Source organism: Cupriavidus necator N-1, assembly GCF_000219215.1.
Lineage (GTDB): Bacteria > Pseudomonadota > Gammaproteobacteria > Burkholderiales > Burkholderiaceae > Cupriavidus > Cupriavidus necator.
On record NC_015726.1, the window covers coordinates 1,909,905 to 2,815,871 of the forward strand.

The window sequence follows — 905,967 nt, forward strand, 5'->3', positions numbered from 1 at the left end:
GAGACCTTCGGCGCGGAGTGGACCGACAAGCTCGATGAACTGCTGAGCCGATACAAGATCGTGGTCAACGGCATGGATGACATGGCCGCGGGCATCGCGCTCTATCGCAAGGCGCGGGAGCATGGTGCGACCGTTATCGACGCCTATACCGCTCCCCTGCCCTCCGTCACGGTCGTCCGGCCGCAAGATCCCCGGCCCGAGGAGCGTCTTGCCTATCCCACGGCCGGCATGGACTGGAAGTCCCTGACGGCGGAGGTCAGGCAGGAATGCCTGGGCAAGGAACTGGAATATGTGATGGTCAACTCGAGTTCCGTCCGGCATGTGGAGCTTGGCATCGCCAAGGATCTGCTGACCGGCAAGCGCAAGCGCATGTCGTTTGCGCCGATGGTGATCACCACCGGCAATCTGATGGCGTTCGAAGCGATCAAGCTGGTGCTCGGCCGGCCGCAGCTGGCCGGTGTGCGCGGCTATTTCTTCAATCCCTGGAGCATGCGTGTCGAAACGCCCCGCAATGTGCTGACGGCATGGGCCGTGCGCGCGCTGGTACGGCGCTTCATGGCGAGGTTGATGCGAGATGAGGGCTGACGCGTGATTGACGCCCTGGCAAGCGATGTGGCCGTTACCTGGCTCGGCGCGGTGGGCTGCGGGCTCTACCTGCATTTCCTTTGGTCGCGGCGCGAGGCCGGGGCCGGCACGGGCCTGTTCCTGTTCGGGGTGCTGACGGCGCTGCTGGCAGTCCGGGGCTTTTCCTGGCTGTTTGGCGGTACGCTGCTGGCGCAGCTGGTGTTTGCGGCGGCAACCTTGCTGCCCATTGCCATGACCCTGTTTGCCGAGCACCTGGTGCGGCGCCACCACCCGTTGGGGCTGAAGCTGCTGGCGCTGGGCGTATCGGTGGTGTTCTTCGTCATCAATCTCTTTACCGATCTGTCGAACAATACGCCGCTGTTGCTGGCGTTCCTTGGGTGCTTCGCCGTGGTCACGGCAAGCAATGGCTGGTTCCTGCTGTGGCTGCGCGATGCCGAGCTGTCCGACAACGAGGAACGCCTGGCCCGGGCGGTGGTGGTGGTCGTGGCCCTGGCCGTCCCGCTCGCGGCCACAGACTTCCGCGAGGAGCTCGGCCATGTGCCGGTTCGCCTGGGGGCGCTTGGGGCGTTGGCATTCGTCTATGTATTCCTGAAGCTGTCGGAATCGCAGCGGGTCGTGCGCGGGCTGCTCGCGCATATCGCAGCCGCCCTGCTCTTCGCCGTCGTGCTGGCCAGCGTGATGGCGCTGGCTTCGCGCGGGCCCGGCCCGGGCTTCGCCGAGGCTGGCCTGCGCGGCATGCCAGTTGCCATCGCCTGGGTGCTGCTGACCGCCATTTTTGTCCGCATTCGCGCCGTTTCACTGGCGGGCGATGGCAATGCCTTCTTGCGCTGGCTGCTCCATGCCCGGCTGGATACGCCAGAGGGTTTCCTGCATTCGCTCAGGCGCCTGCCGCAGACCGCAGACCATGTGGTGCTCGGCAACGCGGAGCTTGCTGATTACGCCCTGGGCGCGCTGTTCGACCTGGCAGGAAGACGGCGTGAGCCCGTGTCGATCGGCGACGCCCGCGCGTGGGCCAGGCTCCGGGAAGGCGATCGGGTCGAGGCAGCGGAGCAACTGGTAGACCTGCTCGAGCGCCACGAAATGACCCATGCCCTGCTGATCGCGCGCCAGCCCGCGCAGGTGGTGCTGCTGAACCTGCCGCAAGGCGCCAACGCGGCCATCGGCGAGCTGCGCGCGGCGGTGATCCTGCGGCTGGCGCGCCATCTCGGGCAGCGGGAGGCCGCATGACAACAGTGCTGCGTGAAGGCGATTTCGACGCGTTCTTCGAGGCGCCCTTCGCCTGCTATGGCCGTGATACCCATTTTGTCTCGCCGATGAAGGGGGATCTTGCGCGCGCGCTGGACCCGGCGAAGAACCCGCTGTTCCGGCAGTTTGCGCGCCGCACCTGGTTCACCGCCCATCGGGACGGACGGATCGTGGGCCGTATCCTGGCCCATATCCATGATGCATTCAATCAGCAATACGGCCAGAAGCGCGGCTACTTCGGCATGTTCGACTGCGTCGATGACGTGGAGGTCGCGCAAGCGCTGCTCGACGCGGCGGCGGGCTGGGTGAAGCACAACGGCTGTGACGAACTAGCTGGCAGTTTCAACCTGACGATCACGCAGATGATCGGCATCGTCACCGAGGGCTTCGAGCATCCGCCATACACCTACCAGGAATATACGCCGCCGCATATTGCCAGGCTGCTCCAGGCATGCGGCTTCGAGCCGTTCTTTCCGATGCGCACGTTCGAACTCGACGTGCGCAGCTACGATCCGCAGCAGTTGATCGGGAGCAAGCAACGCGCGCTGCTGGATGATCCCGCCTGGCAATTCGAGCCGATCCGGCGGCGCGGCTTTGACCGGCGCCTGCTGGAAGCATGCGCTGTGCTGAACGATGGCTTTGCCAGCAACCCGATGTTCGTGCCGCTGACGGAGGAGGAATTCCTGTTTCCCTGCGCCGGCATGATGTGGATCATCGACGAGCGCCTGTCCTATACCGCTTATTTCAACGGGGAACCGATCGGGGTACTGCTGTGCGTGCCGGACCTCAATCCGTTTCTGCGCGCCACCGGCTTCCGCCTGAAGCTGTCCACGCTCTGGCATCTGATCAGGTTCCGCGCCAGCCGCAAGCGTGCGGCGATCATCTTTTTTTCCGTGCGCAGGGACTACCACAGCCGCGGCGTCAACGGCGTCATGCTGCACCATCTGCTCAAGGCGATGCGGGGTGCCGGATACTCGCATCTGGGCATCAGCTGGGTGTCGGACTCGAACGGCGCCAGCCTGAAGCAAATGGAGAAGATGGGGGCCACGGTACTGCATCAACTGCATCTCTTCAGGAAAGCCATCTAGCGATATGCTTACGCGCGATCAGCAACTCACCCTCGTTGCGCAGGCTGGCCGCGCTCCCAGCGCGCACAATATCCAGCCCGCTCGCTGGCGCTTTGCCGGCGACAAGGTTGAACTGTTTGAAGACCCTGCTCGATGGCTAGCCGTGGGCGACCCCACCGGGCGGGACAACCAGATCGCCCTGGGCATGGCCTGGGAAGGCATGGCCATCGCGCTGTCCACGCTTGGGTTGGGGCTTACGCAGCCAGAGGTCTCCGGCCTGTCCTACCCGCCCGCTACCCAGGGCCTGCGCCCAGCCGCATCTGGCCTGATCACATCAGGTGCGAGCCCGGACCCCCTTGACGCCTTCGTGGACGCACGCCGCGCCTATCGAGGCAAGTTTCTCCGTGCGACCCCGCCGCAGATCAAGTCGTTGGGCGAATGCGCTGCGGCCCACGCGGAGTTCGTCACGCTGGCGAGCGAGAACAGCACGGCGCAAATCGCCAATTGGTATGACGACGCCGCGGCTGCGGGATTGAATGACCCACGGTTTGCCGAGGAGCTCCATCACTGGCTGCGCTTGTCACCGCACGATCCGGGCTGGCCGCGCGACGGGCTTTCGGCCGAATGCATGGCACTGTCGCAGTGGGAAGCCTGGGGTGCGTCGATTGCGCTGAGACCCCGTGTGGTCCGGCTGCTCTCGGCGCTTTCGCTGACCCGCCTGCTGACATCGGAAAGCGCAAAAGTGAAAAGCGCGGCCCGGATCGTCCTGATTCATGCCCCACCCGACGTCACGAGTTTTGACATCGGGCGCCGCTGGTACCGGTTCTGGCTGGCCATGACCGCCAGGGGCTTTGCCGGCGTGCCGATGTCGGCGCTGGCCGATTCACCTGGCCATGCCGCCATGCTTGCCGAAAGCCAGCGCTTGCCGCGCGGAAACCGGCTCGTGAACATCATGCGCTTTGGGCCGGTGCCGGTCCGGGGCATCCCGCGAAGCGCAAGACTCCCCGCCGCAGAGTTGGTGCAAGCATCCTGAACCAACGACGCTTGCGGCCCTTACCCGGGGCGCGGTCCTGGCTATGCGTGTTCGCGCACCTCGGCGAAAGCGCGGACGGGGAAAGCCGCCGCGTCTCGCGCCTTCAGGGGGATGGAAAAGAAGCGAAACGGCACGCCATGCAGGCGCGACAGTCCGGTGAGGTTCTCGACGATCAGGATGCCTCGTCCCAGCAACCGGGTATGGGCCGGGCGTTCCGGGTCCTGGGTGGAGTCGACGTTCGCGCAATCCACCCCGAACAAGGAAATGCCCGCATCGCAGAGCCGGTCTATCACGTCGCGTGAGACAAACGGGTGCGATCGATAGATCTCCGTTCCCCAATGGCGATCCCAGTCGAAATTCACCAACACAGCCCGGCCTGCGAGATGCTCGGGAAACTGCAGGTCATTCCACGCCAGTTGTTGTCCGGAGGTTGCGTGGCGGGCATCGATGACCACGCCGTCAAGCACCAGCCGGCTGAGATCGAGGGCAGCAATGTCTTCCGCGCCTTCGAAGCGGTGACGCGGTGCATCCAGCTTGGTGCCGACGGACGTCTGGAACGCCACCTCGGAAATCTCGAACGAGGCTTTGCCCTCGTAGTGCCAGCCTGATTGCGCGTGCGTCATGAACGGCCGGATATGCGCGGTCAACTCGACCGCTTCACCGGTTTCGCGCTTGAAGAGGACGCCAGGCATCCCGTCGTGGAACACATGAGAGAGATCGACAATCATCTTCTGCGCTCCATCCTGGTTGCGCTGAGCTGATGCTACTGCCGGGCCTTCAGCCGGGTCAAGCTGACGAAGGGGGCATCGTAAGCCGTTCAGTCTGACCCGGGCAACGCACAAGGCTAAAGCAGCTTCAGGAATTCCAGCAGCGCATCCTTGTCGCTTTCGGCAAGGGTCGAGAACGCCTGTTCATGGCCGCGGTTGTCGCGCCCCGCTGTCGCCGTGTCGTAGAGCACGGGTTTCGACCACGGCTGGTAGCTGGCCGGATAGGCCCAGGTGCCGTTCGCATCGAGCTTGCCGGCGATGCCCAGCTTGCCGTAGTCCAGTGCATGACCGCCGACCCAGAAGCGCCTGGGCCGCGCCTGCGGATGCATGAGATGCCAGAGCGTGGGCACGGAGCCGTTATGGAGGTACGGGGCCGTCGCCCACACGCCGGAGAGAATGGGCGCGACATAACCCCCGGTGTTTGCCGCGTCGATATGCTTGCCCAGCTCGGAGCGTGAGATGGCTTGCAGCAGGCCGGGATCGATCGCTTGCCAGCGCGTCGGGTCAGTACCGATATCCGCCTGTGCCACCAACCGGTTGGGGAAGCTGACAAGGCGCGGGCGCTCCGTGTCCTGGCTGTAGCTGCCGTGGCACTGGGCACAATGGGCATCAAAGACGGCGCGGCCGCGCGCGGCGCGGGGGCGGTCAATCGGGCCCGGAAACGACGGCGGCGTGTAGCCCGCCATGAATCGCATGACGTCTTCCACCTGCGGAATGGCGCGGCCGGCGCGATCCGGCGGCATTCCCATGGTCGGCACGGTGAAAAAGGCCACGATATGCGCCAGCCGCCCGGCATCATCGGCGGCACCGGGCGCTACCGGCGCAAAGCGCGGCGCGCCCTTGCTGGTATAGACGCCGTCGTAGAGCAGCGATGAGCGCAGCCTGCGGTAACCCAGTTCCGGAATCGAGGTGGAACCACTGGCGGCCGTGCCCGCTGAGAGCAGATGAAACTGGAACTTGAGTGCCGCGACGCCATTGGTGCTGCCAGCCGCGCCGTTGCTGAACGGCAGTGGCTCGTCACCGCTGGCTTCGAGTTCCGCCACCCGTTTCACCAGCCGCGGCCAGACGAATCTCCGGATGGTATCCAGTTCCTCCTTGCTGGTGTCGGGGTAAAGCTGGTGGATGGCTGAGAGGAGCGTTTCCGGATCGGATTTCACCCGCTTCACCGCCTGATAGACCGCGGCGACGAAGGCGTCGAGGTTGAGGGAGGTATTCGGCAGCCCCAGCCAGACATCGTTGGTGGGACGCCCGTCCTTGCCGTAGGTGATGCCCGCATGGCACGAGGCGCATCCCAGGTTGGAAACCTCCAGGCGGATCTTCGGGATATCCCGGCCGATCATTCCGCTGACCACGCCCAGGGGCTTGTCGAACCTGGGCTGTTGCTGGCGCGGCCAGTTGCGGACCGCATCGGGATAGATGAAGCCGAACTCGCGCAGCGCCCGGCGCAAGGCGTCCTGGGTGACCGGAACGCCGGGTCCGCCGGCCAGCAGCAGCGCGGTCGTTGCCAGCTTCCACGGCAGCGCATTGGTTTCCAGGGTATCGGTGCTCAGGCCGCCGAAGTCATCGAAGACAAAGCGTGCCGCGCCGAGGTCGTCGGCTCGATCCCCGGCCCTGAAGTCCCGCATGACCGCGGATTCGCCTTCAGCATAGCCGCGCAGGAAATCGCATCCCGACAGCGAACCTAAGAGCAGACCGATCGCGAGCACGCGTCGTACAAGAGGCATCGTAGTCATCGTCCGACAGTGCGCGCCAGGGATTCCGGACCGCGCCGCGCTGATGGTAGCCGACGATCCGTGCTGTCTCAAGCCAACTGCTGCAGCCAGGCCACTGCCCAAGTGGCGCGGCGACGAACTGCCGGGGCAGCTTTATCCGGCGGGCGCCGTTACCATCACCACGTGCGCCTGCATCGGCCCGGCCAACGGACCCGCGCCGTAAGCCTCCAGGAAGGCCTGTTCGCAATGGTCGGTTGCCCGGCCGAGCGCATCCGGCCCGCGCCGCTCCAGGTCGGCGCGCAACGGCGTGCCCTGGCAGAATGCCACCGCCGGGATGCGGGCGGCGCTGGCGCGGCTGGTTGCCGCGACGGTTTCAAAGACCGGGGATGACTGGAATCCGCCCAGGCGCAGATCCTGCTCGATGGTGGCCTGGCTGTGGTAACCATGCGGGACGCGGGCCATGAACTCGGGCGGCGCGTCGGGAAACAGCGTGGCGAGTGCCCCGGTGACATCGCGGGCAAAGGCGTTGAATTCCAGCCGGTCCCAGACATTGAAGATCAGCGTGCCGCCCGGCACCAGCACGCGGCGGGCTTCGGCGAAGGCTCGGCCCTTGTCCGGGAAGAACATCACGCCAAACTGGCAGGCGACCATGTCGAAGCTGGCATCGGCAAACGGCAGCGCCATGGCGTCGGCCTCGCGCCACTGCACCGGGCGGCTGGTGCCGGCCTGCTCCGCCCGCGCCAGCATCGGCGCGTTGAGGTCGGTGGCAACGATCATGGTATCGGCCGGCAGCCGCCCGGCGATTTCCCGGGTCAGCACGCCGGTGCCGGCGGCCAGTTCCAGCACCCGCCGCGGCTGCAGCGCGGCGATGCGGGCAGCCATGTCGGCAGCGTATGGCGCAAAGATCATCGGCACCATCAAGGCCTCATAGACTTCGGGAATCGCGCCCGCGAAGACTTTGTCCGAGTGTTGCAAGTCCATGAAACCCCCTGCCCTGGCGTGGAAGTTGCCGGCATCGCCTGACTGGGTGTAGGACACATTGCGGAGAAAGTAAACCGTGGCGGCCAGAACGTCTTATGCGCGGGAGGCGGCTTCCTTCAGCTGGTCACTGGCAGAAGTCAGCATGCGCAGTGTCTCTTCGAACACCGGCAGCGCGTCCTCGCGGCCTGGCGCGTCCTGCGGCATGCCATCCCGGTCGGCCGTGACGCCGCGGATGAGTTGATCGAGGAACCCGGGCCGGGTCATCTCGGTGCGCTGCAGCAGCATGTGCAGCAGGTAGCAGCAGGCACCAAGGCGCGGATCTTGCGGGGTTGGCATGGCTTGGTCTCCTTTGGGTTGGTCGGGTTTGCGCGTCGCGGCCCTAATCGCGGATGCGCGGCATCCAGCCGCTGCCGCGCGTGCGCGGATCCACCGGCAGCTGGCGCTGCAGCGCGGCCTTGGCCAGCATGTGGGCGCTGATCGGCGCGGTCAGGAACAGGAAGGCGGTCACCAGCAGCTCGTGCAGGCTGGCATCGCCCCGGAAGCTGAAGTACGCCACCGAGGCCAGCACCACCCCGCCCACGCCCAGCGTGGTCGACTTGGTCGGCCCATGCAGCCGCATGAAGAAGTCCGGCAGCCGGAACAGCCCGATCGCCCCGACCAGCATGAACACGCTGCCCACCAGCAGCAGCGCGCACACGATGAATTCCGCAACAGGATGCAGCATCTGGCGCTCCCTAATATTCGATGATGTCGCCGCGCTGCAGGTACTTGGACAGCGCCACGGTGCCGACGAAGCCCATCACCGCGATCAGCAGCGCGGCCTCGAAGAACAGTGCCGAATCCAGGCTGATGCCGAGCACCACGATCAGCGCGATGGCGTTGATATTCAGCGTGTCCAGCGCCACGATGCGGTCCGGCAGGCTGGGTCCGCGCAGCAGCCGCGCCAGGGTCAGCAGGAAGGCGAGGCCCAGGATCACCAGGCAGACCGGTATCACGATGGCAAGCATTGGAAGATCTCCTTGAGCGGGGTTTCATAGCGCGACTTGATGAGCTCGACCAGCGCGGCCTCTTCCTCAAGGTCCAGCACGTGCACGAGCAAGGCGCGGCGGTCATCGCTCAGCTCTGCGCACAGCGTGCCGGGGCTGAGCGAGACGATGCTGATCAGTGCGGTGGTGGCGAGTTCGTGCTCGACATCGAGCGGCACCACGATAAAGGCGGGGCGCAGGCGCGCGGTGGGACCCAGCACCATGATGGCCACTTCCACGTTGGCTTTCACGATATCGAACAGCACATGGATGCTGAGCCGCAGGATCAGGTCGGGCCGCGACAGGCGGAACGCGCCCAGCACCAGCCAGCGGTCGGCCAGCCGGCCGATGGCCCAGCCCAGCAGTGCCCCCAGCAGCCAGTGCCCGGGGGCCAGGCTGTTGGTCAGCAGCAGCCACATGATCATCAGGATCAGGCTCAGCCAGGGATGGGGAAGCAGGCGCTGCAGCATGGCTTACCCTGGCTGCCCGGGCAGCACTGCCCGGAGATAGGCGGCGCGGTCCAGCAGCTGCGCCGCCGCGTCGGCCACATAGTCGCTGACCGGCCGCGCGCATACCGTCAGCGCGACATTGCCCGCCAGCAGCAGTGCGCAGCAGGCCAGCTTGCGCGCGTCGGGCCGCACGCGCACGCGTGCCGCGCCGGGATGGTCTTCGTCGAGGTATTCATCCCCGTCCGGCACGCGCTCCGCATCATGCGGCAGCCGCCACAGCAGCCGCGTGCCGGTGCGGGACACGGCAATCAGCAGCAGCAGGCCCGACACCAGCACCGCGGGCCACAGCGCCGGCACCCACGGCGGCGGGGTCGCGCGCAGGACCATGAGCTTGCCGAGGAAGCCCGACAGCGGCGGCAGCCCCACCGCTGCCACCACGCCCACCAGGTACAGCAGCCCGGCCAGCCGCGAGGCACTGACCGGGGGCCCGTCCTCGCGCGCCAGCTCCGGCTCCAGCGCGTCGGCCAGGAGGAACAGCGCGGCGGTACACAGCGTGGTGCTGAGCAGGTAGAACATCGCCGCGGCCCAGCCGGCTTGCGTCTGCATCGATACGCAGGCGGCCAGCAACCCGACCGATGTCACCACCAGGTAGCTGGTCATCGCGCGCAGCGTGCCGGCAGCGACCGCGCCCAGCGCGCCGACCGCCAGCGTGACCAGCGCCAGCACGAACACCCAGTCATGCAGGAATGGCCCCAGCAGCCCCTGCGGGCCGCCGAAGATCAGCGCATCGCAACGCAGCATCGCGTAGATGCCGACCTTGGTCATGATGGCAAACAGCGCTGCAACCGGGCCGGTGGCGCTGGCGTAGGCGCGCGGCAGCCAGAAATACAGCGGGAACAACGCCGCCTTCAGCGCAAAGACCAGCATCAGCATGGCGCCGGCAGCCACCGCCAGCGGCAGGTCCTGGGCCGGCAGGCCGGCCAGGCGCAGGCCGAGGTGCGCCATGTTCAGCGTGCCCGACAGCCCGTACAGCACGCCGACCGCCACCAGGAAGAACGACGACGCCACCAGGTTCAGGATCACATAGTGCAGCCCGGCGCCGATGCGCGCCCGCCCTGCCCCATGCACCAGCAGTGCATAGGACGCGATCAGCAGGATCTCGAAGAAGACGAACAGGTTGAACAGGTCGCCCGCCAGGAAGGCGCCGTTCAGGCCCATCAGCTGGAACTGGAACAGCGCATGGAAATGCCGGCCCTGCCGGGCGGTGCCCTCTCCCGCCGCCGCCAGCGCGGCGACGGCCAGCACCACGGTCAGGGCCAGCATCATCGCGCCGGTGCGGTCCATCTGCAGCACGATGCCGAACGGGGCGGACCAGTTGCCCATCGCATAGACCGCAATCTCGCCGGTAGCCGCCTGGCGCAGCAGGTGCACCGCCACTGGCGCCAGCAAGAGCGTGGCCACGGCGCAGACGATGCGCTGCGCGCGCAGCCGCTGGGCCGGCATCGCGGTCAGCAGCGCACCGGCAAACATGGGGATCAGGATGGGCAGCAGCACGGCGTGGTTCATGGCCGCGGCTCCTGATTACCGCCATCGGGATCGCGCCCCTCCGGCTGGCCGGCGGCGTCGACATGGTCGCTGCCGGTCAGCCCCAGCGAGCGCAGCGCCAGCACCACCGCGAACGCCGTCATGCCGAACGCGATCACGATGGCGGTCAGCACCAGCGCCTGGGGCAAAGGGTCGGCGTAGCTGGCGCCCGCCACGATCACCGGCGGCCGGCCGATCGACAGGCGCCCCATGCCCAGCAGGAACAGGCTGACCGCATACGACAGCAGCGTCAGCCCCAGCACCACGGTGAAGACGCGCTCGCGCAGCAGCAGGTAGATGCCGCCCGCGGCCAGGATGCCGATGGTGATGGCGTAGAGCGCGGCCATCAGGCGTCCTCCGCGGCCTGTGCCGGCGGCAGGTTGCGCACACCCAGGTGCGATACGATCACCAGCGTGGTTCCCGTCACAGTGCAGAAGACTCCCAGGTCAAAGATCATCGCCGTGGCCAGCTCCACCTCGCCGATGCCAGGTATGTGGAAATGCCCGAAGGCAGTGGTCAGGAACGGATAGCCGAAGGCCAGGCTGCCCAGCCCGGTCAGGCCCGCCAGCAGGATGCCCGCGCCGGCAATGGCGCGATAGTCCGGCGCAATGCGCGCTTCGGTCCAGCGCACGCCGCTGGCAACGTACTGCAGCAGCAGCGCCACCGAGGTGATTAGCGCCGCGACAAAGCCGCCGCCCGGCAGGTTGTGCCCGCGCAGCAGGATATAGACCGCCACCAGCAGCGTCAGCGGCAGCATCAGCCGCGCCAGCATGGCCAGCAGCAGCGGATGCGCCTGGCTGGTCCACGGCAGGCCATCGGGCGCTGCCGACGGCGTGTCCAGCCGCATGCCCTTGAGCAGCGCCTGCACCGCCAGCCCTGCGATCAGCAGCACGCAGATCTCGCCCATGGTGTCGAAGCCCCGGAAATCCACCAGCAGCACGTTGACCACGTTGTGCCCGCCGCCGCCCGGCACGGACTGGTCGATGTAGAAGGCAGACACCGGGTCATAGGGCCGCGTCATCACGGCGTAGGCCGCCATCGCCAGCAAGGTGCCGCCGCCAAGCGCCAGCACCAAATCCCGCCCGCGGCGCGCCGCCCCGGCGCGCTCCGGCGTCTCGCGCGGCAGGTAGAACAGCGCCAGCACCAGCAGCAGGATCGTCACCACCTCCACCGAGATCTGCGTCAGCGCCAGGTCCGGTGCGGAGAACCGCAGGAATGCCATCGACACCATCAACCCGCAGCCGCCCAGCAGCACCAGCGCGAACAGCCGCTGGCGGTGCGTCACCACCACGCCCACCGCGCACAGCCCGAGCAGCGCCAGCGTGGCGGCACCGATCAGGTCGATGGCGCCCGCCGGCACGCTGCCACCGAGCCATTCCAGGTCAGCCAGGAAGTATGCCGGCACGGCCAGCAGCGCCAGCAGCATCCAGGCGACATAGGTCTGCAGCGAGCCGTTCTCCAGCCAGCGCGTGACGGCCGCGGCAAAGCGTTCCAGCGCATGCATGCCATGCTCGAATGACTGGCGCGCGCTCAGGTGGCTGATCGCGTGTTGCAGGCGCCGCAGCGCGTCGCGGCGCAGGAAGAACAGCGCCGCGCCCCCGCCCATCGACACCAGGCTCATCAGCAGCGGCAGGTTGACCCCGTGCCACAGGTTCAGGCTGTACTCCGGCAGGGGCGCGCGCAGCGTGGCCAGCGAAGCCGCCGCCAGCAGGTCGCCCACCGTATAGGCCGGCACCAGACCGACCACCAGGCAGATCACCACCAGGAACTCCACCGGCACCTTCATGAAGCGCGGCGGCTCGTGCGGCGGGTAGTGGGGCACGTCGGGCTGCCGGGCGCCGAAGAACACGCCGTAGATAAAGCGCAGCGAATAGGCCATCGTCAGCGCCCCCGCCAGCGTCGCCGCGGTCGGGATCACCCAGTTGAAGTCGCCCAGCAGGCCCTGCGCCAGGGTCTCGCCGAAGAACATTTCCTTGCTGAGGAAGCCGTTGAACAACGGCACCCCCGCCATCGACAGCGATGCCACGATGGCCAGCACCGCGGTGTGCGGCATATAGCGCGCCAGCCCGTGCAGGCGGTCCAGGTCGCGCGTGCCGGTTTCATGGTCGATGATGCCGGCCGCCATGAACAGCGACGCCTTGAACACCGCGTGGTTGATGATATGGAAGATGGCCGCCACCGTGCTGAGCTGGGTATCGAGCCCGAACAGCAGCGTGATCAGGCCCAGGTGGCTGATGGTGGAATAAGCCAGCAGCCCTTTCAGGTCCCGCTGCAGCAGCGCCAGGCCAGCGCCTACGATCAGCGTGGCCAGCCCCGTCATGCTGACCAGGTAGAACCAGCTGTTGGTGCCGTCCAGCACCGGATAGAGCCGCGCCAGCAGGAACACGCCGGCCTTGACCATGGTGGCCGAGTGCAGGTAAGCCGAGACCGGCGTGGGCGCTGCCATGGCATGGGGCAGCCAGAAGCTGAACGGGAACTGCGCTGACTTGGTGAAGACCGCCAGCAGGACCAGCACCAGCATCGGCAGGTACAGCGGGTGGTGCTGCACCTTGCCGGCCTGCGCGAGCACCTCGGACAGCTCGAAGCTGCCGCAGATATGGCCCAGCAGCAGCACCCCAGCCAGCAGCGCCAGCCCGCCGCCGCCCGTGACCGCCAGCGCCATGCGCGCGCCCTGGCGCGCATCGGTGCGCCATGACCAGAAGCCGATCAGCAGGAACGAGAGGATGCTGGTCAGCTCCCAGAACACCACCAGCAACAGCAGGTTGCCGGCCAGCACCACGCCCAGCATGGCCGCCATGAACAGCAGCAGCAGGCAGAAGAAGCGCACCGCGGATTCATTGCGCGCGAGGTAGTAGCGCGCGTACAGGATCACCAGCAGGCCCACGCCCAGCACCAGCAGCGCAAACAGGAACGACAGGCCATCCAGCCGCAGCGACAGGTCCAGCCCGAGCTGCGGCAGCCACGCCACGCGCCAGCCCAGCGCATGTCCCGGCGGTTCGAAGACCGCGCCGCGCAGGCTCAGCAGCAGCACCAGCGCTGCCAGCGGCAAACCGATGACGACAGGCGCCAGCAAGCGCGCGGTCCGCATGCCGATCAACCACGCCAGCGCCGCGGCCAGCAGGGGCAGCGCGATCAGCAGCACCAGCGCCATGCGCCCCCCTCAGCCGTTGCCCGGGATCACGGCCGGCCTGTGCCGGCCGTCGATGCGCCGGGCGGCAAGCCGGGCCGATGGTGCTTGTCTTGCAAATGGGGCGGTGGTCATGGGCCAGGTCCTCTATGCGGGCAGTCTTGCCCCCTACTTTCCGGATTCTGCCGGCATTGCGCAAGTCATGCTTGCCTTATTACGCGGCGCACGAAAGAATTCATCGCTTTGCTGGAAGAATCTGAATACGCGCGGCGATGGCGCGTGCTGCGCAGCAGCGAGGGCGCGTAGTACCCGTACCCTTCGACAATGCATGGCTGACAGGACACCCATGAAGCGGCCTTTGTTCCTTGCGATGGCAGTGATACTCGCGTTTGCCGCGGCCGTCTTGCCGATTGCGGCCAGCATGCGCGTGGCCGAAGAGGAGGTCGCCCGGCGCGAGGTGGCGCAACTGCAGATGTTTGCCAATGCTGCCGTCGCCCGCATGGAGATGGTCATGGCAGACGCCACTGGCGCGCTGCACGAAATGGAAGGCCTGCCCGACGCGCCCTGCTCCGACGGCAACCTGGCCAGCCTGCGGCGCATCACCTTCACCTTCCACCACCTGCGCGATACCGGGCGCTATGCCGGCAATTACCGCTTGTGCTCGGCACTGCTGGGCGACGTCTTCCGGCGGCATATGACATTGCCCGAGCCGGACTGGCGCGACACTCATGGCTTCGAATACTGGTTCGACCTCGACAACCCGTTTGGCGCGCCCGGCCCTTCCATGCTGGTAGGGCGCCACGGCCATTACGTATCGGTCGACCCCAAGTCATTCGTCGACATCGTCGAGCTCGATGGCCGGCACATCGGCGCAGTCAATACTGCCACGGGCGTCTTCATCGCCACCACCACCGGCTCCGACGTGGCGCAGATGGCGCGCGAATACCAGCGCAATGCCAACGGCGCCGACGAACTCGACAATCCCGGCAGTTCCGTGCGCCGTTCCCCCCGGATTCCGTTCGCGGCCGTGGCCCTGGCACCGCCCACCGGGCTGCTGGCCACCTGGCCGATGCTGGTTGGCTCTTTCGTCGTGGCGGGGCTGGCGATCGGCGTGCTGCTGGCCGCGCTGGTGTTTCGCGCCATGTCGCGCCGCCTGACCATGGAGGGCGCGCTGCGCAACGCCGTGCGCCGCCGCCGGCTGGAGGTGCACTACCAGCCGATCGTCGCGCTGGAAGATGGCCGCTGCGTGGGCGCGGAGGCGCTGCTGCGCTGGAAGCGCGACGGCCAGCCGGTGCCGCCCGACCTGCTGATCACGCTGGCGGAGCAGACCGGGCTGATGCCGCAGATCACTGACCACGTGCTCGACCGCGCCATCGCGGAGCTGGGCCCGCTGCTGCGCGCCCGGCCCGGCTTCTATGTGTCGATCAATGTTTGCGCGGACGATGTCAGCTCGCCGCGTTTTCTCGACGTGCTTACCGCGCGCCTGCAGGGCACCGGGATCGCGCCCCGGCAGATCCGCATCGAGATCACTGAACGCAGCTTCCTGCACGCCGAGACCGCGCTCGAAGTGATCCAGGCCTTCCGCGATGCCGGGCATCCGATCTACATCGACGACTTCGGCACCGGCTACTCCAGCCTGTCCTACCTGCAGGTATTCAAGGTCGATGTGTTGAAGATCGACAAGTCCTTCATCGACACCATCGGCCGCGAGGCAGCATCCAGCACCGTGGCGCCGCACATCATCGCCATGGCCGAGGCGCTGGGCTTCGAGGTCGTGGCCGAGGGCATCGAGCATGAAGACCAGGCGCGCTTCCTGCACGAGCGCGGCGCGCAGTTCGGCCAGGGGTGGCTGTATTCACGCGCCTTGCCGGCAGACGGCCTGCAGGCGTACCTGGCATCCCGGCGTGCCCCTGAGCGGTGACGCGCCGCGAGACGACGGCAGTGCATCCCTGATGCTTGCCGAACGCTTCCTCGCCGATGGCACCTCGCGGCGATAATCCCCGCGTGCCCGGGCCGGTTGTAATATGCCTGTTCCAGCTTATCGCCATCACGCCTGCGCGCGCCGAAGCCGGCACGCGCAGCCATCTTCAGGAGACGCCCGTCCAATGAGCGAAGCGCTTTGTCTTGCCAGCGCCGCCGAGCTGCAGCAGCGCATCCGGCGCAAGGAAATCTCGCCGGTGGAACTGACCGCCGCGGTGCTGGCGCGCGCCGAGCGGCTGCAGCCGGTGCTGAACTGCTTTATCACGCTGTGCGCGGACGAGGCCATGGCCGCGGCGCGCGCGGCGGAAGCGGAAGTGATGTCCGGCCGGCCGCTGCCCCCGCTGCATGGCATTCCTTTCACCGCCAAGGACATCGTCAACACGCGCGGCGTGCGCACCACCTTTGGCGCCGTGCCGATGCGAGACAACGTGCCGGCCGAAGACGCCGTGGCGGTGGCGCGGCTGCGCGCGCAGGGGGCGATCCTGGTCGGCAAGACCACCACGCCGGAATTCGGCTCCAAATGCCTGACCGATTCGCCGCTATTCGGGCGCACCCGCAATGCCTGGCACGCCGCACGCACCAGTGGCGGCTCCAGCGGCGGCGCCGCGGTGGCGGTGGCCAGCGGCATCGCGCCGCTGGCGGTGGCAACCGATGGCGGCGGCTCCACGCGCATTCCTGCCGCCTGCAATGGCGTGGTGGGCATCAAGCAGAGCCAGGGGGTGATTCCGCACAGCCAGGCGCAGGATCTGTTCGGCAACCAGACCTACGTGACGCCGACCACGCGCACGGTGGCCGACACCGGCCTGATGCTGCAGGCCATGGCCGGCGAGCATGCGTGCGACCCGTGGTCGATCGGCGTGCCCGCCGCCGACTACGTGGCCGCCGCGCAGCCGCAGGGCGACTTGCGTGGCCGGCGCATCCTGTATTGCCTGGCGACGCCGGGCCGCCCAGTGTCGGCGGACGTGGCGCGCGCGTTCGAGGCCAGCCTGGACAAGCTGCGCGCGCTAGGCGCCGAACTGGTGCCGTTCGGCGGCGAAGGGTTCGACGTCGAACCCATCTGGCGTGCGATCAACCACACGGTCTGGCGCACGCGCTTTGCGCCGATCGTGGCGCAGCACCGCGAGGCGCTGAGCCCGACCTTCGTGCGCCAGGTGGAATCGGCCGCCGCCTTCACCGCCGTGGAATACCAGCAGGCGATGTTCGAGCGCTCGCAGCTGTTCCTGCGCGTGCAGGCGCTGCTGGGGCGCGCCGACCTGCTCGCCATGCCCACCATCACACGCACCGCACTGCCACTGGAGCAAGACCTGTTCGGCCAGATCGAAATCGATGGCCAGGACTATCCCGATGTGCGCGCGAACTGGTTCCCCTGGACCATGCCGTTCAATATGACGGGACATCCGGCCATCAGCCTGCCCTGCGGCTTTGGCAGCGACGGGCTGCCGATCGGGCTGCAGCTGGTCGGGCAGTTCCGCGGTGACGCGCAGCTGCTGCGTGCGGCGGCCTTGTACGAATCGGTCCATGACCTCACGGGCCAGTGGCCCACCCTGCCCAGACACCCTCTCAACATCGTTCCCTGACTGCCATGACTCATCAAGTCCGATTGACGCGCCGGCTGCTGGCCATGACCGCTGTCGCCGCCGCCACCTTCGCCATGACCGCGCCGGCCGGCGCAGCCGATGCCGAGCCGATGCATATCATTGTCGGCTACGCCCCGGGCGGCGCCGCCGACAGCCTGGCGCGCCTGTAAAGCAACTGCGCCAGGACGGCCACGGCACGGTGGTGGTCGAAAACCGCCCCGGAGCCTCGGCGCGCCTGGCGCTCGACTACGTGAAGCGTGCCAGGCCCGATGGCAAGACCGTGTTCATCGGCCCCTCGCCCCTGTTCACAATCTTTCCGCTGACCTACAAGAAGCTGTCATACGACGCCGACAAGGACCTGGTGCCCGCGGCGGTGCTGACCGATGTGCCGACCGCGGTCGCGACCGGCGTGCAGCAGCCTTACCAGAACATGAAGGAATACGTGAGCTGGGCCAGGCGCAACCCGGGCGGCGCCAGCCTGGGCCTGGCCACCATCGGCAGCGCCGGCCACCTGGGCACGGTGGCACTGGGCAAGGCCGAAGGCATCGCCATCACGCCCGCGCCGTATCGCGGCGCGTCGCCGATGCTGGTGGATGTGGTCAGCGGCAATGTGTCGATCGGCTGGGATGCCGTAGCCAGCATGATGCCGCTGTACAAGGGCGGCAAGCTGCGCTTCCTTGGGGTGAGCGGTACGCGCCGCGCCAAGGCGCTGCCCGAAGTGCCCACCATGAAGGAACAGGGCTTCAGCCAGTATGACCACGCCACCAGCTGGTACGGCGTGTTCGTGCCTGCTGGCACGCAGCCTGACGTGGTGGCGCAGGTGGAAAAGATGTTCCTCGCCGCCTCGGCCAACGCCGCCACCGTGGCCAAGCTGGAAGCGCTGGGCCTGGAAGTGGTGGCGCGCCCCGGCCAGGAAGGCCGCCGCCGCATCCAGCTGGAACGCGCCGCGTGGAAGCCGATCGTGGAGGCGACCGGCTTCCAGGCCGAGGACTGAGGCCCGGCCCAGCCCTCAGGGCTTGGGCCGCACCGCGTCAGCGGTTCCCTGGATAAAGGCCTTGATCTTCTCGACGTCGTCCGGCGTCAGCTTGCCGGTAAAGTCCGGCATGCCGCGCGCCATCGCCGGCCCCTTGAAGACCACCTTGTCCAGGTTCTCGATATAGGCCGCATCAATATAGCCCAGGTTAGGGATATTGCCGCCGCGGTCCACGCCGGGCACGCCGTGGCACAGGGCGCAGTTGCTGACGTACAGGCCGGTGCCCGCCTTGACCTGCGCCGGGTCATATTTCACGCCCTGCAGCAGCCTGGCGGCGCGGTACTCGGCAAAGGCCGGCAGCGGCGCCTTGCCGCCGAGGGCGAAGGTGTAGACCGTGCCCGGCCCCTGCCGGTTGGTGGCGCGCTGGGCCTGCCCGTAGACCCCGCCCCAACCCACTGCCACCGACACATACTGCTTGCCGTTCAACTCGAAGCTGACCGGCGCCGCCACCACGCCGGTGCCGGTGGGCGACTCCCACAGCTTGTCGCCGCTGCGCGCGTCATAGGCGACAAAGCGGCCGTCGGCGGTGCCCTGGAACACCAGGTTGCCGGCGGTGGTCAGCGTGCCGCCGTTCCACGGCGACACATGCTCCTGCGTCCACGCCGCCTTCTGCTGCACCGGATCCCAGGCGATCAGCCGGCCAAAGGGCTTGCTCTTGGGCGGCTCGGCGTTCAGGAACTTGGCGGTGTTCCAGCCCACGTTGCCATGCGGGGTGCCGGGCTTGCCTTCATTGAAGTTCCAGGTCTTGTCGTCCATCAGGTTGATCGGCACGTTCTGCGCCGGCAGGTAGACCAGCCCGGTCTGCGGGTTGAACGACATCGGATGCCAGTTGTGCGCGCCGTACGGCCCGGGGACCGAGTCATAGGGCTTGTCGGTGGCGCGCGCCTCGGGCCGCTCGATGGGGCGGCCATTGGCGTCATAGCCGGTGGCCCAGTTCACGTCGACAAAGTTCTTTGCCGAGATGAACTTGCCGTTGGTGCGGTCGATGACGAAGAAGAAGCCGTTCTTGGGCGCGTGCAGGATGACCTTGCGCATCTGCCCGTCGAGCTTCAGGTCGGCCAGGATCATCGGCTGCGCCGAGGTGTAGTCCCAGTTGTCGCCCGGGGTCTCCTGGTAGTGCCAGACATACTTGCCGGTATCCGGGTTGAGCGCGACGATCGAGGCCAGGTACAGGTTGTCGCCGCCGGCCGGACTGCGCTTGCTGTGCGACCACGGCGCGCCGTTGCCGGTGCCCACGTACATCAGGTTCAGTTCGGGGTCGAAGGCCAGCGTGTCCCAGGCCGTGCCGCCGCCGCCCGCCTCCCAGTACTTGCCGCTGGGGTCCCAGGTCTTGGCCGCCGCGGCCATCGACTCATCCTCGAACGGCCTGGAGGGGTCGCCCGGCACCGTGAACCAGCGCCACTTCTGCTCGCCGGTGCCGGCGTCATAGGCGGTGATGTAGCCGCGCACGCCGTATTCGGCGCCGCCGTTGCCGATGATGACCTTGCCCTTGAACACGCGCGGCGCGCCGGTGATGGTGTACGAGTACTTGCGGTCGATGATGGTGTCCTTCTCCCACTGCTTGCGGCCACTGGCGGCATCCAGCGCGATCAGCCGGCCATCGTAGGCGGCCACGAACACCTTGCCCTGGTACAGCGCCACGCCGCGGTTGACCACGTCGCAGCAGCCGCGATAGCCGAGCGAGCGGTCCACCTTGGGGTCGAAAGTCCAGAGCCGCTTGCCGGTGCGCGCATCGACCGCATGCACCACGCTCCATGACGCGGTGACGTACATCACGCCGTCCACCACCAGCGGGGTTGCCTCCACGCCGCGGGTCGACTCCAGGTTGTAGGTCCACACCAGGCCCAGGTCGCGCACGTTCGCGGCATCGATCTGCCTGAGCCGGCTGAAGCGGGTCTCGGCATAGTCCAGGCCATGGCTGGGCCAGTCGCGGGCGGTGCTGGCGTTGGCACTGATGAAGGCGCCGTCAACCTTGGCTGCCGCATTGCGCGGCGCCGCGGCGCCGGCGGGCAAGACCTGCACCACCAGCGCCAGGGCCGCTGCCAGGAGGCCTGTGGCGCGCCTCATGGTGCGGCGGGTGTGCATTGCAACATCGGGGGCAACGGGGTCCGTCGCCTGCTTCAACGCATGGCTCATGTCGTCTCCTGTAGAGCATTCTTGTTGGAATTCGGGACTGCAGGATTACGGAACTGCGCGATGCCGGTCGGTGGCCGGGGCCTATAGATAATCGGTGAGCGATTCGATTATGGGTACAGGGATTACCCGCGGAAAGTCGTGCAGCCGGCGCAAGGCGGCTGGCGTCCCGAGACTGTCGGGCGATATGTGCCGGATATTACTGATGAAGAAATGAATATTGGACGGTGTAGGCACGCCTCGCTTAGCCTTGGCGCCAAGGCAGCCAGCCAGCCCACATCCCCGTATCCGGAGACACCACCATGAGCAACTTCCTTCTCTACGAGCAGCAGGACCACATCGTCACGCTGACGATGAACGAGCCCGAGCGCCGCAACCCGCTGACCGGCAATACCGCCGTGGCGGAGTTCCTGGCCGCGATCGACCGCATCCACGGCGACCGCAGCGTGCGCGCGGTGGTCATTACCGGCGCGGGCACGGCGTTCTCGTCGGGCGGCAATATCAAGGACATGGAGCGCCAGGCCTCCGGCGCAGTGCCGGGCATGGAAATCCGGCAGGACTACCGCTGCGGCATCCAGCGGCTGCCGCTGGCGCTGTTCAACCTGGAAGTGCCGGTCATCGCCGCGGTCAATGGCGCGGCCATGGGCGCGGGGCTGGACCTGGCCTGCATGTGCGACATCCGCATTGCCTCGGAGCGCGCGCAGTTTGCCGAGTCCTTCGTCAAGCTCGGCATCATCCCCGGCGATGGCGGCGCGTGGCTGCTGCCGCGCGTGATCGGCCTGTCGCGGGCGGCCGAGATGACCTTCACCGGCCAGCCGATCGATGCCAGGCTGGCGCTGGAATGGAACCTGGTGTCGCGCGTGGTCGCGCCCGAGGCGCTGCTGTCCACTGCCTATGAGCTGGCCGGCCGCATCGCCGCCAACCCGCCGCACGCGGTGCGACTGGCCAAGCGCCTGATGCGCGAGGCCATGCATACCCGCCTGGATACGCTGCTGGAACTGTCCGCCGGCTTCCAGGCGCTGTCGCACCAGACTGCCGACCACCGTGAGGCGGTGCAAGCGTTCCTGGATAAGCGCACGCCGGTTTTCACGGGGAACTGAGCTGCAGCAGCCAGGCAGACTGCTGTGCCGCTCAGCCTGCCACGCCCAGCGCTCCCTCTACATTGCGCACCAGGCTCACCAGGCGCGGGCCGATGTCCTCCTCCATCTGCTTGCTCTGCTGGCTGAACACCGGCACCGAGGCGGCAAAGATCCACGCCTCGCCGTCGCGGCGGGTGCGCATCGGTACGGCAACCGATTCCACCTCGCGGTGCAGGTCGCGGTGGCCGCGGCAGAAGCCGTGTTCTTGTAGGTCGCGGGCGGCGTCAGCCAGGCGCTCCTGCAGCCAGTCAGCGCGCTGCGGATCGGCGGCGCGGAGCTGGGCGAGATAGGCCTCGCGCTCGGCCTCGCTCAACAGCATCAGGTAGCCGCGTCCGGACCCTGTGCGCGAGACCGACACGCGCGTGCCGACCTCGGGCCGGAACACATGGCTGCCCACGCCCTGGGCGATCTCGACGTAGGTCAGCGCATTGCCGCTGCCGACGATCAGCTCGACCTGCCCGGCGATATGGTCGGCCAGCTCCTGCATGGCCGGCCGCGCCAGCTGGCGGATCGTCATGCGTGCCAGCGCGGGCGCGGCCAGGTTGATCAGCCCGACCCCGGGCACGTAGCGCGACAGGCGCTCTGAATAATGCAGCAGGCCCAGCTCGCACAGGGTATCGAGCAGCCGGAACAGGGTCGGCTTGGCCAGGCCGGTGCGCTCCATCAGCTCGCGGCTGCTCAACTCCTGCACCGTTGGGGAAAAGCAGTTGAGGATCGAAATGCCACGCGCCAGCGCGCTGACAAGGCGCGCTTCGCCGTCGGCATCGGCGGGCGGCGGGGCCAGGGAGCCGTGTGGTGCATTCGTCATGTTATTGCCTGAATTAAAGGTTTTTTGATACGAGCGTCTCAAAACCCGGATGTTGCCCTTCGTTTTTTCCAAAGTCAAACCGGGTTATTTGGGTTTACACGACGCTTTTCCGAAGACAGAATCCCAATTCATCGTATTGGACGATCACATTTCGGTACGGACGTCTCAATATCCCAGCCACGACTCGCAACGCTCAGCTTTTTCAGGAGACACCCCATGCAACAAGCCGTCATCGTCGACGCCATCCGCAGCCCGATGGGCCGCTCCAAGCCAGGCTCGGCCTTCACCGAACTCCATGCCACCGAGTTGCTGGCGCAGGTGCTCAAGGGCCTGGTCGAGCGCAACAAACTGGACCCGGGTTTGGTCGACGACGTCATCACCGGCTGCGTGACCCAGGCGGGCGAACAATCCGCCGGCCCGGGCCGGGTGGCGTGGCTGGCGGCAGGCTTTCCTGACCACGTGCCGGCCACCACCATCGACCGCAAGTGCGGCTCCAGCCAGCAGGCGGTGCATTTCGCCGCGCAGGGCATCATGGCCGGCGCCTATGACATCGTCATCGCCTGCGGTATCGAGTCGATGAGCCGCGTGCCAATGGGCTCGGCCCGCATTGGGCAGAACCCGTACGGCCCGTCGATGGAAGCGCGCTATGCGCCGGGGCTGGTCTCGCAGGGCGTCGCGGCCGAGTTGGTGGCCGCCAAGTACGAACTGTCGCGCCACGACATGGACAGCTACTCGGCCCGCTCGCACGAGCTGGCCGCAGCCGCGCGCGAAAGCGGCGCCTTCCGCCGCGAGATCCTGGGCATCAGCACGCCCAACGGGCTGGTCGAGCAGGATGAAACCATCCGCTCGGGCACCTCGGTGGAGAAACTGGGCACGCTGCAGGCCTCGTTCCGCAACGACGAACTCAGCGTGCGCTTCCCGCAAATCGGCTGGAACGTGACCGCGGGCAATGCCTCGCAGATCAGTGACGGCGCCTCCGCCATGCTGCTGATGAGCGAGTCGATGGCGCAGCGCCTGGGCCTGAAGCCGCGTGCGCGCTTTGTCGCTTTCGACGTGTGCGGCGACGATCCGGTCATGATGCTGACCGCCCCGATCCCCGCCAGCCAGCGCGCGATCAAGAAGAGCGGCCTGAAGCTCGACCAGATCGACCACTACGAGATCAACGAAGCCTTTGCCTGCGTGCCGCTGGCCTGGCAGCGCGCGCTCGGCGCCGACCCGGCACGCCTGAACCCGCGCGGCGGCGCCATTGCGCTGGGCCATCCGCTGGGTGCCTCCGGCGTGCGGCTGATGACCACCATGCTGCATGCACTGGAAGACAGCGGCCAGCGCTATGGCCTGCAGTCGATGTGCGAGGCCGGCGGCATGGCCAACGCCACCATCATCGAGCGCCTGTAAGCGGCGCCTCCTACCGAACAACGTATCCAGTCAAGGAGACAAAGCATGAAACTGACCAATATGTCCGCCGTCGTGACCGGCGGCGCTTCCGGCCTGGGCCTGGCCTGCGTGCGGCGCCTGGTGGAACGCGGCGTCGACGTCGTGATCGCCGACCTGTCGGAAGAGCGCGGCAATGCCGCCGTCGACGAGTTCGGCGGCAAGGTCCGCTTCCTCAAGGCCGACGTGACCGACACCGACCAGATGAACGCCGTCTATGACGCCGCCGAAGCCATTGCCCCGCTGCGCGCGCTGATCCATTGCGCCGGCCTGGGCGGCCCGGTGCGCGTGGTCGAGAAGGACGGCTCGCCGGGGTCGCTGGAAAAATATGAGTCGATCGTGCGCATCAACCTGATCGGCACCTTCAACGCGCTGCGCCTGGGTGCCGCGCGCATGGCTAAGAACGAACTGATCGACGGTGAGCGCGGCGCGTGCGTACTGACCGCGTCTGTGGCCGCCTACGAAGGCCAGATCGGCCAGATCCCTTATGCATCGGCCAAGGCCGGTATCGTCGGCATGACCCTGGTGGCTGCACGCGACCTGGCACAGCGCGCGATACGCGTTTGCACCATCGCCCCGGGGCTGTTCGACACCCCGCTGCTGGCCAAGCTGCCGGAGAACGTGCGCGCCTCGCTCGGCGCCATGGTGCCGCATCCGCCCCGCCTGGGCGCACCGGATGAATACGCGTCCACCGCGCTGCACATCCTGGAGAACCCCATGCTCAACGGCGAAACCATCCGCCTGGACGGCGCCATCCGCATGGCACCGCGCTGAGCCGTGCGCTGCACCGATACCGACTTCTGACAAGGAAACCGCATGAACGACACGCTGCAACTGGAAACCCGCGGCAATACGCTGCTGATCACCATGAACCGGCCCCAGGCGAAAAATGCCATGGACTTTGAGACCGCGACCGCGCTGGCTGCCGCCATCGACCAGCTGGAAAGCCGCGACGACCTGAGCGTGGCCATCCTGACCGGCGCGGGCGGCACCTTCTGCTCGGGCATGGACCTGAAGGGCTTCCTGGAAGGCAAGCGCCCCAGCCTGCCTGGCCGCGGCTTTGGCGGGCTGACCGAGAAGCCGCCGCGCAAGGTGCTGATCGCCGCGGTGGAAGGCTATGCGCTGGCCGGCGGCTTCGAGCTGGCGCTGGCGTGCGACCTGATCGTGTCGTCGAAGGCGGCCAAGTTCGGCCTGCCTGAAGTCAAGCGGGGGCTGGTGGCCGGCGCCGGCGGCCTGATGCGCCTGCCGCGCCGCGTGCCGTACCACATCGCCATGGAATACGCGCTGACCGGCAATATGCTGGGCGCCGAGCAGGCTCACGCCTATGGGCTGATCAACCGCCTGACCGAAGCGGGCCAGGCGCTGGCAGGCGCGCTGGCGCTGGCCGACGAGATCGGCGCCAACGGCCCGCTGGCGGTTGCGGTCAGCAAGCAGATCGTGGCCGAGTCCGCCGACTGGAGCGCCGAGGAGATGTTCGAGCGCCAGCGCCCGCTGCTGGCGCCGGTGTTCACCTCGGCCGATGCCCGCGAGGGTGCCGCCGCATTCGCCGAGAAGCGCAAGCCGGTGTGGACGGGCAAGTGATGGCGCACGCCAGGCGGAGGGCATCGATGTCATCCGTCCTGCGCTAGTGGACTACAGAACGGCCGGCCGCAAGCCGGCCGTTCGCACATTCCAAGCAGCACGCAGACCAGAACATGGAGGAGACCCATGAAACACAAGCTGCCAGAATCGCTGTTCAACACGTCCGCGGCCCTGCTGCTGGCAACCGCCGCCGCCATGCTGCCGCTGGCGGCCAGCGCCGCGGCCTGGCCTGAGCGCCCCATCACCATCATCGTGCCCGGCGCGCCGGGGGGCACCACCGATATTCCGACACGGCTGGTGGCGCAGAAGCTGTCGGCCATCCTGGGCCAGCCGGTGGTGGTCGACAACAAGCCCGGCAGCGGCGGCATCATCGGCACGCAGGCCTTCATGCGCGCGGCGCCGGACGGCTACACGCTGCTGGTCGGCAATACCGGCTCGCACGCGATCAACTACAGCGCCTACAAGCAGTTGTCCTACCAGCCGCAGGACTTCCTGCCGCTGACGGACCTGATCTCGTTTGCCAACGTGCTGGTGGTCGGCGCGCAGTCGCCGGTACGCAGCGTGGCCGAGCTGATGGCGCAACTCAAGCAGTCCCCGGGCAAATATTCCTATGCTTCGGCCGGCATCGGGCAGACCACGCACCTGACGGCGGAGCTATTCCGGCTGCGCACGGGCACCGAAGTGATTCACGTGCCGTACAAGGGGTCGACACCAGCCACGACCTCCGTGCTGGCGGGCGAAACCACCTTCATGTTCGACAACCTGACGCAGGCGCTGCCGCAAATCCGCGCCGGCAAGCTGCGCGCGCTTGCGGTGACCAGCGCCGAGCGCCTGCCGGCCCTGCCGGACGTGCCGACGATGGCGCAGGCCGGCGTGAAGGATTTCGTGGTAATGGGCTGGCTGGGCTTCTTTGCGCCGGCCAAGACCCCGCCGGCCATTGCCGCCACCCTGCAGGAAGCGCTGGGCAAGGCCATGCGCGACCCCGAGGTGGTGGCCAGGTTCCGCGACATGGGCGGCATTCCGGGCGGCGAACCGCAGCCGAAGTTCGCCGCGCTGGTCAGCGGCGACATCAAGCGCTGGGGCGAGACCATCCGGGCATCCAAGGTCAGCCTGGACTAGCCAGGCGCGGGGCCGCCTTTGGCAAAGCGGAAGGCGGACCCGCCCAAAGCCAAATTGACACGGTGGGACCTGGGGCATACCCTCGCCCTACCCTGCGGTATATTCAGCGCACGCTTAAATGTAAAGACATGGAAAGCGCCCCGGGCGCTCACAACGATAACGACAACGACGAGACCACACCGTGCCCACCCCCACCGCGCCTTCCCGCTACGAAGCCCTGCGCCCGGCCTTGCCGATCCTGATCGGCGCCTCCTTGATGCTCAGCCTGGCCATGGGCCTGCGCCAGAGCCTTGGCATCTTCATGCCGCCGCTGACGCGGGACCTCGGCATCTCGGTATCGGATTTCACCTTCGCCATCGCGGTACAGAACCTGGCGTGGGGCCTGCTGCAGCCGCTGGCCGGGGCCTGGGCCACGCGGATCGGCTTCCGGCCGCTGATGCTGGCCGGCTCGCTGCTCTATGTGACCGGACTGGTGCTGCTGGCGACCGCGCACAGCATGGTCGGCGTCACGCTGGGCGCGGGCGTGGCCATTGGCGCATCGATGGCCTGCACCGGCAGCGCCCTGGCGATGGCGGTGGCGGCGCGGCCGGTGTCGGCGGCGCTGCGCAGCACGGTGCTGGGGCTGGTGTCTGGCGCGGGCTCGCTGGGTGCGCTGCTGGCGGCGCCGATCGGGCAGATGGTGACGCAGGCCTACGGCTGGCGCACCGGGCTGGCAGCGTTCGTGCTGCTGGCGCTGGTGATGCTGCCCGCGGCGTGGTTTGCCGGGCGCGTGGACCGGCTGCCGCTGGTGTCGCCCGCAGGGCGCGGCCAGGACAGCGCGCGTGAAGCGCTGGGCACCGCGCTGCGGCATGCGCCGTTCGTGGTGATGGCGCTGGCGTATTTCGTCTGCGGCATGCAACTGGTGTTCCTGACCACGCACCTGCCATCGTATCTGGACGTATGCGGCATGGACCCAATGCTCAGCGCGCAGGCGTTGGGCGTGATCGGCGGCTTCAACGTGCTGGGCAGCATCTTCTTCGGCTGGGCCGGCGGCCGCTTCAACAAGCTGATGCTGCTGGGCGGCATCTATACGATTCGCTCGCTGGCGCTGACCTGGTACTTCTCGTCGGCGCCCACGCCGCAAAGCACGCTGGTGTTCGCCGCGGTGATGGGCTTCCTGTGGCTGGGCGTGGCGCCGCTGGTATCGGGCTGGATCGCCGAGACCTTCGGCCTGCGCTGGCAGGCCATGCTGGGCGGCGTGGCGTTCTTCAGCCACCAGATCGGCAGCTTTCTCGGCGCCTTCGGCGGTGGGCTGGTCTACGACGCGCTGGGTTCCTACACCGTGGCGTGGCAGGTCGGCGTGACCCTGGGGCTGGCCGCGGGTCTGGCGCAAATTGCATTTGCCGTGGCCACGCGGCGGCAGCCGCCGCTGATGGCCACGTCCTGAAACACTGTGCCGGGCCGCCCCGAACGGGGGATGCGGAGGGCGCGCTTAGCACCTAGCATGGATCCTGAGTGGTCCGGTCTTGGATCCTCAGGCCTTTTCAAGCCCGCCCCGCGCGGGTCTTTTTATGGTGCTTCGCTGAATTGGGTGGCACGCGCGCCAAGCCCTTCCCCGGCCCATACCAATATGCGCCCTCCGCCGGCGCCACAGACAGCCCCCAACACGTACAATCTCGGCTTTCCTTCCCGTCCCACCCGCTGCCATGACCACCCTCGGAACGCCTCTCTCCCCCTCTGCCACCAAAGTGATGCTGCTCGGCTCCGGCGAGCTGGGCAAGGAAGTGCTGATTGCACTGCAGCGCCTGGGTGTGGAAACCATCGCCGTCGACCGCTATGACAATGCACCCGGCCAGCAGGTAGCCCACCACGCGCGCACCATCGCCATGAGCGACCCGGACCAGCTCAAGGCGCTGATCGAGGCGGAAAAGCCGCACCTGGTCGTGCCCGAGATCGAGGCCATCGCCACGCCCATGCTCGAAACCTTGGAAGCCGCCGGCACCGTGCGCGTGATCCCTACCGCCCGCGCCGCGCGCCTGACCATGGACCGCGAAGGCATCCGCCGCCTGGCCGCCGAATCGCTCGGCCTGCCGACCAGCCCGTACAAGTTCTGCGATTCGCTGGATGAACTGCAGGCTGCCATCGACGGCGGCATCGGCTACCCGTGCGTGGTCAAGCCGGTGATGAGCAGCTCCGGCAAGGGCCAGAGCAAGATCGACGGTCCCGATGGCGTCAAGGCGGCCTGGGACTACGCCATGGCCGGCGGCCGCGTCAGCCACGGCCGCGTGATCGTGGAAGGCTTTATCGATTTCGACTACGAGATCACGCTGCTGACCGTGCGCGCCATGGGCGCCAGCGGCCAGGTGGAAACGCAGTTCTGCGCCCCGATTGGCCACGTCCAGGTCAGCGGCGACTACGTCGAGAGCTGGCAGCCGCAGCCGATGCACCCCGCCGCGCTGGAAACCGCCCAGCGCATTGCGCAGGCGGTCACGGCAGACTTGGGCGGCATGGGCCTGTTCGGCGTGGAGCTGTTCGTCAAGGGTGAGCAGGTCTGGTTCAGCGAGGTCAGCCCGCGTCCGCACGACACCGGCATGGTCACCATGGCCACGCAATGGCAGAACGAGTTCGAACTGCATGCCCGCGCCATCCTGGGCCTGCCGGTCGACACCACGCTGCGCAGCCCCGGCGCCAGCGCCGTGATCTACGGCGGCGTGGATGCCCAGGGGGTGGTCTTCGATGGCGTGGACCAGGCACTAAGCGTGCCTCAGACCGAGGTGCGCCTGTTCGGCAAGCCCGAGAGCTTCATCAAGCGCCGCATGGGTGTGGCGCTGGCCTACGCGGACGATGTCGACACCGCCCGCACCCGCGCCAAGGAAGCCGCCAGCCGCGTGCGTCCGCGCGCGGTCGGCTGAGCGTCAGGCGCAGCTCAGATCGGATGGCTGCCCGCGGCGGCGCCGTGGGCAGGGGCATGATGGACGGTGGCCTGTGCCGCCGCCACCTGCGCCGCGGCCAGCACCGGCGAGATGCGCACGCCGGTCAGATCCGCGCCTGACGGCGCCTGGTACAGGCGCAGGCCCAGCTCGGGCAGGATCGCCAGCAGGTGGTCGAAGACATCGCCCTGGATGCGCTCATAGTCCATCCACGCAGTCAACGCGGTAAAGCAGTAGATCTCCACCGGGATGCCCTGCGAATCGGGCTCCATCATGCGCACGTTCAGCAGCAGGTCGTGGTGGATCTCCGGGTGCGCCTTCAGGTAGGCAATGCCGTAGGCGCGGAAGGTGCCGACATTGGTCAGCCGGCGCCGGTTGACCGGGTCATTGCCGGCGGCAATCAGCAGGCGGTTGGCCTCGTCGACCTCGGCCTGCTTCTCCTCCAGGTAGTCGTGCAGCAGCCGGAAGCGCATCAGCGCCTGCACTTCCCGGTCCTCCAGAAAGCGCACGCTGCCCGCATCCAGCCGCAACGTGCGCTTGATGCGCCGCGCGCCGGATTCGAACATCTGCCGGTAGTTGCGGTAGCTCTCGGAGAACAGCTTGTAGGTCGGCACCGTGGTCACGGTGTTGTCCCAGTTCTGCACCTTGACCGTATGCAGGGCGATGTCCTTGACGTAGCCGTCGGCATTGCACTGGGGCATCTCGATCCAGTCGCCGATGCGCAGCATGTCGTTCGAGGTCAGCTGGGTACTGGCCACCAGCGACAACAGCGTGTCCTTGAACACCAGCAGCAGCACCGCCGACAGCGCACCCAGGCCGGACAGCATCCACAGCGGCGAGCGGTTGATCAGGATCGACAGCACCAGCACCGAGCACACCAGCCCCAGCCCGAGCCGCCCCACCTGGATATAGCCCTTGATCGAGCGCGTCTGTGCCTCGCGGCTGCTGGCGTATACGTCCTGCCAGGCGCTCAGCACGCCGCCTAGCATCAGGAAAAAGCAGATCCACAGGCCGGCATGGGCCAGGCGCTCGATGGCCAGCGCATAGCGGCCCATGTGCGGCACTTCGCCAATGCCGACGGTGATCACCGCGAACCCGACCGCATAGCCGAAGCGCCGATAGGCACGATAACGCGTCAGCGCCTTGCTCCAGGGGGCCTTGCCCCATACCGTCAGCAAGCGATGGGCGATACGCGACATCACGTGGCCGAACAGCCACTGAGCCACCACGGCGATCAGCACCAGCACCAGCAGGTACGAGGCAATCTGGGCCCATGGATGGGCTGGAATACGTTGCTGGAACAGCGCCAGCAGGACATCGAAACTCATGGAGGGGCGACTTTATAGCCAGTGGCTTGGCCAGATAGTGTACAGAACGTGTCCGCCACACCCCGAATCCGAAACGGATTCCCCCCAAGGTCCTACGCCGGCAGCAGCTTCAGCCCGCCAATCCCGACACAGATCAGCCCGATCAACACCAGCCGCATCGGCGCCGCGCTTTCGCCCAGGAACAGGATGCCGATCACCGTCACCCCGATCGCCCCGATCCCGGTCCAGATTGCGTAAGCCGTCCCGACCGGCAAGTGCCGCAGCGCCGCGCTGAGCAGGAAGATACTGGCCAGCGCCGCCCCGATGCCCAGTGCTGTCGGCCCGGGCCGCGTCCAGCCGTCGGTATGTTTGAGCGCCAGCGCCATCACGATCTCGATCAGGCCCGCCAGCACCAGCAGCATCCACGCCATTGCCATGTCTTTCATCCAGGTGTGCCGCCCGGACACCCATTGCCGGGCACGCGACGCCACTGTAGGCTGTGCAGATCAGCACGAAAACTGGCGAATTCTGCAAAGGGGCTATGCAAACATGCAGGAAGCAGACTGGGACGACCTGAAGTATTTCCTTGCCGTGGGCCAGTCCGGCTCGCTCGCAGGCGCCGCGCGCGCCCTGCACGTCAACCATTCCACAGTCCTGCGCCGGCTGGCGCGGCTGGAAGAGACCCTGGGCACCCTGCTGTTCGAACGCCATGCCACCGGCTACGCCATGACCGCCGCAGGCGAGGCCCTGGCGCACCGGCTGGCCGGCGTCGGCGAGCAGATCGATGCTGCCCAGCGCCAGCTGTCCGGCCTCGACAGCCAGCTGAGCGGGCCATTGCGCGTGACCACGACCGACACGCTGCTGGGTGGACTGCTGATGCCCTTGTTTGCAGAATTCCGGTCGATGCACCCGCGCATCCAGCTGCAGATCGTCATCAACAACAGCTTCCTGAGCCTGAGCCGGCGCGAGGCCGATGTGGCGATCCGGCCGGCGAATGCGCCGCCGGAGTACCTGGTGGGCCGCCGTATCGGGCGGCTGCAGACGGCGCCGTATGCGGCACGGCGCTACCTGCAGCAACTCGGCCTGCCAACGGAAGCCGACCATCCGCGGCTGGCGGACTGGTCGGCCTATGACTGGGTCGTGCCGGACGATGCGCTATCCCACCTTGCCCAGGCGCGCTGGATACGCGATAACGTGCCGGAACCCCGCCGCGCCGTCAGTGCCGACAGCCTGGTGGCCATGGCGGATGCCGTACGGCACGGCATGGGCGCCGGCATGCTGCTGTGCCTGCTGGCCGGGGCTGACCCAGACCTGGTGCGGCTGGCGCCAGTCGATGAAGCCATGGATACCGATTTGTGGGTGCTGACGCATCCGGATCTCAGGCACAGCGCGCGCGTGCGGGTGTTGGGCGATTTCCTGTATGAGCGGCTGAGACAAGGGGAATGGGTGGCGGGCTGAAGACTTGCCCCCCGGTTCAGGCCGCCGCCGCATACATCTCCATCAGCTGCTCATCCGCATACCCCCAGTCAGCGGCATTCTCGAACGCCACCACCGTCTCGTCGCTGTGGCGCAGGTCGATCAGTTCGGTGGGGACGGGCCTGGACTGCGATACGGAATAGAACGCCATCACCTTCGGCCGCAGCGGATCGGCCTCGTTCTGCGCGCAGACCACCGCCAGCCGGTTCGAACGCAGCCGCAGCACGGTGCCGAGCGGATAGATGCCGACGGTGCGGGTGAAGGCCTTGAACACGCGCCGGTCGAACAGCGTGTCGACACGCACGGCCATGTATTCCATGGCGCGGGCCGGCGACCACGGCCGGTGGCCCGGGCGGCTGGAAGTGAGCGAATCATAGGCATCGCAGATCGCGCCGATCTTGGCGTGCACGCTCAGTTCGTTCCCCGCCAGGCCGTAGGGGAAGCCGCGCCCGTCCACGCGTTCGTGATGGTGGACGCAGACATCGAGCGGGATGTTCGAATAGAGCCGGGCCTCGTTCAGGATGCGGTAGCCAGCCGACGGATGCCGGCGGTAGATCTCCTCTTCCTCGGGCGTGCGTTCGCTGGCCTTGTGGACCGGGGCCGCGGGCAGCGTCAGCTTGCCGATGTCGTGGACCAGGCCGGCCAGGCCGAGTTCGCGCACCTCGTCGTCGGGCAGGCCCAGCGTGCGGCCGACGGCGATCATCAGCGCGCAGACGGCGAAGGCGTGCAGGTAGTTGTCGTCGCCACGCGCCTTGAGCCGCGCCAGCGCCAGCAACGCCTGCCCATGGCGCGACAGCGAGCGCGAGGCGGAATCGACCAGCAGCAGCGCGCCGCTGACCTCCAGCGCCCGGCCCATGCGGATGTCGGCGAACATCGAGCCGATCACGGCCTTGCCGGATTGCAGCAGCTCGCGCGCGCGGACGATCTCGGCATCAAGCGTGGCGGCGGGTGGCGGCACGGTGGCCGGGTCCATGGGGTCGGGTGTCGACTCCGGGGCCGGGACGGGTCCGGGTATTTCCGGCGTGTCCGGCGCCGGTACGTTGCGGCCCTTCAGGATATCGATCCAGACCTCCTGCACCCCTGCCGACTGTATCTGCCGGACCTGGTCCTCAGTGGCGACCAGGAACTTTGCGCGCCAGAACGGATGGTTGATCCACGGGCCGCCAAGCCTGGCGACAAACATCCCGACCTGCAGTTGTTCCGACCGTATGCGTCTCAACATGCGTTACCCCCTCGGATGATGGTTTTCTTGTTGTCGATCCGTTTATCGGCGGCCGCCGGCAGGACTTTAGCCCCCATTGCGGGGAGGAACCGTGCCGCCGCCCTTGTCAAGCGCCGCCCGAATGCCCGGACGGCGTCCTCGGGCATTGCCGGGGGGCGGTACCACCGGCGCTACAATGGCCTGCCCAGTGCTCACAGACGCCAGCCAGTCGCCCCCGTTCACCCATGTCCGGAACGTACACGCTAGTCGGCATCGCCCGTGCCAAGACCCACCGCCGCGAGGCGCTGGTATCCCAGCTCACCAAGCTGCGCTCGCGCGGGCTGACCGAGCCCGGCTGCCTGGACTACCACGTCGGGCAAGACGCCGAGGATGCGCGGGTCTTTGTGATCTACATGGTCTGGGACTCCAAGCGCGCGCTCGAATCGCACCTGAACCGGCCCTATATGCGCGATTTCCACGCCTCGCGCGCGGATTTCGTCGAAGGCGATTTCAGTTTCCGCTGGCTCAACGCCGCCTGATCCGCCTGGCCACGGGCAATCCCGGTCACTTCTGGCCGTCCCCCTGCTTGTCATTCCCGCCGCCCCGATCTATCACTCAATGTGACGCCCGGAGCGGGCACGGCAGGAGTGCACCATGGAAGTCAGGGATGGATTTGCCGGCACCATCGGCCACACCCCGCTGATCCGGCTGGCCGGCCTGAGCGCCGAAACCGGCTGCGATATCTACGGCAAGGCGGAATTCCTCAATCCAGGCGGCTCGGTCAAGGACCGCGCGGCACTCTACATCATCCGTGATGCCGAACGGCGCGGGCTGCTGACGCCCGGCGGCACGGTCATCGAAGGCACCGCCGGCAATACCGGCATCGGCCTGGCCCACCTGTGCGCGGCGCGTGGCTACCGCTGCATCGTCGTGATACCTGACACGCAGTCGCCCGAGAAAATGGAGCGGCTGCGCATGCTCGGCGCCGAGGTCCGCGCGGTGCCCGCCAAGCCTTACGCCGATCCGGACAACTACCAGAAGATTGCCGGCCGGCTGGCCGACCAGACCGACAACGCGATCTGGGCCAACCAGTTCGACAACCTGGCCAACCGCCAGGCCCACTACGAGACCACCGGGCCCGAGATCTGGCACGCCACCGGCGGGCACATCGATGCCTTCACCTGCTCCACCGGCACCGGCGGCTCGCTGGCCGGCATCGCGCGCTGCCTGAAAGAGCACAAGCCCGGCGTGCGCATCGTGCTGGCCGACCCGCACGGCAGCGGCCTGTACCACTTCGTCAAGCACCGCGAGGTCAAGGTCGAAGGCAGCTCGATCACCGAAGGCATCGGCTCCAGCCGGGTGACCGCCAACCTGCAGGACACGCCCATCGACGACGCGGTGCGCATCGACGACCAGACCTGCGTGGACATGGTCTACCGCCTGCTGCGCGAGGAGGGCTTGTTCGTGGGCGGGTCGTCGGGAATCAACGTCGGCGCCGCGGTGGCGCTGGCGCGCGAGATGGGGCCGGGCCATACCATCGTCACGCTGCTATGTGACCGCGGCGACCTGTACATGGCACGGCTGTTCAATGAAGCCTGGCTGGAGGGCAAGGGGCTGCAGCCGATTCCGTTCCGGCGTGCCGGCCCCGCCGGGTAAATGCCTGCGCGGCTCACGCCGCCTTGAGCCGCCGCCACAGCGTGGTCGGGCTGATGCCAAGGATATGGCAGGCCGCGGCGCGGTCGCCGCCGCACTCGGCCAGCACGCGCCGGATATGCTCGACTTCGCTGGACTGCTTCACGCCAGCCAGGGAACGGCGCGGGCGTGTTGCCGGCGCGGCGTGCTCAGCGTCGGCCTCGGCCGGCGCCAGCATGCCATCGCCAAACAGCTCCGGCACGGCTGCCTGCAGCTCGCGCTGCAGCGCGTCGCTGTCCAGCCGGCGCCCGGCCACCAGCACGGCGATCCGTTCGGTCACGTTTTCCAGCTCGCGGATATTGCCCGGCCAGCGGTAGCGCGCCAGCCGCGCGCGGGCCGCGGCGGGCAGGCGCTGCGGCCGGTCCATGCCCAGGCGCTCCTGGGCGCGCCGGTACAGCAGCTCGGCCAACTCCTGCAGGTCTTCGGAGCGGTCGCGCAGCGGCGGCATCTCGATGCGCAGGATATTGAGGCGGTAGTACAGGTCCTGCCGGAATGAGCCATCGCGCACCATCGCGGCCAGGTCACGGTGAGTGGCGCCGATCACGCGCACGTTGACCGGTACGGCGTCGAGGCCGCCGATCGGCAGCACCTGCTTTTCCTGCAGCACGCGCAGCAGGCGCGTCTGCAGCGCGGACGGCATGTCGCCCACCTCGTCGAGGAACAGCGTGCCGTTGTGGGCCGACTCGAACAGGCCGGCCTTGCCGCCACGGCGCGCACCGGTGAAGGCGCCCTCTTCATAGCCGAACAGCTCGCTCTCCAGCAGCGCCTCGGGGAAGGCCGCGCAATTGACCGCCACGAACGGGAAGGCGCGGCGCGGGCTGGCGTCGTGCATGCCCTGCGCCAGCACCTCCTTGCCGGTGCCGCTCTCGCCGCCGATCAGCACGGTGGAATCCACCGCCGCGTAGCGCCGCGCCAGTTCGCGCAGCTCGGTCATGGCCGCGGAGGTGCCGGCCAGGTCGTCCAGGCTGTAGCGCACCCCGGCCGGCCGCGTGCGGGCGCGCGAGCGCAGGTTGCGGTCCACGCGCTGGATCGCGCTGGCGTCCTGGATGGTCAGCACGGCGCCGGTGGTGCCGGCTTCGCCGATGATGGGGATGCGGTTGACCACCACCATCTTGTCGCCGAGCTTGTGGATCGCCTCCAGTTCCTTGTCACCGCTCTGCATCACGCCTTCGAGCGCCAGGTTTGGCGCCAGCGTCTGCAGCTTGCGCCCGACCGCGGCGGCGACGGAAGTGCCGAGAAAGCGCTCCATCGCCGGGTTGAACGACTGGATGCGCCCTTCGGCATCCACCGCCGCCACGCCCTCGTTCAGGTGCGCCAGGATGGTGTTGACGTAGTCGCGCCGGGTGGCCTCGATGCGGCGCAGGCGCGCGGCCTCGATCGCGTCTTCCAGCGCCATGCGCACCGAGTTGCCGGAGTACAGGAACACGCCGGTCAGGCCATAGCGGTCGGCCAGGTCGGTCACCAGGCCGGGGCCGACCACGACCTGGATGCCCTCCTGCTTGAGCGCCTTTACGCGTGCGACGGCATCGTCCTCGGTCAGGTAGGTATAGGCCGGGACCAACAGCGAGAACGCGCGCACGAATTCATCCACCTCGGCATACGTCGACGCGTGCGTGACCAGCGCCACCCGCGGCGAGATGCGCCGCGCGGTGGCCAACGCGCTCATCACGTCAAAGCCCGTGACCTTGACCAGCACCACCGGCACATCCACGTGCTGGCGCAGGTAGGCGCCGTTGGAGCCGCCCGCCACCACCACGTCGAGCCGGCCCTCGCGCGCCTCGCGCGCCACGGCGCTGGCGGCGGCCTCGAAACCCTTGCCGACGATGCGGAATTCGGCCCGGTCGGCGTAGGCCGGAATCAGGTCGGCGAAGGCGCGTGCCAGTCGGCTGATGCCGATGGCCCAGATGCGCGGACGGGCTTGCGTGGAAACGGGAGAAGCCATGGTGCAATGCGGAAAGAATGCGTGGTGAAACCCGGGACGAACAGGCGTACAGTGCTGGCACATTGTCCGCCACGCAGCCCGCGATTTCAACTTTGAATTCCAAACTTGTGATTTTGAAATTCAATTGTGCTGAAAGGATGACATGAAATCGGCGGCGAGGCCAGCCGCCCTGCCCGCCAGCCCAGCGCTGACAAAGGCTGGCGGATTTCCCGCGGGCCCGCCCAAGGGCTTGGCACACCCCTTGCAGTATTAGGCCCGTCCTGTTCACCAACGCATACGCCATGACCTACTCCGCTTCCGACCTCGCGCGCTCCGCTGGCGCCCGCTTCCGCCAGGCGCTTGCCGACGAGCATCCGCTGCAGGTAGTCGGCACCATCAATGCCAACCACGCCCTGCTGGCCAAGCGCGCCGGCTACCGGGCCATCTACCTGTCGGGCGGCGGCGTTGCGGCCGGCTCGCTGGGCCTGCCGGACCTGGGCATCTCGAACCTGGACGACGTGCTGACCGATATCCGCCGCATCACCGACGTGTGCGACACGCCGCTGCTGGTGGACGTCGACACCGGCTTCGGCGCCTCGGCCTTCAACGTGGCCCGCACCACCAAGTCGCTGATCAAGTTTGGCGCGGCGGCCATGCATATCGAAGACCAGGTCGGCGCCAAGCGCTGCGGCCACCGCCCCAACAAGGAAATCGTCACGCAGGGTGAAATGGTCGACCGCATCAGGGCCGCCGTCGACGCCCGCACCGACGAGAATTTCGTCATCATGGCCCGCACCGACGCGCTCGCCGTCGAAGGCCTGGACAAGGCCATCGAGCGCGCCGTCGCGTGCGTGGAAGCCGGCGCCGACGCCATCTTCCCGGAAGCCATGACCGACCTGGCCATGTACCGCAAGTTTGTCGATGCGGTGAAGGTGCCGGTGCTGGCCAATATCACCGAATTCGGCGCCACTCCGCTGTTCACCACCGAGGAACTCGGCGGCGCCGGCGTGTCGATGGTGCTGTACCCGCTGTCGGCCTTCCGCGCCATGAACAAGGCGGCGGAGAACGTCTACGCGGCCATCCGCCGCGACGGCACGCAGAAGAACGTGGTCGATACCATGCAGACCCGCGCCGAGCTCTACGAGAGCATCGGCTACCATGACTTCGAGCAGAAGCTGGACGCGCTCTTCGCACAAGGCAAGGGCAAGTAAGTAAGACTCACGCGCGGCCGGGCTTTGTCCCGGCCGCTTGCACGACAACAGACAGGCAATACCAGGCATCACACAAAGGAGACCCAGATGTCCGAAGCGCAACCGCTCGTCACTCCCAAGCCCAAGAAATCCGTCGCCCTGTCGGGCGTGACCGCCGGCAATACCGCGCTGTGCACCGTCGGCCGCACCGGCAACGACCTGCACTACCGCGGCTACGACATCCTCGACATCGCCGAGACCTGCGAGTTCGAGGAGATCGCCCACCTGCTGGTGCACGGCAAGCTGCCGACCAAATCCGAACTGGCCGCCTACAAGGCCAAGCTCAAGAGCCTGCGCGGCCTGCCCGCCAATGTGAAGGCCGCGCTCGAATGGGTGCCCGCCAGCGCCCACCCGATGGACGTGATGCGCACCGGCGTGTCGGTGCTGGGCACCGTGCTGCCGGAGAAGGAAGACCACAACACCCCGGGCGCGCGCGACATCGCCGACCGCCTGATGGCCAGCCTGGGCTCGATGCTGCTGTACTGGTATCACTACAGCCACAATGGCCGCCGTATCGAGGTGGAAACCGACGATGACTCCATCGGCGGCCATTTCCTGCACCTGCTGCACGGCGAGAAGCCGTCGGCACTGTGGGAGCGCGCCATGAACACCTCGCTGAACCTGTACGCCGAGCACGAGTTCAACGCCTCGACCTTCGCCGCCCGCGTGATCGCCGGCACCGGTTCGGACATGTATTCGTCGATCAGCGGCGCCATCGGCGCGCTGCGCGGCCCCAAGCACGGCGGCGCCAACGAGGTCGCGTTCGAGATCCAGAAGCGCTACGACAACCCGGATGAGGCCCAGGCCGACATCACCCGCCGCGTCGAGAACAAGGAAGTCGTGATCGGCTTCGGCCACCCGGTGTACACCATCAGCGACCCGCGCAACCAGGTGATCAAGGACGTGGCGAAGAGGCTGTCGAAGGACGCCGGCTCGATGAAGATGTTCGACATCGCCGAGCGCCTGGAAACGGTGATGGGAGACATCAAGAAGATGTTCCCGAACCTGGACTGGTTCAGCGCGGTGAGCTACCACATGATGGGCGTGCCGACGGCGATGTTCACGCCGCTGTTTGTGATCGCGCGCACCTCGGGCTGGGCCGCGCACATCATCGAGCAGCGTATCGACAACAAGATCATCCGCCCGAGTGCCAACTACACCGGCCCGGAGAACCTGAAGTTCGTGCCGCTGAAGGATCGCAAGTAAGACCGGCTGCCGGTTTGCTCCGCGTCGGGTTGCATTGATCCGGGCCTGCGGGCAAGGGGGTAGTTGGTCGCTGACATGGGACCACTACCCCTTTTTCATACCTATATTGATTTCCCTACACCATGAATTCTGCAAACCGCAAACCGCTACCGGGCACCAAGCTGGATTACTTTGACGCGCGCGCCGCGGTCGAGGCAATCCAGCCGGGTGCCTACGACAAGCTGCCGTACACGTCGCGCGTGCTGGCAGAAAACCTGGTGCGCCGCTGCGATCCCGCCACGCTGACGGATTCGCTGAAGCAGCTGATCGGGCGCAAGCGCGACCTCGATTTCCCGTGGTTCCCGGCGCGCGTGGTGTGCCATGACATCCTGGGCCAGACCGCGCTGGTGGACCTAGCCGGCCTGCGCGACGCCATTGCCGACCAGGGCGGCGACCCCGCCAAGGTCAACCCGGTGGTGCCGGTGCAACTGATCGTCGATCACTCGCTGGCGGTGGAGTGCGGCGGCTTCGATCCCGATGCCTTCGCCAAGAACCGCGCCATCGAAGACCGCCGCAACGAAGACCGCTTCCATTTCATCGACTGGACCAAGCAGGCGTTCAAGAACGTCGATGTGATCCCGCCGGGCAACGGCATCATGCACCAGATCAACCTGGAGAAGATGTCGCCGGTGATCCACGCTGATAGTGGCGTGGCCTACCCCGATACCTGCGTCGGCACCGACAGCCACACCCCGCACGTGGATGCGCTGGGCGTGATCGCCATCGGCGTGGGCGGCCTGGAAGCCGAGAACGTGATGCTCGGCCGCGCCTCGTGGATGCGCCTGCCCGATATCGTCGGCGTGGAGCTGACCGGCAAGCGCCAGCCCGGCATTACCGCCACCGACATCGTGCTGGCCCTGACTGAATTCCTGCGCAAGGAAAAAGTTGTCGGCGCCTATCTGGAGTTCCGTGGCGAAGGCGCCTCCAGCCTGACGCTCGGCGACCGTGCGACTATTTCCAACATGGCCCCGGAATATGGCGCCACTGCCGCGATGTTCTTCATCGACGAGCAGACCATTGACTACCTGCGCCTGACCGGCCGCACCGACGAGCAGCTCAAGCTGGTCGAAACGTACGCCAAGACTGCCGGCCTGTGGGCGGATTCGCTGAAGAACGCCGAGTACGAGCGCGTGCTGAAGTTCGACCTGTCGAGCGTGGTGCGCAATATGGCCGGCCCGTCCAACCCGCACAAGCGCCTGCCGACCTCCGCGCTGGCCGAGCGCGGCATCGCCGTCGGCCTGGACAAGGCCCGCGCGCAGGAAGCCGAAGGCCTGATGCCGGACGGCGCCGTGATCATCGCCGCCATCACCAGCTGCACCAACACCAGCAACCCGCGTAATGTGATTGCCGCCGCGCTGCTGGCGCGCAACGCCAATGCGCGCGGACTGGCGCGCAAGCCGTGGGTCAAGTCGTCGCTGGCGCCCGGCTCCAAGGCGGTCGAACTGTACCTGGAAGAAGCGAACCTGCTGCCGGACCTGGAGAAGCTCGGCTTCGGCATCGTCGCCTTTGCCTGCACCACGTGCAACGGCATGTCGGGCGCCTTGGATCCCAAGATCCAGCAGGAAATCATCGACCGCGACCTGTACGCCACGGCAGTGCTGTCCGGCAACCGCAATTTCGACGGCCGCATCCACCCGTACGCCAAGCAGGCCTTCCTTGCCTCGCCGCCGCTGGTGGTGGCCTATGCCATCGCTGGCACCATCCGCTTCGATATCGAAAAGGACGTGCTGGGCACGGACCAGGATGGCAAGCCGGTGTACCTGAAGGACATCTGGCCGAGCGACGAAGAGATCGACGCGATCGTGGCAAAGAGCGTCAAGCCCGAGCAGTTCCGCAAGGTCTACGAGCCGATGTTCGCCATCACCGCGGCCAGCGGCGAGTCCGTCAGCCCGCTGTACGACTGGCGTCCGCAGAGCACCTATATCCGCCGCCCGCCCTACTGGGAAGGTGCGCTGGCCGGCGAGCGTACGCTCAAGGCGCTGCGTCCGCTGGCGGTGCTGGGCGACAACATCACCACTGATCACCTGTCGCCGTCCAACGCGATCATGCTCAACAGCGCCGCGGGTGAATACCTGGCCAAGATGGGCCTGCCGGAAGAGGACTTCAACTCGTACGCGACCCACCGCGGCGACCACCTGACCGCGCAGCGCGCCACCTTTGCCAACCCCACCCTGATCAACGAGATGGCCGTAGTCGATGGCCAGGTCAAGAAGGGTTCGCTGGCGCGCATCGAGCCCGAAGGCAAGGTCGTGCGCATGTGGGAGGCCATCGAGACCTACATGGACCGTAAGCAGCCGCTGATCATCATCGCCGGCGCGGACTATGGCCAGGGCTCGTCGCGCGACTGGGCCGCCAAGGGCGTGCGCCTGGCCGGCGTGGAAGTCATCGTCGCCGAGGGCTTCGAGCGCATCCACCGCACCAACCTGATCGGCATGGGCGTGCTGCCGCTGGAGTTCAAGCCGGGCGTGAACCGCCTGACGCTGGGCCTGGACGGCACCGAGACCTATGACGTGATCGGCGAGCGCCAGCCGCGTGCCACGTTGACGCTGGTGGTGAACCGCAAGAACGGCGAGCGCGTCGAGGTGCCGGTGACCTGTCGCCTCGACAGCGACGAGGAAGTGTCGATCTACGAAGCCGGCGGCGTGCTGCAGCGCTTCGCGCAGGACTTCCTTGAGTCGTCGCGGGCAACTGCATAAGCTGTGACAAAGGCCCGGGCGGCACGCATGCCGCCCGGGCCAACCAGGACAAAGATTTCCATGGCTCACGTACCCCAGATCAAGATTCCCGCCACCTATATCCGTGGCGGCACCAGCAAAGGCGTGTTCTTCCGCCTGCAGGATTTGCCGGAAACGGCACAAGTGCCCGGCCCGGCGCGCGACGCGCTGCTGATGCGCGTGATCGGCAGTCCCGACCCCTATGGCAAGCAGATCGACGGCATGGGCGCGGCCACGTCCAGCACCAGCAAGACGGTGATCGTGTCCAAGAGCAGCCGGCCCGACCACGATGTCGACTACCTGTTCGGCCAGGTCTCGATCGACCAGCCCTTTGTCGACTGGAGCGGCAACTGCGGCAACCTGTCGGCAGCGGTCGGTCCCTTTGCCATCAGCGCCGGCCTGGTCGATGCCAGCCGCATCCCGCGCAACGGCGTGGCCGTGGTGCGCATCTGGCAGGCCAATATCGGCAAGACCATCATCGGCCATGTGCCCGTCACCAACGGCGAAGTGCAGGAAACCGGCGATTTCGAGCTGGATGGCGTGACCTTCCCGGCCGCTGAAGTGCAGCTTGAGTTCATGGACCCGGCCGCCGAGGAAGAAGGCGCCGGAGGCGCGATGTTCCCCACCGGCAACGTGGTCGACGACCTCGAAGTGCCGGGCGTGGGCACGCTCAAGGCCACCATGATCAACGCCGGCATCCCGACCATCTTCGTCAACGCCGAGAGCATCGGCTACACAGGCACCGAGCTGCAGGACGCCATCAACAGCGACACCAAGGCGCTGGCGATGTTCGAGACCATCCGTGCCTATGGCGCGCTGCGCATGGGCCTGATCAAGAACGTGGACGAGGCCGCCAAGCGCCAGCACACGCCCAAGGTGGCCTTTGTCGCCAAGCCGGTCGACTACGTCGCCTCCAGCGGCAAGAAGGTGGCCGCGGCCGATGTGGACCTGCTGGTGCGCGCGCTGTCGATGGGCAAGCTGCACCACGCCATGATGGGCACGGCAGCGGTGGCGATCGGCACCGCCGCGGCCATCCCCGGCACGCTGGTCAACCTGGCCGCCGGCGGCGGCGAGCGCAACGCGGTGCGTTTCGGGCATCCGTCCGGCACGCTGCGCGTGGGCGCCGAGGCGCAGCAGGTCGATGGCGAATGGGCGGTCAAAAAGGCCATCATGAGCCGCAGCGCGCGCGTGCTGATGGAAGGCTGGGTGCGCGTTCCCGGCGACGCGTTCTGAGCTGAGCCGCACCCGCGAGGCCGTTCATGTCCACCGACACACCGTCCGCGCAACGCCCCGATCCGGACCAGGTGCTGGTCGACATCGTCGACTATGTCACCCGGTACGAGATCAAAAGCGGCCTCGCCTACGACACCGCCCGCAACTGCCTGATCGACACGCTCGGTTGCGGGCTCGAAGCCCTCTCCTACCCGGCCTGCACCAAGCTGCTGGGTCCCATCGTTCCGGGCACGATCGTGCCCAACGGCGCGCGCGTGCCGGGCACCCAGTTCCAGCTCGATCCGGTCCAGGCCGCGTTCAGTATCGGGACGATGATCCGCTGGCTGGACTTCAACGACACCTGGCTCGCGGCCGAATGGGGTCATCCGTCGGACAATCTCGGCGGCATCCTGGCCACCGCTGACTGGATCTCGCGCAACCACATCGCCGCCGGGCGCAAGCCGCTGACGATGAAGACGGTGCTGGCGGCGATGATCAAGGCGCACGAAATCCAGGGCTGCATCGCGCTGGAGAATTCGTTCAACCAGGTCGGGCTGGATCACGTGGTGCTGGTCAAGGTGGCTTCCACCGCCGTGGTCGCGCAGATGCTCGGCCTCACGCGCGACGAGATCCTCAATGCCGTGTCGCTGGCCTGGGTCGACGGCCAGAGCCTGCGCACCTACCGCCACGCCCCCAACACCGGCAGCCGCAAGAGCTGGGCCGCCGGCGACGCCACCAGCCGCGCAGTGCGGCTGGCGCTGATCGCCCGCACCGGCGAGATGGGCTATCCGTCGGCGTTGACGGCAAAGACCTGGGGCTTCTACGACGTGCTGTTCAAGGGGCAGCCGTTCCGCTTCCAGCGGCCGTACGGGTCGTATGTGATGGAGAACATCCTGTTCAAGATCTCGTACCCGGCTGAATTCCACGCGCAGTCCGCGGTGGAGGCAGCGATGCAGCTGCACGGTGCGCTGGCGCTCGCGGGGCGCAGCGCGGCGGATATCGCCGCCATCACCATCCGCACCCACGAGGCCTGCCTGCGCATCATCGACAAGCAGGGTCCGCTCAGCAATCCGGCGGATCGCGACCACTGCATCCAGTACATGGTGGCCGTGCCGCTGCTGTTCGGCCGCCTGACCGCCGCCGACTACGAAGACAAGGTTGCAGCCGACCCGCGCATCGACGCGCTGCGCGGCAAGATCACCTGCGTGGAAGACCCCGCACTGACGCGCGACTACCACGACCCCGGCAAGCGCTCGATCGCCAACGCGCTGACCGTGACGCTGGCAGACGGCACCGTGCTGGACGAGGTGCTGGTCGAATACCCGCTCGGCCACAAGCGCCGCCGCGCCGAGGGCGTCCCGCTGCTGGTGGAAAAATTCCGCACCAACCTCGCCCGCCGCTTCCCGCCGAAACAGCAGCAGGCCATCCTGGCCGCGTCGCTGGACCAGGCGCGGCTGGAGGCCATCCCGGTCAATGAGTACCTCGATATGTATGCAATTTGAGTTATCGCCCAGGCATTTTCATGCCGAATCGGCATAACCCTTGCAGCGCCCCTCCCGCGCCAAATTCTCCTCACGTATAGTCACTGCCGCTGCCTGAACGGGCCCTGCACCACAGGCCCCGCTGCCGGCAGCCACCGACTGAACACGGACGGCACCATTCCACCCATAAGGTATGTCGTGCCGATTCCAGTACGGGCCACACGTTCGTATAAATACCGAGGAGAAACATGAAACACTTCGCCCGCGTCACCACGCTGGCCGCCGCCCTGCTGTCGGCGAGCCTGATCACCGGCACTGCCCACGCGCAGCTCGCACCCGCCGCACAACCAGGCGTCGCACCCGCCACGGCCCAGGCCGAAGCCCGCAAGGCCAATATCGTCATCATCGGCACCGGCGGCACCATTGCCGGCGCCGGCGCATCGGCGACCAACACCGCGGCCTACCAGTCCGCCGTGGTGCCGGTCGACAAGATCATCGCCTCGGTGCCCGAGATCTCCAAGGTGGCCAACGTCAAGGGTGAGCAGATTTTCCAGATCGGTTCGGAGAGCTTCAATAACGAACGCCTGCTGAAGCTGGCCAAGCGCGTATCGGAACTGCTCAAGCAGCCGGACGTGGACGGCATCGTCATTACGCACGGCACCGATACCATCGAGGAAACCGCTTACTTCCTGAACCTGACGCTCAAGAGCGACAAGCCGGTGGTGGTGGTGGGCTCGATGCGCCCGGGCACCGCGCTGGGCGCCGATGGCGCGCTCAACCTGTACGACGCCGTGCTGGTCGCGTCCAACCCTGCCTCCAAGGGCAAGGGCACGCTGGCCGTGCTGAACGACGAGATCCACACCGGCCGCGACGTCACCAAGAGCAACACCTTCAAGACCGAGACCTTCCGCTCGCCGTTCGGCCCGCTGGGCTACGTGGTCGAAGGCCGCACGCTGTTCTATCGCCTGCCGGCGCGTCCGCACACGCAGCAGACGCAGTGGGACATCGACAAGATCGACAAGCTGCCTGAAGTGGCAGTGCTGTACGCCTACGGCAACGCCAATCCGGCCGCGGTCGACGCCGCGGTGAAGAGCGGTGCCAAGGCCATCATCTATGCCGCCACCGGCAACGGCAGCGTCGGCGACTACATGGTCGAGTCGCTCAAGGCCGCGCGCGCCAAGGGCGTGCAGATCGTGCGCGCCTCGCGCACCGGCAGCGGCGTGGTGGTGCGCAATGCCGAGCAGCCGGACGACAAGTACGACTGGATCGTCACCGACGACCAGCTGCCGCAGAAGGCACGCATCCTGATGGCGCTGGCGCTGACGCAGACTAACGACTCCAAGGCACTGCAGCAGGTCTTCTGGAAGTACTGATGGGGTCGTGGAGCAAGCGGTATCGCCGCTAGACGCTCCTGCCCTCTCCCCCCGCCCCTCTCCCGCACGCGGGAGAGGGAAGCAAACCGGCGGCTGCATCGGCTGGCACCAGTTTCCCGGCCTCCTCCCCTGCGTTTTCCCCTTCTTCCCGTTCCAGCCATTGCCTTGGCGATTGGCCCATCCGTGCCGTAAACGCGCGCGACAGCGCCGACGCATTGGCATAGCCCAGCTCCAGCGCCACGGATTTAACCGGGCGGCCCAGCCGCAGTTGCGCCTGCGCCAGCGTCAGGCGCCAGTCGGTCAGGTAGTCGGCCGGCGGCTGCCCCACAATGCGCCGGAAGCTCGCGGCAAAGGCGCTGCGCGACATGCCTGCGCGCGCCGCCATGCGCGGCAGGTCCCACGGCTCGCCCGGCGCCTCGTGCAGCGCCACCAGCGCACGTGCCAGGCGCGGGTCGGACAGCCCGGCTGACTGGACCGCGGGGTCGTCCAGCACGATCTGGCGCATCGCCACCGCCATCGCCTTGTCGATTCCCTCACCCACCAGCAGGCAGGATCAGCAGCGTGGCCACGCCCGCCAGCAGCAGCCCGATCAGCAGTGATGGCGCCCCATCCAACACCGGCATCTTGAGCCGATGGCTCACATACACCCCCAGTGCGGCGATCACCAGGCCGGCCAGCGCCGTGGCGTCCTCGGCCAGCACGGTCACCGTGGTCGGATCCTTACTATTGCGCACTGCCCGCCAGAACGGCACATCACGCTTTTCCTGCAGGAACGCGCGCAGCGCAATGCTGAAGCTGATGCTTTCGAACACCAGCGCAAAGCCCAGCGCGATGTAGTTCCAGTACGGCTCATAAGCCGAGATGCCGCCGCCGTTTCAGGCCCATGCTGCATCGCTTTCCTCCAGGAAGCTGCCCCTTTGCATTGGAAGCAGTTCGCGCCAGCGTACTGGCGCGCTTGGGTGTGAAGGTGAAAATACGGCGGTTAATTGCGTTTTATGGACTGGAAAAAAACGGACCTCCGATGCATCCACTCCGGAATCAGAACATGGCGCTGCTCATCAATGCCTTGGCCACCAGAACGCCCTCGTCCGGGGCTTGCGCATAGACCGACACGTCCGTGACCACCTGCCGGCGCCCACGCCGCACCACCATCGCCACCGCGCGCAGCGCCGCTCCCTGTGCCGGGGCCAGGTACTGGATAGACAGCGAACTGGTCGCCCCGCCCTTCACGTCGTCGGCACTGGCGCCAGAAGCTGCCGCCGCGGCGCCGGCGATATCGATCAGCGTGGCAATGACGCCGCCATGGACGATGCTGCCGTGGGTCACGTTGGTCGGCAGGAACGGCATTTCCAGCTCGACATGATCGGGCGCCAGGCTGGCCAGCCGCACGCCGAGGGCGCGCGCCACCGGGGAGCCTATCAGGACGTTGTCGATCATGGCGCGCATGCGGGGGGCAACGGAGGCTTGGCGATCACATTGGCGAGGGAAGCTGGCAAGGGCTTGGGACATGGCTGGGCTCCTGGTTCAGGGTGGAGCGTAGCGAGTGAGAGGAACTCGCTCAATTACGTAAGACGTAGTTGTCCGTCCATGCATGCCAGCCGTTGGCAGCTCTCACCACATAGACGACGGGACATTGCGGGCGCAGTAGCGACCCCAGAGAGCCGCCCCCTTCCGACCCCGTATAATATCCCCCCGTTTCACCCCAATCCCTCCCGCCATCATGCCGTCGCCCTCAGAATCCGCCCCGCTCCGCTCTGAACCGGATCACGGCACCACGGATTCCACGCTGTCCGAGCGCCCGGACAGCCCCTGCATCGGCATCTGCTCGACGCTGTTCGACGATATCTGCCAGGGCTGCGGCCGCACCGCGGCCGAGGTCAGCAACTGGGTGTTCTTCAGCGAAGAGGAAAAGCAGGTGGTCTGGGAGCGCATTACGCGCGAAGGCACCGGGAAGCGATTCCGCCAGGGCTGAGGCTGCGGCGCTCAGCCGCCCGCCAGCCGCCGCTCCATATCTTCGATTTCGCGCCGTTCCACGCGCTGCCGCGCAAGCTTGCGCCAGTTCTCGGCCAGCGGTGCCAGCTCTGACATTTCCGCGAGCGCGGCATAGTCCAGCCGGTCGACATACAGCACCTGCAGCAGGCGCTGCAGCGACCATCGCGGACAGGGGCGCCCCACCAGTTCCAGCGTATCGCCCGCTGCCACGTCGCCAGTCTCCAGTACACGGTAGTACCAGCCGGTGCGCAGGCTTTGCTGCACGGCGCGCGACATGCCTGCATAGCCGAATCGATGATTGAGCTTCCAGCACGGCTGGCGTGCCTGCGATACCTCCACCAGCGCCGTGCCCAGACGGAAGCAGTCGCCGATGCAGACGGCGCCCTCGGTCAGCCCGGTGGTGCTAAGGTTTTCGCCGAAGGCGCCCGGGACATCGAGCACACCGTTGCCTTGCGCACCCTGCGCAGCCAGTTCCTCGCGCCACGCCGGGTAATGATCGAAGGCGTAGTGGTGCAGTGCCTTTTCCGGGCCACCGTGATGGCGCGGATCGCCCTGCCCATCGCCTTCAAGTCCAAGCGCAGTCACGCGAATCCGATCGAATGCCGCGGTCTTGGCGATGCCGCTGGGCACGCCCTTGGGCCCGAACGGGCGCACCTGTCCCATCAGCACAGCGCCGATCACCGCGCGCACGGGCGATGCCGGCTGGCTCATAGCCCGGCTTCCTCCAGCCAGCGCGCGAACATGCGCTCGCCCGCGGCCGCCACGGTGGCGCCGACTTCGGCAGTACGCGCGCGGATGGTGCGCGGATCGACGCCGGCCTTGGCCAGCTCGACGGTATGGCCGATCAGCCAGGCCTCGATATCGCGCGGCATGACCTCGGGGTGGAATTGCAGCGCCAGCACCTGGTTGCCGATGGCATAGGCCTGGTTCTGTACCGCGGCGGTGGACGCCAGCAGTTGCGCGCCGGGAGGCAGCTCGAAGGTATCGCCATGCCAGTGCAGCACCTCCCAGTGGGCGCTGGCCAGTTCGGCCAGCGCGGAATCCTGTCCCGCCGGCGTGGGCAAAATCGGCGCCCAGCCGATCTCGCGCGTGCCCGCGTAGACCCGCGCGCCGGCAGCACGCGCGATCAGCTGCGCGCCCAGGCAAACCCCGATCATCTTGCCGCCAGCCGCCAGGCGTTGGCGGATCAGGGCGATCTCGGCCTCCAGCCAGGGATAGGCATCGGTTTCATAGACACCGATGGGGCCGCCGAGGATCAGCAGCAGGTCGGCCGGATTATCCGCGATGGGTGCCAGGTCATCGACACCGGCCTGAAACACCTGCAACGTGTGCCCGCGCGCGCGCAAGGCATTGCCGATCACGCCCGCATGTTCGAATGCGACGTGCTGGATCACATGAGTGGTACGCGTTGCCATCCGGGACTCCTGCCGGTCGAAAGGGGTCCCCATGGTAGCGTCAATTGCTGCGCCCCGCGAAGACCATGGCAGGATCTCGCCTATTTGCGAGCATTCTCAGCACGGCATGTCATGCCCTGCGCTATTTTTTCGCAGCCGGCACCAGGATCAGCGTATCCGGCGCAGCCTGCTGCGGCAGCGATGGCACGGGCGGGATGGTCACGTACTCGACCGCCGCCCATTTTCCGGTCCAGTCGCGGTAGCGCGGCAACAGCGCGTTGCCTGACTGCCCGGTGGAGTCCATGAACCGCGACGCCTCCAGGTTCGCCAGGTCATAGAGCGCACGCACGCTGGCCGCGTGGGTGTTCTCGAACGGCGCCTTGTCGTCGCGCAGGTTATGCCGGCCGACATTGACCGTATAGGTATCGCCGCCGGTCGGCACGCGCAGGTTGAACAGCGGCGACAGGTGCGCGATCTTGCCGAAGGGCTTGTGCTCGGAGCGGGCCGTGTGCGCCTCGCCCCAGCGCCAGCGGGCGGCGTCGTCGCCGTAGCGGCGCGACAGGTCCGCCATGGCCTGGGTCCAGGCGTCTGCGATGGCGTCGTCGCAGGTCTCGGCCGGGCGCGTATGCTGTCGGTCGCACCAGAACGCGCCCAGTGTGCGCGGATCGCGCAGGATGTTGAGCATGGGCTGCTGGACGTTACGCTGCTCCCACAGGCGGACAAAAATCGCCTCGCCCGCTTTCTCCTCGAACAGCCGCCGCGACAGCTCGCGCAGCCAAGCGGTGACCACCAGCGGCTCGGCGCGCGCCGGGTCCATGGTGCCGTCCCACTTGCGCAGCGCTTCCAGCAAGGCGCGTTCGCGCTCGGGCCGCGCTGCGTCCCGGCCGACGGGCGCGGCCAGCAGCAGCGGCAAGGCATCGCGCACGGCCAGCGAGACTACGTCTTTCTGGATCGCCGCAAAGCTGTCGAAGCTGTGCCTGGGCGTGGCCGCCAGCAGCGACTGGATCCGGTCAAAGCGATACGGCACGGTCCATTCGCTGGTGATGAAGTACGGGTAGTCCGGCGCAACGATGCGCTGGTTGGCCGTCACGATCACGCCGTCGGCCGGGTTGTAGCGGTGCGGCAGTGCCTCGAACGGAATAAAGCCGGTCCAGTCGTAGCGCGCATCCCAGCCGGGCGCCGGAGCCAGCCCCTTGAGGTCGTTGTCGGCACGGCGCAGCGGCACGCGTCCGGGCGCATAGAAGCCGATGTTGCCGTCGACATCGGCATAGACAATGTTCTGCTGCGGCGAATGGAAGTCGCGCAGCGCCGCGGTGAAGCCGGCCCAGTCGCGCGCTTCGTTCATGCGTAGTCCGGCCTGGAAGGTGCGGTCGTCCGGGCGCAGCGCGGTCCACTGGAAGGCCACCACATACTGTGCGCCCAGCGGTCCTGCGGCAGCCGAAAGCGGCTCGGCCACATCGGAAATCACCGGGCCGTGGCGCGTGGCGCGGACCTTCAGCACCACGTCCGGGGCGCCCTTGACGCGGATGGTCTCGGTGCGGGTCTCGAATGCAGCCCAGCCGTCCGGGGTCTGGTACTGCGTGTCGTTGCCGGGGCGCAGCCGTTCGATATACAGGTCCTGCACGTCGGGCGCGGTATTGGTCAGCCCCCAGGCGATGCGGTCGTTGTGGCCCAGCACCACCAGCGGCATGCCGGGCAGCGTGGCGCCGGTCACGTCCAGGCCGGGCGCCGTCATCCTGGCGAAGTACCACAGCGCGGGCGCCTGCAGCCCCAGGTGCGGGTCATTGGCCAGCATCGGCTTGCCCGATTGCGTATGCGCGCCCGACACCACCCAGTTGTTCGAGCCCATGCCCTCGACATAACCCGGCGGCGCCTTGTCGCCGACGCTGGCCATGGCATTCGCCAGCGGTGCCAGTTGCTTGTAAAGGTGGCCGTAATCCATGGTGCGCACCGGCTGCTCGCCCGGATACGGCGCCAGCAACTCGCTGATGCGGGCCACCGGCAGCACTTGCGCCAGCCGCATGCGCAGGGTTTCCTGGGTCCAGTTGCCGCCCAGGTCCCAGGCCATCATGGTCTGCCAGCCCAGCGTATCGGCCGGCTCCCAGCGCTCGGGCTGCGCGCGCAGCAGCAGGAATTCAGGCGGCAGCGGGCCCTTGCGATGGTCGATCCAGGCATTGACGCCGTCGGCATAGGCCTGCAACGCGGCACGGGTCTCGGGCGAGGCCTGCGCCAGGATGGCCTCGGCATTGCGCCGCACGCCCAGCGTTCGCAGGAACTTGTCGGTATCGAGCGCGGACGGCCCCAGGATCTCCGCGAGCCGGCCTGCCACGACGCGCTTGTTCATCTGCATCTGCCACAGCCGGTCCTGGGCATGGACGTAGCCCAGCGCAAACCAGGCGTCCGCCTTGCTGGCGGCGCGGATATGCGGCACGCCATGGCCGTCGCGCACGACCGCGACCTGGCCGCGCAAACCCGCCAGCGCTTCCTGGCCGGAAGCCGGCGGCTGGGCCGCATGGCGATACCAGACCAGGGCCCCGACGGCGCCGGCCACCGCCAGCACCAGCAGCCCCACCACAAACCTGGCCAGCCGACCAAACCAGCGCATCGTTGCTCCCCCAATGACTTTTGTCGTTATGTTTTGCGTGTTTTCCGCGCATTATCCGCACGAAAAAATGCCCGGACCAGCCGGGCATTTCCCATATTGCATCAACGCGCTCAGCGCCGCATCAGGCTGCCGGCTTCTTCAGCTGCAGCGACTTGTACTCCAGGAATTCCTCCAGGCCGTACTTGCCCGCTTCGCGCCCGTTGCCGGACTGCTTGTAGCCGCCGAACGGCGCCTGCATATTGAACGGACCGCCGTTGATATCGACCTGGCCGGTGCGGATACGGCGCGCCACGCGGATCGCGCGTGCCTCGTCACCGGACCAGACCCCGCCGCCCAGGCCATAGATGCTGTCATTGGCGATGCGCACCGCGTCTTCCTCGGTGTCATAGCAGATGATCGACAGCACCGGCCCGAAGATCTCTTCCTGCGCCACGGTGGCACGCGGCTCCACGTTGCCGAGCACGGTCGGCTTGACGTAGAAGCCCTTGTCCAGCCCTTCCGGGGTGTCCGGACCGCCAGCCACCAGTTCGGCACCCTCGTCCAGGCCCCGGCGGATATAGCCGGTCACACGGTCCTTCTGCACCGCGGAAATCAGCGGTCCCAGCTTGCTGGTTTCCTGCAGCGGATCGCCCACGGTAAAGCCCGCGACCACCTTCTGCGCGATCGCCTTCACTTCATCGTAACGGGCCCGCGGCACCAGCATGCGGGTATGCGCCGAACAGGTCTGGCCGGAATTCAGGAAGCAGGCATTGATGGTGCCCTTCACCGCCGACGGCAGGTCGGCGTCGTCCAGGATCACCGAAGCGGACTTGCCGCCCAGCTCCAGCGCCACGCGCTTGACGGTCTGCGAGCCCAGTTCCGAGACGCGCTTGCCGGCGCGGGTCGAACCCGTGAACGACACCATGTCGACTTCCGGATGGCTGGCCAGCACCTCGCCCACCACCGGGCCATAGCCGGTCACCAGGTTGAACACGCCCGGCGGCAGGCCGGCGGCCTCGATCACCTCGGCCAGCACGAAGGCATTGAGCGGCGCCACCTCGGAGGGCTTGAGCACCACGGTGCAGCCGGCGGCCAGGGCCGGCGCCACTTTCAGCGTGATCTGGTTGAGCGGGTAGTTCCACGGAGTAATGGCACCCACCACGCCCACGGGCTCGCGCACCACCAGGGAGTTGCCGACCTCTTCCTCGAAGCGGAAACCGTCCAGCAGCTTGGCGGCCTGGCCCCAGTTGTAGACCGGGCCGCCCACCTGGATCGCGCGCGCCAGCTTGATCGGCATGCCGACTTCGCCGGCAATCAGCTGGGCCAGCTCTTCGCTGCGCGCCTTTAGGCCTTCGGCGATCTTGGCGATATAGCCGGCACGCACCGCCGGCGGCGTGGCCGACCAGCCGTCGAAGGCCGCGCGGGCCGCCTGGATGGCATCCTCGGCGTCGCGCGCCGAGCCTTCGGGGATGGTGCCCATCACCGCCTCGGTGGCGGAGTGGATGACGTCGATCTTGCCGTTGCCGTGGGGAGCGACCCACTTGCCGTTAATAAAGAGTTTGTCTCGTTGTTGCATGGCCACAGTTCTCGGTTTGGTGAATTGGCGATTGCAATTTTTTGTTACTTTTATGGTGCACGCACATTGTAGAGCGGATTCGGGACTATGTTTTTGCGCCGCGGAAAGCCGCGCATACCGCTCTGGACAAGAAGATGGCGATAATCGGCCGCAGCACCTGACGGGGACTCTCGCCAAAGGCGGCCGGACATAACAAGGGGTGAGACATGGTCGATCCGATCTACCGCAAGACGGATGCGGGACAGGACGAGATCCGGACGCGTGCACGCAAGCTTGACCACAAGCTGCGCGCGCTGCTGCTGATGGTCAACGGTGAGCGCCGCGGGCAGGAATTGCTGGCGCAGGTAGCCGGCATGGGGGTGGCCCCCGAGGCCATGGACGCACTGGTGGCACAAGGCCTGGTCGAAGCCGTCCCGGAGCCGGCACGACCGCCCGCTGCCGTGGCGCAGGCACCGGCGCGTGCCGTCACGCCTGCTGCCGACACCAATATGTTCTCCGTATATGCAATGCGGCACGCGCCCGCCACCGAGGTGCCGGAAGCGCCGCAACCGGCCGAGACCGCGGCACATTCGCCCGCGGACATCGCGGCCTTCGAGAGCCTGTATCACTTCTATACCGACGTGATCGGGCAGCATCTCGGCCTGCGCGGCTACATGCTACAGGTGAAGGTCGAAAAGGCCACCGACCTGCCCGCGCTGCTGGCGCTGCGCGAACCGCTGCATGCGGCGCTGCTCAAGGCCAAGGGCGACATCACCGCGCGTGCCATCACGAGCCAGCTCGACCAGATCGCCGATCGCATCGCCGCCGGCTGGCATTCCGGCGCAGCAATGTAAAAGGCCGCCCGGAGGCGGCCTTCTTGCATCATCAAGGTCCCGACGCTCAGCCGTCGATACCCTGCGACTGCAGGTACTCGTCATACGTACCCAGGTAGTCCGTCAGCGTGCCGTCCGTGCGCACTTCAATCACGCGCGTCGCCAGCCCGCTGATCAGCTCGCGGTCGTGCGAAACGAAGATCAGCGTGCCCGTGAACTTGTCCAGCGCGATCTGCAGGGATTCGATCGACTCCATGTCCATGTGGTTGGTCGGCTCGTCCATGGCCAGCACGTTGTGGCGGCCCAGCATCAGCTTGCCCCAGATCATGCGGCCCTTCTCGCCGCCGGACAGCACCTTGACCGACTTCCTGATGTCGTCGGCCGAGAACAACAGGCGGCCCAGCGTGCCGCGCAGCGAGGTCTCGTCGTCGCCGGCCTGCGTCCACTGGCTCATCCAGTCCATCACGTCGCGGTTGTCCGGGAATTCCTCGTAGGTATCCTGCGGCATGTAGCCGACGTTGGCGTTCTCGGCCCACTTCACCGTGCCGCGGTCCACTTCCACGCCGCGCTGCACGCCGGTCTGCACCGCGCCGTTGAGCAGGCTGCGCAGCAGCGTGGTCTTGCCGGCGCCGTTTTCGCCGATGATCGCCACGCGCTCGCCGGCCTGGATCGCAAGCGACAGGCCGTCGATGATCTTGCGGTCGTAGGTCTTGGTGATGTTCTCCACTTCCACGGCCAGGTTGTGCAGCTTCTTCTCGAACTCGAAGCGGATGAACGGGTTCTGGCGCGACGACGGCTTGATGTCGTCGACCTTGATCTTCTCGATCTGCTTGGCGCGCGAGGTGGCCTGGCGGGCCTTGGACTTGTTGGCCGAGAAGCGGCGCACGAAGTCCTGCAGCTCGCTGATGCGCTCCTTGGCGCGCGCATTGGCGGCGACCTGGCGCTCGCGGGCCTGCATCGACGCTTCCATGTAGTCGTCGTAGTTGCCCGGGTAGACCTTGAGCGTGCCGTAGTCCATGTCGGCCATGTGGGTGCAGACCGAGTTCAGGAAGTGGCGATCGTGGGAGATGATGATCATGGTGGAGTTGCGCTCGTTGAGCACGGTCTCCAGCCAGCGGATCGTGTTGATGTCCAGGTTGTTGGTCGGTTCGTCCAGCAGCAGCACGTCCGGGTTCGAGAACAGTGCCTGTGCCAGCAGCACGCGCAGCTTCCAGCCGGGGGCCACGTCGCTCATGTTGCCCTGGTGCTGAGTGGTGGGGATGCCCACGCCCAGCAGCAGCTCGCCAGCGCGGGCCTCGGCGGTGTAGCCGTCGTATTCGGCGTACTTGGCCTCCAGCTCGGCGGCCTTCATGTAGTCTTCGTCGGTCGCTTCCGGGTTGGCGTAGATGGCGTCGCGCTCCTGCGCGGCACCCCACATTTCGGTGTGGCCCATCATCACCACGTCCAGCACGCGCATGTCTTCATAGGCGAACTGGTCCTGGCGCAGCTTGCCCAGGCGCACGCCCGGCTCCAGCATGACGTTGCCCGACGACGGTTCCAGGTCGCTGCCCAGGATCTTCATGAACGTGGACTTGCCGCAACCGTTCGCGCCGATCAGGCCGTAGCGGTTGCCCTCGCCGAACTTGACCGAGATATTCTCGAACAACGGCTTGGGGCCGAACTGCATGGTGATGTTTGCGGTAGAAAGCACGTCTTGAACCTTGTCTGGAGATTGTGGCGCCGCGGCGCTGGCCGCGGCTTGCCGGTTTTGCACACGAGGCGCACCCCATGCCGCTCAGGGACGGGCCTTGCCGGAGATGCATCGCGCTGGCTCGGAGTATTCCGGCGGCCATGGCTGGCGATGCGGCACGGGCCGCGCCCGGTTCATGTGAGAACCCGGCAGGAAGTCAGGAAATAACCGCACATTCTATCATCCGGACGCATTCCTTGCGACCCGGATGCGCGGCATCGGACGATGCGGCCGGTCAGGCCAGTGGCGGCAGCACCGGATAGCCGGAAAACGCCATGCTGAAGCCATCCGCACGTGCGGCCAGCCGCACCTGGGCGCCGACCGGCAGCGTCAGCTTGCGCGCGCAGTGGCCGAACGGCAGCCCGGTCAGCACCGGCACCGGCAGCTGTTCGTGCAGGTAGGCCACCACTGCGTCCATGTCGTAGCCGTTATCGTAGTCGGTGACGCGGTAATTGGAGAAATCGCCCAGCACGATGGCGCGTTGCGCGCCCAGCACGCCGGCCTGCTGCAACTGGATCAGCATGCGCTCCACCCGGTACGGCGGCTCGTTGATGTCTTCCAGGAACAGCACCCCGCCCTCCACCTGCGGCATGAAAGGCGTGCCCAGCAGGCTGCACAGCATGGCCAGGTTGCCGCCCCAGAGCGTGCCTTCCACGCTGCCGGAGAACGGTTGGCCGCCCGGCTGCGGCGCTGCCACGTCGACGCTGTACGCAGGGTTGCGCAAGATGCCTTCGAAATGCTCCCACATGAAGGGATCCACCACCTCGGCACCAAAATCCGCCAGCAGCATCGGCCCGGCAAAGGTGACGCCACCCGTCGCCGCCAGGTAGGCCAGTTGGAACGCGGTGAAGTCGCTGTGGCCGACGATGGGCGTGCCGCTGGCACTGGCCTGCGCGGCGATGCGGGCAAAGTCGACTTGCGCCAGCAGCCGCGCGATGCCATAGCCGCCGCGCACCGCCAGCGTCAGCGCGTGCGGCGCGCCAGTGCCGATGGCATGCAGATCGGCCAGCCGCTCCGCATCCGTGCCGCCAAAACGCAGGTAGCGCCGCGCCAGCACGTCGGGGTTGGTCATGTGGTAGCCATGATGCTTGAGCCAGGCACAGCCGCGCGCGGCGATGGCGACGTCGTGCGGATACCCGGACGAGGCGATCAGTCGGACTTCGGTATGCGGCGGCCTGCTGTTCGGCGTGCTCATGCTTCAATATCGTTGTTCTTGTCGGGATCGGTGACAGGCGCGGCGGCGTCCTGCTGTGCCGCCTTCTGCGCGGCTTTCTGGGCCCGGCGGCGCGCGCCGAAGAAATCCTTCAGCATCTGGCCGCAGGTGTCGGCCAGCACCCCGCCGGCAATGGTGGTCTGGTGGTTGAGCTGCGCCTGCTCGAACAGGTTGAGCACGCTGCCGGCCGCGCCGGTCTTGGGGTCGGTTGCACCGAACACCACGTGGCGCAGCCGCGCGTGCAGGATCGCGCCGCTGCACATGACGCACGGTTCCAGCGTCACGTACAGCTCGCACTCTGGCATGCGGTAGTTACCGATCACCTGGGCGGCGGCGCGCAGTGCCTGCATCTCGGCATGGGCGGATGGGTCCACCGAGCGGATCGGCAGGTTGTGGCCGCGCGCGATGATGGTGTCGTTCCAGACCACCACCGCGCCCACCGGCACCTCGCCGGCGGCTTCGGCCAGGCGGGCTTCTTCCAGCGCGGCGCGCATGTAGCGCGCATCGCGCTCGGCAGCCTCGACCGGGTCTTCAGGCAGGGCGCGCAGCGCGCGCAACGGCAGCGGTGGCGTCTCTGTCATCGTCCCCGCTCAGTCCTGCGCCGGCAGCACGGCGGGCGCGCTCACTTCCGCCCAGCAGTTGGGCGTTTCGAACAGCACCAGCCTGGTCAGCTGCAGCTGGTGGCCGAAGCAGTCCTTGAACACCGGCGCCAGGATGTCGAACGCGACCTGGGCCAGGTTCTCGACCGTCGGGATCGCGTCCAGCACCACGGTCTTGTGCCCTTCCATCGATTGCAGGAAGTTCAGCAGCGCGGTGTCGCCACGGTAGATCAGGAAGGCGTGGTCCCACTTGTTGACCAAGTGCTCGTTGGCCAGCGCCTTGATGTCGCCGAAGTCCAGGATCATGCCGTCATCCGACGCGCCCTCGCGGTGCAGGACCTCGCCCGACAGCGTCAGGTCCAGCCGGTAGCGGTGGCCGTGGATATTGCGGCACTGGCCGCAGTGGTTCGGGATGCGGTGGCCGGAGTCAAACTCCAGCCGGCGGGTAATGGAAACTTGTTTGCTCATGTGTACCGGCGCCGGTGCCGGCCGCCTGCGTTGGAACGGACGCTGCGCGCGCGTCCGAAGCCTGTATTGTGTACGTTTTGCCGCCCCTTGGGCGACCTGTCGATACCGTCGATGCCGCGCCGCTCAGCGGATGCCCAGCAGCTTGTGGGTCTGCAGCGACAGCCGCCAGCGCGGATGGCGCTGGCAGAACGCCACCGCGGCGGCGGTATTTTCCCTCGCCAGCGGGCCATCCATGGCCTGCACCAGGAAATGGCGGAAATCAAGCTGCTCGTATGCGGCAAAGTCCTGGCCCTCCTGCGGGATCACGACTTTCAGCTCGTCACCACGCGTGACCACCAGTTCCGAGCCCATCTTGGGGCTGACGCAGACCCAGTCGACCCCCGGCGGCACGGCGATGGTGCCGTTGGTTTCGATCGCGATCTCGAAGCCCTGCGCATGCAGCGCGTCGATCAGCGGCGCGTCGAGCTGCAGCAGCGGCTCGCCCCCGGTGCAGACCACCAGCGGCTGGCCGCCGGCGCCCTGCGGCCATTCCGACGCGACCACCGCGGCCAACTCTTCGGCCGTGCGGTACTTGCCGCCGCGGGTGCCATCGGTGCCGACGAAATCCGTATCGCAGAACTGGCACACCGCGCTGGCGCGGTCGTCTTCGCGGCCGCTCCACAGGTTGCAGCCCGCAAAGCGGCAGAACACCGCGGCGCGGCCGGCGTTGGCGCCTTCGCCCTGCAGCGTATAGAAGATTTCCTTGACGGCGTAAGTCATGCGTGGGGGTCTCTCTGGGACCGTTCTGGGACCGTTTTTGGACCGTTAACGGGCATTCGGCCGCCCTTGGGCTGGCCGGGGTTTCAACAGGTATTGGGCAAAGGCCGGATAACAAGTATCACGGATCCGGGCTCGGGCTCCCGGATCGGCGCCGCAGGGCTGGCAGCGCGGGCGGTGTGCACCGGGTTTTCCGTGCAGGGCTCCGGGCACTGCCGGAGGAACCGCCTGAGGCCTGTCGCAGGCTGCGTCCGGCCGGTCCGGACGTAGCGCAAGTATACCAGAGGGGTCAGGGTTTTCGCTTAGAGGCTGGCGGGATGCGGTCCCCACCGTCGGCCAGGGCCAGGTGGCGCAGGGTTTCGCCGCTGGGTGCCGCCAGATGTGGCCGGATCGGCAGCTCCAGGCCGTCGTCGGTACGCAAGGGCAGCGGTTGAGCCCCTCCGGCTAGGTAAAGCCCAGCAGCGCATGCAGCGTTGAATCGCGCAGCCTGCCGATGCGGATGGCGACATCGGTGCGGTGCTCGATCAGGCATGGTCAGCTTCATTCTTGAATTTTAGTCAAATATCTTCTGCAGATCACCGGGTTTTTCTGCAAAAGCATCCCAGGCACACTCCGCCCTGTTCCTGGCTCCTTTTGCCATTGTTGCCCTTACCGGAGGCTGCATCATGCCCATTGCCCTGTTCGCGCTGACCATCAGCGCCTTTGCCATCGGCACGACCGAGTTCGTGATCGTTGGCCTGATTCCCACCATTGCCGCCGACCTGCATGTTTCCCTGCCATCGGCCGGGCTGCTGGTCAGCCTGTATGCGCTAGGTGTCGCCATCGGCGCCCCGGTGCTGACCGCGCTGACCGGCCGGCTGCCGCGCAAGCTGCTGCTGTTGTCGCTGATGGCGCTGTTCACCCTCGGCAACCTGCTGGCGTGGAAGGCGCCCGGCTATGAATCGCTGGTGCTGGCGCGCGTGCTGACCGGCCTGGCCCACGGTGTGTTCTTTTCGATCGGTTCGACCATCGCCACCGGGCTGGTGCCGCGCGAGAAGGCCGCCAGTGCCATCGCCATCATGTTCACCGGCCTGACCGTGGCGCTGGTGACCGGCGTGCCGCTTGGTACCTTCATCGGCCAGCACTTCGGCTGGCGCGAGACCTTCCTGGCCGTCTCGGCGCTGGGCGCGGTGGCCTTTGTCGGCAGCCTGCTGTTCGTGCCGCGCACCATCGCGCATACGCCGCCGGCGTCGCTGCTGCAGCAGGCGCGCGTGCTGGCCGAGCCGCGGCTGCTGCTGGTCTACGCCAAGACCGCGATCGGCTATGGCGGTTCGTTCATCCCTTTCACCTTCCTCGCCCCGATCCTGCAGGACGTGTCCGGCTTTGACGCCGGCGCGGTCGGCCTGGTGATGCTGGTGTATGGTGTCTCGGTCGCCGCCGGCAACATCTGGGGCGGCCGCCTGGCCGACCGCCACGGGCCGATCCCGGCGCTGAAGCTGGTGTTCCTGCTGCTGGCCCTGGTGCTGTTCGTGCTGACCTTCACCGCGCCGCATCGCTGGCTGGTGGTGGCGACCGTGCTGGCCTGGGGTGCCGTGGCCTTCGGCAACGTGCCCGGCCTGCAGGTCTATGTGGTCAAGCAGGCGGAGCGCTTCACGCCTGACGCCGTGGACGTGGCTTCGGGCCTGAATATTGCCGCCTTCAATCTCGGCATTGCCGGCGCGGCATGGGCCGGCGGGCTGATCGTGACCCACCTGGGGCTGATGCAGACCCCGTGGATTGGCGCGCTGGTCGTGCTGGTGGCACTGGCCCTGACCGAGCTGAGCGGGCGCCTGGACCGCGCCGCCGGCTTCGATGCCCGCAGCGGCGGCGTTCCGGCCAGTGCCATGACGCACTGATAGCAGATCGAAATGCCCCCGTTCCTGCAGAACCGCAAGCTTGCCGACTTCACCCGCGCGCAAGGCATCCACATCACCGCATACATGCCGCTGGCCTACGGCAAGGTGATGCACGACCCGGTGCTGCAGCGGATTGCACTGGCGCACGACGCATCTCCCGCGCAGGTCGCGCTGGCCTGGCTGCTGCAGCAGGGCTGTGCGGTGATTCCGTCGTCGACCAGGCGCGCCAAACTGGAGAGCAACTGCCGGGGTTCGCGCCCCCGCGGGGTGGGGCATTGTCAATGCTTTGCAAGCGCATGATGCGCTGTCGAATGTACTTCGCGTCGACACCAGTGGGCTGGGTCAACCTCCGGCAAATTCTGGCCGTTACCCCGATGGGAGCATGACGATTTGTGCTCGGTCGCACATTCCGCATGCATCAATACAGCGCCCTGGAGGCGCATGGAGGGGGCGATTCTGACAATTGTTGGGCGCTCTAGGAATGCTGCGACAGACAAGAACCGGGGTAATGGAGGGGGACATGAAAAGCACAAATGAGCAGTCACTGCGCTTTCAGGTCGATAAATGGCTCGCGCCTAGCCCAACGTCGTCCATCCACGTAGTCGAATTCAGTCGCACCCTATCGGGCCGGCGACGCTACGTATGCGTTGAGACCGTGCATCCGGCCGGTTTGCGCGCGTTGTTCTTCTTTAGGCACGATGACGGCTGCTGGCACGTGTTTCCGCCTGCAGTCGATGCCTGCCAATGAGTACTGACATTGTGCCGTTGTGAGCAGCCATTGCCAGTTCGTTTCAAATAGTCCGCCTCTGGTCGGCCGAATTGCCGCGCGGCAACTCGTACTGGACCGGGGCATGGTTGCGCACCACATCAAGGTCTCCCTCAGCTGGCTCGACGGGCGTACAGCTTGCTTGCGCCAATCCAGGTGCGCGAGAAATTCCTATGCTTGAAGCGTCCCCTCTAGTCTCGTTCACTTTGGCAGGACAATATGAAGCCGACAATTCACTATTTCCATACGCATCCACCCCATCACGGTGCACGGTACTACTTGACGCTAGCAGCTTGTCTTCTGATGCCCGCCGCTATCTACGCGCTCGTGGCGCTTTGGTCAAAGCTCTAACGGGCTTCCACGCTGGAATCACCAGGCACCGGGTTCACATCTGAACCGATACGCGCCTCGCGGACGGGAGAATGCCATCGGCCCTACAACCTGATCTCAGCGTTGGTTGGCCGTGCCGGCCGGGCGCTCAGCGCGCTGTGGATAGCCATCAGTGGTGCATGCCGCCGCCATGAAAGCCACCATGCGAGCCACCATGCGAGCCACCTCCACCCCCACCGTGGAACCCCCTATGGAAACCGCCATGGGAGCCGGAATGAAAGCCGCCATGGAAACCACCACGAACGATCACGCCCGGCCTGCGGACGAACACATGGTGCATATGGTGGAAGTGATGGAAGCGGTCAACAAAGATCACGCTGGCACCAAAGCCCACGCCGACCGGCGCCCAGTACCAGGGATCATAGTAATAGGCCGGGGCCGCATAGGTGACCACCCCGCTTGCTCCGTCGACCAACTGCCACGTCCCGTCCGGCTGCAAGCAAGCCACCCCCGAGATCACCTGCAGCACGCCGTCAATCTCGGCCTGTCCAACCACTTGCTGGCAGGGCGCCGACACCAGTTCCTCGGCCGGCGCCGCCACGCCAAAGCTGAGGCCTGCGCACACGGCCGCTGCGGCCGCCAAAACCTTGCCCATGATTGTCACCCTGACCTCAAAGTCCCGACGTATGTCCTCGCGGAGCGCATGGCACATCGGTTTGCCGCCGGCCCGCACTGCATGAAGTAAACGGATTAGCGGCACGTTTTATTCCACAGGCGGTGAGGTTGCGCCTCACTGCCATCCCTGCGGATTTCCGCCCACGCTGCTGCAGACGTCCATCGCGATCTCGCGCAGGCGCGGCTCGCTGCGCTGGCCCGAGAGCGCGTAACCGGCACCCGCGCTGGCCCAATAGAACGTGCGCCGGTCCTCCTGGCGCAGCAAACGGAAGGAGGCGTGCTGCGGCGCAGCCTCGGTGATATACAGCGTGAGGCGCCTGCCCGCCTGGTTCTGATACATCAGCTGTGCCGCCGGGCCGGCCGCGCCGGGCAAGAGCCGCCCACCCATCAGCGTGTAGCCGTATTCGTTCAGCGCTGGAATCGTCAGCGTGCGCGCCAGCCGGCGCGACAGCCACTCCACCAGGTGCGCCTGATCGGTGGCAGCCACTTCTACCGGGTGGCGCTGCTCCGGCGCGTAGACCGCGTAGGCAAGGTCGGCATGGCGGGAGAAAGCCCAGGGATCGGCCTCGCGCGCCGACAGCCACACGCCGCCGGTGCCGAGGATCATCCCCGCGCCGGCCCAGGCCAGCGCAGCCGACACGCGCCGCCACCACGTACGGCGCGGCAGCACCAGTACATAGCGCACATCCGTCGGCAACGGAAACAACGACCTGAGTGCGGCACCCTGACGCCGGTAATCCTCCACACGTGCGGAGGCCTGTACATCGTGCGCCAGCGCGGCCGCGACCTCGGCCTGCTCGTGCGGCGCAAGCTCGCCATCGACCAGAGCCGAGAGCCGCTCCAACTCCGGGCCTGTCGTCAGCGCGGTGGAACTTCGATCATCAGTCATGGCCTCTGCCTCACGACTTTGAAAATCCCGGGCCGGCTTCCAGCATCGCTGCCGAGCAGCACGCGCAGGTGCTCGCGTGCCCGCGACAGCCGCGACATCACCGTCCCCACCGGCACCTGCAGGATGGCGGCAGCTTCCCGGTAGCTCAGCTGCTCCAGCGTCACCAGCAGTAGCACGTCGCGCTGCTCCAGCGGCAGGCGGTACAGCGCGCGCTGCAAATCGAGCAGCAGCAGCCCACCGACCTCCCCGACCGGCGCTTCCAGCCTCTGCCACACAGGGTCATCGGCATCAAGCGCTAGCTCGCGGTGCTTGCGCAACTGATCGATATAGAGGTGACGCAGTATGGTCATCAACCAGGCGCGCGTATTGCTGTGGGCGCGCAGCATCGAGGTGCGCGCGAGCGCGCGCTCGAGCGTGTCCTGCACCAGGTCATCCGCCCATGCGGCATCACCCGTCAGCGCGCGCGCGTAACGGCGCAGCTGCGGCAGGCAGGCGGCGAGGTCGTCGCGCAAGCTCACCGGGATGGATACTCCTCGGGCTGGCGGCCAGGACCAATTAGTAGCCGCCGCGATACATTGCGCCGCCAGAGCTCCGGCTACTGCCACTGCGAGATGAGGACGAACCGCCCGCCGGATCCGTGCCACTGTCGGTGGAGCACGCCGCCACCGCCATCATGGCAAGCAGCAGGCCAGAAATCAGATGGGGCACTTTCATTTCAGTCTCCAGGAGGCAGGCCGCGGCGCAGCATTCTCCACGTCGGGAACGCCGCGCCCGGGCAGCGCGATGTTGCTGCCGCCGGAGCCTGTCAACTGAGTAAACGCGCCGCGGCGGCGCTTTATTCCACTGTCATGGATTTTGTCCCACAAGCCCCGCCGCGTGGGAGGCTTCGCGCCCGGCATTTTTCCTACTGGCCCTGCTCGGCTTCTTACTTCAGCCCCAGATAGTCGCGCTTGCCGATCTGCACACCCTTATGGCGCAGGATGTCGTAGGCCGTGGTCACGTGGAAGTAGAAATTGGGCAGCGCAAAGCCCAGCAGGTAGGACTTGCCGTCGAACGTCATCGGCCCCTGGCGCAGCTTCAGCTCGATCGCGCGCTGCTCGCTGCCTTCCAGCTGCTCGGGCGCGATCTGCTCCAGGAACACGATGGTGCGGGCGATGCGGTCCTGCAGTTCGGCAAAGGTGGTTTCGGTATCGGCGAACGACGGCACCTCGATGCCTGCCAGCCGCGCGGCACAGCCCTTGGCGGCGTCGCTGGCGCGCTGCACCTGTGCCGGCAGCGCATCCATGTCGGCGATCAGGCGGGTCTGGATCAGGTCGGCCGGGTCCATGCCCTGCGCCTGGGCGTGGGCCGCGCCCTTGTCCAGGATCTCGGCCAGGTTGGCGAGTGCGCGGATGAACGGGGGAATCGAAACGTCGTACATCGAGAGTGCCATGGGGGATCTCCTGTGCAGGCCTTGGTTGGAAATTCTCATCGTCGGGGGCCGTCGGGCCGCACCGCTGCCGCGAGCATAGACCGGATCGGCATTTGCTGCCGGACTACCCCTGCGCACACGCGGCAGGCGGCTGGATGTCGCGCAGCACCTTGCCGACCGCGGCCAGGAAGCGGCGCCCCGCCAACGGCAACGGCGCCAGGCTGAAATGGGTCGCCCAGATTTCCAGGCCGACCGCGGGCAACACCGGCCGCACCGCCAGGGCCGCGCGCATGGCTGGCGTCACGCTCCACGCATCCACCAGCGCCAGCCCCAGGCCCTGCTGCACAAAGGCGCATGCCGTGACCGGGGAATGCACCTCGATGGCGGGCGCGCCGCTGTCGCTGTCGCCGAAGAAGCCGGCCAGCGCACGGCCCAGCGGCGTGTCGGGCGGATAGCCGATCCACGCGCTGCCGGCGAAATCCTCCGGCGTCACCGCCTCGCGGCCTGCCAGCGGATGGTCCGGCGGCAGGACACACAGCATCGGCTGGCGCCCGAGCAGCGTGGACGACAGCGTCAGATGCCCGGCCGGCACCATCGACACGCCGACATCGGCCCGACCGCTCAGGAAAATGCCGACCAGTTCGTCGAAGGTGACGCTGCGGTAGTCAATGCGCGTGGGCACGCCGCCCGCGCGCAGCTGCGCCAGCGCACGCGGCACCAGCTGCTGCGCGAACGCGGCGCTGGCCACTACGCGCAGCGTGCCGGCGCCTTCGCGGTGCAACGCCGCAGCCAGCTCGTTGACGCGCCGTACGCCGCTGTAGACCTGCTCGACCTCGGCAAACAGGCGCCGCGCTTCAGGCGTCGGCAACAGCTTGCCGCGCGCGCTCGAACAAGGGTAGCCGAGCCGGCTTTCGGTCAGCGCCAGCACCCGGCTGACCGCGGGCTGCGACACAAGCAGCATGCGTCCGGCACCGCTGACCGAGCCCGCCAGCATGATGGCCTGGAACACCTCGATCTGGCGCAAGTTGAGCGGCCGGCCCGATGGCGCAGCCACCCCTGCTCCCATGCACTCGCCTGTGCCTGCCACTGCGTCCGACCGTCCGCGCTGCCTCATGCCAGCCCTAACGCCGCGCTGCAAGCTGCGCTGCAGGCATCGGACGTGCGCAAGGGCCTGGCGGCGCTGGGCGCCGAGCCGGCCGGCGGCTCGCCCGCGCAGTTCCGGAAGCTGATCGATGCCGAGACCGCCAAATGGCGTGCCCTGATTAAGTCGGCCTATATAGAGCAGCTGGACTGAACCATGCCCGCGCGGCCAGGCCAGGTGCCGCGGCCGGGGACCTGAGGGGCGCCTGAGGGGCGGCGGGCAAGATGGCGCACCCGCAGCGGGCAACCGGCGACCGGCAACCTGAATTAACATATCCGGTCATCGTCCCCGCTATCTTGCGGCCTTGTGGCCGCGCCCCACATGAATGCGCCGCTCCCTCTTCGCACGGAATGCCCGCCCGGCGCCTGCATCTGCGGGCGCGAAGCCTTGCTGAGTGACCCCAACGCCGACTTGCGCGTGCTGCGGCTCACCCGCGCCGAGGAAAAGCGGCTGGTCGAACGGCTTGAGAGCCTGACCAGCCTGGCGGAATTGCAGCGCATGGAAAGCCTGATGCAGGCCCAGCTGGGCATCGTGCTGACCATCACCCCCAGCGCCCGCGGCGTGCGCACAGTGCGCGGCATCAGCATCCAGGTGCAGGAGCAGCCCGGCCTGTGCCGCAAGATCCGCCAGTCGATCCCCGCCGCCATCCGCCGCAGCATGGAAGAGCATCCCGAGATCGCCTATGCGATCGTGGATGCGCATGACCTGCTGGGCGGCATCTGAACGGGACCGCGCAGCCGTTCAGGCGTTGCTGTCCGCAAGGCGCATCACGTGCTCGCGGATATCCACCGGCCATGTCTCGAGCCGCTGCGCAAAGCCCGCCACATCGCCCGCGAACAAGGCCCGCGTAGCTTCCTCGAAGCCGGGCAGATCTCCCGCCATCACCACCATGAAGTGGTAGGCGCGTTCGCTGGCGCGGCGGCCGCGGTCCTTGTCCGCATTGTCCCGGCGCGCCTGCTCGACCAGCTTGCGCAGGGCCACGGATGCCCCGCCTGGCTGGGCGGCCAGCCATTCCCAATGGCGCGGCAGCAGCGTCACCTCGCGCGATACCACGCCAAGCTTCGGGCGCCCTCGGCCCCGCGGCTCGGCCACATCCGCTGCTTCGTCGTTGTCGCCGGCTGGCTGCCGCGGGGATTCGAGCTGCGCGGCGCGCTCGGCAGTCCGCTCAAGAAAGGCGGCCTCCGTCCCGCTCGTATCCAGGTCGATCGAGCGCCCGCTGCTGTCGTCGAAAACCAGCACGGGTCCGCCCGCGCCGGCTTCCAGCGCGCGCTTGAGCGCCAGCGCATTGGCTTGCAGCGAGCCCGTGGCGATACGCCGGTGGCCGTCGAAGGTGGTGTAGTTGTGAAGCGTTGCGTTGGTCATGGGGATGTCCCTTGGAGACGATTCCCGAATATTACCCGGATAAAATAAGATGTCAATATCATCCGGGTATAAATAAAACCACCCCGCTGTCGGGTCACCAGGGTTCCAGGTTCCAACCATCCGACGTAGCCGCCAGGCGATGGGTCAGCCCCAGGCTGCCCATGAACACATCGTCGTGGGACACCACCACCAGTGTGCCCTGATAGCCGCGCAGCATCGTTTCCACTGCCTGCACAGACGCCAGGTCCAGGTGGTTGCTGGGCTCATCGAACAACAGCAGCTGTGCCGGCGGATCGGCATACAAGGTACAAGCCAGCGCGGCCTTCAGGCGCTCGCCGCCACTGAGCAGGCCGCTGGGTGCGGTGACCTTCTGCGCATCGAGATCCAGCAGCGCAAGCCGCGTGCGCAAGGCCGCCTCCCCGGCGGTGTGGTTGGCGGCCAGCATCTGTTCGATGGCTGAGCGCTGCGGCAGCAGGCCGGCCAGCTGCTGGTCGAGGTAGGCGTTTTCGACATGCACCGCGCAGCGGCCAGCCAGCGGCTGCAACTGGCCGGCAAGCAGCTTGAGCAAGGTAGATTTGCCGCAACCGTTGGGGCCGACGACGCCCACGCGCTGCTGGCCAGTCAGCACCAGGCTGATGCGGCGCGTGGCGGCCGGCACGAACGGCAGATCGACCTCCTCCAGTTCAGCTACGCGGCGTTGCGCGGTCTGGCTGACAGGCAAGGCGAGCAATACGATCGCGGCATCGTCCTCCACCTGTTGCGCGGCGTCGCGCACGCGCGCATCGAGCGCTTCGCGCGTGGCGGCTTGCTGCAGGCGCAGCCTGCCTGCCGATGCCTGGCTGCGCTCCTTCTGCCGGCCCAGCAGGATGCTGGCCTGGTTGGCATCGTGCGCCTGCCGGTTGCCACGGGCCTGCCGCCGCTCCTGGCGTTCACGCTGCGCACGCAGCGACTGTTCTTCCCGCTTGCGTTCGAGCTTGCGCTGGTCCAGCTGCCGCAAGGCGTTCTCTCGCTCCTGCGCCTTGCATTGCGTATAGAACGAATAGCCGCCGCCATAGCTGCGCAACCCGAGCGACGACAGCTCGACGATGCGCGCCATGCCCTCCAGCAACCGCCGGTCATGGCTGACCACCAGCAGGCCGCGCTGCCAGCGTTGCAGTTGCGCGATCAGCGCCAGCCGGTTCGGCCGGTCCAGATGATTGCTGGGTTCGTCGAGGACCAGGAAATCGGCATCCGACAGCAACGCGCCGATCAGTGCCACGCGCATGGCTTCGCCGCCGCTCAGGGTGCTCGCCGGGGTATCCGCCTGCAGGTGGCCCAGGCCATTGCGTTCCAGCTCCTGCCGCAGCCGTTGCGGCATGTTCCAGTGCTCGCCGACGTCATCGAAGTCTTGTGCCGCGGTGCTGCCGGCCTCAAGGCGTTGCAGCGCATCCAGCACCGGTTGCACGCCAGCCAGCCCCGCCACCGACGTCTGCACGGCATGCGCAGCCTGCTGGGACAGGTAATGCAAGCTGCCCGACCGCACGCAACGCCCCGCGGAGGGCTCAAGCTCCCCGCCCAGGATGCGTGCCAGCACGGACTTGCCGATACCGTTGCGCCCGACCAGGCCGGTGGGGCGAACATCGAATTGTTCGGACAGTTCAGAGAAGAGCGTCCGGCCGTCGGGCAGGACATAGGAAACGCTTTCCAGCGTCAGCTTGGGATTTGACATGCAAGATTCCAGGGATGCCAGGAACTCCCCCTGCTTTGGGGGCGGTGGAGACTGGCCGTCATGCAGACGGCGGCATCAATGGCGCATGGCAGGAATCCTCCGCGGATGGGGTTTGAATCGGCGAGGCATGGGGACGCATGCCTGAGTACGTCGCCCCGCCCTACTCTCTGACTCGGCTAAAACTATAAGTTCACCGGATCGGTAGCCAGCAGGTGATTGGAGAATGCTGCCTTGGTCTCGCACCGCCACGTCGCCCACAGCTTGCAGCCGTTCGGGTTGTCCGTGCCCCGGTCCAGCTCAATGGCAAGCCAGTTCCTGGCCGGCATCACGTACCGGTTGGATCCGGGAAAGAGCATCATTTCCGCAGACAGGTTGACATCCAGCGCCTGCTTCGACTGGGCAACGTTGTTCAGCACATGGAAGAACAGACGCTCCATGACCCCGACCAGCGAGGGATGCACCACGGCAGTACTGGTCAGCTGCTGTATCTGCGCCCAGTTGTCCTTCGGCCCCACGTCTTTCCTGTAGGCGACACCCCAGGCCGCGACATGGACATCACCAGAGATGATCGTCACGCGCAGCTGCTTCTGGCTGGCTGTCTTGAGCAACGTCTCTACCAGGCGCTTCCTCTCGCCCTCGTGATCGTCGTGGGTCCAGTGGTCCTTCAGGTCATCGGCACTGCTGTCGAGCACATGATCCTGGCCAAAGTTGTCCAGGAAGGCTTCGGCCAGCGACAGCTTGGGATGGACCACCGGCACGGAGGACAGCAGCAGCAGATGCTGGCAATTGATGCCGCCAGGGTTGACGGCGTGGCCCGATTCGACACCCGACAGCCACCGCTGCAGTGCGCCCCAGGTACCGGGTCCAAGCACCTGCTCCTGGGATCGTTCGGTCCTCAGGTCAGCAACGATCAGACTGACTGGGCCAGCCGAATGCGTGAACGTGAACCCCGGCTGCTCGTCCAGCAACGGCAGCGCAAGCTTGTCACCGGACAGCACCTGAGACCACTTGACCGGTTCGAACAATGGATCGTCAGACCGGACCCTGACGTCAGTGCGCGGCACCAGGTCGGGAAGCTGTTCGACAGCATGCTGCATCTGGAAGACCCAGAACGCCCGGCGCGCATGGAAGAACAGCCGCTGGAACAATGGACTGCGCTGCATCTCGGGGCTATAGGAACCCCAGCCGTCGAAGATGTCATGGTCATCCCACATCATCACCGTGGGGATCCGTGCCATGGCCTGGGCAGCGTCGAGCGGCTTCTCTGCACTACCCCACCCTGACCTGGCATGAGGCAGCCAGCGCTCGCTGTAGAGCTTGAAATAGTAGTCCTCGATTTCTTTCTCGAGGTCAGCGTCCACCGGGTACTGCAGCTGCTCCTCCCGCGTCAACCCGATCCAGCGCTTCAGCAGCTTGATGTCTTCCCAGATCGAATCGAAGTAGATCTGGTCGCCGCCCATCAGCATCAGATGGAAGCGCTGATTGCCCTGGTCATGGGTACGCGCCTCGTGCCAGAGCTGCTCCTTGTCCAGCTCATAGCCTGGCGGACGGATTTCCTTGTCGTGGTTGCACAGCAAGTCCGCCCATACCGCGTTCTCGGCCTTGACCAGCTTGCGCATGCCGCCCGGGTCGGAGAATCCGTTGCACGAAACATAGGCCATGCGCGGCGCGTAGCCCTTGCCGGGCACGGTAAAGTGCCACGCCTCCCCGACACCTTCGATGCTGTACGGTACCCGCCGTTCGTTCTTGCGCAGCTTGCAGGACAGGTCGTAGCGCAGATAGGTGCGGCCCGCATGCTGCAGCAGGGTCACCGGCTTGCCGGCCTTGCGGCCTTCCACGGTGACCTGAGGAACCCTGGCTTGATCTTCTATGCCAACGAGCGCCGTCACCTTCCATGAGCCATCCGTTCCGAGGCCACGAAACGACAGCACGGGTCCGAGCAGTAGCTTGCTCATTTGTGATGGTCTCCCTTTGGTCACCTTTTGTTGTTCGCCCGCGGGCTGCGCTGGCGCGATCGCCGCGAAAGGCCTGGCGCCGGCAATGGGACGCCTGGCCATCCATGCCGGGGACATAAGGTGAACGAAGAGAGAATGCGCGTCAAGCGCCACCTGCTGGCTCGCCAGGGGCCTGTGCTTCAGGCACCCCGCCCTGTGAGCCGCGCCAGCGTCTGTTCCAGCTCGCGACGATCCGCCTGCCGCTTGGCTGGCGAGCGCTGGGCCAGGTTATGCAACTTGCGCCGTATGCCCGGCAACTCAACTGCGTGAGGAAGCCCGATGAGCCCGAAATCCGGCTTTTCATCCTCCACGGATCCAAGAAACGCACGGGATGGCTCATCCAGCCACTCCGCCACTCGCGCCAGCAGGCGCTCGCGGCTTTCCAGCAGCGCTTCCGCACTGACAGGCTCGGCAGTCATCCCTTTGAAATGCGCGTCGAACGTTGCCGCGAAATCCGCCGGCGCGCGAGGGGCCAGCATCTCCCAGGCAGGTTTGGGGCTGCAGGTCAGGTACACCAGGAAAGTCCGCCAAAGCCTCTCATCCGCGCGTTCGTCCTCCAGCAGCAGACTGACATCAAACAGATCGCGCGGATGCTGCCTCGACAACGCTGCGGCCAGCTTGCCGGCATAAAGATCGGCGAAATCAAGCACCTGCACGGAGGCGAAGCCAAAAGCCTCCTCCACCTTCGGCCTGACCACCATGCTGCGCACCGGATGCACTGTGCCGCGCATGACCGGTGTTGTCTCGACCTGCACGCGCGCGCGGCCACGGCTGGCCACCAATCGCGTCACCGACCGCGTACCCTCGCCCGCCGACGACTGCACCTGCAGTTGTAGCGGGCGGGCGCGCAGTGCATCGGCCAGTTGCTCCAATGCCGCAGCAATCGAGGCCGCATCCTCGGCGAAGTCATGCACGGGCAACCAGGCCAGGTCGATGTCCACCGACAACCGCGGAAGGTCATGCTCGAACAGGTTGATCGCCGTGCCCCCTTTAAGTGCGAAGCGCGGCTCTTTCGCCAGGACCGGCAGGATCTCGACCAGCAATTGCACCCGGTCGGTATAGCGCTTATCCCAGATGCTCATCCAGGTCTCCAGGCAAAGTAATCTGGTAGGTCGGATGCAGGCGTCCACCGGGCACCAGCGCGCGCTTGCCCCGGCCCAGATCGACGCCATCGAGTGGCACATGCGCTAGCCATGCATGCCGGTGGCGTTCGGCCAGCGCCAGGAACAGGCGCTTGGCCTTGATGCTGCGGCAATGGCGCAGCATCATGCCGACCCGTTGCGGCCGCAGCGTCGTCATCGCCTGCATCAGCGCATCGACCTCATAGACCAGGGCCGCATTTGCCACGCCATCGCACAGTTCCAGCATGGCCCGCTCCGGCGTGGAACAGGCCAGGGCATCGGTGCCTGGGCTGACCTCGTGCCATGTCAATCCCTGATCGAGCAACGCCTTTTCCGGCAGCTCGGGCATGAAGTGCAACGCAGTCAGTTCGAAAGGCCCCTTGCCGTGAAACTCGAAGTGTTCGTTCAATGGCAGCTTGCCCACCCAGCCTGGCAGCCGTTGTGGCCCGTAAAGCGTGATCGTGCCCGCTTCGCCCAGGCGCAGGTAGTGCTCATGCCCCTGCATGGCCAGCGCAAAGCGCCCACCGACGTGCACAGCCAATGCCTCGTTGGCCTGAAGGGAATGGACCACGCCTTGCCACTGCAGGCGCCCGCCCTGCCTCATGTAGACACCACGCGCTGGCGAAACCAGCCAGCCACTGGCCACATAGCGTGCGACAAGGCTGTTGGAATACCCATGCGCGCGCAGCCATCGGCTGGATACCAAGGTGGTATCACCAAGCCTTACCAGAAGCTGGTTTAGTTTTCCGTGATTTTGATCACTCATGGTGTTCAAAATACACGCTTAGCAAACCCTTGCCAACGAAAGGTTTATCCCGATACCGATTTGAGCACTATAAGTGATCTTTTTTCAACAATTATAAACCAGCGTCGTTGTGCAATGTCAGCCACCATGGCCAAAATCAAGCAGCACCTTGCAGCATTCGCCCGGATTGCCCTCGGCCAGTGCAAACGCGCCGGCAACATCGCGAAAATCGACGTGGTGCGTGACAATTTGCCCGGGATTGACCAGGCCTTTCGCGATCTAGTCAATCACCGTCGGGAACATCGCGCAGTTCAGCCGCGAGGCCGGCAGTCTCGCGCTCGCATTGCCGGTGCGCCATGGCTTTGCCCAGGCTGCCAGCATCCGGCTCAAATACGGCACGGCATTTCTGGCGGACCACCCTGGCACGTTGCGCATCAAGGAAGCCGCGGAAGCCATCCGCAAGGACACCGGCGGCAAGGTGGATCTCCAGGTATATACCGCCAGCCAGTTGGGCACCGAGCCCGACATGATCTCGCAGACCCGCGCCGGGGCCATGGATTTCATGTCCACCGCCGGTACCAACCTGCAGACACTGGTGCCGACCGCCGGCATCAACGGCGTTGCCTTTGCCTTCAAGGACTACGACACAGTCTGGGCGGCCATGGATGGTGACGTCGGCGCGCACGTGCGGGCAGCGCTGGGCAAGGTCAACCTGCACGTGTTCGACAAGTGCCTGGACAACGGCTACCGCAATATCACCTCGGCCAGCCGGCCGGTTCAGACACCTGCGGACCTGAAGGGCTTCAAGATCCGCGTGCCCGGCATCCCGCTCTGGATCTCGATGTTCAAGGCGCTTGGCGCCTCGCCGACCGCCATTGCGTTCGGCGAGCTCTACTCCGCGCTGCAGGCGTCTATCGCCACCCACTTCTAGGGATTGGCTGTGAGGCCTTACCGTCACTCTTACCGCCAACTGCACTGAGGATTTGCTGGCGCGGGAGGTGGCGCGATTTGCGGGGCGACGACTCCTGGACGCATGACGGAGGCGCTTGCCCACCGAACGCGCCGGTGTCAATGAAAGGGCGCGGACGCCGTAGGCATCCTAGACAACGTGAGCGCAGCCACGATGGTGCTCACGATGATCTCCATCGGCGTGCCCGGTCCGAAGATCTCCCGCACGCCGCACTGGCACAGCAAGCGCCTGTGGTCTGCCGGAACAATGCCGCCGACGAAGACCGGCACTTCGAGCGCGCGCTGCCGCAAGGCGTGTAGCAGCGCCGGCAGCAGATCCAGATGCGCGCCGCCCAGCGTGGAGATGCCGATGGCATCGAAGTCGCCATCGCAGACGGCAGATACAACCGCCTCGGCCGACTGGAACAGCGGCGTCAGTTCGACGACGAACCCGGCATCCGCAAGCCCGGCCGCCACCGCTTTCGCACCGCGGTCGTGGCCGTCCTGGCCCAGCTTGGCCACGAGGATCCGGGGCGCGCGGCCGAGCTGCTCGCGCAGCGCACTGACGCACTCGCAGGCCGCCAGCCATTCCGTGTTGCCGGCGCGAGCCGTGCCATACAGCGCTGCGTCGTAGGACGACTGGACAGTATGGCGCGGCCAGACCTGGAGCAGCGCCCGGGTACATTCCCCGACCGTGGCGCGGCAACGCATGGCGTCGATCGCACAGGCGAGCAGGTTGGGGCCGCCGCGCGTGGCGGCCTCGGTCAGCGCCGCCAGCGCATGCCTGACCGCAGCGTCATCGCGGCGGCTGCGCAGCGCGTCCAGGCGGCGTGCCTGTTGCACGCGCACCTGGGTACCGTCGATTTCCAGGCATTCCTGGCCATTGTCGTCGGGCTCCTGGTAGCGGTTGACACCCACCACGACCTCTTCCTGCGCATCGAGCCGAGCCTGCGTCCACAGCGCGGCCTGGTGGATGCGCCGCTGCACCCAGCCGGATTCGAGGGCTGCCAGGATGCCACCCTGGGCATCGATGTGAGCCAGCACCGCGCGAACCTCCGTCACCATGCGGCCGGTCAGCGACTCGATCAGGTAGGAGCCCGCCCACGGGTCCGCCACCTCGCACAGGCCAAATTCATGCTGGAGGATCAACTGCGTATCGCGAGCCAGCCGCGAAGCCTGCGCGCCCGGCAATGCCAATGCCTCGTCAAAGCCGTTGGTATGCAGCGACTGCGTACCGCCAAAGATCGCAGCCATCGCCTCGACCGTGGTGCGCGCGATATTGTTGAGCGGCTGCTGCGCGGCGAGCGTCCAGCCCGAAGTCTGGCAATGCATGCGCATCGCCGTGGCGCGCGCGCTGGTGCCACCCAGTTCGCGCACGATGTCGTGCCACAGGAGCCGCGCGGCGCGCAGCTTGGCGATCTCAATGAAGAATTGCTTGCCGACGCCGAAGAAGAAGCTCAGTCCGCCGCAGAACGCGTCGACATCAAGGCCACGCTCGCGCAGCAGGCCGACATAGGTCCTGGCATTGGCCAGTGTCAGCGCCAATTCCAGCACCGGATCGGCGCCCGCTTCCTGGAAGTGATAGCCCGAGATCGACATGCCGTTGAACTTCGGCGCATGCGCGGCCAGCCATTCGACCACGTCGGTGGCGATGCGCAGCGACGACTGCGGCGCATGGATCCAGGTGTTCCGGACCATGAACTCCTTGAGGATGTCGTTCTGGATGGTGCCGCGCAGCTGTTCGAACGGGACGCCCGATTCCTCGGCCGCGACAAGGAACGCTGCCAGTACGGGGAGCACCGCACCACTCATGGTCATCGATACCGACACACGGTCCAGCGTAATGCCTTCGAACAGGCACCGCATATCGTCGACCGAGTCGATGGCCACGCCGGCCATGCCGACATCGGCCTGCGCTTGGGGGTCGTCGGAATCGTAGCCGCGATGGGTCGGCAGGTCGAAGGCCACCGACAAGCCCTGCGCGCCCTGCTTCAAGGCCTCGCGATAGGCGAGGTTCGACGTCGCGGCGTCGCCGTATCCCCCGTACTGGCGGATGGTCCATGGCCTGCCGCGGTACATGGAGGGATAGGGGCCACGAACGAACGGGGCCTCGCCGGGCATGCCGCCCAGGTGGCCAAGGCCAGTCAGGTCGTCGGGCCCGTAGACCGGCTTCAGCTCCAGGGCGCCTGCCGGGTCGTCCCGCTTCGCGTTCATCGTTGCCTCCAGCGTTTCTGCGTGACCACATCGGCGATCTTCTCGCCGTCGCGGCTGCGCCGGATCTCACACCAGTGCGTCAATCCCTCCTCGTCCTCGCGCAGCGCGGAAAAGGTCAGCTCCAGCGACTCGCCGACATTGACGTTGCCATGGAAGAACAGGTCCCGCGCGAACACCGTGGGCGGATCCGCGTCGCGGCGCCATTGCCATTCCGCGCGATCGACCATGGCCTGGAAGCTGGCGAAGTACAGCAGGTCGGCGCCATTGAAATCGTTGCAGGGGCACGGCAGGTATTCGGCCGCGTGGCAGACGCGATGCCGGGCCTGATCGAGCCCGAGATGCGTGCCCCAATCCCCGCAGCGAAAACGCCGTGCCAGCAGCGACAGATCCGCCGCCTGGGCCGACGGGCCGGCGCCGGCCCACTTCGCGGCCACGGTCGGCATGGTGCGCACGACCGAGCGGTTGTCCCGCTCACGCGTGCGACGGATGAAGGTGGACAGCATCGTCACGCTGGCGCGGCGGTCCCCCTGCATGTCGACCGCATGTTCGCTGAGGTGCTTCACGCCGTCCGCTGGCAAGATGCGCGAGTCGATGCTGAACTCGGCGTGCTCGCCGACCGTTTGCGGCGCGGCATCGCGCACGCGGATCGCGGTGAACGCCGCATACACCGGATTGCCCTCGGCATCCAGGAAGTCCGGCACCGCCAGGCCGACGCCGGCGGCCAGCAGGCGCCAGTGCAGGTCGCCGCAGGTCTTCAGCAGCCAGTTCTCTGACAGGCCGGTGTATGCCAACTGGGGCATTCCGGCAACATGGCGTGAGACAACGGCTTCCATGTCAGGCGGCCAGCGCAGTGTCGCTCTCGCCCGCGGCAATCAAACCGGCGAGGTATTCGGCGTCGCGCGCGATGCCGGAGAATCGCCCCGATCCCCACGTGTGCAACCACGGCAGCCCGAGGAAATACAAACCGGCGTGCGCGGTCACGCCACGTTGATGGCCCGGATAACCGCGGCCGTTGAACACCGGCACTTCGAGCCAGCTGAAGTCCGGTCGGAAGCCGATGCACCAGATGATCGAACCAATGCCGGCTGCCTGGGGATCAAGTTCGGTGCGCTCGGCCGGGGGCGTCCACACGGGCTCATAGACGCTTGGCGGCGGTGCCTCGATGCCCCGCTCCGCGATGAACTTGTCGATGCTCGCGTTGATGCGGTTGTAGGTCGCATCGGCGTCGTCCAGGTTGTGACGAAGGTCCGCCGCAAAACGAAGCTGGCCGTCGCGGTAGTCGCCCAGCACGCCGTAGAGCTCCATCCCCTCGGTGGCGAACTTGCGCAGGTCGATATCGCGGCCGCCGTCGCGACCGGTGACGTAGTGATTGGTGTTATCGCGCACGCCCTCGCGCAGCGGATGCTCGGTAACGGGCAGATCGTAGTACTTCATGTCCGCGAGCCAGTCCACGACGTCCCGCCCGCGATAGAAGCGCGCGCAACGCGGCGCCTCGCCGACGGCCAGATACACCTTGCGCCCGCCCAGGTGCAGGTCTTCGGCAATCTGCGCGCCCGACTGGCCCGAGCCAACCACGAGCACCGCACCCTCGGGCAGCGACCCGGGATTCCTGTATTCGGACGATTGCAATTGCCGGATCGACGTCGGCAGGCGCTCGGCCATGCGCGGCACGATCGGCGTGTGATAACCACCCGAGGCCACCACCACCTGGTCCGCGGTGAATGCACCCTGGCTCGTCACCACGGAAAATCCCCCCTGGGCGCGCGCCTTCACTTGCCGCACCTCGGTATGCTCGAGTACCGGCGCGCCGACCGTCCGGATAAAGCCATCGAGATAGGCCGTGATTTCATCCTTCTTCATGAAGCCGTGCGGATCATCTCCCTGGTAGGGATAGCCCGGCAGCGCGCATTGCCAGTTCGGCGTCACCAGGCAGAACGCATCCCAGCGTTGCGTGCGCCAGGCGTGCGTGACGGTGTGCTTCTCGATGAGCAGATGGTCGATGCCGGCCTGCTTCAGGAAGTAGCTCATCGATAGTCCAGCCTGGCCGCCGCCGACAATGATGACGCCGTAGTGCCTGGGCTCTGCGGCCTGGCCCGGATTGGTGTTGATGATGTGGGACATGTTGGATCCTTTGAGGCGAGGAATTTGAAGAACGGTTAGCTGCCAAAGCCGAGAAAACGGACGGTGGCGCCGTCCTGGCCCCGGAACCGCTGCGCGGCAATTTCCAGGATGCGGAGCTGATCCATTGCGGAGGAGCAGGCGTAGCCATACCTGGCCCGCACCCGCTCGGATGCGGCGCCCAGCGCGGTACGCGCACGCTCGACGAACTCGTCCAGCGGATACGCTGTCCCTTCGACAAAGTGCTCCGTGACGATGGAGGATGGGGAATAGCAGGCCATATCGGTCTGGTCAGGCCAGCGGATGCGGAAATGGGTAACCGGCATGGCAGTTCTCAGGTTGGGGAATCGATCGGCGTGGCCAGGCGCGTCGGCAGGATGAACCCCGCCTCGCGCAAGTCCCACAACGTGGCCCGTTCGCCGGCGTGCGTGAGCGTGGCGACACGGGAATCGTCGATGGCGCCGATCTGGGCGCAGGCAATGCCGCGATCGAGGAAGCGGCGTTCGACCGCCTGCGCATCGTCGTCATCGACGGCCAGCAGGAAGCCATAGCTCGGGAATGCCGTCAGCCATCGCTCCAGGGGCACGCCAGCGGGCCGGGGAATGCGCTCCAGCGCGATGCGGGCGCCCACCCCGGAGCATTCGAGCAGCATCAGCGCGGTGCCAAGCGGACCCGCCATGCTGATGTCCTTGGCTGCGGCGCAAAGGCCCTCTTCGGCCAGCACAGGCAAGAGTTCGAGATCCGCACGCAGTCGTTCGCCCGGTGCGCCCGTGGAGGCGTTCCAGAACGGATATGGCTCCGCGAATGCGCCGCGCAGGTCCACGGCCATCAACAGGCGCTGGCCGGGACGCGCGGCGAAGCTCGACAGCAGCTTGCGCGCACGACCGAGGATGGCCACGGCAAGCTGGCTTTGCTCGCTGCGCGCGTTGCTGTGACCGCCGACGATCGGCACGCCATAGGCGGCAGACGCCGCGGCCATGCCCTTGAGCACCTCGGCGGCGTCGGCGGCGCCATGGCTCCATAGCGCATCGACCACGGCCGTCGGCCTGCCGCCCATCGCATAGATATCGCTGATGTTCACCATGACCGCGCTGTAGCCGGCGAACCACGGCATGGTGCGGATGAAATCGCTGACCAGTCCTTCGATGGCGAACAGCAGGTAGCCGTCGCCATCCCGCAACGCCGCGCAGTCGTCGCCTACGCCCACGGCCATGGCCGCGTTGCGTCCGGCGGCCGCTGCGCCGAGCGGCGACAGCATGGCCGGGATATCGGTCTTATGCGCAAAACCGCGGCTGCTGCGCAGAGTGTGTACGAAATCGTCGAGGCTCATCTCACGGCCCTGCCTTCGGTAATCAGGCCCGCGTGCGGGGTATGGCAAGGCGGGTAATGGTTCAGGTCAGCCTGCATCAGGTGGTGAGGCCGCCCGAGCAGCGTCTCCTCGGCCAGGACGTTCCAACGCAAGCGCCTGAACAAGGGCACGTTCTGGCTCTGCACGTGTGCAAGGAAGCGCCGGCAGCCGATCGCGTGGGCGCTGCTCACCGCCAGGCGGATCAGCGTCGCACCGATCTTTCCCTGGCTTCGGTATGCAGCATCCACCGCAAGCCGCGAGCCGAACCACACGCCCGGCTCGCTTTCATGGATGCGCACGGTGCCGACCACGGTCCCGGGATGACCCGGCAACTCCGGCTCGAAGCGCACCGCCACCAGCAGTTGCGCCACATCGTCCACCGCGTCCCGGTCGTCGCCCGCGAAGATGCCCTGCTCCTCGCAGAACACGACCTGGCGCAGCCGATAGGCCTGCTCCGCCTCCCAGGCGTGCTCGGCCCAGCGGATGCGGAATATCGGGCTGCCCGGCACCTCGACGCAGAGATCGCTTTTCATGATGTCGCTCCGTCGGTCGCCAGTGCCGCCTCGCGCTCGTAGGTCGCCAGCGACGAGCACGCGCCGCACTTGCCGCAACCCGCCTTGATATCGGACGAGCGCATGCCGGCGGCGCCCAACATGGCGCCGAGCGGCTGCAGGATCGACTGCATGAAGGCCGGCGAGGGAGCCGGGTGGTCCTCCAGCGGCGTGCCGGAGATCGGCACGAAAGGCACCACGAACGGATACACCCCGAGTTCGATCAGCTCGCGCGAGAGCGACAGGATGGCTTCTGCGGTGTCGCCGAGTCCCGCGAGGATGTAGGTGCTGACCTGCCCCCTGCCGAACACGGCAACGGCGGCCCTGAAGGCTTCAATGTAACGGCTCGGCGGCACCGACGCCTTGCCCGGCATGATGCGCTCGCGCACCGCCGGCGTGACGACCTCGAGGTGCATGCCGAGCGTGTCAATGCCGGCGGCCTTCATGCGCTCGAACCAGCGGTCGTCATCGGGCGGCTCGCACTGCGCCTGGATCGGCAGGTCGACCGCGGCCTTGATGGCGAAGGCGCTCTCGCAAAGAATAGCCGCGCCCCGGTCCTGCGTCGGCGGCGTGCCGGTGGTCAGCACCATATGCCTGACGCCATCGAGCAGCACTGCGGCGCGCGCCACTTCGGCCAGTTGCTCCGGCGTCTTGCGCGCCACCGTACGGCCTGCCGCCAGCGACTGGCCGATCGAGCAGAACTTGCAGGTCTTCTTGCGGCTCTCGTACCGGATGCAGGTCTGCAGGACGGTCGTGGCCAGCACGTCGGCGCCATGCAGCGTGGCGATATGCGAGTATGGGATGCCCTCCAGGGTCTGCAGCGCATAGAAGCGCGGCGCCTTCGGAAAGCTGATGCTGGCAATCGGGATGGTGCCGCGCATCAGCGCGCTGCGCCCCGTTCCATCGGGCGCCTGCGCCACGAACGGCGAGTGCCACGCGGTGCTGGTATGCACCGGCACCATGATGGTCACGCCGTCGATGGTGACCGCCTTGTGGTCGGACGGACCGGCCCCGCCGCGCCGGCTGGCTGCGCCGGCATTTGGGTCTTCCAGGCGCAGCCCGACGGACTGCAGCTCAGTCATCAATTGCCGGCTCGACGCCGGCACGGTCGCGCTGGATGTCATCGCGGATGCTCCCATGGAAGTTGGAGAAGGCGCCTGCCATCGGCACTGCCGTCACCGCCGGCCGTTCATTGATGGCCAGGCTTAGCAGTTCCGGGCGCGCGTAGTGGCCCACCGAATCCATCATTCGCTTGCGCTTGGTGATGAGCGACATGTCGAGGTCGGCAATGACCATGCCCTCGCCCTCGCGCAACGGCGGCGCCAGGTGCTGGCCCTCCGGCGAGATGATTGCGGTGTTGCAGCCGCCGCGCAGCGCCTTCTGCAGCGCCGGATCGGTGGTCACGGAGGCGATCTGCGCTTCGGTCAGCCAGCCGGTGGCGTTGACGACGAAGCAGCCGGATTCCAGCGCGTGATGCCGGATGGTGACCTCGATCTGCTCGGCAAAGATCGGCCCGACCAGCGAGCCCGGGAACTGGCTGCAGTGGATTTCCTCGTGCTGGGTCATCAGCGCGTAGCGGGCCAACGGGTTGTAGTGCTCCCAGCACGCCAGTGCGCCGACGCGGCCAATCGAGGTCTCAGCGACTTTCAGCCCGGCCGCGTCACCCTGTCCCCAGATCATGCGTTCGTGGAAAGTGGGCGTGATCTTGCGGCGCTTGACCGCGAGGTTGCCCTCGGTGTCGAAGATGAGCTGCGTGTTGTACAGGCTGCCGTGGTCGCGCTCGTTCACGCCGAGCACCACGACCATGCCGTGCCGGCGTGCGCGCCCGGCGACGGCATCGGTGACCGGGCCGGGCACCACCACGGCCTGCTCGTATAGCCGCATGTGGTCGCTGCCGGAGTGCACCGGCGGCCGTACGAAGGAGAAGTACGGGTAGTACGGCACGAAGGTCTCAGGGAAGACGATCAGCTGCACGCCTTTCCCGGCGGCCTCGTCGATCGCCTCGCAGACCTTGGCCAGCGTGCCTTCGCCGCTCTCGAGGTCGGGCGCGATCTGGACCGCGGCCGCGCGCACAATGCGTTTCTGTAACATGGTGGCACCTGCCCTTTTGCTCAAACCGTCCAGGTGTCGATGATCAGCGCGTTCTCCTTGCGATGCAGGAGCTTGAGGTCGAGCACGTCGAGCGGATTGATCGGGCGGATGCCCTCAATCAGCGAGGCCTCGCCGTGGCCGTACAGGGCCTGCAGGGCGAAGCGGCAGGCGTAGACCTTGCCGCCCTCTTCCATGAACTTGGTGAGCTGCTTGTTGAAGTTCATGTGGCCGGGGAACGCCTCGTCGCCAAGCGTCGGGAAGCCGCGCTGAACGCCAAGGTTGACGCCGGGGCCGTACAGCAGGATCGAAGTCTCGAAGCCCTTGCGCAGCAGGCGTGTGGCCTGGAGCAGGTTGACGAAGCCGATCGAGCCTTCGAAGGCGACGGTGTGGAATGTCACCAGCGCCTTCTCACCGGCTTCTGCCTTTACGTCCTCGAATACCTTCTCTTCATAGTCGACCAGGAAATCGCCCTTCTTGTGGGCCGGTTTGCTGACAGCAGGCATGCTTCTCTCCTTTGCGTTGATGGGGCAGTGCGGTCGCTCGATCCCATGCCGATCGACCGTTCGGCGCCAGGCCGAACACGCCAACATCCGCAACCGATGTGCCACTCAATGCCCGCAGTCATGCGATCAATCTCCAATCAAGCCGAAGCCGACCAAATGATCGGCCCAATGATCGCAACGGCTTTGGCCATGGATGCCACCAAAGGCGCACAGCGCACGCCATGACGGCTTCGCCACAATGCACGTTTTTGAACGGGAGCAAGCCGCCTGGGTGCGCACGCGTGGTGCACGAGCGTTGATATCGCACCATCATTGAGAACTTCATATGCAATCGCTTGCGCGGCTTGGTGAGCGATCATTCGGATGCTACCCTCAGGCACTGAATTCCATCGCATCGCGCAGCGGGAGACCACGGTGTCCAACCTGACCAGCCATTGGGTAAAACGTATCGCCGGCAGTGCCAAGCCTGCCTATCTGCTGATTCCGGACCTGATCGAGGAGGCACTGGCCGACGGCCAGCTGCGCGCGCGCGACCGGCTGCCGCCGCTGCGCGACCTGGCCGAAGCGCTGCAACTGAACTACACCACCGTGGCGCGCGGCTACAGCGAAGCAAGGAAGCGGGGATTGATCGACACCAAGACAGGAAGTGGCACTTACGTGCGCGGACGTGCGCCCGCGGTGCCGCTGCGCGGCGGCACGGGTGCGGAGATGACCATGAACATGCCGCCGGAGCCGCCCGCGATGACGGAGCGGCTTCGTGCCACCATGGCGCAACTGCTGGAGGCCGCCGACCCCTACTCGCTGCTGCGCTACCAGGACTTCGGCGGCACCCCGGCCGATCGCTCCGTCGCCGCGAAATGGCTGCGCCGCTGGGTGCCGGCATGCAGCGCGGACACCGTGCTGGTCACGCCTGGCATCCACAGCGCGCTGGTCGCACTGCTGTCGCAGCTCGCGCGCCCGGCGCAGACGATCTGTGCCGACGCGCTTGCCTACCCCGGCATCAAGGCTATTGCCGCGCAGCTCAATATCCAGCTACAGGCGCTGCCCGGCGACGAGGACGGCCCGTTCGCCCACGCCTTTGAAGCCATGTGCAAGACACAGAAGCCCGCGGCGCTCTATTGCAATCCGACCATCCAGAACCCGAGCACGCGCACCATGCCGCAGGCACGCCGCGGGCAACTCGCCGAAGTCGCGCTGCGCTACAGCGTGCCGATCATCGAGGACGATGCCTACGGCATGCTGCCGCTGCGGGCACCGCAGACGTTTTCCGCGCTCGCCCCGGAACTCACGTATTACGTCACCGGCTTGTCCAAATGCCTGGGCGCCGGGTTGCGCATAGCGTTCCTGCACGCCCCCACTGCCCGGCAGGCGCAGCGCCTGGCTGGCACCCTGCGGGCAACGACGGTGATGGCGAGCCCCATCAACACATTGCTCGCTACATCCTGGATCAAGGACGGAACGGTAGACGACATGCTCAAGGCCATCCGCGCCGAAAGCGCAGCGCGGCAGCTGATTGCGCGCCATGTGCTCGAGGGCCTGGCCTATGACGCGGACCCGGAAGGCTTTCACCTGTGGCTGCCGATCCCGGCGGCTTCAGCGTGGAGCCCGTCGGAACTGGCGCTCCACCTGCGCTCGCGCGGCATCGGCGCGGTGTCGGCCGCCGCCTTCTCGACCGACGGCAACCCGCCCGATGCGATTCGTGTCTGCCTGGGCGGCCCGGGCGAGCGCGATGAGATCGAGGAGTCGCTGCGGATCATCGCGGAAACGATCGACAATCCGCATCATTTGCATTCAGCGATGCTGTAGCCGGGGGGCTCCCCTTGATTCCCGCGCAGCTTTCCGCTGTTCGGCGCACTGCGCAGCCTGGTCCGGCGGGCGCCGGCGTTCAGGGCGCTATCCTTTGACCGAGTCGGTCGCGGCTTCGTCGATCAACGCTGCAACCTCGGCGGGCTTCGAAGCCAGCGAAGCATGGCTTGCCGCCAGAGTAATGACCTTCCGGGGATTGAGGCGGGCCGACATCTTCAGTTGGTTTTCGGGGGCGATCATTCTGTCTTCGCTGGAAATCTGGTACCAGGACGGCTTCTTTTTCCAGGCCGGCGTCGTGATGATGTCGCCGAAGGTGCTTGCAAGCGGCGCCTTCTGCGTCACCGCCATCACCAGCGCGTCGTCGGGCGAAAGATCCTGGCAGAAGCTCTCATGGAACTTATCGGACTTGAGCCACAAGTAGCCGTCGCTGTCGGGTTCGAGATTGGGAGCCGCAACCGGAAGATGCTGCTGCGTAAGGCCACCAGGGCTCTCCCCCGCATCTGGCGCAAACGCCGCGATATACACAAGCCCCACCACATTGGGCTGGTCACCCGCCTGGGTTATCACAGCACCACCGTATGAATGCCCCACTAGGAGGACCGGCCCTTTCTGCTGGGCAATCATCTTGCGGGTACGCTCGACGTCGTCAGCAAGCGATGTCAGCGGCATTTCAACGGCGCGGACGCTCGTATACCCCTTTCGCGCCAGTTCAACGATGACTTTTCCCCAATGCGCGGCACCTCCCCAGAAGCCGTGCACCAGAATGATCGAGGGCTTGCTCATGATCTGACTCCTATCTGCTAATGAAAGCTGTAAGCCGAGCAATGCAACACGCTGCAGTCCCTCGGCGGTTGGACTGCGCTCCAATCGATGCCACCGTCAACCCTGATCCCCGCCGCCGACCGGCAGGACCGTGCCGGTAATGTACGAAGCCTCGTCCGAGGCCAGGAACAAGATGGCATGCACCTGTTCGTCGATCGTGCCATAGCGGTGCATCAGGCTCGAGGCCCTGGTCTGGTCGACGATGGCCTGGTACCAGATGGCCTCCTGCTCGCTCTGAGCTGCCATGTTGCGCGGAATCCTGCGCGGCGGTGCCTCAGTGCCGCCGGTGGCCACTGCGTTGACGCGCACGCCTTCGTGCGCATGCTCGAAGGCGAGGCTGGCCGTCAGTGCGTTGACGCCGCCCTTGGCCGCCGCGTAGGGCACCCGGTGGATGCTGCGCGTGGCAATCGACGACACGTTGACGATGACGCCCTGCCGGCGCGCGACCATGCCGGGCAGCACCGCTCGGCAGCACCACAGCGTGGGGAACAGCGAGCGCCGGATCTCGGCTTCGATCTGCTCCTCCTCATAGGCCTGGAAGGGCTTGGCCCAGATTGTGCCGCCCACGTTGTTGACGAGGATGTCGATGCGGCCGAAGGCTGCTTCGGCCGCTTGCGCCATTTGCGTGGCGCCGGCATAGCGCTCCAGGTCAGCGTGCACTGCGATGGCCTGCCCGCCTGCGGCAACGATCTGCGCCGCGACTTCATCGACCAGCGCCGAGCGGTCGACCAGCGCTACCGAGGCGCCCTCGGCGGCGGCGGCCAGTGCGACGCCGCGGCCGATGCCTTGCGCGGCCCCGGTCACGATCATGGCTTTGCCGGCAAAGCGTGTAGCAGTTCTCATGTTGTCGTGCTCCTTGCTCATGCCGCGTTGCTGGCCGAGAACTTCTCATAGTAGAAGCCGGCGGGCGTGATGCCGCTCTGCTGCAGCCAACCGCGCACGGCCTCCACCATCGCCACGGGGCCACACAGGTAGATGTCGACATCGCCGCCGTTAAGCCATTCCGGGTCCACATGGGCTGTGACATAGCCCTTGCGGGCGTGATTGCTGGCGGCGTCAGCAACACAGGTACGGTATTCGAAGCCAGGCAAGGCATCCTGGGCCGCATTGATGCGCGACAGCACCACCAGGTCGATGTCGTTGGTGACCCCGTAGACCATGCGCACCGGCTGCGCACAGCCGCTGGCGGCCAGTACATCGAGCATCGACAGGAAGGGGGCGATGCCGGTGCCGCCGGCCAGGAACAGCACCGGCCGCGCCACCTCGCGCAGGTAGAAGCTGCCGTAGGGGCCCGAAATAGCCACGCGCTCGCCGGCCTTCGCCTGGCTGGTCAGCCACGTACTCATCCGCCCTTCCGGCACGTTGCGCACCACGAAGCCGGTGCGCGCGCTGCCGGGCGGCGAGCTGAAGGAATAGGAGCGCGTCTGGCTGGTGCCCGGGATCTCGACATTGACATACTGGCCGGGCAGAAAATCCAGGCCGGCGGCCCCGTCCAGGTCGATGGAAAAGCCAATGGTCGAATCGGAGAGCTGTTCCAACTCGGCCAGCGTCCCCTGGTAGGTGGTGACGCCGGTCTTGCACGCGGCCGACGAGGCGGGCACGCGAATGACGCAGTCCGAACGCGGACGGGTCTGGCAGGCCAGCACGTAGCCCTCGGCAGCTTCCTCTGCGGTCAGTGCATCCTCGATATAGCTCGAGGCCGGCAGGTCATAGCTGCCCGACTCGCACAGCCCCCGGCAGGTACCGCAGGCGCCGTCGCGGCAGTCCAGCGGGATATTGATCTGCTGCCGGTAGGCGGCATCGGACAGGGTCTCGTGCTCGCCGCAGGTGATGAAGCGGGTGACGCCGTCCTCGAATTGCAGGGCGATGGTGTGTTCCATGGCGCGGTCCTCCAGCCTGGATCAGATGTGATAGATGTCGATGACCTGGTTGATGTAGTCGTTCTTGAGCACGACATACTTGTCCAGGATGCGCGGCTGCCCGCCGGAGAGGTCGAGCGTGTAGCGCGACATGCCGAAGTAGCTGTAGGTGGTCTGGTAGCGATGGCTGAGCGTGTGCCAGTTGAAACGCACGGTGCAGGTGTCGCCCTCCACCCCGAGCACTTCGACGTTGCTCAGGTTGTGGCTGGTGCGAGTGTCCGGAATGGTGGCGCTGGAGCGCTCGGTCTTGATGCGAAACACGCGATCCTCCAGGCCCTGGCGGGTCGGGTAATAGATCAGCGAGATCTCGCGCTGCGGGTCGGTAATCAGCTTGCCGTCGTCATCCCAGCAGGGCATCCAGAACTTTGCGTCGGGGTGATAGCACTCAATCCATGCGTCCCACTCTTCGTCATCCAGCAGCCGTGCCTCGCGGTACAGGAAGGACTGGATGGCGGCCACGTCGACCGGTTTGTCGAAGGTGATGTCGGCGGTGCTCATGCTGCGCTCCCTGCGGCGGCGTCGGTGGCTTCATTCGCGGCTTCGGCGGATTGCTCTGCCACGGCCTTCTTCATCACGTCCAGCCAGTAGCGGTGCTGCACTGTGTAGAGGCCCTCGTCCTCGGTACGCACCCCGCTCATCACGGGCTTGAGTCCGATGCGCTGCGCGGCCTCGTCGGCACCGTCGATCCAGTGCTTCGCGCCGCGGCACATGTCGTTCCAGGCCAGTGCCTGCCCGGCGTAGCCCTGCTGGCAAGCGCGGAACTCCTCAAGGTCGTCGGGCGTGGCCATGCCGCTGACGTTGAAGAAATCCTCGTATTGGCGGATGCGGCGCGCGCGCGCCTCGTCGGATTCGCCCTTCGGCGCGATGCAGTAGATGGTGACCTCGGTCTTGTCGACGGCCAGCGGACGCAGCAGGCGGATCTGAGAGCCGAACTGGTCCATCAGGTAGACGTTGGGGTAGAGGCACAGGTTGCGCGAGTTCTGGATCATCCAGTCCGCGGTCTCCGCGCCGCAGCGCTCGGCGAATTCCTCGCGGCGGCTGAAGTTGGGGCGGTCCTGCGGGTTGGCCCAGCGCGTCCACAGCAGCATGTGGCCGTGCTCGAAGGCGTAGAAGCCACCGCCCTGCTGCCCCCACTTGCCGGCGTCCATGGCGCGGATCTTGTCTTCCTGCGCGTTCTTCTGCTTGCGCTGGCTGGTGGTCGCAGCGTAGTTCCAGTGCACCGCCGACACATGGTAGCCATCGGCGCCGTTCTCGGCCTGCAGCTTCCAGTTGCCCTCGAACGTGTAGGTGGACGAGCCGCGCAGCACCTCGAGCCCGTCGGCCGACTGGTCAACGATCATGTCGATGACGCGCGCCGCTTCGCCGAGGAAATCCTGCAGCGGCGGCACGTCCGCGTTCAGGCTGCCGAACAGGAAGCCGCGGTAGTTTTCGAAGCGCGCCACCTTCTTCAGGTCGTGCGAGCCTTCCTTGTTGAAGCAGTCAGGATAGCCGGCGTTCTCGGGATCCTTCACCTTCAGCAGCTTGCCGCTGTTGTTGAAGGTCCAGCCGTGGAACGGGCAGGTATAGGTGGCCTTGTTGCCGCGCTTGTGGCGGCACAGCATGGCGCCACGGTGGCTGCAGGCGTTGATGAAGGCGTTCAGCTCGCCCTGGCGATTGCGCGCGATCACCACCGGCTGGCGGCCGATATGGGTGGTGTAGTAGTCGTTGTTGTTCGGGATCTGGCTTTCGTGCGCCAGGTAGATCCAGTTGCCCTCGAAGATGTGCTTCATCTCGAGTTCAAACAGGTCTTCGTCGGTAAAGGCCTGGCGGTGCAGGCGGTAGTCGCCGCTTGCCTTGTCTTCCACCAGGAAGGCATCGAGGTCGAGGCGCCTGGCGCTGGGGCGAACGGGGGCCTTGCCCTCCGGATAGATGGGGATCATGGAGTTGTCTCCTGCCGATGTCTGTCTGCGGGACGGCGCTGCGCATGGCGCTGCCGCCCGGACTGGATCTGCCGGCCCGCGCGGCGGGCGGCACTACGGAATATCAGGCAGCGGCGCGCTGGCGCTCCACCTCGGCGGCGGGGGCGCCGGCCTGCTCCGGCAGCAGCCGGAAATCGAAGTCGATCGAGGCAAACGGCTTGTCCACGCCGTGTTTGTCGAGCGCGGCGGCGTCGGTGACGCGGGTCACCGCCGGCACCAGCCCCTCGCGGCTGGCGAAGGCGAAGTCGTCCCACAGGTATTCGTCGCCGTCGATGTTGATCTGCGTGGTCAGCTTGCGGTGGCCGTCCGCCGACACGAAGAAGTGGATGTGGGCCGGGCGCCGGCCGTGGCGCGCGAGCTGGTCCAGCAGGCGCTGGGTGGTGCCTTCCGGCGGGCAGCCGTAGCCGTTTGGCACGTTGCTGCGGAACTGGTAGCGGCCGTTGGCGTCGGTGACGATGGTGCGGCGCAGGTTGAAGTGCGACTGGGTCTTGTCGAAGAACGAGTAGTTGCCCATCAGGTTGGCATGCCACACCTCGACCCTGGCACCGGGCAGCGGCTTGCCGTCGGCGCCGTACACCGTGCCTTGCATGAACAGGACCTCGCCCTTGCCGTCGTCGCTGCCGTCGTCGAGCCGGGCAAAGCCGGTGCTTTCCGGGGCGCCGGCCACGTAGAGCGGGCCTTCGATGGTGCGCGGCGTGCCGCCGGTCAGGCCGGCGCGGGCTTCAGCCTCGTCGGCGCGGACGTCGAGGAAGCGTTCCAGCCCCAGGCCAGCGGCGAGCAGGCCCAACTCCTGGGTGGCGCCCGCCTCGGCGAAGTACTCAATGCCCTTCCAGACCTCGCTGGCGCTCAGGTCGAGGTCCTCGATCGCCTTGAACAGGTCCGCGGTCAGGCGGACTACCACCTGCTGCACGCGCGGGTCGGGGGTGCCTTGCGTGCCGGTGGCGACGATAAAGCTGTGGACCAGGGCGTCGATTTCCGAGTGAGTCATGGGGGTCTCCATAGTTGTGGTTGCGGTCCGGGTTCATGCTTTGCAGGTATCGAGCTTGTCTTCCGGGCACGGATGGAGCATAGTCAACGGCAGTTTTGGCAGTCCAACACTGATTTAGTATCCGCTCGATACTCAGGAGGTATAGTCTTGGAATTGCGGCACCTGCGTTACTTCGTGGCCGTGGCAGAGGAACGCAACTTCACCCGGGCGGCCGAGCGGCTGCATATCGCACAGCCGCCGCTGTCGCGCCAGATCCAGCAACTGGAGGACGACCTGGGTGTGCAACTCTTCGAGCGCCACTCACGCCCGCTGAAACTGACCGACACCGGGCGCTTCTTCTATACCCACGCGCTGCAACTGCTGGCCCAGACCGCGGAACTGCAGGCGATGACCAAGCGGGTCGGCAAGATCGAGCACAAGATGTCGGTTGGCTTTGTCGGCTCCACGCTGTACGGGATGCTGCCGCGGATCATCCGGCGCTTCCGGCAGATGCACGCCGATCTCGAACTGAGCCTGCACGAGATGTCGACCATGGACCAGATCAAGGCGCTCAAGGAGGGGCGCATCGACGTGGGCTTCGGGCGCATTCGCCACGAAGACCCGTCGGTGCGGCGCGTGGTGCTGCGTGAGGAGCGCATGATCGTGGCGCTGCCGGTCGGCCATCCGCTGGCTGACGCCAAGCCCGAGCTCGCGCTGCACGACCTGGTCGGCGAGCCGCTCATCATCTTCCCCAAGGCGCCGCGCCCGAGCTTTGCCGACCAGGTGCTGGCCGCCTTCCACGACCGCGCCCTGAAGCCGCGCCGCCTGCACGAGGTGCGCGAGCTGCAGATCGCGCTCGGGCTGGTGGCGATGGGCGAAGGCATCTCGGTGGTTCCGAGCAGCGTCTACGGGCTCAAGCGGGGCGACGTGACTTACAAGGAACTGGACGATCCCAAGCTGGTGTCGCCCATTATCATGAGCACGCGCATGCTGGACGAGTCGGCCGACCTGCGCTCGCTGCGGGACATGATCTACCAGCTCTACGAGGATGAGGGCATGGCCTACCTGCCGCCGCCGAAGGAATAAGGCGCAACGGGCGGTCCATACTCTGGAGGTATCGAATCAGATGCCAACGGTCTTGGACACCCAAAAAATAGCCATCCATACTCCGATGCAACATCCAACTGCATCAGGAAGGTATGAAAGTGGCGACGCAGCAAAGCATCACGGCCATCGAGTCCATCGAGGCCATCCTGGTCGATCTTCCGACCATCCGGCCGCACCAGCTCGCCATGGCGACCATGCAGCGGCAGACGCTGGTGATCGTCCGCCTGCGCTGTGCCGACGGCATCGAAGGCCTCGGCGAGGCGACCACCATCGGCGGTCTTTCCTACGGCGACGAGAGCCCCGAGGGCATCAAGCTGACCATCGACAGCTACCTTGCACCGGCGCTGCTGGGCCAGGATGCGGCCAATGTGCATGGCGCCATGGCGCGCCTCGCCAAGGTCGCACGCGGTAACCGCTTCGCCAAGTCGGCGCTCGAGACCGCGCTGCTGGACGCGCAGGGCAAGCGTCTCGGCGTGCCGCTGGCGACACTGCTGGGCGGCGCCGTGCGCGACACCCTGCCGGTGCTGTGGACACTGGCCAGCGGCGACACCACGCGGGACATCGACGAGGCAGAGCGCCTGCTCGCCGAGCGCCGCCACGACACCTTCAAACTCAAGATCGGCCGGCGCAGCGTGCGCGAGGACGTGGCACACGTTTCCGCGATCAAGCGCGCGCTGGGCGAGCGGGCGCGCGTCACGGTGGACGTCAACCAGGCCTGGAACGAAGCGGATGCCGCCACCGGCATTGCCATGCTGGAGGCCGCCGGCATCGACCTGATCGAGCAGCCCACGCCACGCGAACAACGCGCCGCGCTGGCGCGCCTGGCGGCGCGTTTCGTGGTGCCCATCATGGCCGACGAAGCCGTGTGCGGGCCCGAGGACGCGATGGAACTGGCCCGCATCGGCGGCGCCGACGTGTTCGCACTGAAGATCGCCAAGTCGGGCGGCATCTTCGGCATGCTGCGTACGGCCGCGGTGGGCGATGCGGCCGGCATCGCGCTGTATGGCGGCACCATGCTCGAAGGCAGCATCGGCACCATAGCCGCCGCCCACGGCTTTGCGACCTTGCCGCAACTGGCATGGGGCACCGAACTGTTCGGCCCGCTGCTGCTGAAGGACGACATCGTGGCCGAGCGCCCCGTCTACCGCGAATTCGCGTTGCACCTGCCGCAGGGCCCTGGACTCGGCATGGCCTTGGACGAGGACAAGCTCGCCCACTACCGGCGCGACCGTGCCTGAATACCTGCAATCAGACCCCATCAGAATCGAAGCGAGGAGACACCAATGCTGTATCTGGTACGAATGGACGTAAACTTGCCGCACGACATGCCCGCCGCGCAGGCGGAGGACATCAAGGCGCGCGAGAAAGCCTATGCGCAGGACCTGCAGCGCCAGGGCAAGTGGCAGCAGCTCTACCGCGTGGTCGGCGAGTATGCCAACTACAGCGTGTTCGACGTCGAGTCCAACGAGGCGCTGCACACACTGCTGTCGGGGCTGCCGCTGTTCCCATACATGAAGATCGCCGTCACGCCGCTGGCGCCGCATCCTTCATCGATCCGCTGAGGGAGCCCACGTCATGCGCTTTGCCACCCGCGACGGGCTTCGCCTTCACTATGAACTTCACGGTCCGGCCGGCGCGCCGGTGCTGGTCCTGTCCAACTCGCTGGGCACCACCCTGTCGATGTGGGATCCGCAGATGCCGGCGCTGCTGGAGCGCTTCCGCGTGCTGCGCTACGACACGCGCGGCCATGGCGCCTCCGGCGTGCCGGCAGCGCCGTTCGGCATGGCCGAGCTGGGCGCCGACGTGCTGGCGGTGATGGACCATGCCGGTGTCGAGCACGCCCACTTCTGCGGCCTGTCGATGGGCGGCATGACCGGCATCTGGCTGGCACGCCATCACCCCGAACGCTTCGGCCGCTTCGTGCTGGCGAATACCGCGGCGCTGATCGGCCCGGCGTCCGGGTGGAACACGCGTATCGAGCGCGTCCGCAACGAGGGCATGGCGGAGATTGCCGGGGGCGTGCTGGCACGCTGGTTTACGCCGGCCGCGCTGGCAGGCGATCCGGCGCGTATGGCACCCGTCCTCGACATGCTCGCAACTACGGATGCCGACGGCTATATCGCCAACTGCGCCGCCGTGCGCGATGCCGACCTGCGCGGCCTGCTGCCAGGCATCCGCTCGCGCGTGCTGGTGATCGCGGGTGCGCAGGATGCCGCTACCACGCCGGAACAGGGCCGCGAGCTGGCGCAAGGCATTGCCGACGCCGAATACCTCGCGCTCAACGCCGCGCATTTGTCCAACTGGGAGTTGCCCGAGGCGTTTTCGCACGCGGTGATCCGCTTCCTGTCACAGGCGTGATGCCATACATCCTTACCGGAGCCGACATGACCCAGCCCTGCATCATCTCCGTCGCCATCACCGGCTCGCTGCCGCGCAAGCGTGACAACCCTGCCGTGCCGATCACGGTCAGCGAGCAGGTCGAATCCACCCAGGCCGCCTTCGAGGCGGGCGCCACGCTCGTCCACCTGCACGTGCGCAATGACGACGAGACGCCCTCCTCCGAGCCGGACCGCTTTGCCCGCGTGCTGGAGGGCATCCGCAAGCATGCGCCGGGCATCATCACGCAGGCCTCCACCGGCGGCCGCTCCGGCGCGGGAAGGGAGCGAGGGGGGATGCTGTCGCTGCGGCCGGACATGGCCTCGCTTGCCACCGGCTCGGTTAATTTCCCGACACGCGTCTATGACAATCCGCCAGATCTGGTGGACTGGCTCGCCGCGGAAATGAAGGCCTACGCCATCAAGCCCGAGATAGAGGCCTTCGACCTGTCGATGATCTTCCAGGCGGTGGCCATGCAACAGGCCGGCAAGATCGACGGCGCGCTGCATATCCAGTTCGTGATGGGGATCAAGAATGCGATGCCGGTCGATCGTGAGGTGCTCGCCTTCTACGTGCACACCCTGCGGCGCCTGGCACCCGATGCGACCTGGACCGGCGCTGGCATCGGCCGGGACCAGTTGACGATGGCGCGCTGGTCGCTCGAACTGGGCGGCCACTGCCGCACCGGCCTCGAAGACAATGTGCGGCTTGACAAGCAGACACTGGCGCCCTCAAACGCCGCCCTGGTCAGCCAGGTGGCGGCCTTGTGCGAGGAATATGGGCGCCCCGTGGCGACAGTGGCCCAGGCGCGCGCGCTCCTGGGGCTGCCATCAATGGAAATCGGCGGACGTTCGCCCTTGTAGATTAACGCCTATTCGAAGACGTGCAGGGCCGCTGCGCCTTGCTGGCAGACCAGCAACCCCGCCGCGTAGCTCGACACGCGGGTTTCCCGTTCAACGCGCCCCCGTTTCTCTGCAGAGAGGTGTCGCGCTCACGGCGCTTCCAGCAGGCGATCGCGCATGGCGGCGCATGAATCCGGCAAGGGTCCCTCGCAAGAACTAGATCAGTGGATTAGTGGACCGCCGCTTCAAGGCGCGCCGCACGTCAACCGTTGCCCGCCCGTCTCAACGCCGCGCCGACTTCTCCATAGAATGCGCGCAATTTCTCCACCTCGACGTCTACAGGCAGCAAGGCGGGCCACAACAACGCCACCATATCCCTGGCCGTCTTCTCGATATCCACTTGCCGCTGCCGGGCGATCGCGTCCCACAGGATGTGCTCCATCGGGCCGAGGATTGCCGAGCGCAGCAGGCTCAACGGCAGGTCATCCCGGATCTCGCCGTTGTCCCGCGCCCGCGCCAGCAAGTCCATCAACGGCGCCGTATAGCGGCGCTGCAGCGGTACGAACACCTCTCCCAGCCCCGGCCCTTTGGCACGCCCCTCCGACAACACCAGCGCACACAAGCCCGTTCCCTGGATCAGGAACAACCTCAGGTGTGTCCTGACATAGAACTCCAGCTGCACCTTTGTGCTCTGCCCGTGCGGCATGCCTTGTTCCACGGTGCCGATGATCTCGTCATACCAGTCCTCGATCACGCGTGCGCATAGCTCGCGCTTGCCATGGAAGTAGGTGAACACCGTGCCCTCGGAGATGCCCAGGCGCTGGGCGATCTCGGTGGTCGTGGTCCGCTCATAGCCGAGTTCGGCGAATACCTCGCGGCTGACGCGCAGGATGTCCCGGATGCGTTGTTCCGCCTTGGCGCCCGCCGGCACACGGCGGGGCGATGTGACGTCTTCCATCTTGATTGAGTCCTTGCTTGCCCGAAGGCGAGATTATAGGGCCGGCTCAACCCTGACTTGAGCTTTACTCAATTTTAGGTTGCCATTTCGATTGGCACCATGTATTTTTCGATTATCGCAGCAACGAGCGTCAGGCGAACGTCGAAGGAATAGCTCAAAATAAGACAACCGCGCCGCAAATATCCGGGAAAACCCGGGGACGCCACCCCAGAATCCATCGATACGCTGTTTATTGAGTAACACTCACAAATATCCGACGTGACGAACCACAACCGGGCTTTGGAGACAAGTATGACGATGCAGGCCGAGTCCTCTCCCACCATCCTGCCGATTGGCGGGCTTTCGCATGTGAGGGGGGACACCACCATTCCGCTGTCGGAACAGACCGTGCCGGAGTTGCTGGCGCAAGCGGTGGCTCGCTACCCCGAGCGGGATGCCGTTGCCTTTCGCGAGCAAGGGGTGCGCTGGAACTGGCGCGAATTCTGCGATGCCGTGGACGCGCTGGCGGCAGGCCTGCACACGCTTGGGCTGGCCAGAGGCGACCGAGTCGGCATCTGGTCCCCCAACCGGGTCGAGTGGCTGGTCACCCAGTTCGCCACGGCGCGGCTGGGGCTGGTGCTGGTGAACATCAATCCCGCCTACCGCCTGTCCGAGCTGGAGTACGCGCTGAACAAGGTGGGCGTCAAGGCGATCGTCGCGGCGGAAGCCTTCAAGACCTCACGGTACCTGGAGATGCTCCAGGTACTCGCCCCGGAACTGGCCACCTGCGCGCCGGGCGAACTGCAGGCGGCGCGGCTGCCGGCACTGCGCTGCGTCATCCGCATGGGCGACGACCATACACCCGGGATGCTCCGCTATGCCGATGTGATTGCGCGCGGCACGGGCGTGGCGCGGGCAACGCTGGATGCCATCACGGCACAGCTGGATCGCCATGACCCGATCAACGTGCAGTTCACCAGTGGCACTACCGGTGCGCCCAAGGGCGCCACGCTGACCCATCGCAATATCGTCAACAACGCACGCTTCATTGCCATGGCGATGCGTTTCTCCGAGCAGGACAAGCTCTGCATCCCGGTGCCCTTCTATCACTGCTTCGGCATGGTCCTGGCGGTGCTGGCCTGCGTGTCCTCGGGCGCGGCAATGGTGTTCCCCGGCCAGGCCTTCGAGCCGGAAGCCACCATGCAGGCAGTCAGCGAAGAACGCTGCACGGCACTGCATGGCGTGCCGACCATGTTCATTGCCCAGCTCGATCACCCGAATTTCTCGCAGTACGACTTCTCTTCCCTGCGCACCGGCATCATGGCAGGGTCACCCTGCCCGATCGAAACCATGAAGCGCGTGGTGTCGCAGATGCACATGTCCGAGGTGACCATCGCCTACGGCATGACGGAGACCAGTCCGGTTTCCTTCCAGAGCAGCACCACCGATCCGCTGGACAAGCGCACCACCACGGTGGGCCGCATCCAGCCGCACCTCGAGGTCAGGATCGTGGACGCGACAGGTGCCACGGTCCCGGTAGGCGAAACCGGCGAGCTGTGTACCCGCGGCTATTCGGTGATGCTGGGCTACTGGGATGACGAGGCGCGTACCGCCGAAGCCATCCGCGACGGCTGGATGCACACCGGCGACCTCGCCACCATCGACGCGGAAGGCTACTGCAACATCGTTGGCCGCGTGAAGGACATGCTGATTCGCGGCGGCGAGAACATCTACCCGCGCGAGATCGAGGAGTTCCTGTTCCGTCATCCGAAGGTCCAGGCGGTCCAGGTGTTCGGCGTTCCCGACCAGAAGTACGGCGAGGAAGTCTGCGCGTGGATCGTGCTCAAGCCAGGCGCGAGCGCCACGGAGGACGAGATCCGCGATTTCTGCCGCGACCAGATCGCGCACTACAAGATCCCGCGCTACATCCGCTTTGTCGACGAGATGCCCATGACCATCACCGGCAAGGTACAGAAATTCGTGATGCGCGAGCGCATGACGCGGGACCTGAAACTCAGCGAATCCAGGACGGCCTGACGCGCTGGCGCCGATGCACGGCGCCAGCCATTCCCCCGATCCCACAGACAACACCAGAGACGACACCGCTATGAACACCCTCCCCGGCCTCAAGTTCGACCTTGGCGAAGACATCGAAATGCTGCGCGATTCCGTGCGCGACTGGGCCCAGGCCGAACTGGCCCCGCGCGCCGCCGAGATCGACCGCACCGACCAGTTCCCGATGGCCGCCTGGAAGAAGATGGGCGACCTGGGCGTGCTCGGCATCACCGTGGCCGAGGAATACGGCGGCGCCAACATGGGCTACCTGGCGCACATGATCGCGATGGAAGAAATCAGCCGCGCCTCGGCCTCGGTGGGCCTGTCCTACGGCGCGCATTCCAACCTGTGCGTGAACCAGATCCACCGCAACGGCACGCCGGCGCAGAAGGCCAAATACCTGCCCAAGCTGGTGTCGGGCGAATGGATCGGCGCGCTGGCGATGAGCGAACCCAACGCCGGCTCCGACGTGGTCAGCATGAAGCTGCGCGCGGAGCTCAAGGGCGACCGCTATGTGCTCAACGGCACCAAGATGTGGATCACCAACGGCCCGGACTGCGACGTGCTGGTGGTCTACGCCAAGACCGAGCCCGAGCTGGGCGCGCGCGGCATGACCGCCTTTATCGTCGAGAAGGGCATGAAGGGCTTCTCGGTGGCGCAGAAGCTGGACAAGCTGGGCATGCGCGGCTCGCACACCGGCGAGCTGGTGTTCCAGGACGTGGAAGTGCCGGTCGAGAACATCCTCGGCGCCGAGAACGGCGGCGCCAAGGTGCTGATGAGCGGGCTGGACTATGAGCGCGCGGTGCTGTCCGGCGGCCCGGTCGGGATCATGCAGGCGTGCATGGACGTGGTTACCCCGTATATCCACGACCGCAAGCAGTTCGGCCAGAGCATCGGCGAATTCCAGCTGATCCAGGGCAAGGTGGCCGACATGTACACCACGCTGCAGGCGGCGCGCAGCTACCTGTACACGGTCGGCAAGAACCTGGACGCGCTGGGCAGCGGTCACGTGCGCCAGGTGCGCAAGGACTGCGCCGCGGTGATCCTGTACACCGCCGAGAAGGCCACCTGGATGGCGGGCGAGACCGTGCAGATTCTGGGCGGCAACGGCTATATCAATGAATACCCGGCCGGCCGCCTGTGGCGCGACGCCAAGCTGTACGAGATCGGCGCCGGCACCTCGGAAATCCGCCGCATGCTGATCGGCCGCGAGCTGTTCTCCGAAACCATGTAAGCGCGCCTACCTTCGCCATCTGCCGACCGACAGCACCATCTCGCGGCACACCCAGAAGCACGATATGCCAATCATCGAAACCAAACTGAACGCCCGCTCCGAGTCCTTCAAGGCCAACGCCGAAGCCATGCAGGCCCTGGTAGCCGACCTGGAGGCCAGGATCGCGAAGCTCGCCGAAGGCGGCGGCAAAGACGCGCGCGACAAGCACCTGTCGCGCGGCAAGCTGCTGCCGCGCGACCGCGTGCAGCAGCTGCTGGATCCGGGCACGCCATTCCTGGAGCTGTCACAGCTCGCGGCCTACGACATGTACGACAATGCCGCGCCGGGCGCGGGCATCATCACCGGCATCGGCCGCGTGGCCGGGCAGGAGTGCGTGATCGTCTGCAATGACGCCACAGTCAAGGGCGGCACCTACTACCCGATGACGGTCAAGAAGCATGTGCGCGCGCAGGAGATCGCTGAGGAGAACAACCTGCCGTGTATCTACCTGGTCGATTCCGGCGGCGCCAACCTGCCCAACCAGGACGATGTATTCCCGGACCGCGACCACTTCGGCCGCATCTTCTACAACCAGGCCAACCTGTCCAAGCAGGGCATCCCGCAGATCGCGGTGGTGATGGGATCGTGCACCGCCGGCGGCGCCTACGTGCCGGCGATGAGCGACGAGTCCATCATCGTCAAGAACCAGGGCACCATCTTCCTGGGCGGCCCGCCGCTGGTGAAGGCCGCGACCGGCGAGGAAGTCAGCGCCGAGGACCTGGGCGGCGCCGACGTGCATACGCGCCTGTCGGGCGTGGCTGACTACTTTGCACAGAACGACCATCACGCGCTGAGCCTGGCGCGCAATATCGTGCAGCACCTGAACCGCCGCAAGCCGGACCAGATCCGCCTGCACGAGCCGGTCGAGCCGCTGTACCCGGTGGAAGAACTGTACGGCGTGATCCCCACCGACACGCGCAAGCCCTATGACGTGCGCGAGGTGATCGCGCGCCTGGTCGACGGTTCCGAGTTTGACGAGTTCAAGGCGCGCTACGGCACCACGCTGGTGTGCGGTTTTGCGCGCATCTGGGGCTACCCGGTCGGCATCGTCGCCAACAACGGCATCCTGTTCTCCGAATCCGCACTGAAGGGCGCGCACTTTATCGAGTTGTGCTGCCAGCGCAAGATCCCGCTGGTGTTCCTGCAGAACATCACCGGCTTCATGGTGGGCCGCAAGTACGAGAACGAAGGCATTGCCCGCAACGGCGCCAAGATGGTGACCGCCGTGGCCACCGCGCAGGTTCCCAAGTTCACGGTGATCATCGGCGGCTCGTTCGGTGCGGGCAACTACGGCATGTGCGGGCGCGCCTATTCGCCGCGCTTCCTGTGGATGTGGCCGAACGCGCGCATCTCGGTGATGGGCGGCGAACAGGCCGCCAGCGTGCTGGCCACGGTGCGGCGCGACGGCATCGAGGGCAAGGGCGGCAAGTGGAGCGCGCAGGAGGAAGAGGCGTTCAAGCAGCCGATCCGCGACCAGTACGAGCACCAGGGCCATCCGTACTACGCCAGTGCGCGGCTTTGGGACGACGGCGTGATCGACCCGGCGCAGACCCGCACCGTGCTGGGCCTGGGACTGTCCGCGAGCCTGAATGCGCCGATCGAGGACATGAAGTTCGGCGTGTTCCGCATGTAATCACGACAAGGAAGACCGATGTTCAACAAGATCCTGATCGCCAACCGCGGTGAAATCGCCTGCCGCGTGGCCGCCACCTGCCGCCGGCTCGGCATCCGCACCGTTGCTGTGTACTCGGACGCCGACGCCGACGCGCGCCACGTCGCCTTCTGCGACGAGGCCGTGCATATCGGCGGCTCGGCCGCGCGCGACAGCTACCTGCGCGCGGACCACATCATCGAGATGGCGAAGGAGACCGGTGCCCAGGCCATCCACCCGGGCTACGGCTTCCTGTCCGAGAATGAAGCCTTTGCCGAGGCCTGCGCCGCGGCGGGGCTGGTCTTCATCGGCCCGCCGGCGTCCGCCATCCACGCGATGGGCAGCAAGAGCGCGGCCAAGCAATTGATGGAGAAAGCCGCGGTGCCGCTGGTGCCCGGCTACCACGGCGAGGACCAGGGTCCGGCGCTGCTGCGCCGCGAGGCCGACCGTATCGGCTACCCGGTGCTGCTCAAGGCCAGCGCCGGCGGTGGCGGCAAGGGCATGCGCGTGGTCGAGTCGGGCGATGGCTTCGACGCCGCGCTGACCTCGGTCAAGCGCGAGGCGTCGGCCAGCTTCGGCGACGACAAGGTGCTGGTGGAGAAGTACCTGACGCGCCCGCGCCATATCGAGATCCAGGTGTTTGCCGATACCCACGGCAACTGCGTCTACCTGTTCGAGCGCGACTGCTCGGTGCAGCGCCGCCACCAGAAGGTGCTGGAAGAAGCCCCCGCGCCGGGCATGACCGAGGAGCGCCGCCGTGCCATGGGCGAAGCGGCGGTGGCCGCGGCCAAGGCGGTCGGCTATGTCGGCGCCGGCACGGTCGAGTTCATCGCCAACCAGGACGGTTCGTTCTACTTCATGGAGATGAACACGCGCCTGCAGGTGGAGCACCCCGTCACCGAAATGATCACCGGTCAGGACCTGGTCGAATGGCAGCTGCGCGTCGCCGCCGGTGATGCGCTGCCGCTCACGCAGGACCAGCTGCGTATCGACGGCCATGCGCTGGAAGCGCGTATCTACGCGGAGAATCCCGACAAGCAGTTCCTGCCGTCCACCGGCACGCTGCGCTTCCTGCGCACGCCGCCGGCGGTGCAGTTCATGCGCGGAGAGGATGCACACGGCCCGGCGGGTATCCGCATCGATGCCGGCGTGCGCGAAGGCGACACCATCAGCCCGTTCTACGACCCGATGATCGCCAAGCTGATCGTCTGGGGCAAGGACCGCCACGAGGCGCTGGCGCGCATGCGCCAGGCGCTGGCGTCGTATCACGTGGTGGGGCTGTCGACCAACGTGGCCTTCCTGCAGCGGCTGGTGTCGTCGCAGGCGTTCCGCACCGCCGATCTCGATACCGGGCTGATCGAGCGCAACGAAGCCACGCTGTTCCCGCCCGCCGCCCCCGTCGGCCTGGAAGTCATTGCGCTGGCGGTGGCCGCGCTGCTCGACCGCGAGACGCGCGAGCGCCGCGTCGACGCCGCCGACCAGCATTCGCCGTGGACCCATGGCGGCGCGTGGCGGCTGAACAGCGGCGTGTCGCGCACGCTGCGCTTCGGCTATGGCGAGCAGGTGCTGGAGGTGACGCTGAACACCGATGCACGCGGCAGCACGCTGATCTACGCAAACCAGGTTGTGTCCTTCGCCTGCAACTGTCAGGGAGATGAGATCCGCGTCGACCTCGGTACGCGCAACGCGCACGGCCAAGTGCATGCCGACGGCGAGGTGTTTCATGCCTTCCATGCCGGTCGTCACGTAAGCCTGACCTGGCTCGACCCACTGGCGCACGCTGGCGAGGCTGAAAGCGAAGACGGCAAGCTGACCGCGCCGATGCCCGGCAAGGTTATTGCCGTGATGGTCGAGGCGGGCAGCATCGTGACGCGCGGGGCCCCGCTGCTGGTGATGGAGGCAATGAAGATGGAGCACACCATCAGCGCGCCGGCTGATGGTGTGGTCAGTGAAGTGCTCTATGGGGTTGGCGAGCAGGTGGCTGAAGGGTCGCAGCTCCTGGCGTTTGAAGCCTGAATCGTGGGGAGATTTCCGGCAATGCAACCAGACAAAGTCAAGATCGTGGAAGTCGGTCCACGCGATGGCCTCCAGAACGAGAAGGCGTTAGTGCCGACCGAGATCAAGGTCGCATTGATCGACCAGCTGACCGACGCAGGCTTCACCAATATCGAGGCAGCATCATTTGTGTCGCCGAAGTGGGTGCCCCAGATGGCCGACGGCGCGGAAGTGATGGCGCGTATCAGACGGCGCCCTGGCACGCTTTACTCGGCACTCACCCCCAACATCAAGGGCCTGGACGCGGCACTGGCTGCCGGCGCCGATGAGGTCGTCATCTTCGGCGCTGCCAGTGAAGCGTTCTCGCAGAAGAACATCAATTGCTCGATCGCCGAGTCGATGGCCCGCTTTGAGCCTGTCGCGGCTGCAGCGAAGGAGAGAGGTATACGCCTGCGTGCCAGCGTGTCTTGCTCGCTGGGCTGTCCCTATCAAGGGGACGTGCCGGTCGGAGCGGTTGTTGATCTGGTGCGGCGCATGCGCGAGCTGGGCTGCGACGAGATCGATATTGCCGATACGATCGGCGTGGGTACACCTGACAAGGTTCAGGAAGTCATGCGAGCGGCTTCGACGGAGTTTCCATTAGAGCGGCTGTCGGGGCACTTCCACGACACCTATGGCCACGCCCTCTCCAATGTCCGGGCCAGCCTTGAGGTGGGCATTCGCATCTTCCATTCGTCCGTGGCCGGGCTTGGCGGTTGCCCTTATGCCAAGGGCGCCACCGGAAATGTCGCTACCGAAGCGCTTCTCCGGATGATGCAGAGCCTGGGCGTCGAAACCGGGATCGATGCCGGCAAGGTAGCGCAGATCGGGGAGTTCATTTCCAGGGCCGTCGGCAACCGTGGCGCAAGAAGCACGCTGTCAGCGAACCAGGCGAGCTAGTACTCGTTTCAGGCAACAAATACGTGGGTTCGGGCAAGCGAGGCCGCACCCATGTCGTCAGCCGCACGTCACATCAGCTTTTCGATCGTGGCCGATAGTCCCCGAAGGACCCGATTTCACTCCCACTCCATCATCAACAGGTCGTCTGAAGCCGCGTGGGTAATCAGTGTGCCCCGGATGCGCTGAACCGTCGCCTGTAGTAACCCGGGCTGGTTCCAAGCCGAGTCCGGAAATGATTGCGCAACGTGGCTGCAGCACCAAAGCCGACTTGCATCGCGATTTCATCCACGGACAAATCGGTCTCTTCAAGCAACGTCCTGGCCCGGCCCAGGCGCTCGGTAAGCAGCCATTCCCCTGGCGGCATCCCCATCGTACTGACAAAGTGCCGCTGAAAGGTTCGGGCACTCATCGCCGTTTGCCTTGCCATTCTGACAATCGACCAGCCCTCGTCCAATGTGGCGCGCACCGCGTCCACCAAGGGTGCCAGCGAAGAGCCGCTACGCTTTGAGACCGGCTCGTCGATATATTGGGCCTGCCCGCCTTCGCGGTGGGGTGGGATGACCAGTCGGCGTGCGACCTGATTGGCTGCGCGCGGGCCAAGGTCCCGGCGAATCAGGTGGAGGCACAAGTCGATTCCCGCCGCACTGCCGGCAGACGTGAGGACATCGCCGGCATCGACGTAGAGCACGTCCGCTTCCACGTGGACGTCCGGATATCGCGCCGCGAGCGCTGCGGCATGGCGCCAGTGCGTAGTCGCACGCTTTCCGTCGAGCAGCCCCGCTGCCGCCAGGACAAAGGCGCCCGTGCAGATTGACATGACGCGCGCCCCGCGTTTGTTCGCCTTCCTCAACGCGCGGCAAAGTTCCGGCGGGACGTCCGCTTCGATACCGCGCCACCCCGGAATGATGATGGTCTTCGCTTTGGCCAGGAGTTCGAGGCCACCGTCAGCGTGTACCTGGATGCCACCCGAGCCGCGCAACCTCCCCGATTCGGCGGAACAGGTCGTGAAGCGGTACCAGCTGTCGCCCATTTCAGGTCTTGGCAGACCGAACACTTCAACGGCGCAGCCATACTCAAAGAGGCTCAGGCCGTCATACACGACGACGGCAACCAGTCCTGCATTGACAGACGACTGTGATTTGGTCTTTGGCACGATATGGACGGAAATGGGCATTGATGCCACCAGCGATTGATTTTGCCCCATCTGCTCTGCGTCTAGCAAGACCCTCCCCCATGTCTGTTGCGTGTGCTGCGATCCTGCTCGCCGCCACTCGCATCAAGTTGGCACGATCCTTACGCAAATTGTCGTTCGTGCCACTGGTGGGGTCTATTTGCACTGCTTATCCTGTGGTCGGTGGTTCGCGATACGGCAAGCGACGCGCGTCCGCCAGCAATTTCAACCCGCAGAGAGAGTGAAAGTGAAAGACAAACTATTCATGCTTCGCCCCGGCTTTTTTTCAGGCTCGGAAGGTCCGTTCTATTGTGGAGATTCCGTTGCCGTTGAAGGCCTGCTCGGCTTCTTCCCGCAGTTGCGCAATGAAGTGGATGTCGAATACATCGATGCGCCCCGCCCTCGCATGGCAATTGTCGAACTGATCGGCGAGGCGAACCAGTCCGCCCCCGTCCTGGTGCTCGGCGCCGGGCGCGCGCCGGTCGATGACGGTGTGGAGATTCACGTGAGCGGCCAGACGCGTTTTATCGATTCGCCCGACCATATCCGTCGATACCTGTCGTCGCAGTACGGTGTGGCGCATCCCGCCTCCTGACCACAGGCCAACCCGGCTCATGCGTGAAGAGGCCTTCCATGCAGCCCCGCGCGCCGATCGCAACCATTGCGATTGGCGGCATCGCCTGCCGCAACTTTGGCGGTGCCCATGCGTGGCGGGCCTCGACTTCGAACCTGCTCAGTAATCGCTTCCGGCAATCGCCTGAAGTCTCTTGAATAAGCTATGGATTCTCCAATGTCTTCGCCCAAGCACGCCAAGGTCCTGATTCTCGGTTCCGGCCCTGCCGGCTATACCGCCGCCGTCTATGCAGCGCGCGCCAACTTGTCGCCGGTACTCGTCACGGGCCTGGCGCAAGGCGGCCAGTTGATGACCACGACCGATGTCGAAAACTGGCCGGCGGATGCAACGGGGGTGCAGGGCCCAGAGCTGATGCAGCGCTTTCTCGACCACGCGGAGCGCTTCAACACCGAGATCGTGTTCGACCACATCCACACGGCAAAGCTCGACGGGAAGCCGATTCGCCTGATCGGAGAATCCGGCGAGTACACCTGCGACGCGCTGATCATCGCGACAGGCGCGTCCGCACAGTATCTCGGCCTGCCGTCCGAGGAATCCTTCATGGGCCGCGGCGTGTCCGCTTGCGCGACCTGCGACGGCTTCTTCTACCAGCAGCAGCATGTAGCCGTGGTTGGCGGCGGCAATACGGCGGTCGAGGAAGCGCTGTATCTGGCTGGCATCGCGAAAAAGGTCACGGTGATCCACCGCCGCGACAAGTTCCGCGCCGAGCCGATCCTGGTCGACCGTCTGCTCGAGAAGGCGAAGCAAGGTGTTGTCGAGATCAAATGGAACCACGTGCTCGACGAAGTGAATGGCGACGAGGCCGGCGTGACCGGCCTGCGCATCAGGCATGCGCAAACCAGCGAGACCACCGAACTCGCACTGCAAGGCGTTTTCATCGCCATCGGCCACAAGCCGAACACCGATCTCTTCAGAGGCCAGCTCGAGATGACGAATGGCTACATCGTCACCAACGGCGGCCTCTCGGGCAACGCCACGGGTACGAGTGTGCCGGGCGTGTTCGCGGCAGGCGACGTGCAGGACCACATCTATCGGCAGGCGATCACCAGCGCCGGCACGGGCTGCATGGCCGCGCTCGATGCGCAGCGATATCTGGAAAGTACGCCGGAGCCTGAATTTCTACATTGCACTATCCCAGTAGAAAATTTTTCTAATTAGAAGCGAGATGGTGGGTACCTTTGGAAGCATTTTGCAGAGATCGAACACTATGATTCCTCTCACAAACAGCGCGAAACCGGCTTTCCAATCCAGGATCGGACGATGCGCAATACCGGATTACGCCCCCACCATGAGAACAATATTCCGGCTCTTCCAAGAGCACCCGGCATCGGTTGGCGAGAGCTATCTGCAGCATATGTCGTCGTCGTTTTCATTTGGCGCGTCGATGCTGTTCGCATCGATGGCGGCGCTCGTGCACGGCATGCTGCCTTTTCTCTTCGTCGCCACAGGCAGCAACACGATCTCTCGGCTGCATGAGCGCATGGTCACCCATCGCAACCGCGTGGCATCGCGTCACCGATAAACAAGCCCCCCCTTGACAACAACATGACAAGCTCACTAGCGTCTTCCCTGCTACGCCAGGTCCCCTATATGGGCGTGATTCACGTCGTTCACGAAGCCGTCAAGCTCGGCTTCCGCAACGGTCATCCCGACTGGTGCAACCTCGGCCAGGGGCAGCCTGAAATCGGGCCCATGGCAGGCGCGCCGGAACGGCTGGCCTCACTGCAGTTCGACGTGGCCGATTGCGCCTACGGGCCGGTCGGCGGCATCGATGCGCTGCGTCAGGCGGTCGCGGACGATTACAACCGTCGCTATCGTCGCGGCAAGGCATCGCAGTACACGAAGGACAATGTCGCGATTGCGTCCGGCGGGCGGCTTGCGCTGTCGCGCCTGCTCGCCACCCTGGGCGAAATTCGTCTGGGCCACGTCGTGCCCGACTACACCGCCTACGAAGATCTGATCGCTTACCACCGCCATCGCTTCACGCCGGTCACGCTGCCCGTGGGGCCCGAAGACGGCTTTGCCATCCCGGCGCAGGCGCTCGAGGAACTGATCGCAAGGGAAGAGCTGGACGCGCTGCTGTGGAGCAATCCCAACAACCCCACCGGGGCCGTGGTACGTGGTGAAGCACTGGCACAGTATGTGGCGGCGGCGCGCAACACGGGCTGCTGGATGCTGCTCGACGAGTTCTATTCTCACTTCGTGTTCGAAGATGGCCATGCCCCCGCTGACAAGCCGGTATCTGCCGCCGAGTTCGTCGAGGACGTGGAAACGGACCCGGTCGTCATCGTCGACGGCTTGACGAAGAATCATCGTTACCCCGGACTGCGCGTCGGCTGGGTGGTGGGGCCGACCGAGGTGATCGACATGATCAGCCGTGCCGCAAGCGCCATCGACGGCGGCCCGCCGACGATCGTGCAACGGCTTGCCGTGCAAGCGCTGCAACACGACCGCGCGGATCAGGAAACGTCCGCATTGCGGAAGATGTTCGCCAGGAAGCGCCGCATCATGCTGGACGCGCTGACCAACATGGGTGTCGAGATCCCATGCCCTGGCAACGGCACGTTCTATCTCTGGGGCCGCGTACATCGGCTGCCCGCGCCGCTGAACACCGCGGACACCTTCTTTACGGAGGGTCTCAAGCGCAAGGTCATGACCGTGCCCGGCAGGTTCCTCGACGTCAATCCGGGCAACCGGCGCGCGACCGAGTACATCGACGCAAGCTGGGTGCGCTTCTCGTTCGGCCCGCCCGAGCCCAATCTCCGCATGGGACTGGAGCGCCTGGGTGACATGGTCAACAGCGCCATGCGAGGGTAATCCGGATGTCCCCCGATACCTACCTCTCGCACGGCGTGATCGATCCGGACGATTTCGGCGGCGTCGTCAATCCGCCGGTTTTCCATGCGTCGACCGTGACGTTTCGCAATCTCGACGACATGGAAGCGCGCGGGCGTGCCATGTCGGGCGCCGACACGGATGTCATGTGGTACGGCCGCAAAGGCACGCCGACCACTTTCGCCTTGCAGAACGCCCTGGCGCGGCTCGAAGGCGGGCACCGTTCGCTGTTGGTGTCGTCCGGCCTGGCGGCGTGTACGAGCGCCATCATGGCATTCGTCAAAGCCGGCGATCACATCCTGGTGAGCGACAGCGTCTATGGTCCGACGCGCCACTACGTCGAAACGGTACTGGCCCGCTGCAACGTGTCAGCGACGTTCTACGACCCCACGCTTGGGTCCGACATCGCGGCCTTGTTCCGTCCGACCACGACGCTCGTGTTCGCAGAGTCACCGGGTTCGCAGACGTTCGAAATGCAGGACATTCCTGCCATTGCGAAGGTCGCACACCGGCATGGCGCGGTCGTCGTCATCGACAACACGTGGGCCACGCCCTTGTTCTTCAAGCCATTTGAACACGGCGTGGACGTCTCCGTGCATGCGGGGACGAAATACATCGTTGGGCATTCGGACGCCTTGATGGGTGTGATCACGACCAACCGTGAGTCATGGAGCACCGTGCGCGACTATGTCTTCGCCACTGGCCAGCACGCGGGCCCGGACGACGTCTATCTCGCGCAGCGGGGCTTGCGCACGATGGCCGTGCGCCTTGAGCGGCATCAGCGTAGCGGACTGGCAATTGCCGATTGGCTCGCGGGCCGCCCGGAGGTGGCCCAGGTGTTGCACCCCGGGCTCACTGGTGCGCCGGGCCACGCCCTTTGGCGTCGGGATTTCACGGGGGCTTCAGGATTGTTCAGCGTCGTACTCAAGCCCGGATATGGGCGTGAGGCGTTCCGTGCCTTCATCGACGACCTGAAGCTGTTCCGCCTGGGCTTTTCCTGGGGCGGATTCGAGAGTCTGGTGATGCCCTTCGATCCCAGGGAGGAGCGCCCCGCAGCCGCCTGGCCGTATGCCGGCCAGGCATTTCGATTGCACGTGGGCCTTGAGGCCAAGGAGGATCTGATCGCCGATCTGGAAGCCGCGTTCCGCAGACTTGCCGTGCAGTAGCGTTGCCCTTCAAAAAAAAATACCTATTCCTACATTGGAGACAAGACATGAAATCCCTGAAGTTGCTGTTGCAAAGCGCGTGCATCGCGACCCTCCTGAATCTCACGGCGCCCGCCGTGCACGCTGAAGATCTGCTGGATTCGGTCAAAGTCAGCGGTGTCCTGAAAGTCGGCATGGAGGGCACTTACCCACCCTTTGGCTATCGCAATGGCGACGGTCAGCTCGACGGCTTTGACGTGGCCGTAGCCAAAGCCGTGGCCGACAAGATGGGGCTCAAGGTCCAGTTCGTCACCACCGAGTGGAGTGGCATCATTGCCGGCCTGCAAGCCGGCAAGTTCGACGTCATCGTCAACCAGGTGGGCATCACGCCGGCGCGCCGCCAGGCTCTGGATTTTACCCAGCCATACGTCTATTCCGCGGTCCAGGTACTTCAGCGCAACAATGACAAGCGCGAGTTCAATTCGCTTGAGGAGCTGAAGGGAAAATCCGTCGGCGTCACGCTGGGCAGCAACTATGCCGAACTGGCGAAATCCGTGCCGGGTATCCTGGTGCAGACCTATCCGGGTACGTCGGAAAACCTGCGTGACCTGGCTGCCGGGCGCATCGATGCCGCCCTCAATGACCGCCTGATGCTGCCATACCTGATCAAGAACTCCAAGATGCCGCTACGCACGGGCGCGCTGCTTGCAGGCACGAAGCTTGAGATGGGCATCCCGTTCCGCAAGGGCAATCCCAAGTTTGCCAAGGCCATTGACGACGCACTGAACGCGTTGCAGCAGGAGGGCACGTTGCGCAAGCTGTCCATCCAGTGGTTGGGTACCGACGCCAGCAGACCCGTCGCCCAGTAATCGCTGCCACGCCGGCCGGCTCCTGCCATCGCTGCAGGCATCGGCCTGGCCGGCCACGCGGCCACTTCTACGGATCGAATCATGGAATCTCTTGATCTAGTTATACATGCATCGCCGGTACTCCTGCACGGAGCGGTGATCACCGTGAAATTTGCCCTGGCGTCGATGGTGTTCGGCCTGCTGGTCGGGATCGTGGTCGCCATCATGGGTATCAGCACAAGTCCGATCCTCGGCGGCATTGCCCGCACCTATGTCAGTGTCATGCGCGGCACGCCGCTGCTGGTGCAGATGTTCGTCGTCTACTATGGCCTGCCAGACCTCGGCATTTCCCTGGACCCCACCAGCGCCGGCATTCTTACCCTCACGGCCAATGCCGGCGCGTACCTGTCGGAAAGCATGCGCGGCGCGATTCTCGGTATCGGCAGAGGGCAATGGAGCGCCGCGCATAGCCTCGGGCTGAGCCATCTGCAGACGCTGCGTTACATCGTCTGCCCGCAGGCCTTGCGGCTCGCCGTGCCAAGCCTCGGCAACACGCTCATCAGCCTGATCAAGGATACGTCGCTGGTGTCAGTCATCACCGTGACCGAGTTGCTCAGGTCGTCCCAGGAAATCATCGCATCAACGTTCCAGCCGCTTCCCTTGTATCTGTCGGTAGCAGCGATCTACTGGCTGTTCAGCACCGGATTGTCATGGGCACAGCGTCGCCTCGAGGCGCGTCTGACACTGCCCGTGACGCGTTGATCCAACGGGTCGGAAACCCGAAGAAAGCAATCTGCAAGTAGGAGACAAAACGATGATCGCGCTCGAAGGCGTATCGAAGTGGTACGGTCAGTTCAAGGTGCTTGATGCGTGCAGCACCCAGGTAGAAAAAGGCGAGGTCGTGGTCATCTGCGGCCCTTCCGGATCAGGAAAATCCACGCTGATCAAAACCGTCAACGGCCTCGAGCCGTTTCAGCAGGGCCGGATCAGTGTGGACGGGGTAATGGTCGGCGATCCGAAGATCAAGCTCGCCCAGTTGCGTGCGCGGGTTGGCATGGTGTTTCAGCATTTCGAGCTGTTCCCGCATCTGTCCATTCTCGACAACCTGTCTCTGGCCCAGGTCAAAGTGTTGAAACGCCGCAATGAGGAAGCACAGGAGAACGGCATGCGCCTGCTCGAGCGCGTCGGCCTGAAAGCGCATGCGCGGAAATACCCCGGGCAGCTTTCGGGCGGGCAGCAACAGCGCGTTGCCATTGCACGCGCGCTGTCGATGGATCCGATCGCCATGCTGTTCGACGAACCGACATCGGCGCTCGATCCCGAAATGATCAATGAGGTGCTGGACGTCATGGTCGAACTGGCGCGCGAGGGCATGACGATGATCTGCGTCACCCATGAAATGGGGTTCGCGAAGAAGGTCGCCAGCCGCGTAATTTTCATGGATGGCGGCGCCATCGTCGAGGATGCCGGCAAGGACGCCTTCTTCGGCGACCCGAAATCGGCCCGCGCTAAGGAATTCCTCGCAAAGATCCTGCATTGACTCACACCCGCTTGCATGAAGGCGGGGGCGGTCGGGGGCGATCAAGGTCCCCGCTGACAACGACCGCCGCCGCCCCGTCCTGGTCCACCTCCCCCAAAGTTGAAATCATGAAGATCTCGGATCGCCTTGCCGCTTTCTCCCGCCTCGATCTGGTCGGCGCGGCCACGCCCCTGCAAAAGCTTGACCGCCTGTCCGGGATGGTCGGGCGCGATATCTACGTCAAGCGGGATGACACCACACCACTTGCGTTTGGCGGAAACAAACTGCGCAAGCTTGAGTTCCTGGCGGCTGACGCCTTGCGCCAGGGCGCCGATACGCTGGTAACGGCCGGAGCCATACAGTCGAATCATGTCCGGCAGACGGCCGCGCTGGCGGCCCGTCTTGGGCTACGCTGCAGCGCGTTGCTGGAAAACCCGACCGGCACGGCAGACGGCGACTACCTGCACAGCGGCAACCGCCTGCTGCTCGATTTGTTCGACGCACAGGCCGAGCCGGTTACCAGTCTCGACAACGCCGACGCACAGTTGCAGGCCCTTGCGGAACGGCTGCGTGGCGAGGGGCACAAGCCGTATGTCATCCCGATCGGCGGGTCCAATCCGCTGGGGGCATTGGGGTATGTACGTGCCGGGCTGGAGCTGGCGCAGCAAGCCGAGGCGATGGGTCTTGCGTTCTCGGCGGTCGTGCTGGCGTCCGGCAGTGCCGGAACCCATGGCGGGCTTGCGTTGGCGCTCGCACACGCGATGCCGGATACACCGGTCGTCGGTGTTACCGTGTCCCGCAGCGTCGCGGCGCAAGTTCCGAAGGTGGCTAGGCTGATTGAAGGGACTGCCGCACTGCTCGATGTCGAGGTGCCGGCAGGGCTGAAGGTCGAGCTGTGGGACGAGTACTTCGCACCTCGCTATGGTGAGCCCAACCAGGCGGGGCTGGAGGCCATCCGCATCCTGGCAGGTACCGAAGGTGTGTTGCTCGATCCCGTCTATACGGGGAAGGCGATGGCTGGCTTGCTCGATGGCGTCGCGCGCGGGCGTTTTGCTTCGGCTGGCCCGGTGTTGTTCCTGCATACCGGTGGTGCGCCGGCGTTGTTTGCGTATCGCAATGCAATCAACACAGGCCCGAGGGACTGAAGCGGGGACGGAGGGGGAGTCGACACCACCGCCCAGCCCCGCCGCGGCAACGCGAAGCGCGGAGCCAAGAGACAAGGCGCCTCGAGGGCGCCCTATATGCTTGATGAAAAGCGAACTACAACGTCACTCCCACTCCATCATCAATAGGCCCCTTAAACCCGCGTAGGTAAAGGGATTGGCTGTGATCAACTTGGGGCCTTACCGTCGCTTTTACCGTCAAGCGCGCAGAGCATTTGCTGGCACGGGAGATGGAACGATTTGCGGGGCGACGACTCTGGCGACACCATTGTCAATCAGCTCAAACGATACAGGAAGTCCAGCGCCCTGTCCGCGCTCCGCCGACCAATAGGTTCACTCACGCTGGTCTTACCAGCGTCTCGATTGCGGTGACCGTTTTCCCCAACCGCAAGGCTGGGCCGTTCTCATACTGAGTCGCCCTCCTCCTGCCGAACGTCCAGCCCTAGTTCTTGCGTCAGCGTTTCGACGCTCGGCAGGCTCTCTTGAAGTTCAATGGGGAGTTCCGCAACGAACTGGTACTGGGCTACGCCTATCGGATTCCCCATGCCGCGCAGCGCGTACTCGACCACCAGCCGGTTATGCTCCTGGCACAACAGCAGCCCGATGGTGGGATGGTCGGCCTCGGTTTTCATCAGGGCATCAACCGCCGACAGGTAGAAACTGATCTGACCTGCATACTCGGGCTTAAAGGCACCTGTCTTCAGTTCAATGACGATATAGCAGCGGAGCTTGAGGTGATAGAACAGCAGATCAAGGTAGAAGTCATCGCCACCCACTTCGAGGTGAACCTGTCGGCCGACATAGGCGAAGCCGGCCCCGAGCTCGAGTAGGAAACGAGTTATGTGTTCCACCGGCGCTGCCTCCAAGTCCCGCTCCGTCGCGTCGGCACGCAAGCTCAAAAAATCGAAGACGTAAGGATCCTTGAGTGTGGCCCGCGCCAAATCAGACTGCGGCGATGGCAGTTGGGCGGCAAAGTTGTTTGGCGCCTGCGCCGCCCGGTCGATCAGGCGGGTGTCAATCTGCGCCAGTAGTACCGCGCGGGACCAGCCGTGCGCGAGTGCCTGCCGCGCGTACCACTGCCGCTGCTCCTCCGATTTGAGCTTTTGCAGCTGCACCTGGTTGTGCCCCCAAGGCAATTGTCCAACAAGCTGTTGGACAATTGCTGCATCCGGCCACGCCTCGGCGAAGGCGCGCATTGCCATCAGGTTGGAGCGCGACAGTCCGCTCATTTGGGGAAATGCTTGCCGCAAATCCTGCGCCAAACGCTCTATACTTTGGCACCCCAGCCCTGTCTCGCCTGCCGCTCAAGAATTTCCTTGCCAATATCCCAGTACAGCGCGACCAAGGCTTGGTTGACCGCCACCGCCGCGCGTTGCTGGGCGCGCCCGATGCGAGATTTTAGCGAAGTGAGCCAATCGGCGTAGTCGGGAGGCAGCGGTAACGAAGCCATGGCAGCAGAGGCGGAGAAGACGCAATGGGGGCAGTATAGAGCACCCGTTCAGGGCCGCTACGAAATCATCACGAAGAATACGCCGCTTACGAAACTTGCTATCAGATTGCCCTGGCAGCTTCGCAGGCTACCGGCAGAATCGAACCCCGGTCATGCCATTTCTGCATAATCATGCACTGCGCCGCGACACCCCATGAAATCTTGGCATCGAACGTGGTGCAGGTGCGGCCGATTCCCTAGACTCCGGCAGCAGTGCTAAAACCAACTTACGCGAGGAGCGTAACCATGACTGCCGGACTCTTCAGAACCGAACATGACCTCCTGGGTGACCGTGAAGTCCCTGTCCAGGCCTACTACGGCGTACATACGTTGCGCGCCGTCGAGAATTTCCCTATCACAGGCACCCCGATCTCCATCTACCCAGAGCTGATCAAGGCGCTGGCTGCGATCAAGCAGGCCGCGGCGCAGGCCAACCATGAGCTGGGCCTGCTCGACAAGGCGCGCTGCGACGCGATCGTCGGCGCCTGCCAGGAGTTGATTGCCGGGAAGCTGCACGACCAGTTTGTCGTCGATGTCATTCAGGGCGGCGCCGGCACCTCGACCAACATGAACGCCAATGAGGTGATCGCCAACCGCGCGCTCGAACTGCTCGGCCATCAGAAGGGCGAGTACCAGCACCTGCACCCGAACGAGCACGTCAACATCGGCCAGAGCACCAACGATGTCTACCCGAGCGCGCTGAAGGTCGCTACGTGGTTCGGTATTGCCGGTCTTGTCGACGCCATGGCGGTGCTGCGACGGGCCTTCGAGGCGAAGGCCGACGAGTTCGCTCACATCATCAAGATGGGCCGCACTCAGCTGCAGGATGCCGTGCCGATGACGCTCGGCCAGGAATTCAGCACCTACGCCGTGATGCTCGGAGAAGACGAGGCGCGCCTGCGCGAAGCCGCGATGCTGATCTGCGAGATCAACCTTGGGGCCACCGCAATCGGCACCGGCATCACCGCGCATCCGTCGTATGCGCCCGTGGTGCTGCGGCGCCTGCGCGAGATCACAGGCATTCCGCTGGAAACCGCACCCAATCTGATCGAGGCCACGCAGGACTGCGGCTCGTTCGTGCAGCTCTCCGGTGTGTTGAAGCGCGTTGCCGTGAAGCTATCGAAGACATGTAACGATTTGCGGCTGCTATCCAGCGGCCCGCGCGCTGGCCTGGGGGAGATCAACCTGCCGCCGATGCAGGCCGGCTCCAGCATCATGCCCGGCAAGGTTAATCCGGTGATCCCCGAAGTCGTGAATCAGATCGCCTTCGAAGTCATCGGCAATGACGTCACCGTCAGCTTTGCGGCCGAGGCCGGCCAGCTCCAGCTCAATGCGTTCGAGCCGATCATCGCGCACAGCCTGTTCAAGAGCGTCAGCCATCTGCGCAACGGCTGCCTGACGCTCGCCGAGCGCTGCGTCAAAGGCATCACCGCGAATGCCGACCGGCTGCGCGCCACTGTCGAGAACTCGATCGGCATCGTGACGGCGCTCAACCCCTATATCGGCTATGCCAACGCAACCGCCGTTGCGCAGGAAGCGCACGCAACAGGCGGCAGCGTCTATGAAATCGTCTTGCGTAAGGGCCTGCTGTCGAAAGAGGAACTTGACCGCATCCTGCGCCCCGAGACGCTGACCCAGCCGGTGCCGCTGGACTTGCATGGGAAGTCGTTTGTCCGATGACATGAAGCCACGCAGGAGCGGCACCGGATCGGCTGGAACAGTAAGCCATGGGGCGCGCTAGCATGCCAAGCCATGGCCTTTGCACACGGATATCGCCCGCACGTATGGCTCAGCGCAGCATACGCGGCTGCTATGCGGCGGGGCGCTAGCCGGCGGCATAGCATCGCGTATACCAGATGGCGTTCAGCGCACACCCGCTACTCCTCAATCCGTATCCTTGCCGCCTTGACAGCCGCGCCCCATCGTTGATCCTCGGACAAATTCACCGAACTTCTTGGGGTTAATCGTGATTGGCGTATAAGCCATGTCGGCGAGGCGCGCACGGAACTCTGGCTGGGACGTGGCGCGAGTCACCTGCGCCTGGATGACATCAACAACCACTTGCGGCGTATTTGGCGGAGCGAGCACGCCAAACCAGGTGTCAGCGTCGATTGCATAGGCACTTTCGGTGAGCGTAGGAACCTCCTTGATTGACGGGAAGCGCTCAGGAGATCCCAGTGCATAGAGCCACAGTTTGGTCTTGTTGGCGACCACCAAAGGTGTGGGAATGAATGCCACCCATGACAGCCGTCATGACGGGTGCCGCGCCGCCGAACGGCACTTCGAGCATTTTGTTGATGTGCGCCTTGGTCTTGAGCAATTCCATGCCCATTTGCGCCATGCTCCCCGGTCCCCAATGACCACAGGAAAGTGAGCTGGTTTTTGCCTTCGCGACGATGTCCTGGACAGTCCTGGTCTCGGCATCCGGACGACTCCCCAGAACGAAGCCCATCTTGGCTACGGGAGCAACGGGGCCGGAAGCCATTGGGCTGAAACTGGACGACCTTCTTGTGAATATACGGTGCGACTGAAATAGAGTCGGCGGCCGCAAACAGCAACGTGTATCCATCCGGCGGCGATGCATGAGTGACATTGGCACCAATCACGCCGTTGGGACCCCGCCGGTTCTCCACCACGATGGGTTGATACCAATGCGTGACGACAAGGCGGGCGAGTACATCCGTTCCCCCGCCTGGCGCATACGGCACGACCAGCCGAATCGGTTTAGTGGGCGTCCGCCCCGGTTGAGCGTTTGCCGGATTGGCCGCCCACATTGCGGCAAACAGCATTGCAGCGGCGCCCACAAGGCGAACGCCTCCCTTGGCGCTTCCAACAGCGCCGCACTGATACTGATATGACTTCCGTTGTCAATCGGATTGGTTCGGTTTCTGGTCAGTGCTCGGGCTGCCCGGCAATGGCGGCATCGCCCACATCGCGCATGAAATGCTGTCGCGCCAGCTTGGCTTAAAGGTCAACTACATCCCGTATGCCGGCGGTGCGCCGGCTACCGTGGACCTGCTCGGCGGCCATATCGACGCCACGCTGATCACGCTGGCAGCGGTGACCGACTATGTACGCGCCGGCAAGCTATCCGCGCTCGCGGTCACGACACCTTATCGCTCCAAAGCACTGCCGCAGGTTCCCACGCTTGCCGAAGCCGGCGCCACGGGCTTTGCCGTGGAGAGTTGGCAAGGACTGCTCGCGCCTGCGGCAACTCCGGCTGCTGTGGTCGAGCGCATCAGCCGCGATGTCGCGGCGGTGCTGCACGCACCCGCCACCCGCGGCCAGTTGGAAGACGCTGGCTATGTCGTAGTCGCCTCGTCGGCGCAGGAGCTGGATGCAACGCTGGCGCGCGACCTGCCCCGTTACGCCTCGGTGATCTCCGCATCGGGCATCGCGCTGCGCTGATAACCGCTGGAACCCAAATGACTGACATGACCCATGCCATCGACGCCGCCACGCTGCGCGGCTGGCTCAACGACGGGCAGCCGCTAGCCCTGTTCGACGTTCGCGAGCACGGCCAGTACGGCGAAGGCCATCCGTTCTTCGCCGTGCCCCTGCCCTACAGCCGCCTTGAGCTTGAAGTCGGCCAGCTGGCACCGCGCCGTGCGGAACGCATCGTGCTGTTCGACGATGGCGACGTGGAAAATCCCGTGGCGTCGCACGCAGCGCGGCGCCTCGCCGATCTTGGCTACCTGAACGTGACAGTGCTCGACGGCGGCGCACCCGCCTGGGCTGCCGCCGGCTATACCTTGTTCAAGGGAGTCAACGTACCCTCCAAGACGTTTGGCGAGCTGGTCGAGCACATCCAGCACACGCCCCGCCTGAGCGCCGACGACCTTGTAGCGCGCCGTGCCGCCGGAGAGAGCTTCGTGCTGGTGGATGGCCGCTCCGACGAAGAACACCGCAAGATGACCGTCCCGGGCGCGCTGAGCTGCCCCAACGGCGACCTTGCGCTGCGGCTGCCCGCGCTGCTGCCCAATCCGAACACGCCCGTGGTGGTGCATTGCGCCGGGCGCACGCGCAGCATCATCGGCGCCCAGACGCTGCTGAACCTGGGCCTGCCCAATCCGGTACTGGCGCTGGAGAACGGCACGCAGGGCTGGTATCTGGCAGGCCATGCGCTGGAGCATGGCAGCGACCGCTTCACTGTCGCCGTGCCTTCGGCGCCGGTGCTCGCCGCGGCGCGCGAGCGCTCCGTCAGGCTGCTGCAGAGCGCTTTGGCCTGCCCTCGCTGTCGACCGCGCAGGCACAGCAATGGCTGCATGATGCGCACCGCACCACCTACCTCTTCGATATCCGTTCCGCCGACGAATTTGCCCGGCGTACGATCGATGGCGCGGTGCATGCGCCCGGCGGACAGCTGGTGCAGGCAACGATCGCTATATCGGGGTGCGCGGCAGCCGCGTCATTGTGTTCGACGACGACGGCGTGCGCGCGCCGGTGGTTGCCAGCTGGTTGCACCAGCTTGGCTATGAGACCGCCGTGCTTGCCGATGGCGTGGAGGCCTCGCTGCAGGTTCGCGCGCGACCAAAGGTGGAGGTCACTACCGCCCTGCCCGTGCTCAACGCCGACCTGCTGCAAGCGCTGCACATCGCAGCCCAGCGCCTAGCTATCATCGACCTGCGCGAGAGCTCGGCATCTGAGCGCGGTCATGCATCTGGCGCGGTCTGGTCGATCCGGCCGCGGCTGCTGTAACAACTGCGGGCGCTTGGCGTAGCGCATGCCGATCCTGTGGTTCTGATCGCCAGCGAGCCAGACATAGCAATACTTGCGGGCGGGGATCTGCTTGAGGCGGGCTATCGGCACGTGTACCACACCGACAATGGCTATGCCACCTGGCAGTCAGCCGGGCTGCCGCAAGCGGCTGCGCTCGAGCCGCTGCCAGCCAAAGCGCGCATCGATTACCTGTTCTTCGTGCACGACCGCCACGAGGGCAACCGGGACGCAGCCCGCGCCTACCTGGCGTGGGAAACCGGGCTGATCGCGCAGTGCGCGCCGGATGAGCTGGGTGTGTTCCGCATTGCCGCGTCTGGGCGCGACTAGCCCCAACCTGCCGGGCGAGCCGGCGTTCGGGATAGCAGGTCTGTGGAGGGGCTGGCCGGACGCCTACTCTTTCCACGAGACCTACATATTCCCGCGAACACGCATGAAACCTGGCTTCCGAGATTGATCGCTACTGTCACGGCCGGTATTGCCGTAGCAGCAAGATGACGAAATCCCTGCCCCTCACTCCCACTCAATCGTCGCCGGCGGTTTCCCCGACACGTCATACACAACCCGGTTCAGGCCACGTACTTCGTTAATGATCCGGTTCGAGCAACGGCCCAGCAGCGCATACGGCAGATGTGCCCAGTGCGCGGTCATGAAGTCGGTGGTCTGCACCGCGCGCAGCGCGACGACGTAGTCGTAGGTGCGGCCGTCGCCCATCACGCCCACGGACTTGACCGGCAGGAACACGGCGAAGGCCTGGCTAGTCAGGTCGTACCAGCTCTTGCCGACCTGGTCCGGCTCGCACAGACCCGCGGCGGCGTCCTGTTCGGTGGCGATGGTCTTGCGCAATTCTTCGATGAAGATGGCATCGGCGCGGCGCAGCAGGTCGGCGTAGTCGCGCTTGACCTCGCCCAGGATGCGCACGCCCAGGCCCGGGCCCGGAAACGGGTGGCGGTAGACCATTTCCGGCGGCAGGCCCAGAGCCACGCCCAGCTCGCGCACTTCGTCCTTGAACAGGTCGCGCAGCGGCTCCAGCAGCTTCAGGCCCAGCGTCTCCGGCAGGCCGCCGACGTTGTGGTGGCTCTTGATGGTGGTGGCCTTCTTGGTCTTGGTGCCGCCCGACTCCACCACGTCCGGATAGATCGTGCCCTGCGCCAGCCACTTGGCGTTGGTCAGCTTCTTGGCCTCGGCCTGGAACACTTCAACGAACTCGCGGCCAATGATCTTGCGCTTCTGCTCGGGATCGGTCACGCCGGCCAGGTGGCCGAGGAACTGATCGGAAGCATCGATATGCACGACCTTGGCGTGCAGGCGGCCGGCGAACATGTCCATCACCATCTTGCCTTCGTCCAGGCGCAGCAGGCCGTGGTCGACGAACACGCAGGTGAGCTGTTCGCCGATGGCGCGGTGGATCAGCGCCGCGGCCACCGACGAGTCGACGCCGCCGGACAGGCCCAGGATGACTTCTTCATCGCCGACCTGCTCGCGGATCTTGGCGACGGCTTCCGCGATATGGTCGTGCATGACCCAGTCAGGCTTGCAGCCAGCGATGCCGAGCACGAAGCGCTCCAGCATCTGGCGGCCCTTGGCGGTATGCGTGACCTCGGGGTGGAACTGCACCGCGTAGTAGCCGCGCGCCTCGTCGGCCATGCCGGCGATCGGGCAACTGGGGGTGGAGGCCATCAGCTTGAAGCCCGGCGGCAGGCCGGCAACCTTGTCGCCGTGGCTCATCCAGACCTTGAGCATGCCATGGCCTTCCGGCGTGCGGAAATCCTCGATGTCCTTGAGCAGGTTGGTGTGGCCATGGGCGCGCACCTCGGCGTAGCCGAATTCGCGGTGATCGCTCCACTCGACCTTGCCGCCCAGCTGCACGGCCATAGTCTGCATGCCGTAGCAGATGCCCAGCACCGGCACGCCCAGGTCCCACACGGCCTGCGGCGCGCGCAGCTGGTGGTCTTCATAGGTACTGGCGTGGCTGCCCGACAGGATGATGGCCTTGGGGGCGAACTCGCGGACGAAGTCGTCGGAGACGTCGTTCGGGTGGATCTCGCAATAGACGTGCGCCTCGCGGACGCGGCGGGCGATCAGCTGCGTGACCTGCGAGCCGAAATCAAGAATGAGGATTTTGTCGTGCATGATGGGCCGATGGCGTGTCTTCCGGGATGGGCTCGGCCACGACTTCCGTGCCGGGGCCATAGCCCGGCGGCGGCGTGATGACCGGCTCGCGCCGGAATTCTGGGGTATTCGTTGGGCGCGCCGCGGGGGCGACGCCGGGTTCCTTGCGGACTTCCTTCTTGTTTTCCTGTTCCTGCAGTGCGCGCTCGGCCTTCAGCTGCCTTTCGCGGTTGCGCACGCGCCTGGAAGCGGGAATCTGCACCAGCGCGAAAAACGCCAGCACCACTGCCATCACCGGCAGCCAGATCTTGCCCGCGCCGACCAGCGGCAGTTCCATGAACACCATCCAGGCAATGATCAGCACTGCGCTGGCCAGGTTCACATAGCCGGCCGTGCGCGCCACTGGCACTGTCAGCTGGCCGTTGAATGTTGCCTGCCACAGCAGCACGGCCAGGCCGACCAGTGCCACGCCCAGCAGCTGCCCGAACAGGGCGGGTTGCGGCTGCGGCAACTGCAGCGCCGCATACAGCGTGGTGAACGGGGACATCAACAGCAGGATGCCCAGCATCAAATCCACCAGGGCATCAAAAAACAGCACGGCTCGCAGCAATACCTTCATTGGCGCTCCTCGTCATGGGCCTGGCCGATGGTGCGGCCGGCTGGTGTGGCCCACGTTCAGGCAACACCGGCGTTGCGAGCGGCCGGGCCGGATGGCATTCCGGTCAGGCGAAGGCGCCGCCCGCGGCAATGCGCCCTCGCCCCGACGATCTTGCGGCCGCGCACCGCCGCGAGGCGACGGGCGCAGCCGCTGCGCGTCAGTCGATATGGTAGTTCGGCGCTTCCTTGGTGATCTGCACGTCGTGCACGTGCGATTCACGCATGCCGGCTGCCGTGATCTGGACGAACTGGGCGCTCTCGTGCCAGTCGGCAATCGACTTGCCGCCGCAATAGCCCATCGAGGCACGCACGCCGCCGGTCAGCTGGTGGATGATCGCCATCACCGAGCCCTTATAAGGCACGCGGCCCTCAATGCCTTCGGGGACCAGCTTGTCGACGTTGGCGGTGTTGTCTTCCTGGAAGTAGCGGTCTGCCGCGCCATCCTTCATCGCACCCACCGAACCCATGCCGCGGTAGCTCTTGAACGAACGGCCCTGGAACAGGAACGTTTCGCCCGGTGCTTCCTCGGTACCCGAGAACATGCCGCCCATCATCACGGTGTGGGCGCCGGCCGCCAGGGCCTTGGCCACATCGCCGGAGTAGCGCACGCCGCCGTCAGCGATCAGCGGCACGCCGGTGCCCTTGAGGGCTTCGGCCACGTTGGAAACCGCCGTGATCTGGGGCACGCCCACGCCGGCAACGATACGCGTGGTGCAGATCGAACCCGGGCCGATGCCGACCTTGACGCCGTCGGCGCCATGCTCGACCAGCGCACGCGCGGCATCGCCGGTGGCGATATTGCCGCCAACCACCTGCACCTGCGGGAAGTTCTGCTTGACCCAGCGGACGCGGTCCAGCACGCCCTGGCTATGACCGTGCGCCGTATCCACCACAATCACGTCGACGCCGGCCTTGACCAGCAGTTCGACGCGCTCGTCGTTGTCCGGGCCCACGCCGACCGCGGCGCCTACGCGCAGCTGGCCGTGGTCGTCCTTGCTGGCCAGCGGATTGTCCACGGCCTTCTGGATGTCCTTCACCGTGATCAGGCCGCGCAGCTCGAAGGCCTGGTTAACCACCAGCACGCGCTCAAGGCGGTGGCGGTTCATCAGGCGCTTGGCTTCTTCCAGCGTCGCGCCTTCGGCCACGGTCACCAGCTTTTCGCGGGGCGTCATCTTGGCGCGCACCGGGGCGTCGAGCTCTTCCTCGAAGCGCAGGTCGCGGTTGGTGATGATGCCGACCACGGCCTTGCCTTCCAGCACCGGGAAGCCGGAAATGCCATGTTGCTGCGACAGCGCGATCACATCGCGGACCTTCATGTCCGGCGAAATGGTGATCGGATCACGCAGCACGCCCGACTCATAGCGCTTGACGCGCGCAACTTCGCGGGCCTGGTCGGCGGGCTTCAGGTTCTTATGGACGATGCCGATACCGCCGGCCTGCGCCATGGAAATCGCCAGGCGGGCTTCCGTCACTGTGTCCATCGCCGCGGATACCAGGGGGATGTTCAGTTCAATGGAGCGGGTCAGGCTGGTGCGGAGGGAGACATCCCGGGGAAGGACGGCCGAATAGGCCGGTACGAGCAGCACGTCATCGAATGTGAGTGCTTTCTGGACAAGACGCATAGCAAATCCTCTAGGCGCAAAACCGAATTATACAGGAATGCGCGCTTTGCTGATGCACTGCAACGGGCTTTCCTGCGGGCTTTCCTGCAAGCGGTCTGCTATGCTCGTCGGTTTTTACTCGGGCGAACCGAAGCATGGGAATCGGCGTATTGTGCGGGCTGCTGGCAGGCGCCTTCTGGGGCATGGTCTTTATCGCCCCCAAGCTGCTGCCCGTGTTCTCGCCGTGGGAGCTGGCCATCGGCCGCTACCTGGCCTATGGGCTGGTCGCCTTCGTGGCCGCGCTGCCGCTGATGAAGCGCATCGCGCGCAAGCTGACCCGGGCGGACTGCGTGGCGCTGCTGCGCCAGGCCTTCACCGGCAACCTGCTCTACTACGTGCTGCTGGCCTTCGGCGTGCAGCTCGCCGGGGTGGGTCCCACCTCCCTGATCATCGGCATCCTGCCGATCTCGGTCACCATCATGGGCCGGCGCGACCACGGCGCCGTGCCACTGTCGCGGCTGATGTGGCCGCTGCTGGTGGTGGTGGCCGGCATCGCATGCATCAACATTGACCTGTTCGGCGGCGGCCAGAGCGCCCACGCGGCGGCGGCCGGTGCGGCAGTCCGGCCAGTCTGGCAGAAACTGGCCGGCGTTTGCTGCGCAGCCGGCGCGCTGGTCTGCTGGACGCTCTACGCGGTCGATAACGCACGCTACCTGCAGCGCAACCCGCAATACAGCGGTAATGAATGGTCGGCGCTGTACGGGTTGTCGACCGGCGCGGTGTCGGCGGTGCTCGCCGTGATCGGCTGGCTGCTGGCGGGCGACACGCTGACCGCGGGCGACAGCGGCCGTGACTGGCAGTGGTTCTGGATGGTCAATGCCGCGGTGGCGTTGGGCGCGTCGCTGATCGGCAACAACCTGTGGAATATTGCCAGCCGGCGCCTGCCGCTGACGCTGTCGGGCCAGATGATCGTGTTCGAGACGCTGTTCGCGCTGGCCTACGGCTTTGTCTTCGATCACCGCTGGCCGCGGCCGCTGGAAATCGCCGCCATTGTGCTGCTGATGGTCGGCGTGGCCTGGTCGGTGCGCTTGCACGCCACCGACAAGTCTGCGTAGACTAGCGAACGATGGCGCGGGGATCACACACGCCACGAACAACAGCTTTACCAGGGTCAAACCGGCGCTACGCACCTGATACCAGGCGGGCGCCAAGCCATCGCCGCGGCTGTCCTGCCGCGACATCGCCATGCGCGCAGCCGGCGGCCCAGCACGATTCCAGCCGCACCAGTTACTTCCGAGTCACTTTAAGACGCCTCGCCATGAAACGATCGTCCGCGCTGTGCCTGCTTGCCGCCGCCACTCTCGCCGTTCCCGTCCAGGCCCTTGCCTACTGGCAATGGCGCGACGCCAACGGCCGCATGGTCTACAGCGACGTGCCGCCGTCGGCGGCGGCAGCCAAGGTGCTGCGTGCGCCGGGCCGCTTTGCCGGCGAGTTCCAGCCGGTGGAGGCCGCCAATGCCACGGCGCCCGCCCCTGCTGCCCCCGCTCCGGCCAAAGCCGCGGCCAAGCCCGCCGCGGCCCCGGCGCCGACGCCCGAAGAAGCCTTCCAGAAGCGCCGCGAGGCCAGCCTGAAAGCCGCCACCGTAGAGGCCCGCAGGGAAAGCGAGGCGGCTGAGCGCGAGGCCCGCTGCGCCCAGCTGCGCAGCTACGCCAACGGCCTGCAGCAAGGCATGCGCGCCGCGGTGGCGGGTCCGGACGGCTCGCTGCAGCACCTGAACAGCGACCAGCGCCAGGCCGAAATGCTCAAGACCAACGCCAGCCTCGAAAAGAACTGCAGCTGAAGTCAAAGAAAAACGGGGCGCATCGGCCCCGTTTGCATGCGTGGCAGGCTCGGCTCAACCGCTGCCGCGCAACCACTTCTGGCCTTCGCGCGTGCCGCCCGCGCGCTGCTTCTGCACCCGCTTGCGGCGTGCCTGCTTGGGATCGGCGGTCAAGGGCCGGTAAACCTCCACGCGGTCGCCTTCGCGCACCACCGTCTCCGGCGTCTTGAGCTTGCCGAAGATGCCCACCCGCATGGTCGACGGGTCCACCTCCGGACAGGCCTGCTGCAGCCCGGAGCCGACGATCGCCGCGGCAATCGTGGTGCCGGCCGGCACGTCGATCTCCTTCAGGAAGACGGTATCGGGCCGCGCATAGCAGACCGCGATATGCACCGTCCCCGCGCCAGCGTCAGTTGGCGACATATACCACCTCGGCCCGCTTGACGAAGGCGTCGACAAAGGTATTGGCAATCATGCTGAAGACCGGGCCGATGATTTTTTCCAGCAGCAGGCTGGAAAACTCATAGTGCAGGTGGAATTCGATCTTGCAGGCGTCTTCGCGCAGTGGCGTAAAGCGCCACGCGCCGTTGAAGGTCTTGAACGGCCCGTCGGCAAAGGTCATGTCGATGCGGGTGGGGCGTTCCTGCGTATTGCGGGTGTGGAAGAACTGCTGGATCCCTTTGAAGTGGATATGGATCTTGGCGTCGAGCATAGTATCGGTCTGCTCGAACACCTCCACGCCACCGCACCATGGAAGGAACTTGGGATAGTCCTCCACGCGCGTGACCAGGTCGTACATCTGCGCGGCGGAGTAGCCGAGCAGCACGGATTTATGGACGTCTGCCATGTAGTGGGCAATCTGGCTTCCGGCCATGCCGTGCGCAACGCGCGGCAGCATGAACCGGTACCGGGGCTGGTTTGCTAAAATGCCAATTTTAGCCGACGCTGGCGCATGGCGGCACCTCGCCATGCGGCACTGCAGCGATCCGACCGGATTCCACTCATTGTTCCCCCACCCGCACGCATGACCATCGCAGACAACAAAAAGGCCTTTTTCGACTACTTCATCGAAGAGCGATATGAGGCCGGGATCGTGCTGGAAGGCTGGGAAGTCAAGGCGATCCGCGCCAACCGCGTGCAGATCAAGGAAGGCTACGTGGTGGTGCGCGACGCCGAGATGTTCCTGATCGGCGCCCATATCAGCCCGCTGCAAAGCGCCTCCACCCACGTCAATCCCGACCCGGTGCGCACCCGCAAGCTGCTGCTCAAGGCCGACGAGATCAAGAAGCTGATCGGCAAGGTCGAGCAGCGCGGCTACACGCTGGTCCCGCTGAACCTGCACTACACGCGCGGCCGCGTCAAATGCGAGATCGGCCTGGCCAAGGGCAAGAAGCAGTTCGACAAGCGCGAGACCGAGAAGCAGCGCGACTGGCAGCGCGAGAAGGCCCGCATCATGAAGGGCGACGCCAAGGACTGAGCCCCGGCGCCGCGCTGCCGCGGCGTGTCCGTCAGTCCCTTCAGGCAGCCTTCTGCTGCCCCTTCACGATCTGCAGGGCGGACGCGATCATGCTGCTCATCTCGCCCAGATTGCCTGGCACGATCAGCGTATTGCCCTGCTTGGCCAGGTTGCCGAACGCAGCCACGTATTCCTCGGCCACCTTCAGGTTGACCGCATCCATGCCACCTTCGGTGCGGATTGCATTGCCGATCTTCTGGATCGCCTGCGCATTGGCCTCGGCCACCGCCAGGATCGCGCTCGCCTCGCCCTGCGCCCTGTTGATGGCGGCCTGCCGCTCGCCCTCTGACTTCTGGATCGCCGCCTCGCGCGCGCCCGTGGCCAGGTTGATCTGCTCCTGGCGCTTGCCTTCCGACGCGGCGATCAGCGCGCGCTTTTCGCGCTCGGCGGTGATCTGCGCCTGCATCGCGTGCAGGATCTCCTTGGGCGGGGTCAGGTCCTTGATCTCGTAGCGCAGCACCTTGACGCCCCAGTTGGCGGCAGCCTCATCCAGCGCGTTGACCACGCTGTGGTTGATGAACTCGCGCTCCTCGAAGGTCTTGTCGAGTTCCAGCTTGCCGATCACCGAGCGCAGCGTGGTCTGCGACAGCTGCGTGATCGCGACCACGAAATTGCTCGATCCATACGATGCCTTCATCGGGTCCGTGACCTGGAAGTACAGCACGCCATCGACCTGCAGCTGCGTGTTGTCCCTGGTGATGCAGACCTGGCTGGGCACGTCCAGCGGGATTTCCTTGAGCACGTGCTTGTAGGCGACGCGGTCGACGAACGGCACCACGATCGACAACCCCGGCGTCAGCGTCGCATGGTAGCGGCCGAGGCGCTCGAGCACCCAGGCATGCTGCTGCGGCACGATCTTGATGCCCTTGGCAATCAGCACGATGACGGCAATGAGGATGATCAGCGGCAACAAACCAAGCTGAAATGCGAGCATGTAACGACCCTCCAGACAGAAGACAGCAGTACGGAGCCGCCAGGCGGCGGCAGGCGGATCGCAGCGCAGCAATTGCCGCGCCGCGCAATAAGACAGGGTTTCAGCGGGGAGACACGACCAGGGTGCTGCCGCGCACCGCGACGATGCGGTAGCGGCCTGGCGCGGCGGCACAATCGGGCGCCAGCTCCACGGTCCAGTCAGCGCCGCGGTACGGCACGCGGGCGCGCCCGTTGGCGTCCCAGCCGGGCACGTCGAGCTCCTCGCCGATATCGAGATTGACGTTGGGATCGGCAGCGGCGTTGCCGCGCCGCAGCTTGCCAAAGCGGGTACGGCGCAGCCCGGCGATCAGCACCGCCGCGACCAGCGCGGCCACCAGCGTCTGCGCGGCCGGCGACAACCCCAGCAGGGCTCCCACGCCGCCGGCAGCCAGCCCCACCGCCACCATCAGCAGGTAAAAGGTGCCGGTGTTCAGCTCGATGATCACCAGCGCGACCGCTGCCACGAACCAGATGTAGTACGCCATCCAAGCCCCCGTTCGTCCAGAGAGATCCCGAAAAGTAAAAACCCCGCAGCGCCTTTCAGCGTCTGCGGGGCAGTAGCAACACCTGACGCAGGGCCGGTGCCTGCCGGCTGCCAGAAGGCGCCGGCAATATGGTTATTGTGACGTCAAATGCTTCAGGAAGCCAGCTTCTGCCAGGTCTCAACCACCGAGTCCGGATTCAGCGAGATCGACTTGATGCCTTCCTTGGTCAGCCACTCGGCAAAGTCCGGATGGTCCGAAGGACCCTGGCCGCAGATGCCGACATACTTGTTCAGGCGGATGCACGCCTCGATGGCGCGCGACAGCATGAACCGCACTGCCGGATCGCGTTCGTCGAAGTCCTTGGCCAGCAGTTCCATGCCCGAATCGCGGTCCAGGCCCAGCGTCAGCTGCGTCAGGTCGTTCGAACCGATCGAGAAGCCGTCGAAGTACTGCAGGAACTCTTCGGCCAGGATCGCGTTGGACGGCACTTCACACATCATGATGATGCGCAGGCCGTTCTCGCCGCGCTTCAGGCCGTGCTTGGCCAGCAGCTCGATGACCTTGGCGGCCTGGCCCAGCGTACGCACGAACGGCACCATGATCTCGACGTTGGTCAGGCCCATTTCGTCGCGCACGCGCTTCATGGCCTTGCATTCCATCTCGAACGCTTCGGCGAAGTCGTCGGCGATGTAGCGCGAGGCGCCGCGGAAGCCCAGCATCGGGTTTTCTTCGTCCGGCTCATAGCGCGAACCGCCGATCAGCTTCTTGTACTCGTTGGACTTGAAGTCCGACAGGCGCACGATCACGGGCTTCGGGTAGAAGGCCGCGCCGATGGTGGCGATGCCCTCGGCCAGCTTGTCGACGTAGAACGCGCGCGGGCTGGCATGGCCGCGGGCCACGCTTTCCACGGCCTTCTTCAGGTCGGCATCGACTTGCGGGTAGTCAAGGATGGCCTTCGGGTGGACACCGATGTTGTTGTTGATGATGAATTCCAGGCGGGCCAGGCCGACGCCGCAGTTCGGGATCTGCGCGAAGTCGAACGCCAGCTGCGGGTTGCCCACGTTCATCATCAGCTTGACATCGATTTCCGGCATGTCGCCACGCTGGACTTCGGTCACTTCGGTTTCCAGCAGGCCGTCGTAGATGCGGCCTTCGTCGCCTTCGGCGCACGACACCGTCACCAGCGTGCCGTCCTTCAGCACGTCGGTGGCGTCGCCGCAGCCGACCACGGCCGGCACGCCCAGTTCACGCGCGATGATGGCCGCGTGGCAGGTACGGCCGCCACGGTTGGTGACGATGGCCGAGGCACGCTTCATCACCGGCTCCCAGTTCGGGTCGGTCATGTCGGCCACCAGCACGTCGCCGGGCTGCACGCGCTCCATCTCGGACGGGTCGTTGATCACGCGCACCGGGCCGGTGCCGATCTTCTGGCCGATGGCGCGGCCGCTGGTCAGCACCGGCGCGGTGCCCTTGAGCTTGAAGCGCAGCTCGGCCTTGCCGGCGGACTGGCTCTTCACCGTTTCCGGGCGCGCCTGCAGGATGTAGATCTTGCCGTCCTTGCCGTCCTTGCCCCACTCGATGTCCATCGGACGGCCATAGTGCTTCTCGATGATCATCGCGTACCTGGCCAGCTCGGTCACGTCGTCGTCGGTGATCGAGTAGCGGTTGCGCAGTTCGGTGGGCACGTCGACGGTCTTGACGCGGCCGGCTTCGCCCGGCTTGGTGAATTCCATCTTGATCAGCTTGGAGCCGATCGAGCGGCGGATGATCGGGTACTTGCCGGCCTGCAGCGTCGGCTTGAAGACGTAGAACTCGTCCGGGTTGACCGCGCCCTGCACCACGGTTTCGCCCAGGCCGTAGCTGGAGGTGATGAAGACCACGTCGGGGAAGCCGGATTCGGTGTCGATGGTGAACATCACGCCCGAAGAAGCCAGGTCCGAACGCACCATGCGCTGGATGCCGGCCGACAGCGCCACCACATCATGGGCAAAGCCCTTGTGCACGCGGTAGGAAATGGCACGGTCGTTGTACAGCGAGGCGAACACGTGCTTGATCTTGTCGAGCACGTCGTCGATGCCGCTGACGTTCAGGTAGGACTCTTGCTGGCCGGCGAACGAGGCGTCGGGCAGGTCTTCGGCGGTGGCCGACGAACGCACGGCGAACGAGGCCTCGGCGCCTTCGCGCTCGGCCACGCGGGCGTAGGATTCACGGATTTCCTGCTCCAGGCGCGGCTGGAACGGCGCGGAGGCGACCCACTCGCGGATCTCGGCACCGGCCTCGGCCAGAGCCTTGACGTCGTCGACGTTCAGAGTCTTCAGGCGCTGGGAAATGCGCTCGGTCAGGTTGTTGTGGGCAAGGAAGTCGCGGAAGGCGAGCGCGGTGGTGGCAAAGCCGCCGGGAACCCGGACGCCGGCTTCCGCCAGCTGGGAGATCATCTCGCCCAGCGACGAATTCTTGCCGCCGACGATTTCCACGTCAGCCATGCGCAACTGCTCGAACGGCAGCACATAGGCGCCGTTATCTGCCTGGTTAGTCATGAGAGCCTCAAAACAAAGTAGAAAACTTGTTGCGCATGGCCGGTATGTTGTTGATGTTCTGTTCCCGGACCAATGATCGCTTGGCTAAGCAACCCCGAACTGGCGCTGCGGACCTGGCGCTACGGCTCTCATCGCGTAGCGCACATTGTCGACAATTCCGAGGCTGTTTGTTGCACGCGCGTGCACCCCGCAGAATTGCTTAGCGAAAAGATCGCCGCTATTCTACCGTGCTGCGCCGCACTTTTCTGCGGAAGATTGAATCTATTTATTAACGCGCCATCCCCATGTGCGCCATCCCCATGTCCCTGCCAGAAGCGCCCGGAACGGCGACACCCGGGTCCCAGCCTGGAACGCAGCCTGAATCCCCCTCCGCTCACGCACCCCAGGCCAGCGAACGCCCTGCGGTCCGCACCGTGTTCATCGTCTCGGATGGCACCGGCATCACGGCGGAGACGTTCAGTCACTCGATCCTGGCCCAGTTCGAGATGCGCTTCCGCAAGGTGCGCATGCCCTTCGTCGATACCCCCGAAAAGGCACATATCGCCGTCGGCAAGATCAATGAGGCATTCCACAACGAAGGCGTGCCGCCCATTGTCTTCACCACGCTGGTCAACCAGGAAGCGAATAAGGCACTGCGCCGCGCCAAGGCGATGATCCTGGACATGTTCCAGACTTTCATTGAGCCGCTTGAGAAGGAACTGGGCCTGAAGTCCACCCATGCCATCGGCCGCTTCCACCAGAATGCGGACACCGAGGCCTACAAGAACCGGATCGAGGCGATCAACTTCTCGCTGGCGCATGATGACGGCCAGTCACACAAGAACCTGGAAGAAGCCGATGTGATCCTGGTGGGCGTGTCGCGCAGCGGCAAGACCCCGACCAGCCTCTACCTGGCCATGCAATACGGGCTGAAGGCAGCCAATTACCCGCTGATTCCCGACGATTTCGAGCGCGGCCGGCTGCCGTCGGCGTTGTACGCGTTCAAGCCGAAGATCTTCGGCTTGTCGATCGATCCGCAGCGCCTGACCGAGATCCGCAACGAGCGCCGCCCCGGCAGCAAGTATGCAGCGCTGGAAAACTGCCGCTATGAGGTCAACGAGGCCGAGGCGATGATGCGGCGCGAAGGCATCAAATGGCTCTCTTCCACGCACAAATCGATTGAAGAGATCGCGACCACGATCCTGCAGGAGATCAAGGTCGATCGCGACAACTACTAAAGCAAAAAGCGGCCGTTCAGGCCGCTTTCTTCTTGCGCTGCCGGCGCAGCCTCAGGCGGCACGCCGCTGGCGCACTGCCTCGAACAGGCAGATCGCGGTCGCCGCCGCCACATTCAGCGATTCCAGCCCGCCCGGTTGCGGGATGCCCACCTTGCGCGTGACGTGTGCCATCCAGCCGTCGCTGACCCCTGCCCCCTCATTGCCGACCACCCAGGCCACCGGCCCGCGCAGATCGGTGTCGAATACCGCGGCATCGGCATGCGACGAAGTCGCCAGCAGCGGCACCGCAAGGCGTGGCGCCAGCGACTCAAGCGTGCAGTGCTCGACGATATTCAGGTGAAAGTTGGCACCCATGCCGGCACGCAGCGTCTTGACCGACCAGGCAAAGGCACAGCCGGTGGCAAGGAAGGCATGCTGGATGCCGGCGGCAGCGGCGCTGCGCAGGATCGACCCGACATTGCCGGCATCCTGCACCCCGTCCAGGATGATGCAGTCTTGTTCGATGCGCGCCGGCAGGTGGCCGACCGGCGTCTCGATCACCAGCATCAGGTCGATGCCATTGACCACGCCGCTGATCTGCGTGAACAGTGCATCGGCCAGCACAACCACGCGCTCGGCCTCGATCAGCGCCAGCACTGGCGCCACCTCGGCGTGGTCATAGTGGCGCTCTGACACCAAGCAGGTGACGGGCTGGCCGCGTGCGGCGACGTAGGCTTGCGCCAGGTGCACGCCGTCGAGCAGCGACTGCCCGGCCTTGCGGCGCTGGTGCGTGGAAGTGGCCAAGGCCTTCAAATGCTTGAACAGCGCGTTGTCGCGCGAGGTGACGTGCTTCACGATGCGGGGATGAGGTAGGTGCGCTTCACTGCACGACCGTGACCGAAACCGAGGCGGTGACCTCAGTCACTTCGGCCACTGCGGTCATGCCGGTGAACATGGGCCGCTGTTCCAGCGCCTCGCGCACGGGCGCAAACGAACGGCGGTGGTGCGGCGTGGCGCCGAACTCAGCCAGCGCGGCCAGGTGCTGCGGCGTGCCATAGCCGACGTGCGAATCGAAGCCGTATTGCGGATAGCGCTCGTGCAGCAACATCAGTTCGCGGTCGCGCGCCACCTTGGCCAGGATCGACGCGGCCGAGATCGCCCTGACCAGCGCATCGCCCTTGACGATGGCTTCCACCGGGAACGGCACCCGCGGGCAGCGGTTGCCGTCGACCTGGACCAGGTCCGGCACGATGCCGCTGGCGGCCAGTCCCTGCACGGCGCGCTGCATTGCCAGCATGCTGGCGTGCAGGATGTTGAGTGTGTCGATCTCCTCGACCGTGGCGAAGGCGATATGCCAGCCGAGCGCGCGTTCGCAGATCTTGTCGTAGAGTTGTTCGCGCTTGGCGGCGGTCAGGATCTTGGAGTCAGCCAGGCCGCGGATCGGACGCTTCGGATCCAGCACCACGGCGGCGGCATAGACCGGCCCGGCCAGCGGTCCCCTGCCCGCTTCATCGACGCCGCACAGGCGCTGCACGGCGGCAGCGGCCGGGGCAAGATCCAGCCCCATCTGCGGCGATTCAGCATCGCGGCGCGCCATCAGACGGTCCCCCGGCTGTGCATCAGGTCCACCACCACATCGGCGGCCAGTTGCGCGGTATTGCACTTGAGCGTCTCGTGCATGCGGGTGAAATGCTCGTAGAGGAAGGCGGTGTTGCCCTCGTCGTTGAGCTGCAGCAGCGTTTCGCGGGCCAGCGCCTCGGGCGTGGCATCGTCCTGCAGCAGTTCCGGCACGACGAAGCGCCCTGAAAGGATATTAGGCAATCCCACGTACGGCAGGTAACCCTGCCGCTTCATGATCTGCGCGGTCAGCCAGGGCACCTTGTACGAGATCACCATGGGCTTCTTGTACAGCGCCGCTTCCAGCGTGGCGGTGCCGCTGGCCAGCAGCACCACGTCGGCAGCTTCCATCGCCTGGTGCGACTTGCCGTCGACGATGGTCAGGCGCAGTTCGGGATACTGCGCGTGCAGCGCTTCGATAATGGCGCGCAGCGGCGCGCTCGCCGCCGGCAGCACGAACGCCAGGTTCGGGTCCATGCGCTGCATTTGCGCCATCGCCGCAAAGAAGGTGGCGCCAAGGTTGCGCACCTCGGACTGGCGGCTGCCCGGCAGCACCGCCACCACCCGGTGCCCGGCGGGCAGGCCGAGCTCGGCGCGCGCCCCGGCGACGTCAGGCACCATCGGGATCACATCGGCCAGCGGATGGCCCACGTAGGTGGCGGGAATGCCGGCCTTGGCGTAGATCTCGGGCTCGAACGGGAACAGGCACAGGATGTGGTCCACCGCGCGCGCGATGGTGCGGATGCGCCCGCCGCGCCAGGCCCAGATCGACGGGCTGACAAAATGCACCACAGGGATGCCGGCACGGCGCAGCGGCACTTCCAGGCCGAAATTGAAGTCCGGGGCGTCAACCCCGATAAAGCACTGCGGCGGATTGGCCAGCAGCCAGTCGCGCACCGCGCGCCGCGTGGCCAGGATCTCGCGCAGCGAGCCCAGGACCTCGACATAGCCGTTGACCGACAATGTTTCCATCGGCCAGCGCGAGGTGAAGCCCTGCGCCATCATGCGCTTGCCGCCGATGCCGGCGTACTCGACCGTATCGCCCAGGCGGGACTGCAGCCCGCCCATCATCAACGATGCCAGCAGGTCGCCTGAGGCCTCGCCGGCCACCATGGCGATGGTGCCGCGCTGGTCCGCGGCGCTACCGTTGCCCGTGGGCAAGCCACCCCGAATTGCGGCGTCGACCATTGCGGTCCGGCCTCAGCGTACGATGCCGCGCTGGGTGGCGGCAAGGAAGTCGACAAACGCCTGCAGCGGCGCCGCAGTGCCTGCATCAGCCTGGCCCAGCAAGGCCACGATCTCGTTGCGCGCCTCGTCGAAGCTGAGGTCGGACTTGTAAAGCAGCTTGTAGGCCTGGCGCAGCGCGGCGATCTGGCCGGCGTCGAAGCCGCGGCGGCGCAGCCCCTCGACGTTGACACCGTGCGGCGTGGCCTTGTTGCCGCTCTTGTCACTGGCGGCGATCACGAACGGCGGCACGTCCTGCACCAGCGCCGAGGCGCCACCCAGCATCGCATGGGCGCCGATGCGCACGTACTGGTGTACGCCGCTCATGCCGCCCAGGATCGCCCAGTCGCCCACTTCAACGTGGCCGGCAATCTGCGCGTTGCTGGAAAACACCGTGTGGTTGCCGACCGTGCAGTCATGCGCGATATGCACGTAGGCCATGATCCAGTTGTCGTTGCCGAGACTGGTCAAGCCGCGGTCCTGCACCGTGCCGGTGTGGATCGTGGTGAATTCGCGGATGGTGTTGCGGTCGCCGATCTCGAGCCGGGTCGGCTCGTTGCGGTACTTCATGTCCTGCGGCACGCCGCCGACCGATGCGTAAGGGCCGATCGTGTTGCCCTCGCCGATCGTGGTGTAACCCTCGACCGTCGTATGCGAGCCGATCCGGGTGCCGCTGCCGATCCGCACATTGGCGCCAACGATGGAGAACGGGCCGACGGTCACGTCGGATGCCAGCTCTGCCTTCGGGTCAACCAGTGCGGTGGGATGGATTTGCGTCATACGTCTGTCCTCTGGTGTGTCTGGTGAAGGATGGGCCCATGCACGGGGCAAAGGTTCCCGTCCGGGCCGCTCGCACCCGTCAATCGGGGCGCGGCGGACGGCCTGCGGCGGTGCCGCGGGCCGTGCTCGGCCTCACTCGGCCTGCTTCACGGTGCACATCAGCTCGGCCTCGCAGGCCACCTTGTCGTCCACCGTGGCGAACGCCTTGAACTTCCAGATGCCGCGGATATAGCGTTCGACTGTCACGTTCATGTGCAACTGGTCGCCCGGGTACACCACCTGCTTGAAGCGGGCCCCGTCGATGCCGACAAAGTAGTACAGCGCGTCTTCCTTGCGCTCCATGTCGGCGCCGAAGGTCAGCAGGCCGGCCGACTGCGCCAGCGCTTCCAGGATCATCACGCCAGGCATCACCGGATGGCCCGGGAAATGGCCCTGGAAGAACGGCTCGTTCATGGTGACGTTCTTCAGCGTCTTGATGCGCTTCTGCGGATCGAACTCCAGCACGCGGTCGACCAGCAGCATCGGATATCGATGCGGCAGCAGCTTGAGGATCTTGCGAATGTCGATGTCGGCTGCGGTCATGATGATTTCTCTTAGTCTTGTGAGGGTTGGGACCCGGCGGCCTGGCCGCGCAGGCGGCGTTCCAGCGCCACCACCCGTTCGCGCAGCCTGGTCAGGCCGCGCACGATGGCTGCATTGCGTTCCCACTCGCCGTGCGGCAGGAACGGGAAGACGCTGGTGAAATGCCCCCCGGGCTTGGTAATGGATTTGGTGATCGAGGTGCCGCCCGACACCGTGGTGCGGTCGGCAATATTCAGGTGGCCGGAAAAATTGGCGGCCCCGCCGATCACGCAGAAGCGCCCGATGCGCGTGCTGCCCGATACCGCGGCGCAGCCTGCGATCACCGTATGGGCCCCGACACGCACGTTATGCGCGATCTGGACCTGGTTGTCGATCTTGCAGCCGTCCTCGATCACGGTGTCGGCCATGGCGCCGCGGTCGATTGCCGTATTGGCGCCGACCTCCACGTCATTGCCCAGCACCGCGCGTCCCGTTTGCGGGATCTTTACGTATTCCACGCCGGTTGCGCTGATGTCCGGCGCGAAGCCAAAGCCGTCCGCGCCGATCACCACGCCGCTGTGCAGGATTGCGCGGGCGCCGACCACGCAATGGTGGTAGACCGAAACATTGGCATAGAGCAGCGAATCGTCGCCGATCTCTACCTGCGCGCCGACATAGCCGTTGGCCAGGATGCGCACCCGCTCGCCCAGGCGCGCGCCGCGCTCGATGACCACGTTGGGGCCGATGTAGCACGAAGCCGGCACCACCGCGTCGGGCGCCACGGTCGCGCGCGGATCGATGCCGGTGCGGGTATCGGTGTTGGCGGCGCGGTCGAAACGCTGCGCCACGCGGGCAAAGCATACGTAGGGATTGCGCGCCACCAGCCAGTTGCGGCCGTCCGCCCTGCCCTCGGCGCGAACGCGCTCGAGGTCGGCTGTCGAGACAATCACGGCGCCGGCCTGCGAATCCAGCGCCTGCTGCAGGTAGAGCGGATTGGACAGGAACGAGAGCTCGCCCGGTCCGGCCTGGTCCAGGGGAGCCAGGCCGACGATCGCCAGGTCGGGGTCACCCACAACCTGCGCGCCGTTCTCGGTGGCGAGCTGACCCAGTGTGGGTGTCTGCATGGCGGTACTTCCTAAAAAAACGAAAGACGAAAGAACGTGAGAACCGGTGCGCCTTAGCGGGCGCCGGCGTTCAGCGCCTTCATCACGTCGTCGGTGATGTCGATGCGCGGGTTCACGTACACCGCTTCCTGCACGATCAGGTCGTACTTGCGCTGCTCGGCCAGCTGGCGGATCACGCGGTTGGCGCGCTCCAGCACCTGTGCCAGTTCTTCATTGCGGCGCTGGTTCAGGTCCTCGCGGAACTCGCGCTGCTTGCGCTGGAACTCGCGGTCCATGTCAGCCACTTCGCGCTGGCGGCGCTGGCGGTCGGAGTCGGCCAGCACGGCCGTGTCCTTGTCGAGCTTGTCGGCCATGCCCTTGATCTTCTGGGCCATGTCCTGCAGCTCGCGGTCGCGCTTGGAGAATTCCTGCTCCAGCTTGACCTGCGCAGCCTTGGCCGGCTGGGAGTCGCGCAGGATGCGTTCGGAGTTCACGGCGGCAATGCGCGCCTCCTGGGCCGAGGCCGGCACCGCGGCGCAGATGGCAGCCGTGGCGAGCGCGGCGGCGCCCAGGGATTTGACCAGTTTGGATGTTGTAATCATTTGAAACAGATCCTTTATCAGAATCAGAATGCCGTGCCGATCTGGAACTGGAAGCGCTGGACCTTGTCATTGGTGTCGCGCTTGAGCGGGAAGCCCATGCTGATCTTCAGCGGGCCAATCGGCGACAACCACGACATGCCAAAGCCGGTCGAGTACTTCAGCTCGCTGAAGCTCAGCGGCTGGCCTTCCTGGTAGACATTACCGAAGTCAAAGAACGTGAACAGGCGCAGCGTGCGGTCCACGCCCGAGCCCGGCAGTGGGAAGATGAACTCGACGTTGCCGATCATCTTCGAGGCACCGCCCACCGGGTTGCCGTTCTGGTCCTTCGGGCCCAGCGTGCTGGTCTGGTAGCCGCGCACCGAGCCGATACCACCAGCGTAGAAGTACTTGAACACCGGGAAAGGGGTGTTGCCATAGCCGTGGCCATAAGCGACTTCGCCGTTCAGTGCCAGCGTGAAGGACTTCGAGATCGGATAGAAGTACTGCTGCTGCACGCTGGCGCGGTAGTACTGCGTATCGCCGCCCGGCAGGCCGACTTCCAGGTTGGCCTGGGTGTACGGGCCCTTGGTTGGCACCAGCGCGCTGTCGCGGCGGTCACGTGCCCAGCCGATGGTGAACGGGAAGTTGTTGATGCCGTCGCCGCTCTGCTTGCCGATCTTGTTCAGCCAGTCGGTGTACTGGGTCGGCGTGTTGACCGACGTATACACCTGGGTCCGTTCGTAGCCGATGCCGAAGAACACCGTATCGACTTCCGAGAACGGCACGCCGAACTTGAAGCCGCCGCCAGCGGACACGATCTTGTAGTCCTGGTCACCGGTGTAGTACAGCGGGCGCGAAGTACGGTAGTAGATGTCGGTCGAGCGGCTGATGCCGTCCACCGTGAAATACGGGTCGTACTGCGTCAGCGCGATGGTCCGGAACGACTTGGCGGTGTTCACGTCCAGGCCCAGGCTGGTGCCGGAGCCGAACACGTTGTCCTGGCGCAGGCCGGCCTGCAGCACCAGCTTGTCGGTGGACGAGAAGCCCACGCCCAGGCTGATCTGGCCGGTCGGCTTTTCAGTCACGTTGACGTTCACATCGACCTGGTCGGGCGCGCCCGGCACGTCTTCGGTGGTGATGTTGGTGTCGGTAAAGTAGCCGGTACGGTTGATACGGGCTTGCGACTGCGTGAGCTTCTCGCTGTCGAACCACGAGCTTTCCATCTGGCGCATCTCGCGGCGCACCACTTCGTCGCGGGTCTTGCTGTTGCCCACCACGTTGACGCGGCGCACGTAGACGCGGCGGCCCGGGTCGACCATCAGGGTCAGCGCGACTTCACGCTTTTCCTTGTCGATCTGCGGCTGCGGGTTGATGGTGGTGAACGCGTAGCCGTACGTGCCCAGCAGGTCGGTGATGGCCTTGGTGCTCTGCGTCAGCTTCTCGGACGAGAAAATATCGCCCTTCTTCAGCTGCAGCAGTTTTTCCATTTCCTCCTGCTTGCCGAGCAGCTCGCCCGCCAGGCGCACGTCGGACACCTTGTACTGGTCGCCTTCCTTGATGTTCAGCGTCAGGAAGATGTCCTTCTTGTCCGGCGTGATCGACACCTGGGTCGATTCGATCGCGAACTCCAGGTAGCCGCGGTTCAGGTAGAACGAGCGCAGCGCTTCCAGGTCGGCGGTCAGCTTCTGCTTGGAATACAGGTCGTTCTTGGTGTACCAGGACAGCCAGTTCGGCGTGGACAGCTGCATCTCGTCGCGCAGCGCGCCTTCCTTGAAAGCCTTGTTGCCGACGATATTGATCTGGCGGATCTTGGCGACCGGGCCCTCTTCGACGTTGAACACGACCGAGACGCGGTTGCGGTCCACCGGCGTGATCGTGGTCTGCACGTCGGCCGCATAGTAACCGCGCGCGACGTACTGGCGCTTGAGCTCCTGCTCGGCCTTGTCGATCAGTGCCTTGTCGTAGTAACGGGCTTCGGCTACGCCAACGGCACGCAGCGAACGGCGCATCGTGTCCTTGTCGAATTCCTTGATGCCGACGAATTCGAGCTGCGAGATCGCCGGCCGCTCTTCGACCTGGACCACCAGCACGCCTTCCTCGGCGCGGATCTGCACGTCCTTGAAGAAGCCGGTATTGTAGAGGGCACGGATGGCGTCGGCGCCCTTGTCGTCGGTGAAGGTTTCACCGACGCGCACCGGCAGGTAGCCGAAAACGGTACCCGGCTCGACGCGTTGCAGGCCCTCAACGCGGATGTCCTTGACGACGAACGGATCGGCAGCCCAGCCCGCCGGGCTCCAGGCTGCAATAACGGCACTCGCCAGCAAGCCCAGCGAAATGCGCTTATGTCTGATCAATGTTGATCCCCTCTTTGATTCCATCCAGGATTGCGCTCCGATGCCTTATTGGACTGCGCCTGGCAAATGGCGTCCCTGGCGACGGTGCCCGACGACACCACCGCCCCCTTGCCGACACACGTTTCTAGCCGTTCGCCAGAAACATTCGGCTGACGTCATTGAACAAAGCGAGCGAAGTCAGGAGCAAGATGCAGGCGATGCCAACCTTCTGCAGCATTGCCTGCCAGTGGTCTGGGACGGGCCGGCCAGTCAAAAATTCCACGCAATAATACAGCAAATGCCCCCCATCCAGAACCGGAATGGGTAACAAATTGAGTACTCCAAGGCTTACGCTGACCAATGCCAGGAAGCTGACAAAGGCCTGCAGGCCAAGGTTTGCGGCACGCCCCGCGTAGTCCGCCACGGTCAGCGGACCGCTCAGGTTCTGCAGCGAAGCCTGCCCCACTAGCATCTTGCCCAGCAGCTTGAGCGAGAGCGCGCTGGTGTCCCAGACCTGGCCGGCCGCGCGCGCCAGTGCCTGGTCCGGCCGGTAGCGCACGGTTTCCATCTGCACGGCCTGGCTGAGCGCCGCGCCGAGCTTGCCCGCCGGCGCCGGGGTGGCGCCGCTCGCGTCCTTGGCGCCATCACGCGCCACGGCGGTGTCGAGCGTCACCGGCACGTCCAGGCGCTTGCCGTCGCGCTCGATGCCCAGTGTCACGGTCTGGCCGGGCTGGCTGCGCACCGCCTTGATCAGCGCGCTGGCCTGCGTGAGCGGGCTGCCCTGCCAGGCAACGATGCGGTCGCCCTGTTTCAGTCCGGCGCGCTCGGCGGCCGAGTCCGGCAGCACCTCGGTAATCGTCACCGGCCCGCCTTTCAGGTTCAGGCCTAGCGTGGCCAGCGGATCCTGTTCGGGATTGCCGCCGGTATTGGGCAGGCGCGGCAGCGTGACGTCGCGCTCTGTCCCGTCGGCGCCCCGTACGCGCAGCACGGCGCGCGTATCGCCAAAGCCCTCGGCGAATACGGCCATGCGCAGGTCATTCCAGGAGCGCACCGCTTCGGTATGGCCATTGGCGGTCAGCAACAGCACCCGGTCGCCTTCGCGCATGCCGGCCTGCGCCGCCATGGTGCCGGCCGCGGGCGCGGCCACCACCGGCACGGGTTCGCGCATGCCGCCGGCAAAGAGCGCAAAATACAGCACGATTGCCAGCGCAAAATTGGCCAGCGGGCCGGCCGCCACGATCACGAAGCGCTTGCCGACCGGCTGGCGGTTGAAAGCCCGCGGCAGGTCGGCCGGGTCGATCGGCGTATCGCGCTCGGGGTCGACCTCGCGCTCGTCCAGCATCTTGACGTAGCCGCCCAGCGGGATCGCCGCCATCGTCCATTCAGTCCGGTCGCGGCTCTTCGAAATCCAGCGCACCAAGGGCCGCCCGAAGCCGATCGAGAAACGCAGCACCTTCACGCCGCAGGCGCGCGCGGCGAGGTAGTGCCCCATTTCGTGCACATAGATGAGCACGCACAAGGCAACGATGAAAGCGAGTACGGTTTGCATGGAGTCGGGACGTCGGTAACGATGGCTGGACGGGCGCGCCGGCCCCCGGGGGACCCGGGGCCGCCGCAGCCGCTATTGTCGCAGATGCGGCAAGCCGCCCCGCCGCATCAGCGGTTCGCAGCCAGGGCGGCCACGCTGGCGCGTGCCGCCTCGCGCGCCAGCGCGTCGGCTGACAGCACCGCTTCGAGCGTATCGGCAGGCCCTTGAGGTGCCGCCTCCAGCACCTGCCGGACGATGCCGGCAATGTCCGTGAAGCGCACTTTGCCGCCCAGGAATGCCTCGACCGCCACCTCGTTGGCCGCATTGAGTGCCGCTGGCGCCACCCCGCCAGCGCGCAGTGCATCGAAAGCCAGGCCCAGGCACGGGAAGCGCACCAGGTCCGGCTTCTCGAAGTGCAAGCCTCCGGCCACCGTCAGGTCGAGCGGCGTCACGCCCGCGTCGATCCGTTCCGGATATGCCAGGCCATAGGCGATCGGCGTGCGCATGTCCGGGTTGCCCAGCTGCGCCAGCACCGAGCCATCGGTGTAGGCCACCATCGAATGCACGATGCTCTGCGGATGGATCAGTACCTCGATGCGCTCGGCGGGGGCACCGAACAGCCAGTGCGCCTCGATGACCTCGAGGCCCTTGTTCATCATGGTGGCGGAGTCGACCGAGATCTTGCGGCCCATGACCCAGTTGGGATGGGCGCAGGCCTGGTCGGGGGAAATATCGTGCAGCGTGGCCGGGTCGCGCGTGCGGAACGGCCCGCCCGACGCGGTCAGCAGCACCTTGGCGACGCCCCGGCCGTAGCGCGGATCGTCGGCCGGCAGGCACTGGAAGATGGCGTTGTGCTCGCTGTCGATCGGCAGCAGCGTGGCGCCGTGCTCGCGCACCGCATCCATGAAGATGCGGCCCGACATCACCAGCGCTTCCTTGTTGGCCAGCAGCACGCGCTTGCCGGCACGTGCTGCCGCCAGCGTCGGGCGCAGGCCGGCGGCGCCGACGATGGCGGCCATCACCGCATCGGTCTGCGCATCGGCGGCCACGGATTCCAGCGCGGCTTCGCCGTGGCTGACCTCGGTCTTCACGCCGGCCTCGCGCAGCAGCGTTTCCAGTTCGCGCGCTGCCTCTGCGGTCCCCACCACGGCGCGGGCCGGGCGGAATTCAATGCACTGCTCAGCCAGCTTGCGCACCTGCCGGTGGGCGGTCAGCGCATGCACCGCATAGCGGTCGGCATGGCGCCTGATGACGTCGAGCGTGCTTTCGCCAATGGAGCCGGTGGCGCCCAGGATGGTAATGCGATGCATAGCAGACGGCTTCAGAGAAAAATCAGCATCAGGGCCGCCAGCGGGAACACTGGCAGCAAGGCGTCGATCCGGTCCAGCACGCCACCATGGCCGGGCAGCAGCCGGCTGCTGTCCTTCTTGCCAACCTGGCGCTTGAGCAGCGATTCGAACAGATCGCCGACCACGCTCGCCGCGACCAGCAGCGTGGTCAGCACCGCCACATAGGCCAGGCCGCCACGATCTCCCATCGCGGAGAACCACGTCGGTGCAAAGGCATGGGTGGCGGCGAGCGCCAGGCCGATCACCAGCGCCAGCAGCCAGCCGCCGATGGCGCCCTCCCAGGACTTGCCCGGGCTGATGCCAGGCGCCAGCTTGCGCCGGCCGATGGCCTTGCCGGTGAAATACGCGCCGATATCGGCCGCCCACACCAGCACGGCCGCGGTCAGCAGCACGCCGATGCCGGCGCCGCGCAGGATCATGGTGGCATGGGCGAACGCGGGCAGCATCACCAGCCCCAGCACCGCGCCCAGGGCGGTAAACGACGGCGTCGCGGTGCGCACGCCGCGCGCCAGCAGCACCACCGCGACGCCCCAGCAGACCACCGCGGCTTCAAGCAGCCAGGTGATGGCGTGGCGCAGCGGCAGGTCATGCCAGGCAATGGCCGCGATCAGGCACGCCAGCGCATAGACATAGGGCCACGGCCCGCGCAGCCCGATCAGGCGGCCGAATTCCCAGCCGGCCAGCAGCACGATCACGGCCACCAGCCCGGCCAGTGCCGCGGGCGGCGCCAGGAACAGGATTGGCAGGATCAGCAGCAACAGGCACAGGGCGGTGATGACGCGGGTGAGGAGCATGCGCTGCAGTCCCGTGAGAGGTTGGAGTTGCCAGGGTCAGGCGGTACCCGATAGTCCCGGGGCGACCAGCTGTGCGCTGGTGCGGCCGAAACGGCGTTCGCGCTGGCGGTACGAGGCGAAGGCCTTGTCCAGTTCCGCGGCGTCGAAATCCGGCCAGAAAACGTCGGTGAAATACAGCTCGGAATACGCCAACTGCCACAGCAGGAAATTGCTGATGCGCTGTTCGCCGCCGGTGCGGATGAAGAGATCCGGCTCCGGCGCATAGGCCATCGCCAGGTGCGGCGCCAGCACCGATTCGTCGATCGAGGCCGGGTCGAGCATGGGCGAGCGCGCCAGCATCTTGCGCATGGCCTGCAGCAGGTCCCAGCGGCCGCCGTAGTTGGCGGCGATGGTCACGGTCAGGCCGGTGTTGCCGGCCGTGCGCGCCTCGGCATCGCGGATCATCTGCTGGATGCGGGGGCTGAAGCGGTCCAGGTCGCCCACCACCCGCAACCGGATGTTGTTGGCGTGCATCTTCACCACTTCGCGCCGCAGGGCCATCATGAACAGCCGCATCAGGAACGAGACCTCATCCGCCGGGCGCCGCCAGTTCTCAGAACTGAAGGCGAACAGCGTCAGGAACTGCACGCCGCGGGCGGCGCTGGCTTCCACCACCGCACGCACCGCGTCCAGCCCCCGGGTATGCCCGGCAACGCGTGGCAGGTGCCGCTGGGTCGCCCAGCGGCCGTTGCCGTCCATGATGATGGCAACGTGGCGGGGGACGTAGGAGGTATCGGGTACGTCGAGCGTTGAACTGATGTGCTGCATGATGGCAGACGGTCGTTGACTGCCCCGGCCATGCCGGGACGGGGTCAGACCGTCATGATCTCCTTCTCTTTCTCGGCGACCATCTTGTCGATCTCGGCCACGTACTTGTCGGTCAGCTTCTGCACTTCGTCCTGGCCGCGGCGCTCGTCGTCCTCGGAAATGGTCTTGTCCTTGACCAGCTTCTTGAACTGCTCGTTGGCATCGCGGCGCAGGTTGCGCACGGCAATCTTGGCGCCCTCGGCCTCGCTCTTGACGACCTTGGTCAGCTCCTTGCGGCGCTCTTCGGTCAGTGCGGGCATCGGCACGCGGATCACTTCACCCATGGTGGCCGGGTTCAGGCCCAGGTCGCAGTCACGGATGGCCTTCTCGACCGCGCCCACCATCTTCTTTTCCCAGGGCTGCACCGTGATGGTACGCGCATCGGCCAGGCCGATTGCCGCGACCTGGCTGATGGGAACCATCGAGCCGTAGTAGTCCACCTGAACATGGTCGAGCAGGCCGGTGTGGGCACGGCCGGTGCGGATCTTCGCCAGATCGGCCTTGAAGGCTTCGATCGACTTCTGCATTTTTTGCTCGACGCTCTTCTTTGTGTCGGCGACGCTCATTTTTACCTCCGGAAATCAGCCAACCATGATCCCCCTGGCGGGGATCGAAAATGAATCATTCTACTCTTTGCCCGGCCGGATACCAGCGTTGCAGCGCGGCATCCGGCGCCGGACTCACACGTGCACCAGGGTACCCTCGTCCTCGCCCAGGATCACCCGCTTGAGCGCGCCCGGCTTGACGATCGAGAACACCTTGATCGGCAGCTTCTGGTCACGGCACAGCGCAAAGGCGGTGGCGTCCATCACCTGCAGGTTGCGGGAGATGGCCTCGTCGAAGGTGATGGTGGTGTAGCGCGTGGCGCTGGGGTCCTTCTTCGGGTCGGCGGTGTACACGCCGTCCACCTTGGTGGCCTTGAGCACGATCTCCGCCCCGATCTCGGAGCCGCGCAGCGCGGCGGCGGTGTCGGTGGTGAAGAACGGGTTGCCGGTGCCGGCGGCGAAGATCACCACCTTGCCCTCTTCCAGCTGGCGGATCGCGCGCGGGCGGATATAGGGCTCGACCACCTGGTCCATGCGCAGCGCGGACTGCACGCGGCCTTCGATATTGGCGTGGCGCATCGCGTCCTGCAGCGCCAGTGCGTTCATCATGGTGGCCAGCATGCCCATGTAGTCCGCGGTGGCGCGGTCCATGCCGGCGGCGCCGCCGGCGACGCCGCGGAAGATGTTGCCGCCGCCGATGACCACCGCGACCTGCACGCCGAGCTTCACGATCTCGGCAATGTCGTTCACCATCGCCTCGATGGTGGAGCGGTTGATGCCGAAGGCATCTTCGCCCATCAGGGCTTCACCGGACAGTTTCAGAAGGACGCGCTTGTAGGCTGGCATGTTCACCCTCGGACAGGAGCAAATCGCTCGGTTGAGACGATCTTGAGACGTATGTTTTGGCGCCGGCGGCACGGATCCTCGTGCCGCCGGCGGAAGAAAGCCGGTTTTCGGGGTGCCCCGGACTGCCGGACCACCACGGAAACTGGCTGCTGCGGTGCAACGCGGCATGCGCAGCGTCGCACTACTTATGCAGAGGGGCACCTTACGGCGCCCCTGCGGCATTATAGGCGCCCGGACCAGCCCGAACGGGCAGTCCGCGGCGCCCCGGACATCAGCCCTTCTGGGCAGCGGCCACCTGGGCGGCCACTTCAGCGGCGAAGTCGTCCTGCTTCTTCTCGATGCCTTCGCCCACCACGAACAGGGTGAAACCCTTCACGGTCGTGTTGGCGGCCTTCAGCATCTGCTCAACCGTCTGCTTGTCGTTCTTCACGAACGGCTGGTTGAACAGCGAGACTTCCTTCAGGTACTTCTGCACCGAACCCTCGACCATCTTGGCGACGATTTCGGCCGGCTTGCCCGACTCGGCAGCCTTCTGCTCGGCAATGCTGCGCTCCTTGGCGATCAGCTCGGCAGGGACCTGCTCGGCCGACAGCGACACCGGCTTCATCGCGGCCACGTGCATGGCCACGTCCTTGGCGGCGGCTTCGTCGCCATCGAACTCGACCATCACGCCGATGCGGGTGCCGTGCAGGTACGACACCAGCTTGCCGCCGTTGGCGTAGCGGGCAAAGCGGCGGATCGTCAGGTTCTCGCCGATCTTGCCGATCAGGGCGGTGCGGGTGGCTTCAACGCTCACGCCGTCGATTTCCAGCGCCGACAGGGCGGCCACGTCGGCCGGGTTCTGCTTGGCGATCAGTTCGGCAACCTTGGCCGAGAAAGCCAGGAAGTCGTCATTCTTGGAGACGAAATCGGTCTCGCAGTTCAGTTCGACCAGCACGCCGGTGGTGCCGTCGATGAACGATGCGACCACGCCTTCAGCGGTCACGCGCGACGCGGCCTTGCTGGCCTTGTTGCCCAGCTTGACGCGCAGCAGCTCTTCGGCCTTGTCCAGGTCGCCGTCGGCCTCGGTCAGGGCCTTCTTGCATTCCATCATCGGCGCGTCGGTCTTCGCGCGCAGTTCTGCAACCATGCTTGCGGTAATTGCCGCCATTTGTCACTCCTTGAATGGTTCACGCCGGCTGCCGGCAGTCGCCTGCGGCACCCGGTCGGTGGGTCTACAGCACACCCGCGGCAGATACTGCCTGCGGCGGGTGACAACAATTCAAATTCAAAAAAAGGGGGCGCCAGATGTGCCCCCTTTTTATTGCCCTTCTTGCCCGGCTGCCGGCGTACCCCGGCTTTCGCCTTGCGCGCAGCCCGTGGTGACGGGCGGCAAGCGTTGCTTGTCTGTCGTGCGGTGACGATGCGCGCTAGCGGGTTCCTTTCCGGCAATCAGGCGGCGGGCAATCAGCCTTCCTGCACTTCGACGAATTCGTCGTCGCCGCCGCGAGCGGCTTCAACCACTTCCTGCACAGCGTTGGCACGGCCTTCCAGGATCGCGTCGGCCACGCCGCGCACGTACAGGGCCACGGCCTTGCTCGAGTCGTCGTTACCCGGGATCACGTAGTCGATGCCTTCCGGCGAGTGGTTGGTATCAACCACGCCGATCACCGGCACGCCCAGCTTGTTGGCCTCGGTCACGGCAATCTTGTGGTAGCCGACGTCCACCACGAAGATCGCGTCTGGCACGCCGCCCATGTCCTTGATGCCGCCGATCGACTTTTCCAGCTTCAGCATCTCGCGCTCGAACATCAGCGCTTCCTTCTTGCTCATGGTGTCCAGCGCGCCGGCTTCCTTGGCGGCTTCCATGTCCTTCAGGCGCTTGATCGAGATCTTGACCGTCTTGAAGTTGGTCAGCATGCCGCCGAGCCAGCGGGCGTCGACATAGGGCATGCCGGCACGGCCAGCTTCTTCAGCCAGGATTTCGCGCGACTGGCGCTTGGTACCCACGAAAAGGATGGTGCCGCGATTGGCTGCCAGCTGACGCACGTACTTCATTGCGTCCTGGAACATCGGCAACGTCTTTTCGAGGTTGATGATGTGGATCTTGTTGCGATGGCCGAAGATGAAGGGGGCCATCTTCGGGTTCCAGAAGCGGGTCTGGTGGCCGAAGTGGCAACCGGCTTCCAGCATTTCGCGCATGGTAACGGACATGTAAATCTCCAAAGGGTTAGGTCTGAAGCCCGCCCCGACATTCCTGAAAAGGAACACCCCGGATAGGCGGGCCAGCGATTTCAAACAGCAACAGGAATATCCTGCAAAATTCCGGCCTGGCGCACGCAATGCTGCGCCGCAACCAAGTCAGCCTGCTATTGTAGCAACAAAAGTGCGGCCCGCTCAAGCCGCCCGGTGCCCTGGCGCCCTACGGACTCAGCCCGCGACGGCCGCGCTCAGGCTGCGATCTGGCCCCGATGGTGCGATAATCCTACATTGACCTTTCGATTTCGGCGCGGCCAGTGGCCTCGCCATCACTTTTTTGGCGACGCAGCATGAGCATTCACCTGAACACCGCCGAAGACATCGCCCAGATGCGCGTGGCTTGCCGCCTTGGGTCCGAGGTCCTCGACTACATCACGCCCTTCGTCCAGCCAGGTATCACCACCGGCGAAATCGACCGCCTGTGCCACGCCTACATGCGTGAAGTGCAGGGCACCGTGTCGGCGTGCCTGAACTATGCTCCCCCCGGCTATCCGCCCTTCCCCGGCGCGATCTGCACCTCGGTCAACGACGTGATCTGCCATGGCATTCCGGGCGATCGCGTGCTCAAGAACGGTGACGCGATCAACCTGGACATCACGGTCATCACCAAGGAAGGCTACTACGGCGACAACAGCCGCATGTTCATCGTCGGCGAGGGCTCGATCCTGGCCAAGCGCCTGTCGCAGGTGACCTATGAATGCATGTGGAAGGGTATCGCGCAGGTTCGCCACGGCGCCCGCCTGGGCGACATCGGCCACGCCATCCAGGTACACGCCGAAGCCGCCGGCTACAGCGTGGTGCGCGAGTACTGCGGCCACGGCATCGGCAAGAACTTCCACGAAGACCCGCAGATCCTGCACTACGGCCGCCCGGGCACCGGCGCCGAGATCAAGGCCGGCATGATCTTTACCATTGAGCCGATGATCAACGCCGGCAAGCGCGATATCCGCACCATGCCCGACCAGTGGACGGTCAAGACCCGCGACCGCAGCCTGTCGGCGCAGTGGGAGCACACCGTGCTGGTCACGGAAACCGGCTACGAGGTCCTTACGGTATCGGCCGGGAGCCCGGCACCGCCGGCCTTTATCACCGATTCCGTCGCGGCCTGAGGCCGCACCGAAGCCAGGGGCGCCTGACCGGGCGCCTTTCTTTTTCCAGCCGTGCCCACCAACCCGCTCCCCGAGCCCGCCATCTCCATGGACACCACGCCGGAACTGCTGCTTGCCGCGCGCGTGCGCGACAAGCTCAAAGCCGACAAGCAGGCGCTGTTTGCCGACTTCAACCTCAGCGCCAACGTCGGCACGCTGATCACGCGGCTGCGCCGCGCTGTCGACGCCGCGCTGGTGGAAGCCTGGCGCGGCCTGGAGATGCCCGCGGGCGCAGCGCTGGTGGCGGTGGGCGGCTACGGCCGCGGCGAGCTGCTGCCCTACTCCGACGTCGACGTGCTGCTGTTGCTGCCCGCCGAGCCCGACCAGGACACCACCGGGCGCCTGGAGCGTTTTATCGGCCTGTGCTGGGACCTTGGGCTGGAGATCGGCTCTTCGGTGCGCACCGTGGACGATTGCATCCGCGAGTCGCGGCAGGACGTCACCATCCAGACCTCGCTGCTGGAGGCGCGGCTGCTGACCGGCAGCCGCAAGCTGTTCGAGTCGATGCGCACGCGCTACCTCTCCGACCTGGACGCGGCAGCGTTCTTCCAGGCCAAGCTGCTGGAAATGCGCCAGCGCCACGCCAAATACCAGGACACGCCCTACGCGCTCGAGCCCAACTGCAAGGAAAGCCCGGGCGGCCTGCGCGACCTGCAGGTGATCCTGTGGATGACCAAGGCGGCGGGCCTGGGCGACAGCTGGAAAGAACTGTTCGAGCGCGGCCTGCTGACGCAGCGCGAAGCGCAGGAGCTGGCGCGCAACGAGCGCCTGCTCAAGACCATCCGCGCGCGCCTGCACCTGGTGGCTGGCCGGCGCCAGGACGTGCTGGTATTCGACCTGCAGACCGCGCTGGCGGAGTCCTTCGGCTATCGCCAGACCACCAACAAGCGCGCCAGCGAACAGCTGATGCGCCGCTACTACTGGGCGGCCAAGGCGGTCACGCAGCTCAACAGCGTGCTGCTGCTGAACATCGAGGCGATGCTGTTCCCGAGCGAGTCTCAGGTGACGCGCGTGCTCAACGAACGGTTTGTCGAGCGCCAGGGCATGCTGGAGATCACCAGCGACGACGTCTATGAACGCGACCCGCACGCGATCCTGGAAACTTTCCTGCTGTACCAGCGCACGCCCGGCGTGAAGGGCCTGTCGCCGCGCACGCTGCGCGGGCTGTACAACGCGCGCACCGTGATGAACGCGGGCTGGCGCAACGATCCGGAAAACCGCCGCCTGTTCCTGGCCATCATGCAGGAGCCGCAGGGCATCACCCACGCGCTGCGCCTGATGAACCAGACCAGCGTACTGGGCCGCTACCTGATCAACTTCCGCCGCATCGTCGGCCAGATGCAGCACGACCTGTTCCACGTCTATACCGTGGACCAGCACATCCTGATGGTGGTGCGCAACATGCGCCGCTTCGCCATTGTCGAGCACACCCACGAGTTTCCGTTCTGCAGCCAGCTGATGGCCAGCTTCGACAAGCCGTGGGTGCTGTGCGTGGCAGCGCTGTTCCACGACATCGCCAAGGGCCGCGGCGGCGACCACTCAAAGCTTGGCACCGTGGATGCGCGCCGCTTCTGCAAGCAGCACGGCATTGCGCGCGAAGACGCCGACCTGATCTGCTGGCTGGTCGAGCACCACCTGACCATGAGCCACGTGGCGCAGAAGCAGGACCTGACCGATCCCGACGTGATCCACGCCTTTGCCCGCGTGGTCGGCAGCGAACGCTACCTGACCGCGCTCTACCTGCTGACCGTGGCCGACATCCGCGGCACCAGCCCCAAGGTATGGAACGCGTGGAAGGGCAAGCTGCTGGAAGACCTGTACCACATCACGCTGCGCGTGCTGGGCGGCGCGCGCGTGGATTCGCATTCACTGTGGTCGCAGCGCAAGGAGGACACTATCTCCGAACTGCGCCTGAAGGCCTTCGACCCGGCGCTGGGCAAGTCTCTGTGGGCGCAGCTCGACGTGGCCTTCTTCCTGCGCCACGATTCGCACGATATCGCCTGGCTCACGCGCCACCTGTACAACAAGGTGGACAGCCCCACGCCGGTGGTCAAGGCACGCGTCTCCCCCGCCGGCGAAGGCCTGCAGGTGGCGGTCTACGTCAAGGACCAGCCCGACCTGTTCGCGCGCATCTGCGGCTACTTCGAGCGCAAGGCGTTCTCGATCCAGGACGCCAAGATCCACACCACGCGCCACGGCTACGCGCTGGACACGTTCCAGGTCACCGACCCCGGCATGGCCGGCGACGGCGGCAACTACCGCGACATCATCGCGCTGGTCGAGCACGAACTGTGCGAGCGGCTGCGCCTGCAAGGCGCACTGCCCGAACCCACGCAGGGGCGGCTGTCGCGCCAGTCGCGCAGCTTCCCGATCAAGCCGCGCGTGGACCTGCGCCCGGACGAGCGTGGCCAGTATTACCTGCTGTCGCTGTCCGCCAACGACCGCACCGGCCTGCTGTACGCCATCGCCCGCGTACTGGCACGGCATCGCGTATCCGTCCACACGGCACGCATCAACACCCTGGGCGAACGCGTCGAAGACGTGTTCCTGGTCGACGGCAGCCGCCTGGCTGCCGACAACCGATTGCAGATTCAGCTTGAACAGGACTTGCTCGCCGCCCTCGCCATCTGAGGCGGGCGGGCAGCATCAACATATGACCGACAGCAATTCGCCGAAGCGCAAGACGCTAGGTATCAAGGCCGCCAGCGACACCGGCACGGCCGCGCGCAAGACCGGCACCCGCCCCGTGCGGGTGTCCGACCTGAACCGCAAGCGCGTGCAAGCCGTCTCCGAAGGCATCAAGCGCGCCCAGGAGCGCGCCCGTGGCAAGACCGGCGGCCGTCCGGCCCAGGGCGAACCGCAGGCCGGCGCAGCCCAGCCGCGCAAACCCCGCGCGCCGCGTCCTGCTGACGGCGAACGCCAGGCACGCCCGCGCCGCCCGGAAGGTGGCGAGGCGCGTCCGCGCCGCTTCGGCGATGACGAAAGCCGCCCCCGCCGTTATGGCGACGACCGGGGTGAGGCACGTCCGCGCCGTTTCGAAGGCAGCGAAGCGCGCCCGCCGCGGCGCTTCGGCGACGACGACAACCGCCCGCGCCGCACGGGCGATGATCGGGGTGAGGCACGTCCACGCCGCTTCGAAGGCGGTGAAGCGCGCCCGCCGCGCCGCTTTGGCGACGACGACAACCGCCCGCGCCGCACGGGCGACGATCGCGGCGAGGCACGTCCGCGCCGTTTCGAAGGCGGCGAAGCGCGCCCGCCGCGCCGTTTTGGCGACGACGACAACCGCCCGCGCCGCACTGGCGACGATCGCGGCGAGGCACGACCGCGCCGTTTCGAGGGCGGTGATTCGCGTCCGCCGCGCCGTGCTGGCGAGGACAACAACCGTCCCCGCCGTTTCGAAGGCGCCGAATCGCATCCGCGCCGCGTTGGCGATGACGAGAGCCGCCCTCGCCGCTTCGAAGGCACCGATTCGCGCCCGCGCCGTTATGGCGATGACGAGAACCGTCCCCGCCGCTTCGAAGGCACCGACTCGCGCCCGCGCCGTTATGGCGATGACGACCAGCGCCCGCGCCCCGCGCCGTCGGGCGAGCGCCGCCGTGAAGGCACCGCGCCGGCACGCCGCTTCAGCGACGCCGCCGACCGCATCCGCACCGCCGGCCCGGCACGCCAGCAGGCACCGGCCGCGCGCCAGGAAAAGCCCGCCCGCGCCGAGTCCAGCCACGACGACGGCCTGGTGCGCCTGTCCAAGCGCATGTCCGAACTGGGCCTGTGCTCGCGCCGCGAAGCCGACGAATGGATCCCGCACGGCTGGGTGCTGGTAGACGGCAAGCCCGTGACCGCACTGGGCAGCCGCATCCGCCCCGACGCCGAGATCGAGATCATGCAGGAAGCGCGCTCCGAACAAGGCGAGCGCGTCACGGTGCTGCTGAACAAGCCGGTGGGCTACGTCTCCGGCCAGGCCGAAGACGGCTACGAGCCGGCCGCGGTGCTGTTCACCCCCGAGAACCAGTGGGAAGGCGACCCCACGCGCAAGCGCTTCGCCCCGTGGCAACGCAAGAGCCTGGCCCCGGCGGGCCGCCTCGATATCGACTCAACCGGTCTGCTGGTGCTGACGCAGGACGGCCGCGTCGCGCGCGCGCTGATCGGCGAGGATTCGACCGTCGAGAAGGAATACCTGGTGCGTGTGGTGTGGCACTCGCCGCAGGGCGTGGTCGAGCGCAATATCAGCGCGGAATTCCCGGCCGATGATCTCGAGCTGCTGCGCCACGGGCTGTCGCTGGATGGCGTGCCGCTCAAGCCAGCCAAGGTGAGCTGGCAGAACGAGGAGCAGCTGCGCTTCGTGCTGCGCGAAGGCCGCAAGCGCCAGATCCGTCGGATGTGCGAGCAGGTTGGGCTGCAAGTGGTGGGCCTCAAGCGCGTGCGCATGGGACGCGTGGTGCTGGGGGATCTGCCGCCGGGTAAATGGCGGTTCCTGGGGCAGTTTGAGAAGTTCTGATTCCAGAATTTGCCGACCCAAAAAAACCGGTCCCCAAGGACAGTCCCCAAGGACCGGTTTTTTTGCGCCTTGCGCGGGTTCGATACCGCGCGGCACAGCTCGTCAATCGTCGCTATTCGGCGGCAGATCCGGAAACAACACCTCTGTAAACCCAAACTGCCTGAAATCCTTGATCCGCATCGGATACAGGATCCCCTGCAAGTGGTCGCACTCATGCTGCACCACCCGCGCATGGAAGCCTTCAGCCACGCGCTCGATGCGGTTACCCATCAGGTCGTAGCCGCTGTACTTCAGCCGCAGATGGCGCGGCACCACGCCGCGCAGGCCGGGGACAGACAGGCAGCCTTCCCAGCCGTCCTCCATCTCGTCGGACTCCATTTCCAGCACCGGGTTGATCAGCACGGTCTTGGGCACGGTGGGCGCGTCCGGGTAACGCGGGTTGCGGTCGAAGCCGAAGATCACCACCTGCAGGTCCACGCCGATCTGCGGCGCGGCAAGGCCGGCGCCGTTGGCGTGGTCCATGGTGTCGAACATGTCTTCGATCAGCGTACGCAGCTCCGGCGTATTGAAGCGCTCCACCGGCCGCGCCACCTGCAGCAGGCGCGGATCGCCCATCTTGAGAATCTCGCGGATCATGGTTGTTTCCCCGGTTATTCCTGTGCCGGCGCGGCGCCGGCCTCTGCCAGCAGCGCCAGCATGCCGGCCTCGTCCAGCACCGGCACGCCCAGCGCCTCGGCCTTGTCGAGCTTGCTGCCTGCCTCGGCGCCCGCGACCACGTAGTCGGTCTTCTTCGATACCGAACCCGCCACCTTGGCGCCGGCGGCTTCCAGCAGTTCCTTGGCGTCCTCGCGCGACATGGTGGGCAGCGTGCCGGTCAGCACGAAGGTCTTGCCCGACAGCGGCGCCGGGGCCTTGGCCACCGGCTCGCTTTCCGCCCAGTGTACGCCTGCGGCGCGCAGTTGTTCGATGACCTCGACGTTGTGCGGCTCGGCAAAGAAGTGCGCGATCGACTGCGCCACCACCGGGCCGACGTCGTTCACTTCCAGCAGAGCCGCTTCGTCGGCTGCCATCAGCGCATCGAGCTTGCCGAAGTGCCGGGCCAGGTCCTTGGCGGTGGCTTCGCCCACATGACGGATGCCCAGCGCGAAGATAAAGCGGTTCATGGTGGTCTCGCGCGACGCGTCGATCGCCACCACCAGATTGGCCGCCGACTTGTCGGCCATGCGCTCCAGCGCGGCCAGCTTGGCCACGCCCAGCTTGAACAGATCCGCCGGCGTGCGCACGATGCCCTGGTCGACCAGTTGCTCGACCAGTTTGTCGCCCAGACCTTCGATATCCATGGCGCGCCGCTGCGCGAAATGCAGCAGCGCCTGCTTGCGCTGCGCTGCGCAGATCAGGCCGCCGGTGCAGCGCGCGATGGCTTCGTCCTCGAGCTTCTCGATATGCGAGCCGCACACCGGACAGGCGGTCGGCATCACGAAGGCGCGCGCGTCAGCCGGGCGGCGCTCGGTCACCACGCCGACCACTTCCGGGATCACGTCGCCGGCGCGGCGCACGATCACGGTGTCGCCGATATGCACGTCCTTGCGGCGGATCTCGTCCTCGTTGTGCAGCGTGGCGTTGGTCACCGTGACTCCGCCGACAAACACCGGCTTGAGCCGCGCCACCGGCGTGATTGCGCCGGTGCGGCCGACCTGCACTTCGATGTCCTCGACGATGGTGGTCATCTCCTGCGCCGGGAACTTGTGCGCCAGCGCAAAGCGCGGCGCGCGCGAGACAAAGCCCAGGCGCTCCTGCTCGGCCAGTGCGTTGACCTTGTAGACCACACCGTCGATGTCATACGGCAGCACGTCGCGGCGCTGGCCGATATCGCGGTAGAAATCCAGCAGGCCCTGCGCGCCCTTCACCACCGCGCGGTCCTTGCACACCGGCAGGCCCAGCGCGGCAAAGCCGTCGAGCATCACGCTGTGGGTGGGCGGACGGTCCACGCCCTGCAGCTCGCCCAGGCCGTAGGCGAAGAACGACAGCGGCCGCTTGGCGGTGATGCGCGGATCGAGCTGGCGCAGGCTGCCCGCGGCGGCGTTGCGCGGGTTGACGAAGGTCTTCTCGCCGGCCTCGGCCTGGCGTTCGTTGAGCTTGTCGAAGTCGCCGCGGTACATGAAGACTTCGCCCCGCACTTCAAGCACGGCGGGAGCCTGGCCGCGCAGCTTCAGCGGAATCGCCTTTATGGTGCGCACGTTGACCGTGACATCTTCGCCGGTCTCTCCGTCGCCGCGGGTGGCGGCCTGCACCAGGCGGCCGTCCTCATAGCGCAGCGACATGGCCAGGCCGTCGAACTTCAGCTCGCAGGCGTACTCGACCGCGTCGGCCGCGCTGAACAGGTCCTGCTCGCCGGCGGCGGGCGCGGTGCGGCCCAGGCCCTGCGCGCAGCGGCGGTCGAAGTTCAGCACGTCGTCGTCGGCGAAGCCGTTGTTGAGCGACAGCATCGGCACGCGGTGGCGCACCGAGTCGAAGGCCGACAGCGGCTCGCCGCCCACGCGCTGGGTGGGCGAGTCCGGCGTCTGCAGTTCGGGATGCTCAAGCTCCAGCGCCTGCAACTCGCTGAACAGCGCGTCGTACTCGGCGTCGGGAATGGTCGGCGCGTCCAGCACGTAGTACTGGTAGTTGTGGCGATCCAGCTCGTCGCGCAGCCAGGCCACGCGCTTGGCGGCAGCTTCGGCCGGCAAGGGGCCGGCGGGCGCGGAGGCATCTGCCTGCGCGCCGCGGTGTGTTGCGGTCATGGCAGGCTCCGGCTAGATGCTGAACAGGCGCTGCGCCACCAACGAACCGGCCGGCATGCCGCGCGCTTCCAGCTTGTTGTACAGCGTTTCAAGCTGGCTGAAGATCGCGACGAACGAGGCCTCGGTCAGCGGCCGCATATTGTCGTCGACCAGTTGCGCGCCCATGCGCTGGGCCAGCGTGTGGCCGTACTCGCACACGGTCTTGAACGGCTTGGCGGCCTGGTCGGCCACCGGCACGTCGAGCAGCAGCGTGATCTGGCGGCCGGCCTTGACGGTCAGGTCGTCGCGCAGGAAGTTGGTGTCGCCGAACTGCAGCGTGAACAGCGGACGCTGCACGCCTTCGGCGTTGGCCTGGTAGCGGATAAAGCGGGTGCCGTCGCGCGACAGCACCAGCCCGTCCTGCGTGGCCACGTTCTGCACGTACGCCGCCGACCACGGCGCGCCATCCGAAATCACGTTGACGCCCAGCTGCACGTCGCAGCCGGCGGCAAAGCCATCCAGCTCGCGCGCATTGGCGACGGTCTCGCTCATGTCCGGCAGGTCGGCCGAGGCATCGAGCGACTCGGCCAGCGACTCTACCGCGGTGATGAATTCCGAGAACTCCAGCGCGTTGAGCGGGCCGCCGCGGTTGGCCAGCTGCACGCCGACCTGCAGGTCTTCGTACTGGTGGCCGGCGGTGACCGGCTCCCATGCATTGGCTTCGGTGCGCAGGCCCTCGATATGGACCTGCTTGGTGCCGGCGCGGCGCAGCCGGCCGGTCAGGGGCAGGATGCGGTCACCGGAGGCCTTGCGCTCCAGGTGCAGGGGCACGATGCAGTCGATCAGCGGATCGATCAGGGCCGGCGTGGGCTGGCCATCGGGCACGGCGGCAAGCGGAGCCGGAGCCGGAGCCGGAGCCGGAGCCGGAGCCGGCGCGGGTACCGGGGCCGGAGTGGCCTCGGCTTCGGCCTCGTCCTCGGTGGTCTCGGCATGCGTCGCGGCGGCCGCGACGGACACTTCCTCGGCGACGACATCGTCGGCGTCCGCGGTGCTTGCTGCGGCCGCAGCCGCCGCAGCCGCGTGGTTGTTGCCCGTCGCCACCGCGGCACCGGCCGTGGCCGGCGCCGGGGAAAGCGTCGGCTCACGCCGCGGTGCCTGCTCGGCAGCGGCTTCGTGCAGGCGCGCGGCGGTTTCCGGCGCGGTGCTCTGGCCGACCACCGGCTCGCGCATCGGCGGCAGGTCGTCTTCGGGGCTGAGCTCGCGCGGGCGGCGCGCCTTGCGGATCTGCCACTGGTTGTAGCCGAACACCAGTACCACGAAAACCAGGCCCGCGACGATCAGTGCGGTCTGCAGGTCCATGTTCAGTTTCATGCTGCCTCCGCCATCGAAACCGCCGCGTCCATATCCACGGCCACGATACGCGAAACGCCCTGCTCCTGCATGGTCACGCCAATGAGTTGATGAGCCATTTCCATGGCAATCTTGTTATGTGAGATGAAAACGAATTGAGTCTTGTCCGACATGCGCGCCACCATATTGGCGTAGCGTTCGGTGTTGGCGTCGTCCAGCGGCGCGTCCACCTCGTCCAGCAGGCAGAACGGTGCCGGGTTGAGCTGGAACATGGCAAACACCAGCGCGATCGCGGTCAGCGCCTTCTCGCCGCCCGACAGCAGGTGGATGGTCGAGTTCTTCTTGCCCGGGGGCTGCGCCATCACCTGCACGCCGGCGTCGAGGATCTCCTCGCCGGTCATGATCAGGCGCGCCTGGCCGCCACCGAACAGCGACGGGAACAGCTCGCCGAAATGATGGTTGACCTGGTCGAAGGTGCCCTGCAACAGCGCGCGGGTTTCCTGGTCGATCTTGGCGATCGCGTCTTCCAGCGTGTTGATGGCGTCGTTCAGGTCGGCCGACTGCGCATCGAGAAAGGTCTTGCGCTCGCGCGCCGCGGCCAGCTCGTCGAGCGCGGCCATGTTGACCGGGCCGAGCGCGTTGATGGCGTTGTTGATGCGCGTGACTTCGCCCTGCAGGTACGACGGCTTCAGGTCGCCGGTCAGCTTGTCGGCCAGCGCGGCCTCGTCCACCTCGGCCGCGGTCAGCTGCTCGCTGAACTGCTCCTGGTTCAGGCGCGCGGCCTGTTCCTTGAGCTGCAACTCGGTAATGCGGTCGCGCAGCGGCTGCAGGCTGCGCTCGGCGGCCAGGCGCTGCTCGTCGTGCTGGCGCAGCTGTGCCGACAGCGCATCGAGTTCGGTGCGCGCGATGGTGAGCTTTTCTTCCTTCTCGGCGCGGCGCTCCAGCGCTTCCTGCAGGCCGGTATGGGCGGTCTGCTCGTTGATGGTCTCAAGCTCGGCGCGGGCGTTTTCCAGGGATTCGGCAATGCGTTCGGCCTGGTCGGCGGCCACCTGGATATTGCGGCGCAGCTCGTCGATGCGGCTCGCCAGGTTGCGCTCGGCAAAGAGGGCTTCCTGCGCGGCGCGCTCGAAGTCGCGCAGCTGGTGGCGCGCGCCCGAGAGCTTGCTGTCCAGCGCCTCGAAGGCCATCTGCTGGTCTTCGTGGGTGGCCTGCATCTCTGCCAGCGCGGCGTCGTGCTGCTCGAAGCTGGCTTCGGATTCGGCGCGGATGGCGCGCTGCTCTTCGATCTGTGCGTGGATCTCGTCCAGTTCCTCGCGGATCTGGCCGCTGCGGGCGGAATAGCGCTCCATCGCCTGAGACAGCTTGAGCACGTCCATCTGCAACGCGTGCACGCGGCGGGTGGCCTGCTCGGCGCGCGCGCGGGCATCGCCCAGCCCCTGGCTGGCCTGGGTGTAGGCCGCTTCGGCACGCACCGCCTGGGTCTTGGCTTCGTCGGACAGCAGCAGCTGCGCGCGCGCCTGCTTCTGCAGGTTTTCGATTTCCTGCTCGCGCGCCAGCATGCCGGCCTGCTCGGAATCGGCGGCGTAGATCTGGATGGCGTTGCGGCCCACCAGGTGGCCCTCGGCCACGACGAACGACGCACCGTCAGGCAGCGTGTTGCGCGCAGCCAGCGCCTGCGCCATGTCGGTGGCGACATAGATATCGGCCAGCCAGTCCTGCATCACGGCGCGGATGCCCGGCTCGGTGATCTGCACCAGCGACATCAGCGGGCGCAGGCCGACAGGCGTTTCCAGCGGGCGGGCGGCGGCCGGCGGCGAGTAAAACGCCAGCTTGGCCGGCGGCGCGTCGGACAGGAAGGCCTTGACCCAGTCCAGGTTCGACACTTCCAGCGCGGCCAGCTTCTCGCGCAGCACGGATTCGAGCGCGTTTTCCCAGCCCGGCTCGATATGGACCTTCTTCCACAGGCGCGGCAGCTCGGCCAGCTCATGCTTGGCCAGCCACGGCTGCACCTTGCCGTCGGTCTGCACGTTCTCCTGCAGCTGGCGCAGCGCCGACAGGCGCGCCTCCAGCGTGGCAATGGCGGAGGCTTCGCTGTGCACGCACGCCTGCGCGGCGCGGCGCGACTCGTCCAGGCGCGGCACGCTCTCTTCCGCGTCGGCCAGCACGGCCTGGGCTTCCTCGACCAGCGCTTCCTGCTCGGCCAGCTCGGCGCGGGCCTGCTCCAGGCGGGTCTCGTCGGGGCGGTCCAGGCCCTTTTCTTCCGCCGACAGGCGTTCGCGGCGCTGTTCCAGTTGCTGCAACATCTGGTCGGCGCTGCGCTGCTGCGCGGCTTCGAGCTTCAGGGCCTGCTCGGCCTGCATGATGCCGGCGCGCTGCTCGTTGAGCAGCTGCTGCGCGTCGCGCCATTGCGCTTCCAGCGTCGGCAGTTCGTCGTTCTTGTGGGCGACAGCTTCCTGCGCCTCGACCGTGCGGCCTTCGGCCACGGCCAGGTTTTCTTCGGCCTGCGCCAGCTCGTCGGTGGCCTGTTCGGCCTTGCCCTGCCACTGCTCGCGCTGCCCGGTCAGCGCGGCGATCTGGGCCTGCACGCGATTGCGCGATTCCACCACGTAGCGGATCTCGGCTTCGAGCTTGCTGACTTCGGCATTGGCCTCATACAGCGCGCCCTGCGCGGCGTGCATGCCATCGGACGCCCCGTAATGCGCGGCGCGCATGGTTTCGAGCTCGGCTTCGACATGGCGCAACTGCGCAGTCTGCGCCTCCAGGTCGATCTGGGCCTGCTCGATAGCGCGCTGGTGGCGTTCCTGCTCTTGCTGGGCCTCGCGCTTGCGCAGCAGCCACAGCAGGTGCTGCTTTTCTTCGCCGTCGGCGTGCAGCGTCTTGAAGCGCTGCGCCACCTCGGCCTGGCTTTCCAGTTTTTCGAGGTTGCTGCCGAGTTCGCGCAGGATGTCTTCGACGCGGGTCAGGTTCTCGCGCGTGTCAGACAGGCGGTTTTCGGTCTCGCGGCGGCGTTCCTTGTACTTGGACACGCCCGCGGCCTCTTCCAGGAAGATGCGCATGTCATCGGGCTTGGCCTCGATGATGCGCGAGATCATGCCCTGCCCGATGATGGCGTAGGCGCGCGGGCCCAGGCCCGTGCCCAGGAAGATGTCCTGGATGTCGCGCCGGCGCACCGGCTGGTTGTTGATGTAGTAGGACGAAGTGCCGTCGCGGGTCAGCACGCGCTTGACCGCGACTTCGGCGTACTGGCTCCACTGGCCGGCAGCGCGGCCCTCGGCATTATCGAACACCAGTTCGACACTCGCCCGGCCAGCCTGCTTGCGCGCGGTGGAGCCGTTGAAGATGACGTCCTGCATGGATTCGCCACGCAGCTCTGACGCACGTGACTCACCAAGCACCCAGCGCACCGCATCGATGATGTTCGATTTGCCGCAGCCGTTGGGACCTACGATGCCGACCAGTTGGCCGGGCACTTGAAAATTGGTGGGATCGACAAATGACTTGAAGCCCGCCAGCTTGATCGAGGATAGTCGCACGGTTTCTCGTGTGGTATCGGCCACTCCGGTATAGGAACCGGGGTCGGCCTGGTATCGGGGCTATTGCACTGTTCAGAAAGCCGGGCTGCGCGGGAGCCGGCGCGGCGTGACGCCAGCACCTCAAAATACCCCTCGGGCCCGAGAATTGGGGCTAATCATACCATCGCAGATGCCTTCGCCGGCCCGTTTGGCAGTCGCCCCGGCGTCATATCCCATTGCCGATTTCCCTTGCTATTCCGCCCCTTACAAGCGATTCCGCATGCACTTTGACAGGCGCCGCAGGCGCTGTCAGCCATCCGTGCCGGCCAACCGTTGGGAAACTTATTAGGGTAAATGCTAGTCTCTGATCTGTCGGCGTGACCTCGGATGCCCTCCGGGCCGCGCACCCATGAACGCCCCTCGCAGCCCTTGGCCAACCAGGAGGACAGAGCATGAGTGAACCGTCAGCGGCCGCCCGGCCGTGGTCTGTCAGCGACATCAACTACCAGGCGATCGACGTGGAACGCGTACGCGGCGACCGCGACCTGTTCTACCTGCTGGTGTCAGCCTCGTTCATCGAGAGCGGGTCCGACACCTATGCCGGCAACCTTGCCACCTATTACGCCCGTGTGCCCGATGCGGCCGACTGGCTTGCCGAGCACTGGGAGGCCGAGGAACTGCAGCACGGGCTGGCGCTGCGGCGCTATGTCGAGCATGTCTGGCCGGAATTCGACTGGGAGCGCGGCTATGCGCGCTTCTTCGACGAGTACAGCAAGACCTGCTCGATCGACCAGTTCGAACCGACCGAGGGCCTGGAAATGGCGGCCCGCTGCGTGGTGGAAACCGGCACCGCCGCCTATTACCGCGCGCTGGAACAGGCCAGCGACGAACCGGTGCTGCGCGACCTGACGCGGCGCATCTCCAACGACGAGGTGCGGCACTACAAGCACTTCTACCAGTACTTCAACCGCTTTGCGGCATCCGAGCGGCTGGGCCGGCTGCGCGTGCTGGGCGCGCTGGCGCGCCGGCTGCTGGAGATCAAGAACGAGGACGCCGCGATCGCGTTGCGCAATGTGTTGCGCATGGAGCGCGGCGTAGAGGCCGTGTCCGAAACCGAGGTGCGCGCGCTCAATGCGCGCGTGTCCGGCGTGATCCGGCGCAACATCCCCATCGAAATGACCGTGAAGATGCTGCTGCGGCCGCTGCACCTGCACCGCGGCGTGGAGCGCGCAGTGCGGGCGCCGCTGGTGGCAGTGGTGTCGCGGGTCATGCTGCACTGACCCGCGCACCGGGCTCAGTTACATGCCACTGCCTCGGCACCTGCTGCGGCCGGCGCCGGCGCGCGGCTGCGGTGCACCAGCCCCGACAAGGCCCCGGCCGCCACGATGCACAGGCCGCCGGCCGCTTCCTTCCAGCTCAGCACCTCGGTCGCCAGCCACCACGCCGATACCGCCGCGATCACGATCTCGAACAGCATCAGCAGCGACACGCGGTTGGCCGGCAGCCGCTGCAGCCCGTATTGCACCACCGAGTTGCTGACCACCAGCACCGCCGCCAGGCCCAGCACCAGCATGCCCACGCTCACCTGCGCGCCCTGGACGATGGTCACCGACGGACCATCCAGCAGCAGCGCGGCCGGCACGCCCACCACCGTGCAGCCCAGGTAGACCACGACCGTGCGCACGCGTGCGTCCATATCCGGGAAGCGCTGGCCGGCGCGGCGCGACAGCACATTGTTGACGGCAAAGCCCATGCCGCCGATCAGGCCCGACCATTCCGCGGCGGAGCCTGGCAGCGGCACGCCGACCTCGGGCGTCCACAGCATCAGCCCGGCGCCGAACAGGGCCAGCGCCACCAGCGACAGCCCTGCCGCCGACAGCCGCTCGCCCAGGAACAGCCGGGCAAACAGCGCGGTCCAGACCGGGGTCAGGTAGAACAGCAGCAGCACACGCATCACATGGCCGTTGACGCTGCCCCAGACGAAGCCGGCGTTGGTCACGCCCGCCGCCAGCCCGATGGCGACAAACAGCCAGTGCGGGCGCAGGCCGGCCAGGTGCCGGCGGAAGGCCAGCAGCGACAGCACCGCCGCGACCGAGCTGACCAGCGCCGCGGCGTGCATGCCGCCCAGGCCCCAGCCCGCCAGCACGCGGTACGGGAACCAGGCGATGCCCCAGACCGAGGCGCCGATCAGGATGGAAAGCGATGCCTTGACCGCATGGCGGTCGGCCGGCGCATGCTGCGCCGCAACAGTATTTGTGCTCATAAAGGGAATCCGTGCGAGGCGAGCCGGGCCGCCGGCCGGTGACAGCAGGCAGCGTCCGGACGGCGCCGGCGGCATCACCAGGGCGTGATGCCCGCCATCCGTGCTCGCGGCCGGCCGCGCGGGCCGGGCCGGCGCACGGAAACCCGCGCCGTTCCTCTATAATGCGTCGTTTTAACCGGCCCCGACTGACACTGTGAATCCGCGCCTCGACCTGCTCCAGCCCTACCCGTTCGAGAAACTGCGGGTGCTCTTTGCGCAGGTAAAGCCTGCCGACAAGCCGGCCATCAGCTTTGGCATCGGTGAACCCAAGCATCCGACGCCTGAGTTCATCAAGCAAGCGCTGGCAGAGTCGCTCGCGGGGCTGGCGAATTATCCCACAACGGCAGGTTCCGATGCACTACGGCAGTGCATCGCCAGCTGGCTGGAACGCCGCTACGGCCTGCCCAAGGTCAACGCCGCCACTGAAGTGCTGCCGGTGACCGGCTCGCGCGAGGCGCTGTTCGCCTTTGCCCAGACCGTGGTCGACGGCACCCGTCCGGGCGCGCTGGTGCTGTGCCCCAACCCGTTCTACCAGATCTACGAAGGCGCGGCGCTGCTGGCCGGCGCCACCCCAGTGTTCGCCAACAGCGACCCGGCGCGCAACTTCGCCCCGGCCTTCGACCGCATTGCCGACGATGTCTGGCAGAAGGTGCAACTGCTGTTCGTGTGCACGCCCGGCAACCCGACTGGTGCGGTGCTGTCGCTGGAAGACTGGAAGCAGCTGTTTGCGCTGTCGGACCGCTACGGCTTTGTGATCGCCTCGGACGAGTGCTACTCCGAGATCTATTTCGACGAAGGCCGCGCCCCGCTGGGAGCGCTGGAAGCCGCGCACAAGCTGGGCCGCGGCCTTGACCGGCTGGTGATGTTCTCAAGCCTGTCCAAGCGCTCCAACGTGCCGGGCCTGCGCTCGGGCTTCGTCGCCGGCGATGCCGCGCTGCTGAAGAAATTCCTGCTATACCGTACCTATCACGGCGGCGCCATGAACCCCGCGGTGCAGAGCGCAAGCATCGCCGCCTGGAACGACGAATCGCATGTGCGCGAGAACCGCGCCGCCTACGTGCGCAAGTTCAGCGAAGTGACGCCGATGCTGGCCGAGGTGCTGGACGTGGCGCTGCCCGATGCCGGCTTCTACCTGTGGGCCGATGTCTCGCGCACCGGCCTCACCGATACCGAATTCGCCGCGCGCCTGCTGGCCGAGCAGAACGTGACCGTGCTGCCCGGCAGCTACCTGGCGCGCGAAGCCGACGGCATCAACCCCGGCGCCAACCGCGTGCGCATGGCCCTGGTGGCCACGCCCGAGGAATGCCTGGAAGGTGCGCGCCGGATCGTGGAATTCTGCCGCGCGCTCGGCTGAGCGCCAACCCATGACCGCGGCGCAGCCTGACCGCTGCGCCTTTATCCGATAACCACTGAAGAAACGCATATGACGCAAGCTCTGCAAGCCCTGATCGACCAGGCCTGGGAAGACCGCACCAGCCTGTCGCCCAAGTCCGCCCCCAACGACATCCGCGAGGCCGTCGCCAATGTCATCAGCCAGCTGGATTCCGGCGCGCTGCGCGTGGCCGAGAAGCAAGGCAAGGACTGGATCGTCAACCAGTGGGTCAAGAAAGCCGTGCTGCTGTCGTTCCGCCTGGAAGACAACGCGCCGATGAGCGCCGGCGGCTTTGCCCAGTTCTACGACAAGGTGCCGACCAAGTTCGCCAACTGGAGCGCCGACGACTTCGCCAAGGCCGGCTTCCGCGTGGTGCCACCTGCCGTGGCCCGCCGCGGTTCGTTCATCGCCAAGAACGCGGTGCTGATGCCGTCGTACGTCAATATCGGCGCCTACGTCGATGAAGGCACCATGGTCGACACCTGGGCCACCGTCGGTTCGTGCGCGCAGATCGGCAAGAACGTCCACCTGTCGGGCGGCGTGGGCATCGGCGGCGTGCTGGAGCCGCTGCAGGCCAACCCGGTCATCATCGAAGACAACTGCTTTATCGGTGCGCGCTCGGAAGTGGTTGAAGGCGTGATCGTCGAAGAGAACTCGGTGATCTCGATGGGCGTGTACCTGGGCCAGTCGACCAAGATCTATGACCGCGAAACCGGCGAGATCCACTATGGCCGCGTGCCGGCGGGCTCGGTGGTGGTGGCGGGCAACCTGCCGTCCAAGGATGGCAAGTACAGCCTGTACTGCGCCGTGATCGTGAAGAAGGTCGACGCGCAGACCCGCGCCAAGACCAGCCTGAACGACCTGCTGCGCGGCGACTGAGCGCGCCTGGCGCAGCCCGCAACGGCTGCGCCGCTCCGGGGCCCGCCCCCCGGGGCAGTATTTCCGTTGTCACCCCGCCTGGCCAGGCTGAACATGCCTTCCCTCCGCAAGCGACTCATGGCCCTGGATCCCACCACCGTCAGTACCGTGCTCTCCCTGCTGCCCACCATTCTCGAGCAGGCCAACAAGACCATCGAGAAACTGAAGAAGAACAAGCGCAAGGATGGAACGCCGGAAGGCGCAGTGGCCGACACGCGTGATCCCGCCGCCCGTATCGCCGAGCTGGAAGCCGCTGCCGTGCAGCAGGCCGAGGCCGTCAAGCTGCTGGCCGAGCAACATGCCATCACCATCGACGCACTGCGCAAGGAAGCCGCCCGGCTGGACCGCCGCCTGCGCCTGATGACCGCGGTGGCCATGGGCGGCGTGGCGCTGGGCCTGGGCGGCCTGGTGATCGCGCTGAACCTGCTGTTCCGCTGAATCCAATCCATCAAGACTAGCCATGACCGTCCTGCTCTACGGCATTCCCAACTGCGATACCGTCAAGAAAGCCCGCACCTGGCTGGATGACAACGGCGTGGCCTACAGCTTCCACGACTTCAAGAAGCAGGGCGTGGATGAAGCCATGCTGCGCGGCTGGCTGAAGCACGTGCCGCTGGCGACGCTGCTCAACCGCAAGGGCACCACCTGGCGCGCGCTGTCGGACGCCGACAAGGCCCGCGCCGAACAGGAAGCCAGCGCGATCGCGCTGATGCAGCAAAGCCCGTCGCTGATCAAGCGCCCGGTGCTGGCCCACGATGGCAAGGTGATGGTCGGTTTCTCCGCCGACCAGTACGCCGGCCAGTTCTGATTTCCATTTCCGTAGTCCGATGACCGCCACCCTCGCCGCCACCCTCGCCCTCACCGAAGACCTGATCCGCCGCCGCTCCGTCACGCCCGCCGACGAAGGCTGCCAGGCCATCCTGGAAACCCGCCTTAAGGCGCTCGGCTTTGACTGCGAAGCGCTCGTCAGCGGCCCCGACGATTTCCGCGTGACCAACCTGTGGGCGGTCAGGCGCGGCACGCAGGGCAAGGACGGCAAGCTGCTGGCCTTTGCCGGCCATACCGACGTGGTGCCGACCGGCCCGCTGGAGCAGTGGCATTCGGACCCGTTCGAACCGACGCACCGCGACGGCAAGCTGTACGGCCGCGGTGCCGCCGACATGAAGACCTCGATCGCCGGATTCGTGGTGGCGGTGGAAGAGTTCGTCAAGGCGCACCCTGCGCATGCCGGCTCGATCGCCTTCCTGATCACCAGCGACGAGGAAGGCCCAGCGCACGACGGCACCATCAAGGTGGTCGAGGCCCTGTCCGCGCGCGGCGAGCGCCTGGACTACTGCGTGATCGGCGAGCCGACCTCGGTCGACACGCTCGGCGACATGGTCAAGAACGGCCGCCGCGGCTCGCTGTCGGGCAAGCTCACGGTCAAGGGCATCCAGTGCCATATCGCCTACCCGCACCTGGGCCGCAACCCGATCCATGAAGCCGCGCCGGCGCTGGCCGAGCTGGCCGCCGAGGTCTGGGACCAGGGCAATGAGTACTTCCCGCCGACCAGCTGGCAGATGTCGAACATCCACGGCGGCACCGGCGCCACCAACGTGATCCCGGGCCACGTCACCATCGACTTCAATTTCCGCTTCTCGACCGCCAGCACGCCGGAAGGCCTGAAGGCGCGCGTGCATGCGATCCTGGACCGCCACCAGCTCGAATACGCGCTGGACTGGACCCTGGGCGGCGAGCCCTTCCTGACCCCGCGCGGCGAGCTGTCCGACGCGCTGTCGTCGGCGATCGAGGCCGAGACCGGCGTCAAGACCGAGCTGTCGACCACCGGCGGCACCTCGGACGGGCGCTTTATCGCCAGGATCTGCCCGCAGGTGATCGAGTTCGGCCCGCCCAACGCCAGCATCCACAAGATCGACGAGCACGTTGAAGTGCGCTTCATCGAGCCGCTGAAGAACGTTTACCGCGGCGTGCTGGAACGTCTCGTCGCCTGATTTTTTTCGCCGAAAGACACCCATACATGGCAACGCCCTCTCCCCTGCGCACCGTGCGCGACCTGCTGCGTCTCGCAGTCTCGCGCTTTACCGCCGCGCGCCTGTCCTTCGGCCACGGCAGCGCCAATGCCTATGACGAAGCCGCCTACCTGGTGCTGCATACGCTGAACCTGCCGCTCGACACGCTCGACCCCTTCCTGGACGCGCGCCTGCTGCCCGAGGAAGTCGATGCCGTGCTCAAGGTCATCGACCGCCGCGTCAATGAGCGCGTGCCGGCCGCCTACATCACGCACGAGGCCTTTATGCACGGCCTGCGCTTCTACGTCGATTCACGCGTGATCGTGCCGCGCAGCTTTATCGGCGAACTGCTGCAGGACGGGCTGGAGCCGTGGGTCGGCGAGACCGACAGCATCGGCCCGGTGCTGGAGCTGTGCACCGGTTCCGGCTGCCTGCCGATCGTGGCCGCGCACGTCTGGCCGAACGCGAAGATCGACGCTGTCGACATCTCGCCCGACGCGCTCGCCGTGGCACGCCGCAACGTGGCCGACTACAAGATGGACGACCGCATCCGGCTGTATGAGGGCGACCTGTACGCGCCGCTGCCGCATGGCGCCACCTACGACGTGATCCTGACCAACCCGCCCTACGTCAACGAAGGCTCGATGCAGGCGCTGCCGCCGGAATACCTGGCCGAGCCGCGCATCGCCCTGGCCGGCGGCGACGACGGCATGGACGTGGTGCGGCGGATCATCGCCGGCGCCAAGGCGCGCCTGAACCCGGGCGGCGTGCTGGTGGTGGAGATCGGCAACGAGCACGCCAACGTGGAAGCTGCGTTCCCCGAGCTGGAAATCGTCTGGCTGCCGGTCAGCGCGGGGGATGAGCAGGTATTCCTGCTGACCTACGACGCCCTGCCGGGCTGAGTAGACAGGCAGGCCTGCTCGCCTGCCGTGCAATCTGGGCGAACACCGGCCACGCGCCGACCATGCTGACCGCGCACGCTCTACACTCACTGCTAGGCACCACGTTCGGTCTTGTCACCGAACCGTCCGAGCGTGGCAGCGGCAGGACCGACTTCCTGCCGCCTGTCACCTGGCAGCCGCTGCGGTCGACCCGCATCCTGCATGTACGCACCGATGCAACCGGCCACTCGCGCAGGTGCGCCTGTGCATTTCCTCCGATAACAACAACAGCGTGCTCGCTCCGCAGCCGGTGCAGTGGCAAACCCTGCGCCCGCTGGTAGCGGCCGAGATCGCGCAGTACCGAGACTACGCGGCCCGAACAGGCCGCCGCTGAAGCCGTGACCGCCAGCAACGCCCGCCTCCCCGGTTCGCCCGACGCCCTGCCCGCCCATGCCCCGGCAGCGCACGCCGCGCGCGGTATCGCCCTGCTGACGTTCGCCTTTGCGCTCAGCCAGTTCTTCCGCTCCTGCCTGGCGGTGATGGCGCCCGAGCTGCAGCATGATTTCGGGCTGTCGCCGGCGGGCTTTGGCGCACTGTCTTCGTCGTTCTTCCTGGCCTTTGCCGTGGCGCAAATCCCCGTGGGCGTTGCCTTCGACCGCTACGGCGTGGGGCGGCCGACCGCGCTGCTGCTGGCGGTGGGCGCCGTGTCGTCGATCCTGTTCGTGCTGGCGCCCAACGGCGCGGCGGCCACGCTGGCGCAGGTGGGGCTGGGGCTGGCGTGCGCGCCGGTCTTCATGGGCCTGCTGCATTTCGCCTCCGAGCAGCTGTCCGAGCGCGACTACACCCGCGTGGTCAGCCGCTCCAATGCCATGGGCATGATTGGCGCGCTGTGTGCCACGGCGCCGCTGGGCTGGGCCATCTCGCTGATCGGCTGGCGCCCGTCGATGGCGATATCGGCGCTGGGCATGGTCGCGGCCTGCTATGGCGTGTGGCGCTTCGTGCGCGACCAGGGCCATGCCGAGGCCCGCAGTGCGTCGTGGCCGGCGATGCTGTCGGAAAGCCTGCAGCTGCTGAAGCTGGCGCCGTTGTGGACGCTGATTCCGCTGTGCGTGGCAATGTCCGCCGGCACCGCCTTCCGCAATGCCTGGAGCGGCCCCTACCTGGCCGACGTGTTCGGCCTGGGCTCGGCGCCGCGCGGGGTGGCGCTGGCGCTGCTGAGCCTGGCCGGCTTCCTGACCGCCTTCCTGCTGCCGGTGCTGGTACGCCGCAACACGCTCAAGACCGCCATCGCCGGCTGGTCGTGCTTTGCCATGTCGGGCTCGTTCCTGCTGGCGTTATGGCCGGACAGCGGCATCGGCTACGGCGTGGCGATGATGGCGCTGCTGTCGACCATCGGCATGCTGCACCCGCTGGTGATGGCGCAGGGCCGCGGGCTGGTCCCGCCGTCGCGGCGCGGGCGCGGGCTGGGCCTGCTCAACACCTTTGTGTTCCTGGGATCGGCGCTGACGTCATGGGGCTACGGGCTGATCGCCAATGCCGGCCATGTGCGTGGCTGGCCGCTGCCCTCCACCTATGCGGCGATCTTCCTGTCCGCGGGCCTGCTGATTGCCGCCGCACTGGTGCCCTACTTCTTCAGCCAGCCGCACCCCACCAGTCATTAGCCAGACTCAGGCCGCGGAAAGCGCCCGCACCATGTCGGCGATGATGGTGAAGCGGATCACGCGCAGGCATGCCAGTTCGCCGGCAAACCCGCCGGTGAGCGCCGGGCGCTCCCGCGCCATGGCCGCGTTCTGTTGCTCGGCCTGCTCATAGAGCGCCTGCGCGGCCAGCCCGATGCCGCGCAGCATGGCGTCCAGCCGCCGCTCGGCGGTCACGCCGGTTAGGCCCAGCGCGCGCCCTGCCTCCAACACCAGCGCGCGCGAGAAATCGCTGTAGAACTCCACCCCCAGCACCGGCCAGGCAAAGCGGTGCGCCTGCGGCCAGCCGGTCTTGTCATAGGTGCGGGTGGCGTAAGCCGCCTCGCTGAGCAGGTCGTAGAACGGCGCCAACGCGATGCCGGCATCGGACACCAGGAAGCTCAGGTTCTTCAGGTGCGCATCCGAATTGCCCACCAGGATGTTGAACACCAGCCAGTCGAACAGCCGTGCACGCGCCACCGCTGGCGCGCGGCATAGCGTTGCCAGTTGCGCCAGCCGCTCGACGCTGCCCTGGTCGTACTTGAAGGTGCGCGGCAGGTTCAGCAGCTGGCAGGCATCGATCGCATGCAGCCGCTGCCACTGCCCGTGCTGCGTGAGGTGGCGATCGAAACGGTCGATCAGGTAGACCGGCGACGGCACATAGCGCCGGTACACCGGCGGCACCTCCAGCTTCAGCCGCACGGCCAGCGACATCACGAACCACTCGTTGATGACCGAATGCGGATAGATCTCCTGCATCTGGTGGGTCGGCTTCAGGATATGCGTGGACGGCGTATCCGCGCCGGGCTCGAACAGCGCGCCGTCCTGCAGCACCACCGCCAGCTTGTGCTGGGCGCCGGCCAGCGACATGCGCTTGACCGCGCCATGTGTAAGCGGCACGCTGGGCAGGCTGTGGATGCGGGCGTCAAGCGCGGCGTCGCTCAAGTGGCGCAGGGCCGGCGCGGTGGCCGGCCCGCGGCCGGGCGGCAGCAGCGTCAGCGAGCCCGCCGATTCCGCCCCATAGTGCGCCAGCAGGGCAAAGGCATCGGCCTCGTTGCGGATGCTGGCATCGCGTGCCAGCAGCGCACGCTGGCCGTCCTCGGGCAGCAGGTTGTCGAAGTACCACTGCACCGGCCGCATCGTGCTGCCATCGGCGAGCGCCTCCGGCTGCAGCGGCAGCGCCGGGCTCAGGGCGAAGGCGTGCGGGTTGCCCAGCCACGCCGCGTCATAGCGGAACGACCAGGCATCGCTGGCCTCATGTAGCTCGCCCACCGGCGTGCCGTTGATGCTGGCGACCAGTACGCGCTCAGCCATGCTGGTCGCCTCCCTTGACCGCTGCGCGCCGGTTGCGGCTACGCGCCTGGCGCTGCCTGAGCTTGGCCAGCTCGGCCGCTACCAGCGGTGCCGCCGCCTCCGGCATGTCGACCACCACGCGCAGGCCAAGCCCTTCCAGCACCTGGAACAGCTTGCCCCACTGGATGCCTTCGGCCCCGTTCTCCACGCGCACCATGAAGTTCTCGCTGACGCCGATGGCGCCTGCGGCATCGTCCTGGCGCAGGCCTTGCGCCTTGCGGGCAGCGCGCACGAAGGCGCCGATATCGCCGGGTTCGGTGAGGGTCACTGGCACAAAAATCTCCTTGATTGCAAAGACTTTAGTGTCTTCAGGCGGGAAAATCAAGAAATCTCCCTGATTGCAAAGATTCAAGCCTCTGATCGCGACCCACCGCAAAAATCTCCTCATTCACAAAGATTATTGCTGTAGCGGGCAGCCGGACAGACACAACGAATCGCGCCGGTGCCGCCGTACCGCTTCGCCAGCAAAAAGCCAGACTTATCGATTTAAGAATTCCGCTGGCGGGCTTACACCTTTACCGTTTGTGACACCAACATCCCAGCCCGACTTGGCGACAAGGGACAACGGCTGCGCCCGCGGCCGACACAACGAGGAGACAACTGATGGCATCCCTGATCGCATCCCGGCGCCCCGCTCGGGGGCGCCGCGCATGGCTGGCCGGCATGCTGGCCACGGCCGCCATGGTCACCACCGCCGCCTTGCCGTCCGGCGCCAGCGCGGAAACCTGGCCATCGCGCCCGATCCAGCTGCTGATTCCCTATCCGCCGGGCGGCAGCGCCGACCTGCTGGCGCGCCCGGTCGCCGCCAAACTGCAGGAGCGCCTGGGCCAGCCCGTGGTGCTGGACTACCGGCCCGGCGCCGGCGGCACCATCGCCAGCCAGGCGCTGGCGCGGGCCAAGCCCGACGGCTACACCCTGATCATGGTGCTGGCCGCCCATGCCATCAATGCCAGCCTGTACCCGAAGCTGCCCTATGACACACGCAAGGACTTCGCGCCGGTCTCGCTAGTGGCCAACCTGCCGATGATCCTGGCTGGGAGCCCTTCGCTGCAGGCCACCAACGTGAAGGAGCTGATTGCCGAGGCCAAGGCCGCGCCCGGCAAGCTGACCTTCGCCTCGGCCGGCAACGGCAATACCGGCCACCTGGCGGGGGAGCTGTTCGATTCCGTCGCGGGCATCAAGATGACCCACGTTCCGTACAAGGGCAGCGCACAGGTGGTGACGGCAATGCTGTCGGGCGAGGTCCAGCTGACCTTCGACAGCATCTCCACCACCCTGCCGCACGTGAAGAGCGGCAAGCTGCGCGCACTGGCCGTGACCGGCAGCCAGCGCGCCGCGGTCGCGCCCGAGGTGCCGACGCTGGCCGAGGCCGGCGTGCCGGGCATCAGCATCACCGGCTGGTACGCGGTGCTGGCACCGGCCGGCACGCCGCAGCCCGTGATCGACCGGCTCAGCACCGAGATTGCCACGGTGCTGCGCCAGCCCGAACTGAAGGCCACGCTGGCCGCCAACGGCTATGAGCCGGTGGGCTCGACGCCCGCCGCGCTGCGCACCCATATCGACGCCGAGATCAACCGCTGGAGCAAGGTGGTGAAGGAGTCCGGCGCACAGATCCAGTAAGTCTGCTTCGATCCATCATCGCTCTTCGGGTGCGCCACGCTGGCACCCGCATCTCCTTGCCGAACATGACCCAACCGACCCCGCTTCTACGCCCCTTCACCACCATGTCCGTGCTCGTGCGCGAGCACGCCACGCAGCGCCCCGCACAGCGCGCCCTGATGCATGGCGAGCGCGTGCTCGACTATGCCGGTCTAGATGCCGCCATGGACCGCATCGCCGCGGCGCTGGCCCGCGACGGCGTGCGCCCCGGCGAAGCCATCGCCATCTGCGCGTCGTCCTCGATCGAATACGCCGCGGTGTACCTGGGCGCGGTGCGCGCCGGCGTGGTCGTGGCGCCGCTGGCGCCGTCATCCACGCCGGACAGCCTGGCCGGCATGGTTGCCGACGCGGGCGCGCGCATCCTGTTCGCGGATGCCACCGTGGCCGACGTGCTGCAGCCCGTGCGCGGCCAGCTGGCCGCCACGCCCATCGTCACGCTGGACGGCAGCGACGCAGGCCAGCCGTACCAGGCCTGGCTGGCACCCGCCGGCACGCCGGTGACCGAGCCCGGGATCCGCCCCGAGATGCCGCTCAACATCATCTATTCCTCCGGCACCACCGGCACCCCCAAGGGCATCGTGCAGTCGCACGGCATGCGCTGGGCCCATGTGTCGCGCGGCGCCGCCACCGGCTACGGCACGCATGCCATCACGCTGCTGTCGACGCCGCTGTACTCCAACACCACGCTGGCCAGCTTCTTCCCGACCATCGGCCTGGGCGGCACGGCGATCCTGATGACCAAGTTCGATGCGGGCCAGTACCTGGCGCTGGCACAGCAGCATCGCGCCACGCACACCATGCTGGTGCCGGTGCAGTACCAGCGGCTGCTGGCACATCCGGAGTTCGACCGCCATGACCTGTCGTCCTTCCAGCAGAAGTTCTGCACCAGCGCGCCGTTCAGCCCCGCCCTGAAGGCCGAAGTGCTGCGGCGCTGGCCGGGCGCGCTGACCGAGCTGTACGGCATGACCGAAGGCGGCGGCGGCTGCCTGCTGTTCGCCGACCAGTTCCCCGACAAGCTGCATACCGTGGGGCGCCCCGCCACCGGTGCCGATGTGCGCATCATCGACGACGAGGGCCGCGAGCTGCCGCCCGGCAGCACCGGCGAAGTGGTGGGCCGCTCGGCGGCGATGATGAACGGCTACCACAACCAGCCGGAGAAGACGGCCGAGACCGAATGGCATGACGCGCAGGGCCAGCGCTTTATCCGCACCGGCGATATCGGCCACTTCGACGAAGACGGCTTCCTGGTGCTGATGGACCGCAAGAAGGACATGATCATCTCGGGCGGCTTCAACATCTACCCGAGCGATCTCGAGGCGGTGGTGCGCGAACACCCGGCGGTGGCAGACGTGTCGGTGGTGGGCGTGCCGTCGGAGCGCTGGGGCGAGACCCCGGTGGCCTTCGTCGCGCTGCGCGCCGGCGGCGGCGCCACGGCGCAGGACGTGCTGGCCTGGGCCAACCAGCACCTGGGCAAGACCCAGCGGCTGGCCGCGATACATGAGGTGGAGAGCCTGCCGCGCAGCGCCATCGGCAAGGTGCTCAAGCGCGAACTGCGCGACCGCATCACCGGCGCCTGACGCGCCGCGCACGGCACAAGCGCAGGCATCCACGCAAAAAGTTCGCGGGGGTGCTTGCGCAATCGAAAAGGCGTCTCTATAATTCTCGCCTTCGCTAGGCTCGTAGCTCAGCTGGTTAGAGCACCACCTTGACATGGTGGGGGTCGTTGGTTCGAGTCCAATCGAGCCTACCAACGCACAACGGAACACGGACGGTACGCATTGCGCACCGTCCGTTTTTCTTTTCCGGCGCCGGTTTCAGCTGCCGATGCCGAACTCCGCCAGCACCGCTTCGGTATGCTGGCCCAGCGCCGGCGCATTGCCTGCCGGCCGTTCCGATCCTGCCATGCCTGGCAGGTTGGCCCACGGCACTTCGCCGATCCCTGCCAGCGGCAGCCGGCCGAACACGCCCGCCTGCGCGCATTGCGCGCTCTCCAGCAGGTCCCGTGCATGGCCCACGCGCGCGAACAGCACATCGTGCTCGGTCAGCAGCGCATCCCAGTGCGCCAGCGGCTGTGCGGCAATGGCCTGCGCCACGCGCCGGACCAGCTCCGCCGCGCGCGGCAAACGGCCGGCGCTGGTGTGCAGCGTGATATCGGCCAGCCAGTCGTCGAAACCCAGCAGCGTTGCCAGCCGCACGAACATGGCGTCGTTGAGCATGCTCAGGTACAGCCGGCCATCGGCCGCATCGAACAGCCCGGTGGGCGCATTGGCCACGGCCAGCTCCGCATCGGGGAACATGGCGTCATCCACCATCAGGTAAGACTGCAGCGCGGCACTGGTCTCCAGCAGTGACAGCCGCACGTGCCGGCCGCGGCCGTTGCGGGCGGCCTTGTACAGCGCTGCCGACGCATGCTGGGCCGCATAAAGCCCGGTGCTCAGGTCGACCATGTAGAAGGCAATGCGGCGCGGCTGGCCGGCGCTGTCGCGGTTCAGGTGCATCAGGCCGCTGAAAGCCTGCATGGTGGTGTCCACCGCCGGCATGTTCGCCATCGGGCCGGCATGGCCGTAGCCCGAGATCGAGACATAGACCAGCGCCGGGTTGCGCGCGGCCAGTGCCTCGTAGCCAACGCCCATGCGCTCGGCCACGCCGGGGCGGAAGTTCTGGATCACCACGTCGGCCTGCTGCGCCAGCCTGGCGATGGCGGCCCGGCCGCTGCCGCTGCGCGCGTCCAGCAGTACGCTCTCCTTGCCCGCGTTGCAGGCGACCGCAATCGCGGTCTGGCCGGCGCGGATGCGCCCCATCTGCCGCGACCAGTCGCCGCCAGGCGGCTCCACCTTGATCACGCGCGCACCCTGCTGGCGCAGGATCAGGCCGCAGTACGGGCCGGCGATGCCCTGGCTCAGGTCTAGCACGGTCAGGCCGTCGAACATGGCATCTTCCGTTGCCGCTTGTGCATGGTGCATGTCGTGCTCTCCGTTCAGATATCCAGCATGACCTTGCCGATGGCGCGGCGCGACATCGTGGTGTCGACGGCGTTGAGCCAGTCGCTCAGCGGGAAGTGCTGCAGCACGGGCGGTGCCAGCTTGCCGCTGGCTGCCGCCTGCATGATCTCGGCCACCATCGCCTGCACCCTCTGCGCAAAGCGCCGGCGCTCGTCGGTCAGGCCCCAGCCGATGTAGTAGCCGTAGTTGAAGCCGATCAGGGTCAGGTTCTTCACCAGCAGCAGGTTGGCCGGCACCTGCGGGATACGCCCGCTGGCATAGCCGATCGACAACAACCGCGCGCCCGGCGCAGCGCAGCGCAGCGAGGCGTCGAAGAGATCGCCGCCGACCGGATCGAACACCACGTCGGCCCCGCCCGCGGGGCACAGCGCCTTGACCGCTGCCGCCAGCGTGGCCGCGTCGGACGGCAGCGCATGCGCGGCGCCGTTGCGCAGCGCCGCCTCGCGCTTGGCCTCGGTGCTGGCAGTGGCGATCACGCGCGCACCCATCAGCCGGCCCACCTGCACCGCGGCCGTGCCCAGCGCGCCGCTGGCGCCATGGACCAGCATGGTTTCTCCCGGATGCAGCGCGGCGTGCCACGCCAGCGCCGCCCAGACCGTGCCATAGGTGACGGGCAGCGCGGCCGCCTGCGCCAGCTCCAGCCCGTCAGGCACCGGATAGACCGTGTCGGCCATGGCCACCACTTCCTCGGCAAAGCCGCCCCAGTCCAGCGCTGCGGCCACGCGCTGGCCCGGGTGCAGCCGCGTGACATCAGGCGCCACCTCGATGATCTCGCCCGCGGCCTCGGTGCCGGGCGTGAACGGCAGCGGCGGCTTGCGCTGGTACTTGCCAGACACAAACAGGCTCAGCGCAAAGCCCACCCCGGCATGCCGCACGCGGATGCGCACCTGGCCGGGTGCCAGCGGGCGGCGCGGGATGCGTTGCAGTTCCAGCTCGCTCCAGTGGCACCAGCGGGAGCAGACCAGCCCCAGGTAATCGTTTGCTTGCATCGGCACTCCTGTCATTCGAGCGTGATGCCGACATCGCTGATGATGCGGCTCCATTTGTCGCGGTCGTTCTTCATCACCGTGGCGAAGGCTTCCGGCGTGCCGCCGACCGGCACCAGGTTCAGGTCCTGCATCTTCTTCGCGATCTCCGGCAGGCGCACGATGCGCGCGACCTCGCGCGACAAGGCATCGACCCGTGCCTTGGGCACGCCGGCGGGGAACACCAGCCCCATCCACGCATCGGGCTCGAAGCCCTTGTAGCCGGCCTCCCGGAAGGTCGCCACCTTGGGCAACAGCGCCGAACGCTCCGCGCCGGCGATCGCCACCGGCACCAGCTTGCCGCCCTGCAGCAGCGGCATGGCCGTGCCCACGGCAATAAAGCCCAGCTTCACATGGCCAGCCGCCAGGTCGGTGGCCAGCGGCGCGCCGCCCTTGTAGGCGACGTGTTCCATCTGCAGCCCGGCCTCGCGCTTGAGCAGCTCACCCAGGATATGGCCGGTCGTGCCCGCGCCATACGACCCATACGGATACTTGCCGGGATTGGCCTTGAGCAATGCCACCACCTCCGGCAGCGTGCGCGCCGGGAAGTCCGGCGACACCGCCAGGATGGTGGACGAGATCGCCACCTCGCTGACCGGCGTGAAGTCCGCGATCGGGTCATAGCCGATACCCCGATACAGCGACGGATTCTGCACGTGCGCGGTGAAGGTCAACAGCGCGGTGTAACCATCCTTTGCCGCGCGGGCGACGTACTTGGTGCCCGTGGTGGTGCCCGCGCCAGGCTTGTTGTCGACAATGACCGGCTGGCCCCAGCTCCTGGTCAGCTCCTGCCCGATCAGCCGCGCCACGGCATCGTTCACATTGCCCGCCACCGACGGCACCACGATGGTCAGCGGGCGCGAAGGATAGGGCTCGGCAGAGGCGGGATCGGCGGCGCAGACTGCCGCCGGGATGGCCGCCAGCAGCATGGCGGCCACGGCTGCGCGCAGCCGTGCGGAACGGTGTTGCATCGGTGTGTCTCCTGTCCTTGCTCCCTTCTGTGGTGCCCGCGGGAGTGCGGTGCGCGAGGGATGCCAACGCAGTCTAGGCCAGCACCCCGCCCGGCGTGATTCCCGCGCGGCACGGGTCAAGTCCTGCCAGGCATGGCGCAGCGCCGCATTGCCCTACCCCTCCCCCGCTGACACGGCGAAGGCAATGGGCGGCGCTACAATGGCTCGCACCGTCCCCGCGCCATTGCAGCGCCGTCACGCCCCATGCGATTCGAGGATCTTGAAGCTTTCCTGGTTGTCATCGAGCAAGGCAACCTGCACCGCGCCGCCGACACCCTCGGCATGACCCAGTCCGGCCTGTCCAAGACGCTGGCGCGGCTGGAAGGCGAAGCGGGCATGCCCTTGTTCGAGCGCACCCCGCGCGGGCTGGTGCCGACCAGCGTGGGCCGCACCCTGGTCGCCCATGCGCGCCGGATCTCGCTGGCCGCGGGCGACATGCGCAATGAACTGGCCGAGCAGCGCGCGGCGCGCGCGGGCACGGTGCGCCTGGGCGCCATCCCCTACCTGCTGCCGTCGCTGCTGTCGCCGCTGCTGGCCCGCTTCTTCCTGAGCCGGCCGCTGGCCACGTTTTCGATCGAGACCCACCTGAGCGCGCGCCTGATGGCGATGCTGCAGAACGGCGAGGCCGACCTGATCCTGGGCGCGCGCCCGACCAGCCTGCCGCCGGACATTGCCTGGCTGCCGCTCGGTCCGCTGACCATGCAGATCGTGTCCCGCACCGGCCATCCGCGCCGCGAGGCCTTCCGCACGCTGGCCGACCTGAGCGGCGAGCGCTGGGTGGTGCCGGCCAGTTCGCTCTACCTGCGCCAGTGGCTGGAGGAACGGTTTACCTCGGTCGGGCTGCCGCCGCCGCGCGTGGCAGTGGAAAGCACGGCGTCGCCGGTGGCCTTCGGCGAGCTGCTGCGGCACTCGGATCTGCTCGGCATCATGCCGCCGCGCATGCTGCGCCAGGCCGAGGGCCAGGGGCTGGCCGCGATCGAGGCGCCGGGCATGTCGTGGCAGCATGAGCTGGCCGTGCTGTGGCGCGCCGATGGCTACCTGTCGCCGATCTGCCAGGACTTCCGCGATGCGGTGGTGACGTGGTGCGAGGAAATGGAGCTGTAAGGGCCGGGGTGCTCAGGGCACCCACCAGTAGCGGGTGATATGGAAGAACACCGGCGCGGCGAACACCACCGAGTCCAGCCGGTCCAGCATGCCGCCGTGGCCCTGGATCATATGGCCCCAGTCCTTGATGCCGCGGTCGCGCTTGATCGCCGACATCACCAGCCCGCCCAGGAAGCCCATCAGCGCAATCACCAGCGCAATCGCGCCTGCCTGCCACGGCGAGAACGGCGTGATCCACCACAGCGCCGCGCCCAGCGCGGTGGCACTGGCCACGCCGCCGACAAACCCCTCGACGGTCTTGGATGGCGACAGCAGCGGCGCGATCTTGTGCTTGCCGCACAGCTTGCCCCACACATACTGCAGCACGTCGCTGCCCTGCACCACGATCACCAGGAAGGCGATCAGCAGCAGGTTGCGGCCTTCGAAGCCCGGGATCGGCAGCGTCAGAAGCGCCGGCACGTGCGAGATGCAGAACACGCACACCATCACCGCCCACTGCACCCCGGCGCAGCGCTCCAGGAAGCGCGTGGTCTCGGACGACAGCGCCGCAAGGATCGGCAGGATCAGGAAGGCATAGACCGGGATCAGGATCGAGAACATGCCGTACCAGCCGATATAGACCAGCACGTACTGCAGCGGCAGGAACACGAAGAAGGCGGCGACGATGGCGTGATGGTCGCCGCGCCGCGTGGTGATGATGGTGACGAACTCGCGCAGCGCGAAGAACGACAGCAGGTAGAACAGCACGATCACCGCGGTGCGCCCCAGCGCAAAGGCCGCGCCCATGATGCCGATCATCCACCACCAGGCCCAGACGCGCTGCGCCAGGTTGTCGATCACCGCGTGCTGGCCGCCGCCCGCCACCCGCCAGCGCAGCAGCGCGGTCACCGTGGAGGCCAGCAGCAGCACGCCGAACAGGCCGCCGAACAGCAGCCAGGTCTCGGGGCTCCAGTGCAAAGTGGGCATGGCGGTCATTCCAGCTCCGGGGCAAGCGCGAGCAGGCCGTCGCGGCAGCGCGCAAGGAAGGCTTCCTTGCTGTCCTCGGCGGCCAGCAGCACCGGCTGGCCGAAGGTCACGGTGCACAGCAGCGGCACTGGCACGACTTCGCCCTTGGGCATCACGCGGTTGAGGTTGTCGATCCACACCGGCACGAACTCCACCCCGGGGCTGGCCCGCGCCAGATGGTAGATGCCGCTCTTGAACGGCAGCAGGCGCGCGTCGGTGGTATTGCGCGTGCCTTCGGGAAACAGGATCAGCGAGTCGCCGGATGCCAGCGCGCCGTGCATCAGCGCCACCGGGTCGCTTCCCGGGTCATTTCGCGGGTCGCTGCGGGTGCGGTCGATCAGCAGCGCGTGGAATACATCGCGGCCGATAAAGCGCCGCAGCGGCGATCGCTCCCAGTAATCGGCACCGGCCACCGGGCGCGTGACCGTGCGCAGGTCGGGTGGCAGGCAGCCCCAGATCAGCACGAAGTCGCCGTGGCTGCTGTGGTTGGCAAAGTAGACGCGCAGCACCGCGGCGGGGATGCAGCCCTGCCAGTTGGCGCGCATGCCGGTCAGCAGCCGGGCGAAGACGATGATGGCGCGCGCGGTCGCGCGGGCAAGCCACATGGTTGGTTACCTCAGGATCAGGGTCAGCAAGGCCAGCGCCAGCTGGCACACCGTCAGCGCGGCGCTCGCGCGCACCAGCCGCAGCGCGCCGCGGGCGCGGTCCGGCAACGGGCGGCCGGCGCGTTGCGCTGGCATCCAGCCCAGTTCGAGCAGCGCGCCATCCAATCCGGCCAGGTCGGGCTGGCCTTGCTGCGCGGTCGCAAGCGCATCGAACAGCCGGCGGTCGATGGCAACGCGCAGCAGCAGCCAGAGCTGGGGCAGCGCCAGCAGCAACGACGCGGCCGCCAGCGCGCGCGGGACCGGCGTGGCCACCCCCAGCCATGCCGTGGCGACGGCGAAAGCCAGCCCGGCCCCGCCGATCCACACCGCGCCCGACAGCGCGCCGGTGACGGCGTGCGCGATCCAGGCATCCGTGCGTTGCGTGAACTCAGCGTCCATCGTCGGGCTCCGGCATGGCGGGACGGTCCAGGCAGCGTTGCAGCGCCTCGGCATGTTCGCGCCCGAGCACCACCGCCGGCCGATGCTGGCGCAACGCCGCCAGCGCAGCGCCGGCGTCGCGCAGTCCCTGCCGGCGCGCCAGCCATGCGGCGGCGACCAGCGCGCTGCGCGAATAGCCGAGCGCGCAGCTGACCAGCACGCGGCGGCCCTGCCGGTGCCAGGCGTCGAGTTGAGCCACGGCCTGGTCCAACTGCTCCGGCGTCGGCACGGTCAGGTCCAGCACCGGCACGCAACAATACGCAAGCGCCGGGCCGGTGGCTGCGCGCGGCAGTTCAGCCGTCAGGTCGAGCACGGCATCCGCCCCGATCGCGCGCAGTTCGGCGCGGGTCGGGAAGCGGCCAACCCAGATGCCGTCAGCGATGGCACTGGGCTGCGGCGCGCGCCGCGTCCACCAGCGCGAATTGAGGAAGGCGCCCAGCAGGTAAGGCGCCAGCACCCAGCGCGCGCCCGGCGCCATCGACCCGTCACGGACCTTCTGGAACCACGCCGGCGCGGCCAGCGCGTAGATCCTGGCGACGCAGGCCAGCGCCAGCGCGGCCCACAGCAGCAGGAACGCCAGCGTCACCGACGCGCCCACCGCCAGCACCGCGCACAGCAACGCCACCAGCGCGCACACGGTGTAGCGGCGTGACAGCTGGCGCGTGCGCGCATCCGGCGCGCCGGCCGCGGCCGCGGGCAGTTGCATCGGGAACAGGTAAACGCACAGCCAGCCCACCAGCGCGCCGGCGGGCACATCGATCAGGTGGTGCTGCCAGGTGGTCAGCACCGAGACCCCGATCAGCGCAAACCAGCCGTGCAGCAGCCAGCGCCAGCCGCCGCGCAGGTGGGCCGCAAAAGCGACCCACAGGATCACCAGCAGGCTGATATGCAGCGACGGCGCCTGGTTGAACGGCAGGTCGAAACCGCCCAGCAGCGTGAACAGCTGGCCCGGCAGGCCGTCGGCCTCGGGCCGGGCAAAGCTGAAGCGCAGCGGGAAGGCGATAAAGCATGCCACCGACACCAGCTGCGCCAGCACCAGCCGCTTGACGTGCGTGAGCAGCGCCGCGCGCGTGCGCCACAGGAAGAAGGAGATGCCGTACAGCAAATCGATCGACCAGTACGGCACGATGGTCCACGGCAGGAACGGGATCCCCCGCTCCCATTCGAAATAGACCGCCGGCACGTTGGCACGCTGGCTCGCCAGCCAGTTGGCAAAGCCGTAGCTGGAGAAAAAGAACGCGCCGGCCAGCGCCAGCAACAGGCAGGCCAGTCCCCAGGGCCGCTGCCCCGCCGGCCGCTCCGGACGCGCCCCGGCGCCAGCCTCCGTCGGCACCGTGCTCATGCGCCGCGCCTGCGCGCCAGGCTGACGGTGAAGATGCCCCACGGGTCGATGCGCTGGGTCACCTTGTCGAAGCCCGCGGCCCGCACCAGTTCGTCCATCTCGGCCTGCGAGCGGCGGCGCATCACCCAGGCGGCGCCGGCGCGGTGGCTGGTGAGCGCGCGCGCGATGAATTCCAGCTGCGGATGCCAGGGCTGGCCGGTGTAGACCAGGTAGCCGCCGGGCGGCACCGCGCGCGCCAGGCCATCGAGCGAGCGCCGCACCATCGCGTTGTCGGGGAACAGTTCGTACAGGCCGGAAACCACCGCCAGTGTCGGCGCCGGTGCCAGCGCCGCCAGGCTGTCGCCGTCGAAGGCATCGCCCTGCTCGAAGCGGGCCACGTCCGCCAGGCCCTTGGCGGCGATCAGGGCGCGGCCCTGCTCGACGTTCAGCGGGCTGTAGTCGCGCAACAGGATCGACTCGACCGCGGCCCCGCCGCCATCCAGCGCGCCCAGGGCCTCAAGCACATAGCGCCCGTGCCCGGCGGCGATGTCGACGATCCGCACCGGCATGCCGCCCGCCCGCAGCCGCCGCACGGCGTCGGCGATCAGGGCCTCGGCGTGGACCTTGCGCTGGCGGATGCCGCGCCAGCCTATCGCGTTCAGGTACTGCTGGTCGGCCAGCCGGCCCAGCTTGCCGCGGCCCGAGGGGGCGTTGCGGTAAACATAGTCGAGCGTCGAGCCCGAGTCGAAGCCGGTCTCATGGCCCAGCCGCACCCCGTCCGACAGCATCCCGCCCAGCTTCAGGTTGGCCCGCGCCGCGCGCCAGTACCAGGCGGCCAGCCCGGCCGGCGCCGACGCCAGGCGGTCGGATTCCTCGCGGAACGGGCCGATCTGGTCGGCATCGAGCAAGGAGCGCGGTGCCGACGGCGTGTCGAATTCGCGCAGGATAAAGCGGCGCGCGGCATCGACCGCCAGCTTGCGGTCGCGCTCGCCGAGCGTGTCGTGATAGAAGCCGTCCAACACGATGCGCTCCTTGGTGCGCGAACCCAGGCGCTCATAGAAGCGGTCCTGCGGCCCGCGATGCACGACCCAGTCAGCGCCGGAGATCAGCAGCTGCGTCGGCACCGTGATTGCCGCGGCATCGGCGACGATGCGCTCCGCGGTCTCGTACAGGTCCAGCAGGATATTGACCGCGATCGGGCGCGTGATCAGCGGATCGCTGTCGTAGCTGGCGATCCGCTCGGGATCGTGCGTGAGGAATTTGGCCTTGACGTAGCTGTTGACGAAGAACTTGCCGCGCAGGCGCTGCATCAGCTTCAGCCCCGGCCGCGCAAAGGGCACGTAGAGCTTGACCTTGAACGCCGGCGAGGCCAGCACCAGCGCGCGGATCGGCGGCGCGTAGTCGTGCACCCAGGTGGAGGCCAGCACCGCGCCCACGCTCTGCGCGATCACCGCGGTGCGTTCCAGCGGGATGCCGTGGACCTCGGCGATATGGGTGGTGAAGGTCTGGATATCGCGCACCGAGTCCGCCAGGCTGGGGCTGTAGCCGCGCTCGCCGGGCGAACGGCCGTGTCCGCGCGCATCCCAGGCAAAGATCTCGTAGCCGGGCAGGTTCAGTTCGTCGGCCAGGTGGGCGACCCGGCCGGAATGCTCATGGCCGCGATGGAACAGCACAACGGCGCCGCGCGCCGGGCCCTCCACGGCCGGCCAGTGCCGATAGAACAGCGTCTGGCGGTCGTGGGTCTCGAATTGCCGCTCTTGCGGCTGGCGGGGCGACGCTCGGTCCATCTCGCTACTCCACAGTGCGGGACTGGGCCTCGGCGACACCGCGGCGCACCCGGTTGGCAATCGTGAACAACGACAGCAGCGACAGTACCAGCCACAGCCAGCTGGCGGCCGCGCCAAAGCCCAGGCCAACACCGGCCCACAGCGCGATCGCGCCGACCGCGAAGGCGCGATCGCTCTTGCCCAGCGGGCCGTCGTAGCGCCGGCTGGCCCCGGCCAGCGGGCCGATCAGCCCGGCGGCCTCGACGATCACCGCCAGCAGCGCGAAGGTGCCGACCTGGCCCAGGCTGAAGCCCGGCAGCGCGGCCAGCGGCAGGATCAGCGCCAGGTCCGAGGCAATGTCGCCAAGCTCGTTCAGGTAGGCACCCAATACGCTCTGCTGGCCGTGCTCGCGCGCAAGCATGCCGTCGACGGCGTTGAGCGCCATGCGCAGGAACAACCACAGGGGAAACAGCAGGAACAGCGCCGGGGACTCGGCCACCAGCATGCCCAGCGTGGCCAGCACGCCCACCGCCAGGGAGCCGGCCGCGGCGGCCAGCGTTACCTGGTTAGCAGTCACGCCGCGCTGCGCCAGGTCTTGCACCATGGGGCGCAACCAGGCCTGGAACCTGGGCTTCAGTTCATAGAGGGTCATCGCACCGGCCTCCCTGCCGAGCTGATGCCGGAAGCGACGCCGTGCGCCAGGCCACGGCGACGCGCAGGATCATGCGCCCCGGCCCGCCCCGACCTCTTCCGTCTTGTTCTTGGTTATTTTCTGACTGCGGCCCGGCTGCGGCACGTGCCGGCCAAGGCATGGCGGCAGTGCCTGGCTCAGCACTCTACCGCCAACATCGAGACATTACCAGAAGGCGCTTGCTGCCAGATGCCGTTGCCGGCTAGACGGAAGCAATGGTGTCCCGCACTGCGTCGGTCACCTGCGCCACCACGCCCTCGCGCCAGTCGTCGGCATCGCCATAGAAGGCACGCCACATCGCCTGGCGGACCAGCGCGCGCTGGTTTTCGTCGGCTTCCGGGTGCTGGTGCAGCCAGTGGTCGCCGCGCAGCGCCTCCAGCACCTCGCCCACCGGCAGCGTGCCGAACTCAAGCGCGATGCCGGCATAGTCCGTCGTGGGCAGGGTCTGCAGCACCGCGTGCCAGGCCAGCCCGGTGAGGTTGGCCGAGGTCGACGAGCCATCGTAGATCGAGGTCACCCGCTCGCCCCAGATCGCGCGCGTGCGCGTGAGCGATTGCGGCGTGTCCGGGCCCATGTGGATGGGCTCGCCATAGCCCCAGGGGCCCAGCCCGGTATGGACGTCGATCCAGCGCAGTGCCTCGCGCCCGGCGCCGAAGCGCGCCAGGATGCGGCACAGCGTGTAGTTGCTCCAGGTGGCCTTGTCTCCGCCGTAGAACATGCCGCCCGGATCCTGGTACTGGCCGCGGCTGACCGCGGCCTGGTACCACGGCATGCCGCGCTCGGCCACGGCCTTCATCAGCTGCGCCTGGTCGGTGTCGGACGGCGGCCATTGCGCTGGCACCAGCAGCGGCGCGATCTCGGCGTAGGCTTCGTTGTGCGGCAGCGGCTGCGTGAAGTCCATAAAATTGCGATTCAGGTCGACGTTGTCCTCGTTGACCCGGCGCAGGTGGGAAAAACCGTAGGGATTGATCGCATGCACCAGCAGCAGGCTGGTGTCGGCGGCGGCGCAATCGGCAAGCAGCGCGGCGTCGTGCAGCATCGTCACCTGTGCGCCGGAGCCGGCAAAGCCTTCGGCGCCATGCGTGCCCGAGGTCACCATCAGGCAGCGGCTGGCGTCGGCCGGGCCGGCCAGCGCCACGTCGATCGCGAGGTCCTCGCCGGCACTGCCGCGCTTGGTGGGATGCGGGAACTGCGCCAGCGCGGCCCCGGCCGCGCGCGCGGCGTCAAGGAACTTCTGGCGGGCTTCGGCGTAGCTGCGAGAAAAATAGCTCATGGCGTGACCGGCGGATGCGATGCAGGCATTAGACGCCAAATCCGCAGGTCTTGCCACCCGCCGCTAGAACAGCGATCCGGATGCATACCCGGGCGATGCCGGCGCGGGCTCCGTCCCCGGACCCCAGATGCCAGGCGCGGTGAACGCCTGCGGATGCATCTCGATCCCGGCCGCGGCCAGCTGGCCGGTGGTCAGCACCAGGTGACGGGCCAGCCAGTCGTGCAGGCTGCGCAGGAAGCGGATGTTGTCGACGCTGTTGGACCCCGCGATCAGCCATTCCAGCTTGATATGCGCCGTATAGACGTCCAGCAGGTTGGTGGCGCGCAGCCGCGGCGGCGTGGACGGGCTGCGCTCGATCGCCAGGATGCGGCGCACCTGCGCCATGCCGATGTCGCCGGTGCGCTGGTACTGCTCGTAGACGCCCTCGAGCGCCGGGAAGCGCACTGTCGGCTGCACGCGCGGCACCGCGGCCACCTTCTCCATGCGCAGCACCAGGTAGCGGATCGCGGCGGCGCGCTCGGCGGCCTGCGCCTGGGCGGGGTCACGGCGGCGGGACGGGGGCGCCACCTCGGGCAAGGCCGTGCGCGGCACCACATCGCGCTCGGTGTAGTCCGGCACCTGCCGCAGCAGGCCCGGATGCGGCACCGCGGCACGCGCGCAGTCGTCGCCAAAGGGATATTCATGCCCTGCGCCGTCGCGCAGGATATAAGCCTGCCCGGCCGGAAAGCCATGGTGGCGGCGGCTCGCGCCCCGCGCACGGCAGCGCGTGGCGGGGTCGACGAAGTCCTTGCGTACGGGGATCCAGCCCCCGTCGTGTGCCTGGGTCATGCGATGCGGGTCATGCCTGGTTTGCTAGACCCGCCATTGTCGCCGATCTGCGCGATCGCCCCGGCGAATCTGCCCTGCCCTACTTCAGCATGAACGACATCGCCGACAGGCAGTTCAGCATGCGCACCGCCGCCTGGACCGAATCGGCCTGGAAGGACAGCGTCACCCCGTCGCGGCGCTCCAGCGTCGGCCACTGGCAGAACAGGTCTGCATGCGCGGGCGTCAGGGTCTGCAGGGTGCAAGTTACCGGTGCGGCGATGCGCAGGCATTGCGCCTGCGCGCGCTCGCGCACCGCGCTTGCCGCCGCCGCGGCAATGGCCTCGCGCGCCGCCGCCGGCGACAGCGAGGTGCCGCTGCCGAAACCGCCTGCGGACTTGGTCTCGACGTAGCGCACCCACGGCATCAGCGCATGGGTTTCTTGCACAAAGACATCGTCGCCGCTGGCCATCAGCACCGGCACGCCGAACTCGCCGGCCAGCGCGGCGTAGAGGCCCGCCTCGCCCAGTTCCTTGCCGTTGAGCCAGACCCGCGCAAAGGCGCCGCTGTTGATGGTGTGCGCCAGCACGCCGCGGCTCTGGGCGCGGCCGTGGTAGCCGATCATCAGCACGCCGTCGACACCGGCCTCGACGCCGGCCATCATGCCAAGGTAGCGCGGCTTGCCCAGCACCACCCGCGCGCGCGGATCGAGCTGGTCCGGCAGCAGGTTGCGGAAGCCGCCGTGCGAATCGTTGACCAGCACCTCGGTGGCCCCGCCGGCAAAGGCGCCTTCGACCGCGGCATTGGCTTCGCCGGTCATCCAGGCCCGGGCGCGTTCGTATTCGCCGTTGCCGGGGCGCGTCTGCTCGGCGTGGAAGACGCCAGCCACGCCTTCGATATCAGTGGAAACTAGGATTTTCATCAGGCGGTTCGGCCCAGTTCGGGCATCACGTCCAGCAGTGCGCGCCGGCCGTGGCCGTCGCGGCCCTGCACCGGTGCGGCATGCCACAGGGCATGCAGGATGGCTTGCTCGACGCTGTCGGCCGCGGCGCGGAACAGCGGGTCGAGAAGGGTTTCATGCAGCATGGCGACGGCCGGCATCGGCCGCGCGGCGTCATGGGGCACGGTATACGCGGTCGAAAACGCGAGTGCGATATCGCCTGAGCCATGCCCGAACACCGAGCCGGTACGCGCCAGCCCGGCGCCGGCGCGCAGCGACAGCCGGCGCAACTGGCGCGCGTCCAGCGGGGCATCGGTGGCGAGGATCATGATGATCGATCCTTTTTCCGGTTGCGCCGCGGTGTCGGGCTGCGCCAGGCGCTGCACCAGTTCCGGACCGGCCAGCCGGCCGGCCACGGTCAACGATTCCGGCGTGCCGAAATTGGCCAGCACCAGCGCGCCCACGCAATAGCCACCGGCCAGGCGTGAAGCGGTGCCGATACCGCCCTTGACGCCGAACGCCGACATGCCGCGCCCGGCGCCAACCGCGCCCTGCGCAACGTCCTCACCGGCACCGGCCAGGGCCGCCTCATAGTGGCTGCCCGCCACCGCCATGCACTGGATATCGTTCAGGTAACCGTCATTGCACTCGAACACCAGCGGATTGACTGTCGGCAGCACGCGGCCGATCTCCGGGTTGGCCGCCACCGCCGCGCGGATCTGCGCCTGCGCCACCGCGCCGACCGAAAAGGTATTGGTCAGCGCCAGCGGCGTTTCCAGCACGCCCAGTTCGTCCACCTGCACCAGCCCGATACTCTTGCCAAAGCCGTTGAGCACGGTAGCCGCTGCGGGCACCTTGTCGCGGTAGGGATCGCCGCCATGCGGACGGATCACGGTGACACCGGTCTGCACGGCGCCGTCCGCCAGCGTGCAGTGGCCGACGGTCACGCCGGCCACATCGTCAATGCTGTCCAGCGGACCTGCCGGCAGGCTGCCGACATGCGGCACGCCCGTTGTCGATGCGGTCATGTTCAGCGACTCAGGTTCAACGGCGGTCGATCTTGGGGTCAAGCGCGTCGCGCAGGCCGTCGCCCAGCAGGTTGAAGGCCAGCACGGTCAGGAAGATCGCCAGGCTCGGGAAGATTGCCACGTGCGGCGCGGTCACCATGTCGGCGCGGGCTTCGTTGAGCATCGCTCCCCATTCGGGCGTGGGCGGCTGCGCGCCCAGCCCCAGGAACGACAGGCTGGCCGCGGTGATGATCGAGGTGCCGATGCGCATCGAGAAATACACCACGATCGACGACACCGTGCCCGGCAGGATATGCCGCATCAGGATGGTCCAGTCCGACGCGCCGATGCTGCGCGCAGCCTCGATGTAGGTCAGCCGCTTGAGCATCAGCGTATTGCCGCGCACCAGCCGCGCGAACGCCGGGATGCTGAAGATGGCCACGGCGAAGATCACGTTGGTCATGCCGTTGCCGAGGATCGCGACGATGCCGATCGCCAGCAGGATGCCCGGGAAGGCGAAGAGCACGTCGGAAATGCGCATCACGATGCGGTCCCACCAGCCTTCGTAGTAGCCCGCCAGCAGGCCCAGCACGGTGCCGATCAGCGCGCCGATGATCACCGACAGGAAGCCCGCCGCCAGCGAGATGCGCGCGCCGGCCAGGATGCGGCTGAAGATATCGCGTCCGAGCGAATCGACTCCCATCCAGTGCGCGGCCGACGGGCCGGCGTTGAGCGCGTCGTAGTCGAAGAAGTTCTCCGGGTCGTACGGCACGATATGCGGCGCCACGATGGCAATCACCACCAGCACCAGCACGAAGGCACCGGCGCCCAGCGCCAGGTGCTGCTTGCGGAATTTGCGCCAGAACTCGGTCCAGGGCGTGCGCACGGCCTCCGGCACGGGGGCAGTGGCGGGTGCCGCTTCACTTGCGGCGGGCGTGGAAAGCTCAGTCATGCCGGCCTCACTTGTAGCGGATGGTTGGGTTGATCACGGTGTAGAGCATGTCCACCACCAGGTTGATCAGGATGAATTCGAGCGAGAACAGCAGCACCTCGGCCTGGATCACCGGGTAGTCGCGCATCTCGACGGCATCGACCAGCAGGCGCCCCAGGCCCGGCCAGTTGAACACCTTCTCGACCACGATCGAGCCGCCCAGCAGGAAGCCGAACTGCAGGCCCATCATCGTCACCACCGGGATCATAGCGTTGCGCAGGCCGTGCTTGGTCACCACCAGCGTCTCGCGCACGCCCTTGGCACGGGCGGTGCGGATAAAGTCTTCCTGCAAGACCTCGACGAACGAGGCCCGGGTAAAGCGCGCCATCACCGCGGCCACCGCCGCGCCCAGCGTGATGGACGGCAACACGTAGTGCTTCCAGCTGTCGGCGCCGATCGATGGCAGCCAGCCCAGTTGCACCGAGAACACCTCCATCAGCAGCATGCCCAGCGCGAAGGCGGGAAACGAAATCCCCGACACCGCCAGCGTCATGCCGAAGCGGTCCGGCCAGCGGTTGCGCCACACGGCCGAGCCGATCCCGATCACCATGCCGAACACCACCGCCCAGGCCATCGACGTCACCGTCAGCAGCAGCGTGGGCATGAAGCGGTCGCCGATCTCCTCGCTTACCGGGCGCTTGGTACGCAGCGAATGGCCGAACTCGCCGCGGACCGCGTTGGAGAAGAAATTGACGAACTGCTCGTGCATGGGCCGGTCCAGCCCAAGGTCCTTGCGCACCAGTTCGACCGTGGCCGAGTCGGCCTCCGGGCCCGCCGCCAGCCGCGCCGGATCACCCGGCAGCAGGTGGACGAACAGGAACACCAGCACTGCCACGATCAGCAGCGTGGGGATCACGCCCAGCACACGTTTTAGGAAGTAATTCAGCATGACACACCAAGAGGAAAGGCCGCGGGCCGCCCGCCTGCGAACCCCGCGTCGCGGGCAGGCGGCCGTCTGTCGGCTTACTGCTTTACTGCTTACTGCTCTGGGATGGGATAGCGTGGATCGGGCACCTTGGTACTGCCGGCGCCCGACCATCTACCCATTACTGCTTGATGTCGATCTCGTCGAAATTGAACGACCCGTCCGGCATCACATAGGCACCGGTCAGCCGCTTGCTCCGCGCGAACAGCACCTTCTCGGTCACCAGGAAGGCCCACGGCGCATCCTTCCAGATGCGTTCCTGGGCGTCCTTGTACAGGCGCGCCTTTTCGCCGCGATCGGTGGTGCGCAGCGCGCCGGCGATATCGGCGTCGACCTGGTCGTTCTTGTAGTACGCGGTGTTCAGCAGCTTGGGCGGCATCGACTCGGAAGCCAGCAGCGGACGCAGCGCCCAGTCCGATTCACCGGTCGACGACGACCAGCCGATGTAGTAGATGCGCACGCCGGCATCTTCCGGCTTCGGCACGCTCTCGACCTTCTCCACGCGCTGGCCGGCCTCGAGCGCCTGCACCGAGGCCTTGATGCCGACCTGCTGCAGCTGCTGCTGCACGAACTGGATCACCTTCTGCGCGGTGGTGTGGTTGTAGGCCGACCACAGCGTGGTCTCGAAGCCGTTCGGGTAGCCGGCTTCCTTCAGCAGCGCGCGCGCCTTGGCCGGGTCATACGGCCACGGGCCCAGCTTCTCGGCGTAGTCCACGCCCGGCGGCACCACGCCTTCGGCCGGCACCGCGTAGCCCGCAAAGGCGACCTTGGCCAGCGCGTCCTTGTTGATGGCGTAGTTGATCGCCTGGCGCACCTTGGGGTCGTTGAACGGCTTGACCATGGTGTTCATGGACAGGTAGCGCTGGATGATCGACGGCGACGCGATCAGATCCACCTTGGGGCTGTTCTTCAGCACCGCGGCCTGCTCGAACGGGATGCTGAAGGCGAAGTCGGCCTCGCCGGTCTGCATGATCGCGGCGCGCGTGTTGTTGTCCACCACCGGCTTCCAGGTGATGGTGTCGATCTTCGGGTAGCCGGTCTTCCAGAAGCCGGCGAACTTCTTGCCCTTCAGGTGGTCGGGCTGCTTCCATTCAACGAACTCGAACGGGCCGGTCCCCACCGGGTGGAAGGCAATGTCCTTGCCGTACTTCTGCAGCGCGGCTGGCGAGATCATCACCGCCGACGGGTGCGCCAGCACGTTGATGAACGGCGAGAACGGCTCCTTCAGCGTGACCTTGACGGTATTGGCATCGACCACGTCGGTCTTGGCGACACGGTTGAACAGCGTGTAGCGCTTGAGCTTGTTGGCCGGGTTGGTGACGCGGTCCAGGTTGGCCTTGACGGCGGCGGCATCGAAGGTGGTGCCGTCGTGGAACTTGACGCCCTTCTTCAGCTTGATCGTATACGTCAGGCCGTCCTTGCTCACCTCGTAGCTGTCTGCCAGCACATTGACCAGCTTCATGTCCTTGTCCAGGCCGAACAGGCCCTGGTAGAAGCTCTTCCCGACCGCCTGCGACAGCGTGTCGTTCGAATCGTACGGATCCAGCGAGGTGAAGGTCGAACTCACCGCCATCACGGCATCCTTGGCGGCGAAAACAGGGGCCGAAGCCAGCATGCCCAGCGCGCCGGCGGCAAAGGCGCCGGCCATCCATCGGGGCGAAACCATACGTGCAGACATCGTCGAATCTCCTTGGTAACTTCTTGACTTCCAGGACTTCAATAAGCGCCGCCGACGGCATGCCGGGCGACATAATGGCCGAGCGACCCGCTGCCGGCGACCTGGACCAGCGGCTGCACCACCGGTTCGTCGCCGACCACGCGGATCGGGCTGGGGATCTCGTCGTTGAGCGGCTCGCGCCGCAGGTGGCGCCGCGCCGGGTCGGCAATCGGCACCGCCGACATCAGCTTCTTCGTGTAGGGGTGCTGGGGGTTTTCGAAGATCGCGCGGCGCGGCCCGATCTCGACGATCTGGCCCAGGTACATCACCGCCACGCGATGGCTCACGCGCTCCACCACCGCCATGTCGTGCGAGATAAACAGGAAGGCGATGCCAAGCTCGCGCTGCAGGTCCAGCATCAGGTTGACGATCTGCGCCTGGATCGACACGTCCAGCGCGGACACCGATTCATCGGCCACCACCACCTTGGGGTTCAGCGCGAGCGCGCGCGCAATGCAGATGCGCTGGCGCTGGCCGCCGGAGAATTCGTGCGGGTAGCGCGCCGCGTGCAAGGGGTCCAGCCCCACCTTGTCGAGCAGCCAGGCCACGCGCTGCTCGGCCTCCTTGCCGCTGGCCACCTTGTGCACCAGCAGCGGCTCCATGATCGAATAGCCGACCGGCACGCGCGGATCGAGCGAGGCGAACGGATCCTGGAAGATGAACTGGATATTGCGGCGCAGGGTCTGCAGCGCCGGCCCTTCCATCTTGCTGATGTTCTGCCCGGCGAACTCGATGGTGCCGCTCTGGCTTTCCACCAGGCGCAGCAGCGAGCGGCCCGTGGTGGACTTGCCGCAGCCGGACTCGCCCACCAGCGCCAGCGTCTCGCCGGGATAGAGGTCGAAGCTGACTTGCTCGACCGCATGCACGCGCCGCGTAACGCGGCCGAACAGGCCGCCGGGCACGTCGAAGCGCGTCACCAGGTCCTGCACGCGCAGGATGGGAGCAACGCCCGGGGTAACGGTGTCCTGCGGCGCGACCGGCTCAGCGTTGGCGCTGTCCAGCTGCAGCAGCGGGAACTTGGCCGGCAGGTCGGTGCCGCTCATGGCGCCAAGGCGCGGCACCGCCGACAGCAGCGCGCGCGTGTACGGATGGGCGGGGGCACGGAACACATCGTCCGAAGTGCCCTCTTCCACCTTCTCGCCGCGGTACATCACCAGCACGCGGTCGGCGACCTCGGCCACCACGCCCATGTCGTGGGTGATGAAGACCACGCCCATGTGCATCTCGGCCTGCAGGCCGCGGATCAGCTGCAGGATCTCGGCCTGGATGGTCACGTCCAGCGCCGTGGTGGGCTCGTCGGCAATCAGCAGCGCCGGCTTGCACGACAGCGCCATGGCGATCATCACGCGCTGGCGCATGCCGCCGGAGAGCTGGTGCGGATAGCGCTCCAGCACGCGGCGCGCCTCGGGGATGCGCACCAGCTCCAGCATGCGCAGAGCTTCAGCGCGCGCCGCGGCGCGGCTCTTGCCCTGGTGCAGCCGGATCGATTCGGCGATCTGCTCGCCCACCGGGAACACCGGGTTGAGCGAGGTCATCGGCTCCTGGAAGATCATCGCCACGTCGGCACCGCGTACGCTGCGCAGCGTGGCGTTATCCGCGCGCGCCAGGTCGAGCACCTCGCCGCCACGCCGGCGCAGCGCCATGCTGCCAGAGACGATCTTGCCGCCGCCATGTTCGACCAGGCGCATCAGCGCCAGCGACGTGACCGACTTGCCCGAGCCCGACTCGCCCACCACCGCCAGCGTCTCGCCGCGGTCGACATGGAAGGACAGGTTGCGCACGGCCTCGACGGTGCGCTCGGACGTAGCAAAGCGCACGGTCAGCCCGTTCACCGAGACGACGCGCTCGGGCGGCAGAGCGGTGCCGGATGCGGAAGCGTGCGATTGCGCAGGGGTAGTGGCCACTGGAACTCCTTGTATTGCTGCTTGATGCTCGGACTTGCAGGTGCGGTGCAGGTCAGCCGTAGATCGACACGTTCACCGCCTCGCCCACCCGGGCGAAACCGCGATACATGCCTTCGGTGTTGAACGGCAGCGTGACGTTGCCGGCGCGGTCCACCGCGATCAGGCCGCCGCGGCCGTTGATGGCGCGCAGTTTTTCCATCACCACGCGCCGGGCCGAATCCTCGAGCGAGAGGCCGGCGTAGCGCATCTGCGCGGACACGTCGTACGCGGCCACGGTGCGGATGAACATTTCGCCGGTGCCGGTCGCCGACACGGCCGCGACGTCATCGGCATAGCAGCCCGCGCCGATCACCGGCGTATCGCCAACGCGGCCCACGCGCTTGTTGGTGACGCCGCCGGTGGAGGTGGCAGCAGCCAGGTTGCCCCGGCTGTCGCATGCGACCGCGCCGACGGTGCCGAACTTGCTGTCGGGATCGATCGGATCGGCCGCGCTGGCCTTGCCCTGCGCGGCCAGCGCGGCGGCGTCGTGGTCCAGCAGCGCCATGCCTGCGGTGCCGCGAGCGCGCTGCCACTGATCGTGGCGAGCCTGCGTGAAGTAATAGTCCGGCGCCACCAGTTCCAGGCCCTGCGCTTCGGCGAATGCCTCGGCGCCGGCGCCGGCAAAGAGCACGTGCTCGCTGTGGTCCAGCACGGCGCGCGCGGCCAGCACCGGGTTGCGCAGGCGCGTGACGCAGGCCACGGCGCCGGCTTCCAGCGTGGCACCGTCCATCACCGCGGCATCAAGCTCATAGGTGCCGGCATGGGTCAGCACGGCGCCCTTGCCGGCGTTGAACAGCGGGCATTCTTCCAGCAGGCGCACCGCCTCGGTGACCGCATCGAGCGCGCTGCCGCCCTCGGCCAGGACGCGCTGGCCGGCTTGCAGCACGTGTTGCAGCGCTTCGATGTATTCGCGTTCGCGGGCGGCGTCCATCGCCGCGCGGGTGATGGTGCCGGCGCCGCCGTGGATGGCAATGACTGCTGGTTGCATGTGGATGCTCAGGACTTGCGGGTGTTGGAGGATCGGCCGCGCTTGGCGCCAGCCGTGAGTTCGGTGGACTGCGGGGTGCCGGGCGCGGCACGGCCGGCGGACTCCGCGGCCGGCGCGCCGTACAGCCACGGCAGCAGGAATTCAGTCATTTCAGCAGCGGCCTTGACCGGGCGCTCGGCCCGGTGCGCCACCGCGCCGCACAGCGCCTCGATCAGCGCCAGCACGGTGGCATCGGAGTTGGCCGAGAGCCGGTTGCCGGCCTGCGCGTAGAGCGCGATATCGGCCAGCGGCGCCAGCGGCGAGGTCGGCCCGTCGGTCAGCGCCAGCACCTGGCCGCCGTGCGACTTGGCCCGCTCGGCCAGTTCGATGGTGTCCGTGACGTAGCGCGGGAAGGCAATCACGATCAGCAGGTCGCTTGGCTGCTGCTTGAACAACTGCCGCGCCGCATGCGAGGCGCCGCCGGCGCCTGCCACCGAGGTCACCATGCGGCAGTGCATTTCCAGTCCGTGCTGCAGCAGGCCCGCCAGGAAACCGCTGGCGCCGAAACCGGCCACGTAGACACGCTGCGCCGCCAGGATCGCCGAGACCGCGCGCTCGCAGGCCTCCGGGTCGATGCCGCGGCGCGTGGCTTCCGCGTTGGCCGCGGCATCTTCCAGCGAGGCGGCGAAGACTTCGGCCGCGGTCGCGGGCCGCTCCAGCTCGCTGCGCAGCCGCTCCACCGGCGCCAGCGTGGCTTCGAAGCCGCGCACCAGCTCGGCCCGGAACTGCGGATAACCGTCGAACCCCAGCGCCCGCGCAAAGCGGTTGGCCGTGGCCACCGACACCTCCACCGCCGCGGCAAATTCGTCGATGCGCATGGTTGCCGCGCGGAACAGATTGGCCAGCACGTATTCCGCCATGCGGCGGTGCGCCGGCGTCAGCGCCGGCAAGCTGCGCGCAATGCGGTCTGAGATCGAATGGCCTTTTGGCATGGTGGAAGCGGTTGGTCTGGACGTCACCGGATGGGCGCCGTTTTCGTGAAAATGAATTTACACGTAACGCACGAACAAGAAAATAGAGTTTTGCGAGACCAAGGGTAATCCCTGAATCGCCGAGGCACGAAGGCACATTGACGGTGCACGTTGCCGAGCTGTTTTGCACCGCCACGGCGTGCGGCGCACCGGAAACGCTACAATGCCGGCCAGCGCACCAGACCCGGCGGTTGCCCGCTTTCTCCGCGCTTTTTCTGTTTTTCACTCAGGCATTTCCCCCCTCTCGTGATCCGAATCGACCAGCTAGTCCTCCAGCGCGGCACCAAGGTGCTGTTCGACCACACCAGCGTGACGCTCAACCCGGGCGAGCGCGTGGGCCTTGTCGGCGCCAACGGCAGCGGCAAGTCGACGCTGTTCGCGCTGCTGCGCGGTGAACTGCATCCGGACGGGGGCGATGTCATCGTGCCGGCGCAGTGGCGCGTCGCGCACGTGGCGCAGGAAACGCCTGCGGTCAGCCGCACCGCCGTGGATTACGTGATCGATGGCGACACCCGTTTGCGCGAGATCGAAGCCGCCATCGCCGCCGCACAGGCCAGCGGCGACGGCAGCGCCGAGGGCGAAGCCCACGCCGCCTTTGCCGACGCCGACGGCTACACCGCCCCGGCGCGCGCCGAAGCCCTGCTGCTGGGCCTGGGCTTCACGCTGGCGCAGGTGTCGCAGCCAGTGGCCTCGTTCTCCGGCGGATGGCGCATGCGCCTGAACCTGGCGCAGGCGCTGATGTGCCCGTCCGACCTGCTCCTGCTCGACGAACCGACCAACCACCTGGACCTGGACGCCATCGTCTGGCTGGAGGACTGGCTGGCGCGCTACCCCGGCACGCTGGTGATGATTTCGCACGACCGCGAATTCCTCGACGCGATCTGCAACGTCACCGTGCATATCGAGAACCAGCAACTGCGCCGCTATGGCGGCAACTACACGCTGTTCGAGACCCTGCGCCTGCAGCAGATGGCGCAGCAGCAGTCCGCCTACGTGCGCCAGCAGAAGGAAATCGCGCACCTGGAATCGTTCATCACGCGCTTCAAGGCCAAGGCGACCAAGGCGCGCCAGGCACAGAGCCGCGTCAAGGCGCTGGAAAAGATGGAGCGGCTGGCGCCGGTGCACGTGGCCGCCGGCTTCGCCTTCGAGTTCCGCGAACCCGACGCCGCGCCCAACCCGATGATGGTGCTCGACGGCGTCGACTGCGGATATGCCGAGGCCGAGCCGCCCGTCACCATCCTGCACAAGCTGGCGCTGTCGATCCAGAACGGCCAGCGCATCGGCCTCTTGGGCGCCAACGGCCAGGGCAAGTCCACGCTGGTCAAGACCCTGGCCGGCACGCAGGACCCGCTCACGGGCAAGCTGCGCCTGGGCAAGGGCCTGCAGATCGGCTACTTCGCCCAGCACCAGCTGGAGACACTGCGCGACCACGACTCGCCGCTGCAGCACCTGGCACGCCTGGCGCCCGACACCCGCGAGCAGGAGCTGCGCGACTTCCTCGGCAGCTTCAACTTCCGCGGCGACATGGCCACCGCGCCGATCGAGCCCTTCTCGGGCGGCGAGAAGGCGCGGCTGGCCCTGGCGCTGATCGTCTGGCAGAAGCCCAACCTGCTGCTGCTGGACGAACCGACCAACCACCTGGACCTCGATACCCGCGAGGCGCTGACCATGGCGCTGGCGCAGTTCGAAGGCACGCTGATCCTGGTCTCGCACGACCGCCACCTGCTGCGCGCCACCGCCGACCAGTTCATGCTGGTGGCCGACGGCACCATCAAGCCGTTCGACGGCGACCTGGACGACTACCGCGACTGGTTGCTGCAACAGGCCGCGGCCAAGCGCAATGCCGCCACCGCCGCGCACCTGGCAGAGAACGCCGGCGATGCCGCGGCGGCGGTCAACCGCAAGGACCAGCGCCGCGCGGAGGCCGACGAGCGCCAGCGGCTGTCAGCACTGCGCAAGCCGTTGACGAAGGAACTGGAAAAGGTGGAAAAGCGCATGGCGGTGCTGCAAACCGCCAAGGAGGAGATCGACCAGTTCATGGCCGATGAAAGCAGCTATGCCGAAGCCAACAAGACGAAGCTGATGGAGATGCTCAAGCGCCAGGGCGAGGTCAATGGCGAGCTGGAGACGCTTGAGGAGAAGTGGCTGGAGTTGCAGGAGCAGATCGAGCAGATTGCGTAATCTGGTTCGAGTCCCCTCCCTCGCACCACCGCAAACAAGAAACGGCGCCAATGGCGCCGTTTCTTATGTCGATGGCTTGCTCCCGACTCAGCGGAAATTCTTCTCGCGCCGGATCAACCCCACCGCCAGTGTCAGCGTCAGGATAAACAGCCAGATCAGCGACCATGCCGGCACCGACAGCCCCAGCACCGGCGGCAGCGGCGCGGTGCACAGGCCATCGGCGTAGAACACCTGAGGCAGCGCCTTGGCAGTCGGCAGCGCGTTGACCCAGTTTTCCAGCGGGTCGATGCCGCAACTGGCCTTGGGATTGAGCAGCAGCGACACGTGGTAGACCGCCACCGCAATGCCGGCGATGCCGGACAGCATGCCCAGGCCCTGCCACAGCGAGCGCGTGTTCTGCGCCACCGCGGCCAGCAGCGAGAAGATGCCGATGCCGATAAAGGCGAAGCGCTGCATCACGCAGAGCGGACAGGGCTGGTAGCCCTTTTCAAACTGCAGGTAGAGCGCAACGCCGACCAGGCCGAAGGAAACGAGGGCGATCAGCAGGAAGTAGGCGCGGGAGTTGGCTTGCATGGTTGGTGATCAGGTGTTCCGATAATCGGTGCCGTCAGTGGATGGCGCGGCATTGCTGCGCATTATTACCTATTTTGCAGCGCCTGCAGTTGACGTCACACGCAGCGCAAGCCCCCTGCCCTGTGGCGGATTGACGCAGGGGTGCTACCCGCCGGCTGCCTGCCACGCCGTGCGCGGCAAACGGTACAGGCAATGGGGCCGCAACGGATGCCCTGGCGGCAATGCGGGATGCTCAAAGCCCACGGCATCCTCGCGCATGCCGAGCCTTTCCATGACCGCCCGCGAGCGGGCATTGGCGAGTGTCGTGAAGGACACGATTTCATCCAGCCCCAGCCGCTCAAAGCCCCAGGCAAGCGCGCCGCGTGCCGCCTCGGTCGCGTAGCCGCTGCCCCAGGCGTGCCGCGCCAAGCGCCAGGCGATCTCCACGCAAGGCGCGAACGGCAGCGCCGCGGTGGGCTCGTGCAGTCCGACAAACCCCAGGAAAACACCGTCCGCCTTGCGCTCCGCTACCCAGACGCCCCATCCCTTCGCTGCGATCAGGCTGCGGCAGTGGTCGGCCATCGCATCGCTTTCAACACGCGTCAGCGGCGCAGGGAAATAGCGCATCACCTGCGCATCGGCATTGAGCGCGGCAAACGGCGCATAGTCCGCCTCGCGCCACTGCCGCAGCCGCAGGCGTTCGGTCTCGAAGGCGATGCCGTCGTCCATACTCAGTCCAGATGGCGCACGCGGTCGATGGCCTGCTCGATGCGTTCCACCGCGATCACTTCGAGCCCGTCGATCTTCTGTTTGGGCGCGTTCGCCTTGGGAATCACGGCGATCGTAAAGCCCAGCTTGGCGGCTTCCTTCAGGCGCTCCTGCCCGCGCGGGCTGGGGCGGATCTCGCCGGCCAGGCCGACTTCGCCGAACACCACCAGGCCGCGCGGCAGCGGCTTGTTGCGCATCGATGAATGGATCGACAGCAGCACCGCGAGGTCGGCGGCGGGCTCGGTGATCTTGACCCCGCCCACCGCGTTCAGGAACACGTCCTGGTCAAAGCAGGCAATGCCCGCGTGCCGGTGCAGCACCGCCAGCAGCAGCGCCAGCCGGTTCTGCTCAAGGCCCACCGCCAGCCGGCGCGGGTTGGGTACATGGGCGGTATCGACCAGCGCCTGGATCTCAACCAGCAGCGGACGCGTGCCCTCCTGCGTCACCAGCACGCACGAGCCCGGCACGGTCTCTTCGTGCTGCGACAGGAACAGCGCCGACGGATTGCTGATGCCGCGCAGGCCGCGCTCGGTCATGGCAAACACGCCCAGCTCATTGACCGCGCCGAAGCGGTTCTTGAAGGCGCGGATCAGCCGGTGCGACGAGTGGGTATCGCCCTCGAAATACAGCACCGTATCGACGATATGCTCCAGCACGCGCGGACCCGCCAGGCTGCCTTCCTTGGTCACATGGCCGACCAGGATGATGGTGATGCCGCTGCTCTTGGCAATGCGCGTCAGCTGCGCCGCGCATTCGCGTACCTGCGCGACCGAGCCCGGTGCGGAGTTCAGCGCCTCGGAGTACAGCGTCTGGATCGAGTCGATCACCGCGACTTCGGGCTTTTCCACTTCCAGCGTGGCCTGGATCTTCTCCAGCTGGATTTCGGCAAGCAACCCCAGCGACGGGCTTTCCACGCCCAGCCGCTGCGCGCGCAGCGCGATCTGCGCACCGGATTCTTCGCCGCTGACATAGAGCACGCGGCGCTGGCCCGCAAGGTTGGCCAGGGCCTGCAGCAGCAGCGTGGACTTGCCGATGCCGGGATCGCCGCCGATCAGCACCACCCCGCCCGACACCAGGCCGCCGCCCAGCACGCGGTCGAATTCATCGATGCCGCTGGAGAAGCGCGGCACGTCAGCGGCATCGATCTCCGACAGCTTGCGCACCGTGGCCGACGCGGCCAGCGGCTGGAAGCGCTTGTTCGCGGCGGACTCGGCCACCGTCTCAACCAGCGTGTTCCACTGCTGGCAATGCGGGCACTGGCCGGCCCAGCGCGGCGTGGTGCCGCCGCATTCAGTACACGTATAGACAGTCTTGGTCTTGGCCAACGGATGTCCTTGCAGGAAAAAACGAGCCGGGCCCACAAGTGGCCCGGCCGGCAGATGGTAAGTGCACGGGCCTGCGCCCGCACCAACGCCCCGGATCAGGCCACGGCAGGCGCGGCGCTGTCCGAAGCCGTGATCGTCGCCACCGAGGTCGGCACGCGCGGCGCGAGCGCGCACATCAGCTCGTAGCCGACCGTGCCGCTGGCCTGCGCCACCTCGTCGATCGGCAGGCCCTGGCCCCACAGCGTGACCGGGCTGCCGACCTTGGCCTTCGGGCACGGGGTGAGGTCCACGCACAGCATGTCCATCGACACGCGCCCGACCAGTTCGGTGCGCACGCCATCGACCAGCACCGGCGCACGTTGCTCGCCCCAGCCCGACGCGTGGCGCGGGTAGCCGTCGGCATAGCCGCACGCCACCACGCCGATGCGCATCGGCCGCTCGGCGGTGAACAAGGAGCCGTAGCCGACGGTATCGCCCGGCTGCAGGTCCTGCACCGAGATCAGTTCGCTGTGCAGCGACATGGCGGGCTGCAGGCCGGTGCCGGCAATATCGGCATCGCGCCCGGTCGGCGAGGCGCCGTACAGGATGATGCCGGGGCGCACCCAGGCGCGGTGCGCCTGCGGGTGCCACAGCACCGCGGCCGAGTTCGACAGGCTGGCCTCGCCCGGCAGGTTGGCCGTGGCGGCATCGAACGCCTCGATTTGGTGGGCGACGCCTCGGGCACTATCCGCATCGGAAAAATGCGTCATATGGACGATACTGCCTACACAGGGCATGGCACGGGCGCGCTCCCAGGCGGGACGGTAATCCGCCGGATGGAAGCCGAGCCGGTTCATGCCGGTGTTGAGCTTGAGCTGGATGGCCAGCGGCCCCTTGGCGCGTGCGCTTTCCAACATGCGCAGCTGCTCGTCGCAATGGATCGCGGTGGTCAGGCGGTATTGTTCGATGACGGCAACATCCTGCGGCTGGAAGAAGCCCTCCAGCAGCAGGATCGGGCCCTGCCAGCCAAGGTCACGCAGCAGCACGGCCTCGTTCAGGTCCAGCAGGCCGAAGCCGTCGGCACCCCGCAGCGCAGCAAAGACGCGGCGGATGCCGTGGCCGTAGGCATTGGCCTTGACCACCGCCCAGATGCGCGAATCCGGCGCCTTGCGGCGGATGATGTCGAGATTGTTGGCCAGGGCGGGTTGATGGATGACAGCGTGGATGGGTCTTGGCATGGGAGTCACATCTCAGGAAGCGGACGAGCAAGCAGGCGGCGCTGGCGGGATGGGCGGCCGGCGCGGGCGCTGGAAGGACGGCTCTGTCTCAGTATCGATGGCGCAAACGTCACCTGTCGGTGTACAGCAGCATGTTGCGGCGACTGGCATGCGGGAATGTGCGGAATTGGCACGCCCTTGTATCCCAGTCACCATATCGGTTCGACCACGCACCAGATCAGGGAAGACCCGGTCGGCTGGTCGCGATCGCAGTCGTTATTTGAACACATTCGGATGCCGTTGCCGGGGGTCATTGGGGAATCGGCACGGCAATCCGCTGTCAAAAAGAGCCCTTGCCGGGGTTCGGGAATGTCATGTTTTCGTGATATAAAGCCGGACGCTCCGGCCATGTTCTAAAAGCGAAGCATTATGTCAATGACTGTCAGGCAAGCCTCAAGACGCCGCAGCGCAGCACCTCAGACACAATTCGACACGGCCGCGGCACAAGGTTCCCTGCAAACCATGGCCTCCCCGGTGGGCGCTAGCCTGCCCAGCCTGAGCGGAGTTCGCGATGGAGAAAAAGTCGACAGCATGAAGAAGGGTTTTTACACCATCATGGCCGCGCAGTTTTTTTCTTCGCTGGCCGACAACGCCTTACTGATCGCCGCGATCGCCCTTCTCACCGAATTGCATTCCCCGCAGTGGATGACCCCGCTGCTCAAGCTGTTCTTCGTTCTTTCCTACGTCGTCCTCGCCGCCTTCGTCGGCGCCTTTGCCGACTCCATGCCCAAGGGGCGGGTGATGCTCATCACCAACGCCATCAAGGTGGTCGGCTGCGCCATCATGATGTTCGGGCTGCACCCGTTGCTGGCGTATGGCGTGGTGGGATTCGGCGCGGCCGCGTACTCGCCGGCCAAGTACGGCATCCTGACCGAACTGCTGCCGCCAGAGAAACTGGTGATGGCCAATGGCTGGATCGAAGGGCTGACGGTGGGTTCGATCATCCTGGGCACCGTGGTGGGTGGCGCGCTGATCTCGGTGCATATCTCCAGCCTCCTGCTGCGCTTTGACGTCCCCCTCATCAACACCGGCATCGACACCCCGGCCGAAGCCGCGATGGTGGTGATCATGCTGTTCTACGTGGTCGCCTCGATCTTCAACCTGTTTATCCCCGATACCGGCGCCCGCTATCCGGCGCAGGAAAAGAACCCGATCAGGCTGATCGCAGAGTTCGGCGACTGCTTCGTGGCGCTGTGGCGCGACAAGCTGGGCCAGATCTCGCTGGCGGTGACCACGCTGTTCTGGGGCGTGGGCGCCACGCTGCAGTTCATCGTGCTGAAGTGGGCCGAGAAGTCGCTGGGACTGAACCTGTCCCAGGGCGCGCTGCTGCAGGCCGTGGTGGCCGTGGGCGTGGCCGTGGGCGCGATCCTGGCCGCGGCGCGCATCCCGCTGCGCAAATCGCTGTCGGTGCTGCCCTTTGGCGTGGCCATGGGCGCCACCGTGATGATCATGGCGTTCTACACCAAGGATGCGATGCCCCATGTCACGCTGGACGTGCTGGGTATGCATATGCCGCTGTACATGGCCATCGCCTATGTGTTCCTGATGGTGGTGGGCGCCATGTCGGGCTACTTCGTGGTGCCGATGAACGCGCTGCTGCAGCACCGCGGGCACGTGCTGCTGTCGGCCGGCCACTCCATCGCGGTGCAGAACTTCAATGAGAACGTCTCGGTGCTGCTGATGCTGTGCCTGTATGCGCTGCTGATCAAGCTGAACGTGCCGATCGGCGTGGTCATCATCGCGCTGGGCCTGTTTATCTGCGTGACCATGGCGCTGGTGCTCAAGCTGCACAAGTACAACGTTCGCACCTTCAACTCGCTGGCGATGATCGGCGAGGACAAGCACCACTAGGGTCTCTCCCGCGTCCATCTGCCTGCAGCCGGCGCGAGTGGCTCAGGCCGTGTCGCCTGGCGCGGCCTGCTGCCCTGGCCTGGACGGCTCCGCCGCCCGTGCCAGCGCACGCTCTTCCCACCCCGGCGGCACCACGAACCCGCGCGAGAATTCGCGCCACCAGCCCGGCGCCTCTGGCCCGGCCGGCTCCAGTTCACACAACATCACCGGCGATTCGCGCCGCCAGCCGTGATCATGGCGCGGGTCCGCAAAGCGCTGCGCCAGCATCGCATGCAGTGCGCCGACATCTTCCGTGCCGGCTTCGGGCACCAGCGCGCCCGATAACCACCCGGTACGCGGCAGGCGGCACCAGCGCAAGCCAGGCCGCGCGGCTGCGCGGGCGGCCCAGCCGTCGAGCGTGGACCACCAGCCGTGCAGATGGTCTGGCGCGATGCCCAGCGCATCCAGCCCCGGCGGCACCCGGCCATCGCGATAGAACAGCCACCCCAGCAGGTAGACCTCGCTGCGGTCCACCGTATGTCCCAGCAGGGCCTGTGCCTCCGCGGTGCAGCCCAGCGGGAGCTGGCGGTGCACGATGTGGCCCAGCTTGTCGCCAAGGCGGTCGACCAGGTTCGGGCCGACGAAATCCTGCGCCCGCGGCACCTGGCTGACGCCAGGCGCCATCAGGTAGAACTTGGCCGCCATCTCCCAGTGGACCACCGCGCCCGACGCCTGCTCGCGCCAGATAAAGTCCAGCTCGCCCAGCGTGCGGATACCCTGTCGCCCTGCGCGCCGCACCGGCACGTTGGCAGCCAGCAGCGACAGCCCCTGCATATGGCGCAGCGCGAAATGCAGCAGCCGCTCGGCATGGCGGCCCAGCCGCAGGCTGCGGCTGGCGGGGTCCTGGTCGGGATCGTCGGCGGAGGGGGCGGCGTGGCCGTCGGCCAGTTCGTCGATGGTGGCGGGCAGCGTGGCGGGGTCCGCGGCTTCCAGCCAGTGCTGCCAGGCGGCCAGTGTGCCGGCAGGCCAGCGTGCCGGGGCCGCGCCTGGCACCGCCGCCAGCAACGGCGGCGAGAGCGTGGTCCAGGCCAGGTCGCGCGTGCGCGCCGACGCGGCGCGGCGCCACAGCGGCGGGCCCGACGGCCTGTTGCCGTCGCCGCCGCGGGTCAGGGAGAGATCAGGCCCCAGTTCCCGCACGGTCATGAACCTCCCTGGCCAGGCACAGGTCTTCCCAGGCGCGCGCCTTGTCGGTCAGGGTGCGCAGCAGGTAAGCCGGATGGTAGGTCACCACCACGGGGATGCCTTCATAGCTATGTACGGTGCCGCGCAGCTTGCCGATCGGCGTGGTGGTGCGCAGCAGCGACTGCGCCGCAAAGCGGCCCAGCACGACGATCACCCTGGGCTTCACCAGCGCGATCTGGCGGCGCAGGAACGGCTCGCACTGCGCCACCTCTTCGGGCTCCGGGTTGCGGTTGCCGGGCGGGCGGCACTTGAGCACGTTGGCGATAAACACATTGCGCCCGCGCGCCAGCCCGAGCGAGCCGAGCATATTGTCGAGCAGCTTGCCGGCCTGGCCGACGAAGGGCTCGCCCTGCAGGTCTTCGTTCTCGCCGGGGGCTTCGCCCACCAGCATCCATTCGGCCTGGCGGTCGCCCACCCCGAATACGGTATTGGTGCGGTTCTGGCACAGGCCGCAGGCGGTGCAGCTTGCCACGGCGGCGTCCAGCGCCGGCCATTCCATGCTGGCGATGGCAGCTTCGCGCCCCGCTTGCGCCGAGCCGGGTTCCGGACCGGCGGGGACCAGGGCAGGCGCAACCGGTGTCCGGGAGACAGGCGGCGCCACCGGCGCCGGCACCGGCATGGCGGGTTCCGCAACCACTGCGGCAAACTCGGCCACAGGCGCCTCGGCAACAGCCATCGCTGCCTGCGCCACGGCCGCCTCCGGCGCGGCGTCTGCCTGCGCATCCGCGCGCTCGCGCGGCACCCATTCGGTCGGGATGCCCAGGACTTCCAGGAACTGTGCGCGGCGGCTCATGCCCTGCCCTCCGTGCCTTCATTGGCGGCGGCCTCCGCCGGCCAGTTGCGGCGCAGCACCAGCGCGTCCTCGCGCTTGCTGCCCAGGGCCGGGTAATAGCCCTTGCGGCGCCCGATCTCGGCAAACCCCGCCGCCTGGTACAGCGCGATCGCCCCGGTATTGGACGGCCGCACTTCCAGCAGCATGGTATGGATGCGGTGCGCGTGCGCGGTGGCCAGCACCACCGCCAGCATCAGCCGCCCCAGCCCCTGGCGCTGGCGCTGCGGCTCGACGGTGATATTGAGCAGGTGCATTTCATCGACCACCGGCATCAGCACGGCGTAGGCCACCAGCGTGCCCACCGGGTCGCGCAGCGTCAGGCCGAGATGCCCGGACTTGACCGAGTTCTCGAAATTGCCGCGGGTCCACGGATGGCTGTAGGCACGCGCCTCGATACCTGCCACGGCCTCCAGGTCGAGCGCGCTCATGCGGCCCAGCGCCCAGCCGACCGGCAGCGCCGGCATGGCGGGCACGGCCGGCCAGTCGTTGCGGTGATCGAGCGGATAGGCTGCACTCACGATGCGCTCCCGGCCTGGGCCGCGGCACGGGCGGCAGCGACGGCTTCGCGTTCGGCGATGGTCTGGGCGACCTTGTCGCGCAGGTAGATCGGCACGGCCTGGTCAGCGTCGATGGCCTCGCCGCGCGCCAGTGCGCGCAGTGCAATCGCGACCATCGGCTGCGCATGGGGCATCGCCTCCGGCAGCACGCGCGCGGCGCGCGCCAGGCCCGCCAGCCGCTCGCCGAAGACGGTGGCTGCGTTGCCGGCCAGCCAGAATTCGCCGTCGGGCAGCGGCACGGTTTCCGGCGCGCTGACCTGCATCGGCGTAACTTCCGCCCATTCCCGCGCGCTGGCATGCCAGCGGAAAGCAGCGGAATAGGCTTCATCCATGCGCGCGTCCAGCGCCACCAGCACCGCGGTATCGTCCGGCAGCGCCGGGGTGGCGGCCCGCGCGCGCTCGGCGCAGGTCATCAGGGTATTGACCGGAACCACCGGCAGCCCGGCGCCGAAGGCCAGCCCCTGTGCCACGCCGCAGGCGGTGCGCAGGCCGGTGAACGAGCCCGGGCCGGCGCCAAAGGCAATCGCAGCACAGTCCGCCAGCGCGATGCCGGCTTCGGCCAGCAGTTCGCCGGCAGCCGGCAGCACGCGTGCCGACGAGCGTGCGCCAGTGTGCTCATGGCGCACCAGGCACTCGACTCCGGCACCCGGCACCGCACGTCCGAGCGCGACCGAGCACCACTCTGTAGAAGTTTCAACAGCAAGAATCCAGGACATGGCGCGATTGTATCCGGTGACGCCCGGAATCGAGGGCTTCTTCGGTTTTATACGGACGGCGCGGCGGCGCCGGGCGGCTATCATCGGCCTGCACTTTCGCAATCCAGACAGCACCTACGGAGGAACCCCATGAGCGACCTGCAGGCACGCTTCGACCAGGCCCAGATCGACGTCAAGCAACTGAGCGAGCGCCCCAGCAACATGTCCCTGCTGCGCCTGTACGCGCTGTTCAAGCAAGGCAGCGAAGGCGATGCCCACGGCGACAAGCCCGGCATGACCGACTTTGTCGGCCGCTACAAGTTTGAAGCCTGGGAAGCCCTGCGCGGCACCGCGCGCGAACAGGCGATGGAGCAGTACATCGCGCTGGTGGGAGAACTGCGCAGCGGCGCAGCCAGCTAAGCCGGCGCAGCCAGGCCCGGCGGCTTCAGGCCGCCGGCACCGGCCGCGGCCGGATCCGCCACGCCGCGAACATCGCGCTGGCGATCACCACGCCCACCGCCAGGAAGGTTTCATCGAAGGCCCGGATGCGCGCCGCCTGCACGGCGGCGTCGCCGGCCTGGCCCAGCACCGCGCCGTGCTCCGCCAGCCGCCATTGCAGCCCCACGCCGGCCAGGCTCACGCCGATAGCGCCGCCCAGCTGGCGCAGGAAGTTGATGCAGCTCGAGCCCTGCGCGATCAGCGTGAAGTCCACCCCCCGCATTGCCCCCAGCGTCAGCGACGGCAGGATGCAGCCCAGCCCGATCCGCCCCAGCACCGCCAGTGCCACCAGCACCAGATAAGGCGTGGCGCGCGAGCCCAGCGCCATCAGCAGGAACGACAGCGACAGCAGCGCCAGCCCGAACGACACCTGGACATGCGGCGCGATCTTGTGGGTGAAGCGCCCCGATACGGCAATCGTCAGCGCCAGCACCACGCCCGCCGGGAACAGCACCAGGCCCGCGCGCGACGGCGTGTATTCCAGCGCCATCTGCATATAGATCGGCAGCAGGTAGGTCGAGCCGAACAGCCCCGCGCCGTAGATAAAGGCCACCACCGCCCCGGCCGCGAACTGCCGGTAGCTGTAGAGCCGCAGGTTCATCAGCGGATGCGCCGCGCGCAGCTGCCATAGCACGAACGCCGCCAGCATCAGCACGCCGAAGCCCGACAGCGCCAGGCCTGCGGGCACGCTGTCGCGCATCTCGACCACGCCGTTGAGCAGGCTGACCGTGGCAATGCCGGCCAGGCCCAGCCCGCGCCAGTCCAGCGGCTGGCGCTCGCCCATCATGATCGAGTCCACCGCCATGAAGCGCCGCGCCATCAGCACGCCAATCAGCGTCAGCGGCACCACCACGAAGAAGATCGAGCGCCAGCCGAAGGCCTCGACCAGGAAACCACCCAGGCTGGGCCCCAGCGCCGGCGCCAGCACCACGCCAAAGCCGAACATGCTGATCGCCTTGCCCTGCTCACGCTCTTCGAAGACGCGCAGGATCAGGATATTGGGCAGCGGCTGCATGATGCCCGCGGCGATGCCTTCGGCCACGCGCATCGCGATCATCACGCCGTAGGTCGGTGAAAAGCCGCCGAAGAACCCGCCCGCGCCCAGCAGCAGCGAGGCCCCCAGGAAGGTGCGGCGCAGCCCGTAGCGATTCAGCAGCCAGGGCGTCAGCAGCATCGACAGCGTCATCGCGATCATGAAGCTGGCCGCCACCCATTGCGCGCGCTCCTGCCCCAGCACGAAGTGCCGGCTCAGGTCCGGAATCGCTACGTTGATGATGGTGGACGAGACGATCGACGAGATCGTGCCCAGCATCAGCGTCACCAGCACCAGCCAGCGCAGCCGCTCGCCGTAGCGCTCACGCAGCGCCAGCCGGGTCGGCAGACCCGGCCGCTGGCCGGAACCCTCCGGCGTGGCGGAGCCCTCGCTCACCCCAGCCGTCCGGTGTCAGCGATCTCGCGGATCTTGCGCACGGTGTCGATATCGGCCTCGTGGTAGGCGGATTTGACGATCTCGGCGTAGCGGTCATCGCCGCTGGCGTCGACCGCCGGCATGGTGGTGTTGTAGACAAAGCGCAGCAGCAGCGCGCCCGGGCCCGGGGTCTCGATCGCCATGGTCAGCGTGCCGCCGGCATGCTCGGCCGTAGCCGCGGTTTCATAGCGCACCTGCCGGCGCGGCTCGAACACCACATGATCCTGGATCGACGCCTCGCCAAAATGCAGCACGCGATCGATCCAGTTGTCGCCGCGGCCGACTACCTCGGCGCGGTCCAGCCCCAGCACGAAGAGTTCGGGCGACTCGGCGCGCAGCACCAGCCCTTGCCACAGCTGGTCAGGCGTCAGCGGATCCAGTTGAGGATTGCCCGGATCGTTGATCTCAACCAAGTGCTCGAAACGCAACTTCATTCTCCCTGTCTGCAATGATTCGATATTATGAAGTCTCCGCGTGTTCGGGAGACCTTTTTGTCTGCGCGGTGCAACATGGCTTGACACGAGCCATTGCCCTTTATCGACCAATATCCACGCCAACTGGAGTCCCGCATGAGCGCTGCGCCGCTGGCCGAAACCGATCCCCTGCAGATCCTTGTCTACGCCGACTCGCTGTCATGGGGCATCGTGCCCGGCACGCGCCGGCGCCTGCCGTTCCCGGTGCGCTGGCCCGGCCGGCTGGAGCTGGGCTTGAACGCCGAAGGCGGCGCCCCGGTGCGCATCATCGAAGACTGCCTGAACGGCCGCCGCACGGTCTGGGACGATCCCTTCAAACCCGGCCGCAACGGCCTGCAGGGGCTGGCGCAGCGCATTGAAATCCACTCGCCGCTGGCACTGGTGGTCCTGATGCTGGGCAACAACGATTTCCAGTCGATGCACCCGCACAACGCCTGGCACGCCGCCCAGGGCATCGCCACTCTGGTGCAGGCCATCCGTAGCGCGCCGATCGAGCCTGGCATGCCGGTGCCGCCGGTGCTGGTCGTCACCCCACCCCCGATCCGCACCCCGCGCGGCCCGCTGGCGCCCAAGTTTGCCGGCGGCGAGCATAAGTGGACGGGCCTGCCGCAAGCCGTGGCCGAGGTCTGCACGCAATTGGGCTGTCCGCTGTTCGACGCCGGCACCGTGATCCAGAGCAGCGAGGTCGACGGCGTGCACCTGGATGCCGACGCGCACCTCGCACTCGGCGACGCGCTGCGCCCGGTCGTGCGGCAGATGCTGCGCGCCTAGCGCGCAGTTCCTGACACCTGCCTGCGGCCGGCTGAAACATCACTCCTGACAGCAGGTGTCAGGAGACCCGGCGCACAATGCGGCCGCTCTCACACGGAACGCCGCCAGGAGGCTGTCATGGAGTTGCTGATCAATATCGATGTCGACGATCTGCCGCGCGGCATCGACTTCTACGCGCAGGGGCTTGGCCTGACGCTGAACCGCAAGCTGTTCGACGGCACCGTCGCCGAAATGCTGGGCGGCAATACTCCGATCTACCTGCTCGCCAAGCCCGCCGGCACCCGCCCCACCACCCGCGCCGACACCCGGCGCGACTACCGCCGCCACTGGACCCCTGTCCACCTCGACTTTGTCGTCGCCAACCTGGAACAGGCCATCGAACGCGCGCTGGAAGCCGGCGCCGAGATCGAGGACTGGCCGCAGGACTTTGACTGGGGGCGGCAGGCAACGCTGTCAGACCCGTTCGGGCATGGCTTGTGTTTTATCGAATGGAAGGGCGCGGGGTACGGGGCGTAGCCGGCTGAGCCCGCCGTACCTGCGACACCAGCGGTTTTCGGACTATTCGCGTATCCGTGGCCTGGCCCAAATGTCACATTTCCATGCGGCATCGGGCTTGCCTGTTTCCCTGACGCTCGCGTTGTAATAACATTGTGCTGACGCGCAATGAGGGGCAAGAAATGAAAGCGACGATCCGCAAGATGGGCAACTCACAAGGTGTCCTGATCCCCAAGGCAATCCTGGCGCAGCTAGGTCTGGAGAATGAAGTGGAAATGGAAATCGTGAATGACGCCCTGGTGCTCCGGCGCCCTAGGCAAGCACCGCGGCAAGGCTGGGCGGAAGCCAGCCAGGCCATCGCCGCGGCCGGTGACGACGCCCTGGTATTGGGCGACTTCCCCAACACCGACGACGCGGAGCTGAAGTGGTAGCGCGCGGCGACGTCTGGCTGGTTGCGCTTGACCCGACCGTCGGCAGCGAGATCGAGAAGACACGCCCCTGCGTCATCCTCTCGCCGCCGGAAATGCACGACTACCTGCGCACCGTCACCGTGGCGCCAATGACCACCGGCAGCAGGCCGGCACCGTTTCGCGTCCCGGTGACCTTCCAGCGCAAGACTGGCCTGATCCTGCTGGACCAGCTCCGGACCGTGGACAAGTCCCGGCTGGTCAGGCGGGCCGGCGGCCTGAGTGACAGGATTGTGGAGGACACCTTGCGGACATTGCGCGAAGTCTTTGCAGACTGAGCCGTGACGCAGAAGCATTTAATGCCGGCAATCTGGCGTCATTTGGATTCATAAGCATATGAAAAGGAAATAGACGCCAGATTCATTCCCGCTGCGCCATCTGGACGCAATTGCGTTAATCTGTGGCCATCGCCCCGGTCAGGCGATCCCTGCCCAGGCGACAGTCTCACTCGCCACATAACCAGAATATCTCCAGAACTCCTATGCGCAGCACGTCTCTCATCAAGCGTCTGGCGGTCGCAGTGTCCGCCCTTGGTTTTATCGCCGCCGGCAGCGCGTCGCCCCAGGAACAGACTATCCGCGTTGGCACCGTCAGCGGCCCGGACGCCGAGGTCTGGCAAGTCGTCCAGAAAGTGGCCAAGCGCAATGGCCTGAACGTCAAGGTCGTGGAGTTCAACGACTACGTGCAGCCCAATGCCGCACTGGATGCCGGCGACCTGGACGCCAACAGCTTCCAGCACCAGCCCTACCTGGACAGCCAGGTGAAGCAGCGCGGCTACAAGATGCAGAGCGTGGGCTACACCTATATCTCGCCGCTGGGTATCTACGCGAAGAACCTGAAGTCGCCGAAGGACCTGCCGCAAGGCGCCAAGGTAGCCGTGCCCAACGACCCGTCCAATGAGAACCGCGCGCTGCTGCTGCTCCAGTCGCAAGGCGTGATCAAGCTGAAGGCAGGCGCCGGCACCAACGGTGTCAACGCCACCCCGCTGGACGTGGCCGAGAACCCGAAGAAGCTGAAGCTCGTGGAACTGGATGCCGCCCAGCTGGCCCGCGCCCTGCCCGATGTCAGCGCCGCCGTGATCAACACCAACTACGCGCTCGCCGCCGGCCTGCAGCCGACCAAGGACGCGCTCGCGCTGGAAGACATCCACAGCCCGTACGCCAACATCATCGTCGTGCGCACGCAGGACAAGGACAAGCCGTGGGTCAAGAAGCTGGTGGCAGCGTACCAGTCTGAAGACGTGCGCCAGTTCATGAAGGCCCAGTACAAGGGCGCGATGGTGCCGTCGTTCTGATTGCACGTGGCACACCGGATCGCCGTAGCGCAGTCCGGCCAGCGATGCCGCGTGTGCCCGCCGGAGGTGCTTGCAAATTTGTGAACCTTCGGTAAAATGCGCCGCTCACCTTGCCCAGGTGGCGGAATTGGTAGACGCACTAGGTTCAGGTCCTAGCGGTGGCAACACTGTGGAGGTTCGAGTCCTCTCCTGGGCACCAATATTTAGAAAGGCTCGCGTAAGCGAGCCTTTCTTCGTTTCAGCCCGGGAAGGGAAGTCCTTGAGGACTTCCCGCGAGGACGAGAAAAGGCAACGCTTGCAAGCGTTGCCCGGGGTCGCGCCTGGGTGATCGAGTCCTCTCCTGGGCACCAAGGTTTCAAAGCGAGAAGCCCGCACGAAAGTGCGGGCTTTTTGTTTTTACAGCCGCCAACGGACATTGAAGCGGTTCAGCGTTTTTGCGGCTGCCCCAGGACCGGGGGCGCCGGCGGCGGCAGCGGCGTGGCAACCGGCTCCAGCCCGGTGGTTCGCACGATCGTGGCTGCCGCCGGGGACGCCAGGAACCGAACAAACCGCGAAGCCGCAGCGCTCTGGTGGCCGGCCACCATCCCGGCGGAGAAGAAGACCCGCTGCTGCAGTTCGGCTGGCAGCGGGCCGACGAAATCCAGCTCCTTGAACGGCAGCAGCTCGCTGACTTGCTGGAAGCCGATTTCCGCATCGCCTCGGGCCACCACGGCGCCGACGCGCTCGCTTTTGATCTTGCGGGCCTTGTCCTTGATCTGGTCCGCGACGCCGAGCCGGTGGAACAATTCACCAGACAGATAAGTCCCACTGGCGCTGGCTGAATACGCAATCGATTTAGCGTTGAGCAAGGTCTGCTTCAGGCCCTCCACGGTGCTGATGTCGGGCTTGGGCGTGCCCTTGCGGACCGACATGCCGATCAGCGACTGCGCCAGGTCCACCCGGCTGCCCGCTGCCACCTTGCCCTCCGCTATCAGCTTGTCGAGACCCGAGTCCGCCAGGATCACCACATCAAAGGTCTCGCCGCGTGCCAGCCGGCTGGGGATGGAATCGGGTGCATTGCCCATCGACGCGCCGTAGGCGGTGATGATCCGGTCCTGCGTGGCGGCTTCATACAGCGGCACCAGTTGCTGGTATGCCGCGGTGAAACCGCCCGAGGTAATCACATGGATATCGTCTGCCCAGGCGGGCGCGGCCAGCCATACCAGGAAAACCAGTGCGGCCTTTCTGGCGGCCAGGGCGGTCAGCTTCATTTTGTCTCCTTGATCTCGTTGCTGGCGCCGCAAGAGCTCCAGTCTTCCTCGTTCTTCTGCATTGCCAGAGTATTCGCGCAACACTATTCTGTGAATTGCAATGTTCTGATGATTTCATGCATGTCACGCATCAATTTCGCACTTGAGGATTTGCAGGCATTTATCGCCACGGCGGAGAAAGGCAGTTTCCGGGTGGCAGCCGAGACTCTGCATATCTCGCAACCAGCGCTGAGCCGCCGGATCGACAAACTTGAAAAGACGCTCGGCTCTCGCCTGCTTGAACGCACCACCCGCCGCGTGGAGATGACACCCGTCGGCAGGCAGTTCCTAGAGGAAGCGCGGGCTGCTCTGGATATTCTCGACAGCGCAGTGTTCCGCCTTGGTGACGAAGCTGCGCTCCGGCGCGGGCTGGTGACGGTGGCGGCGATACCGTCTGCCGCGGCGCATCTGCTGCCCGATGCCATCAGCGTGTTTGCAGCCCGTCATCCTGGCGTGCGCGTGCGCGTGATCGACGAAAGCGCCAACGCGGCGCTGTCCAGCGTGCTGTCGGGCGAATCGGACTTTGGGCTCAACTTCATGGGTTCCCAGGAACCCAATATCGAGTTCCGCCCGATCCGTACCGAGCCCTATCTGCTGGTGTTGCGGCGCGACCATCCCTGGGCCGATCGCAAGTCGGTCGCATGGGCGGACCTGGCGGGGCAGCGCATGGCCGGCGTGTCCAGGCAAAGCGGCAATCGCGCCCTGATCGAGAATGCCATCGCCCATCTTGAACAGCGCCCGACCATCTATTACGAAGCCAACCACGTCGTTGGCGTGCTGGCGCTGGTGGAAGCCCGCCTCGGCATGGCCGTGCTGCCGGGCCTGGCACTGCCACGCGATCATCCCCGCCTGTGCGCCATCCCGCTGACCGAGCCTGCCGTGGACCGTGTTCTGGCGCTGATACGCCGTCGCGACCGAGCGTTGCAGCCTGCGGCCAAGGCGCTGTTTGACATCCTCACTTCTGAGGCTGAAATGTCCGCCGATTGACCAGCAACAGCGGCCCACCGCATCTCAACTGGATTTCTTGCGCCAAAGCCGGCCGAGGGACTTGCAAAATCCGCAGCGCGCTGTAAAATCCGGCGCTCACCTTGCCCAGGTGGCGGAATTGGTAGACGCACTAGGTTCAGGTCCTAGCGGTGGCAACACTGTGGAGGTTCGAGTCCTCTCCTGGGCACCAAGGTTTCAAAGCGAAAAGCCCGCACGAAAGTGCGGGCTTTTTGTTTTGCCTCGACGGACTCGTCATTCATCCGCGCACAGCTTTGCCGCCGTCTGGTCCAGCTGCGCCTTCACCATTGCCAACAGCGAATACACGTTGTGGCAACCCTCCGAACGCTCGCTCTCGATTTCAACCAGCAACAGGAGGGCATTTGCTCAAGGGAGTCGATCGTGCCAGCCGGCACGATATGCCGGGATCCTGCAGGGTGATGGGTAGACATTTGCATCGCGCTTATCTCCTACTAACCAGAGAGAGCCCGCCAGCCCAGGTGAGAGGAAGGTGGCGGGACTGACAACGGGGGTGACATACCGGGGAACCTCAGCAGAAGAAGACCCGGCCAGCCTTGCAGCTGCCCCGCCCGGCCCGCCATGGAAACATGGTTGCCCGCGCGACTCTTGATTGAATGAGATCGAATCTGCCGAGGTTCTTTCGGGTTGTCACCCCCGCTCACCGAACCCTTCGGCGAGGCTTGCAGTTTCCCGCCCCCGCTATAGTGCGGCGATAAGACGTTTCGCATTCGCCACTCCGTCACCGATCGCGTACATTATTCCTATCCAAAGGCGCGGCCGTGCCGCCTGACAAGAATCACTACGGAGACCTACCGTGGGCAAACTACAAGAGCGTCGCCATTTCCTGGGAGCCGCGCTGGGCGGCCTGCTTGTCCCCGCCCTGCCCGCCTGCGGCGGCGGCAATGACGATCCGCCCAACCCTCCCGAGCCGGTTCCCGAATCCCAGATCACCCAGGCCATTGCCCAGCTCGACAAGCTGGCCGCCGACCTGATGGCCAGTTCCCGCGTGCCGGGCATGGCCGTCGCCGTGGTGCGCGGCAACCAGACCGTTTACGCCAAAGGCTTCGGCCGTCGGCTGGTGACCGACCCCGCGCCGGTCGATGCCGACACCGTGTTCCAGCTGGCATCGGTGTCTAAATCCGTCGGCGCCACCGTGGTGGCACGCCAGGTCGGCCGTGGCGGCATCGGCTGGGATACGCCGGTGCGCGCGCACCTGCCCTGGTTTGCGCTGTCCGACGCCGAGGTCACGCAGGGCGTCACCATCGGCGATCTCTACGCCCACCGCTCCGGCCTGCCCGACCACGGCGGCGACCTCCTTGAAGACATGGGGTACGACCGCCGGCAAGTATTGACGCGACTGCGCTACCTGCCGCTGCATCCGTTCCACGCGGTCTACGCCTACACCAACTTTGGCCTGACCGCCGCCGCCGAGGCGGTCGCCACCGCGGCCGGGATCGACTGGGCCACGCTGTCCGAGCAAGCCATCTACCAACCCCTGGGAATGACCCGCACCAGTTCGCGCTACGCCGACTTTGCCGCACGCGACAACCGCGCCCTGGGCCACGTCAGAGTCAATGGCAACTGGGTGCAAGGCGCGGGCCGGATGCCGGATGCGCAATCCCCCGCCGGCGGCGTCAGTGCCTCGGTCAACGACATGGCGAAATGGCTGGCGATGCTGCTCGCCAAGGGCGAGTTCGCCGGGCAACGCGTGGTCGACGCCGCCGCGCTGACCCCCGCGCTGAGCCAGCAGATGCAGAGCAGTCCGCCCGTCGACGGACGCCCTGCCGGCTACTACGGCTATGGCTTCAATGTCGGCACCACCGAACTTGGCCTGACCTCCTACAACCACTCCGGCGCCTTCGTGGCCGGCGCGGCCACCAACTTCACCGCGTTGCCGGCGCTCAACCTGGCCATCGTGACGCTGACCAACGCGCAGCCCATCGGCGTTCCGGAAACCCTGAGCGCACAGTTCTTCGACCTGGTGCAATACGGCGCCATCCGCCGCGACTGGGGCAAGATCTACGGCGACGCATTCGCGCCGCTGCTGGCGCCGGAAGGCCGCCTGGTCGGTCAGCCGCGCCCCGCCAGTCCGCTGCCGGCGCGTGCACTGTCGGCGTACACCGGCACCTACCAGAACGACTACTACGGCCCGCTGCAGGTCGCCGACCAGGGCGGCACGCTGGTGATGACGCTGGGCGCCACCCCGCTGGTGCTGCCGCTGAGCCACTGGGACGGAGACGTCTTCACTTTTACGCTCGAAAACGAGAACGCCACGCCGGGCACGATCTCGCAGGCAGCGTTCTCCAGCGACCGCGTGTGGCTGGAGTATTACGAGCACGAAGGCTTGGGCATGCTTGTCCGCTAGTACTGCAAGTTGTGCCGGGCCAATTCAACCAGGAGAATGACGCATGAGTAACTGGCTGGCAAAGGCCGTTGGCGCGCTTGGCTGCGCCCTAGCGTTCCTGGCAGGTCCGGCGTGCGCCGCGGATCCAGCGACCCTGACCATTTCGGCAGGCACGCAGCAGCGCAGCTGGACCCGCGACGAACTGCTGCGCGATCCGCGCCTGGTCGAGGTGCCGGTGGATGACGACAACCTGAAGCGCCGCCTCACATTCAAGGCCATCCCCCTGACAGCCCTGCTGCAGGGCATGCCGGTGAACGACAGCGCCAGTGCCACGACCGCGGCCAGCGATGGCTATGTTGCCCACTTGCCGATGCGCCTGTTGCTGGCCGAGCGCGCCGACGGACCACGCGCGTGGCTGGCGGTCGAGAACCCCGCCGCGCCGTGGCCAAGGCTCAAGGACCAGGACATCGGCCCGTTCCGCCTGATCTGGACCGTGCCATCCGGGCGCGCCGCCGCGGCGATCAACGAGAGTCACTGGACCTACAGCATCGTGCGCATCGACATCACCGCGTCGCCCGCCGAGCGCTATGCAGCCATCCGGCCCGCCGCTGGCCAGCCTGCCGATGGACCGGTCATGCGCGGCTTCGCAACCTTCCAGCGCGTCTGCTTCTCGTGCCACTCCCTCAACCGGGTCGGCGACGCCAACCTCGGCCCCGACCTGAACGTGCCGTACAACCCGGTGGAGTACCTGGGCGACGACAAGCTGGCCAGGCTGATCCGTGACCCGCAGTCATTGCGCTGGTGGCCGAACTCGCGCATGTCGGCCATCGACGAACAGACGCTGTCCAGCGCGGACCTGAAGGACCTGCTGGCATACCTGCGCCATATGGCCGGGCGCAAGGCGGCCGCGCCCGCTCACGCAACGCGATAACGCTGAATGACCTCCGGATCCGGGTCGATGCCCAGGCCCGGGCCAGTGGGTACCGCGATCATGCCGTTCCGCGGCACCACGGCATCGCCAAGCACTTGCGCGTCCATGTCGAAATAGCGCCATTCGATCATGGCCGCGGCATCCCCCAGCGCTGCCGTGGCGTGAATACTGGCCAGCAGCCCCGGACCGTCATAGAAGGTATGGACCATCACTTGCGTGTTGTGCGCCTCGGCCAGCGCAAAGACGTTGCGCAAGGCGCTGATGCCACCCATCTTGGCCGGGCTGGGTTGCACCACATCGACGGCGCCCACGCTGAGCAGGTGCTGGAACTCCATCAGCGTGGTGGCATTCTCGCCGGCGGCGACCGGGATGGCGCAGGGCGGCCAGTCCGGCGTAATTCTCCGGCGGCCACAGGGGTTCTTCCAGCCACCGTAGCGAAGAGGGTTCCAGCGCGCGCGCCATGTCGATGGCCTCATGGAGCGGCCACGGGCAGTTCGTATCCAGCGTGATCTCGATATCCGGGCCTGCCGCTTCGCGCGCGGCGCGGATGACCGTCAGGTCGACCTCATGCAGCTTCAGGCTCCGGTAGCCATCGGCGATGGCCCGCCTGACGTTGACCGCGATCGTTGCGGGATCGGCATACCGGATCAGGCTGGCATAGGCAGGCAGGCGGTCCCGCCGCGCGCCGCCGAGCAGCCGGTGAACGGGCAGCCCGGCCGCTTTGCCGCAGAGGTCCCACAGGGCGATATCGAGCGCGGACAGCCCGTAGAAGATGGCCCCGCTGCGCCCGAAGACATGGAACCTGCGCTGCAGGTCCAGGCCGATGGCGTCGATCTGGGTTGCGTCCCGGCCGATGCAGGCAGGTGCCAGCATCTGTTCGATGGCAGCCTTGACCGCCGGAATCCCCACGAATCCGAAGGTCTCGCCCCAGCCGGCCAGCCCGTCGTCGGTCGACACCTTGAGCAGCAGCGAGTCGGCGGCCTGCATCCCGGCGCCGCCCCAGACGCCCGCGGCGGAAACGCCGCCCACCGTGAACGAAACGCGCAGGACGATGGCTTCGATGCTCGCGATCTTCATGGCGCGCCCTCCTTCCGCTACCCGCAGTCCGCCCGTGCATCGCATAAGGCGATGCCGGGCAGAGTTCAATATAGGCGAGAAGGCAAGGAACCGAATGACCGCTGGTCACCTACTCGATCGTCACCTTCCCGTCCTTCACCAGCTTGGCGAACTTGACCGTCTCGTCCTGGATCCTCTTGGCAAACTCCTGCGGGGTGCTCGCCATCGGCTCGGCCCCGACCGCCGCCATGCGCTGCTGGAAGTCCGGCGATTTCACGATCTTGACGATCTCGGCGTTCAGCCGCGTCACGATGGGCGCCGGCGTGGCGGCCGGCGCCAGCACGCCGAACCAGGTGCCGATATCAAAGCCCTTCAGCCCCGCCTCTTCCAGCGTCGGCACATCAGGCAGGACACTGGAGCGCCGCGCGGTGGTCACGGCCAGGGCGCGCAGCTTGCCCGACTTGATGTGCTGCAGCACCGGCGTCAGGGTATCGAACGACATCGTCACCTGCCCGCCGAGCAGATCGGTCGTCAGCGGGCCGCTGCCCTTGTAAGGCACGTGCAGCAGCGGCGCACCCGTGGCGGCCTGGAACTGGGTGCCGATCAGGTGCTGCGCGGTGCCGTTGCCATTGGAGCCATAGGCAAACTCCGGCGACGCCTTCTTCGCCAGGGCTACCAGTTCCGTAACGTTCTTCGCCGAAGTCTTGGCGGCATTGATGACCAGCACGTTGGGAACCATGGCGACCGTGGCGATGGGCGCCAGGTCCTTCTGGAAGCTGTAGGGCAGCTTCTTGTAGACGCTGCTGGCGATGGTATGGTGGACCGCGCCCATCAGCAGGGTGTAGCCGTCGGGCTTGCCCTTGGCGACGTAGTCCGCGCCCACGGTGGCGCCGGCGCCGGGCCGGTTCTCGACGATCACGGGCTGGCCCAGGCTTTTCGACAACTGGTCGCCCAGCGCGCGGGCCAGCACGTCGGTGGTGCCGCCCGACGGGAACGGCACCACCAGGGTGATCGGCTTGGCCGGCCATTCCTGTGCCAGGCAAGTGCCGCTGAGGATAAAGCCGGCTGCCAGCATGGCCACACCGGAAATACGACGCACGAGTTCAGTACCACGCATGATTTGTCTCCTGAATATTCTATGTTTCCCGCCAGCTTCGGCGGGTTGACGCTCTAATTCACCTGCGAAATTGCCTGCCTCCCCGCAAAGGTGGCCGCGCACCCCAGCTCGGCCTCAATAAACAGCAGCCGGTTGTACTTGGCCACGCGGTCGGAGCGGCTCAGCGAGCCGGTCTTGATCTGCGTGGCCGCGGTGCATACGCTCAGGTCGGCGATGGTGGTGTCTTCCGTCTCGCCGGAGCGGTGCGACATCACCGATGCGTAGCCGGCCCGCTCCGCCACCGTGATGGCCTGCAGGGTCTCGGTCAGCGTGCCGATCTGGTTCGGCTTGATCAGGATGGCGTTGGCCACGCCTTGCGCGATGCCTTCCTCGAGGATCGCGGCATTGGTCACGAACAGGTCGTCGCCCACCAGCTGCACGCGCCCGCCCAGGCGCTCGGTCAGCAGACGCCACCCTTGCCAGTCCTGCTCCGCCATACCGTCCTCGATGGTGACGATGGGGTACTGGCGCACCCAGCTGTCCAGCAGGTCGACAAAGCCGTGCGCGTCATAGCTGCGGCCTTCCGACTGCAAGGCATAGCGGCCGCCGTCATAGAACTCGGAGCTGGCTACGTCCAGGCCCAGTGCAATGTCACGGCCGGGCCGGAAGCCGGCGGCTTCGATGGCCAGCATGATGACCTCGAGCGCATGCTCGTTCGACGCCAGGTCCGGCGCGAATCCGCCTTCATCGCCCACCGCCGTGGCTAAGCCGCGCGCCTTCAGCACGCCCTTGAGCGTATGGAACACTTCCGCGCCCCAGCGCAATGCCTCGGAGAAGCTTGGCGCGCCAACCGGCAGGATCATGAACTCCTGCATATCGACGCTGTTGTCGGCATGCGCACCACCGTTGACGATATTCATCATCGGCAGCGGCAGGCGGTTCTCTGTCCTCCCGGCGCCAACCGACCGGTACAGCGGCAAGCCGGCCGAAGCCGCTGCCGCCTTGGCGCTGGCCAGCGAAACGGCCAGCAGCGCATTGGCGCCAAGGCGCGACTTCTCTGGCGTTCCATCGAGGCGGATCAGGCAGGCATCCACCTCAGCCTGGTCCGCGGCGTCCAGGCCGTTGAGCGCTCGCGCGATATCGACGTTGACGTGCTGCACCGCCTTCTGCACCCCCTTGCCGAAATAGCGTCGCTTGTCGCCGTCACGCAGTTCCAGCGCTTCACGCGATCCCGTGGATGCACCGGACGGCGTGGCAGCGAAGCCCTCCGCGCCATCGGCCAGCACGACCTGGGCCGCCACCGTCGGGTTGCCCCGGGAATCGAGGAGCTCGTAGCCGCGGATTTCCCTGATTGCAGTCATGTGGATCCCCTTACTGGACCTGCGCGATGCGCAGCAGATTGGTGGTACCGGCCACGGTGAACGGCAGGCCGGCCGAGATGACGATCTGCTGCCCGGCCACTCCGAACTGCTCTTTCAGCACGGTGCGGCTGGCCAGCTCGGTCATCTCCAGCACATCGACCACTTCATGACAGAGCACCGCATGCACGCCCCAGGCCAGCGCCAGCCGGCGCGCAGTGGCCACGCGCGGCGTCATGCCCAGGATCGGCACTTCGGGCCGCTCGCGCGCCATGCGCAGCGCGGAGTAGCCTGAGCTGGTGTAGGTGACCGCGGCAGGCACGCGCAGCAGGTTCGCCACGTGCCGGACGGCATAGCCAATGGCGTCGGCGGCTTCCGCGCGCGGCTCCGAATGCGAGGCCTGGATGGCTTCGTGGTAGTGCGGGTCCGCTTCGGTGCGCGTGATGATGCTGTCCATCATCTGCACGGCTTCGACCGGATAGCTGCCCGAGGCCGATTCGGCGGACAGCATCACGGCGTCGGCGCCGTCGTAGATGGCGGTCGCCACATCGGAGGCCTCCGCGCGCGTCGGCACCGGCGCGCTGACCATCGACTCCAGCATCTGGGTGGCAACGATCACCGGCTTGCCGGCCTTGCGGCAGGCGCGCACGATGCGCTTCTGCAGCGACGGCACCTGTTCCGCCGGCATTTCAACGCCCAGGTCGCCGCGTGCGACCATGACCGCATCCGACGCCGCCACGATCGCTTCCAGACTCTGGATGGCTGCGGGCTTCTCCAGCTTGGCGACAATGCCGGCGCGGCCGTCCACGATCTGCCTGATCTCTTCGATATCCTCGGCGCGCTGCACGAACGACAGGGCAATCCAGTCCACGCCCAGCGACAGGCCAAAGTCCAGGTCGCACCGGTCCTTCCCGGTCATCGCCGACAGGGGCAGCACCACGCCCGGCACGTTGACGCCCTTGCGGTCGGACAGCGTGCCGCCGTTGATCACGGTGGTTTCGGCGTACTCCGGACCGCACCGCTCCACGCGCAGGCGCACGCGCCCATCGTCGACCAGCAGTTCCGCGCCCGGCTGCAGCGCCGCGAAGATCTCCGGATGCGGCAGGCTGACCCGCTCCACCGAGCCCGGCACGCTGGCATCCAGGTCCAGCCGGAATGCCGCCTGTGCGGCCAGCTTCACCGGGCCATCGGCAAAGGTGCCGATGCGCAGCTTGGGTCCTTGCAGGTCCAGCAGCACGCCGATGGGGCGGCCGCGCACCTGCTCGATGGCGCGGATGCTGTGCAGCCGCTGCTCGTGGTCGGCATGGGTGCCGTGGCTGAAGTTGAGCCGGAACACATCGGCACCGGCGTCAAACAGGCGCTCGATGGTGGCCGGGTCTGTACTGGCGGGACCGAGCGTGGCCACGATCTTGGCGTTGCGAACGCGTCTCATGCGGATGCTCCATATGCGCGCGTCAGCAAGATCGCGCGAAAGTCGTTGACATTGGTCAGCGTGGGACCGGTAACTACGGCATCCCCCAGCGCCTCGAAAAATCCATGGCCGTCGTTGGCGGCCAGCGCATCCTGCGGGCGCAGGCCGGCGCGCCAGGCACGTTCCAGCGTGTCGGGGCCGAGCACGGCCCCTGCGATCTCTTCCTGGCCGTCGACACCATCGGTGTCGCCCGCGATCGCATGAATGCCGGGTTCGCCGCGCAGCGTCAGCGCCAGCGACAACAGGAACTCCACGTTCCTGCCGCCCCTGCCGGCGCCGCGCACGGTGACCGTGGTCTCGCCACCGGACAGCAGCACGCACGGCGCAGCAAACGGCTGGCCATGCCTGGCGGCTTCCAGCGCGATACCGCCCAGGACCTTGCCGACATCGCGGGCTTCGCCTTCGATGGCGTCGCCCAACGTGTGCACGGCATAGCCGGCCTCGCGGCCCACCTGCGCAGCCGCTTCCAGCGCCAGCCGGGGCGTGGCGATGAACTCGGTGCGGATGCGCGGCAAGCGCGGGTCGCCGGGCTTGAGCGTCTCTGCGGCGTCGGACGCCAGCACTGCCATCACGTTGGGCGGCAGGTCGATCGCATACCGTTTGACGATGGCCAGCGCATCGGCGCGCGTGGTCGGGTCAGGCACGGTCGGACCCGAGGCGATATCGATCGGGTCATCGCCCGGCACATCGGAAATCAGCAGGTTCAGCACCCGCGCCGGATAGCAGGCCGCGGCCAGCCGGCCGCCCTTGATGGCGGACAGGTGCCGGCGCACGCAATTCATCTCCGAAATCGTGGCGCCGGACTTGAGCAGCGCGCGATTGACGCGTTGCTTGTCGTCAAGCGTGATGCCGGCAAGCGGCAGTGGCAGCAGCGACGACCCGCCGCCCGAGACCAGGCAGATCACCAGGTCGTCCTCGCCCAGGCCCGCCACCAGCTCCAGCATGCGCTGCGAAGCGGCCAGCCCGGCGTCGTCCGGCACGGGGTGCGCGGCCTCCACGATCTCGATGCGCGAACACGGCACCGCATAGCCGTAGCGGGTGACGACCAGGCCTTCAAGCGGGCCGGGCCATGCCGCCTCCAGCGCGTTCGCCATGGCCGCCGACGCTTTGCCGGCCCCAATGACAACGGTGCGTCCGCGCGGCGGCGGCGGCAGGTGCCGCGCCAGGGTCCTGGCAGGCTGCGCGGCGGCGACCGCCGCTTCGAACATGCGCTGCAGCAGCACGGTGGGCTCGGAATATGGCTTGGTCACGTCGGCCCCTTAGTGCATCAGATTGGCGTGGGCATCCGCCGCGGCGGCGATGCGTGCGCGTAGCGGGGTTTCATCCCGGCTCGCCGGCACCGCATCGGCTTCGTCATCGAGCTTGCCGTCCAGTGCATCGGCCAGTTGCCGGCGATCCACCGCCCCCACCCATCGTGCAATGGCCAGTGTGCCCACGGCATTGCCGATCGTGTTGGTGATGGCACGCGCCTCGGACATGAAGCGATCGACACCGAGCAGCAGCACCATGCCGGCAACCGGGATCTTGCCCAGCGACGCCAGCGTTGCCGCCAGCGTGATAAAGCCGGAGCCGGTCACGCCCGCCGAACCCTTGGAGGTCAGCAGCAGCACGCCAAGCACCACCAGTTGGTCCGTCATGGTCAGCGGCGTATTGGTCGCCTGGGCCACGAAGATCGCGGCCATGGTGTAGTAGATGCACTGCCCGTCCGGGTTGAAGGTCAGGCCGGAAGGCACGACCAGCCCCACCACTGGCTTGCTGACGCCGGCGTTTTCCAGCTTGCGCATCAGCTGCGGCACCACCGACTCCGACGAGCTGGTGCCGAGCACGGTGAACAGCTCATCGCGGATGTACTTCAGGAACTTCCACAGGCTGAATCCGGACAGCCGGGCCACGCCCCCCAGCACGATCACCACGAACAGGAAGCAGGTGATGTACATCGTGCCCATCAGCTTGCCCAGCGAGACCACCGAGCCCAGGCCGTATTTGCCCACGGTAAAGGCCATGGCGCCGAACGCCGCGATCGGCGCCAGCCGCATAATCATCCCCACGACAGTGAAGATGCCGTGCGTAAAGGAATCCAGGAAATCCACCACCGGCCTGGCGCGCGCCCCGATATGCGACAACGCAATGCCGAACAACGTGGCAAAGACCAGGATCTGTAGGATGTCGTTCTTGGCCAGCGCGTCGACGATGCTGGTCGGCACCAGGTTCATCATAAAGTCGATGAACGTGTGCGGTTTCTCCGCGGCATGCGTGTAGCTGGCGATGGCCTTGGTGTCCAGGTGCGCCGGATCGATATTCATGCCATGGCCCGGCTGGACCACGTTGACGACGACTAGGCCCAGGGCCAGCGCAAACGTCGACAACACCTCAAAGTAGATCAGGGCCCGCACGCCGACGCGGCCGAGCTCCTTCATGTTCTCCATGCGCGCGATGCCGAGCACCACCGTCGCAAAGATGATGGGCGCGAACACCATCTTGATCAGCTTGATGAACACGTCGCCAAGCGGCTTCAGGTCACTCGCGATATCGGGCGCCCACACGCCCAGGGCAACGCCGGCGCCAACGCCTAGCAATACCTGGACATAGAGCTTGCCAAGCAGCCTATGAATCATTGCTGTCTCCTGCTGTGTCTTTAAGGCAAAGCGCTCCCCGGCGCAGCTCTCAACGGCTGCTCGTCATGCTCGGAAGGCTGTACGGGCCGTGCAGGCCCGCAGGATGCGCCCCGGCCTGGCCGGGACGCGCGGCTGGCGTGGCCTGGCGCTCAGGCCGCCTTCGCCTGCTTGCCGGCGGCGAGGAGGTCGCACACGGCCTTGGTCACTTCAGCGGTGGTCGCCTTGCCGCCCAGGTCGCCGGTATGCAGCGCCGGGTTGGCGGTCACGGCTTCGACGGCCTGCATCACGCGCTGCGCCGCCTCGTTCTCGCCAAGGTGTTCCAGCAGCATGACCACCGACCAGAAGGTGCCGACCGGGTTGGCCAGGCCTTTGCCCATGATGTCAAAGGCCGAGCCGTGGATCGGCTCGAACATCGACGGATACCGGCGCTCCGGATCGATATTGCCGGTCGGGGCGATGCCCAGGCTGCCGGCCAGCGCCGCGGCCAAGTCGCTCAGGATGTCGGCATGCAGGTTGGTGGCGACGATGGTGTCCAGCGACGCCGGACGGTTCACCATACGCGCCGTGGCCGCATCGACCAGTTCCTTGTCCCAGGTGACGTCCGGGAATTCCCTGGCCACCTGCACAGCAACTTCGTCCCACATCACCATGGCGTGGCGCTGCGCGTTGGACTTGGTGATCACCGTCAGCAGCTTGCGGGGACGCGACTGGGCCAGCTTGAAGGCAAAGCGCAGGATGCGCTCCACCCCCACGCGGGTCATCATGCTGACGTCGGTGGCTGCCTCGATCGGGTGGCCCTGGTGCACGCGGCCGCCCACGCCCGAGTATTCGCCTTCCGAGTTCTCACGCACGATCACCCAGTTCAGGTCCTCCGCGGCACAGCGCTTGAGCGGCGCATCGATGCCGGGTAGGATGCGCGTCGGGCGCACGTTGGCGTACTGGTCGAAGCCCTGGCAGATCTTCAGGCGCAGGCCCCACAGGGTGATGTGATCCGGGATATGCGGGTCGCCGGCCGAGCCGAACAGGATGGCATCCTTGTCGCGCAGCGCGTCCAGGCCGTCGGCCGGCATCATCACGCCGTGCTGGCGATAGTAGTCGCCGCCCCAGTCGAAGTCTTCGAATTCAAAACGGAAGCCTGCGCCGGCAGACGCCAGTGCCTCCATCACTTCACGGCCGGCCGGCACCACCTCCTTGCCAATGCCATCGCCGGGGATCGTTGCAATGCGGTACGTCTTCATCTGTGTCTCCTGGTCTGAATCGCGTTGAGTACGTGGAGCGGATTCTGGGCCGTGGACAAGGTATTGGATCGCTTGTAGAGTTAAACCATTCTTAACCTGAAATTAAAGATGGAATGGCGTCATCGTCCGGTATTCAGCCTTCCGAGCTGGGCTTTTTCACATCAGTCGCCACCGCAGGCAGCCTGAGCGCGGCCGCACGCGGCCTCGGAATCACAACGGCCGCGGTCAGCAAGCGGCTGGCGCAGATGGAGGCGCGCATCGGCATGCCGCTGGTGACGCGCACCACGCGGCGCATGAGCCTGACGCCGGAGGGCGAGGTCTATCTGGAGCACGCACGGCGCATCCTCAGCGACATCGACGACCTGGACCAGATCCTGACCCGCTCAAAGGGCCGGCCGAGCGGCCTCTTGCGGGTCAATGCCACGCTGGGGTTCGGGCGCATGCATGTGGCGCCAGTGATTTCCGAGTATGTCGCTGCCTACCCGGAGGTGGACGTCCAGCTCCAGCTCTCCGCCGACCCGCCGCCGCTGACCGAAGACGCCTTCGACGTCTGCATCCGCTTCGGCCAGCCGCCCGACGCCCGCATCGTGGCCAGGAAGCTGGCGCCGAACCGGCGCCAGCTGTGCGCCTCGCCCAAATACCTGCGCAGCCACGGCACGCCGCATACGCCCGCGGACCTGCGCCTGCATAACTGCATCGGCATCCGCCAAGGCAGCGACGCCTATGGCGTATGGCGCCTGACCTCAGGCAAGGGGGTGAAGGCGCGGACCGAATCGGTCCATGTGCGCGGCAACCTCACCACCAATGACGGCGAAATCGCGGTGAACTGGGCGCTGGAAGGCCACGGCATCGTGATGCGCGCCGAGTGGGATATCGAGCGATTCCTGCGCAGCGGGCGCCTGGTGCAGGTACTGCCTCAATACGCGACGCCGGAGGCAGACATCTACGCCGTCTACCAGCAGCGGCACCAGCTGTCGTCCCGGATCCGGCTGTTCGTGGAGTTCCTGGCGGCGAAGTTCAGTGAGTTTGGGAAGTAGCGGCGGCAAGCAGTCAAGCGTTCACGCAGGCGAAAAAAGCTCAACGCCTATTGGCTCTCGATCCACTGAATCGCGAAGCGCATCAGCTCCTTGCCGTTGGGAATATCCAGCTTTTCCTTGATGTTGGCCTGATGTGCCTCGATGGTCTTGACGCTGCGATTCAGCTTCGCGGCGATCTGGCGGGTGCTGAAGCCGAGTCCGATCAGGTGCAGGACTTCGAATTCCCGTTCCGAAAGGCTCGCGATCGAGCCCGTCGGTTTTTTTTGAGGAGCCTTCAGGGCCCGCGCCAGCTTTTCATGCATGGCGGCGCTCAGATAGACATTGCCTGCCAGCACCTCGCGGATGGCGTTCACAATATGCTCCGTGGCCTCGAGTTTCATCAGATACCCGTTGGCGCCTGCCCGCAGTGCGCGTTCGGCAAACAGCGTTTCGTCATGCATGCTGAGGACAAGGATTGCCAGCTTTGGATAGTGTTGCCGAAGCGTCTTGACAAGATCCAGGCCGGAATTCGAGTGCAGGCTGAGGTCCACAATGGCCATGTCAGGCTGGCAGGTCATCAACGCCAGCGCATCTTCGGCACTGCTGGCCGCACAGCAGACGTGCAGGTCCTCATGCAGATTCAGCATTTGGCTTAACCCCTCCCGGATGATGGGGTGGTCATCCACGATCAGGATCTGGGTCGCGCGGCCCGGGCTAGATGACTGCTGTTGCATGGCCCGGACTCTCTGGTATCGGATAGCTGATGGCAACCGTGGTGCCACCCAGAGCATTGCGGGTGATCGTGCAGGAGCCGCCCAGGAGGCTTGCCCGGTGACGCAGGTTGTGAAGACCCAGCCCCGAAGCACGCTCCATTTTTTCCGGGTCGACCCCCACCCCATCGTCACTGATGGAAAGGCGCTGCATTCCGCCTTCGCGCTCGAGGTCGATCCCGATGTGGTGTCCCTGGCTATATTTCAGCGCATTATTCACGGCTTCCTGTGCTGCACGGTAAAGGTTGATCTGCATCGGCGGATCCAGCAAGTCCACGTCTGACCCGATGCGCAGCGTGCAGTCTATGCCGTCCAGTGCGCAGGTCGTCTGCGCCAGGCCTTGCAGTGCGACCGCAAGGCCACCCGATTCCATGGCGACCGGGTCCAGGCCATGGGCAATCTTGCGAGTCATCAAGGACGCCTGATTCACCAGTCCGACGATGGTAGCCGCGTCCGCGGCAGCCGGGTGGCCATACTTCTGCAGTGTTTGATTCAAGGTGGCGCAGTAGAAGCCCAGGCTGGTGAGGTGCTGCCCGAGGCCGTCATGCAGTTCCCGGCCGATGAGCCTCTGCTGCTGATCGCCGATCCGGATCAGTTCCGCTTCCAGCAGACGACGACGCGCCATCTCCTGCTTCAGCTCATGGTTTGCCCGCTCCAGGTCCCGGGTTCGCTCCTGCACGCGCCGCTCCAGTTCGATGTGGGATGCCTGCAGCAGGCGATGAACGCGCTTCTCCTGGGCATGTGCCGCCACCAGCAGCAGCCCGGTTACTGCCACGACGTTCGCGAAGGCGCACCATCTCACAAGGCTATCCACTGGAGACTCGGCGGCAAAGGGACCGGTGCCGTTCGTGGTGCCCCAGATGGCCACGATCGAGACCATCAGAGTTGCGAAGGTGGTGCCCAGATGATCGAAGCGCAGAGCCGCCCAGATAATGAACGGAAGAATCGCCAGGGCTGAAGGATAGTAGCCGTGCCCGGCAAGTTCGGGAGCGCCGAAGATGAGGTAACTTGCCCAGAGGATGGCAACCGCCAGTCCGCACGCTTCCACGGCCTGCTTTGCGGAGTGCACAGGGCCAGGACTCGCAAGCAAGCTGAGCAGGGGCGGCGCCACCACCAGCACCCCCATCATGTCACCGAGCCACCATTCCAGGACTGCTTTGCCGTACTCGGAAGCCGACACCCGGCCCGCTTCAAAGAGGGCGGTCGCGCCAATCAGGGCACTCACTGCCGTGCTGACCGCCGCAGCCAGGATGACGAAGGCCAACACGTCCCTGATGCGGTCGAGGGTGATCTGGAATCGGGCCACGCGCGTCAACAACAACGTGGCCGTCAGGGCTGCAGCCGTCGCGCCGAAGCCAATCAGCGCCGCCATTGGCAGTGGCACGCCGACCGACATATTGGCAAGAAAGGAGCCAATGGCAATTCCGGGGGCGGCTGCGAAGCCCATGACAAGGAGCGCAACGAGGGCGATGCCGCTGGAAGGCCACACCAGAGACACTGCACCGCCCACTACTGCATAAGCCAGTCCCAGCCTTGCACTTGCGAAATACGCCAAAGCGACAAATCCGGTATAGACGAAAAGTCTGAGCCTTAAATTGCGCGGGATAATAAACATTGTTCGCTTCAAATCCTCGGGAACAGACACTGTCACAGCCAGTCATTTCTATCGTTAAGCGGAATGACGACACTCTTGCGAAAGTGAATGTTCCATGCAGCTGCGGCAAATCACGAGCCTGCACCGAATCGATGCAAGGCGAAGTGCTGCAAAACCATGGTGCCGCAACACTACTATGAATCTACTTCAGAACTCCCCCGCGCGGTAAGCGTGGCCGGACGGATTCGATCGCCACCGTGCAGTAATGCAGGGTGAGTCTTCCTTGCCGACCGGCTAGGGCAATCCCCTAGCCTCTTTTCGGAAAAAAGCCTTATTCATATGCTTGCTGTCAGGGCCTACATTTCATTGCACTTGTGCGAAGTTGCGACCCTCAAGCTGAAGCGAAAGAAGAATCGTTTCGGTGTTTTTGCAACGACCTGAAATGGAGGTAAGAAAAATGATAAAGACAGTCATACTGCTCGCTGCGGCGAGTGCGGCGCTTAGTGCCGGAATTGCCTATGCCGGCATCGGGGCGCGGGATGTCTACACTGACGGCGCCAGCACGATGGGGCCGCGAGACCCATATTCCGATGGGGGGAAGACCACAAAATTTGACGTCTATTCAGATGGGGCGAAAGTCACGGATAGACGCGACGCGTTCACCGATGGCGCATGAATCACCAACCGCGATCGACTCGTTGGCGACAGCATGTAAGGAATTACAGAAAAAAGTCCCCTGAAAAAAAATACGTGTCCGGCACTCAGCCTCCTCGGCCATAAACCAGCAACTCCCCCGAGTCACAGCCTCGGGGGATTTTTTTTGCAGGGAGCGGAGCGGCATCGCTCAAGCAGATCAGTCATGTTTCAGCGCTCCCGCGCGTCGTGCTTCGCACACCGTATCGTGCAATGTCAACCTCGTCGATCTGGTCAGCGTGCATGAACCGTTGCGCATACTGCATATAGACACCGGATGCCAGGAACAGCTGGAACAGTTCGGGATCGATATGGTGCTGTGCCGCGGCCACTGACATGATATGGACCGACTCGGACAGCGTCTTGGCTTTCTTGTACGGTCGATCCGCCGCAGTCAGCGCTTCAAAGATATCCGCGACCGCCAGCATTCTGGCGAGCGGACTCATATCCTCTTGACGCAGCTGGCGCGGGTATCCGGTTCCATCCATCTTCTCGTGATGGCTGCCGGCAATCTCCGGCACCTGGCGCAAATGCTTGGGGAACGGCAAACGCGACAGCATGATCTGCGTCTGGACGATGTGGTCTTCGATCTTGAAGCGCTCTTCTTCGCAGAGCGTACCCCGTCCCACCATCAGGTTGTGCAGTTCGCCCCGGTGGTACAGATAGGCTGGCGTGTTCCGCTTGAATCCCCACGGATTGCCAGCGGCAATCGTATCGTGCACGCTCCGCGGCACCAGGTGTTCCGGTTTGTCCGCCAACAGCGGCTCTTGCGCGGGCAGTGCCGCAGCGGGTATGCCGGCTTTGCGCGCGCGCTCGTCCGGGGACAGGCCGATGCGGTCGTCCAGCGTTCGGGTCCAGGTGCGTGCGGCAATCCGGCGCAGCCGTTCTTTGCGGCCTGCATCCATGGATTCACCACCCTGGTTGCATTCGGCGACGAAGGCGAAGTCGTCATCCAGTTCCTGCAGCGTCGTGTCTCGCCTCGAGATGGCGTCAGCGGCGTCCTCCCCCGCGGCGATACCGCGCAGGCAGCGGATCTCGGCTTCGCGCTTCAGGACTTCAAAGCGCATGCGCACCTCGTGGAGCCTGTCGTACAGCGTTTCCAGCTTCGTTGCCTTGTCGATGATGTACTCGGGGGTCGTCACCTTTCCACAATCATGCAGCCATGCTGCAACGTGCAAGGCTTCCCACTGCGCCTCGCTCATGGAAAACGACTGAAAGGGACCTTCCCTGGCATCGCATGCCGCCTGAGCCAGCATCCTGGCCAGCTCTGGCACCCGGGAGCAATGGCCACCGGTGTGCGGGCTTTTTGCATCAATCGCATCCGCCAGCAAGCGGATGAACGCGTTGAACAGCTCGCGCTGGGCATTGGTGAGCTCCCGAACCTCAATCGCCCCGGCGTAGAGACTGGCCAATGTGCTCACGAAGGCAAGCTGGGCGGCTTCCATCGGCGTCTCGCGCAGCACGAGGATGAGTCCCTGAAGCTCGTGTTGCCGATTGACCAGCGGCATCGCGACGGCGTGATTCACTTCGCCCAGGGACAACGCCCCCAATGCAGCGGACTGGAGTTCGTCCTTCGTCAGGCAGCCGCTTTGCGGGCTGCCTTCACTGGCAGCGGTGCGGATCAGCGGCAAGGCCTGGCCAAGCGATAGCCGCGACAGACCCGGTGCCATGTCATTGCCGTAGCAATCCTGCGCGGCAACCACTGCGAGATCATCGCCATCAGCCAGATAGAAGATACCGGCCTTTCCTTCAGCCTCGTTCAGCGTCTTTTTCAGCAGTACAGGCAATAGCTGCTCGAGGCGCCCTTCGGCAGCGATGGCCTGCACGATGATGAGAAAGCGCCTGATGGTCTGTCTCATTTGTTCGGTGGCGCTGCTGAGCGCATTGACCTCCCTGATTTGGGTCTGTACCGACAATGGATGATGAAAGTCGAAATGGTGAATCCCTTCCAGCCCTTCTGACAAGACGTCCAACGGCCTGGCAATGCGGCGCGACACCAGCCAGAGCAATGGCATGCAAAGCAGGACGATGCCAACCGTGACGGCTATTCCTATCCACGCCTGGTATCTTGCATCCGCCAGCAGTTCGTCCTCAGGTACGGCAGACAACAGGAAAAGCGGCTTGCCTTTCGGAGCGGGAATCGGGTCTGTCGTCGTGTACCAGGTTACCCCGTCCACGGACAACGTCTCGCGCCTGGGGGCGCCCCCGCTGGATGACATGGCCGATGCCAGCGCGGTGAGTATCGGAATGCCATACGCGCCCGCAGCCGCGTGAAGATCGGCCTGGGCGACGTCGGGCGCCGTTGAAGATTCGGGCAGCCTGCTGTCTATGCCCAGCACTTTGCCACGGCTATCAAGCAGCGCCAGCATCGTGCTCGCAGTGGCCTTCTTCCTTGCCAGCATCTGCCCAAGGAAGTCCAGCCGGAAATCGCCCCCCACTACGGCCCTGCGCTCGGGTGTACGTGAGGCAAAGGTGCTGCCGGCTTCCCGGTCCGAAAAAAAGAGGTACGGATCCGTTCGCACCAGCGCCTCAGAAGCCATGGCGGCCTGGTACCATGCGCGAGCCCTGGGGTCGAACCGGCGCGCAAAGTCCGTGTCGTCAACTGTCGAGAGGTGAGCCAGATCGGCATCAAAGAAACTGGTCTGCCCGGTGGGCGCCGTACCGCTGCGTTCGACACTGCGAACGGCATAGGCGGCCGTGGCTGGCGCCTTGAAAATGGCCCGGTCCGAGTCCTGGCGCAAGGATCGAACATAGAAAAACGCGCCGTCCGCATAGCCTATGTAGAGCGACTGCAGCGCAGGTGCGTTCTCCAGTGCATCGCGCACCAGGCCGAGTCGCGCCATGCGGGCCTGAAGGGTCCGGGCCTCCGCAAGAGAGCTATGGCTGACCAGCTTGACGGCGATTTGCGCGGGCGCCAGCAACTCGTCGACCTCATCAAGCATCTGCTGGCTGATCCTGCGTGTAGTGTCGGCAGTGGCAGCCTCCAACGCTGCCTTCGTCATCAGGTAGTTGATGCCGCACGACAAGGCGCCGACAAGAAAGACCAGCGAACCAAACAGCACCCACAGGTACTGATGCAGCGGAAGAGCTCTTGGCAATCGCATACGACCCTCCAGGGGAGACTGTCTGCGCGATGCGTGCGAATCGCTGCAAACTATGGCCCTGAAGCTTCGAATGCGTTTGCCTGTGCGTCAAGCCACACCTGGATGTGTGCACCAATTCGGGTGGGGAAAAGTGCACACAACGATGCATTTGCGCGTTCGTGCCTGGATAAGAACGGCGTAGTGCGGGCAAAAGCCGGACGCGGCCAGACAACTCCGCGCCTGCTCGTCGCCGCCGCGCTTTCACAGCAGGCGCTCCGCCTCCTCGATCAGGGCGGTGGGCGACAGCATGTCGCCACGCGCGAAACGCACCAGTTCGACGGATCGCACCAGCGGCGGATCGCCCGGGACGTGGGCAGTGAGCAGGTCGATGTCGTATGCCGGCCCCGCGCTGTCCGTCGCGAGCAGCACGTTCATGGCACTAAGCCGCAAATGTCTTTGCTCGATGGAAAAGCAGGAGCGTGCGTCCGCCAGGACCTCAGCCAGACATTCCAGTTGACGGTCAAGCGCCCCGGTTTCGGGGCCGAGCTGCGCAAGTTCCTGCTCGTTCGCGGCAATCTGCCCGCTCAGGTTGGCCTGCTCGCCGGGACTTGCGTCGGCATCGCCGCCGAGCACCGAACGCATGCCGGTGCCTTGCTGCTGGAGCAGGCGCAGGCGCGCCACCAGCAGCGCCTGCTCGCGCGCGAGAACGTCGCGGCGTGACTTGCCGGCAGCGAAACGGGCGAGACCCTCCATGCTGAACTGATCGAACATGCGCCGCACAATTTCCTCGCGCAGCGCGGCCTCGCTGCGAGCGATGATCCTGACCTTATGATCGCCGAAACTGACGGTGGTTTGCGGCACTTCCGTGCGCATGACATCGCCTTCCAGCGCAACCCCGAGCGTGCGCCGCTCGGTCATCGCCATCCCCAGCACTGCAAACGCCTGCGGCGTATCGGGCGACTGTTCGAAGAACGCTCGCAGATCAGGAGAACGGCTGAAGGCCAGCTGCACGTCACGCGGCGTGCCGAAGAAGGCGTGAATATAGGGATCGTCACCCCATGCCTGCATGCTGGCCTCCCGCGGCGCGGGAAGACCCTGGACCAGTTCGCGCACGTAGTCCTGCGCTTGCTCGAGCGCAGGCCGAAGCCGCTGCTGGTAGCGTGATACCAGACGCAAGCGCGGATAGATCCGGGTCACGCGCTCGGTCAGCTCGGCAATCTCTTGCCTGTCGTGCGCGTGGACTTGCGCTTTGCGCCGGCGCAACCACCCCAGAAAACCCATCGGCATACTCCCACCCGGCGCCGCCTTACTCAGCGGGCATGCTTGGGCGTGACGGAAATGGCAAGGGCTTCGGTGTAGACGGCCTGCACCTGGTCACCGCGTCGAACCGCCTTCAGTTGCTTCGGATCCACGACATGCACGTCCACCGTCTTGCCTCTTGGCCCTTTGAGCGTCACCATGCCGGTCTTGGCGTTGACGGCCACCACGTCGGCAGTCACCGTCACCTCGCGCCCGACCATGCCGCCGGGCTTGGCGCCAGGAGCGGCCCGGTCGGCGGTCTCGCGTTCGGTGCTGGAGCGCATGCCACTCTGCCTGGCGAGGGTCACTGACAAGGCCTGCGTGTACTCGACCGTGACCATGTCGCCCACGCGGAGCTGCTCGAAGTTGCGCACGTCCTCGCCGACCTGTACGTCCGTGACCTTGCCCTGCTTGTTCTTGAGCGAAATGGTGCGCGTGGCGGCATCGATGGCCACCACCGTGGCGGTCGCCTTGACCGTGCCGGTGGTCTTGGTAGCCCCCACGCCCGACACCGTGTCCACGCGAGTCTCGGGCTGTGCCAGCACCGGAAGAGTTGCCGCGGCAAGTACCGCCGCCACGATTAGCTTGCTGGGATGCATGACTTACTCCTCGAGCCCCGTCTGTGGCATACCGTCGTTCGGCGGCGTCGGCACAACGCTGGCGCTTCTACCGAAAAGGTCTATAAACCATAGCATACGAACGGTTATTCGCCTGCCCCGCGCCCGTCACTCCACATTTGCGTTGGCACTCACGGACTGGGCCCTAATTCAGGTATACGACTATCCAGGCACGTGGGAGGCATGCCAATGCATCAACCCAAGATTGTCGTGGTCGGCGCAGGACTGGTTGGCGGCTCGGCGGCCCTGTTTGCGGCCGTGGCCATCCCGAGCGCGGAGGTGGTCATCATCGATGTTGCCCGAATCCGGGCCGAAGGGCAGGCGCTGGACCTCGCCCACTCCGCCGCATTCTGGGGAAACAATCGTTTCTATGCGGGCGACTACGAGAACGCTCGCGACGCGGACGTCGTCGTCATCACTGCCGGCGTCGGCGTGAAGCCGGGGCAGACTCGCCTGGACCTGGCCAAGACCAATGCGGGCATCGCGGCGGAAATCGTGGATCGCATTGCGCCCCTGGCGCCGGATGCCATCTACGTCATCGCGACCAACCCCTGCGATGTGTTGGCTGGCGTCGTTTTTGACCGCCTGCGCTGCGCGCGGGAGCGCGTCATCAGCACAGGCACCTCTCTCGACACAGGACGGCTGCGATCGCTTCTGTCCGAGCGGCTGGGCGTCGTGGCGCCGGGGATTCACGCCTACGTTGTCGGCGAACACGGCGAATCCGCGGTCATCGCATGGTCGGGTGCAACGGTCTGCGGCATGCCCCTCGAAACCTTCCTGTCCAGGACCGGCAAGGAGCTGGGGCCAGCCAGCCGCGATCTGATCCTGCGCTCCGTGCACGAGGCGGCCAAGCTCATCAAGGAAGGCAAGGGCGCCACCCACTATGGCATCGCCAGTGCGATCGGGCGAATCTGCCAGGCCATCGTGCATAACGCCGACCTGATTCTCACGGTTGGCATCGTACATCCCGAAGTCGAAGGCGTGCCAGAGGTGTGCGTGTCGCTGCCGATGGTGGTCAATGGCGGCGGAGCGCAGTTGCTGGCTTACCCGGAACTCAACCCCACCGAGCGCGAGAGCCTGCGGCGCAGCGCGCGCATCGTCAAGGAGGCGACCGACAGCGTGCTGCTGGACCGGTAGGGGCATCGCGCACGCTCCGGAGTACCGAACCACGCCGCCGCCAGGAGGCTGATCATGGATGTATCGCCCGCCAAGGCTCCACCGCCTGCAAGCTCCCCGGCCGCGAAACCAGCGGCCCCCGCTGGGCATCTCAAAGATCTCTGGAGATTTCTAGTCCCGGTGGGAATCGGCATCGTCCTCTGGTTTCTGCCGGCGCCGGCCGGCCTGGAGGTGAAGGCGTGGCACATGTTCGCGGTATTTGTCGCCACCATCGCCGGCATCATGACCGCCCCCCTGCCCATGGCCGCCGTCGCCATTATCGGCGCCACGGCAGGCGTGCTTGCTGGTGTCGTGTCCTTTGCCGACGTCACCAAATCCACGGGCACCGACCTGGTCTGGCTGGTGATGCTCGCCTTCTTCATTTCCCGAGGCGTCATCAAGACCGGGCTGGGGCGCCGCATTGCCCTGCTGTTCATGCGCCTGCTGGGCAAGCGAACCGTGGGACTTGGTTATGGGCTGGCCCTGACCGAACTCATGATCTCGCCCGCCATGCCAAGCATCACCGCCCGCGCCGGCGGGGTGATGCTGCCGATTACCAAGGCGATAGCGGAAGTCCTCGGCAGCCATGCCGATGACCCGGATTCCCGCGGCAAGGTGGGAAGCTATCTGATCCTCTGCGCCTTCCACGCGAACATCATTACCGCAGGCATGTTCATCACGGCGATGGCTGGCAATCCCCTTGCGGTCAAGCTGGCCGCGGACCAGGGCGTCTCGATCAGCTGGCTCGACTGGGCGGTGGCCGCATCGGTTCCCGGCCTGGTGTGCCTGGCCATCATTCCGGTCGCCATGCTGTGGATTGTCCAGCCGCAGATCCGCCAGACACCCGATGCAACGGCCCTGGCCCAACGGGAACTCGTCGCCCTAGGCCCCATCTCCGCCAAGGAAATCATCATGGCGGCAATTTTCCTTGGCTTGCTGGTGCTCTGGATTTTCGGTGAGGACCTGGCCATCGGCGCAACGCTGGCGGCGGCTCTCGGCGTCTCGCTGCTGTTCATCACCGGCGTGCTGACCTGGGACGATGCCCTGAACGAGAAGTCCGCCTGGGACACCATGATCTGGATCGGTCTGCTGATCATGCTGGCCTCCAAGCTCAATGAGTACGGCATGGTCTCCTGGTTCGGCAAGGAGTTCGGGGCGCACCTCGAGGGCTTCCACAGGCTGGCCGTCTATATGCTGGTGGCGGCGATCTATTGCTACATTCACTACTTCTTCGCCAGCGCCACGGCACATATCAGCGCGCTCTTCCCCCTGTCCATGGCGCTGATGGTCGCGGCCGGCATCCCGCCTTTCACCGCGGCGGTCGCCCTGGGCGTCCTGAGCAATGTCAACGGTTGCCTGACCCAATATGGCATCGGCTCCGGACCGGTCATGTTCGGCGCGGGCTACGTCACCCAGGGGGAATGGTGGAAGGCTGGCTTTCTGATGAGCCTTATCTACATGTTCGTCTGGCTGGTGATCGGCCCGCTTTGGTGGCAGTTCCTCGGGCACGTCTGACACCGCACCGGGCAGGAAAATGGGCCAGCCCCCCCTGATCGGGGATGGCTCCGGACGGCATCAAGTGCGCACCATGAAGCACTTTTATCCATTCCTTGATTGTTGGAACAACTCGCGCCAATCATGCATCCCTACCCGACTGCCGGTGTCGCTAACAATAGCTTACATACACGGACATCCGGTTGAATTACCCTCCGCTGCCTGAACCTTGCCCGCCCGGGCCCACCACACGGAAAACAGCCACATATGAAGAAGATCCACGCGTACCCGCTGATGGCAATGGCCATGCTGACTACCGCCTCGGGGGCCGCCTTTGCGCAGCATGTCGTGGGGGGAATGGGCGAGGAAGTCAGGATCGGCGCGTTCGCCGGTCCGACGCACGGCACCGACAGCAATCGCGGCATGCCCACGGGGCGCAGGTTCAATACGGCAAAGCCAGGCAGGCAAGCCGCCGACCCGCGTAGCGCACGCCCGATCAACGCGCGCGGAGCTGCACCCACGCTCCCCGGCAAGCATTTGCCATAGCCGCGCGCCTGCGTTCGCGATCATCCTGGATCGCCGACGCGACAACCGGCGCGCCCACGCTGCCCGCGCCTTGGACAAGCCCGAATCCGCGCTGCTATATTGCGTGGATCGATCCTGGTCCAACCTATATGGCACGCACGCTTTTGCCCGCCGCGCTGGCGGCATCGCTCTACGGTTGCGCCGGCGCGCCGTCCTTCAGCCTGTTCGGTGCCTATTTCCCGCTCTGGCTCCTGAGCGCCGTGCTTGGCATTGCCGGCGCGGTCGTGTCCTATCGGATCTTCATCATGACGGGCTGGGCGGAAACGGTCCGCTACCAGCTTCTGGTCAATACGGCGATCGGCGTCATGATTGCTGAAATCGTCTGGCTACTGGGTACGGGACACATCCTATGAAAATGGCCGGCCTCCGCAAAAGCCCGCTGCGCGGCAAACTGATCGCCCTGGTCATCGTCCTGCTGGCCGCCCTGCTGTCCTTCTACGCCTACCATCGCACGCTTCGCTTCCCGGCATCGGACGATGCCTCGCTCGATGCCGACCTGGTCCACGTTGCGTCGCCGGTAGGCGGCCGGATTGCACGCATCCATGTGGCGGAGAACCAGCTGGTGGCCAAGGGCGATGTCCTGTTCGAGATCGATCCGGTGCCGTATCAGCTGGCCGTGGCCCAGGCCCGTGCCGACCTGGAGCTGGCGCAGGCAACCCTTGGCACGCGGCGGCGCACGATTGCCACCGAGCAGGCCACGGCGGCGGTGGCGTCAGACCAGATCGCACGGGCCGAGCAGAACTACGCGCTCACGGCGCGCACGGTGGAACGGTTGCGCCCGCTGGCTGCGGACGGCTACGTGCCCAGGCAGCAGCTGGACCAGGCGCAGGTGGCGCAGCGCGACGCCGCGGTGACTTTGAAGCAGGCCAACGTGCAGCGCGCCGCCACGGCACAGGCGGTCGGTGATGAAGCCGGCGCCATCGCCACCGTGCATGCGCGCGAGGCGGCACTGGCGATTGCGCGGCGTGCGCTTGACGACACCGTGGTGCGCGCCCCGCATGCCGGCCGCGTGAGCGGGCTGACGGTGCTGTCCGGCGAGGTCGTGCTCCCCAACCAGTCGCTGTTCCTGCTGGTGCATACCGGGGAATGGTTCGCGGTGGCGAACTTCCGCGAGACTTACCTGGCTGATATCCATGTCGGCGACTGTGCCACGGTCTATTCGATGATCGACCGGCGCCAGGCCATCCGCGGGAAGGTGGAAGGCATCGGTGTCGGCATCACCGATACCGACCGCGTGAACCTGCCGCGCTCCCTGCCCTATGTCCAGCCGTCCGTGAACTGGGTACGCGTGGCCAAACGCTTCCCGGTGCGCATCAAGCTGGCAGATCCGCCGGAAGCGCTGGCCAGGGTGGGCGCGAGCGCAACCGTCGAGATCCGGCATGGCGCAGCCTGCAGCTGACAAGTTGCGCCTGGGCCTGGCGGATATCCGGGCCCTGCTGGCGCCGCTCCCCGGCCGTGCGGCAGCTGCCACGCGCATCACGGTGGCCTGTACCCTGACGGTACTGGTGACCAGTATCTACGGCACCCCTGAGGCGGCCATCTCCGCTTATGTGATTTTCTTCATCAACCGGGCCGACCGTACCTCCAGCGTCGTCATGAGCGTGGCCGCGCTGGTGCTGGTCAGCATGATCATCGGCCTGGTGATATGGCTCGCCGATTTCAGCGTCGACGACCCGCTGCGCCGCGTGGCGTGCATGGCGGTGGTGTCGGCGGCAGTACTGTTCCTGGCCTCGGCCAGCAAGCTGCGGCCGGTCGGCGCCATCGTGGCGATGATCATCGGCTTTGGGCTCGACGAACTCGGGCTGGTGCCGTCTGGCGAAATCGCTACGCGTGCCCTGCTCTATGCCTGGCTGATGGTGGCGATTCCCCTCGGCGTCAATGTGGTGGTCAACCTGGTGCTGGGCCCGGCGCCGCGCCGGCTGGCGACCGACCGCCTGGCCCATTGCCTGCAGCTTGCTGCACACAGCCTGCAGGCTCCCGATGGTGACCCAGAGGCGCTGCACGAGGCCTTGCGCGATGGCGTCCAGCCTGTCGCAGGCTGGCTGAAGCTGGCGAAGATCGAAGGCAGCATCGACGCGCAGGATCTGCTGGCACTGCGGCAGGCCGCGTCGTCGACCATGGCGATTCTGCTGGCGGCAGATGTCGCACGCCGGCAGCCCGGGGCGCAACTGCCGGCAGCCGTTGCCGTGCCCATCGCCACTACGCTCGACGACATGGCGCGCATGCTCGATGCCGGCGGCTATCCGGTGGAAATCGGGCTGAGCGTGCCCGGTATTGCAGGGCTGTCGCCCGTGCAGGAAGCGGTTGCCGCGGAACTAGTCGGCGCCATCAACCGCTACGCAGAGCCAGGCGACCCCGCGCCGCAGGAGCAAGCCGACCAGGCACATGGCGGCTTCCTCGATGCCGACGCGTTCTCGAATCCGGCCCATGTCCGCTACGCCCTCAAGACCACCGGCGCGGCAATGTTCTGCTACTTGCTGTATCAGCAGCTGAACTGGCCCGGCATTCATACCTGCTTTATCACCTGCTACCTGGTGTCGCTTGGCACCGCGGCGGAAACCGTGGAAAAGCTGACGCTGCGGCTGGCCGGCTGCCTGGTCGGCGCGGTGATCGGCACGGCAGCCATTGTCTACGTGGTGCCATCACTCACCTCGGTGGGCGGGCTGATGCTGCTGGTGTTTGCCGGCACGTGGATATCGGCATGGGTGGCGCAGGGCTCGCCGCGCATTGCCTACGCAGGCTTCCAGGTGGCGTTTGCGTTCTACCTGTGCGTCATCCAGGGTTCCGGACCGGGCTTTGACCTGACCATTGCGCGCGACCGGGTGATTGGCGTGGTGCTGGGCAATCTGGTTGTGTACCTGGTCTTCACGCGGATCTGGCCAGTCAGTATTGCCAGCCGCATCGAGGCGGCACTGGCGGCACTGGTCACGCAATGGCAGCAACTGACCGAGGCGCGTCGGCCCGATGCCCGACGCAGCCATGCCGCGGCCGCCATGGCACGGCACACTGAGATCACGCAGGACCTGATCCTGGCCAACTATGAACCCGCATCGGTCAGCCCGGGGCGGGACTGGATCGAAGACAGGCGCCGGCGCCTGGCCGCGCTCGATGCGATTGCGGGCCCCCTGTTCCTACTCGCGGAGCGCTTTCCCGGCGACCCGGAAATTGCACGGCGATTGCACACGCCGCAGGCTACCGACGCTGTAGCGCCAACTGCGCAAGCTGCCAACGGCACCCACGATGCACAAGCCGACAAGGTCCGTCACGCCCTGCTGACCTTGGTCGACCGGCGCCTGGCGGATTCGCCCGCCGAGGCACCGGCTGCGACCTCTCCAACTTCCATTCATGCGCAAACCTGATTCGCTGGCGATCCCGCTGACACTGGTCGCCGCCGTGACGCTGGCCGGATGTGCCACCGCGTCGCTCGACCTGGCCCCGCCGGCCTCCGACCGGCCATGGCAGCCCGAGACCACCGCGTCCGGCGAGATCGTGCCGGGCGCGGCCAGCAAGCCGGCACCGGCAACCCGGCCATCCGACTACACGCTGCCGGCCAACACCGCGCTGGCATCCGTGCCCCCGCCAGCTGCACTCGATACCACGCACGCTTACACGCTGCCCGAGCTGATCGACCTAGCAGAATCCACCAACCCGCTGACCCGGATTGCCTGGAACGACGCGCGCAATGCCGCACTGGCCGCCGGCATCGCCAGGAGCAGCTACCTGCCGTACATCTCCGCGGCGGCGATGGGCGGCTACCAGAACGGACACAGCGCTTCGTCCACGGCGCTGGGCACGCTGGGCGCAAACGCGTCGACGCATGGCGCGGTCTCGGTGCTGTCGCTGCAGTGGCTGCTGTTCGATTTCGGCGAGCGCGCGGGCATTGTCGATGCCACTGAACAGGCATCGATTGCCGCGAACATCGGCTTTACCGCGGCGCACCAGAAGATCATTCACGAAGTCAGCACGGCGTTCTATCGCTACCAGGCCGCGCGTTCGCGCGCGACCACCGTGCAGCAGGCGATGCGCAACGCCGATGCCGTGCTTGCCGCCGCCAAGGCGCGCTACCAGCGCGGCATCGGCACCGTGGTGGAAGTCGCCCAGGCCACGCAGAATCGAGCGCAGACCAATCTCGCCACGGTGCAGGCGCAAGGGGCCGAAACCGATGCCTACCTGGCACTGGTCACGGCCATCGGCATCTCCCCGCTTTCCAGGCCCCAAATAGCCGAGATGCCGGTGCGGCTCCTGTCGCCGGCCATGCGCAGCTCGATCGAGCAGATCGTTGAACGTGCGATTGCAAGCCGGCCAGACGTGCTGGCGGCCTATGCCATCGAACGCGCCAGCCAGGCCAAGGTCAGGGCGGCAGAGGCCGGCTTCATGCCCAAGGTGTTCATGTCTGCATTCACGTCGTACGCGTCCGGCGGCTCGGCAATCACCGCGATTCCGCCGGTCGGCCAGCAGCCGCCCACGGTCAACCTGAACGGCTACCGCTACGGCGCCAGCGTGTTCCTGGGCGTGACCGTACCGATCTACGACGGCGGGGTGCGCTCCGCGGTGCTGGCACAGGCGCGCAACGACGCCGACAGCGCGTCGGCCAGGCTGACGCGCGCCAAGGAAGAGTCCGTGCGCCAGATCGTGGTCAGCCAGAGCGCGCTCGAATCGAGCCTGGCCGCCTACGATGCGGCCAGGGCACTGGCCGAGGCCGCGCAGATTACCTATGACGCTGCCTTCGCCGCGTATAGCAAGGGCGTGGGGCCTGTCACCGAAGCCAATCTGGCGCAGAACCAGTTACTGCTGGCGCGCAATGCGTCTGCCGACGCCTATAACGGGGCGCTCGCCGCTGCGGCGACATTGGCGCTTGCGACGGGGTCGGTCGGCGCGGTGCGCGATGGAGGTGAATGGCCGGTGCGGTGATACCGCCTGGTGTACTGCTCAACCCTGCCGAGGCTGCACCGCCGCCGCAAGGCCGGGCTTGCGCAGCATTTTCTCGACATCTCCCGCGTGCAGTTCCTCCAGCTGGATCAACTGCCGCGCATACTCTTCCAGCGCGACGGAGCACCCCTCGACCAGGCTTAGCAGCTCACGGTACAGATCCAGGGCCTGCATCTCCGTCGCAAGCGATTCACGCAGGATCGCGCCGATATCGGTCGTGTGGCTGTCCAGAAGTCCGCCAATGCCAAGCGAGGGATAGGCGCCTAGGGTCGTGATCCATTCGCCGGCCTGGTGCGCGTGCAGCAGCGACTCATTCGCCTGCTCACGCAGCCACGACACGATGGGAATGCGGCCGAAGCCGAATATCAGGAATGAATAGTGCGTGTAGCGCACAACACCAGCGAGCTCAGCTTCGAGTATTCGATTGAGTACGCCGACGACCTTTTCCTGTTCGATTTCCGACATGGCAGATTCCTCCCTGAGGTAGGTTCGGACTGCAAGCCGGCCCCCGTAGCCGGGCGCCGCGCAATCCCGTCATTAGCGGTAGACGAGGACAGGGACCCGGCAATGGGTGAGAACTTTCTGGGTTTCACTGCCGACCAACAGCCCCTCCAGGCCCCTGCGGCCGTGCGACGCCATGAAGATCACGTCACACCCGTGCCTCGCGGCGGCATCGATGATGCCCTTGTAGGGTACCGAGGTCGTCATATCCGTTTCGCATGTGACTCCCGCGGCCCTGGCTGCAGCAACAACCACTTCCAGCCTAGCGGTTGCATGCGCGGCCTCCTGCTCTTCGAAGGCCTTGCGCCTGGGATGGCCGGAATCGCCTGACGCCACGTAGGGATACTCTTCCATGCACGTATAGGCCGTCAGCCTGGCGCCACCGGCTTTGACAAAGCCAATGGCCGCGTCCATTGCCATTCTTGAAAGTTCTGAGCCATCGGTGGCCAGCAAAATGTGCTTGAACACGATTCTTCTCCTTAGGCGATTGATCCCGGCGGGCAGCAACAGCCCACTAGTCAGAGTTCAGTATGGACAAGAATCCGCCTCTCGCCACCCACGCAAATGCACCTGCGCACACGCCGAGGCGGCCGCAGCGCCCTCACCCATCGATCTTGAAGCCAATATCCTTGATGAACTGGCCCCAACGCGCATGATCGACCCGGATCTGCGCGGCGAAGGCTTCAGGCGTGGCGGCAGATGCGGGCGCGGATTGGGTCTCAGGCCGCCCCCCGGAGCGGCCCGAACCGCTCCACGTACAACCCGGCCACCCAATCGACAAACACCCGCACCCGCGGCGCCAGCTGCCGGTGGAACGGATACAGCGCTGACACCGGCAAGTCCGGGCAGGGCCAGGCCTCAAGCACGGGCACCAGCCGTCCTGCGCGCAGGTGCTCTGCCACGCGGAAGCGCGGCACCTGGATCAGGCCGCAGCCGGCCAGGGCCGAGCTGGTATAGCACTCGGCATCGCTCACCGAGATCCAGCCGCGCGCCTTGAACTCCTGCACCTCGCCACCGACGGTCAGCGTGAAGGGATAACGGTTGTCATGGTTGTGCGAGAAGAACCCCACGCCGATGTGTTGCGCCAGTTCCGACGGGTGTTGCGGCGTGCCGTGCGCGGCCAGGTATCCTGGGCTGGCGCACAGCACCTCCGGCATATCCGCAAGACGCCGGGCCACCAGCGAGGAATCGCGCGGCCGGCCGGCACGCACCACGCAATCGATGCCCTCCCCGACCAGGTCGACCAGCCGGTCGCCGCTGCTGACGATCAGGTCGATATGCGGATAGCGCTCCCGAAACTCGCCGATGCGCGGCAGGATGATCATGGTGGCGTGGGTGCCATGCAGGTCCAGCCGCAGCGTGCCGCGCGGGTTGGCCACCTGCGTGCTGAGCGAGGTCTCGGCGTCTTCCAGGTCCTGCAGCACGCGCTTGCTGCGCTCATAGAACGCCTGGCCGTCCAGCGTGGGGCGCACCTGGCGCGTGGTGCGCTCCAGCAGGCGCGCGCCGATGCGGGCCTCAAGTTCCTTGATGGCGTGCGTCGCGGTGGCCCGTGGCATGTCCAACGCGCTGGCGGCGCCGGTGAAGGAACCCAGTTCCACGATCCGGGTAAAGAGTTGCAGCGCGTCGAAGCGGTCCATGCGGGGGCTCATAGCGGAAGGGTCACTTCCGGATTGGAATCAGGTTCCCGGCCTGCGTCAAGCCGGATCTCCACTCGCTTGTCCAGGGTCAGTCCCTGAGCCCGGCCAGGGACCACGAATCAGCCAGGCATCGATTCTGCTAGCCTATATTTCATTCATAGTCTTCTGCCGTTCTCCCGCGTGTCCCGTGGCGGGGCCATGTGGCGAGTATGCAATCCGGTTAGTGCTGGGAGATGGGATATGAGCGCCGTTCCTGAGTCGCGGGTCACCGGCACCACTTCGGCCCAAGGGAAACGCCCCGTCACTTCCACCCGGCACGTGTGGACCCGATACTGGGCCATTGCAAAACCTTACTGGTTCTCGCGGGAAAAATGGAAAGCCTCGGGCTTGCTGGTCCTGCTGATCCTGCTGCTGTTGGGCCAGACCCAGACCGAGGTACTGATCGTCAAGCAGACCGGTGAATTCACTTCGGCCCTGGCGGCGCAAGACGCGGATCGCTTCTGGGCCTCGATCACGAAGTGTCTTTATATCCTGATGGTGGCAGTTCCCATCTACGCTGTTTATTACTACCTGAGGAATAAGCTTGGCCTGCTCTGGAGGCGCTGGCTGACCAGTCACTATCTGGACCGGTATTTCAAAAGCCGGGTCTACTACAAGCTCAATTCAGATGCCGCGATCGACAACCCGGACCAGCGCATCGCGGAGGACATCAATACCTTCACGCGGCAATCCCTGTTTTTCCTTTCGATCGGCATCGGCGCGCTGCTGCAGCTCATTGCATTCAGCGCCGTCCTGTGGTCGATCTCCAGGGAGCTGGTCTACTTTCTTGTCATCTATGCCATCGCCGGCACATTCATCTCCATCTTCTTCTTCGGCCGCGTCCTGATCGGCCTGAACTTCTTCCAGCTAAGGCGGGAGGCGGATTTCCGCTTCAGCCTGATCCGGGTGCGTGAGAACGCCGAGTCCATCGCGTTCTATCGCGGCGAAGCGCTGGAATCAACCCATGTGAGCGGCCGTTTCGGTAAGGCCTTCCAGAACTTCGACCGCCTCATCAAGTGGCAGCTGAGCCTGAACATGTTCCAGTATGCCTATGGCTTCCTGACCATCCTGCTGCCCAGCGCCATCGTCGCTTCACGCGTGCTTTCCGGCGAGCTTGAAGTCGGCAGCGCCATCCAGGCGGCCGGCGCGTTCGCCGCCATACTGAACGCGCTGACCGTGATCGTTGACAACTTTGAAGACCTGAGCCGGTTCGTGGCGGGGCTGGATCGACTGGACACATTCTCCATCGCGCTGACCGGGACGGCAGCAGCCTCCGTGAAGCCGGCCACCACGATCGAGTCCATCCATGACTCCCGCCTGGCGCTGGAACATGTCACCTTGCGCACGCCGAATCAAGAGCGAACGCTGGTCACTGACCTGACCCTGTCGGTCAACCCGGGAGAGGGCCTGCTCATCGTCGGCGCCAGCGGCGGCGGCAAGAGTTCCCTGATGCGCGCGATCGCCGGATTGTGGAACAACGGCACGGGATGCATCGTGCGGCCAATGCCGCAGGAGATGCTATTCCTGCCGCAGCATCCTTACATGGTGGTCGGCAGCCTGCGCAGCCAGCTGCTGTACCCGAACCACATTGGCCAGCGGATCCCGGACGAGGAGCTTCTGAAGTTGCTGGAGATGGTCAACCTGAAGGACATCGCTGGCCGGTTTGGCGGCCTGGACACGGAAGTGGACTGGGGGAAAGTCCTGTCTCTTGGCGAGCAACAGCGGCTGACCATCGCTCGCGTACTGCTCTCAAAACCGCGCTATGTCATGCTGGACGAAGCGACCAGTGCCCTGGATATCCGCAATGAGGAAAGCATGTACCAGTTGCTGGCCGACCTGCAGGCGACGCTTGTCAGCGTCAGCCACCGCCCCACTCTGCTGAAATTCCACCACCAGGTCCTGGAACTGCCCGGGAACGGAAAGTGGTGGCTGCATCCGACCAGGGACTATCGCCTGGGGTGGTAGGCGTCCAGCTGCCTTGTAGCGGCCCCAACCATCATCGTGCTGTGCTAACGTCGCGCGAGGCACATTTGATGTGGAGGGCGTTTGCATGCAAGCGGGCATTGTCGAGGCCGGCTATGGCTCGGACCCGGTCGGTCTGGTCAGCGGTTTTCTGTTCGAACCCGGCGGACCGGTGCGCGAGATTGATTCCCGCGCCGCAGCGGCATGGCTGCAGCAGATGCCGTCAGTACCGCCGGACGCCGCGCACCATCGCCCCTTCCTGTGGCTACACTTCAACCTGTCGCACAGCGCATGCGAACGCTGGATGAAGGGCCAGCTGGCCCTGCCGGACGAATTCTTCGAGGCCCTGCGGCAGGGTTCGCGCTCGACGCGGATCGAGCGCCTGGACGCCGCCCTGCTGGCCGTGGTCAACGACGTGATCTACAACTTCGGCGTCACGTCGACGGATATCTCCACGCTCTGGGCCCACGCCGACCACCGCTTGCTGGTGACGGCCCGCGCCAGGCCGCTGCGTTCCGTGGACCGGCTGCGCGAGGCGGTGCGGCGCGGAGAGGCATTCCGCTCGCCACTGGACCTTGTGGTGCACCTGTTGCGTGACCAGGCCGACGTGCTGGTGCAGATCGTGCGCGAGACCGGTGTGAACGTCGACCAGATCGAGGACCAGTTGCTGTCGCAGCGCCTGCACGGCAACCGCGCCGACCTGGGTTCGATGCGGCGCGGGCTGGTGCGGCTGCAACGGCTGCTGGCGCCCGAGCCCGGCGCCCTGTTCCGGCTGTTGAACCGGCCGCCGGCCTGGCTGCAGGAATCGGACTTGCAGGAGTTGCGTGAATCGACCGAGGAATTCTCGCTGGTACTCAACGACCTGGCCGCGCTGGTCGAACGCATCAAGCTGTTGCAGGAAGAAATTGCCGCCAAGCTCAACGAGCAAACCAACCGCACGCTGTTCACGCTGACGCTGGTGACTGTGCTGGCGCTTCCGATCAATATCGTGGCCGGCTTCTTCGGCATGAATGTGGGCGGCATTCCGCTGGCCGGACACCCGCACGGCTTTTGGGTACTGGTGGCGCTAGTGGCAAGTTTCACGGTACTGGCCGGGCGCTGGGCATTCCGCAAGCAGGCCGGGTAGGTAACGCTTGCGGGATGTACCATACTTCAGGCAGTGTCCCCTGGCTCTCAACCCCCCAAACCTGAGGAACCCGGCCATGAAGCTACTTCGCATTGCTGCCCTGGCGTTCGTGCTTTCGGGATGCGCCATGAACCAGGGCGCGCCAGGCACGGCGCAGGCGTCGCGCACAGAAAGCTGCAAGATGACGTCGGAGCAGGAGATTGCGGCGTTGTTTGATCGATGGAATCGGTCACTGCAGACAGGCGATCCACACAAGGTGGTGGCCAACTATGCGGAACGGTCCATTCTTCTTCCGACGGTATCCAACAAGCCTCGCTTGACCGTCGCGGAGAAAGAGGACTATTTCCATCACTTCCTGCAAAACGGTCCGTCCGGGAAGATCGACTTCCGCACCATTGAGCTGGGATGCAATTCCGCGGTGGATTCCGGGCTCTACACCTTCACCTTCGCACGGACGGGCGCCGTGGTGAAGGCCCGCTTTACCTACACCTATCACTGGGATGGCAAGCAATGGCTCATTACAAGCCATCACTCGTCGGCCATGCCGGAGAAGACGTAACTGAGGCCTGAGCCTCAGTTACCGAGGGCGAGGGCCCCGCCGCGCACTCACCTGGCGGCGCCTGGCCCAGCGCCCTTACTGCATGTGCTGCCCGCCGTTGATGGCGATATTGGACCCGGTCACGTAGGCCGCATCCTCCGAGCACAGGTAGGCAACCAGTGCGGCGACTTCTTCCGGCTTGCCGACGCGGCCGACCGGAATCTGCGGCAGGATCTTGGTCTCCATGATTTCCTTGGGCACGGCGTTGACCATCTTGGTGGCAAGGTAGCCCGGAGAGACGGTGTTGACGGTCACGCCCTTTCTTGCCACTTCCAGTGCCAGCGACTTGGTGAAGCCGTGCATCCCGGCCTTGGCGGCTGCATAGTTGGTCTGACCAAAGGCGCCCTTGGATGCGTTGACCGACGAGATGTTGATGATGCGTCCCCAGCCGCGTTCGACCATGCCTTCGCAAAGCGGCTTGGTGAGATTGAACACCGAGTCGAGGTTGGTCCGCATCACGGCATCCCAGTTCGGCTTGTCCATCTTCTTGAAGGCCATGTCGCGGGTAATGCCGGCGTTGTTCACCAGGATATCTACGCGACCTACGTCAGCCAGGATCTGCGCAGCGCAAGCCTGGCAGGCATCGTAGTCGGAGACATCCACCTCGTAGGCACGCATCTCGCGGCCGCTGGCGGCCATCGCGGCAAGCCAGTCCTGGGCGTTCGCATTGCCCGGCGAGTGCGTCACCACCACGGTGTGGCCTGCGTCGTGCAACTTGATGCTGATGGCTTCTCCCAGCCCACCCATACCACCTGTTACCAGTGCAATTCTCTTCGTCATGCTGCGTGCTTCATTCTCGTAAAGTTGAAAGACCCCTGCCTTGCCGGGACGGGCGTTTGCCCTGACTATCCCGACCACATTCCCACTGCCCTGGCGCGAAAATAGCGAGGGCGAGCCGGGCCGGATGATTCCGGTCCCGGCTTGTATGCCGATGCGGGAAGATTGGCGTCGCAGTGCTGCACACCAGGAGAACTGATGCCCCTGGCCTGCAAGCCTGCGATCTCTGTTCAGCGCGCCGGCCTGGCCGGCACGGCCGGCCGCACGCCGTTACTGCTTCGAAGCGCGGGGCGCCGCCTGCTGGGCCGCGCCGGACGCAGCTGCGGCGGTCTTGGCAAAGTTGGCCTTGGCGGCTTCAGCCGTCTGCTTTGCGGCGTCCTGGAACGATTGAAAGGTGCTGCTGGCGGCCGCTACGCTCGATTGCAGCAGCGCGGTGATCGCTTCAGACCCGGCCGGCGCGTTCTTCACGAAGGTGTCGACGAAGGCTTGCACATTGCGGTTGTGCTGTTCGTACTGGCCCTCGACCGCCTTGGTCAGTTCCACCTGCGTGTTCGACGCGATTTCGTACACGTGGCGTGCATACGCAACCGCCTTCTCCGCGGCGGGCTGGGCCAGATTGCTCTGCACGGCGAACACGTCACGCAGGTCCTTTCCGGCCAGCACCGCTTCGACATTGCCCTGGCCTTCGGCAAGCGTCGTCCTGACTGCCTGCAGGTTCAACTCGGTCAACTTCTGGAAGCCGTCAAAAGCCATGTTCGTCAGCGCGAACAGTTGGTTCAGACTGGACTTTTGCACTGCAGCAAATTGCTCGGGCATAAAAGGGGACATGCGAAATCTCCTGTGGATTGATCGAACGGATTCGCGCAAGAGTGCTGCAAATTGAATCCGCCACCGTATGGCTTGCGGATTGGCAGCGCCACCAATCCTGCAGCGCACCATCCGAGTGCGAATCCTAGAGGCTTTCCTCTAATTTGATCCCTAGGTATATACCCAAAAAGTCTTTAAAACATGACATTAAAAGTGCAATATAAGACACTTACGTTACATGTATTTACGTAGAAATGTTGCGGTGCATGACACGTGTGGGGCGCACCTCACCCCGGACGCTTGAAACGGATCGCCGAATACACCAAGAGGGAGAAGCGGAAATGGGATCGAGGCAACAGGATCGCGGCGGCCCGAGCTGACGGCACGGCTCATGTAGCAGCCTTCCTGAGCCGCAACGCATTGGTAATGACCGAGGCAGAACTCAGGCTCATCGCCAGCGCCGCAATCATCGGCGACAACAGCAGGCCTGTCATTGGATACAGAACGCCCGCCGCCAGCGGAACGCCCAAGGCGTTATAAATGAACGCAAAACCGAGGTTCTGCTTCATGTTCCGAATGGTCGCTTGCGAGAGTTTCCGGGCACGGGCAATGCCGCGCAAATCCCCTTTGACCAGCGTGACCTGAGCGCTGTTCATCGCGACATCAGTGCCCGTGCCCATGGCAATACCAACGTCCGCCTTCGCCAGCGCCGGCGCATCATTGATACCGTCGCCCGCCATGGCCACCACCGCGCCTGCCTGTTGCAGGGAACTGACAAGTTCAAGCTTGTCGGCCGGCTTCACCTCGCCGTGGAACTCGTCAATGCCGAGTTTCCCGGCCACCGCCTTTGCCGTTGCAATCCCGTCACCGGTCGCCATCACGACACGGATACCTTCTTCCCTGAGATGCGCCAGCGCCTCCGGCGTGGTGGCCTTGACCGGATCCGAGACGGCGAGCAGGCCAGCAAGCGTGCCTTCGACGGCGAGATACATCACGCTGGCGCCTTGCGCACGCAGCGCATCAGCCTGCGCCACGAGCCGATCAATGGGAATTCCTTCAGCTTGCATGAGCGCCGTGTTTCCGATCGCGACCTTCCTGCCGCCCAGCTTGCCTCTTACCCCGATCCCGGAACTCGACTCGAAGCCCTCCGGCTTTTCCAACTGCAGGCCGCGCTCACGGGCTGCTTCAACAATCGCGGCAGCCAGAGGATGTTCGCTGCCCTGATCCAGGCTGGCAGCTAACCGCAGCACGTCCTCCTCGGCATAGCCATTGGTGCCGATCGCGCGCTCAAAAACCGGCCGACCCTCGGTGAGCGTCCCGGTCTTGTCGATAATCAGGGTATCGACCGTGCGCAGGTTCTCGATTGCAGCGGCATCGCGGAACAGCACGCCGTTGGAAGCGCCCTTCCCGCTTGCGACCATGATGGACATCGGCGTGGCGAGACCCAGTGCGCACGGACATGCGATGATCAGCACCGCGACCGCATTGATCAGGCCGAACACCCAGCTCGGCTCGGGGCCGAAGAGTCCCCACGCGACAAAAGTCAGCACCGCAATGCCGATGACACCGAGGACGAAGACGCCGGCAACCTTGTCCGCCATCCGCTGCATCGGCGCCTTCGATCGCTGCGCTTGCGCCACCATCTGGACTATCTGGGACAGCACGGTCTGGGAGCCTACCTTTTCGGATTGGATGACGAGGCTGCCCGACGTGTTCATCGTGGCGCCGATGACGCGGTCGCCGACGCGCTTGGTGGTCGGAATGGGCTCGCCGGTTATCATCGATTCGTCGACCGCGCTGGAGCCTTCCGTTACCACGCCATCGACCGGCACCTTCTCGCCGGGCCGCACGCGCAGCAGGTCGCCCACGTGGACATGGCTGAGCGGCACGTCCTCTTCGGCTCCGTCGGGGCCGATACGCCTCGCCGTCTTTGGCGCCAGTCCCAGCAGCGACTTGATGGCGGCGGAAGTCTGGGAGCGGGCCTTTAGTTCAAGCAACTGACCCAGCAGCGTGAGGGAAATGATCACCGCCGCTGCCTCGAAGTAGACACCGATGCGGCCATGCTCGGCAAACACCTGCGGAAATACGCCAGGTATGACGGTCGCAATGACGCTGTAGACATAGGCCGCACCTGTGCCGATTCCGATCAGCGTCCACATGTTCGGACTGCGGTTGACGATCGACTGGAAACACCGCACGAAGAACGGCCAGCCCGCCCACAGCACCACAGGCGTCGCCAATGCAAGCTCTACCCAGCTCTGGGTCGACACCTGCATCCAGCCAAGGCGATGCCCGAACATGGCCAGTACGAACACCACACCGGTGAGCGGTAGCGTCCACCAGAAGCGGTGACGAAAATCCACCAGCTCGGGGTTCTCTCCTTCATCCAGTTCCGGCAACAACGGTTCCAGCGCCATGCCGCATTTGGGGCAGTTGCCCGGATGATCCTGGCGGATCTCCGGGTGCATGGGACAGGTATAGATTGTTCCCTCGGCAGCTGGCTGCGCCGCCCCGGCGCCAGTGCCAGCCTGTTCATGAACATGGTCATGGTGATGCGCATGCTCGTGATGATGACCAGGATCGGACTGGTCCTGAGCCGAGGTATGTGCACCGGCGCTGTGGCGGCCAGGCTCGGTTGCATCGCGTTCGTTGCTTGTCCTGTTCATCCTGGCTTCCTTCAGTTGTTGGGCCGGGCATCCACTGCGTCATCCGGCTTGCCTTTTACCTTCATGACACGCTCCTTACGCGAAGATGACGGCCATTCGAGATGGGACGTCCATGTCACGCCTGATGACGCCAGCTTAGAGGTTCCCATCGTTGGAAGGTCAAGGGCAAGGAGGCACGGTGGCTGGACTGCTCTCAAAGAACCAACGCGCTCGGGTCCAGGATGAGTTGGCCGCCAACGAGAAGTCGCCTTCAGGGGCGAGGTCAGCCGCCGGTGAAGAGATGACTACGGTCGATATAGACGCGAACACCTTGAGCATCCGGCACGCCCGGCAAGAGGACCCCCAGGTCTACGTTCGTTCCGCGAATCGATTCGGCAAACTTCCACGTTGCCTCCTGCTCGCCACTCCTGAACGTCACGGTCTCGCTGGACGCAACGTTGACGTACTTCATGCCGGAGGTCACCGCCACGGTGCGGGAAGCTGTTCCTGCAGCTACCTGGCTGCCAAAAAGGCGGCCTGCGAACCGACACGCGTTGCGCTTACCTGCGCTGCTGCCGGAGCTGCGGCGGGTTCTGCGGCCTGGCGCTGAACATGCTGCGCCACGTCGTCGCCGGCGTTGGTCTTCGACTTATCGGTGCTCCATGCTGTGGAGATGGACAACGCCAAAAGAATCAGCGCGACGGCCACGGACTTGTTGGTTTTCATGGTGCACTCCATTGAAGTTTCGAGGCATCGACCTCTTGAATCAATGGTATGAGGCTATGTCTCACCGGGGCGTTACGCGGCCATTACATGCCGGTAAGCTGTAGTGCCACTAGCCTGTCCAGTCGGCGATGCCGTTCGCGGATGAGTACGTCAGAAGGCAGGCATTCATAATCGCCCTGAAGAACAGCCGACGTTGCTTGACCTTCCTCCCATGGGAAGGTCCATTTGAATGACGATGTCCTTGCCGTGTTCAGGCGGGCATGCGAGCAAGAACAATATGTCGTCGCCGATCTTCTCCTGAGCGCCCTCGAAGCCATGGCTGGTCAAGGCCAGGACAGCCGGCAACTGGACGAGACGTACCTCGTTTTGGCGAACTGCTGCGCGCCTGAAAGCCGCGGCAATGCGTGGGATACCGCCCCCGCCTCGCAGACAAGCGCGAGGCACCTTGCCCTGTGCGTTTGGGGCTCCCGTCAGCGCGCCTTGTTCGCAAGCGCTTCTACTTCAGCGCGCAACCGCTCTTCCTGCTCCCGCAGTTCTGGCGTGAGTTCAGCACCGAAGTCCTCGACCTCAAACAGCGGGCGAATCTCGATTTCGGACTCGCTTTCCATGGGGTTGGGGCAGCGCCTGACCCATTCGACAGCCTCATCCATTGACTCGACCTGCCACAACCAGAATCCGGCAACGAGTTCGTTGGTTTGCGGAAACGGCCCATCCGTCACAGTCCGCTGGTCGCCCGAAAAGCGCACCCGCTTTCCCCTGGCGCTCGGGTGCAAGCCCTCGCCCGCAAGCATGACGCCTGCCTTGACGAGCTCTTCATTGAACTTGCCCATTGCCGCAAGCAACTCCGTGCTTGGCATCTTGCCGCTTTCTGATTCGCTCGTGGCCTTCACCATCACTATGACACGCATTGTGTTCCTCCTAGACGGAATCGTTGGCGCCACAAAATACCGAAGCGGAGCCGCTGCGGCAGTGAGCGCCGGAACCAGGATCCAATCAGAATAGTTGAATTCGACAGCACCTGACTTGCGCGGACCGCGCCAGTGCCTCTACAGTTCGACCGATGAAGAATGAAACTGCCGTAGCAGCGCTCGCTGCACTTGCCCAGGATTCCCGATTGGCGATCTTCCGCTTGCTGGTCCAGGCCGGCCCGGACGGCGTCAGCGCGGGCCGGATCCGCGAAGCGCTGGGTGTGGCACCCGCGACGCTGTCCTTCCATCTGAAAGAACTGGTTCACGCCGGCCTCATCAAGAACACACAGGAAGGCAAGTTCGTGATCTATCGAGCCCAATTCGAGACGATGAACGCGCTCATTGCCTTCCTGACGGAACATTGCTGCGAAGGCAATCCGCAAGGCTGCGGCGTGCCGGATGTAGCATGCAAGCCGGCGGCCACTAAACGCGGCGGCGTCTCGACCGAACCGGCCTGAGCATCACGGTCGTCGAGATCAGAGCGCCCTGGGGCGAGCGTCAGGCCTTGCGCCCCGCTTCATACCAGCCTTGGGTCCGATTGACGATGCCGACCACCAGCAGCATGACCGGCACTTCAATCAGCACCCCGACCACGGTTGCCAGCGCCGCCCCTGACTTGAAGCCGAACAGGCTGATCGCCGTCGCCACCGCCAGCTCGAAGAAATTGCTGGCGCCGATCAGCGAGGACGGGCCCGCCACGCAATGCGCCACACCCAGCTTCCGGTTCAGCAGATACGCCAGGCCGGAATTCAGGAACACCTGGATCAGGATGGGCACCGCCAGCAGCGCGATCACCAGCGGTTGCTCGATGATGGCCTGGCCCTGGAAGGCGAACAGCAGCACCAGCGTCAACAGCAGCGCGGCGATGGAATACGGTCCGAGCTTGCCCACGACCCGCTGGAAATGCGCCACGCCCTTGCTCAGCAGCAGCTTGCGCAGCACCTGCGAAATCGCCACCGGCACCACGATATACAGCGCAACCGACGTCAGCAGCGTATCCCACGGCACCGTGATCGACGACAGGCCAAGCAGCAGTGCCACCACCGGCGCGAACGCCACCACCATGATGGCATCGTTCAGCGCCACCTGCGACAGCGTGAAATACGGGTCGCCCTTGCAGAGCTGGCTCCAAACGAACACCATCGCCGTGCACGGTGCCGCAGCCAGCAGGATCAGCCCGGCGATATAGCTGTCGAGCTGCTCGGCGGGCAGCATGGGCGCAAACAGGTGCCGCACGAACAGCCAGCCCAGCAGCGCCATCGAGAACGGCTTGACCGCCCAGTTGATGAACAGCGTCACACCGATGCCGCGCCAGTGGGATTTCACCTGGCCCAGTGCGCCGAAGTCGATCTTCAGCAGCATCGGGATAATCATGATCCAGATAAGGATGCCGACCGGCAGGTTCACCTGCGCGTACTCCATGCTGCCGATCGCCTGGAACGCGCCCGGCATCGCCTGCCCCAGCGCAATCCCGACGATGATGCACAGGGCAACCCACATGGTCAGGTAGCGTTCAAAGAAGCCAATGGCGGGCTTCGTCGAAATGGGGGCGTGGGTGGTTGCGTGCTGATTCATTGGAGTTCCGGCGCCTTCAGTTCTTCGCGATCGCGTTGAGTGCGTCCTGCAGCTGCGCATTGCTCATGCCTTCCAGCGGCAACGCCAGCAGTTGCAGCATGCGGTAGCCAATGGCCTCGCGCGTCAGCTCGAACGCCAGGCGCTTGCCTTCGTCGCCGCCCAGGGCGTTGGACGGATCGGCATAGCCCCAGTGCACCTTGACCGGGCTGCCAGGCCAATAGGGGCACTGCTCCGCCGCGGCGCTGTCGCAGACCGTGATCACGATCCGCATTTCCGGCGCGTTGTCGCCGACGAATTCGTCCCAGCTCTTGCTGCGGTAGCCGGTCACGTCGACACCGGCATTGGTCAGCGCCTCCAGTGCGAACGGGTTCAGGCGCCCGCTCGGTGCGCTGCCGGCGCTGAAGGCGCGCACATCCTTGCCGAGCTTCCTGGCCCAATGGTTGAGCATCCCTTCGCTCAGCACACTGCGGGCGGAGTTATGGGTGCACAGGATCAGAACGTTGGTGGTCATGGGAGAAGGTGTGCTCAGCAGCACGACGAGTTGGAGTTCACCGCAATCCCGATCGGCTTGCCGCGCGGGGCACGCGGGGCACAGCAGGCGGAGCCTTCGGCGGACGTCGGTTCAGGCTTGCTTTCACCAAATACAGGTACGTTGCCCAGCGTATGGAAGTGCTCCCATGCAATGCCCTGTGGATCGGTGACCCAGTGCTTTTCGCTGCGGGCATAGCAGCAGGTGGTTTCACCCTGGTCCAGCAGCGCCATATCGGCCGCCTCGGCGCGCGCTTTCAGTTCAGCAAGCTCGGCGGCGTCATCAGTCTGGAAACCGAGATGGTCGACGCCCGCCCCCTGGCCGCGCGTGGAGATTGCGAAGTTGATGCGCGGATCCTCGAGCATCCATTTGGCGTAGTCGCTCTCGACTCGCGTCGGTTCAGCGGCAAAGAGCTTCGAATAGAAGGCAATGCTCTTGCCAAGGTCGTCGACATGGACGTGAACGTGAAAGCGCTTCATCTGGACATCTCCATCAGCAGTGACAGGAAACCGCCGCTTCCTCGACGCCTTCGCAGCAATTGGCGGTCAGGTAGCCGAGCAACGCATTCATATGCGCGAAAGCGGCGCGATAGATCAGGTTGCGTCCGTCCCGCTCCTGCGTCACCAGGCCGGCGTGCGCCAGTTCCTTCAGGTGGAACGACAAGGTGGCCGCAGGCACGCCCAGCCGCTCGACCATCGCGCCGGGTGTCATGCCACCCGGGCCGGCGACGACCAGCATTCGAAAGACCTGGAGGCGCAGCCCGTGGGCCAGTGCCGCAAGGGAGCGGACAACATCATTCTCTTCCATATTTCTACAATACTGGAAATGTGGGATTGATGCAATACCCGATCCGGCGAAGCGCTGCGGGCGCCCTGCCCGCCGTCCGCGTCGTTCCTGGGACAACCCTGCCCGCGATGCCCGCGTCCTAGTCCATCAGATCCGTGTACTCACCTTTCGCATAGGGCCGTGTGCGGTTCCACGGAGCGGGTTGCGGCAAGGCAGCGGCGGTCACCCGCGTGATCTTCTTCTGCGTGCCGCTGGCATTGCGCGACTGGACCAGTCGCGGATACTGGCCGGCCACGTCCCACTGGACCGTCACCTGTTCATCGCCGCGCTTTGCGCGGTACTCCTGCACACCGCCGCGCGCAGGGCCGCTTGCGCTCATGGTCTTGAGCGCTGCCGGATCCAGCAGGTGGTAGGCGGTCGCCCACGAGCCGTCGAAGCCGACGTTGCCATACTCGGCCGGGCTGACTTCGAAGGTCTTGCGCATGGCGTCGCTGACCAGCCGCACCGACAGCTTGCCGGACGGCTGCCGCTCGATCCAGCGCGCGGCGGCCGACATGTCCATGTGCTTATGGCCCTTGTCTGCCTTGGCGTGCTCGGCTTCGTCATGCGCCCCGTGCGGGATCTCGCGCTCGATCCAGACCGTGCCGCCCTCGCGGTAGACACGTTCGGTGAAGTAGATGTCGCGACGCACACCGTCGGCCCCGATCGCCGACAACTCATGCTGCACGCGCAGCGCCAGGGGGCCGGTGGCCTTGGCCGGCTCTGCCGCCACGGCGGTGAAGGCTGCCGAGACCAGCAGCAGTGCGAGGACTGGAGTGGCTTGCTTGGTTTTCATGAAATCCGTTCAGAAAGCGAAAATGCGCACGCCGGCAAACCGGCGCGCGCATGGCATCAAAAGACACTGTGCTCAGTCGTGCAGCAAGGCCGCGGCCGCCATCAGAGGCCCAGCGCGGACTTCACGACGCTGAAGACCTTGGTGTTATCGATGGTGCCCTTGAGCGCGGCATTGCCCGGCCCCGTCGAGAACAGCATCACATCGCCGCCGCCGTGGGTTTCCGAGCCCGGCGAGCCGAGGTTCACGCCGACTTCCTGCAGGTAGCCGTCGGCCGTGGTGTCCACCAGCGCGGGATTGTCGCGCGGGGACTTGCGCGGACCACCGCCGTTGCCAAACACCAGCGTGGTGTAAGGCAGGCCGTCGGCCGCCGTGGCCGGCTGCTTGGTCTTGATGTCCGTCACCGTGCCCAGGATCGGGTTGCCGCGATGCGAGTAGCCGTTGATCGTCATCGTGTGGTCGTGGTCGGCGGTGACGACGATCATCGTGTTCGACAGGTCCACCATCGACAGCGCACGCTTGATGGCATCGTCAAACGCGATCGTGTCTTCCAGCGCGCGCTTGGCGTTGGTGCCGTGCAGCGCATGGTCGATCCGGCCGCCCTCCACCATGAGGAAATAGCCGCTGCCGTTCTTCTGCAGGATGCGGATGGCCTTCTCGGTCATGTCGGCCAGGCTAGGCTCGTCGACATTGTTCTTGACGCGGTCCAGCTCGTAGTTGAGGTGGTCCATGTTGAACAGGCCGAGCAGCTTGTTGGTGGATGCCGGATCCACGGCCTTGAACGCGGTGCCGGTGGTCACATAGGTGTAGCCCGGGAACTGCGTGGTCAGGTCGACGCCATCCGTGCGCTTGCCACCCGCGGCACTGGGCAGGAACTGGCGGCGGCCGCCGCCAAGCAGCACGTCCAGGCCGTCCTTGAGCGCCGTGTTGTAGCCGGCGTTGCCGGGCGTTGCCTGTGCGGCGATGTTGTTCTCGCCGTCGCGGTGGCAGACGTGCGAGAAGGTGGCCGCCGGCGTCGCGTGCGTCACGCGCGTAGTGGTCACCGCGCCGACCGACTTGCCGGCGGCCTTGGCCAGTTCCAGCACGGTCACGACCGGCGAGCCGTTGCCGCTGGGACAGGTGCTGTCACCGGCGCTGGTCACATAGGACTTGCCGGTGCCGTCGCTGGCCTTGGTATCAGCCGACATGGAGATGACTTCGTTGTTCATCTTCACGCCGGTCATGTAGGCCGCCATCGACGGCGCGCTGTCGGTGGTCTGCGCGTCGTTCGAATACGTCTTCACGCGCGCGGTGCGCTTGAGCGACTCCATGTTGAGCTTGCCCGTCTCGCCATACTTGTAGATGCGCGAAGCGGTGACGGTGGTCGGGCCCATGCCGTCGCCCAAGAAGAAGATGACATTTTTGGCCTCGCCCGCGGCTTGCGCAGGGAGGGCAATGCAGGCGCAGGCAGCCGCAACTGCGGACAGGCCGGTTCGAATGATGAGTTTCATGGCGTTATTCCGTCAGCGATAGTGGCTTAGAGGCCGATGGCCGTCTTGATCAGGCCGAACACCTCGGTGTTGTTCATCACACCGGTGAAGGATTCGGCACCATTGCCCAGTGCGCCGATAAAGACATCGGTGCCGCCATGGGTCTCGCCACCTGCCGCCATCGGGATCGCGGCTTCCTGGTGATAGCTCTTGTCGTAGACCTGTGCATCGGTCAGCGCGGTGCGCGTGGCCGGGCGGTTTTCGCCGTTGCCGAAACCGATGATGGTGAAGGGATTGCCGCCGGAGTCCGTGGACAGTGCGCCGGTCACGTAGTTCTTCAGCAGGCCCAGCACGCCGGGGTTGCTGTCGCTGGTGGGGCCGGTGCGCTTGGCGTAGCCATTGAGTACCAGCGTGTGGTCATGGTCGGCGGTGACGACGATCAGCGTGTTCTTCAGGCCCGGGTCGATCACGTTGAGCTTGTCGATGGCGGTCTTGATCGCGGTGTCGAAGGCCACGGTGTCCTGCAGCGCCTTGCGCGCGGTGGTTTCATGCAAGGCGTGGTCGATGCGGCCGCCTTCCACCATCAGGAAGAAACCCTTCTTCTTCGCGGCAAGCACGTCGATGGCCTTGCTGGTCATCTCCGCCAGGCTCGGCTCGTCGCCGGGAACGCGGTCCAGGTCGTAGGCCATATGGCTGGACGTGAACAGGCCTGCCACCTTCTTGGCGCTGGCGGCGTCGATCTTGTCGAACTCGGCCTTGCTGGACGCGTAGGTATAGCCGGCCTTCGTCAGCTCGCCAACCAGGTCGCGGCCGTCGGTGCGGGCGCCACCCGCGGCCTTGCTCTGGAAGTGCTTGCGGCCGCCGCCGAAGATCACATCGACGCCGTCGCCTAGCGCGCTGTTGTAGCCGGCGCCGTTCGGCACCAGTTGCGCGGCGATGGTGTTCTCGGCATCGCGGTGGCAGACGTGCGCGTAGGTCGTGGCGGGAGTCGCGTGCGTGATGCGGGTGGTGGTGACCACGCCGGTGCCATAGCCTGCCGTCTTCATCTGCTCGAGCAGCGTCGGCACGCTCTGGCCGTTGCCGGAAGCCGGGCAGGTGCTGTCCGCGCCGGACAGATAGTCCTTGCCGCTGGCATCAAAGGCACTGGTCTCCGGCGTCATCGAGATGACTTCGTTGTTCATCTTGACGCCGGTCATGTAGGCCGCCATCGACGGCGCGCTGTCGGTCACCTGCGCGTTGTTCGAATAGGTCCGGATAAACCCGCTCTCGGGGAGCGTGTCCATGGTCAGCTCACCATCCTCGCCGACCTTGTAGATCCGCGCCGCAGTCATCGTCGCCATGCCCATGCCGTCGCCAAGGAAGAACACGACGTTCTTCGTGGGCGCGGCGCTGCCGCCAGCCGGCGGCTGCGTGACCGACGCATTGCTGTCATCATCGCTGCCGCACGACGCCACGGCCAGCGCCAGCAGCGGTGCCGCCAGTATTGAAAGACGCCTCATATTTCCTCCCCGTTGGTTTTGGCGGGAGGATGCACGACGAATATTTCGGCACCGTGACGCGTCACATATAGACGGCAACGTTGTCACTGCAGTCAAACATCGAAAAGTGCAGCATCAGGCAGCTCGCCATGATCGGCCTGTTGAAGGCGAACGGCCCGCCTGTGCGGCGAGCTGCCGCAGTAGTGAAGCTGCCTGGTGACGCTGAACACTGCTATATTGTCGCCAAAACAGGCACCGCTCTCGTGGGTAAATCGCATCGCCGGCCATGGTTCGCCGGCTTCCTCCTCGTTGTCTTCCTGGCAGCCCAGCTGGCAGCGGCGGCGTACGCTTGTACCGGCAGCCGCTACCAGGCGGAACACAGCGGCACGATGGCGGCGATGACCGAGTCCTGTGCCGAGATGGCCACCAGCGACAGCCAGCAAGGTATCGACCAGAGCGGGCTTTGCCTCGCGCATTGCCAGGCCGATGCCAAGAACGCCGACCATGCTTCGCCGCAGCTTCCGGCCTTCATGCCGGTGCTGATGCGCGTGATTGAGCCAACGCGCGTGGTCCTGGCGGAGGTTCGCGTTGCGCTGCGCGCCGAGGCAGAGGCGCGCGGTCCACCACCCCTCACCATCCTTCACTGCAGTTTCCAGACTTAGCCTCCGGTTCGACGTCACCTGGTGCTGCCCGCCATGCGGGCAGCAGTCGTCGTTCCTGGAGGCTTTATGCTTTATCTACGTCACCTGACCGTGGCGCTGCTCAGCGCGCCCGCAGTGGGCCTGGCTGCGCCGCAAGGCGCGCCCGGGCAATCCGCCCCTTCCCTCTCCCTTGAGGAAGCCGTCGCGATCGCAAGCGCCCATGCCGGCGACGCTGAATCGTCGCGCAGCGCCGTGGAGGCCGCCGGGCAAATGGCGGTAGCCGCCGGCCGCCTGCCGGATCCCGTGCTCAAGCTCGGCGTCAACAACGTGCCCGTCAACGGCTCGGACGCGTTCTCGCTGAGCCGGGATTCCATGACCATGCGCTCGATCTCAGTGATGCAGGAATTCACGCGTGCGGACAAGCGCCGCGCCAGGGCCGCGCGCTTCGAAGCCGAAGCCGCCGCTGCCGACGCGCAGCGTGCGGTGGGGCTGGCAGGCGTGCAGCGCAATGCGGTCAATGCCTGGCTCGACCGGTGGTATGCGGAGCAGGCCGGCGTGCTGCTCGGCCATCACAGCCATCCACTTGAACTGGCACTGCAGGCCGCCACCGCGGCCTACCGCAGCGGGCGCGGCTCGCGTGCGGACGTACTGGCGATGGAGCTGGAAATCCAGAAGCTGCACGACCGCGAGGACGAGAACCGCGCCGCGCTGGCGACCGCCACGCTGAACCTGGAGCGCTGGGTCGGCGCCGCTGCAGGGCGCCCGCTGTCGGATCGGCCACCGCTTGAAGTGCCGCCAGGCGCCCGGCAACTCGCCAGGGGCGAGTTCGAGGCCGTGCCCGAACTGTCGGCTGCGCAGCGCGACGTGGCACTGGCCGAATCGGAGATCCAGGTAGCAACGGAAGCCCGCAAGCCGGACGTGACGGTCGAGCTGATGTACAGCCAGCGCGGCTCGGCCTACTCGAACATGGGCTCGCTCAATGTCAGCTTCCCATTACCGTGGGACCGGGGCAACCGCCAGGACCGCGAAATCAGTGCGCGGCTGGCGCAGGCCAATGACGCGCGGGCCAGGCTGGAAATGGTCCGGCGCAATACCCAGGCCATGGTCGGCGCCAGGCTGGCCGAGCTGCAGCGCAACCTTGACCGGCTGCGGCGCTACGACGACAAGACCTTGCCGCTCGCCCGGGCACAGGCGGATGCGGCACTGACGGCCTACCGCGCCAACACGGGCACCTTGGTGGCGGTCGCCGAAGCCAACCATCGCGCCATCGACACCGCCATGGATCGCCTGCTGCTTGAGGCAAAGACCGCGAAGCTGTGGGCGGGCCTGAACTACCTGGTGCCGTTGCCTACCGTCCAGACCGAAGCCGCAGCGAAGGAGGCAAAATGAAGAAGCACGCCATTGCAGCAGCCGCCGGGCTGGTCGTCGCCTGCATCGCCCTCTACGGCGCTTACCACTTCGGGTTCACGCGCGGCACGCAAACTGCGCAACCGTCGGGCACGCCTGGCGCGGAATCCACCGTACTCAAGGCCGGCGACATCGATCCCAAGACCGGCAGGAAAATCCTGTACTGGCACGATCCCATGGTGCCGGGCCAGCGCTTCGACAAGCCGGGCAAGTCGCCCTTCATGGAGATGCAACTGGTGCCGGTCTACGCGGACGGCGATGGGGGTGGCAGCGGTGTCACCGTCGACAGCCATGTCGCACAAAACCTTGGCATTCGCACCGCCGAGGCAAAGCCTGGACGGCTGACCGCGATGCTGCAGGTGCCAGGCAATGTCGCCATCGACGAACGCAGCGTGCAGATCATCCAGGCGCGCACCAACGCCTTTGTGCAGCACGTCGCGGTCCGGGCGACCCTTGACCCGGTCCGGCGTGGCCAGGCGCTGGTCACCCTGTACTCGCCCGACTGGGTCGCGGCGCAAGAGGAATACCTGGCCGTGTCGCGCATGGCAGGAAGTGAACACCTGGGCGACCTGCGCGGCGCGGCGCGGGCTCGCATGCTGCAGGCGGGCATGACGCCGGGCCAGGTCAGTGCGGTCGAGAGATCCGGAAAATTGCAGTCCGGTATTGCCATCGCCAGCCCGGTCGATGGCCTCGTGACCGAGGTGGCGGTGCGCGAGGGCATGACCGTGTCGCCGGGCATGACGCTGTTCCGCCTGGCTGATCTCAGCCAGGTCTGGGTGATTGCCGAGGTACCAGAGGGCCAGGCCGGCACTATCCGGGCCGGCGCGGCTGCGACGGTACTGCAGGGCGGCACGGCCGGCCCCCTTGCCGGCAAGGTCGACGCCATCCTTCCCGACGTCAACCCGGCGACCCGCACCGTCAAGGCCCGCATCGTCCTGCCCAACCCCGGCAGGCGCCTGCTGCCGGGCATGTTTGTCAGGGTCAGCTTCGACAGTGGCGCACAGCAGGAGGCGTTGCTGATCCCGTCGGAGTCGGTCATCCGCACCGGTCAGCGCAATATCGTCATGGTCGATGCCGGCCAGGCAGGGTTCGTTGCCACCGATATCAAGACCGGCCGCGAGGCCGATGGCATGGTCGAGGTGCTGGACGGACTGGCGCCGGGGCAGAAAGTGGTCACGTCCGGCCAGTTCCTGATCGACTCGGAAGCCAGCCTGCGCGGCAGCGCGGAACGGATGACGGCCACACCAGCAGCGTCTGCACCTGCCGCGCCGGCCGCAGAGCATGAGGGCACCGGCCGCATCGAAGCCGTGAACGGCAGCGAGAGCCTGACCATCTCGCACGGCCCGATCCCGTCGGCACAGTGGGGCGCGATGACCATGGACTTCGCCGCACCGCCAACTGGCCTGCCCAAGGGACTGAAGCCTGGCGACCGCATCCGCTTCCGCTTCCACCTGGACCGCGATGGTGCGGCCACGCTGTCGTCGGTCGAGCCCGCCGGCACCGCCCAGGGAGCCAGGCCATGATCGCGCGCCTTATCCTGGCCTCGATCCGCCACCGCTTCCTGGTCCTGCTGGCCACGGTGATGCTGACCGCATGGGGCCTGTGGGCGGTGCGGAGCACGCCGCTCGACGCCCTGCCCGACCTGTCCGATGTACAGGTGATCATCCGCACGCCCTTCCCCGGCCAGGCGCCGCAGATCGTCGAGAACCAGGTCACGTATCCGCTGACCACCACCATGCTGTCGGTACCCGGCGCCAGAACGGTACGGGGTTACTCCTTCTTCGGCGATTCGTTCGTCTATGTGCTGTTCGAGGATGGCACCGACCTGTACTGGGCGCGCTCGCGGGTGCTTGAATACCTGAACCAGGTGCAGTCCCGCCTGCCCGCCGCGGCCAGGCCGGCGCTGGGGCCGGATGCCACCGGCGTCGGCTGGATCTACGAGTACGCGCTGGTGGACAAGACCGGCCAGCATGACCTTGGCCAGTTGCGTGCACTGCAGGACTGGTTCCTGCGCTTCGAACTAAAATCGCTGCCCAATGTGGCCGAGGTCGCTTCGCTGGGCGGCATGGTGAAGCAGTACCAGGTGGTGCTGATGCCGGACCGGATGCGCGCCTACAACCTGTCGCAGGGCAAGGTGCTGGCGGCGCTCAAGGGCGCCAACCAGGAGGCCGGCGGGTCGGTGCTGGAAATGGGCGAGGCAGAGTATATGGTCCGCGCCAGCGGCTACCTGAAGACGCTCGACGATTTCCGGCAGATCCCGCTGGTGACCAGCGATGCCGGCATTCCGGTGCGGCTGGGCGATGTCGCCGTCGTGCAGCTTGGCCCGGAGATGCGGCGCGGCATCGCCGAACTTGACGGCCTGGGCGAGGTGGCCGGCGGCGTCATCGTGATGCGCTCAGGCAAGAACGCGCTGGAAACCATCGAGGCGGTCAAGGCGAAGCTCGCCACGCTGCAGAAGAGCCTGCCTGCCGGCGTGCAGATCGTCACCACCTACGACCGCTCCACGCTGATCAAGCGCGCGGTGGAAAACCTGACGCACAAGCTGGTCGAAGAGTTCGCCGTGGTCGCGCTGGTGTGCCTGCTGTTCCTGTTCCACCTGCGTTCCGCGCTGGTGGCTATCGTCTCGCTGCCGCTGGGCGTGCTGGCCGCCTTCCTGGCGATGCGCTACCAGGGCATCAATGCCAACATCATGTCGCTGGGCGGCATTGCCATTGCCATCGGCGCCATGGTCGATGCCGCGGTCGTGATGATCGAGAACGCGCACAAGCAACTGGAGCACTGGCATGCGGACCATCCCGGCCGGGCGCTGACAGGGAACGAGCGCTGGGGCGTGATCGGCCGGGCCGCCACCGAGGTCGGGCCGGCGCTGTTCTTCTCGCTGCTGATCATCACGCTGTCGTTTATCCCGGTCTTTACGCTGGAGGCGCAGGAGGGCCGGCTGTTCTCGCCGCTGGCCTTTACCAAGACCTATTCCATGGCCGCGGCGGCGGGCCTGTCGGTGACGCTGGTGCCGGTGCTGATGGGCTACCTGATCCGCGGCAGGATTCCTTCGGAGCAGTCCAACCCCTTGAACCGATGGCTGATCCGCGCCTATCGGCCGGTGCTGGCACGGGTGCTGGCCTACCCGAAGACCACCCTCGCGATCGCCGCGGTGCTGCTGGCCGCGACAGCGTGGCCGATGATGCGTACCGGCGCCGAGTTCATGCCGCCGCTTGACGAGGGCGACCTGCTCTATATGCCGTCGGCCTTGCCGGGCCTTTCCGCCGGCAAGGCGGCGCAGCTGCTGCAACAGACCGACCGCCTGATCAGGACCGTGCCCGAGGTGGCGACCGTGCTCGGCAAGGCCGGCCGCGCCGATACCGCGACCGATCCGGCGCCCCTCGAGATGTTCGAGACCACCATCCAGTTCAAGCCGCGCGACCAGTGGCGTGCCGGCATGACCCCAGACAAGCTGGTGGAAGAACTCGATCGCGTAGTCACGGTGCCGGGACTGTCCAACATCTGGGTGCCGCCGATCCGCAACCGCATCGACATGCTTGCCACCGGGATCAAGAGCCCGGTCGGCATCAAGGTGGCGGGCGCGGACCTGAAGGAAATCGATCGCCTGGCGACGCGCATCGAGGAAACCGTCAGGACAGTGCCGGGGGTGACATCGGCGCTGGCCGAGCGGCTGACCGGCGGGCGCTATGTCGATATCGATATCGACCGCGTGGCGGCCGGCCGCTACGGGCTGAACATCGCGGATGTGCAGAGCGTGGTGTCGTCCGCCATCGGCGGCGACAATGTGGGCGAGGTCGTCGACGGGCTGGCGCGCTTCCCGATCAACGTCCGCTACCCGCGCGATTACCGCGACTCCGTGGAGCAACTGCGCAGCCTGCCCATCGTCACTGACAAGGGCCAGCATATCGTGCTGTCCGACGTGGCGCGCATCCAGGTGGTGCAGGGAGCCCCGATGCTGCGCAGCGAAAACGCGCGACTGTCGGGCTGGGTGTATGTCGACATCCGCGGGCGTGACCTGCGCTCGGCTGTCCGGGACATGCAGGCCGCCGTCGCGAAAGCGGTGCCGATGCCGGCTGGCTATTCCCTAAGCTGGTCGGGGCAGTTCGAATACCTGGAGCGGGCCGCCGCAAAGCTGAAGGTGGTGGTGCCGTTCACGCTGCTGATCATCTTCGTGCTGCTGTACCTGGTGTTCGGCCGCCTCGATGAAGCCCTGCTCATCATGGGCACGCTGCCGCTGGCGCTGATCGGCGGCTTCTGGCTGCTCTACCTGCTGGGCTACAACCTGTCGGTTGCCGGCGTGGTCGGCTTCATCGCGCTGGCGGGCGTGGCGGCGGAATTCGGCGTGATCATGCTGCTCTACCTGAAGCAGGCATGGACCGCGCGCGCGAACCAGGGCGATGCCAGCCCGTCCGCGCTGCTTGAAGCCATCCAGGAAGGCGCGGTGCTGCGCGTACGCCCCAAGGCAATGACCGTCGCCGTCATCCTTGCCGGCCTGGTGCCGATCATGTGGTCGCATGGCACCGGCTCCGAGGTCATGCAGCGCATTGCCGCGCCGATGGTGGGCGGCATGCTCACCGCGCCATTGCTTTCGCTCTTCGTGGTGCCGGCGGTGTATTTGCTGATGCGCCGGCGCCAGACCAGACCTCAACCTGTTTCCGTCCACCCATCACTGCAAAAGGAACCCCAATGAAATCCATCAAGACGCTCGCCCTCGCCCTTGCCTTGACCATCACGCCGGGCGCATTCGCAGCGGGCTCGATGGACGGCATGAACATGAAGCCGTCCGCACCCTCGCAACAGGTGCCACAACCCGTGGCGGCCGAAATCAGGAAGATCGATGTGCAGGCCGGCAAGGTCACGCTCAAGCACGGACCGATCGCCAACCTGGGCATGGGCCCGATGACCATGGCGTTCCCCGTCAGGGATCGCGCATCGCTGAAGGAATTCAAGGAGGGCGAGGCGGTATCCGTGACATTCGACAACGTTGATGGCAAACCTACGGTCGTGGAAATGCGGCGCAAGTGAGGTTGACCGTCACCGAAGGTGGTTGCGCGCTAGATGCGCAATCACTGCGGCTCCCCAAGCGACCGACATTTGCCGAGCTCACGCTTTGGTGCCCAAGCGCTCCTTCAGGAACTCGATAAAGCGCTGTGTCTTTGCCGGCAGCAAGCGTGTCTCGGTCAGGGCATAGACCGGCGTCGGCCTGGTCTGCCAGTCAGGCAATATCCGGCGCAGGCGGCCGGCCGCCACATCCTCTGCCGCGACCTCCTCGGCCAGCAATATCACGCCCAGGTCCAGCGTTGCCAGGCGTCGGAACATGCCAACGCTATTGACGTAGAACCTTCCCCCCCCACCTCCACCTCGACGGTCTCCTCACCGCGATGCAGCGCCGACTTGCCTGCCTTGGGAAAACCGATGCACTGATGCCGTACCAGGTCCGTGGGATGGGTCGGCTCGCCAGCGCGTTCCAGGTAGCCCGGTGAGGCATAGACCTGCACCGAAAGGCGCGCAAGCAGGCGGGCGATCAGGTTCGAGTCCGTCAGCTCGCCCATGCGGATGGCCACATCGAAGGGCTCGGCCACCAGGTCGACACGGCGGGGCGTGAGGTCGAAATCAAAGGTGATGTCCGGGTAGCGGGCAGCGAACTCCGCAATCAGGGGCGCCATGTAGATCATGGCGAAGTCGACCGGCAGCGATGCGCGCAGCACGCCGCTCGGCTGCGCCAGCATCTCCCCCAGTTGCTCGTGTGCAATCCGCGCTTCGTCGACGATGCGCTTGCAGCGCTCGTAGTAGATCTGCCCAGCCTCGGTCAGCTCGACCTTGCGCGTCGTGCGATGCAGCAGCCGCAGGCCGATGGCCTTCTCCAGCGCGCTGATCCGCCTGGACAGTGTGGAGTTCGGCACACCGGTGGCAGCGGCCGCGCCACGAAAGCTCCGCGTCTGGGCGACCTCCACAAACAAGGCCATGTCATTGAGCAGTTCCATCTGGATTGCGCTATTTTTGGATCAATGATTGCCAATCTATCATCTTTATCTCGTCAATGAATTAATCGAGCATACGTCCATGGGCTTCCCTTCGCCGCCTTCGCCCCAACCCGTACAGGAATTGACCATGAGCCAACTGTTCACCCCCGTCCACATCGGCCGCCACATCGCGCCGAACCGCCTCGTCATGGCGCCGATGACCCGCTCCCGCGCCGACGCCGACGGCGTCCCCGGCAACATGACCGTCACCTACTACGCCCAGCGCGCCAGCGCCGGCCTGATCATCACCGAAGGCGTGTTTCCGTCCGCCATGGGCAAGGGCTACGTGAATACGCCCGGTATCGAAACCGAGGCCCAGGTTGCCGGCTGGAAAAAGGTGACTGAAGCCGTGCACGCCCGCGGCGGCCGTATTTTCATGCAGCTGATGCATTGCGGCCGGATCTCGCATCCGTCGCTGCTTGATGGCGCAACGCCCGTGGCACCGTCGGCCATCAAGCCCGAGGGACAGGCGTGGACGCCTGCCGGCCAAGTCGACTTCGTCACGCCCCGCGAACTCAGCCTGACCGAGATCGCCGGCGTCATTGACGAATATCGCCAGGCCACCCGCCGCGCCATCGACGCGGGCTTCGACGGCGTCGAACTGCATGCGGCCTCCGGCTACCTGCCCGAGCAGTTCCTTTCGCCTGGCAGCAACCACCGGCAAGACCAATACGGCGGCTCGGTCGAAGGCCGCGCCCGCTTTGTGCTGGAAGTGCTGGCCGCGATGGTGGCCGAGGTCGGCGCCGACCGGGTCGGCATCAAGATCTCGCCGGAGATGAACTACAACAGCATCACCGATGCCACGCCCCAGGAGACCTACACCTACCTCGTCGACAAGCTTCGCGGCCAGGGCCTGGCCTATCTGCATGTCGCGCTGTTCGGTGCCACGGTCGACTACCACACCCTGCTGCGCCCGCGCTTCGACGGCACCTACCTGATTGGAGGCGGGTTGGCGCAGGACAGCGCCGCAGCCCTGCTGGCCGATGGCAAGGCCGACGCCACCGTCTTCGGCAGCGCCTTCCTCCCGAATCCCGACCTGCCGGAGCGCTTCCGCCAGGGCGCCGCGCTCAACGCGCCGGACCGCAACATGTTCTTTGCGCCGCCGACGGCCCAGGGATACATCGACTATCCGGCGCTGGCTGAAGCCGAAGCGGCTTGAAGCAAGGGGCGTTTGCCCCATTCACCATCAAGGAATGCATTATGAAGTTCGAACGATTCACTGCAGACACCGCCGCCCTGCTCCTGATCGACCATCAGGTAGGCACCATGGGCTGGGTGAAGTCCATTCCCTTTGACGAAATGAAGCGCAACGCGCTGATGGTGGCCAAGACCGCGGCCATCCTGAAAGTCCCTGTCGTGATGACCTCCAGCATGGAGGAGTACGCCCAGGGACCGCTGATCAGCGAGCTGGCGGACATTTTTCCGGCTGAGTTCGCTGCGCGCATCAAGCGCGTTGGTGTTGTGAATGCCATGGACGATGAGAACTTCGCGGCGGCGGTGAAGGCTACCGGACGCAGGAAATTGATCATCGCTGGCGTGACCAATGACGTGTGCACGGTGTATCCGGCGTTGAGCCTGGTGTCGCAAGGTTATGAAGTGCAAGTCGTCGCGGATGCCGGCGGATCGCCGAGCAAGATGGCTGACGATATTGCCTTGCGGCGCATGGAGAAGAATGGTGTCACGCTGACCAGCACCAACCAGTTGATTGCGGAACTGGCCGGGAGTTGGGCTACGCCCGAAGGCAGCCGCATTGTGCAGGAGGTGATAATGGGGGCTTTGCAGGGCTGATGGGGGGCGCCTATGTGGGCTGGGGGCAGGATGCAATCAGCCCCGGCTGGTTGGACCGGGGCTGTCAGATTAGTTAGTGCAGTTGGCGCTTCAGGTCAGCAAGTTCCGAATGCATCGAACTGACTGCATCCTTGACCTTTGCATCGAGACTGCCGGCCTGCTGGCAAGCGCGGTCTGCACGATCACCGATCCGTTCGAGATCATCGACCCACTGCCGGATCCGATCCTCATCCTTGGAAGACACGACCTTCGATGCCGATTTGCACTCCTTGTCGAGCTCATCCACCCAGTTCATCAAGTCTTGTGGAATCCCCGTATCGGCATGACAAGTCCGTGATGTCTCGCTGATGGTTTGCTGCAGATGACTAAAACGTTGCTGCATTTCACTGGCTTGCAACATGATGCCCCCTTCGTGAACACCAATCCACATGAGTTCAGGCAGCAGATGATTGTGTGTTGCCTGTGCCATTGTCATTCGCCCGCATCAGTTGGCTGCCGATGAAGCTCCATTGCGCAGCCTCGAAGCGCGCGAAGGGCACTTTTTCAGTCTAGGTCAAATTCAACCGCACGCTCCGATGTGATCCCCGAGGTTCCGTGGCATTACTAGGCATTAGCCGCGCCTCGCTATATCTTGAACTCAAGACAGTCCGGCGCTCGGGCTGAGCTACGGACATGCGTAAATTGCCGGAGGCTGAAATGTTGGAAAGAAAGCGGTCTTACAAGGGATTCCACGTTGCCCTGTTCGTGCCGGAGGTGATTGAGCCAGGCAAGCCAGGCGGGCGAGTCCAGATCTCCACGCGCAATGAGGACATGGGCATCCGCTTTACGCCGGACTGGCCCCACCCGCCCGCAACGCTGCAGGAGGCAGAGGACTGGCTTTTCGCCTACGCCGCCGGGATCATCGATTGTGAACTGGCTGGCGGCTTCGGCATTGATCTCAGGAACGAGTAAGTCAGTTCGGCGACGAAAGATCTGCGGAAGCCGGTCGGCGCGTCTCCTGCGCCTGGCGGGGATGGCTGTGTTCGCGGAGATTCTGGCATGCCGTGCAGCGCATGGCGGTCGGGTACGCCTGCATGGCCTGCTGGCAGTCAATACAGACGCCATACTGGCCACTCCTCATCCGTGACCGGGCTGCTTCAATGTCGGCCAGTTGCATGCGATAGTGTTTCAGCATCGCGTCGCCCTGGCGCTGCACAGTCTTTTCGTCCGCCATTTCACCATCATCAAGCTGTTCACGTTGTGTTGGCGCCACGACAGGCGAATCCGCGGTTCCGGCGACGGCACGGATGCGCAACTCCTCAGCGTCCATTTGGGCCACCAACTTCGCCAATTCTTCCTTTGTCTGCCCTTCCATGACTGGCCTCCTGGATGAGCATCCTGCGGGTCGCACGTAAGCAGACCCTCCAGCGTAGCGCGCCTGGGCAATCGCACTTGGCGGGCACAGTTGCTGTATTGCCGCTCAGATGTGTTGCCACTCAGATCGAGGCTCCCGCAAGGGGCCGTAGCCATTTGCCTGCATGGCAAAAAACCACGCGTCCCTTGCGGGACTGGCACGTGTCACAGCCGTGCCGGCGCCGCAGTCACGAATGCCTAACGGTGGCTGGCAGCCAGCGCGACGATAGCGCCTGTCGTTGCCGCGATGGCGGCCACGGTACCCATGCTTTGCCATGGATGCTCATGAACGTAGCGATCAGTCGTTGTCGCCCACTCGGAGACTTTGGCGCGACCTTCTTCGCGCAACGTAACGATGCGCTCCTGCAGCGCGCGCTGCCGGGCCTTGAGTGCATGGCGCTCAAGGCTGCTCCCTACGCCGGTTTCGGCTTTGACATCATGAAGAAGTGCCTGAACGTCGGCCATCAGCGTATCGACGTCGCGGGCCAATGCGTCCTTGCGCATAGAGAAATCGGATTGGATGTCGTTCATCTTGCCCTCCTGTTAGCGAAATCATCGCGGTGCGTCGCGCAGCACGATTGGCACTGTGTCAAATATAGGATTGGGTTGACGGCCCGGCATGACAAACAGCAAGCCACGACGAAGCGGCGCGGAAGGGGGCAAGAGGACCGTGGCACTCCTGAGCGACGACGATGGTCATGCGTCACGCATGGCATGCCCATACTTGCATAGGATGCATACACGAGGCGCAAAGTGAAGGACAGGTGCCGGATACGGTACTGCCGACGCTGCCGGCCCCGTCCCGGCGGGACTGTACGCGGCGCCGCGCATGCAGGGAGCGATGGCGCGGCACTGGCGTCACGACTTTCGCGTCCCTCGCCTTATCCGCTCCAAATATTTTCCTGAAGCGACCTCGATTCGCACCGTGTCCCCTTCCTTGACGAACTGAGGAACGAGAACTTCCATGCCGTTATCCAGCGTGGCAGTCTTGAAGGTAGAGGTTTCATGCTCGTGCAGGCCCGGCGGCGTGGACATGATGGTTACCTCGACAGCAGCGGGGAATGCGATGGTGACTGGCTCGCCCTCATAAAGCTGCACCGGGATTCGCATATTGGGGCGAAGAAATTTCTGGTATGCGCCCATGGTTTCCGCAGGAAAACTGATCTGTTCGAAGGTGTCGGGATTCATGAAGAAAAAGGCGTCACCATCGGTGTACAGATATTCCATCTCCTGGTGATCAAGCGCGACCTCTTCGAGCTTGTTGCTCGGGTGCAACCGCAACTCCTTGATGTGACCAGTCTTAAGGCTCTTGAACTTGGCGAAAACTGCGCTCCCCTGTTGGCCGCCGCCGGCGTGGTACCCGGCGCTGGTAACGCTATGAAGTTCACCTTCAAGCATGATGACCATGCCCGACTTCAGTTCGGAAGCTTCGACCATTGGTGTCTCCGCCTGGGCGGCAAGATTTCGCCTTCAGCCTAGCACCGCAGCGCCCCTTCAACAAAGGGCCCGCGGCGACAGCGGTACGCTGAACGAGAAACTCGACGGCGCCGACCACGTTGGGAAGATTGCGCACCTGCGACAGCGGGATGTTGCAGCGCCGAATGCACAAGGCTGATAGGGGGCCAGACCGCCACGGGTCGCCCTGCCCCTGATCAGGGAATCGAGAAGCGCGTCACACCAGAGCAGGAATGATTGTCATACCATCAAGTTCGTAGAGCGTGCCAGCGGGCCGAGGCGGATGGTCCCGCCGGCCACAAGGAGGCCAACATGTTTCAGCATATCCTGGTACCCACCGATGGATCGGCACTCTCCGACGCTGCCGCGCGCATGGCGGTGAAACTCGCCAAGGCATTTGAGGCGAGGATCACTGGATTGCACGTCATCCCGGAATTCCATGTCCTCACGCATCGGGTTGACATGCTGGAAGATGCCCAGGAGCGCTACGCACAACTTGCCGAAATGCATGCGGAGCGATACCTGGCGGTGGTCGCACAAGCAGCAAAGGAAGCGGAGGTGGCATGCGAGACGCTCAGCGTTACCCACAACCACCCCTATGAGGCGATCATCCTGACCGGGGAGGAACGTAACTGTGACCTCATTGTCATGGCGTCGCATGGCCGAGCCGGCCTGCAGGGGCTGCTGATCGGCGGCGAAACCCAGAAGGTCCTGACGCATTGCCGGATCCCGGTCTTCGTGTTTCGCTAATCAATACTGCAGACCAACCGCACGCGGCGCAGCGGCGAGCGTCAACCCGACTCGGCCCCTTGACCTGAGCCTTGGCACAAGAAAATGTTTGATGAGAACCCCGCGAGCTATCTCGCCGGACCAAAAAAACGCCAACCCGTATGGGTTGGCGTTTTGCTTGGGGTATTACCGGTATCAGAACTGGTTCATGGTGTTGTCTTTACCCGCCGCTTTCAGGGCCGCTTCGCCGCTGAAATACTCCTTGTGGTCGTCGCCGATGTCCGAGCCGGACATGTTCTGGTGCTTCACGCAGGCGATGCCCTGGCGGATTTCCTTGCGCTGCACGCCAGCCACATAACCCAGCATGCCCTGGTCGCCGAAGTATTCCTTGGCCAGGTTGTCGGTCGACAGTGCGGCGGTGTGGTAGGTCGGCAGCGTAATCAGGTGGTGGAAGATTCCTGCTTCGCGCGACGCGTCGGCCTGGAAGGTCCGGATCTTTTCGTCGGCGAGCTTCGCCAGTTCGGTCTGGTCGTATTCAACGCTCATCAGCTGGGCGCGGTCATATGCCGACACATCCTTGCCCGCGGCTTTCAGCGCGTCATACGCCTGCTGGCGGAAGTTCAGGGTCCAGTTGAATGACGGGCTGTTGTTGTACACCAGCTTGGCGTTCGGGATGACCTTGCGAATCTCGCTGACCATGCCGCCGATCTGGGCGATATGCGGTTTTTCGGTTTCGATCCAGAGCAGGTCAGCGCCGTTTTGCAGTGCGGTGACGCAATCCAGTACGCAGCGCGCTTCGCCCGTGCCGGCGCGGAACTGGAACAGGTTGCTAGGCAGGCGCTTGGGACGCAGCAGCTTGCCGTCGCGCTTGATGATGACGTCACCATTACCCAGTGCGTCGGCCGACAATTCTTCGCAATCGAGGAAGGAATTGTATTGGTCGCCCAGGTCGCCCGGCGTGTTGGTCACGGCGATCTGCTTGGTCAGGCCGGCACCCAGCGAGTCGGTACGGGCCACGATGATGCCGTCGTCCACGCCCAGTTCCAGGAAGGCGTAGCGGATGGCGCGGATCTTGGCCAGGAAGTCCTCATGCGGCACGGTGACCTTGCCATCCTGGTGGCCGCACTGCTTCTCGTCGGACACCTGGTTTTCGATCTGAATGCAGCATGCGCCCGCTTCGATGAACTGCTTGGCCAGCAGGTACGTTGCTTCGGCGTTGCCAAAACCCGCGTCGATGTCCGCGATGATGGGCACGACGTGGGTGACGTGGTTGTCGATCTTCGCCTGGATGGCGGCCTTGGCAGGGCCTTGGGCAGCGTCCAGCTCGCGGAACAGGCCGCCCAGTTCACGGGCGTCAGCCTGGCGCAGGAAGGTGTACAGCTCGCGGATCAGCGCGCTGACGGAGGTTTTTTCGTGCATCGACTGGTCCGGCAGCGGGCCGAACTCGGAGCGCAGCGCAGCCACCATCCAGCCGGACAGGTAAAGGTAGCGGCGCTCGGTGCTGTTGAAGTGCTTCTTGATGGAGATCATCTTCTGCTGGCCGATGAAGCCGTGCCAGCAGCCCAGCGACTGGGTGTACTTCGACGAGTCGGCATCGTAGGCGGCCATGTCGGCGCGCATGATCTTGGCGGTGTATTTGGCGATGTCCAGGCCCGTTTTGAACTTGTTCTGGGCACGCATGCGGGCGGCATACTCGGGATTGATGGCATTCCACGCGCTGCCGTGGTTCTCTTTCAAACCAGCAACTGCCTTGATGTCGTCTTGATACTGGGCCATGGGAATTTCCTAAGAAGAAATTGAGAAGAAAGTTGAGTGTGCTGGCGGATGTCGAGGCAAGCAGCGTGGGTTCATTGTAGGGCGTTCTTGATGCGTCGCGCCAAAGTCTTATATAAGACATAAGAGTTGATTTTCCCTTATTTTTCAATGAGATAGATTGCAAATTTCGCAATGTGGAACACTTTTTCAGAGAACGAAAAATAGCGCCGGGGGAAACACGGCGTAAATTCCACAATGTGAAACGCGCTTTCAGCTGTCGGAGGCAGGGGCGAGCACGGACGGTTGGTTTGCATCTGTCGGCATGCGCGCGACCATCGCGATCCGGCCATCCAGTGGTTACGCACGCAGGTCTTCTAGCCGTTCTTCAAGTAGGCGCCCAAGCCGGGCATCGGCCTAGTGCGGCGCCTGCATGCCGAGATGCGACGCGCGCAGCGTCTGGCTGGGCAGTACGCCGAACAGCCGGCGGTACTGCATGGCGAACCGGCCGATGTCCCAGACCCCGAAGCGCATGCAGATGCTCGTGACCGTCTCGCCTGCTTTGGCATGCAACAGCGCCTGGCGCGCGTGGTGCAAGCGGTGGAGCACCAGATACCGGTGGGGGCTGATGCCGACGTACCGGTTGAACACGTTGCGAATGGTACGTTCCGAGGCACTGGTGGCCGCGCATAGGTCTTCAAGCAGGATGGGCGTGTGCCGCGCCGCTGCCAGGAAATCCATGGCCTGGCTCAGGATGCGACGGTGATTCTGGTGCCTGGCAGTGTCGGTACTGCGCGCTGCCAGCAGCAGCAGGGTGTTGAACGCGTGCCGGAGGAGTTCGCTGCGCGCGGTTTGCTCGCCAGCCGGGTGATGCAGCTGGGTAGACTGGCAATCATCGATGAAGAGCAGGCGCCGGGTCAGCGCAAGCAAGGCGCCCAGGCTTGGACCGCCGGTCAAGACAAGATTGCGGGCGAGACATGACAAGTCGGCACTGTCGGCATGTGCCGCCATCCACCGGCAGACGAGCTCGCATGACATGGAGATTGTCATCCAGCTTGCCGGGCGGCTGGCATCTATATGGAACATGCGGTCCGGCGCCATCCAGCCGATTGCGTGGCGGTCGAACCGGCGCCCGTCAACCACCGTGCATTCATGTCCGCTCAGCGGCAGGAACAGGTTGAAGCATCCCGGCATGCCTGCGCCACTGTAGATCGTCGCGGCGCCTTCCTGTCCGGCCATCAAGGCAACGCCATTCAGTTCGAGCACACGCAGGCGCCAGTCCCGTCGCTGCGCCGAGCGCAGCATGTACCGGCCGTTTACGCCATACAGTGACGCTTCGAATTCATCGAACTCCGCATAGCTGGCCTTGGTCATCGTCACCCTCTTGCGCTCAAGTGGATTGGAGTGCCCTGCGGCGGGATGGCTGACACCTGGCGAAGGCTCGGCAAGGCGCCATCCGATTTGCCGATTTTACGTAGCGACTGGCCAGAGTCCAGGAGAATAATTCCGTCACCGCGATGGTTGCCGACCGTGAAGCAGGCTGCCATGTCGACAGCGCACAGGCTGGCGACGATCGCACACATCGGGTCCTCGAGCCGCCGCGGGCTTTCCAATCCCCTTCAGACGGAGCAAGCCATGGGAACGATTACAACCAGGGACGGGACCGAGATCTACCTCAAGGACTGTGGCGCGGGGCAACCAATCGTGTTTCATCACGGCTGGCCCCTGACCGCCGACGACTGGGATGCCCAGCTTCACTTCTTCCTGGCCAGGGGGTTCCGGGTCATTGCGCACGATCGCCGCGGCCACGGCCGCTCCACGCAGACCGCCATCGGCAATGAGATGGACACCTACGCCGCCGACGTAGCCGCGCTCGTTGGGCACCTCGACCTGAAGGACGCTGTCCATGTCGGCCACTCGACTGGCGGCGGCGAAGTGGCGCGCTATGTCGCGAAGCATGGCGCCGGGCGCGTGGCCAAGGCGGTCCTGATCGGTGCCGTACCGCCGATCATGGTCAAGACGGACGCCAATCCGGGGGGCTTGCCGGTGGAGGTGTTTGACGGCTTCCGCGAGCGGGTAGCGACCGACCGCGCCCAGTTCTACAAGGAAGTGCCGGTGCCCTTCTATGGCTACAACCGCGACGGCGCGAAGGTCTCGGAAGGCGTGAAGGACAACTGGTGGCGACAGGGCATGATGGGCGGGGTCAAGGCCCAATACGATTGCATCAAGGCGTTCTCGGAAACTGACTTCACCGAAGACCTGAAGGCCATCGACGTGCCGGTGCTAGTCATGCACGGCGACGACGACCAGATCGTGCCCATCGGGGCCTCGGCCCTGTTGAGCGCGGAGCTGCTGCGCAACGGCACCTGAAGGTCTACAAGGGCCTGGCGCATGGCATGTGCACGACCCATCCGGATCTCATCAACAACGATCTGCTGGCGTTCGTGCAACGCTGACCAGTGTCGCAGAGGCACGATTGCCAGTGCCAGGGAGGACGATCATGACAGGACCCGCCTACACCAGCGAGTCCACCGGGCTTCTGCTGGTGGATCCGTACAACGATTTCCTGCGCGAAGGCGGCAAGCTGAACGGCCTGGCCAAGCAGGTGGTCGGACAAACTCGGGACGCTGGCAAATCTGCGTGCGGTGACCAGCGCGGCGCGTTCGCGCGGCATACAGGTATTCTACGTGCCGCACCATCGCGCCCGCCCGGACGAGCATCTCGGCTGGCAGCGCGCCAGCCCCTACCAGCTCGGTGCCAGCCGCGCGCAGGTCTTTGCCGAAGGCACCTGGGGCGGGGACTGGCATCCTGATTTCCGCCCCATGGCCGGCGACGTGATTGTCCATGAGCACTGGGGCGGCAGCGGCTTCGCCAATACGGACCTGGATTTCCAGCTCAAGCAGCACGACATCCGGCAGGTCATCCTGATGGGCTAGCTGGCAAACACCTGCATCGAAGCCACGGGGCGGTTCGCGGCGGAACTTGGCTACCATGTGACCCTGGTTCGGAACGCGACCGCGGCATTCTGGCCGGAAGCCTTGCATGCCGCGCATGAGATCAACGGGCCCACGTTCGCGCATGCCATCCTGACCACCGCCGAATTGCTCGCCGCGCTGGGCGCGCGCTGACGGGGAATTGCGCTACATTGATGGCTGCCCGCATGGGCAAACCCCCCGCATAACAGGAGGCATCATGGGCGAGTACACATCGATCGACGTTCCGGACGGCAACTTCCGGGCCTACCTTGCCAGGCCGACATCAGCGGCAAGTGGCAAGGCCATTGTGGTGATCCAGGAGATCTTCGGCATCAACGACGACATGCGCGCCATTTGCGATCATTTCGCGCAACACGGTTTCACCGCCATCTGCCCGGATCTCTACTGGCGCCAGGAGCCGAACGTCGAACTCACCGACAAGAGCGATGCGGAATGGCAGAAGGCCCTGGCGCTCTACCAGGCCTTCGATGTCGATGCGGGCGTGGGCGACCTGGATGCGACCATCCAGTTCACGCGGCGGCTGGACGGCGTTACCGGCGGCGTGGGCACGGTCGGCTACTGCCTTGGCGGACTGCTGGCATTCCTGACCGCAGTCCGCACCAACGCCGAAGCGGCTGTCTCCTACTACGGCGTCGGCATCGACAAGCATCTCGGCGAGGCCGCGACGTTCACCACGCCGCTGCTGATGCATATCGCCGAGGAAGATGAATTCGTGCCGCCGGAAGCGCGGGGGCGGATCGTCGCGGTGCTGTCGGACAAGCCCAATGTCGAAATACACACGTATCCCGGCTGCATGCACGCCTTCGCGCGAAACCAGGGCGTCCACTATGTCGCCGACGCCGCCAAACGGGCCAATGCCCAGACGCTTTCGTTCTTCCAGGCAATGCCATAGCCTGCGCCGCAACCACGCTCCGTCCGGCGGGACCGGGGACGGCGCCGTTGAACCCAATGCTCCCTTGGATCGTCAAGTCAGCTTCGCCGGATGAGGCTTGCGTGAATGGATCAAAAACGCAACGCCGTAGCCAGGCGGCTCAATGAACGTCCGCGCAAGACACTAGACTTCGATACACCGGCGGAACGATTTCATCAATCTGTTGCATCGACCGGTTGATTCCACAGCCGGAGTCGGTCAGCCGCTTTGCAAACAGACCCACTGTTGTTCGCGAATAGCCAGAGGGAAAGACCGCAGCCTAAGCTGCGGCCTTCCATCCGGCCAGAGCATTTCTCATCCACCGGCAACATCAGAACCCAACTCACTCGTCCGGAGAAGCTCCTCCGCAGTCTGATCAAGCTGCGCTTTGAGCATCGCCACCAGACAATGCACGCCGTGGCACACCTCTGACCGTTCGCTTTCAACTTCCAGCAGGGACAGGACGCAGCCCAGGCCGGCGCTGACGCGTCCAAGCGAGTACAGGCAGTCTGGAATGGCGGCCAGGATGATGTCTTGTTTCGAAGCGGTTTGGTCTTGCATTGCGAGCTCCTAGGGAAGGTTGGAGGACCCGCCTGATGCACTCAGTTGGAGGGTGGCGGGCCTGACAGCGGGGGTAGCAATACCGGCAATCCAAGGGAGCCCGGCCAGCCTTTCGGCTGCCCCGCCCGGCCCGCCGTTGAAAGAGAGCCAGCACATGCGCGGAGACGAGGCCGTATGAAACGGCGATCCCTTGGAGCTGTTCAGGTTGCTACGCCCGGTCGCCGTTGTTTCGGCGACGGGTCTAGTGTTGCCGTCCCTCGTGTCTGTGGCGATAAGAGGATTCGCAATCGTCCCGATGGTTCTTCGTCAGCACTAGACATCGGCACGCGTACTTCATGCTGTACGATGGCCATTGAACTGGCATCCGCCATAGTGTCTACACCGCTGTTGCAAGAGGCGCGCTTCAGCGGCGAACAGGACATACTCGTCGCCTGTCCGACGTGACAGCAGCCCATCGCTGAACGCGACACAGGACTTTGCTTACCGCCCCCTCGACATGGACATCTCCACGCGCGACCTACGCGCCTTCCTGGCCTTGATCGAAGCGCGCAACTTCACGCGCGCCGCCAGTGTGTTGGCGCTCTCGCAGCCGGCCTTCAGCGCCCTGATCGCGGCCCTGGAAAACCACGTAGGTGCGAAGCTGTTCGACCGCTCCACGCGTACCATCACGCTGACACCGGAAGGCAAGCTCTTTGCCGAACACGCGGCCCGGCTGCTGGCTGAGATCAACGATGCGGTCGGCAGCGTGCGCGACCATGCTTCGCTCAAGCGCGGCCGGACCACGGTTGCCGTGATACCGAGCCTTGCCGGCGGCTGGTTTCCGGACATCCTGCAGTCATTCGCGCGCCTGCACCCGAACGTCAGCGTGGTGCTGCGGGACGAGTTCTCGCACGAAGCGATCGCCGCCGCGCGCGATGGCGACGCGGACTTCGCCATCGCGACACCGGCAGAGCCCATGATGCCCGGCATGCGGCTCGCGCATTTCCACGCGGACCGTTTCTCGGTGATCTGCCCCAAGGGACATCCCCTCGCCACGCGCCGCACGCTCAAGCCAAGGGACCTGTTGCCCTATCCCTTCATTGCCGCACCGCGCGGCAGCGTCGCCATGGCGCGGCTTGTCGCCAGGATCGCGCCTGCGCGGCTGAATGTCGTGCACGAAGTCGAGCACCTGCACACGATGCTGGGCATGGTGCGTGCTGGCGTGGGCATCAGCGTCGCTCCCAACCTGGCGCTGCAGGCACTCGCGCTGCGTGATCAGGTTGCGATTCCGCTAGACCGCAGCCTGACGCGGGACATCTACCTGGTCACGCGCGAGCCGCCCAATTTCTCTGCCGCGGCGGCGGCGCTGTTCGACTTCATCCAGGATCATCCGCCCGACACGGCGCCGCGCACGCGTAAGTGCTAGAACGGATGGGTCAGCAATCGGCGCAGCATGCGGATGCCGTCGATGTAGTTGCCCAGACGCAGGTTCTCGTCGTGGCTGTGCTGGTTGTTGTCGGCGTTGACCAGCGGCAGCAGCACGCACGGGACGCCGAGTTCGCGCACCGCAATGCCGGTGGGAACCGAGCCGCCCATCATGCGGATGCACACCGGCGCTTCGCCATGCGCCGCGACCAGTGCTCCTTCCACCCAGCGGCACACGGGCTCGTCGGCCGGGGTACGCACCGCATGGGCCATACCGTTGAAGCGTGGCTGCACCAGGCGCGCCAGTTTTGGGTACCGTCGGCGATCATCCTCGGTGGGCTCGCCCTCGATCAGGTGGAAGCCCTGCGCCAGGACGTGCGCGCGCAGCAGCCCGAACAGCCGTTCCGGGTCTGTCTCCGGCACGGTGCGGACATCGAATGTTGCCGTGGCTTGCGCGGGAATGATCGTGCGCGCCGCTGCGCCGACCTGAGCGGCAGCGATGCCCACCACGTTGAGCGTCGGGTACTGCAGCGCTTCTTGGTATGTCCCGCCCACGCGCTCCGGCTGCGCAATGCCGGCACGCGCGCGCAAGACACCGTCGTCGTCCGGCACGCTTTCGAGCTGGCGGCGGTCGTCGTCGGTCAACGCAATGCCGTCGTAGAACCCGTCCACCCGCACCCTGCCATCGTCGTCTTTCATCGACGCCAGCAACATTGCCAGGCGGAACACAGGGTTCGCCGCGTAGTTGCCGAACTGGCCGCTATGCAGGTCGCGGCGGGGGCCAAATACGGTCAGCGTGGTCATGAACGCGCCGCGATTGCCGAGGATCATGGTGGGGCGATTGCTGGCGTGCATCGAGCCGTCGAGCACCAGCATCGCGTCAGCCTTCAGGGCCTCGCGGTTGGCCGACACCACCGTCCCGAGGTTGGGCGCGCCGATCTCCTCTTCGCTGTCGAGCAGCACCTTGAGATGCACCGACGTGCCGCGCGCCTCTTCGGCCAGGCTGTCCAACGCAGCCAGCAGCATCATGATGGGCCCTTTGTCATCCGCCACCGCGCGCGCCACGAGCCGCGCATCGCGATCGATCTCGTCGCCGACAAGCGCATCGGAAGGATCGATGTATGCGACATCCGGCATCGACCAAGAGGGGCGCAGCGTTGGCTGCCACGGGCTGGGCTGGCTCCATGGCTGGTTGGCCACGGGCTGCGCATCCATATGCATGTAGCAGAGGATGGTTGGCGCTGCCGGATCCGGGCAGCGGCGCCCGGCCAGCAGCATGGGACGTTCGCCGTTTGATAGCGACGTCACCGCGAAGCCGCGGCGCGCGAATGCCTGCGACAGCCAGTCGGCCGTCTTGCATACGTCCGCGGCATCGGCTGTCACATTCGGCAGCCTCAGGAGCGCGAGAAACTCGCGCCAGCTTGCGCGGGCGGCCTGTACGGCGCGCACATCTTCAGTCGCATAGTCCGGCGCGGCGCGCATAGTGGATTGAGCCGGCATAGCGTCACTCCATGCGGATGTTTGCATCCCGCGCCAACTGGCGGAACTGCGTGATCTCTGCGCGCGTCCTGCGCCGGAACTCCTCCGCGCCGCCAGACAGCGTTTCCAGGCCCTGCTTGGCCAGGACTTCGCGATACTCTGCGTCCTGCACGATCGCACGCAACTCCGCCTGCAGCCGGTCTACGATCGGCGCCGGGGTGCCCTTGGGCGCGACCAGCCCATACCAGAACGAGGCTCCGCCACTGGCGACGCCCACCTCGGCGAATGTCGGCACGTTGGGTAGCAATGGTGAACGCGTGGCCGAACTAATCGCCAGCGGACGCAGCTTGCCGGCATTGATATTCCCCTGCACGACCGCCACCGGATCGATACTCAGGTCGATCTGCCCGCCGATGACATCGGCTAAGACCTGCGCGCTGCCCTTGTACGGCACCGCCGTCATGTCCGCCTTGATGCTGCGGGCGATCATCGCGCCCACCAGGTGGGGTGCGGTGCCGGGACCGAAGGTGCCGTAGGTCACGCCAGCGCCTCCGGCATTGGCCTGCCTGGCGATATCGGCGAAGCTATGGATCTTGCCAGCGGCGCGCGTCGATACCACCACGGCGGTCTGCGCCACTATGCCGATCGGCGTCCAGGTCGTGTCGGGATTCAGCGGCAGGTCCTGCCGCAGCGCCGGCAGCACGGAGAAAGTGGTCGAACCCGAATACAGCAACGTCAGCCCATCCCGCGCAGCCTTGGCGACGAATTCGCTGCCAATCGCCGTCACCGCACCGGCACGGTTTTCGACGATCACGGGTTGGCCCAGGCGAGCCTGGAGCTTGGAGGCCAGCGCTCGCGCCGCGATGTCGGTCGTACCGCCCGCACCGAACGGTACGACGATCCTGACCGGACGCTGGGGATAAGGGTCGGCATCAGAGGCGATGGCGGCAAGCGGGACACCTGACAGAGAGATTAGAAGCGCAACGCCAAGGCGTCGACGCAGGGGGGCAACAAGCATGACGGGAACTCGTGGGGGGATCTGTCTTGCATGCACTCTACGTTTCCGCAACTGAGTTGTAAAATCGATTGTTCAGGTCAAACTATTTGTTTTTCAGATCGAAAATCTGCGCCCTAACACGTCTAGTTGCCAATATTTGACCATTCGTCATTCGTCTGACAGGCCGACGACCGCATGGGCCCGCAACAATCCTGACATGGAGGGAGACTCCCAAAAGAAAAAACCGCAGCCAAAGCTGCGGTTTTTCATCCTGCTAGAGCCCTACCCGCTCAAACTTCCTCATACAGCGGCAGCGTCAGGAACTCAGCAAAATCCTCCGACGTAGACATCTGCTCAAAAATCTCGGCAGCCCGGTCATACGTCTTGGTATCGCCACCCACCAGTGCCTTCACCTTCGCCAGCTCTTCCGGAATCAGCTTGCGCACCAGCTCAGCGGTCACCTTGGTGCCGTCTTCCAGCTTGCCCTTCGGCGAGCGGATCCACTGCCACACCTGCGAGCGCGAGATCTCGGCGGTAGCAGCATCTTCCATCAGGTTGTGGATTGGCACGCAGCCGTTACCGTCCAGCCAGGCGCCCAGGTAGTGGATGCCGACGTTGATGTTCATGCGCAGGCCGTGCTCGGTGATCGGCGTTTCTGGCTTGAAGTCGAGCAGGTCGGCGCCCTTCACTTGCACGTCCGGGCGTTGCTTGCCGAACTGGTTGGGCTTGTCGCCCAGCACTGCCACGAATTCCTTCATGGCCGGCTCGACTAGGCCCGGATGGGCCACCCAGCCGCCGTCGTAGCCGTCGGTGGCGTCGCGGCGCTTGTCGCTGATGATGCCTTCCATGGCGATGGCGTTCTTCTCCGGATCGTTCTTGATCGGGATCAGCGCGCTCATGCCGCCCATGGCGGGAGCGCCACGGTGGTGGCAGGTCTTGAGCAGCAGCAGCGCGTAGGCGCGCATGAACGGCGCGGTCATGGTGACCTTGGCGCGGTCGGCCAGGCAGAAGTCCTTGTCGTTCTTGAACTTCTTGATGCACGAGAAGATGTAGTCCCAGCGGCCGGCGTTCAGGCCTGCGCTGTGCTCGCGCAGTTCATACAGGATTTCGTCCATCTCGAACGCCGCCAGGATCGTTTCGATCAGGACGGTGGCCTTGATGGTGCCTTGCGGTAGGCTGATTTCGTTCTGCGCCATCACGAAGATGTCGTTCCACAGGCGCGCTTCCAGATGGCTTTCCATCTTGGGCAGGTAGAAGAACGGGCCGGCGCCGCGGGCGATCTGCTCCTTGGCGTTGTGGAACAGGAACAGCGCGAAGTCGAAGATGCCGCCCGAAATGCGCTTGCCGTCGATGGTGACGTGCTTCTCGTCCAGGTGCCAGCCGCGCGGACGCACTTGCAGGGTGGCTATCTTGTCGTTCAGCTTGTATTGCTTGCCCTTGGATTCCAGGGTCAACGTGCGGCGCACGGCGGCCTTCAGGTTGACCTGGCCCTGCAGCTGGTTGTGCCAGTTGGGGGTGTTGGAATCCTCGAAGTCGGTCATGTAGCTGTCAGCGCCCGAGTTGAAGGCGTTGATGACCATCTTGGCCTCGACCGGGCCGGTGATTTCCACGCGGCGGCATTCCAGGGCCTGGGGGATCGGGGCAACTTTCCAGTCGCCTTCACGGATGCTCTTGGTTTCCGGCAGGAAGTCAGGGATCTCACCGGCGTCCAGGCGCTTGGCGCGTTCCACGCGCGCGGCCAGCAGTTCCTGACGGCGCGGCTCAAAGGCGCGGTGCAGCTTGTCTACCAGGGCCAGGGCTTCCGGCGTGAGGATATCTTCGTAGGCCGGCAGGATCTCGCCGGTAATCTTCATGCCCGCGGGCAGCGTGATAGCCATCAGTCTTCTCCTGTGTTCGATAGCGATAAGGCTTGGTTGAAGGGACCCTGCTACACCGCCACGCCACGGGCGCGGACGAATTCCAGCAGGTCGTTCATGTCGTGCCCGGTGCCGGAGGGGGCTACGTCGAGCCGCTCCGCCGGATGGCCGGCACGGTTGATCCAGAACGTGGTGTAGCCGAACCAGGTGGCGCCGCAGGCGTCCCAGCCGTTGGATGAGACAAAGAGCATCTCTTCCGCGGGCAGGCTGAAGGCTTGCGGCCCCAGCGCGTAGGTGGCCGGCGCGGTCTTGTACTGGCGCACGGCGTCCACCGACAGCACGTGGTCGAACAGGCCATGCATGCCGGAGCTCTTGACCGAGATGTCCAGCATCTCGGCATTGCCGTTGGACAGGATGCCCAGCGGCAGCCTGGCGCGGCGCAGGCGCTTGAGCGCTCCCAGGTTCTCCGGGAACGCGGACAGGCACGCATATTCCTTGAGCAGCTGCGCTTCGGCGGCTTCGTCCAGCGTCAGGCTCAGGCGCTCGGCTGCGTAGCGCAGCGCGTCCACGGTGATCGCCCAGAACGGCTTGTAGCGCGAGCCATCGGGGGCGGCCATGGTGCGGATGCGCGTGTAGTCGATCTGCCGGTCCCGCCACAGCAGCGCCAGCGCCTCGCCGCGGCCCGGGAACAGTTGTTCCGCGCGCGCGGTGACGGAATACACGTCGAACAGCGTGCCATAGGCATCGAAGACGACTGCGCGGATCTTGTTCATGAGGGCCTGGGCAACCTGCAACGGTACGGGCGACTGGGTGGATGGACGAGCAGACCACAGCTGCGTGGCTCTGTACACCATTGAATGCATCGAATTGTAGGGAGACGCTGCAGTGCGGCAAAGTGGTCGCGGGTCACTTGATCTTTTACTTTTAGGCCACTAATCTTGGCTGACTAAAACAAAACTCCGCACCAAATTCTCCTCACTGCCGGCCATATGGACGCAACGCCACCGATTGTGTGCCCATGCCGGCACACAGCAGGCACATCAGGCAAACATTTGTGGACCATTTCAAACAACTGGAGACCTTTGTATCCGTCGCGTCGCGCGGCAGCCTTTCCGCAGCGGCGGCGGCCGAAGGCGTGGCGCCGGCCATCATCGGGCGGCGCATCGACGCGCTGGAGGAGCGCCTGGGCGTCAAACTGCTGGTACGGACCACGCGCAAGATCAGCCTGACCTTTGAAGGCTCTGCCTTCCTGGAAGACTGCCAGCGCATCCTGAACGACCTGCACAACGCCGAGGCCAGCGTCTCTGCCGGCGGGGTCAAGGCCAGCGGGCACCTGCGCGTGACCGCCCCGGCGGGCTATGGCCGCAAGCACGTGGCGCCGCTGGTGCCGCTGTTTATTGAGTCGCACCCGGACGTTTCGATCACGCTGGACCTGTCTGACCGCGTGGTCGACCTGGTCAATGAAGGCTTCGACTGCGCCATCCGCCTGGGCGACCTGCCCGACTCCAGCCTGGTATCGATCCGGCTGGCGGAAACGCGCCGCGTGGTGGTGGCCTCGCCCGAGTACCTGGCGCGCGCCGGGCGTCCCGGCGCGCCGGAAGACCTGCAGCGCCACAACTGCCTTGCCTTTGGCGCCAGCGCCAATGTGCAGCGTGGCTGGGTGTTCCAGGAGGAAGGCCGCGCGGTCACGGTCAAGGTGGGCGGCACCATGGAATGCAGCGACGGCGCGGTGCTGCATGAGTGGTGCCTGCAAGGCAACGGGCTGGCGTGGCGCTCCTGGTGGGAGGTGGGCAGCGAGATCGCCAGCGGGCGGCTGGTGACGGTACTGGATGAGTTCCAGGCGCCGCCGATCGGCATCCACGCGGTGTTTCCGCAGCGCAAGCACCTGCCGCTGCGGGTGCGGCTGTTTATCGATCACCTGAAGAACACCTACGGCAACCCGTCCTACTGGCGCCGTGCCGAACAGGCCGCGGCCATGCCGGTTGCGGAGGTCCTGGCGGACTGAGGAATGGGGCGCATGCGGGTGTACTGAGACACTTTCATTGCAATTGATTCCGCGCAATGCCCTTCTCGGCACACTGACTACAATGGATTCGTGACAGGCGCTTCCCGTCGCCCCGGCAACCACCGAGCTGGCTGCCCTGCCCCGATCCCCTAGTCAGAAAAGGAGCCCCGCATGTTCCAACATATCCTGCTACCCACCGACGGCTCGGAACTCTCCAAGAAAGCCATCAACGGCGGACTGGAGCTCGCCAAGGCCATCGGCGCGCGCATCACAGCCTATGTCTGCCTGGAGGAGTACCCCTACACGCCGTTCAGCGAAATCGTGGTCGAGGCCCCGCAGTCCTTCAAGGACCGCATCGAGAACCAGGCCAAGCTATACCTGAAAGAGGTCGAGAACCTGGCCACGGCGGCGGGCGTGACCTTCGATGCCGATATGTCGACCTTTGCCGTGCCCTACCTGGGCATCATCGACGCTGCCGAGCGCCATGGCTGCGATGTGATCTTCATGGCGTCGCACGGCCGGCGCGGCTTGTCCGGCCTGTTGCTGGGCAGCGAGACGCAGAAGGTGCTGACGCATACCGACATCCCCGTGATCGTCTACCGCTGACCCCCGGCGCATAGCGCCAGCAAAGCAAAACCGCCCGCACCGGCATGATCGGTGCGGGCGGTTTTTTGCTTGCGCAGTCCGCTTACGAAGCCTTGCTGATGCGCTGCTCGATATGCTTGGCGCGGTCTTCCGAGCCCGGGTGCGACGAGAACATGCTGGACTTGCCGCCGTCCAGCTTGGCCAGCTTCTGGAACGCCGTCACCAGGCCACGCGTGTTGGCCTTGTTCTTGGTCAGCAGGTCGAAGGAATAGTCATCCGCCGCGCTTTCCTGCGACTGCGAGAACTGCGCATTGATCAGCTGCTCGCCCAGTTCGCCCAGTTGCGACTGCGACAGCGCCGCCACCGCACTGTTACCGGCAGCTGCTGCTGCGCCGCGTGCGGCCGTGGCCGTGTACGCAACCTGCATGGCCTTCTTGGTGTGGCCCAGCGCCACGTGGCCCAGCTCATGGCCCAGCACGCCACGCACTTCGTCGTCGGTCATCATGTCCATCAGGCCGCTGTAGACGCGCACGCAGCCGTTGGCCATGGCCCAGGCGTTGACGTCCTTGGTCATGTAGACCTTGGCGTTGACGTTGGGCACATCGCTGTTCTTCAGCCCGCTCATGATCTTGACCAGGCGCTTGCTGTAGGTGGTGTTGGCAGCAGCGATCTTGTTGGTCTTGTCCGATTCAGCGCAAGCTTGGTCGGACAGGCTCTTGACGTCGGCGTCAGACAGCGTGGCGGCCTTGGCCAGCGACGTGCCGGCGCTCATCACGCCATCGAGATTGGTGGGCATGCCGCCGGAACAGCCGGCCAGCAGTGCCGCCGCGACGGCGCAGGAAGCGAGCGAGAGAGAGAGATGCTTTCATGATGTTGTTCTTGGTGAGTAGCTCGGAAGTGCCGATAAAGGCCCCGGCACTTTAAGCCATCTTTCTTACGGCGGGAATCACCCAAATGCTGCAAGTCGCCAAAAATGACAATTTATTGCATTCCAGCAGATTCGCGCCCGCCGCAAGCCCAGCGCTTCGATGCCGGCTCACGGCAATGCATCTCTTCGACCAGGTCGCCAATACAAAAAAACCCGCGCGGCGCGAACCGGGCGGGCTTTCGAATCTGGTTGCGGGGGCAGGACTTGAACCTGCGACCTTCGGGTTATGAGCCCGACGAGCTGCCAACTGCTCCACCCCGCGGGGCGCAATATACGCGAGTTGGCAGCATCTGGATACCCTTGAATGAAAAAAGCCGCTCCGGCGTGAACCTGGCCAGGCTTGGGAGGCAACTCTGCATAGCTTTGAGTCTTGAACACCCGTTGAACGGCAACCCGCCAACCCTCCCCGCGTCGGAAAATAAAAAAACGCGCCGTCCCTGAGAGAGAACGGCGCGGCGCCTAAATCAGAAAGCGTGATGGTCGCACGCCTTCTTTAACCGCCGGACCCACGTTCCGGCGGGGGTGACCAGGAGAGTCAGGCCACTTTCTTGTCTTCGAAGAACTGTTCGTTTTCGGTCGAACCTTTCAGGGCGGTCGTCGACGACTGGCCGCCTTCGATGGTCTGGGTCACGGCGTCGAAGTAGCCGGTGCCGACTTCGCGCTGGTGCTTGACCGCGGTGAAGCCCTTCTCGGCTGCCTTAAACTCGGCTTCCTGCAGTTCCACGAACGCGCTCATCTGGTTGCGGGCGTAGCCGTAGGCCAGGTTGAACATCGAGTAGTTCAGCGAGTGGAAGCCGGCCAGGGTGATGAACTGGAACTTGTAGCCCATAGCGCCCAGTTCCCTCTGGAACTTGGCGATGGTGGCGTCGTCCAGGTTCTTCTTCCAGTTGAACGACGGCGAGCAGTTGTAGGCCAGCATCTTGCCTGGGAACTTGGCGTGCACGGCTTCGGCAAACTTCTTGGCGAACTCGAGGTCCGGCTTGCCGGTTTCGCACCACACCAGGTCAGCCACTTCAGCGTAGGCCAGGGCGCGCGAGATCGACTGCTCCAGGCCGTTGCGCACGCGGTAGAAACCTTCCACGGTGCGCTCGCCGGTGCAGAACGGCCTGTCGTTCTCGTCTACGTCCGAGGTCAGCAGGTCGGCGGCCTCGGCGTCGGTACGGGCGATCACCAGGGTCGGCACGCCCGAGACGTCGGCGGCCAGGCGGGCAGCGGTCAGCTTGGCGACGGCTTCGCGGGTCGGCACCAGCACCTTGCCGCCCATGTGGCCGCACTTCTTCACCGAAGCGAGTTGGTCTTCGAAGTGCACGCCGGCGGCGCCCGCTTCGATCATCGACTTCATCAGTTCGAACGCATTCAGCACGCCGCCGAAGCCGGCTTCAGCATCCGCCACGATCGGGGCGAAGAAGTCGGTGTCGCCCTTGCCTTCGCTCCACTGGATCTGGTCGGCGCGCTGGAAGGTGTTGTTGATGCGCTTGACGACTTGCGGCACCGAGTTGGCCGGGTACAGCGACTGGTCGGGGTACATTTCACCGGCCAGGTTGGCGTCGCCTGCGACTTGCCACCCCGACAGGTAGATGGCCTTCAGGCCGGCCTTCACTTGCTGCATGGCCTGGTTGCCGGTCAGCGCGCCCAGCGAGTTGACGAACGGCTCGGTGTGCAACAGGTTCCACAGCTTCTCGGAGCCGCGGCGTGCCAGAGTGTGTTCGACCTGAACCGAACCACGCAGGCGCACCACGTCTTCGGCGGTGAAGTTGCGCTTGATACCCTTCCAGCGGGGATTGGTATCCCAGTCTTTCTGCAGGGCCTGGATCTGTTCTTGGCGGGTCATGGTCACTCTCCTGATGATGCGGGGATGGCTGAGAATCTCTTGACCACCTGGCCTGGGCTGATCGCGGTGCTGCTGCGTGGGTCGCTGTTTTTCGCGCCTCAGGTCATAGGTCTTATATAAGAGTGTAGAAAACCTTCCCGCGTTGCAACAACCTTGATCTGCGATTGTCGCTTAGTTTTTTATCTCAATAATTCAATGACTTAGCGATTTTATTTCACAATACGGGACATGATCTTCCATCATGAGAAATGGTGTTGTGCTACGCAAACCATGTATTTTTGCGGTCCAAAACATCTTTCCACATTGTGAAAAATGCGCAGGATGCGCTGCCTCCGCTAGCGGATGCGCGCGGCAAACAGCTCCGGTGAGGCAGGCTCCCCTTCCATATGCTCGACAAATTCCCGCACCATGGCGGCAAACCCCTGGGCGTCGGCCAGCGGCAGCCAATGGTGCGCGGGCACGGTGCGGCGCCAGAGTTGCGTGGTCCAGCGGTGCAGGTCTTCGGTCAGCGCCGGCTTCACATACCGGTCATGCAACGGCACGATCACCTGCACCGGCGCATGGGCATGACGCTGGCGCGGGGCACGCAGCACGGGCAGGAAGTTGGCGCGGTACAAGCGCACGCCGTGGCAGCCGTCGGCAGTTTGTGTGGGACTGGGCGCCGTGCGCAGGTCCTCGGTCAGGCGCAGGTAGCGCGGCCACGCACGGCCCAGCCACAGCCGCCAGGTCAGTTCAGGCAGCCACGGCAGGTGGAAGGCGCCGATATACCAGGATGCCGCCAGCTGCCTCAATGTCTTGCCCAACGCAGCCAGCGACCGCTGCCCGCGTAGTTCGCGCAGGCCGATTGCCGCGTGGTCCAGGCATGGGCCGGAGCAGGAGGTAAATGAGGCGATGCGCCCTTGCAGGCGTGCATCGGTGACGAACTCCCAGCTCTGGATCGAACCCCAGTCGTGGCCCACCAGGTGCACCGGGCGCTGCGGCGAGACCTCATCGATGACTGCGATGAAGTCATCGGCAAGCTTCTGCAGCCTGTAAGCGTCTGTCGCACGCGGCGTGGTTGAGCGCCCTGCCCCGCGCACGTCATAGGCCACCACATGGAAGCGCCCCGCCAACTGCGCCGCCACGCCGTGCCAGACCTCGCTGCTGTCGGGATAGCCGTGCACCAGGACGATGGTGGGCCGCCCTGGCCCGGGCTCACCCCAACTGGTGGCGGACAGCCGCACGTCGCCGGCGTGGATAAAGAACTGCTGGGGGAAGACCTGCGGCTGCAGGGATTGCGGAGCGTTCATGGCCGTCGATTCCATTGGTCGATGTCATCGACGGCCATGCTACGCAAAAGCAAACGGCGCCGCGAATCGGCGCCGTTTGTTTGAAACGAGCCGGGGCTCAGGCCTCGGCCGTATCGCGTGCGCGGCGATAGGCCACCCAGTCGCCGCTGACGATGCGCGGCAGCGTGGCCACGGCCGACTCGGCCACTGGATAGAGCAGGCAGGCAACCGGCTGCCCATCCTGCAACACGGCCCGTTCCTCGCGCACGAACAGCGTGGCCTGGCCGGGATAAACCTCTTCGATCTCGTCGAGCACTGGCAACAGCGCGTCGGCAATCTCGTAGAGATCGCCCACGACCGGCCCGCCACCGGCGTCCAGCACCAGGCCGGGATAGGTGCCGAAGTCATAGAGCCTGCCGGCCACCGTACCCGTGCCCAGCAGCGTGGGCGCGGCAATGCCGTGGCGCTGGGCGGCGGCGTTCAGGTCGTTGACCTCGCCGGCACGCAGCGTGCCGTAGACAAAGACGCGCGGCATGCTCAGTTCCCCAGCTTTTCGTCCGAGACCAGCACGCCGTCGGCGTCGACGTAGATCCAGTTGCCCGGGCGCACCACGGCGCCGGGCATCTGCACCGCGACGTCGCTTTCGCCGACGTTGCGCTTCTGGCTTTTCTGCGGATGCACGGCCAGCGCGCGGATGCCGATGTCGCACACGTCCAGCTCGGCGGTATCGCGGATGCAGCCGTTGACGACGATGCCGACCCAGCCGTTCTTCTCGGCCAGCAGGCCAAGGTTGCCACCCACCAGCGCGCAGCGCAGCGAGCCGCCGCCGTCGATCACCAGCACGCGGCCCTGCCCCGGCGCTTCCAGCGCGGCGCGCACCAGCGAGTTGTCTTCGAACACCTTGAGCGTGGAGGCGGGGCCGGCAAAGGCGCCCTGCTTGCCGAAGGCTCGGAACACCGGCGCCATCACGCGCAGGGTGCCGTCGGCAAGGCGGTCTTCATGCGCGTCGCACAGGTCGGTGGTGACGGGCTTCATCGATGGTCTCCTGATAGGTAAGAAAGAATCCGCTCGGGCCGCACCGGCTCATGGCTTCTGACTGGCCAGCGCCTGCGCGCGGATCGCGCTCAGCGTGGTGCGCGGCGTGATCACGTCCGGGTCCACCTGGATCTCGATCAGCGTCGAGACCGGCGCGGCCAATGCCTCGCGCAATGCCGGGGCAAAGGCTTCGGTCGTGGTTACGGTTGCGCCGCGCGCACCATATGCGCGTGCCAGCGCGGCAAAGTCGGGGTTGTGCAGCTCGGTGCCCGAGACATGGGTCGGGTATTCGCGTTCCTGGTGCATCCGGATGGTGCCGTACATGCCGTTATTGACGACGATGAAGATCACCGGCGCCTGGTATTGCATCGACGTAGCGAGTTCCTGGCCATTCATCAGGAAGCAGCCATCGCCGGCCAGCGCCACCACGGTGCGCTGTGGGAACGCGATCTTGGCACCGACCGCCGCCGGCACGCCATAGCCCATCGCGCCACTGGTCGGGGCCAGCTGGCCGCGGCCGCCGCTGGTGAACGGGCGATAGTGGAAATAGCGGTGCAGCCAGCCAGCGTAGTTGCCGGCGCCATTGGTCACGACCGCGTCGGCCGGCAGCAGCTGGTCCAGCGTGCGGATGACTTCGGCCATGTCGACGCCCTGACCCGTGAACGCGGGCGGCTGCAGGTAGCGTTCATAGTCGGCATGCGCGGCTGCAGTCCACGCCTGCCAGCGCGGCGCGGCGGCGGGCTGCAGACCGGCCAGGCGCGCGGCAATGGCCGGCATCGATGCCTGGATCATCAGGTCGGCCTGGTAGACGCTGCCCAGTTCCTCGGCGCCGGCGTGCACGTGGATCAGTTTTTGCGCGGGCCGCGGCGCGGCGATCAGCGCGTAGCCGCCGGTGGTCATCTCGCCCAGGCGCGGGCCAATGGCCAGCACCAGGTCGGCATTGCGGACGCGCTCGGCCAGCGCCGGGTTGATGCCGATGCCGACATCGCCGGCGTAGTTGGGATGGCGGTTGTCGAACAGGTCCTGGCCGCGGAAGGCGCAGCCCACCGGCAGCGCGAAGCGCTCGGCAAAGGCCTGCAGGTCGGCGCAGGCCTGCGGCGTCCAGCCGCTGCCGCCAGCCAGCACGAATGGGCGCTCGGCGGCGTTGAGCATCTCGGCCAGCCGCGCCAGGTCGGCCTCGCCAGGCCAGCTCATGACGCGCTGGTAGGCCTGCAGCTGCGGCACGGCGGCAGTCTGCGCCAGCATGTCCTCGGGCAGCGCCAGCACCACCGGGCCCGGACGGCCCGAGGTGGCGGTCTGGTAGGCGCGCGCAATGTATTCGGGGATGCGTTCGACCCGGTCGATTTGCGCCACCCACTTGGCCATCTGGCCGAACATGCGGCGATAGTCGATTTCCTGGAAGGCCTCGCGGTCCATGAAGTCGGTGCCGACCTGGCCGATGAAGAGGATCATCGGCGTCGAGTCCTGGAAGGCGGTGTGCACGCCGATGCTGGCATTGGTGGCGCCCGGCCCGCGCGTGCAGAAGGCCAGCCCGGGGCGGCCGGTCAGCTTGCCGTAGGCCTCGGCCATGACTGCGGCCCCGCCCTCCTGGCGGCAGATGATGAAGCGCAACTGGTCGCGGCGGCGGTGGAAGCCGTCCAGCACGGCCAGGTAGCTTTCGCCCGGCACGCCGAAGGCCAGCTCGGCGCCGTGCGCCAGCAGCGCATCGACCAGGATATGGCCGCCCGGCAGCGGGGTGCCGTGTTCGGAATCGTCAGGCTGGGTGGCATTGGCCGGCGTCATTGACATGAAAGCATCCTCAGGCAATCGAATTCGGAAGGCGGTGCTTGGGTGGCCCGGGCTAGGCGGCCTCCGCCTGGCCCGCCGCGCCGCGGCGCGAGCGGTTGCCGTTGCCCACCGTCACCGCGGTGAAGATCGACAGCAACTGGAAGCCGCCGATCATGAAAAAAACCCAGGCCGGCAGCTTTGCATCCATTAGCGCACCGAAGAACAACGGGCCGCACGCCAGGCCGATATCCAGGCCCGAGTAGACCACGCCATAGACACGCCCGGTGGCACCGGCGGGGGCGGCCGCGCGCACCAGCAGGTCGCGCGACGGCCCGGCAGTTCCGGCGCCAAAGCCGATCACGCCCATCAACACCGGCACCAGCAGTGCCGGCACCAGGTCCAGCCCGACCAGCACCGCCATCAGCCCCGACACCGTGAAGCTCACCGCGATCAACCGGTCATGGTTGCTGGTGCGGCTGGCGGCAAAGCCGCCGACGATCATGCCGCCGGCGCTGCACAGCATGTAGATGGTGTAGGACGCGGTCGCCAGCGTGAACGGCATGCCGTACAGGTAGGTCAGCGCGGTCGGGGCAAAGCTCTGGATGCCGGCGGCGGAGAACGTGGTCAGCAGGAAGAAGGCCCAGCACACCCACACCTGCGGCAGGCGCAGGAAGCCCAGCACGCTTCCGCCCGCCGCAGCCTTGGCCGCGGGCCGGCCCACGGCGCCCTGCACTTCGCGCGGGTCCAGCACATGGCGCAGCGCCACCAGCACGGCCAGCACGATAAAGGCCACCGCCGAGGCCGCCGCCAGTGCCACGCGCCAGCTGGCCAGGTTGGCAATCGCCACCAGGAACAGCGGCGCAGCCGCCCAGCCCAGGTTGCCGGAAATGCCGTGCACCGAGAACGCGTGGCCCAGCCGGGGTTGCGACACATGCTTGTTTAGCAGCGTGAAGTCGGCCGGGTGGAACACGCCATTGCCCAGCCCCGCCACGGCCGCACCGAACAGCAGCGCGGCGTAGCCGGAACTGGTCGACAGCAGCAAGGCCGCGGCGCCCAGGAAGGCCAGCCCGGCAAACAGCACCGGCCGCGCGCCGAAGCGGTCGACCACAAAGCCTGACGCGGTCTGCACCACCGCCGATACCGCGAAGAACACCGTCATCAGCAGGCCCAGCTCGGCATAGCTCAGGCCGAATTCCGCCTTGATCCATGGGAACAGCGGGGCCAGCAACAGGTGGTAGAAGTGGGAGACCCCGTGGGCCAGGCCGACCAGCCCGATCACCTGGGCATCATGACGAAGGGGATTGCGCGTGGGATCGAGTGCGGCAGTGGACATGGCGCTGGTGGCAGGGGCTATGCGGCAGGACGGAAGGCGGCAGCCCAAAAAAATACGGGCCGAAGCCCGCATCATAGAGGAAAACCCCTGCCCTCTGCAGCCAGGTGGCGGCCACGCTGCCCGCCGACCGCGCTTACATCTGCTTGAACAGGTGCGCGTACTGGCGCGCCACCGGCAGCAGTTCAGGACGGTCGCGCAGCCGCAGCGACAGCCGTCCCAGCGACTGGTTGACCGCGCTGGCCACGCAGGTGATGTTGACCACCGTGCCGCGATGCACCTGCCAGAAGCGCTCCGGGTCCAGCTGCTGGGTCAGCTCGCGCAGGCTGGTGCGGATCAGCGCTTCGCCGGCGCCGGAAACCACGTTGACGTACTTGTCGGTGGCCTCCAGGTAGATGACTTCGTCCACGGGGATGATGCGCACCTCCTGCCCCACCAGCGCCTTGATAAAGCGCAGGTACTGCCGCTGCGGCGCACCGCCCGGGCCCGGGGTGGCGTGCTCCAGCGATTCCAGGCGCGCCAGCAACTGGCCGAGCCGGTCCGTCTCCGCGATCGAGGCTTCGGACTCGGTGTCTTCATCGTCAGCGGGACCGGCCAACCGGTCCTTCAGGCGCTGCACCGTGGCCTCCAGCCGTTCGCGCTGCACCGGCTTGAGCACATAGTCCACCGCGGCGCGCTCGAATGCCTCCAGCGCGAACTGGTCGTAAGCGGTCACGAAGACCACCAGCGGCGGGGTGTCGAATTCGATCAATTCGCGCGCCACGTCCATGCCGCTCATGCCCGGCATGCGGATATCCAGGAAGGCCACGCGCGGCTGGTGCTCGCGCGCCGCCGCCAGCGCGGCCACGCCATCGTGGACCACGGAAACGATACGGGCCTCGGGCCACAGCGACGTCAGTTCGGATTCCAGCACGCGCGCCAGCAGCGCTTCGTCATCGGCGATCAGAAGGGTCGGGGTCATGGGGGCGTTGGGGTGGTAGATGGGTCCTGGCGTTGTCAGCGGCACCGCCACGGGCGGTGCCAGCCGTTCTTCTTGTCAGGCGTGCTGGCAGGCGGGCGCTCAGAGCCGTTGCATGGCCGGGGTCGATACTGGCATGCCCTCCGGCACGCTGGTGACTGTCTGGGTCAGGGTGGGCGCTTCGGCCGGGCGCTCCAGCGGCAGCGTCAGCCGCACCACCACGCCGCGCGGGGTGTTCTCTTCCATCTGCATGGAGGCCGCCGCGCCAAAGATGCGCGCCAGCCGCTCGCGCACATGGGTGATGCCCAGGCCCGAGCCCTTGCCCGAGGCATGGCCGAAGCCGACGCCGGTATCGGCGATGACGACCTGCACCGCATTGTCGCCGGCCGCGCGCGCCGACAGCTGGATATGGCCGCCGATCATGCAGGGCTCGATGCCGTGCGTGACCGCGTTTTCCACCAGCGGCTGGATCAGCATGGGCGGGATCTCTACCTTCGCCAGTTCCCGCGGCAGGTCAATGTCGAACGAGAGCCGCTGGCCGAAGCGCATACCCTGGATGTCCAGGTAGCTGCGCAGCAGCTCGAACTCCTGCCGCAGCGTGCATTGCTCGGCGCGGGTATGTGCCAGCGACATGCGCAGGAAACCGATCAGGCGCTGCAGCAGCTGGCGCGCGGCGGGCGGGTCGGTGGCGATCAACCCGTCGAGGTTGGCCAGCGAGTTGAACAGGAAATGCGGCTCGATCTGCGCCTGCAGCGCCATCAGCTGTGCGCGCACCAGTTGCTTTTCGGCTTCCTCGCGCTGCAGGGCGTCCAGCGCGGCTTGACGCTCCAGCGAGGCCAGCTTCTCGCGCGACCAGTAGAAATAGATCATCGAGGCCGCGGCCAGCATGCCCACCACCAGGCACATGCGCAGCATGCCGCCGGCTTCGTCCGCCGATTTGGGCGGCAGGTCCAGCACCACGCGCGTGGCCCAACTGCCGAACACCACGCCTGCGGGCACCGCGGCGGCGGCCAGCAGCAGGAAGGGCCAGCGGCGCGGCCGGTCGTTCCACCAGATCACCACGCGCGGAATGTCGATCAGCACCCAGATCGACAGGCCGATCAGCTGGCTGTAGACAAAGTTGTGCCACAGGCTGCCGCCGGTCTGGAAGCCGTAGTTCAGGCTGATGGCGATCACCGAGTTCATGCACAGCACGAACAGCAGGTCGCGCCCGAGGATATTGAGCCGGGAGGGGATGGCGGTGGCGACGTTGGAGAAGCAGCGGTCCATGGCGTTCATGTTAGCGCGGACTGAGCCTGGCGCAATGCGGGAATGTGATGAGGCGGGCAGCGCGGGCCACCTCAGCCACCCAGCCCGGCACGCCGGCCGGCCAGCGCGCGCCACCATTGCCCGGACAGCACATAGCGGGGGAATGTGATCCACTGCTCGGCCAGGATGCGGCCCGCGATGTCCGCCGGCCCGGCAAAGGGTTCCGGTGCATGGGCTTCCAGCCGGTGTCCGCGGCCCTGCAGCGCCATCGACATGCCCATGCACACCAGCCCCAGCGCCACCGCTGGCAGGCTCAGGTGCAGCAGGCCGTAGAGGCCCAGCACGGTGCCGGCCATGAACATCGGCACGGCCACGATATGCAGCAGCAGGTTGCGGGGATGCTGGTGGTTGCGGGCATAGCCGCGCCACTGCCAGCGCAGCAGCGGTTCGTCTTCGCGCATGATCGTCTCTCTCTCCCTTGCCCGGCCCTTGCAGACCGGCGGCCGCGCGCAAGCTTTGTTGCGCTGCGGTACACGTGCGACGCTCGCCGGACGGCAAGCCGCGGGCACGTGCAAGGAATGTACCCCTCACCCGGGCACGAAGAAAGTCTCTTGCGACGAACGGCGGGCACGGGGCGCGAACGGCACCGTGCCGGAGCGGATGGCGCAGGCCGGCGGCGCTCGGGTGCCCCCTGCGCCGCCTGGCCGCCGCCCGCGGTCAGGCCGGAATCAGGCCGCCAGGGCTTGGCGCTCTTGCTCTGAGAGCGCGCTGCTGACGGTGTCGGGCGACAGGTGCGGCGCGAACATGTTGATAAAGGCGTGCGCATAGCCGCGCAGGTAAGCGCCCCGCCGCACCGCCACGCTGGTGGTGTTGGGCGCGAACAGGTGGTCGGCCGAGATCCGCACCAGGCCGGAATCCTTGCGCTCGTCATAGGCCATCGAGGCAATGATGCCCACGCCCAGGTCCAGTTCGGCGTAGGTCTTGATCACGTCGGCGTCCAGCGCGGTCAGCACGATCTCCGGCTGCAGGCCGGCCTCGGCAAAGGCGCTGTCGATCTTGCGGCGGCCGGTGAAGCCGGCGTCGTAGGTGATGAGCTGGAAGCCGGCCACGTCTTCGAGCGTCGGCTCGGGCAGGCGCGTGAGCGGATGGCCGGGCGAGACCACCAGCACGTGCCGCCAGCTGTAGGCCTCGAACGAGGTCAGCCCGGCCTCGGTGGCCAGGGCCTCGGTGGCGATGCCGATATCGGCCTGCCCCGTCAGCAGCAGCTCAACGATATGCGTGGGAGACGCCTCCTGCAGTGCCAGCGTCACATGCGGGTATTCGCGGCGGAATGCCTGCACCACGCGCGGCAGTGCATAGCGCGCCTGGGTGTGGGTGGTGGCAACGGTCAGGCGGCCGGTATGGCGGCCGGCGTATTCGTCGCCGGCCTGGCGCAGGTTCTCGGCCTCAAGCAGCAGGCGTTCGACGATGCGCACGATCTCGCGCCCCGGCTCGGTCAGCCCGGTCAGGCGCTTGCCGTAGCGCTCGAAGATCTCCACGCCCAGTTCTTCTTCCAGCTCGCGGATCTGGCGCGACACGCCGGGCTGCGAGGTGTAGAGCGCATTGGCGACTTCGGTCAGGTTGAACTGGCGGCGCACCGCCTCGCGGATCGATCGGAGTTGCTGGAAGTTCATGTCGTCGCCTTTTCTTGTTGGGTGGACGTGGTACGCGGTTGCGTGAACACACGCAGCTGGCGCGGGCGCACCGCGAGCAGTTCGCCTTCGCGGAAGCCCGCGTGGCGGAAGCGCTCAAGCGGCAGCGCGACTTCGATCACGTCCTGATTGTCTTCGCGTTCGAGCTCAAGCTGCGCGACCGGGCCCAGCGTCAGCGCGCGGCGCAGCGTCACGGCGATGCCGTCGGCGCCGGGCGCGTAGCGCTCCAGGTCCAGGTCATGCGGGCGCACATAGGCCACCGCGTCGCCGGCGGTCTCATGGCCGCTGCCGACCACCGGCAGCACCGCTTCGCCGGTATGCAGCAGGCCGCCGCTCTCGCCCACCTCCAGCCGGCCGTGGAACAGGTTCACGTTGCCGAGGAAGCCGAACACGAAGGGCGTGGCCGGATGGTTGTAGACCGCCTCGGGCGAGCCGTACTGCTCCACGTGGCCGCGGTTCATCAGCACCACCTGGTCGGCCACTTCCAGCGCCTCTTCCTGGTCATGGGTGACGAACACGCTGGTCACGTGCAGTTCATCGTGCAGGCGGCGCAGCCAGCGGCGCAGCTCCTTGCGCACCTTGGCGTCAAGCGCACCGAAGGGTTCATCCAGCAGCAGCACGCGCGGCTCCACCGCCAGCGCGCGGGCCAGCGCGATACGCTGGCGCTGGCCGCCGGAGAGCTGCGACGGGTAGCGGTCGGCCAGCCAGTCGAGCTGCACCAACTCCAGCAGCGAACGCACCTTGTCGCGGATCTGCGCTTCGCTCGGGCGCTCGGCGCGCGGCTTGACGCGCAGGCCGAAGGCCACGTTCTCGAACACGCTCATATGCTTGAACAGCGCATAGTGCTGGAACACGAAGCCCACCTGGCGCTGGCGCACATGCTGATCCGAGGCATCGCGCCCGGCCAGCACGATCTGGCCCGCGTCGGCGCGCTCCAGGCCGGCGATGATGCGCAGCAGCGTGGTCTTGCCGCAGCCGGACGGCCCCAGCAGCGCGGTCAGCTCGCCCTCGTCGAAATCGAGCGAGACGTTGTCCAGCGCGACAAAGTCGCCAAAGCGCTTCTCTACGTTCTTGACCTGGATACTCATGATGCTTGTCCTTGCAAACTTGCCAGCGGCCGCTCGGGTGCAGCCTCTTCGGTTTCCTTGCGGGCGCGGAATTCCACCAGCGTCTTGATGCCGAGGGTGACCAGTGCCAGCAGTGTCAGCAGCGAGGCCACCGCAAAGGCCGCCGCGAAGTTGTACTCGTTGTAGAGGATCTCCACATGCAGCGGCATGGTGTTGGTCAGCCCGCGGATATGGCCCGACACCACCGACACCGCGCCGAACTCGCCCATCGCCCGTGCATTGCACAGGATCACGCCGTACAGCAGGCCCCAGCGGATATTGGGCAGCGTGATATGGCGGAAGGTCTGCCAGCCCGAGGCGCCCAGCACGATCGCGGCCTCTTCTTCTTCACTGCCCTGCGCCTGCATCAACGGGATCAGCTCGCGCGCAACAAAGGGGAAGGTCACGAAGATGGTCGCCAGCACGATGCCCGGCACCGCGAACATGATCTTGATGTCGTGCGCTTCCAGCCACGGCCCCAGCCAGCCCTGCGCGCCGAACAGCAGCACGTAGACCAGGCCGGAGATCACCGGCGACACCGAGAACGGCAGGTCGATCAGCGTGATCAGCAGGTTCTTGCCGCGGAAGTCGAACTTGGCAATGGCCCACGCCGCCGCCACGCCGAACACCACGTTCAGCGGCACCGCGATCGCCGCCACCGTCAGCGTGAGCTGGATCGCGGCGAGTGCGTCGGGTTCGATCAACGCTTCCCAGTAGGTCTGCACGCCCTTGCGCAAGGCTTCATAGAACACCGAGGCCAGCGGCACGAACAGGAACAGCGTGAGGAACAGCACTGCCACCGTGATCAGCGTGTAGCGCACCCACGGCGCTTCGCCAGTGGCGTCAAACCTGTGATGGGCCTGGGCGTTGGCTTGCCCGCCCAAGCGTCCCGCAACTGCGCCGGCCATGTCAGAACTCCTTGCCCGTGGCGGGCGCTTCGGGTGCCAGCGCGGCGCGCACACCGGATTGATGGCGGCGCGTCCAGGCCTGCAGCAGGTTGATCAGCAGCAGCAGACCGAAGGAAATCACCAGCATCACCACCGCCACCGCGGTGGCGCCGGCATAGTCGTATTGCTCCAGCTTGGAATAGATCATCAGCGGCGCGATCTCGGACACCATCGGCATGTTGCCGGAGATAAAGACCACCGAGCCGTACTCGCCGGTGGCGCGCGCGAACGACAGGGCAAACCCGGTCAGCAGCGCCGGCAGGATGGCGGGCAGGATCACGCGCTGGAAGGTCTGCAGGCGGTTGGCGCCCAGGCTCGCGGCCGCTTCTTCCAGCTCCTGCTCAACGTCCTCCAGCACCGGCTGCACCGTGCGCACCACGAACGGCAGGCCGATAAAGGTCAGCGCCACCACCACGCCCAGCGGCGTGAACGCGACCTTGATGCCGAGCGGCTCAAGATAGCGGCCAATCCAGCCATTGCCGGCGAACAGCGCCGTCAGCGCAATACCGGCCACCGCCGTGGGCAGCGCGAACGGCAGGTCCACCAGCGCGTCGATCAGGCGCTTGCCCGGGAAGCGGTAGCGCACCAGCACCCAGGCCACCACCAGCCCGAACACCGTATTGACGATGGCCGCCACCAGCGACGCGCCAAAGCTCAGCTGCAGCGACGCCACCACGCGCGGCGCCGTGACCGAGGTCCAGAACGCGTCCCACGTCATCGTGAACGTCTTCAGGAACGCGGCCGACAGCGGGATCAGGACGATCAGCGTCAGGTAGAACAGCGTGAAGCCGAGCGACAGGCCGAAGCCGGGCAGCACGGTAAAGCGCTGCCTGGACGGGTTGCGCGGCGCGCGCGTGGCGCTGGAGTCAGGGGCACGGGGAGCGGCTGGCGGCGGATTGTCCGCCAGGGAAATGGATGGAGGCATGTCGTCTCGTCTGTGAGCGGTGCGCCGCCGGACCCTGATGGCTGGTCCCGGCGGGCCGTTCTTTATGACGCCAGCGCATATTGCGCCGGCCTACGAGACAGATTCTGCAGAGTCGTCCTTATAAACAGAACGAATCTTTATGAATTTTCTTAGACGGTTTAGATATAAGGGACGGTAGACACAACCTCGATGCCAGACTCCCAGGCGGCGGATAACTCACTTATGGAGCCGGCATCGCCTGCCTGCGCGATGCGCTGGACCAGGGTATCGAGCAGCGCGAGGCCTTCAGGCCACTCGCCCAGTGCGGAATCGGCATTGATGTGGCCCAGGCTGCCCGCATCGACCAGCTCACTGCCCCACAGCGTGCCCCAGCTGAAAGCGGTGCGCTGCGGCATCCAGGGATCGTTGCAGCTGGCTACCAGGATGGTCGGGAACGGCAGCCGGTAGGCCGGCAGCAGCGCCGCCACGCCAAATTTGTCCGGATCGGCCGGCGCCACCAGCAATGCGCCGGCAATGCCGACCGGATCCAGCGCCGCCTGGCGCAGCGACGCCAGGCAGCCAAAGCTGTGCGCCACCAGCACCGCGCCGCGCGCGGCCACGCGCTGGGCGCGCATCACGCCTTCGGAGACACGCTCGGCCCACAGCGGCAGGCTCGGGCGCGACCAGTCGTGCTGCTCCACCCGCTGCCAGTCCGGGAAGCGCTGCTCCCAGCGGCTCTGCCAGTGTCCCGGGCCGCTGCCATGCAGCCCTGGCACGGTCAGCACCTGCAGGTGCCGCGGGATGTCCAGGCGCGTGCCATGAGCGCCGGAAAGCCGGTTCGCTTGCGTCATACCACCTCCTTGTCCAATGCATGCGCGGCGCTCGCCAGGCCTGCGCGCAGCCCTGCCGCACTGACCGGCGCGCCGGCGAAGGCGCCCTGCCCCAGGCCGATGCCCGCGGCCTGCAGGCGCTCGATGCTTTCGGCGTTCTGCAGGCGCCGCCCGATCAGCGTTACGCCGGCACTGGCCGCGCTGGCACGCAGGCCCGACAGCTGGCGGTCGGTCCAGGTGCGGCGCATGTCCAGCTTGAGCCAGTCCGGCAACGCGTGCGCCATCAGTGCACCGGCTTCCGCCGGATCCGACGCCTGCAGGCTTACCGCGAAACCGTTGCGCCGATAGTTGCCAACGACATGCAACAGCAGTGACAGGTCGTCATTGGCGCTGGCCGGCACCTGGATCACAAAGCGCTCCAGCGGCAGGCCCAGCGATTGCAATGCGCGCCGGAAGGCAGCGCCGTGGTCGTCGGTGACCGCGGCCAGCAGCCGGTTATGCACGTTCAGCACCAGCTTGTGCTCGCCCTCGGCGGCAAAGTAGTTGATGGCATGCAGCAGGCGCGAAAGCCGGTCCAGCGACACCAGGGTGTTGTCGTCGGCCGCCATCGCAAACAGCTTCCATGCCGCCAGGCCCACGCCGTCCTCTGCGTACGTGTGGATCGAACCCTCATGTGCCACCACCTGCCGGTCTGCCAGCGTCACCAGCGGCTCGAACGCGCTGGTCAGCGAGCAGTTGAAGAACTGGCCCTGCACCTGCCCGCGCGCGTCGCGCCACAATTGCCGGTCAGCCAGCGGCTGGCGCGGCAGCGATTCCAGATAACGTTGGAGCGCAGGCACTGCGCCCGCGGGTTCATGCACGCCTGGCATGGCATTCCTTCGGTTGACCGGGCCCCTCGGCCTCGTGGTCGGATTAGTGATGACGGGCGCTCCATGCGCCCTCTGTGCTGTCGCACCGCATCGGCCTGCCTGCTCATGATAGGAGGTCAGCGGGCGCGAGCGAATGAAGATTACGGCCTGTCGATATGCGCGGCGCACATTGCCGCAGGTGGCACGGTCAAGTTGCCCAGCTCACGTTCAGCTGCGCGGTCGTGGCGCCAGGTTCGGCATGCGCACCGGCATGCGACGGTACCTGCCCCTGCGCCTGCGGCGCTTGCCGCATCACCCGCTGCAGCACCTTCGCCTCCAGTCGCGCAAAGCCAGCCGCGCCGCGTTCGCGCGGGCGCGCCAGCGCCACGCGCTCATCCATGGCGATGCGGCCCTCCTCAATCAGCACGATGCGGTCGGCCAGCGCCACCGCTTCGGACACGTCGTGCGTGACCAGCAGCGCCGTGAAGCCAAGGCGGCGCCACAGCGACTCAATCAGCCCCTGCATCTCGATGCGCGTGAGCGCATCCAGCGCGCCCAGCGGCTCGTCCAGCAGCAACAGCTGCGGGTGGTGGACCAGCGCACGCGCCAGGGCCACGCGCTGGCGCTGGCCACCGGACAGCCGTGCGGGCCAGGCCTGCGCGCGGTCGGCCAGGCCCACCTGCGCCAGCACATTGGCGGCTTCACTGCGGCGTGCGCGCGGCAGGCCCAGCGCGACGTTGTCCAGCACGCGCTTCCACGGCAGCAGCCTTGCGTCCTGGAACATCACGCGCACGTCGGCGTGCCGCGCGCGGCCTTTCGCCGCGGATTCACCGTCGACGGTGATGCTTCCGCCATCGGCCGCTTCCAGCCCCGCCACCAGCCGCAGCAGCGTGCTCTTGCCGCAGCCGCTGCGCCCGACGATCGCCAGGAACTCGCCCGGCGCCACGTCCAGCGCCACGTTGTGCAGCACTTCGCGGCCGTCATAGCGCTTGACCACCTGGCGCACGTGCAACGCCACACCACCCGCCGTGCGCGGCACCTCGGCCACCGGACGGGCCGCCTCGCGGCGCGCCAGGCCGGCTTCCAGTTCGGCCAAAGCCGCTTGTTCCACCGAATACATCTGCATCTCGATCTCCTTGCTTGATTGGGGCGACGGGCCGCTCAGGCCGCGGCGTAGCCCGGATGCCAGCGCAGCCAGTAGCGCTCAAGCCCGCGCGACAACCAGTCGGCCAGCTTGCCCAGCAGCGCATAGAGCAGGATGCCCACCAGCACCACGTCGGTTTGCAGGAACTCACGCGCGTTCATGGTCATGTAGCCGATGCCCGATTGCGCGGAGATGGTCTCCGCCACGATCAGCACCACCCACATCAACCCCAGCGCGAAACGCACGCCCACCAGGATGCCCGGCAGCGCGCCGGGCAGGATGACCTCGCGGTACAGCTGCCAGCCAGACAGGCCGTAGCTGCGCGCCATCTCCACCAGTCCCGTATCGACCGAGCGGATGCCGTGATACGTGTTCAGGTAGACCGGGAAGAACACGCCCAGCGACACCAGGAACAGCTTGGCAGTCTCGTCGATGCCGAACCACAGGATCACCAGCGGAATCAGCGCCAGCGCCGGGATATTGCGCACCATCTGCAGCGTGCTGTCGAGCAGCGTGGCCGCGGTGCGGAAGGTGCCGGTCAGCAGCCCCAGCAGCAGGCCCAGCCCGCCGCCGATGGCAAACCCCACCAGCGCGCGCCAGGTGCTGACCCCTACGTGCTTCCACAGCTCGCCCGAGCGCGCCAGTTCCCAGGCAGCCTGCACCACGGCCAGCGGGGCCGGCAGCACGCGGCTGGAGAGCCAGCCGTTCTGCGAGGCCAGCTGCCAGGCCACGATCAGCAGCACCGGCACGATCCACGGAGCCAGCGCGCGCGCCAGTGCCTGAGGTGCCTGACGCGGCGGCTGCGATAGAGGAGCGTTCATGGTTGCCCTCCCCTCAACTCTGCGCGGCGCGCGGCACGATGCCTGTCGCCATGACTTCACCGAACGGACCCGACAGCACCTTGCCCGGCAGCTTGTCGCGCACCGAGCGCGGCAGCAGCGGGAACACCAGTTCGGCAAAGCGGTAGGCCTCTTCCAGGTGCGGGTAGCCGGACAGCACGAAGGTGTCGATGCCCAGCTCGGCGTATTCGCGCATGCGCTCGGCCACGGTGTGCGGATCGCCCACCAGCGCGGTGCCGGCACCGCCGCGCACCAGGCCAACGCCAGCCCACAGGTTGGGGCTGATCTCCAGCGCCTCGCGCGTGCGGCGCGCGCCGCCCGCGTGCAGCGCGGCCATGCGGCGCTGCCCTTCGGAATCCATCTTGGCGAACACGGCTTGCGCACGCGCCACGGTCTCGTCATCGAGCCGGCTGATCAGATCATCGGCCGCAGCCCAGGCGGCGGCTTCGGTCTCGCGCACGATCACATGCAGGCGGATGCCGAACTTCACCGTGCGGCCATGGCGCGCGGCCTGGCGGCGTACGTCGTCGAGCTTCTGCGCCACGTCAGCGGGTGGCTCGCCCCAGGTCAGGTAGGTATCGACCTGCTCGCCGGCCAGCGCATGCGCCGGCGCCGACGAACCGCCGAAGTACACCGGCGGATGCGGCTGCTGCAGCGGCGGATAGAGGACGGTGGCACCTTTCACGCTCAGGTGCTTGCCCTCGTAGTCCACCTTGTCGCCGTCATGGCTGGCCGCCAGCACCTGGCGCCAGATGCGCAGGAACTCGGCCGAGGCCTCGTAGCGCGCGGTGTGGTCCAGGAACAGGCCGTCGCCTTCCAGCTCGGCGGTATCGCCGCCGGTGACCAGGTTGATCAGCAGCCGGCCGTTGGAGATGCGGTCGAAGGTTGCCGCCATCCGTGCGGCCAGCGTCGGCGCCATCAGGCCGGGGCGCACCGCGACCAGGAATTTCAGGCGCTGCGTGACGGCCGCCAGCGCCGATGCCGCCACCCATGGGTCTTCGCACGAGCGCCCGGTCGGGATCAGCACGCCTTCGTAGCCCAGCGTATCGGCGGCCACGGCAACCTGCTTCAGGTAATCGAAGCTAACCTCGCGCGCGCCTTCCGAAGTGCCGAGGTAGCGGCTGTCGCCGTGGGTGGGGATGAACCAGAATACCTGCATGTCGTTGTCCTTTTTGTTCCTGGCGATGGAGGTGGCTATCGCTTCGCCTGCTGCTGCGGCACGTCCCAGCGCGCATCGGCCACCTTGACCGGCTTGGGGATCAGCTTGAGCGAGTGGAAGGCGTCGGCGATGCGTTGCTGCTCGGCCATTACCTCGGCGCTGACCGGGCGTGCGCCGTAGGAGAAGCGCGAGACGGCAAGCTCAAGCACGTCGGCCGGCAGCCCGGTTTCGCCGGTCAGCACCGTGGTGGCCTCCTTGGGGTTCTTTTGCGCCCAGGTGCCCAGCGTGGCCAGTTCGTCCAGGATCAGGCTGACGATCTCCGGCTTTGCTTGTGCATAGGGGCGCGAGGCCAGGTAGAACTGGTGGTTGCTGACCACGTTCTTGCCATCCTCGCCGCGGCCATCGGCGAGCACGCGCGCGCCCAGTTGCTTCTCGGCTGCGGCGAGGAACGGGTCCCAGATCACCCAGGCATCGACCGCCCCGCGCTCGAAGGCGGCACGCGCATCCGCCGGCGGCAGGTAGACCGGCTGGATCTCGCTGTACGGGATGCCGGCCTTCTCCAGCTGGCGCACCAGCAGGTAATGCACGTTCGAGCCCTTGTTCAGCGCCACGCGCTTGCCGCGCAGTTCCGCCACCGAACGGAGCGCCGAGCCCTTGGGCACGACGATGGCCTCGGCCACCGGCGCCGGCGGCTCATTGCCGACGTAGACCAGGTGCGCCCCCGCGGCCTGCGCAAAGATCGGCGGCGCCTCGCCGACGGTGCCGAAATCGACGGCACCGACGTTCAGCCCCTCAAGCAGTTGCGGCCCGGCGGGGAACTCGGTCCATTTGACGGTGATGCCTTGCGGCGCCAGGCGTTTTTCCAGCGAGCCGCGCGCCTTCAGCAGCGTCAGCGTGCCGTATTTCTGGTAACCGATGCGCAGCACCTTGGGGTCGATGTTCTTCGACTGCGCTTCGGCGCGGCCGGGCAGTAGTCCGTAGGCCAGGCCGGTGGCAAGCACCAGCGCGGCGGTAATCAGGCGGCGGCGCTGGCTGGCCGCGCGCAACAGGTTGGTCAGTGTCATGCGATGTCCTCCATGGCCCGGGGCAATGCCCTGCTGGCCGGATTGATGTCCAGGATGGTGGCGGCAGCACGCATCCCTGCCGGCCCCGCGTGGCGGGTGGCATGGCGTCGCTGCCGTCGCGCCGGGCAGGCCGGCGCCACTTCAGTCAATCAGTCAGTTCAGGCGGAACATCGCTCGGCCACCGCGATCGCGGCGGCGCGTTGGACCAGGGCGCCGGGCACCACATCGAGCGGCACCTCGATGCGCGAATGCGCCAGCGCATCGCGCACGCGCAGCACGCCCTCGTCCAGGCGTGCCGACAGCGCGGCATCGAAGCGCGCCTGGCGCACGCCGGCGGCTTCAACGGATTCGATCTGCTGGTCCACGGCAAAGATGCCGGGCAGGATCTGGCGCGAGCCCAGCGCGGACAGCACTGGGCGCAGCGCGTAGTCGATCGCCAGCGCATGGGCCAGGCTGCCGCCGGTGGCGATCGGCAGCACGATCTTGTCGCGCAGGCCGGTCTGCGGCAGCAGGTCCAGGAAGGCCTTGAGCAGGCCGCTGTAGGCGGCCTTGTAGACCGGCGTGGCCAGTACCACCACCTGCGCCTCGGACACGGCATGCGTGGCGGCGGCGATGACGGGGTCGTCCACGCGTGCCGCCAGCAGCGGGCCTGCGGGCAGGTCGCGCAGGTCGAGGTGGCGGGTGCGTTCGCCGGCAGCCTCAAGCGTGGCACGCAGGTGCGCCAGCACTAAGCCGGAGCGGGACTGGACCGACGGGCTGCCGGAGAGCGTCAGGATGGACATCGGGCTTCCTTATTCTGATGGACCGGTCGGCGCCGCGGCCGCCCCACGCGGCCCGGCGCGCCGGCCTCGTGGTTTATTTCTTGCCGGGCTGGTAGATCTGGTCGAACGTGCCGCCATCGGCAAAGTGGGTCTTCTGGGCTTTCTGCCATCCGCCGAAGGCTTCATCGATGGTGAACAGCTTCACCTTCGGGAAGTTGGCCGCGTACTTGGCCGCCACCTTCTCCGAGATCGGGCGGTAGTAGTTCTTCGCCGCGATCTCCTGGCCTTCTTCGGTGTACAGGAACTGCAGGTAGGCCTCGGCCGCCTTGCGCGTGCCCTTCTTGTCGACCACCTTGTCGACCACGGCCACCGGCGGCTCGGCCAGGATCGACACCGACGGCGCGACGATATCGAACTTGTCCGGGCCCAGTTCCTTGATGGCCAGGATGGCTTCGTTCTCCCACGCGATCAGCACATCGCCCAGGCCGCGCTCGACAAAGGTGGTGGTGGCGCCGCGCGCGCCGGAATCCAGCACCGGCACATGCTTGAGCAACTCGCCGACAAACTCGCGCGCCTTGACGTCATTGCCGCCCGGCTGGCGCTGCGCATAGCCCCACGCCGCCAGGTAGTTCCAACGCGCGCCGCCGCTGGTCTTGGGGTTGGGCGTGATCACCTGCACGCCCGGCTTGACCAGGTCGCCCCAGTCCTTGATGCCCTTGGGGTTGCCCTTGCGCACCAGGAACACGATGGTCGAGGTGTACGGCGAGGCGTTGTGCGGCAGGCGCTTCTGCCAGTCCGGCTTGATCAGGCCCTTGTCCGCGATGGCGTCGATGTCATAGCCCAGCGCCAGCGTGACCACGTCGGCGTCCAGCCCGTCGATCACCGAGCGCGCCTGCTTGCCCGAGCCGCCGTGCGACTGGCGCACGGTCACGGCGTCGCCGCCTTGCGCCTTCCAGGCCTTGGCAAAGGCGGCATTGACGTCGACATACAGCTCGCGCGTCGGATCGTAGGAAACGTTCAGCAGGTTGGCGGCCGCTGCGGTCTGCGCCGCGCTCAGGGCGCCAAGTACGGCCAGGCTGATGGCCAGTTTGCGGATCATCTTGTATTGCTCCCGTCAGTGTCGTGAATGGGCGCGAGGCGCCTCTTGCCTTGTCCGCCTTGGGTGGCGGACTTGTGTCAGGAGCAAGACTACCGAGGGGCCTATCTGAACGGAACGAATGGTTTCGCCGATCCTTCGCTGTTTTTTGCATAAGATCGGACGGAAATATGGGCATGCCTGCGGGCGCAGGCGCGGCGGGCGCAGGTGGCGCACGCAGGTGGCGCAATCGGCACGCACAAAAGAAAACGCCCGCACCGGCAAGCCGGTGCGGGCGAAGTTTCCATTCTGGAAACGGGTAGACAAGTCATGAAGAGCGCCCCCGCATCTCCATGACAGGACGAATCTTATCGGGCAGGCCGCTGGCGCGGCTTGACCAATATCAAGTGCGTGGCGATCCGGTCAGCCGCCGGACTGCCGGCTCAGCAGGTCGGCCATCTCGTCGGCATGCTCCTCTTCGACGGCGAGGATGCCCTCCATCATCCGGCGCGAGGTCGGGTCGCGCTCGCCCAGGAACCGGATGATTTCCCGGTAGCTGTCAATGGCGATACGCTCGGCAACCAGGTCTTCCTTGATCATTTCGGTCAGCGAGGTGCCCGCCACATATTCCGCGTGCGATCGGCTGGTGAGGCCGTCCGGGGCAAAGTCGGGCTCGCCGCCCAGCTGGACGATGCGCTCGGCAATCTGGTCAGCATGACCTTGTTCCTCGTTGGAATGGGCCAGGAATTCATCCGCCACGCTTTTCGAGTTCGGACCCTTGGCCATGTAGTAGTGTCGGCGATAGCGCAGCACGCAGACGATTTCGGTGGCCAGCGCAGCGTTGAGCAGCTTCAGCACGGTATCGCGATCCGCGGCATAGCCCGCGGTCACGGCGCCATCATCGATGTGCTTGCGGGCGCGCTCGCGCAATGTCTTGACGTCTGAGAGGAAAGGCTTGTCGGTCATTGAAGGGCTCCTTGGGGATGCGGCTGCGTCAGCGCAGCGCCTTGTAGGGAAACTCAACCCTTGTGCAACGCGAGAAGTGTGCCACTCGGCGGATAGCGCGCGGAACGGCGCGTCTGGCGACGACCCGTGGCATCGTGGCGTGAAAAAATTGCACGGGGCGGGACCGCCTTACACGCAATGCGTGATGGCAAGACAAAAAAAACCCCTGCGTGGTATCGCAGGGGCCTGACTATGATCGACTGCTTGTGTGCTCCGGCAGTCTATCGAGCCATGGGTAGCCTTAGTCCAGCTTCCGCCCGAACGTGAACTCGCCATCGACATAATCCACCGGCACCACATCCTTGGCGGCGAACTTTCCCTCCAGGATGGCCCGTGCCACCGGGTTCTCGATCTGCTGCTGGATCGCACGCTTGAGCGGGCGCGCGCCAAACACCGGGTCGTAGCCCGCGCTGGCGATCTTCTCCAGCGCCGTCTCGCTCACCTCCAGCGTCATATCCATGCGGGCCAGGCGGGCCTGCAGGCGATGCAGCTGGATGCGTGCGATCGACTCGATATGCTTCTGGTCCAGCGCGTGGAACACCACGACTTCATCGATCCGGTTCAGGAACTCCGGCCGGAAATGCGTGCGCACTTCCTGCCAGACCGCGCCCTTGATCGCTTCCTGCGGCTCGCCGGTCATCGACTGGATGATCTGCGACCCGAGGTTGGACGTCATCACGATCACCGTGTTCTTGAAGTCCACCGTGCGGCCCTGGCCATCGGTCAGGCGGCCGTCGTCCAGCACCTGCAGCAGCACGTTGAAGACGTCCGGGTGGGCCTTTTCGACTTCATCGAGCAGCACCACGCTGTACGGCTTGCGGCGCACGGCCTCGGTCAGGTAGCCGCCTTCCTCGTAGCCCACGTATCCCGGCGGCGCGCCGATCAGGCGGCTGACGCTGTGCTTCTCCATGAACTCGCTCATGTCGATGCGGATCAGGTGCTCTTCCGAATCGAACATGAACTCGGCCAGGGCCTTGCACAACTCGGTCTTGCCGACACCGGTCGGGCCCAGGAACAGGAACGAGCCATAGGGCCGGTTCTCGTCCGCCAGGCCGGCACGCGAACGGCGGATGGCGTCGGACACCAGCCGCACGGCTTCGTCCTGGCCCACCACGCGCGCATGCAGGCGGTCTTCCATCTTCAGCAGCTTCTCGCGCTCGCCCTGCATCATCTTCGATACCGGGATGCCGGTGGCGCGGCTCACCACTTCGGCGATTTCCTCGGCGCCCACCTGGGTGCGCAGCAGCTTGTTGGGCTGCTTCTGCTCGCTGGCCTCGGCGTCGGTCGCGGCCTTGAGCTTGCCTTCCAGGCCCGGCAGCTTGCCGTATTGCAGCTCGGCCACCTTGTCCAGCTTGCCTTCGCGCTGCAGCTTGGCGATCTCCAGCTTGACCTTCTCGATCTCTTCCTTGAGCGCGGCCGTGCCCTGCGCGGCGCCCTTCTCGGCCTTCCAGATCTCGTCCAGGTCGGCGTACTCCTTCTCCAGGCGCGCGATTTCCTGCTCGATCAGCTCCAGGCGCTTCATCGACGCCTCATCGGTCTCTTTCTTGACCGCCTCGCGCTCGATCTTCAGCTGGATGGTGCGGCGCTCGAGCTTGTCCATCGACTCCGGCTTGGAATCGATTTCCATCTTGATGCGCGCGGCCGCCTCGTCGATCAGGTCGATCGCCTTGTCGGGCAGGAAGCGGTCAGTGATATAGCGATGCGACAGCTCCGCCGCGGCGACGATGGCCGGGTCGGTGATCTCCACGCCGTGGTGCAGCTCATACTTTTCCTGCAGCCCGCGCAGGATGGCAATGGTGGCCTCAACGCTCGGCTCATCCACTAGCACCTTCTGGAAGCGGCGCTCCAGCGCGGCGTCCTTCTCGATGTACTTGCGGTACTCGTCCAGCGTGGTGGCGCCGATGCAATGCAGCTCGCCGCGCGCGAGCGCGGGCTTGAGCATGTTGCCCGCGTCGATCGCGCCCTCGGCCTTGCCGGCGCCGACCATGGTGTGGATCTCGTCGATGAAGACGATGGTCTGGCCCTCGTCCTTGGCGACGTCGTTCAGCACCGCCTTCAGACGTTCCTCGAACTCACCGCGGTACTTGGCGCCGGCCAGCAGGCCGGCCATGTCCAGCACCAGCACGCGCTTGTTCTTCAGGCTCTCGGGCACTTCGCCGTTGACGATACGCTGCGCCAGGCCTTCGACGATCGCGGTCTTGCCCACGCCCGGCTCGCCGATCAGCACCGGGTTGTTCTTGGTGCGGCGCTGCAGGATCTGGATCGCGCGGCGGATCTCGTCGTCACGGCCGATCACGGGGTCGAGCTTGCCGATGCGGGCGCGCTCGGTCAGGTCGATGGTGTACTTCTTCAGTGCCTCGCGCTGGCCCTCGGCCTCTGCGCTGTTGACCGAATCGCCGCCGCGCACGGCCTGGATGGCCGACTCGAGCGACTTGCGGTTCAGGCCGTTTTCACGCGCGATGCGGCCGGCGTCGCCCTTGTCGTCGGCGACGGCCAGCAGGAACAGCTCGCTGGCGATGAACTGGTCGCCGCGCTTGATGGCTTCCTTCTCAGCGGCGTTGAGCAGGTTCACCAGGTCGCGGCCGATCTGGACCTCGCTGGTGCCCTGCACTTGCGGCAGGCGCTTGATGGCGGCGTCCAGCGCGCTCTGCAGGCCCTGCACGTTGACGCCGGCGCGCGCCAGCAGCGCCTTGGCGGCGCCGTCGTCCTGCGCCAGCAGCGCGCGCAGCAGGTGCTGCGGTTCGATGTATTGGTTGTCGTTGCCCAGTGCCAGGCTTTGCGCATCAGCCAGCGCTTCCTGGAACCGGGTGGTCAGCTTGTCAAGACGCATAAGGATTCCCTCTCTCGGATAAGGTCGTGTCCTGATGCGGGGGCCTCGGCGCCGGTCTTCGTTGCCGGAGCGCCCGTATGCCCTGCCGGACACTGGATGTCTTTCCGAAAGATAAGGCTTTGTCGCGACATTTCAAGGCCGCGCCGGTACGCAATGACCCCGATCCGCCGCTATGTCGGCAACCCCGGCTCCCACGCTCGCAAGTGCCGCAAGCGACATGCGGCTAGGCGGCGCGGCAGGCGCCCTTGTCCGCCAGGTTGCGCACCAGCACGAGTGATTCGCCCTGCACCACCACGCGCCCGTCCGCGCCCGTGACCACGCTGGCCAGGTTGACCAAGTCCTTGCCGGCGCGCAGCCGCACGATGCGCACGCATGCCGTCAGCGGCTCATCCAGCCGCGCGGCTGAAGCGAGGCGCAGCGACTGCTTCATCCACCCCGTGCCCCGTCCGGGCAGTTGCGTGCCGAGCAGGTCCGAGAACATGCCGGCCAGCAGCGGCAGCGGCACCACCGGCCCGCCAAACCCGCGCGCGCGGGCAAAGGCCGGATCGGCGTGATACGGGTTGGCGTCGCCGGTCAGGGTGATGTATTCGTCCAGGTCTGCCTGGGCGAAGGCGCGCGTCGCACGGGCTTCCTGACCAGGGCGCAGGCCGTAAAGGATGGCGTCGCCCGCCTCTGGCGCCTGTGCCGTCTCGCCGGGCAGCCAGGCCAGTGCGTCCGGCCCGGCATCCGGCAGCCAGAGCGATTCGCCCACGGCCGTAACGCGCGGCGCCTCGCCCGGCCCACCCGCGCTGCCAACGGTGGTGCCGTAGCGCGCCAGTCCGGCTGGCGCGTGCTGCGGCGCCAGCGCGATCTGCACCGTATCGCCAACGAAGGCCGGCGTCGGGAACATCAGCGTCTGCCCGACCGGCAACGCCGGCCCGGGCACCTGCCGCCAGGTGTGGGCGCACAGCAGCGAAAACAGGAACATGCCGTGCGCCACGGTGGCGCCGAAATGCGTGCCACGGGCAAAGGACGGATCGCAGTGGATCGGGTTGTCGTCGTGCGACAAGGCGGCGAAGCGGTCAAAGTCGCGCTGCGACAGCACGCGCGGCAGGGCATCGTTCATCAGTCAGGCACCTGTACGGTATTAGCGTTGACGGTAATCGCGTTGCCGGCCGCAGGCGATGCGGCGAACGGCGGCACGTTGGACGGCAGCAGCGTCGGCGCCGGCGTATTGAGGGTGCCCCCGCGCGGCGTGGTGCGCACCACCTGCGACGGCGGCAGCGCCTTGCCCGCGGTGAGGTTGTCGTAGACCGCATCCAGGGCCCGGTTCAGGTAGACGTGCAGCGGCACATAGCGGTTGCTGTAGCCCGGCACCAGGCCGATGAAGGCATCGAAGTGCTGGGCGTTCTCGACCTCCACGTATGACAGCTTGCTGGTCACCCCCTCCTGTTGCCGGTTCAGCCCGAGGTACGGGCGCGAGGTATGGTTGACCGGCAGCAGCCCGTCGCTGCGCCCGTGCACGATCACCGCCGGCTTGCCGCGCAGGTTGCCGTTGCGCAGCGTCAGCGCCTGGCCGGCTTGCAATGCGCGTGCCGCGGCGTCGGAGCCGGCCAGCAGGCTGCGCAGGCAGTTGGCGCCGTCGTAATTCAGGTCTGCCCGCAGCGTCAACGGTGAAACCGACGCCAGGTTCAGGTACGGGCCATGCTGCGGATCGAGGTCATTGATCAACTGGACCGGCGGCTGCGGCGGCACGCCGTTGCCGGTGGCGAACATCGACGCCAGCGCCGCGGGCGCGATTGCCGCGGGCTTCAGGTCGGTCAGCGTGCTGGCAAAGCTGTAGCCGCACAGCCGGTCGGTGACGCTGGCCTGCGCATACGCGTTGGCATAGTTGACCGAGATCGCGGCGGCGACGTCAAACACGGCCAGCGACGGGTGCAGATCGTCCGATTCCGCTTCCCAGCCAGCGGCACGCAGCGCCTGCAGCGCGCTGGCGCTCTGTTCGTCCGTGTTCGTGCCGCTCACCAGGCCCTTTTCCGCCAGCGTCTGGCAGCGGTTGGCAAAGAACGTCGCCGTGGCGGGGTTGGTGTAGAACGGCGCCTGGGTCAGCGCGGTGGCCCGCGCGGCGCAGTGCTGCAGCAGGTTGGCCGTGGTGGTGTAGTCGTACAGCGTGCGGCCCGAAGCCGCTACCGGCGTTGCGCCGCGTTGCACCACGATGCCGGTATTTGGCGGCATGTTCAGGTTGGGCTCGCCCACCGCCACGCCGTCGATCAGCCCGCCGGCATCCTGCTCGGCCGCCGCTACCGCGGCACCGCCGCCGTTGGACACGCTGGAGGCGATCACCACGATCCTGTCCTTGCCCAGGGTGCGCTGGCGGGTGCCGTTGGCCGACACGGCGCCAAAGCGGTCATTGATCGCCCAGATCGCAAATTCCACCGCCTGCAGCGTGAACTTGCCCCAGTCCTTCTCCGGGTTGCGCTGCGAATGCGCATGCTTGAACGCCAGCCGGTGCGGGTTGGCAGCGGTAAATTCCGCCAGCGAGGTGGCCCCCGCCGGCGCGGCAAACTGCGCGTTCTTGCCGGCCGCCGCGCGCGTGGCGCGGGTGCCGTCGATCAGCGGCACGGTGTCGGTATCCAGGTCATGCGGCGCGGCGCCGGTACCCTTGTCGGTATAGGCCACCGCGCAGCCGCGCTTCAGGCCCCACTCGCCAGTGGCGATGGCGCCATAGACGCCACGCGAACCGGATGAGGTGGCGGTGATCATGCACGGCTTCGACGTGTTGAACGACGCGGGGATCTGCACCAGCATGGTCACGTTCTGCTGGCCCGAGCCATCGTCCGAAAAGGCCAGGTACTCCACGCCGGCCACCTTGCCTTCGGAGCCGGTGACATTGCCCTGCGCGTCGACATTGGGGCCGTAGAGCGAGCCGTAGCCGCCGCTGGCGGTGGTGTCGACAATGGCACGATAGTTGGTATGGATCGCATAGCGCCGCAACTCCGCCGCGGTCGGCGCGGTGGGGTTGGCCGGCAGCGGCGCGGCCGCGCTGGCCAGGCCGTCCTTGCCCAGGCCCGCGGTCAGCAGGTCGTCGGTGGTGCCGTTGTAGCTGTTGATGGTGACCGTGCCGATATTCGCCGGCTTGGTATTGGGGTTGCTGCCGTTGCCGTTGTTGTTGTCATCGCCCGAACCGCAGGCGGCGGCCAGCATCGATGCGGCGGCCGCCAGCACCTTGAGCCTGAGGCGGCGATTCTGTTTCTGCTGCGGCGGGATCTGCGTGGAATGCATGTCAACCTCCTCCTGGCGCACCCGGATGGCCGGGGCTGTCGAGTTGTCTTCAGATCGAGGACTGCGGAGACTGCGAACTGCGGAAATCAAAAACACGGCAACGGCTGGCGCGGCCATGCACCTCAGCCAGAAAACTTTGCGCGCAGCTTGTGCTTTTCCACCTTGCCGGACGGCGTGCGCGGCAGCGCATCGAGAAAGCGTACATGGCGCGGCACCTTGTAGCCGGCCAGCTGCGCCTTGCAGTGGGCGATCACGGCATCGGCCTCCAGGGCTGCGCCCGGGCGCAGCACCACCAGCGCCATGCCGACCTCGCCCCAGCGCGCATCCGGCGCGCCGATCACGGCGGCCTCGGCCACGCCCGGCAGCTGGAACAGCACGCTCTCGACTTCGGCCGGATAGACGTTCTCGCCGCCGGAGATAAACATGTCCTTGGCCCGGTCGACGATGTAGTAGTCGCCGTCCTCGTCGCGGTAGGCGATATCGCCGGAATGGAGCCAGCCGTCGCGGATCGCGGCCGCGGTGGCCTCGGGCAGGTTCCAGTAGCCTGGCGTCACGCCGGGGCCCTTGATCAGCAGTTCGCCACGCTCGCCCGGGCCTACGTCCGCCCCAACCGCATCGACGATGCGCGTCAGCATCGACCCCACCGGCTTGCCGATGGTGCCGATCTTGCGGCGCGCGGTATCTTCGTCGCAGACAAAGACCGTGGGGCCGGTCTCGGTCATGCCGAAGCCGAAGCAGATGGTCACGCCCTTGGCCAGGTAGGCCTCCAGCAGCGGCCTGGGCACCGGCGAGCCCCCCGCCGACATATTGCGCACGCCGGCGAAGTCCGCCTGCGCGAAGCGCGGGTGCTGGCTCAGGAACAGGTACACCGCCGGCACCGCGAAGAACATGGTGATGCCCTCTCCGCTGGCGCGGTCGAGCTTGCCCAGCACCACCTGCGGCTCGAACTGCCGCATGATGTGCACCGTGCCGCCCGCGTGCAGCACCGGGTTGGCATACAGGTTCAGTCCGCCGGTGTGGAAGAACGGCAGCACGTTGAGGAACACGTCGTCGCGCGTGATCTTGTTGGCCAGCATCGCGTTGACGGCGTTGAAGTAGACCATGCCATAGGTCTGGATCACGCCCTTTGGCTTGCCGGTGGTGCCGGAGGTATAGAGCAGGTGCCAGACCTCGGACTCATCGCGGCACGGCATCTCGATGATGCGGCCGGAGGCGGCGTCGAGCACCGCCTCGTACTCGGTCCAGCCACCGGGAACGTCGGCGGCCTCGTCGTCGGCGAGGTGCAGCACCGCGCGCAACGGGATCGCGCGCGCCAGCTCGGCGGCCACGGCCAGGAAGCCGTCGCCGGCCACCAGCACCTCGGGCGTGCAGTCCTGCAGGATCGGCAGCAACTCTGCAGCCGGCAGGCGCCAGTTCAGGCACACCATCACCATGCCGGCCTTGGCGCAGCCATACAGCATCTCGAAATAGTCCGAGCTGTTGTGCGCCAGCACCGCCACGCGCGTGCCCGGCGCCAGTTGCAGGTGGTCACGCAGGTATTCCGCGAAGCGGCTGGCGCGTTCGTTGAAGTGGCGATAGGTCACCTGGCGGCCGCTCTCCACGTCTACCAGCGCGACCTTGTCGGGGAAATGCTGCGCGTTCTTGTGCAGCCAGTCGATGACGTACATGCGCTAGCCTCCGCTCAGCTTGCCACATCCTGCACGGGCCCGGTGCCGCGCAGCCGCCCCACCACGCCCTGCGGGAAATAATAGACGCTCAGGATAAACAGCAAACCCAGCCACAGCAGCCACCGGTCCGGATGCAGCAGAGACGACAGCAGCGGCAGCGCGGCGGTGGTGTCGCTGGCCAGTTTCATCACGTCCTGCAGGTAGGTCTGCGCCACCAGGAACAGCACCGTGCCGATCACCGCGCCATAGAGCGTGCCCATGCCGCCGATCACCACGATCAGCAGGATGTCGACCATGATCTCGAACGACAGCGAGGTATCGGGCCCGTTATAGCGCAGCCAGATCGCCATCAGCACGCCGGCCAGCGTGGCGAACATCGCCGACAGCACCGTCGACACGGTACGGTACACCACGGTGCGGTAGCCGATCGCCTCGGCACGGAAATCGTTCTCTCGGATCGCCTGCAGCACCCGGCCAAAGGGCGAGTTGACGATGCGCAGCAGCACCAGAAACAGCACCACCGCGCCGGCGAACACCAGGTAGTAGCTGAGCAGCTTGCCGCTCAGCGGCACGCCCAGCCATTCGGCCTCGCCCAGCGTAAAGCCGGGACGCAGCACCTCCGGCACCTTGAAGGTCAGCCCGTCTTCGCCACCGGTCCATTCCGACAGTTGCGACACCAGCGTGGCGAAGGCGGTCGCCACCGCCAGCGTGATCATGGCAAAGAAGATGGCCCGCACCCGCAGCGAGAACAGCCCGATCAGGAAAGCCAGCAGCGCCGACACCGCCAGCGCGCCGACAGTGCCCACCAGCAGCGCCCCCCACCCTGGTTCCATGCGCGACATGGCGATGGCCACGCCATAGCCTCCAATGCCGAAGAACATGGTGTGGGCGAAGGAAACGATGCCGGTATAGCCCAGCAGCAGGTCATAGCTGGCCACCAGCACCACGAAGATGCAGATCTTGGCCGCCATGTTGAGCGCACGCGCGCCGGGGAAGGCGAATGGGGCGCACGCCAGGGCCACCAGGATCAGCAGCAGGATCACGGTCAGCACGCGGCTGCGCGGCAGGTCGCCGGAGAGAAGTCGGATCATGATCGTTGCCCTCAGCGCCGCGCCACCGGAAACAGCCCCTGCGGGCGCCACAGCAGCACTAGCATCATCAGCAGGATGTTGGAGAACAGAGCCACCTTGGGGAACAGGAAACCGGTGTAGTTGGCCATCAGCCCCACCAGCAACGCGCCGACAAAGCAGCCGGTAGTCGATCCCAGCCCGCCGATGATGATGACGATAAAGATCAGCACATTCACCTGCGCGCCGATCGCCGCGGTGATGTTCTGCTGGTACAGCCCCCACAGCACCCCGCCCAGCCCCGCGAGCGCCGCGCCCGCGACGAACACGCTGATAAACAGGCGCCGCACGCGGTAGCCAAGCGCCTCGACCATCTCGCGGTTCTCCACGCCGGCGCGGATCAGCAGGCCGATGCGGGTGCGGTTGAGCAGCAATAGCATCGCGATAAAGATCACCAGCCCCAGTGCCATCGCGATCAGCCGGTATTTCTCGATGGCGGCATCGCCCAGCAGCACCGCGCCGCGGAAGGTGGTGGGCACCTGCAGCGCAATGGTCTCAGGACCCCAGATCGCCTTGATCAGCTGCTCGGCCACGATCATGCCGCCCATCGTGATCAGGATCTGCTTCAGGTGCTGGCCGTAGACCGGGCGCACCACCACGCGCTCGAAGAACAGCCCGACCGCGCCGGCTGCGACCATCGCGGCTACGATCGCCAGTGCAAACACCGACAGGTTCAACGCCAGGCTGTCGGCCTCGACCCAGCCTGCCAGTGGCAGCAGGACCGAGGCGGCCACATAAGCGCCCAGCGCGATGAAGGCGCCGTGGCCGAAGTTGAGCACATCCATCAGGCCGAACACCAGCGTCAGGCCGGACGAGACGACGAAGATGATCATGCCCATCGCCAGGCCGGCAATGGTCAGCGTCAGCCAGGTCGACGGGCTGCCGACCAGCGGATAGGCCAGCAGCATCAGCAGCGGCGCCAGCGCCAGCGGGGTCCAGTCGAGCCGGACCTTGGGCAGGTCCGTCGGTGCGGCGGCCGGCAATGTCGTTGAAGTGGTCATGTGTGTTGTCCCGCGTTACTGGTGCGCCGCCAGCGACAGCCCCAGCAGCTTCTGCTGCAGCAAGTCGTCTCCAGCCAGCGCCGCCATCGTGCCCGTGTGTACCGTGCGGCCATCGTCCATCACCGCCACCGTATCCCCCACCGACTTCGCCATATGGAAGTTCTGCTCCACCAGCAGGATCGACACCTCGGTCTGCTTGAGCTCGCGGAACACATGGATCATGTTCTGGATGATGGCCGGCGCCAGGCCCTTGGTGGGCTCGTCGACGATCAGCAGCTGGCGCGGCTCGATGATGGCGCGCGCCACCGACAGCATCTGCTTCTGCCCGCCCGACAGCACGCCGGCACGCTGCTGCCAGAAGGTCTTCAGCGCCGGGAACATGCGGAACACCCAGTCCAGCCGGCGCTCATCGATGGCGCCGGTGCGCGCTGCCAGGCGCATGTTCTCGGCCACGGTCAGGTCAGAGAACACGCTCATGTTCTCCGGCACGTAGGCAATGCCGGCCTGCGCGATCGCGGGCGTGCTGTGGCGCGTGATGTCGGTGCCGTCAAAGGTCACCGTGCCCGCGCTGGCCTGCCACAGGCCCATGATGGTGCGCAGCGTGGTGGTCTTGCCGGCGCCGTTGCGCCCCAGCAGCATGGTCACGCCGCCGCGCGGCACCTCGAAGCTCACGCCGTGCAGGATGTGGTACGGGCCGATATGGGTCTGCACGCCCTGCAGCCGCAGGATCGGCCCGGTTGCTTGTGCGTCAGCCATGGCTGCCCTCCTCTTCCGGCATGCCCAGGTAAGCCTGCTGCACCACCGGCGAGGCGATCACCTCGGCCGGGTCGCCGTCGGCCACCAGGGTGCCGTTGTGCAGCACGATGATGCGGTCGGCCAGCGAGCGCACCACGTCCATCTTGTGTTCGACCAGCAGCACGGTCTTGCTGCGGTCCTGGCGGATCTCGCGGATCAGGTCAAGGATCACCGGCACTTCATCCACGCTCATGCCCGCGGTGGGCTCATCAAACATGAACACGCGCGGCTGCAGCGCCAGCAGGATGCCGACCTCCAGCTTGCGCTGGTCGCCGTGCGGCAACGAGGCCACTGTCAACTGGCGCTTGCCGGCCAGCGCCACGCGCTCCAGGATCGCCATGGCCTGGGCCTGCACGTCGCGGTGGCTGGTCCACATCGAGAACAGATCGATGCCGCGCTGCTGGCGCGCCTGCACCGCCAGCCGCACGTTCTCCAGCACCGACAGCTGCGGAAACAGGCTGGTCAGCTGGAAGGCGCGGCCAATGCCGCGGCGCGTCTTCTGCGACACCGGCAGGCGCGTCACGTCCTCGCCATCCAGCAGGATCTGCCCCGCCGTGGGCGGCAACTGGCCCGAGACCAGGTTGAAATACGTGGTCTTGCCGGCGCCGTTGGGGCCGACGATGCAGGTCAGCTCGCCGGGCCGGAACGCGCACGACACCGCATTGACGGCCACGTGGCCGCCAAAGCGGATGGTCAGGCCGCGCGTTTCCAGCAGCGGCTGCCGCCCCGGCGGCAGTCGCGCCGGCGTGCCCGGCGGCCGGCTGCGACGGCGCCGGCGCGGACCGGGCGAAAGAGGCTGGCGCGTTCATCAGCGGTGGTTGCGCACGGGCACGGCCATCTCTTCGGGCTTGATCTCGCGCACGAGTTCAGGCACGCCCCAGGCGAAGGCCGGATCCACCTTGATCTTGAAGTGGTACATTGACTGCATGGCCTGGTGGTCTTCCTTGCGGAAGGTCATCTTGCCCTTGGGCGTGTCGAACGACATGCCCTCCATCGCCGTGATCAGCTTCTCGGTGCCGGTCTCGCCGCTGGTCTTCTTCAGCGCCTCGACCAGCGCGATGCCCGCGGTCATGCCGCCGGCCGTGAAGAAATCGGGCGGCGCCTTGAACTTGCTGTAGTGGTTGGACACCAGCCACTCATTGGCCTTGTTCTTGGGGATGCCGAAGTAGTAGTACGTGGCCCCTTCCATGCCCGGGAAGTTCTTGTAGCTGGCCATCGCCGGCAGGATGTTGCCGCCGGTGGCAATCTCGATGCCGTAGCGCTTGGGATCGAGATCGGCGATCTTGAACGGGTTGCCGGCACCGGCCCAGATGATGAAGATCACCTTGCGGCCCGGCTTGTCCTTGAGCGAATCAAACAGCCGCTGCGCGCCGGCGGTGAAGTCCGTGGTGCTGGTCGGCAGGTATTCCTCATGCACGATCTTGGCGTTCTTCAGCGCGCCCTTGAAGGCCTTGACGCCGTCGCGGCCAAAAGCGTAGTCCTGCGCCAGCGTGGCGATCTGCACGCCCGGCTTGTCCAGCGCCACGGCGTTGGAAATTGCGTCCTGCGACGAATTGCGGCCGGTGCGGAAGATATAGCGGTTCCACTTGTCGCCGGTGATCGAGTCAGCCACCGCGGGCTCGACCAGCAGCACCTTCTTGTATTCCTCTGCCACCGGCAGCATCGCCAGCGCGGTGCCGGAAGAGGTGGGGCCGACCGCGATATCGGCGCGGTCGTCGCTGTAGGCAGCGGCCAGCTGGGCCTTGGCCACGTCCGGCTTGCCCTGGGTGTCTTTCTCGATCACCACCAGCTTGTTGCCGTTGACGGTCATGGTGCCGTTGGTGGCGTACTCCAGGCCCATCATCAGGCCGGTCTGGGTCTGCTTGGCGTAGGCCTCGAGCGCGCCGGTCTTGTCATAGACGTGCGCGATGCGGATGTCCTTGGCCAGCGCGGTGCCGGCGGCAAGCAGGCCGGCGGCCATGACCAGGGCACGTACGGCGAGTGGGTTGCGTTGCATTGCTGTCTCCTGTGTTCGGTCTCGTTTGTGTTTGTCTGGATGAAACCTGCTGCAACTGCTTTGGAATGCTGTACGGACTATTCGCGCGTGCGTCCTGCCAGGAAGCACCGCATGCCGTCGGCGGTCTCGGCACTGGCGATCTGGGCGACAAAGGCCGCGCGCTCTCGCTCAAGGCCGGCCGCCAGGGTGTCGGCGTCCCAGCGCAACAGCGCGCGCGTGCGGGCCACGCTGCCCGGCACCTTGCGCATGACGCCGCGCGCCAGCGTCACGGCATCGGCCTCGGCCGAACCCGGCGCGGCCAGCGCGGTGGCCAGGCCAAGTGCCTCTGCCTCCGGCGCGGCGACGATCGTATTGTTCAGCTGCCAGGCGCGCGCCTGCGGCGTGCCGACCAGCTGCGGCAGCATCGCGGTCCAGCCGCCGTCCGGGCTGAAGCCAACCACCGTGTAGTACGGCGCGATGCGCGCATCCCGCGCCAGCACCGCCATGTCGCACGCCAGCACCAGGCCCAGCGAGCCGCCCGTCAGCCAGCCCTCCACCGCCGCCACCACCGGGCAGCGCAGCGCTGCCAGTCGCAGGATCGAGCGGTTCAGCAGTGCCAGCAGCCGGTCGGCGTAGCTGGCTATCGCGTCGCCCTGCGCAGCGAATGCCGCGACGTCGCCGCCGGTGGAGAAATTTTTTCCGGCATGCGTCAGCACCACGGCATGGATCGCGGGGTCGACTTCAATCTCGTCCAGCGCGGCCAGCAGCGCTTCCAGCAACTCGGGCACCAGGCTGTTGTGCCGCTGCGGCCGGTTCAGGCGCAGCAGTGCCACGCCATCGGCGCGCTCCCACTGCACCAGGGGTTCTGCGTGGGCGTTCATCGCGGCTGCAGGCCGTGCGAGATCAGGTCGAAGGCGGTGTCGACCACCTTCTCCATCGAAGGCGGGCGCTTCCAGCGCGCATAGCGCATGCCCAGGAAGTTGCTGATGCCAATCAGGCACCAGGCGCGCACCTCGGCGTCGCCGGGCACGATCTCGCCCTGCTCTTCGGCGCGCGTCAGGCGCCGGCTGTAAAGCTCGGCAAACACCTGGAAATAGCTGCTGTAGATGGTCTCGTCCACCGAGTACGAATCCAGCACGATCCGGTACAGGTTCTTGTGGCGCGACACGAATGAGAGAAATGCCTTCAGGCCCAGGCGCTCGGCTTCCATCTGGGTGGCCGCGGCGGCAACGTGCTTGCGCAGGTGGGTGCGCACCAGTTCCAGCATGTGCGCGACCAGTGCGCGGAAGATGTCTTCCTTGTCCTTGAAATACAGGTAGAAGGTGCCCATCGCGACCTTGGCTTCCTGCGTGATCTCGGAGATCGACGCAGCGTAATAGCCTTTCTCACCGAACACCTTCTCGGCCGCGCGCAGCAGCGCCTCGCGCGTCTTCTGCCCGCGCGCGGTCTTGGGCGGGCAGATGCCGCCGGCGTGGCCGGGTTCGCGGATTGCGCCGGTTTCGGGCGGTGCGCCCGTGTCGGTCTGGGACATCTTGTCTCCGGTGGCGCTGCGCGCCTTGTCATTGGAATGCCAGCCGCTTCCTGCCATGCCGGCGCAGGCAGGCGCCTCCTCCGCGCCTGCCTGCGCCGGGAATCGCCAATCAGGCAAAACCTGATAGCTGATTCATGTTTCATCGTATAAATTGCCCACCATGGATGTCAATAGAGAGGCACCCTCACCCGGTGGCATCCAGGCCGCTGCCCTTTACCCTCCTGCCAGGAGAGAACCATCGTTGGACGCTCCCGATTCGGCACCTGCCGGCCCCACTCCGCCGCCCTTCGCCAGCCACCCGGCGCGTGGCGCCTTGCCAGGCTGGCGCGAAACCGGCCAGGGACGGCCGCTGCTGCTGCTGCACGGCTGGTCGGTCACCGGCGAGGCCTTCGACGGCCAGCGGGCGCTCGCACTGGCGGGATTCCGCGTGATCGCACCCGACCATGCCGGCCACGGCCTGTCGCGCGAACGCGACGGCACCACGATCACGGCGCTGGCGCGCGACGTCGCCGGACTGGTTGCGCACCTCGGGCTGACAGACGTGGTGGTGGCTGGCTGGTCGATGGGGGCGATGGTGGCATGGGCGCTGCTGCGAGACCATCCGGGTCTTCCGCTGGCAGCGGTCGGCAGCATCGACATGACACCCAGGCTGGTGACCGATCCGGCCTGGCCGCATGGCCTGCACGGCCACTATGAGATTGCGCACGCCGCGCAGATGGCGGCCCGCATCCGGGCCGACTGGCCCCGGCTGGCGCCGTCGGTTGCACTGGGAATGTGGTCGGCGGGAAGGCGCCCGGAAGGCACCGCAATGCAGCGCATCGCGCACATGGCGGACCAGTGCGATGTGGCGGCGCTTGCCGCGCTATGGGAAGACATGGCGCGCCAGGATTTCCGGGAGACACTGCGCGGCACCGGGCGGCCGCTGTTCCATTTGTACGGGGAAGCCAGCCGGCTCTATGCGCCCGCGGTGGGCGCCGCCACGCTCGCACTGCGGCCCGAGGCGGGATTCAGCGTGGTGGCCGGCGCCGGTCATAGCCCCCACATGGAGCGGCCGCAGGCGTTCAATGCCGCGCTGCTGGACCTGATCGCCAGGGCCGCGTCAGGCCAGCAAGCGGTAAGTCCAGAGGCCGAACGCGGTCAGCAGCAGTGAGCCGCCCAGGTGCAGCAGCAGGTGCAGCGCCGCCCAGCCGTAGTCGCCGGCAATCAGGTTCGCCAGCACCTCGCTGGAAAAGGTCGAGAACGTGGTCAGCCCGCCAAGGAAGCCGGTGATAGCCAGCAGGCGCCATTCCGGCGGCAGGCCCGCGTGCGTATCGAAGAATCCGACCGCCAGGCCGATCAGGTAGCCGCCCAGCAGGTTGGCCGCCAGCGTGCCATAGGGTAGCGCGGGATTGATCGCGTTCCACAGCACCGCGAAGCCCCAGCGCAGCCACGCACCGGCCGCGGCGCCCACGCCCACGGCGACAAAGCCGAGCGGCCCCATCAGGGCTGGCTCCCGCCCTGCTTCTCCGGTGGTGCGCCAGCATCGTCGCCGCTGGCATTGAACGATGCGATCCCCCAGCGCTGGAGGGCGGCTTCGTCAGTCACGCGGGCATCGACCCAGCGCGCGCCTTCCGGGGTGTCTTCCTTCTTCCAGAACGGCGCTTCGGACTTGAGGTAGTCCATGATGAACTCGCACGCGGCGAAGGCATTGCCGCGATGCGCCGACGCCACCGCGACCATCACGATCTGGTCCAGCGGCTGCATCGGGCCCACGCGGTGGATGATGATCACGCCCAGCAGCGCCCAGCGCGCGCACGCAGCCGCCTCGATCTGCGCCAGCGCCTTCTCGGTCATACCCGGATAGTGCTCCAGCTCCATCGCGCTGACCGCGCTGCCGTCGCTGACATCGCGCACGGTGCCGATAAAGCTGGCCACCGCGCCGACCGCCGGATTGCCGGCTCGCAGCGCCGCGACTTCCGCGCCAAGATCGAAATCCTCACGCTGCACCCTGACGCTCATCTCAGCCTCCGGTCACTGGTGGGAAAAAGGCGACTTCGCAGCCGTCGGCAATCGCCGTATCGGGGCGCGCCACCGCATGGTCGACAGCCATGCGCAGCGCGCGCCCTTCAGCCAGGGTCTCGGCCCAGGCGCCGCCGCGCTGGCGCAGCCACTGGCGCAGCTCGCCCACGGTGCGCACGTCGGCCGGCACCTCGGCGCGCTCTTCGGTCACGCCCAGCTGCTCGCGCACGCTGGCAAAGAATCGGAGTTCAATGATCATCACTGCTTCTGTCCTGGTCATGCTGGCCGGCTACGCGAGCAGGCCGTCAAACGGAATGAACTGCACGGTATCGCCGCGCGCGATCGCCTGGTTGGGCGGATTGTCGATCAGGCCGTCGCCCCAGACGGTGGAGGTCAGCACGCCCGAGCTCTGGTTGGGGAACAGGTCCAGGCCGCCCTCGGCATTGATGCGCGCGCGCAGGAACTCATTGCGGCGGTCGCCCTTGTTCAGTTCGAAATCCGCGCGCAGCGGCAGGCGCCGCGGCGTCACGCCGGCCACGCCCTGCAGGCGCAGGATGAACGGGCGCACGAACAGCAGGAAGGTCACGAAGCTGGACACCGGGTTGCCAGGCAAACCCAGGAAGAACGCCGGCTCGGCATCGTTGTTGACCTGCCCGAACGCCAGCGGCTTGCCCGGCTTGATCGCGATCTGCCACATGTCGAGCCGCCCTTCAGCCTCGACCGCGGGCTTGATATGGTCTTCCTCGCCGACCGAAACGCCGCCCGAGGTGATGATCAGGTCGTGTCCCTGCGCCGCGCGGCGCAGCGTCTCGCGCGTGGCGGCCAGCGTGTCGGGCACGATGCCGAAGTCGCTGACCTCGCAGCCCAGGTTTTCCAGCAGGCCGCGCAGTGTGAAGCGGTTGGAGTTGTAGATGGCGCCCGGCTTGAGCGGCTCGCCTGGCATCGCCAGTTCGTCACCGGTAAAGAACACCGCCACGCGCACGCGCCGCACCACGTCCAGCTTCGCCTGGCCGACCGATGCGGCCAACCCCAGCGCCTGCGGCGTCAGCCGCGTGCCGGCCGGCAGGATCACGCTGCCGGCTTCGATATCCTCGCCCGCGCGCCGCACCCATTCGCCGGGTTGCGGCACGTGGTTGACCATCACGTCCTCGCCCTCGACGGTACATTGCTCCTGCATCACCACGGCGTCGGCGCCCCGCGGAATCAGCCCACCGGTGAAGATGCGCGCGGCGGTGCCGGGTTCCAGCGCGGTGCCGACATGGCCGGCGGGAATCCGTTGCGATACGCGCAGCCGCGTGCCGGCAGCGGGCACATCGGCCGCGCGCATGGCGTAGCCGTCCATCGAGGTGTTGTCGGCCGGCGGCACGCGCAGCGTGCTGGTCACGGGCGCGGCCAGCACGCGGCCGTTGGCGTCGAGCGTATCGATGGATTCAACCTGCGCCAGCGGACGGGCAGCGCCGAGCAGCGCGTCGAGCGCCTGGGCCATGGTCAGCATCGGGGGGCGGGAAGGTGCTGCGGCTTGGGTCATGGTGCGATGTGGGAAAGAGTTGGCCCACGAAAAACGGCCCGCGCATTGCCGGCACCCACTTGATTGGGGCAGGCAATCCGGGGGCCGAAGATCGGGCCCGCAGCCTGATTGTAGCGAGTTGGCGCGGGCCCGGCATGCGGCAGCGCCGCAGCGGGCTACACGCACCCGCGCGGTTACAGGCCGGTGTGGCCGGCGATGTAGGCCTTGACCTGCGCGGCGTCGGCGGGCATCACTTCAAAGCGCTGCGGCAGCCTCTCGATGCCCTCGAACCTGGCCGGGCGCTCCGGCTCGTGGCCGAGCGCTTCGCGGATGGTGTCGGCGAACTTGGCGGGCAGCGCGGTTTCCAGCACCACCATCGGCACACCGGCGCTGAGATGCTCGCGCGCCACCTTGACGCCATCGGCGGTGTGGGTATCGATGGTGATGCCGTAGCGCGACGACAGGTCGCGGATGGTGGCCAGCCGGTCCTGGTGCGTGCTGCGGCCCGAGACAAAGCCAAACTGGCGGATACGGTCGAATTCCGGCGTGCCCGACAGGTCGAAGCCGCCCTTCTCTTCCACGTCACGGAACAGCGCCGCCAGCTTGCCGGCGTCCTGGCCCAGCAGGTCGAACACGAAGCGCTCGAAGTTCGAGGCCTTGGAGATATCCATGCTCGGGCTCGACGTGTGGTACGTCTCGGCCGACTTGCGCACGCGGTAGGCGCCGGTGCGGAAGAACTCGTCGAGCACGTCGTTCTCGTTGGTGGCGACCACCAGCTTGTCGATCGGCAGGCCCATCATGCGCGCGATATGGCCGGCGCAGACGTTGCCGAAGTTGCCGGACGGCACGCAGAACGAGACCTTCTGGCCCGGGCCGCTGGTAGCCAGCAGCCAGCCCTTGAAGTAGTACACCACCTGGGCCACCACGCGCGCCCAGTTGATCGAGTTGACCGTGCCGATCTTCTGGCGCGCCTTGTAGTCGAGGTCGTTGGAGACCGCCTTGACGATGTCCTGGCAGTCGTCGAACACGCCTTCGACCGCCAAGTTGAAGATGTTGGCATCCTGCAGGCTGAACATCTGCGCGGTCTGGAACGCGCTCATCTTGCGGTGCGGGCTCAGCATGAACACGCGGATACCGCGCTTGCCGCGCATCGCGTACTCGGCGGCGCTGCCGGTATCGCCCGAGGTCGCGCCCAGGATGTTCAGCTCCTGCCCGGCGCGGCCCAGCGCGTACTCGAACAGGTTGCCGAGCAGCTGCATCGCCATGTCCTTGAAGGCCAGCGTCGGGCCGTTGGACAGGCCCAGCAGTTGCAGCTTGGTGCCGCCTTCCTCGCCCAGCGTGCGCAGGGGTGTGATGTCGGCGGTGTTGTCGCCCTCGCGTGCGTTGCAGTACACCTCGGCGGTATAGGTCTTGCGCGTCAGCGCGCGCAGGTCCTCGGCGGGAATATCGTCGCTGAACTTGCGCAGGATCTCGTAGGCCAGGTCGGCATACGACAGCTTGCGCCAGGATTCGAGCTCATCGGCCGTGACTTGCGGGTACTCGGTGGGCAGGTACAGCCCGCCGTCCGGCGCCAGGCCGCCCAGCAGGATCTCGGAGAAGGTTTGCGGCAGCTCATGGCCGCGGGTCGACTGGTATTTCATCTGAATCTGCCGGTCCGGCCCTTAGTTCAGTTCTTCCATGCGCAGGCGCGTCACGTCGGACAGCACGGTCTGCAGCGCCTCGATCTTGGCGATCGCCGCGTTGACGTGCTTCTCGCGCGTGATGTGGGTCAGGATGATGATGTCGGTCTGCGGCTCGCCTTCGCGCGATTCCTTCTGCAGCATGGCGTCGATCGAGATACCGCCTTCGGCCAGGATGCGGGTGATCTCGGCCAGCACGCCGGTCTCGTCGGCCACGCGCATGCGCAGGTAGTACGAGCTGTTGATCTCTTCGATCGGCAGCACCGGCACACTCGACAGCTCATCCGGCTGGAACGCCAGGTGCGGCACGCGGTGGTTGGGGTCGGCGGTATGCAGGCGGGTCACGTCGACCAGGTCGGCGATCACGGCCGAGGCGGTCGGCTCGGCGCCGGCGCCCTTGCCGTAGTAGAGCGTCGCGCCCACGGCGTCGCCCTGCACCAGCACGGCGTTCATCGCGCCTTCCACATTGGCGATCAGGCGCGAGGCCGGCACCAGCGTCGGATGCACGCGCAGCTCGACACCGTCGTCGCGGCGGCGGGTGATGCCCAGCAGCTTGATGCGGTAGCCCAGTTCCTCGGCGTACTTGATGTCGACGGCCGAGAGCTTGGTGATGCCTTCCACGTGGGCCTTGTCGAACTGCACCGGCATGCCGAAGGCGATCGCGCTCATCAGCGTGACCTTGTGCGCGGCGTCGACGCCTTCGATGTCGAAGGTCGGGTCGGCTTCGGCATAGCCCAGCTGCTGCGCTTCCTTCAGGACCACGTCGAAATCGAGGCCCTTGTCGCGCATCTCGGACAGGATGAAGTTGGTGGTGCCGTTGATGATGCCGGCGATCCACTGGATGCGGTTGGCGGTCAGGCCTTCGCGCAGCGCCTTGATGATGGGGATGCCGCCGGCCACCGCGGCTTCGAAGGCGACGATCACGCCCTTCTTGCGCGCGGCTTCGAAGATCTCGTTGCCGTGCACGGCCAGCAGCGCCTTGTTGGCGGTGACCACGTGCTTGCCGTTCTCGATCGCCTTGAGCACCAGCTCGCGCGCGATGCCGTAGCCGCCGATCAGTTCGATGACAATGTCGATGTCGGGGCGGCTGACCACCTCGTTGGCGTCGCTGACGATCTCCACTTCTCCGTTGGTCAGTTCGCGCGCGCGTTCGGTGTTGAGATCGGCCACCACGGCAATCTCGATGCCGCGGCCGGCGCGGCGACGAATTTCTTCCTGATTGCGCTTGAGCACGTTGAACGTGCCGCTACCGACGGTACCGATGCCGAGCAGGCCAACTTTGATGGGGTTCATGGACAATCTTCTGAGTTGCTAAGGATGAATTGCGGCGCGGCCCGCGAAAATCAGGCCGCTGCCTTGCCGTGGCGTTTTCGGTACGCCTCGAGGAAGCGCGCGATGCGGCTGATGGCCTCGCGCAGGTCTTCCTCGTGCGGCAGGAACACGATGCGGAAATGGTCGGGCTTGGCCCAGTTGAAGCCCGAGCCCTGCACCAGCAGCACCTTGGACTCCTGCAGCAGTTCGTAGATGAACTCCTGGTCGTCCTGCACCGGGTACATCGACAGGTCGAGCTTGGGGAACAGGTACAGCGCCGCCTTGGGCTTGACACAGGTCACGCCCGGAATCGCGGTGATCAGCTCGTAGGCCAGGTCGCGCTGGCGGCGCAGGCGCCCGCCTTCGTTGACCAGGTCGTTGATGCTCTGGTAGCCGCCCAGGGCGGTCTGGATCGCCCACTGGCCCGGCACGTTGGCGCACAGGCGCATCGACGACAGCATGTTCAGGCCTTCGATATAGTCGATGGCCGGGCGCTTGTCGCCCGACACCACCATCCAGCCGGCACGGTAGCCGCACGAGCGGTAGTTCTTCGACAGGCCGTTGAAGGTCACGGTCAGCACGTCGGTCGAGAGCGAGGCGATCGAGGTGTGGGTGTGGCCGTCGTACAGGACCTTGTCGTAGATCTCGTCGGCATAGATGATCAGGCCGTGCTCGCGCGCGATGGCGACGATCTCGAGCAGCAGTTCGTCCGAATACAGCGCCCCGGTGGGGTTGTTCGGGTTGATGATGACGATGGCCTTAGTATGCGGCGTGATGCGGGCGCGGATATCGGCCGGATCGGGCATCCAGTCGTTGGACTCGTCGCAGATATAGTGCACCGGCGTGCCGCCCGAGAGGCTCACCGCAGCGGTCCATAGCGGGTAGTCCGGCGCCGGCACCAGCACTTCGTCGCCGGCATTGAGCAGCGCGTTGACGGCCATCACGATCAGTTCGGAGGCACCATTGCCCACATAAATATCGTCCAGGCCAACGCCTTCGATATTTTTTTGCTGGGTATAGTGCATGATCGCCTTGCGTGCGGCGAAAATACCCTTGGAATCAGAATAACCTGCCGAATTTGGCAGGTTTCGCATCATGTCCTGCTGAATCTCTTCCGGCGCATCAAAGCCGAACACGGCCAGGTTGCCGATATTCAGCTTGATGATCTTGTGCCCTTCTTCCTCCATCTGCTTGGCCTTTTCCAGCACCGGTCCGCGGATGTCGTAGCAAACGTTATTGAGTTTGTTGGATTTCTGGATGGGTTTCACGGCGATGTCGGGCAAGCGTAGCGTGCCGCGCAGGCGGCACCGGACTGGGAATCTGGGCGAATCTGAATTAATGCCGAAGCCCCGTGCGGAAGCCCCGCGCCGAGGCGCCGTCCGCTGCAATGCAACGCGAACGTGGCAGACAGGGAGGCAAAAGCTATAATTTATCGGATTATGACAGACTTCGGCAGGGATTCTTGCATTGCAGCGTGCGCTTGCCGCGCGTACGCCAGGCGCCTGCGCACTGTCGTCCATCTTGTCGTCCACACCGTACCCGCCCGGGGTGCCGGCCATCCGCCCCACGGGCCGGCCCGCCAGCCCGTGGCGGCCGCCGCAGAGGCCTCCAAGTGAAACTCCACGCCGACCAGCCCCAGTCGCTCAATACCGTCACGGCCTACGGGCCGGGATACATCGAGATCAACCTCGTCCGTCACACCAACTCGGTCCTGGTCATGCCCGAGGGCGAAGTACGGCCCTGGCCGGTCAGCCGCTTCGAAGACCTGGAGCCCGCGCATTTCGAGCAACTGGTGGAACTCGCCCCCGAAGTGGTGCTGCTCGGCACCGGCTCGCGGCTGCGCTTCCCGCACCCGCGCCTGACCGCATCGCTGTCGCGCCGTCATGTCGGGGTGGACGCCATGGACCTGCAGGCCGCCTGCCGCACCTACAACATCCTGATGGCAGAAGGGCGCAAGGTGGCGGCGGTGCTGTTGCTCGAACCCGAAGCCGCCTGACCTTTGCAAAAGTTGAGCCGGCGCCACGCTTGAAGTCCGGCAGGGCGCCCCAATCTGCCCCGCCAAGGTGGCAGCCCCCTCACCCGATTCTCCCGATCCCCTGCCCCCTCCCCCAGGAGCCACAAGCATGACCGTCAGTCTGAACAAGGCCGTACCCGACTTCAGCGCGCCGATGACCGGCGACGCCACCTTCCGCCTTGCCGACTACCGCGGCAAGACGGTGGTGCTGTACTTCTACCCGAAGGACAACACGCCGGGTTGCACCACGGAGGCCATGAACTTCCGCGACCAGTACGAGGATTTCCAGAAGGCCGGCGTGCAGGTGTTCGGCATCTCGCGAGACAGCATCCGCTCGCACGAGAACTTCAAGGCCAAGCTTGAACTGCCCTTCGAGCTGATCTCGGATGCCGACGAAGCCGTGTGCACGTTGTTCGATGTCATCAAGATGAAAAAGCTTTATGGCAAGGAGCACCGGGGCATCGAGCGCAGCACCTTCATCATCGACGGCAAGGGCATGCTGCGCCACGAGCTGCGCGGCATCAAGGTGCCGAACCATGTTGACGAAGTCCTGGAAATCGTGCGCGGGCTCTGAGGTATCGCGTCGGTATCGGCCTTGCCTCGACACGGACGCCAAGCCGGACGTGCTGTGTCGCAACAAGCCGATGGCAAACCCAATTGCCAAACCCAAAACCTTCGGATACATTGGCCCGTAATGAGTTCAGATTCCGGATGCCACGCTGTTTCGACTCCCCGGCCCAGGCGGTTCGCGCCACAGGCCGGTAGCGGACCTGCCGTGTCGGCAGTCCACCAAAGAAGCCGCCGGATCCCAGCCGCCAACCCTGTTCAGCAGGCATGGCGGCTTTTTTGTTTGCAGCCGCGTCTGTCCTCATGCCTGTCCGCACCGGGAGCCTCGCGCATGCATGCCCCGGCCATCGGCCGCCACGCCGTCTCCGACGTATCGCGGCGTCGCGGCGCGGACACCCTCGCCCCCTTCTTGTCCCCCTGAAAGGAAAGCCAAGCATGCCGCTGCCTACCATGCCCGCCAAGCCTGCCCAATTGCTGGATCCGAGCGAGTTTGCTCCGGTCTCCGCGGTGCCCAAGGCCAAAGCCGCCACACAGGGCAAGAAACCTGTGCCGGCGCTCGAGCGTGTGGCATTGCTGGAAACCGGCGACACCGAGGTGTCTGAGGTCCAGGCCCGCGCCGCCGGTGGCACCCGCGCCCGCAGCACCGAGGCCCCGGCCGTGTCGACGCCTGCCGTCACTGCCGCGCCAGTCAGCCTGGTCAAGCCGTCCTCCGGCCCCACACGCCGCGCCCGCAAGTCCGAAGGCCCGAGCAAGCTGTTCGTGCTCGACACCAACGTGCTGATGCACGACCCGGCCTCGCTCTTTCGCTTCGAGGAACACGACATCTATCTGCCGATGATGACGCTCGAAGAACTGGACAACCACAAGAAGGGCATGAGCGAAGTCGCGCGCAACGCGCGCATGGTCAGCCGCACGCTCGATTCGCTGGTGGGCGGCACCGACGGCGTGCTCGACGAAGGCCTGCCGCTGGCCAAGCTGGGTAACCGCGACGCGCAGGGCAAGCTGTTCTTCCAGACGCGCCTGAACGACATCAAGCTGCCTGAAGGCCTGCCGCAGGGCAAGGCCGACAACCAGATCCTGGGCGTGGTCAGCGCGCTGCAGCAGCAGTACCCCGAGCGCCAGGTCGTGCTGGTGTCGAAAGACATCAACATGCGCATCAAGGCACGCGCGCTGGGCCTGCCGGCCGAAGACTACTTCAACGACCAGGTCCTGGAAGACAAGGACCTGCTCTACGCCGGCGTACTGCAGCTGCCCGGCGACTTCTGGACCCGGCACGGCAAGGGCGTGGAAAGCTGGCAGGATCCGAAGTCCGGCGCCATGTTCTACCGGCTCACCGGCCCGCTGGTGCCGTCGTTCCTGGTCAACCAGTTTGTCTACCTGGAACCGGTCGACGGCAGCCTGCCGCTGTACGCGCAGGTCAAGGAGATCAATGGCAAGACCGCGCTGCTGCAGACGCTCAAGGACTACACGCACCACAAGAACAATGTGTGGAGCGTGACCGCCCGCAACCGCGAGCAGAACTTCGCGCTCAACCTGCTGATGAACCCGGACATCGACTTCGTCACGCTGCTTGGGCAGGCCGGCACCGGCAAGACCCTGCTGGCGCTGGCCGCCGGCCTGGAACAGGTGCTGGACCAGAAGCAGTACAACGAGATCATCGTCACGCGCGCCACGGTGCCGGTGGGCGAAGACATCGGCTTCCTGCCCGGCACCGAGGAAGAGAAGATGCAGCCGTGGATGGGCGCGTTCGACGACAACCTCGAGGTGCTGCAGAAGAGCGACGACAGCGCCGGCGACTGGGGCCGCGCCGCCACGCAGGAGCTGATCCGCTCGCGCATCAAGGTCAAGAGCATGAACTTCATGCGCGGGCGCACCTTCGTCAACAAGTTCGTCATCATCGACGAGGCTCAGAACCTGACGCCCAAGCAGATGAAGACGCTGGTGACGCGCGCCGGCCCGGGTACCAAGATCATCTGCCTGGGCAATATCGCGCAGATCGACACGCCGTACCTGACCGAGGGTTCGTCGGGCCTGACCTATGTAGTCGACCGCTTCAAGGGCTGGAGCCACAGCGGCCATATCACGCTGGCGCGCGGCGAACGCTCGCGCCTGGCCGATCACGCCGGCGACGTGCTCTGACACTGGCAGTCTGCGGCGCGCCCTGCCGGTGGCGGGGCGCGCCCGCAGTGCCTGAGCGCCGCCGTCAACGACAAGCACTTTGGGGCTATGATGGCCCATGTTTGCCGTTGCCCCGCATCCCCACTGGAGGCGTCGATGAATATCCAGCATCTGCCCCGCAGGCATGTGCCTGCCATCGCCCGCAGCCAGCACAGGCAGCGCCTTGCGCTGGCCGTGCTGGCTGCCGCCGGCATCGCGCTGGCCGCGAGCTGGCGCCCGGCCCATGCCGCCGAAGAAGAAATGGTGATACGCACCATGGGCCCGGTCAGCTACGTCTGCGGCGGTGTCGCCGAGGACGAGCGCCAGGCGCTGGCCGCGAAGGAAAAGGACTTCAATATAGGCATCCTGTTCATCCAGGGTGCAAACGGTGAATTCCTGTCGGACGTGGCGGTCAGGCTGGTGCGCGACGAGCAGGAAGTCGCCAGCTTCAACGCCGCCGGCCCGCGCTGCCTGATACGTGCGCCCGAAGGCAGCTACAATATCGAGGCCAGTTACAAGGGCCAGGCCAAGTCCATCAAGGTCAGCACCGGTACGCGCAACGCCCAGCTACGCTGGTAGCGGCAAGGCTTCCGGTGCGCCGGCAGGCCGGCGACCAGAAACCCAGGATGCCATTGCGCCGTACCCGAATCTCTTCCCATCCATTGCGTGCGCAGGGCCTGCTTGCCCAGGTCCGGCTGCCGCTGCTCTGCGCCACCGCCCTGTTGCTGGCGGCCTGCGCAAGTTCCCCGCCTTCGCGCCATGCCGGCCTGCCGCGCACGCCGGGCAAGCCCATGATCGATCCCAGCGCCGGACTGGAAGAGATTTCGATCCAGGCGATGTCGCTGGTCGGCACACCCTATCGCTACGGCGGCAATACGCCAGACTCCGGCTTCGACTGCAGCGGGCTGGTGCGCTACGTGGTGTCGCGCGCGGCCAATGTGAACCTGCCGCGCACGACCGAGGCAATGGGCGCCCGCGGCAGTTCGCTGGACCGCAGCGAGGTGGCATCCGGCGACCTGGTGTTCTTCAACACCACCGGCCGCGCCAATTCGCACGTGGGCATCTACGTCGGACAGAACCGCTTTGTCCATGCGCCGTCTTCCGGCGGCACGGTCCGGCTGGAGGACATGGGCAAGCCCTACTGGGCCTCGCGCTACAACGGCGCGCGCCGCGTGGTGGCGGCGGCCAACCAGCCACCCGCGTCGGTGGCATTCCCGGCAGCGCCACCGCTGCCTGAGCCCGCGCCGGCCCCCGCACCGCTTCCGGTCGACGACGATCCCATCGCGGCCTTCGCCAACCAGTGAAACGCCCAAACAAAAAGCCAGGCATCAGCCTGGCTTTTTGCTGGTACGGCGGCCCCTGCCTTACAGGATATGCCGCCCGATCCACCATGCGATCGCCGCCATGAAGGCCGATGCCGGAATCGTCAGCACCCAGGCCCAGACGATATTGCCGGCCACGCCCCAGCGCACCGCCGACATCTTCTGCGCAGAGCCGACGCCGACGATGGCGCCGGTGATGGTATGCGTGGTCGATACCGGCACGCCCAGCGCCGAGGCAAAGAACAGCGTGATCGCCCCGCCCGTCTCGGCGCAGAAGCCGCCGACCGGCTTGAGCTTGGTGATCTTCTGGCCCATGGTGCGCACGATCCGCCAGCCGCCGAACAGCGTGCCCATGCCGATGGCCACGTAGCAGCTGACGATCACCCAGGTCGGCGGCTGGCCGCCGGCCACCACATGGCCGCTGGCGATCAGCAGCATCCAGATGATGCCGATGGTCTTCTGCGCGTCATTGCCCCCATGGCCCAGGCTGTACATCGATGCCGACACCAGCTGCAGGCGGCGGAACCAGCGGTCCACGCGCGACGGCGGCGTGCGAAAGAAGGTCCAGCCCACAATCACCATCATCAGCGAACCGAGGATAAAACCCAGCAGCGGCGAGATCAGGATAAAGGCCACGGTTTTCAGCAGGCCGCTGCCCACCAGCGCACCGGTGCCGGCCTTGGCCACCGCCGCGCCCACCAGTCCGCCGATCAGCGCGTGCGACGACGACGAAGGGATGCCGTAGTACCAGGTGATGACGTTCCAGGCGATCGCCCCGACCAGCGCCCCGAACACGACGTAATGGTCGACGATACTGACATCGATCGTGCCGGTGCCCACCGTGGCGGCCACCTTCAGATGGAAGATAAAGATCGCGACGACGTTGCACATCGCCGCCATCGCCACCGCGTGGTGCGGCTTGAGCACGCCCGTGGAAACCACGGTGGCGATCGAGTTGGCCGCGTCGTGGAAGCCGTTCATGAAGTCGAACAGCAGCGCGAGCGCCACCAGCAAGGCGATCACCCACAGGCTCATTTGTATGGTCTGCATGCCGATTGCCGCCTCAGGCGTTTTCCAGGACGATGCCTTCGATGATGTTGGCGACGTCCTCGCACTTGTCGGTGATCGTCTCGAGCTGTTCGTAGATGGCCTTCAGCTTGATCAGGCGCTTGACGTCGGTCTCGTCACGGAACAGCTTGGACATCGCCGAGCGCATCACGCGGTCGGCTTCAGACTCGAGCTGGTCGATCTGCTGCGCGGTCTTCAGGATGGTGCTGGCGTTGCCCATGTCCTCAAGCAGGCCCACCGCGATCTTGACCTGGTCGCAGCACTGCACGCAGATGGCCGCCAGGCGCAGCGCCTCGTCGGTCAGGTTGGTCACGTCGTACAGCGAGATGGTCTCGGCCACGTCTTCCATCAGGTCCAGGATGTCGTCCATGGTCGTGATGAGCTTGTGGATCTCGTCGCGGTCCAGCGGCGTGATGAAGGTCTTGTGCAGCAGGTCGATGGTGTCGTGCGTGATCCGGTCGGCCTTCTTTTCGGTGGCCTGGACGCGGCGCGCATGGGCCTCGGCGTTGGGCAAGTCGTTGACCAGTGCCTGGAGCTCATGGGCGGCGGTCACCGCGCAGTCGGCATGCTGGTTGAAATATTCGAAGAACTTGCCCTCCGTGGGCATGAATCGGCCGAACATGGAATGTTCCTTGTGGCAGCGTGGTGACGCTGCTGATTGTGTTGCAGGATTGAGCGGGCGCGTTGCATGACAGTCGCGGGTGGTGACTGTCATCAAAGCGCAATATTTTACAGGGTTACAGGGACATTGCCCGCGAATTTGGCGCAAACAAGACGGCGCCGCACAGACGATTGCAGGCTGGCTTGACTTCGTCAGGTGTCGTTGTCGAAGAAAGCCGGGCCGCCGCTGAAGTTGTCGAACTTCGTGAACTGGCCCAGGAAGGTCAGGCGCACCGTGCCGATCGGGCCGTTACGCTGCTTGCCGATAATGATCTCGGCCGTGCCCTTGTCCTGGGAGTCCGCGTTATAGACCTCGTCGCGGTAGATGAACAGGATCACGTCGGCATCCTGTTCGATAGCGCCGGATTCGCGCAGGTCGGACATCACCGGACGCTTGTTGGGGCGCTGTTCCAGGCTTCGGTTCAGCTGCGACAGTGCAATCACCGGGCAGTTGAGTTCCTTGGCCAGGCCCTTGAGCGAACGGGAAATTTCGGAAATTTCCGTGGCGCGGTTCTCGCCGCCGCCGGAACCTGACATCAGCTGAAGGTAATCGATGATGATCAGGCCAAGCTGCCCGCACTGGCGCGCCAGGCGCCGCGAACGGGCACGCAGCTCCATCGGGTTCAGCGCCGGCGTTTCGTCGATGAACAGCTGGGTGTCGTTCATGCGCTGGATCGCATGCGTCAGCCGCGGCCAGTCTTCATCCAGCAGGCGGCCCGTGCGCAGCCGGTGCTGGTCGAGGCGGCCGACCGAGCCGAGCATACGCATGGCCAGCTGGGTGCCCGCCATTTCCATCGAGAACACTGCCACCGGCAAGCCCTGCTCCACCGCCACGTGCTCGCCGATGTTCAGCGAGAACGCGGTCTTGCCCATCGACGGGCGGCCGGCCACGATGACCAGGTCGCCCGGCTGCATGCCGCTGGTCATCTTGTCCAGGTCGATGAAGCCGGTCGGGACGCCGGTGACGTCGGTGGTGGAATCGCGGTGATACAGCTCGTCGATGCGCTCGACCACCTGGGTCAGCAGCGGCTGGATTTCCTGGAAACCCTTCTGGCCGCGCGAGCCTTCTTCGGCAATCGCAAAGACCTTGGATTCGGCCTCATCCAGCAGTTCGCGCACCTCGCGGCCCTTGGGCGCAAACGCGGCCGAGGCGATATCGTCGGCCGCCGTCACCAGCTTGCGCAGCACCGAGCGCTCACGCACGATCTCGGCGTAGCGGCGGATATTGGCCGCGCTGGGCGTGTTCTGCGCCAGCGAATTCAGGTAGGCCAGCCCGCCCACCTCCTCGGCCTTGCCAGCCACCTGCAGCATTTCATAGACCGTGATCACGTCGGCCGGCTTGGTGGCCGAGATCAACCGGGCGATGCTCTGGAAGATCATCCGGTGGTCAAAACGGTAGAAATCCGCCTCGGAGATGAAGTCCGCAATGCGGTCCCAGGCGGCGTTGTCCAGCAGCAGGCCACCCAGCACCGATTGCTCGGCTTCGATGGAATGCGGCGGGACCTTGAGGTTCTCGAGTTGGGGGTCGGCGACAGGCGCGTTCATGGGGAGGGATTATACCGGCGGGTGGACGCACTTCGCCGTACATTTGGCGACCGGGCCTGCAATGACAAGCGAACAACAAAAAAGGCAGGAGCCAGGGCTCCTGCCTTTCTTGCTTGCAGTGCTTGCGGTGCTTCAGCCGGCGCAGCGCGCCGGCGAGGCGGCACGTCCTTAGACGCTCTCGCCCACGACCGACACGGTCACGTCGACCACGACGTCCGTGTGCAGCGCGACGCTGACCGGGTGGTCGCCCACCATCTTCAGCGGGCCGTTCGGCATGCGAACCTGGGCCTTTTCCAGCTTGAAGCCTTGGCCAGCCAGGGCTTCAGCGATGTCGGCGTTGGTCACGGAACCGAACAGGCGGCCGTCCACACCCGACTTCTGGCTGATCTGTACCGTCAGGCCGTTCAGCTTCTCGCCTTCGGCTTGCGCGGCGGCCAGCTTCTCGGCAGCGGCCTTTTCCAACTCGGCGCGCTTGACTTCGAATTCGGCGATCGCGGTTTGCGTAGCGCGGCGGGCCTTCTTGCCCGGGATCAGGAAGTTACGGGCGTAACCGTCCTTCACCTTGACGATGTCACCCAGGTTGCCCAGGTTGACGACTTTTTCCAGCAGAATAATTTGCATCGCATTCTCTCCTTAACGGACCTAGGGCCTGATCAGTTCTTGTGCAGGTCGGTGTACGGCATCAGCGCGAGGAAACGCGCACGCTTGATGGCCGTATCCAGCTGACGCTGATAGTGAGCCTTAGTACCGGTCAGGCGGGCCGGCGTGATCTTGCCGTTGTCGCCGATGAAGTCCTTCAGGGTGTCCAGATCCTTGTAGTCGATCTGTTCCACGCCAGCCACGGTGAAGCGGCAGAAGCGCTTGCGCTTGAACAGCGGGTTCTGTTGCTGGAAGCGCTTCTTGTTCTTGTTGTCACGTTTGACGAATGCCATGATTCAATCCTTTTCGAATGCTTTACATCCAGTGATGTGAAAGACGAGAGCCTTGCTGTTGCGGTGCCTGCGGGCCAGGAATCCTTCGCAGTCGAGCAGCGTGCCGAGCGGCAACCGCTCCAGACGCTGGCCAACCTGTCCGATCCCCATCGCTGCGATTGCAAACTCGACCTGCCGCGGCGTTTGCGCCTCGACGGCCTCGCCGCTGTACTGCAGGATGCAGTTCACGACGGGGACCCCGGCCGGGGTATAGCGCAGGGCATCGCGTTCCGCCAGGGTGGCGGCAAGCCGAAGCTGGTTCAACGCGGGGCCTCTTGCTGGTTGCAATCCATGCTGCCGTGGCTGACGCTGTCAGCCATGGCACGCACCGCAGTCCGCACTCAGGCGGCCTGGCCTTCGGTGGTCGTTTGCGCGGCCTTGCGGGCTTCTTCGCGCTGCACTTCCTTCATCATCGGCGAAGGTGCGGTCTCGGCCTTCTTGGTCTGCACGATCAGGTGGCGCAGGACGGCGTCGTTGAACTTGAACGCGTGTTCCAGTTCAGCCAGCGTTTCCTTGCCGCATTCGATGTTCAGGCAAACGTAGTGAGCCTTGGCCAGCTTCTGGATCATGTAAGCCATCTGGCGACGGCCCCAGTCTTCCACGCGGTGAACGTTGCCGTTCTGCGAGGTCACGAGCTGCTTGTAGCGCTCGATCATGGCCGGCACTTGTTCGCTCTGGTCCGGGTGGACGATGAAGACGATTTCGTAATGACGCATTGACGCTCCTTTTGGATTAGCCACCCGGGCGTCACGAGTCCGGTGTGGCAAGGTTGAATAGCTTTACATTATAGCGCGCGTATCGGCAAGTGCGCAAGCCGCTGTTTACACAGGCAAATCAGGCGTTGGCAATCAAGGCCTGCAGCCTCGCCGGATCCCGCGCCAGCCCTGCGTCGGCTGCCAGCGCCATGGCCAGCAGCACGCGCGCCTTATAGGGATTGAGGTCCGTTGCGGAAACAAAAGCCCCATCCGCCGGGCTGAGCTGGGGCGGAATCGCCACATGGCCGGCCCCGGTGCGGGAACTGCGCACCACGGCCACACCCGCGGCAGCGGCATCGGCCAGCGCCTCGGCCAGCACCTCATGCACCGAGCCATTGCCAGCGGCAGCCACCACGAGTCCGGCGACGCCCGCGCGGACCAGCGCATCCACAGCCACCCTGCCCGGCTGGGCGTAGCTGGCCACGATCTCCACCACCGGCCACGCCGTCGGCATCGGCCCGATCACCCAGGCCGCGCGCGGCGCGCGCGCGAAGCGCACGTAGTCATCCTGCACGAAACCCAGCGGCCCGCAGGCCGAGACAAAAGCATCGACCGCCGACGTGTGGGCCTTGGCCACATCCCGCGCAGCGTGGATCTGCTGGTTCAGCACCACCAGCACACCCTTGCCGCGCGCATCGGGATGAGCGGCCACGCGCACCGCATCCAGCAGGTTCAGCGGGCCATCGGCCGACAGCGACGTCGACGGCCGCATTGCCGCCGTCATCACCACGGGCACCGGACACGATTGCGTCAGGTGCAGCGCCATCGCGGTTTCTTCCAGTGTATCGGTGCCGTGCGTGATCACGATGCCGGCCACGTCGGGCTGCGCGGACCAGTGCTCAACCCGCGCCGCCAGCGTTTGCCAGAGCATGAAGGTCATGTCTTTGCTGTCGACCTGGGCCACCTGCTCGGCTTCGATGCGGGCCGCCGACTGCAGCGCGGGCACCGCTGCCAGCAACGACGACACCGGCACGGTCGCCGCCTGGTAGCGAGCGCTGCTGGCGGAGTTGCCGGCCGCGCCAGCGATGGTGCCGCCGGTGGCAAGTACGACGATGCGAGGCAATTGGGTCATGGAGGCGTGCAAAGAAAGTGGGAAAACAGGAATGCCGATTGTAACGGGCGCGCCCCGCCTCGCCGCGGGCCCGCGCTGGCGATCCACAATCCGTCCATGCGACACGCCCCAAAAATTCTGCTTGCGCTCAGGCCGATACTGTATAAAATCACAGCATACTGTTTAAACATACAGTGCCTGGCCAGCCGGATGCAGGATAAAGGATCGACCGATCCCTTACCCGGAATCCCCGCGGCCCCGCACGGAATGGCGATCCCATGGCGACCCTGACACCCCGGCAGCAGCAGATTTTCGATCTGATCCGCAACACGATCCGCCGCACCGGCTTTCCGCCCACGCGCGCCGAAATCGCCGCAGAATTCGGCTTCTCATCGCCCAATGCCGCAGAAGAACACCTGAGGGCGCTGGCACGCAAGGGCGTGATCGAATTGACCCCGGGCGCCTCACGCGGCATCCGCCTGAAGGTGGCACGCAGCGATTCGGAAATGCCTGACCAGTTTTCGTTGCCGATGGCCGGCGTGATGCAGCTGACGCTGCCGCTGGTGGGCCGCGTTGCTGCCGGCAGCCCGATACTCGCCGCCGAGCATATCGACCGCCAGTACCAGGTCGACGCCTCGGTCTTCGACGAACGCCCCGATTACCTGCTGCGCGTGCGCGGCCTGAGCATGCGCGATGCCGGCATCCTCGATGGCGACCTGCTGGCCGTGCGCCGCGCCAGCGAAGCCGCCAACGGCAAGATCGTGGTGGCGCGCCTAGGTGATGACGTGACCGTCAAGCGCCTGCAGCGGCGCGGTGGCCATATCGAACTGATCGCAGAAAACCCGGACTTCACCAACATCATCGTGGAGCCTGGCGAGGAGTTCTCGCTGGAAGGCATCGCCGTCGGTCTGATCCGATCTTCCGGCTTCTAGCCGGGCACCGCAGGCAGCGAGCCTGCGCGGGCCCACCCGCTTCCATTGCTTTGCAGACGCCACCCGGCTTGCCGGGTGTTGACCCCGCTTTGCCCAAAAGAGGTGCCACCATGCCGCAAATCCACCAAGTCGCCGCCCGTCGCCCGGTCAAGCCCGTGCCGTTCCGCCAGAGCAAGGGCGTACGCGTCTACCAGGGTACGCAGCGCCGCACCATGGTCGGCAGCATGGCGGCGATCTGCCGCATGCTTGAACTCGAAACCGCCGAAAAGCTGGCTGCCTGAACCCTGCGGGCGCAGCCCGCGTAGCCGTGGGCCCCGCCCTCAGCTACGCGCACACGCCTTGGCTTCGGCTTCCAGCTCCTGCGGCGTCAGCTGCGGGAACCACGTATCGCTCTTGCGCAGTTCCAGAGCCGTACCATCCGGCTTCGCCGTCAGCGAAATCAGATAGGCGTATCGGTATTCACCCCCAGACGTGGTCTGGCCGATGCGGATCTCAGTCTGGTTCTTCGCCGGATAGTTGATGACCGCGGCGTCATCGCCCAGATTGTTGCGCAGGCATTTCGCAACATCGCCCATCGTTGCTGGCGTGAACAAGCGCATGGGCGCACGCGCGCGAATGTCCTTTTCAGAAGTACCGGTGGCACACCCTGCCACCATGGCTGCCATCGCTACGCCAATCACTGCCGCTCGAACAGACATACCATCCCCGGGGAATGCAAAACGGCGCCCTCGCGAGGCGCCGTTCTGGAAAATGCTTTGGGGTGGCTGATGGGACTCGAACCCACGACGACAGGAATCACAATCCTGGACTCTACCAACTGAGCTACAGCCACCGTAGAGGTCATCAGCGCGTTACGTTGCTGATCGACGAAAACCAAGATTATACAAACAGTTTTCCGAGATGGCTAGTATCCGGCACAATTTTTTTTAGATAAAAGCTCAGGTTCGGGACGGGCTCCACTTTGCCTCAAGCAGCACTGCCTGCTTGATGGCCTCGACGGTCTCGGCTTCGGTATCGAACTGCCCCAACAGGCGGCGCGACTTGCCGTTCAGCACGGCTTCCTGCAACGCCTTGCCCGCGGCTTCCGAAGTGCCGGGGTGCCAGCAGTAGCGTGCCGTCCATTTGCCGTCCTGCAGTTGCTCGGCAACCCAGACCACCCTGAAGTCTTCATAGACAACACCGAACGGCGCTTCGTTTTCCACGTTTGCTCTTTCCACGCTGCCCCCTGCCGGCATCGGTCCGCATGCCATGCCTTGTCTCGCCTGGGGCAAATGCGAGGGATCGTATCACGGCCGCCGACCAGGGCGCCCGGCCCGGCTGGCACCTTCGCGCATGCCGTCGATCGCTCGCGGAAATATGCTGTGCACAGCCCCTACCTCTGCAGGGTTCATGCCGCAAATGCGCGAAGCGATACTTGCGCCTGAGGGACATTGACCCCCCTCGACCTTCCCGTCAGGCGGCCCGCCCCATCGGGCCGCCTGCCTCTTTTTGGCCACCCTGCCCGCTCATTGCCGTGGCGCCAGCACCTGGCGATGGAACCTCACGAGCGTATGCGAGCCCAATCGACGTCATCGACAAAATCGATACGTCAACGAACGCAGGGAACGGGAATGCAAATCAAGTGTAGATGGCCTGCGCGAATTCTTGCGCTGACAGTATTGGCGGCCTTGCTCGGCGGATGTGCTGGCGGCGGGCTCGACGGCAGGGAATCCAGCATCACGACATACGGCACGCTGGACGTAGGCATCAGCCATACGCGCTAGCCTGCCAGCGTGACCGATGGAACTCTTTACGAGGGCGACCGTCAAATTCCCTCGTCTGGCGCATGCAAAGCGAGCGCGCAAAAAAAGAGTCCGCAGCGCGGACTCTTAAATTTAGCGATCTCAAATGCCCTGAAGGCGGTTGCACTGTAACTGTCATCCCGGCAATGCACCATACGGGTAAACGAAGAGCAACAAGCCTGGCGTAGCAGCAAGAAAGCGCCGACAAAAAAAAGCCCGCCGAAGCGGGCTAATAATCAGTTGAAGAAAGCCCTGTATTCGAGGGCAGGCACAGTGTATGGAAGTGCCCTGCCTCAGCGAATTAGGGGAATCCCTTTCCTGGCGCCGGTTTCCGGGCGATCAGGCATTGCAAGTGCGGCGCGCGGTACCCCCGCGCAGCCATGCACATTTTCACGATTTGAAGTTAGAACGCGGCCTCGGCAGTGCGCGCGCGGGCCACGCTCGCTTACGCGGCAAGTGGCTCTTGTGTCTGCGGCCGCAAGTGCGCGCGCGCCTCTTCGAACAATGCATTCACATCGGCACGCGTGCGTGCCGCATTCATGCGCTTGGCATCCGACAGCACGCGGCGCCAGCCGCGCCCGCCCGCAATGCCACGATGCAGGCCGAGCATGTGGCGCGTGACCACACCCATATATCCACCCCGCTCCACCAGGTCGCCGATATAGCGCTGCATCGCCAGTTCGACGTCGAGCCGCGACGGCGTCGGCGCACTCGCATCGCCATAGAAGCGCGCATCCATTTCGGCCAATACATAGGGCTGATGGTATGCCTCGCGACCGATCATCACGCCATCGACGTGCTCGAGGTGGGCCGCCATCTCGTCATAGCTGACGATGCCGCCGTTGATCAGGATCTCCAGGCCCGGAAACTCCTGCTTCAGCTGGTACGCCACCTCATAGCGCAGCGGCGGAATCTCACGGTTTTCTTTCGGGCTCAGGCCCTTCAGGATCGCATTGCGCGCGTGGACGATAAACGTGCCGCAACCCGCCTCGGCCACCCGGCCGACGAAATCACGAACGAAATCGTAGTGCTCGATCTTGTCGATGCCGATGCGATGCTTGACGGTGACCGGGATGTCCACCGCTTCGCGCATCGCCTTGACGCAGTCGGCCACCAGTTGCGGCTCTGCCATCAGGCAGGCGCCGAAGGCCCCGCGCTGCACGCGCTCGGACGGGCAGCCGCAGTTCAGGTTGACTTCCGCATAGCCCCATTGCTGGCCCAGCTTGGCCGCCATGGCAAGATCGGCCGGCTCGCTGCCGCCCAACTGCAGCGCGACCGGGTGCTCGGCCGCATCGAAATCCAGATGGCGCGGGACGTCGCCATGCAGCAGCGCGCCGGTGGTCACCATCTCGGTGTACAGCCAGGTGTGGCGGCTGAGCTGGCGGTGGAACATGCGGCAGTGGCGGTCGGTCCAGTCCATCATCGGGGCCACAGATATTTTGCGAGCCCTTATATTTCCTTGTTTCCCGCCTGTAGCCTCAGTTTCCGGGGTGCCGTGAGTGCGTTCCATTTCCTGCCGATTCCGCCTATTTCGTCCAATTTTTCCGTCCCAAGCGCTACGATTTAGCACCATCTCAACTTTTGTAGCGCCGAGAATATGGGGACGATCACGCAGCGCGTGCGAAAGGACGGAAGTATAGGGTACACCGCGCAGGTTCGCCTGAGCCAAGGCAGCGCCGTCGTGTTCAACTTGGCGCACCTGAGCTCGGTCTTCTCTATCGCCCAGCCGGCATGGAGGTCCCCGCTCAACGAGCAAGCCATGGCGGATGCATGCAAGGTGCTCGGCAAGCTTGGAGGCATCAGTCGGTCGAAACGACAATAGGCCACGCAGGGATAGCCACCCTGAAGAAAATGACCGATGGCGATTCCGGTCAGCGCGCTATACTGTATATCCATACAGTACTCATCCATGCCCCCGCCATGTCGCCCGAACCTGCAAACTGCCCCATCTGCGGCGCTGCCGCCGAGCGCACTCGCGCCCCATCTCATGGCTACCTCTACCATTGCCCGAGCTGTGGCGCCTTTCTCATCACCAACAGCGCACTAGTCCGTAGGAAGGACATTCCGAGTTCCGCCCGGGAAAATGTCCGGCTGCTGCGGGCTTATGGCCACCAGCCGCAGATCGAGGTTTCTCGGGACGGCGTGCGCGTCGTCGCCGGTCGGAGCTGAGCATGGGCAACAGCAAACGCGCGGCAGGCTGCCATCTTCCGGCCACAACCCCCGAGCCGTTCCCCGCTCCCGGCGCAAACGGCATCCTCGGTCGAGTTCAGGGGCACTACATTGCCGCTGGCCTGCAGACGCTGCCTCGTGCCACGCACGACGGGCCGAGCCACCATGAGGTCCTGGTCGAGGCTGGGCACCTCGGCACCGTCCGGCTTTTCATCGAGAAGAAGCTGGCCCGCCACAACCGACACAGCCACTACTACTGGTCGGCCTATCGGGCTGAGCCAGCTGAAGAGCAACAGCACGGCTAGGCCAACTACCCCCGGGAAACCCGCTCGCAAGCACGCTTCCGCAATCCGGGTAGCGGTGGCGTACTCGGCCAGTGCATTGTTGATGCGAGGGGCGTTGTCCAGTGCTCCACAACTTCCGGTGGTGCCGCCGGATTTGACTCAAATGGAGTAGCAGCGTGTGAAGCTGGCTGCCGGCCCGGTAGCGGCACTATGTGCAGCATGCCAAAGAGTTAGTTGGGCTCAGCCCATCAGGCTTACTCGTTCATCCGACAGAGCTCAGGATGCCTGACGGCCGACCGCGATCACGCTCGGGCGTCCTTTAGTGTCCTCGATGCGTGGAAGGATGCCCGAAGCAATGCTCTGCCTAACCGCGGCTTTCAGCTCAGCAACATCCCAACGCCCCTGTTCGATGGCGCCCAGCGCATCGCCAGCGACTGCGAATCGCCCGCCACAGGCAGCGCAACGGTAAATGCGGCTGCCATGCAGGGGATCTTGTCGGTCGAGCCAGCGTCGCGCCAACGCGGTGCATAGCAAGCAAGGTACGGCTTCGGTTGTACTCACAGTCTAACCTTGGTCGATTGCCCAACCCGCCTGAATGCCGGCCCAGCGTGTTGCAGCCGATTTTCGGCTAGGGCGCGCATTATGGAATGCATGCCTCATCGCCCTACTCGGGTGGCCAGCGCAAAAAATGCGAAGACCGCCGGCATGCACTTGGCCAGTACCCCAAAGGCGATCAACTCCCTAAATAATGGCACCCGCAGCAGCCATGGGACCCATAGTTCAGGGGTCAGCATTAGGGACAGCAAGACATAAGTAGTCAATCCTGAGGCATAAGGGCGCATGACCGTGTCCTCGTAGTCGCAGTAGTGTCGACTTAAGTTTCAATTAAGAAACATCCCTTTGGAGGGTAGAACTGTTCGCAAGCCAACAGAACCAACCGGCGCAGCCGGGGGCAGCGCCCCCCCCTAATTAGAGGGATGTCCAGAATGAGGGATAGCGTCATGCTGACGGAAGCGCGCGGCTGCGACTCACGCGCTTCCACTTTCCGCCCTCGCCAACCCTGGCCGAGGGCTTTTCTTTGGTCGAACGGCACCTGATACCCGCCCCCGTTCGCCGCGCGGAGACTGGCCGCATCCCACCTGGATGAAGATTAGGCGACGGGGGGGGCGGTGCCGCCGGAGAGATTCAAGCGGCCCGGTCAACGTTGGCATCTTTGCCTACGACTCTTCGAATAATTTGGTCGGGCAAACAATGACTAGCAGCAGTACCACAAATCCACAAATGCACGGAACCGGGGCGGATGCGCACGCCTTCGTAACCTGGCACGCCCACGGGAGTTACAGGCTACCGCGTCGAGGTTCGCAGCGCACCGCCCCGGCAGTATCAGCGCGGCGCAGTCCGCTCGATCCAGCCTGCAAACGTCGTCAGAAATTTGCCGAGAAAGCCCTTGGTCGATTCATTGGCGATCGCGCCCTGCTCGTCAAGCAGCTTGTCGACGCCGCTGATATACGCCTCAGGCTGCTGCAGCATCGGGACATTGAGGAACACCATCGACTGGCGCAGGTGCTGGTTGGCACCGAAGCCACCGATAGCGCCGGGCGAAGCGCTGATGACGGCGCCAGGCTTGCCGTCCCAAACGCTGCTGCCGTAGGGCCGCGAGCCCACGTCGATGGCGTTCTTCAGCGGCGCGGGCACGGAGCGGTTGTATTCCGGGGTCACGAACAACACGGCGTCGGCGCGGCGGACGCGGTCGCGGAACGTGGTCCAGGCCTGGGTAGGTTTGTCGTCCAGGTCCTGGTTGTACAACTGCAGCTCGCCGATCTCGACAATCTCCAGCCTGAGCTGCGGCGGCGCCAGCGCGATCAGCGCCTTGGCCAGCTTACGGTTGTATGACTCCTTGCGCAGGCTTCCCACCAGTACAACGACATCACGAGGATTGCTCATTGCGACTCCTTTGACTGTGCGAACGGAATGACGCGGACGGCGCACGCGACCAGGGTTGGCCTGGCCCTGTGCGCCGGTCCAGCCGCAACTCTACCCGAGTCGGCGCCGGCGTGTCCTGCGCAGGAATCGTCAGGCAGCGATGCCCAGCGACGCCAGCGGATGCTCCCCGGCGCGCCACGGGCTGTCGAAGAACGACAGCACCTTCTCTCGGCTGACATCATCAAGCCGGGCGTGTTGCCAGCGCGGCTTGTGATCCTTGTCGACGGCGAGCGCGCGGATACCCTCGACACCATCGCCCTTACGGAACACGTAGTACATCATGTCCAGTTCCATGCGCAGCTCGTCTTCGAGCGACATGCTGCGCGCACGGCGGATCTGCTCCAGCGTCACGCACAGCATCAGCGGCGAGCGGCTGCGCAGCATGGCGGCGGTCTGCGCGGCCCAGTCACCCGCGGCGTCGCTGACGGCGGCAAGGATGTCCGGCATGGTGTTGCCCGCGAACAGGCTGTCGATCTGCGCCGACAACCCGCCCAGCGTGCTTTGCGCCGGCACGCAGTCATCGCGGTGCGCAGCGGTAAAGCCTTCGATGTGCGCCAGCACGGCGTCGCCGCTGGCAAACTGCTGTGTGCGCAGCGAATCGACCAGTTCGGCCAGCCAGTTGCCCGGCAGATAGGCGTCGGCCAGCCCGGCGTAGAGCGCGTCGGCGGCATGGATCACGGTGCCGGTCAGCCCCAGGTACTCGCCGATGCGGCCCGGCGTGCGCGCCAGGAACCAGCCGCCGCCCACATCCGGGAACAGTCCGATATTGGTTTCCGGCATCGCCATCTTGGTGCGATCGGTGACCAGGCGCAGCCGCGCCCCTTGCGAGATACCCATGCCGCCGCCCATCACCACGCCGTCCATCAGTGCGATATAGGGCTTGGCGTAGCGGTGGATCAGAAAGTTCAGCGCGTATTCCTCGACAAAGAACTGGTCGAGCAGCAGATCGCCTTCGTGCACAGCCTTGTGGAAATAGCGGATATCGCCACCAGCGCAGAAGGCCTTGCCGCCGGCACCCGCGACCACCACCGCCACCACCTCGGGCGCGGCGGCCCAGGTCTGCAGCGCCTGGGTGATGGCGCGGATCATGTCGAGCGACAGGGCGTTGAGCGCCTGCGGGCGGTTCAGCGTCAGGTATCCGATGCCACCGCGTACCTCTGTCGTGACGAATTCAGTCATGTCGTACTCCTCCAATGCAACTCGCGATTTTACGCCAGTCGCATTGGCAAGCGCACCCCTGCGGGCAGCTTGCGGCGCATGCGCCCTGCACCATCAGGCCAGCCGGAACGTCGCCACCAGCGAGGTCAGGCGCTGCGCCTGGTCTTCAAGCGCCGCCGCCGCCGCTGCCGCCTGCTCCACCAGCGCCGCATTCTGCTGTGTCATGCTGTCCATCTGCGACACTGCAACGTTGACCTGCTCGATGCCATTGGACTGCTCGTCCGAGGCCGCGCTGATATCGCCGATGATGGCGCTGACGCGCTGCACCGCATCGACGATGTCCTGCATCGCCCGGCCGGCGTCATCGACCAGCCCCGAGCCTTCACGCACATTGGCCACCGAGGCGCCGATCAGCGCGCGGATCTCCTTCGATGCGCCGGCGCAGCGCTGCGCCAGGTCGCGCACATCGCCGGCCACCACGGCAAACCCGCGGCCGTGCTCGCCGGCACGCGCGGCTTCCACTGCCGCATTCAGCGCCAGGATATTGGTCTGGAACGCAACCTTCTCGATCACGTCGATGATGTCGACGATCTTGCCCGAGCTGGCATCGATCGATTGCATGGTGTTGACCACGAGCAGCACGGCCTCGCTGCCGCGCTCGGCCAGGGTCGCGGCATCCGTTGCCAGCCCGCGGGCCTCGCGCGCGCTGTCGGCATTCTGGCGCACGGTACTGGTCAGTTCCTCCATGCTCGAGGCGGTCTCTTCCAGCGAAGCCGCCTGCTGCTCGGTGCGCTGCGACAAGTCGGCGTTGCCGCTGGCGATCTGCTTGCTGGCCGAGGCGATCGCGTCCGCGCCGCCGCGCACGTCGCCCACCATGGCCACCAGGCTGGCCTGCATCCGGCCCAGCATGCCGAGCATGCGCGCGGTCTCGTTGCGCGCTGACTCGTCGGCCAGCACCTCGCCGCCGGAGGCTGCGACGCTCAGGTCGCCACCCGCGATCTTCTCGAAACGCCCGATCGCCGTATCCAGGGGCTGGACGATCGAACCGCGCAGGCGCCATGCCACCACGGTGCTGAAGGCCAGGCCCACGGCCAGCACACATGCCGACAGCGTGAACAGGTTGCGGTAGCGTTGCTGCGACGCCTCGTAGACCTGCTTCGCGCTGGCGACCTGCAGCTTGTTCAGTTCGGTATTGACGGCGGTGAAGGCGATGTCGAGCCGCGGGATGGTTTCGAGCACGGCCTTCATCATGCCATCGCGGTCGCCGGCGTGCAGCGCGGCGATCATGGGCGCGACGCCCTGCTTGAAGAGCGCATCGCGCTTGGCGGTGACATCCTCCACCGCCCTGGCTTCGTCAGCTGAGCGCGGCAAGGCGAGATAGGCCTGCCAGGCTCTCTCGGAATCGCGCGCAAAGCCTTCCGCGGTCGCGGCGCGCGCCTTGGCATCGGTGGGGTCCGTGGCGAAGGTCGCCTGGTCCAGCAGTACGCGCACCAGCAACTGGTTCGAACGCGCTTCGGCCAGGTTGACCGCGGCCGACAGCTGCTGCCCATAGATCTGGTGCGTCGCCTCGTTGCTGCGCGACATGCCGAACCAGCCCACTGCGCCGACAATCAACAACAACAAGTTCGTGACGATAGTGAGGAACCACAATCTGGCTCCGATGGTAGTGTTCTTGAACATGAAGGCTCCGGGGGAAAGGGGAATCGGGGAAATCGGGAGCGCGCGCCGCGCTGCCGCCCTGTTCAACTACGGCGCGCTGGCTGCGTCCTTTACCGGTATTCACCGCCTTCACACGCGTGACAGAATTGCGTGGCAGTACGGCAATCCACCATGTGGCGGACGCGCCGCGAAACCCCCGCGCGGCGCCGTTTGGAGGAACCCCTCGTAGCAATTCCATGCGGAATATGCAAACTGGCGAGATGAACACTGAATCGCTCGATCCCGGACTCGTGCTGCTGGCCTTTGCGCCAGTGTTCCTGCTGACCATTGGCGCCGAGGCCCGGTACTGGGCCCGCCGCGACCCGACCGCCTACAGCCTGCGCGACACCGTATCCAACGCGGCACTGGCGCTGATGCACCAGGCGTCGGATGCGTTCTTCCTCTGGCTGATGATCCGCACGGTCTACACGTGGTGCTACCAGCACGGGCTGCACGCCATGCCGGAGACCATGTGGTCATTCGCGCTGTTGTTGCTGCTGCAGGACTTTCTCTATTACTGGTTCCACCGCGCCAGCCATCGCGTGCGCTGGCTGTGGGCTTCGCACGTGACGCACCATTCGTCGGAAGGCATGAATTTCTCGACAGCGTTCCGGCAGAGCCTGACGTATCCGCTCTCAGGCATGTGGCTGTTCTGGATTCCGCTGGCGTGGATCGGCTTCACGCCGGACTGGGTGATCCTGGCAGTAGGCCTGAACCTGACCTTCCAGTTCTTCGTGCATACGCGGCTGGGGCAACGCTGGCCGCTGATCGAGTCGCTGCTGAATACGCCATCGGTTCATCGCGTCCACCATGCGAAGAACCCGCAGTACATCGACCGCAACTACGCCGGTGTGCTGACGATCTGGGACCGCCTGTTCGGCACCTTCGTCCCCGAGCATGAGGCACCGGTGTACGGCATCACACGCCAGGTGCGCACCCATAACCCGCTGACGCTGACTTTCCACGAATGGCGCGACATGTTCACCGATGCCTGGCGCGACCGCGACCCGCGCTACCTGTGGAAGCCGCCCGAGTGGCGCAGCCCGCGCGCACCGGCGCTCGAAGTCGTGCCTGGCGCGCAATAGCCATCGCCTTCACAAGTTTCCGAAGGAACCAGACTGTTGATTTCTGCGCAGAAAATACGAAATTGACCGGCCGCCGGCACCGGCATTTACTTCCATCCGGTGCCCGTGCCGATGCAGCGCGTTGCTGCGCATCGTAGCGATCCTCGACAGGGGCAGGCAAAGCACCCGATGTGGAGATCGCGGCAATGGCGTGCGCATGGTCGAGATTCACCGCCGCAACGATGGGCCCGCTCGCGGTGGCCGCCGCCGCTCATTTGCTGCCCTGCCCTGCCTATGCGCAGAAGGCCATCTCAGGCGATGGCATCGCACAGATCGACCTGCGGCAGCCAGCGTCGTTCAGCACCTATACCGTCACCGGAGACTCGGCCTCCACGGACGTGGCATTTATCGGCAGCGCCTTCGTTGCGGGTACCGATGCGGTCACCGACGGCGGTTCCGCCAGGTCCTATGTGTTCCGTAATCGCGGCACGATCCGCACCAGTGGCACCATGTGAGCGGGGGTCTTGCTCGGCTCCGCCGACGCGGGCAGCACGGTGGTCAATACCGGCCTGGTCGAAAGCGACAGCACTGGCGATGGCATCCGTATCCGCGGTAGTGCGAAACCAGGGCGGCGCCATCCACGGCGGCACCACCGGCGTGCTGCTGGAACGCGGCGGCACGGTGACGAACCTGGCCGGCTCGGTGATTGGCGCCAGCAGCGGGCACGGCATCAGCGTCGTGAACGATGGCGGCAGCGTCGCCAATGCGGGTGCGATCTCGGGGGGACTGATCGGCGTTCTGCTGGACAGCGGCGGCAACGTGGCCAATGGCTCGACGGACGGCGGCGCCACCGTCGCCACCGGTGCGGAGATCTCCGGCGGCACGTACGGGCTGTGGATCGGCGGCAACGTGGTCAACTATGCAGGCAGCACGATAAGGGGTAACGGCAATGCAGGCGTCCTGATAGCCGGCGCGTCCGGCACGGTCGACAACCGTGGCATCATCGACGGCCTGGAAGACGGCATCCGGCTGGAAAGCGGCGGCACGGTCATCAACCGCGGCATCGTGCGTGGCGGCACCACTGCCGGCATAGCGCTGGCCAACGGCGGCACGCAGGAACACCTGGGCGGCCAGATCGTGGCGCAGCGCGGCAGCGGCGTGCAGGCCGCCGGCGGCGCCATCATCGACAGCCACGCCACCATCGAGGGCGCGCCCAATGCGGTGCAAGCGCGCCAAGGGCAGCGTGCAGGGCTGGAGCATCGGCGCCTAAGGCACCTGGTACCAGAACGACGAGCACAAGCTCGGCGCTTATATCGACACGTGGCTGCAGTACGGCTCGTTCGACAACAAGGTGGAAGGCGACGGCCTGCCGACGGTCGGCTATGGCGCCAACGGCTGGGCCATCTCCGGCGAGACCGGTTATGCGTTCCCGTTGCGTGGTGGATGGGTGGCGGAGCCGCAGGCCCAGCTCGTCTACGTGAAGTACGGCGCCGATGACGTCAGCGAGCCCAACGGCACGCGCATCACCGGCGCCGACTCCAGCGGCGTGGTCACGCGCGTGGGTGCGCGCCTGCACCGCACTTTCCTGCGTGTCGACGGCCGCAAGATACAGCCATACGCGACGCTGAACTGGTGGCACGCCGGCATCGGCAAGCGCTGGCGCGGCTGGGCCAATGTGGCCGGCGCGTGGGGGGCACAAAGTTTCTATCAGTACGCGCTGCGTGCCGGGGTGAAGTACGCATGGTAAGCAGGTGCCTCATTACCCCGCCGCCAATAAAAAACCGCGCTCACGGGCGCGGTTTTTTGTTGGCACAGCCAGCGCTTATGCGCCTTCGCGCGAAGCGCGCTTGCGCTCGTGCTCCTTCAGGTGGCGCTTGCGCAGGCGGATGCTCTTGGGCGTGAGCTCGACCAGCTCGTCGTCGGCGATGAATTCCACCGCATACTCGAGCGACATCTGGATCGGCGGCACCAGGCGCACCGCTTCATCGGTACCCGAAGCGCGCACGTTGGTCAGCTGCTTGCCCTTGATCGGGTTGACCACCAGGTCGTTGTCGCGGCTGTGGATGCCGATGATCATGCCTTCGTACAGCGCATCGCCCGGCTTGACGAACATGCGGCCGCGGTCCTGCAGCTTCCACAGCGCGTAGGCCACGGCGTCGCCGTCGTCCTGCGAGATCAGCACGCCGTTGTGGCGCTCGCCCAGGCCGCCTTCGCGCACCGGTGCGTAGTCGTCGAAGATATGGCTGATCAGGCCGGTGCCGCGCGTCAGCGTCAGGAATTCGCCCTGGAAGCCGATCAGGCCGCGGGCCGGGATGCGGTATTCCAGACGCGTGCGGCCCTTGCCGTCCGAGGCCATGTCGAGCAGCTCGCCCTTGCGGCGGCCCAGCTCTTCCATCACGCCGCCCTGGTGGCTGTCTTCGACGTCCACGGTCAGCAGTTCGTACGGCTCGTTCTTGACGCCGTCGATTTCCTTGAACACCACGCGCGGACGCGACACGGCCAGCTCGTAGCCTTCGCGGCGCATGTTTTCCAGCAGGATGGTCAGGTGCAGTTCGCCGCGGCCAGACACTTCGAAGATGGTGTCGTCGCCGGTATCGGCCACGCGCAGCGCCACGTTGGACTTCAGTTCGCGGTCCAGGCGCTCGCGCAGCTGGCGGCTGGTCACGAACTTGCCTTCACGGCCGGCCAGCGGCGAGGTGTTGACGCAGAAATTCATGGTCAGCGTCGGCTCGTCCACCTTCAGCATCGGCAGCGCGTCCTGGGCGTCCGGCGCGCACACGGTGCAGCCGATACCCAGTTCTTCGATGCCGTTGATCAGCACGATGTCGCCGGCTTCGGCTTCCGGCACGATCTCGCGCTCCAGGCCCTGGAACTTCAGCACCTGGTTGATGCGGCCCTTGATCGGGTTGCCTTCCGGGCCGAACTTGACCACCACGTCCTGCAGCGGACGGGCGCGGCCACGCGAGATGCGGCCCACGCCGATCTTGCCGACGTAGCTGGAGTAGTCCAGCGAGATGATCTGCAGCTGCAGGGGGCCGTCCCGATCGTCGTCACGCACCGGCACCTTGTCCAGCACGGTTTCGAACAGCGGCTTCATGTCGCCGCCGCGCACGTCTTCGGTCAGGCCGGCAAAGCCGTTCAGGCCCGAGGCGTAGATCACCGGGAAGTCGAGCTGCTCGTCGGAGGCGCCCAGCTTGTCGAACAGGTCGAAGGTCTGGTTGATCACCCATTCCGGGCGCGCGCCCGGGCGGTCGATCTTGTTGACCACCACGATCGGCTTCAGGCCCAGCGCCAGCGCCTTGCGCGTGACGAAGCGGGTCTGGGGCATCGGGCCCTCGACTGCGTCGACCAGCAGCAGCACGCCGTCGACCATCGACAGCACGCGCTCCACTTCACCGCCGAAGTCGGCGTGGCCCGGGGTGTCGACGATATTGATATGGGTGCCGTTGTATTCGACGGCACAGTTCTTCGCGAGAATCGTGATCCCGCGTTCCTTTTCCAGGTCGTTCGAGTCCATCACCCGTTCGGCGACTTGCTGGTTGTCGCGGAAGGTGCCTGCCTGGCGCAGGAGCTGGTCGACCAGGGTGGTCTTGCCATGATCGACGTGGGCGATGATGGCGATATTTCGGATGGCGCGGGTCATTGCTGCGTCTCGCTTTGGAGAATCTGAAGTAACCCAACATTCTAGCATGTTGCAGCGCAAGACGCGTTGATCGGAACCGCCACTTACCGAATGAATATCATTGCGAAAAGTGGAATAACCAATTTCCGTTCTTGCGCATCATTAAACGTGAACATATATTTGTCACAGCAAAGATTGCAAAGGCAAAGATGTCACGGCTCCCTTCCACCGATCAGCCAGCCGAATCCACGGCCGGCCCGTTCGACACCACCCAGTACCAGATGTGCGATAGCGTCGGCTACCTCATGCAACGCGCCAAGAACATGCTGGCGCATGGGGTCGAGCAGGAAGTGAGCAGTCTGGACATCACGCAGGCCCAAGCCAGTTGCCTGATGATGCTGGCCACCGGCCGCGCCGCGACCGTCACTGACCTGGGCCGCGAACTGAATACCGACATGGGCTCGGTCACGCGCCTTCTCAGCCGCATGGAAAAGCGCGGGCTGATCGAACGCCGGCGCCGCGACGCCGACCGCCGCGTGGTCGACCTGTCGGTCACGCCACAGGGCAAGGAACTGGTGGAACGGCTGCCCGCCATCTTCTGCAAGGTACTTGCCCACCACTTCCGCGGTTTTTCCGAGGATGAGATCCAACTGCTGCGCAACATGCTGCGGCGGATCATCGATAACAACAGCGGGTAGCGGGCTATACGCCGGCCTCCGGCACACCAGATCGTCCGATCAACCGGACACCGTATCAGCCCGTAGAAACCGTAAGGCTCCGGCAACGGAGCAACACCATGAAACAAGCTCTCCCCCCCCAATCCCCCCGGCGCGCCACCCCACGCACGCTGGCGCGCCGTGCCAGCGTGCTTGCGCTGACTGCCATGGCCGCGGCGGTGCTGGCCGGTTGCGCGGCACTCGGCAATTCGCACAGCACCCAGACCGTGGCCGACCCGGCCACGATGGCAACCTCGCAGACCCTGCCCGACGAACACGGCCAATGGCCATCGCAGGACTGGGTCGCGCAGTTCAAGGACCCTCAGCTGAGCGCCCTGGTCGATGAGGCGGTCAAGGACAACCCGAGCCTGCAGGCCGCGTTCGCCCGCGTGGAAGCTTCGCGCGCCATGGCCGATGCCACCCGCAGCGCGCTCTATCCGCACCTGGAGTTCGAAGGCAGCCTGCTCCGCCAGCGCATCTCCGAGAAAGACCTGTTCGAAGGCACCCCGCTGGCGGGATCGTGGCAGAACCAGTCGCGCCTGCAGGTGGGCCTGTCCTATGACTTCGATTTCTGGGGCAAGAACCGCGATGCGCTGGAAGCGGCGCTCTCCGACGACCGCGCCGCCGAGGCTGAAAGCCAGGCCTCGCGCCTGATCCTGGCCACCTCGATCGCCCGCAACTACGCCCGCCTGGCGGCGCTGTACGCCCAGCGCGACGTGGCCGAGCGCGCCATCGCCCAGCGCGGCGACCTGACCGAGCTGTCACGCCAGCGCCTGGCCGCCGGCCTCGACACCCAGGTCGAGACCACGCAGGCGCGCGGCACGGTGGCTGCTTCGCGCACCGACCTGCAGCGCGTGGACGAGGAAATCGCCCTGGCGCGCAACCAGCTTGCAGCGCTGCTGGGCAAGGGCCCGGACCGGGGGCTGCAGATCCAGCCGCCGGTGCTGCTGGCGCAGGCCACGCCGACGCTGCCCGACAACCTGACCATCGGCCTGCTGGGCCGCCGGCCGGACCTGGTGGCGGCACGCTGGCGCGTGGAGGCGGCGTCCAAGGACATCAATGTCGCCAAGAAGGAGTTCCTGCCTGACGTCAGCCTGACCGCCTTTGCCGGGCTTGCCGCGCTGGATCCGTCCAACCTGCTGATGAGCGTCAGCCGCACCTTCGGCATCGGCCCGACTATCCGCCTGCCGATCTTCGAAGGCGGCAAGCTGCGCGCCAACCTGAAGGGCAAGTACGCCGGCTACGACATCGCCGTGGCCAACTACAACCAGGCCCTGGTCGATGCGCTGCGCGAGACCGCCGACACCATGACCAGCATCCGCAGCGTCGACAAGCAGATCCAGACCCAGCGCGAAGCCCTGGACCTGGCCGAGCACGCCTATGCATTGGCCACCACCCGCTACAAGGCCGGCCTGGGCACGCAACTGACCGTGCTGAACGCCGAAAGCAACGTGCTGCAGCAGCGCCGCCTGGCGACCGACCTGCAGGCACGGCGGCTGGACCTGCAGATGGGCCTGATGAAGGCGCTCGGCGGGGGCTACCAGGAGCCTGCGGAAGGCCACGAGAGCGCCGGCCACGACCCGGCGCAGCAACAGCACAACACCCAGGCGGGCGCTCGCGGCTGATCCGCGCACCCGGTGATCGAACACAAGATTATTCAGAAGACATCATGAGCAACAACCAGCAAGCGGCCGGCCCCAACACCCCCCAGCACCCTGCCCAGCAAGCGCCGGCCAGCACCAACAACAACGGCAAGCGCAAGCGCATGCTGCTGTCGCTGACTGCGGCAATCGTGGTCGCCGGCATCGGCTATGGCGTTTACTGGGGCATGTACGCCCGCCACTTTGAAAACACCGACGACGCCTATGTCGCCGGCAACGTGGTCCAGGTCACGCCGCTGGTGGGCGGCACCGTGGTGTCGATCGCCGCCGACGACACGCAACTGGTCACCGCCGGCCAGCCGCTGATCCAGCTTGACCGCGCCGATTCGCAAGTGGCGCTGGAACAGGCCGAAGCCCAGCTGGCCCAGGCCGTGCGCGAAGTGCGCACGCTGTACGTCAACAACGGCTCGCTCGCCGCCAACGTGGCGCTGCGCGAAGCCGACGTGGCCAAGGCCCGCGACGACCTGCGCCGCCGCCAGGCCATCGCCGGCTCGGGCGCGGTCTCGAATGAAGAGATCTCGCACGCGCAGTCCGCGCTCAAGGGTGCGGAGTCGGCGCTGCTGGCCGCGCGCGAGCAACTGGCGTCGAACAAGGTGCTGACCGACCAAACCACGGTGGAGAAGCACCCCAACGTGCAGCGCGCCGCCGCCAACCTGCGCTCGGCCTACCTGTCGTTCGCGCGCTCGGCCATGCCGGCGCCGGTGACCGGCTATGTTGCCAAGCGCTCGGTTCAGGTCGGCCAGCGCGTGGCCGCCGGCGCGCCGCTGATGGCCGTGGTGCCGCTGGACCAGGTCTGGGTCGACGCCAACTTCAAGGAAGTGCAGATCACGCATATGCGCATCGGCCAGCCCGTGACGCTGGAAGCCGACGTGTACGGCTCCAAGGTGGAATACCAGGGCAAGGTCGCCGGCTTCTCGGCCGGCACCGGCTCGGCTTTCTCGCTGCTGCCGGCGCAGAACGCCACCGGCAACTGGATCAAGGTGGTGCAGCGCCTGCCGGTGCGCATCGCGCTTGACCCGCAGCAGCTCAAGGACCACCCGCTGCGCGTGGGCCTGTCGATGACAGTCAAGGTCGACGTGCGCCGCGAGGAAGGCGCCGCCATGGCCGCCGCCGCGCCGGCCAAGCCGATGCAGACCGATGTCTATGAAAAGGTAGCGCAGGACGCCGACCAGCTGATCGCGCACATCATCGCCGCCAACAACGGCGGCCGCAGCACCGGCCTGCCCTCGGCCAGCGCCGCCAACGCCAAGCCCGCCAACACCTGATCATGGCCAACTCCCCCACCGCCGCGCAGTCCGACGGCAGCCAGGCGCCGGCGCGGCCGGTCCCGCCACTGGCGTCGCAGCAGCCGCGGCCGCTGACCGGCGGCAAGCTGGTGGTCGGCACCATCGCGCTGTCGCTGGCCACGTTCATGAACGTGCTGGACTCGTCGATCGCCAACGTGTCGATCCCGGCGATTTCAGGCGACCTGGGCGTCGCGCCCAACCAGGGCACATGGGTCATCACCTCGTTCGCGGTGGCCAATGCGATCTCGGTGCCGCTGACCGGCTGGCTGACCACGCGCTTCGGCGCGGTGCGGCTGTTCATCACCTCGATCCTGCTGTTCGTGCTGGCATCGTGGCTGTGCGGCGTCGCGCCCAACCTCGAGACGCTGCTGGCCGCACGGGTCCTGCAGGGCGCGGTGGCCGGGCCGATGATCCCGCTGTCGCAGTCGCTGCTGCTGTCGAGCTATCCGCCGCAGAAGAGCACCATGGCGCTGGCACTGTGGGGCATGACCACGCTGGTGGCGCCGATCATGGGGCCGCTGCTGGGCGGCTGGATCTCCGACAACATGACCTGGCCGTGGATCTTCTACATCAACGTGCCGGTGGGCATCATCACGGCCTATGTCACCTGGGCCATCTACAAGGACCGCGAGACCCCGACCAAGGTACTGCCGATCGACCGCATCGGCCTGGCGCTGCTGGTGATCTGGGTCGGCTCGATGCAGCTGATGCTCGACAAGGGCAAGGAGCTGGACTGGTTCCACTCGACCGAGATCGTGGTGCTGACACTGGTGGCAATTGTCGGCTTCCTCTTCTTCCTGGCATGGGAAACCTATGAGAAGCACCCCGTCGTCGACATCAGCCTGTTCAAGGGCCGCAACTTCAGCTCCGGCGTGGTGGCGATCTCGGTGGCGTACGGGCTGTTCTTCGGCAACCTGGTGATCCTGCCGCTGTGGCTGCAGACCATCGTCGGCTATACCGCGACGGATGCGGGCATCGTGATGGCGCCGGTCGGGATCTTCGCGATCCTGCTGTCACCGGTGATCGGGCGCAACCTGCCGAAGATGGACGCGCGCTGGGTCGCCACCGCGGCCTTCATCACCTTCGGCATCGTCAGCCTGATGCGCTCGGGCTTCACCACGCAGGTGGATACCTGGACGCTGATGGTGCCCACGCTGATCCAGGGCGCGGCGATGGCGATGTTCTTCATCCCGCTGACGTCGATCATCCTGTCGGGCCAGCCGCCCGAGAAGATCCCGGCGGCCTCGGGCCTGTCGAACTTCGTGCGGATCACCTTCGGCGGCATCGGCGCCTCGATCTCGACCACCGTATGGGAAAACCGCTCGGCCCTGCACCACGCGCAGCTGGTGGAACAGGTCAACCCGTACAACTCGGCCTACCACGACCAGCTCAGCCACCTGATGCAGATGGGCATGAGCCAGGCCCAGGCAATGGGCGTGATCGAGCGCAACATCTCCCAGCAGGCTGCCATGCTCGGCGCCAACGATATCTTCTGGATCTCGGGGATGCTGTTCTTCGTGCTGATCGGCTTTGTCTGGCTGACGCGGCCGGCCAAGGGCGGTGGCGGGTCGGCTGATGCGATGGCGGCGCACTGACCCGACCTCTCCGGTTTTCAAGACTTGGCCCCTGATCGGGGCCATTTTTTTTGCTTCGCCGCCGGGTTGCTGCGCCGGGAATGCCCCCCTTGTGTTCCTGTCTTCGTGCTTCTATTATTTGTAAACCGAATTACGGAACCTACGTTCCGAAAACCGGAACCAAACAGGTAATAGAGATACGGAGCGTGGAGTGGCGGAGTGAGCATTCTTGAAGGCGTGGAAAGCGTGCTGGACCTGTTCGGGCATCACCGGCACGAGATCACTTTCAACGATGTCCTGGACGAACTGGGCCTTGCCAAGAGTTCGGCCTCGCGCCTGCTCGCCCAGATGGTGCGCTATCGCCTGCTGGAACTGCAGCCGTCCACGCGGCGCTACCGCCCTGGCGCGCTGCTGATCCGCGCAGCGCAGGCCGCTGCACAGGCGCATCCCTTCGACGAGCAATGCCGCGAGATCCTGGCCACGCTGTCCGAAGCCACCGGCTTCACCGCCTATCTGTCGATGCTGGACGGCACCGACACCGTCGTGCTGCAACGCCTGAACGGCAGCAACCCGGTGCAGGTGCTGTCGCCGCCCGGCGCACGCCGGCCGGCATTCACCACGGCGATGGGCCGGGTGCTGCTGTCGCGCCTGCCCGAGCCTGAATTCAGCGCGCGCTATGGCGCCGCCGGCGCCCGCAAGCTGCCGGATGCACCCGCCGGCTGTCCTGCCACGGTTGCCGAGCTGCGCGAACGCGTGGCGACGGCCGGCGCCGAGCGCAGCGCCATCGCCGTGAACGAAGGCATGCCGGGCATCGGCGCCGTGGCCACCACGCTGGCAGACCCGCTCTCAGGCGACGTGCGCGGACTGTGCCTGTCTTTCACCGCGATGCAGGTCAGCCAGGCCCAGGCCCAGGCGCTGCGCGCGACGCTGGTGCAGGCCGTGGCACCCGTGGGACAGCGCATCGGCGACCCACTGTGGCTCGACGCCGCCTCACTTATCTAGACTTTGCCGCAACGACCCATGGAACTCCTGTTACTCAGCAACTCCAGCAGCGACGCCGGCTACCTGGTCCACGCCCAGGCAGCGATCCGCGACCTGGCCGCCAGCCGCAAGACTGCCTGCTTTATCCCGTTCGCCGGCGTCACGCGCGACTGGGACACCTACGAGACGCTGGTCCGCGACGCCTTCGCGCCGGTCGGCATCGCGGTGCAATCACTGCACCGTCTGGCCGAGCCGGCGGCTGCCGTGCGCGCCATCGAGGCGGCCGAACTGATCGTCGTTGGCGGCGGCAACACGTTCCGCTTGCTGCAGTGCCTGCGCGAGCGCGGCTTGCTGGCGCCGATCTCGGCGCAGGTACGATCCGGTGCGGCGCGCTATATCGGCTGGAGCGCAGGCGCCAACCTGGCCTGCCCGACCATTCGCACCACCAACGACATGCCGGTGGCTGATCCAGGCGGCCTGGACGCCCTGGCGCTAGTCCCCTTCCAGATCAACCCGCACTACTTCAATCTGGTCGTGCCCGGCTTCCGCGGCGAAACGCGCGACCAGCGCCTGGCCGAATTCACCGTGCTGCAGCCCGACATGCCGGTGCTGGGCCTGCCCGAAGGCAACTGGGTACGGGTCTCGGACGATCGCCTCGAAATGGGCGGCGCCCATGCCGCGCGATGGTTCAGGGGCGCGGACATTGCCGACGTGCAGCCCGGCGCGCTGTCGCTGCCGCGCTGAATTTGCTGGCCTGAGCCCCAGCGTACGGAACCCCACCCCAGCCCCAGGAAGTCAAGCAAGATGTCTATCAAGCAGGTTATTGAATCGATCGAGCTGCTGTCGGCAGCGAATGTCGACGGCGCAGCTGTCGCCTCACTGCTGCGCTCGCGCGGCCTGGACGATGTCACCGTCACGCGCGTGGAAGAGAACGGCCTCTACACCGATTTCCTCGCCTGCACGGTACCCGGACAGAACCCGGATGCACCCGCGCTTGGCGTAGTGGGCCGGCTGGGCGGCGTCGGCGCGCGCCCGGCCGTGACGGGCCTGGTGTCCGATGCCGACGGCGCCATCGTGGCCGTCGCCAGCGCCCTGAAGCTGGCCGACATGGCCGCCACCGGCGACGTGTTGGCCGGGCCGGTGCGCATCCACACCCATATCTGCCCGCACGCCGCCACGCGGCCGCACCATCCGGTGCCGATGATGAAATCGCCCTTTGCGATGCGCACGATGATGTCGCATGAGGTGCACCCGCGGATGGCGGCGATCCTGTCGGTCGACACCACGCGCGGCAACCGCTTCGTCAACCGCCGCGGCGTGGCGCTGACACCCGTGGCCAAGGAAGGCTGGCTGCTGCGCCTGCCGGAACGGATGCTGGACCTGATGGGATGGGTCAGCGGCGAACTGCCGATGGTGTTGCCGTTGACCACCCAGGACATCACGCCGTATGAGAACGGCCTGTGGCATGTCAACTCGATCATGCAGCCGGCCATCGTGACCCCTGCCCCGGTCGTGGGCGTGGCGCTGACCGCGCAGACCACTGTGCCAGGCTGCGCGACCGGCGTCACCAACGCCTTCGACATCGACGTGGCGACGCGCTTCTGCATCGAGGTGGCGAAGCAGTTCGGCCAGGGCCAATGCGACTTCTACGACGCGGCCGAGTGGGCCGAGCTGCAGCGCCGCTATGGCTCGCTGGCCCATCTGCAGACCGTGGGCACCGAGGCATGAACACGCCTGCCGCACGCCAGCCACGCGTGGCCTTCGTCACCATCGGGCAGGCGCCCAGGACAGATGTGGTCCCGCAGATGATTGCCGACCTGGGCTTGCCGGCCACGGTGGAAGAGTTCGGCATCCTGGACGCGCTGGGCTCGCAGGACATTGCCGCGCTGGCGCCCGCGCCCGGCGAGTACCGCTTTGCCAGCCGGCTGCGTGACGGCACGCAGGCGGTGATGGGCAAGCCGGTGGCCGAGGCGATGCTGGCCCGGCTGATGACCTCGCTGGACGACGGCCGCTTCGACGCCCTGGTGCCACTGTGCACCGGCACCGCCCTGCCGCCGATGCAGACCCTGGTCATCGAACCGCAGCAGGTGGTGGACCACCTGACCGTGGCGCTGGCGCAGGGCTGCAAGCGGCTCGGCATCGTGTTGCCGCTGGAAGCCCAGGTGAGCGGCTTCCACCTGATCCAGCCGGTGCCCTGCGAACTGCGCGTCACGCATGCCTCGCCTTATACGGACACAAGCACCGGCCGCTTCGCGCAGGCGGGCGAGACACTGCGCGGCTGCGACCTGGTGGTGATGCACTGCATGGGCTACACCGAAGCCATGCGGGCTGAGGTGGCGCGCCATGCCGGCGCCCCGGTGCTGCTCTCCAACCGCATGGTGGCAAGGCTGCTGGGGCAGGTACTGGCGGGTGCCGCGGCCTGAATCAGGGCAAGAAGCGAACGCATTTTCGGGTAAGGGCGAGCCCGCTGACAGATTGCCCATGACACTGCTGGAGTGGAAGTAACAATGGAAAAGGTGGCGAAGTGGATGGGGCCGCTGGTGCGCGGCATGATGTGGATGAGCGTGGGCGCGGCGGTGATCCCGGGCGCGCAGGCGCAGGAGTGGAAGCCGGTCAAGCCGGTGCGCCTGCTGGTGGGTTTTGCGCCCGGCGGTTCGGCAGATCTGCTGGCGCGCCTGGTGCAGGCCCCGCTGTCGGAAAGCCTGGGGGTGCCGGTGGTGGTCGAGAACGTGCCGGGTGCGGGTGGCAATATCGCCGCCGACAAGCTGGCCAAGGCCCCGGCCGACGGCTACACCATTGGCATGGGCGCCGCCGGCGCGATGGCGGTGACCCACCTGCTCAACCCCAAGGGCACGCCATACAAGGCGGATGATTTCACGCCCATCGCCATGCTGGCCACCCAGCCGAATGTCGTGATCATCAATCCGGCCCTGCCGGTCAAGACCATGGCGGACTTCGTCGCCTACGTCAAAAAGACGCCGCAGGTCACTTACGGCACAGCCGGCGTCGGAACGTCGAATCACCTGATTGCCGAAACCATGCTGCACCGCCTTGGCATCGACATGGTCCATGCGCCGTACAAGGGTGCCACCCCGGTGATCACCGACCTGATGGGCGGGCATATCGCCATGACGGTCGACAACATCACCACCGCGGCGACGCTGGCCAAGACCGGCAAGGTCAAGGCGCTGGCGGTCACCGGCAGCAAGCGCTCGCCCTTGTTGCCGGAGGTGCCGACGCTTGCCGAGAGCGGCCTGAAGGACTTCAACATGCCGACCTGGCAAGGCATCTTCGGGCCGAAGGACCTGCCGAAGGCGATCGTGGTCCGCTACAACCAGGCGCTGCTCAAGGCCCTGGCGAACCCGGAAGTCAGGAAGAAAATGGCTGAATTCGGCTCCGAGCCCGTGGGCGATACACCGGAGCATTTCGCCGGCTTCCTCACCCAGGATCGCAAGCTGTGGGCCGATGTCATCAAGACGGCCAGGATCACGCTAGAGTAATTGCTGACGGGGCTGCCGCTTACGCCCCTCACGCAATTTACAGCTTGACCAGCCGCTCCGGCCGCAACGCGCCTTCGCGCATGCGCGCCACGCCCAGCAGCCGGGCCGGCTCGCCGGCATAGACGCGCGCCAGCGCATCCTCGGCCAGCCCGGTGCCGGCCGGCAGGTCACGCTGGGCAATGCGCTGGCCCTGCAGGAAGCGCGTTGCAGCGGCCTCGTCCAGATGCACCGGCGCACACTTCTGCAGCAAGGCGTCCACAGGTGCCAGCATGGTCGGGCGCTGCGCGTCGTCGTGCTGTTCGATCTGTTCCAGCGTCACCGCGCCGTCCAGCGTCAGGTCGCCCACGGCGATGCGGCGCAGTCCGGTCAAGTGCGCGCCACAGCCCAGCGCTTCGCCGATGTCCTCGGCCAGCGTGCGGATATAGGTGCCCTTGCTGCACGTCACCCGCATCGTGAACGACGGGGCATTGGGCAAGGCGCAGTCCAGCAGCGCAATCGAACGGATGGTGACGCGGCGCGCCGCGCGCTCCACGGTCTGGCCGGCGCGCGCGTATTCATACAGCGGGCGGCCGTCCTTCTTCAGCGCCGAATGCATCGGCGGCACCTGTTCGATCTCGCCGAGGAAGCTTGCCAGCGCCTGCTCCACCGCGGCGCGGTCGCAGGTGACCTCGCGCACGTCGAGCAGTTCGCCTTCGGCGTCGCCCGTGCTCGAGCGCGCGCCCAGCCGCACTACGGCGTCATAGGTCTTGTCCGCTTCCAGCAGGTCTTGCGAAAACTTGGTGGCCTCGCCGAAGCACAGCGGCAGCAGCCCCGTGGCAAGCGGGTCCAGCGTGCCGGTATGGCCTGCCTTGGCCGCGCGCAAGAGGCGCTTGGCGCGCACCAGCGCGTCGTTGGACGACAGGCCCAGCGGCTTGTCGAGCAGCAGCACACCATGGACCTCGCGGCGCGGCAGGCGCGGCGGACGGTTGGCGTTGGAATCGGTCATCGGGAGAAAGCGGGAGGCGGGACGGCGATGCGGCGCGGATGGCGGCAATGTAAATCGTGCGGCCGCGAAACCCATGCCAGGGCGGCATGGGCGCCGGCTTCAGTCGTCTTTCGAACGCGTGGCGTTCGCTTCGTTGATCAGCTTGGACATCTCGATCGCATGTTCGACCGAGGTATCGTGGAAGAAGCGCAGCGTCGGCACGGTATGGATGTGCAGGCGCTTGTACAGCAGCGAGTGCAGGTAGCCGGCCTTTTCGTTCAGGATGGCTTCCGCCTCTGCGGCTTCTGCGCCCAGCACGGTGAAGTACACCTTGGCGTGCGCATAGTCAGGCGTCAGCGCGACCGACTGCAGCGTGACCAGGCCGAGGCGCGGGTCGCGCAGTTCGCGCTGGATCATCTCGGCCAGGTCCTTCTGGATCTGGTCGGAGATGCGGAGATTGCGGGAGGAGATGCTGCCTTTCTTGGCCATTCAATACTGTCTAGTCGAGATGACAACGGCAGGCCGAAGCCTGCCGTTGCTTGCGACGCCTTACAGCGTACGCGCCACCTCTGTGATTTCGTACACCTCGAGCTGGTCGCCTTCCTGAACATCATTGAAGTTCTTGATCGACAGACCGCACTCAAAGCCTTGCTTGACTTCCTTGACGTCGTCCTTGAAGCGCTTGAGCGAATCCAGCTCGCCGTCGTGGATGACCACGTTGTTGCGCAGCACGCGCACCAGCGAGTTGCGCTTGACCAGGCCGTCGGTAACCATACAGCCGGCCACCGCACCGATCTTCGGCACGCGGAACACCTGGCGCACCTCGACCTGGCCGATGGTGGTCTCGCGCTTCTCCGGCGCCAGCATGCCCGACATCGCCGCCTTGATCTCGTCTACCGCATCGTAAATGATGTTGTAGTAGCGGATATCGATGCCGTTGTGCTCGGCCAGCTTGCGCGCACCAGCGTCGGCACGCACGTTGAAGCCGATGATGACCGCCTTCGAAGCCGTCGCCAGGTTGACGTCGGACTCGGAGATGCCACCCACGCCGCCATGCACGATCTGCACGCGCACTTCGGCGGTCGACAGTTTCTGCAGCGACTGCACCAGCGCTTCCTGCGAACCCTGCACGTCGGCCTTGACGATCAACGGCAGCGTCTGCACTTCGCCTTCGGCCATCTGCTCGAGCATGTTCTCCAGCTTGGCGGCCTGTTGCTTGGCCAGCTTCACGTCGCGGAACTTGCCCTGGCGGAACAGCGCGATTTCACGTGCCTTGCGCTCGTCCGGCAGCACCAGCACTTCTTCACCGGCGGCAGGCACTTCCGACAGACCCTGGATTTCCACCGGGATCGACGGGCCGGCTTCCTTGGTCGGCTTGCCGTTCTCGTCCAGCATGGCACGCACGCGGCCGTAGGCGCTGCCAGCCAGGACCACATCGCCACGCTTGAGCGTGCCGCTGCTGACCAGGATGGTTGCGATCGGGCCCTTGCCCTTGTCGAGCTGGGCTTCCACCACCAGGCCCTTGGCCGGGGCATCCACCGGCGCCGTCAGTTCCAGCACTTCGGCTTGCAGAAGCACTTGCTCGAGCAGGTCTTCCACACCGGTACCCATCTTGGCGGAAACCGGCACGAACGGCGAATCGCCGCCGTATTCTTCCGGCACCACCTGCTCGGCCACCAGTTCCTGCTTGACGCGGTCCGGGTTGGCATCGGGCTTGTCGATCTTGTTGATCGCCACGACGATCGGCACACCGGCAGCCTTGGCATGCGCGATGGCTTCCTTGGTCTGCGGCATCACGCCGTCGTCGGCGGCCACCACCAGGATCACGATATCGGTCGCCTTGGCACCGCGGGCACGCATGGCCGTGAAGGCCTCGTGACCCGGGGTATCCAGGAACGTAATCACGCCGCGGTCGGTTTCCACATGGTAGGCACCGATGTGCTGCGTAATCCCGCCGGCTTCGCCCGCTGCCACCTTGGTGCGGCGGATGTAGTCCAGCAGCGAGGTCTTGCCGTGGTCGACGTGACCCATCACGGTCACCACCGGCGGACGCGGCAGCAGCTCGGCGTCGGTGTGTTCCTCACCACCCACCACCAGCAGCGCTTCCGGATCGTCCAGCTTGGCGGCATACGCCTTGTGGCCCATTTCTTCCACCACGATCATGGCGGTTTCCTGGTCCAGCACCTGGTTGATGGTCACCATCTGGCCGAGCTTCATCATCTGCTTGATGACCTCGGACGCCTTGACGGCCATCTTGTGCGCCAGGTCGGCCACGGAGACGGTTTCCGGCACGTGCACTTCACGCACGACCGGCTCGGTCGGCGCCTGGAAGCTGCTGCGGCTGTCGTCATGCTGCTGCTGCCTGCCGCCGCGGCCACGCGGGCCACCGCGCCAGCCGCCCACGCCACCCGACGTATCGCCACGGGTCTTCAGGCCGCTGCCCTTCTTGCGGCTGCTGTCGTCCTGCCAGCCCGCCTTTACGACCTTGCCCTTCTTGTCGGCGGTTGCCGTGGTCGTGGTCGTGGTGACCGGCTTCTTTTCGTCCTTCTTCGCTTCCGTGGTCGCACCGGCCGGCTTCACCGGCTTGTGCAGCGTACCGGTCTGCTCGGCCTTCTTCTCTTCAGCCTTGCGCTCGGACGGCGCCTTCAGCACGCGCGGCGGGGCGTTCAGCATCTGCTGGATCGCGCGGGCCTCGGCTTCGGCAGCCTCGCGGCGCTTGCGCGCAGCGACTTCCTGCTCGGCGCGGGCCTTGTCGGCAGCAGCCTTGGCCTCGTCGGCAGCCTTCTGCGCCTCGGCGCGTTCGGCGGTTACGCGTGCCTTCTCGTCCTCTGCCTTCTTGCGCGAGGAATCCTCGTTGGCCTCGGTCACGGCGCGCGATGCGGCAGCCTCTTCCTCCGCCTTGCGGGCGGCGAGTTCGGCCTGGCGGCGCTGTTCAGCCTCCAGCGCTTCCTGGCGGGCGCGGCGCTCGGCTTCTTCACGCTCGGCTGCCTCGCGGGCGGCCTTGGCTTCAGCTTCCTGGCGCGCCAGCAGTTCAGCCTGTTGGCGTTCATCCTCGTCGCGGCGTGCTTCCTCGACAGCATCGGCGACAGGCGCCTGGGCTTCGGCCCCGTCGGCCTGGGTATCGGGCGCAGCTTCGTCGCGCTTGATCAGCACGCGCTTCTTGCGCACTTCCACCTGGACCGTGCGGGTCTTGCCGGTGCCATCCGACTGGCGGATCTCGGAGGTTTCGCGCTTGGTCAGTGTGATCTTCTTGCGGGAGCTGTCGTCGGCCTGGCCGTGCGAACGCTTCAGATAGTCCAGCAGCCTGGTCTTATCCGATTCCGTGATGATGTCTTCTGGCGTCGCTTTGCCCACCCCAGCCGCCTGCAATTGTTCCAGCAGGGCAGCTGCGCTGCGACTCAGTTCTGCGGCCAGTTGGGCAACTGTTGTGCTTGCCATTCAAACCCTTTCAATGCTTGGTTTCTACGTCGGGACAAATCGTTGCGGAAAGCGCGCCCGGGCCAGGTGTAGGCCGGCCCGGCCGTGTCCCTCAGTTGAACCAATGTTCCCGTGCTTTCATGATCAGCGACTTGGCTTCTTCCTCGCTGACACCGGTCATCTCGACCAGCTCGTCCACGGCCAGTTCGGCCAGGTCGTCACGCGTATGGATATCGCCTTCGGCCAGCTTGCCGATCAATTCCGGGTTGAGGCCGTCGAGCGAGCGCAGGTCCTGCGACACCTCTTCCACCTTTTCTTCCCGGGCCAGTTCCATCGTCAGGAGCGCATCACGCGCGCGATTGCGCAGCTCGTTGACGGTGTCTTCGTCAAAGGCCTCGATCTCCATCATTTCACTGATGGGGACATAAGCCACTTCTTCCAGCGTGGAGAAGCCTTCCTCGATCAGGATGTCGGCAACTTCCTCGTCCACGTCCAACTTGGCCATGAACAGCTTGCGCACGACATCGCTCTCTTCGGCCTGCTTCTGCGCCGATTCTTCCTGCGTCATGATGTTGATCTGCCAGCCGGTCAGCTCGGACGCCAGGCGCACGTTCTGACCACTGCGGCCGATGGCGACGGCGAGGTTTTCCTCGTCGACCACCACGTCCATGCTGTGCTTCTCTTCATCCACCACGATCGACTGCACCTGCGCCGGCGCCAGCGCGCCGATCACAAATTGCGCCGGGTCTTCCGACCACAGCACGATGTCCACGGCCTCGCCGCCGATCTCGTTACGCACCGCGGTGACGCGCGTGCCACGCACGCCCACGCAGGTGCCGATCGGGTCGATGCGCTTGTCATGCGCGACCACGGCGATCTTGGCGCGCACGCCCGGATCACGGGCAGCCGCCTTGATCTCCAGCAGGCCCTCTTCCATTTCCGGCACTTCGTTCTCGAAGAGCTTGATCAGGAACTCGGGCGCGGTGCGCGACAGTTCAATCTGCGGGCCGCGCGCGGCGCGGTCCACATTCAGAATATACGCACGCACGCGGTCACCGGTGCGCAGGTTTTCCTTGGGGATGATCTGGTCGCGGGCCAGCAGCGCTTCCACGCGGCCGGACTCGACGATCAGGCCCTTCTTGTCGGCGCGCTTGACCGTGCCGGTCATGATCTTCTCGCCGCGATCCAGGTAGTCGTTCAGGATCTGCTCGCGCTCGGCGTCGCGGATGCGCTGCAGGATCACCTGCTTGGCAGCCTGAGCACCGATGCGGCCGAACTCGACCGACTCGATCTGCTGCTCGATAAAATCACCCAGCTCGATGCTGGGGGTTTCATCGCGGGCTTCGAACAGCAGGATCTGCTTGTCCGGCTCTTGCAGGCCCAGCTCGTCGGGAACGACCAGCCAGCGGCGGAAGGTTTCATGCTCGCCCGACTCGCGATCGATCGCGACACGGATATCCACGTCTTCCTCGAAACGCTTCTTGGTGGCCGAGGCGAGCGCCGCCTCCAGGGCACCGAATACCACATCCTTGTCGACGTTCTTCTCACGCGCAAGCGCATCGACGAGCAACAGAACTTCGCGGCTCATTGCTTGTTCCCTTTTCTTTGATTTCCTTTGAAGTCGATCACCGGCACCAGGCGTGCCTTGTCGACATCGGATACGGCAAATTCCAGCAGCGCCGGGCCATCTTTGCCCTCGAACTCCAGGCCAATCTTCTCCTCGCCCGCCGCGCCGGTGGGCTCGCGCAGGATGCCTGTGAAGTTCTTCTGTCCGTTGACGGGCAGGCGCAGCGTCACGCGCACCTCCTCGCCGGCAAAGCGAACGTAGTCGGCCAGCTTCTTCAGCGGCCGGTCCAGTCCGGGCGACGAAACCTCGAGGCGTTCATAGTCGACGTTCTCGACCGTGAACACGTGGGTGAGCTGGCGGCTCACCTTTTCACAATCCTCGATGGCAATGCCGGTTTCAGGCTGATCGATATAGACACGCAGCAATCCGGCCGGGGCACGCTCGAGCTCGACCAGCTCATATCCCATGCCGCTTAGGGTGGTTTCGATCAAATCTGCCAGATGCACTGTTATCCCGAGTAATGGCCATCAACACCGTGGCAGGCAAACCCGCCGGTGCCGTCCGGGACGACCCTGCTGCAGCCCTGCCTGTCCGCCATCCCCCCGCTCCAGCGGAGAGAACCGAAAAACGGGCGAACCAAAAAAAAATGGGCGCAATGCCCATCATTCGCCCATCCTCGACGAGGATGGCTTTTTGAATAGACTTGAATTATACGCGGATTACGTCGAAAAGGCAAAAGCCAGACATTTCCGCGCACTGAACCCGGCGCCGGCGGGCATTCAGCCCGCCATGCGCCGCAATCAGCGCTTATCGGTTGCCGCCGCGGTTGCCACCACGGTTGCCGCCGCCACCGCCACTGCCTCCGCGCGGGGAACGGTTACCGCCCGGTTTCGACGCCTTCGGCATCACATTGCCGTTGGCTTCGCCACCGCCACGACGCGGCTTGCCCTGACCCTGGCCGCCCAGACCGCCCTGGCCACCCTGACCGCGCATGCCACCCATGCCGCCCATGCCGGCGCCACCGCGCCCCTGGCGTGCGCCAGTGCCGCGCCCGCCACCCAGGTTGGCCGCGTGCGAGGTCAGCAACGTGGGCCCGTGGCTGATATAGCCCATCGAGGTCTTCATCGGATCCGGCTGGCTGCTGCGGCCGCCGCCACCGCCCCGGGCACCGCCCTGGTCGAAGCGCGGCAGGCCGTCCATGCCCGTGGGCATCGGCATGCCGGCAATCGCGGCTTCGGTGCGCTGCTTGCGCCCGCCCACCTTGGTAGCGCCCTTGGGGGCCTGCTCGCCCTTGCCGGGCACCTTCAGGCCGACACCGGCCATCAGCGCCTTGACGTCATTGGGCTCGACTTCCTGCCAGCGGCCGCGCTTGAGGCCGCGCGGCAGCAGGAACTGGCCGTAGCGGGTGCGGATCAGGCGCGACACGGTCAGCCCGACCGCCTCGAACATGCGGCGCACTTCACGGTTGCGGCCCTCGGTCAGGGCCACGTGGTACCACTGGTTGACACCTTCGCCACCGCCGTCGGCAATGCGCAGGAAGTTGGCTTCGCCGTCATCGAGCTTGATGCCGTGCAGCAGGCGCTGACGGTCGGCCTCGGCCAGCTCGCCCAGCGTGCGCACCGCGTACTCGCGCTCCACGCCGTAGCGTGGGTGCATGAAGCGGTTGGCAATGTCACCCGAGGTGGTGAAGATCAGCAGGCCTTCGGTATTGAAGTCCAGGCGGCCCACCGCGACCCACTTGCCGCTCTTGATGCGCGGCAGGCTGTCGAACACGGTCGGACGGCCTTCCGGATCGGACTGGCTGACGATCTCGCCGGCGGGCTTGTGGTACAGCAGCACGCGCGGCGGCTTGGTCGACACCTTGCGGTGGATCAGCTTGCCGTTCACGCGGACCTGGTCCGCCGGCAGGATGCGCTGGCCGATATGGGCCGGCAGGCCGTTGACCGAAACGCGGCCCTGCAGGATCAGTTCTTCCATCTCGCGGCGCGAGCCCAGCCCGCCCTCGGCCAGCACCTTGTGCAGCTTGGGCGCGTCGTCGTCAGCCGACAGCTCGCGCACCGGCTTGGCCTTGGTGCGCGGGATGACGGTGTCTTCGGTGTCGTACTGCTCGGAGATCACGAAGCGGAACAGGTCTTCGCTGCTCGCCGCGGTCTTGTCCCCGCCGCCCTGGCCCTTGCGGGGCGCCTGCGGCTTGCCGCCATCCTTGCGGCGGCCCTGCTGCCGCGCGCCGGCGCCCTGCGCCTCGCCCGGCGCCGCCGCCTTGCCTGAGCGCTGGACCGGCTTGCGCTTGCGGCCGGGCTGCTCGGGCTTGTCGGTGCCTTCGGCCCTGGCCGCGCGGTCCACCTTGTCTGCTTTGCTGGTGCCCTGGCCGCCCTGGCTGCTCTGGCCGCCCTCGCCCTGCCCCGTCTTGCGCTTGCCGCGGCCGCGCTGGCCACCGCGCGCGCCGCCCGCCGCCTGGGCGGCGCCCGCTTCACCGGCATCGGCCTGGCCGCCGGCGCTGGCGCCTTCGGCGCCCTCGCCGCGGTCCTGCGTTGCCTGGCGGCGCGATGCGACCAGGTTCCTCAGCCCGCGGCGCAGCCCCTTGCGGCGGGGCGCGGCTTCGCTGCCCGATCCGGGTTCTGCGGCGCCGGTGTCGGCGGGTGCGCCCGCATTGCGGGTGTCTTGCTCAACGGAATCAGACAAGATATTCACTATCGGATGTTGCATGTTGTTCAGTTCGGCACGCGCTCGTCGTGCTCGCTCGGGTGCGGCGGGGTGCCGTTGTCCGGCAAATCGCCCCGCGCCCCGTCCGGATTGGGTGCGGCTGGTTCGATGGAAGCGGCCTCGGCGGCATCGTCGGCTGCAGCTTGCAGCGGTTGCACGTCAAAGCCATTGGCGCCTTGGTCGACCGGGTCGGTCGTCTCGGCTTCGTTCGCGACGGATGCTTGGGCCACATCCGCTGCCTGCGCGGCGGGGTCGGCAAATGCTTCCTCGTCGGCACTGGCTGCCTTGTTTGCAGCCAGGTCTTCAAAATTGATGGCCTGTTGTTCCAGCAGGGTTGCCTGCGCCTGCGCCTGGGCGTCTTCCAGCGGCGGCAGCTCATCCAGCGTACGCAGCCCAAGATCGTCCAGGAATGCCTTGGTGGTCGCATACAGCGCCGGCCTGCCCGGCACGTCGCGGTGTCCGATCACCTCGATCCAGCTGCGGTCCTCAAGCTTCTTGACCACTTCCGTGCTGACCGTTACGCCGCGGATTTCCTCGATATCGCCGCGGGTCACCGGCTGCCGGTAGGCAATGATCGCCAGTGTTTCCATCACGGCGCGCGAATATTTTGGCGGCTTTTCGGGATTCAGCCGATCGAGGTATTCACGCATTTCCGGCCGGCTCTGGAAGCGCCAGCCGCTGGCCAGGGCCACCAGTTCCACGCCGCGCGGCCGCCAGTCCTGGCGCAGTTCCTCAAGCAGCACGCGGATGGTGTCTGCGCCGACGTCGTCGTCAAACAGCCGCCGCAGGTCATTGACGCGCAACGGTTCCTGCGCGCAGATCAGCGCCGTCTCGAGGACGATCTTCGCCTCTTGGGTATTCATGTTGATGGTGTGCAGCCTGTCTTTGCACCTGCTCCCGGACGGATCCGGGGCATCGGAGATTTTGGATACAGCGGTACGAAAGCCACCGCCATCTCATTGCGCAGCTAGCCGGATACCTGCTGCATCCAAGCCGTGCACTTCCCTATCTTTGCATCGAGTTGCCGGGTCGTTCCGGCAGGAGATCGTTCGCGTGCCGTTATGGATCGGCCAGCAAACCTCTTGCGTAGCGCGCCCGCACATATCGGACGTCGCTGTCAGCGAACTGAAGGCCTCGGACGCAAGAAAAACGGGTATCGGGAGCAAGGCCGGCATCGCCAACACCGCAGTGCCAGCCGGACTTTTGAACCAGATCTTTTGAACCGGATGGACTGCGGGGACGGGACGGGCATCGAAAACCTTCCGCTTCCCCTGCCCTGAACGCGCCTTCTGGTAGGAAGGCCGCCTGGCGCTGCTCGCCCGCTGCTTACCGCGGCTCATTCTATGCCGCGCGATACCGCAATGTTGGCGATTGTATGGCATTCCCGCCCCCGCCTGCAACCATCATCCGTTGCCCGGGCGGCGCCGGCGCCTCAGAACACCAGGCAGAATCCATGCTCGGCCAGCGAATGTGGCAGCAGCACCGCTCGCGCAATGCCAAGGGCGCCGAACGCCATCACCGCCAGGCCGGCCCCCAGGCGCACGCCGGGACGTCGCGACAGCGTACGCAAGTAGCCCGCGAGGCCGGACAGCACCAGCAGATTAGGCAATGTGCCGAGCCCGAACACGCCCATCACGAGTGCGCCGGACGCCGCGTTGCCCGCCAGCAGCGCCAGCGTAAGCGCCCCATAGACCATGCCGCACGGCACCAGCCCCCACGCCAGGCCCACGCCATAACGCCGCGCCAGTCCGCTTCGCGCCCGCACAAACGCCGGCATGGCGCCTGCCAGGCCACCCAGCCGCCGCGCCACCGTTGCGCCGGCGCGCGCCGCCAGCCGCTCCAGCCAGTCGACGGTAAAAGTGTTGCCGCGCAGCAACCGCCAGCCCGACCACAGCAGCATGACGCTGCCCGCGCCGAACAGCCAGCGCTGCACCGGCAGGTAATCCTGCTTCCATGCCGAGGCACCGAGTGCGCCTAGCGCGGCACCAAGAAGCATATAGGTCGAGATCCGGCCCAAGTGCATAGTCAGCAACTCGGCCAGCCAGGCGGCGCGGCTGGGCACCAGACTGATCGTCACCGTCGCGCCGCGGCGTTGTTCCACGGCCAGCGCCACGCCGCCGCACATGGCAGCGCAGTGGACTCCGCCCAGCAAAGCGAGCAGAAAAACGCTGATCAGCACGCCAAATGTCAATTCTTACTCCCTACCGCATCACATCGCACGGTAAAATGTCCTAATCGCGCCCTCGCTGCCATTTCTAGCAGGTTCCAATTGCTCACCTCCATTCCCATTACCGAGATGTCGCCCCGCTGCTCCACCTGTGCAATGGGGCAGCTGTGCCTTCCGGTCGGCATGTCGCAGCAAGACCTCGCCAAGATGGACACGCTGGTACAGGAACGCATCCGCGTGCACAAGGGTGAAACCTTGTATCGCATGGGCGATCCGCTCACCGCGGTCTATGCCGTGCGCTTTGGCACGCTCAAGACCCACGTCACCACTGAAGACGGCCGCTCGCAGATTACCGGCTTCCACCTGCCCGGCGAAATCGTCGGTCTCGACGGGCTGGGCGAGATGCAGCATGCCTCCGATGCCGCCGCGCTGGAAGATACCGAAGTCTGCGTGGTCCGCATGAGCGAACTGCAGTCCCTCTCGGTCGACCTGCCATCGCTGCAGCAGCAGTTCCTGCGCCTGATGGGCAAGGAAATCACGCACGACCAGCTGATGCTGGTCACGCTGGGCTCGATGCGCGCCGAGGAACGCCTTGCCGCCTTCCTGATCAACCTCTCTGAGCGCCTGTCGGCGCGCGGCTATTCGGCGTCCGAGTTCGTGATGCGCATGAGCCGCGAAGAAATCGGCAGCTACCTGGGCCTGAAGCTCGAAACCGTCAGCCGCCTGTTCTCTCGCTTTGCCGAAGCCGGCCTGATCCAGATTCGCCAGCGCCACGTCAAGCTGGTGGACATCGACGGCATCAAGCAACTCTACAGCCGCTCCTGCTAAGCGGCCAAGCGCTGCCAGTGCCGCATCCGGCCATGGCAGCGCAGACCTCACGCCAGTCCGCTCATTCCAGTTCGTCGGTATCGCTGAGCCGCGTCGGCATGGTGTAGAGCGTCAGTCCGCTGGACAACGCGCAGAACACCCAGGCCATCAGGAAGCCGATGGTGTAGACCGATTCGCGGGACGCTTCGATCGGCTGGCCGAAGAAGTTCAGGTCACCGGGATCCACCACCGAAAACACCGTCGCGGTCGCAAAGCCAGCCATCAGGAACGCCGGCCAGAGTACCCACATCAGCCAGCGCAACCTCATGGCTGCCTCGCTGCGGCAGCCTTGGGCGGCGCGGCATCGGCCTTCTCCACCACCAGGCCATGGCGCGTTGCACCCTGCACCGGCATGTCCGGATGCGTGGACGCCAGCCAGATCGTCACGCCGCACGCCACCATCGCCACCAGCGGGCCGCTCATCAATAGCCACGGCCACGGCTCCTTCCACCACGGATTGCCTTGCTGACTCATCTTGCCCCCTTCATCTTGACGACTAAGTCCGCGTCTGCCCAGCTTCACAAATCGCGCGGCACGATGAAACTGGTGGATTGCCGGATTTCGGCCTGCCCCCGCTCCGTGCCTTCGCTCGTCACTGTCACGTTGATCTTGTGCGTGCCCCGCGCCGCGGCCTCGATCGGCACGCGGATCCGGATCGGCAGCAACCGGTTGGACGTCGGCGCCAACGATTCGGCCTGCTTGTCGTACTCCACCCTCAGGTTCTTCAGCTCGTCGCTGTCGGCGCGCACGCTGATCTTCATCGGCGCTTCGGTGGTGTTGATCAGCTGCAGGCGATAGACGTTCTCGATCCAGCGGCCTTCCACTTCACGGCCGAGCGCACCACGGTCGCGGATGATGTCGACCTTCAGCGGCGTGCGCAGCGCGATCGACGCCATGAAGCCGCCCAGCAGCACCACCCAGACCACGGAATAGATGATGACGCGCGGACGCAGCAGGCGCTTGCGCGATGCCGCTGCGGACAAGGCCTTGCGCATCGCGTTTTCCGAGGTATACCGGATCAGGCCGCGCGGATAGTCCATCTTGTCCATGACCTGGTTGCAGGCGTCGATGCAGGCGCCGCAGCCGATGCACTCGTACTGCAGGCCGTCGCGGATATCGATGCCTGTCGGGCACACCTGTACGCAGATGCTGCAGTTGACGCAGTCGCCAAGCCCCGCCTTGTAGTGATCGGTCTTGCGCGACCGGCTGCCGCGCGGCTCGCCGCGGCCGACGTCGTAGGTCACGACATAGGTATCGCGATCCACCATCACGCTCTGGAAGCGCGCATACGGGCACATGTACTTGCACACCTGCTCGCGCATGAAGCCCGCATTGCCCCAGGTGGCGAACGCGTAAAACAGCATCCAGAACGACTGCCACGGCCCCAGCGACAGGCTGAGCACCTCGCCGCCCAGACCGCGGATCGGCGCGAAATAGCCGATGAAGGTAAAGCCGGTCCAGAGCGCAATCAGCACCCACAGGAAGTGCTTGGTCGCCTTGAGACGGAACTTGCGCAGGCTCCACGGATCGCCATCGAGCCGGATGCGGGCGATGCGGTCGCCTTCGACCCGCCGCTCGATCCACATGAAGATCTCGGTATAGACCGTCTGCGGACAGGCATAGCCGCAGAACAGCCGCCCCGCGATCGCCGTGAACAGGAACAGCGCCAGCGCCGAGATCACCAGCAGCACCGCCAGGTAGATCACATCCTGTGGCCACAGCACCAGCCCGAAGATGTAGAACTTGCGCGCGCCAAGGTCGAACAGCACGGCCTGGCGGCCGTTCCATTGGAGCCAGGGCGTGCCGTAGTAGATCAGCTGGGTCAGGATCACCAGCCAGACCCGCCAGTTGGAGAAGGCGCCCGTCACCGAGCGCGGGTAGATCTTGCGGCGGACCTCGTAGAGCGTTTCGTCAGAGGTCTCGCCCGGCGCAGCGGCCGACCGTTGCAGGTCGGCCGCCCGGGCCATTTCTTCGGTCCCGGGTGCATTCATGGGCATGCTCTCCCGCGAGCCACCAGCGCCCGCTCACTTGAGTCGTCGGTCATTGCCCGTCTCCACTCCCGATGTTGGACAAACCCCAGATATAGGCCGTCAGCATCCGGATGCGCTCAGGCGTCAGGATCTCCTCATGCGCGGGCATTTTGTTGTTGTGGCCCTTCAGGATGGCGTCGACGATGCTGCCTTCCGAGCTGCCATACAGCCAGACGTTGTCCGACAGGTTGGGCGCACCGAGCGCCTGGTTGCCCTTGCCGCCGGCGCCGTGGCATGCCACGCAGGTCGTCTTGAAGGTGCCCTCGCCACGCGACGCACGGATCGGGTCCGACGACAGCCCCGACAGCGAGCGCACGTATTGCGCCACGTCGCCCGCCTGCTTGGCGTCGATGGTCGCGGCAAACGGCGGCATCACGCCATTGCGGCCCTTGGTGATGGTCTGCTGGATGGTGTCGGGTTCGCCGCCATAGAGCCAGTCGTTGTCCGTCAGGTTCGGGAAGCCGCGGCTGCCGCGCGCGTCCGAACCATGGCACTGTGCGCAGTAGTTCAGGAACAGGCGCTGGCCGATCTCGCGCGCCTGCGGATCCGCCGCCACCTGCTTGACGTCCATCTTCAGGTACTTGGCGTAGATCTCGTTCTGCATCTTCTCCTGCGCCACGCGGTGCGCGGCAAGTTCGCCCTGCGTGGAGAACTTCAGCACGCCGGCATACGAACCCAGCCCCGGGTACAGCACCAGGTAGGCCAGGCTGAAGATGCAGGCCAGCAGGAACATCCACATCCACCAGCGCGGCAGCGGGTTGTTCAGCTCGCGCAGGTCACCGTCCCAGACATGGCCGGTGTCTTCAGTGCCGCCGGCGGTCTTGGTGACCTTGCGTTGCGAGAACAGCAGCCACACGCACCAGACGATGCCGACGAGCGCGATGGCGGCAATGTAATAACTCCAGAATTCGGAAATGAAATCGCTCATGGCTAGGTGTTCCGGCTCGATGTTGTCGTAGTTTCGTCAGGCAGCGCGAACGGCAGCATGGCGGATTCCCGGTTGGCGGCCTGCCGGCCGGCGGACCAGGCCCACCAGCAGATCCCCAGGAAGACGACCATCGACACGACGGTCGCAAAGGCAGTGATCATGGCCATGGCTTACTCCTTGGGTGCCGCGGCCGCGGCGGAATCCACGCGGACGTTGCGGCGGTTGGTGCCCAGGCCTTGCAGGTAGGCAACCAGCGCATCTTCTTCGGTCTTGCCCTTGAGCTCGTCCGGTGCCTTGGCGATCTCGGCATCCGTGTACGGCACGCCCAGGCGCACCAGCGCGTGCATGCGGGCCTGGATATCGTTGGTGGGCAGCTCGGCCTTTTCCAGCCACGGGTACGATGGCATCACCGATTCCGGCACCACATCGCGCGGATTGCGCAGGTGGATACGCTGCCAGTCATCCGAGTAGCGCCCGCCCACGCGCGCCAGGTCAGGACCGGTGCGTTTGGAGCCCCACAGGAACGGGTGGTCGTAGACCGACTCGCCCGCCGTGGAGAAGTGGCCGTAGCGCTCGGTCTCGGCCTGCAGCGTGCGGACCTGCTGCGAGTGGCAGCCGACGCAGCCTTCACGGATATAGATATCGCGGCCCATCAGCCGCAGCGGCGAATACGGGGTGATGCCCGGATCCGGCTCGGTGGTGGAGTGCTGGAAGAACAGCGGCACGATCTGGACCAGACCCGCAATGCTGACCACGAGGATCGTGCAGATGATCAGCCAGCCGATGTTCTTCTCCAGCGTTTCGTGGGAAAAGAAGCGTTGTTTGTCGGACATCTTTCTATCCTGGATTGATCAGTGGGCAGAGGCAGGGATGCTGGCCGGGATCGGCGCATCCACGGCGGGCTTGCCGACGATGGTCTTGAGCACGTTGTAGGCCATCAGCAGCATGCCGGACAGGAAACACAGGCCACCCAGCAAGCGAATCAGGTAGAACGGGTACTTGGCCTTGACCGCTTCGACGAAGGCATAGGTCAGCGTGCCGTCAGGCTGCGTGGCACGCCACATCAGGCCTTCCATCACCCCGGCGATCCACATCGAGGCGATATACAGCACCACGCCGATGGTCGCGATCCAGAAGTGCCACTCGATCAGCCGGACGCTGTACATCTGCTTCTCGCCGAACAGACGCGGGATCAGGTAGTAGAGCGAGCCGATCGAGATCATCGCGACCCAGCCCAGCGCGCCCGAGTGCACGTGCCCGATGGTCCAGTCCGTGTAGTGCGAGAGCGCGTTGACGGTCTTGATCGACATCATCGAGCCTTCGAACGTGGCCATGCCGTAGAACGACAGCGCCACCACCAGGAACTTCAGGATGGGGTCGGTGCGCAGCTTGTGCCAGGCCCCCGACAGGGTCATGATGCCGTTGATCATGCCGCCCCACGACGGCGCCAGCAGGATCAGCGAGAACACCATGCCCAGCGACTGCGCCCAGTCCGGCAGCGCGGTGTACTGCAGGTGGTGCGGGCCGGCCCACATGTAGGTGAAGTTCAGCGCCCAGAAGTGAACGATGGACAGGCGGTAGGAGTAGATCGGGCGCTCGGCCTGCTTGGGAATGAAGTAGTACATCATCCCCAGGAAGCTGGTGGTCAGGAAGAAGCCCACGGCGTTATGGCCGTACCACCACTGGATCATCGCGTCCTGCACGCCGGCATAGGCCGAGTAGGACTTCCACAGCGACACCGGCATCTCGATGTTGTTGACGATATGCAGCAGCGCGATGGTCAGGATGTAGGCGCCGAAGAACCAGTTGGCGACGTAGATATGCCGGGTCTTGCGCTTGACGATGGTGCCGAAGAACACGATCGCGTAGGCCACCCAGACTGCGGTGATCAGCAGGTCGATCGGCCATTCCAGTTCGGCGTATTCCTTGGAGCTGGTGATCCCCAGCGGCAGCGTGATGGCGGCGGCGACGATGACCAGTTGCCAGCCCCAGAACGTGAACGCGGCCAGCGGGCCGCAGAACAGGCGCGCCTGGCAGGTGCGCTGGACCACGTAGTATGAGGTCGCGAACAGCGCGCTGCCGCCGAAGGCGAAGATCACCGCATTGGTATGCAGCGGCCGCAGCCGGCCAAACGACAGCCAGGGTGTGTTGAAGTTGAGTTCGGGCCAGATCAGCTGTGCTGCCAGCAGCACGCCGACGGCCATGCCGACGATCCCCCAAACTACCGTCATGACAGCGAACTGTCTTACGACGCCGTAATTGAAGGTGTCGACGCGTGAAGACGCGGCAGTGACATCCATTCAGACCCCCAAAGCTTAGAGAAGAGAAAAAACCTACTGACAGTGTGACTTTAGAAAAACCATGCTGCGTGTGCGTTGATCTTTATCAAGTCGCTCAGGGCATGCATGGAACCTGCGTGCGGGGCCCCCGGTCGGAGGGCGCGTCGCCCGGCGGGTTCAGGGCTTGTCGTTGTCCAGCAGGATCGATTCGGCGGGCCGGTCCAGGTCGTCGTACTGCCCGGCATGTAGGGCCCACCACAGCGCGCCCGCGATGACCACGACAAGCACCAGGCTCATCGGCACCAGCAGGTAAAGCGTTTCCATCAGTCAGACTCCCTTGTGCCGCGGCTTGCCGGCGCTCAGCAGGCGCCAGGCATTGGCCACCACCAGCAACGACGACAACGACATGCCGATGCCGGCCATCCAGGCCGTGACCAGCCCCGTCGCTGCGAGCGGGATGGCCACCACGTTGTAGAAGAAGGCCCAGCCCAGGTTCTGGCGCACCACCCGGCGCGTCTGGCGCGACACCGCCAACGCGGTTGCAATCTCGGCCACGCCGCCGTGCGTCAGCACCGCGTCCGCGCCGGCCTGGGCCAGCGGCGCGCCGCTGCCGATGGCGATCGACACCTCGGCCTGCGCCAGCACCGGCGCATCGTTGATGCCATCGCCCACGGCCAGCACCACCGCCCCGCCCTGCTGCAGCCGCGCTACATAGTCGCGCTTGCCTTCCGGGGTGACCGCGCCGGCCACGCAAGCTATGCCGAAGTGCGATGCCCACCAGTGGACCGCATCGGCGTGATCGCCCGATACCAGGTGGCAGCGCACGCCCAGTTCGTGCAGCCGCGCGAGCAGCTGCGGCGTCTGCGCCCGCTCGACATCGGCCAGGACGAAGCGCGCCAGCGGGCCCGCTGGCGCGCCCAGCCACACCACGGTGGCGCCAGGATGATCTGCGTCGCTGCGCCCGGTGTCCGGCGCCTGGCCGCTGTCGGGCCCCAGCGCCGCGACAAAGTCGGCGCGGCCAAGCCGCAGGCGTCGGCCATCGACGATCGCCTCCAGGCCCTGGCCCGGGATGTTGCGCATGTCGGACACCTGGAGCTGCATGCCGGCGCTGCCCTGTGCCGCGGCCACCAGTGCGCGCGCGATCGGATGTTCACCACCGCGCTCCATCGCGGCGGCCAGTGCCAGGCATCGGGCCCGGTCGGCGTCAGCCAGCGGCTCGACCGCGGCCACGGCAAAGCGGCCTTCGGTCAGCGTGCCGGTCTTGTCGAGTACCACGTCGGTGACGCGCGCCAGCGTCTCCAGCGCGTGGCCGCGTGTCAGCAGCACGCCGCGGCGCGACAGCGCCGCACCGGCCGCGGCCAGTGCGGCCGGCGTGGCCAGCGACAAGGCGCACGGGCAACTGACCACCAACACTGCAATCGTCACCAGCAAGGCGCGTGACGGATCGATCCAGACGCCCCACACCAGCCCGGTCAGCGCCGCCAGCACCAGCAGCGTCGCCACGAACCAGCCTGCGACGCGGTCGGCCAGCGTGGCTAGGCGCGGCTTTTCAGCCAGCGCGCGGTCCAGCACGGCGACGATCTCGGCCAGGCGGGTGCCGGCGCCGACGCGCGTGATCCGCAGTTCGAGCGGGCTTGCCGTATTGAAGTTGCCGGCCAGCACGGTCTCGCCTGCGGCGCGGCGCACCGGGCGGCTCTCGCCGGTCAGCATGGATTCATCGAGTTCGCTCGCGCCCGCCTCCACCGCGCCATCGGCAGGAACGATCTCGCCGGCCTTGACGCGGATGAGATCGCCCGCGCGCAGGCGCGCGACCGGGACACGCTCGCCGGCGGCACCGGTGGCGGCCAGCCGCTCGCAGGTGGCCGGCAACTGGCGCGCCAGCATCTCGGCGCCGCTGCGCGAGGCCTGGCGCACGCGCAGTTCCAGGTAGCGGGCCAGCAGCAGGAAGGCGACGAACATCGTCACCGAATCGAAATACACCTCGCCCACGCCGCGCACCGTGGCCAGCGCGCTGGCGGCGAAGCCGGCGCCGATGCCAATCGCCACCGGCACGTCCATGCCCATATGGCGCTGGCGCAGGCTGCGCCAGGCACCGGCAAAGATCGGCGAGGCGGCATAGAGCACAACCGGCAGCGTCAGGGCGAAGCTGGCCCAGCGCATCAGTTGAAGCTGGCCAGGGTCGATGGTGGCCTCATGGGTGTAGATCGGCCACGCATACATCATGACCTGCATCATGCCCAGCATGGCCACGGCCATGCGCATCAGCAGCCCGCGGCGCGCGCGGCGGTCCTGCTGGTCGGTGCGCGAGACCTCAAACGGCCAGGCCATGTAGCCGATGCCGGCCAGCGCGGCCAGCAACCCCGCCACCGTCTGGGCGCCATCGCGCCAGCGCACTACCACGCGCCGCGTGGCGACATTGGCGACCGCGGACTCCACGCCCGGCTGGCGACTCAGGTGCTGTTCGATCAGCCACGCGCAGGCGGCGCAGCGGATGTTCTCGGGCGCCAGCGTGATCTCGGCGCGGCCGCCGTCAAGCGGGCGGACAAACTGGGAGCGCAGCTCAGGAGTGTCGTAGGCGGCCCAGATCGGCTCGGCCTCGCGCCGGGCGTCGTCGTCGATGGGGCGGGCGAAGCGGGCTTCATCCCCATACAGGTGGGCAAAGCCGGCCGCATGGAGGGTCTGCGCCAGTGCCTGGCAACCGCCGCAGCAGAACACCCGGCGGCTGCCGTCCAGCTCGGCGGCAAGCGGCTCGGTATCCGTGACAGGCAGGCCGCAATGGAAGCAGGCCAGCCGCGCACCGGCGCCGGACGCACCCGGGCCCGCGGCGTCACGGAGCGCGGCCGGCAGGTACGGTGCCAGCAAGCTGGCAGAAGGACTGGTGACTGGGGGCGACGACATGGGGACCTTTTTCTACCCAATGGAGGGTATATGCGGGTCCTCGAATCGACCTTGATATAGGTCAATGCGGCCCGGCTATTGTCGCGCCGGGCCGGAAAACAACGCTCAGGTGAGCGTGGTATCCATGGTGCGGCGCTCGGATTCCAGGTATTCGCGCGATTGCATCTCGATGATGCGCGATACGGTCCGATGGAACTCATTGGCCATCTGGCCTTCGGTGTAGAGTTCGTCCGCGGGCACTTCCGCCGACATCAGCAGCTTGACCTTGTGGTCGTAGAAGACATCGATCAGCCAGGTGAAGCGGCGTGCCTCGGACGACATGCGCGGCGTCATGCGCGGCACGTCGGACAGGATCACGGTATGGAACTGGGACGCCAGTTCCAGGTAGTCGTTCTGCGAGCGCGGGCCGCCGCACAGCGTGGCAAAGTCGAACCACACCACGCCGTTGGCCTTGCGCAGCGCACGCAGCTCGCGGTGCTCGATATGCAGCAGCGGCGACTCGTCGGCCACGCCAGCGATCGAGGTGAAGGCGTCGCGCAGCGCGGAACTCGCCTTGGCGCCGAGCGGCGTGTGGTACGCCTGCACCTGCTCCAGCGCGCGCTTGCGATAGTCGATGCCAGCGTCGACGTTGAGCACGTCGAGCTTCTGCTGCAGCAGCGCGATGGCCGGCAGCACGCGGTCGCGGTGCAGGCCATCCGGATACAGCAGGTCCGGGCGGTAGTTGGAAGTCATCACGAACTGCACGCCGTTCTCGAACATCTGCTGCAGCAGGCGATGCAGGATCATCGCGTCGGCGACGTCGCTGACGTGGAACTCATCGAAGCAGATCAGCCGGAAGCGGCGCGCGATGCGTTTGGCCAGCTCATCCAGCGGATCGGGACGGCCGCGCAGCTCTTCGAGCTGGCGATGAACCTCGCGCATAAACTCGTGGAAATGCAGCCGAGTCTTGCGCACCACCGGCACGCAGGTATAGAAGCTGTCCATCAGGAAGGACTTGCCGCGCCCCACCCCACCCCACAAGTAGACGCCCTTGGGCACGTCGGGACGGACCAGCAGCTTCTTCAGGGCATTGTTGCGGCGGCTCTTGTAGGCCACCCATTCGTCGTAGCACTGCTGCAGCCGGGCCACGGCGCGCAATTGCGCTTCGTCGGACTGGTAGCCGCGCTCCTTCAGTTCCTTCTCGTAGTACTCGGTGACGTTCATGCTGACGGGTTCCTGCGGCACGGGCCGCAAGTGAAAACGGCGCGCCGCGGATGCGGCGCGCCGGTACTCAGGCAATGCGAAGCATGCGCCTTACATATTAAGCTGACGCTTGTCGACGGCCAGCGCGGCTTCGCGCATGACTTCCGACATCGACGGGTGCGGATGGCAGACGCGGCCGATATCCTCGCTGGCGGCCTTGAACTCCATCGCCACCACGGCTTCGGCGATCAGGTCCGAGGCGTTGGCGGCGACGATGTGCACGCCCAGGATCTCATCGGTCTTGGCGTCGGCCAGCATCTTGACGAAGCCGTCGGCGTGGCCCATGCCCAGCGCACGGCCGTTGGCCATGAACGGGAACTGGCCGGCCTTGTACTCGCGGCCTTCGGCCTTGAGCTGGGCTTCGGTCTTGCCTACCCATGCGATTTCCGGGAAGGTGTAGATCACCCACGGAACGCAGTTGTAGTCGATGTGCGGCTTCTGGCCGGCGATGCGCTCGGCCACGGCCACGCCTTCGTCCTCGGCCTTGTGCGCCAGCATCGGGCCGCGCACCACGTCGCCGATGGCCCACAGGCCCGGCACCTTGGTGGCGCAGTGGTCGTCCACCTCGATGAAGCCGCGCTGGTCCGCGGCCAGGCCGACGGCGTCCAGGCCCAGGTTGTCGGTATTGGGCACGCGGCCGACCGACACGATCAGGCGATCGACTTCCAGGGTCTGGGCCTTGCCGTCCTTGTCGGTGTACTTGACGGTCACGCCGTTCTTGCTGGTCGTCACTTCGTTGACGTTCACGCCGAGGCTGAACTTCAGGCCCTGCTTGGTCAGCTGCTTCTGCGCTTCCTTGGCCACGCCTTCGTCGGCGGCGCCCAGGAATGCGGGCAGCGCTTCCAGCACGGTCACATCGGAACCCAGGCGGCGCCACACCGAGCCCAGCTCCAGGCCGATCACGCCGGCGCCGATCACGCCCAGCTTCTTCGGCACTGCGGGGAACTTGAGCGCGCCCTCGTTATCGCTGACCAGGTCGTTGTCGACCTTGATGCCCGGCAGGTGGCGAGCCTTCGAGCCAGTGGCGATGATGACCTGCTTGGCGGTCACGACTTCACCGGCAACGTCGACCTGGAAGCCTTCAGCGGTCTTGCCGACGAACTTGCCGTAGCCCTTGAGCAGCGTCACCTTGTTCTTGCGGAACAGGAACTCGATGCCCTTGGTCATCTTGCCGACGATGTCGTCCTTGCGCTTGAGCATCTTGGCCACGTCGACCTTGACGTCGCCCACGGTGATGCCGTGGTCGCCCAGGTGGTGCTGGACGTTCTCGAACTCTTCCGAGGAAGCCAGCATCGCCTTGGAGGGGATGCAGCCCACATTCAGGCAGGTGCCGCCCAGGCGGGCTTCGCCCTTGGGATCGTCATACGGATTGCCTTCGCAGCAGGCCACGTTCAGGCCCAGCTGGCCGGCACGGATGGCGGCGATGTAGCCGCCGGGGCCGGCGCCGATCACCAGCACGTCGAATTGTTTGCTCATGGGAATTCCTTTGTGGGCGCCGGCGACAGCTTGTGCCGGCGCGCCTTCATCACGGGGGAAGCGCGCCCCGCGCACGGCAGACGTGCGCGGGGGGACCGTTTTTTACAGGTCCAGCAGCAGACGGGCCGGATCTTCCAGCGCGTCCTTCATGGCGACCAGGCCCAGGACAGCTTCACGGCCGTCGATGATGCGGTGGTCATACGACATCGCCAGATAGTTCATCGGGCGGATCACGATCTGGCCGTCTTCCACCACCGGGCGGTCCTTGGTGGCGTGCACGCCCAGGATGGCCGATTGCGGCGGGTTGATGATCGGGGTCGACAGCATCGAGCCGAACACGCCGCCGTTGGAGATCGAGAACGTACCGCCGGTCAGTTCTTCCAGCGACAGCTTGCCGTCACGGGCCTTGACGCCGAACTCGGCAATCTTCTTCTCGATGTCGGCCAGGCTCATCTGGTCGGCATTGCGCAGGATGGGCACCACCAGGCCGCGCGGCGAGCCCACCGCGATGCCGATGTCGAAGTAGCCGTGGTAGACGATGTCGTTGCCGTCGATCGAAGCGTTGATCAGCGGGAACTTCTTCAGCGCGTGCACCGCGGCCTTGACGAAGAACGACATGAAGCCCAGCTTGACGCCGTGTTCCTTCTCGAAGCGGTCCTTGTACTTGTTGCGCAGGTCCATCACCGGCTTCATGTTCACTTCATTGAAGGTGGTGAGGATGGCGTTGGTCGATTGCGATTGCAGCAGGCGCTCGGCGATACGGGCGCGCAGGCGGCTCATCGGCACACGCTCTTCCGGGCGGTCGCCCAGCGCGGCGAAGTCAACCGGGGCCGAAACCTGCTGCAGCGCCGGCTTGGCGGCGGCCGGAGCCGGAGCAGCCTTGGCGGCCGGGGCGGCCGGAGCAGCAGCAGCGGCCAGCGCGTCACCCTTGGTGATGCGGCCGTCCTTGCCGGTGCCGGCAACCTGGCCAGCCGACAGGCCGGCTTCTGCCATCAGCTTGGCAGCCGACGGCATCGCCACACCACCTGCGGCGGCCGGAGCGGCGGCAGCAGCGGCCGGTGCCGGGGCAGCGGCGGCAGGTGCCGGAGCGGCAGCAGCCGGTGCGGCGGCGCCAGCGGTGGCTTCGGTGTCGATCTTCGCGATGATCTCATCGGCCACGACGGTGTCGCCGTCGTTCTTGACGATAATCGACAGGACGCCTGCCGACGGGGCCGGCACTTCCAGCACGACCTTGTCGGTTTCGATCTCGATCAGGATTTCGTCCTGTGCAACAGCCTCGCCCGGCTTCTTCTTCCAGTTGAGCATGGTCGCTTCGGCGACCGATTCGGAGAGCTGCGGAACCTTGACGTCAACGATAGCCATGGTTGTGAATTCCTCGTGTTATGCGTGTTGTCTTTATGCTGGCTATGCCACGGCGGCCGTCTGCGCGCGCCGCCGTGGCTGCCGCTTGATTACTTGGTCAGAACAAAGCCCTTGAGCTTGGCGAAGGCAGCATCCAGCAGCGCCTTCTGTTGCTCGTTGTGCTTTGCGTAGTAGCCCACTGCCGGCGAAGCCGAAGCGGGACGACCGGCATAACCGAGCTTCTGGCCATCCGTCATGTTTTCCATGATGTAGTGCTGCACGAAGAACCAGGCACCCTGGTTCTGCGGCTCGTCCTGGCACCACACGATTTCGGTGGCGTTCGGATACTTCTTGAGCTCTGCTGCCACGGCCTTGTGCGGGAACGGATACAGCTGTTCCAGGCGGATCACCGCCGTATCGTTGGCCTCGCGTTCCTTGCGCGTGTTGACCAGGTCGTAGTAGACCTTGCCCGAGCACATGATGACGCGCTTGACCTTGCTGGCGTTGAGCTCTTCGTGGTCAGGGATGACCGTCTCGAAGTGGCCCTTGGCCAGGTCCGACAGTGGCGACACGGCGTCCTTGTTACGCAGCAGCGACTTCGGCGTCATGATCACCAGCGGCTTGCGGAACAGACGGATCATCTGGCGGCGCAGCAGGTGGAAGATCTGGGCCGGCGTGGTCGGCTGGCAGACCTGCATGTTGTGGTCCGCGCAAAGCTGCAGGAAGCGCTCGATACGGGCCGAGCTGTGTTCCGGGCCCTGGCCTTCGTAGCCGTGCGGCAGCATCAGGGTCAGGCCCGAGGCACGGCCCCACTTCACTTCACCCGACGAGATGAACTGGTCGATCACCACCTGGGCGCCGTTGACGAAGTCGCCGAACTGGGCTTCCCAGATCACCAGCGCGTTCGGTTCGGCGGCCGAGTAGCCGTATTCGAAGCCGAGCACGGCTTCTTCGGACAGCACCGAGTCGATCACCGTGAACGGTGCCTGGTTTTCCGACACGTTCTGCAGCGGCACATAGCTGCCGGCATCCCATCGCTCGCGGGCCTGGTCGTGCAGCACGGCGTGGCGGTGGGTGAAGGTGCCGCGGCCGGCGTCCTGGCCGGTGATGCGCACGGGATAGCCCGACGACACCAGCGAGGCGAAGGCCAGGTGCTCACCCATGCCCCAGTCCAGCGGCTGGTCGCCGCGGCCCATGTTGGCGCGGTCCTTGACGACCTTTTCCACCAGCGGGTGCAGCTTCAGCGTCTCAGGCGTGGTGGTGATGCGTTCGGCCAGGCGCTTCAGTTCGGTCACCGGCACGGCAGTGTCGGCGGCGTCGGTCCACTTGCGGTTCAGGAACGGCATCCAGTCCACGGCGAACTTGTTCTTGAAGTTCGACAGGACAGGGTCGGCGGTGTGCTTGCCGGCGTCCATCGCGGCGCGGTATTCCTTGACCTTCTCGTCGCCGAACTCGGCCGGGACCAGGTTCTGCGCGGCCAGCTTGTCGGCGTACAGCCTGCGCGTGCCGGGGTGCTGGGCGATCTTCTTGTACATCAGCGGCTGCGTGACCGCCGGGGTGTCCTGCTCGTTGTGGCCCAGCTTGCGGAAGCAGATGATGTCGACCACGACATCCTTCTTGAACTCCATGCGGAAGTCCACGGCCAGCTGCATGGCGTACACCACGGCTTCGGGATCGTCGCCGTTCACGTGCAGCACCGGGGCCTCGATCATCTTGACCACGTCCGTGCAGTACAGCGTCGAACGCGCGTCGCGCGGGTCGGAGGTGGTGAAGCCGATCTGGTTGTTGATGACGATGTGCATCGAGCCGCCCGTGCCGTAGCCGCGGGTCTGCGCGAGGTTCAGCGTCTCCATCACCACGCCCTGGCCGGCAAAGGCCGCGTCGCCGTGCACCTGCACCGGCAGCACTTCCTTGTGGCCGACTTCGCCGCGGCGTTCCTGGCGGGCCTTGGCCGAGCCTTCGACCACCGGGTTGACGATTTCGAGGTGCGACGGGTTGAACGCCAGCGACAGGTGGACCGGGCCGCCTTCGGTCGAGACATCGCTCGAGAAGCCCTTGTGGTACTTGACGTCACCGGCCGGCAGGTCGTCGACGTGCTTGCCTTCGAATTCAGCGAACAGGTCGGCGGGCATCTTGCCCAGGGTGTTGACCAGCACGTTTAGGCGGCCGCGGTGGGCCATACCGATCACGATTTCCTGCACGCCCTTGCTGCCGGCGTGCTGGATCAGCTCGTCCATGGCGGCGATGAAGCTTTCGCCGCCTTCGAGCGAGAAGCGCTTCTGGCCGACGTACTTGGTGTGCAGGAAGCGCTCCAGGCCTTCAGCCGCGGTCAGGCGGTCCAGGATGTGCTTCTTCTTTTCCAGCGTGAACACCGGCTTGGAACGCGTGGTTTCCAGGCGCTCCTGCCACCAGCGCTTCTGCGCCTGGTCGCTCACGTACATGAATTCGAAACCGATGGTGCCGCAGTAGGTTTCGCGCAGGTTGTTGAGCAGCTCGCGCAGGCTCATCGACTCCTTGCCAAAGTAGGTGTTGCTGGCATTGAAGACGATGTCGAGGTCGGCTTCGGAGAAACCGTAGAACGCCGGGTCCAGATCCGGCAGGGGCGGACGCTCCTGGCGCTTGAGCGGATCCAGGTCGGCCCAGTGCGAACCGATGTTGCGGTAGGCGGCGATCAGCTGGGTGGCAGCGACGCGCTTGCGGCCCATGTCGGAATCGGCCGAGGCAACGATGGTCTTGATGGGGCCTTGCTTGGCGCGCTCGGCGAACGAGGCAACGATGGGGGCGTGGGGGATATCCCGGGCGCTAGTGCCGTCGACCGCAGGAACATTCTGCATGGCGTCGAAATACGCGCGCCAATTGTCGGGAACCGAGGCGGGGTTCTGGAGGTAGGCTTCGTACAGTTCTTCGACATACGGGGCGTTACCGCCGAAGAGGTACGAGTTGCTCTGGTACTGCTGCATCATGGGACGCTCACTATTCTCCGGGAATGCCGGAGTTCAGCGGGTTATTCAACCTTCCGCGACACGGCTTGACCGGTTAGCGGATCGCAAACAACTCTTGGGAGCCCAACTGAGGCGCCTACGCAAACGGCACCGCAAGGGTGCCGCATGTGATGGCTTTCTCACAAGGCCCGAAAGGGCAAGTTGTGCGGGGAAGGACCTAAAGTCTTCACGGCGGTAAGAATAGCATGAATTGCCCTGGATCAATGTGGACTTTTCGCGATACGAAACGGCCACCCGCGACAATTCGATGCGCAATCAGCAAATTAACAACATCCGCACAACAATTTGCATCAAGGCGCGATCTGGTCGACGGCGTCGGTGATCAGCCCGTCCAGGCCCCAGGCCAGCAACTGCTCGGCACGCTCCGGGTCATTGACCGTGTAGCTGAGGACCCTGAAGCCGGCAGCATGCGCGTCGGCAATCACCTTGGCATTGAGCACACGGTGGTTGGCATCCAGCGCCACGCAATCGAGCTCGCGCAGCCGGTCCAGCCAGTCCACCGGCAGCTTGTCGAGCAGCAGCGCCCTCGGCAGGTCCGGCGCTACCCGGCGCGCCGCCGCCAGCGCGTCTTCGGAGAAGGACGACAGCAACGGGGGCACTGGCGCGCCGCGCCACAGGCTCTGTGCGTCCAGCGCCACGGCTGCGCCGGTCAACGTCTCCCGGCCCGGAACGGGCTTGATCTCGATATTGATGCAATACCCGTTGGCACAGGTGTAGCGTGCGATCGCCCTGAGTGTCGGCACGGGTTCGCCCGCAAAGGTGGCGCTGTGCCAGCTGCCGGCGTCCAGCTGCGCCACTTCGCCCAGGGTCAGGCTGTCCACCCGTCCGCTGCCGGAGGTGGTGCGGTCCAGCGTGGCGTCATGCATCAGCACCGGCTTGCCGTCAGCCGTCAGCTTCACGTCGAACTCGAACATCCGGTAACCGAAGGACGCGCCGTGGCGAAAGGCCGCCAGCGTATTCTCCGGCGCCAGCTTGCCCGCGCCACGGTGCGCGATATGGCGCGGATACGGCCAGTTGTCGGTGGTCACCGCGCCTGGCCAGGTTGTCTGTTCGTCTGCCATGATCAGGCCTCGATGCGCTTGCCCGTGTCGGGCGCAAAGAAATGCAGGTGCTCTGCCGACGACGTCACCGGCAGGCGGTCGCCGGCGCGCACGTGCGCATGGCTGTCCAGCCGCACCACCACCGCCTGTCCGCCGAGCGAACCATAGGCGAAGGAATCCGCGCCGAGCGCCTCGACTACGCGCACATCGACTTCGGCGATGGCCTCATGCGCGGCGCACGGCTCGATATGCTCCGGGCGCAGTCCCAGCAGTGCCTGCTCCGGCAGGTGCAGCCCCATCGGCAGGTGCCCCAGCGTGGCCTTGGCGGCCTCGCCCTCCTTCGCCACCACGCGCATCTGCGCGCTGGTGTCGCCGCCGGCGTTGCGCGCCACCGGGATCAGGTTCATCGGCGGCGAGCCGATAAAGCCCGCCACGAAGGTGCTGGCCGGACGCGAATAGACGTCCAGCGGCGTGCCGATCTGCTCGACGCGTCCGGCGTTGAGCACCATCATGCGGTCGGCCAGCGTCATCGCCTCTACCTGGTCGTGCGTGACGTACAGGCTGGTGGTGCCCAGGCGCCGGTGCAGCTCCTTCAGTTCCAGCCGCATCTGCACGCGCAGCTTGGCGTCCAGGTTGGACAACGGCTCATCGAACAGGAACACCGCCGGCTCGCGCACGATGGCGCGGCCCATGGCCACGCGCTGGCGCTGCCCGCCCGACAGCTGGCGCGGTTTGCGGTCCAGCAGCGGCGCCAGCTCCAGGATGCCGGCGGCATGGTTCACCCGCTGCGCGATCTCGGCCTTGGCCATGCCGCGGATCTTCAGGCCGTAGGCCATGTTGTCGTACACGCTCATATGCGGATAGAGCGCGTAGTTCTGGAACACCATGGCGATGTCCCGCTCGGCCGGCTCCAGACTATTGACGACCTTGTCGCCGATATGGATCTCGCCGCCGGTGATGGTTTCCAGCCCCGCCACCATGCGCAGCAGCGTGGACTTGCCGCAGCCCGAGGGGCCGACGATAACGATGAACTCGCCGTCGGCGATCTCCATGTCGATGCCGTGCACCACCTTGACGTTGCCGGCGTAGGTTTTCTGTACGTTGCGTAGCGACAGTTTTGCCATTGCTGTTGTCCTGCGTGTGCGCGGGTGGCGCGCCACGCCTTATTTTTCCGTTTCGACCAGGCCCTTGACGAACCACTTCTGCATCAGCACCACCACCACTGCGGGCGGGATCATCGCCAGCATCACCGTGGCCATCACCAGGTTCCAGTCAGTGGCGGCATCGCCCGAGCGCGAGATCATCTGCGTCACGCCCACCACCACCGGCGTCATCGACTTCTGCGTGGTGATCAGCAGCGGCCACAGGTACTGGTTCCAGCCGTAGATGAACTGGATCACGAAGAGCGCGGCGATGCTGGTGCGCGACAGCGGCAGCACCACGTCCCAGAAGAAGCGCAGTGGCCCGGCGCCGTCGATGCGCGCGGCCTCGGCCAGTTCGTCCGGAATGGTCAGGAAGAACTGGCGGAACAGGAAGGTGGCGGTGGCCGACGCGATGATCGGGATGGTCAGGCCGAAGTAGCTGTCGAGCATGCCGAGGTCCGACACCACCTTGTAGGTCGGCAGGATCCGCACCTCCACCGGCAGCATCAGCGTGATGAAGATCAGCCAGAAGAAGGTCTTGCGCAGCGGGAACTTGAAATAGACGATGGCAAAGGCCGAGATGATCGAGATGGCGATCTTCCCGAGCGCAATGCCCAGCGCCATGATCAGGCTGTTCTTCATCATGGTCGAGACCGGCGATGCGGCCTCGCCCACGCCCTGGAACAGCACGGTGCGATAGTTCTCGATCAGGTGGCTGCCGGGGATCAGCGTCATCGGTGCGTCCAGCACCTCTTCCGCGGTCAGCGTGGACGCGACGAAGGTCAGGTACACCGGGAACACCACGATCACGATGCCCAGGATCAGCACGGCGTGGCTCAGGAAATCAAGGAAGGGGCGACGTTCTACCATGTGCTGTCTCCGTCAGTACTGGACCTTGCGTTCCACGTAGCGGAACTGCACCACGGTCAGCGCAATCACGATCACCATCAGCACCACCGACTGCGCGGCCGACCCCCCGATGTCCATGCCGCGGAAGCCGTCATGGAAGACCTTGTAGACCAGCGTGTTGGTCGAATTGAACGGGCCGCCGTGGGTGACCGCGTCGATGATCGCGAAGGTATCGAAGAACGCGTAGACCACGTTGATCACCATCAGGAAGAAGGTGGTCGGCGACAGCAGCGGGAACACGATCGACCAGAATCGGCGCCACGGGCCGGCGCCGTCGATGGCGGCGGCCTCGATCAGCGAGCGCGGGATGCTCTGCAGCCCGGCCAGGAAGAACAGGAAGTTGTAGCTGATCTGCTTCCAGGCGGCGGCCAGCACCACCAGCAGCAATGCCTGGTCGCCGTTGAGCAGGAAGTTCCATTCCACGCCGAGCTTGCGCAGCGCAAAGGAGACCACGCCCAGCGTCGGGTTGAACATGAACATCCACAGCACGCCGGCCACGGCCGGCGCCACCGCATACGGCCAGATCAGCAGCGTCTTGTAGCCGACGGCGCCGCGGATGATGCGGTCGGCAAAATAGGCCAGCAGGAGCGCGGTAGTCAGGCCCACCACGGTCACGCCCACGGCAAAGATGGCGGTGGTCTGGAACGACTCCACGTACAGCGGGTCGTTCCACAGCATGCGGAAGTTGTCCAGGCCGACGAACTCCAGGTTGATGCCGAAGGCATCCTGCTGCAGCATCGACTGGTACAACGCCTGCCCGGCGGGCAGGAAGAAGAAGATCAGCGTGATTGCGATCTGCGGCAAGACCAGCAGATATGGCAGCCACGGCGAACGGAAAACGACGCGTTTTTCCATAAACGGATTCCGGCGAATGCTGCGGGTCGCGGCATCGGACTAGGTACGGAGTTGCGGGCGGTCCCGATCGGTGCGACGGGGCCGTCCACAATGCAAGCGGGCGGAGGTTTCGCCACCGCCCGCTTGTCACATCAGCTTGCTGGCAATACCGGCTTACTCGCGGGCTGTCTTCTGGAAGCGCTCCAGCAGATCATTGCCGCGTGCCACGGCCGAGTCCAGCGCCGCCTTGGGCTCCTTCTTGCCGGCCCAGACGGCTTCCAGCTCTTCGTCCACCACGGTGCGGATCTGCACCATATTGCCCAGGCGCACGCCGCGCGACTTGTCTGTGGTCTTGACCACCATCTGCTGCACCGACACATCGGCACCCGGGTTCTTGTCGTAGTAGCCCGATTTCTTCGTCATCTCGTAGGCGGCCATCGTCACCGGCAGGTAGCCGGTGGCCTGGTGCCAGTCAGACTGGATCTCGGGGCGCGACAGGAAATTGAAGAACTTGGCCACGCCCTTGTACTCGTCGGGCTTCTTGCCGCCCATCACCCACAGCGAAGCGCCGCCGATGATGGTGTTCTGCGGGGCACCCTGCACCTCCGGGTAATACGGCAGTTGCGCCACCGCGAACGCGAACTTGGCGTTCTTGCGGATATTGGCCAGCGATGCCGACGAGCCGGTGAACATCGCGCACTCGCCGTTGTAGAACTTGGCCTGCGACTCGGCCTTGCGCCCGCCGTAGCTGAAGTAGCCCTTCTTCACCATGTCCTGCAGGTTGGTGATGTGCTTGACGTGCAGCGGGCTGTTGAAGAGCAGGCGCGTATCGGTGCCGCCGAAGCCGTTGTTCTTGGTCGCGTACAGGGTGTTGTGCCAGGCCGAGAAGCTCTCCAGGTGGACCCAGCCCTGCCAGTCGGTGGTATAGGCGCAGTTGCTGCCCGAGGCCTTGAGCTTGGCCGAGTACTGCATCACCTCGGGCCAGGTCTTGGGCGGCTTTTCCGGATCCAGGCCGGCCTTCTTGAAGGCGTCCTTGTTGTAGTAGAACACCGTGGTCGAGCTGTTGAACGGGAACGACAGCATCTCGCCCTTGGACGAGGTGTAGTAGCCCGCCACCGCCGGGATATAGGCCTTCTGGTCGAACTTCTCGCCGGCGTCCTTCATCACCGCCGAGACCGGCTTGATCGCACCCTTCGCGCTCATCATGGTAGCGGTGCCGACCTCGAACACTTGCAGGATCGCCGGCGCGCCACCGGCGCGGAACGCGGCGATGCCCGCGGCCATGGTCTCGTCGTAGTTGCCCTTGTTGACCGGCACGATCTTGTAGTCGGACTGGCTGGCGTTGAACTTGTTGGCGATCTCGTTCACCTTGTCGTTCAGCGCGCCCTGCATGGCGTGCCACCACTGGATTTCTACGGCGGCGTGGGCGCTGCCGGCCCCGGTCAGGGCTGCCAGCGCTGCGAGTTTGAGCACGGTACGGGAAAAGGACATCGGTGGCTCTCCTTTGGTCTGTCTGTTCCGGTCGGTCGAAAATCCGACAGCATGTGATTCTTTTATGACAGCGGCATGTTACGCCTGTCGCACCTGCGCAAGCAAATCAGCAGATTCACCAGTATGGCCAGTACTGTGAGTTTTGCAGTGCAATAAGAGCAATTAGCGCCAGATCCACGGTTACAATGGCCCGCCATGCAATCCCTGAACAAGCTCTCTAAAACGGCGTTGCGCAACGTGCGCGGCGTGCTGACCGACATCGACGGCACCCTGACCACCGACGGCCGCCTGCCGGCCTCGACCTACTTGGCGCTCGACGGCCTGCACCGCGCGGGCCTGCACGTGATCCCGGTCACCGGGCGCTGCATCGCCTGGGCCGAGATCCTGACCCGGCTTTGGCCGGTCGACGCCATCATCGGCGAGAACGGTGCGTTCTACGCGCACCTGCACAAGGGCCGCCTGCAGACCCGTTTCCTGGACGATGCCCCCACGCGCGCACGCAACCTGGAGCGCATCCACGCGCTGGGCCAGCGCATCGTGCGCGAAGTGCCGGGCTGCGCGCTGGCCTCGGACCAGGCCTGGCATGCCGCCGACCTGGCCATCGACCATGCCGAGGATGTCGCGCCGTTGCCTGAAGACGCCGTGGCCCGCATCGCCGCCATCATGCGCGAGGCCGGCATGACCGCCACCGTCAGCTCGATCCATGTCAACGGCTGGTTCGGCCTGCACGACAAGCTGTCGATGAGCAAGCTGTGCGTGGCCGAACTGCTGGGCGAAGACGTGGACGCGCGCCGCGACGAATGGCTTTTTATCGGCGACTCGGCCAACGATGCCAGCATGTTCGCCCACTTTCCGCTGTCGGTTGGCGTGGCCAATGTGCGCGACATCCTGCCGCAGCTGCCGGTGCCGCCGGCCTATATCACCGCAGCGGCCGGTGGCGAGGGCTTTGCCGAGATGGCGCAGCGGCTGGTCGAAGCGCGCGGCTAAATACGTCACGCAAAACAAAAAACCGGCCGGGAAAGTCCCGGCCGGTTTTTTTGTCGCCTGCCCTGCCCTGGCTCAGTCGAACCCCAGCTCCTGCAGCTTGCGCGTGATGGTATTGCGCCCGATCCCGAGCCGGGTCGCCGCCTCGACGCGGCGCCCGCGCGTGACACCCAGCGCGGCCTCCAGCACCGCCTTCTCGAAGCGGCGCGTCAGCACATCCATGACCTCCGGCTGGCCGGCTTCGAGCATCGCCCGTGCCTCGCCAGCAAGCAGGCCTTCCCAGCCGGCCGAGGCCGGGGCCGGGACCACCGTCGCCACGGACGCGGGCCGGACCGCGGTGGCCGTGTCGGCCTCTGCCACCGTCGCCGCGTACCCGCCGTAGTCGGCCAGGTCAGGCGCGCTTTCATACTCGGGCGCGCGCACTTCGGCAACGCGCTCAGGCCGCGCCGCATTGACCGGCTCGCTGGTGCCGGCCTCCAGCATCTCGCGCGGCAGGTCCTTGACCTCGATGGTCTGCGCCGGCGCCATCACGGTCAGCCAGTTGCACAGGTTTTCCAGCTGGCGCACGTTGCCGGGGAACGGCAGCGTGCTGACATAGACCAGCGCTTCGTCAGACATGCGCTTGGGCTCGACGCCCAGTTCCTTGGCGCTCTTCTGCAGGAAATGACGCGCCAGCAGCGTGATGTCCTCCGGGCGTTCGCGCAGCGGCGGCAGGCGCAGCCGGATCACGTTCAGGCGGTGGAACAAGTCCTCGCGGAACAGCCCTTCCTTGACGCGCAGCTCCAGATTCTGGTGTGTGGCGGCAATCACGCGCACATTGGCGCGCAAGGGGTTGTGGCCGCCGACGCGATAGAAATTGCCATCGGACAGCACGCGCAGCAGGCGCGTCTGCAGGTCGAACGGCATGTCGCCGATTTCATCCAGGAACAGCGTGCCGCCCTCGGCCTGCTCGAAGCGGCCGCGCCGCATGGTCTGCGCGCCGGTGAACGCGCCGCGCTCATGGCCGAACAGCTCGGATTCGAGCAGGTCCTTGGGGATGGCCGCGGTATTGAGCGCGATAAAGGGCCCGTTGGCGCGCGGGCTGTGCTTGTGCAGCGCGCGTGCGACCAGTTCCTTGCCGGTGCCGGACTCGCCGGTGATCATCACCGTCACGTTGGACTGCGAGAGCCGGCCGATGGCGCGGAACACGTCCTGCATCGCCGGCGCCTGGCCGAGGATCTCGGGCGCATCGACCAGGCGGTCGTCCAATTCTTCCTCGCGCAGGCTTTCTTCCAGCGCGCGGCGGATCAGCTCGACCGCCTTGTCGACATCGAAAGGCTTGGCCAGGTATTCGAAGGCGCCGCCCTGGAACGCAGCCACGGCGCTGTCCAGGTCCGAGTAGGCCGTCATCACGATGACCGGCAGGCCCGGATGCCGCGCCTTGATGGCCTGCAGCAGGTCCAGGCCCGATCCTCCGGGCATGCGGATATCCGATATCAGCACCTGCGGCTGGTCGTCTTCCAGCGCGGCCAGCGCATCCCGCACATTGGTGAAGCTGCGCGAGAGCAGGCTTTCACGGGCAAGGGCCTTTTCCAGGACCCAGCGGATTGATTGATCGTCGTCGACTATCCAGATCGGCTTCATGTGCGTCGCTTGTCTGCTCGGTGTCATTTGGTCTTCCGCATGCCCGGCCACGGCGGGTGCACCATCGCTCGCGGACGCCAGCAAAAGCTAGTGCAGCGGCAGCAGGATGCGGAAGTCGGTACAGCCCGGCCTGCTCTCGCATTCGATCAAGCCCTCGTGCTGCTGCACGAAGGTTTGAGCGAGTGTGAGACCGAGTCCGCTGCCGCCATCCCTGCCCGATACCAGCGGATAGAAGATGCGTTCGCGGATGTCTTCGGGGATTCCCGGGCCGTTGTCGATGACATGCAAGTCCAATGCCAGCTTGAACAGACGCTTGGCAATCGTGACCTGGCGCGCCACGCGCGTGCGCAGCACGATCTGCGCATCGCCGCGCGCCATGCGGTCGGCCAGCGCCTGCGCGGCGTTGTGCACGATGTTGAGCACGGCCTGGATCAGTTGCTCCATGTCACCCTGCAGCTCGGGCAGGCTGGCGTCGTAGTCGCGCACGATCTCCAGCCCGTTGGGAAACTCCGCCAGCACCACCGAGCGCACGCGCTCCAGCACTTCGTGGATATTCAGGCTCGATACGATATGCGGATGCCGGTGCGGCTCCAGCAGCCGGTCCACCAGCGTCTGCAGCCGGTCCGATTCCTTGATGATGACCTGCGTGTATTCGCGCAGCGAGCGCTCCGGCAGCTCGAACTCCAGCAGCTGCGCCGCGCCGCGGATGCCGCCCAGCGGGTTCTTGATCTCGTGGGCTAGGTTGCGGATCAGTTCCTTGTTGGCCGAGGTCAGGTCCAGGATGCGCTCTTCGCGTTCGCTGCGCACCTTCTGTTCATTGGGCAGGATCTCCACCACCACGGTGTCGCCCACCGCTTCCAGCACGGCGATCACCACGTGCACATGGGCCGGCTCCTGCAGCGGCGGGTGCAGGATCAGGTCCTGCCGGCGCACGTCGAACTGCCGCGTGACCACCGTGTCGATCATGCTGTGCAGCTCATCGGAACGCCCGAACAGGTCAGGCAGCGTCAGCTCCACCATGCCCTTGCGCGACACGCCGAAGGTGGCTTCAGCCGCCGGGTTCGCAAAGACCACGCGCAGCCCCGGCTGCCGCACCAGCAGCACCGGGTTGGCCACCACGTCCAGGCCGGCATGGAGCGCCACGGCGCCCATGGTCAGCACCTGGGCGCTGCCTTCGGCCGGTGCCGCGTCGGCCGCTGGCGATTCGCCACGGGCGCCGTCGGCACCGCTGACCTTGCGTGACACTCCGCGAATCAGGCGACGCATAAGACTAGTCCTTCAAATTGCCAAGCTCGCGTCGCAGCGACGCCGCATTGGCCTCGCTGCGGGCGATGTCGTCGCGCAGCGCCGCCGTGCGATCGAGGTATTTCTGATAGTTGCGCTCATTGCCCTGGCGCTCCGGCTGACCGTTGTTGTACTCGGCGCGCAGCCCCTGCAGCTTGGCCTCTTCGGCCTGCAGCTCCTGCGCGAGCACCGCGCGGCGCTCGCCGTCGCGGCTCTTCTGCGTGGCGCTGTCCACGCGCGGGAAGCTGGTGCCGCCAGCCGCCGCGCCGGCCGTGCTGCCAGCGCCCTTGGCCGGCGCAGCGATGCGCCCGCCCGGGACCGTCACCACCTCCGGCAGGTTCAGCTTCTTGCAGCCCTTGCCGGCGTTGCCATTGCGATACTCGGGCACGCCATTGGGCCCGGTGCAGACATAGACGTCCGAGGACTGCGCGGAAGACTGCCCGGCCCATGTGCCCAGCGTCAGCGCCACGGCACTCACCAGAACAGGGAATCCGAGACGAAATTGGTGCAGAGATCGGGGCAAGGTCAGGGTCCGGCGAGCCGTGCGTGAAGAGGCGTCCATGAACATGGCGTTAGGTTTGAACGGGGGTGGAACACGATTCCCCATTCTAGCGAGCAAAGCAGAAAGGGGCAGCCGAAGCCGCCCCTTTCTAGTGCAACTGTTGCCCGGTCACAACCTGCGTCATTCCCGGGCAAGGGCCGCTTACAGCGAGTAGTACATCTCGAACTCGACCGGGTGCGTCGTCATGCGGAAACGCGTGACTTCTTCCATCTTCAGTTCGATGTAGGCATCGATCATCGAGTTCGAGAACACGCCGCCGCGGGTCAGGAACTCGCGGTCGTTGTCCAGGTACTCAAGCGCCTGGTCCAGGCTCGAGCACACGGTCGGGATCTTTGCATCCTCTTCCGGCGGCAGGTCGTACAGGTTCTTGTCGGCAGCTTCGCCCGGGTGGATCTTGTTCATCACGCCGTCCAGGCCGGCCATCAGCAGCGCCGAGAAGCCCAGGTACGGGTTCATCAGCGGATCCGGGAAGCGGGTCTCGATGCGGCGGCCCTTCGGGTTGGCGACATACGGGATGCGGATCGAAGCCGAGCGATTGCGGGCCGAGTAGGCCAGCTTCACCGGAGCCTCGAAGCCCGGCACCAGGCGCTTGTACGAGTTCGTGCCCGGGTTGGTGATGGCGTTCAGGGCGCGGGCGTGCTTGATGATGCCGCCGATGTAGTACAGCGCGAATTCCGACAGGCCGGCGTAGCCGTTGCCCGCGAACAGGTTCTGGCCGTCCTTCCACACGGACTGGTGCACGTGCATGCCCGAACCGTTGTCGCCAACGATCGGCTTCGGCATGAAGGTGGCGGTCTTGCCGTAGGTGTGGGCGACGTTCTGGATCACGTACTTCTGCATCTGGGTCCAGTCGGCGCGCTGCACCAGCGTGCTGAAACGGGTGCCGATTTCGTTCTGGCCCTGGCCAGCCACTTCGTGGTGGTGGACCTCAACGGGGATGCCCAGCGATTCCAGGATCAGGCACATTTCCGAACGCATGTCCTGGAAGGTGTCGATCGGGGCGACCGGGAAGTAGCCGCCCTTCTTGCCCGGACGGTGGCCGCTGTTGCCGTGCTCGAATTCCTTGGCCGACGACCACGGGGCTTCTTCGGAGTGGATCTTCACGAAGCAGCCTTGCATGTCGACGTTCCAGGTCACGCCGTCGAAGATGAAGAACTCGGGTTCCGGGCCGAAGAAGGCGGTGTCGCCCAGGCCGGTGCTCTTCAGGTAGGCTTCGGCGCGCTTGGCGATGGAACGCGGGTCGCGGTCATAGCCCTTGCCGTCCGACGGCTCGACCACGTCGCAGGACAGCACCAGCGTCGGCTCTTCGTAGAACGGGTCGATGTGGGCCGTGTTCGAATCGGGCATCAGCAGCATGTCCGAAGCTTCGATACCCTTCCAGCCGGCAATCGACGAACCATCGAAGGCGTGGCCGCTTTCGAACTTGTCTTCATCGAAGTGCGACACGGGCACGGACACGTGTTGCTCCTTGCCTTTGGTATCGGTGAAACGGAAATCGACGAACTTGACGTCGTTTTCCTTCACAAGCTTCATCACGTCTGCAACGCTGTGGGCCATGCCAATCTCCTGGATATTCGGCGGAAGTCTGAGAAAGCCAATTCTTGGGCCTGTCGTCACCGGCGCCGATGCATGCTCTGCCGCGCCGTCCCGACCAGCCACGAAAGGACGAGGAATGTTAGCAGAAAGCGTGCCATGCAAACGCCCCACTGCCACCGGCAGCCTGAAAAATGTGCAACGTCGGCGAACCGCGCACCGCGGCGGCGTCAGTGTCCGGTCGTACAAGCAGCTGCTCCGCTGCCGAGTGGCGCACCGGTTACACGCACTTTTGCGTAGCGCCTCCTAATAAAACACCATAATGGTGCATTCAGCAAGACGCCGCACTGTAACAGTGCGTGCGCACCAAAAAGAGTCATCGGGCGCCCCGACAGCCGGCAATCAGGTTTCGAACCGGCCCGGCGCTATAGAATAGTGTGTAGCGCTCTTGCCGCCTCCATTTCATTCCTCAAATTTGTCACGCAGATGACCACCCGAGACGATCTCCTCCAGGCCGCCCGCCAGCGCCAGCAACAGAACCAGCTCCCGTATTTCGGCGCGCTGTCGCCGCAGGAAGCCTTTGCGCTGCTGCAGAACGATCCTTCCGCCGTGCTGGTCGACGTGCGCACCCAGGCCGAGCTGGATTGGGTCGGGGGCGTAGACGTGCCCGACGCGCAGTTCGCCCACGTCGAATGGATGTCCTATCCGGGCGGCGCGCAGAATGCCCGCTTTGTCGAAGAGCTGAGGGCACGCGTGCCGGCCGACGTGCCGGTGCTGTTCCTGTGCCGCAGCGCGGCGCGCTCCAAGCACGCCGCGCGCGTGGCCACTGAAGCCGGCTACCACTTCGCCATGGATGTGCTGGAAGGCTTCGAGGGCAACCGCGATGACCACCACCACCGCAAGACTGTTGAAGGCTGGTGCGTGCGCGGACTGCCGTGGCACGGCGCCTGATCGCGGTCGGGCCAGAATGAGAGAAGGGGCAGCCAAGGCTGCCCCTTCTTCTTTTTGCGACCCGTGGCGCCTTAAGCCTGCGCCGCTTCGCGCGGCGGCTGCTCCACGGTCTCGAACCCCATCGCCTGCACGCCTTCGAGCAGCATCGCATAGGCCGGCGCCAGCAGATCGGCCGGGCCCTTGACCCCCAGGTCGATATGGCGGCGCGCGAAGCGGTCGCCGCGCTGCACGTCGCCGACCGACGGCAGGCTGAACACGCGGATGCCCGGATGCGCCGCTTCGACCTTCTCCATCAGCGGCGTCAGCGTGGACTCCGGCGCTTCGAACACGTAGAAGGCCCGCTCCTGCTGCTGCACCTGGTGGAACAGGTGCGCATAGTCGTGGTCCAGCACCCATTCCATCATAGGCCATGCCATCACCGGAAATCCCGGCATGAAGTGGTGGTGACCGACCGAAAAGCCCGGGATGCGGTTGTAGCTGTTGGGGATGATGCGCGCGCCCTCGGGGAACTCGCCCATCTTGAAGCGGTGCTGGTTTTCCGGCAGGTTCAGGTCGGCCTTGACCGGGTCTCCGCCGGCGGTCTCGGCAATGCGCAGCGCGATCAGCTCGCGCGCCTCGGGATGCAGCACCAGCGGCACGCCCAGCGCGGCGGCCACGCACTGGCGGGTGTGATCGTCCGGCGTGGCGCCGATGCCGCCGGTGCAGAACACCACGTCCGGGCCGGCCAGCGTGCGCCGCAGCGTGGCGGTGATGCGGGCGCGGTCGTCGCCGACGTATTCGGCCCAGTCCAGGGCCAGGCCGCGCGCGCCCAGCAGTTCGATGGTGCGGCGCAGATGCTTGTCTTCACGCCGCCCCGACAGGATCTCGTCGCCAATGACGATCAGGCCAAAACCCATATTGCCCTCGCTTCAGGAATTTTCGATGCGGCGTACGTCGGTCGGCGCCAGGTCGATGACGTCGCCGTCAGGCGCCGGCTTGCCCGGCTGAGGCGCCGGCGGCTGGGCCGGCACCGCCGCGCGCTCGGCCCGCAGCTGCGCCAGCGCGCGCAGGCAGAAGTGGCCGAACCACAGCGCCGAGAAGATAAAGATCAGCACATAGAGCCACAGCGTGCCGGCCAGCACGAACGGGAACAGGAAGATCACTGCCGCCGACGACACCCACAGCAGCGTCGGCGCCGAGCCCAGCAGCCCGACCGCCACCCCGATCACCAGCAGCGGCGTGCGATGACGCCGCACCAGCGTCTTGCGCTCTTCGGCGCTGGCGTGGTCGGCGAGCGCGTCATACGTCATCACGCGATAGGTCAGCCAGCCCCACAGCACCGGCGGGATCAGCGCAAAGAACGGCGGGATCAGCCACAGCGGCAGCGTCACCAGCACCAGCACCAGGAACACCAGCGTGCTGCCCAGCGACTGGAACACGCTGCCCAGGATGCTGCCGCCATGGGCCTTGGCCAGGTCCGGGTAGCTGCGCTCCAGGTGGCGCACCACCGCCGGCACCGAGAACACGCCGATAAACATCAGCATCGAGGCAATCACCAGCGGGATCGCCAACGCCGCCACGAACAGCGGCGCCACGATGGCGCGCATCGATTGCAGGCCGAACCAGTCGAGCGCGCTGTAGATCCAGCTGGTCAGGATGGAGGTTTCCAGGAAGCTGCGCGTGGCACCCATGATGGGGTCCCAGCCCCACCAGAGCAGGCCGCCCCACAGCAGCGTGGCCAGGACGAAAGGCAGCACGGTCAGCATCAGCATGCGGGGATGCAGCTGGCTGACCAGCGCGCGGCCAAACGAGCGGAAGATATCGTTCATGCAGTCGAAGGCAAACAGGAGGAAAGGCGCCGGGCGCGGCAGAAGTCCGACTGGGCCGGACCGGCGGCAACCCGAAACACTAGCATACGCCACTTGCCGCCGCGGCGGACTGCCTCCAGACCCGCTGGTTCAGCGCAGCCGCAGCAGCCGCTTGATGCCGTACCACTGATGCGCCAGGAAGCCCGCACCGTAGTCGTGGCCCTTGCCCAGCGGCGGCGGCAGCTGGTCGCGGATGCCGGTCGGATGGTAGGTCTCGGTGAAGACCGCGGTGCCGAACAGCATGTCCCACCACGGGAAGATCACGCCGTAGTTGCAGCCGCCCAGCCTGGACGGTGCGCCTTCGGCCTCATGGCCGATGCCCACGGCGTGGTGGGTACGGTGAAAGCGCGGCGAGATCAGCAGCCGCTCGCCGATGGCGCCGAAGTTCAGCCGCACATTGGCATGCTGCAGGCTCTGCAGCAGCTGCGACAACGCCACCAGCAGCACGTACTGCGACGGCTCCACGCCCACGCCCAGCGCCACCAGCGCGAACACCAGATCGCGCAGCATGTCGTCCAGCAGGTGGTTGCGGTTGTCGCTCCACAGCGTCATCTGGCGCTGGCTGTGGTGCACCGCATGCAGGTGCCACCACCAGCGGAACGAATGCGACAGCCGGTGGTACCAGTAGTCGAGGATGTCGAACAGCAGCAGGTAGACAAAGAAGCTGACCAGCGGCACCGAGGTCACGCCCGGCCACCAGTCTTCCACATTGATGCGGTGCCAGCCCATCAGCCGCAGGTCGCCTTCCAGGGCGTCGGTCAGCGGCGCCAGCAGGAAGAACATGGCCAGCCGGAACAGCCCGAGCCGGTGGATCACCGTGTAGAAAATATCGGTGCGGATGGCGGCGCGGTCGGATACCGGCTCGACCGGGCGCCATTTCTCCAGCGGCCCCAGGATCAATGCCATCACCACGATCTGCACCAGGCCCACCAGCAGCCATTCGGTGCCGGTGAAGGCTTCCTCGGCATAGCGGCCAAACCCGAGGTCGTAGACCACGGGCAGCACCACGTCCTGGAACAGCGTGCCCTCAACCTGGCCAATCCAGCCGTTCAGCGTCTCCCACATTACCGCCTGCCCTCCTTTTGTCCCACCGCCTGCGGCATGGCGATCCAGTCGCGGTAGGCCGGGTGCTCGCGCAGCGTCGCGAAACAGAATCCCTTGCGCTCAAGACCGGCGAGCAGCGGCTCCAGCACGCCAGGCGCCCACGGATCCTTGCGCGACCAGATGCCCAGGTGCGCCATGGTGATATCGCCGTCGCGCAGGTTGGCCAGCGCGCGCTCCAGCAGCGCCGCGTTGGGATAGCGGTCGGACGACAGCTCATCGCCCAGGAACCCCGCCGGCGCCCAGCCGACGTGGCGGAAGCCGCACTGTTCGGCCCATTGCACCGTCTGCGGTGCGGTGCGCCCGCCCGGGGCGCGCCACAGCGGCACCATGGCGGCGCCGGTCATGGCATGGAAAGCGTCGGCGCTGCGCCGCAGCTCCTGGCAGAAGCCGACCGCGTCCATGGCCATGTCCTTGCCCGCCTGCGCGCCGAACTGCGGCCGCATGGTCACATGGCCGGCGCGCACGCTGCGCAGGTAGACATGGTCGAAGGTATGCGTGCCGAAGGCGTGGCCGTCGGCCACCAGCGTCTTCCAGTATGGCGCCCAGGCTGGGTCCAGCGAGCTGTCCTGGCGCACGGTCGGCTCATTGGCCAGGAAGAAGGTGGCGCGGATATGGTGGCGGCGCAGCGTGTCGGCGATCAGCTGCGCCTGGCTCATGCTGCCGGTGTCGAAGGTCAGGTAGAGCGTGCCGGCCGGGCACGCCTTGGCGGCAGGCTGGGCGGCATCAGCCGCCTGCAGCGCGGACGGCAGGCCGCAGGCAAGCGCCAGCGCGGCCAGCAGCTTGCCCAGCCGTCCGGATCGCGATGCCCTGGTGTCGTCCATGGTCCCTGCCCTGCCTAGTCAATACAGCGGCGCGCGCGTGCGGAAATAGATGCCGTGCGGCGAGCGCCCGACGCGCACGGTCTTGACCAGCTTGCGGCTGGCCACGTCGACCAGGCCGACCGAGCGCGCCCAGCGGAAGGTTACCCACAGCGTCTTGCCGTCGGCGGTCAGCTCCATGTCGTCCGGGCCCGGCGGCAGGCCGGTGATATCGCCGACCTTGGTCAGCGTCTGCTGGTCGATGATGCTGATGCTGCCGGTGACCCGGTTGCTGAGGAACAGATGGCGCTTGTCGCCGACCGCGCGGAAGTTGTGCGCGCCCTTGCCGGTCTGGATCTGCTTGACCACCGAGCGCGTGCGCCAGTCGATCACGGCCACGTAGTCGGCCCCGGTCATGCCGACCAGCAGGTATTTCTGGTCGGGCGTGACCCAGATGCCCGCCGGCGCCGAGCCGGTTTCCATGCGCCACATCACGTTCTGCGTGACCAGGTCGATGGCTACCACCTCATTGGAGTCCTGCAGCGTGATGAAGGCGATGCGGCTGTCGGCGGTAAAGGCGATATGGCTCGGGGTCTTGGCCAGCGGGAACTGCTTGGCCAGCTTCAGCGCCTTGCCGTCCCAGCGGTATAGGTCGACACGGTCGAGCCGGTTGCCGGTGGCGACAAACCACTTCTGATCCGGCGAGAAGCCGATCTGGTACGGGTCGTCGACATTGGGCACGCGCTGCTGGACCTTGCCCGAGACCGGGTCCAGGAACACCAGGTCATTGCCGACCGCGTTGGCAATGATCAGCGACTTGTCGTCTGGCGTGGCGATCAGGTGGTGCGGTTCCTTGCCGATCGGGAAGGTCTCCAGCACCTTCTGGGTATCCTTGTCGATCAGCGTGACGGTTGCATCACCCGAATTCAGAATCACCACCACTTCCGCCGATGCCGGTGCGGCCAGCAGGCCCAGCGCCAGGGCGCCCACCGTGAAACCACCAGCTACAACACGACGCAATGCGAACTGCAGCGCAAACATAAAACCCGCCAGAAGAAGACTGAACCGGCGATTCTAACGGTTGAGCATGAGAATCCGCTGACAGCCCGACTGATGCCCATCAAGATTTTGGCAGATTGTTGCGCCGGAGCGACCATTTGCGGTTCGCCGCGGCATTCCGCCCCGCGCCGGCGCTCAGCGCTGCATCGATTCCCACACTTTCTGCAGCCGCTTGACCGACATCGGCACCGGTGTACGCAGCTCCTGGGCGAACAGCGCGATGCGCAGTTCCTCCAGCATCCAGCGGAATTCCTCCAGCCGCGCGTCCTCGCCGCCGCGGCCCTGGGTGCGCAGCTGCTTTTCGGCCCGCTGCCACTGCTGCACCAGCGGCGCCATCTCCTGCGTGCGCTGCGTGTCGCGCGCCGGGTCGCCCTTGAGCTTGTCCACCCGCATGGCGATGCCCTTCAGGTAGCGCGGGAAATGGACCAGCTGCGTGTACGGGGTCTCGTCGACAAAGCGCTTGCCCATCAGCCGCCCGAGCTGCGCTTCCATGTCCGCATGGGGCCCGGCGAACGGCTTGGCCTGCAGCAGCTTGCGCGGCAGCCCGGCGTACTCGGCCAGGATGGTCCCCACCAGCCGCGCGATCTCCTGCGCCAGCAGCGACAGCCGGGTGCGGCCCTCGTCCTTGCGCGCATTGAACTCGGCCTCGTTGCGCGGCAGCGGCGCCTGCATGCAGGCACGCTCCAGCGCCAGCATCACGATCTGCTCGCGCAGCATCTCCTGCGTGCCCAGCGTCATGTACTGCATCGCCATCTGCTGCAGGCCCGGGATGTTCTTCTCGATGAACTTGACCTGCTCGCGCAGCTGCAGCGCAAACAGCCGGCCCAGCCCCAGGTGGTGGACGCGGGCGGCTTCCTGCGGGTCGTCGAAGACTTCCACGTCGCAGTGCGTGCCGCGGTCGACCAGCGCGGGGTAGCCGAACAGGGTCTGGCTGCCCTTGCGGATCTCCAGCAGCTCGGGCAGCTCACCGAAGGTCCACCCGGTCAGGCCCTCGTACTTGCCGGGCTCGGCCGCGGCCAGCGGCGCCGCCTGCTCCGGGGCCAGGGTTGCCGCCTGTGCCGCGGCTTGCGCGGCCACCCGCTGGAACGACTGCTGCGCCTGCCCGCCCAGCTCGGCGCGCAACTGGGCCAGGTTGCGGCCCATCTCAAGCTGGCGGCCGTGCTCGTCGACCACCTTGAAGTTCATCGTATGGTGCGCGGGCAGCGTTTCCAGCTTGAAGTCGGCCCGCTTGACCATGGTGCCGGTCTGCTCGCGGATATCGGCAATCAGCACATCCAGCAGCTCGCCCTCGCCAAGCGGCTGGCGCGCGACAAAGCCCGCGGCATACTCCGGCAGCGGTACACAGTGGCGGCGCAGCTTCTGCGGCAGCGACTTGAGCAGCAGGTGCACCTTCTCCCTGATCATGCCCGGCACCAGCCAGTCGGCGCGCTCCTGGCGCACCTGGTTGAGTGCGTACAGCGGCACGGTCAGGGTCACGCCGTCGCGGTGGCTGCCTGGCTCGAAGTGGTAGGTCAGCCCCATGCCCACCCCGGCCACGTTCATGGTCTTGGGGAACAGGTCGGTGGTGATGCCGGCCGCCTCGTGCCGCATCAGCTCGTCGCGGTTCAGGTACAGCAGCTTGCGGTCCCTGACGCTCTCGGCCTGGTACCACTGCTCGAAGGTGGCCTGCTGGCAGATGTCGGCGGGAATCGCGCGATCGTAGAAGGCGTAGATCAGTTCGTCGTCGACCAGCACGTCCTGGCGGCGCGACTTGTGCTCCAGGTTCTCGATCTCGCGCACCAGGCGCTGGTTGTGCGCATAGAACGGCAGGCGCGTATCGAACTCGCCCTCGACCAGCGCGCGGCGGATAAAGATCTCGCGCGCTTCCTGCGGGTTCATCGGGCCGTAATGCACGCGGCGGTGCTGGTAGACCACCAGCCCGTACAGCGTGGCGCGCTCCAGCGCCAGTACCTGGCCCGCCTTCTTTTCCCAGTGCGGATCGCTCCAGCTGACCTTGAGCAGGTGGCGGCCCACCTGTTCCAGCCATTCCGGCTCGATGCGCGCCAGCGTGCGCGCGAACAGCCGGCTGGTCTCGACCAGCTCGGCCGCGACAATCCAGCGCCCGACCTTGCGCGCGATCAGCGAGCCCGGCCACAGGTGGAACTTGATGCCGCGCGCGCCCAGGTATTCGCGGCCCTTGCCGTCGCCATCCTCGATGCGGCAGCCGACATTGCCCAGCAGGCCGGTCAGCAGCGCCTTGTGCACCTGCTCATAGGTGGGCTCGCTGTCATTCAAGCGCCAGCCCTGCTCGGTCACCGTGGTCAGCAGCTGCGAATGCACGTCGCGCCACTCGCGCAGCCGCAGGTGCGACAGGAAGTGGGCGCGGCACTGGTCCTGCAGCTGGCGGTTGGACTTCTTGTGCGCGACCGCATCCTCGAACCACTTCCACAGCCTGACCCAGCCCAGGAACTCGGACTTCTCGTCCATGAACTTGCGATGCGCCTGATCGGCGGCTTCCTGCGCCTCCTGCGGGCGGTCGCGCGGGTCCTGCACCGACAGCGCGCTGGCGATGACCAGCACCTCGCGCAGGCACTGGTGCTCGCGCGCGGCCAGGATCATGCGCGCCACGCGCGGGTCCAGCGGCAGCTTGGCCAGCTGGCGCCCGGTGCCGGTAAGCTGGTTGGCGTCGTCGACCGCGCCCAGTTCCTGCAGCAGCTGGTAGCCGTCCGCGACGGCGCGGCCCAGCGGCGGCTCGATAAACGGGAACGACTCGATCTCGGTCAGCCGCAGCGCCTTCATGCGCAGGATCACCGCGGCCAGCGACGAGCGCAGGATCTCGGGGTCGGTAAAGCGCGGACGGCCGGTGAAATCGGACTCCTCATACAGCCGGATGCACACGCCGTTGGCAACCCGACCGCAACGGCCGGCGCGCTGGTTGGCAGCGGCCTGCGAGATCGACTCGACCTGCAGTTGCTCGACCTTGTTGCGGTACGAGTAGCGCTTGACCCGCGCCAGCCCGGTATCGACCACGTAGCGGATGCCCGGCACCGTCAGCGAGGTTTCGGCGACGTTGGTCGCCAGCACGATGCGCCGTGCGTTGGACGGCTTGAACACCCGCTCCTGCTCCTGCACCGACAGCCGCGCAAACAGCGGCAGGATCTCGGTATGCGGCGGGTGGTGCTTGCGCAGCGCCTCGGCGGCTTCGCGGATCTCGCGCTCGCCGGGCAGGAAGACCAGCACATCGCCGGGGCCGACGCGGCACAGCTCGTCGACGGCCTCGACAATGCCATCGTACAGGTCGCGCTCGCGTGCCTGCGGGCTGCGCGGCGCGCCCGCGGGCACGTCCTCGGTGATCGGACGGTAGCGCACTTCCACCGGGTACAAGCGGCCGCTGACCTCGATCACCGGCGCCGGCTTGTCGCCCGCGGCGAAATGCTGGGCAAAGCGCTGGGCATCGATGGTGGCCGAGGTGATGATCACCTTCAGGTCCGGGCGCTTTGGCAGGATCTGGCGCAGGTAGCCGATCAGGAAGTCGATGTTCAGGCTGCGCTCGTGCGCCTCATCGATGATCAGCGTGTCATAGGCGCGCAGCAGCGGATCGTTCTGGGTCTCGGCCAGCAGGATGCCGTCGGTCATCAGCTTGACCGACGCCCCCGACGACATGGTGTCATTGAAACGCACCTGGTAGCCCACGTGCTCGCCCAGCGGCGTGCCGATTTCCTGCGCGATGCGCTTGGCGGTCGAGGTCGCGGCGATGCGCCGCGGCTGGGTGTGGCCGATCAGCCCCCCACCCTCGCGCCCCGGGCCGCGCCCGATCGACAGGCAGATCTTGGGCAGCTGGGTGGTCTTGCCCGAGCCGGTCTCGCCCGAGACGATCACCACCTGGTTGGCCAGCAGCGCCGCGGCGATCTCGTCGCGACGGCCGGAGACCGGCAGGGCCTCCGGGAAGGTGATGGGCGGCAGCGGGTTGACCGGCCTTGGCGCACGCGGCGGCCGCGGCTCGCGGGGACCGCGTGGCGGGCGCTGCCCGGCCTCACCGGCCGGCCGGGCAGCGGCTGGCTGCGGACGGACGTCCGACTTCCTGACCGGGCCTGGGGCCGGCCGGGACTGGGTTGGGGAGGCGGACTGACCGGCACCGGCGCGCTGGCTCGGCGCGGCGGGTGGTTTAGGCTTGACGGGGCGTTGTTCTGACATTGGCCGGGATTATAATCCGCGGGATGAACGCCAGAACCGACGCGCCGCAGACGGCGCCTGCCTCCTCACCCGCCGCCCCCGTGCCGGCGGAGCCGCCTGCGGCTGAATTCCCCGCGCCTGCCCCTACCTCCCCCGTGCCCGCCGTCCCGGCGCCCACGGCGGCCGACCCCGAGCGCAGTGGCCCCGACCACCAGCAGTTCGTCGACTGGCTGCGCATGGTGGCGCCGTATATCCATGCCTTCCGCGGCAAGACCTTTGTGATCGCCTTCGCCGGCGAACTGGTCAAGTCGGGCGTGCTCAATGCGCTGGTCAACGATGTCGCGCTGCTGCACGCCATGGGCATGCAGATCGTGCTGGTGCACGGCTCGCGCCCGCAGGTGGAAGAACAGCTGGCGCTGCGCCATGTCGAGTCACAGTTCGTCGATGGCGTGCGCGTCACCGACAACGCCGCGCTCGAATGTGCCAAGGAGGCCGCCGGCGAGCTGCGCCTGGACATCGAGGCCGCCTTCAGCCAGGGCCTGCCCAATACGCCGATGGCCGGCGCCCAGCTGTCGGTGATCTCCGGCAACTTTGTGACTGCCCGCCCGGTCGGCATCGTCAACGGCACCGACTACCAGCACACCGGCCTGGTGCGCAAGATCGACGCCGAGTCCGTGCGCATGTCGCTGTCGCACGGCAAGGTGGTGCTGCTGTCGCCGCTGGGCTTCTCGCCCACCGGCCAGGCCTTCAACCTGTCGATGGAAGACGTGGCCAGCGCCACCGCCACCGCGCTCAAGGCCGACAAGCTGATCTTCATCACCGAAGTGCCGGGCGTGCCCGACCCGGTCGGCAAGATGATGCAGGAAATGTCGCTGCGCACCGCGGTCGAGCGCCTGCAGAACAAGCACCTGCCGCCGGACGTGGCCAACTACCTGCAGCACCTGGTCAAGGCGCTCAAGGGCGGCGTGCCGCGTGCACACCTGATCCCCTATTCGCTCGACGGCGCGGTGCTGCTGGAACTGTTCCTGCACGACGGCGTCGGCACCATGCTGTCCGACACCGACCTGGAAAGCCTGCGCGAAGCCACGCTCGATGACGTCGGCGGCATCGTCCAGCTGATCGCCCCGCTGGAGCAGGATGGCACGCTGGTGCCGCGCGGACGCCACCTGATCGAGCGCGATATCTCCAACTTCTCGGTGATCGAGCACGACGGCGTGCTGTTCGGCTGCGCGGCGCTCTACGACTACCCGCGCGAGAACATGGGCGAGATGGCCTGCCTGACGGTGTCGCAGGAAGCCCAGGGCACCGGCGACGGCGAGCGCCTGCTCAAGCGCATCGAGCGCCGCGCCCGCGCGCTCGGCCTGGAGAAGCTGTTCGTGCTCACCACCCGCACCGAACACTGGTTCCTGAAGCGCGGTTTCGTCCACGCCAACGTCGACGACCTGCCCGAGGACAAGCGCAAGCTCTACAACTGGCAGCGCAAGTCCATGGTGCTGATGAAAAAACTGTGACGCCGTAGGGGCAATTGCCGCCGCGCCGCGGCTGGCGACCCCGCTTGGCTACAATAGCGCCAGCGCCTCAGCACCTGACAAACAAACCAAGGAGTCCCCATGGCCCGCATGGTCCAATGCATCAAGCTGAACAAGGAAGCCGAAGGCCTCGACTTCCCGCCGCTGCCCGGCGAACTGGGCAAGAAGATCTGGCAAAGCGTGTCGAAGGAAGCCTGGGCTGGCTGGCTCAAGCACCAGACCATGCTGATCAACGAAAACCGCCTGAACATGGCCGATGCGCGCGCGCGCCAGTACCTGCTCAAGCAGACCGAGAAGTACTTCTTCGGCGAAGGCGCCGACCAGGCCCAGGGCTACGTGCCGCCGCAGTCCTGAACCGGACCGGCCAATGACAAAAGGGGTGCCTCAGGCACCCCTTTTGCTTGGTAGCGGACGACTTTGCTCAGTAGTCCGTGCGCTGCACGCCGTCGCCGGTGCCCAGCAGCAGCACATCCGCGCCGCGCAGCGCGAACAGGCCCACCGTGACCACGCCCGGCACCTGGTTGACGGCCTGCTCCAGGCCGCGCGGGTCTTCGATCTTCAGGCCGACCACGTCCAGGATCACATTGCCGTTGTCGGTCTTGTAGATGCCGCCTTCCTTGGTCATGCGCAGGCGCGGCTGGCCACCCAGGGCCTGCAGCTTGCGCGCCACCGCGGCACGTGCCATCGGGATCACCTCGACCGGCAGCGGGAAGGTGCCCATGGTCTGGACCAGCTTGCTGCCGTCGGCGATGCAAACAAAGCGCTTCGCGACCGAGGCCACGATCTTCTCGCGCGTGAGCGCCCCGCCGCCGCCCTTGATCATGGCGCCGCTGGCGTCGATCTCGTCGGCGCCGTCGACATACACCGGGATCTCGTCGACCTCGTTCAGGTCCAGCACCTTGAAGCCGTGCTGCTGCAGGCGGCGCGTGGACGCCTCGGAGCTCGACACCGCACCGGCGAAGCGCTCCTTGAATGCCGCCACGGCGTCAATGAAGAGATTGGCGGTGGAGCCAGTGCCCACGCCGAGCACTGCTCCTTCGGGCACTTCCTGCTTCACGTAGTCGGCGGCAGCTTGCGCGACCAGCGCCTTGAGTTCATCCTGAGTCATGACAACAGCCAGATTGCGTTGGGGGAAACGCGTAGTGTAGCGGATTGCGGCGGCAGGTCACGCGGGCGACGGTACAATGGATCAGGCCGGGGTGGCGGGTGCGCGACCCGTGTGCGACCTGCGCCCCCCCTGATGCCCGCGAATGATTTTGCAGACGCTCAAGCAGACCAACTAGCGACCATGAACCAGCTCGAACAACTCAGGCAGTTCACCACGGTGGTGGCCGATACCGGCGACTTCCAGCTGATGAAGCAGTACACCCCGCAGGACGCGACCACCAATCCGTCGCTGATCCTGAAGGCGGTGCAGAAACCCGAATACCGCCACCTGCTGGAGCAGGCCGTGCGTGACCACCACGGCAACGGCGGCGTCGATGCGGTGATGGACGCCGTGCTGATCGCCTTCGGCTGCGAGATCCTGGCGATCGTGCCGGGCCGCGTGTCGACCGAAGTCGATGCGCGCCTGTCCTTCGACACCGAGGCCAGCGTGGCCAAGGCGCGCCACCTGATCCAGCTGTACGAGCAGCGCGGCATCGCGCGCGAGCGCGTGCTGATCAAGATCGCCTCCACCTGGGAAGGCATCCGCGCGGCCGAGATCCTGCAGCGCGACGGCATCCGCTGCAACATGACGCTGCTGTTCTCGCTGGTGCAGGCGGTGGCGTGCGCCGAGGCCGGCGCGCAGCTGATCTCGCCCTTCGTCGGCCGCATCTTCGACTGGTACAAGAAGCAGGCCGGCGAGCAATGGGACGCGGCCGCCAACGGCGGCGACAACGACCCCGGCGTGCGCTCGGTGCGCCAGATCTACGACTACTACAAGAAGTTCGGCTACCCGACCGAGGTGATGGGCGCCAGCTTCCGCAGCACCGCGCAGATCCTGTCGCTGGCCGGCTGCGACCTGCTGACCATCAGCCCCGAGCTGCTCGAGCAGCTGGCCGCCGGCCAGGGTCCGGTGACGCACAAGCTGTCGGTGGACCAGGCCCAGGCCGCCAATATCGCCCGCATCGCGGCCGACGAGGCGTCCTTCCGCTGGCAGTTGAATGAGGATGCGATGGCGACGGAAAAGCTGGCCGAAGGCATCCGCCTGTTTGCGGCGGATGCTGTCAAGCTGGAGAAGCTGATCGGCGGGATTGCAAAATAAGCGCCAGTTCAGCGCAAGACAGGCCCGGGCGGCAACGCCCGGGCCCGAGGCTCAGCCGGCCGATGGCGCCAGCTGCGGCCACAGCAGCGGCAGGCACGCACCCGCCGCGGCGGACAGCACGATATCCGCGGTCTGGTCCAGCGCCGATGGCTGCAGATTGACCACGATCACCGGCGCGCCATGCTCGCGCGCCAGGCCCGGCAACCCCGCCGCCGGATAGACCAGCCCCGAGGTGCCGACCACCAGGCACAGGTCGCAGTGTTGCGCCGCATGCTCGGCGCGGTAGCGCGCCACGCGCGGCAGGTCCTCGCCGAACCACACCACGCCCGGACGCATCAGCGCGCCGCACAGGTTACAGCGCGGCGGCATGCCCGGCAGCGCGGTCGCCTCGTTGCAGCGTCCGCACCCGTCCAGCCATTTGTTGGCGAACAGGTTCCCGTGCAGTTCGATCACGCCCGCGCTGCCGGCGCGCTGGTGCAGGCCGTCAACGTTCTGCGTGACCAGCGTGAAAGGTTTCTGCGCAGCCAGCGCGACCAGCGCATGGTGCGCCGGGTTGGGATGCACGGCTGCGACCAGCTCGCGCCGGTGCACGTACCACTCCCAGACCAGAGCGGGCTGGCGGCGGTAGGCGTCCTCGCTGGCCAGCTCTTCCGGGTCGAACTGTTCCCACAGCCCGGTCATCGCGTCGCGGAAGGTCGGCACGCCGGATTCGGCGGAAATGCCGGCGCCGGTCAGCACGAAGATATTGCCGGCGGCCGCGATCAGCCGGCGTGCTTCCTCAAGCCCCGGCATTTCAAGGAGACCGGAATCAGCGGCCATGGACTTATCGCGGCAGGCGCCGCTGGCGCACGGCTTCGTACAGGCATACGCCGCTGGCGACCGAGACATTCAGGCTTTCCACGCCACCCGCCATCGGGATGCCGACCAGCTCGTCGCAGGTTTCGCGCGTGAGGCGACGCATGCCCTCGCCTTCGGCGCCCATCACGATCGCGGTCGGGCCCTTGAAGTCGATGTCATACAGCGACTTTTCGGTGCCGTCGGCGGTGCCGATGACCCAGATGCCGCGTTCCTGCAGTTCACGCAGGGTGCGGGCCAGGTTGGTGACGGTGATATAGGGCACGGTCTCGGCGGCGCCGCTGGCGACCTTGGCCACGGTGGCATTGAGGCCGACGCTGCGGTCCTTGGGGGCGATCACGGCATGCGCGCCGGCGCCGTCGGCCACGCGCAGGCAGGCGCCCAGGTTGTGGGGGTCGGTGACGCCGTCCAGCACCAGCAGCAGCGGCGTGCCTTCGATGCCGTCGAGCAGTTCATCCAGGTTCAGCGCCAGTGCCACGTCTTCGGCACGTGCCACCACGCCCTGGTGGCGGTCGGTGCCGGCCATGCCGCGCAGGCGCTCGGCATCGACCGGGTGCAGGCGCACGCCCAGGCTTTCGGCCAGGCGCACGAAGTCCTGCATGCGCCGGTCGCGGCGGGCGGATTCGATATAGACATCGGTCACGCCCTTGGCATCTTGGCGCAGGCGTGCGGTGACGGCGTGAAAGCCGATCAGGAGTTTGTTTTTAGCCATGGCGCGATTGTACTCGCCCTCTCGCCCCCGGCAGCCGGCCGGGGGGGCGAGAGGCGGCGGCATGGCGGCCGCCGCGGGCTTCAGCGCTTGCGCGGGGTGCGCGGGCTCTTGGCCGGCGTCTTGCCCGCCGGCTTGGCCTGGTGCGACTTGGAGGCCGGCTTGCGCGGCTTCTCCAGGTGCGAGGGCTTGGGCTTGGCCGCGTGCTTGGCCGGCTTGCCGCCGGTCTTCACATGCGGCCTGAGCGGCGTGATCACCGCCTCGAACACCGGCTGCTCCTCGATCACGCGGTCCAGCGTCTCGTCGAACGACTCTTCCGGCTTGGACGAGCCGCCCAGCAGCGCCGCCAGCTGGCGTCCCTTCTTGCGTGCCGGCACCGCATGGGCGGCAGGCACGCGCGGCTGGGTCTCGGTGCCCCCCGCGCGGGCGCGCAGGGTTTTCGCCGACGGCTCCTGCACCAGGCGGAAGTCGATCTTGCGCGCATCCAGGTCCACGCGCGAGACCTGCACGCGCACGCGGTCGGTCAGGCGGTAGCGGATGCCGGTGCGCTCGCCGCGCAGTTCGTTGCGGGCCTCGTCGTACTGGAAGTAGTCGCTGCCCAGCTCGGTCACGTGGACCAGGCCTTCCACATACAGCTCGTCGAGCTGCACGAAGATGCCGAACGAGGTCACGGCGCTGATGGTGCCGGCGTAGTCGCTGCCTAGCTTGTCGCGCATGAAGTAGCACTTGAGCCAGGCCTCGACATCGCGCGAAGCCTCGTCCGCGCGGCGCTCATTTGCCGAGCAGTGCAGGCCGAGCTCGTCCCAGATGGCCTCGTTGCGCTTGGCGCGCGCCGCGGTCAGTTCTGCCTTCTGCTCGGCGTCCTTGGCCTGCAGCCGGCGCGCCTTGGGCGAGATCGCGGTATTCAGCTCGGTCCCGTGCGCAAACGCCGGCTGGTACTTGGTATGCGCCAGCACCGCCTTGATCGCGCGGTGCACCAGCAGGTCGGGGTAGCGGCGAATCGGGCTGGTGAAGTGCGCGTAGGCCTCGTACGCCAGGCCGAAGTGGCCGATATTGTCCGGGCTGTAGACCGCCTGCTGCATCGAGCGCAGCAGCATGGTCTGCAGCATCGGCGCGTCGGGACGGGACTTGATCTTGTCCATCACCTCGGCGTAGTCCGATGCCTGCGGCTTGTCGCCGCCGCCCAGCGACAGGCCGGCGGTGCGCAGGAAGTCGCGCAGGTTCTTCAGCTTCTCTTCGCTGGGGCCCGCGTGGATGCGGTACAGCGCCGGGTGCTTGAAGCGTTCGAGGAAGTCGGCCGCGCATACGTTGGCGGTCAGCATGCACTCTTCGATCAGCCGGTGCGCGTCGTTGCGCGTGCGCGGCAGGATCTGCTCGATCTTGCCCTGCGCGTTGCAGACGATATAGGTCTCGGTGGTGTCGAAGTCGATCGCGCCGCGCGCGCGCCGTGCCTTGAGCAGGACCTGGAACAGCTCATACAGGTTCTGCAGGTGCGGCACCAGCTCGCTGCGCTTGTGCGCCTCGGGTCCCTTGGTGTTGGACAGCACCGACCAGACCTCGTTGTAGGTCAGGCGCGCGGCCGAATGCATCACGGCCGGGTAGAACTGATAGCCCTTGAGTTCGCCCTTGGCGGTGATCACGGCATCGCACACCATGCACAGCCGGTCCACGAGCGGATTGAGCGAGCACAGCCCATTGGACAGCTTCTCCGGCAGCATCGGGATCACGCGGCGCGGGAAGTAGACCGAGGTGGCCCGGTCCAGCGCATCCGCGTCCAGCGGCGTGCCGGGGCGCACATAGTGCGACACATCGGCGATCGCCACGATCAGGCGCCAGCCCTTGGCGCGACCGATCTTGACCGGCTCGCAATAGACCGCATCGTCGAAGTCGCGTGCGTCTTCGCCGTCGATGGTCACCAGCGGGATGTCGCGCAGGTCGATGCGGTGGTCCAGGTCGGCCTGGCGCACCTCGTCGGGCAGCGCGGCGGCTTCCTGGGCGGCGGCCGGCGCGAACGCATGCGGCACGCCGTACTTGCGCACGGCGATCTCGATCTCCATGCCGGGATCGTCGATGTCCCCTAGCACCTCCACCACGCGGCCCACCGGCTGCACGTAGCGGTCGGGGAATTCGATCAGCTCGACGCTGACCACCTGCCCCACCCGTGCCTTGCCCTGCGCCTTGGGCGGGATCAGGATGTCCTGGCTGATGCGCTTGTCTTCAGGCGCCACCACCAGCACGCCGCCTTCACTGAGCAGACGGCCGATGACAAAACGGTTGGCGCGCTCGATGATCTCGACGATCTGCCCTTCGGGGCGCCCGCGCCGGTCGTAGCCGACCACGCGCACCTGCGCGCGGTCGTTGTGCATGGCCTTCTGCAGTTCGCGCTCGGGCAGGAAGATGTCGTCTTCGCCGTCGTCGCGGATCAGGAAGCCAAAGCCGTCGCGGTGGCCCTGCACCCGGCCGGTGACGAAGTTCGGCTGATGGGCCAGTTCATAGCGGCCCTTGCGGTTCAGCTCGATCTGGCCGTCGCGCTCCATGGCCGCCAGGCGCTTCTGAAAACCGTCATGCTCTTTGCGCGTGACGGAGAGGGCCTTGGCAATATCGCCGGCCGACTGGGGGGATCCCGACGTTCTCAACACGCCCAGGATTTCTTCCCGGCTGGGGATCGGATAGTTGTTCTGATTCAATTTTTTCTGGAAACTATTTGACAAAATTCTCGCGCTCTCTATAATGAGCGCTTCGGTTGTTTCGACACCTGCCCAGGTGGCGGAATTGGTAGACGCACTAGGTTCAGGTCCTAGCGGTGGCAACACTGTGGAGGTTCGAGTCCTCTCCTGGGCACCAGATCACCGGAAAACCCGCAGCGCTTTCAAGCCCTGCGGGTTTTTTGTTTTTGACGCCTGTTTCGCGCATCAGATCCGGCAACTTGCACTCCTTGCTTGGCGGCCATGCCGCGATGTCATAACTGCGAGCGTACGGGTTTTTTCCCGTCCGTGAAACCGCGCACCGTACCCGGCGCGGCAGCCGAACCACAACGGTACGGCAATGTCGAGGAGTGTAACAGCTTCAGTGGCGATTCCGGCATTCCACCGGCCATTGGCTGCCACATCGGCGTATCACCTCCTTCCCTCCCCGTACTCCTGCCACTTTGTACCCTGCCCGTGCTTGACATGCCCGACAATATGTAACTATCATGGTTTCACATTGCACCTGACATCCTGAGCACAAGCGTTGAGCACAAGCAGCCGGTTCGCCGTGGCAGTCCACATCCTGACCCTGCTCGCCAGTTCGGCCGAGCCGGTGCCGTCGTCGCTGATCGCCGGCAGCGTGGGCACCAACCCGGCGCTGATCCGGCGGCTGGTCGGCCAACTGGCTGAAGCCGGGCTGGTGGCGACCACCATGGGCAGCACCGGCGGCGCCACGCTGGCGCGACCGGCCGCGTCGATCACGCTGCTCGACGTGTTCCGCGTAGTGGAAACCACCGCGCTGATCACGCTCCACCAGAGCGCGCCCAATCCGGCCTGCCCGGTCGGGCGCGAGATCACCGGTGCGCTGCGCAAGGTCGCGGACCGTGCGCAGGCGGCCATGGACGATACCCTTGCCGGCATCACCATCGCCAGCATGCTCGCCGATGTCGAAGGCAGCAACCAGCGCCGCAAGCGCTGATTTTTTTGCCCCTATATGTAACCACGATGGTTTCATATCAAACCTGACCGAAAGAAGGAGTGACCATGAAGATCGCAATCATCGGCGCCACCGGCCGCGTTGGCACGCGCCTCACCGACGAAGCCCTGCGCCGCGGCCACCAGGTGACCGCCATTGCGCGCCACGCCAGCAAACTGCCCGCTCGCGACGGCGTGACCACCAGGGACGTCGACGCAACCGACAGCGCCGCACTGGCCGCGGCGCTGGCCGGCAACGACGTGGTCATCAGCAGCGCGCGCTTCGCGCAACTGAACGCGCAGCAGGTGACCTCGGCCGTGCGCCAGGCCGGCGTGCCGCGCCTGCTGGTGGTGGGTGGTGCCGGCAGCCTCTGTGTCGCGCCGGGGGTGCAGTTGGTCGACACCCCGAATTTCCCCGACGCCTACAAGCCCGAGGCCCTCGCAGGCCGCGACTTTCTCAACGCGCTGCGTGGCGAACAGCAGATCAACTGGACCTTCCTGTCGCCCTCGGCACTGTTCGAGCCGGGCGAGCGCACCGGCAAGTTCCGTGTTGGCGAGGAAACCCTGCTGAGCGACGCAGCAGGCAAGAGCTGGATCTCGATGGAAGACTATGCCATCGCGATGCTCGATGAGATCGAAAAGCCGGCGCATTCGCGCCAGCGTTTCACGGTCGGCTATTAAGCCGGCCGCCGGGGCCCACCGGTAGCGGCAGGCCCCGGCGCAAGCGCATCAGGCCTGCGCGCCGTCGTCCTGGCTGGCACGCTTGCCGCGCTTGAGCCAGGCGGCCAGGTTGTGCGGGCGCAGCGTGTCGTACTCTTCGAACGGCTGGTGGATCCAGGGGTTCGACGGCAGGAAGGTCACATGGTAGTCCGGCTCGACCTTCGAGCACGCCTTGTACCACAGCACGGCCGAACGTACCTCGGTCACGGCCGGATAGCGCTCCTTCAGGTGGCGGCCCACGCGCTCCAGCGTGATGCCCGAATCCACCAGGTCGTCGACCAGCAGCACCCTGCCCGTCAGCTCGCCGCGGGTCATGGTGATGTACTGCGCGATGTCCAGGTTGCCCTGCTGCGTGCCCGCGGCCTCGCGGTAGCTGCTGGTGGCCAGGATGGCCAGCGGCACGTCGAAGATGCGCGACATCTGGTCGCCGACGCGCAGCCCGCCGCGCGCCAGGCACAGGATCTTGTCGAACTTCCAGCCCGACTCATGCACGTTCAGCGACAGGCGTGCGATCAGGCGATGGTATTCATCCCAGGAGACCCACAGGTTCTCGTCATCGTTCGTTGGCAGGTTCATCTTTTTACGCTTTGTATCGTCGGGTCGGTTGACCTATATGGCTCGGCCCGCTTGCGCGGGCCGATTTATTTCTGGCGGGCCGCAGCGCTCGTGGCGCCGCTGCCTTGTGGCGTGCTGCTGCCGGGTCAGGCCTTGTACGGATGACGCAGCAGGATGGTCTCGTCGCGATCCGGGCCGGTCGAGATCATGTCGATCGGAATGCCGACCACTTCTTCCACGCGCTTTAGGTAGATGCGGGCCTGCTCGGGCAGCGCGTCCCACGTCTTCACGCCGAAGGTCGACTCGTTCCAGCCGGGGAATTCCTCGTAGACCGGCACGCAACGCGCCACGGCGTCAGAGCCGCGCGGCAGGATGTCGACGGTCTTGCCATCGAGCTCGTAGCCCACGCACAGCTTGATGGTTTCCAGGCCATCGAGCACGTCCAGCTTGGTCATGCACAGGCCGGACACGCCGTTGATCTGCACCGAGCGCTTGAGCGCGGCGGCATCAAGCCAGCCGGTGCGGCGCGGACGGCCGGTGACCGAACCGAATTCCTTGCCGACGTTGGCCAGGCGCACGCCGACCGGGTCCTGGCGCGACGGGTTGTCGTTGTCGTACAGCTCGCTCGGGAACGGGCCCGCGCCCACGCGCGTGCAGTAGGCCTTGGTGATACCCAGGATGTAGTTCAGGCGGCCCGGACCGACACCGGCGCCCGCTGCGGCCGCACCGGCCACGCAGTTGCTCGAGGTCACGAACGGATAGGTGCCGTGGTCCACGTCCAGCAGCGTGCCTTGCGCGCCTTCGAACATCAGGTTGCCGCCGGCGGCATTGACCGCGTACAGCTCGGCCGACACGTCGGCCACCATCGGCGCCAGGCGCGGCGCGTAGGCCAGCGCTTCGTCCAGGGTCTGCTGGAAGTCCACGGCTTCGGCGCCCAGGTACTGGGTCAGCATGAAGTTGTGGTAGTCCAGGTTCTCGCGCAGGCGTTCGGCGAACTGCTGCGGATCGAACAGGTCCTGCACGCGCAGCGCGCGGCGGGCCACCTTGTCTTCATAGGCCGGGCCGATGCCGCGGCCGGTGGTGCCGATCTTGGCGGCGCCACGGCGGGCTTCGCGCGCCTTGTCGATGGCAACGTGGTACGGCAGGATCAGCGTGGCGGCCTCGGAAATGCGCAGGCGATTCTGCACCTGCAGGCCGGCGCCTTCGAGTTCTTCGATTTCACGGAATAAAGCTTCGGGCGACAGCACCACACCGTTGCCGATGTAGCAGACCGTGCCGTCACGCATGATCCCGGACGGGATCAGACGGAGAATGGTCTTCTTGCCACCGATGATCAGCGTGTGGCCAGCGTTGTGGCCACCCTGGAACCGCACCACGCCCTTTGCCTGGTCGGTAAGCCAATCGACGATTTTTCCTTTGCCTTCGTCACCCCATTGGGTGCCGATCACGACGACATTGCGTCCCTGGCCTACTGCGGATGCGGACATATTGCTTTGGTCAATAGGTTAAAAACGTATTCTACTCTTGTTGCCGGGCGATTCTCGATTTTTGGGCACGCCCGGCGCCCAAACGTCAGCGCGGCACCACGGCCCAGCCGGCGTCCTGGCGCACCAGCTGCCGGTCGCAGTTGAACTCATCGAGCTCGTGGGTATGGCCGGGCAGCGACTGGATCACGATCTCGCCGGCCGCACGCAGCGTGGAAATCGCGGCCCGGAGTGCCGGATCCGCATCCCAGGGCGCAAAAATCGCCTGGGCGCGCACTTCCACGGGCGACAGCGCCGCCACTTCACGCAGGTCCAGCGAGAAACCCGTGGCCGGGCGCGCACGGCCGAAGGCCTCGCCCACCTTGTCATAACGGCCGCCACGCGCCACGTAATTGGGCAGGCCGGCAACATAGGCCGCGAACATCACACCGCTGTGATAGTGGTAACCGCGCAAATCCGACAGGTCGATATTCACGCTGGCACCGCGCACCTGCACCGCTAGTGCCGCCAGTTCATCCAGCGCGCGGCCGATGGCCGGGCTGGCCGGCAGCGTCGCGCGGGCGCGCTCGATCACGTCCACGCCGCCGTACAGCGTAGGCAGCGCCAGCAGCGCATCGCGCTCGGTCTGCGGCATGCCTGCGGTCAGTTCGCGCAGGGCCGGCACATCCTTAGTTTCCAGCGCGGCAAAGAGCGCGTCCTCGATCTTGCGGATCGACGGCAGGCCCGCCAGCAGCGCTTCCAGGATGCCGGCATGGCACAGGTCGATGCGGACATCCGACAGCCCCGCCGCCTGCAGCGCGGCCAGCATCAGGTCCTGGATCTCGACGTCGGCTTCCAGGCCGGCATGGCCATAGATCTCGGCGCCGATCTGGATCGGCTCGCGCGTGGCGTGGAAACCCGCCGGGCGCGCATGCAGCACGTTGCCCGCGTAGCACAGGCGGGTCACGCCCGGGCGGTTCAGCAGGTGCGCGTCGATGCGCGCGACCTGCGGCGTGATATCGGCACGCAGGCCCATGGTGCGGCCCGACAACTGGTCCACCAGCTTGAGCGTGCGCAGGTCCAGGTCATGGCCGGTGCCGGTCAGCAGCGACTCCAGGTATTCCAGCATCGGCGGCATCACCATCTCATAGCCGTAGGTGCGGAACAGGTCCAGCATGCGGCGGCGCAGTTCTTCGATCTTGCGCGCTTCCGACGGCAGCACGTCGGCAATGTTTTCTGGCAGCAGCCAATGGTTGGACATAGTGAATCTCTTCTCAATCAATCTCGTCTCTGTCATTCGGTTTGCCTCGAGGCAATGCCCCCAAGGCGCCCGTGCCTGACCAGGAACTTCATTGCAGGCGCCGCGCGCCCGCGCCATCACTCAGCGAGGATGGCTCCAGCCGGACAAAACCCCGGCAAGCCGGGGTTTCGTCAATTCGCCACACGGACAAGCGACGGTGCTAGCGCTTGCCCCCGGATCCGCCCGAGGCGGCCGCGGCGGCACCGCCGCTGGAACGCATGTAGCGGAAGAACTCGGAGTTGGGCTCAAGCACCAGCACGTCGCGCTTGTCGCGGAAGGTGTTGCGGTAAGCCTCCATGCTGCGCCAGAACTGCGCGAACTGCGGATCGCGGCCAAACGCGTCGGCATAGATCTGCGAGGCCTTGGCATCGCCCTGGCCCTTGATCACCTGGGCGTCGCGATAGGCCTCGGCCAGCACCACTTCGCGCTGACGGTCGGCATCGGCGCGGATCTTCTCGCCCTCGGCGGCACCGGTGGAGCGCAGCTCGTTGGCCACGCGCTTGCGCTCGGCCTCCATGCGCCGGTACACCGATTCGCTGATCGCGGGCAGCAGGTCAACGCGCTTGAGGCGCACGTCCAGGATCTCCACACCCACCGACTTGGCGTATTCGCTCATGCCGTTGCGGATGGCCTGCATCACCTGCTCGCGCTCGCCGGCAACCACGTCGGCCACGGTGCGCTTGCCGAACTCCTCGCGCGCCACCGAGTCGATGCGCTGGGTCATGCGGTCCTGCGCACCGCGCACGTTGCCGCCGAAGGCGACAAAGAACTTGCGCGGATCGGTGATGCGCCATTTGACGAACCAGTCCACCACCATGCTCTTCTTCTCGGCGGTCAGGAAACGCTCGCTGGCGGCCCCGTCGATGGTCTGCAGGCGGCGATCCATGAACACCACGTTCTGGAACGGCGGCGGCAGCTTGAAGTGCAGGCCGGGCTCACGCACTACCTGCTTGATCTCGCCGAAGGCGAACACCACGGCGTACTGGCGCTGGTCGACCACGAACAGCATGGACGAGACCACGGCCAGCAGGATGAAAAAGCCAATCGCGAAGGAAATCAGTCGGTTCATGACGGTCTCCTCAGCGCGAGTCGCGGTCGCGGTTGCGCAGCGATTCGCGCGAACGGATATCCGTCGATGCATCCGGCGCGGGTGCCGGCGTGCTCGCGGCACCTGGCTGGCCCGGTTGCGGCGCGGCGCGGCCATCGGCCTGCGCCATCAGCTTGTCCAGCGGCAGGTAGAGGAGATTGTTGCCCTGGCGCGCGTCCACCAGCACCTTGGTCGAATTGCTGTAGATCTGCTGCATGGTTTCCAGATAGATGCGGTCACGCGTCACCTGCGGCGACTTGGCGTACTCGGTCTGCACCGAACGGAAGCGCGAGGCATCGCCCTCGGCCTGCGCCACCACGCGGGAGCGGTAGGCTTCGGACTCTTCCTTCAGGCGCGCCGCGGTACCCTTGGCGCGCGGGAGGATGTCATTGGCATAGGCCTGGCCTTCGCTGATCGCGCGCTCGCGGTCCTGGCTGGCCTTGTTGACGTCGTCGAACGCGGCCTGCACCTGCTCGGGCGGCTGCACGCTCTGCACGTTCACGGACAGCACACGGATGCCGGTCTTGTACGCGGTCAGGATGGCCTGGATCGACTTGGCCAGTTGCTGCGCGATCTGTTCGCGGCTCTCGTACAGCACCGCGTCCATCTTGTTGCGGCCGACGATCTCTCGCACCGAGGTCTCGGCGGCCTGCGTCACCAGCTCTTCATCGCCTCCGCGGTCGGTCTTGTTGAAGAACAGGAATTCGCTGGCGTCCTGGATCACGTATTGCACGGTAAAGCGCACGTCGATGATGTTCTCGTCCTGCGTCAGCATTGACGAGTCTTTCAGGTTGCTGTCCTTGATCGACGTGGAGCGCCCCACCTCGACCGAACGCACGGCCGACAGGTTGACGACCTCGGCCGACTGGACCGGCCAGGGCATGCGCCAGTTGATGCCGGGGCCTGTGGCGTACTTGAACTTGCCGAACTGCAGGATCACCGCAGTCTGGCCTTCCTGCACCATGAAGAAGCCGCTGGCCAGCCAGATGCCGACCACCGCTGCCACGATCACGCCAGCACCCACGCCCGAGCCTTTGCCCGGCGTGCGCGGGCCGCCAAAGCCCTGGTTGCCGCCGCCGTTGTCCTTGCGGCCGAGCAGGCCGTTCAGGCGGCGGTTGAAGTCGCGCCACAGCTCGTCCAGGTCGGGCGGGCCGCCGTCCTGCTGCGGACGCTGGTTCTGCTGGCGGTTGTCGTCGCGACCGTCCTTCTTGTCGTCGTCGTCCTGACCGTTGCGACCCCAGCGCGGATCGTTCAGCGAGAAGATGGCGCGCAGGCGCTGCCAGCCCGCGCGCAGCGCGAAGCGGCCGCCTGGTGTCAGGCTCGAATCAGCATTCCGGGGAAACTGGGGCATGAAGTGCACGGGTCCGGGGAAGTTTGTAACAGGGGGATTCTAGCAGTCATCCGCGCCACTTTTGGCCAATTCGCGCAATCCCGGCGGCAATCGCACCGGAATTGGGCATAAGCTCCGGCGAACTGGCGGCGAATTGACGGGTTAAAGCCTGCCCGAATCCCCCGCATCTGGGTCGTCGCTGCCGTCAGCCACGCCGCCATCATCGGCACTGTCGTAATGCGGCAAGTCGGCCAGGCGCGGATCATAGGGTTGCGGCTCGGGCGGGCGGCTGGCCAGCCATTGCGCCACCTCGACCACGGCCTCGCGCAGCGCATCCAGGCCGAGCCCCTCGCGCGCGCTCAGGAACACGCGGGTGGGGATACCGTCCTCGTCGCGCTCCAGGCGCGGGCCCTGCTCCAACAGCTCTGGCGCGGCATCGATCTTGTTCATCACCACGATCTGCGGGATGTCTAGCGCGTTGATTTCCGCCAGCACGCGGTTGACCTGCTCGATCTGCTCGTGGCGCACCGGGCTCGATGCATCCACCACATGCAGCAGCAGGTCGGCATGCACGGTCTCGTCGAGCGTGGCGCGGAACGCCGCCACCAGTTGCGTGGGCAGGTCGCGGATAAAGCCGACCGTGTCGGACAGCACCACGTTGCCCAGGCCATCCAGGAACAGCCGGCGCGAGGTGGTGTCGAGCGTGGCGAACAGCTGGTCGGCCGCATAGGCGCCAGCCTTGGTCAGCGCGTTGAACAGCGTCGACTTGCCCGCGTTGGTATAGCCCACCAGCGAAATGCTGAGCGTGTCATTGCGCGCGCGGGCGCGCCGCTGCGTGCTGTGCTGGCGCTGCAGCCGCGACAGATCCGACTTGAGCCGCTTGGCGCGCTCGTCCAGCATGCGCCGGTCCAGCTCGAGCTGGCGCTCGCCAGGGCCGCCGCGCATGCCGATGCCGCCCTTCTGCCGCTCCAGGTGGCTCCACGCCCGGACCAGCCGCGACGCGCGGTACTGGACCTGCGCCAGCTCCACCTGCACCTTGCCGACGTGGCTCTGCGCGCGCTGCCCGAAGATGTCCAGGATCAGGCCGGTGCGGTCGATCACGTGGCGGTTCAGGAAGCGTTCCAGGTTGCGCTGCTGCGCCGGGCTCAGGGCGTGGTTGAACACGACCACATCGGCATCCAGCGCATCGGCGGCCTCCTTCAGCTCCTCGGCCTTGCCCGAGCCGATGAACAGCGCCGGATCCGGCCGCGAGCGGCGGCCCGTCAGCGTATGCACCGGCAGCGAGCCGGCGGTAGAGGTCAGCAGCGCCAGTTCACTGAGGCTTTCCTGGAAATCATGCTTGCCGAAGTCGACGCCGACGAGAATGGCGCGCGAGGGGGCGGTATTGGAAGTGGCTCTGGGGTCCAAGGGAGGGCGCGAAAGCGCAGGGAAAAACGGGTTCAGGGGGAAGGCGGGCGGATGTCGGACTCTGTCCTGGCCCCTGCCGGGACAGGCCGCCGCATGATGCGGAACGTGGCGGCAGCGGCGGCTGCGTAGGCAACGGCCGGGCCGCGCGGCACCGGGCGCGATGGCGCACCGGCGCCGGGCATCGGTGCGGCGCCGCGGGGCGCCCGCACGATGCCCGCAAGGAGATCAGGCCTCGGCGGCGTCATCCACGCGGAAATTGACCGCGCGCGCAGGAACGACAGTGGAAATCGCATGCTTGTAGACCATCTGCGTCACGGTGTTGCGCAGCAGGACGACATACTGGTCGAACGATTCGATATTGCCTTGCAGCTTGATGCCATTGACGAGGTAGATGGAAACCGGCACGTGCTCTTTGCGCAGCGCGTTCAGGAACGGGTCTTGTAGCAGTTGCCCTTTGTTGCTCATGGCACACTCCAAATTTATAGGTTTAGTAATGAATGATGGGGATGGAAGTCCCCGGTTCAAGTCAGTCGGCGCAAAAACGCGCCAGAAAAAAGATCAAAAACGGTACCAAGTCGGCGTCAATGCACAGGGAACCCCCTGCTACCGCAAATTTAGCCGCAGTTCCAAACGAACGCAAACGAAAACTTGCCCCGCCAGGGATCCGATTCCGGACTCAATCCTTCGAGTCCGCATACGGATTTTTGTTCGTACGAAATTCGATGCGAAGAGGGGTGCCCTTGAGCTTGAATGCCGTACGGAAACGATTTTCCAGGTAGCGCCGGTAGGTTTCCGCAACGCCCGACAGTGCATTGCCGTGGATCACGATAATGGGCGGATTCGAGCCGCCCTGGTGCGCGTAGCGCAGCTTGGGCCGCGATGCGCCGACCCGCTTGGGCTGCTGGAATTCCACCGCTTCCTGCAGCACACGCGTGAGCTGCGGCGTCGGCAGCTTGACCATCGCCGCGGCGAACGCGTCATCGACCGAACGCATCAGCGCGCCAATGCCGGTACGCTCGCGCGCCGAGACAAAATGGAAATTCGCGAAGCTCAGGAATTGCAGCTTGCGTTCCAGGTCGTGCTTGATGCGGTCGCGGGTATGGCCGTCGAGCCCATCCCATTTATTGACGCCCACCACCAGCGCGCGGCCCGACTCCACGATAAAACCGGCGATGTGCGCGTCCTGCTCGGAAATATCCTGTTGCGCATCGAGCAGCAGGATCACCACGTTGGCATCGGCGATCGACTGCAGCGTCTTGACCACCGAGAACTTCTCGATCGCCTCGAACACCTTGCCGCGCCGGCGCAAGCCCGCCGTGTCGATCAGCGTGTAGGGCTTGCCGCCGCGCTCGAACTCCACGTAGATGGCATCCCGGGTGGTGCCGGGCATGTCGAACGCGATCACGCGCTCTTCACCGATCAGCGTGTTGACCAGCGTGGATTTCCCCACATTGGGGCGCCCGACGATGGCAATCTTGACGCCCTTGCCTTCGTCCGAAATCTCTTCGGCCAGCTCGGGGCGCTCCTGGACCGCGAGCTCGATGGCCTCGTCGACCAGTTCGCTCACGCCATCGCCGTGGGCAGCGGAGATCGCGTAAGGATCACCCATGCCCAGCTCATAGAAATCGGCCGCCACCGAGGTGTACTTCATGCCCTCGGCCTTGTTGACCGCCAGCATGATGCGCCGGCCGGTCTTGCGCAGGTAGTCGGCAATGGCGCGGTCCTGCGGCGCCAGGCCCAGACGGCCGTCGACGATGAAGATCACCACGTCGGCCTCGACCACGGCCTGCTTGGTCTGCTTGGCCATCTCGGCGACGATGCCTTCCTTGACCACCGGCTCAAAGCCGCCGGTATCGATGGCAATGAACGGACGTTCGCCGATGCGCCCTTCCCCGTAATGGCGGTCGCGCGTCAGGCCCGGCAGGTCGGCGACAAGGGCGTCGCGCGATCGGGTCATGCGGTTGAATAGCGTCGACTTGCCCACATTGGGGCGGCCGACAAGTGCGATAACTGGTTTCATGCAATAAACGGAAACGGGGGCCGGCACGCCGCCCCCCGGTAGCTCCGGAGTCAATGGATCCGACGGCACGCCGCGCCACCTGGGCGCGGTCTGCCGCTTGTCCTGTCGGGCGCGGCGCCGGGTCAACGGACCCGCTGCAATTGCCGCGCTAAGGATCATGCTACCGGATTCGGCGCTGGCCGTACCGACAGGTGTACGGCAGCGCGCATTGGATACCTGTCAGCCAGGCTGGAAACCGTAGACGTCGCCGTCGCGGGTCTGGATTACCATGGTCTGCCCCGCCATCACGGGCGCGGCAGTGATGGCACTCCCATCGGTCTTCATGCGTGCGATGACCTGGCCGTCTTCGCGCGACAGGAAGTGTACATAACCTTCAAAGTCACCCATTACCACCGAGCGGCCCAGGGCCAGCGGCGCGCCCAGGCGACGGTTGCGCAGGTCGTTGTTCTTCCAGCGCTCGTTGCCGTTCTGGCGGTCGAACGCATGCACGACCGACTGCTCGTCGCTGGCGTAAATCGCATTGTCATCCTGCGCCGGGCCGCTCGGCGACGAGAAGTCCTTGCCCCACTGCGGCTGGCCGCTGGCCAGCTCCAGGCAGGCCACTCGGCCCTGGAAGGTAGTGGCGCAGACCTGGCGCCCGCTCACCATCGGCAGGCCGGTGACGTCGTTCAGGCGCTCGATCTCCGACACGCCCTTCGGGTACGAGACCGCGCTCTCCCAGCGCAACACGCCGTTGCCCGGCGTCAGCACGCCCAGCTTGCCGCCAGGGAAACCCATCACGATGCCGTCGCCGGCAAACACCATCCCCATCGACGCACGCAGGTTCAGCGGCGTCTGCGAGCGCTGGTAGATCCAGCGGCGCTCGCCGGTCTCGGCGTCCAGGCCGAATACGCGCGTGTCGGTGGTGCGCACCACCACTAGGCCGTTGCCGACCAGCGGCGCCGACAGCACCTCGCCGTTGACCTGCTTCTTCCAGATCTGCTTGCCGCTGGCGTCAAAGGCATAGATGGCGCCCTTCTCGCCGGCGACCGCCGTCACCGAGCCATCGCTGCCCGGGCCCGAGGTCAGGTCTAGGTCGGCCTTGGCCTTCCACAGCACGCGCCCGCTGGCGCCTTCCAGCGCCATCACGTTGCCGTTGTTGGAAGACACGTAGACGTTGTTGCCCGCCGCGGCCGGCTGCATCGAATAGGGGCCGCTCTTGCCCACGTCGGCCTTCCAGGCCTGGCGCACCGACAGCGTGCCCGAGACCGGCTTGAGCTCGGCGGGCGGGTGCTTGTTTTCCTTGCTGAACAGCGAGCAGCCGCCCAGTGTGGCCAGGCAGGCAACCGCCACCAGCGCACGGGTCATGGCGCGGGCGGGCTGGCGATGTACGGCACGGGAAAGCACTGACGTCATAGGGTTACGGTCCTGTTTATACGATCCGCTGGATATGCGGTGTTTGCACGCGTTCGGGAGCGGCCGGATCAGGCCGTGCCCAGCGCATCGAGCTTGAACTGGATAATCTGGCGCATCGCCGGCTCGTCCTGGCCCAGCTTGTCCAGCGCCTTGCGATAGGCCGTGCGCGCATCGTCGCGCTTGTCCTGCGCGGCCAGCAGGTCGCCGCGGCGGTCGGCATACAGCGCCACGAACGCTGCCGGCGGTTCATCCTTGAGCAGCGCCAGACCCTTGTCGTAGGCCTTCTCGTCGAGCAGCACGCCGGCCAGGCGCACGCGCGCCAGGTGCGAGTAGGCTTCGTCGCCGTGGTCGATGGCCCACTGCAACTGACTCTTGGCCGCGGCCAGGTCGCCCGCATCGTACAGCACGCGGCTTGCTACCAGCGCGCTCATCTGGCCATAGGCGGTGCGGCCGTACTTGTCTTCCAGGTCGGTCGCGGCGCGCTTGATGCGCTCGATGTCGCGCGCCTCGGCGGCCTTGAGCACCTGCTCATACAGCACCGCGGCCTCGCCGGCCTGCCTGCGTTCCCAGTACTTCCAGCCGTTCCAGCCGGCAAACGCCAGCAGCGCGACGATCAGCACCCAGGTCAGCGCATTGCCGTACTGGCGCCACCAGGCCTTCAGATTCTCAAGCTGTTCCTGTTCTTCTAGATCGTAAGCCATGTCGAGGCAATCACCTGCGTTGGGTTGGGTACTCGTGTACTGGGGTGTTCCGGCTGGCCAGCGTGCGATTTATTCGCTGGCGCCGACCATTGCGTCGATCAGGTAATCGACCAGGCCTTCGGCCGGCACGGTGGCCTGTTGCCCACCGCCTTCGGCCTGCTCGCGCTGGCGAAGTTCCTTGACTTGGACCACTCCGGCGGCCACTTCGTCCTCGCCAATGATAACGGCATAGGCCGCGCCGCTTGTGTCGGCGCGCTTCATCTGCGATTTGAAGCTGCCGCCCTTGCCGTCGGGGCTGGCGTGCAGCACCACGTCCAGGCCCGCGTCGCGCAGCCGTTCCGCGGCGATCATCGCCTGCTGCGCGGCGGCTTCGCCCTGGTGCACCAGGTAGACGTCGCAGCCCGCCGCATCGGGCACCACGCCTTCTTCGCGGATCAGCTCGATGATGCGTTCGATGCCCATGGCCCAGCCGCACGCGGGCGCGGACTTCCCACCCATCTGCGCGATCAGCGGGTCATAGCGCCCGCCGCCGGCGATGGTGCCTTGTGCGCCCAGCTTGTCGGTGATCCACTCGAACACCGTCAGGTTGTAGTAGTCCAGGCCACGCACCAGGCGCGGGTTGATCTTGAACGGGATGTTGTTGGCCTTGAGCAGGCGCTGCACGCCCTCGAAGTGCGCCAGCGACTCTTCGCCCAGGAAGTCGATCAGCTTGGGCGCGTTGGCCGCCATCTCCTGCAGCGCCGGGTTCTTGGTGTCCAGCACGCGCAGCGGGTTGGTGTACAGGCGGCGCTTGCTGTCGTCGTCCAGGATGTCCTGGAAGCCTTCCAGGTACTTGATCAGCTGTTCGCGGTGCGCGGCGCGTTCATGGGCCTGCCCCAGCGAATTGAGCTCCAGGCGCACGCCTACCAGGCCCAGGTCGTCCCACAGGCGCTGGCACATCAGGATGATTTCCGCATCCACGTCCGGGCCGGCAAAGCCCAGCGCCTCGGCGCCGAGCTGGTGGAACTGGCGGTAGCGGCCGCGCTGCGGGCGCTCGTGGCGGAACATCGGGCCGGTGTACCACAGGCGCTTGGGGCCGTCGTACAGCAGGTTGTGCTCGATGGTGGCGCGCACGGCCGCGGCGGTGCCTTCCGGGCGCAGCGTGAGCTGCTCGCCGTTGAGCGAATCGGTGAAGGAGTACATCTCCTTCTCGACGATGTCGGTGACCTCGCCGATGCCGCGCACGAACAGCTGAGTATGCTCGACGATCGGCGTGCGGATCTGCTGGTAGCCGTAGGCGCGCAGCATGGCGCGTGCGGCATTCTCGAAATGCTCCCACAGCGGCGCGTCCGCCGGCAGCATGTCGTTCATGCCCTTCACGCCCTGCAGGGCCTTGGCGGGGCGCACCTTCGGTTCGGTCTTGGCACCGCCTTCGGCGGCCACATTCTCGGATTGCGTCATTCTGTTCTAGTCAGGCTGCTGGCACCCGGCCGGTCCGGCTCAGGCTGCCACTTCTTTGTCGGCCCGCGCAGCGCCCGGGCCGTAATGCGTGCGAACGTATTCATCTACGATCGCCTGGAACTCTTCTGCAATGCGCTCGCCGCGCAGCGTCTTCACCTTGACGCCGTCGACGAACACCGGCGCCGCCGGCGATTCACCCGAGCCCGGCAACGAGATGCCGATGTTGGCGTGCTTGCTCTCGCCCGGGCCGTTGACGATACAGCCCATCACGGCCACATCCATTTCCTCGACGCCCGGGTAGGCGGTCTTCCAGTGCGGCATCTGCTCGCGCAGGTAGGTCTGGATGCTGGCCGCCAGCTCCTGGAACACCGTGCTGGTGGTGCGCCCGCAGCCCGGGCACGCAATCACCATCGGGGTGAAGTTGCGCAGGCCCATGGTCTGCAGGATTTCCTGCCCCACGTACACTTCCTTTTCGCGCGGCGCGCCGGGTTCCGGCGTCAGCGAGATGCGGATGGTGTCGCCGATGCCTTCCTGCAGCAGCACCGACAGCGCCGCGGTCGAGGCAACGATGCCCTTGCTGCCCATGCCGGCCTCGGTCAGCCCGAGGTGCAGCGCGTAGTCGCAGCGGCGTGCCAGCTCGCGGTAGACCGCGACCAGTTCCTGCACCTGCGACACCTTGCACGACAGGATGATCTGGTCGCCCGGCAGGCCGATTTCCTCGGCCTTCTTCGCCGAATCGATGGCCGAGGTGATCAACGCCTCGATCATCACGCTCTGCGCCGGCCACGGCTCGGCGCGCCCGGCGTTTTCGTCCATGATCCGTGCCAGCAGGTCCTGGTCCAGGCTGCCCCAGTTCACACCGATGCGCACCGGCTTGCTGTAGCGGCACGCCATCTCGATCATCTGCGCGAACTGCGTGTCGCGCTTGGCGCCCTGGCCGACATTGCCGGGGTTGATCCGGTACTTGGACAGCGCCTCGGCACAGGCCGGATAGTCCTGCAGCAGCTTGTGGCCGTTGTAGTGGAAGTCGCCCACCAGCGGCACATCCACGCCCATGCGGTCGAGCTGCTCGCGGATCGACGGCACCGCGGCGGCCGCCTCGGGCGTGTTCACCGTGATGCGCACGATTTCCGAACCCGCGCGCGCCAGTTCCTTGACCTGGATCGCGGTGCCGATGGCATCGACCGTATCCGTATTGGTCATCGACTGCACGCGCACCGGCGCACCGCCGCCAATGGTCACGACATTGTCGCCCCACGCGACGCGCGCCTGGCGCGTCTGGCGGCGCGGCAGCGGACCGGGCAGGACCGGGAGACAGAGCTGTTGGTTCATAGCGTTACCACCTTGCAAAGACGCATCTTGCCGCACCTTGCGCCCGCGTCAGGGCAGCGTCAGGCGCGCCACGTTGTTGCGGTTGGCTGCCTTCAGGTCGACCGGCGTGCCATTGCGCGTCAGCGACTCGACGCCCTTGACGTTGCCGATCACCACCTTGTACGGGGCCGTGCCGCCACCGGCCATGGCCTGGCCAGCCTTGGCGGTACCGCCCATGACGATCTTGCCGCTATTGTCCCGGATCTCATACCAGGTATCGGCGGCAAAGCGGATCTGCAGTTCGCCCTCGCCTGCTGGCGCAGCCGGTGCCGTGGCAGCGGCAGGCGCGGAAGCGGCGGCGGCTGCGGGCAACACCGCAGCCGCGGGGGCTGCCGCGGCACTGGCCGGAGCGGTTTCGGCAGACGGCGCCGGCGAGTCGCTGGCGGCCATGACCGGCGGCAGCGCCGCCGTCACGGTGCCGGCTTCCGTGCTCTGGATCACGGCAGGCGCTTCAGCCGTTACGGTCTCGGCAGCGCTGCTGCGCGCTTCGATCCATGCGCGGATATGGTCAAGCCCGAACCAGCCGCCCGCGGCCACCAACACGGCCACCAGCGCCAGCCAGACCCAGCGGCCGCCGCTGCCGCCCGAGCGGAAGCGGTTGCGGTCGTCGAAGGCCGCATTGATGCCACCCTCGCGCTGCCGGGCAATTTCCGCCACCTGCGCCACCGGGCGCGGCTGGAAGCGTGCCAGCAGCGGGTCGATGTCGACATGCAGCATGCGGGCATAGGCACGCATCACGCCCTTGGCGAAGGTCACGTCGGGCAGTGCCTGCAGGTTGCCGGCCTCGATCGCGCGTAGCTTGCCTGCAGCCACCTTCAGCCGTGCGCTGACGTCTTCCACCGACATCCGCTGCGCCTCGCGCTCGCGCGCCAGCGCTGCGCCGATCTCGCGTGCGGCGGCTTCGCGTTCTCCTTCGTGCGCGCCCCCGCCGACTTGTTGCGTCGGTACGGCCTGGCCTGCGGCGCGGTCGTGCTCACTCATCCCATGCTCCTTGTTCGTAGGCGGTCAACTCACGCGAGTCGGGGAAGCGGCTGCGCAGTTGCGCCCCAAGCGCATCCTGCGTGCGGCTGTCGCCCTGACGGTGGGCAATGCGCGCTCCCAGCCAGAGGGATTGCGCATTGACAAATTGGCTGCTGTTGACGCGCTGGACATACTGCCGGGCCTGCGCGAAGTCGCCGCGCCGGTAGAAAACCAGCGCGAGGTTGGTGTTGGCCACCGGGTTGTTGCGGTCGTAGCCGAGCGCGGCCTTCAGGTTCTTTTCCGCTTCGGCGCTGTGGCCCTGGCGCAGCTCGCACGCACCCAGGCTGATCAGCGGCTTGGCGGGGCCGCCTGCGGACGGCGCCGACATCGCGCGCTGCAGCATCGGCACGGCCTCGCCGTAGCGCCCTTCCTGGCACAGGAACCAGCCGTAGTTGTTGAGCAGGTCGCCGTCGTTGGCACGCATCGACACTGCCGTGCGGAAGCTGTCATCAGCCAGCGTCCGCTCATTCATATTCATGTAGATCAGCGCGCGCACATGGTAGGCGTCGGCGAGCGCCGGATCGATGGCAATGGCCTGCTTGATCTCGTCAAGGGCGACCGTGTTCTGGCCGGCCTCCAGATAGTTGGTGGCCAGCTGCAGCCGGATGCCGGCGCGGCGCCTTGCATCGGTCTGGTCGGAAGCGGTCTGGGGATCCTGCGCCGGCGCATGCGGCAACTGGCAGCCGGACAACATCAGCAGCCCCAGCAGGGCCGCAGCGATCAGACGGATCATGCAGGGCGAACCTCCCGAGGCTGGCCGGAAGCAGTGACCGGCACCAGTGGCGTGATCTTGCCGAACTTGCCGCGCTCGGCCAGGCGGGTGCGGTCCTTGACTTCCCCGGCCAACTGGCCGCAGGCGGCGTCGATATCGTCGCCGCGGGTCTTGCGGATGGTGGTCACGATGCCTGCATCCATCAGCACCTGCGCAAAGCGCCGGATCTGATCGTTGTTGGAACGCTTCAGGCCCGATTCGGGGAACGGATTGAACGGGATCAGGTTGAACTTGCACGGCACGTCGGCCACAAGCTTCAGCAGTTCCCGCGCATGCTCGACGCCGTCGTTGACGCCATCCAGCATGCAGTATTCGAAAGTAATGAAATCGCGCGGCGCGAATTCCAGGTAGCGGCGGCATGCCGCCATCAGTTCGGCCAGCGGGTACTTCTTGTTCAGCGGCACCAGCACGTCGCGCAGGGCGTCGTTGGACGCGTGCAGCGACACGGCGAGAGCCACCGGGAGATCCTTGGACAGCCGGTCCATCATCGGCACCACGCCGGAGGTGGACAGCGTCACGCGGCGGCGCGACAGGCCGTATGCGTTGTCGTCGAGCATCAGGCGCATTGCCGGCACGACGGCGTCGTAGTTCAGCAGCGGCTCGCCCATGCCCATCATCACCACGTTGGAGATGACGCGGTCATCCTTGGGGCCGCGGCCCAGTTGTTCGCGCATGGCGAACTCTGCCATCCACAGCTGGCCGATGATTTCACCGGTGCTGAGGTTGCGCGAAAAACCTTGCTTGCCGGTGGAACAGAACCGGCAGTTGACGGCGCATCCTGCCTGCGAGGAAACGCACAGCGTGCCACGCGTTTCCTCGGGGATGTAGACCGTTTCCACCGCGTTGCCCTGGCCGACGTCGAGCAGCCACTTGCGCGTGCCGTCGGCCGACAGGTTGTCGGTGATGGCGGCAGGCGCGCGGATCTCGGCCCGCGTCGCGAGCTTTTCGCGCAGCGACTTGGCGAGATCCGACATGGCGTCGAAGCGGCTGGCACCGTAGTGGTGGATCCAGCGTTGCAGTTGCCGCGCACGGAACGGCTTCTCGCCGAGCTCGCCGCAATAAGCGGTGAGCGCGTCCGCGTCGAGGTCGAGCAGGTTGACGAGAGCGTTCATGACGGCAAACTCAGCTTCGGTGTCAGTCTAGTCCTGGCAGCAGCGCCGGACAATCAGCGGCTGTAGACGTTCATGCCCGGGAAGAAGAATGCCACTTCCACGGCAGCCGTTTCAGCAGCGTCCGAGCCGTGCACGGCGTTGGCGTCGATGCTGTCGGCGAAATCGGCACGGATGGTGCCCTTCTCGGCCTTCTTCGGGTCGGTGGCGCCCATCAGGTCGCGGTGCTTGGCGATGGCGTTCTCGCCTTCCAGGGCCTGGATAATGACCGGGCCGGAAATCATGAAGTCCACCAGGTCCTTGAAGAACGGACGCTCCTTGTGGACAGCGTAGAACTGCTCGGCTTCGCCGCGCGACAGGTGCACCATCTTGGCAGCAACGATCTTCAGGCCGGCGGCCTCGAAACGGGCGTAGATCTGGCCAATCACGTTCTTGGCCACGGCATCCGGCTTGATAATCGACAGGGTGCGTTCGATCGCCATGAAAAACTCCGAAAAATGAAGGGGTTACAAATGGATTAAACATGGGATTCTAGCACGAAGACTATGACCCTTTCGAGGGTCTTCCCTGCTCTGGCGTGTGTCGAGCCACCCTTGCCGCACAACCCGGCACCAAGTAGATCAAAGGGCACATTACAACCTTGTCATGCCAGGAACACGCCGCCCCGGCTAACATCCAATGTGAGCGGCACCGAACGGGCGCGAAGCATGTGCGAGGTGACTCCTGGGTTACCCCGCCCTTGCAATTCGATCTCCCAGGTGCCACATTGACGATGGTTCCGTCCGGGTTCCATACGAATCTTCGCATCCGAAGCCTCGCAGCCCCGGCGCCTCACCGTTTTGAGACAGGAGTCACCATGGATAACAAGCTGAACACCTACGGTTTCGGCAACAGTGCGTCGACCGTCACTGACGTCGTCGTTCGCAACCGGGTCTTGCGCAACACTTACTGGCTGCTGGCCCTCTCGATGATCCCCACCGTGCTCGGCGCGTGGATCGGCGTGGCCACCGGCTTCAGCTTCATGGCGGGCAGCCCCGGCCTGTCGCTGATCCTGTTCCTGGGCATCGCGTTCGGGTTCTTCTACGGCATCGAGAAGACCAAGAACAGCAGCATGGGCGTGGTTCTGCTACTGGCCTTCACCTTCTTCATGGGCCTGATGCTGTCGCGCCTGATCGGCGCGACGCTGCAGTTCTCGAACGGGCCGGCGCTGATCATGTATGCCTTTGGCGGCACGGCGGCGGTGTTCGGCACGATGGCCACCATCGCCACGGTCAGCAAGCGTGATTTCTCCGGCCTGGGCAAATTCCTGTTCGTCGGCGTGGTCCTGCTGATCCTGGCCAGCGTCGCCAATATCTGGCTGCAACTGCCCTCGCTGATGATCACGGTGTCGGTGATCGCCATCGGCATCTTCTCGGCGTACATCCTGTTCGATGTGCAGCGCGTGGTGAACGGCGGCGAAACCAACTACATCACCGCCACGCTGGCGATCTACCTGGACGTGTACAACGTCTTCGTCAACCTGCTGGCGCTGCTGGGCATCTTCGGCGGCAGCCGCGACTGACGGCAACCTCCCCTGCAGCATGAAAAAACCGGCCTGATGGCCGGTTTTTCTTTGGTGCGCCCGCCGCGATCAGCCGCGATCGAACACCGCGATCGACTCCACGTGCGAGGTATGCGGGAACATGTTGACCACGCCCGCGCCAGCGAGCCGGTAGCCCGCCTCGTGCACCAGCAGGCCGGCGTCGCGCGCCAGTGTGGCGGGACTGCACGAGACATAGACGATGCGCTGCGGCAGCACGTCGCTGCCTTGCTGCGCCAGTTCGCCCAGCGCCTTGCACACGGCCAGCGCGCCTTCGCGCGGCGGATCGACCAGCCAGCGGTCGAAGCGGCCCAGCGCGGCAATGTCCTCGGTCGTGACTTCAAACAGGTTGCGGCATGCAAACTCGGTCCTGGCCGCCAGCCCGTTGTATTCGGCGTTGGCCAGCGCACGCATGGTCAGCGCCTCGCTGCCTTCGATGCCCATCACCGACTTGCCCTGCGTGGCCAGCGGCAGCGTGAAGTTGCCGATGCCGCAGAACAGGTCGAGCAGGCGGTCCTGCGGCTGCGCGTCCAGCAAACGCAGCGCGCGGCCGATCAGCACGCGGTTGATCTGATGGTTCACCTGGGTGAAGTCGGTCGGCTTGAACGGCATGCGGATGCCGAATTCCGGCAGCGTATAGGCCAACTCGGCATCGGCCGGGTAGAACGGATAGACCGTATCCGGGCCCTTGGGCTGGAGCCAGAACTGCACCCGGTGCTGGTCGGCGAAGGCGCGCAGCAGGTCCTTGTCGGCATCGGTCAGCGGCTCCAGGATGCGCAGCACCAGCGCGGTGACTTCCTGCCCCACGGCCAGCTCGATCTGCGGCATGCGGTCGCGGATCGACAGACCGCCGACCAGTTCGCGCAGCGGCACCAGCATGGCCGACACATGCGGCGGCAGGATCTCGCAACGGGTCATGTCGGCCACATAGCTGCTCTTGCGCTCATGGAAGCCGACCAGCACCCCGCCCTTCTTGGCCACGTGGCGCACGGTCAGGCGCGCGCGGTAGCGATAGCCCCAGTCCGGCCCGGCGATCGGGCGGAACACCACGTCGGGCTTCACCTTGGACAGGTGCCACAGGTTGTCTTCCAGCACGCGCTGCTTGATCGCCAGCTGGGCGCGCGAATCGAGATGCTGCATCGAGCACCCGCCGCAGACCCCAAAATGCTGGCAGCCGGGCTTCACGCGCATCACCGATTCCTGCCGGACCTCGACCAGATGGGCCTGCTCGTAGCTGGGCTTGCGGCGAAAGCTGCGGTAGCTGACGGTCTCGCCGGGCAGCGCACCCTCGACGAAGATCACCTTGCCGGGCGTGCCGTCCTCGTTCACCAGCCGGCCAACGCCGCGGGCCTCCATATCGAGGCTGTCGATCGACACCACGGGATCGGCCGCGGGGGCACCAGCGTCGGCGCGGACACGGGACTCTTTTGCGGCGGGAGCAGCACCTTGATCGGCAACAGCGGCCGGGGCTGCCGGCGTTTCTTGTGGGGAGGACACGGCTTGGGACACCAGACGAAACCTGACGTATTGTTTTGCGAAAGCGGGATTGTATGCCAGACCGGGCCCGCACCGGTGGCAGCAGCCTGACGATACAACGGAGACAGCAAATGGAACTGATTTCCTGGAATATCCAGTGGGGCCGAGGCGCCGACGGTCATGTCGACCTGGGGCGCCAGGTCAACACCCTGCGCGGCATTGCCGACGCTGATGTCATCTGCCTGCAGGAGGTCACGCGCGGGTTCGGCGAACTGCGCGGCAGCCCGGGTGAAGACCAGGTGGCGGAGTTGACCGCCTTGCTGCCCGGCTACCACCTGCTCTACGCGCCAGGTGTCGACCGCCGCACCGCCACCGGAGGGCGCAAGCAGTTCGGCAACCTGATCGCCACACGCCTGCCGGTGCGCGAAGTCTTCCGCCATGCCTTGCCCTGGCCGGCGGACCCGCAGGTCGCCTCGATGCCGCGCGTGGCGCTGGAAGCCACGGTCGAAGTCGACGGCACCCGGCCGCTGCGCGTGATCTGCACGCACCTGGAGTATTACTCATCACACCAGCGCGCCGCGCAGGCCGAAGCCTTGCGCACCTGGCACGCCGAAGCCTGCGACCATGCGCGCCGCCCGGGCCGCAGCGAGAAATGGCCGGGCCCGTTCACACCCGAGCCGCGCCCGGCCGAGGCCGTCCTGTGCGGCGACTTCAACAGCAAACCCGACGATATCGCCTACCGCCGCGTGCTCGAGCCCTTTGACGACGCCACGCCGCCCTGGCGCGATGCCTGGCTGCACACGCACCCAGGCCAGCCGCATGCGCCGACCTGCGCCCTGTACGACAAGGAGCAATGGCCGGAGGCGCCGTTCGCCTGCGATTTCATGTTCGTGACGGAGAATCTCGCCGGGCGTGTCCGGCGCTGCGAGGTCGATGCCGATACGGCCGACTCGGACCACCAGCCGATCCTGCTGTCGCTGGATCTGTGAATCCGTGTCGGCGCGTCTGCGGCGTCCTCAGTCTTCGAGGTCTTCGGCTTCGGGCGTGAGACGCTGCAGCCGGAATGCCTGCAGGTATTCCATCCACTGCTCGCCGGGCAGCTCGGCCAATGATTCCTGGACGAATTCCATCTCAACGTCGAACTCGCGCGGCGACATGCCGCCGCGCATCAGCTGGAAGCGGCAGTACATCAGGTAGGTGTTGACGACGTCGGTCTCGCAGTAGGCGCGGATCTCGTCGAGCTGGCCAGCCTGGAACGCCTGCCAGACCTTGCTGCCGTCCATCCCCATCTTGCCTGGGAAGCCGCACAGCTTGGCCAGATCATCCAGCGGCGCGCTGGCGCGGGGCTGGTACATGGCCAGCAGGTCCATCAGGTCCAGGTGCCGCATGTGGTAGCGGCTGATGTAGTTGTTCCACTTGAAGTCGCGGCTGTCGTCGTCGCGGCCCTCGCCCATTTCCCAGTAGCGCGGCGCGGTGACACCGTTGACCAGGCCGCGGTAGTGCAGCACCGGCAGGTCGAAGCCGCCGCCGTTCCATGAAACCAGTTGCGGACTGTAGCGCGCGATCAGTTCATAGAACTTCTGGATCAGCGTGGCCTCGCCGTCTTCCGGCGTACCCAGCGAGCCGACGTGGAACACCGCCGAGCCATCGCGGTGCGTGCGGCGCAGCACGCAGGAAATCGCGGCGATGCGTTGCAGGTAGTGCGGGAGAAAATCGCTGCCGGTCTTTTCGCGGCGGGCGGCAAACGCATGCTCGGCGACTTCGGCGTCGCTCATCGCATCGGGATGGTCATGCAAACGGCGCAGGCCGGCAACATCGGGAATGGTCTCGATGTCGAATACCAGCACAGGGGTCATAGAACGGCGTCCTTCCTGACACCTTGCGAAGCGAAATGCCGCTTGAGCTTGACCAGCGCCTCCTGCTGGATCTGGCGCACGCGCTCGCGCGTGAGGCCCATTTCCTCGGCGAGCTCTTCCAGCGTGGCGGGCTCGATATGGTTGAGGCCGAAGCGGCGCTCCACCACATAGCGATGCTTTTCCGACAGGCGCGCCAGCCAGAGCTTCATCAGCCCTTCCAGCTCGCGGTGGGCCACCTCCTGGTCGGGGGCGGCGTTGTGCTCGTCGGAGAGGAAATCCAGGAGGCTCGAGCCGGGATCGAGATCGAACGGCGTATCGAGCGAGGTGGTATGTTCGTTGAGTGCCAAGACGTCCTGCACTTCGTCCGGCGTCTTGCCCAGCAGGTGGGCGATGTCTTCCAGGCTGGCGTCGCGCCCGTCGGTGCCGCCCTTCTCCAGATGGCGCTTGGCGCGCAGCACCTGGTTGAGTTCGCGGATCACGTGAACCGGCAGGCGGACCGTGCGCGCCTGGTTCATGATGGCGCGCTCGATGCTCTGGCGGATCCACCAGGTCGCGTACGTCGAGAAGCGGAAACCGCGCGACGGATCGAATTTTTCAATCGCGTGCATCAGGCCCAGGTTGCCTTCCTCGATCAGGTCGAGCAGCGGCACGCCGCGATTGAGGTAGCCCTTGGCGATGCTGACCACCAGCCGCAGGTTGCGCTCGATCATGACCTGGCGCGCGGCAAAGTCGCCGTCCTTGGCCAGCGTGGAGAAATGCAGTTCTTCCGGCGCGGACAAGAGCGGCTTGATGCTGATGCGGTTCAGGTAGTGCTGGACGGTATCCGCGGCCAGCTCGGTATGCAGCACGGTGCGGAAATCATCATGCTCGGGGGCGGCGCCGTCGGTGCCATTTTCCGCGCTCTCTTCTTCCTCGTCTTCCGACTCGTCCTCTTCGTCGTCGCGCACGATGCGCTCGTTGTCGTCGGCGAGCAGGTCGGCCTCGCGCAGGCCCACCGAAGCGGACGTGGCGATGGGCTCGTCGGTCACGGGAATCAGTTCGGCGGCGAGATCAGGCTCGAAGCCTTCGGCATCGGCGCGCGCGTCGGGATGTGCCACACCAGCCTTCACTTCCGGCTGCTTGGGACGGCGAGCCCTGCTGACGGTTCCGGAGGAGACAGTTTTCTGGCGTGGCATGAACCCTCACTGTGGCGGCAGGTACCGCATCGGATCAACCGGTTTTCCGTTCTTGCGAACTTCGAAGTGAAGCTTTACCCGGTCGGTATCGCTGTTGCCCATCTCCGCAATCTTCTGGCCCTTTCGGACCGCGGATTGCTCAGCCACGAGCACCTTGTCGTTGTGCCCGTAAGCAGTAAGAAATGTCTCATTGTGTTTGATGATGACAAGATTCCCGTAGCCGCGCAAGGGGCCAACGTGAATCACCCGGCCATCGTCCGCGGCCAGCACCGCATCGCCCTTCTTGCCCGCAATATCGATGCCTTTATTGCCCTTGTCGTCGAATTTCCCGACCGTCTGGCCGGTTGCCGGCCAGGCCAGCTTCATCGCGCCATCGGCGACCGGTGCCGCGGCCGCGGCGGGCGCGGCGGGCGTTGCCGCGGGCGCCGAAGCGGCCGCAGCCGGGGCCACCGGCGTGGCGGCCGGGCGGGCCTGGTCTATCGGCTGCGCCTGCACCGTGCCCGGCGCCACCGGCATGGTGGCCACGCCAGGCGCAGTGTTGACGTCGGCACCCGGCGGCACGATGCGCAGCAGCTGGCCGACCTCGATCTGGTTCACATTGCTCAGATTGTTCCACGTTGCCACATCGCGATACGACTGGCCGTTCTCCAGCGCGATACGGTAAAGGGTATCGCCTCGCTTGACCCGATAGTATCCGGGGGGCGCCGGTTCCAGCGTCGCGGCCGTGGTACCGGAAGTGGAGGTACGGTCAACCACGGGTGCCGGCATCGGCGAATTGGCGCAGGCGGCCAGCAGGGCCGTCAGCGCCGAGGCCGCAAAAAGTTGTCCGGCGCGTGCGAAATATTGCGATTTCACGATGTTGTGCATAGTTCGACTCAGATGGTGCCCGATTTTAAGGGCACAAAGAAAACGGCTTCAAGCGCGGTTCTGTGAAAGCGATGGCGGTTGCGCCGCTCGATCAGCAACAGCTGCTGCGTGACGGTCTGGCCCGGCACGCCCGCCGGCGGCATCACCGCCACCGGGGCGATCAGGCGCCCGCCGATGGCCAGTTGCTCAAGCAGCGCCTCGGGCACCTCCATGCCGGCCGCGGCCAGGATGATGGCCGAAAACGGCGCCGCCTGGGGCAGCCCCAACATGCCGTCGCCGTAGTGCAGGCGCAGGTTGGGCACGCGCAGCGGCCGCAGGTTCGCCTTGGCCTGCTCGTGCAGCGGGCGGATGCGCTCGATCGAGAAGACTTCGCGCGCCACCTGGCTCAGCACCGCGGCCTGATAGCCGCAGCCGGTGCCGATCTCGAGCACGCGCTCCAGCGGCGCGTCGGCGGGCAGGCCCTCGCGCAGCAGCTCGATCATGCGCGCCACCACCGACGGCTTGGAAATGGTCTGCTGGTGGCCGATCGGCAGCGCGGCGTCCTCATACGCCTGCGATGCCAGTCCCGGCTCGACGAACAGGTGGCGTGGCACGGTGGCGATGGCCGACAGCACGCGCTCGTCGCGGATGCCCGCGGCACGCAGCCGCGCCGCCAGCGCCACGCGCGCGCGCGCCGAGGCCATGCCGCCGCCGCCCGCGGTGGCCGCCGAGGCGCGTTGCTCGACCGCACTTGCAGGCACCGGCGCGGGCGCCGGTGCGGCGGTGCGTGGCAGGCGCGGCTTGGCCGGCTTGGCTGGCGTGGGCGTGGGCGCGGCCGGCCGCGGCGTGCCCACGGCAGGCATGCCGGCAGTGCGGGCCGGTGCGGGCTTGCGCTCGACTACGGCATCGAGCGGCAGCGGAAACTTGTTGCGACGGGGCGTGGAACTCATCGGGGGCGCGACACTGCGGATCGGTGGCCTACTTCAACCACTGGTCGAGCGCGTCGAGCTGCCCGCGGTGCGTCAGGTCGAGCTGCAACGGCGTGAGCGAGACGTAGCCCGCCGCGGTTGCATGGAAATCGGTGCCCTCGCTGGCATCGCGCGCATCGCCCGCCGGGCCGATCCAGTAGTTGGTGTCGCCGCGCGGATTGACCTGCGTGATCACCGGCTGCGACGGATGACGCTTGCCCAGGCGCGTGGCGCGGTAGCCCTTGATATGTTCGAACGGCAGGTTCGGGATATTGACGTTGAGCAGGAACGGCTCGGCCGGCGGCGTGCCGATGATGCGCTCCACCACGGTGCGCGCCACGCGTGCCGCGGCGTCCAGGTGCTCCCAGCCCTTGTCCACCTGCGAGAAGGCGATCGACGGAATGCCCAGCAGGTAGCCCTCGATGGCGGCGGCGACGGTGCCGGAGTACAGCACGTCTTCGCCCATGTTCTGTCCCTGGTTGATGCCGGACACCACCAGGTCGGGTTTTTCTTCCAGCAGGCCCGTCAGCGCGATATGCACGCAATCGGTCGGCGTTCCGTTGACGAAGCGAAAACCTTTTTGCACGCCTTCGCGCGCTTCGTAGATCGACAGCGGCCGCTGCAGGGTCAGGGAGTTGGAGGCACCGCTATGGTTCTGCTCCGGCGCGATGACCGTGATCCGGCCCAGCGGCGCGAGCGCGGCATGCAAAACGGCCAGTCCCGGCGCGAGATAACCGTCGTCGTTGGCGAGAAGGATATGCATGGCGCGATTGTACCTGAGCGCGCGCGCGCAAGCGGCCCGCGCGCCGCCCTGAAAGCACGTTTCTGGCGCTGTATGCAGGCCGCAAATAACCACCTCCATCGCTTGGGCATGGAACAGAACGACCGTGCTATTTCTGCGCTACACTTGCCCTGCCCGCCCGCATAAGCTTGACTGGCGTGAAATGCCACCAACATCACCGGAGACAAGATGAAAGCCGTACTGTGCAAAGCCTGGGGCCCGCCCGATTCGCTGACCATCGAAACCCTGCCCGACCTGGTGCCGGCCAAGGGCGAAGTGGTCATCGACGTCAAGGCGGCCGCCGTCAACTTCCCGGATGTGCTCATCATCCAGAACAAATACCAGGCCAAGCCTGCCCTGCCGTTCAGCCCGGGCTCGGAGCTGGCCGGCGTGGTCAATGCGGTAGGCGAAGGCGTCACCCACGTCAAGCCGGGCGATAAGGTGATCGCCTACCTGGGCAACGGCGCGTTCGCCAGCCAGGCCAAGGCGCCGGCGGCGTCGGTGGTGCCGATGCCGCCCGGCATCGACTTCGAGACCGCGGCGGCTTTCACGCTGACCTACGGCACCTCGCACCACGCGGTCATCGACCGGGGCGAGCTGAAGGCCGGCCAGACCATGCTGGTGCTGGGCGCGGCCGGCGGCGTGGGCCTGGCGGCGATCGAGATCGGCAAGGCCATCGGCGCGCGCGTGATCGCCGCCGCCTCGACCGACGAGAAACTGGCGGTGTGCAAGGAGCATGGCGCCGATGCGCTGATCAACTACAGCACCGAAGACCTGCGCGAGCGCATCAAGGCACTGACCGACGGCAAGGGCCCGGACGTGATCTACGACCCGGTGGGCGGCATCTATGCCGAACCGGCCTTCCGTTCGATCGGCTGGCGCGGCCGCTACCTGGTGGTGGGATTTGCCAATGGCGAGATCCCAAAGCTGCCGCTGAACCTGGCGCTGCTCAAGGGTGCGTCGCTGGTGGGCGTGTTCTGGGGCGACTTCGTTCGGCGCGAGCCCAAGGCCAACCAGGCCAATATGGCGCAGATGCTGGGCTGGATGAAGGAAGGCAAGATCCGCCCGCATATCTCGGCGCGCTATCCGCTGGAGCAGGCCCCGCAGGCGCTCAAGGACATGGAAGCGCGCAAGGTCACTGGCAAGATCGTGATCGTGCCCTGAGCGGCACGCACGCCGGCGGCGCGCCCTGCCCGCCGGTAAAAGAGGGGCGCAAGGCGTGCGGCTACGCCCTGCGCCCGGCTGAGGCAACGCGCCTCAAGCTGCCAGCCGCCCTGGATGGCGCACACCCATGCGCCAGGCGGCGGGCAGTTCCCAACAGGCCGGTGCGGCCATTCAGGCCGCCCCTTCCTCAGAAGCGATGCTGCAGGCCGGCCATGACGCCGGTCTGGTTGTTGGCGAAGCCGACCAGGTCGCGCGAGACGCTGACGTTCTGCCCGTTGCGCGCATCGGCATAGCCCACCGACAGGTAGGCCGCCGTGCGCTTGGACAGCGCGTACTGGCCGCGCAGCGAGAACAGGATCGGGTCGGCATTGTTTCCGCCCTTGATGTTCTGCTTGTAGACCGCACCGTACAGCGTGAAGGCCGGCGTGAAGTCATAGCTGGCGCCGCCCCAGTACATGTCGCTGCGGTCCGTTGCCGCGCCGGCGGTGAAGGTGCGCTTGTAGTTGCGGTAGCCGGCAAACAGCTTCAGGTCGCCGAAATCATAGCTGGCGCCGGCATGGATGCCCTGGATGTAGTCGGTGCTGTCGGCCGGCGTGGTGCTGCTGCCGGCGCCGTTCTGGCGGTCCCAGGTGGCGGCCGCGGCAAAGTTGCCGGCGCTGTAGCCCACCCCCAGCGCGTACTTGGACGAGCTCTTGAAGTCCCCCGCCACTTCGCCCATGGCCACGGTCGCGCCCAGCTTCAGGCCGCCGAAGCTACCGTCATAGCGGACCGCGTTCGAGGCGCGCGAGAACAGGCCGTCCTTGCGGCCGCCGGTCGCGGTCGATGAGGTGGCCCACGAATAGGCTGGCGCGTAGCCCATCGGGTCGAACGGCAGCATGAAGTCGTAGGTCGTGGTGAAGGTGCGGCCCAGCACCACCTGGCCGTAGCGGCTTGCCAGGCCCACCGTGGCACGGCGGTCGAACAGCGTGTTGTCGGTGTCCAGCTTGCCGGTGTCGATGGCGATGCCGCTTTCCAGGGCGAAGATCGCCTTCAGGCCGCCGCCCAGGTCTTCGCTGCCGCGGATGCCCCAGCGCGAGGTGTTCTTGCCGCCCGAGGTCAGCTTGACCGCCGAGCCGTCCGGGCCCGCGTGGCTGACATATTCGATGCCGGCGTCCACCAGGCCATACATGGTCACGCTCGATTGGGCGGATGCCGACCCGGCTGCAGCCAGACCCATCGCTGCGAATGCCATTGCCGTACGCTTCATGCTATCTCCTTGCTTGTGCTTGTTGTGTGAATCGTTAGCCGGCCGGATGGTAGGGGACGCGCACTTTCAGTTCGCTTTCGGAATGCAGGCTTTTCGCGGGCGCGGCGCCGCAGCGGGGTTGGTGGTTTCCCTAGCTTCTAAGCCGGCACACTTCCCTGTATCTGTCTGGCCTCGGCCGTTCCGGCCGTTTTTCCGTATTGCCGCCTGACTGCCCTGCCCCATGCGTATCCTGCTTGCCGAAGACAATGTGATGCTGGCCAATTCCCTGAGCCAGGCCCTGGGCCAGGCCGGCTTCACGGTCGACTGCATGCACGACGGCCGCAGCGCCGACAACCTGCTCAGCACGCAGGACTACGCGCTGCTGATCCTGGACCTGGGCCTGCCCGGACTGGATGGCCTGGAAGTGCTGCGCCGCCTGCGCCAGCGCCGCAACCCGCTGCCGGTGCTGATCCTGACCGCGCACGGCTCAGTCGAAGACCGCGTGCGCGGCCTGGACCTGGGCGCCGACGACTACCTGGCCAAGCCCTTCGACCTGTCCGAACTGGAAGCGCGCGCCCGCGCGCTGATCCGCCGTGCCCACGGGCATGAGAGCACGCAGATCGCCTGCGGCCCGCTGCACTACGACAGCGTCAGCCGTGCCGTCCTGCTGCACGGCGAGCTGCTCCCGCTGACCGGGCGCGAGCGCGCCGTGCTGGAGGTGCTGCTGCTGCGCGATGGCCGCGCGGTGAACAAGGCGGCGCTGTCGGAGAAGATCTTCGGCATCGACGAATCGGTCAACCCGGATGCGATCGAGATCTACGTGCACCGGCTGCGCAAGAAGCTCGACGGCAGCGGCGTGGCCATCGTCACGCTGCGCGGGCTGGGCTACCTGCTCGAAGCGCGGCCGGTGGCATGAAGCGCCCACGACAGGCGCCCAGCCTGCGCCTGCAGCTGTCGCTATGGCTGCTGCTGCCGCTGATGGGCCTGCTCGCCTTCGATGCGTGGCTGACCTATGAGCGCGCCATGTCGGCCGCGCATATCGCCTTCGACCGCACGCTGGAGGCGTCGCTGCGCGCGATGCGCGAAGGCATCCGCCTGCGCGAGGGGCGGCTCCAGGTCGACGTGCCCAACCTGGCACTGGAACTCTTCGACGACCAGGCCGGCCCGCGCATCTTCTACCGCATCCGCGACGAGGACGGTGCCACCGTGACCGGCTACGACGACCTGCCGATGCCGGCCGAGGCACCGCTGCGGCTGTACCGCACCGAGTTCTACGACACCGTCTTCCGCGAGCACCCGCTGCGCATGGCGGCCCAGGCGCTGCCGGTGCACGACGTGGGCTCGGCACGCACGCGGCTGGTGTGGGTGCTGGTGGGCGAGACCATCGAGCCGCGCCAGCTGCTGGCGCGCGACATCCTGATCGGCTCGCTGCTGCAGGAACTGATGCTGGTGACGCTGGCGCTGGGCATCGTCTGGCTCGGCGTGCGGCGCGGGCTGCGGCCGCTGAACCGGCTGTCGGACACGGTGGCGCGACGCGGCACGCAGCTCGACCCGATCGAGCAGAAGGACCTGCCCGCCGAGATGAAACCGCTGGTGCAGGCGCTGAACCAGTACATGGACCGGCTCCACGGCATGGTGCAGGCGCGCAAGCGCTTCTTCGCCGATGCCGCGCACCAGCTCAAGACGCCGCTGGCGATCATCCAGGCGCAGTCCGAGCTGGCGCTGCGCGAGCGCGACGGCGAACGCGTGCGCGAGCATATGCGGGTGCTGCACGGCACCGTGCGCCATGCCTCCAAGGGCGTGCAGCAACTGCTGTCGCTGTCGCGACTGGAGCCTGATGCGGGTTATATGCCCAAGCTCAGGCCGCTGCGACTCGATGCGCTGGCGCAAGGCGTGGCACTGGACTGGGCGCCGGTGGCGCGTGGCAGCGAGGTCGACCTGGGCTTCGAGCAGGAAGAGCCGGTGGAGGTCGCCGGGCAGGCCGAGCTGCTGCAGGAATTGACGGGCAACCTGATCGACAATGCGATCCGCTATGCGGGACATGGCGCAGTGGTCACGGTGCGCGTGGCGCTGGACGGCGGCGTGCCGCGGCTGCAGGTGATCGATAACGGCCCCGGCATCGCGCCGGCAGAGCGCGATGCGGTGTTCCGGCGCTTCTATCGCGGCGAGAGCGGGCGGGCCGTGGAAGGCACCGGGCTGGGGCTGTCGATCGTGCGCGAGATCGCGCGGCTGCATGGTGCAGCGGTGGTGCTGGGGGATACGCCGGGAGGCGGGCTGACCGTATCGGTCTGCTTTGATACGCCTGAGGCAGGCGCCGCAGACTGAGCGCTGCCGGCAAAGCAAAAGGGCGGCCGCAGCCGCCCTTCCCTTCGCTTCGGCACTTCAGTTCAAAGCTTCTCCGTCTCCCCGCTCTGCGGCTGCCACTTCATCAGCCGCTTCTCACCCCTGCCGACCATCCAGTCCAGCACCAGCGCAAACGCCGTCAGCACCACGATGCCGGCAAACACGGTATTGATGTCGAAGGTGCCTTCGGCCTGCAGGATCAGGTAGCCAACGCCGCGCGCCGAGCCCAGGTATTCGCCCACCACCGCGCCCACGAAGGCCAGGCCCACCGAGGTATGCAACGACGAGAACACCCAGCTGGTGGCGCTGGGCAGGTAGACATGGCGCAGCAGCTGCTTCTGGTTGGCGCCCAGCATGCGCGCGTTGGCCAGCACCACCGGGCTCACTTCCTTGACGCCCTGGTAGACGTTGAAGAAGACGATAAAGAACACCAGCGTCACCGCCAGCGCCACCTTCGACCAGATGCCCAGGCCGAACCAGACCGCGAAGATCGGTGCCAGGATCACGCGCGGCATCGAATTCATGGCCTTGACGTAGGGGTCGAGGATGGCGGAGGTCAGCGGGCTCAGCGCCAGCCACAGGCCCACGCCCAGCCCCGCCACCGTGCCGATGCCGAAGGCCAGCACGGTTTCGATCAGCGTTACGCCCAGGTGCAGGTAGATATCGCGCTCGACGATAAACCAGCTCCAGATGCGCTGCGCCACCATCAGCGGCTCACCAAAGAAAAAGGCAACCTGCTGCGAGCGCGTGGCCATATGCCACACGCCGAGGATCACTACTAGGACGAGCAGCTGCCAGACGCGCAGCATGCCCTTGGAGTCGTTACGGAATGCCATCGTGAATTCAGGTCTTGTTGTGATGGGAAGGCTCAGGCCACCTTGAGCTGCTGGGCATAGCCCTTGAGCACTTCTTCGCGCAGCACGTCCCAGATCGCGGCGTGCAGTTCGACAAAGCGCGGATGGTTGCGGATCTCGGCCACGTCGCGCGGGCGCGGCAGGTCGATGGCAAACTCGCCGATCGGGTGTGTGCCCGGGCCGGCCGACAGCACCACCACGCGGTCGCTCATGGCAATGGCCTCGTCCAGGTCGTGGGTGATGAAGAGCACGGCCTTGCGCTTGGCGGCCCACAGCTCCAGCACCTCGTTCTCCATCAGCTGGCGGGTCTGGATATCCAGCGCCGAGAACGGTTCGTCCATCAGGATGATGTCCGGGTCCAGCACCAGCGTCTGCGCCAGCGCGACACGCTTACGCATGCCGCCCGAGAGCTGGTGCGGGTAGCGGTCGCCAAAGCCGCCGAGGCCCACGCGGCGCAGCCATTCCTCGCCCTGCTGCACGGCCTCGGCGCGCGCCACGCCGCGGAACTCCAGGCCGGCGACGACGTTATCCAGCGCGCTGCGCCAGGGCATCAGCGCCTCGGTCTGGAACATATAGCCGGCGCGCCGGTTGATGCCGCGCAGGGGTTCGCCGAACACGCGCACCTCGCCGCTGGAGGGTTCCAGCAGGCCGGCGCCAACGTTCAGCAACGTGGACTTGCCGCAGCCGGTGGGGCCGACCACGGAGACGAATTCGCCGGGCTGGATCGACAGCGTGACGTCCTGGACCGCGGTATAGCGCTGGCTGCGGTCATCGCGCGAGACAAAGGTGCAGGTGACCTTGTCGAGGGAAAGTGCGGGAGTGCTCATGGTGAACCGTCTCGGTCCCGCCGTGGCGGCGCCGGGGGGGCGCGGTGCGGGCGGGTGATGATGGATTGGCCGTCAAGGTTTCAAAGCAAAGGCCCGCTGCGGACAGCGGGCCGATGGCATCGACGGCGAGGGTCTTACTTGTACTTGGCGTTGGCCTTCTGCACGAAAGCGTTGGTGTAGGTCTCTTCCAGCTTGACCGGCTTGCCCTTGAGCTCGGCGTCGAACTGGCTCAGCGCGTTGAACGCGGTGCGCGGGCCGTCGGCCGGCATGGTGCCGTCCGGCGAGATCGCTTCCTTGACCTTGTCCCACGCGGCCAGGTACAGCGCGCGGTCACCCAGCAGGTAGCTTTCCGGCACGGTCTTGACGATGTCCGACGGGCCCGCCTTCTGCAGCCACTTCAGCGCGCGCACCATGGCATTGGTCAGCGCCTGCGTGGTGTTGGGGTTCTGCTGGATAAACGCCTGCGACGCATACAGGCAGCCCGACGGCATGTTGCCGCCGAACACGGCCTGGGTGTCCTTGAGCGTACGGGTGTCCGAGGCGATGCGCACTTCGTTCTTCTGCGTCAGCATCGACACCACCGGGTCCAGGTTGGCCATCGCATCGATCTGGCCCGAACGCATCGCCGCCACCGCGCCGGCGCTGGCGCCCACACCGATGAACGACACGTCGGACGGCTTCAGTCCGGCCTTGGCCAGCACGAAGTTGGCCATCATGTTGGTCGACGAGCCCGGCGCGGTCACGCCGATCTTCTTGCCCTTCAGGTCGGCGATCGACTTGAAGTTGGGCATGGTCTTGTTCGACACCACCAGCACGATCTGCGGGGCGCGCCCCTGCAGCACGAATTCCTGGTAGCGCTGGCCCTTGGCCTGCAGGTTGATGGTGTGCTCGTAGGCGCCCGAGACCACGTCGGCGCTGCCGCCCACCACGGCCTGCAGCGCCTTGGCGCCGCCGGCGAAGTCGACAATCTCGACGTCCAGCCCTTCTTCCTTGAAGTAGCCGAGGCGCTCGGCAATGGTCAGCGGCAGGTAGTAGAACAGGTTCTTGCCGCCCACCGCGATGGTGACCTTGGTCTTCTCGGGCTTGCCCTGCGCCTGCGCCTGGCCGAAGGTGAACCAGCCGGCCAGGAACAGCGCCAGCGCGATCAGGAATTGCTTCCAGAATTTTTTGTTATACATGCGAGATCTCCTACCCGTGTGGACTGGCGCTGCGGCAACATGCGCTCGAAGGGGGCGCGCCGCGGTGCGGCAAATTGCGATGCTACCGGACGGTGCGATGCACCGCATCGGTATCAACACCTAGCAAACCCGCCAGCTTAGCGCCCTTACCTTTCGATCACCTTGCCTCAGCCCTCGCCATCATTCCGCGTGGATGTCGGCGGACTTGATCACCTTGCCCCAGCGCGCCAGCTCCGCCTTCTGGTACTGCCCCAGTTGCTGCGGGTTCATGTACTTGGCCTCGGCGCCCAGGTCCTCGGCCTTCTTGCGGAAGGCTTCGGTGCGCATGATCTTCTCGATCTCGCCGGTCAGCTTGTCGATCACCGGCTTGGGCGTGCCGGCCGGCGCGTACATCGCAAACCACGACGACACGTCCAGGTCGGGGTAGCCAGCCTCGGGCGCCGACGGCACGTCCTTCAGGCTGGGCAGGCGTGTCTTGCTGGTCACTACCAGCGGACGCAGCTTGCCGGCGGCGATATGGGCCATCAGCGGCGGCGGCGTGGTGATGGTCAGGTCCACCGAGCCGCCCAGCAGGTCGGTCATGGCCGGGCCGGTGCCCTTGTAGGGCACGTGCGTGATTTTCGTGCCGGCCATCTGGTTCAGCAGCTCGGTCGAGACATGCTGCAGCGAGCCGTTGCCCGACGAGGCGTAGTTGAGCTTGTCCGGATTGGCCTTGGCGTAGGCCACCAGTTCCTTCAGCGACTTGACCGGCAGGCTCGGACGCACCACCAGCACCTGCGGCGCCGACAGGATATTAGCCACCGGCGCAAAGTCCTTGATCGGGTCCCACGACAGGTTCTTGACCAGCAGCGGCGTGATCACGTGGAAGCCCGAGTACTGCAGCATCAGCGTGTAGCCGTCCGGCTTGGCCCGCGCCACCAGTTGCGCGGCGATGCTGCCGTTGCCGCCGGGACGGTTGTCCACCACCACCGGCTGGCCGAGCGCCTTGGACAGCGGTTCCGCAATCATGCGCGCCGCGATGTCGGTGGTGCCACCGGCCGCGGCCGATACCACCAGCGTCACCGGACGGGTGGGATAGGTACCGTCCTGCGCCAGGGCGACAGGCGCGAACCATGCCACACCGAGTGCCGCCAGCGTGGCGGCTACGGCCTTGCGCCGTGCGGGCATGGCGGACTTGCGTTGAAGGGCTTGCTTCATGAGGGTCTCCGTTATCTGTTGGATGTGTTGTTTTTGTCTGGGTGCCGGCTATGCCTGCCCGGCGAAATGCTCTGCCATCCAGGCCGGCGGCTGGTGCGTGCGCAGGCGCGGGCCGGCGCTCAGCAGCTGGCTGTGGATGTCGCGCCCGACCAGCGCCGGCATGCCGGCCACCACGTCGAGCAGCGCGCCCAGGTCGACGCCGGTCTCGACGCCCATGCAGTCGAACATATGGACCAGGTCTTCGGTGCTGACGTTGCCGCTGGCACCGGGGGCGTAAGGGCAGCCGCCCAGGCCGCCGGCGGCCGCGTCGAAGCGCGTCACGCCGGTCTGCCAGGCTGCCAGGGCATTGGCCAGGCCCATGCCGCGGGTGTTGTGCAGGTGGATGGTCAGGCCGGTATCGGGCAGCGTGGCCTGGAAGGCCTCGCACAGCGCCGCGACCTGGTTCGGGTAGGCCATGCCGGTGGTGTCGCACAGCGTGATGCCGGCCGCGCCGGCCTCGGCAAAGCGGGTGGCCAGTGCCATCACCGCGCCGGTATCGACCTCGCCCTCGAACGGGCAGCCGAACACCGTCGACAGCGACACGTTGACCGGCACACCGGCGGCGCCCGCCGCCTCGATCATCGCCAGCAATTGCGCTTGCGACTGCTCGCGCGTCATGCGCAGGTTGGCGCGATTGTGCGTCTCGCTGGCCGACATCACCAGGTTGACCTCATCCGGCTGGCACGACAGCGCACGCTCCAGCCCGCGCAGGTTGGGCACCAGCGCGGTATAGCGCACGCCCGGGTGGCGCCGCATGCGGTGCATCAGTGCCTCGGCGTCGGCCAGCGCCGGGATGGCGCGGGCCGAGGTGAACGAGGTGGCTTCGATGCGGGCAAAGCCGCAGGCCGACAGCGCGTCGAGGAAGGCGACCTTGGCGTCGGTCGGCACCACCACCGGCTCGATCTGCAGGCCGTCGCGCGGCGCGACTTCATTGATCTCGACGCGTGCCGGGCCGCGCAGGTTGGCGGCGGCGCTCATGCGATCACCTTGCGCGCGCGCAGGTCGGCGATGGCGGCGTCATCGAAGCCAGCCTGCTTCAGCACCGCATCGGTATGCTCGCCCAGCGTCGGCGCGCGGTCATGGATTTCCCCCGGGCTGGCCGACAGCTTGGGCACTACGCCCGGCACTTCCACCGTGAGCCCGCCGGCCGAGGTCACCGACTCGATCACGCCACGGGCGCGGTAGTGCGGGTCTTCGGCGATGTCCTTGACGGTATAGATGCGGCCAGACGGCACCTGCGCGTCGCGCAGCACCGCCAGCGCCGAGTCCACCGTCTGCGTGCGAGTCCAGTCCGCGATGGCGGCATCGATTTCGTCCACGCGCTTCACGCGGCCATCGTTCTGCGCCAGCGCCGGATCGTCGGCCAGGTCGGGCCGGCCGATGGCCAGCATCATGCGCTTGAAGATGGCGTCGCCATTGGCCGCCACCAGCACGTATTCGCCGCTGGCGCAGGGGTAGGCATTGGACGGCGCGATCCCCGGCAGCGCGCCGCCAGCGGGCTGGCGCACCGCGCCGAAGGCCGAGTATTCCGGCAGCAGGCTTTCGCTCAGGTTGAACAGCGACTCGTACAGCGCCACGTCGATGACCTGGCCTTCGCCGCCGCGCGCGTCGCGCTGATACAGCGCCAGCAGCACGCCCATGGCGCCGTGCAGGCCGGCGATGGTGTCGCCCAGCGACAGCCCGGCGCGCACCGGCGCGCGGCCAGGCTCGCCGGTCAGGTGGCGCAGGCCGGCCATGGCTTCGGCCACGGCGGCAAAGCCGGGCTCATCCTTCTTCGGGCCGGTCTGGCCGTAGCCCGACACGCGCAGCATGATCAGGCGCGGGTTGTCGGCATGCAGCACATCCCAGCCCAGGCCCCACTTCTCCATGGTGCCAGGGCGGAAGTTCTCGATCAGCACGTCGGCCTCGGCGGCCAGCTTGCGCACCAGTGCCTGGCCTTCCGGCTGGCGCAGGTCGATGCAGATCGACTCCTTGTTGCGCGACTGGGCCTCCCACCAGACCGAGGTGCCTTCATGCAGCATGCGCCATTTGCGCAGCGGGTCGCCCTGCCCCGGCGGCTCCACCTTGATGATGTGGGCACCAAAGTCGGCCAGGGTCTTGGCGGCAAAGGGGCCGGCGATGAGTTGTCCGAGTTCGAGGACGCGAATGCCCTCGAGGATCTGTTGCGCCATGGGGTGTCTCCGTGCGATGCGGTGTTTTGTTGCAGTGCGGCAAGCCCAATGACTGGCTTGTCATACATTGCGTTCGAACGGAGTGTGCCCCAGCAGGGGCCCGCCAGGAATCGGCAATCGGAGAAGCGGGCTTTCTCGGAACGCGAAAGGCTCCGGAGGCGCCTCAGCACAGGGGCGTCAGAACGGCGCCCGGTCCCCGCACAGGTGGCTGATCAGCAGCCGCGCCGACACCGTCAGCCCGGCCGGGTCGCGCAGCCCGATCAGCAGCGAGCGGCGCGCCCAGGCGTCCTGCAGCGACACCAGCGACAGCCCCATCGACTTGACATGCGGCTCGGCCGCGATGCGCGGCAGCACGCCCACGCCCAGGCCGGCCATCACCATGCGGCACATGGCATCGAAGCTGCGCACCTGGATGCGCAGCCGGAACGGCCGGTCCAGCCGGCTGCTCTCTTCCAGCAGGCGGGCGGCCAGCGAGGTTTCCTGCGGCAGGCTGACGAAGTCGAATTCCAGCGTATCGGCGTAGTGCACCGGGCCGCGCGCGGCCAGCGGATGGTTGGGCGGCGTGATGATGACCAGCTCGTCCTGCCGGTACTCGATCGTCATCAGCCCGGCCGCGGGGGTGCGGTCGGCAAAGATGCCCACGTCGGCGCGGTTCTCGATCAGCGCGGCGACGATGTCGCGGCTGTTCTGTTCTTCCAGCTCGATGCGGATGGTGGGATGGCGCTGCATGAACGACGCCAGGTCGTCGGGCAGGAACTGCGTGATCGCCGAGGTGTTGGCGCACACCCGCACCTGCCCGCGCACGCCCGAGGCGTAGTCCGACATCACGCCGGCCATGCGTTCGACGTCCTGCAGGATGGTCAGCGCATGGTGGAAGCAGGCCTGGCCGGCCTCGGTCAGCTGCACGCCGGCGGCATGGCGGAAGAACAGCGGCGCGCCGACCGCGGTTTCCAGGTCTGAGATGCGCTTGCTGGCGGCGGCCACGGCCAGGTGCGACTGGCGCGCGCCGGCCGAGATGCTGCCCTGCCGGGCCACGGCGACGAACAAGCCAAGCGTGACGAGATCGAAGCGGGCCAGGTTCATGGGGCAGACAGGTAGGCGGAGGAATCCGGTGATCGGCGCGCGGGCACGTGGGCGTTCCGGCCCCGCGCGATCGGGCTCAGAGGTTGCGGCGGTCCATCACCGCGCGGGCGATGGTGCCGGCATCGACGTATTCCAGCTCGCCGCCCACCGGCACGCCGCGCGCCAGGCGCGACACCTTGAGGCCGCGCGCCTTCAGCATTTCGCCGATGTAGTGCGCGGTGGCCTCGCCTTCGCTGGTGAAGTTGGTGGCGACGATGACCTCGCCGACCGGGCCGCCCAGCTCAGGCTCGGTGGCGCGCGCGAGCAGCCGGTCCAGGTGGATCTCGCGCGGGCCGATGCCATCCAGCGGCGAGAGCCGGCCCATCAGCACGAAGTACTTGCCGCGGTAGGTCAGGGTCTGCTCGATCATGACCTGGTCGGCCGGGGTTTCCACCACGCACAGCAGCGAGGCGTCGCGGCGGTCGTCCAGGCAGGTCGCGCAGATCTCCTGCTCGGTGAAGGTGTTGCAGCGCTGGCAATGGCGGATATGGTCCGCCGCGCCGCGCAGTGCATCGCCCAGCTTGCGCGCGCCCTCGCGGTCGTGCTGCAGCAGGTGGTAGGCCATGCGCTGGGCGGACTTGGGCCCGACGCCGGGCAGCACCCGCAGCGCTTCGACCAGTGCCTGCAGCGAGGTCGGGGACGATGCCTTCACAGTGGCGTTCAGAACGGCAGCTTGAAGCCCGGGGGCAGCGGCAGGCCCGAGGTCATCGAGCCCATCTTTTCCTGCGAGGTGGCTTCGGCCTTGCGCACGGCGTCATTGAAGGCGGCGGCGACCAGGTCTTCCAGCAGGTCCTTGTCTTCGCCCTCGGCCAGCAGGCTAGGGTCGATGGTGACGCGCTTGACGTCGTTCTTGCAGGTCATGACCACCTTGACGAGACCGGCGCCGGACTGGCCCTCGACCTCGATCAGGGCCAGCTGCTCCTGCATCTTCTTCATGTTTTCCTGCATCTGCTGGGCTTGCTTCATCAGCCCGGCGAGTTGACCTTTCATCATGATGGAATGCTCCTGGATTCGGTAAGAAATTCGGCAAAGTAGTTCGGTAAAGCAAACGCAGGCCGCGGATCAGGCGGCGCGCGGCTGGATCGAGCCCGGCACGATCTGGCCGCCAAAATCGCGCAGCAGGCCCTGTACAAAGGGATCGGCCTCGATCACTGCCTCGGCCTGGCGCTGGCGCTCGGCGCGCGCCTCGGCATCGGCGGCCGCCGCGGTGATGGAAACCCCGCCCACCTCGCAGACCACGCGCACCGGCACGCCAAAGTGGTCGCACAGCGCCTGCTGCAGCCGCTCGGACACGCCGTTCTCGCCCAGGGCCGCGACCGGGATGCGCAGGTGGAAGGTGCGCCCGACCACCTGGGTCAGTTCGCTCTGGTAGGCCAGCTGCTGTGCCAGGCCCTTCAAGGGCAGGCCAGCGGCCAGCACCGGCCATTCGCCGGTGAAGGCCGGCGGGGTGCCATCCTCGCCCGCCGCAGGCGGTCGCGGGGCGACGAATTTGGCGGACTCTGCCGGCGCCGTGGCTGACGGCACGGGAGCGGCCTCGCGCGCCGGCTCGGCCTCGCGCGCGGGTGCCCGGCCCGGCCGGGCCGGGCCGTTGCGCGGCGCGGCGGCAGGCGGTGCCGGTTCGTTGAAACCGCTGTCGCGGTAGCCAGGATCGCTGTCATAGGGGCCTATGACCGGCAGGTCAGGCGGCAGCTCTTCCCACGGCGGCACGTCGCTGCCACCCGCCAACTCCCAGGGCGGCACGGATTCCGGCTCCGCCTGGCGCGCCGCGGGCTGCGCGGCGGGCCGTGCCGGCGCTGCCGGAGACTGGACTGGCGGCTGCATGGGCGCCTTCGCAACCGGTGCCGGCGGGCGGCTTACGGCTGCGGCGCCGGGCGCGCGCAAGGGTTGGGCCGGCGGGCGCTGCGCGGCAGCCGGCGCTGGCGGCATGGCCGGCGGCGGCGCCTTGCGGCCGCCACCACGAGCAGCGGAACCCTGGCGGGCAGCGGCCAGCGCGGCGGCGGCGGGCGACATGGCCCCGTTGCCGGCGGCTGCGGCCGGGCGCGCTGGCGCTGCTTCAGGGGATGCAGCAACTGCGGCAGGCGCTGCCGCAGCTTCGGCCATGGGCGCAGGCAGTACCGCCCGTGCGGGCACAGGGGCAGGGACAGGCGCCGCCGCAGTACCGGCATTTGCCTGCGCGGCGGCGTTGGCACCAGCCGCCGCATAGCGGGTATCAACGGGCGGGGCGGTCTCAAGCACGGCAGCGCCGCGCTGACGCGCAGGCGCGGCACCACCGCCCTGCCCTTGCGTCGTGGCGGGTTCAGACGACGGCCGGAACGCCAGCATGCGCAGCAGCGTCATGGTGAAGCCGGCGTACTCGTCCGGCGCGAGCGCCAGCTCGCTGCGGCCGAGGTTGGCGATCTGGTAGAACAGCTGCACTTCCTGCGCGTCGAACACGCCGGCCAGGCGCCGCACCTCATCGGCTTCGGGCCATTCGTCCTGCACCGAGGCCGGCACGGCCTGCGCCAGCGCCACCTTGTGCAGCAGCGAGCCCAGGTCCTGCAGCGCGCCGGCAAACGACAGGCTGCGGTCGGCCATGGCATCGGCAATCGCCAGCATGGCGGCGCCGTCCTCGGCGGCCAGCGCATCGAGCAGCTGCACCAGGTAGCCCTGGTCGATCGCGCCCAGCATGCCGCGCACCGCGTCTTCCGACACCTGGCCCGCGCTGTAGGCGATGGCTTGGTCGGTCAGCGACAGCGCGTCGCGCATCGAGCCGTGCGCGGCCTGGGCCAGTAGCCGCAGCGCGTTGCCGTCGTGGGCAATGCCTTCCTGCGCCAGGATATGGTCCAGGTGCGAGACGATATGCCCCGGCGGCATCTGCTTGAGGTTGAACTGCAGGCAGCGCGACAGCACCGTGACCGGGATCTTCTGCGGATCGGTGGTGGCGAGGATGAACTTGACGTGCCCGGGTGGCTCCTCCAGCGTCTTCAGCATGGCGTTGAAGGCGTGGTTGGTCAGCATGTGCACTTCGTCGATCATGTAGACCTTGAAGCGCCCGGAGGTCGGGGCGTAGACCGCCTTGTCCAGCAACTGCGCCATCTCGTCGACGCCGCGGTTGGAGGCGGCGTCCATCTCGATGTAGTCGACGAAGCGGCCGCTGTCGATCTCCTGGCAGGCCTTGCACTGCCCGCACGGCTGGGCGGTGATGCCGCCGTTGCCGTCAGGGCCGATGCAGTTCAGGGCCTTGGCCAGGATCCGCGACAGCGTGGTCTTGCCGACCCCGCGCGTGCCGGTGAACAGGTAGGCATGGTGCAGCCGCTGCTGTTCCAGCGCGTGCGTGAGCGCGCGGACCACGTGCTCCTGGCCGACCAGCGTGGTGAAATCCCTGGGGCGCCATTTGCGCGCTAGAACTTGATAACTCATGGCGGCGATTGTAGCAAAAGGCGGCCCCCCTCCGGCCGCCGCCGCCCCGACCTCGCGGTCTTTATTCGCCACGCGCCGCGCGGGCCGGCTCCGGTGGCCGCAACCCGCCCGCGGCGGGGCTCAGCCGCACTCGCCCACGTAGCCGCAATTGGCGCATTTGGCGCAGCCGTCGACCTTGTGCAGGGCGTGCGCGCCACACTCCGGGCACGGCTTGCCGGTGCCGACACCGGGGGTGCCGGGGGCCCGGGCCTGGCTGGCGAGATCGGCCCCGGCATCCAGCGCCTGCCCCCCAGCCTCGCGCTGGGCCAGCCTGGCGGCCAGCGCCGCTACCGGCACCTGGCCGCCCTCGGCATCCAGGAAGCCGCGCTTGATCAGGATGCGCTGCAGCGCGTAGCTGAGCGCGGCCACTTCGGAGTCATGGAAGCGCGGCACCTCGGTGCCGTCCTGGCGCACCAGCGTGCCGTAGCGCACCGTGCCCTTGTCCCACACCACGTTGCGCATGTCCGCCAGCGCCTTGGCCACCGAGCCGCCCGAGCGCGCCACCATCGACAACAGCCGCATGGTGGAGGTAATCCACTGCTGGCCCTCGCTGCGCTGCCCCGCCGGCATGAAGAACTCCACCGGACGCTCGATCTCCACCGGCTTGCCGTCGGCCACGCCGGCGACGCGCATGAAGTTGACGGTCAGGTAAACGGTCTTGTGGCCTTCGTAGGTCAGGTATTCGACCTTGGACGTCACCCCCTCCAGGTCGCCCACCGGCCGGCTGCCGAAGGGGCGCACCAACGGATTGTCGTCGGCCACGGCAGCGGGCGCCGCCGCCGGCGCCTCTACTGACAGCACGGCCCCCAGCACCGAATTGGGGCGATAGGTCGCCAGCCCCTTCAGGCCGGCCTTCCACGCCTCCAGGTACAGGTTGCGGAAGGCTTCGTACGGATAATCCTCTGGCACGTTGACGGTCTTGCTGATGCTGGTGTCGATATACGGCTGCACCGCCTCCAGCATCCGCATATGGTCCAGCGCCGACATCTGCAGCGCGGTGACGAAGGCGTCCGGCAACTGGGCCATGTCGGCCCCCATGTGACGGTAAAGTCGCCAGGCATGGTCCGCCACCTCGAAGCTGCGGTAGCTGTTGTCCGGCATCCGCTTCTTGCGGTTGTAGGTCCACGAGAAGGCGGGCTCGATGCCGTTGGAGGCATTATCGGCAAAGGCCAGCGTGATCGTGCCGGTGGGTGCGATCGACAGCAGGTGCGAATTGCGCAGCCCATTGCGCGCAATGGCATCGCGCAAGCGTTCGGGCAGCCGCCCGGCAAATCCGCTCTGCAGGTAGGCATTGGCATCGAACAAGGGGAAGGCGCCCTTCTCCACCGCCAGTTCGGTCGACGCCAGGTAGGCATCGTCGCGCATGCGTTCCGAGATCCGCGCCGCCAGTTGCCGCGCCGGCTCGGCGTCATAGCGCAGGCCCAGCATCACCAGCGCGCTGCCCAGCCCCAGGAAGCCCAGCCCGACGCGGCGCTTGGCGTGGGCCTCGGCCTGCTGTTCGGGCAACGGCCAGAAGGTCACGTCGAGCACGTTGTCGAGCATGCGCGTGGCCACGCGCACCACCTCGGCAAAGGCATCGAAATCGAATTCGGCCTGCGGCGAGAACGGCTGGCGCACGAAGCGCGTCAGGTTGATCGAGCCCAGGCAGCAGCAGCCATAGGACGGCAGCGGCTGCTCGGCGCAGGGGTTGGTGGCCTCGATGCGCTCGCAGTAATAAAGGTTGTTGTCGGCGTTGATCTGCGACAGGAACAGGATGCCCGGCTCGGCATGGTCGTAGGTGGCCTGCATGACCTGGTCCCACAGGTTGCGCGCCGGCACGCGCCGGTACACCCACTGGCCGTCGTCGCGGCGATAGGCGCCCGCGGCGATCATGTCGGCGCCCGGCTCGGCCTCATGCACCAGTTCGACCTCGCCGTCGGCCTGCACGGCCTGCATGAAGGCGTCAGTGACGCCGATGGAGATATTGAAGTTGCTGAGGTCGCCCTTGTCCTTGGCGTGGATAAAGCTCTCGATATCGGGATGGTCGCAGCGCAGCACGCCCATCTGCGCACCGCGGCGCGCGCCGGCGGATTCCACGGTGGCGCAGGATGCGTCGAACACCTTCATGAACGACACCGGCCCCGAGGCGCGCGAATGCGTGGCCCGCACCAGCGCGCCGGCGGGGCGGATCGCGGAGAAGTCATAGCCCACGCCGCCGCCGCGGCGCATGGTCTCGGCGGCCTGCGCCACCGCCGTGTAGATGCTGGGGCGGCCCTCGCGCGGCTCCGACACCGAATCGCCCACCGGCTGCACGAAGCAGTTGATCAGCGTGGCCTGGATGCCGGTGCCCGCCGCCGAATTGATGCGCCCGGCCGGCACGAAGCCGTTTTCCTGCGCCCACAGGAAGCGCGCGCTCCAGGCCTCGCGCTGGTCCTCGGGTTCGGCCTGCGCCAGCGCGCGCGCCACGCGTTGCCTGACATCGGCAATGCTGCGCTCTTCGCCCTTGGCGTATTTCTCGATCAGGACTTCGGTGGAGATTTCCTGCGGCGCCAGGGCGCCGCGAATGATCTGGTCGTTTGCGTTCATGTATTGGCTCACCACGGTCTGGGTCGGTGAATGGTCGGGCCGCCGCGGCCCGCGTTCCCTGCGCCAGATCAAGCCGACGCATTTGCCGCGGGCAATGACCCACCATTGCAAAGGGCATTCAACGCAATTTCTCCGCGGTATCGCGGTCTGGGGTACAATCCCGCTCGGACGGGCCTCCTCGCATGGTGGCGCGGTCAACCTGGTCAGGTCGGGAACGAAGCAGCCACAGCCGTTTTCCGCCAGTGCCGAGGGTCAGGCTCGTCCACCTCCCACCCCATCCTGCCGTACCCCTCCCGCTATATCCGCACGCACGAGTCGCTTGCAGCGCAGTCCCTGTCACTTTAGTACAGCCGAGCCGCGATCGCGCGCGCCGCACACCCCATTTTGCGCCGATTCTGGCACCCTGTCCGGGTGCCACGCCAGCCGTCAGAACAGCGAGCCCTGCTGCGGCATCGGCGGCGCCAGGCGCTCGGCGGGAATCCATTCGCCGTCCGCAGTGGCCACGCCGGCCTCGATACGCTTGCCCGGGAACATCGGCGCAATCGCGGCCGCATAGCGGCCCAGCTGCGCGCGGTAGGCGGCATGCTCCTGCGGCAGGAGCCGCAGCTTGTAGTCGACGATCACCACGCGGTCGTCGAATTCCACCAGCCGGTCGATACGCAGCAGCCGGCCGCGCGCGTCATAGAGTTCGACTTCATTGCGCGCGCTGCGGACGTCCCCTGCCCCCAGCAACGGCGCCAGCGCCGGTGCGCGCAGCATCGCAGCCACCGCCTCCAGCGCTTCTGCCACCTGTTGCCGCCACGCCTGCCGTGCCGGCCCGGTGTGCGCGCCCGTCAGCGGGAACCAGCGCAATACGGTGTCGATCCCCGGCACGCCGGCAAAGGCGTCGGGATAGCGCGTCAGGCGTTCCAGCAAGGCATGCACCAGCTCGCCGTGGCGGGCGGCCGCGGCGTTGAAGACGATGCCGTCGGACTCGTCTTCGGCTTCTGCCTCGCCCTCTTCTTCAAACCCGATCTCCTGGCGCGCATCCACTGCATCGCGATAGCGCAGCCGGAAGTCGGTAAAGCGCACCGGCTCGCTCAGGCGCGCGGGCATCTGGGCCTGGTCCTGCGCATCGGCCAGCTCGCCCGGATAGGCCGGCACCATCTCGCCAACGCCTGCAGCCTGCAGCCGCACATACCAGCTGCCGGCGATCTCTGCATTGCCCTCGCCCGAACCGCTGCGGTTGGCCCGGCCCTTGACCCCGCTGACCAGCAGGCCCTGCTGCGCGCGCGTCATGGCCACGTACAGCAGGTTCCAGTTCTCGCGCTCGCCCAGCGCCGCCTCCGACTCGAACATCGGCGCCCGCGCCAGCCCGCGCTCGCTGCGCTTGCTGTAGGCCGAGAAATGCCGAGGCACCGGCGACGACGGCGGCCAGTCGACCAGGATGCCGCCCCGGTCCGCGGCCGGCTCGCTGTGATTGGCATCGAGCAGCACCACGAACGGCGCCTCCAGGCCCTTGGCTGCATGCACGGTCAGGATATGGACTGCGTCGAGGCCGGCAAACGCCGGATCGTCCTCGGCCGGCTCCACGTCTTCGGCGCTCTCGCCCATGCCGCCTTCGTCGGGGCTTTCGCCCTCGTCCCCGCGGCGGATTTCCTGCAGCTCGTCGATAAACTTCGGCAGGCTCGGATAGCGCCCGCCGTCGAGGTCCAGCGACAGCTTCAGGAAGGCATCGAGGTTGGCCAGCACCTGTTCGCGGATATCCGGCGGCGCGGCCTCGGCATAGCGGCGCCGCACTTCGCCGCCGTGGAAGATCTGGTCGATCAGGTCATGCACCGGCTGGTGCGGCGCGACGCGCAGCCACTGGCGCAAGCGCTGCACGCCTTCGCGCAGCGCATCGGATACGTGTTCGGGCAGGCCGCCTGACTCGATGCGTGCCCACCAGCTGCCCTCGCCTTCGATCCGGGCCAGCGCCAGCAGGTCGTCGTCAGTCGCCCCCACCAGCGGGCTCTTCAGCACGTGCGCGAGATCCAGGTCCGATTCCGGCGTCATCAGGAACGCCAGCAACGCTGACAGGTCCAGCGCCTCGAGCGTGGCCAGCAGGCCGCCGCGGCGCGGGCTCAGGCACGGGATGCCGGCCTCGCGCAGCGCGCGCTCATAGTCAGCCAGATGGGTCTTGCGGCGCACCAGCAGATGCATGTCGCTCCAGCGTGCGGGGCGCTGCTCGCCGCCTTCATGGACCGGCACGGTGTCGCGCACCAGGCGCAGCCACGCGGCCACGCGCCGGCCTTCTTCCAGGCGCAGCGAATCGCCGGCCTGCCGGCGAGGTTGCAGCAGCGTGTCGCGATGGGCCGAGGCGGCTTGCGCCGGTTCGTCTTCGGCGGCGCCGTCCACGGCTTCAGCGGCCTTGTCGTCGGCCTTGTCCTCGGGCTCCACAAGCGGCAGCAGCCAGACCGGTCCGTTGCCGCCGGCCAGTGCCGTGGTCTGGGTCGCGTACAACGGATAGCGGCCCTCGGCGCGCGCGCTGTCGAACACGGCGTTGACCCAGTCCAGCACTTCGGCACGGTTGCGCCGGGTGCGGTTGGTGCGCAGCACGGTGGCGCCGAACGCATCGCGCAGCATCTCGCCGGCCGCGCCGAACAACCGTGCATCGGCGCGCCGGAAGCGGTAGATCGACTGCTTGGGATCGCCCACCAGGAACACCGTCGGCCGCTCGCCCAGGCCCGCGTAGCCGGCCAGCCAGCCCTGCAGGATGCGCCACTGCAGCGGGTTGGTGTCCTGGAACTCGTCGAGCAGCAGATGGCGGTAACGCGCGTCGAGCCGCACCTGCAGGTAGGTGGCGGTCTCTTCGTCCGACATCAGGCGCGCGGCCTGCCATTCCAGGTCAGCGAAGTCCATCGCGCGCTGCTCGTCCTTGTGCCGCTGGTAGCGCGTCAGCAAGGCATCGCCGATGCAGAACAGCGCTCGGTTGATCGCCAGCACCGCAGCTTCGCAACAACGCGCGCTGATGTCGTCAAGCATGGCGCAGATCGATGCATGCTCGTCCAGCAACGCATCGACCATGCCTTCGCCGCCGGCGGCCTTGACCAGCGCCGCGGTGCGCCGCAGCGAACGCGGGCCGCCGGTGGTGGTGAAGAACGCGGCGCGCAACTGCGCGAACACCCGTTCGGCGGGCTTGCCGGGCGCCGCGCCCGCTTCGCGCCACGCGGTGATCGCCATCAGCGCATCGGTGATGCGGGCGGCGTGGGTCTGCTCGGTCTTGCCGGCCGCGCCCAGGCGCAGCGCCAGCGACTCGCAGGCATCGCGCCAGCCTTCGTCGGCCAGCGCCTGCAGCAGCACGTCCCCCTGGGCGTCTTCGCCCAGGCAGTCGGACAGCGCCTGCAGCGGGTCGCCGCCCTCCTGCATCGCCCACCATTCGCTGCGGGCATGGAACATCGCGTCCAGCAGCGCGCGTGCCTGGAAGTCGCCCACGGTATCGACCAGCGTTTCCCAGGCTTCGCGCAAATCGGTGTATTGCGGCGTCGCCAGCGCGCGCCAGACCGGGGCCCAGGCTTCGCGCTTCATGCGCAGCGCATCTTCGCGCAGCGCCGCGCCCGGCACGATGCCGGAGGCCAGCGGTGCACCACGCAGCAGCGTGCCGAACCAGCCGTGGAAGGTATCGATGGCCATGCGCCCGGGCGCGGCCAGCACCTGCGCGTGCAGGCGCCGCGCACGCGGCAGCGCCTCACGTGCGGCGTCGGGCGTCAGGCCACGCTGCACCAGCGCGGCGATCACGTCGTCGTCGCTGTCGCGCGACAGCTGTGCCAGCACCTCCAGCAGGCGGTCGCGCATTTCCTCGGCGGCCTTGCGCGTGAAGGTGATGGCCAGGATCTCGTGCGGCGCGGCACCGGCCAGCAGCAAGCGCACCAGCCGCGCCACCAGCAGCCAGGTCTTGCCGCTCCCGGCGCAGGCTTCCACCACGACGGAGCGTGCCGGATCGCAGGCGGCGCGCGTGAATTCGGCCTCGGAGACGGGCTCGCCGTCGCGCTGGTAAGGCTGGACGTGGTGCGGATCGTGAGGCGTCATGATGTCAGCGCCGGCACGGCGGTGGATTCCCAGAAGCCCTTGCGGCACAGGCCGCGGGCAGTGCAATACAGGCAGGCGGAGGCATCGCCGAAGGCCGGCAGCCTGGCGCCCTGGCGCAGGCGCATGACGTCGTCGCGCATCTGCCGTTCCAGCCAGATGACGGCGGCTTCGAAATCGGGCAGGCCGACTTCGCGCTGCGCCGCCGGTGCGCCCTCGCGCGCGCCTTCGAGCGATACCCAACTGCCCGCTGCCGCATCGGCGCGCAGCAGGCCGTAGAACGGCAGCTGGCAGTCTTCCTCGACCTCGGCCAGCTTGCGCTTGAGGCGGGTGGCGCTCTGCGTCTTGTAGTCGAGCACGGCATGCGCCCCGCCCGGGCCCTGGTCAAGCCGGTCGATGCGCCCCGTCAGGCGCAGCGGCTGGCCGTCGGGCATCGGCAGGTCGATGCCGGCGTCGAGCTCGCCGCCGCGCCAGAACCAGCCCTCGGCCTCGCGCGCGGATTGCCAGGCGACGTACGACGGCATCACCTCGCGCCAGCGCCGGTAGTAGGCAATGGCATTGCCGTCCTCGGCCATCAGCGCGCCGAACACGTCGTCGGAAATCTCGGCCAGGCGGGCCAGGCGCTGGTCTTCCGCCAGCGTCTCGCCGCGCTCGCGGCGCGCCTGCAGGTCCTTGTGGTAGCGCAGCAGCACGTGGTGCAGGTGTTCGCCGATCTCGCGTTTTTCCAGCTCGTCGCTGACTGTCTCCAGCCCGGCCAGGCCCAGCATGCGGCCGGCGAAGAACTGGTAGGGGCAGCGGCGCAGCATGTTGTAGGCCTGCGCGCTCCAGCGCACCGGCACCAGCGCGGGCTCTGCCGCCGGCGCCGGCATGCCCTGCGGATCGGCAAAGGTCTCGTGCGCCTGCGGTGCGGCGGCGGCTTCGATGCTGACGCCCGCGCGCGCGCAGCACGCCGCCAGCCGCTCGATCCAGCCCGACACATGATGCGGCTCGCCGCGGCTGCCGTAGCGTTGCCAGGTCAGCACCACGTCGTCGTTGTTCAGCAGCACCTCGGCCAGGTCGCGCGCCTGTTGCGCAAAGCGGGCCTCGCGGTCTTCCAGGTCCAGCTCGCGCCGCATCTGGTTGGAGAAGAACATCAGCTCGGCGGCGCTGGAGGGCAGTTGCGCGTCATCGCAGCCGACGATCACCACGCCCTCGAAGCGGCGCATGCGCGCGCCGTTCAGCGGCAGGATGGTGATGCGCGCCGGGCCGCTGGCCGAGGGCTCCTTGTAGGCGACCGATTCCAGCAGCGCCGACAGCATCGCGCGGAATTCACCCTGCGACAGCGTGGCATGGCCGCCGGTCTCGTCCAGCGGCAACTCCTGCAGCCGCGCCAGTGCATCGAGCAGCTGGCTGCCGGCATCGTCCGCGGCCAGCGCCGCGCGCATGCCGAGGCCGTCGAGCATGCCGTCGAGCCGTTCCAGCCAGGTTGCCAGCGGATGCTGCGCCAGGCCGCGCGGCCAGCGCGCGGCTTCGTCGGCGAGCACGGCGATGAGCGCGTGCGCGGCGCGGCGCGGCGCTTCAGCGGCATCCTCATCTTCCGCGGCAGCTTGCTGCGCGTCGGTCGGTGCGTGACCGAACAGCTGGCGCAGGCGCGCCCAGCCGCCGGTGATGCCCTCGCGCCGCACCTGGCGCTCAAGCAGCGCGATGGCCGCGCCGCGCCCGGCAGCGTCCGGCAGGCAAAATGGGCTCTTGAGCAGGTCCAGCAGCGCGGCGGTGTCGCCATCGCGCACCAGCAGGTCGAACCAGCGCATCAGCGCGGCGGCGGCGCGCGTGGTGGAAAGCTTCCAGCCGGTCTCGTCGCGCACCGGTGCGCCGGCGCGCGCCAGCAAGGCGCGGGCGCGCCGCGCCACCACGCGGTCGTGCGCGACCAGCGCCACCTGGCGGCGGCCTTCATTGAGCCACTGCACCAGTTGCGCGGCTGCCGCGGCGGCTTCATCCTCGAAGCGCGCGCTGCCGACCACGCGGATCGCCGGACGCTGCGGCGGCAGCGCAGGCATGGCCGGCGGAGGGGCGACGCCTTCGGCATCGTCGGCGATCCTCGCTTCCGGCCACAGCGCCAGCAGCATCTGGTACCAGTCGGCATCGCTCTCGCCCTGCCCGGTCCAGTCATAGCCGACCTGCAGCACCGGCACCAGCTCGGCGGCATCGCGCAGGAACGCGGCCTCAAGCGGCGTCGGCGGGGTCGGGGCAATCCATATCACCGGGCCGCGCAGCTGCTGCGACAGCTCGCGCAAGGTGCGGCGCCGCGCCGGCAGCGGATCGTCCGGGCCGGACAGCGCCTGCCAGAATGCCAGCACGATGCGCGCCTCTTCGCCGAGGAAGCGCTCAGACAGATGCGAATAGGTCCGTTCCAGCGCGCCCTGCAGCAGACCGGCGCGATCGTCGCCGTCGATCTCGTCATCGTCGCGGATGGCGGCGTCTTCGAGCCAGCGCGCGTTGAGCTCGTCGCAGATCGACAGCAGCGTCTGCGACAGGCCCCATGCGGCGGTCTCGTTCTGGGCGCCGAAGGCGCGGCGCAGCCAGTCCTGCCCGCGCACCGCCTGCTGCACGGCCAGCAGGCGTGCGGCAGGGCTGCGCACCGGGGCGCCCTCTGGCGGCAGGTCGAGCAGCCAGTGGCCCAGCGTCAGCACGCGCGGTAGCAGCCGCGGGCGGCCCGCCGCGCGGGCGGCGGCGTCCAGTGCCTGGCGCACGCCCGGGATCTGCGCGGCGGTGGGCACGACCACGTGCGCGCCCGCCTCCGGCGCGCCGCAGCGGTCGAGGAAATACCAGGCAGCAGTGGCCGCCTGGTCGAGGAAATCAGGGCCAGGGCGAAAACGTAGCGACGTCATGGGCGCGTGGGGCACAGCCCGGAATGGCTGCGCGAACTGCGTCGGTCGGCGAAAGCGTCAGGATGCAACGGAAACAATACGGGCGCCGCCGGCCTGAGCGGCTGGCGGCAAGTGCGATGCGGGACAGGCGGAGCCGGCTCAGTCCGAACCGCTTTCCAGCCGAGCGCGGATCTCGCGCGCGGTCTCGAGCAGGCCCTCATAGCCGGAGCGCGCATGCTCGGGCAGGTCCGGGTCGCCCACCAGGGTACCGAGGGTCTCGATGATGCTGTAGACCAGGCCGCGTGCGGCACCGCTGGCGATGCTGTTGGTCTCCACGGCGCTGCTGATATGGTCCAGCGCATCGCTCAGGTGGTCCACGTCCGGCGCCTGGCCGGGCTCGGGCTGCGAAGGCTTGCGGGGATCGGTGTTCATGTCGATGACCTAGTCAGTGGCGCAGGATGCAAGATTGGCCCGCTGGCGCCGCCCGCGAACCGCTTTCTATTCTACGCGCACGCCACTCGCATCCGGCACCCGCGACGCACGCATAAGTGCATTCTATGACACACCCCTTCGTGTGCCGCGAGCGATTGCCCGAATCTCTCGGCGCCATAGAAAATAAGCATTTCAATGAATCCCCCGATTGCAGCAGAATCATTTCCGTGCCGGCGCCCTTTCGAGGGTTGCCAGGCCGGTCTTGAAAATCGGCAAACTGGTAACATATCGGCAGCACCGGGCGCGGCAGCGGCCCCCACAGCCTGTTTGCGGCTGCGGAGGCGGCCCGACGGGTCCGCGCAATCTCGTGTAAGGTAACGGTTCGGCCCTCCGAAGTCTCCAGCCTTCAACATAAACAGAGCGAAACCAGAGGTTTTCCGCCATGAGCGAACAAATCAAGTATGTGAGCGACGCCTCCTTCGACGCTGACGTCCTCCAGTCCGACAAACCCGTCCTGCTCGATTTCTGGGCGGAATGGTGCGGCCCCTGCAAGATGATCGCGCCGATCCTGGACGAAGTCGCCAAGGACTACGGCGACAAGCTGCAGATCGCCAAGATCAATGTCGATGAAAACCAGCAGGTGCCGGCCAAGTTCGGCATCCGCGGCATCCCGACGCTGATCCTGTTCAAGAACGGCGCGGTCGCGGCCCAGAAGGTCGGCGCGCTGTCCAAGTCGCAACTGACCGCCTTCCTCGACGGCAACCTGTAAGCTGCGCACCGGGACCTGACCCACGGTCCCGGTTTTGCCACGATCCGACGTGCGTGCGCCACATCCTGGCGCGCCGGTCGGATTGTGCTAAGATGCCACCAACAACTCCCCGAGCGTTCGCTCATTTCCCCCCTTCCCTTTAGGTCTCGCCCGTCCGGGCCCATCTGTACCCCTCGTCTATGCACCTGACAGAACTCAAATCGCTTCACGTGTCTGCGCTTCTCGAAATGGCGGCTACGCTCGAGATCGACAATGCACAACGGATGCGCAAACAGGAACTGATGTTTGCGATCCTGAAGAAGCGCGCCAAGATGGGCGAAACCATCTTTGGAGACGGCACGCTCGAGGTGCTGCCCGACGGCTTCGGCTTCCTGCGCTCCCCCGAAACCTCGTATCTGGCCAGCACGGATGACATCTACATCAGCCCGTCCCAGATCCGCCGTTTCAACCTGCACACCGGCGATTCGATCGAGGGTGAAGTGCGTACGCCCAAGGACGGCGAACGCTACTTTGCACTGGTCAAGGTGGACAAGGTCAACGGGCAGCCGCCCGAAGCGGTCAAGAACCGCATCATGTTCGAGAACCTGACGCCGCTGCACCCGAACCGGCCGCTCACGCTCGAACGCGATATCAAGGCTGAAGAAAACATCACCGGCCGCATCATCGACATGATCGCGCCGATCGGCCGCGGCCAGCGCGCGCTGCTGGTGGCATCGCCCAAGTCCGGCAAGACCGTGATGCTGCAGCACATCGCCCACGCGATTGCCAACAATCATCCGGAAGCCGACCTGTTCGTGCTGCTGATCGACGAGCGCCCGGAAGAAGTGACCGAGATGATGCGCTCGGTGCGCGGCGAAGTGGTTGCGTCGACCTTCGACGAACCGGCCATCCGCCACGTCCAGGTTGCCGAAATGGTGATCGAGAAGGCTAAGCGCCTGGTTGAACTGAAGCGCGACGTGGTGATCCTGCTGGACTCCATCACCCGCCTGGCGCGTGCCTACAACACCGTGGTGCCGGCCTCGGGCAAGGTGCTGACCGGTGGTGTGGACGCCAACGCGCTGCAGCGCCCGAAGCGCTTCTTCGGTGCCGCGCGCAACCTGGAAGAAGGCGGTTCGCTGACCATCATCGCCACCGCGCTGATCGAAACCGGCAGCCGCATGGACGACGTGATCTATGAAGAGTTCAAGGGCACCGGCAACATGGAAGTGCACCTGGAACGCCGCCTGGCCGAGAAGCGCGTCTACCCGTCGATCAACCTGAACAAGTCGGGCACGCGCCGCGAAGAGCTGCTGATCAAGCCGGAAATCCTGCAGAAGATCTGGATCCTGCGCAAGTTCATCTCCGACATGGATGAAGTGCAGGCGATGGAATTCATCATGGACAAGATGAAGGCCACCAAGAACAACGCCGAGTTTTTCGATATGATGCGCAGAGGCGGCTGAGCCCTCGCTGCAGCATCGCCGCAAGGCGGACAGGAAGGCGTGCCCCGGCACGCCTTTTTTGTTGCCCGACCTTTTGTTGCCGGACCATTTCACAGCGCACGGCGCTACGCCCATGCTCGGCAAACTGACCTCATTCCTGCGCACCCGCTCGCTGGCCCGCAAGCTGGAGCACTACGCCATCCCCGACGCGCTGTGGACGCGCACGGTCGCCACGCTGCCGTTCGTGCAGCGCTACGGCAGCAAAGACCTGGCGGCGCTGCGCGAGCTGGCCACGCTGTTCATCGCCGACAAGGAATACTCCACCGCGCACGACCTGCCGCTGGCCGACGACATGGTGGTCAGTGTTGCCGTGCAGGCCTGCGTGCCGATCCTGAAGCTGGGGCTGCCCTGGTACCGGGGCTGGCACGGCATCGTGCTCTACCCGGGCGAGTTCATCATCCGCCGGACCGTGCAGGACGAGATCGGCCTGGTGCACGGCGTGGTCGAGGAAGCCACCGGCGAGGCCTGGGAGCACGGGCCGGTGATCCTGTCATGGCCCGACGTGCACACCCCCGGGGCCGGCATCGACAGCGACCACGAACTGCCGGCCGATACCTACAACGTGGTCATCCACGAATTCGCCCACAAGCTGGACATGCTCGACGGCGAGCCCGATGGCGTGCCGCCCTTCTCGCGCGTGCTGCACCCGGGCATCGACGCGGAAGCCTGGGCCGAGACCTTCCTGACCGAGTACGACCGTTTTGCCGAGGCCTGGGACGCGCGCGACGAGGCCGACTGGGAGCATCCGGAGCGGCTGCCACCGGCGCTGCGCATCATCGACCCGTATGGGACCGAGGCGCCGAGCGAGTTCTTTGCTGTGACGTCAGAGGCTTTTTTTGTCGAGCCGACCGGGCTTGCGCGACACTGGCCGGTTGTATACCAGTCGCTGGCCGCCTTCTATCGCCAGGACCCGGCCTCCATGTGATGTTTTTGCCGCAATTCTGCGCAATACTTTCTGTGTCGCACGTGGCGCAGGCTCTTCCCCAAGTATTTGTTTTTCTGCCATAATCCCGGTTTGCCCGTTACCGGCAAGTGGTTCGTTCGTCGCCGCGCCATGCACGCTCTCGCCCTCGGCAGAGAACAGCGGATTGCAACGGACTGGCTACCCAACCAGAAAGGACTCATCATGAAAGAAGGCATTCACCCGAATTATCGCGAAGTCGTGTTCCAGGACATGTCCAGCGACTTCAGCTTCATCACCCGCTCGACCATCCAGACCAAGGACAAGATCGTGAAGGACGGCAAGGAATACCCGCTGGCCAAGATCGAAGTCTCGTCGGAATCGCACCCGTTCTACACCGGCACCCAGAAGATCATGGACACGGCCGGCCGCGTGGAAAAGTTCCGCCAAAAGTTCGGCAACAAGCTGGGCAAGGCTGCGAAGTAATCGCTTTCAGCGAACCCCGCTTCGCAAGGCCTGCGGACAGATGCTCCGGGGCCTGTGCGAAACAGCAAAGAGGCAGCATCGGCTGCCTCTTTGCTTTTGTGCCGGACCATGACCGGTACCGCCGCATTCATTGGATTTACCCCACACCCCGTGAGGCTTCCACGCCATGCCACGGCCCGCGTGGCCGCCGCATGCGCGATACTGTGGCCTTCGCGCCATTGCGCCACGGCCCGACCTGAGCATCGATGCGTCAAGCCAATACCTCACCCGTCCAGTTGACCGCTGCCGCGACCGGCGCCCTGCCGCGCGCGCTGCTTCTGGCGATCTGCATCATCTATGGCCTGGTCGGCCTATTCGGCCGCGATCCGTGGAAGAACGAGGACGCCGCCGGCTTTGGCGTCATGTGGCAGCTGGCCACCGGCAACCTGCACGACTGGCTGATGCCGAATATCGTCGGCCGCCCGTACAGCGAGGACGGCCCGCTGGTGTTCTGGATCGGCGCGCTGATGATTCGCGGCTTCGGCAACTGGCTGAGCGCGGCCGACGCCGCCCGGCTGGCCACGGCACTGTTCTTCTTCGCGACCTGCGCCTGCATCTGGTACACCACCTACCTGCTGGGCCGGCGCGACGAGGTCCAGCCATTTGCCTATGCCTTCGGCGGCCAGCCCAATGCGCGCGATTACGGCCGCACGCTGGCCGACGGCGCGCTGCTGATCTTCCTGGCCTGCGTGGGCCTGGCCGTGCGCGGGCACGAGACCACGCCGCAGGTCGGCCAGGTCGCCTTTATCGCTCTGGCCCTGTACGGCATGGTGCGCAGCCTCGACAAGCCAATCCAGGGCAGCCTGGTCTATGGCGCCGCGCTGGGCGGGCTGGCGCTGGCCAGCGGGCCCATGCTGCCGCTGGCGCTGCTGGGCGGCAGCGCGGTCTGCGCGCTGGTGTGCAAGCCGCTGCCGTGGCGGCGCCTGGCCGCCATCGGCATTCCGCTGGCGCTGCTGACGGTGTCGGCATGGCTGGCGGCCGCCTACTTCGGCGCAGCCGACCGCGACGAGGCGGTGACCTTTATCCGCGAATGGTCGCGCTATGACCGCCGCAGCTACGGTTCGCCCAATATGGCGACCTTCGGCTTCAATATGCGCAACCTGTTCCTGTACACGTGGCCGGTCTGGCCGATCGCGGGCTGGGCCTGGATCGCGTGGACCGGCATGCGCCGCGCACCCCATGTGGCGACGCCGCTTGCGCTGCTGCTGCCGGTGCTGGTGCTGCTGTTCCTGCAGCGCAGCGCCGGCGACGTGCAGTTCATCCTGCTGCTGCCGCCGATGGCCGTGCTGGCCGCATTCGCGCTGCCCACGCTGGCGCGCGGCGTGATCAACGCGATCGACTGGTTCGCGCTGCTGTTCTTCACCATCTTCGGCGGCACGGTCTGGTTCATGTGGATCGCCAAGACCACCGGCTGGCCGCCGCGCATCGCGCGCAATGTCTTCCGCCAGCTGCCCGGCTACCAGCATGAGTTCACCATCGCCGCGGTGGTGTTCGCGCTGGCGGCCACGGTCGCGTGGGTGCTGATCGTGCGCTGGCGGCTGTCGCGCGCGCCCAAGCAGATCTGGCGCCCGGTGGTGATTTCCGCCGCCGGCACCACCCTGATGTGGGTCATGGCAATGACGCTGTGGCTGCCCTCGATCAACTACGGCAAGACCTACCGCGACGTGGCCCAGGCCGCGGCGATGGCGCTGCCGCCTGCCTATCAGTGCGTCCAGCCGATCCGCATGGGCGATGCGCAGCTGGCATCGTTTGCCTATTTCGGCCATATCCGCTTTGGCGGCCCCAACGACGGCTGCGACGTGCTGCTGCGCCATGACTCGGTCGACTATGGCGAGCCGGGCAGTATCTCGCATTTCGAGTGGCGGCTGATCTGGGAAGGCCGCCGTCCCGCGGACCGCGACGAGCGCTTCCGCATGTATCGGCTGGTCGATACCGCGCGCGCCATCCATCCGCGCCCCGACCTGCCGCGGCGCCGCCTGCCGCGCCAGCCCTGAGCCCTTTCCGGCGTCACCACCACCGCAGCGCCTGTCGCGCCATCGAACCATTCCGGCCGCGGGCGGCTGCGGGGCTGACCATCCAGCCCTGACCAAGCCTGCCGAGCCCTGAATGACCCTGTTCCAAGATCTTCGCCGTATCGGCGGCCTGGCCGGCCCAGTGCTGGCCGGCCAGCTTGCCGTTATCGCCTTTGGCGTCATCGATACCGTGATGGCCGGGCGCGCTTCGGCGACCGACCTGGCCGCCGTGGGCCTGGGCGGCTCGATCTACGTCACCATCTATATCAGCCTGATGGGCGTATTGCAGGCGCTGTCGCCCATCGCCGGGCAGCTCTATGGCGCCGGCCGCATCGAGGCGATCGGCGCCGAGGTCCGGCAGGCCGCATGGCTGGGCGCCGCACTGGCGATTCCGGGCGTGCTGCTGCTGGCCTTCCCGGCCCCGCTGCTCGCTTTCGCCAAGGCACCGCCCGAACTGGTCGAGAAAGCCACCGCCTACCTGCATTTCGGTGCCTTCGGGCTGCCGGCGGCGCTGGGTTTCCGCATCTACTCGGCGCTGAACAATGCGCTGTCGCGCCCGGTCATGGTGACGGTGCTGCAGATTGGCGGGCTGGCGCTGAAGGTGCCGCTCAATGCATGGTTCATCCACGGCGGCCTGGGCGTGCCGGCCTTGGGCGGCCCCGGCTGCGGCCTGGCCTCGACGCTGATCAGCTGGGCCTGGTGCATCGCCGGGCTGCTGATCCTGCGCTACGGCAGCGCCTATCACCCGCTGCGGATCTTCAGTACCTGGAGCTGGCCGGCTGCTGGCCCGCTGCGCGCGCTGCTGCGGCTGGGCCTGCCGATGGGCCTGACCTACCTGATCGAGATCACCTCGTTCACGCTGATGTCGATCTTCATCACGCGCCTGGGCACGGTGACGCTGGCCGGGCACCAGATCATCGCCAACCTGGGCGCGGTGGCATACATGCTGCCGCTGTCGCTGGGGATTGCCACTTCGACGCTGGTGGCACAGCATCTCGGCGCGCGCGACCTGGCCGGCGCCAGCCGCCTTGCCTGGCGCGGTATCCGCATGGCGGTGACGCTGGCGGTGCTGACCGGTGCCCTGCTGTGGCTGCTGCGCAAGCCGGTGCTGCATGCCTACGCGAGCGATCCCGCGGTGGTCGCGGCAGCGCTGCCGCTGGTGCTGTTCGTGGCGTTCTACCAGGCCTTCGACGCCGTACAGGTGATGACGGCGTTTATCCTGCGCGCGTACAAGATCGCGCTGATCCCGACGCTGATCTACGCCGGCTCGCTGTGGGGAATCGGACTGGGCGGGGGTTATGTGCTGGGCTTCGGGCTGATCGAGGGCATGCCCGCCTTCACGCGCGGCGCCAGCGGCTTCTGGCTGGCCAACAGCATCAGCCTGGCGATTGCAGGCGTGCTGCTGGTGCGGTATTTCAGCCGGGTCAGCAAGGATCCGGAAAACTGACTCTGGCACTGGCCGCTCGCAAGGGCGGTGGCCCGCAATTTCAGTAGCCGAAAAAGAAAAACGCCCGCTTGCGCGGGCGTTCTAATTTGGCGGAGTGGACGGGACTCGAACCCGCGACCCCCGGCGTGACAGGCCGGTATTCTAACCGACTGAACTACCACTCCATAGTCGGTGCCGACTGGAGCCTTGGCTCCGGACGACTGGCTGGGCGTTTGATTACACCCTGCTGTTTTGGCGTCCCCTAGGGGATTCGAACCCCTGTACTCACCGTGAAAGGGTGATGTCCTAGGCCTCTAGACGAAGGGGACAGAAACTTGTTTTACAACGCGTTTTCTGTCTTGCGCTGGAAAGTCTGCCATCATAGCAGGCTTTTTCGCGCCTGGGAAGCTTCTTTTCAGACGCTTCCCAAATTCTGGTGGAGCTAAGCGGGATCGAACCGCTGACCTCTTGCATGCCATGCAAGCGCTCTCCCAGCTGAGCTATAGCCCCGTATCCGGTACTGCTGGACGGTTACTGCTGAAACCACCTTCGCTGTCTGCCCCTTACTGCAGCATTTGCAGCGAAGACAGGATTATATAGCGGGCTTCACAATGAGCGCAACATTTTTTATTGCATTTGCGGCGATTAACGACATAATCCCTCACCCAAAGAAAAACCCGCATGGCGCAAACCATGCGGGTCTAGTTTTGGCGGAGTGGACGGGACTCGAACCCGCGACCCCCGGCGTGACAGGCCGGTATTCTAACCGACTGAACTACCACTCCTTAGTCGGCTGCCGTTTCAAGCTGATGCTTGAGACGACATGCTGGACGTCTGATTACGCCCTGCTGTTATGGCGTCCCCTAGGGGATTCGAACCCCTGTACTCACCGTGAAAGGGTGATGTCCTAGGCCTCTAGACGAAGGGGACAGAAACTTGTCTTTCAACACGTTCCGTCTGGCGCCACCCGAAAAAAACCTGGATGACACCTAAATCTTGGTGGAGCTAAGCGGGATCGAACCGCTGACCTCTTGCATGCCATGCAAGCGCTCTCCCAGCTGAGCTATAGCCCCATGGTACTGCCATTTACTGCAACTTGCTGCGTTTTCGCCTGATTTAACTACCGTTTCAAGCGAAGCCAAGATTATATATTAACCACTAATCTTTGCAAGCTCCCGTTTCAGCTTTTTTTCGCTTTCCCGTCACTTCAAAAATCAGTTCGGAGATTGCGAAGATCCTTGCGGATCAGCCAGCCCGCTTGGTCAGGGACCGCGCTGCAGGGAGAAAGAGATTATGCGCAAGTCCGGCCCGGAGCGCAAGCCCCCGGCGCGGACTTTTTCACGACTTTTTATGCAGCCGCCGCCAGGCGGCGCAGCACCGTGTCACGGCCGAACAGTTCCAGCACCGCGTCGATGCCCGGCGTCTGCAGCTGGCCGGCCACCAGCAGGCGCACGGGCATGGCCAGCTTGGGCATCTTCAGGCCGAACTCGGCCAGCACCGCCTTGAAGGTGGCGTTGATGGCTTCGCGCTTCCATTCCGGCAGCGCGGCCAGCTGGGTGGCCAGCGCTGCCAGCGCGGGCTGGATCTCCGGGGTCAGGTGCTCGGCCTTGAGCGCGGCAGCCGCCTGCGGCTCGCCGCGATAGAACAGCAGCGCCGCCTGCGCGACTTCCTTCAGCGTATTGGCGCGGTCCTTCACCAGCCCCACCACGCCGGCCAAGTCCGCCCCTTCCACCTTGCCGCCGAGCGCCTCGATGAACGGCTGCGTCAGCGTGGCCAGGCGCTGGTTGTCGCCGACCTTGATGTAGTGGTTGTTCAGCCAGGCCAGCTTCTCGGGGTTGTACTGGGCGGGCGACTTGCCCAGGTGCTCCAGGTCGAACCATTCAACGAACTGCTCGCGCGAGAAGATCTCGGCGTCGCCGTGGGCCCAGCCCAGGCGCGCCAGGTAGTTCAGCACGGCTTCGGGCAGGTAGCCCTCGTCGCGGTAGCCGGTCACGGCCATGGCGCCATGGCGCTTGCTCATCTTCTCGCCCTGCTCGTTGAGCACGGTCGGCAGGTGGGCGTAGACCGGCGGCGTGCCGCCCAGCGCGCGGATGATGTTGATCTGGCGCGGGGTGTTGTTGACGTGGTCGTCGCCGCGGATCACGTGCGTGATCTTCATGTCGAGGTCGTCCACCACCACGCAAAAGTTATAGGTAGGGGTGCCGTCCGGGCGCGCGATCACCAGGTCGTCGAGCTCGTCGTTGGAGATCTCGATGCGGCCCTTGACCGCGTCGTCCCACACTACGCTGCCGCCGATCGGGTTCTTGAAGCGGATCACCGGATCGACGCCCGCCGGCGGCTCGGGCAGGACCTTGCCCGGCTCGGGACGCCAGAAGCCGTTGTAGCGCGGCTTCTCGCCGCGCTCGCGCTGGGCTTCGCGCAGCGCGTCCAGTTCTTCGGTGCTCATGTAGCAGCGGTAGGCCAGGTCGGACTCGACCATCTGCGCCACCACCTCGCGATAGCGGTCCATGCGCTGCATCTGGTAGAACGGGCCTTCGTCGATATCCATCTCCAGCCAGGCCATGCTTTCCAGGATCACGTCAACCGCTTCCTGCGACGAACGCTCAACGTCGGTGTCTTCGATGCGCAGGATGAAGTCGCCCTGCATGCGGCGGGCGAAGGCCCAGGGATAGAGCGCTGAGCGGATATTGCCGAGGTGGATAAAACCGGTCGGGCTCGGCGCAAAGCGGGTGCGGACGCGTTGGGTCATGGTCAGGGGCAGAAACAAGAAAGCCCGCGCGCAGCGGCGCGCAGGCTGGTGTATGTGCAGGCCTTGCATTATACCAACGCGCATCCCTCGCCTCGCCCGGCGTGCCGGCGCCGCGCGGAATCATTTATGCTTGCGCCGGTCTGAGGTGATGCCGGTGATTCAGGCAAGGCGATGCCAGCCCCCATGGAGGAGCGCCCGCATCACATCCCTGTATCCGCCGGTCCTACCTGGTTACTGATCCCGCTTCATGCAACGACGTAATTTCCTCGGCATCTCCGCGGCCGCCCTGCTGGCGGGCTGCTCGTTCGGCCCGCGTCCCGCGCCGCCGCTCGCCACCACCCCGCCCGCGCCACGGCCCGTCAAGATTGGCCTGGCGCTGGGCGGCGGCGCGGCACGCGGCTTTGCCCATATCGGCGTGATCAAGGCGCTCGAAGCGCAAGGCATCCATGCCGACCTGGTCACTGGCACCAGCGCCGGCGCAGTCGTGGCGGCGCTTTACGCCAGCGGACTGAATGGCTTCCAGCTGAACAAGCTGGCGCTGACCATGGACGAAGCCGCCATCGCCGACTGGGCCCTGCCCTTCGGCACCCGCTTCGGCGGCTGGCTCAAGGGCGAGGCGCTGCAGAACTACATCAACCGGCTGGTGCAGAACCGGACGATCGAGGCCATGAAGCTGCCGCTGGGCATTGTCGCCACGGACCTCAAGAGCGGCGAGAAGATCCTGTTCCGCCGCGGCAACACGGGCCAGGCCGTGCGCGCGTCGAGCAGCGTGCCCGGCGTGTTCCAGCCGGTGTCGATCCAGGGGCATGACTATGTCGACGGCGGCCTGGTCGAGCCGGTGCCGGTGGATTCCGCGCGCAGCATGGGCGCGGACTTTGTCATCGCGGTCAATATCTCGGCCGACCCGTCGGCGCAGAAGAACGCCGGCCAGAGCGGCGTGCTGCTGCAGACCACCGCGATCATGGGCCAGTCGATCAACAAGATGGCACTGGCGCGCGCCGACGTGGTGATCCGCCCCGAGCTGCCCGATATGGGCGGCAGCGATTTCAACGCCCGCAACCAGGCCATACTGGCCGGCGAACAGGCCACCACGGCGGTGATGGCAACGCTACGGCAGCAGCTGGAACAGGCCCGCCTGACGCCGGCCGGAACGGTCGCAGCGCAATAACCCGGGAGGCCACGCCTCGCCAACGCAAAAAGGACTGCCGCAGCAGTGCCGCAGCAGTCCTTTTTGCTTGAAGCGCGCCGAAGCCTCAGCCGCCGTACAGCGATGCGCGGGCGACCTTGGGGTCGTAGCGCTTGAGCGTCTCGACCATGTCGCCGAGGCCATCGGCACCGCCCTCCTTGCCATCCTCGATGCGGCGGGCGCCGTTGTAGCGGGTCACCCAGTAAGCTGCACGCATGTCGTCGACACGGATCTTGCTGCCCGTGGACGGGGCATGCACGAACTTGTTGTCGCCGATATAGATGCCAACGTGCGAGAAGGTCTGACGCATGGTGTTGAAGAACACCAGGTCGCCCGGACGGAGGTCGGTGGCTGCCACGGTGGTGCCGACACGGCTGATTTCGACAGAGCGGCGCGGCAGCATGAAGCCGAAGGTGTCCTGGAATACGTAGCGGACAAAGCCGCTGCAGTCCAGGCCGGATTCGGGGCTGTTGCCGCCGAAGCGGTAACGCACGCCAATCAGGCCCAGCGCATTCATGACCAGGTCGCCAGCCTTGCTGGCAACATTGCTGGTGGAATTCACCACCGACGACAGCAAGCCGCGCTTGCCTTCCGTATGCGAGTCCGCAGCCTGGGCCGAGGCATCGATACGGGCGTCGGCATCCTTGAATACCGTATCCGCCAGCACTCCATTCGACACAGTCGCACCGCAGGCAATGGCAATTCCGACGGCGGCACGCGCCAGGGAATGAAGTACCGATCGCTGCATTGGTTCTCCCGTTGATCGTTCCAAAGCAAGCCCCGGCACAAGTCCGGGGCGGGCTGGGTATCTGTGAAATTCGCGTGAACTTCGCGAGGAATTCTTGTGAACCTGCGGGGTGAACCCTATGCAACATCCGGACCAGGCTTACCTGGCCTGTCTTGCACCGCAAACGTGCCGTGCACGATCCAATGCGTCGGACGGACCACCCCCAAAACTAGTTCTCGCGGGATGGTAAAGGGTTGTCATTCACATGTCAAAGTTCGTTACAAATTCGCCGGATTTGACTGGCGAATCAATGATATAGGCGGGATTTCGCATCTTGTTTGTCGGATTAGTCCGAGCAACCGGATGCTAGTCAGGCGGGGCCGCGGCGTTGATGCGCCGCACATTTTCGGGTCAGGCCGCGCCGACCTGCGCCGCCGCCATCAGCTTGCGCGTATAGGGGTGCTGGGGTGCGCCCAGCACCGCTTCGGTGTCGCCGGCCTCGACCACCTCCCCCGCCTTCATCACGAAAACCCGATGCGCCATGGCACGGATCACCGCCAGGTCATGGCTGATGAACAGGTAGGTGAGGTTGTACTTGTGCTGCAGCTGGGACAGCAGCGCCAGCACCTGCTGCTGGATCGACACGTCCAGGGCCGAGGTGGGCTCGTCCAGCACCAGGATCTGCGGCTTGAGGATCAGCACCCGGGCAATGGCGATGCGCTGCCGCTGCCCGCCCGAGAATTCATGTGGATAGCGGCCCAGCGCGGTACGGTCCAGGCCGACCTCGCGCAGGGCTTCGATCACGCGCTGGCGCGTGCCCTCGCGCGACAGGCCGGGCTGGTGCAGCGCTAGGCCTTCGCCGACGATCTGCTCGATGGTCATGCGTGGCGCCAGCGAGCCGAACGGGTCCTGAAACACCACCTGCATGCGCGCGCGCAACTGGCGGCGATCGTCGCGCGTGGCGGTGTCGAAGCTGCGGCCCAGGAAATGGATGGTGCCGCCGCTCTTGCGCTGCAGCGCGAGCACGGTATGCGCCAGCGTGGTCTTGCCCGAACCGGACTCGCCGACGATGCCGACGGTCTCGCCCTCGCGCAGCTGGAAGTCCACGTCCTTGACCGCCGCGAACTGGTCCTTGCCGAACCAGCCGGCCAGCCCGCGGCGCTTGCGCGCGTAGTTGACGCTCAGCTTGCGCGCTTCCAGCAGCACCGGCGCCAGCGGCACCAGCGGCAGCACCTCGCGCCTGGGGCGGCTGTCGATCAGCTTGCGGGTGTAGGGGTGCTGGGGGGCGGCAAACACCTGCGCGGTCTCGCCGGTCTCGACCAGCACGCCCTTCTCCATCACGCCCACGCGCTGGGCAAAGGAACGCACCAGGTTGAGGTCATGGGTGATCAGCATCACCGCCATGCCGAACTCGGCCTGCAGGTCGCGTAGCAGGTCCATGATCTGGGCGCGGATGGTCACGTCCAGCGCCGTGGTCGGCTCGTCGGCCAGCAGCAGCTTGGGGCGACAGGCCAGCGCCATGGCGATCATGGCGCGCTGGCGCTGGCCGCCCGAGAGCTGGTGCGGAAAGCTGTCGAAGCGGTGCGCGGCGTCGCTGATGCCGGTACGCTCCAGCAGCGCGATGGCGCGCTCGCGCGCGGCGCGGCGGTCCAGGCCCTCGTGCAGCGCCAGAGTCTCGACGATCTGGTTGCCGATGGTGTACAGCGGGTTGAGCGCCGTCATCGGCTCCTGGAAGATCATCGCGATCTCGGCGCCGCGGATGCCGCGCATCTCGCGGTCCGACACCGCCAGCAGGTCCTTGCCCTCGAAGCGGATGGCGCCGTCGTAGTAGGCGTCCTCCACCAGCCGCAGCATCGCCAGCGCGGTCACGGTCTTGCCCGAGCCCGACTCGCCCACCAGCGCGTAGCGCTCGCCCGCGCGCAGATCGAAGCTGACTTCGCGCACGGCACGGGTGGCATGCTCGCCGTGGCCGAAGGTGACGGAAAGCTTGTCGACGCACATCAGCGTGGAACCGGGCGCCGGCGCCGCGGCCGGCGCCACGGCCGGCTGGATCACGGGAGACACCGCGGTCATGGCGTGGCCTCCGGTGCTGCCCCGGTTGGCGCGCCGGCCGGGATCTTGGGTTCGACCCGGCCGCGCAGCGCCGCCAGGCCCAGGCGGGTATCGAAGGCATCGCGCAGCGCGTCGCCCATGAAGGTCAGCAGCAGCAGCGTGACCACCAGCACCGCGAAGGTCGACAGCGAAATCCACCACGCATCCAGGTTGGCCTTGCCCTGCGCCAGCAGTTCGCCCAGGCTGGGCGTGGTGGGCGGCACGCCCATGCCGAGGAAATCCAGGCTGGTCAGCGCCAGGATGGCGGCGCTCATGCGGAACGGCAGGAAGGTGATCACCGGGGTCAGGCTGTTGGGCAGGATATGGCGCCACATGATCTGCACATTGGACAGGCCCAGCGCGCGCGCCGCCTTGACGTAGTCGAGCGAGCGGTTGCGGTAGAACTCGGCGCGCACGTAGTCGGACAGGCCCATCCAGCCGAACAGCGACAGCAGGATGATCAGCAGCGCCAGGCTGGGCTCGAAGATCGAGGCAAAGATAATCAGCAGATACAGCTCCGGCATCGAGCTCCAGATCTCGATGGCACGCTGCGAGAACAGGTCGAAGCGCCCGCCGAAAAAGCCCATCAGCGCCCCGGTCAGCGTGCCCACCAGCACCCCGATCACGGTCAGCGCCATGCCGAACAGCACCGACACGCGGAAGCCGTACAGCAGCCGGGCCAGGATGTCGCGGCCGCGGTCGTCGGTACCCAGCCAGTTCTCTGCCGACGGCGGAGCCGGGTTGGGCTCCTTGGCAAAGTAGTTGAGCGAGTCGTACGAATAATGGTTCAGCGGGAACACCGCGAAGTTGCCGTTGGTGGTGATGCGGTCGCGGATATACGGATCGAGGTAGTCCGCGGGCGTGGCGAAATCGCCGTCGAAGGTGGTTTCCGGGTAGACCTTGACGATGGGGAAATACCACTCGCCCTTGTAGTGCACCACCAGCGGCCGGTTGCTGGACAGCAGCTCGGCGCCCAGGCTCAGCACGAAGATGACCACGAAGATCACCAGGCTCCAGTAGCCGCGCCGGTTGCGGCGAAAGCGCTGCCAGGCGCGCTGGCGCGGCGAGGGCGAATGCGGCAGCCCGTTGGGGGCCGCGTGCGTGAACAGTTTCATCGGTGCAAGCCCTCGAAATGGATGCGCGGGTCCACCAGCACGTAGCAGACATCGGAGATCAGGCGCGTGACCAGCCCGATCAGCGTGAACAGATAGAGCGTGCCCAGCACCACCGGATAGTCGCGCCGCAGCACCGCCTCATAGGACAGCAAGCCCAGCCCGTCCAGCGAGAACAGCGTTTCGATCAGCAGCGAGCCGGTGAAGAAGGCACCGATGAACGCGGCCGGGAAACCCGTCACCAGCGGGATCAGCGCGTTGCGGAACACATGCTTCCACAGCACGCGGCGCTCGCCCAGGCCCTTGGCGCGTGCGGTCAGCACGTATTGCTTGCGGATTTCCTCGAGGAAGGCATTTTTGGTCAGCATGGTGACCACCGCGAAGCTGCCCACCACCGATGCCGTGATCGGCAGCACCAGGTGCCACAGGTAGTCCATCACCTTGCCCATCAGCGAGAGCTGCTCCCAGTTGTCGGAGGTCAGACCGCGCAGCGGGAACCACTGCACGAAGGTGCCGCCGCCGAACAGCACCAGCAACAGCACGCCCAGCACAAAGCCGGGGATGGCATAACCCACCAGCACGATGATGCTGGTCACGACGTCAAAGCGGCTGCCCGCGCGGATGGCCTTGGAGATGCCCAGCGGCACCGATATCAGGTAGGTCAGGAAGAAGGTCCACAAACCCAGACTGACCGACACCGGCAGCTTGGACTTGACCAGCTCCCACACGCTGCGGTGCTGGAAATAGCTCTGGCCCAGGTCGAACCGGGCAAAGCGCTTGAGCATCAGGAAGTAGCGCTCCAGCGGCGGCTTGTCGAAGCCGTACAGGGCCTGGATCTCCTTGATCTTCTCGGGGTCGACGCCGCGGCGCCCGCGGTATTCGGCACCGCCGCCGCTGGCTTCGCCGGCGCCGCCCCGCCCTTTCAGTTCCATCATCATCTGTTCGACCGGGCCGCCCGGCACGAACTGGATCACCACAAAGGTCAGCGTGATGACCCCGATCAGCGTCGGGATCATCAGCAGAATGCGCTTGAGCAGGTAGGCAAGCATCGGCCGGTCCTCATCCTTGTCTTGGTCGCGGCGGGGCGCGTCAGCGCGCCTGCGCCTGCAGGTCCGTGCGCCACCAGTGGCTCAGGATCCAGCCTTCGGCCGTGTAGTAATACGGAAGGCGCTCCGGGTAGGCCAGCGTCTTGCGGTATGACACCCGGTGCGATGCGCTGTACCAGTTCGGCACGATGTAGTAGCCATGCATCAGCACCCGGTCCAGCGCCCGCCCGGCGGTGACCAGCTCCTGCCGGGTATGGGAGTGCAGCACGTTGTCCACCAGCTTGTCGACCACGGGCGACTTCAGCCCGAACAGGTTGTCCGAGCCCGGCGTGCCGGCCGCCTCGCTGGAGAAGCGGTCGCGCAGTTCGTTGCCGGGGCTTTGCGAGTCCGGGAAGCGGATCGACACCATGTCGAAGTCAAAATCCTCCAGCCGCTTCTGGTACAAGGCAAAGTCCGTGGTGCGCTGGTTCACCTGGATGCCGAGCTTCTCCAGGTTGCGCACATAGGTGGTGATGACGCGGCTCATGGCGCCGCCATCGTCGAGGAACTCGAACACCAGCGTCTCGCCCTTGGCGTTGCGCAGTGCGCCATCCGTATAGGTCCAGCCGGCCTGGGCCAGCAGGCGCCGTGCCTCGCGCAGGTTGTCGCGCAGCGAACGCGGCGCCGCGGTGCTGGGCTGGACCACGTCCGGGCCGAACACCTCTGGCGGCAATTCCGCGCGCAGCGGCTCAAGCAGCGCCATCTCGCCCGGGCCGGGGCGGCCGTCGAAGGTGGCGCTGGCGGCCAGTTCGCTGTTGGAAAACCAGCTGTCCAGCCGCTTGTAGGCGCCGTAGAACAACTGCCGGTTCAGCCATTCGAAGTCGAGCGCAAGGATCAGGGCCTGGCGCACGCGCACGTCCTGGAACACCGGCTTGCGCATATTCATCACGAAGCCCTGCATGCCGGCACCGTTGCGGTGCGGGAACTCGGTCTTCAGCAGCTCGCCGTTGCGAAAACGGGTGCCCTGGTAGCTCTTGGCCCAGTTCTTGGCCTTGTATTCGACGATGGCGTCGAACTCCCCTGCCTTAAAGGCCTCGAGCTTGGCGGTCTCGTCCTTGTACAGGCGGTAGGCCACGCGCGCGAAATTGAAGGTGCCGCGGCGCACCGCGAGATCCTTGCCCCAGTACTTCGGGTCGCGCTGGAAGATGATGCCGCGGCCGGCGTCATAGCGCTCGATCAGGTAGGGGCCGCTGGTGACCGGCGGCTCGAAGGTCAGCTTCTCGAACGGGATCTTGGCCGTCCATTTCTTCGAGAACACCGGCAGCGAGCCGACGATCAGCGGCAGCTCGCGGTTGCGCTGCTTGAATTCGAAGCGCACCGTGCGCTCGCCGGCGACGATCACCGCCTTCACATCGGTACACATGCTGCGGTAGCCCGGGCTCGAGGCCTTGCTCATCAGCATGTCATAAGAATATTTGACATCCGACGCCAGCACCGGGTCGCCATTGGAGAAGCGCGCCTGTGGCCGGATGGTGAACGTGACCGATAGCTCGTCCGGCGCCACCGTGATGTCCTCGGCGAGCAAGCCATAGGCGCTGGCGCTCTCGTCGGCGCTGCTGATCAGCAGCGACTCGAACATCAGCGCGTTCAGGCCGGGCGCTGACGTGCCCTTCAGCGTGAACGGATTGAACTTATCGAAACTGGTGCGCCGGTCGGGATTGGCGAGTGTCAGCGTGCCGCCGGCGGGTGCATCGGGATTGGCGTAGTCGAACTGCCGGAAATCCGCCTGGTACTTCAGGTCCCCGTGCAGCGCGAAGCCATGCGCCGCCAGCGCCGGACTGGATAAGAGAGAGACCCCCGCCGCCAGCGCCATCGCCAGCCCGCTTGCGACCCAACCGCGCAGTACCGCATCCCGCCGGAAGCACTGCCATGCCGCCTGAAGCGGCCAACGTGCTTGAATAGGCATCCCGTTGGATTCCTCCACTATGACCTGTGGGGCCCGGCATTCTGCGGCCGGGCCAAGTATGAGACAATTTTACATGCGTCGGGGGTGGCGCCAGCCATCCGGACATTCCCTCTGCGCGGCGCAATAAAAACGGCCGCAGGACAGCAAAGGCACGCGCACGGCCGCACGGCGGACGCACGAAGCGTGCCTGATACACCACCTTGGAGAATTTATGGGATTTCTGGCAGGTAAGCGGATCCTGATCACCGGCTTGCTCTCTAACCGGTCGATCGCCTATGGCATCGCATCGGCGTGCAAACGCGAAGGCGCCGAACTGGCCTTCACCTATGTCGGCGAACGGTTCAAGGACCGGATCAGCGACTTTGCCAAGGAATTCGGCACCGACCTGGTATTCGAGTGCGACGTCGGCAGCGACGAGCAGATCGCCGCGACCTTCGCCGCGCTGGGCCAGCGCTGGGAGAAGTTCGACGGGCTGGTGCACTCGATCGGCTTCGCGCCGCGCGACGCCATCGCCGGCGACTTCCTGGAAGGCCTGTCGCGCGAAGGTTTCCGTATCGCCCATGACATTTCCGCCTACAGCTTCCCGGCGCTGGCCAAGGCCGCGCTGCCGCTGCTGTCGGACAAGGCCTCGCTGCTGACGCTGACCTACCTGGGTGCCGAGCGCGTGGTCCCCAACTACAACACCATGGGCTTGGCCAAGGCCTCACTGGAAGCCAGCGTACGCTACCTGGCCTCGTCGGTCGGCCCGCGCGGCATCCGCGCCAACGGCATCTCGGCCGGCCCGATCAAGACCCTGGCCGCCTCGGGCATCAAGGGCTTCGGCAAGCTGCTCGGCCATTTCGAAGACGTCGCACCGCTGCGCCGCAACGTCACCATCGAAGAAGTCGGCAACGTGGCCGCCTTCCTGCTGTCCGACCTGGCCAGCGGCGTGACCGGTGAGATCACCTATGTCGACGGCGGCTTCAACGTGGTCGGCGCAAGCGTCGCGGACGCAGAGTAAGCCAGTCCCCGCCAGCGGGACGCAGATGAAAAAGGGGGGCCCGATGAGGCACCCCTTTTTTGTTCCTTGCGGACCTGTGCGCGGACCAGGTCCGCCTGCATCACGCCTGCGCCGCGGCGGGCGCGCCCTGCCGGCCCATGCTCAGCATCGACCACGCATAGACCACCAGGCCGCCCAGCGCCAGCAGCAGGCCCACCCAGCCGGTGGACTCCCAGCCGTAGCCGGCGGCGATGGTCACCCCGCCCAGCCACGCACCGAGCGCATTGGCCATGTTGAAGGCCGAGTGGTTGAGGGCCGCGGCCAGCGTCTGCGCGTCGCCGGCGACATCCATCAGCCGGATCTGCAAGGCGGGGCCCAGCGCCACCGTGGTGCCCACCAGCAGCACATTGATGGCCCCCAGCCAGGGATGCGACGCGGTAAAGGTGAAGGCGCCCAGCACCAGCGCCGCCCACACCAGCACGCCGCCGATGGTCGGCATCAAGGCCTTGTCGGCCAGCTTCGCGCCGGCAAGGTTGCCCGCCACCGTGCCGATGCCGAACAGGGCCAGCACCACCGGGATACCCGCCGCCGGCATATGCGCCAGCTCCAGCATGGTCGGCTTGATATAGCTGAACACCGAGAACATGCCGCCAAAGCCGATCGCGCCGATGCCCAGTGTCAGCCACACCTGCTTGTGCTTGAGTGCCGACAGCTCGCGCAGCGGGCTGGCACGCCGGTCGGCCGGCACGAACGGCACCCAGCGCCATACCAGCAGCGCCGTCAGCGCGCCGAGGGCACCGACGATCAGGAAGGCCGAGCGCCAGCCCAGCCAGGTGCCGACCGTGGCCGCGATCGGCACACCTACCAGCGTGGCAATGGTCAGGCCCAGCATCACAAGCCCCACCGCCTGTGCGCGCCGCTCGCGCGGGACCAGGCTGGCGGCCACCAGCGCCGCCACGCCGAAGTAGGTGCCATGCGGAAAGCCCGTGAGCAGGCGCGCCACCATCATCGACAGATAGGAAGGTGCCAGCGCGCTGGCAATATTCCCGGCGGCAAACACCGCCATCAGCGCGATCAGCAGGTTGCGCCGCGGCCAGCGCGCGCCCAGCACCGCCAGCAGCGGCGCGCCGATGACCACGCCCAGCGCATAGGCGCTGATCAGGTGGCCGGCTTGCGGGATGGAAATGGCGAGGTCGCTGGCGGCATCGGGCAGCAAACCCATAATGACGAACTCGCCGGTGCCGATGCCGAAGCTGCCGACGCCAAGCGCCAGCAGCGGCAGGCGGCCGGATGATTGGTGATCGCGGGAAGAAAAGGAAGTGTCTGCGCCGCGGACGGGATCCGCGGCGGAATGTGCATGTGGGGCGGCCATGTACAGGATTGCAGGATGTTCAACAAAATGCCGCCCGCTGACGGGCGAGGTCAGTGCCCTCGCCTCTGATCGATCCAGCGTGCTCCTGTGCGGCGCGCAGGCTGTATTGTGCGGCAAAACCGCAAATCTTGCCCGCACCGGCCTGACTGGCCGGCGTTGCGTTGGCTTACCTGGTCACGTGGACCAGCCGGTGCCACCAGTACCGAAGCGAATGCTTCGCGATGCCGAACACCGGCTTGTGGTGGATGCCCACCCGGATGATGTAGCCGTAGACCCCGACCAACACGGCCAGGAACACAAGGGACCAGATGATCCCTGCGCTGTCAGTCTCAGTCATTTCTTCTTCTTGGCGACCTCATCGTGTCCGCGAAACTGGACCGTGCTGAAGGGTGAGGCCGGCACCGATGGCTTCTTCGGTTGCTTGGGTTTCTTGGCTTCGCGGCTGCTGCGTAGTTGACTCTTGGCCATGATGGGCTCCTGAATGGCTTGCCTGGAGATAATGGCAACCCCAGCATACGCGCTAAATCGCCGGCAAAAGAAATATCTTTCGCCAAGAACGCGGGTCATGCGCTGCAGCAGCCAGCGCAGACAGATGCCCGGCTGGCGGGAAACGGGTGCATACTAGGGCTGGCAGCACCGGCTGGCGCCAGCAAGCCCAACATGCACGGCGTACCGTGACCGGACAGGAGTCTGCAATGGCACTGAACTTTCCCAATCCCAGCCGCAGCTACGATGCGGCGCGGCACTGCGTTTGTTTCTGGGGCTATGACAACGCGCGCGAAGTGGCATTCCAGGTCACTGACGACATTCTTCTGCGCCTGAGCCACCAGGGTACCGCGGAAGAATCCGCCCTTCTCGCCACATTCGACCATCATCGGGACCAGATCCTGCAATTGGCCAGGGACCTGTACAACCCCGGGGAACGTACCACCTACACGATTTCCTGACTGGAAAACGCAGCGCGGCGATGGGGCCAGGCCTGTGCCTGCCCCCCCCGCCGCGCTACGTTGTCCTGCCCGCTATGCTTGCGCCCGATCAGTTCAACCCGCCCGGATTCTGGGCGGTGTTGCGTTGCTTCGTCTTGGCCGCCCAGAACGCGCCAATCTGCCTCTCGGTCACCTCGCCCTTCTTCTTGGCGTCGATCTGGTCAAACTGTTTGTACACCTCCGGCATACCCGCCTGCGCCTCCTCACGGGTCAGCTTGCCATCGTGATTGGCGTCCGCAGCCTTGAACTTCTCCGAGAACTTCGCCTTGGCTTCCTTGGCATTCATCGGCGGCTGCTGTTGCTGCGCACCAATGGTTCCGGAGGCGAGGCAAGCCGCCAGCGCCAGGCTGGCAATCGAAAGCTGTCGCGCAATCATCTGAGTCTCCCTGGATAGTTGGATGGCGAGTGCAGCCAGCCTGATGGTCGTCCGCAACGGGCCAGTTTTCGCAGACGTCGGGATACAGCGATTGCCCGAACCCCGCCCGAGATCATCGTCGGCTTTCAGAGATTAGGGAATTCAGAAATTTCGGCATCCGATATTAAAACCCTCCCAGGAATGTGACGTGTGCCGCGGCGCGACATCTCCCGTGGCCGAGCTGATGCCTACAACACCTCCACTCCTATGGCCCTTCGTCCTGCCGCAGCCTGGCCAGGTTGTGCTTGATCACGTCAAGCACCGCCGCGGTCATCACCGAAGTGGAGACGCCGAACATCAGGATGCCGTTGGCCGCCTCGAGCGGCCCCAGCAGGCGCCGGGGTTCGGACATGACGATATCGCCATAGCCCAGGGTGGCGAAATTCACGCCAGAGTGATACAGCGCGGTGGCGTAATCGTTGAACTCGCCCAGCAGCATGAACAGGACTGCCCAGATTGCCATCTGCACGAAATTGCCGAGCAACGTCAGCATCATCACGACCGACAACAATAGGATCTCCTGCCACAGCGATTCTCGGGCTTGCCGCGCATGCCTGAAGCGCACGTAGTAGCGCAGGCAGATAGCGACGAAGACCGCCTGCAGCAGCAGGCAGAGCAGCATCACGGGAAGGCCGATCAGCAGGTTGCTCAGCACGACCGGCCTCTTTAGCGGGCGTGCCGTCGTGCGCTGCGCGGCTGGTCGAGCAGCTCGATCATCAGCCAGGCATACAGCGTGACGCCGATAAACAGGCCCATGCGCACGGCGAAGGCGGTATAGACATCCTTCCCGGCCGCGCTGTCCTGCACCGACTGGCCCAGCAGGATGATCAGCGTCACGAGAGTGTTCACCCAGAAGCCTGGCGGGTACCCCGACGGGCTGAGACCATACAGCTTGCGCGTCACCAGCAGGCCGAACAGCAGCATCCACAGGAAGTACATCCACAAATGCACGAACAGGCTGAGCGCGCACCAGAACAGGATGGCCAGCACGCCGCCGAACAAGGTCGAGCCAAGCAGTTCGCGCCCGGCGCCGCGTGCCGTGGTGGTGCAGCTTTGCCGGCCAAGGGTGACCGCTTTCATGATGATCGGGATGTACGCGGCCGGGTCGTTCAGCGCCAGCAGGAAGGCCGGCATCACCACCAGCGCAGCGCGCAGCGCAATCCAGGCGGCCTGGTCATCCGGAAGGGCCTTGGCCGCGGGCGGCGCCTGCGCGCCGGCCGGTTCGGGAAACAGCCAGTGGCCAAGTGCCAGCACCACGACCGCGACGAGCAGTCCCTTGACCAGGGCACCGATGACCGTGACCGCCAGACCGAAATCGAAGGTGCCCGCCGCCGAGATCATGGTCAGGCCAATCACCAGGAAGGTCGAGACCAGGTTGTTGCCGCCGCGCAGTCCGTAGCGAAACGCGAGGAACAGGCACAGGCCGATCATCAACACGCCGCTGACCGGGTAGTAGCGCAGCAAGGGGATCAGCAGCAGGCCGGTGCCAGTAGTCAGCATCACGACCAGCACCAGGCCCAGCCCGGCCTTGGCTGACATCGGCTGGTTGACGCTGGCCAGCAGGAACACGCCGAGCACCGGCGCGAGCATGGGGACCGGCAGGCCCAGGCCGAAGCTGGCCGCCAGGCACAGCGCGGTGCCGCACGCCACGCGCAGCGAACGCTGGGCGCGTGGTTCGCGCGCGGGCAACGGCAGCGCCGGGCGGTCAGTAGACATAGGAAAGCCAGCTCATCAGGTACAGGAATACGCGGCCGAGCGGATTGAGCGGGTTGCCCTGGGTGGGAAACGCCATGACCTCGGCCTGCCCGCCCACGCGAATACCGCGCATCGAGGCGAGTTCGCCATGGGCAAGCTCGACCACCACCGGGAAGCGTTGCGCCGGACGCAGCCAGTCCCGGCTGTTCTGCACCGTCGGCAAGCTGCCCGGCGGCGTGCTCGGGCCGACGTTGACGCCATAGCCGACACTGCGCACACGACCTTCGAAGATCCTGCCCGGCAGCGCATCCAGCACGATGGCAACCGGCGTGCCGGGCTCGACACGGCCCAGGTTGTTCTCGGTCATCTCCGCGCTGATCCACAGATCGTGGATCGCGATCAGCGTCATGACCGGGTTGCCGGCCGCGGCAAACTGGCCGGCATCGGTGCGCAGGTCGGTGACCAGCCCGGCGGCGCGCGCCCGCACCTGCGTATTGGCAAGATCCAGTGCGGCCTTTTCCAGGGCCGTGGCGGCGCTGCGCAGCTTGGCGTTCTCTTCCTCGCTGCCCCCCTGCTGTTCGCGCGCACGCTGGACCTCGGCCTTGGCGGCGGCGACCTGGCTGACAGCCTGCTCGAGGCTGGCCCGCGCCACCTCCAGACGGCGCAGGGAAATGGTGCCGGGGTCATCGCTGTACAGGCGCTCCAGACGGCTGCTGTCCTGGCGCGCCTTGAGTTCGTTGGCGCGTGCTGCGCGCAGCGATGCCTGCGCCGATTCGATGCCCGCGGTGCTGGCGCCGATCTGCCGGCGTGTCGACTCCAGATCGGCGCGGGCGCGGTCCACGGCGATCTTGTAGTGCTGGGGATCCACCTCGAACAGGACAGTGCCTGCCGCAACGTCCTGGTTGTTGCGCACATGCACCTTGGTCACGCGCCCGGACACTTCCGCCGCGACCGGCACCACGAAGGCCTGTACCCGCGCCTGTTGCGTGTACGGGGTCAGGCGGTCGGCCAGCAGGTACCAGACCAGGCTGATGACGATCAGCAGGATCACCCAGCGCACGCCCTTCCTTGCCGGGTCGGCGGCGGGCGGCGGTGCGCCGGGCGCTGGGGCTGCGGGGGGTTGCGGGGCGTCGCTCATCGGCTCTCGTTCACGGAGATCTACCTCTGCTTCACAGGGAGGCTGGCACCGGCGGACGGCGGGCCTGGCTCATCCAGCAGCGTCCCCCAGTCGGTGCGTTGCTGCATCTGCTGACGGGTGGCCGGATCCACCAGTGGCTGCTCGCTGTGCCAGCCGCCGCCAAGCGCCTTGTACAAGGCGATCAGGTTGCTGACGGCATTGCTGCGGTTGACCAGGTAGGTGTCCTGCTGGGTGGCCAGCGCACGCTGGGAATCCAGTACGCGCTGGAAGTCCGAGTAGCCTTCGCGGTAGAGCGCGTTGGCCAGCGTCAGCGAACGCCTGGCGGCCAGCGCAGTGTCGCGCAGGATCTGCTCGCGTTCCAGCGCCTTGATCAGCGCACTGGCGGCATCGTCGGCCTCGCGCGCGGCCTGCCGCACGGCATCCTGGTAGGCGACGATCAGCTGCTGCAGGCGGGCGTCCTGCACGCGCACGGTGTTCTTGATGCGGCCGTAGTCGAACACGTTCCAGCGCAGGCTGGGGCCGCCGATCAGGGCCAGGCTGTTGGGCGTGCCGGCCAGCGTGCTGGCGGACCAGACAATGCTGCCCAGCAGCGTCAGCGACGGATAGAGATCGGCTTCGGCCACGCCGATCAGCGCCGATTGCGCGGCAATCTGCAGCTCGGCGGCGCGGATATCCGGACGGCGCAACAGCAGGCTGGCGGGCACGTCCTGCAGTACCGCGCGATCGATCAGTGGAATCACCCCTTCCTTGCCTGCCAGCTCCGGCAGTTCCGGCAACGGGCCCGGCGGGCGGCCTATCAGCACCGCCAGGGCATTGCGGGTGCGCATGATCTGGCTTTCAAATTCAGGGATGCTGCTCAGGGTGCCCAGGTACTGCGTCTTCGCTTGCTGCAGGTCGAGCTCGTCGGTCTCGCCGCTCTTGAACAGCCGCTCGGTGATTTCAAGGCTGCGCTTTTGCAGCGCCGCGTTTTCGCGGGCGATGCGCAGCCGTGCCTCGGCCGTGCGCAGCGCAAAGTAGGTGTCAGCCACCTGGGCACGCAGCAGCACCAGCACATCGTCGCGGTTGGCGCGGGCGGCAAAATAGGCTGCATCGGCGGATTCGATGGCGCGGCTGAAGCGGCCCCAGAAATCAAGTTCCCAGCCGATGTCGAAGCCCGCGCTGTATTGCCAGAAGCGGCTATTCTGCGGGTTGAGGCCACCGGCCTGCCGGCGATCCGTGTACAGGGCATCGGCACTGGCCTGCTGCAGTTGCGGGAAGCGCCCGCTCTGGGCAATGCCCAGTTGGGCGCGCGCTTCCATCACGCGCAGGCCGGCAATCCGCAGGCTGGCATTGTGCGCGTCGGCTTCGGCGATCAGGCGTTCGAGGGTCGGGTCGGCAAAGACCTGCCACCACTCGCGGATGTCGGGCTGGGCCCGCTGCCCGGTCGCCTGCTCAAGCGCCGGGCTGTGCCACTGCTGCATCCAGGGTTCATGCTGCGACTGGAAATCCGGCCCCAGGCGCGCGCAGCCGCCAAGGCAGCAGGCGCCGGCCAGCAATGCGCGCAACGGAGGATTCCAGCGCGACATGGGCGGCCCGGACCACTTCAGGTCTGTTGCTGGTTGCCGGGATCCGCGTGCGGCGGCGGGTCTTCCACCCATTGCCAGAACAGCTGATACCCGACCGCGAGCACCACCGGGCCGATGAACAGGCCGATCACGCCGCCGGTCACCATGCCGCCCAGGGCACCGATCAGCACCACCGGCATCGGCACATCGACGCCACGCCCGAGCAGCAGTGGCTTGAGCACGTTGTCGGCCAGTCCTGCTACGAAGACATAGATGGCGAAGACAATAGTGGCAACGCTGGCACCTTCCGTGGCAAAGACATAGATGATCACTGGCACGGTGATCAGCGTGGCCGGCAACTGCGCGATGCCCAGCAGCAGCACGGCCATGGCCAGCACGCCCGCGGCAGGAACCCCCTTGATCACAAAGCCTATGCCGATCAGCAGCATTTGGATGAAGGCAATGCCGACCACCCCCTGCGCCACCGCGCGGATGGTCGCCGTGCATAGCGTGGCGATGCGCGGGCCCCTCTCCGGGCCGAAAATGCGCGAGGCAATCTGCACGGCGCTACGGTTGCCGGCCTCGCCGTAGGCCATGAAGATGCCCCCGATAATCAGCGCGAAGACGAAGATCAGCAGCCCCTTGCCGATGCCGGCGGCTGCGGCCAGCACGGCCAGGCTGATTTCCTTGATCTGAGGCGCCAGCGTCTGCACCAAGCTGGCCAGGTCCGAGGCGGCATGCAGCCAGAGGTCATACAGGCGCTGGCCAACCAGCGGCCAGCTGGCGACCGACTCATGCGGTGGCGGAATATGAATGCCTTCGCTCTTGACGATGGCGATCGCATTCTCCATCGAATCGACCATGGCGGCACCCAGCAGGTAGGCTGGCAGCGCAATGATGGCGATGGCGGCCAGCACGATCAGCGTGGCGGCGCGGCCGTCCTTGTTGCCCAGCCTGCGCCTGAGCCTGACCTGCAGCGGGTAGATGGTCACCGCCAGGATCACGGACCAGACAATGAGATCGAGGAAGGGGCGGAATATCTGGAAGCAGAAGATTGCCAGCACCGCGATCAGCCCGGCACGGATCAGCACATCGAGTAGTCCGCGGGACAGCGCTCTCTCTGAAGTGGGCGTGGGCAACATCGCTGGTCTCCCTGCAGATCACCGCAAAAGTACCGGATCGGCAACCTCATCGCCGCGCATTCGCCAAGCCAGGTTACGTACCGATCTCTTGGACAGGTGAAATCCAGTCTAGACGAGTGACGGGGCCGGGACAACCTCAAAACGTACGCCTATCGCTACATTGGCCGTCTAGTATTGGGGGAGTTGCAGGGCGCCGCCCCCCGGTCTGGTTCGTCCTGCATTCGCCGCGGAGGACCTATGGCCAGATTGCCGACCTCAGCCTTGGCCGTCATTTCGATGCTGCTGCTGCTTGCCGCCTGCGCCTCCCGGCCAGTCAATCCGCCGATCGCGCACGCGGACCAGAGTACCGGCTATCGATTCTTCACGCGGCCCCAGTATGCGGCGGACAACGAGAACCTGGTCATCCTTGCCTTCTCAGGGGGCGGTACGCGCGCGGCAGCATTCTCGTATGGCGTGCTTGAGTTCCTGCGCAATACCGAAGTCGTCGGACCCAAGGGCAACCGGTCACGCCTGCTCGACCATGTCAGCGTCATCACCGGCGTGTCAGGTGGCAGCTTCACTGCCCTCGCCTACGGCCTGTATGGCGACAAACTGTTTGATCTCTACGAACAGAGCTTCCTCAAACGCGACGTGCAGGGCGAGATCACGTTCCGGACGCTGAATCCGGCGTATTGGCCGTCGTTGTGGTCGAGCGGATGGGGCCGCTCTGAACTGGCCGCCGACCTGTATGACGAAATCCTTTTCCATGGGGCAACCTTTGGCGACCTCCATCGGGGCAAGGGTCCGTTCATCATTGCCTCGGCCACGGACATCTCGACGGGCGCACGCCTGCCATTCACGCAGACCACCTTCGACGTACTCTGCTCCGACCTCAATGCACTGCGCCTGTCCCGTGCCGCCGCGGCATCGTCGGCGGTTCCCGTGGTCCTGACGCCCATCACGCTCAACAACTACGGGGGCAATTGCGGCTACGTGCCTCCCGACTGGATCAAGCCATTTATCGATGCCAGCGACCCACCCCGGCCGGCCGCTCGCGCAACCCGGCACCTGAAGGAAGAAGCGGAATACGGGGACAGCGTCAACCGGCCCTATATCCATGTCGTGGACGGCGGCGTCTCCGACAACCTGGGCATGCGCAGCGTGCTGGACTCCCTGGAGGTCCTGGAGTCCCTGCACCTGAACGGCCAGCCCTCACCCCTGGACCATACCCGCAGGATCGTTGTCTTTGTCGTCAATTCGCTGTCCACGCCCCGAACGACATGGGACAAGTCAGAGTCTGCGCCGGGCACGCTGGAGATTCTGGTGAAAGCCACCGGCGTGCCAATCGACCACTATTCCTATGAGGCGACCGAACTGTTGAAGGACAATCAGGCCCGGTGGCAAGCCATGCGCCGGCTGCGGGAGTCGCGCGCCTTTGCCACGAACAAGGATGCCGCCGTCACTGCGGCGTTGCGCACGCCGGACGCGACCATCTATGCCATCGATGTGTCGTTTGCCCGACTGACGGACAAGGCGGAACTGGATTACCTGAATGAGCTGGCGACGTCGTTCTCGCTGCCGGCCGAAGCCGTCGACCGCCTGCGCGCCGCCGCGGGAAAGATCATCCTGGAGTCGCCCGATTTCCAGCACTTGCTGAAAGACGTCGGTGCCAGGATCGTGACAGACCAGGTGCCCGGGAATCGCCCGGCGGGGACGAGTCAGTAACCTGGTTCGATGGGATGGCCCCTGGGGGCTGGCGCGTCCTAGAGGACTCGAACCTCTGACCGCTCGCTTAGAAGGCGAGTGCTCTATCCAACTGAGCTAAGGACGCGAAGGCGTGCATTCTACCGCAGCACCGCTGCGCAGTGACAAGCGGCGCAGGTCAGGATGCGGCGCGCGGCTGTGCGCGCGTGATGTAGTGGCCATCGACAGCGCCGCCATCGGTGCCTGCCTCGCTGCCGGCCGGATGCAGGGACACGCAGTTGCGCCCTTTCAGCTTGGCGTCGTATAGAGCACGGTCGGCGCGGCGCATCAGCGCATCGGCGCCTTCGCCCGGCTGCCGCGCCGCCAGGCCGATGCTGACGGTATAGGCAATCGGGTCGGGCTCGGACGGGCATGGCGTGGCGCGCACCGCCGTGGCCAGCCGCAGGCAGGCAAGCCGGCCCTGCTCCAGCGCCGTATCCGGCATCAGGATGGCAAATTCCTCGCCGCCCAGGCGCCCCGCCACATCGAACTGGCCGAAACTCTTGCGCAGCAGTCCGGCGAAATGCCGCAGCACGCTGTCGCCCGCCAGGTGGCCGTAGACATCGTTGATCGCCTTGAAGTGATCGAGGTCGACAAAGGCCACCGTCAGGGGCTTGCGCTGCCGTTCGGCGCGCAGGCAGGCTGCCTCCAGCTCCTCCCAGAACGCGCCGCGCAGCAGCACATCGGTCAGGTCGTCATGGCGCGCGCGCCGCTCCAGCATGCGGCGCAGCCGGTCGTGCGCCATCAGCGCAAAACTGACCGACACGCCCACCAGTGCAAAGACGTTGAGCATGGCGAGCTCGCCGTCCCACGGCATCGGCCGCGGCCAGGCGCCGCCCTGCATGACTGCCGCCAGCGGCAGCGCCACGGTCCATGCGTTGATGGCTGCCGCGGCGATGACGATCAATACCAGCGACAACGCCGCCAGCCGGCCGGTGCCGCGCGTGGCCGGCACCGACGGCATGGCGCTGCGGGCCAGGTCCAGCAGCAGTGCGATATGGCACATCGTCAGCAGCGGTGCCATCTCCGGCACCAGCACCGGCACGGCAAGATACTGCGGCGCCAGGTCGTGCCAGGCCACCGCCGCTGCGGCCGCCAGGTTCAGCGCCAGCAACGGCACGGCGCGGCCGGGCCGGGCCGCGAAGTGCCGCGCGCCCACGGCCATGACCGAGAGCGCCGCCAGCAGCGCCAGGTCGCTCGATTCCAGCACCAGCCAAAGCGGGCGCAGTTCCTGCACCGCCGCCAGGGCCGCGGCCATTGCCGCCAGCACACTCCCCAGCGCCCACGACGTCAGGCCGCTGCGATTCATGCCCGCCGAGCGGCGCAACACCACGCAAACCACAGCCATCTGCAGGGCAAACAACCCTGCGATGAGCACAACTATGTGCGACTGAAACATCTTCATTCCCGTCCAAGGCGACCAGCGGTGCACCGCATGGCGCCGCTGTTACCTGCTCTTTACCGGCCCTGTGTCGGACCGTTGTTATCAATGCCGCATACCCGGTTTCAGGACGCCTGGCGCCGCCAGCCGGCAGACGCAAACAGGCCGAGGCGCCCGCCGCGGGCGGGAGCGCCGTTCTTGTTGTGGTGATCAGGTCAGTCCGGAAGGAAATAGGCAAACCGGGCGTTCCCAAAAGCACGCCGGTCGGACTGGTGCGGTTTGCGGATTATCCCAGCGCGCAAACCCAAGTCAAGCCAAAGCGCCCCCGCCAGAAGGGGGAGCAGGCCGGCAAGGTTGAGTGCGCCAGAGCGGGCATCATCACATTACATTGACCGCAAGCCCAGAGTCCAGCTACAATCGCGGGCTTCGGAGCGTAGCGCAGCCTGGTAGCGCATCTGATTTGGGATCAGAGGGTCGTAGGTTCGAATCCTATCGCTCCGACCAGAAATATGTAATGGAATCAGCGGCTTGGGCGGCAACGTCTAAGCCGCTTTTTTCATTCCCTAACGGCTTTCCTAATTAATTCCTGGCCGCTCCCTAATATCCAGTGGTCGGCGTGCCCTATACAGCACTGATTTAACGCACAGTGGTTCGGGCCCATGCCGCCCCTTCGGCAGAGCAACTCTGACCGATTGCATCCACACTCGCTCGCCCCTCCCAAATTCATGCCCCGGGCATCCGTTCCAAGGGTGTCGATACCTGGCGCATACGGCACCATGGCCATAACAACGCCTGCCAGAGGCTATGAGGCGCGTCGCCTGAACCGAGCCCCACATCAACGAACTCGTCGCGCCCAGGCCGGCGTAGCGTGCCGAAGAGGATGTCCCAGAGGGGGAAGAGATTGGAGAAATTCTTATTGCGGTCACGCTCGTGCCGAGAGTGGTGCAGGCGATGATATTGCGGATGCTGGATTAGCAAAAAGGCCCGGACGCTCGCGGCCGGGCGGGCGTCACACGCCTTTCCGGCGAGACCATGATCAGCAGCATCACGCACATCGGAGCCACGCTTAACAGGGCGCGGATTGAGATGTCTTCGAGGAAGCGCACGAGTTCCGCGCTCATATCCCCCTCCACTATTTATTTCTGCAAGCGTAATTCTCCGACCCACGGAGCCATATCAGGCAGAGGTATGTTTCGGACGTGAACGGTCGCCTCGGCCGTGTTGCGGTCGCACGCCAAATACTTGGCAATTCACTATTGATTTTGCTGCTTTAGTGCTGGATTAAAATCCAGTGCGCCATGCGGCGCCGGGCGCCCATACAAAAGCCCCTCCCAGCGCTGCCGGCCTGGCAAGATCTGTTCTCACCACCGCAGCAAGTCCGGCCAGATCAGCGCGCCCGCGAACAGCATCAGCATCACCGCGACGATGACCAGCCCCCGGCTTGGGCCCGCATGGCCGGCCTCAACCTTTGGCATCCATGACTGGCCTGCGCCGGCCGGGACCGCAGGTGACGGCGGCGGCACGGGTCGCGCAGGCATGCTGATCGCAACACGCGGCACGAAGTCGGCCTCGGCCAGCAGGAAGCCCATGGGCGTGGCCTGGCCGGCAGCACCCATGTGCTGGAACAGCAGCTTGGACAGCGCCAGACAATCATCCAGCGCAACCTGCGGGCGGGGCCGAAATATGTGCAGGTGCTCGCACAGCGTATCAAGCTTGTGGTTGGGGGCGTGGAAGTACTGGGCCCAGCGAACCTGGCGCACCGAGCAGCGCCAGCGCTTGTGCTGGATGTTGGGAAGCACTTTTCCCAGCATCCGCGCGTTGAATTCGGCGCCGTGGGCGACCAGCACATCCGCGTCGTCAATGATGGCGCGGATGGTATCGACGTCAAAGCGCCGCCCGCGCAGCATCTCGGCGGTCAATCCGTGCGTGCCGGTGGCAGCTTCGCTGATCGGCACGGTGGGCTCCTGCGAGCCGTAATAGTCAGTGATCTCCCGCAACAGCGTGCCAGCCCGCGGCGCCACTTCGACAAGCAGCAGGCCGATGCTGACGGGCTCGTCCGCTGGCGTGAGCCCAGTGGTTTCGGTACTGACGATTGCGACCCGCATGGGCTCGGTACTCCGGTGTAGCCGTCCGCAGGCATGGTTGGCGGCGGCCGCTCTGATCGTTTGCCTCTAGGTTAGTGCGAGCGCGTTAGACGTCATATCAACCAGATGGGCTAACCGGAAGCGCCAGCCGGGAGGATGCCGGCTGCTACCACCCCTCCCTCATCTCCACCTCCTGGTTCAGGCAGGCTGCTGCTCCGTCTCGCCACGCCGTCGCTCGAGATTGCAATAGACGTCGGCCGCCACCAGCCCGAAGAGCGCATGGGCGAACAGGCTTTCCCAGCCGCGGGCCTCGTCGAACCAGTTGAAATAGGCGCCCAGCAGATAGAAATTGACCAGGTAGACCACCACGCCAAACACGATCCCGACCACCGAGGCCAACCACAGGCTGGAATCGAAACGGAATGACGACAGGATTATTGCCAGCACCGCCGCCAGGATGATCGACAGCGCGAAGTGCACCGTCCCCGCCGAAAGCACGACGGTCCAGTTGAAGGCATCAGCAGACAGCGCTTCACGCCCGAGGATGATTGCCGCGACCATCTTCACGGTGCCCCAGGCACCCTGGTACAGCAGGAAGCGCGCCGTCAGCAGCTCCAGCACCATGTAGACCGCGCCGGCAATCAGCCCCGCCACCACGGCTGCCCGCCAGTCCGGCCGGCAGCGAACGTAGCGGTGCGATTCCAGATGGAGTTCCATGGCAGTCTCCTTGCGAGATCCGGCCCGGCAAGGCCGTACGAGTTAGTTCTAGCTCATATGGGGCAAATACCAAGCCGGCCAGACCACATTAAGATACCTCTACCGCACATCTATTGCCGACCTGCCCGGCGCGGTGCAACCGCCGTGGCCGGCCGTCCGGCGCAACGTGCTGGCCATGCTGCAACTGCGTACGTGATACAATGTCAAAGTAGCCCCCGGGGTGTCCGTGCATCCCTGTAACCGGGCGTTCTCACCAGCGCGCTCTCGCGAGCGAACAGCAGCAGCCGGCGCGGGCCTTCCGCGACGACACCAAACTGGCGAACCACCGGGTACAACCTGCCCGCCTGCTCCGCAAAGCACACGGCCTCCCCGGCCGTCAGCGGCCAGGCTCGCCCAAGCCATCCGCGCCCATTGGGCGATACCGCTGACAGGACCGAGCATCAGGCGCCGCGCGCCGCAGTCCGCGTGAGCTTGCCCCGAACAACCCAAGGCGCACTTCGCCGCAATCGGCGCAATGTGCCGCGGTTCCGCGCCGTGACGGGCGAACCGAACAGGATTTTTGAAATCGCAACCATGCAGCCTTCACGGGCTGTCGGAAAGGAAGACAGATTGGCTAAGGAAGAACTCATTGAATTTGGCGGCGTGGTGTCGGAAGCCCTGCCTGACAACCGCTATCGTGTCACGCTGGAAAACGGCGTCGAAATCTGGGCATACGCTTCGGGCAAGATGCAGAAGCACCGCATCCGCATCCTGGCCGGCGACCGTGTCACCCTGGAAATGTCGCCCTATGACCTGACCAAGGGACGCATCAACTTCCGCCACAAGTCCTGAGTTTCTGCGCGGCCCCGGCGATACCGCATGCGCGGCTGTCGCCCGCGCCGCGGCCGTTGTGCGCCGACGCGCTGTCACGCCGCTGACACCGCGCCCGGACACACTTGCGGGCTGCCCGACAGGCAGCCCGCTTCCGTTTACGCGCTGCGTCCAGCCTGGCCTGCGCCACCGGCGCGGGCCCGCTGGCGCTTGCGCCGCTCGGGCCGCTTCACCATACTCGAAGCACGCTCATTGCCCCGCCCGACATGAACCTGATCCTGTGGCGCCACGCCGAAGCCGAAGACCTCCCCGACGCGCTCAGCCTGAGCCGCCATGCCGACCTGCAGCGCCCGCTCACACGCCGCGGCCGCAAGCAGGCGGAGGTATCCGCCAAATGGCTGCGCGCGCATCTGCCGGCCGACACCCGCGTGCTGTGCAGCCCCGCGCTGCGCACCCGTGAAACGGCGGCCGCGCTGACTGCCAAGGCGGAGATCATTGATGCCCTTGCGCCCGGCGCCGACGTCAGCGCGGTGCTTGCCGCGGTCGAGTGGCCGGAACGCCCCGAGCATGTGGTGGTGGTCGGGCACCAGCCCTGGATTGGCCGCGTCGCCAGCCTGCTGCTGGCCGGCTCGGAAATGAACTGGAGCGTGCGCAAGAGCGGCATCTGGTGGCTGACCGGCCGCACCCGCGAAAGCGAGGCGCAGACCGTGCTGCGCGCCGTCATCAACCCCGAATTCCTCTGAGCCTTGCCTTCCGGCATGCCTGGTACCGCCTGACGGCACCTGACCCATCCTGTCCCGTCAAAATCAGAAATGGCTGATGGCGGGCGGAATCTCCCGTTACCAGAGTGGCCTTGGCGCCTCTTCCGGTGCCGAAAGCAGGTGTCACGGAGATTCCCCATGAATGGCCCGGCCAATCGTCATATTGCTGGCGAGGAACGCAACTCACACCCCTGACCCGTCGCCCGAAACTGCCCAACCGTCCGCCCTGGCAGGAGACGTCACGGAACGGTCATCCCCGGGTCACGGCACTGTCACCCGCCCTCACTACATTGCATCGCAACAGTTTCGTCACCAAAAGGACATACTGATGCGAGATCTGCCGACGCCCACCCAGCCGCTTTTTGACTCTCTGCCCAATGGCCTTGGTGGCCAGACGGCGCGGAGCCGTCTTCATCGCCAATCAGATACACCGGCACATGAATCGCCTGTTCTCAGCGTGGCGTGGGCGCGCCACCAGGACGAAGTAGTCGAAGCCCAGCGCCTGCGCTACAAGGTCTTTGCCGAGGAAATGGGCGCGCGCCTGACCTCTTCCGTGCCGGAGCTGGACATCGACATGTTCGATGCCTACTGCGACCACCTGATCGTGCGCGACATGGCCACGCTGCGCGTGGTGGGCACCTACCGCGTGCTGCCGCCGCACCAGGCCAAGCGCCTGGGCTGCCTGTACGCGGAATCGGAATTCGACCTGGTGCGCCTGGCCCACCTGCGCCCCAAGATGCTGGAACTGGGCCGCTCCTGCGTGCACCGCGACTACCGTTCGGGCAGCGTCATCATGGCGCTGTGGGGCGGCCTGGGCGAGTACCTGCAGCGCTGGGGCATCGAATCGATGCTGGGCTGCGCCAGCGTGCCGATGAACGACGGCGGCCACTACGCGGCCAGCCTCCACCGGCTGTTCAGCGAACGCTCGCTGGCACCGATCGAATACCATGCCTTCCCGCGCGTGCCGCTGCCGGTCGAGGACCTGAACCAGCAGCTGGACGTCGAGCCGCCCGCGCTGATCAAGGGCTACTTGCGCCTGGGCGCAAAGATCTGCGGCCAGCCGGCCTGGGATCCGGACTTCAACGTGGCGGACTTCCTGACGCTGCTGCGCGTGAACGACATGAACCCGCGCTACGCCCGCCACTTCCTCGGCCTGAACAACGCCGCCTGAGCGGCGCCTGGCCCTGTCAGCGGCCGCCGCCCCCTGGCGGCCGCCCTCCGCGCTGCGCTCAGTCGTAGATGACCTTGTAGCGCTTGCCGATCCGTTGCCATTCGTCAGCCTCCTGCGCGAGGCTGTATTCGATCAGCGGATTGGCCTCGATCCACGCCTGCGGCAGGCGCACGGTGAAGCCTTCGTCCAGCGCTTCGGCCAGCTGGCTCACACGGATATCGGGCAAGGCCACGTCCGAGCGGCGCCGGCACAGCACAAAGGCCAGGCGCAGGCTGAACAGCATGCGCCAGTCGACGAACCTGCCGCTGCCCGACAGCTTGCCGAGCTTGCCGGCATGGCCCAGCAACAGCGTCGCCAGCCGCGCCTGGTCGGTCTTGGAAAAGCCCGGCATGTCGGCATGAGTGGCGATATAGGCCGAATGCTTGTGGTAGCCGCTGTGCGAGATCGTCATGCCGATCTCATGCAGGCTGGCGGCCCAGCCCAGCAGCGCCAGGTTGTCCTCGCGCCGTTCGTTGGCCGGCTCCGGGAACTGTGACAACAGCGTCTGCGCGGCGCGGCGCACGCGGCTGGACTGGGCCCGGTCCACGCCGTAGCGGCGCATGAACTGGTCCACCGTGACGGTGCGCATGTCCTCATGGTGGCTGCGTCCGAGCAGGTCGTACAGCACGCCCAGCCGCAGCGCGCCGTCGGTAACATCCATGCGCTCGATATCGAGTTCGGCAAACACACCCAGCATGATCGACAAGCCGCCCGGCAGCACCGGGATGCGGTCCGCCTTGAGGCCGGTCAGCTTGACGCGGTTGGTATTCTCGGCCTTGATCAGCGCGCGCTTGAGGCGCTCCAGCCCCTCGCGCGTGATACCGTGCTCGGCGGTGCTGTCGTTCATGCCATTGAGTTCGATCAGCTCGGCCAGCGCGCGCGCCGTGCCCGACGAGCCGACCGCCTGCTCCCAGCCCGCGGCGCGGTACTGGCGTACCAGCACCTGGATCTCGCGGCGCGCGGCCAGCTCGGCCTGCTTCATCGCATATTCATCGACGTTGCCGCTGGGGAAGAACTGGCGGCTGTGCGATACGCAGCCGATATACAGGCTCTCCATCAGCTTGGACTGGTAGCCGTTGCCGATGATGAATTCGGTCGAGCCGCCGCCGATATCGACCACCAGGCGGTTGCCCTGGCAGGCCGGGGCGTCGTGCGAGGCCCCGAGGTAGATCAGCCGCGCCTCTTCGCGCCCGGCGATCACTTCGATCGGGAAGCCCAGCGCGCTTTCAGCCTCGATCAGGAACTCGGACGCGTTCTTGGCCACGCGCAGCGTATTGGTGGCGACGGCGCGCACCTGGTTGGGCGCGAACTCGCGCAGCCGGTCGCCGAAGCGCCGCAGCGCATCGATGCCGCGGCGCCGCGCGGGCTGGTCCAGGTATTTGTCGGGCGTCAGGCCGGCGGCCAGGCGGACCGGCTCGCGCAGCGCGTCGACCTGGAAGATCTGGCTGGCCGGGCCATTGGCGGTGGGGGTTTCGTCCACCCGCCCGATCATCAGGCGGAAGCTGTTCGAACCCATGTCGACGGCAGCCAGCAGGCGTGGGGTGTTGTTCATCGTGTGCTAGGAGGGCTGGTTCGCGTTGGCGTTGCGTGGCGCGGCAGGTGCACTCTGGTGCCTTGGCCTGCCGGCGTTCGCGCCCGGGAAAAATATGTCCTGGTCATGTCTGCATCATGACAAAATCAAACTGTCATAAAAGTGACACGTTTTTATGAAAAAGTCGCCACATTACCAAAAGAAGGTCATGCTCATGTCGACGACTCCGTCCAGTACGCTGCTCAACCGCGAACTGGGCATCCTGGAATTCAATGCCCGCGTGCTGGCACAGGCGGCGGACCCGAAAGTCCCGCTGCTGGAGCGGCTGAAATTCATCTGCATCGTGTCCAGCAACCTGGACGAGTTCTTTGAAATCCGCATGGCGGGCCTGAAGGAACAGATGCGCGACAACGCTTCGGGCCTGACGCCGGACGGCCTGTCATTCCAGCAGACCTACCAGCTTGTCACCGAGCGCACGCAACGGCTTGTGGCTTCGCAGTATGACATGCTGCAGAACACCATTTTTCCACTACTTGAAAAAGAGGGGGTCTTTTTCCACCTGACCACCACCTGGACCGACGCCCAGCGCGAATGGGCGCGCGAGTTCTTCCAGCGCGAACTGGGGCCGGTGCTGACCCCGATTGCGCTGGATCCCGCCCATCCCTTTCCCCGCGTGCTCAACAAGAGCCTGAACTTCGTGGTGGAATTGTCCGGCAAGGACGCGTTCGGCCGCGACGCCGACCTGGCCATCGTGCAGGCGCCGCGCGCGCTTCCGCGCGTGGTGAAGATGCCGGAGAAGCTGTCGGGCTACCCGTACGGCTTCGTGATGCTGTCATCCTTCATGCAGGGCTTCGTGCATGAGCTGTTCCCGGCCATTGCCGTGCACGGTTGCTACCAGTTCCGCGTCACGCGCAACTCCGACCTGTTCGTCTCGGAAGACGAGATCACCGACCTGCGCGAGGCGCTGCAGGGCGAACTGCCCACGCGCCATTTCGGCGACACGGTGCGCCTGGAAGTCTCTTCGGACACGCCGGCACCGCTGGCGCGCCGGCTGCTGCTGGAATCGGGCCTCGCCGAGCAGGACCTGTACCGCGTTTCCGGCCCGGTGAACCTGGTGCGGCTGATGCAGATCCCCGACATGGTGGACCGGCCCGCGCTGAAGTTTGCGCCGTATGTGCCCGCCCCGGTCAAGGCCTTCTCCGCCGGCGCGTCGATGTTCGACGTGATGCGACAGCAGGACGTGCTGCTGCACCACCCGTACGAGAGCTTCAGTTCTGTGCTCGACCTGCTGCAGCTGGCAGCGGCCGACCCCAACGTGGTCGCGATCAAGCAGACGGTCTATCGCACCGGCAATGAGTCGCTGGTCATGGAAGCGCTGATGACCGCCGCGCGCAACGGCAAGGAAGTCACGGTGGTGGTGGAGCTGCTGGCACGCTTTGACGAGGAGACCAACATCAACTGGGCCGAGCGCCTGGAATCCGCGGGCGCACACGTGATCTACGGCGTGGTCGGCCACAAGTGCCACGCCAAGATGCTGCTGATCGTTCGGCGCGAGCCCACCGGCCCCAAGGTCAAGCAGGTCAAGCTGCGGCGCTACGCCCACCTCGGCACCGGCAACTACCATCCGCGCACCGCCCGCCTCTACACCGACTTCGGCCTGCTGACGGCCAACGAGGAGATCTGCGAAGACGTGCACCACGTGTTCCAGCTGCTGACCGGCACCGCCGGCACCATCCGGCTGAACCACCTGTGGCAGTCGCCCTTCACCATGCAGAGCAACCTGGTCGACCATATCCGCGCCGAAGCCCGCAACGCGCGCGCCGGCAAGCCCGCGCGCATCATCGCCAAGATGAACGCGCTGCTGGAGCCGTCGATCATCGACGAGCTGTACAAGGCCTCGCGCGCGGGAGTGAGGATCGACCTGATCGTGCGCGGCGTGTGCGCGCTGATGCCGGGCGTGCCGGGCATGTCCGAGAACATCTCGGTGCGCTCGATCATCGGCCGCTTCCTGGAACACCACCGGGTCTACTATTTCCACGCCGGCGGCGAAGAGGTGCTGTACCTGTCCAGCGCCGACTGGATGGACCGCAACCTGTTCCGCCGCGTCGAAGTTGCCTTCCCGGTGCTGGACAAGGCGCTGAAGGCGCGCGTCATCAAGGAAAGCCTGCAGGTACACCTGCGCGACAACGCCTCGGCATGGATCATGCAGCCGGACGGCAACTATGCGCGCACGCAGACGCGCTCGAAGCGTCCGCATGTGAGCCAGAACGATATGCTGGTGATGTTCGGCGGCACACCCTGAGCGGGCTCTATGCTTCCCTGAGGCATGGCATGCAAAACCCCGCCGCGGCGGGGTTTTCCTTTACGGGTCAGGCGGCGCGGCGCGAGGTGTCCGGCGACTGCGGCGGCGCGGTCGGGCCGGTGCCTGGCGTTGGCATGTCCGCACCCTCCCCAGCCGAACGCAGGCTGCGCTCAAGCGGAAAGATCACGCGGAACACGCTGCCCCGGCCCTCCTCGCTGGTCACGCGCAAGTCCGCATGGTGGCGTGACAGCACGTGCTTGACGATGGCCAGCCCCAGCCCGGTGCCGCCGGTGTCGCGCGAGCGGCTGCGGTCCACGCGGTAGAAGCGCTCGGTCAGCCGGGGAATATGCTCGGGCGCAATGCCCAGGCCGGTATCGGCCACGGAGAACACGGCATGGCCCTCTTCCCAGGCCAGGCGCATGGTGATACGCCCGCCATCCGGCGTGTAGCGCACCGCGTTCGACACCAGGTTGCCCAGCGCCGACAGCAGTTCGGTTTCCGCGCCGCGCACCCCCACGGTCGGGTCGATATCGGCCGAGACCTGGTGCCGTCCCTGCGAGAGCGCCTCGGCGTCGTGGCTCAGGTGCGCCACCATGGCACGGATCGGCACGATGTCATTGCCGGGCGGCTGCGCATCGCTTTCCAGCTTGGCCAGCGCCAGCAGGTCTTCGACGATGCTCTGCATGCGCACCGACTGCGCCAGCATCATGTCGATGTAGCGGCGCCGGTCGTCCTCCGACACCGGCAGGTCACGCACGGTCTCCAGGAAGCCGGTCAGCACCGTCAGCGGCGTCTTCAGTTCGTGCGACACGTTGGCAACGAAGTCGCGCCGCATCGCCTCGGTGTTTTCGAGCTTGGTGATGTCCTGGGTGATCACCAGCTTGCGGTTGTCGCCATAGGGCAGGATCTGCACCGCGATCACGCTGTGCTTGTGTTCGCCCATGTCGCGCATCACCAGCGGATCGTCGAAACGCTGCCGGGTCAGGTAGTGGACGAACTCGGGGCGGCGGATCAGGTGGGTGATGCGCTGGCGCACGTCGCGCCGCGCGTTCAGGCCGAAATGCTGCTCTGCCACGTCGTTGCACCACTCGATCTGGTCGGCGTCGTCCAGCATCAGCACTCCGTTGGGCGAAGCCTGGATGGCCTGGATAAAGCGCGTGTGCTGCTGCTCGACCTGCAGAACCTGGGTGCGCCAGCGCTTGACGAGCCGGTGCAGCCGGTAATACACCTCGCCCCAAAGCCCGAGTGCACTGGGGATCTCGCCGTAGACCGGCGCATCGAGCACCTTCCACAGGCGGTTGATCTGGTACAGGTAGTAGAACAGCAGCCCGAGCAGCGATACGCACGCCAGCGCCAGCGCCGGCACCGGGCCCACGGCCAGGTAGACACCGGCGGACAGCACCAGCAGGCTGATCAGGATGGCCACGGAACGGGCCCAGATGACATTCATGCGCAGGCTTCAGGCTCGCAGCCACGGAAGGCTGCAGGGTTGCGACGGAGTGTGCCACGAATTCGCCGCGCCCTGCCAGCAGCGTGGGCCATCCTGGCCGGACGGTACGTCAGCCGCCCGGCCATGCCCGGCGCGTCAGGCGCCGGGCGTGCGCGCCAGGCGGTAGCCACTGCCGCGCACGGTTTCGATCATATTGCTGTAGCCGCCGGGGGTGAGCGCGGCGCGCAGGCGCTTGATATGGACATCGACGGTGCGCTCCTCGACAAAGACATGGTCGCCCCAGACCTGGTCGAGCAGTTGCGAGCGGCTGTGCACGCGCTCCGGATGTGTCATCAGGAAGTGCAGCAGGCGGAACTCGGTCGGACCCAGGTCCAGCTTGATCGCGCCGCTGTCGTCCTGGCCGGTGACGCGGTGCGTGGCCGGGTCCAGGCGCAGGCCGTTGATGGCCACCACGTCGTCGGTCAGCTGCGGTGCGCGGCGGCGCAGCACGGCCTTGATCCGCGCCAGCAGTTCCTTGGGCGAGAACGGCTTGGTGACGTAGTCGTCGGCGCCGGCCTCAAGCCCCATCACCTTGTCCTGCTCATCGCCGCGGGCAGTCAGCATGATGATGGGGATCTGGCGGGTGCGGTCGTTGGCCCGCAACTCCTTGGCGAAGTTTGCGCCCGACTTGCCCGGGAGCATCCAGTCGAGCAGCACCAGGTCGGGCAGCACATCGCTCATCAGCGACAGCGCCTGCTCGGCGTTGTAGGCCCGGATCGGATAGTGCCCCGCGTGCTGCAGGTTTACCGCGATCAGTTCGGCGATCGCCGGTTCGTCTTCGACAACGAGAATACTGCTTGGCATGTGTATTGTTCTCCGTGGGCGGCTGAGTTCAGCTCAGCGCTTCGCGCTCCATGTCCTCGCGCGAGACATGGCGGACGTCCGTCCCCTTGACAATGTAAATGATAAATTCCGCGATGTTCTTGGCGTGATCGCCAATGCGCTCCACCGCCTTGGCGATAAACAGGAAATCCAGCGCGACCGAGATCGTACGCGGGTCTTCCATCATGTACGTGATCAGCTTGCGCACGAAGCCGCGGAATTCCTCGTCGATGGCCTTGTCGTCCTTGACGATGCGCGCCGCCGCCACGGTGTCCAGGCGCGCAAAGGCGTCCAGCGCCTGGCGCAGCAGCGAAATCGCCATCTCGCCCGAGAGCTTGACCTCGGCGTAGTTGATGCTGTGCGCCGACGCGTCTTCCATGATGTGCTTGGTACGCTTGGCGATCTTCTCGGCTTCGTCGCCGGCGCGCTCCAGGTTGGTGATGGTCTTGGAGATGGCCATCACCAGGCGCAGGTCGCGCGCGGTCGGCTGGCGCCTGGCGATGATGTTGCCGCAGTCGGCATCGATCTCGACTTCCAGCGCGTTGAGCTGGATCTCCCGGGCGATGACCTGGTCCGCGGTCTCGCCGTCGAAGTCGGTCAGCGCGCGCATGGCGAGTTCGATCTGCGACTCGACCAGGCCGCCCATCTGCAGCAGCTTGGTGTTGATCGCGTTGAGGTCAGCGTCGAACTGGGTCGACAGGTGCTTGTCTGGCATGGGATTCTCCTGGCCGCTTATGGATATGCTACGCCCTGCGGTGACGATCAGCCGAACCGGCCGGTAATGTAGTCTTCCGTTTCCTTGCGGTGCGGCTTGATGAAGATTTTCTCGGTCTCGCCGAACTCGATCAGCTCGCCCAGGTACATGTAGGCGGTGTAGTCGGAGCAGCGCGCCGCCTGCTGCATGTTATGGGTGACGATCACGACCGTGTACTCGTCCTTCAGTTCCGCGATCAGCTCTTCGATGCGGCCAGTGGAGATCGGGTCCAGCGCCGAGCACGGCTCGTCCAGCAGCAGCACTTCGGGGCGGATGGCAATGCCGCGCGCGATGCACAGGCGCTGCTGCTGGCCGCCGGACAGGCCGTAGCCCGACTGGTGCAGCTTGTCCTTGGCTTCGTTCCACAGCGCCGCCTTGGTCAGCGCCCATTCCACGCGGTCGTCCATCTCCGAGCGCGACAGCTTCTCGAACAGGCGCACGCCGAAGGCGATGTTGTCGTAGATCGACATCGGGAACGGCGTCGGCTTCTGGAACACCATGCCGACCTTGGCGCGCAGCAGCGCGATGTCCTGGCGGGCGGTCAGCAGGTTTTCGCCGTCCATGTTGATCTCACCCTCGGCGCGCTGTTCGGGGTACAGCGCATACATCTTGTTGAAGGTGCGCAGCAGCGTCGACTTGCCGCAGCCCGACGGCCCGATGAAGGCCGTGACCTTGCGGTCCGGGATCGACATGTTGATGTCTTTCAGCGCATGGAACTGGCTGTAGTAGAAGTTCAGGTTGCGCACGTCGATCTTGGCGCGTACCGAATCGGGAATGTCGATGACGGTGGAGGTCATTGCGTTTCTCGCTTGCAGTCTTTGGGACGGGACGGATTACCGGCCGCGCCGCTTATTTCTTGAACAGGATGCGCGCCAGGATATTCAATGCCAGCACGCCGAGCGTAATCAGGAACACACCCGCCCAGGCCAGCTGCTGCCATTCGGTGAACGGGCTCATGGCAAAGCGGAAGATCGTCACCGGCAGGTTGGCCATCGGCTTGTTCAGGTCGCTGGTCCAGAACTGGTTGGACAGCGCGGTGAACAGCAGCGGCGCGGTCTCGCCGGCGATACGCGCGACGGCCAGCAACACCCCGGTCACAATCCCGGCGTAGGATGACTTCACGGTGATCGACAGCACCATCTTCCACTTGGGCGTGCCGAGTGCGAAGGCAGCCTCGCGCAGCGCGTTGGGCACCAGGTTCAGCATGTTCTCGGTGGTGCGCACCACGATCGGCACCTGCAGCAGCGCCAGCGCACAGATCCCGGCCCAGCCCGAGAAGTGGCCCATGCGGGTCACCACCAGCGCGTAGACAAAGAGGCCGATCACGATCGACGGCGCCGACAGCAGGATGTCGTTGATAAAGCGGATAAGGCTGGCCAGCGGCGAGCTCTTGCCGTACTCGGCCAGGTAGATGCCGGCCAGGATGCCCAGCGGCGTACCGAACAGCGTGGCCATGCCGACCATCACGAAGCTGCCGAAGATGGCGTTGGCCAGGCCGCCGCCGGCGGTATTGGGCGCTGGCGTCATCTGCGTGAACAGGTCCAGCGACAGGCCGCCCACGCCCAGCGTGACGGTGGTCCACAGGATCCACGCCAGCCAGAACAGGCCGAAGCCCATCGCCGCCAGCGAGGCGGTCAGTGCGTACAGGTTGGTGCGGCGGCGGCGCGCCTGCAGCCGGGTGCGGATGGCATCCGCGTCGGGGCGGACCGCCGGGATCGATACGGTAGACACGGCTTGACTCACGCTCATTTGGTTCCCTCATTCTTTGCCAGTCGCAGCAGCAGCAGCTTGGACAGCGCCAGCACCACGAAGGTAATGAAGAACAGGATCAGGCCCAGTTCCATCAGCGCGGCGGTGTGCAGGCCGGCGCCGGCTTCGGCGAACTCGTTGGCCAATGCCGAGGTGATGCTGTTGCCCGGCGAGAACAGCGAGGCGTTGTCCAGCAGGTTGGTATTGCCGATCACGAAGGTGACGGCCATGGTCTCGCCCAGTGCGCGGCCCAGGCCCAGCATCACGCCGCCGATGACGCCGGCGCGGGTGTAGGGCAGCACCACGTTCCACATCACCTCCCAGGTGGTGCAGCCCACGCCGTAGGCGGATTCCTTGAGCAGTACCGGGGTGACTTCAAACACGTCGCGCATCACCGAGGCGATGTACGGGATGATCATGATCGCCAGAATCACGCCCGCACACAGCAGGCCGATGCCCAGCGGCGCTCCCTGGAACAGCTTGCCGACCACCGGCAGCTGGCCGACCGTGGCGGCCAGGGGCTTCTGGAAATACTCGCCGAAGATCGGTGCGAACACGAGCAGGCCCCACATGCCGTAGACGATCGACGGCACTGCGGCGAGCAGTTCGATGGCGGTGCCCAGCGGGCGGCGCAGCCAGGCCGGCGACAGTTCGGTCAGGAACAGCGCGATGCCGAAGCTGACCGGCACCGCGATGATCAGCGCGATCAGCGAGGTCACGATGGTGCCGTAGATGGGCACCAGCGCACCATAGACATCGGCGGGAGGATCCCACTCCGCGGTCCACAGGAAGCGCGCGCCGAAAGTCTGGATCGACGGCCAGGCGCTGATCGCGAGCGAGACGATGATGCCGCCCAGCAGCAGCAGCGTCACGATCGCGGCGCCTCGCGTCAGGCCGCCGAACAGGATGTCGCCCATGCGGCTCGGGGGCTGGACGTTGCGGATCTCGGAGGGGGTAGTCGCCATGTCGGGAATTCAGGGTGGATCGCCGCTCCCGCCTGGGCGGGAGCCCGGTGTCCGGGCCAGTTGCGGGCAGCCCGGCCACCGGCCCCGCACTCACGCGGGGCCAGCGATGCCGTCAGGATCAGTACAGCGCCTTGCCCGAGGCGTCCTTGACGCTGGTCTTCCAGGTCGAACGGATCTGGTTCACAACGTTTTCCGGCAGCGGCACGTAGTCGAGGTCGGCAGCCATGTTGGCGCCGCTCTTGTAGGCCCAGTCGAAGAACTTCAGCACTTCGGCGCCCTGCGCGGCCTTTTCCTGGTTCTTGTGGACCAGGATGAAGGTGGCGCCGGCGATCGGCCAGGCTTCCTTGCCCGACTGGTTGGTCAGGATCTGGTAGTAGCTCTTGCTCCAGTCCGCACCGGCGGCGGCGGCCTTGAAGGCGTCGTCACCCGGCTTGACCACGGCACCCGACGCGTTTTTCATGTTCAGGTGGGTCATCTTGTTCTGCTTGGCGTAGGCGTACTCGACATAGCCGATCGCGCCATTCAGGCGCTGCACGAAGGCGGCCACGCCCTCGTTGCCCTTGCCGCCGGTGCCGCCGCCCGGCCAGTTGACCGTGGTGCCTTCGCCCACCGCGCTCTTCCAGTCCGGGCTGACCTTGGACAGGTAGTTGGTGAAGATGAAGGTCGTGCCCGAACCGTCGGCGCGGCGCACCGGCAGGATGTCCTGGCTCGGCAGCTTGGCTTGCGGGTTCAGCGCCTTGATCGCGGGGTCATCCCACTTCTTGATCTTGCCCAGGTAGATGTTGGCCAGCACTTCGCCCGTGATGGTCAGTTCGCCCGGCTTCACGCCCTGCAGGTTGATCACCGGCACCACGCCGCCGATCACGGTCGGGAACTGGACCAGGCCCTGCTTGTTCAGGTCCTCGTCCTTCAGCGGCGCGTCCGAGGCACCGAAATCGACCGTCTTGGCCCCGATCTGCTTGATCCCGCCCGACGAGCCGATGGATTGATAGTTGACCTTGTTACCCGTTGCTTTTTGGTATGCGTCGGCCCACTTGGAATACACGGGCGCCGGGAAAGAAGCGCCTGCACCGGTAATTTCCGCCGCGAACGCAGTACCCGCCACCACCATCGAAACGATGCCTGCCACGGCAGTCTTGACCAGCTTCATATGTCCTCCAGAGAACATTGGTTGGGAATGACAAATTTTTGACAAGACGAACTCTATGCTCCCTGTATGACAATTCCGTGACATCTTCAAATCTTCTTGGAACCGGCCTCCAGCAAGGGATCGCCGCTGCCGTCCGGCTGTCATGCCGGCCCAATATTGCGGCGGTTAATTGCGATATCTGGCAAAAAAACGCCGGGACTAGCCCGGCGTTCCTGGTCAAGGTGCGGCGTATCAGGCGCCCAAGGCATCCGCCAGCCGCCTGGCCGCGCGCTCGGCCATTTCGGCCTGCTCGGCCTCGACCATCACGCGCACCACCGGTTCGGTGCCGGAGGCACGGATCAGCACCCGGCCGCGTCCTTCCAGCTCAGGCTCGACCGCCGCGCGCGCGGCCTGTAGGCCGGCATGCGACTGCCAGTCGAAGCCCTTCTGCACGCGCACATTGATCAGCGTCTGCGGGAACAGCCGTACGCCCTCGAGCAACTGCGCCAGGGTCTTGCCGCTGCGGCGCAGCGCGGCCAGCACCTGCAGCGCCGACACGATGCCGTCGCCGGTGCTGTGGCGGTCCAGGCACAACAGGTGGCCGGAACCCTCGCCGCCCAGCGTCCAGCTGCGCTTGTTCAACTCTTCGAGCACATAGCGGTCGCCCACCTTGGCGCGCACGAATTCCACGCCCTGGCGCTTGAGCGCCAGCTCGACCGCCATATTGGTCATCAGCGTGCCCACGGCACCGGGCACCGCCTGGCCGGCGGCCTGGCGGTCGCGCACGATCAGATACAGTAGTTCGTCGCCGTTGTAGAGACGGCCGTCGGCATCCACCACCTGCAAGCGGTCGGCGTCGCCGTCAAAGGCCAGGCCCAGGTTGGCGCCATGGGCCTTGACCGCCTCAATCAGCTTGCCCGGCGCGGTGGCGCCGTAGCCGTCGTTGATATTGCGGCCGTCCGGCTGGTTGCCGATCGAAATCACGTCGGCGCCCAGTTCATGGAACACGTGCGGCGCGATGTGGTAGGCCGCGCCATGGGCGCAGTCGACCACCAGCTTCAGGCCGTACAGGTCCTGCTCGTGCGGGAAGGTGCTCTTGCAGAACTCGATATAGCGCCCGGGGGCATCGTTGATGCGGCGCGCGCGGCCCAGGTCATCGGATGGCGCGCACACCATCGGCTCTTCGATGGCAGCCTCGATCTCCGCCTCGACCTCGTCGGGCAACTTGTCGCCGTCGGCCGAAAAGAACTTGATGCCGTTGTCGTAATAGGGATTGTGGCTGGCCGAGATCACCACGCCGGCGGACAGCCGCAGCGCCCGCGTCAGGTAGGCGATGCCCGGCGTCGGCAGCGGGCCGGTCAGCAGCACGTGCACGCCGGCCGAGGTAAAGCCGGCTTCCAGCGCCGCTTCCAGCATATAGCCGGAAATGCGCGTGTCCTTGCCGATCAGCACGGTCGGCTTGCCTTGCCCGGTCTTGGCGCCGTGGGCCAGCACCTTGCCGGCAGCATGGCCCAGCCGCATCACGAAGTCCGGCGTGATCGGCGCCTCGCCGACCCTGCCCCGCACGCCATCTGTCCCGAAATACTTGCGTGTCATTCGCTGATTCCCTTTCTGTACTCTGATCGTTGTTCTGTCCGCAGTGGCCGCGGCCGGTTCAGGCCGCGCCAACGGACTCGTTGCGCACCGCCCACCAGGTCTTCACGGCATCCACCGTCTGCTCCACATCATGCACGCGCACGATAAATGCTCCGCGCTCCAGCGCACACACCGCGGCGGCAATGCTGGCCGCAACACGCTGCTGCGGCGGCCGGCCACCGAGGACGGCGCCCAGCGTGGACTTGCGCGAAATGCCCGCCAGCACCGGCAGGCCCTCCAGCGCCAGCCGCGGCAATTGGCCGAGCAGGCGCAGATTATGATCGGGTGTCTTTCCGAAGCCAAACCCCGGATCGAGGGATATGCGCGCATCGTCGATGCCGGCAGCGCGCAGCACGGCAATGCGCTCGGCAAGGAACCCGGCCACCTCGGCGACCACGTCGTCGTAGTGCGGGTCTTCCTGCATGGTCTGCGGATCGCGCTGCATATGCATCACGCACAGGCCCGCCTGCCCCGCCGCCACGGCCTCGACCGCGCCCGGCATGCGGAAACCCCAGATATCGTTGATGAGATCGGCTCCGGCCGCAAGTGCGGCGCGCATGACCTCGGGCTTGTAGGTATCGATCGACAGCGGCTTGCCGCAGTTGCGCAGCGCTTCCACCACGGGGATCACGCGGGCCAGTTCGTCCTCAAGCGGCAGCGCGGCCGAGCCCGGGCGGCTCGACTCGCCACCGATATCGATGACGTCCACCCCCTCCTGGATCATCTGCTCCGCGTGGCGCAGCGCCGCATCGCGGCTGGCGTGCTGGCCGCCGTCGGAGAACGAATCTGGCGTGACATTGAGAATGCCCATGACCAGCGGGCGCTGGTCCAACGCATAGCGGAAACGTCCGCACTGGAAGTACCGGGTCTGAGGAGTCTGCTGCAAGGTCGGAATACTTGAGGAAAGTCTGTGCGCGAACCCGTCGCGCAAAAGGAAAAGCCGGTGCACCAGGCACCGGCTTCGGATACAGCCACTACACAGCCACCACCACTACGTCGTCAGCCAGACGAAGTCGCGGGATCAGGCCGTGGCAGGCGCGTTGGTCGGCGCCACCGGCGAGCCGCCCGAAGGCGTGCTGCCGCCACCATTCTGGCCCGACGCACTGCGCGGCGGACGCGGCGGCTTGCCGGCCATGATGTCATTGACCTGGTCGGCATCGATGGTTTCCCACTCCATCAGCGCGTTGGTCATGGCTTCGACCTTGTCGCGGTTCTCTTCGAGCAGGCGCTTGGCCAGCGCGTATTGCTCGTCGATGATGCGGCGGATCTCGGCGTCGACCTTCTGCTGCGTGGCTTCCGACACGGTCTTGGACGACAGCTTGCCGAACATGCCATCCTGCTCGGTATCCACGTAGACCATGGCGCCGAGCGAATCGCTCATGCCGAAGCGGGTCACCATGTCGCGGGCGATCTTGGTGGCGCGCTCGAAGTCGTTGGACGCACCGGTGCTCATGGCGTTGAGGAAGACCTCTTCCGCCGCACGGCCGCCGAAGAGGATCGCAACCTCTTCCAGCATGCTGTCCTTGTACTTCGAATACTTGTCATGCTCCGGCAGCTGCCAGGTCACGCCCAGCGCCCAGCCACGCGGCATGATCGTGACCTTGTGCACCGGGTCGGCCTTGGGCAGCAGCTTGGCCACCACCGCATGGCCCGACTCGTGGTAAGCCGTGGCACGGCGCTCTTCCTCGCGCATGACCGTCGACTTGCGCTCCGGACCCATGTAGATCTTGTCCTTGGCGTCCTCGAAGTCCTGCATGTCGACCACGCGCTTGCTGCGGCGGGCGGCAAACAGCGCGGCCTCGTTGACCAGGTTGGCCAGGTCGGCGCCCGAGAAGCCCGGGGTACCACGCGCGATCACCGAGGCGTCGACGTCGTTGCCGATCGGCACCTTGCGCATATGGACCTTCAGGATCTGCTCGCGGCCGCGGATGTCCGGCAGGCCCACATAGACCTGGCGGTCGAAACGGCCCGGACGCAGCAGCGCCTTGTCCAGCACGTCGGCACGGTTGGTCGCGGCGATCACGATCACGCCCGAGTTGGCCTCGAAGCCATCCATCTCGACCAGCATCTGGTTCAGGGTCTGCTCGCGCTCGTCGTTGCCGCCGCCCATGCCGGCGCCACGATGGCGGCCGACCGCGTCGATTTCATCGATGAACACGATGCAGGGGGCCTGCTTCTTGGCGTTCTCGAACATGTCGCGCACACGGGCCGCGCCCACGCCGACGAACATTTCAACGAAGTCGGAACCCGAGATGCTGAAGAACGGCACCTTGGCCTCGCCGGCGATGGCACGTGCCAGCAGCGTCTTGCCGGTACCCGGAGGGCCAACCAGCAGCACGCCGCGCGGGATGCGCCCGCCCAGCTTCTGGAACTTTTGCGGGTCCTTCAGGAAGTCGACCAGTTCGACCACTTCTTCCTTGGACTCATCGCAGCCGGCCACGTCCTGGAACGTGACGGCGTTCTGGTTTTCATCGATCAGGCGCGCACGCGACTTGCCGAATGAGAAAGCGCCGCCTTTGCCGCCACCCTGCATCTGACGCATCATGTAGAACCAGAACACGATGATCAGCAGGGTCGGCCCGAGGTAATACAGGGCCTGGACCAGCACGTTGGGTTCGTCGTCCGCCTTGCCGGTCACCTGGACGCCGTACTTCATCAGGTCGCCGACCATCCAGATGTCGCCCGGCGAGATGATGGTGTACTTGGCGCCCTCCTTAGGCGAGACCACCAGGTTGCGGCCCTGCACGTCGACACGCGACACCTTGCCGTTCTTGGCGTCATCCATGAACTGCGAATAGGTGACGCTGTCCTGCGCACGGGGCTTGTCGAACTGCTTGAAGACGGTAAACAGCACCAGCGCGATCACTAGCCAGATTGCCGCCTTTTGAAACAGGTTGTTATTCAAGGCCGAACTCCTTTGCAATTGCCTTGCCAACGGATAGCTGCATTGTAATGCAGCGCCCGCCCTCGGGGGGAAACAGAGAAACTATGATGCCGATAGCACCGGGTGGGGCACTTTCCACGCTTCTTTTTTCGCCCTGGCTTGTATCGAGACCGGTCAATCCACTGCCTTGAGGTAGCGCCCAAGGATAAAGGTTTCGGAAGACTTGTCGCGAGACGCCTTGGGCTTGCGTTTCGCAACCACTTTGAAATGCCGCTTGAACTTCTCCACGATCTGGCTGTAGCCGCTCCCGTGGAAGCACTTTACCAGCAATGCCCCCTCCGGCTTAAGGTGGGCCTGCGCAAATTCCAGCGCCAGGTCGCACAGGTACTCGATCCGTGCCGCATCGGCGAAGGCTACACCGGACAAATTGGGGGCCATGTCGGACAAAACAAGGTCAATCTTGTTACCGCCGGAGGCGTCCAGCACCACGCTTTCCAGTTCGCGGAAGACCGATTCCTCGCGGAAGTCACCCTGGATGAAAGTGACGTCAGCGACAGGTTCCATCGGCAGCAGGTCGATCGCGACCACGGCGCCATCGATCCTGCCGTCCTTGGCCCGGGGCGAGTCCGCCAGCTTGTTGCGGGCGTACTGGCTCCAGCTGCCGGGCGCCGCGCCCAGGTCGACGATCACCTGTCCCGGGCGGATCAGCTTGTCCTGCTCGTCGATCTCCTTGAGCTTGTAGGCCGCGCGGGCACGATAGCCCTCGCGCTGCGCCATTTTCACGTACGGATCGTTGATGTGGTCGTGCAGCCACGAATGATTGAACTTGTTTTTTGCCATGCCAGTTACCAGCCTGTTCCCTGCCCCCGCCCGCCGGTCAATGCCATCCGCGAAGGTTTTCCTACTGTTTTGATGATTTTGCTGCCCGACAGTGCCGGATTGACGGATAATACGCGCCAATCCGCATCCCGACCGCCAGCTCGCCTTATCAGCGGCCGGCTTGCCGCCCCCCGGGGCGGCCGTCGGCAGCCTGTCCTCGCCCGACCCGCCGTGTCACGACCGGCGCGGGCTGCAGCGCCCGATTTCCAGCGCCCAGCGCTCTATCACTATTTCAAGCGCCTAATAATCAGCGCCAACCTATGCCCGCTCTACAACTAGTCCCTGCTCAGCGCTCTGACCTGCGCTCCCGTGCCCATGCCCTGAACCCGGTCGTGATGGTCGGCGCCGAAGGCCTGACCCGTGCCGTACTGGCCGAGATCGACCGCAGCCTGGCCGCCCACGACCTGATCAAGATCCGCGTGTTCGGCGACGATCGCGATGCGCGCATCGCCATCTACGAGGAAATCTGCGACCAGCTCAGCGCCGCGCCGATCCAGCATATCGGCAAGCTGCTGGTGGTCTGGCGTCCGGGCGAAGCGCGCCTGAAGGAAAACCAGGCCGAAGACCTGGGCCGCCACACCCCCGCCCGCCGTGGTGGCGCGGCCCCGCGCACGGTGACGGTCAAGAAGCCCAGCGCTGCGCCGAACCGCCGTCCGACCCGCAAGGAAGTCACGGTGCTTGGCAACGAGCGCGTCACCGCCGGCGGCAATGTGAAGCGTTCGCGCGCACGCCCGACCAGCCAGAAGAAGAAGGCGCTGGGCTAAACACTGCCAGCTGAAGCATGACGGGGTCGCCGCCAGGCGCCCCCGATGCCGGCACGCCACGCCTGTGGCCGTGCCGGCGGCCGGTCTCACTCCCCGGCCGAACGCGGCGCCGAAGCGCGCCACACCAGCACCAGCGCCAGCAGGCTTTGCAGCAGGTAGAAGGCGCTCGACACGCCGTGCAGCATGCCGAACTGCGCCTTGTAAGGCGATTCCGAAACGCCGACACCCAGCGCCAGCGACTTTTCCTTCAGGCCGGCCATGAACGGCTGGGTGCCGAAGTAGCCCGCCAGCACGCAGCACAGCATGCCCAGCACTAGCCAGCGCAGGCCGCGATAGCGGTGGGCGCCGCGCCGGATCATCACGTTGCACAGCACCAGCTGCAACACACCGATGGTGACCCCGACGATGGCTTCAGTATGGAACAGGTGCCCGGCGATCATGCCCGCCGTCTCGCGGCTGGGCAGCACCGAAAACAGCGTCGGCGCCACCATGTAGCCGACGGTCCAGAGGCTGCCCGCCCACACCACCGTCAGCAGCAGGAAGATGCGGTGCGGCAGCGGCGGCAGATTGTTATAGGAATTGGAGAACACGTGCCGGTCTTTCCGGGGGCCGGGCCAGGTGCAAGCCTGCCGGCCGGGCCGGCGTCAGATATAGCGTACGGTAATGACTTCGTACTCGCGCTCGCCGCCAGGGGCCAGCACGGTTGCGACGTCGCCTTCGAACTTGCCGATCAGCGCACGCGCGATGGGCGAGCTGACCGAGATCTTGCCGACGTCAATGTCGGCCTCGTCATCGCCCACGATCTGGTAGCTGACGGGACTGCCGGACTCCAGGTCCTCCAGGTCAACGGTCGCGCCAAAGACGATGCGGCCGTCGGTGTCCAGCTGGGTCGGGTCGATGACCTGCGCGGCCGACAGCTTGGCCTCCACTTCCAGGATGCGGCCTTCGATAAAGGCCTGCTTCTCCTTGGCGGCGTCGTATTCGGCGTTTTCAGACAGGTCGCCCTGTGCGCGGGCTTCCGAGATTGCATTGATCACCGCCGGACGCTCGACAGCCTTCAGGCGCTGCAGTTCCTCCTTCAGGAGCTCTGCGCCACGCTTGGTAATCGGAATGGTGCTCATGTCTTCGTTCAACAAAAAAATGAGCCGCAGCGGAGCTGGAGCCATCCCTGGCCAATGCTGCCAGGGCACTTCCGCTCAACCGCGGCTTTCAGACAGGACCGAATGCGGGCACGCCACATCGATCGACGAATTTGACGTAGTTTAGGCCAGGAAGCCCGCCGGCAGCAACTCCGGCGGGCTTCCTGGCCTTGACCGGGCGCAATGCGCCCGGCCAGTGGCGATGTGCCGCTTGCCTTACGTACGGGGCTTCAGGCCAGCGAGGCGTGCAGGCTCTGCAGGTCGTAGACCTCCAGGCTCTGCATGTGCTTCAGGCCCTCCACCGCGGCGCGGGCGCCGGCGATGGTGGTGTAGTAAGGAATGCGGTGGGCCAGCGCCGAGGTACGGATCGAGCGCGAATCGGCAATCGCGGTGCGGGTCTCGTCCACGGTGGTGAACACCAGCGCCAGTTCGCCGTTCTTGATCATGTCCACGATATGCGGACGGCCGTCCTTGACCTTGTTGACCGTCTTGACCGGGATACCGGCGGCCTCGATGGCCGACGCGGTGCCGCGGGTGGCGACGATCGGGTAGCCCATGTCGTGCAGCATGCGGGCCACGCCGACTGCGCGCGGCTTGTCGCTGTCCTTCACGGTGATCAGCACGGTGCCCTTCTCCGGCAGGCGCGAACCCGCGGCCAGCTGGCTCTTGAACAGCGCCTCGCCGAAGGCCTTGCCCACGCCCATCACTTCGCCGGTCGAACGCATTTCAGGTCCGAGGACCGGATCGACGCCCGGGAACTTGTTGAACGGGAACACTGCTTCCTTGACGCTGTAGTACGGCGGGATGACTTCCTCGCCGATGCCCTGCTCGTCCAGCGACTGGCCGGCCATGCAGCGCGCGGCGATCTTGGCCAGCTGCAAGCCGGTGGCCTTGGATACGTACGGCACGGTACGCGAGGCGCGCGGGTTCACTTCCAGCACGTAGACGGTATCGACGCCGTCGTTCTGCTGGATCGCGAACTGCACGTTCATCAGGCCGACCACGTTCAGGGCGCGGGCCATGGCGGCGGTCTGGCGCTTCAGTTCGGCCACGGTCTCGGCCGACAGCGAGTACGGCGGCAGCGAGCAGGCGGAGTCGCCCGAGTGCACGCCAGCCTGCTCGATGTGCTCCATCACGCCGCCGATGAAGACGCGCTTGCCGTCGGAGATCGCATCGACGTCGCACTCGATGGCGTCGTTCAGGAAGCGGTCCAGCAGCACCGGGGAATCGTTCGAGACCTTGACGGCCTCGCGCATGTAGCGCTCGAGGTCGCGCGGCTCATGCACGATTTCCATGGCGCGGCCGCCCAGCACGTACGACGGGCGCACCACCAGCGGGTAGCCGATCTCTTCGGCCAGGCGCAGCGCTTCGTCCTCGGCACGCGCGGTGCGGTTGGGCGGCTGGCGCAGGCCCAGCTCCTGCAGCAGCTTCTGGAAGCGCTCGCGGTCTTCGGCCGCGTCGATCATGTCGGGGCTGGTGCCGATGATGGGCACGCCGTTGGCTTCCAGGTCCAACGCCAGCTTCAACGGGGTCTGGCCGCCGTACTGCACGATCACGCCGACGGGCTTTTCCTTGTCGACGATTTCCAGCACGTCTTCCAGCGTCAGCGGCTCGAAGTACAGGCGGTCCGAGGTGTCATAGTCGGTCGACACGGTTTCCGGGTTGCAGTTGACCATGATGGTCTCGTACCCGTCTTCGCGCAGCGCCAGAGCGGCGTGCACGCAGCAGTAGTCGAACTCGATGCCCTGGCCGATCCGGTTTGGGCCGCCGCCCAGCACCATGATCTTCTTCTTGTCGGTCGGCTGCGCTTCGCACTCGCCATGCTCGGCCTCGTAGGTCGAGTACATGTAGGCGGTGTTGGTGGCGAACTCGGCCGCGCAGGTGTCCACGCGCTTGTAGACCGGGCGCACGTTCTGGGCGATGCGCGCCTCGCGCACGGCCTTGGCATCGGTCTTCAGCAGCTTGGCCAGGCGGCGATCGGAGAAGCCCTTCTGCTTCAGGAAGCGCAGCTCGGCGGTCGACAGGCTGTCCAGCGTGCGCGCCTTGACCAGGCCTTCGGTCTTGATGATGTCTTCGATCTGGGCCAGGAACCAGGGGTCGATGTCGGTCTCGGCATAGACCTCTTCCAGCGACATGCCCAGGCGGAACGCGTCGCCCACGTACCAGATGCGGTCGGGGCCGGCTTCGCCGATTTCCTCGACAACCTCATCACGGTCCGACGACTTTTCATCCAGGCCGTCCACGCCCACTTCCAGGCCGCGCAGTGCCTTCTGGAACGATTCCTGGAAGGTGCGGCCCATGGCCATCACCTCACCCACCGACTTCATCTGGGTGGTCAGGTGGCTGTCAGCCTGCGGGAATTTCTCAAACGCGAAGCGCGGCACCTTGGTGACCACGTAGTCGATCGACGGCTCGAACGAAGCCGGGGTCGCGCCGCCGGTGATCTCGTTCTTCAGCTCGTCCAGCGTGTAGCCCACGGCCAGCTTGGCCGCGACCTTGGCGATCGGGAAGCCGGTGGCCTTGGACGCCAGCGCCGACGAACGCGACACGCGCGGGTTCATCTCGATGACGATCATGCGACCGTCCTTCGGGTTGATCGAGAACTGCACGTTGGAACCGCCGGTGTCGACGCCGATTTCGCGCAGCACGGCCAGCGACGCGTTGCGCAGGATCTGGTATTCCTTGTCGGTCAGGGTCTGGGCCGGGGCCACGGTGATCGAGTCGCCGGTGTGGATGCCCATCGGGTCCAGGTTCTCGATCGAGCAGATGATGATGCAGTTGTCCTTCTTGTCGCGGACCACTTCCATCTCATACTCTTTCCAGCCCAGCAGCGACTCTTCGATCAGCAGCTCGCGCGTCGGCGACAGATCCAAGCCGCGCTTGCAGATCTCTTCGAACTCTTCGCGGTTGTAGGCAATGCCGCCGCCGCTGCCGCCCAGCGTGAACGACGGGCGGATCACGATCGGGTAGCCGCCGCTGCCGGTTTCCTGGGCAATGCGCGACTGCACGGCCATGGCTTCGTCCATCGAGTGGGCGATGCCCGACTTGGCCGAACCCAGACCGATCTTGGTCATGGCGTCCTTGAACTTCTGGCGGTCCTCGGCCTTGTCGATGGCTTCCGGCGAAGCGCCGATCAGTTCGACCTTGTACTTCTCCAGCACGCCGTGGCGATACAGGTCCAGCGCGCAGTTCAGCGCGGTCTGGCCGCCCATGGTCGGCAGGATCGCGTCCGGGCGCTCCTTCTCGATGATGCGCTCGACCACTTCCCAGGTGATCGGCTCGATGTAGGTCACATCGGCCGTGTTGGGATCGGTCATGATGGTCGCCGGGTTCGAATTGACCAGGATGACCTTGAAGCCTTCCTCGCGCAGCGCCTTGCAGGCTTGGGCGCCGGAGTAGTCGAACTCGCACGCCTGGCCGATGATGATGGGGCCCGCGCCGATGATCAGGATGCTCTTGATGTCTGTGCGTTTTGGCATTGCACGCTCTCTTTGTTGGCCGGCCCGCTTGCATGCGGGCCGCGCCGGTAATCAGGGAATCCGTCCGGATTCGAAAATGTCAGCTTGTCCGCCGCCGCGCCTAGTTCATGGTGGCCGTCGCCAGCTTGGCGCCGAAACCGATGAACATCGCCCCCACCCCGCTCGACATGCCGGCCGACAGGCGCCGGCGGCGCCGGAATGCGTCGGCCAGCTTCGCGCCCACGAAGATGATCGTGGTCAGGTAGGCGAAGCTGCAGATCTGGCAGACCAGCCCCAGCACGCCGAACGACAGCACCGGGTAAGCGAAAGCCGGATCGACGAACTGGATGAAGAACGAGATGAAGAACAGGATCGCCTTCGGGTTCAGCAGGCTGATCAGGAGCGCCTTGCGGAACGGATCGGACTGGTCGGCCGTGCCCGCCGGCACGGTCGCGGCCGCGGCCGCATCGCCGCGCGCGGCCCAGTTGCGCACCGCGCCGCGCAGCATGTTGAAGCCGATCCACGCCAGGTAGGCCGCGCCGATGTACTTCACCACGTAGAACAACGCCGGGCTGGCCTTGAGCAGCGAGGCCACGCCCGCTGCCGACAGCACCATCAGCACGAAGTCACCCAGGAACACCCCGCATGCGCCCTTGTAGCCGGCACGCACGCCGCGCTGCGCCGCCACCGACAGCACATACATCGAGTTCGGCCCCGGCAGCAGCACGATAAAAATCGTGCCCAGCACATAGGTCCAGAAATCGGTGATGCCGAAGGCGGTATGTATGAAGGCGTTCATGGGATGTCCCTGAGGTCTGCGCTGTTCTTCTTGCCCGCTTACTTGCGCGCGTCCGTCATCAGCTTGATGAAGCGGTCGAACAGGTAAGCCACGTCGTTCGGGCCGGGCGAGGCTTCCGGGTGACCCTGGAAGCAGAAGGCCGGCTTGTCGGTCAGCGTGAAACCCTGCAGCGAACCGTCGAACAGCGACTTGTGCGTCACGCGCACGTTCGACGGAAGCGTGTCCGCGTCCACCGCGAAACCGTGGTTCTGCGACGTGATCACCACGCGGCCGTCGTCCAGGTCCTTGACCGGGTGGTTGGCGCCATGGTGGCCGAACTTCATCTTCAGGGTCTTGGCGCCGACCGCCAGGGCCATGATCTGGTGGCCCAGGCAGATGCCGAAGGTCGGGATGCCGCGCTCGATGAACTCGCGCGTGGCGGCGATGGCGTAGTCGCACGGCTCGGGGTCGCCGGGGCCGTTGGACAGGAACACGCCGTCCGGATTCAGCGCCAGCGCGTCGGCGGCACTCGCCTGCGCGGGCAGCACCGTCACCTTGCAGCCGCGCTCGGCCAGCATGCGCAGGATGTTGTACTTGACGCCGTAGTCATAGGCGACCACGTGGAACTGCGGCTTGTCCTGCTTGCCGTAGCCTTCGCCCAGCTTCCACTCGGTCTGGGTCCACTCGTACGGCTCCTTGACCGAAACCACCTTGGCCAGGTCCATGCCGGCCAGGCCGGGGAACGAGCGGGCCAGGTCGATGGCCTTCTGGACATTGTCTTCGCCGGCCAGGATGCAGCCGTTCTGGGCACCCTTTTCGCGCAGGATACGCGTCAGCTTGCGCGTATCGATGCCGGCGATGGCCACCACCTTTTCCTGCTTCAGGTAGTGGGCAAGGGTGTGCTCCTTGCGGAAGTTCGAGGCCAGGATCGGCAGATCCTTGATGATCAGGCCGGCGGCATGGACTTTCGTGGCTTCGACATCCTCAGGATTGACCCCGTAGTTACCGATATGCGGATACGTCAGCGTGACGATCTGCCGCGAGTAACTCGGGTCGGTGAGGATTTCCTGGTAACCGGTGATGGCGGTGTTGAACACCACTTCACCGATGGTATGGCCGGAAGCGCCAATGGAATAGCCACGAAAGACCGTGCCGTCTGCTAGCGCGAGAATGGCGGACGGAAAAGACGGTAACACGGGTAGGCTCCTGCTGGACTCACCCCGTGACCGACCAATCGACGCCTCGTGCCTCCCAGGCTGGATCCGTGACGGCGGCAGCGGCATTGCGCCGATGCGGTCGGATCCGGTCGCGACCTGCTTCTTGCGTCACATTGAATGCGGACAGCAAAGGCGGCGCGGATGGGGGCGGCGGAAGGTGGAAAGCGGTAGGCGCTAGGGTGAAGGGTTCTGAAAGCGAAACTTTCGAATTATATCCCGCGCCACCCATTTTCTCAAGTTTTCAAGGACTTGCACGCGGCAGCGGGCGGCGCCACCACGCCGCTGGCCGCCGTCCCGGCCTGTGCCTGCTACGTTACGCCTGCGGCGGCACGACCGCCGTGACCTCGATTTCCACCTTGGCGCGCGGCTCCACCAGGTCCGCGACCTCGACCGCCGTCATCGCCGGGAAGTGGCGGCCGATGATGGCCCGGTAGTGCTGGCCGATCGCCCCGTAGGCGCCGACATATTCCGCCTTGTCCTTCACATACCAGGTCATGCGCACGATATGCTCGGGCAGCGCGTCGCCGGCCGCCAGCACGGCAACCACGTTGCGCAGCGCCTGCGCCACCTGCAGGCCGAAGTCGTCGGTCTCGAATTCACATTTGCCGGTCCAGCCGATCTGGCCGCTGACAAAGAGGAGGCGGCTGCCGACCTGCATTTCGGTCATGGTGCCGTTGGCGTAGCCACGCGGGGGCGCCCAGTCGGGCGGCTGCAGGATGTTCATGATGCGTTTTCCTGTTGATATCTGTATGAGTGGATGGAATTCCGGGATTCAAGCCGTCGCGACCAGGTAGGACGACATGGCCTCGCGCACGGCATCGGGCAACGGCTGCGGAGCAATCGAGCCGGTATCGACGCAGACCAGCCGCTGCGTCACTTCCATGCGGGTATCGTCATGCGGGCCAGCGAAGCGGATCGCGAGGGTAAAGCTGGACTGGCCCAGCTTCAGCACGCGCAGCTCCCGTGTCAGCACCTCGCCCAGCCGGCTCGGCGCCAGGAAGCGGCACTCCAGCTCGGCGGTCGGCACGCCCGCGTGGCCCTCGCCATGCATGGCATCGAAGGGCCAGCCCAACGCCTCGCTAAACCAGTCTTCGATCAGATCGTTGAGCATCTCGAAATAGCGCGGGTAGAACACGATGCCCGCGGCGTCGCAGTGCTTGAAGCGCACCAGGACGGTGCTGCGGAACACGGGGCTCATGGCTTCCCCGCCTGGTTAGTGCCGCCATTGCCACCGCCATTGCCCTGCTCCGCCATCTGCCGCAGCCGGAAGCGCTGCAGCTTGCCGGTCTCGGTGCGCGGCAGCGCCGGCACGAACACAATGCGGCGCGGATACTTGTAGGGTGCGATCTGGCGCTTCACGTAGTCCTGCAGCGCGGTGCGGGTAGCGTCGTCCGCCGCCACGCCCTCGCGCAGCACCACATAGGCCATCACCACCTGGCCGCGCCCGTCGTCGGGCGCACCGACCACACCGCATTCGGCCACTGCCTCGTGCTGCATGAGTGCGCTTTCCACCTCCGGCCCGGCGATGTTGTAGCCGGCCGAGATGATCATGTCGTCCGAACGCGCCTGGTAGAAGTAGTAGCCGTCCTCGTCGACGAAGAAGGTATCGCCCGGCAGGTTCCAGCCCGCCTTCACATAGTTGGACTGGCGCGGATCGTCCAGGTAGCGGCAGCCGGTCGGCCCCTGCACCGCCAGCTTGCCGACCTGTCCCGGCGGCAGGGGCTGCATGTTCTCGTCGACGATCTGCGCGACATAGCCCGGCACCACCCGCCCGATCGCGCCCGGCCTGACCTCGGCGCCGGCGCTGGAGATAAAGATATGCATCATCTCCGTGCCGCCGATGCCGTCGGTCATCTCGATGCCGGTGGCCGCCTTCCAGCTCTGGCGCGTGGCGTCCGGCAGGGCTTCGCCGGCCGACACGCTCTTCTTCAGGCTGGACAGGTCATAGCGCGGCGCCAGCGTTGCCATCTGCCGGTAGAAGGTGGGCGCGGTAAAGACGATGGTGGCGCGGAAATCCTGGATCAGCCCGAGCAGCGTCTCTGGCGTCAGCTTCTCGGCCAGCACGGCGCTGGCGCCGATGCGCAGCGGGAAACACAGCATGCCGCCCAGCCCGAAGGTGAACGCGATCGGCGGCGTGCCGCAGAACACGTCGTCGGGCTGCGGGCACAGCACGTGGCGCGGGAACAGGTCGCACATGGCCAGCACGTCGCGATGGAAGTGCATGGTGCCCTTGGGCTGGCCGGTGGTGCCGCTGGTAAAGGCGATCAGGCAGACATCGTCGCTGGCGGTGTCGCAGGCCGCGAAGGCATCCGGCTTGCCCGCCAGCGCCGCCTCCAGCGAACCCTCGCCTTCACCGTTGAAGTACAGCGTGCGCGCCAGGCTCGGGCAGTGGAATTCGCCGCCCTCCTGCTGGTTGGCGTCGAGCTCCTCGCGCAGCCGCGCATCGCACAGCGCGGCGCCGACCTGGGCCTTGTCGATGATCTGCTTCAGCTCCTTGGCGCGCAGCAGCGGCATGGTCGGCACCGCGACCAGGCCCGCCTTGAGCGTGGCCAGCCAGCTGGCGGCCATCATCAGGTTGTTGGGTCCGCGCAGCAGCACGCGGCTGCCGGGCACCAGTTGCATGTCCTCGACCAGCACATGGGCGATGCGGTTCACCAGCGCCGCCAGCTGCGCATACGTGACCGTCTCGATCTGTCCGTCGCGGCGATGGCGGATGGCGATGCGCTCGCCGCGGCCTTCGCGCACGTGGCGGTCTAGCAGCTCCACCGCGGCATTCATCCGCTCCGGGTAGTCGGTATCGGCATTGAAGCGGAACACCGGCCACATTTCGGGCGGCGGCAGGCGGTCGCGCGCGAAGGTATCGAGGTGGGCTGTGGTCGCCATGGCTTGTCTCCTGTCTGCTCTGTATCGGTACGGCAGTTCGTGGGTAGCTCGCAGGCGCGTCAGGCTTTGCGCCCGGCCAGCGTCTCGCGTGCAATGATCAGCTTCTGCACTTCGGTGGCGCCTTCATAGATACGCAGCGAGCGGATCTCGCGGTACAGGCTTTCCACCCGCGTGCCGACCTTGACGCCCAGGCCGCCGAACATCTGCACCGCACGGTCGATCACCTGCTGCGCGTTCTCGGTCGCCACCATCTTGGCCATGGCCGCCTCGCGCGTGGTGCGCTGGCCCTTGACATCGCGCAGCCAGGCCGCGCGGTAGGTCAGCAGCGCCGCGGCATCGATCGCGGTGGCCATGTCGCCGATGGCGGCCTGGGTCAGCTGCAGGTCGGCCAGCACGCCGCCGAACATCGGACGCGCGCAGGCGCGCGCCAGTGCATCGTCCAGCGCGGCGCGGCCAAAGCCCAGCGCCGCCGCCGCAACCGAGGCACGGAAGATGTCGAGCGTCATCATCGCCACCTTGAAGCCCTGCCCCGCTTCGCCCAGCCGGTTGCCCACGGGCACGCGGCAGTTGTCGAAACGCAGCGTGGCGAGCGGGTGCGGCGCCATCACGTCGATGCGCTCGGCGATGGTCAGGCCTGGCGTATCCGCATCCACCACGAAGGCGGAGATGCCGCGTGCGCCCGGCGCCTCGCCGGTGCGCACGAACACGCAGTAGAAGTCGGCAATGCCGCCGTTGGAAATCCAGGTCTTGGCGCCGTCGATCACATAGTGGCTGCCGTCGTCCGACAGCCGTGCGCTGCACTGCATGGCGGCCACATCGGAACCGGCCTCCGGCTCGGACAGTGCAAACGCGGCAATCGCCTCGCCGCGGGCCACGCGCGGCAGGTAATGCGCGCGCAGCGCAGCGCTGCCGGCCAGCGAGATCGCGCCCGAGCCCAGCCCCTGCATGGCAAAGGCAAAATCGGCCAGGCCGTCATGGCGCGCCAGGGTTTCGCGCAGCAGGCACAGCGAGCGTGAATCCAGCGCCGGCAGCGCGCCGCCGTGCGCGGCCGGCACGCAATAGCGCAGCCAGCCGGCCTCGCCCAGCTGGCGCACCAGCGCGCGGCAGGCGGCGTCGGTATCGCTGTGGTCGACATGGAGGTGTTGCGCGCACCAGGCGTCCAGTTCGCGCTCCAGTGTGCGGTGCGCGTCGTCGAACAGCGGCAGGTCGAGATAGGTCTTGTCGGACATGGCGCTTCAGTCCCCTTCGAACACCGGCTTGGTCTTGGCGACGAAGGCCTCGTAGGCGCGACGGAAGTCGCGCGTCTGCATGCAGATGGCCTGGGCTTCGGCCTCGGCCTCGATGGCCTCGTCCAGCCCCATGTTCCATTCCTGGTGTAGCAGCTTCTTGGTCACGCCGTGGGCAAAGGTCGGGCCAGCGGCCAGTTGCGCGGCCAGCGCATGGGCCTGGGCCAGCACCGCTTCGGACGGATGCAGCGCATTGAAGAAGCCCCACTGCAGGCCCTCTTCCGCGCTCATCGAGCGGCCGGTGTAGAGCAGTTCGCTGGCACGCCCCTGCCCGATCACGCGCGGCAGCAGCGTGCACGCGCCCATGTCGGCGCCGGCCAGGCCGACGCGCGTGAACAGGAACGCGGTCTTGGCCTGCGCCGTGCCCAGGCGCATATCGGAAGCCAGCGCCATCATCGCGCCGGCGCCGGCGCAGATGCCGTCGACCGCGCTGACTACCGGCTGCGGGCAGGCGCGCATGGCCTTGACCAGGTCGCCGGTCATGCGCGTGAAGTCGAGCAGCTCAGGCATGGTCATGCGCGTGAGCGGCCCGATGATCTCGTGCACGTCGCCGCCCGAGCAGTAGTTGCCGCCGGCGCCCGTCACCACCACCGCCTTGATGTCGCTGGCATAGCACAGGCCGCGGAACAGGTCGCGCAGCTCGGCATAGGAATCGAAAGTCAGCGGGTTCTTGCGCTCCGGCCGGTTCAGCGTCACGGTGCCGACCTTGCCGTCGCCGGACACCGACCACAGGAAGTGCTTCGGCTGGTAGCCGGCAAAGCTGCGCTTGTGGTGGCGCATGTCGAGTGCGATCTCTGTCATGGGTTTCTCTCGTTGTCTGTTGCAGTCGGTGAGGTTCAGCCCGCCATCACTTCGCCGCCGGCGACGGGGATCGCCTGGCCGGTGATCGCGGCCGCGGATGGCTGGCACAGCCAGGCCACCGCGTCGGCCACTTCCTCGGGCTGCACCAGCCGCCGTTGCGGATTGCGTGCGGCCAGCTCGGCGCGCGCCTGTTCCTCGGTACGGCCGGTCTTGCCGACGATATTGGCCACCGCGTCGCGCACGATGTCGGTTTCGGTATAGCCCGGGCAGACCGCATTGACGGTCACGCCCTTGGCCGCGGTTTCCAGCGCCAGCGCGCGCGTCAGGCCGATCACCCCATGCTTGGCCGCGCAATAGGCGCTGACATAGCCGTAGCCGATCAGGCCGGCCGTACTCGCCACATTGACGATGCGGCCCCAGCCCGCATCGAGCATCGCCGGCAGCGCCGCCTGCGTGCACAGGAAGGTGCCGGTCAGGTTCACATCCAGCATGCGCTGCCACAGCCCGGCATCGGTCTTCAGGAACGGTGCGCTGTGCGCCTGGCCGGCATTGTTGACCAGCATCGACACCGGGCCGGCCTGCTCGGCGGCGGCGGCAAAGGCGCGCGCCACGCTGCCGGCATCGGCGATATCGGCCGTGACAAGGGAGACCACGGCGCCTGCGGGAGCAAGCTTACGCAGCGCTTGCACGGTCGCCTGCAACGCGCCGGCATCGCGGCCCAGCAGCGTCACGCTGGCGCCGTCGGCCAGCAGCCGGCGCGCGATGGCCGCGCCGATGCCGCGCCCGCCGCCGGTGACCAGTGCGTGGCGCCCTGACAGTGAACCCGTGCTGCGCGTCATCCCTGCTTCTCCTGCGCCGCGGCGCGTTCCAGGTTGGTTTCCAGTTGCCGCTTGCCGGCCTGGTACTGCTTGGGCCAGGCGATATCGCGATAGCCGATGCGCGCCGCTTCCTGCAGCGTCCAGGCCGGGTTGGCCAGGTGCGGCCGCGCGATCGCGCACAGGTCGGCACGGCCCGCGGCGATGATCGAGTCGACGTGGTCGGCCTCGAAGATCGCGCCCACGGCAATGGTGGCGATGCCGGCCTCGTTGCGGATGCGGTCGGCAAACGGGGTCTGGTACATGCGGCCGTAGACCGGCGCCTGGTCCGGGCTGACCTGGCCCGACGAGCAGTCGATCATGTCGGCGCCGGCGGCCTTGAAGGCGCGTGCGATCTCGATCGCGTCGTCGGGGGTGATGCCGCCTTCGACCCAGTCATGCGCCGAGATGCGCACCGACATCGGCTTGTGTTCCGGCCACACTGCACGCACCGCGGCAAACACCTCGAGCGGGTAGCGCAGCCGCGCGGCCAGCGAACCGCCGTATTCATCTTCCCGCGTATTGGTCAGCGGCGAGATAAAGCTCGACAGCAGGTAGCCGTGCGCGCAGTGCAGCTCCAGCCAGTCGAAGCCGGCCTCGGCGGCGCGGCGCGCGCTGGCGACGAAGTCATCGCGCACACGCCCCATGTCTGCGCGCGTCATCTCGCGCGGGGTCTGCGACTCGCCCGGCAGGTAAGGCAGCGGCGAGGCCGAGATCACCGGCCAGTTGCCTTCCGGCAGCGGATGGTCCATTGCCTCCCAGCCGAGCTGCGTCGAGCCCTTGCGGCCCGAGTGGCCGATCTGCATGGCGATGCGCGCATCGCTGTTAGCATGCACGAAGTCGACGATGCGGCGCCAGGCGTCGCGCTGTGCGTCGTTCCACAAACCCGGGCATCCCGGCGTGATGCGCGCATCGGGCGACACGCAGGTCATCTCCGCCACCACCATGCCGGCGCCGCCCAGCGCGCGCGAACCCAGGTGGACCAGGTGGAAGTCGCCGGGCACGCCGTCGGTGCACGAATACATCGCCATCGGCGACACCACCACGCGGTTCTTCAGCGTGACGCCGCGCATGCGGAACGGCGTGAACATCGGCGGCAGCGGCAGGTGCTCGCGCAGTTGCAGGCTCTCCGGTTGCACGCCGGCCTGCCGCGCCAGCCAGTGCTCGAACTGCGCCACGTAGTCCGCATCGCGCACGCGCAGGTTCTCATGCGAGATGCGCTGCGAGCGCGTCAGCAGGGAATAGGCGAACTGCTCCGGCGGCAGGCTGCCCGCGTAGCGCTCGACGTTCTCGAACCATTCGGTCGAGTTGCGCGCCGCGTTCTGGATCTTCAGCACTTCCACGCCGCGCGTGGCTTCGTAGCGCGACAGTGCATCGGGCAGGCCGTCATGACCCCTGCCACGGATCTCTTCGGCGAGGTCAATGGCATCTTCCAACGCCAGCTTGGTGCCCGAACCGATCGAGAAATGCGCGGTGTGCGCGGCATCGCCCATCAGCACCACCGGCACGCGGCGGCCGTCGGGCAAGGTGTTCCAATGCACCCATTGGCGGCAGATCACGCGGGGGAAGCGGATCCAGATCGCCGAGCCGCGCAGGTGCGCCGCATTGGTGATCAGCTTGTTGCCGTCGAGGTAGCGCGCGAACAGGCGCTCGCAGTAGGCCACGCCCTCTTCCTGGCTCATCTGCTCGATGCCCGCCGCACGCCAGACTGACTCCGGGGCCTCGACAATAAAGGTCGAGGTGGTGTCGTCAAAGCGGTACGCGTGCGCCTGGAACCAGCCGTGCTCGGTCTTCTCGAAGGCAAAGGTGAAGGCGTCGAACAGCTTGTGCGTGCCCATCCAGACAAAGCGGCACTGGCGCGTGTCGATGTCAGGCTGGAACGTGTCGGCGTAGCGGGTGCGGATGCGGCTGTTCAGGCCGTCCGAGGCGATCACCAGGTCGGCCTGGTATTGCATCGCCAGCGCCTGGTCGTCGGACACGTCGGTCTCGAACACCAGCTTCACGCCCAGCGCCTCGCAGCGCGCCTGCAGGATATTGAGCAGGCGCTTGCGGCCGATGCCGATAAAGCCATGGCCGCCGGAGCGGATGGTGCGCCCGCCGATATGGATGTCGATATCGTCCCAGTGGTTGAAGGCCGCGTTGATCTCGGCGGCGCTGACCGGGTCGGCTTCCTTCAGGTTGTCCATGGTGGCGTCAGAGAACACCACGCCCCAGCCGAAGGTGTCGTAGGGCCGGTTGCGCTCGACCACGATGACCTCGTTGGCCGGATCCTGCAGCTTCATCAGCAGGCCGAAGTACAGGCCCGCCGGGCCACCACCAATACAAAGCACTCGCATCTGTCGCCTCCTGCCGGCTGCGCCGGGCACCTTTGCCAGGATCACACCGCCATCTAGATGATGTCTAAATATTTTATGCTTCAAATATTAGACTGCATCACGGCCGATGGCAAGGGTGGGATGCGGAGTGCCCCGCAAGGCACCCACAGCGCCACGCCCTCAACCCGCCGTCTAGCCTTTCAGCGCTGCCTGCAACTGTTCCAGCGCACCCGGGTCCTCGATCGTGGTCAGGTCGCCCGGGTCGCGCCCTTCGGCCACTGCCTGCATGGCGCGCCGCAGCAACTTGCCGGAGCGGGTCTTGGGCAGCGCATTGACAAAGAATACGCGCGCCGGCCGCGCCACGGCACCCAGTTGCTGCTCCACCGTCTTCATCAACTCGCCTTCCAATGCCAGCCGCGCTTCGGCCGTGGCCGTGCGCGCCGGATCGCGGGCGATGCAGAATGCCATCGCCACCTGCCCCTTGAGCGCGTCCTGCACGCCCACCACCGCCACCTCGGCCACGGCGGAGTTGGACGACAGGCTTTCCTCGATCTCGCGGGTGCCCAGCCGGTGGCCGGCCACGTTGATCACGTCATCGGTGCGGCCCAGGATAAAGACGTAGCCGTCGGCGTCGCGCACGCCCCAGTCGAAGGTGGAATAGCACAGCCGGTTCGGCACCGCCTGCCAGTAAGTGCGCACGAAGCGGTCGTCATCGCCCCACACGGTGCTCATGCATCCGGGCGGCAACGGGCCATCGATGGCGACCACACCCTTCTGGTTAGGCGGGCATTCCGCGCCGGTGTTCTCGTCGACGATTTTCAGGTCATAGCCATAGGCCGGCACGCCGGGCGAGCCCAGCTTAGGCGGCAGCGCCTCGATGCCGCGCTGGATCGCGAGGATCGGCCAGCCGGATTCGGTCTGCCAGTAGTTGTCGACCACCGGCTTGCCCAGGCCGTCCTGGATCCAGCGCGCGGTGGGCTCGTCCAGCGGCTCGCCGGCCAGGAACAGCAGGCGCAGGCTGGACAGGTCGTAGCGGGTCAGCCAGGCCGGGTCCTGCTTCTTCAGCACGCGGATCGCGGTCGGCGCGCTGAACATCAGGTTGACCTTGTATTGCTCCACCAGCCGCCACAGGATGCCGCCGTCCGGGCGGATCGGCGTGCCTTCATACATCAGCGTGGCCATGCCGGCCAACAGCGGGCCATAGACGATATAGCTGTGCCCCACCACCCAGCCGATGTCCGATGCGGTGAACATGGTGTCGCCGGGCTTGCCGCAGAAGATGTACTCCATCGACGTGGCCAGCGCCACCGCGTAGCCGCCGGTATCGCGCTGCACGCCCTTGGGCTTGCCAGTGGTGCCGGAGGTGTAGAGCACGTACGACGGCTCGCTCGATTCCAGCCACACGCACGGCACCTGCACGCCGGCCACGCGCTCGCGCCAGGCGGCATAGTCCTCGTCGCGGCCCTCGGTACGGGGCATTTGCGCCAGTTGCCGGTCCACCAGCAGCACCTTCCCGGGCTGGTGCGACGAGAGTCGGATGGCCTCGTCCAGCAGCGGCTTGTAGGGCACCACCTTGCCGGCGCGCGAGCCGGCGTCGGCGCTGACCACCACGCGCGGCCGGGCATCCTCGATGCGCGCGGCCAGGCTGACCGAGGCAAAGCCGCCGAACACCACCGAATGGATCGCGCCGATGCGCGCGCACGCCAGCATGGCAAAGGCGGCTTCCGGGATCATCGGCATGTAGATCAGCACGCGGTCGCCCTTCTGCACGCCCAGGCCCTGCAGGGTCGCAGCCATGCGGCTGACCTCGTCGTGCAGCTCGGCGTAGGTATAGGTGCGGGCCTGGTCGGTCTCGGTCGAGACCCAGTGCAGCGCCGGCTGGCTGGCGCGGGCCGCCAGGTGGCGGTCGACCGCGTTGTGGCACAGGTTGGTGCGCCCGCCGACGAACCAGCGCGTAAAGGGCGCGCGGCTGTTGTCGAGCACCTGGACGAACGGGGTTTCCCAGTCGATGCGCGCCGCCTGTTCAGCCCAGAACCCCTCGGGGTCGGCCAGCGAACGGGCATGCACGGCATGGCTTGCCGTCATGTCTGTCTCCTCCGCGTCTGCGGTCATTGTGATGATGACCGTAGTTTGCCACCGGCGCGGGTGCGCGTGGACACAGATTCGGAGAGGGGTGGGCGCCGGGGCCTGGCACATGAAAAAAAAGGGGCGTGCCGACGGCATCGCCCCTTCTTGCGCCGTGCGCCGGACCAGCCGGCGCCCGCATTTGTCAGCGAGCCTTGGCCCCCTTGGTGCCGGCCTTGGCCGACGCCTTGACGGTCGGCCCCGGCTTGGACTCGCGCGCCGCGCGCGCCGGCGCCGCCTTGGCTGCCGTGTGCCGCGACGAGGCCTCGACGGTGATGCGCTTGCGCGGCTCCGCCTTGCCCTTGGCCGAGGTCCGCACGATGCCGCCCTTGCTGCTTCGCTCGGCGCGCTCGGAATGCTCCGCGCGCTCGGCACGGTCAGCCTGTTCGGCCCGCGCCGCCCGCACCGCGCCGGCGCCGCGCACCGGCACCATCAGCACCAGGCTCTGCCCGGCGACCAGCTTGGTGCCGGAGAGCTTGTTCCAAGACTGCACCTGTCCCGCCGAGACGCCATAGCGCCGCGCCACCGAGGCCACGGTGTCCCGCCGGCTGGCACGCACCACCACGCGGCGCGCATCCGGCAAGTCAGGCTCCATCGCCAGCATGGCGCTGTCGGCCAGGGTCGCGCTGATATCCTGGTCGTGGCGGCCCGAGCGCGGAATCATCACGGTCGAGCCTGCCTTCAGGCGCATGCCCTTCGGGATGCTGTTGATCTCGCGCAGCGTATCGGCGTCGACATTCAGCCGTGCCGCCAGCGCTTCGATGCGCTCGCGGCTGTCCACCGTCACCGCCGACCAGCTCGACAACCCGCCGCGGTAGGTGTTCAGGTTGTACTGGAAGCGCTCGGCGTTATCGAACGGCAGCAGGATCTGCGGGTTGGACGCGCCCAGGATCACCGGCCGGTTGAACGACGGGTTGAGCGCCTTGAACTCCTCCACCGACATGTCCGCCAGCTTTGCCGCCAGGTTCACGTCAATATCGCGCGAGGTGGTCACCGTGACAAAGTACGGGTGGTCCGGGATCTCGGGCAGCTTGACGTTATACGCGGCCGGGTTGGCGATGATGTTCTTGACCGCCTGCAGCTTCGGCACGTAGTAGCGCGTCTCATTCGGCATGGGCAGGCTGGCGTAGTCGGTCGGCAGCCCGCGCGCCTGGTTGCGCGCAATCGCGCGCGACACCGCGCCCTCGCCCCAGTTGTACGCCGCCAGCGCCAGGTGCCAGTCGCCGAACATGTCATAAAGCCGCGCCAGGTAGTCCAGCGCGGCATCGGTCGAGGCCAGCACGTCACGGCGCTCGTCGCGGAACATGTTCTGCTTCAGGTTGTACGACCTGCCGGTGCTCGGGATGAACTGCCACATGCCCGCTGCCTTGGCAGTGGACTGGGCCTGCGGGTTGAACGCGCTCTCGACGAACGGCAGCAGCGCCAGTTCGGTCGGCATCTTGCGCCGTTCCAGCTCTTCTACGATGTGGTACAGGTAGCGGCTTGAGCGCCCGACCATCCGCTCCATGTATTCCGGCCGCTGCGCATACCACTGGGTGCGGTCATCGACCAGCGTACCCTCCAGGTCCTGCATGGCAAAGCCGCGCCGGATGCGGTCCCAGATGTCGTTGGACGGGCCGCGCAGCCAGTCCAGGCCACCCTGGTCGACATTGATCGTGGAAGCGGAAGAAAGCGCCGATTTGTCGCTGAGCGAATTGAGCGGGTCCTGGCGCTTGGCGGTCTGGGCGGTCGCGGCGCCATAGGCGCCATCAGGCGGCGTGGGGGTGCTGGCGCACGCTGCAAGCAGCGCGGCGCACGCGACCACCGCCAGTAATCGACCAATTTTCATTAAGTTCTCGAATCGCGACGCCAAAAGGATGCGTGATGCTAAAAAAAACCGCGTATCGCGTCAATCAGATTTTCCATATAGCCAATCTCCGACGGGCAGCCGGAAAGCCTTGCGGCGCAAGGCCCGGCAGGCCGGGCAGCGCTCAGCGGAAATTGTCCTTCCAGCCGCGCAGCGCACCGAACGCCTGCGCATCGCCCGTGGCGGCCCCGCCCTGCGCCGCCACTGCCGCCCGTACCGCCGGCTCGCGCGAGCGCAGGAAGGGATTGACCTCGCGCTCATGGGCGATGGTGGTCGGCAGCGTCGGCTGGTCCGCCGCGCGCAGCGCGTCAACCCGCTGCTCCCACGCCGCCAGCGCGGCATTGGCCGGCTCCACCGCCCGCGCAAAGCGCACATTACTGCGCGTATATTCGTGCGCGCAATAGACGCGGGTATCACCCGGCAGCGCCGCCAGCTTGTCGAGCGAATCCAGCATCTGCGCCGGCGTGCCTTCGAACAGACGCCCGCAGCCGCTGGCGAACAGGGTATCGCCGCAGAAGACCGCCGGGCCGGCTTCGCCCAGGTCACCCACATAGGCGATATGGCCGGCGGTGTGCCCGGGCACGTCCAGCACGCGCAGCGTCAGCGCCGGCGTCTGCAATGTCACGACATCGCCTTCGCGCAGAGCCTGGGTGCGCCCGCCGATGCGTTCGCCAGCCGGCCCCAGCACCGGCATCGGCGCGCCCGACGGCGTGCGCGGGTGCGCCGCCAGCAGCTCGGCCACCCCGCCCTGGTGATCGCCGTGGTGATGGGTGATTACAATAGCGCCCAGAGCCAGACCGTTTTGCACCAGGAAGCGCTCCACCGGCGCGGCCTCGCCGGGATCGACCACGGCGGCGTGACGCCCGTCGTGGATGGCCCAGATATAGTTATCCTGGAACGCCGGGATCGGCTCAACCTTCAACATGCGCATGCTCCTATGTCCAATCGTCCCAATCATTCGATTGTAAGCTGGGAAGACTGGCTGGCCTCGCCGCCCGGTGAGTACATGCTGCGCTGGGAGGCGCAGCAGTACGACCGGACCGTGACCGACATCTTCGGCTACCACGCGGTTCAGATGGGCCTGCCCTATATTGACACCCTGCGCGAGAACCGGATGCCGTTCTCGGCGCTGGCGCTGGACCCTTCCAGCGGACCGCACGGGCCGCGTGCCGCACATCCCGACGCGCGCCAGCTGCTGTGCCGCTTCGACGAGCTGCCGTTCGACACCCAGAGCATCGACCTGGTCACCCTGCCCCACATCCTGGAATTCGCCGAAGACCCGCACGAAGTGCTGCGCGAGGTCTCGCGGGTGCTGATGCCCGAGGGGCGCGTGGTGGTCACCTGCTTCAACCCGATGAGCCTGTGGGGCGCGCGCCAGGGCATGAACCGGCTCGGCGCCACACCCTTCCTGCCGACGGACGCGCAGCAGATCGGCTTTGTGCGCATCAAGGACTGGCTCAAGCTGCTCGGCTTCGATATCATCCGCGGCCGCTTTGGCTGCTACTGCCCGCCCTACCGCACCGACCGCTGGCTGCAGCGCGCCGCCTTCATGGAAAAGGCCGGCGACCGCTGGTGGCCGATCTTCGGCGCGGTCTATATGATCTCGGCGATCAAGCGCGTGCGCAATATCCGCCTGGTCGGCCCGGCCTGGAAGAGCAAGCCGGCACTGGCCCCGGTGGCATCGCCCGTGGCCACACCCACCGGCACGCACGGCAAGACCCCCGGCGAAGAGCGCTGACGCGGTCCAGCGCCCTTCTCCTGCCCCCTTCAATGCGCCACCCGCCCGGCGGGTGGCCACCATGGAATCACATGCAAGAAGTCACGATCTACTCCGACGGCGCCTGCAAGGGCAATCCCGGCCGCGGCGGCTGGGGCGCGGTGCTCATCGCCGGCACCAGCGAGAAAGAACTGTTCGGCGGCGAGCCCAACACCACCAACAACCGCATGGAAATGACCGCCGTGATCGAAGCGCTGCGCGCGCTCAAGCGGCCCTGCGTCGTGCGTGTCTATACCGACTCGCAGTATGTCCAGAAGGGCATCAGCGAATGGCTGCCCGGCTGGAAGGCCCGCGGCTGGAAGACCGCCGACAAGAAGCCGGTCAAGAACGCTGACCTGTGGCAGGAGCTGGACACCCTGGCGCAGCCGCACCAGATCTCCTGGCACTGGGTGCGCGGCCACAACGGCCACCCCGGCAACGAACGTGCCGACGCGCTGGCCAACCGCGGCGTCGAATCGATCGGCCGCTGATCCCTTTCGCTAACAAGAAACCGCGGAGCGCCCGCGCCGCTCCGCTAGAATGCCCGCCATGCGACAAATCGTTCTCGACACCGAAACCACCGGCCTGAGTGCCGCCACCGGCGACCGCCTGATCGAAATCGGCTGCGTCGAGCTGATGAACCGCCGCCTGACGGGGCGCCACCTGCACTTCTACGTCAACCCGGAACGCGATATCGACGAGGGCGCGATCGCCGTGCACGGCATCACGGTCGAGTTCCTGGCCGACAAGCCCCGCTTTGCAGAAGTCGTCAACGACATCCGCGAGTTCGTCCAGGATGCCGAGCTGATCATCCACAACGCGCCGTTCGACCTGGGCTTCCTCGACATGGAATTCCAGCTGCTGGGCCTGCCGCCGTTCCGCCAGCATGCCGGCAATGTGATCGATACCCTGCGCGAAGCCCGCCAGATGTTCCCCGGCAAGCGCAACTCGCTCGACGCCCTGTGCGACCGCCTGGGCATCAGCAACGCCCACCGCACGCTGCACGGCGCCCTGCTGGATGCCGAGCTGCTGGCCGAGGTCTACCTGGCCATGACGCGCGGCCAGGACTCGCTGGTGATCGACATGCACGACAGCACGGCGGGCGCAGGCGGCGCCGTCGCCAGCGCCGACCTGTCGCGCCTGGCCCTGCCGGTGCTGCGCGCCACCGATGAAGAACAACAGGCCCACCTCGCCCTGCTCAAGGGGTTGGACAAGGCCAGCGGCGGCAAGACTGTGTGGCAGGAGGCCCCGGCGGAAGCACCCGGAAGCTTGGCTGCCTGACAAAAAAGTTCAAAAAGGGCTTTACAAGATACAGAGACCTCTGCATAATCTCATTTCTCTGCTGCACGACGGCAACGACGACGCAGACAGGGGTGGTTAGCTCAGCGGTAGAGCACTGCCTTCACACGGCAGGGGTCACAGGTTCAATCCCTGTACCACCCACCAGACAAATGGCGAGCAACTGCCTAAGTTGCCAGGAAACCCAGACAGCGCAAGCTCTCTGGGTTTTTTGTTGTCCGGCGTTTGCCCAGGTTTTCTACCCTCCCCGGAAAACCGTGGTTCACGACGCCAATCAAGGCAGGCTGGCCTGGCATATTTGCGCCTGGCGCGCATACTTGTCCACAGAACGACAGGCTTGGCAGGCACAGTCGCCCTCGCCCCCACCGGGCCATCCCTATCGCCCATCCGATCATCGACGCAGCTTTCGGGAGTCCGCCATGCCCGATTCACCCAGGACGACGATCCATGCCGGCGCGACCGTGCCGCCGGAGGATGCGCAGACACGGGAGCCGGTGCTGGACGTGGTCGACCGCGTCTCCGAGATGTGCTTCGGCCTGTTCATGGCGCTCACTTTTGTCGGCGCGGTGTCGAGCGGCACGGGCGGCCCGAATGCCAGCCGCACCATGATGCATGCCGCGCTGGGCTGCAACCTGGCCTGGGGCATGGTGGACGCGGTCATGTTCCTGATCCGTACGCTGGCAAGCCGCGGCCAGCGGATCTCCCTGGCGCTTGCCGTCAGGAATGCTAGCGACCAGGCCACTGCGATCGGCCTGATTCGCGATGCGCTGCCTCGCGCAACGAAGTCGCTGGTCACCGACAAGGAACTGGAAGCCATGCGGGCACGGCTTGCCGCCGCCCCGGCGCTGCCGCCCCGCCCCCGCCTCAACATGGCCGACCTGCTGGGTGCCGTGCGCATCTTCTTTATCGTTGTGCTGACCACGTTTCCGGTCGCACTGCCGTTCGTACTGCTGGACGACGTCAGACTGGCGCTGCTGATCTCGCGCGGGCTAACCCTGGCCATGCTGTTCGTCGCCGGGTGGGCGCTGGGCCACTATGCCGGCTTTGGCGGCTGGGTCACTGGCGCAGCCATGACGGCGCTGGGCGTCGTCATGACCATCGCCATCATCGCGCTGGGCGGCTGAGATGCGAGGCGCGATCCTGCTCCTTGCCGCCGCCCTTGGCGCGGGCGCGGTACAGGCACAGGAGCCGCCCCAGCCCGCGCCGGATGCCGCCGGGCAGGCGGCCGGCTCACCCTGGACCTTCTCGGCAACAGGCTACTGGAACATGCCGCGCCAGAGCGGCGACTACCTCTCCGGCATCTTCATCGCGGAAAGGAAGCAGCTTCACCTCGAGGCAAGAAGCAACTACGAGGCAGTCCATTCGCAGTCAGCCTTCATCGGCTGGACCTTCTCGGGCGGCGAAACCATCCAATTCAAGGCGACACCCATCGTTGGCTTCGTGGGAGGCTCCACCCACGGCCTGATCGGCGGGATCGAGGCCAGCGTGGCAGTGAGCAAGTTCGACTACTACATCGAAGCCGAATACCTGGACGCGCGCGGCGAGGAACCGGGCTATCTCTACGCCTGGAGTGAACTTGGCTTCCGCCCGGTCGAATGGCTGAGGCTGGGCCTGGTCGCGCAACGTACCCGGATCTACGGGAGAGACCGCGAACTCCAGCGAGGCGGCTTTTTCCAGGTCACGGTGCGCAGGTTCACGGCGGGCTTCTACTGGTTCAACCCGGGCTCGACGGACCAGGTCGCGATCCTTTCGCTGGGCGTGAGCTTCTAGGCCACAGCCACGTCGCGACGCAACCTTTCCGTTGCCAGCGACAAGGCTTATCTCATTTCCGGCCACTCACCTGCCGGCTACCTTGACTGCTCCGACCTGCACCGGAGCACGACTTGCCATCCGCCTGCCTCCCCACCGCGACCGAAACTGAACCCGCCCTGCCCTGGACCGGCCGTAACCCGATCAGTGCCGGCTGGTTCGAGATGCGCCCGGCGCGCGTGCCGCGCGATGCGCGGCCGCTCTATGACGAAGACATGGATTGCATCATCGGCTACCACCGCAGCTTTGCCTCGGTGGCGTCCACCTATGACCTGGCGGGCGCGGTCGTGGCGCTCGATGCATGCGTGGATGCAGATGGCGCGGGGCGCGCACCGCTGCTGGTTGCCGGCACGCTGTGGCAGGCGCGTGTGCGCGGCATGACGCGCAGCGGCGCCGAGGGCGAAGGACTGGCAGCGCCCGCGACAACGCTGGCGCGGCTGCACGGGCGCTTCATCGCACTGGCCCGGCAGCCGCTGCACTTCACGCTGGCCGCGCTGGCGGACACGAACCGCGGTTCGTGCCGCTGCATATCCTGCGGCTGGCGATGCGCTGCGGCACGCGGCCCGCTGCGGCAGCGGACACGGCACGCTTTGTCGCGCCGATCACCCGGCGGGGCGTGCCGACCGCGCTGGAATTGACGCCGCGACCGCGCGACCATACCGTGCTGCGCGTGCGCACCTGGCCCATCGCTGCTTAGCCGTGCCAGGCCCCTGCGTCTGCAACGACCGTGGCAAAGCGGTCATTCAACGCGGCCAGCGTGCTGCGGTGAAGATCGGCCGCAGGTACCGCGGGGCCGCCGAGCGGGTCAGGCAGGTCGCGCGTGGCGCAGGCAGCGGCCACCACGGTGCTGCGATAACCGTGGTCGAGCGCCGAGCGCACCGTGGCGCTGACACACATATGCGTCTGGAAGCCGGCCACGATCAGCTCCTTGCGGCCGAGCCTGGCCAGTTCGTCGGCCAGGGTGGTGCCGGCGAAGCTGTTGGGCAAGCCCTTGGTGACGGTAATCTCACCGGCCTGCGGCCCCACCCCTTCGATGAAGGCGGCATACGGCCCGGTCGGATCGAACGCCATGCTGCCCGGCCGCCCGTGATGCGCGACATGGATCACCGGCGTGCCGTGGCTGCGCGCCAGCGCCAGCAACTGCGCGCAGGCAGCCACGGCCGCGGGCATGCCGACCAGCGGCAGGCGGCCGTCGACGTATTCGCGTTGATGGTCGATCAGGATCAGGACGGCGGCATCCCAGGCGGAAGGGGTGCGGCTGGCGCCGGCCAGGCCAAGCAGCGTAGTCGGTATAGTCATTGGCGTTTTGGGCTGGAAGGAATCAGGAACCGCGAGACGGGCCCGCCACATCGCGGGCCATCCCGCATGCTAATGCCAAGCCGGAATCCGTGCATGAGTGCGCGTGGCGATCTCGCCACCGGCCACGCCCTTCCCTGTAGCGCGGCAGGCACGTTACGCGTACAGCCGGGCACGCGGTTGCAAACAGTTGCGAATTTCATCTTGACATCTGCTAATCTTGATTTCACGTCCCGGACAGGAATCTCGGGTCGGCAACACGATGCGGCCGGGACGGGAATACGGGTCAGTGCGCACAAGAAATAAGTCAATCATGCAGCACTCTTTGAAGTACCGGATGGCGTTCGCCACGGCGGGTGTGGTGACGCTGATCATCGTGCTGCGCGCGCTCTACGCGCAGTACTACGCCTACGACGGCCTGAAGACCCTGCAGCAGACGCAGCAGGACACGCTGGTCAAGATGGTGGCCGAGCAACTCGATGAAAAACTGCAGGGCCGGGCCGCCGTCCTGCGGCGCGTGGCGCGCCAGCTCTCCCCCATGCTTTCGGCAAAGCCGGCCGAACTGCGCCGGGCCGTGGAAGGCCTGGTGGAAATGCCCGAGGCCTTCAACGCCGTCTTCCTGGCCGCGCCCGACGGGCACCTGGTGTTCAGCACCGCCGTGCCGGATGGCGTGCGCCTGCGCGTGGACGATCGCGACTACTTCCGCGATATCCAGCAGGGCCAGGCGTTCGCGGTGTCGGACCTGATCCAGGGCAAGCAGACCAATGCCCCCGGCGTGGTGCTGGCAGTGCCGCTGCACGGGCCGGGTGGCGAGTTGCGCGGCGTGCTTGGGGGCGTCCTGAACCTCGCGGACAGCAACTTCCTGCGCGAGCTTGCGCACAGCCGCGTGGGCACCACCGGCAGCTTCTGCCTGGTTTCCGCCGGCACCAATCCCCGCTATGCAATGCATCCGGACGTTGCCCGCGTGCTGAGCCCCGCACGCGCGCTCGGCGAAGCCTGCGGCGCCGACCACGCCCCCGCCTTCCTGGAAATCCTGACGCCGACGCAGCCGATCGTGGCGCGCTACCTGCTGGCATCCAACGGCTGGGAGGTGGTGGCGGTCCTGCCGGCAGCCGAAGCCTACGCGCCGCTGGTCGCGGTGCGCCAACGGACCCTGGTCATTGGCGCCATCACCATGCTGCTTGCCGCCGCGATGATGTGGCTGGTCATGCGCCGGCTGCTTGAACCGCTGCAGCGGCTGCACCGCGCCGTGCGCCAGATCGGCACCAACCCGGCAGCGGTGGCGGACCTGCCCGCCGGCCGTGCCGACGAGATCGGCGAACTGGCCGTGACCTTCGCCGAGGTGGTGGCGCAGTTGTCGGAGCGCGAAGCCGCGCTGAAAGCGGCCAAGGACCGCGCCGCCGAAAGCGAGAAGCGCATCGAGGCGATCGCCAACCATGTGCCGGACTTTGTCTCGTTCATCGACATGCAGCAGCGCTATGTCTTCGTCAACCAGGCCTATGCGCAGCGGTATGGCGTGCCGGCGCAGCAGATCGTGGGGCTGTCGCTGCGCGAACTGTGGGGCACCCAGGAATACCTGGCCTGCCAGCCGTACCTGGAACAAGCCCGGGCCGGGCAGTCAGTTACCTTTACGCGGGAAAGCGCCGACGGCACCGAATGCATGGAGATCACCTACCAGCCGGCCTGGAACGATGCCCAGGACACCGTCATTGGCCTGCACATGTTCGGGCGCAACGTCACCCATGAGCGCGAAAAACTGCGCAGCCTGGAAGCGCAGACCATCTCCGACTACCTCACCGGCCTGCTCAACCGCAAGGGTTTCGACCGGCGCCTGGCCGAATGCATGGCCCGCGCCAGCGCCGACGGGCGCTCGCTGGCGCTGCTGCTGGTGGACCTGGACGACTTCAAGGGCGTCAACGACAGTTTTGGCCATCCGGTGGGCGACCAGTTGCTGGTCGCCTTTGCGCAGCGGCTGCGCGCCTGCGTGCGCAAGGGCGACGCGGTCGCGCGCATCGGCGGCGATGAGTTTGCTGTGATCCTGGACGGCGTTGCCGACCGCCAGGCCATGGCGTCCATCGCCAACACCATCGTGCAGGACGCGCGCTTGCCCTTCGTGATCGACGGTCACACGCTGGCGGCCCCGGCCAGCGTCGGCTCGGCCATCCATGACGCGCGCCACACCATGACCGCGAGCGAGTTGTTCATGCACGCCGACATGGCGCTGTACGAGGCCAAGCGGCATGGCAAGGCGCGTTATGCGGTGCAGGCGGCGGCAGAGGCCCAATCGGAAACATCGGACTTGACCACGTAAGGCATTCAACCGTCGCCGGCAGCATCAACGCTTCGGCGCCTCAGCGCACCTTCCCTTCCTTCCACGCCTGCAGCAGCTTGTCGTAAGGAATGGTCTCGCCCTTCGGCTTTTCGTCGGCCAGCTTCTTCCACGGCGCATGGTCGTTCGACAGCCACTTGCCCGGATCTCCCTTCGGGTTGAGCTTGGGCGCGCAGTTGCTCATGCCCGCGCGTTGCAGCCGCGCCATGACCTGGTCCATCTCTTCGGCCAGCGTGTCCATGGCGGCTTGCGGCGTCTTCTCGCCGGTCACCGCGGTGGCCACGTTCTTCCACCACAGCTGGGCCAGCTTCGGATAGTCGGGCACGTTGGTGCCGGTCGGCGTCCAGGCCACGCGCGCGGGGCTGCGGTAGAACTCGACCAGCCCACCGTACTTGGCCGCGTTCTTGGTCAGGTAGTCGTGGTGGATGTCGCTGTCGCGGATAAAGGTCAGCCCGGTCAGCGACTTCTTCAGCGAGACCGTCTTGGACGTGACGAACTGCGCGTACAACCAGGCGGCCGCCAGCTTGTTGGGGTCGGTGTTCTTGAAGAAGGTCCACGAGCCCACGTCCTGGTAGCCGTTCTGCATGCCCTGCTTCCAGTACGGGCCGTACGGCGACGGCGCCATGCGCCACTTGGGTGAGCCGTCGGCATTGACCACTGGCAGCCCCTTCTTGGTCATGTCCGCGGTGAAGGCGGTGTACCAGAAGATCTGCTGCGCCACCTGGCCTTGCGCGGGGACCGGGCCGGCCTCGGAGAAGGTCATGCCCATCGCCTGCGGCGGCGCGTACTTCTTCATCCAGTCGATGTACTTGGTCAGCGCATAGACCGCCGCCGGGCTGTTGGTGGCACCGCCGCGCGACACCGAGGCGCCGACCGGCGTGCACTTGTCCTCGGCGACGCGGATGCCCCACTCGTCCACCGGCATGCCATTGGGCAGGCCCTTGTCGGCGGTGCCGGCCATCGACAGCCAGGCGTCGGTGAAGCGCCAGCCCAGCGACGGGTCCTTCTTGCCGTAGTCCATGTGCCCATAGACCTTCTTGCCATCGAGCTCCTTCACGTCGTTGGTGAAGAAGTTGGCGATGTCCTCATAGGCCGACCAGTTGGTCGGCACGCCCAGGTCATAGCCGTACTTGGCCTTGAACTTGTCCTGCAGGTCCTTGCGCGCAAACCAGTCGGCGCGGAACCAGTACAGGTTGGCAAACTGCTGGTCGGGCAGCTGGTACAGCTTGCCGTCCGGCGCGGTGGTGAACTTGGTGCCGATAAAGTCCTTCACGTCCAGGCCGGGGTTGGTCCACTCCTTGCCGGCGCCGTTCATGTAGTCGGTCAGCGGCAGAATCGAGCCGTAGCGGTAATGCGTGCCTATCAGGTCCGAGTCAGAGATCCAGCCATCGTAGATCGACTTGCCGGACTGCATCGAGGTCTGCAGCTTCTCGACCACGTCGCCTTCCTGGATCAGGTCGTGCTTGACCTTGATGCCGGTGATCTCCTCGAACGCCTTGGCCAGCGTCTTGGATTCGTACTCGTGCGTGGTGATGGTTTCAGACACGACGCTGATCTGCGTGACACCCTTGGCCCTGAGCTTGGCGGCGGCATCGATGAACCACTTCATTTCGGCCTGCTGCTTGTCCTTGGCCAGCGACGAGGGCTGGAACTCATTGTCGATCCACTTCTTCGCTTCCGCCTCGCCTGCCCAGGCGGACCCGCAAGCCAGCGCAGCCGCGCAGGCAAGGGCTGACATCCCCAACTTCACGTGCACTTTCATTGGTGTCTCCTCAAGAATTCCCCTCCCCGGCTATGGTCCTGGTGGCGGCCCCGGGGCAGGGATAAGCCGCAAACCCTCCATCCAACCGTGATGCTTCCGATCCCCGGCTAGCCCTTGCGCATGATCAGCGCCAGCACCAGCATCGATACACCGAAGCTGATCCAGACCGACGGCTCTTCGGACAGCGACAGCCACGCGGTGACCTTCTCGCCCAGTCCTACCCACGCCAGGTTGACCCAGGCGGCGCACATCAGCCCGATAAACAGCCGGTCGCCACGCGTGGTCGCGATCGGCAGGAAGCCCTTGCGCAGCACCGAAGGCGCGCGTATTTCCCAGATAGTCATGCTGATCAGCATGACCACGATGCAGCCGAAGAACACCGCTACCGGCGTCGTCCAGACCATCCAGCTCAGCATTGCGCCGTCTCCTTGTGTTGTGATCAGGGTTGCGCCGTGCGCTTACACGCGGCCCATCGCGAAGCCCTTCGCGATGTAGTGCCGCACGAACCAGATCACGATGCCGCCGGGCACGATGGTCAGCACGCCGGCCGCGGCCAGCACGCCCCAGTCCATGCCCGATGCCGACACCGTGCGCGTCATGGTGGCGACGATGGGCTTGGCGTTGACCGAGGTCAGCGTGCGCGCCAGCAGCAGCTCCACCCAGCTGAACATGAAGCAGAAGAACGCCGCCACGCCCACGCCGGCCTTGATCAGCGGCAGGAAGATGGTCAGGAAGAAGCGCGGGAACGAGTAGCCATCGACATACGCGGTCTCGTCGATCTCGCGCGGCACGCCCGACATGAAGCCTTCCAGGATCCACACCGCCAGCGGCACGTTGAAGACCAGGTGCGCCAGCGCCACGCCAAGGTGGGTATCCATCAGCCCGATGGTGCTGTAGAGCTGGAAGAACGGCAGCAGGAACACCGCGGGCGGTGTCATGCGGTTGGTCAGCAGCCAGAAGAACACATGCTTGTCGCCGATGAACTGGTAGCGCGAAAAGGCATAGGCCGCCGGCAGCGCCACGCTGATCGAGATCACCGTGTTCATCGCCACGTAGATCATCGAGTTGACGTAGCCCGAATACCACGACGGGTCGGTGAAGATGGTCTTGTAATGCTGCAGCGTGAATTCCGCGGGCCACAGCGACAGCGTGGAGACGATCTCCTCATTGGTCTTGAACGACATGTTCACCATCCAGTAGATCGGCACGATGGCAAACAGCAGGTAGACCAGCAGGAAGCCCGCGCGCCACCAGGTGGCGCGGTTGGCGGGGGTGCGCAATTCAGCCATGGGGCATGTCCTCGCTGCCGGCGGTGCCCGCGCGCTGCATCCAGTTATAGAGGATGAAGCACATGAGCAGGATGATCAGGAAATAGACGATGGAAAACGCCGCCGCCGGGCCCAGGTCGAACTGGCCCACGGCCTTCTGCGTCAGGTACTGCGACAGGAAGGTGGTGGCGTTGCCGGGACCGCCGCCGGTCAGCACGAAGGGCTCGGTATAGATCATGAAGCTGTCCATGAAGCGCAGCAGCACCGCGATCATCAGCACGCCGCGCAGCTTGGGCAGCTGGATATAGCGGAACACCGCCAGGCGCGAGGCGCCGTCGATCTGCGCGGCCTGGTAGTAGGCGTCGGGAATGGCGCGCAGGCCGGCGTAGCAGAGCAGCGCCACCAGCGGCGTCCAGTGCCAGACGTCCATCACCAGCACCGTGATCCAGGCATCGAAGGCGCTGCCGGTGTAGTTGTAGTCGAAGCCCATCGCCGCCAGCGCGGCTCCCAGCAGGCCGATATCGGTGCGCCCGAAGATCTGCCAGATGGTGCCGACCACGTTCCACGGGATCAGCAGCGACAACGCGATGATCACCAGCACCGCCGATGCCTTCCAGCCCCTGGCCGGCATCGACAAAGCCAGCAGGATGCCCAGCGGGATCTCCACCAGCAGCACCGCCAGCGAGAAACCGAGCTGGCGCAGCAGCGCGTCGTGCAGCTCGCCGTCGCGCAGCACAGTGCGGAACCACTCAGTGCCGACAAACACGCGCCGCTCGGGCGAGATGATGTCCTGCACCGAGTAGTTGACGATGGTCATCAGCGGCAGGATGGCGGAGAACGCCACGCACGCCACCACCGGCAACACCAGCAGCCAGGCCTTCTGGTTGACGGGCTTCATTGGACCAGTTCCTCGTTGACGTAGTAGCAGGTATGGCGGTTGAACACCGACAGCCAGGCGGTGTCGCCCGGGCGCAGATCGGCTGCCTCGATACCCAGCCGCGCGCGCAGCGTGCCGGCCAGTGCGCCCGCCTCCTGCACGCCGCCAGTCAGAAGCCAGTAAGTGCCGATATCCTGCGCGCGCTCGACCCGCACCGGCACCGCCTGCGCGTCGCTCTCCGGCGCCAGGCGCAGATACTCGGGCCGCACGCCGATGCGGAAGCTGCCGGCCTCGCGCAACGCCGCTTCGACTGACGGCGACAACCCCGGCATGTAGCGGCGCCCGGCCAGCTCGACCGCGCCGTCGCGCCACTGCCCGGTCAGGAAATTCATGCCCGGCGAGCCGATGAAATGCCCGACGAAGGTATGCGCGGGCCGCTCGAACAGCGCATCGGCCGGCCCCACCTGCACCGCCTTGCCGCGCGACATCACCACCACCTGGTCGGCAAAGGTCAGCGCCTCGGTCTGGTCGTGCGTCACGTAGATCAGTGTCAGGCGGAACTCGTGATGGATTTCCTTGAGCTTGCGCCGCAGCTGCCATTTGAGCTGCGGGTCGATCACCGTCAGCGGCTCGTCGAAGAGAATGGCCGACACGTCCTGGCGCACCAGCCCGCGCCCCAGCGAGATCTTCTGCTTGGCGTCCGCGGCCAGGCCGCTGGCGCGGCGATCGAGCGTGGCCGACAGGTCCAGCATCTCGGCCACGCGCCCTACCCGCTCGCGCACCTGGGCTTCCGGCACGCCGCGGTTGCGCAGCGGGAAGGCCAGGTTCTCGCCGACGGTCATGGTGTCGTAGATCACAGGGAACTGGAACACCTGGGCGATATTGCGCGCCTGCGGCGTGGCAGCGGTCACGTCGCGGCCGTCGAAGGCGATGGTGCCTTGCGAGGGCCGCAGCAGCCCGGAAATGCAGTTCAGCAGCGTGGTCTTGCCGCAGCCGGACGGGCCCAGCAGCGCATAGGCGCCGCCGTCTTCGAACGTGAATTGCAGCGGCAGCAGCGCGTAGTCCTCGTCGGTACGCGGATTCGGCACATAGGAGTGCGCCAGGTCCAAGTCGATGCGCGCCATCTCAGCCCCCTGCCCCGGCAGCCGCGGCCGCGCCGCCGGGCACGTCCGCGGCCAGCCCGCCCGGCCGGCGCGGCGCGTGGATGCGGCGCCCGTCGGCGTCGAACAGGTAGATCTGCTCGGGCAGCAGATGCAGCGACAGCGGCTCGCCCAGCGCCAGGTCGAGCACGCCGGCGAACTGCGCCACCAGGTTGCCCACCGGGGTATCGGCGTGGACAAAGGTGTCCGAGCCTGACAGCTCGGCCAGCGCCACGCGCCCGGGCACCGCCACCGCACCCGGCTCACCGGCCAGGCGCAATGCCGACGCGCGCACCCCCACCGTGACCGGGCCGTCGTGCCCGCCCGCGCCGGGCACCGGCACGGAGATATCGCCGGCCAGCGTGACCCAGCCGCCCTGCAGCCTGCCCTCGACCAGGTTCATCGGCGGATCGTTGAACGCACGCGCCACGCGCAGCGAATCGGGATAGTGGAAGACCTGGGGTGTCGGGCCGTACTGCAGCAGTTCGCCGGCGTCCAGCACCGCGGTATGCCCGCCCAGCAGCAGCGCTTCGCCGGGCTCTGTGGTGGCATAGATCACGGTGGCGTCGCCATGCGCGAACAGCTGCGCCAGTTCCTCGCGCAGTTCTTCGCGCAGCTTGTAGTCAAGGTTGACCAGCGGCTCGTCCAGCAGCATCAGCGGCGCCTCCTTGGCCAGCGCGCGCGCCAGTGCCACGCGCTGCTGCTGCCCGCCGGAGAGCTCGGACGGATAGCGGTCCAGCAGGTGGTCGATATGCAGCCGCCCGGCCAACTCGCGCACGCGCGCGGCAATCTCTGCGGCCGGCGCCTTGCGCCGCAGCCGCAGCGGCGAGGCGATGTTGTCGAACACCTTGAGCGACGGGTAGTTGATGAACTGCTGGTAGACCATCGATACATTGCGCTCGCGCACCGGCATGCCGGTCACGTCGTGGCCGTCGACCAGCACGCGGCCGGCGCTGGGCCGGTCCAGCCCGGCCATCACCCGCATCAGCGACGTCTTGCCCGCTTGCGTGGCGCCCAGCAGGATGGTCACCGCGCCCGGAACCGGCACGAGTGTCATCGGATAGAGATACGCCTGCGAACCTGCCTGCTGTGCGACGCCTTCCAAACGTAGCTGCATCCGGTCTCCATGTTCGATATGCTTCCCGCATCACAGCTTTGGCGCGATGCAGGCGCACAAGTCTTGGCTTTACGTTCGTTTTAGCAACAAAACGAACGTAAAACAATAGTGCACTGCATCATTTGTTTTCGTTTCTGTTTGAACTAGAATCCCGGCATGACCCTGAATCCCCGCCAGACGGCCCTGCTCGAAGAAGTCCGCACCCAGGGCTTTGCCTCCATCGACGAACTTGCGCGCAAGTTCGGCGTCACGCTCCAGACGGTACGCCGCGACGTCAACCTGCTGGCCGAGTACGGCATGCTGGCGCGCTTCCATGGCGGGGTGCGGGTGGAGGGCTCCACCACCGAGAACATCGCCTACCGGCAGCGGCAGGTGCTCAATGCCGAGGGCAAGGCGCGCATCGCGCGCGCGGTGGCCGCCGTGGTGCCCGAGGGCTGCTCGCTGATCCTGAACATCGGCACCACGGTGGAAGAGATAGCGCGCGAGTTGATGCACCACCGCGGGCTGCGCGTGATCACCAACAACCTGAACGTGGCCAATATCCTTGCCGACAACCCCGATTGCGAGGTCATCGTCGCCGGCGGCGTGCTGCGCTCACGCGACCGCGGCATCGTGGGCGAGGCCACGGTGGAGTTCATCCGCCAGTTCAAGGTCGATATCGGGCTGATCGGCATCTCGGGCATCGAGACCGACGGCACACTGCGCGACTACGACTTCCGCGAGGTCAAGGTGGCGCGGACCATCATCGAACATTCACGCGAGGTGTGGCTGGCAGCGGACGCCAGCAAGTTCAACCGCCAGGCGATGGTGGAACTGGCGCACGTGTCGCAGGTCGACCGGCTCTTTACCGATGAGCCGCTGGCAGCGCCGTTCGACCAGATCGTTGCCGACAGTGGGGTGAAGTGTGTGGTGGCGGAGCGGGACTGACCCGCTGGCCCGGCATCCCCGCGCCGGCGGGGATGCGGCCGCCGTGAAGCGGCAGGATTCCCGCGGGCGCGGGAACCGGGGGACGGCGAGCTTACTTGAACACCACGGTCTTGTGGCCGTTCAGCAGGATACGGTGTTCGGCATGCCACTTGACCGCGCGCGCCAGTGCCACGCATTCCACGTCGCGGCCGACGGCGGTCAATTGCTCCGGGTCCATGCTGTGGTCCACGCGCTCGATCTCCTGCTCGATGATCGGGCCTTCGTCCAGGGCGGCGGTGACGTAGTGCGCGGTCGCCCCGATCAGCTTCACGCCGCGCTCATGCGCCTGGTAGTACGGCTTGGCGCCCTTGAAGCTGGGCAGGAACGAGTGGTGGATATTGATCGCGCGGCCGGCCAGCTTGCGGCACAGGTCGTCGGACAGCACCTGCATGTAGCGCGCCAGCACCACCAGGTCGATCTTCTGCTCCTGCACCACGTCGAAGACGCGCGCTTCCTGCGCGGCCTTCTGCTCGGCCGAGGCGTTCATCAGCGGCAAGTGGAAGAACGGCACGTCGTACGACGCCGCCAGCTGGTAGAAGTCGCGGTGGTTCGAGACGATGGCCGCGATCTCGACCGGCAAGCCGCCCACCTTGGCGCGGAACAGCAGGTCATTCAGGCAGTGGCCGATCTTGGACACCATGATCATCACGCGCGGCTTGACGGCGGCGTCGTTCAGTTCCCACTGCATGCCGAACTGGTCGCCCACCGGCGCGAACGCGGCCTTCAGCGTGTCCAGGTCCGGGCCGCCGGCGGCCGGCGTGAAATGCACGCGCATGAAGAAGCGGCCGGTGTACTCGTCACCGTACTGGTCGGAATCGACGATATTGCAGCCGTGCTGGAACAGCAGGCCCGAGACGGCATGGACGATGCCCGGCTGGTCGGGGCACGAGAGGGTCAGGATGAATCCGGTGTTGCTCATGGTGTGTTGTTCTGTCGGAATGGCGCGGCGCAAGGCCGGGAAAATCAGGTCAGCGAGGTCGGCAAGACCGGCACAGGCGGAACCCGCGGCGACGGCTCAGGCGCGCTGGTCAGGACCGAGCCAGCCGCGCCGCCCAAGGGCATCCAGCGTCACCAGTGTCGCATCGACCGTCATGGCGCCGGCCGACATGATAGCAAGCAATGCGACCACATCGACGCACCGGTGCTCGCTGACCTCGCCATCCTGGTTGCGCGGCGTGAAGCCGGGCGGCAGCAGCAGGTCGTAGACGCAGACCTGCTCCCACTGTACGCCTTCGGGCAGGTCGCGCAGCACCTCGATCACGCCGTGGGCCTGCGCGCCCTGCGCCAGCGCGGGCGGGATGCCGGATTCTTCCTCGCATTCGCGCACCAGCGTCGCCAGCGGATCGCTGCCGTGCGGCATGCCGCCGGCAACCAGGTTGTCCCACATGCCGGGGTCGACCGACTTGGCCGGGCTGCGCCGCGAGATCCACAGCGCGGGACCGCCATCCACATCGCCATCGACAATACCGTTCATGTGCGAGGCAAAGGTCAGCAGCCCGAGAAAGCGCGCCGCCGCGCGTTCCACCACGCCGAGTGCGGGCGCGTCCAGCGCGGGCGTGACCGCGAACAGTTCATCGCGCCAGCCGCGCACGTGGCCGGCATCGGCCAGCTGGCGGGCCAGCGCCTGCAGCGCGGCGCTGCGCGCGTCGAAGTCATTGCGCCCGGGCAGCAGTTCAACCGCCGTGGTGCCATTGGCCAGGCGCTCGTCCGGGCCGAGGATGGCGCCCATGCCACGCAGGATTGCCGCATGGGCGCGCGGCAGCCAGCCAACCTGCTGGCCGGCCACCATCAGGCGCAGCTTGGCGGCGGCATCGAAGCCGCTGCGCGCCGCCAGCGAGGCGGCAATCTGCGCGGCGAGGTTGCCCGCGGGGTCCGCGGGCGGCAACGAAGACGTTTCAGCCATCAGGAATCCATGCGCCGGCCGGGCCGGCGCGCTTTGTCATTGTCAGGATTGAACGCATGAACCAGCCAGCCGCGCAGGCCCAGCGCCCTGCATCGTCCCAGCTTCCCACCGAGCCGCAATATGTGCTGGCGCTCGACCAGGGCACCAGCAGCTCGCGGGCCATCCTGTTCGACCATGCCGGCAATGTGGTGCGACTCGCGCAGCGCGAGTTCCGCCAATATTACCCACATCCCGGCCATGTCGAGCACGACCCTTACGAGATCTGGCAATCGCAGCTGGCGGTGGCGCACGCGGTGCTGGCCGATGCCGGCATCTCTGCCTCGCAGGTGCGCGCCATCGGCATCACCAACCAGCGCGAGACCACTGTGCTGTGGGACCGCAAGACCGGCGAGCCGGTCGGGCGCGCGCTGGTCTGGCAGGACCGCCGCACCGCGCCCATGTGCGAGGCACTGCAGGCCGCCGGCCACGGCGAACTGTTCCGCGACAAGACCGGCCTGATCATCGATGCCTACTTCTCCGGCACCAAGCTGCGCTGGATGCTCGACAACATCGAAGGCGCGCGCGAACGCGCCCAGCGCGGCGAACTGGCCTTCGGCACCGTCGACAGCTGGCTGATCTGGCAGCTGACCGACGGCGCGCGCCATGTCACTGATGTGTCAAATGCCTCGCGCACGATGCTGTTCAATATCCACAGCTTCGAGTGGGACGACGCGCTGCTGGCGCTGCTCGACATCCCGCACGCGCTGCTGCCTGAGGTGGTGGCGTCCAGCGGCGAGGTGGCGCGCACCTCGGCGCGGCTCTTCGGCATGCAGATCCCCATTGCCGGCATCGCCGGCGACCAGCAGGCCGCCACCTTCGGCCAGGCCTGCCTGTCGCCGGGCATGGCCAAGAACACCTACGGCACCGGCTGCTTCCTGCTGATGAATACCGGCTCGCAGCCGGTCACGTCGCACAACCGGCTGCTGACCACGATCGGCTGGCAGATCCGCGGCCAGACGCAATATTGCCTGGAAGGCGGCGTGTTCATGGGCGGCGCCACCATCCAGTGGCTGCGCGACGGCCTGAAGATCATCAACAGCGCGCCCGAGGTCGAGCCGCTCGCGCGCCAGTGCGACGACACCGGCGGCGTGGTGCTGGTGCCCGCCTTTGCCGGCCTGGGCGCGCCGCACTGGGACCCCTTTGCACGCGGCACGCTGGTCGGCATGACGCGCGGCACGGGCCGGCCGCAGATCGCGCGCGCCGCGCTGGAATCGATCGCGCTGCAGAGCGTCGATGTGCTGGAAGCCATGCAGAAGGACGCCGGCATCTCGCTGGCCGAGCTGCGCGTGGACGGCGGCGCCTCGCGCAGCGACCTGCTGATGCAGATGCAGGCCGACCTGCTCGGCACCCCGGTGGTCCGCCCGCGCGTGACCGAAACCACCGCGCTGGGCGCCGCCTACCTGGCGGGCCTGGCCACCGGCTACTGGAGCGATCCGGCAGAGATCGCGCAGCAATGGCAGGTGGAGCGGCGCTTTGAGCCGAACCTGTCGGCTGACGCGCGCGGCCACCGGCTGGCGCGCTGGCATCGCGCCGTCGACCGCGCGCGCGACTGGGCGCGCGAGGACCAAGCCAACGGCAGCCACGCCTGAGCGCCGGCCCACCCCGAACACACTCCCCAAAAAAAGCGTCATGCAGAGAGTCTCCACCCCGATCCAGCCCCCCGACCGCGCCGCCCTGCTCGCCACCCTGGAGCGCGAGCCGCGCTGGGATGTGATCGTCATCGGCGGCGGCGCCACCGGCCTGGGCACCGCAGTCGATGCCGCCTCGCGCGGCTACCGCACGCTGCTGGTCGAAGCCGCGGATTTTGCCAAGGGCACCTCCAGCAAGGCCACCAAGCTGGTCCATGGCGGCGTGCGCTACCTGGCCCAGGGCAATATCAGCCTGGTGCGCGAGGCCCTGCACGAGCGTGGCCTGCTGGCGCGCAACGCGCCGCACGTGGTGTGGCCGCTGGGCTTCGTGGTGCCGGCCTACCAGCTGTTCGACCAGCCCTTCTACGGCATCGGCCTCAAGGTCTACGACATGCTGGCTGGCGACCTCAACCTGGCCGGCAGCCGCTGGCTGAATCACCGCGAGGTGCTGGCTGCGGCGCCCAACCTGGCCGAGCACGTCGGCGGGCGTCCGCTGCGCGGCGGCAACCTGTATTTCGACGGCCAGTTCGACGATGCGCGGCTGGCGGTGGCGCTGATGCGTACCCTGTTCGACGTGGGCGGCACCGCGGTCAACTACATGCGCGTGACGGGCCTGAGCCAGCAAGGCGGCGTGATCAGCGGCATGACCGTGCAGGATGTGCTGGGCGACGCCACCTTCCACCTGCGCGCCGACTGCGTGATCAACGCCACCGGCGTGTGGGTCGATGCGATCCGGCAGATGGAGGACGGCCACGCGCGCGCCATGGTCGCGCCCAGCCAGGGCGTGCACCTGACGCTGCCGCGCAGCTTCCTGCCGGGCGAGCGCGCCATCCTGATCCCCAAGACCGACGACGGCCGGGTGCTGTTCGTGGTGCCATGGAACGGCCACACCATTGTCGGCACCACCGACACGCCGCGCCGCGACCTGCCGCTGGAGCCCGACGCCGGAGCCGACGACGTCGATTTCATCCTGGAAACCGCGTCGCGCTACCTTGCCAGGGACCCGACCCGTGCCGACGTCACCAGCGTCTGGGCCGGCCTGCGGCCGCTGGTGCGGGCCACCGGCGAGGCCTCGACCGCGTCGCTGTCGCGCGAGCATACGATCCTGGTTTCCAAGGCCGGGCTGATCACCGTCACCGGCGGCAAGTGGACCACTTACCGCAAGATGGCCGAAGACGTGATCGAGACCGCGATCCAGCGCCAGATGGTTCGCGCGGCCCCGTGCGTGACCGCCGAGCTGCCCCTGCACGGCGCGGCGGGGCTGCCGGCCGGGCTGCCGCCGCCGGATTCAGGCTCGCCGGACCGCTACTACGGCAATGAGCTGGACCTGCTGCGCGCGCTGCCCGGATATGACCGGATGCTGGCACCGGCGTCGGGCCTGACCGAGGCGCACGTGCGCTTTGCGGCCCGGCACGAACTGGCGCGCCGGGTCGAGGACGTGTTGGCCCGCCGCAACCGCGCGCTGTTCCTGGACGCGCGAGCCGCCGTGGATGCCGCGCCGGCCGTGGCCGCGATCCTGGCCGAGGAACTCGGCGAGAGCGAGGCCTGGCAGGCGCGCGAAATCGAGAGCTTCCGCACGCTCGCCGCCGGCTACATGCTCGGCTGACCCGGACGCCGGCGCAACCGCCGCCGGCGCCGCCCATCTCAACTGGCTGACACACCACCTGTTGACCAAGGCAAACCCATGACCACTCGCCCGATCCTGTCCTGCGCCCGCGCCGTGGCCCTGCTCGCAACCGTCGGCGCCTGCGCCGCGGCGCACGCCGCCCGCGCGCCCGGCATCGAGGGCGTGCGCTTCCCGGACGTGCGCACCGTGCGCTACCAGTGCGACGGCGGCAAGACGCTTTCCGTGCGCTATTTCAACAGCCCGGACAACCAGGCGGCGGTGTTCCGCATCGAAGGCAAGCCGGTGCTGGCGGTCAGCACCGTGTCGGCCTCCGGCGCGCGTTATGTCGGCGGCCGCTACGAATGGTGGACCAAGGGCGAGGAAGGCACGCTGCGCGACCTGATGCAGGCCGAAAACGCCGCGCCAGCGCTGGCCAACTGCCACGCAAAGCCCTAAGCGCCACGTCACCGTTTGAGGTGGCGGCGTTCCGGGCGATAATGTGGGGATTGAATCAGGGAGAACACCATGGACGAGATTGAAGATCTGTCCGATCTGCCGATGCCCCGCTTTATCTGGGGCTTCGCCGTTATCGCAGGCAAAGGCGGCGAGGTCATGCACGACGAGTTCGAGTATCTGACCCACACCCGCAGCCCGCGCTTCACCTGCCGCGTAGTCGAGCTAGAAGACATGCCGGCGGAAAGCGAGGAAGACGCCATCGATGGCCGCATCGTCCATGATGACGATCCGAGCCGGATGTTCTATATCACCGATGCCGGCATGGCGCTGGTCAATTTCCAGCTGTTCGACAAGATGCCGGACAAGCAGAAATTCAAGCGCATCTGCGACGAAGCCATCGCCAACTGGATGCTGCGCCGCGAATTCCTTGACGAAGAAGAAGAGGACTGACCCGCTCGTGACCTGATGGGGTCAGACAGGTGGCCGCGGGCGCGGCCACCATGTTTCAGCTCTCGGCCTGCTCCGGCGGCAACGCGCCCGCCAGCAGTTCATTGAGCAGCCCGGTCATGCCACCGGGGTGATCCACGGCAAGCGCCTGCAGGCGCTTGACCAGCGTGCCGTCCAGCTTGCACGCAAAGGGCACCAGACCTTGCTCCTGGTCCAGCCGGCGCTGTTCGCGCCGGTCCGGGCGCGCAGCGCCGCCGGGAATACCCCGCCCCGCCGTAGCCTGCTTCAGGCTGTTGGCGATCTTCAGGCCCTTGTTTTTTTCCAGGTCCGTTTTCTTCACGGCATTATCCGAAAGTCTGTAGAGGCCGGTATTGTACGCACCCGCGGCACCCACCGGCCGCAAGGCGACCGGCGCCGCTATTCGTTGCCGACTTCGATCAGTTCGGCGGCCACCCGCTGGATTTCCGCATAGACCGGAATGGCCTCCATCGGCCCGGTGCAGCCCACGGCCGTGGCCTGGCTGGCATCGGCGCCAGGCGGCAGGAACACAAAGGCCATGCCGGGCTGCCAGCCGGGATGCTTGCGCAGGCTGTCATTGAGGATGTCGAGATACTGCGCGCGCGTGAAAACGTGCTTTGCCATTGCTACCTCCGGTATCCGCTGCCGATGCGCCGCGCGGGCGCGGTTGTCATGGCGGCGATCGTAGCATGGCAAGGCCACCCGGCGTCACCGTGCGGCGCCGGGCGGCTGGCGCATCAGCACTCGCCCTTCTTGGCGTGGCCGGGCGGGCAGTGATAGCCCTTGTCCTTGTGGCCCTTGTCCTTGTACCCGCCCTGGTCCCAGCGCCCCGGCACCAGCACCCAGCCGTCGCGCGACTGGATCCAGCGCGGCGACTCATAGATATAGCCGGGGCGTTCACGTTCCCAGCGCCCCTTCTTCCAGGCGTGCTTGTGGTAGTGGTCATCCCAGTCCCAGTAGCCCGGCACCCAGACATAGCCTGAGCGCGGCGTGGGCACGACCTCATAGATCGGGGCCGGCGGTGGTACGCCGATGGCAACGTTGACCGACACCTGGGCCATCGACCCCGCACTGAACGTCAGGCCGGAACCCAGCAGGGCCGCCAGCAGGAGGGCCCTGGCCGGCCGGAGCGCGCGATGTGTCATGGGAGTCCTTTCTAGTGGAGGAACATGCCCACAGTCTAGCGCGCACCGATCCCGGCGCATTGTAAGAAACGGTATCCGTTGATCACAAAGATGCCGGCGCGCAACACTGGCCCCAGCCTAGTGGTCTTCGGCCATCGCCTTGAGCTGGGCCTCGCCCGCTACCCGCGCGGCATCCGAGGTGGTGAAGGTGTCGTCCGAGACGATGGCGCGCCGGATCTGCTGCGCGCCGAAGTCCACCAGCGCGATGACCCACACATAGCGCCCCGCCTGGGGCGCCGTTTGCACAAAGGCCTTCAGGTTGTTCCGCGATTCACTTGCCATGATCCATCTCCTGGTGAGACGTGCCGCAGCACAGGTGTCTGGGGAACTCTAGCACATGGCTGGCCCGCTCACCGGGCTGCGGCCTCCGTGGCGAAGTCACGCAATTCGCGCGCCCGCGCGGCCGTCATCCGGGCCATGCAGGTCGCCCCGGCCACGCGCGCGGCGGTGCCGCCGGCCGGATTGGCCATATAGGCGCAATTGGCCTGGCGGAACTCCAGCCAGACACGCTGCGCCACCCGCAACTGGCCGGTGCGCGGCGCTTCCAGCCGCCGCAGCAAGGCTTGATAGGCGCTGTTCAGCGCCACGTCCTGGACCCGTGTTTCGGCCGCGGCGCAGCCGAGCATGTCGGCAGTCGACATGGCCTTGGCCATGCAGCGTTCATATTCAGCGCTCAGGCCATTGCTTTGCTCAGCGCGGGCCGGTGCGCCCGCCACGGCAAGACCAAGGATGGCAAGACATGCGATGACGCGCATAACGGCTCTCCCTTTGCTTGGTGGTGACGCGACGATGCTGGGCCATGCCGGGGCATCGGGCCGCTCAGGCCAGCCAGCGCCCCAGCGTGGCCACGGCGATATTGACCAGCCCGAGCACCAGGTTGGTCCCCACCGCCTGCCGGATGCGGTTCAGCGCGGCACCGGCGGCCGGCCAGTCCTGGGCCTCCACGGCCCGGCCCAGCACGCGATACGGCCCAAACCACACGTAGCAGAAAATCACCGTCATGACGAGGCCGATGCCCATCATCAGGTGCCAGTTGCGTGGGGAAGCGGACATGCCCACTGCGGCCATCATCGCCGCGCCGCTCAGCAGGATCGCGATCACCGCCGCCCACACCCACGGGAAGAAGCGGGCAAACACGCCGCGCCAGAGCCGCAGCCGCGGCGGCGGCTCCAGCACGGTGCCGGCCACGGGCCGCAGGCACAGGTAGGCAAAGAACATGCCGCCCACCCAGACGGCAACGCCGGCAACGTGCAGGAAGCGGAAAAGCGGGTCGGAAATCATGGCGGCAAGCGGCGGCGAGGCGCGCGTTGGGGACGATGGCCCCATTCTAAGTGTTGTGTCCGCCACGGCGAAGCGCTGCGCGCGTTCCAGCCTGACTTCAGGAAAACAACGAAAAACCGTTAAACATTCCGTATCACGCCGCGTCGCAAACTGGCCCCACGGAATCATGCCCGCACAAGCGCGTTCCGGGGCCGAGCCCACCCGCGGCTAACGCTTGACCGCCCGGAACCGGCCCCCGGACAATAACCGCGGCTGCGGCCAGCCCGCCACCCACACCGGCCGTACCGAACCTCCTGCCCCAGACCATGGCTCCTGCCCCAGCCAGCGCCCTTCCCGGTGCCGATTCCGCCCGACGTCCCCCGCTGCTGCGCCGCGCCCTGCCGGCCCTGCTCGCCGTGACGCTGGCGGTGCTGCCAGCCATGCTGCCGCCGGCGGTGACGGCGCAGCCCGCGCCGCAGCGCACCGACCTGGTCGCGCGCGTGGTCTTCAGCCTGCTGGGGTATGCACGCTGGCCGGTCGAGCGCGACCCCGTGCGACTGTGCGTGGACAGCACCAGCCACTACTCCGCACGGCTGATGGAAGGCGGCACGCTCGCCAACGGCCGGTCGGTGCGCACGCGCCAGGTCGACGTGCTGGCCGACATGCTGCATCCGGCCTGCGATGCCCTCTACGTCGGCGCCATGAACGAAGCCCGCCGCAAGCGCCTGTCGGGCGAACTGACCGGCCGCCCGGTACTGGTGATCGCCGAAGAAGACTTCGAGTGCGAGGTCGGCAGCATGTTCTGCCTGAACATCCGCGACCAGCAGGTCTCGTTCCGCGTCAACCTTGACACGCTCGCGCGCAGCGGCGTGCATGTGCACCCCGGCGTGCTGCAGCTGGGCCGCCGCAAGGGAGCGCCGTCATGAGCGCGCACCAGCCGGCGCGCGGCAACGGCGCCCGCCCCACCCTCTACAGCGTGCTGCGCCGGATCCACCTGGGCGTGGCGCTGATCGCGGTATTCACTGCCGGGGTCTCGCTGACCGCCCTTGGCCTGACCGCACTGCGCGTCTATGCCGAACACAACGTGCGGCTGGTGGCCCGCTCGATCGCCTACACGCTGGAAGCGCCGGTCGTATTCCGCGACCAGGCGGCCACCGGCGAGACACTGGCGGCCATCGCCGCGTCCGAGGACATCGCGCGCGCCACCGTCTACGACCACGACAACCACGTGCTGGCCGAATGGCAGCGCCCCGGCCAGGCGCCACTGACCGGCTTGCGCCACGTGCTGAGCGAGTGGCTGAGCATGGGCGTCGTGGAACAACCGATCCTGCACCAGACGCAACCGGTCGGCATGCTGCGCGTCAGTGGCAACGCCCGCAACCTGCTGCATTTCCTGCTGCAGGGCGCGCTCGGCCTGCTTGGCTGCCTGCTGCTGACCGCCGTCGGCGCCCACTACCTGGCCAGCCGGCTGCTGGTGCAGATCGTCGAGCCGCTGCGCAACCTGATGCGCGTGGCGCACGCGGTGCGCTCCAAGCGCGATTTCGCGCAGCGCACGCCGCCAGCCAGCATCGCGGAACTCAATGCCCTCAGCGAGGACTTCAACGGCCTGCTGGACGAACTGCAGACCTGGCAGAACCAGATGCAGCACGAGAACCGCTCGCTCGCCCACCGCGCCAACCACGATGCGCTGACCGGCCTGCTCAACCGCGCCGCCTTCGTCGAAGCGCTGGAGCACGCCGTGCGCCATGCCGCGGCCAACGACGAGTACGCGGCCGTGCTGTACCTGGACAGTGACGATTTCAAGAACATCAACGACCGCCACGGCCATGCTGCCGGCGACGCCGTGCTGGTGGCCGTGGCCCAGCGCATCCGCACCAGCCTGCGCGCCAGCGACACCGTGGCGCGCATCGGCGGCGACGAATTCGCCGTGCTGGCCGCAGCGCTGCGCGCGCCGCGCGACGCCATCCATATCGCCGAGCATATCCTGCACGCGATGTCCGCCCCGATCGACCTGCCCGACGGCAGCACGGTGCAGGCGTCGCTCAGCATCGGCCTGGCCGTTTTCCCTGTCCACGCACAAGGCAGCCAGGCGCTGCTGCACGCAGCCGACGCCGCCATGTACGGCGCCAAGCGGCGCTCCGGCGGCACCTGGCAAAGCGCCGAGCCGCGCCTGGACGTCACGCAGTGAGAACCCCCATGCCCGAACGCCCGACCCTGCCCTGCTGGAAGTCCCTGTGGAAACTCTGGGTCGCCGCCATCGTGCTGACGGGGCTGTCGCTGGCCGGCTGCCAGACCGCGCCGCCAGCCACCGGGTTGTCTCCGGCCCAGGTCGCGGTGCTGAAGCAGGAAGGTTTCGCGCTGACCGATGAAGGCTGGGAACTCGGCCTGTCAGACAAGCTGCTGTTCGGATTCAATGAGGACCTGATCGACGCTGAGCGCGCCGCCAATGTGCAGCGCCTCGGGCGGGCGCTGAAGGGCGCGAACATCGAGCGCCTGCGTGTGGATGGCCACACCGACGACGCGGGCTCGGCCGAATACAACCAGTCGCTGTCAGTGCGGCGCGCCGAAGCCGTGGCAAGGCTGCTGGCGGGCGCCGGCTTTGCGCCGGAAAGCATCGAAGTTCGCGGACGCGACAAGAGCCGCCCGGTGGCCGACAACCGCACCGCCGCCGGACGCGCCGAAAACCGGCGCGTCGCCATCGTCGTATCGGTCGACTAGGACGGCGGCCGGCGCTTCAGTCCCCGAACGGATTGGGCGCGCGGTTCTCCGGCGCTTCGCTCAGGTCGAACTCGTCGCGAACCTTGTCGACCACCGCGCGGATGCTGGCCTCGTAGCCGGACGCATTGCCGAAGCCCGTCATATTCCAGTTGCGCCCGCGGGCATCGCGCGCGTGCGGCACAGGCGCCGGCACCCGGACCTTGGCGCCGTCCTCGCCGATTTCATAGATTTGCTGGATGCGCCGGCTAACCTCGTCCTGCAGGGCACGCCGGCCACGCTCACGCTTGGCCATGGCTGACTCCTCGATGATTCCCGAGGCATCCTAGCACGCACGCAAATCCGCTCAAAGCGCAGCCTTGGCAGCCTGGTACGCAGCGTAAAGCCGGGCAAAGACCGGCCCCGGCACGCCCTTGCCAATGGCGCGGCCATCGATGGTCACCACCGGCAGCAACTCCTTGCTGGCCGACGACAGCAGCACCTCATCGGCGGCGAACACCTCTTCCCTCGCGATGCGGCGCGCCTCCAGCGCAATCCCCATCGCGGCACAGACCTCTTCCATGAACCCGTAGCGGATGCCTTCCAGGATCAGGTTGTCCTTGGGCGGCGCCATCACGCGGCCATCGCGCACCACCCACACATTGGACGCCGACGCCTCGGTCAGCCAGCCATCCCGGAACTGGATCGCCTCGATCACGCCGTGCTCCACCGCATGCTGCGCCGCCAGCACGTTGCCCAGCAGCGACGTCGACTTGATCTGGCAGTTCAGCCAGCGCCGGTCCTCCATCGTCACGCACGCCACGCCCTGCTCAAGCATCTGCGCCGACGGCAACGCCATCGGGTTGGTCATGATCAGCACTGTCGGCACGACCTCCTTCGGAAACGCATGCGTGCGCCTAGCGACGCCGCGCGACACCTGGATGTAGACCAGCTGGTCCGACAGGCCGTTGGCCTGGACCACCTCTCCGACCAGCCCCAGCCACTGCCCGGCGCTGTACGGATCGGGAATCCCGATGCCCTCCAGGCTGCGGTGCAGGCGGGCCAGATGCTGGTCCCCGCGGAATGGCTTGCCGTTGTAGTAAGGGATGACTTCGTAGATGCCATCGCCAAAGATGAAGCCGCGGTCGAGGACGGGGATGCGGGCTTCGGAGAGGGGGATCAGGGTGCCGTTGAGGTGGACGATGGGGTCGGACATGGGGGCAAGTGCAGAGATCGAAAGAGATGCCTGATTCTTTCACGAGCAGGCAGGCAGGTTCATGCAATTTGCGCATGAGGTTGGCTACCCATGCCATGTCGGCGCCGGCGCGCAGGCTCAGGCTGGCGGCAGCGCTTTCGACAACAGCACAGTCGTAAAGCCGCTATCCCAGCTCTCGTCGGGATAGAAATCGATCTCGGCATAACCATGGCGCCGGTAGAACGCGCGGCTTTGCACGTTGAACGTGTCCGTCTCCAGCCTCGCCTCGCGATGCCCGGCGCGGGCAATCTCGCCTTCGGCGTGGGCCAGCAACGCCCCGCCCAGCCCCATGCGTTGCCATGTCCGCCCGACATGCAGGGCCCAGATAAAGTTGTTTTCCCAGTCCACCATGGCCGCGGGCACGCCATCCACGCAGGCTACGCGGAATGCCTGCAGGCGCGCTTCGACGTAGCTTCGGGTCTTGCCTTGCCGTTCAAAGGCGGCTGCCGCAGCGGCTGTCAGTTGCGGCTTCCAGGTGCCGAGGTAGGTGTCGGTCAGGATGTCTTCCACCGCTTGCGCGTCTGCGGGCAAGGCGGGGCGGATTTCGAGTTGGAAGGTGAGTTTGGTCATGGCCGAGAGGATACCGGGCACCGGATACATGGCGGAAGCCCTCTCACGGACACAGAACTTTGGCGGACAGAACAACTGGATCGGCACGCCCAGCCAATCCGGCGCGCCGGGATGGAAGCCATGACTTCGTGGCGGTGACGGGCATGGCCATGTCGCCCTGCGGCAACACCTCTATTTAGAGGGATGCGCGATACAAGGTCCTATACGACCATCCTCACGGGCGATCCCGCGACTCGCCCACTACTACTTCAGCCCTCGCCTACCCTGGCCGAGGGCTTTTCTTTGAGCTCGTCAGGCATTACGAAGCCACCGGAGACTGGAAACAAAAAAGCCGCCCAGACGGGCGGCTTCGCTTTGCACAGTGTTCTGGCGGAGAGAGGGGGATTCGAACCCCCGATAGGCTATTAACCTATACACGCTTTCCAGGCGTGCGACTTAAACCACTCATCCATCTCTCCGGGAAGTCCGAGATTATAGCAGAGTTGCCCGGCGAATCCAGTGCTTCGTCGCCGTATCTCGCCTTACTTGACAACCCCATCCGCCCTATCCCTTGCGCAGGTAACTCACCAGCCGGTCGATCACCGGCGCATTGCGTGGCGTCAGCAGGCTGACGATGATGGCCACGGCGAAGCCGGCCGGCACGCCGAAGGCGCCGGAGGCGATCGGGTCGACGCCGAACCAGCGGTTGCCGAAGATGCCGGTCATGCGGGTGAAGAACGGGTAGTTGACGATGATGTAGTAGACCGCCATGCCCAGCCCGGCGGCCATGCCGGCGACGGCGCCGGCGGCGGTGGTGCGGCGCCAGAAGATGCCGAGGACCAGTACCGGGAAGAAACTGGAGGCAGCCAGCGAGAACGCGGCGCCGACCAGGAACAGGATATTGCCCGGGCGCAGCGATGTGACGTAAGAGGCAAAAAGCGCCACGCCCAGCAACACGATCTTGGCGGTGGTGACGCGGCGCTGGTGGCTCGCCTGGCGGTCGACCATGTGATAGAAGACGTCGTGCGAGAGCGCATTGGCGATGGTCAGCAGCAGGCCGTCGGCAGTGGACAGCGCCGCGGCCAGGGCGCCGGCGGCGATCAGGCCGGAGATCACGTATGGCAGGCCGGCGATTTCCGGGGCGGCCAGCACGATCATGTCGGGCTGGAGCAGGATCTCGGCCCATTGCACGATGCCGTCGCCGTTGACATCGCGGATGCCGAACACTGGTGGATCGACCTTGCGCCATTGCACCACCCACTGCGGCAATTCGGCGTAGGAGGTGCCCACCAGGTGCTGGAAGAACTCGTATTTCACCAGCGCAGCCAGCGTGGGCGCGGACACGTACAGCAAGGCGATGAAGAACACGGCCCAGGCCACGGAGTTGCGCGTTTCCTTGACCGACGGCGTGGTGTAGAGCCGCGTCAGGATGTGCGGCAGGCTGGCGGTGCCGACCATCAGGCAGAACACCAGCAAGACAAAATTCAGCCGCTTGGTCTTGCGTTCCTGCTCCGATGCCGCGGGATAGGGCTCGGTCGATGACAGCGAATGGCGGCTGCGGGCCAGTGCGTCGGCCCGCTGCTGGTTCCATTGTTGCTGTGCCGCAGCGGGGTCGCGCGGGAATTCCAGCCGTTCGCGCTCCAGCGACTTGATCTCGCGCAGCGGGGCATTGCGCGTGCGCAGGTCCTGCAGGCGCGCGTCGAGCGCGTCGCGCTCCTGGGCAAAGGAATCGGGCAGTCGGGCGATGCGCTCCTGCAGCAGGATGGCCTGCTGCCGGTAGTACTCGCGCACGGCCTGCTCGGCCGGCTCGCGCTCCAGCTGCTGCTCGCGCGCGTCGAGTTGCGACAGCAGCGTGCCGTAGCTGAGCTGCGGCAGCGCTTCGTGGTGATGCTTCCAGGCGATCATCGATACCGTGACCAGGAAGGCCACGATCATCATGATGTACTGCGCCACCTGCGTCCATGTGACCGCGCGCATGCCGCCAAGGAACGAGCACACCAGGATGCCGGCCAGCCCGAAGAAGATGCCGACGGCAAACTCCACGCCGATAAAGCGGGTCACCACCAGCCCCACGCCCTGGATCTGCGCCACCAGGTAGACGAAGGAGCAGAGCGAAGCCGCCAGCACCGCGATCGCGCGCACTGGCAGGTTGCCGCCCGGCTTGCCGTTGCCGTAGCGCGCTGCGAGGAAATCCGGAATGGTGTAGCCGCCGTACTTGCGCAGGTACGGCGCCAGCAGGAAGGCCACCAGGCAGTAGCCGCCGGTCCAGCCCATCACATAGGCCAGCCCTTCGTAGCCCGAGGCAAACAGGATGCCGGCCAGGCCGATGAAGGACGCCGCGCTCATCCAGTCGGCGGCAATCGCCATGCCGTTGAACAGCGCCGGCACGCGCCGCGAGGCTACGTAATACTCGTTCAGGTCAGAGGTGCGGCAGATCAGCCCGATGCAGGCATAGATCGCGATGGTGATGAAGAGGAAGACGTAGCCGAGCCACAGCGCATCGGCATTCGAGCGTTCCAGCAGCCCCATCATGCCGACGAAGCCGAACAACCCCAGCGTGAACAGGCCGTAGTACAGCAGCAACCGTCGGCGAAAGCGCGACTGGGCTTCAGGCATAGGGGACGGTCCGTGGTCGGTGGGGGGCTATCGTAACAAACCCGCCGGCGCGGGAACGCGGCGGCGGGTTCAAGGGCTCGATCGGGCCGAAGCTAGACGATCACTGCGCCTGCTTGAGCTGCTCCAGGATGGCCGGATTCTCCAGCGTCGAGGTGTCCTGCGTGATCTCCTCTCCCTTGGCCAGCGACCGCAGCAGGCGCCGCATGATCTTGCCCGAGCGCGTCTTGGGCAGGTTGTCGCCGAAGCGGATGTCCTTGGGCTTGGCGATCGGACCGATCTCCTTGCCGACCCAGTTGCGCAACTCGGTGGCGATCTTGACGGCCTCTTCGCCAGTCGGACGCGAACGCTTGAGCACGACGAAGGCGCAGATGGCCTCGCCGGTCATGTCGTCGGGGCGGCCCACCACGGCCGCTTCGGCCACCAGCGGGTTGGACACCAGTGCCGACTCGATCTCCATCGTGCCCATGCGGTGGCCCGACACGTTCAGCACGTCGTCGATGCGGCCCATGATGGTGAAGTAGCCGGTGTCCTTGTCGCGGATCGAGCCATCGCCGGCCAGGTAGAGCTTGCCGCCGAGCTCTTCGGGGAAGTAGCTCTTCCTGAAGCGCTCCGGATCGCCCCAGATGGTGCGGATCATGGCCGGCCACGGGCGCTTGACCACCAGGATGCCGCCGTTGCCGTTGGGCACGTCATGGCCGGTCTCGTCGACGATGGCGGCCATGATGCCCGGCAGCGGCAGCGTGCACGAGCCCGGCACCAGCGGCGTCGCGCCCGGCAGCGGCGTGATCATGTGGCCGCCGGTCTCGGTCTGCCAGAAGGTGTCGACGATCGGGCAGCGCTCGTTGCCGATGTTCTTGTAGTACCACATCCACGCTTCCGGATTGATCGGCTCGCCCACGGTGCCCAGCAGGCGCAGGCTGGACAGGTCATATTGCTTCGGGTGGATCTTGTCGTCGGCCTCGGCGGCCTTGATCAGCGAGCGGATCGCGGTCGGCGCGGTGTAGAAGATGCTGACCTTGTGGCGCGCGATCATGTCCCAGAAGCGGCCGGCGTTCGGGTAGGTCGGCACGCCCTCGAACACCACCTGGGTTGCGCCGGCGGCGAGCGGGCCGTAGGCGATATAGGTGTGGCCGGTGACCCAGCCGATGTCGGCGGTACACCAGAACAGGTCGTCGGGCTTGATGTCGAAGCTCCACTTCATCGTCATCAGCGCCCACAGCAGGTAACCGCCGGTGCTGTGCTGCACGCCCTTGGGCTTGCCGGTGGAGCCGGACGTGTAGAGCACGAACAGCGGGTGTTCAGCGCTGACCGGCTCGGCCTCGCAGATATCCGGCTGGCCGGCGCTGACGTCTTCCATCCAGCGGTCGCGGCCTTCGGTCCAGGCAACCTTGCCGCCGGTGCGGCGGTAGACGATCACGTTCCTGACGGCCTCGCAGCCGCCCAGCGCCAGCGCATCGTCGGCAATCGCCTTCAGCGGCAGGGCCTTGCCGCCGCGCATCTGCTCGTCGGCGGTAATCAGCGCCACCGCGCCCACGTCCACCAGCCGCTCCTGCAGCGACTTGGCCGAGAAGCCGCCGAACACGACCGAGTGCGTGGCGCCCAGGCGCGCACAGGCCTGCATCGCGACCACGCCTTCGACCGACATCGGCATGTAGATCACCACGCGGTCGCCCTTCTTGATGCCGAGCGCCTTCAGGCCGTTGGCAAAGCGGCACACCTTGCCGTGCAGCTCGCGGTAGGTGACGCGGGTCACGGTGCCGTCGTCGGCCTCGAACACGATCGCGACCTTGTCCGCATTGCCGTTCTGCAGGTTGCGGTCCAGGCAGTTGTAAGAGGCGTTGAGCTCGCCGTCTTCGAACCACTTGTAGAACGGTGCGTTGCTTTCGTCCAGCACCTTGGTGAAGGGCTTGTTCCAGTGCAGCAACTCGCGCGCATGGCGCGCCCAGAAGCCTTCATAGTCGCGCTCGGCTTCGTCGCACAGGGCGCGGTAGGCCTCCATGCTGGGGATCGCGGCCTGGCTGGCGAAGCCTTCAGGCGGGTTGAACACGCGATGCTCTTGCATCACCGATTCGATGGCGGACATAGGCTTGTCTCCTGATTTTGGAATGGCTTTGGCTGCCAAGTTACGCCCGACGGCTTACTTAAACCTGACGGTGGGCCCAGGGGTGTGCCTGCAACTTGTTGCAATGCAGCGGGAAAAGTCCCCGCACGCGTTGCGAAAGTGCAGCCTTCTCCATTAGGCTAGCACAGCTATAATGCCGCGAGTTCCATACCTGAATGCGGCGCTTACCCTTGCCGCTCCCGCCGGCTCAGCATCTGCCGCGCCAAAGCGCCGCGGCGCCCTGCCGGACGACCAAGGCCGTACCCGTGCCCGCCAATCCTTCAGCATTCTCCCCGGTCTACGCCCTCTTCCTGATCGCCTCGATGGCGCTGGTCGGCAGCAATGTCGGACTCGGCAAATCGATCATCGCGCATGTGCCGGTGCTGCTGTTCGCGCTGCTGCGCTTTATCATCGCCATCGTCTGCCTGGCGCCGTGGTACCGGCCCGCGCGCATGCGCCTGGTCTCGCGCAGGGAATGGCTGAACCTGTTCCTGCAGGCGTTCTTCGGCACCTTCCTGTTTACGCTGCTAATGCTCAATGGCGTGCGGCTGACCAGCGCCATGGCTGCCGGCGTGATCACCAGCACCATTCCCGCCACGGTGGCGATCCTGTCGTGGCTGCTGCTGCGCGAGCGGCTGTCGCGGCGCACGGTGGCGTCGGTGCTGCTGGCGATGACCGGCATCGCGGTGCTGAACATCGCCCGGGGCGATGCGCACGGTGCCGGCAGCGGCAGCCAGGCATGGCTGGGCAACCTGATGATCCTGGGCGCGGTGGTATGCGAGTCGATCTACGTAATCCTGTCGCGCCGGCTCACGCAGACCCTGGCCGCGATCGAGATCTGCGCCTACACGCACCTGATCGGCGGGCTGCTGATGCTGCCGCTGGGGCTGGTCCCGCTGCTGAGCTTCGATGCCGCCACGGTGCCGGCGCAGACCTGGCTGATGCTGCTGTGGTATGCGCTCTCAGCCAGCGTGTTCTCGTTCTGGCTGTGGATGAAGGGCATCCGCCATGTGCCGGCGCAACTGGCGGGGGTGTTCACCTCGGTGCTGCCGGTGGCGGCTGCCACCTACGGCATCGTCTTCCTGGGCGAGCAGCCGGGCTGGCCCCATGGGGTGGCGCTGGCGTGTGTGCTGGCCGGGATCGTGCTGGCCAGCTGGCCGGGGCGGATCGCGCGCGGCGCGTGGCGCGGCAAGGCGGCCGGCGCCGATCCTGGCGCCGCGGGTTGAGCCACGCCGGCGACGAACGGTAACGGTATTCGGTTACGGTCGGTAACGCCGCCCGGTCATCGGCGCTTGGTACAATCCACGCCGATTTTCAACTCGCCGACACCGCCCGCCAATGGCCTCCAATCCCATCACCGCCAAGCCGCAGACCCTGCGGCCGATCCCGAGCATCATCTTCGCGTCGCGCTGGCTGCAGTTGCCGCTTTACCTGGGCCTGATCGTTGCCCAGGGCGTCTATGTCTACCACTTCCTGGTTGAAGTCTGGCACCTGCTGGCGCATGTGACCGAGTTCGACGAGAGCAAGATCATGCTGGTGGTGCTGGGCCTGATCGACGTGGTGATGATTTCCAACCTGCTGATCATGGTGATCGTGGGCGGCTATGAGACCTTCGTCTCGCGGCTGGGCATCGACAACCACCCGGACGAGCCGGAATGGCTGGACCACGTCAACGCCGGCGTGCTCAAGGTCAAGCTGTCGATGGCGCTGATCGGGATTTCGTCGATCCACCTGCTCAAGACCTTCATCGATGCCGAGCAGCGCACGACGCATACCATCATGTGGCAGGTGGCCATCCATATTGCCTTCCTGCTGTCGGCGGTCGCCATGGCCTGGGTGGATCGGATGGTGACGCATCCGGTCGGCGCACATGATAAGCATTAATCACATTAATGCGCCATCGGACACCTAGTCCCAGCCAGACCGCGGCCATGTGCCGCGGTTTTTGCTTTTGGGCCCGCCCCCACGCAACTAGTGGCGCTTGCCGCACATTATCGGCTGTGGACGGATGTATGCAGCCGGGCAGACCGCCGCGGCTCAGTGTATGATTTGCGGCTGTGTTTCACCGCTGCCCACCCCCACAAAATGACTGTCATCAAGCAAGAAGACCTCATCCAGAGCGTCGCCGACTCCCTGCAGTACATCAGCTACTACCACCCGATGGACTACATCACCAGCCTGGGCCGCGCCTATGAGCTGGAGCAGAGCCCGGCGGCCAAGGACGCGATCGCGCAGATCCTGACCAACAGCCGCATGTGCGCCGAGGGCAAGCGCCCGATCTGCCAGGACACCGGCATCGTCACGATCTTCGTCAAGGTGGGGATGGGCGTGCGCTGGGACGGCGCCACCATGGGCCTGACCGACATGATCAACGAGGGTGTGCGCCGCGGCTACACGCACCCCGACAACGTGCTGCGCGCGTCGATCGTCAGCCCGCCCGAAGGCGGCCGCAAGAACACCAAGGACAACACCCCGGCGGTGATCCACTACGAAGTGGTGCCGGGCAACACCGTCGACATCCAGGTCGCGGCCAAGGGCGGCGGCTCGGAGAACAAGTCCAAGTTCGTGATGCTGAACCCCTCGGACTCGATCGTCGACTGGGTGCTGAAGACCGTGCCGACCATGGGCGCCGGCTGGTGCCCGCCGGGCATGCTGGGCATCGGCATCGGCGGCACCGCCGAGAAGGCCATGGTGATGGCCAAGGAATCGCTGATGGAGTCCATCGACATCCAGGACATCATCGCCCGCGGCCCGAAGGACTGGGTCGAGGAACTGCGCGTCGAGCTGTACGAGAAGGTCAACGCGCTCGGCATCGGCGCGCAGGGCCTGGGCGGCCTGGCCACCGTGCTGGACGTCAAGATCATGGCCTGCCCGACGCACGCCGCGTCCAAGCCGGTCGCGATGATCCCCAACTGCGCCGCCACCCGCCACGTGCACTTCACGCTGGACGGCAGCGGCCCGGCCAAGCTGGAAGCGCCTGACCTGTCGCAATGGCCGAAGGTCGAGTGGGCACCGAACACCGAGACCTCCAAGCGCGTCGACCTGAACACGCTGACGCCGGAAGAAGTCGCCTCGTGGAAGCCGGGCCAGACCCTGCTGCTCAACGGCAAGATGCTGACCGGCCGCGACGCCGCGCACAAGCGCATCGCCGACATGCTGGCCAAGGGCGAGAAGCTGCCGGTGGACTTCAAGAACCGCGTGATCTACTACGTCGGCCCGGTCGATCCGGTGCGCGACGAGGCCGTTGGCCCGGCCGGCCCCACCACCGCCACGCGCATGGACAAGTTCACCGAGATGATGCTGGCCGAAACCGGCCTGATCTCGATGATCGGCAAGGCCGAGCGCGGCCCGGTGGCGATCGAGGCCATCAAGAAGCACAAGTCGGCCTACCTGATGGCCGTGGGCGGCGCCGCCTACCTGGTGGCCAAGGCGATCAAGGAGGCCAAGGTGGTCGGCTTCGAAGACCTCGGCATGGAAGCGATCTACGAGTTCGACGTCAAGGACATGCCGGTGACGGTTGCGGTGGACAGCGAAGGCACCTCGGTGCACAAGACTGGCCCGGCCGAATGGCAAGCCAAGATCGGCAAGATCCCGGTCGCCGCGCTGTAAGCAAGGCAACGCGGTAGAATCTGCCGTCGCGCTCGAAGAAAGCCGGGTTCCGACCCGGCTTTTTTCTGCCCAATTTTCTGTTGCCCTCCCCTCCCGTGAACCCCGCACCCATCGGCGTCTTCGATTCCGGCCTCGGCGGCCTGTCCGTGCTGCGCGAGATCCGCGCGCTGCTGCCCCATGAATCGCTGCTGTACCTGGCGGATTCAAAATACGCGCCCTATGGCGAGAAGCCCGAGGCCTTTGTCGAGGCGCGCACGCTGCAGGCCTGCGAATGGCTGCTCGGCCAGGGTTGCAAGGCGCTGGTGATCGCCTGCAATACCGCCACCATGCATGCGGTGCAGGCGCTGCGCGAGCGGCTGACGGTGCCGATCATCGGCGTCGAGCCGGGCCTGAAGCCCGCCGCCGCGGCCAGCCGCAGCAAGGTCGTAGGCGTGCTGGCCACCGCCAATACGCTCAAGAGCGCCAAGTTCGCACGGCTGCTGGCATCGCTGGAAGGCGAAAGCCGCTTCCTGTGCGAGGCGGGCCTGGGACTGGTGTCGCTGATCGAGCAAGGCGAGACCGACGGCCCGGCCGTGCGCCAGCGCCTGGACGCCTACCTGACGCCCATGCTGGAGGCCGGCGCCGACACGCTGGTGCTGGGCTGCACCCACTACCCTTTTCTCTCCGGCACGATCCGGGCGATGGTTGGCGACCAGCTGGCACTGGTCGACACCGGCAGCGCCATTGCGCGCCAGCTGGCGCGCAAGCTGGCCGAACACAAGCTCGCCGCCGCGCCAGATGGCGCCCCTCACGACCGCTTTGCCTCCACCAAGGACGCCGCGCACCTGCGTGCGATGGCAGCCACGCTGCTGCAGGTGGAAGCGGATGCGGAAACGGTGGTGATCGAGCCGGCGCCGGCGCTCTGACCGGCGCCCTTAGAACCCGATTCATAATGAAGAAGGGGCGCATGCGTCCCCTTCTTCATTATGAAATGGGTTCTTACTGCAGGAAGCCCAGTGGCCGGTGCTCCCGCACCTCGGGCTTGATCGCGTGTTCCTGGCGCAGCTGTGCCAGGAACTCATCCGGCGTCAGCGCCTCGCCCAACAGCACGCACTGGCGCTTGACCGTGGCGAAGTCGCCCGGCGTCAGGCAATCCATCATATCCAGCTCACGGCGCATGCTGTCGGTCAGGCCGGCGGCGTCGCCGTCAAGCGCCTCGTCGACAAACATCGCCACGCGCTGCGCGGGCTTGAGCGCCAGGAAGCGGATCTTGAACGAGAAGCGGCGCAGCGCGGCCTCGTCGATGCGATCGAACAGGTTGGTGGTGCAGATAAAGATGCCGTTGAAGCGCTCCATGCCCTGCAGCATCTCGTTGACCTCGGAGATCTCATAGTTGCGCACCGCCTGCTGGCGGCTCTGCATGAAGCTGTCGGCCTCGTCCAGCAGCAGCACCGCCCCATCCTCTTCGGCGCGCGCAAACATGGCGGCGATCTGCTGCTCGGTCTCGCCCACATATTTGCTCATCAGGTCGGAGGCGCGGCGGATCATCAGCGGCAGGTCCAGCTCGGCCGCGATATGCTCGGCCAGCGCGGTCTTGCCGGTGCCGGGCGGGCCGTAGAAGCACAGCGTGCCGCGCTGGCGCACGCGCAGCGCGTCGACGATCTTGACCACCTCGTAGCGGGTTTCCAGGTGCAGGTTTTCCAGCCGGTAGTGCGTGACCACCGGCCGCGCCTCGGCCTCGGGGCGCAGCCCCATGGCGCGGTCGGCGTGTTCCAGCTGGCGCAGGATCAGCGCTTCCACCGGCTCTTCCACGTCGGGCCGCGCCAGCTCGACGAAGCGCGCGGCCGACTGCACCTGTGCCGGCGTCAGCGTCTTGCGCCCGGCCAGCCCGGTGATAAAGGCGTCGCTGACATCCAGCCCGCCCAGGTGCTTGCGGATGATGTTCTCGCGCACCAGTGGCGGCGGAATCTTCAACTCCAGGTGGAACTGGAAGCGGCGCAGGTAAGCGGGGTCGATCTGGCGGATCGAATTGGAGATCCAGATCACCGGCACCGGGTTCTGCTCGAGCGTCTGGTTGACCCAGGCCTTGCCGTTCACCGAGGCGCGCGTGTCTTCCTGGCCGAACAGGCTCATCAGTTCGCGCGCGCTGCCGGGGAAGACGTCTTCCACCTCATCGAACAGCAGCGCGGTATGGGCACGCCCGCGCAGGAAGGCCTGCGACACCTGCAGCGAGCGGTAGCGGTCCTTGCCCGACAGGCTGTTGCCGTCGCGGTCCAGGCAATCGACTTCGTACAGCTCGCAGCCCGCCTCGCGCGCGAGCAGCCGCGCAAACTCAGTCTTGCCGGTACCGGGCGGGCCATAGATCAGCACGTTGACGCCGCTGGCGTGCTGGCGCGTGGCATTGCTCAGCAGCGCGCACAGGTAGCGCGCGTCGGTCTCGACATGGGGATAGTCGGCAGTGGTCAGCGTGGGCGGCGCGGCCGGGCGGGTGAAGACCGCCATCATCTCGGCCTCATTGGCGTAATTGCCCAGCAGCACGTGCAGCAGCCGATCGGACAGCCGCATCAGGTCGCCCAGGTCGGTCACGCTGTTTTCCGGCAGCGGCTGCTCGATCAGGTTCAGCGTCTCCAGCCGCGAGCCGGGCCGCAGCGAGGCGGCCACGTCGGCCGCGCCGGCGCCGGTCAGCCCGGCCAGGATCTGGAACGCTTCCTGGCTGTGCGCCACCTTGCAGTCGACCATCACCGCGCGCAGGTCGCGCTTGTACTTGGCCAGCGCCGCGTACAGCAGCAGCTTGCGCTCGTGCTCGGGCAGGTCCAGCACACGGCTGAGCATGTCGATATTGCGCACCAGCAGCACGCGCTCGCCTTCCAGCCGCTGGGCGATGGCCGCGGCCGACGCGTCGAACACGGCGAACATGTCCTTGGCGTGGTGCTTGACGTACTCGTCCAGGTAATAGAACAGCGCGCTTTCATCGAACGCGCTGTTCCACTGGCCGTGGCGGTCCAGGAATTCCTCAGGGGTCAGGCGGGCGGTGCCCTTCCAGGCGGGCATGTCGGCGCAGCGCGCGGCCAGGAAGCGCTGCACGCGCAGCACCACGCCGTACGGCCAAACCATCTCCTGCGCGCTGACGGTCAGGACATCGTTGATATTGCTGCGCAGGTTGAAGCGCGGGCCCAGTGCGCAGACCACGCGCAGGGCAAACTGGGCGCACATCCAGTCCAATGCTGAGCTGGACGATGTGCCAGGCATGGAGCGCAGAATCGTCGATCGGTCATCTTCAGCAAAACGTGTGAAGTCCATGGACGGGTCCCCGAGCGCGCTGTGCGCGATGGCGGGGCCGCGACCGGCGCACCGCCACGTCTGCAGTTTCTTCCTATGCTAGCGCGCTTTGGTGCCAACCGCGCATCCCCGTGCGCAACGGGCGCCGGCGATTGTGGCCTGGGGCACCGAAGCGCAGCCAAGTGCCAGAGCGCGCCAGCGCGCGTGCACCACTGCATCACCTCCCGAAATGCTGCCTGGACTTGCCGGTATAACGTGCCGGGGCAGAAAATTCCAGTTGCGACGCACAAATCACAACAAATAAGAATCATTATCGTTTATACTGGCCAGCTGACACGCTGCCCCAGAGTGGCGCTCCCACGGCAACCCAGTTGAAGGAGCGTTTATCATGGAATTGCTGCTTAGCCTGCTGGTCGGTTGCGGCATCTCGCTGATCCTGTTTTATCGCAAGTGACGGCGCACAGCGCCGCTGCGGTGCCACCGCTGGCAGACTTTTGTTGTTGACACATGTTCGACCAACGCTTCCTCAAGATTACGCTCGCCGTACTGCTGTTCCACGTCGGCCTGCTCTACCTGATCCAAAGCGGCCTGGGCCGCAAGCTGACCGAGGCGGTGATCTCGCCGGAAATCGTCGCGCGCATCATCCCGCTGGAGCCTCCCAAGCAGGAAGCCCCGCCGGAGCCGCCCAAACCCAAGCCCAAGCAGGAAACCCCGCCCAAGCAGGTGAGGGTGACCACGCCCAAGCCCACCCCGCCGCAGCCCAAGCCAACCCCGCAGCCGGTAGCCAGCCTGCCGCCGACGCCGAACGCGCCCGAGGCCCCGCCCGCGCCGCCGGCACCCCCGGCACCGGCCGCTGAGCCCGCCCCGGCACCGGTATCTGCCGCGCCGCGCGCAGTCGGCATCGGCGAAATCCAGTGCACGCCGCCGCAACCGAAGTATCCTTCCCAGTCACGCCGCATGGGCGAGACCGGCAAGGCCGTGGTGCGCCTGACCACCGACGAAAGCGGCAAGGTCGTGAAGACTTCCGTCGTATCCTCGAGCGGTTCGTCGCGCCTGGACCAGGCCGCCGTGGAAGCCGTGCAGTCCATGCGCTGCAAGCCTTACCTGGACAACGGCCGCGCCGTCGCCGTCACGGCGCAGCAGCCGATCGGCTTCGAACTGAACTGACCGCCCCAGATTTCCGATCTCTGATCTGACTTAAACCAAGCGAACTCACCAGGAACCAACACATGCAGGACCTCGGACTCTCCCACCTCTGGACGCAAGGCGACTTCGTCATGCGTGCGACCGCGATCATTCTGCTGATCATGTCGCTCGCCTCATGGATCGTGATCCTTACCAAGGCGTGGGATCTGGTGCGCCTGAAGAAGATGGCGCACGGCGCGGAAAAGCGCTTCTGGCACTCGGACGATTTCGACCACGCGCTCGAAACCCTGGGCGCCAGCGATGCCAACCCGTTCCGCACGCTGGCCATCGCCGGCAAGGAAGCCGCCCAGCACCATCGCGCCAGCCAGCCGCAGCTGCACGACGTGATGGACATCTCCGACTGGCTGACCCGCTCGCTCAAGAGCTCCATCGATGATTCGGTGGCGCACATGCAGTCGGGTCTGGCAGTGCTGGCCTCGGTGGGCTCGACCGCACCGTTCGTCGGCCTGTTCGGCACCGTGTGGGGCATCTACCACGCGCTGATCGGCATCGGCGCCTCGGGCGTGCCGACCATCGACAAGGTTGCCGGCCCCGTGGGCGAGGCGCTGATCATGACCGCCTTTGGCCTGGCCGTGGCGATTCCCGCCGTGCTGGGCTATAACGCCCTTACCCGCGGCAACAAGTCGGTGATCTCGAAGCTCAACCGCTTTGCCCACGACCTGCACGCCTACTTCGTCACCGGCGCGCGCGTGCGCCCCACCGGCGCCCGCACCGAAGACGGCACCGTGCGCCTGGCCGCGGCACAGCGCTAAACCGCTAGCAAGGAAGTCATCATGGCATTCGGTACTCTCGACAGCGACGACGACGAGGTGATGAGCGAGATCAACATGACGCCACTGGTCGACGTCATGCTGGTGCTGCTGATTATCTTCATCATCACCATCCCCGTGATCAACCACGCGGTGAAGATCGACCTGCCGCGCGCCACCAACACCCCGAACGACCCGAAGCCGCAGAGCATCAACGTCTCGATCGACGCCAGTGGCAAGGTCTTCTGGAACCAGGTGGAAGTGGACCAGGCCACGCTGGAAAGCAATATCGCGCTGGCCGCGCAGCAGCAGCCGCAGCCTGAGCTGCACCTGCGCGCGGACCGCGAGGTGCGCTACGAGCGCGTGGCCGAGGTCATGGCCGCCGCGCAGCACGGCGGCCTGGGCAAGATCGGCTTTATCACCGAACCCAAGCAGTAGGCGGGCGCCACCAGGCGCTCCGGAACGGCAAAGGGCACCTCAGGGTGCCCTTTGCCGTTGATGCCGCCGATTCATGCGACCAGCCTGCGCTGCGTCGTCGCCGCGGCCCCTTCCCCGCCGCTCATGGTCGTTCCGCGAATCTTAGTCGGAAGCTATTGTAATGATAACGATTCTTATTTAATATCTTTCCATCGACTGCGCCATGACCGGCGCGCCCTTTTTGCAGAACGGAGCCAGAAGATGAGCACACTTTCCCTGCCGCTGTCGCAACCGCGTGGAAGTCACCCGCCGCCGGCTGTCGCTGCGCCGCGTCGAGGTCGCCGCGCAACCGCGCCGCGAGGCCAGCGCGAAGGCAGCACCGTCGACCATCGCATCCGTGAAGTCCGCGGTAGCGGCCCTGCCCGCCCGGCTGGAGGCACTGGTGCGCGACAGCCTGTCGCCGGCACCTGCCGGCGAGCCGGTGGCCCTGGACGCCATCATGCACGGCGCCAGCACCCTGCCGATCCTGCACAACGGCGAGGTCTACACGCTGCGCGTCACGCGCTACGGCAAGCTGATCCTGACGAAATGACGCGGCCCTGGGGCGCGATACCGCAAGGTTGAAGCCAGAGGGAAGCGATCGAGACCCGCGTTGGGCGCGGGTGCCACGTACGTGGCAGTAAAAACTCTTGTGGGGACCACCTCGGAACGAGGTGTTGGGGCAGTAGCCAGGTACTGGTGTCGCGGGCGGGATTCAGACCCCACGCCGGACCGACCGTACCCAGCCATGCCCTCTTTTATGCCGCCCCGCAGGCCATGCCTGCGGGGCATTTTCATGTGCCGGCACAGTGGCCGGCGCAAGGGCTTTACAGGCCCAGCGCAGCGATGCCGGCACGCGCGATCTGCGCGTCTTCGGTCGACTTCACGCCCGACACGCCCACGGCACCGACCACCTGATCGTTGCAGACGATGGGCACGCCGCCCTCCAACATGCCTTGCAGCACCGGCGCCGTCATGAACGAGTAGCGGCCGTTGTTGATCATGTCTTCGTAGACCTTCGACTCACGACGGCCCAGCGACGAGGTACGGGCCTTCTCGCCGGCAATGTAGGCCGAGATCGGCGCGGCACCATCCAGGCGCTGCATCGCCAGCATATGGCCGCCATCGTCCACCACGACGATCGACACGGCCCATTGATGATTCTTCGCCTCGGTTTCCGCTGCGGCCATGATCTTCTTCACGTCGTCTGCCGTCAGAACCGTCTTTTGCTGCATGCCACTCTCCTGGTCATTCATTTGGTTGAGGCCGAAGTATAGCGCCGCGCCCCGGCCATCGTCATGACAGGCGCCCCGTTGCGGTGCGCCGGGGCACGGGCAAAAACAAGAATGGCCCGCGTTCAGCGGGCCATTCATCATGCACGGAAAACAGCGATTCAGGCGCCGTCTGTGAACGGATCCGGGTTGCCCATGCGTGCGCCGTCGGTAAACGGATCGGGCTTGCCGATGCGCGCGCCATCGGTGAACGGATCGGGCTTGCCGAGGCGGGCACCGTCGGTGAACGGATCCACCTTGCCCATCTTGGCACCATCGGTGTATGGGTCCGTCTTGCCGACCCTGGAGCCGTCCAGGTATGGATCGACCTTGCCGACGGAGGCAAATGCGGAGGTGGAAAGCGCGCCCAGCGCGGCCAGCGCTGCGACGGCAGCAACGGCTTGTGTGATCTTCATGGATATTCCCCTTGCTATTCTTTGGTTGGCGGAGGCACCGTGCAGCACTTTGGGGCGCCGTCATCACGATGTCACGATAACAGTTTAGGGGGAAACCCTTATATCGATAGAGGTGATGCTTTGAGCAGTCTGTTCAAATAATTTGACTACACTGAGCAAGGGGGCGAATTTCCGGGAACTGGCTCCAGCGCCTCATGTCGCAGTGCGGCAGGAAAAAGGAAGGGGCCCCCGGAGGGCCCCTTCTCTTTCAAAAAGCTTGCGTAGATCGAACGACGATCAGTCGTCGCGCCAACGGCCGTGACCATGACCATGGCCACGATAGTATCCCGGCGGGCCATAGTAGCCGCGGTGGCCGCCGTAATAACGTGGCGGGCCGTAGTAGCCAGGACCGTAGTAGACCGGACGCGGGCGTACCACCACCGGGGGCGGGCCGTAGTAGACCGGCGCAGGCGCCACCACGACAGGCGGCGGTGCATAGTAAGCCGGGGCCGGCGGATAGTAGGCCGGCGCGCCAACCACCACGCCCGGCACCCCAATTGCCACGCCGACGCTCACATGGGCCATTGCTGCCCCGGACGCAAGCCCGGCTGCGACACCGAATGCTGCGAGCCACCAACGTTTCATATCCGCCTCTCAAAGTGAGATTTCTCTTACTCCGTATTGTAGGGCTTCGGAATTTTCCAGGTGCAACGGCGAGGTCGACATTGTTACCAGCCGTAACAGTGGCGTCACTTTTTTCGCGCTTGCATCCGGGATGCGGAGCCACCACAATACCGGGCTTGCCGTGCGGCCGTGGAGAAATTGGTAGACTCAGCAGACTTAAAATCTGCCGCCTTTCCAGGCTTACGGGTTCGAGTCCCGTCGGCCGCACCAGGGCGTACAGCCGCCCACCCCTTCGGCTCCCGGCCCCAAACAAAAAAGAGGGCCATCGCCCCCTCTTCTGATGCCTTCAGGTCCGCGCGCGCGTCAGGACATCGCGTAGCACATCAGCGCACCCACTCCCATCAGGAACACGAACAGCACACCGGCCAGCGCCAGCGGCTTGCGTCCGGCGCGCACCAGGTCGCCGATGCGGGTGTGCAGGCCGATCGCCAGCATCGCGCAGGCCAGCAGCCAGTTGTCCAGCGCGATCAGCGGCGCCTTCCAGGCGGTGGGCACGGTGCCGGCCGAGTTGACCGCCATCACTGCGACAAACCCCACCGCGAACCACGGCACCGACTTCAGGATGCCACGCAGGCGGCTGCCGCCGGCAGTGCCTTGCTCCGCTTGCGCACCGCCCTGCGGCCACAGCGCCATCACCAGCAGCAGCGGACCCAACGCCAGCACGCGCACCATCTTGGCCACCACGGCAGCGTCGGCGGTCGGCTCGCTGATCATCTTGCCGGCGGCGATCACCTGGGCCACCTCGTGCAGCGTCGCGCCGGTGAAAATACCGAACATGCGCTCGCTGACGGCCCAGTGCCAGTGGCCGGTCGCCAGTTCGTACAGATAGGGATAAAGCAGCATGCCGACGGTGCCGAACAGCACCACCGTCGCCACCGCCACGGCGGTCTGCTTGTCGTCGGTGCGCACCACCGACGATACGGCGATGGCCGCGGCGGCACCGCAGATGGCGCTGCCGGAGCTGACCAGGATCGCTTCGCGGCGGCTCAGGCCGAAGAACCTCGTACCCACCCAGGTGCCGAACAGTAGCGTGGCCACCAGCATGGTCAGCGGCACCACGATGCCCGGCAGGCCGAGCGCGACGATCGAGGCAAAGGTCAGGCGCAGCCCGTACAGCGCAACGCCCAGGCGCAGCAGGTAGTGGCGTGCGACCTGCATTCCGGGCGCCAGCGGTGCCAGCCAGTGGCGCGGCAGCGTATTGGCCGCAACCATGCCGGCACACATGGCCAGCGTCAGCGCGCTGAGCCCATAGCGCGCCACGGCCGGATGCTCGGCCAGCGCAATCGCCAGCCAGGCAATGCCGCCCAGCGGGACCAGCGTCAGCAGGCGCTGCGACCACGGCGGCGGCAAGGCCGGCGCGGCGGCCGGGGTGGTGCGGGGGGCGGAGACGGAGGACATGGCAGGCTCGGGTCGTGTTCTTTAGTGACTCAAGCGTACTGGCGCCCAGCTAACCCGTAAAACGGGTAATATCGTTATGTGTTATTGATTATATCGATATGAACCACCGCCCCGACCCCCGGCCTGAACACCGCCCCCTGCGTCTGACGCTGCGCCAGCTGTCCGTCTTCGTCGCCGTGGCCCAGCATGGCAGCACCATGGCGGCGGCGCAGGCACTTGCGATGTCGCAGTCGGCTGTCAGCGCCTCGCTGGCCGAGCTGGAGCGCGCGCTCGACAGCCCGCTGTTTGATCGCGTGGCCCGCCGGCTCAGCATCAACGAGACCGGCCGCCAGTTTTTCCCGCGCGCGCTGTCGCTGCTGGACCAGGCCCAGGAATTGGAGCGCTTTGCCACCCAGACCGGCGTGCAGCTGCGCATCGCGGCCAGCAATACCATTGGCAGCTACATCCTGCCGCCGCTGCTGGCGGGCTTTCGCCATTCGCGCAGCGGACCGTGCACGCTGGATCTGCGCATCGGCAATACCCGCGAAGTGCTGCAATCGTTGCTGCAGTTCGACGCCGATATCGGCCTGGTCGAAGGCGCCAGCCATGAGCGCGACCTGCGCAGCGTGCGCTGGTGCGATGACGAGATGGTGGTGGTGGTCGGCCCCTCGCATCCGCTTGCGGCCGTGCCGCATGACCTGGTGGCGCTGCGCGATGCCGAGTGGATCGTACGCGAGCCCGGCTCGGGCACGCGCGAGGTCATCGAGGAACGGCTGGTGCCGCTGCTGGGCGAACTGCGCTTCGCGCTGGAACTGGGCAACGCCGAAGCCATCAAGCGCGCCGTGATGAGCGGCTTCGGCGTCAGCTGCCTGTCGCTGCATGTGGTGCGCGATGAGCTGGAACGCGGCACGCTGGTGGCGATCCGCGATGGCCTGCCACGCATCGTGCGGCCGCTGCAGCTGGTGGTGCACCAGGACAAGTTCCCGACCCAGGGGCTGCTGGCCTTTACCGAATACCTGCGCACCATGGCGCCGAGGATCGGCGGCTGAGCCGCACCCGGGCTCCGGTCAGGCCGGCTGCGGATCCGCGCTGCGATTGCGCCGCGCCGTGTACAGGTCGAGCAGGTGGAACAGCACCGGATTGAGCATGATCGACAGCAGCGCCCCGGCCAGGATCAGCGCCTGGCCGCGCTCGGGCAGGATCTTCAGGTAGACGCCGAGGCTGGCGAGAATGAACGAGAACTCGCCGATCTGCGCCAGGCTCACGGCAATGGTCATGCCGGTCTGCCCGGAATGCCCGAAGGCACGCACGATGGCCAGCGCCGCCAGCGACTTGCCCACCACGATGATAAACACCGTCGCCAGCACGCCCCACGGGTCGTTGACTAGCACCATCGGGTCGAACAGCATGCCCACGGATACGAAGAAAAGCACGGCGAAGGCATCGCGCAGCGGCAGCGACTCTTCGGCCGCACGATGGCTGAACTCGGACTCCGCCAGCACCATGCCGGCAAAGAACGCGCCCAGCGCGAACGAGACGCCAAAGAGCGCATAGGCGCCGTAGGCCACGCCCAGCGCCGTCGCCAGCACGCCCAGGCGGAACATCTCGCGGTTGCCGGTCCAGACGATGCGCTCCAGCATCCACGGGATAAAGCGCCGGCCGATCACCAGCATCACCGCGACGAAGGCAGCCACCTTGCCCAGCGTCGCGAAGATCGCGAACACCACCTCGCCGGTAGCAGGCGCGGCCTCGCCCGATGTTTCGCCGGCCCCCGCCAGCAGACCTGCCATGGCCGGCAGCAGCACCAGGGCCAGCACCATCGCCAGGTCTTCCACGATCAGCCAGCCGACCGCGATGCGGCCCTGCGGCGACTCCACCAGGTCGCGCTCCTGCAGGGCCTTGAGCAGCACCACGGTGCTGGCCACCGACAGCGCCAGCCCGTACACCAGCCCCTGCCCCCATGACCAGCCGAAGCCCCAGGCCACCAGCATGCCCATCAGCGTGGCGATGCCAATCTGCACCACCGCCCCCGGAATGGCGATGCGCTTGACCGCCATCAGGTCCTTGATCGAAAAGTGCAGTCCCACGCCGAACATCAGCAGGATCACGCCAAGCTCGGCCAACTCCGGCGCCAGGGCCTGGTCGGCGGTATAGCCGGGCGTATGCGGTCCGACCACGATGCCCGCGCACAGGTAGCCGATCAGCGGCGGCAGGCGCAGCCGGCTGGCGATGGCGCCAAGGATAAAGGCCAGGACGATACCGCCGACGATGGTACTGATAAGCGGGGTGGCGTGATGCATGCGTGCGGGATTCCTCGTGTCAGGGGCTGAACGGCTAACCCGCTCCCTGCCCTGGCAACCGCGACAGCGCATCCGGCGCGCACCAGCGGTCAACGCGGGAAAGTCGCCGCAACAATCGGCAGCAGCATCGGAACGGGGAAGAACGGGAAGTGCCGCAGCGGCCCCGGACACGCCAGCGGCGCGTCACGGATCGGGGATGGCGATTGACATGCGGCCCCGCTATCCATCACGCGGAGCCCCCCGAAAAGCGTACGACAGGAGTAATGTAACATGCCCGCCACGTGCCCGAGGCGCGAAGATGGCGGACGATCCGGTGCCTGCTTGCCTGAACGCGAGGTGAGGAACAGGCCCGGAAAACAAAAACGGCGCCGCGAGGCGCCGTTCTGCATGCAACTGGAGGCGGAGGTCGGAATCGAACCGGCGTACACGGCTTTGCAGGCCGCTGCATAACCACTCTGCCACCCCGCCAGGTGACGTGCTGCTGGATTGTATCCGCATTCAGCCGATGCTGCCGGAGCCCAGCTTCCGGCAATGTCTTGCGGCGATTCAACCCAAACAAAAAGGGAAGCGGTGCTTCCCTTTGGGGATTGGAGCGGGAGACGAGTCTCGAACTCGCGACCTCAACCTTGGCAAGGTTGCGCTCTACCAACTGAGCTACTCCCGCATACAACTTTTTACTGCCAGCCCCGCATCGTGCGAGGCACGCTGCCGGACCTTCTTTAACCTGGAGCGGGAGACGAGTCTCGAACTCGCGACCTCAACCTTGGCAAGGTTGCGCTCTACCAACTGAGCTACTCCCGCAGGGGCACTACCAAAATCCAACTAAGGTGTTTTATGCTGCAACACGCTGTTATCTCACAACATCTTGCGTTAAACCAACCTTATCTCGCTGCTTTCGTTTGCGTCGTCAGCAACGAGAATGAGATTATGCAAAGAACTGCTCTCGTCGTCAACACCTTTTCAAAAATTCTTTTCACTTTTGCGCGCCGGCGCGCGCCACCATCCCGCTGCGCTCGCGGATCTGCGGCCAGGCAAGCTTCATGTAATAGAACATCGACCACAGCGTCAGCACTGCCGCCACGTAGATCATCCACGTGCCGAGCAGGTGGGCATCGAAGCCGAGCAAGCGGTCGCTGTACAGCAGCAGCGGGATCGCCACCATCTGCACCGTGGTCTTGAGCTTGCCGAGGAAGTTCACCGCGACGCTCTTGGAAGCGCCGATCTGCGCCATCCATTCACGCAGCGCCGAAATGGTGATCTCGCGCCCGATGATCACCAGCGCGATCAGGTCCGTGACCCGGCCCAGCGCCAGCAGCGAAAGCAGCGCCGCCGTCACCATCAGCTTGTCGGCGACCGGGTCCAGGAAGGCGCCGAACGACGAGGTCTGGTTCCAGCGCCGCGCAAGGAACCCGTCCAGCCAGTCCGTGACCGCGGCAATGATGAAAAACGACGCCGCCGTCAGGTTCTTGGCATGCATCGGCAGCCACGCGTCGGGCAGGTAGAACACGCCTACCACCAGTGGAATCATGGCGACACGAAGCCAGGTCAGCAGGATCGGGAAATTGAAGGGCATGGAACTCGGGCGGCGGGGGACGGTAACCAATCTTGCGATTGTCGCCGATTTCCGGACCAATCGACCATCATTGGCCAATTTCCCACCCCGCACCGCCCCGCGGCCCCGCGCGCTCAGTGCAACTGCCGGTAGATCTCTTCGGCCAAGCCGCGTGAAATGCCCTCGACGCTGGCCAGCTCATCGATGCTGGCGGCCATCACGCCGCGCAGCCCGCCAAAGCGGGTCAGCAGCTTCTGGCGCCGGCGCGCGCCGATGCCCTCGATCTCTTCCAGGCGCGAGGTGGTGCGCGTCTTGGCGCGGCGCGCGCGCATGCCGGTGATGGCAAAGCGGTGCGCCTCGTCGCGGATCTGCGCCACCAGCATCAGCGCGGCGCTGCCCTGCCCCAGCTCCAGCGAGGGACGGCCATCGGCGAACACCAGCGTCTCCAGGCCGACCTTGCGGCCCTCGCCCTTGGCCACGCCGACCAGCAGCCCGATATCCAGCCCAAGCTCTTCGAACACCTGCCGCGCCACCTCGACCTGGCCCTTGCCGCCGTCGATCAGCACGATCTGCGGCACCTGCGCCGCGGCTTCGCTGCCGGCCTCCATGCCGCCGTCTTCCTGGATCTGCTCGACCAGCTTCTGGTAGCGCCGCGTCAGCACCTGGCGCATGGCCGCGTAGTCATCGCCCGGGATGATGTCCTGAATGTTGTAGCGGCGGTATTCGCTGTTCTGCATGTCGTGGTGGTGGTACACCACGCACGACGCCTGGGTGGCTTCGCCGGCGGTATGGCTGATGTCGAAGCACTCCGCGCGCAGCAGCGCCAGGTCTTCCAGATCCAGCCCGATGGTTTCGGCCAGCGCGCGCGTGCGCGCCTCCTGGCTGCCCTGCTCGGCCAGCCGGCGCGACAGCGCCAGCGCCGCGCCCTGCTGCGCCATCTCCAGCCAGACCTTGCGCTGGCCCTGCGGCTGGCGCACCAGCGTGACCTTGCGCCCGGCGTGCAGCGTCAGCGCCTCGAGCACCGTGGCATCGTCCGGCGCATGGCTGACGACGATGATGGGCGGCGCCGGCTGCTCCAGGTAGTGCTGCACCATGAAGGCCGACAGCACCCGCGTGGCGATGCGGTCGACGGTCAGCGGCAGCGCGGCTGCGGCGCTGTCCGCCCCATCCTCGCGCTCCTCGGCGCGTTCATCGGCATCCTCGACGATCATCGCCGCTTCGTCGGCATGGGCCGGGAAGTAGGCCTTGTCGCCCAGATGGCGGCTGCCGCGCACCATGGCCAGGTTGACGCAGGCACGCCCGCCCTCCACCGCCACGGCCAGCACGTCGATATCGCGCGCCTGCCCGCCCACTTCTTCCACCGCCTGGCGCTTGAGCACGGTCGACAGCGCCGCGATCTGGTCGCGCACGGCGGCGGCCTGTTCGAATTCCAGCCGCTCGGCGTGCTGTTCCATCTTGCCCTGCAGGCCTTCCAGCACCTCGGTCTGCCGGCCTTGCAGGAAGCGCGCCGCGTTGGCGACATCGCGCGCATAGTCTTCTTCGCTGATGGCGTTGACGCACGGCCCGGTGCAGCGGTGGATCTGGTGCAGCAGGCACGGCCGCGTGCGGTTGTTGAAGACGGTGTCCTCGCAGGTGCGCAACTGGAACACCTTCTGCAGGATCTGCATGCTCTCGCGCACCGCATAGGCGCTCGGGAACGGCCCGAAGTACTGGTGCTTGCGGTCGGTGGCGCCGCGGTAGTACGCCATGCGCGGGAAGCGGTGCCCGGTCAGCTTCAGGAACGGGTACGACTTGTCGTCGCGGAACAGGATGTTGTAGCGCGGCGCCAGCGCCTTGATCAGGTTGTTCTCGAGCAGCAGCGCCTCGGCCTCGGTGCGCACCACCGTGGTATCGATGCGGGCAATGCGCGCCACCATCATCGCAATGCGCGGCGACAACTGGGTCTTGTTGAAATAGCTCGATACCCGCTTCTTCAGGTCGCGCGCCTTGCCCACGTACAGCACATTGCCGGCAGCATCGAAATAGCGGTACACGCCCGGCAGGCCGGGCAGGCGGGAAATGACCGGGCGCGGATCGAACGGCTCCGGCGGCGCTTCAACAGACGCCTCGGCAGTCACCTCGGCTGGCTGAGCGGCCGGCGTTTCGGGCGGCATTTCGGCCGGAACTTCGTCGGCGGGTTTCGGGGAATCGGGTTGCTGGTCGGACATTGGGGACGGTGACCGCTACACGGCCTGCGCGCATCAAAACGGCATGGCCTCTAAAATCGCAAGTTTAGAGCAATTCAGCGCGCGCCCCGCCCGCGCGCCCCTCACCTGTCATGCCTATCCGCTCCTGGGACATCTTCTGCACCGTAATCGACAACTTCGGCGACATCGGCGTCTGCTGGCGGCTGGCCCGCCAGCTGGCGCAGGAGCATGGGCACGCGGTGCGGCTGTGGGTCGATGACCTGGCCAGCTTCGCGCGGCTGGCGCCGGAACTCGATACCGGCGCCACCGTGCAGCGCCTGGCGGGCGTGGAGATTCGTCCGTGGCGGCCGGGTGGCGATAGCGACGTGGATGACACCGCCGGGGTCGAGCCACACGATGCCGTCATCGAAGCCTTCGCCTGCGATGTGCCGCAAGCCTTCCTGGCCCGCATGGCCGCGCGTGACCCCAAACCCGCCTGGATCAACCTGGAATACCTGAGCGCCGAGCCGTGGGTACGGGAGCACCATGCGATGCCCTCGCCCCATCCGCGGCTGCCGCTGGTGAAGCATTTCTTCTTCCCCGGCTTCGAGCCGGGCACCGGCGGCCTGCTGCGGGAATCGATGCTGGGCGCGCAGCGCGCAGCCTTCCTCAGCGGCACGGCCGCCCAGGCGGCCTTGTGGCACCGGCTGAGCGTGACACCCCGGCCCGATGCGCTGCGCGTGAGCCTGTTTGCCTACCGCAACCCGGCCCTGCCCGCGCTGCTGGAGCAATGGCGCGATGCCGCCGAGGCGGTCCATTGCCTCGTGCCCGCAGGCCTGGCCGCGGACCAGGTCGCCGAATGGCTGGGCACCCCGCTGCGGATTGGCGATCCGGTGCAACGCGGCAGCCTGTGCGTGCAGCTGATCCCTTTCGTACGCCAGGAGCACTTTGACGAACTGCTGTGGGCCTGCGACCTGAACTTCGTGCGCGGCGAGGATTCCTTCGTGCGCGCGCAGTGGGCGGCACAGCCGCTGGTGTGGCATATCTACCCGCAGGACGATGCCGCGCACCGGACGAAGCTCGATGCCTGGCTCGACCTGTTTCGCCAGAGCGGCGTGGCGCCGGAAGCGGCCAGCGCGCTGACGGAGTTCTGGCACGCCTGGAACGGTTTTGGCGTTCCCCTCGACTGGCCGCGCCTGCGTGCGCACCTACCGGCACTTGCTGCAATCGCACCGCGCTGGGAGCGGCGCATGCAGCATCCCGGCGATCTTGCCGCCAACCTGGTGGCGTTTTGCGAAAATCAGGTAAAATGATCGGTTGATTCAAATGGCGACCGGGCCGGAGAACCAGGGCCTTTCCCAGGCGTCAGACTGACACTGGGCGAAGACCTGAATGCAAGCTGAGCACGGGGTCGCGAGCGCGTGAACGCCTCTCGTTGGGGCTCACAGGCTCACCGCAGGTGATGCCGGCAGCGCGCCTTCGCCATTCCAAATTCCTACTTTCTATTTCAGGAAAACAGTTCAGATGAAAATCGCACAGGAACTCCGCGTCGGTAACGTGTTCATGATCGGCGGCGATCCGATGGTCGTGCAGAAGGCCGAATACAACAAGTCGGGCCGCAACGCCGCTGTGGTCAAGATGAAGTACAAGAACCTGTTGACGGAGGCACCGGGCGAGTCGGTGTTCAAGGCCGACGACAAGTTCGAAGTCGTGGTGCTCGAGCGCCGCGAATGCACCTACTCGTACTTCGCTGACCCGATGTACGTGTTCATGGACGCCGACTACAACCAGTACGAAGTCGAGAAGGACAGCATGGGCGACTCGCTGAACTACCTCGAAGACGGCATGAATGTTGAAGTGGTGTTCTACAACGACAAGGCCATCTCGGTTGAAATGCCGACCACGCTGGTCCGCGAAATCGTCTACACCGAGCCGGCCGTCAAGGGCGACACCTCGTCGGGCAAGGTGCTCAAGGGCGCCAAGATCAATACCGGCTTCGAGCTGCAAGTGCCGCTGTTCTGCAACATCGGCGACAAGATCGAAATCGACACCCGCACCGGCGAATACCGTAGCCGCGCCAACTAAGGCGCTCGCTTCGCCCCGCTTCAGCGCGGGGCCGGTCAACAAAAATGGCAGCCTCGGCTGCCATTTTTGTTTCTGCACGCAGCCCCGTTCAGGCGATCAGGTCGTGCTCTTTCAGCATGCGCAGCGCGGCGCGGTACTCGCCTTCCTGGTGCAGCTTGTTCCAGTCCAGTGGCTTCCTGCGCGCGAACAGCTTGCGGATGCGGCGCTGCGAGGTCTTGTCGATGCCCACGTCCAGCTCGCTAAGCAACTGGTCGGCGCGCTCCGGATGGTTGCAGATCAGCACCATGTCGCAGCCCGCGGTCAGCGCGGCGCGCGCGGCCTCGGTGACATTGCCGGCGACGCTGGCGCCTTCCATGCTGAGGTCGTCGCTGAAGATCACGCCCTCGAAGCCCAGCTGGGCGCGCAGCACATCCTGCAGCCAGTAGCGCGAGAAGCCGGCCGGGTTCGGGTCGACCTTGGGGTAGATCACGTGCGCCGGCATCACCGAAGACAGCGACAGGCCCAGCCATTCATACGGGCGCGCATCCTGCTCCAGGATCTCGTCCAGCGAGCGCTCGTCGACCGGGATCGCCACGTGCGAATCGGCCTCGACATAGCCGTGGCCGGGGAAGTGCTTGCCGCAGTTGCTCATCCCGGCCAGCAGCAGGCCGTGGTTCAGGTGGCCGGCCAGCATCGACACCACGCGCGGATCGGCGTGGAAGGCGCGGTCGCCGATCACGGCGCTGCGGCCGTAGTCCAGGTCCAGCACCGGGGTGAAGCTCAGGTCGATGTCACAGGCGCGCAGCTCGGCGGCCAGCACGTAGCCGCAGGCCACGGCGGCCTTGGTCGCGGCCAGCACGTCGCGCTCCCACAGCCCGCCCAGGCGGTGCATCGCCGGCAGGTGGGTGAAGCCGTCGGTCTTGCAGCGCTGCACGCGCCCGCCTTCATGGTCGATGCAGATCAGCACGTCGTCGCGCACTGCTCGGATCGCGCGCGTCAGCGCCAGCAGTTGCGCGCGCGACTCGAAATTGCGCGCGAACAGGATCACGCCGCCGGTCAGCGGATGCGCGATGCGGCGCGCATCCTCCGCGTCGAGCTGCTTGCCGACGACGTCGAGGACCACCGGGCCCGGCCGCTTGCCGGAGTTCTTCTTGGACATGGAAGTTGTTGGATTCACAAGGCTGTAGGTTAGGAAGCCGCCCCGCCCGCACGCTCGGCAATGGCGAAGGCGACGGCAAAGTCGTGCTCGTCACTGACACTGACCCGCACGGTGAGCCCGCGTTCCGCCAGCCATGCGGCCAGCTCGCCATGGCACACCGCCGTGGGCTCGCCGGACGGCAGGTTCATCAGCTCCATCGCGCGCCACGTCATCGGCCAGCGCATGCCCAGGCCGATGGCCTTGGAGAACGCCTCCTTGGCAGCGAAGCGCGTGGACAGGAAAGCCAGCCCGCGCTTTTCGGAACGCGCCTTGCGGGCGTGGTACTTGGCCAGCTCATCGGGGCCCAGCACCTTCTCCGCGAAACGGCCGTTGGTGCGTTCCATCACGCCCTGCACGCGGGCGATCTGGATGATGTCGGTGCCGACGCCGTAGATCACGCCGGGGCGCCCGCGGCAGGGTAGCGCGTGCCCAGGCGCGCGGCGACCATGATAGCCTTCATCTCGCGCACCGCGTTCTCCCAGCCCGCGAACACCGCATGCGCCACGATCGCGTGGCCGATGTTCAGTTCCTTGATGCCGGGCAGCGCGGCAATCGGCTGCACGTTGGTGTAGTGCAGGCCATGGCCGGCGTTGACCACCAGGCCGTGCTTCTGGCCGGCATCGACGCCATCGGCGATGCGGCGGAACTCGAGCGCCTGCTCATCGGGCGTATGCGCATCGGCATAGCGGCCGGTATGCAGCTCGATCACCGGCGCGCCGCACGCGGCCGCGGCGGCGATCTGGTCGGCATCGGCATCGATGAACAGCGACACGCGGATGCCGGCGCCGGCCAGCTGCGCGCACGCCGCCTTGACCTGCTCGAAACGCCCGGCCACATCCAGCCCGCCCTCGGTGGTCACTTCCTCGCGGCGCTCCGGCACCAGGCACACGTCCTGCGGACAGATTTCACAGGCGATGTCGAGCATCTCCTGCGTGATCGCGCATTCCAGGTTCATGCGCGTGGCCAGTTGCGGGCGCAGCGCGCGCACGTCGGCATCGCGGATATGGCGGCGGTCTTCGCGCAGGTGCAGCGTGATCAGGTCGGCGCCGGCCTGTTCCGCCAGCAGCGCGGCACGGATGGGATCGGGGTACACGGTGCCGCGCGCGTTGCGCAGCGTGGCGACGTGGTCAATATTGACGCCAAGGTCGATGACGCCCGGATTTGCGTGGAAGATCATGCGAGCAGGTGCAGGAGTAAGTCGGATGGTTCTTGAGTCGGTCAGAGATACTGCAGGTCGATCAGTATCTGGCGCGTCTTCAGTGGCGCGCCTTGCAGATAATAATGCAGCAGGAACCGCATCAGCGCGCGGCTTTGCGCGGCGGTCTGCGCGCGGCTGTAATCGTCCTGCGCCATGTCCAGCAGCGTCTGGCCAGTGACCACCGGCCACGACGACGGGTCGCTCGGCTGCGCGCGGCGCACGCCGCGCTCTGGCTGGTAGACATAGTCCAGGCCTGGCTGGACCCGCTCGCCGGTGCTCAGGCACTGGTCGAAGGCCACCGCGAAGCCGGTTTCCTGCAGCAGCACGCGTTCAAAGCTGCGCAGCACCAGCCCGGCTTGCTCGCCGTGCGCCAGCCGCGTCAGCGTCGTCAGGTAGTGGCGGAACAAGGCCGGATGCGCGTCCTCGCGCGGGCAGAAGCGCATCAGCAGCTCGTTCAGGTAGAACGCCGACAGCAGCGCGTCGCCGTCCAGCGGCGGCATGCCGCCGACCCACTCGGCCTTGGTCAGGGTCTTGACCTCGCCGCGGCCGCTCCATGACACCGAGACCGGGTGGAAATGCTGCAGCACCGCGCGTAGCGCGGAGTGCGGGCGCTTTGCGCCCTTGGCCACCATCGAGATGCGGCCGTAGTCGCGCGTGAACAGGTCCAGGATCAGGCTGGTCTCGCGATACGGCCAGGCGTGCAGCACAAAGCCGGGCTGCTCGGCCACGCGCGACTCGGGCCGCGCCGGCACGATGCGCATGGCGCGGTCCATCATCGCGCGCGCAGCCGCGTCGGCCATGCCCGGCAGCGCCTTGCTGTCGAGCAGTTCGGCGGCCTCGTCGACCACGGGGTCGGCGCGGCGGGACCGTGGCGCCGGCGCCGGCGCGCGCGCGATGTCAGCCGTCTTGCTCACTGGTCGCTCGCCGTTATGCTCACTCGTAGCCGTACGCGCGCAGCCCAGCTTCGTTGTCGGCCCAGCCGCTCTTCACCTTGATCCACATTTCCAGGTAGACCTTGCCGTCGAACAGCTTTTCCATGTCCAGGCGCGCTTCGGTGGAGATCTGCTTGAGCTTGGCGCCCTTGTTGCCGATGATCATGGCCTTGTGCGCGTCGCGCTCGACCAGGATGGTGGCAAAGACGCGGCGCAGGCGGCCCTCGGTCTCGAACTTGTCGATGATCACCGTGCTGGTGTACGGCAGCTCGTCGCCGGTCCAGCGGAACACCTTCTCGCGGATGATCTCCGAGGCCAGGAAGCGCTCGCTGCGGTCCGTCATGGCGTCGGCGTCATACATCGGCTCGCCTTCCGGCAGGTAGGGCCGGATGATCGCGAACAGGCGCGCGATATGGTCGTGGGTCTTGGCCGTCATCGGCACCACTTCGCGGAACGGGAACTGCTGCCCCATCTTTTCCAGGAAGGGCATCATCACTTCCGAGCGGTTCTCGCCGTTGACGCGGTCCAGCTTGTTGGCGATCAGCAGCACCGGCGTGTTCTTCGGCAGCAGCGACAGCACCTTCTCGTCGTCGGCGCCGTAGTAGCCGGCCTCGACCACGAACAGGACCAGGTCCACCGACGACAGCGTGGACGTAACCGCGCGGTTCAGCGAACGGTTCAGCGCGCTGGCGTGGCGGGTCTGGAAGCCCGGCGTGTCGACGAACACATACTGCGCGTCATCCGTGGTCTGGATGCCGACGATGCGGTGCCGCGTGGTCTGCGCCTTGCGCGAGGTGATGCTGATCTTCTGGCCGACCAGCGCGTTCATCAGCGTGGACTTGCCCACGTTGGGGCGGCCGACGATGGCCACGGTGCCGCAGCGGAACGCCGCGGCCGGGGTATCCGCCGCGTCTTGCTGCGGATGGGTAGATTCGGTCATTCCTTCAACCTGAGAGACAGCTGTGGGTCTTGCGGCACGGGTTGCTTGCGGGTCTTGCCGGTGCGCTCGGCGCGGCTGCGCTTGAGCAACTGCGGCACCAGCTTCTGGACTTCGTCCAGCGCCAGCTTGGCGGCGGCCTGCTCGGCGGCGCGCCGCGAGGCGCCGGTGCCGAACACCCGGACTTCCAGTTTAGGCACCGTGCACTCGACTTCAAACTGCTGGCTGTGCGCGGCCCCGTGTGTGGCGATTACGTTATATTGCGGCAGGGCGATCTTATGGCCCTGCAGGTATTCCTGCAGCAGGGTCTTGGCGTCCTTGCCGAGCGTGCGCGGATCGACCTGCTCCAGGATCGGGATATAGAGCTTGCGGATCAGCGCCCGGGCGGCATCGAAGCCGGCGTCCAGGAACACCGCGCCGACGATGGCTTCCAGCGCATCGGCCAGGATCGACGGGCGTCGAAAGCCCCCGCTCTTGAGTTCGCCCTCGCCCAGGCGCAGGGTATCGGACAACTGCAGCATCTGGGCGATCTCGTACAGCGCCTGCTGCTTGACCAGGTTGGCCCGCACGCGCGACAGGTCACCCTCGTCGAGCTTGCCGAACATGCCATAGAGCATGTCCGCCACGGCGCAGTTGAGCACCGAATCGCCCAGGAATTCAAGGCGTTCGTTGTGCTGGGCGCTGTGGCTGCGGTGCGTCAGCGCCTGTTGCAGCAATTCGGGCTTGCTGAATCGGTAGCCGAGTCGTTGCTGCAAGGCGTCAAGGTTCATATCAGTGCTGCGTTCCTGAATAGGTAATCAGTAGGCTCAGGGGTCCATAGACGGGCACCTCGGTCCGGTACGAGAAATCGACCGACTGGATGGTGCCGTTCTCGTCTTCCCGGATCAGGAGGTCCTCGGCCTTGACTGCGGTAATCCGGTCGATGACTGCCTGTTTCTCAAAAAAATCGACCACTTCGCGCTTGTTGGTGGCGCGCTGCTTGGCATAGCTGGCCGCGCGCTTGACCGAAAAATACTCCACCAGACTCGGGATCGCGCGCAGGGCCGGCAAGGCCACCCCGATCACGAACACCACGATCACCAGCAGCGTCCAGACGGAAAACCCGCCCATGCCTGCCCGGCGTCGTACCGGATTCCTGCCCCCCACCTTCCCAAATTGACCCATGATGCGCTTGTCCTCGTTTTGCGTTGAGTGTTCTTGCGCCGCGGGGATTCTTATTTGAACGTTCCCACGCGTCCGAAATTGCCCAGGTTCATCCAGATCACAAAGGCCTTGCCGACGATATTCTCATCCGGCACGAACCCCCAGTAACGGGAATCCAGGCTGTTGTCCCGGTTGTCACCCATGACGAAATAGTGACCCGCAGGTACCTTGCAGGTCACGCCCTGCTGATTGTAAGTGCAGTTTTCCCGGTACGGGAAATCCGGGTCCGCCCCCGCGATAAACGACGGGCGGTCGGCGTCGTTCAGGATGCCATGATCGACGCTGCCTGGCAGCTTTTCGCGGAAATGCTTGGAATACGCCAGGCGCTCCTCGTCCAGGAAATCCGGCAGCGCAGTGTACTCGGCCGGCTTGCCGTTGATGGTCAGGCGCTTGTTGGCATACTGCACCACGTCGCCCGGCACGCCGATCACGCGCTTGATGTAGTCGAGCGACGGGTCCTTCGGGTAGCGGAACACCATCACGTCGCCGCGCTGCGGCTCGCCCATGTCCACGACCTTCTTGTTCACCACCGGCAGGCGGATGCCGTACTCGTACTTGTTGACCAGGATGAAGTCGCCGATCAGCAGCGTCGGGATCATCGAGCCGGACGGGATCTTGAACGGCTCGACCACGAACGAGCGCAGCACGAACACCGCCAGGATCACCGGGAAGAAACTGGCCGAATACTCCAGCCACCACGGCTGGCGCAGCTTTTCCTCGGCCAGGCGCTTGCGCGTGGCGTCAGCTTCCGCCGCGCCGAAGCGGCCCTGCAGGTCGGCCTGGCGCGAATCGAACTCGGCCAGCGCCAGCCGCGCCGAAGAGCGGCGCTGCCGCTCGAACACGAGCTTGTCCGCAACCCACGCGACGCCCGTAATCACCACCAGCACAAAAAGGATCAGTGCAAAATTCATGACGGCTTCTGGTTTTTTGAAATCCTGGTACAGCCTGTTCTTTCACCACGGCGGCAAGCCGCCGCGCGTGGCACTGCCCTGCTCGCTGCGCCTTCTTACTTGTCGTCCACCTGCAGGATGGCCAGGAAAGCCTCCTGCGGGATCTCGACCGTACCGACCTGCTTCATCCGCTTCTTGCCGGCCTTCTGCTTTTCCAGCAGCTTCTTCTTGCGCGTGATGTCCCCGCCGTAGCACTTGGCCAGCACGTTCTTGCGCAGCGCCTTGACGTTTTCGCGCGCAATGATATTCGCGCCGATGGCGGCCTGAATCGCCACGTCGTACATCTGGCGCGGAATGATCTCGCGCATCTTGGCCGCGACCTCGCGGCCACGGTATTGCGAGTTCGAACGGTGCACGATCACCGACAGCGCATCGACCTTGTCGCTGTTGATCAGGATGTCGACCTTGACGACGTCCGACGGGCGATATTCCTTGAACTCGTAATCCATCGACGCATAGCCGCGCGACACCGACTTCAGGCGATCGAAGAAGTCCATCACGATTTCCGCCATCGGGATCTCGTAGGTCAGCTGCACCTGCTTGCCGTGGTAGCTCATGTTGATTTGCGAACCGCGCTTCTGCGTGCACAGCGTAATCACCGAGCCGACATATTCCTGCGGCATATACAGATTGACGGTGACGATCGGCTCCAGGATCGCCTCGATCTTGCTCGGGTCCGGCATCTTCGCCGGATTTTCCACGGTGATCACGGTGCCGTCGCGCATCTCGACCTGGTACACCACCGTCGGCGCGGTGGTGATCAGGTCCATGTCGAACTCACGCTCCAGGCGCTCCTGCACGATCTCCATGTGCAGCAGGCCGAGGAAGCCGCAGCGGAAGCCGAAGCCCAGCGCCTGCGACACTTCCGGCTCGAACATCAGCGAGGCATCGTTGAGCCGCAGCTTTTCCAGCGACTCGCGCAGCGCCTCGTACTGGTTGGCCTCGACCGGGTACAGGCCGGCGAACACCTGCGGCTTGACTTCCTTGAAGCCCGGCAGCGGCGCCTCGGCCTTGCGCTGCATGGTGGTGATGGTGTCGCCCACCTTGGCCGCCTTCAGCTCCTTGATGCCGGCGATGACGAAGCCGACCTCGCCCGCCGTCAGCGCATCGCGGGGGATCGACTTCGGCGTAAACACGCCCACCTGTTCGACCAGGTGCTGTGAGCCGTTGGCCATCAGCAGTACCTTGTCTTTGGGACGCAGGGTGCCGTTGACCACGCGCACCAGCATCACCACGCCAACGTAGTTGTCGAACCACGAGTCGATGATCAGCGCCTGCAGCGGCGCGTCGGCGTCGCCCTTGGGCGGCGGCACCTTGGCGATCAGCGCCTCGATCACGTCCTGCACGCCCTGCCCGGTCTTGGCCGAGCACGGCGTGGCGTCCTGCGCGTCGATGCCGATCACGTCCTCGATCTCCTGGATCGCGTTATCGGGATCGGCCTGCGGCAGGTCGATCTTGTTGAGCACCGGCACCACTTCCACGCCCAGCTCGATCGCGGTGTAGCAGTTGGCCACGGTCTGCGCCTCAACGCCCTGCGAGGCGTCGACCACCAGCAGCGCGCCTTCGCAGGCGGACAGCGAGCGGCTCACTTCATAGCTGAAGTCGACGTGTCCCGGGGTGTCGATCAGGTTCAGGTTGTAGACCTGGCCGTCGCGCGCCTTGTAGCTGAGCGCAGCGGTCTGCGCCTTGATGGTGATGCCGCGCTCCTTTTCGATATCCATCGAATCGAGGACCTGCGCTTCCATCTCCCGATCCGACAGCCCTCCACAAAGCTGAATGATCCGGTCGGCCAGGGTGGACTTCCCATGGTCGATATGGGCAATGATCGAGAAATTACGGATATGGTCCATCTAGTGTTCAGGGGGCGCCGGCGTGAGAGCCCGCGCGGCAACAAGCGGTTGAGCGGCCCGGCGCCGCGCGCCGCAAGGCGTGCGCGGGCGTACCGCAGGTTCGGGGGGTGCAATTTTTGCGCCAATCCGCAATTTTACCGGATTTTCAATGACTTCCGGGTCGTCAAATGGCGGCGTGGCGCGGCGGGCGGCGGTTACCGGCGGGGATCAGCAGGTGGTGTGCGCGCCACCATGTGCGGCAAGCCACACCCTTACGGCCGCTTCGTCGAGGAAATAGTGGCAAAGCGCCACGGCGCTGCCTTGCAAGTCTGCCGGCGTGCCTGGCATCAGTACCGGCACCAGCTCGCCAAAGCGGTCTTCCAGCCCCGCATCGGCATCGACATCCACCTCATGCAGGGTGAAAGAAAAATCGCGCCGGAGCGGCTCCAGCGCGACCTTCATGTCTTCGCAAAGGTGGCAGTATGCCCGGCCGTACAGCGTCAGCGCGGGCATACCGGCCATGGCGGATCAGCGGCTGGACGTGGCGCCAGGACGCAGCGTCAGCACCTGGGTGGCGTCGCCGCGCCGCACGAACACCGCGGCAATCCGGTTCTTGTCCAGGCTACGCACCAGCTCGTTGAACTGGCGGGCGTTGGTCACGTCCGTATCGCCCAGGCGCAGGATGATGTCGCCCGGACGGATGCCGGCACGCAGCGCCGGGCCGTCGGCCACTTCCACCTCGACACCCGACTTGAGCTTGAGCTCCTTCAGGCGCGCCTCGGGCAGGTCATTGACCACCAGGCCCAGCGCGTTGGGCTTGCCGGCCTGCGCCGCGCTGTCGTCCTTGGGCGTTGCGCCGCTGCGGGCCTTGGCCTTGCCGTCCGGCTCCAGCTCGGTGACGGTGATCGTGACGTCGCGGGTCGCGCCCTTGCGCCACAGCTGCAGCGGCACGCGCGTGCCCGGCTTGGTCTCGCCCACCATGCGCGGCAGGTCCGAGGCCCGCTCGATATCGCGGCCGTTGAACTTGAGGATGATGTCGCCGGCCTCGATGCCCGCCTTCTCGGCAGGACCACCCGGCTCGACGCTGCCGACCAGCGCGCCGCGCGCACGGCCCAGGCCCAGCGAATCGGCCACCTCCTTGGTGACGTCGCCGATGGCCACGGCGATGCGCCCGCGCGTCACGCGCCCGGAGGCCTTGAGCTGCTCGGACACGCGCATCGCCTCGTCGATCGGGATCGCGAACGAGATGCCCATGTAGCCGCCGCTGCGGCTGTATATCTGCGAGTTGATGCCGATCACCTCGCCGCGCAGGTTGATCAGCGGGCCGCCGGAATTGCCGGGGTTGACCGCCACGTCGGTCTGGATGAACGGCAGGTAGTCGCCCGTGTCGCGGCCCTTGGCCGAGACGATGCCGGCGGTCACGCTGTTGTCCAGCCCGAACGGCGAGCCGATAGCCAGCACCCATTCGCCGGCGCGAACCTTGTTGGAATCGCCCAGCGGCAGGCGCGGCAGCCCGCTGGCCTCGACCTTGAGTAGCGCCACGTCGGTGCGCTTGTCCGAGCCGATCAGCTTGGCCTTGAATTCGCGCTTGTCGGGCAGCGTCACATAGATGGTTTCGGCATCGGCGACCACGTGCGCGTTGGTCATCACGTAGCCGTCCTGGCTGATGATGAAGCCCGAACCCACGCCGCGGCTCTGCTCTTCCTGCTGCGGCGGCTGGCCGCGGCGGGGGGCGCCGGGCGCCGGGGCACCGGGCATCGGCACGCCGAAGAAGCGCCGAAAGAATTCCGCCATCTCGTCATCGCCGCCGGGCGCACCGCGCTGGCGCACGAGTTCCGTAGTGCGGATATTGACCACGGCCGGGCTCGCCTTTTCCACCAGGTCGGTGAAATCGGGCAGGTTGTAGTTGGAGGCGGCAGCCTGGGCATGGCTGACTTCGGCAACAGTCGGGCCGAGCAGCATTATGGCAGCCATGACCACGGCCCGCGCCAGGGCTGGAGATCTGAACATCATCGACAACTCCCGGGATTCAGCAAATAGAAGAAAAACCGTCTGGATGTGATCCCGTGGCGGGGACCCCTGCGCAAGTTTCATGGAGCCGGCGCCGGGACAGAGTCCGGCGGCGTCGGCTGCACCTGCGTCAAGCTCAGTGTACCGCCTTGGGCGGGCGGTATTCCACGGCGGTCGCAAACTGCCGGACGGTGCTCGCCGGCACCTCGCCCACCACGGTAATCCAGAAATCGGCAATCCGGCGCACCACGACCTGGGTCGCGCCGAGCGCGGCCACGCCCTCGCGGCGCACGCGTTGCTCGGAAACCGGTTCAATGAAGACCGACAGGCCGGTCAGCCCATCGCTGTAGACGACCTGCAGCACTTCGAAGACCTGGCCGTGCGCGTTGCCCGGCGCGGGCGCGCGCAGTTCGCCGAGCGGACGGCGGACTTCACGGATCTTCTGGAAGCCCTTGAGCGGCACCGCAATCGACCAGCCCTCGTCGGCGATATTGGTCGGCTGGTAGGTCACCTCATAGCGATTCCAGCTGCTGGAATTCTTGATCGCCCCGAGGATACGCTGCTTTTCGGACGGCACCCCGATCTGCACCTGCGAGAACGCGACCTGCTCCAGCACCTTGCCGCCGTCGCCAATGGTCTGCGCGCGCATCAGCAGGCCGGAGTTTTTCTCCGCCCACAGGTGCACCGCATAGCGTGCGGCATCGTGCGGCTCCAGCGCAAAGACCTCGCACTCCATGCCTGCCACCCGCTCGGCGGGCATCTTGCGCATGTCGTACAGGTCCAGCACGTCGTTCTTGTTGGTGGCGAGCAGCGCCGGGAAGCGGTCCTTGGCTTCCTGCTTCTCCACCACCACCAGCTTGGCTTCGGGGATCAGGCTGTGCACCACGTCATTCTGCCGCAGCACCTCGCGCGGCTTGCCATCGAGCGTTTCCAGGCGTTCGTACTCGTTGTGGACGAGATCGCTGTAATGCTGGATACGCGAGGCGTGCATGACGCTGCCGCGCTGGTAGATCAGCGTGCCGACATAGTTTTCGCGCTGTGCGGCTTTGTGGATCTTGTTGAGCCAGGCGGTGGCGTCGCGTCGGTTCAGCGTACTGTCTGAAGGCTGTGCGGTGGCCGCGGCAGCGCTCAGACACAAGGCCAGAAAAAAGGACCTACGCAGGGCCCTGATTTTCTGCGCGCCCGCTACATAGGCGGGCGACCCTCCTTTAAGCATGTCCGGCATTATTCCTGCGTATTTTCCTGAGTAAAGTTTGCACCGTTGGCAACCGTGCGCATGGTGGGCACGAACGCATCCGTTGCCACCGACGTGCGATGGGCACGCAGGTATTCGTCCAGGCGCGGGTCACGGATCATCTGGGGACTTTCCGCCGCCACGGTGACGATACCAGAGGCCGGGCTGGCTGCGGGCTGGTCGGCGCGCGCCACCACGGCATCGGGGGTGGCCAGCGTGGCGGGGCCGCGCATCTGCGGCACGACCACCCAGCTGACCGCTGCCACGGCGGCGGCGATCGCGGTGCCCGGCATCACGCGGCGCACCCACGACGGCCTGACCAGCAGGCGGTGGCGGGCGCTGGCCTGCGCCACTGCCGGCACCAGTACGTGCGGCTCGGCTTCCAGGCGCGCGGAGAAACGAGAGAGGAAAGCAGTGGTGGAACCCGCGTGCGTCAGGTCTTCCGAACGCAGCGTGTCGCCGATCAACTGGTAAGTGGCCCAGTCGGACATGCCGGCATCGCTTTTCGCGAGACCCAGCACGGCATCGACTTCGTGCAGCGCCAGTTCGCCATCCATCAGTACGGAGATCTGCTCCGCTGCTTCCACTACATGAACCGACTGCTTATGAGCCTGACCCATTTCCCACCCCAAGACATTCCATTGAACACCGATAATCCCGTCACTTCTGTCGCTTATCGATGCAGGAATACGCTGCAACGCTGGCCGCACGACATTCTTCTCGACTACCCGACTACTACCACCGCTTGCCCTCTGCCGTTCCCAGCAGCGGACGCAATTTCTCGGCAATCGCCTCGCGCGCCCGGAAGATCCGCGAACGCACCGTCCCGATCGGACATCCCATCGCTTCGGCGATCTCCTCATAGCTGAGGCCCTCGATCTCGCGCAGCGTGATGGCGGTTCGCAATTCCTCCGGAAGGGCCTCCATGGCGCGGTTCACCGTCTCGGCGACCTGGCGCGTGTGAAGCATCGATTCCGGCGTATTGATATCCCTTAGTTGCTCACCGTCCGCAAAAGTTTCAGCCTCTTCTGCATCGATATCGCTGGACGCTTCCGGGCGGCGGCCCTGGGTGGCCAGGTAGTTCTTGGCCGTGTTGACGGCGATCCGGTACAGCCACGTATAGAAGGCCGACTCCCCGCGGAACTGGGGCAAGGCGCGGTATGCCTTGATAAAGGCATCCTGCGCCACATCCTCAACCTCAGCGGGGTCCCTGACCAGGCGCGAAATCAGGCGAATGATCTTCCGATGGTATTTGGTCACCAGAAGTTCAAAGGCCCGCTTGTCGCCCTGCTGGACGCGTTCAACTAGGAGCTGATCGGCTTCGCGTTCGCTCACGTATGGCTCACCTGCAGTGTATCTCTTGGTTTGGTCGTCACGACAAACGTTGTATTTTACCTACGATTCTAAGCCCGCCCGGTGAAGCAACGCGCATCCTGTGACCGTAAGCTAACAAAATCGTTCCCCTGCCGGCATATCAGGTTGCACCCGCAGTGCAACTCTGGCGGCGCGTTGCAACCGCCGCACTAACTCGGGCGAACCCGCCTGCCAGGGAAGAAATATGGCGCCCGGCATCCCGGGCGCTCCGGGGACCAGGCGCACGACAACGGCGCCCCCGGCCTGCCAGCATTGCCTGACCACAGCCTCGTGCCGGGCACCGCCCGGCCCTTGCAGGCGGATCCGCAATGGCTCCTTGCCGTCGGGGGCGTGCAGCACCGCGGTGCAGTGCCAGCGCAGGCCGCGCCACCACGCCAGCCAGGCACGCACCGTCGCCGTGGCGGCAAGCGTGAGTCCCAGCGCCATGGCGGCATGCCCCCAATGGAAACCAGACTGACTGCCGGCCACCACATCGGCCAGCGTCCGCGCCAGCAGCGCGAGCGCCAGCGTTTCGCCGGCACAAAACATGAACAGGGCCCACAACGGGTGGACCCTGCCCTGGCGCAGCCCGCGAAGGGCCCGCCTCAACCACGGATCAGGCGCGGCGGAAAACAAGCGTGCCGTTGGTGCCACCGAAACCGAAGTTGTTCTTCACCGCGACGTCGATCTTCATCTCGCGCGCCGTGTTGGCCACGTAGTCCAGGTCGCACTCGGGATCCTGGTTGTCGAGGTTGATCGTCGGCGGCGACACCTGGTTGTGCAGCGCCAGCACGGTGAAGACCGATTCCAGGCCGCCGGCACCGCCCAGCAGATGGCCGGTCATCGACTTGGTCGAGTTCACCACCATCTTGTAGGCCTGCTCGCCGAATGCGGCCTTGATCGCATCGGATTCGTTCTTGTCGCCCAGCGGCGTGGACGTGCCGTGGGCGTTCAGGTAGTGCACCTGGTCGGTATTGATGCCGGCGTCCTTGAGCGCATTGACCATGCAACGGCGCGGGCCGTCCATGTTCGGCGCGGTCATGTGATAGGCGTCGCCGCTCATGCCAAAGCCGATCAGCTCGGCATAGATGCGCGCGCCGCGCGCCTTGGCCGACTCGTACTCCTCCAGCATCATCACCCCCGCGCCTTCGCCCAGCACGAAGCCGTCGCGGTCCTTGTCCCACGGACGCGAAGCGGCCGCCGGATCGTCATTGCGCGTCGACAGCGCACGCGCAGCGGCGAAACCGCCGATGCCCAGCGGCGACACGGTCGACTCGGCACCGCCCGCCAGCATGGCGTCGGCATCGCCGGCCTGGATCAGGCGGGCGGCCAGGCCAATGCTGTGCAGGCCGGTCGTGCAAGCGGTCACGGCAGCCAGGTTCGGGCCCTTGATGCCGTGGATGATCGACAGGTGGCCCGCGATCATGTTGATGATCGATCCCGGCACGAAGAACGGCGAAATCCGGCGCGGACCACGCTCGGTCAGCACGGCGTGGGTTTCTTCGATCAACGGCAGCCCGCCGATGCCCGAACCGACCAGCACGCCGATGCGCTCGGCATTGGCGTCGGTCACTTCCAGGCCGCTGTCCTTCAGCGCCTGCGTGCCGGCTGCAATGCCGAAATGGATAAAGGTATCCATCGCGCGGGCTTCCTTGGCGGGGATGTAGTCCTCGGCATTGAAACCCTTCACTTCACCGGCAAAGTGCACGGAAAGCGCGGAGTGATCGAATTTGGTGATGGTGGCGATGCCGGACTTGCCGGCAACCAGGTTGGCCCAGCCTTCGGCAACCGTGTTTCCGACCGGAGACACAAGGCCAAGCCCAGTGACGACGACGCGACGACGGCTCACTATGTTTTCCTACGGGTGCGTGAAACGGGAACGGAACGGAGATCAACCCGCCGCCGGCCTTGCGGGCCGCACGGCGAAGCACATTCCATTCTGCTTCTTCAAACAGACGAAAGCCACAGAAAACAGCAAGGCGCGGCCGCAACGGCCCGCCCACCTGCCTTCTGTGGCTCGGAATGCAGAGACGACGGGCTTAGGCCTTGACGTGCGCGGTGGCGTAGTCGATAGCCTGTTGCACGGTCGTGATCTTTTCGGCTTCCTCATCAGGAATTTCCATGCCGAATTCATCTTCCAACGCCATCACGAGTTCAACCGTGTCCAGCGAGTCCGCACCGAGATCGTTCACGAACGACGATTCGTTCTTGATGTCTGCCTCGGCCACGCCAAGCTGTTCTGCCACGATTTTCTTGACGCGTTGTTCGATATTGTCCATGTAACCCTCCAGGGAAGTTCGACAAAAAGTGGGCGCATTTTAGCAGGTTTGAGGCGACAGAAATGCCGCCTGCCAAGCTTTGCAAGAATCGCGCCCGTTTGGTTCGGAAAACTACTACTTCAGGCGGCTTCTTCGGGCTTCTTCCCCGAAACCAGCCAACCAAAAACCCATTAGTTCATGTACATCCCGCCGTTCACATGCAGCGTAGTGCCGGTAATGTAAGCGGCTTGCGGACCAGCCAGGAAGGCCACCGCGTTGGCGATATCCTCCGGCTGGCCAAGGCGACCCAGCGGGATCTGTGTCTTGAGAGAAGCATGCTGCTCTTCGGACAGCGCCTTGGTCATGTCGGTGTCGATAAAGCCCGGCGCGACACAGTTCACGGTCACGTTGCGGCTGCCGATTTCCGCGGCCAGCGAGCGGGTCATGCCCGCCACGCCCGCCTTGGCAGCAGAGTAGTTCATCTGGCCGGGGTTGCCGACCGAGCCCACCACCGAAGTGATATTGATGATGCGGCCCTGGCGGGCCTTCATCATCGGGCGCAGCACCGCGCGCGACAGGCGGAACACCGAGGTCAGGTTGGTCTGAATCACGGCCAGCCAGTCCTCGTCCTTCATGCGCATCGCCAGCTGGTCCTGCGTGATGCCGGCATTGTTGACCAGCACGCCGATGCCGCCGTGGGTCTTGACGATCTCGTCGATGAGCGCGTCGCAAGCGGCCGCGTCATTGACGTTGAGCACGGCGCCCCTGCCCTTCAGGCCATCGACGCCGAGGTAATCGGTGATGCCGGCCGCGCCGGCTTCGCTGGTGGCGGTGCCGATCACGGTGGCGCCCTGGCGGGCCAGTTCCAGCGCGATGGCGCGGCCGATGCCGCGCGAGGCGCCAGTGACCAGCGCAACCTGGTTGTCGAGAAGTTTGGTCATGCGGATGTCCTCTTGCTTACTTCAGCAGCGCCAGCGTGTCTTGCAGCGAGGCCGGATCGAAGATCGCGCCGCCGGTCAGGTTGCCGTCGATGCGCTTGGTCATGCCGGCCAGCACCTTGCCGGGGCCGCATTCGATCACGTGCGTGATGCCTTCGGCGGCCATCTTCTGCACGCACTCGACCCAGCGCACCGGCGCTGCGGCCTGGCGCACCAGGGCGTCCTTGATCGCGTCCGGATCATTGACGATGGCGACGTCGACGTTGTTCACCAGCGGGATCGACGGCGCCGAGAAAGCCAGGCCGGCCATGCGCTCGCGCAGGCGGTCCGAAGCGGGCTTGAGCAGCGACGAGTGGAACGGCGCCGACACCGGCAGCGGCAGCGCGCGCTTGGCGCCCTTGCCCTTGGCGATTTCGCAGGCCTTCTCGACCGCGGCCTTGTGGCCGGCGATCACCACCTGCGACGGCGCGTTGAAGTTCACGGCCTCGACCACGCCCGCGGCCGATGCCTCGGCGCAAGCGGCGCGCACGTCGTCATCGGACAGGCCCAGGATCGCGGCCATGGCGCCCTCGCCCACCGGCACGGCTTCCTGCATGGCTTGCGCGCGGAAGCGCACCAGCGGCACCGCATCGGCAAACGGGATCACGCCCGCAGCCACCAGCGCCGAGTACTCGCCCAGGCTGTGGCCGGCAACCAGCGCCGGCGCCGGGCCACCGGCGTCCAGCCAGGCACGGTAGACCGCCACGGCGGCGGTCAGCATCACCGGCTGCGTGTTGGTGGTCAGGTTCAGCTCTTCGGCGGGGCCTTCGGCGATCAGGCGACCGAGGTCCTGGCCGAGCGCGGCCGAGGCTTCTTCCACGGTAGCGCGCACCACGGCGTTATCGGCGAAGGCATTGAGCATGCCGACCGACTGCGAACCCTGGCCGGGAAATACGAAAGCGAATTTCATCGGAATGGAACCCTAACAAGAAACGGGTGGCCGGCGCCGCGGCATGTCCTGCATGCGCGGCATGCCATGGCGCCGGCCGCGAATCACATGCGCAGCAGCACCGCGCCCCAGGTGAAGCCGCCGCCCACGCCTTCCATCAGCACGGTCTGGCCCGGGCGGATGCGGCCGTCGCGCACCGCGACGTCCAGCGCCAGCGGGATCGACGCGGCCGAGGTGTTGCCGTGCTCATGCACGGTGGCGACCATGCGCTCCGCCGGCAGGCCCAGCTTCTTCGCCGTGCCCTGCATGATGCGGATATTGGCCTGGTGCGGAATCAGCCAGTCAACCTGGTCCGGCGTCAGGCTGGCAGCCTCCATGGCTTCGCGCGCGACCTTGTCCAGCACATTCACAGCCAGCTTGAACACAGCCTGGCCGTCCATGTGCAGGAACGGGTTGCCGGTGATGTTGCCGCCGGCGACGTTGCCCGGCACGCACAGGATATCGACATGCCTGCCGTCCGAGTGCATCGCGGTGGACAGGATCCCCGGCTCCTCGGAGGCCGACAGCAGCACGGCGCCGGCACCGTCGCCGAACAGCACGCAGGTGGTGCGGTCGTTGAAGTCCAGGATGCGCGAGAACACCTCGGTGCCGATCACCAGCACGTTGCGGTGCGAGCCGCTGCGGATGAACTTGTCGGCCGTGGCCAGCGCGTACACGAAGCCCGAGCACACCGCCTGCAGGTCGAAGGCCGGGCAGTGGTTGGTGATGCCCAGCTTTTCCTGCACGATGCAGGCCGTGCTGGGGAACACAAAGTCCGGCGTCGAGGTGGCGACGATGATCAGGTCGATGCTCTGGCGGTCGATGCCGGCAGCCTCGATGGCCTGCTCGGCAGCCTTGACCGCGAGATCGCTGCTGGTCACATCCGGCTCGGCCCAGTGGCGTGCCGAAATGCCGCTGCGCGAGACGATCCAGTCGTCGCTGGTCTCGATGCCCTTTTCGGCAAGCTGCGCGGCCAGGTCATGGTTGGTCACGCGCCGCGGAGGCAGGTAGCTCCCGGTACCGATGATTTTTGCGTACTTGGTCATGTATTGTCGGATCGTATGGCCCGCAGGCACCCTCGACCGGCGCGCGTGGCGCTCAGGCGACGTGGGGGCTGGGATGCGCGCCAGGCACCTCTGTCTCCGGGGCGGGCTGTGCAGCGCCTGCGGCGCTGGATTTATCGGCAAAAGCCCGGGTAATGCGGGCGATCACGCCATTCTTGGCGGCATCATACCCGCGTTTGATGGCCCACTCAAAAGAATGGGCATCGGCCGAGCCGTGGCTCTTGATCACCAGCCCGCGCAGCCCAAGCAGCGAGGCGCCGTTGTAGCGCGCCGGGTCGAGCCGCCTGGCCAGGCGCGACAGCACCGGCATGGCGACTGCGGCCAGCAGCTTGGTGAACCACGAGCGGGTGAATTCTTCCTTGATCATACTGCCGATCATCTTGGCCAGGCCCTCGGTGCTCTTGAGTGCCACGTTGCCGACAAAGCCGTCGCAGACCACGATGTCGGTAGTGCCCTTGAAGATGTCGTTGCCTTCCACGTTGCCGTAGAAGTTCAGCTCCGAGGCGCGCAGCAGTTCACCCGCACGCTTGACCACCTCATTGCCCTTGATGACTTCCTCGCCGATGTTCAGCAGGCCCACCGTGGGGTGGTCCTTGTGGTCGACCACGGCCACCATGGCTTCGGCCATGCGCGCGAACTGCAGCAGGTGCTCGGGCTCGCAGTCGGCATTGGCGCCCAGGTCCAGCACAGTGGTGCCCCAGCCTTGCTCGTTCGGGATGGTGGTGGCGATGGCCGGCCGCTCGATGCCTTCGAGCGTCTTAAGCACATAGCGCGACACCGCCATCAGCGCGCCGGTATTGCCGGCGGAAATGCAGGCACCGGCCAGGCCTTCCTTGACCTGCGTGACGGCGACGCGCATCGAGGAATCCCTCTTCTTGCGCAGCGCCACCTCGACCGGGTCATCCATGGTGATGACCTCGGTGGCCTCGACGATAGTCACGCGCGGATGGTCCAGCGCGTGAAGCTTCTTCAGCTGCGTCCGGATGGGGTCGGGCAAGCCGACCAGCACCATCTCGGCGTCGTCGTGGCGGGATAGAAAACTGATCGCCGCAGGCACCGTCACGGAGACTCCGTGATCGCCGCCCATGCAGTCGATAGCGATTTTGATCGTCATTGTTCCTGGTACGGATAGCGCGGCGGCGCACGCCACGCCCGGCGGGAAATCCGAGCGCCCAACAAAAAAGCGGCAACGATCTTGCCGCTTTTTTGTCTCTGACCTTTTAGTGTCCGACCTACAGGCATGCGCGAGCGAGACGCAACGTCACGCCGAACGAAGCTATCAGTCGTTCTTGGTCTTGATGACCTTGCGGCCACGGTAGTAGCCGTTCGGGCTGACGTGGTGACGCAGGTGGGTTTCGCCGGTGGTCGGCTCAACTGCCAGCGGCGCGGCCGACAGGTGATCGTGCGAACGGTGCATGCCGCGCTTGGACGGCGACTTCTTGTTCTGTTGAACAGCCATGATGACTCCTTCGAGAATTTTTCAATATTAACACACGCATCCCGCCCAAGGCGTAGCCGGGGCCCGGCCGGATGCTTCAGATTCACCTGCAAGACCTTGCGCACCGCCTGTCGGCGGCATCAATGCTTGGTCTTCAGGCCGGCCAGCGCCGCAAAGGGCGAAGGTCGCTTTTCTTCCTCAGGCTCAGCCTCTGGCTGCGCCTCGCCGTCCGAACCGGTCACGAGGCTTTCGTGCACCGTCGGGCAGACGTCATGCTTGGGGGCCACCGGCAACGCCAGCAGCACTTCATCTTCAATCAGGTCCAGCAGCGAGAAATGCTTCGAGCCGGCGATCACGTCGACTTCGTCGTCGTCCATCGGCGCGGCGTCGGCCGCTTCCTCGCTCTCCACCACCTCGAAACGCGTTGCCGTATCGATCGGCTCGGCATAGGGGGCCAGGCAGCGCTGGCAATCCAGCCATATCCGGCCCTGCACGGTCACGTCGAGAAACAGCCGCCGCGCCACCGGGGCGCCCGGCTCGGCCGCCTCTTCACGCATGAAGCCAGTGGCCGTATAGGCAAACGTCTCATCGGGTGCCGAGGCTGGCGCTTGCGCGGCGGTCTCGGCTAAGATGCGCGGCAAATCCCGCACCGCCACGTCGCCGGCCAGGCTTTCACCCTTCCGGCACAAGGCGAAGAGATCAAGCGCGCGCAGGTCAATCGGCTGGGTCATGTGCGTGGCTCCGGTCGCTATACAATGACTGGTTCACCACATTCCACGCCTGTCGGACTACGGGCCGCGCACATTGGCGGCACTGCGCCCGGGTGCGGATGCGGCTAAACGCGCGATTGTACGACGTAAACCGTGCCGAGGTCAAAGGTCTTGCAACGCGGGCCGCACCTTTTACTGTTTCGCTTCCTGTTCCGATTCCATTACTTATGTCCCCAGACCCCCGCCCAAGCCTGATCCTTGGCTCCGGCTCGCCCTACCGCCGCGAATTGCTGGCGCGCCTGCGCATTCCGTTCGAGGTGGCCGTGCCCGACATCGACGAAACCCCGCTTGCCGGCGAAGCGCCCGAAGCCACCGCGCTGCGCCTGTCACAGCGCAAGGCCGAAGCCATTGCCGCACGCCATCCGGGCGTGCTGGTGATCGGCTCGGACCAGGTGCTGACCCTGGACGGCGAACAGATGGGCAAGCCCGGCACGCACGAGAAAGCCGTGGCGCAACTGCGCCGCATGCGCGGGCGCACCGCCACCTTCCACTCGGCCCTGTGCCTGCTGGACGCACGCACCGGCACCGTGCAGTTGGCCGACGTGCAGACCCGCGTGACCATGCGCGACCTGACCGACGCTGAAATCGAAACCTACCTGCAGCTGGAGCGCCCCTACGACGTGGCCGGCAGCGCCAAGTCCGAAGGCCTGGGCATCACGCTGCTGGAACGCGTCGAGTCGGACGACCCGACCGCACTGGTCGGCCTGCCGCTGATCGCGCTGACCGGCATGCTGCGCCAGGCCGGCTACCCTCTTCTTTCCGCATGACCCGCACGAGCCCACGATGAGCGGCACTCTTTACCTGATCCCCAATACCCTCGGCAAGCGCGACGAAGCCGACCCACTGGCCGACGTGATCCCGGCCGGCGTGCAGCAGGTCGCGGCCAACCTCGATTACCTCGTCGCCGAGAACGCCAAGACCGCGCGCGCCTTCCTGAAGAAGCTGGGCGAGACCACGCCGCTGGCGCGCCCGATCCAGCAGATCGAGATCCGCGAACTGAACGTCAACACGCGCGCCGACGCCCTGGCCGCGCTACTTGTCCCGCTCGAAGCCGGCCGAGACGGCGGCCTGCTGTCCGAGGCCGGCGTGCCGGCGGTGGCCGATCCCGGCGCCGACCTGGTACGGCTGGCCCATGCGCGCCGCATCCGCGTGCGGCCGCTGGTCGGGCCCAGCTCGATCCTGCTGGCGGTGATGGGCTCGGGCCTGAACGGCCAGAGCTTTGCCTTCAACGGCTACCTGCCGGTCGATGCCGGCGAGCGCGCGCAGCGCCTGCGTGAGCTGGAGCAGCGCTCGCGCAAGTCCAGCCAGACCCAGGTGTTCATCGAAACGCCCTACCGCAATGCGGCGCTGCTGGAAGCCATGCGCCAGCACTGCGCCGGCACCACGCTGCTGTCCGTGGCCGTGGACCTGACCCTGCCGGGCGAGACCATCGTCACGCTGCCGCTGTCAGACTGGCGTCCCGAGCGGATCGACCTGCACAAGCGCCCGGCGATCTTCTCGCTACTGGCCATGTAAGCAACGGCAAAGGGGGCGCGAACGCCCCCTTTGTCATTGCCGCGGCACCATCCAGGCTCAGTGCATGCCCTGCATGCGGTTGCTCCACAGCATGGTCTTCATCGCCGCTGAGCCCACTGCCGCGCCAAAGCGCTTGGCCACGCGCTCGGCGATGTTTTCCTTGACGGTGTAGTCGACGATGTCCGCGGCCTTGAGCACATCGCGCGCGACATAGTCGGCACTACCCAGCCCGTCGGCCAGGCCCAGCTCTATGGCGCGCTCACCCGACCAGAACAGGCCGGAGAACAGCTCCGGATCATCCTTGAGCCGGTCGCCGCGCCCTTCCTTGACCACGTCGATGAACTGCTGGTGGATCTGCTTGAGCATGGCTTCAGCAAAGGCCTTCTGCTTGGGCACCTGCGGCGAGAACGGGTCCAGCATGCCCTTGTTGGCGCCCGAGGTGTACAGCCGGCGCTCCACGCCCAGCTTGTCCATCAGCCCGGTAAAGCCAAAACCATCCATCAGGACGCCGATCGAGCCCACGATGCTGGCCTTGTCAACATAGATCTTGTCGGCCGCCGCGGCCACGTAATAGCCGCCCGAGGCGCAGATCTCTTCCACCACCACATAGAACGGCTTGGACGGATGAAGCTTGCGCAGCCGCTGGATCTCATCGTTGATGATGCCCGCCTGCACCGGCGATCCGCCCGGCGAGTTGATCTTCAGGATCACGCCGGCGGCATTGCTGTCAGCAAACGCCGCCTGCAGCGAGGCATTGATCGACTCCGCGCTGGCCGGGGTGCCCGCGGCGATCTCGCCCTCCAGCGTGACCATGGCCGTATGGCGGCCCCCGGTGCCGATGGTGCCATCGCCCTTGAAGTCGAACACCGCGACCAGGAGCAGCCCCAGCAACGCCAGCCCGACAAATCGGAAGAAGATGCGCCAGCGCCGTGCCGCGCGCTGCTCGCGCAGCGATGCGGTCAGCACTTTTTCCAGCAGATCGCGCTCCCAGCCGGTGCCGCTGCCAACCGGGGGCCCCGCGGTGGCACCGGCCATGCGCGCCTCGCGCTCGCGCGCTTCACGCCTTGCCGCGTCGTCGCCGGCGCGCAATTCGTCTTCCAGTGGGTAGTCGGCGCGCGGTGCGGTGACCAGGCGCTCGGACTCCGCCTGGGGCGCCCCTTCGCGCGGCTCACCCTCGCCGGCTGGCTTGTGCTCGTCCGGCTGACCCGATTCACCCGATGGCGGCTTCTGTTGTTCTGTCATGCAAATCGCTCGTGGAAACGCCTGGCAACCCAGGCCTGGAAATACAACGGCCGGCCCGACCGCCGGCCCTGCCCGTCATTCAGGCACCGTCCATGCGCGCAGCGATCCGGTATGGCGCTTCCGGCAACCAGTAGACGTGGCCGTCGCGCTCCTCGATGCGCAGCTTGGCCAGCGATGCACCGCGGCAGGGACCGCCGACGCACTCGCCGCTGTCCGGCGCATAAACCGCGCCATGTGTGGCGCACATCAAGTATAGGCCTGAGGTATCGAAGAACCGGCCTTCCTGCCAGTCCAGCTCCATCGGCACATGGGCGCACTGGTTCAGGTAACCGTGCGCGGCGCCGTCGAAACGCACCACGAAAGCGCCGATCTCGCGCTGGTCCAGCGCCACCGAGAAGCGCACGCCCAGGCCGCCTTCCTCCAAGTCCGCGGCAGCGCACAGCCGCACCGGTGCCTGGCCGGCCGCTGCCTCAGGCATGGGCCAGCAGCCAGTCGGTCAGGTCGGGGATGGAGGTCGCGCAATGCACCGGCGCCATCGCGCGCAGCGAATCTGCGGGATGTGCACCATAGCACACGCCAATCCCCTTGGCGCCGGCATTGGCCGCCATCTGCAGGTCATGGGTGGTGTCGCCGACCATCACCGTGCGCTCCACGTCCTGGCCCAGCTCGCGGGTCAGCTCGTGCAGCATGGCCGGGTGTGGCTTGGAGAAGGTTTCGTCGGCACAGCGCGTGGCGTCGAACAGGCGGGTCAGGCCGCTCGCGGCCAGCGCGCGCTGCAAGCCGACGCGGGTCTTGCCGGTGGCCACGCCAAGAAAATAGTGTTCGCCGCGCAGGGTCTCCAGCATTTCGCGCACGCCGTCGAACAGCACCAGGTCGGCGTCGCGAGCGAGGAAGTGGTAGCGGTAGCGTTCGGCCAGGCGCGGGTAGTCGGCGGGGTCCAGCGTCGGCACCGCGTAAGACAGCGCATCCTTCAGGCCCAGCCCGATCACGTGGCTGGCGGCCCTGTCATCCGGCACCGGCAGGCCCAGGTCGCGGCTGGCAAGCTGGATGCACTTGGCGATGGTCGGGGTCGAGTCCATCAGCGTCCCGTCCCAGTCGAAAACGATCAGGTCAAATTGTTGCCTGGCCATGGAAGTCCTTGTGGCGTTTGATGCACTTTCCTACTCCGGGGCATGCAGTTCACGCAATTGTTGCAGGAATCCGACGCACTCGTCGGGCAGCGGCGCTTCCACCGCCAGCGGCTCGCCCGTGGCCGGGTGGATAAACACCAGCCGGTGGGCGTGCAGGAACATGCGTTTGAGGCCCGGCTTGGCACCGGAACGCGCCAGCGCCTTGTTCAGCGAGAAGTCGCCATATTTTTCGTCCCCGACAATCGGGAAGCCCGAGTGGGCCAGGTGAACGCGGATCTGGTGGGTACGGCCAGTCTTCAGCTCGGCCTCCAGCAGGGTGAAGCCCTGGAAGGCCTCGACCCGGTTGAACACGGTGTGCGAGGCCAGCCCGTCGGCCTGCACCCGCACCCGGCGCTCGCCGTCCGGCGTGCTGTACTTATATAGAGGCAGCTTCACATGCTGGCGCGCGTTCGGGAATTCGCCGGCCACGCAGGCGAAATAGCGCTTGTCCATCGCGCTGCCGCGAATCTGCTCGTGCAGGTGGACCAACGCCGAGCGCTTCTTGGCCAGCACCAGGATGCCGGAGGTCTCGCGATCGAGCCGGTGCACCAGTTCCAGGAACTTGGCCTGGGGCCGGGACCGGCGCAATTGCTCGATCACACCGAAGGCCACGCCCGAGCCGCCGTGCACGGCCACGCCGGCCGGCTTGTTGATCACCAGCAGCTGGGCGTCCTCAAACAGCACCGGGAATTCGCCCGCTGGCACATGCTGGGCATTGTCCGATTGCGCCGAATTCGCCACCCGCATTGGCGGAATGCGCACGACATCACCCGACTGCAGGCGATAAGTGGCATCGATCCGGCCCTTATTGACGCGAACTTCACCCGAACGCAGCACCCGGTAGATATGGCTCTTGGGCACGCCCTTGGCCACCTTCAGCAGGAAATTGTCAATGCGCTGACCTTCCGAGCCTTCGTCAATCGTGACATACGCCACCTGTGGGCTGGCCGGCGCAGCTTCGGCAGCCTTTTCAATTTGATGGCGTAACTCATTCATTTTCAATATAATTTCCTCGCTGTCCCGGCTTGTGGCCGGCAGCGCAAGACCTGTGTAAGCGATTGATCTTCGAGTTTTCTTGGATTTTTCGCATTCTACACTTGGGGTTGCCGCCAACCCCGCCCGTCTCCCGCAACTTTGCGTTCCGCCAAGCGCCAGACGGGCAAATGGCAGTAAAAAGCAGCACGCACGGTGCCGCCGGCATGCAGGAAGTCGCCCAAAGGAGGCTTCGGCGAGGCAGGCGGTGACGTGGGAACTGAGTGTTCAGGTAAAACAGAATTTAAAGGCGGATGCCACTGCCGGCATCCGCTTCGGTGAGAGAAGTCCTGCCCGCACCGGGAAACGGTGCCGGCCGGCAGGTTAGCCTGCCGCCTGACTGGAAATACCGGCGCCCGGTCGCAGAATTCCAAGAAGTAGTAGGTGCGCCCGCCAGGAGCAGTCAGGCAGCAACGGCAACCATGCCGTGTCCGAAAAATTTGCTCTTTGACGCGTCTAGGCCTTCCGCGGCCGGCCGCGATGCCGCCGGCGCCGGTTGCGCCGGCGTTCAGCATCGCCTCCGGCACGGGAACGCGCCGGATGTCTGCGCAAGAGCAGCCTCCGGTGTTCTCTCCTGCCCCGCGGACGTTACCCCGACGTCATCGCTCTCTTTCACCCGCGCCCAGCCGCTCGCCTATCCCGCGCAGCGGCGCTTTCCGGCAATTCTCGCGCCTCGCTCGCTCCCTCGCGTGCTCCATAGATCGCCGCGGACACCGCCCAGACGGTGCCACCCGCGACACTGGAGTGAGGTATTGCGATGAAACGCATGCTGTTCAACGCGACGCAACAGGAAGAATTGCGCGTCGCCATTGTCGACGGTCAGAAACTGATCGATATCGACATCGAGACTGCCGGGCGCGAACAGCGCAAGGGCAACATCTACAAGGGTGTCATCACCCGCATCGAACCCTCGCTGGAAGCCTGCTTCGTCAACTACGGCGAAGAGCGCCACGGCTTCCTGCCGTTCAAGGAAGTAGCCCGCGCCTTCTTCAAGGAAGGCATCGACGTGCGCAACGCGCGCATCCAGGATGCCCTGCATGAAGGCCAGGAACTGATCGTCCAGGTCGAGAAGGAAGAGCGCGGCAACAAGGGCGCGGCCCTGACCACCTTTATCTCGCTGGCCGGCCGCTACCTGGTGCTGATGCCCAACAACCCGCGCGGCGGCGGAGTGTCGCGCCGCATCGAGGGCGAGGACCGGCAGGAACTGCGTGAAACCATGGCGCAGCTGACCGTGCCGGAAGGCATGAGCATCATCGCCCGGACCGCCGGCATCGGCCGCTCGGCCGAGGAACTGCAGTGGGACCTGAACTACCTGCTGCAACTGTGGAAGGCCATCGACGGCGCCGCCGGCGACAACAAGGCTCCGCTGCTGATCTACCTGGAATCGAGCCTGGTCATCCGCGCCATCCGCGATTACTTCCAGCCGGATATCGGCGAGATCCTGATCGATACCGACGAGATCTACGAACAGGCCCGCGCCTTCATGAGCGTGGTGATGCCTGACAACATGAACCGCGTGAAGAAGTACCGGGACGACGTGCCGCTCTTCTCGCGCTTCCAGATCGAACACCAGATCGAGTCGGCCTACTCGCGCATGGTGATGCTGCCCTCTGGCGGCGCCATCGTGATCGACCACACCGAGGCGCTGGTCTCCGTGGACGTGAACTCGGCCCGCGCCACCAAGGGCGCCGACATCGAGGAAACCGCGCTGCGCACCAACCTCGAGGCCGCCGACGAGATCGCCCGCCAGCTGCGCCTGCGCGACCTGGGCGGCCTGATCGTGATCGACTTCATCGACATGGAGTCGGGCAAGGCCCAGAAGGACGTGGAAACGCGCCTGAAGGACGCGCTGCGCCACGACCGCGCGCGCGTGCAGATGGGCAAGATCAGCCGCTTCGGCCTGATGGAGCTGTCGCGCCAGCGCCTGCGTCCGTCGCTGTCGGAGGGCTCGCACATCACTTGCCCGCGCTGCAACGGCACCGGCCATATCCGCGATACCGAATCGTCCGCCCTGCAGGTGCTGCGCATCATTCAGGAAGAGGCGATGAAGGAAAACACCGCCGCCATCCACTGCCAGGTGCCGGTGGAGGTAGCCGCCTTCCTGCTGAACGAGAAGCGCCAGGAAATCAACCTGATCGAGCTGCGCTTCAAGGTCAATGTGCTGCTGATCCCCAACAAGCACCTGGAAACGCCGCACTACAAGCTGGAGCGCCTGCGCCACGACGACCCGCGCCTGGAAGAGAGCACCGCCAGCTACCGCATGGCCGAGGCTGCCGCCAAGGAACTGGAAGCCGACACCAGCTACAGCAGCCGCCGCAAGGAAGAAGCCAAGCCGCGCCAGGAAGCCGCGGTCAAGGGCATCACCCCGGAACAGCCGGCGCCGGTATCGGTGCCGCGCCCCGAGCGCGCGCCCAAGCCGGAAGCCCCGGTCGCCCCGCCCGTGCCGGCCACCCAGCCGGTGGTCAGCGGCGGCTTTATCGCCTGGCTGAAGGGCCTGTTCGGTGCCCGTCCGGCGACCCCGCCGGTGGTGGAGCCGGCCAAGCCGGCAGCTGCAACCGAGACCCGTAGCGCCGAAGGACGGCGCGAGCGCGGCCAGCGCGGCGAAGGCCGCGGCCAGCGTGGTGAGCGTGGCGACCGCGCCGAACGTGGTGAGCGCACGGAACGTGGTGAGCGTGGCGAGCGCCAGGGCCGTGGCCAGCGCGGCGACCGTGCCGAGCGCGCGGAACGTGGTGAGCGCCAGGGTGCCGAGCGCGGCGAGCAACGCGAGGGCCGTGGCGAACGCCAGGGCCGCCAGCCGCGCCAGCAAGGTGAAGGCCAGGCCACCCCGGCCCTGGCCCGCCAGGGCGAGGCCGTGCAAGCCGAGCGTGCCCAGGGCGAACGCGTGGAGGGCCGTCAGGAAGGCCGCCGCGACCGCAACCAGGAACGCCGCGAGCGCCAGCGTGAACGCCAGCGCGAACGCAGCGAACTGCGCGAAGCCGAAGCCGGTGAAGCACCGCAGCCGGAAGCCATCGCCGCCGCCCAGGCCCTGGGCGTGCTGCCCCAGGCCGTGACCGAAGAGACGCAAGCCGTCCGCGCCGAGCTGCCGGAAGGTGCCGAGAGCGCCGCCGAGACCGCTGAGGGCGAAGAGCGCCGTCGCCGCAACCGCCGTGGCCGCAACCGCTATCGCCGTGAGCGCGACGAGTCGGCGCAAGGTGCCCAGGGTGAAGGCGAAGGCGACGAAGAAGCCGCCGCTGCCGAAGGCGTTGCCCCGGTGCGCGCTGAAGCCGCCGTGCCGGCCGAGCCCGCACCGCAAGCTGCCGTGGCCGTGGCCGTGGCCGCCGCAGCCGAGGCCGTCGAAGCGATCCGCATCGCCGTGCCGGAAGACGTGGCGCCCGCGCCGGTCGCCGAGGCCGCCCCGCTGACCGCGCCGGCTGCCGAGCCCGTGCCCCAGCAAGCTGCCCCGGTAGCCGTTGCCGTCACAGAAGCCGTTGCCGCCGAAGCGATCGTCGAAACCACCGCAAGCGTGGCCGTCGAAGCGGCTCCGGTCGTGCCGGCACCTGCCGCTGCACCGGTCGCCGCCCCTGTGGCCGAAGCCGCACCGGCCGAGGTGTTCGCCCCAGCAGCCCCGGTGGTTGCTGCAGCGCCGGCCGCACCGGCGGCGTCGGCCACCCCGGCAGCACTGGAGAACCTGGAACCGATGCTGGCCACCGCCGGCCTGCAATGGGTCCATACCGACAGCGACAAGCTGCGTTCGGCCCAGGAAGCCGCCGCCCGCATGGCGCCCGCCCCGCGCGTGCAGCGCGAGCGCAAGGCGCTGCCGCCGCTGCCCCACGGCCCGATGATCCTGGTGGAAACCGGTGGCCGCGAAGTGGAGATGGCGTCGCAGCAGTAAGCATTGCCGCTGCACCGCAGCCAAAGCAAGAGGGGACGGCCACGCCGTCCCCTTTTTTCATGGGCAGCCGGCCGGATGAATCCCCGCCATCACCGGGGGATGCGGGTGCCCCGCCCCCGCCTCAGCTAGAATGGCAGCAGAAGGCATCCGGCCCTCGAGCGCCCCTGATTTGGCCACGCCGCCATGCCGCTCCCCGGACGCCGTGCCCACCCACAGGCCATGACCGAATCCGTCATTCCGATTTTCGACCTGCGCGACCATCGCTACCGCTCGATGACGCCCAGCATTCCCGGCAAGCTGGCTGCCCCCACCGGCCTGGTGGCAGACACCCGCGGCCGGCCGCTGCATGACCTGCGCATCTCGGTGACGGACCGCTGCAACTTCCGCTGCGTCTACTGCATGCCGAAGGAAGTCTTCGACAAGGACTACACCTTCCTGCCGCATTCCGAGTTGCTGAGCTTCGAGGAGATCGAGCGCACCGCGCGCCTGTTCGTCGCCCACGGCGTCGAGAAGATCCGCCTGACCGGCGGCGAGCCGCTGCTGCGCAAGAACATCGAGCACCTGGTGGAGATGCTGGCGAAGATCGAGACCGTCTCGGGCAAGCCGCTGGACCTGACGCTCACCACCAACGCCTCGCTACTGGCGCGCAAGGCGCGCGCGCTGCGCGACGCCGGACTGACGCGCGTCAGCGTCAGCCTGGACGCGATCGACGACGCCACCTTCCGCCGCATGAACGACGTGGACTTCGCCGTCGCCGACGTGCTGCACGGCATCGAGACCGCGCAGGCCGTGGGACTGGCGCCGATCAAGGTCAACATGGTGGTCAAGCACGGCACCAACGACCAGGAAATCGTGCCGATGGCGCGCCACTTCCGCCACAGCGGCATCATCCTGCGCTTTATCGAGTTCATGGACGTGGGCGCCAGCAACCACTGGCAGATGGATGAAGTGCTGCCGTCCGCCGAGGTGGTGAAGCGCATCGATGCGGAATTTCCGCTCGAACCGGTGCAGGCCAACTACTCCGGCGAAACCGCCGAACGCTGGCGCTACCGCGACGGCAGCGGCGAGATCGGCGTGATCTCCAGCGTCACCCACGCCTTCTGCGGCGACTGCAGCCGCATCCGGCTGTCCACCGAAGGCCGGCTCTACCTGTGCCTGTTCGCGACCGAGGGCTTCGACCTGCGCGCGCTGCTGCGCGGCGGCTACAGCGACCTGGAAATCTCCAATGCGATTGCGCAGGTGTGGCAGGGCCGCACCGACAATTATTCCGAGCAGCGCAGCGACCCGACGGTGCGCGCCAAGCGTGCCGAGCGCAAGATCGAGATGTCCTATATCGGCGGCTGACCCCGCCGCACACACAATCCATGATTGCACGCGACGACATCACCGGCCTGATCCTCGCAGGCGGCAGGGGCAGCCGCATGGGCGGCACCGACAAGGGCCTGCAGCCGCTGCACGGCACGCCGATGGCCATGCACACGATGATGCGCCTGACCCCCCAGGTGGGCGGGCTGATGATCAATGCCAACCGCAACCTGGCCGCCTATGAGTCCTTCGGCGTGCCGGTCTACACCGACTCCGTGCCCGACTTCGCCGGCCCGCTCGCGGGGATGCTGGCCGGCCTGGAGCAATGCGCCACGCCGTGGATGGTGACCGCGCCCTGCGATTCGCCGTTCCTGCCGACCGACCTGGTGGCACGCTTGGCGCAGGCGATCGAGACCGAAGGCGCGGACCTGGCGATCCCCGTCACGCTGGACCAGGACGGCCGGCGCCAGACCCAACCTGTGTTCTGCCTGATGCCGGTCAGTGCGCTCGACAGCCTGGTGGCTTATCTTTCCGGCGGCGGCCGCAAGATCGAGACCTGGGCCGCCTCGCACCGGCTGGCCGAAGTGCTGTTCGACGACGCCGCGGCCTTTGCCAATATCAACACCTTGGACGAACTGCGCACGCACGAAACGCGCTGAGCCACCATGCCCACCCTGCAATCCGTCATCTCCTGCCTTTCCGACTACGACCCCGCCGCCCTGCCGGTGGACCAGGCCAACCGCATCATCGGCGAGGTGGTCGAGCCGGTGCGCGGCGTCGAGCAGTTGCCGATCCGCAGCGCCCTGGACCGCGTGCTGGCCGAGGACATCGTATCGGCCATCGACGTGCCGGCGCATGACAACTCGGCGATGGACGGCTATGCCTTCCAGGGCGCCGCGCTGGCTGCCGCGCAGACCGCCACGGTCGAGCTGGAAGTCATCGGCAGCGCCTTCGCCGGAGGTGCCGGCGCGCTGGCGCCCACGGCGGCGCAGGCGGTGCGCATCATGACCGGCGCGGTGATGCCGGCCGGCTGCGACACCGTGGTGCCGCAGGAATTCGTGGAAGCCGTGGACGACGGCGCGCGCATCCGCTTTGCCGCCGACTGCGTGCGCACCGGCGACAACCGGCGCCTGCGCGGCGAAGACCTGGCGCTCGGCCAAGCCGCGCTGCAGGCCGGGCGCATCCTCCAACCCGCCGACCTGGGCCTGCTGGCCTCGCTGGGCGTGGCCGAGGTGCGCGTGCGCCGGCGCCTGCGCGTGGCGTTTTTCTCCACCGGCGACGAGCTGCGCTCGATCGGCGAGCCGCTCGATCCCGGCTGCGTCTACGACTCCAACCGCTACACGCTGCACGGCATGCTGCGCCGGATGAACGTCGACCTGCTCGACATGGGCGTGGTGCGCGACGACCCCGACGCGCTCGAAGCCGCCTTCCGCACCGCCTGCGAGACCGCCGACGCGGTCATCACCTCCGGTGGCGTCTCGGTCGGCGAGGCCGACTACACCAAGCAGATCATGGCGCGCCTGGGCGATGTCACGTTCTGGAAGATCGCGATGCGCCCGGGCCGGCCGATGGCCTTCGGCCGCATCAATTCCAACGGTCGCGACGCGCTGCTGTTCGGGCTGCCGGGCAACCCGGTGGCGGTGATGGTGACCTTCTACCACTTCGTGCGCGCCGCGCTGCAGCGGCTGATGGGCGCCAGCGTGGCACCGCTACCACTGCTGCGCGTGCGCAGCGCGCAAGCCATCCGCAAGAAGCCCGGCCGCACCGAGTACCAGCGCGGCATCCTGGCGCGCGCCGGCGACGGCCAGTGGGAAGTGCGCATTACCGGCCAGCAGGGCTCGGGCGTGCTGCGCTCGATGAGCGAGGCCAACTGCTTTATCGTGCTCGGCCACGAACAAGACTCGGTCAAGGCCGGCGATGCGGTCGAGGTGATGCTGTTCGACGGACTGGTCTAGCCGGACCGGCAGGAGCTGCACGCAAGCGCTTGCCACACGCCGGTAGCAATGTGTCGTTTTTGTGCCGCACATTTGCGGCCGTAGCACTGCCGGCACGGGGCTTTCGCCTGCCCCCGCCGACGGCGGGCTATGCTTGGCATCGACCAATCGCTACACTTGGCGCACGATTCAGAACCATTCGAGTATCCCCCGTCATGAATCAGGAGATCGCCTACCTCCACCCCGTCAAGACCGCCCGCGCGCTGGTGCTGGTCTACCTGTGCTTCTCGCTGCCGATCGTGTCGCTGGGCCTGTTTGTCACCTTCGTCCGCTACGGTGACCTGCCCGCCATCACGGTCTTCAGCGCAATCATCCTGAATGCGCTGATCGGCTTCGGCCTGCTGTGGCTGGCCTGCAAGGCCTACAACTGGGTGGCCGCCCGTTTCGGCGGCATTGAAGTCCACGTGCGCGAACTGGCGCCCGAAGACGAGCGCTGAGCCGCGCGCCGGCGCCCAGGCCGGCAGCAAATCCGGCAGCCCCCTTCGGGGGCTTGCCCTGAGCCTTCCCTGCCGCGCGTTCAGCCGCCGTTGTCTTCGGCGGCCTCCGGCGCGTCCGCCGCTTCTGCGGCATTGAGGCCAAGCACCTGCTGCGCGGCCTCGCCCGGCAGCGCTTCCACCGTGCGCAGCTTGCGCGCCATCTGGCGCGTGCGCACTTCAGCCTGCTCGATATTGCGCGCGGCGCGTTCCAGCGTATCGCGCGTCTTGGCCAGCACGTCGCCAAACTTGCCGAACTCGGTCTTGACCGCGCCCAGCACCTCCCACACCTCGCTTGAACGCTTTTCCAGCGCCAGCGTGCGGAAGCCCATCTGCAGGCTGTTCAGCAGCGCGGTCAGCGTGGTCGGCCCGGCCACGGTCACGCGGTAGTCGCGCTGCAGCAGGTCGGTCAGGCCCGGGCGCCGCAGCACTTCAGCATACAAACCCTCGGTCGGCAGGAACAGGATGGCGAAATCCGTGGTCTGGGGCGGCGACAGGTATTTCTCGGCGATGGTCTGGGCCTCGCGCCGCAGGGCCACTTCCAGTTCGCGGCCGAAAGCGAGCACGCCGTCCGGGTCGCCCCGCTCCTGCGCGTCCACCAGGCGCTCGTACTGTTCCTTGGGAAACTTGGCGTCGACCGGCAGCCAGACCGGCGCATTGTCGCCACCCGCCGCCTTGCCCGGCAGCCGGATGGCGAACTCCACCCGCGCGCCCGAGTTGCGCACGGTCTCGACATTCTTGCCGTACTGCTCCGGCGTCAGCATCTGCTCCAGCAGCATTTCCAGCTGGACTTCGCCCCAGGTGCCACGCGACTTCACATTGGTCAGCACCTTCTTCAGGTCGCCCACGCCCTGCGCCAGCACCTGCATCTCGCCCAGGCCGCGGTGCACCTGCTCGAGCCGGTCCGACACCAGCCGGAAGGATTCGCCCAGGCGCTGCTCCAGCGTGGCGTGCAGCTTCTCGTCGACGGTGCGGCGCATTTCCTCCAGCTTGGCGGCGTTGTTGGCCTCGATGTCCTGCAGCTTCTTCTCCAGCGTGGCGCGCACTTCGGCCAGGCGCCGCTCGTTGGCTTCGGACATCTGCGCCAGCTGCTGCTGCAGCCCGTCGCCGAAGCGGCGCAGCGTGCCGGCCTGCTCGTCGCGCGCCTGCTGGCCCTGCAGCATCATGTGCTGGCGCACCTGCTCGAGCTGCTGGGTATTGGTCTCGGTCAGCTTGGCCAGTTGCTGCGCGAAGGTGTCGATCTGGTTGTTCTGCAGCGTGGCGATGCCGGTCAGCTGCGACGACAGCGCCTGCTGGAAGCGCAGCATCTGCTGCGCCGACTCGTCGCGGTTGCCGCGCGCGGCCCCGGCCACTTCGGTGCGCACCTCGCGCTCCAGCCGCTCCATGCCGCGCGCGCTTTCCGCGCGCATGTCGGTCAGTTGCCGGCCAAGCTCGGCCCCCGGCGAGGCAGCCTGCTGGCGCAGCAGTACGATAACCAGCAGGGCGACCGCGAGCAGCGCCACGGCCAGCGTCAGGAACGGAATCAGGGTCATGCAGGAAACAGGTGGATGGCAGGCTTAGCGGCGCCGCGACATGACGTCGGGGTTGATCACGGTGGACGGATGGCCGGCCTGCGGGCCCTGGTCGAGCGCGGCGATCAGGTTGTCGGCGGCCAGCATCGCCATCGCACGGCGGGTCTTCTCGGACGCGCTGGCGATATGCGGCGTGAGCACGACGTTGGGCACCGTCAGCAGGTCCGGATGAACACCGGGCTCGCCCTCGAACACATCCAGGCCGGCGCCGAAGATGCGCTTGTCACGTAGCGCCTGCGCCAGCGCGGCGTCGTCGACGATGCCGCCGCGCGCCAGGTTCACCAGCGTCGCGGTCGGCTTCATCAGCGCCAACTCGGCCGCGCCGATGGCATGGTGGCTCTGCGGGCCATAGGGCAGCACCAGCAGCAGGTGGTCGGACTGGCGCAGCAGGTCTTCCTTGCTGACATAGCGCGCGTTGAGCGCGCGCTCGGTGTCCGCCGGCAGCTGGCTGCGGTTGTGGTACAGCACGCTCATGCCAAACCCGCTCGCGCGGCGCGCCAGCGCCTGGCCGATGCGGCCCATGCCGAGGATGCCCAGCGTGCTGCCGTACAGGTCCATGCCGACCAGCATGTCGTAGCTCCAGCGCTGCCACTTGCCGGCGCGCAGGTAGTGCTCGGCCTCGGTCACGCGGCGCGCGGTGGCCATCAGCAGGGCCCAGCCGAAGTCGGCGGTTGTTTCGGTCAGCACGTCCGGCGTATTGGTGGCGACGATGCCGGCGGCTGTCAGCGCCGGCACGTCCAGGTTGTTGTAGCCGACCGCCATATTGCACACCGCACGCAGCGCCGGCAGCCCGGCGACCACGTCGCCGTCGATGCGGTCGGCAGCGTTGGCCAGCACGCCGGCCTTGCCCGCCAGGCGCGCCTTCAGCGCGGCGGCGTCCAGCACCGCGTCCTGCTGGTTGTCGTCGACATCGAAATACTGCGCCAGGTGCGCAATGACTTCGGGATAGATGGCGCGGGTGACCAGGACAGACGGCTTCATGGCATCAAACTCGGAAGAAAAGGAAGGTCATGATGACGAACAGCGGCATCAGGAAGATGCCCGCGTACAGCATGTAGCCGAAGAAGCTCGGCATGCGCACGCCGCGGTTCTCGGCAATGGCTTTGACCATCAGGTTGGGAGCATTGCCGATATAGGTATTGGCGCCCATGAACACGGCCCCGGCCGAGATCGCGGCCAGCGTCGAGGCATCGCGCGTCATCAGCGTGGCCGCGTCGCCACCGGCGGTGTTGAAGAACACCAGGTAGGTCGGCGCGTTGTCCAGGAACGAGGACAGCAGACCGGTGGCCCAGAAGTACATGCTGTCGACCGGCTGGCCGTTGCTGTCGCTGACCGCGCGGATCACGCCGGAGAAGGCGCCGTCGGTGCCGGCCTTGAGCATGGCGATGACTGGAATGATGGTCAGGAAGATGCCGGCAAAGAGCTTGCCGACTTCCAGGATCGGCTCCCAGTTGAATTCATTGCCGGCGCGCGCCGTCTGCGGCGTCACCAGCAGCGACACTACCGCCACCACCACCAGGAGCGCATCGCGCACCGCGGCCTGCAGCGGCACCTCGGTGCCCAGGATGTCGAACGAGATGCCCGGCTTCCACAGCCCGCTCATCAGCACCAGGCCGATCACGGCCAGCAGCAGCACGAAGTTGAACTTCCCTTCGATGGCGATGCCGCCCGAGTCCGGCGTGGGGTCGCTGCGCGGCGGCAGTTCCTCTTCCTTGTTGTGGTAGTAGTGACGGTCGAGCAGGTAGAACAGCGCCAGCAGCACCACGCAAATAAAGACCGTCTCCGGGAAGATGTTGCGCATGGTCCAGAAGAAGTCCACGCCCTTCAGGAAGCCCAGGAACAGCGGCGGATCGCCCAGCGGCGTCAGCGAGCCGCCGGCATTGGCCACCAGGAAGATAAAGAACACCACCACGTGCGCCACGTGGCGGCGGTTGTCATTGGCACGCAGCAGCGGCCGGATCAGCAGCATGGCCGCGCCGGTGGTGCCCATGAAGCTGGCCAGCAGCGTGCCCAGCGCCAGGATGCCGGTATTGAGCCCGGGCGTGCCGTGCAGGTTGCCGCGCACGCAGATGCCACCGGCCACGATATACAGCGAGGCGATCAGAACGATGAACGGGATGTACTCCGCCAGCAGCGCGTGCACCGCGCTGGCCACAGCCGCATGGGTGCCGAACGCTGCCGCGAACGGCAGCAGGAACAGCAACCCCCAGCCCGCGGCGATCTTGCCATAGTGGTGGTGCCAGAACTTGGGCGCAACCAGCGGCCACACCGCGATCGACAGCAGGATGCCGGCGAACGGCAGCCCCCACAGCGAGGACAGCGACGCCCCGTCAAGGTCCGCGGCATGGCCGACGGCGGGAAAGGCGGCCAGCGCGGCCAGCAGCGGCAACAGCACGGAGGCACGTCGCATCAGGCAGAATCTCCTCGGGAATGCAGCATTCATTGGCGCACCGCCCGCACGAAGCCGCGGCACGCAGGCAAGCCTGCAAGTGTAATTCATGCACCTCTTGCGCAGGCCTTGCTGCATCAGCGGCGCATCGCATTCCGTGCGGCGCAAGCCGCGGCTTCAGGCCTCGTCGACCAGGATCACATGCACGCGGTATGGGCCATGGGCGCCGAGCACGATGGTCTGCTCGATATCGCCCGTGCGGGAAGGCCCGCTGATGATATTGGTGGCGCGCGGCAGTTCGCCGCGCTCGCTGCGCACCAGCGCAAAGGCGTCTTCCAGGCCGGCGACAATGCGCGAGCGCGGCACCACCGCCACGTGGGTCTCGGGCAGCAGCGCGGCCGAGGCAAAGGTGGCCGGGCCCGACAGCAGCATCAGCGAGCCGGTCTCGGCAATCGCGCAGAAGCAGCCGGTAATGCCGACCAGGTCGCCATGATCGTGGTCGGCCTCGACCTCGCGCACCGGCGGGCGGCATTCCACCGCCAGCCCCGCGGCCTGCCACGGCAGCGGGCCCAGCGCGTCCCACGCCACGGCACGGTGGACCAGGTTCAGGCTGTCGAGGAAGCGCGCGGTGGCGGCGGGCACCTCGTCCATCGTCGCCACGCGGTCCACGGTCGAGGCCATGCGCTGCGCCTGGGCCAGGAAGGCCTCGGCCAGGTCGGCCGCCACCGCCGGGCGCGGGCCCTGCGGGTGGCGCGACAGGTAGTCGGCCACGGCCTCGCGCTCACCCGCGCTCGGCCGGGTCGGCCTGCCCTGGGCAGCACGGATGCGGGCAAAGATGCGGTCGCGGGCGTCGTTGGTTTCCATAAGGACTGGCTGGGGGTCGCAAAGCGCGGCGAACGCGCGATGCGCCGATTATAGTGGCGCCCGCCGCGTGCAAAGCATGCGATGGCGGGCGCAAGGTGTTGAATTTTGCTACGCCGCGGGCTGAACCGAGTACACCTGGCGCAGGTAGGACAGGTAGCCGGGATCGTCGCACATGGTCTTTTCCGGCGTGTCCGACAGCTTGGCCACCGGCTGCCCGTTGCAGCGCACCATCTTGATCACGATCTGCAGCGGGGTATAGCCGAGGTCGTTGGTCAGGTTGGTGCCGACGCCAAAGGCCAGCCGGCAGCGGCCATGGAAGCGCTCGTACAGTTCGATCACGCGCGGGATGTCGAGACTGTCGCTGAAGATCAGCGTCTTGGTGCGCGGGTCGACGCGGTTGGCGGCATAGTGGGCGACCATGCGCTCGCCCCACAGCATCGGGTCGCCGGAATCATGGCGCACGCCGTCGAAGAGCTTGCAGAAATACAGGTCGAAGTCGCGCAGGAAGGCATCGAAGCCGTAGGTATCCGACAGCGCGATGCCCAGGTCGCCGCGGTACTCGCGCGCCCAGCGCTCCAGCGCGTACACCTGCGAATCGCGCAGCCGTGGGCCCAGGGCCTGGCAGGCCTGCAGGTATTCATGCGCCATCGTGCCCAGCGGCACCATATTGTGCAGGCGGGCAAAGTGGACGTTGCTGGTGCCGGCCAGTTGCGGTCCCAGCAGGCGCCGCATGGTCAGCAGCACTTCTTCCTGCCATTCGCGCGAAAAGCGCCGGCGCGTGCCGTAGTCGGCGATCACGCAATCGGCCAACTCGGGCGTCTTCAGCAAGGCCAGCTTGTGGTCCAGCCGGCGGCGGCCTTCGGCCAGGTCGGGCCTGGGCTGGGTGCGGCGGAAATAGACCTCGTTGACGATGGCCAGGACCGGCACTTCGAACAGGATGGTATGCAGCCACGGGCCGATGATCGAGATCTCGATCTCGCCGTTGCCCTGCGGGGACGGCCGCACCGAGACATATTTCTCGTTCAGGTGGAACAGGCCGAGGAAGTCGACGAAATCGCTCTTGATAAAGCGCAGGCCGCGCAGGTAGGCGAGCTCGTCGTCGGTGAAGCGCAGTTGGCACAGGTGTGCCAGCTCGGTGCGGATCTCATCGATATAGGGCGTCAGGTCGACGCCCGCGTTGCGGCACTTGAAGCGGTATTCCACTTGCGCCTGCGGGAACTGATGCAGCACCACCTGCATCATCGTGAATTTGTACAGGTCGGTGTCGAGCAGGGACGGGATGATCATAGCGGGCCAGACGGCGATGCCGGGTCAGTACATCATGCTAACCGAAGTCTGGCCGCGCCCGGCCACTCTTGCCGCTCAACCACCATCGAGAAAGGGCTGTGGCTGCCGCGGCGCCTCCCTGCCCTTTACCTTGCCCTGCAGGCACCACAGCTGGCGGCCGTCTGTGCCGGGGCACGACACCAGCGTGGCGGCGGCGCGCGGCACCCGCTGCGGCAGCGGCTCGGCAAAGGCGCCGTCGCCGGCCATGATGCGCTCGGTGTAGACCTGCGCCCCGGCGCGCTCGAAGCGCAGCACCTGCACCCGGTCGCCCGGCTGCGGCTGCAGCTGCGGCCCGCACGGCATCAGGCCGGCCCGGCCGCAATGGGCGATGGCGTCGCCCGCGGGCGAATCGGTCACGCTGAAGTGGTCCCAGTCGAACCCGGTCAGCGCCGGCAGCGCGACCGGCGCGTCAGTGCGCGCGCGCCACGCCACCAGGCGCGATACCACGCTGTCGGCCATGCCCGGCGACTGGACCAGGGTCTGGGCGGCAACGGACCCGATGGGCGCCAGAAATGCCGTCAGCAGCACAGCAATGGGCGCGAAGGTCCGGCACATCGCGGCACTGCGCCGCAGGCTGGCATGGCTGGCAAGGCAAAGCTGGCGTGGCATACGGGTCTCCCGGCACGGATGCAAGTGACTGCTGGCGGCCTTCATCATGCCCGCTGGCGGGCCGACATGCCAGCAGGCCGCCATGCGTTAAATCAAAACCACATAAAGAAATAAGAAAACTATCTGATCCGGCTATATAGACCCGCTATTCTTGCCAGAAGCCTCGGCTACAATATCGCTTTCCGAAAGGCCTCGGCCGGCGCTCGTCCAGCCCATGCTGCCATGCGGCACCATGCGGTAGAAGCGGCGCGTCCGCCGGCAAGAAGCGGCCCCACAGTTTCCCATTAAAAGCCGACCTGTTTTCTTGGAACCGAAATGACTCACGTTGTCACCGAATCCTGCATCCGTTGCCGCTACACAGACTGCGTTGACGTGTGTCCGGTCGATTGTTTCCGCGAAGGCCCCAACTTCCTGGCTATCGACCCGGATGAGTGCATCGACTGCGCCGTGTGCGTGGCCGAATGCCCGGTGAACGCCATTTACGCCGAGGAAGACGTGCCGGGCGACCAGCAGCAGTTCATCGACCTGAACGCAGAACTGGCCCGCAACTGGCCCTCCATCACCAAGACCAAGGCCCCGCTGGCCGAGGCCGAGGAATGGAAGGACGCCACTGACAAGCTGCAATACCTGCAGCGCTGACAGAACAAGAAAGCCGTCCCCACGCGCTTTCCGCAATACCGGGCACAAGCGGCCCACGCAAACGTATCAGGACGAATATGGACTTGAGCATTCCAAATCCCGTCGCCGACACGACCAAGCAGGTCGACGGCGGCAGCCCGGCAGGCGGCCAGCCACAGGAAATCGATGCGCTGATCGTCGGTGCCGGCCCGGTGGGCCTATTCCAGGTCTTTGAACTGGGCCTGCTCGAAATCAAGGCACATGTCATCGATTCCCTGAAGGTGGTCGGCGGCCAGTGCGTGGAACTCTATCCGGACAAGCCCATCTACGACATCCCGGCCGTGCCCATCTGCACCGGCCAGGAACTGACCGACAACCTGCTCAAGCAGATCGAGCCGTTCGAGCCCACCTTCCACCTGGGCCAGGAAGTCGCCGTCGTTGAGCGCCGCGAAGACGGCCGCTTCTTCGTCGAGACCTCGCTCGGAACCCGCTTCATCACCAAGACCATCTTCATCGCCGCCGGCGTGGGTTCGTTCCAGCCGCGCACGCTGAAGGTCGAGGGCCTCGACAAGTTCGACGGCAAGCAACTGTTCTACCGCGTCAAGGACCCGAGCCGCTTCCATGGCCGCAACCTGGTGATCGTCGGCGGCGGTGATTCGGCGCTGGACTGGACGCTGGACCTGGTCGGCAAGGCCGAGTCGGTGGTGATGATCCACCGCCGCGACGGCTTCCGCGCCGCGCCCGCCTCGGTCGCCAAGATGAAGGAACTGTGCGAGCAGCTGGAAATGCAGTTCGTGGTCGGCCAGATCGGCGGCTATGAAGAGAAGGACGGCGTGCTCACCGAGATCAAGGTGACCGGCGCCGACGGCGTGACCCGCCGCATGCCGGTGGATGACCTGCTGGTGTTCTTCGGCCTGTCGCCCAAGCTGGGCCCGATCGCCGAGTGGGGCCTGGACCTGGAGCGCAAGCAGATCAAGGTGGACACCGAGAAATTCGAGACCAATATCCCGGGCATCTTCGCAGTGGGCGACATCAACACCTACCCCGGCAAGAAGAAGCTGATCCTGTCGGGCTTCCACGAGGCCGCGCTGGCCGCGTTCGGTGCCGCGCCGTATATCTTCCCCGAGAAGAAAATCCACATGCAGTACACCACCACCTCGCCGAAGCTGCACAAGATCCTCGGCGTGGATTCGCCGGTATTCGACTGAGCCGAGCGAGTGCCGCAGAAAAAAACCGCCGCAAGGCGGTTTTTTTCTGGCACAAAGCAAAAACCGTAGCTATAATGCGGCCTCGCTGTTCGGCACGACGGCACGAAGCCAGCAGAGATGCCCTTCGCACCGTACGGCAGGCAGCAAGCCGGAAGCTTCCAGACACCTTCTGACAAGAACAAAATGTCGAAAAGGTGTTGACGAAGAAAAGAGAAACTGGCTATAATTTCTTTCTCAGCTGTTCCCCGATAGCTCAGTCGGTAGAGCGACGGACTGTTAATCCGCAGGTCCCTGGTTCGAGCCCAGGTCGGGGAGCCAACCGATACGGAAGCCCGGTGCAAACGCACCGGGCTTTTTCGTTTTGGGCTCCGGCGCAAAGCGTCACGGCAGACCGGCTGCCGCAACGCCCTCCTCTGTTCTACCTCATCCCTGCAGCGAAGCGCTGGCAACCTTCAGTGCCGCGACGATGGCCTCCGCATTAACCTCGACCCGATGCAGCGGTCCCGCCACCGACAGGCCATAGGTCACGCCACCCATCGTTACCGGCATGGCGATGGCCCCCAGGTCCGGGAACGACTCACCGAAATTCGGATACCAACCCTGCTTCTGCCAGGCCTGCATCATCGCTTCCAGTTCCTGCGCCGAACCGATGGTGCGCGGCGTGCGCGCGGCGAACGACAGGCCTGAGAGCAGCTCGCCGCGCGCGCTGGCCGTCATTGCGCCCAGGATGGCGCGGCCGATCGAATTGACATGCGCGTCGCGCAGCTCGCCCGGCGCGGCGATATAGCGCACCGGATTGGCGGATTCGCGCGCCTCCAGGTACAGCACGCGCCCGTCGTCCTGCAGCTTGCCGAAGATCACGGTCTCGCCGGTGGTGTCGCGCAGCGATTCCAGCACCGGCTGCACGCGCTCCAGCAGCGGGTCGTTGCGCGCGATGCGCTGGGCGATATCGAGCAGCCGGCGCGTCGGGTAGTAGCCCTGGCGGCGTCCGGTCTCGTACAGGTAGCCCAGCGAGGCCAGCGTGCGGATCAGCCCCAGGCAGCTCGACATCGGCGCGCCCAGCAGCCTGGCCAGCTCGGTCAGCGTCAGCGAGCGCCCTTCGCGCGCATAGATCTCCATGATCTCGATCACGCGCAGCGCCGTCTTGACGCTGGCGTAGCCGGACTTCTCCGCTGCTTCGTTTTCTGCCATCGTAGGCTTCCTCGACTTCAGTATCTGTTGGCCGGGATTGTACGCGGCGGAGTCGACCGGCATGGCGCGTCAGCCGCCCTCCGCGCCGCCTGGCCCGGGCAACGCCTGCGGCCAGCTGCGGATATTGCCGGGCGTGCGCGAGAAGCGCGTCGGGATGCCGACCCCGCGCAGGCGCCCTTCGCTGGGATGGTCGTATTCGAACATCATGCCGGTGGCGCGCAGGTGCGGATCGTCGGCCAGGCTGTCGAAATGCGGCACTTCGCTGTGCGGGATATCGGCGTCGCGCAGCAGGTCCAGCCATTCGGCCGTGGTGCGCTGCGCGACGATTTCGGCCAGCGTGGCGTAGAGCGCGTCGATATTGGCGCTGCGCGCCGCCGGGGTGGCATAGCGCCGATCGTGCGCCAGTTCCGCATGGCCTGACACATCGAAAAAACGCAGCCATTGGGCGCTGGTATAGGGCAGCAGCGCAACATGGCCGTCGCGCGTGCGATAGGGCTTGCGGTGCGCCGACATTACGCGCGGATAGCCGGCCGGCCCGAGCGGCGGGATGAAGGTCTGCCCGGCCAATTGCTCGGTGGCGAGGAAGGACACCAGCGTCTCGAACATCGGCACCTCGATGGCCTGGCCCTGGCCGGAGCGCTCGCGCTCGTACAGCGCCATCGGGATCGCGTAAGCGACGGTCAGCCCGGCCACCTTGTCGGCCAGGATTGTATTGACGTACTGCGGACCGTCGTTTGAATTGGCACCCTGGAATTGCGCCATGCCGCTGCGCGCCTGGATGATGTCGTCGAATGCCGGCGCGCCCGCGTAGGGACCCTCCTCCGAATAGCCGTAGGCGCCGCAGTAGATCAGCCGCGGATGGTCCGCGCGCAGCGACGCATAGTCCAGCCCAAGCTTGCGCAGCGACTGCGGCCGCACGTTGGAGACAAAGACATCGGCCGTGGCGATCAGGGCTTTCAGCGCGGCGAGGTCGTCGGGCTGCTTCACGTCCAGCACCACGAACTGCTTGTTGCGGTTCAGGTTCAGGAAGCTGGCGCCCATGGCTGCGTGCCGCGCCGGCTCGGCATGGCGGAACACATCGCCGGCGGGCGGCTCGACCTTTATGACTTCGGCGCCCATGTCGCCGAGGATCTGCGTGGCATACGGCCCCATCGCGACCGAGGTCATGTCGATCACGCGGATGCCGGCCAGCGGCCCGGTGGCCGCGCTCGCCTGCGCTTGCTCTGCTTGCATCGTCGCTCCCGCTCAGTACGACTTGGGCAAACCCAGCACGCGCTCGGCGATAAAGCACATGATCAGCTGCGGGCTGACCGGCGCGATGCGCGGGATATAGGACTCGCGCAGCAGCCGCTCGACGCGGTACTCGCGCGAGTAGCCCATGCCGCCCAGCGTCAGGATCGCGGTCTGGCACGCGTTATGGCCGGCCTCGGCGGCGAGGTACTTCGCCGTGTTGGCCTCGGCGCCGCAGGACTGGCCTGCGTCATAGCGCGCGGCGGCCTTGAGCATCATCAGGTTGGCCGATTCCAGCTGCATCCAGGCCTGCGCCAGCGGATGCTGCACACCCTGGTTCATGCCGATGGGGCGGCCGAACACCACGCGCTCCTTGGCGTACTGCGTGGCGATGGCCAGCGCCGCGCGGCCCAGGCCGATGGCCTCGGCGGCGATCAGGATGCGCTCCGGGTTCAGGCCGTGCAGGATGTATTCGAAGCCCCTGCCCTCTTCGCCAATGCGGTCTTCCTCCGGGATGAACAGGTCGTCGATAAACAGCATGTTGGTATCGACGGCGGCGCGGCCCATCTTGTCGATCTCGCGGATCTCGATCTTGCTGCGGTCGACTTTGGTGTAGAACAGCGACAGCCCTTCGGTCGACTTCTTCACCGACTCCAGCGGCGTGGTGCGCGCCAGCAGCAGCATGCGGTCGGCCACCTGCGCGGTCGAGATCCAGATCTTGCGCCCGCTCACCGAATAGCCACCCGGCACCTTGCGCGCAAACGTCTTGAGCTTGGTGGTGTCCAGCCCCGCGTCGGGCTCGGTCACGCCGAAGCAGGCCTTCTCCTGGCCGGCGATCAGCGGCGGCAGGAAGCGGCTCTTCTGTTCGTCAGTACCGAACACCACCACCGGGTTCAGGCCGAACACGTTCATATGCACCGCCGAGGCGCCGGTCATGCCCGCGCCCGACTGCGAGATGGTCTGCATCACCAGCGCCGCTTCCAGGATGCCTAGGCCCGCGCCGCCGAACGCCTCGGGCATCGCCACGCCCAGCCAGCCGCCTTCGCACAGCGTCTTGTAGAACTCGTGCGGATAGGTGCCGGACTTGTCCAGGCGGTCCCAGTACTCCATGTCGAACTGCGTGCAGACCTGCTGCACGGCCTCGACGATGGATGCCTGGTCTTCGGAGAGGTCGAAATTCATAGCGTTACCTGCCTGATGTCGTTGTCTTGTTCGTTGCCTGATGGTTGCCTGAAGAACGCCTATTCCGGCTGGATGCCTGCGTCCTTCACCAGCCGCGACCACTTCTGCAGCTCGGCCACGACAAACTGGCTGAGCTCGGCCGGCGTGCTGCCGAACGGCTCGAAGCCCAGCGCGTGGAACTGCGGCGCATGCTGCTTGCTGGTGGCGATGGCAACCAGCTCACGGTTGAGCCGCTGCACCACCGGCGCCGGCACCCCGGCCGGCGCGAACACGCCGTTCCATGAGGTCACGTCGAAACCCTTCAGCTCCGGCACGCTCGCCAGCGGCGGCAGGTCGGGCAGCAGCGCGCTGCGCTGCGCGGTGGTCACCGCCAGCGCACGCAGCTTGCCGGCGCGCACGTTGGCGATGCCCGCGGCAAAGTCGACGAACATCGCCTGCACCTGGCCGCCCATGACATCAGTCATCGCCGGCGGCGTGCTCTTGTATGGCACGTGCAGCATGTTCAGCCCGGCCATCTTCGACAGCGTGGCGCCCGAGACGATGCCGGTGCTGTTGCCGCTGGCATAGCTCAGGCCCGGATGCGCCTTGGCATAGTCGATGAACTCACGCAGCGTCTTCACCGGCAGCGCCGGGTTGACCACCAGCATGAACGGCAGGTTGCCCATGCGCGAGACCGGCGTGAAATCCTTGACCGGGTCATAGCGCAGCTGCTTCATCAGCGACGGGTTGGCCGAATGCGTGGTGTTGGTGGTCATGAACAGCGTGTAGCCATCGGCCGGGGCCTTGGCCACGAACTCGGCGGCAATGGTGCCGTTGGCGCCGGGCTTGTTGTCCACCACCACCGGCTGCTGCAGCGCCTCGCCCAGGTACTTGGCGGTCAGGCGGGCCACGGCATCGGTGCCGCTGCCGGCAGCGAACGGCACCACCAGGCGCAGCGGCCTGGACGGGAATTCATCGGCCGACAGCGCCGGGGTGGCAGCCAGCGCCGCGGTGCACCCAAGCACCAGGCTGGCAAAGGCGTTCCTGAAGGACTTCACGGTGGTTGTCTCCTGTCGTTGTTAAATCCCTTGCCGTGACCAGCCGCGTCTTATGCGGGCCGTATCACGCGCTCGGGGGATTCCTCGTATGGCGGGGAATAGATGACCAGAATTTTGGCCGGCTCGTCGCTGACCACGGTGAACACATGCATCTGGTCCGGCGGGAAGAAGCAGCAGTCGCCCGGGCCCAGTTCCTTGCGCTGGCCGCCGACCTCGGCCACGGCGCGGCCTTCCAGCACGTAGCAGACCTGCTCGATGCCGGGATGCGCATGCGGTAGCGCGCCCTTGCCCTTCTCGATGGTGCCGTGGATCACTTCCAGGTGCCGCGAGCCCACGGTCTCGGGCCCGATCAGCCGGCGGTTGAGGGTGCCGACATGGTTGGCGGGGTGGTAACCCTCGACGTCGTCGGTCGAGATGAAATAGACGGGTTGGTCCTGCATGTGGTGCTCCTGCCTTAATTCATATTTATGAATAACAGTTTATCCCGTTGAATTTATTCGTCAAACGATTTCGATGTCGTTGCGGGTTTACCGGGAGTGGACGCGCGCCGGGCGAGCGCCAGCCTCACGCGGCGCGTGATCGGCAAAAATGCGTTTTGGGAGTGACCCGGTGGTCAGCCGGCGAAGCGGTAGCCCACCCCGATCTCGGTCAGCAGGTAGGCAGGCTGGGCCGGGTCGGCTTCCAGCTTGTGCCGCAGGTGCCCCATGTAGACGCGCAGGTACTGGCTGCTGTCGGCATGCGACGGCCCCCACACCTCGCGCAGCAGTTCGCGGTGGGTCATGACCTTGCCGCGATGCGCCAGCAGCACCGCCAGCAGCCGGAACTCAATCGGCGTCAGGTGCACCGGCTCCCCCGCACGCGTGACCTGGCGGTTGGCCAGGTCCACGGCGATCTCGCCGAAGGCCACCTGCGCCCGCCCCTGCGCGCCGGCACGCACATGGCGGCGCAGCAGCACGCGCAGGCGCGCCACCAGCTCACCCACGCCGAAGGGCTTGGTCAGGTAGTCATCGGCGCCGGCGTCGAGCGCGCGGATCTTCTCAGACTCGCCGGTGCGCGCCGACAACACCAGCACCGGCACTTCGGTCCAGGTGCGCAGGTCGCCGATCATCGATACGCCGTCGCCATCGGGCAGCCCCAGGTCCAGGATCACCAGGTCCGGCTGGCGCGTGCCGGCCTCGATCAGCCCGCGCTGCAGCGACTCGGCCTCGTGCACGGTGCAGCCCTCGTCCTGCAGCGCCGCGCGCACGAAGCGGCGGATATGGGGCTCGTCTTCCACCAGCAGCACCGTGGGCGAGAACTCGAATGGCATGACGCGTCGGATCCTTGAAAGATTGTCGGGTTCAGGCCGGCAAGCCGGCCGCTTCCGGTTCCAGCACCGGAGGGTTGCCGCGCGGCAGCGTGACCACGAAGCGCGCGCCGGTGCCTTGGCCCTGCGCCCGCGCATGCACCGGCTCGACGCGGATGCTGCCGCCATGCGCCTGCACGATGGCCTCGCACACGGCCAGCCCCAGGCCCACCCCGGTGGTGGCGGACTCGCGCTCGCCGCGGGTGAATTTCTCGAACACCTGCCGCGCCATCGCCGCCGGCACGCCGGGGCCGTCGTCCTCGACGACCAGGTGCACGGCGTCATCGGAGACCTCGCCGCGCACGCGGATCTCGGTGCCCGGCGCGGTGTACTTGGCCGCATTCTCCAGCAGGTTGCACAGCACGCGCTCCATCAGCACGCCATCGCATTCCACCAGCGGCAGCGCCGACAGGTCGGCCACCACCACGCGGTGCCGCGCCAGCGCATCGCGCAGCGACGCCAGCGCCGCGCCGGCCAGCTCTTCGAACGACTGCCATTCCTTGCGCAGCGCCACACTGCGGCTTTGCAGCCGCGCCATGTCGAGCAGGTTGGCCACCATGGCGTGCATGCGGCGCGCCTGGTCGCGCATGGCGCCGACGGTCTCGGCCACCTCCGGCGCCAGCGGCGGCGTGCCGCGCTGCAGGGTCTCGGCCATGCCGATCAGGCTGGTCAGCGGCGTGCGCAGGTCGTGCGACACCGCAGCCAGCAGCGAGCTGCGCAGGCGCTCGGACTCCATCGTCAGCAGCGCCTGCTGCGCCACCTCGACATAGTGCAGCCGTTCGATCGCAATCGCGATCAGCGTGGCAAAGACATCGACCTGGCGCCGCAGCGCGGGCTGCGCAAACGCGCGCCAGGCGCGCGGCTCCACCGCCAGCACGCCGCGCACCTGCATCGGCGCCTTCAGCGGCAGGTACAGCACCGTGCCGGAGGGCAGCGTGTCGGTGCCGGTGCCGGCCGGCTGGCCGTTGTTGAAGACCCATTGCGCGAGCACGTGGTCGACGGCATCGCTCTGTGCCGCGCCGCCGGCCTCGGCGTCCGTGGCCGCGGGCAGCAGCCGGCCGTCCGCGCCGACCAGGAAAAACGCCGCACGCGCATCGAACGCCGCGCGCAGGAAGCGGCTGCCGATGCCGACGATGTGCGCGTCGGTCAGCGCCGCCGACAGCTCGCGCGCCAGCTCGTACAGCGTGCGCGCATCGGTCTCGCGCTGCACCGATACCTGGGCCTGCTCGCGCAGGCCGGCCGTCAGCTGGCCGATCACCAGCCCGACTGCCAGCATCACCAGGAAGGTCACCAGGTATTGCACGTCGCTGACCGCAAACGACAGCTGTGGCGGCACGAAGAAGAAATCAAACGCCCCCACCGCCACCAGCGAGGCGAACGCCCCCGCGGCGCGTCCGTGGCGCAGCGCCACGCCGGCCACCGCCAGCAGGAACAGCATGGCAATATTGACCAGGTCGAACCACGGCCGCGCCAGCGCCGACAGCGCGGTGGCGCCGGCGCACCAGGCCACCGCCCACAGCAGGCCCGGCCACTGCGCAGGCCGGGCTTGTTCCCGCGGCAGCTCGGTGCCGGGCAGCATGCGCGCATCACCGGGGGGGTCCTGCCGGACGCTGTCGGCCGCCACGCGGATCACGTCGATCTCGGGACACGCCGCAGCCAGCGCATCGGCAAAACTGGTGCGCCCGAACAGCCACGCGCGCGCGCCCAGCCACGGCGCCAGCGCGCGCGCCAGCAGCGCCTGCACGCGGCCGGGCAACGAAGTCCCGCCATCGGTCCAGCGCGCCGGCGTGCGGCCGATCAACACCTTGGTCAGGTTATGCCGCCGCACATAGCCGGCCACCGCCGCCACCATGTCGCTGCCGGCCAGCGTTTCGGTACGCGCGCCCAGCGCCTCGGCCAGCCGCATGGCTTCGTCGAGCTGCTCGCGCTGGGCGTCGGGCACGGGTGCCAGGCGCGGTACTGACACCGTCACCACATGGCAGTCGCAATCGAGCTGCCCGGCCAGCCGGTGCGCGCTGCGCACCACCTGTGCGGCATCGCTGCCGTGGCCGATGCAGGCCAGCACCGCTTCACGCGTGCGCCAGACCGGCTCGATCGAGGCTTCCTGCCGGTAGGCGCGCACGTCGTCGTCGACGCGGTCGGCAGTGCGGCGCAGCGCCAGCTCGCGCAGCGCTATCAGGTTGCCCTTGCGGAAGAAATTCTGCACCGCATGGCGGGCCTGCTCGGGCACGTACACGCGCCCTTCGCGAAGGCGGCACAGCAGTTCGTCGGCGGGCAGGTCGACCAGCACCACCTCGCCGGCATCGTCGAAGACCGCGTCGGGCACGGTCTCGCGCACGCGGATGCCGGTGATGCCGGCCACCGCCTCGTTCAGGCTGTCCAGGTGCTGGACGTTGACCGTGGTCCAGACATCGATGCCGGCCGACAGCAGCTCGGCGATGTCCTGCCAGCGCTTGGGGTGGCGGCTGCCGGGCGCGTTGCTGTGCGCCAGCTCATCCACCAGGATCAGTGCAGGCCGGCGTGCCAGGGCGGCGTCGAGATCGAATTCCTGCAGCGTGCGGCCGCGATAGTCGACGCGGTGCATCGGCACGCGCTCGATGCCTTCGGCCAGCGCCTCGGTCTCGGCGCGGCCATGGGTTTCGACCACGCCCACCACCAAGTCGCCGCCCTGCTCGCGCTGCGCGCGCGCCGCGGCCAGCATGGCGAAGGTCTTGCCGACGCCGGCCGAAGCGCCGAAATAGATGCGCAGGCGCCCGCGCGCGGCGCGTTCGCCGACGGCCTGTATGCGCTGCAGCAGGTGGTCGGGGTCGGGGCGAAGGTCGTCGGGTTGGCGCGGCTCAGGCATGGTGGGCACTCTTGCCTCGCAGCGGCGGGAGCGCAGCCAGATTGTGCCACGCAGGCGGCGGCATAAAGTGCGCCAAAATAGACTAACGGCGAATTCCGACGCTGCGCCCCGCGCGCGCATTGCACTACATTCTTGACAGTGCCGTCGTATACATGCCATAGTTACGGGCGTATAGCATTCATGGAAACCGGTACTGTCAGGCTCCAGTTGTATAGGACCTGGCGCTATCACCCCTGACACTGGTTGCACGGACTGAAACGTCCACATCTTTCAGGTTCGCGGGGGCGCACCTGGGCATTAGCCCGGCGTGCAATACCAGTCGCTCCGGCGACCGCAGTTTCCCCCCGTGTGAACCAGCCGCTCCTTGCGGCAATCCCCTAAAGGACTGAATTGACTAAGATCGTCTTGAAACCCGGTGAGCCCGTTGAAGTTGCGATGCGGCGTTTCCGTCGCGCCATTCTGCAGACTGGCCTGATCGTTGAACTCAAGAGCCGCACCGCTTACGAGAAGCCGACGACCGAGCGCAAGCGCAAGAAGAAGGCCGCCGAAGCACGTCTGCGCAAGCGCCTGCGCATGCAGATGCTGCCGAAGAAGATGTACTGATCCAGTACGCTTCGCCGCCCGGCACCGCCGGGCAAGAAAAACCGCCAGTTCGCTGGCGGTTTTTTTATGCCCGCGCGCCAGGCCGGCCCCGCTGCGCTTTGCGGCCGCGGCTTTTTTGCTGCACTGCGCCACCTGAGCGTTGCGCCGATGACCGGCATAATGGCGGATATTGCGCCCGTGCGGCGCCACACCGGACCCTGCCTTGACTGCCATCCTAGAGTTGCGCAAGGTGCGCAAGCAATACGGCGACACGGTCGTGGTCGACGACCTCGATCTCCAGGTATTTCGCGGCCAGTGCTTCGGCCTGCTGGGCCCCAACGGCGCCGGCAAGACCACCACGCTGCGCCTGCTGCTGGGCCTGACCACGCCCATGGCCGGCACGCTCACGCTGTGCGGCGAACCCATCCCCGAGCGCGCGCCGCAGGCGCGCATGCGCGTGGGCGTGGTGCCGCAGTTCGACAACCTCGACCCGGATTTTTCGGTGATCGAGAACCTGCGCATCTTCGGGCGCTACTTCGGGCTGTCGTCGGCCGAGATCGAGCGGCGCGTGCCGATGCTGCTGGAATTCGCCCGGCTGGAGAACCGCGCCGATGCCCAGGTGCGCGACCTCTCCGGCGGCATGCGCCGGCGCCTGACCGTCGCACGCGCGCTGATCAACGACCCTGACCTGCTGGTGATGGACGAGCCCACCACCGGCCTGGACCCGCAGGCGCGCCACCTGATCTGGGAGCGCCTGAAGTCGCTGATGGCCAGCGGCAAGACCATCCTGCTGACCACGCACTTCATGGAAGAGGCCGAACGGCTGTGCAACTACCTGTGCGTGATCGACGGCGGGCGCAAGATTGCCGAAGGCAAGCCGCACGAGTTGATCGACAGCCAGATCGGCTGCGACGTGGTCGAGGTCTATGGCGATGAACTGGACACGCTGCGCGGCAGCCTGACGCCGCTGGCGCAACGTACTGAAATGAGCGGCGAGACGCTGTTCTGCTATGTGCGCGAGCCCGCCCCGCTGCTGGCGGCGCTGCACGGCAGGAGCGGCGTGCGCTACCTGCACCGCCCGGCCAACCTGGAGGACGTGTTCCTCAAGCTGACCGGCCGCGAGATGCGGGACTGAACCGAGGGACTGACATGAGCGAACAGGATCCCCGCGCGGATACCACCACTGCCCCCGCGGCCGCTGGCGGCCACGCTGCCGCGGCACCGCGCCAGCGCTATCCGCAGCCGCTGCTGCCGCGCAACCTGCGCAACTGGATGATGGTCTGGTACCGCAACTACATGGTGTGGAAGAAGCTGGCCATCCCGTCGATGATCGGCAACCTCGCGGACCCCATGATCTACCTGTTCGGCCTCGGCCTCGGGCTGGGGCTGATGGTGGGCCAGGTCAACGGCGTGTCGTATATCGCCTTCCTGGCCGCCGGCACCACCGCGTCCAGCGTGATGATGTCGGCCAGCTTCGAGTCGATGTATTCCGCGTTCTCGCGCATGCACGTGCAGCGCACCTGGGAGGCGATCATGCATGCCCCGCTGACGCTGGGCGACGTGGTGCTGGGCGAGATCGCCTGGGCCGCCAGCAAGGCGGTGCTGTCCGGGCTGGCCATCATGCTGGTGGCGGGCGCGCTCGGCTATGCACAGATGCCCGGCGCGCTGCTGGCGCTGCCGGTGATCGTGCTGGCCGGCATTGCCTTTGCCGCGCTGGCGATGATCGTCACCGCGCTGGCGCCCAGCTACGACTTCTTCATGTTCTACCAGACCCTGGTGATGACGCCGATGCTGCTGCTGTCCGGCGTGTTCTTCCCGCTGGAACAGTTGCCCGAAGGCGTGCAGGCAGCCACCAAGGTACTGCCGCTAGCGCATGCAGTGGCGCTGATCCGGCCGCTGATGCTGGGCCGTCCGTCGGAGGATGTCGGCCTGCACCTGGCGGTGCTGGGCGCCTATGCAGTGGTGGCGCTGGTGGTATGCCTCGTGCTGCTGCGGCGCCGGCTGCTGCGCTAAGACTGCCGCATGCCGGGCTTCAGGCGCTGCCCGCCAGCTTGAGCCCGGCAATTCCGCACACAATCAGGCCGATGCAGGCCAGCCGCGCCGCGGTGGAAGAGTATGATGCCGAGGATCGCGGTGCCGCGTAAAACCTTCGGTGTACTTCAGCCCGATCGCCCATACCACCTCGAACAGCCCTGCCAGGGCCAGCAGTGTCCATGCCATTTCGATTTCTCGGATTGCGTCGTAACGTGCGCAACGATAGCGGAGATTCCGCCCCCTTGCAGCGCGCCATCCTGGCGCTGGCGGCCGCATGCGCCACGACGTCGCTGGCGGGTTGCATGGTGATGGCGGTGGGCAGTGCCGCGGTGTCGACGGTGGCTACCGTCGGATCAGCCGCCGTCAGCGTGGCGACGACCGCGGTCAGCACCACCTACGACGTCACGGCCGCAGGTGTGAAGGCCGTGGCCGGCAGCGACGAACCCGCGCCGCCCCCGCCGCCACAACCAGCACAGCCGGCGCAGTAAGCCCTCAGTCGCCCAGGCCGCGCAGCAGGTCGGCCTTCAGGTCCCCGACCGACTCCAGCCCCACCGCCAGGCGGATCAGCCCTTCGCCCACGCCCGCGGCCGCCTTGGCCTCGGGGCTCACGCGCGCGTGCGTGGTGGTGTACGGGTGCGTGATGGTGGTGCGGGTGTCGCCCAGGTTTCCGGTGATCGAGCACAGCCGGGTGTTGTCGATCACGCGCCAGGCATTGGCGCGCTGCTGCTCGGGCGTGGCGCCCTTCAGCTCGAACGACACGATCGCGCCGCCGCCGCTTTGCTGGCGCATGGCGATCTCGTGCTGCGGGTGCGACTTCAGCGCGGGGTGGAACACACGCGCCACCGCCGGGTGCGATTCCAGGAACTGCGCCAGCGCCAGCGCGCTGGCCGAATGGCGTTCCATGCGGATTGCCAGCGTCTCCATGCCCTTGAGCAGCACCCAGGCGTTGAAGGCCGACAGCGTCGGGCCGGCGGTGCGAACGAACGGGAACACCTTGCCCATGATGAAGTCGTGCGTGCCCAGCACCGCGCCGCCCAGCACGCGGCCCTGGCCGTCGATATGCTTGGTGGCCGAATGCACCACGATGTCGGCACCGAACTTCATCGGCTGCTGCAGCGCCGGCGAACAGAAGCAGTTGTCGACCACCAGCAGGGCGTTCGCGTTGTGCGCGATGTCGGCCACGGCGGCAATGTCGGCCACTTCGGTCAGCGGGTTCGAGGGCGTTTCCAGGAAGAACAGTTTCGTGTTCGGGCGCACCGCGGCACGCCACGCGTTCAGGTCGCTCGGGTCGACGAAGGTGGTCTCGACGCCGAACTTCGAGAAGATATTGCCGAACAGCGTCATGGTCGAGCCGAAGATCGCGCGCGAGCTGACCAGGTGGTCACCCGCCTGCATCGACGACAGCACCACCGACAGGATCGCGCTCATGCCCGAGGCGGTCGCCATGCAGGCCTGCGCGCCTTCCAGCGCGGCCAGGCGCGACTGGAACATCGACACCGTGGGGTTGGTGAAGCGCGAGTAGGTGAAGCCCTCTTCCGAGTTGGCGAAGCGTTCGGCGGCCTCGGCCGCGCTGTTGAAGCAGAAGCTCGAGGTCAGGTAGATGGCCTCGGAGTGCTCCATGAATTCGCTGCGCAGCGTGCCGGCGCGCACGCCGAGGGTGTCGATGCCGAGCGATTCGGGGTTGAGCGGTTCGTTCATGCTGGTGGGGCGCGGTCGTACCCGCGCGAATGCGATGGTTTCGACGAGCCGGCGCCGGCCAGGTGGACAGGCGCGCGGCCATGAAAAAAGCCCGTGCGATCGGGTGGTCGGATCGACGGGCTTGCTGTTCTGCGAATGGCCTTCGGCTTCAGGCTGTGGCGGCCGGCTTCCGGAAATCGCTGCGCCGCGAAGGCACTGCGCATCGGGAATCGTTGCTGACCGCCATCTCTTTAGCTGTTTCGGGCTGGACCCGCGTCCGCAAGCTGACTATCAAATCGACGCCCGGCCATGTTACGGCCGGGCTCCGCATTCGTCAACGCGCGGACAGCGGCGGCACGGCTTACTCGTTGCCGCCGGAGCGCTGCAGGTGCAGTTGCGAGCGCTCGGTGTCGCCATTGGTGCCGTCGCGGTCGGCCTGGCTGCGCGCCGTTTCCAGGCGGTTCAGGTAGGCCTCGTCGATATCGCCGGTGATGTAGCGGCCATCGAAGCATGAAGCATCGAAGTCCTTCAGCGCCGGGTTGATGTCGCGCACGGCCTGCTTCATCGCTTCCACGTCCTGGTACACCAGCTTGTCCGCGCCGATGATCTTCGCGATCTCTTCGTGGGTGCGGTTATGGGCCACCAGCTCGCTGCGGGTCGGCATGTCGATGCCGTACACGTTGGGGTACTTCACCGGCGGCGCGGCCGAGGCGAAGATCACCTTGTTGGCGCCGGCGTCGCGCGCCATCTGCACGATCTCGAACGAGGTGGTGCCGCGCACGATCGAGTCATCGACGATCAGCACGTTCTTGCCCTTGAACTCCACACCCATGGCGTTGAGCTTCTGGCGCACCGACTTCTTGCGCACCGCCTGGCCGGGCATGATGAAGGTGCGGCCGACGTAGCGGTTCTTGAAGAAGCCTTCGCGGTAGTTCACGCCCAGGCGGTTGGCCACCTGCATCGCGGCCGGACGGCTGGAATCGGGAATCGGCATGACCACGTCGATGTCGCCGGCCGACACTTCCTGGCGAATCTTCTCGGCTAGGTAGTCGCCCATGCGCAGGCGCGCGTCATAGACCGGCACGCCGTCGATGCACGAATCCGGGCGGGCCAGGTAGACGTACTCGAAAATGCACGGCGTCAGCACCGCGTTCTCGGCGCACAGCTTGGTATAGAGCTTGCCGTCCAGGTCGATGAAGATGGCCTCGCCCGGCGCCACGTCGCGCTCGAGCTTGTAGCCGATGCCTTCCAGCGCCACGGACTCGGATGCCACCATCCATTCCTTGCCGGTCGGGGTCTCGACGCTGCCCAGGCACAGCGGGCGGATGCCGAACGGGTCGCGCACGGCCAGCATGCCGTAGCCGGCGATCTGCGCGGCGATGGCGTACGAACCGCGCACGCGGCGGTGCAGGCCACTGACCGCCGTGAAGATGGTGTCCGGGTCCAGCGCCATGCCGTTGCTGGCGCGCTGCAGCTCGTCGGCCAGCACGTTCAGCAGCACTTCGGTGTCCGAATGCGTGTTGATGTGGCGGCGGTCGCGGCGGAACATCTCCTCGCGCAGCTGCTCCCAGTTGGTCAGGTTGCCGTTATGCGCCAGGATCACGCCATAGGGCGCGTTCACGTAGAACGGCTGCGCTTCTTCCTCGCTGGATGCCGAGCCGGCGGTCGGATAGCGCACCTGGCCGATACCGGCGGCGCCAGGCAGGCTGCGCATGTTGCGCGTGCGGAAGACATCGCGCACCAGGCCGTTGGCCTTGTGCATGTGGAAAGTACTGCCGTTGGCGGTGGCGATGCCGGCAGCATCCTGTCCGCGATGTTGCAACAACAGCAGGCTGTCGTAAATCAATTGGTTGACAGGCGTGGCTGAAACCACACCGACGATACCGCACATTGCCAAGCTCCCAGGAAAGGCTTTGAATCAGGGGGCGCAGCCTGGTCCGGAAATCCCCCGGACCAAAGGCCTGCGTACTACCGACCGGGCACCATGCCCGGCTTCATGTCTTGACGTACTTCGCCAGCTCCGGCGGCAGCCATGGCTTCACCGATTCCATGGCCTGCATCACATAAGGGCGGCTCACCGCGTCGCGCCAGAACGGTTCTTCCGGCAATTTCGTCAAGCTGGCCAGCGTGACCATCACCATCACCAGCAGCACGCCGCGCAGCAGGCCGAACACCAGTCCCAGCCCGCGGTCGGCGGGCTTGAGCCCGGTGCTCTCCAGCAGCTGCCCGACCACCATGCCGGCCAGCGAGGCGCCCAGCACGGTGCCGATCAGCAGCACCACGAAGCCCAGCGCATGGCGCGCCAGCTCGCCGCCAGGCATCGATTCAGGCATCCAGCCCGCGGCCACCGCGCCATAGCGGAACGCCACCCAGAACGCCACCACCCAGCCGATCAGCGAGAGCACCTCGCGCACCAGGCCGCGCAGCACGCCGAGCACGCCCGAGGCCAGCAGGATGAAGACCACGGCATAGTCGAAGAAAGTCGGCTGCATCGTTGCTTGCGGCCGGGCACAGGCGCCGGCCGTGCTTGCCCCTTACTGTTCCACGACCTTCGAGGTCAGCCCCACCGCGCGCACGCGCTTGTCGGCGGCGTCGGCGGCGTCACGGTCGCTGAAGGGGCCGGCACGCAGCAGGATGCGCTCGCCATCGGCCAGCATTTTCTTTTCGACATAGGCCGGGACCTTGCTCGCCTTGAGCTTGGCCAGCCAGCCCTTGGCGCGCTCTTCGGAAGAAAAGGCGCCGATCAGGATCAGGTACTTGCCGCTGCCCGGCAGCTTGGCTTCGGGCTTGGCTTCAGCCCGTTGCGCGGGCTTGTCCGCGGCGGCTGCGGCGGTGGCCGCAGGCTTGGGCGCGCTGACGATTTCCTCGCCGGCGTCCAGCGCCTCGGCATCATTGCGCGCCGCCGGCGTAGGCGGCAGCGGGTCGGCCTTGCGCGGCTCGACGCGGGGCTTCTGCGCCCCCTGCGCGCCCGTGACCCCGTTTGCGACCTTTACCGAGACGTCCTCGGACACCGGCCGCGGCTTGGTCTCGAACACGATCGGCAGCACGATCACGGCGGCCACCATCAGCACCACGGCGCCGATCAGGCGGCGGCGCGCGCGCTGCTTCTGCGGAAATTCGGGGTCGAGCGTATCGTCGGCATAGTCATCGGCCAGACGGCGCGACGAGGCAATGCCTGCACCCGTGTCGGTGCGCTGGCGCCGCGCACGCTCGGGTGCCGGGTCGTTGCCCTTGCGGGAAGAAAACAGCGAAAGCAGGCCCATAGATTGGTTCGGTGATACGGCCTTGTGGGGCCGCTCGTTGCGTTTGCCGCTCATTGATCGGCCAAGGCCGCCGGGGTTGCCAGGTCAGCGGGCGCCGGGGCGCCTGCTTCAGTTAGCCTGCGTGGCACGATAGGCCATCACGCCGGCGACGGTATAGAACGATCCGAAGACCAGAATTCTATCATTCTCGGTGGCTCGCTCGATGGCATCGCGGAATGCCGCCTCGGGGCTGGAAAAGCAGGCCGCGGTGGCGTCCGGCCCGGGGCGGAATCCGCCCGCGTCCAGCTTGGCCAGCAGGTCCGCGGCACTGGCGGCGCGCTCGGTCGGCAGGTCGCACAGGCACCAGTGGTCGACCTTGTCGGCCACGTGCTGCAGCACCCCGGCGATGTCCTTGTCCTGCATCGCGCCGAACACCGCATAGGTGTAGCGGAAGAACCCCATGTTCTCCAGGTTTTGCCCCAGCGTGGCCGCCGCATGCGGATTGTGCGCCACGTCCAGAATCACCGCCGGGCGCCCCGGCAGCACCTGGAAGCGTCCCGGCAGCTCGACAAAGGCCAGCCCGTTGCGCACTTCCTGTGCGCTGACCGGCAGGCGCGGGCGCATGGCCTGCAGCGCGGCCAGCGCCGCCGCCGCGTTGAGCAGCTGGTTGGCCCCGCGCAGCGCCGGGTAGCCCAGGCCGTTAAGCTTGCGCCCGCCGCCGCTCCAGTCCCATTGCTGGCGCTCCTGGCCCTTGGCGGCGTGGAAATGGTAATCGCGCCCCACCAGCCACAACTCGGCGCCGACCGCTTCGGCGTGCGCCACCAGCGACTTGGGCGGCATCGGGTCGCCACAGATCGCGGGCACGCCCGGGCGGAAGATGCCGGCCTTCTCGAAGCCGATTTCCTCGCGCGTATGGCCCAGGTACTGGGTATGGTCGATATCGACGCTGGTAACGATGGCGCAGTCGGTATCGATTACGTTGACCGCGTCCAGCCGCCCGCCCAGGCCTACTTCCAGGATGATCGCGTCCAGCCCGGCCGCGGCGAAGGCATGGATGATCGCCAGCGTGGTGAACTCGAAGTACGTCAGGCTGACCGGGTCGGCAAAGCTGTTGCGTGCGCGCTCGACCGCCTCGAAATGCGGCAGCAGCTGCGCATCGGTGGCGATCTCGCCATTGATGCGGGCGCGCTCGTTGAACGAGATCAGGTGCGGCGAGGTATGGCAGCCCACCTTGTAGCCGGCCTCCAGCAGGATGCGCTCTAGCATCGCGCAGGTAGAGCCCTTGCCGTTGGTGCCGCCCACCGTGAACACCACAGCGTCGATGCGCAGCCCGAGGGCCTCCTTCACGCGCGTGATGCGCGCCAGGCCCATATCGATGCCCACGGGATGGGCGGTTTCGAGATGGGCAAGCCATTCGGGGAGCGTATGGAAGACAGGCATGTGGGGTGCGAGGAAAAGCTGTTGCTACCAGATTTGGCCAGCCAGCGGCAAAGTCAAGGCCAGGCTTGCGCCCGGCCCCGAGATAGCGGCCGGGGCGGCCAAGAAAAGCGAAAGGCGCGTCAACCACCCGCGCCCTTGATCTGCCATGCAGACGTTGTTATGCCACCGCGTCGGCCGGCTGCTTCTGCAGCAGCGCCAGCAGCTGCGCCAGTTCCGCGCGCATCTTGCGGCGGTCGACGATCATGTCGATGGCGCCCTTCTGGATCAGGAATTCCGAGCGCTGGAAGCCTTCCGGCAGCTTCTCGCGCACGGTCTGCTCGATCACGCGCGGGCCGGCAAAGCCGATCAGCGCCTTGGGCTCGGCGATCACCACATCGCCCAGGAAGGCGAAGCTGGCCGATACGCCGCCCATGGTCGGGTCGGTCAGCACGCTGATGAACGGCAGCTTGGCCGCGCTCAGCTGGTTCAGCATCGAGGTGGTCTTGGCCATCTGCAGCAGCGACAGCAGGCTTTCCTGCATGCGCGCCCCGCCGGTGGCGGTAAAGCAGATGAACGGCACCTTCTGCTCCAACGCGGCCTTCGCGCCGCGCACGAAGCGCTCACCCACCACCGAGCCCATCGAACCGCCCATGAACTCGAACTCGAAGCAGCTCACCACCACCGGGATGGTGTGGATGGCACCGCCCATCACCACCATGGCATCGGTCTCGCCGGTGTCGTCCATGGCGGCCTTGATGCGGTCCGGGTACTTCTTGGAATCCTTGAACTTGAGGGCGTCGACCGGCACGATCTCCTGACCGATCTCATAGCGGCCTTCGGCGTCCAGCAGCCCGTCCAGGCGCGCCCGTGCGCCGATGCGCATATGGTGGTCGCACTTGGGGCAGACGTGCAGGTTGGCCTCGACGTCGGTCCGGTACAGGGTGGACTCGCACGACGGGCACTTGACCCACAACCCCTCAGGGATGCCCTTGCGGGTGCTGGGGTCGGTCTGTTGAATCTTGGGGGGCAGGAGTTTATCCAACCAGCTCATGAAAGCTCCTTTCGGATGACTGCGGTCCGCCGGCAAGCCCGGTGTCGGGACGCCTGTTGGCGGATGGCAGGGAATCAACCCGCGAATTTACCATGCCGGCCCGGTGACCTCGAAGCGCAACGCGCGATTTGCGCACAACACATCACTCCACAAGGTGTGCCGGGCCAGCATTACATCACTTCAGCTGTCCAGCGCCTGGCGGATCTCGGCAATAAACGCCTGCAGCGTCGCCACCGCCTGTTCGCGCGGGGTGTCCTCCAGCAGCTGCACCAGGCGGCTGCCGATCACCACGGCATCGGCCACGCTGCCGATCGCGCGCGCGGTCTGCGCGTCGCGGATGCCGAAGCCCACGCCCACCGGCAGGTTGGCATGCTGCTTGATCAGCGGCAGGCGCGCCGCCACGCTGTCCAGGTCGATCGCGGCCGAGCCGGTCACACCCTTGAGCGACACGTAGTACAGGTAGCCGCTGGCCACGCGCGCCACGGCCTCGATGCGGGCATCGGTCGAAGTCGGCGCCAGCAGGAAGATCGGGTCCATGCCGTTGTCGCGCATCAGCGTGGCGAACGACTCGCACTCCTCGGGCGGATAGTCGACCACCAGCACGCCGTCCACGCCAGCCTCGCGCGCGGCAGTGGCAAAGACCTGCTCGCCCATGCACTCGATCGGATTGGCGTAGCCCATCAGCACCACCGGGGTGTCGGCATTGGTCTGGCGGAACTCGCGCACCCACTGCAGCACCTGGGTCAGCGATACGCCCTGCGCCAGCGCGCGCTCGGAGGCGCGCTGGATCACCGGGCCGTCGGCCATCGGGTCGGAGAACGGCACGCCCAGCTCGATCACGTCGGCGCCGCCCGCCACCAGCGCGTGCATCAGTGCCACGGTCAGGCCGGGCTCGGGATCGCCCGCGGTGATAAACGGAATCAGGCCCTTCTTCTGCTGCGCGGCCAGCGCCGCGAACGTCTTCTGGATACGGGACATATCAGGGAATCAGGTGAGGCCGCGGCGCCGGCGAGACATCGTCGTTGGCGGCGGCCAGGGTTGGGGTGGCGGCAGGCTCGGCGGCTGCATTCGTGACGGCAAGGGCTGCAGCGGCGGCAGACACGCGATCGCATGCCACCTGCACATACTCCGGATTGATCTCGAAGCCGGCAAAGCGCCGTCCGTGGCGCAGGCAGGCCACCGCGGTGGTGCCGCTGCCGGCGAACGGATCCAGCACCAGGCCGCCCGGCGGACAGCTTGACAGCACCATGCGCTCGACGATCTCCAGCGGTTTCTGCGTCGGGTGGTTGGCGCGCTCCGGGTCCTGGCGGTGGATGCGCGAGACGCTCCACAGGTCCTTCGGGTTGTAGCCCACCTCCAGCCACTTCTTGCCTTCGAAACGCGGACGGCTGCGCGCCTTCTTGGTCTCGGGGTCGTAGGGAATGCGGACCGGGTCGAGATCGAAGTAGTAGTCGCGCGCGCGCGCAAAAAAGCCGATGTTGTCGTGCACCGACGAGAACTTGCGCGTGGTGCCGCCCATGCTGGGCACGCGGCGGTCCCAGATGATCTCGTTGATCATGGTCAGGCGCCGCTTGAGCATCACGAACAGCTCGGGCGAATACTGCCAGGTGCAGAACAGGTAGAGCGTGCCCTTGGGCGCGAGCTTGGGCACGACCGCGTTCATCCAGCGCTCGGACCAGTCGAGATACTCCTGGCCCGACAGCAGGTCGGAATCGTTGCCGTAGTCCTTGCCCAGCCCGTAGGGCGGATCGGCGACGATCAGGTCGACCGAGCCGTCCGGCAGGCGGGCAATGCCCTCGAACATGTCTTCCTGGAACAGGCGCAACTGGGCGGAATCGGGCGCACCGGACGCATCCGGTGCACCCGCGCCGCCCACGGCAAGTCCGGTCGGAGGCAGCGCGCGCATCAGAGCTTGAGCCCCGCGCGCTCGGCCACGGTGTGCATGTCCTTGTCGCCGCGGCCGGACAGGTTCACCAGTAGCAGCTTCTCCTTGGGCAGCGTCGGCGCCAGCTTGCACGCGTAGGCGATGGCATGGCTCGATTCCAGCGCCGGGATGATCCCCTCGATGCGGCAGCAGTCGTGGAAGGCCTTGAGCGCTTCCTCATCCGTGATCGGCACGTACTGCGCGCGGCCGCTGTCCTTGAGCCAGGCATGCTCGGGGCCCACGCCCGGGTAGTCCAGGCCGGCCGACACCGAATGGGTCTCGATGATCTGGCCGTTGGCGTCCTGCAGCAGATAGGTGCGGTTGCCGTGCAGCACGCCTGGCGTGCCGCCGGTCAGCGAGGCCGCGTGGCGGCCGGTGTCCAGGCCGTCGCCGGCGGCTTCCACGCCGATCAGCTGCACGTCCTGGTGCTCGATATACGGGTAGAAGATGCCCATGGCATTGGAGCCGCCGCCGACGCAGGCGATCACGGCATCCGGCTGGCGGCCCGTCATCTCCGGCATCTGCACCTTGGATTCCTCGCCGATCACGCACTGGAAGTCGCGCACCATCATCGGGTACGGATGCGGGCCGGCCACGGTGCCGATGATGTAGAAGGTGTTCTCGACGTTGGTGACCCAGTCGCGCATGGCTTCATTGAGCGCGTCCTTGAGCGTGCGCGAGCCGCTTTCCACCGGCACCACGGTGGCGCCCAGCAGCTTCATGCGGTAGACGTTGGCGGCCTGGCGCTTGACGTCCTCGGCCCCCATGTAGACCACGCACTCCATGCCGAAGCGCGCGGCGATGGTGGCCGTGGCCACGCCGTGCTGCCCTGCCCCGGTCTCGGCGATCACGCGCGGCTTGCCCATGCGCTTGGCCAGCAGCGCCTGGCCGATCACGTTGTTGATCTTGTGCGCGCCGGTGTGGTTCAGGTCTTCGCGCTTGAAGTAGATCTGCGCGCCGCCGAGCGTCTCGCTCCAGCGCTGCGCGTGATAGATCGGCGACGGGCGGCCGACAAAGTGCTTCAGTTCGCGGCGGTATTCGGCATCGAACTCCGGATCCTTCTGGTAGTGCGCATAGGCTTCGCGCAGCTCATCGAGCGCGTGGATCAGCGTTTCGGACACGAAGGTGCCGCCATAGGGGCCGAAATGGCCACGGGAATCGGGCAAGTCGTACATATCTAGACTCTTCGGAACAGCGGCCTTGCCTCATCCGGCAAGGCCGCATTGTTGACTGCGATGCGTGTGCGCGCATGCGGCAGGCCATAGGCGGCATGGGGAAAGACGCGGGAGACGGCCCGGCTCATCCTGCCTCGGCACTGCGCACAGCACGCACGAACGCGGCGATGCGGGCGTGGTCCTTCACGCCCTTGGCGGCCTCTACCCCGCTGCTGACGTCCACAGCGTAGGGCCGCACGCGTTCAATCGCACCAGCGACGTTTTGCGCGTTCAACCCACCACTCAAAACGATGCGAGGAGCGCCGCTTGCGTTCGGGTTGCCGGTAGCTGGTACCGGGGGAGTAGGCGGAAGCCATGCCGGGGGAATCAGGGTCCAGTCGAAGACGTGGCCGCCACCGCCGTAGCCTTCGACGAAGGCATCAAGCAGCAAGGCAGCGGCATCACGGTATTGATCGGCAAATTCTACCAAATCGAGGCCCTGGCGCACACGGGCGGCGCGCAGGAACGGTAGCCGGCAGCGTTGTGACGCCTGCGAGCAGAACTGCGGGGTCTCGTCGCCGTGCAGCTGCAGCAGCGTCAGCGGCACGCGCTCGGCCACATGGGCGATGTCTTCCAGGTCGGCATTGACGAACAGCCCGATGATCGCCACGAACGGCCCGGCGGCCTCGGCCAGCGCGGCGGCGCGCGCCACGTCGACGTAGCGCGGGCTGTTCGGGTAGAACACAAGCCCGATGGCGTCGGCGCCGGCGTCCACGGCGGCGCGCACGTCGTCCTCGCGCGTCAGACCGCAGATCTTGATGCGGGTGCGGGCCGGCATGTGCACTGTGCTGCCCGCCGTGCTACCTTCGGCGGCCTCAGGCTGCGTCATCGAACACTCCATGGAACAGGCTCGCGGACGGATCGGCCGCGGGGATCTGGTAAGGATCAGGATACTTGACGCCGACCAGGTAGAGGCCGTCCGGCATGAAGGTCGGCGCCGCCAGCTTGCGCTCGCGCCCGGCCAGCACCTGCGCCAGCCATGGCGCCGGGTAGCGTCCGCGCCCCACCGCCACCAGGCAGCCCATCAGGTTGCGCACCATGTGGTGCAGGAAGGCGCTGGCGCGAAAGCGCAGGAACACCCAGTTGCCGTCATCCTTGATGGTGACGTCGTACATGGTCTTGACCGGCGACTTGGCCTGGCATTCGGCGGCGCGGAAGGCGGAGAAATCGTGCTCGCCGACCAGGCACGCGGCGGCCTCGCGCATGGCGTCGACATCCAGCCGCTGACCCGGCGGCAGCATCTGGTAGCCGGCGCGGCCGTGCACCAGCGGCACGCGGTGCGGCCCGGTGTAGAGCGCGTAGTAATACATGCGCTCGAACGCCAGGAAACGGGCGTGGAAGCCCTGGTCCACCGGCAGCGCCCATTGCAGCGCGATCGACGGCGGCAGGAAGGCGTTGACGCCGCGCACCCAGGAAAATGGCTCGCGCTCCAGCGCCGTGTCCAGGTGGATGACCTGGCCGAGCGCATGCACGCCGGTATCGGTGCGCCCCGCCACAGTGGTCAGCAGGCGCACCCCGGCAAAGCGCTCGATGGCGTTTTCCAGGTGATCCTGCACGGTATTGCGGTGCGGCTGCGACTGCCAGCCGGAAAAGGCGGCGCCGTCGTAGTGCAGGCCAAGAGCGATGCGGTTCATGTCAGGGGATCGGGCAAGGCGGCGGGTACGTCCGGGCGCAATGGTTCACGCCAGGTCCGCCGAAAAAGCAAATGCGCCGGAAGGGACGCTTCCGGCGCATCGCTTCAGGCTGCGGCAGCGCGTGCCGCGGCCGGACCGTCAATGATAGCTCAGGCCACTTCCTGCAGCAGCGAACGGGCCTCCGCCTGCAGCGGGTCCTGCGACTGCTCGACCACTTCCTGCAGCAGTTCGCGCGCGCCTTCCTTGTCGCCGATCTCGATATAGGCACGAGCCAGGTCAAGCTTGATCTGCATGTCCCGCCCGCCGTCCACGCCGTCGACCGACAGCGTGCTCGGCGAACCCCCGTGCGTGAGGTCGCCGCCGGTTTCAGGCGCCACGCGCGACAGGTCGATCGGCTCGGCCAGCTTGCCGTCGCGCAGCATGGTGGTGGCGGGCAGCGGCATGGTGGCCTCGTCCAGCACATCCTTGCCGCGGGCGTCGGCTTGCGCGGCGCTGCCCAGGTCAAGCGACAGCCCCGACATGTCGAACTCCAGCGGACGGCTACGGGTCGGCGTGTCAAGGGTGGGCACGTCGTCGGCAAGCGGGTCGGCGCCGGTGCCAGGCAGGCCGAGATCCAGCCGCACCGGCTCGCCGGCGTCGTGCGCGTCAGCGCCAAATACCATCGCCGCGGAAGCAGGCGCAACGATCGGCTCGCCGGCCGCCGGGGCCGGGAAGGCATCCAGCGGCAGCGCCAGGTCACCCAGCGACGGCTCCAGCCGCGCGATCGAGGCCGGATTCTGCGACGGGTCCTGGGTGCGCCACTGGTCGGTTGCCGGCGATGTCGTATCCGGCCCCGCCGCTTCGGGCGTCACCGCCAGGAAGAGCGCGTTGCCCGGCTCGAGCGCGCGCCCCATTTCTGCTGCCTTCAGCCATTCCGCCCCGTGTCCGCCGGTCTGGGCGAACATTTCTTCTGCAATCACGCGGAAACCTTCCACATCCTGTCTGTTGCTGTAAATCTCCAGGAGCTTGAGCCGCACCGGCTGCTGCTCCGGGTTCTTCTCCAGAGCTTCGCGCAGGATTTCCTCCGCCTGCACATCGCGCCCATAGGCGATATAGACCTCGGCCTCGGCGATCGGGTCGACCTCGTTGGCTTCCGGCGTGTTGTTGCCGATGCGGAAGTCCGCGCCGAACACGCTGTGCTGCGAGGTGTCGACGCTCTGCCCCCCGGCCGTGCCGAACAGCGAATTGGCACCGGCCATCACCGTGCTTTCCTGCGACAGGATGCTGTCGCCGAAGCCGGTCGCCTCGCCCGCCTTCTGCTGCTGGCGGCGGCGATAGATCGCATAGACGCCCAGCAGCGCCACCAGCAGGCCACCGCCGGGCAGCAGCATGGGGTTGGCCAGCAGGCCATCGATGAACGACGGTTGGGGCACCGGCTCGGGCTGGGCCGCCAACACCGGCGGGCGCTTGGCCGCGGGGGCCGACGCGGCGGCTGCGGCCTGCGCTGCGCTGGCAGGGATGGCCGCAGCCGGCTGCGAGGCTGGGACGGCTGCCACGGCGGAGGCTGCCGCGGGCGCCACGGCGTCCGCGGCGCTGGCGCCGGCCGCTGCCGGGGCGCTGGCTGCGGTTGCTGCGGTTGCGGCAGCCGTCGCGGCGGCCGCAACCGGCGCGGGGGCCACGGCATCGGCCTTCGGCGGCTGGGCCGCCACCACGGTCGGCGCCGCCGCCGCGGCCTTGGCCGCGGCTTCAGCCTTTTCCTTCTCGGCCAGCACCGTCTGGTTGGCCTGGCTCAGCTTGGCGATCTCGGCGTTCTTCAGCTCGAGCAGCTTCTGCATGTCGCCGACGTTCTTTTCCAGCTGCGCCAGGCGGGCTTGCGCCTCCTTGAGCTCACGCTCGCGCGCGACGCCGGCTTCGGCCTTGGCCGCGGCGTCGGCCTGCGCGCCACGCGCGGCCTTGCTGAGCTTCAGTTCATCACGCGGGCCGTCGGTCGGGGCGGCCTGCTCCTGCACCCGGGCGGTCACGTTGCCGGACTGCTGGCGGCCGCTGTCGGGCTCGACCGACTTGGCCGCGGCAGCGCTGGCCAGCCGGCTGCGGTAGGCATTGAAGCCCTGCGTGCGCGCCACCACCTCGCGGCGGGCGGCCTTGGGTGCGACGGCCTGCGCCTGCTGCTGGGTCGGGACCTGCAGCACCGCGCCGCTGCGCAGCCGGTTCATGTTGCCGCCGATAAAGGCGTTGGGATTGTTGCGGTAGAGCGCCACCAGCATCTGGTCCAGCGAGACCGATTCCTGGCCTTGCACGGCTTCGCCGGCGATGGCGTATAGCGTGTCGCCGCGCTGCACGGTGTAGCCGCCGCCGGGCGCCATCTCGGTGCTGCCACTGGCGGCCTGCGCCGGTGCCCGCTTTGCGCTCTGGCGGGCCGGGCGCGCGGGCGCGGCTGGCTTGACTGCCTCGGCGGCCGCGGCGGGCGCAGCTACCTGGGCCGGCGCAGGCTGCGGCGCGGCGGCAGGTGCCGGTGCCGCTACGGGAGGCGCATCCGGCGTCGCCGCCTGCATCACCGTCGCCGGCGAGAAGGTCTGGTTCGAAGGCTTGGCCCCGGCAGGGTCAAGCAGGAAGGTATAGGCGCGCGAGACCTTGCCGCTGGCCCAGCTCATGTCGACCAGGATGTCGACAAAGGGCTCGCTGATCGGCTGGCTGGAGCGGACCCGGGCCACATAGCTGCCGTTCGGGCGGCGCTCCACCTCCAGCCGCAGGCTGCTGACAGCCGGCAGGTAGGTCAGCCCGGCCGCGGCATACGCCGCTGGCGACGCCAGCTTGACATTGAGCCCGGCGGCCTCTTCGGCACTGACCCCACTGATGTCGATCTCAGCCTGCAGCGGCTGCCCCAGATTCGACTGAACCCGCAATTGCCCGAACCCCGCGGCATATGCGGCCGGCTGCGCAAGCAGCAGGCCCAGTGCCGTGACGGCCAGCGTTGACCAGCGCTGACGGGCAGTAGGCGCATCTTTCCGGCGATGTTGGCTCACACTCACCTTGTGCTCCGTTATGTTTTAGTAGCGATATAAATCGACAAACCGACCCCATAAACCAGGTCCGCCCGGCTGGCGGGACATTCTGAACGGCCCCTTTGCCAGCCCGCGCGAGCGGCGCCGGCAACTGCCGGCGCGAGGCGCATGCCGGCGTATTGTGACGCATCGCCCGGGGAAATAGGCGCCCGGATACAACAACGCCGCGCATGGGCGCGGCGTTGTCGGCAAAGCGGTGCATTCTGTTGCCTGGCTGCAACGGACGCAACCAGGCAACAGGCGGGGGCCCCGGATCAGGACTCGATCAGGATACGCAGCATGCGGCGCAGCGGCTCGGCCGCGCCCCACAGCAGCTGGTCACCCACGGTGAAGGCCGACAGGTACTCGCCGCCCATCTGCATCTTGCGCAGGCGGCCGACCGGGATGGTCAGCGTGCCGGTCACGGCAGCGGGCGTCAGGTCGGTCATGCTGGCCTCACGCGTATTCGGCACCACCTTGGCCCACGGGTTGTGGGCGGCTAGCATGCCTTCGATCTCATCGAGCGGCACATCCTTGCGCAGCTTGATGGTCAGCGCCTGCGAGTGGCAGCGCATGGCGCCGATGCGCACGCACAGGCCGTCCACGGCGATCGGCGTGGCGCCGGTGGCACCCAGGAAGCCCTCGCCGCGGCCCAGGATCTTGTTGGTCTCGGCGCCGCCCTTCCATTCTTCCTTGGACTGGCCGTTGCCCAGGTCCTTGTCGATCCAGGGGATCAGGTTGCCGGCCAGCGGCACGCCGAACTGCTTGGTTTCTTCGGCGGACAGGCCATGCTGGGTCGCCAGGATGGTGCGGTCGATTTCCAGGATGGCCGAGGCCGGGTTGTCCAGCAGCGGCTTGACCGAGGCGTTCAGGGTGCCGAACTGGGTCAGCAGCTCGCGCATATGCTGCGCGCCGCCGCCCGATGCGGCCTGGTACGTCATCGAGGTCATCCACTCGATCAGGTCGGCCTCGAACAGGCCGCCCAGGCCCATCAGCATGCAGCTGACCGTGCAGTTGCCGCCGATGAAATTCTTCACGCCCTTGGACAGCGCGTCCTTGATCACGCCCTGGTTGACCGGATCCAGCACGATGATGGCATCGTCCTTCATGCGCAGCGAGGACGCCGCGTCGATCCAGTAGCCCTTCCAGCCGGCCGCGCGCAGCTTGGGGAAAACCTCGTTGGTGTAGTCGCCGCCCTGGGCAGTCACGACCACGTCGCACTTCTTCAGCGCTTCGATGTCATTGGCATCTTTCAGCGTGGTTTCGTTCTTCGCCATGGCGGGCGCCTTGCCGCCGGCATTGGACGTGCTGAAGAAGACGGGCTCGATATGGTCGAAATCACGCTCTTCCTGCATGCGCTGCATCAGGACGCTGCCGACCATTCCCCGCCAACCGACGAGACCTACAATCATGATTTACCTCGGATGTGATTTTTACTTCCCCGCCATTTTCCTCGCCCGGCGTGGCTGCGCGGGGAAGACGGGCAGGCACGACGAACGGATCTAGGCGATCGCGGTTTTAATAATGGTTTTAATCGTCGTTGCGGTCTGGCCGAGCGAAATCGTGCCGACCGGGCCGCGGGTAGCGGTCAGGGCAGCAACAGCAGTCAGGGTGGACTGGGAAAATCGGGCCATCGTCAGAGTCTACACGATTTTGCGGCGCTGCCGCAGCGTGCAGATACGGGAAATAAAGGGGACAAATCAGACAAAGGGGGCACTACGTGCGCACCGCCCCCTTCCGGTGTGACTTATAGTGCCGCCAGCACCGCGTCGCCCATCTCGCGGGTGCCGACCTGCTTGCAACCCGGCGTCAGGATGTCGCCGGTGCGGTAGCCCTGGGCCAGCACCTTCTTGACGGCGTTCTCGATGCGGTCGGCCTGCTCGGCGCGGTTCAGCGAGTAGCGCAGCATCATCGCCGCCGACAGGATGGTAGCCAGCGGATTGGCCACGCCCTTGCCGGCGATGTCCGGCGCCGAGCCGTGCGACGGCTCGTACAGGCCCTTGTTGTTGGCATCCAGCGACGCCGACGGCAGCATGCCGATGGAGCCGGTCAGCATGGCGGCCTCATCCGACAGGATGTCGCCGAACATATTGCCGGTGACGATCACGTCGAAGCTCTTGGGCGCCTTGACCAGCTGCATGGCCGCGTTGTCGACGTACATGTGCGACAGCTCGACCTCCGGGTACTCCTTGTGCACCTCGATCACGATGTCCTTCCAGAACTGGAAGGTCTCGAGCACGTTGGCCTTGTCGACGCTGCACAGCTTCTTGCCGCGCTTGGCCGCGGCCTGGAATGCCACGTGCGCGATGCGACGGATTTCCGGCTCGCTGTAACGCATGGTGTCGAAGCCTTCGCGCGCGCCCTTGAACAGGCCATCCGGCGCTTCGCGCACGCCGCGCGGCTGGCCGAAGTAGATGTCGCCGTTCAGTTCGCGCACGATCAGGATGTCCAGGCCGGCCACCAGCTCGGGCTTCAGGCTGGAGGCGCCGGTCAGTTCCGGATAGCAGATCGCCGGACGGAAATTGGCGAACAGCTGCAGGTGCTTGCGCAGGCCCAGGATGGCCTGCTCCGGACGCAGCGGGCGCTCCAGGCTGTCGTACTTCCAGTCGCCGACGGCGCCGAACAGGATGGCGTCGGCTTCCTTGGCCAGCTTCAGGGTGTTCTCCGGCAGCGGATGGCCTTCGGCCTCGTAGCCGGCGCCGCCCACCGGGGCGGTTTCCAGTTCGAACTTCTCGTCGAGCGCGTTCAGGACCTTGACGGCCTCCGCGATGATTTCAGGACCAATGCCGTCACCCGGCAGGACTGCGATCTTCATTGTTGTCTTTCCTCTTGAGTCTTATCCGACCAGGCGGTTGTTCAGCCACGGCATCTTCGCCACGCGCTCGGCCTCATAGGCCTTGATCTTGTCGGCGTGGCGCAGGGTCAGGCCGATATCGTCGAAGCCGTTCAGCATGCAGTACTTGCGGAAAGGGGCGATGTCGAACTCATACGCCTGGCCGCCCGTCGTCAGCACCACCTGCTTGTCCAGGTCGATGGTCAGCTTATAGCCGTTGAAGGCGTTGGTCTCGTTGAACAGGTGATCGACCTGCTGTTCGGTCAGCACCACCGGCAGCAGGCCGTTCTTGTAGCAGTTGTTGAAGAAGATGTCGGCAAAGCTGGGCGCGATCACGGCGCGGAAGCCGTATTGCGTCAGCGCCCACGGCGCATGCTCGCGCGAGCTGCCGCAGCCGAAGTTGCGGCGTGCCAGCAGGATCGATGCGCCTTGGTAGCGCGGCTGGTTCAGCACGAAGTCCGGGTTCAGCGGACGCTTGCTGTTGTCCATGCCAGGCTGGCCGACGTCCTTGTAGCGCCACTCGTCGAACAGGTTGGGGCCGAAGCCGGTGCGCTGGATCGACTTCAGGAACTGCTTCGGGATGATGGCGTCGGTGTCGACGTTTTCGCGGTCGAGCGGCGCCACGAGGCCGCTGTGTACGGTGAACTTGTCCATGTCTCTTTCCTTACTTCCTCAGCCCAGCTTGCGGATATCGACGAAATGGCCTTCGATGGCGGCGGCCGCTGCCATCGCCGGGCTCACCAGATGCGTGCGCCCGCCCGCGCCCTGGCGGCCTTCGAAGTTGCGGTTCGAAGTCGAGGCGCAACGCTCGCCCGGATCGAGGCGGTCGGCATTCATCGCCAGGCACATCGAGCAGCCCGGCTCGCGCCACTCAAAGCCGGCGGCCTTGAAGATCTTGTCCAGGCCTTCGCGCTCGGCCTGTTCCTTGACCAGGCCCGAACCCGGTACCACCATCGCCAGCTTCACGTTGGCAGCAACCTTGCGGCCCAGCTTCTGCACCACCCACGCAGCGGCGCGCATGTCTTCGATGCGGCTGTTGGTGCAGGAACCGATGAAGACCTTGTCGATATTGATGCTCTCGACCGGCACGTTGGGCTGCAGACCCATGTACTCCAGCGCGCGCTCCATCGCGTTGCGCTTGTTCGGGTCCTTTTCCTTCTCGGGATCCGGCACGCGGTCTTCGATGCTGATAACCATTTCCGGCGAGGTGCCCCAGGTCACCTGCGGACGGACGTCTTCAGCGCGCAGCTCGACCACCTGGTCGAACTTGGCACCGGCATCCGAATGCAGCGTGCGCCAGTAGGCCACGGCCTGCTCCCACTCCACGCCCTGCGGCGCGTAGGGGCGGCCCTTCACGTATTCGAGCGTGACGTCGTCCACCGCCACCAGGCCGGCGCGCGCACCGGCTTCGATAGCCATGTTGCAGACCGTCATGCGGCCTTCCATGGTCAGGTCGCGGATGGCCGAGCCGGCGAACTCGATGGTGTAGCCGGTGCCGCCCGCGGTGCCGATCTTGCCGATCACGGCCAGCACGATGTCCTTGGCGGTGCAGCCGCGCGGCAGCTTGCCTTCCACCTTGACCAGCATGTTCCTGGCCTTCTTGCCCAGCAGCGTCTGCGTGGCCAGCACGTGCTCCACTTCCGAGGTGCCGATGCCGTGCGCCAGCGCGCCGAAAGCGCCGTGCGTGCTGGTATGCGAGTCGCCGCACACCACCGTCATGCCCGGCAGCGTGGCGCCCTGCTCCGGCCCGATCACGTGCACGATGCCCTGGCGGTGGTCGTTCATCTTGAACTGGGTGATGCCAAAGCTGTCGCAGTTCGCGTCCAGCGTGTCGACCTGCAGCTTCGACACCGGATCGGCAATGCCCTGGCTGCGGTCGGTGGTCGGCACGTTGTGGTCCGACACGGCCAGGTTGGCGCTGATGCGCCATACCGGACGCTCCGCCAGCTTCAGCCCTTCGAACGCCTGCGGGCTAGTCACTTCATGCAGCAGGTGGCGGTCGATATAGAGCAGCGTGGTGCCGTCTTCCTCGACGTGGACGGTGTGGTCATCCCAGAGTTTGTCGTAGAGCGTCTTGGCCATGATGCGATGGCGGGCCGGAGGACCAACCCTTTGCAGGAGAAGTCCGCGGTGACCGCGCAGTAGTTTGCAGGGGTTTTTGTTCGCTTCGGTCGCGGTGGCGAACACGGGGGGCGATAGCGATGATCGCGCCGGAAGCCGCCTGAAGCGAGCGTTATTTCAAGCGTTGCGGCAATGCTTGACTTGGCAATCGATTATGCCACAGGGGGTGCGGCACTCAGCCCCCTGTCCGGCCCGGGCGGCGGCTGCGATGTAATGTGATTGGCGAAAGGGGGATTTCGCGGATGGCGAAAAGGAAAAGGCCGCCGCCCCGCCTGGGGAGGCGGCTGAGGCGGCGGCCTCTCAGGATCAGCCGCCCAGGTAGGCGGCCTTGATCCGGTCGTTGGCCAGCAGGTTGGCGCCGGTATCGGCCAGCACCACCTTGCCGGTTTCAAGCACATAGCCGCGGTCCGCCACCTGCAGCGCCTTGTTGGCGTTCTGCTCGACCAGGAACACAGTGACGCCTTCGTCACGAATGGTGCGGATGATGTCGAAGATCTGCGCGATGATCAGCGGCGCCAGCCCAAGCGTGGGCTCGTCCAGCAGCAGCAGGCGCGGCCGGCTCATCAGCGCGCGGCCGATCGCCAGCATCTGCTGCTCGCCGCCCGACATGGTGCCGGCGCGCTGGCTGGCGCGCTGGTTCAGGCGCGGGAACAGCTTGAAGACGTGTTCGATGCCCGCCTCGATCTCGTCGCGCCTGGCGAAAAAAGCGCCCATCTTCAGGTTCTCCAGCACCGTCAGGCTCGGAAACACGCGCCGGCCCTCGGGCGAGATCGCCATGCCCAGCCGCATGATCTCGTGTGTGGACCGGTTGGTGATGTCCTGCCCTTCGAACGTCACGCGCCCGCTGGACGCGCGCGGCGTGCCGCATACGGTCATCATCAGCGTCGTCTTGCCGGCGCCGTTGCTGCCGATCAGGGTGACGATCTCCCCCTTGTTGACTTCGATCGATACGCCCGACAGCGCCTCGACGGCGCCGTAGTGGGTATGGACCTGTTCCAGCTTCAGCATCAGTCCTCTCCCAGGTAGGCCTTGATCACGCGCGGGTCGTTGCGCACTTGCTCCGGCTTGCCAATCACGATCGGCTTGCCGTGCTCCATCACCAGGATGCGGTCGGACACGCCCATCACCAGGCTCATGTCGTGCTCGATCAGCAGCACCGAGATGCCGAACTCGCGCCGCAGCTGGTCGATCAGCTGCTGCAGCTCGATCTTCTCCTGCGGGTTCAGGCCGGCGGCGGGCTCGTCCAGCATCAGCAGGCGCGGCTTGGTGATCATGCAGCGCGCGATCTCCAGCCGGCGCTGGTGGCCGTACGACAGCGTGCCGGCCTCGCGGTTGGCGACCTTGGTCAGGCCCATGCGCTCCAGCCAGACCGCGGCGCGCTCCAGCGCCTCGCGCTCGGCGCGTCGGTAGGCCGGCGTGGCGAACAGGCCTCGCAGGATGCCGGACTGCACCTGCAGGTGCTGCGCGACCAGCAAGTTTTCCACCACTGTCAGCGACTTGAACAGGCGGATATTCTGGAAGGTCCGCACCAGGCCCTGGCGCGCCACCTTGTGGCTGGGCAGGCCGGCAATGTCGCGGCCGTCGAGCGTGACATCGCCCGCGGTCGGCTTGTAGAAGCCGCCCACGCAGTTGAACACCGTGGTCTTGCCGGCGCCGTTGGGGCCGATGATGGCGAAGACCTCATCCTTGCGAACATCGAAATCGATGCCATCGACGGCCAGCAAGCCGCCGAAGCGCATCTGCAGGCCGGAGACTTTCAGCAGCTCGGCTGCTTGCACCGCTTGTTGCACATTGGTCATCGCGGCAACTCCACGTGGGGACGGCTCGCGGGCAGCAGGCCCTGCGGACGCCACATCATCATCAGCACCATCACCAGGCCGAAGATCAGCATGCGGTATTCGGCAAAGCCGCGCGCCACTTCGGGCAGCACCGTCAGCAGGATCGCCGCCAGGATCACGCCCAGCTGCGAGCCCATGCCGCCCAGCACCACCACGGCGAGGATCAGCGCCGACTCGATAAAGGTGAACGATTCCGGATTGACCAGCCCCTGGCGCGCCGCGAAGAACGCGCCGCCGATGCCGGCGAACGATGCGCCCAGCGTGAACGCCGACAGCTTGATGCGGGTCGGGTTCATGCCCAGCGAACGGCACGCGATCTCGTCGTCACGCAGCGCTTCCCAGGCGCGGCCCATCGGCATGCGGATCAGGCGGCTGGTGACGAACAGCGTGAAGCCAACCAGCAGCAGCGCCAGCAGGTACAGGAAGATCACCATGTGCTGGCCGCTGTAGTCCAGGCCGATCAGGTCATGGAAAGTCCTGGTGCCCTCCACGCTCGCACTGCGCGCCATTTCGATGCCGAACACGGTCGGCTTCGGGATGCCCGAGACGCCGTCCGGGCCGCCGGTCAGGCTGGTCAGGTTGTTGGCCAGCAGGCGGATGATCTCGCCGAAGCCCAGCGTCACGATCGCCAGATAGTCTCCTCGCAACCGCAGCACCGGGAAGCCAAGGATAAAGCCGAAGGTCGCCGACATTGCCGCGGCGATCGGCAGGCATTCCCAGAAGCCCAGCCCGAAGTACTGGTTCAGCAGCGCATAGCTATAGCCGCCGATCGCGTAGAAGCCGACATAGCCCAGGTCGAGCAGGCCGGCATAGCCCACCACGATATTCAGGCCCAGCCCCAGGATCACGTAGATCAGCGCCAGCGTGGCCACGTCGACCGCGCCGCGCGAGCCAAAGAACGGCCACACCAGCCCGATCGCCAGCAGCACCCACACCGCCACGCGCTGCTGGCGCGCCCCGAGTTGCGGCACCGACGGCAGGCGCACGGCGCTGCCGGCACGCGACAGCAGCGGCTTGAACAACTGGAACAGGAACACCGCCGCCACGGCGATCCACACCGGCCGCCAGTGCGGCTCGAGCACGACCTTGTAGCCTTCCAGCTTGAGCTGCAGGCCCAGGATGGGAATGGTGAGGATGGCCGTCATCACGGCCGCGAAGATCGCGTTCTTCAGCGATTGCCCGGGTGCGGCCGCGCGGGCGGCTTGCCCCGCGGGCATCGCGCTAATTTTGTTGGTCATGGTCTCGTCCTCCCTCAGACCTTTTCGACATCAGGCTTGCCCAGCAGCCCGGTCGGACGGAACAGCAGCACCAGCACCAGCAGGCTGAACGCAACCACGTCTTTGTACTCGGCCGGCATATAGCCCGAGGCGAAGGTCTCCGCCAGGCCCAGCAGCACGCCGCCGAGCATCGCGCCCGGGATGCTGCCGATGCCGCCCAGCACCGCCGCGGTAAAGGCCTTGATGCCGGCGATAAAGCCGATAAAGGGATTGAGCTTGCCGATGGTCAGGCCGATCAGCACGCCGCCCACCGCCGCCAGCATCGCACCCAGCACGAAGGTGAAGGAAATCACCTTGTTGGTATCGATGCCCAGCAGGTTGGCCATGCGCATGTCTTCGGCGCAGGCGCGGCAGGCACGGCCCATGCGCGAACGGCCGATAAAGAGCGTCAGCGCGATCATCAGCACCAGCGTCACGCCGACGATCAGCAGGCGCGAGTACGGCACCGTCACGGTGAAGTCACTGCCCATCTGGAACTCGATGGCGCCCGAGATCAGCACCGGCACGGACACGTCGCGCGCGCCCTGCCCGATCTGGACATAGTTCTGCAGGAAGATCGACATGCCGATGGCCGAGATCAGCGGCACCAGCCGCGGTCCGCCCCGCAAGGGCCGGTATGCCACCCGCTCGACCGCATAGCCGTACACCCCGGTGACCAGCACCGAGACCAGCAAGGCGGCGCCCAGCACCAGCGGCAGGGGGTAGCCTGCCTGGGCGCCGATCGCGGTGAGCGTGACCAGGCCGACATAGGCACCGATCATGTAAATCTCGCCGTGCGCGAAATTGATCATGCCGATGATGCCGTAGACCATTGTGTAGCCGATGGCGATCAGTGCATAGATCGCACCCAGCGTCAGGCCATTGACCAGCTGCTGGGTGAACTGTGGAAGGAATTCATTCATTGGGGAAGCCTCAGGAACTTGAAGCCCGATACCAGAACGCCCCGCCCGGGGTCCGGGCGGGGCGTGTGCGTGGGAAAGCGCCGGCTTAGTTGGCGGCCGTCTTGCTGGCGTCCTTGTGCCAGGTGTAGACCACGAACTTGAAGGACTTCAGGTCGCCCTTGTCGTCGTACTCGACCTTGCCGATCGGGGTGGTGAAGGCGTTCTTGTGCATGTACGCCGCAACCTTGGCCGGGTCGGTGCTCTTGGCGCCGGCAATGGCGTCGCCAATGATCTTGACGGCGGCATAGGCCGGCATCTGGAACGGGCCGTTGGCGTCACGCTTCTTGTCGGCAAAGGCCTTCACCAGCGCGGCGTTGGCCGGATCGGCCGAGAAGTCGGCCGGCAGCGTCACCAGCATGCCCTCCGACGACGGGCCGGCAATCGCGGTCACGTCCTTGTTGCCCACGCCCTCGGGGCCCATGAAGGTGGCCTTGACGCCCTGCTCGCGCGCCTGGCGCAGCAGCAGCCCCATTTCCGGGTGGTAGCCGCCGAAGTAGACGAAGTCCACGCCCTGCGACTTGAGCTTGGTGATGACGGCGGAGTAATCCGAATCGCCGGCGTTGATGCCTTCGAACACGGCCACCGGGATCTTGGCGGCTTCCAGGTCCTTCTTCACCGAGCTGGCGATGCCCTGGCCGTACGACTGCTTGTCGTGCAGCACCGCAACCTTCTTCGGCTTGACCTTGCTAATGATGTACTGGGCAGCGGCCGGGCCCTGCTGGTCGTCGCGGCCGATGGTGCGGAAGATGAACTTGCGCTTCTTGGTCTCGGTCAGCTGCGGCGCGGTGGCTGACGGCGTCACCATGACGATGCCTTCGTTCTCGTAGATGTCCGAAGCCGGGATGGTCGAACCCGAGCAGACGTGGCCGATCACGTACTTGATGTTCTGGCTGACGATCTTGTTGGCAACCGCCACGGCCTGCTTCGGCTCGCAGGCGTCGTCCATCATCACCACTTCGAACTTGTTGCCGCCGGCGCCGCCAGCTGCGTTGATCTGTTCGATGGCGGTCAGCGCACCGGCCTTGACCATGTCGCCATACTGCGCCACCGAGCCACTCATCGGGCCGGCAATGGCGATCTTCACGGTTTCGGCGTTGGCAGCGACGCCAATGGTGGCCAGCATGGTGGCCAGCGAGATGGACGTAAGACGGGACAGCGTCATCAGGAGCTCCTCGATTTATGTTTGGGTCAACCGGGCAGAAACGGTTTGACCTGCGCAATCGAACAACACCCGCGGACTACGAATAAAGACGCCCGAGACGCGGAAGACGGGCCTGCAAGGGAGAGACAGCGTATGCGGGGCCCGGCATGTGTCAGTCCCGCTGGGGTGTCGGGACCAAGGTTCGGAAAGACAACGTTTGATGCGTTCTCTATTGCGCAAGCGATTCGCCTGCCCCGCTTGCCGCACCGCACGCCGGAAGGGTGGCCCGGCTGCCGTCGGCAAAGCAGCCCGCATTATAGGGTCAAATTTCCTGCCACAGGCGGAAATCGCACAACAAATGCGGAACTGAATTGACAGACTGAGACACAATTCTCCGCAAATTGCCGTTCTCACCACTTATCCGGCAATTTCCTGCTCCCTGCCCTGCTGCGACGCACAAGGCGCTCCGGCCCAGAAACACAAACGCCCCGGCGGGCCGGGGCGTTTGTGATTGCTGCATCGCGCAGCCGGATGAAAAGCCAGCGATCAGCGCTTGGCAACGTCCGGCACGTCGCGGGTAGCTGCGCCAACAAACAGCTGACGCGGACGACCGATCTTGTACTCCGGATCGGTAATCATTTCTTCCCACTGCGAGATCCAGCCCGGGGTACGGGCCAGCGCGAAGATGCAGGTGAACAGCGAGGTCGGGATACCCAGCGCGCGCTGGACGATGCCCGAGTAGAAGTCGACGTTCGGGTACAGCTTGCGGCTGACGAAGTACTCGTCTTCCAGGGCGATCTTTTCCAGTTCCATGGCCAGCTTGAACAGCGGGTCGTTGTGCAGGCCCAGTTCTTCCAGCACTTCATGGCAGGTTTCGCGCATCAGCTTGGCGCGCGGATCGTAGTTCTTGTACACGCGGTGGCCAAAGCCCATCAGGCGCACGCCCGAGTTCTTGTCCTTGACCTGCTTGATGAACTCGTTGATGTTGTCGACGCTGCCGATTTCTTCCAGCATCTTCAGCGCGGCTTCGTTTGCGCCGCCGTGGGCCGGGCCCCACAGGCAGGCCACGCCGGCGGCGATGGCTGCGAACGGGTTGGTGCCCGACGAACCGGCCAGGCGCACGGTCGAGGTCGAGGCATTCTGCTCGTGGTCGGCGTGCAGGATGAAGATGCGGTCCAGCGCACGCTCCAGCACCGGGTTCACGGTGTACGGGGCGCACGGCGTGCCGAACAGCATGCGCAGGAAGTTGCCCGAGTAGGACAGGTCGTTCTGCGGATAGATGTACGGCTGGCCGATGTTGTACTTGTACGCCATGGCGACCATGGTCGGCATCTTGGCGATCAGGCGGATGGCCGAGATCTCGCGCTGGTGCGGATCATCGATGTCCATCGCGTCGTGGTAGAACGCGCTCATGGCACCCACCAGGCCCGTCAGCACGGCCATCGGATGGGCATCGCGGCGGAAACCGCGCATGAAGAACTGCAGCTGCTCATGAACCATGGTGTGGTTCATGACGTGGCCGGTGAATTCATCCTTCTGCTTGGCGTTGGGCAGCTCGCCCTTGAGCAGCAGGTAGCAGACTTCGAGGTGGTTGCACTTCTGCGCCAGCTGCTCGATCGGGTAGCCGCGGTACAGCAGCTCGCCCTTGTCACCGTCGATATAGGTGATCTTGGAATTGCACGAAGCCGTCGACATGAAACCGGGGTCGTAAGTGAACTTACCGGTCTGTCCGTACAGCTTGCGAATGTCGATTACATCCGGGCCAACGGTACCCGTGTAAATCGGCAGCTCAACGCTGGGGGAACCATCGGAGAACGATAGCGTGGCTTTCACATCGGACGGCGTCATGTCGGATCCTTCAAATGCTGTGAATAATAATGTTGACCAAAACTCAGACCGTACGCAGCAGGGTGATCACTCGCTGCATCGGGGGCGTGTCGAGCTCACCGTCCAGTTCCTTGCGCGCAAGGAGCAGGTCCATCAACTCGTTGTCGCTGAGTTCGAACAGCACGCTCAGCGAAGCCACGTCCTCGTCGGACAGGCTCTCCTCGTAACGGTTGAAAAAACGTTCGACGATGATGTCGTTCTCCAGAAGGCCGCGGCGGGCGCGCCAGCGCAGGCGGGCGCGCTTGTGCGGATCGGCCTGATGGGAGAAAGTGGTGGCAGGACTCTCAGTCATGGCTTCCTACTTCCGGCACGCCAACCCGATATAGCCGCTCGGGCTGACGTGCCGCTTACAACTACTGCAGACAGCCGCAGGATCAGACCGCGCGGCGGACCATCAGCTCCTTGATCTTGCCGATGGCCTTGGTCGGGTTCAGACCCTTCGGGCACACATCGACGCAGTTCATGATGCTGTGGCAACGGAACAGGCGGTACGGGTCGTTCAGGTTGTCCAGACGCTCGCTGGTGGCCTGGTCGCGGCTGTCCGCGATGAAGCGGTAAGCCTGCAGCAGGCCGGCGGGGCCGACGAACTTGTCCGGATTCCACCAGAACGACGGGCACGACGTCGAGCAGCTGGCGCAGAGAATGCACTCGTACAGGCCGTCCAGCTCGTCACGCTCTTCCGGCGACTGCAGGCGCTCTTTCTCGGGCGGCGGCTCGTCGTTGATCAGGAACGGCTTGATCGAGTTGTACTGCTTGAAGAAGTTCGTCATGTCGACGATCAGGTCGCGCACCACCGGCAGGCCGGGCAGCGGACGCAGCACGATGCGGTCCGGCAGCTCGCGCATATTGGTCAGGCAGGCCAGGCCGTTCTTGCCGTTGATGTTCATCGCGTCCGAGCCGCACACGCCTTCGCGGCACGAACGGCGGAACGAGATGGTCTCGTCCAGCTTCTTCAGCTTGACCAGCGCGTCCAGCAGCATGCGCTCGTGACCGTCCAGCTCGACCTCGTAGGTCTGCATGCGCGGTGCCGCATCCTTGTCCGGATCGTAGCGGTAGACTTCGAAAATACGCTTCATTTCTGTGGGTCCTGTTATCTCTACGATGCGGTGCTCAGAAGGTACGGGCCTTCGGCGGCACGCTTTCCACCGTCAGCGGTTCCATCTTCACCGGCTTGTAGTCGAGGCGGTTGCCTTCGCTGTAGAACAGCGTGTGCTTGAGCCAGTTCTGGTCATCGCGATTCGGGAAGTCGCTGTGCGCGTGGGCACCGCGCGATTCCTTGCGAGCCGCCGCCGAGATCATGGTGGCCTTGGCCACTTCCACCAGGTTGGCCACTTCCAGGGCTTCCACCAGCGCGGTGTTGAAGACCTTGGACTTGTCCTTCAGGTGGATGTTGTTGGCGCGCTCGGAGACTTCCAGGATGCGCTCGACGCCTTCGTCCATCAGCTTCTGCGTACGGAACACGCCCGCATGCGACTGCATGTTCTTGCGAATGTCGTTGGCCACGTCCTGGGTGTATTCGCCCGAGGTCGTCCCTTGCAGCTTGGCCAGGCGCGACATCGCGAGGTCGGCGGCATCGGCCGGCAGCGGCTTGTGTTCCTTCTGCTTCAGGTTCTGCGCAATGATGTGGTTGCCGGCGGCGCGGCCGAACACCACCAGGTCGAGCAGCGAGTTGGTGCCCAGGCGGTTGGCGCCGTGCACCGACACGCACGAGCATTCGCCGATCGCGTAGAAACCGTTCAGGACTTCGTTCGGGTTGCCGTTCTTCGGCACCACGACCTGGCCGTGATAGTTGGTCGGGATACCGCCCATCTGGTAGTGGATGGTCGGGACCACCGGGATCGGTTCCTTGATCGCGTCGACGTTGGCGAACTTCATGCCGATTTCGCGGATCGACGGCAGGCGCTTCATGATAGTCTCGGCACCGACGTGGGTCAGGTCGAGCAGCACGTAGTCGCCGTTCGGGCCGCAGCCGCGGCCTTCCTTGATTTCCTGGTCCATCGAGCGCGAGACGAAGTCACGCGGCGCCAGGTCCTTCAGCGTCGGGGCATAGCGCTCCATGAAGCGCTCGCCGTCCTTGTTGCGCAGGATACCGCCTTCGCCGCGCACGCCTTCGGTGATCAGCACGCCCGCGCCGGCCACGCCGGTCGGGTGGAACTGCCAGAATTCCATGTCTTCCAGCGGCACGCCTGCGCGCGCTGCCATGCCCAGGCCGTCACCGGTGTTGATGAAGGCGTTGGTGGAAGCGGCGTAGATGCGGCCGGCACCGCCGGTCGCGAACAGCGTGGTCTTGGCCTCGAGGATGTAGACCTCGCCGGTTTCCATTTCCAGCGCGGTCACGCCCAGCACGTCGCCGTCCTGGTCGCGGATCAGGTCCAGCGCCATCCACTCGACGAAGAAGTGGGTCTTGGCGCGCACGTTGCGCTGGTACAGCGTGTGCAGCAGTGCGTGGCCGGTACGGTCAGCCGCGGCGCAGGCGCGCTGCACCGGCTTTTCACCGTAGTTGGCGGTGTGGCCGCCGAACGGACGCTGGTAGATGGTGCCGTCGGGGTTGCGGTCGAACGGCATGCCGAAGTGTTCGAGCTCGTACACGACCTTCGGGGCTTCACGGCACATGAACTCGATGGCGTCCTGGTCACCCAGCCAGTCCGAGCCCTTGATGGTGTCGTAGAAGTGGTAGTGCCAGTTGTCTTCGCTCATGTTCCCCAGCGAAGCGCCGATGCCGCCCTGTGCCGCCACCGTGTGCGAGCGCGTCGGGAACACCTTGGACAGCACGGCCACGTTCAGGCCGGCTTCCGCGAGCTGGAGGGATGCGCGCATCCCGGCGCCGCCAGCACCGACGATGACCACGTCGAAACGGCGACGCGGCAATCCAGTCTTGACTGCGACCATTTATTACACCCTCCAGAGAATCTGAGCAGCGTAGCCCGCGCAACCGACGAGCCACAGAATCGTAAGAACTTGCAGCACGAGGCGCACGGCCATCGGACGCACATAGTCCATCCAGATGTCGCGCACGCCAATCCAGGCGTGATACAGCAGCGACAGGATGGTCAGGAACGTGATGATCTTCATCCACTGGTTGGAGAAGAGCCCTGCCCACGCTTCATACGAAGCGCCGTTCGACAGCAGGAAGGCAATGGCCAGGACCACGGTGAAGACCACCATGATCACGGCCGTGACGCGCTGCGCCAGCCAGTCTTTCAGGCCGTAGTGCGCACCGACGACAAGACGCTTGGGACCGATATTATTGTTTGCCACCTTGATTCTCCTCAGAACAGGCCGAACAGCTTCAGGCCGAAAATCAGGGTAAGCAGCAGGCTCACAACCAGCACGCCGATGGCAGACTTGGCCGAGGCCGGCTTGGAAACGCCGACGTGCACGTCCAGCAGCAGGAAACGGATACCCGCGCAGAAGTGATGCAGATAACCCCAGATCAGGACCAGCAGAACCAGCTTGACGAAGCCGCCGGACAGAAGCGCCGAGAACTTTGCGAAGCTCAGTTCCGAAGTGATGCTCTGCTCAAACAGATACAGGACGAAGGGAAGGAGGAGGAACATCAACGCACCGCTCACGCGATGCAGGATGGATACCTTGCCGGCCCAGGGCAACCGGTAGCGCGCAATTTGCGCGATACCGATATTCCGGTACTCCGGCCTGGCTTGTTTGACGGCTTCAGCCATGCGAGACCCCATTTTGCGGTAAACAAAAAACGAAACTGCCATTGCCCTGCATGCAACGGGATGCATTAGGGCAAATCCATGAGATTTTAGCGCCTTTGTTGCGCGCTGCACCAATAATTTTCAGCTATCAGGCACCAACACGTACCGCCCGACAATCGCACACTAATCACATCCGCCGGCAATCAGGCGCAACCTTCACCCGCGCTGCGCAACAGCCCGCACCGTCATGACGAAAGCCACAATAATCAACGCCAGCGGGCGCATCATGCCATGCGCCGGCGTCAGCTCAGGTCGTTCTGGTAATAGTGCCGCGTAGTCACATACAGGCCGCGGCGCACTTCGACGGGGCGGTCGCCATAGGTGTACGACACCCGCTCGACTGACAGCAGCGGCGAGCCTACCGGGACAGACAGCAACTCGGCCGCCGTTTCATCGGCGGGCACGGCGCGGATCTTCTCCGAGGCGCGGATCATGCGCGTGCCGAACTCGGCCTCGAACAATGCATACATGGGGCCCTTCCACTCGGTCAGCTTTTCAGCGGTGAGGCCCTTGAAGTTGGCGCCGAGCAGCCAGATTTCGTCCAGCACGGTCGACTCGCCCGAGAAATTCAGCACGCGGCGGATTTGCACCACGCTGTCGCCGGTGCGGATGTCGAGCAGCCGGGCAATTTCGGCGGGGGCGCGCAGGCGCTTGCATTCCAGCACGCGGCTGGCGCCATAATGGGGTTCGCCTTCGTCGGGGACGAGGCGCAGGAAGCGGAACTTGACCACGTCTTCATGGTGCGTGGTCACGAAGGTGCCCTTGCCCTGCCGGCGCGCCACCAGGTTCTCGGCGGCGAGTTCGTCGATGGCCTTGCGCACCGTGCCCTGGCTGACCTTGTAGCGGGAGGCCAGCTCCATTTCGCTGGGGATCATCTCGCCGGGCTTCCATTCGCCGGATTGCAGGCTGCGCGTGATCAGCGCCTTGATCTGCTGGTAGAGCGGGCTGAAGGTAGGCGACGGCACGGACTGCAGACCAGAGGTGGGGCCAGATTGCGGGGCCGCGTGCGGCACAGGCGCGGGCGGCACAGGCGCGGGCGGCGAAGAAGGCGGCTGCGTCCCGGCGCCAGGCGTGGCGGCGCCAGATTCCGGCGCGCCGGGTGCGGCTGCGCCGGTCAGGGACGTAGGCAGGGAGGACATAGCGGGATTTCACCACAAAAGGGCAAGATACGTCCAGCCTTACGTTAATTGTCTTATGTCTTATATAAGACATATGAATTGACATCGTGAGAGGCCCGACCTACACTCGCGCTGGTCCACGCCCGCGATGGCCCTCCCAGGCGCGCCAGCAGCAGCCAGGATACCGGACGGCAGTGCTCCGGTCTGGAAATGGCGCCTCGCTTCGCAGTAGACTAACGCTTTGTTGCATCACCATGACCCGTTGTGGCTCTCCTCACCGGTTCCGCCCCGTGGCCCCGCCACCTGGCTCCGGCGGACGGCCGCTCCCCGCTGTGGCGACAACCAGCACCCGGTGACCCCGCCGCGCCCCTTGTTACGGCAACGGCATGCCACCGACCGGCTTCCCCCCTTCTATCGTTTGGAGATTTACTCATGGCTAAAGCCCCAATGCGCGTCGCAGTGACCGGCGCCGCTGGCCAGATCGGCTACTCCCTGCTGTTCCGCATCGCCAATGGCGACATGCTGGGCAAAGACCAGCCGGTCATCCTCCAACTGCTCGACCTCCCGCAAGCCCAGCAAGCCGTCAAGGGCGTGGTGATGGAACTGGAAGACTGCGCATTCCCGCTGCTGGCCGGCGTGGTCATCACCGACGACCCCAAGGTTGCCTTCAAGGACGCCGACGTGGCCCTGCTGGTTGGCGCCCGTCCGCGCAGCAAGGGCATGGAGCGCAAGGACCTGCTCGAAGCCAATGCCCAGATCTTCACGGTGCAGGGCAAGGCGCTGGACGAAGTCGCCAGCCGCAACGTCAAGGTGCTGGTGGTCGGCAACCCGGCCAACACCAACGCCTACATCGCCATGAAGTCGGCCCCGAACCTGCCGCGCGAGAACTTTACCGCGATGCTGCGCCTGGACCACAACCGTGCCCTGTCGCAAATCGCCGCCAAGACCGGCAAGCCGGTGTCGTCGATCGAGAAGCTGTTCGTGTGGGGCAACCACAGCCCGACCATGTACGCCGACTACCGCTATGCCACCGTCGACGGCAAGAGCGTCAAGGATCTGATCAACGACCCGGTGTGGAACAACGACGTGTTCCTGCCGACCGTCGGCAAGCGCGGCGCCGCCATCATCGAAGCGCGTGGCCTGTCGTCGGCTGCTTCGGCCGCCAACGCTGCCATCGACCACGTGCGCGACTGGGTGCTGGGCACCAACGGCAAGGTCGTCACCATGGGCATCCCGTCGAACGGTGAGTACGGCATCCCGGCCGACACCATGTTCGGCTACCCGGTGACCACCGCCAACGGCAAGTACGAGATCGTCAAGGGTCTGGAGATCGACGCCTACAGCCAGGAAAAGATCAATATCACCCTGAACGAACTGGAAGAAGAAAAGGCCGGCGTGCAGCACCTGCTGGGCTGATCCTCCGATCGCTCGAGGAAAGACCGGGGTTCCGCAACGATTCACGAATCAGCGCGGACCCCGGTTTTTTAATATCCAGGGGCTACGATGGCCCCTGCTCTCCCCCGTCAACCCAAATCTATCCGAATCAACGTGCATCCTTCCGAGGTCTTGTTCCAGGGCGAAGCCATCCCGGTCCAGTTGCCGGTGTGTGACCACTACGCGGGCAGCGAAAAGCTGATGCGCAAATCGCTTGCCCTGCAACAAGAGCTTGGCCCGGTCTTCGACATCACCTTCGACTGCGAGGACGGCGCCGCCGTCGGCCGTGAGCGCGAGCATGCCGAGCTGTGCGCGCAGCTGGTCAACAGCCCGCTCAATGCCCACAACCGCGTCGGCGTGCGCATCCATGACCCGGCCCACCCGAGCTGGCGCGAAGACGTCGACGTGCTGGTGCGTGCCGCCGGCGCGCGCCTGGCCTATGTGGTGGTGCCCAAGGTCACCGACGTGGTCGAGGTCGCGCGCGTGACCGATCACGTCAACCAGGTGGCGCGCAATGCCGGCATCGCCCGGCATATCCCGATCCATGTGCTGGTCGAGACCCACGCCGCGCTGGAACAGGCCTTCGATATTGCCGCGCTGGTGCAGGTGGAATGCCTGAGCTTCGGCCTGATGGACTTTGTCTCGGCCCATCATGGCGCCATCCCGGGCGAAGCCATGCGCTCGCCGCAGCAGTTCGAACACCCGCTGATCCGCCGCGCCATGCTGGAGATTTCCGCCGCCTGCCACCGCCACGGCAAGGTGCCGTCGCACAACGTCAGCACCGACGTGCAGGCACCGCAGCGCGCCGGCGACGATGCGCTGCGCGCGCGCAGCGAGTTCGGCTACCTGCGCAAGTGGAGCATCCATCCGGAACAGATCGCACCGATCGTGGCGGCGTTCCGCCCGGGCGCCGACGAAATCGGCGCGGCCAGCCAGATCCTGCTGGCGGCGCACGAGAACAACTGGGCCCCGATCCGCCACGACGGCCAGTTGCACGACCGCGCCAGCTACCGCTACTACTGGTCGCTGCTGCAGCGCGCGCAGGCCACCGGCACGCCGCTGCCGGCCAATGTGGAAGCGCTGTTCTTCGCCTGAAGCGATACCCATACCAAAAACCAATCAGGACAGCGCCCAAGGAGACACGGATGTCCGCCTCGAAGTTCGCCGCACCCGCCGCCGCACCCGACGCCACGGGCAGCGAGCCAGCCGCGCCCCGGGTCAAGAAATCCGTCGCCCTGTCGGGCGTGACCGCCGGCAATACCGCGCTGTGCACCGTCGGCCGCACCGGCAACGACCTGCACTACCGCGGCTACGACATCCTCGACATCGCCGAGACCTGCGAGTTCGAGGAGATCGCCCACCTGCTGGTGCACGGCAAGCTGCCGACCAAATCCGAACTGGCCGCCTACAAGGCCAAGCTCAAGAGCCTGCGCGGCCTGCCCGCCAATGTGAAGGCCGCGCTCGAATGGGTGCCCGCCAGCGCCCACCCGATGGACGTGATGCGCACCGGCGTGTCGGTGCTGGGCACCGTGCTGCCGGAGAAGGAAGACCACAACACCCCGGGCGCGCGCGACATCGCCGACCGCCTGATGGCCAGCCTGGGCTCGATGCTGCTGTACTGGTATCACTACAGCCACAATGGCAAGCGCATCGAAGTCGAAACCGACGATGACTCCATCGGTGGCCACTTCCTGCACCTGCTGCACGGCGAGAAGCCGTCGGCACTGTGGGAGCGCGCCATGAACACCTCGCTGAACCTGTACGCCGAGCACGAGTTCAACGCCTCGACCTTCGCCGCCCGCGTGATCGCCGGCACGGGTTCGGACATGTATTCGTCGATCAGCGGCGCCATCGGCGCGCTGCGCGGCCCCAAGCACGGCGGCGCCAACGAGGTCGCGTTCGAGATCCAGAAGCGCTACGACAACCCGGACGAGGCCCAGGCCGATATCACCCGCCGCGTCGAGAACAAGGAAGTTGTGATCGGCTTCGGCCACCCGGTGTACACCACCGGCGACCCGCGCAACCAGGTGATCAAGGAAGTGGCGAAGAAGCTGTCGAAGGATGCCGGCTCGATGAAGATGTTCGACATCGCCGAGCGCCTGGAAACGGTGATGTGGGACATCAAGAAGATGTTCCCGAACCTGGACTGGTTCAGCGCGGTGAGCTACCACATGATGGGCGTGCCGACAGCGATGTTCACGCCGCTGTTTGTGATCGCGCGTACCTCGGGCTGGGCCGCGCACATTATCGAGCAGCGCATCGACAACAAGATCATCCGCCCGAGTGCCAACTACACCGGCCCGGAAAACCTGAAGTTTGTGCCGATTGGCAAGCGCAAGTGAAGCCGGGCCAACTAGCCCCCTTCGATAATGTAACCAAAGACCAGAGCACTACGCCGCCCTGGGCAAATCGTAGAGAATAGCGGCGGAATTTGTCCCGGCGCCGCCCGATTTGACGGCGGCGAATGAAACATAAACCGATTTCAGTATCCGAAAGGCACTCACAAAATGAAACATCTTGTCCTTGCCGCCTGCATCGGCGCATTCAGCCTGACCACCGCGACCGCCGTGATGGCACAGGAACCTGCCAAGAAGACCACCACCAAGAAGGCTTCGAGCAAGAAGAAGGCAGCTGCCGGGACCGCCGCGGCGGCCGGCGCTGCTGCCGCGGTCACGCCGAACGGCGAAAAATGGCAGTGTGAACTGGGCAACAACCTGTATATCGCCGGCGACATGCTGCGCGACGAGGTCCTAACCGTGCACTGGCAAGGCCGCGACTACAAGCTGCCGCGCCAGCCCACGGTGACCGGCGCCGACCGCTACTACGACGCCCGCACCGGCCTGGACCTGGTGGTGATCCCGAGCAAGGCCATGCTGTTCAACAAGAACCTGGGCCAGCGCCTGGCCGACGACTGCCAGAGCGCCGCCATGCAGGCCGGCGCCGCAGCCCCGACCCAGGCCGGCGGCCTGCGCGCCCCGGCCACCACCCCGCTGCTGGTCACGCCCCCGGGCGGCCCGACGCAGGTGCCGGAAGGCGCCCAGCAATCCGCAGCGCCCAAGCAGTAAGTCCGTACCGGGGCGCTGGCGGCCGCTGAATTCCGGCCGCCAGCGCCCTTTTTTGCCTTGCCGGGCGGTCAATCCCGGGCGGGCATGCTGTCGGGCCAGTGTCGTTGCGGCCGGCGGGATGCCGAGCCGGGTGGCGCCAAAGCCGCGCGGCGGTTAGAGTATGCAGTTGCAGTGCGCTGCCGGCCTCGGACCGCGGTCAAATGCCGCGGCAGCGCACCGGGGTCTTGATTCAGGTCCGAGCCAAATGCCATCGCATCATCCTTCGATCGGAGTACGGCAATGCCCCACAACCTCAAGAACACGCTAAAAGAATTCAAGATCGGCTCTTCCGGCAAGGGCCAGTATTACTCCCTGCCCCAGTTGGGCGAGGAGCTGGACGTGGCAATCGGGCGCCTGCCGGTGTCGATCCGCGTGGTGCTGGAATCGGTGCTGCGCAACTGCGACGGCAAGAAGGTCACCGAAGAGCACGTCAGGCAACTGGCCAGCTGGAAGCCGAACGCCGAGCGCGTCGACGAGATTCCCTTCGTGGTGGCCCGCGTGGTCTTGCAGGACTTTACCGGCGTGCCGCTGCTGGCCGACCTGGCCGCGATGCGCAACGTCGCCGAGAAGATGGGCAAGAACCCCAAGAAGATCGAGCCGCTGGTGCCGGTGGACCTGGTGGTCGACCACTCGGTGCAGGTCGACCATTTCCGCGAAAAGAAGGCGCTGGACCTGAACATGCAGCTGGAATTCCAGCGCAACAACGAGCGCTACCAGTTCATGAAGTGGGGCATGCAGGCGTTCGATACCTTCGGCGTGGTGCAGCCGGGCTTCGGCATCGTGCACCAGGTCAACCTGGAATACCTGGCCCGTGGCGTGCACAAGAAAGACGGCGTCTACTACCCGGACACTCTGGTCGGCACTGACTCGCACACCACCATGATCAACGGCATCGGCGTGGTGGGCTGGGGCGTCGGCGGCATCGAGGCCGAGGCCGGCATGCTGGGCCAGCCGGTCTATTTCCTGACGCCGGACGTGGTTGGCGTGGAACTGAAGGGCCGCCTGCGCGAAGGCGTCACCGCCACCGACCTGGTGCTGACCATCACCGAGATGCTGCGCAAGGAAAAGGTCGTCGGCAAGTTCGTCGAGTTCTTCGGCGAAGGCACCGCCAGCCTGGCCCTGCCCGACCGCGCCACCATCGGCAACATGGCGCCGGAATACGGCGCCACCATGGGCTTCTTCCCGGTGGACGAGAAGACCATCGACTACTTCAAGGGCACCGGCCGCACCGAAGAGGAAATCGCCGCGTTCGAGGGCTATTTCCGCGCACAGAAGATGTTCGGCATTCCCAAGGCCGGCGAGATCGACTACAGCAAGGTGGTGACGCTGGACCTGGGCACGGTGGCGCCGTCGCTGGCGGGCCCGAAGCGCCCGCAGGACCGCATCGAGATCGGCAACGTCAAGAGCACCTTCGCCTCCCTGTTCAGCAAGCCGGTGGCCGAGAACGGCTTCAACAAGGAGGCGGCCGACTTGGACCGCGTCTACACCACCACCGACGGCCTCGAGGTGAAGAACGGCGACGTGCTGATCGCCGCGATCACGTCCTGCACCAACACCTCCAACCCGAGCGTGCTGCTGGGCGCTGGCCTGCTGGCCAAGAAGGCGGTGGAAGCCGGCCTGACAGTGGCGCCGCACATCAAGACCTCGCTGGCCCCGGGCAGCCGCGTGGTGACGGAATACCTGACGGCCGCCGGCCTGCTGCCCTACCTGGAAAAGCTGGGCTTCGGCGTGACCGCCTATGGCTGCACCACCTGCATCGGCAACGCCGGCGACCTGACGCCCGAGCTGAACGAGGCCATCACCAAGAACGACCTCGTGGCCGCTGCCGTGCTGTCGGGCAACCGCAATTTCGAAGCCCGCATCCACCCGAACATCCGCGCCAACTTCCTGGCCTCGCCGCCGCTGGTGGTGGCCTACGCCATCGCCGGCAATATCACGCGCGACCTGATGACCGAGCCCGTGGGCAAGGGCAAGAAGGGCCGCGACATCTACCTGGGCGATATCTGGCCGACCTCGGAAGAAATCCACGCACTGATGAAGTACGCGATGGATGCCAAGACCTTCAAGGGCAACTACGAACAGGTCAAGAAGCCGAGCAAGCTGTGGGCCGGCATCAAGGGCACCAAGGGCCAGGTGTACGACTGGCCCAAGTCGACGTACATCGCCGAGCCGCCCTTCTTCCAGGACTTCAGCATGCAGCCCGCCGCCACCAGCGCCAGCGTGCGCGGGGCGCGTGCGCTGGGCATCTTCGGGGATTCGGTGACGACCGACCACATCTCTCCGGCCGGTTCGATCAAGGACACCTCGCCCGCGGGCAAATACCTGCTGTCGCACGGCGTGCTGAAGGCCGACTTCAACAGCTACGGTTCGCGCCGCGGCAACCATGAAGTCATGATGCGCGGCACCTTTGCCAACGTGCGCATCAAGAACCTGATGATCCCGCCCAAGGCCGACGGCTCGCGCGTGGAAGGCGGCATCACGCTGCACCAGCCCACTGGCGACGAAATGTCGATCTACGATGCCGCCATGAAGTACGTTGCCGAGGGCACGCCCACGGTGGTGTTTGGCGGCGAAGAGTACGGCACCGGCTCGTCGCGCGACTGGGCCGCCAAGGGCACGCAGCTGCTGGGCGTGAAGGCCGTGGTGGCACGCAGCTTCGAGCGCATCCACCGCTCCAACCTGGTCGGCATGGGCGTGCTGCCGCTGCAGTTCAAGGGCAATGACAGTGCGCAGACGCTGGGCATCACCGGCAACGAGACCTTCGATATTGAAGGGATCGAGGGCGACCTGAAGCCGCAGCAGGACGTGGTGCTGGTGATCCATCGAGCCAATGGCGACGAGCAGCGCGTGCCGGTGCTGCTGCGCATCGATACGCCGATCGAGGTCGACTACTACAACCACGGCGGCATCCTGCCGTTCGTGCTGCGCCAGCTGCTGGCCGCCTGAGATCCACCTGAGGCGCCCGCAGCCTGCCAAGGCTGACGCCGCCTGCCTGGCCCTGTTGCGGGGCCCAGGCAGGCGGCGTTTTTCATTGGTGTCCTGCGCCCCTTGCATCACCCCGAACGAAGTCGGGCGCGTGTAAGTTCCACGCAAGCCAGTACTGCCACACTGTGTTCCACAAGAACAGCGGTCGCACGACCGGAAGCCGGGTCCGCCCGGCATCATCCAGAATCAGGAGACACCATGGTTAAGATCCTTATCGCATTCGTCGTGGTTGCCGGCGCGGCCCTCTACCTGCTGACCAAGGGCGGCAGCGACGTTTCCATGTCCGGCGAGTCGCACAGCGTCGAGAGCCACGCGCCCGCGGCCCCTGGCGCCGCTCCGGCCCAGAAATAAGCCGCACGCCCGGGCGCGTCCGCACAGGCTGCACGCATATAGCGGCCTGCGTGTCAACGCAACGAGTAGAATACCGTTTTACGCATAAACGGACGGTTTCTTTCTATGGCAGGTTTTCGCCCCAAGGCTTCCCCACGACTCTCCCCTGACGCCGAGCGTCTGGTGGCCGATGCGCTCGCCCTCGACGCTTCGGGCAGCCGCATGGAGGACGCGTACTGGGAACGGCGGCTCTCGCAGCGCCTGGGCCGCCTGCTGAAGAACGGGAGCCAGACCGCGCTCGACGCGGCGCTGGAACACCTGTTCAAGCACAATGCAGACGCCTCCGACGTACTGGCCGAGCAGGCCGAGACGCTCGCCGAATCCGCCACCATCGAGGTCGACGGCCAGCGCTATGACGCGCTGCTGATTGCCGCCCCGATCCTGGCGCACACGCGCTACGCGATTCCCTCCGGCTCGCTCAAGCCGGAGCTGGCGCAGACGCTGGCGGTGCACCTGCAGGCACATGTGCTGGCCACCGGCACCAAGGTCTCGCTGTCGCCCTACCTCTACAGCATCGACCAGCTGCCGCGCACGCACAGCGACACCTTTGCGCTCACGCACAAGCTGGCCGCGGCCGCCCTGGCCGGCACGGTACCCAAGGTCGACCTGCGCGACCTGCCCGAGACCGCGCCGATCCTGGCCGATCCGCGCTACCTGCTGGCCGTGGTGGTGGCCCCGCACGAGCAGGCGCTGTTCCGCTGGCAGGAAGACGCCAAGGATCACCACGCCGAGCGCTCGACCTGCCTCGACCAATGGCGCACCCAGGTGCAGCCGTCGGTGGCGCTGTTGCTGCCGGGCTGCGAGTTCGAGTTGCTGCTGCCTGACGCCTTCTTCCTGTCCTGCCGCGAGTCCGACAAGAGCATCCGCCCGCTGACCGTGCGCGCCGCGGTCAACTACCTGTGCGGCACCCTCGACATCTCCGCCGGCCAGCTGGCCGCCGTGGTGGCTGCCTTCGGCGAGGAAGTGGTCGAGGAATACCGCGTGGGCTTCACCATGCGCGGCGAGAAGGATGTGATCTACGGCATTGTGTGGCCGGTCTACGGCCGCGAAGCCGGCGAGGTCGATGCCGACGAAAAGGGCAACCCGCTCGAGCAGATCTGCGAGGAACTGCGCAACGCCGGCGTGGAAGACATCTTCCGCCACGCCGCGCTGTTCGATCCGGAATACTGCGAGGACTGCGGCACGCCGCTGTACGCGGACCGCAACGGCGAGATCGTGCACGCCGAACTGCCCGAGGACGCGCCGACGCAGCAGCCGCTGTTCCACTGACGCATCCGGCTGCGCCAGGCAAAAAGACGGCCCGCATGCGCGGGCCGTTTCTCATTGGCGAGCCGCTCAGGCGGGCTTGCGCTCGCTGACGCAGCGCCACAAGCCATGGCCCGATGCGCCGTACTTGCGCTCGAACGGCGTCATCGGCTGCGCCGGCGCCCACGCCTCTACCTGCGCCGGGCGCCCGACCAGCGCCAGCGCCTGGGCAAACTCATCGATATAGATGCGCCAGTTGCTGCGGCACTCCAGGTAGTCGCCGCAGGCAGCCAGCGCCGGGAACACCGCATGGCCCTGCCAGCGCCGCCCCAGGTGGCCGATCTTGGGCCACGGGTTCGGGTACAGCACGTAGTGGCGCGCCACCGGCACGGCCTCGGCCTGCAGCAGGCGCCAGGCATCGACCAGGTCGGCCCGCGCCCAGCAGAAGTTGGCGGGCATCGGCGCCTCGCCCCACCAATCCTTGCCGGCGGCCAGGCGCTTCTCGGACTGGTCGACGCCGATCACGAAGTGGTCCGGGAACGCCGTCGCCAGCCGCAGCGTGCTTTCACCCACGCCGCAGCCCGCATCCAGGATCAGCGGCGCGCCGCCGGCCTGCTGCCAGCTTTGCAGCGCCGCGCCGAGCTCGCGCCGGCTGGCTTCGCCGATGGGCTTGCGGAACGGCTCGGCCAGGTGGCGCGCGACGCGCGCGGCCAGGTGTTCGTGGACATCGGACTGGGCCGAGACAATGGTGCGGGAATTGGCAAACATGGGCGCCATTCTAACGGCGCCGCCCCGCATCGGCTTGGCAGCCCGCGCCAAAGGCTGCAACCAAGCCACTTTAGCGGCACAATGCGGGACAAACCCGCCTGAGAACCCGGCCGCGTCCGCGCGGACCCGTACGAGGAGCCAGCCAGATGACACCGACCCACGCCCTGCCGCCGCAACGTCCGCCCCGCCGCCCTGCCCGCCGCGCCGTGCTCCATGCCGCCACCGCGCTGGTGCTGGCCAGCGCCGCCTTCACGCTGCTGCCGGCGGGAGCCGCCCACGCCGAAGACCTGCGCATCGGCCTGGCGGCCGACGTGACCTCGATGGACCCGCACTGGAACAATTCCGGCCCCAACAACGCCATCGCGCTGCATGTGTTCGAGTCGCTGGTGTTCATGGACAAGAATGCGCGCTACATCCCCGGCCTGGCGCTGTCGTGGAAGCCGGTCAACGCCATCACCTGGGAGATCAAGCTGCGCCCCAACGTGAAGTGGCACGACGGCTCGCCCTTTACCAGCGAGGACGTCAAGGCCTCGCTGGAGCGCCCGGAGAAGCTGGTCAACAGCCCGGGCTCGTTCACCAGCTACACCAAGCCGATCGCGCGTATCGACACACCCGACCCGCTGACGGTGCGCCTGACCATGAGCGTGCCCAATTACGCCAACCTGGCCAACGACCTGAACAGCGTGCCGATCATGCCGAAGAAGGTCGCCGCCACGCTGACGCAGGCGGACTTTGATTCGGGCAAAGTCATGATCGGCACCGGCCCGTTCAAGTTCGTGCGCTTTGCGCGCGGGCAGGAAATCGTGATGGAGCGCAACCCCAACTACTGGGGCCCCAAGCCCGAGTGGGACCGCGCCATCTTCCGCATCATCACTGACAACGGCGCGCGTTCGTCCGCGCTGCTGGCTGGCGATGTCGACGTGATCGAGAGCGTACCGTCGGCCGACGTCGCCAAGCTAAAGCAGAACCCGAAGTTCAAGATCGAGCAGCAGGTGTCGTGGCGCACCATCTTCTGGCAAATGGACCAGTCGCGCGACAACCCGCCCTTTGTCACCGACAAGGCCGGCAAGCCGCTGGGCAAGAACCCGTTCAAGGATGCGCGCGTACGCGCCGCAATCAGCAAGTCGCTGAACCGCGACGCCATCGTCAGCCGCATCATGGAAGGGCTGGCGGTGCCGGCCTCGTCGATCGTCTCGCCGCAGATCTTCGGGCATCCCGGCACCAAGCCTGAAGCCTATGACCCGGAAGGCGCGAAAAAGCTGCTGGCGGCCGCAGGCTACCCCGACGGCTTCGGCCTGACGCTGCACGCCACCAACAACCGTTACCTGAACGACGCCGCGGTGGCGCAGGCCACCGCCAGCATGCTGACGCGCATCGGCATCCAGACCAAGGTGGAGACGTTGCCGGTGGCGGCCTACTTCACGCGCGCACGCCAGGGCGAGTTCGCCTTCCAGATGCTGGGCTGGGGTTCGGCTGCGGCCGACGTGGCACTGCGCTCGATTACCGGCACGCCCAACCCCAAGACCGGCTATGGCACCTGGAACTGGGGCAAGTACAGCAACCCCCAACTGGACCAGCTGATCGAGAAGTCGCTGACCACCGTCAGCAGCGACAAGGCCCGCGAAGAGAATGCCCGCATCGCGGCCAAATTTGCGCTGGCCGACCACGCGATCATTCCGTCGCACAGCCAGCTGGCGATGTGGGCGATGAAGAAGGGACTGAAGTACGAGGCGCGCACCGACGAGTGGTCGCTGGCGCAGTTCTTCCACAAGGAGTGAGCGCGGCGCTGCCTGCTGCCGCTCTCCCGCGCAGCGGGAGAGCGGCCATTCCTCAGATCTTCAACTGCTCTTCCTGCCGCGCATTCGCCGCGCGCAGCTTCTGCACCCAGTCGCGCGCCGGCAGGCCGGTGGTCTTTTCCACCACCTCGGCACGCCCCTCCAGCGCTTCCCACGACACATCAATATCCGGCCCGTTGAAGGCCATCGCGATGATGTTGCCGTCATGCACTTCCGGGAACACCAGCACGCGGTTGTCAAAGGCATCGCAGATGCGTTCGATATTCTTCGGAAAGCTGTCGTGGTCGCCGAACAGGTTGATGGTCATCACCCCGGGTGCCTTCAGCGTGCGGCGGCAGGCTCGGTAGAACGCGGTGGTGTCCAGCACCGGGCCGCGCGCGGTGGCGTCGTACAGGTCCACCTGCAGCACATCGATGGCGCCGGCGTGGGTGCCGTCCATGACGTAGTCCCAGGCATCCTGCTCGCGCACGGTCAGGCGCGCATCGTCCTCGCGCAGGCCGAACATGCTGCGCCCGGCGATGATCACCGCGGGGTTCAGCTCCACCGCGGTCACGCGCGCTTGGCTGAACTGGCGGTGGCAGAACTTGGTCAGCGCCGCGGCTCCCAAGCCAAGCTGGACCACGTGGAATTCTTCAACGGAAGGCGACAGGAACAGCAGCCAGGCCATCATCTGCTGCGCGTATTCCAGCTCGATCGCATCGGGCTTGCGCAGGCGCATCGCGCCCTGCACCCACTCGGTGCCGAAGTGCAGGTAGCGCACCCCTTCCATTTCCGAGAAGGTCACCGGCGCGAAGCGCGGCGTCATGCGCTTTTCTTCGCGTGCCGGCGCCTCGCCACGGCTGCGGGTGCCACGTGCCGGACGGCGCGAGGCCACGGCTTCAATCGATTTGCGTTTCAGTAGGGTCATGTTGTCGAGAAAGGCGTTCAGCACCCGTTCCAGCATGGATGGGGACAAACGCGGATTACTTGCCCAGCGCAGACTGCGCGCGCTGCAGCCATTCGCGGTTGTGATCGCGGGCGTGGCGCGGCCAGTGGCGGGCGTCGTGGACGATATCGGCATAGAGCTGCTGCGCGCGCTCGCGGTCTGCGGCGTCGGGCTGCGCCGCCAGCCAGTCGGCAAAGAGGCAGCGCGGCGCGGCATCGCTGGCGCTGGTCAGCGCCTGCTCGAACGCGGCCCGCGTGCCGGATGCACCGGTGGCCGCCAGCGCGCGCGCAAACAGCAAGGCCGGATCGGGCTGCTGGCGCGACTGCGGATTGGCGGCGAACAGCTTCTCCAGTGTTGCCAGCGCGCCGGCGGCATCGTTGGTGGCGAACTGCGCCTGCGCCAGTCCCTGCAGCAGCGCCGGATCGGTCGCGAACGGTCCGTTGGCCGCTGCCTGGTAGTGCTGCAGGGCTTCCGACGGCTCCCCGGCCGCCAGCAGCGCGGCGCCCAGGCGCATGCGGTGCGCCACCGTCGGGGCGCGGTCAAAGTCTGAGCGGGCCTCGCGCACCGCGCGGTTCGGATCGACCAGTTGCGTGATGGCACGCGTGGCCGCACGCGCGCCGCGCGACTGGCGCAGCCCGGGCAGGTAGATCGCGAAGAAATACACCACGCTGCCCAGCCCCGGGAACAGGAACAGGATCAGCAGCCAGTACATGTTCTGGTGCGTGCGCACCGCGTGCACCGCGAAGAACAGTGCGACGATGATATGGATGCTGATGCCGAAGATACGCATAGGGAATTCACCTTTGAATCAATGGCCGGCACGCCGGCCGCCGGCATTGTGACAGAAAGGCAGGGCGCCGGGTTTCAGCCGCCCGCCGCAATGCCGGCGCCGGCCGACTGCAGCCCCGCCACCGCCTGCGGCGTCAGCACGGCCTCGCCATTGACCGCACGCGCCACCAGCGCATCGGCCGCCTCGATGGCAATGCCCTGTGCGCTGTACCAGGCATCGTCGTAATAGGTGTTGCCGTAGCGCTCGCCGCTGTCGCACAGCAGGCTGACGATGGCGCCGCCCTCACCCGCCGCGTGCATCTGCTGGGCCAGGTACAGCACGCCGACGAAATTGGTGCCGGTGGACCCGCCCACGCGGCGCCCGAAGCGCCCGGAAAGGTAGCGCATGGCCGCGAACGAGAGCGCATCCGGCACCTTCAGCATGGCGTCGATGCAGGTCGGGATAAACGAATGCTCCACGCGCGGCCGGCCGATGCCTTCGATGCGCGAGCCCTCCGCCAGGGACAGGTCCGGCTGCGGCTTGCCCTCCAGGCAGCTGCGGAAGTAGTCGAAGAACACCGAGTTCTCCGGGTCCGCGCACAACACGCGGGTCTGGTGGCGGCGATAGGCCACATAGCGCCCCAGCGTGGCGATGGTGCCGCCGGTGCCGCCGCTCGATACCAGCCAGGCCGGCACCGCATGCTCTTCCTGCGCCATCTGCTTGAAGATCGACTCGGCGATATTGTTGTTGGCGCGCCAGTCGGTGGCGCGCTCGGCGTAGGTGAACTGGTCCATGAAATGCCCGCCCGTCTCCTGCGCGATGTGGCGCGAGGCGGCGTAGATCTCGGACGGGCTGTCCACTAGGTGGCAGTGCCCGCCGTAGAACTCGATCGCCTCGATCTTGGCGCGCGAGGTGCCCGCCGGGATCACCGCCACGAACGGCAGCCCGAGCAGCCGCGCAAAGTAAGCCTCGGAGATTGCCGTCGAGCCGCTGGATGCCTCCACCACCGTGCTGCCCTCATGCAGCCAGCCGTTGCACAGCGCGTACAGGAACAGCGACCGCGCCAGCCGGTGCTTGAGGCTGCCGGTCGGATGACTGGACTCGTCCTTGAAATAGACGCGGATGTCAGGGTAGCCCGGCAGGTCCAGCGGGATCAGGTGGGTGTCGGCGGAACGGTTGAAATCCGCATCGATCTTGCGGATGGCCTCATGGGTCCAGTCGGAAAGTGGCATGGCAGTGTTCCGGGCAGGCCGGGCATCGGGACAGACCGTCAGGATGCCAGAAGCGCACGCCACAAATCCAGTTTCCGGGATGGGCAGGCGGCCTGGCACAACCCGCAAAGGGCGGTTTCTCCACAACCGCGGGACCAGGCATGGCATTTCCTGTCCGGATGCAGCCACCGGCGCGGGTGCTGGGATATGATAATAGGACTAACATCATATGTGACTGCAACAGATGTCCCCCGATGTCCGCGATACCCGGGAGCACCCGCCACCTTGCCCGCCCCAGCCAGCCGACCGGCCCCGCTCCTCGGGTCCTGCATTGCGCAAGGCTGCCGTGATCGAGGCCACCCTCAACATCGCCGCCGGCAAGGGTTTCCAGGGGCGCGGCTCGGCGCGCATGAGCCTGGTGGCCGGCCGCTTTGCCAGCCGCATCGTGCTGGTCACGGACTCCGGCTCGGCCGATGCGCATGACGTGATGGCCGTCATGCGCCTGCGCACGCCGCCAGGCACCGTGCTGCGCATCCAGGCCGACGACCCGGCCGAAGTCGCCGCGGTCCGGGCCATCGCACGACTACTCGGACCTGGGAACGGCCAGCCATGAGCGAACGCAAACCGGACGCCGGCACTGGCATCGCCGCGGATAGCGGCCGCACGTCCTTTGACTCCTATATGCGGTTCCTGGCCGAAGCCCCGCGCGACGGCACGCCCGTGGTGCTGGAGACCGAGACCGCCCTGTCGCTGCACTTCGACGTGCTGGCCACGCAGAGCTTCATGTCGCGGCGCGATCCCGACCGGCTGGTGCTGGGCTATACGCGCACCATGATGGGATTCCTGCTGCTGCATCCGTCGCCGGCACGGATTTCGGTGATCGGGCTCGGCGGAGGCTCGCTGGTCAAGTATTGCTACCGGCACCTGCCTGCCACGCGGGTGGTTGCTGTCGAGATCGACCCAGCGGTGATCGCACTGCGCGAGCGCTTCCGCATTCCGCCCGACGATGTCCGCCTGCAGGTGGTCTGCGCCGATGGCGCCGAGTACGTCAGGGGCCGGGAAGCGCGCCCCGAGGTCATCCTCGTCGACGGCTTCCTGGCTGACGGCATGCCGCTGCAGCTTGGCTCTGCCGGCTTCTACGCGGCCTGCCACGCGAGGCTGGCCGACGACGGCGTGCTGGTCGCCAACTTCCTGGCAAGCGACCGTGGCATGCCGCACTACCTGGACGCGGTGCGCGCCGTGTTCGGGGCCTCGATGTCGGTCGCGCGCGCCGAGGACAGCTGCAACTACACGTTGTTTGCCTGGAAAGGCCAGCCCCGGCTGCCGTCGCTGCAGACGCTCCTGGCACGCGCACGGGTGCTGGAAACCGTGCATGCGCTGAAGCTGACACCGACTGCCCGCCGCATGAAGCGCGGCGAGGCAGTTGCCGCCGACCCCGACGCCTGGCACGCCCTTGCCCGGCCGCCCCGGCACGCCCTGTAGCGGCAACGCAGGTCCTCCGCCTCCCTTTCCAATCCGCCAGACGCCGCCCCATCGCCATGCCGATCCTGTACCTGCGCAAACTGACTGGGAAGCGGCGCAGCCCCCACGCCAACCGGCACCTGGCCGGCTACCCTGCCTTGTCGCAGGCGCCATCAATGCCGGCGGCTTCCTGGCCGTGCAGCAATACACCTCGCATATGTCCGGCGTGGTCTCAGCCATGGCCGACAACCTGGCGCTGGGCAGCTTCGCGCTGGTGCTGGACGGGGTCGGGGCGCTGCTGTCGTTTCTCGGCGGCGCTGCGTGCTCGGCGGTGCTGGTCAACTGGGGGCGGCGCGAGCGGCTGCACAGTGAATACGCGCTGCCGCTGGCGCTGGAAGCGGGGCTGCTGCTGTGCTTTGGCCTGATCGGCGGCAACCTAGGGGCAGCACCAGTGGCTGTTCATGCCAGCCAGGGTGATGCTGCTGTGCTGCTGTGCTGCTGTGCTGCTGTGCTGCTGTGCTGCTGTGCTTCATCATGGGGCTGCAGAATGCCATGATCACCAAGCTCTCGAACGCCGAGATCCGCACCACCCACCTCACTGGCATGGTTACCGATATCGGCATCGAGCTGGGTAAGCTGTGCTACTGGAACGCAGCCGCGCCAGCACGCACGCCATCAAGCACACAAGCGCGCCCCCTGCCCCGCGTGCTCGCCGACCGGTGCAAGCTGCGCCTGCTGGTGGTGCTGGTCACGCTGTTCTTTGCCGGCGGCGTCGCCGGCGCGCTGGGGTTCAAGCACCTGGGTTTCAGCGCCACGCTGCCGCTGGCCGTGCTGCTGCTGGCGCTGATCGCAGTGCCACTGACCGACGACCTGCGCAGCCGCTGGCGCACAGGCTCACTGCCGCGCCTGGCGGCGCGGACGCGGCAACGCGTGCAGGCGGGCGCGCTACACCGGCGGCGCTAGGCGCCGTCTAGCGGTACACCAGCACCGGAATCTTGCTGTGCGTCAGCACCTTCAGGGTTTCGCTGCCGATCAGCATGCCCTGGACCCCGCGCCGCCCGTGCGAAGCCATCACGATCAGGTCGCAGCCCATTTCCTCGGCCGTCTTGATGATGGCCTCGTAGGGATGGTCGTTGACGACGTATGCCGTTTCACAGGGCACACCCGCGGCGCCGGCTTCGTCGGCCAGTCCGCGCAGGTAGCGGGTTGCTTCTTCCCAGGCTTGCTTCACGTAAGTTTCGCGCGTGTCCTCCAGCATCTCGACCTGGTAGGTCAGCACGTGGTAGTTCGGACAGACCCGCACCGCGGTGGTACGCGCCCCCATTTCCCGCGCCAGGATCAGGGCCTTGCGGAATGCCGATTCAGACAGGTCGGAGCCATCGACCGCCAGCAGGAGATGCTTGAACATGATTGCCTCCTTGCCTGCATAGTTGCCGGCTAAGGCGCTCACTTCCGATGCGTCGTCGCCATGCGTCCGAAAGTGCGAGCCCCGCAAGGCGCACAGGGAGCGACCGATACCTCCGGTTTCGAATGATTCGTCGCTCGACTCCAGTATAGGTGCGCCATGGCCCACGGCAATCCGGCATGCGTCACATGCGCACGGGTGGATTCAATACCAGCGATTTGCGAAGCCGTTGGCTGGCTGCGGGCCGCGTCAGGCCCGACCAGGGTCGCGCCGGATCGTTGTGCAATCCTCCGTCAGCCATGCGGCGATAGCCTCGGCCACCGCTTGCGGCGCTTCCATGGTGATCGTGTGCCCCGCATCCTCGATCACTTCAAGCCGCGCCGCCGGGATCCGCTCGCGCATGTCCACGTGGCTGTCCAGCGGGTTCCAATGATCCTGGCGGCCGCACAGCAGCAGCGTCGGGCAGGTAATGGCCGGCAGCAGCGCCGATGCGTCCGGACGCCCGAGCAACGCCCGCACCTGCGCACGCGCGTGGGTCCGGTGGACTTCAGCACCGCGTTCGTGGATGCCTCGCTGGAGTTCGGCGACGGCCAGCGGCCGGGCCTGCATAACGATTTCGTGGTGCCGCTGCGGTTGTCGCCCTATGCGGCGCCGTCATGGGTGGCCGCGCATGGCCGGGCGATCGACGCCGGCACGCCGCGGTCGGCGCTGATCCACCACCTGACGCTGTCCGACGCATGGGAAGGCTGGTTCGCACGGCAAGGCATCAAAGCCAGCCCGGGCCACGAAGGGCCGCGCTACGAGGTGATGTCGATGGCGTTGAACGCCACCGTGGCGGGGATGGGCGTGGCGCTGCTGCCCTCCTACATGACCGGGGACCTGCTGGCGGCCGGCAAGCTGGAGCGCCTTTCCGACACAGCCTGGCAACATCCGAAGGGCTACTACCTGGTGTATCCGCCGGCGTCGGCACAGATGCGGGCGCTGAAGGTGTTTCGCGACTGGCTGTTGCAGCAGCACGAGGCAGGTGCCGCCGAAGGAAGCCTGAAGGCCTAATGCCGGTCGGCATACGCGCGAGTCTCGCGCCGGGCTAAGCGGATTTCCTGATGTGTGTGGCTGCGCTGACTGAGCTAGCATCCTATGCACCATCCCTCTTCATGCCCCGCCATGCGTGACTTCAAGCGGTTGCTATCGTGCCTGCTGGCTGCATTGTGTGCTGCTTGTGCACAGACGATGCCTCAGCCCTCCGGTCCGCTCGCATTCAACGCGGCGACGGTAGGAAGCCCGGGAAGCCGCGCCACGGCAGAACTGTACCGGCCCGAGGGCGCCGGCCCGTTTCCCGCGGTCGTCGCGCTGCACGGCTGCGATGGCGTCAGCCCGCACTACCGGACCTGGGCACGCCGGCTGGCCTCGTGGGGCTATGTGGTACTGCTGGTGGACAGCTTTGGCCCGCGCAACCTCAGGACGGTATGCAACCATGGCCGGGACGTCCCCCCCGAGCTGCGCGCGCAAGATGCACTGGCCGCCGCCGCTTACCTGCGCGCGCGGCCGGACGTGGTGGGGAGCCGCATCGGCGTCATTGGCTTCTCGCACGGCGGCTGGACTGTGCTCAAGAGCGTGCTCGCCAGCGATGCCGGAGTCGAGGTCACCCACCCCTTCGCCGCCGCCGTGGCGTTCTACCCAGGCTGCGAGATGCCCCGCTCCGTCCTGCTCACCGACACACTAATCCTGATCGGCGACGCCGACGACTGGACGCCCGCCGCGCGCTGCGAACGCTGGCGCGATATCGTGATGAAGCACGGCCATACGGTCGAGATGATCGTGTACCGCGGCGCCGTACATGGCTTTGACACGAGCCGTCCGCCCCATGCCTTCGCCGGGCACATCGTCGGTCAGGATCCCGCTGCCGCCGAAGATGCCATCGCGCGGACGCAAACCTTTTTCCGGCAGCGCCTGATGGCGCCGTAGACAGTTGCTCCGGGCGCAACCAGCGTGAGCTATGGCATAGATATTGCGTAGAGGACACACAGGCCAACGGCGGCCTTGAAACAGATTGGCAAGCCGCGATGACATGCTCCGAAAAGGAGCATCCCGGGCAACGACGCCCCGAAGCGAATGGACCACGAACCGGACAACCGGTTCGCAGGCATCGCGCTTCGGGGCGCTTTGGCTTTGCCGGTCAGCGCGGTGCGCGTCTGCGTCGACACTACCTGCAAGGCATGGCATGAACGCTCTCTCTACTCAGTCACCCGAGACCGAGATGTCCACCGAAACCATCGGCGCATCGATCAACCTTTCCGGAAGGCAGCGCATGCTGTCGCAACGGATCGTCCTCCAGATGCTGCTCGCTTCGCGGGGGGACACTGCCGCGCTCGATATCGCACGCAAGCGCCCGTCAATGTTCGAGCCGGGGCCAACCAGAGTTTGATGCGGAGACGCCCTTGAAACGTTACCTCTGTTCCTTCTGCCTGATTGTCTGCAGCGTCCTGTCCCTGGCCGGGACCGCTTCCGCCGAAACGCTGACGATCAACGCGGCGATCAACAAGGCGGGCCGCCAGCGCATGCTGTCTCAGCGCATGGCCAAGGCTTACTGCCAGGCTGGCCTCGGCGTTGAAGTCGAACGTTCAAAGAAGATTCTCGAACAGTCCGCGGCGCTCTTCGACAAGCAACTCATGGAGCTGAAGGCGTTCGCGCCCACGCCTGATATCAAGGATACCTACGCCAGGCTCGAGCAGACATGGATTCCCTATAGACAGTTGCTGTCCGGCGGCGATCCGAATCCCGATAGCGCGAAAACCATCGCAAGAATGAGCGAGGACGTGCTGAAGCTTGCGCAACAGGGAACCCTCCTGCTCGAGAAACATTCCGGCACCGCGACGGGCAAGCTGATCAACGTTGCCGGCCGCCAGCGGATGCTCTCGCAGAGAATCGCCAAGATCAGCATGTTCCGCGCCTGGGGAATTACCTCCCCCCAGATGGCGCAGGATCTGGACACGGCTACCAGGGAATTCGCAGCCGCGCAGGAGCTTCTCACCTCGGCGCCGCAAAACACCGAGGCAATCCGTCGCGAACTGCTGCTTGCCGGCTCTCAGTGGCTGTTCTTTGAAGAGGCACTCAACCAGACCGGGGTCAGTCGCGCGGAACAGTTGAGAAACATCGCCACGACCAGCGAGCGTATTCTTCAGGTGATGGATGACGTCACCGGCATGTATGAAGGGATGCCCAGGTAACGTGGGTGCGTGAACGAGCTATGCCAGATGCTGCTTTACAGACAGCCACGCCTGCAATGCCTGCCAGGCGCGCAGCTTTTCCGGGTAGGACAAGGTATGAGCGGGACTACTGGATGGAAGCTTGATGGTCCGGTGATGGTCGTCATGCTGCCCGAGCACCTTCAAACCGATACGCGCAGCAGTGCCGCCATTGAAGGCGATGACAGCCAGCCTGGGTAGTGATTCGATCAGGCTCGCCAGGTCGTTGCCGGCGGGAGGTGTCAGGAATTCTGTGTGCTGAGGTCGGTTAAATAAATCTCAGCGTAGGGCGTTGGTGAAGCGGTCACCGAAGAGAATGGCGAACTGGTTGGCCGCTTGTTTCCAGGTGATGGGCGGCATCTTCCAATCTTTCTCGATGTTGCGCAAGGCCAGGTACAGCAGCTTGCTGGCGGCTTCGTCGCTGGGGAAGTGGCCTCGGTTCTTGACGATCTTGCGCAACTGCATGTGCATGCTCTCGATGGCATTAGTGGTGTAGATGATTCTGCGCACTTCCGGCGGATAGGCGAAGAACGGGATGACCTGCTCCCATTGCCGCCGCCACATGTCGGCCACCGTCGGGAATTTGCGGCCCCAGTCGCTGCCGGCAAAGGCATCCAGCGCAGTCGCAGCGGCATCGGCCGTGGCAGCCTGGTAAATCGGCTTGAGCGCGGTCGCCAGGCCCTTGCGATCCTTCCAGCTCGCCAGGTTGAGCGAGTTGCGGATCAGGTGGACGATGCAGGTCTGGATTTGCGCGGCCGGGTAGACGGCCTCGATGGCCTGGGGGAAGCCGCGCAGGCCATCGACCACGGCGACCAGGATGTCGTCCAGGCCGCGGTTTTTCAGCTCGTTGAAGACCTTGAGCCAGAACTTGGCGCCTTCGGTCTGCTCGATCCACAGGCCGAGGACTTCCTTGCGCCCATCGGCGCGGATGCCCAGCGCGAGGTACACCGCCTTGTTCCTGACGGTGCCTTCGTCGCGGATCTTCAGGCGCAGCGCGTCGAAGTAGACAATGGGGTACATCGCCTCCAGCGGGCGCTGCTGCCATTGGTCGACCTCGGCCAGCACTTCGTCGGTGATGGTGGAAATCAGGTCAGGCGAGACCTGCAGCCCATACAGTTCCTGCAAATGGCCCTGAATCTCACGCACGCTCATCCCGCGTGCATACATGCTGATTACGTGGTCGTCGAAGCCGGACAGCCGGCGTTGGTACTTGGCGACCAGTTGCGGCTCGAAGGTGGCTTGCCGGTCGCGCGGAATGTCCAGTTCCAGCTCGCCGTTGGGCGTGATGACGGTCTTTGCACTGCTGCCGTTGCGGTGATTGCCGCTCTTGCCTTGCTTGGCCTCGCTGGCCAGATGGTGCGTCAGTTCGGCGGCAAGCATACGCTCGGCCAACTGCTTCTTGAGCAGGCCGGCCAAGCCTGATTCACCGAGAATCGACTCGGCGTCCTTGTTCTGTACCTGAGCCAGCAGTTGATCGATCAACTCATCCGGAAACAGCTTCGGCGCGCTCGATTTCTTTCTCTTCTTGGTCATGCTTGTTGTTTCGGTCATAAGGCGTTTCTTTCGATATCGTCTCATGACCTCAACACACAAGAAATCTGACAGGCTCTGCCGGCGTGATCCCGGATGTTGCTGTCCAGGCTGCCCTCACGCTTCGCTTGCGCCACCACGTCCCACAGACCGACGTGATGCGCCAGAAGCGTTTGCAGCCGCGCGGCATAGTCCATGTGGACCAGGTCTTCACCCAGAACATCGCCGGTCAGGCGCCAGAACTGATTCTGCCGATGCGCGTAATACTGGCTTTGCGCCAGTGACGCCTCGCCCGGCAGGCTGCCAAGAATGAGGATGCGCGTGCCGGCGTCAACGACAGGCGGGAAGCACCGCTTCAGCGTCATCGGTCACGCGCTCCGTTACAACACATTGAGATGAGAATCCCCCGCCGCCTGCGCGGCGAGGGCAGCCGGGGCGTCAGGCCAGCAGCTTGTTGACGCGCTGCACATATGCAGCCGGATCGTCCAGCATGCCGCCTTCGGCCAGCAGCGCCTGGTCGAACAGCACCTGCACGCGGTCGCTGAAGGCATCGCCCTCGGGGAGATCGCGCAGTTTCTGCACCAGCGCGTGTTCCGGGTTCAGTTCCAGGATCGGCTGGGCGTCCGGCGCCTTCTGGCCGGCCTGCTTGAGCAGGCGCTGCAGATAGCCGCTCATGTCGCCTTCGTCAGAGACCAGGCACGAGGCCGACGCGGTCAGGCGCAGCGTCACGCGCACGTCCTTGGCCTTGCCGTCGAGCACGCCCTTGGCGCGTTCGACCACGTCCTTCCAGTCGGCCTCGGCCTTTTCCTGCTCGGCCTTCTCGGCTTCGTCGGCGAGCTTGCCCAGGTCCAGGTCGCCGCGCGCGACCGACACCAGTTCCTTGCCGTCGAACTCGCGCAGGAACGACAGCATCCATTCGTCGACGCGGTCGGTCAGCAGCACCACTTCGATCCCCTTCTTGCGGAACACTTCCAGGTGCGGGCTGTTCTTCGCGGCGGACCAGGTATCGGCCGTGACGTAGTAGATCTTGTCCTGGCCTTCCTTCATGCGGCCGACGTAGGCAGCCAGCGCCACGTTCTGCTCGGCGGTGTCGTTGTGCGTGGAGGCAAAGCGCAGCAGCTTCGCCACGCGCTCCAGGTTGGCCTGGTCTTCGCCGATGCCCTCCTTGAGCGCCTGGCCGAACTGCTGCCAGAAGGTGGTGTACTTGGCGCGCTCGGCTTCTTCTTCACTGTCGGCCAGCGTTTCCAGCATCGACAGCACGCGCTTGGTGCAGCCCTCGCGGATGGCCTTGACGTCGCGGCTTTCCTGCAGCAGTTCGCGCGATACGTTCAGCGGCAGGTCGGCGGAATCGACCACGCCCTTGACCCAGCGCAGGTAGCCCGGCAGCAGCTGGTCGGCGTCGTCCATGATGAAGACGCGCTTGACATACAGCTTCAGGCCGGCCTTGTGGTTGCGGTCCCACAGGTCGAACGGGGCGCGCGCCGGGATATACAGCAGCTGGGTGTATTCGCTGCGGCCTTCCACGCGGTTGTGGGTCCAGGCCAGCGGCGCCTCGTTGTCGTGCGCGATGTGCTGGTAGAAGGCGGTGTACTGCTCGTCGGTGATGTCGGACTTGGCACGCGTCCACAACGCGCTCGCCTGGTTCACGCTTTCCCACTCGGCGGTGCGCTGGTAGGTGCTGGATTCTGCGTCCCACACCTCCTTGGGCATGCGGATCGGCAGCGAGATATGGTCCGAATACTTCTGGATGATGCCCTTCAGGCGCCAGGCCGAGAGGAAGTCGTCCTCGCCCTCGCGCAGGTGCAGCGTGATGGTGGTGCCGCGCTCGGTGCGGGCGATGGCATCGATGGTGAACTCGCCGTCGCCGGTGCTTTCCCAGCGCACTGCGTCTTCGGCGCCCAAGCCGGCGCGGCGCGTTTCCACCGTAACCTTGTCAGCGACGATAAAGGCCGAGTAGAAGCCCACGCCGAACTGGCCGATCAGCGCGGCATCTTTCTGCTGGTCGCCAGACAATTGCTGGAAGAATTCCTTGGTGCCCGAGCGGGCGATGGTGCCGAGGTTGCGGATGGCCTCGTCGCGGCTCATGCCGATGCCGTTGTCGGTGATCGTCAGCGTGCGCGCCTTGGCGTCGGCCTCGATGCGGATCGCCAGGTCGGCGTCGTTCTCCAGCAGGGACGGGTTCGCGATCGCCTCGAAGCGCAGCTTGTCGGTGGCGTCCGAAGCATTCGAGACCAGCTCGCGCAGGAAAATTTCCTTGTTGCTGTACAGCGAGTGGATCATCAGGTGCAGCAGTTGCTTCACTTCCGCCTGGAAGCTCATCGTCTCGTGCGGTGCGGTCATGGTTCTCCTCTTGGAAACAGGCGAATCTTGAAAGTGGGTGTGACCACGGTCATGTGGCCGGTGCCGCCAGACATAGGGCCGCCCGGGCCATTTTTCAAGGCCCGGGTGCTGCCGGGATGTGACTTACAGGCGTTCGAGCTGGCGCGCCAGGAAGGCCAGCATGTCCGGGTGGCCGCTGCTGGCAACGTTGAAGCGCATCCAGCCCGACGGCATCTGCGACGGCGAGAACAGGCTGCCCGGAGCGAACAGGTAGCCTTCTTCATGCCCCGCGGTGGCGATCGCGTTGGTGTCGCGGCCGGTATCGGCCCACAGGTACATGCCGGCGTGCTGGCCGGGAAAGAGGCGCAGGCCCAGCCGCTCCAGCTCGCGCCGGGTCTCGTTGCGGGCGCGGTCCAGCCGGGTGCGCACGCGCTCCACATGCTTGCGGTAGTGGCCCTCGGTCAGCACCTTGTACAGCACGCGCTCGTTGATCTCAGGCGTGGCCAGCCCCGCCAGCAGCTTGCTGTCGGTCAGCGCCGACGCCATCTCCGGGTGCGCGGCGATAAAGCCCACGCGCAGGTTGGCCGCCAGGGTCTTGGAAAAGCTGCCCAGGTAGATCACCCGGCGCAGTTGGTCCAGGCTGGCCAGCCGGGTGGCGGCGTGGCCGGGCGGGCACAGGTCGCAGTAGATGTCGTCCTCGACGATCAGGAAGTCGTACTGCTCGGCCAGGCGCAGCAGCTGGAAGGCCTTGGCCGCCGACAGCGAGGTGCCGGTGGGGTTGTGCAGCACCGAGTTGATCACGAACAGCTTGGGCCGCCGTGCCTGCACGATGCGCTCCAGCGCCTCCAGGTCCGGCCCCTCGGCGGTGTAGGGCACCCCGATCACCTGGGCGCCCTGCGCGGCAAAGCGGCCGAACATCACGAACCAGGCCGGGTCGCCCACCAGCACCGTGTCGCCGGGCTGCAGGTAGAGCCGCGCAATCAGGTCCAGGGCCTGGGTGATGCCCGAAGTCAGCACGATCTGCTCGGCGCTGGCACCGATCTCCAGTTCTTCCAGCCGGGTGCGCAGCTGCTGGCGCAGCGGCAGGAAGCCCTGCGGCGTGCCGCTGGCCAGGAAATGGTTGCCGGGCTGGCGGCCCAGCCCGCGCAGCGCGCTGGCAATCAGTTCGCCGTCGAGCCAGTCATTGGGCAGGAAGCCCAGCCCGGGCGCCTTGTGCGCCTCGGCGGTATGAAACATGCTGCGCAGCAGCCAGGTCACGTCGATATTGCGCGCCACCGCCACGCCGCCGGACACCGGCGCCGCGGGCGCGGCCGGGGCGCGCTCGCGCACGTAGAAGCCGGAGCCGCGGCGCGATTCCAGGTAGCCCAGCGCCACCAGCCGCTCATAGGCCTCGACCACGGTAAAGCGCGAGATGCCCTTCTCCTGCGCCAGCTGCCGGATCGACGGCATGCGCATGCCGGCGCGGAACACGCGCTCGTCGATGCGCATGCGGGCCCATTCGGTCAGCTGCTCGACCAGCGTCATCTGCGCCGAGGGGATCGGATCCGGGAAGCGCTCGGTGGGCGGCACCACCAGCCGCAGCGCGCGGCCGGAGGCATGCCCCGATGTGCTTTGGGCGTCGCCTCCGCTATCCTTCTGACGGGCGACGGTGGCGGTCTCGCTGCCCGCGTCGCCATCCCTGCCGTTGGCATCCATGTGCTGCTCCTGCAACTGTACTGAATACGATCCGCTCAACTGTACCGGTACTGTACCGACTACCTTGCCTACCATCAAGCCACGATGAAGCTCGCCCTCGATCACCTCGTCATCGCCGCGCCCGACCTGGCCGCCGGCACGGACTACATTGCCGGCCTGCTGGGCATTGCGCCCCAGGGCGGCGGTGCGCACGCGGCCATGGCCACGCACAACCGCGTGCTGGGCATGTTCGGCGGCGTCTACCTGGAAGTGATCGCGGTCGATCCGGCCGCCGCCGCGCCGGCACGCCCGCGCTGGTTCGGCCTGGACACCGAGGCCGTGCAGCAGCGCCTGCGCGACGGCCCGTTCCTGCTGCACTGGGCCGCGCGCGCGGAACGCCCCGCCGACCTGGGCCGGTGGCAGGCGCAGTACCCGGAGCGCATCGCCCCGGTCATCCCGATGACCCGCGGCGGCCTGCACTGGCGCATTACCGTGCCCGAGGACGGCAGCCTGCCCGCCTGGCCGGGCGAAGCCGACAGCGCTGGCGACGGCCTGCTGCCCAGCCTGATCCAGTGGGACGTGGCCAGCTACCCCGGCGTCAGCCTGCCGCGGCAGGACCTGGCGCTGCGCAGGCTGTCCGGGCGCCACCCGCGCGCCGAGCTGCTGCGCCAGGGACTGGCCTGGCTGGGCGCCGACCACCTCATCGCCATCGAGCAGGCCGACGGCCCGCCTGAACTGATTGCCGAAATCGAAACCGCGCAGGGCATCCGCATCCTGCGCTAGCCACACCCAGAACAAGCCCACCAGGAGACCCCCGATGTCCGCCACCCGCAAGCGCTTCGACGAAGCCCCCTACCTCGACCACTGCACCGCCACCGTGGTGGCGGCCGGCGCCGAAGGGATCGAACTCGACGAAACCGTGTGCTACGCGCGCAGCGGCGGCCAGGCCGGCGACACCGCCACGCTGGCGCTGGCCGACGGGCGCTCGGTGGCCATCGTCGACACTGTCTACGCCGACGACCGCAGCCGCATCCTGCATGTGCCCGCACCGGATGCGCCGCTGCCGCGCGTGGGCGAGCGCGTCACCGTGACCATCGACTGGGCGCGCCGCCACAAGCTGATGCGGCTGCATACCTGCCTGCACCTGCTGGGCTCGCTGATCCCGGCGCCGGTGACCGGCTGCGGCATCTCGCCGGAGTCGGCGCGCGTCGACTTTGACCTGCCGGAGTCGACCCTGGACAAGGCCGACCTGACCGAGCGCCTGAACGCGCTGATCCACGCCAACACTGCGGTGCGCACCACGCTGATCACACCGCAGGAACTGGCCGCCCAGCCAGAGCTGGTGCGCACCATCGGCGCCGCGCCGCCGGCGGGCACGACCAGCATCCGCATCATCGAGATCCCCGGCGTGGACCGCCAGCCCTGCGGCGGCACGCACGTGGCCAACACCAGCGAGATCGGCGCGGTGGTGGTGACCAAGATTGAGAAGAAAAGCCGCACCAACCGGCGCGTGGTGGTCGCGTTCGCGTGATGGCGTCCGGCTTGCTCACCGGCCTGACGGCCGCGCAGTTCCTGGCCCTGCTGACCCTGCTGACGGTGGGCCTGTTCACGCCCGGGCCCAACACCACCATCGCCGCGGTCACCGGCGCCAACTTCGGGCTGCGCGCCACGCTGCCGCACTGCGTGGGCGTGGCCTTCGGCTTTGCCAGCATCCTGGCGCTGTGCTCGCTGGGCGTGGGCGCGCTGATCCTGGGCCAGCCCGCGCTGGCCGCCAGCGTGCACCTGGCCGGCGTGGCCTATCTGCTGTGGCTGGCGTGGAAGATCGCGCGCAGCACGGTGCTGACGCAGAAGCAGGTGCTGCGCCCGCTGAGCGTGTGGCAGTCGGCGGTGCTGCAGTACGCCAACATCAAGGCGTGGATGCTGGCGCTGGCGGTCGCGGCCTCTTACATGACGGGCGCGCCCTCGCCGGTGCAGCGCGTGCTGCTGGTGTGCGGCGTGTTCGCCGTGCTGGGCTTTGTCAGCAACGGCGTGTACGGCGTGCTGGGCGCATCGCTGCGGCAATGGCTGCAGCAAGGCCAGCGCGTGCGCTGGTTCAACCGCGCCATGGGCGCGGCGCTGGCGCTGACCGCGCTGTGGATTGCGGTCAGTGCCAGCCCGGGCGTTCAGTGACCCCCGGCGATCCGATTCCGAGCCAATGACAACCAAGACCCCGACCATGCCCGCCAGCCGCCCCGCTTCACCGCCACTGACGTCTGCCCCACCGGCCTCCGGCGGCATGCTGCTCGGCTTTGTCGGTGTGGCGATCTTCAGCCAGACGCTGCCGTTCACGCGCATGGCGGTGGCCGAGCTGGACCCGATCTTTGTCGCACTGGCGCGCGCCGTCCTGGCCGCGCTGCTGGCGCTGGCGCTGCTGGCCTGGCGCGGCGCGCTGTCCGCCAGCCGCCGCCCGCGCGGCGGCCAGTGGCCGCGGCTGGCCGTGACCGCGCTGGGCGTGGTGGCGGGTTTCCCGCTGTTTTCTTCGCTGGCGATGCGCGAGGTGCCGGCCAGCCACGGCGCCATCGTGACCGGCCTGCTGCCGCTGGCGACCGCGGTATTCGCCGCCTGGTTCGGGCGTGAGCGGCCGTCGCCGGCGTTCTGGCTGTCGGCATTGGCCGGCAGCGCGCTGGTGGTGGGCTTTGCCGTCTGGCAGGGCGCCGGCGGCCTGCAGCATGCGGACTGGTACCTGTTCGCCGCCGTGGTGCTGGGCGCGCTGGGCTATGCCGAGGGCGGCAAGCTGTCGCGCGAACTGGGCGGGCTGGAAACCATCAGCTGGGCGCTGGCGGTGTCGCTGCCGGTGCTGGTGCCGGTGGTGGCCTGGCTGACCCTGCGCGACCTGCCGGCGATTGCCGCGGCGTCGCCGCGCGCCTGGGGCGGCATGGCCTATGTGTCGGTGTTCTCGATGTTTGTCGGCTTCCTTTTCTGGTACGCCGGCCTCGCAAAAGGCGGCGTGGCGCGCGTCGGCCAGATACAATTGCTGCAGCCGTTCCTGACGCTGGCGGGAGGCGCGCTGATCCTGGCCGAGCCGCTTGACGCCCCCACCATCGCCTTCGCGGTGGCGGTGATCGCCGTCGTGGCCCTTGGCCGCCGCGCCGCCGTGCAGCAAAGCGCACCTGCCGCGGAAACACCACCGATCCTCCCTGGACGCATTCACTGACTGGAGCCTACATGTCCCAAACCTCGGTCTACGACACCCTTGCCCGCCTCGGCATCGAACTGCCGGCCGTCAACGCCCCCGCCGCCGCCTATGTGATGGCCGCGCAAACCGGCAACACCGTGTTCCTGTCCGGCCATATCGCCCGCAAGGACGGCAAGGTATGGACCGGCAAGCTGGGCAAGGACATCGATACCGAGTCCGGCAAGGCCGCCGCGCGCGCGATCGCCATCGACCTGCTGGCCACGCTGCACGCGCATGTGGGCGACCTGAACCGCGTCACCCGCATCGTCAAGGTGATGAGCCTGGTCAACTCGACCCCCGAATTCACCGAGCAGCACCTGGTCACCAACGGCGCCTCCGAGCTGCTGGCCGAAGTGTTCGGCGACAAGGGCAAGCATGCGCGCAGCGCCTTCGGCGTGGCGCAGGTCCCGCTGGGCGCCTGCGTCGAGATCGAGATGATCGCCGAAGTCAAGGCGGCCTGAGGCCCGCATGCGCATCGACAACCTGCCCTTCGGCACCACCGACTGGTCGGCCATCGCGCCGACCCGCCACCCCGGCGAGCAGGGCGAGGCCACCTGGCGCACGCGCCAGTTCGGCGACATCCGCGTGCGCATGGTCGAATACTCGCCCGGCTACCTGGCCGACCACTGGTGCAGCAAGGGCCATATCCTGTTCGTGCTGGACGGCGAGCTCCATACCGAGCTGGAAGACGGCCGGCAGTTCGTGCTCGGCGCGGGAACCAGCTACCAGGTAGCCGACCAGGCGGAAGCGCACCGTTCGTCCTCGCCGAAGGGCGCACGACTATTTATCGTTGACTGAGCGGCAGGCTTGCCGCTCAGCCCAGAATCCCCCCAGACCACAAGAGACACATCATGAAATGGGCCATCTCCCGCCGGGCACAGCAACTGACCAGCTCGGCCATCCGCGAAATCCTGAAGGTCACCGAGCGTCCGGAAGTCATTTCGTTCGCCGGCGGCCTGCCGTCGCCGGCCTCGTTCCCGGTAGCGGCCATGGAGGCAGCGACGGCCCGCGTATTCGCCGACAACCCGCAGGCGGCGCTGCAATACGCCGCGACCGAAGGCTACCTGCCGCTGCGCGAGTTCGTCGCCAGGCGCCATGGCGCGCCGGTCGAGCGCGTGCTGATCACCACCGGCTCGCAGCAGGCACTGGACCTGATCGCCAAGGTGATGATCGACCCGGGCAGCAAGGTGCTGGTGGAAACCCCCAGCTACCTCGGCGCACTGCAGGCGTTCTCGCTGTTCGAACCTGAGTTCGTCTCGATCCCGAGCGACGACAAGGGCCTCCTGCCCGAGGCGCTGACGCCCGAGCTGACCGCCGGCGCGCGCTTCCTGTACGCCCTGCCCAACTTCCAGAACCCGACCGGGCGCCGCCTGCCGCTGGAGCGCCGCGAGGCGCTGGTGGCCCGCGCAAAGGAACAGGGCGTGCTGCTGGTCGAGGACGATCCCTACGGCGCGCTCAGCTACACCGGCGACCAGCTGCCCAGCCTGCTGTCGATGAACCCGGACGGCGTGATCTACATGGGCTCGTTCTCGAAGATCCTGGCCCCCGGCATGCGCCTGGGCTACGTGATCGCCCCGCCCGAGCTGCACTTCAAGCTGTGCCAGGCCAAGCAGGCGTCTGACCTGCACACGCCGACCTTCACCCAGCGCGTGGCCTACGAGACCATCCGCGACGGCCTGCTCGACACGCATATCCCGACCATCCGCGAGCTCTACGGCAAGCAGTGCCAGTACATGCTGGACGCGCTCAAGCGCCATATGCCCGAGGGCGTGACCTGGAACGCGCCCGAAGGCGGCATGTTCATCTGGATGGAGCTGCCCGAGGGCCTGGACAGCATGGTGATCCTGGAAGAAGCCGTGAAGCGCAACGTGGCCTATGTGCCGGGCGCGCCGTTCTACGCCAGCAACCCGAAGCGCAACGCGCTGCGCCTGGCCTTTGTCACGGTGTCGGCCGAGCGCATCGAGCAGGGCGTGGCGATCCTTGGCGAGCTGTTCCGCGAAGCCATCGCCGCGGCCGCCGCCAAGCAACCGCGCGCGGCCTGAAGCCCGGGCGCGCATCACCACAGGAGCCGACATGTTGCGTATCTGGGGCCGACTCTCCTCCATCAACGTGCAGAAAGTGGTCTGGTGCGCGCGCGAGCTGCACCTGGACCATGAGCGCGTGGATATCGGCGTGACCAAGGGCGATCTCGACACCGAGGCCTATGTGCGCCTGAACCCGAACCGCCAGATCCCCGTGATCGAGGATTTCCGCGGCACCGATGTCGGCGGCGAGCCCTTCGTGCTGTGGGAATCCAATGCGATCGTGCGGTACCTGTGCGCGCGCTATGGCGAAGGCACACTGTGGCCCGAGGACGTCAAGGCACGCGCCTCGGCCGACCGCTGGATGGACTGGCAGACCACCGCCTTCAGCCCAGCCATGGTGACGGCGTTCCTGAACCTGGTGCGCAAGCCAGAAGCGGAGCGCAACGAGGCCGCCATCAAGGCATCGTGCGAGCGCACCGAGCCGCTGGCGGCGTTGCTGGACAAGGCGCTGGCCGGGCGCGAGTTCATCGGCGGCGACCGCTTCACCATGGCCGACATCTCGCTGGCCTGCGCCGCGCACCGCTGGATGGGGCTGCCGCTCAAGCACCAGCCGCGCCCCGACCTGGAGCGCTGGTTGAGCGCGATGCGCGCCCGCCCCGCCGCGGACGGCATCCTGGAACTGCCGCTGCGCTGAGCCGCGGCAGTTTTTTCTTTCCTGCGGTCCGGCCTTACTTCACGGCGCGCGAGCCCGATGCCGCGGTAAATACCCCCAGCCCGATAAACGCCGCGCCGGTCAGGTAGCGGCCGAACGCGCGCGCCCTGCCGGCGCGGCGCAGTGCCGGCATCACCGCGGCGGCGGCCATCACATAGCAGGCATCGGTGGTCGCGGCAATCAGCACGAAGGCCACGCCCAGCGCCAGGCTTTGCGTCAGCGCCGAGCCCGCCGGGTTCATGAACTGCGGCAGGAAGGCGGCAAAGAAGATCGCGGTCTTGGGGTTGAGCAACGCCACCACGAAGCCGTCGCGCACCACCTGGCGCAGGCTGCGTGGCGCCACCTCCGGGGTGTCGCCGTTCGCGGCCGCCCCACCCCCGCGCAGCGCGCGGATGCCCAGCCAGATCAGGTAGGCCGCTCCCGCGTACTTGACCACCGAAAACGCCAGCGCCGACACCGAGAACAGCATCGCCAGGCCCAGCGAGGCGCCGATGGCGTTGCCCAGGTTGCCCAGCGCCACCGCGCCGATCGAGGCCAGCCCGGCCCGCCGCCCCTGCGCCAGCGTGCGCGTGACGATATAGACCACGGCCGGGCCGGGCGTGATGGCCAGCGCCAGGCTGGCGAGCACGAATGCGGTGAGCAAAGGCCAAGGGGGAAAGAACTCGGTCATGGGCAGCCTCATTCAATGGTTGGATGCGGGCAGCGCACCCGCGGCATGACGCCCGCCAGTATGCGCCGACTGCCGGCGCTTGCGCCAGTGCCGGCATGGCTGCCGGGCCAGTCATGCGAGCCGGTGGCAGGCACGCAGACTTTTGCAACAGGCGCCGTTTAGAGTACTCTGGCCGGTGTGTCTGGAAGGCACCACGTGCGCCGCAATGCCCCCCAGGGAAACCCTGATCCCTGAATGTGGCTCATGCCAGGCGTGACGCAATGTACGGCAGCGATCACGGAACCCGTTCCTACAATCGCTGGTTCTTTCCCGCGCGCGGCGGATGCCGCTCGCCGGTGCAAAGCGCATGCACGGCGCCGAGGGCACGCAGATCGTCCCGGCGCCTGAGCCAACCTGAGGAGGACATCGATCGTGTGGAGTCAAGTCTATGACCCGCTAGGCAATATGGCGCTGTCGACCATTGCCGCGGGGATTCCCGTCGCCGTGCTGCTGGCAGCGCTGGCGTTCTTTCATATGCAGGCCCACCTGGCGGCCGGGCTGGCGTTGCTGATCGGCATGGTGGTCGCCTCGACGGTGTTCGGCATGCCGGCGGCGATGGCCGGCAAGGCGGCGGGGCTGGGCATCGTGTCCGGGCTGTTCCCGATCGGCTGGATCGTGCTGAACATCATCTTCCTGCATCGGCTGACAACCCTGAATGGATCCTTCAAGGTCTTGCAGAACTCGATCTCCGGCATCACCGAGGACCGCCGCCTGCAACTGCTGCTGGTGGCGTTCAGCTTCGGCGCCTTCTTCGAGGGCGCGGCTGGCTTCGGCACGCCGGTGGCCGTGACCGGCGCCATCCTGATCGGCCTGGGCTTCTCGCCGCTGGCCGCCTCGGGCCTGGCGCTGATCGCCAACACCGCGCCGGTGGCCTATGGCGCGCTGGGCGCCCCGATCATCGGCCTGGCGTCGGTGACCGGGCTGGACCTGCTCGACCTGTCGGCCATGATCGGCCGCCAGCTGCCGTTCTTCTCGGTGATCGTGCCGTTCTGGCTGATCTGGGCCTTTGCCGGCTTCCGCGGCATGCTGGCGATCTGGCCGGCGATCCTGGTGGCGGGCGTGAGCTTTGCGATCCCGCAGTTCCTGGTGTCGAACTTCCACGGCCCGTGGCTGGTGGACGTAATCGCCGCGCTGGTGTCGATGGGCTCGCTGACGCTGTTCCTGAAGGTCTGGCATCCGAAGGAGATCTGGACCTCGACCAGGATCCTGGGCCGCCACGACGACTCCAAGGTCGACCATCCCGAAGCGCTCGAAGCCGATGCGCGCGCCAGCGCCGCCTCGGTCGGCATCTCGGTGGCCAAGGCCTGGATGCCGTGGGTGATCCTGACGGTGTTCGTCTTCGTCTGGGGCGTGCCCGAGTTCAAGAAGCTGATGGATAGCCTGTGGGCGTGGAAATTCCCGATCCCCGGGCTGGACAAGGCTGTCGTCAAGGTACCGCCGGTCGTGCCCAAGGACGTCATCGAAGGCGCGGTCTTCAACTTCAACGTGCTGTCGATGGCCGGCACCGGCATCTTTGTCTCCGCCATCGCCGGCGGCCTGCTGATGGGCTACTCGGTGCCGCGCCTGTTCAAGGAGTACTGGGAAACCATCAAGCTGGTGCGCTACTCGCTCCTGACCATCTGCGCGATGTTCGGCATCGGCTACCTGACCCGCTACTCGGGCCTGGATGCCACGCTGGGCCTGGCCTTCGCCCACACCGGCGTGTTCTATCCGCTGTTCGGCACCATGCTGGGCTGGTTGGGCGTGGCACTGACCGGTTCGGACACGGCCTCGAACGTGCTGTTCGGCGGCCTGCAGAAGACCACGGCGGAGCAGCTGGGCCTGTCGCCGGTGCTGATGGCCTCGGCCAACAGCTCGGGCGGCGTGATGGGCAAGATGATCGATGCGCAGTCCATCGTGGTGGCGTCGACCGCCACCAAGTGGTACGGCCACGAGGGCGACATCCTGCGCTATGTGTTCTTCCACTCGATCGTGCTGGCGATCCTGGTGGGCCTGTTCGTGACGCTGCAGGCCTACGTGCCGCCATTCACGCATATGGTGATCCATCACCCCTGACCGTTCAGCAGTTTCCGCACTGCGGTTCAGACAAGGCCCCACCCCTGGCGATTCCAGCCCTGGCGGGGCTTTTCCATTGTGCAAGGCGCGTATCATGTTGTGTCTGATCCGCCGCACGCGCGCCCCCACCTCCCACGAAGACGCCGGGGCGCGCCGGGCACAACGGGAAACCTACCATGTTGCGTCGCCTGGAAAGACTGATCGACCCCTTCCGGGGCATGCCCGACCACGAGCCACCCGGCCAGGTCTGGCGCTTCTATGCCTGGTACCTGCGCGAAGTCTGGGGCGTGTTCGCGCTGCTGTTGCTGGTGGGCCTTGTCGGCGCGCTGATCGAGGTGGCACTGTTCAGCTTCCTCGGCCGGCTGGTCGACATGGCCCAGACCACGCCCGGCGCGGAGTTCTTCAGCCGGCATCGCAATGAACTGCTGTGGATGGCGGCGGTGGCGCTGCTGCTGCGCCCGATCTTCTTCGGCCTGCACGACGTGCTGGTGCACCAGGTCATCAACCCCGGCCTAGCCAACCTGATCCGCTGGCAGAATCACCGCTACGTGCTCAAGCAGAGCCTGTCGTTCTTCCAGAACGACTTTGCCGGGCGCATCGCGCAGCGCATCATGCAGACCGGCTTCTCGCTGCGCGACTCGGCCGTGCAGGCGGTGGACGCGATCTGGCACGTGGTGATCTATGCGGTCAGCTCGCTGGTGCTGTTCGCGCAGGCCGACTGGCGGCTGATGATCCCGCTGCTGCTGTGGATCGTCTGCTACGTGGCTGCCCTGCTCCATTTCGTGCCGCGCGTGAAGCAGCGCTCGGTGGTGGCCACGGAATCGCGCTCGCGGCTGATGGGGCGCATCGTCGACGGCTACACCAATATCACCACGCTCAAGCTGTTCGCCCATACCCGGCACGAGGAAGACTATGCGCGCGACGCCATGGCCGACCAGACCGACAAGGTGCGCCTGGCCGGACGCATGATCAGCGGCATGGACATCACCATCACCGCCATGAACGGCGCGCTGATCGCCGGCACCACCGGGCTGGCGCTGTGGCTGTGGAGCGAGGGCCATGTCACCACCGGCGCGATTGCGCTCACCACCGGGCTGGTGATCCGCATCAACAATATGTCGGGCTGGATCATGTGGGTGGTCAACGGCATCTTCGAGAACGTCGGGCAGGTGCAGGACGGCATGAAGACGATTGCCGTGCCGCGCGTGGTCACCGACCGCGCCGACGCAAAGCCGTTGCGCGTCACCCATGGCGAGGTCCGCTTCGAGCAGGTGGGATTCCACTACGGCAAGGGCTCAGGCGTCATCGAAGGCGTGGACCTGACGGTGCGCCCTGGCGAGAAGATCGGGCTGGTCGGTCCTTCCGGCGCTGGCAAGTCGACGCTGGTCAACCTGCTGCTGCGTCTCTACGACGTCGAGCGCGGCCGCATCCTGATCGACGGCCAGGACATCGCCGCGGTCATGCAGGAAAGCCTGCGCGCACAGATCGGCATGGTCACGCAGGACACCTCGCTGCTGCACCGGTCGATCCGCGACAACCTGCGCTACGGCAAGCCCGCCAGCACCGAAGCTGAACTGGCCGAAGCCCTGCACCGCGCCCGCGCCGACGAATTCACCCCGCACCTGGTCGACGCCCACGGCAATACCGGGCTGGAGGCGCAGGTCGGCGAGCGCGGCGTGAAATTGTCAGGCGGGCAGCGCCAGCGCATTGCCATCGCGCGCGTGCTGCTCAAGAATGCGCCGATCCTGATCCTGGACGAAGCCACCTCGGCCCTGGATTCGGAAGTGGAAGCGGCGATCCAGGAGAGCCTGGAAACGCTGATGCAGGGCAAGACGGTGATCGCCATCGCGCACCGGCTGTCGACGATCGCGCGCATGGACCGCCTGGTGGTGCTGGACAACGGGCATATCGTCGAGAGTGGCACGCACGCGCAACTGCTGGCGCGCGGCGGGCTGTATGCGCGGCTGTGGGCGCACCAGACCGGGGGCTTTGTCGGCGTCGATTGACCGGACGGCGGGGCTAGACCAGCCCCAGCAGGCCGGCCGCGCCGCCGAGCGCCACCAGCACCAGCGGATGCACCCGCGTCTTCAGCATCAGCAGCACCGTGCCGGCGGTGACCAGCATCGCCGCCCAGTGCAGGTCGACGCTGCGCGCCAGCACCCAGCCCGACGCGAACATCAGGCCGATGGTCAGCGCCGCCAGAGCGCGCCGGATCAACCCCGGCCAGCGTGCGTGCGGCGAGCGCCCGGAGAAATACTCGAAACACAAGGCGATCAGGCTCGATGGCCCGCAGATGCCGAGCATGGATGTCAGCGCCCCGGCCAGCCCCGCCACCTGCCAGCCGAACAGCGATACGAACAGGATGTTCGGCCCCGGCGCCGCCTGCGAGATCGCGTACATCGCCGAGAACTGCGCATCGGTCAGCAAGCCATTGGCCTCCACCAGATAGCGGTGCATGTCGGGCAGCGTGGTGCTGGCGCCACCGATCGCCAGCAGCGACAGCACGCCGAAATGGGCCAGCAGGCTGCCCAGGATTTCGCCCGGACTCATGCCTGCGCGCCCTTGCCGATGCACCACTCCCACACCAGCGCCAGCGGCACCAGCACGGCCATCACCGGCACCAGTGGCCAGCGCAGCAGGCCGATGGTGACAAAGGCGACAGCGCCGATCAGCACATTGCGCACGGTCATCGACAGGCTCTGCGCCAGCCGGAAGCCGGTGGCCAGCATCAGTCCGGCCGACACCGCCGTCATGCCGGTCAGCATGCGCCGCACCGCGGCGACGTCCTGGTAGTGCTGGTACAGCAGCATCAAACCCATCACCACCCCCATCGGCACCATCACCAGCCCGCTGAACGCGGCCAGCGCGCCGCGCCAGCCGGCAAAGCGCAGACCCAGCATCAGCGCCAGGTTGATCACATTGGGGCCGGGCAGCACCTGTCCCAGGCTGAGCAGCTCGACGAAGTCGCGGTCGTCCAGCCAGCGGTTGCGGTCGACCACCGCGCGCCGCACGAAGGGCAGCACGCCGCCGAAGCCGGACAGGCCCATGCGGGCAAACTCGATGAAGAGTTTGCGCGGACCGGGCGCGGGGGCGAGATCGGAAAGCGGGGGGACGGACATGCGGGACGAAGCGAGCGCTGTTTGATTCTTGTTATTTCGGACCGGCTACATTCCCTTATGTCGGGAATTGCAGGCGCAGCACCTGCCAACGGTTTGCTCCCTCTCCCGCAAGCGGGATAGGGAGCAAACCAACAGGGAACTCAGTTGCCGGCCGGCGGCTCCACGCGTACCGGATCGATGCGCGGCTCCTTGAGCTTGGCCTCGATGGACTTGCCCTTGCGCGCGCGCTTGCCCACGTAGGCCTGCAAGGCCACGCCTGCCAGCTTCTGCGAAGTCGGCTTGCCGCCGCGCCCCGCGCCCGAGAGCATCAGTCCCGGCGCGCCGGCGCCCACTGCCTGCAGCAGCTTCTCCTTGGGCTCCAGCTCCATCAGGATCACGCCGCGCCCGCCTGCGGACAGCACCTTCACTTCATCGAGCGCCACCAGCAGCAGGCGGCCGTTGCCGGACAGGCAGGCCGCATGCGTTGCCTCGTCGCCCAGCGGCGCCGGCACCAGCGGCGTGTCGCCGTCATCGAGCGTCAGGAACGACTTGCCGCCCTTCTGCCGGCTGATCATGTCGCCCACCCTGGTCTGGAAGCCATTGCCGCCCGCGGTGGCAATCAGCATGCGCTGCTCGGCAGCGCCCGCGAAGGTATGCGCGACCTGGCTGCCGGACTGCAGCTCGATCAGCGTGGTGATGGGCACCCCGTCGCCGCGCCCGCCAGGCAGGCTGGCGACCGGCACGGAATAGACCCGGCCGTTGGTGCCGAAGGCCAGCAGCACGTCGACGGTGCGGCATTCGAAGGTGCCATAGAGCGCATCGCCGGCCTTGAAGGTGAACTGCTGCGCATCGTGGCCATGGCCCTGGCGCGTGCGCACCCAGCCCTTCTGCGACATCACCACAGTCACCGGTTCGTCGACCACGCGCACTTCGGCCGCGGCGCGGCGTTCTTCCTGGATCAGGGTGCGGCGCGGGTCCTTGTCTTCCGGGCTGTACTGCTTGGCGTCGGTCTCGATCTCCTTGATGATGCGGCGGCGCATCATGGTTTCGGACTTGAGCAGCACGTCCAGATCGGCCTGCTCCTCGCGCAGCTCCTTCAGTTCCTTCTCGATGCGGATCGCTTCCAGGCGCGCCAGCTGGCGCAGCCGGATTTCCAGGATGTCCTCGGCCTGGCGGTCGCTCAGGCCGAAGGCCTCGATCAGCGCCGGTTTGGGCTCGTCGCTCTCGCGGATGATGCGGATCACCTCGTCGATATTGAGCAGCACCAGCATCCGGCCTTCGAGGATATGGATGCGGTCCTCGACCTTGCCCAGGCGGTGGCGCGTGCGGCGCGTGACGGTGTTGAAGCGGAACGCGATCCACTCTGACAGGATCTCGCGCAGGCCCTTCTGGCGCGGACGCCCGTCGGTGCCGATCATGACCAGGTTGATCGGCGCGCCGGATTCCAGGCTGGTATGCGCCAGCAGCGTCTGGATGAACTCCTGCTGGCCAATGTTCTTGCTCTTGGGCTCGAACACCAGCCGCACCGGCGCGTCCTTGCCGGATTCGTCGCGCACCGCGTCCAGCACCGCCAGCATGGTGGCCTTGAGCTGCTGCTGGTCCTGCGTCAGCGCCTTCTTGCCGGTCTTGATCTTGGGGTTGGTGATTTCCTCGATCTCTTCCAGCACCTTCTGCGCCGAGGTGCTCGGCGGCAGCTCGGTCACCACCAGCTGCCACTGGCCGCGCGCCATCTCCTCGATGGTCCAGCGCGCGCGCACCTTCAGGCTGCCGCGGCCGCCTTCGTAGATCTGGGCGATATCGGACGCCGGCGAGATGATCTGGCCGCCGCCCGGGTAGTCCGGCCCCGGCATCAGCGCCAGCAGCTCGGCCAGCGTGATATTGGGATTGCGGATCATCGCCACGGTGGCCGCGGCGACCTCACGCAGGTTGTGCGGCGGGATCTCGGTCGCCATGCCCACCGCGATGCCCGAGGCGCCGTTGAGCAGCACGAACGGCAACCGTGCCGGCAACAGCTTGGGCTCCTGCATCGAGCCGTCGTAGTTGGGGGCGAAATCGACCGTGCCCTCGTCGATCTCATCGAGCAGCAGCCGCGAGATCGGCGTCAGGCGCGCTTCGGTGTAGCGCATCGCCGCCGCGCCGTCGCCATCGCGCGAGCCGAAGTTGCCCTGGCCGTCGATCAGCGGGTAGCGCAGCGAGAAGTCCTGCGCCAGGCGCACCAGCGCGTCATAGGCGGACTGGTCGCCGTGCGGGTGGAACTTGCCCAGCACGTCGCCGACCACGCGTGCGGACTTGACCGGCTTGGCGTCGGCGCGCAGGCCCATCTCGTGCATCGAGAACAGGATGCGCCGCTGCACCGGCTTCTGGCCGTCGGCCACCTCGGGCAGCGCGCGGCCCTTGACCACGCTGACGGCGTAGTCAAGGTAGGCGCGCTCGGCGTAGCGCGCCAGCGTCAGCGAATCGGCCGGCTCTTCAGGTTGAAACGTGATGTCTTGTTGTTCCATGGGTAGGCAAGAATTCGGCGCGCCACGTTGAACTGCCGGCGCGCCGGGTTGCTTGTTGTTCGGGTATGCCGGTCAGGGCATGGGGCGGCGCCCGCCGATGACCATCTTCACGCGCGGGCCGTCCGCGCTGGCGCTGGCGCGCTTGAGCACCGCGCCCTGCTGCGGCTGGTACAGCCGGTAAAACTGCAGCACGGTGCTGACATACTGCCGGGTCTCCGGGTAAGGCGGAATGCGGTTGTTGTAGCGCTGCACCGCGCCCTCGCCGGCGTTATAGGCAGCCAGCACCAGCTCCAGGTTGTTCGGGAACAGCTGCATCAGCCAGCTCAGGTAGCGCACGCCCGCGGTGATATTGGTGCGTGGATCGGCCAGCTTCTGCTCGACGGTGCGGCGCGCATCGGCGCTCACGCCGAAGCGCGCGCCGGTGTCGGGGATCACCTGCATCAGGCCGATCGCGCCCTTGGGCGACACCGCGCCCGGGTTGAAACCCGACTCCACCGCCATCACCGCCTTGACCAGCGCCGGGTCGACGTCCTGCTTGCCGGCGATCTGGTGGATCAGCGGCTCGACGGTCTTGATATTGGGATGGTTGACGACGTAGCGGTACAGCTTGTGCTGCTCCAGGTCGATGTCCGCGCCAGCGGCCGCCTGCGACTGCCGCGCCGCCAGGCGCCCGGTATCCAGCTTGCCGCCGTCCTTCATGAACAGCTTGTAGCGCGCATCGAGCTTCTGGTCGGCAAAGTGCGCCACGCCGTCGGCATCGATAAAGCCCCACAGCTCGGCATGCGCCGCCGGCACGAAGGCGAGCCCGGCCAGCGCCACGACGGCCGCCGCCGCCTTGCGCCATGGTTTGCCGGGAGTTCTCTTCGTCATCGTGCGTTCCGGATTGCTGTCAGTTGGCGACCATCGGGAATGACGGCCAGGGAAACTGGGGATTATCTACCCAATCCCCGGCCGACGCTTACCGTCCAGGTGCCGCTCACTTCCCTCAGATATCGGCCTCGACCTCGTTGCCCTTCTCTTCCAGCCAGCTGCGGCGTTGCGCGGCCTCGCCCTTGCCCATCAGCATATTCATCATCTCGACGGTCTGCGGCAGGTCGAATTCGCCCAGCGACACGGGCAGCAAGCGCCGCGTGTCGGGGTTCATGGTGGTTTCCCAGAGCTGCTCGGCGCTCATTTCGCCCAGGCCCTTGAAGCGGGAAATCTGCCACGAGTTTTCCTTGACGCCGTCCTTGAGCAGCTTGTCCTGGATCGCCAGCAGCTCGCCTTCGTCCAGCGCGTACAGCTTCTGCGCCGGCTTCTTGCCACGCGCGGGCGCGTCGACGCGGAACAGCGGCGGACGCGCCACACAGACGTTGCCGGTATCGATCAGCTTGGGGAAGTGCCGGAAGAACAATGTCAGCAGCAGCACCTGGATATGCGCGCCGTCCACGTCCGCGTCGGACAGGATGCAGATCTTGCCGTAGCGCAGGTTGGACAGGTCGGGCTCGTCGTTGGCGCCGTGCGGGTCCACGCCGATCGCCACCGCGATGTCGTGCACTTCGTTGTTGGCAAAGAGGCGGTCGCGCTCGGTCTCCCAGGTATTGAGCACCTTGCCGCGCAGCGGCAGGATGGCCTGGAATTCCTTGTCGCGGCCCATCTTGGCCGAGCCGCCGGCGGAGTCGCCCTCGACCAGGAACAGTTCGTTGCGGGTCACGTCGGTGGACTCGCAGTCGGTCAGCTTGCCGGGCAGCACGGCCACGCCGGAGCCCTTTTTCTTCTCGACCTTCTGCGCGGCGCGCGTGCGCGCCTGCGCTTGGCGGATCACCAGCTCGGCCAGCTTCTTGCCGTACTCGACATGGTGGTTCAGCCACAGCTCCAGCGCCGGGCGGCTGAAGGTGGACACGAGCCGCACCGCGTCGCGGCTGTTCAGGCGCTCCTTGATCTGGCCCTGGAACTGCGGGTCCAGCACCTTGGCCGAGAGCACGAACGAGGCGCGCGCAAACACGTCTTCGCTCATCAGCTTGACGCCCTTGGGTTGCAGCGCGTGCATCTCGATAAAGCTCTTGACCGCCTGGAACAGGCCTTCGCGCAGGCCGGATTCATGCGTGCCCCCGGCCGGCGTGGGGATCAGGTTGACGTAGGACTCTCGCACCGGCGCGCCGTCTTCGGTCCAGGCCACCACCCAGGAGGCGCCTTCGCCGTCGGCAAAGCCTTCTTCGCCGGGATTGGCGTCGGGGTCAGCGAAATGCTCGCCCTCGAACATCGGGATCACCAACTCGGCGCCACTGCCCTGCGCCAGCGCCTCGACCAGGTAGCCCTTCAGCCCCTGGTCGTATTGCCAGGTCTGGCGCTCGCCGGTCTTCTCGGTCACCAGCGTGACCTTGACGCCCGGCAGCAGCACGGCCTTGCTGCGCAGCAGGCGCTGCAGCTCGGCCAGCGGGATCGCGGCCGAGTCGAAATACTTGGCATCCGGCCACACCTGCACGCGGGTGCCGCTTTTCTTCTCGCCACGCTCGATCTTGCGCGAGGCCAGCGGCACGGTCACGTCGCCGCCGGAGAAGGTCAGCGTCGAGCACATGCTGTCGCGCCACACGGTCACGTCCATCTGCGTCGACAAGGCATTGGTCACCGACACGCCCACGCCATGCAGGCCGCCCGAGAACGCATAGGCGCCGCCCTTGCCCTTGTCGAACTTGCCGCCGGCGTGCAGCCGGGTGAAGACGATCTCGACCACCGGCACGCCTTCTTCCGGATGGATGCCCACCGGAATGCCGCGGCCGTCGTCCTCCACGCTGAGGCTGCCGTCGCGATGCAGGGTCACCAGGATCTCGGAGCCGTGGCCGCCGAGGGCCTCGTCCGAGGCGTTGTCGATCACCTCCTGCACGATGTGCAGGGGGTTGTCGGTCCGGGTGTACATGCCGGGACGCTGCTTGACCGGCTCCAGGCCCTTCAGGACCCGGATGGAAGATTCGCTGTACTGACTGGTTTTGCTCGCCATGGAGTCGCTACGAAAGTGATGGTCCCGGCTGCCACGAGGCGCACAACTGTGCACGCGCCGGGGCACCGGGCACTGCATTGTAATGGAAGCGGGCGACGGCAATCCCGCCAAAAAGGCGCTCGCCCTGCCAGCCCGCGCCGGCGCCGCTTTGCCGGGCCGCCGCCACTTTTTGCCAGGGCGCCCCAACCCGGCCGGCCTCGCGGGCGGCGCAGTACGCGTTTTCCCGAGCCGGAGTAAACTCGCCACCACCCGGCCCCGGCAAGCCTGATTGCCGTCCCGGCACGGACAACAACAAGCACACACAATCCCTGTCGGCGCCGCCCTACCCGGCGGGACTGCCGCACACCGAGCCAAGACATGCAGAACCGACAACTCTCCCTGACCACCGTCCTCGTGTGCGGTGGGCTGCTCGTCACGCTTTCAATGGGCATCCGGCACGGCTTCGGCCTATTCAACCTGCCGATCACGCAGGCCCACGGCTGGAACCGCGAGACCTTCGCCTTTGCCCTGGCGCTGCAGAACCTGATGTGGGGCGCCAGCCAGCCCTTTGCCGGGGCGCTGGCCGACAAGTTCGGCGCGCTGCGCATCATGCTGGTCGGCGTGGCGCTGTACGTGGCCGGGCTGGTGGTGATGGCACTGGCCACCAGCGGCACCGCCTTTGCCACCGGCGCCGGCGTGATGATCGGCATCGCCCAGTCCGGCACCACCTACAGCATCGTCTACGGCGTGATCGGCCGCGTGGCCAGCCCCGAGAAGCGGGTCTGGGCCATGGGCATCGCCGCCGCCGCGGGCTCGTTCGGCCAGTTCCTGATGATCCCGGTGGAACAGGGCCTGATCTCCGGCCTGGGCTGGCAGAACGCGCTGTACGTGATGGCGCTGATGGCCTGCGTGATGCTGCCGCTGGCGCTGACACTGCGCGAGCCGCGCGAAGCGGCCCACACCGGCGGCCACCACCAGACCATCGGCCAGGCCGTGCACGAAGCCTTCGGCAACCGCAACTTCCAGCTGCTGACGCTGGGCTACTTCGTGTGCGGCTTCCAGGTGGTGTTTATCGGCGTGCACCTGGCGCCGTACCTGAAGGACCAGGGCCTGACCGACCCGAAAGTCGCAGTCGTGGCGCTGGCGCTGATCGGGCTGTTCAATGTATTCGGCACCTATACCGCCGGCGCGCTGGGCCAGCGCCTGCCCAAGCGCTACCTGCTGTCCGCCATCTACGTGACGCGCTCGGTGGTGATCGCCGGCTACCTGCTGCTGCCGCTGACGGTGGCCAGCACCTGGGTGTTCGCGGCGCTGATGGGCTTCCTGTGGCTGTCCACGGTGCCGCTGACCAACGGCATCATCGCCCAGGTGTTCGGCGTGAAATACCTGTCAATGCTGTCGGGCGTGGTGTTCTTCTCGCACCAGATCGGCAGCTTCCTGGGGGCCTGGCTGGGCGGCTACCTCTATGACCGCACCGGCGGCTACAACACGGTGTGGCTGATCTCGATCGCGCTGGGCGTGGTGGCCGCGCTGGTGAACCTGCCGATCCGCGAGCAGGCGCTGGTGCGCGCGCAGCCGGCGGCGGCATGATGACAGCGGCCCGCGTCCGCGTGGCGAAGGCAGCCGGGCTGGCGGTGCTGGCCGGGCTGCTGGCACTGGGGTTCGTGGGCTACCTGCGGCCGGGTTTTATGGTCGATCTGACCAATATGGTGTTGGCGTGGTGCGGGTGACGCAGCCAGGCGCTCACACGCCCTCGCCCTTCGACTTCGCTTCCAGCACTTCCCAGCGCTCCAGCGCTTCCAGCAATTCCATCTCGATCTCGTCGTGCCGGGTGCCCAGCTGCACGGCCTTGGGCGCATCGCTGACATAGAGCGAACCGTCTTCCAGCTGCGCCGAGATCGCCTTCTGCTCCGTTTCCAGCGCGGCAATGCGCTCCGGCAGGCCGTCCAGCTCGCGCTGTTCCTTGTACGACAGCTTGACGGTCCGGTTGGCGCCGCGCGCCTCGCGCGAGTCCTTGCCCTTTACCGGCTCCGCCGCCTTCTGCTCCGGCTTGCGCGCGGCCTGCAGCGCCGCGCTGCGGGCCGACTGCTCGACCCAGTCGGAATATCCGCCCACCGACTCGCGCCACACGCCATCGCCCTCGGCGGCCAGGGTCGAGGTCACCACGTTGTCCAGGAAGGCGCGGTCGTGCGAAACCAGGAACACGGTGCCGCTGTAGTCCTGCAGCAGTTCTTCCAGCAGTTCCAGCGTGTCAATATCAAGATCGTTGGTGGGCTCGTCCAGCACCAGCACATTGGCCGGGCGCGCAAACAGGCGCGCCAGCAGCAGCCGGTTGCGCTCGCCGCCAGACAGCGACTTGACCGGCGAGCGCGCACGTTCCGGCGCGAACAGGAAGTCGCCCAGGTAGCTCATCACATGCTTGCGCTGGCCGTTGACCTCGACCCAGTCGCTGCCCGGGCTGATGGTGTCGGCCAGCGAGCGCTCCAGGTCCAGCGCGGTGCGCATCTGGTCGAAGTACGCTACCTGCAGGTTGCTGCCATTGCGCACGGTGCCGCTGTCCGGCGCCAGTTCGCCCAGGATCAGCCGCAGCAGCGTGGTCTTGCCGGCGCCGTTGGGGCCGATCAGGCCGACCTTGTCGCCGCGCATGATGGTGGCGGTGAAGTCGCGCACCACCACCTTGTCGCCATAGGCCTTGCTGACGCCGGTCAGCTCCGACACGATCTTGCCGGAGCGGTCGGCCTGTGACACCTCCAGCTTGACGTTACCCTGGACTTCACGGCGCGCGGCGCGCTCGTTGCGCATCGCCACCAGCCGCTGGATGCGCGACACGCTGCGCGTGCGGCGCGCCTCCACCCCCTTGCGGATCCACACTTCCTCCTGCGCCAGCAGCTTGTCGAACTTGGCCTGCTCGACCTGCTCGGCCGCCAGCATCTCTTCCTTGCGCGCCTGGTAGGCGGCGAAGTTGCCGGGGAAGGACACCAGCCGGCCGCGGTCCAGTTCGATGATGCGCGTGGCCACGCGGTCGAGGAAGGCGCGGTCGTGGGTGATCAGCAGCACGCTGCCGCGGAAGCCCAGCAGCAGGTCTTCCAGCCAGCGGATCGCTTCCACGTCGAGGTGGTTGGTAGGTTCATCCAGCAGCAGGATGTCGGGCTCGGCCACCAGCGCCTGCGCCAGCGCCACGCGTTTCTGCAGGCCGCCGGACAGTGCCTCGACGCGCGTGTGCGAATCCAGCCCCAGCCGTGCCAGCGTAGTTTCGACGCGGGTGCGCAGCTGCCAGGCGCCGGCGGCGTCCAACTCGGACTGCAGCCGATGCAATTCGGCCAGCGCGGCTTCGTCGTCGTGGTTCTCGGCCACACGGTCGGCGGCGGCCTCGTAGCGCACCAGCAGGTCGTGCGCATCGCCCATGCCCTGGGAGACGGCGTCGAACACGGTGATGCCCGCCTCAAACTGCGGCTCCTGCGGCACGTAGGCGCTGGTCACGCCGCTCTGGCGCGCGATCAGCCCGTCGTCCGGCGCCGACAGCCCCGCCACGATCTTCAGCAGCGAGGACTTGCCCGAGCCGTTGCGCCCGATCAAACCCACGCGCTCGCCGGCCTCCAGCGAAAAGTCGGTGTGATCGAGCAGGGCCACGTGCCCGAAGGCAAGCTGGGCGTCGGTAATGGAAAACAGGGCCATGGGAGAAAGACGAGACGACGAGAGAAAGGAGGGACGGCCTGGCAGCCAGGGCTGGCGTGGCACGGCAGCCCGCATTGTAGACGACCGGGGCCGGGCCAAGGCTGGCCCCAAAAAAGAAGGGCCCGCGCACTGCGGGCCCAAGAGTCTCTCCTCGGTGCCCTGCTCGCAAGGCACGAAGCCAGCATAACAACGCCCCCCTGCCCGCTCCAGTCGGAAAAGTCCGTAAGGGAAAGCCCCGTCAACCGCGATTTCCGGACGCCGCCGCGGCAAATTGGTACGGCCAAGGCACTCATGCGAAGATGTCGGCCGTGCCAATGGCCTGCCGCCAACCTCATGACCACCGCTTCACTGAAATTGTCCGACCTGTCCGTGTCTGCGCTCGTCGCCGGGCTGGTCGCCACACTCACCGGCTATACCAGTTCGCTGGTGCTGATGATCCAGGCCGGCCACGCCGCCCACCTGACCGATGCCCAGATCTCCTCCTGGATCTGGGCGCTGTCGATGGGCATGGGGATCACCACCATCGGCCTGTCGCTGGCGCTGCGCGTGCCGATCGTGGTGGCCTGGTCCACGCCCGGCGCCGCGCTGCTGATCGCCAGCCTGCCCGGCGTGCCCTACGCGGAAGCCATCGGCGCCTTCCTGCTGGCCGGGCTGATGATGGCCGCGGCCGGCATGACCGGCTGGTTCGACAAGCTGATGCGCGCCCTGCCGGCCAGCATCGCCTCTGCCCTGCTGGCCGGCATCCTGTTCCGCATCAGCGTGGATGTGTTCGTGCAGGCGCAGCACCAGATCGTGCTGCTGCTGGCGATGTTCGCCGCCTACCTGCTCGGGCGGCGGCTGTGGCCGGCCTATGCGGTGCCAGTGGTGCTGCTGACGGGAGCGGTGATCGCCGGCGTGCTCGGCCAGCTCGATTTCTCGGGCGTGCGGCTGGCGTTGGCGGTGCCGGTGTGGACCACGCCGGCGTTCTCGCTGTCGGCCTTGGTCAGCATGGCGGTTCCGCTGTTCATCGTGGCGCTGGCCTCGCAGAACATCCCCGGGCTGGCCGTGCTGCAAGCCGACGGCTACCACGTGCCGGCTTCGCGCCTGATCTCGATCACCGGCCTGACCTCGGCCGTGCTGGCGCCGTTCGGCTCTCACGGCGTCAACCTAGCGGCGATCACCGCCGCCATCTGCACCGGCCCGCAGGCCGACCCCGACCGCAACCGCCGGTATACCGCGGCCGTGGTCTGCGGCGTGGGCTACCTGGTCGCGGGCACGCTGGCCGCCAGCATCGCGGCGCTGTTTACCGCCTTTCCGCAAGCGCTGGTGGTGGGTGTGACCGCGTTCGCGCTGATGGGCTCAATCGCCAACGGCCTGACCGTGGCCATGCAAATTCCGGCTGAGCGCGAAGCCGCGCTGCTGACCTTCATGATCACGGCGTCCGGCATGACCCTGGCGGGTGTCGGCTCTGCGTTCTGGGGCGTGGTGGGCGGCATGCTGGCGTTCCACGTGCTGCGCCAGCGCGCCGCCTGAGCATCGCGCTTGAGGCGCTAGAGCATCAGGAAAGCCACGTCCGCGTAGCCGATATGGTCGGGCGACACGCCCCTGCGGCGCTGGAACAAGACATGCTCCAGCACGCGGTCGCGGTGGGCCGCGAAGGTTTCCGGATCCAGGTTCAAGGCCACGCGCGCGTAGTGCTCGGCCATCAGCTTGTAGACGCGATGGCGCACCTGCAGCATCTCGCTCGCCGCCTGGAGCCGGCTCATTTCCCCCATATGGTCGTCGTCCAGCTGGCGCATGCTGACCACCACCCGGGCATGCATGCCCCGATAGCGATCGACCTCCGCATGGGCCTTGCGCAACTCCTCGCGCAGCGACCGCACTTCCTGCAACAGCTTCAGGTTGTGCTGCACGCCGCGTTGGATGCGCGAGGCCTCTTCCAGTGCGTGGTCCGCCGCGGCGATGGTGTCCTGCCACGGATTCGCGTCCGGTGCGAGCTCCCCGTCCCCGGACTGCGAAGACGTCCAGGCGGACGTGCCGTCGATGCCATTGTGATGCATACCGCTCCCCTTACCCCATGCCCGCCGCCGGCATCGTGAGGTTCGTGCCGGCTTGGTCGGGCTGACTACCGCGACTGCCTTGTAGGACTTTCTTGTGCCGCGGGCCGGCCATGCGCCCGCTTGTTGTCGCCTTTATAGCCACATTCAATCCCCCATTGCCGCTTTGCACAACCACCGCAAGGGAGGGACGCGGCTTTGGCGCAACATGCGGGGGCGCTAAGATGCCGGCTTCGGCCCATTTCGGCCCACCCATTTGTGCGCTCCCATGAACGGATACCTGCTCCTCGCCCTCGCCATCGTCGCCGAAGTCATCGCCACCAGCAGCCTGAAGGCGTCACAAGGCTTTACGCGGCTGGTCCCCAGCGTGCTGGTCGTGACCGGCTATGTGGCGGCGTTCTACTTGCTGATGCTGGTGATGCGGACAGTGCCGGTGGGGATTGCCTATGCGATCTGGAGCGGGGCCGGGATCGTGCTGGTGTCGCTGATCGCGGTGGTGCTGTACCGGCAGGTGCCGGACCTGGCGGCTTGCGCTGGGATTGGTCTGATTATTGCCGGCGTCGCCGTCATTCAGCTGTTTTCGAAGACGAGCGCGCATTGATCGTGGGCGACATGCAACCCTACCTGGGTAACCTAAACCGCGTATATGAAGTGCTCAATGGCAAGCGCGCCCTGAGTCTGGCCATGATCCGGCGGCTGCACCGTGACCTGAAGATTCCTGCCAACGTACTGATCGCCGAGCGCAGTGCGGCGTGAGCACCGGCGCAGCGGCTGGTGCGCGTGCTAGCCAAAGCGCGCATCGATCTGCGTCCTGGCCCAGTCCGAGGCATGCTGCCATGCCTCGCCTTCGCTGAAGAACTGGCCCGGAACAAGATGGTGATCGAAGACCTTGAGCGGCGCTCCATCTGCCGCTTTCGCGCAGATGGTCACCTCACCTTGCCAGGGCCCGCCAACGCCAAGGGACGTTGCCGAAGCTTCATACCAGTGGTCACGGTAATACGTGAACCCTTGGAGATCCATGTCTTTCTCCACCAGTGAGAGCTCAGGAAATACTAGTCGTTGGCGTCGCCTGAAGTGGCCTGGTCAATCTCCCGTTTCGCGGACGCATAGGCGTTATCGATCGCGACCGATTCCGAAGGAGCAAGCGCCCCAGTGTTGTGCCGGTGTCCGTGACCGCGGATGCCATATGACCAGTCCCACTGGCCGCTCGCGTCCTTTTTGGCCTGGATTGAGATCTCTCGGCCCTTGTATTTCAGTTCCATGGCGAGCTCTCCGGAGATTGGAGGATTGATGGGCAACGGCATGTTGTCCCGGCAGATCAGTCGCCCCGCCGCTTGTCCTCATGCCGCGTCAGGCATTTCTGCAGGAAGCGGAACAGGTTGGTGCCGCAATGCACATGGACACGCGGCAGGCCGAAAGGGTTGTCATCGGCACGCGCCAGCCCGCGCTGCGTCAGCGTGGCGTTGTCGTAGCCGGCCTCGCGCACCATTTCCCGGTGCACCGCCTGCTGTTCGCCATAAGGGTAGCAAAACGCCGTGACCGGCATCGCCACCAAGTCCTCCAGCGCTGCCTTGGAGGTTTCAATCTGCCGGCGGGCTTCCGCCGGCGGCAATGCCGGCAGGTGCACGTGGTCGACCGTATGGGCGCCAACCTCCTGGCCGAGGCGGGCCCATTCCCGCACCTCTTCGGCGTTCATCAGCGGAGCAGGCGGCACGCCTTGGCTGGCGTCCCAGACATTGCTGCCGTCGATCTGGCCGGACACAAAGTAATTGGTGGCACTAAAGCCGAACTCCGCCAGGACGGGCAGCGCATGCCGGTGGACATTGCGGAAGCCGTCGTCAAACGTGATCCCGAACACTTTGCCGGTAGACTCGCCCCGAACATAGGGCATGAGTTCGCGCATCGACAGGCCGCGATAGCCCAGCCGGCGCATCCAGGCGATCTGCTGGCGGAACTGCGCGGGACTGACGGTCAGGCCACGAAACGGCGCGCCGTGGGGCGGCACGATATCAATCTGGTGATAGGTCAGGATCGGGATCGACATGACGGGCGAAGCGCGCGGTTACTGGCTGGGGCTCTGGGTCAGCGCGGCTGGCAGGGGTTGAGGCCGCGCTCCCGGCTCGAGAACCGCGTGGTACACGGCGAGTGTGCCGGCGACGAAGGTATCCATGCCAAAGTACGCCCGACTCTTTGACCGGGCAGCCTCACCCATCTCGGCCAGCCGCTCAGGCGCCGACAGGATTTGCTCCAGCCGCGCCCGTAGTGCCGCGATGTTGGCGCATGGCACCACCCAGCCGTCCTGCCCGTCAGTCACGTTCTCGGGCAGGCCGCCGGCATCGGAAACCAGTGCCGGCAGGCCCATCGCCATGGCTTCGCGGCAGGCAAACGACAACGTCTCGCTCCGCGACAGCACAAAGGCGGTATGCCCTGCCGCCAGGGTGGGGCGAACATCGTCCAGCAAGCCCGTAAAAACGACCTGATCGCCGAGTCCCAGCGCCGCGACCTTCCCCGTCATGCATGGCAAGGGCGCTTCGCCAGCCAGGATCACACGCACACCACTACGCAAGTGGGCGGGCAATTGTGCAACGGCTTCCAGCAGGTCCGTCCAGCCCTTCTCGTAGCGGGTACCCGCGGTACTGACGAAGACCGTGCATGCCGAGCCGGCACCGAAGTATCGCGCCCGCAGCGCATCGGCCTCCGCCGGCGCCGGCGGTGCAAAGTGCCCCATGTCGATGCCATGGGACACGGTGGTCACCGGCACACGGTTGTACGGGGAGGTACGCAGCTTCCGGGCGACATAGTCGCTGACCGCAATCACATGGTGGGTACCAAGGCACGCGCGCAGCCAGTTGCCGACACTGTTGCTGCGGTGATCGTTGTGCTTTGTATAGACAACGCGCGGCCGGCGCAAGGCAACCAGGCGCACGAGCATGACCAGCTTGTGATCGGCTGAACCGTTGACATGGATGATATCGAAGCGCCCAAGGGTGATGAGCCGCCAGAGCGCCCACATCTCGCGCAGCCAGCGCAGGCCTCTCGGCGCAAAATCAACCGCCGCCACCTCGACGCCTGCGTGCCCACTGGCAAGCCGGAACAGACGGCTGGTCCGGGGAGCCGCCACGGTCACTTCATGTGCCGGCGCCAGCCCTGCCAGCAGGTTGATGACATAGGTGTCATGCCCTCCACCGTTTCCCCGGTGAAAGTTCGTGAACAGCACTCGCAATTCTTTCTCCACCGCCGGCATTCCTTTGTTGCCAGACTAGCATTCAATCATTACAGCAAATTACAGAACCACCCATGAGGGTTCGCCCCAAGCCCCAGCGGGCGGGTCCGCTTTGATCCACATTTTCCGCCTTCTTCAGCAAAAATCGCCAAAACAGCGGCGGGATAGCCATCACATTGCATCGGGATCGGCAGCTACCAGCATCGCACAGCTATCGATCGTGCCACTGTCGTAACATTCCGTAACGTGTTGAGAATGCTTCTCGTTGACAGTATCTGTCAAGGCAGCAAGCTGCCGATACCGGCCGTGAAGGGGGAGCGTTGCCAACTTGCGCCTCGCGCAGGGCGGCCGCCAAATCTTGTATGGCGGTATGTCGCGGGAGAAAAAATGGAACCGCCTGGCAAAGATCGGGAGCTTGCGCCGACGTGTTTGAGGGGGGTTTTGGGGGAAAGCCCTGGCTGTGGTCCCGCCGACAGGATTCATGAATCCGCAGGAAACCGTTTATGAGCGCGGGATTATAGGATTGTGATATTCCCAGTGCCCTTTACGGTGCCCCGAAAATAATTTGCTGCCCGATTTGGCGGTTGGGTACACTGTATATCCATACAGTACTCAAGCGAACCGCTATGGACATCATACTCGCCGCGCCTTCGGTGTTCCTGGAGGCGCGGTTCTTTGCCGACGACCTGGTCGAAGAGCGGCTGGCCTGCGAAGGTGTCAGCGAGGCGCGAGACGGGATCACCGTCCATGGCCTCGATGTGCGCCATGTGCGCGCGCTGCGCTGGACGCCTGACTACCTATCTTTTCACGCCGATGGCCGAGTGCAGCGGCACCCGGTAGCTCCATGGATAGAACTCGGGCCGAGCACGGTGATGTTCGCGCGCCGCCAGCGGCCATAGCGAGAGGATAAAAATCCGTGTGATCCGGGAGATCCCTGAGTTACCGGCACCTCAACACGGACCAATCCGTCAGACCGCAAAGATTTTACGTCCATGCCAGCCAAGGAATTGCCCCGGGATCTGCCAGCGCTGTCGGAAGACGAGTTGCGCGACATCGGCCTGCGGCATCGCAACCCGGATGTTCGGGACTTGCTTTGGGAAATTGCGCGGTTGCGCGTAATAGTGCAGCAGGCCCACTACATCGCAGAGCTGCTGTACGGGGCAGGCGGGGTGATGGCCGATAGCTGGCTGCGCACCTTAACGGATGAACCCTGCATCGTCGAAAAGCTGGAGGCAGACTATGCCAGTGGCACTCCAGGCTCGCGAGGGTGGCGCGGGGAAGTCAGGACGCCAGAGCACGAAGTCCGGCTGGCGACGATGAAGGCGGAAGCGCTACGGCGCATTGCTGTGCGCAGGGCACGCTGGCGCAAATAGCGCAGGGCGTCGTCGCCTTGTCCGGCGGCGCCATCATCCGCGCGCTGGACGGCACCTGGCACCGGCCGTTCACCACGCTGGAGTTGGCGGCCATCCAGTCGCTGATCGAGCCGGTGGAATACCTCGAGCTGGACGGGCTGAGCGACCAGGCCTGGCGCGAGCGCATCGGAAATGCAGTGCCGCCGGACGCTGCTCAGGCAATCGCGGAGGTGATGGGCACGACGCTGTTGCTCGCAGAGACCGGCGAGACGTTCAAGCTGTCGGCCACGCCGGTGTGGGTGAGGCCTGTCGCAGTGGCCTTGGCAGTGGCTCAGCCGGCGGAGGCGATGTAATGGGCTATTTTCCGGATAATAAGGCCGCCACCGCCACAGATGCGGAAACGATAGCAATACCGAGAGCCCATTTCGAAATGCGGAGCGCTTGTCGCGCAGTCTCGGCTTGGTCCTGCGCCGCCCCCGCTGCCTGCTCCGTCGCCAGAAGCGCTCGTTCCTCGCGCAACTCCGCGCGCTGGCTGTCGATCCGATCGAGATATGCACGAGCGTTCTCTAAACGCCTATCGCCGAACGTGTGGCGCTCTACGTGCTGCCGGAATTCGTCTTCGCTGTGTTTAGCAATCCACTCGAGTATTTCGGCATCGGTTTCGAAGTTCGCCATGGCTTGCCCCCAATCGCTCCTGAGAAGCGTAGCACGCGAAGGTACCAAGGCGGATAGGGATGGCGGGGTAAGCCTATTCCTCCACGCCAAGAATTACATCCACCGCGGCTCTGCCGGCAAGTTCGGCGACCAGGTATGCCCAACGCTGCGAGTACGGCCCGCCGAAGACCTTGATGCGCTTTCCAATGGCAGCGACTCCAGGCGGGCTCATAGGTCCTTCAATCTCGAACCAGACGTTGAACATGTCCTTGGACACTTTTTGTACATCGACATGGATGTCGAATCCACGGTACTCGGTCACGCGCTCCATGGCGGCCTCCAATCCATTCAAGGCATCCTAGCATGACGAAAGAACGCCCCATCCTCTTTAGCGGCGCCATGGTGCGCGCCATCCTGGGCCGCCGGAAGACCCAGACTAGGCGCGTTTTTAAACTGCCGTCGTGAGCCGAGTGGTATGTCAGCGGTGCAACGCAGGGCGAGAAGACTCGCGACCTTGTCCCGAAAGACCCTCGCAAGCGCGGCTGGTACTGCATCGAGGAATTGCCCTGCCCTTACGGTCAGCTCTTCGACCGCCTCTGGGTGAAGGAGGTCTGGGCTGCCGGCGCATGCGCGGACGGGCTGCGGCCGGCCATGCGGCATCCCGGTACCTGGAAGGTCGACAATGGCGGCCTCTGGTATCCGGCCGACGCCACCGAGCCGAAGCACCCGATCTCGCCACGCGGCAAAACCCGCGTGAGCATCCATATGCCCCGCTGGGCGTCGCGCATCACGCTGGAGATCACCGGCGTGCGCGTCGAACGGCTGAACGACTGCGGCGAGGCGGACGCAATCGCCGAGGGCATCGCACCGGAACTGGATGGATGGACCGACTACAGCAACCCGAGCTGCCAGATGTGCCTGAACCCGGTGGACTCATATCGCACGCTGTGGGACAGCATCAACGGCGCCGGCGCGTGGGAGGCCAATGCTTGGGGGTGGGTGGTGGAGTTCCGGAGGGTTCAGCGTTGACCCTCGATCCATTCTTTCGCCCATGCGATGCCTGCCGCGACGGCAAGGTTGAACGTTGCATAGGAGCCCAGAGGCTCAGACGCCTCCAGAATGAGATGGTCCTTTTGCACGGTGCCAAAGGCTTCGAACGAACCATCAGCCAGTTGCTTCGCAAAGCCACGAACTGTGTAGTCCTGGTAGCTCTCGATTGTCATGACGACCTCCGATCTGGAAGGGAAATCCTAGCATGCCCCGACACGGCCATTCCTGGCCGGAGGCTGACGGCTCGACCGTCCACACCGAGCTAGGCATCATGTGGGCCTTCAAGCTGATCAACATACCTCTGAGCCCACGAGATGCCTTCGCTCTGGGCACGTTCATTCCATTCGTGAAGTCCCAGCACCTCGGACTCCTTGATGATATGGCGGCCTCTGCTCACGCGCCCCAGGGATGCGAACACTCCGTTGCCGGCGGGTTTTGCGAACCCATCGACTATGTAACCACGATACCTTGCGATAGACATCGTAAGCCCCCTCATACCGACAACCGAGGATCCGTCGCAATCAATTCAACGGCCATTTAATACACCCTAGCACGCGGCGCGCAGCTGCACAGCCTGGTGTCCCATTTCGGGCACCCCTCGCCTTGAGGGTGGCGCTTAAGGAGATTGGGGTATGAAGCGCTTGATCGAACCCACCCTCGACGGCGAGGCCGGTTGCATCCTCTCCGACTGCGAGCAGTACCGGTACCGGCTCTGGCGACAGTGGGACGAAAGCCGGCCGGCGCTCGGCTTCATCATGCTCAACCCGTCTACCGCCGACCACCAGGTCAACGATCCGACCATCACCAGGTGCATGCAGCGGGCCCTGGCCGGCAAGTACGGCCGGCTCGAGGCGGTGAACCTGTTCCCGCTGCGCTCAACCGACCCGGACGGCCTGCTGACGCACTCTGCGCCGCTCGGGCGCGAGGACACGGCGAACTGCTCGATCATGGACGCGCTGGATCGCTGCTCGCTGGTGATTTGCGCCTGGGGAGCGCACAAGGCGGCGCCGGCGCGCGCGGCCGAGGTGCTGCGGATCATCAGGATGTCCGGGCACGGCACCCTGCTGCACCATCTGGGCCTGAACAAGGACGGCAGCCCGAAGCACCCCCTCTACATCGCAGCCAGGACCCGCCCGCAGCCGTTCAGCTTTTGAGGCTAGTCCTTTTTGAAATTGGACAAGCCATCGACGAAGGCAATCGACTTTCCATATGTCCTCGACAGCTCGAGTATCAAGTCATAGTTCATAGAGGTCGGAACAGTGACCTTCGAACCGGACCGCTACGAAAGCTCCACCAACTCGCGAATCACATTCGTAGGAAATAGAAGAAGCCAGCGTCAGGTCGCTACCATTGCGGACGATCTCCCTTAGCACATCGTACGAAGCCATAATTTCTCCTGTCTTATTTTTCGCTCTGCAGCATTGTTGTGACGTGGTCAGCCCACGCTTGCATCATATCGCGCCGCTCCGCCAAGTACTGCGCATGGTTGTATGCAGCACGCACCTTGTTCCGCTCGACGTGTGCCAGCTGACGCTCGATCACGTCCGGCCGAAACCGTAGCTCATTCAGCGCCGTCGAGGCCACCCCACGGAAGCCGTGCCCGGTCATGCGCGAGTGGTACCCCATTCGGTACAGCGCATAGAGCACCGTCTTGTTGCTGATGTGACCCGTCTTGCGCCGCGGGCTGTAAAAGAGGTAGTCGCGGTGCCCAGTGATCTCGCGCAGTTCGGCCAACACGGCCAGGGCCTGGGTGGACAAGGGGACGATGTGGGGATCGCGCATCTTCGTCCGGTCGGCGGGGATGCGCCACTCCGCCTCCGCTTCGTCGATCTCGCCCCAGCGCGCCTGGATCATCTCCGTGGTGCGCACGAAGGTCAGCGTCATGAACTGCAGCGCCAGGCGAGTTACGGCTCGCCCTCGTACGCGCCGATGTCGCGCAGCAGCTGCGGCAACTCGATATGTGACACGCGGGCCTGGTGCTGGACCGGCTCGGACTTCAGCGCCGCGGCGCTGTCGATGTCGGCAGCCGGGTTGCGGTCGCACGCGCCGTAGATGATCCCGTACTGGAACACCGCGCGCATGCGCTGCAGGATGCGCTTCGTCGTGTCGCGCACACCGCGGGCCTCGACCTTCCTCAGCAGATCCAGGATGGCCGGCGCCTTGATGTCAGCGATGGGCGTGCTGCCCAGCACCGGGAAGACGTCATTCTCGAGCGACGCCAGCAACCTTTCCGGCGTAGACCTCATTCCAGCTGCCCTTCTGGGTGGCGTGCCAGTCCCTGGCCACCGCCTCGAACGAGTTTCCCGCGGCGATGCGCGCGGCGCGGCGCTCTTCCTACTTCACGGCACCAGGGTCGCGACCATCCGCAACGATGGCCCGGGCGGCATCGCGCTGCGCGCGCGCCTGGGCCAGGGACACTTCCGGATAGGTGCCGAAGCCCAGCCGGTTTTCCGACCCGGATGGTCTGAAGTACCGGAAGCGCCAAAGCTTGCGGCCATCAGTCATTACCTCGAGAAACAGGCGCCACCACCGTCGGCGAGCTTGTACGCCTTCTCCCTCGGCTTGGCGTTGCGGAGTTTTGTATCGGATAGCGGCTCGACGCGGATGGGCCGCGAACGTCGACTGCCCGGAATGCCTTGATTTACTTGGGGAAAGAGAACTTCAGAGAACCATTCTGTGGTCCCGCCGACAGGAATCGAACCTGTATCTAGCGCTTAGGAGGCGCTCGTTCTATCCATTGAACTACGGCGAGGGACAGGACCGTCAGGATCGGGAACCGCGGGCGCGGTGATCCTGGAGACGGCCCGGAGTATATCAAAATCCGCAACTGCCCGGCTCGCCCGCGATGGTGGACCCGTCCCGGCGGCCTCGCCCGGCAAGGCGGCCGGACGATGGCAGGCGCGTCGGCCGGCCGGCATGGCGCAGGGCGCGGCGCCCCGGCCGGTGGCGGCCGCGGGCGCAACTGGCGGCGGCAGTGGCGCAACTGCGGTGGCAGGCTTGTCCGCGCAGGTTGCAACGCAGTTCCCAGTCGATCAGTCCGGACATGGCAGTCTCCTTGATTCGGTGATGGCCGCGCGCTTCAGGCGAGGCTCAGGCCCAGGTTCAGGCCGCCCAGTTGGGCTTGCAGCAGCGCGCCCAGCAGCAGCCAGCCGATGTGCAGCGCGGCGCGCGGGCGGCGCATGCATGTTTCCACTTGCTCGCTGCGGCTTTCGCCGGACAGGCACCAGGAGCAGAAATGCTCACAGTTGTTGGTCAGCAAGTGGTAGGCGTTTTCGCCCACGCGGGAACGGGCGCGTTCGACGGCCTGGCGGCCGGCGAAGCGGGCGCAGGGTTCCGGCCTGACGGCGATGCCGAAACCGGCGGCGAAGGCTTCAAGGGTAGTTTCTTCAACCGGCGCGGCTTGCAGGGAGCGGGCGAAACCGGCGTAGTGGATGACGCGGCCGGCGCCGGCATAGATCCCATGATGGGCGTAGCCGTGGCGATCGGTGACCAGGTGGGCGCCGAGCGGCAGCGGGTCGGCGAAGCGATCGTCGCCGCCGGTAGCGCGTTCTTGTTGTTCCTGGATGTTCATGGCTGGCCTCGGTCTGTCTGGTTGCTGCAGGCATTGCTGCTCTATGCCAGACCAACCGCATCAACCATGCCAACACCAGGGAGCGACGGCAGGGCAATGGTTTGGCGGGAATCCGAGGGTTTTGGAGGGGATGGACTGTCGGATGGCAGCCAACTGCATGGCGGCCGATCTGTTGGCTGGCTGGCACCATTCGCCGCGCGCGGCGAGGCCTGCCGCACCCATGCTGTGGCACGCGCCTTGCTCAATACCGGTACCGCACCCGCCCATGGCCGGTGTGCGCGGCGCCGGCGGGCAGCCGGTATTCGGGTGGATCCGCCCGTTCGTGCCCTCGTCTGCGCTGCCGCTCGGGACAGTGATCATCTTTTACGAGATCAACTACAGCTTCTATGCTGATCAGATGAACAACCAGTTCCAGAACATCGATATCCGCAACAACGCGCCAAACGCCAATATCAATGTCCTGGGCGACCAGGGCGCGAGGAACGACGGCCGGCTGATCTGATGCTGATCTGAGGGCCAGCGCCGCCGTGGCAGCGCCCCGGCTAGTCCGGGGCTTCACGCGGACCGGAGACAAGATTGGGTTTCGACTCGCACTTCCAGTGGACCTCGGCCGCATGCACGGACGTCGGGCGCGTGCGCGAACGCAACGAGGACGCTTGCCTGGACCTGCCCAGCCAGGGCCTGTGGGCGGTGGCCGACGGCATGGGCGGCCATGCCGTGGGGGACTTCGCCAGCCAGGCCGTGGTCCAGGCGCTGGCCACGTTGCCGCCGCACCCCCGGCTGGAAGACCGGGTCGACGCCACGCGCGCGGCGCTGCAGGGCGTGAACCTGGCACTGGTCGATGAAGCGGCGCGCCTGGGCGTGCGCTGCATCGGCAGCACGGTGGTGGTGCTGCTGGCGGGCGATCGCCGATGCGCCTGCGTGTGGGCCGGCGACAGCCGCCTGTACCGGCTGCGTGGCGGCCAGTTCGCCCGCCTCACGCGCGACCATAACCAGGTCGAGCGCCTACTGGCGCGCGGGCTGATCACCCCGGAAGAGGCGCGCCACCATCCCGCGCAGAACACCATCACACGCGCCGTCGGCGCGGCCCCGACGCTGGCGCCGGAGCAACTGCTGACCGAGGTGGCCGATGGCGACGTCTACCTGCTGTGCAGCGATGGCCTGAGCAACGAGGTCGACGATGACGACATCGCGGCGGTGCTGGCACAGCAGGATGTTGCGCAGGCCGCGCCGACGCTGGTGCAGATGGCGCTTGATGCCGGCGGCCGCGACAACGTGTCGGTGGTGGTGCTGCGTGCGGCGGACCCCTACGGCTCAGACAAGACGCTGGTCAATCCCGAACTGGACGCCTGAAGGCACGACCCCCAGCAGCCTCGGGCCCCCTGCCCCTTGCTACCCCTTGCCGCCTTCGGCCTGCCGGCTGGCGCGGAAGTCCTTCGAGTGGATGCCGTGCTTCTTCAGCAGCATCTGCAGGTGCGAGCGGTTCATGTCGAAGCGCCGCGCCAGTTCGGCGACGGTGCCGCCGACTTCCTGCAAGCCCCGCTCGAGGAAGGCCCGCTCGGCCTCGTCGCTGGCGGCGCGCTTGGCCTCGCTCAGCGACGTCGCCATGGTGATGTCCGCGGCTGCCGTGCCCGCGCCGACCACCGCCAGCGCGGCGGGTTTCGGCCGGATATCCTGCGGCAGATGGGCCAGGTCGGCGGTGTCGCCGGCCAGGCAGCTCAGCCGGTACAGCAGGTTGCGCAGCTCGCGGATATTGCCCGGGTAGTCGTAGTGCAGCAGGAAGTCGCGCAGCCGCGGCGTCAGCTTGAGCGGCCGGCGCTTGAGCATGCCGGCGGCCTCGTCACTGAAGTACGACACCAGCAGCGGGATCTCGTCGCGCCGCTCGCGCAGCGACGGCAGGCTGACGTGGATCACGCTCAGGCGGTAGAACAGGTCCTCGCGGAAGGTGCCGGCCTGGCTCATGCGGCGCAGGTCCTTGTTGGTCGCCGCGACGATGCGCGTATCGACCGAGATCGCCTCGTCCGAACCCACGCGCTGGATCTCGTGCGCTTCCAGCACGCGCAGCAGCTTGACCTGGCCGGTCAGCGGCAGCTCGCCGATCTCGTCCAGGAAGATGGTGCCGGTATGCGCGCTCTCGAACTTGCCGCGGCGGTCGTTGCTGGCGCCGGTGAAGGCGCCCTTCTTGTGGCCGAACAGCTCGGATTCGAGCAGGCTGTCGGGGATGGCGCCGCAATTGACCGAGATAAACGGCTTGTCAGTGCGTGAGCCGTTGGCATGGATCACCTTGGCCATCAGCTCCTTGCCGGTGCCGCTCTCGCCATCGATCAGCACCGGCAGGTCGGTCGGCGCCGCCTTCTCGGCAATCTCCAGCGCCTCCAACAACTTGGGGTTGTCGCCGAAGGTGCCTTCGAAAATAAAGCTGCGCTCCATCAATGCCTGACGGCGCTCGCGCGGCATGCGCTCGACTTCTTCCTGCGGCGGGGCGGCCTCGGCCGACGCCGCCTGCACGAAGCGCTCCTTGTGCGACAGCCCCATCACCTCGTCGCGCAGCGTGGTGGCCTGCTTGAGCAGCTTCTCGATCTCCGGCCGGTCAAGCCGCGACGACCAGCGCAGCGTGGAGCGCAGGATCTCGATCTTCTCGATCAGGCCGGCGAACGACACCGGCGAGGTGGCCGAGGCGGGGGTGGCACCCTGGTTGTATAGCTTCATGCTGCGCTCAGTTGCTTCTGCACCAGTTGGAAATACATGCCCTTGCGCTCGATCAGCTCCTCATGCCGGCCCTGCTCGACGATGGCGCCTTCATACAGCACCAGGATCTTGTCGGCCTGCATGATGGTGCTGAGCCGGTGCGCGATGATGACCGCGGTGCGCCCGCGCAGGATCTCCTGCATATTGGCCAGGATGTTGCTCTCTGACTGCGTGTCGAGCGCCGAGGTGGCCTCGTCGAACACCAGCAGGCGCGGGTCGTGGTACAGCGCGCGGGCGATGCACAGGCGCTGGATCTGCCCGCCGGAAAGCCCGATGCCACGCTCGCCCACCACCTGCTCGTAGCCCAGCGGCAGCTTGCTGATAAAGGCGTGGGCGTCGGCCATGCGCGCCACCTCCTCGATACGGCGCCGGTCTGGGCTGTCGTCGCCGCAGGCGATGTTCTCGGCGATGGTGCCCGAGAACAGCAGGTTGGACTGCATCACGTAGCCCACCTGCGCGCGGTAGAACGCCGCGTCGATCACGTTCAGGTCGTAGCCGTCCACCGACATCGAGCCCTCGGTGGGCTTGTAGAAGCCCACCAGCAACTTGGCCAGCGTGGTCTTGCCGGAGCCGCTGCGCCCGACGATGGCCACCATCTCGCCCGGCCGGATGGCGAAGCTGATGTTCTCCAGGACGTAGGGCGTGTCTTCGCCGCCGTAGCGGAAGTACAGGTCCTTCATCACGATCTCGCCCTGCAGGTCGGGCAGCATCACGCGCGACAGTACGTCCTGCGGCTTCTGCTCGGGCTCCAGGTCGAGCACGTCGCCCAGGCGCTCCATCGCCACGGCGGCATCGTTGAGCTGGCCCCATAACGCCACCAGCCCCATCAGCGGCGCCAGCACGCTGCCCATGAAGGCGTTGAAGGCAATCAGCTGGCCGATGGTGAGCTCACGCTCCAGCACCAGCGTCGCGCCCACCCACAGCACTGCGATGGTGGTGGCGGCGTTGAGCAGCTGGCTCACCAGCCCCACCAGGATATGGAAGGCCTGCGCCCGGTATTGGGCGTCCAGCGCCTTGGCGTACTTGCGCTCCCAGCGCAGCCGCACCGGGCGCTCGATGCCCATTCCCTTGACGGTCTCGGCGCCGCCCAGCGTCTCCATCAGGTAGGCCTTGGCATCGGTCGACGCCGAAAACACCTCGCGCGCATAGGTCTTGACCTTCGGCGTCACCACCACCGTCAGCGCCGCGATCGGGATCACGAAGGCGATCAGCAGCAGCGTCAGCTTGACGTTGTAGAGGAACATGATGGTGAAGTAGATAAACACCATGAGCATGTTCAGCGCCGTGGTCACCGTCGATTCGGTCAGGAAGGCGCGGATGGTCTGGTTCTCCTGGAAGCGCGCGAAGATGTCGCCGGTCTTGCGCTTGGCAAAGAACGACAGCGGCAGCGCCAGCGTGTGCTTGAAGAAGTGCGACATCATGGCGAAGTCCATGTTGCGCACCATGAAGTTGGCGAGATACGCGCGGATGGTCGCCATCAGCTGCGAGAACACACTGGAGATGATCAGCCCCACGATCAGCAGGTGCAGCAGCCCCACGTTCTGGTGCACCACCACGCCGTCCAGGATGTTCTGGATAATCAGCGGCGGCACCACCCCCAGCATCTGGATCACGAAGGTGGCTAGGAACAAGTGCGCCAGGATCTTCCGGTACGGTGCCAGGTAGCCGATAAAGCGCAGCCACGGCGAGCGCGACACCGACAGCTGGGTCATGCTCTCGCCCGGCCTGAACAGCAGGCAGGTGCCACTCCAGCCGCGTTCGAACTCCTCCGCGCTCATCTTGCGGAAGCCGATGGCCGGGTCGGCCACCCACACCCAGCGCGACGAGATCCCGTACACCACCACGTAGTGGTAGCCCTCCCAGTGCACGATAAAGGGCAGCTCGAAGCCCATCAGCGAATCCCGCGTGCACTGCACCCCGCGCGTGGTGAAGCCGAGCGATTCGCCGGCGCGTGCCAGGCTGTCCAGCGTGGCGCCATGGGTGGTCACGTTGGCCAGCTCGCGCAGCTTGCCCAGCGTCATCGGGATGCCGTAGTGCCGGCAGATCATCGCCAGACAGGCCGCGCCGCAATCCATCTCCTCGGCCTGCTCCACCAGCGCAAAGCGGCGGATCAGCTTCTCGCCCAACTCCGGTTTGGAATGCAGGTCCAGCAGCACCGGGCGCTTGCGCCGTTCGGCCAGCTTCTTCTGCCGATGCAGCTCGCGGTCCAGCACGCGGATGCGCTCTTCCAGCACCTCGCGCAGGCGCGGGTTGCGCTCCAGGATCAGCTGCACCGTCTTCTCGGGAATCACCAGCAGGCGCACGTCGGTCTCGGCGATGGCCGAGGCCAGCTGCTCCTGCCGCATCACGCAGGCGCGCTCGCCGAAGATATCGCCCTGCCCCAGCGTCGCCAGCGGGAACTCGCTGCCCTCCTCGCTGCGCACGATGCGCACCGTGCCCTGGCGCACCACATAGAGGCGGCGGTCCTCGCGCCCATCCTGCTTCAGGATCTCCTTGCCGGCCGCCACGCGCTTGACGCCGACGCTGCGCACGGCGTCTTCCAGCTCCTGCTTGTCGAGCTTGCCGCGCAAGTCGAAGAGCCGCGCGACAAAGCCGCCGGCCGAACTGATCGCGACATAGCTGGTGATAAACGCAAGCGCCGCCGGGTTGCCCGCCACCACGGGCTCGCCCACGCTGCGCGGGATCATCAGCAGCTCGGTCTTGCCCGAGGCGCGCACCGACGACTCATGGCGGTAGTCGCGCAGCAGCGCAATATCGGCAAAGACCTCGCCGGCCTTGCGCACGCCCATGCTGATTTCCTTGCCGTGCTCCTCGTTGAACACGCGCACCGAGCCGGACTTGACGACAAACAAGCCCGGCGCCGCTTCGCCGGCATTGCAGACGGTGTCGCCAAAACCGAAGGTCAGCACCTGCGCGGCTTCCGCCAGGCGTGCCAGCTCCTCCGGCGTCAGCACCGACAGGATCTCGACAGAGGCAAGAAAGGCGACCAGCGCCGATCCTGCCTCCGGCTGGTCCGGGGCAGCCGCCGCGGCGCGATCACCGGCCTGGCCGGACTCGCTAGCGGGCTTCGATGACATGTTCCTGCGCCCTGGCCATCAGCCAGTCTTCGCGCAGCAGGCGGCGCACTTCCACCGCCACCTCACTGTCCAGCGTGGCCGGGTGCTTGCTGCGCACCAGGAAGACCTCGAAGAAGGAACGGTCCGCCGCCGGGAACGGCCCCAGCAGGTCGCCCGGCTCGGCGTTGAAGACCTTGGCCTCGATATCGGTCTTGAGCGAGCCGCGCAGCACCTTGCCGATCTCGCCACCGCGCTCGCGCGTGTCGGCAATGGAATGCTCGCGCGCCATCTCGGCGAAGGCCTCCGGATCATCCTGCAGATACGAGATCAGCTCCTTGGCCTTGCCCTCGCTGTCGACCACGATATGGCTGACCTCGATGCTATCGAAGCGCGGCGAGTTGAGCGCAAAGTACGCCTGCACCGCGGCCTCGCTGCAGACCTGCTCCATCATCCGCTCCTGGTAGAGGCTGTCGGTGACAAAGGCCTCGAACTCATCCAGGCTGATGTTCAGCGCATCCAGGTAGTGGTTCATGTCGGCAGCGCGATGCAGGCCCTGCACGCGGCGGAACTGGTCCGCGCGTTCCTGGATCTCCTCGGGCGTGACCACCATGCCTTGCCGCTTCGCCGCGTGCACCGTCAGCTTGTCGCGCACGATCTGCTCGATCAGCCCTTCGAACTGCCCGGTCAGCTTGAGCAGCCGCACGAACTCCTCGACGCCGAGCACCTCGTCGTCGATACGCACAATGCCAGTCATTTTCTCGGCTCCTTTTGGCGGCCCCACGCGCTTGCGCGCCAGGCTGTCCAGATGTGCTGTGCTTGTGTTTCCCCCGACTGCCCCGGCCACGCTAGCCGGCCACCTCTCGGAACGGGTCCAGCCCCAGGTCGATCAGGCGGCGTTCGCGCACCACGATCTCCGCAGTCGCGGTCATGCCGTAACGCAACGGATACTTGTTGTCGGCCACGGCGTAGTAGTCGCGTGCCAGGCGCACGCGGCCCTCGTAGACCGGCTGCTTGTCGGGCCCGCCCGGCTTGGTGGCGGGCGAGATGAACTCCAGCGTGCCCTCGATGATCCCGTAGCGCTGGTACGGGAAGGCACTGAACTTGAGCTTGACCGGCAGCCCTTCGCGCAGGAAAGCGCGGTCACGCTCGGCGATGACGATCTTCACCACCGGGCGCGCATCCTTGGGCGCAATGCCGCCCAGCGGCGTGTTGGCCTGCACCTTGTCGCCGCGCTGGGTGGAGGTGACATCGGTGATCACGCCCGACACCGGCGCCAGGATCAGCAGGAAGTTGTCCTTGTCGATGTTCTCGAAGCGGATGCGCGCCGCCGCGTCCGCCACCAGGCGGGCGGTCTGCACCTGCAGGCGCAGCTTGTCCTCGGTGTTGGCGATCTCGCGCAGCGCCGCGTCGTACTGCACGCGCAGCCCGGCCAGGTCCTGGCCGCTGCTTTCGAGCTGTGAACTGGCCTGGGTAAGCTCGCGGCCCAGCCGCGCGTCCAGCTCTGCCAGCCGCGACTGCGCCACGCGGAGGTTGTTCTCCGCGTCCTGCGCCGCGGCGCGCTTGGCATCCACCTGCGACTGCGAAACGCCACCGCCACCCGGCAACGCCAGCAGGCGCGCGTAGCGGTCCTGCTCCTGGCGCGCGAACTCACGCGCGCGCCTGGCGTTCTCGAGGTTGCTGCGCGCTTCCTGCAACTGCGCGCGCTGCTGTTCGGCAAGCCGCGTGGTGCCTTCAGCGATACGGGTCTCGTGCTGGCGCGTAGCAACGTCGATCTGCTGCTTGAGCGCCGCCGCACGGCGTTCCATCAGCGCCTTCTTGTCGGGGAACTGCTTCCATTCGCGCTCGGAGTCTTCCAGCTTGAGCTGCGCTTCCAGCGCATTGGCCGCAGCCTCGATCGCGCCGCGCGCGTTCAGGCGCGCCAGCACGTCGTCCTTGGACACGGGTTGCCCTTCGGCCACGTAGAGGTCGGCCAGCTCGCCGTCCACCGGGGCATAGAAGCGGCGCACCTCGGATTCCGGCGCCAGCGTGCCCTGCGCCGTGACAATGACATCGGCATGCCCGACGAAGGACCACACCAGCCCGCACAGCACCAGCGCGAAAGTCGTGACGATGGTCAGCAGTCCCAGGCGCGACGGCTCGGCACTCAACAGGCCAATGCCCTCGGCGCTGTGGTCTTCCAGCGCCTCGGAGAGTGGCTTGAGGCCGCCCTGGCGGGCATCGTCCTTCATGGCTGCCCCGCTTGCTGTGGCGCCGCGGCGGCCGCGGCAGGTTCCGGCGCCTTGCCGGTGTCTTCACCGCCGATCAGTTCCAGCTTGGTCTTGAGCACGGCGGGATCGAGCACGGTGCGCAATTCGCGCAGCGCGTGCCGCTGCTGGTCGGCCTCGGCGCGGATCTCTTCCTCGATCTTGGCGAGTTGCGCCAGGTCGGCGCTTTCCCCCGCGCGCAGTTGCGTGAAGATACGCATGCCCTGGCGCGCGTCTGTCTGCGCCTGCGACAGCAACCGGGCCTGCGCGCGGAATTTGGGCGAGATGCCGGGCTCGAGCCGCTGCTCGCTGCCGATCACGCCATTGCTGCGGTATTGCTTCCATGCGGCGACGGCGCTGCCCATCAGCTCCCGCGCGCGCCGCAGAGCACTGTCGCGCACGCCGTTGACGTCGGCCTCGACCGCCTTGGCGAAATGGCCGTCTTCGTCGGCATCGAGCATGGCGTAGAAGCCCAGCAGCCGGTCCTCATAGTCCTTGCTGCCGCGCGCGGACTGCAACTCGGCGTACTGTGCCGCCACCTTCTGCTTGTGCGACAGGTCGCGCGCGAGGTCGTCGGCCCAGGGGCCGCCGCTGATCTGCTTGATCCCCGCGAGCGCCGCGGCGCTGTCGCCCTGCTGCCACGCCCTGGCCGCACTGGCATACTGGCGCACCATCTCCGGCGGCGGCAGGCGCGCGGCCAGGTAGTTGAACTGCGCCTGGAACGGCGGCGTGGCGAAGCGGCTGTCGGCCAGCCGCGCCACCAGCGGCCCGGGCCGGCGCGCGCGCAGTGCCTGCATCAGCGCGGTGTAGCGGTCCAGGTCTGACTGCACGCGGTCCAGCCCGGCCACGCGCGGATACTTCTCGCGGTACTCGGCGATGACCGGCTGCAACGCCTCCGGGCGGTCGCGGCCGAGTTCGGCAGCGATGGTGGCGTTCAGCCGGTCGATCGCCGCCAGGTAGACCGAGGCATCGTTCTGCAGGCGGCGCACATCACTGAGCGCATCGGCATAGAGATCGCGGAACGCCGGCACATCGGCCGCGATGCGCCCGAGTGCGCGCTGGTGCGCGGTAGTGTCCTGGTTCCAGTACGCCAGCAGTTGCCGGATCGGGGCCTCGTCGGTGTAGAGGCGGATCGGCGCGTCGGCGCCGCGCTGCGCGGTGAAGCGTTCGAGCCGGCCGATCCAGTCGAGCTCGGCCACCAGCGGCCGCGCATCGGCGTTGTGCGCACTGGGCTTGCGCATCCGGGCCAGCGCGGCATCGGCGCCGCTGACATCACCGGCCTTCAGCCTGGCAGCAAAATCGGGCACGTAAGCGCGCATCAGTGCCTCGGTGCCGAGGGCCTGCACCTGGGCATCGTCGGGATGACGCGCCAGGTAGTCGTCGGCGGCCTGCGCCGCGCGGGCGTGATCGCCGGCGGCAAACAAGGCCTGCACTTCGCGCTCCGCCGCACCGCGCCAGTACACGGCCGCACCCGCCACTATTGCGAGCAACAGCAACGCGCCGCCCCATCGCCCCGCGCGCCGCGTGCGTGCGGGATCGTCCAGGCCGAACAGCCTGGCGCCTTCCGCCAGCAGCAGCGCGGCACGTCCGCGCTTGCGGCGTGCCTGCGCGCCGTCGTGCGCCGCCGTGGCCGCCGCGGCCTGTGCCTCGGCCTCGGCGTTGACCTCGTCGTCCTGCTGCGCGGCATAGTCGACGCAGAAAATGTCGAGGAAGGAATCGGCCGCACCGACAAAGGTGGTGCGGTCATCCTCGTCGCGTTCGGCCGGCGCCGGGGAAGCGGCCGGCGTATCCGGTGCCGCGGCCACGGGCTGCAGCATCGAGCGCGTCGCGGTGGCATCGCCATCGCCCGTGCGCTGCACCTGCGCCTGGTAGACAAAGTGGTTGCCGCCGAAGGCGATCAGGTCGCCGTCGTCCAGCGGCACGCCGTGGTCTGCCAGGCGCTTGCCGTTGACGAAGGTGCCGTTGGTGCTGCCCAGGTCTTCCACGAACGGCACGCCACCCTTGAGGTACACGTGCGCGTGGCGCCGCGACAGGTAGTTGACCTGCTGCGGATAACTGTCGCGGTAGCGCGCGAAGGCATCGTCGGCCTTGCTGATCAGGTACGGGAAGCCGTCCACGTGCAGCGGCTGCAGTCCGACATCGCCGCGTTCGGGCACCAGCGTCACCGCCACCCGCGGCGGCTCGGGCTGCGGCGCGCGCGGCGACAGCCGGACCCGGAACGACAGCGCAGGCCCGAAGGCCACCTCATCGCCATCGCTGAGCTGCGCCGGCTGGCGCGCCACCGCCGCGCCGTTCACGCGCGTGCCGTTCTTGCTGCCGAGATCCGCCACATATACCGCGCCATGCTCGGCGAAGATGCGCGCATGCCGGCGCGACAGCGGCGCGGCCAGGTCTTCCGGGTAGGCGGCAAACGGCAGTTCGCTGCGGCCGACGGCGAACAGGTCTTCGTCGATGCGGATCTCGCCCAGCTCGGGGCGCGCGACGGGCGTCAGGAATACATCGAATTCCTGTGCCAGATCCTGAGAGAACTCCCGAGCGAATCCCTGGGCCATTTTCACCGGCATTTCCATGATCAGTGCTTCGTCAGGAGCCATGTTTCCAGCGAGCCAACAGCGCGGCTGCCGCGGCGGCAGGCCAGGGGGGTGAAGCGACTAAGAACATAGTAGGCGACGGCTAAGGCTAGTCAATCGGGCGCGGGACGCGCGGTTGGCACGGGAGCGGCACATGCAGCGGGGCAAGCGGCCGAGGCTACGGTCGCGTTGCGCAACGCGTTGCTTACGCCGGCATCACATGAACACCGCCACGGAACCTCTGGCAGCACTTATTGCACTGGATTCGAGGCCGCGTTGCGCACATCGGTATCGGGCCAGCCGCCGCCAAGCGCCTTGTACAGGGTGACGGTGTCGGCCAGGATCTGTTGGTGGACCGCCAACAACTGCAGTTGCGCGGCCAGCAGCGAGCGCTCGGTCTCGAACACTTCCAGCTGCGAGACCACGCCCTCTTTCAGTTGCGCCTCGATCTGCGCGGACACGACGCGCAGTTGCTCAACCTGCTGCTGCAACTCGATGCGCTGCTTCTTGTGCGCGTCGACGTTGACCAGTGCGCTCTCCACCTCTTCGAACGCGGTCATCACGGTGCGGCCATATTCGTTTTCCACCACGCCCACCTGCGCCTCGGTGGTCTTCACGCGCGCGCGCACGTTGGGATCGAGCATCGGCAGGTTGATGCTGGGCATCAGGCCGAAGGTGAAGGACTTGAGCAGGGAGTTCAGCGCAATGCTGGCGGCGCCGCCGCTGGCGGTCAGGCTGATGGTGGGCAACTGCGCCAGGCGTGCCTGGCCGACGATGTTGTAGGCCGCCAGCACGCGGTATTCAGCGGCCACCACATCCGGACGGCGCGCCAGCAGCTGCGACGGCAGCCCGGCCGGCACCGCGGGCGGCTGCACGCGGTCCTGCAGGCGCCCTGCCGGAACCTTGAGATTGCCTGCGGGCACGCCGACCAGCGTCGCCAGCGCGTTTTCGGCCACATCGCGCGAACGGCGCAGTTCAAGCAGGTCCTTGTTGAGACGGTTGATTTCCGCCTGTTGCTGCATCACGCGGATCTTGGGCACCAGGCCATTCTGGTACATCGCCTGGAAGGTGGACAGGATCTGCCCGTTCTTGGCGACGGTGCGCGCTTGCTGCTCGATCTGCTCGTCGAACTGCAGGATCTGGAAGTAAGTGGTCGATACATTGGACACCAGCGTCAGGTAGCCGGCACGCCAGTCGGCCTCGGTCGCATTGAATTCGGCGGTCTGCGCCTGCACGCCCTTCTCGACCTTGCCCCAGATATCGATGTCCCAGTTCAGCTGGGCGGCGGCGTTATAGGTCGTGACGGACTTCTGCCCCGAGGTCTTTTGGAAGTTCGCGCTGGCGCCGATACCGATCACGGGCAGCGCTCCCGCGCGGGCCTCGCCGATCTGCGCGTTGGCCACGCGGATTCGCGCCGCCAGCACCTTGATGTCGTAGTTGCCGCCCAGTGCCTGTTCGATCAGCTTGTTGAGGTAGGGATCCTTGAAACCGTGCCACCAGTTAGGCTGCACCGCTTCGGCCGGCGACACCGTGATCGAACCCTGGCGCGTCCATTCGGCCTTGGCCGGGGTTTCCGGGCGCTGGTACACCGGCGGCCGGAAGTCGGCGCAGCCTGCCAGCAGCGCCGTGCAGACAGCCAGCGCGGTCAGCCAGGCAGTACGGTGCGGCGCGGCGGTTGACTTAACCCCGGGGGAGGCAATGATGGATTCGGACACGATGGGTTCCTGCGTGCGACGGCGGCGGGCGGGATGCACTTGAGTTATCCATGGCATGCCGGGGGCCGCGAAGTCTGTCTGTATTGTGGAGCGCGCGGACGCGCGCACCAACCCCGATATGCATGAGGTCAGCGGAAGGTGTTGTCCAGTGGGTTGGTCTCGAGCATCGGGTTGGAAGAGACAACCGCAGGGAGCGTGCCAGCTCCAGTGCCATGCCCGCGCGGATCACGGAAGTGCCTGTAAACACGTGGGTTTTTCATTGCCGTCGGCGCCGGCCGCGGATGCGCGGGGAGCTGCCGTCACGGCGTACTGGCGGGCCGCAGCCAACAGATTGCGCGTCGGTGTTGGATGGCACGCGACACTTGCGGAGCCGGCGAAAAAAACGTCGGCGCACGCGCGCCGCCATCACCGCAAGGTCCAGGTCACTTCACGTAGATCGTGATCTTCTTCGAATAGACCGGCGGGTTGGTGGGAATGTGCTTGTCATCCCCCATCAGCAGCTGCAGCGTATGCTTGCCAGGCGGCAGCTCGATCATGGTCTCGGTCTCCCCCGCCCCGAAATGCAGGTGATTGCGGTCGTTGGGGATTTCCTTGTCCATCGGCGGCAGATCCGCATCGACAAGCAGGTGATGGTGCCCGGTATTGGGATACTTCACGTCCTTCGGCGCCACCCCCATATTGCGCAGCCCGAACCACACCTTGAATGGCTTGCCCGCGGGCATCGTCTGCCCGTCGTTGGGCCAGCCGATATACAGGTAGGCGTTGGGCGGCGCCGGCGTCGAGCCACCCTGCACCACCGCGGACAGCAGCAGGCTGGCGGCGAAGACAGCCGCGGCAAGTAGTCTGGACATGGTGCTCTCCCCTGTTTGCTGATCGGCCTGGTTCGGCATCTGCGGCGCGTGGCACCGCTATTTCACCGTGACCGTGATCTTCTTCGAATAGATCGGCGGCTCGAACGGCACGTGCTTGGCATCGCCCATCAGCAACTGCAGCGTGTGCTTGCCGGGCGGCAGCTCAATGCGCGCATCGGTCTCGCCCGCGCCGAAGTGCAGGTGGTTCTTGTCCGAAGGGATTTCCTTGTCCAGCGGCGGCAGCTCGGCGTCGACCAGCAGGTGGTGGTGCCCGCAGCGCGGCGACTCGACGCCCTTGGGGCAGACGCCCATATTGCGCAGGCCCATGCGCACCCAGAACTTGCCGCCGCTGATGACCGTGCCATCGTGCGGCCAGATGATGTAGGCCTCGGCATTGGGCGGCGCTGCCGTCGACAGCGAAAGCGACGGCGCACCCGCCAGTGTGGCAACCGCCAGCAGGCGGAACAGGAATCGTCTGGACATACGCGGCGCCTCCCGGAAACAGTCCGAAACCCGATCACGTTGTCCCGAAAGCCCATTCTTGTTGCTTGTTGGTCAGCGCTCGGCGATTCGTCATTCAGGTTAGGTCGCAAGCCCGGAAAAAGCGAACCCGGCGCGTCGCGGCGGCATGGCGATGTCCCGCCGGAGACACAAGCGCTGTGCTATCTTGAAGCAAGCCGGTCGACGTCTCGGCAACACCACAATGCGCCCCCGCCGCATGTGCCGGCAGCTACCGGCATGCAGCGGGATCGCCGCGGCTCCAGCGAGGTGTGAAGATGTGGCGCAATCTACCAGTCGTATGCGCGGCCATGGCCGCGATGCTCGCCGCCGCGCCGCTGCCTGCGCAGCCGGCCACCGCTGCCGCTGGCGCGGCCACGGAACCGACGCTGCTCGCCGGCATCATGCCCAAGAACACCGACGAGCAGTACGAACTGAGCTTCTGGGAATCGATCAAGAACAGCAATTACGCCGGCGACTATGAGGCCTACCTGAAGCAGTACCCCAACGGACGTTTCGCGGTGCTGGCCAGGGCGCGCCTGGAGCGGCTGGCGGCATCCGCCTCCGCACCCAAGGCCCAGGCGCCCGCGCCCGCCCTGCCGCCCCGCTCCGGCACCTCTGCCGGGGGACAGGTCACGCGACCCCCGCCCGCCCCGGCACCCGCCGCGTCAGCGCGTCCGGCATCGCCGCCTGCCACGCCACCTGCCGCGCCACCGGCAACGGCATCCCTGCGCCCGGGCATGGCGGCGGGGGGCACGGTCAGCACCACACTGCGCACCGGCGAGATCCGCGATTGCCCGACCTGCCCGGTGCTGGTCTCCTTGCCGGCGGGCAGCTTCACCATGGGCAGCAGTGCCAGCGATCCCGCCGAGAAGCCCCCGCATCACGTCACCATCGGCCAGCCGTTTGCCATCGGCCGCTATGAGGTCACGGTCGAGCAATGGAATGCCTGCGCCGACGCCGGCGGCTGCCAGCGCGTCCCCACCATCGCCGACAGCCCGAAGACCGCGCCGGCGCGCGACGTCAGCTGGGACGACGCGCAGCAGTACGTGGCCTGGCTCAGCAAGACCACCGGCAAGACCTACCGGCTGCCCACCGAGGCGGAATGGGAATACGCAGCGCGCGGCGGCACCGCCAGTGCCTACTGGTGGGGCGACCAGATGCGCAAGGGCAATGCCAACTGCAAGGACTGCGGCGACCCGTGGAGCCAGGATGCGCCGGCCGCGGTCGGGACGTTCGCGGCCAACCCGTACGGCCTGCACGACGTCAACGGCAGCGTGTGGGAATGGGTGGCCGATTGCTGGCACAGCACCTACAAGGGTGCGCCCGCCGACGGGCGCGTGTGGAACGAGAACGCCTGTGGCGCACGCGTGATCCGCGGTGGCTCCTGGCGCGAAGGCGCGAGCTACATGGTGTCGTCCACGCGCTTCAAGTACAGCCCCAGCGTGCGGCAGTCGCAGAACGGCTTTCGCGTGGCGCGCGACCTGAAGTAGCGGCTGGCGGAATTGGCAAGCCGGACAGATGGCGGCAATCAGCGCGCGCGCGTGGAGATCTGCACCAGGTCCGCGCTGATGCGGTCCCGCCCATAGGTGCGTGTCATCTGCGCCAGCGGCTTTTCCAGTGCCTTCAGGTAGTCCTTGTGCGACTCGACCTCGGCGCGCCGGCCCTCGAACAGTGGCACGGGCGTGGTCAGCAACACCACCAGCTCGGTGCCGAAGGGCCTGGAGATGATCCAGTCGCCACCGTCGCCAACCGTGGCGCTGTGGCTGGGCGGCGCCTGGTGGGCGGGCACGCGCGCGCTCGGCACCATGTGCGCCACCTTGCCGTCGGCCGCGAAGTAATCGACATAGACATAAGAGTCGCGCGCCGGCGTGCGCAGATCCAGCACCAGCGGTGACCCCTCGGTCAGCTGGGTGCCCTGGCCGCGCAGCCGCAGCGACGAAGCCGTGCCCCCTTCGCGGTAGCCCGACCAGTACGGCGCGATCAGGGTGGCCACGTCGCATTTGTCGGTGGCCAGCGGCTGGGTGTCGATCGACACGCCCTTCAGCTCCTTGACACCCGGCAACGCGCTGAGCTGCTCGCGCAGCCGCGCGGCGCCCACGCTATCGGCCAGAAAGCCGCGCACGCGCAGGGTCTGCGCCTGTTGGGTGGCGGTGAGCAGCGAGCACGGCACGCCGGCCAGCATCTTCGTGACGTCGGCCATCGACAGTACTGCCGGACGGGCAGCCGGTGCGGTCGGGGTAACCGGCGCCGCGGGCACAGGTGTGGCCGGGGCCTCGACGCGCGTGTCGCCGGCCGGCGCTTCGGCCTGGCGCTGCGAATGCCACGCGTAGTAGCCGATCGCCGACACGCCCGCCAGCACGGCCAGCACGCCGCCAGCCATCAGCGGCAAGGGGCGCCGCGTGGACACCACCGGCACCGCGCTCATGCCATGCAGGAAGCGCGCGACGGTGGGTGTGCGCGTTTCGCGGTTGAGCGACAGGGCCTCGCGCAGGGTCTTCCATTGCGTGCGGCTCAACTGCGGCGGCTGCGCCGGCTTGAGGCCGGCGTCGCGCGCCTGGTTGGCCGAGAGCCGCTGGTAGGGATGCTTGCCGGTCAGCAATTCATAGGTCACGCAGGCCAGCGCAAAGATGTCGTCGCGCGGGTCGGGCTCGCAATGGTCGAACATCTCCGGGCTGGCGTAGGCCGGCGTCATGCCGCCCAGCGAGCCGGGATCGAACACGGTCCGGTCGGACTCGTCAGCCGGCGGCAGGAAGCCGCGCGCAATGCCGAAGTCGATCACCTTGACCTCGCCGTTGGCGGTCAGGAAGACGTTGGCGGGCTTGAAGTCGCAGTGCACGAAGCCGCGCTCGTGCGCGTACGCCAGCGCATTGCCCATGCCGTTGACGATCGACATGGCGCGCGCCATCGGCATGCCGGTGAAGCCCGGGGCCTTGAGCACATGGTTGAGCGACGAGCCGGACAGGTATTCCATGGTCAGGAAGACCACCGGCCCGTCGCGGTCGAAGTCATAGACGGTGACGATGTTCCGGTGCGCCAGCGTCTGCGCCTTGCGCGCCTCGCGCTGCAGTGCCATCAGCGACTTGGGGTGCCCGCTGAACTGCAGGTTCAGCACCTTGATGGCGATATAGGGCTTGCGGTCCGAGGCTTCCAGCTTGCGCAGGTCGAGCGCCTTGTAGACCGTGCCCATGCCGCCCACGCCCAGGCATTCTTCCAGCACGAAGCGGCCGTTCAGCGTATCGCCCACGCCCTTGGTATGCGCCGCCTGCGGCAGCGTGCCCGGCTCGGGCGAGGTCGCATACAGCGAGCCCGTCTGCGTGCCGGCCAGGCGCGTGGCTTCGGTGGCGCCTTCGTACTGCGTGGCGCCGCGGCGCTCGATGCGCCGCATGACTTCGGCATAGACCGCGGGCGGGAACGGGAAGCGCGTGTTTTCCTCGATGACCACGCGCGCGGCCTGGCTGGGCGTGGTGGGGTCCTGCGCCAGCGCCGTTTCGAACGACGCAACAAACTCGTCGTCGGAGAGACCGCCGTTCTGGAACTTGCGGATCAGTTCTTTGAGACTGGCCACGGGATGCCCCGACATGGTTGCTGGCACGGCGCATCCCGCGATGCGGATATGCCCTGCCTTCGAGATGGATACTAGTGCGCACCCATGGCATGCGCAAACCATGCGAGGCCGGCGTGCATCACCGCGCGCGGGCGCCCTCTGCCAATCGCGTCACCTGTAGCGCGCCACTGTCGCGGCCGCGCCAACACCAGCACGCCGCCTGTTGGCCACGGCCCGTCACCCGCGGCAGGCGGCAGGCCCCGCAGCCGGTGCGCGCGAGCCGGCATCGAAAATAAATGCCCCGTGTTTTCAGGCAGTTGCACGTCCCCAGACGAGTCGGCAACGGCGTTGGCACACTCCCTGCGTCAGTCCCTCCGGAGGGCCGGCAATTTCGCCGCCGTCTGAGCGCACCGCGCGGCGGGCCCGCGGGCAAGAACGCGGACCGCCTCACCTATACTGAAGCGTCCCGCGGCCGCATGGCCGTGGCGCCGCTTGACCGGAGACAGCCATGGCAGTGATCGTCATCAAGGATTTGCCCGACAGCATGGATCTCGACCGACAGGCCATGACCGCCATCCTGGGCGGCGGGCGCACCGCCGGCGGCCAGGCATGGCATGGCTTGCGGCGCCAGGGCGCCGCGCGCATCGTCGACTACCCGGGCGGATTGCCGGGCAACCGCTACGTGATGCCGCAGGAACAGCCGCTCGGGCGGCTGCCGCGCAAGGCCGCCGGCAAGGATGCAGACGACTGAGCGGCAACCACAACCGCCCAAATGAAAAGCCCGCCATCGCTGGCGGGCTTTGGATGCGGACGGGCCCGGACCACCTGGGTCACGCGGTCAGCAGTTCGGTCATTCTGTTCCAGGCAGGCTTCCCATGATTCCGCCCATGAAGCATGACGCGGACGCCCATCCGGACCACCCGGATAGTCGCAGGAAGACTGGCGCGTGGAGTCAATGACCGCAGTGCTCGCCGCGAACAGCGGCGCAATGCCGCTGTAGGAGGTCAAGCGGGAGCGTTTTTCGTCCGCCCCGTGCGGGCATCCTGTGAGCTCGCGCCTCCAGTATAGGCGGGGGTTTCAGCCTTGCAACCCGGCCGGGGCCGGGGCGGCGCGGGCCTGCCGGGAAGGTGACTGGCGCCTGACATATCCGGTTACGTTTTCGCAGTGCAACAAAAATTCCGTACTCTGCTATAATCCGCGCCGTGAGTTTCGCAACTGTGAGATCCGCCAAACGCCCGGCTTCCTGCCGCGGCGAATCCGCTGCCCTCCCAAGCTCTGTTTCCTCGCTGCCGGACGCCTAGTCATCACTTCATGGCCCCAGCCGCCCAGCAGAACGCACCGCTCACCTGACGTCGCCTCGTCTCCGATCCTGTTGAACAGCCTGAAACCTGAGCTGTTTGCCTGCCAGGGATACGGCCGGACCGCCTAGCGGGACCAGCCACCACCCTGCCTGCCGCCGTACTGCCAGCTGTGTCTGTCGTAACGGCCTCACCGATTGGCGCCGAAGCCTTTTTAAGACTTTGCACTGCGCCCACCCCATTTTGCTTTGCCGGGGTGCCATGCATTTATTTGACCATTCCGACATGACCCAGCACGACATTCGTGCGGAGCAAGCTATTGCCTCCGCGACCGACGCTTCGATCACTTCCGACGCTGCCCAGAGCCCGCTCGACAAGCTCGACGCCCTGCTCAACCCCAGCCCGGCAGTTGAAGAGGCCCCGGCCGTGGAAAGCGGTTTCGCCACACTTGGCCTCGATGCGGCCATCCTGCGCGCCCTCTCCGAACTGAATTACAACACGCCCACGCCGGTACAGGCCCAGGCCATCCCGGCCTTCCTGGCCGGCCGCGACCTGCTGGTCTCGAGCCAGACCGGCTCGGGCAAGACCGCCGCGTTCATGCTGCCCGCGATCCAGCGCATCAGCGAAATGCCGGCACCGCAGCGCGCGACCGAGCCCGCCAAGCGCATGAAGGGCAAGCGCCCGCGCCCGTCGCCGGCCCAGCCCGCACTGCTGGTGCTGACCCCGACGCGCGAACTGGCGCTGCAGGTGACCGAAGCCGCCGCCAAGTACGGCCGCAACCTGCGCCGCATCGTCTGCGCCAGCATCCTGGGCGGCATGCCCTACCCTAAGCAGCTGGCCGCGCTGGCCAAGATGCCTGACATCCTGGTGGCCACGCCGGGCCGCCTGCTCGACCATATCGACGCTGGCCGCATCGACCTGTCGGCCCTGCAGATGCTGGTGTTCGACGAAGCCGACCGCATGCTGGACATGGGCTTTGCCGACGACATCGACGCCATCGTCAATGCCACGCCGGCTTCGCGCCAGACGCTGATGTTCTCGGCCACGCTGGATGCGCGCATTGCCCAACTGGCCTCGCGCCAGCTGCGCGACCCGCAACGCATCGAGATCGCCGCGGCCCGCGCCGACCAGAGCCATATCGAGCAGCGCCTGCACTTCACCGACGACATGTCGCACAAGGAACGCCTGCTGGACCACCTGCTGCGCGACGCGACGCTCAAGCAAGCCATCGTCTTCACCGCGACCAAGCGCGATGCCGATTCGCTGGCCGAGCGCCTGTCCGACACCGGCTTCTCGGCCGGCGCACTGCACGGCGACATGACCCAGGGCGCGCGCAACCGCACCCTGACCGCGCTGCGCCGCGGCAACCTGCGCGTGCTGGTGGCCACCGACGTGGCCGCGCGCGGCATCGACGTGCCCGATATCACCCACGTGGTCAACTTCGACCTGCCCAAGCAGGCCGAGGACTACGTGCACCGCATCGGCCGTACCGGCCGTGCGGGCCGCTCGGGCACCGCCATCAACCTGGTGAACCACAACGACATGTTCCAGTGGAAGCGCATCGAGCGCTTCACCAACCAGCGCATCGACGCTTCGGTGATCGAAGGCCTGGAGCCGCGCCGTTCGCCCAAGCCGCGTTCCAACTTCGGCGGCAAGCCGGGCGGCGGCCGCGGTGACTTCCGCGGCAATGGCGGCGGCTACCGTGGCGGCGAACGCAGCTTCGGCGACCGCAAGTTCGGCGGCGGCGAGAACCGCACCGGCTTCGGCGAGCGCAAGTTCAGCGGCGAGAGCCGTGGCTTCGGCAACCGCCCGGAAGGCGCGCGCCCGTTCGGTGACGACAACCGCGGCGGCTTCGGCAATCGTGAAGGCGGCTACCGTGGCCAGGGCCAGGGCGGCCAGGGCGCTGGCTACCGCGGCGCCAGCGACGGTGCGCGTGGCTTCGGCAACCGCGAAGGCGGCCGCAGCTTCGGCGACGACAACCGCGGTGGTTTCGGCAACCGCGACGGCGCCGCCCCCCGCAGCTTTGGCGACAATAACCGTGGTGGCTTCGGCGACCGCACCGGCGGCGGCTATCGTGGCAACACCGGTGCCAGCACCGGTGGCAACGGCGAAGGCCGCAGCTTCGGTAACCGCGACGGCAACCGTGACGGCAATCGCAGCTTTGGCGGCGGTTTCGGCGGCAATGGCGGCGGCAACGGCAACCGCAACAGCCGCTCGCGCTACGAGCGTTGATGCGGTGGTGCGCTAAGCGCACCTGCCAGGCAGAAGAAAGGGCACCATCGGGTGCCCTTTTTTTGTTGTCGCCTACAGCCCGCTACAGCGCGCAGGTGCGAAAGCCGATGAAGGAAAGATCATCCTCCGGCAACCGCGCCCACCTTGCCCGCACATGGCGCAGCCGCGCGGGGCTGGCGAACGACACACCGCGCACCGCCTGGTGCGTGCCAAAGCGCCCCACCACCTCGCTGTCGGACGTCGCGGAGGCAAATCCCGCGTACGGCTCATAGGGCGTGGCAGTCCACTCGCGCAGCGCCCCCCACTGCAGGCCGCGGTTCTGCGTCGCGGCGAGTTCCCATTCCGATTCCGCCGGCAGGCGCCGCCCCGCCCACACGCACCACGCCTGCGCCTCGTACAGCGTGACGTGGCGCACCGCCTCGTCCGGATTGAGCGTGCGCAGCGTGCCGAAGCGCTCCACCATCCAGGCGCGCGATTCCGGATGGCGCGACCAGTAGCGCGGTGCCGAGCGTTCCTGCGTCATCAGCCACTGGCGCCCCGCTGCCGACCACCACGCCGGGTGCTCATAGCCGCCGTCCTCGACGAACTCGAGGAATTGCGCGTTGCTGACCGGTGCCATGTCCATTTCAAACGCGGGGACATAGGTGGGCTGCGGCGGCAGTTCATCCGGCCAGGCAAAGCCGTCGGGATCGCTCCAGCCGAGGGTGAAGCGACCGCCCGGGAAATGCAGGGTGCCGCCATGCCCCGCAGGCTGCACCGGACCGGCGCCGATGGCCTCCGTGGGCGCCATGCCCAGCGCCTGCAACAGCGCGGCCACGCCTTCGCCCTGGGCATCCTCATGCAGCAGCGCGCGGCGGTACGGGTACAGGGTCAGGTCGTTGTCGTCGGGCAGCAGCGCAATCCGGCGCAGCACGCCGTCGAGCACGTCGGCGGCATAGCGCTTGACCACTGCGACGTCGGGCAGCGTGATCTCCCAGCGCTCGTCGGGGCCGATGCGGTCCGGGTCGAACCACTCGTCGGCGCCGTCCAGCAGCGATTGTTCGGTCGCCACCGGCACCGGCACGCCGCCGCGGTCCACCTGGCGCACGCCGCGCAGGCACCACCACTCCGCATGCCAGGCCACGTGCCCGAGCGTCCACAACGGCGGATCGGCATCGTACTGATGCGGCACGTCCCAGGCGCGGCGCGTCTGCCCGAACGGTGCCAGCCACGCCAGCGTGCGGTTGCGCGCATCGACCAGCGCCTGCGCCAGCCCTTCGCGCGGCAGCCGGCGCGGGTCGGACCAGGTCGCCTTGCCGCCGGTGAAGTAGAGATCGGGAAGCATGGGAAAGCCGCTCATCGGGAAAGTCCGTGCAGGGAGTGAACAGTGGACAGGCAGTGACCGAAGCAGGCAACTGCTGGCCTGGCGCTCGCACGCCAGGCCGGCTGCGGCCATTATGACACTACCTGCCATCCCTGCCGGACGGCGCCCGCGCGGGCGGATCAGCCGCGCGCGTGGAACACGGCGAACCAGCCGCTCGGGTCGGTCCAGTACACCGGGTCGTCAAACCCGGCGGCTTCCAGCAAGAGCGTGAAGTCCTCCGGGCGGTATTTGTAGGAGTCCTCGGTATGGATCCGTTCGCCGGCGGCAAACTGGCGCGCGCCGCCCTGCCACTGCACGCGCACGTCGCGGCACGCCTGCAGATGCATCTGGATGCGCGATGCCGCGCGGTCGAAGCTCGCCACATGGCGCCAGTCGTCCAGCGAGAAATCCGTGCCGACGATGCGGTTCACGTTGCGCAGCACGTTGCGGTTGAACGCGGCGGTGACGCCCAGCGCATCGTCATAGGCCGACACCAGCGTGGCTTCGTCCTTGTGCAGGTCGACCCCGATCAGCACGCCGTCGCCGCGCCCGGCGGCGCCGCGCATGCGCTGCAGCAATGCCAGGGCCTCGACCGGGGCGAAATTGCCGATGCTCGAGCCCGGATAGAAGAACAGCCGCCTGCCGCGCCTGACGTTGGCGGGCAGATCGAACGGCGCGCACAGGTCGGCGCCCAGGCCCAGCATCGGGATCTCGGGATGCTGCTGCTGCAGCGACGACAGCGTCGCGCGCAGGAACTCCACCGAGATATCCAGCGCCACGTACTGCGCCGGGCGCAGGCTGCCGAAGAGCCTGGCAGCCTTTTCGCAATTGCCCGCTCCCAGGTCCACCAGCACGCAGCCGCTGCCGGCACGCGCGGCGATGGCCGGCGCCGCGCCGGCAAAGATCGCGGCCTCGGTGCGGGTCGGATAGTACTCAGGCAGGTCGGTGATGGCCTCGAACAGGCGCGAGCCCAGCACGTCGTAGAAGAACTTGGGGCTGATGGCGGCCTGCCCGGCGCGCAGCCCGGCCAGCACCTGCTCGCGCAGCGCGCCGCTGTCCTCGCGGTACTGCTGCACGAACTCCGGCTGGGGCGGCGGCCAGTGCGCGCGGCCATTGGCCAGCGCGACCAGGGCGGGCGGTGCGGCCGCATGGCCGTTGTGGTGGTTCAGGGGAGGGAGAGGTGTCTGCGGGGCTTTGTTCTGGAAGGGGGTATTCGGCGGATTCGGGACAGCCGGCATGTCGTTTCCTTGTGTGGTCGCGAATGGTCACTGCTTCACTGCGTATTCCCCAAGGCCGCGCTGTGCATGTCGTGCGCGCCGGTCTCCGCAACACCTCCCTGTGCCGTCCGGGACGCGTCGGGCGAAGCCGAACTTAAAGAATAGGCCCATCCGGGGGATCGCGCACCGCCCGATCCTCCTATGCGCCGTATGCAACACATCAAGAACCTTGAGTCAGTATCTTTCCTGATGAGCCATATCCGTTGCAGTTCGTTTATAATGCGGCCGAACGCGATCCCAACGGGTCGTGTCCCTCAAAGGGGAGTAGCTCCGGGGCCCATGCCCTTAGCACAATCGTCATTCCGGGACCTGTGTCCCCGGTTGTGCTGACCAACGGTGCGCATACCGCGCCTATGGTCGAGCAAGACCTTTGCAACCTGGTTTTCATGGTTTGCAAAGGCGGCCCCAACCCTCCCGTGCTCCAGGAATCCAGGCGAACCCAATACGCGCCCCGCGCGGATTCGTACCCTGAGGAGAGTTCATGGAGTGGTTTACCGATCTATTCACGATGCAGTTCCTGACGGCACTGCTGTCCATCGTCGTCATTGACCTGGTGCTGGCTGGCGACAATGCCATCGTGATCGCCCTGGCGGCGCGCAACCTGCCCCCCCACCTGCAGAAAAAGGCCATCATCTGGGGTACCGTCGGTGCCGTGGTGGTGCGCTCGGCCATGACGATCGGCGTGGTCTGGCTGCTGAAGATTCCGGGGCTGATGCTGGTTGGCGGCCTGGCGCTGGTGTGGATTGCCTACAAGCTGCTGTCCGATGAAGGCGACGGCGAAGGGCACGGCTCGGGCGCCTCGACCCTGTGGGGCGCAATGAAGACCATCATCATCGCCGACGCGGTGATGGGCGTGGACAACGTGCTGGCCGTGGCCGGTGCCGCGCACGGCAGCTTCCTGCTGGTGGTGCTGGGCCTGCTGATCAGCATCCCCATCGTGGTATGGGGCTCGAGCCTGGTGCTAAAGCTGATGAGCCGCTTCCCGGTCATCATCTACCTGGGCGCGGGCGTGCTGGCGTTCACCGCGGTCAAGATGATCGTGCACGAGCCGATGATCAAGGCGTTCTTCGAAGCCAACCCGGTGGTCAACTGGGGCCTGTACGTGCTGATCGTCGGCGGCGTGCTGGGCGCCGGCTACCTGGTGCAGAAGCGCCGCGTGCAGCAACCGGCCAGCAGCCACTAAGGCGGCAAGCCGTGCCAGGCATGGCCGGGGCGCCCGCTCCTGCCATGCCGGTGAAGGGCCATCCTGAGGGATGGCCCTTTTGCTTTAAAATGCCAGCTTTGCGGGACCAGCGCCCGCGTCACTTCCGATCCCGCCCCGCGCCGATGAAACAGTACCTCGACTTCATGCGCCATGTGTACGAGCATGGCACCGACAAGGCCGACCGCACCGGCACCGGCACGCGCTCGGTGTTCGGCTACCAGATGCGCTTCGACCTGCGCGCAGGCTTCCCGGTGGTGACCACCAAGAAGCTGCACCTGAAGTCCATCATCCTGGAGCTGCTGTGGTTCCTGCAGGGCTCGACCAACGTGCGCTGGCTGCAGGAGCACGGCGTCACCATCTGGGACGAGTGGGCCGACGAGAACGGCGAACTGGGTCCGGTCTACGGCTCGCAGTGGCGCTCGTGGCCGGCCCCGGACGGCCGCCATATCGACCAGATCTCCGACCTGGTGGCGCAGATCCGCGCCAACCCGGATTCGCGCCGCCTGATCGTATCGGCCTGGAACGTGGCCGACATCCCGCGCATGAAGCTGCCGCCCTGCCACGCGTTCTTCCAGTTCTACGTGGCCGATGGCCGGCTGTCGTGCCAGCTCTACCAGCGCAGCGCCGATATCTTCCTGGGCGTGCCGTTCAATATCGCCAGCTATGCGCTGCTGACCCACATGATGGCGCAGCAGACCGGGCTGGAAGTGGGCGACTTCGTCTGGACCGGCGGCGACTGCCATCTGTACAACAACCATTTTGAGCAGGTGCAGACCCAGCTGGCGCGCGAGCCGCTGGCGCTGCCGCAGCTGAAGATCCTGCGCAAGCCCGACAGCATCTTCGACTACCGCTACGAAGACTTTGAACTGGCCGGCTACCAGTCGCACGCCGCCATCAAGGCACCGGTGGCCGTATGACGCTGCTGACACTGGTCGTCGCCCGCGCCCGCAACAACACCATCGGCCGCGACAACACGCTGCCGTGGCGCTTGCCGGAAGACCTGGCGCACTTCAAGCGCACCACCATGGGCGCGCCCGTGATCATGGGCCGCAAGACCTGGGACTCGATAGGCCGCCCGCTGCCGGGGCGCCGCAATATCGTGGTCAGCCGCAACCCGGACCTGCGCATCGAGGGTGCCGAGGTGGCGGCCTCGCTGGAAGACGCCCAGCGCCTGTGCGTCGGCGCGGAGCAGATCTTCCTGATCGGCGGCGCGCAGCTCTACGCCGAGGCCATGCCGTCCGCGGACCGGCTGGTGGTGACCGAGATCGACGCGGACGTGGAAGGCGATGCCTTCTTCCCGGCGATTGACCGCACCCAATGGATTGAAACCGCGCGCGAAACGCATCATTCGGAGGCGAATGGCTTCGACTATGCCTTCGTCACGTATGAGCGGCCGCCGTCGGACGAGTCGTAAGGCGTTGCGCGGGCAATAAAAAGCAGGCCGGCCGGCCTGCTTTTTCTTTGGGCGGCACGCGCCGCTCACGTGCCGGCAATCGTCATCTGCTCAAGCAGGATCGAGCCGGTTTCCTTGGTGCCGCGCACCAGCGCATCCGCGCCGATGGCGACGATCTGCTGGAACATCTCGGCCATATTGCCGGCGATGGTGATCTCCTCCACCGGGTACTGGATCACGCCGTTCTCGACCCAGTAGCCCGAGGCGCCGCGCGAATAGTCGCCGGTCACGTAGTTGACGCCCTGCCCCATCAGTTCGGTCACCAGCAGGCCGGTGCCGAGCTTGCGCAGCATCGCCGGGAAGTCGTCGCCGGGCTCGGTCAGCGAGCTGGTCAGCGTCAGGTTGTGCGAGCCGCCGGCGTTGCCGGTGGTCTGCATGCCGAGCTTGCGCGCGGAATAGGTCGACAGGAAATAGCCCTGCACCACGCCGTCGCGCACCACGTCGCGGGCACGGGTGCGCACGCCTTCCTCGTCGAACGGGGCGCTGCCCATGGCGCCGGGGGTATGCGGCTGCTCGTGGATCTGGATATGCGGCGCAAACACGGCCTGGCCCAGCGAATCGCACAGGAACGTGGATTTGCGGTACAGCGCGCCGCCCGACACCGCCTGCACGAAGGCACCCAGCAGCCCCGCGGCCAGCGGCGCCTCGAACAGCACCGGGCAGCGGCGCGTGGACAACTGGCGCGCCTGCAGCCGCGCCAGCGCGCGCTCGGCGGCGTAGCGGCCGATATCCTCGGGCGCGGCCAGCGCCAGCGGCGAACGCTTGGACGAGTACCAGTCATCGCGCTGCATGCCACTGCCGCTGCCGGCGATCGGCGCGCACGAGATGAAATGGCGCGAATACGGATAGCCGCCCGAGAAGCCGCGCGTGGTCGCCAGCACGAACTGCGAATGCTGCGCCGACACGCTGGCGCCGTCGCTGTTGCGGATGCGCGGCGACACCGCGAAGGCGGCGGCCTCGGCGCGGGTCGCGATGTCGATGGCGCGCTCGGCGTCCAGCGCCCACGGGTGGAACAGTTCCAGGTCCTGTGGCGCGCGTTCCAGCAGTTCTTCCTCGGCCAGGCCGGCGCAATCGTCTTCGGCCGTGAAGCGGGCGATGTTGTAGGCGGCCTCGGCGGTGGCGCGCAGCGCGGCCGGCGAGAAGTCCGAGGTGCTGGCATTGCCGCGGCGCTTGCCGATCATGACCGTGACCCCGACCACCTTGTCGCGGTTCTGCTCGATGGTTTCCACCTGCCCCTTGCGTACCGATACCGACAGGCCGCTGCCTTCGGAGATCTCGGTGGCGGCGTCGGTCGCCCCAAGTTCGCGTGCAACGCGCAGCACATCGGCGGCCATCTCGCTGAGCTGGGCCTGGGTGTAGGTGAAGTGCGCGGTCTGTTCTGCGATCTGGTCCATGCTGGGCGGGTGTCATCAAAAGTCCAAGCGGCAATCATAGCAAGATAAAATGCCGGGCATGACGCGAAATTCCCGTAATCCGAATGGCTCGCGCTTTCCCGGAGGCTTTGCGCCCGAACCGGAAGACGACGAACCGAAAAGCAAGTCGCAGCGCAAGCGCGACATGACCGCCCTGCAGGACCTTGGCGCCGAGCTGGAAGCGCTGGCCAAGGACCGCCTGGCGCGCGTGCCCATGCCCGAAGCGCTGGCCGACGCCATCCACCAGGCCCGCCGCATCAACAGCCACGAAGGCAAGCGCCGCCAGATGCAGTTCGTGGGCAAGATCATGCGCGGCCTCGAGGACGAAGAGGTCGAGGTGATCCGGCAAGCGCTGGAGGGCTTCAAGGGCACCAGCAAGGCCGAAACCGCCCGCATGCACCTGATCGAGCGCTGGCGCGAGCTGCTGCTGGCCGACGACGCGGCGCTGACGCGCTTCCTCGCCGAGCATCCCGGCATCGACGTGCAGGCGCTGCGCAACACCATCCGCAACGCGCGCAAGGAAAAGGAGCAAAGCAAGCCGCCGCGCTATTTCCGCGAGCTGTTCCAGGCGATCAAGACGGCGCTGGACGTGAAGGACGGCAAGGCCGGCGCCGCCGAGGACCAACCCCCTACCCCGGAGCCCGAGGCATGACCCAGACCACGCAGCCGGTAGTCCGCAACCATCCCGACGAACTCGTTGTCGGCTTCGTTTCGATCTCGGACCGCGCCTCGGCCGGTACCTACCAGGACGAAGGCATCCCGGCGCTGCGCGAGTGGTTCGGGCGCACGCTGACCACGCCCTGGCAGGCGGTGGAGCGGCTGATCCCGGACGAGCAGGCGCAGATCTCGCGCACCCTGATCGACCTGGTCGACGTGGCCGGCTGCGACCTGGTGCTGACCACCGGCGGCACCGGCCCGGCGCGCCGCGACGTGACGCCCGAGGCCACGCTGGCCGTGGGTACCAAGGAAATGCCCGGCTTTGGCGAGCAGATGCGCCAGGTCAGCCTGCATTTCGTGCCGACCGCGATCCTGTCGCGCCAGGTGGCGGTGATCCGCGAGACCGCCAGCCGCGCCGCGCTGATCGTCAACCTGCCCGGCCAGCCGCGCGCCATCCGCGAGACCCTGGAAGGCCTGCGCGATGCCGATGGCAAGGCCGTGGTGCAAGGGATCTTTGCTGCGGTGCCGTATTGCATCGACCTGATCGGCGGCCCCTATATGGAAACCGACGAAGCCGTGGTCAAGGCCTGGCGCCCGAAGAACGCCGTGCGGGCCAAGCCCACGGCGTAATCTCACCAATCTCACCAATCGCCCGCAGGCGCCCGCCTGCGGGCTTCCCCCCTCCCCGCGCCTCAGCGCAAGCCCAGGTACAACCCCACCGGCACGAACACCACCGCGGCGATATTGCCCAGCAGCACGATCGACGCCACCTGGTCCGGCTCCTGCCGGAAATGGTCCGCCACCAGGAAGTTCAGCACCGCCGGCGGCAGCGCGGCAAACACAAAGAGCAGGCCACGCTGCAATTCGGTCAACGGCACCCACTGCGCCAGCAGCAGCGCCACCGCGATGCCCGTCAGCGGGCAGGCCACGGCGCCGACCAGGCCCATGCCCCAGTTGCGCAGGCTGACGTCCTTCATCCGCACGCCCAGCGCGAACAGCATCAGCGGCACGGTGGCGTCGCCCAGCAGCTTGACCGACTGGTAGACCGGGTCCGGCAGCGTGAACCATGGCCGCGCCAGCGCCAGCGCCACGCCCGCCACGGTGGCCAGCACCATGGGGTTGCGCGCGATCTGCGCCATCGACGCATGGCGGTTGACGATCTTCATACCGATGGTGAAGTGCATCAGGTTCGATGCCGCGAACAGCGCCACCGCCGGCGCCAGCCCCGCCGGGCCGAAGGCAAATACCGACAGCGGCAGGCCCATGTTGCCGCAGTTGTTGAACATCATCGGCGGCACAAAGGTGCGCGGATCGGCCTTCAGCAGCCGCGCCAGCGCCCACGCCAGCACGCCCGAGCCCAGCACCACCGCCACCGCGCAGCCCAGCAGCACCAGTTGGTCGGCCAGCACGAAATCCTTGCTGACGAAGGCCGATACCACCAGCAGCGGCGCGATCACGTCCAGCGTGGCGCGGTTGATGCCGGCCATGTCCGGATGGGCCTTGCGCCCGTACAGCCACCCGACCAGGATGATCAGAATGACCGGCGTGATGATGGAGACGATGCGCTCAAGCATGGGCAGGCGGGCGGGACGCGCCCCGGGGCAGCGCGCGGCGCCCGGCGGCGGCAACGTGGCCGCCCGGTGCGGGCGTCCCGTCGCTAGTGGTGGGTTGTTGTTCTGGGAGCCGCTGGCCCCGGTTATTGCGCGGGCGTGTCGGCGGCGGGCGTGTCGGCGGCCGGCGCGTCGGCTGCCGGTGCAGCGCCCGGCGCGGTGTGACGGATAAAGTGCGTGCGGTAGTAGCGCAGTTCTTCGACCGATTCCAGGATGTCGGCCAGCGCCGTATGCAGCTGGCGCTTGATAAAGCCTTTGTGGATGGCCGGCTCCCAGCGCTTGCACAGCTCCTTCAGCGTGGACACGTCCAGGTTGCGGTAGTGGAAGAACGCCTCCAGCTTGGGCATGTAGCGCGCCATGAAGCGGCGGTCCTGGCAGATCGAGTTGCCGCACATCGGCGACTTGTTGGCCGGCACCCAGCGCTTGAGGAAGGCCAGCAGTTCGGCCTCGGCCTGCTCTTCGGTCAGGGTCGATGCCTTGACCTTGTCGATCAGGCCCGAGCGGCCGTGGGTGCCCTTGTTCCAGTTGTCCATGCCGTCGAGCACGGCATCGCTCTGGTGGATCACCAGCACTGGGCCTTCGGCCAGGATATTGAGTTCGGAGTCGGTAACGACGATCGCTATTTCGATGATGCGATCGGTATCCGGCTGCAGGCCGGTCATTTCCATGTCCAGCCAGATCAGGTTATTTTCACTTTTGACGGATTTGGCGGTGGCTTGGCTTGTCATCGGGACTGCGGAAGATAGGGATTTCAGGGAAGCGACCGCGGCGGGGCCGGGCGCGAACAATTTATAATTCTCGCATATCCGTCCGGAATGGCCGTTTGCGCACCTGCGCCGGGGCGTTTTCCGGATATCCCGGACCGCCGCCCGCCCCACCCCGGGCCCGGCGGTCCAACGGACGCCCGCCGCACACAATGCCGGGCGCCCGCACCCACAACAAGGCTCTTGCCGATGTTCACGATTGTCTTTCTCGCCGCCCTGGTGCTGATGGTGCTGACCAGGCTCTGGCTGGCCGCCCGCCAGATCCGGCATGTGGCGCAGCACCGCAATGCGGTGCCGCCGCGCTTTGCCGACACCATCACCCTGGCCTCGCACCAGAAGGCCGCGGACTACACCATCGCCCGCACCCGGCTGTCGATGCTCGAGGTGCTGGCCGGGGCCGCGGTGCTGATCGGCTTCACCATGCTCGGCGGGCTGCAGTGGCTCAACCAGTCCTGGTTGGACACTTTCGGCCCGGGCTATGCCTACGGCGTGGCGCTGGTGGCCAGCGTGGCGCTGATCGGCGGGCTGGTCGACCTGCCGTTCTCGCTGTACGGCCAGTTCGGCATCGAGGAGCGCTTCGGCTTCAACAAGATGACGTTCGGCCTGTGGCTGGCCGACGTGACCAAGATGCTGGTGGTGGCGTGCGCGCTGGGCCTGCCGCTGCTGCTGGCGGTGCTGTGGCTGATGGAGCGCGCCGGCTCGCTATGGTGGGTCTGGACCTGGCTGGTGTGGATGGCCTTCAACCTGTTCCTGCTGGTGGTGTTCCCGACCTTTATCGCGCCGCTGTTCAACAAGTTCGAGCCGCTCACCGATGAATCGCTGCGCCAGCGCATCGAGGCCCTGATGAAGCGCTGCGGCTTTGCCAGCAAGGGCCTGTTCGTGATGGACGGCAGCAAGCGCAGCGCCCACGGCAATGCGTATTTCACCGGCTTCGGCGCGGCCAAGCGCATTGTCTTCTTCGATACGCTGCTGGAGCGCCTGTCGGGCGACGAGATCGAGGCGGTGCTGGCACATGAGCTGGGCCACTTCAAGCGCCGCCACGTGGCCAAGCGCATCGTCGTCACCTTTGCGCTGAGCCTGGTGTTCCTGGCGCTGCTGGGCTGGCTGGCCACGCGCAGCTGGTTCTACACCGGGCTGGGCGTGGTGCCCAACCTGGGCGTGTCCAACAACGCGCTGGCGCTGGTGCTGTTCTTCCTGGCGCTGCCGGTGTTCACCTTCCTGCTGGGGCCGCTGTCGAGCCTTTCGTCGCGCCGCCATGAGTTCGAGGCCGATGCCTTTGCCGCCGACCAGACCGATGCCGGCAACCTGGTGTCGGCGCTGGTGAAGCTGTACAAGGACAACGCCTCGACGCTGACGCCCGATCCTCTCTACAGCGCCTTCTACTACTCGCATCCGCCCGCCGCGCAGCGGATCGACCGTCTGCTGGCGCACGCATGAGCCGCGCCACGCGTCACCGCAACGCCGGCGGCGGCAGCCATGCCGGCAAGACCACCGAATCCGCGCTGATCATCGCCGCCCATGGCCGCCATTATGTGGTCGAGCTGGGCGACGGCACGCGCATGCATGCCTTCCCGCGCGGCAAGAAGAGCGACTGCGCGGTGGGCGACCATGTCAGCGTGGAACGCGCCGCCGCCGACCAGTGCGTGATCACCGCGGCCTCGCCGCGCAAGAACCTGCTGCACCGCTCCGACCAGTTCAAGTCCAAGCTGCTGGCCGCCAATATCGACCAGGTCGTGATCGTGCTGGCAACCGAGCCGGGCTTCTCCGAAGACCTGCTCGGCCGCGCGCTGGTGTCGGCCGAGGCGATGGAGATCCGGCCGCTGATCGTGCTCAACAAGACCGACCTGCCCGACCGGCTGGAAGAAGCGCGTGGGCGCCTGGCGCTGTACCGCGGGCTGGGCTACGACACGCTGGAGCTGTCGGTGCGCGCCGACCCGGCGCAGGCGCTGGCCGCGCTCAAGCCGCGCCTGGCGGGGCTGGCCAGCATCCTGATCGGGCAATCGGGCATGGGCAAGTCGTCGCTGCTGAACCTGCTGATTCCGGGCGTGGATGCGCAGACCCGCGAGATCTCGGCCAAGCTTGACTCCGGCAAGCACACCACCACCTTCACGCGGCTCTATCACCTGCCGGCCGAATGGGGCACAGTGGACGGCCGCCAGGGTGCGCTGATCGATTCGCCGGGCTTCCAGGAATTCGGCCTGTACCACCTGAGCGAGGGCATGCTCGAACGCGCCTTCCCGGAGTTCCGGCCGCTGCTGACCGAGTGCCGCTTCTACAACTGCCACCATGTCAACGAGCCCGGCTGCGGCGTGCTGGCCGCGGTCGCATCGGGAGCGATCTCCGAGCGCCGCCACCAGCTCTACATGCAGTTGCTGCACGAATCCAACCAGCAGAAGCCGTGGTAAGGTAAGCGCACCTGGGTTACCCGGTGCGCTGCCATGAAACTGCTGCTGTCCGCCACTTCCCTCGTCCATGCGGCCCATTGCCGGAACGTCCTGCGGGCGGCCGGCATCCGGGCGGAATTGCGCAATACCTGGCTGGCCGGCGCGACCGGCGAGATCCCGTTCCGGGAGAGTGCGCCACAGGTGTGGCTGGTCGATGACGAGATGGAAGCGCAGGCGTGGGCCGTGCTCAATGCCGCCGCCAACCCGGCGCCGGGGCCCAGCTGGCAATGCCGCCACTGCCTGGAATGGCACGAGGCCCAGTTCGGCGCCTGCTGGCGCTGCGGCGCGGCCCGCGACTAGCGCGCCGACCCACCGTTTTTTAAACGCCCCTCAGCCGACCCAGAGCGCCAGCGACAGCATCGCGAGCAGCAGCATCCACAGCACCACCGCGCGCCATACCAGGCCCACGGCCGACTGCAGCGTGCGCACGCCGGGCTCGGTGCCGAATTCGGGCGGCACCGGTTCCGGGCCGCCGTTGTCCTCTTCCATGCCGGGCGCGTAGTCCACGGCCGGGCCGGCCACGCTGGTGCGCAGCACCACGGTGGAATCGTCCTCGGCCAGCGGCGTGCCCAGGCGCACGCCCAGCGCCCCGCCCCCGCTGGCAAGCAGGATGCCGTTGACGGCATCGTTCCACTTGCGCGCATGGTTGCGCCAGGCGTAGACCGCATCCTCGAAGTTGCCGACGATGGCAAAGCCGATCGCCGTCAGCCGCGACGGCACCCAGTCCAGCAAATAAAAGGCGCGCGCCGCAAAGCGGCCCAGCGCGGGGCTGCGCTCGGCCGAGGGCTGGTTCCAGTGGCGGCTCAGGTATTCGGCGGTGCGGTACAGCACCACCCCGCCGGGGCCGACCGGCACCAGGAACCAGAAGAACACGCCGAACACATGCCGGTGCACGGCGACGATTGCCGCTTCCAGCGTGTGCCGCACGATCTCGGAAACCGGCATCTCGACGGTGTCCAGGCCGGTCCACTCGTGCAGCAGCGTGCGCGCGGTATGGACGTCGTCGCGGTTCAGGGCCTCGTGGATGTCGGTGAAGAAGTGGCTGAACTGGCGAAAGCCCAACGTCATGTACAGCACCAGCACATTCCAGGCGAGCGTCAGCGCCACGCTGATCGAGGCCAGCAGGTAGTGCACCACGATCACCGCCAGGGTCAGCGGCACGACCACGGTCAGCCAGGCCAGCGCGGCGTCGCGCGGCCGGCCGGTGTCGAAGGCGTGTTCCGCACGGTCGCCGAGTGCGCGCACGATCTCGTGGATCGGGTTGTTGCGGCCCAGGGCGCGGAATTGTTCAGCGATCAGCGCCAGGAGAATGGAAACAAAGGTCATCTTGGTACGGGGTGTTCCAAGGGCACGCCTGGCCCTTCCGGGCTTGCCGGCGATGTGCCGGCACAGGCGCAATGCATAGCGAGAAGATAGCACAGCGCTACCTGCCGAGGCCCGGCGCGCGGTGCAAAAAACAAAAGCCCGCCGGAAGGCGGGCTCTTGCATGCGGCAATGAACGATGCTCAGGGCAGGTCGAACACCAGTACTTCGGCGCCATCGCCGCCAGACAGCGCGACCTCGCCCACGGCTTCCAGCTTCGCTGCGTCGCCGGCTTCAAGCGCCTTGCCGTTGACCGTCACCCGCCCGCGCGCCACGTGGACATAGGCGCGGCGGCCCGGCGCCAGCGCCAGCGTGGCCGCCTCGTCGCCATCGAACAGGCCGGCGTACAGGCGCACGTCCTGGTGCACCACCACCGAGCCCTCGGCGCCGTCGGCGCTGGCCACCAGGCGCAGCCTGCCGCGTTTGTCGGCTGCGTCGAAATGCTTTTCCTCGTAGCCGGGGTCGGTACCGGTCTCGGCCGGCATGATCCAGATCTGCAGAAAGTGGGTGGTGTCATTCGCGGCGTGGTTGTACTCCGAATGACGCACGCCGGTGCCGGCGCTCATGCGCTGCACATCGCCAGGACGGATCACGCTGCCGTTGCCCATGCTGTCCTTGTGGGCCAGTTCACCCTCCAGCACGTAGCTGATGATTTCCATGTCGCGGTGGCCGTGGGTGCCAAAGCCCATACCCGGCGCGACGCGGTCCTCGTTGATCACGCGCAGTGGCCCGAACTGCACATACTTCGGGTCATAGTAGTCGGCGAACGAGAACGAATGAAAAGACTTCAGCCAGCCATGATCGGCGTAACCACGCTCTGCAGACTTTCTGATTTCAATCATTTTGATGGCCCTCCTTGAGCCTGTTTGCCCGCGAGCACTGGCTTGATACCGTGTCGCGGCATACGTTTTCGCTTTTGATGCTAGGAAGTTTAGGGCTTGAGGCGTATATTTACGGGGATCATCTTAGAAGCAGTCATTCAGAATTTCTGAACATGGCCCTCTCACTAGAATCCCTCGAAGTCCTGGACGCCATTGAACGCAAGGGCAGCTTTGCAGCCGCCGCCCACGAGATGGGCAAGGTCCCTTCCGCGCTGACCTACGTGGTGCGCAAGCTGGAAGAAGACCTGGACGTGCTGCTGTTTGACCGACGCCGCCACCGTGCCGAGCTGACGCCGGCCGGCCGCGCCCTGCTCGATGAGGGCCGCCACCTGCTCCATGCCGCCGATGACCTGGCACGGCGCGTCAAGCGCCTGGCCACCGGCTGGGAGGCCACCCTCACCATCGTGGTCGACGACCTGATCAACTTCCGCGCGCTGCTGCCGGTGATCCACGACTTCTATGCCGAGAACACCGCCACCCGGCTGCGCTTTTCCAAGGAAGTGCTGGGCGGCGCCTGGGATGCGCTGGTCAGCAACCGCGCCGACCTGGTGATCGGCGGCGCCTACGATGCGCCCAGCACGCAGGGCTTCCAGATCCGGCCGCTGGGCTCGATGCCGTTCGTGTTTGCGGTGGCGGCGCACCATCCGCTAGCCACCGAGGAAGGCCCGCTCACCACCATCCAGATCGCCAGGCACCGCATCGTCGCGGTGGGCGACACCTCGCGCAACCTGCCGGCACGCACCCACGGCGTCCTGGCCGGCCAGGACGTACTGGTGGTGCCCACCATGCGCGACAAGCTGGAAGCGCAGATCCGCGGGCTGGGCTGCGGCTGGCTGCCGGCGCCGATGGCGCAACCCCATATCGAAAGCGGCGTGCTGCAGGCGCGCGAGACCGTCGAGGTGCGCGCGCCCGGCAACTTCAAGGTAGCCTGGCGCACCAGCAACCGCGGCAAGGCGCTGCAGTGGTGGGCCAGCAAGCTGGAAGACCCGCGCCTGGCGCAGGCGCTGCTGCAGCAACCCGACTTCGCCGGCTGAGGGCAGGCCTCATGGTAGTGACGGCAGTACCGACGGTTGCCGGGGCAGCCGGCTATCGCGGCCGCTTCGCCCCCTCGCCCACCGGGCCACTGCATATGGGCTCGCTGGTCACCGCGCTGGCCAGCTGGCTGGATGCGCGGGCGCACGGCGGCCAGTGGCTGGTGCGCATCGAGGACATCGACATGCCGCGCTGCGTGCGCGGCGCGGACGACGACATCCTGCTCACACTGGAACGCCTGGGCATGACGCCGGACGAGCCGCCGGTATGGCAGAGCCGGCGTGAACCGTTCTATGCCGATGCGCTGCGCCGCCTAGACGCCGCCGGGCAACTCTACCCCTGCGGCTGTTCGCGCAAGGAGATCGCCGATTCGCTGGTGCACGTGCGCGAGCGGCACCAGACCCTGGGCTATCCCGGCACTTGCCGCCACGGCCTGAACGGCAAGCTGCCGCGCGCCTGGCGCGTGCGCGTGCCGGACGGCCCAGCCGCCACCCTGTGCTTCGACGACCGCTGGCAGGGCCGCCAGTGCCAGGACCTGGAAACCGAACTGGGCGACTTCGTGCTGCGCCGCGCGGACGGGCTGTGGGCGTATCAACTGGCGGTAGTGGTGGATGACGGCCTGCAGGGCATCACGCATATCGTGCGCGGCGCCGACCTGCTCGACTCCACGCCGCGCCAGATCCACCTGCAGCACCTGCTGGGCCTGCCCACGCCGGCCTACCTGCACGTGCCGGTGGTGGCCAACCAGACCGGCGAGAAGCTGAGCAAGCAAAGCGGTGCGCAGGCAATCGACACCACCGCACCGCTGGACGCGCTGCGCGAAGCCGGCACCCACCTGGGGTTGTCGAACCACGCGGAGAGTGTGAACGACTGGCTTGCGCGTGCCACCGACGGGTGGCGCCAACTGCTGGCCAGGCTGCCGCAGCCCCTGCGCGGCTAGCGTCCCTCAAAAAGCAAATGGCCCGCGCAAGCGGGCCATTTTCAGCTACGGCAGGATCAGATCAGGACTTGCGCGGCACGCCACCCAGCAGGGCAGCCACCGGCCGCTTGGGCGCCTGGCGGCCACGGCTCAGCGCAGCGGCCACTTCATCGGCCGCCTTGGCCTGGGCGACACTGGCGGCGCTGGGCTCGTACGGGCGCGAGAAGAACGGATCATCCGAGGCACGGAACACCTGGCGGTTGGCGCTGTGCTCGTGGCGGCGCGGACGCTCTTCGCCCTCGCCGTTGCCGCGCGCGCGGCGCACGTCACTACGCTCGCGGCGGCGCTCGGTGTCGCCCTGGCGGGCGCGCTCGCCGGTCGGGTCGAAGCCTTCCAGCTTGCCGCGCGGGATGCTGCGCTTGATCAGCTTCTCGATATCTGACAGCAAGCGCTCGTCATTGCCCGGCACGTAGATCGACAGCGCATCGCCGCTGGCGCCGGCACGGCCGGTACGGCCGATGCGGTGCACATAGTCTTCGGCGCTGTACGGCACGTCGAAATTAACCACGCACGGCATGTCGGGGATATCGAGCCCGCGCGCGGCCACGTCGGTGGCGACCAGCGCGTCGATGGTGCCGCTCTTGAAGCCTTCCAGCGTCTGCATGCGCTCGGTCTGGGTCTTGTCGCCGTGGATGGCGGCGGCGTTGATGCCCTCGCGCTCCAGGTGGCGCGCCAAGCGCGAGCAGCCGATCTTGCTGTTGACGAAGACGATGCACTGGCGCGACAGCCCCTGCTCGGCGCGCTGCTTGAGCAGGTGCACGACCGCTGCCTGCTTGTGGCCGTCTTCGACCAGGTACACCATCTGGCGCACGTTCTCGTTGGTCGAGTTGCTGCGCGCCACTTCAATGGTGACCGGGTGCTTCAGGTAGCTGGAGGCCAGCCGCTTGATTTCCGGCGAGAACGTGGCCGAGAACAGCAGCGTCTGGCGATGCGCCGGCAGCAGGTTGATGATGCGCTGCAGGTCCGGCAGGAAGCCCATGTCGAGCATGCGGTCGGCTTCGTCCAGCACCAGCATCTGCACCTGCGACAGGTTGACCGACTTCTGCTGCACGTGGTCCAGCAGGCGGCCGGGCGTGGCAACGAGGATTTCCACGCCGCGGCGCAGCGCATCGGTCTGCGGGTTCATGTCCACGCCGCCAAACACCACGGTACTGCGCAGGTCGGTGTGCTTGGCGTAGCGCGCGACGTTGTCGTAGACCTGGTCGGCCAGCTCGCGTGTGGGCGTCAGCATCAGCGCGCGCACCGGGTGGCGTGCCGGCGAGGCGCTAGCATTGGCCAGCGGCAGCAGGCGCTGGATGATCGGCAGCGCGAAGCCCGCGGTCTTGCCGGTGCCGGTCTGCGCGGCGCCCATCATGTCCTTGCCTATCAGCACGACCGGGATGGCCTGTGCCTGGATCGGGGTGGGCGTGGTGTAGCCCTGCTCGGACAAGGCGCGCAGGATGCGCGCGTCCAGGCCGAAGCTGTCGAATGTCTGCACGGCGGTCTGCCCCGCGGTAGTGGCTTCTGGTGCGTTCGTAGTGGTCATGGGTATCGGTGTCTGGCGGGAGGCGAACCCGGCACAAACGGATACGCGTCTGGAACTCATCTCGCCCTGACTCTCGCCTGGCGCCGGGAGGGTTCCGGCACGGCCATGCTGGCTGCAGCATTTGGCCAAGAGAATCAAAGACTTAGATTTTAGCACCTCTGCCAGCACAGTGGGCATTCTGGCAGCGCCGTGCGCCTGGCGCGACAGTAGGCGGCGCAGGCTGGCGGGATTTCAAGAAACTGTCATATCCGCCACGCAAGATGCCGGCGGCGCGGTGGCCACGGCCGGACCGCGCACCCCCATCTCACCGAGACCTACATGGACTTCGAGCTTTTCCGCCAGACCTGCCAGCAGTTCCTGCGCACCTCCAGCCAGTTCCTTGGCCTGGCCGCGGCCGCCTGCCAGCCGGCACTGCAATTGCCGGCCCTGCCGGCCAGCCAGCCCCAAGGGCAGCAGCCCGCCTGAACTTCAGCGGGGCCACCGAAGCGGCATCCGAATCACTCAGTCGCCGCGGATGCCGTTGTCCTGGATCACCTTGCCCCACTTGCTGTAGTCGGCCTTCATGCGCGCGGCCAGCTGCTCGGGCGGCATATAAGCGGCCACCGTGCCGGCGCCCAGTATTTTCTGCTGCACGGCCGGATCGGCCAGCGCCTACTTCAGCTCGGCCGACAGCGTGGCCACCACCTCCCTGGGCGTGCCGGCCGCAAATGACAGGATTACAGGTGCAGGGGCCCGGCCTGGAACAGGCGCGCATCCATTTCGCGCAGGTCCGGCGCCACGGCCACGGGCGTTGCGCACTGGTCCAGCACATCGCGCTGCAGGTCCACGCCCGGGGCGATCTCGACCAGCGTGAGGCGGGCTTCTCCGCCTGCGCCAGCGCGCATCTCGAACACCGCGCGCTCGGTGATGTACAGCACCGGGATGCCGAGCGACGCCACATAGGGCCCGTTGAAGCTCAGGTGCGACACCTCCGGCACGATCTTCTTCACGCGGCCTTCGCGCACGATCTGCAGGCGGCCTTCGCCGGCGCGGACTTCCAGCCCGCCCGCCGTAAGCGTGCCCATGAACACCACCGCGCGCGCGCTCTGCGTGATGTTGATAAAGCCGCCGACGCCGGCAATCGATGCGCCCTCGCCTTCGCCGAACTTGCTGACGTTGACGTTGCCGTGGCCATCCAGCTCGGCCAGGCCGAGGATGGCCAGGTCGATGCCGCCGCCCTCGTAGAAATCGAACTGCGCGGGCTGGTCCACCACCGCCTCCGGGTAGGCCGAGGCACCGAAACTGAGGCCATCCGCGGGCGTGCCGCCGATGGGGCCGGCCTCGACGGTCAGCGTGAAGCCGTCCAGCCCGGCCTGGTGCGCCAGCATGCCGACCGCTGCCGGCATGCCCACGCCCAGGTTGACCACGCGCGGCGCACGGCGCGCCAGCTCCATCACCGCACGGCGCTGCACGATGGTGCGCGCGTCGAGCGGGCCGGCAGCCACCGGCGTCGCTTCCGCTTCGACCACTGCTGCCTCGCCCTGCCACGGCGTCACGTAGGCCGGGTTGTAGGACTCGGCAAACGTCATCTGATGGTTGGCGGGGTTGTCGCAGACCACCACGTAATCGACCAGGATGCCGGGCACGTGGATGGCCTGCAGGATCTCATGGTGGTCGACCAGGCTTTCCACCTGCGCGATCACGATGCCGCCCGAGTTATGGGCCGCCTGCGCCATCGCGAGCAGCTCATGGTGGAAGGCTTCGCGATGCGTGCTGAGGTTGCCGCGGGTGTCGGCAGCGGTGCAGCGGATCAGCGCGCAGTGGATCGGGAAGCTCGGGTAGAACAGGTATTCTTCGCCGCGGAAGTCGACCGCATCGACCCAGCATGCCTTGCCCCCGGCAATGGCCTGGCGCGCGCGCTCGTTGACGGCGCCGCCGTGGTAGCGCGCATCCTGCGCGGTGCGCGGGTCGACGAAGGTGTGCAGGCCGATCTTGGTCATCACGCCGGGCTTGCCGCCGGCGATGGCGCGGTACAGGTGCGTCAGCACGCCCTGCGGCAGGTTGTAGCCCTCGCACTGCTCCGCCATGGCCAGCGTGGCCAGCCGCGTGGCCGAGCGCCAGTGGCCGCCGACGATGCTGGCGGTCATGCCGGCATTGCCGAAGTGGTTCACGCCGCGCGCGCCGCGGTCGCCCTGCCCCGCCGAATACACCAGCGTCAGGTCGCGCGGCAGCCCGCTCTGCAGGAAGCGCTGTTCCAGCGCCTCGGTCACGGCCTCGGCATGGCCGGCGCCGACAAAGCCCGCGCTGGCCACGGTCCAGCCGTCCTGCACGAGTGCCGCCGCTTCGCGTGCGGTGATCACCTTCATCGCTGTCTCCGGTTTCGTTATGCCGTCCCGCTTCGGTGGCGAGACGTTTTTCGGTGCATTTCGTTTTTACGAAGCCGCCGTCGGCCCCCATGTAGAAAAGCCCCGCGTGCCGGGGAGGCAGCGGGGCTCAAATGGTAGCGGGGCAATCTGCTCGATCACCCGCGCCTTGATCTTGGCGCATCGCGCTACGGCGGGCATCCCCCAAATGTGGGCCATTGCCATGCCGCGTTGCCGGCAGGCCGCAAACGCGCCCTGCAAAGCCTGTCAATCATGGCCCTGTCACATTCCTGAAGGAATCCGGGTTTTCGCCGAGCGGGTTTTCGCCAGCTTCCGGCCAGCGGGCGAATGCGGTCTACTGGACTCACATCGACGGCTTGGCACCGCAAACGCCGGATCGCCGCAGCCGATGGTGCCTCAGAACAAGTCCAATGACCGGGAGACAGACCATGGTGACGAAGAAAGAAGACGCTTTCGTACTGAAGAACCTTCTCGCCCTCGCAGCAGTGGAAACCCTGGGCGGCGCGATTGCCCTGGGCATGGTCTTCCACCTGATCTGATCTGGCTTGCCTGCGCGCCGGCGCTGCCACGCCGGCGCCCTGCCCGCTCACTCGTCGACAATCACCTCGAAGCCGCCAAAGATCATCCGCTGGCCGTCGAACGGCATCGGATCCATGCCTTCCTTCAGGCGCGGGTCTGCCATCGCCGCCTTCATGCCGGTGTCGCGCTTCTCCCGTGACGGCCACAGGATCCACGCGAACACCACCGCTTCATCCTCCTTGCGCTGCACCGCCATGGTAAAGGACGTGACCTTGCCTTCCGGCACATCGTCACCCCAGCATTCCACCACCTTCAGCGCGCCGTGCTCCTTGAACACTGCGGCTGCCTTCTGCGCCACCTGGCGATAGGTCTCGCGAGTGGCCTGGGGAACGGCCAGTACGAATCCGTCGATATAGGACATGGGCTTCACTCCTGGTCAGATTGAATCGGGCGAATCGGATCAAACGCGCGATTGCGTCTGACTACCATAGTCCATCGCCACGCCCTCAGCGGGTGGTCCGCTGCCCACGCCGGTCGACCTCGAACACCATGTTTTCCCGGAAGCGCTGCCGCAGCCACTGCTCGGCCCGGCCCTGCGGCCGGCCCGACTTCGCCCAGATCAGGTCGACGCTGACCAGCCAGTCCGTGTACGGATAGGCCACCAGGTCCAGTTCCACCAGTTCGCCGCGCTCCAGCGCCTCTCGCCGATGGCCAGGCAGTTGCCGGCGGTCTCGGCCATGCGAGGCCGAGCTCGGCATTGCTTTCGCGCAGCCGCGACGCCCAACTCGGAAGCCCTGCCCACGCTGGGCGGCCGCACCACGCGCAGCGACGCCGACCAGCTGCGCAAGGCCCAGCAGGCCCTGCCCGCGGTACCGCTGCCGGTCGACATGCAATTGCCGCTGCAGGCCACCGGCACGCGCCCGTCACGCGCGCTGCCGTATGAGCTGCATACCAGCGCGCGCTGCAGCGCCGTGGGGCAGGTCGAACTGGTGTTCGCCAACACCGGCACGCAAGCCGCGGTGTTCCACGTCTACGACCGCTACCAGCTGGGACGCATTCCGCGCCGTTATGTCGTGGAAGCCGGCAAGTCCCTGACCGATACCTGGAACGTGTTCCAGGACAACGCCGGGCAATACGACCTGTGGGTGCTGGGCCCCAACGGCTTTCACCGCCATTTCCGCGGCGATACCAACCGCATCGGCGATACCGGCATCGCACCGGAGATCCGCGTCTGCTACGACATTGCCAATGGCGATGTCTACGTCGACCTGATCAACGCCGGCCGCAGGGCCTGCCACTTCAACATCCAGGCGCTCGCGTACCGAACCGATGGCCCGTGGCCGGTCACCGTCGGCGCCAACGGCGACAAATCCGTGTATTGGTCGCTGGAGGAAAGCGGGCAGTGGTATGACTTTGCGGTGACGTGCGACAGCGACCCGGCCTTCTATCGACGCTTTGCGGGACGGGTGGAGACCGGCAGGCATACGGTGAGCGATCCGGCGATGGGGTTGGTGACGCAGGATTGAGCGGTAGTTCAAAGGTAAAAAAAAAGGGACTGCAGGTATCAACCTGCAGTCCCTTTTCACATTGGTGGGCCTCCCGTGAGTCGAACACGGCACCAACGGATTATGAGTCCGCTGCTCTAACCAGGCATGAGCTAGAGGCCCTTGGAAGCGTTTAGTTGCCTTCCAGGAAGCTCTTCAGCTTGTCCGAGCGGCTCGGGTGGCGCAGCTTGCGCAGTGCCTTGGCCTCGATCTGGCGGATCCGTTCACGCGTGACGTCGAACTGCTTGCCGACCTCTTCCAGCGTGTGGTCGGTGCTCATTTCGATGCCGAAGCGCATGCGCAGCACCTTGGCTTCGCGCGGCGTGAGCGAGTCCAGCACGTCCTTGACGACGTCGCGCATGGAACCGTGCAGCGCCGCTTCGGCCGGGGCCAGCGTGTTGGTGTCCTCGATGAAGTCGCCCAGATGGGAGTCGTCGTCGTCACCGATCGGCGTTTCCATGGAGATCGGCTCTTTGGCGATCTTCATGATCTTGCGGATCTTGTCTTCCGGCATCTCCATCTTCTCGGCCAGCGTTGCCGGATCCGGCTCATTGCCGGTTTCCTGCAGGATCTGGCGCGAGATGCGGTTCATCTTGTTGATCGTCTCGATCATGTGCACCGGGATGCGGATGGTGCGTGCCTGGTCGGCGATCGAGCGCGTGATGGCCTGGCGGATCCACCACGTGGCGTAGGTCGAGAACTTGTAGCCGCGGCGGTATTCGAACTTGTCCACCGCCTTCATCAGGCCGATGTTGCCTTCCTGGATCAGGTCGAGGAACTGCAGGCCGCGGTTGGTGTACTTCTTGGCGATCGAGATCACCAGGCGCAGGTTGGCCTCGGTCATCTCGCGCTTGGCTTCGCGGGCACGACGCTCACCTTCGGCCATCTTGCGGTTGACGCCCTTCAGTTCCTTCAGCGGCAGCACCACGCGCGACTGCAGGTCGATCAGCTTCTGCTGCAGCTCATGCACGGCCGGCACATTGCGCTCGACGATGGTGCTGTAGGGCTTGCCGTCGGCGACGATGGTGTGGACCCACTCGAGGTTGGTCTCGTTGCCCGGGAAGCGGGCGACGAACTCCGCGCGCGGCATGCCGCACTTGTCCACGATGGTGTTCAGGATGGCACGCTCGAGCTTGCGCACTTCGTCCACCTGGCCGCGCAGCGTGTCGCACAGGCGCTCGACATTGCGGGCGGTGAAGCGGATCCCCATCAGCTCGGCCTGGATGGCTTCCTGCGCCTTGACGTAGGGCTTGGAGTTGTAGCCTTCCTTCTCGAACGCGCGGCGCATCTTGTCGAACTGCTCGGCGATCACGCGGAATTTCTCCAGCGCGTTCTGCTTCAGCTCTTCCAGCTGGCGCGCGGAGGCACCGGCACCGGCGCCGCCTTCATCGTCCTCATCCTCGTCGGCGTCTTCCTCGTCGTCGGACTCGAGGTCCTCTTCAGCGGCAGGCGCAGCGGCGGCGGCCGGAGACTCGGCCACTTCCTCGGCGTTCGGGTCGATCAGGCCGTCGACGAATTCGTCGATCTTGATCTCGTCGTTGGCCACGCGCTCGGCATGGGCCAGGATCTCGGAGATGGTGACCGGGCAAGCCGAAATCGCCATCACCATGTCCTTCAGGCCGGCCTCGATGCGCTTGGCGATCTCGATTTCGCCTTCACGCGTGAGCAACTCGACCGTGCCCATTTCGCGCATATACATGCGCACCGGGTCGGTGGTGCGGCCGAACTCGGAGTCCACCGTGGACAGGGCCGCTTCGGCCTCTTCCTCGGCTTCTTCCTCGCTGGTGGCGGACGGGGCATTGTCGTTGAGCAGCAGCGTCTCGGCATCCGGCGCCTGTTCGTAGACAGCGATGCCGATGTCGTTCAGCGTGGCGACCAGCGTGTCGATCGTTTCCGAATCGACCATGTCGTCCGGCAGGTGATCGTTGATTTCCGCGTAGGTCAGGTAGCCGCGCGACTTGCCCAGCTTGATCAGCGCCTTGAGCTTCTGACGGCGCAGTTCAAGCTCTTCCTCGGTGCCCTGCTGCGTCGAGGCGAACTCCTTGAGCAGGGCCTTTTCCTTGGCCTTGCGGTCCTTGGCCTTCTGCTTTTCGGTCTTCGGCGCCGCGGCTGGGGTTGCCGCCGGGCGCGCATCGTTCTCGTAAAACTCTTCAGTCACGTCGTCTGTTGTGCTGTCGTCGTGCTGCATCTCGGCCTTGGGCTTGCGGCCACGCTTTTTCGGCTCCGGCTTGATTGCCGGCGCAGCGGGACGCTCGGATGCAACGGATGCAGGTGTCGCGGCACGCGCCTTGGTTGCCGTAGTGGTGGTGCCGGCCTTGGCTTCCCCACTCTTGACGCCGGCGGCTGCCGCTCGCTTGCTCTCGACTTCGGTATTCTGCTGTTTCGCCACGGTGATACTCTTACCTTTCACTGGTGCAGATGCGGCGACCTTGCCGCTCGTACTGGCGCTCTTGCCGCTCTCGCGTGCCGAAGTCGAGGCCTTTGTCTTTTCGGATGTGCGAGTCCTGGTGGGAGTCGTCACGGCGGGCGCTTGCGCGCTACGCACGGACTTTGATGGCGCAGACCGGGCTGGTGTCTTGACTGACGCGGTCGATGTCTTCGCCGCCGTTGTTTTCACAGACGCCTTGCCGCTCCCTGATTGGGGAGCTTTAGAGGTAACCCTTTCGGTTGCTTTGGCCTTTGCCATTGGCACGCTCACTTTCACCAGAACTGGAGAGAAAGATTTCGCAATCCAAACCGGCTATTGTAGCACGCCACGCATAGCCGGCTCCCTGTCAGGTGAGGTTTTCACCTGAAAAATCAAGGCTTAAGCTCGGCAGGGCCGGGCCCAGTCCCTTATCCAACGCTTGCTGCTGTCTCCTGGTTGATGACCAGGGCACCCGCAGGCACCTCAGCCAAGTTGGCGCCGCCGGTGGATTTCCCCCACCAGCCAGCGCATGCGCTGCTTGGCCGCTTCATCGGCCGTGCCCGCCACCACCTCCGCCTGCAGGCCGTCGAGTTCGCGCCGCAGCGGCTCGGCCAGCAGCTTGGTAATGGCCGCATCGAAATCCTGTATTGCGGGTGCTTCTTCGATCTCTTCTCGCAGCACCGCGGTACGTGCCACGGCATACACCTCGGCATAGGGCGACTGGGCCAGGTGCTCGCTGAAGGCCGCAAAATTGACCTCGCCCTGCACGCTGTCGCACGCCTCCACCAGGTGCGCCAGCACTTCACTGTCGCCGCTCTCGCCGCCCAGCAGCAGCGCGCGCGCATCCTCGTCAAGCCTTGCCGACAGCGCCGGATAGCACATCAGCAGCTGGATCACCCGCTGTTCCAGCCCGGTCGGGGCCTGGCGGCGGGTGCGCGGGCGCGGCTGGGCGAAGCGGCCGACGCGGGCCGGGTCGCTGCGCAGGCCGCAGATGGCTTCGATCTCCGCGGGTGTCGTCCCCGTGGCATCGGCAAGTTCGCGCACAATCTGTAGTCTCAGGCCGCCGGCGGGCATGGCCTGCAGCAGCGGCTTGGCCTCGTACTGGGCCCGGGCGCGGCCCTCCGGCTGGCGCAGGTCCAGCTCCTCGGTGACCGACTGCAGCAGGAAGCGCGACAGCGGCATGGCATTGCGCACCTGGTTGGCAAAGGCCTCGGTGCCCTCTTCGCGCACATAGCTGTCCGGATCGTGCTCGGACGGCAGGAACAGGAAGCGGATGGTCTTGTTGTCCGCCACGTGCGGCAAGCAGGCCTCCAGCGCGCGCCGGGCCGCGCGGCGCCCGGCAGAGTCGCCGTCGAACGAAAACACCACGGCGTCGGTCTGGCGCAGCAGCTTCTGCACATGCACAGGGGTGCACGCCGTGCCCAGGGTGGCAACGGCATTGGCAAAACCGAGCTGGGCCAGCGCCACGACGTCCATATAACCTTCGACCACCAGCACGTAGCCAGTTTCCCGGATCGCGTGACGGGCCTCGAACAACCCGTACAACTCCGTGCCCTTGCTGAACAGCGGGGTCTCGGGCGAGTTCAGGTACTTGGGCTCGCCCTGCCCCATCACGCGGCCGCCGAAGCCGATCACGGCCCCTTTGGTGTTGCGGATAGGGAACATGATGCGGTCGCGGAAGCGGTCGTAGCGGCGCGGCTTGCCGTCCGCATCGCGCTTCTCGCTTTCGATCAGCAGGCCGCACTCGACCAGCGGCGCCGACACGTTGTCATCACGATAGCTGCCGAACACGGCCTCAAGGCCCTGCCAGTCATCCGGCGCATAGCCCAGGCCGAAGTTCGCGGCGATCTCGCCGGTGAGGCCGCGGCCCTTCAGGTACTGGATCGCCTGCGGCGCGCCGCGCAGCTGGCGGCGGTAGAAATCGGTGGCGCGGGTCATTGCGTCGGACAGCGCCACCGAACGGGCCTGCTGTTCCGCGCGCTGCCCGGGCGGCAGCCGGTCGCGCTCTTCCGGCACGCTCATACCAACCGACTGGGCCAGTTCGCGCACCGCTTCCGGATAGGACTGGCCGGAAAATTCCATCAGAAAGCCGATGGCCGAGCCGTGGGCGCCACATCCGAAGCAGTGGTAGAACTGCTTAGTCGGCGACACCGTGAATGACGGTGATTTCTCGTTATGGAAGGGGCACAGCCCCATGAAGTTGGCGCCGCCCTTCTTCAGCTGCACATACTTGCCCACCACATCGACAATGTCGACACGGTTGAGCAGGTCCTGAATAAAGGATTGCGGAATCACCCGACTGACCGTCCTGAGGCATGGCCGTCCCGCGGCGGGCGGCTTCTTTTAGGAATGCGTGACCGGTGCGGCGCCCGGCTGCTATCGGAATATTGTAGTGCAGCGTGATAAGGCCGCCCGGACTGCGTAACATCTCCGTGCAACTGCACCGAACCACGCGGATCCGGTGCTTATCCTGCTCGCAACCGATTAAATCAGTATTTACTTTGCTGCGAGTGCAGCCTTGACCAGGGCCGATACGGCGGTCATGTCGGCACGGCCAGCCAGCTTGCCCTTGAGCACGCCCATGACCTTGCCCATGTCCTGCGGACCGGCGGCGCCAGTGGCGGCAACGGCCTGCTGGACTTCGGCGGCGACCTCCTCGTCCGACAGCGCGGCGGGCATGTAGGCCTTCAGCACCTCGACTTCCGCCGACTCCTTGTCTGCCAGGTCATTGCGGCCCGCTTGCTGGAACTGCGAGATCGAATCCTTGCGCTGCTTGATCAGTTTCTCGACCACGGCAAGCACGGCGGTATCGTCCAGCTCCACGCGCTCATCGACTTCGCGCTGCTTGATGGCGGCCAGCAACAGGCGGATGGTGCCGAGGCGCTCCGTTTCGCGGGCGCGCATGGCGGCCTTCATGTCTTCGCTGATACGGGCTTTGAGGGACATCGTGATCTTCCAGAAAGTGGGTGGACACTCACAGGTGGCGGCGGCGACCGCCCGCTGCAAGGCCCAGAACGCAAAAACCCGCCGAAGCGTATGCCACAGCGGGTCGGATGCAAGCGGGAGCGCCGGGTCAGTACAGCTTCTTCGGCAGCATCTGGCTGCGGATGCGCTTGTAATGGCGCTTTTCCGCGGCTGCCTTCTTGCGCTTGCGCGCGGCGGTGGGCTTTTCGTAAAACTCGCGCGCCCGCAGTTCCGGGAGCAGCCCGTTCTTCTCTATGGTGCGCTTGAAACGGCGCATGGCAACTTCAAAAGGCTCGTTTTCCTTGAGATGGATCGTGGTCATTTGGCCAGAAAATAAAGAATTTTCGGGATAAGCGGCTCTACGAAGTTCTGGATTGTAGCATCAACAATCCAACGGGGAAGTGGCGTGCAGCGGACACTTAGCGAGTGCCGCTTACTACCCTTCCAGCTATCACCAGACTATCCTTGGGCTACCGATTGCCCTGCCGAAGCAGTGCGCGATGCCTCTGCCGCGGCCTGCCCCGCCGCCACTGCGGAGGCCCAGGCCCACTGGAAGTTGTAGCCACCCAGCCAGCCGGTCACGTCCACCACCTCGCCGATGAAATACAGGCCCGGCACCTCGCGGGCCATCATGGTGGTGGATGACAGCGCCCGCGTGTCGACCCCGCCCAGCGTGACCTCGGCCTTGCGGTAGCCCTCGGTGCCAGACGGCACGATGCGCCAGCCGTTGAGCGTGGCGCCCAGCTTGCGCAGGGCCTTGTCGGTCACATCATGCAGCGGCATGGCTGCATCCACGCCCGAGGCCGCGCACCAGGCATCGGCCAGCCGCGCCGGCAGCCGTTGCGCCAGCAGGTTGCCCAGGTGCTTGCGGCTGCCGGCCTTTTGCTCCAGCAGCCAGGCGGCGGCATCCTCGCCATCAAACAGGTCGATGGCGATCGGCGTGCCGGGGCGCCAGTAGCTGGAGATCTGCAGCACGGCGGGGCCGGACAGGCCACGGTGCGTCCACAGCAGGTCTTCGCGGAAGGCCCCGGCCGCCTTGCCGTTGCCGGTGGCGACATCCACTTCCAGCGACACGCCGGCCAGCGGCGCGAACGGCGCCCAGTCCTTGCCATCGAAGGTCAGCGGTACCAGCGCCGGCCGGGTTTCGACGATGCCCAGCCCGAACTGCCGCGCGATGCGGTAGCCAAAGTCGGTGGCGCCGATCTTGGGGATCGACAGCCCGCCGGTGGCCACCACCAGCGCCCCGGCCCGCACCGTGCCGGTGGCGGTGAGCAACAGGAAATCGTCGCCCTCGCGCCGGATCTCGGCCACGGTGCAGCCGGTCTGCCAGCGCACATGGCCGGTGTCGCATTCGGCGCGCAGCATGGCGATCACGTCTTCGGCGCTGTCGTTGCAGAACAGCTGGCCGCGATGCTTCTCGTGCCAGTCGATGCCGTAGCGGCGCATCAGGCCAAGGAAATCCTGCGGCGTGTAGCGCGCCAGCGCAGAGCGGCAGAAGTGCGGATTGGACGACAGGTAGTTGGCGGGCCCGGCCTGCAGGTTGGTGAAATTGCAGCGCCCGCCGCCCGAAATGCGGATCTTCTCGGCCAGCTTGGTGGCATGGTCGATCAGCACCACGCGCGCGCCGTTCTGGCCGGCCACGGCGGCACACATCATGCCGGCCGCGCCCGCACCCAGCACGGCCACGTCATACCGGCCCGTCCGGGCCGATGTTGCCCCGCTCATCGCACGCCTCGCGCATCCATGTGTATTGCCACCGCCAGAGAAAGGGCAGATTGTAGCGAAAAGCACGCCGCGCGCCGCTGTGCTACCCTGCGCGCTTCCTGCAACCTGTTGTTTCGACAGCCGTTTCCCTGACCGGAGACGGCCCTATGCGCTTCCCATGCTTGTCCTCGGCATCGAATCCTCCTGCGACGAAACCGGCCTCGCCCTCTATGACACCGGGACCGGCCTGCTCGCGCATGCGCTGCACTCGCAGATCGCCATGCACCGCGACTACGGCGGCGTGGTGCCGGAACTGGCGTCGCGCGACCATATCCGCCGCGTGCTGCCGCTGCTGGAGCAGGTGCTGGCCGATGCCGGCCGCACCCGCCAGGACATCGACGCCATCGCCTTCACCCAGGGCCCCGGCCTGGCCGGCGCACTGCTGGTGGGCGCCTCGGTGGCCAATGCCCTGGGCTTCGCGCTGAACGTGCCGATGGTGGGCGTGCATCACCTGGAAGGCCACCTGCTGTCGCCGCTGCTGACGCGCGAGCCGCCGCCCTTCCCGTTCGTGGCGCTGCTGGTGTCGGGCGGGCATACGCAACTGATGGAAGTGCGCGGCATCGGCGACTACACGCTGTTGGGCGAAACCCTGGACGACGCCGCCGGCGAAGCTTTCGACAAGACCGCCAAGCTGCTGGGGCTGGGCTATCCGGGCGGCCCGGAAGTGTCGCGGCTGGCCGAATTCGGCATCCCCGGCGCCTTTGCGCTGCCGCGGCCGATGCTGCATTCGGGCAACCTGGATTTCTCCTTCGCCGGGCTGAAGACCGCGGTGCTGACGCAAACCCGCAAGCTCGCCAACACCTGCGAACAGGACCGCGCCAACCTGGCGCGCGCCTTTGTCGATGCCATTGTCGACGTGCTGGCCGCCAAGTCGATGGCGGCGCTCAAGCAGACCGGGCACAAGCGGCTGGTGGTGGCGGGAGGCGTGGGTGCCAACCGGCAGTTGCGCGAGCGGCTGGACCAGATGGGCAAGCAGCGCAAGATCGACGTGTATTACCCGGACCTGGCGTTCTGCACCGACAACGGCGCGATGATCGCGTTTGCCGGCGCGATGCGGCTGCAGGCCGCGCCCGAACTGGCGCGGCACGAGTATGGCTACGGCGTGACGCCGCGCTGGGACCTGGCGGATATCCGCCTGCCTTCGGCGGCCTGAACCGGACCAAAAAAAGAGCCACCGCATGCGGCACCGCATGCGGTGGCTCTTTCCATTGCAGCGACAACGCGGTCAGTCGACGCGCTTGTCCCGCTCGATCACGGCATACGCGCTGTGGTTGTGGATCGACTCAAAGTTCTCCGCCTCCAGCACATACGCCACGATGCGGTCATCCGCATTCAGCCGCATGGCGATATCGCGCACCAGGTCCTCGACGAACTTGGGATTTTCATAGGCGCGCTCGGTGACGAACTTCTCGTCGGGGCGCTTGAGCAGGCCCCACAGCTCGCACGAGGCCTCTTCCTCGGCCATGCGGACCAGCGCTTCCACCGGCAGCTCGCCGGCCAGCTCCACGTCCATGGTGATATGCGAACGCTGGTTGTGCGCGCCGTACTGCGAGATCTTCTTCGAGCACGGGCACAGGCTGGTCACCGGCACCAGCGCCTTCAGGAACACGCGCGTGGCGCCGTTGCGCACTTCGCCGGTCAGCGTGACCTCGTAGTCCAGCAGCGACTCCACGCCCGACACCGGCGCGATCTTGCTGATGAAGTACGGGAAGGTGACCTCGATGCGGCCAGCCTCGGCCTCCAGCTTCTCCAGCATCTTGTCCAGCATCAGCCGGAAGCTGGCCAGCTCCAGCGGTGCGCGCTCTTCTTCCAGCAGCGCGACGAAGCGCGACATATGCGTGCCCTTCTGGTCCGCCGGCAGGTGCACGTCGAGATTGAAGGTGCCCACGGTCGGCACGATGCCGGTCGGGGTCTTCAGGGTCACGGGGTAACGCACGCCCTTGACGCCGACACGCTGGATGGGGATCTGGCGGGTGTCGGGGCTCGACTGGACGTCGGGCATGATGAAGGCGGGGTTGATGTCATTCATCTACGGTTTCCTCCAGGGTCGCGCCCAAGTGGGGCGGCACGAGCCCTTACGGTCGCGGCATTTTCGCAGTCCATCCATGCCGCGCAACGAGTGTGAAACCACGGGATCCGGCAAATGGCACGCCGGCCCGCAGCTGCGAACACAAAAAAGGGGAGTTTAAGGGAATTCGGACGCACTCGTGGTGCGAGGGCCGAATCCCCTTCGGGACAGCAGGTGATCAGGCCACGCGCGAGGCGACCGTGACCTTGGGCTGGTCCAGCCCGAAGCGCTCGCGCACCGAGCGCTCGATGCCGGTCGCGTCCAGGCCGCATTGCTGCAGCAGGTAGGCCGGGTCGCCGTGGTCGACGAAGCGGTCGGGCAGGCCCAGCGTCAGCACCGGCTTGTCGATGCCGGCCTCGGCCAGCGCTTCGAGCACAGCGCTGCCGGCGCCGCCCATCACGCTGCCCTCTTCCACCGTCACCAGGTAGTCGTTCTCCGCGGCCAGGCGCTTGACCAGTTCCACGTCGAGCGGCTTGACGAAGCGCATGTCGGCGACCGCGGCGTCCAGTGCCTCGGCGGCACCCAGGGCCGGGTGCACCATCGAGCCGAACGCCAGGAAGCCCACGCGATGCCCCGCGCGCGCACCGCCCTCGCGGCGCATCACGCCCTTGCCGACCGGCACGGTGGTGAGCTCGGCGGCAATGGCGGCGCCCGGGCCGGAGCCGCGCGGATAGCGCACGGCGCTCGGGCAGGTCTGGTGGAATGCCGTGGTCAGCAGCTGACGGCATTCGTTCTCGTCGGACGGCGTCATCACCATCATGTTGGGGATGCAGCGCAGGTAGGCGATATCGTAGGCGCCCGCGTGCGTGGCGCCGTCGGCGCCGACCAGGCCGGCGCGGTCCAGCGCGAACACCACCGGCAGGTTCTGCAGCGCCACGTCGTGGATCAGCTGGTCATAGCCGCGCTGCAGGAAGGTCGAGTAGATCGCCACCACCGGCTTCAGGCCTTCGCAGGCCAGGCCACCGGCAAAGGTCACGGCGTGCTGCTCGGCGATGCCCACGTCGTAGTAGCGGTCCGGGAAGCGCTTCTCGAACTCGACCATGCCCGAGCCCTCGCGCATCGCCGGGGTAATGCCGACCAGGCGCTTGTCGGCCGCGGCCATGTCGCACAGCCAGTCGCCGAACACCTGCGTGTAGGTCTTGCGCGCCGGCTTGGCCGCGGGGCGGATGCCCTCGGCCGGATTGAACTTGCCCGGGCCGTGGTACAGGATCGGGTCGGCCTCGGCCAGCTTGTAGCCCTGGCCCTTCTTGGTCACCACGTGCAGGAACTGCGGGCCGGCACCCTCGAGCGCGCGCTGGCGGATATTCAGTAGCGTCGGCACCAGCGAGTTCAGGTCATGGCCGTCGATCGGCCCGATGTAGTTGAAGCCGAATTCCTCGAACAGCGTGGCCGGCACCATCATGCCCTTGGCATGTTCCTCGAAGCGCTTGGCGAACTCCAGCACCGGCGGCGCCACCGACAGGACTTTCTCGATGCCCTTCTTGGTGGCCGCGTAGAACTGGCCGCTCAAGAGCCGCGCCAGGTGGCGGTTGAGCGCGCCCACCGGCGGCGAGATCGACATGTCGTTGTCGTTGAGCACCACCACCAGCGGCAGGTCCTTGTAGACGCCGGCGTTGTTCAGCGCCTCGAAAGCCATGCCTGCGGTCATGGCGCCGTCGCCGATCACCGCCACCGAGACGCGCTTCTCGCCCAGCGTGCGCGCGCCCAGCGCCATGCCCAGCGCGGCCGAGATCGAGGTCGACGAATGCGCCGTGCCGAAGGTGTCGTATTCGCTCTCGCTGCGGCGCGGGAAGCCCGAGATGCCGCCCCACTGGCGCAGCGTGCCCATGCGCTCGCGGCGCCCGGTCAGGATCTTGTGCGGATAGCTCTGGTGGCCCACGTCCCACACCAGCCGGTCGTCCGGGGTGTTGAAGACGTAGTGCAGCGCGATGGTCAGCTCTACCGTGCCCAGGTTGGACGACAGGTGGCCGCCGGTCTGTGAGACCGACTCCAGCACATAGGCGCGCAGTTCGTCCGCCAGGGTCTGGAGCTCGCGCCGGTCGAGCTTGCGCAGGTCTGCGGGGGCGTCAATCTTGTTGAGAAGTGCGTAGGTCATGATGTCCGTTCGGCCGGCTCTCTGTTTAATGTGTGCGCAGCACGATCAGGTCCGCCAGGTCCCGCAGGCGGTCCGCGCGCTCGCCAAAGCCGGCCAGCGCCTCGTGTGCCTCTGCGCGCAGCGTCCCGGCCAGTGCGCGTGCCGGGTCAAGTCCCATCAGCGATACATAGGTCGGCTTGTCATGGGCGGCGTCCTTGCCGGCGGTCTTGCCCAGCGTGGCGGTATCGGCAGTGACGTCCAGAATATCGTCAACCACCTGGAACGCCAATCCCACTGCCGCCGCATAGCGGTCCAGCTCAGCCAGTCCCTGGGCATCGATTTCACCACATAGTGCACCCATGCGCACACTGGCGCGCAACAGCGCGCCGGTTTTCATGCGGTGCATGGCCTCAAGCGCCTCGCGCGTCATGGCCCGGCCCACGTTCTGCAGGTCGATAGCCTGGCCGCCGGCCATGCCGGTCGAGCCCGACGCCAGCGCCAGTTCGGCCACGAGCCGCAGCCGCGCCGCGGGCGCGATCGCCCCGGCACCGGCCAGCACGATAAAGGCCTGGGTCTGCAGCGCGTCGCCAACCAGCAAGGCGGTGGCCTCGTCATAGGCCTTGTGCACGGTGGGCCGGCCGCGGCGCAGGTCGTCGTCATCCATGCAGGGCATGTCGTCGTGCACCAGCGAATAGGCGTGGATCATCTCCACCGCGCAGGCCGCCGCGTCGCAGGCGGCCGGGGCCGCCCCGCTGACCTCGCCGGCGGCATGCACCAGCAGCGGCCGCACGCGCTTGCCGCCGCTCAGTGCAGCATAGCGCATGGCCTCGTGCAGCGTATGCGGCACTGTGTTGCCATCGGGCAACGCTGCCTGCAGCGCGGCTTCGGTCCGGGCGCCCTGCGCCTGCATCCATTGGGCGAAGTCGGTCATTCGTCGTCCGCCCCCGACGCGCCGCCATTGCCACCGTTTGCACCGCTGCCTTCGCCGGCCAGCGGCTTGAGCACGTCGCCCTCCAGCACCTTGACCTGCTGCTCAACGCGCTCCAGCTTTTGCTGGCAGTAGCGCACCAGTTCGGCGCCCCGGCGGTAGGCCGCCAGCGATGCCTCAAGCGGCAGTTCGCCGCTCTCCATGCTGGCCACCAGGGTCTCGAGCTCGGCCATTGCCGCTTCGTAGGAAGCGGGCGGCGCCGAGGCCGCGGTGGTGTCGTCGGTCTGGACCGGAGCGGTCATCGTTTTTGGCATGTCTGGCCCTGGAAATATGGAATCCGGTCGAATCATAAGGAAACCCGGATGGGGAAGCCCGGATTTTACGCCAAAGCCGGCCCTTGCCCCATCCTTGCGGATCCGCGGGGCAACCTCCGATGAGTGCCTTTGGGGCATATGTGACTTGTGCGCTCGGGTCGTCTTTCCGAATGCGCCCGGTACGGCACCCAGATGACGACCCGGGTCGACTTTTTCGCTAAAAAGGCAAAAAAATCAGGCCCTTAACTTTTTGGCTCGGGTACAATCCCCCGTTCGCCGCCAGGGGTGCATGGGAGTCTCTCCCGACCTGGCGACTGTCTTTCCCAAATCGATTCAATTTTCGATGGTTGGGTTGTTCACTGCTTTCACCTGTTCATCTGGGAGTGGGGATAATGTCCAATCTCAGCACCGCGCTCAAGCTGGCGCCGGCTGATACGCAACTGCCCGTCGGCGTCTATTTCGACGAAGCGCTGCATCAACAAGAACTCGAACTGCTGTTCAGGAATGGCCCGGGCTATATCGGCCACGAGCTGATGGTTCCGGAAGTCGGCGACTACCACACGCTCAGGGCCGAGGACGAAGGCCGCATGCTGGTACGCAACGCCGCGGGCATCGAACTGATGTCCAACGTCTGCCGCCACCGCCAGGCCATCATGCTCAACGGCCGCGGCAATGCGCAGAACATCGTCTGCCCCCTGCACCGCTGGACCTACGACCTGAAGGGCGAGCTGCTCGGCGCGCCGCATTTCGACAAGCAACCCTGCCTGCACCTGAAGCGCTCGCCGCTGCAGAACTGGAACGGCCTGCTGTTCGACGGCAAGCGCGACGTGCGCGCCGACCTGGCCAGGCTGGGCGTGGCGCAGGACCTGAACTTCGACGGCTACATGCTGGACCACGTCGAGGTGCACGAGTGCGACTACAACTGGAAGACCTTTATCGAGGTCTATCTGGAGGACTACCACGTCGTGCCGTTCCACCCGGGGCTGGGCAGCTTCGTCTCGTGCGACGACCTCAAATGGGAGTTCGGCGAGTGGCACAGCGTGCAGACCGTGGGCCTGCATGCCGGCCTGAAGCGCCCCGGCAGCCCGACGTACCAGAAGTGGCACGACGCGGTGCTGCGCTTCAACGACGGCGTGCTGCCCAAGCACGGCGCGATCTGGCTGACCTACTACCCCAACATCATGGTGGAGTGGTACCCGAACGTGCTGGTGATCTCGACGCTGCACCCGGTCGGCCCGCGCAAGACGCGCAATGTGGTGGAGTTCTACTACCCCGAGGAAATCGCGCTGTTCGAGCGCGAGTTCGTCGAGGCCGAGCGCGCCGCCTACATGGAAACCTGCATCGAGGACGACGAGATCGCCGAGCGCATGGATGCCGGCCGGCTGGCGCTGCTCAAGCGCGGCACCAGCGAGGTCGGCCCGTACCAGTCGCCGATGGAAGACGGCATGCAGCATTTCCATGAGTGGTATCGCCGCGCCATGGCTTACGCTGGCTAGTGCGATAACCGCACAACGCACGCAGGAACGGACCGCCACGGCGGTCCGTTTTGCTTTGGGACACGAAGTGCACTGCTAGAATCATTGTCCGGTGCCGGCCGCGCATACCGCCGCGCCAGACCGCTTTCGCGACGCGAGGCCAGCCACGAAGCCCCGCGCGCGCGCCGGATGTCTCTCCTTCCCGCTTCGCTTCACCACGCCCTCGCCATGCAATCGCTCTGGATGCTGTTCGCCGCCTTCGCCTTCTCGTTGATGGGGGTTGGCGTCAAGCTGGCATCCGATCTCTACACCACCGGCGAGATCGTCTTCTACCGCGGTCTGATCAGCGTGGTCATCATGTGGGTGCTGCTGTCCTCGCGCGGGGTCCCGGTGCGCACGCCCTACATGCTGTCGCACATCAAGCGCAGCGTGTTCGGCGTGACCGCGCTGATGCTGTGGTTCACCTCGATCTCGCTGCTGCCGCTGGCCACCGCGATGACGCTGAACTACATGTCGCCGGTATGGATCGCGCTGATCCTGGGCGCCGGCGCGGCGCTGGCCGGCACCGGCGGCAATGCCGACCGGCGCCTGGTGCTGGCGATCCTGCTGTCCTTTGCCGGCGTGATCTGCCTGTTGCAGCCTTCAGTCGGCAAGGACCAGCTGACCGGCGGCCTGGTCGGACTGATCTCGGGCATGTTCACGGCGCTGGCCTATGTCGAGGTGCGCCAGCTCGGCCAGCTGGGCGAGCCCGAGGGCCGCATCGTGTTCTATTTCTCGCTGGTCGGGATGATCGCCGGACTCGCGTGGATGCTGCTGGGCGGCACCAGCCCGCACACCTGGTACGGCGCCGGCCTGCTGCTGGCCATCGGCATCCTGGCCACGCTGGGCCAGACCGCGATGACGCGCGCCTACAAGCGCGGCAACACGCTGCTGACCGCCAACCTGCAATACGCCGGCATCGTCTTCTCCAGCGTGTGGGGCATGCTGATCTGGTCTGACCGCCTGAACTGGCTGTCTTGGCTGGGCATGGGGCTGATCATCGCCAGCGGCATCGCCACCACGCTGATGCGCGCGCGCCAGGGCACCGATGCCAAGCCCACGCCGGCCACGCCGGTCAAGTCGCCGGAGGCGGAAGTCCATCCCGAGGTGTAGCATCTCCTAAGCCCATTTCCATCGATCGCAACAGGATTCCCATGCAGAAACCGCTGATTTCCGTCACCGCACTGCAATCGCTGCTGGCCACGCCCGACGGCTGCGTCGTGATCGACTGCAGCTTCGATCTGGCCGACCCGGCGGCCGGCCGCGAGGCCTATCGTACCGGCCACCTGCCCGACGCCTTCTACCTGCACCTGGACAACGAGCTGTCCGGCCCCAAGACCGGCAGCAACGGCCGCCACCCCCTGCCCGACGCCGACGACCTGGCGGCGCGCCTGCAGGCGCTGGGCGTGGACAACGACACCCCGGTAGTGGCCTACGATGCGCAGGGCGGCATGTTCGCCGCGCGGCTGTGGTGGCTGCTGCGCTGGCTCGGCCACGATGCCGTGGCCGTGCTCGACGGCGGCAAGGACGCCTGGGTCAAGGCCGGCCTGCCGCTGGAACACGATGCCGCGCAAGAGCCGGAGTTCCCCGGCAAGTTCCAACGCCGCAAGTCGCTGGTGCCGACCGTCGACGCCGCCGCGCTGGTGGACAACCTCGAACGCGCCACGCTGCTGGTGGTGGATGCGCGCGCCCCCGACCGCTTCCGCGGCGAGAACGAGACGCTGGACCCGGTTGGCGGCCATATCCCCGGCGCAGTCAATCGCTTCTTCAAAGACAACCTGGGGACGGACGGCCGCTTCAAGCCAGCCGAGACCCTGCGCGCGGAATTCGGCGCAGTGCTGGGCGCGCGCGCGCCGGCGCAGGCAGTGATGCAGTGCGGCTCGGGCGTCACGGCCTGCCACAACCTGCTGGCGCTGGAAGCGGCCGGCCTGGGCGGCGCGGCGCTGTATCCGGGATCATGGAGCGAATGGTGCGCCGACCCGGCGCGCCCGGTCGCTACCGGGGCCGCCTGAGATCAGCGTGACGAGGCAATGGGCGCGGCGGGCGCGATATGGCCGTGCCCGCCGTGGCTGTGACTCTCGTGCACGCCGTTGGTGATGAAGACGATCGCCGAGATGCCCGCAGCCACCAGCACCACCTGGATCGCCGACTCGCGCCAGCGCGGCTTGCGCTGCATCTGGGGCATCAGGTCGCTGACCGCGATATAGAGGAAGCTGCTGGCGGCAATCACCAGCACGTACGGGATCCAGCCGCTCAGCTGGTCGAGCAGGAAATACCCGACCACACCGCCGGCGATGGCCGCCAGGCTCGACAGCAGGTTGAAGGCGAAGGCACGCGCCTTGGAGAAACCGGCGTTGAGCAGCACGATGAAGTCGCCCACTTCCTGCGGGATCTCGTGCGCCGCGATCGCCAGCGCGGTGACCACGCCGATATGCGGATCGGCCAGGAAGGCCGCCGCGATCACGATGCCGTCGGCAAAATTGTGGAAGGTGTCGCCGACCAGGATGGTCAGGCCGCTGCGGCCCGCTTCCTCGCGGTCATGGCCGTGATGGTGGTGGTGCCCGTCGCCCTCGTGGTGGTGCGAGTGGCGCAGCAGCGAGATCTTTTCCAGCAGGAAGAAACCCAGCAGCCCCGCCAGCAGCGTGCCGAACAGCGCGCGCGGGTCGGCGCCGGACTCGAATGCCTCGGGCAGCGAATGCAGCAGCGCGGTGGCCAGCAGCACGCCCACCGAAAAGCTCACCATGCGCTCGACCACGCGGGACGCCACGGTCAGCGACAGCAGCGCCGCCCCGAAGATGCTGCCCACCCCCGAGATCGTGGCGGCGAGCAGGATATACAAAAGCGTCGAATGGATGATGGGCTCCCGGGGTGGCGGTACCGGGCGGCCCCGCCGTTCCGCCCGCATCGCGCCGGGCGGCTAACGCAACAATGTTGCAATAACTCAAAGGCCGCATTGTACGTATCCGCCGGGACTTTGCAATCCTGCTGTCGGGCGAGAGGCGCCTCGCGGCGCCCGGACGGCCGGTTCAGGCCACGCCGTGCTGCCTGAACCAGTCCAGGCACTTCTGCCAGCCATCCCTGGCGTCGGCTTCACGGTAGCTGGGCCGGTAGTCGGCATGGAAGGCATGGCCGGATTCGGGGTAGACGATAAAGCGCGAGGCCTTGGCGTCCGGGTCGGACGACGCCGCCAGCGCGGACTTCATCCGCTCCACTTGCTCCAGCGGGATGCCGGTGTCCTTGCCGCCATACAGGCCGAGTACCGGGGCATGGAGCTGGCCGACCAGGTCAATGGGATTCTTCGGCTTGAGCGGGGTCGGCTCGGGCGCCAGCTGGCCATACCAGGCCACGCCGGCCTTCAGGCGCTTGCTGTGCGCGGCATAGAGCCAGGTCATGCGCCCGCCCCAGCAGAAGCCGGTGATGGCGAGGCGCGACACATCGCCGCCGTTGGCACCGGCCCAGGCCACCGCGGCGTCCAGGTCGCCCATCACCTGCGCATCAGGCACCTTGGCGATCACCTCGCGCTGCAACTCCTGGATGGTGCCGAAGCTCTGCGGATCGCCCTGGCGCGCGAACAGTTCCGGCCCGATCGCCAGGTAGCCCAGCTTGGCAAAGCGCCGGCACACGTCGGCGATATGCTCGTGCACGCCGAAGATCTCGCTGACCACCAGCACCACCGGCAGGTTCTTCTTGCCTTCGGGCTGGGCGCGGTAGGCCGGCATGCTGAAGCCGCCTGAGGGGATGGTGACCTCGCCGGCGCTCAGGCCGGCAAAGTCGGTCTTGATGGCCTGCTGGGCCATCACCGGCAGCGCGGCCGCCGCAAAGGCGGAACCCAGCGCCGTCTTGACAAACCCGCGGCGGTCGAACGTCTGGCCGGGGACGAGGCTATCCACTTCCGGTTTGAGCATGCGTGTCTCCAGGATCGTTGGTGGCTGGGCCGGGATGCGGCGCCAGCGCCAGATTTTAAGCAGACATGGAGAAAACATGGGGCGGCTTTGCAGCCACCCCCGCACGCCAGCCGCCCGCGCGGCATGGTGCAGCGCGGAAAGCCCCGCCCGGGCGCGCGTCAGTGCAGCTTGACGCGCGGGCTGGTCTTGCGGCGCAGCCAGTGCGAGATGGTATCCAGTGCCATGCCCACGGCGCCGTGCAGCGCCATCACATGCATCCGGTAGAGCGACGTGTACATGACGCGCGCCATCAGCCCTTCGATGAACATCGAGCCGCCGATCAGCCCGCCCATCAGGCTGCCCACCGCGCTGAAATGCCCCAGCGACACCAGCGAGCCGAGGTCCTGGAATGCGAACGATGGCAGCGGGCGCCCGTCCAGCCGGGCACGCAGCGCGTTGTAGAGGAAGGTGGCCTGCTGGTGCGCGGCCTGTGCGCGCGGCGGCACCGCGGTCTGCTTCTCGGGCCACGGGCAGCTGGCGCAGTCGCCGAAGGCGAAGATGTCCGGGTCGCCCTCGCTCTGCAGCGTCGGGCCGACCACGATCTGGCCCTGGCGGCTGACCGGCAGTCCCAGCGTGGCCAGCACCGGCGGCGCGGTGATGCCCGCCGCCCACACCGTCAGGTCGGCATCGATATGCTTGCCGCTGGCGGTCAGCACCGCCTGCGGCGTGACCTCGGTCACGCGCTCGCTGGTCAGGACATTGACGTCGAGCTTCTTCAGCAGCTTGGCGGTCTCGACCGAGACCCGCTCGGACAGCGCCGGCAGGATGCGCGGGCCGGCCTCGATCACGTGGATATGCACATCGCGGCGCGGGTCAAGCTGGTGCAGGCCGTAGGCGCTGAGCACGTGCGCGGTGTTGCGCAGCTCGGCCGACAGCTCCACGCCGGTGGCGCCCGCGCCGATGATGGCCACGTCCACGCGCGGCCGGCCGTCCTCGCCCACGCGCCCGCGCCCGTTCTGGGCCCGCACGCAGGCCGCGATCAGCCGCTTGCGGAAGCGCTCGGCCTGCGCCACGACGTCCAGTGCGATGGCATTCTCGGCCGCGCCGGGCACGCCGAAGAAATGCGTGACGCAGCCGATCGCCAGCACCAGCGTGTCATAGGGCAGCTCGCGCGCCGGCAGCAGTTCGGCGCCGTCCTCGTCGAAGCTGGCCGACACCGAGATGGTCTTGCGGGTGCGGTCGATGCCGGTCAGCTCGCCCAGCTGGAACTCGAAGTGATGCCAGCGCGCCTGCGCCGCGTATTCCAGCTGGTGCGTGTTGGGGTCCATGCTGCCGGCTGCCACTTCATGCAGCAGCGGCTTCCAGATGTGGGTGGGCAGGCGGTCCACCAGCACCACCTGCGCCTGCCCCTTGCGGCCGAGCTTGTCGCCCAGCTTCGTTACCAGTTCCAGCCCCCCTGCTCCCCCACCGACGACAACAATGCGGGGCGTCCTTGTTTCTGTCATGGTCTACCTGATGCGTTTTTGCGAATTCTTGCCTGAGGCGTTTACCACAGTCTGCTGCATTGCAGCATACCTGGCAAGCCGGTAAGCCTGACTCAGCAGTCGCTTCATTCGATACCACAACGCATGGGCGGCGCAGGCTGGCTGACAGGCCGCCTCATCAGTGCGCTTCTTCCCAGTTGGCGCCGCTGCCCACTTCGGCCACCAGCGGCACGCGCAGCTGCGCCACCGAGCACATCAGCTCCGGCAGCCGCACCTTGACCAGCTCCAGTTCGTGCTCCGGCACCTCCAGCACCAGTTCATCGTGCACCTGCATGATCTGTCGCGTCTGCAGCCCGTCGCGCTCCAGCCAGTCCTGCACCGCGATCATCGACAGCTTGATCAGGTCGGCAGCGGTGCCTTGCATCGGCGCGTTGATGGCGGCGCGCTCGGCGGCCTGGCGGCGCGGGCCGCTGCCGCCGTTGATGTCGGGCAGCCACAGCCGGCGCCCGAACACGGTCTCGACATAGCCTTGCTCGCGCGCGGTCTGCCGGGTCTCTTCCATGTAGTGGGCCACGCCGGGATAGCGCATGAAATAACGGTCGATATAGTGCTTGGCGGCCTCGCGCTCGATGCCCAGGTTGCCGGCCAGGCCGAACGCGCTCATGCCGTAGATCAGGCCGAAGTTGATCACCTTGGCGTAGCGGCGCTGCTCGCTGCTGACGGCCTCGCGCTCCACGCCGAAGATCTCGCCGGCGGTGGCGCGGTGGATGTCCTCGCCGTTGGCAAACGCGCGCAGCAGGTTCTCGTCGCCCGAGATATGGGCCATGATGCGCAGTTCGATCTGGGAATAGTCGGCCGAGACGATCACGCTGCCCGGCTCGGCGATAAAGGCTTCGCGGATGCGGCGGCCTTCCTCGGTGCGCACCGGGATGTTCTGCAGGTTGGGCTCGGTCGACGCCAGCCGGCCGGTCACCGCGGTGGCCTGGCCGTAGCTGGTGTGCACACGGCCGGTCTGCGGGTTGACCATCTTCGGCAGCTTGTCGGTATAGGTGGACTTGAGCTTGGCCAGGCCGCGGTAGTCCAGCAGCAGCTTGGGCAGCGGGTAGTCCTCGGCCAGCTTCTGCAAGACCTCTTCGTCGGTCGAGGGCGCGCCGCTGGCGGTCTTCTTCACCACCGGCAGCTTCATCTGGCTGAACAGGATCTCGCCGATCTGCTTGGGCGAGCCCAGGTTGAACGGCTGGCCCGCAGCTTCGTACGCGGACTGCTCCAGCGCCAGCATGCGCTGGCCCAGCTCGGCGCTCTGCGCGGCCAGGCGTTTGGCATCGATCAGCACGCCGTTGCGCTCGACCTTCTGCAGCACCACCGAGACCGGCATCTCGATCTCTTCATACACGCGGCGCAGGCCCGCCGCGGCTTCCACCTGCGGGAACATCTTGCGGTGCAGGCGCAGCGTCACGTCAGCGTCTTCGGCGGCGTATTCGGTGGCGCGCGCCAGGTCGATCTGGTCGAAGCCGATCTGGCTGGCGCCCTTGCCGCACACCTCTTCATAGGTGATGGTCTTCAGGCTCAGCAGGCGCTCGGCCAGGCTGTCCATGCCATGGTTGCGGTGCGAGGCCAGCACGTAGCTCTGCAGCATGGTGTCATGCGCCACGCCGCGCAGCTTCACGCCATGGTTGGCAAAGACATGGACGTCGTACTTGAGGTTCTGGCCCAGCTTCGGGCGGCTGGCATCTTCCAGCCATGCGCGCATGCGCTCCAGCACGAACTCGCGCGACAGCTGACCGTGGTCGGGCAGCCCGGCCACCTCCGGGCCACGGTGCGCCACCGGGATATAGCAGGCCTCGCCCGCCACGACCGACAGCGAGATGCCGACCAGCTGCGCCTGCATCGGGTCCAGCGAGGTGGTCTCGGTGTCGATCGCCACCAGCGGCGCGGCCTCGATGCGCCGCATCCAGTCTTCCAGCTGGGCTTCGGTGCTGACCGTCTGGTAGCGGATCTCGGTCGGCGCGGCCTCATCCGCTGCCGGTGCCTCGGCTTCACCGGCCGTGGCCGGCGCATCGAACAGGCCGCCTTGCGCGGGGGCGGCGGCCGCGCGGGCGCGGGCCTGGGCGCGGGCATCGGGCAGGCTTTCACCGGTCGCTTCGCGCAGCCAGGTCTTGAAGCCGTAGCGCGAGAAAAACGCCACCAGCTTGTCCTTGTCCTCGCCGATTTCGCGCAGCGCGTGGAAGTCCGCCACCGCGGCGGAGAGGTCGCAGTCGGTCTTGACCGTGACCAGCTGGCGCGCCATCGGCAGCCAGTCCAGCGTATTGCGCAGGTTCTCGCCCACCACGCCCTTGATGCCGGGAGCGGCGGCCATCACGCCGTCGAGCGAGCCATGCTCGGCGAGCCATTTGACCGCGGTCTTGGGGCCCACCTTGGGCACGCCCGGCACGTTGTCCACCGCATCACCGATCAGCGACAGGTAGTCGATGATGCGCTCGGGCGGCACGCCGAACTTGGCCACCACGCCAGGGGGATCGAGCACCTCGCCGCTCATGGTGTTGACCAGCGTGACCTGGTCGTTGACCAGCTGCGCCAGGTCCTTGTCGCCGGTGGACACCACCGTGCGCACGCCCTGCTCCGTGGCCTGGCGCGACAGCGTGCCGATCACGTCGTCGGCCTCCACGCCGTCCACCACCACGATCGGCCAGCCCATGGCGCGCACGGCCTCATGGATCGGCTCGATCTGGCGCGCCAGGTCTTCCGGCATCGACGGGCGATGTTCCTTGTAGGCCGGATACATGTCGTCGCGGAAGGTCTTGCCCTTTGCGTCGAACACGCAGGCGCTATACTCTGCCGGGTAGTCGTTGCGCAACTTGCGCAGCATGTTGATCATGCCGTAGATTGCCCCTGTGGGCAGACCCTCCCCATTCCTCAGGTCCGGCAGAGCGTGATAAGCGCGATACAGATAGCTCGATCCGTCGACGAGCAAGAGTGTTTTTGGACTATCCGACATTCCCATGGACTCAAAATTGACTGGTGCCGCTGCAGGCGGTGCCTCGACCGCCCCCCTTGCTGACCCGGATGTTTCCGACATTTCCGGCGATACCGTGCAACCCCCGCCGGAGGCTGCTTCCGAGCACGCCGCGGCCATCGCCGCGGCGGCCGATGCTGCTGCCGCGGGCCATCCGCCCGAAGTTGCTGCTGAAAAGGCCGCTGCTGCGGCCGCGCGCGCCAATCCGCGCAAGATGATCCCCAGCCTGCGTGCGCTGGCCGACGAAGACCGCGCTACCGCAAAGAAGGCGCGCGCCTCGTGGCAAATGTTCACGATTATGGCAGAGTTCATCGAGGCCACCGAGTACCTCTCCGAGATCCGCCCGGCCGTGTCGATCTACGGCAGCGCGCGCCTGCGCGAGGATTCGCCGTACTACCAGCGCACCATCGAGATCGCCCGGCTGTTTTCGGACGCCGGCTTTGCCGTGATCTCGGGCGGCGGCCCGGGCATCATGGAAGCGGCCAACAAGGGCGCGCACGCCGGCAAGTCCGCCAGCGTCGGCCTGAACATCGAACTGCCGCACGAGCAGCAGGGCAATCCGTACCAGGACATTGCCATGCGCTTTCGCCACTTCTTCACGCGCAAGGTCACCTTCGTCAAGAATTCGGACGCCTTCATCGTGATGCCGGGCGGCTTCGGCACGCTCGACGAACTGGCCGAGGTGCTGACGCTGGTGCAGACCGGCAAGTCGCGCTCGGTGCCGGTGGTCATGTTCGGCAGCCGCTTCTGGAAGGGCCTGCTGGACTGGTTCCGCTTCACGCTGCTGCCGATGGGCCTGATCGCCGAGCACGACCTGGACCTGATGAAGATCGTCGACGAGCCGCACGAAGTGCTGGAAGCGGTCTACGACTACTACGAGCAGCGCGGCGGCGACAAGCCGATCCCGCCCAAGGAAGAGATGTTCTACCTGTAAGGCATGGGACGCCAGGCGCGCGGCGCCAAGCCACGTACCCGGCACCCGGCGCCCGTTGCGCAGGTGCCCCCCGGGGCACGGCGGCGGCCTGCGCACGGCAGGAATTGCTAGAATGGAACCTGTCCGTCTGCCAAGCCCGGCGCCGCCGGGTTGCAGTCCAACCGCCGCATGCCGCGGCGCTGCGCGCAAGCTGCGCCGCAGCCCCGCACAGGAGCACCTGATGACCTCCCCCTCCACCGCCCGCTCGGTCCGGCCCACGCGGTCTTCCGCCGTGGCCGGCGAGCCTGAATCGCCTGCCAGGCGGTCCGTGTCCAGCCTCGCCGCCGTGGCGGCGGCCGCGCTGGCGCTGGCTTCCGGCTGGGCCGTCGCGCAGGAAAGCAATGCGCTGACGCAGCAGGAACTGAACCAGATCAACAACCAGCCGATCGCCCCGGCGGCCAAGTCGCAACTGAACCAGCCGCGCCAGCCGAGCTTCCAGCTCAATGAACGCGATGGCACCCAGGTGCGCGAGTACCGCGACAAGGGACGGGCCACCGATATCCAGGTCAAATCGGGTTTCGGCACCAAGTACGAGATGAGCAAGCCGGAAGACAGCTCGCCCAAGATCCGCGAGCACGATGTCAACCGCGTGCCTTCGGTCAACCTGAAGTTCTGACCTCGCTTGCCCACGGCCTGGCGTAAGCCCCAGGCCGCGCCGGCCCTCCGGCAGTGTCATGCCGCGGCGGCGGCCCGGACTTTGTCCGAAACTGGTGCCCGCCGCTTTCCGATTCGCTTCACACAACGAGTATGGCCGTATTCACCACGGTCTCGCAGGACGAGATCGCCCACTGGCTGCTGGATTTCAACCTTGGCGAAGTGCGCGAGCTGCGCGGCATCGCCTCGGGCATCGAGAACAGCAATTTCTTCCTCACCATGGAGCACGATGGCCAGACGCGCCAGTACGTGCTGACCATTTTCGAGCGGCTCACGTTCGCGCAGCTGCCCTACTACCTGCACCTGATGGCGCACCTGGCCGAGCGCGGCATCCGCGTGCCCGCGCCGATCCCGGCGCGCGACGGCGAGATCCTGCGCCCGCTCAAGGGCAAGCCTGCCACCATCGTCACGCGCCTGCCCGGGGCGTCGCAGCTGGCGCCCGACGCGCAGCACTGCGCTGAAGTGGGCGACATGCTGGCACGCATGCACCTGGCCGGCCAGGACTATGCGCGCCAGCAGCCCAACCTGCGCAGCCTGCCCTGGTGGCAACAGACCGAGCCTGAGATCCTGCCCTTCCTGGATGCCGGCCAGCGCGGGCTGCTGCAGCAGGAGATCGCCCACCAGGCTGCCTTCTTCGCCAGCGCGGACTACGCCGGCCTGGGCGCAGGCCCGTGCCACTGCGACCTGTTCCGCGACAACGCGCTGTTCGAGGAAGACGGCAGCGGACGCCACCGCCTGGGCGGCTTTTTCGACTTCTACTTCGCCGGCAACGACAAGTGGCTGTTCGATGTGGCGGTCACCGTCAACGACTGGTGCATCGACCTGGCCAGCGGCGAACTCGACCCCGCGCGCACGCAGGCCCTGCTGCGGGCTTATCATGCCGTGAGGCCGCTGACCGCCACCGAGGCCGCGCACTGGCAGGACATGCTGCGCGCGGGTGCGCTGCGCTTCTGGGTGTCGCGACTGTGGGACTTCTACCTGCCGCGCGAGGCCGACATGCTGCAACCGCACGACCCAACCCATTTCGAACGCATCCTGCGCCGTCGCATCGGCGCGGACCCTGCAAGCGCCCCGCTCCCCTGGATCTGATCCGTATGCAACTACTGGAAGTCCCTGCCAAGGAAGGTTACACCTGGTTCCGCCAGGGCATCTGGCTGTTCCGCAAGAACCCGCTGACCTTCCTGATGCTGCTGTTCGTCTACCTGATCGCCGCGCAGCTGGCCATCGTGGTGCCGCTGATCGGCATCATCGCGCTGCTGGTGGTCACCCCCGGCCTGTCGGTCGGCGTGATGACCGCATGCCGCGACGTGATCCAGAACAAGCGGGTGATGCCCACCGTGCTGCTGGCGGGTTTCCGCGCCAACGGCAAGGAAGCCACGCGCAACCTGCTGGTACTGGGCGGCATCTACGCCGGGCTGGTGTTCGTGCTGGGGCTGATCGCCGGCTCGGTGGTCGACATGAGCGCGCTGGTGCCGATCGTGCTGAAGGAAGAAGCGCCGACCGCCGAAGCGGTGCGCCAGCTCTACTACGCCATGCTGATCGGCGCGCTGCTGTACACGCCGATCGCGATGATGTTCTGGTTCGCGCCGCTGCTGGCGGCCTGGCACGGCGTGTCGCCGGTCAAGGCGCTGTTCTTCAGCTGGACCGCGTGCTGGCGCAACCGCGGCGCGTTCTTCACCTACGCGGTGCTGTTCGCGATGCTGCTGGTGGCGATCCCGTTCTTCCTGGAGGCGGTGTTCAGCGCCTTCGGCGCGGAGACGGTGCTGTCGTTCCTGGTCACGCCGTATTCGCTGCTGATGCTGGCGATCCTGTACTGCTCGTTCTATGCGACGTACCGGGGCTGCTTCAACGTGACGCCGCCGGGGGTGGACCCGGCCGCGCCGGCAGCGCCGGGCGCCTGAACAGGCAAAAAAACCGGCAGCGTGCCGGTTTTTTTGCCTCAATCGATCAAGGCCCGCGCTTGCCTCTCGCGTCACGGGCTATTCGCAGAACGTCTTCACCATCTCGTCCGCTGCCAGGCGCAGGTCCGGCACGAATCCCATCAGCTGGTCCATCGTCATGCGCGCCATTGGCACCTGCACGGCAATCGCCGCGCAGGCGCGGGTCCGGTTGCGCATCACCGGCACCGCGACCGCGATCATGCCTTCCAGGTTTTCCTGATTGTTGACCCCTAGGCGCCGCTGCCGCGTCTCGGCCAGTTCCGCGTGCAAGGCCTCGGCATTGGTGATGGTGTGCGCCGAGTGCGCGCGCAGCGGCAGGCTGGCAACCAGGCGCTGGCGCTGCGCGCTCGGCAGGAACGCCAGCAGCAGCTTGCCGCTGGCGGTGCAGTGCAGCGGCACCCGCGAGCCCGGCTGCAGGTGCATGCGCAGCGGCCATTGCGTTTCCACGCGGTCCAGGTAGACCACGTCGTCACCGGACAGCATGGTCAGGTTGCAGGTCTCACCAATCTTGTCGACCAGTTGCTGCAGGATCGCATGGCGCGCCGCCGCCGGACCTGCCTGCATCAGCACATTGACGGCCAGCTGCCGCACGCGCGATGAGCACTCGTAGTGGCGGTTGCCAGCCGTGCGCGACACCAGCCACGTGCTTTCCAGCTGCTTGAGGATGCGGTGGACGGTCTGCTTCGGCAACTCGATCGCCTGCACGATGGCCGCCAGCGACAGGGGTCCGTCGGCCGCGGACAGGATCTCGAGAATGCGGAAGGCGCGCACCGCGGCGGCATTCGAGTGATTGCTCATGGATCAAATTTAAAGGATTCCGGGACGCATGGCCGTCCCGAAAACTGAATTCTGGATCGCACCCCGGCTGCGCGCTCGCGAAAGCGCACAAATTGGGACGGCCTGTCTGCCCCGCTTCACTAGATTCGATCCAGGGCCGCCGATGGTGCCGCGAAGTGCACGACAAAGCGCGGTGGCCCTAACTGTCCAAACCGCGGAGTCGAATCCATGAGTGTGCAAATACTGCATCGCCGGCAGTCCAACAATTCCGATTTGCCCTTACCGACGGCATCCCTGCCCGCGCAGCCAGCGCAAGCCGCGGCCGAAGCCGTCGCTGCGGTCGTGGCCCGGGCCAGGCAGGCGCAGCGCGAGTTCGCGCGTGCCGACCAGGCCACCGTCGACACGGCAGTCGCCGCTGCGGCGTGGGCCATCATGGAGCCCGCGCGCAACCGCCAGCTGGCCGAGCGTGCCGTCGCCGACACCGGCCTGGGCAATGTCGACGACAAGATCCGCAAGAACCACCGCAAGACGCTGGGCCTGCTGCGCGACCTGCATGGCCGCAAGACGGTAGGCGTGATCGCACAGGATGCGGCAGCCGGCATTACCGAGATCGCGCGGCCCGTGGGCGTGGTGGCGGCCATCACCCCGTCGACCAATCCCGCGGCCACGCCGGCCAACAAGATCATCAACGCGCTCAAGTGCGGCAACAGCGTGATCGTGGCGCCGTCGCCGAAGGGGCAGGACACCTGCGCGCTGCTGCTGTCGTTCATCCACGCCGAGTTTGCCCGCGCCGGCCTGCCCGCCGACCTGGTCCAGATGCTGCCCGCGCCGGTCTCGAAGGCCGCGACGGCAGAGCTCATGCGGCAGGCTGACCTGGTGGTCGCGACCGGCTCGCAGGCCAACGTGCGCATGGCCTACACCTGCGGCACGCCGGCTTTCGGCGTGGGCGCCGGCAATGTGGCATCGATCATCGACGCCAGCGCCGCGCTGGATGACGCGGCCGCCAAGGTGGTGCGCTCCAAGACCTTCGACAACGCCACCAGTTGCTCGTCGGAGAACAGCCTGGTCGTGCTCGACGCCGTCTACACGCCCATGCTCGACGCCCTGGCGGCGGTCGACGGCGTGCTGCTCACGGCTTCGGAGAAAGCGCGGCTGCAGGCGCTGATGTGGCGCGACGGCAAGCTCGCCGGCACCTTCACGGGACAGAGCGCGGCCCGCATTGCCGAACTCGCCGGGCTGGAACGCGTGCGCGCGCTGCAGCCCGCGATGCTGCTGGTGGAAGAAGCCGGCGTCGGCAGCGACTACCCCTTCTCCGGCGAAAAGCTCTCGCCCGTGCTGACGCTCTACCGCGCCGCCGACTTCGCGGCGGCGGTCGAGCGCGTGGCGAGCCTGTACGCCTATATGGGCGCCGGGCATTCGGTCAGCCTGCATTCGTCCAACCCGCGTCATGCGCTGCAGCTCGGGCAGGAACTGCCGGTGGCGCGCGTGATCGTGAACCAGGCGCATTGCTTCGCCACCGGCGGGAATTTCGACAACGGCCTGCCGTTCTCGCTGTCGATGGGCTGCGGCACCTGGGGCGGCAACAACTTCTCGGACAACCTCGGCTGGCGCCAATTCCTGAACATCACCCGCATCGCCGTGCCCATCGCCGAGCACGTGCCCGATGAATCGGACCTTCTGGGCGATTACTTCGCGAGGGTCGGCAAATGAACGCGCGCACGGAACCCGAAGTGTTCGACACGCTTGCCGCGCTGATGGCCGTGCGTGCCGCGCAGTGGCCCGACAAGCCCTACCTGTTGTCCCCGGACAGTGGCCATGCGCTCACGTTCGGCGCGCTGGCGGCCGACGCCGGCATGCTCGGCCGCCGCTATGCGGCAGCCGGCCTGGGCAGCGGGCAGACGGTGTCGGTGTACCTGCCCAACGGCGAGCAGACCGCGCGGCTCCTGCTCGGCACCATGGCTAGCGGGCTGGTCGTCAACCCGATCAACCTGCTGTGCCAGCCAGCGCAGCTGCGCTACATCCTTGCGCATTCGGATACCCGGCTGGTCTTCACCTGGCCCGACGGAGAAGCCGCCATCCGCGAGGCCCTGCGCGAGACCGGGCTGGACGTGCCGGTGATCGTCACCGCGCCCGACGCCAACAGCCTGCCGGCACTGCCCGCCACGCATGACGCTGCGTCGCCACTGCCCCCACCCCAGCCGGACGCGCCCGCGCTGCTCATGTACACGTCCGGCACCACCGGCACGCCCAAAGGCGTGCTGCTGACGCAGCGCAACCTGATGGCCAATGGCGCCAACGTCAGCCGCGAGCACTGCCTCGGGCCGGCCGACCGGGTGCTGGCGACGCTGCCGCTGTACCACATCAATGGCCTGGTCGTGACCGCGATCGCGCCGCTGGTGCATAGCGGCTCGGTGGTGATGCCGATGCGATTTTCCGCCGGCGCGTTCTGGCAGGACAGCGCGCGCCACGGCTGCACCTGGCTGAACGTGGTGCCGACCATCATCGCCTACCTGCTGAACGATCCGCACGGCCAGGCCCCGGCCGGCGTGCGCTTCTGCCGCTCGGCCTCGGCGGCGCTGCCGCCCGAGCATCACCGCGCCTTCGAGGCGCGCTTCGGCATCGGCGTGATCGAGACCATGGGCATGACCGAGACTGCCGCACCGGCGTTCAGCAATCCGCTCGACCCGGGCCGGCGGCGCATCGGCAGCATCGGCCAGCCTTCTGGCACGCGCGCACGCGTGCTCGGTCGCGACGGCAAGCCGGTGCCTGACGGACGGGTCGGCGAGATCGTGCTGCAGGGCGAGAGCGTGATGGCGGGCTACTACAAGGCGCCGGACATCACGCGCGAGGCCTTTACGCACGACGGCTGGCTGCGCACGGGCGACCTCGGCTACCGCGACGCCGATGGCTATTTCTACATCACCGGGCGCGCCAAGGAACTGATCATCAAGGGCGGCGAGAACATCGCCCCGCGCGAGATCGACGAGGCGCTGCTGCGCCATCCGGCCGTGCTCGAAGCCGCGGCGGTCGGCGTGCCGGACCCGGCCTACGGGCAGGAGATCGTCGCCTACGTGGTCATGCGCGAGGCCGCGCACTGCGACGACGCAGCGCTGCGCGCGCATTGCCTGCGCGAGCTGGGCCGCTACAAGACGCCGAAGGAGTTCCGCTTTATCGCCGAGCTGCCGCGCGGCCCGTCCGGCAAGGTGCAGCGGCTGAAGCTGCTCGACCACGTCTGAACCTTCCCTCCCTTTCCACAACCCTAGCCAAGGAGCCTGCCCGACCAGAATCCACCAGACCAGGAGACACGACTCAAGACTGCAGACAGATTGCTCAAGGACGGGGCAGCGCGGCCGGCGCCGCGCCCCGGCCGCGCCGCAAGCGCATGGCTACGGACCGTGCGCCGGCCGCCGCCCCGTCAACACCACGCGCGCGCCGCGCATAGGAGGTGGTTATGAAGCAACGCATCAAGACCCGGCACATGATCCTGGGCGTCATGTGCCTGATGTATTTCATCGCCTATATCGACCGCGTCAACATCTCGGTCGCCGCCCCCCTGATCCGCGAGGAAATGGGGCTGACCACATCGCAGCTGGGGCTGGTGTTCTCGGCCTTTGCCTACCCCTATGCCGCCATGCAGATCCTCGGCGGCTGGATGGCCGACAAGTTCGGGCCCAAGAAGGTGCTGATCGTGCTGTCGTTGATCTGGGGCGTGGCCACCGTGCTGACCGGCTTCGCGGGCAGCGTGCTGATGCTGGTGGTGTTGCGCTTCGTGCTGGGAATCGGCGAAGGCGGTGCATTCCCGACCGCGACGCGCGCCTTCACCTACTGGATGCCGGTGGCGGAGCGCGGTTTCGCGCAGGGCATCACCCACAGCTTCGCGCGGCTGGGCGGTGCGATCACGCCGCCGATCGTGCTGGTCATCGTGGCCGCCGCCGGCTGGCGCGAAGCCTTCATCGTGCTGGGCGCGGTCAGCCTCGGCTGGACCTTGCTGTACGCCTTCTTTTTCAAGGATTCGCCCGACAAACACCGCCGCGTGACGGCGCAGGAGCTGCAGGAAATCGGCTACCGGCGCGGCGATAGCCAGCAGGCAGCCAAGGTGGCCACGCCGTGGCGGCGCCTGTTCCGGCGCATGTGGCTGGTGACCTTCGTCGACTTCTGCTACGGCTGGTCGCTGTGGGTCTACCTGACGTGGTTGCCCTCGTACCTGAAGGAGGCGCGCGGCTTCGACCTGAAGCAGCTGGCCTTGTTCACGGCATTGCCACTGATGGCGGGCGTGGTCGGCGACACGCTCGGCGGCGTGCTGTCGGACCGCATCTACCGGCGCACCGGCAACCTGCGCCTGGCGCGCGGTTCGATCCTGTTCGTGGGGCTGGCCGGCTCGCTGATGTTCATCGTGCCGATGACCTCTACGGGCGATGCCGTCAACGCCGTGATCCTGCTGTCGCTGTCGTTCTTCTTCCTGGAGCTGACCAACGCGGTGCTGTGGAGCCTGCCGCTGGACATCGCCGGCAAGTACGCCGGCACCGCGGGCGGCATGATGAACACCGGCTTCGGCGTAGCCGGCATGGTGTCGCCGGTGGTATTCGGCTACCTGATCGAGCGGACCGGCAGCTATGACCTGCCGTTCATGATCTCGGCGGCGCTGCTCGGGGTTGGCGCGCTGGCCTCGCTGTTCATCAATCCGCTGCTGACGGTGGACAGCCCCGACGAAAAGGCTGGCGAGGTCCGCCACGCCCTGCCCTGAGCCGCCCGGGGCGCGGCATGGCGCGCAGCGAAGCCGGACCCGCTCAGTCGATCGTGTCCAGCTTCGCCACCGACAGCGCCAGCCACTTGGCGCCGTTGCGCTTGAAGTTGATATTGGCGCGTGCGTCCGTGCCTTCGCCTTCCAGCGCGGTGATCACGCCTTCGCCAAACTTGTTGTGGAACACCGACTGCCCCACCCGGAAGCCGGTGCCGGCCTCGCGCTTGGCATCGGCATAGCCGTTGCCGTTGTCCATGCCGCCGGTGGGGCGCGTGCCGGTATAGGGCACGTCCTCGGGCTTGCGGAACCAGTCGCGGCCCCAGGCGCTGTCGCGCTCCTGGCGGCGCACGCCGCCGTAGCCCTGCGCCGGCGGCGTCAGCCACTTGAGCGAGGCCTCGGGCAGTTCCTCGAAGAAGCGTGAGCGCACGTGGTAGCGGGTCTGGCCGTGCAGCATGCGGCTTTGCGCGAACGACATGTAGAGCCGCTTGCGCGCACGCGTGATCGCCACGTACATCAGGCGGCGCTCTTCTTCCACGCCGTCCGGGTCCATCATGCTGTTCTCGTGCGGGAACAGGCCCTCTTCCATCCCGGTGATGAAGACCACGTCGAATTCCAGCCCCTTGGCCGCGTGCACGGTCATCATCTGCACCGCGTCCTGGCCGGCCTGGGCCTGGTTGTCGCCGGCTTCCAGCGAGGCATGGGTCAGGAACGCGACCAGCGGCGTCATCACCACCGGCAGCGCTTCCGGATCCAGCACCTGCTGGGCCTGGTCGCCGTCGGCCAGTGCCGGGGCGGCGGGGCTGCGGTCAACCGGAATCACCGCGGCCAGCGCTTCCAGGCCGTAGCCTTCCTCGACCACGAAGGCCTGCGCGGCGGTCACCAGTTCCTGCAAGTTCTCGATGCGGTCCTGGCCTTCCTTCTCGCCCTGGTAGTGGGTGATCAGGCCGCTGTGGTTGATCACGTACTCGACGGTCTCGGCCAACGTCATGCGGCGGGTATCGTCGCGCATCTTCTCGACCAGGCGCGTAAAGGCCGCCAGCTTGCTGCCGGCCGCGCCGGGCACGTAGGCCACCGCCTCGGCCAGCGCGCAGTCGTACTGGCGCGCCATGTCCTGCAGCACTTCCAGCGAGCGCGCGCCGATGCCGCGCGCCGGGAAGTTGACCACGCGGCCAAAGGCGGCATCGTTGCGCGGATTCTCCAGCAGCTGCATGTAGGCCAGCGCGTGCTTGATTTCGGCGCGCTCAAAGAAGCGCAGGCCGCCATAGACGCGGTACGCGATGCCGGCCGAGAACAGCGCATGCTCGATCACGCGCGACTGCGCGTTGCTTCGGTACAGGATGGCGATCTCGGCGCGGCTGGCGCCCTGCGCGATCTGGTCGCGGATCTCCTCGATGATCCAGGCGGCTTCCTGGCCGTCAGAGCCGCCCTGGAACACCCGCACCGGCTCGCCATGGCCGGCGTCGGTGCGCAGGTTCTTGCCCAGGCGGCGCGCGTTGTGCGAGATCAGGTGGTTGGCCGAATCCAGGATATGCCCGTGCGAGCGGTAGTTCTGCTCCAGCTTGATCAGCCGGCGCACGCGGAACTCGTGCTCGAAGTCGCGCATATTGCCGACGTTGGCGCCGCGGAACGCATAGATGCTCTGGTCGTCGTCGCCGACGGCAAAGACTGCGGCCGGGTTCTGCGTGCCGTAGCCGGCCAGCAGCTTGAGCCACTGGTACTGCAGCACGTTGGTGTCCTGGAACTCGTCGACCAGCACGTGGCGGAAGCGGTGCTGGTAGTGCTGGCGGATGGCGTCGTTGTAGCGCAGCAGCTCGTAGCAGCGCAGCAGCAGCTCGGCAAAGTCGACCACGCCCTCGCGCTGGCACTGCAGGTCGTAGGCCGCATAGAGGTCGACAAAGCGCTTGTTGAAGTCGTCGTTGGCCTCGACGTCGGCCGGGCGCAGGCCCTGCTCCTTGGCATTGTTGATGAAGTACTGCAGGTTCTTGGCCGGGTACTTCTCATCGTCGACGTTGAGCGACTTGAGCAGCCGCTTGAGCGCCGAAAGCTGGTCCTGGCTGTCCAGGATGGCAAAGGTCTGGGGCAGGCCGGCGTCGCGGAAATGCGCGCGCAGCATGCGGTTGCACAGGCCGTGGAAGGTGCCGATCCACATGCCGCGGGTGTTGATCGGCAGCATCGACGACAGCCGCGTCTGCATTTCCTTGGCGGCCTTGTTGGTAAAGGTCACCGCCAGGATGCCCGCCGGTGAGACCCGGCCGTTCTGGATCAGCCAGGCGATGCGCGTGGTCAGCACGCGGGTCTTGCCGCTGCCCGCGCCCGCCAGGATCAGCGCCGGCTCGTCAGGCAGGGTGACGGCGGCTAGTTGTTCGGCGTTCAGGTTGGCAAGCAGGTCGGACATCGGATGAGCCTTGTGGATTGACGGCAATTATACCGGCGGGCCCTGTCGCGCAAGTCACATCCGGCGGGGCCGGATGGCCAGGAAATAGGCACCAGCCTGCCACCCCCGTATAATTTAACGTTTTACTGGCGCAATGCCGGCCGCCGACGGCCGCCGCCGCGCCAGGCGCAGGCCGAAGCACCCTGCGACGACCCCCGACGCCAATATCCACATCCCAGCATGACCGCCCAAGACCAGTCCCTCGCCAAAAGCTTCGAACCCGCCGCCATCGAGGCGAAATGGGGCCCCGAGTGGGAGAAGCGCGGCATCGCCCAGCCGACCTTCGACCCTGCCCGCCCGGACTTTGCGATCCAGCTGCCGCCGCCCAATGTGACCGGCACGCTGCATATGGGCCACGCGTTCAACCAGACCATCATGGACGGCCTGGCGCGCCATGCGCGCATGAGCGGCGCCAATACGCTGTGGGTGCCGGGCACCGACCACGCCGGCATCGCCACCCAGATCGTGGTGGAGCGCCAGCTCGAGTCGCAGGGCGTGTCGCGCCATGAGCTGGGCCGCGAGAAATTCACCGAGAAGGTCTGGGCCTGGAAGGAAGAGTCGGGCTCGACCATCACCCGCCAGGTGCGGCGCATGGGCGCTTCGATCGACTGGAGCCGCGAGTACTTCACGATGTCGCCCGAGATGTCGAAGGCGGTCACCGAAGCCTTCGTGCGCCTGCACGAACAGGGCCTGATCTACCGCGGCAAGCGCCTGGTCAACTGGGACCCGGTGCTGGGCACCGCGGTGTCGGACCTGGAGGTCGACAGCGTCGAGGAAGAAGGCTCGCTGTGGCATATCCACTATCCGCTGGTCGAGGCTGACACCAAGGGTGGCCTGACCCACCTGACCGTGGCCACCACCCGCCCCGAAACCATGCTGGGCGACGTGGCCGTGATGGTCCACCCGGAAGACGAGCGCTATGCGCACCTGATCGGCAAGTTCGTGCATCTGCCGCTGACCGAGCGCCAGATCCCGGTGATTGCCGACGAATACGTCGACCGCGAGTTCGGCACCGGCGTGGTCAAGGTGACCCCGGGCCATGACTTCAACGACTATGCGGTGGGCCAGCGCCACAACCTGCCGCAGCTTTCGATCCTGACGCTGGACGCGAAGATCGTTGCCGACGCCCCCGCCGCCTACGCCGGCCTGGACCGCTTCGACGCGCGCAAGGCCATCGTCGAGGACCTGGACAAGCGCGGCCTGCTGGCCGAGGTCAAGAAGCACAAGCTGATGACCCCGCGCAGCGAGCGCACCGGCAGCGCGATCGAGCCGATGCTGACCGACCAGTGGTTCGTCGCCATGAGCAAGCCGGCGCCGGAAGGCACCTTCTACCCGGGCCGCTCGATCGCCGAGGTGGCGCTGGAAGCCGTGCAGAGCGGCGAGATCAAGCTGGTGCCGGAAAACTGGATCAGCACCTACAACCAGTGGCTGGGAAATATCCAGGACTGGTGCATCTCGCGCCAGCTGTGGTGGGGCCACCAGATCCCGGCGTGGTACGACGATGCCGGCAACTGCTTTGTCGGCCGCACCGAAGACGAAGCGCTGGCCAAGGCAAGGGCCGCCGGCAGCACCGGCAGCCTGCGCCGCGAGGAAGACGTGCTCGACACCTGGTTCTCGTCGGCGCTGGTGCCGTTCTCCTCGCTGGGCTGGCCGGGAGAAACGCCCGAGATGCATCACTTCCTGCCGTCGTCGGTGCTGGTGACCGGCTACGACATCATCTTCTTCTGGGTGGCGCGCATGGTCATGATGACCAAGCACTTCATCGGCAAGGTGCCCTTCCATACCGTCTACGTGCACGGCCTGGTGCGCGATTCGGAAGGCAAGAAGATGAGCAAGTCCGAGGGCAACACGCTGGACCCGGTGGACCTGATCGACGGCATCGACCTCGACACGCTGCTGCAGAAGCGCACCACCGGCCTGCGCCGCCCCAAGGACGCGCCCAAGATCGAGAAGAAGACGAAAAAGGAATTCCCCGAGGGCATTCCCGCCTTCGGCGCCGACGCGCTGCGCTTCACCTTCGCGTCGCTGGCCACGCTGGGCCGCAACGTCAACTTCGATACCGGCCGCTGCGAGGGCTACCGCAACTTCTGCAACAAGCTGTGGAACGCGACCCGCTTCGTGCTGATGAACACCGAGGGCCATGACTGCGGCATGGGCCCGTGCAACCACGACTGCGGCCCGGACGGCTATCTGGATTTCTCGCAGGCCGACCGCTGGATCGTGTCGCTGCTGCAGCGCGTGGAAGCCGAGGTCGAGAAGGGCTTTGCCGAATACCGCTTCGACAATATCGCCAACGCGATCTACAAGTTCGTCTGGGACGAATACTGCGACTGGTACCTGGAGCTGGCCAAGGTGCAGATCCAGAACGGCACCGAGGCCCAGCAGCGCGCCACGCGGCGCACGCTGCTGCGCGTGCTCGAGACCGTGCTGCGCCTGGCGCATCCGATCATCCCGTTCATCACCGAAGAGCTGTGGCAGAAGGTGGCCCCGCTGGCCGGCCGCGCCAAGGGTGATGGCTCCGAAACCATTGCGCTGCAGCCCTACCCGCTGCCGGCGGTCGCCAAGATCGACGAGCAAGCCGAGCAATGGGTTGCGCGCCTGAAGGAAGTGATCGATGCCTGCCGCAACCTGCGCGGCGAGATGAACATCTCGCCGGCCCAGCGCATCCCGCTCTACGCCGAGGGCGACAGCGCCTTCCTGAAGGCGGCTAGCGCACATATCCAGGCACTGGCGAAACTTTCCGAGGTGCGCGTCTTCGAAGATGAAGCTGCCCTGCAGGCTGAAGGCGCCGGCGCGCCGGTCGCCATTGCCGGGGGCAACCACCTGCTGCTGAAGATCGAGATCGATGCCGCCGCCGAGCGCGTGCGCCTGTCGAAGGAAGTCGAGCGAATCGGTGGCGAAATCGGCAAGTGCCGCGCCAAGCTGTCCAACGAGAGCTTTGTCGCCAAGGCACCGCCTGCCGTGGTGGCGCAAGAGACGCAGCGCCTGGCTGATTTCGAGCAGACGCTGGCCAAGCTGCAGGGCCAGCTGCAGCGGCTGCCGGCCTGACGGCACGGCGGCCGCATTCACGCCCCTGCCTGCCGGGGGTTCTGTCCGGCTTCGTCAGACAGAACCGGACAGACGGCGCCCGCAATGGCTGGCAGGGTTATGGACTGGAATCTGAGAGGTACACCTGATATGGAAAATCGCGTCACCAAGGCTGTGTTCCCGGTTGCGGGCCTGGGCACTCGCTTCCTGCCGGCCACCAAGGCCAGCCCCAAGGAAATGCTTCCGGTGGTGGACAAGCCGCTGATCCAGTACGCCGTGGAAGAAGCCATGGCCGCCGGCATTACCGAGATGATCTTTGTCACCGGCCGCTCCAAGCGCGCCATCGAGGACCATTTCGACAAGGCCTACGAGCTGGAAGTGGAGCTTGAGGCCAAGAACAAGCAGGCGCTGCTGGACGTGGTGCGCTCGATCAAGCCCGCCAACGTGGAGTGCTTCTACGTGCGCCAGCCCGAAGCGCTGGGCCTGGGCCATGCGGTGCTGTGCGCGGCCAAGCTGGTCGGCGACACCCCGTTCGCGGTGATGCTGGCCGATGACCTGATCGACGGCAACCCGCCGGTGATGAAGCAGATGGTGGATACCTTCAACCACTACAACTGCTCGGTGCTGGGCGTCGAGGAGATCACGCCGGAGCAAAGCCGCTCCTACGGCGTGATCGACGGCCGCGAGTGGGATGCGGACGTGATCAAGGTCTCGGGCATCATCGAGAAGCCGGCACCGGAAGATGCCCCGTCCAACCTGGGCGTGGTTGGCCGCTACATCCTGACCCCGCGCATCTTCGAACACCTGCGTGACCTGAAGCCGGGCGCCGGCGGCGAGCTGCAGCTGACCGACGCGATCCAGTCGCTGCTGGGTCAGGAGCAGGTGCTGGCCTACCGCTACCAGGGCCGCCGCTATGACTGCGGCAGCAAGCTGGGCTACTTGAAGGCGACCGTTGAATTTGCCTTGAAGCACCCGGAAGTCGGGGCTGACTTCAGCGCCTACCTGGAATCGCGCGAGCACCTGACCGGCATCGGCAGCTGATCGCGCTGGCCCTGCAAACAAGGAAAAAGCCGCTTTCGAGCGGCTTTTTCCTTGTGCAGTCCCGCCAGGTGCGGGAGCCGTATGCCGGTCAGCGGCGGCGCATGTAGAACACAAACACCTTGTCCACTTCCGAGTGCGACAGCAGCTCATTGCCGGTCTGCTTGGCAAAGGCCTGGAAATCGCGCGTGGCGCCGGGATCGGTGGCCAGCACCTTGAGCACGTCGCCGCTGGCCATGTCGGCCAGGGCCTTCTTGGTGCGCAGGATCGGCAGCGGGCAGTTCAGGCCGCGCGCATCCACTTCTTTCTGGAACTCCATTCGTCTCTTCCTTCGATTCTGGGGGCTGGGCGGCTGGCCGGAGGCCAGCCTCACCACCGGTATTGTAGCGAACCCCCGACCAGGCTGAAGTCGTGCGGGCGGCGCGGGTCGGGAATGTCGGCGCCGGTCTGGCGGTCGAAGAAGCGCACCGGATAGCCGCGCGCGGCCAGCCAGTCGGCCACCGCGAAGCCGGTGCCGGCCGACCAGACGCGCACATCCTCCGGCGCCACCAGCTTGTAGTCGGCCAGTTCCTCGGACAGCGCCACGGTGCCGGTCGCCTTGACGTGGTAGGCGATGATCAGCTCGTTCTTGCGCATGAACTCGTAGACGCCGATCAGCGACACCGACTCGGTATCGAGGTTGGTCTCTTCCTTCAGTTCGCGCGCCACGCCCAGCTCGGGCGGCTCGTCGCGCTCCAGGAAGCCCGTCACCAGCGCGAACATGGTCTCCGGCCAGGCGGCATTGCGCGCCAGCAGCAGCTTGTCCTGATACTCCACCACCGCCGCCAGCACCGGCAGCGGGTTGTTCCAGTGCACAAAGCCACAGTCCTGCTGCACGCAGGCGTGGCGTTCGCGCCCGGACAGCGGCAGCACCTCCAGCGGCGCGCCGCACTGCGGGCAGAATCGGTATTGCATTTGGGGGCTCCTGAAGGGGTCTCGTCGTTATAGGTATGGGATGCCGGTCAGGCGCCGCACGCCGTGCGCATATCGGTGGCCAGCGCCTCAACCGTCTGCGGCTGCAGGTCCCATGAACACATGAAACGGCAGCCGCCAGCGCCGATAAAGGTATAGAAGCGCCAGCCCCTGGCGCGCAGCGCCTCGATCGCGGGCAGCGGCAGCTCGGCGAAAACGGCGTTGGACTGCGTCGGGAACATGATGCGAACGCCCGGAATATCGCTGATGCGCTGCTGCAGCAACTGCGCCATCGCATTGGCATGGCGCGCGTTGGCGAGCCATACGTCGTTCTCGAGCAAACCCAGCCACGGCGCGGAGATAAAGCGCATCTTCGACGCCAGCTGCCCGGCCTGCTTGACGCGGTAGGCAAAGTCCTCGGCCAGGCGGCGGTCGAAGAACACCACCGCCTCACCCACCGGCAGGCCGTTCTTGGTGCCGCCGAAGCACAGCACGTCGACGCCGGCGCGCCAGGTGATCTCGGACGGATGCACGCCCAGCGACGCCACCGCATTGGCAAAGCGCGCGCCATCCATATGCACGCGCAGCTGGCGGCGCTTGGCGATGGCGGCGATCGCGCGCACCTCTTCCACGCTGTAGACGGTGCCGACTTCAGTCGACTGCGTCAGCGACACCACCTTGGGCTTGGGGTAATGGATATCGGAGCGGCGCGTGACCAGCGCCTCGACCGCGTCCGGCGTGAGCTTCCCGTCGGCGCCGGGCGCGGTCAGCAGCTTGGAGCCGTTGGAGAAGAACTCCGGGCCGCCGCATTCATCGGTCTCGATATGCGCCAGCTCGTGGCAGATCACCGAGTGGTACGACTGGCACAGCGCCGACAGCGCCAGCGAGTTGGCCGCCGTGCCGTTGAACACGAAGAATACTTCGCAATCGGTCTGGAACAGCTCGCGGATACGGTCGCAGACCTTCTGCGTCCAGGTATCGTCGCCATAGGCCTGTTCGTGGCCGCTCGCGTTGGCTTCCAGGAAATACTTAAGCGATTCGGGGCAGAAGCCGGCGTAGTTGTCAGAGGCGAAGTGCTGCATGGTGTTCAGTGTGGGGCTGCGTGGAACCTTACTTCTTGTCGGCCCAAAGCTCGCCGCCGGTGGCCCAGTTCTCGCGCTTGATGTCGGTGATGATGATGTCGACGGCCGAGGCCGAGCAGCCCAGGGTTTCGCAGCTGACGCGGGTCACTTCCTCGACAAATTTGCGCTTCTGCTCGATGGTACGGCCCTCAAACATTTCGACGTGGAAAGTCGGCATGCAATGCTCCTTTGATGAATGTGGTTGAGTCGCGGCGGGAAACCAGTCCCGCTCAGTCCCGGTATGAAGGATCGATTCTATCCAGTTTGCGCAGCAGCGCGGGCCACTCCATCACGCCTTCGACGGCGCCGTTGTCGTAGAGCTGCTCAGAGGTCTTGTCCGCCACAGCCGCGCCGGGCTGCACCAGCGCACCGCCCGCCTGCGCGGCAATCTGGACCTCGCAGGCCTTGATCAGCGTCGCCATCAGCACATAGGCCTCGGCCACGGTGCGGCCCACCGTCAGCGTGCCGTGGTTGCGCAACAGCATGGCCGGATGCGCACCCAGCGATGCGGTCAGCCGCGCGCCTTCGGCCGGGGTGAAGGCCAGGCCCTCGTAGTCGTGATAGGCCATGCGGCCGTGGAAGCGCATCGCATGTTGCGACAGCGGCAACAGCCCGGCGGCCTGTGCCGATACGGCAATGCCGGCGGTGTTATGCAGGTGCATCACGCACATCGCGTCGGCGCGTGCCGCATGCACCGCGGCGTGCAGCGCAAAGCCGGTCACATTGACCGGATGCACGGTCTCGCCGACGACCTCGCCGCGGCCGTTGATCTTGACCAGGTCGCTGGCGCCGATCTCGTCGAAGGCAAAACCGAAGGGATTGATCAGGAAGTGGCCGGGCTCGCCCGGCACCGTGGCGGAGATATGGGTGTAGATCAGGTCATCCCAGCCCTCGCGCGCGGCCAGGCGGTAGGCGGCGGCAAGGTCGACGCGCACGCGCTGTTCTTCGGCGGAAACGGGCTGGATGGGGGCACCCGCGGCACGCGCGGGCTGCAAGGCAAAAGACATGGGGTCGCTCCTGCGCCGCCCGGTCTCGCGTGCCGGGTACGGCCCCGGCCTTCTGTGCCGCGCCACGGGCTGCGCGCTGGGCGCGGCAGCCGCTCGCGTGGCGCGCCTGGCGGCAAAGGCAATACTTTAGCGCACCTTGCCGATCAGCTCCGGGCGGTCCCCGCCGGCCAGGCGCGGCGCATCCAGGCGAACACCAGCGCGCCGAGCAGCAGCGCCGCTGCCGCGCACGCCAGTGAACTGGCGAAGCCCCCGGTGCGTGCCACCAGCGCGGTCGCCAGCGGCGGCCCGGCGATCTGGCCCAAGCCGTAGGATGCCGTCATCAGGCCCATCAGCCGCGCCGCGTGCGGCCCCCACAGGCGCCGCGCCTCGCGCATCGCAAAGGCCACCAGCGCGGTGAACGGCAGCCCCGCCAGCAGGCTGCTCAGGGCAAAGCCGGCCACGGTGGGGAACACCACCGCGATCGCCACGCCCAGCGCCTGCATGCCGTACAGCAGCGTCAGCAGCTTGCGGTTGTCGTGCGCCATGCCGACCCGCGTGGCCAAGAACGCGCCCACCGCCACGCCCGCGCCGAAGATTGGCCAGAACAGGTCGGCCCAGACCGTGCCGGGCAGCGCCTCGCGCGCAATCACCGGCAGGAAGGTCGCGGTGATGATGTAGCCGAAGCCGGCCAGGCCGTAGGCAAAGGTCAGCGCCCAGGTCTGGGCATCGAGCCGCGCGGCGGCGGTATCGGCTGCCGCCTGGGACGGTGCAGCCGCTGCCGCCACCGCAGGCTCCGCGACGAAGATCCGCCAGACCGCCGCCACCAGCACCACCGCCAGCGCCGTGAAGGCGAGCCAGCCGTAGTCCGCGTTCCAGCCCGCGCCCACCATGCCGGATGCACCGAGCCCGGTGACGACAATGCCCAGCCCCGGCCCGCAGAAAATCAGCCCGGCGAGTTCCGGCTTGCCCAGTTCGGCCAGCCGCTGCAGGCACCAGCCCGAGGTGTAGACCAGCACCACTGCGCTGGCCACGCCTGCGGCGGCGCGCCACAGCGACCAGGCCGGCATGCCGCCCGGCAGGGCCATGCCCAGCGTCAGCAGCACCGTTGCGACCAGGCCCCAGCGCACCATGCGCACCGCGTCGGGCCGGATGAACATGCACACGGCGGCGCCGGCGAAGTAGCCGATGTAGTTGACCGTGGCCAGCCAGCCGCCCTGATGCAGCGTGACGGTGCCGTCATGCAGCATCATCGGCAGCAGCGGCGTGAAGGCAAAGCGGCCGATGCCCATCACCACCGCCAGCGACACCAAGCCGGCCATGGCTACCGCCACCGCGCCGGCTTCGCGCCGTGCCGACGCCCGGGTGGCCAGGCGCGCGGCGGCGGGGTGTTCAGGGTCGAGGCTGTGGGGGTTCGGCATGGCTGGGGCTGGCGGGGGCAGCGGTTGCATTGCGATGCCTGTATGCTACGCTGGCTTTATCATCCCCAAAAATGAATTATCAAGATGCCATGCATCTTGATAAGAGATGGATAGCCTCAGGAGTCCCGCATGGACCTTGCCGCCCTCGAAATCTTCCGCGCCGTCGTCGAAGCCGGCGGCATCACCCGTGCGGCCGAGCGGCTGCACCGGGTGCAGTCCAATGTCACCACGCGCATCCGCCAGCTGGAGCAATCGCTCGGGGTCGACCTGTTCGTGCGCGACGGCCGGCGCATGGTGCTGACGCCATCCGGGCAGACCCTGTTCGACTATGCCTGCCGCATCCTCAGCATGACCGAAGAGGCACGCCAGGCCGTGCTGCCGGCGCGGCCGCACGGCCGGCTGCGCATCGCCTCGATGGAGAGCACCGCCGCCAGCCGCCTGCCCAATGTGCTGGCCGCGTACCACCAGGCCTGGCCCGACGTGCAGCTGGAGCTGGTGACGCTGGCCACGCGCCAGGCGCTGGATGCGCTGGCACGCTTCGAGGTGGAATGCGCCTTTGTCGCCGAGCCACTGACCGACCCGGGGCTGAGCGCGGTCCCGGTGTTCGAGGAAGAGCTGGTGGTGATCACGCGCGATCGCCATCGCCCGGTACACACCGCGGCCGACCTGGAGGTGCCGACGCTGCTGGCGTTCGAGCCCGGCTGCAACTACCGCGCCCGGCTGGAGAACTGGTATGTGATCGGCGATGCGCCGACGCCGCGCGTGCTGCAACTGAGCTCGTACCATGCCATCGTCGCCTGCGTGGCAGCCGGCATCGGTGCGGCGATCGTGCCCCGCTCGGTGCTGGGGCTGTACCGCGACCTGCCCGCCATCCGCCAGCACAGCCTGGGCGCGGCCGGCCGCGTGCGCACGCTGCTGGCCTGGCATCCGTCCATGGCCAGCGCGGCCCTGCATGCGCTGATCGACACCCTCACCACCCAATCACCCGGCCCCTCGGCCAGGCCCGACCTGGCGGCGGCCTGAGCGCCTGGCGCGGGGGCCCGAGGCAGCCCGCGTGCAAGATGTGCCCGGTGGCCTACACTTGAAGTGGCGCCATCACGGCACCTCGCGTGCCCCGCCCCCCTCATGAAACCTGCCACCGCGCTGCTGCGGGTCCTTCGGCCGATGTCCGGCCGGCTGCTGGCCGGCCTGGCCATGGTGTGCGCCGCGCTCGCCGCCCTCGCCGGTCCGGGCGCCCGTGCGGGACCGCCCTCCGGCGCCTCGGCGCCCGCCGCGACGGTCACGACCACGGCAACCGCGCCGGTCTACGTGATTCCGCTCAAGGGTGCGGTCAGCCCCGCCAGCGCCAGCTTTATCCTGCGCAGCATGGAACGCGCGCGCGCGGGCGGCGCTCAGCTGGTGGTGCTGGAAATGGACACCCCGGGCGGGCTGGACGCGTCGATGCGCGAGATCATCCAGGCCATCCTGGCCTCGCCGGTGCCGGTGGCCAGCTATGTCTATCCCGGCGGCGCGCGCGCGGCCAGCGCCGGCACCTACATCCTCTACGCCAGCCATATCGCGGCGATGGCGCCGGGCACCAACCTGGGCGCGGCCACCCCGGTGCAGGTCGGCATTGGCGGGCCGCAGAAGCCCGAGGCCCTGCCTGGCGCCAAGCCCGCCTCGGCCCCCGCCAGCGAGCCCGCAGGGGGCGACACCATGGCGCGCAAGCAGATGCACGACGCCTCGGCCTATATCCGCGGCCTGGCGCAGCTGCGCGGACGCAACGCTGAATGGGCTGAGCGCGCCGTGCGCGAGTCGGTCAGCCTGTCCGCTGACGAGGCCCTGGCCCAGCGCGTGGTCGACCTGGTCGCCCCCGACCTGCCCGCGCTGTTGCGCCAGGTTGAAGGCCGCACGATCACCGCTGCCGGCGGCAAGGCCAGCGTGCTGCGCACTGCCAATGCGCCGGTGGTGACGCTGGAACCCGACTGGCGCAACCGCTTCCTGGCCGTGATCACCGAGCCCAGCGTGGCGCTGCTGCTGATGATGATCGGCATCTACGGCCTGATCTTCGAGTTCTCCACGCCGGGCATGGTGGTGCCCGGCGTGGCCGGTGCGATCTGCCTGCTGGTGGCGCTGTTCGCGCTGCATATGCTGCCCGTGAACTACGCCGGGCTGGCGCTGGTGGCGCTGGGCATCGGCTGCATGGTGGCGGAGCTGTTCCTGCCGACTTTCGGCGCATTGGGCGTGGGCGGCATCATCGCCTTCGCCTTTGGCGCGGTGATGCTGATCGAAACCGACGTGCCGGGCTTCGGCGTGCCGCTGCCGATGGTGGCGGCCATGTCGGCATTGTCCGCGATCTTTGTGTTTGGCATGTCGGCGATGCTGGTGCGCGCGCGCAAGCGCCCGGTGGTCAGCGGCGCCGAGGCGCTGGTCGGCATGCGTGGCGAAGTGCTGGACGACCTGCGCGAAGAAGGCTGGGCCTCGGTGCGCGGCGAGACCTGGCGCGTGCACAGCGCCAGCCCTTTGCCGCGCGGCACGCCGGTGGTTGTCACCGCGCGCAACGGCCTGGTGCTTGAAGTCATCGCGGCCGGCAACGCCCCCCTTGCTCCGCCCCCCCCATCCCAACCGACGCCAGACAAGGGAGCCTGACCATGGCCTACGGATTCAGCTTCGGCGGTGTGATCTTCCTGCTGGCACTGCTGGTGATCACCTCGTTCCGCGTGCTGCGCGAATACGAACGCGGCGTGGTGTTCATGCTCGGACGCTTCTGGCGGGTCAAGGGCCCGGGCCTGGTGCTGCTGATCCCCGCCGTGCAGCAGATGGTCAGGGTGGATCTGCGCACGGTGGTAATGGACGTGCCGCCGCAGGACGTGATTTCGCGCGACAACGTCTCGGTGAAGGTCAATGCGGTGGTGTACTTCCGCGTGGTCGATCCGGAGCGCGCCATCATCCAGGTGGCGAACTTCCTGGAAGCCACCAGCCAACTGGCGCAGACTACGCTGCGCTCGGTGCTGGGCAAGCACGAACTGGACGAGATGCTGGCGGAGCGCGAGAAGCTGAATCTGGACATCCAGCAGGCGCTGGACGCCCAGACCGACGGCTGGGGCATCAAGGTCTCGAACGTCGAGATCAAGCATGTCGACCTGAACGAAACCATGATCCGCGCGATTGCGCGGCAGGCCGAGGCCGAACGCGAGCGGCGCGCCAAGGTGATCCATGCCGAGGGCGAACTGCAGGCTTCGGTGAAGCTGCTTGAAGCGGCCCAGATGCTGGCGCGCGAACCGCAGGCCATGCAACTGCGCTACCTGCAGACGCTGACACAGATTGCCGGGGACAAGAGCTCTACCATCGTCTTCCCGCTGCCGATCGACATTCTCAACCGGCTCGCCGGCAAGCCGCCCGGCGACGAGCGCCCATAGAAAATGGCGCCGAAGCGCCATTAGCAGTTGCCGGGCCTGAGAGGGTCGCCCCCCTCAGCGAGTCAGATCTTGCCCGCCACCCACTCGCTGACACCTGCCAGCGCCTGCGGCAGCTTGGCCGGCTCGGTGCCGCCAGCCTGTGCCATATCGGGACGGCCACCACCCTTGCCGCCCACCTGCTGGGCGACAAAGTTGACCAGCTCACCAGCCTTGACCTTGCCCGTGGCATCGGCCGTGACGCCAGCGATCAGGCTGACCTTGCCGTCGGACACCGCACCCAGCACGATGGCCGCGCTCTGCAGCTTGTCCTTGAGCTTGTCCATGGTCTCGCGCAGGGTCTTGACGTCGGCGCCGTCCAGTTGCGCGGCCAGCACCTTCAGGCCCTTGATGTCGACCGCCTGCGCGGCCAGCTCGTCGCCCTGCGAGGCGGCCAGCTTGCTCTTCAGGCGTTCCAGCTCCTTCTCCAGCGCGCGCACCTGGTCCTGCACCTGGCCGATGCGCGGCACCAGCTCGGACGGCTGGGCCTTCAGCACGGCGGCGGCTTCGTTCAGCCTGGCATCCAGGCCCTGCAGGTAGTGCAGCGCGTTGTCGCCGGTAATGGCTTCGACGCGGCGGATGCCGGCGGCAACGCCGCCTTCCACCACGATCTTGAACAGGCCGATATCGCCGGTGCGGTGCACGTGGGTGCCGCCGCACAGTTCCTTCGAGGTGCCGATCGACAGCACGCGCACGTCGTCGGCGTACTTCTCGCCGAACAGTGCCATCGCGCCGCTCTTGACCGCGTCGTCGAACGGCATGATCTCGGCGTGCGTGTCGTCGTTGCGCAGGATCTCGGCGTTGACAATCTCTTCCACGCGGCGGATCTGCTCGTCGGTCAGCGCCGCGTTGTGTGAGAAGTCGAAGCGGGTCTTGTCCGCATCCACCAGCGAGCCCTTCTGCTGCACGTGGCTGCCCAGCACTTCACGCAGGGCCTTGTGCATCAGGTGGGTGGCCGAGTGGTTGCGCACGGTGCGCGCACGGCGCTGCGCGTCGACCTGGGCCGACACGGCGTCGCCCACCTTGAGCGCGCCGCTTTGCAGCGTGCCCTGGTGGCCGAACACGTCGGCCTGGATCTTGGTCGTGTCAGCCACGGTGAAGACAGCATTGCCTGCCTTCAGCACGCCCTGGTCACCGGCCTGGCCGCCGGATTCGGCGTAGAACGGGGTGTTGTCAAGCACTACCACGCCAGTCTGGCCCGGCTGCATGGCGTCGACCGCGGCGCCGTCCACATATAGCGCGGTGACCTTGGCCTGCGGCAGTTCCAGCTTCTCGTAGCCGTGGAACACGGTCTTGTCGCCGGTGTACTCCAGGCCGGCGGCCATCTTGAACTTGCCGGCGGCGCGCGCCTGCTCGCGCTGGCGGTTCATGGCCGCGTCGAAGGCGGCCTCGTCCACGCCGATTTCCTGCTCGCGGCACACGTCCTGCGTCAGGTCCAGCGGGAAGCCGAAGGTGTCGTGCAGCTTGAATGCGAGTTCGCCGTCCAGCGTCTTGCCACCCTTGAGCTTCAGGTCGGCCAGCGCGGCGTCCAGGATCGACATGCCGTTCTCGATGGTCTCGAAGAAGCGCTCTTCCTCGGCCTTCAGCACTTCGGTCACGCGCGACTGCGCCTCGGCCAGCTCGGGATAGGCCTGGCCCATCTGCTCGACCAGATCGGCCACCATCTTGTGGAAGAACGGGGTCTTCTGGCCCAGCTTGTAGCCGTGGCGGATGGCGCGGCGGATGATCCGGCGCAGCACGTAGCCGCGGCCTTCGTTGCCGGGGATCACGCCATCGACGATCAGGAACGAGCACGCGCGGATATGGTCGGCAATGACCTTGAGCGAGTTCTGGTTCAGGTTGTCGATATGCGTTTCACGCGCGGCGGCCTTGATCAGTGCCTGGAACAGGTCGATCTCATAGTTGCTGTGCACGTGCTGCAGCACCGCGGCAATGCGCTCCAGGCCCATGCCGGTGTCCACGCACGGCTTGGGCAGTGGCGTCATGTTGCCCTGCTCGTCACGGTTGAACTGCATAAACACCAGGTTCCAGACCTCGATGTAGCGGTCGCCGTCTTCCTCGGGCGATCCGGGGGGGCCGCCCCACACGTCCGGGCCGTGGTCGTAGAAGATCTCCGAGCACGGGCCGCACGGGCCGGTGTCGGCCATCTGCCAGAAGTTGTCCGACGCGTAGCGCGCGCCCTTGTTGTCGCCGATGCGCACGATGCGCTCGGCCGGCACGCCCACTTCCTTGGCCCAGATGTCGTAGGCCTCGTCGTCTTCCGCGTAGACCGTCACCCACAGCTTTTCAGCCGGCAGCTGGTAGGTCTTGGTCAGCAGTTCCCACGCGTACAGGATGGCATCGCGCTTGAAGTAGTCGCCAAACGAGAAGTTGCCCAGCATCTCGAAGAACGTATGGTGGCGCGCGGTGTAGCCCACGTTCTCCAGGTCATTGTGCTTGCCGCCGGCGCGCACCGAGCGCTGCGCCGACGTGGCGCGGGTGTACGGGCGCTTGTCGGTGCCCAGGAACACGTCCTTGAACTGCACCATGCCGGAGTTGGTGAACAGCAGCGTCGGGTCGTTCGCCGGCACCAGGCTGGACGAGCGGACCACGGTATGGCCCTTCGATTCGAAGAACTGCAGGAACTTGCTGCGAATGTCTGAGACTTTCATGGGATGGCGGACGCTTGCCCTGGCGTGGCCGGGCGCGACGAATCAGTATGGGATTTGCAAACCGTTGATTATACGGGCAAGGCAGCCTGCCGGGCACGCCAGGCATGGCGCCGGGGAGCCGGCCGGCTATCGCCCAAATCCCATCGCCGCAAGAGCCTCATAAAGCACTCAAAGCCGCACCGGCGATTTGCCGGTGGTACAGTGCAGCCAACCCGCGCCGGCCTCTGTTTGCAGGGGCGCGCCGACCTCGCGCTGTTCCGACCGATCCCCCGCCTTACCCACTGCACTGACTACCGCCATGGGAGCTTTAAGCCATCTCCGCGTCCTCGACCTGACCCGCGTTCTCGCCGGGCCGTGGTGCGCCCAGAACCTTGCCGATTTCGGCGCCGACGTGATCAAGATCGAGCGCCCCGGCGCCGGCGACGACACCCGCACCTGGGGCCCGCCCTGGCTCAAGGACGAGGACGGCCGCGACACCGCCGAAGCCGCCTACTACCTGGCCGCCAACCGCAACAAGCGCTCGGTGACCTGTGACATCAGCACGCCGGAAGGCCAGCAGATCGTGCGCGAGCTGGCGGCGCAGAGCGATGTGGTGCTGGAGAACTACAAGGTCGGCCAGCTCAGGAAGTACGGCCTGGACTACGAGACGCTCAGGCAGGTCAAACCCGACCTGATCTACTGCTCGGTCACCGGCTTCGGCCAGACCGGCCCGTACGCCGCACGCCCCGGCTACGACTTCATCATCCAGGGCATGGGCGGCTTCATGAGCCTGACCGGCGAGCGCGACGACCTGCCTGGCGGCGGCCCGCAGAAGGCCGGCGTGGCCATTTCCGACCTGATGACCGGTCAGTACGCCACCATCGCCGTGCTGGCGGCGCTGGCGCACCGCGACCGCACCGGCGAGGGCCAGTACATCGACATGGCGCTGCTGGACGTGCAGGTGGCGATGCTGGCCAACATGAACACCAACTACCTGGCCAGCGGCGAGGCGCCGCGCCGCTGGGGCAATGCGCACCCCAATATCGTCCCCTACCAGACCTTCCAGGCCGCCGATGGCTGGATCATCGTGGCGGTGGGCAACGACGGGCAGTTCCGCAAGTTCGTCACCGACGGCGGCAAGCCCGAGCTGGCCGACGACCCGCGCTTTGCCACCAACCCGCAGCGCGTGGCCAACCGCGACGTGCTGGTGCCAATCCTGGCCGAGATGGTGCGCCCGCGCACCCGCGCCCAATGGATCCGCGACCTGGAGGCCGCCGGCGTGCCGTGCGGCCCGATCAACACCCTCGACGACGTGTTCGAGGACGACCAGGTCAAGGCGCGCGGCCTGCGCGTGGACCTGCCCCACCCCAGCGCCGGCGAGGTCAAGCTGGTGGGCAGCCCGATCAAGATGAGCGCCACGCCGCCGCAGGCGCTGCGCCACCCGCCGCTTCTGGGCGAGCACACCGACACGGTGCTGGCCGACACGCTGGGCTACAGCCCTGAGCAGATCGAAGCACTGCGTGCAAAGGGTGTGCTGTAAGATTCTCCTCCTGCCGGCGGCCGGCCCTGGTGTCCTGGCCTGCCGCCGGTGCCTTCCCGAAGCAGTTCAGTCCCCACTGAAGCAAAGGCAAAGGAGAATCCATGCTGACCGACGCCATACTGGCTTTCCTGCATTTCCTTGCGATCTTCGTCCTGATCACCCTGATGGCTGCCGAGGCGGTGGTGTTGCGCCCGGAAATCACGCCGGCCGCGGTGCGGCGCCTGTCGCTGTACGACCTGTTCTATTTCCTGTCGGCGATGGTGGTGCTGGGCACCGGCCTGCTGCGCCTGTTCTACGGCGCCAAGGGCGTTGACTTCTACCTGCACAACCCGTGGTTCCACGCCAAGGTGGGTGTGTTCGTGCTGATCGCGCTGTGCTCGCTGCCGCCGACCTTTGCCATCGCGCGCTGGCGCAAGCAGGCGCGCCGGCTGCCGGATTACGTGCCGCCGCCGTCCGAGCTGAAGGCCGCCCGCCGCTGGGTGATGATCGAAGCCCACCTGCTGATCCTGCTGCCGCTGTGCGCGGTCATGATGGCGCGGGGCATCGGCGCCAGATAAATATTCCAATCCCCCTGAAGTCCGAGACATGCTGAAGAAACTGCTTGCCGCCGCGCTGACCGCGGCCCTGCTGCCCGCCGCCGCCGTGGCAGCCACCAATGCCTACCCGACCAAGCCCGTCCGCTTCGTGGTGCCCTACCCCGCCGGCGGCCCGCTGGACACCGTCGCGCGCGCCATCGGCGAGAAGCTGCGCGACAGCCTGGGCCAGCCGGTGGTGGTCGAGAACAAGCCCGGCGCGGGCGGCAACCTGGGCGCGGACTACGTCGCCAAGCAGCCGGCCGACGGCTACACCATCGTCATGGGCGCGGTGGCCACGCACGCCATCAACCCGACGCTGTTCAGCAAGATGCCGTACGACCCCGTCAAGGACTTCGCGCCGATCACGCTGGTGGCCGACGTGCCTAACGTGCTGGTGATGCACCCGGGCAAGGCCGCCGAGCTGCACATCAACAACCTGCGCGACCTGGTCGCGTACGCGCGCAAGAACCCGGGCAAGCTGGACTACGCCTCGGGCGGCAACGGCAGCGCCGGCCACCTGTCGGGCGAGCTGTTCAAGAGCATGGCGAAGATCAGCATGGTCCATATCCCGTACAACGGCGCGTCGCCGGCGCAGCTGTCGGTGCTGTCGGGCCAGACCGACCTGATCTTCGACAACCTGGCTTCGGCCTCGGCCAATATCAAGGCGGGCAAGCTGAAGGCCTTTGCGGTCACCACTGCCAGCCGCGCCGCGGCCTTCCCGGAACTGCCGACCATTGCGGAAGCCGGCAAGGGGCTGGGCCTGGAAGGCTTCGACATCTCGACGTGGTTCGGCGTGTTCGCGCCGGCCAACACCCCGCGCGAGATCGTCGAGCGGCTTAACCATGAGATCGTGGCAATCCTGAAGACCGACGAGATGAAGGCACGCCTGGCCCGCATCGGCGCACAGCCGGCACCGACCACACCCGAGCAGTTCGCGGCGCTGATCCAGCGCGAACTGAAGAAATACGCGCAGATCGTGAAGGTGTCCGGGGCGAAGGTGGATTAGCGAAAAAGGCGGCCATGGCCGCCTTTCTTGTTCCTACTCCGCTTCGGCGCCCTCGCCACTGCGCGCGCCGCCATCCTTTTTCCGCCGCGGCCATAGCCGCCCGCCCGAATCCCCCTCCAGCCGCGGCAGCAACAGCCCCACCTGCAGGATTTGCGCGCCCTCCATGCGCGTCACCGTCAGCGGCAGGCCGGCGATCTCGACGCTGTCGCCCTCCACCGGCGGCGAGGTGAACGCTCGTAGCATGGCAGCCTCCAGCGTCAGCGGCGCTTCTTGCGGCGTCAGCGCGCGCGTGCCGTACAGCACCGCCACATCGCGCAGCAGCGCATCGCCCGACAACAGGAAATCATGCGAGGCCTGCTCCCAGGTGGGCGCGCGGCCCAGCGCCTGGAACAGCGCCGACAGCATCGGCAGGGTCGTCACCGGCGCCAGCACCGAGACGCTGTCGCCGGCGCGCAGCACGGTCTGGTCCAGCGCCGCCAGCGCATCGTCGCGCGCCACCGTCAGCAGCCGGCAGCGCGGCGGCAGCTCCAGCTGGTCGGCGCGCACGTTCTCCACCGGCGCATTGGGCCCCACCTCGAACTGCATCACCTCCAGGATCGGCGCGCGCGTGCCGCGCAGGCGCGAACGCGCCAGCGGCTCGGGGTAGCCGGGGCGCCGCACCCGCGCCAGGCGCGCGGCCACCGACACCGTGGTGCCCTGGAACAGCAGGCTGGCCAGCACCACGGCAAAGGCGATGCGGAACAGCAGCCCCGCTTGCGGCACCTCGCGCAGCAGCGGAAACAGCGCCAGTACGATCGGCACCGCGCCGCGCAGGCCCATCCAGGCGATAAAGCCGGTCTCGCGCGCATTGAAGCGGAACGGCAGCAGCGCCAGCCACACCGCCACCGGCCGCGCCACCAGCATCAGGAAGGCCGCCACGGCCACGGCCGGGCCGGCCACCTCCCAGATCCGGTGCGGCGCCACCAGCAGGCCGAGCAGCAGGAACATGGCCGACTGCGCCAGCCAGGCCATGCCGTCCATGGCGCGCATGGTGTCCGACGTCACCGCGCGCTCTCGGTTGCCGATCAGCATGCCGGTCAAGTACACCGCCAGGAAACCGCTGCCGCCGGCGCTCTGCACGAGCGCGAACACCATCGCGCCGCCCGAGCACAGCAGGATCGCCTGCAGCCCTTCGGCCACGCGGATGCGCTCCAGCACGCGGGCCAGGCAATAGCCGAGCGCCAGGCCGAGCAGCCCGCCCACGCCGAACTGCACCAGCAGCCGCGTGACCAGGCCCAGCGGCGTCAGACCGTCAGGCGCGGTCAGCCATTCGATCAGTGTCAGGGTCAGGAAGATCGCCATCGGGTCGTTGATGCCCGACTCGATCTCGAGCACGCTCGCCACCCGGTCCTTCAGCCGGATGCCGCTGCTATTGAGCATCGAGAACACCGCGGCCGCGTCGGTCGAGCCGACGATGGCACCAAGCAGCAGCCCGAGCCGCCAGTCGATGCCCAGCAGCCACGCGGCGAACACGCCGACCAGCGCTGCCGTCACCAGCACCCCCACGGTCGCCAGCGACAGCGAAGGCTTCAGCGCCACCCTGAAGGTGGCAAAGCGCGTGCGCAGCCCGCCATCGAGCAGGATCACCGCCAGCGCCAGGTTGCCGACCAGGAAGCTGAGCCAGGTGTCGGAGAAGCGGATGCCGCCCGGGCCGTCCACGCCGGCCAGCATGCCCACGGCCAGGAAGACCAGCAGGAACGGCACGCCCAGGCGTGCCGAAAAGGCGCCCAGCACGATGCCCAGCGACATCACGACGGCGCCGATCAGGATGACGTGGTCGATGCTCTCCAAACCGCTCCTTGCGTTGCATTGTGGTCCCGTTGCGGAACCTTTCAGACCTTTCAGCCAGTCTTCGGCCGTGCGGCGGAAGAACGCCCCGGATGATAGCGCAGCGGCCCCCCGCCACAGCCGGGCGCTTTGCCCGCCAGGCCGCCTCCAGCCTGGCTCGGCAGTGCTTTTAAGCGCTAATTCACTAGGGGATACCCTCAGCATGACCCTGTTTGCAGACATCTGAAAGGTAGCTGAAAGGTCGTCCCCTTAACTTCCACCCTGCCCGCGGGAGGGCCCCGCCCACGGCCTGCATTCATGCAGTGCAGCAAGGGACCCGCCACAGTTTTCATGTGTCTTATCGAGGAGATTCACTTTGCGCATACGTAGCCAAAAGGACTTCGCCTCCGGCCTGCTGTTTATTCTGGTCGGATTCGGCTTTTCCTGGGTCGCACGCGGCTATTCCATGGGAACCGCCGCAAAAATGGGACCGGGATACTTCCCGTTCTGGCTTGGCATTGTGCTCGCCCTGCTGGGCGCGCTGGTGCTGTGGGGTTCGCTGTCTTCCAAGATGGAAGAAGACAACCTCGCCCGCTGGGACATCAAGACGCTGCTGTGGATCCTCGGTTCGGTGGTGCTGTTCGGCCTGCTGCTCAAGCCGCTGGGCATGGTGCTGTCGGTGCTGGTGCTGGTGCTGGTGTCGTCGATGGCCAGCCACGAGTTCAGCTGGAAGGGCGCCATCCTCAACTCGATCATCCTGGTGCTGATCAGCCTGGGCGCGTTCGTGTACGGCATCAACCTGCAGATGCCGGTGTGGCCGGCTTTCCTGGCAAGCTAAGGAGGCCGCCAACATGGAACTACTCGCCAACCTGGGTCTGGGCTTTTCCACCGCCCTGACCTTCCAGAACCTCGCGTACGCCTTCCTGGGCTGCGTGCTGGGTACCCTGATCGGCGTGCTGCCGGGCCTGGGGCCGCTGGCCACCATCGCCATGCTGCTGCCAGTGACCTACACGCTGCCGCCGGTGGCCGCGCTGATCATGCTGGCCGGTATCTACTACGGCGCCCAGTACGGCGGCTCGACCACCGCCATCCTGGTGAACCTGCCTGGTGAATCGTCCTCGGTGGTGACAACCATCGATGGTTACCAGATGGCAAGACGAGGGCGAGCGGGGGTGGCGCTAGCGACAGCGGGCCTAGGCTCGTTCTTCGCCGGCTGCGTGGCCACCCTGATCCTCGCCGCCTTTGCCGCGCCGCTGTCGGAACTGGCCTTCAAGTTCGGCCCCGCCGAATACTTCTCGCTGATGGTGCTGGGCCTGATCGGCGCCGTGGTGCTGGCTTCGGGTTCGCTGGTCAAGGCCATCGCCATGATCGTGCTGGGCCTGCTGCTGGGCCTGGTCGGTACCGACGTGAACTCGGGCGCCGCGCGCTTCTCGTTCGACGTGCCTGAACTGACCGACGGCCTGAACTTCGTCTCGGTGGCAATGGGTGTGTTCGGCTTCGCGGAAATCATCGCGAACCTGGAGCAGAAGGAACATCGCGAAACCTTCACCGACCACATCACCAACCTGTTCCCGACCAAGGAAGATTTCAAGCGCATGATCCCGGCCGTGCTGCGCGGCACGATACTGGGTTCGGCACTGGGTATCCTGCCCGGCGGCGGTGCGGCGCTCGCTTCGTTTGCAGCCTACTCGCTGGAAAAGAAGACCTCGAAGTACTCGCATGAATTCGGCAAGGGTGCGATTGAAGGCGTGGCGGGTCCGGAATCGGCCAACAACGCCGCGGCACAGACTTCGTTCATCCCGCTGCTGACGCTGGGCATTCCGCCCAATGCCGTGATGGCGCTGATGGTCGGTGCGATGACCATCCACAACATCCAGCCCGGTCCGCAGGTGATGACCAGCAACCCGGCGCTGTTCTGGGGCCTGATCGCTTCGATGTGGATCGGCAACTTCATGCTGATCGTGCTGAACCTGCCGCTGATCGGCATCTGGGTAAAGCTGCTGAAGGTACCTTACCGCTACCTGTACCCGGCCATCCTGACGTTCTGCTGCATCGGCGTGTACTCGGTCCAGAACACCACCTTCGACGTGTTCCAGACCGCGGCCTTCGGCGTGATCGGCTACCTGTTCATCAAGCTCAAGTGCGAACCCGCGCCGCTGCTGCTCGGCTTCGTGCTGGGGCCGATGATGGAAGAGAACTTCCGCCGTTCGCTGCTGCTGTCGCGCGGTGACTTCAGCGTGTTCGTGACCCGTCCGCTGTCGCTGGGTCTGCTGATCGCGGCTGCGGTGCTGGTGCTGGTCGTGGCAATGCCGTCGATCAAGTCCAAGCGCGAGGAAGCGTTCCAGGAAGAATAAGCAGGGAATATCGTCGGCCCCAGGGCTGGCGGCACAACACACTAAGGGCACCGCAAGGTGCCCTTTTTTTGTGCTTGCCGACTACGTTATGGCTGGTTCCGCCCCACCGCCACCCGCGCCCCGACAACCTATATTGATAGGACTCGGACAACGGTCGCGCTGCGCGCGTCGGAGGTTGAAATCATGACCATGTCTACCACGCTGGCGAGATGCCTGAGCAAGAAGCAGAGCCAGTTCGACACCGTTCGGCACCCCTACAGCCTCAGCAGCATGGCCACTGCGCAGGCCGCACACATTCCCGGAGACCGATTGGCCAAGACCGTCCTGCTGGAAGACGGCAGCGGCTACGTCGCAGTCGTGATTCCTTCGACTCACCACCTGAAACTGTCGGAGATCTGCGAGCAGACCGGCCGCAAGCTGTCGCTGGCGCATGAGGATGGCGTGCGCGAAGTGTTCCGCGACTGCGACCACGGCGCGATCCCGCCGGTTGGCATGGCGTACGGCACGCAGACCTGGCTCGACGACAGCCTGCTGACGCACCCCGACGTCTACTTCGAGGCGGGCGACCACCAGGAACTGGTGCACATGAGCACCGGGCAGTTCCTCGACCTGATGGCCGACGCGCGGCGCGGGCATTTTGCGCACAGGATGATGTAGACCGGGCATGCCTTGGCAGGCCACGCGGCCGGCGCTTGCCGGCCGCTTTTCTTTGCGTTGGCGATCGCTTCGCCAAGCCGCTCACGCGCGGATGGCAAAAAGCTGCCGCCGCCGGCCACGCTGACCGGCGAAGAATCTTCGCTCACCTCGCGGACCCGGCCCCGTCAGGGCAATGACAGCCCTGACGGGACCCGGCGACCGCTCAAGCGACGTCGAACCGGTCGAGGTTCATCACCTTGACCCAAGCGGCGACGAAGTCCCGGACAAACTTCTCCTGCGCGTCCTCGCTTGCGTAGACCTCGCAAAGCGCCCGCAACTGGGCATGCGAACCGAACACCAGATCGACCCGGGTACCGGTCCACTTCTTCGCACCGGTCTTGCGGTCAAGCCCCTCGAACACGTCGCGGGCTTCCGACAGCGGCTTCCATTCCGTGCGCATGTCGAGCAAGTTGCGGAAGAAGTCGTTGGTCAGCGTTTCCGGCCGGTCGGTGAAGACGCCATGCGCATCCTGCCCGGTATGGACGTTCAGCACGCGCAGCCCGCCGATCAGCACCGTCATCTCGGGCGCGGTCAGGGTCAGCAATTGCGCCTTGTCGATCAGCAGCGCCTCCGCCGGGATGCTGTACTTCTGCTTGAGGAAGTTGCGGAAGCCGTCTGCCTTCGGCTCGAGCGCACCGACCGATTGCACGTCGGTCTGTTCCTGCGAGGCGTCCATGCGGCCCGGCGTGAATGGTACGGTCACGCGATGGCCGGCCTTCTGCGCCGCCTGCTCGATCCCGGCACCGCCGGCCAGCACGATCAGGTCGGCGAGCGAAATTTTCTTGCCGCCGGACTGCGCACCATTGAACTCAGCCTGGATCCCTTCGAGCACCTTCAGCACCTTGGCCAGCTTCTCGGGTTCGTTGGCTGCCCAGTCCTTCTGCGGCGCCAGGCGGATGCGCGCCCCATTGGCGCCACCACGCTTGTCCGAACCGCGGAAGCTGGAGGCCGAGGCCCAGGCGGTCTGCACCAGTTGCGAGACCGGCAGCCCCGACGCCAAGATCTTCTGCTTGAGCGCGGCGATGTCCTGCTCGTTGACCAGCGGATGGTCGACCGCCGGGATGGGATCCTGCCAGATCAGCTCTTCGGCCGGCACTTCCGGGCCGAGGTAGCGGGCGCGTGGGCCCATGTCGCGGTGGGTCAGCTTGAACCAGGCGCGGGCAAAGGCATCGGCGAGCTGGTCAGGATTCTCCAGGAAGCGCCGCGAGATCTTCTCGTAAACCGGGTCCAGACGCAGCGAAAGATCCGTGGTCAGCATCGTTGGCCGCAGCTTCTTCGACGGATCGTAAGCGTGCGGAATGGTTTCCCCGCCATCCTTGGCCACCCACTGGTTGGCACCGGCGGGACTCTTGGTCAGCTCCCATTCGTGGCCGAACAGATTCTCCAGATAGCTGTTGCCCCACTTTGTCGGCGTATTGCTCCAGGTCACCTCCAGCCCACTGGTGATGGTGTCGGCGCCCTTGCCGGTGCCAAAGGTGCTTGACCATCCCAGGCCCTGGTTTTCAAGGTCGGCGCCCTCGGGCTCGGCCCCGATGTTGTCCCCGGCGGGACCGGCACCGTGCGTCTTGCCGAAGGCATGCCCGCCGGCAATCAGCGCGACGGTCTCCTCGTCGTCCATGGCCATGCGCGCAAAGGTTTCGCGGATATCGTGCGCCGCGGCGAGCGGGTCAGGGTTGCCTTCCGGGCCTTCCGGGTTCACATAGATCAGGCCCATCTGCACGGCGGCCAGCGGGTTCTCCAGGTTGCGTTCCTGGTCGGTGCGGCTGGCCTCGGCGCCATGCATTTCCTCGTCGGCGACGATCACGCCCTCGTCGTCGTACTTGCCGGCGGCACCCTTGCCGTAGCGAAAGTCACCGCCCAGCCAGGTCTTTTCATTGCCCCAGTACACATCCAGGTCCGGCTCCCAGGTGTCTTCGCGGCCACCGCCGAAGCCGAAGGTCTTGAAGCCCATGGTCTCGAGCGCGACGTTGCCGCTCAAGATCATCAGGTCGGCCCAGGAGATCTTCTGGCCGTACTTCTGCTTGATCGGCCATAGCAGGCGGCGCGCCTTGTCCAGGCTGACGTTGTCCGGCCAGCTGTTGATCGGCGCGAAACGCTGCTGGCCGCGCCCACCGCCGCCACGGCCATCGCCAATGCGGTACGTGCCGGCACTATGCCAGGCCATGCGGATGAGCAGCGGGCCGTAGTGGCCGAAGTCCGCCGGCCACCAGTCCTGCGATTCAGTCATCAGCGCCGCCAGGTCCTTCTTCACCGCCGCCAGGTCGAGGCTCTTGAAGGCTTGCGCATAGTTGAAGTCCGCCCCCAGCGGGTTGGACTTGCTGGAATGCTGGCTGAGCAGGTCCAGGCGCAGTTGCTTTGGCCACCAGTCGCGATTGGTCGTACCGCCGCCAGCGGTATGGGTGACGGGACACTTTGCTTCGTTTGACATGCGTTCTCTCCTTGTGGGACGTACTGAACACACCTGCAGCGATGGCGCGGGAGGTCGTTGTTGCATCAGCGATCCCGCTCCGGCGGATCTTGCGGATCCACGCCGGGAATCTCCTTCAAAAGCATGCCGGCTGATGACTGCCGGTGCGCTGGGCATGCTCCGACGCGGTAGCGTCGGGCGCCGCCCCATGGCAATGCGGCCGCGGCAGCGGCAGTCCGCAACCCAAATATATGCACAGCTGAGCGCCAGGAGAATGCGTTTCTGACTATCCTCCCGATAGATCCCGGTTATGGCGTGGACGCAACCCGCACTAGGCGCCGAACAGCTCGCTGCAGGCCGCCCGTACCGCCGCGGTCACCTGCCCGCGCCCGTGGTCGCGCCGTTCCAGCATGCCGATGTGACGCATCACCGGCTCGCCGTTGACCAGCAGCGGCAGGATGCGCAGCGCCTCGTCGTCGCGCCAGCGCGCGCGGCGCAGCAGCGGCACCACGGTCACGCCGACTTCCTGCCGCACCAGCTCCACCAGCGCCTCGATCGCGTTCAGCTCAAGGAACTCGTTGACCTTCAGGTGCGCGCGGCGCAGCGCGCGCTCGACCAGCACGCCGGTGCGCTGGCTGCGGTCGAAGCGCAGGTAGGGATTGGTGGCAAGCGCCTCGCGCGCATCGCGGCCCGGGCTGCCGCGTGCCGCGATCGCCACCAGCGGCTCCTGGTACAGCGGCGTCCAGCGCAGCGTGCCGGGCACGCGCGCGGCGCCCTCGACCAGGATGGCGGCATCCAGCTCGCCGGCCTCGACCTGCGCCGCCAGCTCGATCGACTTGGCGCCGACCAGGCGCACGTCGAGCGCAGGATAAGTGCGCTTCATATGCGCCACCGCATGTGATAGCCCGCCCATCACCGACACCACCGCACCCACCGCCACCGCGCCCGCCATGGCCTGGTCCGAGGCCAGCGGCAGCCGCATCTCGTCATACAGCGCCAGCATGCGCCGCGCCTGCGGCAGCAGCGCGCGGCCGTCGGCATTGAGCACGGCCACGCGGCCGTTGCGGTCGAACAGCTCGCGGCGCAGCTCGGTCTCCAGTGCGCGCATCTGCAGGCTGACGGCGGCCTGGGTCAGTGCCACCTGGCCGGCGGCGGCGGCAAAGGAGCCGTGCTCGGCCACGGCAACGAAGGTACGGAGAAAGCGGACAGTACTCATCGGTGCACACAAGAGAAGAGTCAGGCATATGCCGGCAAGGCGCGATTCTTAAGATTTCCTTGTGACATTGGAAAGAAATATTAGCTTTCTTTGTGTCCGGCAGCACGGAATAATGAAGGCCGGCTCATGAATCGGGGCCAATCGCCTGACACCGGAGACAAGTATGAAATCCTGGCTGCGCCGCTTCGGCATCGGCCTTGGCTGCGGGCTTTGCCTGGCCGCCACGCCCGCACTGGCCGACACCTATCCCAGCAAGCCGATCCGCCTGATCGTGCCCTTCCCGGCCAGCGGCGCGACCGACCTGCTGGCACGCGCCATCGCGCAGAAGGTGGGCACCAGCATGGGCCAGCAGATCGTGGTCGACAACCGCCCCGGCGCCGGCGGCGCGATCGGCTCGGACATGGCCGCCAAGGCTGCGCCCGATGGCTATACGCTGCTGATCGCCACCACCAGCACGCATTCGATCGGGCCGTATATCAACACCCGCCTGCCGTACAACACCGAGACCGACTTCACCCCGGTCAGCCAGGTGGCGATCGCCACCAACCTGCTGGTGGTGCCGAACAGCCTGCCGGCGAAGAACGTGCGCGAGCTGATCGACTATGCCAAGAAGCATCCCGGCGAACTGAACTACGCCTCCAGCGGCAACGGCACCGTGGTGCATCTGACCGCCGAGGCCTTCAAGGCGCAGGCGGGCGTGTTCATCACCCACATTCCCTACCGCGGCACCGCGCTGGCCGTGCCGGACCTGATCTCGGGCAAGGTGCAGGTGCTATTCGACAGCATCGTGTCGGGCCTGCCGCATGTGAAGGACGGCAAGCTCAAGGCACTGGCGGTGACCAGCGCCAAGCGCTCGCCGCTGGCGCCGGAAATCCCCACGGCGAGTGAGTCGGGCCTGCCCGGCTTCGAGTCCGATACCTGGTTCGGCATCTATGGCCCCAAGGGCCTGCCGGCGGATATCGTCAACCGCCTGAATGCAGAATTCAACAAGGCCATCCAGTCGCCCGAGGTCAAGGAACGCCTGGGCAAGCTGGGCGCCGAGCCGGTCGGCGGCACGCCGGCGCAGTTCGCCGCGATGGTGAAGAAGGACAGCGCGCGCTGGGGCAAGCTGATCAAGGATCGCAAGATCACGGCAGAATAAGGGCCGCTGAGCGCCCAAGCACAAGGACACAGACAAGCATGCAGAACTTCAACTGGACCAACCCCTACCCCTCCGTGCGCATCCCGCTGTTTGCGCGCAACGTGGTCTCCACCTCGCACCCGCTGGCCGCGCAGGCCGGCCTGCGCATGCTGCTCAAGGGCGGCAATGCGGTCGATGCCGCCATCGCCGCGGCCGCCGCAATCACCATCGTCGAGCCGGTGTCGTGCGGCCTGGGCAGCGATGCCTTTGCCATCCTGTGGGACGGCAAGGAACTGCACGGCCTGAACTCATCGGGCGTGGCCCCGGCGGCGTGGAGCCCGGAGTACTTCAAGAACAAATACGGCACCGATGCCAACGGCCTGGCCAACCGCCCGATCCGCGGCTGGGACTCGGTCACCGTGCCCGGCGTGGTCGCCGGTTGGGCCGCATTGCATGAGCGCTTCGGCAAGCTGCCGTTCGCCGACCTGATGGAGCCGGCGATCGAGATCGCCGAGCGCGGCTATGCCGTGCCGCCGGTGGTGGCGCACAAGTGGGCCGCCGCGGTGCCTGAACTGAAGGACCAGCCCGGCTATGCCGAGACCTTCATGCCCAATGGCCGCGCCCCCGCCGTGGGCGAGAAGTTCACCATGAAGGCTGCCGCCGAAACCCTGCGCAAGATCGGCGCGACCCGTGGCCGCGCCTACTACGAAGGCGAGATCGCCGAGCAGATTGCCGCCTTCAGCCAGCAGTGCGGCGGCGCCATGACGCTCGATGATCTGCGCAACTACCGCCCCGACTGGGTCAAGCCGATCAGCAAGTCCTACCGCGGCTACGAGCTGCACGAGATCCCGCCCAACGGCCAGGGCATTGCCGCGCTGATCGCGCTGGGCATCCTGGACCAGTTCGACATGTCGTCGATCCCGGTGGATTCGGTCGACTCGCAGCACCTGCAGATCGAGGCAATGAAGCTGGCCTTTGCCGACCTCTACCGCTACGTGGCCGACCCGCGCAGCATGGAAGTCACGCCGGAAGAAATGCTCGATGACGCGTACCTGAAGTCGCGCGCGAAGCTGATCGACATGCAGCGCGCCACGCATTTCAACTTTGGCATGCCCAAGGTCGGCGGCACCATCTACCTGACCGCCGCCGACGAGAACGGCATGATGATCTCGTTCATCCAGTCCAACTACATGGGCTTCGGCTCGGGCGTGGTGGTGCCGGGCACCGGCATCAGCCTGCAGAACCGCGGCGTGGGCTTCTCGATGGATCCGAAGTCGGCCAACGTGGTCGCGGGCGGCAAGCGTCCGTTCCACACCATCATCCCGGCCTTCCTGACCAAGGACGGCCAGCCGGTGATGAGCTTCGGCGTGATGGGCGGCGACATGCAGCCGCAGGGCCACCTGCAGACCGTGGTGCGCATGCTGGATTACAACCAGCAGCCGCAGGCCGCGTGCTGCGCGCCGCGCTGGAAGGTCAACCGCGACTTCACGCTGGATGTGGAAAGCACCATGGACCCGGCCACGGTCGAGGGCCTGAAGGCGCGCGGCCACCAGCTCAAGTCGGTGGACGATCCGTACATGGACTTTGGCTCGGGCCAGTTCATCTGGCGCCTGTCGGACGATGCCGAGCACGGCTATGTCGCGGCCAGCGACAGCCGGCGCGATGGCCAGGCGGTGGGGTTCTGAGCCGGCTGACTCAGTTGCCTGCGCCAGCGATACGCCCGGGTCCGCCCGGGCGTTTTTCATGGTGCGGCAGAATTGTCCGCAACTGGCCCGCCCGCGATCGGCCCAACTGTGCATGGTGTGTCCGCGCCCGCTCCGTACACTGGTGACCCACCAGCCTCCGGAGACCCCCGCGCCATGACCACCTACGCTTTCCGCCTGCTCAACGTCTTTGCCGAATCCACCTTCGGTGGCAATCCGCTGTGCGTGTTCGAGGATGCGCGCGGCATGGACAATGCCACCATGCAGGCGCTGGCGCTGCAGTTCAACCTGTCGGAGACCACCTTTATCCTGCCGTCGGAGCGTGCCAGCGCGCGGGTGCGCATCTTCACGCCGGGCTATGAAATGCGCTTCGCCGGCCATCCGACGCTGGGCACCGCGCACGTGGTGCGCGAACTGACCGGCACCGGCGACGCGCTGACGCTGGAGTTCCCGGCGGGCGTGGTGCCGGTGACCGCGCAGGGCGATGTCTGGACCTTCACCGCCCCTCACAACGGCAAGCCGAAGACTGCGCCGGCCGGCCTGCCCGATGCCGACATGGCCAGCCTGCTCGGCCTGCAGGAACGCGATCTGCTGGTGTCGCCGATGTGGGTCGACACCGGCGCCGATCAGCTGCTGGTGGCAGTGCGCAGCACCGATGCCGTGCGCCGCGCCAATCCCGACAGCGCGCGCCTGCAGATCTGGCCGCAGAGCAGCCTGGGCCGCAAGACCGCCTACGTCTTTGCCTTCGACCCCGAACGGCCCGGCCGCGTGCTGTCGCGCTACTTCTTCACCAAGCAGGGCGGCGGCGTGGCCGAGGATCCGGGCACGGGCTCGGCCTGCGCCAACCTGGGCGGCTGGCTGCTGGCCACCGGCCACGCGCTGCCGGCCGAATACGCGATCGATCAGGGCGAGGCCGTTGGTCGCCCCTGCCGGCTGCACCTGGCCGTCAGCGCCGACGGTGCAATCCACGTGGGCGGCCGCGTGCTGGAGATCGGCCGGGGTACCGTGACCGTGTAACGGCATCTGCGCTACATTGACGGTTTCGCCCCCGCCGACCCACGCCCCGCCTGCCATGACCTCGCACGCCATCACCACGCTGGCCGAACTGGAAGCGCTCTACGCGCAACCGGCGGCCCCGTCGCTGTCCAAGGAAGTCGACTACCTGCACCCGCACTACCGCGACTTTATCGAGGCGGCACCTTTCTGCCTGCTGTCGACGGTGGGCGAGGACTGGGCCGAATGCTCGCCGCGCGGCGATGCGCCGGGCTTTGTGCAGGTGCTGGACGAACGCACGCTGCTGCTGCCCGACCGGCGCGGCAACAACCGCATCGACAGCCTGCGCAATATCGTTGCCGATCCGCGCGTCGGGCTGCTGTTCGTGATCCCCGGCATCAACGAGACCATCCGCGTCAACGGCACCGCGCAGATCAGCGTCGACCCGGCGCTGGTCGCGCGTTGCGTGGTCGACGGCAAGGCCCCGACCACGGTGCTGGTGGTCACGGTGCAGGCAGTGTTCTTCCAGTGCGCCCGCGCGCTGATCCGCTCGCGCCTGTGGGCAGCGGATGCGCAGGTGGCGCGCCAGTCGCTGCCCAGCAACGGCGAGATCCTGTCCACGCTGACCGACAACGCCATCGACGGCGCCGCCTACGACCGCGACCTGCCCGAGCGGCAGCGCACCACGCTCTACTAACCGCGCGGCAGCCACTCCGGCGCGTGCGTGCCGAGCGGCTCGGACGGCAAGGTCCAGCGCGCCGGCGTTTCCGACAGATGCGCCGCATGGCGCACCACAGTCAGCATGCCGAAGCCCGACGGCACCGCCTCCAGCAGGTCGGCCACGTCGTCGATCTTCTGCTCGGGCGCCTTGGGCCCGTCCGGCACGCGCCCCAGGCCGCGCAGCCACTGCCCCACCTGCGCCAGCGACACCCGCACATGCCAGCTGCCGCCCTCCACCGCGCGCCGGTGCAGCGCGGCCATCGCGCCGAAGGCCAGCAGGTAGCCCGCGGCGTGGTCCAGCACCTGCGCCGGCAACGGACGCGGTGTGTCGCTGCCGGCCGCCTGCGCTTCGGCATCATTGAAGCCGGTGGCGGTCTGCACCAGCGAATCGAAGCCGCGCTTGTGCGACCACGGCCCGACGTGGCCATAGGCGCTCAGCGACACATAGACGACGCCCGGACGCGCGCGCGCCGCGGCCTCCGGCCCCACCCCCAGCTCGGCCAGGCCGCCGGGGCGATAGCCCTGCACCATCACGTCGGCACCGTGCAGCAGCTTGTGCAGCGTGCGCTTGTCATCGGGATCGCGCAGGTCCAGCTGGCAGCTGCGCTTGCCGCGGCCGGTGTCGATCACCAGCGGCGGGATCGACGGCAGGTGCGAGGCGGTGACCAGCAGCACGTCGGCGCCATGCGCGGCCAGCGTGCGGCCCGCCACCGGGCCAGCGATGATGCGGGTGAAATCGAGCACGCGCACGCCCGACAGCGGCTGCGCGTCCGGGGATGCGGGCGCCGGCAGCGGTTGCGGCGGGGCGTCGCCGATGCGCTCCAGCGTCACTGGCGGCAGGCCGCGCAAGGCGGCCGCCTGCGGATGGCGGTCCCATTCCTCAAAGCTGCGCAATGCCGCAACGACCAGGCCCGCGTCGGACGCCGCGGTCTCGAAGGCTTCGGCGTCCCGCTTGTCCAGCGCGGCCTGCACGGCTGCCTTGTCATTGGCGCAGCCCAGCAAGCGCACCACGCCGTCGCGGTGGTGCGGGAAATTGGTATGCAGGCGCACCCAGCGGCCGTCGCCGCAGCGGTAGATGCCGGCCAGCTTGTCCCACAGTTCGGGCGCGGGGCCGCCGTCGACGCGCAGGTAGCGTTCGCTGCGGAATTCGGTGATGGCATGGCGCATGTCGACGCTGACGTCCTGCCAGCGGCCGGTGCGGCTGTGCCACAACGCGGCGGCCGCCAGCGCCGCGGCGCCAAGGCTGGCCTGGGCGGCGGTGCCCACGGCAAAGCTCGACGGCAGCACCGGCTCGGCGCCGTCCAGCTTCAGGTGCGCCAGCGCCTCGGCGGGCAGGCCGGCATCGCGCCACAGCGCGGCAACGACTTCAGAGGGCTCAAGCGGCACTGGCGCCGCATCGGGTTGGGCGTTCATGGGCATTCCTGCAGCGATGGACCAAAGCCGGCCACCGCGGGCCGGCACGCTTCCATGCTACTCCGACACATCACTTTCGTCGCAGCCAGGCGCGTCCGCGCGGGCGCAAATCCGGGAGATGGGCGGAAATCCGCGGCGGCTCGCGGCGTGCGGCGGCTCCGGCACGGTAAAATCCCGTTATTGGCATTCCGCCACGCAATCTGAAGACCCGGCCCAAGCACCCAGACGCATCAGGCCGGCCAACCGGCGCCATCATGAGCCACGACAACAAGCCTACCGACAGCACCCCCGCCGCCTCCAACTTCCTGCGGAGCATCATCGACCAGGACCTCGCCGCCAGCACCTATGCCGGCCGCCAGGACAAGGCCGGCGAACCGCTGCCGACCGTAATCACCCGCTTCCCGCCGGAGCCCAACGGCTACCTGCATATCGGCCACGCCAAGAGCATCTGCCTGAACTTCGGGCTGGCGCGCGACTACGGCGGCCGTTGCCACCTGCGCTTTGACGACACCAACCCGGTCAAGGAAGACACCGAATACGTCGATTCGATCATCGACGCGGTGCACTGGCTGGGCTTTTCCTGGGACAGCGAGGGCAAGGACGGCGCCAAACAGCCGCACCTGTACTACGCCAGCGACTACTTCGACCAGCTCTACGCCTTTGCCGAGACCCTGATCGAGCGCGGCGCCGCCTATATCGACAGCCAGACCGCCGAACAGATCGCCGCCAGCCGCGGCAATTTCTCCGAGCCGGGCAAGCCCTCGCCCTACCGCGACCGCAGCGTCGAAGAGAACCTGCAGCTGTTCCGCGACATGCGCGCCGGCAAGTACGCCGACGGCGAGCACGTACTGCGCGCGAAGATCGACATGACCGCGCCCAATATCGTGATGCGCGACCCGGTGCTCTACCGCATCCGCCATGCCCATCACCACCGCACGGGCGACAAGTGGTGCATCTACCCGATGTACGACTTCACCCACTGCATCTCGGACGCGCTGGAGAACATCACGCATTCGCTGTGCACGCTGGAGTTCGAGAACAACCGCCCGCTGTACGACTGGGTGCTGGAGCACCTGCGCGACAGCGGCGTGTTCCGCGACCCGCTGCCGCACCAGTATGAGTTCGCGCGCCTGAACCTGACCTACGCCATCACCAGCAAGCGCAAGCTCAAGCAGCTGGTCGATGAACAGCGCGTGGACGGCTGGGACGATCCGCGCATGCCCACGCTGGTGGGCGTGCGCCGCCGCGGCTACACCCCGGAATCGATCCAACTGTTCTGCGACCGCGTGGGCGTGGCCAAGGCCGACAGCTGGATCGACATGAGCACCCTCGAAGGCGCGGTGCGCGACGACCTGGACGGCCGTGCCGCGCGCGGCGTGGCCGTGCTGGACCCGCTGCGCCTGGTGATCGACAACTACCCCGAAGGCCAGAGCGAAGAATGCTCGGCGCCGGTGCACCCGAAGAAGCCGGAACTGGGCCGCCGCGTGTTCCCGCTGTCGCGCGAGCTGTGGATCGAGCGCGAGGACTTCAACGAGACCCCGCCCAAGGGCTACTTCCGCCTGTTCCCGGGCAACAAGGTGCGGCTGAAGTACGGCTACGTGATCGAGTGCACCGGCGTGGACAAGGATGCCGACGGCAACGTGATCGCCGTGCACGCCAACTACCTGCCCGAAACCAAGAGCGGCACGCCGGGCGCCGACAGCGTCAAGGTGAAGGGCGTGATCCACTGGGTCAGCGCGGCGCACGCGTACCAGGCCGAAGTGCGCCTGTACGACCGCCTGTTCAACGACCCCAACCCGGATGCCGGCGGCAAGAACTTCCTGGATGCGCTCAACCCGGATTCCAAGCAGGTGATCACCGCCTACCTGGAGCCGGGCCTGCGCGAAGCGCAGCCCGAAGACCGCTTCCAGTTCGAGCGCCATGGCTACTTCGTCGCCGACCGCACCGATTCGCAGCCGGGCAAGCCGGTCTTCAACCGCACCGTCGGTCTGAAAGACAGCTGGGGCAAGTGATGGCCAAACCTGGCAAGGCAGCCGTGCAGACCATCACCTTCCCACTCGAGGGCGAGTTCATCGCGCTCAATGACCTGCTCAAGCTGGCGGGCGTGTGCGACAGCGGCGGCGCCGGCAAGGCGCTGGTCGCCGCCGGCGAAGTCTCGGTGGACGGTGCGCCCGAATCGCGCAAGACTGCCAAGATCCGCGCCGGGCAGGTGGTGGGCCTGGCGGGCATCGAGATCCGCGTGGTCGCCGCCTGACCGCGCGGGCCGGGCCGGTGGCGCCAGTGATGGCGCGCCGGCATTGCAACCGAAAGGACTGGACTATGCCGATCGCTTTCTGGTGCGTGCTGCTGGCCGGCATCCTGCCGCTGGCGACGGTGGCCATCGCCAAGGCCAGCGGGCCTGGCTATGACAACCATGACCCGCGCGGCTGGCTGGAGCAGCAGTCCGGCCGCGCGCGCCGCGCCGACATGGCGCACCGCAACCACTTCGAGGCCTTCCCCTTCTTTGCCGCCGCCGTGCTGGCCGCCAGCCACCTGCAGGCGCCGCAGGCCCGCATCGACGAGCTGGCCGTGGTCTTCATCGTGGCCCGCCTGCTCTACACCGTGTGCTACGTGACCGACCGCGCCACGCTGCGCACGCTGTGCTGGACCATCGGCTACCTGTCGGTGGTAGGGATGTTCCTGCTGCCCGTGTTTGTCCACTGAGCGCCGACTGAGCCATGGCCGCACGCGCGCTGGCACTTGCTGCCGCCCTGGGAATCACCGCTGCGCAGGCGGCGCCGCTTGAATACACCATCGATCCGGCGCACACCACCGTCTATTTTTCCGCCAGCCATTTCGAGCGCAGCTCGGTGCGCGGGCGCTTCGGCAAGATCGACGGGCGCCTCGTCTATGACGCGGACAGCGGCGCCGGTGCACTCGATGTGACCGTGGACCTGGCCTCGGTCGATACCGGCAACCGCACCCTGGATGGCGTGCTACGCTCGGCACAATTCTTCGATACTGCCCAGCACCCGGTGGCGCGGCTGCGCGCGAACCGCTTCCTGATGGAAGGTGGCCGGCTGGCCGCGGTGGAAGGTGAGCTGACGCTGCACGGCGTCACGCAGCCGCTGCACCTGCAGGCCGAGCGTTTCCGCTGCGGCGAGGTGACTTTCTTCGGCGTGAGCCGGCAGGTCTGCGGCGGCGACTTCCGCGCCGAGGTGCCGCGCAGTGCCTTTGGCATGACCCGCTTCCTGCCCGAGGTAGGCGACACCGTGACGCTGCAAGTGGCGGTCGAGGCATCGCCCGCGGGCGGCACCCCACAGTAACCCTATTCGTCACCTCCGGCGCAAATTTCTCTTGTAGAATCAGCGCTTTGCCCAATTCCCGCCACGCTCGTCTGCGTGTGCCTGGTGGGGGCGCGCGAGACCGAGACCATGTTCGACATCCATTCCGGCGACATCGTGGCCGCCGCACTTGCAGCTGCCGGTGCCTGCCTGGCCTGCAGTATTCCGGGCGACTTCCTGCGCCGCTTCCCGCTGTGGGCAGTGCAGACCTACGGCCGCGGCGCACTGCTGATGCCGTTCCTGGCGATGATGGTCGGCACCTGGCTGTTCCGCCTCGGGGTGGCCGGCCAGATCGACACCACCGCCGGGCAGGCGCTGATTGTTGCCGCCGGCTTCCTGAGCACGCTGCTGCTGTCGGCGCTGCTGCGCTTCTACCTCAAGGAATACCGCAAGCGCTGAGCCGTTGGGCGAGTATGCCGGGCCCGCAGGCGGTGTCCGGCAAATGGCGTATGATGCGGCCTTTTGCGTCTCCCGCACCCCAGCCGGGGCGCCTGCCGCACACTTCACCTCATGGCGCTCAAATCCACCATCTTCAAAGCTGACCTGTCGGTCTCCGACATGGACCGGCCCTACTACGGCAGCCACAGCCTGACCATCGCCAAGCACCCGTCCGAGAATGACGCGCGCATGATGGTGCGCCTGCTGGCCTTTGCCTGCGAAGCCACCGAAACGCTGGCCTTCACGCGCGGCCTGGACGAACCCGACGAACCCGACCTGTGGGACAAGCGCCTGACCGGCGACATCGCCCACTGGGTCGAACTGGGCCAGCCCGACGAAGCGCGCCTGAAGCGCGCCGCCGCCCGGGCCGAGCGCGTGACCGTCTACACCTACAACGCCGCCAGTGCGCGCGAATGGTGGAAGGGCATGGCGGGCAAGGCCGGCAAGCTGCGCAACGTCACCGTCTACAATGTCCCGGCGGAAGCGGTCGAAGCCCTGGCCGCGCTGGCGCAGCGCGCCATGCGCCTGTCGGTGACGATCCAGGACGGCGACATCTGGGTGGCCGACGACGACCGCAATGTGCAACTGACGCTGGATGTGCTCCAGCGCGCCCAAGCCTGAACGCAGCCGCGCTGCGTTCTCCTCTCACCACGTCTGTTCCCATCGGAAGGAAATACGCCATGCAAACCACGCCCTCTGGCCTGCAATACGAAGACACCACCGTCGGCGCCGGCGCCGAAGCCACCGCCGGCAAGCACGTCACCGTGCACTACACCGGCTGGCTGTACGAGAACGGCCAGGCTGGCCGCAAGTTTGATTCGAGCAAGGACCGCAACGACCCGTTCGTGTTCCCGCTGGGTGCCGGCCATGTGATCCGCGGCTGGGACGAAGGCGTGCAGGGCATGAAGGTGGGCGGCGTGCGCCGCCTGGTGATCCCGGCCGACCTCGGCTACGGTGCCCGCGGCGCCGGCGGCGTGATCCCGCCGAACGCTACCCTGCTGTTTGAAGTGGAACTGCTGGCGGTCTAAGCCGGCAGGAAGGTTGTCGCGCCTGCACAGGCAGGGGCGACAACCGCGGCAACTACCCGTTTTGCTGGCGCGCCCGCGCCTCAGAACCCGATGGCGGCGTTGCCGACATCGACGCGGACCTTGTCCCGGTCCAGCAGCCGCGCCGCATGGCGGGCATAGTCCTGCGCCCAAGCAGGATCGCCGGAAAAGCGCGCTTCTCCGGAAAACTTGGCGACATTCAGGATCTTGTCGATCACCAGCACCTTGCCGACCGGGCTCGACGCCTGGCAGTCCAGCTCGGTGTATTCCCGGTCGAACCAGCGCCACGCGGCGTCCTCGGTGACCGCGGCCAGTTCGTCCGTGCCGATCGTGAAGTCATATTCCTTGCCACTGCCGAACACCACCGTAAGCGTACGTGCCATCGCGGGTTCCCCCTATGGATTGAGGCCACCATTGTAAGGACATGGCAGCCGCGCGGGCCAGCAATTCACGGCCGTCTGATCGCGGACAAAGGTGCGGCAGCACTCGTCCGCGGCGAGTGACAGAGGCAGCACGCTGCCGCAACCGTTGCGAACCGCCCACACCCGACCCGCTCGCTCAGACAATTCCGAGGAAAACTGGCACTTATGTCATTTCCCCCACCTTCCCGTGGCGCAGCTTTGATTTATGCTTGCACCATGGCCATCACGCGACAGGACCTCGAATCCGACCGTCTGCGCACCTCGCTGTGCAGTACTCCGGTTGCGTCCTCGCTGCTGCCGGAAGCCGTGCTGGAGCAGTCCCTGTCCGATGCGCTGGCGCGCCGCCCGGAGGATCCCGCGCTCGGCGGCGATGTCTGGCTGTTCGGCTATGGCTCGCTGATCTGGAACCCGATGGTGGTGCACACCGAGCGCCAGCGCGCCACGGTGCACGGCTACCACCGCGGCTTCTACCTCTATTCCCGCATAAACCGGGGCACCTGGGACAACCCGGGCCTGGTGCTGGGCCTGGACCGGGGCGGCTGCTGCCACGGCATGGTGTTCCGCGTCCCCAGCCATGTGGTCGAGCAGGAATTCCGCGTGCTGTGGCGCCGCGAGATGCTGACCGGGGCCTACCATCCGCGCTGGCTGCGCATCCGCACCGGTGATGCCCGCGCGCCTGAGCAGCGCGCCCTCGCCTTCGTCATGAACCGCTCGCATGAGGCCTACGCTGGCCGGCTGCCGGATATCCGCGTGGTCGAGCGCCTGCGCCACGCTGCCGGACTGTACGGCCCCGCGCGCGAATACCTGCAGCAGACCCTGCTGGGCCTGGCCACCAACGGCGTCGACGATCCCTACCTGGGCCGGCTCTGGCGCCAGTTGCAGGCCGACGATGCCGCCGATGCCGAGCAGGCTGCGCACGCCGCCCTCGACCACGCAGCGCCCCTGCCGGCCAGCCCCCACGAAACCGTCTGAGCCCAGGAGCTGCCGCCATGACGCGCCCCGCCGCCCGCACCCGCAGACAGGCACTCAACGAGTTGCTGGGCCTGATGGGATTGCTGATGGGAGGCGGCCTGCTGGCGGCCCAGGGCGGGCAGACCCTGGCCGCACGGCCCGCCGGCGGCGCGGCCAGCCAGCCCGCCGCCCGCCCGCCGCGCAGCGCGGCCATGCAGCCGCCGCTGCACCGCGACGCCATCGGCACGCTCGACCGCAACCTGATCACCGCCGCCAGCGCCGGCGACCAGGAACTGGTGGCGCGCCTGCTGGCCGCCGGCGCCTCGGCGCGCGCCGCAGATGAACGCGGGCGCAGCGCGCTGCTGGCGGCCGTGCAAAACCGACGCGCCGAGGTCGCGCGCACACTGCTGCTGGCCGGTGCCGACGTGAACCTGAAGGACGCCGAATCCAACAGCCCCTTCCTGCTGGCCGCCGCCACCGGCCAGGCCGATGTGGTGCGCCTGGCCCTGGCCAACGGCGCCGACCTGGCCAGCACCGACCGCTATGACGGCACCGCGCTGATCGTCGCCAGCCAGCACGGCCATGTCGAGGTGGTGAAGCTGCTGCTGAAGGCCGGCGTTGCCGTGGACCATGTCAACGACCTGGGCTGGACCGCGCTGCTGGAAGCGGTGATCCTGGGCGATGGCAGCACCCGCTACGAGGAAACGGTGCAGCTTCTGCTGGATGCCGGCGCTGACGCCAACCTCGCCGACCGCGAAGGCGTGACCCCCACGCGCCATGCGCGCGAGCGGGGCTACAAGACGATGGTGAAGATGCTGATGCGGGTGCGGGGGCATTGAGGGCCGGCACCGTGTAAATGAAAAAGGCTGGTCGGTCGACCAGCCTTTTTCATTGGCTACCCGGCTGCCTCAGGCCGCGGGCTTCTCCGCTGCGCCGGTGTTTCGCGCATTCTCGCTTTCCTGCAGATGGCGCCACATCACCTTGCCGGTGCCCGACTTCGGCAGCGCCTCAACGAACTCCACCACGCGCGGGTACTTGTAGGCGGCCATGTTCTCCTTGGCCCATTCGATGATCTGCTCCGGCGTGGTCTTGCCTTTGGCATGGGCGCGCAGCACCACCACCGCCTTGACGGTCTCGCCGCGGTACGGGTCGCGCGTGCCGATGATGCAGGCCTCCTGCACGTCCGGATGCTTGTACAGCAGGTTCTCCACCTCGGCCGGCCACACCTTGAAGCCAGACGCATTGATCATGCGCTTGAGGCGGTCGGTGATGAAGAAGTAGCCCTCTTCGTCCATGCGGCCCAGGTCGCCGGTGCGGAAGAAGGTCTTGCCCTCGAACTCGATAAAGGCGTCGCGGGTGGCGTCTTGCTTGCCCCAGTAGCCCTTGAACACCTGCGGGCCGCTGACGATGATCTCGCCGATCTCGTTGGGGGGCAGTTCCTTGAGCGTGACCGGGTCGACCACGCGCGCATCAGTGTTGAAGGTCGGCACGCCCAGGCACTGCAGCTTGGGCCGGTCCGACGGGTTGCTGTGCGTCGGCGCCATGGTCTCGGACAGGCCGTAGCCTTCCAGGTAGTTCAGCCCGAACTGCTCGCGCAGGCGCTCGGCCACGGCCTGCGGCATGGCCGCGCCGCCGCCGCCGATATAGCGCAGGCTGGACAGGTCGAACTGGGCCAGGTTGGGACTGGCCAGGAAGTCGATCACCATGGTCGGGATATTGGTCCAGTGCGTGACCTGGTAGCGCGAGATCAGGCGACCGGCGACCTCGCGGTCCCAGCGCGGCAGCATCACCACGGTGGCGCCGCTGTAGATCGGGCCGTTCATGCCGTACTGCATGCCGGTGACGTGGAATAGCGGCAGCACCGACAGGATCACCGATTCGGCACCCGAGCCCGACCAGGTCGCGCCGCCGACGATGTTGTGCATCACCGAGCGGTGCGTGTGGATGCAACCCTTGGGGAAGCCGGTGGTGCCCGAGGTGTATGGCATCACAGCCATATCGTCCGGGCCGGCGGTGTGCGGGCCGGGCTGCAGGCCGGCGCCCAGCGCCTCGGGCCACGCGGTGGCGCGCGCGGGCAGCGGATGCGGCGTGGTCAGCCAGGCCGGCGGCGCGTCTTCCGGATGTTCGTGCGTGGGCGGCAGCGCGTCGGCATACTGGGTCACCAGCAAATGCTGCAGGCGCTCGGCCGGCGCCAGCTCCGCCTGCGCCTGCTCGACCCCGGCGGCCAGGTCGGCGGTGAAGATCGCCACGCGTGCCTGCGCGTCGGTGACGTAGTGCTTGAATTCCTCGGCGCGGTTCATCGGGTTGACCGGCACCACCACCGCGTCGGCGCGCAGGATGGCGTAGTAGCTGACGATGAACTGCGGGCAGTTCTGCATGTACAGCAGCACCCGGTCACCCTTCTTCACGCCCGCCTTCTGCTGCAGCCAGCCGGCCACCGCGGTGGCCTGCGCCTCCAGTTCACGGAAGGTGATGGCATTGCCGAAGTAGCGGATCGCGGCCTTGTCGGCATAGCGGAGCGCCGAAACTTCCAGGTTGGCCCAGAGCGAGGTCTCCGGCAGCACAATGGCGGTCGGCAGGCGCTTCGGCCAGAACTGGAAATGCGGGCGAACTGGGGTCTGCATGCAACGTCTCCTGTGCGGTCTCGCGGACCGGGTCTTTCGGTATGGTCAAGGACTATAACCGAACGATCGTTCTATTTTCAACCACAGACTTTCCCGAACCCCGCGGGCGCGGTATCGGCACAGGCCGTTGCATTCGGCGCCTTCGCCCTCACAATAGGGGTATAGATTGCTTGCCCCCTGCGGGCGGGCGGCCCAAGCTGGCCGCTCCCGCCTCTCCCCCGATCCAGGATTCCCCATGAGCGACGTCACCCTGCAGAATTTCGAAACCGAAGTGATCGAGGCCTCGCGCCAGGCGCCCGTGCTGGTCGACTTCTGGGCGCCGTGGTGCGGCCCCTGCCGCACGTTGGGCCCGATGCTGGAACGGCTGGAGGCCGAGGCCAGCGGCCAGTGGAAGTTGGTCAAGGTCAATGTCGACGAGAACCAGGACCTGGCCGCGCACTTCGGCGTGCGCAGCATCCCGCACGTGGTGGCAATTGCCGACGGCCAGGCGGTGGACCAGTTCATCGGCGTGCTGCCTGAGTCCGGCCTGCGTGAATTCCTGGGGCGGCTGATGCCCAAGCCCGCGCAGATGGCCCTGCATGACGCGCTGCAACTGGCCGCCGAGGGCGACCGGGCCGGCGCCGAGGCGAAGTTTGACGAAGCCATTGCGCTCGACCCCGAGACCGACGCCGCCCGGCTGGCCTATATCGGCTTCCTGTTGGACGGCAATGCGATTGCCGAGGCCAGGTCGCAGTTCGAGGCCCTGTCGCCGCAGGCCGCGCAGCAGGACGCCCATGCCGCGCTGCGCATGCGCATGGACGCGATGGAGGGCCTGTCCGGCCTGCCGGACGAGTCCACCCTGAGCGCGCGCATTGCCGCCGACCCGCGCGACCTGGCCGCGCGGCTGGACCTGTCCAGGCTGCTGATCGCGCGCCAGCAGTACGAGCCGGCACTGGAGCAGTTGCTGGAAATCGTGCGCACCGACCGCACCTTCGAGGACGATATCGGCCGCAAGACCATGCTGTCGGTGTTCGAGATGCTGGCCGACCGGCCCGACGTGGTGTCGCGCTGGCGCCGCCAGCTGAGCACGGCGCTGAACTGAGCGACCGGGCCGCGGCCCCGGCGCGGTAAACTGGCGGACTCAGTTCCGCCATTTTTCCTGCCATCCGCCATGCCAGCGCCCCGCCTGATCGACTTCAAGACCGAGCCCGCCCCCAGCCACGACCGCCCGCGCCCGGACCGGCTGGTGTCAGGCAACCCCGACCGCACCACCTGGACGCACTACAGCGCGCAGCACGGCGATTTCGACTGCGGCATCTGGGCGTGCGAGCCGGGGGCGTGGCGCATCGCCTTCCCGGCCGGCAAGGAAGAGTTCTTCCATGTCATCAGCGGCCGGATCCGCATCAGCGACGATGCCGGCCAGGCCAGCGACTTCGGTCCCGGCGACGCCTGCGTGATCCCGGCCGGCTTTACCGGGCTGTTCGAGGTGCTGGCGCCGGTGCGCAAGTATTTCGTGGTGATCGACCGCGACGCCGCGCACCCGGCCTGACGGTGCTCAGGCCGCGGTGACGGGGCCTTCGACCAGCGTGAAGCCGTGTTCGCGCATATGCTCCACCATCATCGCGTCCATCGACTTGACATGATGGTCGAACCAGCCCGAGAGCTCGGCCACCAGGCGGCGGCCCAGCTGAAACTCGGCATCGGTGTGCACCTTGTCGCGTACCGCGACGACCACGGCCAGCACCTGCTGGTGCTCGCCCGCGTGGCAATGGCGCGGGCCGAAGCCCATCGCCTCCATCCACTGCTCTTCCTGGGCGAAATGATGGCGGGTATGGTCGATCCATGCGTCCATCGCCGCCAGGAAGCCGGCGTCGTCGGCGCCGGCCACCGCGGCCAGCAGCTGCACGAACTCGGCATGGGTGGCGTCGGTGACCGGTTCGCCCAGATGGAGGTGGTCCGGCAGGCCGGCGGAGGAAAGCTGGTCTTTGGCGTCCATGGGATCGACGGCAATCGTGGGGAAAAACGGCAAGGATACCGAATCGGCGCGGCCCGGGCCTGATCTGGCGCAAGCCAGGGGTATGCTGTGAGCGATGCGCCCTGTCCGCTACACCTATCCCTCATGCCACGACTGATCTTCTTCTGCGGCCATGCCGGCACCGGCAAGACCACCCTCGCCCACCGCCTGATCGGCCCGCTGATGCAGGCCACCGGCGAGCCCTTCTGCCTGCTCGACAAGGACACCCTGTACGGCCGCTACAGCGCCGCGGCCATGGCCGCGATCACCGGCGACCCCAATGACCGCGACAGCCCGGCCTACCTGGACAACCTGCGCGACCCGGAATACCAGGGCCTGCTCGACACCGCGCGCGAGAACCTGGCGCTGGGCATCAGCGTGATCGTGATCGGCCCGCTGTCGCGAGAGGTCAAGGCCCACCTGCTGCATGACCCCGACTGGCTGCACGTGCCCGCCGGCACCACGGTGCGCACGGTCTGGGTCCATCTGCCTGAAGACGAGGCCCATGCGCGCATCATCCGGCGCGGCAATCCCAACGACGCCTACAAGCTGAGCCACTGGGAGGCCTACCGCACCCGGCGCTTCATGCCGGCACCCGCGGACTATCCGGAACTGATCTTTTTCGACAACCAGGCACCCGGCGACGCCGAGATCGACGGGCTGCTGAGCGCGCTGAACGCCTGAGCGGCCCGCGCGGCCTTCAACCGCGCGCGATCTCGCCGATCACCGCCGACGCCGCGACAAAGCCGAACACCGCCGTCACCGCCACCGACGAGCCAAAGCCCGCGCACGCCAGCCCCTGGGGGCCGCGCATGGCTGGCTGGCCCGGCTGCCCGTCCAGCGGCGGCGCCTCGTCGATCTCGCAGGCCTGCTGCTCGGGTTCGGGGTATTGCAGCGGCTCGTCCGAATAGACCGCAGCGATGCCGAACTTCTTCTTCGGGTCGCGCGTAAAGCCCCATTGCTTGCGCAGGCCGGCGCGCACCTTGGACAGCAGCGGGTCCTGAATCGTGCGCGCCAGGTCGTCGATACGCACGCGCGTGGGGTCGAGCTGGCCGCCCGCGCCGCCGCAGGTGATCACCGGCACGCCCTGGCGCCGGGCCCAGCCGAGCATCCCGGTCTTGACGCGCACCGCGTCGATGGCGTCGATCACATAGTCATAGCCGGCGCCAAGCAGCTCGGGCACGTTGTCCGGCGTGACGAAATCATCGACCTGCGTCACCTGGCAGCGCGGGTTGATGGCCACGATGCGCTCGGCCATCGCCTCGACCTTGGCGCGCCCGTAGGCATCGCCCAGCGCATGGATCTGGCGGTTGGTGTTGGACAGCGCGATATGGTCCAGGTCGATCAGCGTGATGCGCCCGACCGCATTGCGCGCCAGTGCCTCGGCCGCCCAGCTGCCGACGCCGCCAATGCCGACCACGCATACGCTGGCCGCCTCCAGGCGGGCCAGGCCGGCGGCGCCGTAGAGCCGTGCCACGCCGCCGAAGCGGCGGTGGTATTCGTCTTCGGCCGGGCTTTCGTGGGTCAGCGGCTCGGGCAGGCCGGCCAGCTCGTGTGCGGCATCGTTCATGCTGGAGGAATCGAATCGATGGAGATCGGCAGGTTTGGCGCCCGGCTGCAGTGGGCAAGAATCCGGCATTTTCCGGCGGCGATGTCAGCCAATCCCCGACAAAGACAGGAAGCGCGCAACTATACAATAGACGTGCAGTAGTCCGTTCGCCGCCCCGCACTGGCGTGGTCGGCCCCGGCCCTGCCCCCCGCCAGACAGGAGAGCCCGCCTCATGCCCGTGCGCCGCAAGGTTGTTCTGTGGAGTGTGCTGACACCAGTTGCGCTGATCGCGCTGCTGGTGGTCGTGATCCTGACCTTCGACTGGAACCGCCTCAAGCCCTGGCTCAACGACCGCGTCTCGGAGGCCATCGGCCGCCCCTTTGCCATCAACGGCGACCTGACCGTGACCTGGCGCCGCGGTGAGGGCGAGAAAGGCTGGCATACGCTGGTGCCGTGGCCGCGGCTGTCGGCGCGCGACATCACCATCGGCAATACCGACTGGGCCAGACAGCCCCATCTGGCAACCGTGCGCGAACTGATCTTCGTGCTGCGTCCGATACCGCTGCTGGCACACCAGATCGCGGTGCCGACCATTGTTGTCGACAGCCCGGCGGTGTGGCTGGAGCGCCTGCCGGACGCCCGTAACAACTGGACCCTTGAGTTCGGCCCCAAGAAGGGCCCGTCCGAATGGGAGCTGGATATCGGCGAGGTGGTGCTGGCGCGCGGCAACCTGGCGCTGGCTGACCAGTTCAAGAAGATCGAGCTGCAGGCGGAGCTCGACACCATCGGCGGCAACCCGCTCTATGACAAGGCCCGCGACGGCGCGCTGGTGGCACCCGAGGCGTCCCAGGTGCCGCCCGGGCCGCCCGCCAGTGCGGCCGCGGCAGCCTCCGCGCCGGCGGCTTCGGCATCCGGCGCGGCCAGCGCACCCGGGGCATCGGGCCCGCCGGCCTCGGCCGCCGCTGCCAACGGCCGCTACGGCGTGCGCTGGAAAGCCACCGGCCGCTACAACGAAGCCACCATCAACGCCAGCGGCAAGGCCGGCACGGTGCTGAGCCTGCGCAACACCGACGTGCCCTTCCCGTTCCTGGCCGATGTGCGGGTTGGCACCACCCGCGCCGTGATCGAAGGCACCGTGACCAACCCCGCCCATCTGGCCGCGCTGGACGTGCATCTGACGCTGACCGGCGACAGCATGGCCAAGCTGTATGCGCTGACCGGCGTGGTGCTGCCATCCACGCCGCCATACCAAACCCGCGGCCGGCTGATGGCAACGCTGCGCAAGGAAGGCTCGGTCTACGAGTACCAGAAGTTCACCGGCCGCGTCGGCGGCAGCGACCTGTCCGGCACGCTGACCTTCACCAAGCGTGACCCGCGCCCGCTGCTGGCGGGCAACCTGGTGTCGAACCAGCTGCGCTTTGTCGACCTGGCCCCGCTGATCGGCGCCGATGCCAGGCCCGGCCGCCCCGCCAAGGACAGCCCGGTAGCCCAGCCCGCCGACAAGGCGCTGCCGGTGGCCCCGTTCCGCACCGAGCGCTGGGACGAGATCGATGCCGACGTGCACTTCACCGGCAAGCGCATCATCCGCGATGCAGAACTGCCGATCAGCGACCTGGTCACCCACCTGAAGCTGCAGGGCGGCGTGCTACTGCTCGACCCGCTCAACTTCGGCGTCGCCGGCGGCAACCTGGTGTCGACCATGCGCCTCGATGGCAAGCGCGAGCCGATGGGGGCCACGGTCGACATGACCGCGCGGCACATGAAGCTGAAGCAGCTGTTCCCCACATTTGACCTGATGCGCGCCAGCATCGGCGAACTCAACGGCAGCGCCAAGCTCTCGGCCACCGGCAATTCAGTGGCGGCGCTGATGGCCTCTTCCAACGGCGAAGCCAAGCTGCTGGTCGAGAACGGCACGGTCAGCAAGTTCCTGCTTGAAGCGATGGGGCTGAACGTGGGCAGCGTGGTGATCCGCAAGCTGTTCGGCGACAGGCCGGTGCGGATCAACTGCGGCGTCAGCGACTTTGCCTTCACCGACGGCATCGCGCGCGCGCGCACCTTCGTGCTGGATACCGACGATGCGGTGATCGAGACCACCGGCGGCATCGACCTGCGCAATGAAAAGCTGGCGCTGACCATCCACCCGGACTCCAAGGGCCTGCGCGTGTTCTCGCTGCGCTCTCCGCTCTACGTGGGCGGCACCATGAAGAAGCCGTCCGTCAGCCCCGATATCGGCGTGCTGGCGCTGCGCGCCGGCGGCGCGCTGTCGCTGGCCCTGCTGGCACCGGTGGCGACGGCGGTGCTGCCGCTGGTGGACCTGTCGCCGGGCGGCGAAGACAACCTGTGCGCAACGCTGCTGGCCGACCTGCGCAAACGCCCGGTCGCGCCGCCGCCGGGCAAGACCTACAAGGATCCCAGGACCGGCAAGACCGCCGGCATGACCGCCGGCAAGCCGATCCCGAAGGAAACGCCGGGCACCGCCGCGCAGGCTGACGCCCAGACCCGCGAGCCGGCACGCGCCAGCGAGCGCGAGGTGCGCAAGCCGGCGCCAGCACCGGCGCGCCCGGACAACGACGCCCTGTACAAGGGCGGTTGAGGCGCGTGCGAACCAAGGCGCGTCGCCTGGCGGCCACATGGCCGCCCTTGTCTGAAGCAAAATCGCAACACTTTGCCCCGCTGCGACATCGTGCCGCACGCAGCCGTTGTGCCGCGCCCACGCCCGGCGCATAATTAAACGGCCATTTATAAGAAGTTTAAGCATGGCAAGCATCGGGTGCGGTGCGGGTTCGCCCGTTGCATCCTTCTGAAGGCGCGGCTGCGGCCGCCCTTTGTTTCCTCTTTGTTTCCCGCCTCGGCACGGCCGCCGGCCGCCATGAGCGCGGCCACTGCGAGCCCCCGTTCCCATGTCGCTGCCGCACGCCGCCGTCCCGCCGATCACCTGGCTGATCGCGCTGACGGTGTGCAACCACGTGGCCTTCAATGCCAGCCGCGTGGTGGTGTCGCTGTTCGCGATTTCCCTCAAAGCCTCCACCGTCACGCTCGGCGTGCTGATGTCGCTGTATGCGGTGCTGCCGATGCTGCTGGCAATCCGCGCCGGCAAGCACATCGACGAGATCGGGCCGCGCAAGCCGATGACCGCGGGCTCGCTGATGGTGGTGGCGGGCACGCTGCTGCCGGTGCTCTGGCACGACCTCGGCGCGCTGTACCTGTCATGCGCGCTGATCGGCGTGGGCTTCATGCTGGTGCAGGTGGCGATGCAGCTGCTGATCGGCCAGGTTTCCACCAATGAGACCCGGCTGCGCAACTACACCTGGCATGCGCTGGGGCTGTCGGTGTCCGGCACGCTCGGGCCGGTGACGATGGGCTACGTGATCGAACATGCGGGCTTCCGCCCCGCCTTCATGGTGCTGGTGACGGTGGCGCTGGTCGGCCAGGCCGGCCTGCAATGGCTGCGTCCGCGCCTGCCGGCGCAAGGCGGCAATGCCGGGCGCATCGCCATCGAGGACGGCAGCCGCCACTCCACGCTGGACCTGCTGCAGCAACCCGAGCTGCGCGCGGTCTTCATCGCCAGTGCGGTGCTGTCCGCCGCATGGGACCTGCACGCCTTCCTGATCCCGATCCAGGGCTCGCGCATCGGCCTGTCGCCGTCATCGATCGGCTGGGTGCTGGGCGCTTTCGCCATGGCCACCTTTGCCATCCGCGTGGCGATGCCGGCGGTGTCGCGCCAGCTCTCGGAGTGGAAAATCATCCGCAGCGCGCTGCTGGTGGGCGCGCTGGCCTACCTGGCCTACCCTTTCGTCACGCACTTCTGGCTGATGTGCGGGCTGGCCTTCGTACTGGGCCTGGCACTGGGCAGCGCCCAGCCCAATGTCATGAACATCCTGCACACAGCGTCGCCGCACGGCCGCGCCGGCGAGGCACTGGGCCTGCGCTCGGCGGTGCTCAATACCGGCCAGGTGGTGTGGCCGCTCACGTTTGGCGTGGTCGGCACGGCGCTGGGCATGCTGCCGATCTTTTTGTCGATGGCGGGCGCGATGGGCGTGGCCGGTTACTACTCGCAGCGCCAGGGGCGCAAGGTGCTGCCGCCGCCGGTTTAGCCCCCGCGGCAGGTGGCGCTGCCGATACACTTGTCGCCACGCAAATGCGATCCCCGATGCATTCGCTATACTCGAATCAGCCGGACCTGCGGCCCCCGCCCCCGGGCGCACCGCGCATCCCGACCGATATCCTGATGATTGCGACATGACTCAACTTGCCGACCTTCGCCGTACCTATGTGCTGGGCTCTCTGTCCGAAACCGACGTAGCGCCCGACCCGATGAGCCAGTTCAAACGCTGGTTCGACGAGGCGGTCACGGCCAAGCTGCCCGAACCCAATGCCATGACCCTGGCCACGGTCGACGCCGACGGCCAGCCGTCCGCGCGCATCGTGCTGCTCAAGGGCATCGACGACCGGGGCTTCACCTTCTTCACCAACTACGAAAGCCGCAAGGGCCTGGACCTGGCGGCAAACCCGCGCGCGGCGCTGCTGTTCCACTGGGTGCAACTGGAGCGCCAGGTACGCGTCGAAGGGCGCGTCGAGAAAGTCTCGGATGACGAGAGTGACGCCTATTTCGCCACGCGCCCGCTGGGCTCGCGCGTGGGCGCCTGGGCCTCTGCGCAAAGCCGCGAGGTGCCCGGCCGCGACGTGCTGGAGCAGCGCGAGCAGGAATACCGCAGCAAGTTCGGCGAAAACCCGCCGCGCCCCCCGCACTGGGGCGGCTACCGCCTGGTGCCGACCGCGCTGGAGTTCTGGCAGGGCCGCCCGTCGCGGCTGCACGACCGCATCGCCTTCCGCCTGCAACCCGGAGGCGACTGGCAGATCGTGCGGCTGTCGCCCTGAAGCGGTTGGCGCGCACCTGAACATGCGCCAACAGCGCCGAACGGGTCGGTAGTTGGGTCTTCTGGACGGTGCGCTGCACAAGCTGCGGAATTGGACTAAAGTGAGACAGGCGTCGCTTGGTTACTCTTTTCTTGCAGCGTTCACGACGGATTGGGCAAGGTTCCAGCTCAGTACCAACCTTGCCTGATGCGTCGGCCGAAGCGTGTGCCGCAACCCATCAGGAGGTAAAGCGCATGTTTTTCAAGCAAGCCCTGGAAAAGCAACTCGACAACTGGATCGCCGACCTGCGAGAGAATGCCAATCTGCCGGTCAGCTTGCGGCTGTGGAATGGCACCGAATACCCGCTCGGGCACTTCGACAAGCCGGCTGTCACGCTGACCGTACGCGAGGCCGCGGCCCTGCCGCTGCTGCTTACGCCGAGCCTGGACAACCTCGGCGAAGCGTATGTGCAGGAGAAAATCGACTTCGAGGGCAGGCTGACGGACATCATCAAGGTCGCCTACGGCTTCTCGGCCGCGGCCACGCACCGCGCTGGCGGCGCGCTGTTCAAGGTGGCGCAGCACTTCACGCATACCAAGCAGGAAGACAGGAACTCGATCCAGTACCACTACGACGTCTCCAACGACTTCTACAAGCTCTGGCTCGATCCCAACATGGTCTACTCCTGCGCCTACTTCGAGCACGGCGACGAAGACCTGGCCACGGCGCAACTCAAGAAGATCGACCACATTCTGACCAAGATCCGGCTGCAGCCGGACCAGACGCTGCTGGACATCGGCTGCGGCTGGGGCGCGCTGGTGCTGCGCGCCGCGCAGAAGTTCGGGGCGCGCTGCGTGGGCATCACGCTGTCGCAGAACCAGTTCGACCTAGCCACCGAGCGCGTCAGGTCCGCGGGCCTGTCCGACCGCATCGAGATCCGGCTGCAGGACTACCGCGACACCGCCGGCACCTTCGACCGCATCACCAGCGTCGGCATGTTCGAGCATGTGGGCAAGGACAACCTGCCCGGCTACTTCAGCCGCATCCGCGAACTGCTCGCCGACGACGGCTATGCGATGAACCACGGCATCACCTCGCCCGACCCGGACAACGGCGCGACGCCGATGGACGGCGCCGAGTTCATGGACCGCTATGTGTTCCCGCAGGGCGAGCTGCCGCATATCGGGCTGGTGCTGCGTACGCTGCAGCAAGGCGGCCTGGAAGCCTTCGACGTCGAACTGCTGCGCCGCCACTACGCGCAGACGCTGCACCACTGGGCCGACAACTTCGAGGCCCGCGGCGACACCATCCGCAGCCTGGTCGGCGAGAAGAAGTACCGCATCTGGCGGGTCTACCTGGCCGGCTGCGCGCATGCCTTCGAGACCGAGAAGATGTCGATCTACCAGGTGCTCTGCCACAAGGCCGGGCTGCCGGCCGATACGCTGCCGTGGTCGCGCCGCTATATCTACGGCCAACCCATTGGCCGCAACGACTGAAGGCAACGCTGGCGATTGACTGAAGACCTCTTTGGCGGGCTGCCCCTGCCCACCCCACCTGCCCCTCCGGAACGGCCCGCCTCCCACCCGGGCGCGGCCGTCCCGCCCGCTCCCTCCGGCAAACCCGCGCGCGGCAAGAGCGTGCAACCCGCACAGGCGGACGAAGCCCTGCGCGCGCTCGCCGCGAAGCTGCCATCGAACCTGTACTTCGGCACGTCCTCCTGGGCCTACCCCGGCTGGAACGGGCTGGTCTATGACGGCGAGTACGGCGACAGCCTGCTGTCGCGCAAGGGCCTGGCCGCGTATTCGCGCCATCCGCTGCTGCGCGCCGCCGGCATCGACCGCGGCTTCTACGGGCCGATCCCGCTGGCGGACTACCTGTCCTACGCCGCGCAGGTCCCCGATGGCTTCCGCTTCCTGGTCAAGGCGCCCGCCAGCGTCTGCGATGCCTGGCTGCGCGGCCCCGACGGCGCCGGCCGGCTGGCCAATGCCGCCTTCCTGGATGCGGAGATCGCGGTGCGCGACTTCATCGTGCCCGCCACCAGCGGGCTGGGCAGCAAATGCGGGCCGCTGCTGTTCCAGCTGTCGCCGATGGGGCCGCTGGCCGACAGCGCCATGTTCCTGGAACGGCTCGACGCTTTCCTGGGCGCGCTGCCGGCGCTCGACCCGTCGATCACCCCGCATGCGTGCTACACGGTTGAGCTGCGCGACCCGGCACTGCTGACACCACGCTACATCCGGCTGCTGCGCCGCCGCGGCGTGCGCTTCTGCCTGTCGGCACGCGACCGCCTGCCGCCGGTGCCGCGCCAGGCCGCGGCGCAGGCGCTGATGGACGAGGAAGCGCCGGGTCCGCTGGTGCTGCGCTGGATGCTGCATGGGGGCCGGCCCTACGCCTACGCGGAAAAGCTGTACGCACCCTTCGACCGCATCGTCGACGACGACCCCGACACCCGCCATGCCATCGCCGATGTGGTGGCGCGCACGCTGCGCGCGGGGCAGCCTGCCATCGTCATTGTCAGCAACAACGCCGAGGGCTGCGCGCCACTGAGTTGCGTGCGGCTGGCCGAGGCGATCATTGCGAGGCTGGCGCGGTGAATGACTGACGGCCGGCGCACGGTGACCGATAGGCCGCTCCCGCAGGCAAGGGCCGCCACTGCCTGAAGACTTGTGCACAATGTGCACAGCCGGAGACCATGCGCTTGTCGCCACCCACGCGATCGGATTGAATCGGGGCACCTTCCGACCGAGGAAGGATGGAGACGACGATGCCCCTTTCCACTTCGGCGCGCACACCGGGCCGCGCCGCCCTGCCGCAGCTGCTTGATCCTGCCTCGATAGCCATTGTCGGCGCCTCGCGCGATACCAGCCGCATCGGCGGCGTGGCGCTGGACCACCTGCAGCGCCTTGGATACCAGGGCCAGGTGTATCCGGTCAATCCGCGCTATGCGGAGATCGCCGGCCTGGCGTGCTATCCCGATATCGAATCCGTGCCGCAGGTGCCTGACGTGGCGGTGCTGGCGCTCGGCGCGGACGAGGTGCTGCCGCAGTTGCAGCGCTGCCATGCTTGCGGCGTCCGTGCCGCCATCGTCTACGCCTCGGGCTTTGCCGAGGCCGGTGAAGCGGGTGCCGGGCGCCAGGCCGCACTTGCGGCCTTCGCCCGCGAGAGCGGCATGGCAATCGCCGGACCCAACTGCATGGGGCTGGCCAACCTGACCACGCGCGCCATCACCGCATTTGCCACCACGTTCCGCGCGTTCCCGCCGCAGGACGGCCCGGGTGCCGTGAGCCTGCTGACCCAGAGCGGCAACGTCTGCGCCATCGTCTACGCCACAGGCAGGCAGATGGACGTGGGCTTCCACCAGTTCATCAATACCGGCAACGAAGCCTGCCTGGACTATTCGGATTACCTCGACTACCTCGCGGACGATCCGCAAACCGCGGCCGTGGTCGGTTACGTGGAAGGCCTGCGCAACGGCAGTGGCTTCATCGAAGCCGCTGCGCGCCTGCGCGCGGCAAACAAGCCACTGATCCTGCTGAAGGCCGGCGAAAGCGAGGCCGGTTCGGCGGCCACGCAATCCCATACCGCCGTGCTGGCCGGCAACCAGGCCATCTACCGCGCCGCCTTCGCCCAGATCGGCGCGATGCAGGCGAGTGATCCGGCCCACCTGACCGACCTGGCATACCTGGCCGGCTTCCGCCATCGCAGCGCGGGGCGCCGGGTGGTAGTGGCTTCCGTGTCGGGCGCGATGGGTGCCCTGTCGGCCGACCTGCTCAGCGCGGCCGGACTCGACGTGCCGCGCCTGCACGAGGCGGTCCAGCAGCGCCTGCTGGCGGTCGTGCCGGAGCTCGGCGCGGTGGCGAACCCCGTCGACCTGACCGGCCAGCTGTTCAACCGCAGCGGCCTGGCCTACGCCGTGCTCGACCACCTTGCCGCCACTGACGGCATCGACGTCATTTTCCTCTACGCCACCGCCTACCTGCTGGATCGCGTGGCCGACGAGCTGATCGAGGTGGCGGGCAAGACCGACCGCCTGATCATCGTCGCCACCACGGGCGAGCCGGCCAGCCGCGCACGGCTGGCCGACGCCGGTGTGGCACTGTTCCCGGACTGCGCACGCGCGGCCCGGGCCCTGGGCACGTACGTGGGCTGGCTCGGCACGGCGGCGCCGACCGCGCACTGGATGGCGCTGCGCGCGCGGGCCGGCGGCGACGCGGCCGCCCGTGCGCCCGCCGCCGCCATGGACGAGCACCAGGCCAAGCAGTGGCTGGCGGGCTTCGGCGTGCCGGTCGGCGCGGAGGCGGCCGCGGCCACGCCCGAGGACGCCGCGCGCGCCGCCGAAGCCATCGGCTTCCCGGTCGCAGTGAAAGTGCTGAGCCCGGACATTGTGCACAAGACCGAGGTTGGCGGCGTCCGGCTGGGACTGGCCAACGCGCGGCAGGTGCGCGAGGCGGCGGCCGAGGTGGCTGCCGCCGCCGCGCAAGCCCTGCCGCAGGCACGACAGCGCGGCGTGCTGGTGCAGCAAATGGCAAGCGGCGTGTGCGAGCTGATCGTCGGCGTGACGCGCGACCCGGTCTTCGGCCTGGCCATGACGGTAGGCATGGGCGGGATCTTCACCGAGATCTTCCACGACGTCGCGCACCGACTGCTGCCGGTGGACCGCGCCATGGCGCGCGACATGCTGGCCAGCCTGCGCGGCTACCGGCTGATGACAGGCTTCCGCGGCAAGCCCGCGGCCGACCTCGACGCGGCGGCCGACGCGATTGCCGCGCTCTCCGACGCCGCCATGTCGCTGGGCGACAGCCTCGCCGAAATGGAAGTGAATCCCATGCTGGTGCGCGCTGCCGGGCGCGGTGCCGTCGCCCTCGACGCGCTGGTCCTGATGCAGCCTCAGAACCCCGAGGGAGGTGCGCAATGACGCGGGATATCACCAGACCCGGGATCGTGGACGGCCGGCGCCGCGAAACGCTCACGCTGCTGGCAATGGGCGCCCTGGCCCCGCTCGGCGCCCTGGCATCGCGCAAGGCACTGGCGCACAGTTTTCCCACCCAGCCGGTCACGCTGATCGTCCCCTTCGCGGCGGGCGGCGCCACCGATACGCTGGTGCGCACGCTGGCCGATGGCGCGGCCAGGACGCTGGGCCAGCCTGTCGTCGTGGAAAACCGCCCGGGCGCGGCGGGCGTACTGGGCGCCAATGTCGTGGCGCGGGCCAGGCCGGATGGCTACACCGTGACCGTGATCCCTGAACCGGTGTTCCGGCTGCCTCACCTGCAGAAGACGCAGTTCGACCCGCTGCAGGACTTCACATATGTGATCCACCTGACCGGCTACACGCTGGGGGTGGCGGCGCGCGCCGACGCGCCATGGAAATCCTGGCAGGACATGGTCGAGGATGCCCGGCGCCGTCCTGGCAAGATCAGCTATGGCAGTACCGGCACCAACGGCACCATGCATGTGACGATGGAAGAGATCAGCGGGAAGCTCGGCATCGAGCTCAACCATGTGCCCTACAAGGGCGAGTCCGAGATCATCACCGCAATGCTCGGCGGCCATATCGACCTGGCGGTCACCGCCGGCGGCATCGGTCCCTACGTCGATAGCGGCAAGGCGCGCTGGCTGGTGCTGTGGACCGCCGAGCACTCGCGGCGCTGGGCCCGCGTGCCAACGCTGCGCGATGTCGGCATCGACATGGTGTCAACCTCGCCGTTCGGCATCGCCGGGCCGCGCAACATGGACCCGCAGTCCGTGCAGGTGCTGCACGATGCGTTCCGCAAGGCCTTGAACGACCCCGCCATGCAGAAGGTGCTGGAGCGGTTCGACCAGGAGAGCGCCTACCTGAACAGCGCCGACTACGCCGCCTTCGCGCGCCAGCGCTACGAGAGCCAGGGCAGGCTGGTGAAGCGCCTCGGCCTGACGGCCAATCCATGACCGCGGAGACCGCAATGTCCTATCGTTCCGTATTCCATCGCGGCCTGTTCGCCGGCCGCACGGTGCTGGTAACCGGCGCCGGCAGCGGCATCGGCCGTTGCACGGCACACGAACTGGCCAGTCTTGGCGCGCGCCTTGCGCTGGCCGGCCGCAAGCTCGAGAAGCTTGAGCAGGTGAAGGCCGAGATCATCGCCGTCGAGCCGGAAGCCGCCAGCCGCATCACGCTGCACAGCTGCGACATCCGCGACGAGGCCCAGGTGCGCGAGACCGTAGCCGCCGTGCTGGCCGCGCACGGCGCCATCAACGGCCTCTTCAACAACGCCGGCGGGCAGTTTCCGTCGCCGCTGCGCGATATCAGCCTGAAGGGCTGGGAAGCCGTGGTGCGCAACAACCTTACTGGGGGCTTCCTGGTGGCACGTGAATGCTTCACGCAATGGATGGAAGCCAACGGCGGCGCCATCGTCAACATCATTGCCGATATGTGGAATGGCATGCCGGGCATGGGCCATTCGGGCGCCGCGCGCGCCGGCATGTTGTCTTTCACCGAGACCGCCGCCTGCGAATGGGCCGCTGCAGGAGTGCGCGTGAACGCGGTGGCGCCCGGCTGGATCGCTTCCAGCGGCTTTGACACCTACCCGCCGGAATTCCAGGCCAAGATCCGCCAGCTGGCGCGCAAGGTGCCGCTGCAGCGCCTGGGCACCGAAGCCGAAGTCTCAGCGGCCGTGGTGTTCCTGCTCTCGCCGGCGGCGGCCTTCATCACCGGCTCGACCATCCGTGTCGACGGCGGCGTGCCCAACGCCAAGCACACCTGGCCGCAGCCCGAGCACCAGCGCTCGGAGCCTTTCAACGGCTTCCCGCTCTACACGCTGCCGCAGTGCCTGACGCCAGCCACCGAATCAGAGACACCATGACCCTGCAACCGCCAAATCCACGCTACTACAGCGCCGACCACGAAGCCTTCCGCGCCAGCGTGCGGCGCTTCTTCGAGAAAGAGGTGGCGCCCAACGCCGAGGCCTGGGACGAAGCCGGCAGCTTCCCGCGCGAGCTGTACCGGAAGGCCGCCGCAGCCGGCCTGCTGCAGCCGGGCTTTCCGGAAGCATACGGTGGCGCCCCATGCGATGCCTTCTATCGCATGATCCTGTTCGAAGAGCGCGCCTGGGGCGGCTCGGGCGGCATCGCCTCGGGGCTGTTCTCGCACACCATCGGTGCGCCACCGATCGCCGCGGTGGGCAGCGAGGCGCTGAAGGCGCGCGTGCTGCCGCAGATCCTTGCCGGCGAAAAGATTTCCGCGCTCGCCATCACCGAGCCCGACGCCGGCTCCGACGTGGCGCAGCTGTCCACCAGCGCGCGGCGCGAGGGCGACCACTACGTGGTCAACGGCACCAAGCTCTACATCACCTCAGGCATGCGCGCGGACTACTTCACCGTGGCCGTGCGCACCGGCGGCCCGGGTTCCAGCGGCGTGTCGCTGCTGCTGATCGAGGGCGATACGCCGGGCGTGACGCGCACGCCGCTGAAGAAGATGGGCTGGTGGGCATCCGACACCGCGCAGCTGTTCTTCGACGGGTGCCGCGTGCCGGTGGAAAACCTGATCGGCGAGGAAGGCAAGGGCTTTGCCGCCATCACGAAGAATTTCAACCACGAGCGGCTGGCGCTGGCCGCGGCCGCCTGCGGCTATGCGCAAGTCTGCTTCCATGACGCACTGACGTGGGCGCGCGAACGGCGCACCTTCGGCAAGCGGCTGGCCGACCATCAGGTAGTGCGCCACCAGCTGGTGGACATGGCCACGCGCATCGAATCCACGCGCGCCCTGCTGGACGACCTGGCCGCGCGCCTGGACGACGGCGTCGCGCCGGTGGCGCAGATCGCGATGGCCAAGAACATGGCCACGCGCACGTTCCAGTTCTGCGCGGACCGCGCGGTGCAGTTGCTGGGCGGGATGGGCTATATGCGCGGCAGCCGGGTGGAGCGCCTGTATCGCGAGGTCAAGGTGATGATGATCGGCGGCGGCGCCGAGGAAATCATGAAGGACCTGGCGGCGAAGCAACTGAGCCTGTAGCAAGCCGCGGACGGTGCCGACAGGTGCCGTCCGCAGCCGCCTTCCTCTTACTCCAGCCGCAGTCCGCTCTTCTTCACCACTTCACCCCATCGCACCGCTTCGGCCTTGATGAACGCCTGGAACTGCTCCGGCTTGCCGCCGACCGGATCAATCCCATAGTCGATCAGCCTTGCCCGTACGTCGGGCTGCTGCAGGACCGCTTCCATTTCCCGGGCCAGCTTTGCCTGCACCGCCGGCGGCGTCATCGCCGGTGCGATCAGGCCGATCCAGCTGCCTGCCGTGACGCCCGGATAACCGGCCTCGGCCATGGTCGGCACCTCCGGCGCGGCCGGCCAGCGCGTCGGGCTGGAGATCGCCAGCGCGCGCACCTTGCCTGCCTTCACCTGCGGCATCATGGTCTGCACCGAATCGAAGATGATGGCAACCTGCCCCGAGAACAAATCAGGCAGCGCCGGCGAAATGCCCTTGTAAGGCACGTGCGTCATCTGCATGCCGACCGACTGCGCGAACAGCTCGCCCGCCAAGTGCGCGCCGGAGCCATTGCCGCTGGAGGCAAAGGTCATCTTCGCGGGATTGGCCTTGCCCCAGCCCACCAGCTCTTTCACCGTGGTCGGCGGCAGCTGCGCGCTGGAGACCAGCAGCAGCGGAATCCGCCCGATCATGCTGACGCCGGTGAGGTCCTTGAGCGGGTCATAGCTCATCTTCGGATACAGGCTGGGATTGATGGCGTGCCCGGCCACCACCACCAGCAGCGAATAGCCGTCCGGCGCGGACCTGGCGACGTTCTCCGAGCCGATCATGCCGTTGGCGCCGGGGCGGTTCTCCACCACCACCGGCTGGCCGATGCGTTGCGCCAACTTCTGCATCACCAGCCGCGTCACGGCGTCTGACACACCACCAGGCGTGTATGGCACGACCACGCGGATCGGGCGGTTGGGATAGGCGTCGCCCTGCGCCATGGCGGGCAAGGGGCCGGCGAGGCTGCCTGCGGCCAGTCCTGCGAACAGGCCCAGGCATAGCTGGCGCCGGATGCGCGCGTCGGGCTTGGGTCGGGTCATGTCTCCTCCTGGTTGCGCGCGCCAGTGCCGGCGCGCAAGGTCTCTGGCCGGGTCTATGCCCAGCTGCGGGGTACGGAAAGCGGAAAGTCCAGCAGCATCTGCGCGTAGCTCTTGCCCAGCGGGTCCGAGCGCAGGCTCGCCACGCCGCCACCGCCCAACGCGCCGTGCATCAGGAAGTTCAGCGCGTGCAGGCCTGGCACGTCGAAGCGCTCGACCTCGCCCTGCACCAGGTGGGCAAAGTACGCGCGCACGGCTTGCGGAGTGAGCTGCTCGCGCAGCAGTGCCAGGTACTCTGGCTTGCGGGCGATCACGCCGATGTTTTCGTCATCGCCCTTGTCGCCGCTGCGCGCATAGGCAAGCGTGACCAGTGGCCGCTCGACGCGCGGCTCGCGGGGGAGCGCAGGCGATGCCGGCGCGTCGAGCGCGACCGGCGGCTCCTGCGCCGCGCTCTCTGCGGCGTTGGGCAGCAGGATCTCGCCAGCCTCGAACTCCACGCGCATCGGCACGTCCGACTTGGGCACCAGGAAGGAAAACACCTTCACCACCGGCTGGATGTCCACCCGACCCGAGAAGGAAGAGCGCGTGCCCGCCGCCATGGACGTCCCCGCGGAAGAGCATTCGCGCTGCAGGAGGCTCAGCCCCCTGGCGAGCGGATGGCGCGCGCCGATGCGCAGCACCACTTCCCGTGTCGGCAACGCGCGCGCATGCGGGCCATACTGCGATTCGCAGCCGAGCAGCTCGATCACGGTCTCGGTGTAGTCCGGCATCTGGCGTTCAGCCAGCATGGCGCGGGTGCGCGCCAGCAGCGCCTCGGCGGTGCGGCGCGCCTTTGCGGGAGCATCGATGCCGCGGATCGCCATCATCAGGCTGATCTGGTAGCCGTCCTGCCAGGTGGCATTGCCCTTGTAGTGCGTGCCGGGTGCCCGGCCACGCGCGCCATGCACGCGTACGCGCCCGGGCTCGACCAGTTCCGTGCGCACCATGCGGAAGTCGCAGGTCACGTCCGGCATCAGGTAGTTGGCGGGATCACCGACCTCGTACAGCACCTGCTCCGCGACCGCGGCCGGATCGATCAGCCCGCCGGTGTCCGCGGGCTTGCTCAGCACGAAGCTGCCGTCGTGCGCGCAGTCGATCACGGGGTAGCCCATGCGCTCCCAGCCCGGCACGCGCTGCCAGTCGGTAAACAGCCCGCCCGTGGCCTGGGCGCCGCACTCGATCACGTGGCCCGCCAGCGTGCCGGCGGCCAGGCGGTCCCAGTCGGTCCAGTTCCAGCCGAACTCGTGGGCCAGCGCGCCCACCACGACGGCGCTGTCGACGCAGCGCCCGGCAATGACGATATCCGCGCCCAGCGCCAGCGCGCGGGCAATGCCTTGCGCGCCGGTGTAGGCGTTGGCCGACCAGGGCTCGGTGGTTGGCACCGGATTGCCGGCAAGGTCAGCCAGCCCCTCGGCGCACCACTGCGCGAAGCGCGGCTGCACGTCGTCGCCGCTGACCACCGCGATGCGCGGCGACAGCCCCTGCTGCGCCGCCACCTTGAGCAGTGCGTCCCGGCAGCCGTGCGGATTGAGGCCGCCCGCATTGGCAACGACACGGATCCCCCGCCGCAGGATTTCACCGAGGTTCGGTCCCATCGCCGCGTGCACGAAGTCGGTGGCGTAGCCCTGCGCCGGATCCTTGGCACGGGCGCGTGCCAGGATCGACATGGTGGTCTCGGCCAGGTAGTCATAGACCAGATATTGCAGGCCGGGCACCGCCAGCAGTTGTGGCGTGGCGATGGCGGAATCGCCCCAGAACCCGGAAGCGCCACCGATGCGCACAGTCTTGCCGGCGCGCGCTTCGCCTTGCACGGATTCGCTCATGCTTCTTCCTTTGCGGCCACATCGGCCTCCACCCGCGCCAGCAACGAACCGGCACTGGCCTGCCCACCGGCGCGCGCGGGCACCTCCGCCACCACGCCGGCAAACGGCGCCAAAATGGTGTGCTCCATCTTCATGGCCTCCAGCACCACCAGCGCCTGGCCCGCTTCCACGTGGTCGCCCTCGGCCACATTGACCGCGACGATGCGGGCCGTCAGCGGCGCCTGCAGCACGCCGTCGGCGTCGCCCGCATCGCGGCGGCGGCGCGGATCGTGCAGCGGGAACTGCCAGGCGCGGCCGGACTGGAACAGGTGCAGCGCGTGCTTTTCGGCGGCGAACACCAGCGGATAGGCCACGCCGTCGCATTCGACCAGGGCCGTGCCGTTGGCGGCATCGGCACGCAGCACGCGCAGCCTGCATTCCACCGGCGGGTGGTCTTCACCGCGCTGGCGCAGGCTCACGCGCCAGCCGTCGGCGGACACGCGCAGGAACGCTTCCCAGGCCTTGCCGGCCGCATTCAGCACCACGCTGGAAGCCGCACGCGCAAGCGTGGCCGGCTTGCCGCTGCCGCCCAGCAGCCCCGATGCGGCCAGCGCGGCGCTTGCCGTCACATGCACCGGAGGCACCGGGGCCTGCAGCGCCGCCTGCATATGGGTGTCGACAAAGCCCGTATGCACGTCATTGCCGGCGAACGCCGGGTGCGCCAGGCACGCGGCCAGGAACCCCTGGTTGGTGGGCACGCCCAGCAGCGTGCAGTCCTGCACCGATCGCAGCAGCTTGCGGCGCGCCTCTTCGCGGTCGGCGCCATGCGCGACCAGCTTGGCGACCATCGAGTCATAGTGGGTGGGGATGGCACCGCCCTCTTCCAGCGCATGGTCCACACGTACATCGCGACCAGCGGCGGGCGGGCGCCAGCGCAGCAGCGGCCCGCCCTGCGGCAGGAAGCCGGCCGGCACGTCCTCGGCGGTGAGTCGCACTTCGATGGCATGCCCGTTGAGCCGGACCTGGTCCTGCGTGACCGGCAGCGGCTCGCCCGCCGCCACGCGCAGTTGCCATTCGACCAGGTCGAAGCCGGTGATGGCCTCGGTCACGGCGTGTTCGACCTGCAGCCGGGTGTTCATCTCCATGAAGTAGAAGCTGCCCTCGGCATCGAGCAGGAACTCTATGGTGCCGGCGCCGACGTAGCCGATGGCCTTGGCCGCGCGCACGGCGGCCTCGCCCATGCGCGCACGCAGCACCGGGCCGACCGCGGGCGACGGCGCTTCCTCGATGACCTTCTGGTGGCGGCGCTGCACGGAGCAGTCGCGCTCGCCGAGATGGATGACATTGCCGTGGGTATCGGCAAAGACCTGGATCTCCACGTGGCGCGGCGCGATCACGGCGCGCTCCAGGATCAGTTCGTCTGAGCCGAACGCTGCCGCCGCCTCGGAGCGTGCGCTCGACAGCGCCGCGGGCAGCGCCGCCGCGTCGCGCACCAGCCGCATGCCGCGCCCGCCGCCGCCCGCCGCAGCCTTGACCATCAGGGGGAAGCCGATGGACCCGGCCTCGGCCAGCAGCGTGGCGTCATCCTGCGCGGCCCCCTGATAGCCGGGCACGCAGGGCATGTCGGCAGCCAGCATCAGCCGCTTGGCTTCGGCCTTGTTGCCCATGGCGCGGATCGCCGCGGCGGGCGGGCCGACGAAGACCAGGCCGGCGGCGGTGACCGCCTCGGCAAAGGCGGCGTTCTCGGCCAGGAAGCCATAGCCGGGGTGCACGGCATCGGCACCGCTGGCGCGGGCTGCTTCGACGATGGCGGCAATGTTCAGGTACGACTCGCGCGGCGCGGCGGCGCCGATGCACACGGCGCGGTCGGCGCAGGCAAGGTGCGGGCTGTGGCGGTCCGCTTCGGAATACACGGCGACGGTAGCCAGCCCGAGGCGGCGGGCGGTGCGCATGATGCGCACCGCGATCTCGCCGCGATTGGCAACGAGCAGCGTATGGAAGGATCGGCGGGTAGCAGACATGGGAAATCCTGTGAATCTCGTGGAAGATGCGGCTGGCGCGGTCAGCCGGTCGACTGCGCGGCGCGCACCGTGTCGGCATCGAAGCGAACGGTCCAGGCGGCATCGCGCTTGTCGCGGAATGCCGCCACGCCTTCGGCGCCCTCGCGCCGCATGCATTGCGCAAACTGGCGCGAGGCCTCGTCCAGCAGCGGGCCTGGCGGCTCGTGGCCGCAGCGGCCGACCAGTGCCTTGAACACGCGGTTGGCATTCGGGCCGCAACGGCCGATGCGCGTCAGCCACTCGGCTATCAGGGCGTCCAGCTCCGCGCTGTCGGCCGCGAGCTGGTCGACCAGGCCGATGGCTACCGCTGCATCGCCGCTGACGCGCTCGCCGGTCAGGCCCAGGCGGCGCGTGGCGGCAGCGCCCAGCTTTTGCACCACAAAGGGAGCGATCTGCGCGGCGACAATGCCCAGCGTGGTCTCCGACAACGCAAAGCGCGCATCGCGCGTAGCCAGCACGATGTCGGCCGCGCAGGCCAGGCCCATGCCGCCGCCCATGGCCGCGCCCTCAACCGCGGCGATCACCGGCACCGGCAGCACGCTCAGGCGCTCCATGAAGTAGCCGAACTGGCGGTTGCGCGTGGCGACCGGGTCTTCCTGGCTGGCGTCGGCATCGAGCCGGGACTGGAAGCTGCCCACGTTGCCGCCTGCGCTGAAGCTGCCGCCGGAGCCGCGCAGCACCAGCGCGCGGACTTCCGGGTCGGCTTCGGCCTGCGCCACGGCGGCGGCCAGCGCGGCCACCACTTCGGGCGCCAATGCGTTGCGGGTGGCAGGAATGTTGAGGGTGGCAAACAGTACGCCGCCGGCGCGGCGCACGATCACGGCATCGTTGCATGAGCTGTCAGGCATGGCGATCCTGGCTGGTGGTTGGTTCAGGAACGCGTCAGCCGCGCGACATCAGGCCCATCTGCTTGGCAATGACCTGGAGCATGACCTCGTCCGCCCCGCCGCCGATCGAGCCCAGCCGGAAATCGCGATAGGCGCGCGACGCATGGTTGTCCCACGTGTAGCCCATGCCGCCCTGGAACTGCATGCACCAGTCGGCCACCTCGCGCGACAGGCGCCCGGCCTTGAGCTTTGCCATTGAGGCCAGTTCAATGACCTCGCCCCCATTGATATAGGTCTGCGTGGCCATGTAGACCAGCGCGCGCAGCGCCTCCATCTCGGTCTTGAGCTCGGCCAGCTTGAACTGGATGAACTGGTTGTCCAGCAGCGGCTTGCCGAAGGCGATGCGCTGGCGCAGATAGTCGGCGGTTTCCTCGATCAGCGCGTTGCAGGCCAGCCGGCGCGCCGCGCCGTTCAGCCGCTCTTCCTGGAACTGCTTCATCTGGTAGATGAAGCCCATGCCCTCGTCGCCGATGCGGTTGCGCACCGGGACGCGCACTTCGTCGAAGAAGATCTGCGCGGTGTCGGAGCACCACATGCCGAACTTCCTGATCTTCTGCACTTCCACGCCGCGCACGCGCTTGCCGTCTTCCCTGAGCGGCACCACGATCAGCGACTTGTTCTTGTGGACCGGGCCGTCAGAGGTATTGCACAGCAGGCAGATCCAGTCGGCCTGGGTGCCGTTGGTGATCCACATCTTGGAGCCGGAGATGACATAGTCGTCGCCATCGCGCACCGCACGGGTCTTGAGCGAGGCCACGTCGGAACCGGCGCCGGCTTCGGACACGCCGATGGAGCACACCATGTCGCCGGCGATGGCAGGGGCCAGGTAGTTGCGCTTGAGCTCGTCCGAGCCGAACGCGGTCAGCGCCGGCGTCGCCATGTCGGTCTGCACCCCCACGCCCATGCCCACGCCCTGTGCGTGGGCATAGCCCAGCGCCTCGGCGGCGGCAATGGCATAGGAGAAGTCGAGCCCCATGCCGCCGTATTCGACCGGCTTGGTGATGCCGAGGAAGCCGAGGTCGCCCATCTTCTTGAACAGTGCATGCGCCGGGAAAATCTCGGCGGCTTCCCACTCATCGACGAAGGGATCAATCTCCGCCGAGACGAAGCGGCGGATGCTGTCCATGATGTTGCGGTGGTCTTCCGTGTAAAGCATGGTGGTCTCCTGGTGTCTTGTTGGTTCGGGACGTGTCGAGATGGCGGCGGCGCTCAAAAGCGCCCGACACCAAACTGGATCGCATGCGGCTTGCGCAGGCTGGCCTCGCGCGCGGTGGCCAGCACGAAGGCCAGCACGGCGCGCGTGTCGCGCGGGTCGATGACGCCGTCGTCCAGCAGCAGCCCGCTGGTGACGAAGGCGCTGGCCTGGCGCTCGAAGTTGGCAACGATATCGGCGGTCTGGCTGGCAAGCTGCGCCTCATCTACCGGCACGCCCTTGCGCGCGGCCTGCTGGCGCGCCACGATCTCAAGCGTCATGGCGGCCTGCTCGCCGCCCATCACGGCGGTGCGCGCGTTCGGCCACGAGAAGCAGAAGCGCGGCCGGAAGCCCCGTCCGCACATGCCGAAGTTGCCCGCCCCGAACGAGGCCCCGCAGTACAGTGTGATCTGCGGCACCGTCGAGTTCGACAGCGCCTGGATCATCTTGGCGCCATGCTTGATCATGCCGGCCTCTTCCGAGGCACGGCCGACGATAAAGCCGGTGGTGTTCTGCAGGAACACGATCGGCGTGTCCGACTGATTGCATAGCTGGATGAACTGCGCGGCCTTGGTGGCGCCGGCCGGGTCGATAGGACCGTTGTTGGTGATGAAGCCGACCGTATTGCCTTCGATGCGGGCGTGGCCGCACACCGTGCCGGGACCATAGTCGGGCTTGAACGGCAGCCAGGCGGAGTCGTCGACAATGCGCGCGATCACTTCGCGCATGTCCACCGGGCGCTTCATGTCGAGCGTCATCACGCCGTCCAGCTCCGACGGATCGAGCCGCGGAGGGCGGGCGAGCTGCGCGGGCTCCGTCGCCACGGTCGGCCAGTCCAGGCTGGCGACGATGTCGCGTGCGGTGGCAATAGCGTGCTCGTCGTCCTCGGCCAGGTATTCGGCCAGGCCGCTGACCGTGGCATGCAGGTCGGCGCCGCCCAGCTCCTCATCCGTGGCGATTTCGCCGGTGGCGGCCTTCAGCAGCGGCGGCCCCGCCAGGAAGGCGCGCGCGCGATTGCGCACCATCACCACGTAGTCGGACAGCCCCGGCATGTAGGCGCCGCCCGCCGTGGACGAGCCATGCACGACCGTGATCACCGGCAGCCCGGCCGCGGACAGGCGAGCCAGGTTGTAAAACAGCGCGCCGCCGCGGACGAACTTGTCCACGCGGTACTTGCGCAGGTTGGCGCCGGCCGATTCCACCAGGTGAATGAATGGCAGCCGGTTTTCCAGCGCGATCTCCTGGCAGCGCATCAGCTTCATGTTGCCGGCCTCGGTCATGGCACCGGCGTCGATGCCGGAATCCGTGGCCAGCACCATGCAGCGCACGCCGCAGACGAAACCGATGCCGGCCACCAGCGAACCGCCGGGGATGGAGGTCTCGGGGTCGGGATCGTCCATGCCGAAGCCGGCCAGCGTGGCCATCGGCAAGAACGGCGCGCCTGCGTCCAGCAGGCGGCCGATGCGCTCGCGCGGCAGCAGCGCCCCGCGTCTGGCAAAGGTGGGCCGGGCGCGCTCCGAGGCGGCCACGGCACGCTGTTCGAGGCCATGGAGGCGGTCGATCAGGGCCTGCATGCCGGCGCGCTGGCTGGCAAAGGCGTCGGAAGATGAGTCGATGCGTGAGTCGATGGGAATCATGGCGGCTTGCGTGAGGTTCCGTGATGCATGGATTGCAAACCAACACGCTGCCCGGGACAACCGCAATCGCTCAGGTTGTGCATAATGTGCACAAGCCAGAAACCCGGGACGCAGGGCGCGGCATCCGCCACCCCCAAAGCGCCCCCCGACGCACCTTCCCATGCCCACCAAGACCCCCTCGCCCGGCGGCGTGCAGAGCCTGTCCCGAGCCTTCGCCCTGCTCCGGCTGCTCGCCGAGCATCACGAGGCGGGACTGACCCTGCCCGAGCTCGCCGCGATAGCGGAGATCGACCGTACCACCGCGCACCGGATGGCGCGCTTTCTGGAATCCGCGGGGTATGTCGAGCGCGAGTCGGGGGGCAAGCGTTATCACCTGGGCACTGCCGCCATGGCGCTGGGCCTGCGCGCGATGAACTGGCCGCCGCCCAACAGCGCGCTGGTGAGCAAGATGAAGGCGCTGGCCCGGCTCACGGGCGACGCGGTGTTCCTGACCGTGCGCATCGGCGACCATGGGCACTGCCTGCATACCGAGGAAGGCAGCCACCGGATCAAGACCTTCCACTTGCTGACCGGCACTTCCCGCCTGCTGGGCCAGGGCACCGGCAGCATGGCGTTGCTGGCGAAGATGGACAACGAGGCGGTGCGTGCGCATTACGAGCGGCACCGCGCCGAGTACGCAGCCGGGGGCCTGAGCCTGCTCAGGCTGTTGCGCGGTGTAGAGCGCGCCCGCAAGCTGGGCTATGCGCTTGCCGGCGCGGAGGGGGTGGCAGGCGTGGGCATTGCACTGCCCCTGGAAATGGGCGCCGAGGCGGCCATCAGCATCATGTCTACCGCGTCGCGGATGCCGGCGGCGCGGCGGCATGAGATGGGAGCGATTGTCGGCGCGATGTTTGCGCAGGGAAATTAGGGCCGGTTTCTGGCGCCGACCCAGGCGCCCAGTCCCTACTTCCTCAACTTCCCCTCAAACTGCTTTCGAAACTTGGCCAGTTTCGGCGAGATCACCAAGGCACAGTACCCCTGGCTCGGATTGTCCTGATAGTAGTTCTGGTGACTTGCCTCGGCGCGCCAGTACGGCTGCTCCGGCTCGACCTGCGTAACGATCGGCGCATCAAAAACCTTGGCCGCGGCCAACTCCCGCATCACGTATTCCGCCGTGGCCCGCTGCGCCTCCGAATTCGTAAAGATCGCCGACCGGTACTGCGGCCCCACATCGTTACCCTGCCGGTCCGGCGTGGTCGGGTCGTGGATGGCGAAGAAGATCTCCAGGATCTGCCGAAAATTGATCACCGACGGATTGAAGGTGACACGCACCACCTCGACGTGCCCGGTATCCCCCTCGCAGACCTGCTGGTAAGTCGGGTGATCCACATGCCCGCCGGTATAACCGGACTCCACCGCCACCACGCCATCGACCTGCTGGAAAACCGCTTCCAGGCACCAGAAGCACCCGCCGCCCAGCGTGGCCGTTTCAAGTCCATGTTCCATTTGCGCCGCCCCCTTGCGTTGTCGTCTGTGGTGTCACGGCCTCAAGCATAAGCGCAGATTGGCGCCCTTGCAGCAGATTCAGCCAGGCTGGCGCTGCGCCTCCAGCATCGCGCGCAGTTGCGGCTTGAGCACCTTGCCCAGCGCGCTGCGCGGCAGGTCGTCCAGCAGCACCACCTCGCGCGGCAGCTTGAAGCGGGCAATGCGCGTAGCCAGCAGTTCGCGCAGCGGCTCCGCCCCCAGCGCGTCGCGCGGCGCGCCCGGCGCGGGCACGATCACCGCCACCGGCACCTCGCCCCAGCGCGCGTCGGCCACGCCGACGACCGCGCACTCCTGCACCCCGGGCAGGCCGACCAGCACGTTCTCGATCTCGGCGGGATAGATGTTCTCGCCGCCCGAGATGATCATGTCCTTGCTGCGGCCGACGACTTCGATGCAGCCGCCGGCATCGCGGTGCGCGAGGTCGCCGGAATGGAACCAGCCGTCGGCCAGGCCGTTATCAGGCTGGTTCCAGTAGCCCGCCATCACGTTGGCGCCGCGCACCCAGAGTTCACCGACTGCGCCCTGCGCCACCTCGGCACCGTCCGGGCCGGCCAGCCGGACTTGCGCCTCCGGCTGCGGCCAGCCGGCATAGCCAGGCCGGGCCAGCGCATCCTGCAGCTTCAGCACCACCGACACCGGACCGGTCTCGGTCGCGCCATAGACCTGCCCCAGCGGCACACCGCGCGCATGAAAGGCCTCGATATACGACAGCGGGATGGTCGACGAACCTGCCATCACGCCGCGCAGCGCCGACAGGTCGGCCCCGGGCCAGCCGGGATGCTCCAGCACCGCGCGCAACGTGGCCGGCACCATCAGCGACAGGCTCGGCCGCGCCTGCGCGACCGCGCCAAGCCAGGCATCCGGCGCAAAGCGGTCGTGCAGCGTGACTTGCGCCCCGGCCAGCAGCGCCGGCAGCGTCTGGATGCACAGCCCGCCGACGTGGAACATCGGCAGCACCGACAGCACGTGATCGTCCGCGGTCATGCCATGCGCCCACCAGCTGGCGCGCGCATTGGCCAGCAGCCCGGCCTGCGTATGCACCGCGCCCTTGGGCTTGCCGGTGGTGCCGGAGGTGTAGGCGAGCAGCAGCGGCGCCTCGTCCGGCACCGGCGGGTGGGGCACGCCGAACGGCGCGGGATGGTCGACCAGCCGGTCGAGATGCGCGACCTGGCAGCCGCCGCCAGCCTCCTGCGCCAGCCCTGCATGGCGCTCGTCATGGAACAGCGCGGCCAGCTGCGTGTGGGCGGCGATGGTACGCAGCTCCGCCGGCGCCAGCCGGTAGTTCAGCGGCACGAACATCGCCCCGACACGCGCGCAGGCGAACAGCAGCACCAGCTGCAGTTCGTGGTTCAGGCACAGCGTGCCGACGCGCTCGCCCGCGCGGATGCCCCACGTCGCTGCCAGGTGGGCGCTGGCACGCTCGACGCGCCGCCACAGCTTGCCGTAGGTGAAGGTGCGGCCCAGGTAGTGCAACGCCGGCCGCCCCGGCGCCGCGGCGGCATGGCCATGCAGCATGGCCGGCAGCGCGCCCAGCCCGGCGGCGCCCGCACGCATGGCGCGACGGGCGGCGCTCATTCGTCGCGCTCGCCGGATTCGTACAGGGTCTCGCGCCCCATGCGGTCCAGGATCAGCTCGGCGGTCCAGGGCAGCATCAGCGCGCCGCAGCGCGAGTCGCGGTAGAGCCGCTCCAGCGGCAGGTCCTTGAGCATCGACTGCCCGCCGCAGGTGCGGATCGCCAGCCGGGCGATGTCGTTGGCGCCTTCCATCACGGTGTAGTGCGCGGCGTACAGGCGCAGGCGCTCGTCCTTGGTCGGATTGGGCTTCGCCTCATGGATCACGCGCCAGAAGAGCGATCGCATGGTTTCCAGCTGGATGCGCATCTGCGCCACCGCGATCTGCTTGGTCGGGTACATGCGGCGCTTGACCGGCGGCTGGCCCGGCACCTCGCCGCGCAGGTACTGCACGGTAAAGTCGTAGGCGGCCTGGGCCACGCCCAGGTAGGTCGGCGACAGCGTGAAGAACATCGCCGGCCAGGTCTGCGCCGCGCGGTAGTAGACGCCGCGCGGCATCAGCTGCTCGTGGTCGGGCACGAACACGTCCTTGAGCAGCAGCGTGCGCGACACCGTGCCGCGCATGCCCATCGGGTCCCACTCGCCGGTCACGGTCAGCCCTTCCGCCTTGCCGGGCACGGCAATGTAGAGCGTGTCGCGCATGTCGGGATGCTGGTCGCCGCGGTCCTCGGTGCACAGGATGCCGTAGTAGTCGGCCGCGCCCGACAGCGAGGCGAAGATCTTGCGCCCGTTCAGTACCCAGCCGCCATCGACCTTGCGCGCGGTGGTGCCGAACGGCGCCTTGCCCGCGGCGGCGGCGGAGCCTTCGGAGAACGGCTGCGCATAGACGGCGCCGTCGCGCACCACGCGTGCGAAATGCAGCTCGCGCCGGGCTTCGTGCTCGGCGCGCTGGTCAGGTGTCATCTCGATGCCGTCGGACAGCACGCCGGTCCACATGGTCGAGCAGATATGCATGTTGTACGTCAGCGCCGTGGCCCCGCAGAAGCGGCCGATCTCGGCGCCCACCATGCAGTAGGTGGCAAAGTCCGCGCCCTCGCCGCCGAACGCCCGCGGCACGCACAGCGCCAGCAGGCCGGCCTCGCGCAGGTCGGCATAGTTGGCGAAGGGGAAGCTGGCCTCGCGGTCCCAGGTGGCTGCGCGCGCGGCAAAGCGTTCGCGGCCCAGGCGGTTGGCCAGCGCCAGCAGGCGCGCTTGTTGCGGGGTAAAGTCCGCCGTACCGATGGCGGGAATGAAGTCGAGCTGTCCGGATGGCATGTCGCGGTCTCCTGTTTTCCTGCTCGCACCGGATGCGGTCGCGGCGCGGCGGTGGTTCTTGTGTTGCGTTGCCGGAAAGCGGCGTGGTTCAGTGCACGGGGAAGCGCCGGTGCAGGAAATCCAGCACCGCCTCGTTGAACAGCGCGGGGCGCTCCATGCAGGCCAGGTGGCCGACATCCGGCAGGCAGCGGTACTCGGCGCCCGGAATGCGCTGGGCCATGCGCTCCATCACCTCGGGCGCGGCATTGGTGTCGTGCTGCCCGGCCAGCGCCAGCACCGGCACCGCGATGCGCGGCAGCGCGTCGCGCTGGTTGAAGCGCACCAGCGCGCCCAGCGCCGCGCGGTAGGTGGGCGCCGGCACCGCCGCCATCACCGCCGTGGCAAAGGCCACGGCTTGTGGCTCGGCATCGGGCGCGACCATGGTGCGCACCAGCCCGGCGGCCATCTCGGCCATGGTCCTGCCGGCGTCCAGCGGCGCGGTGCGCGCGGCGACGAAGTCGCGCTGCCAGGGCCCGTCACCCTTGCCAAAGGCGGGCGAGGTGCCGGACAGCACCATGCCGTCGATCAGCGCGGGCGCGGCCGCGCAGGCCTGCTGCGCCACCATGCCGCCCATGCTGTGGCCCAGCAGCACCACGCGCCGGCCGGCGTCGCGCTCGGCCTGCAGCAGCGGCGCCAGCGCTTGCGCCAGCCCGTCGAAGTCATAGGGATCGATCAGGGCGCTGTCGCCGTAGCCGGGCATGTCCCAGGCCACGGCACGGTAGCCGGCCTGCGCCAGCGCCTCGCCCTGCGCGGGCCAGGCGGCCTTGCCGCCGCCGATGCCGTGCAGCATCACCACCGCCACCGGGCCATCGCCCCAGGCCAGCGTGGCGATGCCGTTGGCGTGGCGTTGCATCGTCGCGCTCGCGCTCATGCCGCCACCTCCACCAGCGTGCCTGCTTCCACCTCATTGCGGCCATCCAGCGATACCGTGCAGTTGCGCAGCGGCAGGTCGAAATGGCCCAGCGTATGCCGCCCGGCCACCTCGTTGGCGCCGGTCGAGAACAGGAAGTTGCCGGCAAACGCGCGCAGCTCGGTGCCGTTGCAGTCGCGCTTGTCGTAGAAGGTCATCGCGTCCCAGCGCGCCAGCCGGTTCAGGCCCCAGCCCACGTGCGAGACCGCGTACGCATCGCGCGTGCCCTCGCGGTCGGCCCAGGCCTGGTAGTAGCCGCGCATCATGTCGGCATCCACGCCCTGCCCCTCGACGCCGGCGATGTAGTCGTCCTCGATATGGCAGACCACGGTATCGCGCAGGTAGGTCTTGAAGGTCAGGTTGACGTCGCCCGGCGCCAGCACCAGCGTGCCGTTGACCTGGCGGCTGGCCGGGAACGCCAGGCAAAGCCCGCCGGGCCAGTGCGAGACCTGGCCGGGCTTGCTGCAGAAGCCCCAGACCCCGCCCACGCGGGCGTCGGCCAGGCCGATGCGCAACTCGGTGCCGGCCGGCGAATGCACGCGCATCTCGCGCGCGCCGCGCAGGCGCTTCATGGCGGCGCGCACGGTGCCTTCCAGCGCCGGGTCGGGCTGGCAGCGCTCCAGGATCTCGGGGTGTTCGTTGCTGACCATCAGCATGCGCGGCACGATGCCGTCGGCGCCGCGCAGGATCAGCGACAGTTCCGGCGCGTGCAGCAGGCCTTCCACCGTGCAGTCCAGCACCAGGTGGCAGCGCGACAAGGCCGCCACCACCGGAGCGAGGCTCTGCAAGGCATCGCTGGCGCCGGTGGAGCGCACCGGCGCGGGCGCACTAAGTGCCGGTGTCGGCACCTGGATGCGCACCGGGGTGGCGCCCAGCGACTGCACGGCCAGTTCGGCCAAGGCCACGTTGACAGGGCGGGATTGCGACTCCGTTACAATTCCAACGACTTCCGCACCCTGCAGGGCACAGAGTTCCAGCGTGCGCCGGAACGCCGCCAGCCAGCGGTGTTCGATCTGCTCGATGAGCATGACGTTAGTCTCCTGCTTGTTGTATCGGCGGCAGTGCCCGCCTTGTTGTGTGCGCCAGCCCAGCGCCGCGGCCGCAAATAAGCGCACGGCCGGGCTTGAACTTGCTGCCCCTGGCGCAAATAATATATATGAAATTTCATGAACTCCAGCGGAGCCCCCATGGGCATGCCTGAGGCCCAGCCACAGATCGCCAGCGCCGCCGCACCAGATTTCGATGCGCAGCACTTCCGCCGCACCCTGTCGCAGTTCGCGACCGGGGTGACGGTGATCACTACGCGCGCCAGCGCCGAGTCTGTCGCCGCCGGCGCGCCGCCGTTCATCGGCATCACCGCCAGTTCGTTCAATTCGGTGTCGCTGGATCCGCCGCTGGTGCTGTGGAGCATGGCCACGCGCGCCAACAGCCTGCCGATGTTTCGCGACGGCACGCACTACATCATCAACGTGCTGTCGGCCTCGCAGCTGGAGCTGTGCCAGCGCTTTGCCACCCTCAAGGGCGACCGATTCGCCGGCGTCGACTACCGGCTCTCGGCCACCGGCCTGCCGATCCTGTCCAATGCGCTGGCCTGGTTCGAATGCCACAACCGCAGCCGCTACGACGAGGGCGACCACATCATCTTCGTGGGCGAAGTCGAGCGCTGCGGCGTGCTCGATGGCAGCGACGGCCCGCTGGTATTCCAGGGTGGCCAGTTCACCACCACCGCCCCCCTCGACCTCTGAACGGCACCGGCTCATCATGGCGGACGTGCCCGCGCAATCCCCCCTGCCCTTTGTCGATGGCTACCTGGCCTACCTGCTGGCCCGCGCCAGCCACCTGATCTCGGGCGAATTCCACCGCGAAGTGGAAGCCAGCGGCCTGTCCGTGCAGGAATGGCGCGTGTTGGCCACGCTGGCAGACCGCCCCGACTGCACCATCGGCACGCTCGCCGAAATCACGCTGACCAAGCAGCCGACGCTGACCAAGCTGGTCGACCGCATGGCCGCCGACGGGCTGGTGACGCGCCGCGCCGGCCAGACCGACCGCCGCCAGGCGCTGATCTCGATCACCCCGCGCGGCCTCGCGCAGGCCCAGCCGCTGCTGGCGCGCGCCGCCCAGCACGAGCGCGCAGTGCTGGACGACTTTGGCCCGCGCCAGGGCGCGCTGCTCAAGGAAACCCTGCGGCAGCTGATTGCGCTGCATACGCAACGTTAGGCTAGGCTAGGCCCCCTCCGCGCCCGCCTTCAGGATCGCCAGCGGCGAACTGTCCACCTTGATCCGCTGCAGCACGATATTCGAGCGGATATCCATCACGCCCTTGGTGCGGTACAGCCGGTTCACGATGAAGTCCGAGTAGTGCTTCAGGTTGCGCGCCTGCACCCGCAGGATGTAATTGCTGTCGCCGGTGATGATGTACGCCGACAGCACTTCCGGCCACGACTGCACCGCGGCGATAAAGGTGTCGTGCCAGCCTTCCACGTCATGGCGCATCGACACTTGCACGATCGCCTCAAGCTCCAGCCCGAGCTGCTCGGCGTCGAACCAGGCGCGGTAGCCGCCGATCACCCCTGACTCTTCCAGCAGGCGCACCCGCCGCAGGCATGCCGAAGGCGACAGCGCCACGCGGTCAGCCAGGTCCTGGTTGCTGATGCGGCCGTTCTCCTGCAGGCAGGTCAGGATGCGCAGATCGGTGGGATCGAGGTTCATTCGAATTTCCTTCGACAAATCATCAATTCTTCGCATTTTATGCGAAAGAAGACCGCATCGACGGTCCATTTAGCAAGCCTCTTGTCGCCAATTTTGACTATGATTTCCGACATCGAGGCAGACAACGACGGCGCCTTGCAAAGGCGCCGCGCACCCTTATGACCGCCCCCAATCAAGACCCACGCCGGCTGTGGGACATCAGCCCGCCGCTCTCCCCCGCCACCCCGGTCTGGCCCGGCGACACGCCGTTCCAGCAGCAGCCGGCCTGGCAGATGGACGAGCACTGCCCGGTGAATGTCGGCCGCATCACGCTGTCGCCGCACACCGGCGCGCACGCCGACGCACCGCTGCACTACGCCGCAGACGGCGCGCCGATCGGCGCCGTGCCGCTCACGCCCTACCTCGGCACCTGCCGCGTGATCCATTGCATCGGCGCCTCGCCAGTGGTGGAGCCGCGCCATATCGAACACGCGCTGGCCGGCCTGCCGCCGCGCGTGCTGCTGCGTACCTACCGGCGGGCGCCGCTGGCGCAGTGGGACCCGCACTTCTGCGCGGTCGCGGCCGAGACCATCGCGCTGCTGGCCGCGCACGGCGTGCAACTGGTGGGCATCGACACACCGTCGCTGGACCCGCAGGAATCCAAGACCATGGACGCGCACAACGCCGTGCGCCGGCACGGGCTGGCTATCCTGGAAGGCATCGTGCTGGACGAGGTCGATGCCGGCGACTACGAACTGATCGCGCTGCCGCTGCGCTTTGCCGGGCTCGATGCCAGCCCGGTGCGCGCGGTGCTGCGCAGCCTCGACTGAACCACTCCCGAACAACCCCTGGCCAATCCCACGACATGACGACATTTGACCGCGAGCACTGTATTCGGCTCGATGAGCGAGACCCGCTGCGCCCGCTGCGCGACCAGTTCGCGCTGCCCGAGGGCGTGATTTACCTCGACGGCAACTCACTGGGCGCCCGCCCGCGCGCCGCCGCCGCGCGCGCCGCCCAGGTGGTGGCCGAAGAATGGGGCGAGGGCCTGATCCGCAGCTGGAACACCGCCGGCTGGTTCGAGCTGCCGCAGCGGCTGGGTAACAAGCTGGCCCCGCTGGTCGGCGCGGGCCAGGATGAAGTGGTGGTGACCGACACCACCTCGATCAACCTGTTCAAGGTGCTGGCCGCGGCGCTGCGCGTGCAGCAGACGCGCGACCCGGCGCGCAAGGTGATCGTGTCGGAGGCCAGCAACTTCCCCACCGACCTGTACATCGCGCAGGGCCTGGCCGACCTGCTGCAGCAGGGCTATTCGCTGCGCCTGGTCAATTCGCCGGCCGAGATCGACGCCGCCGTGGGCGCCGATACCGCCGTGCTGATGCTCACCCACGTCAACTACAAGACCGGCGAGATGCTGGACATGGCCGCGCTGACCGATCTGGCCCATGCCCGCGGCGCGCTCACGGTGTGGGACCTGTGCCACTCCGCCGGCGCCGTGCCGGTCAACCTGAAGGCGGCCGGGGCCGACTACGCCATCGGCTGCACCTACAAATACCTGAACGGCGGCCCGGGCTCGCCCGCCTTCGTCTGGGTCGCGCCGGCGCTGCGCGATGCCTTCTGGCAGCCACTGTCGGGCTGGTGGGGCCATGCCGCGCCGTTCGCGATGGAGCCGCAGTACCGCCCGGTCGACGGCGTGCGCCGCTTCCTGTGCGGCACGCAGCCGGTGACTTCGCTGGCGATGGTGGAATGCGGCCTGGACATCTTCGCCCAGACCACGATGCAGGTGCTGCGCGCCAAGTCACTGCTGCTGACCGACTTGTTCATTGAACTGGTGGAAGCCCGTTGCGGCCACCACCCGCTGACGCTGGTCACGCCGCGCGAGCACGCGCGCCGCGGCAGCCAGGTCAGCCTGGAGCACCCGGACGGCTATGCGCTGGTGCAGGCCCTGATCGAGCGCGGCGTGATCGGCGACTACCGCGAGCCGCGCATCGCCCGCTTTGGCTTCACGCCGCTGTACACCAGCTTCACCGAGGTGTGGGATGCTGTGGAAATCCTGCGCGATGTGCTGGACAGCGGCGCCTATCGCGACGCGCGGTTCCAGACGCGCGGCCAGGTGACCTGATCGGGAGCGCATCATGAGTGAATTCAAGGGATGCCCTTTTTCCGGCGCGGCCGGCACCGCAGGCCAGGCTGCGCCGCAAGGTGACAACTGGCACGGCGCGCAGATGGATTTCGCCAAGGACATGAGCTATGGCGACTATCTCGGCCTGGACCAGATCCTGAACGCGCAGCACCCGCTGTCGCCGGACCACAACGAGATGTTGTTTATCGTGCAGCACCAGACCACCGAGCTGTGGATGAAGCTGATGCTGCACGAGCTGCGCGCCGCGCGCGAATCGGTCAAGACCGACAGCCTGCCGCCGGCGTTCAAGATGCTGACGCGGGTGTCGCGCATCATGGACCAGCTGGTGCAGGCGTGGAACGTGCTGGCGACGATGACGCCGCCGGAATACTCGGCGATGCGGCCCTACCTGGGCATGTCGTCAGGCTTCCAGTCGTATCAGTACCGCGAGATCGAGTTCATCCTCGGCAACAAGAACGCTGCCATGCTGAAGCCGCACGCGC

At 66.5% G+C, this 905,967-nt stretch carries 815 protein-coding genes, 23 tRNA genes, 1 other RNA gene and 22 pseudogenes (2 of these 861 running past the window's edge); 313 read left to right on the plus strand and 548 right to left on the minus strand.

The window, feature by feature from the left end:
• The 4 genes in view from CNE_RS09010 to CNE_RS09025 are tightly spaced (at most 4 nt apart) and all read left to right on the plus strand, a layout consistent with a single transcriptional unit that may run on beyond the window.
• Window positions 1-585, plus strand: the 3' portion of a protein-coding gene (locus tag CNE_RS09010; protein ID WP_013956820.1) for a HesA/MoeB/ThiF family protein. Its footprint begins 300 nt before the window's first position; the window shows 585 of its 885 coding nt (coding positions 301-885); the start codon falls outside the window, past its left edge; the stop codon is at window positions 583-585.
• A gap of 3 nt (window positions 586-588) precedes the next feature.
• A complete protein-coding gene (locus CNE_RS09015) occupies window positions 589-1,812 on the plus strand; it encodes a hypothetical protein (protein ID WP_013956821.1) in 1,224 nt (407 codons plus the stop codon).
• Window positions 1,809-2,918 carry a GNAT family N-acetyltransferase gene (locus tag CNE_RS09020; RefSeq protein ID WP_013956822.1) on the plus strand — a complete coding sequence of 370 codons (1,110 nt, stop codon included), beginning with the start codon at window positions 1,809-1,811 and terminating at the stop codon, window positions 2,916-2,918. Before CNE_RS09015 ends, CNE_RS09020 begins: the two co-directional genes overlap by 4 nt.
• A gap of 4 nt (window positions 2,919-2,922) precedes the next feature.
• A complete protein-coding gene (locus CNE_RS09025; RefSeq protein ID WP_013956823.1) occupies window positions 2,923-3,930 on the plus strand; it encodes a nitroreductase family protein in 1,008 nt (335 codons plus the stop codon).
• A 41-nt stretch (window positions 3,931-3,971) separates the two neighbouring features.
• Here the strand turns inward: CNE_RS09025 and CNE_RS09030 are convergent, their stop codons facing one another.
• From CNE_RS09030 to CNE_RS09075, 10 genes are all read right to left on the minus strand, one after another.
• Window positions 3,972-4,658 (minus strand): cyclase family protein, encoded by a 687-nt coding sequence (locus tag CNE_RS09030; RefSeq protein WP_013956824.1) that lies wholly within the window; start codon window positions 4,656-4,658, stop codon window positions 3,972-3,974.
• Window positions 4,659-4,774: 116 nt separating this feature from the next.
• On the minus strand, window positions 4,775-6,532 hold the full coding sequence (locus CNE_RS09035; protein WP_238553073.1) for a c-type cytochrome: 1,758 nt from the start codon (window positions 6,530-6,532) through the stop codon (window positions 4,775-4,777).
• A 30-nt stretch (window positions 6,533-6,562) separates the two neighbouring features.
• Window positions 6,563-7,390: a class I SAM-dependent methyltransferase gene (locus CNE_RS09040; protein WP_013956826.1), complete on the minus strand. Its 828-nt coding sequence runs from the start codon at window positions 7,388-7,390 to the stop codon at window positions 6,563-6,565.
• A gap of 93 nt (window positions 7,391-7,483) precedes the next feature.
• Window positions 7,484-7,726, minus strand: coding sequence for a hypothetical protein (locus CNE_RS09045; RefSeq protein ID WP_013956827.1), 243 nt, complete (start codon window positions 7,724-7,726; stop codon window positions 7,484-7,486).
• 43 nt (window positions 7,727-7,769) lie between these two features.
• Complete coding sequence (locus CNE_RS09050; RefSeq protein WP_013956828.1) at window positions 7,770-8,114, minus strand: Na+/H+ antiporter subunit G; 345 nt, start codon at window positions 8,112-8,114, stop codon at window positions 7,770-7,772.
• 10 nt (window positions 8,115-8,124) lie between these two features.
• Complete coding sequence (locus tag CNE_RS09055) at window positions 8,125-8,397, minus strand: K+/H+ antiporter subunit F (RefSeq protein ID WP_013956829.1); 273 nt, start codon at window positions 8,395-8,397, stop codon at window positions 8,125-8,127.
• The gene (locus tag CNE_RS40645) at window positions 8,382-8,885 is read right to left on the minus strand and encodes a Na+/H+ antiporter subunit E (RefSeq protein ID WP_010812079.1); all 504 of its coding nucleotides are present in this window, start codon (window positions 8,883-8,885) and stop codon (window positions 8,382-8,384) included. The genes CNE_RS09055 and CNE_RS40645 overlap by 16 nt, the downstream gene beginning before the upstream one ends.
• A gap of 3 nt (window positions 8,886-8,888) precedes the next feature.
• The gene (locus CNE_RS09065) at window positions 8,889-10,430 is read right to left on the minus strand and encodes a monovalent cation/H+ antiporter subunit D (protein ID WP_013956830.1); all 1,542 of its coding nucleotides are present in this window, start codon (window positions 10,428-10,430) and stop codon (window positions 8,889-8,891) included.
• Complete coding sequence (locus CNE_RS09070) at window positions 10,427-10,795, minus strand: Na+/H+ antiporter subunit C (protein ID WP_013956831.1); 369 nt, start codon at window positions 10,793-10,795, stop codon at window positions 10,427-10,429. Before CNE_RS09070 ends, CNE_RS09065 begins: the two co-directional genes overlap by 4 nt.
• Entirely contained in the window at window positions 10,795-13,599 is a 2,805-nt protein-coding gene (locus CNE_RS09075) for a monovalent cation/H+ antiporter subunit A (RefSeq protein ID WP_013956832.1), read from the minus strand. Before CNE_RS09075 ends, CNE_RS09070 begins: the two co-directional genes overlap by 1 nt.
• Before the next feature lie 322 nt (window positions 13,600-13,921).
• On the opposite strand from CNE_RS09075, the gene CNE_RS09080 reads away from it, so the two are divergent.
• The 3 genes and pseudogenes from CNE_RS09080 (at window position 13,922) to CNE_RS09090 (ending at window position 18,126) form a co-directional block, all read left to right on the plus strand.
• Window positions 13,922-15,496, plus strand: coding sequence for an EAL domain-containing protein (locus tag CNE_RS09080; RefSeq protein ID WP_013956833.1), 1,575 nt, complete (start codon window positions 13,922-13,924; stop codon window positions 15,494-15,496).
• Window positions 15,497-15,680: 184 nt separating this feature from the next.
• Window positions 15,681-17,132, plus strand: a complete 1,452-nt coding sequence (locus CNE_RS09085; protein ID WP_013956834.1) for an amidase — start codon at window positions 15,681-15,683, stop codon at window positions 17,130-17,132.
• Window positions 17,133-17,176: 44 nt separating this feature from the next.
• Window positions 17,177-18,126: pseudogene (locus CNE_RS09090) on the plus strand (Bug family tripartite tricarboxylate transporter substrate binding protein).
• Window positions 18,127-18,141: 15 nt separating this feature from the next.
• Here CNE_RS09090 and CNE_RS09095 read toward each other — a convergent pair.
• Entirely contained in the window at window positions 18,142-20,301 is a 2,160-nt protein-coding gene (locus tag CNE_RS09095) for a PQQ-dependent dehydrogenase, methanol/ethanol family (protein WP_013956836.1), read from the minus strand.
• A 299-nt stretch (window positions 20,302-20,600) separates the two neighbouring features.
• Here CNE_RS09095 and CNE_RS09100 point away from each other — a divergent pair, with 299 nt between their 5' ends.
• Window positions 20,601-21,398 (plus strand): crotonase/enoyl-CoA hydratase family protein, encoded by a 798-nt coding sequence (locus CNE_RS09100; protein WP_013956837.1) that lies wholly within the window; start codon window positions 20,601-20,603, stop codon window positions 21,396-21,398.
• A 31-nt stretch (window positions 21,399-21,429) separates the two neighbouring features.
• Here CNE_RS09100 and CNE_RS09105 read toward each other — a convergent pair whose 3' ends face one another.
• Window positions 21,430-22,245, minus strand: coding sequence for an IclR family transcriptional regulator (locus tag CNE_RS09105; protein ID WP_013956838.1), 816 nt, complete (start codon window positions 22,243-22,245; stop codon window positions 21,430-21,432).
• 216 nt (window positions 22,246-22,461) lie between these two features.
• Between CNE_RS09105 and CNE_RS09110 the strand changes: the two genes are divergently transcribed.
• The 6 genes from CNE_RS09110 (at window position 22,462) to purT (ending at window position 29,267) form a co-directional block, all read left to right on the plus strand.
• The gene (locus CNE_RS09110; RefSeq protein WP_013956839.1) at window positions 22,462-23,640 is read left to right on the plus strand and encodes a thiolase family protein; all 1,179 of its coding nucleotides are present in this window, start codon (window positions 22,462-22,464) and stop codon (window positions 23,638-23,640) included.
• A 45-nt stretch (window positions 23,641-23,685) separates the two neighbouring features.
• Window positions 23,686-24,450, plus strand: coding sequence for an SDR family NAD(P)-dependent oxidoreductase (locus tag CNE_RS09115; protein WP_013956840.1), 765 nt, complete (start codon window positions 23,686-23,688; stop codon window positions 24,448-24,450).
• Between the two features lie 42 nt (window positions 24,451-24,492).
• The gene (locus tag CNE_RS09120) at window positions 24,493-25,257 is read left to right on the plus strand and encodes a crotonase/enoyl-CoA hydratase family protein (RefSeq protein WP_013956841.1); all 765 of its coding nucleotides are present in this window, start codon (window positions 24,493-24,495) and stop codon (window positions 25,255-25,257) included.
• 126 nt (window positions 25,258-25,383) lie between these two features.
• Window positions 25,384-26,376 carry a Bug family tripartite tricarboxylate transporter substrate binding protein gene (locus CNE_RS09125; protein ID WP_013956842.1) on the plus strand — a complete coding sequence of 331 codons (993 nt, stop codon included), beginning with the start codon at window positions 25,384-25,386 and terminating at the stop codon, window positions 26,374-26,376.
• 181 nt (window positions 26,377-26,557) lie between these two features.
• Complete coding sequence (locus CNE_RS09130; RefSeq protein ID WP_013956843.1) at window positions 26,558-27,802, plus strand: MFS transporter; 1,245 nt, start codon at window positions 26,558-26,560, stop codon at window positions 27,800-27,802.
• 259 nt (window positions 27,803-28,061) lie between these two features.
• Window positions 28,062-29,267, plus strand: coding sequence for a formate-dependent phosphoribosylglycinamide formyltransferase (purT, locus tag CNE_RS09135; protein ID WP_080569540.1), 1,206 nt, complete (start codon window positions 28,062-28,064; stop codon window positions 29,265-29,267).
• Window positions 29,268-29,281: 14 nt separating this feature from the next.
• Here the strand turns inward: purT and CNE_RS09140 are convergent, their stop codons facing one another.
• Complete coding sequence (locus CNE_RS09140) at window positions 29,282-30,613, minus strand: mechanosensitive ion channel family protein (RefSeq protein ID WP_013956845.1); 1,332 nt, start codon at window positions 30,611-30,613, stop codon at window positions 29,282-29,284.
• A gap of 92 nt (window positions 30,614-30,705) precedes the next feature.
• Complete coding sequence (locus tag CNE_RS09145; protein WP_041227930.1) at window positions 30,706-31,023, minus strand: DMT family transporter; 318 nt, start codon at window positions 31,021-31,023, stop codon at window positions 30,706-30,708.
• Window positions 31,024-31,141: 118 nt separating this feature from the next.
• On the opposite strand from CNE_RS09145, the gene CNE_RS09150 reads away from it, so the two are divergent.
• A complete protein-coding gene (locus tag CNE_RS09150) occupies window positions 31,142-32,050 on the plus strand; it encodes a LysR family transcriptional regulator (RefSeq protein WP_013956847.1) in 909 nt (302 codons plus the stop codon).
• A gap of 16 nt (window positions 32,051-32,066) precedes the next feature.
• Here the strand turns inward: CNE_RS09150 and CNE_RS09155 are convergent, their stop codons facing one another.
• On the minus strand, window positions 32,067-33,290 hold the full coding sequence (locus CNE_RS09155) for an HD-GYP domain-containing protein (protein ID WP_013956848.1): 1,224 nt from the start codon (window positions 33,288-33,290) through the stop codon (window positions 32,067-32,069).
• Window positions 33,291-33,514: 224 nt separating this feature from the next.
• On the opposite strand from CNE_RS09155, the gene CNE_RS09160 reads away from it, so the two are divergent.
• Together CNE_RS09160 and CNE_RS09165 are read left to right on the plus strand one after the other, a co-directional pair.
• Window positions 33,515-33,808: a putative quinol monooxygenase gene (locus tag CNE_RS09160; protein ID WP_013956850.1), complete on the plus strand. Its 294-nt coding sequence runs from the start codon at window positions 33,515-33,517 to the stop codon at window positions 33,806-33,808.
• Between the two features lie 115 nt (window positions 33,809-33,923).
• Window positions 33,924-34,925 (plus strand): cysteine synthase A, encoded by a 1,002-nt coding sequence (locus CNE_RS09165; RefSeq protein ID WP_013956851.1) that lies wholly within the window; start codon window positions 33,924-33,926, stop codon window positions 34,923-34,925.
• Between the two features lie 13 nt (window positions 34,926-34,938).
• On the opposite strand, the gene prpR is transcribed toward CNE_RS09165, so the two are convergent.
• Window positions 34,939-36,903, minus strand: coding sequence for a propionate catabolism operon regulatory protein PrpR (gene prpR, locus CNE_RS09170; RefSeq protein WP_080569541.1), 1,965 nt, complete (start codon window positions 36,901-36,903; stop codon window positions 34,939-34,941).
• Window positions 36,904-37,184: 281 nt separating this feature from the next.
• Between prpR and prpB the strand changes: the two genes are divergently transcribed.
• The 6 genes from prpB (at window position 37,185) to CNE_RS09200 (ending at window position 46,157) form a co-directional block, all read left to right on the plus strand.
• Window positions 37,185-38,093, plus strand: a complete 909-nt coding sequence (gene prpB, locus CNE_RS09175; RefSeq protein ID WP_013956854.1) for a methylisocitrate lyase — start codon at window positions 37,185-37,187, stop codon at window positions 38,091-38,093.
• Between the two features lie 87 nt (window positions 38,094-38,180).
• Entirely contained in the window at window positions 38,181-39,338 is a 1,158-nt protein-coding gene (prpC, locus tag CNE_RS09180; protein ID WP_013956855.1) for a bifunctional 2-methylcitrate synthase/citrate synthase, read from the plus strand.
• 122 nt (window positions 39,339-39,460) lie between these two features.
• The gene (acnD, locus tag CNE_RS09185; RefSeq protein ID WP_013956856.1) at window positions 39,461-42,073 is read left to right on the plus strand and encodes a Fe/S-dependent 2-methylisocitrate dehydratase AcnD; all 2,613 of its coding nucleotides are present in this window, start codon (window positions 39,461-39,463) and stop codon (window positions 42,071-42,073) included.
• Between the two features lie 60 nt (window positions 42,074-42,133).
• The gene (prpF, locus tag CNE_RS09190) at window positions 42,134-43,324 is read left to right on the plus strand and encodes a 2-methylaconitate cis-trans isomerase PrpF (protein WP_013956857.1); all 1,191 of its coding nucleotides are present in this window, start codon (window positions 42,134-42,136) and stop codon (window positions 43,322-43,324) included.
• A gap of 26 nt (window positions 43,325-43,350) precedes the next feature.
• The gene (locus CNE_RS09195) at window positions 43,351-44,805 is read left to right on the plus strand and encodes a bifunctional 2-methylcitrate dehydratase/aconitate hydratase (RefSeq protein WP_013956858.1); all 1,455 of its coding nucleotides are present in this window, start codon (window positions 43,351-43,353) and stop codon (window positions 44,803-44,805) included.
• A gap of 227 nt (window positions 44,806-45,032) precedes the next feature.
• Entirely contained in the window at window positions 45,033-46,157 is a 1,125-nt protein-coding gene (locus CNE_RS09200; protein WP_013956859.1) for an asparaginase, read from the plus strand.
• A gap of 28 nt (window positions 46,158-46,185) precedes the next feature.
• Here CNE_RS09200 and CNE_RS09205 read toward each other — a convergent pair whose 3' ends face one another.
• From CNE_RS09205 to CNE_RS09215, 3 genes are all read right to left on the minus strand, one after another.
• Window positions 46,186-46,698, minus strand: a complete 513-nt coding sequence (locus tag CNE_RS09205) for a helix-turn-helix transcriptional regulator (protein ID WP_404997187.1) — start codon at window positions 46,696-46,698, stop codon at window positions 46,186-46,188.
• Window positions 46,691-46,969 (minus strand): cation diffusion facilitator family transporter, encoded by a 279-nt coding sequence (locus CNE_RS09210; protein WP_013956861.1) that lies wholly within the window; start codon window positions 46,967-46,969, stop codon window positions 46,691-46,693. Before CNE_RS09210 ends, CNE_RS09205 begins: the two co-directional genes overlap by 8 nt.
• 226 nt (window positions 46,970-47,195) lie before the next feature.
• Window positions 47,196-47,666 (minus strand): PaaI family thioesterase, encoded by a 471-nt coding sequence (locus CNE_RS09215; protein ID WP_013956862.1) that lies wholly within the window; start codon window positions 47,664-47,666, stop codon window positions 47,196-47,198.
• Window positions 47,667-47,877: 211 nt separating this feature from the next.
• On the opposite strand from CNE_RS09215, the gene CNE_RS09220 reads away from it, so the two are divergent.
• A complete protein-coding gene (locus CNE_RS09220; protein WP_013956863.1) occupies window positions 47,878-48,129 on the plus strand; it encodes a DUF1289 domain-containing protein in 252 nt (83 codons plus the stop codon).
• 11 nt (window positions 48,130-48,140) lie between these two features.
• Here CNE_RS09220 and CNE_RS09225 read toward each other — a convergent pair whose 3' ends face one another.
• The 4 genes from CNE_RS09225 to CNE_RS09240 all read right to left on the minus strand — a co-directional run bounded on the left by CNE_RS09225 (window position 48,141) and on the right by CNE_RS09240 (window position 53,703).
• Window positions 48,141-48,860, minus strand: coding sequence for an MOSC domain-containing protein (locus CNE_RS09225; protein WP_013956864.1), 720 nt, complete (start codon window positions 48,858-48,860; stop codon window positions 48,141-48,143).
• Complete coding sequence (locus tag CNE_RS09230; RefSeq protein ID WP_013956865.1) at window positions 48,857-49,564, minus strand: glutamine amidotransferase; 708 nt, start codon at window positions 49,562-49,564, stop codon at window positions 48,857-48,859. Before CNE_RS09230 ends, CNE_RS09225 begins: the two co-directional genes overlap by 4 nt.
• A gap of 121 nt (window positions 49,565-49,685) precedes the next feature.
• A complete protein-coding gene (locus CNE_RS09235; RefSeq protein ID WP_013956866.1) occupies window positions 49,686-52,148 on the minus strand; it encodes a penicillin acylase family protein in 2,463 nt (820 codons plus the stop codon).
• 121 nt (window positions 52,149-52,269) lie between these two features.
• Window positions 52,270-53,703, minus strand: coding sequence for an aldehyde dehydrogenase family protein (locus CNE_RS09240; protein ID WP_013956867.1), 1,434 nt, complete (start codon window positions 53,701-53,703; stop codon window positions 52,270-52,272).
• A gap of 206 nt (window positions 53,704-53,909) precedes the next feature.
• Between CNE_RS09240 and CNE_RS09245 the strand changes: the two genes are divergently transcribed.
• Window positions 53,910-54,536 carry a hypothetical protein gene (locus CNE_RS09245; protein ID WP_013956868.1) on the plus strand — a complete coding sequence of 209 codons (627 nt, stop codon included), beginning with the start codon at window positions 53,910-53,912 and terminating at the stop codon, window positions 54,534-54,536.
• 46 nt (window positions 54,537-54,582) lie between these two features.
• Here the strand turns inward: CNE_RS09245 and CNE_RS09250 are convergent, their stop codons facing one another.
• The 6 genes and pseudogenes from CNE_RS09250 to CNE_RS42045 all read right to left on the minus strand — a co-directional run.
• Complete coding sequence (locus tag CNE_RS09250; RefSeq protein ID WP_013956869.1) at window positions 54,583-56,205, minus strand: ABC-F family ATPase; 1,623 nt, start codon at window positions 56,203-56,205, stop codon at window positions 54,583-54,585.
• 274 nt (window positions 56,206-56,479) lie between these two features.
• On the minus strand, window positions 56,480-57,439 hold the full coding sequence (ldcA, locus tag CNE_RS09255; protein ID WP_013956870.1) for a muramoyltetrapeptide carboxypeptidase: 960 nt from the start codon (window positions 57,437-57,439) through the stop codon (window positions 56,480-56,482).
• Window positions 57,436-58,038 (minus strand): tRNA adenosine(34) deaminase TadA, encoded by a 603-nt coding sequence (tadA, locus tag CNE_RS09260; RefSeq protein WP_013956871.1) that lies wholly within the window; start codon window positions 58,036-58,038, stop codon window positions 57,436-57,438. The genes ldcA and tadA overlap by 4 nt, the downstream gene beginning before the upstream one ends.
• Before the next feature lie 9 nt (window positions 58,039-58,047).
• Window positions 58,048-58,524, minus strand: coding sequence for a 6-pyruvoyl trahydropterin synthase family protein (locus tag CNE_RS09265; protein ID WP_013956872.1), 477 nt, complete (start codon window positions 58,522-58,524; stop codon window positions 58,048-58,050).
• A gap of 123 nt (window positions 58,525-58,647) precedes the next feature.
• Window positions 58,648-59,283, minus strand: coding sequence for a 7-carboxy-7-deazaguanine synthase (gene queE / locus CNE_RS09270; RefSeq protein WP_013956873.1), 636 nt, complete (start codon window positions 59,281-59,283; stop codon window positions 58,648-58,650).
• Between the two features lie 286 nt (window positions 59,284-59,569).
• Window positions 59,570-59,808 (minus strand): annotated as a pseudogene (locus CNE_RS42045) (hypothetical protein); the annotation flags it as partial.
• A 137-nt stretch (window positions 59,809-59,945) separates the two neighbouring features.
• On the opposite strand from CNE_RS42045, the gene CNE_RS09275 reads away from it, so the two are divergent.
• The 3 genes and pseudogenes from CNE_RS09275 (at window position 59,946) to CNE_RS42050 (ending at window position 61,902) form a co-directional block, all read left to right on the plus strand.
• On the plus strand, window positions 59,946-61,154 hold the full coding sequence (locus CNE_RS09275; RefSeq protein ID WP_013956875.1) for an MFS transporter: 1,209 nt from the start codon (window positions 59,946-59,948) through the stop codon (window positions 61,152-61,154).
• A 3-nt stretch (window positions 61,155-61,157) separates the two neighbouring features.
• Window positions 61,158-61,397, plus strand: a pseudogene (locus CNE_RS09280) (aldo/keto reductase); the annotation flags it as partial.
• 277 nt (window positions 61,398-61,674) lie between these two features.
• Window positions 61,675-61,902, plus strand: a complete 228-nt coding sequence (locus CNE_RS42050; protein WP_080569570.1) for a hypothetical protein — start codon at window positions 61,675-61,677, stop codon at window positions 61,900-61,902.
• Window positions 61,903-62,419: 517 nt separating this feature from the next.
• On the opposite strand, the gene CNE_RS09285 is transcribed toward CNE_RS42050, so the two are convergent.
• The 6 genes from CNE_RS09285 to CNE_RS09305 all read right to left on the minus strand — a co-directional run bounded on the left by CNE_RS09285 (window position 62,420) and on the right by CNE_RS09305 (window position 66,291).
• Window positions 62,420-62,905 (minus strand): hypothetical protein, encoded by a 486-nt coding sequence (locus tag CNE_RS09285; protein ID WP_013956877.1) that lies wholly within the window; start codon window positions 62,903-62,905, stop codon window positions 62,420-62,422.
• 135 nt (window positions 62,906-63,040) lie between these two features.
• Entirely contained in the window at window positions 63,041-63,814 is a 774-nt protein-coding gene (locus tag CNE_RS09290) for an anti-sigma factor family protein (protein WP_013956878.1), read from the minus strand.
• On the minus strand, window positions 63,811-64,332 hold the full coding sequence (locus CNE_RS09295) for a sigma-70 family RNA polymerase sigma factor (protein WP_013956879.1): 522 nt from the start codon (window positions 64,330-64,332) through the stop codon (window positions 63,811-63,813). The genes CNE_RS09290 and CNE_RS09295 overlap by 4 nt, the downstream gene beginning before the upstream one ends.
• A 37-nt stretch (window positions 64,333-64,369) precedes the next feature.
• Window positions 64,370-64,528, minus strand: a complete 159-nt coding sequence (locus tag CNE_RS41520) for a hypothetical protein (protein WP_153955951.1) — start codon at window positions 64,526-64,528, stop codon at window positions 64,370-64,372.
• Window positions 64,529-64,739: 211 nt separating this feature from the next.
• Window positions 64,740-65,246, minus strand: coding sequence for a DUF1993 domain-containing protein (locus tag CNE_RS09300; protein WP_013956880.1), 507 nt, complete (start codon window positions 65,244-65,246; stop codon window positions 64,740-64,742).
• Between the two features lie 103 nt (window positions 65,247-65,349).
• Complete coding sequence (locus CNE_RS09305) at window positions 65,350-66,291, minus strand: LysR substrate-binding domain-containing protein (protein ID WP_041227935.1); 942 nt, start codon at window positions 66,289-66,291, stop codon at window positions 65,350-65,352.
• A gap of 93 nt (window positions 66,292-66,384) precedes the next feature.
• Here CNE_RS09305 and CNE_RS42055 point away from each other — a divergent pair, with 93 nt between their 5' ends.
• Window positions 66,385-66,519: a hypothetical protein gene (locus CNE_RS42055; RefSeq protein ID WP_238552987.1), complete on the plus strand. Its 135-nt coding sequence runs from the start codon at window positions 66,385-66,387 to the stop codon at window positions 66,517-66,519.
• Window positions 66,520-66,687: 168 nt separating this feature from the next.
• Entirely contained in the window at window positions 66,688-67,089 is a 402-nt protein-coding gene (locus tag CNE_RS09310; RefSeq protein WP_013956882.1) for a hypothetical protein, read from the plus strand.
• Window positions 67,090-67,107: 18 nt separating this feature from the next.
• Here CNE_RS09310 and CNE_RS09315 read toward each other — a convergent pair whose 3' ends face one another.
• From CNE_RS09315 to CNE_RS42060, 6 genes and pseudogenes are all read right to left on the minus strand, one after another.
• The gene (locus CNE_RS09315) at window positions 67,108-67,728 is read right to left on the minus strand and encodes a DUF2239 family protein (RefSeq protein ID WP_013956883.1); all 621 of its coding nucleotides are present in this window, start codon (window positions 67,726-67,728) and stop codon (window positions 67,108-67,110) included.
• Between the two features lie 94 nt (window positions 67,729-67,822).
• Complete coding sequence (locus CNE_RS09320) at window positions 67,823-69,436, minus strand: ABC-F family ATP-binding cassette domain-containing protein (protein ID WP_013956884.1); 1,614 nt, start codon at window positions 69,434-69,436, stop codon at window positions 67,823-67,825.
• A 182-nt stretch (window positions 69,437-69,618) separates the two neighbouring features.
• Window positions 69,619-71,391 carry an alkaline phosphatase D family protein gene (locus tag CNE_RS09325; protein ID WP_013956885.1) on the minus strand — a complete coding sequence of 591 codons (1,773 nt, stop codon included), beginning with the start codon at window positions 71,389-71,391 and terminating at the stop codon, window positions 69,619-69,621.
• A gap of 179 nt (window positions 71,392-71,570) precedes the next feature.
• Complete coding sequence (locus CNE_RS09330; protein WP_013956886.1) at window positions 71,571-72,512, minus strand: nucleotidyl transferase AbiEii/AbiGii toxin family protein; 942 nt, start codon at window positions 72,510-72,512, stop codon at window positions 71,571-71,573.
• Entirely contained in the window at window positions 72,496-73,317 is an 822-nt protein-coding gene (locus CNE_RS09335) for a type IV toxin-antitoxin system AbiEi family antitoxin domain-containing protein (protein ID WP_013956887.1), read from the minus strand. Before CNE_RS09335 ends, CNE_RS09330 begins: the two co-directional genes overlap by 17 nt.
• A gap of 117 nt (window positions 73,318-73,434) precedes the next feature.
• A pseudogene (locus tag CNE_RS42060) lies at window positions 73,435-73,626 on the minus strand (Zn-dependent oxidoreductase); the annotation flags it as partial.
• 19 nt (window positions 73,627-73,645) lie between these two features.
• Between CNE_RS42060 and CNE_RS09340 the strand changes: the two are divergent.
• Window positions 73,646-74,227, plus strand: coding sequence for a TRAP transporter substrate-binding protein (locus CNE_RS09340; protein ID WP_319609855.1), 582 nt, complete (start codon window positions 73,646-73,648; stop codon window positions 74,225-74,227).
• A gap of 137 nt (window positions 74,228-74,364) precedes the next feature.
• On the opposite strand, the gene scpA is transcribed toward CNE_RS09340, so the two are convergent.
• The 9 genes from scpA to CNE_RS09385 are packed head-to-tail and all read right to left on the minus strand — an operon-like array spanning window position 74,365 to window position 83,069.
• Window positions 74,365-76,458 (minus strand): methylmalonyl-CoA mutase, encoded by a 2,094-nt coding sequence (gene scpA, locus CNE_RS09345; RefSeq protein ID WP_013956889.1) that lies wholly within the window; start codon window positions 76,456-76,458, stop codon window positions 74,365-74,367.
• On the minus strand, window positions 76,455-77,291 hold the full coding sequence (locus CNE_RS09350; protein WP_013956890.1) for a Pnap_2097 family protein: 837 nt from the start codon (window positions 77,289-77,291) through the stop codon (window positions 76,455-76,457). The genes scpA and CNE_RS09350 overlap by 4 nt, the downstream gene beginning before the upstream one ends.
• Before the next feature lies 1 nt (window position 77,292).
• Window positions 77,293-78,579 (minus strand): MSMEG_0569 family flavin-dependent oxidoreductase, encoded by a 1,287-nt coding sequence (locus tag CNE_RS09355; RefSeq protein WP_013956891.1) that lies wholly within the window; start codon window positions 78,577-78,579, stop codon window positions 77,293-77,295.
• Between the two features lie 35 nt (window positions 78,580-78,614).
• A complete protein-coding gene (locus tag CNE_RS09360; RefSeq protein WP_013956892.1) occupies window positions 78,615-78,902 on the minus strand; it encodes an MSMEG_0570 family nitrogen starvation response protein in 288 nt (95 codons plus the stop codon).
• 8 nt (window positions 78,903-78,910) lie between these two features.
• Window positions 78,911-79,906 (minus strand): sll0787 family AIR synthase-like protein, encoded by a 996-nt coding sequence (locus CNE_RS09365; protein WP_013956893.1) that lies wholly within the window; start codon window positions 79,904-79,906, stop codon window positions 78,911-78,913.
• A complete protein-coding gene (locus CNE_RS09370) occupies window positions 79,903-80,457 on the minus strand; it encodes an MSMEG_0567/Sll0786 family nitrogen starvation N-acetyltransferase (RefSeq protein ID WP_013956894.1) in 555 nt (184 codons plus the stop codon). Before CNE_RS09370 ends, CNE_RS09365 begins: the two co-directional genes overlap by 4 nt.
• Window positions 80,454-81,557, minus strand: a complete 1,104-nt coding sequence (locus CNE_RS09375; RefSeq protein ID WP_013956895.1) for an MSMEG_0568 family radical SAM protein — start codon at window positions 81,555-81,557, stop codon at window positions 80,454-80,456. Before CNE_RS09375 ends, CNE_RS09370 begins: the two co-directional genes overlap by 4 nt.
• Window positions 81,550-82,566, minus strand: a complete 1,017-nt coding sequence (locus CNE_RS09380) for a Nit6803 family nitrilase (RefSeq protein WP_013956896.1) — start codon at window positions 82,564-82,566, stop codon at window positions 81,550-81,552. Before CNE_RS09380 ends, CNE_RS09375 begins: the two co-directional genes overlap by 8 nt.
• Window positions 82,567-82,586: 20 nt before the next feature.
• Window positions 82,587-83,069 (minus strand): MSMEG_0572/Sll0783 family nitrogen starvation response protein, encoded by a 483-nt coding sequence (locus tag CNE_RS09385; protein WP_013956897.1) that lies wholly within the window; start codon window positions 83,067-83,069, stop codon window positions 82,587-82,589.
• 414 nt (window positions 83,070-83,483) lie between these two features.
• Here CNE_RS09385 and CNE_RS09390 point away from each other — a divergent pair, with 414 nt between their 5' ends.
• Window positions 83,484-84,875: an aminotransferase-like domain-containing protein gene (locus CNE_RS09390; RefSeq protein WP_013956898.1), complete on the plus strand. Its 1,392-nt coding sequence runs from the start codon at window positions 83,484-83,486 to the stop codon at window positions 84,873-84,875.
• Window positions 84,876-84,962: 87 nt separating this feature from the next.
• Here the strand turns inward: CNE_RS09390 and CNE_RS09395 are convergent, their stop codons facing one another.
• The 6 genes from CNE_RS09395 to catA all read right to left on the minus strand — a co-directional run bounded on the left by CNE_RS09395 (window position 84,963) and on the right by catA (window position 90,562).
• Entirely contained in the window at window positions 84,963-85,658 is a 696-nt protein-coding gene (locus CNE_RS09395; RefSeq protein WP_013956899.1) for an alpha/beta hydrolase, read from the minus strand.
• 96 nt (window positions 85,659-85,754) lie between these two features.
• Window positions 85,755-86,540 (minus strand): 1,6-dihydroxycyclohexa-2,4-diene-1-carboxylate dehydrogenase, encoded by a 786-nt coding sequence (locus tag CNE_RS09400; RefSeq protein WP_013956900.1) that lies wholly within the window; start codon window positions 86,538-86,540, stop codon window positions 85,755-85,757.
• 17 nt (window positions 86,541-86,557) lie between these two features.
• A complete protein-coding gene (gene benC / locus CNE_RS09405; protein WP_013956901.1) occupies window positions 86,558-87,577 on the minus strand; it encodes a benzoate 1,2-dioxygenase electron transfer component BenC in 1,020 nt (339 codons plus the stop codon).
• 21 nt (window positions 87,578-87,598) lie between these two features.
• A complete protein-coding gene (benB, locus tag CNE_RS09410; protein WP_013956902.1) occupies window positions 87,599-88,114 on the minus strand; it encodes a benzoate 1,2-dioxygenase small subunit in 516 nt (171 codons plus the stop codon).
• Window positions 88,111-89,535, minus strand: coding sequence for a benzoate 1,2-dioxygenase large subunit (benA, locus tag CNE_RS09415; RefSeq protein WP_013956903.1), 1,425 nt, complete (start codon window positions 89,533-89,535; stop codon window positions 88,111-88,113). Before benA ends, benB begins: the two co-directional genes overlap by 4 nt.
• A 103-nt stretch (window positions 89,536-89,638) precedes the next feature.
• Window positions 89,639-90,562: a catechol 1,2-dioxygenase gene (gene catA, locus CNE_RS09420; protein WP_041227938.1), complete on the minus strand. Its 924-nt coding sequence runs from the start codon at window positions 90,560-90,562 to the stop codon at window positions 89,639-89,641.
• A 147-nt stretch (window positions 90,563-90,709) separates the two neighbouring features.
• Between catA and CNE_RS09425 the strand changes: the two genes are divergently transcribed.
• The 5 genes from CNE_RS09425 to CNE_RS09445 all read left to right on the plus strand — a co-directional run bounded on the left by CNE_RS09425 (window position 90,710) and on the right by CNE_RS09445 (window position 94,887).
• Window positions 90,710-91,627 (plus strand): LysR family transcriptional regulator, encoded by a 918-nt coding sequence (locus CNE_RS09425; protein WP_010811734.1) that lies wholly within the window; start codon window positions 90,710-90,712, stop codon window positions 91,625-91,627.
• 113 nt (window positions 91,628-91,740) lie between these two features.
• Window positions 91,741-92,886: a muconate/chloromuconate family cycloisomerase gene (locus CNE_RS09430; RefSeq protein WP_013956905.1), complete on the plus strand. Its 1,146-nt coding sequence runs from the start codon at window positions 91,741-91,743 to the stop codon at window positions 92,884-92,886.
• Between the two features lie 45 nt (window positions 92,887-92,931).
• Window positions 92,932-93,210 carry a muconolactone Delta-isomerase gene (gene catC, locus CNE_RS09435; protein WP_013956906.1) on the plus strand — a complete coding sequence of 93 codons (279 nt, stop codon included), beginning with the start codon at window positions 92,932-92,934 and terminating at the stop codon, window positions 93,208-93,210.
• 13 nt (window positions 93,211-93,223) lie between these two features.
• The gene (gene pcaD / locus CNE_RS09440) at window positions 93,224-94,006 is read left to right on the plus strand and encodes a 3-oxoadipate enol-lactonase (protein ID WP_013956907.1); all 783 of its coding nucleotides are present in this window, start codon (window positions 93,224-93,226) and stop codon (window positions 94,004-94,006) included.
• A 26-nt stretch (window positions 94,007-94,032) separates the two neighbouring features.
• Window positions 94,033-94,887: a BKACE family enzyme gene (locus tag CNE_RS09445; RefSeq protein WP_013956908.1), complete on the plus strand. Its 855-nt coding sequence runs from the start codon at window positions 94,033-94,035 to the stop codon at window positions 94,885-94,887.
• A gap of 241 nt (window positions 94,888-95,128) precedes the next feature.
• On the opposite strand, the gene CNE_RS09450 is transcribed toward CNE_RS09445, so the two are convergent.
• A complete protein-coding gene (locus tag CNE_RS09450) occupies window positions 95,129-95,824 on the minus strand; it encodes a TetR/AcrR family transcriptional regulator (protein ID WP_013956909.1) in 696 nt (231 codons plus the stop codon).
• Between the two features lie 291 nt (window positions 95,825-96,115).
• Here CNE_RS09450 and CNE_RS09455 point away from each other — a divergent pair, with 291 nt between their 5' ends.
• From CNE_RS09455 to CNE_RS09475, 5 genes are all read left to right on the plus strand, one after another.
• Window positions 96,116-97,840: an AMP-binding protein gene (locus CNE_RS09455; protein WP_013956910.1), complete on the plus strand. Its 1,725-nt coding sequence runs from the start codon at window positions 96,116-96,118 to the stop codon at window positions 97,838-97,840.
• Between the two features lie 70 nt (window positions 97,841-97,910).
• Window positions 97,911-99,092 (plus strand): isovaleryl-CoA dehydrogenase, encoded by a 1,182-nt coding sequence (locus tag CNE_RS09460; RefSeq protein ID WP_013956911.1) that lies wholly within the window; start codon window positions 97,911-97,913, stop codon window positions 99,090-99,092.
• A gap of 64 nt (window positions 99,093-99,156) precedes the next feature.
• On the plus strand, window positions 99,157-100,764 hold the full coding sequence (locus CNE_RS09465; RefSeq protein WP_013956912.1) for a carboxyl transferase domain-containing protein: 1,608 nt from the start codon (window positions 99,157-99,159) through the stop codon (window positions 100,762-100,764).
• 18 nt (window positions 100,765-100,782) lie between these two features.
• Entirely contained in the window at window positions 100,783-102,798 is a 2,016-nt protein-coding gene (locus CNE_RS09470) for an acetyl/propionyl/methylcrotonyl-CoA carboxylase subunit alpha (RefSeq protein ID WP_013956913.1), read from the plus strand.
• A gap of 21 nt (window positions 102,799-102,819) precedes the next feature.
• Complete coding sequence (locus tag CNE_RS09475; protein WP_013956914.1) at window positions 102,820-103,716, plus strand: hydroxymethylglutaryl-CoA lyase; 897 nt, start codon at window positions 102,820-102,822, stop codon at window positions 103,714-103,716.
• 163 nt (window positions 103,717-103,879) lie between these two features.
• Here CNE_RS09475 and ftrA read toward each other — a convergent pair whose 3' ends face one another.
• The gene (ftrA, locus tag CNE_RS09480) at window positions 103,880-104,890 is read right to left on the minus strand and encodes a transcriptional regulator FtrA (RefSeq protein WP_013956915.1); all 1,011 of its coding nucleotides are present in this window, start codon (window positions 104,888-104,890) and stop codon (window positions 103,880-103,882) included.
• 244 nt (window positions 104,891-105,134) lie between these two features.
• Here ftrA and CNE_RS09485 point away from each other — a divergent pair, with 244 nt between their 5' ends.
• The 9 genes from CNE_RS09485 to CNE_RS09525 all read left to right on the plus strand — a co-directional run bounded on the left by CNE_RS09485 (window position 105,135) and on the right by CNE_RS09525 (window position 113,013).
• Window positions 105,135-105,482: a DUF3088 domain-containing protein gene (locus tag CNE_RS09485; RefSeq protein WP_026201285.1), complete on the plus strand. Its 348-nt coding sequence runs from the start codon at window positions 105,135-105,137 to the stop codon at window positions 105,480-105,482.
• Window positions 105,483-105,677: 195 nt separating this feature from the next.
• Window positions 105,678-106,679, plus strand: coding sequence for a thioredoxin-disulfide reductase (gene trxB / locus CNE_RS09490; protein ID WP_085959665.1), 1,002 nt, complete (start codon window positions 105,678-105,680; stop codon window positions 106,677-106,679).
• 130 nt (window positions 106,680-106,809) lie between these two features.
• The gene (locus CNE_RS09495; RefSeq protein WP_013956919.1) at window positions 106,810-107,043 is read left to right on the plus strand and encodes a DUF6356 family protein; all 234 of its coding nucleotides are present in this window, start codon (window positions 106,810-106,812) and stop codon (window positions 107,041-107,043) included.
• 68 nt (window positions 107,044-107,111) lie between these two features.
• Complete coding sequence (locus CNE_RS09500) at window positions 107,112-108,338, plus strand: pyridoxal phosphate-dependent aminotransferase (protein WP_049800561.1); 1,227 nt, start codon at window positions 107,112-107,114, stop codon at window positions 108,336-108,338.
• A 5-nt stretch (window positions 108,339-108,343) separates the two neighbouring features.
• Window positions 108,344-109,522, plus strand: a complete 1,179-nt coding sequence (gene metC, locus CNE_RS09505; protein WP_013956921.1) for a cystathionine beta-lyase — start codon at window positions 108,344-108,346, stop codon at window positions 109,520-109,522.
• 47 nt (window positions 109,523-109,569) lie between these two features.
• Window positions 109,570-110,370 carry a transporter substrate-binding domain-containing protein gene (locus CNE_RS09510; protein WP_013956922.1) on the plus strand — a complete coding sequence of 267 codons (801 nt, stop codon included), beginning with the start codon at window positions 109,570-109,572 and terminating at the stop codon, window positions 110,368-110,370.
• An 81-nt stretch (window positions 110,371-110,451) separates the two neighbouring features.
• Entirely contained in the window at window positions 110,452-111,111 is a 660-nt protein-coding gene (locus CNE_RS09515) for an amino acid ABC transporter permease (protein ID WP_013956923.1), read from the plus strand.
• Window positions 111,112-111,163: 52 nt separating this feature from the next.
• On the plus strand, window positions 111,164-111,889 hold the full coding sequence (locus CNE_RS09520; RefSeq protein WP_013956924.1) for an amino acid ABC transporter ATP-binding protein: 726 nt from the start codon (window positions 111,164-111,166) through the stop codon (window positions 111,887-111,889).
• A 107-nt stretch (window positions 111,890-111,996) separates the two neighbouring features.
• Window positions 111,997-113,013, plus strand: coding sequence for a D-cysteine desulfhydrase (locus CNE_RS09525; RefSeq protein ID WP_013956925.1), 1,017 nt, complete (start codon window positions 111,997-111,999; stop codon window positions 113,011-113,013).
• Window positions 113,014-113,435: 422 nt separating this feature from the next.
• On the opposite strand, the pseudogene CNE_RS09530 reads toward CNE_RS09525, so the two are convergent.
• A pseudogene (locus CNE_RS09530) lies at window positions 113,436-114,481 on the minus strand (PDDEXK nuclease domain-containing protein).
• A gap of 285 nt (window positions 114,482-114,766) precedes the next feature.
• On the opposite strand from CNE_RS09530, the gene aspA reads away from it, so the two are divergent.
• Window positions 114,767-116,200 (plus strand): aspartate ammonia-lyase, encoded by a 1,434-nt coding sequence (aspA, locus tag CNE_RS09535; protein ID WP_013956928.1) that lies wholly within the window; start codon window positions 114,767-114,769, stop codon window positions 116,198-116,200.
• Window positions 116,201-116,404: 204 nt separating this feature from the next.
• On the opposite strand, the gene CNE_RS39180 is transcribed toward aspA, so the two are convergent.
• The 3 genes and pseudogenes from CNE_RS39180 to CNE_RS43035 all read right to left on the minus strand — a co-directional run.
• Window positions 116,405-116,758: a tripartite tricarboxylate transporter substrate-binding protein gene (locus tag CNE_RS39180; RefSeq protein WP_013956929.1), complete on the minus strand. Its 354-nt coding sequence runs from the start codon at window positions 116,756-116,758 to the stop codon at window positions 116,405-116,407.
• Window positions 116,685-117,113: a tripartite tricarboxylate transporter substrate-binding protein gene (locus CNE_RS43030; RefSeq protein WP_080569543.1), complete on the minus strand. Its 429-nt coding sequence runs from the start codon at window positions 117,111-117,113 to the stop codon at window positions 116,685-116,687. Before CNE_RS43030 ends, CNE_RS39180 begins: the two co-directional genes overlap by 74 nt.
• Window positions 117,034-117,309 (minus strand): annotated as a pseudogene (locus CNE_RS43035) (tripartite tricarboxylate transporter substrate-binding protein); the annotation flags it as partial. The gene CNE_RS43030 and the pseudogene CNE_RS43035, both read right to left, overlap by 80 nt.
• A 109-nt stretch (window positions 117,310-117,418) precedes the next feature.
• Between CNE_RS43035 and CNE_RS09545 the strand changes: the two are divergent.
• Together CNE_RS09545 and CNE_RS09550 are read left to right on the plus strand one after the other, a co-directional pair.
• A pseudogene (locus CNE_RS09545) lies at window positions 117,419-117,928 on the plus strand (tripartite tricarboxylate transporter substrate-binding protein); the annotation flags it as partial.
• A gap of 26 nt (window positions 117,929-117,954) precedes the next feature.
• A pseudogene (locus CNE_RS09550) lies at window positions 117,955-119,566 on the plus strand (rhodanese-like domain-containing protein).
• Between the two features lie 183 nt (window positions 119,567-119,749).
• On the opposite strand, the gene guaA reads toward CNE_RS09550, so the two are convergent.
• The 3 genes from guaA to guaB form a co-directional block, all read right to left on the minus strand.
• Window positions 119,750-121,369 (minus strand): glutamine-hydrolyzing GMP synthase, encoded by a 1,620-nt coding sequence (gene guaA / locus CNE_RS09555; RefSeq protein ID WP_013956935.1) that lies wholly within the window; start codon window positions 121,367-121,369, stop codon window positions 119,750-119,752.
• Entirely contained in the window at window positions 121,344-121,967 is a 624-nt protein-coding gene (locus tag CNE_RS09560) for a hypothetical protein (protein WP_013956936.1), read from the minus strand. The genes guaA and CNE_RS09560 overlap by 26 nt, the downstream gene beginning before the upstream one ends.
• Window positions 121,968-122,163: 196 nt before the next feature.
• Entirely contained in the window at window positions 122,164-123,627 is a 1,464-nt protein-coding gene (guaB, locus tag CNE_RS09565) for an IMP dehydrogenase (protein WP_013956937.1), read from the minus strand.
• Window positions 123,628-123,761: 134 nt separating this feature from the next.
• Here guaB and CNE_RS09570 point away from each other — a divergent pair, with 134 nt between their 5' ends.
• Both CNE_RS09570 and CNE_RS09575 read left to right on the plus strand, forming a co-directional pair.
• Window positions 123,762-124,721: a DMT family transporter gene (locus CNE_RS09570; protein ID WP_013956938.1), complete on the plus strand. Its 960-nt coding sequence runs from the start codon at window positions 123,762-123,764 to the stop codon at window positions 124,719-124,721.
• A gap of 203 nt (window positions 124,722-124,924) precedes the next feature.
• Entirely contained in the window at window positions 124,925-125,446 is a 522-nt protein-coding gene (locus tag CNE_RS09575; RefSeq protein ID WP_013956939.1) for a DUF4124 domain-containing protein, read from the plus strand.
• A 54-nt stretch (window positions 125,447-125,500) separates the two neighbouring features.
• Here CNE_RS09575 and CNE_RS09580 read toward each other — a convergent pair whose 3' ends face one another.
• Together CNE_RS09580 and CNE_RS09585 are read right to left on the minus strand one after the other, a co-directional pair.
• Complete coding sequence (locus CNE_RS09580; RefSeq protein WP_013956940.1) at window positions 125,501-125,848, minus strand: RnfH family protein; 348 nt, start codon at window positions 125,846-125,848, stop codon at window positions 125,501-125,503.
• Window positions 125,835-126,272 carry a type II toxin-antitoxin system RatA family toxin gene (locus tag CNE_RS09585; RefSeq protein WP_010809580.1) on the minus strand — a complete coding sequence of 146 codons (438 nt, stop codon included), beginning with the start codon at window positions 126,270-126,272 and terminating at the stop codon, window positions 125,835-125,837. Before CNE_RS09585 ends, CNE_RS09580 begins: the two co-directional genes overlap by 14 nt.
• A gap of 177 nt (window positions 126,273-126,449) precedes the next feature.
• Here CNE_RS09585 and smpB point away from each other — a divergent pair, with 177 nt between their 5' ends.
• A complete protein-coding gene (gene smpB / locus CNE_RS09590; protein WP_013956942.1) occupies window positions 126,450-126,902 on the plus strand; it encodes an SsrA-binding protein SmpB in 453 nt (150 codons plus the stop codon).
• A gap of 40 nt (window positions 126,903-126,942) precedes the next feature.
• Here the strand turns inward: smpB and CNE_RS09595 are convergent, their stop codons facing one another.
• The 3 genes from CNE_RS09595 to ppsA form a co-directional block, all read right to left on the minus strand.
• The gene (locus tag CNE_RS09595; protein ID WP_013956943.1) at window positions 126,943-127,875 is read right to left on the minus strand and encodes an SPFH domain-containing protein; all 933 of its coding nucleotides are present in this window, start codon (window positions 127,873-127,875) and stop codon (window positions 126,943-126,945) included.
• A 100-nt stretch (window positions 127,876-127,975) separates the two neighbouring features.
• On the minus strand, window positions 127,976-128,398 hold the full coding sequence (locus CNE_RS09600; RefSeq protein WP_013956944.1) for an NfeD family protein: 423 nt from the start codon (window positions 128,396-128,398) through the stop codon (window positions 127,976-127,978).
• A 152-nt stretch (window positions 128,399-128,550) separates the two neighbouring features.
• A complete protein-coding gene (gene ppsA / locus CNE_RS09605; protein ID WP_013956945.1) occupies window positions 128,551-130,935 on the minus strand; it encodes a phosphoenolpyruvate synthase in 2,385 nt (794 codons plus the stop codon).
• A gap of 413 nt (window positions 130,936-131,348) precedes the next feature.
• Between ppsA and ppsR the strand changes: the two genes are divergently transcribed.
• Window positions 131,349-132,152, plus strand: coding sequence for a posphoenolpyruvate synthetase regulatory kinase/phosphorylase PpsR (ppsR, locus tag CNE_RS09610; RefSeq protein WP_010809585.1), 804 nt, complete (start codon window positions 131,349-131,351; stop codon window positions 132,150-132,152).
• Window positions 132,153-132,203: 51 nt separating this feature from the next.
• On the opposite strand, the gene CNE_RS09615 is transcribed toward ppsR, so the two are convergent.
• The 16 genes from CNE_RS09615 to rpsB form a co-directional block, all read right to left on the minus strand.
• On the minus strand, window positions 132,204-132,986 hold the full coding sequence (locus CNE_RS09615) for a TrmH family RNA methyltransferase (protein ID WP_013956946.1): 783 nt from the start codon (window positions 132,984-132,986) through the stop codon (window positions 132,204-132,206).
• A gap of 25 nt (window positions 132,987-133,011) precedes the next feature.
• Entirely contained in the window at window positions 133,012-133,728 is a 717-nt protein-coding gene (gene rnhB, locus CNE_RS09620) for a ribonuclease HII (protein WP_013956947.1), read from the minus strand.
• The gene (gene lpxB, locus CNE_RS09625; protein WP_013956948.1) at window positions 133,728-134,936 is read right to left on the minus strand and encodes a lipid-A-disaccharide synthase; all 1,209 of its coding nucleotides are present in this window, start codon (window positions 134,934-134,936) and stop codon (window positions 133,728-133,730) included. Before lpxB ends, rnhB begins: the two co-directional genes overlap by 1 nt.
• 12 nt (window positions 134,937-134,948) lie before the next feature.
• Complete coding sequence (gene lpxA, locus CNE_RS09630; protein ID WP_013956949.1) at window positions 134,949-135,752, minus strand: acyl-ACP--UDP-N-acetylglucosamine O-acyltransferase; 804 nt, start codon at window positions 135,750-135,752, stop codon at window positions 134,949-134,951.
• Between the two features lie 132 nt (window positions 135,753-135,884).
• On the minus strand, window positions 135,885-136,334 hold the full coding sequence (fabZ, locus tag CNE_RS09635) for a 3-hydroxyacyl-ACP dehydratase FabZ (RefSeq protein WP_013956950.1): 450 nt from the start codon (window positions 136,332-136,334) through the stop codon (window positions 135,885-135,887).
• Between the two features lie 11 nt (window positions 136,335-136,345).
• Window positions 136,346-137,437, minus strand: a complete 1,092-nt coding sequence (lpxD, locus tag CNE_RS09640) for a UDP-3-O-(3-hydroxymyristoyl)glucosamine N-acyltransferase (RefSeq protein WP_013956951.1) — start codon at window positions 137,435-137,437, stop codon at window positions 136,346-136,348.
• A gap of 53 nt (window positions 137,438-137,490) precedes the next feature.
• A complete protein-coding gene (locus tag CNE_RS09645) occupies window positions 137,491-138,018 on the minus strand; it encodes an OmpH family outer membrane protein (protein ID WP_013956952.1) in 528 nt (175 codons plus the stop codon).
• 23 nt (window positions 138,019-138,041) lie between these two features.
• On the minus strand, window positions 138,042-140,375 hold the full coding sequence (bamA, locus tag CNE_RS09650; protein ID WP_013956953.1) for an outer membrane protein assembly factor BamA: 2,334 nt from the start codon (window positions 140,373-140,375) through the stop codon (window positions 138,042-138,044).
• 100 nt (window positions 140,376-140,475) lie between these two features.
• Window positions 140,476-141,879 (minus strand): RIP metalloprotease RseP, encoded by a 1,404-nt coding sequence (gene rseP / locus CNE_RS09655; RefSeq protein WP_013956954.1) that lies wholly within the window; start codon window positions 141,877-141,879, stop codon window positions 140,476-140,478.
• A 107-nt stretch (window positions 141,880-141,986) separates the two neighbouring features.
• Window positions 141,987-143,168, minus strand: a complete 1,182-nt coding sequence (ispC, locus tag CNE_RS09660; protein WP_013956955.1) for a 1-deoxy-D-xylulose-5-phosphate reductoisomerase — start codon at window positions 143,166-143,168, stop codon at window positions 141,987-141,989.
• A gap of 11 nt (window positions 143,169-143,179) precedes the next feature.
• Window positions 143,180-144,001: a phosphatidate cytidylyltransferase gene (locus CNE_RS09665; protein ID WP_013956956.1), complete on the minus strand. Its 822-nt coding sequence runs from the start codon at window positions 143,999-144,001 to the stop codon at window positions 143,180-143,182.
• Between the two features lie 36 nt (window positions 144,002-144,037).
• Window positions 144,038-144,808 (minus strand): isoprenyl transferase, encoded by a 771-nt coding sequence (locus CNE_RS09670; RefSeq protein WP_013956957.1) that lies wholly within the window; start codon window positions 144,806-144,808, stop codon window positions 144,038-144,040.
• A 44-nt stretch (window positions 144,809-144,852) separates the two neighbouring features.
• Complete coding sequence (gene frr / locus CNE_RS09675; RefSeq protein ID WP_013956958.1) at window positions 144,853-145,413, minus strand: ribosome recycling factor; 561 nt, start codon at window positions 145,411-145,413, stop codon at window positions 144,853-144,855.
• Window positions 145,414-145,527: 114 nt separating this feature from the next.
• On the minus strand, window positions 145,528-146,238 hold the full coding sequence (gene pyrH / locus CNE_RS09680) for a UMP kinase (protein ID WP_013956959.1): 711 nt from the start codon (window positions 146,236-146,238) through the stop codon (window positions 145,528-145,530).
• A gap of 271 nt (window positions 146,239-146,509) precedes the next feature.
• On the minus strand, window positions 146,510-147,388 hold the full coding sequence (gene tsf, locus CNE_RS09685) for a translation elongation factor Ts (protein WP_013956960.1): 879 nt from the start codon (window positions 147,386-147,388) through the stop codon (window positions 146,510-146,512).
• A 296-nt stretch (window positions 147,389-147,684) separates the two neighbouring features.
• Window positions 147,685-148,431, minus strand: a complete 747-nt coding sequence (gene rpsB, locus CNE_RS09690) for a 30S ribosomal protein S2 (RefSeq protein ID WP_013956961.1) — start codon at window positions 148,429-148,431, stop codon at window positions 147,685-147,687.
• A 335-nt stretch (window positions 148,432-148,766) separates the two neighbouring features.
• Here rpsB and map point away from each other — a divergent pair, with 335 nt between their 5' ends.
• The 3 genes from map (at window position 148,767) to CNE_RS09705 (ending at window position 154,119) form a co-directional block, all read left to right on the plus strand.
• Window positions 148,767-149,585: a type I methionyl aminopeptidase gene (map, locus tag CNE_RS09695; RefSeq protein ID WP_013956962.1), complete on the plus strand. Its 819-nt coding sequence runs from the start codon at window positions 148,767-148,769 to the stop codon at window positions 149,583-149,585.
• 87 nt (window positions 149,586-149,672) lie between these two features.
• Window positions 149,673-152,255, plus strand: a complete 2,583-nt coding sequence (locus CNE_RS09700; RefSeq protein WP_041227946.1) for a [protein-PII] uridylyltransferase — start codon at window positions 149,673-149,675, stop codon at window positions 152,253-152,255.
• Between the two features lie 22 nt (window positions 152,256-152,277).
• On the plus strand, window positions 152,278-154,119 hold the full coding sequence (locus CNE_RS09705) for a pseudouridine synthase (RefSeq protein ID WP_013956964.1): 1,842 nt from the start codon (window positions 152,278-152,280) through the stop codon (window positions 154,117-154,119).
• A 102-nt stretch (window positions 154,120-154,221) separates the two neighbouring features.
• Here CNE_RS09705 and def read toward each other — a convergent pair whose 3' ends face one another.
• From def to smc, 4 genes are read right to left on the minus strand one after another with little or no spacing between them, the layout of a single operon-like run.
• Window positions 154,222-154,755 carry a peptide deformylase gene (def, locus tag CNE_RS09710; RefSeq protein WP_013956965.1) on the minus strand — a complete coding sequence of 178 codons (534 nt, stop codon included), beginning with the start codon at window positions 154,753-154,755 and terminating at the stop codon, window positions 154,222-154,224.
• Between the two features lie 14 nt (window positions 154,756-154,769).
• A complete protein-coding gene (gene ligA / locus CNE_RS09715; RefSeq protein WP_013956966.1) occupies window positions 154,770-156,899 on the minus strand; it encodes an NAD-dependent DNA ligase LigA in 2,130 nt (709 codons plus the stop codon).
• Between the two features lie 12 nt (window positions 156,900-156,911).
• A complete protein-coding gene (locus CNE_RS09720; protein WP_013956967.1) occupies window positions 156,912-158,249 on the minus strand; it encodes a cell division protein ZipA C-terminal FtsZ-binding domain-containing protein in 1,338 nt (445 codons plus the stop codon).
• The gene (gene smc, locus CNE_RS09725; RefSeq protein ID WP_041227949.1) at window positions 158,246-161,761 is read right to left on the minus strand and encodes a chromosome segregation protein SMC; all 3,516 of its coding nucleotides are present in this window, start codon (window positions 161,759-161,761) and stop codon (window positions 158,246-158,248) included. The genes CNE_RS09720 and smc overlap by 4 nt, the downstream gene beginning before the upstream one ends.
• 431 nt (window positions 161,762-162,192) lie before the next feature.
• On the opposite strand from smc, the gene CNE_RS09730 reads away from it, so the two are divergent.
• Window positions 162,193-163,020 carry a ferritin-like domain-containing protein gene (locus tag CNE_RS09730; protein WP_013956969.1) on the plus strand — a complete coding sequence of 276 codons (828 nt, stop codon included), beginning with the start codon at window positions 162,193-162,195 and terminating at the stop codon, window positions 163,018-163,020.
• 14 nt (window positions 163,021-163,034) lie between these two features.
• On the opposite strand, the gene CNE_RS09735 is transcribed toward CNE_RS09730, so the two are convergent.
• Entirely contained in the window at window positions 163,035-164,003 is a 969-nt protein-coding gene (locus CNE_RS09735) for a DMT family transporter (RefSeq protein ID WP_013956970.1), read from the minus strand.
• Between the two features lie 193 nt (window positions 164,004-164,196).
• Between CNE_RS09735 and dapC the strand changes: the two genes are divergently transcribed.
• From dapC to CNE_RS09770, 7 genes are all read left to right on the plus strand, one after another.
• A complete protein-coding gene (gene dapC / locus CNE_RS09740) occupies window positions 164,197-165,396 on the plus strand; it encodes a succinyldiaminopimelate transaminase (RefSeq protein ID WP_013956971.1) in 1,200 nt (399 codons plus the stop codon).
• 69 nt (window positions 165,397-165,465) lie between these two features.
• Window positions 165,466-166,293, plus strand: a complete 828-nt coding sequence (gene dapD / locus CNE_RS09745) for a 2,3,4,5-tetrahydropyridine-2,6-dicarboxylate N-succinyltransferase (RefSeq protein WP_013956972.1) — start codon at window positions 165,466-165,468, stop codon at window positions 166,291-166,293.
• A gap of 93 nt (window positions 166,294-166,386) precedes the next feature.
• Window positions 166,387-166,770: a hypothetical protein gene (locus CNE_RS09750; protein WP_011615476.1), complete on the plus strand. Its 384-nt coding sequence runs from the start codon at window positions 166,387-166,389 to the stop codon at window positions 166,768-166,770.
• A 22-nt stretch (window positions 166,771-166,792) separates the two neighbouring features.
• Window positions 166,793-167,140 (plus strand): ArsC family reductase, encoded by a 348-nt coding sequence (locus CNE_RS09755; protein WP_013956973.1) that lies wholly within the window; start codon window positions 166,793-166,795, stop codon window positions 167,138-167,140.
• A gap of 19 nt (window positions 167,141-167,159) precedes the next feature.
• The gene (gene dapE / locus CNE_RS09760) at window positions 167,160-168,323 is read left to right on the plus strand and encodes a succinyl-diaminopimelate desuccinylase (protein ID WP_013956974.1); all 1,164 of its coding nucleotides are present in this window, start codon (window positions 167,160-167,162) and stop codon (window positions 168,321-168,323) included.
• A 26-nt stretch (window positions 168,324-168,349) separates the two neighbouring features.
• Complete coding sequence (gene prmB / locus CNE_RS09765; protein ID WP_013956975.1) at window positions 168,350-169,243, plus strand: 50S ribosomal protein L3 N(5)-glutamine methyltransferase; 894 nt, start codon at window positions 168,350-168,352, stop codon at window positions 169,241-169,243.
• 377 nt (window positions 169,244-169,620) lie between these two features.
• A complete protein-coding gene (locus CNE_RS09770; protein ID WP_013956977.1) occupies window positions 169,621-170,883 on the plus strand; it encodes an MFS transporter in 1,263 nt (420 codons plus the stop codon).
• A gap of 6 nt (window positions 170,884-170,889) precedes the next feature.
• Here the strand turns inward: CNE_RS09770 and CNE_RS09775 are convergent, their stop codons facing one another.
• A complete protein-coding gene (locus tag CNE_RS09775; protein ID WP_013956978.1) occupies window positions 170,890-172,212 on the minus strand; it encodes a HipA domain-containing protein in 1,323 nt (440 codons plus the stop codon).
• Entirely contained in the window at window positions 172,205-172,525 is a 321-nt protein-coding gene (locus CNE_RS09780) for a helix-turn-helix domain-containing protein (protein WP_013956979.1), read from the minus strand. The genes CNE_RS09775 and CNE_RS09780 overlap by 8 nt, the downstream gene beginning before the upstream one ends.
• A gap of 329 nt (window positions 172,526-172,854) precedes the next feature.
• Here CNE_RS09780 and CNE_RS09785 point away from each other — a divergent pair, with 329 nt between their 5' ends.
• The 3 genes from CNE_RS09785 (at window position 172,855) to CNE_RS09795 (ending at window position 175,660) form a co-directional block, all read left to right on the plus strand.
• On the plus strand, window positions 172,855-173,871 hold the full coding sequence (locus CNE_RS09785) for a tripartite tricarboxylate transporter substrate binding protein (protein WP_013956980.1): 1,017 nt from the start codon (window positions 172,855-172,857) through the stop codon (window positions 173,869-173,871).
• 65 nt (window positions 173,872-173,936) lie between these two features.
• Window positions 173,937-175,487 carry a class I adenylate-forming enzyme family protein gene (locus tag CNE_RS09790; protein WP_013956981.1) on the plus strand — a complete coding sequence of 517 codons (1,551 nt, stop codon included), beginning with the start codon at window positions 173,937-173,939 and terminating at the stop codon, window positions 175,485-175,487.
• 96 nt (window positions 175,488-175,583) lie between these two features.
• A tRNA-Val gene (locus tag CNE_RS09795) sits at window positions 175,584-175,660 on the plus strand.
• A 64-nt stretch (window positions 175,661-175,724) separates the two neighbouring features.
• Here CNE_RS09795 and CNE_RS09800 read toward each other — a convergent pair.
• From CNE_RS09800 to CNE_RS09810, 3 genes are read right to left on the minus strand one after another with little or no spacing between them, the layout of a single operon-like run.
• The gene (locus CNE_RS09800) at window positions 175,725-176,873 is read right to left on the minus strand and encodes a CaiB/BaiF CoA transferase family protein (RefSeq protein WP_013956982.1); all 1,149 of its coding nucleotides are present in this window, start codon (window positions 176,871-176,873) and stop codon (window positions 175,725-175,727) included.
• 14 nt (window positions 176,874-176,887) lie between these two features.
• Complete coding sequence (locus CNE_RS09805) at window positions 176,888-177,901, minus strand: NADPH:quinone oxidoreductase family protein (RefSeq protein WP_013956983.1); 1,014 nt, start codon at window positions 177,899-177,901, stop codon at window positions 176,888-176,890.
• 11 nt (window positions 177,902-177,912) lie between these two features.
• On the minus strand, window positions 177,913-178,908 hold the full coding sequence (locus tag CNE_RS09810; RefSeq protein ID WP_013956984.1) for a Bug family tripartite tricarboxylate transporter substrate binding protein: 996 nt from the start codon (window positions 178,906-178,908) through the stop codon (window positions 177,913-177,915).
• A gap of 243 nt (window positions 178,909-179,151) precedes the next feature.
• On the opposite strand from CNE_RS09810, the gene CNE_RS09815 reads away from it, so the two are divergent.
• Window positions 179,152-180,051, plus strand: coding sequence for a LysR family transcriptional regulator (locus tag CNE_RS09815; protein ID WP_013956985.1), 900 nt, complete (start codon window positions 179,152-179,154; stop codon window positions 180,049-180,051).
• Window positions 180,052-180,063: 12 nt separating this feature from the next.
• On the opposite strand, the gene CNE_RS09820 is transcribed toward CNE_RS09815, so the two are convergent.
• From CNE_RS09820 to CNE_RS09895, 16 genes are all read right to left on the minus strand, one after another.
• The gene (locus CNE_RS09820) at window positions 180,064-181,026 is read right to left on the minus strand and encodes a phosphatidate cytidylyltransferase (protein WP_013956986.1); all 963 of its coding nucleotides are present in this window, start codon (window positions 181,024-181,026) and stop codon (window positions 180,064-180,066) included.
• The gene (locus CNE_RS09825; RefSeq protein WP_013956987.1) at window positions 181,023-181,661 is read right to left on the minus strand and encodes a lysophospholipid acyltransferase family protein; all 639 of its coding nucleotides are present in this window, start codon (window positions 181,659-181,661) and stop codon (window positions 181,023-181,025) included. Before CNE_RS09825 ends, CNE_RS09820 begins: the two co-directional genes overlap by 4 nt.
• Before the next feature lie 6 nt (window positions 181,662-181,667).
• Complete coding sequence (locus tag CNE_RS09830; RefSeq protein WP_013956988.1) at window positions 181,668-182,099, minus strand: hypothetical protein; 432 nt, start codon at window positions 182,097-182,099, stop codon at window positions 181,668-181,670.
• Window positions 182,089-183,480, minus strand: coding sequence for a phosphatase PAP2/dual specificity phosphatase family protein (locus tag CNE_RS09835; RefSeq protein ID WP_013956989.1), 1,392 nt, complete (start codon window positions 183,478-183,480; stop codon window positions 182,089-182,091). Before CNE_RS09835 ends, CNE_RS09830 begins: the two co-directional genes overlap by 11 nt.
• A complete protein-coding gene (locus CNE_RS09840; protein WP_013956990.1) occupies window positions 183,477-185,246 on the minus strand; it encodes a bifunctional alpha/beta hydrolase/class I SAM-dependent methyltransferase in 1,770 nt (589 codons plus the stop codon). Before CNE_RS09840 ends, CNE_RS09835 begins: the two co-directional genes overlap by 4 nt.
• Window positions 185,247-185,250: 4 nt before the next feature.
• Window positions 185,251-185,877 (minus strand): CDP-alcohol phosphatidyltransferase family protein, encoded by a 627-nt coding sequence (locus CNE_RS09845; RefSeq protein WP_013956991.1) that lies wholly within the window; start codon window positions 185,875-185,877, stop codon window positions 185,251-185,253.
• Between the two features lie 241 nt (window positions 185,878-186,118).
• Window positions 186,119-187,189: a M14 family metallopeptidase gene (locus tag CNE_RS09850; protein ID WP_013956992.1), complete on the minus strand. Its 1,071-nt coding sequence runs from the start codon at window positions 187,187-187,189 to the stop codon at window positions 186,119-186,121.
• A gap of 63 nt (window positions 187,190-187,252) precedes the next feature.
• A complete protein-coding gene (locus CNE_RS09855) occupies window positions 187,253-188,017 on the minus strand; it encodes a hypothetical protein (protein WP_013956993.1) in 765 nt (254 codons plus the stop codon).
• A 79-nt stretch (window positions 188,018-188,096) separates the two neighbouring features.
• The gene (locus tag CNE_RS09860) at window positions 188,097-188,915 is read right to left on the minus strand and encodes a M55 family metallopeptidase (protein WP_013956994.1); all 819 of its coding nucleotides are present in this window, start codon (window positions 188,913-188,915) and stop codon (window positions 188,097-188,099) included.
• Window positions 188,915-189,961, minus strand: coding sequence for a DmpA family aminopeptidase (locus CNE_RS09865; RefSeq protein WP_013956995.1), 1,047 nt, complete (start codon window positions 189,959-189,961; stop codon window positions 188,915-188,917). Before CNE_RS09865 ends, CNE_RS09860 begins: the two co-directional genes overlap by 1 nt.
• Window positions 189,962-189,977: 16 nt before the next feature.
• Entirely contained in the window at window positions 189,978-190,892 is a 915-nt protein-coding gene (gene gsiD, locus CNE_RS09870) for a glutathione ABC transporter permease GsiD (RefSeq protein ID WP_013956996.1), read from the minus strand.
• A gap of 7 nt (window positions 190,893-190,899) precedes the next feature.
• Window positions 190,900-191,820 carry a glutathione ABC transporter permease GsiC gene (gene gsiC, locus CNE_RS09875; protein ID WP_013956997.1) on the minus strand — a complete coding sequence of 307 codons (921 nt, stop codon included), beginning with the start codon at window positions 191,818-191,820 and terminating at the stop codon, window positions 190,900-190,902.
• A 157-nt stretch (window positions 191,821-191,977) separates the two neighbouring features.
• Window positions 191,978-193,534 (minus strand): glutathione ABC transporter substrate-binding protein GsiB, encoded by a 1,557-nt coding sequence (gsiB, locus tag CNE_RS09880; protein ID WP_013956998.1) that lies wholly within the window; start codon window positions 193,532-193,534, stop codon window positions 191,978-191,980.
• Window positions 193,535-193,572: 38 nt separating this feature from the next.
• Window positions 193,573-195,477, minus strand: a complete 1,905-nt coding sequence (locus CNE_RS09885; RefSeq protein ID WP_013956999.1) for a dipeptide ABC transporter ATP-binding protein — start codon at window positions 195,475-195,477, stop codon at window positions 193,573-193,575.
• 52 nt (window positions 195,478-195,529) lie between these two features.
• On the minus strand, window positions 195,530-196,504 hold the full coding sequence (locus tag CNE_RS09890) for an isoaspartyl peptidase/L-asparaginase family protein (protein WP_013957000.1): 975 nt from the start codon (window positions 196,502-196,504) through the stop codon (window positions 195,530-195,532).
• An 8-nt stretch (window positions 196,505-196,512) separates the two neighbouring features.
• Window positions 196,513-197,475: a MurR/RpiR family transcriptional regulator gene (locus tag CNE_RS09895; protein ID WP_013957001.1), complete on the minus strand. Its 963-nt coding sequence runs from the start codon at window positions 197,473-197,475 to the stop codon at window positions 196,513-196,515.
• A gap of 285 nt (window positions 197,476-197,760) precedes the next feature.
• Here CNE_RS09895 and CNE_RS09900 point away from each other — a divergent pair, with 285 nt between their 5' ends.
• Complete coding sequence (locus CNE_RS09900; RefSeq protein ID WP_013957002.1) at window positions 197,761-199,695, plus strand: ATP-binding cassette domain-containing protein; 1,935 nt, start codon at window positions 197,761-197,763, stop codon at window positions 199,693-199,695.
• An 87-nt stretch (window positions 199,696-199,782) separates the two neighbouring features.
• Here CNE_RS09900 and CNE_RS09905 read toward each other — a convergent pair whose 3' ends face one another.
• The 4 genes from CNE_RS09905 to alr form a co-directional block, all read right to left on the minus strand.
• Window positions 199,783-200,268 (minus strand): disulfide bond formation protein B, encoded by a 486-nt coding sequence (locus tag CNE_RS09905; RefSeq protein ID WP_010810635.1) that lies wholly within the window; start codon window positions 200,266-200,268, stop codon window positions 199,783-199,785.
• A 144-nt stretch (window positions 200,269-200,412) separates the two neighbouring features.
• Entirely contained in the window at window positions 200,413-200,976 is a 564-nt protein-coding gene (locus tag CNE_RS09910) for a GNAT family N-acetyltransferase (RefSeq protein ID WP_013957003.1), read from the minus strand.
• 2 nt (window positions 200,977-200,978) lie between these two features.
• The gene (radA, locus tag CNE_RS09915) at window positions 200,979-202,340 is read right to left on the minus strand and encodes a DNA repair protein RadA (protein WP_013957004.1); all 1,362 of its coding nucleotides are present in this window, start codon (window positions 202,338-202,340) and stop codon (window positions 200,979-200,981) included.
• A 95-nt stretch (window positions 202,341-202,435) separates the two neighbouring features.
• Window positions 202,436-203,557 (minus strand): alanine racemase, encoded by a 1,122-nt coding sequence (gene alr, locus CNE_RS09920; RefSeq protein WP_013957005.1) that lies wholly within the window; start codon window positions 203,555-203,557, stop codon window positions 202,436-202,438.
• Window positions 203,558-204,127: 570 nt separating this feature from the next.
• On the opposite strand from alr, the gene lplT reads away from it, so the two are divergent.
• Entirely contained in the window at window positions 204,128-205,447 is a 1,320-nt protein-coding gene (gene lplT, locus CNE_RS09925; protein ID WP_041227955.1) for a lysophospholipid transporter LplT, read from the plus strand.
• A 42-nt stretch (window positions 205,448-205,489) separates the two neighbouring features.
• Here lplT and CNE_RS09930 read toward each other — a convergent pair whose 3' ends face one another.
• From CNE_RS09930 to tsaB, 4 genes are read right to left on the minus strand one after another with little or no spacing between them, the layout of a single operon-like run.
• Entirely contained in the window at window positions 205,490-206,629 is a 1,140-nt protein-coding gene (locus CNE_RS09930) for a DUF1853 family protein (RefSeq protein ID WP_013957007.1), read from the minus strand.
• Entirely contained in the window at window positions 206,604-207,461 is an 858-nt protein-coding gene (locus tag CNE_RS09935; RefSeq protein WP_013957008.1) for a uracil-DNA glycosylase, read from the minus strand. The genes CNE_RS09930 and CNE_RS09935 overlap by 26 nt, the downstream gene beginning before the upstream one ends.
• Entirely contained in the window at window positions 207,458-208,018 is a 561-nt protein-coding gene (rimI, locus tag CNE_RS09940) for a ribosomal protein S18-alanine N-acetyltransferase (protein WP_013957009.1), read from the minus strand. Before rimI ends, CNE_RS09935 begins: the two co-directional genes overlap by 4 nt.
• Complete coding sequence (gene tsaB, locus CNE_RS09945) at window positions 208,015-208,773, minus strand: tRNA (adenosine(37)-N6)-threonylcarbamoyltransferase complex dimerization subunit type 1 TsaB (RefSeq protein WP_041227957.1); 759 nt, start codon at window positions 208,771-208,773, stop codon at window positions 208,015-208,017. The genes rimI and tsaB overlap by 4 nt, the downstream gene beginning before the upstream one ends.
• Before the next feature lie 129 nt (window positions 208,774-208,902).
• Here tsaB and CNE_RS09950 point away from each other — a divergent pair, with 129 nt between their 5' ends.
• The gene (locus tag CNE_RS09950; RefSeq protein ID WP_013957011.1) at window positions 208,903-209,172 is read left to right on the plus strand and encodes an acyl-CoA-binding protein; all 270 of its coding nucleotides are present in this window, start codon (window positions 208,903-208,905) and stop codon (window positions 209,170-209,172) included.
• A gap of 25 nt (window positions 209,173-209,197) precedes the next feature.
• On the opposite strand, the gene CNE_RS09955 is transcribed toward CNE_RS09950, so the two are convergent.
• The gene (locus CNE_RS09955; RefSeq protein WP_013957012.1) at window positions 209,198-210,679 is read right to left on the minus strand and encodes a DHA2 family efflux MFS transporter permease subunit; all 1,482 of its coding nucleotides are present in this window, start codon (window positions 210,677-210,679) and stop codon (window positions 209,198-209,200) included.
• Window positions 210,676-211,152: an SRPBCC family protein gene (locus CNE_RS09960; RefSeq protein ID WP_013957013.1), complete on the minus strand. Its 477-nt coding sequence runs from the start codon at window positions 211,150-211,152 to the stop codon at window positions 210,676-210,678. The genes CNE_RS09955 and CNE_RS09960 overlap by 4 nt, the downstream gene beginning before the upstream one ends.
• 135 nt (window positions 211,153-211,287) lie before the next feature.
• Between CNE_RS09960 and CNE_RS09965 the strand changes: the two genes are divergently transcribed.
• The 6 genes from CNE_RS09965 (at window position 211,288) to CNE_RS09990 (ending at window position 214,417) form a co-directional block, all read left to right on the plus strand.
• The gene (locus CNE_RS09965) at window positions 211,288-211,962 is read left to right on the plus strand and encodes an SGNH/GDSL hydrolase family protein (protein ID WP_013957014.1); all 675 of its coding nucleotides are present in this window, start codon (window positions 211,288-211,290) and stop codon (window positions 211,960-211,962) included.
• Between the two features lie 117 nt (window positions 211,963-212,079).
• On the plus strand, window positions 212,080-212,478 hold the full coding sequence (locus CNE_RS09970; protein ID WP_013957015.1) for a VOC family protein: 399 nt from the start codon (window positions 212,080-212,082) through the stop codon (window positions 212,476-212,478).
• A 161-nt stretch (window positions 212,479-212,639) separates the two neighbouring features.
• Window positions 212,640-212,888 carry an AbrB/MazE/SpoVT family DNA-binding domain-containing protein gene (locus CNE_RS09975; RefSeq protein ID WP_013957016.1) on the plus strand — a complete coding sequence of 83 codons (249 nt, stop codon included), beginning with the start codon at window positions 212,640-212,642 and terminating at the stop codon, window positions 212,886-212,888.
• Window positions 212,882-213,202, plus strand: coding sequence for a type II toxin-antitoxin system PemK/MazF family toxin (locus tag CNE_RS09980; protein ID WP_013957017.1), 321 nt, complete (start codon window positions 212,882-212,884; stop codon window positions 213,200-213,202). Before CNE_RS09975 ends, CNE_RS09980 begins: the two co-directional genes overlap by 7 nt.
• Before the next feature lie 203 nt (window positions 213,203-213,405).
• Window positions 213,406-214,218, plus strand: a complete 813-nt coding sequence (locus CNE_RS09985) for a MetQ/NlpA family ABC transporter substrate-binding protein (protein ID WP_013957018.1) — start codon at window positions 213,406-213,408, stop codon at window positions 214,216-214,218.
• Between the two features lie 112 nt (window positions 214,219-214,330).
• Window positions 214,331-214,417 (plus strand) — tRNA-Leu (locus tag CNE_RS09990).
• Between the two features lie 226 nt (window positions 214,418-214,643).
• Here the strand turns inward: CNE_RS09990 and CNE_RS09995 are convergent.
• The gene (locus tag CNE_RS09995) at window positions 214,644-215,468 is read right to left on the minus strand and encodes a substrate-binding domain-containing protein (protein WP_013957019.1); all 825 of its coding nucleotides are present in this window, start codon (window positions 215,466-215,468) and stop codon (window positions 214,644-214,646) included.
• A gap of 120 nt (window positions 215,469-215,588) precedes the next feature.
• Here CNE_RS09995 and CNE_RS10000 point away from each other — a divergent pair, with 120 nt between their 5' ends.
• From CNE_RS10000 to CNE_RS10015, 4 genes are all read left to right on the plus strand, one after another.
• Window positions 215,589-216,494 (plus strand): LysR family transcriptional regulator, encoded by a 906-nt coding sequence (locus CNE_RS10000; protein ID WP_041228411.1) that lies wholly within the window; start codon window positions 215,589-215,591, stop codon window positions 216,492-216,494.
• A gap of 103 nt (window positions 216,495-216,597) precedes the next feature.
• Window positions 216,598-216,684: transfer RNA gene (locus tag CNE_RS10005), tRNA-Leu, on the plus strand.
• A gap of 642 nt (window positions 216,685-217,326) precedes the next feature.
• Window positions 217,327-218,877 carry a serine hydrolase gene (locus CNE_RS10010; RefSeq protein WP_013957021.1) on the plus strand — a complete coding sequence of 517 codons (1,551 nt, stop codon included), beginning with the start codon at window positions 217,327-217,329 and terminating at the stop codon, window positions 218,875-218,877.
• A gap of 43 nt (window positions 218,878-218,920) precedes the next feature.
• Complete coding sequence (locus CNE_RS10015) at window positions 218,921-219,787, plus strand: c-type cytochrome (protein ID WP_013957022.1); 867 nt, start codon at window positions 218,921-218,923, stop codon at window positions 219,785-219,787.
• Here CNE_RS10015 and CNE_RS10020 read toward each other — a convergent pair.
• The 7 genes and pseudogenes from CNE_RS10020 to CNE_RS10050 form a co-directional block, all read right to left on the minus strand.
• Window positions 219,772-220,909: pseudogene (locus CNE_RS10020) on the minus strand (mandelate racemase/muconate lactonizing enzyme family protein). The gene CNE_RS10015 and the pseudogene CNE_RS10020 sit on opposite strands and share 16 nt — an antisense overlap.
• A 64-nt stretch (window positions 220,910-220,973) precedes the next feature.
• Entirely contained in the window at window positions 220,974-221,960 is a 987-nt protein-coding gene (locus CNE_RS10025; RefSeq protein ID WP_013957025.1) for a tripartite tricarboxylate transporter substrate binding protein, read from the minus strand.
• A gap of 53 nt (window positions 221,961-222,013) precedes the next feature.
• A complete protein-coding gene (gene eno / locus CNE_RS10030; RefSeq protein ID WP_013957026.1) occupies window positions 222,014-223,300 on the minus strand; it encodes a phosphopyruvate hydratase in 1,287 nt (428 codons plus the stop codon).
• 10 nt (window positions 223,301-223,310) lie between these two features.
• Window positions 223,311-224,729, minus strand: coding sequence for a pyruvate kinase (gene pyk / locus CNE_RS10035; protein ID WP_013957027.1), 1,419 nt, complete (start codon window positions 224,727-224,729; stop codon window positions 223,311-223,313).
• Window positions 224,726-225,976 carry a glycerate kinase type-2 family protein gene (locus tag CNE_RS10040; protein WP_049800612.1) on the minus strand — a complete coding sequence of 417 codons (1,251 nt, stop codon included), beginning with the start codon at window positions 225,974-225,976 and terminating at the stop codon, window positions 224,726-224,728. Before CNE_RS10040 ends, pyk begins: the two co-directional genes overlap by 4 nt.
• A 51-nt stretch (window positions 225,977-226,027) precedes the next feature.
• Window positions 226,028-227,383, minus strand: a complete 1,356-nt coding sequence (locus tag CNE_RS10045) for a dicarboxylate/amino acid:cation symporter (protein ID WP_013957029.1) — start codon at window positions 227,381-227,383, stop codon at window positions 226,028-226,030.
• Between the two features lie 149 nt (window positions 227,384-227,532).
• The gene (locus CNE_RS10050) at window positions 227,533-228,621 is read right to left on the minus strand and encodes a tartrate dehydrogenase (RefSeq protein ID WP_013957030.1); all 1,089 of its coding nucleotides are present in this window, start codon (window positions 228,619-228,621) and stop codon (window positions 227,533-227,535) included.
• 113 nt (window positions 228,622-228,734) lie between these two features.
• On the opposite strand from CNE_RS10050, the gene CNE_RS10055 reads away from it, so the two are divergent.
• Window positions 228,735-229,658, plus strand: a complete 924-nt coding sequence (locus CNE_RS10055) for a LysR family transcriptional regulator (protein WP_013957031.1) — start codon at window positions 228,735-228,737, stop codon at window positions 229,656-229,658.
• A 47-nt stretch (window positions 229,659-229,705) separates the two neighbouring features.
• Here CNE_RS10055 and CNE_RS10060 read toward each other — a convergent pair whose 3' ends face one another.
• From CNE_RS10060 to CNE_RS10085, 5 genes are all read right to left on the minus strand, one after another.
• A complete protein-coding gene (locus CNE_RS10060; protein WP_080569544.1) occupies window positions 229,706-230,371 on the minus strand; it encodes a response regulator in 666 nt (221 codons plus the stop codon).
• On the minus strand, window positions 230,352-232,022 hold the full coding sequence (locus CNE_RS10065; protein ID WP_013957033.1) for a sensor histidine kinase: 1,671 nt from the start codon (window positions 232,020-232,022) through the stop codon (window positions 230,352-230,354). Before CNE_RS10065 ends, CNE_RS10060 begins: the two co-directional genes overlap by 20 nt.
• Before the next feature lie 836 nt (window positions 232,023-232,858).
• Window positions 232,859-235,798, minus strand: coding sequence for an HD domain-containing phosphohydrolase (locus tag CNE_RS10075; RefSeq protein ID WP_013957034.1), 2,940 nt, complete (start codon window positions 235,796-235,798; stop codon window positions 232,859-232,861).
• Between the two features lie 240 nt (window positions 235,799-236,038).
• Entirely contained in the window at window positions 236,039-237,058 is a 1,020-nt protein-coding gene (locus CNE_RS10080; protein WP_041227960.1) for a hypothetical protein, read from the minus strand.
• Between the two features lie 29 nt (window positions 237,059-237,087).
• Window positions 237,088-237,675 (minus strand): hypothetical protein, encoded by a 588-nt coding sequence (locus tag CNE_RS10085; protein ID WP_013957036.1) that lies wholly within the window; start codon window positions 237,673-237,675, stop codon window positions 237,088-237,090.
• Window positions 237,676-237,882: 207 nt separating this feature from the next.
• Here CNE_RS10085 and CNE_RS10090 point away from each other — a divergent pair, with 207 nt between their 5' ends.
• From CNE_RS10090 to CNE_RS10120, 7 genes are all read left to right on the plus strand, one after another.
• Window positions 237,883-238,830: a lactate/malate family dehydrogenase gene (locus CNE_RS10090; RefSeq protein ID WP_013957037.1), complete on the plus strand. Its 948-nt coding sequence runs from the start codon at window positions 237,883-237,885 to the stop codon at window positions 238,828-238,830.
• A 54-nt stretch (window positions 238,831-238,884) separates the two neighbouring features.
• Entirely contained in the window at window positions 238,885-240,363 is a 1,479-nt protein-coding gene (locus CNE_RS10095) for a DASS family sodium-coupled anion symporter (RefSeq protein ID WP_013957038.1), read from the plus strand.
• A gap of 246 nt (window positions 240,364-240,609) precedes the next feature.
• On the plus strand, window positions 240,610-240,888 hold the full coding sequence (locus tag CNE_RS10100) for a hypothetical protein (RefSeq protein ID WP_013957039.1): 279 nt from the start codon (window positions 240,610-240,612) through the stop codon (window positions 240,886-240,888).
• Window positions 240,889-241,016: 128 nt separating this feature from the next.
• On the plus strand, window positions 241,017-241,280 hold the full coding sequence (locus CNE_RS10105) for a hypothetical protein (protein WP_013957040.1): 264 nt from the start codon (window positions 241,017-241,019) through the stop codon (window positions 241,278-241,280).
• Window positions 241,277-242,326: a multidrug transporter subunit MdtN gene (gene mdtN, locus CNE_RS10110; protein ID WP_013957041.1), complete on the plus strand. Its 1,050-nt coding sequence runs from the start codon at window positions 241,277-241,279 to the stop codon at window positions 242,324-242,326. Before CNE_RS10105 ends, mdtN begins: the two co-directional genes overlap by 4 nt.
• Window positions 242,307-244,286, plus strand: coding sequence for an FUSC family protein (locus tag CNE_RS10115; RefSeq protein ID WP_013957042.1), 1,980 nt, complete (start codon window positions 242,307-242,309; stop codon window positions 244,284-244,286). The genes mdtN and CNE_RS10115 overlap by 20 nt, the downstream gene beginning before the upstream one ends.
• The gene (locus CNE_RS10120; RefSeq protein ID WP_013957043.1) at window positions 244,273-245,838 is read left to right on the plus strand and encodes a TolC family protein; all 1,566 of its coding nucleotides are present in this window, start codon (window positions 244,273-244,275) and stop codon (window positions 245,836-245,838) included. The genes CNE_RS10115 and CNE_RS10120 overlap by 14 nt, the downstream gene beginning before the upstream one ends.
• 18 nt (window positions 245,839-245,856) lie before the next feature.
• Here the strand turns inward: CNE_RS10120 and CNE_RS10125 are convergent, their stop codons facing one another.
• The 3 genes from CNE_RS10125 to CNE_RS10135 all read right to left on the minus strand — a co-directional run bounded on the left by CNE_RS10125 (window position 245,857) and on the right by CNE_RS10135 (window position 247,994).
• A complete protein-coding gene (locus CNE_RS10125; RefSeq protein WP_013957044.1) occupies window positions 245,857-246,321 on the minus strand; it encodes a ferritin-like domain-containing protein in 465 nt (154 codons plus the stop codon).
• Window positions 246,322-246,393: 72 nt separating this feature from the next.
• A complete protein-coding gene (locus tag CNE_RS10130) occupies window positions 246,394-246,825 on the minus strand; it encodes a universal stress protein (RefSeq protein WP_013957045.1) in 432 nt (143 codons plus the stop codon).
• A 251-nt stretch (window positions 246,826-247,076) separates the two neighbouring features.
• Window positions 247,077-247,994, minus strand: coding sequence for a LysR family transcriptional regulator (locus CNE_RS10135; RefSeq protein ID WP_041227963.1), 918 nt, complete (start codon window positions 247,992-247,994; stop codon window positions 247,077-247,079).
• Window positions 247,995-248,234: 240 nt separating this feature from the next.
• On the opposite strand from CNE_RS10135, the gene CNE_RS10140 reads away from it, so the two are divergent.
• The 3 genes from CNE_RS10140 (at window position 248,235) to CNE_RS10150 (ending at window position 251,680) form a co-directional block, all read left to right on the plus strand.
• Entirely contained in the window at window positions 248,235-249,998 is a 1,764-nt protein-coding gene (locus CNE_RS10140; protein ID WP_013957047.1) for an ABC transporter ATP-binding protein/permease, read from the plus strand.
• Window positions 249,999-250,083: 85 nt separating this feature from the next.
• A complete protein-coding gene (locus CNE_RS10145) occupies window positions 250,084-251,121 on the plus strand; it encodes a transporter (protein ID WP_013957048.1) in 1,038 nt (345 codons plus the stop codon).
• Window positions 251,122-251,197: 76 nt separating this feature from the next.
• The gene (locus CNE_RS10150; RefSeq protein WP_041227965.1) at window positions 251,198-251,680 is read left to right on the plus strand and encodes a DUF4440 domain-containing protein; all 483 of its coding nucleotides are present in this window, start codon (window positions 251,198-251,200) and stop codon (window positions 251,678-251,680) included.
• Window positions 251,681-251,755: 75 nt separating this feature from the next.
• Here the strand turns inward: CNE_RS10150 and phbB are convergent, their stop codons facing one another.
• The 6 genes from phbB to CNE_RS10180 form a co-directional block, all read right to left on the minus strand.
• Window positions 251,756-252,499 carry an acetoacetyl-CoA reductase gene (phbB, locus tag CNE_RS10155; protein WP_013957050.1) on the minus strand — a complete coding sequence of 248 codons (744 nt, stop codon included), beginning with the start codon at window positions 252,497-252,499 and terminating at the stop codon, window positions 251,756-251,758.
• Between the two features lie 267 nt (window positions 252,500-252,766).
• Window positions 252,767-253,324, minus strand: a complete 558-nt coding sequence (phaP3, locus tag CNE_RS10160) for a TIGR01841 family phasin PhaP3 (protein WP_013957051.1) — start codon at window positions 253,322-253,324, stop codon at window positions 252,767-252,769.
• Window positions 253,325-253,692: 368 nt separating this feature from the next.
• Entirely contained in the window at window positions 253,693-255,771 is a 2,079-nt protein-coding gene (locus tag CNE_RS10165) for a copper-transporting P-type ATPase (RefSeq protein ID WP_041227967.1), read from the minus strand.
• Window positions 255,772-256,231: 460 nt separating this feature from the next.
• Entirely contained in the window at window positions 256,232-256,420 is a 189-nt protein-coding gene (locus CNE_RS10170; protein WP_049800562.1) for a CzcE family metal-binding protein, read from the minus strand.
• Between the two features lie 41 nt (window positions 256,421-256,461).
• Window positions 256,462-256,674 carry a hypothetical protein gene (locus CNE_RS10175; protein WP_041227969.1) on the minus strand — a complete coding sequence of 71 codons (213 nt, stop codon included), beginning with the start codon at window positions 256,672-256,674 and terminating at the stop codon, window positions 256,462-256,464.
• Window positions 256,675-257,144: 470 nt separating this feature from the next.
• Window positions 257,145-257,582: a YciI family protein gene (locus CNE_RS10180; RefSeq protein ID WP_013957055.1), complete on the minus strand. Its 438-nt coding sequence runs from the start codon at window positions 257,580-257,582 to the stop codon at window positions 257,145-257,147.
• 152 nt (window positions 257,583-257,734) lie between these two features.
• Here CNE_RS10180 and CNE_RS10185 point away from each other — a divergent pair, with 152 nt between their 5' ends.
• Window positions 257,735-258,100: an ArsR/SmtB family transcription factor gene (locus CNE_RS10185; protein WP_013957056.1), complete on the plus strand. Its 366-nt coding sequence runs from the start codon at window positions 257,735-257,737 to the stop codon at window positions 258,098-258,100.
• Between the two features lie 40 nt (window positions 258,101-258,140).
• On the opposite strand, the gene arsB is transcribed toward CNE_RS10185, so the two are convergent.
• The 7 genes from arsB to CNE_RS10220 all read right to left on the minus strand — a co-directional run bounded on the left by arsB (window position 258,141) and on the right by CNE_RS10220 (window position 264,332).
• Window positions 258,141-259,217, minus strand: a complete 1,077-nt coding sequence (gene arsB / locus CNE_RS10190; protein WP_013957057.1) for an ACR3 family arsenite efflux transporter — start codon at window positions 259,215-259,217, stop codon at window positions 258,141-258,143.
• A 16-nt stretch (window positions 259,218-259,233) separates the two neighbouring features.
• Window positions 259,234-259,728 carry an arsenate reductase ArsC gene (locus CNE_RS10195; protein ID WP_013957058.1) on the minus strand — a complete coding sequence of 165 codons (495 nt, stop codon included), beginning with the start codon at window positions 259,726-259,728 and terminating at the stop codon, window positions 259,234-259,236.
• Window positions 259,729-259,742: 14 nt separating this feature from the next.
• On the minus strand, window positions 259,743-260,225 hold the full coding sequence (locus CNE_RS10200) for an ArsI/CadI family heavy metal resistance metalloenzyme (RefSeq protein WP_013957059.1): 483 nt from the start codon (window positions 260,223-260,225) through the stop codon (window positions 259,743-259,745).
• Window positions 260,226-260,238: 13 nt separating this feature from the next.
• Window positions 260,239-260,553, minus strand: a complete 315-nt coding sequence (locus tag CNE_RS10205) for an ArsR/SmtB family transcription factor (RefSeq protein ID WP_013957060.1) — start codon at window positions 260,551-260,553, stop codon at window positions 260,239-260,241.
• 118 nt (window positions 260,554-260,671) lie between these two features.
• The gene (locus tag CNE_RS10210) at window positions 260,672-261,367 is read right to left on the minus strand and encodes a hypothetical protein (RefSeq protein WP_013957061.1); all 696 of its coding nucleotides are present in this window, start codon (window positions 261,365-261,367) and stop codon (window positions 260,672-260,674) included.
• Between the two features lie 101 nt (window positions 261,368-261,468).
• Window positions 261,469-262,854, minus strand: a complete 1,386-nt coding sequence (locus tag CNE_RS10215; protein WP_013957062.1) for an alkaline phosphatase — start codon at window positions 262,852-262,854, stop codon at window positions 261,469-261,471.
• 26 nt (window positions 262,855-262,880) lie between these two features.
• On the minus strand, window positions 262,881-264,332 hold the full coding sequence (locus tag CNE_RS10220) for an alkaline phosphatase (protein ID WP_013957063.1): 1,452 nt from the start codon (window positions 264,330-264,332) through the stop codon (window positions 262,881-262,883).
• A gap of 242 nt (window positions 264,333-264,574) precedes the next feature.
• Here CNE_RS10220 and CNE_RS10225 point away from each other — a divergent pair, with 242 nt between their 5' ends.
• From CNE_RS10225 to CNE_RS10245, 5 genes are all read left to right on the plus strand, one after another.
• A complete protein-coding gene (locus tag CNE_RS10225; RefSeq protein ID WP_013957064.1) occupies window positions 264,575-264,973 on the plus strand; it encodes a hypothetical protein in 399 nt (132 codons plus the stop codon).
• A 66-nt stretch (window positions 264,974-265,039) separates the two neighbouring features.
• Window positions 265,040-266,341: a TolC family protein gene (locus tag CNE_RS10230; protein ID WP_013957065.1), complete on the plus strand. Its 1,302-nt coding sequence runs from the start codon at window positions 265,040-265,042 to the stop codon at window positions 266,339-266,341.
• On the plus strand, window positions 266,338-267,882 hold the full coding sequence (locus CNE_RS10235; protein ID WP_013957066.1) for an efflux RND transporter periplasmic adaptor subunit: 1,545 nt from the start codon (window positions 266,338-266,340) through the stop codon (window positions 267,880-267,882). Before CNE_RS10230 ends, CNE_RS10235 begins: the two co-directional genes overlap by 4 nt.
• Window positions 267,879-271,049 (plus strand): efflux RND transporter permease subunit, encoded by a 3,171-nt coding sequence (locus tag CNE_RS10240; RefSeq protein ID WP_013957067.1) that lies wholly within the window; start codon window positions 267,879-267,881, stop codon window positions 271,047-271,049. The genes CNE_RS10235 and CNE_RS10240 overlap by 4 nt, the downstream gene beginning before the upstream one ends.
• Window positions 271,046-271,384, plus strand: a complete 339-nt coding sequence (locus CNE_RS10245; protein ID WP_013957068.1) for a copper-binding protein — start codon at window positions 271,046-271,048, stop codon at window positions 271,382-271,384. Before CNE_RS10240 ends, CNE_RS10245 begins: the two co-directional genes overlap by 4 nt.
• Before the next feature lie 78 nt (window positions 271,385-271,462).
• Here CNE_RS10245 and CNE_RS10250 read toward each other — a convergent pair.
• Window positions 271,463-272,343 (minus strand): annotated as a pseudogene (locus CNE_RS10250) (LysR family transcriptional regulator).
• Between the two features lie 127 nt (window positions 272,344-272,470).
• Here CNE_RS10250 and CNE_RS10255 point away from each other — a divergent pair.
• Window positions 272,471-273,541, plus strand: coding sequence for an alkene reductase (locus CNE_RS10255; RefSeq protein WP_013957069.1), 1,071 nt, complete (start codon window positions 272,471-272,473; stop codon window positions 273,539-273,541).
• A gap of 41 nt (window positions 273,542-273,582) precedes the next feature.
• Window positions 273,583-274,170 (plus strand): isochorismatase family protein, encoded by a 588-nt coding sequence (locus CNE_RS10260; protein WP_013957070.1) that lies wholly within the window; start codon window positions 273,583-273,585, stop codon window positions 274,168-274,170.
• 73 nt (window positions 274,171-274,243) lie between these two features.
• Here the strand turns inward: CNE_RS10260 and CNE_RS10265 are convergent, their stop codons facing one another.
• A complete protein-coding gene (locus CNE_RS10265; protein ID WP_010810552.1) occupies window positions 274,244-274,570 on the minus strand; it encodes a hypothetical protein in 327 nt (108 codons plus the stop codon).
• A 272-nt stretch (window positions 274,571-274,842) separates the two neighbouring features.
• On the opposite strand from CNE_RS10265, the gene CNE_RS10270 reads away from it, so the two are divergent.
• The gene (locus CNE_RS10270) at window positions 274,843-275,121 is read left to right on the plus strand and encodes a hypothetical protein (RefSeq protein ID WP_238552994.1); all 279 of its coding nucleotides are present in this window, start codon (window positions 274,843-274,845) and stop codon (window positions 275,119-275,121) included.
• 1 nt (window position 275,122) lies between these two features.
• On the opposite strand, the gene CNE_RS10275 is transcribed toward CNE_RS10270, so the two are convergent.
• The 3 genes from CNE_RS10275 to CNE_RS10285 all read right to left on the minus strand — a co-directional run bounded on the left by CNE_RS10275 (window position 275,123) and on the right by CNE_RS10285 (window position 276,999).
• The gene (locus CNE_RS10275; protein WP_013957072.1) at window positions 275,123-275,524 is read right to left on the minus strand and encodes a TraR/DksA family transcriptional regulator; all 402 of its coding nucleotides are present in this window, start codon (window positions 275,522-275,524) and stop codon (window positions 275,123-275,125) included.
• A 236-nt stretch (window positions 275,525-275,760) separates the two neighbouring features.
• Window positions 275,761-276,093, minus strand: a complete 333-nt coding sequence (locus tag CNE_RS10280) for a glycine zipper domain-containing protein (RefSeq protein WP_013957073.1) — start codon at window positions 276,091-276,093, stop codon at window positions 275,761-275,763.
• A 327-nt stretch (window positions 276,094-276,420) separates the two neighbouring features.
• On the minus strand, window positions 276,421-276,999 hold the full coding sequence (locus CNE_RS10285) for an elongation factor P (protein ID WP_013957074.1): 579 nt from the start codon (window positions 276,997-276,999) through the stop codon (window positions 276,421-276,423).
• A 330-nt stretch (window positions 277,000-277,329) separates the two neighbouring features.
• On the opposite strand from CNE_RS10285, the gene CNE_RS10290 reads away from it, so the two are divergent.
• Window positions 277,330-277,767 carry a universal stress protein gene (locus tag CNE_RS10290; protein WP_013957075.1) on the plus strand — a complete coding sequence of 146 codons (438 nt, stop codon included), beginning with the start codon at window positions 277,330-277,332 and terminating at the stop codon, window positions 277,765-277,767.
• A 174-nt stretch (window positions 277,768-277,941) separates the two neighbouring features.
• Here CNE_RS10290 and CNE_RS10295 read toward each other — a convergent pair whose 3' ends face one another.
• Together CNE_RS10295 and CNE_RS10300 are read right to left on the minus strand one after the other, a co-directional pair.
• Window positions 277,942-279,522: an isocitrate lyase gene (locus CNE_RS10295; protein ID WP_013957076.1), complete on the minus strand. Its 1,581-nt coding sequence runs from the start codon at window positions 279,520-279,522 to the stop codon at window positions 277,942-277,944.
• 393 nt (window positions 279,523-279,915) lie between these two features.
• Window positions 279,916-280,872, minus strand: a complete 957-nt coding sequence (locus tag CNE_RS10300) for an AraC family transcriptional regulator (RefSeq protein WP_013957077.1) — start codon at window positions 280,870-280,872, stop codon at window positions 279,916-279,918.
• A 261-nt stretch (window positions 280,873-281,133) separates the two neighbouring features.
• Between CNE_RS10300 and CNE_RS10310 the strand changes: the two are divergent.
• The 3 genes and pseudogenes from CNE_RS10310 to CNE_RS10320 all read left to right on the plus strand — a co-directional run bounded on the left by CNE_RS10310 (window position 281,134) and on the right by CNE_RS10320 (window position 283,386).
• Window positions 281,134-281,954, plus strand: a pseudogene (locus CNE_RS10310) (alpha/beta fold hydrolase).
• A 189-nt stretch (window positions 281,955-282,143) separates the two neighbouring features.
• A pseudogene (locus CNE_RS42070) lies at window positions 282,144-282,626 on the plus strand (cysteine hydrolase).
• Between the two features lie 64 nt (window positions 282,627-282,690).
• On the plus strand, window positions 282,691-283,386 hold the full coding sequence (locus tag CNE_RS10320; RefSeq protein WP_013957081.1) for a dienelactone hydrolase family protein: 696 nt from the start codon (window positions 282,691-282,693) through the stop codon (window positions 283,384-283,386).
• 333 nt (window positions 283,387-283,719) lie between these two features.
• Here the strand turns inward: CNE_RS10320 and CNE_RS10325 are convergent, their stop codons facing one another.
• Window positions 283,720-283,965: a DUF1484 family protein gene (locus tag CNE_RS10325; protein ID WP_013957083.1), complete on the minus strand. Its 246-nt coding sequence runs from the start codon at window positions 283,963-283,965 to the stop codon at window positions 283,720-283,722.
• Window positions 283,966-284,461: 496 nt separating this feature from the next.
• On the opposite strand from CNE_RS10325, the gene CNE_RS10330 reads away from it, so the two are divergent.
• On the plus strand, window positions 284,462-285,370 hold the full coding sequence (locus CNE_RS10330; protein WP_013957084.1) for a LysR family transcriptional regulator: 909 nt from the start codon (window positions 284,462-284,464) through the stop codon (window positions 285,368-285,370).
• Here the strand turns inward: CNE_RS10330 and CNE_RS10335 are convergent.
• From CNE_RS10335 to CNE_RS10350, 4 genes are all read right to left on the minus strand, one after another.
• Window positions 285,367-286,869, minus strand: coding sequence for a M20/M25/M40 family metallo-hydrolase (locus CNE_RS10335; RefSeq protein ID WP_013957085.1), 1,503 nt, complete (start codon window positions 286,867-286,869; stop codon window positions 285,367-285,369). The two genes, CNE_RS10330 and CNE_RS10335, sit on opposite strands and share 4 nt — an antisense overlap.
• Window positions 286,870-286,873: 4 nt before the next feature.
• Window positions 286,874-287,866, minus strand: coding sequence for a Bug family tripartite tricarboxylate transporter substrate binding protein (locus CNE_RS10340; RefSeq protein WP_013957086.1), 993 nt, complete (start codon window positions 287,864-287,866; stop codon window positions 286,874-286,876).
• Between the two features lie 269 nt (window positions 287,867-288,135).
• Entirely contained in the window at window positions 288,136-289,722 is a 1,587-nt protein-coding gene (gene aceB / locus CNE_RS10345) for a malate synthase A (protein WP_013957087.1), read from the minus strand.
• Between the two features lie 50 nt (window positions 289,723-289,772).
• Window positions 289,773-290,474 (minus strand): haloacid dehalogenase type II, encoded by a 702-nt coding sequence (locus CNE_RS10350; RefSeq protein WP_013957088.1) that lies wholly within the window; start codon window positions 290,472-290,474, stop codon window positions 289,773-289,775.
• A 281-nt stretch (window positions 290,475-290,755) separates the two neighbouring features.
• On the opposite strand from CNE_RS10350, the gene CNE_RS10355 reads away from it, so the two are divergent.
• Both CNE_RS10355 and CNE_RS10360 read left to right on the plus strand, forming a co-directional pair.
• Entirely contained in the window at window positions 290,756-291,706 is a 951-nt protein-coding gene (locus CNE_RS10355; RefSeq protein WP_041227977.1) for a LysR family transcriptional regulator, read from the plus strand.
• 171 nt (window positions 291,707-291,877) lie between these two features.
• Window positions 291,878-292,312: a universal stress protein gene (locus CNE_RS10360; RefSeq protein ID WP_013957090.1), complete on the plus strand. Its 435-nt coding sequence runs from the start codon at window positions 291,878-291,880 to the stop codon at window positions 292,310-292,312.
• Between the two features lie 82 nt (window positions 292,313-292,394).
• On the opposite strand, the pseudogene loiP reads toward CNE_RS10360, so the two are convergent.
• From loiP to CNE_RS10535, 35 genes and pseudogenes are all read right to left on the minus strand, one after another.
• Window positions 292,395-293,135 (minus strand): annotated as a pseudogene (gene loiP, locus CNE_RS10365) (metalloprotease LoiP); the annotation flags it as partial.
• 270 nt (window positions 293,136-293,405) lie between these two features.
• Window positions 293,406-293,481: transfer RNA gene (locus tag CNE_RS10370), tRNA-Met, on the minus strand.
• A gap of 273 nt (window positions 293,482-293,754) precedes the next feature.
• Window positions 293,755-295,050: an isocitrate lyase gene (gene aceA, locus CNE_RS10375; protein ID WP_013957092.1), complete on the minus strand. Its 1,296-nt coding sequence runs from the start codon at window positions 295,048-295,050 to the stop codon at window positions 293,755-293,757.
• A gap of 335 nt (window positions 295,051-295,385) precedes the next feature.
• Entirely contained in the window at window positions 295,386-296,354 is a 969-nt protein-coding gene (locus CNE_RS10380) for an alpha/beta fold hydrolase (RefSeq protein WP_013957093.1), read from the minus strand.
• A gap of 82 nt (window positions 296,355-296,436) precedes the next feature.
• Entirely contained in the window at window positions 296,437-296,853 is a 417-nt protein-coding gene (locus tag CNE_RS10385) for a gamma-glutamylcyclotransferase family protein (RefSeq protein ID WP_013957094.1), read from the minus strand.
• A gap of 2 nt (window positions 296,854-296,855) precedes the next feature.
• On the minus strand, window positions 296,856-297,353 hold the full coding sequence (rraA, locus tag CNE_RS10390; protein ID WP_013957095.1) for a ribonuclease E activity regulator RraA: 498 nt from the start codon (window positions 297,351-297,353) through the stop codon (window positions 296,856-296,858).
• A 48-nt stretch (window positions 297,354-297,401) separates the two neighbouring features.
• Window positions 297,402-299,141, minus strand: coding sequence for a thiamine pyrophosphate-binding protein (locus CNE_RS10395; protein ID WP_013957096.1), 1,740 nt, complete (start codon window positions 299,139-299,141; stop codon window positions 297,402-297,404).
• A 52-nt stretch (window positions 299,142-299,193) separates the two neighbouring features.
• Window positions 299,194-300,453 (minus strand): MFS transporter, encoded by a 1,260-nt coding sequence (locus CNE_RS10400; RefSeq protein ID WP_041227981.1) that lies wholly within the window; start codon window positions 300,451-300,453, stop codon window positions 299,194-299,196.
• A gap of 133 nt (window positions 300,454-300,586) precedes the next feature.
• Entirely contained in the window at window positions 300,587-301,411 is an 825-nt protein-coding gene (locus CNE_RS10405) for a LytR/AlgR family response regulator transcription factor (protein ID WP_013957098.1), read from the minus strand.
• Window positions 301,412-301,510: 99 nt separating this feature from the next.
• Complete coding sequence (locus CNE_RS10410) at window positions 301,511-302,686, minus strand: sensor histidine kinase (RefSeq protein ID WP_013957099.1); 1,176 nt, start codon at window positions 302,684-302,686, stop codon at window positions 301,511-301,513.
• Window positions 302,687-302,748: 62 nt separating this feature from the next.
• On the minus strand, window positions 302,749-303,117 hold the full coding sequence (locus CNE_RS10415) for a DUF962 domain-containing protein (protein ID WP_013957100.1): 369 nt from the start codon (window positions 303,115-303,117) through the stop codon (window positions 302,749-302,751).
• 267 nt (window positions 303,118-303,384) lie between these two features.
• Complete coding sequence (locus tag CNE_RS10420; protein WP_013957101.1) at window positions 303,385-304,329, minus strand: CysB family HTH-type transcriptional regulator; 945 nt, start codon at window positions 304,327-304,329, stop codon at window positions 303,385-303,387.
• The gene (locus tag CNE_RS10425; RefSeq protein WP_013957102.1) at window positions 304,326-305,435 is read right to left on the minus strand and encodes a sulfate/molybdate ABC transporter ATP-binding protein; all 1,110 of its coding nucleotides are present in this window, start codon (window positions 305,433-305,435) and stop codon (window positions 304,326-304,328) included. Before CNE_RS10425 ends, CNE_RS10420 begins: the two co-directional genes overlap by 4 nt.
• Window positions 305,432-306,361, minus strand: a complete 930-nt coding sequence (gene cysW / locus CNE_RS10430) for a sulfate ABC transporter permease subunit CysW (RefSeq protein WP_013957103.1) — start codon at window positions 306,359-306,361, stop codon at window positions 305,432-305,434. The genes CNE_RS10425 and cysW overlap by 4 nt, the downstream gene beginning before the upstream one ends.
• A 1-nt stretch (window position 306,362) precedes the next feature.
• On the minus strand, window positions 306,363-307,325 hold the full coding sequence (cysT, locus tag CNE_RS10435; protein WP_013957104.1) for a sulfate ABC transporter permease subunit CysT: 963 nt from the start codon (window positions 307,323-307,325) through the stop codon (window positions 306,363-306,365).
• Between the two features lie 158 nt (window positions 307,326-307,483).
• On the minus strand, window positions 307,484-308,155 hold the full coding sequence (locus tag CNE_RS10440; protein WP_013957105.1) for an RBBP9/YdeN family alpha/beta hydrolase: 672 nt from the start codon (window positions 308,153-308,155) through the stop codon (window positions 307,484-307,486).
• Window positions 308,152-309,003: an EAL domain-containing protein gene (locus tag CNE_RS10445; protein WP_013957106.1), complete on the minus strand. Its 852-nt coding sequence runs from the start codon at window positions 309,001-309,003 to the stop codon at window positions 308,152-308,154. Before CNE_RS10445 ends, CNE_RS10440 begins: the two co-directional genes overlap by 4 nt.
• A gap of 187 nt (window positions 309,004-309,190) precedes the next feature.
• The gene (locus CNE_RS10450) at window positions 309,191-310,108 is read right to left on the minus strand and encodes an ATP-binding cassette domain-containing protein (protein WP_013957107.1); all 918 of its coding nucleotides are present in this window, start codon (window positions 310,106-310,108) and stop codon (window positions 309,191-309,193) included.
• 35 nt (window positions 310,109-310,143) lie between these two features.
• On the minus strand, window positions 310,144-310,947 hold the full coding sequence (ssuC, locus tag CNE_RS10455) for an aliphatic sulfonate ABC transporter permease SsuC (protein ID WP_013957108.1): 804 nt from the start codon (window positions 310,945-310,947) through the stop codon (window positions 310,144-310,146).
• 13 nt (window positions 310,948-310,960) lie between these two features.
• Window positions 310,961-312,124, minus strand: a complete 1,164-nt coding sequence (gene ssuD, locus CNE_RS10460; RefSeq protein ID WP_011615572.1) for an FMNH2-dependent alkanesulfonate monooxygenase — start codon at window positions 312,122-312,124, stop codon at window positions 310,961-310,963.
• 35 nt (window positions 312,125-312,159) lie between these two features.
• Window positions 312,160-313,188 carry a sulfonate ABC transporter substrate-binding protein gene (locus CNE_RS10465; RefSeq protein ID WP_013957109.1) on the minus strand — a complete coding sequence of 343 codons (1,029 nt, stop codon included), beginning with the start codon at window positions 313,186-313,188 and terminating at the stop codon, window positions 312,160-312,162.
• A 158-nt stretch (window positions 313,189-313,346) separates the two neighbouring features.
• The gene (gene ssuE, locus CNE_RS10470; protein WP_013957110.1) at window positions 313,347-313,970 is read right to left on the minus strand and encodes an NADPH-dependent FMN reductase; all 624 of its coding nucleotides are present in this window, start codon (window positions 313,968-313,970) and stop codon (window positions 313,347-313,349) included.
• 73 nt (window positions 313,971-314,043) lie between these two features.
• On the minus strand, window positions 314,044-315,048 hold the full coding sequence (locus CNE_RS10475; protein WP_013957111.1) for a sulfate ABC transporter substrate-binding protein: 1,005 nt from the start codon (window positions 315,046-315,048) through the stop codon (window positions 314,044-314,046).
• Between the two features lie 399 nt (window positions 315,049-315,447).
• Window positions 315,448-315,990 (minus strand): ferritin-like domain-containing protein, encoded by a 543-nt coding sequence (locus tag CNE_RS10480; protein WP_013957112.1) that lies wholly within the window; start codon window positions 315,988-315,990, stop codon window positions 315,448-315,450.
• Between the two features lie 280 nt (window positions 315,991-316,270).
• A complete protein-coding gene (gene clpB / locus CNE_RS10485) occupies window positions 316,271-318,859 on the minus strand; it encodes an ATP-dependent chaperone ClpB (RefSeq protein WP_013957113.1) in 2,589 nt (862 codons plus the stop codon).
• A gap of 223 nt (window positions 318,860-319,082) precedes the next feature.
• Window positions 319,083-319,964, minus strand: a complete 882-nt coding sequence (locus tag CNE_RS10490; RefSeq protein WP_013957114.1) for a MaoC/PaaZ C-terminal domain-containing protein — start codon at window positions 319,962-319,964, stop codon at window positions 319,083-319,085.
• Window positions 319,964-322,120: a D-(-)-3-hydroxybutyrate oligomer hydrolase gene (gene phaZ2 / locus CNE_RS10495; protein WP_013957115.1), complete on the minus strand. Its 2,157-nt coding sequence runs from the start codon at window positions 322,118-322,120 to the stop codon at window positions 319,964-319,966. Before phaZ2 ends, CNE_RS10490 begins: the two co-directional genes overlap by 1 nt.
• Before the next feature lie 122 nt (window positions 322,121-322,242).
• Window positions 322,243-323,787, minus strand: a complete 1,545-nt coding sequence (locus CNE_RS10500) for an acyl-CoA synthetase (RefSeq protein WP_013957116.1) — start codon at window positions 323,785-323,787, stop codon at window positions 322,243-322,245.
• Window positions 323,788-323,801: 14 nt separating this feature from the next.
• Window positions 323,802-324,878, minus strand: coding sequence for a branched-chain amino acid ABC transporter permease (locus CNE_RS10505; protein ID WP_013957117.1), 1,077 nt, complete (start codon window positions 324,876-324,878; stop codon window positions 323,802-323,804).
• Window positions 324,879-324,889: 11 nt separating this feature from the next.
• Entirely contained in the window at window positions 324,890-325,915 is a 1,026-nt protein-coding gene (locus tag CNE_RS10510; RefSeq protein WP_013957118.1) for a branched-chain amino acid ABC transporter permease, read from the minus strand.
• A 15-nt stretch (window positions 325,916-325,930) separates the two neighbouring features.
• Window positions 325,931-326,671 (minus strand): ABC transporter ATP-binding protein, encoded by a 741-nt coding sequence (locus tag CNE_RS10515; protein ID WP_013957119.1) that lies wholly within the window; start codon window positions 326,669-326,671, stop codon window positions 325,931-325,933.
• Window positions 326,664-327,425, minus strand: a complete 762-nt coding sequence (locus tag CNE_RS10520; protein ID WP_041227982.1) for an ABC transporter ATP-binding protein — start codon at window positions 327,423-327,425, stop codon at window positions 326,664-326,666. The genes CNE_RS10515 and CNE_RS10520 overlap by 8 nt, the downstream gene beginning before the upstream one ends.
• A 93-nt stretch (window positions 327,426-327,518) precedes the next feature.
• Complete coding sequence (locus CNE_RS10525; protein ID WP_013957121.1) at window positions 327,519-328,706, minus strand: substrate-binding domain-containing protein; 1,188 nt, start codon at window positions 328,704-328,706, stop codon at window positions 327,519-327,521.
• A 77-nt stretch (window positions 328,707-328,783) separates the two neighbouring features.
• A complete protein-coding gene (locus tag CNE_RS10530; protein ID WP_013957122.1) occupies window positions 328,784-329,566 on the minus strand; it encodes an enoyl-CoA hydratase/isomerase family protein in 783 nt (260 codons plus the stop codon).
• Window positions 329,563-330,216 (minus strand): TetR/AcrR family transcriptional regulator, encoded by a 654-nt coding sequence (locus tag CNE_RS10535; protein ID WP_013957123.1) that lies wholly within the window; start codon window positions 330,214-330,216, stop codon window positions 329,563-329,565. Before CNE_RS10535 ends, CNE_RS10530 begins: the two co-directional genes overlap by 4 nt.
• A gap of 241 nt (window positions 330,217-330,457) precedes the next feature.
• Between CNE_RS10535 and CNE_RS10540 the strand changes: the two genes are divergently transcribed.
• Entirely contained in the window at window positions 330,458-331,366 is a 909-nt protein-coding gene (locus CNE_RS10540) for an alpha/beta fold hydrolase (RefSeq protein WP_013957124.1), read from the plus strand.
• Here CNE_RS10540 and crcB read toward each other — a convergent pair.
• From crcB to CNE_RS10575, 7 genes are all read right to left on the minus strand, one after another.
• Window positions 331,316-331,696: a fluoride efflux transporter CrcB gene (crcB, locus tag CNE_RS10545; protein WP_013957125.1), complete on the minus strand. Its 381-nt coding sequence runs from the start codon at window positions 331,694-331,696 to the stop codon at window positions 331,316-331,318. The two genes, CNE_RS10540 and crcB, sit on opposite strands and share 51 nt — an antisense overlap.
• Window positions 331,696-332,214, minus strand: a complete 519-nt coding sequence (locus tag CNE_RS10550; RefSeq protein WP_013957126.1) for a molybdenum cofactor biosynthesis protein MoaE — start codon at window positions 332,212-332,214, stop codon at window positions 331,696-331,698. Before CNE_RS10550 ends, crcB begins: the two co-directional genes overlap by 1 nt.
• Before the next feature lies 1 nt (window position 332,215).
• The gene (gene moaD, locus CNE_RS10555) at window positions 332,216-332,473 is read right to left on the minus strand and encodes a molybdopterin converting factor subunit 1 (protein ID WP_013957127.1); all 258 of its coding nucleotides are present in this window, start codon (window positions 332,471-332,473) and stop codon (window positions 332,216-332,218) included.
• A gap of 30 nt (window positions 332,474-332,503) precedes the next feature.
• Entirely contained in the window at window positions 332,504-333,742 is a 1,239-nt protein-coding gene (locus CNE_RS10560) for a molybdopterin molybdotransferase MoeA (protein ID WP_013957128.1), read from the minus strand.
• Window positions 333,743-333,915: 173 nt separating this feature from the next.
• Window positions 333,916-335,361, minus strand: a complete 1,446-nt coding sequence (gene thrC, locus CNE_RS10565) for a threonine synthase (protein ID WP_013957129.1) — start codon at window positions 335,359-335,361, stop codon at window positions 333,916-333,918.
• A gap of 21 nt (window positions 335,362-335,382) precedes the next feature.
• Complete coding sequence (locus CNE_RS10570) at window positions 335,383-336,693, minus strand: homoserine dehydrogenase (RefSeq protein WP_013957130.1); 1,311 nt, start codon at window positions 336,691-336,693, stop codon at window positions 335,383-335,385.
• A gap of 50 nt (window positions 336,694-336,743) precedes the next feature.
• Window positions 336,744-337,979, minus strand: a complete 1,236-nt coding sequence (locus tag CNE_RS10575; RefSeq protein WP_013957131.1) for a pyridoxal phosphate-dependent aminotransferase — start codon at window positions 337,977-337,979, stop codon at window positions 336,744-336,746.
• Window positions 337,980-338,323: 344 nt separating this feature from the next.
• On the opposite strand from CNE_RS10575, the gene CNE_RS10580 reads away from it, so the two are divergent.
• From CNE_RS10580 to CNE_RS10600, 5 genes are all read left to right on the plus strand, one after another.
• Window positions 338,324-338,707: an Mth938-like domain-containing protein gene (locus tag CNE_RS10580; protein ID WP_013957132.1), complete on the plus strand. Its 384-nt coding sequence runs from the start codon at window positions 338,324-338,326 to the stop codon at window positions 338,705-338,707.
• 127 nt (window positions 338,708-338,834) lie between these two features.
• Window positions 338,835-339,299, plus strand: coding sequence for a peroxiredoxin (locus tag CNE_RS10585; protein WP_013957133.1), 465 nt, complete (start codon window positions 338,835-338,837; stop codon window positions 339,297-339,299).
• Between the two features lie 428 nt (window positions 339,300-339,727).
• Window positions 339,728-341,431, plus strand: coding sequence for a PhoH family protein (locus tag CNE_RS10590; protein ID WP_013957134.1), 1,704 nt, complete (start codon window positions 339,728-339,730; stop codon window positions 341,429-341,431).
• A gap of 135 nt (window positions 341,432-341,566) precedes the next feature.
• The gene (locus CNE_RS10595; RefSeq protein ID WP_013957135.1) at window positions 341,567-342,028 is read left to right on the plus strand and encodes a hypothetical protein; all 462 of its coding nucleotides are present in this window, start codon (window positions 341,567-341,569) and stop codon (window positions 342,026-342,028) included.
• A gap of 47 nt (window positions 342,029-342,075) precedes the next feature.
• Window positions 342,076-342,753, plus strand: coding sequence for a C40 family peptidase (locus tag CNE_RS10600; protein WP_013957136.1), 678 nt, complete (start codon window positions 342,076-342,078; stop codon window positions 342,751-342,753).
• Window positions 342,754-342,813: 60 nt separating this feature from the next.
• Here the strand turns inward: CNE_RS10600 and CNE_RS10605 are convergent, their stop codons facing one another.
• The 8 genes from CNE_RS10605 to CNE_RS10640 form a co-directional block, all read right to left on the minus strand.
• Window positions 342,814-343,821, minus strand: a complete 1,008-nt coding sequence (locus CNE_RS10605) for an inorganic phosphate transporter (protein ID WP_013957137.1) — start codon at window positions 343,819-343,821, stop codon at window positions 342,814-342,816.
• A 13-nt stretch (window positions 343,822-343,834) separates the two neighbouring features.
• The gene (locus tag CNE_RS10610; protein ID WP_010809517.1) at window positions 343,835-344,461 is read right to left on the minus strand and encodes a DUF47 domain-containing protein; all 627 of its coding nucleotides are present in this window, start codon (window positions 344,459-344,461) and stop codon (window positions 343,835-343,837) included.
• A 191-nt stretch (window positions 344,462-344,652) separates the two neighbouring features.
• Window positions 344,653-346,044 carry a replicative DNA helicase gene (locus tag CNE_RS10615; protein WP_013957138.1) on the minus strand — a complete coding sequence of 464 codons (1,392 nt, stop codon included), beginning with the start codon at window positions 346,042-346,044 and terminating at the stop codon, window positions 344,653-344,655.
• Between the two features lie 168 nt (window positions 346,045-346,212).
• A complete protein-coding gene (gene rplI, locus CNE_RS10620; protein ID WP_013957139.1) occupies window positions 346,213-346,665 on the minus strand; it encodes a 50S ribosomal protein L9 in 453 nt (150 codons plus the stop codon).
• 32 nt (window positions 346,666-346,697) lie between these two features.
• A complete protein-coding gene (gene rpsR / locus CNE_RS10625) occupies window positions 346,698-346,976 on the minus strand; it encodes a 30S ribosomal protein S18 (protein WP_006163606.1) in 279 nt (92 codons plus the stop codon).
• A 3-nt stretch (window positions 346,977-346,979) separates the two neighbouring features.
• Window positions 346,980-347,279 (minus strand): primosomal replication protein N, encoded by a 300-nt coding sequence (gene priB, locus CNE_RS10630; RefSeq protein WP_013957140.1) that lies wholly within the window; start codon window positions 347,277-347,279, stop codon window positions 346,980-346,982.
• A 77-nt stretch (window positions 347,280-347,356) separates the two neighbouring features.
• Complete coding sequence (gene rpsF / locus CNE_RS10635) at window positions 347,357-347,731, minus strand: 30S ribosomal protein S6 (RefSeq protein ID WP_010809513.1); 375 nt, start codon at window positions 347,729-347,731, stop codon at window positions 347,357-347,359.
• Window positions 347,732-347,849: 118 nt separating this feature from the next.
• Complete coding sequence (locus CNE_RS10640) at window positions 347,850-348,842, minus strand: asparaginase (protein ID WP_013957141.1); 993 nt, start codon at window positions 348,840-348,842, stop codon at window positions 347,850-347,852.
• Between the two features lie 257 nt (window positions 348,843-349,099).
• Between CNE_RS10640 and lexA the strand changes: the two genes are divergently transcribed.
• Together lexA and CNE_RS41700 are read left to right on the plus strand one after the other, a co-directional pair.
• Window positions 349,100-349,753, plus strand: a complete 654-nt coding sequence (lexA, locus tag CNE_RS10645; RefSeq protein ID WP_013957143.1) for a transcriptional repressor LexA — start codon at window positions 349,100-349,102, stop codon at window positions 349,751-349,753.
• Window positions 349,754-349,863: 110 nt separating this feature from the next.
• Window positions 349,864-350,034 (plus strand): hypothetical protein, encoded by a 171-nt coding sequence (locus CNE_RS41700; protein ID WP_010809510.1) that lies wholly within the window; start codon window positions 349,864-349,866, stop codon window positions 350,032-350,034.
• A 39-nt stretch (window positions 350,035-350,073) separates the two neighbouring features.
• Here CNE_RS41700 and CNE_RS10650 read toward each other — a convergent pair whose 3' ends face one another.
• The 4 genes from CNE_RS10650 to dusA all read right to left on the minus strand — a co-directional run bounded on the left by CNE_RS10650 (window position 350,074) and on the right by dusA (window position 353,044).
• Window positions 350,074-350,418: a hypothetical protein gene (locus CNE_RS10650; RefSeq protein WP_148271578.1), complete on the minus strand. Its 345-nt coding sequence runs from the start codon at window positions 350,416-350,418 to the stop codon at window positions 350,074-350,076.
• 91 nt (window positions 350,419-350,509) lie between these two features.
• Window positions 350,510-350,585, minus strand: a tRNA-His gene (locus tag CNE_RS10655).
• A 106-nt stretch (window positions 350,586-350,691) separates the two neighbouring features.
• On the minus strand, window positions 350,692-351,003 hold the full coding sequence (locus tag CNE_RS10660; protein WP_013957145.1) for a hypothetical protein: 312 nt from the start codon (window positions 351,001-351,003) through the stop codon (window positions 350,692-350,694).
• Window positions 351,004-351,979: 976 nt separating this feature from the next.
• Complete coding sequence (dusA, locus tag CNE_RS10665; RefSeq protein ID WP_013957147.1) at window positions 351,980-353,044, minus strand: tRNA dihydrouridine(20/20a) synthase DusA; 1,065 nt, start codon at window positions 353,042-353,044, stop codon at window positions 351,980-351,982.
• Between the two features lie 661 nt (window positions 353,045-353,705).
• Between dusA and CNE_RS10675 the strand changes: the two genes are divergently transcribed.
• Complete coding sequence (locus CNE_RS10675; RefSeq protein ID WP_013957149.1) at window positions 353,706-354,008, plus strand: hypothetical protein; 303 nt, start codon at window positions 353,706-353,708, stop codon at window positions 354,006-354,008.
• A gap of 1,362 nt (window positions 354,009-355,370) precedes the next feature.
• Here the strand turns inward: CNE_RS10675 and CNE_RS10680 are convergent.
• The 3 genes from CNE_RS10680 to CNE_RS10690 form a co-directional block, all read right to left on the minus strand.
• Complete coding sequence (locus CNE_RS10680; RefSeq protein WP_013957150.1) at window positions 355,371-355,931, minus strand: NADPH-dependent FMN reductase; 561 nt, start codon at window positions 355,929-355,931, stop codon at window positions 355,371-355,373.
• Between the two features lie 129 nt (window positions 355,932-356,060).
• Complete coding sequence (locus tag CNE_RS10685; protein ID WP_013957151.1) at window positions 356,061-357,149, minus strand: enoyl-CoA hydratase/isomerase family protein; 1,089 nt, start codon at window positions 357,147-357,149, stop codon at window positions 356,061-356,063.
• Window positions 357,150-357,242: 93 nt separating this feature from the next.
• Window positions 357,243-358,808 carry a methyl-accepting chemotaxis protein gene (locus CNE_RS10690; RefSeq protein WP_013957152.1) on the minus strand — a complete coding sequence of 522 codons (1,566 nt, stop codon included), beginning with the start codon at window positions 358,806-358,808 and terminating at the stop codon, window positions 357,243-357,245.
• A 239-nt stretch (window positions 358,809-359,047) separates the two neighbouring features.
• Here CNE_RS10690 and CNE_RS10695 point away from each other — a divergent pair, with 239 nt between their 5' ends.
• The 3 genes from CNE_RS10695 (at window position 359,048) to CNE_RS39215 (ending at window position 361,637) form a co-directional block, all read left to right on the plus strand.
• Window positions 359,048-359,911, plus strand: coding sequence for a sterol desaturase family protein (locus tag CNE_RS10695; protein ID WP_013957153.1), 864 nt, complete (start codon window positions 359,048-359,050; stop codon window positions 359,909-359,911).
• 170 nt (window positions 359,912-360,081) lie between these two features.
• On the plus strand, window positions 360,082-360,405 hold the full coding sequence (locus CNE_RS10700; RefSeq protein WP_013957154.1) for a hypothetical protein: 324 nt from the start codon (window positions 360,082-360,084) through the stop codon (window positions 360,403-360,405).
• 809 nt (window positions 360,406-361,214) lie between these two features.
• Window positions 361,215-361,637 (plus strand): autotransporter outer membrane beta-barrel domain-containing protein, encoded by a 423-nt coding sequence (locus CNE_RS39215; RefSeq protein WP_238553084.1) that lies wholly within the window; start codon window positions 361,215-361,217, stop codon window positions 361,635-361,637.
• Window positions 361,638-361,712: 75 nt separating this feature from the next.
• Here the strand turns inward: CNE_RS39215 and typA are convergent, their stop codons facing one another.
• Window positions 361,713-363,533 carry a translational GTPase TypA gene (gene typA, locus CNE_RS10715; protein WP_041227988.1) on the minus strand — a complete coding sequence of 607 codons (1,821 nt, stop codon included), beginning with the start codon at window positions 363,531-363,533 and terminating at the stop codon, window positions 361,713-361,715.
• 188 nt (window positions 363,534-363,721) lie between these two features.
• Between typA and CNE_RS10720 the strand changes: the two genes are divergently transcribed.
• The 9 genes from CNE_RS10720 (at window position 363,722) to CNE_RS10760 (ending at window position 373,230) form a co-directional block, all read left to right on the plus strand.
• Complete coding sequence (locus tag CNE_RS10720; RefSeq protein WP_013957158.1) at window positions 363,722-364,210, plus strand: MarR family winged helix-turn-helix transcriptional regulator; 489 nt, start codon at window positions 363,722-363,724, stop codon at window positions 364,208-364,210.
• Window positions 364,211-364,308: 98 nt separating this feature from the next.
• A complete protein-coding gene (locus tag CNE_RS10725) occupies window positions 364,309-365,853 on the plus strand; it encodes an efflux transporter outer membrane subunit (RefSeq protein WP_013957159.1) in 1,545 nt (514 codons plus the stop codon).
• 44 nt (window positions 365,854-365,897) lie between these two features.
• Complete coding sequence (locus CNE_RS10730) at window positions 365,898-367,154, plus strand: HlyD family secretion protein (protein ID WP_013957160.1); 1,257 nt, start codon at window positions 365,898-365,900, stop codon at window positions 367,152-367,154.
• A gap of 2 nt (window positions 367,155-367,156) precedes the next feature.
• Window positions 367,157-368,770, plus strand: coding sequence for a DHA2 family efflux MFS transporter permease subunit (locus tag CNE_RS10735; protein ID WP_013957161.1), 1,614 nt, complete (start codon window positions 367,157-367,159; stop codon window positions 368,768-368,770).
• 198 nt (window positions 368,771-368,968) lie between these two features.
• Window positions 368,969-369,751 carry an IclR family transcriptional regulator gene (locus CNE_RS10740; protein ID WP_013957162.1) on the plus strand — a complete coding sequence of 261 codons (783 nt, stop codon included), beginning with the start codon at window positions 368,969-368,971 and terminating at the stop codon, window positions 369,749-369,751.
• A gap of 18 nt (window positions 369,752-369,769) precedes the next feature.
• On the plus strand, window positions 369,770-370,474 hold the full coding sequence (gene pepE / locus CNE_RS10745) for a dipeptidase PepE (RefSeq protein WP_013957163.1): 705 nt from the start codon (window positions 369,770-369,772) through the stop codon (window positions 370,472-370,474).
• Window positions 370,475-370,534: 60 nt separating this feature from the next.
• Window positions 370,535-371,458: a DUF1177 domain-containing protein gene (locus CNE_RS10750; RefSeq protein ID WP_013957164.1), complete on the plus strand. Its 924-nt coding sequence runs from the start codon at window positions 370,535-370,537 to the stop codon at window positions 371,456-371,458.
• Window positions 371,455-372,153 carry an AroM family protein gene (locus CNE_RS10755; RefSeq protein ID WP_013957165.1) on the plus strand — a complete coding sequence of 233 codons (699 nt, stop codon included), beginning with the start codon at window positions 371,455-371,457 and terminating at the stop codon, window positions 372,151-372,153. Before CNE_RS10750 ends, CNE_RS10755 begins: the two co-directional genes overlap by 4 nt.
• 84 nt (window positions 372,154-372,237) lie before the next feature.
• Window positions 372,238-373,230 carry a Bug family tripartite tricarboxylate transporter substrate binding protein gene (locus CNE_RS10760; RefSeq protein ID WP_013957166.1) on the plus strand — a complete coding sequence of 331 codons (993 nt, stop codon included), beginning with the start codon at window positions 372,238-372,240 and terminating at the stop codon, window positions 373,228-373,230.
• Window positions 373,231-373,267: 37 nt separating this feature from the next.
• Here the strand turns inward: CNE_RS10760 and truB are convergent, their stop codons facing one another.
• The 8 genes from truB to CNE_RS10800 all read right to left on the minus strand — a co-directional run bounded on the left by truB (window position 373,268) and on the right by CNE_RS10800 (window position 384,072).
• Window positions 373,268-374,215 carry a tRNA pseudouridine(55) synthase TruB gene (truB, locus tag CNE_RS10765; protein WP_013957167.1) on the minus strand — a complete coding sequence of 316 codons (948 nt, stop codon included), beginning with the start codon at window positions 374,213-374,215 and terminating at the stop codon, window positions 373,268-373,270.
• Window positions 374,216-374,314: 99 nt separating this feature from the next.
• A complete protein-coding gene (gene rbfA / locus CNE_RS10770; protein WP_010809484.1) occupies window positions 374,315-374,683 on the minus strand; it encodes a 30S ribosome-binding factor RbfA in 369 nt (122 codons plus the stop codon).
• A 60-nt stretch (window positions 374,684-374,743) separates the two neighbouring features.
• Entirely contained in the window at window positions 374,744-377,632 is a 2,889-nt protein-coding gene (infB, locus tag CNE_RS10775) for a translation initiation factor IF-2 (RefSeq protein WP_013957168.1), read from the minus strand.
• A gap of 91 nt (window positions 377,633-377,723) precedes the next feature.
• Window positions 377,724-379,199 (minus strand): transcription termination factor NusA, encoded by a 1,476-nt coding sequence (nusA, locus tag CNE_RS10780; RefSeq protein ID WP_013957169.1) that lies wholly within the window; start codon window positions 379,197-379,199, stop codon window positions 377,724-377,726.
• Window positions 379,196-379,684 carry a ribosome maturation factor RimP gene (gene rimP / locus CNE_RS10785; RefSeq protein ID WP_013957170.1) on the minus strand — a complete coding sequence of 163 codons (489 nt, stop codon included), beginning with the start codon at window positions 379,682-379,684 and terminating at the stop codon, window positions 379,196-379,198. Before rimP ends, nusA begins: the two co-directional genes overlap by 4 nt.
• Before the next feature lie 301 nt (window positions 379,685-379,985).
• Window positions 379,986-381,884: a 23S rRNA pseudouridine(2605) synthase RluB gene (rluB, locus tag CNE_RS10790; protein WP_013957171.1), complete on the minus strand. Its 1,899-nt coding sequence runs from the start codon at window positions 381,882-381,884 to the stop codon at window positions 379,986-379,988.
• Between the two features lie 5 nt (window positions 381,885-381,889).
• Complete coding sequence (gene scpB / locus CNE_RS10795) at window positions 381,890-382,744, minus strand: SMC-Scp complex subunit ScpB (RefSeq protein ID WP_013957172.1); 855 nt, start codon at window positions 382,742-382,744, stop codon at window positions 381,890-381,892.
• A gap of 569 nt (window positions 382,745-383,313) precedes the next feature.
• Window positions 383,314-384,072, minus strand: a complete 759-nt coding sequence (locus tag CNE_RS10800; RefSeq protein WP_013957174.1) for a sulfite exporter TauE/SafE family protein — start codon at window positions 384,070-384,072, stop codon at window positions 383,314-383,316.
• 78 nt (window positions 384,073-384,150) lie between these two features.
• Between CNE_RS10800 and fnr the strand changes: the two genes are divergently transcribed.
• Complete coding sequence (gene fnr / locus CNE_RS10805) at window positions 384,151-384,876, plus strand: fumarate/nitrate reduction transcriptional regulator Fnr (protein WP_013957175.1); 726 nt, start codon at window positions 384,151-384,153, stop codon at window positions 384,874-384,876.
• Between the two features lie 61 nt (window positions 384,877-384,937).
• Here fnr and CNE_RS10810 read toward each other — a convergent pair whose 3' ends face one another.
• The 18 genes from CNE_RS10810 to ugpB form a co-directional block, all read right to left on the minus strand.
• A complete protein-coding gene (locus tag CNE_RS10810) occupies window positions 384,938-385,183 on the minus strand; it encodes a hypothetical protein (protein WP_013957176.1) in 246 nt (81 codons plus the stop codon).
• Entirely contained in the window at window positions 385,180-385,389 is a 210-nt protein-coding gene (locus tag CNE_RS10815) for a membrane protein (protein ID WP_013957177.1), read from the minus strand. The genes CNE_RS10810 and CNE_RS10815 overlap by 4 nt, the downstream gene beginning before the upstream one ends.
• 44 nt (window positions 385,390-385,433) lie before the next feature.
• On the minus strand, window positions 385,434-386,906 hold the full coding sequence (ccoG, locus tag CNE_RS10820; protein ID WP_013957178.1) for a cytochrome c oxidase accessory protein CcoG: 1,473 nt from the start codon (window positions 386,904-386,906) through the stop codon (window positions 385,434-385,436).
• A gap of 49 nt (window positions 386,907-386,955) precedes the next feature.
• Entirely contained in the window at window positions 386,956-387,873 is a 918-nt protein-coding gene (ccoP, locus tag CNE_RS10825; protein WP_013957179.1) for a cytochrome-c oxidase, cbb3-type subunit III, read from the minus strand.
• A 2-nt stretch (window positions 387,874-387,875) separates the two neighbouring features.
• Window positions 387,876-388,040 carry a cbb3-type cytochrome oxidase subunit 3 gene (locus CNE_RS10830; RefSeq protein WP_013957180.1) on the minus strand — a complete coding sequence of 55 codons (165 nt, stop codon included), beginning with the start codon at window positions 388,038-388,040 and terminating at the stop codon, window positions 387,876-387,878.
• Window positions 388,041-388,043: 3 nt separating this feature from the next.
• Complete coding sequence (ccoO, locus tag CNE_RS10835; protein ID WP_013957181.1) at window positions 388,044-388,706, minus strand: cytochrome-c oxidase, cbb3-type subunit II; 663 nt, start codon at window positions 388,704-388,706, stop codon at window positions 388,044-388,046.
• Window positions 388,707-388,724: 18 nt separating this feature from the next.
• Window positions 388,725-390,173, minus strand: coding sequence for a cytochrome-c oxidase, cbb3-type subunit I (gene ccoN, locus CNE_RS10840; RefSeq protein WP_013957182.1), 1,449 nt, complete (start codon window positions 390,171-390,173; stop codon window positions 388,725-388,727).
• Between the two features lie 156 nt (window positions 390,174-390,329).
• The gene (ccoS, locus tag CNE_RS10845) at window positions 390,330-390,476 is read right to left on the minus strand and encodes a cbb3-type cytochrome oxidase assembly protein CcoS (protein ID WP_010809469.1); all 147 of its coding nucleotides are present in this window, start codon (window positions 390,474-390,476) and stop codon (window positions 390,330-390,332) included.
• A gap of 3 nt (window positions 390,477-390,479) precedes the next feature.
• Complete coding sequence (locus CNE_RS10850; protein WP_013957183.1) at window positions 390,480-393,050, minus strand: heavy metal translocating P-type ATPase; 2,571 nt, start codon at window positions 393,048-393,050, stop codon at window positions 390,480-390,482.
• A gap of 105 nt (window positions 393,051-393,155) precedes the next feature.
• Window positions 393,156-394,253, minus strand: coding sequence for a cell division protein ZapE (gene zapE / locus CNE_RS10855; protein WP_013957184.1), 1,098 nt, complete (start codon window positions 394,251-394,253; stop codon window positions 393,156-393,158).
• 90 nt (window positions 394,254-394,343) lie between these two features.
• A complete protein-coding gene (gene lpdA, locus CNE_RS10860) occupies window positions 394,344-395,768 on the minus strand; it encodes a dihydrolipoyl dehydrogenase (protein WP_013957185.1) in 1,425 nt (474 codons plus the stop codon).
• Window positions 395,769-395,870: 102 nt separating this feature from the next.
• A complete protein-coding gene (odhB, locus tag CNE_RS10865) occupies window positions 395,871-397,130 on the minus strand; it encodes a 2-oxoglutarate dehydrogenase complex dihydrolipoyllysine-residue succinyltransferase (RefSeq protein WP_013957186.1) in 1,260 nt (419 codons plus the stop codon).
• An 89-nt stretch (window positions 397,131-397,219) separates the two neighbouring features.
• Window positions 397,220-400,072 carry a 2-oxoglutarate dehydrogenase E1 component gene (locus tag CNE_RS10870; protein ID WP_013957187.1) on the minus strand — a complete coding sequence of 951 codons (2,853 nt, stop codon included), beginning with the start codon at window positions 400,070-400,072 and terminating at the stop codon, window positions 397,220-397,222.
• A gap of 329 nt (window positions 400,073-400,401) precedes the next feature.
• Window positions 400,402-401,172: a glycerophosphodiester phosphodiesterase gene (ugpQ, locus tag CNE_RS10875; protein WP_013957188.1), complete on the minus strand. Its 771-nt coding sequence runs from the start codon at window positions 401,170-401,172 to the stop codon at window positions 400,402-400,404.
• 2 nt (window positions 401,173-401,174) lie between these two features.
• On the minus strand, window positions 401,175-402,275 hold the full coding sequence (locus CNE_RS10880) for a sn-glycerol-3-phosphate import ATP-binding protein UgpC (RefSeq protein ID WP_013957189.1): 1,101 nt from the start codon (window positions 402,273-402,275) through the stop codon (window positions 401,175-401,177).
• A 39-nt stretch (window positions 402,276-402,314) separates the two neighbouring features.
• On the minus strand, window positions 402,315-403,163 hold the full coding sequence (ugpE, locus tag CNE_RS10885; protein WP_013957190.1) for a sn-glycerol-3-phosphate ABC transporter permease UgpE: 849 nt from the start codon (window positions 403,161-403,163) through the stop codon (window positions 402,315-402,317).
• A 12-nt stretch (window positions 403,164-403,175) separates the two neighbouring features.
• Window positions 403,176-404,057 (minus strand): sn-glycerol-3-phosphate ABC transporter permease UgpA, encoded by an 882-nt coding sequence (ugpA, locus tag CNE_RS10890; protein ID WP_013957191.1) that lies wholly within the window; start codon window positions 404,055-404,057, stop codon window positions 403,176-403,178.
• 153 nt (window positions 404,058-404,210) lie between these two features.
• Complete coding sequence (gene ugpB, locus CNE_RS10895; RefSeq protein WP_013957192.1) at window positions 404,211-405,527, minus strand: sn-glycerol-3-phosphate ABC transporter substrate-binding protein UgpB; 1,317 nt, start codon at window positions 405,525-405,527, stop codon at window positions 404,211-404,213.
• A gap of 195 nt (window positions 405,528-405,722) precedes the next feature.
• Between ugpB and CNE_RS10900 the strand changes: the two genes are divergently transcribed.
• On the plus strand, window positions 405,723-406,514 hold the full coding sequence (locus CNE_RS10900; RefSeq protein WP_013957193.1) for an HAD-IIB family hydrolase: 792 nt from the start codon (window positions 405,723-405,725) through the stop codon (window positions 406,512-406,514).
• A gap of 72 nt (window positions 406,515-406,586) precedes the next feature.
• Here CNE_RS10900 and ntrC read toward each other — a convergent pair whose 3' ends face one another.
• The 4 genes from ntrC to CNE_RS10920 form a co-directional block, all read right to left on the minus strand.
• A complete protein-coding gene (gene ntrC, locus CNE_RS10905; protein ID WP_041227992.1) occupies window positions 406,587-408,134 on the minus strand; it encodes a nitrogen regulation protein NR(I) in 1,548 nt (515 codons plus the stop codon).
• Window positions 408,135-408,221: 87 nt separating this feature from the next.
• Window positions 408,222-409,400 (minus strand): nitrogen regulation protein NR(II), encoded by a 1,179-nt coding sequence (gene glnL, locus CNE_RS10910; RefSeq protein ID WP_013957195.1) that lies wholly within the window; start codon window positions 409,398-409,400, stop codon window positions 408,222-408,224.
• 4 nt (window positions 409,401-409,404) lie between these two features.
• A complete protein-coding gene (locus CNE_RS10915; protein WP_013957196.1) occupies window positions 409,405-409,980 on the minus strand; it encodes a hypothetical protein in 576 nt (191 codons plus the stop codon).
• A gap of 141 nt (window positions 409,981-410,121) precedes the next feature.
• Window positions 410,122-411,537, minus strand: coding sequence for a 3-hydroxylaminophenol mutase (locus tag CNE_RS10920; protein WP_010809454.1), 1,416 nt, complete (start codon window positions 411,535-411,537; stop codon window positions 410,122-410,124).
• 462 nt (window positions 411,538-411,999) lie between these two features.
• On the opposite strand from CNE_RS10920, the gene CNE_RS10925 reads away from it, so the two are divergent.
• Window positions 412,000-412,464 carry a rhodanese-like domain-containing protein gene (locus tag CNE_RS10925; RefSeq protein ID WP_010809453.1) on the plus strand — a complete coding sequence of 155 codons (465 nt, stop codon included), beginning with the start codon at window positions 412,000-412,002 and terminating at the stop codon, window positions 412,462-412,464.
• Between the two features lie 71 nt (window positions 412,465-412,535).
• Here CNE_RS10925 and CNE_RS10930 read toward each other — a convergent pair whose 3' ends face one another.
• The 6 genes from CNE_RS10930 to hrpA all read right to left on the minus strand — a co-directional run bounded on the left by CNE_RS10930 (window position 412,536) and on the right by hrpA (window position 421,444).
• Window positions 412,536-413,360 (minus strand): competence/damage-inducible protein A, encoded by an 825-nt coding sequence (locus tag CNE_RS10930; RefSeq protein ID WP_013957197.1) that lies wholly within the window; start codon window positions 413,358-413,360, stop codon window positions 412,536-412,538.
• A 12-nt stretch (window positions 413,361-413,372) separates the two neighbouring features.
• Window positions 413,373-414,272 (minus strand): EI24 domain-containing protein, encoded by a 900-nt coding sequence (locus CNE_RS10935; RefSeq protein WP_013957198.1) that lies wholly within the window; start codon window positions 414,270-414,272, stop codon window positions 413,373-413,375.
• Window positions 414,273-414,401: 129 nt separating this feature from the next.
• Window positions 414,402-415,376: a sterol desaturase family protein gene (locus CNE_RS10940; RefSeq protein WP_013957199.1), complete on the minus strand. Its 975-nt coding sequence runs from the start codon at window positions 415,374-415,376 to the stop codon at window positions 414,402-414,404.
• On the minus strand, window positions 415,376-416,236 hold the full coding sequence (locus CNE_RS10945; protein ID WP_013957200.1) for a polysaccharide deacetylase family protein: 861 nt from the start codon (window positions 416,234-416,236) through the stop codon (window positions 415,376-415,378). Before CNE_RS10945 ends, CNE_RS10940 begins: the two co-directional genes overlap by 1 nt.
• Window positions 416,237-416,254: 18 nt before the next feature.
• On the minus strand, window positions 416,255-417,253 hold the full coding sequence (locus CNE_RS10950) for a YVTN family beta-propeller repeat protein (RefSeq protein WP_013957201.1): 999 nt from the start codon (window positions 417,251-417,253) through the stop codon (window positions 416,255-416,257).
• 153 nt (window positions 417,254-417,406) lie between these two features.
• A complete protein-coding gene (hrpA, locus tag CNE_RS10955; protein ID WP_013957202.1) occupies window positions 417,407-421,444 on the minus strand; it encodes an ATP-dependent RNA helicase HrpA in 4,038 nt (1,345 codons plus the stop codon).
• 23 nt (window positions 421,445-421,467) lie between these two features.
• Between hrpA and argA the strand changes: the two genes are divergently transcribed.
• Both argA and CNE_RS10965 read left to right on the plus strand, forming a co-directional pair.
• Complete coding sequence (argA, locus tag CNE_RS10960; RefSeq protein ID WP_013957203.1) at window positions 421,468-422,934, plus strand: amino-acid N-acetyltransferase; 1,467 nt, start codon at window positions 421,468-421,470, stop codon at window positions 422,932-422,934.
• Window positions 422,935-423,033: 99 nt separating this feature from the next.
• Window positions 423,034-423,306: an oxidative damage protection protein gene (locus tag CNE_RS10965; RefSeq protein ID WP_010809445.1), complete on the plus strand. Its 273-nt coding sequence runs from the start codon at window positions 423,034-423,036 to the stop codon at window positions 423,304-423,306.
• Between the two features lie 67 nt (window positions 423,307-423,373).
• On the opposite strand, the gene rpiA is transcribed toward CNE_RS10965, so the two are convergent.
• Complete coding sequence (gene rpiA, locus CNE_RS10970; RefSeq protein ID WP_013957204.1) at window positions 423,374-424,060, minus strand: ribose-5-phosphate isomerase RpiA; 687 nt, start codon at window positions 424,058-424,060, stop codon at window positions 423,374-423,376.
• Window positions 424,061-424,240: 180 nt separating this feature from the next.
• Here rpiA and tal point away from each other — a divergent pair, with 180 nt between their 5' ends.
• Entirely contained in the window at window positions 424,241-425,197 is a 957-nt protein-coding gene (gene tal, locus CNE_RS10975) for a transaldolase (protein WP_013957205.1), read from the plus strand.
• Between the two features lie 51 nt (window positions 425,198-425,248).
• Here tal and CNE_RS10980 read toward each other — a convergent pair whose 3' ends face one another.
• The 3 genes from CNE_RS10980 to rnr all read right to left on the minus strand — a co-directional run bounded on the left by CNE_RS10980 (window position 425,249) and on the right by rnr (window position 429,448).
• Window positions 425,249-426,016, minus strand: a complete 768-nt coding sequence (locus CNE_RS10980) for an SIR2 family NAD-dependent protein deacylase (protein WP_049800565.1) — start codon at window positions 426,014-426,016, stop codon at window positions 425,249-425,251.
• A gap of 4 nt (window positions 426,017-426,020) precedes the next feature.
• Window positions 426,021-426,764: a 23S rRNA (guanosine(2251)-2'-O)-methyltransferase RlmB gene (rlmB, locus tag CNE_RS10985; protein WP_010809441.1), complete on the minus strand. Its 744-nt coding sequence runs from the start codon at window positions 426,762-426,764 to the stop codon at window positions 426,021-426,023.
• Between the two features lie 80 nt (window positions 426,765-426,844).
• Complete coding sequence (rnr, locus tag CNE_RS10990) at window positions 426,845-429,448, minus strand: ribonuclease R (protein WP_041227994.1); 2,604 nt, start codon at window positions 429,446-429,448, stop codon at window positions 426,845-426,847.
• Window positions 429,449-429,518: 70 nt separating this feature from the next.
• Between rnr and CNE_RS10995 the strand changes: the two genes are divergently transcribed.
• The 3 genes from CNE_RS10995 to CNE_RS11005 all read left to right on the plus strand — a co-directional run bounded on the left by CNE_RS10995 (window position 429,519) and on the right by CNE_RS11005 (window position 431,104).
• Window positions 429,519-429,605: transfer RNA gene (locus CNE_RS10995), tRNA-Leu, on the plus strand.
• Window positions 429,606-429,992: 387 nt separating this feature from the next.
• Window positions 429,993-430,427, plus strand: coding sequence for an Rrf2 family transcriptional regulator (locus CNE_RS11000; protein WP_013957208.1), 435 nt, complete (start codon window positions 429,993-429,995; stop codon window positions 430,425-430,427).
• 65 nt (window positions 430,428-430,492) lie between these two features.
• Complete coding sequence (locus tag CNE_RS11005; protein WP_013957209.1) at window positions 430,493-431,104, plus strand: NAD(P)-dependent oxidoreductase; 612 nt, start codon at window positions 430,493-430,495, stop codon at window positions 431,102-431,104.
• 48 nt (window positions 431,105-431,152) lie between these two features.
• On the opposite strand, the gene CNE_RS11010 is transcribed toward CNE_RS11005, so the two are convergent.
• The 16 genes from CNE_RS11010 to ndk all read right to left on the minus strand — a co-directional run bounded on the left by CNE_RS11010 (window position 431,153) and on the right by ndk (window position 448,595).
• Complete coding sequence (locus CNE_RS11010) at window positions 431,153-431,719, minus strand: phosphoribosyltransferase (RefSeq protein ID WP_010809437.1); 567 nt, start codon at window positions 431,717-431,719, stop codon at window positions 431,153-431,155.
• A gap of 125 nt (window positions 431,720-431,844) precedes the next feature.
• Window positions 431,845-433,185 (minus strand): adenylosuccinate synthase, encoded by a 1,341-nt coding sequence (locus CNE_RS11015; RefSeq protein WP_013957210.1) that lies wholly within the window; start codon window positions 433,183-433,185, stop codon window positions 431,845-431,847.
• Between the two features lie 85 nt (window positions 433,186-433,270).
• Complete coding sequence (locus CNE_RS11020) at window positions 433,271-434,422, minus strand: ATP phosphoribosyltransferase regulatory subunit (RefSeq protein ID WP_013957211.1); 1,152 nt, start codon at window positions 434,420-434,422, stop codon at window positions 433,271-433,273.
• Between the two features lie 199 nt (window positions 434,423-434,621).
• Window positions 434,622-435,530, minus strand: coding sequence for a protease modulator HflC (gene hflC, locus CNE_RS11025; RefSeq protein ID WP_013957212.1), 909 nt, complete (start codon window positions 435,528-435,530; stop codon window positions 434,622-434,624).
• A gap of 10 nt (window positions 435,531-435,540) precedes the next feature.
• Window positions 435,541-436,899 (minus strand): FtsH protease activity modulator HflK, encoded by a 1,359-nt coding sequence (gene hflK, locus CNE_RS11030; RefSeq protein WP_013957213.1) that lies wholly within the window; start codon window positions 436,897-436,899, stop codon window positions 435,541-435,543.
• 141 nt (window positions 436,900-437,040) lie between these two features.
• Window positions 437,041-438,285 (minus strand): GTPase HflX, encoded by a 1,245-nt coding sequence (hflX, locus tag CNE_RS11035; protein ID WP_013957214.1) that lies wholly within the window; start codon window positions 438,283-438,285, stop codon window positions 437,041-437,043.
• A gap of 225 nt (window positions 438,286-438,510) precedes the next feature.
• Complete coding sequence (gene hfq, locus CNE_RS11040; protein WP_010809431.1) at window positions 438,511-438,750, minus strand: RNA chaperone Hfq; 240 nt, start codon at window positions 438,748-438,750, stop codon at window positions 438,511-438,513.
• Between the two features lie 211 nt (window positions 438,751-438,961).
• Window positions 438,962-440,305: a ribosome biogenesis GTPase Der gene (der, locus tag CNE_RS11045; protein ID WP_035816329.1), complete on the minus strand. Its 1,344-nt coding sequence runs from the start codon at window positions 440,303-440,305 to the stop codon at window positions 438,962-438,964.
• A gap of 219 nt (window positions 440,306-440,524) precedes the next feature.
• Window positions 440,525-441,700: an outer membrane protein assembly factor BamB gene (gene bamB / locus CNE_RS11050; RefSeq protein WP_013957216.1), complete on the minus strand. Its 1,176-nt coding sequence runs from the start codon at window positions 441,698-441,700 to the stop codon at window positions 440,525-440,527.
• 68 nt (window positions 441,701-441,768) lie between these two features.
• Window positions 441,769-442,401, minus strand: coding sequence for a tetratricopeptide repeat protein (locus tag CNE_RS11055; protein ID WP_013957217.1), 633 nt, complete (start codon window positions 442,399-442,401; stop codon window positions 441,769-441,771).
• Window positions 442,402-442,470: 69 nt separating this feature from the next.
• Entirely contained in the window at window positions 442,471-443,841 is a 1,371-nt protein-coding gene (gene hisS, locus CNE_RS11060; protein WP_013957218.1) for a histidine--tRNA ligase, read from the minus strand.
• A gap of 39 nt (window positions 443,842-443,880) precedes the next feature.
• The gene (gene ispG, locus CNE_RS11065) at window positions 443,881-445,173 is read right to left on the minus strand and encodes a flavodoxin-dependent (E)-4-hydroxy-3-methylbut-2-enyl-diphosphate synthase (RefSeq protein ID WP_013957219.1); all 1,293 of its coding nucleotides are present in this window, start codon (window positions 445,171-445,173) and stop codon (window positions 443,881-443,883) included.
• A 48-nt stretch (window positions 445,174-445,221) separates the two neighbouring features.
• Window positions 445,222-446,193: a RodZ domain-containing protein gene (locus CNE_RS11070; protein WP_013957220.1), complete on the minus strand. Its 972-nt coding sequence runs from the start codon at window positions 446,191-446,193 to the stop codon at window positions 445,222-445,224.
• Entirely contained in the window at window positions 446,186-446,965 is a 780-nt protein-coding gene (gene pilW, locus CNE_RS11075; protein WP_013957221.1) for a type IV pilus biogenesis/stability protein PilW, read from the minus strand. The genes CNE_RS11070 and pilW overlap by 8 nt, the downstream gene beginning before the upstream one ends.
• Window positions 446,962-448,116 (minus strand): 23S rRNA (adenine(2503)-C(2))-methyltransferase RlmN, encoded by a 1,155-nt coding sequence (gene rlmN, locus CNE_RS11080; protein WP_013957222.1) that lies wholly within the window; start codon window positions 448,114-448,116, stop codon window positions 446,962-446,964. The genes pilW and rlmN overlap by 4 nt, the downstream gene beginning before the upstream one ends.
• Window positions 448,117-448,169: 53 nt before the next feature.
• Window positions 448,170-448,595, minus strand: a complete 426-nt coding sequence (ndk, locus tag CNE_RS11085) for a nucleoside-diphosphate kinase (RefSeq protein ID WP_013957223.1) — start codon at window positions 448,593-448,595, stop codon at window positions 448,170-448,172.
• A gap of 374 nt (window positions 448,596-448,969) precedes the next feature.
• Between ndk and CNE_RS11090 the strand changes: the two genes are divergently transcribed.
• Window positions 448,970-449,674, plus strand: a complete 705-nt coding sequence (locus tag CNE_RS11090; protein WP_013957224.1) for a Bax inhibitor-1/YccA family protein — start codon at window positions 448,970-448,972, stop codon at window positions 449,672-449,674.
• 69 nt (window positions 449,675-449,743) lie between these two features.
• Here the strand turns inward: CNE_RS11090 and rlmD are convergent, their stop codons facing one another.
• Entirely contained in the window at window positions 449,744-451,072 is a 1,329-nt protein-coding gene (gene rlmD / locus CNE_RS11095) for a 23S rRNA (uracil(1939)-C(5))-methyltransferase RlmD (protein ID WP_013957225.1), read from the minus strand.
• 227 nt (window positions 451,073-451,299) lie between these two features.
• Here rlmD and CNE_RS11100 point away from each other — a divergent pair, with 227 nt between their 5' ends.
• Window positions 451,300-452,157 (plus strand): endonuclease/exonuclease/phosphatase family protein, encoded by an 858-nt coding sequence (locus CNE_RS11100; protein ID WP_013957226.1) that lies wholly within the window; start codon window positions 451,300-451,302, stop codon window positions 452,155-452,157.
• A gap of 27 nt (window positions 452,158-452,184) precedes the next feature.
• Here CNE_RS11100 and CNE_RS11105 read toward each other — a convergent pair whose 3' ends face one another.
• From CNE_RS11105 to surE, 5 genes are read right to left on the minus strand one after another with little or no spacing between them, the layout of a single operon-like run.
• Window positions 452,185-453,024: a 3'-5' exonuclease gene (locus CNE_RS11105; protein ID WP_013957227.1), complete on the minus strand. Its 840-nt coding sequence runs from the start codon at window positions 453,022-453,024 to the stop codon at window positions 452,185-452,187.
• On the minus strand, window positions 453,021-454,199 hold the full coding sequence (gene rpoS / locus CNE_RS11110) for an RNA polymerase sigma factor RpoS (RefSeq protein WP_013957228.1): 1,179 nt from the start codon (window positions 454,197-454,199) through the stop codon (window positions 453,021-453,023). The genes CNE_RS11105 and rpoS overlap by 4 nt, the downstream gene beginning before the upstream one ends.
• Window positions 454,200-454,205: 6 nt before the next feature.
• Window positions 454,206-455,066 carry a peptidoglycan DD-metalloendopeptidase family protein gene (locus CNE_RS11115; RefSeq protein ID WP_013957229.1) on the minus strand — a complete coding sequence of 287 codons (861 nt, stop codon included), beginning with the start codon at window positions 455,064-455,066 and terminating at the stop codon, window positions 454,206-454,208.
• A gap of 8 nt (window positions 455,067-455,074) precedes the next feature.
• Window positions 455,075-455,995 carry a protein-L-isoaspartate(D-aspartate) O-methyltransferase gene (locus CNE_RS11120; RefSeq protein WP_013957230.1) on the minus strand — a complete coding sequence of 307 codons (921 nt, stop codon included), beginning with the start codon at window positions 455,993-455,995 and terminating at the stop codon, window positions 455,075-455,077.
• 28 nt (window positions 455,996-456,023) lie between these two features.
• Window positions 456,024-456,776, minus strand: a complete 753-nt coding sequence (surE, locus tag CNE_RS11125; RefSeq protein ID WP_013957231.1) for a 5'/3'-nucleotidase SurE — start codon at window positions 456,774-456,776, stop codon at window positions 456,024-456,026.
• A gap of 207 nt (window positions 456,777-456,983) precedes the next feature.
• On the opposite strand from surE, the gene CNE_RS11130 reads away from it, so the two are divergent.
• On the plus strand, window positions 456,984-457,958 hold the full coding sequence (locus CNE_RS11130) for an NADPH:quinone oxidoreductase family protein (RefSeq protein WP_010814246.1): 975 nt from the start codon (window positions 456,984-456,986) through the stop codon (window positions 457,956-457,958).
• 187 nt (window positions 457,959-458,145) lie between these two features.
• Here CNE_RS11130 and CNE_RS11135 read toward each other — a convergent pair whose 3' ends face one another.
• Complete coding sequence (locus CNE_RS11135; protein WP_013957232.1) at window positions 458,146-459,204, minus strand: porin; 1,059 nt, start codon at window positions 459,202-459,204, stop codon at window positions 458,146-458,148.
• A 220-nt stretch (window positions 459,205-459,424) separates the two neighbouring features.
• Between CNE_RS11135 and CNE_RS11140 the strand changes: the two genes are divergently transcribed.
• Window positions 459,425-460,099, plus strand: a complete 675-nt coding sequence (locus CNE_RS11140) for a response regulator (RefSeq protein ID WP_013957233.1) — start codon at window positions 459,425-459,427, stop codon at window positions 460,097-460,099.
• Window positions 460,096-461,508, plus strand: coding sequence for a sensor histidine kinase (locus CNE_RS11145; protein WP_013957234.1), 1,413 nt, complete (start codon window positions 460,096-460,098; stop codon window positions 461,506-461,508). Before CNE_RS11140 ends, CNE_RS11145 begins: the two co-directional genes overlap by 4 nt.
• A gap of 62 nt (window positions 461,509-461,570) precedes the next feature.
• Here the strand turns inward: CNE_RS11145 and CNE_RS11150 are convergent, their stop codons facing one another.
• The 11 genes from CNE_RS11150 to CNE_RS11200 form a co-directional block, all read right to left on the minus strand.
• On the minus strand, window positions 461,571-462,362 hold the full coding sequence (locus CNE_RS11150; RefSeq protein WP_013957235.1) for an ABC transporter permease: 792 nt from the start codon (window positions 462,360-462,362) through the stop codon (window positions 461,571-461,573).
• Between the two features lie 32 nt (window positions 462,363-462,394).
• Window positions 462,395-463,207 carry an ABC transporter ATP-binding protein gene (locus CNE_RS11155; protein WP_013957236.1) on the minus strand — a complete coding sequence of 271 codons (813 nt, stop codon included), beginning with the start codon at window positions 463,205-463,207 and terminating at the stop codon, window positions 462,395-462,397.
• 134 nt (window positions 463,208-463,341) lie between these two features.
• Window positions 463,342-464,385 (minus strand): ABC transporter substrate-binding protein, encoded by a 1,044-nt coding sequence (locus tag CNE_RS11160; RefSeq protein WP_013957237.1) that lies wholly within the window; start codon window positions 464,383-464,385, stop codon window positions 463,342-463,344.
• A gap of 180 nt (window positions 464,386-464,565) precedes the next feature.
• The gene (locus tag CNE_RS11165; RefSeq protein ID WP_013957238.1) at window positions 464,566-465,582 is read right to left on the minus strand and encodes a Bug family tripartite tricarboxylate transporter substrate binding protein; all 1,017 of its coding nucleotides are present in this window, start codon (window positions 465,580-465,582) and stop codon (window positions 464,566-464,568) included.
• A 48-nt stretch (window positions 465,583-465,630) separates the two neighbouring features.
• Entirely contained in the window at window positions 465,631-466,599 is a 969-nt protein-coding gene (locus CNE_RS11170; protein ID WP_013957239.1) for a hydroxymethylglutaryl-CoA lyase, read from the minus strand.
• Window positions 466,596-467,792, minus strand: a complete 1,197-nt coding sequence (locus tag CNE_RS11175) for a CaiB/BaiF CoA transferase family protein (RefSeq protein ID WP_013957240.1) — start codon at window positions 467,790-467,792, stop codon at window positions 466,596-466,598. The genes CNE_RS11170 and CNE_RS11175 overlap by 4 nt, the downstream gene beginning before the upstream one ends.
• Window positions 467,793-467,969: 177 nt before the next feature.
• Window positions 467,970-468,875 carry a LysR substrate-binding domain-containing protein gene (locus tag CNE_RS11180; RefSeq protein ID WP_013957241.1) on the minus strand — a complete coding sequence of 302 codons (906 nt, stop codon included), beginning with the start codon at window positions 468,873-468,875 and terminating at the stop codon, window positions 467,970-467,972.
• 76 nt (window positions 468,876-468,951) lie between these two features.
• Window positions 468,952-469,566 carry a recombination mediator RecR gene (gene recR, locus CNE_RS11185; RefSeq protein ID WP_013957242.1) on the minus strand — a complete coding sequence of 205 codons (615 nt, stop codon included), beginning with the start codon at window positions 469,564-469,566 and terminating at the stop codon, window positions 468,952-468,954.
• An 8-nt stretch (window positions 469,567-469,574) separates the two neighbouring features.
• On the minus strand, window positions 469,575-469,907 hold the full coding sequence (locus CNE_RS11190; RefSeq protein WP_013957243.1) for a YbaB/EbfC family nucleoid-associated protein: 333 nt from the start codon (window positions 469,905-469,907) through the stop codon (window positions 469,575-469,577).
• 69 nt (window positions 469,908-469,976) lie between these two features.
• On the minus strand, window positions 469,977-472,313 hold the full coding sequence (locus CNE_RS11195) for a DNA polymerase III subunit gamma/tau (RefSeq protein WP_013957244.1): 2,337 nt from the start codon (window positions 472,311-472,313) through the stop codon (window positions 469,977-469,979).
• A gap of 120 nt (window positions 472,314-472,433) precedes the next feature.
• Window positions 472,434-474,917 (minus strand): adenosylcobalamin-dependent ribonucleoside-diphosphate reductase, encoded by a 2,484-nt coding sequence (locus CNE_RS11200; protein ID WP_013957245.1) that lies wholly within the window; start codon window positions 474,915-474,917, stop codon window positions 472,434-472,436.
• A 167-nt stretch (window positions 474,918-475,084) separates the two neighbouring features.
• On the opposite strand from CNE_RS11200, the gene ffs reads away from it, so the two are divergent.
• An RNA gene (ffs, locus tag CNE_RS38930) (signal recognition particle sRNA small type) lies at window positions 475,085-475,183 on the plus strand.
• Window positions 475,184-475,343: 160 nt separating this feature from the next.
• Here the strand turns inward: ffs and CNE_RS11205 are convergent.
• From CNE_RS11205 to CNE_RS11215, 3 genes are all read right to left on the minus strand, one after another.
• The gene (locus CNE_RS11205; RefSeq protein ID WP_013957246.1) at window positions 475,344-478,964 is read right to left on the minus strand and encodes a UvrD-helicase domain-containing protein; all 3,621 of its coding nucleotides are present in this window, start codon (window positions 478,962-478,964) and stop codon (window positions 475,344-475,346) included.
• Window positions 478,961-481,828 carry a PD-(D/E)XK nuclease family protein gene (locus CNE_RS11210; protein ID WP_013957247.1) on the minus strand — a complete coding sequence of 956 codons (2,868 nt, stop codon included), beginning with the start codon at window positions 481,826-481,828 and terminating at the stop codon, window positions 478,961-478,963. Before CNE_RS11210 ends, CNE_RS11205 begins: the two co-directional genes overlap by 4 nt.
• A 138-nt stretch (window positions 481,829-481,966) precedes the next feature.
• Window positions 481,967-482,239 (minus strand): hypothetical protein, encoded by a 273-nt coding sequence (locus tag CNE_RS11215; protein ID WP_013957248.1) that lies wholly within the window; start codon window positions 482,237-482,239, stop codon window positions 481,967-481,969.
• A 442-nt stretch (window positions 482,240-482,681) separates the two neighbouring features.
• Here CNE_RS11215 and trxA (CNE_RS11220) point away from each other — a divergent pair, with 442 nt between their 5' ends.
• The 6 genes from trxA (CNE_RS11220) (at window position 482,682) to CNE_RS11245 (ending at window position 489,374) form a co-directional block, all read left to right on the plus strand.
• Window positions 482,682-483,008, plus strand: coding sequence for a thioredoxin TrxA (gene trxA / locus CNE_RS11220; protein WP_010814265.1), 327 nt, complete (start codon window positions 482,682-482,684; stop codon window positions 483,006-483,008).
• A 179-nt stretch (window positions 483,009-483,187) separates the two neighbouring features.
• Window positions 483,188-484,450, plus strand: a complete 1,263-nt coding sequence (gene rho, locus CNE_RS11225) for a transcription termination factor Rho (RefSeq protein WP_010814266.1) — start codon at window positions 483,188-483,190, stop codon at window positions 484,448-484,450.
• Window positions 484,451-484,562: 112 nt separating this feature from the next.
• Window positions 484,563-485,414 (plus strand): M90 family metallopeptidase, encoded by an 852-nt coding sequence (locus CNE_RS11230; protein WP_013957249.1) that lies wholly within the window; start codon window positions 484,563-484,565, stop codon window positions 485,412-485,414.
• A 201-nt stretch (window positions 485,415-485,615) separates the two neighbouring features.
• Window positions 485,616-485,876: a type B 50S ribosomal protein L31 gene (locus CNE_RS11235; protein ID WP_010814268.1), complete on the plus strand. Its 261-nt coding sequence runs from the start codon at window positions 485,616-485,618 to the stop codon at window positions 485,874-485,876.
• 245 nt (window positions 485,877-486,121) lie between these two features.
• Window positions 486,122-487,909, plus strand: coding sequence for an ArnT family glycosyltransferase (locus CNE_RS11240; protein WP_013957250.1), 1,788 nt, complete (start codon window positions 486,122-486,124; stop codon window positions 487,907-487,909).
• Between the two features lie 112 nt (window positions 487,910-488,021).
• Entirely contained in the window at window positions 488,022-489,374 is a 1,353-nt protein-coding gene (locus CNE_RS11245) for an MATE family efflux transporter (RefSeq protein ID WP_013957251.1), read from the plus strand.
• Between the two features lie 87 nt (window positions 489,375-489,461).
• Here CNE_RS11245 and CNE_RS11250 read toward each other — a convergent pair.
• The 7 genes from CNE_RS11250 to gltX form a co-directional block, all read right to left on the minus strand.
• Window positions 489,462-489,538 (minus strand) — tRNA-Asp (locus CNE_RS11250).
• 68 nt (window positions 489,539-489,606) lie between these two features.
• Window positions 489,607-489,682, minus strand: a tRNA-Glu gene (locus CNE_RS11255).
• Between the two features lie 105 nt (window positions 489,683-489,787).
• A tRNA-Ala gene (locus CNE_RS11260) sits at window positions 489,788-489,863 on the minus strand.
• A gap of 198 nt (window positions 489,864-490,061) precedes the next feature.
• Window positions 490,062-490,138, minus strand: a tRNA-Asp gene (locus CNE_RS11265).
• A gap of 69 nt (window positions 490,139-490,207) precedes the next feature.
• Window positions 490,208-490,283: transfer RNA gene (locus CNE_RS11270), tRNA-Glu, on the minus strand.
• Between the two features lie 67 nt (window positions 490,284-490,350).
• Window positions 490,351-490,426, minus strand: a tRNA-Ala gene (locus CNE_RS11275).
• Window positions 490,427-490,701: 275 nt separating this feature from the next.
• Window positions 490,702-492,102 carry a glutamate--tRNA ligase gene (gltX, locus tag CNE_RS11280; RefSeq protein WP_013957252.1) on the minus strand — a complete coding sequence of 467 codons (1,401 nt, stop codon included), beginning with the start codon at window positions 492,100-492,102 and terminating at the stop codon, window positions 490,702-490,704.
• 247 nt (window positions 492,103-492,349) lie between these two features.
• Here gltX and CNE_RS11285 point away from each other — a divergent pair, with 247 nt between their 5' ends.
• The gene (locus tag CNE_RS11285) at window positions 492,350-493,270 is read left to right on the plus strand and encodes a patatin-like phospholipase family protein (protein ID WP_013957253.1); all 921 of its coding nucleotides are present in this window, start codon (window positions 492,350-492,352) and stop codon (window positions 493,268-493,270) included.
• An 85-nt stretch (window positions 493,271-493,355) separates the two neighbouring features.
• On the opposite strand, the gene CNE_RS11290 is transcribed toward CNE_RS11285, so the two are convergent.
• The 5 genes from CNE_RS11290 to CNE_RS11310 form a co-directional block, all read right to left on the minus strand.
• A complete protein-coding gene (locus CNE_RS11290) occupies window positions 493,356-494,036 on the minus strand; it encodes a C40 family peptidase (protein WP_013957254.1) in 681 nt (226 codons plus the stop codon).
• A gap of 390 nt (window positions 494,037-494,426) precedes the next feature.
• Window positions 494,427-496,088, minus strand: coding sequence for an ABC transporter ATP-binding protein (locus tag CNE_RS11295; protein WP_013957255.1), 1,662 nt, complete (start codon window positions 496,086-496,088; stop codon window positions 494,427-494,429).
• Complete coding sequence (locus tag CNE_RS11300; RefSeq protein WP_013957256.1) at window positions 496,085-497,221, minus strand: ABC transporter permease; 1,137 nt, start codon at window positions 497,219-497,221, stop codon at window positions 496,085-496,087. The genes CNE_RS11295 and CNE_RS11300 overlap by 4 nt, the downstream gene beginning before the upstream one ends.
• Window positions 497,218-498,267 carry a microcin C ABC transporter permease YejB gene (locus CNE_RS11305; RefSeq protein WP_013957257.1) on the minus strand — a complete coding sequence of 350 codons (1,050 nt, stop codon included), beginning with the start codon at window positions 498,265-498,267 and terminating at the stop codon, window positions 497,218-497,220. Before CNE_RS11305 ends, CNE_RS11300 begins: the two co-directional genes overlap by 4 nt.
• Window positions 498,268-498,307: 40 nt before the next feature.
• A complete protein-coding gene (locus CNE_RS11310; protein ID WP_013957258.1) occupies window positions 498,308-500,209 on the minus strand; it encodes an extracellular solute-binding protein in 1,902 nt (633 codons plus the stop codon).
• Window positions 500,210-500,420: 211 nt separating this feature from the next.
• Here CNE_RS11310 and fabI point away from each other — a divergent pair, with 211 nt between their 5' ends.
• Entirely contained in the window at window positions 500,421-501,209 is a 789-nt protein-coding gene (gene fabI / locus CNE_RS11315; protein WP_013957259.1) for an enoyl-ACP reductase FabI, read from the plus strand.
• A 100-nt stretch (window positions 501,210-501,309) separates the two neighbouring features.
• Here the strand turns inward: fabI and CNE_RS11320 are convergent, their stop codons facing one another.
• The 3 genes from CNE_RS11320 to CNE_RS42715 all read right to left on the minus strand — a co-directional run bounded on the left by CNE_RS11320 (window position 501,310) and on the right by CNE_RS42715 (window position 503,028).
• Window positions 501,310-502,560, minus strand: coding sequence for an MFS transporter (locus tag CNE_RS11320; RefSeq protein WP_013957260.1), 1,251 nt, complete (start codon window positions 502,558-502,560; stop codon window positions 501,310-501,312).
• Between the two features lie 166 nt (window positions 502,561-502,726).
• Window positions 502,727-502,897 carry a hypothetical protein gene (locus CNE_RS41705; protein ID WP_167540172.1) on the minus strand — a complete coding sequence of 57 codons (171 nt, stop codon included), beginning with the start codon at window positions 502,895-502,897 and terminating at the stop codon, window positions 502,727-502,729.
• Window positions 502,894-503,028, minus strand: a complete 135-nt coding sequence (locus CNE_RS42715) for a hypothetical protein (protein WP_013957262.1) — start codon at window positions 503,026-503,028, stop codon at window positions 502,894-502,896. Before CNE_RS42715 ends, CNE_RS41705 begins: the two co-directional genes overlap by 4 nt.
• 227 nt (window positions 503,029-503,255) lie before the next feature.
• Between CNE_RS42715 and CNE_RS11325 the strand changes: the two genes are divergently transcribed.
• Entirely contained in the window at window positions 503,256-503,507 is a 252-nt protein-coding gene (locus CNE_RS11325) for a DUF1488 family protein (protein WP_013957263.1), read from the plus strand.
• A gap of 88 nt (window positions 503,508-503,595) precedes the next feature.
• Here the strand turns inward: CNE_RS11325 and CNE_RS11330 are convergent, their stop codons facing one another.
• From CNE_RS11330 to CNE_RS11355, 6 genes are all read right to left on the minus strand, one after another.
• The gene (locus tag CNE_RS11330) at window positions 503,596-503,922 is read right to left on the minus strand and encodes an EF-hand domain-containing protein (RefSeq protein ID WP_013957264.1); all 327 of its coding nucleotides are present in this window, start codon (window positions 503,920-503,922) and stop codon (window positions 503,596-503,598) included.
• Window positions 503,923-504,166: 244 nt separating this feature from the next.
• A complete protein-coding gene (locus tag CNE_RS11335; protein WP_013957265.1) occupies window positions 504,167-504,616 on the minus strand; it encodes a potassium channel family protein in 450 nt (149 codons plus the stop codon).
• An 11-nt stretch (window positions 504,617-504,627) separates the two neighbouring features.
• Window positions 504,628-505,677: a DUF2955 domain-containing protein gene (locus CNE_RS11340; RefSeq protein ID WP_013957266.1), complete on the minus strand. Its 1,050-nt coding sequence runs from the start codon at window positions 505,675-505,677 to the stop codon at window positions 504,628-504,630.
• Window positions 505,667-506,794, minus strand: coding sequence for an HlyD family secretion protein (locus tag CNE_RS11345; protein ID WP_013957267.1), 1,128 nt, complete (start codon window positions 506,792-506,794; stop codon window positions 505,667-505,669). Before CNE_RS11345 ends, CNE_RS11340 begins: the two co-directional genes overlap by 11 nt.
• Window positions 506,795-506,814: 20 nt before the next feature.
• The gene (locus tag CNE_RS11350; protein WP_013957268.1) at window positions 506,815-508,359 is read right to left on the minus strand and encodes an efflux transporter outer membrane subunit; all 1,545 of its coding nucleotides are present in this window, start codon (window positions 508,357-508,359) and stop codon (window positions 506,815-506,817) included.
• 17 nt (window positions 508,360-508,376) lie between these two features.
• Window positions 508,377-509,480 (minus strand): AI-2E family transporter, encoded by a 1,104-nt coding sequence (locus CNE_RS11355; RefSeq protein ID WP_013957269.1) that lies wholly within the window; start codon window positions 509,478-509,480, stop codon window positions 508,377-508,379.
• 183 nt (window positions 509,481-509,663) lie between these two features.
• On the opposite strand from CNE_RS11355, the gene CNE_RS11360 reads away from it, so the two are divergent.
• Window positions 509,664-511,184, plus strand: coding sequence for a patatin-like phospholipase family protein (locus tag CNE_RS11360; RefSeq protein WP_228772358.1), 1,521 nt, complete (start codon window positions 509,664-509,666; stop codon window positions 511,182-511,184).
• 29 nt (window positions 511,185-511,213) lie between these two features.
• Here the strand turns inward: CNE_RS11360 and CNE_RS11365 are convergent.
• A tRNA-Arg gene (locus CNE_RS11365) sits at window positions 511,214-511,290 on the minus strand.
• Window positions 511,291-511,341: 51 nt separating this feature from the next.
• Window positions 511,342-512,601: a GGDEF domain-containing protein gene (locus CNE_RS11370; protein ID WP_013957271.1), complete on the minus strand. Its 1,260-nt coding sequence runs from the start codon at window positions 512,599-512,601 to the stop codon at window positions 511,342-511,344.
• 409 nt (window positions 512,602-513,010) lie between these two features.
• Between CNE_RS11370 and CNE_RS11375 the strand changes: the two genes are divergently transcribed.
• Window positions 513,011-513,087 (plus strand) — tRNA-Pro (locus CNE_RS11375).
• Window positions 513,088-513,306: 219 nt separating this feature from the next.
• Here the strand turns inward: CNE_RS11375 and CNE_RS43040 are convergent.
• The 4 genes from CNE_RS43040 to CNE_RS11385 form a co-directional block, all read right to left on the minus strand.
• On the minus strand, window positions 513,307-513,561 hold the full coding sequence (locus CNE_RS43040) for a sterol desaturase family protein (RefSeq protein WP_404997193.1): 255 nt from the start codon (window positions 513,559-513,561) through the stop codon (window positions 513,307-513,309).
• The gene (locus tag CNE_RS42075) at window positions 513,555-513,704 is read right to left on the minus strand and encodes a hypothetical protein (protein ID WP_013957272.1); all 150 of its coding nucleotides are present in this window, start codon (window positions 513,702-513,704) and stop codon (window positions 513,555-513,557) included. Before CNE_RS42075 ends, CNE_RS43040 begins: the two co-directional genes overlap by 7 nt.
• A gap of 240 nt (window positions 513,705-513,944) precedes the next feature.
• Window positions 513,945-514,688 (minus strand): exonuclease domain-containing protein, encoded by a 744-nt coding sequence (locus CNE_RS11380; protein ID WP_013957273.1) that lies wholly within the window; start codon window positions 514,686-514,688, stop codon window positions 513,945-513,947.
• A 177-nt stretch (window positions 514,689-514,865) separates the two neighbouring features.
• Window positions 514,866-515,384 carry a hypothetical protein gene (locus tag CNE_RS11385; protein WP_013957274.1) on the minus strand — a complete coding sequence of 173 codons (519 nt, stop codon included), beginning with the start codon at window positions 515,382-515,384 and terminating at the stop codon, window positions 514,866-514,868.
• 609 nt (window positions 515,385-515,993) lie between these two features.
• Between CNE_RS11385 and infA the strand changes: the two genes are divergently transcribed.
• The 3 genes from infA to CNE_RS11400 all read left to right on the plus strand — a co-directional run bounded on the left by infA (window position 515,994) and on the right by CNE_RS11400 (window position 518,126).
• Entirely contained in the window at window positions 515,994-516,215 is a 222-nt protein-coding gene (infA, locus tag CNE_RS11390) for a translation initiation factor IF-1 (protein WP_008641674.1), read from the plus strand.
• 245 nt (window positions 516,216-516,460) lie between these two features.
• Entirely contained in the window at window positions 516,461-516,937 is a 477-nt protein-coding gene (locus tag CNE_RS11395; RefSeq protein ID WP_013957275.1) for a SixA phosphatase family protein, read from the plus strand.
• Window positions 516,938-517,283: 346 nt separating this feature from the next.
• Window positions 517,284-518,126 (plus strand): GNAT family N-acetyltransferase, encoded by an 843-nt coding sequence (locus tag CNE_RS11400; RefSeq protein WP_013957276.1) that lies wholly within the window; start codon window positions 517,284-517,286, stop codon window positions 518,124-518,126.
• Between the two features lie 58 nt (window positions 518,127-518,184).
• On the opposite strand, the gene ppx is transcribed toward CNE_RS11400, so the two are convergent.
• Window positions 518,185-519,717: an exopolyphosphatase gene (gene ppx, locus CNE_RS11405; protein WP_013957277.1), complete on the minus strand. Its 1,533-nt coding sequence runs from the start codon at window positions 519,715-519,717 to the stop codon at window positions 518,185-518,187.
• Between the two features lie 154 nt (window positions 519,718-519,871).
• Here ppx and ppk1 point away from each other — a divergent pair, with 154 nt between their 5' ends.
• Window positions 519,872-521,998, plus strand: coding sequence for a polyphosphate kinase 1 (gene ppk1, locus CNE_RS11410; RefSeq protein ID WP_080569549.1), 2,127 nt, complete (start codon window positions 519,872-519,874; stop codon window positions 521,996-521,998).
• A gap of 67 nt (window positions 521,999-522,065) precedes the next feature.
• Here the strand turns inward: ppk1 and phoR are convergent, their stop codons facing one another.
• From phoR to CNE_RS11465, 11 genes are all read right to left on the minus strand, one after another.
• The gene (gene phoR, locus CNE_RS11415) at window positions 522,066-523,448 is read right to left on the minus strand and encodes a phosphate regulon sensor histidine kinase PhoR (RefSeq protein WP_013957279.1); all 1,383 of its coding nucleotides are present in this window, start codon (window positions 523,446-523,448) and stop codon (window positions 522,066-522,068) included.
• Between the two features lie 135 nt (window positions 523,449-523,583).
• Window positions 523,584-524,291, minus strand: a complete 708-nt coding sequence (phoB, locus tag CNE_RS11420; RefSeq protein WP_013957280.1) for a phosphate regulon transcriptional regulator PhoB — start codon at window positions 524,289-524,291, stop codon at window positions 523,584-523,586.
• Between the two features lie 28 nt (window positions 524,292-524,319).
• Window positions 524,320-525,024, minus strand: coding sequence for a phosphate signaling complex protein PhoU (gene phoU, locus CNE_RS11425; RefSeq protein WP_013957281.1), 705 nt, complete (start codon window positions 525,022-525,024; stop codon window positions 524,320-524,322).
• Window positions 525,025-525,071: 47 nt separating this feature from the next.
• Entirely contained in the window at window positions 525,072-525,860 is a 789-nt protein-coding gene (pstB, locus tag CNE_RS11430) for a phosphate ABC transporter ATP-binding protein PstB (protein WP_013957282.1), read from the minus strand.
• A 52-nt stretch (window positions 525,861-525,912) separates the two neighbouring features.
• On the minus strand, window positions 525,913-526,812 hold the full coding sequence (gene pstA / locus CNE_RS11435) for a phosphate ABC transporter permease PstA (protein ID WP_013957283.1): 900 nt from the start codon (window positions 526,810-526,812) through the stop codon (window positions 525,913-525,915).
• Window positions 526,809-527,777: a phosphate ABC transporter permease PstC gene (gene pstC, locus CNE_RS11440; RefSeq protein WP_013957284.1), complete on the minus strand. Its 969-nt coding sequence runs from the start codon at window positions 527,775-527,777 to the stop codon at window positions 526,809-526,811. The genes pstA and pstC overlap by 4 nt, the downstream gene beginning before the upstream one ends.
• Before the next feature lie 118 nt (window positions 527,778-527,895).
• Window positions 527,896-528,927 (minus strand): phosphate ABC transporter substrate-binding protein PstS, encoded by a 1,032-nt coding sequence (gene pstS, locus CNE_RS11445; RefSeq protein WP_013957285.1) that lies wholly within the window; start codon window positions 528,925-528,927, stop codon window positions 527,896-527,898.
• A 231-nt stretch (window positions 528,928-529,158) separates the two neighbouring features.
• Window positions 529,159-530,502 (minus strand): phosphoglucosamine mutase, encoded by a 1,344-nt coding sequence (glmM, locus tag CNE_RS11450; RefSeq protein ID WP_013957286.1) that lies wholly within the window; start codon window positions 530,500-530,502, stop codon window positions 529,159-529,161.
• A gap of 58 nt (window positions 530,503-530,560) precedes the next feature.
• Window positions 530,561-531,427, minus strand: coding sequence for a dihydropteroate synthase (folP, locus tag CNE_RS11455; RefSeq protein ID WP_041228001.1), 867 nt, complete (start codon window positions 531,425-531,427; stop codon window positions 530,561-530,563).
• Window positions 531,428-531,562: 135 nt separating this feature from the next.
• On the minus strand, window positions 531,563-533,446 hold the full coding sequence (gene ftsH, locus CNE_RS11460; protein ID WP_013957288.1) for an ATP-dependent zinc metalloprotease FtsH: 1,884 nt from the start codon (window positions 533,444-533,446) through the stop codon (window positions 531,563-531,565).
• A 153-nt stretch (window positions 533,447-533,599) separates the two neighbouring features.
• Window positions 533,600-534,265 (minus strand): RlmE family RNA methyltransferase, encoded by a 666-nt coding sequence (locus CNE_RS11465; protein WP_010814316.1) that lies wholly within the window; start codon window positions 534,263-534,265, stop codon window positions 533,600-533,602.
• Between the two features lie 299 nt (window positions 534,266-534,564).
• Here CNE_RS11465 and CNE_RS11470 point away from each other — a divergent pair, with 299 nt between their 5' ends.
• Window positions 534,565-535,068: a YhbY family RNA-binding protein gene (locus tag CNE_RS11470; protein WP_010814317.1), complete on the plus strand. Its 504-nt coding sequence runs from the start codon at window positions 534,565-534,567 to the stop codon at window positions 535,066-535,068.
• Between the two features lie 86 nt (window positions 535,069-535,154).
• Here CNE_RS11470 and CNE_RS11475 read toward each other — a convergent pair whose 3' ends face one another.
• From CNE_RS11475 to gloB, 15 genes are all read right to left on the minus strand, one after another.
• On the minus strand, window positions 535,155-535,658 hold the full coding sequence (locus CNE_RS11475) for a DUF4149 domain-containing protein (protein ID WP_013957289.1): 504 nt from the start codon (window positions 535,656-535,658) through the stop codon (window positions 535,155-535,157).
• Between the two features lie 54 nt (window positions 535,659-535,712).
• A complete protein-coding gene (gene greA / locus CNE_RS11480; protein ID WP_013957290.1) occupies window positions 535,713-536,189 on the minus strand; it encodes a transcription elongation factor GreA in 477 nt (158 codons plus the stop codon).
• 248 nt (window positions 536,190-536,437) lie between these two features.
• Window positions 536,438-539,686 carry a carbamoyl-phosphate synthase large subunit gene (carB, locus tag CNE_RS11485; protein WP_013957291.1) on the minus strand — a complete coding sequence of 1,083 codons (3,249 nt, stop codon included), beginning with the start codon at window positions 539,684-539,686 and terminating at the stop codon, window positions 536,438-536,440.
• A 100-nt stretch (window positions 539,687-539,786) separates the two neighbouring features.
• Window positions 539,787-540,464: a leucine efflux protein LeuE gene (leuE, locus tag CNE_RS11490; RefSeq protein ID WP_013957292.1), complete on the minus strand. Its 678-nt coding sequence runs from the start codon at window positions 540,462-540,464 to the stop codon at window positions 539,787-539,789.
• Between the two features lie 38 nt (window positions 540,465-540,502).
• Window positions 540,503-541,639 (minus strand): glutamine-hydrolyzing carbamoyl-phosphate synthase small subunit, encoded by a 1,137-nt coding sequence (carA, locus tag CNE_RS11495; RefSeq protein WP_013957293.1) that lies wholly within the window; start codon window positions 541,637-541,639, stop codon window positions 540,503-540,505.
• A 334-nt stretch (window positions 541,640-541,973) separates the two neighbouring features.
• Entirely contained in the window at window positions 541,974-542,384 is a 411-nt protein-coding gene (locus CNE_RS11500; RefSeq protein WP_013957294.1) for a RidA family protein, read from the minus strand.
• Window positions 542,385-542,432: 48 nt separating this feature from the next.
• Entirely contained in the window at window positions 542,433-542,858 is a 426-nt protein-coding gene (locus tag CNE_RS11505) for an acyl-CoA thioesterase (protein ID WP_013957295.1), read from the minus strand.
• On the minus strand, window positions 542,855-544,543 hold the full coding sequence (locus CNE_RS11510; protein WP_013957296.1) for an AMP-binding protein: 1,689 nt from the start codon (window positions 544,541-544,543) through the stop codon (window positions 542,855-542,857). The genes CNE_RS11505 and CNE_RS11510 overlap by 4 nt, the downstream gene beginning before the upstream one ends.
• Before the next feature lie 59 nt (window positions 544,544-544,602).
• Complete coding sequence (locus tag CNE_RS11515) at window positions 544,603-545,772, minus strand: acyl-CoA dehydrogenase family protein (protein ID WP_013957297.1); 1,170 nt, start codon at window positions 545,770-545,772, stop codon at window positions 544,603-544,605.
• Window positions 545,773-545,778: 6 nt separating this feature from the next.
• On the minus strand, window positions 545,779-546,630 hold the full coding sequence (locus CNE_RS11520) for an enoyl-CoA hydratase family protein (protein WP_013957298.1): 852 nt from the start codon (window positions 546,628-546,630) through the stop codon (window positions 545,779-545,781).
• Between the two features lie 35 nt (window positions 546,631-546,665).
• Window positions 546,666-547,469, minus strand: coding sequence for an SDR family NAD(P)-dependent oxidoreductase (locus tag CNE_RS11525; RefSeq protein ID WP_013957299.1), 804 nt, complete (start codon window positions 547,467-547,469; stop codon window positions 546,666-546,668).
• Entirely contained in the window at window positions 547,466-549,820 is a 2,355-nt protein-coding gene (locus CNE_RS11530) for a bifunctional salicylyl-CoA 5-hydroxylase/oxidoreductase (protein ID WP_013957300.1), read from the minus strand. The genes CNE_RS11525 and CNE_RS11530 overlap by 4 nt, the downstream gene beginning before the upstream one ends.
• Before the next feature lie 171 nt (window positions 549,821-549,991).
• A complete protein-coding gene (locus CNE_RS11535) occupies window positions 549,992-551,884 on the minus strand; it encodes a propionate--CoA ligase (RefSeq protein WP_041228002.1) in 1,893 nt (630 codons plus the stop codon).
• Between the two features lie 184 nt (window positions 551,885-552,068).
• On the minus strand, window positions 552,069-553,751 hold the full coding sequence (locus tag CNE_RS11540; protein WP_013957302.1) for a transglycosylase SLT domain-containing protein: 1,683 nt from the start codon (window positions 553,749-553,751) through the stop codon (window positions 552,069-552,071).
• Window positions 553,752-553,893: 142 nt separating this feature from the next.
• Window positions 553,894-554,694 carry a hydroxyacylglutathione hydrolase gene (gene gloB, locus CNE_RS11545; protein WP_041228004.1) on the minus strand — a complete coding sequence of 267 codons (801 nt, stop codon included), beginning with the start codon at window positions 554,692-554,694 and terminating at the stop codon, window positions 553,894-553,896.
• 12 nt (window positions 554,695-554,706) lie between these two features.
• Here gloB and CNE_RS11550 point away from each other — a divergent pair, with 12 nt between their 5' ends.
• From CNE_RS11550 to CNE_RS11580, 7 genes are all read left to right on the plus strand, one after another.
• Complete coding sequence (locus CNE_RS11550; protein ID WP_013957304.1) at window positions 554,707-555,507, plus strand: methyltransferase domain-containing protein; 801 nt, start codon at window positions 554,707-554,709, stop codon at window positions 555,505-555,507.
• Window positions 555,508-555,578: 71 nt separating this feature from the next.
• Entirely contained in the window at window positions 555,579-556,016 is a 438-nt protein-coding gene (gene rnhA / locus CNE_RS11555; RefSeq protein WP_013957305.1) for a ribonuclease HI, read from the plus strand.
• A gap of 49 nt (window positions 556,017-556,065) precedes the next feature.
• Window positions 556,066-556,806, plus strand: a complete 741-nt coding sequence (gene dnaQ / locus CNE_RS11560) for a DNA polymerase III subunit epsilon (protein WP_013957306.1) — start codon at window positions 556,066-556,068, stop codon at window positions 556,804-556,806.
• A 90-nt stretch (window positions 556,807-556,896) separates the two neighbouring features.
• Window positions 556,897-556,971 (plus strand) — tRNA-Val (locus CNE_RS11565).
• A 272-nt stretch (window positions 556,972-557,243) separates the two neighbouring features.
• The gene (locus CNE_RS11570) at window positions 557,244-557,948 is read left to right on the plus strand and encodes a VIT1/CCC1 transporter family protein (protein ID WP_013957307.1); all 705 of its coding nucleotides are present in this window, start codon (window positions 557,244-557,246) and stop codon (window positions 557,946-557,948) included.
• A gap of 1 nt (window position 557,949) precedes the next feature.
• A complete protein-coding gene (locus tag CNE_RS11575) occupies window positions 557,950-558,594 on the plus strand; it encodes a hypothetical protein (RefSeq protein WP_013957308.1) in 645 nt (214 codons plus the stop codon).
• 113 nt (window positions 558,595-558,707) lie between these two features.
• Window positions 558,708-559,271, plus strand: a complete 564-nt coding sequence (locus CNE_RS11580; RefSeq protein WP_013957309.1) for a hypothetical protein — start codon at window positions 558,708-558,710, stop codon at window positions 559,269-559,271.
• A 55-nt stretch (window positions 559,272-559,326) separates the two neighbouring features.
• On the opposite strand, the gene CNE_RS11585 is transcribed toward CNE_RS11580, so the two are convergent.
• Window positions 559,327-559,932: a cysteine hydrolase family protein gene (locus CNE_RS11585; protein ID WP_013957310.1), complete on the minus strand. Its 606-nt coding sequence runs from the start codon at window positions 559,930-559,932 to the stop codon at window positions 559,327-559,329.
• Between the two features lie 310 nt (window positions 559,933-560,242).
• Here CNE_RS11585 and CNE_RS11590 point away from each other — a divergent pair, with 310 nt between their 5' ends.
• The gene (locus CNE_RS11590) at window positions 560,243-562,240 is read left to right on the plus strand and encodes a sensor domain-containing diguanylate cyclase (protein ID WP_238552995.1); all 1,998 of its coding nucleotides are present in this window, start codon (window positions 560,243-560,245) and stop codon (window positions 562,238-562,240) included.
• Window positions 562,241-562,280: 40 nt separating this feature from the next.
• Here CNE_RS11590 and CNE_RS11595 read toward each other — a convergent pair whose 3' ends face one another.
• From CNE_RS11595 to CNE_RS11620, 6 genes are all read right to left on the minus strand, one after another.
• On the minus strand, window positions 562,281-564,008 hold the full coding sequence (locus CNE_RS11595; protein WP_041228424.1) for an ABC transporter substrate-binding protein: 1,728 nt from the start codon (window positions 564,006-564,008) through the stop codon (window positions 562,281-562,283).
• Between the two features lie 119 nt (window positions 564,009-564,127).
• Entirely contained in the window at window positions 564,128-564,436 is a 309-nt protein-coding gene (locus tag CNE_RS11600; protein WP_013957313.1) for a DUF2160 domain-containing protein, read from the minus strand.
• Between the two features lie 42 nt (window positions 564,437-564,478).
• Window positions 564,479-565,309, minus strand: a complete 831-nt coding sequence (locus tag CNE_RS11605) for a carbohydrate ABC transporter permease (RefSeq protein WP_013957314.1) — start codon at window positions 565,307-565,309, stop codon at window positions 564,479-564,481.
• A complete protein-coding gene (locus tag CNE_RS11610) occupies window positions 565,302-566,186 on the minus strand; it encodes a carbohydrate ABC transporter permease (protein ID WP_013957315.1) in 885 nt (294 codons plus the stop codon). The genes CNE_RS11605 and CNE_RS11610 overlap by 8 nt, the downstream gene beginning before the upstream one ends.
• Window positions 566,183-567,289, minus strand: a complete 1,107-nt coding sequence (locus CNE_RS11615; RefSeq protein WP_013957316.1) for an ABC transporter ATP-binding protein — start codon at window positions 567,287-567,289, stop codon at window positions 566,183-566,185. The genes CNE_RS11610 and CNE_RS11615 overlap by 4 nt, the downstream gene beginning before the upstream one ends.
• Before the next feature lies 1 nt (window position 567,290).
• Window positions 567,291-568,421, minus strand: coding sequence for an ABC transporter ATP-binding protein (locus CNE_RS11620; protein WP_013957317.1), 1,131 nt, complete (start codon window positions 568,419-568,421; stop codon window positions 567,291-567,293).
• 156 nt (window positions 568,422-568,577) lie between these two features.
• Here CNE_RS11620 and CNE_RS11625 point away from each other — a divergent pair, with 156 nt between their 5' ends.
• Window positions 568,578-569,348, plus strand: a complete 771-nt coding sequence (locus CNE_RS11625; RefSeq protein ID WP_013957318.1) for a DeoR/GlpR family DNA-binding transcription regulator — start codon at window positions 568,578-568,580, stop codon at window positions 569,346-569,348.
• Window positions 569,349-569,439: 91 nt separating this feature from the next.
• Here the strand turns inward: CNE_RS11625 and purU are convergent, their stop codons facing one another.
• Window positions 569,440-570,306 carry a formyltetrahydrofolate deformylase gene (purU, locus tag CNE_RS11630; protein ID WP_013957319.1) on the minus strand — a complete coding sequence of 289 codons (867 nt, stop codon included), beginning with the start codon at window positions 570,304-570,306 and terminating at the stop codon, window positions 569,440-569,442.
• 96 nt (window positions 570,307-570,402) lie between these two features.
• A complete protein-coding gene (locus CNE_RS11635) occupies window positions 570,403-571,290 on the minus strand; it encodes an NUDIX hydrolase (RefSeq protein ID WP_013957320.1) in 888 nt (295 codons plus the stop codon).
• 56 nt (window positions 571,291-571,346) lie between these two features.
• On the opposite strand from CNE_RS11635, the gene glpK reads away from it, so the two are divergent.
• From glpK to CNE_RS11655, 4 genes are all read left to right on the plus strand, one after another.
• Entirely contained in the window at window positions 571,347-572,918 is a 1,572-nt protein-coding gene (gene glpK, locus CNE_RS11640) for a glycerol kinase GlpK (RefSeq protein WP_013957321.1), read from the plus strand.
• A gap of 40 nt (window positions 572,919-572,958) precedes the next feature.
• Window positions 572,959-574,563, plus strand: a complete 1,605-nt coding sequence (locus CNE_RS11645) for a glycerol-3-phosphate dehydrogenase/oxidase (protein ID WP_013957322.1) — start codon at window positions 572,959-572,961, stop codon at window positions 574,561-574,563.
• Between the two features lie 78 nt (window positions 574,564-574,641).
• The gene (locus CNE_RS11650) at window positions 574,642-575,019 is read left to right on the plus strand and encodes an MliC family protein (protein WP_013957323.1); all 378 of its coding nucleotides are present in this window, start codon (window positions 574,642-574,644) and stop codon (window positions 575,017-575,019) included.
• 69 nt (window positions 575,020-575,088) lie between these two features.
• Entirely contained in the window at window positions 575,089-575,469 is a 381-nt protein-coding gene (locus tag CNE_RS11655; protein WP_013957324.1) for a hypothetical protein, read from the plus strand.
• Between the two features lie 55 nt (window positions 575,470-575,524).
• Here the strand turns inward: CNE_RS11655 and CNE_RS11660 are convergent, their stop codons facing one another.
• The 6 genes from CNE_RS11660 to CNE_RS11685 all read right to left on the minus strand — a co-directional run bounded on the left by CNE_RS11660 (window position 575,525) and on the right by CNE_RS11685 (window position 577,949).
• Complete coding sequence (locus CNE_RS11660; RefSeq protein WP_041228006.1) at window positions 575,525-575,806, minus strand: hypothetical protein; 282 nt, start codon at window positions 575,804-575,806, stop codon at window positions 575,525-575,527.
• Window positions 575,807-575,883: 77 nt separating this feature from the next.
• Window positions 575,884-576,108 (minus strand): hypothetical protein, encoded by a 225-nt coding sequence (locus CNE_RS11665; protein ID WP_010814355.1) that lies wholly within the window; start codon window positions 576,106-576,108, stop codon window positions 575,884-575,886.
• Between the two features lie 113 nt (window positions 576,109-576,221).
• Complete coding sequence (locus CNE_RS11670) at window positions 576,222-576,629, minus strand: YXWGXW repeat-containing protein (RefSeq protein ID WP_013957326.1); 408 nt, start codon at window positions 576,627-576,629, stop codon at window positions 576,222-576,224.
• Window positions 576,630-576,746: 117 nt separating this feature from the next.
• Window positions 576,747-576,950: a hypothetical protein gene (locus tag CNE_RS11675; RefSeq protein WP_010814357.1), complete on the minus strand. Its 204-nt coding sequence runs from the start codon at window positions 576,948-576,950 to the stop codon at window positions 576,747-576,749.
• A 68-nt stretch (window positions 576,951-577,018) separates the two neighbouring features.
• Complete coding sequence (locus CNE_RS11680; protein WP_148271580.1) at window positions 577,019-577,321, minus strand: lysozyme inhibitor LprI family protein; 303 nt, start codon at window positions 577,319-577,321, stop codon at window positions 577,019-577,021.
• Window positions 577,322-577,487: 166 nt separating this feature from the next.
• A complete protein-coding gene (locus CNE_RS11685; RefSeq protein ID WP_041228008.1) occupies window positions 577,488-577,949 on the minus strand; it encodes a CopD family protein in 462 nt (153 codons plus the stop codon).
• 305 nt (window positions 577,950-578,254) lie between these two features.
• Here CNE_RS11685 and CNE_RS11690 point away from each other — a divergent pair, with 305 nt between their 5' ends.
• From CNE_RS11690 to CNE_RS11700, 3 genes are read left to right on the plus strand one after another with little or no spacing between them, the layout of a single operon-like run.
• Window positions 578,255-578,854, plus strand: a complete 600-nt coding sequence (locus CNE_RS11690; RefSeq protein WP_013957329.1) for a YfiR family protein — start codon at window positions 578,255-578,257, stop codon at window positions 578,852-578,854.
• A complete protein-coding gene (locus CNE_RS11695) occupies window positions 578,851-580,116 on the plus strand; it encodes a diguanylate cyclase domain-containing protein (protein WP_013957330.1) in 1,266 nt (421 codons plus the stop codon). Before CNE_RS11690 ends, CNE_RS11695 begins: the two co-directional genes overlap by 4 nt.
• 8 nt (window positions 580,117-580,124) lie before the next feature.
• Window positions 580,125-580,646: an OmpA family protein gene (locus tag CNE_RS11700; protein ID WP_013957331.1), complete on the plus strand. Its 522-nt coding sequence runs from the start codon at window positions 580,125-580,127 to the stop codon at window positions 580,644-580,646.
• 16 nt (window positions 580,647-580,662) lie between these two features.
• On the opposite strand, the gene CNE_RS11705 is transcribed toward CNE_RS11700, so the two are convergent.
• The 6 genes from CNE_RS11705 to acs form a co-directional block, all read right to left on the minus strand.
• Window positions 580,663-580,938, minus strand: coding sequence for a hypothetical protein (locus CNE_RS11705; RefSeq protein WP_013957332.1), 276 nt, complete (start codon window positions 580,936-580,938; stop codon window positions 580,663-580,665).
• Window positions 580,939-580,989: 51 nt separating this feature from the next.
• Complete coding sequence (locus CNE_RS11710; RefSeq protein WP_013957333.1) at window positions 580,990-581,838, minus strand: D-amino acid aminotransferase; 849 nt, start codon at window positions 581,836-581,838, stop codon at window positions 580,990-580,992.
• Window positions 581,839-581,955: 117 nt separating this feature from the next.
• Window positions 581,956-582,447: a GNAT family N-acetyltransferase gene (locus CNE_RS11715; protein ID WP_041228425.1), complete on the minus strand. Its 492-nt coding sequence runs from the start codon at window positions 582,445-582,447 to the stop codon at window positions 581,956-581,958.
• A 367-nt stretch (window positions 582,448-582,814) separates the two neighbouring features.
• A tRNA-Ser gene (locus CNE_RS11720) sits at window positions 582,815-582,905 on the minus strand.
• Between the two features lie 85 nt (window positions 582,906-582,990).
• On the minus strand, window positions 582,991-585,042 hold the full coding sequence (locus tag CNE_RS11725; RefSeq protein ID WP_013957335.1) for a VC_2705 family sodium/solute symporter: 2,052 nt from the start codon (window positions 585,040-585,042) through the stop codon (window positions 582,991-582,993).
• A 100-nt stretch (window positions 585,043-585,142) separates the two neighbouring features.
• Window positions 585,143-587,125 (minus strand): acetate--CoA ligase, encoded by a 1,983-nt coding sequence (acs, locus tag CNE_RS11730; protein WP_013957336.1) that lies wholly within the window; start codon window positions 587,123-587,125, stop codon window positions 585,143-585,145.
• Window positions 587,126-587,409: 284 nt separating this feature from the next.
• Between acs and CNE_RS11735 the strand changes: the two genes are divergently transcribed.
• The 4 genes from CNE_RS11735 to murI all read left to right on the plus strand — a co-directional run bounded on the left by CNE_RS11735 (window position 587,410) and on the right by murI (window position 591,657).
• Window positions 587,410-588,369: a DMT family transporter gene (locus tag CNE_RS11735; protein ID WP_013957337.1), complete on the plus strand. Its 960-nt coding sequence runs from the start codon at window positions 587,410-587,412 to the stop codon at window positions 588,367-588,369.
• Window positions 588,370-588,481: 112 nt separating this feature from the next.
• Window positions 588,482-589,027 carry a TIGR00645 family protein gene (locus tag CNE_RS11740; RefSeq protein ID WP_013957338.1) on the plus strand — a complete coding sequence of 182 codons (546 nt, stop codon included), beginning with the start codon at window positions 588,482-588,484 and terminating at the stop codon, window positions 589,025-589,027.
• Between the two features lie 201 nt (window positions 589,028-589,228).
• Complete coding sequence (locus tag CNE_RS11745) at window positions 589,229-590,752, plus strand: fumarate hydratase (protein WP_013957339.1); 1,524 nt, start codon at window positions 589,229-589,231, stop codon at window positions 590,750-590,752.
• A 95-nt stretch (window positions 590,753-590,847) separates the two neighbouring features.
• Window positions 590,848-591,657: a glutamate racemase gene (murI, locus tag CNE_RS11750; protein ID WP_041228010.1), complete on the plus strand. Its 810-nt coding sequence runs from the start codon at window positions 590,848-590,850 to the stop codon at window positions 591,655-591,657.
• A gap of 73 nt (window positions 591,658-591,730) precedes the next feature.
• On the opposite strand, the gene CNE_RS11755 is transcribed toward murI, so the two are convergent.
• Window positions 591,731-594,031 carry an AAA family ATPase gene (locus CNE_RS11755; RefSeq protein ID WP_013957341.1) on the minus strand — a complete coding sequence of 767 codons (2,301 nt, stop codon included), beginning with the start codon at window positions 594,029-594,031 and terminating at the stop codon, window positions 591,731-591,733.
• A 486-nt stretch (window positions 594,032-594,517) separates the two neighbouring features.
• On the opposite strand from CNE_RS11755, the gene CNE_RS11760 reads away from it, so the two are divergent.
• From CNE_RS11760 to CNE_RS11775, 4 genes and pseudogenes are all read left to right on the plus strand, one after another.
• Entirely contained in the window at window positions 594,518-595,177 is a 660-nt protein-coding gene (locus tag CNE_RS11760) for an energy transducer TonB (RefSeq protein WP_013957342.1), read from the plus strand.
• 62 nt (window positions 595,178-595,239) lie between these two features.
• Entirely contained in the window at window positions 595,240-595,968 is a 729-nt protein-coding gene (locus CNE_RS11765) for a MotA/TolQ/ExbB proton channel family protein (RefSeq protein ID WP_013957343.1), read from the plus strand.
• Window positions 595,969-595,989: 21 nt separating this feature from the next.
• Complete coding sequence (locus CNE_RS11770) at window positions 595,990-596,403, plus strand: ExbD/TolR family protein (RefSeq protein WP_013957344.1); 414 nt, start codon at window positions 595,990-595,992, stop codon at window positions 596,401-596,403.
• A gap of 240 nt (window positions 596,404-596,643) precedes the next feature.
• Window positions 596,644-596,974, plus strand: a pseudogene (locus tag CNE_RS11775) (hemin uptake protein HemP).
• Between the two features lie 274 nt (window positions 596,975-597,248).
• Here CNE_RS11775 and CNE_RS11780 read toward each other — a convergent pair.
• The 3 genes from CNE_RS11780 to CNE_RS11790 form a co-directional block, all read right to left on the minus strand.
• Window positions 597,249-597,656, minus strand: a complete 408-nt coding sequence (locus CNE_RS11780; RefSeq protein ID WP_041228012.1) for a heme-binding protein — start codon at window positions 597,654-597,656, stop codon at window positions 597,249-597,251.
• A gap of 158 nt (window positions 597,657-597,814) precedes the next feature.
• The gene (locus CNE_RS11785; RefSeq protein WP_013957347.1) at window positions 597,815-598,108 is read right to left on the minus strand and encodes a hypothetical protein; all 294 of its coding nucleotides are present in this window, start codon (window positions 598,106-598,108) and stop codon (window positions 597,815-597,817) included.
• Window positions 598,109-598,384: 276 nt separating this feature from the next.
• Complete coding sequence (locus CNE_RS11790; protein WP_013957348.1) at window positions 598,385-598,732, minus strand: hypothetical protein; 348 nt, start codon at window positions 598,730-598,732, stop codon at window positions 598,385-598,387.
• Between the two features lie 162 nt (window positions 598,733-598,894).
• On the opposite strand from CNE_RS11790, the gene CNE_RS11795 reads away from it, so the two are divergent.
• Window positions 598,895-598,981 (plus strand) — tRNA-Leu (locus tag CNE_RS11795).
• A 93-nt stretch (window positions 598,982-599,074) separates the two neighbouring features.
• Here CNE_RS11795 and CNE_RS11800 read toward each other — a convergent pair.
• Entirely contained in the window at window positions 599,075-600,169 is a 1,095-nt protein-coding gene (locus CNE_RS11800; protein ID WP_013957349.1) for a YeiH family protein, read from the minus strand.
• A gap of 98 nt (window positions 600,170-600,267) precedes the next feature.
• Between CNE_RS11800 and CNE_RS11805 the strand changes: the two genes are divergently transcribed.
• Window positions 600,268-601,197 carry a LysR family transcriptional regulator gene (locus tag CNE_RS11805; protein ID WP_013957350.1) on the plus strand — a complete coding sequence of 310 codons (930 nt, stop codon included), beginning with the start codon at window positions 600,268-600,270 and terminating at the stop codon, window positions 601,195-601,197.
• An 18-nt stretch (window positions 601,198-601,215) separates the two neighbouring features.
• On the opposite strand, the gene CNE_RS11810 is transcribed toward CNE_RS11805, so the two are convergent.
• The 6 genes from CNE_RS11810 to uvrC all read right to left on the minus strand — a co-directional run bounded on the left by CNE_RS11810 (window position 601,216) and on the right by uvrC (window position 606,207).
• Entirely contained in the window at window positions 601,216-602,448 is a 1,233-nt protein-coding gene (locus tag CNE_RS11810) for a cation:proton antiporter domain-containing protein (protein ID WP_013957351.1), read from the minus strand.
• A 394-nt stretch (window positions 602,449-602,842) separates the two neighbouring features.
• Window positions 602,843-602,916: transfer RNA gene (locus CNE_RS11815), tRNA-Cys, on the minus strand.
• 120 nt (window positions 602,917-603,036) lie between these two features.
• Window positions 603,037-603,112: transfer RNA gene (locus tag CNE_RS11820), tRNA-Gly, on the minus strand.
• 61 nt (window positions 603,113-603,173) lie between these two features.
• Window positions 603,174-603,249 (minus strand) — tRNA-Gly (locus tag CNE_RS11825).
• Window positions 603,250-603,421: 172 nt separating this feature from the next.
• Window positions 603,422-604,021 carry a CDP-diacylglycerol--glycerol-3-phosphate 3-phosphatidyltransferase gene (pgsA, locus tag CNE_RS11830; protein ID WP_013957352.1) on the minus strand — a complete coding sequence of 200 codons (600 nt, stop codon included), beginning with the start codon at window positions 604,019-604,021 and terminating at the stop codon, window positions 603,422-603,424.
• A gap of 113 nt (window positions 604,022-604,134) precedes the next feature.
• Window positions 604,135-606,207 (minus strand): excinuclease ABC subunit UvrC, encoded by a 2,073-nt coding sequence (uvrC, locus tag CNE_RS11835; protein ID WP_371827373.1) that lies wholly within the window; start codon window positions 606,205-606,207, stop codon window positions 604,135-604,137.
• Window positions 606,208-606,317: 110 nt separating this feature from the next.
• Between uvrC and earP the strand changes: the two genes are divergently transcribed.
• Together earP and efp are read left to right on the plus strand one after the other, a co-directional pair.
• A complete protein-coding gene (gene earP, locus CNE_RS11840) occupies window positions 606,318-607,478 on the plus strand; it encodes an elongation factor P maturation arginine rhamnosyltransferase EarP (RefSeq protein ID WP_013957354.1) in 1,161 nt (386 codons plus the stop codon).
• 211 nt (window positions 607,479-607,689) lie between these two features.
• The gene (efp, locus tag CNE_RS11845) at window positions 607,690-608,250 is read left to right on the plus strand and encodes an elongation factor P (RefSeq protein WP_013957355.1); all 561 of its coding nucleotides are present in this window, start codon (window positions 607,690-607,692) and stop codon (window positions 608,248-608,250) included.
• Window positions 608,251-608,338: 88 nt separating this feature from the next.
• On the opposite strand, the gene nagZ is transcribed toward efp, so the two are convergent.
• The 23 genes from nagZ to CNE_RS11960 form a co-directional block, all read right to left on the minus strand.
• Window positions 608,339-609,388 (minus strand): beta-N-acetylhexosaminidase, encoded by a 1,050-nt coding sequence (gene nagZ / locus CNE_RS11850; protein ID WP_013957356.1) that lies wholly within the window; start codon window positions 609,386-609,388, stop codon window positions 608,339-608,341.
• Between the two features lie 29 nt (window positions 609,389-609,417).
• Window positions 609,418-609,825 (minus strand): holo-ACP synthase, encoded by a 408-nt coding sequence (gene acpS, locus CNE_RS11855; RefSeq protein WP_013957357.1) that lies wholly within the window; start codon window positions 609,823-609,825, stop codon window positions 609,418-609,420.
• Entirely contained in the window at window positions 609,822-610,604 is a 783-nt protein-coding gene (gene pdxJ, locus CNE_RS11860; protein ID WP_013957358.1) for a pyridoxine 5'-phosphate synthase, read from the minus strand. Before pdxJ ends, acpS begins: the two co-directional genes overlap by 4 nt.
• Window positions 610,605-610,645: 41 nt before the next feature.
• Complete coding sequence (recO, locus tag CNE_RS11865) at window positions 610,646-611,539, minus strand: DNA repair protein RecO (RefSeq protein WP_013957359.1); 894 nt, start codon at window positions 611,537-611,539, stop codon at window positions 610,646-610,648.
• Window positions 611,540-611,558: 19 nt separating this feature from the next.
• A complete protein-coding gene (gene era / locus CNE_RS11870) occupies window positions 611,559-612,497 on the minus strand; it encodes a GTPase Era (RefSeq protein ID WP_013957360.1) in 939 nt (312 codons plus the stop codon).
• Window positions 612,494-613,264, minus strand: a complete 771-nt coding sequence (rnc, locus tag CNE_RS11875) for a ribonuclease III (protein WP_010814690.1) — start codon at window positions 613,262-613,264, stop codon at window positions 612,494-612,496. Before rnc ends, era begins: the two co-directional genes overlap by 4 nt.
• 1 nt (window position 613,265) lies before the next feature.
• The gene (locus CNE_RS11880; RefSeq protein WP_013957361.1) at window positions 613,266-613,658 is read right to left on the minus strand and encodes a DUF4845 domain-containing protein; all 393 of its coding nucleotides are present in this window, start codon (window positions 613,656-613,658) and stop codon (window positions 613,266-613,268) included.
• Between the two features lie 50 nt (window positions 613,659-613,708).
• Window positions 613,709-614,608 carry a signal peptidase I gene (gene lepB / locus CNE_RS11885; protein WP_013957362.1) on the minus strand — a complete coding sequence of 300 codons (900 nt, stop codon included), beginning with the start codon at window positions 614,606-614,608 and terminating at the stop codon, window positions 613,709-613,711.
• A 95-nt stretch (window positions 614,609-614,703) separates the two neighbouring features.
• A complete protein-coding gene (gene lepA / locus CNE_RS11890) occupies window positions 614,704-616,497 on the minus strand; it encodes a translation elongation factor 4 (protein WP_013957363.1) in 1,794 nt (597 codons plus the stop codon).
• A 207-nt stretch (window positions 616,498-616,704) separates the two neighbouring features.
• The gene (locus CNE_RS11895) at window positions 616,705-616,989 is read right to left on the minus strand and encodes a glutaredoxin family protein (RefSeq protein ID WP_041228427.1); all 285 of its coding nucleotides are present in this window, start codon (window positions 616,987-616,989) and stop codon (window positions 616,705-616,707) included.
• A gap of 15 nt (window positions 616,990-617,004) precedes the next feature.
• Window positions 617,005-618,489: a DegQ family serine endoprotease gene (locus tag CNE_RS11900; RefSeq protein WP_013957365.1), complete on the minus strand. Its 1,485-nt coding sequence runs from the start codon at window positions 618,487-618,489 to the stop codon at window positions 617,005-617,007.
• Window positions 618,490-618,622: 133 nt separating this feature from the next.
• Entirely contained in the window at window positions 618,623-619,702 is a 1,080-nt protein-coding gene (locus CNE_RS11905) for a MucB/RseB C-terminal domain-containing protein (RefSeq protein WP_013957366.1), read from the minus strand.
• An 8-nt stretch (window positions 619,703-619,710) separates the two neighbouring features.
• Complete coding sequence (locus tag CNE_RS11910) at window positions 619,711-620,340, minus strand: sigma-E factor negative regulatory protein (protein WP_013957367.1); 630 nt, start codon at window positions 620,338-620,340, stop codon at window positions 619,711-619,713.
• Window positions 620,341-620,455: 115 nt separating this feature from the next.
• Window positions 620,456-621,055 (minus strand): RNA polymerase sigma factor RpoE, encoded by a 600-nt coding sequence (rpoE, locus tag CNE_RS11915; protein WP_010814682.1) that lies wholly within the window; start codon window positions 621,053-621,055, stop codon window positions 620,456-620,458.
• Between the two features lie 111 nt (window positions 621,056-621,166).
• On the minus strand, window positions 621,167-621,709 hold the full coding sequence (locus tag CNE_RS11920) for a hypothetical protein (RefSeq protein ID WP_238552996.1): 543 nt from the start codon (window positions 621,707-621,709) through the stop codon (window positions 621,167-621,169).
• A complete protein-coding gene (gene fabF, locus CNE_RS11925) occupies window positions 621,690-622,922 on the minus strand; it encodes a beta-ketoacyl-ACP synthase II (RefSeq protein ID WP_013957369.1) in 1,233 nt (410 codons plus the stop codon). Before fabF ends, CNE_RS11920 begins: the two co-directional genes overlap by 20 nt.
• Before the next feature lie 190 nt (window positions 622,923-623,112).
• Window positions 623,113-623,352 (minus strand): acyl carrier protein, encoded by a 240-nt coding sequence (acpP, locus tag CNE_RS11930; protein WP_008644813.1) that lies wholly within the window; start codon window positions 623,350-623,352, stop codon window positions 623,113-623,115.
• Window positions 623,353-623,522: 170 nt separating this feature from the next.
• Window positions 623,523-624,272, minus strand: a complete 750-nt coding sequence (gene fabG, locus CNE_RS11935; RefSeq protein ID WP_013957370.1) for a 3-oxoacyl-ACP reductase FabG — start codon at window positions 624,270-624,272, stop codon at window positions 623,523-623,525.
• Window positions 624,273-624,288: 16 nt separating this feature from the next.
• Window positions 624,289-625,218: an ACP S-malonyltransferase gene (gene fabD, locus CNE_RS11940; protein ID WP_013957371.1), complete on the minus strand. Its 930-nt coding sequence runs from the start codon at window positions 625,216-625,218 to the stop codon at window positions 624,289-624,291.
• 83 nt (window positions 625,219-625,301) lie between these two features.
• On the minus strand, window positions 625,302-626,282 hold the full coding sequence (locus tag CNE_RS11945; RefSeq protein ID WP_013957372.1) for a beta-ketoacyl-ACP synthase III: 981 nt from the start codon (window positions 626,280-626,282) through the stop codon (window positions 625,302-625,304).
• 52 nt (window positions 626,283-626,334) lie between these two features.
• Window positions 626,335-627,414: a phosphate acyltransferase PlsX gene (plsX, locus tag CNE_RS11950; RefSeq protein WP_013957373.1), complete on the minus strand. Its 1,080-nt coding sequence runs from the start codon at window positions 627,412-627,414 to the stop codon at window positions 626,335-626,337.
• Window positions 627,415-627,579: 165 nt separating this feature from the next.
• The gene (rpmF, locus tag CNE_RS11955; protein WP_010814675.1) at window positions 627,580-627,759 is read right to left on the minus strand and encodes a 50S ribosomal protein L32; all 180 of its coding nucleotides are present in this window, start codon (window positions 627,757-627,759) and stop codon (window positions 627,580-627,582) included.
• Window positions 627,760-627,878: 119 nt separating this feature from the next.
• On the minus strand, window positions 627,879-628,469 hold the full coding sequence (locus CNE_RS11960; protein ID WP_013957374.1) for a DUF177 domain-containing protein: 591 nt from the start codon (window positions 628,467-628,469) through the stop codon (window positions 627,879-627,881).
• Window positions 628,470-628,675: 206 nt separating this feature from the next.
• Here CNE_RS11960 and CNE_RS11965 point away from each other — a divergent pair, with 206 nt between their 5' ends.
• Both CNE_RS11965 and CNE_RS11970 read left to right on the plus strand, forming a co-directional pair.
• A complete protein-coding gene (locus tag CNE_RS11965; protein ID WP_013957375.1) occupies window positions 628,676-629,275 on the plus strand; it encodes a Maf-like protein in 600 nt (199 codons plus the stop codon).
• 16 nt (window positions 629,276-629,291) lie between these two features.
• Window positions 629,292-630,023, plus strand: coding sequence for an SAM-dependent methyltransferase (locus CNE_RS11970; protein WP_013957376.1), 732 nt, complete (start codon window positions 629,292-629,294; stop codon window positions 630,021-630,023).
• 57 nt (window positions 630,024-630,080) lie between these two features.
• Here CNE_RS11970 and CNE_RS11975 read toward each other — a convergent pair whose 3' ends face one another.
• From CNE_RS11975 to CNE_RS11990, 4 genes are all read right to left on the minus strand, one after another.
• Window positions 630,081-631,265 (minus strand): S49 family peptidase, encoded by a 1,185-nt coding sequence (locus tag CNE_RS11975; RefSeq protein WP_013957377.1) that lies wholly within the window; start codon window positions 631,263-631,265, stop codon window positions 630,081-630,083.
• A gap of 79 nt (window positions 631,266-631,344) precedes the next feature.
• Window positions 631,345-631,743, minus strand: coding sequence for a Rieske (2Fe-2S) protein (locus CNE_RS11980; RefSeq protein WP_013957378.1), 399 nt, complete (start codon window positions 631,741-631,743; stop codon window positions 631,345-631,347).
• A complete protein-coding gene (locus tag CNE_RS11985; RefSeq protein WP_013957379.1) occupies window positions 631,736-632,395 on the minus strand; it encodes an HAD-IA family hydrolase in 660 nt (219 codons plus the stop codon). The genes CNE_RS11980 and CNE_RS11985 overlap by 8 nt, the downstream gene beginning before the upstream one ends.
• 30 nt (window positions 632,396-632,425) lie before the next feature.
• The gene (locus CNE_RS11990) at window positions 632,426-633,430 is read right to left on the minus strand and encodes an RluA family pseudouridine synthase (RefSeq protein ID WP_013957380.1); all 1,005 of its coding nucleotides are present in this window, start codon (window positions 633,428-633,430) and stop codon (window positions 632,426-632,428) included.
• A gap of 793 nt (window positions 633,431-634,223) precedes the next feature.
• On the opposite strand from CNE_RS11990, the gene CNE_RS11995 reads away from it, so the two are divergent.
• From CNE_RS11995 to CNE_RS12015, 5 genes are all read left to right on the plus strand, one after another.
• On the plus strand, window positions 634,224-637,337 hold the full coding sequence (locus tag CNE_RS11995; protein ID WP_013957381.1) for an Rne/Rng family ribonuclease: 3,114 nt from the start codon (window positions 634,224-634,226) through the stop codon (window positions 637,335-637,337).
• A 219-nt stretch (window positions 637,338-637,556) separates the two neighbouring features.
• The gene (gene moaA, locus CNE_RS12000; RefSeq protein ID WP_041228017.1) at window positions 637,557-638,681 is read left to right on the plus strand and encodes a GTP 3',8-cyclase MoaA; all 1,125 of its coding nucleotides are present in this window, start codon (window positions 637,557-637,559) and stop codon (window positions 638,679-638,681) included.
• A gap of 20 nt (window positions 638,682-638,701) precedes the next feature.
• Window positions 638,702-639,301: a molybdenum cofactor guanylyltransferase MobA gene (gene mobA / locus CNE_RS12005; RefSeq protein WP_013957383.1), complete on the plus strand. Its 600-nt coding sequence runs from the start codon at window positions 638,702-638,704 to the stop codon at window positions 639,299-639,301.
• 6 nt (window positions 639,302-639,307) lie between these two features.
• The gene (gene moeA / locus CNE_RS12010) at window positions 639,308-640,597 is read left to right on the plus strand and encodes a molybdopterin molybdotransferase MoeA (protein WP_013957384.1); all 1,290 of its coding nucleotides are present in this window, start codon (window positions 639,308-639,310) and stop codon (window positions 640,595-640,597) included.
• A 194-nt stretch (window positions 640,598-640,791) separates the two neighbouring features.
• Window positions 640,792-641,073, plus strand: a complete 282-nt coding sequence (locus CNE_RS12015) for a hypothetical protein (protein WP_010814663.1) — start codon at window positions 640,792-640,794, stop codon at window positions 641,071-641,073.
• Between the two features lie 80 nt (window positions 641,074-641,153).
• Here CNE_RS12015 and rmuC read toward each other — a convergent pair whose 3' ends face one another.
• The 6 genes from rmuC to CNE_RS12045 form a co-directional block, all read right to left on the minus strand.
• The gene (rmuC, locus tag CNE_RS12020) at window positions 641,154-642,641 is read right to left on the minus strand and encodes a DNA recombination protein RmuC (protein WP_013957385.1); all 1,488 of its coding nucleotides are present in this window, start codon (window positions 642,639-642,641) and stop codon (window positions 641,154-641,156) included.
• A gap of 24 nt (window positions 642,642-642,665) precedes the next feature.
• Window positions 642,666-643,661 (minus strand): 2-hydroxyacid dehydrogenase, encoded by a 996-nt coding sequence (locus CNE_RS12025; RefSeq protein ID WP_013957386.1) that lies wholly within the window; start codon window positions 643,659-643,661, stop codon window positions 642,666-642,668.
• 4 nt (window positions 643,662-643,665) lie between these two features.
• Window positions 643,666-645,090 carry a sodium:proton antiporter gene (locus CNE_RS12030; protein WP_013957387.1) on the minus strand — a complete coding sequence of 475 codons (1,425 nt, stop codon included), beginning with the start codon at window positions 645,088-645,090 and terminating at the stop codon, window positions 643,666-643,668.
• 156 nt (window positions 645,091-645,246) lie between these two features.
• Window positions 645,247-645,933: a LutC/YkgG family protein gene (locus CNE_RS12035; protein ID WP_013957388.1), complete on the minus strand. Its 687-nt coding sequence runs from the start codon at window positions 645,931-645,933 to the stop codon at window positions 645,247-645,249.
• A gap of 108 nt (window positions 645,934-646,041) precedes the next feature.
• Window positions 646,042-647,220, minus strand: coding sequence for a nicotinate phosphoribosyltransferase (gene pncB / locus CNE_RS12040; protein ID WP_013957389.1), 1,179 nt, complete (start codon window positions 647,218-647,220; stop codon window positions 646,042-646,044).
• A gap of 75 nt (window positions 647,221-647,295) precedes the next feature.
• Window positions 647,296-647,868 carry a hypothetical protein gene (locus tag CNE_RS12045; protein ID WP_013957390.1) on the minus strand — a complete coding sequence of 191 codons (573 nt, stop codon included), beginning with the start codon at window positions 647,866-647,868 and terminating at the stop codon, window positions 647,296-647,298.
• A 315-nt stretch (window positions 647,869-648,183) separates the two neighbouring features.
• Between CNE_RS12045 and fdxA the strand changes: the two genes are divergently transcribed.
• The 3 genes from fdxA (at window position 648,184) to CNE_RS12060 (ending at window position 650,012) form a co-directional block, all read left to right on the plus strand.
• Window positions 648,184-648,507, plus strand: coding sequence for a ferredoxin FdxA (gene fdxA / locus CNE_RS12050; protein ID WP_010814656.1), 324 nt, complete (start codon window positions 648,184-648,186; stop codon window positions 648,505-648,507).
• Between the two features lie 77 nt (window positions 648,508-648,584).
• On the plus strand, window positions 648,585-649,694 hold the full coding sequence (locus CNE_RS12055; protein WP_013957391.1) for an NAD(P)/FAD-dependent oxidoreductase: 1,110 nt from the start codon (window positions 648,585-648,587) through the stop codon (window positions 649,692-649,694).
• A gap of 242 nt (window positions 649,695-649,936) precedes the next feature.
• Window positions 649,937-650,012 (plus strand) — tRNA-Asn (locus CNE_RS12060).
• Window positions 650,013-650,117: 105 nt separating this feature from the next.
• Here the strand turns inward: CNE_RS12060 and CNE_RS12065 are convergent.
• From CNE_RS12065 to CNE_RS12095, 7 genes are all read right to left on the minus strand, one after another.
• On the minus strand, window positions 650,118-650,885 hold the full coding sequence (locus tag CNE_RS12065) for an IclR family transcriptional regulator (protein ID WP_013957392.1): 768 nt from the start codon (window positions 650,883-650,885) through the stop codon (window positions 650,118-650,120).
• 69 nt (window positions 650,886-650,954) lie between these two features.
• A complete protein-coding gene (locus tag CNE_RS12070) occupies window positions 650,955-652,118 on the minus strand; it encodes a CaiB/BaiF CoA transferase family protein (protein ID WP_013957393.1) in 1,164 nt (387 codons plus the stop codon).
• 12 nt (window positions 652,119-652,130) lie between these two features.
• Window positions 652,131-653,297: an acyl-CoA dehydrogenase family protein gene (locus CNE_RS12075; RefSeq protein WP_013957394.1), complete on the minus strand. Its 1,167-nt coding sequence runs from the start codon at window positions 653,295-653,297 to the stop codon at window positions 652,131-652,133.
• A 59-nt stretch (window positions 653,298-653,356) separates the two neighbouring features.
• Window positions 653,357-654,334, minus strand: a complete 978-nt coding sequence (locus CNE_RS12080; RefSeq protein ID WP_013957395.1) for a Bug family tripartite tricarboxylate transporter substrate binding protein — start codon at window positions 654,332-654,334, stop codon at window positions 653,357-653,359.
• A 50-nt stretch (window positions 654,335-654,384) separates the two neighbouring features.
• Complete coding sequence (locus CNE_RS12085) at window positions 654,385-654,774, minus strand: cupin domain-containing protein (RefSeq protein WP_013957396.1); 390 nt, start codon at window positions 654,772-654,774, stop codon at window positions 654,385-654,387.
• Window positions 654,775-654,947: 173 nt separating this feature from the next.
• Complete coding sequence (gene kdpE / locus CNE_RS12090; RefSeq protein WP_013957397.1) at window positions 654,948-655,643, minus strand: two-component system response regulator KdpE; 696 nt, start codon at window positions 655,641-655,643, stop codon at window positions 654,948-654,950.
• Window positions 655,644-655,674: 31 nt separating this feature from the next.
• Window positions 655,675-658,524 (minus strand): DUF4118 domain-containing protein, encoded by a 2,850-nt coding sequence (locus CNE_RS12095; RefSeq protein ID WP_013957398.1) that lies wholly within the window; start codon window positions 658,522-658,524, stop codon window positions 655,675-655,677.
• A gap of 390 nt (window positions 658,525-658,914) precedes the next feature.
• On the opposite strand from CNE_RS12095, the gene rpsU (CNE_RS12100) reads away from it, so the two are divergent.
• The 3 genes from rpsU (CNE_RS12100) (at window position 658,915) to CNE_RS12110 (ending at window position 661,119) form a co-directional block, all read left to right on the plus strand.
• Window positions 658,915-659,127, plus strand: coding sequence for a 30S ribosomal protein S21 (gene rpsU / locus CNE_RS12100; protein WP_010814647.1), 213 nt, complete (start codon window positions 658,915-658,917; stop codon window positions 659,125-659,127).
• 202 nt (window positions 659,128-659,329) lie between these two features.
• A complete protein-coding gene (gene nodI / locus CNE_RS12105) occupies window positions 659,330-660,241 on the plus strand; it encodes a nodulation factor ABC transporter ATP-binding protein NodI (RefSeq protein ID WP_022535960.1) in 912 nt (303 codons plus the stop codon).
• A gap of 14 nt (window positions 660,242-660,255) precedes the next feature.
• Window positions 660,256-661,119, plus strand: a complete 864-nt coding sequence (locus CNE_RS12110) for an ABC transporter permease (RefSeq protein WP_013957400.1) — start codon at window positions 660,256-660,258, stop codon at window positions 661,117-661,119.
• Between the two features lie 63 nt (window positions 661,120-661,182).
• On the opposite strand, the gene CNE_RS43045 is transcribed toward CNE_RS12110, so the two are convergent.
• Window positions 661,183-661,416 (minus strand): SMR family transporter, encoded by a 234-nt coding sequence (locus CNE_RS43045; RefSeq protein WP_371827374.1) that lies wholly within the window; start codon window positions 661,414-661,416, stop codon window positions 661,183-661,185.
• Here CNE_RS43045 and CNE_RS12115 point away from each other — a divergent pair.
• The gene (locus CNE_RS12115; protein WP_167540173.1) at window positions 661,320-661,628 is read left to right on the plus strand and encodes a hypothetical protein; all 309 of its coding nucleotides are present in this window, start codon (window positions 661,320-661,322) and stop codon (window positions 661,626-661,628) included. The two genes, CNE_RS43045 and CNE_RS12115, sit on opposite strands and share 97 nt — an antisense overlap.
• Before the next feature lie 4 nt (window positions 661,629-661,632).
• On the opposite strand, the gene CNE_RS12120 is transcribed toward CNE_RS12115, so the two are convergent.
• From CNE_RS12120 to CNE_RS12255, 29 genes are all read right to left on the minus strand, one after another.
• Window positions 661,633-662,838 carry an O-succinylhomoserine sulfhydrylase gene (locus tag CNE_RS12120; RefSeq protein WP_013957402.1) on the minus strand — a complete coding sequence of 402 codons (1,206 nt, stop codon included), beginning with the start codon at window positions 662,836-662,838 and terminating at the stop codon, window positions 661,633-661,635.
• Between the two features lie 340 nt (window positions 662,839-663,178).
• On the minus strand, window positions 663,179-664,708 hold the full coding sequence (gene purF, locus CNE_RS12125; RefSeq protein WP_013957403.1) for an amidophosphoribosyltransferase: 1,530 nt from the start codon (window positions 664,706-664,708) through the stop codon (window positions 663,179-663,181).
• A gap of 103 nt (window positions 664,709-664,811) precedes the next feature.
• A complete protein-coding gene (locus CNE_RS12130; protein ID WP_013957404.1) occupies window positions 664,812-665,309 on the minus strand; it encodes a CvpA family protein in 498 nt (165 codons plus the stop codon).
• 42 nt (window positions 665,310-665,351) lie between these two features.
• Entirely contained in the window at window positions 665,352-666,080 is a 729-nt protein-coding gene (locus CNE_RS12135; RefSeq protein WP_013957405.1) for an SPOR domain-containing protein, read from the minus strand.
• 108 nt (window positions 666,081-666,188) lie between these two features.
• Complete coding sequence (gene folC, locus CNE_RS12140) at window positions 666,189-667,499, minus strand: bifunctional tetrahydrofolate synthase/dihydrofolate synthase (protein WP_013957406.1); 1,311 nt, start codon at window positions 667,497-667,499, stop codon at window positions 666,189-666,191.
• A 157-nt stretch (window positions 667,500-667,656) separates the two neighbouring features.
• Window positions 667,657-668,529, minus strand: a complete 873-nt coding sequence (accD, locus tag CNE_RS12145) for an acetyl-CoA carboxylase, carboxyltransferase subunit beta (protein WP_013957407.1) — start codon at window positions 668,527-668,529, stop codon at window positions 667,657-667,659.
• Between the two features lie 180 nt (window positions 668,530-668,709).
• On the minus strand, window positions 668,710-669,507 hold the full coding sequence (trpA, locus tag CNE_RS12150; protein WP_013957408.1) for a tryptophan synthase subunit alpha: 798 nt from the start codon (window positions 669,505-669,507) through the stop codon (window positions 668,710-668,712).
• 1 nt (window position 669,508) lies between these two features.
• Complete coding sequence (locus tag CNE_RS12155) at window positions 669,509-670,435, minus strand: DNA-methyltransferase (protein ID WP_010814635.1); 927 nt, start codon at window positions 670,433-670,435, stop codon at window positions 669,509-669,511.
• On the minus strand, window positions 670,435-671,628 hold the full coding sequence (gene trpB, locus CNE_RS12160; RefSeq protein WP_013957409.1) for a tryptophan synthase subunit beta: 1,194 nt from the start codon (window positions 671,626-671,628) through the stop codon (window positions 670,435-670,437). Before trpB ends, CNE_RS12155 begins: the two co-directional genes overlap by 1 nt.
• A gap of 124 nt (window positions 671,629-671,752) precedes the next feature.
• Window positions 671,753-672,496, minus strand: a complete 744-nt coding sequence (locus tag CNE_RS12165) for a phosphoribosylanthranilate isomerase (RefSeq protein ID WP_013957410.1) — start codon at window positions 672,494-672,496, stop codon at window positions 671,753-671,755.
• Complete coding sequence (truA, locus tag CNE_RS12170) at window positions 672,483-673,301, minus strand: tRNA pseudouridine(38-40) synthase TruA (RefSeq protein WP_013957411.1); 819 nt, start codon at window positions 673,299-673,301, stop codon at window positions 672,483-672,485. The genes CNE_RS12165 and truA overlap by 14 nt, the downstream gene beginning before the upstream one ends.
• 149 nt (window positions 673,302-673,450) lie before the next feature.
• On the minus strand, window positions 673,451-676,309 hold the full coding sequence (locus CNE_RS12175) for a FimV/HubP family polar landmark protein (protein ID WP_013957412.1): 2,859 nt from the start codon (window positions 676,307-676,309) through the stop codon (window positions 673,451-673,453).
• A 287-nt stretch (window positions 676,310-676,596) separates the two neighbouring features.
• On the minus strand, window positions 676,597-677,733 hold the full coding sequence (gene asd / locus CNE_RS12180) for an aspartate-semialdehyde dehydrogenase (RefSeq protein ID WP_013957413.1): 1,137 nt from the start codon (window positions 677,731-677,733) through the stop codon (window positions 676,597-676,599).
• A gap of 90 nt (window positions 677,734-677,823) precedes the next feature.
• Window positions 677,824-677,955 carry a hypothetical protein gene (locus tag CNE_RS42720; protein WP_013957414.1) on the minus strand — a complete coding sequence of 44 codons (132 nt, stop codon included), beginning with the start codon at window positions 677,953-677,955 and terminating at the stop codon, window positions 677,824-677,826.
• A 113-nt stretch (window positions 677,956-678,068) separates the two neighbouring features.
• Window positions 678,069-679,136, minus strand: coding sequence for a 3-isopropylmalate dehydrogenase (leuB, locus tag CNE_RS12185; RefSeq protein ID WP_013957415.1), 1,068 nt, complete (start codon window positions 679,134-679,136; stop codon window positions 678,069-678,071).
• Window positions 679,137-679,157: 21 nt separating this feature from the next.
• Window positions 679,158-679,808 carry a 3-isopropylmalate dehydratase small subunit gene (gene leuD, locus CNE_RS12190; RefSeq protein ID WP_013957416.1) on the minus strand — a complete coding sequence of 217 codons (651 nt, stop codon included), beginning with the start codon at window positions 679,806-679,808 and terminating at the stop codon, window positions 679,158-679,160.
• A gap of 18 nt (window positions 679,809-679,826) precedes the next feature.
• Window positions 679,827-681,236, minus strand: coding sequence for a 3-isopropylmalate dehydratase large subunit (gene leuC, locus CNE_RS12195; RefSeq protein ID WP_013957417.1), 1,410 nt, complete (start codon window positions 681,234-681,236; stop codon window positions 679,827-679,829).
• A 345-nt stretch (window positions 681,237-681,581) separates the two neighbouring features.
• A complete protein-coding gene (locus CNE_RS12200) occupies window positions 681,582-682,283 on the minus strand; it encodes an ABC transporter ATP-binding protein (RefSeq protein WP_013957418.1) in 702 nt (233 codons plus the stop codon).
• Window positions 682,283-683,074, minus strand: coding sequence for a high-affinity branched-chain amino acid ABC transporter ATP-binding protein LivG (gene livG / locus CNE_RS12205; RefSeq protein ID WP_013957419.1), 792 nt, complete (start codon window positions 683,072-683,074; stop codon window positions 682,283-682,285). The genes CNE_RS12200 and livG overlap by 1 nt, the downstream gene beginning before the upstream one ends.
• Window positions 683,071-684,351 carry a high-affinity branched-chain amino acid ABC transporter permease LivM gene (locus CNE_RS12210; RefSeq protein ID WP_013957420.1) on the minus strand — a complete coding sequence of 427 codons (1,281 nt, stop codon included), beginning with the start codon at window positions 684,349-684,351 and terminating at the stop codon, window positions 683,071-683,073. The genes livG and CNE_RS12210 overlap by 4 nt, the downstream gene beginning before the upstream one ends.
• Before the next feature lie 14 nt (window positions 684,352-684,365).
• Window positions 684,366-685,292, minus strand: coding sequence for a high-affinity branched-chain amino acid ABC transporter permease LivH (gene livH, locus CNE_RS12215; RefSeq protein WP_010814623.1), 927 nt, complete (start codon window positions 685,290-685,292; stop codon window positions 684,366-684,368).
• An 85-nt stretch (window positions 685,293-685,377) separates the two neighbouring features.
• Window positions 685,378-686,493: a branched-chain amino acid ABC transporter substrate-binding protein gene (locus CNE_RS12220; protein WP_013957421.1), complete on the minus strand. Its 1,116-nt coding sequence runs from the start codon at window positions 686,491-686,493 to the stop codon at window positions 685,378-685,380.
• A 525-nt stretch (window positions 686,494-687,018) separates the two neighbouring features.
• Window positions 687,019-688,320, minus strand: coding sequence for a citrate synthase (gene gltA / locus CNE_RS12225; RefSeq protein ID WP_013957422.1), 1,302 nt, complete (start codon window positions 688,318-688,320; stop codon window positions 687,019-687,021).
• A 43-nt stretch (window positions 688,321-688,363) separates the two neighbouring features.
• Window positions 688,364-688,651, minus strand: coding sequence for an FAD assembly factor SdhE (locus CNE_RS12230; protein ID WP_013957423.1), 288 nt, complete (start codon window positions 688,649-688,651; stop codon window positions 688,364-688,366).
• 82 nt (window positions 688,652-688,733) lie between these two features.
• Complete coding sequence (locus CNE_RS12235) at window positions 688,734-689,435, minus strand: succinate dehydrogenase iron-sulfur subunit (protein ID WP_011298473.1); 702 nt, start codon at window positions 689,433-689,435, stop codon at window positions 688,734-688,736.
• Between the two features lie 34 nt (window positions 689,436-689,469).
• Window positions 689,470-691,248 carry a succinate dehydrogenase flavoprotein subunit gene (gene sdhA, locus CNE_RS12240; RefSeq protein ID WP_013957424.1) on the minus strand — a complete coding sequence of 593 codons (1,779 nt, stop codon included), beginning with the start codon at window positions 691,246-691,248 and terminating at the stop codon, window positions 689,470-689,472.
• A 3-nt stretch (window positions 691,249-691,251) separates the two neighbouring features.
• Window positions 691,252-691,617: a succinate dehydrogenase, hydrophobic membrane anchor protein gene (sdhD, locus tag CNE_RS12245; RefSeq protein WP_010814617.1), complete on the minus strand. Its 366-nt coding sequence runs from the start codon at window positions 691,615-691,617 to the stop codon at window positions 691,252-691,254.
• Between the two features lie 11 nt (window positions 691,618-691,628).
• Entirely contained in the window at window positions 691,629-692,039 is a 411-nt protein-coding gene (gene sdhC, locus CNE_RS12250; protein ID WP_010814616.1) for a succinate dehydrogenase, cytochrome b556 subunit, read from the minus strand.
• Between the two features lie 281 nt (window positions 692,040-692,320).
• A complete protein-coding gene (locus CNE_RS12255; protein WP_013957425.1) occupies window positions 692,321-693,217 on the minus strand; it encodes a GntR family transcriptional regulator in 897 nt (298 codons plus the stop codon).
• A 411-nt stretch (window positions 693,218-693,628) separates the two neighbouring features.
• Here CNE_RS12255 and CNE_RS12260 point away from each other — a divergent pair, with 411 nt between their 5' ends.
• From CNE_RS12260 to CNE_RS12285, 7 genes are all read left to right on the plus strand, one after another.
• The gene (locus CNE_RS12260) at window positions 693,629-694,612 is read left to right on the plus strand and encodes a malate dehydrogenase (RefSeq protein ID WP_010814614.1); all 984 of its coding nucleotides are present in this window, start codon (window positions 693,629-693,631) and stop codon (window positions 694,610-694,612) included.
• Window positions 694,613-694,744: 132 nt separating this feature from the next.
• Window positions 694,745-695,725: an HpcH/HpaI aldolase/citrate lyase family protein gene (locus CNE_RS12265; RefSeq protein WP_013957426.1), complete on the plus strand. Its 981-nt coding sequence runs from the start codon at window positions 694,745-694,747 to the stop codon at window positions 695,723-695,725.
• 50 nt (window positions 695,726-695,775) lie between these two features.
• Window positions 695,776-696,972 carry a bifunctional 2-methylcitrate synthase/citrate synthase gene (prpC, locus tag CNE_RS12270; protein ID WP_013957427.1) on the plus strand — a complete coding sequence of 399 codons (1,197 nt, stop codon included), beginning with the start codon at window positions 695,776-695,778 and terminating at the stop codon, window positions 696,970-696,972.
• A 165-nt stretch (window positions 696,973-697,137) separates the two neighbouring features.
• The gene (locus CNE_RS12275; RefSeq protein ID WP_013957428.1) at window positions 697,138-697,695 is read left to right on the plus strand and encodes a hypothetical protein; all 558 of its coding nucleotides are present in this window, start codon (window positions 697,138-697,140) and stop codon (window positions 697,693-697,695) included.
• Window positions 697,696-697,974: 279 nt separating this feature from the next.
• On the plus strand, window positions 697,975-700,680 hold the full coding sequence (gene acnA / locus CNE_RS12280; RefSeq protein WP_013957429.1) for an aconitate hydratase AcnA: 2,706 nt from the start codon (window positions 697,975-697,977) through the stop codon (window positions 700,678-700,680).
• Between the two features lie 237 nt (window positions 700,681-700,917).
• Window positions 700,918-701,070 (plus strand): hypothetical protein, encoded by a 153-nt coding sequence (locus tag CNE_RS41710; protein WP_013957430.1) that lies wholly within the window; start codon window positions 700,918-700,920, stop codon window positions 701,068-701,070.
• A gap of 105 nt (window positions 701,071-701,175) precedes the next feature.
• Complete coding sequence (locus CNE_RS12285; protein WP_013957431.1) at window positions 701,176-702,378, plus strand: DUF2863 family protein; 1,203 nt, start codon at window positions 701,176-701,178, stop codon at window positions 702,376-702,378.
• A 66-nt stretch (window positions 702,379-702,444) separates the two neighbouring features.
• On the opposite strand, the gene trmB is transcribed toward CNE_RS12285, so the two are convergent.
• On the minus strand, window positions 702,445-703,131 hold the full coding sequence (trmB, locus tag CNE_RS12290) for a tRNA (guanine(46)-N(7))-methyltransferase TrmB (protein ID WP_013957432.1): 687 nt from the start codon (window positions 703,129-703,131) through the stop codon (window positions 702,445-702,447).
• A 137-nt stretch (window positions 703,132-703,268) separates the two neighbouring features.
• On the opposite strand from trmB, the gene CNE_RS12295 reads away from it, so the two are divergent.
• Entirely contained in the window at window positions 703,269-704,900 is a 1,632-nt protein-coding gene (locus tag CNE_RS12295) for an ABC transporter substrate-binding protein (RefSeq protein ID WP_013957433.1), read from the plus strand.
• Between the two features lie 52 nt (window positions 704,901-704,952).
• Here the strand turns inward: CNE_RS12295 and CNE_RS12300 are convergent, their stop codons facing one another.
• The 3 genes from CNE_RS12300 to CNE_RS12310 all read right to left on the minus strand — a co-directional run bounded on the left by CNE_RS12300 (window position 704,953) and on the right by CNE_RS12310 (window position 707,844).
• Entirely contained in the window at window positions 704,953-705,825 is an 873-nt protein-coding gene (locus tag CNE_RS12300; protein ID WP_013957434.1) for a class I SAM-dependent methyltransferase, read from the minus strand.
• A 55-nt stretch (window positions 705,826-705,880) separates the two neighbouring features.
• Window positions 705,881-706,633 (minus strand): tetratricopeptide repeat protein, encoded by a 753-nt coding sequence (locus tag CNE_RS12305; RefSeq protein ID WP_013957435.1) that lies wholly within the window; start codon window positions 706,631-706,633, stop codon window positions 705,881-705,883.
• Between the two features lie 74 nt (window positions 706,634-706,707).
• Window positions 706,708-707,844: a PLP-dependent cysteine synthase family protein gene (locus CNE_RS12310; RefSeq protein WP_013957436.1), complete on the minus strand. Its 1,137-nt coding sequence runs from the start codon at window positions 707,842-707,844 to the stop codon at window positions 706,708-706,710.
• Window positions 707,845-708,169: 325 nt separating this feature from the next.
• Between CNE_RS12310 and CNE_RS12315 the strand changes: the two genes are divergently transcribed.
• The 3 genes and pseudogenes from CNE_RS12315 to CNE_RS12325 all read left to right on the plus strand — a co-directional run.
• Window positions 708,170-708,436 (plus strand): HPr family phosphocarrier protein, encoded by a 267-nt coding sequence (locus CNE_RS12315; RefSeq protein ID WP_238552999.1) that lies wholly within the window; start codon window positions 708,170-708,172, stop codon window positions 708,434-708,436.
• Window positions 708,433-709,305 carry a spermine/spermidine synthase domain-containing protein gene (locus tag CNE_RS12320; RefSeq protein WP_013957438.1) on the plus strand — a complete coding sequence of 291 codons (873 nt, stop codon included), beginning with the start codon at window positions 708,433-708,435 and terminating at the stop codon, window positions 709,303-709,305. The genes CNE_RS12315 and CNE_RS12320 overlap by 4 nt, the downstream gene beginning before the upstream one ends.
• A 56-nt stretch (window positions 709,306-709,361) precedes the next feature.
• Window positions 709,362-710,211: pseudogene (locus tag CNE_RS12325) on the plus strand (YoaK family protein); the annotation flags it as partial.
• Window positions 710,212-710,254: 43 nt separating this feature from the next.
• Here CNE_RS12325 and CNE_RS12330 read toward each other — a convergent pair.
• Window positions 710,255-710,692, minus strand: coding sequence for a universal stress protein (locus CNE_RS12330; RefSeq protein ID WP_013957441.1), 438 nt, complete (start codon window positions 710,690-710,692; stop codon window positions 710,255-710,257).
• 246 nt (window positions 710,693-710,938) lie between these two features.
• Window positions 710,939-711,298, minus strand: coding sequence for an alpha/beta fold hydrolase (locus CNE_RS12335; protein WP_080569572.1), 360 nt, complete (start codon window positions 711,296-711,298; stop codon window positions 710,939-710,941).
• Here CNE_RS12335 and CNE_RS12340 point away from each other — a divergent pair.
• The 4 genes and pseudogenes from CNE_RS12340 (at window position 711,230) to CNE_RS12355 (ending at window position 713,916) form a co-directional block, all read left to right on the plus strand.
• Window positions 711,230-711,742, plus strand: a complete 513-nt coding sequence (locus tag CNE_RS12340) for a LysR substrate-binding domain-containing protein (RefSeq protein WP_049800568.1) — start codon at window positions 711,230-711,232, stop codon at window positions 711,740-711,742. The genes CNE_RS12335 and CNE_RS12340 overlap by 69 nt on opposite strands.
• A gap of 111 nt (window positions 711,743-711,853) precedes the next feature.
• Window positions 711,854-712,654 (plus strand): dienelactone hydrolase family protein, encoded by an 801-nt coding sequence (locus CNE_RS12345; RefSeq protein WP_228772364.1) that lies wholly within the window; start codon window positions 711,854-711,856, stop codon window positions 712,652-712,654.
• Between the two features lie 103 nt (window positions 712,655-712,757).
• Window positions 712,758-713,093: pseudogene (locus CNE_RS42080) on the plus strand (type IV pili methyl-accepting chemotaxis transducer N-terminal domain-containing protein); the annotation flags it as partial.
• A gap of 34 nt (window positions 713,094-713,127) precedes the next feature.
• A complete protein-coding gene (locus CNE_RS12355; protein WP_013957446.1) occupies window positions 713,128-713,916 on the plus strand; it encodes a type IV pili methyl-accepting chemotaxis transducer N-terminal domain-containing protein in 789 nt (262 codons plus the stop codon).
• An 18-nt stretch (window positions 713,917-713,934) separates the two neighbouring features.
• Here the strand turns inward: CNE_RS12355 and CNE_RS42085 are convergent.
• The 5 genes and pseudogenes from CNE_RS42085 to CNE_RS12375 all read right to left on the minus strand — a co-directional run.
• Window positions 713,935-714,168, minus strand: a pseudogene (locus tag CNE_RS42085) (DNA-deoxyinosine glycosylase); the annotation flags it as partial.
• Between the two features lie 45 nt (window positions 714,169-714,213).
• Window positions 714,214-715,467: an IS256 family transposase gene (locus tag CNE_RS12360; protein WP_148271584.1), complete on the minus strand. Its 1,254-nt coding sequence runs from the start codon at window positions 715,465-715,467 to the stop codon at window positions 714,214-714,216.
• A gap of 77 nt (window positions 715,468-715,544) precedes the next feature.
• Window positions 715,545-715,829 (minus strand): annotated as a pseudogene (locus CNE_RS12365) (DNA-deoxyinosine glycosylase); the annotation flags it as partial.
• Between the two features lie 73 nt (window positions 715,830-715,902).
• Window positions 715,903-717,804, minus strand: coding sequence for a molecular chaperone HtpG (gene htpG / locus CNE_RS12370; RefSeq protein WP_013957450.1), 1,902 nt, complete (start codon window positions 717,802-717,804; stop codon window positions 715,903-715,905).
• 123 nt (window positions 717,805-717,927) lie between these two features.
• The gene (locus CNE_RS12375; RefSeq protein ID WP_013957451.1) at window positions 717,928-719,478 is read right to left on the minus strand and encodes an aminotransferase-like domain-containing protein; all 1,551 of its coding nucleotides are present in this window, start codon (window positions 719,476-719,478) and stop codon (window positions 717,928-717,930) included.
• Window positions 719,479-719,562: 84 nt separating this feature from the next.
• Between CNE_RS12375 and CNE_RS12380 the strand changes: the two genes are divergently transcribed.
• The 8 genes from CNE_RS12380 to CNE_RS12415 are packed head-to-tail and all read left to right on the plus strand — an operon-like array spanning window position 719,563 to window position 725,389.
• On the plus strand, window positions 719,563-720,240 hold the full coding sequence (locus tag CNE_RS12380; RefSeq protein ID WP_013957452.1) for a VOC family protein: 678 nt from the start codon (window positions 719,563-719,565) through the stop codon (window positions 720,238-720,240).
• Window positions 720,241-720,274: 34 nt separating this feature from the next.
• Window positions 720,275-720,988, plus strand: coding sequence for an alanyl-tRNA editing protein (locus CNE_RS12385; RefSeq protein ID WP_013957453.1), 714 nt, complete (start codon window positions 720,275-720,277; stop codon window positions 720,986-720,988).
• The gene (locus CNE_RS12390; RefSeq protein WP_013957454.1) at window positions 720,988-721,626 is read left to right on the plus strand and encodes a LysE family translocator; all 639 of its coding nucleotides are present in this window, start codon (window positions 720,988-720,990) and stop codon (window positions 721,624-721,626) included. Before CNE_RS12385 ends, CNE_RS12390 begins: the two co-directional genes overlap by 1 nt.
• A gap of 46 nt (window positions 721,627-721,672) precedes the next feature.
• The gene (locus tag CNE_RS12395; RefSeq protein ID WP_041228431.1) at window positions 721,673-722,650 is read left to right on the plus strand and encodes a DMT family transporter; all 978 of its coding nucleotides are present in this window, start codon (window positions 721,673-721,675) and stop codon (window positions 722,648-722,650) included.
• Window positions 722,651-722,661: 11 nt separating this feature from the next.
• Window positions 722,662-723,132 (plus strand): RidA family protein, encoded by a 471-nt coding sequence (locus tag CNE_RS12400; RefSeq protein WP_013957456.1) that lies wholly within the window; start codon window positions 722,662-722,664, stop codon window positions 723,130-723,132.
• A 7-nt stretch (window positions 723,133-723,139) separates the two neighbouring features.
• A complete protein-coding gene (locus tag CNE_RS12405; protein ID WP_010813560.1) occupies window positions 723,140-723,469 on the plus strand; it encodes a DHCW motif cupin fold protein in 330 nt (109 codons plus the stop codon).
• A gap of 53 nt (window positions 723,470-723,522) precedes the next feature.
• On the plus strand, window positions 723,523-724,713 hold the full coding sequence (locus CNE_RS12410) for an aminotransferase-like domain-containing protein (RefSeq protein WP_013957457.1): 1,191 nt from the start codon (window positions 723,523-723,525) through the stop codon (window positions 724,711-724,713).
• 31 nt (window positions 724,714-724,744) lie between these two features.
• Window positions 724,745-725,389 (plus strand): glutathione S-transferase family protein, encoded by a 645-nt coding sequence (locus CNE_RS12415; RefSeq protein WP_013957458.1) that lies wholly within the window; start codon window positions 724,745-724,747, stop codon window positions 725,387-725,389.
• Window positions 725,390-725,423: 34 nt separating this feature from the next.
• Here the strand turns inward: CNE_RS12415 and CNE_RS12420 are convergent, their stop codons facing one another.
• Window positions 725,424-726,077, minus strand: a complete 654-nt coding sequence (locus CNE_RS12420) for a LysE family translocator (RefSeq protein ID WP_013957459.1) — start codon at window positions 726,075-726,077, stop codon at window positions 725,424-725,426.
• 411 nt (window positions 726,078-726,488) lie between these two features.
• On the opposite strand from CNE_RS12420, the gene CNE_RS12425 reads away from it, so the two are divergent.
• Together CNE_RS12425 and CNE_RS12430 are read left to right on the plus strand one after the other, a co-directional pair.
• A complete protein-coding gene (locus CNE_RS12425) occupies window positions 726,489-728,171 on the plus strand; it encodes an L-lactate permease (RefSeq protein ID WP_013957460.1) in 1,683 nt (560 codons plus the stop codon).
• Window positions 728,172-728,347: 176 nt separating this feature from the next.
• Window positions 728,348-730,177: an ABC transporter ATP-binding protein gene (locus tag CNE_RS12430; protein ID WP_013957461.1), complete on the plus strand. Its 1,830-nt coding sequence runs from the start codon at window positions 728,348-728,350 to the stop codon at window positions 730,175-730,177.
• Window positions 730,178-730,190: 13 nt separating this feature from the next.
• On the opposite strand, the gene CNE_RS12435 is transcribed toward CNE_RS12430, so the two are convergent.
• From CNE_RS12435 to CNE_RS12455, 5 genes are all read right to left on the minus strand, one after another.
• On the minus strand, window positions 730,191-730,721 hold the full coding sequence (locus CNE_RS12435; protein ID WP_013957462.1) for a chromate transporter: 531 nt from the start codon (window positions 730,719-730,721) through the stop codon (window positions 730,191-730,193).
• The gene (locus tag CNE_RS12440; protein ID WP_013957463.1) at window positions 730,718-731,290 is read right to left on the minus strand and encodes a chromate transporter; all 573 of its coding nucleotides are present in this window, start codon (window positions 731,288-731,290) and stop codon (window positions 730,718-730,720) included. The genes CNE_RS12435 and CNE_RS12440 overlap by 4 nt, the downstream gene beginning before the upstream one ends.
• A 140-nt stretch (window positions 731,291-731,430) precedes the next feature.
• Entirely contained in the window at window positions 731,431-733,770 is a 2,340-nt protein-coding gene (gene parC, locus CNE_RS12445) for a DNA topoisomerase IV subunit A (RefSeq protein ID WP_013957464.1), read from the minus strand.
• Between the two features lie 72 nt (window positions 733,771-733,842).
• Entirely contained in the window at window positions 733,843-734,640 is a 798-nt protein-coding gene (locus CNE_RS12450; protein WP_013957465.1) for a lytic transglycosylase domain-containing protein, read from the minus strand.
• Window positions 734,641-734,755: 115 nt separating this feature from the next.
• Window positions 734,756-736,747: a DNA topoisomerase IV subunit B gene (locus CNE_RS12455; protein ID WP_013957466.1), complete on the minus strand. Its 1,992-nt coding sequence runs from the start codon at window positions 736,745-736,747 to the stop codon at window positions 734,756-734,758.
• A gap of 357 nt (window positions 736,748-737,104) precedes the next feature.
• On the opposite strand from CNE_RS12455, the gene CNE_RS12460 reads away from it, so the two are divergent.
• Window positions 737,105-738,316, plus strand: a complete 1,212-nt coding sequence (locus CNE_RS12460) for an MFS transporter (RefSeq protein WP_013957467.1) — start codon at window positions 737,105-737,107, stop codon at window positions 738,314-738,316.
• Window positions 738,313-738,456 (plus strand): hypothetical protein, encoded by a 144-nt coding sequence (locus CNE_RS41525; RefSeq protein WP_153953659.1) that lies wholly within the window; start codon window positions 738,313-738,315, stop codon window positions 738,454-738,456. The genes CNE_RS12460 and CNE_RS41525 overlap by 4 nt, the downstream gene beginning before the upstream one ends.
• 13 nt (window positions 738,457-738,469) lie before the next feature.
• On the opposite strand, the gene CNE_RS12465 is transcribed toward CNE_RS41525, so the two are convergent.
• Entirely contained in the window at window positions 738,470-740,401 is a 1,932-nt protein-coding gene (locus CNE_RS12465; protein ID WP_013957468.1) for an ATP-binding cassette domain-containing protein, read from the minus strand.
• A 333-nt stretch (window positions 740,402-740,734) separates the two neighbouring features.
• Here CNE_RS12465 and CNE_RS12470 point away from each other — a divergent pair, with 333 nt between their 5' ends.
• Entirely contained in the window at window positions 740,735-741,913 is a 1,179-nt protein-coding gene (locus CNE_RS12470; protein ID WP_041228030.1) for a benzoate/H(+) symporter BenE family transporter, read from the plus strand.
• A 17-nt stretch (window positions 741,914-741,930) separates the two neighbouring features.
• Here CNE_RS12470 and CNE_RS12475 read toward each other — a convergent pair whose 3' ends face one another.
• The gene (locus CNE_RS12475) at window positions 741,931-742,440 is read right to left on the minus strand and encodes a hypothetical protein (protein WP_013957470.1); all 510 of its coding nucleotides are present in this window, start codon (window positions 742,438-742,440) and stop codon (window positions 741,931-741,933) included.
• 265 nt (window positions 742,441-742,705) lie between these two features.
• Between CNE_RS12475 and CNE_RS12480 the strand changes: the two genes are divergently transcribed.
• Together CNE_RS12480 and CNE_RS12485 are read left to right on the plus strand one after the other, a co-directional pair.
• Complete coding sequence (locus tag CNE_RS12480; RefSeq protein WP_010813574.1) at window positions 742,706-743,038, plus strand: DMT family transporter; 333 nt, start codon at window positions 742,706-742,708, stop codon at window positions 743,036-743,038.
• A 2-nt stretch (window positions 743,039-743,040) separates the two neighbouring features.
• Window positions 743,041-743,193 (plus strand): annotated as a pseudogene (locus tag CNE_RS12485) (transcriptional regulator); the annotation flags it as partial.
• A gap of 27 nt (window positions 743,194-743,220) precedes the next feature.
• Here the strand turns inward: CNE_RS12485 and CNE_RS12490 are convergent.
• From CNE_RS12490 to CNE_RS12505, 4 genes are read right to left on the minus strand one after another with little or no spacing between them, the layout of a single operon-like run.
• The gene (locus tag CNE_RS12490) at window positions 743,221-743,457 is read right to left on the minus strand and encodes a hypothetical protein (protein WP_041228032.1); all 237 of its coding nucleotides are present in this window, start codon (window positions 743,455-743,457) and stop codon (window positions 743,221-743,223) included.
• A 32-nt stretch (window positions 743,458-743,489) separates the two neighbouring features.
• Window positions 743,490-743,699 (minus strand): hypothetical protein, encoded by a 210-nt coding sequence (locus CNE_RS12495; protein ID WP_018313432.1) that lies wholly within the window; start codon window positions 743,697-743,699, stop codon window positions 743,490-743,492.
• Between the two features lie 56 nt (window positions 743,700-743,755).
• On the minus strand, window positions 743,756-744,481 hold the full coding sequence (locus CNE_RS12500; protein WP_013957474.1) for a polysaccharide deacetylase family protein: 726 nt from the start codon (window positions 744,479-744,481) through the stop codon (window positions 743,756-743,758).
• 18 nt (window positions 744,482-744,499) lie between these two features.
• Window positions 744,500-745,681, minus strand: a complete 1,182-nt coding sequence (locus CNE_RS12505; RefSeq protein WP_013957475.1) for a glycosyltransferase family 4 protein — start codon at window positions 745,679-745,681, stop codon at window positions 744,500-744,502.
• Between the two features lie 605 nt (window positions 745,682-746,286).
• Here CNE_RS12505 and CNE_RS12510 point away from each other — a divergent pair.
• The 3 genes and pseudogenes from CNE_RS12510 to CNE_RS12515 form a co-directional block, all read left to right on the plus strand.
• On the plus strand, window positions 746,287-746,559 hold the full coding sequence (locus tag CNE_RS12510; RefSeq protein ID WP_013957476.1) for a hypothetical protein: 273 nt from the start codon (window positions 746,287-746,289) through the stop codon (window positions 746,557-746,559).
• 93 nt (window positions 746,560-746,652) lie between these two features.
• Window positions 746,653-747,033, plus strand: a complete 381-nt coding sequence (locus CNE_RS38935) for a hypothetical protein (protein ID WP_063712331.1) — start codon at window positions 746,653-746,655, stop codon at window positions 747,031-747,033.
• Window positions 747,034-747,062: 29 nt separating this feature from the next.
• Window positions 747,063-747,365: pseudogene (locus tag CNE_RS12515) on the plus strand (DNA cytosine methyltransferase); the annotation flags it as partial.
• A 4-nt stretch (window positions 747,366-747,369) separates the two neighbouring features.
• Here CNE_RS12515 and CNE_RS12520 read toward each other — a convergent pair.
• The gene (locus CNE_RS12520; RefSeq protein WP_041228034.1) at window positions 747,370-747,687 is read right to left on the minus strand and encodes a hypothetical protein; all 318 of its coding nucleotides are present in this window, start codon (window positions 747,685-747,687) and stop codon (window positions 747,370-747,372) included.
• Between the two features lie 73 nt (window positions 747,688-747,760).
• Window positions 747,761-747,997 carry a hypothetical protein gene (locus CNE_RS12525; RefSeq protein WP_041228036.1) on the minus strand — a complete coding sequence of 79 codons (237 nt, stop codon included), beginning with the start codon at window positions 747,995-747,997 and terminating at the stop codon, window positions 747,761-747,763.
• 320 nt (window positions 747,998-748,317) lie between these two features.
• Between CNE_RS12525 and CNE_RS42090 the strand changes: the two genes are divergently transcribed.
• Window positions 748,318-748,695, plus strand: coding sequence for a hypothetical protein (locus tag CNE_RS42090; RefSeq protein ID WP_228772365.1), 378 nt, complete (start codon window positions 748,318-748,320; stop codon window positions 748,693-748,695).
• Here the strand turns inward: CNE_RS42090 and CNE_RS12535 are convergent.
• Window positions 748,686-748,889: a hypothetical protein gene (locus tag CNE_RS12535; protein ID WP_013957480.1), complete on the minus strand. Its 204-nt coding sequence runs from the start codon at window positions 748,887-748,889 to the stop codon at window positions 748,686-748,688. The two genes, CNE_RS42090 and CNE_RS12535, sit on opposite strands and share 10 nt — an antisense overlap.
• A 459-nt stretch (window positions 748,890-749,348) precedes the next feature.
• On the opposite strand from CNE_RS12535, the gene CNE_RS12540 reads away from it, so the two are divergent.
• Complete coding sequence (locus CNE_RS12540; protein ID WP_013957482.1) at window positions 749,349-749,870, plus strand: DUF1643 domain-containing protein; 522 nt, start codon at window positions 749,349-749,351, stop codon at window positions 749,868-749,870.
• Window positions 749,871-750,117: 247 nt separating this feature from the next.
• Here the strand turns inward: CNE_RS12540 and CNE_RS12545 are convergent.
• From CNE_RS12545 to CNE_RS12560, 4 genes and pseudogenes are all read right to left on the minus strand, one after another.
• Window positions 750,118-751,322: pseudogene (locus tag CNE_RS12545) on the minus strand (tyrosine-type recombinase/integrase).
• Window positions 751,323-751,393: 71 nt separating this feature from the next.
• Window positions 751,394-751,468, minus strand: a tRNA-Arg gene (locus CNE_RS12550).
• 62 nt (window positions 751,469-751,530) lie between these two features.
• Window positions 751,531-751,761 carry a hypothetical protein gene (locus CNE_RS12555; protein ID WP_013957486.1) on the minus strand — a complete coding sequence of 77 codons (231 nt, stop codon included), beginning with the start codon at window positions 751,759-751,761 and terminating at the stop codon, window positions 751,531-751,533.
• Between the two features lie 34 nt (window positions 751,762-751,795).
• Entirely contained in the window at window positions 751,796-752,287 is a 492-nt protein-coding gene (locus tag CNE_RS12560; RefSeq protein WP_013957487.1) for a lecithin retinol acyltransferase family protein, read from the minus strand.
• Between the two features lie 265 nt (window positions 752,288-752,552).
• On the opposite strand from CNE_RS12560, the gene CNE_RS12565 reads away from it, so the two are divergent.
• Window positions 752,553-752,789, plus strand: coding sequence for a hypothetical protein (locus CNE_RS12565; protein WP_041228038.1), 237 nt, complete (start codon window positions 752,553-752,555; stop codon window positions 752,787-752,789).
• Window positions 752,790-752,863: 74 nt separating this feature from the next.
• The gene (locus tag CNE_RS12570; RefSeq protein ID WP_013957489.1) at window positions 752,864-753,640 is read left to right on the plus strand and encodes a PP2C family protein-serine/threonine phosphatase; all 777 of its coding nucleotides are present in this window, start codon (window positions 752,864-752,866) and stop codon (window positions 753,638-753,640) included.
• A 39-nt stretch (window positions 753,641-753,679) separates the two neighbouring features.
• On the opposite strand, the gene CNE_RS12575 is transcribed toward CNE_RS12570, so the two are convergent.
• The 8 genes from CNE_RS12575 to CNE_RS12610 form a co-directional block, all read right to left on the minus strand.
• Entirely contained in the window at window positions 753,680-754,996 is a 1,317-nt protein-coding gene (locus CNE_RS12575; protein WP_013957490.1) for a sigma-54 interaction domain-containing protein, read from the minus strand.
• The gene (locus tag CNE_RS12580) at window positions 754,993-758,112 is read right to left on the minus strand and encodes a peptidase domain-containing ABC transporter (protein WP_013957491.1); all 3,120 of its coding nucleotides are present in this window, start codon (window positions 758,110-758,112) and stop codon (window positions 754,993-754,995) included. Before CNE_RS12580 ends, CNE_RS12575 begins: the two co-directional genes overlap by 4 nt.
• The gene (locus CNE_RS12585; protein WP_013957492.1) at window positions 758,093-758,845 is read right to left on the minus strand and encodes a peptidylprolyl isomerase; all 753 of its coding nucleotides are present in this window, start codon (window positions 758,843-758,845) and stop codon (window positions 758,093-758,095) included. The genes CNE_RS12580 and CNE_RS12585 overlap by 20 nt, the downstream gene beginning before the upstream one ends.
• A 91-nt stretch (window positions 758,846-758,936) precedes the next feature.
• Window positions 758,937-760,319, minus strand: coding sequence for an HlyD family efflux transporter periplasmic adaptor subunit (locus tag CNE_RS12590; protein WP_013957493.1), 1,383 nt, complete (start codon window positions 760,317-760,319; stop codon window positions 758,937-758,939).
• Complete coding sequence (locus CNE_RS12595; RefSeq protein ID WP_013957494.1) at window positions 760,316-762,928, minus strand: FHA domain-containing protein; 2,613 nt, start codon at window positions 762,926-762,928, stop codon at window positions 760,316-760,318. The genes CNE_RS12590 and CNE_RS12595 overlap by 4 nt, the downstream gene beginning before the upstream one ends.
• 227 nt (window positions 762,929-763,155) lie before the next feature.
• Window positions 763,156-764,676 carry an efflux transporter outer membrane subunit gene (locus tag CNE_RS12600; protein WP_013957495.1) on the minus strand — a complete coding sequence of 507 codons (1,521 nt, stop codon included), beginning with the start codon at window positions 764,674-764,676 and terminating at the stop codon, window positions 763,156-763,158.
• Between the two features lie 365 nt (window positions 764,677-765,041).
• Window positions 765,042-765,470 (minus strand): DUF4399 domain-containing protein, encoded by a 429-nt coding sequence (locus CNE_RS12605; RefSeq protein WP_013957496.1) that lies wholly within the window; start codon window positions 765,468-765,470, stop codon window positions 765,042-765,044.
• 57 nt (window positions 765,471-765,527) lie between these two features.
• Entirely contained in the window at window positions 765,528-765,953 is a 426-nt protein-coding gene (locus tag CNE_RS12610) for a DUF4399 domain-containing protein (RefSeq protein WP_013957497.1), read from the minus strand.
• Window positions 765,954-766,708: 755 nt separating this feature from the next.
• Here CNE_RS12610 and CNE_RS43050 point away from each other — a divergent pair.
• Complete coding sequence (locus CNE_RS43050) at window positions 766,709-767,461, plus strand: formylglycine-generating enzyme family protein (RefSeq protein WP_371827425.1); 753 nt, start codon at window positions 766,709-766,711, stop codon at window positions 767,459-767,461.
• Between the two features lie 38 nt (window positions 767,462-767,499).
• Here the strand turns inward: CNE_RS43050 and CNE_RS12620 are convergent, their stop codons facing one another.
• The gene (locus CNE_RS12620) at window positions 767,500-769,551 is read right to left on the minus strand and encodes a serine/threonine protein kinase (RefSeq protein ID WP_013957499.1); all 2,052 of its coding nucleotides are present in this window, start codon (window positions 769,549-769,551) and stop codon (window positions 767,500-767,502) included.
• 472 nt (window positions 769,552-770,023) lie between these two features.
• On the opposite strand from CNE_RS12620, the gene CNE_RS12625 reads away from it, so the two are divergent.
• Entirely contained in the window at window positions 770,024-770,266 is a 243-nt protein-coding gene (locus tag CNE_RS12625; protein WP_013957500.1) for a hypothetical protein, read from the plus strand.
• 832 nt (window positions 770,267-771,098) lie between these two features.
• Window positions 771,099-773,045 (plus strand): DEAD/DEAH box helicase, encoded by a 1,947-nt coding sequence (locus CNE_RS12630; RefSeq protein WP_041228040.1) that lies wholly within the window; start codon window positions 771,099-771,101, stop codon window positions 773,043-773,045.
• 82 nt (window positions 773,046-773,127) lie between these two features.
• Here CNE_RS12630 and CNE_RS12635 read toward each other — a convergent pair whose 3' ends face one another.
• Together CNE_RS12635 and egtD are read right to left on the minus strand one after the other, a co-directional pair.
• Complete coding sequence (locus CNE_RS12635; RefSeq protein WP_013957502.1) at window positions 773,128-774,384, minus strand: SUMF1/EgtB/PvdO family nonheme iron enzyme; 1,257 nt, start codon at window positions 774,382-774,384, stop codon at window positions 773,128-773,130.
• Between the two features lie 143 nt (window positions 774,385-774,527).
• Window positions 774,528-775,625: an L-histidine N(alpha)-methyltransferase gene (gene egtD / locus CNE_RS12640; protein ID WP_013957503.1), complete on the minus strand. Its 1,098-nt coding sequence runs from the start codon at window positions 775,623-775,625 to the stop codon at window positions 774,528-774,530.
• A gap of 520 nt (window positions 775,626-776,145) precedes the next feature.
• Between egtD and CNE_RS12645 the strand changes: the two genes are divergently transcribed.
• From CNE_RS12645 to CNE_RS12655, 3 genes are all read left to right on the plus strand, one after another.
• The gene (locus CNE_RS12645; protein WP_013957504.1) at window positions 776,146-776,847 is read left to right on the plus strand and encodes a TerC family protein; all 702 of its coding nucleotides are present in this window, start codon (window positions 776,146-776,148) and stop codon (window positions 776,845-776,847) included.
• A 143-nt stretch (window positions 776,848-776,990) separates the two neighbouring features.
• The gene (locus CNE_RS12650; protein ID WP_041228042.1) at window positions 776,991-777,785 is read left to right on the plus strand and encodes a thymidylate synthase; all 795 of its coding nucleotides are present in this window, start codon (window positions 776,991-776,993) and stop codon (window positions 777,783-777,785) included.
• Complete coding sequence (locus tag CNE_RS12655; RefSeq protein ID WP_013957506.1) at window positions 777,782-778,282, plus strand: dihydrofolate reductase; 501 nt, start codon at window positions 777,782-777,784, stop codon at window positions 778,280-778,282. Before CNE_RS12650 ends, CNE_RS12655 begins: the two co-directional genes overlap by 4 nt.
• 65 nt (window positions 778,283-778,347) lie before the next feature.
• Here the strand turns inward: CNE_RS12655 and pmbA are convergent, their stop codons facing one another.
• Window positions 778,348-779,715, minus strand: coding sequence for a metalloprotease PmbA (gene pmbA, locus CNE_RS12660; protein WP_013957507.1), 1,368 nt, complete (start codon window positions 779,713-779,715; stop codon window positions 778,348-778,350).
• A 49-nt stretch (window positions 779,716-779,764) separates the two neighbouring features.
• Between pmbA and yjgA the strand changes: the two genes are divergently transcribed.
• A complete protein-coding gene (yjgA, locus tag CNE_RS12665; protein ID WP_013957508.1) occupies window positions 779,765-780,385 on the plus strand; it encodes a ribosome biogenesis factor YjgA in 621 nt (206 codons plus the stop codon).
• Window positions 780,382-781,020, plus strand: a complete 639-nt coding sequence (gene mog / locus CNE_RS12670) for a molybdopterin adenylyltransferase (protein ID WP_013957509.1) — start codon at window positions 780,382-780,384, stop codon at window positions 781,018-781,020. The genes yjgA and mog overlap by 4 nt, the downstream gene beginning before the upstream one ends.
• Window positions 781,021-781,082: 62 nt before the next feature.
• On the opposite strand, the gene CNE_RS12675 is transcribed toward mog, so the two are convergent.
• Together CNE_RS12675 and orn are read right to left on the minus strand one after the other, a co-directional pair.
• Window positions 781,083-781,964, minus strand: a complete 882-nt coding sequence (locus CNE_RS12675) for an AEC family transporter (protein ID WP_013957510.1) — start codon at window positions 781,962-781,964, stop codon at window positions 781,083-781,085.
• 122 nt (window positions 781,965-782,086) lie between these two features.
• Entirely contained in the window at window positions 782,087-782,728 is a 642-nt protein-coding gene (gene orn, locus CNE_RS12680; RefSeq protein WP_013957511.1) for an oligoribonuclease, read from the minus strand.
• A gap of 225 nt (window positions 782,729-782,953) precedes the next feature.
• On the opposite strand from orn, the gene CNE_RS12685 reads away from it, so the two are divergent.
• Genes CNE_RS12685 through CNE_RS12695 form a run of 3 tightly spaced genes read left to right on the plus strand, consistent with a single transcriptional unit; the run spans window position 782,954 to window position 785,508 of the window.
• A complete protein-coding gene (locus CNE_RS12685) occupies window positions 782,954-784,201 on the plus strand; it encodes a M48 family metallopeptidase (protein WP_013957512.1) in 1,248 nt (415 codons plus the stop codon).
• Complete coding sequence (gene rsgA / locus CNE_RS12690) at window positions 784,198-785,169, plus strand: ribosome small subunit-dependent GTPase A (protein WP_013957513.1); 972 nt, start codon at window positions 784,198-784,200, stop codon at window positions 785,167-785,169. The genes CNE_RS12685 and rsgA overlap by 4 nt, the downstream gene beginning before the upstream one ends.
• Before the next feature lie 33 nt (window positions 785,170-785,202).
• Window positions 785,203-785,508, plus strand: a complete 306-nt coding sequence (locus tag CNE_RS12695; RefSeq protein ID WP_010813618.1) for a putative signal transducing protein — start codon at window positions 785,203-785,205, stop codon at window positions 785,506-785,508.
• 30 nt (window positions 785,509-785,538) lie between these two features.
• On the opposite strand, the gene CNE_RS12700 is transcribed toward CNE_RS12695, so the two are convergent.
• On the minus strand, window positions 785,539-786,534 hold the full coding sequence (locus tag CNE_RS12700; RefSeq protein ID WP_013957514.1) for a CobD/CbiB family protein: 996 nt from the start codon (window positions 786,532-786,534) through the stop codon (window positions 785,539-785,541).
• A gap of 179 nt (window positions 786,535-786,713) precedes the next feature.
• Window positions 786,714-787,412, minus strand: coding sequence for a pirin family protein (locus CNE_RS12705; RefSeq protein WP_013957515.1), 699 nt, complete (start codon window positions 787,410-787,412; stop codon window positions 786,714-786,716).
• Window positions 787,413-787,564: 152 nt separating this feature from the next.
• Here CNE_RS12705 and CNE_RS12710 point away from each other — a divergent pair, with 152 nt between their 5' ends.
• Together CNE_RS12710 and gluQRS are read left to right on the plus strand one after the other, a co-directional pair.
• Window positions 787,565-788,485 (plus strand): LysR family transcriptional regulator, encoded by a 921-nt coding sequence (locus CNE_RS12710; protein WP_018311622.1) that lies wholly within the window; start codon window positions 787,565-787,567, stop codon window positions 788,483-788,485.
• Between the two features lie 11 nt (window positions 788,486-788,496).
• Entirely contained in the window at window positions 788,497-789,423 is a 927-nt protein-coding gene (gluQRS, locus tag CNE_RS12715) for a tRNA glutamyl-Q(34) synthetase GluQRS (RefSeq protein WP_013957517.1), read from the plus strand.
• Window positions 789,424-789,484: 61 nt separating this feature from the next.
• Here gluQRS and CNE_RS12720 read toward each other — a convergent pair whose 3' ends face one another.
• A complete protein-coding gene (locus CNE_RS12720) occupies window positions 789,485-790,987 on the minus strand; it encodes a DEAD/DEAH box helicase (RefSeq protein ID WP_176844223.1) in 1,503 nt (500 codons plus the stop codon).
• Between the two features lie 318 nt (window positions 790,988-791,305).
• Here CNE_RS12720 and CNE_RS41715 point away from each other — a divergent pair, with 318 nt between their 5' ends.
• Window positions 791,306-791,452, plus strand: a complete 147-nt coding sequence (locus CNE_RS41715) for a hypothetical protein (RefSeq protein ID WP_013957519.1) — start codon at window positions 791,306-791,308, stop codon at window positions 791,450-791,452.
• A gap of 36 nt (window positions 791,453-791,488) precedes the next feature.
• Here the strand turns inward: CNE_RS41715 and CNE_RS42725 are convergent, their stop codons facing one another.
• From CNE_RS42725 to CNE_RS12735, 4 genes are all read right to left on the minus strand, one after another.
• Window positions 791,489-791,620 (minus strand): hypothetical protein, encoded by a 132-nt coding sequence (locus CNE_RS42725; RefSeq protein ID WP_256449251.1) that lies wholly within the window; start codon window positions 791,618-791,620, stop codon window positions 791,489-791,491.
• A gap of 83 nt (window positions 791,621-791,703) precedes the next feature.
• Window positions 791,704-793,332, minus strand: a complete 1,629-nt coding sequence (locus tag CNE_RS12725; protein WP_013957520.1) for an acyl CoA:acetate/3-ketoacid CoA transferase — start codon at window positions 793,330-793,332, stop codon at window positions 791,704-791,706.
• Between the two features lie 604 nt (window positions 793,333-793,936).
• Complete coding sequence (locus tag CNE_RS12730; protein ID WP_013957521.1) at window positions 793,937-794,290, minus strand: DUF1428 domain-containing protein; 354 nt, start codon at window positions 794,288-794,290, stop codon at window positions 793,937-793,939.
• Window positions 794,291-794,375: 85 nt separating this feature from the next.
• Complete coding sequence (locus CNE_RS12735; protein ID WP_013957523.1) at window positions 794,376-794,627, minus strand: hypothetical protein; 252 nt, start codon at window positions 794,625-794,627, stop codon at window positions 794,376-794,378.
• An 18-nt stretch (window positions 794,628-794,645) separates the two neighbouring features.
• Here CNE_RS12735 and CNE_RS12740 point away from each other — a divergent pair.
• Window positions 794,646-795,395 (plus strand): annotated as a pseudogene (locus tag CNE_RS12740) (phospholipase domain-containing protein); the annotation flags it as partial.
• A gap of 62 nt (window positions 795,396-795,457) precedes the next feature.
• Here CNE_RS12740 and CNE_RS12745 read toward each other — a convergent pair.
• Together CNE_RS12745 and rpoD are read right to left on the minus strand one after the other, a co-directional pair.
• Window positions 795,458-795,536 (minus strand) — tRNA-Ile (locus CNE_RS12745).
• Window positions 795,537-795,546: 10 nt separating this feature from the next.
• Window positions 795,547-797,823: an RNA polymerase sigma factor RpoD gene (rpoD, locus tag CNE_RS12750; RefSeq protein WP_041228047.1), complete on the minus strand. Its 2,277-nt coding sequence runs from the start codon at window positions 797,821-797,823 to the stop codon at window positions 795,547-795,549.
• A gap of 19 nt (window positions 797,824-797,842) precedes the next feature.
• On the opposite strand from rpoD, the gene CNE_RS42095 reads away from it, so the two are divergent.
• Complete coding sequence (locus CNE_RS42095) at window positions 797,843-798,208, plus strand: hypothetical protein (RefSeq protein WP_035815784.1); 366 nt, start codon at window positions 797,843-797,845, stop codon at window positions 798,206-798,208.
• Between the two features lie 95 nt (window positions 798,209-798,303).
• Here the strand turns inward: CNE_RS42095 and dnaG are convergent, their stop codons facing one another.
• From dnaG to CNE_RS12775, 4 genes are all read right to left on the minus strand, one after another.
• On the minus strand, window positions 798,304-800,115 hold the full coding sequence (gene dnaG / locus CNE_RS12760) for a DNA primase (protein ID WP_013957525.1): 1,812 nt from the start codon (window positions 800,113-800,115) through the stop codon (window positions 798,304-798,306).
• A gap of 201 nt (window positions 800,116-800,316) precedes the next feature.
• Window positions 800,317-800,766, minus strand: coding sequence for a GatB/YqeY domain-containing protein (locus CNE_RS12765; RefSeq protein WP_013957526.1), 450 nt, complete (start codon window positions 800,764-800,766; stop codon window positions 800,317-800,319).
• A gap of 127 nt (window positions 800,767-800,893) precedes the next feature.
• Window positions 800,894-801,106 carry a 30S ribosomal protein S21 gene (gene rpsU, locus CNE_RS12770; protein ID WP_013957527.1) on the minus strand — a complete coding sequence of 71 codons (213 nt, stop codon included), beginning with the start codon at window positions 801,104-801,106 and terminating at the stop codon, window positions 800,894-800,896.
• Window positions 801,107-801,243: 137 nt separating this feature from the next.
• Entirely contained in the window at window positions 801,244-802,509 is a 1,266-nt protein-coding gene (locus CNE_RS12775; RefSeq protein ID WP_013957528.1) for a BaiN/RdsA family NAD(P)/FAD-dependent oxidoreductase, read from the minus strand.
• Between the two features lie 157 nt (window positions 802,510-802,666).
• Here CNE_RS12775 and tsaD point away from each other — a divergent pair, with 157 nt between their 5' ends.
• Complete coding sequence (gene tsaD, locus CNE_RS12780; protein WP_013957529.1) at window positions 802,667-803,701, plus strand: tRNA (adenosine(37)-N6)-threonylcarbamoyltransferase complex transferase subunit TsaD; 1,035 nt, start codon at window positions 802,667-802,669, stop codon at window positions 803,699-803,701.
• A 72-nt stretch (window positions 803,702-803,773) separates the two neighbouring features.
• Here tsaD and folE2 read toward each other — a convergent pair whose 3' ends face one another.
• The 4 genes from folE2 to CNE_RS12800 form a co-directional block, all read right to left on the minus strand.
• The gene (folE2, locus tag CNE_RS12785; protein WP_013957530.1) at window positions 803,774-804,577 is read right to left on the minus strand and encodes a GTP cyclohydrolase FolE2; all 804 of its coding nucleotides are present in this window, start codon (window positions 804,575-804,577) and stop codon (window positions 803,774-803,776) included.
• A gap of 217 nt (window positions 804,578-804,794) precedes the next feature.
• Window positions 804,795-806,711, minus strand: coding sequence for a 1-deoxy-D-xylulose-5-phosphate synthase (gene dxs / locus CNE_RS12790; RefSeq protein WP_013957531.1), 1,917 nt, complete (start codon window positions 806,709-806,711; stop codon window positions 804,795-804,797).
• A 25-nt stretch (window positions 806,712-806,736) separates the two neighbouring features.
• Complete coding sequence (locus CNE_RS12795; protein WP_013957532.1) at window positions 806,737-807,621, minus strand: polyprenyl synthetase family protein; 885 nt, start codon at window positions 807,619-807,621, stop codon at window positions 806,737-806,739.
• Window positions 807,618-807,932: an exodeoxyribonuclease VII small subunit gene (locus CNE_RS12800; RefSeq protein WP_013957533.1), complete on the minus strand. Its 315-nt coding sequence runs from the start codon at window positions 807,930-807,932 to the stop codon at window positions 807,618-807,620. The genes CNE_RS12795 and CNE_RS12800 overlap by 4 nt, the downstream gene beginning before the upstream one ends.
• 392 nt (window positions 807,933-808,324) lie before the next feature.
• Here CNE_RS12800 and CNE_RS12805 point away from each other — a divergent pair, with 392 nt between their 5' ends.
• The 3 genes from CNE_RS12805 (at window position 808,325) to CNE_RS12815 (ending at window position 811,458) form a co-directional block, all read left to right on the plus strand.
• Window positions 808,325-809,428 (plus strand): aromatic ring-hydroxylating oxygenase subunit alpha, encoded by a 1,104-nt coding sequence (locus tag CNE_RS12805; RefSeq protein ID WP_013957534.1) that lies wholly within the window; start codon window positions 808,325-808,327, stop codon window positions 809,426-809,428.
• Between the two features lie 207 nt (window positions 809,429-809,635).
• Complete coding sequence (locus CNE_RS12810; RefSeq protein ID WP_013957535.1) at window positions 809,636-810,559, plus strand: DMT family transporter; 924 nt, start codon at window positions 809,636-809,638, stop codon at window positions 810,557-810,559.
• A 41-nt stretch (window positions 810,560-810,600) separates the two neighbouring features.
• Complete coding sequence (locus CNE_RS12815; protein ID WP_013957536.1) at window positions 810,601-811,458, plus strand: sulfurtransferase; 858 nt, start codon at window positions 810,601-810,603, stop codon at window positions 811,456-811,458.
• Between the two features lie 2 nt (window positions 811,459-811,460).
• Here the strand turns inward: CNE_RS12815 and CNE_RS12820 are convergent, their stop codons facing one another.
• From CNE_RS12820 to polA, 4 genes are all read right to left on the minus strand, one after another.
• Complete coding sequence (locus CNE_RS12820) at window positions 811,461-812,351, minus strand: ZIP family metal transporter (RefSeq protein WP_011615804.1); 891 nt, start codon at window positions 812,349-812,351, stop codon at window positions 811,461-811,463.
• A 121-nt stretch (window positions 812,352-812,472) separates the two neighbouring features.
• Entirely contained in the window at window positions 812,473-813,351 is an 879-nt protein-coding gene (locus CNE_RS12825; protein ID WP_013957537.1) for a dienelactone hydrolase family protein, read from the minus strand.
• A gap of 158 nt (window positions 813,352-813,509) precedes the next feature.
• Window positions 813,510-814,835, minus strand: a complete 1,326-nt coding sequence (locus CNE_RS12830) for an NAD(P)/FAD-dependent oxidoreductase (protein ID WP_013957538.1) — start codon at window positions 814,833-814,835, stop codon at window positions 813,510-813,512.
• Window positions 814,836-814,992: 157 nt separating this feature from the next.
• Window positions 814,993-817,809, minus strand: a complete 2,817-nt coding sequence (gene polA / locus CNE_RS12835; RefSeq protein WP_013957539.1) for a DNA polymerase I — start codon at window positions 817,807-817,809, stop codon at window positions 814,993-814,995.
• A 4-nt stretch (window positions 817,810-817,813) separates the two neighbouring features.
• Here polA and CNE_RS12840 point away from each other — a divergent pair, with 4 nt between their 5' ends.
• The 4 genes from CNE_RS12840 to CNE_RS12855 all read left to right on the plus strand — a co-directional run bounded on the left by CNE_RS12840 (window position 817,814) and on the right by CNE_RS12855 (window position 821,355).
• Window positions 817,814-818,761 (plus strand): LOG family protein, encoded by a 948-nt coding sequence (locus CNE_RS12840; RefSeq protein WP_228772368.1) that lies wholly within the window; start codon window positions 817,814-817,816, stop codon window positions 818,759-818,761.
• Window positions 818,762-818,981: 220 nt separating this feature from the next.
• On the plus strand, window positions 818,982-819,416 hold the full coding sequence (locus CNE_RS12845) for a membrane protein (RefSeq protein WP_013957541.1): 435 nt from the start codon (window positions 818,982-818,984) through the stop codon (window positions 819,414-819,416).
• Window positions 819,417-819,547: 131 nt separating this feature from the next.
• Window positions 819,548-820,543, plus strand: coding sequence for a homoserine kinase (locus CNE_RS12850; protein ID WP_013957542.1), 996 nt, complete (start codon window positions 819,548-819,550; stop codon window positions 820,541-820,543).
• Between the two features lie 5 nt (window positions 820,544-820,548).
• Window positions 820,549-821,355 carry a BPSS1780 family membrane protein gene (locus tag CNE_RS12855; RefSeq protein ID WP_013957543.1) on the plus strand — a complete coding sequence of 269 codons (807 nt, stop codon included), beginning with the start codon at window positions 820,549-820,551 and terminating at the stop codon, window positions 821,353-821,355.
• Window positions 821,356-821,433: 78 nt separating this feature from the next.
• Here the strand turns inward: CNE_RS12855 and CNE_RS12860 are convergent, their stop codons facing one another.
• Window positions 821,434-822,192: an IclR family transcriptional regulator gene (locus CNE_RS12860; protein ID WP_013957544.1), complete on the minus strand. Its 759-nt coding sequence runs from the start codon at window positions 822,190-822,192 to the stop codon at window positions 821,434-821,436.
• A gap of 207 nt (window positions 822,193-822,399) precedes the next feature.
• Between CNE_RS12860 and sauS the strand changes: the two genes are divergently transcribed.
• The 3 genes from sauS to CNE_RS12875 all read left to right on the plus strand — a co-directional run bounded on the left by sauS (window position 822,400) and on the right by CNE_RS12875 (window position 826,915).
• Entirely contained in the window at window positions 822,400-823,881 is a 1,482-nt protein-coding gene (sauS, locus tag CNE_RS12865) for an acylating sulfoacetaldehyde dehydrogenase (RefSeq protein ID WP_013957545.1), read from the plus strand.
• Window positions 823,878-825,407 (plus strand): acyl--CoA ligase, encoded by a 1,530-nt coding sequence (locus CNE_RS12870; protein ID WP_013957546.1) that lies wholly within the window; start codon window positions 823,878-823,880, stop codon window positions 825,405-825,407. The genes sauS and CNE_RS12870 overlap by 4 nt, the downstream gene beginning before the upstream one ends.
• Before the next feature lie 215 nt (window positions 825,408-825,622).
• Window positions 825,623-826,915 (plus strand): MFS transporter, encoded by a 1,293-nt coding sequence (locus tag CNE_RS12875; protein ID WP_013957547.1) that lies wholly within the window; start codon window positions 825,623-825,625, stop codon window positions 826,913-826,915.
• Between the two features lie 43 nt (window positions 826,916-826,958).
• On the opposite strand, the gene CNE_RS12880 is transcribed toward CNE_RS12875, so the two are convergent.
• On the minus strand, window positions 826,959-829,307 hold the full coding sequence (locus CNE_RS12880) for a UvrD-helicase domain-containing protein (protein WP_013957548.1): 2,349 nt from the start codon (window positions 829,305-829,307) through the stop codon (window positions 826,959-826,961).
• A gap of 219 nt (window positions 829,308-829,526) precedes the next feature.
• On the opposite strand from CNE_RS12880, the gene CNE_RS12885 reads away from it, so the two are divergent.
• The gene (locus tag CNE_RS12885) at window positions 829,527-832,394 is read left to right on the plus strand and encodes a valine--tRNA ligase (protein WP_013957549.1); all 2,868 of its coding nucleotides are present in this window, start codon (window positions 829,527-829,529) and stop codon (window positions 832,392-832,394) included.
• A 129-nt stretch (window positions 832,395-832,523) separates the two neighbouring features.
• Window positions 832,524-833,414: a UTP--glucose-1-phosphate uridylyltransferase GalU gene (gene galU, locus CNE_RS12890; RefSeq protein ID WP_013957550.1), complete on the plus strand. Its 891-nt coding sequence runs from the start codon at window positions 832,524-832,526 to the stop codon at window positions 833,412-833,414.
• 88 nt (window positions 833,415-833,502) lie between these two features.
• Here the strand turns inward: galU and CNE_RS12895 are convergent, their stop codons facing one another.
• The 6 genes from CNE_RS12895 to CNE_RS12920 form a co-directional block, all read right to left on the minus strand.
• A complete protein-coding gene (locus CNE_RS12895; protein ID WP_010813669.1) occupies window positions 833,503-833,730 on the minus strand; it encodes a sulfurtransferase TusA family protein in 228 nt (75 codons plus the stop codon).
• Between the two features lie 50 nt (window positions 833,731-833,780).
• Window positions 833,781-834,365: an NUDIX domain-containing protein gene (locus CNE_RS12900; protein ID WP_013957551.1), complete on the minus strand. Its 585-nt coding sequence runs from the start codon at window positions 834,363-834,365 to the stop codon at window positions 833,781-833,783.
• Between the two features lie 47 nt (window positions 834,366-834,412).
• Window positions 834,413-835,444: a threonine aldolase family protein gene (locus CNE_RS12905; RefSeq protein WP_013957552.1), complete on the minus strand. Its 1,032-nt coding sequence runs from the start codon at window positions 835,442-835,444 to the stop codon at window positions 834,413-834,415.
• A gap of 28 nt (window positions 835,445-835,472) precedes the next feature.
• On the minus strand, window positions 835,473-835,661 hold the full coding sequence (locus CNE_RS12910) for a 4-oxalocrotonate tautomerase (RefSeq protein WP_010813672.1): 189 nt from the start codon (window positions 835,659-835,661) through the stop codon (window positions 835,473-835,475).
• A gap of 52 nt (window positions 835,662-835,713) precedes the next feature.
• Window positions 835,714-836,490: a class II aldolase/adducin family protein gene (locus CNE_RS12915; protein WP_013957553.1), complete on the minus strand. Its 777-nt coding sequence runs from the start codon at window positions 836,488-836,490 to the stop codon at window positions 835,714-835,716.
• Window positions 836,491-836,633: 143 nt separating this feature from the next.
• On the minus strand, window positions 836,634-837,887 hold the full coding sequence (locus CNE_RS12920; protein ID WP_013957554.1) for a YbfB/YjiJ family MFS transporter: 1,254 nt from the start codon (window positions 837,885-837,887) through the stop codon (window positions 836,634-836,636).
• Window positions 837,888-838,016: 129 nt separating this feature from the next.
• Here CNE_RS12920 and CNE_RS12925 point away from each other — a divergent pair, with 129 nt between their 5' ends.
• From CNE_RS12925 to CNE_RS12935, 3 genes are all read left to right on the plus strand, one after another.
• Window positions 838,017-838,910, plus strand: a complete 894-nt coding sequence (locus tag CNE_RS12925; RefSeq protein WP_013957555.1) for a LysR family transcriptional regulator — start codon at window positions 838,017-838,019, stop codon at window positions 838,908-838,910.
• A gap of 102 nt (window positions 838,911-839,012) precedes the next feature.
• Complete coding sequence (locus tag CNE_RS12930; protein ID WP_238553001.1) at window positions 839,013-840,515, plus strand: NfeD family protein; 1,503 nt, start codon at window positions 839,013-839,015, stop codon at window positions 840,513-840,515.
• 2 nt (window positions 840,516-840,517) lie between these two features.
• Window positions 840,518-841,285 carry a slipin family protein gene (locus CNE_RS12935; RefSeq protein ID WP_013957557.1) on the plus strand — a complete coding sequence of 256 codons (768 nt, stop codon included), beginning with the start codon at window positions 840,518-840,520 and terminating at the stop codon, window positions 841,283-841,285.
• A gap of 62 nt (window positions 841,286-841,347) precedes the next feature.
• On the opposite strand, the gene alaS is transcribed toward CNE_RS12935, so the two are convergent.
• Window positions 841,348-843,972 (minus strand): alanine--tRNA ligase, encoded by a 2,625-nt coding sequence (gene alaS, locus CNE_RS12940; RefSeq protein WP_013957558.1) that lies wholly within the window; start codon window positions 843,970-843,972, stop codon window positions 841,348-841,350.
• Between the two features lie 298 nt (window positions 843,973-844,270).
• On the opposite strand from alaS, the gene CNE_RS12945 reads away from it, so the two are divergent.
• From CNE_RS12945 to CNE_RS12955, 3 genes are all read left to right on the plus strand, one after another.
• Complete coding sequence (locus CNE_RS12945) at window positions 844,271-845,491, plus strand: CaiB/BaiF CoA transferase family protein (RefSeq protein ID WP_013957559.1); 1,221 nt, start codon at window positions 844,271-844,273, stop codon at window positions 845,489-845,491.
• Window positions 845,492-845,592: 101 nt separating this feature from the next.
• The gene (locus CNE_RS12950; RefSeq protein WP_013957560.1) at window positions 845,593-846,048 is read left to right on the plus strand and encodes a DUF2214 family protein; all 456 of its coding nucleotides are present in this window, start codon (window positions 845,593-845,595) and stop codon (window positions 846,046-846,048) included.
• A gap of 28 nt (window positions 846,049-846,076) precedes the next feature.
• Entirely contained in the window at window positions 846,077-847,072 is a 996-nt protein-coding gene (locus CNE_RS12955) for a tripartite tricarboxylate transporter substrate binding protein (protein WP_013957561.1), read from the plus strand.
• A 33-nt stretch (window positions 847,073-847,105) separates the two neighbouring features.
• Here CNE_RS12955 and CNE_RS12960 read toward each other — a convergent pair whose 3' ends face one another.
• Complete coding sequence (locus CNE_RS12960; protein ID WP_013957562.1) at window positions 847,106-848,902, minus strand: potassium/proton antiporter; 1,797 nt, start codon at window positions 848,900-848,902, stop codon at window positions 847,106-847,108.
• Between the two features lie 352 nt (window positions 848,903-849,254).
• Here CNE_RS12960 and CNE_RS12965 point away from each other — a divergent pair, with 352 nt between their 5' ends.
• The 3 genes from CNE_RS12965 to CNE_RS12975 all read left to right on the plus strand — a co-directional run bounded on the left by CNE_RS12965 (window position 849,255) and on the right by CNE_RS12975 (window position 851,889).
• Window positions 849,255-849,716, plus strand: coding sequence for a tripartite tricarboxylate transporter TctB family protein (locus tag CNE_RS12965; protein ID WP_013957563.1), 462 nt, complete (start codon window positions 849,255-849,257; stop codon window positions 849,714-849,716).
• A gap of 13 nt (window positions 849,717-849,729) precedes the next feature.
• Window positions 849,730-851,232, plus strand: coding sequence for a tripartite tricarboxylate transporter permease (locus tag CNE_RS12970; protein WP_013957564.1), 1,503 nt, complete (start codon window positions 849,730-849,732; stop codon window positions 851,230-851,232).
• Between the two features lie 183 nt (window positions 851,233-851,415).
• Window positions 851,416-851,889 carry an aminoacyl-tRNA deacylase gene (locus CNE_RS12975; RefSeq protein ID WP_013957565.1) on the plus strand — a complete coding sequence of 158 codons (474 nt, stop codon included), beginning with the start codon at window positions 851,416-851,418 and terminating at the stop codon, window positions 851,887-851,889.
• A gap of 202 nt (window positions 851,890-852,091) precedes the next feature.
• On the opposite strand, the gene katG is transcribed toward CNE_RS12975, so the two are convergent.
• Together katG and CNE_RS12985 are read right to left on the minus strand one after the other, a co-directional pair.
• On the minus strand, window positions 852,092-854,356 hold the full coding sequence (katG, locus tag CNE_RS12980) for a catalase/peroxidase HPI (RefSeq protein ID WP_013957566.1): 2,265 nt from the start codon (window positions 854,354-854,356) through the stop codon (window positions 852,092-852,094).
• A 310-nt stretch (window positions 854,357-854,666) separates the two neighbouring features.
• Entirely contained in the window at window positions 854,667-855,551 is an 885-nt protein-coding gene (locus tag CNE_RS12985) for a LysR substrate-binding domain-containing protein (protein WP_013957567.1), read from the minus strand.
• 163 nt (window positions 855,552-855,714) lie between these two features.
• Between CNE_RS12985 and CNE_RS12990 the strand changes: the two genes are divergently transcribed.
• The 4 genes from CNE_RS12990 (at window position 855,715) to CNE_RS13005 (ending at window position 860,064) form a co-directional block, all read left to right on the plus strand.
• Window positions 855,715-856,692 carry a Bug family tripartite tricarboxylate transporter substrate binding protein gene (locus CNE_RS12990; RefSeq protein WP_013957568.1) on the plus strand — a complete coding sequence of 326 codons (978 nt, stop codon included), beginning with the start codon at window positions 855,715-855,717 and terminating at the stop codon, window positions 856,690-856,692.
• A 38-nt stretch (window positions 856,693-856,730) separates the two neighbouring features.
• A complete protein-coding gene (ggt, locus tag CNE_RS12995; protein WP_013957569.1) occupies window positions 856,731-858,356 on the plus strand; it encodes a gamma-glutamyltransferase in 1,626 nt (541 codons plus the stop codon).
• Window positions 858,357-858,530: 174 nt separating this feature from the next.
• Window positions 858,531-859,391: a PhzF family phenazine biosynthesis protein gene (locus CNE_RS13000; protein ID WP_013957570.1), complete on the plus strand. Its 861-nt coding sequence runs from the start codon at window positions 858,531-858,533 to the stop codon at window positions 859,389-859,391.
• 55 nt (window positions 859,392-859,446) lie between these two features.
• Window positions 859,447-860,064, plus strand: coding sequence for a pyridoxamine 5'-phosphate oxidase family protein (locus CNE_RS13005; RefSeq protein WP_013957571.1), 618 nt, complete (start codon window positions 859,447-859,449; stop codon window positions 860,062-860,064).
• On the opposite strand, the gene CNE_RS13010 is transcribed toward CNE_RS13005, so the two are convergent.
• On the minus strand, window positions 860,061-861,500 hold the full coding sequence (locus CNE_RS13010) for a CoA transferase (protein ID WP_013957572.1): 1,440 nt from the start codon (window positions 861,498-861,500) through the stop codon (window positions 860,061-860,063). The two genes, CNE_RS13005 and CNE_RS13010, sit on opposite strands and share 4 nt — an antisense overlap.
• A gap of 254 nt (window positions 861,501-861,754) precedes the next feature.
• On the opposite strand from CNE_RS13010, the gene CNE_RS13015 reads away from it, so the two are divergent.
• The 7 genes from CNE_RS13015 to CNE_RS13045 all read left to right on the plus strand — a co-directional run bounded on the left by CNE_RS13015 (window position 861,755) and on the right by CNE_RS13045 (window position 866,289).
• Window positions 861,755-863,512, plus strand: a complete 1,758-nt coding sequence (locus CNE_RS13015) for a glutamine--tRNA ligase/YqeY domain fusion protein (protein ID WP_013957573.1) — start codon at window positions 861,755-861,757, stop codon at window positions 863,510-863,512.
• Window positions 863,512-863,754 (plus strand): RNA-binding S4 domain-containing protein, encoded by a 243-nt coding sequence (locus CNE_RS13020; RefSeq protein ID WP_010813694.1) that lies wholly within the window; start codon window positions 863,512-863,514, stop codon window positions 863,752-863,754. Before CNE_RS13015 ends, CNE_RS13020 begins: the two co-directional genes overlap by 1 nt.
• A gap of 65 nt (window positions 863,755-863,819) precedes the next feature.
• Entirely contained in the window at window positions 863,820-864,203 is a 384-nt protein-coding gene (locus tag CNE_RS13025) for an MAPEG family protein (RefSeq protein ID WP_010813695.1), read from the plus strand.
• Between the two features lie 14 nt (window positions 864,204-864,217).
• Entirely contained in the window at window positions 864,218-864,805 is a 588-nt protein-coding gene (locus CNE_RS13030; RefSeq protein ID WP_013957574.1) for a YceI family protein, read from the plus strand.
• Window positions 864,806-864,913: 108 nt separating this feature from the next.
• Entirely contained in the window at window positions 864,914-865,222 is a 309-nt protein-coding gene (locus tag CNE_RS13035; protein ID WP_013957575.1) for a hypothetical protein, read from the plus strand.
• Between the two features lie 111 nt (window positions 865,223-865,333).
• Window positions 865,334-865,882, plus strand: coding sequence for a YaeQ family protein (locus CNE_RS13040; RefSeq protein WP_013957576.1), 549 nt, complete (start codon window positions 865,334-865,336; stop codon window positions 865,880-865,882).
• Between the two features lie 59 nt (window positions 865,883-865,941).
• The gene (locus CNE_RS13045) at window positions 865,942-866,289 is read left to right on the plus strand and encodes an FKBP-type peptidyl-prolyl cis-trans isomerase (RefSeq protein WP_010813699.1); all 348 of its coding nucleotides are present in this window, start codon (window positions 865,942-865,944) and stop codon (window positions 866,287-866,289) included.
• Between the two features lie 80 nt (window positions 866,290-866,369).
• On the opposite strand, the gene CNE_RS13050 is transcribed toward CNE_RS13045, so the two are convergent.
• A complete protein-coding gene (locus CNE_RS13050) occupies window positions 866,370-866,690 on the minus strand; it encodes a hypothetical protein (protein ID WP_013957577.1) in 321 nt (106 codons plus the stop codon).
• A gap of 204 nt (window positions 866,691-866,894) precedes the next feature.
• Between CNE_RS13050 and CNE_RS13055 the strand changes: the two genes are divergently transcribed.
• Both CNE_RS13055 and CNE_RS13060 read left to right on the plus strand, forming a co-directional pair.
• Window positions 866,895-867,701, plus strand: a complete 807-nt coding sequence (locus tag CNE_RS13055; RefSeq protein ID WP_013957578.1) for a gamma-glutamylcyclotransferase — start codon at window positions 866,895-866,897, stop codon at window positions 867,699-867,701.
• A 17-nt stretch (window positions 867,702-867,718) separates the two neighbouring features.
• Window positions 867,719-868,519, plus strand: a complete 801-nt coding sequence (locus CNE_RS13060) for an ankyrin repeat domain-containing protein (RefSeq protein WP_013957579.1) — start codon at window positions 867,719-867,721, stop codon at window positions 868,517-868,519.
• A 69-nt stretch (window positions 868,520-868,588) separates the two neighbouring features.
• Here the strand turns inward: CNE_RS13060 and CNE_RS13065 are convergent, their stop codons facing one another.
• Complete coding sequence (locus tag CNE_RS13065) at window positions 868,589-870,304, minus strand: long-chain fatty acid--CoA ligase (RefSeq protein ID WP_013957580.1); 1,716 nt, start codon at window positions 870,302-870,304, stop codon at window positions 868,589-868,591.
• A gap of 235 nt (window positions 870,305-870,539) precedes the next feature.
• On the opposite strand from CNE_RS13065, the gene trxA (CNE_RS13070) reads away from it, so the two are divergent.
• The gene (trxA, locus tag CNE_RS13070) at window positions 870,540-871,385 is read left to right on the plus strand and encodes a thioredoxin (RefSeq protein WP_013957581.1); all 846 of its coding nucleotides are present in this window, start codon (window positions 870,540-870,542) and stop codon (window positions 871,383-871,385) included.
• 69 nt (window positions 871,386-871,454) lie between these two features.
• Entirely contained in the window at window positions 871,455-871,832 is a 378-nt protein-coding gene (locus CNE_RS13075) for a cupin domain-containing protein (RefSeq protein ID WP_013957582.1), read from the plus strand.
• A gap of 6 nt (window positions 871,833-871,838) precedes the next feature.
• Here CNE_RS13075 and CNE_RS13080 read toward each other — a convergent pair whose 3' ends face one another.
• Window positions 871,839-872,279 carry a bacteriohemerythrin gene (locus tag CNE_RS13080; protein WP_013957583.1) on the minus strand — a complete coding sequence of 147 codons (441 nt, stop codon included), beginning with the start codon at window positions 872,277-872,279 and terminating at the stop codon, window positions 871,839-871,841.
• Between the two features lie 123 nt (window positions 872,280-872,402).
• Between CNE_RS13080 and CNE_RS13085 the strand changes: the two genes are divergently transcribed.
• Window positions 872,403-872,981, plus strand: a complete 579-nt coding sequence (locus CNE_RS13085; RefSeq protein WP_013957584.1) for an AAA family ATPase — start codon at window positions 872,403-872,405, stop codon at window positions 872,979-872,981.
• Window positions 872,982-872,997: 16 nt separating this feature from the next.
• On the opposite strand, the gene tcdA is transcribed toward CNE_RS13085, so the two are convergent.
• Window positions 872,998-873,867, minus strand: a complete 870-nt coding sequence (tcdA, locus tag CNE_RS13090; protein ID WP_013957585.1) for a tRNA cyclic N6-threonylcarbamoyladenosine(37) synthase TcdA — start codon at window positions 873,865-873,867, stop codon at window positions 872,998-873,000.
• A gap of 211 nt (window positions 873,868-874,078) precedes the next feature.
• Here tcdA and CNE_RS13095 point away from each other — a divergent pair, with 211 nt between their 5' ends.
• From CNE_RS13095 to CNE_RS13135, 9 genes are all read left to right on the plus strand, one after another.
• Window positions 874,079-876,439, plus strand: coding sequence for an AsmA family protein (locus CNE_RS13095; protein ID WP_013957586.1), 2,361 nt, complete (start codon window positions 874,079-874,081; stop codon window positions 876,437-876,439).
• Between the two features lie 307 nt (window positions 876,440-876,746).
• Window positions 876,747-877,940 (plus strand): MFS transporter, encoded by a 1,194-nt coding sequence (locus CNE_RS13100; protein ID WP_013957587.1) that lies wholly within the window; start codon window positions 876,747-876,749, stop codon window positions 877,938-877,940.
• A 145-nt stretch (window positions 877,941-878,085) separates the two neighbouring features.
• Window positions 878,086-878,724, plus strand: coding sequence for a pyridoxamine 5'-phosphate oxidase (gene pdxH, locus CNE_RS13105; protein WP_013957588.1), 639 nt, complete (start codon window positions 878,086-878,088; stop codon window positions 878,722-878,724).
• 233 nt (window positions 878,725-878,957) lie between these two features.
• Entirely contained in the window at window positions 878,958-880,199 is a 1,242-nt protein-coding gene (locus tag CNE_RS13110; protein WP_013957589.1) for an SAM-dependent methyltransferase, read from the plus strand.
• A 15-nt stretch (window positions 880,200-880,214) separates the two neighbouring features.
• Window positions 880,215-881,294, plus strand: coding sequence for a DUF72 domain-containing protein (locus CNE_RS13115; protein WP_013957590.1), 1,080 nt, complete (start codon window positions 880,215-880,217; stop codon window positions 881,292-881,294).
• Window positions 881,295-881,464: 170 nt separating this feature from the next.
• Window positions 881,465-883,615 (plus strand): acetate--CoA ligase family protein, encoded by a 2,151-nt coding sequence (locus tag CNE_RS13120; protein WP_013957591.1) that lies wholly within the window; start codon window positions 881,465-881,467, stop codon window positions 883,613-883,615.
• Window positions 883,612-884,625 (plus strand): tripartite tricarboxylate transporter substrate binding protein, encoded by a 1,014-nt coding sequence (locus CNE_RS13125; protein ID WP_013957592.1) that lies wholly within the window; start codon window positions 883,612-883,614, stop codon window positions 884,623-884,625. Before CNE_RS13120 ends, CNE_RS13125 begins: the two co-directional genes overlap by 4 nt.
• 14 nt (window positions 884,626-884,639) lie before the next feature.
• Complete coding sequence (locus tag CNE_RS13130) at window positions 884,640-885,536, plus strand: SDR family oxidoreductase (protein ID WP_013957593.1); 897 nt, start codon at window positions 884,640-884,642, stop codon at window positions 885,534-885,536.
• Window positions 885,533-886,684 carry an acyl-CoA dehydrogenase family protein gene (locus tag CNE_RS13135; RefSeq protein ID WP_013957594.1) on the plus strand — a complete coding sequence of 384 codons (1,152 nt, stop codon included), beginning with the start codon at window positions 885,533-885,535 and terminating at the stop codon, window positions 886,682-886,684. Before CNE_RS13130 ends, CNE_RS13135 begins: the two co-directional genes overlap by 4 nt.
• 47 nt (window positions 886,685-886,731) lie before the next feature.
• Here CNE_RS13135 and CNE_RS13140 read toward each other — a convergent pair whose 3' ends face one another.
• Genes CNE_RS13140 through CNE_RS13165 form a run of 6 tightly spaced genes read right to left on the minus strand, consistent with a single transcriptional unit; the run spans window position 886,732 to window position 895,356 of the window.
• The gene (locus tag CNE_RS13140; protein WP_013957595.1) at window positions 886,732-887,742 is read right to left on the minus strand and encodes a tripartite tricarboxylate transporter substrate binding protein; all 1,011 of its coding nucleotides are present in this window, start codon (window positions 887,740-887,742) and stop codon (window positions 886,732-886,734) included.
• Between the two features lie 53 nt (window positions 887,743-887,795).
• Window positions 887,796-889,601, minus strand: a complete 1,806-nt coding sequence (locus CNE_RS13145) for an acyclic terpene utilization AtuA family protein (protein WP_013957596.1) — start codon at window positions 889,599-889,601, stop codon at window positions 887,796-887,798.
• Window positions 889,598-891,601, minus strand: coding sequence for an acetyl/propionyl/methylcrotonyl-CoA carboxylase subunit alpha (locus CNE_RS13150; protein ID WP_013957597.1), 2,004 nt, complete (start codon window positions 891,599-891,601; stop codon window positions 889,598-889,600). The genes CNE_RS13145 and CNE_RS13150 overlap by 4 nt, the downstream gene beginning before the upstream one ends.
• A gap of 41 nt (window positions 891,602-891,642) precedes the next feature.
• Window positions 891,643-892,488 (minus strand): enoyl-CoA hydratase/isomerase family protein, encoded by an 846-nt coding sequence (locus tag CNE_RS13155; protein WP_013957598.1) that lies wholly within the window; start codon window positions 892,486-892,488, stop codon window positions 891,643-891,645.
• Between the two features lie 34 nt (window positions 892,489-892,522).
• On the minus strand, window positions 892,523-893,683 hold the full coding sequence (locus tag CNE_RS13160) for an acyl-CoA dehydrogenase family protein (RefSeq protein WP_013957599.1): 1,161 nt from the start codon (window positions 893,681-893,683) through the stop codon (window positions 892,523-892,525).
• Between the two features lie 53 nt (window positions 893,684-893,736).
• Window positions 893,737-895,356 carry an acyl-CoA carboxylase subunit beta gene (locus CNE_RS13165; protein WP_013957600.1) on the minus strand — a complete coding sequence of 540 codons (1,620 nt, stop codon included), beginning with the start codon at window positions 895,354-895,356 and terminating at the stop codon, window positions 893,737-893,739.
• Between the two features lie 160 nt (window positions 895,357-895,516).
• On the opposite strand from CNE_RS13165, the gene CNE_RS13170 reads away from it, so the two are divergent.
• The gene (locus tag CNE_RS13170; RefSeq protein WP_013957601.1) at window positions 895,517-896,263 is read left to right on the plus strand and encodes an IclR family transcriptional regulator; all 747 of its coding nucleotides are present in this window, start codon (window positions 895,517-895,519) and stop codon (window positions 896,261-896,263) included.
• Between the two features lie 35 nt (window positions 896,264-896,298).
• On the opposite strand, the gene msrA is transcribed toward CNE_RS13170, so the two are convergent.
• The 5 genes from msrA to CNE_RS13195 form a co-directional block, all read right to left on the minus strand.
• Window positions 896,299-896,841 carry a peptide-methionine (S)-S-oxide reductase MsrA gene (gene msrA / locus CNE_RS13175; protein WP_013957602.1) on the minus strand — a complete coding sequence of 181 codons (543 nt, stop codon included), beginning with the start codon at window positions 896,839-896,841 and terminating at the stop codon, window positions 896,299-896,301.
• Window positions 896,842-896,919: 78 nt separating this feature from the next.
• Window positions 896,920-898,455, minus strand: a complete 1,536-nt coding sequence (locus CNE_RS13180; RefSeq protein ID WP_013957603.1) for a class I adenylate-forming enzyme family protein — start codon at window positions 898,453-898,455, stop codon at window positions 896,920-896,922.
• Window positions 898,452-899,705, minus strand: a complete 1,254-nt coding sequence (locus CNE_RS13185; protein WP_013957604.1) for an acyl-CoA dehydrogenase family protein — start codon at window positions 899,703-899,705, stop codon at window positions 898,452-898,454. The genes CNE_RS13180 and CNE_RS13185 overlap by 4 nt, the downstream gene beginning before the upstream one ends.
• Window positions 899,706-899,793: 88 nt before the next feature.
• Window positions 899,794-900,615: an alpha/beta fold hydrolase gene (locus CNE_RS13190; RefSeq protein ID WP_013957605.1), complete on the minus strand. Its 822-nt coding sequence runs from the start codon at window positions 900,613-900,615 to the stop codon at window positions 899,794-899,796.
• Window positions 900,612-901,682 carry a hypothetical protein gene (locus CNE_RS13195; protein WP_013957606.1) on the minus strand — a complete coding sequence of 357 codons (1,071 nt, stop codon included), beginning with the start codon at window positions 901,680-901,682 and terminating at the stop codon, window positions 900,612-900,614. Before CNE_RS13195 ends, CNE_RS13190 begins: the two co-directional genes overlap by 4 nt.
• A gap of 159 nt (window positions 901,683-901,841) precedes the next feature.
• Between CNE_RS13195 and CNE_RS13200 the strand changes: the two genes are divergently transcribed.
• Window positions 901,842-902,399: a flavin reductase family protein gene (locus CNE_RS13200; RefSeq protein WP_013957607.1), complete on the plus strand. Its 558-nt coding sequence runs from the start codon at window positions 901,842-901,844 to the stop codon at window positions 902,397-902,399.
• A 16-nt stretch (window positions 902,400-902,415) separates the two neighbouring features.
• Window positions 902,416-902,871: a MarR family winged helix-turn-helix transcriptional regulator gene (locus CNE_RS13205; protein WP_013957608.1), complete on the plus strand. Its 456-nt coding sequence runs from the start codon at window positions 902,416-902,418 to the stop codon at window positions 902,869-902,871.
• 6 nt (window positions 902,872-902,877) lie between these two features.
• On the opposite strand, the gene CNE_RS13210 is transcribed toward CNE_RS13205, so the two are convergent.
• Window positions 902,878-903,363, minus strand: a complete 486-nt coding sequence (locus CNE_RS13210) for an Lrp/AsnC family transcriptional regulator (RefSeq protein WP_013957609.1) — start codon at window positions 903,361-903,363, stop codon at window positions 902,878-902,880.
• Window positions 903,364-903,521: 158 nt separating this feature from the next.
• Here CNE_RS13210 and kynB point away from each other — a divergent pair, with 158 nt between their 5' ends.
• The 3 genes in view from kynB to kynA are tightly spaced (at most 35 nt apart) and all read left to right on the plus strand, a layout consistent with a single transcriptional unit that may run on beyond the window.
• Window positions 903,522-904,172, plus strand: a complete 651-nt coding sequence (gene kynB, locus CNE_RS13215; protein WP_013957610.1) for an arylformamidase — start codon at window positions 903,522-903,524, stop codon at window positions 904,170-904,172.
• Window positions 904,173-904,207: 35 nt separating this feature from the next.
• The gene (gene kynU / locus CNE_RS13220; RefSeq protein ID WP_013957611.1) at window positions 904,208-905,464 is read left to right on the plus strand and encodes a kynureninase; all 1,257 of its coding nucleotides are present in this window, start codon (window positions 904,208-904,210) and stop codon (window positions 905,462-905,464) included.
• Between the two features lie 13 nt (window positions 905,465-905,477).
• A protein-coding gene (gene kynA / locus CNE_RS13225) for a tryptophan 2,3-dioxygenase (protein ID WP_013957612.1) crosses the window boundary here: on the plus strand, window positions 905,478-905,967 show its 5' portion. It continues 398 nt past the right edge of the window; only the first 490 of its 888 coding nucleotides appear in the window; its start codon is at window positions 905,478-905,480; its stop codon lies beyond the right edge, outside the window.

What these genes read in the sequence shown, in the direction of transcription:
- CNE_RS10725 (WP_013957159.1), top strand. Translation starts at nt 364,309, where the DNA reads ATGAAACAAGCTCTCCCCCCCCAATCCCCCCGGCGCGCCACCCCACGC.
- CNE_RS11100 (WP_013957226.1), top strand. Translation starts at nt 451,300, where the DNA reads ATGGAACTGATTTCCTGGAATATCCAGTGGGGCCGAGGCGCCGACGGT.
- earP (WP_013957354.1), top strand. Translation starts at nt 606,318, where the DNA reads ATGCCTATCCGCTCCTGGGACATCTTCTGCACCGTAATCGACAACTTC.
- CNE_RS11310 (WP_013957258.1), bottom strand. Translation starts at nt 500,209, where the DNA reads ATGCCTATTCAAGCACGTTGGCCGCTTCAGGCGGCATGGCAGTGCTTC.
- uvrC (WP_371827373.1), bottom strand. Translation starts at nt 606,207, where the DNA reads ATGTCCGACCAGCAACCCGATTCCCCGAAACCCGCCGACGAAGTTCCG.
- ligA (WP_013956966.1), bottom strand. Translation starts at nt 156,899, where the DNA reads ATGACCGCAACACACCGCGGCGCGCAGGCAGATGCCTCCGCGCCCGCC.
- CNE_RS12430 (WP_013957461.1), top strand. Translation starts at nt 728,348, where the DNA reads ATGTTGCGTCGCCTGGAAAGACTGATCGACCCCTTCCGGGGCATGCCC.
- rpsB (WP_013956961.1), bottom strand. Translation starts at nt 148,431, where the DNA reads ATGTCCGTTACCATGCGCGAAATGCTGGAAGCCGGTTGCCACTTCGGC.
- CNE_RS10880 (WP_013957189.1), bottom strand. Translation starts at nt 402,275, where the DNA reads ATGGCAAAACTGTCGCTACGCAACGTACAGAAAACCTACGCCGGCAAC.
- CNE_RS12320 (WP_013957438.1), top strand. Translation starts at nt 708,433, where the DNA reads ATGAGCGAACGCAAACCGGACGCCGGCACTGGCATCGCCGCGGATAGC.
- CNE_RS12645 (WP_013957504.1), top strand. Translation starts at nt 776,146, where the DNA reads ATGGAGTGGTTTACCGATCTATTCACGATGCAGTTCCTGACGGCACTG.
- CNE_RS12655 (WP_013957506.1), top strand. Translation starts at nt 777,782, where the DNA reads ATGACGCTGCTGACACTGGTCGTCGCCCGCGCCCGCAACAACACCATC.
- ldcA (WP_013956870.1), bottom strand. Translation starts at nt 57,439, where the DNA reads ATGAGCACGCCGAACAGCAGGCCGCCGCATACCGAAGTCCGACTGATC.
- CNE_RS12860 (WP_013957544.1), bottom strand. Translation starts at nt 822,192, where the DNA reads ATGAGCAATCACTCGAATGCCGCCGCGGTGCGCGCCTTCCGCATTCTC.
- CNE_RS11055 (WP_013957217.1), bottom strand. Translation starts at nt 442,401, where the DNA reads ATGGCTTACGATCTAGAAGAACAGGAACAGCTTGAGAATCTGAAGGCC.
- CNE_RS11670 (WP_013957326.1), bottom strand. Translation starts at nt 576,629, where the DNA reads ATGACACATCGCGCGCTCCGGCCGGCCAGGGCCCTCCTGCTGGCGGCC.
- CNE_RS11160 (WP_013957237.1), bottom strand. Translation starts at nt 464,385, where the DNA reads ATGTATAACAAAAAATTCTGGAAGCAATTCCTGATCGCGCTGGCGCTG.
- CNE_RS12540 (WP_013957482.1), top strand. Translation starts at nt 749,349, where the DNA reads ATGAAGCGCTTGATCGAACCCACCCTCGACGGCGAGGCCGGTTGCATC.
- livG (WP_013957419.1), bottom strand. Translation starts at nt 683,074, where the DNA reads ATGACCAATGTGCAACAAGCGGTGCAAGCAGCCGAGCTGCTGAAAGTC.
- prpF (WP_013956857.1), top strand. Translation starts at nt 42,134, where the DNA reads ATGGCTCACGTACCCCAGATCAAGATTCCCGCCACCTATATCCGTGGC.
- CNE_RS10295 (WP_013957076.1), bottom strand. Translation starts at nt 279,522, where the DNA reads ATGGCCCAGTATCAAGACGACATCAAGGCAGTTGCTGGTTTGAAAGAG.
- CNE_RS12475 (WP_013957470.1), bottom strand. Translation starts at nt 742,440, where the DNA reads ATGCATCACAATGGCATCGACGGCACGTCCGCCTGGACGTCTTCGCAG.
- CNE_RS12435 (WP_013957462.1), bottom strand. Translation starts at nt 730,721, where the DNA reads ATGAGTCCGGGCGAAATCCTGGGCAGCCTGCTGGCCCATTTCGGCGTG.
- def (WP_013956965.1), bottom strand. Translation starts at nt 154,755, where the DNA reads ATGATCCGCGAGATTCTCAAGATGGGCGATCCGCGCCTGCTGCAGGTG.
- glpK (WP_013957321.1), top strand. Translation starts at nt 571,347, where the DNA reads ATGAACCAGCCAGCCGCGCAGGCCCAGCGCCCTGCATCGTCCCAGCTT.
- CNE_RS09670 (WP_013956957.1), bottom strand. Translation starts at nt 144,808, where the DNA reads ATGCAGCACATCAGTTCAACGCTCGACGTACCCGATACCTCCTACGTC.
- map (WP_013956962.1), top strand. Translation starts at nt 148,767, where the DNA reads ATGAGCATTCACCTGAACACCGCCGAAGACATCGCCCAGATGCGCGTG.
- CNE_RS11790 (WP_013957348.1), bottom strand. Translation starts at nt 598,732, where the DNA reads ATGAAACGTTGGTGGCTCGCAGCATTCGGTGTCGCAGCCGGGCTTGCG.
- rmuC (WP_013957385.1), bottom strand. Translation starts at nt 642,641, where the DNA reads ATGACCCTGATTCCGTTCCTGACGCTGGCCGTGGCGCTGCTCGCGGTC.
- CNE_RS13205 (WP_013957608.1), top strand. Translation starts at nt 902,416, where the DNA reads ATGGCGGACGTGCCCGCGCAATCCCCCCTGCCCTTTGTCGATGGCTAC.
- CNE_RS12580 (WP_013957491.1), bottom strand. Translation starts at nt 758,112, where the DNA reads ATGTCATCGAAGCCCGCTAGCGAGTCCGGCCAGGCCGGTGATCGCGCC.
- CNE_RS12535 (WP_013957480.1), bottom strand. Translation starts at nt 748,889, where the DNA reads ATGACAATCGAGAGCTACCAGGACTACACAGTTCGTGGCTTTGCGAAG.
- CNE_RS09665 (WP_013956956.1), bottom strand. Translation starts at nt 144,001, where the DNA reads ATGCTCCTCACCCGCGTCATCACCGCCCTGTGCCTGTTGCTGCTGATC.
- rseP (WP_013956954.1), bottom strand. Translation starts at nt 141,879, where the DNA reads ATGCAAACCGTACTCGCTTTCATCGTTGCCTTGTGCGTGCTCATCTAT.
- CNE_RS12935 (WP_013957557.1), top strand. Translation starts at nt 840,518, where the DNA reads ATGGCCTACGGATTCAGCTTCGGCGGTGTGATCTTCCTGCTGGCACTG.
- ppsA (WP_013956945.1), bottom strand. Translation starts at nt 130,935, where the DNA reads ATGACTAACCAGGCAGATAACGGCGCCTATGTGCTGCCGTTCGAGCAG.
- CNE_RS12975 (WP_013957565.1), top strand. Translation starts at nt 851,416, where the DNA reads ATGACCATGTCTACCACGCTGGCGAGATGCCTGAGCAAGAAGCAGAGC.
- catA (WP_041227938.1), bottom strand. Translation starts at nt 90,562, where the DNA reads ATGACTCACTCGGAAATCGACGCCCTGGTCCACAGCTTTATCGTCGCC.
- trpA (WP_013957408.1), bottom strand. Translation starts at nt 669,507, where the DNA reads ATGTCCCGTATCCAGAAGACGTTCGCGGCGCTGGCCGCGCAGCAGAAG.
- CNE_RS12165 (WP_013957410.1), bottom strand. Translation starts at nt 672,496, where the DNA reads ATGACGCAGCCTGAGGCCGCCGAAGGTAGCACGGCGGGCAGCACAGTG.
- CNE_RS09225 (WP_013956864.1), bottom strand. Translation starts at nt 48,860, where the DNA reads ATGAGCCAGCCGGCATCGCCCGTGCGCGCGGTGATCGGCGCTGTGCTG.
- dusA (WP_013957147.1), bottom strand. Translation starts at nt 353,044, where the DNA reads ATGGAACGCACTCACGGCACCCCGGAAACTGAGGCTACAGGCGGGAAA.
- gsiD (WP_013956996.1), bottom strand. Translation starts at nt 190,892, where the DNA reads ATGACTGAGCTTTCCACGCCCGCCGCAAGTGAAGCGGCACCCGCCACT.
- CNE_RS10810 (WP_013957176.1), bottom strand. Translation starts at nt 385,183, where the DNA reads ATGAGGTTGCGCTGGCTGATGTGGGTACTCTGGCCGGCGTTCCTGATG.
- CNE_RS12820 (WP_011615804.1), bottom strand. Translation starts at nt 812,351, where the DNA reads ATGCGGGCGGAACGGCGGGGCCGCCCGGTACCGCCACCCCGGGAGCCC.
- gluQRS (WP_013957517.1), top strand. Translation starts at nt 788,497, where the DNA reads ATGGTAGTGACGGCAGTACCGACGGTTGCCGGGGCAGCCGGCTATCGC.
- pyk (WP_013957027.1), bottom strand. Translation starts at nt 224,729, where the DNA reads ATGAGACGCGTTCGCAACGCCAAGATCGTGGCCACGCTCGGTCCCGCC.
- odhB (WP_013957186.1), bottom strand. Translation starts at nt 397,130, where the DNA reads ATGGCTATCGTTGACGTCAAGGTTCCGCAGCTCTCCGAATCGGTCGCC.
- CNE_RS10915 (WP_013957196.1), bottom strand. Translation starts at nt 409,980, where the DNA reads ATGGACGCCTCTTCACGCACGGCTCGCCGGACCCTGACCTTGCCCCGA.
- ispG (WP_013957219.1), bottom strand. Translation starts at nt 445,173, where the DNA reads ATGAACCAACAGCTCTGTCTCCCGGTCCTGCCCGGTCCGCTGCCGCGC.
- ggt (WP_013957569.1), top strand. Translation starts at nt 856,731, where the DNA reads ATGCAGAACTTCAACTGGACCAACCCCTACCCCTCCGTGCGCATCCCG.
- CNE_RS12840 (WP_228772368.1), top strand. Translation starts at nt 817,814, where the DNA reads ATGGACTCAAAATTGACTGGTGCCGCTGCAGGCGGTGCCTCGACCGCC.
- CNE_RS41710 (WP_013957430.1), top strand. Translation starts at nt 700,918, where the DNA reads ATGGTTAAGATCCTTATCGCATTCGTCGTGGTTGCCGGCGCGGCCCTC.
- ppk1 (WP_080569549.1), top strand. Translation starts at nt 519,872, where the DNA reads ATGAAAAAGTCGCCACATTACCAAAAGAAGGTCATGCTCATGTCGACG.
- CNE_RS11675 (WP_010814357.1), bottom strand. Translation starts at nt 576,950, where the DNA reads ATGGCAAGTGAATCGCGGAACAACCTGAAGGCCTTTGTGCAAACGGCG.
- CNE_RS11115 (WP_013957229.1), bottom strand. Translation starts at nt 455,066, where the DNA reads ATGCACAACATCGTGAAATCGCAATATTTCGCACGCGCCGGACAACTT.
- CNE_RS11395 (WP_013957275.1), top strand. Translation starts at nt 516,461, where the DNA reads ATGAACCTGATCCTGTGGCGCCACGCCGAAGCCGAAGACCTCCCCGAC.
- CNE_RS11175 (WP_013957240.1), bottom strand. Translation starts at nt 467,792, where the DNA reads ATGGCGCAACAGATCCTCGAGGGCATTCGCGTCCTCGAACTCGGACAA.
- CNE_RS10830 (WP_013957180.1), bottom strand. Translation starts at nt 388,040, where the DNA reads ATGGCCATGATCACTGCCTTTGCGACCGTCGTGTCGATGGTCGTCTTC.
- CNE_RS12085 (WP_013957396.1), bottom strand. Translation starts at nt 654,774, where the DNA reads ATGCAGGACCAACCCGTCTATTTCATCTCGACCGACGACGTCGAGGGT.
- mog (WP_013957509.1), top strand. Translation starts at nt 780,382, where the DNA reads ATGACCCAGACCACGCAGCCGGTAGTCCGCAACCATCCCGACGAACTC.
- CNE_RS10015 (WP_013957022.1), top strand. Translation starts at nt 218,921, where the DNA reads ATGAGTAACTGGCTGGCAAAGGCCGTTGGCGCGCTTGGCTGCGCCCTA.
- CNE_RS10595 (WP_013957135.1), top strand. Translation starts at nt 341,567, where the DNA reads ATGAATATCCAGCATCTGCCCCGCAGGCATGTGCCTGCCATCGCCCGC.
- leuD (WP_013957416.1), bottom strand. Translation starts at nt 679,808, where the DNA reads ATGGACAAGTTCACCGTACACAGCGGCCTCGTGGCGCCGCTCGACCGC.
- CNE_RS11975 (WP_013957377.1), bottom strand. Translation starts at nt 631,265, where the DNA reads ATGACAGAACAACAGAAGCCGCCATCGGGTGAATCGGGTCAGCCGGAC.
- CNE_RS09500 (WP_049800561.1), top strand. Translation starts at nt 107,112, where the DNA reads ATGGGCGTGATTCACGTCGTTCACGAAGCCGTCAAGCTCGGCTTCCGC.
- lpxD (WP_013956951.1), bottom strand. Translation starts at nt 137,437, where the DNA reads ATGCAGACACCCACACTGGGTCAGCTCGCCACCGAGAACGGCGCGCAG.
- rlmN (WP_013957222.1), bottom strand. Translation starts at nt 448,116, where the DNA reads ATGAACGCTCTCGTCAACCTGCTCGACCTCGACGCGGACGCGCTCACC.
- CNE_RS09315 (WP_013956883.1), bottom strand. Translation starts at nt 67,728, where the DNA reads ATGACCAACGCAACGCTTCACAACTACACCACCTTCGACGGCCACCGG.
- CNE_RS11300 (WP_013957256.1), bottom strand. Translation starts at nt 497,221, where the DNA reads ATGAAACTGTTCACGCACGCGGCCCCCAACGGGCTGCCGCATTCGCCC.
- CNE_RS09450 (WP_013956909.1), bottom strand. Translation starts at nt 95,824, where the DNA reads ATGGAAGACGTCACATCGCCCCGCCGTGTGCCGGCGGGCGCCAAGGCG.
- CNE_RS11610 (WP_013957315.1), bottom strand. Translation starts at nt 566,186, where the DNA reads ATGAAGCCCGTCAACCAGAAGGCCTGGCTGCTGGTGTTGCCGGTGGTG.
- CNE_RS10205 (WP_013957060.1), bottom strand. Translation starts at nt 260,553, where the DNA reads ATGGAAGAGAATGATGTTGTCCGCTCCCTTGCGGCACTGGCCCACGGG.
- CNE_RS11605 (WP_013957314.1), bottom strand. Translation starts at nt 565,309, where the DNA reads ATGGCTGAATTGCGCACCCCCGCCAACCGCGCCACCTGGTGGCGCGCG.
- CNE_RS12395 (WP_041228431.1), top strand. Translation starts at nt 721,673, where the DNA reads ATGCCCGCCAGCCGCCCCGCTTCACCGCCACTGACGTCTGCCCCACCG.
- CNE_RS10425 (WP_013957102.1), bottom strand. Translation starts at nt 305,435, where the DNA reads ATGAGTATCCAGGTCAAGAACGTAGAGAAGCGCTTTGGCGACTTTGTC.
- ccoO (WP_013957181.1), bottom strand. Translation starts at nt 388,706, where the DNA reads ATGTCCGACAAACAACGCTTCTTTTCCCACGAAACGCTGGAGAAGAAC.
- CNE_RS11070 (WP_013957220.1), bottom strand. Translation starts at nt 446,193, where the DNA reads ATGAGTGAGCACGACCGCGCCGCAGGCCAGGCCGTACCGACGCAACAA.
- CNE_RS12730 (WP_013957521.1), bottom strand. Translation starts at nt 794,290, where the DNA reads ATGTCCTATATCGACGGATTCGTACTGGCCGTTCCCCAGGCCACTCGC.
- CNE_RS11620 (WP_013957317.1), bottom strand. Translation starts at nt 568,421, where the DNA reads ATGCAGCTACGTTTGGAAGGCGTCGCACAGCAGGCAGGTTCGCAGGCG.
- CNE_RS12075 (WP_013957394.1), bottom strand. Translation starts at nt 653,297, where the DNA reads ATGAATTTCGACCTCTCCGAAGACCAGGCATCCATCGTCGAGGCCGTG.
- CNE_RS10600 (WP_013957136.1), top strand. Translation starts at nt 342,076, where the DNA reads ATGCCATTGCGCCGTACCCGAATCTCTTCCCATCCATTGCGTGCGCAG.
- nusA (WP_013957169.1), bottom strand. Translation starts at nt 379,199, where the DNA reads ATGAGCCGCGAAGTTCTGTTGCTCGTCGATGCGCTTGCGCGTGAGAAG.
- gltA (WP_013957422.1), bottom strand. Translation starts at nt 688,320, where the DNA reads ATGACGCCGTCCGATGTGAAAGCCACGCTATCGTTCTCCGATGGTTCC.
- CNE_RS09575 (WP_013956939.1), top strand. Translation starts at nt 124,925, where the DNA reads ATGAAACGATCGTCCGCGCTGTGCCTGCTTGCCGCCGCCACTCTCGCC.
- CNE_RS09775 (WP_013956978.1), bottom strand. Translation starts at nt 172,212, where the DNA reads ATGGCTGAGCGCGTACTGGTCGCCAGCATCAACGGCACGCCGGTGGGC.
- CNE_RS09110 (WP_013956839.1), top strand. Translation starts at nt 22,462, where the DNA reads ATGCAACAAGCCGTCATCGTCGACGCCATCCGCAGCCCGATGGGCCGC.
- CNE_RS10135 (WP_041227963.1), bottom strand. Translation starts at nt 247,994, where the DNA reads ATGGACCGCTTCGACGCGCTGCAACTCTTTACCCGGATCGTGGAACTG.
- CNE_RS09330 (WP_013956886.1), bottom strand. Translation starts at nt 72,512, where the DNA reads ATGAGCATCTGGGATAAGCGCTATACCGACCGGGTGCAATTGCTGGTC.
- CNE_RS12330 (WP_013957441.1), bottom strand. Translation starts at nt 710,692, where the DNA reads ATGTTCAAGCATCTCCTGCTGGCGGTCGATGGCTCCGACCTGTCTGAA.
- clpB (WP_013957113.1), bottom strand. Translation starts at nt 318,859, where the DNA reads ATGCGTCTTGACAAGCTGACCACCCGGTTCCAGGAAGCGCTGGCTGAT.
- CNE_RS09735 (WP_013956970.1), bottom strand. Translation starts at nt 164,003, where the DNA reads ATGAGCACAAATACTGTTGCGGCGCAGCATGCGCCGGCCGACCGCCAT.
- CNE_RS09995 (WP_013957019.1), bottom strand. Translation starts at nt 215,468, where the DNA reads ATGAAGCTGACCGCCCTGGCCGCCAGAAAGGCCGCACTGGTTTTCCTG.
- pstC (WP_013957284.1), bottom strand. Translation starts at nt 527,777, where the DNA reads ATGGCGACTACCCCCTCCGAGATCCGCAACGTCCAGCCCCCGAGCCGC.
- CNE_RS10060 (WP_080569544.1), bottom strand. Translation starts at nt 230,371, where the DNA reads ATGCAACAGCAGTCATCTAGCCCGGGCCGCGCGACCCAGATCCTGATC.
- CNE_RS11380 (WP_013957273.1), bottom strand. Translation starts at nt 514,688, where the DNA reads ATGCGGGTCGCAATCGTCAGTACCGAAACCACTGGGCTCACGCCAGCG.
- ugpQ (WP_013957188.1), bottom strand. Translation starts at nt 401,172, where the DNA reads ATGGCAGACGAACAGACAACCTGGCCAGGCGCGGTGACCACCGACAAC.
- hflC (WP_013957212.1), bottom strand. Translation starts at nt 435,530, where the DNA reads ATGAACCGACTGATTTCCTTCGCGATTGGCTTTTTCATCCTGCTGGCC.
- CNE_RS11740 (WP_013957338.1), top strand. Translation starts at nt 588,482, where the DNA reads ATGGCCTCCAATCCCATCACCGCCAAGCCGCAGACCCTGCGGCCGATC.
- CNE_RS12805 (WP_013957534.1), top strand. Translation starts at nt 808,325, where the DNA reads ATGTCCAATCTCAGCACCGCGCTCAAGCTGGCGCCGGCTGATACGCAA.
- rraA (WP_013957095.1), bottom strand. Translation starts at nt 297,353, where the DNA reads ATGAAGCCCGTCACCACCGACCTGTGCGACGCGCATGAAGACCGCCTT.
- trxA (WP_013957581.1), top strand. Translation starts at nt 870,540, where the DNA reads ATGAGCGACGTCACCCTGCAGAATTTCGAAACCGAAGTGATCGAGGCC.
- CNE_RS12260 (WP_010814614.1), top strand. Translation starts at nt 693,629, where the DNA reads ATGGCTAAAGCCCCAATGCGCGTCGCAGTGACCGGCGCCGCTGGCCAG.
- CNE_RS12905 (WP_013957552.1), bottom strand. Translation starts at nt 835,444, where the DNA reads ATGCAGCACTTCGCCTCTGACAACTACGCCGGCTTCTGCCCCGAATCG.
- rbfA (WP_010809484.1), bottom strand. Translation starts at nt 374,683, where the DNA reads ATGGCCAAGAAAGGCAGCATCTCCTCCCGCAATCTCCGCATCTCCGAC.
- CNE_RS12255 (WP_013957425.1), bottom strand. Translation starts at nt 693,217, where the DNA reads ATGTCCTCCCTGCCTACGTCCCTGACCGGCGCAGCCGCACCCGGCGCG.
- CNE_RS10400 (WP_041227981.1), bottom strand. Translation starts at nt 300,453, where the DNA reads ATGTCCACTGCCGCACTCGATCCCACGCGCAATCCCCTTCGTCATGAT.
- CNE_RS10335 (WP_013957085.1), bottom strand. Translation starts at nt 286,869, where the DNA reads ATGCCGGCTCAATCCACTATGCGCGCCGCGCCGGACTATGCGACTGAA.
- kynB (WP_013957610.1), top strand. Translation starts at nt 903,522, where the DNA reads ATGACCGCCCCCAATCAAGACCCACGCCGGCTGTGGGACATCAGCCCG.
- CNE_RS09400 (WP_013956900.1), bottom strand. Translation starts at nt 86,540, where the DNA reads ATGAGAACTGCTACACGCTTTGCCGGCAAAGCCATGATCGTGACCGGG.
- CNE_RS12390 (WP_013957454.1), top strand. Translation starts at nt 720,988, where the DNA reads ATGGCGTCCGGCTTGCTCACCGGCCTGACGGCCGCGCAGTTCCTGGCC.
- CNE_RS10380 (WP_013957093.1), bottom strand. Translation starts at nt 296,354, where the DNA reads ATGGAATCGACGGCCATGAACGCTCCGCAATCCCTGCAGCCGCAGGTC.
- CNE_RS09150 (WP_013956847.1), top strand. Translation starts at nt 31,142, where the DNA reads ATGCAGGAAGCAGACTGGGACGACCTGAAGTATTTCCTTGCCGTGGGC.
- CNE_RS12500 (WP_013957474.1), bottom strand. Translation starts at nt 744,481, where the DNA reads ATGTCGATCCCGATCCTGACCTATCACCAGATTGATATCGTGCCGCCC.
- CNE_RS12620 (WP_013957499.1), bottom strand. Translation starts at nt 769,551, where the DNA reads ATGTCGGGGCATCCCGTGGCCAGTCTCAAAGAACTGATCCGCAAGTTC.
- CNE_RS12705 (WP_013957515.1), bottom strand. Translation starts at nt 787,412, where the DNA reads ATGATTGAAATCAGAAAGTCTGCAGAGCGTGGTTACGCCGATCATGGC.
- CNE_RS09525 (WP_013956925.1), top strand. Translation starts at nt 111,997, where the DNA reads ATGAAGATCTCGGATCGCCTTGCCGCTTTCTCCCGCCTCGATCTGGTC.
- CNE_RS12295 (WP_013957433.1), top strand. Translation starts at nt 703,269, where the DNA reads ATGACACCGACCCACGCCCTGCCGCCGCAACGTCCGCCCCGCCGCCCT.
- CNE_RS10760 (WP_013957166.1), top strand. Translation starts at nt 372,238, where the DNA reads ATGGAAAAGGTGGCGAAGTGGATGGGGCCGCTGGTGCGCGGCATGATG.
- CNE_RS42715 (WP_013957262.1), bottom strand. Translation starts at nt 503,028, where the DNA reads ATGGCCAAGAGTCAACTACGCAGCAGCCGCGAAGCCAAGAAACCCAAG.
- folE2 (WP_013957530.1), bottom strand. Translation starts at nt 804,577, where the DNA reads ATGAATGACATCAACCCCGCCTTCATCATGCCCGACGTCCAGTCGAGC.
- asd (WP_013957413.1), bottom strand. Translation starts at nt 677,733, where the DNA reads ATGATTGTAGGTCTCGTCGGTTGGCGGGGAATGGTCGGCAGCGTCCTG.
- CNE_RS10115 (WP_013957042.1), top strand. Translation starts at nt 242,307, where the DNA reads ATGGCGCAGCCTGCAGCTGACAAGTTGCGCCTGGGCCTGGCGGATATC.
- CNE_RS09905 (WP_010810635.1), bottom strand. Translation starts at nt 200,268, where the DNA reads ATGCAAGCCAACTCCCGCGCCTACTTCCTGCTGATCGCCCTCGTTTCC.
- CNE_RS09215 (WP_013956862.1), bottom strand. Translation starts at nt 47,666, where the DNA reads ATGTCCCAAGCCCTTGCCAGCTTCCCTCGCCAATGTGATCGCCAAGCC.
- CNE_RS09320 (WP_013956884.1), bottom strand. Translation starts at nt 69,436, where the DNA reads ATGTCAAATCCCAAGCTGACGCTGGAAAGCGTTTCCTATGTCCTGCCC.
- prmB (WP_013956975.1), top strand. Translation starts at nt 168,350, where the DNA reads ATGGCAACGCCCTCTCCCCTGCGCACCGTGCGCGACCTGCTGCGTCTC.
- CNE_RS12420 (WP_013957459.1), bottom strand. Translation starts at nt 726,077, where the DNA reads ATGACCGAGTTCTTTCCCCCTTGGCCTTTGCTCACCGCATTCGTGCTC.
- CNE_RS12510 (WP_013957476.1), top strand. Translation starts at nt 746,287, where the DNA reads ATGGACATCATACTCGCCGCGCCTTCGGTGTTCCTGGAGGCGCGGTTC.
- CNE_RS11105 (WP_013957227.1), bottom strand. Translation starts at nt 453,024, where the DNA reads ATGACCCCTGTGCTGGTATTCGACATCGAGACCATTCCCGATGTTGCC.
- CNE_RS10930 (WP_013957197.1), bottom strand. Translation starts at nt 413,360, where the DNA reads ATGGGTTTTGGCCTGATCGTCATTGGCGACGAGATCCTGTCGGGGCGG.
- CNE_RS11965 (WP_013957375.1), top strand. Translation starts at nt 628,676, where the DNA reads ATGTCCCCAGACCCCCGCCCAAGCCTGATCCTTGGCTCCGGCTCGCCC.
- CNE_RS09595 (WP_013956943.1), bottom strand. Translation starts at nt 127,875, where the DNA reads ATGCTCGCATTTCAGCTTGGTTTGTTGCCGCTGATCATCCTCATTGCC.
- CNE_RS10290 (WP_013957075.1), top strand. Translation starts at nt 277,330, where the DNA reads ATGTTTCAGCATATCCTGGTACCCACCGATGGATCGGCACTCTCCGAC.
- CNE_RS12275 (WP_013957428.1), top strand. Translation starts at nt 697,138, where the DNA reads ATGAAACATCTTGTCCTTGCCGCCTGCATCGGCGCATTCAGCCTGACC.
- CNE_RS10730 (WP_013957160.1), top strand. Translation starts at nt 365,898, where the DNA reads ATGAGCAACAACCAGCAAGCGGCCGGCCCCAACACCCCCCAGCACCCT.
- CNE_RS11770 (WP_013957344.1), top strand. Translation starts at nt 595,990, where the DNA reads ATGGCATTCGGTACTCTCGACAGCGACGACGACGAGGTGATGAGCGAG.
- CNE_RS10515 (WP_013957119.1), bottom strand. Translation starts at nt 326,671, where the DNA reads ATGGCTGACGCACAAGCAACCGGGCCGATCCTGCGGCTGCAGGGCGTG.
- CNE_RS41525 (WP_153953659.1), top strand. Translation starts at nt 738,313, where the DNA reads ATGATGACAGCGGCCCGCGTCCGCGTGGCGAAGGCAGCCGGGCTGGCG.
- mobA (WP_013957383.1), top strand. Translation starts at nt 638,702, where the DNA reads ATGATTGCACGCGACGACATCACCGGCCTGATCCTCGCAGGCGGCAGG.
- CNE_RS10080 (WP_041227960.1), bottom strand. Translation starts at nt 237,058, where the DNA reads ATGGGTTTTCTGGGGTGGTTGCGCCGGCGCAAAGCGCAAGTCCACGCG.
- CNE_RS12695 (WP_010813618.1), top strand. Translation starts at nt 785,203, where the DNA reads ATGAAACTGCTGCTGTCCGCCACTTCCCTCGTCCATGCGGCCCATTGC.
- CNE_RS10410 (WP_013957099.1), bottom strand. Translation starts at nt 302,686, where the DNA reads ATGAACGCCATGGACCGCTGCTTCTCCAACGTCGCCACCGCCATCCCC.
- CNE_RS43045 (WP_371827374.1), bottom strand. Translation starts at nt 661,416, where the DNA reads ATGCGGCCGCCAGCGCCAGGATGGCGCGCTGCAAGGGGGCGGAATCTC.
- CNE_RS09200 (WP_013956859.1), top strand. Translation starts at nt 45,033, where the DNA reads ATGAAACACTTCGCCCGCGTCACCACGCTGGCCGCCGCCCTGCTGTCG.
- dxs (WP_013957531.1), bottom strand. Translation starts at nt 806,711, where the DNA reads ATGACCTACGCACTTCTCAACAAGATTGACGCCCCCGCAGACCTGCGC.
- guaA (WP_013956935.1), bottom strand. Translation starts at nt 121,369, where the DNA reads ATGCACGACAAAATCCTCATTCTTGATTTCGGCTCGCAGGTCACGCAG.
- CNE_RS09050 (WP_013956828.1), bottom strand. Translation starts at nt 8,114, where the DNA reads ATGCTGCATCCTGTTGCGGAATTCATCGTGTGCGCGCTGCTGCTGGTG.
- katG (WP_013957566.1), bottom strand. Translation starts at nt 854,356, where the DNA reads ATGTCAAACGAAGCAAAGTGTCCCGTCACCCATACCGCTGGCGGCGGT.
- CNE_RS09975 (WP_013957016.1), top strand. Translation starts at nt 212,640, where the DNA reads ATGAAAGCGACGATCCGCAAGATGGGCAACTCACAAGGTGTCCTGATC.
- CNE_RS11020 (WP_013957211.1), bottom strand. Translation starts at nt 434,422, where the DNA reads ATGTCCAACCATTGGCTGCTGCCAGAAAACATTGCCGACGTGCTGCCG.
- orn (WP_013957511.1), bottom strand. Translation starts at nt 782,728, where the DNA reads ATGACAAGCCAAGCCACCGCCAAATCCGTCAAAAGTGAAAATAACCTG.
- CNE_RS11500 (WP_013957294.1), bottom strand. Translation starts at nt 542,384, where the DNA reads ATGAACATCCTGCAGCCGCCCGACTGGGCGCCCCCGCGTGGCTACGCC.
- CNE_RS11690 (WP_013957329.1), top strand. Translation starts at nt 578,255, where the DNA reads ATGGCTCCTGCCCCAGCCAGCGCCCTTCCCGGTGCCGATTCCGCCCGA.
- purT (WP_080569540.1), top strand. Translation starts at nt 28,062, where the DNA reads ATGACCACCCTCGGAACGCCTCTCTCCCCCTCTGCCACCAAAGTGATG.
- pilW (WP_013957221.1), bottom strand. Translation starts at nt 446,965, where the DNA reads ATGATCCGTCTGATCGCTGCGGCCCTGCTGGGGCTGCTGATGTTGTCC.
- nagZ (WP_013957356.1), bottom strand. Translation starts at nt 609,388, where the DNA reads ATGTCCAAGAAGAACTCCGGCAAGCGGCCGGGCCCGGTGGTCCTCGAC.
- CNE_RS12030 (WP_013957387.1), bottom strand. Translation starts at nt 645,090, where the DNA reads ATGCGACGTGCCTCCGTGCTGTTGCCGCTGCTGGCCGCGCTGGCCGCC.
- CNE_RS10450 (WP_013957107.1), bottom strand. Translation starts at nt 310,108, where the DNA reads ATGCAGATGTATTCGGTGGAACAAGCGGCTTTGGCCGAACTGGAAGCC.
- CNE_RS09515 (WP_013956923.1), top strand. Translation starts at nt 110,452, where the DNA reads ATGGAATCTCTTGATCTAGTTATACATGCATCGCCGGTACTCCTGCAC.
- CNE_RS09305 (WP_041227935.1), bottom strand. Translation starts at nt 66,291, where the DNA reads ATGGGAGCAGGGGTGGCTGCGCCATCGGGCCGGCCGCTCAACTTGCGC.
- CNE_RS10235 (WP_013957066.1), top strand. Translation starts at nt 266,338, where the DNA reads ATGAAGAAGCACGCCATTGCAGCAGCCGCCGGGCTGGTCGTCGCCTGC.
- CNE_RS09195 (WP_013956858.1), top strand. Translation starts at nt 43,351, where the DNA reads ATGTCCACCGACACACCGTCCGCGCAACGCCCCGATCCGGACCAGGTG.
- pstS (WP_013957285.1), bottom strand. Translation starts at nt 528,927, where the DNA reads ATGAAGCTGGTCAAGACTGCCGTGGCAGGCATCGTTTCGATGGTGGTG.
- CNE_RS09030 (WP_013956824.1), bottom strand. Translation starts at nt 4,658, where the DNA reads ATGATTGTCGATCTCTCTCATGTGTTCCACGACGGGATGCCTGGCGTC.
- scpA (WP_013956889.1), bottom strand. Translation starts at nt 76,458, where the DNA reads ATGAACGCGAAGCGGGACGACCCGGCAGGCGCCCTGGAGCTGAAGCCG.
- CNE_RS12875 (WP_013957547.1), top strand. Translation starts at nt 825,623, where the DNA reads ATGAAGCAACGCATCAAGACCCGGCACATGATCCTGGGCGTCATGTGC.
- CNE_RS09850 (WP_013956992.1), bottom strand. Translation starts at nt 187,189, where the DNA reads ATGAGCTATTTTTCTCGCAGCTACGCCGAAGCCCGCCAGAAGTTCCTT.
- rnhA (WP_013957305.1), top strand. Translation starts at nt 555,579, where the DNA reads ATGCAAGAAGTCACGATCTACTCCGACGGCGCCTGCAAGGGCAATCCC.
- CNE_RS10230 (WP_013957065.1), top strand. Translation starts at nt 265,040, where the DNA reads ATGCTTTATCTACGTCACCTGACCGTGGCGCTGCTCAGCGCGCCCGCA.
- CNE_RS12440 (WP_013957463.1), bottom strand. Translation starts at nt 731,290, where the DNA reads ATGTCCGTCCCCCCGCTTTCCGATCTCGCCCCCGCGCCCGGTCCGCGC.
- CNE_RS11900 (WP_013957365.1), bottom strand. Translation starts at nt 618,489, where the DNA reads ATGATGTTCAGATCTCCAGCCCTGGCGCGGGCCGTGGTCATGGCTGCC.
- CNE_RS10180 (WP_013957055.1), bottom strand. Translation starts at nt 257,582, where the DNA reads ATGCGTGTCATAGTGATGGTGAAGGCCACGAGCGAATCAGAAAGCGGC.
- CNE_RS13185 (WP_013957604.1), bottom strand. Translation starts at nt 899,705, where the DNA reads ATGCCATCCGGACAGCTCGACTTCATTCCCGCCATCGGTACGGCGGAC.
- CNE_RS13005 (WP_013957571.1), top strand. Translation starts at nt 859,447, where the DNA reads ATGACCTCGCACGCCATCACCACGCTGGCCGAACTGGAAGCGCTCTAC.
- CNE_RS11340 (WP_013957266.1), bottom strand. Translation starts at nt 505,677, where the DNA reads ATGTCTACTGACCGCCCGGCGCTGCCGTTGCCCGCGCGCGAACCACGC.
- egtD (WP_013957503.1), bottom strand. Translation starts at nt 775,625, where the DNA reads ATGCCGGCTGTCCCGAATCCGCCGAATACCCCCTTCCAGAACAAAGCC.
- greA (WP_013957290.1), bottom strand. Translation starts at nt 536,189, where the DNA reads ATGAGCACCATTCCGATTACCAAGCGTGGCGCAGAGCTCCTGAAGGAG.
- CNE_RS12925 (WP_013957555.1), top strand. Translation starts at nt 838,017, where the DNA reads ATGGACCTTGCCGCCCTCGAAATCTTCCGCGCCGTCGTCGAAGCCGGC.
- CNE_RS11625 (WP_013957318.1), top strand. Translation starts at nt 568,578, where the DNA reads ATGACCCTGAATCCCCGCCAGACGGCCCTGCTCGAAGAAGTCCGCACC.
- prpC (WP_013957427.1), top strand. Translation starts at nt 695,776, where the DNA reads ATGTCCGCCTCGAAGTTCGCCGCACCCGCCGCCGCACCCGACGCCACG.
- yjgA (WP_013957508.1), top strand. Translation starts at nt 779,765, where the DNA reads ATGCCGGGCATGACGCGAAATTCCCGTAATCCGAATGGCTCGCGCTTT.
- CNE_RS11170 (WP_013957239.1), bottom strand. Translation starts at nt 466,599, where the DNA reads ATGAGCGCCGCCGCCAACCTGCGCGGCCCGGCACGCGTCGAGATCAAT.
- CNE_RS10045 (WP_013957029.1), bottom strand. Translation starts at nt 227,383, where the DNA reads ATGATTCATAGGCTGCTTGGCAAGCTCTATGTCCAGGTATTGCTAGGC.
- CNE_RS13190 (WP_013957605.1), bottom strand. Translation starts at nt 900,615, where the DNA reads ATGAGCGCGAGCGCGACGATGCAACGCCACGCCAACGGCATCGCCACG.
- CNE_RS10330 (WP_013957084.1), top strand. Translation starts at nt 284,462, where the DNA reads ATGGACATCTCCACGCGCGACCTACGCGCCTTCCTGGCCTTGATCGAA.
- CNE_RS11465 (WP_010814316.1), bottom strand. Translation starts at nt 534,265, where the DNA reads ATGGCAAAAAACAAGTTCAATCATTCGTGGCTGCACGACCACATCAAC.
- ppx (WP_013957277.1), bottom strand. Translation starts at nt 519,717, where the DNA reads ATGAACAACACCCCACGCCTGCTGGCTGCCGTCGACATGGGTTCGAAC.
- CNE_RS10535 (WP_013957123.1), bottom strand. Translation starts at nt 330,216, where the DNA reads ATGTCCCAGACCGACACGGGCGCACCGCCCGAAACCGGCGCAATCCGC.
- CNE_RS12450 (WP_013957465.1), bottom strand. Translation starts at nt 734,640, where the DNA reads ATGACGAAGAGAACTCCCGGCAAACCATGGCGCAAGGCGGCGGCGGCC.
- CNE_RS09645 (WP_013956952.1), bottom strand. Translation starts at nt 138,018, where the DNA reads ATGATTACAACATCCAAACTGGTCAAATCCCTGGGCGCCGCCGCGCTC.
- CNE_RS13210 (WP_013957609.1), bottom strand. Translation starts at nt 903,363, where the DNA reads ATGAACCTCGATCCCACCGATCTGCGCATCCTGACCTGCCTGCAGGAG.
- CNE_RS09325 (WP_013956885.1), bottom strand. Translation starts at nt 71,391, where the DNA reads ATGAGCAAGCTACTGCTCGGACCCGTGCTGTCGTTTCGTGGCCTCGGA.
- CNE_RS10525 (WP_013957121.1), bottom strand. Translation starts at nt 328,706, where the DNA reads ATGCAACGCAACCCACTCGCCGTACGTGCCCTGGTCATGGCCGCCGGC.
- rsgA (WP_013957513.1), top strand. Translation starts at nt 784,198, where the DNA reads ATGAGCCGCGCCACGCGTCACCGCAACGCCGGCGGCGGCAGCCATGCC.
- CNE_RS09045 (WP_013956827.1), bottom strand. Translation starts at nt 7,726, where the DNA reads ATGCCAACCCCGCAAGATCCGCGCCTTGGTGCCTGCTGCTACCTGCTG.
- CNE_RS12855 (WP_013957543.1), top strand. Translation starts at nt 820,549, where the DNA reads ATGCAACTACTGGAAGTCCCTGCCAAGGAAGGTTACACCTGGTTCCGC.
- CNE_RS41715 (WP_013957519.1), top strand. Translation starts at nt 791,306, where the DNA reads ATGGACTTCGAGCTTTTCCGCCAGACCTGCCAGCAGTTCCTGCGCACC.
- CNE_RS09470 (WP_013956913.1), top strand. Translation starts at nt 100,783, where the DNA reads ATGTTCAACAAGATCCTGATCGCCAACCGCGGTGAAATCGCCTGCCGC.
- pyrH (WP_013956959.1), bottom strand. Translation starts at nt 146,238, where the DNA reads ATGCCAGCCTACAAGCGCGTCCTTCTGAAACTGTCCGGTGAAGCCCTG.
- CNE_RS09445 (WP_013956908.1), top strand. Translation starts at nt 94,033, where the DNA reads ATGACCCAGCCCTGCATCATCTCCGTCGCCATCACCGGCTCGCTGCCG.
- CNE_RS09845 (WP_013956991.1), bottom strand. Translation starts at nt 185,877, where the DNA reads ATGACCCTCTATGAACTGAAGCCCAGGTTCCAGGCCTGGTTGCGCCCC.
- CNE_RS11530 (WP_013957300.1), bottom strand. Translation starts at nt 549,820, where the DNA reads ATGCGAGTGCTTTGTATTGGTGGTGGCCCGGCGGGCCTGTACTTCGGC.
- typA (WP_041227988.1), bottom strand. Translation starts at nt 363,533, where the DNA reads ATGACCCGCGCCATCCGAAATATCGCCATCATCGCCCACGTCGATCAT.
- pdxH (WP_013957588.1), top strand. Translation starts at nt 878,086, where the DNA reads ATGACTCAACTTGCCGACCTTCGCCGTACCTATGTGCTGGGCTCTCTG.
- CNE_RS09830 (WP_013956988.1), bottom strand. Translation starts at nt 182,099, where the DNA reads ATGGACGCTGAGTTCACGCAACGCACGGATGCCTGGATCGCGCACGCC.
- CNE_RS12985 (WP_013957567.1), bottom strand. Translation starts at nt 855,551, where the DNA reads ATGAGTACTGTCCGCTTTCTCCGTACCTTCGTTGCCGTGGCCGAGCAC.
- CNE_RS13130 (WP_013957593.1), top strand. Translation starts at nt 884,640, where the DNA reads ATGTCCTATCGTTCCGTATTCCATCGCGGCCTGTTCGCCGGCCGCACG.
- CNE_RS13010 (WP_013957572.1), bottom strand. Translation starts at nt 861,500, where the DNA reads ATGAACGCCCAACCCGATGCGGCGCCAGTGCCGCTTGAGCCCTCTGAA.
- CNE_RS09285 (WP_013956877.1), bottom strand. Translation starts at nt 62,905, where the DNA reads ATGGGCAAGGTTTTGGCGGCCGCAGCGGCCGTGTGCGCAGGCCTCAGC.
- CNE_RS12025 (WP_013957386.1), bottom strand. Translation starts at nt 643,661, where the DNA reads ATGAAGCCGTCTGTCCTGGTCACCCGCGCCATCTATCCCGAAGTCATT.
- rpoS (WP_013957228.1), bottom strand. Translation starts at nt 454,199, where the DNA reads ATGCCACGCCAGAAAACTGTCTCCTCCGGAACCGTCAGCAGGGCTCGC.
- CNE_RS11705 (WP_013957332.1), bottom strand. Translation starts at nt 580,938, where the DNA reads ATGGCCAAGCGTGAGCGTGGCCGGCGTGCCCTGCAGGACGAGGTTAGC.
- CNE_RS13095 (WP_013957586.1), top strand. Translation starts at nt 874,079, where the DNA reads ATGCCCGTGCGCCGCAAGGTTGTTCTGTGGAGTGTGCTGACACCAGTT.
- CNE_RS09020 (WP_013956822.1), top strand. Translation starts at nt 1,809, where the DNA reads ATGACAACAGTGCTGCGTGAAGGCGATTTCGACGCGTTCTTCGAGGCG.
- CNE_RS12310 (WP_013957436.1), bottom strand. Translation starts at nt 707,844, where the DNA reads ATGCCACTTTCCGACTGGACCCATGAGGCCATCCGCAAGATCGATGCG.
- CNE_RS10265 (WP_010810552.1), bottom strand. Translation starts at nt 274,570, where the DNA reads ATGTTGCAAGCCAGTGAAATGCAGCAACGTTTTAGTCATCTGCAGCAA.
- CNE_RS09065 (WP_013956830.1), bottom strand. Translation starts at nt 10,430, where the DNA reads ATGAACCACGCCGTGCTGCTGCCCATCCTGATCCCCATGTTTGCCGGT.
- CNE_RS10720 (WP_013957158.1), top strand. Translation starts at nt 363,722, where the DNA reads ATGTCACGGCTCCCTTCCACCGATCAGCCAGCCGAATCCACGGCCGGC.
- carB (WP_013957291.1), bottom strand. Translation starts at nt 539,686, where the DNA reads ATGCCAAAACGCACAGACATCAAGAGCATCCTGATCATCGGCGCGGGC.
- CNE_RS11895 (WP_041228427.1), bottom strand. Translation starts at nt 616,989, where the DNA reads ATGCCCGCGCTGACGCTGTACGGCCGGGCATACTGCCACCTTTGCGAA.
- CNE_RS13085 (WP_013957584.1), top strand. Translation starts at nt 872,403, where the DNA reads ATGCCACGACTGATCTTCTTCTGCGGCCATGCCGGCACCGGCAAGACC.
- CNE_RS09300 (WP_013956880.1), bottom strand. Translation starts at nt 65,246, where the DNA reads ATGGCACTCTCGATGTACGACGTTTCGATTCCCCCGTTCATCCGCGCA.
- CNE_RS09235 (WP_013956866.1), bottom strand. Translation starts at nt 52,148, where the DNA reads ATGCGCTGGTTTGGTCGGCTGGCCAGGTTTGTGGTGGGGCTGCTGGTG.
- CNE_RS12410 (WP_013957457.1), top strand. Translation starts at nt 723,523, where the DNA reads ATGAAATGGGCCATCTCCCGCCGGGCACAGCAACTGACCAGCTCGGCC.
- CNE_RS12560 (WP_013957487.1), bottom strand. Translation starts at nt 752,287, where the DNA reads ATGAACATCCAGGAACAACAAGAACGCGCTACCGGCGGCGACGATCGC.
- CNE_RS09820 (WP_013956986.1), bottom strand. Translation starts at nt 181,026, where the DNA reads ATGACCGCCATGCCCACTTTGCACTGGAGCCCCGAGACCTGGCTGCTG.
- CNE_RS12285 (WP_013957431.1), top strand. Translation starts at nt 701,176, where the DNA reads ATGGCAGGTTTTCGCCCCAAGGCTTCCCCACGACTCTCCCCTGACGCC.
- CNE_RS12930 (WP_238553001.1), top strand. Translation starts at nt 839,013, where the DNA reads ATGAAACCTGCCACCGCGCTGCTGCGGGTCCTTCGGCCGATGTCCGGC.
- CNE_RS11575 (WP_013957308.1), top strand. Translation starts at nt 557,950, where the DNA reads ATGCGAGGCGCGATCCTGCTCCTTGCCGCCGCCCTTGGCGCGGGCGCG.
- crcB (WP_013957125.1), bottom strand. Translation starts at nt 331,696, where the DNA reads ATGGGGCCGCTCGGCTTTGTCGCCGTGGGCGTGGGCGCCGCGGCCGGT.
- CNE_RS12405 (WP_010813560.1), top strand. Translation starts at nt 723,140, where the DNA reads ATGCGCATCGACAACCTGCCCTTCGGCACCACCGACTGGTCGGCCATC.
- leuB (WP_013957415.1), bottom strand. Translation starts at nt 679,136, where the DNA reads ATGAAGATCGCAGTCCTGCCGGGTGACGGCATTGGTCCTGAAATCATC.
- arsB (WP_013957057.1), bottom strand. Translation starts at nt 259,217, where the DNA reads ATGAATCAGCACGCAACCACCCACGCCCCCATTTCGACGAAGCCCGCC.
- rnhB (WP_013956947.1), bottom strand. Translation starts at nt 133,728, where the DNA reads ATGGCGCGCCGCGATGCTGAATCGCCGCAGATGGGGCTGGATCTTGCC.
- ccoS (WP_010809469.1), bottom strand. Translation starts at nt 390,476, where the DNA reads ATGGAAACGCTTTACCTGCTGGTGCCGATGAGCCTGGTGCTTGTCGTG.
- CNE_RS10935 (WP_013957198.1), bottom strand. Translation starts at nt 414,272, where the DNA reads ATGAACGATATCTTCCGCTCGTTTGGCCGCGCGCTGGTCAGCCAGCTG.
- CNE_RS09380 (WP_013956896.1), bottom strand. Translation starts at nt 82,566, where the DNA reads ATGTTACAGAAACGCATTGTGCGCGCGGCCGCGGTCCAGATCGCGCCC.
- CNE_RS10815 (WP_013957177.1), bottom strand. Translation starts at nt 385,389, where the DNA reads ATGAGTCAGCAAGGCAATCCGTGGTGGAAGGAGCCGTGGCCGTGGCTA.
- CNE_RS09600 (WP_013956944.1), bottom strand. Translation starts at nt 128,398, where the DNA reads ATGGCGTACTACATCTGGTTCGTGGCAGCGGTCGCGCTGGTGATCATC.
- CNE_RS42075 (WP_013957272.1), bottom strand. Translation starts at nt 513,704, where the DNA reads ATGAGCGCGGAACTCGTGCGCTTCCTCGAAGACATCTCAATCCGCGCC.
- leuC (WP_013957417.1), bottom strand. Translation starts at nt 681,236, where the DNA reads ATGGCCAAGACGCTCTACGACAAACTCTGGGATGACCACACCGTCCAC.
- CNE_RS09085 (WP_013956834.1), top strand. Translation starts at nt 15,681, where the DNA reads ATGAGCGAAGCGCTTTGTCTTGCCAGCGCCGCCGAGCTGCAGCAGCGC.
- acs (WP_013957336.1), bottom strand. Translation starts at nt 587,125, where the DNA reads ATGTCCGCCATCGAATCGGTGATGCAAGAGCATCGCGTGTTCAACCCG.
- CNE_RS09055 (WP_013956829.1), bottom strand. Translation starts at nt 8,397, where the DNA reads ATGCTTGCCATCGTGATACCGGTCTGCCTGGTGATCCTGGGCCTCGCC.
- CNE_RS12035 (WP_013957388.1), bottom strand. Translation starts at nt 645,933, where the DNA reads ATGGAAACCAACGACGCCCGCGACCGCATCTTTGCCCGCATCCGTGCT.
- CNE_RS10385 (WP_013957094.1), bottom strand. Translation starts at nt 296,853, where the DNA reads ATGCCGCGCGTCTTTGTCTACGGCACGCTGCGTGCCGGCGAGGTCAAC.
- CNE_RS10040 (WP_049800612.1), bottom strand. Translation starts at nt 225,976, where the DNA reads ATGTTCGAAGCGGCGGTCGCCGCCGCGCAGCCTGCCAGGACCCTGGCG.
- CNE_RS12845 (WP_013957541.1), top strand. Translation starts at nt 818,982, where the DNA reads ATGACCTCCCCCTCCACCGCCCGCTCGGTCCGGCCCACGCGGTCTTCC.
- CNE_RS10360 (WP_013957090.1), top strand. Translation starts at nt 291,878, where the DNA reads ATGTTCCAACATATCCTGCTACCCACCGACGGCTCGGAACTCTCCAAG.
- CNE_RS12700 (WP_013957514.1), bottom strand. Translation starts at nt 786,534, where the DNA reads ATGACCTTTGTTTCCATTCTCCTGGCGCTGATCGCTGAACAATTCCGC.
- rpsR (WP_006163606.1), bottom strand. Translation starts at nt 346,976, where the DNA reads ATGGCATTCGTCAAACGTGACAACAAGAACAAGAAGCGCTTCCAGCAA.
- smpB (WP_013956942.1), top strand. Translation starts at nt 126,450, where the DNA reads ATGACCATCGCAGACAACAAAAAGGCCTTTTTCGACTACTTCATCGAA.
- acnD (WP_013956856.1), top strand. Translation starts at nt 39,461, where the DNA reads ATGAATTCTGCAAACCGCAAACCGCTACCGGGCACCAAGCTGGATTAC.
- CNE_RS12650 (WP_041228042.1), top strand. Translation starts at nt 776,991, where the DNA reads ATGAAACAGTACCTCGACTTCATGCGCCATGTGTACGAGCATGGCACC.
- metC (WP_013956921.1), top strand. Translation starts at nt 108,344, where the DNA reads ATGTCCCCCGATACCTACCTCTCGCACGGCGTGATCGATCCGGACGAT.
- msrA (WP_013957602.1), bottom strand. Translation starts at nt 896,841, where the DNA reads ATGGAACATGGACTTGAAACGGCCACGCTGGGCGGCGGGTGCTTCTGG.
- CNE_RS11615 (WP_013957316.1), bottom strand. Translation starts at nt 567,289, where the DNA reads ATGGCGCGCATCGACTTGGACCTGGCGCACTCCTATGTGCCGAATCCG.
- ntrC (WP_041227992.1), bottom strand. Translation starts at nt 408,134, where the DNA reads ATGAAGCCGATCTGGATAGTCGACGACGATCAATCAATCCGCTGGGTC.
- tadA (WP_013956871.1), bottom strand. Translation starts at nt 58,038, where the DNA reads ATGACAGAGACGCCACCGCTGCCGTTGCGCGCGCTGCGCGCCCTGCCT.
- CNE_RS11400 (WP_013957276.1), top strand. Translation starts at nt 517,284, where the DNA reads ATGCGAGATCTGCCGACGCCCACCCAGCCGCTTTTTGACTCTCTGCCC.
- CNE_RS12710 (WP_018311622.1), top strand. Translation starts at nt 787,565, where the DNA reads ATGGCCCTCTCACTAGAATCCCTCGAAGTCCTGGACGCCATTGAACGC.
- moaD (WP_013957127.1), bottom strand. Translation starts at nt 332,473, where the DNA reads ATGATCATTGAACTCCGATTCTTTGCCAGCGTGCGCGAGCAGCTGGGC.
- CNE_RS10215 (WP_013957062.1), bottom strand. Translation starts at nt 262,854, where the DNA reads ATGAAACTCATCATTCGAACCGGCCTGTCCGCAGTTGCGGCTGCCTGC.
- CNE_RS09865 (WP_013956995.1), bottom strand. Translation starts at nt 189,961, where the DNA reads ATGACCGCATCGACAACGGGCGTGCCGCATGTCGGCAGCCTGCCGGCA.
- CNE_RS12345 (WP_228772364.1), top strand. Translation starts at nt 711,854, where the DNA reads ATGCGTGACTTCAAGCGGTTGCTATCGTGCCTGCTGGCTGCATTGTGT.
- CNE_RS11140 (WP_013957233.1), top strand. Translation starts at nt 459,425, where the DNA reads ATGCGTATCCTGCTTGCCGAAGACAATGTGATGCTGGCCAATTCCCTG.
- rpiA (WP_013957204.1), bottom strand. Translation starts at nt 424,060, where the DNA reads ATGACTCAGGATGAACTCAAGGCGCTGGTCGCGCAAGCTGCCGCCGAC.
- CNE_RS13045 (WP_010813699.1), top strand. Translation starts at nt 865,942, where the DNA reads ATGCAAACCACGCCCTCTGGCCTGCAATACGAAGACACCACCGTCGGC.
- CNE_RS10870 (WP_013957187.1), bottom strand. Translation starts at nt 400,072, where the DNA reads ATGATGCAGCAGTACCAGAGCAACTCGTACCTCTTCGGCGGTAACGCC.
- CNE_RS10255 (WP_013957069.1), top strand. Translation starts at nt 272,471, where the DNA reads ATGAGCCAACTGTTCACCCCCGTCCACATCGGCCGCCACATCGCGCCG.
- lepA (WP_013957363.1), bottom strand. Translation starts at nt 616,497, where the DNA reads ATGGACCATATCCGTAATTTCTCGATCATTGCCCATATCGACCATGGG.
- CNE_RS12135 (WP_013957405.1), bottom strand. Translation starts at nt 666,080, where the DNA reads ATGGGCCTGCTTTCGCTGTTTTCTTCCCGCAAGGGCAACGACCCGGCA.
- CNE_RS11700 (WP_013957331.1), top strand. Translation starts at nt 580,125, where the DNA reads ATGCCCGAACGCCCGACCCTGCCCTGCTGGAAGTCCCTGTGGAAACTC.
- CNE_RS12400 (WP_013957456.1), top strand. Translation starts at nt 722,662, where the DNA reads ATGTCCCAAACCTCGGTCTACGACACCCTTGCCCGCCTCGGCATCGAA.
- CNE_RS11990 (WP_013957380.1), bottom strand. Translation starts at nt 633,430, where the DNA reads ATGAATGAGTTACGCCATCAAATTGAAAAGGCTGCCGAAGCTGCGCCG.
- CNE_RS12220 (WP_013957421.1), bottom strand. Translation starts at nt 686,493, where the DNA reads ATGACGCTGTCCCGTCTTACGTCCATCTCGCTGGCCACCATGCTGGCC.
- CNE_RS10220 (WP_013957063.1), bottom strand. Translation starts at nt 264,332, where the DNA reads ATGAGGCGTCTTTCAATACTGGCGGCACCGCTGCTGGCGCTGGCCGTG.
- CNE_RS10480 (WP_013957112.1), bottom strand. Translation starts at nt 315,990, where the DNA reads ATGACCGACAAGCCTTTCCTCTCAGACGTCAAGACATTGCGCGAGCGC.
- CNE_RS10275 (WP_013957072.1), bottom strand. Translation starts at nt 275,524, where the DNA reads ATGGAAGGGCAGACAAAGGAAGAATTGGCGAAGTTGGTGGCCCAAATG.
- CNE_RS12775 (WP_013957528.1), bottom strand. Translation starts at nt 802,509, where the DNA reads ATGAGCGGGGCAACATCGGCCCGGACGGGCCGGTATGACGTGGCCGTG.
- CNE_RS09140 (WP_013956845.1), bottom strand. Translation starts at nt 30,613, where the DNA reads ATGAGTTTCGATGTCCTGCTGGCGCTGTTCCAGCAACGTATTCCAGCC.
- CNE_RS11715 (WP_041228425.1), bottom strand. Translation starts at nt 582,447, where the DNA reads ATGACCAAACTCACCTTCCAACTCGAAATCCGCCCCGCCTTGCCCGCA.
- CNE_RS10755 (WP_013957165.1), top strand. Translation starts at nt 371,455, where the DNA reads ATGAACACGCCTGCCGCACGCCAGCCACGCGTGGCCTTCGTCACCATC.
- CNE_RS13065 (WP_013957580.1), bottom strand. Translation starts at nt 870,304, where the DNA reads ATGCAGACCCCAGTTCGCCCGCATTTCCAGTTCTGGCCGAAGCGCCTG.
- CNE_RS10735 (WP_013957161.1), top strand. Translation starts at nt 367,157, where the DNA reads ATGGCCAACTCCCCCACCGCCGCGCAGTCCGACGGCAGCCAGGCGCCG.
- CNE_RS10850 (WP_013957183.1), bottom strand. Translation starts at nt 393,050, where the DNA reads ATGTCGTCGCCCCCAGTCACCAGTCCTTCTGCCAGCTTGCTGGCACCG.
- CNE_RS12735 (WP_013957523.1), bottom strand. Translation starts at nt 794,627, where the DNA reads ATGCCGAGCTCGGCCTCGCATGGCCGAGACCGCCGGCAACTGCCTGGC.
- CNE_RS09395 (WP_013956899.1), bottom strand. Translation starts at nt 85,658, where the DNA reads ATGAGCAAGCCCTCGATCATTCTGGTGCACGGCTTCTGGGGAGGTGCC.
- CNE_RS10685 (WP_013957151.1), bottom strand. Translation starts at nt 357,149, where the DNA reads ATGACTGAATTCGTCACGACAGAGGTACGCGGTGGCATCGGATACCTG.
- prpB (WP_013956854.1), top strand. Translation starts at nt 37,185, where the DNA reads ATGACCTACTCCGCTTCCGACCTCGCGCGCTCCGCTGGCGCCCGCTTC.
- CNE_RS09455 (WP_013956910.1), top strand. Translation starts at nt 96,116, where the DNA reads ATGACGATGCAGGCCGAGTCCTCTCCCACCATCCTGCCGATTGGCGGG.
- CNE_RS09815 (WP_013956985.1), top strand. Translation starts at nt 179,152, where the DNA reads ATGCGATTCGAGGATCTTGAAGCTTTCCTGGTTGTCATCGAGCAAGGC.
- CNE_RS11285 (WP_013957253.1), top strand. Translation starts at nt 492,350, where the DNA reads ATGCAACGACGTAATTTCCTCGGCATCTCCGCGGCCGCCCTGCTGGCG.
- CNE_RS12830 (WP_013957538.1), bottom strand. Translation starts at nt 814,835, where the DNA reads ATGACAGAAACAAGGACGCCCCGCATTGTTGTCGTCGGTGGGGGAGCA.
- CNE_RS10550 (WP_013957126.1), bottom strand. Translation starts at nt 332,214, where the DNA reads ATGAGCGTCAGGGTGCAGCGTGAGGATTTCGATCTTGGCGCGGAAGTC.
- CNE_RS10695 (WP_013957153.1), top strand. Translation starts at nt 359,048, where the DNA reads ATGAACACTGAATCGCTCGATCCCGGACTCGTGCTGCTGGCCTTTGCG.
- eno (WP_013957026.1), bottom strand. Translation starts at nt 223,300, where the DNA reads ATGACTGCAATCAGGGAAATCCGCGGCTACGAGCTCCTCGATTCCCGG.
- CNE_RS11785 (WP_013957347.1), bottom strand. Translation starts at nt 598,108, where the DNA reads ATGAAGATCACACAAGCCGTTGCTGCCGTCGCAGCGCTGGCCGCGCTG.
- acpP (WP_008644813.1), bottom strand. Translation starts at nt 623,352, where the DNA reads ATGGACAATATCGAACAACGCGTCAAGAAAATCGTGGCAGAACAGCTT.
- CNE_RS09240 (WP_013956867.1), bottom strand. Translation starts at nt 53,703, where the DNA reads ATGCAACAACGAGACAAACTCTTTATTAACGGCAAGTGGGTCGCTCCC.
- CNE_RS11155 (WP_013957236.1), bottom strand. Translation starts at nt 463,207, where the DNA reads ATGAGCACTCCCGCACTTTCCCTCGACAAGGTCACCTGCACCTTTGTC.
- CNE_RS10615 (WP_013957138.1), bottom strand. Translation starts at nt 346,044, where the DNA reads ATGAACGCGCCTGTCGCCGACCCCCAACTCGAGAACCTCAAGGTCCCG.
- CNE_RS11995 (WP_013957381.1), top strand. Translation starts at nt 634,224, where the DNA reads ATGAAACGCATGCTGTTCAACGCGACGCAACAGGAAGAATTGCGCGTC.
- CNE_RS13120 (WP_013957591.1), top strand. Translation starts at nt 881,465, where the DNA reads ATGCCCCTTTCCACTTCGGCGCGCACACCGGGCCGCGCCGCCCTGCCG.
- phaP3 (WP_013957051.1), bottom strand. Translation starts at nt 253,324, where the DNA reads ATGTCCCCTTTTATGCCCGAGCAATTTGCTGCAGTGCAAAAGTCCAGT.
- gloB (WP_041228004.1), bottom strand. Translation starts at nt 554,694, where the DNA reads ATGTTGAAGGTTGAGCCGATCCCGGCGTTCCAGGATAACTATATCTGG.
- CNE_RS13140 (WP_013957595.1), bottom strand. Translation starts at nt 887,742, where the DNA reads ATGACCCGACCCAAGCCCGACGCGCGCATCCGGCGCCAGCTATGCCTG.
- CNE_RS12725 (WP_013957520.1), bottom strand. Translation starts at nt 793,332, where the DNA reads ATGAAGGTGATCACCGCACGCGAAGCGGCGGCACTCGTGCAGGACGGC.
- infB (WP_013957168.1), bottom strand. Translation starts at nt 377,632, where the DNA reads ATGGCAAGCACAACAGTTGCCCAACTGGCCGCAGAACTGAGTCGCAGC.
- CNE_RS12895 (WP_010813669.1), bottom strand. Translation starts at nt 833,730, where the DNA reads ATGGAGTTCCAGAAAGAAGTGGATGCGCGCGGCCTGAACTGCCCGCTG.
- CNE_RS12815 (WP_013957536.1), top strand. Translation starts at nt 810,601, where the DNA reads ATGCAGAAACCGCTGATTTCCGTCACCGCACTGCAATCGCTGCTGGCC.
- CNE_RS13150 (WP_013957597.1), bottom strand. Translation starts at nt 891,601, where the DNA reads ATGTCTGCTACCCGCCGATCCTTCCATACGCTGCTCGTTGCCAATCGC.
- benC (WP_013956901.1), bottom strand. Translation starts at nt 87,577, where the DNA reads ATGGAACACACCATCGCCCTGCAATTCGAGGACGGCGTCACCCGCTTC.
- CNE_RS09475 (WP_013956914.1), top strand. Translation starts at nt 102,820, where the DNA reads ATGCAACCAGACAAAGTCAAGATCGTGGAAGTCGGTCCACGCGATGGC.
- kdpE (WP_013957397.1), bottom strand. Translation starts at nt 655,643, where the DNA reads ATGCCATTCGAGTTCTCGCCCACGGTGCTGCTGGTGGAAGACGAGCCC.
- CNE_RS11090 (WP_013957224.1), top strand. Translation starts at nt 448,970, where the DNA reads ATGGATAACAAGCTGAACACCTACGGTTTCGGCAACAGTGCGTCGACC.
- benA (WP_013956903.1), bottom strand. Translation starts at nt 89,535, where the DNA reads ATGATCCCCATCTATCCGGAGGGCAAGGCCCCCGTTCGCCCCAGCGCC.
- CNE_RS09520 (WP_013956924.1), top strand. Translation starts at nt 111,164, where the DNA reads ATGATCGCGCTCGAAGGCGTATCGAAGTGGTACGGTCAGTTCAAGGTG.
- fdxA (WP_010814656.1), top strand. Translation starts at nt 648,184, where the DNA reads ATGACTCACGTTGTCACCGAATCCTGCATCCGTTGCCGCTACACAGAC.
- CNE_RS13025 (WP_010813695.1), top strand. Translation starts at nt 863,820, where the DNA reads ATGCCGATCGCTTTCTGGTGCGTGCTGCTGGCCGGCATCCTGCCGCTG.
- rpsF (WP_010809513.1), bottom strand. Translation starts at nt 347,731, where the DNA reads ATGCGTCATTACGAAATCGTCTTCATCGTCCACCCGGACCAGAGCGAA.
- CNE_RS13200 (WP_013957607.1), top strand. Translation starts at nt 901,842, where the DNA reads ATGGGCATGCCTGAGGCCCAGCCACAGATCGCCAGCGCCGCCGCACCA.
- thrC (WP_013957129.1), bottom strand. Translation starts at nt 335,361, where the DNA reads ATGAAATACCAGTCGACCCGCGGCCATGAGCTGCCGCAAACCTTCTCC.
- argA (WP_013957203.1), top strand. Translation starts at nt 421,468, where the DNA reads ATGAACGCCAGAACCGACGCGCCGCAGACGGCGCCTGCCTCCTCACCC.
- CNE_RS10945 (WP_013957200.1), bottom strand. Translation starts at nt 416,236, where the DNA reads ATGGACGACACCAGGGCATCGCGATCCGGACGGCTGGGCAAGCTGCTG.
- CNE_RS10510 (WP_013957118.1), bottom strand. Translation starts at nt 325,915, where the DNA reads ATGACCACTTCAACGACATTGCCGGCCGCCGCACCGACGGACCTGCCC.
- CNE_RS09860 (WP_013956994.1), bottom strand. Translation starts at nt 188,915, where the DNA reads ATGAAAATCCTAGTTTCCACTGATATCGAAGGCGTGGCTGGCGTCTTC.
- CNE_RS10415 (WP_013957100.1), bottom strand. Translation starts at nt 303,117, where the DNA reads ATGCGCGAAGACGAACCGCTGCTGCGCTGGCAGTGGCGCGGCTATGCC.
- CNE_RS11295 (WP_013957255.1), bottom strand. Translation starts at nt 496,088, where the DNA reads ATGACCGCGGTGTCTCCCGTGATCCAGCCGGCCGTGGCGCCGGCCGCG.
- CNE_RS11880 (WP_013957361.1), bottom strand. Translation starts at nt 613,658, where the DNA reads ATGGGTCAATTTGGGAAGGTGGGGGGCAGGAATCCGGTACGACGCCGG.
- CNE_RS12200 (WP_013957418.1), bottom strand. Translation starts at nt 682,283, where the DNA reads ATGCTGAAGCTGGAACAGGTCCATACCCACTACGGCGCCGTCGAGGCG.
- CNE_RS10920 (WP_010809454.1), bottom strand. Translation starts at nt 411,537, where the DNA reads ATGGCCCACAGCGTTGCAGACGTGATGAAGCTTGTGAAGGAAAACGAC.
- CNE_RS43030 (WP_080569543.1), bottom strand. Translation starts at nt 117,113, where the DNA reads ATGTCACTCATGCATCGCCGCCGGATGGATACACGTTGCTGTTTGCGG.
- CNE_RS11205 (WP_013957246.1), bottom strand. Translation starts at nt 478,964, where the DNA reads ATGACGCCTCACGATCCGCACCACGTCCAGCCTTACCAGCGCGACGGC.
- CNE_RS10000 (WP_041228411.1), top strand. Translation starts at nt 215,589, where the DNA reads ATGTCACGCATCAATTTCGCACTTGAGGATTTGCAGGCATTTATCGCC.
- CNE_RS10285 (WP_013957074.1), bottom strand. Translation starts at nt 276,999, where the DNA reads ATGGTCGAAGCTTCCGAACTGAAGTCGGGCATGGTCATCATGCTTGAA.
- rnc (WP_010814690.1), bottom strand. Translation starts at nt 613,264, where the DNA reads ATGAACCTTGACGCCTTGCAGCAACGACTCGGCTACCGATTCAGCAAG.
- CNE_RS10350 (WP_013957088.1), bottom strand. Translation starts at nt 290,474, where the DNA reads ATGAACAAGATCCGCGCAGTCGTCTTCGATGCCTATGGCACGCTGTTC.
- CNE_RS09145 (WP_041227930.1), bottom strand. Translation starts at nt 31,023, where the DNA reads ATGGCGTGGATGCTGCTGGTGCTGGCGGGCCTGATCGAGATCGTGATG.
- zapE (WP_013957184.1), bottom strand. Translation starts at nt 394,253, where the DNA reads ATGAACGTCACCGAGTACTACGAGAAGGAACTGAAGGAGCGCGGCTAC.
- CNE_RS09700 (WP_041227946.1), top strand. Translation starts at nt 149,673, where the DNA reads ATGGACACCACGCCGGAACTGCTGCTTGCCGCGCGCGTGCGCGACAAG.
- livH (WP_010814623.1), bottom strand. Translation starts at nt 685,292, where the DNA reads ATGAATGAATTCCTTCCACAGTTCACCCAGCAGCTGGTCAATGGCCTG.
- CNE_RS10475 (WP_013957111.1), bottom strand. Translation starts at nt 315,048, where the DNA reads ATGATCCGCAAACTGGCCATCAGCCTGGCCGTACTTGGCGCCCTGAGC.
- CNE_RS11120 (WP_013957230.1), bottom strand. Translation starts at nt 455,995, where the DNA reads ATGAGTTCCACGCCCCGTCGCAACAAGTTTCCGCTGCCGCTCGATGCC.
- CNE_RS09350 (WP_013956890.1), bottom strand. Translation starts at nt 77,291, where the DNA reads ATGGAAGCCGTTGTCTCACGCCATGTTGCCGGAATGCCCCAGTTGGCA.
- glnL (WP_013957195.1), bottom strand. Translation starts at nt 409,400, where the DNA reads ATGCGTCGCCTGATTCGCGGAGTGTCACGCAAGGTCAGCGGTGCCGAC.
- lexA (WP_013957143.1), top strand. Translation starts at nt 349,100, where the DNA reads ATGGCGACCCTGACACCCCGGCAGCAGCAGATTTTCGATCTGATCCGC.
- CNE_RS09095 (WP_013956836.1), bottom strand. Translation starts at nt 20,301, where the DNA reads ATGAGCCATGCGTTGAAGCAGGCGACGGACCCCGTTGCCCCCGATGTT.
- CNE_RS09495 (WP_013956919.1), top strand. Translation starts at nt 106,810, where the DNA reads ATGAGAACAATATTCCGGCTCTTCCAAGAGCACCCGGCATCGGTTGGC.
- CNE_RS12505 (WP_013957475.1), bottom strand. Translation starts at nt 745,681, where the DNA reads ATGCCGGCGGTGGAGAAAGAATTGCGAGTGCTGTTCACGAACTTTCAC.
- CNE_RS12375 (WP_013957451.1), bottom strand. Translation starts at nt 719,478, where the DNA reads ATGGATGCCAACGGCAGGGATGGCGACGCGGGCAGCGAGACCGCCACC.
- CNE_RS10980 (WP_049800565.1), bottom strand. Translation starts at nt 426,016, where the DNA reads ATGGCCGCTGATTCCGGTCTCCTTGAAATGCCGGGGCTTGAGGAAGCA.
- CNE_RS12520 (WP_041228034.1), bottom strand. Translation starts at nt 747,687, where the DNA reads ATGGCGAACTTCGAAACCGATGCCGAAATACTCGAGTGGATTGCTAAA.
- CNE_RS11710 (WP_013957333.1), bottom strand. Translation starts at nt 581,838, where the DNA reads ATGTCCGACCCCATCGTCCACCTCAACGGCACCCTGATCCCCCTCTCC.
- CNE_RS09355 (WP_013956891.1), bottom strand. Translation starts at nt 78,579, where the DNA reads ATGTCCCACATCATCAACACCAATCCGGGCCAGGCCGCAGAGCCCAGG.
- CNE_RS11585 (WP_013957310.1), bottom strand. Translation starts at nt 559,932, where the DNA reads ATGACTATACCGACTACGCTGCTTGGCCTGGCCGGCGCCAGCCGCACC.
- CNE_RS10590 (WP_013957134.1), top strand. Translation starts at nt 339,728, where the DNA reads ATGCCGCTGCCTACCATGCCCGCCAAGCCTGCCCAATTGCTGGATCCG.
- CNE_RS09430 (WP_013956905.1), top strand. Translation starts at nt 91,741, where the DNA reads ATGAAAGTGGCGACGCAGCAAAGCATCACGGCCATCGAGTCCATCGAG.
- CNE_RS11210 (WP_013957247.1), bottom strand. Translation starts at nt 481,828, where the DNA reads ATGACGTCGCTACGTTTTCGCCCTGGCCCTGATTTCCTCGACCAGGCG.
- CNE_RS13055 (WP_013957578.1), top strand. Translation starts at nt 866,895, where the DNA reads ATGTCATTTCCCCCACCTTCCCGTGGCGCAGCTTTGATTTATGCTTGC.
- CNE_RS12910 (WP_010813672.1), bottom strand. Translation starts at nt 835,661, where the DNA reads ATGCCGACTTTCCACGTCGAAATGTTTGAGGGCCGTACCATCGAGCAG.
- pepE (WP_013957163.1), top strand. Translation starts at nt 369,770, where the DNA reads ATGGAACTCCTGTTACTCAGCAACTCCAGCAGCGACGCCGGCTACCTG.
- CNE_RS11550 (WP_013957304.1), top strand. Translation starts at nt 554,707, where the DNA reads ATGTCCAATCGTCCCAATCATTCGATTGTAAGCTGGGAAGACTGGCTG.
- CNE_RS10145 (WP_013957048.1), top strand. Translation starts at nt 250,084, where the DNA reads ATGCAAGCGGGCATTGTCGAGGCCGGCTATGGCTCGGACCCGGTCGGT.
- CNE_RS10200 (WP_013957059.1), bottom strand. Translation starts at nt 260,225, where the DNA reads ATGAAGCGCTTTCACGTTCACGTCCATGTCGACGACCTTGGCAAGAGC.
- CNE_RS11130 (WP_010814246.1), top strand. Translation starts at nt 456,984, where the DNA reads ATGAAAGCCGTACTGTGCAAAGCCTGGGGCCCGCCCGATTCGCTGACC.
- tsaB (WP_041227957.1), bottom strand. Translation starts at nt 208,773, where the DNA reads ATGTCCTGGATTCTTGCTGTTGAAACTTCTACAGAGTGGTGCTCGGTC.
- CNE_RS12155 (WP_010814635.1), bottom strand. Translation starts at nt 670,435, where the DNA reads ATGCGCGCGCTGCCTCCGACCGGACTTGCCGTGGGCGGCGCGGGTGCA.
- ugpA (WP_013957191.1), bottom strand. Translation starts at nt 404,057, where the DNA reads ATGGAAAAACGCGTCGTTTTCCGTTCGCCGTGGCTGCCATATCTGCTG.
- CNE_RS09040 (WP_013956826.1), bottom strand. Translation starts at nt 7,390, where the DNA reads ATGGACTTGCAACACTCGGACAAAGTCTTCGCGGGCGCGATTCCCGAA.
- CNE_RS09245 (WP_013956868.1), top strand. Translation starts at nt 53,910, where the DNA reads ATGGTCGATCCGATCTACCGCAAGACGGATGCGGGACAGGACGAGATC.
- era (WP_013957360.1), bottom strand. Translation starts at nt 612,497, where the DNA reads ATGACCGAATCTACCCATCCGCAGCAAGACGCGGCGGATACCCCGGCC.
- ccoG (WP_013957178.1), bottom strand. Translation starts at nt 386,906, where the DNA reads ATGAATGCACCCGGGACCGAAGAAATGGCCCGGGCGGCCGACCTGCAA.
- CNE_RS13135 (WP_013957594.1), top strand. Translation starts at nt 885,533, where the DNA reads ATGACCCTGCAACCGCCAAATCCACGCTACTACAGCGCCGACCACGAA.
- CNE_RS10660 (WP_013957145.1), bottom strand. Translation starts at nt 351,003, where the DNA reads ATGGCATGCGGACCGATGCCGGCAGGGGGCAGCGTGGAAAGAGCAAAC.
- CNE_RS10165 (WP_041227967.1), bottom strand. Translation starts at nt 255,771, where the DNA reads ATGCACCCGGAGATCCGCCAGGATCATCCGGGCAACTGCCCCAAATGC.
- CNE_RS10140 (WP_013957047.1), top strand. Translation starts at nt 248,235, where the DNA reads ATGAGCGCCGTTCCTGAGTCGCGGGTCACCGGCACCACTTCGGCCCAA.
- CNE_RS09730 (WP_013956969.1), top strand. Translation starts at nt 162,193, where the DNA reads ATGAGTGAACCGTCAGCGGCCGCCCGGCCGTGGTCTGTCAGCGACATC.
- CNE_RS12605 (WP_013957496.1), bottom strand. Translation starts at nt 765,470, where the DNA reads ATGTCCAGACTACTTGCCGCGGCTGTCTTCGCCGCCAGCCTGCTGCTG.
- CNE_RS11135 (WP_013957232.1), bottom strand. Translation starts at nt 459,204, where the DNA reads ATGAAGCGTACGGCAATGGCATTCGCAGCGATGGGTCTGGCTGCAGCC.
- bamA (WP_013956953.1), bottom strand. Translation starts at nt 140,375, where the DNA reads ATGGAATCAAAGAGGGGATCAACATTGATCAGACATAAGCGCATTTCG.
- CNE_RS13020 (WP_010813694.1), top strand. Translation starts at nt 863,512, where the DNA reads ATGGCCAAACCTGGCAAGGCAGCCGTGCAGACCATCACCTTCCCACTC.
- CNE_RS09025 (WP_013956823.1), top strand. Translation starts at nt 2,923, where the DNA reads ATGCTTACGCGCGATCAGCAACTCACCCTCGTTGCGCAGGCTGGCCGC.
- trmB (WP_013957432.1), bottom strand. Translation starts at nt 703,131, where the DNA reads ATGGCGCCCATGTTTGCCAATTCCCGCACCATTGTCTCGGCCCAGTCC.
- CNE_RS12720 (WP_176844223.1), bottom strand. Translation starts at nt 790,987, where the DNA reads ATGACCACTACGAACGCACCAGAAGCCACTACCGCGGGGCAGACCGCC.
- CNE_RS12885 (WP_013957549.1), top strand. Translation starts at nt 829,527, where the DNA reads ATGACCGCCCAAGACCAGTCCCTCGCCAAAAGCTTCGAACCCGCCGCC.
- CNE_RS12635 (WP_013957502.1), bottom strand. Translation starts at nt 774,384, where the DNA reads ATGAGCGGCTTTCCCATGCTTCCCGATCTCTACTTCACCGGCGGCAAG.
- CNE_RS11590 (WP_238552995.1), top strand. Translation starts at nt 560,243, where the DNA reads ATGCAGCACTCTTTGAAGTACCGGATGGCGTTCGCCACGGCGGGTGTG.
- ccoN (WP_013957182.1), bottom strand. Translation starts at nt 390,173, where the DNA reads ATGGATGTCACTGCCGCGTCTTCACGCGTCGACACCTTCAATTACGGC.
- CNE_RS12360 (WP_148271584.1), bottom strand. Translation starts at nt 715,467, where the DNA reads ATGACCAAGAAGAGAAAGAAATCGAGCGCGCCGAAGCTGTTTCCGGAT.
- CNE_RS43050 (WP_371827425.1), top strand. Translation starts at nt 766,709, where the DNA reads ATGGCGGCGGGGGGCACGGTCAGCACCACACTGCGCACCGGCGAGATC.
- CNE_RS10175 (WP_041227969.1), bottom strand. Translation starts at nt 256,674, where the DNA reads ATGAAAACCAACAAGTCCGTGGCCGTCGCGCTGATTCTTTTGGCGTTG.
- gsiB (WP_013956998.1), bottom strand. Translation starts at nt 193,534, where the DNA reads ATGTCTGCACGTATGGTTTCGCCCCGATGGATGGCCGGCGCCTTTGCC.
- phaZ2 (WP_013957115.1), bottom strand. Translation starts at nt 322,120, where the DNA reads ATGCATTCCACGCAGATCCCGCCGCAGCAGAAACAGAATCGCCGCCTC.
- CNE_RS09805 (WP_013956983.1), bottom strand. Translation starts at nt 177,901, where the DNA reads ATGCAAGCAAACGATTACCTGGGGCTGGTCTGCTCCCGCTGGTGCCAC.
- CNE_RS12235 (WP_011298473.1), bottom strand. Translation starts at nt 689,435, where the DNA reads ATGAAGCGTATTTTCGAAGTCTACCGCTACGATCCGGACAAGGATGCG.
- CNE_RS09120 (WP_013956841.1), top strand. Translation starts at nt 24,493, where the DNA reads ATGAACGACACGCTGCAACTGGAAACCCGCGGCAATACGCTGCTGATC.
- CNE_RS13035 (WP_013957575.1), top strand. Translation starts at nt 864,914, where the DNA reads ATGTTCGACATCCATTCCGGCGACATCGTGGCCGCCGCACTTGCAGCT.
- CNE_RS11635 (WP_013957320.1), bottom strand. Translation starts at nt 571,290, where the DNA reads ATGGCTGAAACGTCTTCGTTGCCGCCCGCGGACCCCGCGGGCAACCTC.
- sauS (WP_013957545.1), top strand. Translation starts at nt 822,400, where the DNA reads ATGAGTGTGCAAATACTGCATCGCCGGCAGTCCAACAATTCCGATTTG.
- CNE_RS11810 (WP_013957351.1), bottom strand. Translation starts at nt 602,448, where the DNA reads ATGCATCACGCCACCCCGCTTATCAGTACCATCGTCGGCGGTATCGTC.
- CNE_RS11570 (WP_013957307.1), top strand. Translation starts at nt 557,244, where the DNA reads ATGCCCGATTCACCCAGGACGACGATCCATGCCGGCGCGACCGTGCCG.
- CNE_RS09970 (WP_013957015.1), top strand. Translation starts at nt 212,080, where the DNA reads ATGGAGTTGCTGATCAATATCGATGTCGACGATCTGCCGCGCGGCATC.
- CNE_RS09705 (WP_013956964.1), top strand. Translation starts at nt 152,278, where the DNA reads ATGACCGACAGCAATTCGCCGAAGCGCAAGACGCTAGGTATCAAGGCC.
- CNE_RS12455 (WP_013957466.1), bottom strand. Translation starts at nt 736,747, where the DNA reads ATGGCGAGCAAAACCAGTCAGTACAGCGAATCTTCCATCCGGGTCCTG.
- CNE_RS12115 (WP_167540173.1), top strand. Translation starts at nt 661,320, where the DNA reads ATGCCATTTCGATTTCTCGGATTGCGTCGTAACGTGCGCAACGATAGC.
- CNE_RS09360 (WP_013956892.1), bottom strand. Translation starts at nt 78,902, where the DNA reads ATGCCGGTTACCCATTTCCGCATCCGCTGGCCTGACCAGACCGATATG.
- CNE_RS10210 (WP_013957061.1), bottom strand. Translation starts at nt 261,367, where the DNA reads ATGAAAACCAAGCAAGCCACTCCAGTCCTCGCACTGCTGCTGGTCTCG.
- pdxJ (WP_013957358.1), bottom strand. Translation starts at nt 610,604, where the DNA reads ATGATCTTCCACGCAAATCCGGGCGTCATCGACCTTGGCGTCAATATT.
- gltX (WP_013957252.1), bottom strand. Translation starts at nt 492,102, where the DNA reads ATGACCCAACGCGTCCGCACCCGCTTTGCGCCGAGCCCGACCGGTTTT.
- phoR (WP_013957279.1), bottom strand. Translation starts at nt 523,448, where the DNA reads ATGAATGTCATCTGGGCCCGTTCCGTGGCCATCCTGATCAGCCTGCTG.
- CNE_RS11470 (WP_010814317.1), top strand. Translation starts at nt 534,565, where the DNA reads ATGCCCGCTCTACAACTAGTCCCTGCTCAGCGCTCTGACCTGCGCTCC.
- CNE_RS41700 (WP_010809510.1), top strand. Translation starts at nt 349,864, where the DNA reads ATGCCGCAAATCCACCAAGTCGCCGCCCGTCGCCCGGTCAAGCCCGTG.
- trpB (WP_013957409.1), bottom strand. Translation starts at nt 671,628, where the DNA reads ATGTACGACTTGCCCGATTCCCGTGGCCATTTCGGCCCCTATGGCGGC.
- CNE_RS09510 (WP_013956922.1), top strand. Translation starts at nt 109,570, where the DNA reads ATGAAATCCCTGAAGTTGCTGTTGCAAAGCGCGTGCATCGCGACCCTC.
- CNE_RS09115 (WP_013956840.1), top strand. Translation starts at nt 23,686, where the DNA reads ATGAAACTGACCAATATGTCCGCCGTCGTGACCGGCGGCGCTTCCGGC.
- CNE_RS13000 (WP_013957570.1), top strand. Translation starts at nt 858,531, where the DNA reads ATGACCACCTACGCTTTCCGCCTGCTCAACGTCTTTGCCGAATCCACC.
- trxB (WP_085959665.1), top strand. Translation starts at nt 105,678, where the DNA reads ATGTCTTCGCCCAAGCACGCCAAGGTCCTGATTCTCGGTTCCGGCCCT.
- CNE_RS09960 (WP_013957013.1), bottom strand. Translation starts at nt 211,152, where the DNA reads ATGAAGTTGCGTTTCGAGCACTTGGTTGAGATCAACGATCCGGGCAAT.
- ssuE (WP_013957110.1), bottom strand. Translation starts at nt 313,970, where the DNA reads ATGTCCATCCTGACGCTCTCCGGCAGCCCGTCGGTCCAGTCCCGCTCC.
- CNE_RS12055 (WP_013957391.1), top strand. Translation starts at nt 648,585, where the DNA reads ATGGACTTGAGCATTCCAAATCCCGTCGCCGACACGACCAAGCAGGTC.
- CNE_RS09460 (WP_013956911.1), top strand. Translation starts at nt 97,911, where the DNA reads ATGAACACCCTCCCCGGCCTCAAGTTCGACCTTGGCGAAGACATCGAA.
- CNE_RS13125 (WP_013957592.1), top strand. Translation starts at nt 883,612, where the DNA reads ATGACGCGGGATATCACCAGACCCGGGATCGTGGACGGCCGGCGCCGC.
- cysT (WP_013957104.1), bottom strand. Translation starts at nt 307,325, where the DNA reads ATGCCTCCATCCATTTCCCTGGCGGACAATCCGCCGCCAGCCGCTCCC.
- CNE_RS13075 (WP_013957582.1), top strand. Translation starts at nt 871,455, where the DNA reads ATGCCAGCGCCCCGCCTGATCGACTTCAAGACCGAGCCCGCCCCCAGC.
- CNE_RS11725 (WP_013957335.1), bottom strand. Translation starts at nt 585,042, where the DNA reads ATGCCTGAAGCCCAGTCGCGCTTTCGCCGACGGTTGCTGCTGTACTAC.
- kynU (WP_013957611.1), top strand. Translation starts at nt 904,208, where the DNA reads ATGACGACATTTGACCGCGAGCACTGTATTCGGCTCGATGAGCGAGAC.
- rplI (WP_013957139.1), bottom strand. Translation starts at nt 346,665, where the DNA reads ATGCAAATTATTCTGCTGGAAAAAGTCGTCAACCTGGGCAACCTGGGT.
- gsiC (WP_013956997.1), bottom strand. Translation starts at nt 191,820, where the DNA reads ATGCTGAATTACTTCCTAAAACGTGTGCTGGGCGTGATCCCCACGCTG.
- fabI (WP_013957259.1), top strand. Translation starts at nt 500,421, where the DNA reads ATGGGATTTCTGGCAGGTAAGCGGATCCTGATCACCGGCTTGCTCTCT.
- hflK (WP_013957213.1), bottom strand. Translation starts at nt 436,899, where the DNA reads ATGCCCCAGTTTCCCCGGAATGCTGATTCGAGCCTGACACCAGGCGGC.
- CNE_RS11200 (WP_013957245.1), bottom strand. Translation starts at nt 474,917, where the DNA reads ATGAACGCAAACGACCAGATCATTCGCGGCGCCCTGGCGCCGCAGGAA.
- CNE_RS10650 (WP_148271578.1), bottom strand. Translation starts at nt 350,418, where the DNA reads ATGGCAGCCATGGTGGCAGGGTGTGCCACCGGTACTTCTGAAAAGGAC.
- CNE_RS12480 (WP_010813574.1), top strand. Translation starts at nt 742,706, where the DNA reads ATGAACGGATACCTGCTCCTCGCCCTCGCCATCGTCGCCGAAGTCATC.
- CNE_RS10500 (WP_013957116.1), bottom strand. Translation starts at nt 323,787, where the DNA reads ATGTACGTCATCGACTGGCTGCACAAGAACGCGCAGCATTTCCCCGAC.
- guaB (WP_013956937.1), bottom strand. Translation starts at nt 123,627, where the DNA reads ATGCGTCTTGTCCAGAAAGCACTCACATTCGATGACGTGCTGCTCGTA.
- CNE_RS11645 (WP_013957322.1), top strand. Translation starts at nt 572,959, where the DNA reads ATGCAGAGAGTCTCCACCCCGATCCAGCCCCCCGACCGCGCCGCCCTG.
- CNE_RS10900 (WP_013957193.1), top strand. Translation starts at nt 405,723, where the DNA reads ATGCAATCCCTGAACAAGCTCTCTAAAACGGCGTTGCGCAACGTGCGC.
- CNE_RS11505 (WP_013957295.1), bottom strand. Translation starts at nt 542,858, where the DNA reads ATGAGCCCCGTGTTCCGCAGCACCGTCCTGGTGCGCTTCAAGCACTGC.
- CNE_RS12555 (WP_013957486.1), bottom strand. Translation starts at nt 751,761, where the DNA reads ATGTCCGGACTGATCGACTGGGAACTGCGTTGCAACCTGCGCGGACAA.
- CNE_RS11970 (WP_013957376.1), top strand. Translation starts at nt 629,292, where the DNA reads ATGAGCGGCACTCTTTACCTGATCCCCAATACCCTCGGCAAGCGCGAC.
- moeA (WP_013957384.1), top strand. Translation starts at nt 639,308, where the DNA reads ATGCCCACCCTGCAATCCGTCATCTCCTGCCTTTCCGACTACGACCCC.
- pncB (WP_013957389.1), bottom strand. Translation starts at nt 647,220, where the DNA reads ATGATCATCCCGTCCCTGCTCGACACCGACCTGTACAAATTCACGATG.
- CNE_RS10965 (WP_010809445.1), top strand. Translation starts at nt 423,034, where the DNA reads ATGGCCCGCATGGTCCAATGCATCAAGCTGAACAAGGAAGCCGAAGGC.
- CNE_RS09370 (WP_013956894.1), bottom strand. Translation starts at nt 80,457, where the DNA reads ATGAAAAGCGATCTCTGCGTCGAGGTGCCGGGCAGCCCGATATTCCGC.
- fabD (WP_013957371.1), bottom strand. Translation starts at nt 625,218, where the DNA reads ATGAAATTCGCTTTCGTATTTCCCGGCCAGGGTTCGCAGTCGGTCGGC.
- CNE_RS10325 (WP_013957083.1), bottom strand. Translation starts at nt 283,965, where the DNA reads ATGCAAGACCAAACCGCTTCGAAACAAGACATCATCCTGGCCGCCATT.
- dapE (WP_013956974.1), top strand. Translation starts at nt 167,160, where the DNA reads ATGACCGCCACCCTCGCCGCCACCCTCGCCCTCACCGAAGACCTGATC.
- CNE_RS12495 (WP_018313432.1), bottom strand. Translation starts at nt 743,699, where the DNA reads ATGGAACTGAAATACAAGGGCCGAGAGATCTCAATCCAGGCCAAAAAG.
- CNE_RS10445 (WP_013957106.1), bottom strand. Translation starts at nt 309,003, where the DNA reads ATGCCAGGCGTGCATGAACCCGCGGGCGCAGTGCCTGCGCTCCAACGT.
- parC (WP_013957464.1), bottom strand. Translation starts at nt 733,770, where the DNA reads ATGGAACAACAAGACATCACGTTTCAACCTGAAGAGCCGGCCGATTCG.
- CNE_RS11525 (WP_013957299.1), bottom strand. Translation starts at nt 547,469, where the DNA reads ATGACGCGCAGCACGGGTTCACTGTCAGGGCGCCACGCACTGGTCACC.
- CNE_RS13015 (WP_013957573.1), top strand. Translation starts at nt 861,755, where the DNA reads ATGAGCCACGACAACAAGCCTACCGACAGCACCCCCGCCGCCTCCAAC.
- pstA (WP_013957283.1), bottom strand. Translation starts at nt 526,812, where the DNA reads ATGAGCGTGAGTCAAGCCGTGTCTACCGTATCGATCCCGGCGGTCCGC.
- CNE_RS11005 (WP_013957209.1), top strand. Translation starts at nt 430,493, where the DNA reads ATGAAGATCGCAATCATCGGCGCCACCGGCCGCGTTGGCACGCGCCTC.
- CNE_RS10420 (WP_013957101.1), bottom strand. Translation starts at nt 304,329, where the DNA reads ATGAACTTCCAGCAACTCCGATCGATCCGCGAGGCGGTGCGCCGCCAG.
- CNE_RS12415 (WP_013957458.1), top strand. Translation starts at nt 724,745, where the DNA reads ATGTTGCGTATCTGGGGCCGACTCTCCTCCATCAACGTGCAGAAAGTG.
- lpxA (WP_013956949.1), bottom strand. Translation starts at nt 135,752, where the DNA reads ATGACGCAAATCCATCCCACCGCACTGGTTGACCCGAAGGCAGAGCTG.
- rpsU (WP_013957527.1), bottom strand. Translation starts at nt 801,106, where the DNA reads ATGACCACGATCCATCTCAAGGAAAACGAGCCTTTTGAAGTTGCCATG.
- CNE_RS10150 (WP_041227965.1), top strand. Translation starts at nt 251,198, where the DNA reads ATGAAGCTACTTCGCATTGCTGCCCTGGCGTTCGTGCTTTCGGGATGC.
- aspA (WP_013956928.1), top strand. Translation starts at nt 114,767, where the DNA reads ATGACTGCCGGACTCTTCAGAACCGAACATGACCTCCTGGGTGACCGT.
- sdhC (WP_010814616.1), bottom strand. Translation starts at nt 692,039, where the DNA reads ATGGCTGAAGCCGTCAAACAAGCCAGGCCGGAGTACCGGAATATCGGT.
- CNE_RS09230 (WP_013956865.1), bottom strand. Translation starts at nt 49,564, where the DNA reads ATGGCAACGCGTACCACTCATGTGATCCAGCACGTCGCATTCGAACAT.
- ispC (WP_013956955.1), bottom strand. Translation starts at nt 143,168, where the DNA reads ATGCATCGCATTACCATCCTGGGCGCCACCGGCTCCATTGGCGAAAGC.
- CNE_RS09720 (WP_013956967.1), bottom strand. Translation starts at nt 158,249, where the DNA reads ATGAAACTGAACATGGACCTGCAGACCGCACTGATCGTCGCGGGCCTG.
- lepB (WP_013957362.1), bottom strand. Translation starts at nt 614,608, where the DNA reads ATGAATTTTGCACTGATCCTTTTTGTGCTGGTGGTGATTACGGGCGTC.
- CNE_RS09890 (WP_013957000.1), bottom strand. Translation starts at nt 196,504, where the DNA reads ATGCAACCAGCAGTCATTGCCATCCACGGCGGCGCCGGCACCATCACC.
- CNE_RS12490 (WP_041228032.1), bottom strand. Translation starts at nt 743,457, where the DNA reads ATGGATCTCCAAGGGTTCACGTATTACCGTGACCACTGGTATGAAGCT.
- CNE_RS09950 (WP_013957011.1), top strand. Translation starts at nt 208,903, where the DNA reads ATGAGCGACCTGCAGGCACGCTTCGACCAGGCCCAGATCGACGTCAAG.
- prpR (WP_080569541.1), bottom strand. Translation starts at nt 36,903, where the DNA reads ATGGCTTCTCCCGTTTCCACGCAAGCCCGTCCGCGCATCTGGGCCATC.
- CNE_RS12625 (WP_013957500.1), top strand. Translation starts at nt 770,024, where the DNA reads ATGGCAGTGATCGTCATCAAGGATTTGCCCGACAGCATGGATCTCGAC.
- CNE_RS10055 (WP_013957031.1), top strand. Translation starts at nt 228,735, where the DNA reads ATGGCGTCATCGTCCGGTATTCAGCCTTCCGAGCTGGGCTTTTTCACA.
- pgsA (WP_013957352.1), bottom strand. Translation starts at nt 604,021, where the DNA reads ATGCCCTTCAATTTCCCGATCCTGCTGACCTGGCTTCGTGTCGCCATG.
- CNE_RS12585 (WP_013957492.1), bottom strand. Translation starts at nt 758,845, where the DNA reads ATGACTGGCATTGTGCGTATCGACGACGAGGTGCTCGGCGTCGAGGAG.
- CNE_RS09165 (WP_013956851.1), top strand. Translation starts at nt 33,924, where the DNA reads ATGGAAGTCAGGGATGGATTTGCCGGCACCATCGGCCACACCCCGCTG.
- CNE_RS12945 (WP_013957559.1), top strand. Translation starts at nt 844,271, where the DNA reads ATGGGAGCTTTAAGCCATCTCCGCGTCCTCGACCTGACCCGCGTTCTC.
- CNE_RS09155 (WP_013956848.1), bottom strand. Translation starts at nt 33,290, where the DNA reads ATGTTGAGACGCATACGGTCGGAACAACTGCAGGTCGGGATGTTTGTC.
- CNE_RS09895 (WP_013957001.1), bottom strand. Translation starts at nt 197,475, where the DNA reads ATGCCAAAAGGCCATTCGATCTCAGACCGCATTGCGCGCAGCTTGCCG.
- efp (WP_013957355.1), top strand. Translation starts at nt 607,690, where the DNA reads ATGAAAATCGCACAGGAACTCCGCGTCGGTAACGTGTTCATGATCGGC.
- folC (WP_013957406.1), bottom strand. Translation starts at nt 667,499, where the DNA reads ATGCCTGTCTTCCATACGCTCCCCGAATGGCTTGCCCATCTCGAAACC.
- rluB (WP_013957171.1), bottom strand. Translation starts at nt 381,884, where the DNA reads ATGCAACATCCGATAGTGAATATCTTGTCTGATTCCGTTGAGCAAGAC.
- CNE_RS11945 (WP_013957372.1), bottom strand. Translation starts at nt 626,282, where the DNA reads ATGACCAAGTACGCAAAAATCATCGGTACCGGGAGCTACCTGCCTCCG.
- CNE_RS11355 (WP_013957269.1), bottom strand. Translation starts at nt 509,480, where the DNA reads ATGTTGCCCACGCCCACTTCAGAGAGAGCGCTGTCCCGCGGACTACTC.
- CNE_RS11760 (WP_013957342.1), top strand. Translation starts at nt 594,518, where the DNA reads ATGTTCGACCAACGCTTCCTCAAGATTACGCTCGCCGTACTGCTGTTC.
- hrpA (WP_013957202.1), bottom strand. Translation starts at nt 421,444, where the DNA reads ATGTCAGAACAACGCCCCGTCAAGCCTAAACCACCCGCCGCGCCGAGC.
- CNE_RS09275 (WP_013956875.1), top strand. Translation starts at nt 59,946, where the DNA reads ATGCCCATTGCCCTGTTCGCGCTGACCATCAGCGCCTTTGCCATCGGC.
- CNE_RS12990 (WP_013957568.1), top strand. Translation starts at nt 855,715, where the DNA reads ATGAAATCCTGGCTGCGCCGCTTCGGCATCGGCCTTGGCTGCGGGCTT.
- CNE_RS12110 (WP_013957400.1), top strand. Translation starts at nt 660,256, where the DNA reads ATGAGCGAACAGGATCCCCGCGCGGATACCACCACTGCCCCCGCGGCC.
- CNE_RS11520 (WP_013957298.1), bottom strand. Translation starts at nt 546,630, where the DNA reads ATGACAGAGATCGCACTCGACATGCGCCACCACAAGCGCAGCTTTGCC.
- CNE_RS12675 (WP_013957510.1), bottom strand. Translation starts at nt 781,964, where the DNA reads ATGCTTGAGCGCATCGTCTCCATCATCACGCCGGTCATTCTGATCATC.
- moaA (WP_041228017.1), top strand. Translation starts at nt 637,557, where the DNA reads ATGACCGAATCCGTCATTCCGATTTTCGACCTGCGCGACCATCGCTAC.
- CNE_RS10195 (WP_013957058.1), bottom strand. Translation starts at nt 259,728, where the DNA reads ATGACCACCAACGTTCTGATCCTGTGCACCCATAACTCCGCCCGCAGT.
- CNE_RS11515 (WP_013957297.1), bottom strand. Translation starts at nt 545,772, where the DNA reads ATGTCCGACAAGACCTATCTCGACCTGCCGCTGTTCGACGACGCGCAC.
- CNE_RS11805 (WP_013957350.1), top strand. Translation starts at nt 600,268, where the DNA reads ATGAACCACCGCCCCGACCCCCGGCCTGAACACCGCCCCCTGCGTCTG.
- sdhA (WP_013957424.1), bottom strand. Translation starts at nt 691,248, where the DNA reads ATGGTCGCAGTCAAGACTGGATTGCCGCGTCGCCGTTTCGACGTGGTC.
- CNE_RS10090 (WP_013957037.1), top strand. Translation starts at nt 237,883, where the DNA reads ATGCATCAACCCAAGATTGTCGTGGTCGGCGCAGGACTGGTTGGCGGC.
- CNE_RS12120 (WP_013957402.1), bottom strand. Translation starts at nt 662,838, where the DNA reads ATGAACGAACCGCTCAACCCCGAATCGCTCGGCATCGACACCCTCGGC.
- CNE_RS11665 (WP_010814355.1), bottom strand. Translation starts at nt 576,108, where the DNA reads ATGGCAAAGCACGTTTTCACGCGCGCGCAGTATCTCGACATCCTCAAT.
- CNE_RS13080 (WP_013957583.1), bottom strand. Translation starts at nt 872,279, where the DNA reads ATGGACGCCAAAGACCAGCTTTCCTCCGCCGGCCTGCCGGACCACCTC.
- purF (WP_013957403.1), bottom strand. Translation starts at nt 664,708, where the DNA reads ATGTGCGGTATCGTCGGTGTGGTTTCAGCCACGCCTGTCAACCAATTG.
- CNE_RS10490 (WP_013957114.1), bottom strand. Translation starts at nt 319,964, where the DNA reads ATGAACGATGCCCTGCCGCGCGTGCTGTCGCAGCGCGACTTTGACCGC.
- catC (WP_013956906.1), top strand. Translation starts at nt 92,932, where the DNA reads ATGCTGTATCTGGTACGAATGGACGTAAACTTGCCGCACGACATGCCC.
- CNE_RS41520 (WP_153955951.1), bottom strand. Translation starts at nt 64,528, where the DNA reads ATGAAAGTGCCCCATCTGATTTCTGGCCTGCTGCTTGCCATGATGGCG.
- CNE_RS10185 (WP_013957056.1), top strand. Translation starts at nt 257,735, where the DNA reads ATGAAGAATGAAACTGCCGTAGCAGCGCTCGCTGCACTTGCCCAGGAT.
- CNE_RS09840 (WP_013956990.1), bottom strand. Translation starts at nt 185,246, where the DNA reads ATGGACCGAGCGTCGCCCCGCCAGCCGCAAGAGCGGCAATTCGAGACC.
- tal (WP_013957205.1), top strand. Translation starts at nt 424,241, where the DNA reads ATGAACCAGCTCGAACAACTCAGGCAGTTCACCACGGTGGTGGCCGAT.
- CNE_RS12900 (WP_013957551.1), bottom strand. Translation starts at nt 834,365, where the DNA reads ATGCAATACCGATTCTGCCCGCAGTGCGGCGCGCCGCTGGAGGTGCTG.
- CNE_RS10170 (WP_049800562.1), bottom strand. Translation starts at nt 256,420, where the DNA reads ATGAAGTACGTCAACGTTGCGTCCAGCGAGACCGTGACGTTCAGGAGT.
- CNE_RS12130 (WP_013957404.1), bottom strand. Translation starts at nt 665,309, where the DNA reads ATGCAGCCGACTTTCTTCGACTATGCCGTGGTCTTCATCCTGCTGGCC.
- CNE_RS10050 (WP_013957030.1), bottom strand. Translation starts at nt 228,621, where the DNA reads ATGAAGACGTACCGCATTGCAACGATCCCCGGCGATGGCATTGGCAAG.
- CNE_RS09790 (WP_013956981.1), top strand. Translation starts at nt 173,937, where the DNA reads ATGACCCAACCGACCCCGCTTCTACGCCCCTTCACCACCATGTCCGTG.
- CNE_RS12765 (WP_013957526.1), bottom strand. Translation starts at nt 800,766, where the DNA reads ATGTCCCTCAAAGCCCGTATCAGCGAAGACATGAAGGCCGCCATGCGC.
- CNE_RS10640 (WP_013957141.1), bottom strand. Translation starts at nt 348,842, where the DNA reads ATGACCCAATTGCCTCGCATCGTCGTACTTGCCACCGGCGGCACCATC.
- lpxB (WP_013956948.1), bottom strand. Translation starts at nt 134,936, where the DNA reads ATGGTCGACGCCGCAATTCGGGGTGGCTTGCCCACGGGCAACGGTAGC.
- lplT (WP_041227955.1), top strand. Translation starts at nt 204,128, where the DNA reads ATGAAGAAGGGTTTTTACACCATCATGGCCGCGCAGTTTTTTTCTTCG.
- CNE_RS12300 (WP_013957434.1), bottom strand. Translation starts at nt 705,825, where the DNA reads ATGACCCTACTGAAACGCAAATCGATTGAAGCCGTGGCCTCGCGCCGT.
- CNE_RS11905 (WP_013957366.1), bottom strand. Translation starts at nt 619,702, where the DNA reads ATGCTTAAAGGAGGGTCGCCCGCCTATGTAGCGGGCGCGCAGAAAATC.
- CNE_RS10100 (WP_013957039.1), top strand. Translation starts at nt 240,610, where the DNA reads ATGAAGAAGATCCACGCGTACCCGCTGATGGCAATGGCCATGCTGACT.
- CNE_RS10505 (WP_013957117.1), bottom strand. Translation starts at nt 324,878, where the DNA reads ATGATCCGACTTCTCTCCGGCGACCTGCCGCGCAGCCGCGTGCTGACC.
- tcdA (WP_013957585.1), bottom strand. Translation starts at nt 873,867, where the DNA reads ATGAACGATGCCGCACACGAGCTGGCCGGCCTGCCCGAGCCGCTGACC.
- CNE_RS12065 (WP_013957392.1), bottom strand. Translation starts at nt 650,885, where the DNA reads ATGGCAGAAAACGAAGCAGCGGAGAAGTCCGGCTACGCCAGCGTCAAG.
- CNE_RS09825 (WP_013956987.1), bottom strand. Translation starts at nt 181,661, where the DNA reads ATGTGGCTTGCCCGCGCGACCGCGCGCGCCATCATCGTCTTCGCCCGG.
- CNE_RS12880 (WP_013957548.1), bottom strand. Translation starts at nt 829,307, where the DNA reads ATGTCCGACCTGCTTGCCAACCTGAACGCCGAACAACTAGCCGCCGTC.
- CNE_RS12045 (WP_013957390.1), bottom strand. Translation starts at nt 647,868, where the DNA reads ATGCCACGCCAGCTTTGCCTTGCCAGCCATGCCAGCCTGCGGCGCAGT.
- frr (WP_013956958.1), bottom strand. Translation starts at nt 145,413, where the DNA reads ATGAGCGTCGCCGACACAAAGAAGAGCGTCGAGCAAAAAATGCAGAAG.
- CNE_RS12970 (WP_013957564.1), top strand. Translation starts at nt 849,730, where the DNA reads ATGGAACTACTCGCCAACCTGGGTCTGGGCTTTTCCACCGCCCTGACC.
- CNE_RS10025 (WP_013957025.1), bottom strand. Translation starts at nt 221,960, where the DNA reads ATGCGTGGTACTGAACTCGTGCGTCGTATTTCCGGTGTGGCCATGCTG.
- CNE_RS11240 (WP_013957250.1), top strand. Translation starts at nt 486,122, where the DNA reads ATGCGTCAAGCCAATACCTCACCCGTCCAGTTGACCGCTGCCGCGACC.
- CNE_RS09585 (WP_010809580.1), bottom strand. Translation starts at nt 126,272, where the DNA reads ATGGCAGACGTCCATAAATCCGTGCTGCTCGGCTACTCCGCCGCGCAG.
- CNE_RS10320 (WP_013957081.1), top strand. Translation starts at nt 282,691, where the DNA reads ATGGGCGAGTACACATCGATCGACGTTCCGGACGGCAACTTCCGGGCC.
- CNE_RS13165 (WP_013957600.1), bottom strand. Translation starts at nt 895,356, where the DNA reads ATGATTCCCATCGACTCACGCATCGACTCATCTTCCGACGCCTTTGCC.
- CNE_RS11755 (WP_013957341.1), bottom strand. Translation starts at nt 594,031, where the DNA reads ATGGACTTCACACGTTTTGCTGAAGATGACCGATCGACGATTCTGCGC.
- CNE_RS11980 (WP_013957378.1), bottom strand. Translation starts at nt 631,743, where the DNA reads ATGCCTGAGGCAGCGGCCGGCCAGGCACCGGTGCGGCTGTGCGCTGCC.
- polA (WP_013957539.1), bottom strand. Translation starts at nt 817,809, where the DNA reads ATGTCGGATAGTCCAAAAACACTCTTGCTCGTCGACGGATCGAGCTAT.
- CNE_RS11535 (WP_041228002.1), bottom strand. Translation starts at nt 551,884, where the DNA reads ATGACGGCAAGCCATGCCGTGCATGCCCGTTCGCTGGCCGACCCCGAG.
- CNE_RS13060 (WP_013957579.1), top strand. Translation starts at nt 867,719, where the DNA reads ATGACGCGCCCCGCCGCCCGCACCCGCAGACAGGCACTCAACGAGTTG.
- CNE_RS42090 (WP_228772365.1), top strand. Translation starts at nt 748,318, where the DNA reads ATGCGGCATCCCGGTACCTGGAAGGTCGACAATGGCGGCCTCTGGTAT.
- CNE_RS09570 (WP_013956938.1), top strand. Translation starts at nt 123,762, where the DNA reads ATGGGAATCGGCGTATTGTGCGGGCTGCTGGCAGGCGCCTTCTGGGGC.
- CNE_RS10095 (WP_013957038.1), top strand. Translation starts at nt 238,885, where the DNA reads ATGGATGTATCGCCCGCCAAGGCTCCACCGCCTGCAAGCTCCCCGGCC.
- CNE_RS11765 (WP_013957343.1), top strand. Translation starts at nt 595,240, where the DNA reads ATGCAGGACCTCGGACTCTCCCACCTCTGGACGCAAGGCGACTTCGTC.
- CNE_RS09930 (WP_013957007.1), bottom strand. Translation starts at nt 206,629, where the DNA reads ATGACCGTGCGGGAACTGGGGCCTGATCTCTCCCTGACCCGCGGCGGC.
- CNE_RS41705 (WP_167540172.1), bottom strand. Translation starts at nt 502,897, where the DNA reads ATGACTGAGACTGACAGCGCAGGGATCATCTGGTCCCTTGTGTTCCTG.
- CNE_RS11305 (WP_013957257.1), bottom strand. Translation starts at nt 498,267, where the DNA reads ATGCTTGCCTACCTGCTCAAGCGCATTCTGCTGATGATCCCGACGCTG.
- CNE_RS10605 (WP_013957137.1), bottom strand. Translation starts at nt 343,821, where the DNA reads ATGCAGACCATACAAATGAGCCTGTGGGTGATCGCCTTGCTGGTGGCG.
- CNE_RS09560 (WP_013956936.1), bottom strand. Translation starts at nt 121,967, where the DNA reads ATGAAGGTATTGCTGCGAGCCGTGCTGTTTTTTGATGCCCTGGTGGAT.
- CNE_RS11510 (WP_013957296.1), bottom strand. Translation starts at nt 544,543, where the DNA reads ATGGCGACCACAGCCCACCTCGATACCTTCGCGCGCGACCGCCTGCCG.
- phoB (WP_013957280.1), bottom strand. Translation starts at nt 524,291, where the DNA reads ATGCCAAGCAGTATTCTCGTTGTCGAAGACGAACCGGCGATCGCCGAA.
- CNE_RS10240 (WP_013957067.1), top strand. Translation starts at nt 267,879, where the DNA reads ATGATCGCGCGCCTTATCCTGGCCTCGATCCGCCACCGCTTCCTGGTC.
- ccoP (WP_013957179.1), bottom strand. Translation starts at nt 387,873, where the DNA reads ATGAGCGATTTCATTTCCGAATTCTGGAGTTATTACATTGCCGCCATC.
- rlmB (WP_010809441.1), bottom strand. Translation starts at nt 426,764, where the DNA reads ATGGCTAAAAACAAACTCCTGATCGGCTTTCACGCCGTCACCGCACGC.
- CNE_RS09375 (WP_013956895.1), bottom strand. Translation starts at nt 81,557, where the DNA reads ATGACTGAGCTGCAGTCCGTCGGGCTGCGCCTGGAAGACCCAAATGCC.
- CNE_RS11910 (WP_013957367.1), bottom strand. Translation starts at nt 620,340, where the DNA reads ATGGGTCAGGCTCATAAGCAGTCGGTTCATGTAGTGGAAGCAGCGGAG.
- CNE_RS10125 (WP_013957044.1), bottom strand. Translation starts at nt 246,321, where the DNA reads ATGTCGGAAATCGAACAGGAAAAGGTCGTCGGCGTACTCAATCGAATA.
- CNE_RS12230 (WP_013957423.1), bottom strand. Translation starts at nt 688,651, where the DNA reads ATGACTGAGAGTCCTGCCACCACTTTCTCCCATCAGGCCGATCCGCAC.
- CNE_RS10925 (WP_010809453.1), top strand. Translation starts at nt 412,000, where the DNA reads ATGACCACCCGAGACGATCTCCTCCAGGCCGCCCGCCAGCGCCAGCAA.
- CNE_RS12630 (WP_041228040.1), top strand. Translation starts at nt 771,099, where the DNA reads ATGACCCAGCACGACATTCGTGCGGAGCAAGCTATTGCCTCCGCGACC.
- CNE_RS09125 (WP_013956842.1), top strand. Translation starts at nt 25,384, where the DNA reads ATGAAACACAAGCTGCCAGAATCGCTGTTCAACACGTCCGCGGCCCTG.
- CNE_RS11800 (WP_013957349.1), bottom strand. Translation starts at nt 600,169, where the DNA reads ATGTCCTCCGTCTCCGCCCCCCGCACCACCCCGGCCGCCGCGCCGGCC.
- CNE_RS11165 (WP_013957238.1), bottom strand. Translation starts at nt 465,582, where the DNA reads ATGAAGCAAGCCCTTCAACGCAAGTCCGCCATGCCCGCACGGCGCAAG.
- CNE_RS12685 (WP_013957512.1), top strand. Translation starts at nt 782,954, where the DNA reads ATGTTCACGATTGTCTTTCTCGCCGCCCTGGTGCTGATGGTGCTGACC.
- ugpB (WP_013957192.1), bottom strand. Translation starts at nt 405,527, where the DNA reads ATGTCCTTTTCCCGTACCGTGCTCAAACTCGCAGCGCTGGCAGCCCTG.
- benB (WP_013956902.1), bottom strand. Translation starts at nt 88,114, where the DNA reads ATGAGCACCGCCGACATCACCTTCGACAAACCGGTCGACGTGGCCGCC.
- CNE_RS12870 (WP_013957546.1), top strand. Translation starts at nt 823,878, where the DNA reads ATGAACGCGCGCACGGAACCCGAAGTGTTCGACACGCTTGCCGCGCTG.
- CNE_RS12955 (WP_013957561.1), top strand. Translation starts at nt 846,077, where the DNA reads ATGCTGAAGAAACTGCTTGCCGCCGCGCTGACCGCGGCCCTGCTGCCC.
- CNE_RS11350 (WP_013957268.1), bottom strand. Translation starts at nt 508,359, where the DNA reads ATGTCGCGCTGGAATCCTCCGTTGCGCGCATTGCTGGCCGGCGCCTGC.
- CNE_RS09810 (WP_013956984.1), bottom strand. Translation starts at nt 178,908, where the DNA reads ATGCAACACCGTTCCGCACGGCTGCGCGCAGCCGTGGCCGCCATGCTG.
- CNE_RS12810 (WP_013957535.1), top strand. Translation starts at nt 809,636, where the DNA reads ATGCAATCGCTCTGGATGCTGTTCGCCGCCTTCGCCTTCTCGTTGATG.
- CNE_RS13050 (WP_013957577.1), bottom strand. Translation starts at nt 866,690, where the DNA reads ATGGCACGTACGCTTACGGTGGTGTTCGGCAGTGGCAAGGAATATGAC.
- htpG (WP_013957450.1), bottom strand. Translation starts at nt 717,804, where the DNA reads ATGACCGCACCGCACGAGACGATGAGCTTCCAGGCGGAAGTGAAGCAA.
- CNE_RS11330 (WP_013957264.1), bottom strand. Translation starts at nt 503,922, where the DNA reads ATGATTGCGCGACAGCTTTCGATTGCCAGCCTGGCGCTGGCGGCTTGC.
- CNE_RS10690 (WP_013957152.1), bottom strand. Translation starts at nt 358,808, where the DNA reads ATGTTCAAGAACACTACCATCGGAGCCAGATTGTGGTTCCTCACTATC.
- CNE_RS12920 (WP_013957554.1), bottom strand. Translation starts at nt 837,887, where the DNA reads ATGCCGAACCCCCACAGCCTCGACCCTGAACACCCCGCCGCCGCGCGC.
- CNE_RS10560 (WP_013957128.1), bottom strand. Translation starts at nt 333,742, where the DNA reads ATGACCCAAGCCGCAGCACCTTCCCGCCCCCCGATGCTGACCATGGCC.
- CNE_RS10610 (WP_010809517.1), bottom strand. Translation starts at nt 344,461, where the DNA reads ATGTTCGGCCGATTCATGCCCACGGAGGGCAAGTTCTTCGAATATTTC.
- CNE_RS13040 (WP_013957576.1), top strand. Translation starts at nt 865,334, where the DNA reads ATGGCGCTCAAATCCACCATCTTCAAAGCTGACCTGTCGGTCTCCGAC.
- CNE_RS09750 (WP_011615476.1), top strand. Translation starts at nt 166,387, where the DNA reads ATGCCTTCCCTCCGCAAGCGACTCATGGCCCTGGATCCCACCACCGTC.
- CNE_RS10120 (WP_013957043.1), top strand. Translation starts at nt 244,273, where the DNA reads ATGCGCAAACCTGATTCGCTGGCGATCCCGCTGACACTGGTCGCCGCC.
- alr (WP_013957005.1), bottom strand. Translation starts at nt 203,557, where the DNA reads ATGCCAAGACCCATCCACGCTGTCATCCATCAACCCGCCCTGGCCAAC.
- cysW (WP_013957103.1), bottom strand. Translation starts at nt 306,361, where the DNA reads ATGGCCGGCGCAGTTGCGGGACGCTTGGGCGGGCAAGCCAACGCCCAG.
- CNE_RS10085 (WP_013957036.1), bottom strand. Translation starts at nt 237,675, where the DNA reads ATGCATCCCAGCAAGCTAATCGTGGCGGCGGTACTTGCCGCGGCAACT.
- CNE_RS11180 (WP_013957241.1), bottom strand. Translation starts at nt 468,875, where the DNA reads ATGAACCTGGCCCGCTTCGATCTCGTCACGCTTGGCTTGTTCGTCGCC.
- CNE_RS09075 (WP_013956832.1), bottom strand. Translation starts at nt 13,599, where the DNA reads ATGGCGCTGGTGCTGCTGATCGCGCTGCCCCTGCTGGCCGCGGCGCTG.
- ndk (WP_013957223.1), bottom strand. Translation starts at nt 448,595, where the DNA reads ATGGCGATCGAACGCACCCTGTCGATTATCAAGCCGGATGCCGTGGCC.
- CNE_RS10065 (WP_013957033.1), bottom strand. Translation starts at nt 232,022, where the DNA reads ATGTTTATTATCCCGCGCAATTTAAGGCTCAGACTTTTCGTCTATACC.
- CNE_RS12460 (WP_013957467.1), top strand. Translation starts at nt 737,105, where the DNA reads ATGCAGAACCGACAACTCTCCCTGACCACCGTCCTCGTGTGCGGTGGG.
- CNE_RS11680 (WP_148271580.1), bottom strand. Translation starts at nt 577,321, where the DNA reads ATGGCCAAGGCCATGTCGACTGCCGACATGCTCGGCTGCGCCGCGGCC.
- CNE_RS09105 (WP_013956838.1), bottom strand. Translation starts at nt 22,245, where the DNA reads ATGACGAATGCACCACACGGCTCCCTGGCCCCGCCGCCCGCCGATGCC.
- CNE_RS42720 (WP_013957414.1), bottom strand. Translation starts at nt 677,955, where the DNA reads ATGGCCCGATTTTCCCAGTCCACCCTGACTGCTGTTGCTGCCCTGACC.
- CNE_RS09290 (WP_013956878.1), bottom strand. Translation starts at nt 63,814, where the DNA reads ATGACTGATGATCGAAGTTCCACCGCGCTGACGACAGGCCCGGAGTTG.
- scpB (WP_013957172.1), bottom strand. Translation starts at nt 382,744, where the DNA reads ATGAATACCCAAGAGGCGAAGATCGTCCTCGAGACGGCGCTGATCTGC.
- CNE_RS11745 (WP_013957339.1), top strand. Translation starts at nt 589,229, where the DNA reads ATGACTGTCATCAAGCAAGAAGACCTCATCCAGAGCGTCGCCGACTCC.
- CNE_RS11190 (WP_013957243.1), bottom strand. Translation starts at nt 469,907, where the DNA reads ATGATGAAAGGTCAACTCGCCGGGCTGATGAAGCAAGCCCAGCAGATG.
- CNE_RS09365 (WP_013956893.1), bottom strand. Translation starts at nt 79,906, where the DNA reads ATGAGCCTCGACGATTTCGTACACACTCTGCGCAGCAGCCGCGGTTTT.
- CNE_RS10260 (WP_013957070.1), top strand. Translation starts at nt 273,583, where the DNA reads ATGAAGTTCGAACGATTCACTGCAGACACCGCCGCCCTGCTCCTGATC.
- CNE_RS10300 (WP_013957077.1), bottom strand. Translation starts at nt 280,872, where the DNA reads ATGACCAAGGCCAGCTATGCGGAGTTCGATGAATTCGAAGCGTCACTG.
- fabZ (WP_013956950.1), bottom strand. Translation starts at nt 136,334, where the DNA reads ATGACCGCAGCCGACATCGACATTCGCAAGATCCTCAAGCTGCTGCCG.
- CNE_RS09910 (WP_013957003.1), bottom strand. Translation starts at nt 200,976, where the DNA reads ATGGACGACGGCATCGCCTTCGAGACCGAACGCCTGCGGCTGCGGCAG.
- lpdA (WP_013957185.1), bottom strand. Translation starts at nt 395,768, where the DNA reads ATGAGCAAACAATTCGACGTGCTGGTGATCGGCGCCGGCCCCGGCGGC.
- CNE_RS12590 (WP_013957493.1), bottom strand. Translation starts at nt 760,319, where the DNA reads ATGAAGGACGATGCCCGCCAGGGCGGCCTCAAGCCACTCTCCGAGGCG.
- CNE_RS12070 (WP_013957393.1), bottom strand. Translation starts at nt 652,118, where the DNA reads ATGCAAGCAGAGCAAGCGCAGGCGAGCGCGGCCACCGGGCCGCTGGCC.
- CNE_RS09965 (WP_013957014.1), top strand. Translation starts at nt 211,288, where the DNA reads ATGAGCGCTGCGCCGCTGGCCGAAACCGATCCCCTGCAGATCCTTGTC.
- CNE_RS09785 (WP_013956980.1), top strand. Translation starts at nt 172,855, where the DNA reads ATGGCATCCCTGATCGCATCCCGGCGCCCCGCTCGGGGGCGCCGCGCA.
- CNE_RS09335 (WP_013956887.1), bottom strand. Translation starts at nt 73,317, where the DNA reads ATGAGTGATCAAAATCACGGAAAACTAAACCAGCTTCTGGTAAGGCTT.
- CNE_RS10950 (WP_013957201.1), bottom strand. Translation starts at nt 417,253, where the DNA reads ATGTTTGCGCTGCAGTTCGCATTGCGTCGTGTTGTAGCTGGTGGTTTC.
- CNE_RS12470 (WP_041228030.1), top strand. Translation starts at nt 740,735, where the DNA reads ATGACCACCGCTTCACTGAAATTGTCCGACCTGTCCGTGTCTGCGCTC.
- ssuD (WP_011615572.1), bottom strand. Translation starts at nt 312,124, where the DNA reads ATGCAGGTATTCTGGTTCATCCCCACCCACGGCGACAGCCGCTACCTC.
- CNE_RS12210 (WP_013957420.1), bottom strand. Translation starts at nt 684,351, where the DNA reads ATGACCAACAAAATTAGCGCGATGCCCGCGGGGCAAGCCGCCCGCGCG.
- mdtN (WP_013957041.1), top strand. Translation starts at nt 241,277, where the DNA reads ATGAAAATGGCCGGCCTCCGCAAAAGCCCGCTGCGCGGCAAACTGATC.
- CNE_RS09935 (WP_013957008.1), bottom strand. Translation starts at nt 207,461, where the DNA reads ATGAGCCGCCGCGCACAGTTCCTGGAAGTCCTGGGCATCCCGACCGAA.
- phoU (WP_013957281.1), bottom strand. Translation starts at nt 525,024, where the DNA reads ATGCCAGACAAGCACCTGTCGACCCAGTTCGACGCTGACCTCAACGCG.
- ftrA (WP_013956915.1), bottom strand. Translation starts at nt 104,890, where the DNA reads ATGCCCATTTCCGTCCATATCGTGCCAAAGACCAAATCACAGTCGTCT.
- CNE_RS10750 (WP_013957164.1), top strand. Translation starts at nt 370,535, where the DNA reads ATGTCTATCAAGCAGGTTATTGAATCGATCGAGCTGCTGTCGGCAGCG.
- rho (WP_010814266.1), top strand. Translation starts at nt 483,188, where the DNA reads ATGCACCTGACAGAACTCAAATCGCTTCACGTGTCTGCGCTTCTCGAA.
- CNE_RS12800 (WP_013957533.1), bottom strand. Translation starts at nt 807,932, where the DNA reads ATGCCAAAAACGATGACCGCTCCGGTCCAGACCGACGACACCACCGCG.
- CNE_RS10465 (WP_013957109.1), bottom strand. Translation starts at nt 313,188, where the DNA reads ATGACACTGACCAACCTGTTGCGCGCGGCCAGCCAGCGCCGCCGCCTG.
- CNE_RS09580 (WP_013956940.1), bottom strand. Translation starts at nt 125,848, where the DNA reads ATGTCGCCAACTGACGCTGGCGCGGGGACGGTGCATATCGCGGTCTGC.
- CNE_RS13195 (WP_013957606.1), bottom strand. Translation starts at nt 901,682, where the DNA reads ATGCTCATCGAGCAGATCGAACACCGCTGGCTGGCGGCGTTCCGGCGC.
- dnaQ (WP_013957306.1), top strand. Translation starts at nt 556,066, where the DNA reads ATGCCCGCCATGCGACAAATCGTTCTCGACACCGAAACCACCGGCCTG.
- CNE_RS10245 (WP_013957068.1), top strand. Translation starts at nt 271,046, where the DNA reads ATGAAATCCATCAAGACGCTCGCCCTCGCCCTTGCCTTGACCATCACG.
- CNE_RS11145 (WP_013957234.1), top strand. Translation starts at nt 460,096, where the DNA reads ATGAAGCGCCCACGACAGGCGCCCAGCCTGCGCCTGCAGCTGTCGCTA.
- CNE_RS10440 (WP_013957105.1), bottom strand. Translation starts at nt 308,155, where the DNA reads ATGACGCAAGCGAACCGGCTTTCCGGCGCTCATGGCACGCGCCTGGAC.
- CNE_RS09755 (WP_013956973.1), top strand. Translation starts at nt 166,793, where the DNA reads ATGACCGTCCTGCTCTACGGCATTCCCAACTGCGATACCGTCAAGAAA.
- CNE_RS13110 (WP_013957589.1), top strand. Translation starts at nt 878,958, where the DNA reads ATGTTTTTCAAGCAAGCCCTGGAAAAGCAACTCGACAACTGGATCGCC.
- CNE_RS12565 (WP_041228038.1), top strand. Translation starts at nt 752,553, where the DNA reads ATGGCCGGTGTGCGCGGCGCCGGCGGGCAGCCGGTATTCGGGTGGATC.
- CNE_RS13145 (WP_013957596.1), bottom strand. Translation starts at nt 889,601, where the DNA reads ATGAGCGAATCCGTGCAAGGCGAAGCGCGCGCCGGCAAGACTGTGCGC.
- CNE_RS11540 (WP_013957302.1), bottom strand. Translation starts at nt 553,751, where the DNA reads ATGAAAATTGGTCGATTACTGGCGGTGGTCGCGTGCGCCGCGCTGCTT.
- CNE_RS12795 (WP_013957532.1), bottom strand. Translation starts at nt 807,621, where the DNA reads ATGACCGACTTCGCCCAATGGATGCAGGCGCAGGGCGCCCGGACCGAA.
- CNE_RS09160 (WP_013956850.1), top strand. Translation starts at nt 33,515, where the DNA reads ATGTCCGGAACGTACACGCTAGTCGGCATCGCCCGTGCCAAGACCCAC.
- plsX (WP_013957373.1), bottom strand. Translation starts at nt 627,414, where the DNA reads ATGACGATCAAAATCGCTATCGACTGCATGGGCGGCGATCACGGAGTC.
- CNE_RS11290 (WP_013957254.1), bottom strand. Translation starts at nt 494,036, where the DNA reads ATGCAGCGATCGGTACTTCATTCCCTGGCGCGTGCCGCCGTCGGAATT.
- CNE_RS09465 (WP_013956912.1), top strand. Translation starts at nt 99,157, where the DNA reads ATGCCAATCATCGAAACCAAACTGAACGCCCGCTCCGAGTCCTTCAAG.
- CNE_RS09265 (WP_013956872.1), bottom strand. Translation starts at nt 58,524, where the DNA reads ATGAGCAAACAAGTTTCCATTACCCGCCGGCTGGAGTTTGACTCCGGC.
- CNE_RS09855 (WP_013956993.1), bottom strand. Translation starts at nt 188,017, where the DNA reads ATGACCCAGGCACACGACGGGGGCTGGATCCCCGTACGCAAGGACTTC.
- CNE_RS13030 (WP_013957574.1), top strand. Translation starts at nt 864,218, where the DNA reads ATGGCCGCACGCGCGCTGGCACTTGCTGCCGCCCTGGGAATCACCGCT.
- CNE_RS12465 (WP_013957468.1), bottom strand. Translation starts at nt 740,401, where the DNA reads ATGGCCCTGTTTTCCATTACCGACGCCCAGCTTGCCTTCGGGCACGTG.
- CNE_RS11695 (WP_013957330.1), top strand. Translation starts at nt 578,851, where the DNA reads ATGAGCGCGCACCAGCCGGCGCGCGGCAACGGCGCCCGCCCCACCCTC.
- CNE_RS11230 (WP_013957249.1), top strand. Translation starts at nt 484,563, where the DNA reads ATGCTCGGCAAACTGACCTCATTCCTGCGCACCCGCTCGCTGGCCCGC.
- accD (WP_013957407.1), bottom strand. Translation starts at nt 668,529, where the DNA reads ATGAGCTGGTTGGATAAACTCCTGCCCCCCAAGATTCAACAGACCGAC.
- CNE_RS11150 (WP_013957235.1), bottom strand. Translation starts at nt 462,362, where the DNA reads ATGGCATTCCGTAACGACTCCAAGGGCATGCTGCGCGTCTGGCAGCTG.
- CNE_RS12385 (WP_013957453.1), top strand. Translation starts at nt 720,275, where the DNA reads ATGTCCGCCACCCGCAAGCGCTTCGACGAAGCCCCCTACCTCGACCAC.
- CNE_RS12950 (WP_013957560.1), top strand. Translation starts at nt 845,593, where the DNA reads ATGCTGACCGACGCCATACTGGCTTTCCTGCATTTCCTTGCGATCTTC.
- dapD (WP_013956972.1), top strand. Translation starts at nt 165,466, where the DNA reads ATGACGCAAGCTCTGCAAGCCCTGATCGACCAGGCCTGGGAAGACCGC.
- CNE_RS12305 (WP_013957435.1), bottom strand. Translation starts at nt 706,633, where the DNA reads ATGCGTATCTTCGGCATCAGCATCCATATCATCGTCGCACTGTTCTTC.
- CNE_RS11010 (WP_010809437.1), bottom strand. Translation starts at nt 431,719, where the DNA reads ATGAACCTGCCAACGAACGATGACGAGAACCTGTGGGTCTCCTGGGAT.
- CNE_RS10270 (WP_238552994.1), top strand. Translation starts at nt 274,843, where the DNA reads ATGCGTAAATTGCCGGAGGCTGAAATGTTGGAAAGAAAGCGGTCTTAC.
- CNE_RS11325 (WP_013957263.1), top strand. Translation starts at nt 503,256, where the DNA reads ATGGCACTGAACTTTCCCAATCCCAGCCGCAGCTACGATGCGGCGCGG.
- truB (WP_013957167.1), bottom strand. Translation starts at nt 374,215, where the DNA reads ATGACCGATTCCAACGCCAACCGTCCGCCGCGCCTGCCGCGCCGCGAG.
- CNE_RS09385 (WP_013956897.1), bottom strand. Translation starts at nt 83,069, where the DNA reads ATGCCTGCTGTCAGCAAACCGGCCCACAAGAAGGGCGATTTCCTGGTC.
- CNE_RS13100 (WP_013957587.1), top strand. Translation starts at nt 876,747, where the DNA reads ATGTCGCTGCCGCACGCCGCCGTCCCGCCGATCACCTGGCTGATCGCG.
- CNE_RS13155 (WP_013957598.1), bottom strand. Translation starts at nt 892,488, where the DNA reads ATGCCTGACAGCTCATGCAACGATGCCGTGATCGTGCGCCGCGCCGGC.
- CNE_RS10570 (WP_013957130.1), bottom strand. Translation starts at nt 336,693, where the DNA reads ATGAACCCCATCAAAGTTGGCCTGCTCGGCATCGGTACCGTCGGTAGC.
- ugpE (WP_013957190.1), bottom strand. Translation starts at nt 403,163, where the DNA reads ATGGTAGAACGTCGCCCCTTCCTTGATTTCCTGAGCCACGCCGTGCTG.
- CNE_RS11650 (WP_013957323.1), top strand. Translation starts at nt 574,642, where the DNA reads ATGACCACTCGCCCGATCCTGTCCTGCGCCCGCGCCGTGGCCCTGCTC.
- tsaD (WP_013957529.1), top strand. Translation starts at nt 802,667, where the DNA reads ATGCTTGTCCTCGGCATCGAATCCTCCTGCGACGAAACCGGCCTCGCC.
- CNE_RS11370 (WP_013957271.1), bottom strand. Translation starts at nt 512,601, where the DNA reads ATGTTTCAGTCGCACATAGTTGTGCTCATCGCAGGGTTGTTTGCCCTG.
- acnA (WP_013957429.1), top strand. Translation starts at nt 697,975, where the DNA reads ATGCCCCACAACCTCAAGAACACGCTAAAAGAATTCAAGATCGGCTCT.
- CNE_RS09080 (WP_013956833.1), top strand. Translation starts at nt 13,922, where the DNA reads ATGAAGCGGCCTTTGTTCCTTGCGATGGCAGTGATACTCGCGTTTGCC.
- CNE_RS11780 (WP_041228012.1), bottom strand. Translation starts at nt 597,656, where the DNA reads ATGCAGCAAAAGACGGTTCTGACGGCAGACGACGTGAAGAAGATCATG.
- CNE_RS12595 (WP_013957494.1), bottom strand. Translation starts at nt 762,928, where the DNA reads ATGGCTCCTGACGAAGCACTGATCATGGAAATGCCGGTGAAAATGGCC.
- pmbA (WP_013957507.1), bottom strand. Translation starts at nt 779,715, where the DNA reads ATGGACCAGATCGCAGAACAGACCGCGCACTTCACCTACACCCAGGCC.
- CNE_RS11195 (WP_013957244.1), bottom strand. Translation starts at nt 472,313, where the DNA reads ATGAGTTATCAAGTTCTAGCGCGCAAATGGCGCCCCAGGGATTTCACC.
- CNE_RS10075 (WP_013957034.1), bottom strand. Translation starts at nt 235,798, where the DNA reads ATGCGATTGCCAAGAGCTCTTCCGCTGCATCAGTACCTGTGGGTGCTG.
- CNE_RS11235 (WP_010814268.1), top strand. Translation starts at nt 485,616, where the DNA reads ATGAAAGAAGGCATTCACCCGAATTATCGCGAAGTCGTGTTCCAGGAC.
- pcaD (WP_013956907.1), top strand. Translation starts at nt 93,224, where the DNA reads ATGCGCTTTGCCACCCGCGACGGGCTTCGCCTTCACTATGAACTTCAC.
- surE (WP_013957231.1), bottom strand. Translation starts at nt 456,776, where the DNA reads ATGCATATCCTTCTCGCCAACGACGACGGTTATCTCGCGCCGGGACTG.
- hfq (WP_010809431.1), bottom strand. Translation starts at nt 438,750, where the DNA reads ATGAGCAACAAAGGGCAACTGCTACAAGACCCGTTCCTGAACGCGCTG.
- CNE_RS11685 (WP_041228008.1), bottom strand. Translation starts at nt 577,949, where the DNA reads ATGATTTCCGACCCGCTTTTCCGCTTCCTGCACGTTGCCGGCGTTGCC.
- aceA (WP_013957092.1), bottom strand. Translation starts at nt 295,050, where the DNA reads ATGACCCGCCAAGAACAGATCCAGGCCCTGCAGAAAGACTGGGATACC.
- CNE_RS38935 (WP_063712331.1), top strand. Translation starts at nt 746,653, where the DNA reads ATGCCAGCCAAGGAATTGCCCCGGGATCTGCCAGCGCTGTCGGAAGAC.
- CNE_RS12095 (WP_013957398.1), bottom strand. Translation starts at nt 658,524, where the DNA reads ATGCCTGAGCCGCGCCAACCCGACGACCTTCGCCCCGACCCCGACCAC.
- CNE_RS11655 (WP_013957324.1), top strand. Translation starts at nt 575,089, where the DNA reads ATGGACGAGATTGAAGATCTGTCCGATCTGCCGATGCCCCGCTTTATC.
- pstB (WP_013957282.1), bottom strand. Translation starts at nt 525,860, where the DNA reads ATGACCTCCACCGTCATCGACATTCCCGATTCGGTACGCGCCAAGATC.
- CNE_RS12915 (WP_013957553.1), bottom strand. Translation starts at nt 836,490, where the DNA reads ATGTCTTTTGCCTTGCAGCCCGCGCGTGCCGCGGGTGCCCCCATCCAG.
- CNE_RS10280 (WP_013957073.1), bottom strand. Translation starts at nt 276,093, where the DNA reads ATGAACGACATCCAATCCGATTTCTCTATGCGCAAGGACGCATTGGCC.
- CNE_RS10530 (WP_013957122.1), bottom strand. Translation starts at nt 329,566, where the DNA reads ATGAACGCCCACGCAGAACCCCTGGTGCAGTGGGAGCGCGCCGATGGC.
- queE (WP_013956873.1), bottom strand. Translation starts at nt 59,283, where the DNA reads ATGACTTACGCCGTCAAGGAAATCTTCTATACGCTGCAGGGCGAAGGC.
- CNE_RS12015 (WP_010814663.1), top strand. Translation starts at nt 640,792, where the DNA reads ATGAATCAGGAGATCGCCTACCTCCACCCCGTCAAGACCGCCCGCGCG.
- leuE (WP_013957292.1), bottom strand. Translation starts at nt 540,464, where the DNA reads ATGAACGCCTTCATACATACCGCCTTCGGCATCACCGATTTCTGGACC.
- CNE_RS11245 (WP_013957251.1), top strand. Translation starts at nt 488,022, where the DNA reads ATGACCCTGTTCCAAGATCTTCGCCGTATCGGCGGCCTGGCCGGCCCA.
- tsf (WP_013956960.1), bottom strand. Translation starts at nt 147,388, where the DNA reads ATGGCGGCAATTACCGCAAGCATGGTTGCAGAACTGCGCGCGAAGACC.
- trxA (WP_010814265.1), top strand. Translation starts at nt 482,682, where the DNA reads ATGAGCGAACAAATCAAGTATGTGAGCGACGCCTCCTTCGACGCTGAC.
- CNE_RS10675 (WP_013957149.1), top strand. Translation starts at nt 353,706, where the DNA reads ATGGGCAACAGCAAACGCGCGGCAGGCTGCCATCTTCCGGCCACAACC.
- CNE_RS11385 (WP_013957274.1), bottom strand. Translation starts at nt 515,384, where the DNA reads ATGGAACTCCATCTGGAATCGCACCGCTACGTTCGCTGCCGGCCGGAC.
- CNE_RS11600 (WP_013957313.1), bottom strand. Translation starts at nt 564,436, where the DNA reads ATGCTGAGCTGGATGGTCTGGACGACGCCGGTAGCGGTGTTCTTCGGC.
- CNE_RS10585 (WP_013957133.1), top strand. Translation starts at nt 338,835, where the DNA reads ATGACCGTCAGTCTGAACAAGGCCGTACCCGACTTCAGCGCGCCGATG.
- prpC (WP_013956855.1), top strand. Translation starts at nt 38,181, where the DNA reads ATGTCCGAAGCGCAACCGCTCGTCACTCCCAAGCCCAAGAAATCCGTC.
- der (WP_035816329.1), bottom strand. Translation starts at nt 440,305, where the DNA reads ATGAAACCAGTTATCGCACTTGTCGGCCGCCCCAATGTGGGCAAGTCG.
- hisS (WP_013957218.1), bottom strand. Translation starts at nt 443,841, where the DNA reads ATGACGCAATCCGAGAATGTGGCCGCCGAAGGCGGTGCCAAGACCGAA.
- ssuC (WP_013957108.1), bottom strand. Translation starts at nt 310,947, where the DNA reads ATGAACGCTCCTCTATCGCAGCCGCCGCGTCAGGCACCTCAGGCACTG.
- CNE_RS12380 (WP_013957452.1), top strand. Translation starts at nt 719,563, where the DNA reads ATGAAGCTCGCCCTCGATCACCTCGTCATCGCCGCGCCCGACCTGGCC.
- CNE_RS09070 (WP_013956831.1), bottom strand. Translation starts at nt 10,795, where the DNA reads ATGGCCGCGCTCTACGCCATCACCATCGGCATCCTGGCCGCGGGCGGC.
- CNE_RS12825 (WP_013957537.1), bottom strand. Translation starts at nt 813,351, where the DNA reads ATGCTCAAACCGGAAGTGGATAGCCTCGTCCCCGGCCAGACGTTCGAC.
- CNE_RS12850 (WP_013957542.1), top strand. Translation starts at nt 819,548, where the DNA reads ATGGCCGTATTCACCACGGTCTCGCAGGACGAGATCGCCCACTGGCTG.
- CNE_RS09100 (WP_013956837.1), top strand. Translation starts at nt 20,601, where the DNA reads ATGAGCAACTTCCTTCTCTACGAGCAGCAGGACCACATCGTCACGCTG.
- CNE_RS10105 (WP_013957040.1), top strand. Translation starts at nt 241,017, where the DNA reads ATGGCACGCACGCTTTTGCCCGCCGCGCTGGCGGCATCGCTCTACGGT.
- fabG (WP_013957370.1), bottom strand. Translation starts at nt 624,272, where the DNA reads ATGACCAAACTTCTCGACAACCAGGTTGCGCTGGTCACTGGCGCCTCG.
- aceB (WP_013957087.1), bottom strand. Translation starts at nt 289,722, where the DNA reads ATGGCTATCACGCTGCCCGCGGGCATGAAGATTACCGGCGAGATCCTG.
- bamB (WP_013957216.1), bottom strand. Translation starts at nt 441,700, where the DNA reads ATGACGTCAGTGCTTTCCCGTGCCGTACATCGCCAGCCCGCCCGCGCC.
- CNE_RS10395 (WP_013957096.1), bottom strand. Translation starts at nt 299,141, where the DNA reads ATGTCAATGACGCCGGCCAATGCCACCCAGCCTGACGATTCCGAACAC.
- CNE_RS13180 (WP_013957603.1), bottom strand. Translation starts at nt 898,455, where the DNA reads ATGAGCGCCGCCCGTCGCGCCATGCGTGCGGGCGCCGCCGGGCTGGGC.
- purU (WP_013957319.1), bottom strand. Translation starts at nt 570,306, where the DNA reads ATGAGCAACACCGGATTCATCCTGACCCTCTCGTGCCCCGACCAGCCG.
- truA (WP_013957411.1), bottom strand. Translation starts at nt 673,301, where the DNA reads ATGAACCGCATCGCTCTTGGCCTGCACTACGACGGCGCCGCCTTTTCC.
- CNE_RS12575 (WP_013957490.1), bottom strand. Translation starts at nt 754,996, where the DNA reads ATGAAGCTATACAACCAGGGTGCCACCCCCGCCTCGGCCACCTCGCCG.
- CNE_RS11985 (WP_013957379.1), bottom strand. Translation starts at nt 632,395, where the DNA reads ATGGCCAGGCAACAATTTGACCTGATCGTTTTCGACTGGGACGGGACG.
- phbB (WP_013957050.1), bottom strand. Translation starts at nt 252,499, where the DNA reads ATGACGAAGAGAATTGCACTGGTAACAGGTGGTATGGGTGGGCTGGGA.
- galU (WP_013957550.1), top strand. Translation starts at nt 832,524, where the DNA reads ATGGAAAATCGCGTCACCAAGGCTGTGTTCCCGGTTGCGGGCCTGGGC.
- CNE_RS11960 (WP_013957374.1), bottom strand. Translation starts at nt 628,469, where the DNA reads ATGACCCAGCCGATTGACCTGCGCGCGCTTGATCTCTTCGCCTTGTGC.
- CNE_RS09800 (WP_013956982.1), bottom strand. Translation starts at nt 176,873, where the DNA reads ATGCACCATGCACAAGCGGCAACGGAAGATGCCATGTTCGACGGCCTG.
- CNE_RS13170 (WP_013957601.1), top strand. Translation starts at nt 895,517, where the DNA reads ATGCCCACCAAGACCCCCTCGCCCGGCGGCGTGCAGAGCCTGTCCCGA.
- CNE_RS12525 (WP_041228036.1), bottom strand. Translation starts at nt 747,997, where the DNA reads ATGGAGCGCGTGACCGAGTACCGTGGATTCGACATCCATGTCGATGTA.
- CNE_RS09835 (WP_013956989.1), bottom strand. Translation starts at nt 183,480, where the DNA reads ATGAGCACGGTGCCGACGGAGGCTGGCGCCGGGGCGCGTCCGGAGCGG.
- CNE_RS42050 (WP_080569570.1), top strand. Translation starts at nt 61,675, where the DNA reads ATGAAAAGCACAAATGAGCAGTCACTGCGCTTTCAGGTCGATAAATGG.
- CNE_RS40645 (WP_010812079.1), bottom strand. Translation starts at nt 8,885, where the DNA reads ATGCTGCAGCGCCTGCTTCCCCATCCCTGGCTGAGCCTGATCCTGATG.
- CNE_RS09310 (WP_013956882.1), top strand. Translation starts at nt 66,688, where the DNA reads ATGAATGCGCCGCTCCCTCTTCGCACGGAATGCCCGCCCGGCGCCTGC.
- glmM (WP_013957286.1), bottom strand. Translation starts at nt 530,502, where the DNA reads ATGACACGCAAGTATTTCGGGACAGATGGCGTGCGGGGCAGGGTCGGC.
- CNE_RS10940 (WP_013957199.1), bottom strand. Translation starts at nt 415,376, where the DNA reads ATGTGGGAGACGCTGAACGGCTGGATTGGCCAGGTTGAGGGCACGCTG.
- CNE_RS12610 (WP_013957497.1), bottom strand. Translation starts at nt 765,953, where the DNA reads ATGTCCAGACGATTCCTGTTCCGCCTGCTGGCGGTTGCCACACTGGCG.
- CNE_RS12600 (WP_013957495.1), bottom strand. Translation starts at nt 764,676, where the DNA reads ATGCCATGGATAACTCAAGTGCATCCCGCCCGCCGCCGTCGCACGCAG.
- CNE_RS12335 (WP_080569572.1), bottom strand. Translation starts at nt 711,298, where the DNA reads ATGCAGGCCCGGCCGCTGGCCGTCGCCGAACTCCAGCGAGGCATCCAC.
- CNE_RS10680 (WP_013957150.1), bottom strand. Translation starts at nt 355,931, where the DNA reads ATGAGCAATCCTCGTGATGTCGTTGTACTGGTGGGAAGCCTGCGCAAG.
- CNE_RS09220 (WP_013956863.1), top strand. Translation starts at nt 47,878, where the DNA reads ATGCCGTCGCCCTCAGAATCCGCCCCGCTCCGCTCTGAACCGGATCAC.
- CNE_RS11345 (WP_013957267.1), bottom strand. Translation starts at nt 506,794, where the DNA reads ATGAGCGACGCCCCGCAACCCCCCGCAGCCCCAGCGCCCGGCGCACCG.
- CNE_RS09985 (WP_013957018.1), top strand. Translation starts at nt 213,406, where the DNA reads ATGCGCAGCACGTCTCTCATCAAGCGTCTGGCGGTCGCAGTGTCCGCC.
- CNE_RS11015 (WP_013957210.1), bottom strand. Translation starts at nt 433,185, where the DNA reads ATGTCCGCATCCGCAGTAGGCCAGGGACGCAATGTCGTCGTGATCGGC.
- CNE_RS10340 (WP_013957086.1), bottom strand. Translation starts at nt 287,866, where the DNA reads ATGCTTGTTGCCCCCCTGCGTCGACGCCTTGGCGTTGCGCTTCTAATC.
- CNE_RS11320 (WP_013957260.1), bottom strand. Translation starts at nt 502,560, where the DNA reads ATGGCCGCCCCACATGCACATTCCGCCGCGGATCCCGTCCGCGGCGCA.
- CNE_RS10405 (WP_013957098.1), bottom strand. Translation starts at nt 301,411, where the DNA reads ATGACCCCGACCCTTCTGATCGCCGATGACGAAGCGCTGCTGGCGCGC.
- CNE_RS11215 (WP_013957248.1), bottom strand. Translation starts at nt 482,239, where the DNA reads ATGAACACCGATCCCCGCAAGCCTTCGCAGCCCGAGCCCGGCCAGGCG.
- rpmF (WP_010814675.1), bottom strand. Translation starts at nt 627,759, where the DNA reads ATGGCTGTTCAACAGAACAAGAAGTCGCCGTCCAAGCGCGGCATGCAC.
- alaS (WP_013957558.1), bottom strand. Translation starts at nt 843,972, where the DNA reads ATGAAAGTCTCAGACATTCGCAGCAAGTTCCTGCAGTTCTTCGAATCG.
- CNE_RS13160 (WP_013957599.1), bottom strand. Translation starts at nt 893,683, where the DNA reads ATGCTTTACACGGAAGACCACCGCAACATCATGGACAGCATCCGCCGC.